Annotated in this window: 796 protein-coding genes, 12 tRNA genes, 2 other RNA genes, 8 pseudogenes, 1 riboswitch and 1 other annotated feature (1 of these 820 running past the window's edge); of the genes and pseudogenes, 340 read left to right on the forward strand and 478 right to left on the reverse strand. The window is 63.2% G+C overall.

The features are described from left to right. The 4 genes from AC2YJX_RS00740 to fur form a co-directional block, all read left to right on the forward strand. A protein-coding gene (locus AC2YJX_RS00740; protein WP_487254956.1) for a hypothetical protein crosses the window boundary here: on the forward strand, positions 1-213 show its 3' end. It extends 261 nt beyond the left edge of the window; the window shows 213 of its 474 coding nt (coding positions 262-474); its start codon lies off the left edge, out of view; the stop codon is at positions 211-213. Next, entirely contained in the window at positions 210-779 is a 570-nt protein-coding gene (locus tag AC2YJX_RS00745) for a DUF3592 domain-containing protein (protein ID WP_431152984.1), read from the forward strand. Before AC2YJX_RS00740 ends, AC2YJX_RS00745 begins: the two co-directional genes overlap by 4 nt. Positions 780-964: 185 nt before the next feature. Further along, on the forward strand, positions 965-2,191 hold the full coding sequence (zigA, locus tag AC2YJX_RS00750) for a zinc metallochaperone GTPase ZigA (protein ID WP_487254957.1): 1,227 nt from the start codon (positions 965-967) through the stop codon (positions 2,189-2,191). Between the two features lie 20 nt (positions 2,192-2,211). Beyond that, positions 2,212-2,688, forward strand: coding sequence for a ferric iron uptake transcriptional regulator (gene fur, locus AC2YJX_RS00755; protein ID WP_487254958.1), 477 nt, complete (start codon positions 2,212-2,214; stop codon positions 2,686-2,688). Between the two features lie 78 nt (positions 2,689-2,766). On the opposite strand, the gene AC2YJX_RS00760 is transcribed toward fur, so the two are convergent. The 7 genes from AC2YJX_RS00760 to AC2YJX_RS00790 all read right to left on the reverse strand — a co-directional run bounded on the left by AC2YJX_RS00760 (position 2,767) and on the right by AC2YJX_RS00790 (position 10,541). Further along, positions 2,767-5,592: a DEAD/DEAH box helicase gene (locus tag AC2YJX_RS00760; protein WP_487254959.1), complete on the reverse strand. Its 2,826-nt coding sequence runs from the start codon at positions 5,590-5,592 to the stop codon at positions 2,767-2,769. Between the two features lie 42 nt (positions 5,593-5,634). Beyond that, entirely contained in the window at positions 5,635-6,357 is a 723-nt protein-coding gene (locus AC2YJX_RS00765; RefSeq protein WP_487254960.1) for a hypothetical protein, read from the reverse strand. 55 nt (positions 6,358-6,412) lie between these two features. Further along, complete coding sequence (locus AC2YJX_RS00770; protein WP_487254961.1) at positions 6,413-7,741, reverse strand: sensor histidine kinase; 1,329 nt, start codon at positions 7,739-7,741, stop codon at positions 6,413-6,415. A gap of 4 nt (positions 7,742-7,745) precedes the next feature. Further along, on the reverse strand, positions 7,746-8,435 hold the full coding sequence (locus AC2YJX_RS00775) for a response regulator (protein ID WP_487254962.1): 690 nt from the start codon (positions 8,433-8,435) through the stop codon (positions 7,746-7,748). 14 nt (positions 8,436-8,449) lie between these two features. Beyond that, positions 8,450-8,995 (reverse strand): cytochrome b/b6 domain-containing protein, encoded by a 546-nt coding sequence (locus tag AC2YJX_RS00780; RefSeq protein ID WP_121420134.1) that lies wholly within the window; start codon positions 8,993-8,995, stop codon positions 8,450-8,452. Positions 8,996-9,045: 50 nt separating this feature from the next. Beyond that, a complete protein-coding gene (locus AC2YJX_RS00785; protein WP_055395919.1) occupies positions 9,046-9,303 on the reverse strand; it encodes a PepSY domain-containing protein in 258 nt (85 codons plus the stop codon). A 344-nt stretch (positions 9,304-9,647) separates the two neighbouring features. Next, positions 9,648-10,541, reverse strand: a complete 894-nt coding sequence (locus tag AC2YJX_RS00790) for a helix-turn-helix transcriptional regulator (RefSeq protein ID WP_199731209.1) — start codon at positions 10,539-10,541, stop codon at positions 9,648-9,650. Positions 10,542-10,747: 206 nt separating this feature from the next. Here AC2YJX_RS00790 and AC2YJX_RS00795 point away from each other — a divergent pair, with 206 nt between their 5' ends. Further along, a complete protein-coding gene (locus AC2YJX_RS00795; RefSeq protein WP_121420135.1) occupies positions 10,748-11,224 on the forward strand; it encodes a DUF3237 domain-containing protein in 477 nt (158 codons plus the stop codon). A gap of 81 nt (positions 11,225-11,305) precedes the next feature. Beyond that, positions 11,306-12,346 carry a Bug family tripartite tricarboxylate transporter substrate binding protein gene (locus AC2YJX_RS00800; protein WP_487254963.1) on the forward strand — a complete coding sequence of 347 codons (1,041 nt, stop codon included), beginning with the start codon at positions 11,306-11,308 and terminating at the stop codon, positions 12,344-12,346. Between the two features lie 60 nt (positions 12,347-12,406). Here AC2YJX_RS00800 and AC2YJX_RS00805 read toward each other — a convergent pair whose 3' ends face one another. Next, on the reverse strand, positions 12,407-12,910 hold the full coding sequence (locus tag AC2YJX_RS00805; protein ID WP_055395927.1) for a hypothetical protein: 504 nt from the start codon (positions 12,908-12,910) through the stop codon (positions 12,407-12,409). A 75-nt stretch (positions 12,911-12,985) separates the two neighbouring features. After that, positions 12,986-13,237, reverse strand: a complete 252-nt coding sequence (locus tag AC2YJX_RS00810) for a GlsB/YeaQ/YmgE family stress response membrane protein (RefSeq protein ID WP_055395928.1) — start codon at positions 13,235-13,237, stop codon at positions 12,986-12,988. Between the two features lie 280 nt (positions 13,238-13,517). On the opposite strand from AC2YJX_RS00810, the gene AC2YJX_RS00815 reads away from it, so the two are divergent. Next, complete coding sequence (locus AC2YJX_RS00815; protein ID WP_055395930.1) at positions 13,518-13,904, forward strand: hypothetical protein; 387 nt, start codon at positions 13,518-13,520, stop codon at positions 13,902-13,904. Between the two features lie 20 nt (positions 13,905-13,924). On the opposite strand, the gene AC2YJX_RS00820 is transcribed toward AC2YJX_RS00815, so the two are convergent. After that, the gene (locus tag AC2YJX_RS00820; RefSeq protein WP_487254964.1) at positions 13,925-14,500 is read right to left on the reverse strand and encodes a C40 family peptidase; all 576 of its coding nucleotides are present in this window, start codon (positions 14,498-14,500) and stop codon (positions 13,925-13,927) included. Between the two features lie 220 nt (positions 14,501-14,720). Between AC2YJX_RS00820 and AC2YJX_RS00825 the strand changes: the two genes are divergently transcribed. From AC2YJX_RS00825 to AC2YJX_RS00850, 6 genes are all read left to right on the forward strand, one after another. Continuing rightward, on the forward strand, positions 14,721-15,857 hold the full coding sequence (locus tag AC2YJX_RS00825; RefSeq protein ID WP_487255404.1) for a PQQ-dependent sugar dehydrogenase: 1,137 nt from the start codon (positions 14,721-14,723) through the stop codon (positions 15,855-15,857). 145 nt (positions 15,858-16,002) lie between these two features. Next, on the forward strand, positions 16,003-17,619 hold the full coding sequence (locus AC2YJX_RS00830; protein WP_487254965.1) for a thymidine phosphorylase family protein: 1,617 nt from the start codon (positions 16,003-16,005) through the stop codon (positions 17,617-17,619). A 2-nt stretch (positions 17,620-17,621) separates the two neighbouring features. Next, positions 17,622-18,536, forward strand: a complete 915-nt coding sequence (locus AC2YJX_RS00835) for a ribose-phosphate diphosphokinase (RefSeq protein ID WP_487254966.1) — start codon at positions 17,622-17,624, stop codon at positions 18,534-18,536. 87 nt (positions 18,537-18,623) lie between these two features. Then, positions 18,624-19,229, forward strand: coding sequence for an isochorismatase family protein (locus tag AC2YJX_RS00840; protein ID WP_055396123.1), 606 nt, complete (start codon positions 18,624-18,626; stop codon positions 19,227-19,229). Between the two features lie 112 nt (positions 19,230-19,341). Then, positions 19,342-20,529 carry a hypothetical protein gene (locus AC2YJX_RS00845; RefSeq protein ID WP_487254967.1) on the forward strand — a complete coding sequence of 396 codons (1,188 nt, stop codon included), beginning with the start codon at positions 19,342-19,344 and terminating at the stop codon, positions 20,527-20,529. A 196-nt stretch (positions 20,530-20,725) separates the two neighbouring features. Continuing rightward, positions 20,726-21,355, forward strand: coding sequence for a hypothetical protein (locus tag AC2YJX_RS00850; RefSeq protein WP_487254968.1), 630 nt, complete (start codon positions 20,726-20,728; stop codon positions 21,353-21,355). A 201-nt stretch (positions 21,356-21,556) separates the two neighbouring features. On the opposite strand, the gene AC2YJX_RS00855 is transcribed toward AC2YJX_RS00850, so the two are convergent. Genes AC2YJX_RS00855 through AC2YJX_RS00865 form a run of 3 tightly spaced genes read right to left on the reverse strand, consistent with a single transcriptional unit; the run spans position 21,557 to position 24,837 of the window. Then, the gene (locus AC2YJX_RS00855) at positions 21,557-22,483 is read right to left on the reverse strand and encodes a Fe-Mn family superoxide dismutase (protein ID WP_487254969.1); all 927 of its coding nucleotides are present in this window, start codon (positions 22,481-22,483) and stop codon (positions 21,557-21,559) included. A gap of 33 nt (positions 22,484-22,516) precedes the next feature. Further along, on the reverse strand, positions 22,517-23,890 hold the full coding sequence (chrA, locus tag AC2YJX_RS00860; RefSeq protein ID WP_487254970.1) for a chromate efflux transporter: 1,374 nt from the start codon (positions 23,888-23,890) through the stop codon (positions 22,517-22,519). Next, positions 23,887-24,837 carry a chromate resistance protein ChrB domain-containing protein gene (locus tag AC2YJX_RS00865; RefSeq protein ID WP_487254971.1) on the reverse strand — a complete coding sequence of 317 codons (951 nt, stop codon included), beginning with the start codon at positions 24,835-24,837 and terminating at the stop codon, positions 23,887-23,889. Before AC2YJX_RS00865 ends, chrA begins: the two co-directional genes overlap by 4 nt. A 292-nt stretch (positions 24,838-25,129) precedes the next feature. On the opposite strand from AC2YJX_RS00865, the gene AC2YJX_RS00870 reads away from it, so the two are divergent. Beyond that, positions 25,130-27,064 (forward strand): propionate--CoA ligase, encoded by a 1,935-nt coding sequence (locus tag AC2YJX_RS00870; RefSeq protein ID WP_487255405.1) that lies wholly within the window; start codon positions 25,130-25,132, stop codon positions 27,062-27,064. Positions 27,065-27,139: 75 nt separating this feature from the next. Here AC2YJX_RS00870 and AC2YJX_RS00875 read toward each other — a convergent pair whose 3' ends face one another. The 5 genes from AC2YJX_RS00875 to AC2YJX_RS00895 form a co-directional block, all read right to left on the reverse strand. Next, a complete protein-coding gene (locus tag AC2YJX_RS00875; protein WP_055401930.1) occupies positions 27,140-27,688 on the reverse strand; it encodes a hypothetical protein in 549 nt (182 codons plus the stop codon). A gap of 136 nt (positions 27,689-27,824) precedes the next feature. Then, positions 27,825-31,643 (reverse strand): sensor domain-containing protein, encoded by a 3,819-nt coding sequence (locus AC2YJX_RS00880; protein WP_228895315.1) that lies wholly within the window; start codon positions 31,641-31,643, stop codon positions 27,825-27,827. 154 nt (positions 31,644-31,797) lie between these two features. Beyond that, positions 31,798-32,724 carry a DMT family transporter gene (locus tag AC2YJX_RS00885; protein ID WP_487254972.1) on the reverse strand — a complete coding sequence of 309 codons (927 nt, stop codon included), beginning with the start codon at positions 32,722-32,724 and terminating at the stop codon, positions 31,798-31,800. Then, the gene (locus tag AC2YJX_RS00890; RefSeq protein WP_487254973.1) at positions 32,721-33,269 is read right to left on the reverse strand and encodes a methylated-DNA--[protein]-cysteine S-methyltransferase; all 549 of its coding nucleotides are present in this window, start codon (positions 33,267-33,269) and stop codon (positions 32,721-32,723) included. The genes AC2YJX_RS00885 and AC2YJX_RS00890 overlap by 4 nt, the downstream gene beginning before the upstream one ends. Positions 33,270-33,334: 65 nt before the next feature. Further along, a complete protein-coding gene (locus AC2YJX_RS00895) occupies positions 33,335-34,930 on the reverse strand; it encodes a DNA-3-methyladenine glycosylase 2 family protein (protein ID WP_487254974.1) in 1,596 nt (531 codons plus the stop codon). Between the two features lie 145 nt (positions 34,931-35,075). On the opposite strand from AC2YJX_RS00895, the gene AC2YJX_RS00900 reads away from it, so the two are divergent. From AC2YJX_RS00900 to AC2YJX_RS00910, 3 genes are all read left to right on the forward strand, one after another. Beyond that, positions 35,076-36,464 carry a phosphomannomutase/phosphoglucomutase gene (locus AC2YJX_RS00900; protein ID WP_487254975.1) on the forward strand — a complete coding sequence of 463 codons (1,389 nt, stop codon included), beginning with the start codon at positions 35,076-35,078 and terminating at the stop codon, positions 36,462-36,464. Between the two features lie 73 nt (positions 36,465-36,537). Continuing rightward, positions 36,538-37,314 (forward strand): carbon-nitrogen hydrolase family protein, encoded by a 777-nt coding sequence (locus tag AC2YJX_RS00905; RefSeq protein ID WP_218301075.1) that lies wholly within the window; start codon positions 36,538-36,540, stop codon positions 37,312-37,314. A 20-nt stretch (positions 37,315-37,334) separates the two neighbouring features. After that, the gene (locus tag AC2YJX_RS00910; RefSeq protein ID WP_487254976.1) at positions 37,335-38,675 is read left to right on the forward strand and encodes a 3-deoxy-D-manno-octulosonic acid transferase; all 1,341 of its coding nucleotides are present in this window, start codon (positions 37,335-37,337) and stop codon (positions 38,673-38,675) included. Between the two features lie 27 nt (positions 38,676-38,702). Here AC2YJX_RS00910 and AC2YJX_RS00915 read toward each other — a convergent pair whose 3' ends face one another. The 6 genes from AC2YJX_RS00915 to AC2YJX_RS00940 are packed head-to-tail and all read right to left on the reverse strand — an operon-like array spanning position 38,703 to position 46,345. Continuing rightward, positions 38,703-40,040: a TolC family outer membrane protein gene (locus tag AC2YJX_RS00915; protein WP_487254977.1), complete on the reverse strand. Its 1,338-nt coding sequence runs from the start codon at positions 40,038-40,040 to the stop codon at positions 38,703-38,705. Positions 40,041-40,097: 57 nt separating this feature from the next. After that, positions 40,098-40,439 carry a rhodanese-like domain-containing protein gene (locus tag AC2YJX_RS00920; protein ID WP_121420154.1) on the reverse strand — a complete coding sequence of 114 codons (342 nt, stop codon included), beginning with the start codon at positions 40,437-40,439 and terminating at the stop codon, positions 40,098-40,100. A 31-nt stretch (positions 40,440-40,470) separates the two neighbouring features. Beyond that, positions 40,471-41,184 carry a protein-L-isoaspartate O-methyltransferase family protein gene (locus AC2YJX_RS00925; RefSeq protein ID WP_487254978.1) on the reverse strand — a complete coding sequence of 238 codons (714 nt, stop codon included), beginning with the start codon at positions 41,182-41,184 and terminating at the stop codon, positions 40,471-40,473. A gap of 41 nt (positions 41,185-41,225) precedes the next feature. Then, positions 41,226-44,408 (reverse strand): efflux RND transporter permease subunit, encoded by a 3,183-nt coding sequence (locus AC2YJX_RS00930; protein ID WP_487254979.1) that lies wholly within the window; start codon positions 44,406-44,408, stop codon positions 41,226-41,228. 24 nt (positions 44,409-44,432) lie between these two features. After that, positions 44,433-45,620, reverse strand: a complete 1,188-nt coding sequence (locus tag AC2YJX_RS00935) for an efflux RND transporter periplasmic adaptor subunit (protein ID WP_487254980.1) — start codon at positions 45,618-45,620, stop codon at positions 44,433-44,435. Positions 45,621-45,622: 2 nt separating this feature from the next. After that, on the reverse strand, positions 45,623-46,345 hold the full coding sequence (locus AC2YJX_RS00940) for a TetR/AcrR family transcriptional regulator (protein WP_487254981.1): 723 nt from the start codon (positions 46,343-46,345) through the stop codon (positions 45,623-45,625). A 95-nt stretch (positions 46,346-46,440) separates the two neighbouring features. Here AC2YJX_RS00940 and msrA point away from each other — a divergent pair, with 95 nt between their 5' ends. Continuing rightward, positions 46,441-46,977, forward strand: a complete 537-nt coding sequence (gene msrA, locus AC2YJX_RS00945) for a peptide-methionine (S)-S-oxide reductase MsrA (RefSeq protein ID WP_487254982.1) — start codon at positions 46,441-46,443, stop codon at positions 46,975-46,977. 73 nt (positions 46,978-47,050) lie between these two features. Here the strand turns inward: msrA and AC2YJX_RS00950 are convergent, their stop codons facing one another. Next, positions 47,051-47,497 carry a hypothetical protein gene (locus AC2YJX_RS00950; RefSeq protein ID WP_487254983.1) on the reverse strand — a complete coding sequence of 149 codons (447 nt, stop codon included), beginning with the start codon at positions 47,495-47,497 and terminating at the stop codon, positions 47,051-47,053. 384 nt (positions 47,498-47,881) lie between these two features. On the opposite strand from AC2YJX_RS00950, the gene AC2YJX_RS00955 reads away from it, so the two are divergent. The 8 genes from AC2YJX_RS00955 (at position 47,882) to AC2YJX_RS00990 (ending at position 56,166) form a co-directional block, all read left to right on the forward strand. Next, positions 47,882-48,307, forward strand: coding sequence for a Fur family transcriptional regulator (locus AC2YJX_RS00955; RefSeq protein ID WP_487255406.1), 426 nt, complete (start codon positions 47,882-47,884; stop codon positions 48,305-48,307). Further along, on the forward strand, positions 48,304-48,987 hold the full coding sequence (locus tag AC2YJX_RS00960) for an ABC transporter ATP-binding protein (protein ID WP_487254984.1): 684 nt from the start codon (positions 48,304-48,306) through the stop codon (positions 48,985-48,987). Before AC2YJX_RS00955 ends, AC2YJX_RS00960 begins: the two co-directional genes overlap by 4 nt. Further along, the gene (locus AC2YJX_RS00965) at positions 48,984-50,222 is read left to right on the forward strand and encodes an FtsX-like permease family protein (RefSeq protein WP_487254985.1); all 1,239 of its coding nucleotides are present in this window, start codon (positions 48,984-48,986) and stop codon (positions 50,220-50,222) included. The genes AC2YJX_RS00960 and AC2YJX_RS00965 overlap by 4 nt, the downstream gene beginning before the upstream one ends. Before the next feature lie 58 nt (positions 50,223-50,280). Then, a complete protein-coding gene (locus AC2YJX_RS00970; protein WP_121506414.1) occupies positions 50,281-50,532 on the forward strand; it encodes a hypothetical protein in 252 nt (83 codons plus the stop codon). 60 nt (positions 50,533-50,592) lie between these two features. After that, a complete protein-coding gene (locus AC2YJX_RS00975) occupies positions 50,593-51,285 on the forward strand; it encodes a DUF3299 domain-containing protein (protein WP_370108430.1) in 693 nt (230 codons plus the stop codon). A gap of 45 nt (positions 51,286-51,330) precedes the next feature. Further along, positions 51,331-51,813, forward strand: coding sequence for a hypothetical protein (locus AC2YJX_RS00980; protein ID WP_487254986.1), 483 nt, complete (start codon positions 51,331-51,333; stop codon positions 51,811-51,813). Positions 51,814-52,095: 282 nt separating this feature from the next. Beyond that, entirely contained in the window at positions 52,096-54,234 is a 2,139-nt protein-coding gene (locus AC2YJX_RS00985; RefSeq protein ID WP_487254987.1) for a TonB-dependent receptor domain-containing protein, read from the forward strand. A 309-nt stretch (positions 54,235-54,543) separates the two neighbouring features. Then, positions 54,544-56,166, forward strand: coding sequence for a PAS domain-containing protein (locus tag AC2YJX_RS00990; RefSeq protein WP_487254988.1), 1,623 nt, complete (start codon positions 54,544-54,546; stop codon positions 56,164-56,166). A 105-nt stretch (positions 56,167-56,271) separates the two neighbouring features. Here AC2YJX_RS00990 and rbp read toward each other — a convergent pair whose 3' ends face one another. Both rbp and AC2YJX_RS01000 read right to left on the reverse strand, forming a co-directional pair. Beyond that, positions 56,272-56,622 (reverse strand): RNA-binding regulator, encoded by a 351-nt coding sequence (rbp, locus tag AC2YJX_RS00995; RefSeq protein ID WP_055401895.1) that lies wholly within the window; start codon positions 56,620-56,622, stop codon positions 56,272-56,274. A 123-nt stretch (positions 56,623-56,745) separates the two neighbouring features. Beyond that, positions 56,746-56,955 carry a hypothetical protein gene (locus AC2YJX_RS01000; RefSeq protein ID WP_055401919.1) on the reverse strand — a complete coding sequence of 70 codons (210 nt, stop codon included), beginning with the start codon at positions 56,953-56,955 and terminating at the stop codon, positions 56,746-56,748. 597 nt (positions 56,956-57,552) lie between these two features. On the opposite strand from AC2YJX_RS01000, the gene AC2YJX_RS01005 reads away from it, so the two are divergent. The 3 genes from AC2YJX_RS01005 to AC2YJX_RS01015 are packed head-to-tail and all read left to right on the forward strand — an operon-like array spanning position 57,553 to position 62,761. Then, positions 57,553-61,164, forward strand: coding sequence for a hypothetical protein (locus AC2YJX_RS01005; protein ID WP_487254989.1), 3,612 nt, complete (start codon positions 57,553-57,555; stop codon positions 61,162-61,164). Next, the gene (locus AC2YJX_RS01010) at positions 61,161-62,075 is read left to right on the forward strand and encodes a UbiA family prenyltransferase (RefSeq protein ID WP_218301090.1); all 915 of its coding nucleotides are present in this window, start codon (positions 61,161-61,163) and stop codon (positions 62,073-62,075) included. Before AC2YJX_RS01005 ends, AC2YJX_RS01010 begins: the two co-directional genes overlap by 4 nt. After that, positions 62,072-62,761 carry a glycosyltransferase family 2 protein gene (locus AC2YJX_RS01015; RefSeq protein ID WP_487254990.1) on the forward strand — a complete coding sequence of 230 codons (690 nt, stop codon included), beginning with the start codon at positions 62,072-62,074 and terminating at the stop codon, positions 62,759-62,761. Before AC2YJX_RS01010 ends, AC2YJX_RS01015 begins: the two co-directional genes overlap by 4 nt. 191 nt (positions 62,762-62,952) lie before the next feature. Here AC2YJX_RS01015 and AC2YJX_RS01020 read toward each other — a convergent pair whose 3' ends face one another. Continuing rightward, on the reverse strand, positions 62,953-63,528 hold the full coding sequence (locus AC2YJX_RS01020) for a Crp/Fnr family transcriptional regulator (protein WP_487254991.1): 576 nt from the start codon (positions 63,526-63,528) through the stop codon (positions 62,953-62,955). A 191-nt stretch (positions 63,529-63,719) separates the two neighbouring features. On the opposite strand from AC2YJX_RS01020, the gene AC2YJX_RS01025 reads away from it, so the two are divergent. The 5 genes from AC2YJX_RS01025 to AC2YJX_RS01045 all read left to right on the forward strand — a co-directional run bounded on the left by AC2YJX_RS01025 (position 63,720) and on the right by AC2YJX_RS01045 (position 68,956). Continuing rightward, on the forward strand, positions 63,720-64,280 hold the full coding sequence (locus AC2YJX_RS01025; RefSeq protein ID WP_228895346.1) for a hypothetical protein: 561 nt from the start codon (positions 63,720-63,722) through the stop codon (positions 64,278-64,280). Between the two features lie 305 nt (positions 64,281-64,585). Continuing rightward, positions 64,586-65,311 carry a response regulator transcription factor gene (locus AC2YJX_RS01030; RefSeq protein WP_055401899.1) on the forward strand — a complete coding sequence of 242 codons (726 nt, stop codon included), beginning with the start codon at positions 64,586-64,588 and terminating at the stop codon, positions 65,309-65,311. Next, positions 65,308-66,699 (forward strand): sensor histidine kinase, encoded by a 1,392-nt coding sequence (locus tag AC2YJX_RS01035; RefSeq protein WP_487254992.1) that lies wholly within the window; start codon positions 65,308-65,310, stop codon positions 66,697-66,699. The genes AC2YJX_RS01030 and AC2YJX_RS01035 overlap by 4 nt, the downstream gene beginning before the upstream one ends. Position 66,700: 1 nt before the next feature. Next, entirely contained in the window at positions 66,701-67,801 is a 1,101-nt protein-coding gene (locus AC2YJX_RS01040) for an ABC transporter ATP-binding protein (protein WP_487254993.1), read from the forward strand. A 198-nt stretch (positions 67,802-67,999) separates the two neighbouring features. Further along, positions 68,000-68,956: an AEC family transporter gene (locus tag AC2YJX_RS01045; RefSeq protein ID WP_218301095.1), complete on the forward strand. Its 957-nt coding sequence runs from the start codon at positions 68,000-68,002 to the stop codon at positions 68,954-68,956. Positions 68,957-69,006: 50 nt separating this feature from the next. Here AC2YJX_RS01045 and AC2YJX_RS01050 read toward each other — a convergent pair whose 3' ends face one another. The 3 genes and pseudogenes from AC2YJX_RS01050 to AC2YJX_RS01060 form a co-directional block, all read right to left on the reverse strand. Beyond that, positions 69,007-69,978, reverse strand: a complete 972-nt coding sequence (locus AC2YJX_RS01050) for an alpha/beta fold hydrolase (protein WP_487254994.1) — start codon at positions 69,976-69,978, stop codon at positions 69,007-69,009. Positions 69,979-70,027: 49 nt separating this feature from the next. Then, positions 70,028-70,681: pseudogene (locus tag AC2YJX_RS01055) on the reverse strand (SDR family oxidoreductase); the annotation flags it as partial. Between the two features lie 94 nt (positions 70,682-70,775). After that, entirely contained in the window at positions 70,776-71,228 is a 453-nt protein-coding gene (locus tag AC2YJX_RS01060) for an HAD domain-containing protein (RefSeq protein ID WP_487254995.1), read from the reverse strand. 114 nt (positions 71,229-71,342) lie between these two features. On the opposite strand from AC2YJX_RS01060, the gene AC2YJX_RS01065 reads away from it, so the two are divergent. Beyond that, complete coding sequence (locus AC2YJX_RS01065; protein WP_487254996.1) at positions 71,343-71,645, forward strand: helix-turn-helix domain-containing protein; 303 nt, start codon at positions 71,343-71,345, stop codon at positions 71,643-71,645. On the opposite strand, the gene AC2YJX_RS01070 is transcribed toward AC2YJX_RS01065, so the two are convergent. Next, positions 71,642-71,827, reverse strand: a complete 186-nt coding sequence (locus AC2YJX_RS01070; protein ID WP_487254997.1) for a hypothetical protein — start codon at positions 71,825-71,827, stop codon at positions 71,642-71,644. The genes AC2YJX_RS01065 and AC2YJX_RS01070 overlap by 4 nt on opposite strands. 461 nt (positions 71,828-72,288) lie before the next feature. Here AC2YJX_RS01070 and AC2YJX_RS01075 point away from each other — a divergent pair, with 461 nt between their 5' ends. After that, the gene (locus AC2YJX_RS01075) at positions 72,289-72,699 is read left to right on the forward strand and encodes a helix-turn-helix domain-containing protein (protein WP_487254998.1); all 411 of its coding nucleotides are present in this window, start codon (positions 72,289-72,291) and stop codon (positions 72,697-72,699) included. A 622-nt stretch (positions 72,700-73,321) separates the two neighbouring features. Then, positions 73,322-74,206, forward strand: a complete 885-nt coding sequence (locus AC2YJX_RS01080; protein WP_487254999.1) for a hypothetical protein — start codon at positions 73,322-73,324, stop codon at positions 74,204-74,206. Between the two features lie 10 nt (positions 74,207-74,216). On the opposite strand, the gene AC2YJX_RS01085 is transcribed toward AC2YJX_RS01080, so the two are convergent. Continuing rightward, the gene (locus tag AC2YJX_RS01085) at positions 74,217-75,968 is read right to left on the reverse strand and encodes a GGDEF domain-containing protein (RefSeq protein ID WP_487255000.1); all 1,752 of its coding nucleotides are present in this window, start codon (positions 75,966-75,968) and stop codon (positions 74,217-74,219) included. 613 nt (positions 75,969-76,581) lie between these two features. Here AC2YJX_RS01085 and AC2YJX_RS01090 point away from each other — a divergent pair. Both AC2YJX_RS01090 and AC2YJX_RS01095 read left to right on the forward strand, forming a co-directional pair. Then, a complete protein-coding gene (locus tag AC2YJX_RS01090; protein WP_487255001.1) occupies positions 76,582-79,785 on the forward strand; it encodes a sensor domain-containing protein in 3,204 nt (1,067 codons plus the stop codon). A gap of 678 nt (positions 79,786-80,463) precedes the next feature. After that, positions 80,464-80,862 (forward strand): YkvA family protein, encoded by a 399-nt coding sequence (locus AC2YJX_RS01095; protein WP_487255002.1) that lies wholly within the window; start codon positions 80,464-80,466, stop codon positions 80,860-80,862. 16 nt (positions 80,863-80,878) lie between these two features. On the opposite strand, the pseudogene AC2YJX_RS01100 reads toward AC2YJX_RS01095, so the two are convergent. The 4 genes and pseudogenes from AC2YJX_RS01100 to AC2YJX_RS01115 form a co-directional block, all read right to left on the reverse strand. After that, a pseudogene (locus AC2YJX_RS01100) lies at positions 80,879-81,133 on the reverse strand (transposase domain-containing protein); the annotation flags it as partial. 345 nt (positions 81,134-81,478) lie between these two features. Then, on the reverse strand, positions 81,479-82,408 hold the full coding sequence (locus AC2YJX_RS01105) for a sensor domain-containing diguanylate cyclase (RefSeq protein WP_487255003.1): 930 nt from the start codon (positions 82,406-82,408) through the stop codon (positions 81,479-81,481). A gap of 21 nt (positions 82,409-82,429) precedes the next feature. Further along, on the reverse strand, positions 82,430-83,242 hold the full coding sequence (locus AC2YJX_RS01110; RefSeq protein WP_487255004.1) for an alpha/beta fold hydrolase: 813 nt from the start codon (positions 83,240-83,242) through the stop codon (positions 82,430-82,432). Then, the gene (locus AC2YJX_RS01115) at positions 83,209-83,700 is read right to left on the reverse strand and encodes a hypothetical protein (protein WP_487255005.1); all 492 of its coding nucleotides are present in this window, start codon (positions 83,698-83,700) and stop codon (positions 83,209-83,211) included. The genes AC2YJX_RS01110 and AC2YJX_RS01115 overlap by 34 nt, the downstream gene beginning before the upstream one ends. 574 nt (positions 83,701-84,274) lie before the next feature. On the opposite strand from AC2YJX_RS01115, the gene AC2YJX_RS01120 reads away from it, so the two are divergent. Further along, positions 84,275-85,509 (forward strand): IS3 family transposase gene (locus AC2YJX_RS01120; protein ID WP_487255006.1). Its coding sequence is split into 2 segments (ribosomal slippage): positions 84,275-84,563 and positions 84,563-85,509, totalling 1,236 coding nucleotides; the frame shifts between segments, so codons are not numbered across the junction. Then, positions 84,553-84,669: a sequence feature (AL1L pseudoknot), on the forward strand. It overlaps the preceding gene by 117 nt. A gap of 37 nt (positions 85,510-85,546) precedes the next feature. Here the strand turns inward: AC2YJX_RS01120 and AC2YJX_RS01125 are convergent. Next, a complete protein-coding gene (locus tag AC2YJX_RS01125) occupies positions 85,547-87,109 on the reverse strand; it encodes an integrase (protein WP_487255007.1) in 1,563 nt (520 codons plus the stop codon). Between the two features lie 243 nt (positions 87,110-87,352). Beyond that, complete coding sequence (locus AC2YJX_RS01130) at positions 87,353-88,552, reverse strand: tyrosine-type recombinase/integrase (protein ID WP_487255008.1); 1,200 nt, start codon at positions 88,550-88,552, stop codon at positions 87,353-87,355. A 90-nt stretch (positions 88,553-88,642) separates the two neighbouring features. Here AC2YJX_RS01130 and AC2YJX_RS01135 point away from each other — a divergent pair, with 90 nt between their 5' ends. Continuing rightward, entirely contained in the window at positions 88,643-89,650 is a 1,008-nt protein-coding gene (locus AC2YJX_RS01135; protein ID WP_487255009.1) for a DNA-binding protein, read from the forward strand. A 95-nt stretch (positions 89,651-89,745) separates the two neighbouring features. Here the strand turns inward: AC2YJX_RS01135 and AC2YJX_RS01140 are convergent, their stop codons facing one another. The 5 genes from AC2YJX_RS01140 to AC2YJX_RS01160 all read right to left on the reverse strand — a co-directional run bounded on the left by AC2YJX_RS01140 (position 89,746) and on the right by AC2YJX_RS01160 (position 95,532). Further along, a complete protein-coding gene (locus AC2YJX_RS01140) occupies positions 89,746-90,657 on the reverse strand; it encodes a TIR domain-containing protein (RefSeq protein ID WP_487255010.1) in 912 nt (303 codons plus the stop codon). A 132-nt stretch (positions 90,658-90,789) separates the two neighbouring features. Then, on the reverse strand, positions 90,790-92,583 hold the full coding sequence (locus AC2YJX_RS01145) for an alkaline phosphatase D family protein (RefSeq protein ID WP_487255011.1): 1,794 nt from the start codon (positions 92,581-92,583) through the stop codon (positions 90,790-90,792). Positions 92,584-92,711: 128 nt separating this feature from the next. Continuing rightward, positions 92,712-93,203, reverse strand: coding sequence for a Pycsar system effector family protein (locus AC2YJX_RS01150; protein WP_487255012.1), 492 nt, complete (start codon positions 93,201-93,203; stop codon positions 92,712-92,714). A 26-nt stretch (positions 93,204-93,229) separates the two neighbouring features. Continuing rightward, the gene (locus AC2YJX_RS01155; protein ID WP_487255013.1) at positions 93,230-93,994 is read right to left on the reverse strand and encodes an E2 domain-associated cysteine-rich protein; all 765 of its coding nucleotides are present in this window, start codon (positions 93,992-93,994) and stop codon (positions 93,230-93,232) included. After that, a complete protein-coding gene (locus AC2YJX_RS01160; RefSeq protein WP_487255014.1) occupies positions 93,994-95,532 on the reverse strand; it encodes a transcriptional regulator in 1,539 nt (512 codons plus the stop codon). The genes AC2YJX_RS01155 and AC2YJX_RS01160 overlap by 1 nt, the downstream gene beginning before the upstream one ends. Before the next feature lie 97 nt (positions 95,533-95,629). Here AC2YJX_RS01160 and AC2YJX_RS01165 point away from each other — a divergent pair, with 97 nt between their 5' ends. From AC2YJX_RS01165 to AC2YJX_RS01175, 3 genes are all read left to right on the forward strand, one after another. After that, a complete protein-coding gene (locus AC2YJX_RS01165) occupies positions 95,630-96,502 on the forward strand; it encodes a helix-turn-helix transcriptional regulator (RefSeq protein ID WP_487255015.1) in 873 nt (290 codons plus the stop codon). Between the two features lie 243 nt (positions 96,503-96,745). Next, entirely contained in the window at positions 96,746-98,293 is a 1,548-nt protein-coding gene (locus AC2YJX_RS01170) for a hypothetical protein (protein ID WP_487255016.1), read from the forward strand. Positions 98,294-98,514: 221 nt separating this feature from the next. Beyond that, positions 98,515-99,528, forward strand: coding sequence for a sensor domain-containing diguanylate cyclase (locus AC2YJX_RS01175; RefSeq protein WP_487255407.1), 1,014 nt, complete (start codon positions 98,515-98,517; stop codon positions 99,526-99,528). Between the two features lie 302 nt (positions 99,529-99,830). Here AC2YJX_RS01175 and AC2YJX_RS01180 read toward each other — a convergent pair whose 3' ends face one another. The 6 genes from AC2YJX_RS01180 to pdxH form a co-directional block, all read right to left on the reverse strand. After that, entirely contained in the window at positions 99,831-102,788 is a 2,958-nt protein-coding gene (locus tag AC2YJX_RS01180) for a Tn3 family transposase (protein WP_487255017.1), read from the reverse strand. Positions 102,789-103,105: 317 nt separating this feature from the next. Beyond that, complete coding sequence (locus tag AC2YJX_RS01185; protein ID WP_487255018.1) at positions 103,106-104,107, reverse strand: NADP-dependent oxidoreductase; 1,002 nt, start codon at positions 104,105-104,107, stop codon at positions 103,106-103,108. A gap of 121 nt (positions 104,108-104,228) precedes the next feature. Further along, positions 104,229-104,522, reverse strand: a complete 294-nt coding sequence (locus tag AC2YJX_RS01190) for a hypothetical protein (RefSeq protein WP_487255019.1) — start codon at positions 104,520-104,522, stop codon at positions 104,229-104,231. A gap of 296 nt (positions 104,523-104,818) precedes the next feature. Further along, entirely contained in the window at positions 104,819-105,412 is a 594-nt protein-coding gene (locus AC2YJX_RS01195; RefSeq protein ID WP_487255020.1) for a TetR/AcrR family transcriptional regulator, read from the reverse strand. Between the two features lie 140 nt (positions 105,413-105,552). Then, on the reverse strand, positions 105,553-105,948 hold the full coding sequence (locus tag AC2YJX_RS01200; protein ID WP_121420178.1) for a VOC family protein: 396 nt from the start codon (positions 105,946-105,948) through the stop codon (positions 105,553-105,555). Between the two features lie 45 nt (positions 105,949-105,993). Continuing rightward, entirely contained in the window at positions 105,994-106,647 is a 654-nt protein-coding gene (pdxH, locus tag AC2YJX_RS01205; protein ID WP_487255021.1) for a pyridoxamine 5'-phosphate oxidase, read from the reverse strand. A 133-nt stretch (positions 106,648-106,780) separates the two neighbouring features. Here pdxH and AC2YJX_RS01210 point away from each other — a divergent pair, with 133 nt between their 5' ends. From AC2YJX_RS01210 to AC2YJX_RS01220, 3 genes are all read left to right on the forward strand, one after another. Continuing rightward, a complete protein-coding gene (locus AC2YJX_RS01210; protein ID WP_487255022.1) occupies positions 106,781-107,353 on the forward strand; it encodes a TetR/AcrR family transcriptional regulator in 573 nt (190 codons plus the stop codon). 181 nt (positions 107,354-107,534) lie between these two features. Then, complete coding sequence (locus tag AC2YJX_RS01215) at positions 107,535-107,996, forward strand: (2Fe-2S)-binding protein (protein WP_487255023.1); 462 nt, start codon at positions 107,535-107,537, stop codon at positions 107,994-107,996. 22 nt (positions 107,997-108,018) lie between these two features. Continuing rightward, positions 108,019-110,289: a xanthine dehydrogenase family protein molybdopterin-binding subunit gene (locus tag AC2YJX_RS01220; protein ID WP_487255024.1), complete on the forward strand. Its 2,271-nt coding sequence runs from the start codon at positions 108,019-108,021 to the stop codon at positions 110,287-110,289. Positions 110,290-110,318: 29 nt separating this feature from the next. Here the strand turns inward: AC2YJX_RS01220 and AC2YJX_RS01225 are convergent, their stop codons facing one another. Further along, positions 110,319-111,227, reverse strand: a complete 909-nt coding sequence (locus tag AC2YJX_RS01225; RefSeq protein WP_487255025.1) for a LysR family transcriptional regulator — start codon at positions 111,225-111,227, stop codon at positions 110,319-110,321. A 100-nt stretch (positions 111,228-111,327) separates the two neighbouring features. Between AC2YJX_RS01225 and AC2YJX_RS01230 the strand changes: the two genes are divergently transcribed. After that, positions 111,328-112,095 carry an SDR family NAD(P)-dependent oxidoreductase gene (locus tag AC2YJX_RS01230; RefSeq protein WP_228895372.1) on the forward strand — a complete coding sequence of 256 codons (768 nt, stop codon included), beginning with the start codon at positions 111,328-111,330 and terminating at the stop codon, positions 112,093-112,095. Between the two features lie 83 nt (positions 112,096-112,178). Then, positions 112,179-112,742 (forward strand): nucleotidyltransferase family protein, encoded by a 564-nt coding sequence (locus tag AC2YJX_RS01235; RefSeq protein ID WP_436129283.1) that lies wholly within the window; start codon positions 112,179-112,181, stop codon positions 112,740-112,742. A gap of 92 nt (positions 112,743-112,834) precedes the next feature. Here AC2YJX_RS01235 and AC2YJX_RS01240 read toward each other — a convergent pair whose 3' ends face one another. After that, complete coding sequence (locus AC2YJX_RS01240) at positions 112,835-113,362, reverse strand: superoxide dismutase family protein (RefSeq protein ID WP_487255026.1); 528 nt, start codon at positions 113,360-113,362, stop codon at positions 112,835-112,837. Between the two features lie 99 nt (positions 113,363-113,461). Then, the gene (locus AC2YJX_RS01245; RefSeq protein WP_218301106.1) at positions 113,462-114,055 is read right to left on the reverse strand and encodes a gamma-glutamylcyclotransferase; all 594 of its coding nucleotides are present in this window, start codon (positions 114,053-114,055) and stop codon (positions 113,462-113,464) included. A 112-nt stretch (positions 114,056-114,167) separates the two neighbouring features. Here AC2YJX_RS01245 and AC2YJX_RS01250 point away from each other — a divergent pair, with 112 nt between their 5' ends. Next, positions 114,168-114,692, forward strand: a complete 525-nt coding sequence (locus tag AC2YJX_RS01250) for an OmpA family protein (RefSeq protein WP_487255027.1) — start codon at positions 114,168-114,170, stop codon at positions 114,690-114,692. Between the two features lie 128 nt (positions 114,693-114,820). Here the strand turns inward: AC2YJX_RS01250 and gloA are convergent, their stop codons facing one another. Together gloA and AC2YJX_RS01260 are read right to left on the reverse strand one after the other, a co-directional pair. Continuing rightward, on the reverse strand, positions 114,821-115,234 hold the full coding sequence (gene gloA / locus AC2YJX_RS01255) for a lactoylglutathione lyase (protein ID WP_121420190.1): 414 nt from the start codon (positions 115,232-115,234) through the stop codon (positions 114,821-114,823). After that, complete coding sequence (locus tag AC2YJX_RS01260; RefSeq protein WP_121508683.1) at positions 115,231-115,782, reverse strand: PaaI family thioesterase; 552 nt, start codon at positions 115,780-115,782, stop codon at positions 115,231-115,233. The genes gloA and AC2YJX_RS01260 overlap by 4 nt, the downstream gene beginning before the upstream one ends. Before the next feature lie 74 nt (positions 115,783-115,856). Between AC2YJX_RS01260 and AC2YJX_RS01265 the strand changes: the two genes are divergently transcribed. From AC2YJX_RS01265 to AC2YJX_RS01280, 4 genes are read left to right on the forward strand one after another with little or no spacing between them, the layout of a single operon-like run. Beyond that, positions 115,857-116,336 (forward strand): MarR family winged helix-turn-helix transcriptional regulator, encoded by a 480-nt coding sequence (locus AC2YJX_RS01265; protein WP_121420191.1) that lies wholly within the window; start codon positions 115,857-115,859, stop codon positions 116,334-116,336. Continuing rightward, on the forward strand, positions 116,326-117,585 hold the full coding sequence (locus AC2YJX_RS01270) for an MFS transporter (protein ID WP_487255028.1): 1,260 nt from the start codon (positions 116,326-116,328) through the stop codon (positions 117,583-117,585). The genes AC2YJX_RS01265 and AC2YJX_RS01270 overlap by 11 nt, the downstream gene beginning before the upstream one ends. A 40-nt stretch (positions 117,586-117,625) precedes the next feature. Beyond that, positions 117,626-118,129 (forward strand): MaoC family dehydratase, encoded by a 504-nt coding sequence (locus AC2YJX_RS01275; RefSeq protein ID WP_487255029.1) that lies wholly within the window; start codon positions 117,626-117,628, stop codon positions 118,127-118,129. Beyond that, positions 118,113-119,537: an MATE family efflux transporter gene (locus tag AC2YJX_RS01280; RefSeq protein WP_487255030.1), complete on the forward strand. Its 1,425-nt coding sequence runs from the start codon at positions 118,113-118,115 to the stop codon at positions 119,535-119,537. The genes AC2YJX_RS01275 and AC2YJX_RS01280 overlap by 17 nt, the downstream gene beginning before the upstream one ends. 75 nt (positions 119,538-119,612) lie before the next feature. Here the strand turns inward: AC2YJX_RS01280 and AC2YJX_RS01285 are convergent, their stop codons facing one another. The 7 genes from AC2YJX_RS01285 to AC2YJX_RS01315 all read right to left on the reverse strand — a co-directional run bounded on the left by AC2YJX_RS01285 (position 119,613) and on the right by AC2YJX_RS01315 (position 129,660). Beyond that, positions 119,613-120,413: an SDR family NAD(P)-dependent oxidoreductase gene (locus AC2YJX_RS01285; RefSeq protein ID WP_487255031.1), complete on the reverse strand. Its 801-nt coding sequence runs from the start codon at positions 120,411-120,413 to the stop codon at positions 119,613-119,615. Positions 120,414-120,555: 142 nt separating this feature from the next. Further along, complete coding sequence (locus AC2YJX_RS01290; RefSeq protein WP_487255032.1) at positions 120,556-122,940, reverse strand: EAL domain-containing protein; 2,385 nt, start codon at positions 122,938-122,940, stop codon at positions 120,556-120,558. A 310-nt stretch (positions 122,941-123,250) separates the two neighbouring features. Next, positions 123,251-124,498 carry a hypothetical protein gene (locus AC2YJX_RS01295; RefSeq protein WP_487255033.1) on the reverse strand — a complete coding sequence of 416 codons (1,248 nt, stop codon included), beginning with the start codon at positions 124,496-124,498 and terminating at the stop codon, positions 123,251-123,253. Then, entirely contained in the window at positions 124,488-124,991 is a 504-nt protein-coding gene (locus tag AC2YJX_RS01300) for a hypothetical protein (protein WP_487255034.1), read from the reverse strand. The genes AC2YJX_RS01295 and AC2YJX_RS01300 overlap by 11 nt, the downstream gene beginning before the upstream one ends. A gap of 908 nt (positions 124,992-125,899) precedes the next feature. Continuing rightward, a complete protein-coding gene (locus AC2YJX_RS01305) occupies positions 125,900-126,916 on the reverse strand; it encodes a hypothetical protein (RefSeq protein WP_487255035.1) in 1,017 nt (338 codons plus the stop codon). A gap of 45 nt (positions 126,917-126,961) precedes the next feature. Continuing rightward, positions 126,962-128,917: a hypothetical protein gene (locus tag AC2YJX_RS01310; protein ID WP_487255036.1), complete on the reverse strand. Its 1,956-nt coding sequence runs from the start codon at positions 128,915-128,917 to the stop codon at positions 126,962-126,964. Next, positions 128,914-129,660, reverse strand: coding sequence for a hypothetical protein (locus AC2YJX_RS01315; protein ID WP_487255037.1), 747 nt, complete (start codon positions 129,658-129,660; stop codon positions 128,914-128,916). The genes AC2YJX_RS01310 and AC2YJX_RS01315 overlap by 4 nt, the downstream gene beginning before the upstream one ends. 510 nt (positions 129,661-130,170) lie before the next feature. Here AC2YJX_RS01315 and AC2YJX_RS01320 point away from each other — a divergent pair. Beyond that, complete coding sequence (locus tag AC2YJX_RS01320; protein WP_487255038.1) at positions 130,171-130,635, forward strand: MerR family transcriptional regulator; 465 nt, start codon at positions 130,171-130,173, stop codon at positions 130,633-130,635. A gap of 39 nt (positions 130,636-130,674) precedes the next feature. Here the strand turns inward: AC2YJX_RS01320 and AC2YJX_RS01325 are convergent, their stop codons facing one another. Further along, the gene (locus AC2YJX_RS01325) at positions 130,675-131,685 is read right to left on the reverse strand and encodes a DNA-binding protein (protein WP_487255039.1); all 1,011 of its coding nucleotides are present in this window, start codon (positions 131,683-131,685) and stop codon (positions 130,675-130,677) included. Between the two features lie 130 nt (positions 131,686-131,815). On the opposite strand from AC2YJX_RS01325, the gene AC2YJX_RS01330 reads away from it, so the two are divergent. Then, the gene (locus tag AC2YJX_RS01330) at positions 131,816-132,868 is read left to right on the forward strand and encodes a site-specific integrase (RefSeq protein WP_487255040.1); all 1,053 of its coding nucleotides are present in this window, start codon (positions 131,816-131,818) and stop codon (positions 132,866-132,868) included. Between the two features lie 341 nt (positions 132,869-133,209). Then, the gene (locus tag AC2YJX_RS01335) at positions 133,210-133,773 is read left to right on the forward strand and encodes an ORF6N domain-containing protein (RefSeq protein ID WP_487255408.1); all 564 of its coding nucleotides are present in this window, start codon (positions 133,210-133,212) and stop codon (positions 133,771-133,773) included. 97 nt (positions 133,774-133,870) lie between these two features. Here the strand turns inward: AC2YJX_RS01335 and AC2YJX_RS01340 are convergent, their stop codons facing one another. From AC2YJX_RS01340 to AC2YJX_RS01360, 5 genes and pseudogenes are all read right to left on the reverse strand, one after another. Then, positions 133,871-134,320 carry a DUF4279 domain-containing protein gene (locus tag AC2YJX_RS01340; RefSeq protein WP_487255041.1) on the reverse strand — a complete coding sequence of 150 codons (450 nt, stop codon included), beginning with the start codon at positions 134,318-134,320 and terminating at the stop codon, positions 133,871-133,873. Then, complete coding sequence (locus AC2YJX_RS01345) at positions 134,317-134,709, reverse strand: hypothetical protein (RefSeq protein WP_487255042.1); 393 nt, start codon at positions 134,707-134,709, stop codon at positions 134,317-134,319. The genes AC2YJX_RS01340 and AC2YJX_RS01345 overlap by 4 nt, the downstream gene beginning before the upstream one ends. Positions 134,710-134,810: 101 nt before the next feature. Next, entirely contained in the window at positions 134,811-135,230 is a 420-nt protein-coding gene (locus AC2YJX_RS01350) for a hypothetical protein (protein ID WP_487255043.1), read from the reverse strand. Between the two features lie 5 nt (positions 135,231-135,235). Then, entirely contained in the window at positions 135,236-138,376 is a 3,141-nt protein-coding gene (locus AC2YJX_RS01355; protein ID WP_487255409.1) for an RHS repeat-associated core domain-containing protein, read from the reverse strand. A 741-nt stretch (positions 138,377-139,117) separates the two neighbouring features. Beyond that, positions 139,118-139,786, reverse strand: a pseudogene (locus AC2YJX_RS01360) (DUF6531 domain-containing protein); the annotation flags it as partial. Positions 139,787-140,705: 919 nt separating this feature from the next. Here AC2YJX_RS01360 and AC2YJX_RS01365 point away from each other — a divergent pair. Next, positions 140,706-141,058 (forward strand): annotated as a pseudogene (locus AC2YJX_RS01365) (SDR family oxidoreductase); the annotation flags it as partial. A 697-nt stretch (positions 141,059-141,755) separates the two neighbouring features. Here the strand turns inward: AC2YJX_RS01365 and AC2YJX_RS01370 are convergent. The 6 genes and pseudogenes from AC2YJX_RS01370 to AC2YJX_RS01395 all read right to left on the reverse strand — a co-directional run. Continuing rightward, positions 141,756-142,145, reverse strand: a pseudogene (locus AC2YJX_RS01370) (transposase); the annotation flags it as partial. 298 nt (positions 142,146-142,443) lie between these two features. Further along, positions 142,444-142,938 (reverse strand): Pycsar system effector family protein, encoded by a 495-nt coding sequence (locus tag AC2YJX_RS01375; RefSeq protein ID WP_487255044.1) that lies wholly within the window; start codon positions 142,936-142,938, stop codon positions 142,444-142,446. Further along, positions 142,935-143,522 (reverse strand): Mov34/MPN/PAD-1 family protein, encoded by a 588-nt coding sequence (locus tag AC2YJX_RS01380; protein WP_487255045.1) that lies wholly within the window; start codon positions 143,520-143,522, stop codon positions 142,935-142,937. Before AC2YJX_RS01380 ends, AC2YJX_RS01375 begins: the two co-directional genes overlap by 4 nt. Further along, entirely contained in the window at positions 143,519-145,222 is a 1,704-nt protein-coding gene (locus AC2YJX_RS01385) for a ThiF family adenylyltransferase (RefSeq protein ID WP_487255046.1), read from the reverse strand. The genes AC2YJX_RS01380 and AC2YJX_RS01385 overlap by 4 nt, the downstream gene beginning before the upstream one ends. Next, the gene (locus AC2YJX_RS01390) at positions 145,219-146,772 is read right to left on the reverse strand and encodes an adenylate/guanylate cyclase domain-containing protein (RefSeq protein WP_487255047.1); all 1,554 of its coding nucleotides are present in this window, start codon (positions 146,770-146,772) and stop codon (positions 145,219-145,221) included. Before AC2YJX_RS01390 ends, AC2YJX_RS01385 begins: the two co-directional genes overlap by 4 nt. Before the next feature lie 458 nt (positions 146,773-147,230). Further along, the gene (locus AC2YJX_RS01395; protein ID WP_487255048.1) at positions 147,231-147,695 is read right to left on the reverse strand and encodes a GFA family protein; all 465 of its coding nucleotides are present in this window, start codon (positions 147,693-147,695) and stop codon (positions 147,231-147,233) included. Positions 147,696-148,021: 326 nt separating this feature from the next. Between AC2YJX_RS01395 and AC2YJX_RS01400 the strand changes: the two genes are divergently transcribed. From AC2YJX_RS01400 to AC2YJX_RS01410, 3 genes are all read left to right on the forward strand, one after another. After that, positions 148,022-148,837 carry a DUF4365 domain-containing protein gene (locus AC2YJX_RS01400; RefSeq protein WP_487255049.1) on the forward strand — a complete coding sequence of 272 codons (816 nt, stop codon included), beginning with the start codon at positions 148,022-148,024 and terminating at the stop codon, positions 148,835-148,837. Between the two features lie 203 nt (positions 148,838-149,040). Next, complete coding sequence (locus AC2YJX_RS01405; RefSeq protein WP_487255050.1) at positions 149,041-149,538, forward strand: hypothetical protein; 498 nt, start codon at positions 149,041-149,043, stop codon at positions 149,536-149,538. A 143-nt stretch (positions 149,539-149,681) separates the two neighbouring features. Further along, on the forward strand, positions 149,682-150,266 hold the full coding sequence (locus AC2YJX_RS01410) for a hypothetical protein (protein WP_487255051.1): 585 nt from the start codon (positions 149,682-149,684) through the stop codon (positions 150,264-150,266). Here the strand turns inward: AC2YJX_RS01410 and AC2YJX_RS01415 are convergent. The 5 genes from AC2YJX_RS01415 to AC2YJX_RS01435 all read right to left on the reverse strand — a co-directional run bounded on the left by AC2YJX_RS01415 (position 150,247) and on the right by AC2YJX_RS01435 (position 152,659). Then, positions 150,247-150,423: a hypothetical protein gene (locus tag AC2YJX_RS01415; RefSeq protein ID WP_487255052.1), complete on the reverse strand. Its 177-nt coding sequence runs from the start codon at positions 150,421-150,423 to the stop codon at positions 150,247-150,249. The genes AC2YJX_RS01410 and AC2YJX_RS01415 overlap by 20 nt on opposite strands. Positions 150,424-150,426: 3 nt before the next feature. After that, entirely contained in the window at positions 150,427-150,705 is a 279-nt protein-coding gene (locus tag AC2YJX_RS01420; RefSeq protein ID WP_218299348.1) for a hypothetical protein, read from the reverse strand. Positions 150,706-150,776: 71 nt separating this feature from the next. Next, positions 150,777-151,172 carry a hypothetical protein gene (locus tag AC2YJX_RS01425; RefSeq protein WP_487255053.1) on the reverse strand — a complete coding sequence of 132 codons (396 nt, stop codon included), beginning with the start codon at positions 151,170-151,172 and terminating at the stop codon, positions 150,777-150,779. Between the two features lie 55 nt (positions 151,173-151,227). Next, on the reverse strand, positions 151,228-151,467 hold the full coding sequence (locus tag AC2YJX_RS01430; RefSeq protein WP_487255054.1) for a hypothetical protein: 240 nt from the start codon (positions 151,465-151,467) through the stop codon (positions 151,228-151,230). Positions 151,468-151,654: 187 nt separating this feature from the next. After that, positions 151,655-152,659: a DnaJ C-terminal domain-containing protein gene (locus tag AC2YJX_RS01435; RefSeq protein WP_487255055.1), complete on the reverse strand. Its 1,005-nt coding sequence runs from the start codon at positions 152,657-152,659 to the stop codon at positions 151,655-151,657. A 416-nt stretch (positions 152,660-153,075) separates the two neighbouring features. On the opposite strand from AC2YJX_RS01435, the gene AC2YJX_RS01440 reads away from it, so the two are divergent. Then, positions 153,076-153,666, forward strand: a complete 591-nt coding sequence (locus AC2YJX_RS01440; protein WP_487255056.1) for a hypothetical protein — start codon at positions 153,076-153,078, stop codon at positions 153,664-153,666. Positions 153,667-153,948: 282 nt separating this feature from the next. Here the strand turns inward: AC2YJX_RS01440 and AC2YJX_RS01445 are convergent, their stop codons facing one another. From AC2YJX_RS01445 to AC2YJX_RS01495, 11 genes are all read right to left on the reverse strand, one after another. Continuing rightward, entirely contained in the window at positions 153,949-156,093 is a 2,145-nt protein-coding gene (locus AC2YJX_RS01445; RefSeq protein WP_487255410.1) for a putative bifunctional diguanylate cyclase/phosphodiesterase, read from the reverse strand. Between the two features lie 94 nt (positions 156,094-156,187). Continuing rightward, on the reverse strand, positions 156,188-156,949 hold the full coding sequence (locus AC2YJX_RS01450; protein WP_487255057.1) for a GGDEF domain-containing protein: 762 nt from the start codon (positions 156,947-156,949) through the stop codon (positions 156,188-156,190). Next, entirely contained in the window at positions 156,950-157,339 is a 390-nt protein-coding gene (locus AC2YJX_RS01455; RefSeq protein WP_487255058.1) for a DUF1987 domain-containing protein, read from the reverse strand. 30 nt (positions 157,340-157,369) lie between these two features. Continuing rightward, positions 157,370-157,942: a SiaB family protein kinase gene (locus AC2YJX_RS01460; RefSeq protein ID WP_487255059.1), complete on the reverse strand. Its 573-nt coding sequence runs from the start codon at positions 157,940-157,942 to the stop codon at positions 157,370-157,372. A 6-nt stretch (positions 157,943-157,948) separates the two neighbouring features. Beyond that, entirely contained in the window at positions 157,949-159,181 is a 1,233-nt protein-coding gene (locus AC2YJX_RS01465) for a SpoIIE family protein phosphatase (RefSeq protein WP_487255060.1), read from the reverse strand. Positions 159,182-159,693: 512 nt separating this feature from the next. Then, complete coding sequence (gene trhA / locus AC2YJX_RS01470) at positions 159,694-160,605, reverse strand: PAQR family membrane homeostasis protein TrhA (RefSeq protein WP_487255061.1); 912 nt, start codon at positions 160,603-160,605, stop codon at positions 159,694-159,696. Positions 160,606-160,731: 126 nt separating this feature from the next. Then, positions 160,732-161,349 carry a hypothetical protein gene (locus tag AC2YJX_RS01475; RefSeq protein WP_487255062.1) on the reverse strand — a complete coding sequence of 206 codons (618 nt, stop codon included), beginning with the start codon at positions 161,347-161,349 and terminating at the stop codon, positions 160,732-160,734. Then, on the reverse strand, positions 161,321-161,731 hold the full coding sequence (locus AC2YJX_RS01480) for a hypothetical protein (protein ID WP_487255063.1): 411 nt from the start codon (positions 161,729-161,731) through the stop codon (positions 161,321-161,323). Before AC2YJX_RS01480 ends, AC2YJX_RS01475 begins: the two co-directional genes overlap by 29 nt. Before the next feature lie 882 nt (positions 161,732-162,613). Further along, entirely contained in the window at positions 162,614-164,728 is a 2,115-nt protein-coding gene (locus AC2YJX_RS01485) for a hypothetical protein (RefSeq protein WP_487255064.1), read from the reverse strand. A 96-nt stretch (positions 164,729-164,824) separates the two neighbouring features. Next, positions 164,825-165,529, reverse strand: coding sequence for a hypothetical protein (locus AC2YJX_RS01490; RefSeq protein ID WP_487255065.1), 705 nt, complete (start codon positions 165,527-165,529; stop codon positions 164,825-164,827). A 645-nt stretch (positions 165,530-166,174) separates the two neighbouring features. After that, positions 166,175-167,302: an SH3 domain-containing protein gene (locus AC2YJX_RS01495; protein ID WP_487255066.1), complete on the reverse strand. Its 1,128-nt coding sequence runs from the start codon at positions 167,300-167,302 to the stop codon at positions 166,175-166,177. Between the two features lie 202 nt (positions 167,303-167,504). Between AC2YJX_RS01495 and AC2YJX_RS01500 the strand changes: the two genes are divergently transcribed. Both AC2YJX_RS01500 and AC2YJX_RS01505 read left to right on the forward strand, forming a co-directional pair. Then, positions 167,505-169,331, forward strand: coding sequence for an ATP-binding protein (locus AC2YJX_RS01500; RefSeq protein WP_487255067.1), 1,827 nt, complete (start codon positions 167,505-167,507; stop codon positions 169,329-169,331). Positions 169,332-169,964: 633 nt separating this feature from the next. Further along, positions 169,965-170,954 (forward strand): annotated as a pseudogene (locus AC2YJX_RS01505) (IS5 family transposase). Positions 170,955-171,198: 244 nt separating this feature from the next. Here AC2YJX_RS01505 and AC2YJX_RS01510 read toward each other — a convergent pair. Together AC2YJX_RS01510 and AC2YJX_RS01515 are read right to left on the reverse strand one after the other, a co-directional pair. After that, positions 171,199-171,978 carry a hypothetical protein gene (locus tag AC2YJX_RS01510; protein ID WP_487255068.1) on the reverse strand — a complete coding sequence of 260 codons (780 nt, stop codon included), beginning with the start codon at positions 171,976-171,978 and terminating at the stop codon, positions 171,199-171,201. After that, positions 171,962-172,417 (reverse strand): hypothetical protein, encoded by a 456-nt coding sequence (locus tag AC2YJX_RS01515; RefSeq protein WP_487255069.1) that lies wholly within the window; start codon positions 172,415-172,417, stop codon positions 171,962-171,964. The genes AC2YJX_RS01510 and AC2YJX_RS01515 overlap by 17 nt, the downstream gene beginning before the upstream one ends. 559 nt (positions 172,418-172,976) lie before the next feature. On the opposite strand from AC2YJX_RS01515, the gene AC2YJX_RS01520 reads away from it, so the two are divergent. Next, on the forward strand, positions 172,977-175,373 hold the full coding sequence (locus AC2YJX_RS01520; RefSeq protein ID WP_487255070.1) for a DNA polymerase II: 2,397 nt from the start codon (positions 172,977-172,979) through the stop codon (positions 175,371-175,373). A 246-nt stretch (positions 175,374-175,619) separates the two neighbouring features. On the opposite strand, the gene AC2YJX_RS01525 is transcribed toward AC2YJX_RS01520, so the two are convergent. Together AC2YJX_RS01525 and AC2YJX_RS01530 are read right to left on the reverse strand one after the other, a co-directional pair. Further along, on the reverse strand, positions 175,620-175,985 hold the full coding sequence (locus AC2YJX_RS01525) for an HNH endonuclease (protein ID WP_487255071.1): 366 nt from the start codon (positions 175,983-175,985) through the stop codon (positions 175,620-175,622). Between the two features lie 189 nt (positions 175,986-176,174). After that, positions 176,175-176,873 carry an SOS response-associated peptidase gene (locus AC2YJX_RS01530; protein ID WP_487255072.1) on the reverse strand — a complete coding sequence of 233 codons (699 nt, stop codon included), beginning with the start codon at positions 176,871-176,873 and terminating at the stop codon, positions 176,175-176,177. A 36-nt stretch (positions 176,874-176,909) separates the two neighbouring features. Between AC2YJX_RS01530 and AC2YJX_RS01535 the strand changes: the two genes are divergently transcribed. The 4 genes from AC2YJX_RS01535 (at position 176,910) to AC2YJX_RS01550 (ending at position 181,201) form a co-directional block, all read left to right on the forward strand. Then, positions 176,910-177,356 (forward strand): LexA family protein, encoded by a 447-nt coding sequence (locus tag AC2YJX_RS01535; protein ID WP_010465837.1) that lies wholly within the window; start codon positions 176,910-176,912, stop codon positions 177,354-177,356. Positions 177,357-177,376: 20 nt separating this feature from the next. Beyond that, the gene (locus AC2YJX_RS01540) at positions 177,377-178,675 is read left to right on the forward strand and encodes a Y-family DNA polymerase (protein ID WP_487255073.1); all 1,299 of its coding nucleotides are present in this window, start codon (positions 177,377-177,379) and stop codon (positions 178,673-178,675) included. 41 nt (positions 178,676-178,716) lie between these two features. Further along, positions 178,717-180,024 carry a KAP family P-loop NTPase fold protein gene (locus AC2YJX_RS01545; protein ID WP_487255074.1) on the forward strand — a complete coding sequence of 436 codons (1,308 nt, stop codon included), beginning with the start codon at positions 178,717-178,719 and terminating at the stop codon, positions 180,022-180,024. A 439-nt stretch (positions 180,025-180,463) separates the two neighbouring features. Continuing rightward, positions 180,464-181,201: a hypothetical protein gene (locus tag AC2YJX_RS01550; protein ID WP_487255075.1), complete on the forward strand. Its 738-nt coding sequence runs from the start codon at positions 180,464-180,466 to the stop codon at positions 181,199-181,201. A 186-nt stretch (positions 181,202-181,387) separates the two neighbouring features. On the opposite strand, the pseudogene AC2YJX_RS01555 reads toward AC2YJX_RS01550, so the two are convergent. Further along, positions 181,388-181,770 (reverse strand): annotated as a pseudogene (locus AC2YJX_RS01555) (IS3 family transposase); the annotation flags it as partial. Positions 181,771-181,799: 29 nt separating this feature from the next. On the opposite strand from AC2YJX_RS01555, the pseudogene AC2YJX_RS01560 reads away from it, so the two are divergent. Then, positions 181,800-181,996 (forward strand): annotated as a pseudogene (locus tag AC2YJX_RS01560) (IS3 family transposase); the annotation flags it as partial. Positions 181,997-182,046: 50 nt separating this feature from the next. Here AC2YJX_RS01560 and AC2YJX_RS01565 read toward each other — a convergent pair. The 9 genes from AC2YJX_RS01565 to AC2YJX_RS01605 form a co-directional block, all read right to left on the reverse strand. Further along, positions 182,047-182,430 (reverse strand): hypothetical protein, encoded by a 384-nt coding sequence (locus tag AC2YJX_RS01565; protein WP_487255076.1) that lies wholly within the window; start codon positions 182,428-182,430, stop codon positions 182,047-182,049. A 12-nt stretch (positions 182,431-182,442) separates the two neighbouring features. Beyond that, positions 182,443-182,739, reverse strand: a complete 297-nt coding sequence (locus tag AC2YJX_RS01570; RefSeq protein ID WP_487255077.1) for a hypothetical protein — start codon at positions 182,737-182,739, stop codon at positions 182,443-182,445. Positions 182,740-182,858: 119 nt separating this feature from the next. After that, complete coding sequence (locus tag AC2YJX_RS01575; RefSeq protein ID WP_487255078.1) at positions 182,859-183,284, reverse strand: hypothetical protein; 426 nt, start codon at positions 183,282-183,284, stop codon at positions 182,859-182,861. 48 nt (positions 183,285-183,332) lie between these two features. Beyond that, on the reverse strand, positions 183,333-184,286 hold the full coding sequence (locus tag AC2YJX_RS01580; protein WP_487255079.1) for a hypothetical protein: 954 nt from the start codon (positions 184,284-184,286) through the stop codon (positions 183,333-183,335). Positions 184,287-184,781: 495 nt separating this feature from the next. Continuing rightward, positions 184,782-185,015, reverse strand: a complete 234-nt coding sequence (locus AC2YJX_RS01585; protein ID WP_487255080.1) for a hypothetical protein — start codon at positions 185,013-185,015, stop codon at positions 184,782-184,784. Between the two features lie 17 nt (positions 185,016-185,032). Next, a complete protein-coding gene (locus tag AC2YJX_RS01590) occupies positions 185,033-185,236 on the reverse strand; it encodes a hypothetical protein (RefSeq protein WP_487255081.1) in 204 nt (67 codons plus the stop codon). A gap of 96 nt (positions 185,237-185,332) precedes the next feature. Further along, positions 185,333-185,725, reverse strand: a complete 393-nt coding sequence (locus AC2YJX_RS01595) for a hypothetical protein (RefSeq protein WP_487255082.1) — start codon at positions 185,723-185,725, stop codon at positions 185,333-185,335. Positions 185,726-185,748: 23 nt separating this feature from the next. Beyond that, a complete protein-coding gene (locus AC2YJX_RS01600) occupies positions 185,749-186,117 on the reverse strand; it encodes a type II toxin-antitoxin system PemK/MazF family toxin (protein WP_487255083.1) in 369 nt (122 codons plus the stop codon). Then, complete coding sequence (locus AC2YJX_RS01605; protein WP_487255084.1) at positions 186,117-186,383, reverse strand: AbrB/MazE/SpoVT family DNA-binding domain-containing protein; 267 nt, start codon at positions 186,381-186,383, stop codon at positions 186,117-186,119. The genes AC2YJX_RS01600 and AC2YJX_RS01605 overlap by 1 nt, the downstream gene beginning before the upstream one ends. Before the next feature lie 482 nt (positions 186,384-186,865). Between AC2YJX_RS01605 and AC2YJX_RS01610 the strand changes: the two genes are divergently transcribed. The 5 genes from AC2YJX_RS01610 (at position 186,866) to AC2YJX_RS01630 (ending at position 193,446) form a co-directional block, all read left to right on the forward strand. After that, positions 186,866-188,245, forward strand: coding sequence for an alpha/beta hydrolase family protein (locus AC2YJX_RS01610; RefSeq protein ID WP_487255085.1), 1,380 nt, complete (start codon positions 186,866-186,868; stop codon positions 188,243-188,245). A gap of 16 nt (positions 188,246-188,261) precedes the next feature. Beyond that, positions 188,262-189,683 (forward strand): hypothetical protein, encoded by a 1,422-nt coding sequence (locus AC2YJX_RS01615; RefSeq protein WP_487255086.1) that lies wholly within the window; start codon positions 188,262-188,264, stop codon positions 189,681-189,683. Further along, the gene (locus AC2YJX_RS01620; RefSeq protein WP_487255087.1) at positions 189,683-191,059 is read left to right on the forward strand and encodes a CHAT domain-containing protein; all 1,377 of its coding nucleotides are present in this window, start codon (positions 189,683-189,685) and stop codon (positions 191,057-191,059) included. Before AC2YJX_RS01615 ends, AC2YJX_RS01620 begins: the two co-directional genes overlap by 1 nt. 15 nt (positions 191,060-191,074) lie before the next feature. Further along, entirely contained in the window at positions 191,075-192,514 is a 1,440-nt protein-coding gene (locus AC2YJX_RS01625; protein ID WP_487255088.1) for a hypothetical protein, read from the forward strand. A 128-nt stretch (positions 192,515-192,642) separates the two neighbouring features. Continuing rightward, positions 192,643-193,446 (forward strand): DNA/RNA non-specific endonuclease, encoded by an 804-nt coding sequence (locus AC2YJX_RS01630; RefSeq protein WP_487255089.1) that lies wholly within the window; start codon positions 192,643-192,645, stop codon positions 193,444-193,446. Positions 193,447-193,566: 120 nt separating this feature from the next. Here the strand turns inward: AC2YJX_RS01630 and AC2YJX_RS01635 are convergent, their stop codons facing one another. Then, a complete protein-coding gene (locus AC2YJX_RS01635; protein ID WP_487255090.1) occupies positions 193,567-193,944 on the reverse strand; it encodes an H-NS histone family protein in 378 nt (125 codons plus the stop codon). Between the two features lie 354 nt (positions 193,945-194,298). On the opposite strand from AC2YJX_RS01635, the gene AC2YJX_RS01640 reads away from it, so the two are divergent. Together AC2YJX_RS01640 and AC2YJX_RS01645 are read left to right on the forward strand one after the other, a co-directional pair. Then, a complete protein-coding gene (locus tag AC2YJX_RS01640; RefSeq protein ID WP_487255091.1) occupies positions 194,299-195,132 on the forward strand; it encodes a Hachiman antiphage defense system protein HamA in 834 nt (277 codons plus the stop codon). Between the two features lie 15 nt (positions 195,133-195,147). Further along, the gene (locus AC2YJX_RS01645; RefSeq protein ID WP_487255092.1) at positions 195,148-198,126 is read left to right on the forward strand and encodes a DEAD/DEAH box helicase; all 2,979 of its coding nucleotides are present in this window, start codon (positions 195,148-195,150) and stop codon (positions 198,124-198,126) included. A 284-nt stretch (positions 198,127-198,410) separates the two neighbouring features. Here the strand turns inward: AC2YJX_RS01645 and AC2YJX_RS01650 are convergent, their stop codons facing one another. Beyond that, on the reverse strand, positions 198,411-199,328 hold the full coding sequence (locus AC2YJX_RS01650; RefSeq protein ID WP_487255093.1) for a hypothetical protein: 918 nt from the start codon (positions 199,326-199,328) through the stop codon (positions 198,411-198,413). 828 nt (positions 199,329-200,156) lie between these two features. Between AC2YJX_RS01650 and AC2YJX_RS01655 the strand changes: the two genes are divergently transcribed. The 3 genes from AC2YJX_RS01655 (at position 200,157) to AC2YJX_RS01665 (ending at position 201,831) form a co-directional block, all read left to right on the forward strand. Continuing rightward, positions 200,157-200,423 carry a PaaI family thioesterase gene (locus AC2YJX_RS01655; protein ID WP_487255411.1) on the forward strand — a complete coding sequence of 89 codons (267 nt, stop codon included), beginning with the start codon at positions 200,157-200,159 and terminating at the stop codon, positions 200,421-200,423. A 63-nt stretch (positions 200,424-200,486) separates the two neighbouring features. Continuing rightward, on the forward strand, positions 200,487-201,434 hold the full coding sequence (locus tag AC2YJX_RS01660) for an IclR family transcriptional regulator (RefSeq protein ID WP_487255094.1): 948 nt from the start codon (positions 200,487-200,489) through the stop codon (positions 201,432-201,434). Positions 201,435-201,438: 4 nt separating this feature from the next. Next, a complete protein-coding gene (locus tag AC2YJX_RS01665) occupies positions 201,439-201,831 on the forward strand; it encodes a hotdog family protein (protein WP_487255095.1) in 393 nt (130 codons plus the stop codon). A gap of 310 nt (positions 201,832-202,141) precedes the next feature. Here the strand turns inward: AC2YJX_RS01665 and AC2YJX_RS01670 are convergent, their stop codons facing one another. The 8 genes from AC2YJX_RS01670 to AC2YJX_RS01705 form a co-directional block, all read right to left on the reverse strand. After that, positions 202,142-203,125: a Bug family tripartite tricarboxylate transporter substrate binding protein gene (locus AC2YJX_RS01670; protein WP_487255096.1), complete on the reverse strand. Its 984-nt coding sequence runs from the start codon at positions 203,123-203,125 to the stop codon at positions 202,142-202,144. A gap of 30 nt (positions 203,126-203,155) precedes the next feature. After that, positions 203,156-204,364, reverse strand: coding sequence for a CaiB/BaiF CoA transferase family protein (locus AC2YJX_RS01675; RefSeq protein ID WP_487255097.1), 1,209 nt, complete (start codon positions 204,362-204,364; stop codon positions 203,156-203,158). Positions 204,365-204,369: 5 nt separating this feature from the next. Next, entirely contained in the window at positions 204,370-205,509 is a 1,140-nt protein-coding gene (locus AC2YJX_RS01680) for an FAS1-like dehydratase domain-containing protein (RefSeq protein WP_487255098.1), read from the reverse strand. A gap of 72 nt (positions 205,510-205,581) precedes the next feature. After that, positions 205,582-207,144 carry an acetate--CoA ligase gene (locus AC2YJX_RS01685; RefSeq protein ID WP_487255099.1) on the reverse strand — a complete coding sequence of 521 codons (1,563 nt, stop codon included), beginning with the start codon at positions 207,142-207,144 and terminating at the stop codon, positions 205,582-205,584. Positions 207,145-208,300: 1,156 nt separating this feature from the next. Then, positions 208,301-208,948 (reverse strand): HAD domain-containing protein, encoded by a 648-nt coding sequence (locus AC2YJX_RS01690; protein WP_487255100.1) that lies wholly within the window; start codon positions 208,946-208,948, stop codon positions 208,301-208,303. 79 nt (positions 208,949-209,027) lie between these two features. Continuing rightward, positions 209,028-209,255, reverse strand: coding sequence for an antitoxin Xre/MbcA/ParS toxin-binding domain-containing protein (locus tag AC2YJX_RS01695; protein WP_487255101.1), 228 nt, complete (start codon positions 209,253-209,255; stop codon positions 209,028-209,030). Positions 209,256-209,366: 111 nt separating this feature from the next. Beyond that, the gene (locus AC2YJX_RS01700) at positions 209,367-210,041 is read right to left on the reverse strand and encodes a helix-turn-helix transcriptional regulator (RefSeq protein WP_487255102.1); all 675 of its coding nucleotides are present in this window, start codon (positions 210,039-210,041) and stop codon (positions 209,367-209,369) included. Positions 210,042-210,365: 324 nt separating this feature from the next. Then, entirely contained in the window at positions 210,366-210,818 is a 453-nt protein-coding gene (locus AC2YJX_RS01705; protein ID WP_487255103.1) for a helix-turn-helix domain-containing protein, read from the reverse strand. 166 nt (positions 210,819-210,984) lie between these two features. On the opposite strand from AC2YJX_RS01705, the gene AC2YJX_RS01710 reads away from it, so the two are divergent. Further along, entirely contained in the window at positions 210,985-211,422 is a 438-nt protein-coding gene (locus AC2YJX_RS01710; protein WP_487255104.1) for a hypothetical protein, read from the forward strand. Here AC2YJX_RS01710 and AC2YJX_RS01715 read toward each other — a convergent pair. Further along, on the reverse strand, positions 211,419-211,721 hold the full coding sequence (locus AC2YJX_RS01715) for a helix-turn-helix domain-containing protein (protein ID WP_487255105.1): 303 nt from the start codon (positions 211,719-211,721) through the stop codon (positions 211,419-211,421). The two genes, AC2YJX_RS01710 and AC2YJX_RS01715, sit on opposite strands and share 4 nt — an antisense overlap. A gap of 114 nt (positions 211,722-211,835) precedes the next feature. On the opposite strand from AC2YJX_RS01715, the gene AC2YJX_RS01720 reads away from it, so the two are divergent. Next, complete coding sequence (locus AC2YJX_RS01720) at positions 211,836-212,288, forward strand: HAD domain-containing protein (protein WP_487255106.1); 453 nt, start codon at positions 211,836-211,838, stop codon at positions 212,286-212,288. A 194-nt stretch (positions 212,289-212,482) separates the two neighbouring features. Here the strand turns inward: AC2YJX_RS01720 and AC2YJX_RS01725 are convergent, their stop codons facing one another. The 10 genes from AC2YJX_RS01725 to AC2YJX_RS01770 form a co-directional block, all read right to left on the reverse strand. Beyond that, positions 212,483-213,289 (reverse strand): DUF7281 domain-containing protein, encoded by an 807-nt coding sequence (locus AC2YJX_RS01725; protein ID WP_487255107.1) that lies wholly within the window; start codon positions 213,287-213,289, stop codon positions 212,483-212,485. Next, entirely contained in the window at positions 213,286-214,518 is a 1,233-nt protein-coding gene (locus AC2YJX_RS01730; RefSeq protein ID WP_487255108.1) for a hypothetical protein, read from the reverse strand. The genes AC2YJX_RS01725 and AC2YJX_RS01730 overlap by 4 nt, the downstream gene beginning before the upstream one ends. After that, positions 214,515-215,186, reverse strand: coding sequence for a hypothetical protein (locus AC2YJX_RS01735; protein ID WP_487255109.1), 672 nt, complete (start codon positions 215,184-215,186; stop codon positions 214,515-214,517). Before AC2YJX_RS01735 ends, AC2YJX_RS01730 begins: the two co-directional genes overlap by 4 nt. Then, on the reverse strand, positions 215,173-218,877 hold the full coding sequence (locus AC2YJX_RS01740) for an ATP-binding protein (protein WP_487255110.1): 3,705 nt from the start codon (positions 218,875-218,877) through the stop codon (positions 215,173-215,175). The genes AC2YJX_RS01735 and AC2YJX_RS01740 overlap by 14 nt, the downstream gene beginning before the upstream one ends. A 331-nt stretch (positions 218,878-219,208) precedes the next feature. Continuing rightward, a complete protein-coding gene (locus tag AC2YJX_RS01745) occupies positions 219,209-219,742 on the reverse strand; it encodes a response regulator (RefSeq protein WP_487255111.1) in 534 nt (177 codons plus the stop codon). A 17-nt stretch (positions 219,743-219,759) separates the two neighbouring features. Further along, positions 219,760-221,103: a response regulator c-di-GMP phosphodiesterase, NosR family gene (nosR, locus tag AC2YJX_RS01750; RefSeq protein WP_436129274.1), complete on the reverse strand. Its 1,344-nt coding sequence runs from the start codon at positions 221,101-221,103 to the stop codon at positions 219,760-219,762. A 3-nt stretch (positions 221,104-221,106) separates the two neighbouring features. Continuing rightward, complete coding sequence (locus AC2YJX_RS01755; RefSeq protein WP_121506330.1) at positions 221,107-222,060, reverse strand: ATP-binding protein; 954 nt, start codon at positions 222,058-222,060, stop codon at positions 221,107-221,109. 12 nt (positions 222,061-222,072) lie between these two features. Continuing rightward, positions 222,073-222,915 carry an HDOD domain-containing protein gene (locus tag AC2YJX_RS01760; protein ID WP_487255112.1) on the reverse strand — a complete coding sequence of 281 codons (843 nt, stop codon included), beginning with the start codon at positions 222,913-222,915 and terminating at the stop codon, positions 222,073-222,075. Further along, a complete protein-coding gene (locus tag AC2YJX_RS01765) occupies positions 222,912-223,241 on the reverse strand; it encodes a hypothetical protein (protein ID WP_055397891.1) in 330 nt (109 codons plus the stop codon). The genes AC2YJX_RS01760 and AC2YJX_RS01765 overlap by 4 nt, the downstream gene beginning before the upstream one ends. A 15-nt stretch (positions 223,242-223,256) precedes the next feature. Continuing rightward, positions 223,257-226,187, reverse strand: coding sequence for an EAL domain-containing protein (locus tag AC2YJX_RS01770; protein WP_487255113.1), 2,931 nt, complete (start codon positions 226,185-226,187; stop codon positions 223,257-223,259). A 505-nt stretch (positions 226,188-226,692) separates the two neighbouring features. Here AC2YJX_RS01770 and AC2YJX_RS01775 point away from each other — a divergent pair. The 3 genes from AC2YJX_RS01775 to AC2YJX_RS01785 are packed head-to-tail and all read left to right on the forward strand — an operon-like array spanning position 226,693 to position 231,412. Next, on the forward strand, positions 226,693-227,127 hold the full coding sequence (locus AC2YJX_RS01775; protein ID WP_233573424.1) for a putative pterin-binding protein: 435 nt from the start codon (positions 226,693-226,695) through the stop codon (positions 227,125-227,127). 36 nt (positions 227,128-227,163) lie between these two features. Continuing rightward, positions 227,164-230,223, forward strand: coding sequence for a hybrid sensor histidine kinase/response regulator (locus AC2YJX_RS01780; RefSeq protein ID WP_487255114.1), 3,060 nt, complete (start codon positions 227,164-227,166; stop codon positions 230,221-230,223). Beyond that, positions 230,216-231,412, forward strand: coding sequence for a response regulator (locus AC2YJX_RS01785; protein ID WP_121506326.1), 1,197 nt, complete (start codon positions 230,216-230,218; stop codon positions 231,410-231,412). The genes AC2YJX_RS01780 and AC2YJX_RS01785 overlap by 8 nt, the downstream gene beginning before the upstream one ends. A gap of 11 nt (positions 231,413-231,423) precedes the next feature. Here AC2YJX_RS01785 and bioB read toward each other — a convergent pair whose 3' ends face one another. From bioB to scpA, 8 genes are all read right to left on the reverse strand, one after another. Next, positions 231,424-232,524: a biotin synthase BioB gene (gene bioB / locus AC2YJX_RS01790; protein WP_121420202.1), complete on the reverse strand. Its 1,101-nt coding sequence runs from the start codon at positions 232,522-232,524 to the stop codon at positions 231,424-231,426. A 394-nt stretch (positions 232,525-232,918) separates the two neighbouring features. Beyond that, the gene (locus AC2YJX_RS01795; protein WP_487255115.1) at positions 232,919-233,395 is read right to left on the reverse strand and encodes a VOC family protein; all 477 of its coding nucleotides are present in this window, start codon (positions 233,393-233,395) and stop codon (positions 232,919-232,921) included. A gap of 85 nt (positions 233,396-233,480) precedes the next feature. Continuing rightward, positions 233,481-234,266 (reverse strand): YdcF family protein, encoded by a 786-nt coding sequence (locus AC2YJX_RS01800; protein WP_487255116.1) that lies wholly within the window; start codon positions 234,264-234,266, stop codon positions 233,481-233,483. A gap of 37 nt (positions 234,267-234,303) precedes the next feature. Beyond that, positions 234,304-236,352 (reverse strand): acetyl-CoA carboxylase biotin carboxylase subunit, encoded by a 2,049-nt coding sequence (locus AC2YJX_RS01805; protein WP_487255117.1) that lies wholly within the window; start codon positions 236,350-236,352, stop codon positions 234,304-234,306. A 23-nt stretch (positions 236,353-236,375) separates the two neighbouring features. Then, complete coding sequence (locus AC2YJX_RS01810; RefSeq protein ID WP_487255118.1) at positions 236,376-236,831, reverse strand: PH domain-containing protein; 456 nt, start codon at positions 236,829-236,831, stop codon at positions 236,376-236,378. A 21-nt stretch (positions 236,832-236,852) separates the two neighbouring features. Further along, positions 236,853-238,385, reverse strand: a complete 1,533-nt coding sequence (locus tag AC2YJX_RS01815; RefSeq protein WP_487255119.1) for an acyl-CoA carboxylase subunit beta — start codon at positions 238,383-238,385, stop codon at positions 236,853-236,855. A 35-nt stretch (positions 238,386-238,420) separates the two neighbouring features. Continuing rightward, positions 238,421-239,449, reverse strand: coding sequence for a methylmalonyl Co-A mutase-associated GTPase MeaB (gene meaB / locus AC2YJX_RS01820; RefSeq protein ID WP_487255120.1), 1,029 nt, complete (start codon positions 239,447-239,449; stop codon positions 238,421-238,423). Beyond that, positions 239,446-241,614, reverse strand: a complete 2,169-nt coding sequence (gene scpA / locus AC2YJX_RS01825) for a methylmalonyl-CoA mutase (protein ID WP_431149294.1) — start codon at positions 241,612-241,614, stop codon at positions 239,446-239,448. Before scpA ends, meaB begins: the two co-directional genes overlap by 4 nt. Positions 241,615-241,757: 143 nt before the next feature. Between scpA and AC2YJX_RS01830 the strand changes: the two genes are divergently transcribed. Together AC2YJX_RS01830 and AC2YJX_RS01835 are read left to right on the forward strand one after the other, a co-directional pair. After that, positions 241,758-242,393, forward strand: a complete 636-nt coding sequence (locus AC2YJX_RS01830; protein ID WP_487255121.1) for a GntR family transcriptional regulator — start codon at positions 241,758-241,760, stop codon at positions 242,391-242,393. Positions 242,394-242,640: 247 nt separating this feature from the next. Continuing rightward, entirely contained in the window at positions 242,641-244,497 is a 1,857-nt protein-coding gene (locus AC2YJX_RS01835; protein ID WP_487255122.1) for an AMP-dependent synthetase/ligase, read from the forward strand. Between the two features lie 12 nt (positions 244,498-244,509). On the opposite strand, the gene AC2YJX_RS01840 is transcribed toward AC2YJX_RS01835, so the two are convergent. After that, positions 244,510-245,640 (reverse strand): saccharopine dehydrogenase family protein, encoded by a 1,131-nt coding sequence (locus AC2YJX_RS01840; protein ID WP_487255123.1) that lies wholly within the window; start codon positions 245,638-245,640, stop codon positions 244,510-244,512. 170 nt (positions 245,641-245,810) lie between these two features. Here AC2YJX_RS01840 and AC2YJX_RS01845 point away from each other — a divergent pair, with 170 nt between their 5' ends. Next, positions 245,811-246,263, forward strand: coding sequence for an Lrp/AsnC family transcriptional regulator (locus AC2YJX_RS01845; protein WP_228895429.1), 453 nt, complete (start codon positions 245,811-245,813; stop codon positions 246,261-246,263). A gap of 97 nt (positions 246,264-246,360) precedes the next feature. Here the strand turns inward: AC2YJX_RS01845 and AC2YJX_RS01850 are convergent, their stop codons facing one another. Continuing rightward, complete coding sequence (locus AC2YJX_RS01850) at positions 246,361-246,948, reverse strand: lysophospholipid acyltransferase family protein (RefSeq protein ID WP_121420213.1); 588 nt, start codon at positions 246,946-246,948, stop codon at positions 246,361-246,363. Positions 246,949-247,209: 261 nt separating this feature from the next. Here AC2YJX_RS01850 and AC2YJX_RS01855 point away from each other — a divergent pair, with 261 nt between their 5' ends. The 3 genes from AC2YJX_RS01855 (at position 247,210) to AC2YJX_RS01865 (ending at position 250,250) form a co-directional block, all read left to right on the forward strand. After that, positions 247,210-248,391 carry an alkane 1-monooxygenase gene (locus AC2YJX_RS01855; protein WP_228895431.1) on the forward strand — a complete coding sequence of 394 codons (1,182 nt, stop codon included), beginning with the start codon at positions 247,210-247,212 and terminating at the stop codon, positions 248,389-248,391. A gap of 283 nt (positions 248,392-248,674) precedes the next feature. Beyond that, positions 248,675-249,667: a tRNA dihydrouridine(20/20a) synthase DusA gene (dusA, locus tag AC2YJX_RS01860; RefSeq protein WP_487255412.1), complete on the forward strand. Its 993-nt coding sequence runs from the start codon at positions 248,675-248,677 to the stop codon at positions 249,665-249,667. Positions 249,668-249,716: 49 nt separating this feature from the next. Next, the gene (locus AC2YJX_RS01865; RefSeq protein WP_233573427.1) at positions 249,717-250,250 is read left to right on the forward strand and encodes a GNAT family N-acetyltransferase; all 534 of its coding nucleotides are present in this window, start codon (positions 249,717-249,719) and stop codon (positions 250,248-250,250) included. 55 nt (positions 250,251-250,305) lie between these two features. Here AC2YJX_RS01865 and AC2YJX_RS01870 read toward each other — a convergent pair whose 3' ends face one another. Continuing rightward, positions 250,306-253,110, reverse strand: a complete 2,805-nt coding sequence (locus AC2YJX_RS01870) for a bifunctional diguanylate cyclase/phosphodiesterase (RefSeq protein WP_487255124.1) — start codon at positions 253,108-253,110, stop codon at positions 250,306-250,308. Between the two features lie 230 nt (positions 253,111-253,340). On the opposite strand from AC2YJX_RS01870, the gene AC2YJX_RS01875 reads away from it, so the two are divergent. From AC2YJX_RS01875 to AC2YJX_RS01915, 9 genes are all read left to right on the forward strand, one after another. After that, positions 253,341-254,432 carry a GTP pyrophosphokinase gene (locus AC2YJX_RS01875; protein WP_431149306.1) on the forward strand — a complete coding sequence of 364 codons (1,092 nt, stop codon included), beginning with the start codon at positions 253,341-253,343 and terminating at the stop codon, positions 254,430-254,432. Positions 254,433-254,639: 207 nt separating this feature from the next. Beyond that, entirely contained in the window at positions 254,640-256,268 is a 1,629-nt protein-coding gene (locus AC2YJX_RS01880; protein WP_487255125.1) for a polyhydroxyalkanoate depolymerase, read from the forward strand. Between the two features lie 68 nt (positions 256,269-256,336). Then, the gene (locus AC2YJX_RS01885; protein WP_487255126.1) at positions 256,337-256,963 is read left to right on the forward strand and encodes an RnfABCDGE type electron transport complex subunit B; all 627 of its coding nucleotides are present in this window, start codon (positions 256,337-256,339) and stop codon (positions 256,961-256,963) included. A 322-nt stretch (positions 256,964-257,285) separates the two neighbouring features. Then, positions 257,286-258,083, forward strand: coding sequence for an ABC transporter permease (locus tag AC2YJX_RS01890; protein WP_487255127.1), 798 nt, complete (start codon positions 257,286-257,288; stop codon positions 258,081-258,083). A gap of 3 nt (positions 258,084-258,086) precedes the next feature. Continuing rightward, complete coding sequence (locus tag AC2YJX_RS01895) at positions 258,087-259,388, forward strand: ABC transporter ATP-binding protein (protein ID WP_487255128.1); 1,302 nt, start codon at positions 258,087-258,089, stop codon at positions 259,386-259,388. 60 nt (positions 259,389-259,448) lie between these two features. After that, entirely contained in the window at positions 259,449-260,501 is a 1,053-nt protein-coding gene (locus AC2YJX_RS01900; protein WP_487255129.1) for a glycosyltransferase family 2 protein, read from the forward strand. A 169-nt stretch (positions 260,502-260,670) separates the two neighbouring features. Continuing rightward, on the forward strand, positions 260,671-261,666 hold the full coding sequence (gene fcl / locus AC2YJX_RS01905; protein WP_121506308.1) for a GDP-L-fucose synthase: 996 nt from the start codon (positions 260,671-260,673) through the stop codon (positions 261,664-261,666). Beyond that, complete coding sequence (locus tag AC2YJX_RS01910; RefSeq protein WP_233559247.1) at positions 261,659-262,417, forward strand: glycosyltransferase family 2 protein; 759 nt, start codon at positions 261,659-261,661, stop codon at positions 262,415-262,417. The genes fcl and AC2YJX_RS01910 overlap by 8 nt, the downstream gene beginning before the upstream one ends. A gap of 26 nt (positions 262,418-262,443) precedes the next feature. Continuing rightward, the gene (locus tag AC2YJX_RS01915; protein ID WP_487255130.1) at positions 262,444-265,005 is read left to right on the forward strand and encodes a phytanoyl-CoA dioxygenase family protein; all 2,562 of its coding nucleotides are present in this window, start codon (positions 262,444-262,446) and stop codon (positions 265,003-265,005) included. A 27-nt stretch (positions 265,006-265,032) separates the two neighbouring features. Here AC2YJX_RS01915 and AC2YJX_RS01920 read toward each other — a convergent pair whose 3' ends face one another. Beyond that, positions 265,033-266,523: a methyl-accepting chemotaxis protein gene (locus AC2YJX_RS01920; protein WP_487255131.1), complete on the reverse strand. Its 1,491-nt coding sequence runs from the start codon at positions 266,521-266,523 to the stop codon at positions 265,033-265,035. Between the two features lie 174 nt (positions 266,524-266,697). Here AC2YJX_RS01920 and dapC point away from each other — a divergent pair, with 174 nt between their 5' ends. The 6 genes from dapC (at position 266,698) to AC2YJX_RS01950 (ending at position 274,452) form a co-directional block, all read left to right on the forward strand. After that, positions 266,698-267,903 (forward strand): succinyldiaminopimelate transaminase, encoded by a 1,206-nt coding sequence (dapC, locus tag AC2YJX_RS01925; protein ID WP_487255132.1) that lies wholly within the window; start codon positions 266,698-266,700, stop codon positions 267,901-267,903. 37 nt (positions 267,904-267,940) lie between these two features. Beyond that, positions 267,941-268,774, forward strand: coding sequence for a 2,3,4,5-tetrahydropyridine-2,6-dicarboxylate N-succinyltransferase (gene dapD, locus AC2YJX_RS01930; RefSeq protein ID WP_462386891.1), 834 nt, complete (start codon positions 267,941-267,943; stop codon positions 268,772-268,774). Between the two features lie 70 nt (positions 268,775-268,844). Continuing rightward, the gene (locus tag AC2YJX_RS01935) at positions 268,845-270,008 is read left to right on the forward strand and encodes a PilT/PilU family type 4a pilus ATPase (RefSeq protein WP_055397852.1); all 1,164 of its coding nucleotides are present in this window, start codon (positions 268,845-268,847) and stop codon (positions 270,006-270,008) included. 163 nt (positions 270,009-270,171) lie between these two features. Next, positions 270,172-271,365: a succinyl-diaminopimelate desuccinylase gene (dapE, locus tag AC2YJX_RS01940; protein ID WP_487255133.1), complete on the forward strand. Its 1,194-nt coding sequence runs from the start codon at positions 270,172-270,174 to the stop codon at positions 271,363-271,365. Beyond that, complete coding sequence (gene prmB, locus AC2YJX_RS01945) at positions 271,362-272,297, forward strand: 50S ribosomal protein L3 N(5)-glutamine methyltransferase (protein ID WP_487255134.1); 936 nt, start codon at positions 271,362-271,364, stop codon at positions 272,295-272,297. Before dapE ends, prmB begins: the two co-directional genes overlap by 4 nt. A 112-nt stretch (positions 272,298-272,409) precedes the next feature. Further along, positions 272,410-274,452, forward strand: a complete 2,043-nt coding sequence (locus tag AC2YJX_RS01950; RefSeq protein ID WP_487255135.1) for an ABC-F family ATP-binding cassette domain-containing protein — start codon at positions 272,410-272,412, stop codon at positions 274,450-274,452. A 484-nt stretch (positions 274,453-274,936) separates the two neighbouring features. On the opposite strand, the gene phbB is transcribed toward AC2YJX_RS01950, so the two are convergent. From phbB to AC2YJX_RS01965, 3 genes are all read right to left on the reverse strand, one after another. Continuing rightward, a complete protein-coding gene (phbB, locus tag AC2YJX_RS01955) occupies positions 274,937-275,674 on the reverse strand; it encodes an acetoacetyl-CoA reductase (RefSeq protein WP_121420225.1) in 738 nt (245 codons plus the stop codon). A 349-nt stretch (positions 275,675-276,023) separates the two neighbouring features. Further along, a complete protein-coding gene (locus tag AC2YJX_RS01960) occupies positions 276,024-277,202 on the reverse strand; it encodes an acetyl-CoA C-acetyltransferase (protein ID WP_121420226.1) in 1,179 nt (392 codons plus the stop codon). Positions 277,203-277,276: 74 nt separating this feature from the next. Beyond that, entirely contained in the window at positions 277,277-278,977 is a 1,701-nt protein-coding gene (locus tag AC2YJX_RS01965) for a PHA/PHB synthase family protein (protein ID WP_487255136.1), read from the reverse strand. A 124-nt stretch (positions 278,978-279,101) separates the two neighbouring features. Between AC2YJX_RS01965 and AC2YJX_RS01970 the strand changes: the two genes are divergently transcribed. Continuing rightward, a complete protein-coding gene (locus AC2YJX_RS01970; RefSeq protein WP_436129239.1) occupies positions 279,102-279,422 on the forward strand; it encodes a hypothetical protein in 321 nt (106 codons plus the stop codon). Here the strand turns inward: AC2YJX_RS01970 and AC2YJX_RS01975 are convergent. The 3 genes from AC2YJX_RS01975 to AC2YJX_RS01985 all read right to left on the reverse strand — a co-directional run bounded on the left by AC2YJX_RS01975 (position 279,342) and on the right by AC2YJX_RS01985 (position 281,439). Beyond that, positions 279,342-280,217 carry a purine nucleoside phosphorylase YfiH/LACC1 family protein gene (locus AC2YJX_RS01975; RefSeq protein ID WP_436129238.1) on the reverse strand — a complete coding sequence of 292 codons (876 nt, stop codon included), beginning with the start codon at positions 280,215-280,217 and terminating at the stop codon, positions 279,342-279,344. The genes AC2YJX_RS01970 and AC2YJX_RS01975 overlap by 81 nt on opposite strands. After that, complete coding sequence (gene maiA / locus AC2YJX_RS01980; protein WP_436129237.1) at positions 280,214-280,882, reverse strand: maleylacetoacetate isomerase; 669 nt, start codon at positions 280,880-280,882, stop codon at positions 280,214-280,216. The genes AC2YJX_RS01975 and maiA overlap by 4 nt, the downstream gene beginning before the upstream one ends. 101 nt (positions 280,883-280,983) lie before the next feature. After that, positions 280,984-281,439 carry a MarR family winged helix-turn-helix transcriptional regulator gene (locus AC2YJX_RS01985; protein WP_055397946.1) on the reverse strand — a complete coding sequence of 152 codons (456 nt, stop codon included), beginning with the start codon at positions 281,437-281,439 and terminating at the stop codon, positions 280,984-280,986. Between the two features lie 169 nt (positions 281,440-281,608). Here AC2YJX_RS01985 and AC2YJX_RS01990 point away from each other — a divergent pair, with 169 nt between their 5' ends. From AC2YJX_RS01990 to AC2YJX_RS02000, 3 genes are all read left to right on the forward strand, one after another. After that, positions 281,609-282,304, forward strand: a complete 696-nt coding sequence (locus AC2YJX_RS01990) for a fumarylacetoacetate hydrolase family protein (protein WP_487255137.1) — start codon at positions 281,609-281,611, stop codon at positions 282,302-282,304. Between the two features lie 122 nt (positions 282,305-282,426). Next, positions 282,427-282,978, forward strand: coding sequence for an NUDIX hydrolase (locus tag AC2YJX_RS01995; RefSeq protein WP_055397838.1), 552 nt, complete (start codon positions 282,427-282,429; stop codon positions 282,976-282,978). 8 nt (positions 282,979-282,986) lie between these two features. Next, positions 282,987-283,211 carry a DUF1737 domain-containing protein gene (locus AC2YJX_RS02000; protein ID WP_487255138.1) on the forward strand — a complete coding sequence of 75 codons (225 nt, stop codon included), beginning with the start codon at positions 282,987-282,989 and terminating at the stop codon, positions 283,209-283,211. A gap of 57 nt (positions 283,212-283,268) precedes the next feature. Here the strand turns inward: AC2YJX_RS02000 and AC2YJX_RS02005 are convergent, their stop codons facing one another. From AC2YJX_RS02005 to AC2YJX_RS02040, 8 genes are all read right to left on the reverse strand, one after another. Beyond that, entirely contained in the window at positions 283,269-283,667 is a 399-nt protein-coding gene (locus AC2YJX_RS02005; protein WP_055397836.1) for a collagen-like domain-containing protein, read from the reverse strand. A 213-nt stretch (positions 283,668-283,880) separates the two neighbouring features. Continuing rightward, on the reverse strand, positions 283,881-286,214 hold the full coding sequence (locus AC2YJX_RS02010) for a penicillin-binding protein 1A (protein WP_487255139.1): 2,334 nt from the start codon (positions 286,212-286,214) through the stop codon (positions 283,881-283,883). Between the two features lie 28 nt (positions 286,215-286,242). Continuing rightward, complete coding sequence (gene ligA / locus AC2YJX_RS02015; RefSeq protein WP_487255140.1) at positions 286,243-288,396, reverse strand: NAD-dependent DNA ligase LigA; 2,154 nt, start codon at positions 288,394-288,396, stop codon at positions 286,243-286,245. Continuing rightward, positions 288,389-288,856, reverse strand: coding sequence for a GNAT family N-acetyltransferase (locus AC2YJX_RS02020; RefSeq protein WP_121420235.1), 468 nt, complete (start codon positions 288,854-288,856; stop codon positions 288,389-288,391). Before AC2YJX_RS02020 ends, ligA begins: the two co-directional genes overlap by 8 nt. 8 nt (positions 288,857-288,864) lie before the next feature. Next, positions 288,865-289,983 carry a cell division protein FtsZ gene (locus AC2YJX_RS02025; protein ID WP_121420236.1) on the reverse strand — a complete coding sequence of 373 codons (1,119 nt, stop codon included), beginning with the start codon at positions 289,981-289,983 and terminating at the stop codon, positions 288,865-288,867. 16 nt (positions 289,984-289,999) lie between these two features. Next, on the reverse strand, positions 290,000-293,524 hold the full coding sequence (gene smc, locus AC2YJX_RS02030) for a chromosome segregation protein SMC (protein WP_487255141.1): 3,525 nt from the start codon (positions 293,522-293,524) through the stop codon (positions 290,000-290,002). A gap of 289 nt (positions 293,525-293,813) precedes the next feature. After that, positions 293,814-297,032, reverse strand: a complete 3,219-nt coding sequence (locus tag AC2YJX_RS02035) for a bifunctional diguanylate cyclase/phosphodiesterase (RefSeq protein ID WP_487255142.1) — start codon at positions 297,030-297,032, stop codon at positions 293,814-293,816. 255 nt (positions 297,033-297,287) lie between these two features. Then, entirely contained in the window at positions 297,288-298,745 is a 1,458-nt protein-coding gene (locus AC2YJX_RS02040; protein ID WP_487255143.1) for a short-chain fatty acyl-CoA regulator family protein, read from the reverse strand. 134 nt (positions 298,746-298,879) lie between these two features. Here AC2YJX_RS02040 and AC2YJX_RS02045 point away from each other — a divergent pair, with 134 nt between their 5' ends. From AC2YJX_RS02045 to AC2YJX_RS02100, 12 genes are all read left to right on the forward strand, one after another. Continuing rightward, positions 298,880-299,275, forward strand: a complete 396-nt coding sequence (locus tag AC2YJX_RS02045; RefSeq protein WP_487255144.1) for an acyl-CoA thioesterase — start codon at positions 298,880-298,882, stop codon at positions 299,273-299,275. Then, positions 299,272-300,429 (forward strand): bifunctional 2-methylcitrate synthase/citrate synthase, encoded by a 1,158-nt coding sequence (prpC, locus tag AC2YJX_RS02050; protein ID WP_487255145.1) that lies wholly within the window; start codon positions 299,272-299,274, stop codon positions 300,427-300,429. The genes AC2YJX_RS02045 and prpC overlap by 4 nt, the downstream gene beginning before the upstream one ends. 33 nt (positions 300,430-300,462) lie before the next feature. After that, entirely contained in the window at positions 300,463-303,129 is a 2,667-nt protein-coding gene (gene acnD / locus AC2YJX_RS02055; RefSeq protein ID WP_487255146.1) for a Fe/S-dependent 2-methylisocitrate dehydratase AcnD, read from the forward strand. A gap of 70 nt (positions 303,130-303,199) precedes the next feature. Beyond that, positions 303,200-303,583, forward strand: a complete 384-nt coding sequence (locus AC2YJX_RS02060; RefSeq protein ID WP_218301153.1) for an endonuclease domain-containing protein — start codon at positions 303,200-303,202, stop codon at positions 303,581-303,583. After that, positions 303,580-304,770 (forward strand): 2-methylaconitate cis-trans isomerase PrpF, encoded by a 1,191-nt coding sequence (prpF, locus tag AC2YJX_RS02065; RefSeq protein ID WP_487255147.1) that lies wholly within the window; start codon positions 303,580-303,582, stop codon positions 304,768-304,770. Before AC2YJX_RS02060 ends, prpF begins: the two co-directional genes overlap by 4 nt. Positions 304,771-304,847: 77 nt before the next feature. Further along, positions 304,848-305,708: an isocitrate lyase/PEP mutase family protein gene (locus tag AC2YJX_RS02070; RefSeq protein WP_487255148.1), complete on the forward strand. Its 861-nt coding sequence runs from the start codon at positions 304,848-304,850 to the stop codon at positions 305,706-305,708. Between the two features lie 166 nt (positions 305,709-305,874). Then, the gene (locus tag AC2YJX_RS02075) at positions 305,875-307,257 is read left to right on the forward strand and encodes a sensor domain-containing protein (protein WP_436129225.1); all 1,383 of its coding nucleotides are present in this window, start codon (positions 305,875-305,877) and stop codon (positions 307,255-307,257) included. A gap of 94 nt (positions 307,258-307,351) precedes the next feature. Next, complete coding sequence (locus AC2YJX_RS02080) at positions 307,352-307,819, forward strand: CopD family protein (RefSeq protein ID WP_055397820.1); 468 nt, start codon at positions 307,352-307,354, stop codon at positions 307,817-307,819. Positions 307,820-307,877: 58 nt separating this feature from the next. Continuing rightward, the gene (locus AC2YJX_RS02085) at positions 307,878-308,555 is read left to right on the forward strand and encodes a hypothetical protein (protein ID WP_436129224.1); all 678 of its coding nucleotides are present in this window, start codon (positions 307,878-307,880) and stop codon (positions 308,553-308,555) included. 122 nt (positions 308,556-308,677) lie between these two features. Beyond that, positions 308,678-310,522 (forward strand): ABC transporter ATP-binding protein, encoded by a 1,845-nt coding sequence (locus AC2YJX_RS02090; RefSeq protein ID WP_218301157.1) that lies wholly within the window; start codon positions 308,678-308,680, stop codon positions 310,520-310,522. 114 nt (positions 310,523-310,636) lie between these two features. After that, complete coding sequence (locus AC2YJX_RS02095; protein WP_431149343.1) at positions 310,637-310,969, forward strand: EthD family reductase; 333 nt, start codon at positions 310,637-310,639, stop codon at positions 310,967-310,969. Between the two features lie 131 nt (positions 310,970-311,100). Beyond that, positions 311,101-311,442, forward strand: a complete 342-nt coding sequence (locus AC2YJX_RS02100) for a helix-turn-helix domain-containing protein (protein ID WP_487255149.1) — start codon at positions 311,101-311,103, stop codon at positions 311,440-311,442. Between the two features lie 153 nt (positions 311,443-311,595). Here AC2YJX_RS02100 and AC2YJX_RS02105 read toward each other — a convergent pair whose 3' ends face one another. Together AC2YJX_RS02105 and AC2YJX_RS02110 are read right to left on the reverse strand one after the other, a co-directional pair. Then, complete coding sequence (locus AC2YJX_RS02105) at positions 311,596-312,594, reverse strand: Bug family tripartite tricarboxylate transporter substrate binding protein (RefSeq protein ID WP_487255150.1); 999 nt, start codon at positions 312,592-312,594, stop codon at positions 311,596-311,598. A 102-nt stretch (positions 312,595-312,696) separates the two neighbouring features. Next, on the reverse strand, positions 312,697-313,794 hold the full coding sequence (locus AC2YJX_RS02110; protein ID WP_487255151.1) for a lactonase family protein: 1,098 nt from the start codon (positions 313,792-313,794) through the stop codon (positions 312,697-312,699). 378 nt (positions 313,795-314,172) lie between these two features. Between AC2YJX_RS02110 and AC2YJX_RS02115 the strand changes: the two genes are divergently transcribed. From AC2YJX_RS02115 to AC2YJX_RS02130, 4 genes are all read left to right on the forward strand, one after another. Continuing rightward, positions 314,173-315,144 (forward strand): Bug family tripartite tricarboxylate transporter substrate binding protein, encoded by a 972-nt coding sequence (locus AC2YJX_RS02115; RefSeq protein ID WP_121506279.1) that lies wholly within the window; start codon positions 314,173-314,175, stop codon positions 315,142-315,144. A 199-nt stretch (positions 315,145-315,343) separates the two neighbouring features. Then, positions 315,344-316,255 carry a 5-dehydro-4-deoxyglucarate dehydratase gene (gene kdgD / locus AC2YJX_RS02120; protein ID WP_121506278.1) on the forward strand — a complete coding sequence of 304 codons (912 nt, stop codon included), beginning with the start codon at positions 315,344-315,346 and terminating at the stop codon, positions 316,253-316,255. A gap of 142 nt (positions 316,256-316,397) precedes the next feature. After that, a complete protein-coding gene (locus AC2YJX_RS02125) occupies positions 316,398-316,871 on the forward strand; it encodes a nuclear transport factor 2 family protein (RefSeq protein ID WP_487255152.1) in 474 nt (157 codons plus the stop codon). 72 nt (positions 316,872-316,943) lie between these two features. Further along, on the forward strand, positions 316,944-317,912 hold the full coding sequence (locus AC2YJX_RS02130) for a 2-hydroxyacid dehydrogenase (protein ID WP_487255153.1): 969 nt from the start codon (positions 316,944-316,946) through the stop codon (positions 317,910-317,912). Positions 317,913-318,013: 101 nt separating this feature from the next. Here AC2YJX_RS02130 and AC2YJX_RS02135 read toward each other — a convergent pair whose 3' ends face one another. Next, positions 318,014-318,880, reverse strand: a complete 867-nt coding sequence (locus AC2YJX_RS02135; protein WP_487255154.1) for a LysR family transcriptional regulator — start codon at positions 318,878-318,880, stop codon at positions 318,014-318,016. A gap of 93 nt (positions 318,881-318,973) precedes the next feature. On the opposite strand from AC2YJX_RS02135, the gene AC2YJX_RS02140 reads away from it, so the two are divergent. After that, positions 318,974-319,402: a nuclear transport factor 2 family protein gene (locus AC2YJX_RS02140; protein ID WP_487255155.1), complete on the forward strand. Its 429-nt coding sequence runs from the start codon at positions 318,974-318,976 to the stop codon at positions 319,400-319,402. Here AC2YJX_RS02140 and AC2YJX_RS02145 read toward each other — a convergent pair. Beyond that, positions 319,380-320,318 carry a LysR family transcriptional regulator gene (locus AC2YJX_RS02145; RefSeq protein ID WP_487255156.1) on the reverse strand — a complete coding sequence of 313 codons (939 nt, stop codon included), beginning with the start codon at positions 320,316-320,318 and terminating at the stop codon, positions 319,380-319,382. The two genes, AC2YJX_RS02140 and AC2YJX_RS02145, sit on opposite strands and share 23 nt — an antisense overlap. A gap of 108 nt (positions 320,319-320,426) precedes the next feature. On the opposite strand from AC2YJX_RS02145, the gene metE reads away from it, so the two are divergent. Then, positions 320,427-322,808, forward strand: coding sequence for a 5-methyltetrahydropteroyltriglutamate--homocysteine S-methyltransferase (metE, locus tag AC2YJX_RS02150; RefSeq protein WP_487255157.1), 2,382 nt, complete (start codon positions 320,427-320,429; stop codon positions 322,806-322,808). Between the two features lie 12 nt (positions 322,809-322,820). On the opposite strand, the gene AC2YJX_RS02155 is transcribed toward metE, so the two are convergent. After that, the gene (locus tag AC2YJX_RS02155) at positions 322,821-323,774 is read right to left on the reverse strand and encodes a ketopantoate reductase family protein (protein WP_487255158.1); all 954 of its coding nucleotides are present in this window, start codon (positions 323,772-323,774) and stop codon (positions 322,821-322,823) included. 149 nt (positions 323,775-323,923) lie between these two features. On the opposite strand from AC2YJX_RS02155, the gene AC2YJX_RS02160 reads away from it, so the two are divergent. The 7 genes from AC2YJX_RS02160 to AC2YJX_RS02190 all read left to right on the forward strand — a co-directional run bounded on the left by AC2YJX_RS02160 (position 323,924) and on the right by AC2YJX_RS02190 (position 330,685). Beyond that, positions 323,924-324,265, forward strand: coding sequence for a ParD-like family protein (locus AC2YJX_RS02160; RefSeq protein WP_252661391.1), 342 nt, complete (start codon positions 323,924-323,926; stop codon positions 324,263-324,265). 6 nt (positions 324,266-324,271) lie between these two features. Beyond that, positions 324,272-324,913, forward strand: coding sequence for an ATPase (locus tag AC2YJX_RS02165; protein ID WP_487255159.1), 642 nt, complete (start codon positions 324,272-324,274; stop codon positions 324,911-324,913). Between the two features lie 215 nt (positions 324,914-325,128). Beyond that, positions 325,129-325,641 carry a MarR family winged helix-turn-helix transcriptional regulator gene (locus AC2YJX_RS02170; protein ID WP_487255160.1) on the forward strand — a complete coding sequence of 171 codons (513 nt, stop codon included), beginning with the start codon at positions 325,129-325,131 and terminating at the stop codon, positions 325,639-325,641. Between the two features lie 63 nt (positions 325,642-325,704). Further along, complete coding sequence (locus AC2YJX_RS02175) at positions 325,705-327,159, forward strand: efflux transporter outer membrane subunit (RefSeq protein ID WP_487255161.1); 1,455 nt, start codon at positions 325,705-325,707, stop codon at positions 327,157-327,159. 184 nt (positions 327,160-327,343) lie between these two features. Further along, positions 327,344-328,669 carry an EmrA/EmrK family multidrug efflux transporter periplasmic adaptor subunit gene (locus AC2YJX_RS02180; RefSeq protein ID WP_487255162.1) on the forward strand — a complete coding sequence of 442 codons (1,326 nt, stop codon included), beginning with the start codon at positions 327,344-327,346 and terminating at the stop codon, positions 328,667-328,669. 16 nt (positions 328,670-328,685) lie between these two features. Then, positions 328,686-330,314 (forward strand): DHA2 family efflux MFS transporter permease subunit, encoded by a 1,629-nt coding sequence (locus AC2YJX_RS02185; protein WP_228895520.1) that lies wholly within the window; start codon positions 328,686-328,688, stop codon positions 330,312-330,314. Between the two features lie 212 nt (positions 330,315-330,526). Continuing rightward, positions 330,527-330,685, forward strand: coding sequence for a DUF3309 family protein (locus tag AC2YJX_RS02190; RefSeq protein WP_007856361.1), 159 nt, complete (start codon positions 330,527-330,529; stop codon positions 330,683-330,685). 139 nt (positions 330,686-330,824) lie between these two features. On the opposite strand, the gene AC2YJX_RS02195 is transcribed toward AC2YJX_RS02190, so the two are convergent. The 7 genes from AC2YJX_RS02195 to AC2YJX_RS02225 all read right to left on the reverse strand — a co-directional run bounded on the left by AC2YJX_RS02195 (position 330,825) and on the right by AC2YJX_RS02225 (position 335,605). Next, entirely contained in the window at positions 330,825-331,403 is a 579-nt protein-coding gene (locus AC2YJX_RS02195) for an EF-hand domain-containing protein (protein WP_218301172.1), read from the reverse strand. Between the two features lie 129 nt (positions 331,404-331,532). Next, the gene (locus AC2YJX_RS02200; RefSeq protein ID WP_487255163.1) at positions 331,533-331,910 is read right to left on the reverse strand and encodes a PH domain-containing protein; all 378 of its coding nucleotides are present in this window, start codon (positions 331,908-331,910) and stop codon (positions 331,533-331,535) included. A 48-nt stretch (positions 331,911-331,958) separates the two neighbouring features. Further along, the gene (locus AC2YJX_RS02205; protein WP_055397783.1) at positions 331,959-332,411 is read right to left on the reverse strand and encodes a YiiD C-terminal domain-containing protein; all 453 of its coding nucleotides are present in this window, start codon (positions 332,409-332,411) and stop codon (positions 331,959-331,961) included. A 60-nt stretch (positions 332,412-332,471) separates the two neighbouring features. Beyond that, on the reverse strand, positions 332,472-333,263 hold the full coding sequence (locus tag AC2YJX_RS02210; RefSeq protein WP_487255164.1) for an expansin EXLX1 family cellulose-binding protein: 792 nt from the start codon (positions 333,261-333,263) through the stop codon (positions 332,472-332,474). 5 nt (positions 333,264-333,268) lie between these two features. Continuing rightward, positions 333,269-333,838, reverse strand: a complete 570-nt coding sequence (locus tag AC2YJX_RS02215; RefSeq protein ID WP_487255165.1) for an NUDIX hydrolase — start codon at positions 333,836-333,838, stop codon at positions 333,269-333,271. 125 nt (positions 333,839-333,963) lie between these two features. Further along, the gene (locus AC2YJX_RS02220) at positions 333,964-334,740 is read right to left on the reverse strand and encodes a sensor histidine kinase (protein WP_487255166.1); all 777 of its coding nucleotides are present in this window, start codon (positions 334,738-334,740) and stop codon (positions 333,964-333,966) included. Positions 334,741-334,861: 121 nt separating this feature from the next. After that, entirely contained in the window at positions 334,862-335,605 is a 744-nt protein-coding gene (locus AC2YJX_RS02225; protein ID WP_487255413.1) for a LuxR C-terminal-related transcriptional regulator, read from the reverse strand. A gap of 568 nt (positions 335,606-336,173) precedes the next feature. On the opposite strand from AC2YJX_RS02225, the gene AC2YJX_RS02230 reads away from it, so the two are divergent. The 4 genes from AC2YJX_RS02230 to AC2YJX_RS02245 all read left to right on the forward strand — a co-directional run bounded on the left by AC2YJX_RS02230 (position 336,174) and on the right by AC2YJX_RS02245 (position 340,270). Beyond that, on the forward strand, positions 336,174-336,647 hold the full coding sequence (locus AC2YJX_RS02230) for a hypothetical protein (RefSeq protein WP_431149364.1): 474 nt from the start codon (positions 336,174-336,176) through the stop codon (positions 336,645-336,647). Between the two features lie 147 nt (positions 336,648-336,794). Next, positions 336,795-337,229 (forward strand): hypothetical protein, encoded by a 435-nt coding sequence (locus tag AC2YJX_RS02235; protein ID WP_487255167.1) that lies wholly within the window; start codon positions 336,795-336,797, stop codon positions 337,227-337,229. A 40-nt stretch (positions 337,230-337,269) separates the two neighbouring features. Further along, positions 337,270-339,024: a DUF4384 domain-containing protein gene (locus AC2YJX_RS02240; RefSeq protein WP_487255168.1), complete on the forward strand. Its 1,755-nt coding sequence runs from the start codon at positions 337,270-337,272 to the stop codon at positions 339,022-339,024. Between the two features lie 46 nt (positions 339,025-339,070). Next, positions 339,071-340,270, forward strand: a complete 1,200-nt coding sequence (locus AC2YJX_RS02245) for an SEL1-like repeat protein (protein ID WP_487255169.1) — start codon at positions 339,071-339,073, stop codon at positions 340,268-340,270. Between the two features lie 111 nt (positions 340,271-340,381). Here AC2YJX_RS02245 and AC2YJX_RS02250 read toward each other — a convergent pair whose 3' ends face one another. Next, positions 340,382-341,278, reverse strand: coding sequence for a LysR family transcriptional regulator (locus tag AC2YJX_RS02250; RefSeq protein WP_431149368.1), 897 nt, complete (start codon positions 341,276-341,278; stop codon positions 340,382-340,384). 484 nt (positions 341,279-341,762) lie between these two features. Between AC2YJX_RS02250 and AC2YJX_RS02255 the strand changes: the two genes are divergently transcribed. The 11 genes from AC2YJX_RS02255 (at position 341,763) to mmsB (ending at position 352,014) form a co-directional block, all read left to right on the forward strand. Then, the gene (locus tag AC2YJX_RS02255; RefSeq protein ID WP_487255170.1) at positions 341,763-342,605 is read left to right on the forward strand and encodes a hypothetical protein; all 843 of its coding nucleotides are present in this window, start codon (positions 341,763-341,765) and stop codon (positions 342,603-342,605) included. Then, on the forward strand, positions 342,602-343,453 hold the full coding sequence (locus tag AC2YJX_RS02260; RefSeq protein ID WP_218301181.1) for an aspartyl/asparaginyl beta-hydroxylase domain-containing protein: 852 nt from the start codon (positions 342,602-342,604) through the stop codon (positions 343,451-343,453). Before AC2YJX_RS02255 ends, AC2YJX_RS02260 begins: the two co-directional genes overlap by 4 nt. Further along, on the forward strand, positions 343,441-344,466 hold the full coding sequence (locus AC2YJX_RS02265) for a sulfotransferase family protein (protein ID WP_487255171.1): 1,026 nt from the start codon (positions 343,441-343,443) through the stop codon (positions 344,464-344,466). The genes AC2YJX_RS02260 and AC2YJX_RS02265 overlap by 13 nt, the downstream gene beginning before the upstream one ends. After that, entirely contained in the window at positions 344,463-345,653 is a 1,191-nt protein-coding gene (locus tag AC2YJX_RS02270; RefSeq protein WP_487255172.1) for an ABC transporter substrate-binding protein, read from the forward strand. Before AC2YJX_RS02265 ends, AC2YJX_RS02270 begins: the two co-directional genes overlap by 4 nt. 11 nt (positions 345,654-345,664) lie before the next feature. Next, positions 345,665-346,210, forward strand: coding sequence for a phage tail protein (locus AC2YJX_RS02275; protein ID WP_487255173.1), 546 nt, complete (start codon positions 345,665-345,667; stop codon positions 346,208-346,210). Between the two features lie 305 nt (positions 346,211-346,515). Next, positions 346,516-348,039 (forward strand): CoA-acylating methylmalonate-semialdehyde dehydrogenase, encoded by a 1,524-nt coding sequence (locus AC2YJX_RS02280; RefSeq protein WP_055396084.1) that lies wholly within the window; start codon positions 346,516-346,518, stop codon positions 348,037-348,039. 163 nt (positions 348,040-348,202) lie between these two features. Then, positions 348,203-348,625 carry a lysozyme inhibitor LprI family protein gene (locus AC2YJX_RS02285; protein WP_487255174.1) on the forward strand — a complete coding sequence of 141 codons (423 nt, stop codon included), beginning with the start codon at positions 348,203-348,205 and terminating at the stop codon, positions 348,623-348,625. A 42-nt stretch (positions 348,626-348,667) separates the two neighbouring features. Next, the gene (locus tag AC2YJX_RS02290) at positions 348,668-349,834 is read left to right on the forward strand and encodes an acyl-CoA dehydrogenase family protein (RefSeq protein WP_121420269.1); all 1,167 of its coding nucleotides are present in this window, start codon (positions 348,668-348,670) and stop codon (positions 349,832-349,834) included. A gap of 280 nt (positions 349,835-350,114) precedes the next feature. Further along, positions 350,115-350,579, forward strand: coding sequence for a TfoX/Sxy family protein (locus tag AC2YJX_RS02295; RefSeq protein ID WP_487255175.1), 465 nt, complete (start codon positions 350,115-350,117; stop codon positions 350,577-350,579). A 30-nt stretch (positions 350,580-350,609) separates the two neighbouring features. Continuing rightward, a complete protein-coding gene (locus AC2YJX_RS02300; RefSeq protein ID WP_487255176.1) occupies positions 350,610-351,011 on the forward strand; it encodes a DUF488 domain-containing protein in 402 nt (133 codons plus the stop codon). After that, positions 350,989-352,014, forward strand: coding sequence for a 3-hydroxyisobutyrate dehydrogenase (gene mmsB / locus AC2YJX_RS02305; RefSeq protein WP_487255177.1), 1,026 nt, complete (start codon positions 350,989-350,991; stop codon positions 352,012-352,014). Before AC2YJX_RS02300 ends, mmsB begins: the two co-directional genes overlap by 23 nt. Before the next feature lie 201 nt (positions 352,015-352,215). On the opposite strand, the gene AC2YJX_RS02310 is transcribed toward mmsB, so the two are convergent. Both AC2YJX_RS02310 and AC2YJX_RS02315 read right to left on the reverse strand, forming a co-directional pair. Further along, complete coding sequence (locus AC2YJX_RS02310) at positions 352,216-352,776, reverse strand: NYN domain-containing protein (protein WP_159103178.1); 561 nt, start codon at positions 352,774-352,776, stop codon at positions 352,216-352,218. A gap of 28 nt (positions 352,777-352,804) precedes the next feature. Next, on the reverse strand, positions 352,805-353,236 hold the full coding sequence (locus tag AC2YJX_RS02315) for a hypothetical protein (protein WP_139019162.1): 432 nt from the start codon (positions 353,234-353,236) through the stop codon (positions 352,805-352,807). A 264-nt stretch (positions 353,237-353,500) separates the two neighbouring features. Between AC2YJX_RS02315 and AC2YJX_RS02320 the strand changes: the two genes are divergently transcribed. The 7 genes from AC2YJX_RS02320 (at position 353,501) to AC2YJX_RS02350 (ending at position 362,081) form a co-directional block, all read left to right on the forward strand. After that, a complete protein-coding gene (locus AC2YJX_RS02320) occupies positions 353,501-353,893 on the forward strand; it encodes a DUF2946 family protein (protein WP_487255178.1) in 393 nt (130 codons plus the stop codon). 237 nt (positions 353,894-354,130) lie between these two features. Beyond that, a complete protein-coding gene (locus tag AC2YJX_RS02325) occupies positions 354,131-356,242 on the forward strand; it encodes a TonB-dependent siderophore receptor (RefSeq protein WP_487255414.1) in 2,112 nt (703 codons plus the stop codon). A 233-nt stretch (positions 356,243-356,475) separates the two neighbouring features. Next, positions 356,476-358,089, forward strand: coding sequence for an ABC transporter substrate-binding protein (locus AC2YJX_RS02330; protein ID WP_487255179.1), 1,614 nt, complete (start codon positions 356,476-356,478; stop codon positions 358,087-358,089). After that, positions 358,086-359,054, forward strand: a complete 969-nt coding sequence (locus AC2YJX_RS02335; RefSeq protein WP_487255180.1) for an ABC transporter permease — start codon at positions 358,086-358,088, stop codon at positions 359,052-359,054. Before AC2YJX_RS02330 ends, AC2YJX_RS02335 begins: the two co-directional genes overlap by 4 nt. Next, entirely contained in the window at positions 359,051-359,893 is an 843-nt protein-coding gene (locus tag AC2YJX_RS02340) for an ABC transporter permease (RefSeq protein ID WP_487255181.1), read from the forward strand. The genes AC2YJX_RS02335 and AC2YJX_RS02340 overlap by 4 nt, the downstream gene beginning before the upstream one ends. Further along, positions 359,890-361,335: an ABC transporter ATP-binding protein gene (locus AC2YJX_RS02345; protein WP_487255182.1), complete on the forward strand. Its 1,446-nt coding sequence runs from the start codon at positions 359,890-359,892 to the stop codon at positions 361,333-361,335. Before AC2YJX_RS02340 ends, AC2YJX_RS02345 begins: the two co-directional genes overlap by 4 nt. Continuing rightward, a complete protein-coding gene (locus AC2YJX_RS02350; protein WP_487255183.1) occupies positions 361,332-362,081 on the forward strand; it encodes a glutamine amidotransferase in 750 nt (249 codons plus the stop codon). Before AC2YJX_RS02345 ends, AC2YJX_RS02350 begins: the two co-directional genes overlap by 4 nt. A gap of 155 nt (positions 362,082-362,236) precedes the next feature. On the opposite strand, the gene AC2YJX_RS02355 is transcribed toward AC2YJX_RS02350, so the two are convergent. From AC2YJX_RS02355 to icd, 4 genes are all read right to left on the reverse strand, one after another. Then, positions 362,237-365,854 (reverse strand): EAL domain-containing protein, encoded by a 3,618-nt coding sequence (locus AC2YJX_RS02355; protein WP_487255184.1) that lies wholly within the window; start codon positions 365,852-365,854, stop codon positions 362,237-362,239. An 18-nt stretch (positions 365,855-365,872) separates the two neighbouring features. Further along, the gene (locus AC2YJX_RS02360; protein ID WP_055396057.1) at positions 365,873-366,268 is read right to left on the reverse strand and encodes a response regulator; all 396 of its coding nucleotides are present in this window, start codon (positions 366,266-366,268) and stop codon (positions 365,873-365,875) included. Next, positions 366,265-368,118: a PAS domain S-box protein gene (locus AC2YJX_RS02365; RefSeq protein ID WP_487255185.1), complete on the reverse strand. Its 1,854-nt coding sequence runs from the start codon at positions 368,116-368,118 to the stop codon at positions 366,265-366,267. The genes AC2YJX_RS02360 and AC2YJX_RS02365 overlap by 4 nt, the downstream gene beginning before the upstream one ends. Positions 368,119-368,400: 282 nt before the next feature. Next, positions 368,401-369,660, reverse strand: coding sequence for an NADP-dependent isocitrate dehydrogenase (icd, locus tag AC2YJX_RS02370; protein ID WP_055396054.1), 1,260 nt, complete (start codon positions 369,658-369,660; stop codon positions 368,401-368,403). A 199-nt stretch (positions 369,661-369,859) separates the two neighbouring features. Here icd and AC2YJX_RS02375 point away from each other — a divergent pair, with 199 nt between their 5' ends. Next, the gene (locus AC2YJX_RS02375) at positions 369,860-370,105 is read left to right on the forward strand and encodes a hypothetical protein (protein ID WP_055396052.1); all 246 of its coding nucleotides are present in this window, start codon (positions 369,860-369,862) and stop codon (positions 370,103-370,105) included. Positions 370,106-370,261: 156 nt separating this feature from the next. After that, on the forward strand, positions 370,262-370,759 hold the full coding sequence (locus AC2YJX_RS02380; protein ID WP_055396050.1) for a DUF192 domain-containing protein: 498 nt from the start codon (positions 370,262-370,264) through the stop codon (positions 370,757-370,759). A 283-nt stretch (positions 370,760-371,042) separates the two neighbouring features. Here the strand turns inward: AC2YJX_RS02380 and AC2YJX_RS02385 are convergent, their stop codons facing one another. Both AC2YJX_RS02385 and xseA read right to left on the reverse strand, forming a co-directional pair. Further along, a complete protein-coding gene (locus AC2YJX_RS02385) occupies positions 371,043-371,624 on the reverse strand; it encodes a superoxide dismutase (protein ID WP_121506237.1) in 582 nt (193 codons plus the stop codon). A 210-nt stretch (positions 371,625-371,834) separates the two neighbouring features. After that, on the reverse strand, positions 371,835-373,160 hold the full coding sequence (gene xseA / locus AC2YJX_RS02390; protein ID WP_487255186.1) for an exodeoxyribonuclease VII large subunit: 1,326 nt from the start codon (positions 373,158-373,160) through the stop codon (positions 371,835-371,837). 352 nt (positions 373,161-373,512) lie between these two features. On the opposite strand from xseA, the gene AC2YJX_RS02395 reads away from it, so the two are divergent. The 6 genes from AC2YJX_RS02395 to adk all read left to right on the forward strand — a co-directional run bounded on the left by AC2YJX_RS02395 (position 373,513) and on the right by adk (position 377,633). Beyond that, on the forward strand, positions 373,513-374,157 hold the full coding sequence (locus tag AC2YJX_RS02395) for a MotA/TolQ/ExbB proton channel family protein (RefSeq protein ID WP_055396044.1): 645 nt from the start codon (positions 373,513-373,515) through the stop codon (positions 374,155-374,157). Position 374,158: 1 nt separating this feature from the next. Beyond that, on the forward strand, positions 374,159-374,593 hold the full coding sequence (locus AC2YJX_RS02400) for an ExbD/TolR family protein (protein ID WP_121420285.1): 435 nt from the start codon (positions 374,159-374,161) through the stop codon (positions 374,591-374,593). Positions 374,594-374,598: 5 nt separating this feature from the next. Further along, entirely contained in the window at positions 374,599-375,663 is a 1,065-nt protein-coding gene (lpxK, locus tag AC2YJX_RS02405) for a tetraacyldisaccharide 4'-kinase (RefSeq protein ID WP_487255187.1), read from the forward strand. Between the two features lie 70 nt (positions 375,664-375,733). Beyond that, positions 375,734-375,916: a Trm112 family protein gene (locus AC2YJX_RS02410; RefSeq protein ID WP_010458810.1), complete on the forward strand. Its 183-nt coding sequence runs from the start codon at positions 375,734-375,736 to the stop codon at positions 375,914-375,916. Continuing rightward, entirely contained in the window at positions 375,913-376,749 is an 837-nt protein-coding gene (gene kdsB / locus AC2YJX_RS02415) for a 3-deoxy-manno-octulosonate cytidylyltransferase (RefSeq protein WP_487255188.1), read from the forward strand. Before AC2YJX_RS02410 ends, kdsB begins: the two co-directional genes overlap by 4 nt. A gap of 227 nt (positions 376,750-376,976) precedes the next feature. Continuing rightward, a complete protein-coding gene (adk, locus tag AC2YJX_RS02420) occupies positions 376,977-377,633 on the forward strand; it encodes an adenylate kinase (protein ID WP_487255189.1) in 657 nt (218 codons plus the stop codon). 122 nt (positions 377,634-377,755) lie between these two features. On the opposite strand, the gene AC2YJX_RS02425 is transcribed toward adk, so the two are convergent. Genes AC2YJX_RS02425 through AC2YJX_RS02435 form a run of 3 tightly spaced genes read right to left on the reverse strand, consistent with a single transcriptional unit; the run spans position 377,756 to position 379,641 of the window. Continuing rightward, positions 377,756-378,226, reverse strand: coding sequence for a DUF6152 family protein (locus AC2YJX_RS02425; RefSeq protein WP_121506231.1), 471 nt, complete (start codon positions 378,224-378,226; stop codon positions 377,756-377,758). A gap of 24 nt (positions 378,227-378,250) precedes the next feature. Then, entirely contained in the window at positions 378,251-378,673 is a 423-nt protein-coding gene (locus tag AC2YJX_RS02430; RefSeq protein WP_055396033.1) for a hypothetical protein, read from the reverse strand. Positions 378,674-378,690: 17 nt separating this feature from the next. Next, entirely contained in the window at positions 378,691-379,641 is a 951-nt protein-coding gene (locus AC2YJX_RS02435) for an asparaginase (RefSeq protein WP_487255190.1), read from the reverse strand. A gap of 89 nt (positions 379,642-379,730) precedes the next feature. Between AC2YJX_RS02435 and lexA the strand changes: the two genes are divergently transcribed. The 3 genes from lexA to AC2YJX_RS02450 all read left to right on the forward strand — a co-directional run bounded on the left by lexA (position 379,731) and on the right by AC2YJX_RS02450 (position 382,256). Further along, entirely contained in the window at positions 379,731-380,405 is a 675-nt protein-coding gene (gene lexA, locus AC2YJX_RS02440; protein WP_121506230.1) for a transcriptional repressor LexA, read from the forward strand. A gap of 173 nt (positions 380,406-380,578) precedes the next feature. Beyond that, positions 380,579-381,067 (forward strand): hypothetical protein, encoded by a 489-nt coding sequence (locus AC2YJX_RS02445; protein WP_218300400.1) that lies wholly within the window; start codon positions 380,579-380,581, stop codon positions 381,065-381,067. A 181-nt stretch (positions 381,068-381,248) separates the two neighbouring features. After that, positions 381,249-382,256 carry a D-2-hydroxyacid dehydrogenase family protein gene (locus AC2YJX_RS02450; protein ID WP_055396027.1) on the forward strand — a complete coding sequence of 336 codons (1,008 nt, stop codon included), beginning with the start codon at positions 381,249-381,251 and terminating at the stop codon, positions 382,254-382,256. A gap of 287 nt (positions 382,257-382,543) precedes the next feature. Here AC2YJX_RS02450 and AC2YJX_RS02455 read toward each other — a convergent pair whose 3' ends face one another. From AC2YJX_RS02455 to AC2YJX_RS02470, 4 genes are all read right to left on the reverse strand, one after another. Next, positions 382,544-383,671 carry a branched-chain amino acid ABC transporter substrate-binding protein gene (locus AC2YJX_RS02455; protein ID WP_121420293.1) on the reverse strand — a complete coding sequence of 376 codons (1,128 nt, stop codon included), beginning with the start codon at positions 383,669-383,671 and terminating at the stop codon, positions 382,544-382,546. 131 nt (positions 383,672-383,802) lie between these two features. Further along, positions 383,803-384,003: a hypothetical protein gene (locus tag AC2YJX_RS02460; RefSeq protein ID WP_055396105.1), complete on the reverse strand. Its 201-nt coding sequence runs from the start codon at positions 384,001-384,003 to the stop codon at positions 383,803-383,805. Positions 384,004-384,419: 416 nt separating this feature from the next. Next, on the reverse strand, positions 384,420-384,854 hold the full coding sequence (locus AC2YJX_RS02465) for a DNA polymerase III subunit chi (protein ID WP_487255191.1): 435 nt from the start codon (positions 384,852-384,854) through the stop codon (positions 384,420-384,422). Positions 384,855-384,861: 7 nt separating this feature from the next. Further along, positions 384,862-386,358: a leucyl aminopeptidase gene (locus tag AC2YJX_RS02470; protein WP_436129179.1), complete on the reverse strand. Its 1,497-nt coding sequence runs from the start codon at positions 386,356-386,358 to the stop codon at positions 384,862-384,864. A gap of 73 nt (positions 386,359-386,431) precedes the next feature. Here AC2YJX_RS02470 and lptF point away from each other — a divergent pair, with 73 nt between their 5' ends. The 5 genes from lptF (at position 386,432) to AC2YJX_RS02495 (ending at position 391,286) form a co-directional block, all read left to right on the forward strand. Then, a complete protein-coding gene (lptF, locus tag AC2YJX_RS02475; RefSeq protein WP_176886103.1) occupies positions 386,432-387,535 on the forward strand; it encodes an LPS export ABC transporter permease LptF in 1,104 nt (367 codons plus the stop codon). Then, positions 387,532-388,638 carry an LPS export ABC transporter permease LptG gene (gene lptG / locus AC2YJX_RS02480; protein ID WP_487255192.1) on the forward strand — a complete coding sequence of 369 codons (1,107 nt, stop codon included), beginning with the start codon at positions 387,532-387,534 and terminating at the stop codon, positions 388,636-388,638. The genes lptF and lptG overlap by 4 nt, the downstream gene beginning before the upstream one ends. A gap of 33 nt (positions 388,639-388,671) precedes the next feature. Further along, entirely contained in the window at positions 388,672-389,052 is a 381-nt protein-coding gene (locus AC2YJX_RS02485) for a sirohydrochlorin chelatase (protein WP_055396016.1), read from the forward strand. Between the two features lie 64 nt (positions 389,053-389,116). Continuing rightward, complete coding sequence (locus AC2YJX_RS02490) at positions 389,117-390,058, forward strand: CysB family HTH-type transcriptional regulator (RefSeq protein ID WP_010458783.1); 942 nt, start codon at positions 389,117-389,119, stop codon at positions 390,056-390,058. Between the two features lie 55 nt (positions 390,059-390,113). After that, on the forward strand, positions 390,114-391,286 hold the full coding sequence (locus tag AC2YJX_RS02495; protein WP_431149404.1) for a pyridoxal phosphate-dependent aminotransferase: 1,173 nt from the start codon (positions 390,114-390,116) through the stop codon (positions 391,284-391,286). 21 nt (positions 391,287-391,307) lie between these two features. Here the strand turns inward: AC2YJX_RS02495 and AC2YJX_RS02500 are convergent, their stop codons facing one another. The 12 genes from AC2YJX_RS02500 to AC2YJX_RS02555 all read right to left on the reverse strand — a co-directional run bounded on the left by AC2YJX_RS02500 (position 391,308) and on the right by AC2YJX_RS02555 (position 405,393). Then, positions 391,308-392,210, reverse strand: coding sequence for a DMT family transporter (locus AC2YJX_RS02500; RefSeq protein ID WP_487255193.1), 903 nt, complete (start codon positions 392,208-392,210; stop codon positions 391,308-391,310). A gap of 483 nt (positions 392,211-392,693) precedes the next feature. Further along, positions 392,694-394,229, reverse strand: coding sequence for a RimK family ATP-grasp domain-containing protein (locus tag AC2YJX_RS02505; protein ID WP_487255194.1), 1,536 nt, complete (start codon positions 394,227-394,229; stop codon positions 392,694-392,696). Position 394,230: 1 nt separating this feature from the next. Continuing rightward, the gene (locus tag AC2YJX_RS02510; protein ID WP_487255195.1) at positions 394,231-395,349 is read right to left on the reverse strand and encodes a peptidase C39 family protein; all 1,119 of its coding nucleotides are present in this window, start codon (positions 395,347-395,349) and stop codon (positions 394,231-394,233) included. Next, positions 395,346-395,468 carry a hypothetical protein gene (locus tag AC2YJX_RS02515; protein WP_487255196.1) on the reverse strand — a complete coding sequence of 41 codons (123 nt, stop codon included), beginning with the start codon at positions 395,466-395,468 and terminating at the stop codon, positions 395,346-395,348. Before AC2YJX_RS02515 ends, AC2YJX_RS02510 begins: the two co-directional genes overlap by 4 nt. Positions 395,469-395,555: 87 nt before the next feature. Further along, complete coding sequence (locus AC2YJX_RS02520; RefSeq protein WP_487255197.1) at positions 395,556-395,870, reverse strand: hypothetical protein; 315 nt, start codon at positions 395,868-395,870, stop codon at positions 395,556-395,558. A gap of 200 nt (positions 395,871-396,070) precedes the next feature. Then, positions 396,071-396,775, reverse strand: coding sequence for a two-component system response regulator KdpE (kdpE, locus tag AC2YJX_RS02525; RefSeq protein ID WP_462387013.1), 705 nt, complete (start codon positions 396,773-396,775; stop codon positions 396,071-396,073). Between the two features lie 8 nt (positions 396,776-396,783). Next, positions 396,784-399,555, reverse strand: a complete 2,772-nt coding sequence (locus AC2YJX_RS02530; RefSeq protein WP_487255198.1) for a DUF4118 domain-containing protein — start codon at positions 399,553-399,555, stop codon at positions 396,784-396,786. Positions 399,556-399,591: 36 nt separating this feature from the next. Continuing rightward, complete coding sequence (kdpC, locus tag AC2YJX_RS02535; RefSeq protein ID WP_487255199.1) at positions 399,592-400,164, reverse strand: potassium-transporting ATPase subunit KdpC; 573 nt, start codon at positions 400,162-400,164, stop codon at positions 399,592-399,594. 10 nt (positions 400,165-400,174) lie between these two features. Continuing rightward, positions 400,175-402,274, reverse strand: coding sequence for a potassium-transporting ATPase subunit KdpB (kdpB, locus tag AC2YJX_RS02540; RefSeq protein ID WP_487255200.1), 2,100 nt, complete (start codon positions 402,272-402,274; stop codon positions 400,175-400,177). A 9-nt stretch (positions 402,275-402,283) separates the two neighbouring features. Further along, entirely contained in the window at positions 402,284-404,089 is a 1,806-nt protein-coding gene (gene kdpA, locus AC2YJX_RS02545; RefSeq protein ID WP_487255201.1) for a potassium-transporting ATPase subunit KdpA, read from the reverse strand. A gap of 1 nt (position 404,090) precedes the next feature. After that, positions 404,091-404,189, reverse strand: a complete 99-nt coding sequence (locus tag AC2YJX_RS02550; RefSeq protein ID WP_056414695.1) for a potassium-transporting ATPase subunit F — start codon at positions 404,187-404,189, stop codon at positions 404,091-404,093. Positions 404,190-404,418: 229 nt separating this feature from the next. Next, positions 404,419-405,393: a magnesium and cobalt transport protein CorA gene (locus AC2YJX_RS02555; protein WP_487255202.1), complete on the reverse strand. Its 975-nt coding sequence runs from the start codon at positions 405,391-405,393 to the stop codon at positions 404,419-404,421. Positions 405,394-405,564: 171 nt separating this feature from the next. Here AC2YJX_RS02555 and AC2YJX_RS02560 point away from each other — a divergent pair, with 171 nt between their 5' ends. Continuing rightward, positions 405,565-406,296 carry a TorF family putative porin gene (locus AC2YJX_RS02560; RefSeq protein ID WP_487255203.1) on the forward strand — a complete coding sequence of 244 codons (732 nt, stop codon included), beginning with the start codon at positions 405,565-405,567 and terminating at the stop codon, positions 406,294-406,296. Positions 406,297-406,326: 30 nt separating this feature from the next. On the opposite strand, the gene AC2YJX_RS02565 is transcribed toward AC2YJX_RS02560, so the two are convergent. Then, on the reverse strand, positions 406,327-407,280 hold the full coding sequence (locus tag AC2YJX_RS02565) for a helix-turn-helix transcriptional regulator (RefSeq protein ID WP_487255204.1): 954 nt from the start codon (positions 407,278-407,280) through the stop codon (positions 406,327-406,329). Positions 407,281-407,375: 95 nt separating this feature from the next. Between AC2YJX_RS02565 and AC2YJX_RS02570 the strand changes: the two genes are divergently transcribed. Beyond that, on the forward strand, positions 407,376-407,984 hold the full coding sequence (locus tag AC2YJX_RS02570) for a glutathione S-transferase family protein (protein WP_121420307.1): 609 nt from the start codon (positions 407,376-407,378) through the stop codon (positions 407,982-407,984). Between the two features lie 24 nt (positions 407,985-408,008). On the opposite strand, the gene rng is transcribed toward AC2YJX_RS02570, so the two are convergent. The 7 genes from rng to AC2YJX_RS02605 all read right to left on the reverse strand — a co-directional run bounded on the left by rng (position 408,009) and on the right by AC2YJX_RS02605 (position 415,024). Next, on the reverse strand, positions 408,009-409,496 hold the full coding sequence (gene rng / locus AC2YJX_RS02575; RefSeq protein ID WP_121420308.1) for a ribonuclease G: 1,488 nt from the start codon (positions 409,494-409,496) through the stop codon (positions 408,009-408,011). 30 nt (positions 409,497-409,526) lie between these two features. After that, positions 409,527-410,141 (reverse strand): Maf family protein, encoded by a 615-nt coding sequence (locus AC2YJX_RS02580; protein WP_487255205.1) that lies wholly within the window; start codon positions 410,139-410,141, stop codon positions 409,527-409,529. Positions 410,142-410,234: 93 nt separating this feature from the next. Beyond that, positions 410,235-410,702 carry a 23S rRNA (pseudouridine(1915)-N(3))-methyltransferase RlmH gene (rlmH, locus tag AC2YJX_RS02585; protein ID WP_010458753.1) on the reverse strand — a complete coding sequence of 156 codons (468 nt, stop codon included), beginning with the start codon at positions 410,700-410,702 and terminating at the stop codon, positions 410,235-410,237. Between the two features lie 56 nt (positions 410,703-410,758). Then, entirely contained in the window at positions 410,759-411,628 is an 870-nt protein-coding gene (rsfS, locus tag AC2YJX_RS02590; protein ID WP_487255206.1) for a ribosome silencing factor, read from the reverse strand. Positions 411,629-411,822: 194 nt separating this feature from the next. Further along, on the reverse strand, positions 411,823-412,794 hold the full coding sequence (gene hemF / locus AC2YJX_RS02595) for an oxygen-dependent coproporphyrinogen oxidase (protein ID WP_487255207.1): 972 nt from the start codon (positions 412,792-412,794) through the stop codon (positions 411,823-411,825). Next, positions 412,794-414,074, reverse strand: coding sequence for a phosphoribosylamine--glycine ligase (gene purD, locus AC2YJX_RS02600; RefSeq protein WP_218299826.1), 1,281 nt, complete (start codon positions 414,072-414,074; stop codon positions 412,794-412,796). Before purD ends, hemF begins: the two co-directional genes overlap by 1 nt. 230 nt (positions 414,075-414,304) lie before the next feature. After that, positions 414,305-415,024 carry a YebC/PmpR family DNA-binding transcriptional regulator gene (locus AC2YJX_RS02605; RefSeq protein ID WP_010458745.1) on the reverse strand — a complete coding sequence of 240 codons (720 nt, stop codon included), beginning with the start codon at positions 415,022-415,024 and terminating at the stop codon, positions 414,305-414,307. 79 nt (positions 415,025-415,103) lie between these two features. On the opposite strand from AC2YJX_RS02605, the gene AC2YJX_RS02610 reads away from it, so the two are divergent. The 5 genes from AC2YJX_RS02610 (at position 415,104) to upp (ending at position 420,595) form a co-directional block, all read left to right on the forward strand. Continuing rightward, positions 415,104-416,624 carry a helicase HerA-like C-terminal domain-containing protein gene (locus tag AC2YJX_RS02610; protein WP_228895723.1) on the forward strand — a complete coding sequence of 507 codons (1,521 nt, stop codon included), beginning with the start codon at positions 415,104-415,106 and terminating at the stop codon, positions 416,622-416,624. A 188-nt stretch (positions 416,625-416,812) separates the two neighbouring features. Next, positions 416,813-417,619, forward strand: coding sequence for a glycine-rich domain-containing protein (locus AC2YJX_RS02615; protein WP_487255208.1), 807 nt, complete (start codon positions 416,813-416,815; stop codon positions 417,617-417,619). 166 nt (positions 417,620-417,785) lie between these two features. Beyond that, positions 417,786-418,628, forward strand: coding sequence for an enoyl-CoA hydratase-related protein (locus tag AC2YJX_RS02620; protein WP_487255209.1), 843 nt, complete (start codon positions 417,786-417,788; stop codon positions 418,626-418,628). A 144-nt stretch (positions 418,629-418,772) separates the two neighbouring features. Next, entirely contained in the window at positions 418,773-419,765 is a 993-nt protein-coding gene (locus AC2YJX_RS02625; RefSeq protein WP_436129159.1) for a threo-3-hydroxy-L-aspartate ammonia-lyase, read from the forward strand. A gap of 182 nt (positions 419,766-419,947) precedes the next feature. Beyond that, positions 419,948-420,595: a uracil phosphoribosyltransferase gene (gene upp, locus AC2YJX_RS02630; protein ID WP_121420316.1), complete on the forward strand. Its 648-nt coding sequence runs from the start codon at positions 419,948-419,950 to the stop codon at positions 420,593-420,595. Positions 420,596-420,657: 62 nt separating this feature from the next. Here upp and AC2YJX_RS02635 read toward each other — a convergent pair whose 3' ends face one another. Then, positions 420,658-421,197: a hypothetical protein gene (locus tag AC2YJX_RS02635; protein ID WP_436129158.1), complete on the reverse strand. Its 540-nt coding sequence runs from the start codon at positions 421,195-421,197 to the stop codon at positions 420,658-420,660. 366 nt (positions 421,198-421,563) lie between these two features. On the opposite strand from AC2YJX_RS02635, the gene AC2YJX_RS02640 reads away from it, so the two are divergent. The 7 genes from AC2YJX_RS02640 (at position 421,564) to AC2YJX_RS02670 (ending at position 428,716) form a co-directional block, all read left to right on the forward strand. Beyond that, complete coding sequence (locus AC2YJX_RS02640; RefSeq protein WP_121420318.1) at positions 421,564-422,574, forward strand: BMP family protein; 1,011 nt, start codon at positions 421,564-421,566, stop codon at positions 422,572-422,574. Positions 422,575-422,713: 139 nt separating this feature from the next. Further along, positions 422,714-423,679, forward strand: coding sequence for a 5'-methylthioadenosine/S-adenosylhomocysteine nucleosidase (locus AC2YJX_RS02645; RefSeq protein WP_436129157.1), 966 nt, complete (start codon positions 422,714-422,716; stop codon positions 423,677-423,679). Further along, positions 423,680-425,236, forward strand: a complete 1,557-nt coding sequence (locus AC2YJX_RS02650) for an ABC transporter ATP-binding protein (protein ID WP_487255210.1) — start codon at positions 423,680-423,682, stop codon at positions 425,234-425,236. Positions 425,237-425,255: 19 nt separating this feature from the next. Next, entirely contained in the window at positions 425,256-426,314 is a 1,059-nt protein-coding gene (locus AC2YJX_RS02655) for an ABC transporter permease (protein WP_487255211.1), read from the forward strand. Positions 426,315-426,573: 259 nt separating this feature from the next. After that, entirely contained in the window at positions 426,574-427,497 is a 924-nt protein-coding gene (locus AC2YJX_RS02660; RefSeq protein WP_487255212.1) for an ABC transporter permease, read from the forward strand. Further along, the gene (locus AC2YJX_RS02665; protein ID WP_487255213.1) at positions 427,494-427,967 is read left to right on the forward strand and encodes a hypothetical protein; all 474 of its coding nucleotides are present in this window, start codon (positions 427,494-427,496) and stop codon (positions 427,965-427,967) included. Before AC2YJX_RS02660 ends, AC2YJX_RS02665 begins: the two co-directional genes overlap by 4 nt. A gap of 11 nt (positions 427,968-427,978) precedes the next feature. Then, positions 427,979-428,716 (forward strand): helix-turn-helix domain-containing protein, encoded by a 738-nt coding sequence (locus AC2YJX_RS02670; protein ID WP_121506203.1) that lies wholly within the window; start codon positions 427,979-427,981, stop codon positions 428,714-428,716. A gap of 64 nt (positions 428,717-428,780) precedes the next feature. On the opposite strand, the gene AC2YJX_RS02675 is transcribed toward AC2YJX_RS02670, so the two are convergent. After that, a complete protein-coding gene (locus AC2YJX_RS02675; RefSeq protein WP_121506202.1) occupies positions 428,781-429,173 on the reverse strand; it encodes a VOC family protein in 393 nt (130 codons plus the stop codon). Between the two features lie 125 nt (positions 429,174-429,298). On the opposite strand from AC2YJX_RS02675, the gene AC2YJX_RS02680 reads away from it, so the two are divergent. Continuing rightward, positions 429,299-430,573: an amidohydrolase family protein gene (locus AC2YJX_RS02680; protein WP_487255214.1), complete on the forward strand. Its 1,275-nt coding sequence runs from the start codon at positions 429,299-429,301 to the stop codon at positions 430,571-430,573. Between the two features lie 58 nt (positions 430,574-430,631). Here the strand turns inward: AC2YJX_RS02680 and AC2YJX_RS02685 are convergent, their stop codons facing one another. The 3 genes from AC2YJX_RS02685 to AC2YJX_RS02695 are packed head-to-tail and all read right to left on the reverse strand — an operon-like array spanning position 430,632 to position 435,602. Then, positions 430,632-431,765 (reverse strand): ABC transporter permease, encoded by a 1,134-nt coding sequence (locus tag AC2YJX_RS02685; protein WP_121420325.1) that lies wholly within the window; start codon positions 431,763-431,765, stop codon positions 430,632-430,634. Between the two features lies 1 nt (position 431,766). Next, positions 431,767-434,538: a ribosome-associated ATPase/putative transporter RbbA gene (rbbA, locus tag AC2YJX_RS02690; RefSeq protein ID WP_487255215.1), complete on the reverse strand. Its 2,772-nt coding sequence runs from the start codon at positions 434,536-434,538 to the stop codon at positions 431,767-431,769. Then, complete coding sequence (locus tag AC2YJX_RS02695) at positions 434,535-435,602, reverse strand: HlyD family secretion protein (protein ID WP_487255216.1); 1,068 nt, start codon at positions 435,600-435,602, stop codon at positions 434,535-434,537. Before AC2YJX_RS02695 ends, rbbA begins: the two co-directional genes overlap by 4 nt. A 154-nt stretch (positions 435,603-435,756) precedes the next feature. Here AC2YJX_RS02695 and AC2YJX_RS02700 point away from each other — a divergent pair, with 154 nt between their 5' ends. Further along, complete coding sequence (locus tag AC2YJX_RS02700; protein WP_121420328.1) at positions 435,757-436,413, forward strand: hypothetical protein; 657 nt, start codon at positions 435,757-435,759, stop codon at positions 436,411-436,413. A 140-nt stretch (positions 436,414-436,553) separates the two neighbouring features. On the opposite strand, the gene AC2YJX_RS02705 is transcribed toward AC2YJX_RS02700, so the two are convergent. The 7 genes from AC2YJX_RS02705 to AC2YJX_RS02735 all read right to left on the reverse strand — a co-directional run bounded on the left by AC2YJX_RS02705 (position 436,554) and on the right by AC2YJX_RS02735 (position 442,683). Beyond that, positions 436,554-437,183, reverse strand: coding sequence for a DUF1569 domain-containing protein (locus tag AC2YJX_RS02705; protein ID WP_121420329.1), 630 nt, complete (start codon positions 437,181-437,183; stop codon positions 436,554-436,556). A gap of 115 nt (positions 437,184-437,298) precedes the next feature. Beyond that, entirely contained in the window at positions 437,299-438,498 is a 1,200-nt protein-coding gene (locus tag AC2YJX_RS02710; RefSeq protein WP_055396758.1) for a GGDEF domain-containing protein, read from the reverse strand. A gap of 324 nt (positions 438,499-438,822) precedes the next feature. Further along, entirely contained in the window at positions 438,823-440,106 is a 1,284-nt protein-coding gene (locus AC2YJX_RS02715) for a hypothetical protein (RefSeq protein ID WP_487255217.1), read from the reverse strand. Positions 440,107-440,263: 157 nt separating this feature from the next. Then, a complete protein-coding gene (locus tag AC2YJX_RS02720; protein WP_121420331.1) occupies positions 440,264-441,028 on the reverse strand; it encodes a hypothetical protein in 765 nt (254 codons plus the stop codon). 5 nt (positions 441,029-441,033) lie between these two features. After that, entirely contained in the window at positions 441,034-441,612 is a 579-nt protein-coding gene (locus tag AC2YJX_RS02725; RefSeq protein WP_121420332.1) for a hypothetical protein, read from the reverse strand. Beyond that, positions 441,609-441,902, reverse strand: coding sequence for a J domain-containing protein (locus AC2YJX_RS02730; RefSeq protein ID WP_487255218.1), 294 nt, complete (start codon positions 441,900-441,902; stop codon positions 441,609-441,611). The genes AC2YJX_RS02725 and AC2YJX_RS02730 overlap by 4 nt, the downstream gene beginning before the upstream one ends. 67 nt (positions 441,903-441,969) lie before the next feature. Beyond that, on the reverse strand, positions 441,970-442,683 hold the full coding sequence (locus AC2YJX_RS02735) for a YebC/PmpR family DNA-binding transcriptional regulator (RefSeq protein WP_055396756.1): 714 nt from the start codon (positions 442,681-442,683) through the stop codon (positions 441,970-441,972). Between the two features lie 232 nt (positions 442,684-442,915). On the opposite strand from AC2YJX_RS02735, the gene AC2YJX_RS02740 reads away from it, so the two are divergent. Together AC2YJX_RS02740 and AC2YJX_RS02745 are read left to right on the forward strand one after the other, a co-directional pair. After that, entirely contained in the window at positions 442,916-444,145 is a 1,230-nt protein-coding gene (locus tag AC2YJX_RS02740) for a nucleoside recognition domain-containing protein (RefSeq protein ID WP_487255219.1), read from the forward strand. 325 nt (positions 444,146-444,470) lie between these two features. Then, a complete protein-coding gene (locus AC2YJX_RS02745; RefSeq protein WP_487255220.1) occupies positions 444,471-446,750 on the forward strand; it encodes an EAL domain-containing protein in 2,280 nt (759 codons plus the stop codon). A 42-nt stretch (positions 446,751-446,792) separates the two neighbouring features. Here the strand turns inward: AC2YJX_RS02745 and AC2YJX_RS02750 are convergent, their stop codons facing one another. From AC2YJX_RS02750 to sbcB, 3 genes are all read right to left on the reverse strand, one after another. After that, the gene (locus AC2YJX_RS02750; protein ID WP_121420335.1) at positions 446,793-448,148 is read right to left on the reverse strand and encodes a protein kinase domain-containing protein; all 1,356 of its coding nucleotides are present in this window, start codon (positions 448,146-448,148) and stop codon (positions 446,793-446,795) included. Between the two features lie 29 nt (positions 448,149-448,177). Further along, positions 448,178-449,425, reverse strand: a complete 1,248-nt coding sequence (locus AC2YJX_RS02755) for a cystathionine gamma-synthase family protein (RefSeq protein ID WP_487255221.1) — start codon at positions 449,423-449,425, stop codon at positions 448,178-448,180. A 153-nt stretch (positions 449,426-449,578) separates the two neighbouring features. Continuing rightward, entirely contained in the window at positions 449,579-451,027 is a 1,449-nt protein-coding gene (sbcB, locus tag AC2YJX_RS02760) for an exodeoxyribonuclease I (RefSeq protein WP_487255222.1), read from the reverse strand. Between the two features lie 212 nt (positions 451,028-451,239). On the opposite strand from sbcB, the gene AC2YJX_RS02765 reads away from it, so the two are divergent. Next, positions 451,240-452,613 (forward strand): lytic murein transglycosylase, encoded by a 1,374-nt coding sequence (locus AC2YJX_RS02765; RefSeq protein ID WP_487255223.1) that lies wholly within the window; start codon positions 451,240-451,242, stop codon positions 452,611-452,613. 46 nt (positions 452,614-452,659) lie between these two features. On the opposite strand, the gene AC2YJX_RS02770 is transcribed toward AC2YJX_RS02765, so the two are convergent. From AC2YJX_RS02770 to dnaE, 4 genes are all read right to left on the reverse strand, one after another. Beyond that, complete coding sequence (locus AC2YJX_RS02770) at positions 452,660-453,799, reverse strand: hypothetical protein (RefSeq protein WP_487255224.1); 1,140 nt, start codon at positions 453,797-453,799, stop codon at positions 452,660-452,662. Positions 453,800-454,103: 304 nt separating this feature from the next. Continuing rightward, the gene (clpA, locus tag AC2YJX_RS02775; RefSeq protein ID WP_487255225.1) at positions 454,104-456,452 is read right to left on the reverse strand and encodes an ATP-dependent Clp protease ATP-binding subunit ClpA; all 2,349 of its coding nucleotides are present in this window, start codon (positions 456,450-456,452) and stop codon (positions 454,104-454,106) included. A gap of 57 nt (positions 456,453-456,509) precedes the next feature. Then, positions 456,510-456,878 (reverse strand): ATP-dependent Clp protease adapter ClpS, encoded by a 369-nt coding sequence (clpS, locus tag AC2YJX_RS02780; protein WP_055396693.1) that lies wholly within the window; start codon positions 456,876-456,878, stop codon positions 456,510-456,512. A 107-nt stretch (positions 456,879-456,985) separates the two neighbouring features. Then, positions 456,986-460,519, reverse strand: a complete 3,534-nt coding sequence (gene dnaE / locus AC2YJX_RS02785; RefSeq protein WP_487255226.1) for a DNA polymerase III subunit alpha — start codon at positions 460,517-460,519, stop codon at positions 456,986-456,988. Between the two features lie 182 nt (positions 460,520-460,701). Here dnaE and AC2YJX_RS02790 point away from each other — a divergent pair, with 182 nt between their 5' ends. Beyond that, entirely contained in the window at positions 460,702-461,499 is a 798-nt protein-coding gene (locus tag AC2YJX_RS02790; protein WP_055396690.1) for an outer membrane protein assembly factor BamD, read from the forward strand. Here the strand turns inward: AC2YJX_RS02790 and yoaA are convergent. Next, a complete protein-coding gene (yoaA, locus tag AC2YJX_RS02795) occupies positions 461,462-463,510 on the reverse strand; it encodes a DNA repair helicase YoaA (RefSeq protein ID WP_487255227.1) in 2,049 nt (682 codons plus the stop codon). The genes AC2YJX_RS02790 and yoaA overlap by 38 nt on opposite strands. Further along, on the reverse strand, positions 463,510-463,713 hold the full coding sequence (locus AC2YJX_RS02800) for a YdcH family protein (protein WP_055396751.1): 204 nt from the start codon (positions 463,711-463,713) through the stop codon (positions 463,510-463,512). The genes yoaA and AC2YJX_RS02800 overlap by 1 nt, the downstream gene beginning before the upstream one ends. Before the next feature lie 106 nt (positions 463,714-463,819). Between AC2YJX_RS02800 and AC2YJX_RS02805 the strand changes: the two genes are divergently transcribed. After that, the gene (locus tag AC2YJX_RS02805; RefSeq protein ID WP_055396686.1) at positions 463,820-464,626 is read left to right on the forward strand and encodes a PP2C family protein-serine/threonine phosphatase; all 807 of its coding nucleotides are present in this window, start codon (positions 463,820-463,822) and stop codon (positions 464,624-464,626) included. Between the two features lie 180 nt (positions 464,627-464,806). Here the strand turns inward: AC2YJX_RS02805 and AC2YJX_RS02810 are convergent, their stop codons facing one another. From AC2YJX_RS02810 to AC2YJX_RS02830, 5 genes are all read right to left on the reverse strand, one after another. Beyond that, positions 464,807-465,505, reverse strand: a complete 699-nt coding sequence (locus AC2YJX_RS02810; protein ID WP_487255228.1) for a hypothetical protein — start codon at positions 465,503-465,505, stop codon at positions 464,807-464,809. After that, positions 465,502-466,599 carry a cell division protein ZapE gene (zapE, locus tag AC2YJX_RS02815; protein WP_487255229.1) on the reverse strand — a complete coding sequence of 366 codons (1,098 nt, stop codon included), beginning with the start codon at positions 466,597-466,599 and terminating at the stop codon, positions 465,502-465,504. Before zapE ends, AC2YJX_RS02810 begins: the two co-directional genes overlap by 4 nt. Before the next feature lie 81 nt (positions 466,600-466,680). After that, a complete protein-coding gene (gene lpdA / locus AC2YJX_RS02820; RefSeq protein ID WP_121506185.1) occupies positions 466,681-468,108 on the reverse strand; it encodes a dihydrolipoyl dehydrogenase in 1,428 nt (475 codons plus the stop codon). Positions 468,109-468,197: 89 nt separating this feature from the next. After that, entirely contained in the window at positions 468,198-469,472 is a 1,275-nt protein-coding gene (gene odhB, locus AC2YJX_RS02825) for a 2-oxoglutarate dehydrogenase complex dihydrolipoyllysine-residue succinyltransferase (RefSeq protein ID WP_121420343.1), read from the reverse strand. 51 nt (positions 469,473-469,523) lie between these two features. Beyond that, positions 469,524-472,403: a 2-oxoglutarate dehydrogenase E1 component gene (locus AC2YJX_RS02830; protein WP_055396677.1), complete on the reverse strand. Its 2,880-nt coding sequence runs from the start codon at positions 472,401-472,403 to the stop codon at positions 469,524-469,526. A gap of 243 nt (positions 472,404-472,646) precedes the next feature. On the opposite strand from AC2YJX_RS02830, the gene AC2YJX_RS02835 reads away from it, so the two are divergent. Then, positions 472,647-473,705, forward strand: coding sequence for an AI-2E family transporter (locus tag AC2YJX_RS02835; RefSeq protein ID WP_055396675.1), 1,059 nt, complete (start codon positions 472,647-472,649; stop codon positions 473,703-473,705). Between the two features lie 130 nt (positions 473,706-473,835). On the opposite strand, the gene AC2YJX_RS02840 is transcribed toward AC2YJX_RS02835, so the two are convergent. The 5 genes from AC2YJX_RS02840 to tolB all read right to left on the reverse strand — a co-directional run bounded on the left by AC2YJX_RS02840 (position 473,836) and on the right by tolB (position 477,471). Continuing rightward, positions 473,836-473,911 (reverse strand) — tRNA-Lys (locus AC2YJX_RS02840). A gap of 44 nt (positions 473,912-473,955) precedes the next feature. Beyond that, complete coding sequence (locus tag AC2YJX_RS02845) at positions 473,956-474,777, reverse strand: tRNA threonylcarbamoyladenosine dehydratase (RefSeq protein WP_487255230.1); 822 nt, start codon at positions 474,775-474,777, stop codon at positions 473,956-473,958. Next, positions 474,777-475,568 (reverse strand): tol-pal system protein YbgF, encoded by a 792-nt coding sequence (gene ybgF, locus AC2YJX_RS02850; RefSeq protein WP_121506181.1) that lies wholly within the window; start codon positions 475,566-475,568, stop codon positions 474,777-474,779. Before ybgF ends, AC2YJX_RS02845 begins: the two co-directional genes overlap by 1 nt. Continuing rightward, on the reverse strand, positions 475,568-476,107 hold the full coding sequence (pal, locus tag AC2YJX_RS02855) for a peptidoglycan-associated lipoprotein Pal (RefSeq protein ID WP_055393955.1): 540 nt from the start codon (positions 476,105-476,107) through the stop codon (positions 475,568-475,570). Before pal ends, ybgF begins: the two co-directional genes overlap by 1 nt. 44 nt (positions 476,108-476,151) lie before the next feature. Beyond that, positions 476,152-477,471: a Tol-Pal system beta propeller repeat protein TolB gene (gene tolB / locus AC2YJX_RS02860; RefSeq protein WP_121506180.1), complete on the reverse strand. Its 1,320-nt coding sequence runs from the start codon at positions 477,469-477,471 to the stop codon at positions 476,152-476,154. Positions 477,472-477,658: 187 nt separating this feature from the next. Between tolB and msbA the strand changes: the two genes are divergently transcribed. Then, positions 477,659-479,464 (forward strand): lipid A export permease/ATP-binding protein MsbA, encoded by a 1,806-nt coding sequence (gene msbA / locus AC2YJX_RS02865; protein WP_218299859.1) that lies wholly within the window; start codon positions 477,659-477,661, stop codon positions 479,462-479,464. 104 nt (positions 479,465-479,568) lie between these two features. Here msbA and AC2YJX_RS02870 read toward each other — a convergent pair whose 3' ends face one another. From AC2YJX_RS02870 to mltG, 6 genes are all read right to left on the reverse strand, one after another. Next, a complete protein-coding gene (locus AC2YJX_RS02870) occupies positions 479,569-480,243 on the reverse strand; it encodes an ankyrin repeat domain-containing protein (RefSeq protein WP_055393961.1) in 675 nt (224 codons plus the stop codon). Further along, positions 480,240-481,046: a TatD family hydrolase gene (locus AC2YJX_RS02875; protein ID WP_487255231.1), complete on the reverse strand. Its 807-nt coding sequence runs from the start codon at positions 481,044-481,046 to the stop codon at positions 480,240-480,242. The genes AC2YJX_RS02870 and AC2YJX_RS02875 overlap by 4 nt, the downstream gene beginning before the upstream one ends. Before the next feature lie 154 nt (positions 481,047-481,200). Then, positions 481,201-481,560, reverse strand: a complete 360-nt coding sequence (locus AC2YJX_RS02880; protein ID WP_010465538.1) for a PilZ domain-containing protein — start codon at positions 481,558-481,560, stop codon at positions 481,201-481,203. A 17-nt stretch (positions 481,561-481,577) separates the two neighbouring features. Next, the gene (locus AC2YJX_RS02885; protein WP_487255232.1) at positions 481,578-482,588 is read right to left on the reverse strand and encodes a DNA polymerase III subunit delta'; all 1,011 of its coding nucleotides are present in this window, start codon (positions 482,586-482,588) and stop codon (positions 481,578-481,580) included. Beyond that, on the reverse strand, positions 482,585-483,262 hold the full coding sequence (gene tmk, locus AC2YJX_RS02890; RefSeq protein WP_288850506.1) for a dTMP kinase: 678 nt from the start codon (positions 483,260-483,262) through the stop codon (positions 482,585-482,587). Before tmk ends, AC2YJX_RS02885 begins: the two co-directional genes overlap by 4 nt. A gap of 20 nt (positions 483,263-483,282) precedes the next feature. After that, a complete protein-coding gene (gene mltG, locus AC2YJX_RS02895; protein WP_370108275.1) occupies positions 483,283-484,269 on the reverse strand; it encodes an endolytic transglycosylase MltG in 987 nt (328 codons plus the stop codon). A 45-nt stretch (positions 484,270-484,314) separates the two neighbouring features. Here mltG and ygfZ point away from each other — a divergent pair, with 45 nt between their 5' ends. Then, positions 484,315-485,223 (forward strand): CAF17-like 4Fe-4S cluster assembly/insertion protein YgfZ, encoded by a 909-nt coding sequence (gene ygfZ, locus AC2YJX_RS02900; RefSeq protein ID WP_487255233.1) that lies wholly within the window; start codon positions 484,315-484,317, stop codon positions 485,221-485,223. A 65-nt stretch (positions 485,224-485,288) separates the two neighbouring features. Here the strand turns inward: ygfZ and AC2YJX_RS02905 are convergent, their stop codons facing one another. The 3 genes from AC2YJX_RS02905 to AC2YJX_RS02915 form a co-directional block, all read right to left on the reverse strand. Next, positions 485,289-486,146: a YbgC/FadM family acyl-CoA thioesterase gene (locus AC2YJX_RS02905; protein WP_228898397.1), complete on the reverse strand. Its 858-nt coding sequence runs from the start codon at positions 486,144-486,146 to the stop codon at positions 485,289-485,291. A 7-nt stretch (positions 486,147-486,153) separates the two neighbouring features. Then, a complete protein-coding gene (locus AC2YJX_RS02910) occupies positions 486,154-487,116 on the reverse strand; it encodes an alpha/beta hydrolase (RefSeq protein ID WP_487255234.1) in 963 nt (320 codons plus the stop codon). Between the two features lie 62 nt (positions 487,117-487,178). Next, on the reverse strand, positions 487,179-488,048 hold the full coding sequence (locus tag AC2YJX_RS02915; protein ID WP_436129125.1) for a 2-keto-4-pentenoate hydratase: 870 nt from the start codon (positions 488,046-488,048) through the stop codon (positions 487,179-487,181). A gap of 97 nt (positions 488,049-488,145) precedes the next feature. On the opposite strand from AC2YJX_RS02915, the gene AC2YJX_RS02920 reads away from it, so the two are divergent. Both AC2YJX_RS02920 and AC2YJX_RS02925 read left to right on the forward strand, forming a co-directional pair. Beyond that, positions 488,146-489,282: an iron-containing alcohol dehydrogenase gene (locus tag AC2YJX_RS02920; RefSeq protein ID WP_228898388.1), complete on the forward strand. Its 1,137-nt coding sequence runs from the start codon at positions 488,146-488,148 to the stop codon at positions 489,280-489,282. A 270-nt stretch (positions 489,283-489,552) separates the two neighbouring features. Continuing rightward, a complete protein-coding gene (locus tag AC2YJX_RS02925; protein WP_487255415.1) occupies positions 489,553-492,387 on the forward strand; it encodes a bifunctional diguanylate cyclase/phosphodiesterase in 2,835 nt (944 codons plus the stop codon). 3 nt (positions 492,388-492,390) lie between these two features. Here AC2YJX_RS02925 and AC2YJX_RS02930 read toward each other — a convergent pair whose 3' ends face one another. The 3 genes from AC2YJX_RS02930 to AC2YJX_RS02940 all read right to left on the reverse strand — a co-directional run bounded on the left by AC2YJX_RS02930 (position 492,391) and on the right by AC2YJX_RS02940 (position 496,919). Then, positions 492,391-493,596, reverse strand: a complete 1,206-nt coding sequence (locus AC2YJX_RS02930) for a patatin-like phospholipase domain-containing protein (RefSeq protein ID WP_228898384.1) — start codon at positions 493,594-493,596, stop codon at positions 492,391-492,393. Between the two features lie 44 nt (positions 493,597-493,640). Further along, positions 493,641-494,468, reverse strand: coding sequence for an HDOD domain-containing protein (locus tag AC2YJX_RS02935; RefSeq protein ID WP_055393979.1), 828 nt, complete (start codon positions 494,466-494,468; stop codon positions 493,641-493,643). Positions 494,469-494,549: 81 nt separating this feature from the next. Further along, a complete protein-coding gene (locus AC2YJX_RS02940; RefSeq protein ID WP_228898382.1) occupies positions 494,550-496,919 on the reverse strand; it encodes a Tex family protein in 2,370 nt (789 codons plus the stop codon). A gap of 163 nt (positions 496,920-497,082) precedes the next feature. On the opposite strand from AC2YJX_RS02940, the gene AC2YJX_RS02945 reads away from it, so the two are divergent. Continuing rightward, entirely contained in the window at positions 497,083-497,493 is a 411-nt protein-coding gene (locus AC2YJX_RS02945; RefSeq protein ID WP_121420358.1) for a hypothetical protein, read from the forward strand. A gap of 42 nt (positions 497,494-497,535) precedes the next feature. Beyond that, the gene (locus AC2YJX_RS02950; protein ID WP_228898380.1) at positions 497,536-498,642 is read left to right on the forward strand and encodes a DUF72 domain-containing protein; all 1,107 of its coding nucleotides are present in this window, start codon (positions 497,536-497,538) and stop codon (positions 498,640-498,642) included. A gap of 173 nt (positions 498,643-498,815) precedes the next feature. On the opposite strand, the gene AC2YJX_RS02955 is transcribed toward AC2YJX_RS02950, so the two are convergent. From AC2YJX_RS02955 to AC2YJX_RS02965, 3 genes are all read right to left on the reverse strand, one after another. Beyond that, the gene (locus AC2YJX_RS02955) at positions 498,816-500,018 is read right to left on the reverse strand and encodes a multidrug effflux MFS transporter (RefSeq protein WP_228898373.1); all 1,203 of its coding nucleotides are present in this window, start codon (positions 500,016-500,018) and stop codon (positions 498,816-498,818) included. A gap of 98 nt (positions 500,019-500,116) precedes the next feature. Continuing rightward, complete coding sequence (locus tag AC2YJX_RS02960) at positions 500,117-501,139, reverse strand: GGDEF domain-containing protein (RefSeq protein WP_487255235.1); 1,023 nt, start codon at positions 501,137-501,139, stop codon at positions 500,117-500,119. A gap of 398 nt (positions 501,140-501,537) precedes the next feature. Further along, the gene (locus AC2YJX_RS02965) at positions 501,538-502,041 is read right to left on the reverse strand and encodes a hypothetical protein (RefSeq protein ID WP_487255426.1); all 504 of its coding nucleotides are present in this window, start codon (positions 502,039-502,041) and stop codon (positions 501,538-501,540) included. On the opposite strand from AC2YJX_RS02965, the gene AC2YJX_RS02970 reads away from it, so the two are divergent. From AC2YJX_RS02970 to AC2YJX_RS02980, 3 genes are all read left to right on the forward strand, one after another. After that, a complete protein-coding gene (locus tag AC2YJX_RS02970; RefSeq protein WP_487255416.1) occupies positions 501,931-502,224 on the forward strand; it encodes a GGDEF domain-containing protein in 294 nt (97 codons plus the stop codon). The two genes, AC2YJX_RS02965 and AC2YJX_RS02970, sit on opposite strands and share 111 nt — an antisense overlap. Next, a complete protein-coding gene (locus AC2YJX_RS02975) occupies positions 502,158-502,385 on the forward strand; it encodes a diguanylate cyclase domain-containing protein (protein ID WP_487255236.1) in 228 nt (75 codons plus the stop codon). Before AC2YJX_RS02970 ends, AC2YJX_RS02975 begins: the two co-directional genes overlap by 67 nt. Before the next feature lie 132 nt (positions 502,386-502,517). After that, positions 502,518-503,135: a BON domain-containing protein gene (locus tag AC2YJX_RS02980; protein ID WP_233559240.1), complete on the forward strand. Its 618-nt coding sequence runs from the start codon at positions 502,518-502,520 to the stop codon at positions 503,133-503,135. A 77-nt stretch (positions 503,136-503,212) separates the two neighbouring features. Here the strand turns inward: AC2YJX_RS02980 and AC2YJX_RS02985 are convergent, their stop codons facing one another. The 23 genes from AC2YJX_RS02985 to AC2YJX_RS03095 all read right to left on the reverse strand — a co-directional run bounded on the left by AC2YJX_RS02985 (position 503,213) and on the right by AC2YJX_RS03095 (position 535,423). Next, positions 503,213-503,914 carry a Crp/Fnr family transcriptional regulator gene (locus AC2YJX_RS02985; RefSeq protein WP_487255237.1) on the reverse strand — a complete coding sequence of 234 codons (702 nt, stop codon included), beginning with the start codon at positions 503,912-503,914 and terminating at the stop codon, positions 503,213-503,215. 175 nt (positions 503,915-504,089) lie between these two features. Next, positions 504,090-504,764, reverse strand: coding sequence for a Crp/Fnr family transcriptional regulator (locus tag AC2YJX_RS02990; protein WP_487255417.1), 675 nt, complete (start codon positions 504,762-504,764; stop codon positions 504,090-504,092). 192 nt (positions 504,765-504,956) lie between these two features. Then, entirely contained in the window at positions 504,957-513,602 is an 8,646-nt protein-coding gene (locus tag AC2YJX_RS02995; RefSeq protein WP_487255238.1) for a glycoside hydrolase family 94 protein, read from the reverse strand. 59 nt (positions 513,603-513,661) lie between these two features. Then, positions 513,662-513,904, reverse strand: a complete 243-nt coding sequence (locus tag AC2YJX_RS03000; protein WP_436129114.1) for a hypothetical protein — start codon at positions 513,902-513,904, stop codon at positions 513,662-513,664. A 162-nt stretch (positions 513,905-514,066) separates the two neighbouring features. After that, complete coding sequence (locus AC2YJX_RS03005; RefSeq protein ID WP_121506158.1) at positions 514,067-514,627, reverse strand: methylated-DNA--[protein]-cysteine S-methyltransferase; 561 nt, start codon at positions 514,625-514,627, stop codon at positions 514,067-514,069. 124 nt (positions 514,628-514,751) lie between these two features. Continuing rightward, positions 514,752-515,657, reverse strand: coding sequence for an SDR family oxidoreductase (locus AC2YJX_RS03010; RefSeq protein WP_431149488.1), 906 nt, complete (start codon positions 515,655-515,657; stop codon positions 514,752-514,754). Between the two features lie 152 nt (positions 515,658-515,809). Beyond that, on the reverse strand, positions 515,810-516,742 hold the full coding sequence (locus AC2YJX_RS03015; RefSeq protein ID WP_431149489.1) for a glutathione S-transferase family protein: 933 nt from the start codon (positions 516,740-516,742) through the stop codon (positions 515,810-515,812). 30 nt (positions 516,743-516,772) lie between these two features. Continuing rightward, positions 516,773-518,443, reverse strand: coding sequence for an isovaleryl-CoA dehydrogenase (locus tag AC2YJX_RS03020; RefSeq protein ID WP_487255239.1), 1,671 nt, complete (start codon positions 518,441-518,443; stop codon positions 516,773-516,775). A 9-nt stretch (positions 518,444-518,452) separates the two neighbouring features. After that, on the reverse strand, positions 518,453-518,911 hold the full coding sequence (locus AC2YJX_RS03025) for a GNAT family N-acetyltransferase (RefSeq protein ID WP_218299891.1): 459 nt from the start codon (positions 518,909-518,911) through the stop codon (positions 518,453-518,455). 268 nt (positions 518,912-519,179) lie between these two features. Further along, complete coding sequence (locus AC2YJX_RS03030; RefSeq protein ID WP_487255240.1) at positions 519,180-520,196, reverse strand: NADP-dependent oxidoreductase; 1,017 nt, start codon at positions 520,194-520,196, stop codon at positions 519,180-519,182. Between the two features lie 95 nt (positions 520,197-520,291). Next, positions 520,292-520,723 carry a PaaI family thioesterase gene (locus AC2YJX_RS03035; protein ID WP_121420368.1) on the reverse strand — a complete coding sequence of 144 codons (432 nt, stop codon included), beginning with the start codon at positions 520,721-520,723 and terminating at the stop codon, positions 520,292-520,294. Between the two features lie 146 nt (positions 520,724-520,869). Next, the gene (locus AC2YJX_RS03040) at positions 520,870-521,661 is read right to left on the reverse strand and encodes an SDR family oxidoreductase (protein ID WP_055394014.1); all 792 of its coding nucleotides are present in this window, start codon (positions 521,659-521,661) and stop codon (positions 520,870-520,872) included. Positions 521,662-522,048: 387 nt separating this feature from the next. Beyond that, complete coding sequence (locus tag AC2YJX_RS03045) at positions 522,049-522,258, reverse strand: hypothetical protein (protein ID WP_121420369.1); 210 nt, start codon at positions 522,256-522,258, stop codon at positions 522,049-522,051. After that, the gene (locus tag AC2YJX_RS03050; protein ID WP_487255241.1) at positions 522,258-524,111 is read right to left on the reverse strand and encodes an acyl-CoA dehydrogenase; all 1,854 of its coding nucleotides are present in this window, start codon (positions 524,109-524,111) and stop codon (positions 522,258-522,260) included. Before AC2YJX_RS03050 ends, AC2YJX_RS03045 begins: the two co-directional genes overlap by 1 nt. 55 nt (positions 524,112-524,166) lie before the next feature. After that, on the reverse strand, positions 524,167-524,649 hold the full coding sequence (locus tag AC2YJX_RS03055; RefSeq protein ID WP_487255242.1) for a hypothetical protein: 483 nt from the start codon (positions 524,647-524,649) through the stop codon (positions 524,167-524,169). A 355-nt stretch (positions 524,650-525,004) separates the two neighbouring features. Next, positions 525,005-526,180, reverse strand: coding sequence for an acetyl-CoA C-acyltransferase (locus tag AC2YJX_RS03060; protein WP_055394022.1), 1,176 nt, complete (start codon positions 526,178-526,180; stop codon positions 525,005-525,007). 40 nt (positions 526,181-526,220) lie between these two features. Beyond that, complete coding sequence (locus AC2YJX_RS03065) at positions 526,221-528,320, reverse strand: 3-hydroxyacyl-CoA dehydrogenase NAD-binding domain-containing protein (protein WP_487255243.1); 2,100 nt, start codon at positions 528,318-528,320, stop codon at positions 526,221-526,223. A gap of 190 nt (positions 528,321-528,510) precedes the next feature. Continuing rightward, complete coding sequence (locus AC2YJX_RS03070; protein ID WP_121420373.1) at positions 528,511-529,206, reverse strand: ABC transporter ATP-binding protein; 696 nt, start codon at positions 529,204-529,206, stop codon at positions 528,511-528,513. A gap of 1 nt (position 529,207) precedes the next feature. Continuing rightward, complete coding sequence (locus AC2YJX_RS03075) at positions 529,208-530,002, reverse strand: ABC transporter ATP-binding protein (protein ID WP_055394028.1); 795 nt, start codon at positions 530,000-530,002, stop codon at positions 529,208-529,210. A 2-nt stretch (positions 530,003-530,004) separates the two neighbouring features. Beyond that, positions 530,005-531,333, reverse strand: a complete 1,329-nt coding sequence (locus AC2YJX_RS03080) for a branched-chain amino acid ABC transporter permease (RefSeq protein ID WP_487255244.1) — start codon at positions 531,331-531,333, stop codon at positions 530,005-530,007. 4 nt (positions 531,334-531,337) lie between these two features. After that, positions 531,338-532,291, reverse strand: coding sequence for a branched-chain amino acid ABC transporter permease (locus tag AC2YJX_RS03085; RefSeq protein ID WP_055394032.1), 954 nt, complete (start codon positions 532,289-532,291; stop codon positions 531,338-531,340). Positions 532,292-532,359: 68 nt separating this feature from the next. Then, the gene (locus AC2YJX_RS03090) at positions 532,360-533,592 is read right to left on the reverse strand and encodes a branched-chain amino acid ABC transporter substrate-binding protein (RefSeq protein ID WP_055394034.1); all 1,233 of its coding nucleotides are present in this window, start codon (positions 533,590-533,592) and stop codon (positions 532,360-532,362) included. Positions 533,593-533,779: 187 nt separating this feature from the next. Then, a complete protein-coding gene (locus tag AC2YJX_RS03095) occupies positions 533,780-535,423 on the reverse strand; it encodes a 3-(methylthio)propionyl-CoA ligase (RefSeq protein WP_121420375.1) in 1,644 nt (547 codons plus the stop codon). Between the two features lie 216 nt (positions 535,424-535,639). On the opposite strand from AC2YJX_RS03095, the gene AC2YJX_RS03100 reads away from it, so the two are divergent. Further along, complete coding sequence (locus AC2YJX_RS03100) at positions 535,640-536,326, forward strand: Crp/Fnr family transcriptional regulator (RefSeq protein WP_487255245.1); 687 nt, start codon at positions 535,640-535,642, stop codon at positions 536,324-536,326. A 40-nt stretch (positions 536,327-536,366) separates the two neighbouring features. On the opposite strand, the gene AC2YJX_RS03105 is transcribed toward AC2YJX_RS03100, so the two are convergent. After that, positions 536,367-538,073: a carboxylesterase/lipase family protein gene (locus AC2YJX_RS03105; protein ID WP_487255246.1), complete on the reverse strand. Its 1,707-nt coding sequence runs from the start codon at positions 538,071-538,073 to the stop codon at positions 536,367-536,369. 194 nt (positions 538,074-538,267) lie between these two features. Between AC2YJX_RS03105 and AC2YJX_RS03110 the strand changes: the two genes are divergently transcribed. The 6 genes from AC2YJX_RS03110 (at position 538,268) to AC2YJX_RS03135 (ending at position 542,975) form a co-directional block, all read left to right on the forward strand. Further along, entirely contained in the window at positions 538,268-539,317 is a 1,050-nt protein-coding gene (locus tag AC2YJX_RS03110) for an AraC family transcriptional regulator (RefSeq protein WP_487255247.1), read from the forward strand. A 62-nt stretch (positions 539,318-539,379) separates the two neighbouring features. Further along, on the forward strand, positions 539,380-540,864 hold the full coding sequence (locus AC2YJX_RS03115) for a protein adenylyltransferase SelO (RefSeq protein WP_487255248.1): 1,485 nt from the start codon (positions 539,380-539,382) through the stop codon (positions 540,862-540,864). Continuing rightward, complete coding sequence (gene msrB, locus AC2YJX_RS03120; protein WP_055394045.1) at positions 540,861-541,274, forward strand: peptide-methionine (R)-S-oxide reductase MsrB; 414 nt, start codon at positions 540,861-540,863, stop codon at positions 541,272-541,274. The genes AC2YJX_RS03115 and msrB overlap by 4 nt, the downstream gene beginning before the upstream one ends. A 25-nt stretch (positions 541,275-541,299) precedes the next feature. After that, positions 541,300-541,848, forward strand: a complete 549-nt coding sequence (locus tag AC2YJX_RS03125; RefSeq protein WP_306555014.1) for a septation protein A — start codon at positions 541,300-541,302, stop codon at positions 541,846-541,848. A 13-nt stretch (positions 541,849-541,861) separates the two neighbouring features. Then, entirely contained in the window at positions 541,862-542,122 is a 261-nt protein-coding gene (locus AC2YJX_RS03130) for a BolA family protein (protein WP_055394049.1), read from the forward strand. 67 nt (positions 542,123-542,189) lie between these two features. Continuing rightward, a complete protein-coding gene (locus AC2YJX_RS03135) occupies positions 542,190-542,975 on the forward strand; it encodes a peptidylprolyl isomerase (protein ID WP_055394051.1) in 786 nt (261 codons plus the stop codon). Between the two features lie 151 nt (positions 542,976-543,126). Here the strand turns inward: AC2YJX_RS03135 and AC2YJX_RS03140 are convergent, their stop codons facing one another. The 4 genes from AC2YJX_RS03140 to AC2YJX_RS03155 all read right to left on the reverse strand — a co-directional run bounded on the left by AC2YJX_RS03140 (position 543,127) and on the right by AC2YJX_RS03155 (position 546,086). Further along, on the reverse strand, positions 543,127-543,921 hold the full coding sequence (locus tag AC2YJX_RS03140) for an acetyltransferase domain-containing protein (RefSeq protein WP_487255249.1): 795 nt from the start codon (positions 543,919-543,921) through the stop codon (positions 543,127-543,129). Between the two features lie 171 nt (positions 543,922-544,092). Then, positions 544,093-544,169, reverse strand: a tRNA-Pro gene (locus tag AC2YJX_RS03145). A gap of 206 nt (positions 544,170-544,375) precedes the next feature. Next, the gene (gene infA / locus AC2YJX_RS03150; protein WP_010465645.1) at positions 544,376-544,627 is read right to left on the reverse strand and encodes a translation initiation factor IF-1; all 252 of its coding nucleotides are present in this window, start codon (positions 544,625-544,627) and stop codon (positions 544,376-544,378) included. A gap of 226 nt (positions 544,628-544,853) precedes the next feature. Then, positions 544,854-546,086: an HPP family protein gene (locus AC2YJX_RS03155; protein ID WP_487255250.1), complete on the reverse strand. Its 1,233-nt coding sequence runs from the start codon at positions 546,084-546,086 to the stop codon at positions 544,854-544,856. A 482-nt stretch (positions 546,087-546,568) separates the two neighbouring features. Here AC2YJX_RS03155 and AC2YJX_RS03160 point away from each other — a divergent pair, with 482 nt between their 5' ends. The 7 genes from AC2YJX_RS03160 to asd all read left to right on the forward strand — a co-directional run bounded on the left by AC2YJX_RS03160 (position 546,569) and on the right by asd (position 552,905). Further along, entirely contained in the window at positions 546,569-547,756 is a 1,188-nt protein-coding gene (locus tag AC2YJX_RS03160) for an ABC transporter substrate-binding protein (RefSeq protein ID WP_055394056.1), read from the forward strand. A gap of 155 nt (positions 547,757-547,911) precedes the next feature. Further along, complete coding sequence (locus AC2YJX_RS03165; RefSeq protein WP_055394059.1) at positions 547,912-548,553, forward strand: LysE family translocator; 642 nt, start codon at positions 547,912-547,914, stop codon at positions 548,551-548,553. Between the two features lie 21 nt (positions 548,554-548,574). Further along, positions 548,575-549,438 carry a branched-chain amino acid ABC transporter permease gene (locus AC2YJX_RS03170; RefSeq protein WP_055394231.1) on the forward strand — a complete coding sequence of 288 codons (864 nt, stop codon included), beginning with the start codon at positions 548,575-548,577 and terminating at the stop codon, positions 549,436-549,438. Positions 549,439-549,511: 73 nt separating this feature from the next. After that, positions 549,512-550,510 carry a branched-chain amino acid ABC transporter permease gene (locus tag AC2YJX_RS03175; protein ID WP_055394060.1) on the forward strand — a complete coding sequence of 333 codons (999 nt, stop codon included), beginning with the start codon at positions 549,512-549,514 and terminating at the stop codon, positions 550,508-550,510. Then, entirely contained in the window at positions 550,503-551,276 is a 774-nt protein-coding gene (locus tag AC2YJX_RS03180; protein WP_055394062.1) for an ABC transporter ATP-binding protein, read from the forward strand. Before AC2YJX_RS03175 ends, AC2YJX_RS03180 begins: the two co-directional genes overlap by 8 nt. Position 551,277: 1 nt before the next feature. Next, positions 551,278-551,991, forward strand: coding sequence for an ABC transporter ATP-binding protein (locus tag AC2YJX_RS03185; RefSeq protein WP_055394064.1), 714 nt, complete (start codon positions 551,278-551,280; stop codon positions 551,989-551,991). 62 nt (positions 551,992-552,053) lie between these two features. Next, a complete protein-coding gene (gene asd, locus AC2YJX_RS03190; protein WP_487255251.1) occupies positions 552,054-552,905 on the forward strand; it encodes an archaetidylserine decarboxylase in 852 nt (283 codons plus the stop codon). A gap of 60 nt (positions 552,906-552,965) precedes the next feature. Here asd and AC2YJX_RS03195 read toward each other — a convergent pair whose 3' ends face one another. From AC2YJX_RS03195 to ompA, 29 genes are all read right to left on the reverse strand, one after another. Further along, the gene (locus tag AC2YJX_RS03195; protein ID WP_055394068.1) at positions 552,966-553,175 is read right to left on the reverse strand and encodes a hypothetical protein; all 210 of its coding nucleotides are present in this window, start codon (positions 553,173-553,175) and stop codon (positions 552,966-552,968) included. Positions 553,176-553,305: 130 nt separating this feature from the next. Continuing rightward, positions 553,306-554,124: an N-formylglutamate deformylase gene (hutG, locus tag AC2YJX_RS03200; RefSeq protein ID WP_431149508.1), complete on the reverse strand. Its 819-nt coding sequence runs from the start codon at positions 554,122-554,124 to the stop codon at positions 553,306-553,308. A 21-nt stretch (positions 554,125-554,145) separates the two neighbouring features. Continuing rightward, the gene (locus AC2YJX_RS03205) at positions 554,146-555,528 is read right to left on the reverse strand and encodes a formimidoylglutamate deiminase (protein ID WP_431149509.1); all 1,383 of its coding nucleotides are present in this window, start codon (positions 555,526-555,528) and stop codon (positions 554,146-554,148) included. A 3-nt stretch (positions 555,529-555,531) separates the two neighbouring features. After that, positions 555,532-556,371: an alpha/beta fold hydrolase gene (locus AC2YJX_RS03210; RefSeq protein WP_431149511.1), complete on the reverse strand. Its 840-nt coding sequence runs from the start codon at positions 556,369-556,371 to the stop codon at positions 555,532-555,534. Further along, a complete protein-coding gene (gene hutI, locus AC2YJX_RS03215) occupies positions 556,368-557,651 on the reverse strand; it encodes an imidazolonepropionase (RefSeq protein ID WP_487255252.1) in 1,284 nt (427 codons plus the stop codon). The genes AC2YJX_RS03210 and hutI overlap by 4 nt, the downstream gene beginning before the upstream one ends. An 89-nt stretch (positions 557,652-557,740) precedes the next feature. Further along, entirely contained in the window at positions 557,741-558,355 is a 615-nt protein-coding gene (locus tag AC2YJX_RS03220) for a HutD/Ves family protein (protein ID WP_487255253.1), read from the reverse strand. Positions 558,356-558,391: 36 nt separating this feature from the next. Continuing rightward, complete coding sequence (locus AC2YJX_RS03225) at positions 558,392-559,282, reverse strand: phytanoyl-CoA dioxygenase family protein (RefSeq protein ID WP_487255254.1); 891 nt, start codon at positions 559,280-559,282, stop codon at positions 558,392-558,394. Between the two features lie 61 nt (positions 559,283-559,343). Next, positions 559,344-560,138 carry an amino acid ABC transporter ATP-binding protein gene (locus AC2YJX_RS03230; protein WP_487255255.1) on the reverse strand — a complete coding sequence of 265 codons (795 nt, stop codon included), beginning with the start codon at positions 560,136-560,138 and terminating at the stop codon, positions 559,344-559,346. Continuing rightward, positions 560,135-560,803, reverse strand: coding sequence for an amino acid ABC transporter permease (locus tag AC2YJX_RS03235; RefSeq protein ID WP_010465675.1), 669 nt, complete (start codon positions 560,801-560,803; stop codon positions 560,135-560,137). The genes AC2YJX_RS03230 and AC2YJX_RS03235 overlap by 4 nt, the downstream gene beginning before the upstream one ends. A 29-nt stretch (positions 560,804-560,832) precedes the next feature. Beyond that, complete coding sequence (locus AC2YJX_RS03240) at positions 560,833-561,582, reverse strand: glutamine ABC transporter substrate-binding protein (RefSeq protein WP_487255256.1); 750 nt, start codon at positions 561,580-561,582, stop codon at positions 560,833-560,835. 31 nt (positions 561,583-561,613) lie between these two features. Further along, a complete protein-coding gene (locus AC2YJX_RS03245; protein WP_487255257.1) occupies positions 561,614-562,360 on the reverse strand; it encodes an IclR family transcriptional regulator in 747 nt (248 codons plus the stop codon). Between the two features lie 105 nt (positions 562,361-562,465). Beyond that, a complete protein-coding gene (hutU, locus tag AC2YJX_RS03250) occupies positions 562,466-564,190 on the reverse strand; it encodes a urocanate hydratase (RefSeq protein WP_487255258.1) in 1,725 nt (574 codons plus the stop codon). Positions 564,191-564,228: 38 nt separating this feature from the next. Next, the gene (gene hutH, locus AC2YJX_RS03255) at positions 564,229-565,770 is read right to left on the reverse strand and encodes a histidine ammonia-lyase (protein ID WP_487255259.1); all 1,542 of its coding nucleotides are present in this window, start codon (positions 565,768-565,770) and stop codon (positions 564,229-564,231) included. A 65-nt stretch (positions 565,771-565,835) separates the two neighbouring features. Continuing rightward, positions 565,836-566,648 carry a histidine utilization transcriptional repressor HutC gene (hutC, locus tag AC2YJX_RS03260; protein WP_487255260.1) on the reverse strand — a complete coding sequence of 271 codons (813 nt, stop codon included), beginning with the start codon at positions 566,646-566,648 and terminating at the stop codon, positions 565,836-565,838. Positions 566,649-566,666: 18 nt separating this feature from the next. Beyond that, entirely contained in the window at positions 566,667-567,446 is a 780-nt protein-coding gene (locus tag AC2YJX_RS03265) for an ABC transporter ATP-binding protein (protein WP_228898274.1), read from the reverse strand. Further along, the gene (locus tag AC2YJX_RS03270; protein ID WP_487255261.1) at positions 567,443-568,279 is read right to left on the reverse strand and encodes an ABC transporter permease; all 837 of its coding nucleotides are present in this window, start codon (positions 568,277-568,279) and stop codon (positions 567,443-567,445) included. The genes AC2YJX_RS03265 and AC2YJX_RS03270 overlap by 4 nt, the downstream gene beginning before the upstream one ends. A gap of 22 nt (positions 568,280-568,301) precedes the next feature. Continuing rightward, on the reverse strand, positions 568,302-569,267 hold the full coding sequence (locus AC2YJX_RS03275) for an ABC transporter substrate-binding protein (protein ID WP_121422772.1): 966 nt from the start codon (positions 569,265-569,267) through the stop codon (positions 568,302-568,304). A gap of 403 nt (positions 569,268-569,670) precedes the next feature. Continuing rightward, entirely contained in the window at positions 569,671-571,083 is a 1,413-nt protein-coding gene (locus AC2YJX_RS03280; protein ID WP_487255262.1) for a HAMP domain-containing sensor histidine kinase, read from the reverse strand. After that, a complete protein-coding gene (locus tag AC2YJX_RS03285) occupies positions 571,080-571,808 on the reverse strand; it encodes a response regulator transcription factor (protein ID WP_487255263.1) in 729 nt (242 codons plus the stop codon). The genes AC2YJX_RS03280 and AC2YJX_RS03285 overlap by 4 nt, the downstream gene beginning before the upstream one ends. 17 nt (positions 571,809-571,825) lie before the next feature. Continuing rightward, positions 571,826-572,152 (reverse strand): hypothetical protein, encoded by a 327-nt coding sequence (locus AC2YJX_RS03290; protein WP_055394234.1) that lies wholly within the window; start codon positions 572,150-572,152, stop codon positions 571,826-571,828. Between the two features lie 17 nt (positions 572,153-572,169). Further along, positions 572,170-572,637, reverse strand: coding sequence for a Spy/CpxP family protein refolding chaperone (locus tag AC2YJX_RS03295; RefSeq protein ID WP_055394104.1), 468 nt, complete (start codon positions 572,635-572,637; stop codon positions 572,170-572,172). Positions 572,638-572,796: 159 nt separating this feature from the next. Further along, complete coding sequence (locus AC2YJX_RS03300) at positions 572,797-573,072, reverse strand: hypothetical protein (protein ID WP_055394106.1); 276 nt, start codon at positions 573,070-573,072, stop codon at positions 572,797-572,799. A gap of 40 nt (positions 573,073-573,112) precedes the next feature. Beyond that, a complete protein-coding gene (locus tag AC2YJX_RS03305; protein ID WP_218299918.1) occupies positions 573,113-573,313 on the reverse strand; it encodes a hypothetical protein in 201 nt (66 codons plus the stop codon). Positions 573,314-573,481: 168 nt separating this feature from the next. After that, on the reverse strand, positions 573,482-573,793 hold the full coding sequence (locus AC2YJX_RS03310) for a hypothetical protein (protein WP_487255264.1): 312 nt from the start codon (positions 573,791-573,793) through the stop codon (positions 573,482-573,484). Positions 573,794-573,942: 149 nt separating this feature from the next. Beyond that, positions 573,943-574,203 (reverse strand): hypothetical protein, encoded by a 261-nt coding sequence (locus AC2YJX_RS03315; RefSeq protein ID WP_121420406.1) that lies wholly within the window; start codon positions 574,201-574,203, stop codon positions 573,943-573,945. Between the two features lie 868 nt (positions 574,204-575,071). Then, positions 575,072-575,458, reverse strand: a transfer-messenger RNA (tmRNA) gene (ssrA, locus tag AC2YJX_RS03320). 12 nt (positions 575,459-575,470) lie between these two features. Further along, positions 575,471-576,136 carry an HAD-IA family hydrolase gene (locus AC2YJX_RS03325; protein ID WP_487255265.1) on the reverse strand — a complete coding sequence of 222 codons (666 nt, stop codon included), beginning with the start codon at positions 576,134-576,136 and terminating at the stop codon, positions 575,471-575,473. Between the two features lie 10 nt (positions 576,137-576,146). Next, positions 576,147-576,857 (reverse strand): bifunctional 2-polyprenyl-6-hydroxyphenol methylase/3-demethylubiquinol 3-O-methyltransferase UbiG, encoded by a 711-nt coding sequence (gene ubiG / locus AC2YJX_RS03330; RefSeq protein WP_487255418.1) that lies wholly within the window; start codon positions 576,855-576,857, stop codon positions 576,147-576,149. 93 nt (positions 576,858-576,950) lie between these two features. Next, positions 576,951-577,589 carry an outer membrane protein OmpA gene (gene ompA, locus AC2YJX_RS03335; RefSeq protein WP_487255266.1) on the reverse strand — a complete coding sequence of 213 codons (639 nt, stop codon included), beginning with the start codon at positions 577,587-577,589 and terminating at the stop codon, positions 576,951-576,953. A 224-nt stretch (positions 577,590-577,813) separates the two neighbouring features. Here ompA and gyrA point away from each other — a divergent pair, with 224 nt between their 5' ends. From gyrA to mnhG, 16 genes are all read left to right on the forward strand, one after another. Continuing rightward, positions 577,814-580,480, forward strand: a complete 2,667-nt coding sequence (gene gyrA, locus AC2YJX_RS03340; RefSeq protein ID WP_228898030.1) for a DNA gyrase subunit A — start codon at positions 577,814-577,816, stop codon at positions 580,478-580,480. Positions 580,481-580,587: 107 nt separating this feature from the next. After that, the gene (gene serC / locus AC2YJX_RS03345; protein ID WP_487255267.1) at positions 580,588-581,697 is read left to right on the forward strand and encodes a 3-phosphoserine/phosphohydroxythreonine transaminase; all 1,110 of its coding nucleotides are present in this window, start codon (positions 580,588-580,590) and stop codon (positions 581,695-581,697) included. A 54-nt stretch (positions 581,698-581,751) separates the two neighbouring features. After that, entirely contained in the window at positions 581,752-582,849 is a 1,098-nt protein-coding gene (gene pheA / locus AC2YJX_RS03350) for a prephenate dehydratase (protein WP_218300002.1), read from the forward strand. Positions 582,850-582,861: 12 nt separating this feature from the next. Then, positions 582,862-583,734 (forward strand): prephenate dehydrogenase, encoded by an 873-nt coding sequence (locus AC2YJX_RS03355; protein ID WP_055402512.1) that lies wholly within the window; start codon positions 582,862-582,864, stop codon positions 583,732-583,734. 135 nt (positions 583,735-583,869) lie between these two features. Next, on the forward strand, positions 583,870-585,912 hold the full coding sequence (locus tag AC2YJX_RS03360; protein ID WP_487255268.1) for a bifunctional 3-phosphoshikimate 1-carboxyvinyltransferase/cytidylate kinase: 2,043 nt from the start codon (positions 583,870-583,872) through the stop codon (positions 585,910-585,912). Between the two features lie 191 nt (positions 585,913-586,103). Further along, on the forward strand, positions 586,104-587,804 hold the full coding sequence (rpsA, locus tag AC2YJX_RS03365) for a 30S ribosomal protein S1 (protein ID WP_304439398.1): 1,701 nt from the start codon (positions 586,104-586,106) through the stop codon (positions 587,802-587,804). 137 nt (positions 587,805-587,941) lie between these two features. Next, on the forward strand, positions 587,942-588,277 hold the full coding sequence (locus AC2YJX_RS03370; RefSeq protein WP_487255269.1) for an integration host factor subunit beta: 336 nt from the start codon (positions 587,942-587,944) through the stop codon (positions 588,275-588,277). 121 nt (positions 588,278-588,398) lie between these two features. Further along, the gene (locus AC2YJX_RS03375) at positions 588,399-588,728 is read left to right on the forward strand and encodes a LapA family protein (RefSeq protein ID WP_487255270.1); all 330 of its coding nucleotides are present in this window, start codon (positions 588,399-588,401) and stop codon (positions 588,726-588,728) included. Then, a complete protein-coding gene (lapB, locus tag AC2YJX_RS03380; protein ID WP_487255271.1) occupies positions 588,718-589,875 on the forward strand; it encodes a lipopolysaccharide assembly protein LapB in 1,158 nt (385 codons plus the stop codon). The genes AC2YJX_RS03375 and lapB overlap by 11 nt, the downstream gene beginning before the upstream one ends. Positions 589,876-589,915: 40 nt before the next feature. Beyond that, the gene (locus AC2YJX_RS03385; protein ID WP_487255272.1) at positions 589,916-590,380 is read left to right on the forward strand and encodes a ComEA family DNA-binding protein; all 465 of its coding nucleotides are present in this window, start codon (positions 589,916-589,918) and stop codon (positions 590,378-590,380) included. 115 nt (positions 590,381-590,495) lie between these two features. Continuing rightward, entirely contained in the window at positions 590,496-593,462 is a 2,967-nt protein-coding gene (locus tag AC2YJX_RS03390) for a monovalent cation/H+ antiporter subunit A (RefSeq protein WP_487255273.1), read from the forward strand. Continuing rightward, positions 593,453-593,818 (forward strand): Na+/H+ antiporter subunit C, encoded by a 366-nt coding sequence (locus tag AC2YJX_RS03395; protein WP_015014440.1) that lies wholly within the window; start codon positions 593,453-593,455, stop codon positions 593,816-593,818. The genes AC2YJX_RS03390 and AC2YJX_RS03395 overlap by 10 nt, the downstream gene beginning before the upstream one ends. Beyond that, positions 593,815-595,542 carry a monovalent cation/H+ antiporter subunit D gene (locus AC2YJX_RS03400; RefSeq protein ID WP_487255274.1) on the forward strand — a complete coding sequence of 576 codons (1,728 nt, stop codon included), beginning with the start codon at positions 593,815-593,817 and terminating at the stop codon, positions 595,540-595,542. Before AC2YJX_RS03395 ends, AC2YJX_RS03400 begins: the two co-directional genes overlap by 4 nt. Then, positions 595,539-596,069, forward strand: coding sequence for a Na+/H+ antiporter subunit E (locus AC2YJX_RS03405; RefSeq protein WP_487255275.1), 531 nt, complete (start codon positions 595,539-595,541; stop codon positions 596,067-596,069). Before AC2YJX_RS03400 ends, AC2YJX_RS03405 begins: the two co-directional genes overlap by 4 nt. After that, the gene (locus AC2YJX_RS03410; protein WP_487255276.1) at positions 596,066-596,344 is read left to right on the forward strand and encodes a K+/H+ antiporter subunit F; all 279 of its coding nucleotides are present in this window, start codon (positions 596,066-596,068) and stop codon (positions 596,342-596,344) included. The genes AC2YJX_RS03405 and AC2YJX_RS03410 overlap by 4 nt, the downstream gene beginning before the upstream one ends. Further along, positions 596,341-596,733: a monovalent cation/H(+) antiporter subunit G gene (mnhG, locus tag AC2YJX_RS03415; protein WP_487255277.1), complete on the forward strand. Its 393-nt coding sequence runs from the start codon at positions 596,341-596,343 to the stop codon at positions 596,731-596,733. Before AC2YJX_RS03410 ends, mnhG begins: the two co-directional genes overlap by 4 nt. A 51-nt stretch (positions 596,734-596,784) precedes the next feature. Here mnhG and AC2YJX_RS03420 read toward each other — a convergent pair whose 3' ends face one another. Next, a complete protein-coding gene (locus tag AC2YJX_RS03420; RefSeq protein WP_487255278.1) occupies positions 596,785-600,435 on the reverse strand; it encodes a hydantoinase B/oxoprolinase family protein in 3,651 nt (1,216 codons plus the stop codon). Between the two features lie 79 nt (positions 600,436-600,514). Continuing rightward, on the reverse strand, positions 600,515-601,051 hold the full coding sequence (locus AC2YJX_RS03425; protein WP_055402539.1) for a winged helix DNA-binding protein: 537 nt from the start codon (positions 601,049-601,051) through the stop codon (positions 600,515-600,517). Between the two features lie 173 nt (positions 601,052-601,224). Here AC2YJX_RS03425 and AC2YJX_RS03430 point away from each other — a divergent pair, with 173 nt between their 5' ends. From AC2YJX_RS03430 to AC2YJX_RS03450, 5 genes are all read left to right on the forward strand, one after another. Then, positions 601,225-602,208 carry a TRAP transporter substrate-binding protein gene (locus AC2YJX_RS03430; RefSeq protein ID WP_055402541.1) on the forward strand — a complete coding sequence of 328 codons (984 nt, stop codon included), beginning with the start codon at positions 601,225-601,227 and terminating at the stop codon, positions 602,206-602,208. A gap of 18 nt (positions 602,209-602,226) precedes the next feature. Further along, on the forward strand, positions 602,227-602,736 hold the full coding sequence (locus AC2YJX_RS03435) for a TRAP transporter small permease (protein ID WP_121420420.1): 510 nt from the start codon (positions 602,227-602,229) through the stop codon (positions 602,734-602,736). Between the two features lie 20 nt (positions 602,737-602,756). Beyond that, positions 602,757-604,061: a TRAP transporter large permease gene (locus AC2YJX_RS03440; protein ID WP_121420421.1), complete on the forward strand. Its 1,305-nt coding sequence runs from the start codon at positions 602,757-602,759 to the stop codon at positions 604,059-604,061. A gap of 112 nt (positions 604,062-604,173) precedes the next feature. After that, positions 604,174-604,560, forward strand: coding sequence for a fluoride efflux transporter CrcB (gene crcB, locus AC2YJX_RS03445; protein ID WP_431149532.1), 387 nt, complete (start codon positions 604,174-604,176; stop codon positions 604,558-604,560). 121 nt (positions 604,561-604,681) lie between these two features. Further along, positions 604,682-605,545: an LOG family protein gene (locus tag AC2YJX_RS03450; RefSeq protein WP_431149533.1), complete on the forward strand. Its 864-nt coding sequence runs from the start codon at positions 604,682-604,684 to the stop codon at positions 605,543-605,545. A 39-nt stretch (positions 605,546-605,584) separates the two neighbouring features. On the opposite strand, the gene AC2YJX_RS03455 is transcribed toward AC2YJX_RS03450, so the two are convergent. From AC2YJX_RS03455 to AC2YJX_RS03485, 7 genes are all read right to left on the reverse strand, one after another. Beyond that, positions 605,585-606,781, reverse strand: a complete 1,197-nt coding sequence (locus AC2YJX_RS03455) for an MFS transporter (protein WP_431149534.1) — start codon at positions 606,779-606,781, stop codon at positions 605,585-605,587. After that, positions 606,778-608,304: a DNA recombination protein RmuC gene (locus AC2YJX_RS03460; RefSeq protein WP_487255279.1), complete on the reverse strand. Its 1,527-nt coding sequence runs from the start codon at positions 608,302-608,304 to the stop codon at positions 606,778-606,780. Before AC2YJX_RS03460 ends, AC2YJX_RS03455 begins: the two co-directional genes overlap by 4 nt. 81 nt (positions 608,305-608,385) lie before the next feature. Next, complete coding sequence (locus AC2YJX_RS03465; protein WP_487255280.1) at positions 608,386-609,378, reverse strand: 2-hydroxyacid dehydrogenase; 993 nt, start codon at positions 609,376-609,378, stop codon at positions 608,386-608,388. Between the two features lie 169 nt (positions 609,379-609,547). Beyond that, positions 609,548-610,960, reverse strand: coding sequence for a sodium:proton antiporter (locus AC2YJX_RS03470; protein WP_487255281.1), 1,413 nt, complete (start codon positions 610,958-610,960; stop codon positions 609,548-609,550). Positions 610,961-611,075: 115 nt separating this feature from the next. Then, positions 611,076-612,296, reverse strand: coding sequence for a nicotinate phosphoribosyltransferase (gene pncB, locus AC2YJX_RS03475; RefSeq protein ID WP_176886269.1), 1,221 nt, complete (start codon positions 612,294-612,296; stop codon positions 611,076-611,078). 230 nt (positions 612,297-612,526) lie between these two features. After that, a complete protein-coding gene (locus AC2YJX_RS03480) occupies positions 612,527-613,012 on the reverse strand; it encodes an acyl-CoA thioesterase (RefSeq protein ID WP_121506093.1) in 486 nt (161 codons plus the stop codon). Next, the gene (locus AC2YJX_RS03485) at positions 613,009-613,950 is read right to left on the reverse strand and encodes a histone deacetylase family protein (RefSeq protein WP_487255282.1); all 942 of its coding nucleotides are present in this window, start codon (positions 613,948-613,950) and stop codon (positions 613,009-613,011) included. Before AC2YJX_RS03485 ends, AC2YJX_RS03480 begins: the two co-directional genes overlap by 4 nt. 199 nt (positions 613,951-614,149) lie before the next feature. Between AC2YJX_RS03485 and AC2YJX_RS03490 the strand changes: the two genes are divergently transcribed. From AC2YJX_RS03490 to AC2YJX_RS03500, 3 genes are all read left to right on the forward strand, one after another. After that, the gene (locus AC2YJX_RS03490) at positions 614,150-614,698 is read left to right on the forward strand and encodes a phasin family protein (RefSeq protein ID WP_055402564.1); all 549 of its coding nucleotides are present in this window, start codon (positions 614,150-614,152) and stop codon (positions 614,696-614,698) included. A 421-nt stretch (positions 614,699-615,119) separates the two neighbouring features. Then, complete coding sequence (locus AC2YJX_RS03495; protein WP_487255283.1) at positions 615,120-616,172, forward strand: extracellular solute-binding protein; 1,053 nt, start codon at positions 615,120-615,122, stop codon at positions 616,170-616,172. A 115-nt stretch (positions 616,173-616,287) separates the two neighbouring features. Continuing rightward, the gene (locus tag AC2YJX_RS03500; RefSeq protein ID WP_055402569.1) at positions 616,288-617,046 is read left to right on the forward strand and encodes a 3-hydroxyacyl-CoA dehydrogenase; all 759 of its coding nucleotides are present in this window, start codon (positions 616,288-616,290) and stop codon (positions 617,044-617,046) included. A 204-nt stretch (positions 617,047-617,250) separates the two neighbouring features. Here the strand turns inward: AC2YJX_RS03500 and AC2YJX_RS03505 are convergent, their stop codons facing one another. The 12 genes from AC2YJX_RS03505 to folC form a co-directional block, all read right to left on the reverse strand. Continuing rightward, positions 617,251-620,133, reverse strand: coding sequence for a bifunctional diguanylate cyclase/phosphodiesterase (locus AC2YJX_RS03505; RefSeq protein ID WP_487255284.1), 2,883 nt, complete (start codon positions 620,131-620,133; stop codon positions 617,251-617,253). A gap of 142 nt (positions 620,134-620,275) precedes the next feature. Then, positions 620,276-620,352, reverse strand: a tRNA-Asp gene (locus AC2YJX_RS03510). A 52-nt stretch (positions 620,353-620,404) separates the two neighbouring features. Beyond that, positions 620,405-620,480: transfer RNA gene (locus AC2YJX_RS03515), tRNA-Glu, on the reverse strand. 30 nt (positions 620,481-620,510) lie between these two features. Beyond that, a tRNA-Ala gene (locus tag AC2YJX_RS03520) sits at positions 620,511-620,586 on the reverse strand. A 64-nt stretch (positions 620,587-620,650) separates the two neighbouring features. After that, positions 620,651-620,727 (reverse strand) — tRNA-Asp (locus AC2YJX_RS03525). A 52-nt stretch (positions 620,728-620,779) separates the two neighbouring features. Next, positions 620,780-620,855 (reverse strand) — tRNA-Glu (locus AC2YJX_RS03530). Positions 620,856-620,885: 30 nt separating this feature from the next. Further along, a tRNA-Ala gene (locus tag AC2YJX_RS03535) sits at positions 620,886-620,961 on the reverse strand. Positions 620,962-621,026: 65 nt separating this feature from the next. Next, the gene (gene gltX / locus AC2YJX_RS03540; protein ID WP_487255285.1) at positions 621,027-622,448 is read right to left on the reverse strand and encodes a glutamate--tRNA ligase; all 1,422 of its coding nucleotides are present in this window, start codon (positions 622,446-622,448) and stop codon (positions 621,027-621,029) included. Between the two features lie 118 nt (positions 622,449-622,566). Beyond that, the gene (purF, locus tag AC2YJX_RS03545; protein ID WP_055402574.1) at positions 622,567-624,072 is read right to left on the reverse strand and encodes an amidophosphoribosyltransferase; all 1,506 of its coding nucleotides are present in this window, start codon (positions 624,070-624,072) and stop codon (positions 622,567-622,569) included. A gap of 78 nt (positions 624,073-624,150) precedes the next feature. Continuing rightward, positions 624,151-624,639 carry a CvpA family protein gene (locus AC2YJX_RS03550; RefSeq protein ID WP_055402576.1) on the reverse strand — a complete coding sequence of 163 codons (489 nt, stop codon included), beginning with the start codon at positions 624,637-624,639 and terminating at the stop codon, positions 624,151-624,153. A 26-nt stretch (positions 624,640-624,665) separates the two neighbouring features. Further along, positions 624,666-625,499 (reverse strand): SPOR domain-containing protein, encoded by an 834-nt coding sequence (locus tag AC2YJX_RS03555; protein ID WP_218300020.1) that lies wholly within the window; start codon positions 625,497-625,499, stop codon positions 624,666-624,668. Between the two features lie 33 nt (positions 625,500-625,532). Further along, entirely contained in the window at positions 625,533-626,858 is a 1,326-nt protein-coding gene (folC, locus tag AC2YJX_RS03560; protein ID WP_055402580.1) for a bifunctional tetrahydrofolate synthase/dihydrofolate synthase, read from the reverse strand. Between the two features lie 48 nt (positions 626,859-626,906). Between folC and AC2YJX_RS03565 the strand changes: the two genes are divergently transcribed. The 4 genes from AC2YJX_RS03565 to argG all read left to right on the forward strand — a co-directional run bounded on the left by AC2YJX_RS03565 (position 626,907) and on the right by argG (position 629,997). Then, positions 626,907-627,293: an ArsC family reductase gene (locus tag AC2YJX_RS03565; protein WP_487255286.1), complete on the forward strand. Its 387-nt coding sequence runs from the start codon at positions 626,907-626,909 to the stop codon at positions 627,291-627,293. A 146-nt stretch (positions 627,294-627,439) separates the two neighbouring features. After that, positions 627,440-628,096, forward strand: a complete 657-nt coding sequence (locus tag AC2YJX_RS03570) for a glycine zipper 2TM domain-containing protein (RefSeq protein WP_121420433.1) — start codon at positions 627,440-627,442, stop codon at positions 628,094-628,096. A 150-nt stretch (positions 628,097-628,246) separates the two neighbouring features. Next, a complete protein-coding gene (gene ppnP, locus AC2YJX_RS03575; RefSeq protein WP_121506085.1) occupies positions 628,247-628,564 on the forward strand; it encodes a pyrimidine/purine nucleoside phosphorylase in 318 nt (105 codons plus the stop codon). 95 nt (positions 628,565-628,659) lie between these two features. After that, positions 628,660-629,997, forward strand: coding sequence for an argininosuccinate synthase (gene argG, locus AC2YJX_RS03580; RefSeq protein WP_055402586.1), 1,338 nt, complete (start codon positions 628,660-628,662; stop codon positions 629,995-629,997). A 130-nt stretch (positions 629,998-630,127) separates the two neighbouring features. On the opposite strand, the gene murB is transcribed toward argG, so the two are convergent. After that, positions 630,128-631,201 carry a UDP-N-acetylmuramate dehydrogenase gene (gene murB, locus AC2YJX_RS03585; protein ID WP_055402588.1) on the reverse strand — a complete coding sequence of 358 codons (1,074 nt, stop codon included), beginning with the start codon at positions 631,199-631,201 and terminating at the stop codon, positions 630,128-630,130. Between the two features lie 74 nt (positions 631,202-631,275). On the opposite strand from murB, the gene AC2YJX_RS03590 reads away from it, so the two are divergent. The 3 genes from AC2YJX_RS03590 to AC2YJX_RS03600 all read left to right on the forward strand — a co-directional run bounded on the left by AC2YJX_RS03590 (position 631,276) and on the right by AC2YJX_RS03600 (position 633,597). Further along, the gene (locus tag AC2YJX_RS03590; RefSeq protein ID WP_055402590.1) at positions 631,276-631,761 is read left to right on the forward strand and encodes a YajQ family cyclic di-GMP-binding protein; all 486 of its coding nucleotides are present in this window, start codon (positions 631,276-631,278) and stop codon (positions 631,759-631,761) included. 142 nt (positions 631,762-631,903) lie between these two features. Further along, a complete protein-coding gene (locus AC2YJX_RS03595) occupies positions 631,904-632,551 on the forward strand; it encodes a retropepsin-like aspartic protease family protein (RefSeq protein WP_121420436.1) in 648 nt (215 codons plus the stop codon). A gap of 23 nt (positions 632,552-632,574) precedes the next feature. Continuing rightward, positions 632,575-633,597, forward strand: coding sequence for an HD-GYP domain-containing protein (locus AC2YJX_RS03600; protein WP_055402593.1), 1,023 nt, complete (start codon positions 632,575-632,577; stop codon positions 633,595-633,597). A gap of 72 nt (positions 633,598-633,669) precedes the next feature. Here the strand turns inward: AC2YJX_RS03600 and plsY are convergent, their stop codons facing one another. The 3 genes from plsY to AC2YJX_RS03615 all read right to left on the reverse strand — a co-directional run bounded on the left by plsY (position 633,670) and on the right by AC2YJX_RS03615 (position 635,905). Beyond that, positions 633,670-634,335: a glycerol-3-phosphate 1-O-acyltransferase PlsY gene (gene plsY / locus AC2YJX_RS03605; RefSeq protein ID WP_121420437.1), complete on the reverse strand. Its 666-nt coding sequence runs from the start codon at positions 634,333-634,335 to the stop codon at positions 633,670-633,672. Positions 634,336-634,383: 48 nt separating this feature from the next. Then, positions 634,384-634,875, reverse strand: a complete 492-nt coding sequence (locus AC2YJX_RS03610; protein ID WP_055402597.1) for an aminoacyl-tRNA deacylase — start codon at positions 634,873-634,875, stop codon at positions 634,384-634,386. 70 nt (positions 634,876-634,945) lie between these two features. Further along, positions 634,946-635,905: a LysR family transcriptional regulator gene (locus tag AC2YJX_RS03615; protein WP_121506081.1), complete on the reverse strand. Its 960-nt coding sequence runs from the start codon at positions 635,903-635,905 to the stop codon at positions 634,946-634,948. A gap of 178 nt (positions 635,906-636,083) precedes the next feature. Between AC2YJX_RS03615 and AC2YJX_RS03620 the strand changes: the two genes are divergently transcribed. Next, positions 636,084-637,082, forward strand: a complete 999-nt coding sequence (locus AC2YJX_RS03620; protein WP_487255287.1) for a Bug family tripartite tricarboxylate transporter substrate binding protein — start codon at positions 636,084-636,086, stop codon at positions 637,080-637,082. Between the two features lie 19 nt (positions 637,083-637,101). Further along, positions 637,102-638,517, forward strand: a complete 1,416-nt coding sequence (locus tag AC2YJX_RS03625) for a M20 family metallopeptidase (RefSeq protein WP_487255288.1) — start codon at positions 637,102-637,104, stop codon at positions 638,515-638,517. 69 nt (positions 638,518-638,586) lie between these two features. Here AC2YJX_RS03625 and AC2YJX_RS03630 read toward each other — a convergent pair whose 3' ends face one another. The 4 genes from AC2YJX_RS03630 to AC2YJX_RS03645 all read right to left on the reverse strand — a co-directional run bounded on the left by AC2YJX_RS03630 (position 638,587) and on the right by AC2YJX_RS03645 (position 643,392). After that, positions 638,587-639,648, reverse strand: coding sequence for an aldo/keto reductase (locus AC2YJX_RS03630; RefSeq protein WP_487255289.1), 1,062 nt, complete (start codon positions 639,646-639,648; stop codon positions 638,587-638,589). A 122-nt stretch (positions 639,649-639,770) separates the two neighbouring features. Next, positions 639,771-640,991, reverse strand: a complete 1,221-nt coding sequence (locus tag AC2YJX_RS03635) for a dienelactone hydrolase family protein (RefSeq protein ID WP_218300031.1) — start codon at positions 640,989-640,991, stop codon at positions 639,771-639,773. 42 nt (positions 640,992-641,033) lie between these two features. Then, positions 641,034-642,581: a flavin-containing monooxygenase gene (locus AC2YJX_RS03640; protein ID WP_487255290.1), complete on the reverse strand. Its 1,548-nt coding sequence runs from the start codon at positions 642,579-642,581 to the stop codon at positions 641,034-641,036. Positions 642,582-642,591: 10 nt separating this feature from the next. Next, positions 642,592-643,392, reverse strand: coding sequence for an SDR family oxidoreductase (locus AC2YJX_RS03645; RefSeq protein WP_487255291.1), 801 nt, complete (start codon positions 643,390-643,392; stop codon positions 642,592-642,594). Positions 643,393-643,637: 245 nt separating this feature from the next. Between AC2YJX_RS03645 and AC2YJX_RS03650 the strand changes: the two genes are divergently transcribed. Beyond that, positions 643,638-644,678: an AraC family transcriptional regulator gene (locus AC2YJX_RS03650; RefSeq protein ID WP_487255292.1), complete on the forward strand. Its 1,041-nt coding sequence runs from the start codon at positions 643,638-643,640 to the stop codon at positions 644,676-644,678. Positions 644,679-644,685: 7 nt separating this feature from the next. Here the strand turns inward: AC2YJX_RS03650 and AC2YJX_RS03655 are convergent, their stop codons facing one another. The 10 genes from AC2YJX_RS03655 to AC2YJX_RS03700 all read right to left on the reverse strand — a co-directional run bounded on the left by AC2YJX_RS03655 (position 644,686) and on the right by AC2YJX_RS03700 (position 653,979). Continuing rightward, positions 644,686-645,783 (reverse strand): CDP-6-deoxy-delta-3,4-glucoseen reductase, encoded by a 1,098-nt coding sequence (locus tag AC2YJX_RS03655; protein WP_487255293.1) that lies wholly within the window; start codon positions 645,781-645,783, stop codon positions 644,686-644,688. 17 nt (positions 645,784-645,800) lie between these two features. Further along, entirely contained in the window at positions 645,801-646,520 is a 720-nt protein-coding gene (locus AC2YJX_RS03660) for an ABC transporter ATP-binding protein (RefSeq protein ID WP_487255294.1), read from the reverse strand. Further along, positions 646,517-647,275: an ABC transporter ATP-binding protein gene (locus tag AC2YJX_RS03665; RefSeq protein ID WP_487255295.1), complete on the reverse strand. Its 759-nt coding sequence runs from the start codon at positions 647,273-647,275 to the stop codon at positions 646,517-646,519. Before AC2YJX_RS03665 ends, AC2YJX_RS03660 begins: the two co-directional genes overlap by 4 nt. After that, positions 647,272-648,267: a branched-chain amino acid ABC transporter permease gene (locus AC2YJX_RS03670; RefSeq protein WP_487255296.1), complete on the reverse strand. Its 996-nt coding sequence runs from the start codon at positions 648,265-648,267 to the stop codon at positions 647,272-647,274. Before AC2YJX_RS03670 ends, AC2YJX_RS03665 begins: the two co-directional genes overlap by 4 nt. A 170-nt stretch (positions 648,268-648,437) precedes the next feature. Continuing rightward, complete coding sequence (locus tag AC2YJX_RS03675; protein ID WP_487255297.1) at positions 648,438-649,358, reverse strand: branched-chain amino acid ABC transporter permease; 921 nt, start codon at positions 649,356-649,358, stop codon at positions 648,438-648,440. A 36-nt stretch (positions 649,359-649,394) separates the two neighbouring features. Continuing rightward, entirely contained in the window at positions 649,395-650,606 is a 1,212-nt protein-coding gene (locus AC2YJX_RS03680; protein ID WP_487255298.1) for an ABC transporter substrate-binding protein, read from the reverse strand. Between the two features lie 44 nt (positions 650,607-650,650). Beyond that, positions 650,651-650,998: an anthranilate 1,2-dioxygenase ferredoxin subunit AndAb gene (andAb, locus tag AC2YJX_RS03685; protein ID WP_487255299.1), complete on the reverse strand. Its 348-nt coding sequence runs from the start codon at positions 650,996-650,998 to the stop codon at positions 650,651-650,653. Positions 650,999-651,006: 8 nt separating this feature from the next. Beyond that, positions 651,007-651,492, reverse strand: a complete 486-nt coding sequence (gene andAd / locus AC2YJX_RS03690) for an anthranilate 1,2-dioxygenase small subunit AndAd (RefSeq protein ID WP_055402627.1) — start codon at positions 651,490-651,492, stop codon at positions 651,007-651,009. Positions 651,493-651,504: 12 nt separating this feature from the next. Next, positions 651,505-652,785: an anthranilate 1,2-dioxygenase large subunit AndAc gene (gene andAc, locus AC2YJX_RS03695; RefSeq protein WP_487255300.1), complete on the reverse strand. Its 1,281-nt coding sequence runs from the start codon at positions 652,783-652,785 to the stop codon at positions 651,505-651,507. A 189-nt stretch (positions 652,786-652,974) separates the two neighbouring features. Further along, positions 652,975-653,979, reverse strand: coding sequence for an AraC family transcriptional regulator (locus tag AC2YJX_RS03700; protein ID WP_487255301.1), 1,005 nt, complete (start codon positions 653,977-653,979; stop codon positions 652,975-652,977). Between the two features lie 319 nt (positions 653,980-654,298). Here AC2YJX_RS03700 and AC2YJX_RS03705 point away from each other — a divergent pair, with 319 nt between their 5' ends. The 6 genes from AC2YJX_RS03705 to AC2YJX_RS03730 all read left to right on the forward strand — a co-directional run bounded on the left by AC2YJX_RS03705 (position 654,299) and on the right by AC2YJX_RS03730 (position 661,055). Next, entirely contained in the window at positions 654,299-655,207 is a 909-nt protein-coding gene (locus tag AC2YJX_RS03705; RefSeq protein WP_487255302.1) for an alpha/beta fold hydrolase, read from the forward strand. Between the two features lie 201 nt (positions 655,208-655,408). After that, positions 655,409-656,513, forward strand: a protein-coding gene (prfB, locus tag AC2YJX_RS03710) for a peptide chain release factor 2 (protein WP_121420455.1) whose coding sequence is annotated in 2 segments (ribosomal slippage) — positions 655,409-655,489 and positions 655,491-656,513 — 1,104 coding nt in all. Because the reading frame shifts where the segments join, the coding sequence is not laid out codon by codon here. A 9-nt stretch (positions 656,514-656,522) separates the two neighbouring features. Continuing rightward, entirely contained in the window at positions 656,523-657,197 is a 675-nt protein-coding gene (locus AC2YJX_RS03715; RefSeq protein ID WP_487255419.1) for an HAD family hydrolase, read from the forward strand. After that, the gene (pepN, locus tag AC2YJX_RS03720; RefSeq protein WP_487255303.1) at positions 657,181-659,937 is read left to right on the forward strand and encodes an aminopeptidase N; all 2,757 of its coding nucleotides are present in this window, start codon (positions 657,181-657,183) and stop codon (positions 659,935-659,937) included. Before AC2YJX_RS03715 ends, pepN begins: the two co-directional genes overlap by 17 nt. A 23-nt stretch (positions 659,938-659,960) precedes the next feature. After that, positions 659,961-660,968 (forward strand): class 1 fructose-bisphosphatase, encoded by a 1,008-nt coding sequence (locus AC2YJX_RS03725; RefSeq protein ID WP_055402642.1) that lies wholly within the window; start codon positions 659,961-659,963, stop codon positions 660,966-660,968. A gap of 11 nt (positions 660,969-660,979) precedes the next feature. Beyond that, positions 660,980-661,055, forward strand: a tRNA-Thr gene (locus AC2YJX_RS03730). A gap of 159 nt (positions 661,056-661,214) precedes the next feature. Here the strand turns inward: AC2YJX_RS03730 and AC2YJX_RS03735 are convergent. Genes AC2YJX_RS03735 through nirB form a run of 3 tightly spaced genes read right to left on the reverse strand, consistent with a single transcriptional unit; the run spans position 661,215 to position 665,503 of the window. Continuing rightward, positions 661,215-662,522, reverse strand: a complete 1,308-nt coding sequence (locus AC2YJX_RS03735; RefSeq protein ID WP_487255304.1) for a nitrate- and nitrite sensing domain-containing protein — start codon at positions 662,520-662,522, stop codon at positions 661,215-661,217. Between the two features lie 59 nt (positions 662,523-662,581). Continuing rightward, positions 662,582-662,947, reverse strand: a complete 366-nt coding sequence (gene nirD / locus AC2YJX_RS03740; RefSeq protein ID WP_228897937.1) for a nitrite reductase small subunit NirD — start codon at positions 662,945-662,947, stop codon at positions 662,582-662,584. 12 nt (positions 662,948-662,959) lie between these two features. Further along, complete coding sequence (gene nirB / locus AC2YJX_RS03745; protein ID WP_487255305.1) at positions 662,960-665,503, reverse strand: nitrite reductase large subunit NirB; 2,544 nt, start codon at positions 665,501-665,503, stop codon at positions 662,960-662,962. A gap of 644 nt (positions 665,504-666,147) precedes the next feature. Between nirB and AC2YJX_RS03750 the strand changes: the two genes are divergently transcribed. Continuing rightward, positions 666,148-666,351, forward strand: coding sequence for a hypothetical protein (locus AC2YJX_RS03750; protein ID WP_082437674.1), 204 nt, complete (start codon positions 666,148-666,150; stop codon positions 666,349-666,351). A gap of 98 nt (positions 666,352-666,449) precedes the next feature. Here AC2YJX_RS03750 and AC2YJX_RS03755 read toward each other — a convergent pair whose 3' ends face one another. The 10 genes from AC2YJX_RS03755 to thrS all read right to left on the reverse strand — a co-directional run bounded on the left by AC2YJX_RS03755 (position 666,450) and on the right by thrS (position 675,056). Continuing rightward, positions 666,450-666,749, reverse strand: coding sequence for a single-stranded DNA-binding protein (locus tag AC2YJX_RS03755; RefSeq protein ID WP_055402674.1), 300 nt, complete (start codon positions 666,747-666,749; stop codon positions 666,450-666,452). 194 nt (positions 666,750-666,943) lie between these two features. Beyond that, positions 666,944-667,020 (reverse strand) — tRNA-Pro (locus AC2YJX_RS03760). Positions 667,021-667,050: 30 nt separating this feature from the next. Beyond that, positions 667,051-667,491 carry a MerR family transcriptional regulator gene (locus tag AC2YJX_RS03765; protein WP_055402676.1) on the reverse strand — a complete coding sequence of 147 codons (441 nt, stop codon included), beginning with the start codon at positions 667,489-667,491 and terminating at the stop codon, positions 667,051-667,053. 97 nt (positions 667,492-667,588) lie between these two features. Beyond that, on the reverse strand, positions 667,589-667,915 hold the full coding sequence (locus AC2YJX_RS03770; protein WP_035198379.1) for an integration host factor subunit alpha: 327 nt from the start codon (positions 667,913-667,915) through the stop codon (positions 667,589-667,591). Positions 667,916-667,940: 25 nt separating this feature from the next. Next, positions 667,941-670,388 (reverse strand): phenylalanine--tRNA ligase subunit beta, encoded by a 2,448-nt coding sequence (gene pheT / locus AC2YJX_RS03775; RefSeq protein WP_121506059.1) that lies wholly within the window; start codon positions 670,386-670,388, stop codon positions 667,941-667,943. A gap of 125 nt (positions 670,389-670,513) precedes the next feature. Next, a complete protein-coding gene (pheS, locus tag AC2YJX_RS03780; RefSeq protein ID WP_228897934.1) occupies positions 670,514-671,566 on the reverse strand; it encodes a phenylalanine--tRNA ligase subunit alpha in 1,053 nt (350 codons plus the stop codon). Between the two features lie 111 nt (positions 671,567-671,677). Further along, the gene (gene rplT, locus AC2YJX_RS03785; protein ID WP_121420463.1) at positions 671,678-672,037 is read right to left on the reverse strand and encodes a 50S ribosomal protein L20; all 360 of its coding nucleotides are present in this window, start codon (positions 672,035-672,037) and stop codon (positions 671,678-671,680) included. A 24-nt stretch (positions 672,038-672,061) separates the two neighbouring features. Next, positions 672,062-672,265 (reverse strand): 50S ribosomal protein L35, encoded by a 204-nt coding sequence (gene rpmI, locus AC2YJX_RS03790; RefSeq protein ID WP_055402683.1) that lies wholly within the window; start codon positions 672,263-672,265, stop codon positions 672,062-672,064. A 182-nt stretch (positions 672,266-672,447) separates the two neighbouring features. Beyond that, the gene (gene infC / locus AC2YJX_RS03795; RefSeq protein WP_082437675.1) at positions 672,448-673,056 is read right to left on the reverse strand and encodes a translation initiation factor IF-3; all 609 of its coding nucleotides are present in this window, start codon (positions 673,054-673,056) and stop codon (positions 672,448-672,450) included. An 80-nt stretch (positions 673,057-673,136) separates the two neighbouring features. After that, a complete protein-coding gene (gene thrS / locus AC2YJX_RS03800; protein ID WP_487255306.1) occupies positions 673,137-675,056 on the reverse strand; it encodes a threonine--tRNA ligase in 1,920 nt (639 codons plus the stop codon). A gap of 565 nt (positions 675,057-675,621) precedes the next feature. Between thrS and AC2YJX_RS03805 the strand changes: the two genes are divergently transcribed. The 3 genes from AC2YJX_RS03805 to AC2YJX_RS03815 all read left to right on the forward strand — a co-directional run bounded on the left by AC2YJX_RS03805 (position 675,622) and on the right by AC2YJX_RS03815 (position 679,072). Continuing rightward, positions 675,622-676,575 carry a glycosyltransferase family 2 protein gene (locus tag AC2YJX_RS03805; protein ID WP_228897930.1) on the forward strand — a complete coding sequence of 318 codons (954 nt, stop codon included), beginning with the start codon at positions 675,622-675,624 and terminating at the stop codon, positions 676,573-676,575. A gap of 106 nt (positions 676,576-676,681) precedes the next feature. Further along, complete coding sequence (locus tag AC2YJX_RS03810; RefSeq protein ID WP_055402691.1) at positions 676,682-677,077, forward strand: GtrA family protein; 396 nt, start codon at positions 676,682-676,684, stop codon at positions 677,075-677,077. Between the two features lie 111 nt (positions 677,078-677,188). Beyond that, positions 677,189-679,072 carry a hypothetical protein gene (locus AC2YJX_RS03815; RefSeq protein WP_487255307.1) on the forward strand — a complete coding sequence of 628 codons (1,884 nt, stop codon included), beginning with the start codon at positions 677,189-677,191 and terminating at the stop codon, positions 679,070-679,072. A gap of 161 nt (positions 679,073-679,233) precedes the next feature. Here AC2YJX_RS03815 and aceA read toward each other — a convergent pair whose 3' ends face one another. Beyond that, the gene (gene aceA, locus AC2YJX_RS03820) at positions 679,234-680,565 is read right to left on the reverse strand and encodes an isocitrate lyase (RefSeq protein ID WP_055402695.1); all 1,332 of its coding nucleotides are present in this window, start codon (positions 680,563-680,565) and stop codon (positions 679,234-679,236) included. 264 nt (positions 680,566-680,829) lie between these two features. Further along, positions 680,830-681,252, reverse strand: a complete 423-nt coding sequence (locus tag AC2YJX_RS03825) for a gamma-glutamylcyclotransferase family protein (RefSeq protein WP_055402715.1) — start codon at positions 681,250-681,252, stop codon at positions 680,830-680,832. Between the two features lie 38 nt (positions 681,253-681,290). On the opposite strand from AC2YJX_RS03825, the gene AC2YJX_RS03830 reads away from it, so the two are divergent. Then, positions 681,291-682,253 (forward strand): DMT family transporter, encoded by a 963-nt coding sequence (locus tag AC2YJX_RS03830; RefSeq protein WP_487255308.1) that lies wholly within the window; start codon positions 681,291-681,293, stop codon positions 682,251-682,253. A 20-nt stretch (positions 682,254-682,273) separates the two neighbouring features. On the opposite strand, the gene rraA is transcribed toward AC2YJX_RS03830, so the two are convergent. Further along, positions 682,274-682,789, reverse strand: a complete 516-nt coding sequence (gene rraA, locus AC2YJX_RS03835; RefSeq protein WP_218300103.1) for a ribonuclease E activity regulator RraA — start codon at positions 682,787-682,789, stop codon at positions 682,274-682,276. Between the two features lie 473 nt (positions 682,790-683,262). On the opposite strand from rraA, the gene AC2YJX_RS03840 reads away from it, so the two are divergent. From AC2YJX_RS03840 to hemP, 9 genes are all read left to right on the forward strand, one after another. Further along, the gene (locus AC2YJX_RS03840) at positions 683,263-683,583 is read left to right on the forward strand and encodes an SWIB/MDM2 domain-containing protein (protein ID WP_055402700.1); all 321 of its coding nucleotides are present in this window, start codon (positions 683,263-683,265) and stop codon (positions 683,581-683,583) included. A 348-nt stretch (positions 683,584-683,931) separates the two neighbouring features. After that, on the forward strand, positions 683,932-686,103 hold the full coding sequence (locus AC2YJX_RS03845; RefSeq protein WP_487255420.1) for a TonB-dependent receptor: 2,172 nt from the start codon (positions 683,932-683,934) through the stop codon (positions 686,101-686,103). 161 nt (positions 686,104-686,264) lie between these two features. Then, positions 686,265-686,948: a Fe2+-dependent dioxygenase gene (locus AC2YJX_RS03850; RefSeq protein ID WP_426304430.1), complete on the forward strand. Its 684-nt coding sequence runs from the start codon at positions 686,265-686,267 to the stop codon at positions 686,946-686,948. Next, positions 686,945-688,078, forward strand: coding sequence for an alpha-hydroxy acid oxidase (locus AC2YJX_RS03855; RefSeq protein ID WP_487255309.1), 1,134 nt, complete (start codon positions 686,945-686,947; stop codon positions 688,076-688,078). Before AC2YJX_RS03850 ends, AC2YJX_RS03855 begins: the two co-directional genes overlap by 4 nt. Before the next feature lie 116 nt (positions 688,079-688,194). Continuing rightward, positions 688,195-688,467 (forward strand): (2Fe-2S)-binding protein, encoded by a 273-nt coding sequence (locus AC2YJX_RS03860; protein ID WP_487255310.1) that lies wholly within the window; start codon positions 688,195-688,197, stop codon positions 688,465-688,467. 98 nt (positions 688,468-688,565) lie between these two features. Then, positions 688,566-689,255, forward strand: coding sequence for an energy transducer TonB (locus tag AC2YJX_RS03865; protein WP_121420470.1), 690 nt, complete (start codon positions 688,566-688,568; stop codon positions 689,253-689,255). 39 nt (positions 689,256-689,294) lie between these two features. Beyond that, positions 689,295-690,014 carry a MotA/TolQ/ExbB proton channel family protein gene (locus AC2YJX_RS03870; RefSeq protein ID WP_055398135.1) on the forward strand — a complete coding sequence of 240 codons (720 nt, stop codon included), beginning with the start codon at positions 689,295-689,297 and terminating at the stop codon, positions 690,012-690,014. Positions 690,015-690,017: 3 nt separating this feature from the next. Next, positions 690,018-690,428: an ExbD/TolR family protein gene (locus tag AC2YJX_RS03875; RefSeq protein ID WP_055398136.1), complete on the forward strand. Its 411-nt coding sequence runs from the start codon at positions 690,018-690,020 to the stop codon at positions 690,426-690,428. Positions 690,429-690,696: 268 nt separating this feature from the next. Next, positions 690,697-690,918: a hemin uptake protein HemP gene (gene hemP, locus AC2YJX_RS03880; protein ID WP_431149572.1), complete on the forward strand. Its 222-nt coding sequence runs from the start codon at positions 690,697-690,699 to the stop codon at positions 690,916-690,918. A 290-nt stretch (positions 690,919-691,208) separates the two neighbouring features. Here the strand turns inward: hemP and AC2YJX_RS03885 are convergent, their stop codons facing one another. Beyond that, positions 691,209-691,616, reverse strand: a complete 408-nt coding sequence (locus tag AC2YJX_RS03885; RefSeq protein ID WP_121420472.1) for a GlcG/HbpS family heme-binding protein — start codon at positions 691,614-691,616, stop codon at positions 691,209-691,211. Positions 691,617-691,866: 250 nt separating this feature from the next. On the opposite strand from AC2YJX_RS03885, the gene AC2YJX_RS03890 reads away from it, so the two are divergent. Beyond that, entirely contained in the window at positions 691,867-692,562 is a 696-nt protein-coding gene (locus AC2YJX_RS03890; protein ID WP_055398139.1) for a Bax inhibitor-1/YccA family protein, read from the forward strand. 117 nt (positions 692,563-692,679) lie between these two features. Then, positions 692,680-693,054 carry a hypothetical protein gene (locus AC2YJX_RS03895; protein ID WP_055398140.1) on the forward strand — a complete coding sequence of 125 codons (375 nt, stop codon included), beginning with the start codon at positions 692,680-692,682 and terminating at the stop codon, positions 693,052-693,054. Positions 693,055-693,116: 62 nt separating this feature from the next. Here the strand turns inward: AC2YJX_RS03895 and rlmD are convergent, their stop codons facing one another. From rlmD to AC2YJX_RS03910, 3 genes are all read right to left on the reverse strand, one after another. Then, entirely contained in the window at positions 693,117-694,580 is a 1,464-nt protein-coding gene (rlmD, locus tag AC2YJX_RS03900; RefSeq protein ID WP_487255311.1) for a 23S rRNA (uracil(1939)-C(5))-methyltransferase RlmD, read from the reverse strand. A 55-nt stretch (positions 694,581-694,635) separates the two neighbouring features. Then, the gene (locus AC2YJX_RS03905) at positions 694,636-694,947 is read right to left on the reverse strand and encodes a hypothetical protein (protein WP_228897911.1); all 312 of its coding nucleotides are present in this window, start codon (positions 694,945-694,947) and stop codon (positions 694,636-694,638) included. A 109-nt stretch (positions 694,948-695,056) separates the two neighbouring features. Continuing rightward, positions 695,057-695,530: an Lrp/AsnC ligand binding domain-containing protein gene (locus tag AC2YJX_RS03910; RefSeq protein ID WP_228897906.1), complete on the reverse strand. Its 474-nt coding sequence runs from the start codon at positions 695,528-695,530 to the stop codon at positions 695,057-695,059. 139 nt (positions 695,531-695,669) lie between these two features. On the opposite strand from AC2YJX_RS03910, the gene putA reads away from it, so the two are divergent. Beyond that, positions 695,670-699,416 (forward strand): trifunctional transcriptional regulator/proline dehydrogenase/L-glutamate gamma-semialdehyde dehydrogenase, encoded by a 3,747-nt coding sequence (gene putA / locus AC2YJX_RS03915; protein WP_487255312.1) that lies wholly within the window; start codon positions 695,670-695,672, stop codon positions 699,414-699,416. 100 nt (positions 699,417-699,516) lie between these two features. On the opposite strand, the gene AC2YJX_RS03920 is transcribed toward putA, so the two are convergent. Further along, on the reverse strand, positions 699,517-700,587 hold the full coding sequence (locus AC2YJX_RS03920) for a DUF6352 family protein (protein ID WP_487255313.1): 1,071 nt from the start codon (positions 700,585-700,587) through the stop codon (positions 699,517-699,519). 401 nt (positions 700,588-700,988) lie between these two features. On the opposite strand from AC2YJX_RS03920, the gene AC2YJX_RS03925 reads away from it, so the two are divergent. Then, on the forward strand, positions 700,989-701,891 hold the full coding sequence (locus AC2YJX_RS03925; RefSeq protein WP_487255314.1) for a hypothetical protein: 903 nt from the start codon (positions 700,989-700,991) through the stop codon (positions 701,889-701,891). A 65-nt stretch (positions 701,892-701,956) separates the two neighbouring features. Here AC2YJX_RS03925 and AC2YJX_RS03930 read toward each other — a convergent pair whose 3' ends face one another. From AC2YJX_RS03930 to guaB, 5 genes are all read right to left on the reverse strand, one after another. Continuing rightward, positions 701,957-702,958, reverse strand: a complete 1,002-nt coding sequence (locus AC2YJX_RS03930) for an acyltransferase (protein ID WP_487255315.1) — start codon at positions 702,956-702,958, stop codon at positions 701,957-701,959. Between the two features lie 32 nt (positions 702,959-702,990). Further along, on the reverse strand, positions 702,991-704,610 hold the full coding sequence (gene guaA, locus AC2YJX_RS03935; protein WP_055398148.1) for a glutamine-hydrolyzing GMP synthase: 1,620 nt from the start codon (positions 704,608-704,610) through the stop codon (positions 702,991-702,993). A 12-nt stretch (positions 704,611-704,622) separates the two neighbouring features. Beyond that, positions 704,623-705,057: a type II toxin-antitoxin system VapC family toxin gene (locus AC2YJX_RS03940; protein WP_176886335.1), complete on the reverse strand. Its 435-nt coding sequence runs from the start codon at positions 705,055-705,057 to the stop codon at positions 704,623-704,625. Beyond that, entirely contained in the window at positions 705,054-705,311 is a 258-nt protein-coding gene (locus AC2YJX_RS03945) for a type II toxin-antitoxin system Phd/YefM family antitoxin (RefSeq protein WP_228897900.1), read from the reverse strand. Before AC2YJX_RS03945 ends, AC2YJX_RS03940 begins: the two co-directional genes overlap by 4 nt. Positions 705,312-705,557: 246 nt before the next feature. Next, the gene (gene guaB, locus AC2YJX_RS03950) at positions 705,558-707,033 is read right to left on the reverse strand and encodes an IMP dehydrogenase (RefSeq protein ID WP_055398151.1); all 1,476 of its coding nucleotides are present in this window, start codon (positions 707,031-707,033) and stop codon (positions 705,558-705,560) included. 108 nt (positions 707,034-707,141) lie between these two features. Here guaB and AC2YJX_RS03955 point away from each other — a divergent pair, with 108 nt between their 5' ends. Then, entirely contained in the window at positions 707,142-707,681 is a 540-nt protein-coding gene (locus AC2YJX_RS03955; protein WP_487255316.1) for a DUF4124 domain-containing protein, read from the forward strand. A 21-nt stretch (positions 707,682-707,702) separates the two neighbouring features. Here the strand turns inward: AC2YJX_RS03955 and AC2YJX_RS03960 are convergent, their stop codons facing one another. Both AC2YJX_RS03960 and AC2YJX_RS03965 read right to left on the reverse strand, forming a co-directional pair. After that, entirely contained in the window at positions 707,703-708,062 is a 360-nt protein-coding gene (locus AC2YJX_RS03960; RefSeq protein ID WP_487255317.1) for an RnfH family protein, read from the reverse strand. Continuing rightward, positions 708,055-708,495: a type II toxin-antitoxin system RatA family toxin gene (locus AC2YJX_RS03965; RefSeq protein WP_121420481.1), complete on the reverse strand. Its 441-nt coding sequence runs from the start codon at positions 708,493-708,495 to the stop codon at positions 708,055-708,057. The genes AC2YJX_RS03960 and AC2YJX_RS03965 overlap by 8 nt, the downstream gene beginning before the upstream one ends. A 118-nt stretch (positions 708,496-708,613) precedes the next feature. Between AC2YJX_RS03965 and smpB the strand changes: the two genes are divergently transcribed. From smpB to AC2YJX_RS03985, 4 genes are all read left to right on the forward strand, one after another. Then, entirely contained in the window at positions 708,614-709,087 is a 474-nt protein-coding gene (smpB, locus tag AC2YJX_RS03970) for an SsrA-binding protein SmpB (RefSeq protein ID WP_055398252.1), read from the forward strand. Positions 709,088-709,232: 145 nt separating this feature from the next. Then, complete coding sequence (locus tag AC2YJX_RS03975) at positions 709,233-709,604, forward strand: COG4315 family predicted lipoprotein (protein WP_487255318.1); 372 nt, start codon at positions 709,233-709,235, stop codon at positions 709,602-709,604. A gap of 33 nt (positions 709,605-709,637) precedes the next feature. After that, complete coding sequence (locus tag AC2YJX_RS03980) at positions 709,638-710,183, forward strand: RNA polymerase sigma factor (protein WP_055398154.1); 546 nt, start codon at positions 709,638-709,640, stop codon at positions 710,181-710,183. Between the two features lie 9 nt (positions 710,184-710,192). Continuing rightward, positions 710,193-711,110, forward strand: a complete 918-nt coding sequence (locus AC2YJX_RS03985) for an anti-sigma factor family protein (protein WP_487255319.1) — start codon at positions 710,193-710,195, stop codon at positions 711,108-711,110. Between the two features lie 51 nt (positions 711,111-711,161). Here AC2YJX_RS03985 and AC2YJX_RS03990 read toward each other — a convergent pair whose 3' ends face one another. The 12 genes from AC2YJX_RS03990 to AC2YJX_RS04045 all read right to left on the reverse strand — a co-directional run bounded on the left by AC2YJX_RS03990 (position 711,162) and on the right by AC2YJX_RS04045 (position 727,863). After that, entirely contained in the window at positions 711,162-712,256 is a 1,095-nt protein-coding gene (locus tag AC2YJX_RS03990; protein ID WP_431149582.1) for an enoyl-CoA hydratase/isomerase family protein, read from the reverse strand. Next, positions 712,253-713,128 (reverse strand): DMT family transporter, encoded by an 876-nt coding sequence (locus tag AC2YJX_RS03995; protein WP_121506028.1) that lies wholly within the window; start codon positions 713,126-713,128, stop codon positions 712,253-712,255. The genes AC2YJX_RS03990 and AC2YJX_RS03995 overlap by 4 nt, the downstream gene beginning before the upstream one ends. A gap of 91 nt (positions 713,129-713,219) precedes the next feature. Continuing rightward, positions 713,220-715,046 carry a translational GTPase TypA gene (gene typA, locus AC2YJX_RS04000; RefSeq protein WP_055398157.1) on the reverse strand — a complete coding sequence of 609 codons (1,827 nt, stop codon included), beginning with the start codon at positions 715,044-715,046 and terminating at the stop codon, positions 713,220-713,222. After that, complete coding sequence (truB, locus tag AC2YJX_RS04005) at positions 715,043-716,035, reverse strand: tRNA pseudouridine(55) synthase TruB (protein ID WP_218300145.1); 993 nt, start codon at positions 716,033-716,035, stop codon at positions 715,043-715,045. The genes typA and truB overlap by 4 nt, the downstream gene beginning before the upstream one ends. Positions 716,036-716,038: 3 nt before the next feature. Continuing rightward, on the reverse strand, positions 716,039-716,410 hold the full coding sequence (rbfA, locus tag AC2YJX_RS04010) for a 30S ribosome-binding factor RbfA (protein WP_010458038.1): 372 nt from the start codon (positions 716,408-716,410) through the stop codon (positions 716,039-716,041). A gap of 18 nt (positions 716,411-716,428) precedes the next feature. Then, a complete protein-coding gene (gene infB, locus AC2YJX_RS04015) occupies positions 716,429-719,302 on the reverse strand; it encodes a translation initiation factor IF-2 (protein WP_121506026.1) in 2,874 nt (957 codons plus the stop codon). 24 nt (positions 719,303-719,326) lie between these two features. Further along, positions 719,327-720,811: a transcription termination factor NusA gene (nusA, locus tag AC2YJX_RS04020; protein WP_121420486.1), complete on the reverse strand. Its 1,485-nt coding sequence runs from the start codon at positions 720,809-720,811 to the stop codon at positions 719,327-719,329. 79 nt (positions 720,812-720,890) lie between these two features. Beyond that, on the reverse strand, positions 720,891-721,487 hold the full coding sequence (rimP, locus tag AC2YJX_RS04025; RefSeq protein ID WP_176886345.1) for a ribosome maturation factor RimP: 597 nt from the start codon (positions 721,485-721,487) through the stop codon (positions 720,891-720,893). Positions 721,488-721,763: 276 nt separating this feature from the next. Then, positions 721,764-725,138 carry a DEAD/DEAH box helicase gene (locus AC2YJX_RS04030; protein WP_487255320.1) on the reverse strand — a complete coding sequence of 1,125 codons (3,375 nt, stop codon included), beginning with the start codon at positions 725,136-725,138 and terminating at the stop codon, positions 721,764-721,766. 170 nt (positions 725,139-725,308) lie between these two features. Then, positions 725,309-725,707 (reverse strand): thioredoxin family protein, encoded by a 399-nt coding sequence (locus tag AC2YJX_RS04035; protein WP_436131811.1) that lies wholly within the window; start codon positions 725,705-725,707, stop codon positions 725,309-725,311. 57 nt (positions 725,708-725,764) lie between these two features. Further along, positions 725,765-727,045 (reverse strand): c-type cytochrome, encoded by a 1,281-nt coding sequence (locus AC2YJX_RS04040; RefSeq protein WP_487255321.1) that lies wholly within the window; start codon positions 727,043-727,045, stop codon positions 725,765-725,767. A gap of 14 nt (positions 727,046-727,059) precedes the next feature. Then, complete coding sequence (locus AC2YJX_RS04045) at positions 727,060-727,863, reverse strand: c-type cytochrome (protein ID WP_487255322.1); 804 nt, start codon at positions 727,861-727,863, stop codon at positions 727,060-727,062. Between the two features lie 166 nt (positions 727,864-728,029). Between AC2YJX_RS04045 and AC2YJX_RS04050 the strand changes: the two genes are divergently transcribed. Beyond that, on the forward strand, positions 728,030-729,514 hold the full coding sequence (locus tag AC2YJX_RS04050; protein WP_487255323.1) for an aminotransferase-like domain-containing protein: 1,485 nt from the start codon (positions 728,030-728,032) through the stop codon (positions 729,512-729,514). A 188-nt stretch (positions 729,515-729,702) separates the two neighbouring features. Here the strand turns inward: AC2YJX_RS04050 and AC2YJX_RS04055 are convergent, their stop codons facing one another. Then, complete coding sequence (locus AC2YJX_RS04055; RefSeq protein WP_487255324.1) at positions 729,703-731,508, reverse strand: methyl-accepting chemotaxis protein; 1,806 nt, start codon at positions 731,506-731,508, stop codon at positions 729,703-729,705. Between the two features lie 334 nt (positions 731,509-731,842). Here AC2YJX_RS04055 and AC2YJX_RS04060 point away from each other — a divergent pair, with 334 nt between their 5' ends. Beyond that, positions 731,843-732,649, forward strand: coding sequence for an esterase/lipase family protein (locus AC2YJX_RS04060; RefSeq protein ID WP_055398168.1), 807 nt, complete (start codon positions 731,843-731,845; stop codon positions 732,647-732,649). Between the two features lie 186 nt (positions 732,650-732,835). Here the strand turns inward: AC2YJX_RS04060 and AC2YJX_RS04065 are convergent, their stop codons facing one another. Together AC2YJX_RS04065 and ppa are read right to left on the reverse strand one after the other, a co-directional pair. Then, positions 732,836-734,665 (reverse strand): methyl-accepting chemotaxis protein, encoded by a 1,830-nt coding sequence (locus AC2YJX_RS04065; RefSeq protein WP_487255325.1) that lies wholly within the window; start codon positions 734,663-734,665, stop codon positions 732,836-732,838. Between the two features lie 274 nt (positions 734,666-734,939). Beyond that, positions 734,940-735,476: an inorganic diphosphatase gene (gene ppa / locus AC2YJX_RS04070; RefSeq protein WP_055398170.1), complete on the reverse strand. Its 537-nt coding sequence runs from the start codon at positions 735,474-735,476 to the stop codon at positions 734,940-734,942. Positions 735,477-735,734: 258 nt separating this feature from the next. Between ppa and AC2YJX_RS04075 the strand changes: the two genes are divergently transcribed. Beyond that, positions 735,735-737,816, forward strand: coding sequence for a sodium-translocating pyrophosphatase (locus AC2YJX_RS04075; protein WP_121420493.1), 2,082 nt, complete (start codon positions 735,735-735,737; stop codon positions 737,814-737,816). A 105-nt stretch (positions 737,817-737,921) separates the two neighbouring features. Next, the gene (locus AC2YJX_RS04080) at positions 737,922-740,303 is read left to right on the forward strand and encodes a DUF1631 family protein (protein WP_487255326.1); all 2,382 of its coding nucleotides are present in this window, start codon (positions 737,922-737,924) and stop codon (positions 740,301-740,303) included. Positions 740,304-740,552: 249 nt separating this feature from the next. Here the strand turns inward: AC2YJX_RS04080 and AC2YJX_RS04085 are convergent, their stop codons facing one another. The 3 genes from AC2YJX_RS04085 to AC2YJX_RS04095 all read right to left on the reverse strand — a co-directional run bounded on the left by AC2YJX_RS04085 (position 740,553) and on the right by AC2YJX_RS04095 (position 743,154). Then, entirely contained in the window at positions 740,553-741,980 is a 1,428-nt protein-coding gene (locus AC2YJX_RS04085; protein WP_487255327.1) for a sensor histidine kinase, read from the reverse strand. Beyond that, complete coding sequence (locus AC2YJX_RS04090; RefSeq protein ID WP_121506015.1) at positions 741,977-742,651, reverse strand: response regulator transcription factor; 675 nt, start codon at positions 742,649-742,651, stop codon at positions 741,977-741,979. Before AC2YJX_RS04090 ends, AC2YJX_RS04085 begins: the two co-directional genes overlap by 4 nt. A gap of 125 nt (positions 742,652-742,776) precedes the next feature. Next, a complete protein-coding gene (locus tag AC2YJX_RS04095; RefSeq protein ID WP_255484946.1) occupies positions 742,777-743,154 on the reverse strand; it encodes a PepSY domain-containing protein in 378 nt (125 codons plus the stop codon). A gap of 117 nt (positions 743,155-743,271) precedes the next feature. Between AC2YJX_RS04095 and AC2YJX_RS04100 the strand changes: the two genes are divergently transcribed. The 6 genes from AC2YJX_RS04100 to AC2YJX_RS04125 all read left to right on the forward strand — a co-directional run bounded on the left by AC2YJX_RS04100 (position 743,272) and on the right by AC2YJX_RS04125 (position 748,233). After that, positions 743,272-743,676: a DUF1924 domain-containing protein gene (locus tag AC2YJX_RS04100; protein ID WP_487255328.1), complete on the forward strand. Its 405-nt coding sequence runs from the start codon at positions 743,272-743,274 to the stop codon at positions 743,674-743,676. Positions 743,677-743,686: 10 nt separating this feature from the next. Next, complete coding sequence (locus tag AC2YJX_RS04105; protein ID WP_487255329.1) at positions 743,687-744,211, forward strand: diheme cytochrome c; 525 nt, start codon at positions 743,687-743,689, stop codon at positions 744,209-744,211. A gap of 16 nt (positions 744,212-744,227) precedes the next feature. Continuing rightward, positions 744,228-744,992, forward strand: coding sequence for a cytochrome b/b6 domain-containing protein (locus AC2YJX_RS04110; protein ID WP_487255330.1), 765 nt, complete (start codon positions 744,228-744,230; stop codon positions 744,990-744,992). Between the two features lie 31 nt (positions 744,993-745,023). Then, the gene (locus AC2YJX_RS04115) at positions 745,024-745,188 is read left to right on the forward strand and encodes a rubredoxin (protein WP_487255331.1); all 165 of its coding nucleotides are present in this window, start codon (positions 745,024-745,026) and stop codon (positions 745,186-745,188) included. A gap of 100 nt (positions 745,189-745,288) precedes the next feature. After that, the gene (locus AC2YJX_RS04120) at positions 745,289-747,829 is read left to right on the forward strand and encodes a cation-translocating P-type ATPase (RefSeq protein ID WP_487255332.1); all 2,541 of its coding nucleotides are present in this window, start codon (positions 745,289-745,291) and stop codon (positions 747,827-747,829) included. 17 nt (positions 747,830-747,846) lie between these two features. Then, on the forward strand, positions 747,847-748,233 hold the full coding sequence (locus AC2YJX_RS04125) for a VOC family protein (protein ID WP_121420501.1): 387 nt from the start codon (positions 747,847-747,849) through the stop codon (positions 748,231-748,233). Positions 748,234-748,237: 4 nt separating this feature from the next. Here AC2YJX_RS04125 and AC2YJX_RS04130 read toward each other — a convergent pair whose 3' ends face one another. Continuing rightward, entirely contained in the window at positions 748,238-748,855 is a 618-nt protein-coding gene (locus AC2YJX_RS04130) for a TetR/AcrR family transcriptional regulator (protein WP_487255333.1), read from the reverse strand. Positions 748,856-748,991: 136 nt separating this feature from the next. Here AC2YJX_RS04130 and AC2YJX_RS04135 point away from each other — a divergent pair, with 136 nt between their 5' ends. Continuing rightward, positions 748,992-749,813 carry a metal-dependent hydrolase gene (locus AC2YJX_RS04135; protein ID WP_487255334.1) on the forward strand — a complete coding sequence of 274 codons (822 nt, stop codon included), beginning with the start codon at positions 748,992-748,994 and terminating at the stop codon, positions 749,811-749,813. Between the two features lie 22 nt (positions 749,814-749,835). Here the strand turns inward: AC2YJX_RS04135 and AC2YJX_RS04140 are convergent, their stop codons facing one another. Further along, entirely contained in the window at positions 749,836-750,717 is an 882-nt protein-coding gene (locus tag AC2YJX_RS04140; protein WP_121506008.1) for a bile acid:sodium symporter family protein, read from the reverse strand. Positions 750,718-750,733: 16 nt separating this feature from the next. Further along, on the reverse strand, positions 750,734-751,258 hold the full coding sequence (locus tag AC2YJX_RS04145) for an Mpo1 family 2-hydroxy fatty acid dioxygenase (RefSeq protein ID WP_121420505.1): 525 nt from the start codon (positions 751,256-751,258) through the stop codon (positions 750,734-750,736). 133 nt (positions 751,259-751,391) lie between these two features. Here AC2YJX_RS04145 and AC2YJX_RS04150 point away from each other — a divergent pair, with 133 nt between their 5' ends. From AC2YJX_RS04150 to AC2YJX_RS04175, 6 genes are all read left to right on the forward strand, one after another. Further along, the gene (locus tag AC2YJX_RS04150) at positions 751,392-752,096 is read left to right on the forward strand and encodes a Crp/Fnr family transcriptional regulator (protein ID WP_055398183.1); all 705 of its coding nucleotides are present in this window, start codon (positions 751,392-751,394) and stop codon (positions 752,094-752,096) included. Positions 752,097-752,200: 104 nt separating this feature from the next. Beyond that, complete coding sequence (locus AC2YJX_RS04155) at positions 752,201-753,634, forward strand: aldehyde dehydrogenase family protein (protein WP_487255335.1); 1,434 nt, start codon at positions 752,201-752,203, stop codon at positions 753,632-753,634. Positions 753,635-753,765: 131 nt separating this feature from the next. Continuing rightward, positions 753,766-754,389: a DUF2889 domain-containing protein gene (locus AC2YJX_RS04160; protein WP_487255336.1), complete on the forward strand. Its 624-nt coding sequence runs from the start codon at positions 753,766-753,768 to the stop codon at positions 754,387-754,389. Between the two features lie 50 nt (positions 754,390-754,439). Next, positions 754,440-755,201 (forward strand): SDR family oxidoreductase, encoded by a 762-nt coding sequence (locus tag AC2YJX_RS04165; protein ID WP_487255337.1) that lies wholly within the window; start codon positions 754,440-754,442, stop codon positions 755,199-755,201. Positions 755,202-755,580: 379 nt separating this feature from the next. Continuing rightward, complete coding sequence (locus AC2YJX_RS04170; RefSeq protein WP_487255338.1) at positions 755,581-756,555, forward strand: bactofilin family protein; 975 nt, start codon at positions 755,581-755,583, stop codon at positions 756,553-756,555. Next, complete coding sequence (locus tag AC2YJX_RS04175) at positions 756,552-757,232, forward strand: hypothetical protein (RefSeq protein ID WP_487255339.1); 681 nt, start codon at positions 756,552-756,554, stop codon at positions 757,230-757,232. Before AC2YJX_RS04170 ends, AC2YJX_RS04175 begins: the two co-directional genes overlap by 4 nt. 28 nt (positions 757,233-757,260) lie before the next feature. Here the strand turns inward: AC2YJX_RS04175 and AC2YJX_RS04180 are convergent, their stop codons facing one another. Beyond that, positions 757,261-758,112 carry a type IV pili methyl-accepting chemotaxis transducer N-terminal domain-containing protein gene (locus AC2YJX_RS04180; RefSeq protein ID WP_487255340.1) on the reverse strand — a complete coding sequence of 284 codons (852 nt, stop codon included), beginning with the start codon at positions 758,110-758,112 and terminating at the stop codon, positions 757,261-757,263. Positions 758,113-758,281: 169 nt separating this feature from the next. Here AC2YJX_RS04180 and moaA point away from each other — a divergent pair, with 169 nt between their 5' ends. The 6 genes from moaA (at position 758,282) to AC2YJX_RS04210 (ending at position 762,977) form a co-directional block, all read left to right on the forward strand. After that, on the forward strand, positions 758,282-759,418 hold the full coding sequence (moaA, locus tag AC2YJX_RS04185) for a GTP 3',8-cyclase MoaA (RefSeq protein WP_487255341.1): 1,137 nt from the start codon (positions 758,282-758,284) through the stop codon (positions 759,416-759,418). A gap of 66 nt (positions 759,419-759,484) precedes the next feature. Continuing rightward, a complete protein-coding gene (locus AC2YJX_RS04190; protein WP_121506000.1) occupies positions 759,485-759,868 on the forward strand; it encodes a DUF6713 family protein in 384 nt (127 codons plus the stop codon). Positions 759,869-759,898: 30 nt separating this feature from the next. Beyond that, positions 759,899-760,543, forward strand: a complete 645-nt coding sequence (gene mobA / locus AC2YJX_RS04195; RefSeq protein WP_121505999.1) for a molybdenum cofactor guanylyltransferase MobA — start codon at positions 759,899-759,901, stop codon at positions 760,541-760,543. A gap of 15 nt (positions 760,544-760,558) precedes the next feature. After that, on the forward strand, positions 760,559-761,104 hold the full coding sequence (locus tag AC2YJX_RS04200; RefSeq protein WP_487255342.1) for an N-acetyltransferase family protein: 546 nt from the start codon (positions 760,559-760,561) through the stop codon (positions 761,102-761,104). Between the two features lie 19 nt (positions 761,105-761,123). Then, entirely contained in the window at positions 761,124-762,482 is a 1,359-nt protein-coding gene (gene moeA, locus AC2YJX_RS04205) for a molybdopterin molybdotransferase MoeA (RefSeq protein ID WP_487255343.1), read from the forward strand. Positions 762,483-762,644: 162 nt separating this feature from the next. Beyond that, positions 762,645-762,977 carry a thioredoxin family protein gene (locus AC2YJX_RS04210; protein WP_487255344.1) on the forward strand — a complete coding sequence of 111 codons (333 nt, stop codon included), beginning with the start codon at positions 762,645-762,647 and terminating at the stop codon, positions 762,975-762,977. Between the two features lie 85 nt (positions 762,978-763,062). Here the strand turns inward: AC2YJX_RS04210 and AC2YJX_RS04215 are convergent, their stop codons facing one another. The 4 genes from AC2YJX_RS04215 to AC2YJX_RS04230 form a co-directional block, all read right to left on the reverse strand. Next, entirely contained in the window at positions 763,063-766,221 is a 3,159-nt protein-coding gene (locus AC2YJX_RS04215) for an efflux RND transporter permease subunit (RefSeq protein ID WP_121505995.1), read from the reverse strand. Positions 766,222-766,243: 22 nt separating this feature from the next. Then, positions 766,244-767,710, reverse strand: a complete 1,467-nt coding sequence (locus tag AC2YJX_RS04220) for an efflux RND transporter periplasmic adaptor subunit (RefSeq protein WP_487255345.1) — start codon at positions 767,708-767,710, stop codon at positions 766,244-766,246. Positions 767,711-767,913: 203 nt separating this feature from the next. Beyond that, entirely contained in the window at positions 767,914-768,363 is a 450-nt protein-coding gene (gene rnhA, locus AC2YJX_RS04225) for a ribonuclease HI (protein ID WP_055398194.1), read from the reverse strand. Then, positions 768,360-769,229, reverse strand: a complete 870-nt coding sequence (locus tag AC2YJX_RS04230; protein WP_487255346.1) for a class I SAM-dependent methyltransferase — start codon at positions 769,227-769,229, stop codon at positions 768,360-768,362. The genes rnhA and AC2YJX_RS04230 overlap by 4 nt, the downstream gene beginning before the upstream one ends. On the opposite strand from AC2YJX_RS04230, the gene gloB reads away from it, so the two are divergent. Together gloB and AC2YJX_RS04240 are read left to right on the forward strand one after the other, a co-directional pair. After that, a complete protein-coding gene (gene gloB / locus AC2YJX_RS04235; protein ID WP_487255347.1) occupies positions 769,228-770,004 on the forward strand; it encodes a hydroxyacylglutathione hydrolase in 777 nt (258 codons plus the stop codon). The genes AC2YJX_RS04230 and gloB overlap by 2 nt on opposite strands. Beyond that, positions 770,001-771,521, forward strand: coding sequence for a transglycosylase SLT domain-containing protein (locus AC2YJX_RS04240; RefSeq protein ID WP_431149618.1), 1,521 nt, complete (start codon positions 770,001-770,003; stop codon positions 771,519-771,521). Before gloB ends, AC2YJX_RS04240 begins: the two co-directional genes overlap by 4 nt. 51 nt (positions 771,522-771,572) lie before the next feature. Here AC2YJX_RS04240 and AC2YJX_RS04245 read toward each other — a convergent pair whose 3' ends face one another. The 6 genes from AC2YJX_RS04245 to dnaX all read right to left on the reverse strand — a co-directional run bounded on the left by AC2YJX_RS04245 (position 771,573) and on the right by dnaX (position 777,105). Then, positions 771,573-771,725: a DUF3096 domain-containing protein gene (locus AC2YJX_RS04245; RefSeq protein WP_082437438.1), complete on the reverse strand. Its 153-nt coding sequence runs from the start codon at positions 771,723-771,725 to the stop codon at positions 771,573-771,575. Positions 771,726-771,926: 201 nt separating this feature from the next. Further along, complete coding sequence (locus tag AC2YJX_RS04250) at positions 771,927-772,982, reverse strand: ABC transporter substrate-binding protein (RefSeq protein ID WP_487255348.1); 1,056 nt, start codon at positions 772,980-772,982, stop codon at positions 771,927-771,929. Between the two features lie 188 nt (positions 772,983-773,170). Continuing rightward, positions 773,171-773,596 (reverse strand): MAPEG family protein, encoded by a 426-nt coding sequence (locus AC2YJX_RS04255; RefSeq protein ID WP_121420522.1) that lies wholly within the window; start codon positions 773,594-773,596, stop codon positions 773,171-773,173. 102 nt (positions 773,597-773,698) lie between these two features. After that, positions 773,699-774,289: a recombination mediator RecR gene (gene recR, locus AC2YJX_RS04260; protein WP_487255349.1), complete on the reverse strand. Its 591-nt coding sequence runs from the start codon at positions 774,287-774,289 to the stop codon at positions 773,699-773,701. Between the two features lie 249 nt (positions 774,290-774,538). Then, entirely contained in the window at positions 774,539-774,871 is a 333-nt protein-coding gene (locus AC2YJX_RS04265; protein ID WP_055398201.1) for a YbaB/EbfC family nucleoid-associated protein, read from the reverse strand. 230 nt (positions 774,872-775,101) lie between these two features. After that, complete coding sequence (gene dnaX, locus AC2YJX_RS04270) at positions 775,102-777,105, reverse strand: DNA polymerase III subunit gamma/tau (protein ID WP_487255350.1); 2,004 nt, start codon at positions 777,103-777,105, stop codon at positions 775,102-775,104. 98 nt (positions 777,106-777,203) lie between these two features. Here dnaX and ffs point away from each other — a divergent pair. Beyond that, positions 777,204-777,300, forward strand: an RNA gene (ffs, locus tag AC2YJX_RS04275) — signal recognition particle sRNA small type. Positions 777,301-777,418: 118 nt separating this feature from the next. Here the strand turns inward: ffs and AC2YJX_RS04280 are convergent. The 3 genes from AC2YJX_RS04280 to AC2YJX_RS04290 all read right to left on the reverse strand — a co-directional run bounded on the left by AC2YJX_RS04280 (position 777,419) and on the right by AC2YJX_RS04290 (position 784,934). After that, complete coding sequence (locus AC2YJX_RS04280) at positions 777,419-778,750, reverse strand: TIGR03862 family flavoprotein (RefSeq protein WP_487255421.1); 1,332 nt, start codon at positions 778,748-778,750, stop codon at positions 777,419-777,421. A gap of 101 nt (positions 778,751-778,851) precedes the next feature. Further along, positions 778,852-782,331, reverse strand: a complete 3,480-nt coding sequence (locus tag AC2YJX_RS04285) for a UvrD-helicase domain-containing protein (RefSeq protein WP_487255351.1) — start codon at positions 782,329-782,331, stop codon at positions 778,852-778,854. Then, on the reverse strand, positions 782,328-784,934 hold the full coding sequence (locus tag AC2YJX_RS04290) for a PD-(D/E)XK nuclease family protein (RefSeq protein ID WP_487255352.1): 2,607 nt from the start codon (positions 784,932-784,934) through the stop codon (positions 782,328-782,330). The genes AC2YJX_RS04285 and AC2YJX_RS04290 overlap by 4 nt, the downstream gene beginning before the upstream one ends. 109 nt (positions 784,935-785,043) lie before the next feature. Here AC2YJX_RS04290 and trxA point away from each other — a divergent pair, with 109 nt between their 5' ends. From trxA to AC2YJX_RS04315, 5 genes are all read left to right on the forward strand, one after another. Beyond that, positions 785,044-785,376, forward strand: a complete 333-nt coding sequence (gene trxA, locus AC2YJX_RS04295) for a thioredoxin TrxA (protein ID WP_008906761.1) — start codon at positions 785,044-785,046, stop codon at positions 785,374-785,376. A gap of 259 nt (positions 785,377-785,635) precedes the next feature. Beyond that, positions 785,636-786,898 carry a transcription termination factor Rho gene (gene rho / locus AC2YJX_RS04300; protein ID WP_055398205.1) on the forward strand — a complete coding sequence of 421 codons (1,263 nt, stop codon included), beginning with the start codon at positions 785,636-785,638 and terminating at the stop codon, positions 786,896-786,898. Positions 786,899-787,170: 272 nt separating this feature from the next. Next, entirely contained in the window at positions 787,171-787,425 is a 255-nt protein-coding gene (locus AC2YJX_RS04305; protein ID WP_008906759.1) for a type B 50S ribosomal protein L31, read from the forward strand. 106 nt (positions 787,426-787,531) lie between these two features. Then, entirely contained in the window at positions 787,532-789,232 is a 1,701-nt protein-coding gene (locus AC2YJX_RS04310) for a hypothetical protein (protein WP_487255353.1), read from the forward strand. 21 nt (positions 789,233-789,253) lie between these two features. After that, complete coding sequence (locus AC2YJX_RS04315) at positions 789,254-790,621, forward strand: MATE family efflux transporter (protein WP_487255354.1); 1,368 nt, start codon at positions 789,254-789,256, stop codon at positions 790,619-790,621. Here the strand turns inward: AC2YJX_RS04315 and phoR are convergent. From phoR to pstS, 7 genes are all read right to left on the reverse strand, one after another. Then, positions 790,575-791,918 carry a phosphate regulon sensor histidine kinase PhoR gene (gene phoR / locus AC2YJX_RS04320; protein WP_055398208.1) on the reverse strand — a complete coding sequence of 448 codons (1,344 nt, stop codon included), beginning with the start codon at positions 791,916-791,918 and terminating at the stop codon, positions 790,575-790,577. The genes AC2YJX_RS04315 and phoR overlap by 47 nt on opposite strands. A 117-nt stretch (positions 791,919-792,035) precedes the next feature. Continuing rightward, positions 792,036-792,743 carry a phosphate regulon transcriptional regulator PhoB gene (gene phoB / locus AC2YJX_RS04325; RefSeq protein ID WP_029412769.1) on the reverse strand — a complete coding sequence of 236 codons (708 nt, stop codon included), beginning with the start codon at positions 792,741-792,743 and terminating at the stop codon, positions 792,036-792,038. 21 nt (positions 792,744-792,764) lie between these two features. Next, entirely contained in the window at positions 792,765-793,466 is a 702-nt protein-coding gene (gene phoU, locus AC2YJX_RS04330; RefSeq protein ID WP_055398209.1) for a phosphate signaling complex protein PhoU, read from the reverse strand. Between the two features lie 11 nt (positions 793,467-793,477). Then, positions 793,478-794,260: a phosphate ABC transporter ATP-binding protein PstB gene (gene pstB / locus AC2YJX_RS04335; protein ID WP_055398210.1), complete on the reverse strand. Its 783-nt coding sequence runs from the start codon at positions 794,258-794,260 to the stop codon at positions 793,478-793,480. Positions 794,261-794,317: 57 nt separating this feature from the next. Next, positions 794,318-795,172, reverse strand: coding sequence for a phosphate ABC transporter permease PstA (pstA, locus tag AC2YJX_RS04340; RefSeq protein WP_055398211.1), 855 nt, complete (start codon positions 795,170-795,172; stop codon positions 794,318-794,320). A gap of 42 nt (positions 795,173-795,214) precedes the next feature. After that, a complete protein-coding gene (pstC, locus tag AC2YJX_RS04345) occupies positions 795,215-796,204 on the reverse strand; it encodes a phosphate ABC transporter permease subunit PstC (RefSeq protein WP_228897760.1) in 990 nt (329 codons plus the stop codon). Positions 796,205-796,315: 111 nt separating this feature from the next. Further along, positions 796,316-797,338 (reverse strand): phosphate ABC transporter substrate-binding protein PstS, encoded by a 1,023-nt coding sequence (gene pstS / locus AC2YJX_RS04350; RefSeq protein WP_121420530.1) that lies wholly within the window; start codon positions 797,336-797,338, stop codon positions 796,316-796,318. 285 nt (positions 797,339-797,623) lie between these two features. Between pstS and AC2YJX_RS04355 the strand changes: the two genes are divergently transcribed. Next, a complete protein-coding gene (locus AC2YJX_RS04355) occupies positions 797,624-799,102 on the forward strand; it encodes a Ppx/GppA phosphatase family protein (RefSeq protein ID WP_436131231.1) in 1,479 nt (492 codons plus the stop codon). Positions 799,103-799,160: 58 nt separating this feature from the next. After that, on the forward strand, positions 799,161-799,694 hold the full coding sequence (locus tag AC2YJX_RS04360; protein WP_487255355.1) for a hypothetical protein: 534 nt from the start codon (positions 799,161-799,163) through the stop codon (positions 799,692-799,694). A 39-nt stretch (positions 799,695-799,733) separates the two neighbouring features. Here AC2YJX_RS04360 and AC2YJX_RS04365 read toward each other — a convergent pair whose 3' ends face one another. Genes AC2YJX_RS04365 through AC2YJX_RS04385 form a run of 5 tightly spaced genes read right to left on the reverse strand, consistent with a single transcriptional unit; the run spans position 799,734 to position 805,193 of the window. Further along, on the reverse strand, positions 799,734-800,198 hold the full coding sequence (locus AC2YJX_RS04365; RefSeq protein WP_487255356.1) for a SixA phosphatase family protein: 465 nt from the start codon (positions 800,196-800,198) through the stop codon (positions 799,734-799,736). Beyond that, a complete protein-coding gene (gene ppk1 / locus AC2YJX_RS04370) occupies positions 800,195-802,363 on the reverse strand; it encodes a polyphosphate kinase 1 (protein ID WP_487255357.1) in 2,169 nt (722 codons plus the stop codon). The genes AC2YJX_RS04365 and ppk1 overlap by 4 nt, the downstream gene beginning before the upstream one ends. 39 nt (positions 802,364-802,402) lie before the next feature. Continuing rightward, a complete protein-coding gene (locus AC2YJX_RS04375) occupies positions 802,403-803,491 on the reverse strand; it encodes a glycosyltransferase family 4 protein (RefSeq protein WP_487255422.1) in 1,089 nt (362 codons plus the stop codon). Beyond that, a complete protein-coding gene (locus AC2YJX_RS04380) occupies positions 803,488-804,357 on the reverse strand; it encodes a UDP-2,3-diacylglucosamine diphosphatase (RefSeq protein ID WP_487255358.1) in 870 nt (289 codons plus the stop codon). The genes AC2YJX_RS04375 and AC2YJX_RS04380 overlap by 4 nt, the downstream gene beginning before the upstream one ends. Next, positions 804,357-805,193 (reverse strand): GNAT family N-acetyltransferase, encoded by an 837-nt coding sequence (locus tag AC2YJX_RS04385; protein WP_487255359.1) that lies wholly within the window; start codon positions 805,191-805,193, stop codon positions 804,357-804,359. The genes AC2YJX_RS04380 and AC2YJX_RS04385 overlap by 1 nt, the downstream gene beginning before the upstream one ends. Before the next feature lie 289 nt (positions 805,194-805,482). On the opposite strand from AC2YJX_RS04385, the gene AC2YJX_RS04390 reads away from it, so the two are divergent. Together AC2YJX_RS04390 and AC2YJX_RS04395 are read left to right on the forward strand one after the other, a co-directional pair. Further along, on the forward strand, positions 805,483-808,365 hold the full coding sequence (locus AC2YJX_RS04390; RefSeq protein ID WP_487255423.1) for a bifunctional diguanylate cyclase/phosphodiesterase: 2,883 nt from the start codon (positions 805,483-805,485) through the stop codon (positions 808,363-808,365). A 135-nt stretch (positions 808,366-808,500) separates the two neighbouring features. Further along, positions 808,501-810,726, forward strand: a complete 2,226-nt coding sequence (locus AC2YJX_RS04395) for a putative bifunctional diguanylate cyclase/phosphodiesterase (protein ID WP_487255360.1) — start codon at positions 808,501-808,503, stop codon at positions 810,724-810,726. Between the two features lie 256 nt (positions 810,727-810,982). Here the strand turns inward: AC2YJX_RS04395 and AC2YJX_RS04400 are convergent, their stop codons facing one another. The 6 genes from AC2YJX_RS04400 to AC2YJX_RS04425 form a co-directional block, all read right to left on the reverse strand. Then, positions 810,983-812,020, reverse strand: coding sequence for an amino acid ABC transporter substrate-binding protein (locus AC2YJX_RS04400; RefSeq protein WP_487255361.1), 1,038 nt, complete (start codon positions 812,018-812,020; stop codon positions 810,983-810,985). A 25-nt stretch (positions 812,021-812,045) separates the two neighbouring features. Beyond that, a complete protein-coding gene (locus AC2YJX_RS04405) occupies positions 812,046-812,606 on the reverse strand; it encodes a GNAT family N-acetyltransferase (RefSeq protein WP_121505978.1) in 561 nt (186 codons plus the stop codon). An 89-nt stretch (positions 812,607-812,695) separates the two neighbouring features. Beyond that, a complete protein-coding gene (gene glmM / locus AC2YJX_RS04410; protein ID WP_055398223.1) occupies positions 812,696-814,030 on the reverse strand; it encodes a phosphoglucosamine mutase in 1,335 nt (444 codons plus the stop codon). 101 nt (positions 814,031-814,131) lie between these two features. Then, positions 814,132-814,959, reverse strand: coding sequence for a dihydropteroate synthase (gene folP, locus AC2YJX_RS04415; RefSeq protein ID WP_487255362.1), 828 nt, complete (start codon positions 814,957-814,959; stop codon positions 814,132-814,134). A 117-nt stretch (positions 814,960-815,076) separates the two neighbouring features. Then, a complete protein-coding gene (gene ftsH, locus AC2YJX_RS04420) occupies positions 815,077-816,996 on the reverse strand; it encodes an ATP-dependent zinc metalloprotease FtsH (RefSeq protein ID WP_487255363.1) in 1,920 nt (639 codons plus the stop codon). A gap of 175 nt (positions 816,997-817,171) precedes the next feature. Then, positions 817,172-817,834 carry an RlmE family RNA methyltransferase gene (locus tag AC2YJX_RS04425; RefSeq protein WP_055398226.1) on the reverse strand — a complete coding sequence of 221 codons (663 nt, stop codon included), beginning with the start codon at positions 817,832-817,834 and terminating at the stop codon, positions 817,172-817,174. 47 nt (positions 817,835-817,881) lie between these two features. Here AC2YJX_RS04425 and AC2YJX_RS04430 point away from each other — a divergent pair, with 47 nt between their 5' ends. After that, positions 817,882-818,355 (forward strand): YhbY family RNA-binding protein, encoded by a 474-nt coding sequence (locus AC2YJX_RS04430; protein ID WP_055398227.1) that lies wholly within the window; start codon positions 817,882-817,884, stop codon positions 818,353-818,355. Next, positions 818,355-819,140, forward strand: a complete 786-nt coding sequence (locus tag AC2YJX_RS04435) for a hypothetical protein (RefSeq protein ID WP_055398228.1) — start codon at positions 818,355-818,357, stop codon at positions 819,138-819,140. The genes AC2YJX_RS04430 and AC2YJX_RS04435 overlap by 1 nt, the downstream gene beginning before the upstream one ends. Positions 819,141-819,179: 39 nt before the next feature. Here the strand turns inward: AC2YJX_RS04435 and AC2YJX_RS04440 are convergent, their stop codons facing one another. The 5 genes from AC2YJX_RS04440 to carA all read right to left on the reverse strand — a co-directional run bounded on the left by AC2YJX_RS04440 (position 819,180) and on the right by carA (position 825,202). After that, entirely contained in the window at positions 819,180-819,638 is a 459-nt protein-coding gene (locus AC2YJX_RS04440) for a DUF4149 domain-containing protein (protein WP_487255364.1), read from the reverse strand. Between the two features lie 11 nt (positions 819,639-819,649). Next, on the reverse strand, positions 819,650-820,126 hold the full coding sequence (greA, locus tag AC2YJX_RS04445; RefSeq protein WP_055398230.1) for a transcription elongation factor GreA: 477 nt from the start codon (positions 820,124-820,126) through the stop codon (positions 819,650-819,652). Positions 820,127-820,306: 180 nt separating this feature from the next. Beyond that, positions 820,307-823,573 (reverse strand): carbamoyl-phosphate synthase large subunit, encoded by a 3,267-nt coding sequence (gene carB, locus AC2YJX_RS04450; RefSeq protein ID WP_487255365.1) that lies wholly within the window; start codon positions 823,571-823,573, stop codon positions 820,307-820,309. Positions 823,574-823,583: 10 nt separating this feature from the next. Continuing rightward, positions 823,584-824,009, reverse strand: coding sequence for a hypothetical protein (locus AC2YJX_RS04455; protein WP_055398232.1), 426 nt, complete (start codon positions 824,007-824,009; stop codon positions 823,584-823,586). A 20-nt stretch (positions 824,010-824,029) separates the two neighbouring features. After that, positions 824,030-825,202: a glutamine-hydrolyzing carbamoyl-phosphate synthase small subunit gene (carA, locus tag AC2YJX_RS04460; RefSeq protein ID WP_487255366.1), complete on the reverse strand. Its 1,173-nt coding sequence runs from the start codon at positions 825,200-825,202 to the stop codon at positions 824,030-824,032. Between the two features lie 288 nt (positions 825,203-825,490). Between carA and AC2YJX_RS04465 the strand changes: the two genes are divergently transcribed. Continuing rightward, the gene (locus AC2YJX_RS04465) at positions 825,491-826,306 is read left to right on the forward strand and encodes a hypothetical protein (protein WP_487255367.1); all 816 of its coding nucleotides are present in this window, start codon (positions 825,491-825,493) and stop codon (positions 826,304-826,306) included. 58 nt (positions 826,307-826,364) lie between these two features. On the opposite strand, the gene AC2YJX_RS04470 is transcribed toward AC2YJX_RS04465, so the two are convergent. From AC2YJX_RS04470 to rpsB, 16 genes are all read right to left on the reverse strand, one after another. Then, positions 826,365-827,138, reverse strand: a complete 774-nt coding sequence (locus tag AC2YJX_RS04470) for a TrmH family RNA methyltransferase (RefSeq protein WP_487255368.1) — start codon at positions 827,136-827,138, stop codon at positions 826,365-826,367. Between the two features lie 12 nt (positions 827,139-827,150). Continuing rightward, the gene (gene rnhB / locus AC2YJX_RS04475) at positions 827,151-827,777 is read right to left on the reverse strand and encodes a ribonuclease HII (protein ID WP_055398236.1); all 627 of its coding nucleotides are present in this window, start codon (positions 827,775-827,777) and stop codon (positions 827,151-827,153) included. Continuing rightward, entirely contained in the window at positions 827,743-828,906 is a 1,164-nt protein-coding gene (gene lpxB, locus AC2YJX_RS04480; RefSeq protein ID WP_487255369.1) for a lipid-A-disaccharide synthase, read from the reverse strand. Before lpxB ends, rnhB begins: the two co-directional genes overlap by 35 nt. Positions 828,907-828,916: 10 nt before the next feature. Then, on the reverse strand, positions 828,917-829,705 hold the full coding sequence (gene lpxA, locus AC2YJX_RS04485) for an acyl-ACP--UDP-N-acetylglucosamine O-acyltransferase (protein WP_055398238.1): 789 nt from the start codon (positions 829,703-829,705) through the stop codon (positions 828,917-828,919). Between the two features lie 21 nt (positions 829,706-829,726). Then, positions 829,727-830,167, reverse strand: a complete 441-nt coding sequence (fabZ, locus tag AC2YJX_RS04490) for a 3-hydroxyacyl-ACP dehydratase FabZ (RefSeq protein ID WP_010457855.1) — start codon at positions 830,165-830,167, stop codon at positions 829,727-829,729. 16 nt (positions 830,168-830,183) lie between these two features. After that, a complete protein-coding gene (gene lpxD, locus AC2YJX_RS04495; protein ID WP_431149649.1) occupies positions 830,184-831,167 on the reverse strand; it encodes a UDP-3-O-(3-hydroxymyristoyl)glucosamine N-acyltransferase in 984 nt (327 codons plus the stop codon). A 24-nt stretch (positions 831,168-831,191) separates the two neighbouring features. Continuing rightward, on the reverse strand, positions 831,192-831,713 hold the full coding sequence (locus tag AC2YJX_RS04500) for an OmpH/Skp family outer membrane protein (protein WP_055398240.1): 522 nt from the start codon (positions 831,711-831,713) through the stop codon (positions 831,192-831,194). Then, positions 831,713-834,010 carry an outer membrane protein assembly factor BamA gene (bamA, locus tag AC2YJX_RS04505; protein ID WP_121420548.1) on the reverse strand — a complete coding sequence of 766 codons (2,298 nt, stop codon included), beginning with the start codon at positions 834,008-834,010 and terminating at the stop codon, positions 831,713-831,715. The genes AC2YJX_RS04500 and bamA overlap by 1 nt, the downstream gene beginning before the upstream one ends. Before the next feature lie 45 nt (positions 834,011-834,055). Continuing rightward, positions 834,056-835,420 carry an RIP metalloprotease RseP gene (gene rseP, locus AC2YJX_RS04510; protein ID WP_487255370.1) on the reverse strand — a complete coding sequence of 455 codons (1,365 nt, stop codon included), beginning with the start codon at positions 835,418-835,420 and terminating at the stop codon, positions 834,056-834,058. 26 nt (positions 835,421-835,446) lie between these two features. Then, positions 835,447-836,628, reverse strand: a complete 1,182-nt coding sequence (ispC, locus tag AC2YJX_RS04515) for a 1-deoxy-D-xylulose-5-phosphate reductoisomerase (protein WP_487255371.1) — start codon at positions 836,626-836,628, stop codon at positions 835,447-835,449. Further along, positions 836,625-837,479: a phosphatidate cytidylyltransferase gene (locus AC2YJX_RS04520; RefSeq protein WP_426304526.1), complete on the reverse strand. Its 855-nt coding sequence runs from the start codon at positions 837,477-837,479 to the stop codon at positions 836,625-836,627. Before AC2YJX_RS04520 ends, ispC begins: the two co-directional genes overlap by 4 nt. A 27-nt stretch (positions 837,480-837,506) precedes the next feature. Then, on the reverse strand, positions 837,507-838,238 hold the full coding sequence (gene uppS, locus AC2YJX_RS04525; RefSeq protein WP_121420552.1) for a polyprenyl diphosphate synthase: 732 nt from the start codon (positions 838,236-838,238) through the stop codon (positions 837,507-837,509). Between the two features lie 289 nt (positions 838,239-838,527). After that, positions 838,528-839,088 carry a ribosome recycling factor gene (gene frr / locus AC2YJX_RS04530; protein ID WP_055398246.1) on the reverse strand — a complete coding sequence of 187 codons (561 nt, stop codon included), beginning with the start codon at positions 839,086-839,088 and terminating at the stop codon, positions 838,528-838,530. A 51-nt stretch (positions 839,089-839,139) separates the two neighbouring features. Next, on the reverse strand, positions 839,140-839,862 hold the full coding sequence (gene pyrH, locus AC2YJX_RS04535; RefSeq protein WP_010457839.1) for a UMP kinase: 723 nt from the start codon (positions 839,860-839,862) through the stop codon (positions 839,140-839,142). Between the two features lie 56 nt (positions 839,863-839,918). After that, the gene (gene tsf / locus AC2YJX_RS04540; protein WP_121505962.1) at positions 839,919-840,845 is read right to left on the reverse strand and encodes a translation elongation factor Ts; all 927 of its coding nucleotides are present in this window, start codon (positions 840,843-840,845) and stop codon (positions 839,919-839,921) included. A gap of 106 nt (positions 840,846-840,951) precedes the next feature. Further along, positions 840,952-841,704, reverse strand: coding sequence for a 30S ribosomal protein S2 (gene rpsB, locus AC2YJX_RS04545; RefSeq protein ID WP_055398248.1), 753 nt, complete (start codon positions 841,702-841,704; stop codon positions 840,952-840,954). Positions 841,705-841,891: 187 nt separating this feature from the next. Here rpsB and AC2YJX_RS04550 point away from each other — a divergent pair, with 187 nt between their 5' ends. The 3 genes from AC2YJX_RS04550 to AC2YJX_RS04560 all read left to right on the forward strand — a co-directional run bounded on the left by AC2YJX_RS04550 (position 841,892) and on the right by AC2YJX_RS04560 (position 846,160). Beyond that, positions 841,892-843,247 (forward strand): amidase, encoded by a 1,356-nt coding sequence (locus AC2YJX_RS04550; RefSeq protein ID WP_487255372.1) that lies wholly within the window; start codon positions 841,892-841,894, stop codon positions 843,245-843,247. Between the two features lie 52 nt (positions 843,248-843,299). Next, entirely contained in the window at positions 843,300-844,532 is a 1,233-nt protein-coding gene (locus AC2YJX_RS04555) for an FAD-dependent oxidoreductase (RefSeq protein WP_487255373.1), read from the forward strand. A gap of 86 nt (positions 844,533-844,618) precedes the next feature. Beyond that, complete coding sequence (locus tag AC2YJX_RS04560; RefSeq protein WP_487255374.1) at positions 844,619-846,160, forward strand: NAD(P)H-hydrate dehydratase; 1,542 nt, start codon at positions 844,619-844,621, stop codon at positions 846,158-846,160. A gap of 3 nt (positions 846,161-846,163) precedes the next feature. Here AC2YJX_RS04560 and AC2YJX_RS04565 read toward each other — a convergent pair whose 3' ends face one another. After that, on the reverse strand, positions 846,164-846,904 hold the full coding sequence (locus tag AC2YJX_RS04565; RefSeq protein WP_436131251.1) for a helix-turn-helix transcriptional regulator: 741 nt from the start codon (positions 846,902-846,904) through the stop codon (positions 846,164-846,166). A 130-nt stretch (positions 846,905-847,034) separates the two neighbouring features. Here AC2YJX_RS04565 and AC2YJX_RS04570 point away from each other — a divergent pair, with 130 nt between their 5' ends. After that, a complete protein-coding gene (locus AC2YJX_RS04570; RefSeq protein ID WP_487255375.1) occupies positions 847,035-848,027 on the forward strand; it encodes an alpha/beta fold hydrolase in 993 nt (330 codons plus the stop codon). Between the two features lie 93 nt (positions 848,028-848,120). On the opposite strand, the gene rnr is transcribed toward AC2YJX_RS04570, so the two are convergent. Beyond that, positions 848,121-850,448 carry a ribonuclease R gene (gene rnr, locus AC2YJX_RS04575; protein ID WP_055394778.1) on the reverse strand — a complete coding sequence of 776 codons (2,328 nt, stop codon included), beginning with the start codon at positions 850,446-850,448 and terminating at the stop codon, positions 848,121-848,123. Between the two features lie 19 nt (positions 850,449-850,467). On the opposite strand from rnr, the gene AC2YJX_RS04580 reads away from it, so the two are divergent. Together AC2YJX_RS04580 and AC2YJX_RS04585 are read left to right on the forward strand one after the other, a co-directional pair. Continuing rightward, positions 850,468-850,552: transfer RNA gene (locus AC2YJX_RS04580), tRNA-Leu, on the forward strand. 186 nt (positions 850,553-850,738) lie between these two features. After that, positions 850,739-850,823, forward strand: a tRNA-Leu gene (locus AC2YJX_RS04585). Positions 850,824-850,974: 151 nt separating this feature from the next. On the opposite strand, the gene AC2YJX_RS04590 is transcribed toward AC2YJX_RS04585, so the two are convergent. Next, complete coding sequence (locus AC2YJX_RS04590) at positions 850,975-853,731, reverse strand: DUF349 domain-containing protein (RefSeq protein WP_218300327.1); 2,757 nt, start codon at positions 853,729-853,731, stop codon at positions 850,975-850,977. 922 nt (positions 853,732-854,653) lie between these two features. Here AC2YJX_RS04590 and AC2YJX_RS04595 point away from each other — a divergent pair. From AC2YJX_RS04595 to AC2YJX_RS04610, 4 genes are all read left to right on the forward strand, one after another. Then, entirely contained in the window at positions 854,654-855,493 is an 840-nt protein-coding gene (locus AC2YJX_RS04595; RefSeq protein ID WP_055394774.1) for a lytic transglycosylase domain-containing protein, read from the forward strand. A 93-nt stretch (positions 855,494-855,586) separates the two neighbouring features. Beyond that, positions 855,587-855,741: riboswitch (ZMP/ZTP riboswitch) on the forward strand. A gap of 35 nt (positions 855,742-855,776) precedes the next feature. Then, positions 855,777-857,021 carry a serine hydroxymethyltransferase gene (gene glyA / locus AC2YJX_RS04600; RefSeq protein WP_487255376.1) on the forward strand — a complete coding sequence of 415 codons (1,245 nt, stop codon included), beginning with the start codon at positions 855,777-855,779 and terminating at the stop codon, positions 857,019-857,021. A 17-nt stretch (positions 857,022-857,038) separates the two neighbouring features. Beyond that, positions 857,039-857,488, forward strand: coding sequence for a transcriptional regulator NrdR (gene nrdR, locus AC2YJX_RS04605; protein ID WP_055394770.1), 450 nt, complete (start codon positions 857,039-857,041; stop codon positions 857,486-857,488). A 289-nt stretch (positions 857,489-857,777) separates the two neighbouring features. Then, positions 857,778-858,680: a DMT family transporter gene (locus AC2YJX_RS04610; protein WP_487255377.1), complete on the forward strand. Its 903-nt coding sequence runs from the start codon at positions 857,778-857,780 to the stop codon at positions 858,678-858,680. A gap of 15 nt (positions 858,681-858,695) precedes the next feature. Here the strand turns inward: AC2YJX_RS04610 and AC2YJX_RS04615 are convergent, their stop codons facing one another. Together AC2YJX_RS04615 and aroC are read right to left on the reverse strand one after the other, a co-directional pair. Continuing rightward, positions 858,696-860,486 carry a bifunctional metallophosphatase/5'-nucleotidase gene (locus AC2YJX_RS04615; RefSeq protein WP_487255424.1) on the reverse strand — a complete coding sequence of 597 codons (1,791 nt, stop codon included), beginning with the start codon at positions 860,484-860,486 and terminating at the stop codon, positions 858,696-858,698. A 130-nt stretch (positions 860,487-860,616) separates the two neighbouring features. Then, the gene (gene aroC, locus AC2YJX_RS04620) at positions 860,617-861,714 is read right to left on the reverse strand and encodes a chorismate synthase (protein ID WP_218300329.1); all 1,098 of its coding nucleotides are present in this window, start codon (positions 861,712-861,714) and stop codon (positions 860,617-860,619) included. A gap of 173 nt (positions 861,715-861,887) precedes the next feature. Here aroC and AC2YJX_RS04625 point away from each other — a divergent pair, with 173 nt between their 5' ends. Beyond that, positions 861,888-864,122, forward strand: a complete 2,235-nt coding sequence (locus tag AC2YJX_RS04625; protein WP_487255378.1) for a sensor domain-containing protein — start codon at positions 861,888-861,890, stop codon at positions 864,120-864,122. Between the two features lie 33 nt (positions 864,123-864,155). Here the strand turns inward: AC2YJX_RS04625 and AC2YJX_RS04630 are convergent, their stop codons facing one another. Further along, positions 864,156-864,608, reverse strand: coding sequence for a CBS domain-containing protein (locus AC2YJX_RS04630; RefSeq protein WP_487255379.1), 453 nt, complete (start codon positions 864,606-864,608; stop codon positions 864,156-864,158). Positions 864,609-864,755: 147 nt separating this feature from the next. Here AC2YJX_RS04630 and AC2YJX_RS04635 point away from each other — a divergent pair, with 147 nt between their 5' ends. Then, on the forward strand, positions 864,756-866,066 hold the full coding sequence (locus AC2YJX_RS04635) for an O-acetylhomoserine aminocarboxypropyltransferase (RefSeq protein ID WP_121420562.1): 1,311 nt from the start codon (positions 864,756-864,758) through the stop codon (positions 866,064-866,066). A gap of 2 nt (positions 866,067-866,068) precedes the next feature. Then, a complete protein-coding gene (locus AC2YJX_RS04640; protein WP_055394759.1) occupies positions 866,069-866,887 on the forward strand; it encodes an alpha/beta fold hydrolase in 819 nt (272 codons plus the stop codon). A gap of 30 nt (positions 866,888-866,917) precedes the next feature. On the opposite strand, the gene AC2YJX_RS04645 is transcribed toward AC2YJX_RS04640, so the two are convergent. Continuing rightward, a complete protein-coding gene (locus AC2YJX_RS04645; protein ID WP_487255380.1) occupies positions 866,918-868,156 on the reverse strand; it encodes a DUF418 domain-containing protein in 1,239 nt (412 codons plus the stop codon). A 131-nt stretch (positions 868,157-868,287) separates the two neighbouring features. Between AC2YJX_RS04645 and AC2YJX_RS04650 the strand changes: the two genes are divergently transcribed. After that, complete coding sequence (locus AC2YJX_RS04650; RefSeq protein ID WP_055394757.1) at positions 868,288-868,626, forward strand: Mpo1-like protein; 339 nt, start codon at positions 868,288-868,290, stop codon at positions 868,624-868,626. 95 nt (positions 868,627-868,721) lie between these two features. On the opposite strand, the gene AC2YJX_RS04655 is transcribed toward AC2YJX_RS04650, so the two are convergent. Then, positions 868,722-870,017 carry a YihY family inner membrane protein gene (locus tag AC2YJX_RS04655; protein WP_487255381.1) on the reverse strand — a complete coding sequence of 432 codons (1,296 nt, stop codon included), beginning with the start codon at positions 870,015-870,017 and terminating at the stop codon, positions 868,722-868,724. A gap of 21 nt (positions 870,018-870,038) precedes the next feature. Here AC2YJX_RS04655 and AC2YJX_RS04660 point away from each other — a divergent pair, with 21 nt between their 5' ends. Together AC2YJX_RS04660 and AC2YJX_RS04665 are read left to right on the forward strand one after the other, a co-directional pair. Beyond that, positions 870,039-870,461, forward strand: coding sequence for a DUF2069 domain-containing protein (locus AC2YJX_RS04660; RefSeq protein WP_121505946.1), 423 nt, complete (start codon positions 870,039-870,041; stop codon positions 870,459-870,461). A 46-nt stretch (positions 870,462-870,507) separates the two neighbouring features. Further along, positions 870,508-871,926, forward strand: coding sequence for an FAD-binding oxidoreductase (locus AC2YJX_RS04665; RefSeq protein WP_487255382.1), 1,419 nt, complete (start codon positions 870,508-870,510; stop codon positions 871,924-871,926). A 27-nt stretch (positions 871,927-871,953) separates the two neighbouring features. Here the strand turns inward: AC2YJX_RS04665 and AC2YJX_RS04670 are convergent, their stop codons facing one another. Continuing rightward, positions 871,954-873,045: a hypothetical protein gene (locus AC2YJX_RS04670; RefSeq protein WP_487255383.1), complete on the reverse strand. Its 1,092-nt coding sequence runs from the start codon at positions 873,043-873,045 to the stop codon at positions 871,954-871,956. Between the two features lie 227 nt (positions 873,046-873,272). On the opposite strand from AC2YJX_RS04670, the gene AC2YJX_RS04675 reads away from it, so the two are divergent. Further along, positions 873,273-873,740 carry a GNAT family N-acetyltransferase gene (locus AC2YJX_RS04675; RefSeq protein WP_228897727.1) on the forward strand — a complete coding sequence of 156 codons (468 nt, stop codon included), beginning with the start codon at positions 873,273-873,275 and terminating at the stop codon, positions 873,738-873,740. 185 nt (positions 873,741-873,925) lie between these two features. On the opposite strand, the gene AC2YJX_RS04680 is transcribed toward AC2YJX_RS04675, so the two are convergent. The 15 genes from AC2YJX_RS04680 to AC2YJX_RS04750 form a co-directional block, all read right to left on the reverse strand. Further along, a complete protein-coding gene (locus AC2YJX_RS04680; protein ID WP_487255384.1) occupies positions 873,926-874,369 on the reverse strand; it encodes a GNAT family N-acetyltransferase in 444 nt (147 codons plus the stop codon). 89 nt (positions 874,370-874,458) lie between these two features. Next, a complete protein-coding gene (locus tag AC2YJX_RS04685; RefSeq protein WP_487255385.1) occupies positions 874,459-875,463 on the reverse strand; it encodes a GTP pyrophosphokinase in 1,005 nt (334 codons plus the stop codon). A 162-nt stretch (positions 875,464-875,625) separates the two neighbouring features. Next, entirely contained in the window at positions 875,626-876,666 is a 1,041-nt protein-coding gene (locus AC2YJX_RS04690) for a PfkB family carbohydrate kinase (RefSeq protein ID WP_487255386.1), read from the reverse strand. A 28-nt stretch (positions 876,667-876,694) separates the two neighbouring features. Next, positions 876,695-878,179 carry a xylulokinase gene (gene xylB / locus AC2YJX_RS04695; RefSeq protein ID WP_487255387.1) on the reverse strand — a complete coding sequence of 495 codons (1,485 nt, stop codon included), beginning with the start codon at positions 878,177-878,179 and terminating at the stop codon, positions 876,695-876,697. Positions 878,180-878,303: 124 nt separating this feature from the next. Further along, positions 878,304-879,239, reverse strand: coding sequence for an AraC family transcriptional regulator (locus tag AC2YJX_RS04700; RefSeq protein WP_487255388.1), 936 nt, complete (start codon positions 879,237-879,239; stop codon positions 878,304-878,306). 29 nt (positions 879,240-879,268) lie between these two features. Beyond that, the gene (dalD, locus tag AC2YJX_RS04705) at positions 879,269-880,672 is read right to left on the reverse strand and encodes a D-arabinitol 4-dehydrogenase (protein WP_487255389.1); all 1,404 of its coding nucleotides are present in this window, start codon (positions 880,670-880,672) and stop codon (positions 879,269-879,271) included. 19 nt (positions 880,673-880,691) lie between these two features. Further along, positions 880,692-881,435: an SDR family oxidoreductase gene (locus AC2YJX_RS04710; RefSeq protein WP_487255390.1), complete on the reverse strand. Its 744-nt coding sequence runs from the start codon at positions 881,433-881,435 to the stop codon at positions 880,692-880,694. Then, a complete protein-coding gene (locus AC2YJX_RS04715) occupies positions 881,432-882,475 on the reverse strand; it encodes an ABC transporter ATP-binding protein (RefSeq protein WP_487255391.1) in 1,044 nt (347 codons plus the stop codon). Before AC2YJX_RS04715 ends, AC2YJX_RS04710 begins: the two co-directional genes overlap by 4 nt. Before the next feature lie 46 nt (positions 882,476-882,521). Beyond that, positions 882,522-883,367, reverse strand: a complete 846-nt coding sequence (locus AC2YJX_RS04720) for a carbohydrate ABC transporter permease (protein WP_487255392.1) — start codon at positions 883,365-883,367, stop codon at positions 882,522-882,524. 15 nt (positions 883,368-883,382) lie between these two features. Beyond that, positions 883,383-884,246: a carbohydrate ABC transporter permease gene (locus tag AC2YJX_RS04725; protein WP_069105336.1), complete on the reverse strand. Its 864-nt coding sequence runs from the start codon at positions 884,244-884,246 to the stop codon at positions 883,383-883,385. Between the two features lie 146 nt (positions 884,247-884,392). Continuing rightward, complete coding sequence (locus AC2YJX_RS04730; RefSeq protein ID WP_121420577.1) at positions 884,393-885,724, reverse strand: ABC transporter substrate-binding protein; 1,332 nt, start codon at positions 885,722-885,724, stop codon at positions 884,393-884,395. A 389-nt stretch (positions 885,725-886,113) separates the two neighbouring features. Then, on the reverse strand, positions 886,114-888,597 hold the full coding sequence (locus AC2YJX_RS04735) for a TonB-dependent siderophore receptor (protein WP_487255393.1): 2,484 nt from the start codon (positions 888,595-888,597) through the stop codon (positions 886,114-886,116). A 306-nt stretch (positions 888,598-888,903) separates the two neighbouring features. Continuing rightward, a complete protein-coding gene (locus AC2YJX_RS04740) occupies positions 888,904-889,968 on the reverse strand; it encodes a FecR domain-containing protein (RefSeq protein WP_487255394.1) in 1,065 nt (354 codons plus the stop codon). A gap of 17 nt (positions 889,969-889,985) precedes the next feature. Continuing rightward, positions 889,986-890,498 (reverse strand): sigma-70 family RNA polymerase sigma factor, encoded by a 513-nt coding sequence (locus AC2YJX_RS04745; protein ID WP_487255395.1) that lies wholly within the window; start codon positions 890,496-890,498, stop codon positions 889,986-889,988. 96 nt (positions 890,499-890,594) lie between these two features. Further along, a complete protein-coding gene (locus AC2YJX_RS04750) occupies positions 890,595-891,116 on the reverse strand; it encodes an Ivy family c-type lysozyme inhibitor (protein WP_176886432.1) in 522 nt (173 codons plus the stop codon). Between the two features lie 111 nt (positions 891,117-891,227). On the opposite strand from AC2YJX_RS04750, the gene AC2YJX_RS04755 reads away from it, so the two are divergent. The 4 genes from AC2YJX_RS04755 (at position 891,228) to xth (ending at position 894,124) form a co-directional block, all read left to right on the forward strand. Beyond that, the gene (locus AC2YJX_RS04755; RefSeq protein WP_055400413.1) at positions 891,228-892,067 is read left to right on the forward strand and encodes a thymidylate synthase; all 840 of its coding nucleotides are present in this window, start codon (positions 891,228-891,230) and stop codon (positions 892,065-892,067) included. A 100-nt stretch (positions 892,068-892,167) separates the two neighbouring features. Then, a complete protein-coding gene (locus tag AC2YJX_RS04760; protein ID WP_218300360.1) occupies positions 892,168-892,767 on the forward strand; it encodes a DUF4337 domain-containing protein in 600 nt (199 codons plus the stop codon). 17 nt (positions 892,768-892,784) lie between these two features. After that, positions 892,785-893,273 (forward strand): dihydrofolate reductase, encoded by a 489-nt coding sequence (locus tag AC2YJX_RS04765; protein ID WP_487255396.1) that lies wholly within the window; start codon positions 892,785-892,787, stop codon positions 893,271-893,273. Positions 893,274-893,347: 74 nt separating this feature from the next. After that, positions 893,348-894,124 carry an exodeoxyribonuclease III gene (gene xth, locus AC2YJX_RS04770; RefSeq protein WP_487255397.1) on the forward strand — a complete coding sequence of 259 codons (777 nt, stop codon included), beginning with the start codon at positions 893,348-893,350 and terminating at the stop codon, positions 894,122-894,124. A 204-nt stretch (positions 894,125-894,328) separates the two neighbouring features. Here the strand turns inward: xth and AC2YJX_RS04775 are convergent, their stop codons facing one another. The 11 genes from AC2YJX_RS04775 to AC2YJX_RS04825 all read right to left on the reverse strand — a co-directional run bounded on the left by AC2YJX_RS04775 (position 894,329) and on the right by AC2YJX_RS04825 (position 906,348). After that, entirely contained in the window at positions 894,329-895,267 is a 939-nt protein-coding gene (locus AC2YJX_RS04775; RefSeq protein ID WP_487255398.1) for a ferritin-like domain-containing protein, read from the reverse strand. 193 nt (positions 895,268-895,460) lie between these two features. Next, a complete protein-coding gene (gene ntrC / locus AC2YJX_RS04780) occupies positions 895,461-897,131 on the reverse strand; it encodes a nitrogen regulation protein NR(I) (protein WP_487255399.1) in 1,671 nt (556 codons plus the stop codon). Positions 897,132-897,184: 53 nt separating this feature from the next. Beyond that, on the reverse strand, positions 897,185-898,207 hold the full coding sequence (glnL, locus tag AC2YJX_RS04785) for a nitrogen regulation protein NR(II) (protein WP_121508642.1): 1,023 nt from the start codon (positions 898,205-898,207) through the stop codon (positions 897,185-897,187). A 92-nt stretch (positions 898,208-898,299) separates the two neighbouring features. Continuing rightward, the gene (locus AC2YJX_RS04790) at positions 898,300-898,818 is read right to left on the reverse strand and encodes a hypothetical protein (RefSeq protein WP_055397181.1); all 519 of its coding nucleotides are present in this window, start codon (positions 898,816-898,818) and stop codon (positions 898,300-898,302) included. 212 nt (positions 898,819-899,030) lie between these two features. Then, positions 899,031-900,446 carry a type I glutamate--ammonia ligase gene (glnA, locus tag AC2YJX_RS04795; RefSeq protein WP_121420585.1) on the reverse strand — a complete coding sequence of 472 codons (1,416 nt, stop codon included), beginning with the start codon at positions 900,444-900,446 and terminating at the stop codon, positions 899,031-899,033. A gap of 174 nt (positions 900,447-900,620) precedes the next feature. Further along, positions 900,621-901,442: a competence/damage-inducible protein A gene (locus AC2YJX_RS04800; protein ID WP_436131273.1), complete on the reverse strand. Its 822-nt coding sequence runs from the start codon at positions 901,440-901,442 to the stop codon at positions 900,621-900,623. Continuing rightward, on the reverse strand, positions 901,439-902,377 hold the full coding sequence (locus AC2YJX_RS04805; protein WP_228897709.1) for an EI24 domain-containing protein: 939 nt from the start codon (positions 902,375-902,377) through the stop codon (positions 901,439-901,441). Before AC2YJX_RS04805 ends, AC2YJX_RS04800 begins: the two co-directional genes overlap by 4 nt. 38 nt (positions 902,378-902,415) lie before the next feature. Then, positions 902,416-903,426, reverse strand: coding sequence for a sterol desaturase family protein (locus tag AC2YJX_RS04810; protein ID WP_487255400.1), 1,011 nt, complete (start codon positions 903,424-903,426; stop codon positions 902,416-902,418). 83 nt (positions 903,427-903,509) lie between these two features. Then, entirely contained in the window at positions 903,510-904,301 is a 792-nt protein-coding gene (locus tag AC2YJX_RS04815; RefSeq protein WP_487255401.1) for a polysaccharide deacetylase family protein, read from the reverse strand. A gap of 38 nt (positions 904,302-904,339) precedes the next feature. Further along, positions 904,340-905,323 (reverse strand): YncE family protein, encoded by a 984-nt coding sequence (locus tag AC2YJX_RS04820; RefSeq protein ID WP_121420589.1) that lies wholly within the window; start codon positions 905,321-905,323, stop codon positions 904,340-904,342. A gap of 272 nt (positions 905,324-905,595) precedes the next feature. Further along, positions 905,596-906,348 carry a 16S rRNA pseudouridine(516) synthase gene (locus AC2YJX_RS04825; RefSeq protein ID WP_487255425.1) on the reverse strand — a complete coding sequence of 251 codons (753 nt, stop codon included), beginning with the start codon at positions 906,346-906,348 and terminating at the stop codon, positions 905,596-905,598. Positions 906,349-906,423 lie beyond the last annotated feature (75 nt).

Below are 906,423 nucleotides of genomic sequence, written 5' to 3' on the forward strand. Positions count from 1 at the left end.
GAGGGCGCCGTGCAGAAAGCCCTGCGCGACGCTCTGATGCGCGGCACCTGGCGTGCCGACAAGGCGCGGCTGTATGTGTCGAACAGCCCGCGCCGCGACACCGGCAGCGCCTACGCCGTCACGCAACAAGGCAAGTTGCTGAGCTTGGACCCGGACCCGTATTTCTCGAATGCGGACGTACCCTCCAAAGCTACCTACGAGCGCTTGCCGTGACGTCCCCCGCGTCCCCACGCCGCGCGGCGCAGCGGCGTGAAAAGCTGCCGGGAGGCATTTGGGTTCTGGCCTTGTTTGCTGTGCCCTTTGCCGCAGCGGGCATCGGAATCTTCTGGTTCATGGTGGCTTCGCCCTTGGTGGACTGGGCGCGCATGCAAACCTGGAACCAGGTGCCTGCGGTGGTCGAATCTGCCACGCTGCAAAGCCATCATCCCAGCAAGGGTGGCACCACGCACAGCGTGTCGGTGCGCTACCGGTATGTGGTGGAGGGCGTGACCTACACCGGGCAGCGCGCCGCCATTCACGAGCGGGCCGACAACATTGGCAGCTTTCAAGAAGAACTGGGCCGCCGTCTGCAGGGCTTGCAGCGCACTGGCAAAGCCGTGCCGGTGTGGGTCAATCCCCGCAACCCTGCCGAGTCGATTGTGGATCGCCGCCTGCGGCCGGGCCTCATCACCCTGGCACTGGTGTTGTCCTCGGTGTCGGCATGGTTTGGGCTGGCGGTGCTGGCAAAGATAGCCCGCGCCGTCTGGAACGGTGGCACGCCTGTCTTGCCGGGCTCTTAGCCTCCGTCCCGAGAGGTAGGCGCGCCACAGGCGCCAAGGTACGCGCCAAGGCCTGCATTACCGCAGGTTTCTGAAAATGCAATTAAGTTGCGTTATGCTCCATTAACGCAAGGTGGTTGCATTTGTTCGTGCTGGGCCAGACGGCGACCGGAGCAAGCTGCAACACAACACGCACGCCAACCCCCATGACCTCTGTCACCACCCATCGCACTCCACGCCGCCCGCATACCCGCCTTCCCGTCACCGTGCTCTCGGGCTTTCTGGGTGCAGGCAAGACGACGCTGCTCAACCACATCCTGAACAACCGCGAGGGCCGCCGCGTGGCGGTCATCGTGAATGACATGTCCGAGGTCAACATCGATGCGGCCCTGGTGCGCCAGGGCGGCGCTGAGTTGTCGCGCACCGATGAGAAGCTGGTGGAGATGAGCAACGGGTGCATCTGCTGCACGCTGCGCGAAGACCTGCTGCTGGAGGTGGAACGCCTGGCCAAGGAGGGCAGGTTCGACCAGCTGGTGATCGAATCCACCGGCATCTCCGAGCCCTTGCCCGTGGCCGAAACCTTCACTTTCACGGGGGAAGACGGCAAAAGCTTGTCGAGCATCGCGCGGCTGGACACCATGGTCACAGTGGTGGATGCGTTCAACTTCCTCAAGGACTACAGCTCGCGCGACAGCCTGCAGGCCCGTGGCGAATCGCTGGGCGAGGAGGACCAGCGCACGGTGGTGGACTTGCTGATCGATCAGATCGAGTTCTGCGACGTGATCGTGCTCAACAAGGTGGATTTGATCGACGCAGCGCAGCGCGAGCAGCTCATAGCGATCTTGCGCAGCCTGAACCCGCGTGCACGCATTGAGGTGTCGCAGTTCGGCAAGGTGGCGCTGGCCTCGGTGCTGGACACCAAGCTGTTCGACTTTGACGAGGTGTCCAAGGCACCCGGCTGGCTGGCCGAGTTGCGTGGCGAACACACGCCCGAGACCGAGGCCTACGGCATCAGCAGCTTTGTCTACCGCGCCCGCGTGCCGTTCCATCCACGCCGCTTTTTTGATTGGGTAGAAAGCGAGTGGCCCGGCGTGGTGCGGTCCAAAGGCTTCTTCTGGCTGGCCAGCCGCCCGGCGTATGCGGGGTCGTGGTCGCAGGCCGGCGCCGTGGCGCGCCATAGCGCAGCAGGCTTCTGGTGGGGCGCAGTGCCCCGCGATCGCTGGCCGCGCGACGCTGAATCCTTGGCGGCCATCCAGAAAAACTGGGCCGATGGCGTGGGCGACGCCCGGCAGGAGCTGGTGCTGATCGGTATCGGCATGGACGAATCCAAACTGCGCCAGCGCCTGGACGCCTGCCTGCTGACCGATGCGGAGATGGCCCAAGGCCCGCATGCGTGGACGCGGTATGACGACCCGTTTCCCGCCTGGTCGTGAGAACTGTTGTAAGCACGTTCATGAGCTTGCACCCGAACCCCGGCGTCCGCGCGGACCCGCTCAAGCAGGCAGGGCTCAAGGCCACACTGCCGCGCATGAGGATCCTGGAGATCTTTCTGGCCGCGCAGGCGGCGCCCGATGGGTTGCGCCACTTCACGGCCGAAGACGTGTACCGGCGCATGCTGCATGACCGTACGGATGTGGGCCAGGCCACGGTGTACCGCGTGCTGGCCCAACTGGAGCAGGCGGGCCTTTTGCGGCGCAGCAGCTTTCAAGCGGACCGCGCGGTGTATGAGCTGGACGACGGTTTGCACCACGACCACCTGGTGTGCCTGGACTGCGGCAAGGTCGAGGAATTCCACGACGCATCCATCGAATCCCGCCAGGCCGAGATTGCACACGCCAAGGGCTTTCGGCTGCAGGAGCATGCGTTGTCGCTCTACGGCACCTGCACGCGTACCGACTGCCCTTCGCGCCCGCAGCGTGCAAAGGTGTGAACTGCGCGAATTGCCTGCATTGCTATATTAGTAATAGCTGCTAGCGCTTGTTGGACAAGCGCTAGAGGCCAAAAACGCTCAAACTTCTGGTGGCTGCAACGGCCGGGGCCGCCGTTTGCCCGTGCCGCCCCAGCGCAGCGCGTCTTCTCCCGGAATGCCCAGCGGGTTGTTGACTGGCTCGCTCAAAGGCGCCAGCAGTGCGCGCAGGTCGGCCTCGCTGAACTTGACCGCGCCTTCAGCATCGTGGCCCAACACGCCCTGGGCCAGCGCGGCCTTGCGGGCCTGCAGCTCCAGCATGCGTTCTTCGATGCTGCCTTCCACCACCAGCTTGTAGACGAATACGGGCTGGTCCTGCCCGATGCGGTGGGCGCGCGCGGTGGCCTGCTCTTCGACGGCGGGGTTCCACCAGGGGTCGAGGTGGATCACGGTGTCGGCGGCGGTGAGGTTCAGGCCCAGACCACCGGCCTTGAGGCTGACGAGCAGGATGGGGGCGCTGGTCCCGTCCTGCGCCTGGAACTGCCGCACCACCGCGCCACGCTGGCGGGGTGGCGTCTGGCCGGTGAGGGTGAGGTAGGGCCGGGCCAGGGTGTCGAGCAGCTCGGCCGCCAAGCCTAGCATCTCGGTGAACTGCGAGAACACCAGCACGCGGCGGCCTTCATCGACCAGGGCGGGCAGCATGTCGGCCAGTAGTTCTAGCTTGGCGCGCTCCATGGTGTGGGCCGTTTTCGCGGTTCCTTTGACAAGGCGCGGGTCGCAGCAGACCTGGCGCAGCTTGAGTAGCGCATCGAGGATGGTGATCTGCGCGCCGTCAAAGCTCTGGCGCTCCAGCGCACGGCGCACCTGTTTGTCGGCCGTGGTACGCACCGCCTCGTACAGCTCGCGCTGTTTGCCTTGTAGCTGCACGCGCTGGATGACTTCGGTGCGTGGCGGTAGTTCGGTGGCCACGTCCTGCTTGCGGCGCCGCAGGATGAAGGGGCGCACGCGCTGGGCCAGCAGCTGCGCGCGCAGGGTTTCGCCGTTCTCCTCGATGGGCTTGCGCCAACGGGCGTTGAAGCTGCGCACATCGCCCAGAAAGCCCGGCATCAGGAAGTCAAACTGTGCCCACAGCTCGCCCAGATGGTTCTCCAGCGGCGTGCCCGTCAGGCACAGCAGGTGCGGGGCCTGCAGCTTGCGCAGGGCGCGGGCGCTGCGGCTGCCGGCGTTCTTCACCATCTGCGCTTCGTCCAGGATCAGCAGGTGGAATAGCTGTGCGGCCAGCGCGTCCACGTCGCGCCAGAGCAGTGGGTAGGTGGTCAGCACCAGGTCGTGGTCGGCCATCTGCAGGTAGCGCTGGCCACGGCTCGCGCCGTGCAGCGCCAGCACGCGGAGGTTGGGGGCCATGCGGGCGGCCTCGGCTTGCCAGTTGAAGAGCAGTGAGGTGGGCAGCACCACCAGGGCAGGGCGGGTCAGGCGCCCAGCCTCCTTTTCGGCCAGCACATGGGCCAGCGCCTGCGCGGTTTTGCCCAGGCCCATGTCGTCGGCCAATATGCCGCCCAGGCCCTGCGCGCGCAGGTACTGCAGCCAGGCCAGGCCCTCCAGTTGATAGGGGCGCAGCTGCACCTGAAGTCCCTGCGGCGCGGCCATCGGCTGCGGGGTGCCGATGGTGCGCAGGCGCTTGGCGAGCTGGGCCAAGCCCACGTCGCCCTGCAGCTGCCAGTCGTTGTTCCAGCCATTGACCGTACCCACGCGGTGAGCCAGCACCAGCCCGGCGCGCAGGGCTTCGATGCGGCGGGCCTCCCACGCGCCCAGGTGCAGCGGATCGCCATCCTTGCGCTGGTTACGGGTCGGGTCGGTCAGCAGATCGACCATGGCGCCCACGATGGCCTTGAGCGGCCCGGCGGGCGCGTCGATGCGTTTGCCGCCGGGTGCGCGCAGCGAAATGATGGCGATGTCGTCGATGGCGGCCATCTGCTGCGCGTTGAGCCAACGGGCGTCGCGGCGCAACAGGTCGGCCAGCATGGGCGCCAGGTCCAGCGTTTCGCCGTCGATCTCGATACCGAGGCTGAGCAGCCAGGCGCCTTCGCGCTCGGGCAGTTGCAGCTTTTGCACGGGGCGTTCGCGTGCGGCCAGCGGGCCGTCCACTTCCTTGCCTAGCAGTTCGCCCGTGTCGGGGGCGATCAGCAGCTTCCAGCGCAACACGGGCACGCTTTCGTGCGCAAAGCCGGGCTGCACCACCACGCTCCAGCCCTCGGCGCGCAGTTGGGGGATCTGTTCGGCCCAGAAGTCGCCAAAGTGGGCCTCCTGCGCCAGCGTCCACACGGGGCCCAGCGTGGCGGCTGCGGCGCGGTGGCGCCATTGCAGCTTGTTCGCATCGACGGGGATCAGGCCCAGATCCCACACGCGGTCCATGGCGTCGGCCTCGGCGCCCAGGTTGCGCTGCATGCGCACCACCGGGCCGCCGGTGTCGAACAGGTCTTGCACGGGGCCCGGGCGCGCGTTGAGGATGGAGGTGGGGGCAGGCGTCTGCCAGTGGGCGCCATCGTCAGTGCGGTAGGTCCAGTCAATCTGCACCAGCGTCACGCTGTCGCCGCGCGGGCCGAGCTTGGCCTGGGGCGCCATGCCCAGCAGGCCGTCGCCCCGGCCCAGGGTCATGAGGGTGATGCGCGGGCGGAAGTGGCCGCTGGTTATGCCAGGGTTGTGGGCGCTTTCGGAGGCAGGGCGGCCGGGTCGAACAGACGTGGGGGGCGCGTCGTTGCGCAGCAGAGCCATTACGCGTGCGGCTTCCGCATCACTCAGGGGCGCTAGCGCCTGCAGCTGGGCTGGCCCGGCCTGGGTGCGTAGGGCCTGCACCCAGGCCTGTACCAACGCCGCCCGGTCAGAGCGGGGCGGGATGGGTTCTGTGGGGCGGGCACCGGATGCAGGCATAGGCCGCCGATTGTGCCGTGGCGGCGGCGTCCCGGACTGCGCCTAGAACTCCCAGGCCATGCCCACTTGGCTGAACGTGCGGCCGTTGCCACGGCCCACGGCGGCGGATGCTTTGAGCCCGTCGGTGATGGCGTAGCGCAGACCCACTGCCTTGTCAGGGCGTGACCTGTGTTCGCCATACACCTCAGACGTGAGCTGTAGTTGTTCAGTGAGCGGAATCTCATAGCCCACGGCCCAGGTGGCCGCACGGTGGCGGGCGCCTTGTGCCCTGACGGTTTTGTGGCCGGCATTGAGGTGCAGCACCTGCGCATTGGCCAACCGGTAGCTGGCCAGCGCTGTGAGGGCGGTTTCGCGCGCGGTGAAGCGCTGCGGGGTGGCGTGGTCGCGAACGCGGGTGTGGCCCATGTCGAACCGCGCACCTACCGACCAGCCCGTTTCGTTCTGGATGGGCACCCACTTCACACCCCAGCCATGCCCATGGAAGCTGGTGGATGCGCCCATGGCCGTGTCTTTGGCGCGTGCCAGCGAGACCTCCATTTCCAGCTGTGGCGCGACGCCAGCGCCAAAAAGCAGCTCGGCACCTCGGGTCTTGTCATCGCGGCCGAAGACACCTTCGAGCTTCATGGCGCCTTGGGTCAGCGTGCCCGCATCGTCGGCGTGCATGGGCGCTTCGGCGTGGGCGTGCAAGGCGCTTGCCAGGCTGGACAGTGCGATGCAAAGGGGCGCGATTTGCGAGGGTTTTGTGGCTTTGGGGGGGCGTCTCATGGGGTCTCTCTTTGTAGTGGGATTCGAATTATTGCGGGGCGGGTCAGGCGCATCGTCAGTCCGTAGAACGGGGCAGGGCGGCAGGCCATCGCAGCTCAATGCCAAAGCCCGGAGCACAGTCTGGCAGCACCGTGTGGCCCCCGTGCGCGCGCGCCACCAGGTCGGCCAGCACCAGCCCCAGGCCGCGCATGGCGCTGCCTTCGCCATAGGCCTGCTGCTGCAGCGATTGCTGTAAACGGACTTTGGTGTGGGGCTGGCAGCCATCGCCATCGTCCTGCACGCGCAACACGGTGTCGGCGCCCTCCTGCAGCGCCGTGATGGTGACCTGGTGGGCGTTGAAACGGTGCGAGTTGTCCAGCAGGTTCAGCAGGGCGGCGGCCAGCAGATCGGGGTCGGCGTCCACTGGGGTGGTTTGTTGGATGGAGATGGCCATGTCGTGAAACGCCAGCGCATCGATGAGCTGGCGCAGGTCAACGTTTTGGCGCTGTGGCTCCATGCCGCTGCGAAACATCATCAGCAGCGCCTGCATGACCCGACCGAGCCTGCCCGCAGCGTCTCGCGCGCGCACCAGGCGCGGCCTTATCGATTCGGGCGCCTCTTTGATCGCCAGGGCCAGTTGCACGTCGATACCCGCCACCGGCGTGCGCAGGGCATGGGCCGCGTGCGAGGTGAACGCGCGTTCGCTGATGATCCGCTGTGCCAGCCTGTGCCCCAGGTCGCCAATGGCCTGCTCGATGGGATGCAGCTCCTGCCTCGGTGCGGCCTTGGGCGCGGTGTCGGGCCGAAGGGGGTCATAGTGCTGAACGCTTTGGCCCAGGGCGCCCAGCGGGCGAAGCTCCTGGCGGATGCGCCAGTTCATCAGCAGGGCCGACAGCAGGCCCATCGACAGCGCCGCCATCAGCGTGTACCAGACCACTTCTCCGTGCACCTCGTCGCGCTCCGTGCGGCTTTGCGCCACCACCAGGAATTGCCCGGGGCGCTGGCTGAATACCGACGTGAAGGCGCGCCATTGCCCGTCTTGCGTCCAGGCGATCGCCTCGGTGGGGGCGGTTTGCAAGGCCAGCTCGGGGGCCTTGTGCGAGCGGCTTTTCACGCGGCCCGACGGAGCGTCCACCACCTGCCAGACCAAGTGTTCCTCATACGAAAAGTGTTTGGTGGCGCCTTGGCCGCTGGTGGCCAGATCGGGCTGGATGGCCATGACGCTGTGAAAAATCTCAGCAGCCTCTCGCAGTTCCTGGTCCATGAGTTCGCCCATTTCGTGGGCGATCACGTACCAGACGACCACGGAGGTCAACAGGCCGAACGCGATGGAGATCCACAGCAGCGATTGGACGAGCCGCCCCCGGATGGACGGCGGTTTTGTCTCGCCCGTGCGCATACCCATGTCGTTAGCCCGTAGAGGCCGTTAGGGCCGTCGGCGGGGAAACGGGTGCAGGAATGCGGTAGCCCATGCCCCGCACCGTCTGGATCACGTCCTTGCCCAATTTGCTGCGCAGATTGAAAACGTGCACCTGCAGCGCGTTGCTGGCCAGGTCGCTGTCCAGCCCCAGCACCAGTGCCTCCAGATCCGACGCGGAAACCGTGCGCCCCGCGCGCAACACCAGCGCCTCCAGCACCGCCCATTCACGGGCGGTCAACTCCACCCGCTGGCCGTGCAGCCGCACTTCCTTGTCGGCCAGCAGCACCTCCACCGCGCCAAATGCCTTGCTGGGAGTGCCGCCGGTCATCCGTCGGGACAGTGCACGCAGCCGGGCACACAACTCCTCGGGGGCAAAGGGCTTGACGAGAAAATCGTCAGCACCGCTGTCCAGCCCATGGATGCGATCACTGAGCATGTCACGCGCGGTGAGCACCAGGGCCGGTGTCTTAGCCCCTTTGGCGCGCAGGCTGCGCAGCCAGTCGAGGGCGGAGCCATCGGGCAGGTTCCAGTCCAGCAGCCAGGCGTCGTAGGGCTCTATGATCAAACCCCGGGCTTGCGCCAGGGTGGTGCACCAGTCCACCAGATAGCCGTCGTGCTGCAGAAAATCCCGCAAGCCTTCGCCCAGAGTGTGATCGTCTTCCAGCAGCAACAGTCGCATGCGAACCTGGTCCGTCAAAAGTGCTGCTTGGTGCCGGTGACCATGGCCCGCACGAGGCGCACCCGCTCCAGCCGCCCCATCACGATGGCCGCCGCAGCGTGCAACCCTGCCGCCAGCAGCAGTCCGTTGGCCAGCACCTCGTGCAACTCCATCAGCCATTCTTCGCCGAAGAATGTGTCGGTGGTTTGCATCCACCCCGTCACGCCCAGGGCCAGAACGATGGCCATCAAGACCAGCATCATCAGCGCCCCGAGGGGGTTGTGGCCCACGTAGACCGGATGCTCGCCATTGCGAAGTGCGCCCAGGTGCTTTGCCAGCCTGCGCGGGGTGGGGAAAAAGTCGCTGAACCGCGCGTGCCGGCTGCCCACGAAGCCCCAGACCAGTCGCGCCAGCACCAGGGCGCTGGCGGTGTAGCCCACCCACTCGTGTGCTGTTTTTCCGGGCTCCAGAACCAACTGGTTCAGGACCACGCAGCTCACCAGGCTCCAGTGAAAAATGCGGACAAACGGGTCCCACACCTTGGTGGCGGCAGGGGGGTGGTGGAGAGGGACGGGCTTCATGGGCGACTCGGGGTGCAGGCGAGGGGCAGGACGGGACGCTTCGCTGAGGCTTACTTACGCTCGATTTCAGCGCCAGTGGCGGGGTCGAAATAGATCTCCACCTTCTTGCCCGCCTTGTCCAGACCGTAGATTTCGTAGCACTTGCCTTTGCTGACCTTGAAGGTCCGGATCTGGTAGCCCTGCTTTTCGAGCCCGGCCTTGAAGTCGGCTTCTTTCATCCATTTTTCTTCTGGAACATTGCAGGTGGGGCCCGCAAATACAGCGGTAGAACCAAGGGCGAGAACAAGGGCGGTGATGTGCAGTTTCATGGTGAATGTTGGTGTCAGTGGGTTTGAACATGTGGACTGACTGCCCACAAACTGCATTGGACGCGGCCAAGATTAAGTGGGGATGAAGCCGCACTGCGGCGCGCCGGACACAGGCCACAGATGCGCTGCACCTCCAGGAAAACTTTTGTTAACAAGGGGGATGGTGGAAGGTGCTGCGGTGAGTGGGGCCGCCGCAGACAACGCAAGGACAGCCTTCGGCAGCCAATTGGCTTGGGGGACGGCTCTGCGCCTGCATACACCGCTGGCTGTAGCGCAACCGAGCTGTTCCGTTCGCGAAGGACTTGTCCCCAGCGTCGCCCCTTACCTGGGCAGTGGCCTTCGTGCTAACCGCTCAGCACCCGCGCAAACAGCTCGTTGCGAAAGTGGATGCCCAGGCGCGCAAAGGCGCGGTTGCGGTAGGTTTTGACGGTGGGCACGCCCAGCCCCAGGTCGCTGGCGATGCCCTCGTGTGTCATGCCCTGCAGCAGGCGGGCACACACGTCCAGCTCGCGGTCCGTGAAGTCGGCGTGCACACGCAGCAGGCGCTCACGCAGCGCGGGCAAGCTGGCGGGCAGGGGGCCGTGCCGGGCAGGGTGTTCGGCCTGCGGCAATGCCAAGCCGGCGCTTCCAGACCGTGGCCAGGCGGCGGGTGCCAGGGTGTCGCTGTGCGACAGTGCAATGTGTTTGCGTGCCAGCGCCAGCAGCACGGGCGCCACCGCCTCGAAGCCGCCGATGTGGGCATCGCGGAAGGGTTTTTGGTGCTGGTGGCGGTAGAAGTTGACGGCAAATACCGATCCATCGCTTTCGTATTCGACTACCGACACGCGCTCGGCCACGCCATGGGCCTCGTACACCCGGGCGCGGTGCTCTCCATCGACCTCCCGGGCCGTCAGGTGGCACAGGCGGGTAGGGGATTCTGCGGGCGCCGCTTCGTCAAAGGAGCGGCCCCAGGTGCGGTCATGGCGGTAGGGGCCTGAGAGGTAGGCCCACCAGCAGTCCTGCGTGGTGTCTGGCACGCCCAGGCTGGCCGACATGAACAGCGTGGGCTTGCAGCGATGCCCTGTGCGGTACACCGACCACGAGGCAGCCGGCAGCACGGGGGCCAGGTCCTGCAGCAAGCCCGACGCAAAACCGGGTTCGCCCAGCCGGTGCACCATGCCCGCCAGCGCATGGCCCGCCGGGCCCGTGGTGGCCTGCCTGCCGGTGGCAGACGGTGGGGAAGGGGTCCATTGCCTCATGGCGGGCAGGGGTGGGGGTTACGCCGTGTCATTGCGTTGTCATCCTCTGGGATGACAGGGGGTTTGCGCCACGGGATTTACGCTAGGTTCATAACCAATAGGGTTTACGCAAACCGGGATGCAGCGGCCGCCTCGCTCTGGGGTGAACCGCTTGCCTGAACCCTGTTTGCGTAAGTCATGACTCATTCTGCAGCCCAAGCCCTCTTATGCCTGACCTACCGACCCTGGCCGAACCTCGGCTGAAGTTCTTTGCCGATCTGCGTGTGGAAGTGGGGGCACCCCAGCAGGTGGGGCAGACCGTGCATGGCCTGCGCCGCCTGATTCCCATCACCGGCGGTACCGCCACGGGCGATGGCTGGAGCGCCCGGGTGCTGCCAGGCGGTGCGGATTTTCAGCTCATCGTGAATGACCGGCTGTCAGAGCTGGATGCGCGCTACGTGCTGGAGACCGACGCAGGCGACTTCATCTATGTACAGAACCGGGCCGTGCGCTCCGGGCCGCCGGAGCTGATTGCCCGCCTGGTGCGCGGCGAGCCGGTGGACCCGGAGCAAATCTACTTCCGCTGCAGCCCGAGCTTCGAGACCGCTGCCCCCGCGCTCTCCTGGATGGGCGAGCGCATGTTTGTGGGCACGGGTGCCCGCTATCCCGACGCTGTGGTCATGCGTTTTTTCGAGCTGCTTTAGGAGCCCGGTTCCTCCTTCTGACCACCCAGCGCTGCATTCTTTTTTCCCTTGACCACACTGACAGAACTCCTGGAGACAACCATGACGCCTTCTTTCCATTCCGCCCCCGCCGCCGATGCACGAAAAAGCGGCACACGCCGCACACTGCTTGCCACAGCGGTCACTCTGGCCGCCAGCCTGCTGCCCTGGTCGGGCGCGCAGGCGCAAGCCAGTGGCGGCGCGTATCCGAACAAGCCGGTGCGCATCATCGTGGGCTTTCCGGCGGGCACGGGGCCCGATATCGTGGCGCGCCTGCTGGCGCAAAAGTTGTCGGAAGGCTGGGGCAACCTGGGCGTGATCGTGGACAACAAACCCGGCGCTGGTGGCCTCATTGCAGCGGGCGAAGCAGCCCGCGCCGCGCCGGACGGCTACACGATCATGCTGGGCGAGACGGGCCAGCTCAGCATCGCCCCGAGCAGCTACAACAAGCTGCCCTACGACCCGGCCAAGGACTTCGCCGCTGTGAGCCAGGTGGTCACGTCCGACTTTGTGCTGCTGGTCAACCCCCAAAAGGTGCCGGCACGCAACGTGAAGGAGTTTGTGGACTGGACCAAGCAGCAGAAGGGCCTGTTCCTGGCCACCTTCGGCGCGGGCACTCCGGGGCATTTTGGCGCCTTCATGTTTGGGGACGCGGTCAAGCTCAAGCCAGAGCCCGTGCACTACAAGAACACGTCGGATGCGCTGGGCGGCCTGTTCAGTGGCGACGTGCAGGGCGTGTTTGCCAGCGTGGGGCTGGCCGCGCCCAACGTGAAGGCTGGAAAGCTCGCCGCGCTGGGCACCACCGGGGCCACGCGCACGCCCACGCTGCCCGATGTGCCCACCATCAAGGAGCAGGGCTACGCCAATCTAGAGTTCTCATCGTGGTTTGGCATCGTTGCACCCGCCAAGACCCCCCCCGAGATCATTGCCAAGCTCAATGCAGACATTGTGCGGGCCGTGCAGTCGCCTGAAGGCAAGGCGAAGATGGAAGAGGCCGGTTTCCGCGTGACGGGCACCAGCCAGCAGGACTTTGCCCGCACCATTGCCGCCGACACGGTGACCTGGGGCAAAGCGGTGGCCGCCACGGGTTTCAAGGCCGATTGACGTGCCCAGACGCTAGGGCCACGCCATCTGCGGCGTAGCCCTCGCAGGTTCTCAGCAGGATTACCGAGATGCCTTGGGTGCGGGCAGCTGCAGCTGTGCCTCCTGCACAACGCGAACGCAGTCCTTCAAGTGCTGCTCGCCCAGGTAGCGCAGCGTGGCATAGCCAATGGTGGCAGCCACAGCCTGGCCCGCGAGAGGAACATATTTGGCGGCCTGTTTGGTGGTCAGGCGAAGACCCACGGTCTGCGTGGCGCGGATGACCAGCTCGCGCGTGATCAGCTTGCCGATCAGCACCGACCCCACAAGGCTCACCGCTTTTTGCACCTGCTCGCGCTTGTTCGGGTCGAGTTGGTCAATCTGCGCCGCCGACAGGCCGAACTCGGCATTGATCTGCGGTAGCAGGCGTGAGAGCAGTGCGGCATCCACCGCCCAATCGAGCCCGGGCACGGGCACGGCACTGGCGGCGGCAGCCACCAGGGCACGCCGATGGAGCAATTTGCGGCTGCGTTGCACGGCGGCAGCCAAGGCGGGATTGCCAGCTGCCATCTGCAGGGAAGTGGGCATGGTTGGGTGGTATTGAATGAAATGTCGGTAAAAGAAGGAGCGGCTGCCAACAGTAGCAGTGAATCCATCATTTCATCAGTTTTTGCCCTTCACAAGGCTGTATACCGCCAGCAGCAGCATAGCGCCCACCACCGAAGCGATCCAGCCAGCGGCCTCGCCCTGCTGGTACCAGCCCATGGCCAGGCCCAGGTAGCTGGCCAGAAATGAACCCGCCACCCCGAGCAGTGCGGTCATGATCCACCCCAGCTTGTCATCCCCCGGCTTGAAGGCCCGGGCCAGAAGACCCACCACCAGACCGACCACCAGCGTTCCGATCAATGACACCATATTTGTTTCCCCTTGTGTTGTTACGACGGCGATGCGCTGACTCTAAAGAAGGCGGGAAAGTGGAGGTGTCGGACAACGCGCCCTGTGGGCGTCCCGTCTGGTGGCGCGCCGTCGCCTGTTCTCGCCGTGCATTCGCTCCGCGTGTCGGTGCCGTTGGATGACGCTGCAAGCGGTCGGTAGCGGGTTGTGGGTGCTGTCTGACATCCTGGTGCGGCGGGTGCTTGCCAAGCCAGCGTGCGCTGGGCCCTACATTCAAACGTCTGCACTTTAAGGAAGACTGATGACCCAAATCCCCAAAACCCGTTCTTTCTCCCTGGTGTTGATGGCCGCGCTGGCCCTGGGTGGCGCCGTGGCGCTGCCCACCACTGCGGCCGCACAAAATGGCGATGAGGCTTCGCTGGCGCGCGGTGCGGTCCCGGACACGACCCCTCAGCAACGCTACCAGACCGCCATCCGCGAGGCAGGCGGTGGCCTCAAGGTCAGCCTGGAGGAATGCCGCACCATGGCTGCGGCGGAGCGCAGAAGCTGTGAGTCCCAGGCCCGGGCACGCTATCAGGCCGACATGGCCACTGCCAAAGCCATGCTGCGCGACCCTTCGCTGGGCCCGGTGAATGTGGTGGGAGGCCCGATCCGCAGCACCGAAACGGTGTACGAAATCAAAAAGTAACCGGTGCCGCAGGTAGGCGGTTACTTGGCTTGCCCGGTGTCGCCGTCGGCAGTGCCCGCCACGCGGCGCGCACCATTGAAGCGGCGGGCCCAGTAGGCCACGCCCATGTCTTCCACACGGATCTGGGCGCCGCTGCGGGGAGCATGGATGAACTTGTTATCCCCCACGTAGATGCCCACGTGGCTGAAATTGCGGCGCATGGTGTTGAAGAACACCAGATCACCCGGCTGGAGCTCTTTTTTGTCGATGACCTGGGTGGCGGCAGCTTGCTGATCTGCACGACGGGGCAGCAAAAGGCCCACGGTCTGTTCGTACATGGCACGCACGAAGCCGCTGCAGTCAAAGCCTGTTTCGGCACTGCTGCCACCACGCTTATAGGGCACGCCCAGAAACCCCATGGCGTTGACCACCAGGGAAGATGCCTGGTCGGCCACGGTGTGGGCCCGGTCCGCCACCTTGTGGCTCACGTCTTCCAGCCGCGTCAGCAGGCCTTTGTCCGTGATGAAACGGTCCATATCGTCAGGGTTTGCCGCTTGCGGCGCAGCCTGGGCGGTGGTGGCGCAGGCCAGGAGAAGTATGCAAAGCCATCGGGACATGGGGGCGAAGGGTAACACGCAACGCTTGCTTATCGAAAATAATCACCTTTGCAAGCCGTTGATTTCGTTGAAGTAAATCAAAACCCCGGGTTTCCCCAGGGATCACAAGGCCCTGGAAGCCCCTGCAGGCACACTCCGACGATGCACCTCGGGCGTCGCCCGGGGACGGGGGGGTTCCACCGCTTTTCAGGAGCGCAGCCTTATGAAATTCAAGTCAAAAATGCCTTCAGCGCTTGCTGTAAAAGCGCAAGCAGCTATCTTTTTGGTAGTGGCAGGGGTTTCAGTCAGTGCTGACGCCCAGAACACCACACCGGCGGTGGCGCTCGTGCCCGTGGCCCAGGGCCTGGATCACCCTTGGGCGGTGGCCTTTTTGCCGCAGGGGCAGTTTCTGATCACTGAGCGGCCGGGGCGCATGCGGGTTGTCAGTGCCAGCGGGCAGGTCAGCCCCCCACTGGCCGGGGTGCCTGCTGTGGCAGCAGGCGGGCAGGGCGGCCTGCTGGATGTGGTGACGGACACTGCCTTTGCCCGCAACCGCCGCATCTTCTTTTGTTTTTCCGAGCCCGCAGCGGCGGGCGCGCGCGGCAACAGCACGGCGCTGGCCCGGGCCACGCTGTCCGAGGATGCTCGCAGCCTGCAGGACGTCAAGGTGATCTTCAGCCAGCGGCCCAAGGTCGACAGCAGCCTGCATTTTGGATGCCGCATCGTGCAGGCGGCGGACGGCAACCTGTTCCTGACCCTGGGTGACCGCTACCATCGCAAGGACGATGCCCAAAAGCTCGACAACCACCACGGCAAGATCATCCGCATCACCCCCGAAGGCGCCGTGCCGCCCGACAACCCGTTCGTCAAACAATCTGGCGCCCTGCCCGAGATCTGGAGCTACGGCCACCGCAACCCCCAGGGCGCAACGCTGGGGCCTGACGGCAAGCTGTGGATGCACGAGCACGGCCCGCAGGGTGGCGACGAAATCAACCAACCTCAGCCGGGCCGCAACTACGGTTGGCCGGTGATTACCTATGGCGAAAACTACGGCGGCGGCAAACTGGGCGAAGGCACAGCCAAGGCGGGCATGGAGCAGCCGCTGCACTACTGGGTGCCGTCGATTGCGCCGTCGGGCATGGCTTTTCTGACCAGCGCGCGCTATGGCGCAGCGTGGCAGGGGAGCCTGTTCATCGGTTCGCTCAAATTTGGCACCCTGCACCGCCTGGAGGTGGCGGGCGGCAAGGTACAGCGTGAGGAAAAACTGCTGCAAGGCAATGGCGAACGTATCCGTGATGTCCGCCAGGGGCCGGATGGCTTGCTCTATATGGTGACTGACAGCCCACAAGGGCGGTTGCTGCGGCTGCAGCCGAACTGACAAGCGTGAGAACGGGTGTGAAACCGCCGCAGGAGGCATGGCAGTCTTGACCTAGGTCATGGCGGCTGAAAGATCTACGCTCCAGACGCCGTCGCGCGGGGTGTTCCCAGGGTCTTGGTGGTCACTTTGGAGTTAGGCTGACGCGATGCATTCCGAGCCGTCCTCTTCTTCCTCTCCTGCCTCTGATCCCGCAGAGCCATCCGCTTCGGCCGACGCGCCACTCCGGTCTCAGCTGGCCCTGCGCCGCGTGGCCATCGACACCTGGCGCGAAAACGTCGCCTACCTGCACCGCGACTGCGCCGTGTATCGGGCCGAGGGCTTCCAGGCCCTGTCCAAGATCGAGGTGCGCGCCAATGGCCGCCGTATCCTGGCCACGGTCAACGTGGTGGACGACCCTGCCATCGTGGGTTGCAACGAGCTGGGCCTGTCGGAAGACGCGTTTGCCCAGCTGGGCGTGGACAACGGCCACACCGTGTCGGTCGCCCAGGCCGAGCCTCCCGAATCGATGGGCGCGCTGTTCCGCAAGATCGCCAGCGAGCGCCTCACCCGCGAGGACTTTGGCGCCATCGTGCGCGACATCGCCGACCACCGGTATTCCAAGATCGAACTCACCGCCTTTGTAGTGGCCTGCCACCGCAGCGAGCTGGACCGGGAGGAGGTGTTCTTCCTCACCGATGCCATGGTGGCCAGCGGCCGGCGCCTGGACTGGCACGAACCGCTGGTGGTGGACAAGCACTGCATAGGCGGGATACCGGGCAACCGCACCACCATGCTGGTTGTGCCCATCGTGGCGGCGCACGGCATGTTGTGCCCCAAGACGTCTTCGCGTGCCATCACCTCGCCTGCCGGTACGGCCGACACCATGGAGGTGCTGGCCAAGGTCGAGCTGCCGCTGGAGCAGCTGGCCGACATCGTGCGCGACTACCGGGGCTGCCTTGCCTGGGGCGGCACGGCCAACCTGTCGCCCGCTGACGATGTGCTGATCTCGGTGGAGCGGCCGCTGTCCATCGACTCGGCCGGGCAGATGGTGGCGTCCATCCTGTCCAAAAAGGTGGCGGCCGGTGCCACGCACCTCGTGCTCGACATTCCCATCGGCCCCACGGCCAAGGTGCGCTCCATGCCCGACGCACAGCGTCTGCGCCGCCTGTTTGAATATGTGGCGCGGCGCATGGGCCTGTCGCTCGACGTGGTCATCACCGATGGCCGCCAGCCCGTGGGCAACGGCGTGGGCCCGGTGCTGGAGGCGCGCGACGTGATGCGCGTGCTGCAAAACGACCCGCGCGCGCCCGACGACCTGCGGCAAAAGTCGCTGCGCCTGGCCGGGCGCCTGATTGAATGCGACCCCGACGTGCGCGGCGGTGACGGCTATGCGATTGCGCGCGACATCCTCGACTCTGGCCGGGCGCTGGCGCGCATGAACGCGATCATCGCCGCCCAGGGCAGCACGGGGTTTGACCACAACCACCCGGCGCTGGGCGCACTCACGCTCGACGTGGTGGCGCCCTCCAGCGGCGTGGTCGCTGGCATCGACAACTACCAGATCGCCCGCGTGGCCCGGCTGGCGGGCGCGCCCAAGGTGCCGGGCGCGGGGGTGGACCTGATGCACAAGCTGGGCGACACAGTGGCCGCCGGGGACATGTTGTACCGCGTGCACGCCAGCTACCCGGCCGACCTGGAGTTTGCGCGCCATGCGTGCGAGCGGGACAGCGGCTACCGCCTGGGCACAGCCGACGAAGTGCCGCGTGTGTTCGTGGAGTTTTGACAGTGACTGTTGCCCCCCATCAAGCGTGCCTGCTGTACTTCGCCGACGAAGACGCCTCTGCGCTGCGCCTGGCGCAGGCAGCGGGCATGACTGCCCAGGCCATCGAGCGCCACCGCTTCCCCGATGGTGAACTCAAGCTGCGTTTGCCCGTCAACGCGGCGGGCCGCCTGCCCCGGCGGGTGGTGCTGCTGCGCAGCCTGCACCAGCCCAATGAAAAGCTGGTGGAGCTGCTGCTGACGGCCCGCACCGCGCGCCAGCTTGGCGTGCAGCACCTCACGCTGGTGGCGCCGTATCTCGCCTATATGCGTCAGGACATCGCCTTTCACCCCGGCGAGGCCGTGAGTCAGCAGGTGGTCGGCGGGTTCCTGGCAGGGTTGTTCGATGCCGTGATCACGGTGGACCCGCACCTGCACCGCATCGAGCGGCTGGAGCAGGCCATCCCCGTGCCGCAGGCCGTGGTGCTCAGCGGCGCCGAACCGCTGGCCGACCTGATCGCTGATCGGCGTCCCAATGCACTCCTGGTGGGCCCGGACAGCGAATCCGCCCAGTGGATCGCCCAGGCCGCCGCCCGCCACGGCTTTGACCATGCCGTCTGCACCAAGGTCCGCCATGGCGACCGCGATGTCGCCATCGAACTGCCCCCACTCAACGCACAGGGCCGGGCCGTGGTGCTGCTGGACGACATGGCCAGCACCGGCCGCACGCTGGCGCTGGCCGCGCGGTTGCTGCTGCAGGCGGGTGCCGCCTCGGTGGATGTGGCGGTGACGCACGCACTGTTTGCGGGCGATGCGCTGCAGGTGCTGCATGAAGCCGGGGTGGGGGAGGTGTGGAGCACGGACTGCATCCCGCACCCGAGCAACGCCGTGCCCATGGCCGGGCCGCTGGCCACCGCGCTGCAGTCCGTCCTTCGCACCTGAAAACCCCGGCTCGGGCTGCGACAATGCGCCATTGCCTCCGACGCTGCGCCCGCACAGCGATTCAACGAATACAGAAACGGTCCCACCATGCTGCTTGACGCCACCGAATCCCAACTCGTCCTGGTCGATTACCAGGAGCGCCTGATGCCCGCCATCTTTGAAGGCCCCGCCGTGCTGGCCAACGCACGCCGCCTGGCCGAAATCGCCCGCATGCTCGACGTACCCGTGTGGGGCACCGAGCAAAACCCCTCGCGACTGGGTGCCAACGACCCCGCGCTGCGCGCCTTGTGCCAGAAAACCCTGGCCAAGATGCACTTCAGCGCCGCCGAAGAAGGCCTGGGCGAATGGCTGCGCCCCCCGGCCAAGCCGCAGCAGGGCGGCAACGCGCGCAGCCTGCCCAAGCACCTTCAAAAACCCGCTCAACAGGAGCCCGAGCGCGGCACCATCGTCATTGCCGGGTGCGAAGCCCATGTCTGCCTGCTGCAGACCGCGCTTGATTTGCTGGAGGACGAGTTTGAGGTGTGGGTGGTGACCGACGCTTGCGGCTCGCGCACCGAACGCAACCGCGACGCCGCCTTCGACCGCCTGGCCGGCGCGGGCGCCGAGCTGGTGACCACCGAGATGGTGGCGTTTGAATGGCTGGGCACCTGCGAGCACCCGGCGTTCAAGGATGTGCTGGGCTTGATCAAGTAGCCAGTTTTTGAGTCTTTTTGCCATCTAGCGCTTATCTATCAAGCGCTAGCAGCTATCAAAATAGTAGTATTCGTTAGGCACCGCCGAGGGCGCTGATCGCTCCCATTCGCCCATGTCCCCTGTCTTGATTGGTCTCGTTCTGCTCGTGGTGTTGCTGGTCCTGAATGTCCAGGCCACCCGCCAGATTGTGCGCACCGGTCTGCAAGGTTTTCGCAAAACGATGCTGACGGGCGGTGTGTGGGTGCTGCCGTTCCTGGGCGCCTGGCTGGTGAAGATCCACCTGCAGTCCGCCGCAGTGCCGGCGCCCGGTGAATCTGGTGCAGGGGAGGCCGAGCCAGCCCCTGAGCACCTTGAGGCGCCAGGCGTTGCGAGTTTTGACGTACGGGGGCATCTGCAAAACACACAGAATCTGCCGCAGCTGGATTGGCCCGCGCTGGACGCCTGGGCCCACGGCGCGGGCGATCGTGCACCGGCGGCCGTGGCCGACGCGCTGAACCAGGGCCGACGCGCCTGGCTGCTGCACCTGCGCGATGCGCTGGGCACGCACATGCGTCTGCACGAAGGGGCGGATTGCTTCATCCTGTCGCCGCTGGAACCGTCAGTGGCGCGCGCCACCGCGCGCTATGTGACCACCACACGTCAGCGCATCGACCGGCTGCTGGCGGGCATGGCGCATTTCCCCGTGGCCGAAAAAAGCATCTTGCTCGTGCTGGATGACGAGGACACCTACTACCACTACGTCGCGCAGTTCTACGGATCGGACGGCGAGTTTGCGCGCAGCGGCGGCATGTTCATCCACTTCGGCTGCCCGCATTTTGTGGTCGTGGCAGCCGACCTTGCAGCCATCGAGCCGGTGATTGCCCACGAGATGACGCACAGCGCGCTGGCCCACCTGCACCTGCCCACCTGGCTGGACGAGGGCCTGGCTGTCAACACCGAGCGCCGCCTCAAGGGCGCGCCACCAGCACAGCACACCCCCGCGCAACTGCACCATCTGCACCAACGCTTCTGGACGCCCGAGCGCATGCAGGAGTTCTGGGCGGGCACGTCGTTTCAGCGCACCGACGACGGCAACCTGCTGTCCTATGAGCTGGCGCGCATTCTGGTGGACCACATGGCGCGCGACTGGGCCGCGTTTACCGCTTTTGTGACCACAGCGCAGCGCCGCGATGCCGGGGCACAAGCGGCGGTCGAGGTGTTGTCCGTGGACCTGGGGAGCAGTGTGGGCGCCTTGCTGGACATTGTCGATAACGACGGCTGGGCGCCAGACCCTGCGCGTTGGGGTGGGGCAGCGGCGTGAGGTAGCACTGGTCAGCGGCGGTCATCTAATTGAAGACACCCGAGCGCCCAAAGCCTATGCTTGGGCAGCCCAACAAGGTGGTTTTTTCATGTACCGACGTTTTTATTCTTCGTCTTCCCCTGTTTTTTGGGTCAACTTGCGCCGCGCGGCGCTTGAAGGGGCGAGGCGGTCGTTCTTTACGTCGTGTGCATGGCTATTGGCGACGTTCACGACGTTGGCGGCGCTCAGTGGCTGCAGTGCAGTCCCACAGGCCGCGGATCCCAACTCCGACGCCCCCGAGGCGGCGTTTGCCCCGCGTGGCCCATTCATCGACGCGCCGACATACGACGAAGCGCTGCAGCGCTGGCAGAGCCCAGAAGACATCAACGCCTGGATTGGCGCGCGGTTCCGGTACGACACAGACCGCGCGATGCAGCTGTCTGAAACTCAGCGCCAGGCCAGCGGGCGCATGCCCATCCTGGCGCCTGACGCCTTCTTTGCAGCCCCAAGCGGCGTGTGTGTGGACGTGGCCCGTTTTGCGCTGGAGACACTGCGAACCCTGCAACCCGGCGTGCAGCCGCGCTACCTGATGATCGAGTTCGACCCCGTCTCTGTGCGAGGCAACACGCTGCGCCGACACTGGCTGGTGTCGTTCGAACGGGGCGGGCAGCATTATTTTTTTGCCGATTCCAAACGCCCCGGCCACATCGCCGGGCCGTACGCAAGCGTGCAGGCCTTTGTGGACGAATACGCGCACTACCGCGGGCGGCGCATTGTGGCTTTCAGCGAGCGGGAGTCCTATGAGCGCAGGCTGCGCACCCGGGCGGTTGCTGGACCGGCATCGTGAGATGGGTAGAGGTTTGGGCCGCCTCTGAGTGAGCCAAGGTATGACGCATGGAATGGGCCCAAACCCCGATCATTGCGACACACGGGGCTGTGATTAGAAATAGGAGTCATTTTTGCCTCTAGCGCATATCCACCAGGCGCTGATAGCTATCATTTTTAGAGATACAACGAAGCTGTGGACGGGTGTCCAGTCAGTCCCGGCTCAACCCGTGGGCAATGTGAAGGCTTTGGCCTGCACCGGTTGGCCCGCCGCGATCCAGCCGTCGATGCCACCTTGCAGAAAACGCGCCTTGATGCCTGCGGCACGCAGGCGCAACGCGGTGGAACGGCTGACCTCGTGGCCATAGACGCAGTACACCACCACCTCTTCGTCGGTCGGCAGCTCACCGGCCCAGGCGTCGATGGCCACCGGGTCGCGCCAGGGGGCATCGGGCAGGATGGTGGTGGCGGCGTTGTAAACACCAGCGCGGCGCACATCGATGCGATGGCGTGCCTGCTGCGCGTCTTGTACCGATGCCTCCAAGCCCTCGCTGGCGGCGTGGACCGCGCGCTGGTAGCGCTCGTACACGGCAGCCCAGTCGATATTGGCCATGAAGGCATCGACATACGCGCCCGCTGCAGCGCCGTGGTCGAGGTGGTAGGCATGTTCATACATGTCCAACGCGAGGATGGGCACCCCACCGGCAGCAGCCTGGGTGTGGTCGCTGGCCCACTGGTTGACGAGCGTGCCATCGCGCGGCTGGAACACCAGCAGCACCCATCCCGAGCCGCCGCCCAGTGCCTTGCCCATGGCGACAAACTCTTCACGCCAGCGCTCCGCGCTGCCAAAGCTGGCCGCCAGGGCCAGCAACATGCCGGGGGCAGGGGCGGCGCCACCGCCGCCCAGGCTGCCAAAGTACAGTTCGTGCAGCAGCATCGAATTGCTGGCGATCAGCTCCTCGCGCTTGAGTCCGTTGACGACAAAGCCGGGCGTGGAGGCAAAGTCCAGCCCCGAGAGCTGCGCCCGGATGGCGTTGAGCCGCGCCACCGCACCGCCATAGTTGTTCTGGTGGTGGCTGCGCAGCAGCCTTTCGGACAGGCCGGGCAGCGTGGCCGGGTCAAGGGGAAGGGCTTGGGGGCGTGCTTGCATGGGGATACTCCCGGGAAGTGGATGACAACTGGTTCAGGCCAGCCAGGGTTTGGGGAAGGTCACTGCCAACCCCACGGCCGCGCACAGCCCCAGCAGCGGCATCACCCCCAACTTGAAGCGGAACAGCGCCAGCAGTGCGCCCACGGCGATCACCGCCGACACGGCATCGAACGCCCCGCCAAAACCCTTGGGCCATAGCAGGTGGTAGGCAAAAAACAGCGCCAAGTTCAGGATCACACCCACCACTGCGGCGGTGATGGCCGACAGCGGGGCGGTGAAACCGAGCTTGCCGTGGGTGGCCTCTACCGCCGGGCCGCCCGCGAGGATGAAGATGAACGAGGGCAGAAAGGTCACAAACGTCACCACCGTGGCGGCGGCAGCAGCGCCTGCAAACAGCGCTTCCGGGCCCCACACCTGCTGCAGCCAGCCGCCCACGAAGCCGACGAAGGCCACCACCATGATCAGCGGGCCGGGCGTGGTCTCGCCCAGCGCCAGGCCGTCGATCATCTGCGGGCCGCTGAGCCACTGGTATTGCTCCACCGCGCCCTGGTAGACGTACGGCAGCACGGCATAAGCGCCGCCAAAGGTGACCAGCGCGGCCTTGGTAAAGAACCAGCCCATCTGCGTGAGCGTGCCTTGTACCCCCTGGGTGACGACCAGCGTTGCCATGGCCGCCAGCCACAGCGCCAGCCCGGCCGCCAGCACCTTGGCCAGATGGCTGCGTGAGAAGCGGGCGTGGGGGGGCGTGGGGGTGTCGTCGTCGATCAGTGCTGGGCCGTAGCCCTTGTGGCCGTCGGCATGGCCGCCTCCGAGGGCAAACACGCCAGGCCAGCGTTGTGCGCCAAAGTAGCCTATCAGCCCGGCCGTCAGGACGATGGCAGGGAAGGGCGTATCGAACGCAAAGATGGCTACAAACGATGCGGCAGCGATGCCCCACATCCAGCGGTTCTTGAGAGCCCGCGTGCCAATGCGGTGCGCTGCGTGCAGCACCAGTGCGGTCACGGCGGGTTTGATGCCATAGAAGATGCCCGCCACCACTGGCACATCGCCAAACCGCAGGTACACCCACGACAGCGCGATCAGGATGAACAGCGAAGGCAACACAAACAGCGCCCCGGCCACGATGCCGCCCCAGGTGCGGTGCATGAGCCAGCCGATATAGGTGGCCAGCTGCTGCGCCTCGGGGCCGGGCAGCAGCATGCAGTAGTTGAGGGCGTGCAGAAATCGCTTTTCGCTGATCCAGCGGCGGCGCTCCACCAGCTCGGCATGCATGATCGCAATCTGGCCCGCAGGCCCGCCAAAGCTGATGAAACCGAGCTTGAGCCAGAACAGGAAGGCCTCACCAAAGCTTACGGGGGTGGGGCGGTCCAGGGCGGAGGGGGTGGGCGCAGGGGTAAGGGTGGTCATGGTGCGGCACTGGTCAGCGGAGCCTGGGAGGATGGAAGGGTGGGCGGCACGGCATACAGGGCGTCGAACACCTGCGCGGCGGCTTGGGCGAGGGCATCGTCATCGGCATGCACTTCGCGCAGGCCGGCCAGCACGGCCTCCAGCCCGGCGGCTTCGGGCACGGGCATGCCGCCGGTGTCCAGATAGTGCACGGCGCGGGCCAGGCGCTGCAGGCGGGGGTCGGCTTCGAGTCCGAAGCTGGCAATGAGCACCTCGAAGGTCACCAGGGTACCCACATGGGTGAACCGGGCGCCATCAAAGTCAAAGCCCAGGACATCAGCAGGCGGCGATGCCGGATCGGCCAGCCACACAAAACGCGCACCCGGGTCAACGAATCGGCGGATCAGCCAGGCGCAGGCCAGTCGGTCCACCCAGGGCCGCGCCCGCGTCGCCCAGCGCTGGTTCTGGAACTGGGCGGTGTCAAGGCGCTTGATGCCATGGGCGGGCAGGGCGGCAGGCTCTCCCCGCGAGAAGCAGGCGTCCAGCGCCTGACGCAGGCTGGCCATGTCGGAATCGGCCTGCGCGGCTGCGGCGCCAGGGTAGTAGTCGATGCGGTGCAAGGCCTGCAGGGCGTCGGCAATGCCACGCAGGCGGCGGCGGGCCTCGGTTTCGGTGAGCTGTGCCAGCTCCGCCTGCAAGGCAGTCGCCGTATCGCGCCACAGCATGAAGACCTCCGTGCGGTCGAACAGCGCTTCGATCTCCTGGCGCTGTGCTCTGTCCGGCGCAGTGAGGGTCAGCAGCATGGCCGTGCCGCCGTGTTCTCGCACCTCGGTGGCAATAGGGGCGAGCAGGCCCGCGTGTTCTTCCGGCAGCAGGTAGGCGCCGTCGCGCAGGGCGGCGCAACCCAGTGCCTTGAGATTGCGCCAGATGCGCAGCCGCACGGCGTTGGGCTGCGTCGGCAGCGTCATGATGAGGGTGGACCACACAGCATTGAAGTATATGCATTAAGTAGTGAAATAGTTATTTCCACTTCAAAAATCGTGATCCCCAAAGATTCCTTGCATGCCGGGTGCTTCTGGTCATACAAGGGAGCGGTGCAGACGAAAAGGCATCCGGCACACAGGAACAGCGCCCAATGCAGGGCGGCAGTCGCTTTTGTCCATGAAGATGTGGCGCCGTGTAAGTGGATTCAGGGCCGATGCCAAGCCCTGCGTCAGTTTGCCGCAAGCCCGTTATGAATAATTATGAATTCAAAACCTGCTGTCTTGGCAGGCCGAGAGAGATGCCGAGGAGACCCCCACAATGACCGCTTACGCTGATTTCTACCGCCAGTCCATCGACCACCGCGACGCCTTCTGGAGCGAACAGGCGCAGCTGATCGACTGGAAGACGCAGCCCCTGCAGGTGTGCGACTACAGCAACCCGCCCTTCGCCAAATGGTTTGTGGGCGGCACCACCAACCTGTGCCACAACGCCGTAGACCGGCACCTGGCCACGCGCGCCAGCCAGGCGGCGCTGGTGGCCATTTCGACCGAAACCGACACCGAGCGCAGCTACAGCTTTGCCGAGCTGCATGCCGAGGTGCAGCGCATGGCAGCCGTGCTGCAGAACCTGGGGGTGAAGAAGGGCGACCGCGTGCTCATCTACATGCCCATGATTGCCGAAGCCGCCTTTGCCATGCTGGCCTGCGTGCGCATTGGTGCGCTGCATTCCGTGGTGTTTGGCGGCTTTGCGTCGGGCTCACTGGCTTCGCGCATCGAAGACGCCGAACCCGTGGCTGTGGTCAGCGCCGATGCCGGGTCGCGCGGTGGCAAGGTGGTGCCTTACAAGCCATTGCTGGACGAGGCCATTGCGCTCTCCAAACACAAGCCCGCCGCTGTACTCATGGTCAACCGCGGCTTGGCCCCCATGCACCTGCAGCCGGGCCGCGACCATGAATGGGCGCCGCTGCGCGAGCAGCACCTGAACACCGTGGTGCCGTGCGAATGGGTGGAGTCCACCCACCCCAGCTACACGCTGTACACCAGCGGCACCACGGGCAAACCCAAGGGCGTGCAGCGCGACACCGGTGGCTACACCGTGGCGCTGGCCGCCAGCATGAAGCACATCTTTGATGCCAAAGCGGGTGACACCTACTTTGCGACCAGCGACATCGGCTGGGTGGTGGGTCACAGCTACATCGTCTACGGCCCGCTGATCGCGGGAATGACGACCATCATGTACGAAGGCTTGCCCACGCGACCCGATGCCGGTGTGTGGTGGAGCATTGTCGAAAAGTACCAGGTCACCCACATGTTCTCGGCACCCACGGCGGTGCGGGTGCTCAAGAAGCAGGACGCCAGCTGGCTCAGGAAGTACAACGTCTCCACCCTCAAGGCCCTGTGGCTGGCGGGCGAGCCGCTGGACGAGCCCACGGCCCAGTGGATCAGCGACGCGCTGCAGGTGCCCATCATCGATAACTACTGGCAGACCGAAACAGGCTGGCCCATCCTGACGCTGGCCAATGGCGTGGAGCAGCAGACCACGCGCTTTGGCAGCCCCGGCAAGGCCATGTATGGCTACCACGTCAAGCTGATCGACGAGAGCAACGGCGAAGAGCTGACCGCCCCCAACCAGAAAGGCGTGGTCGCCATCGAGGGCCCGCTGCCCCCTGGCTGCATGCAGACCGTGTGGCGCGACGATGCACGTTTTGTGAACACCTATTGGAAGAGCATTCCCGGTCGGCTGATCTACAGCACCTTCGACTGGGGCATCCGCGACGCCGACGGCTACCACTTCATTCTGGGCCGCACGGACGACGTGATCAACGTGGCAGGCCACCGCCTGGGCACGCGCGAGATCGAGGAGAGCATTGCCTCCCACCCCAACATCGCCGAAGTGGCCGTGGTGGGCGTCGCCGACAGCCTGAAGGGCCAGGTCGCCATGGCATTTGCCGTAGCACGCGATGCGTCGGGCCTCACGGACGATGCCGCGCGCCTCAAGCTCGAAGGCGAGGTGATGAAGCAGGTGGACCACCAGCTCGGCGCGGTGGCCCGGCCGTCGCGTGTGTACTTCGTGACCGTGCTGCCCAAGACCCGCAGCGGCAAACTGCTGCGCCGCGCGCTCCAGGCCGTCGCCGAGCGGCGCGACCCGGGTGACTTGACGACGATGGAAGACCCGGCGGCGCTGCAACAGGTGAAGGACCTGGTGGGGTGACGAGCCTTTTCGACCCGCAGTGGGCTCCGTGCAAAGGCCGCCGTGCTGTTCGCGTGGGGCTTGGCACGCCAGGGCTCAGGAGATCACCAGGGTGAAGTAGCCAAACTCCATGTCGGTCGCTTCGGACACTGCTGTGACGGTGGCGTTGGGATTGGATGTGGTCACGCTGTCAGTCGTGATGCCATTGATGACGGCGTAGACGGAGTAGACATCGCTGATTTCCACCGTGACCTGCACGAATGAGTCAGGCACTACGACGTCTTGCACTGGCACACCTTGGTGCGTGATCTGGAAGGTCACCGGGCCAAGGCTGGTTTTTTCGAATTGCATCTGGTTGGCAACGCTACTGGGTGTTGTCACCACTTCGAATTCGTAGGTTTGCTGGGCGCGCTGCTGCTTCACCTGCGCCAGAAAACGGGTCGCACCACTGACTGCTATCGGTGCGGAGGTATAGGTGTTGCCTTCCAGTATGGTGCTGGCCGTGATCTCGAAAGTTTCGGCCTCCGGGACGGATAGCGTCGCGCCGGGGGCGAGGCCCGGCAGGCGGGCGAGGGCCAGCCCACCCCGGTGAATCACGTACTGGGCGATGTACGAGGTGCTGTTGGTCAAAGTCAAAGCGCTCATGGGACCCCTCCGATAGTAAGAAAAGAACGGAGATTCATTTTTACCGCCTTGGCGGTCGCAACGCCCGGATTTTTTGCCATCGGCGCAGTGCGCTGGCACCGGGCCAGAGCGGGGCGAGACTCCGGCCGGAGCGCAATCACGCAGGCCGGTTTTTCTGCCACCCCACCGGCGGTTGCCACCCTGGCGTCCAGCCGATGAAATCCTGCAGCGGCATGGGCCGGGCGATACAGTAGCCCTGGGCCTGCATGCAGCCCAGCTGCAGCAGCATCTGGCCTTGTTCGATGGTTTCCACGCCTTCGGCAATCACGCGGTAGCCGAAGGAGCGGGCCAGGCCGATGACCCCCTGCACGATGGCCAGGTCGCCGGGGTCGCCCATCATGCCGTGCACAAAACTCTGGTCGATCTTGAGCGTGTCCATGGGCAGGCGGCGCAGGTAGGTCAGCGACGAGTAGCCGGTGCCAAAGTCGTCCAGCGACACCGCCACCCCCAGCGCACGCAGCGCCGTCAGGGTTTGCGCCACGGCGGTCAGGTCGTAGAGGGCGGCGCTTTCGGTGATTTCGATTTCCACCAGGTGGCCGGGTACGCCTGGGTGGCGGGCGATGCACCGGGCCATCCAGTCGGCAAAGTCTGGGTTTTGCAGGTGCTGGGCGGCGATGTTGATGCTCAGCGGCAGGTGCAGTCCGTGTGCCTGCAGTTGCGCCAGCACGGTGAGTGCGGCTTCGACCACCCATTCTCCAAAGTCGATTTCCAGCTCGGTGCCCTCCAGCAGGGGCAAGAACTCGCCCGGCGGCACCAGGCCGCGTTCGGGGTGCTGCCAGCGCGCCAGCGCTTCGGCACCCACCACGGCCCCACTCCTCATGTCCACCTTGGGCTGCAGGTACAGCGTGAACTGCGCGGCGGCCAGGGCCTCGCGCAAGTGGCGGCCCTGTTCGCGCTGCAGTTGCAGGGCGCGTTCCTGCGCAGCGTCGAACTGGTGGAACCGGTTGCGCCCGGCCTGCTTGGCGGCGTACATGGCCTGGTCGGCGTGGCGCAGCAGGGCGTCGGCGTCGGCGTCATCCTGCGGGAACACGGTGTAGCCGATGCTGGCAGTGACCACCACACGCTCGGTGTCGAGTGTGTAGGGCGCTGAGATGTTGTCCATCACCCGGTGCAGCATGCGCTCGCAGTCGCCCACGGATTCAAGGTCGGGCATGAGGATCACGAACTCGTCGCCGCCCAGGCGCGCCACCGTGTCCAACGGGCGCAGCGCGCGTGTAAGGCGGCCACCCACCACCACCAGCAGGCGGTCGCCCGCGCCGTGGCCCAGGCGGTCGTTGACGGGCTTGAAGCCGTCCAGGTCCAGGTAGGCCACACCCAGTTGCCGACCGTTCTGGCGCGCCTGGTCCATGCACTCCTGCAGCTTGCGGGCCAGCAGCACGCGGTTGGGAAGGCCCGTGAGGGCGTCAAACAGGGCCAGCCGCTGCAGCAGAACCTCTTGCTCGCGCTGGGGCGTGACGTCAATGGCCACGCCCAGCATGCGTGCGGGGCGGCCCGCTGCATCGAAGCCCACGATCTTGCCCAGGTTGCGCAGCCAGCGGGCGGGGTCGCCCTGCTGGTTCACACGCCAGGTGGCGTCGAACGGGGTGCCGGGGTGGGTGGTGTGGCGGGCCAGTTCGCTGGTGATGCGGTCGATGTCGTCGGGGGCAATGCCGGCGGTCCACTGCGTGGAGGCCAGTGGGGTGTGGGGCGTGTCCAGGCCTCGCATGGCGTGCCAGCGGCTGTCGCCGGTGACGGTGCCTGTGTGCAAATTCCAGTCCCACAGGCCCAACGATGCCGCCGAGATGGTGAGCGAGAGCAGTTCCTCGCGTTCCCGCACCTGCTCTTCGTTGCGTTTGCGGTCGGTGATGTCGTGCACCGAGAACAGCCAGCACGGCTCGCCATCGAATTCGGTGGCGCGCATGGACTGCAGCACGGTGCGGGGTGGGCCGCCACGCACATTCAGGTTGACCTCGTAGCTGCTCAGGTGGCCCGAGCGCTCCACCTCCGCAATCAGCTTTTCGCGGTCGTGCGCGGTGAAGATGCCCAGCTCGACCGCAGTACGGCCGATGGCCTCCTCGCGCGGGATGCCCAGCATGTCCACCCAGGCGGGGTTGATGTCCACATAGCGTCCGTCGCGGCGGTGCGACAGGCCCATGGGGTAGGGCATGAGCTGAAAGATGCGCGAGAAACGCTCTTCGGACTGGCGCAGGCGCTGCTCGGCGCGCTTGGCCTCGTCGATGTCCTGCATCACGCCGCGTACGCGGGTCACGCGCCCGTTTTCGATCACCGGCTCGCCCATGGCGCGCACCCACACCAGCCGACCGTCGGTGTGCAGCACCTCGATCTCCATACTCCACTCGCGGCGCTCCAGAATGCTCAAGCGGAAGTTGGCGCGCAGCGTTTCGCGGTAGGCGGGCGCCACATGGCGGTCGATGTAGTCGTGGGGCAGCGGCGAACCGGGGGGCAGGCCGTGGATGTCAAAACACACGTCTGACCAGTAGACCAGGCCCTTGCCGCGCTCGTCCTCCCAGGCACCCAGCCGGGCCAGGCGGCCGGCCTGCTGCAGCAGGCCGTTGAGGGCCCGCAGCTCGTCACTGGCGCGGTGGGCTTCGGTCATGTCATGGAAAACGAACACAAAACAGTTTTCGCCATCCACAAGCACGGAGCGTGCCGACATCAGTCCCGGGATGCGTCCGCCCTCGCGCTGCGCAACCAGCGGCAGGCGGTCCACCTTGCCGTCGCGGCGGAAGGTCTCCACCAGCCGCTTGCGTTCCTGTTCAGAGGCCCAGATGTTCAGCTCGGTCGATGTGCGGCCGATCACCTCCTCGCGCGGGCGCCCCAGCACCTCGCAGAATGCGGGGTTCACGTCGATGTAGCGGCCGTCCGAGATGCGCGAGATGCCTGCGGGGTCGGGCAGCGTCTGGTAGAAGGTCGTGTACTTGGCCTCGGACGAGCGCAGCGCATCTTCGGCCGCGCGGTGGGCGGTGATGTCCACGTCCATGCCGATGAGGCTGGTCGGCCGGTTCTGGGCGTCGCGCGTGGCCACCGTGCCGCGCGACATGAGCCAGTGCCAGCGGCCCTCGGTGTCCATCACCCTGAATTCGGCTTCGTAGCTGTCTTCCAGCCCGTCCATGGCCCGCGCCAGCCTGGCCGCATTGCGCTCGGCATCCTGCGGGTGGCGCCGGGCATACCAGCGCTGCCACAGGTCTGGCGCCTCCAGATCGGCGGCGGTGATGCCGAAGGTGTCGTAGAAGCTGCCGTGGCAGCGGAACTGGCGCTGCACCACATCCCACTCCCAGTGCCCGCCACCCATGGAGTCGAGCACCAGGCGCAGCCTGCGCTCTTGTTGTGCAAGGGCTTGCTGGATGTCGCTGCGTGAAAGCTCGGAGCGTGCTCCGTTGGCCAGCAGCAACCGGCCCACGCCCAGCATCAGCACCCCGGCGCCGTGGTGCCATGGCAGGCTTCGCGCCATGTCGGATGCGCCGTCGGTGGCCCACAGGCTGCCAGACACGGCCAGGGGCAGGGTCAGCGTCAGGCCGATCAGTGCAGCCCATTTGGGCACCTGCAGGCGTGCCCCCACATGGCGCCACAACAACCCCGTGGCCACCGACACGCCCAGCACGGCAACGGCTGGCACCGCATCGGACACATCAGTACCCACCGCCGCCACCAGGGCCATGAGCGCCGCAATGATGGCCGCCGGAAACCTGAAAAAGAGCGCCAGAAACGCCGCCACCGTGGGGTAGGCCACCACCCGCAGCTCAGGGGCGTTCCAGCGCAGCGCCTCAAAAGAAATCCAGGAAACGAGGCCGCCTGCCAACCCCAGCAGCAGCAAGGTGCGGCGCGACGGGTGCAAGGACTCGCGCGGCGGCAGCCAGGCAAGCACCAGCAGCAGCGACATCAGCGCTGTGGCGGCCAAAAGGGTGTTGTTACCCATGGAAAACCCCTGGGCAAGCCAATTGCGGCGGGGTAGCCGCAGGCCAGGAGTTGCAGGGGGAGCGGCCGGGGATGTGTGTGGCAGTACAGCGCCCGGTGCCGTTGACGGACTTGGTCAGATGGCAAAAGCCCGAAGAAAACCCCATGGGCCAAGTTTAGGGCCGTTCTGAGGCGGGCAGGGCGGGCCTGAGTGTCCTGATAAGTCCGGTTGACAACAATGTGCCGCACACGATGACCACGGCGCAGCCCACCATCCAGGGCGTGATGCGTTCGCCCAGGAAGACCGTGCCGTACAAAACCGCAAACACGGGGGTTATGAAGGTCACGGCCAGCGCCCGGCTGGGGCCGGCACTGGCGATCAGGCGAAAGTACAGGATGTAGGCAATGCCCGTGCACAGCACCGCAATGGCAATGATGGCGCCCCAGGCGCGCAGGCCTGGCATCTGCGCAGGCCAGAACCACAGCGTGGGCAGGGCCAGTCCCAGCGCCGCGCCCAGCTGGCTGCCGGTAGCGGTGGCCAGCGGTGGAATGCCCGTGAGGTAGCGCCGTGCAAAGCTGGCCGACAGCCCGTAGAAGCTCGAAGCCAACAGGCAGGCGGCAATGGCCCATTCGGCGCTGTCACTCTTGAACCCGGTGCCCGCTGGCGCACGCCAGGCCAGCAGCGCCACGCCCACAAAACCGAGCGCCAGGCCCGCCCAGCGCAGGCGGTTGATGCGGTCACCCAGCCACATCCAGGCCACCAGCGCGCCAAACAGCGGCACGGTGGCGTTGAGGATGGAGGTCAGGCCCGTGGCAATGTGCAGCACAGCCCAGGAAAACAGCGCAAATGGAATGGCCGAATTGATGACCCCCGCAAACAGGATGGGCCGCCAGTGCTGGCGCAGCGCAGGCCAGTGGCCCTGGCGCATCATGATGGGCCACAGGAACATCGTGGCCAGCGCCACGCGCAGCCCGGCCGTGGGCAGAGGGCCGAAGTCGGACGCACCCAGCCGCATGAACAGAAAGGACGCGCCCCACAGCGCCGCCAGCAAGATGAATTCGCCGATCCAGGTGGAAACGGGCTGGTTGCCGGGGCTGTTCATGCATGTCCTTTGCGGAAAGCGTTGGGGGAGGTGGAGGGCAGCGCATTTTCCAGCGTCAGCAAGACCGCTTTGCGATCAAGGCCACCGGCATAGCCCGTCAGGCTGCCGTCCGATCCCACCACGCGGTGGCAGGGCACCACCACGCTGATCGGGTTGCGCCCCACGGCGGCGCCCACTGCGCGCACGGCCAGGGGGCGGCCCAGCTGACGGCTCAAGGCGCCGTAGCTGGTGGTGGCACCCCGGCCGATGGCCAGCAAGGCACGCCACACAGCCTGCTGAAACGGCGTGCCACCCGAAAGGTCCAGCGGCAGGTCAAACCCCGCACGTTGCCCGGCGAGGTACTGCTGGAGCTGGTGGGCGGCTTCCTCCAGCACGGGGTGGCTTGCCGTGTCAGCCCAGGCCGTGGGGCCATGAAGACGCTGGCTGGGCTCGTGGCGCTGGCCTTCAAACCAGACACCGACCAAGCCGGCGGGCGACGCCGCCAGGCGCACGGGCCCCAGCGCGGTGGAGGTGCGCATTTGCACGGTGTGGGGGTGAAACTGCATGACTGAATGAACGATTTTTAGATAAAATTGGCCTCCAGCGCTTGATGGATAAGCGCTAGCAGCTCCTACTTTGATAGTGACGGAACTGGTGGCACGGCACCCGCCGGGGTGCCCGCTGCCCAGGCGCGCAGCACCGCGTAACTGCGCCAGGGCCGCCAGGCCTGCGAGGCCTCGCCTGCGGCGCGGGCCGGGTTCTTGTGCCCCTGCACGCCCAGGGCCTTGTGCAGCGCCACATCCCCGGCCGGAAACGCATCGGGCCAGCGCAACACGCGCATGGCGATGTACTGGGCCGTCCAGTCGCCAATACCGGGCAGGGCGCACAGCGCGGCCGTGGTGCTGGCCACGTCGGCGCCCGCGTGCAAGGCCAGCGTGCCGCCATCCACGGCGCGGGCCAGCGCCACGATGGCAGCCTGGCGCTGGCGCACGATGCCCAGCTGGCCCAGGGTGTCGCCGTCGGCCGCTGCCAGCGTGGCAGCGGTGGGGAACAGGCGGTTCAGCCCGGGCCAGGGCGTTTCGATGGGCTCACCCAGCCGCTCCACCAGCCGCTGGCCCAGGGTGCGCGCAGCGGCCACGGTGATCTGCTGGCCCAGCACGGCGCGCACGGCCAGCTCAAAGCCATCGAACGCACCGGGCACCCGCAGGCCGTCGCCCTGGGGGAAGTGCTGGTGCAGCACGGCGTTGATGGCTGCGGGGTCGGCATCCAGGTCGAGCATGGCGCGCACGCGGCGGATCACGAGCGGCAACACGGGGTACAGGCTGTCGCTGGTCTGCAGCAGCACCTGGTGCCGGGCCCCGTCAAAGCGTGCGCTGAACCATCCCGTGGTTTCGCCGGGCAGGCCGGTGCAGGAGGCGGGCAGACGCACCGTGCGCCGCAGCGTGGTCTCCTCCGGCAGCACCCATTCCACGCCTTGGAACTGCCGCCGTTCAAAAAAGGCCAGCAGCGCAGGCACATCAAACGGCGGGCGCCAGGCCAGGCGCAAGGTGCTGGTGGGTTGCGCCCCTGCGGTGGTGCCGCTGCGCCGCAGCTGTGTGGGGTTCAGGCCGTAGTGCCCCGAAAACGCCGCATTGAAGCGCCGCACGCTCGCAAAGCCGCTGGCCAGCGCCACCTGGGTAACGGGCATGGGGGTGTCGGTGAGCAGTTGTTTGGCGGTCAGCAGCCGGCGCGTCTGCAGGTACTGCAGCGGCGATACGCCCAGGGCCGCCTCAAAAATGCGGCGCAGGTGCCGGTCGCTCACGCCCAGGCGCTCGGCCAGCCGGGCCACGGTGGCGCTGCCTTCGCCGGGCGCGGACGGGGCGGGCCACAGGTCGGGCGCATCCAGCAGGCGCACGGCCTGCTGGACCAGGATGCCACTGGCGTCCTGCACCGACCACACCAGCGCCTGCGGCGCCAGCTCGGGCCGGCAGCGCAGGCAGGGGCGAAAGCCCGCGTTCTCGGCCTGTGCGGCCAGCACAAAAAAGCGGCAGTTCTCGCGCCGGGGCGTGCGCACGGCGCACACGGGGCGGCAATAGATGCCGGTGGAGGTCACCGCCGTGAAAAAATGCCCGTCAAACCGTGCATCCCGCGCCAGCACCGCCAGGTAGCGGCCTTCGTCCAAGGCGGTGTCAGGGGCCTGGGCAACGGATGGGGTGGGGGGGGAGGGCCGATTCATGGGCTGGATCATAGGAGCCGGGGGTGTTTTCACTGGCCGTTTTCGGACATGTGCCTCAGCCCAACGCGAGGGTTTGCCCCCAGTACCCCCGGAGGGCGCGCCTACAATGCAGCGGACTTCCAAAAACAGCCCAACTCCCTACGCGAAAGGCCCCTGCGTGCAGCCCACACCCGCCATTTTCAAAGCCTACGATATCCGCGGCATTGTGCCGTCCACGCTCAACGAAGAAGTTGCGCTCGGCCTGGGCCGGGCCTTTGGCACGGCAGCCCGCGCCGAGGGGCAGACCACCGTGGCGGTGGGGCGCGACGGGCGCCTGTCGGGCCCGGCCATCTCGGGTGCGCTGATCCAGGGGCTGGTGGAGGCGGGCATTGAGGTGATCGATGTGGGCCTGGTGACCACGCCGCTGCTGTACTTTGCAGCCAGCACGCTGTGTGCCAGCGGCATCCAGGTCACCGGAAGCCACAACCCCAGGGACTACAACGGCTTCAAGATGGTGCTGAACGGCCGCGCCATCTATGGCGAAGAAATCCAGCAGCTTCGCCGCACCATGGAGCAGGAAACCTGGCAGCTGCTGCCCGGCGGCTCGGTGCGCCATGTGGACGTGCTGCCCGCGTACCGCGAACGCATCGTGGGCGATGTGAAACTGGCCCGCCCGATCAAGATCGTGGTGGACTGCGGCAACGGCATCGCGGGCGCCTCGGCGCCGGACATCTTCCGCGCCCTGGGCTGCGAAGTGATCGAGCTGTTCTCCGAGGTGGATGGCAACTTCCCCAACCACCACCCCGACCCGAGCAAGCCCGAGAACCTGCGTGATTTGATCGAGGCCCTGAAGGCCAGCGACGCCGAGCTGGGCCTGGCGTTTGACGGCGACGGCGACCGCTTAGGGATCGTGACCAAGGACGGCACCAACATCTTCCCCGACCGCCAGATGATGCTGTTTGCGCAAGACGTGCTCTCGCGCGTGCCCGGCGGCGAGATCATCTTCGACGTGAAGTGCACCCAGCGCCTGGCGCCTGCCATTGCGGCCGCTGGCGGCGTGCCGATCATGTTCAAGACCGGCCACTCGCTCATCAAGGCCCGCATGAAGGAGACCCACTCCCCGCTGGGCGGCGAGATGAGCGGCCACATCTTCTTCAAGGAGCGCTGGTATGGTTTTGACGACGGCACCTACGCGGGCTGCCGCCTGCTGGAAATCCTGAGCAAGTCCACCGACCCGAGCGCCGTGCTCAACGCGCTGCCCACCAGTTTCTCCACCCCCGAGCTGAACGTGGCCTGCGCCGAGGGCGAACCCCACCGCCTCACGGCCGAGCTGCAGGCCCTGGCTGCAGAGACCTTTGCCGCGCCCTCTCAGATCAGCACCATCGATGGCCTGCGCGTGGACTGGCCCGACGGTTTTGGCCTGATCCGCGCCAGCAACACCACGCCGGTGCTGGTGCTGCGCTTTGAGGGCCACACCACCGAGGCCCTGGCCCGCATCGAAGCGGCCATGCTGGCCCTGCTGCACCGGGTCAAGCCCGATGCGCACGTCGGCGCCGCCAGCCACTGACGCCGTATCGTCGAACCCGCCGCGCCCCTCTTTCTGTGCCCCTCTTTCTGTATTTGTTGTTGAACCGCCCCGCATGAAACCGTCACTGTCCACCCCCTTGCGTGTTGCCGCTGCCCAGTCGCCCTCGGCGCCGGGTGATGTGGCGCGCAACGTGCAAACGCACCTGGCCTTCGTGCGGGCGGCGGTGCACGAACGTGTGCTGGTGCTGGTGTTTCCCGAGCTGTCGCTCACGGGGTATGAACCGAACCTGCTGGCGGCCAACGTGCTGTCGGCCGACCATCCCGCGCTGGCTCCCTTGCGGCAGTCTGCTCAGCAACATGGCATCACCCTGGTGGTGGGCGCCCCGGCTGCGCCGGTGGTGGCGGGCGCCTTGCCCGCCATTGGCGCCTGGGTGCTCGGGGCCGACGGCAGTGTGGCGCTGTACCGCAAGCGCCACCTGCACCCGAGCGAGGAGCGGTTCGCCAGTGCTGGCACCGACGACGCCCAGGTGCTGTTGCTGGCCGGTGAACCCACGGCGCTGGCCGTGTGTGCCGACATCACCCATCCCGAACACGCAATGGCCGCCAGCAATGCGGGAGCCGCGCTCTACGCGGCGGGCGTGCTGATTTCCGAGAAGGCCTATGGGGCCGAATCGGCTCTGCTGCAAGGCTATGCCCGTGACCACGACATGGCAGTGCTGGTGGCCAACTACAGCGGGCCCTCTGGCGGCTACGTGAGCGCGGGTCGCAGCGCCTTCTGGGCACCCGGTGGCCACTGCGTGGCAGCCGCGCCCGATGACAGCCCCAGCCTGGTGTGGGCGGCACGGGGCGACAGCGGCTGGACGGGCGGGGTTGTGGAGCTGGTCGGCTGATCCGCTGATCGATCCCCCGCATGAACGCTGCCCGCGCCCTGTATTCGCTGGTGACCTGGTGCGCGCAGCCCCTGCTGCGCCGCAAGCTGCGCCGCCGCGCCGTGGCCGAACCCGGCTATGCCCATGCGGTGGGCGAGCGTTTTGGTCGCTATCCGGTGCCCATGGACAGCATGGTGTCGCACCACAGCGTCGATCCGATAGGCCAGTTTGTCTGGGTCCACGCCGTATCGCTGGGCGAAACCCGCGCCGCCGCCATCTTGCTGGCCCAGCTGCGCGAGCAGCTTCCGGGCATGCGTCTGCTGCTCACCCACGGCACGGCCACCGGGCGGGCCGAGGGCGAAAAGCTTCTGCTGCCCGGCGACGTGCAAGTGTGGCAGCCCTGGGATACACCGGGCGCCGTGGCGCGCTTTCTGCGCACCTTTCGCCCGGCCATCGGCATCCTCATGGAAACCGAGGTCTGGCCCAACTTGGTGGCGGGCTGCCACCAGCGTGGCGTGCCGCTGGTGCTGGCCAATGCGCGTTTTAACGCCAAGTCGCTGCACAAGGCCCAGCGCCTGGCAGCGCTGGCCCGGCCCGCCTATGGGGGGTTAACCGCTGCCTGGGCCCAGACCGAAGACGACGCCACCCGCCTGCGGGCCATCGGCGCCCCGGTGCGCGGCGTGTTTGGCAATCTCAAGTTTGACGTGGTGCCCGACGCCCGCCAGATCGCCCAAGGTCGGGCCTGGCACACCCACACCGGGCGCCCCGTGGTGCTGCTGGCCAGCAGCCGGGAGGGCGAGGAGGCAATGTGGCTCGAAAACTTCAAGCCAAAACAGGCCGCAGCGCATGATGGACAAGCGCAAGCAGCTATTAATAATATAGCAAATGGCGTGCAATGGCTCATCGTGCCGCGCCACCCTCAGCGGTTTGACGAGGTGCAACAGCTGCTCCTGCGCGCTGGGCTCACCGTATCGCGCCGCAGCCACTGGGCGGCAGAACCCGAGGCGGCCGACGTGTGGCTGGGGGATTCACTGGGCGAAATGGCGCTGTACTACGGCCTGACCGATGTGGCCTTGCTGGGTGGCAGTTTTGCCCCCCTGGGCGGCCAGAACCTGATCGAGGCCGCCGCCTGCGGCTGCCCCGTGGTGCTGGGGCCGCATACCTTCAACTTTGCCGAGGCGGCCGAGCTGGCCTGCGCGGCAGGTGCCGCGCAGCGCGTGCCCGACCTGGCCGCAGGCATGGCGCTCGCGGCCCATTTGGCGACGGATGCCCCGGAGCAGGCCGCGGCCAGCGAACGTGCCAGCCGTTTTGCCACGGCGCACCGGGGAGCGGCCCGGGCTACGGCGCAGGCGGTGCAGGCCGTGCTGCAAGCCGCCGGGTAGCTCCGCGCGGCCCGTCCGCCAACCCCGTCAGGGCTTGATGAGCAAGGCGTTGATCGCCTCAATGTCCTGCTGCGTCAGCGTGCCCGCCGCCTGGCGCAATTTCAGCGTGCCGAGCAGCACGTTGTAGCGGGCCTGGGCCAGGTCGCGCTTGGTCTGGAAGAGCTGGCTTTGGGCATTGAGCACGTCGATGTTGATGCGCACGCCCACCTGGTAACCGAGCTTGTTGGCATCGAGCGCACTCTGGCTGGAGGCTTCGGCAGCCTCCAGGGCCTGCACCTGGCCCTGGCCCGACTGCACGCCAAAGAAGGCGGCGCGCGTGGCCTGGGCCACGTTGCGGCGCGTGGTCTCCAGGTCGGCGCTGGCCTTTTCTTCCAGCGCCAGGGTTTCCTTCACGCGGTTTTGCACCGCAAATCCGGCAAACAGCGGCAGATTGAAGGCCACGCCCACGCTGGCGCTGTTGGTGCGGTTGTTCACGCCGGGCGCCGTGATGGTGCCGTTCGGGTTGCGCGTGACGTTGTAGCCCACCTGCAGGTCCAGGGTGGGCAGGTGGCCGGTTTCGGCCTTCTTGGTTTCAAGGCGGGCAATGTCCAGCGCGATGGCGGCCTGGCGCACGCCGGGCTGCTGGTCGCGTGCAGTGTCCACCCAGGTGGTCACGTTGTCGGGCTGCACCGTGGGCAGTTGCACGGGCAGCGCCAGCGGCTGGGGCTTGGTGCCGGTGATGCCCACCAGCTGGTCCAGTGCCAGGCGTTTCACGCGCAGGTCGTTTTCGGCCGCGATTTCCTGGGCCACCACGAGGTCGTAGCGGGCCTGGGCCTCGCGCGAATCGGTGACGGTGGTGGTGCCCACCTCGAAGTTGCGCTTGGCGGAGGCCAGTTGTTCTGACACGGCCGCTTTTTGCGCCTGCACGAAGGTCAGGGTGTCCTGCGCGGCCAGCACGTCAAAGTAGGCCTGGCTCACGCGCACCAGCAGGTCTTGCGTGGCGGCGTCCAGCTGCGCCTGGGCCACGTCAATGCCGCGCTGGCCTTGCTCCAGCGTGATGCGGTTGGCGGGGCGGTACAGCGGTTGCGAGGCCTGCACGCCCACCGTCTGTGTGGTGCCGGTGTTCTCCACGGGCGGGCGGCTCAGTTCCACATTGGCGCGGCTGAGCCCGGCCGTGAGCGCGGCGCTGGGCAGCAGGCCGGCGCGGGCCTGGTCGGCGCGGCGGGATGCTGCGTCGAGCTGGGCTCGGGCCGACTGCCAGGTCGTGTCATAGGTGCGTGCCGATTCCACCAGCTCCAGCAGGCTCTGGGCGTGCGCCGGGGCGCTCAGCGCCGCGCCGAGCGCCAGGGACAGAAGTGACAGGGAGAGGGGCCGGTGCGGAGTCATGGGGGTCCTTCGGAAGAGTCTGCGGTTCGATGGGAGAGCGGGGTGCCAGGGGCGTGATCAATAGCGGGGCACGGTGGGGTCGTTTTCGTGCGACCAGGCATCAATGCCACCGGTGATATTGGCCAACTGTTCAAACCCGTTGTGTTGCAGGAACGATGCCACCCGCAGGCTGCGTGCGCCGTGGTGGCACAGGCACGCAATGGGGCGGGCGGGGTCCAGCTCGGCCAGTCGCCCGGGCAATTCGCCCATGGGGATGGCCACCAGTTCAAACCCGTCGGCGCGCACGCTGGCGGTCTGCAGCTCCCAGGGTTCGCGCACGTCCAGCACCAGGGGCTGGCTGCCTTCGGGTGCGGCGGCAAACCAGGCAGACAGCTGGGCGGGGCGGACGTGATCGATCATGCAGAACTCCGAAGAAAGCCGAACAACAGGGTCAGAACGTAAAGCCGGAAGGTTCCGGGAAGTTCACCAGGCGCGGGGCGATGGTGTCCCAAGGCGATGTGGTTTCGAAACGGTCGCCGGTGCGGCGGGTCAGGGTGAAACGCATCACGGGCTCGCCCCCCACGATGGCGCCCAGGCGGCCGCCGTCACGCAGCAGCCCAAGCAGGGAGGTGGGCACTTCGGCCACCGAGCCGCTGAGTACGATCACGTCGAACGGGCCGTCGGGAATGGCGTCGCGGGCGCCGTCGCCCAGGCGCACATCGGCGTTTTGAACACCCGCGTCGCGCAGGTTCTCACGGGCCATTTCGGCGAGTTCGGGGTTGATTTCGAGCGACACCACACGTTCGGCGCGGGCGGCCAGCAGGGCGGCCATGTAGCCCGAACCTGCACCGATTTCGAGCACGCGGTCGGTCGGCAAAATGCGCAGGTCTTGCAGGATGCGTGCCTCGACGCGCGGCTGCAGCATGCTGTGGCCCAGGCGCACGGCCTCTTCGGCGTCGTTGCCCAGCAGGGGCACTTCGATGTCCATGAAGGCCAGGCTGCGGTAGGCCGGGGGAACAAAGTCTTCACGGCGGACCACCGCCAGCAGGTCGAGTACGTCAGCGTCGAGCACATTCCAGGGGCGGATCTGCTGCTCGATCATGTTGTAGCGGGCCTGGGCAATAGGGTCGCTGATGTTGGCGGACGTGTTCAGGGGCAGGTTCATGGGATTTCTCCGTGGGGCAGATGCAAGGCCGATCGGGACGATCAGGACAAACCTTCGATTTTAGGCGCTGCCGGGGCGCGCCCCATCTTGCGAAGGGCCCACTGGGCCAAGTCGTCCATGTAGCAATACACCACCGGCACCACCACCAGGGTCAAGAGGGAAGAGGTAATGACCCCGCCGATCACAGCCTGGCCCATGGGCGCGCGCTGCTCCGAGCCTTCGGACAACGCGAACGCCAGTGGCACCATGCCGAAGATCATGGCCAGCGTGGTCATCAGGATGGGGCGCAGCCGCACCCGGGCGGCCAGCAGCAAGGCGTCGGCACGGGGCAGGCCGGGCACGGTCTGGCCCTGGTCGTTCACGTGCTCCTCGCGGGCACGGATGGCAAAGTCCACCAGCAAGATGGCGTTCTTGGTGACCAGCCCCATCAGCATCACCACGCCAATGATGGAGAACATCGACAGCGTGGAGCGAAACATCAACAGCGCCAGCACCACGCCAATCAGCGTGAGCGGCAGCGAGGTCATGAGCGCCAGCGGCTGCAAGAAGCTCTTGAACTGGCTCGCCAGGATCATGTAGATGAAGATGATGGCCATGGCCAGGGCCGAGATGGCGTAGCCAAAGGATTCGGCCATGTTCTTGGTGGAGCCGCTGAACTGGTAGCGGTAGCCGGGCGGGAAGCTCACTTCCTCCAGCGCCTTCTTGATGTCGTTCGATACCTCACCGGCCGACCGCTTTGCCACGTTGGCGTTCACGGCCACCTCGCGGGTCAGGTCGCGGCGGTTGATCTGGTTGGCGCCGGTGGATTCGGTCACACTCGCTACCTGGTTCAGGCGCACGATGCGCGTAGTGCCGTCGGCCGCCGCCAGGGCAAAGGGCAGGCGCTCCAGGTCGGCGGGCTGGGTGCGGGCTTCGGGGGCCAGGCGCACGTTCACGTCGTAGGTCTGGTCATCCGGGGCGCGCCAGTTGCCCACGGTGGTGCCCGCCACCAGGGTGCGCAGCGATGCTGCCATGGGCGCCACCGACAGGCCCAGGTCCGACGCCACGTCGCGCTTGACCTCCAGGGCGATCACCGGCTTGTTGGGCTTGGCGCTGGTGTCCAGGTCCACCAGCCCGGGAATATCGCGGATTTTTTCGGTGACCACCTTGGTCAGGCGCTCCAGCTCCTGCAGGTCGGGGCCTTGCAGCGAGAACTCCACCTGCTTGTTGCCGCCCACGGCGTCCAGCAGGCCCACGTGGGTGATGGTGATGCCGGGCACGGTCTTGAGGCGTTCCCGCAGCACGTCGGACATCTGGTCCACGCTGCGGCTGCGGTCCTTGCGGTCCACCAGCCGCACATAGATATTGGCGTAGATCTTGCCCTGGGCGCTGCCGGTGTTGATGGTGGCCAGTGTGTAGCGCACCTCCGGCATCTCGCGCAGGATGCCCTCCACCTGTTGTGCCTTGGCCTCGGTGGCCTCCAGCGACGAACCCACGGGGGTGTAGAAATTGAGCGAGGTTTCGGAGAAGTCGGCCTTGGGCACGAACTCGGTGCCCAGCAGCGGCACCATGAAGATGCTCAGCACAAAGATGGCCAGCGCAATGGCCATGGTGGTCAGCTTGTGCACCAGCGACCACCGCAGAATGCGCTGGTAGCCCTCGGCCAATGCATCGGTGGCACGGTCGAACCAGCCTGTGACGCGGCCAATGGTCTTGTCGTAGAAGGTGACGGGCTCGATCTTCTGGCCGTGGGCATGGATGCTCGGGTCGTGCCAGATGCTCGACAGCATGGGGTCAAGCGTGAAGCTCACAAACATCGAGATCATCACCGCCGCCACGATGGTGATGCCGAACTCGTGGAAAAACTTGCCGATGATGCCGCCCATGAAGCCAATGGGCATGAACACCGCCACGATGGACAGCGTGGTGGCCAGCACCGCCAGGCCAATCTCCTGCGTGCCATCCATGGCGGCTGCGTAGGCGCCTTTGCCCATCTGCACGTGGCGCACGATGTTCTCGCGCACCACGATGGCATCGTCGATCAACAGGCCCACGCACAGGCTTAGCGCCATCAGCGTGATCATGTTGATGGTGAAGCCAAACATGTTCATGAACAGGAACGTGCCGATCAGCGCAATCGGCAGCGTCAGCCCGGTGATCACGGTGGAGCGCCAGGAGTTCAGGAACAGGAACACGATGAGCACCGTGAGGATGGCGCCCTCGATCAGCGTCTGGCGCACGTTGTTCACCGCCACACGGATCGGGCGGGCGCTGTCGCCAATGGTCTCCAGCCGCACGCCGGGAGGCAGCTGGTTCTTCAGCTCCACCACAGCGGCGTTCAGGCCGTCCACCACCTCGATGGTGTTTTCGCCCTGCGACTTCTGCACCGACAGCAGCAACGTGCGCTGGCCGTTGTACAGGGCCAGGCTTTCCACCTCCTGCGCGCCGTCGTTGACGCGGGCCACCTGGTCAAGCCGGACCGGCGCTCCGTTCTTGCGGGCGACGATGATCTTGCCGAAGTCTTCGGGGCGTTCCATGCGAGCGTCGATCTGCACCACGCGCTCCTGCGCGAGGGACCGGATGGAGCCCACGGGCAGGTCCTGGTTCTCGTTGCGCACGGCCTGCGCCACCTGGTCGGGGGTCACGCCAAACGCTTCGAGCGCCTGCGGGTTCAGGTAGATATTGATTTCGCGCTTGGTGGCACCCACCAGGTTCACCGCGCCCACGCCGCGCACGTTCTCCAGGCGCTTTTTCAGCACCTGTTCAGACCAGGTGGTCAGCTCGACAGCACTGCGGCCGGATTTTTCATCGGGCAACACGGCCAGCGACCACACGGCGCGGCTGGCGGGGTCAAAGCGCAGCACACGCGGTTCCTTGACCTCGGTGCGCAGGTTGGGGCGCACGGTGGCCACCTTCTCGCGCACATCCTCGGCGGCCTTGCGGCCATCGATGTGGAGCTGGAACTCGATGATGACAACGGCCGTGCCCTCATAGCTGCGCGAGGTCAGGGCGTTGATGCCTGCAATCGAGTTCACGCCTTCCTCGATCTTCTTGGTGACTTCGCTCTCGACGATTTCAGGCGACGCACCGGGGTAGTCCACGGTGACCACCACCACCGGAAAGTCGATGTTGGGGAACTGATCAACCTTCAGGCGCTGGTAGGAGAACAGGCCCAGCACGACGATGGCAAGCATCACCATCGTGGCGAACACGGGGTTTTTAAGGCTGACTTTGGTGAACCACATGGCGGGTCGGGGTAGTCAGGGTGATCAGGGAGCAGCGCGGGATGCCGCTGCCAATGCAGGTGCAGCAGCGACTGTCGCAGCTGATGCAGCCACCGCCACGGCCGTGCCCTCGCGCAGCAGGCCGATCCGGCCCGCAATCACCACCGTGCCTTCGGGCACACCTTCGACCGCCACCAGGGTCTGGCCGGCCACCACCGCGCGGGTGCCGGTCTTGACGGGTGCATAGACCACGCGGCCGTCTTTCAAGGTTTGGAGGTAGGGGGCGGGCTTGTCGGTGCGCACGGCGTCCAGCGGCACGGCCAGCACGTCGGCCCGCCCGGTATCGAGCGTGCCCTGCACAAACAGGCCTTGCCGCAGCGGCGTGGCGCCGGGGGCTTGCTCTACCCGCAGGTAGACGGGCACCGTGCGGCTGCCTGCCTGGGCGCTGGGGTTGATGCGCACCACGGTGGCAGGCACCGGGGCGGGCATGCCCTCAATGGTGAGCTGCGCCTTCTGGCCCACCTGCACCGCCACGGAATCCGCCGGGTTGAGCAGCGCTTCCAGCTCGAGCCGCGACAGGTCCACCACCTCGATGATGCGGGCGTCCACCGCCACGCGCTCGCCCGGCTGGGCCAGGCGCTGCGCCACCAGCCCGCTGATGGGGCTCTTGAGCACGGTGTCTTCCAGCGCCTTGCGGGCCACGTCGGCAGCGGCCATTGCGGCCTGGTGGTTGGACTGCGCAGATTCGAGGCTGGCTTGCGAGGTGACCAGTGCCGTGGCCGAGATGAATCCCTGATCCACCAGTGCCCGGTTGTTGGTGTACTGGCGCTGGTTGATGTCCACCTGCGATTTGGCCGCATCGGCCTGCTGCTGAGCTTGGCGCAGCCGGGCGCGGGCTTCGGTGGGATCGATGCGGGCCACTTCCTGCCCGGCCTTCACGCTGTCGCCTTCGCGCACCGTCAGCCCCTGCAACTCACCGCCCACGCGCGCCTTGACCATGGCCGAGTCCACCGCCCGCAAGGCGCCTGACACGGGCACGCCAAGCGCCAGGTTCTGCCGTCGCACCGGCAACACCTCTTGGGCTGCCAGTTGCAGCGGCGCCTGGGCGCGCTGGGCCGTGGTTTCGGCCAATGCCTTTTGCTGCGCCTGCCGCGCCGCCATAGCCCGCCACACGCCGCCGCCGAGCAAGACAACAACGACGGCTGCCACCATCCAGGGAATCCAACGTTTCATGGTCAGGAGCCGCGTGAGGGCGGCGCAAAAGAAGTGGGAGAGGGGGAAGGCACGGGAGAAGAAGGATCGGGCCGCACCAGCAGCCCGTTCAGCACATTGTCGATCTGGGCATCGATATACAACTCAGGCCGCAGGCCCAGCGAGTCTGGAATGCAGGCCCCCACCGAGTGCTTCCACATCATGAGGAAGATCATGGGCGCCAGAACCACATGCACGATGTAGTCCAGTGGCACGGGGCGGAACTCGCCGCGCTCGATGCCGCGTTCGACGATGCGGCGGATCAACGCCTGCCCCGGCAGAATCACCTCCTGCTGGTAGAACTCGGTGATCTCCGGGAAATTCTGGGCCTCGCTGAACATCAGCTTGGTAATACCCGAGGCTTTGGTGGCGCCGATGCGCTCCCACCACACCTGGTAGCAGTACCGCAGCAGATCGCTGGTGGTGCCCACAAAGGAATCCAGCTCATCCCGCCACTCTTCAAAACGGCCCGCGATGTTCTGGCGCACCACCGCCTTGAAAAGCTCTTCCTTGCTGGGGAAATACAAAAACAGCGTGCCCTTGGAGACGCCTGCACGGGCCGCCACTTCATCCACCCGTGTCGCGGCAAACCCTTTTTCGACAAACAGATCCAACGCGGCCTCCAGCAGCTCACCCGGGCGGGCTTCCTTGCGGCGCTCGCGTTTGGTGCCGACGGAGGCGGTGGGGGGAAGGGAGGTGGAAGGCAAGGAAGGGCTTCGTTAATGACTGACCGGTTAGTAATGTAGCAAGCACGGGATAGGGCGTCAATTCATAATGGTCAAGTTTGAACCCAAGGACGACCATGACTTTGCAAACCATCACCCTGGGCGGCGGCTGCTTCTGGTGCACCGAAGCCGTGTTCGACCGCGTGCGCGGCGTCACCGACGTGGAAAGCGGCTACACCAACGGCCACACGCTGAACCCCAGCTACGAACAAATCTGCCGGGGCGACACCGGCCACGCCGAGGTGGTGCGCCTGACGTTTGACGCTGACGAGATCAGCCTGGAGGAGATCCTGGAAATCTTCTTCCATACCCACGACCCGACCACCCTCAACCGCCAGGGCAACGACGTGGGCACCCAGTACCGCAGCGGCATCTATTACGAAGACCCTGCGCACGGTGACATTGCCAACGACATGATTCGCCAGATGTCGCAAGACAAGCTGTTTGGTGCACCGATCACCACCGAGGTGAAGCCGCTGGACAACTACAGCACGGCCGAGGCGTATCACCAGGACTACTTTGCGAACAATCCGAACGCGGGGTATTGCGCGTTTGTGGTGGGGCCGAAGGTGGAGAAGTTTCGCAAGACGTTTGCGCGGTATTTGAAGGGTTGAGAGACCGCCGTGCGGTCTTCTCGGCAGCAAAGCCAACACGGGTCCAAGCCAATTTTGGGATTAACTAGTCAATCTATCCATTGGCAGTCGGGTGGAGCAAATAAAGCCCCAGCCCCAGCGCGAATATTATTCCCGCCAAGACGATGGCTCCCATTTTGTGTTGCAGATGATCTACGGCGTCAAACGCTTGCCAATGACCTTGCACGGCCAGTCGATGGCGCTTGAAGACCAGATATACGCAATAGGTATTGGTGGCAATGGCTATCAAGGCAAAACCAAGCTTGGCGTAGAGGATCGGGTTTTTTGTGGCGGTAGCCAGCAGCATTGCACCTGTAGCCAGAACCATGGTGAAGGCGGGTATTTCAATGAAAATATCCACGCGCTTGTGAAGTGTCGAAAGAATGAGTTCCTTGTCACGACCTTGACCCAACAACGCGCGTTCAAAAAGGGCTTCGGTAAGAACACAACCGAGCCAAAGGCCGACAAACGTGAGATGAAGTGGTAATAGCAGTGCTTGCATTTTGCTTCGACCTTATACCGACGGTATTCAACACAATATGTCGGATGAAGTGAAAGATTTGGGAAATTAGGAATTATGGTCAGGGCTTGAGCCTGAAAATTGATATGCATCACGGGCATGCCATGAAGGCACACCGGAAAGACTCAGCCAAAAGGCCCATCCAACCTGAGGCGCTTCTCTGTGTTGAACGGCTCCATCGCCAACCATGTCGCTGCAGCCGTCAGTCCTCTGCCATTTCATTCAGGGGTTTCAGTTGGGGGAGGGCCAACACGAAGGCATAATGCAAACCGATTGCGTTACAGACATCACCTGCCGCCGCATCTCGCCATGCCCTCCACCCCATCTTCTTCATCCCCACACCGCCTTTGGTCGCTCCCCCCGGGCATGCGCGCCACCCGCGCCACACGGGCGCTGGCGGTGCTGTACGAGGCCCGGCCTGACGCGGCGCTCTCCGAACCCGAAGTAGAAGCCGCCCTCGCCACCGCTGGCGCTCCCGTCAACAAAGTCACCGTTTACCGCATGCTCGACCGCTTTGCCGCTGCTGGCCTGCTGCACAAGCAGGTGGACGCTGCCCGCGTGACCCGGTATGCACTGGCACCCCAAGGCGAAGAGGGCGCAGCCCCCAGATTCGAATGCGACGATTGCCACCGCCAGTTCCGCCTCTCGCAGGGATCGGCCAAGGTGCAGACCGCCCTCAAGCAGGTGCTGCAGGCGCTGGCCACGGCCGGGCATGAGAGCCTGGCGGTGGACATCGCGGTCCACGGGCGCTGTGCAGACTGCGCCCACCCGGCCGAGGGCGCTACCGCATGATCCGCACACGAGGCCTTTCCTACACCTATGCCACGGGCGGCGCCGCGCCGCTGCGCTTCCCCGATGTGGACCTGCGCCAGGGCGGAACCTTGTTGCTGCGCGGGTGCTCGGGCTCGGGCAAGTCCACCTGGCTGGCGCTGATGGCCGGGCTGCGCGGAGCCAGCGGGGGCGACCTGTTTGTGGCAGGCACGCAGCTGGGCACGCAGCGCGGGGCCGAGATTGATGCCTGGCGCGCGCGCAGCATTGGCTTTTTGCCGCAAAAGCTCTACCTCAGCAGCGCGCTCACGGTGGCCGACAACCTGGCGCTGGTCTACTTTGCGGCCGGGCTGCCACGCGACGATGCCGCCATCACGCGTGCGCTGGCGCAGGTGGGGGTGGCCGAGCTGGCCGACCGCAAGCCGCACCAGCTTTCGGGCGGGCAGGCGCAGCGCGTGGCGCTGGCGCGGGCCGTGCTGCTGGCGCCGCAGGTGCTGCTGGCCGACGAGCCCACGGCCAGCCTGGACGACGAGGCCGCCGCAGACGCGCTGGCGCTGCTGCAGCACAGCGCCGCCGCCTGCGATGCCAGCCTGGTGGTTGCCACGCACGACCAGCGTGTGGTCCAAGCCCTGGCCGGTGTGCAAACGCTGGATTTGAATGAAATCGGCGCCCAGCGCTTGATGGATAAGCGCGAGCAGCTATGAATTCAGGAGTCTTCAAACTGGCGCGCCTGTCATGGCGCTACCTGTGGTCCCGGCCTTTGGCGGCTGTGCTGAACCTGCTGGTGCTGACGCTCGGCCTGGCCGCCATCACGCTGGTGCTGCTGGTGGCCACGCAGCTCGACAAGGCGTTTGAGCGTGATCTGAGCGGCATCGACCTGGTAGTGGGCGCCAAGGGCAGCCCGCTGCAGCTCATCCTGGCAGGCGTTTTCCATATTGATGTACCCACGGGCAACATCCCGCTGCAAGAGGTGCAGACACTGCAGAAGAACCCGCTGGTGGCGCAGGTCATCCCGCTGAGCCTGGGCGACAGCTACCAGGGCTACCGCATCGTGGGCACCACGCCCGACTACGTGGCGCACTACGAGGCAACGTTGGCTGAGGGCGCACTGTGGCAGCAACCCATGGACGCGGTGCTGGGCGCCAGCGTGGCGCGTGGCATTGTCAAAAGCAGCCATGCGGGCGCACCGCTGGTGGGCGCCACCTTCATCGGCAGCCACGGGCTGGGCGGAGGAGGGCATGCGCATGGCAACCACCCCTACCGTGTGAGCGGCGTGCTGGCGCCCTGCGGCTGCGTGCTGGACCGGCTGATCCTGACCAGTACCGAATCCGTCTGGATGGTGCACGAGACCGCTACGGCCACCGATGCCGAAGACCTGGAAATCTTGAAAGAAGAGCGCGAAGTGACCGTGGCCCTGGTGCGCTACCGCACGCCCATGGCCGCCATCACGCTGCCGCGCCAGATCAACAGCGACACCGCCATGCAGGCAGCGGCGCCCGCCATCGAGGTCACCCGCCTGATGCGCCTGCTGGGCGTAGGGGCCGACGTGCTGCGCGCCTTTGGCGGCGTGCTGCTGGCGGTGGCCGCACTGAGCGTGTTCATCGCGCTGTGGAACGCCGTGCGCGAGCGCCGTGCCGATCTGGCCATGCTGCGCATGCTGGGCGCACCGCCAGGCCGCGTGGCGGGGCTGGTGCTGTGGGAGGCCCTGTGGCTGGCCGCGATGGCGTCTGTTCTGGGCCTGCTGCTGGGCCACGGCCTGGCCCATGGCCTGGGCTGGGTGCTACAGGCGCAGGGGCTGCTGCCTGTCACCGGCCTCATCTGGCTGCCCGCCGAAGCGGGTGTGCCGCTGATGGCCGCCGGTGTGGCGGCGCTGGCGGCGCTGCTGCCCGCCATGCAGGCGTACCGGACGGACGTGGCCGACCTGTTAAGCCAGCCCTGATGCAGCCATCGAGTTCTGTCCTCTAAAACCGTCCACCAACCAATCTGAAAGGCCTTCCATGAAAAAGCTCCTCACCGCACTCGCCCTGGCCCCCATGCTGCTCGTCGGCGCCCTGGCGCACGCCCAGGCCCACAACGACAAAGAGACCAAAGAAGACATCGCCCGCCACCGCGCCATGGCCGCCGCCCACGAGGCCGCCGCCAAGTGCCTCGAATCCGGCAAGGGCGAGGACGTCTGCCAGAAGGAACTCCAGACTGCCTGCAAGGGTCTGGCTATTGGCAAATACTGCGGCATGAAGCACGCGCACTGAGGCGATGGGCCTCCAGGCCCGCTACCATTTCTGAAAACGCTACAGATCAGGTTTCCCGCCATGGCAATCCATCCCGCTCACCGTCATCCCGCAGCACAACCCGATGCCCGAGCCAGCCGCACCCGCACTGCCCGGCACGCCTGTGCGTGGTTGGCGCTGGCCTGGGCGGGGGCCGTACTCGCACAGTCGCCGACCGCTGCGCCCACGGGCAAACCAGCGCCGGGGGAGTTTGAACGCGCGACCGGAAAAACGCCCGGTGCCGCGCCCACCACCGCACCCGCGCTCTCGTCCCCTTTGCCCGCGGGCGCGGGCACCGCCATGCCATCGGGCGTTGCGTCGGGCAGCGGGGCGGGCTACCACAGCCCCAACAGCCCCATTGCGCCGCTGCCCCAGCGCAATGACGTGGTGCCGTGGTCCGTGCTGACCGACCTGACCAAAAAGACCACCAAGGACGGCATCCTGCCCGTGTTCAACGACGCGCAAAAGGGCATGGACAAGACCACGCAGCGCATCCAGGGCTTCATGGTGCCGCTGGATGCCAAGCCCACGCAGACCCACTTTCTACTTACCTCCGTGCCAATGACCTGCTCGTTCTGCACGCCGGGCGGGCCAGAGAGCATGGTCGAGGTCAAGGCCAAGACCCCCGTGCGCTACTCGCTGGAACCGGTGGTGGTGGAGGGCAAGTTCACCGTGCTCCCCAACGACCAATATGGCCTGTACTACCGCGTGGTGGACGCGGTGCCCGTGAAGTAATTCTGCCGCCTTTTCCCCGATCCCGCTGCCTTCCTTGTTCCTCTTGTGACCCCGTTGTTTCCAACCCCACTGGTCGCGCTGTGGCGCCGCCTGCGCCAGCAGTTGCCCGCGCAGGCCGCCCTGGCGTGGCTGCTGCTGGCCCTGGTGGTGGTGCCCACGCTGGGGCGCCTGCACCAGGTGGAGCATGGAGAGGCGCTGGCGCAGATGCACGCGGGCCACGCGGTGCAAGCTGCGCAACAAGCCGACGCACACCACAGGCTCGCAGCCGCTTCGCTGGCAGCGGATGAGGACGCGGCCCCGTCCACCGAGGCAGACCACACCCACGGGCTGCTATCACTGCTCCTGGTCCCCCACGCGGCCGTGGACTGCCTTTTGCTCGACCAGCTTGCGTTGGGCGATGCACTGCACAGCGCCCCCTCGGCGCTGCCCACCCTGGTGCCCGCGCAGGCATCGCCGGTACAACATGCCGGGCGCTCTACGGCCCCGCACGTTGCGCTGTTCCAGGCGCGTGGCCCGCCCACGGCCTGACCGCAGCAAATCGCATACGCGCCCACCGCATCGCGGGCCGGGCCGCCAACACCTTGCCCGGCCTTGCAGGGCTGCGCTATCGCGCTTTGCCCATTTACTCCTGATTCCATAGCAGCTAGCGCTTGATAGACAGGCGCTGGCGGCCATTTTTAGTCAAATTTTCATGCCCAGGGCGAGGAAGCCATGTGTCTGCGTGCCGGCCCCGCCAGCACCGGTCCATGCACCACGCCCCCTGCGCATGCGTACCCGCAAACGCTCAAGCACCCGTTGCCACACCGCACCATGACCCACACCACATCCCAACCTCGCCGCCCCGTTGTTATTCTTCGCGCCCGTCCCACCCTCCATCCCGTGGCCCTGGCCGCCATGCTGGCGCTGACGGGCACCGGCGTGGCGCACGCGCAAGCCGCGCCGGTGGCAGCGCCTGCCGATAACAGCGCTGCGGCCCCCGCCAGCCTGCCCGCCGTCACCGTCTCGGCCAGCGGCCTGCAACTGGGCGCCAATGAGATGACCACGCCCGTTACCGTGCTGGAAGGCGACGAACTCGTGCGCCGCCGTGAGGCCACGCTGGGCGAAACGCTGAACAGCGAGCCCGGCATCACCAGCAGCCACTTCGGCGCCGGTGCCAGCCGCCCCATCATCCGGGGCATGGACGGCCCGCGCGTCAAGGTGCTGAGCGACGGCGCCGAGCTGCACGACGCCTCCGCCATCAGCCCCGACCACGCCGTGGTGTCCGAGCCGCTGCTGGCCACGCAGATCGAAGTGCTGCGCGGCCCCTCGGCCCTGGTCTACGGCAACGGCGCCGTGGGCGGCGTGGTCAATGTGCTCGACGGCAAGATCCCCACCGCCATCCCGCAAAAGGGCTACGAGGGCAGCGCCGAGCTGCGCGCCAACTCCGGCGCGGGTGAAAAAGCAGGTGCCTTCTCGCTGACCGGCGGCACCGGCAACCTGGCCGTGCATGTGGAAGGCGTGGCGCGCGATGCGGGCGACTACCGCGTCGGCAAGGGCTGGGCGCCCGAGGGCGAACCCACCCGCAAGGTGCTGGGCAGCTTCAACCGCACCGACACCGGCAGCGTGGGCCTGTCGTGGGTGGGCGAGCGCGGCTACCTGGGCGCCGCCTACACCCGCCAGACCGCCAAATACGGCCTGCCGGGCCACAACCACAGCTTTGAAGGCTGCCACACGCACGGCGACCACCTGCACTGCGGCGCCCACGAAGAGGAGGAAGACGGCCACGACCACGGCGCCGAAGAACATGGCGACGTGCCTGTGGTGGACCTGCGCAGCGAACGCTTCGACATCCGCGGCGAGCTGCGCAACCCTTTCGCCGGCTTCTCGGCCTTGCGCCTGCGCGCCGGCGTCACCGACTACGTGCACGACGAAGTCGAAGACGGAGCCATCAGCACCACCTTCAAGAACAAGGCCTACGACACCCGCATCGAGCTGCAGCACGAGCCCATTTCAGGCTTCAAGGGCCTGATCGGCCTGCAGACCTCGCAGCGCAAGTTCAGCGCCGACGGCGAAGAGGCCTACGTGGAGCCCACCATCACCCGCAAGCTGGGCTTCTTCGCGCTGGAGGAATACCGCCTGGGCGACTGGCGCTTCGAAGCCGCCCTGCGCCACGACCGCCAGACGGCCGAAGCGCAAACCAGCGGCATCGAACGCAGCCACAACGGCACCTCGGCATCGCTGGGCGCGGTGTGGAAGTTCACGCCCGGCTACCAGGTCGGCACCTCGTTCACCCGCGCCAGCCGCGCCCCTTCGGCCGAAGAGCTGTATGCCAAGGGCCTGCACATGGCCACCAGCACGTATGAGCGCGGCAACGCCGACCTGAAGTCCGAGATCTCGCAGAACATCGACGTGAGCCTGAAGAAGACCAGCGGCGACACCACCTTTGGCGTCAGCATCTTCCGCAACCGCATCAACAACTACATCTACGGCCGCACGCTCGATGAAGTCGATGGCCTGCAACTGCTGCAATACAGCCAGGCCGACGCCACCTTCACCGGCATCGAAGGCCAGGTGCGCCAGCGCCTGAACCGCAACCTGGGCATCACGCTGTTCGGCGACACCGTGCGCGCCACGCTCGACGCAGGCGGCGGCCGACTTCCCCGCATCCCCGCCACCCGCGCGGGCATCCGCCTGGACGCCAACTGGCAAGCTTGGCAAGGCCAGGTCGAATGGGTCCAGGTGGCCCGCCAGAACCGCGTGGCCGAGTTTGAAACCGCCACCCCTGGTTACGGCATGCTGAACCTGGGCGTGAGCTACAACGGCCAGTTCAGCAGCGGAACGCCGTGGCAGGTGTACCTGAAGGCCAACAACCTGACGGACCGCCTGGCGTATGCGCACACCTCGTTCATCAAGAATGCCGCGCCGTTGATGGGCCGCAATCTGACGGTGGGGGTGAAGGTGGCGTTCTGACGGGTGAAGCCGTCGTGATGTGAGCGAGCCAGCGGCAGAGGACGGCGTTGCTGGCTCGCACATCTGGCGGCCCCAAACCACCCAAACCACCGAGTCCAAAGGTGACTTGGATGCATGCCATACTCGCTTTGACGTGGTTGATTTTTCGATCCGTCAAGGCGACGCTGCCTCTGTCCCGGTGATGGCGCGCACCCGATTCGGAAATGGGATTGGCTCCGCAGCAGGCCGCCCAACGCAGGGTTGCGCGACGCGCGAAGGACTTGTTCGGCGCGGCCGTGCATGAATCTGACCCATTTGCAATAGCCCTGCATGCCCACCACTCCCACGCCGTCCGCAAACCTGTTGCAACTGCTTCCTGAGGCGGTGGTGCAAACCGATGCGCTGTGGGAGATCATCTATCTGAACCCGGCGTGGCACAAGCTCACCGGCCATTCGGTGGCGGCGGCGCTTGGCAGGTCTTTGCTGGAGTTCGTGCATCCCGACGACATCGGCACCATGCGCTCGGGCATGCCGGTGTTCCGCTTGCGCTTTGCCGACGCGGACTATCGCTGGGTGCGTCTGCAGCTCCACCCGGAGACGGATGCGGCGGACCGGGTGATCAGCCGCCAGGGTGTCCTGATCGAGATCACCGAGGTCACCGAGCAGGTGCTGGTGGAAGTTCGCCAGCGCTTTCTGCGCTTGCTGGAAACCATTGACGGCGTGGTGTGGGAGGCTGAAATCGGCGTGGGCAATACCTTCCTGAGCCCGCAGGTCGAACGCTTGTTCGGCTACTCCGTCGAGGAATGGCGGGCTGACCCGGGCTTCTGGCGGGCGCATGTACACCCCGACGATCTGGAGGAGGCCCTGCGCATCGACGATGCCGCTTACAACGCCACGCACAGCCATGCCTACGAGATGAGCTATCGGCTGATTGCCAAGTCCGGCAAGGTCGTGTGGGTGCGCGATCTGTGCCGCGCGGTGGTCGAGCCGGGGCGGCCGAACCGCATGATCGGCCTGATGATCGACGTGACCCAACAGAAGAACACCGAACTCGAGTTGTTGCGCTCCGAAAACCGCTATTCGCTGGCGACGCGCGGATCCAATGACGGTATCTGGTACTGGGACTTGCGAACGGACGCGCTGCATGTGTCCGGGCGGTTTCTCCAGATCGTCGGACTGGGTAGCGCCGATCTTGTGCATGACGGAGGCTGGCGCTTTTTGGAGCAGCTCATCGATACCGAGGATCGCGAGCGCGTGCAGGAGGCCTACCGCAGGCACCTGTCGGGAAACAGCCCGAACTTTTCGGTGGACTTCCGCGCGTTCCACGGAGCAGGGCGGCTGGTGTGGGTCAATTGGCGCGGGCTCGCCGAGTTCGAAGAGGGTGTTCCCGTGCGCATGGCGGGATCGTTGAGCGATCTGGCTGAGCGTGGCAGTTCCTACGATGCGCTGACCAACTTGCCCGGCCGGCCGTTGTTCCGCGATCGCCTCGCGCAACTCATCGCGCTGCACCAGAACGAGGTGGTGAACGGAGGTGGCGTTCCGATACGCGATGGAGCCACGATGTTCGCCGTGCTGCTGCTGGATCTCAATGGGTTCAAGGCCGTCAATGACAGCTACGGGCACCATGTGGGCGACCAGCTCTTGCAACAGGTGGCGCGGCGGCTCGAATCCTGCGTGCGGGCGGTCGATCTGGTCGCCCGCATGGGTGGCGACGAGTTCAATGTGCTGTTGGAGTCCATCGATCCCGCTGAAGCCCGCCAACGCGCGGAGCAGATTGCCGCCGCCCTGGAGTTACCTTACGTCATTGGCAGGCACACCGTGATCACTGGTGCGAGCATCGGATTGGCCAGCAGCGCATCCAGGCTGGCGACGGTCGACGACTACCTGCGCGCTGCAGACACCGCCATGTACCGGGCCAAAAGTCAGTCATTGGGCGTGTGCGTTTTTCAGTAAGGCGTGCCAGGGGCAATTGCCTGCGCCGCCGATTCAGTGGACTAGGGGTGCGTGGCAAAAAAAACCGGCTCCTCAGAGCCGGTTTTTCACAGGGTGTTGCCTGGATCAGTAACGACCGCCGCCGAAGCCACCCGTGCCGTAGCCAACGTCCGAGCGTGTGCTCGCGCTGTAGCCGCCGGCCTTGTAGCCACCGGCGCCGCCACCCTCTTCACGGGGGCGGGCCAGGTTCACGACGATCGAGCGGCCGTCAACGGACATGCCATGCAGGGCGCTGATGGCGGCCTGGGCGACTTCGGCGGAGGCCATTTCCACAAAGCCGAAGCCCTTGGAGCGGCCGGTTTCGCGGTCCATCATGACCTTGGCGGAAGAGACCCGGCCGAATTCGGAAAAGTTGCTTTCCAGGGTGGAATCGGTCACGGAGTAGGGCAGGTTGCCCACGTAGATTTTGCTGCTCATGGTTGAGCCTTTCTGAAATGTGGTGCGCAACGAAGGGCGTACCGTTGGGATGCAGCTGTGCGGATCGAGTGTCCGCAGCAACTGGGATGGGTGGATGGGATCTGCAGGTCGCAGATCAGGTCATCAGCACGTTGGGGGGTGCGGCATGCACGTTTGCAGCCAGCCCTGGGTGACTGCAAAGAGCCGGGCGGCTTCGCGCGAGGCAAAGGCTTTGTCAAAACGGAACACGCGGCAATAGCTGCCGTTGCCCTGAGAACGATGGACCGAGAAGGAGGCGCGGAAGCGGCCGCAGTCGGTCGGGTGTGTCGTGGGCGAAACGACGTACTTGCCCATGGAAATGGCGGTCTGTGAAATCTGGATCAATCAGGATCGCAGGCGTGGAAATCGACCTGCGTGAGCATCAAGGGACGCAGTGGGCTGCAGCTCTACAGACCCAATGGGCAACCACAAAGGTTGCAAAAGGCGGCTTGCCTGGGGCGGATTGCCACCCTGAGCAGGCGTTGCGGTGACTGCACGCGTCAAGAGCCGTGACTGCAACGACACGGAGTATACAGCAATTTGCATGTATCTACAGTTTAATATTATTTTTGGTTTTAAAAGGCGCTCTTGCTGGATTGCGTCGGCGCCCCACACGGCCCCATCCCTTCGGTTGCTCGGCCCTCGATCAGGCCCCAGCAAGGGCCGCAACTCTGCTCATGCTGCAGGATCAGGCCTAGCAAGGGGGTGACTTTTGCCTGCCGCGTACAGGCTTGTTTCGCCAGGACCGCTTGGCTTTTAGAGTACGCGTGCCGAGCGTTTCACCCCCAGAAAATGGCTTCTAGTGAGCTGCATGGTATATTTGCAGAAGTAACAATTTGTGATAGAAAATCAACAAAATTAATTGATGTTTGTGTTGCCAATGTGAATTGATGTGAATATTTTATAAAATCAATGATTTTCTCCGTTTCCTTGTTGTTGATCGTCTGGTCCTCACAGCGATGGGCTTCACGCTTTGCCAATTCTTCTGCCGATAGTTTCTGGATTTTCATCGCCAGCACAATGCTGCAGGTGGGTGCAATTGCAAGCCTGACTTCGTTGGTTCAAGCATTGAATCCGGCTGCGTGGATGCTGGTCCAGCTGCTTTTTTGCATTGCCACTTTGCGGTTGACACGCGAAATGGGTTGGCCCACGCTTCGGGGCTTTCTGGGGATATGGAGTGCGCAGCGCACAAGGCTTGCAGCGTTCGCGCGGGGATTATCGCAGTGGGGAATGATAACGCTGATGGCGATTTGCGGAGTCCTCTGGATGTCGTTGGTAGGGCAGGCCGTAGCGCCTCTCCAGAACTTTGATGACAGGATGTACCACGCCTCGCGGGTTATCTACTGGATTCAAAATCAATCGGTATTCCCGTTTGACACGCACAATATCCGACAGACGATGATTCCGTTCGGGAGCGAGTTATTCTTCCTGTGGCCGGTGCTGTTCACCAAAACTGAAGCTATGGGCCGCATTGTGTTTTGGCTGGCGTTTCCATTGGCAGCCATCGGTCAATATTATTTATTGCGGGCACTCAAATTGAGCCAGACAGTGGCTCTGGTGGGCGTGTTGATTCTGGTCTCTACGCCTCTTGTTGCATCCAGTGCAGTGGGGCTCAAGCCTGAAATCTGGTCCATCGTCACCCTGCTGGGTATTGCCTATTGGGTGGTTTCCATTTGCACGCAGCCTGATGCATCGAAGGCCCAATATTTCTTCCTGGGGACATTCACGGTACTGAGCATCAATGTCCGGTCGTTTCCAGTGTCGATGATTCCCAGCTTGCTGCTGATCGTGTGGTGGGCGCCGAGTCCGTTTTCATGCATTGCGCGGTTCAAGGCACTGGCTGCAGGATGGGTGTGTGCGGGTGTTTTGAGCTCGCTGCTTGTTCCCCTGGCATTCAACACGGCGCTCTACCACCACCCCTTGGGGCCACAGGAGGTGCGGCGCGTGGTGCAGGCCGACATCACTCCGCAAGTGATCTATACCCACGCGGTGCGTTTTGTATTTTTGCTCCTGGAACTGCCGGACGTTCCGGTTTCGAGTGAAACGCGGTCCCGTTTCAGCAGTGCCGCCAACCAATTCATTTATTCCGTGGGCGCTGGCGCACCCTTGGCGGGCGAAAACAAGGGCGCGTGGCCGGGGAGTTTCGTGTACTCGCTGCCTGAGCACTCCACACGGTTTTCGTTGTGGGGGTTGCTGTGGATTCCCATGTTGCTGATCGCTGTGTACCTTCTGGTTCGCAACCTGGTCGCGACCTGGCCGCACGTGAGGCTGACGGCGGTGTCGGCACAAACGCTGTTGGCAATTCCATTGCTGTGCGCAATCCTGTTTGGCGCGCGGTGGATGGCCCAGTCCGACGTTCCTGCGCGATTTCTCATTGGCCCGTATGCATTGCTGCTGCCCGTTGGCATTGCGCTGGTTGCGCCGTACCTCTCCAGAAAGAAATTTGCCCAGGCGCTCATTGCGATGGTGGTCACGTATGCCGCATACCAGCCGATGAGGGCTCTGGCTTACGACGCTGTACAGGCCATCGCAGCTCCCGCCTCGGAAAAGCTGATCAATGAGCCATTTGAAGAAATTGTCGGATCCATGCTGCCGGCTGGTTCCCGCGTGCTTTTTGTGGGGCACCAGGACGCCCGCGACTATTCGCTCTTCTCGCCGGAAACCCGTTATTCCAACGCAGTGATTCCCTGGGGCACGGGGCCTTTTGACCCAGAAAGAATGGGCCGGATGATCGCATCCGAAAAAGCCACCCACGTCTTGATCCAGGACGACAAGCAGGTGTTCTTCGAGTGGTTTCCAACCGTCGATACCCGCGAAATGGTGAAGTGGCTCAGCGCCCAGGCCGGACTGAAGTCCACCCCCCTCAACACACCCCATATGCGTCTGTTCGAAGTGAGCGGCACCACACTGGCCAACGAAAGGCCATTCCAGACGACGGCCGTCCCGCCGGGTTCACCCTTGATCAGGGTCACCGACAGTCTCAAAACCAAGGTGGGTATCGATCCCGCCTTGCTGGAGACGCCATGGCCTGTTGAAAACCTGGGTGGCAGAGAGGGCGGTTTCCTGTGGATGGGGCAGGGGCATGCCGAGGGCATCGAGTTCGCACTCTGGTCGCGCGAGGACAACGACGTGGACCTCCGGTTCGAGGTATCCCCGGGGCACGGCCTGACTGCGCCCGACCGGAGGGTCATGGTGCTGCAGGACGGCGTCCCTGCGGCGGAAGGCGAGTACACCTTCCGCGGGAGGGCTTCGGTGGTGGCGCGCACCCGCCTCCATGTGGGGCGGAACGTCATCAGCTTCTTCGCGGTGGATACCGCCACCATCAAGCCACTGCCCAATGGCGATACCCGCAATCTGGTCATGGGCCTGCACGAGATACGCATCGAACCAGGGCCGGTTGCCGCACCTGCAGCCACCGCAGGCGTGATGCGGCCAGCTTTGCCCGACAAAGCGGACCCAGCCCCCAACGCCACCCGCCATGGCGAGCTTGCGCACAGCGCCCGCAAGGCTGTGGGTTTGATCAGCCGCCGGCAACAGGTCGATGGCTACTGGCTCACTGCGTACACCAGCGAAGAGCGTTTTGAGAAGCCGAAGCTGGAAATGAATACCTACGTCACTTCGATGATGGTGGACGTTCTCGGTTCAAGACCAGGCACCGTGGGGCTGGGGGGAAGCCTGGACCGGGCCCGGACCCATCTGCGCAGCCAGATCGAGGCCAGTGGGCTCGTGCGCTACCACGGCCGGCCGGATGGCGCCGCCATGACCACGCATGGGCTGTGCCCCATCACACCCGATGCCGACGACACCGCCCTGGTGTGGAGACTGGCCCCCGGTGCAGATGCACTGCGGCCAGCGGCCCTGACGGCGCTGATGCAGTACCGTACCGCCGAAGGCCTTTACAACACCTGGCTGGGCCAGCGCAATGAGTACCGGTGCATCGACCCAGGCTCCGATCCGAACCCCACCGACGTGGCGATCCAGATGCATGTGCTGATGTGGCTGGCGCAGGCCGACCCACCAGCGGCCCAGATGTTGTGCGGCGCGCTTCGCCAAGCCGTCGACCAGGACCGCGTGTGGGTTTACTACCGCAGGGCACCGCTGGTACCCGTCTTGCGCCAGGCCGACATGAAAGCGGTGGGCTGCGATGTGCAGTTGCCGCCCTCGCGTTCGCAAACAGCCCTGCAAGGGCAGGAAATCTGGCTGAGCGCCAGCGACATGTTGCAGCGGCTCCAGGGCGGCAAGGGCAGGGTGCCCGAGCCGACCCAGATCATCCATCTGCTTCAAGAGCTGTCAAAAAATGACTTCTTCGCCGTGAAGTTGAACCCGCCCTTGCTGTACCACAACGATCTCACCGCCTCGGTGCGCAGGTTCTACTGGTCGGAAGATGTGGGCTATGCGCTCTGGCTGCGGCTGTACCTGGAAAGCGCGCGACTGGGCCTTCTGGCCGACAACGGCAACGGCCTTGACAACAACACCGGCAGCTCTGCAGCCGATGGCAGGCGGACTGCCCCGAAAACACCATGATGGATCGTCCCCAGGGAGCCCGGCGGGTTCTGCGCCTGTTGTCGTGCATTCGATTCGACGAGGTTCTGGTGCTTCAGGGCGCGCCTTTGCTGGGCGCCGTCTTTGCCATGGGCCACTTCACATATCAGAGCGCGGCGATGCTGTTGCTGTTGATGGCAGGAAACGCCTTTTTGGTGGCCCACATTTTCATGCTCAACGATTGGTCCGGAGTGCACCAGGACCTTCGGGACCCAACCAGGGCCGCAGGGGTTTTTATCAATCGCGGCATTCGGCGCAATGAGATCGGGGCCTTGTTGCTGATTCTGCTGGCGCTGAGCCTCATGACCCTCAGCCAGCTGAACGCGGCAACGCTGGCTATTGCGCTGTCGATCGCAGTGGCTGGAGCGCTCTACTCCATCCCGCATGTTTACCTGAAGGGCATACCGCTTGCGAACACACTGCTCCATGTTGCCAGCGGGTTGCTGCATTTTTTGCTGGGCTATTCAGTGTTCAGAAGCCCCGACATGAATGGCCTGCAGATCGGATTGTTCTTTGCCACTATTTTCAGCGCGGGCCACCTGACGCAGGAGGTTCGCGATTGCGAGGCCGACCTAAGCAACGGGATTCAAACCAATGCAGTGAAGTTCGGCAAAAAGCGGAGCTTCATCGCTAGTTTTGTGCTTTTCACGCTGGCCGACGCCCTGTTGGTCCTGCTGGCGCTGAGAGGAACGGTGCCGCAAGTGCTGGCCATGTTTGTCGCGTTGATCTATCCGCTGCATTTTTACTGGATGCTCCAGGCGATGCGGGAAGGACTGACGTTTGAGAGTGTACGCAGCCTGCAGGCGCGCTATCGTGCGCTTTATGCGGGCTTGGGCGTTGTCATGATTGTTTCCGTACTATTGGCGCAAAAATGGATATACCTTCTTCCATGAAGCTGACGATTGTCATTCCTTGCTTCAATGAAAAGCAAACCATCCGGTCTATTGTGGATGCAGTGCGTTCAGCGCCTTATCCGCAGAAAGAAATTATTGTTGTCGATGATTTTTCAACAGATGGAACCAGAGAGATACTTGCGAATGAGTTGGCTGGCAAGATTGAGAGGCTGGTATTTCATGAAACCAATCAGGGCAAGGGGGCGGCACTCAGATCTGGCATCCAACATGCCACCGGGGATATCGTCATCATTCAGGATGCCGATCTTGAATACAACCCCGATGAATATCCCATTTTAATAGAACCTATTTTATCCAACAGGGCCGATGTAGTGTTCAGTTCGCGTTTCATTGGTGGCAATTGCCACCGCGTCTTGTACTTCTGGCATCGCGTGGGCAATGGGTTCTTGACGTTGGCATCCAATGTATTCACCAATTTAAATCTGACGGACATGGAGTCCTGCTACAAGGCATTCCGGCGAGAAATAATTCAATCCATTCGCATTGAAGAAAATCGTTTTGGATTTGAGCCGGAGATTGTAGCCAAGGTTTCAAAGTTGAATTGCCGCATCTATGAGGTGGGCATTTCCTATTTTGGAAGAACTTACGAAGACGGCAAGAAAATCGGCTGGAAAGACGGGGTCAGAGCCCTCTACTGCATAATAAAATATAATATTTTTCGATAATTTTATTTGCCAATATGGACATCAGCGCTTCGCACCCGACAGGATGAGCCTACTTTCCATAAACCCTTGTTGTCTCGCGGCAATACGTGTCCTCATCAGCAAGCACCTGCCGAAAAGGGTGTTGATGCTCCCCGTCAGTGGCACGTGCTGCAGACCGAGGTGGACGATGGAGGAGGGCGGGTGGTGGGCTCCTAGCCCAAGGCCCGAAGCAAGTTGCCGTTTATGTGGATAAGCCCTTCGTCCTGCATTCGCCGCAGGGTTCGGTAAAGGGCCTCATGCGTGAGGCCGAGTTCGGCGGCCCAGGCCTTTCGAGGCTGCTGCAGGGTTAGGCAGCCATCAACCCCTTCAGCGTGGATGTAGTGAGCAATGCGGTCCGCAGCCCTGTGCAGGCTCAGCCGCTCACACTGCGCACGAAGCTTGCGCAGTTCTTGCGACAGCTGCAACAGCCAAGCTGCGCGAAAGTCTGACGAATCGTGCAACGCAGTGCGAAACGCATCCGCTGGAAACTCCAGCAGATCGCTGGGCTCGGAGGCTACGGCGGTGCAGTGGTAAAGCTGGCTGTCCAGGCTGGCTTCTGCCACAAAGCCCTGCCGTGATCGCTGAAGGATGACTTCGCCGCCGTTGCGGCTGAACCGAACGAGGCGCACTTCACCCGTGGTCACCAGGTAAATGCTGCACACAGGATTGCCAGTTTGAAAGACGGCGTGGTGTGCTGCGAATTGCCGCGCCTTTGCCAGTTCGCGCAGGCTTGGGGGCATCAGCCGCATCCATGGAAAATCGGCTCCCGAGCCGGACACACCCACACCTATCGCTTTTTTCATATGACCAAAATCATATCGTTCAGGGCGACCTTCTTCGTAGCATGCCCACGGTAATCACAACAACGTGGGCCATGACCATGACAGCAAGAGTTCAGCTACGCAATACAGGCGCCCGGTCACCACAGGGTAGGGGCCACATGCCCGCACTGATCAAGACGGCGGGGTACATTGCACTGGCATTGGCTGCCCATCTCGCCACCGCCGAGCCTGCGCCCTATGCCGGCCAGCAAAAACGCGCCATCAAATCGTTGTCTGACCAGGACGTGACAGATCTGTTGCAGGGGCAGGGCATGGGTTTGGCGAAGGCGGCCGAGCTGAACGGCTACCCCGGACCAGCCCACGTTCTGGAGCACGCAGACGCGCTGGCGTTGACCGACCAGCAGAGAACGGCCACAACCGCCTTGCTGCACGCGCACAAGGAGGCCGCGCGAAAGCTCGGAGCGGCCCTGATCGCCTCGGAAGAGGCACTGGATGAGGCGTTCAAAACGGGCACGATCCACCCCGCGAGGCTATCCGCACTGACCGGCGAAATCGGACAACGCCAGGCGCGCTTGCGCGAAGAGCATTTGCGCACGCACCTTGCGCAAACCGCGCTGCTCCACAGTGACCAGATCCAGCGGTATTCCGCCCTGCGCGGCTACGCTGCGGGCTCAGAGCCTTCGCCTGCAACACGCCCGGCGCACAAAGGGCACCATTGAGTTCTTACAACCCGTTCACCGCTGGTTGGAGCGAGGCACCCAAGTGTCCTGAGTTGGAAATTCACTTCATAAAGACGCCCAGAATCGCCGCCATACTGCGTTGCAAATCCTCGCGATAGCTAAGGCTACCGCTGTGGCTTGCGCCTTGCCTGGCGACGATTTCGACATCTTTATTTCATCAACGAACCTCCAACTCAGGACACGAGCTTTCATTCGCGTCGTCCTCTCACGCTTTCGCCTTCCTTTCACGCCCCCTCCGTACAACCACAGTGGCCGGAGCCCAGCGCAGGCGGCATGATCGGGGCATGAAACTGCTGTTGGTCGAGGACGATTTTGATCTGGCCGGTGCCCTGAGCCGCAGCCTCGTGGCGCGCGGTTTTGAGGTGCTGTGCTGCGCCGACGGCAAGGAGGCCCTGGCGGCGGCGCGGCGCACGGCCTTTGATGTGATCACGCTGGACCTGTCTTTGCCGGGTCTGGACGGGCTGGAGGTGCTGCGGCGCCTGCGCGATGGCGGCAGCACCACGCCCGTGCTGGCGCTCACGGCCCGTGCGGCCGTCACCGACCGCGTGGCAGGGCTGGAGGCGGGGGCGGACGACTACTTGGCCAAGCCGTTTGACCTGGACGAGCTGGTGGCGCGCCTGCGGGCCCTGACACGCCGGGTGGGGCGCGACGGGCAGTTGCGCTGTGGTGCGCTCCACCGCGACCCGGCCAGCGGCGCGTTCTACAACGAGGCACTGCCGCTGGAGCTGTCGCAGCGTGAGGCGGAGCTGCTGCGCCTCTTGATGTCGCGCATCGACCGCGTGGTGAGCAAGGAAGAGCTGCGCACCCAGGTGTTTGCCAACACCGATGAGCAGGTGCAGGCCGATGCGGTGGAGGTGGTGGTGCACCGCCTGCGCAAGAAGCTGGTGGGGACCAATGCCGAGATCGTGACCCTGCGCGGCGTGGGCTACCTGCTGTGCGATGCCGACAGCATGGCCGCCCAAAAAGGCGACAAGGTCGACAAGGCCGAGAAGGGCGGGGCGCTCCGGTGAACACGCCTTGGTGGCAGCGCTGGCCCTGGCGCCCGCGCGGAGGATCGCTACAGCGGCTGCTTCTGGTGGGCCTGCTCGTGCCCCTGTGGGCGCTGGTGGCCCTGGTTGCCACGGTGCAGGTGGTGCAGCAGGTACGGCACAACGCTGCCGCGCAGGATGCCGTGCTGCACAGGGCGCTGACAACCTGGCCGAACGTGTTGCAGCCGCAGGCCGGTGCATCCGCCATGGAGCAAGCCCCTGCGGTCTGGTTCCGCGAAAGCAGCCTGGACGGCGAGCGCCTGGCGGGCAGCGCCGACCTGCCGCGTGTACCACCCTCTGAGCCCGTGCAAGGGCAGGTCAGCGTGCACTTTTACCTGGCGCAGGTGGGCGACCAACTGGTGCGCGTTGCCGCCACGCTGCACCAGCCGGCGGTGGCTGGGGGCGGGCAGGGCGCCGCCCCGCCGGTGGTGCGCCAGGTGGCGCGGCCGTTCAGCGAACGCCTGCCTAGCGTTGCCCGCCTGATGGATGAGGGCGCGGGTTTGCGCCCAGTGGTTCTGCTGGCCCTGGCCATGACGGCGGTGGCGATGGTGCTGGCGCGCGTCGCGTCGGGCTGGCTGCTGCACGCGGATGTGTCGCTCACTCCGCCAACCCAGCCGGGTGCAGGCGGCACCGGCCAGGGCTACGAAGGCCCGTCAGAGCTGGCGCCTGCCGTGCAGCATTTTGGTGAGCTGCAGCAAAGCCAGAGCCGATGGATCGAGGAGCAGCGGCGTTTTCTGGCCGACGCTACGCACCAGCTGCGCACCCCCATGGCGGTGCTGCGCACGCAGCTGCAGTCGGCCATTGCGGGCGATGTGCTGGTGGCCGATGCGCTGCAGCAGATGCTGCACACGGTAGACCGCGCCTCGGGCCTGGCCAACCAGCTGCTGAGCCTGAGCAAGGTGGAGCAGCTTCAGCGCATGGGCGAGCTGCCCAGCGTGGATTTGAACGCCATGGCCCGCGAGGCCGTGATGGAGCTGGCGCCACTGATCGCCGCCAAGCGGCTGGACTTTGCGCTGGAAGGCCCCGATACGCTGTGGGCCCCCGGCGACGCGGCGCTGCTGGGCGAGCTCATGCGCAACCTGCTGGCCAACGCCATCCACCACACGCCCGTGCATGGGCGGCTGGGGGTGCTGCTGCGCAACAGCACCGGGCGGCGCGAACTGCTGGTGTGGGACGAAGGCCCTGGCATTGACGACGCCGTGCGACAACGGTTGTTCCAGCCGTTTTCGGCAGGGCAGGGCGGGGTGGGGCTGGGGTTGTCGATCTGCCGGCAGATTGCCGAGGCGATGGGCGCCCAGGTCATGCTGTTCAACCGCATGGACGCAGGGCAGGTCATCGGTGTCGATGCCGTTGTTGCCTGGGAAGGTTGAGATGTCCGTGAAGCAGTCATCTGCCGCGCATGGCATCGAGTTCCGGGATGTCAGCAAGCGGTACGGACCATTGCCCAGCGCGCCGATGGTGGTGGACCACATCAGCTTTGTGGTGCCCCGTGGCACGCTCACCACCATCCTGGGGCCATCGGGCTGCGGCAAGACGACCACGCTACGGATGATTGCCGGGCTCGAGTCACCCACGGCGGGTCGCATCTTCATCGACGGGCAGGACGTGACAACCCTTGGCCCGGCGCAGCGCAATGTGAGCCTGGTGTTCCAGAGCTACGCGCTGTTCCCGCACCTGAACGTGATCGACAACGTGTGCTACGGCCTGCACGGGCTGCCCCTGCGCCCGCCGCAGGTGCGCGACAAGGCCCGCGCCATGCTCGACACCGTGGGCCTGCAGGGCCTGGACCTGCGCAGGCCCCATGAACTTTCGGGGGGGCAGCAACAGCGCGTGGCCCTGGCCCGGGCGCTGGCGCTGGAGCCCGCCGTGCTGCTGTTTGACGAGCCGCTGTCCAACCTGGACGCCCGCTTGCGGCGCGCCATGCGCGAAGAGATCCGCGCCCTGCAGCAACGCCTGCGCTTGACGGTGGTCTATGTGACCCACGACCAGAGCGAAGCCTTGGCGGTCAGCGACCAGATTGTGGTGATGGACAAAGGCACCATCGCCCAGTGCGGAGCGCCCAGCACGCTGTATGAGCAGCCCGCGTCCGAGTTTGTGGCGGGCTTCATGGGGGAGGCAATGCTGTTCGAGGGGCACATCCATGCGCTCAATCCGGCGGATGGGGAAAGCCCGGCGGCTGGCAGCCATGCCCGGCTCGGCCCCTTGCGCGTGCCATCGCCAGCATCTCTCGCCCCCGGCCCGGTCAAGATCGCCGTGCGGCCCGAAGCCTGGGTCATAGGCCCCGCAACCTCCAGCGGGCTGGCCGCCCGGCTGACCAAACGCACCTACCTGGGCAGCGTCATGGAATACACCTTTGCGAGCGCGCTGGGCGAGATCTTTGTGGTTTCGCCCCAGGTGGAGCTGCCGCTGGATGTGGGCGCACCGGTGAGCCTGACGCTGGCAGACCACGGGGTGTCGGTGGTGGCGGGGTGAGATACCCTATGGCACGGACAATCCACCACGCACCGGCACACCGACTGCCGGGCATGAAATATTCAAGCAAAAATGGGCCCTGGCGCTTGATGGATAAGCGCAAGCAGCTACAAAAACAATAGTGACCAGCGGATGCCAGCGTGGTGACCCGGGCCACAATACGGGCCTCCACCACCGCACGGCCACCGGTTTTTCACCTTGAACTCTCCCGTTTTCACCTCGCTGATCCCCGTCATCCTGTTCATCGCCATCGGCTTTTACGTGGGGCGGCGCGGCTGGATTCGGGCCGCAGCCGTGAAGGACCTGGCCAACCTCGTGTTCATGGTGCTCACGCCCGCGCTGCTGTTTCGCACCATGAGCACGGTGCACATCGAAGACCTCAACTTCGGCCCCGTGGGTATCTACTTTGTGGCGTTTGGCGTGGTGTACACGGCCACGCTGGCGGTGCTGGGCTTTACCAGCCTGGGCGCGGCGCGGGCGCTGGCCAACACCTTCAGCAACACGCTGATGATCGGCGTGCCGCTGGTGGGCCTGGTGTTTGGCGATGCGGGGCTGGTTACGCTGTTCACGCTGATCTCGGTGCACTCGCTCATCCTGCTGACCGCCGCCACCGTGGTGTTTGAACTGGCCGCCGCGCGCGAGCATGCAGGCCGGGAGGGCTCCGCGCAGCAGCCCATGTGGCGCACCGTGCTGCAGGCCGTGCGCAACGGCATCGTGCACCCGGTGCCGCTGCCCATCATTGCGGGCCTGCTGTTTGCGCAGACCGGGCTGGTGGTGCCGCAGGTGGTTGACAAACCCCTGCTGCTGCTGGGCCAGGCGCTGGGGCCGATTGCGCTGCTGCTGGTGGGGGTGACGCTGGCGTTTACCAAGGTCGGCCACCACTTCAAGGCCGCCCTGCGCATTGCGCTGGTCAAGTGTGTGGTGCACCCCATCGTGCTGGCCACTCTGGGCTGGGCACTGGGCCTGTCGGGCATGCCGCTGGCGGTGATGATCGTGGCAGCATCGCTGCCGGTGGGGGCCAATGTGTTCCTGTTTGCGCAACGCTATGCGGTGGCCGAGGACGAGGTGACGGCGAGTGTGGCGGTGTCTACGGCACTGGCGTTGGTCACGATGCCGGTGGTGATTTTGGCGGTGACGCGATGGGTGGTGGGCTGAATTTGATGGGCTGATGATCTGCTCGGCGGTTTTCTGCTGCCGCTTGTCGGTCAGGGTACGGCGAGAAATCCGAGCGCCTTCATGACGAATTCGGCGTGGAACTGGAAAATTCCTCCATGACCCGCGTCGGGATAGATGATCAGTTGGCTGTTGGGTAGCCGCCGTGCCAGGTCGTGCGTGTTGATCGTCGGGACCATCCGGTCGTTGTCACCGTTGACAACGAGCACCGGCCGCCTGATTTGGGAAAGATCGGCGGGCGCCTTCTTGCCCCAGGCGCTCAGGGCCTGCAACTGGGCCACGTAGGCGCTCACGGTGATGTCCTTGTCACGGTTGTCTGTGCGCTCCGAGAGCCGTTTCAGGAAAGCCTTGCCGGCTTCGATGCCGCCGGGCGTGCGGGTGAAGAACAGGAACTGCTTGGGGTCCTGGCCCGTGAAAAGGCCTCGCAAAAGGTCCAGATTGGCCACCCCTGCAACGGAACTGATGCCCTCGCCCCCAGCTGGGCCGGTGCCAGCGAGAATCATTTTGCGAACCAGATCGGGCTCCTTCAAGGCGATCTCTTGGGCAATCATTCCGCCCATCGAGAAGCCGAACAGATCCACCTGCTGGTAGCCCTTGGCCTTGATGAAAGTGATCGCGTCATCGGCCATCTGCTCCATGGAGTTGGATGGCGAGCCGCTGGATGCACCCACGCCTCGGTTGTCGAACGCGATCACGTGGCGCTGGGCGGCAAGCCCGTCCACCACGCGGGGGTCCCAGTTGTCCAGCACCGCCGCCAGATGGACCAGCAAAATCAGCGGCGTCCCGCCGTGGTGCTTGCCCAGTTCACGGTAGGCAAAGGCCACCCCGCCCGCAGAGATGGACTGGGTGGGCGCAGTGGCCCAGGTTGGCCGCTCTGGGCTGGCTACTGGCGCGGCGCGCATGGTGCCCCCAGGCACGGCCTGTTGGGCATGTGATGGAGTGGATGCAAACGGGGCAGCCAGCGCAAACAGCGCCGCTGCCGTTTTCTTCAGGATGGGGTTCATGGCGGGCTTTCGGTAGGCCAAAGACACGGGGGCGGGTATCTGGGCTTACTCAGCCCATGGGGTGCAGGTAGGTCGGCGTGGGCGCGGTCATGCCGTTTTTGACCAGCATGGTGAGTTCGTCCGCCAGGACTTCATCCAGACCCGCTTCAAGGCCGTCCAGCGCACGCTGGACGATTTTTTCAGGGCTCGACTTGGGTACATCGAATCCCCGGGTGAGATCGGTGTCCACGTACGCCATGTGCAGGCCGAGCACCTGGGTTTTCTGGGTCAGCAACTCGTTGCGCAGCGCGTTGGTGAGCGACCAAGCGGCAGACTTGCTGGCGGAGTAGGCGGCCAGCTCTCCGCCGTTCACCCAGGAGGCGACCGACAGCACATTCAGCAGGGCACCGCCCCCGTTGTCCTTCAGGATGGGCGCAAACGCCTTGCTCATGCGCAGCACGGAGAAGAAGTTGGTCTCGAAGATGCGGCGTGCGACTTCTTCGCTGTCGTCAGCGAGAAATCCCCCTGGCTGGGCGATGCCCGCGTTGTTGATGAGCAAGGTCACATCCCCGGCCTGGGCGACGGCATTGGCGACTTCGTCGGGCTTCGTCACATCAAGCTTCAGCGCCTGCACACCGGGCAGGGTGACGGAGGCCGGGTCTCGGGCGGCGGCATAGACTTTGCGCGCACCCCGGTTCAAGAGTTCACGTGCAAAGGGGTGACCTCACTTTCGGGGCAGATTACCCGGTTAGGATGATCGGGTTAACCCTAGATCTATGTTTTCTGAGGCTATGTGGTCTGCCCTCCTGGCAGTCTTTTCAAAGTGTGGTTTGAAGACGAGCTGTCAGTTGTGAACCGGTGGTCTGCGTGAGTCCCGTTCGCCCATCGACCAAAAACAACGACTTGCAGAACGGTCGATAGAGCCACGATCGATCATCCACCGCCACCCATCTGCGATGTGGCACATCGTTGGCCCAAAGCCAGGCATGGCACTCGGCCTCCCGCTCGTACCCCACCAGCGTATTCGGGACGTTCGTTAGATCGCAATATCTGGGGGTAACGCCTTCGATCATGGCGGCAATGTCCGGAGAGAACCTTTCCAATAGATCCTCATAGGCCTGTGCTAGGCGCCAGGTGCTGGTGATCACGATCTGGCACTCGGGCACCTGTCGTAACGCATCTTCCAAGATAGATAGGCAACTGAAGTGCTTCGACTCATGGCAATGCTCTGGGTGCAGGACCCCATCAAAATCCAAAAAAAGTATGGGCACAGTGCAATTTCAGAAACAGATTTCCAACAGGGATGAAACTTCTATCGAACTCATTGAGCCAATGAGACTAGTTGGTCGTGGTCTTTTTAGTCTCATTGGACGGAAATCGGGTGGATGTCTTCCCGAAAGCGTGTCCCACCCCAAGCCGACTTTGGTCGGGCGCTGCAGCAATTGCGCGCAGCTCGCGGCTTGGTGCAGGAAGACATGCTGTTGGCCACCAGTCGCCGACACATCAGTCGTATCGAGCAAGGGCACCAAGTTCCCAGTGTCCGCACCATCGAGGTATTGGCCGAGCAGATGCAGATCCACCCTTTGACGCTCGTTGCCGCCGCTTACTGCCCGGAGTTGGACGCGACCTCAGTCAGTGAACTCCTCAAGGTCGTCAAAGCCGACTTCAAGAGCATCGTCTCAGATTAGGCGTGGCATTCCGAGTCAGCCTGTTCCTGGGCATGCTCAACCAGCATTTGAAGTCCTTGTATCAGTCCGGTACCAATCGGTGTGGCATCTTTGCGTTGCAGCATCCGATTGACAATCTCCCGATCAACGGCGGTGCTGAGCAAGCACAGTGCTTCCTGCAGAGTTTCGAGACCGATCTCCAAGCTATCGCCTGAACGTTTGGCTCCCGCCCTAGAGAGAAGTAACAGGGTGATCGGTAAGGCTGCACGTGCAGGGTCGTGGTCCCCATTGCAGCCAACGCCAGACAGAAGGTCTCGAAACTGGTCTGACACCAACAAAAGGTGGTTGTCATTCAGCGCATCCGGCAAGATGGATTCCCATCCTCAAGATGTGATCAGACTCATCATGTCCTGTGCACCAAATTTTCCGAGAGTCGCTTTTTCCAAACGCAGCATCATTCGCCATTCAAGTTAATATGAGACCAATTGGTCCTGTTCGAGACCGTGGCGTGCGAAGATAGCTCAGCGGGACTGCCATTTTTGTGTCACAAGTGCGCCAGTCTCTCAATGGAAATAAACCGGTTGCCCGAATGTGTTTGGAGAGGCAACCAGCCTGTTGCCCAATCCTTTTTGCCCTCTTGAAAAACCGTCTGGATCTCACCCGTTTGACCGAACTTGACCGGCAGTTTTGCGACTACGCGAAGCTGCAGCGCAATGCCACGCCCAGATGCGGGTGGACGAAGACGATTCGGCTGGCTCTGGGAATGAGTTCCAAAGCGCTGGGAGAACGCTTGGACATGACCGCCCAGGGCGCCCGTAAGCTGGAACAAGCCGAGGCGAACGGGACTATCACGCTGAACACTCTTGCGCGCCTGGCGCACGGCCTGGATTGCGAAGTGCACTACGTGTTTGTTCCACGAACCAGTTTGGTGGAACAGGTGCTCAGGCGAACCCATGAAGTCGCGGGATTTCCGATGCCGTTAGCGCTCGCTGCGACCGATGTCCTGACGGAGGCTCAGAGGCTGACAGCCTTGTCCACCGTGCTTGCCCAAGTGAACAAGCGAGGTCTTTGGTGAGCCAGACGTACCTCGACGGGCGAGTGTCAAACTAATACGCGCATGTTATTGATCATGCGCGTGGTACGTTTTTTTCACCAATGGGCCTCGTACCAGACGCTGAATGCATTGCTTTTATATCTGGAAGCCCCACGAAGCTTGGAAACAACTGAATTTCGCATGGAGCTGCTGGGCCACTGCGATTGACGGCTGAAGCCAAACTGCTCAATGAAGAGCCGATATCCACCGGTGTCGGCCTTTTCTGCTGAAAAGAGGGTCATGTTGCTAATGTACTTTTCCAGCGCCGAGACGGCCCTCACAACTGATTGACCCAGAAGCTAGTATTGAAAAACCACTATGCGCTGCCCAAGCTTCGCTCATCCGACTGCTATTCACCGCTCCATGACAACTGACGATTGGGATCGCCTATGGCGCCAGGTTGTTTGCATGGATGTCGCGTTTAGCGTGCAAACTGGGGAGGCAACTCGCCGACTGCACTAACACTTCGACGTCTTTTTCAATGAATACTAGCATCTCGACACCGTCCGCAGCCATTACGACTGATAAGTCCTGTAGCACTGTCAATATCGACATTGGCAACAAGGAGTTCCGGAGATACCAAGTAATCAGGCTATTAGCTCGAATGGCAGCAATCCTGCCTTTCTGGATCGAAAGATCTGAATTCGCTAAAATTTCAATAAACATTGAGCGCATCTGCTGGCCTGAATTGGGATATTCAGCCAGCCCAAATTTTGAATGGATGGATTCCAAATCCACTGCTAGAGCTGGGCGAAGCCCCTTGAATCCAATGATATTGGCTTCTAAGCTCTCTTCTATCGATGCTCCACCCACTCATGCCCCGTCAAGCATTTCGACGAATCTGAAAAAAATTTCGCAACTGTTGCATCTCGCTCCATTTGAGCAGGAATGGCTTTTGTGGTCATACTGCTATAGCTGGTTTCCAATGCCTAGTATTACATTGAATTCCGAGGAGCATGGATTAGCCCTGCTTGCTGCACTTCTAGGCGCTCCAATCAAACAAGCTTTATTAAACACCTCTCCTAACCGATTGAGGATGATGCAGTTCTTAGAGGCACCCAGATATATGACAGATAACCGTCCAGAGTCGCTGGGCGACTGGATGAGGTGCTCCACAAGGCTTCATAATCTACTGGAGAATTCGTACCCCAGCGACTCGTCCTTGGTAGAGGCCATACGGGCGCCAGACGAAGATTGGATTTCTAGTGAAGATCACTCCAAATCTAACTTGGCAGTTAGAGCCTTATTACCACCTTTGGTAAGTGATTGCTACCTGCGTAACCAGTTGGAGCAACCTTTGACTGGAGAGCATGTGGCTTCACTGATTAACTGGACGTGCGGATGGAGTTTATCAGCTGATCAATTCGCAACACCTATAAAGACGACTGCCGTGGGGACGATACGTGAAAATATCAAACAAAAGGCAATCGAATGTGGCCTGAAAGAACGTCAATTTACATTTGAAGAATTGCGAATGGCTATTTATTGATTTCCAATACTCATTGATGAGTATGCGTTTCATTGCTTATAACGCAATTGCGTCCGGCTTGTTTCGCCCTGTAAAGCGCCTCGTCTGCCAAGGCCACTAAATCCACGGGATTACGCAGATCGCTTGGAATTATAGTCGCAACTCCAATGCTAATGCTAACCATTCCCGCCCGCCTCGGCTCGAATGGTAGAATCATACCTTCAACATCGCGGCGGATAATTTCTGCCAATGCAATACCTTCTTTTGAATTTGCGCTTGTGATTACCGCAAATTCTTCGCCACCAAATCGAGCTGCGGTGTCACTGCCCCGCAAGGTGCGACTCTTTAGGATTTGAGCGATCTGCCGAAGACATTCATCTCCTGCCAAATGGCCGTGCGTGTCGTTGAAGCGCTTAAAATGATCAACATCAAGCATCAAAAGCGTAAGTGGTTGATTGTTACGCCTCGCACGAAGCCATTCCTTACTGAGAATCTTGTCAAAATGCCGCCGATTCGTCAACGTTGTGAGGCCATCGGTTGCAGAAAGCTCTTCCAACTGCCGATTTGCTCGGGTCAGAGCTTCCGTGCGCTCTTCTACACGACGATCCAGATCGGTTGTCAGCTCTCGTGCAGTCCTCAAAGCTGCAGCCAATTGACCAGCCAATATGGTGCCCATTACTACAACCACACTCGGAATCACGTAGGTCACCAAATACAGCCCCTCAAATGAGGCGTTTCCTGTCAACCGAAACCAATCAAAAATACTGGAGGCAACAACAGTTGCAAATGACGCTGCCATGAGAAAATCAACTATTCGCTTGGACTTCCACGACCAGAAAAGAGATATTCCAGCAAGGAAGGGAGCGAAACACATTAATGGCAAGTAAATTATGGCAACGACGTCCCGGTTGTTTCCGCTAATCCAGATGGCGAGGGGGCTGGCGAAAAGGAAGAAGATAAAAAATCGCCTAGCCCAAGGCCATTCTCTCTCAAAAAATGAGATTATTGTCAACATAAGCAGTGGAGCTGTTACTTGCTTGATGCTAAAAATGAACCAATTGAATATCTCAGGCTGAGTCGGAATAACCGCGATCGTATGGTTCAGATTGCCTAAAGCGATTGCAAAGGCAGTTACTCCAAACCATGAGTACAAACGATTGCCCCCGAGTGCTACAGAGACGCATAACACTACAAGTCCCAGGCTGAGGGCAACCCAAGCCAATCCATTCACGACACTCACTTGGAGTGCGCGCCGCAGTAAGTAATCCTTGTTAAGTTCTTGTGCGGGTCCAATTACGATGCGGGATAGCCCATTCATTTGTCTATTCGTTGCATATATGTCGAACTCAAGTACGTTATTTTTGCTTCGCCAGTGACTTGCTGGAGGTACAAACAAATAAGGGCGGTGTAGGCACCGGAGGGCTTCCACCGGCCCCAGTTCACAGTCTGCGATGCGTTCTCCGTTCAGATGTACCCGACCAGCCAAGCTCAACTTCGGCACATAGATGCCATAGGGGGACTCGCTATTTGAATCAGTGGGTAGATCGAATTGCATTCGATATCGAACAATGGAACCCCCTGTCGCGTAATCGGTGGGCGCAAGGAGATGAGGCAGTTCGACACTTCGCTCACCCAGCAAGGACGTAAGCGTGGCGTTGCGCAATGTAGTTCGGTCTGACGTTTGCGCTGCAGCCGCAGCGGCTGCAGTCAATGCAAGCGATAACAGGAGCATCCAAACGAGCGCTATGAAACGTACGGGGGGCTTAAAAATACCGATGAACATTTCGCCTTTTCATGGCTGCAACATGTGGCGTGCGTGCTGCAGCCATTCAATGAATCATTATTCCACGGGACAACGTCCTGTCTTCGTCCATACCTTGCCCGGACTTGGAGACCCGATCGCCACAGCCGTGACCACAACAACTTTCACGCAGCCGTAGTGCGAGCCTAAGACTAGGTCTCAACGCTGACCACCCGGCGTGGGATCGGGCGCAATAGAAGCATCCCCGTCATGGCGACCTGCAAGACCATAGGGGTCGCCTCAGCGCTTACTTCGCCAGTACCGATGTTGAGTTTGCTTGGAGAAATCACTGACTGTCTCAGATCTGTTGGTTGTTGCCACGTGACATTGACCTGCGTCAATAGTCATGGTGCGGTTTGGCTCCCCAACGCGCTGGTCTCTAGGTAGGTCCCATAGGCAGCGGCGACATCTTGCGTTAGGCTGACATATTGAAACAAGTACGCTAAGTCGTGGTTCAGAGCGCGAACGATGATCAGCGTGTTGAGGGGCCCCACATCAACTTCTCTCCACAAAGTTGGGAGGAAAGAATGTCTTTCGGAACGCAGTGAAAGTTGGTTCGTCAATGAAATCGAGTACCACACGCATAGTTCAAATGATGGCGCTGCTCATCATTGCGGCTGGCGTTGCTGCGTTCATTCAAGGGGCATTTCGGACGAGTTGGTTAGAAAAAGCGGTGCCCTGGTCGCCGGAGAGTGGTATCAACGGCCCACTACTGCTAGTCATCTCGGGCATTTGTTGCCTCCTCCTCGCAAGCAAGCATAGTCATCTAAGCACCGTTCAGCATGCAGTGAAACTCGGCGCAACCATGCTGGTGGTGTTCTCGTCTTTGGTGCTTACACAGCATGTGTTTGGTCTAGACCCATGGTTGGACTTCGTCAGGCCTGACGTCGAACCGAGCATCCTTAACCCTTATCCAGGACGGATGGCTCCAAACACTTGTGTCGCCTTCATGGCCACAGGGTTCGCTCTTGGGCTCCTGTGCCGACGAGATCGAGCTTTCTCGACCTGGCCTCTGACGACCAGTATCTGGATCGTCACGCTCATCAGCTTTGCCGCGATTGCCGGCTATTTGCTTCGGTTGGAAAGCCTGTACCGGGTCGCGGATCTGAACAAGATGCTCCCTGCGACTGCCGTCTCCCTTGGCGCACTGAGTGTTGTGCTTTGGATCCTTCGGGATGCTAGGGTGGTCTTAAACCAGCAATCTTTTGACCGACACGAAATCTTGATTGCTCGTCGATCAATCGCCGTGCTGACTCTGGTGGCCATCAGCGCCGGTATCGCCGGTTTCGCGGTCTTGCGCGAAATGTTGGACAAATCGATGGCAGAAAGCATCTCTTTGACGGCATCTACAAATGCAACGTCACTGACGAACAGTCTAGAGATTGGCCTTTGGTTCCCTAGAACCATTGCCACGCGTCCATCAGTTCAAGAAACACTTTTCAAACTAAATACAAATCCGCAAGATCAACAGACACGTGATTTCCTTTCCAAAGTTGGCGAGAGTTTTCTGACAGCAGGTATTAGCGGTGTTGAGTTTTTTAATGCTCATAAGCAGTTGCTTGAAACAGTTGGCGCCCCTGTGGCAGAAAAAGTCGTCTCTAAACACCAAATGACTGTAGTCGGCCAGAAGGCGAATCTTCTATGGCTCGATGGATTCATCCTTGCCACGGAGAATGAGGTGTACTTTAGAGGTAATGTCGTGGGTTATGTTCGAACTGAGCAGCGATTGCTCGTTGCGGACCGGTTACTTGCCGCGATTCGCCAAAGCAACGAATCCTCTGATGCCCTTATATGTAGCCGAGATGGAGATGACGCTCTCTGTGCACCCTCCAGATTTTATTCGGCTCCTTCTCGTATCCCTATGTACAAAGCACCTGGGTTTTTGAACTTGCCAGCGAATTTCGCAATTGCGGGCGAATCAGGTGTGTCCATGGTCAAGGACTTACGTGGGGTAGAGGTTGTCGCTGCGTATCTACCTTTGTCTCCCTATGGGCTAGGGTTTGTTGTCAAATCCGATGTCAGCACCTTATTTGCCCCGCTCAAGGAACGCCTAAAACTACTACTCCTCTTGCTTGTAGGTCTTGTAGGCGCAGGCACTGTCGCACTGCTCATGCGCGTACGCCCACTGCTTAGTCAAATAGTTCATGAGCAGCGCCGTATGCGTGTTATTTTGGATAACTCTAATGACGCATTTATCGCAATAGATTCAGCTGGAAAAGTAACCGATTGGAATGCCGCTGCGGAAAAAACTTTTGGTTGGCCTGCTCAGTCCGCTGTTGGTCAGCAACTTTCACAGCTAATTATCCCGCCAAGCCAACGAAAAGCTCACCAAGATGGTTTTGAGACATTTCTCAAGACGGGAGACGGTGCAGTAATAAATCGCCGAATTGAGGTTAGGGCTCTCCACGAAAATGGCCATGAGGTTTCTATAGAACTTGCTGTTGCCGCACTTCACGATGGCGTTGGCTACATAGCACACGCATTCGCACGTGACATCTCGGAGCGCCAGGCTGCTGAACAAAAACTGGCTCAAAGTGAGTTACGCTTACGGAAAATAACGGAAAACGTACCAGCGCTTATTTCGCAATTTGATAGAGATGGTCGTTTGATTTTTGCCAATCAGCACTGCGCGAAAGTTTATGGTATAGAACAAGACGCTTTGATCGGAAAAACAGTGGCCGAAGTAAGGGGTGAAGATGGGCAACGCCAACTTGAACCATTTATTCGTCGTGCGCTTGGTGGCGAGCACGTTGCATTTGAAAGCACTGCCAGATTGGGAGGAGAATTACACTGCTTTCAACAAAGCTATGTTCCAGACTTTACTTCCGATGGCAAATGCAATGGATTTTACTCCGTATCTTTCGATGTCACGGAGCGTAAAAAATCAGAGCAGCGTGTCCGAGACAGTGAAAGACGATTTCGGGATATAACGGATAATTTGCCTGTGCTTATCTCCTATATCGACTCAGAAAGCAAATTGACATTCGTAAATGCCACTTTTCAGGACTGGATGGGGATTGATCCATCTAATGTTATCGGGAAGCAAGTCGTTGAAGCTATTGGCGCTTCCCTTTTTGAAGAACGCCGTGCCTACATGGAAAGAGCTTTGACCGGAGAGCGCGTAAGTTTCGAAGTGGAGTCGGAAGCTCTAGGAATTCGAAGAAGTCTGCAAAATGAATATATACCTGACATCAATCAGGAAGGCCAAGTAATTGGTTTGTATGCACTGAGCACGGATGTCACAAAACTCAAAGCCATCGAGAAGCAGCTCAATGCACTTGCAAGGAATGACTTCCTCACTGGGCTTGCGAATCGCTATGAGTTCAATCAGCGACTTCCCGACGCTCTTGCTAGAGCCGAACGAAGTGGCCATTCAGTTGCACTTCTATTCCTGGATGTTGATCACTTCAAGGCAATCAATGATGAGCTAGGTCATGCGACTGGCGATGAGGTTTTGAAGGAGTTCGGTGCACGACTTTTGCGATGCGTACGTGGTACAGATACTGTCGCACGTTTGGCTGGGGACGAGTTTGTTATTGTTTTGGAGGATCTTCATTCAGAGGCTGAGGCGCGCTTGGTAGCGCAGAAAATAGTTGCAAAAATAAACTTGCCATTTATGGTGGCCGACGTTCCTCTCAGAGTAACGACTAGCATTGGTATCGCGTTTCATATTCGTGGACCAGTCACGCCAGCGGATCTTCTGGCTTGCGCAGACAAAGCTCTGTATGAAGCAAAATTTGCCGGAAGAAACCAATACCGCATAGCCCAAACCGAAATTTCTACTGGCAAGGTCGATTGAAAACGTCGTTGCTTTTTTGCAGAAAAAATTCTGTAGCAATCATTTGCTACAGCTAAGGCCTCTCTGGAAGCGTCTATCCATTCCCTCTTGATTGCGCCGAATCGATTTCGACGCTAGCGTGTGGTGGTTCGGCGACTCGCGGCATGTCGATTTCGGGAGGAATCGATGCAATCCAAGGAACATTAGGAACAGGTCTATACGAAAAAATCCGAGAACGATGTCAGTTGGTTCCAGGAGCATGCACGTCAATCAGGTGATCTCATTGCGCACACAGGTGTGTCCAAGGGTGCGAGCATCATCGACGTTGGCGGTGGCGCCTCGACGTTGGTTGACGATCTGCTCGCCAACGGTTACCAGCAAGTCTCCGTCCTGGGCCTGTCGGAGGCTACTTTGGCGGCATCGTAGGCTCGACTCGGCGATCAAGCATCTGGCGTATCTTGGCTCGCTGGTGACATCACGAAGGTCGAGCTTGCATGTCATGTCTACGATGTCTGGCACGACCGCGCCGTCTTTCACTTCCTCACGACTCGCGAGGGTATGCGTCTGGTGAACGCATGTTGACCAATGGCAATAGCCGTGGTTGCCTAGGCGTTCGCCGACGGCATCGTGAACGCTCCACGTAGCATGGGTCTACTCATACAGCAGTGGTGGAAATGCGGACGTGGCATGCTACGGTCTATGAGTATCAGCAGTAGCTTGAGGGTTTGGGCCAAACGAGTCAAACGTGATGGGGTCACGCTTTGGTTTGCAGGCAAGAATCCGCGTACCCCTTGGTATGCCAAGGCTCTTGGAGTGTTCGTGGTGGCTTACGCACTCAGCCCAATAGACCTCATTCCGGATTTCATTCCGGTGCTGGGCTATGTCGATGATGCGTTGCTCCTGCCGGGCTTGATTTGGTTGACCATCAGGCTACTGCCTGCAGACGTTCTCGCTGAATGCCGTGGTCAAGCTGATGAATGGATGACCGCCAAAGGGGCCAAACCCTCCAGCAAGGTTGGCGCCGCCCTCGTCGTGTTGCTTTGGCTGTTGGCGTGCTGGGCCGCTTGGTACGGGTGGACGACCTGGCGCAGCGGCTGACAGGTGGCGCGCTACCCTAACGCAGCGGCAGCAGCTCCTCGATCTGACTGGCCTTGTGCGTGGGCAGTCGCGTGAGGACATCCCTCAGGTCGGCGTACGGATCATGCCCGTTCACGCGCGCTGACTGGATCAGGCGCATGACGGCTGCCGCCCGCTGACCAGCGCGCAGGCTACCAGCAAACAGCCCGTTCGATCCTCCTAGAGCGATGGGCAGGATCTGGTTCTCGATCCAGCTGCTGTCAATCGGCAGCTACCCGTCATCGACGAACCGGGTAATCACCACCCGGCGGCGCATGCTGTTGCCCAGGCCTTGGCAGTCGCCGCCCCCCCGGGGAACCTCCTTGTTGCCGCTGCAGCATACACTCATGCTGGGTCAGTAGCCCTGTGCCGGGGATGCCTTTGTCGATGACGTGAGCGGCCTTCGGTGCCTGGACGATGGTTTCGCATTGGCCGCAAGTCCGTTCTCCACGTGCATGGCGCTCCACGCTGAGCACCCCGGGTACATAGTCCAGCTTCCCGGCCACGTCATCTCCAGTGCAAGTAGCCCTCGCCAACGTTCTGTGGGCGGAAGCTTTTAGCATTCCAAATGCTGGTGCACCGCGCGAGGCTTGACGACTCAGTCACGAACCACTGTGCAGTTGCGCCCGAGCGCCTTTGCACTGTAAACAGCTTCATCAGAGCGCTTTAACAGTCGGGCAAGGAAGTCCGCTCCGGTTTCGTGTACAGCACATGCCAGCCCAACACTGACCGTTACTGGCCCCGCCGCTGAGCGCACCCGTCTGGCGCATTTGTGTACCCGCTCGGCGACGCGGGCTGCTGCTTCCACCTCCGCATCGGGCAACCATACAACGAACTCTTCCCCGCCGTATCGCGCCACCAAGTCCGAACCTCGGGCGCCTGCCTGTAACTGGCGCGCTAAATTGACCAGCACCCGGTCGCCCTCGGGATGGCCATGTGCGTCGTTGATACGTTTGAAGTAATCCACATCAACCATCAACAACGACGCCGAGCTGTTTGGAGAGGCAGACCGCTGCCAATCTTGCACGGTCAACTCCAGCGCACGGCGGTTTTTGAGACCTGTGAGTGGATCAGAAAGACTCAGTTCCGAAAGCTGGCGATTCTGCAGTTCAACCTGTTCATTGCTGGCCGCCAAGCGCTGGGCTAGGGCCTGTGCCTCTGCACGCGCCTTGATCAACTCGCCTTCGAAACGGCTGCGTTCGCGGGCCACAAAGAAAGCCCATACGATGTTGTCACCCATCTCCAGTCGCTTGTTTACTGCATTGATCATGACAGGAACAGTTTCGCCATCGAAACCGCGAAGGTGGAGGAAAACCTCGCGCGCACTCTTTGCGTGATGCAGCGTGGGGAACAGATGAGTCTGGCTGAAAATTCGCGAAGCTGGTGTCAACAGTTCGTCCATCGAGTGGCCGAGCCAAAAAGCCTCTGTGCCCCCGATCAGTACAAGGAACTCCCTGTTTATCCGCACGATGTGCCCCTCGGGGTCCGTAATCATCATCGCGCAAGGGATGTCATCAACCGCCAGCATATCCAGCCCTCTCGGTCTCGCTCAGGTGAGTGAGAGATATCGTTGAATTGCGGCCGTCACCAGATCCGGGTGACTCATGTGACCGCAGTGTCCGGTCACGTCCAGCACTTCCAACGTGCTGCCCCTGAGCTTCTTGTGCATGTACTCCCCGACAGAAAGGGGCGCCAACGCATCTTTGCCATGCTGCAGGATCAGACTTGGCCGGGTCACGCGCGGTAGATCCTCTCTGCTATCTGCGAAGAAGGTTGCCTGCGCAAAGATGCGAGCCATCGTAGGATCGGTTGAGCAGAAGCTCTCGGACAACTCCCCGCCCAGACTGTCTGCCTGCGGCGCTCCTGCCACAATGGGTGCGAGATAGCTGGACCAGCCCATGAAGTTCTGGTCCATGAGGTCCAATAGGCCATCCAAATCCTTGCGCTCGAATCCTCCAAAATAATCCGGTGCGTGATTGAGGTAGCAAGGCGACGGGCCAACCAGAATCAGGCGGTCAAAAAGCGTAGGTCGCTCGATGGAGGCCAGCAGGCCGACGCTGGCACTGACCGAATGTCCAACAAAATTTACTCCGCGCTCAATGCCCAACGTGTCGCACACATCCAGCACATCTTGCACGTAGCCTTTCAGGCTTGCGTATTTCACGGGGTCGAAGGCGGTCAAGTCTGATTGGCCACAGCCAACGTAGTCGAACAAGACCTGGTGGCACTTCCCTTCAAAGGCCGGAGTGATGTGTCGCCACATCTGCTGGCTACACCCGAAGCCGTGCGCATAGACGAGCACAGGAGCGTCGGGGCGAATTGCATTGATCACATGCACGTTGTTGCGCTTACGAATTTCCACTTTTGTTCTTTCTGGGCGGTCTGCCCGCAGATTTTGCACGCCTGACGCTTGCACCGCGCGTGAAATGCATGCAGGCGTGCGCGATTGCGAGCGCGAAGTAACTGGTTTATTGGGAGCACTTGATTGCGCGACGCCAGCAGGCCTCGAAGCTGAGATCTGGCACCCGCGCTGCGCAAGTCCATTTTCAGTTCGTCCAGCATCTGCGGCCCGGCACACAGCAGGAAATGGCTCAGCTCCAGGGGACCAGCTCTTCCTGCGGCAAAGTGACGCTGAGCCATGTGGCCGTGCCGTCCTCGGCACGCGATGCGAGCAGCGGAACCCGGGCCCGCCACCTTGCCGGCGTGGTCACGCAGGGTGCTTTGGTAGATCCAGTCATCGGCCAGGCGACATTGCCAGTACATGTGCAGCTCTTGCCCGTCTGGCATTGATGGGCGCTGGGCCACCCACTGGTCCAGCATGACTGCCTCTCAAGGCTGCAGTGCACTTCGTGGATAAAACTCCGACCGTGCGCTCTACCACTCTTGAAAGCTGATCAACTGATGTCCCCCTTCCCCCAGCGGATCTCCTGTCAGTGCGCCGATGGCTTGTTGGATGTGATGTCATAGTCCAGCTAGGTTGGTACCTTCGCGCCATCGACTTCGATGCGTGGACCTGTACCCAAGATCGTTGGACCTGGCAGGCTGGCGTCATCACTTTGTGTGCTCACTTGCTCGTTTGGCGGCTTCGTCGGAGGGGCCCCGCCGCTTGATTTCTCCTTTCTCTACCATTCGATCAAAGATCTGCTTTCTCAACTTGCTGTGCTCAGCAATTTCCTCTTTGCAAGCACCCTCCATTGCTTTGAACCCCGTGTCTATGGTGGATTCAGGATGTCGAATGAGGCGAACCGTATGCGAGAGCGACGCGCTGACTCTGCTTGTCTGCTGAAACCCATGGACGCCCCGTATCGGCTCAGTGCAACAACTTTTGGTGAGTAGGAACGCCTTGAACCGCCCCGGGATTTGAGGAGGCTCCAACTCTTGAGAAGATGGAGCCATGAACAAGTCACCGAAGTTCTCCCCAGAAGTCCGCGAGCGCGCCGTGCGCATGGTGCAGGAGCACCGAGCCGACTACCCGTCGCTGTGGGCAGCCATTGAATCGATTGCGCCCAAGATTGGCTGCGTGCCTCAGACCTTGAACGACTGGGTCAAGAAGGCAGAGGTTGATAGCGGCCAGCGCCCCGGCACCACCACGTCAGAAGCCCAGCGCATCAAGGAGCTGGAGCGTGAGGTCAAAGAGCTGCGCCGGGCCAATGACATCCTCAAGACGGCCAGCGCGTTTTTCGCGCAGGCGGAGCTCGACCGCCGATTGAAGTCTTGAAGAACTACATCGACCGCCACCGTCACGACTACGGGGTCGAGCCCATCTGCCGGGTGTTGCAGATGGCCCCGTCGTGTTACTGGCGCCATGCCGCTCGCCAGCGCAATCCACAGTTGCGCAGTACACGCGCCCAGCGTGACGAGGGTTTGAAGTCCGACATCCAGCGCGTGTGGCATGCCAACTGGCAGGTCTACGGAGCCGACAAGGTCTGGCTGCAGATGAACCGCGAGGGCATCCGGGTGGCGCGCTGCACGGTCGAGCGGTTGATGCGTGCCATGGGCTTGCAAGGAGCACGCCGTGGCAAGACGGTGCGCACCACCACGCCAGACACCTCGGCGCCGTGTCCGCTGGACCATGTCAACCGACACTTCAAGGCCAGCCGTCCCAACGAGCTGTGGGTGTCGGACTTCACCTACGTCTCCACCTGGCAAGGCTGGCTGTACGTGGCCTTCGTGGTGGACGTATACGCCCGGCGCATCGTGGGCTGGCGGGTCAGTCGAAGCATGCAAACGGACTTCGTGCTGGATGCGCTGGAACAAGCCCTGTTCGAACGTCAGCCTGCGGCCAATGCCCTGACGCACCATTCCGATAGGGGCAGTCAATACGTTTCCATTCGCTACACCGAACGCCTGGACCAGGCGGGCATTCAGCCATCAGTGGGCAGCAGGGGCGACAGCTATGACAACGCACTGGCCGAGACCATCAACGGGCTGTACAAGGTCGAATTGATTCACCGCAGGGGACCCTGGAAGAACAGGGAATCCGTGGAACTGGCCACCCTGCAATGGGTGCACTGGTTCAACCACATCCGACTGCTCACGCCGATTGGGGGCATCCCTCCGGCAGAAGCTGAGGCAAACTACTGGAGGCAACTCGCCAACAGCAACACCTCTGCAGAGGTGTCAACTTAAACCAATCGGCCTCCTTGAAACCCGGGGCGGTTCACCTCTACTCAAGAAGATCCACGCAATCCAGTGCACGCTCCTTGCTGATGAGCGCAATAGAAAGGTTGGCTCGGGCAACTAACTCCAGCGGACGCACAGATTGCACGTAGTGGCCATGCGTGATCCGGTCCATTCCAGCCCCTGCCAGCTTAGAAACAGTTCTCAGACTGGCCTTCAAAGTAACGCTGTCCAATCGCCCGCCGTGCAAAACCAGATTTCTTTGTCGATAAAGACGGTGGAACGCCTCGGCAATGGTGTCCCTTACTGTTTTCAGCTCGGTGGAGGGCTCAGCAAGCATCTTGCGTACTCGCTGCACAGCTGCTCGATCGGCCATGGCCTTGAGGTCTGGCAGGCTTCCCTCATTGATTAGCTCAGCCAGCTTCTCGGATCGTTTCCTGTTGGTTTCAAGGCCGCTCAGCATGGCTGCAATATGGGGATGCTCCTTCTGAGCCCTGTAAGAAAGCGATGTCAGTTCCTGGCGCGGAAACGAGCAAGCGACTAGCGACGCAAGATTGTCAGCGGCTGTCGCTCTATCTCCTGGGTCTGCCAACAGACCTTCAATTGCCCCCCAGCCGCCAGCAATAGCGGCGGGTGGTGAGCTTTCATCAAGGTGGGCAAGCAATTCCAGGGCTGCTTCGACGCTGTCGTCAGATCTCTGCGTTGTGAAGACGCGACCCTCCCGGTCCAGCTCCTTGACTCGCACACCTCGTGACTCCCCGAGCAACGAGGTCGGCGCGGATTCTCCCGCAACCCATAGGTCTGGGTACAGGTCCAACGGCTTGCCTGTCGCGATTCGTGCCCGCGCAGCAAACCTATCGGACATCTCACGGGCAACCTGTGCTGCAGCGCCGCTGTCACGGGCGTTGACCGACAAGACAATTGCAGCTGGGGCGCGAACATTTGCTGTGTCGAAGCGGTGCGCCACAAGCCATTGGGTCACTTCCTCCGCTTCCAGCCAGTTGGTGGGAAGACCATGGGTGAGTTTGGGAGGGCGATGGAACGCCAGCAGGACCTCGAAAGGTCGGATGGGGTTGCTCGTTTGCATCCCATGCAACTCTTCACAGATCTCAGCAAGCGTAATTGGATCGGGACCTGAAGCTTTGGCTTTCAAGAGCTGGCGGACATGCTGGGCAGAAAATCCTGCATCAAGAACGTGAGACGCCACGCTTCTTGCAAACATCTCGACGGTGTGCTCCCCTTTACCCGCGATCCCCGCCCAGCGGCGAAGGTAGTCCGTGTTGAGGGCGTTAGCCATTTGAGCAACAGTGTGATGAGCAGGGCCGCCAACCTTGGGGGGGTGGCCTATCTGTTGTCGCAGGTGGAGCTTTTCTGCGGCAGACAGGGCTGGGTCTTTTCCCATCTTGAGCTGCAGTGATGAGCAGATCCTTTTCACAGACGCTTCGCTCAGGGTCCCCGTCTGAAGCATGATGGACGCCTCGCAGAGTTCTTGCATACCCAGTACCAAGCCGATGCTCCAGAGGGAGCGGTTCCAGGGCGGGTCCGGAGAGAGAAACTCCATCAAACGCCCGAAAGCCACTGCATCGATTGGATTGACGGGTGTAAGCATGTGGAGTATTATTAACGCTTAGGTACCAGATTACCTCCCCGCTAAGGGACCCTGACCCAAACGCCCGATCGTGCTAGCACGACAGCAACTGGCTCAACGTCCCTCCCTACAAAGCCCTGCAATGCAGGGCTTTTTTTTGCTTGATTGGCGGGTGTTTTTGCTGCTGACCCGCAGAGAACGTGCTTTGATTCGCTGGGCAAATCAGTCGGTCTCTTGATCGCTTGCAAAAGCAGACGCGTTTTGTCATGGCGCCGACCATCCCAACCTATGAGCCCCAGAGGTCTGGTCATGGCGCGCATCATCTTCCGTATGCACATAGATGCTGGTGGTGGAAATATTTGCGTGTCCAAGGTTGTCGCGTACGGCCTTGAGATCCATGTTGTCGCTCTGGTGCGTGCCCGCCGTATGTCTCATCCAGTGGGCGGAGGCCTTCTCCACATGCGATGCGGCGGCTTCATGGTCAGTACCCAGGGCGCGCAGGCGGGCTGCGGTTTCGCGGAAGATTGTCTTGACCAACTCGTGCACCGCGCTGCGTCCCATAGGTTTGGCCCCACCAATCAACGGCAGGAGCAGTGGGGCGGAATCGCCCTCACGAGGTAGAGGCCCCAGGTCATTCGACTTTCGGTAGCGCATCAGCTCTGAAACCAATTCGTCCGTAGCTGGGATCACTCTGGTTTTTTCTCCCTTGCCCCGAATCTCCAGCCACCAGCGCTCCCGGCCATCGGCTCCCCGTCGCCAGTAAAAGTCGCCCATGGAGTTGTTGCAGACCTCCGAAATCCGCAGGCCCCCGATGTAGAGAAGTGAAAAGAGCCATCGGTATCGGGCCGCTTGGGCGGCAAGGCGAGGTGTGCCGGTTGGCAGCGACTCGATGGTTGCTCGCACTTGAGCCCAGTGCTCATGCGGCAAGAACCTGCTGGTATTGGCGGGGCGAGCCACTGATTTGCGGCGGCGCAGAGCCAAGGGATTGCCTGCCAGATACCCGGCTTGAACTAGCCAGTTGAAGAGGCTGTTGAGGATGGAAAGTGCCTGGCGCTGGCTCTGCCGGTCCAGCGGCTTGGCGAAAGGACGCCAGTGGGGCGAGGACCTCGGCGCCTTCTGAGCGACCTGCATGACCCATCGATGTGTCGGTTGGGGATCTTGTAGAAAGGACTCGTAGGCCAGGAAATCCTCATGGGTCAGATCGGACAGCGCCTTTCCGTGCTGATGCACGCACCAAAGCAGCAGCCTTTCCGCCTCCTTGCGATAGCTGGACAACGTGGTTGGTGAATCCTTATAGCGCGCCAGCCAAGCCAAAACCGCAGAGCGGTCGTCATTGGCCGCAACCTGGGGTAGGCCCTGGGCCCGATTGCGTCCCCGCTCGCCTGAGAGGTGGAGGGGTAGCACCAAGCCCTCCAAAGGCTCAAGATGTGCCCAAACGGCTGGTGCGACGATCAAACTGCTCATGAGCCAAATTCTATGGACATTAGAGTAATTATGTCCAGAGATTTGAAAATAAATCAATGATTCATACGTTATACGTTGTATTATTTTAAAATGAGCGAAGAATCCGAAATCCAAGCCGAAGTTGAAGCCCTGCGGGAGCGTTTCAGCGATACCAAAGCGTTGTACCGCGAGGTGTGCGCGTTGCTGTTTTTCCGGTACGGCATCACGCCCACCGCGAGCAAGCTGTATCAGCACGTGCGAAAAGGCTCCATGAGCGCCCCAGCCGAAGCGCTGGCCAAGTTCTGGGAGGATCTGCGCGGCAAGGCCCGGGTAGAGATCGATCACCCCGATCTACCGGAGGCGCTTAAAGAGGCCGCAGGCCAGGCGGTCAGCGTGCTGTGGACCCAGGCGACAGGGTTGGCGCGCGAGGAACTGGCGGTGCTGCGCGTAGAAGCCCGTACGGAAGCCCAAAGCGCCCAGACAGAGCTGCAGGAGGCTCAGCAGCGAAGCACTGCCCTGGAGGCCCAAATACAGACCGCACAGAGCAAAGCTGCTGAACTGGAGATCCGAGTTCAGGGCCTTGCTGCGGAGTTGGAGCAAGAGCGGCGTGCACATGCTGCGAGCACTGCACGAGGCGAGGCACTCTCCAGGCAGGTGGATGAACTGAAGCTGGAGCAATCAAAAAACAGGCAGCATTTCAGCGCTGAACTTGACAAGGGGCGTGCGGCCATCGATGAGGCGGCCTCGCGTGCGGCCGAGGCCGAGCGCCGCGCGCTTCGTGAAATTGATCGGGAGCGCACTGCTCGAACGCAGGTAGACAAGCAACTGGAGCAACTGCGGGGCAAGCTCGCAGAAGTGGAGCGTGATCACCATGCCAAGGTCCTGGAGGCCAACGCAGCTCAGACGCGACTGGCCGCAGCCCTGGAGAGCGCACGGGCTTCGCTAGCCGAGAGCGCCCGCGTGAACCAGCTGCAAGGTGTTGAGTTACAGCAGGCACTGCAGGCGGTGGCACAACACAAGGCGGAGGCTGACATTTTGCGAACCTTGGTTGCTCAGTTTCAACCATCGTCAACCGCTGGGCGTAAAAAGCGATTGGTAGACAGCTCAGGCGGCAGGTGAGTGATGGGGTGGCGCAGCCTTGAATATCTATGGGCGTGATGTCTCCGCGTACTTGTGGAGCATCCCTTGGTCGCTGTCTATCGGCCTTCAAAATCTCAGAGGTTCAGCCCGAGACGCAGAATATGATCTCGTAGCTGGTTACATGCCGGCCCCATCAATGCTGCGGCATCACAGCCAGGCTCATACCTATAGGGGATAGTCGTGATACCGGTCATGTCACTTGGCAACTTTACCCCGTGCTCGCGTGACTCCATCAATATCGCCCGGTCCTTACCAAGGTGTCCCATGGCCATACCAAGTTCGAAGATCACGTTGTCGCGCGGTGTAGGCCAACTCTGACCACGGACCGTTGTAGTGTCGTCGGCATGAGCAATCGCAACGGCGAAATCTGCGTCGTATACCGCGTCGAAAAGGCTCTGAAGCGGGTAGTTTGCTACGCGGAATACATCGTCAGTCCAGGGTTTCACGACAAAGTTGTCGTATGAAAGTGCATTCTGTACAACGCGCGCAACAGCGAGGGACTCCCTTGAGGAGATGACGAACACCTTGATGCGGTCGCGAGCCGCGCCAACATGTGCGTTGCGCTGGTGGAGCCGTCGCGACAGTTCGCGAGCTACTGCTAGATACACCTCTGGGTACTTGCTGCCAATGGCCGAGAACTGCGCTTCCGAGATCTGGGCCACAACGCTAAGCTCCGTGGCTACTAAAGAAGCCGCACGCTTTTGCGTCATCTCCACGGCAGCCATCTCGCCAATGTGGTCGTTGGGGAAGCGGCGCGCCACGATATGCCCGTTGACCAACACGGTGAACGCGCCGGTCACAACAAAAAACACATCGTTGTCGGCCGCATCCTGCTGGATCAGCACGTGACCATTTGTCACCTCGAAGAACTTTGCATTGTCAGCCAAGTACTCAGCTAGTTCTCGATTGCCCATGACCATCTTCTGAGACAGCATAGCTTGCACCCGCAGGCGACGGCCCTCTTCGCCTTGTAGTCGTTGAAGCATGTCTTCCTTTTTATCTGTAGTACTTGGCGTGTATGCGCCAGTAATGCGGTTGAAGTTGTACGAATGGGTTTCTGTTTACGTCCACGTGGCCTCCTGAATCGATCGGCGGCATCGCTGCAACGGCAGCATGGACTACGAATGGAGCAATGCCACCTCTGGCACAGCCGTTGGCTCCACAGCCATCAGGTGATTCGAGACCCCATCTTTCGTTTCGCATCGCCAAGTGGCCCAGAGCTTGGAGCCCGCGACATTGCCCGCCCCAATGTCTAGCTCGATCGCGAGCCAGTTCCGAGCAGCCATGACCCGCCGGTTCGACTGCGGAAAGATCAGCATCTCCGCACTGGTGTTTACGTCCAAGTTCTGCGTGATCCTGCCCACGCTATCCAGGACGTGAAAAAACAATCGCTCAGGAACAGATACCAGCGATGGGTGGACCACAGCGGTCGATGTCAATTGCTGGATCTGTGCCCAGTTGTCTTGTGGACCCACATTTTTACGGTAGGCAACCCCATGTGCCGCCACATGCACATCCCCCGAGACGATGGCGACCCTGAGTTGCTTGGCCTTTGCGGTTGCGAACAGGGTTTCGAGTAGACGCAGCCTCTCGCCTTCATGGTCATCATGGGTCCAGTGATCTTTCAGATCATCTGCACTGCTATCGAGCACGTTGTCGGAGCCGAAATTGTCCAGGAACGCCTCAGCCAGTGAAAGCTTTGGGTGCACGACCGGGACGGATGACATGAACAGCAGGTGCTGACATCCTTCCCCCGGATGTTTGCGCCCGTTCTCTGGAATTTGCTTGAGCCAAGCCTTCAGTGCGGTCCATGTGTCGGGGCCCAGTACTTGTTCGTGAGAGCGTTCGGTTCGCAGGTCCGCAACCAGCAGCTGCACGGGGCCGATAGCGTGCGCGAAACTGAAACCGGGTTGTAGATCCAGTAGAGGCAACGCGAGGGCATCGCCTTTGAGTGCTTCCGTCCACTCAATTTTCTTGAAGAGCGGGTCATTCGCCCTGACTTGCACGTCGTCTCTCGGCACCAACTCAGGAAGCCGCTCTGCCGCATGCTGCATCTGGAACACCCAGAATGCTCGTCGTGCATGATGGAAGAGTCTTTGAAACAGTGGACTGTGCTGCATCTCGCAGCTGTAGGAACCCCAGCCATCGAAGATGTCGTGGTCATCCCACATCATCACTGTGGGAGTCCGCGCCATGGCCTGCGCCGCATCAAGCGGCTTTGTATTGGCATCCCAAGCGCCTCGCACTTTGGGTAGCCATCTGTCCGCATACAGCCTGAGGTAGTAGTCCTCAATCCTCGCCTCCAGCTCGGGGCCAACGGGGAACACCAATTGCTCATCCCTGGACAGCCCTATCCACCCCTTCAGTTCTTTGACGTCTTCCCAGATTGAGTCAAAGTAGATTTGATCTCCCCCCATCAGCAGCAAGTGGAAACGCTGTAGATCCTTGTCATGGGTCCTTGACTCATGCCAAAGCTGCTCCTTGTCGAGCATGTATCCCGCAGGGCGCACTTGCTTGTCGTGGTTGCATAGCAGATCCGCCCAGACGGCGTTCTCGCCCTTGATCAACTTGCGAATGCTGCTGGGGTCCGAAAAGCCATTGCATGACACGTAGGCCATGCGAGGTGCATAGTCCCTTCCTGGCATCGTGAAATGCCATATCTCGTCAACACCTTCGATGGTGTACTCAACCTTGCGCTCCTGATTGCCTTGCTTCGTTGTCAGGTCGTAGCGCAGATACTGGCGTCCGCCATGCTTGAGTAGCACCAAGCTGTTTGATGCCGCTTTCCCATCAACCACAAGTTTTGGTGCTTTATCAAGTTCACCAATGCCGATGAGCGCGCTGACCTTCCATTGACCTTTTGAGGATCCCCGAAATGAGAGTACGGGTCCAAGCAGAATTTTTGTGACCATTAATTTGGTTCCTCTGGATTTTATTTGTATTTCTTTCAATTCGCTTGATGCAGCGCCTTGGCGGTCGCTGTAGCAATCTCTCTACTCCAGTTACGCGGAGGTAATTCAGGGCCGTTGTGGTATATCGATCAGTACTTGACGAGAAGACCCACCGTCGAGATCCATGGAATCACAGAAAACAACGACCAGAGTAGACATTTTTTGACGTAATCATGTTTTTTCTGCGCAATTTCGGAATTTCGATGAATCTGAGCCGCAACGTCTTTGAGGATGTCCTGCTCGCTAACTGTCTTTAATTTCTTGACGTAGTCTGTGCGTGGTATCGATGCAATTGCGCCGAAAAATATTAGCGATTCTTTGGGCCCATCTTTTAGGCGAGGGGAGAGCACCATTGCTGTACAGAACAATGCAATGAATAGCCCACCTGCGGCACTCGCACCGAAGAAAATTGCCCAGGGATTTTTTGATGGCTCTGCGCTAAAGAACGCACCCAAAGCCGTGAGCATTGCCAAATCGATGGCGGTAATTGCACCGACCTTGATTTCAGCTGAGGCAATCCAGCCAAGCGTTCGCTCAAAAATCCATTGGGCGCTGGACAGTTTGTCTTGACTTGTACTCATTTTGAAATTGAGCAGGTTTTAGGTGATCAGCGCTGCAGCGGGCAGTCGTCACAAGTCCCACAGCATTGCCTGTCTCGAAAGGAGTGCCAAAATGCTTTTTCTTCGATTTCCCACAAAAGGAGAGCTACAGCCAGTTGGGATGCGTCTGAAGCATGTGAGCCACACCTACGAAGTCTTTTGCGACCCTTTTTCCCAGTCGAACCGCATATGCAACGCTGCTTAAGGTTCACAACCTTCTTGGAGTCGAGCCAAACGCTGTATAGATGTTTCTTGTCTTTAAAGAGCTGCAAGACGCGCTTCTTCTCTACGACTGAAAGCCGTCTTTCTTTCAGCGCGATCTCATACTCGCCTCCGAGCTCATGCGCTGCTAGCTCTGCTTTATGCTGGTGGACAGCTGCTGCACCGTGGGCCCACTCATTCTCGTTTGGCCAACGCCGAGCTCTTTTTACCCGGGCCTGGAGCGTCAGGAACTTCCACAGGGTTCCCCACCATGCGTGCGCCGTCTGCTCATCCGAAATGTCTAAGTTGGACACTTCCCACCAATAAAGACAGAAGGAGCCGTCAGAATTGATATGGCGCTGGGGGCAGAACTCGGGCAAATTGATCGGTTGGCACTCCTTTGCGATCGCCTTCCTGTCCCCGACCTGTTTGGCTTCGATTTCGTAAGGGACAGCCCGACCATCACTGAGAGCAAGATTGAATCGGAGAATGACGCTCACGGCCGATACATGCTCAGCGGCTGCGTTGTACGCGGGCGCGACAGCCGCGATGAATTCGACTGCAGTCGGCATTACGCCCCCTTTACCCGACAGTAAGGCCGGACCACCTGCTCTTGGGCTTTAGCAATAGCAGGCGTGCCGGCGACCGTGCCAGCCGAGCGGGCGCTGTTGGCGGCTTTGTCGCCGTTATCAGCGAGTGCTTCTGTGGCCTCAAAGTAGTCGAGGTTTGCGACTATGCGCTTGTTGCCGAACACCTTCTTTACCGCGTCAGAAGCCTCGTCATAGGCGCTCTGGCCGATGGCCGTTTCTGTTCCTTTGCAGCGGACCTGTTCGTCCTCCGAGGAAAGCACTCCACGACTCACCGAACAGCGAACACGACTCCCCTTCAGGCCGAGACGGGTTACTGTCATTGGGCCGTAATCGAAGCCGATAGCAAGACCCATCTTTCCCGAAAAATACTTCTTCTTTTCAAGCTTCTCTATAGAAAGATCGAAGCTGCTGCGGAATGCTCCAGCCAGACGTGTGGCCTCGGAAATCGTATCCTGCACTTCCGTAGTTGCTGCAGTACCCTCACAAATCAGGCCATGGATGCAGTCCCCAATAAAGCGGATTCGACGTCCCTTGAATTCTGTGGTGAGCACGCGTTCGAGTTCGGCACGCAACACGTGAAGCACACGGACTACGTTCTCAGCGTTGTTCTCAATGTTGTCTGCGACATAAGCCGTAAAGCCGTCGATGTCTGCGTAGATGCTCACCGCCTCCTGGCGGCGCGAGTTGCCGGGCGTCAGTGCAGGAATGTCCATAGTCGAAAACGGAGGCGTATGCCGAGTGAAAACAAAGCCCCCCAAAGGATTGTTTTTCTGGTCTTCCCGCCACTCTTTGACGATGGTTGCGGCTGTGACATCGAGGTCTGCGGCGTCTTGGCATTCTTTAATTTCGTCCTTGGTCAAAGCCGTCTTTGCGGGCGCATCGACTTCCTTGAGGCCAATCGCCAATCTTGCAGCATTCGTAAGGTAGATACCCTTCGTGGACAGGTTGCTGGCCAATTTCGCAGCATGATTCGCGGCATCTCCCAGGAACAATGGTTCGCGATTCCCGCTGCGTCCGTTATTAACAGCCAGAGTCTCCCCTGTGTCGATGCCAACGCGCAAGACTGCTGCGGGTATCTTTGCATCGTCATCTTTGGTCTCATTCAAGACGTCAATCATGAGCTGTGCTGTTGCGACTGCACGTTGCACGCGTTTCTTCTCAGCTCCAGTCTCGGAGTTGTATGGTTTGGTGAAAAGAGAATGGAGCCGCTGGTTGTGAAAGTCCACCCGGCGAGCGTCAACACGCCTGAGGATGCGATTGACAGCGCGATAGTGTTGGTCGAGAAATCGCAGCGTGCGCTTGTGACAATCCGGGCCTTCCACGTCAGTCACATTCAACATTTCACGCAGATTTTGGATGTCTGCGTACATGTGAACGCCATCGACGCGGTACGCTGCATTGGTCGCAATGGACTCAAGCGACATGTCGCGCCCATACTGCTTGACGATGACGATCTCCACATCCTCCATCTTCTTGTCGATGTGGGTACTGGCGCGTTCGTGGTTCCAAGTGTGGCTCACAGCTATCTCCCAATGTAACCCGCGTGGACAAGGATCAGTCCTTTGCGTATAGTTTCATTATGGGTATTGCTTTTTTACCTGTCAAGTAACTATACGCATGAAGACTACGGCTGACAAAATTCGCTGGGGCACCGAACGACGCCTCGAATTCATTGAGTTCCGTCTCTACTGGGAAGGCGGCGTCCGGCGCGGAGATATCACTGAAAAATTTGGAGTCTCCACCCCTCAGGCATCTGCAGACCTTGGCTTGTACCAACAGCTTGCTCCTCGCAACCTGGTGTACGACTCCAGTGAGAAGCGGTACGTCAGCACGGAACACTTTCAGCCACTCTTTCTAGACCTCAGAGCAGATGTCTATCTGGCTCATCTGCACGATGCGTCTGGGGATCGCATTCGTCTGCTGGACTCTTGGATGGGGGATGTACCGAGTGCTGCACTTATGCCCGTTCCTTCCAGGCGGGTGAAGTCGGATGTGCTTCGGGCGATGACAAAGGCGATACGAGAAAAGCGGGCGATTGAGGTTTCGTATCAATCGATGAACAACGCCAATCTGGACAAAGCATGGAGGTGGCTTTCCCCCCACTCGCTTGTGAACGATGGTGCGCGATGGCACGTCCGCGCCTTCTGTCACAACAGGCACGCTTTCCGCGATTTCCTTCTATCTCGCTGTGATGCCACCAGAGAATATGGCAAAGCTGAAGGCGCCATCGCCAACGACACCGCTTGGAATGAACTGTTTGAAGTTCGGCTTTATCCTAACCCGAAGCTTAATGAGGTTCAGAAACGAGGAGTCATGGAAGACTATGAAATGGTGGATGGGGAGCTTTCCATCTCTATTAGAAAAGCACTTCTCTTTTACTTTGAAAAAAATCTTCGACTTGACGTACCTGATGTTGAAGGAAATCCGGCAGCTACGCCTTTGAAAATTTTTAACTACGAGGATTTCAAGGTGGCGATGTCGCAAGGCTAGGCGGTTGCCGAATAGTGCCTCAGACTCTGAGAATTGTTATATTCAGAATTAACTATTGAGGTGTAACAGATTCTGCAGGCGGACATTGAAACACAGCGAACCTTGGTCGCGCTGTTTCAAGCGTCGCCCAAGTCTGACCGCAAGAAGAATTTGACGGAAGCCCACTTCTTGCCTGCACGTTTGTTGCCAGTCAATGAGAAATACTCACACAGTCTCTGCATTAAAAGTCAATGACGATCATTCATGGCACGCGACGACTTCACTAAACCGACCAAGATCCAGGCATATCAGCGAGTAGCAGGCCGTTGTTCAAATCCCGACTGCCGTGCACCCACATTCGGTCCTGCAGGCGAAAAAAACATTTCCAATGTGGGGGTCGGCGCGCATATTCACGCGGCAGCCCCCGGGGGGCCTCGCTATCTTCCAACGATGACGGTTGAGGACAGGCGCGGCTTCGGCAACATCATCTGGCTGTGCCAAACCTGCTCGACCATCATCGACCGAGACCCCAAGTCGTACTCTGCAGAAACGCTTCAGAAATGGAAAGCATCGGCTGAAGCAAGGGCTCTCATGGAGCAAGGTAAACGGCTACCCGATGAACGGGACATTTATCGTATGGCGGCCATGGCCATGGGCAACAAATCGCCCGGTTTTTATCCTGAAGCCATAGGCAACGTTCACAAAGCGCTGGCCAATCAACTTGAGTCTGTTGATCCTAGGTTCACTATCTCAACGACGTACTCAGGCGGTAAAACAACGATTACTTTAGGCGTAAAAGAGCCTGTGTCCTTCTCCATCAAGGTTGGCCCGGAGTCAGCCGAAGTTTGGCGCAGAGGCCTTCGCGCTGCTCTCGACGACGGTTACGAAGCGACACTGCCACTCAATGGTGTAGCGTTTGAAGGTTCAGACCTCTTCGACGTGTTGCAAAACGATGCTGACATGGCATCCATAACAATCATTCCGGGCATGCGTCAAGCAGTATTAAAGGTACTGGCACCGCAGAGTGCGTGTCCGATTTTTGAATACATTACTGGACAAATATCAGCTGGACGAAAACAGATCAGATTTTTTGGAAAATTATTTGATGGCCTTCTCGATGTGGAAATAATTTTCACACCTGTCGATGGGGATGGTGTTCACTCGGTTTCAATTCTGACTACCAACGTCAAAGCGTGGCATGGAAAGGATGCCGCCAACCCTCCTTATTTAGACGCATTCATAAATTTACTCGAAACGGTTCTTGACTCCACGGCCTCCCTCTCATTCGCCTTGGAAATCGATGGAAACCAGGTTGCGGACGGGAAGTTCCATACCCCCAAACTTATGGAAGAAATGAGGGAAATACTCTCATTTGCCTACTACGTAAAGCGAGCGAGAAGCGTACTCCGATATCTTCGAAAAAGCGTGCAGATCGACACGTTCACAAGCATTTCCACCGAGGACCATCGAGAATTGGCTAGGGTGAGCGATATCGTTGAAGGCAAACTTTCCTATGAGAGATCACAAATTGTCAATTCTCCGGAGATGAAAATCGCCTGTACGGACGGGGGTAAAGCCCTGATGGAGATCGTAAGCAAAGGGGAGTTTTCCGTCCTAGAGCACAAAGAACCGGCATCCACGGTCACCATTTACGGGATGCCATATGAAGTCCCGCCAACAAGAAGCTTTTACTCACCAGTAAGGCTGCACATCCTGAGCAGAAAAAAGAGAAAAGATATCGTTGACTTCCGCATCCGAATCGAAATGGCGGATAACTTTACGAGCCAAACATTGTTCGATGTTCAGGAATGAGGCCAATCAGAGGCTGCCGAAGCGATGCAACGGAGACTCCTGGAAACTAACTGGGAATGCACCACTATATTCAGGCCAAAAAAATGCGAGCCGAGCGAGCGGAGACTTGGCCTCTTTCTTGAGTGCTATGGAACAACAAAACTGGCGTACAGTGCCAAGAGGGACGGTATCTGCAGATGGACCGACTTGTGCCAGCCGTTCAAAAAATTGACTTTGCAGCTATGGATCCGCTTCTCTCCCGACTATCCGATTCCGTCGTTAGAGCCAAAACCCTTGAGGACTTGGCCCGTCCCTTGCTGGACATGCTTGAGAAGGTCACTCGGTTGGAGTCAACCTACCTCACGACAATCAACTTCGAGCAGGCCTTGCAACATGTGCTCTACGCTCGAAACACTCGCACTATGGTGATACCCGAGGGCCTGACCGTGCCCTGGGGGGACACTCTTTGCTATCGCGCGCTCAAGGAGGGACGCATGTTCACGGCCGATGTGCGGAGTTGTTGGGGCGATTCGGAAGCTGCAGCTGCCTTGGGTATACAGACCTACGTGAGCATGCCGGTCAGACTTTCCGATGGCGCAGTGTATGGCACTCTCTGCGCAGCTAGCGCCGAACGCGCTGAGCTTCCGCCCGAGACCGAAAAAATGCTGCAGTTGTTTGCCAGTCTGATTGCCCAGCAGATCGAGCGCGAGCGACTTCTGGAGGAGCTTCAGCGCAAAAACCAGCAGCTCACGGCCATGGCCCTGCTAGATCCTCTTACGGGCGCACCGAACCGCCGAGCGTTGTTCGAAGAACTTGAGCGATTGCAGGCGCGCGCACGTCGCTCAGACAGTATGGTCATGGTCGCGTTTCTCGATCTGGACGGCTTCAAGCGAGTCAACGATACCTACGGCCACGAAGCGGGCGACGCGCTGTTGTGCGCTGTTGCAAACCAATTGCGTGCCGTCATGCGCGAAAGTGACTTCTTGAGCCGTTTTGGGGGAGACGAGTTTGTATTCGTTGGCCCAGGCCCCGAACGGGGACAAGGCGCGGCCGAGGCTATTCGAAGCCTGCAGTTGCGCCTTCAGGAAGCGACAGTGTGCAGCGTCCCATTGGCGGGGCAACGAACGCTAGAGTACTCGGGGGCAAGTGTCGGTGTGATTTGTGCTGACCCCTGCGAAGGCACTTGTGACGCGGCCATTCGCCTCGCCGATGAGGCTATGTACCAAGCAAAGTATTCGCGACGTGGCTTGGTTTAGCACTGAGCAATCGCCGTGCTGAGCGAAAAGTCCCCGTTACCGAGCGGAACTGCTAACCCGGTAAATCGCACGGAAAAAGAGTTGCCTATTTTTTAAGCAAAACTCTAAGTTGTTGATTTCATTGATGTTTGCAAACTGCTAACCCGGTAAATCGCACGCAAAAAGAGCTGACATTTGAAAACTTGCGCACGTCCAGGAGTGCGTCTTGGAGCACGAGCGAGGGCTCACGGTGGGTGAGCGCAAGGACTTCGACACGGGTTTTGACTCCGGCTGGTTTGCTCGGTAGAGGCTCAAAGTACGATTCACTGCAAACGTGCCACACGCTGCTTGGCTGGGCGCTCAACAAGCGCATCGATGTAAGGATCCATGTCGAACGCAATCGTCCCCCGAAAATTCACGTGCTCGAAATGCACTGGTCCGATGCGGCGCAGCCAGCTTTCATCTATTGGGTGCTTGGCCACCTTCCAGCGATCCACAACATCTTGCATCTTCATGGTGTTCCAGCTGATCACGACATTGGTCAGCAGGGTGTGCGCTGTTGAGATGGCTCGCAACTCATCAGCCCTGCGCCCGCGTGAGACCCCGACGCGTCCGTGGTACACGGCGCGCTGCAGCTGGTGTACAGATTCGCCCCGGTTGAGCAAGGCATGCATCTCGCGGCGAAACTCGGGAATGGTGAAGTAGTCGCACAAAAAGATCGTACGCAGCAACTTGCCCAACTCGTCTGCGGCAGCGTGTACGGGATCGCCTCGTGCCGCGCTGCCAAGGCGGGCGATAGCTTCTCCAGCTGTCAAGCGCCCTTGCCGGATAGAGGCAACCAGGTGCAGCAGGTCCATCCATCCGGCTCGGATCTTCCCAAGCGAGACCTTCCCAACGGTTAGGCGCTCCAAAGCTTCCGGCACAGTGTCCCCCCTGGCCAAGAACATCTTGCGTTCCGACAATTGGCGCAAACGGACGCACAGATCGAAGCCCAGCAACTTGGCGATGGCCATCGCTGCGTTGGTGTAGCCATGGGTGTCCACAGCGAGCAGGGATAGTCGGATCTGGTCCTCGCGCCGGGAACAGTTGTGCGCTTCGACACCATCCACCGCTGGTGCTGCCTGCCGGTCATTGATCACGATGGGCTGGTCGTGGAACAGTGCCCAGGTATCAAGCATGTGCACATAGATGCCAACACCATGCTGCTTGCGGCGGTACTCCACACGCGCTGAGTGCAGGTACCGTGACGTGTCGAGCGTCATCGAATCAGAGGATGCTTTGTCGCCCTGGCCCCAGAGTTTGGCAATAGGCATGCTTTGCTGGAACTCAATGACCCGTGAGTTGGCTTCCCGCAAACGGCCACTGGCCTCCGTTGCACGCATGGCCATAGTGACCTGAGACACCTGCAGGCCTGGGATCATCGCGCATACACCTTTGGCAGTGTTCTCTGTTCCGTGTGTGTATAGGGCGCCGTAGACGGCCTTCAGTTCAGCCATGTCTTTGGCCCTGCGGCCTAGCAGAGCCTGGCTAAAGCCGCTTTTTGCGTCGATCTCGACCAGCATGTTGCCAAACTGGGCATCGCCGATCATGTTGAACATGCTCTCGCGTGTCTTGGTGACCTGAGGTTCGACTTCAAGCGCCTGAATCGGTGCAATGTGAATATGCCCCTGGCCGTCTATAGTCAAAGCCCCGTCTTCGACGGCCTGCGCCAGTTGACCGATGCCGGCTTTGACCCGTCCCAGCACGCGCTCTAGGAACTTGTCGGGATTGTCCGTCAGGCTCAGAGCACGGATCAGCGACTTGTGTTTCTCGGCCCACTGCGTTTCGGGTATCAGCTGATCGGCACGGTTGCGATGGCGGCTACTGTGTTCCAGCCATAGCTTTCCGCCCTTGATCGCTTTCTTCAAGGAAGTCGCTGCGCTTGCTTTGAGAGCTGCAAGAGCAACCTTGCGATCAGGGCCTTCCAGTAGCGAGTGCCAGCCTGGGTCTGCAACCGACACATCAAACCCCTCGGGCAGGCTGCTGATGCCGCGTTTGGACAAATCGCGCAGCGTCTTGAGCTGCTTGAGCGCCTTGTCTGTTTCCTCACCTTTGATCTCCAGGACTCCGAGGGCGTTCAGCAGGGCCGACATACGCGGCGCTTGTTCTTTCACCAGTGTTTCGCGGACGAATTGAGCCCGCGTGCCGGCAAAGTTTTCTCCATTCTTGGGCACCAAGTCGCGCATCGCCGCGACAATCTGAGCATCGGTCAACTGCGCGTCGTAGAGAATGTCCTTCAGCTTGACACGCTCAGCACGCAGGTCCACAGCACTTTCGGCCTGCTTCTTGAGTACCTTGCCAGAGGCCTTGCGATAGAGATCCGTGAGACACCGGGCACCGATGTCTGCGGCGAGATCAGTCTGATCCAAGAGGGTGACATGCAGGAAAGAGACGATGCGTAGATCGCGCTGATCTTCCGAAAGAAACTTCGTCGCGGAGGGCGGACGATTGATCACCTCCTGGCTGTACGCCCTGAGACGATTCAATGGAATCGCCGACAGCTTCCACTTGTGAACTTGCAGTGACTTGAGGCACTCGATTTTCTTGGTGACCTCGCTCAGCGTGAGCTGTCCATGCTTTCCCGGGGGCGTGCGCAGCCACTCCAGCACGGTGTGACCGCCGGGTCCTGATCGCTTTGAGAACGCATGTGAGAGCGCCGCCTGAATCTGCTTGCGTGGCGCACAGGCGTGGATCGATGCGATTGCGGCATTCTCCTGTTCAGCAAAGGCCATGCGTGCCATGTCACGCAGTGTCCGGTCACCAGGCAGGACGAGCCGACGATCAAAAAGCCAGTGTTCTGACTGTTGGATCAGGTCATCGACCGATACCGCTGAGGCGGAAAGCTCCGCCAGGGCATCTGCCAGGAGCGGTTTTGTGGTGTCGTCGTCTACTACCGCGAAGCCGACACGTTCCCGAGCCCAGAGCTGGTGCTCGTATCGCGTGTCCTTGTCCTTGTACAGCGAGGTCACCGAAGCGATGTCCGTCGCATGCATACCAAGCGCTGAGGTCAGGTACCGCAGCAAAACGGAGGGGAGGCCTGAAAAGGCATCGGGGTGCCGCCCGGTGGCGCGCAGCATGACCAGTTGGACTGCAGCGCCAAGGCGTGCAGTCCCTCTGAACCGGGGCGGGCGCAGCTCCTGGATGTCTTCAATGCTCAGCCCAAAGCACTCTTCGACTTCCCGCCTAGATAGCGATTTGGGCAGGGTATCGGCGCCAACGAAGCGTAGGTAGTAGCTAGACAAGCTGGTCCTCCCGTGGCTGGCGCGGTCGCAAGCCTGCTGCAGTCTACGTATTCGCTACTGATAATTCCAGACAATAAAAAAGTGCGGGTTAACCCGTAGCTCTTAACCGGGTTTTCTGCACGGAAAGTGAGATCACCCCGCAAAGGCCAGCCCAATGCCACGGTTGGCGCCCGTCACGAGGGCTACAGCGTTTTCGATCTTCATAAAAAACTCCAGTTCAAAAATCAAGATTTCGTTGCGCAGGGCAAAGCCAAGCCAGGCGGGCCATGTCTGCCTTGGGCCCTGCTTGGCTTTGCTCTGATTGGCTTTTTGGGTGACTACCGGACCTTGATCACGACCTTGCCTTTGGCGCGGCCGGATTCGACATAGGCCAGTGCGTCGTTGGTGGACTCAAACGAGAAGACCCGGTCCACCACAGGCCGTATCACCCCGGCCTCCACCAGGCGCGTGATCTCGCGCAGCTGGCTCCCAGTGGCCCTCATGAAGAGGAACGAATAGCCGACCCGGCGCGCCAACGCCCTGCGCCTGACGCCCGCACTCAGCAGCCGCACGATCAGCTTCAAGAACCAGGGCGCCTTGATCGCGTTTGCGAAATCCGGATCTGGCGGACCGGAAATGGAAATGAGCTTTCCACCGCCCTTGAGCACACGCAGGGATTTTTCGAGGGTCTTGCCGTCCTGGCTGTTCAGTACGACGTCGTAGTCGCGCAATACGTCCTCAAAATCCTGCGTCTTGTAGTCCACCGCGACGTCGGCTCCCAGGGCCTTCACCAGTGCGGCATTGGCCGTGCTGGTGGTCGTGGCCACCGTGGCACCAAGATGCTTGGCCAGCTGGATGGCAAAGGTCCCCACGCCGCCAGAGCCCGCCTGGATAAAGACCTTCTGGCCCTTTTTGATTTGGGCCTTCTCGACCAGCGCCTGCCAGGCCGTCAGCGCCACCAAGGGAAGGGACGCAGCTTCTTCCATGGTGATGTTCTTCGGCTTGAGCGCCAGCGAGGCCTCTTTCACCGGCACAAATTCAGCAAACGTACCGATGCGAAAGTCGTCCGGCCGTGCGTAGACCTCATCACCCACTTTGAACTGCCGCACGCGGGGGCCCACCTGGGTGACAACACCAGCCACGTCGTGGCCCAAGACGAGGGGCAGTTTGTAAGGCAGGATGAGCTTGAACTCTCCACTGCGTATCTTCGAGTCCAGAAGATTCACACCCGCAGCGTGGACCTGGACCAGGACTTCGTCGTCGCGCAGCTCCGGGGTTGGCAGCTCGGCCAATCGAAGATCCCCTCTTTTGCTGTAGCGATCAATGACAAATGCTTTCATGGTTTTCCTTACTCCTGGCGTATCCAGATTGGTGAACGGCCCACTGGCGACGGTCAAATTGTGTTTATATGATTTTCGTCATATTTCAGATCGAGACAAGGACCGCATCACCTTCGTCAAGTTAGCGCGCGCCAGTCTCGCCAGAGGAGATCTGGCCAGTACGGACTGCATCTGCCGCCTGTGCCCGAATGGCTGCGCGGTCAGCCACAGACTTGTAAGACTCGGCTTTGGAGCCCGAAGGGATCTGGCTTCGGGTCATGGGTACTTGTGCAGCTTCTGCGGCGACCTCAGCCCGCGTGCGGTTGCCCTCAAACTGGGTGGCAAATTGCGCCGGGTCCAACTCAGCAGCCTGTGCGCCGACTGAGGTGAGCGTTGCGACTACTGCAACGGAGAGAAAGCGAGAGAAGGTGTTCATGGTAGGTATCTCCTAGGAAATGAGGCTCAGGCGCCTCGGAAAAATGCTGAATGCCAGGCTTTTCGGCGAGTCACTCAGCGTGGTTTGCGGTGGAAGGGTTGGTGGTCAAGGCAATCAATGGGGCCTTTCAAGGTTCGACTGCGGATAGAATGCATGATAATCATCATATTTTTGTACAAACAAGAACACCGAAACTAGTTGGAGATCAAGCTCTCGATAGGCTGATTTGAGAATTTTCCACTTCATTCCAGTTTTAATATGATGACAATCATAATTTAAGCCCAAAAAAATGGAAGCTATTTTTTCGACTCTTCGCCACTGGAGCGGGCGTACTTGAAAGCAGCTTTGCTGAGCCTTCCAGCCAGCGAAGGATCGTCTACGGCGCGCGCCAGGGAAACGGCTCCCACCATGGTGGCAACCAGAAAAAGTGCTCGCTCGTGGGCTTCTGGTGTTCCCCAGGTGGGCAACTGTCGTGCGATCACATCCACCATTTCTTTCATTCGCCGGGTGGCTGCACGCCGCACCTCGGGGGCTTGGCGGGCCAGCTCCGAACTGAGGGCTGCCATAGGGCAACCAACATCCGGATTGTTGATATGCTGTTCCGACAAATAGGCCCCCAGCATAGCCTCCAGCGCTTGATCGGCTGGAACCGACGCAGCTGCAGACTCGGCGAGCCCAACGGTTTCTGCGCCCGCTCTGTCTGTGGCTTCCGCAAGCATCGCCTCCCGAGAAGGGAAGTGGGAATAGAAGCCACCATGCGTGAGGCCTGCGTCCTTCATGATGTCCGCAACGCCCGCTCCGCTGAATCCATTGCGCCTGATGGCACGCGCCGCCGCCGCCACGATGCGCTCATGGCTTAGCTCTTTGCGTGATGGGGCTGCGTTCTTCATGCCCTCACTGTATCACGAATTATGATGACCATCATAATTTCTATCTGCCAAAGGCTTTTCCAAGTCGCAGGCTCTTGAGGACAAGAGATGCTCATGGGGCGCCGCGACGTGAAGAAAAGATACGACGAAGTGCCTTGGGCTCAGGCGTCTTGGGGGTCGTGGCACGCCACGCAGAGCTTGTTCCCATCCGGATCTCGGAAATACGCGCCGTAGTAGTTGGCGTGGTACTGCGGCCTCAGGCCAGGTGGCCCTTCGCAATGCCCGCCGTTTGCCAGGGCCGCAGCGTGCACTGCATCCACCTGCGCGCGGGTGCTGGCAGCAAAGGCGGTCATCTGGCCGTTGCCCGGTGCGTGTTCGCCTTCAAAAGGACGACCGATGAGAAAAAGGGGGCGCGGGTTGGGGTGGCTTTGCCATCCGGCCCAAGGGTGGGCGGTATCCACAAAACGCGGCGCGATGCCCAGCGCTGCCATCACGGGCTGGTAGAACGCCAGCGCGCGGTCGAAGTCGGTGACGCCGATGAAGATGTGCGAAAACATCGTTGGCCTCTTGCAGGTCTGTTGTTGTCCCTGGGTGGGCCCCAGTCAGGGCGCCAGCCGCTCCCGTACCCACTCCCCCCCATCCATCCGATACCGCAACCGGTCATGCAACCGGCTTTTGCGCCCCTGCCAGAACTCCCACTGATCAGGCTTGAGGCGATACCCGCCCCAGTGGGGCGGGCGGGTTGGTTTCAGCATGAACTGCGCGCCGTATTTGGCGGCGTTGGCCACCAGCACGCCCCGGCCAGAAATGACCTGGCTTTGCGGGCTGGCCCAGGCGCCGATGCGCGAATCCAGCGGGCGGCTGGCAAAGTATTCGTCGCTTTCTTCGTCACTGACCTTTTCCACCACGCCCTCGATGCGCACCACACGTTCCAGCTCTACCCAGTGGAACTGCAGGGCTGCGTAGGGGTTACCAGCAATCTGGCGGCCCTTGCGGCTGTCGTAGTTGGTAAACCAGACGATGCCGCGCTCGTCATAGCCCTTGATCAGCACGATGCGGGTGCTGGGGCGCAGGTCGCTGCCCACGGTGGCCAGGGTCATGGCGTTGGGCTCGGGCACTTCGGCACTGATGGCTTCTTTGAGCCACTGGTCAAACTGCTGCAGGGGGGCGGCGTGCGAGGCGTCTTCGTTGAGTTCGGCGCGCTCGTAGCTCTTGCGAAGGTCGGCGATGGAGGTGGTCATGGGCCAATTGTGCATGCGAGGGCAGGACGGTTGCCAGCCACGGCGGGCACGCTCTAAAGAGGGCGACGGCCGGGCGGGATCTAGGTAACGTGGGGTCTTCGGTGGCCCCGGTTGTCGTCGAATAACTATTCGCTTATATTGCCCCCCGATGAAGCCCAAAGACGACGAAAAGCAGCGCGCCATTGCCCAGGCCACCTTCGAGCTGGTGGCCCAGACGGGCCTGAGCGGCCTGACCCTGGCCGATATCGCCCGCGCGGCGGGCATTGCCACCAGTACGCTGTATGTGTACTACCCGTCCAAGGATGAACTCATCAGCCAGCTTTACCAGGATGCCAAGACGGTCACGGCCGCGCGCATCATGGAGGGCGTCGTGCCCGGCATGCCCTACCGCGCCCGCGTGCGGCGCGCCTGGGGCAACCTGCTGCGCCACCGGCTGGACCAGTATGCCGAGGTGGTGTTCCAGGAGCAGTACTACAACTCGCCCTGGTTCACCGAGGGCAACCGCGAGTTCTCGACCCGTTTGATGGCCGGTTTTTTTGCGTTGATGGAAGAAGGCCAGCTGCAAGAGATCCTGAAGGCCGTGCCCATCCCGCTGCTCACGGCCAGCCTGGTGGGGTCGGTGCGCGAGACGGGCAACCTGATCCGCACCAAGGTGCTGCCCGATGAGGAGGCCGTGCACCAGATGGCTTTTGGGCTGTGCTGGGACGCCCTGAAGGCCTGAGCAGGAGATTGCGATGAATTTGTCTACCTGAGGTTGATCTTTTAATCGAATTTGTATTCTCTTAAAAATGCCACTCACCACGCTCCAACCGTTTCATGGCCGATGGCGTCGCTGACACCATCCCGCTCTGTTCAACCGCCTCCCACCAAACAACAACACCTTCCCCACGGAGAACCCCACGATGCCCACCCTCAACATCAATGGCAAAGACACGGCTGTGGATGCCGATGAATCCACCCCCATCCTCTGGGCCCTGCGCGACACGCTGGGCATGACCGGCACCAAGTTTGGCTGCGGCCAGGCTTTGTGCGGGGCCTGCACGGTGCATCTGAACGGTGCGCCCATTCGTTCGTGCATCACGCCCATTTCGGCGGCGGTAGGCCAGAAGATCACCACCATCGAGGCGGTGACCACCAATGACAAGGTGGGCAAGGCCGTGCACGCCGCCTGGGTCAAGCACGACGTGGCCCAGTGTGGCTACTGCCAAAGCGGCCAGATCATGAGCGCCACCGCACTGCTACAGGGCAAGAAAAAACCCACCGACGCCGACATTGACGCTGCCATGGCGGGCAATGTGTGCCGCTGCGGCACCTACGTGCGCATCCGCGCGGCCATCCATGACGCTGCCAAGACTCTGGCCTAAGAACACCGAGCAGGAGAACACTATGCATTTCGACGCTCAAACCGCCCGCGCCCACATGCCAAAAGGCCTGGTAGCGCTTATGAATCAGGCGCAAGGCGCTACCAACACAGAATCGGACGCCGCCTCCCACGAAGGCGTAGCACGCCGCACGTTCCTCAAGGTGTCTGCGGCATCCGGTTTTGCGCTGGGTGCGTTTCCGCTGGTGGCCAGCGCGCAGGGCGCCGGGGCAGCGGCCGCAGGCCTCAAGCCGTTCGAGCAGCCTTCAGCCTTTGTCCGCATCGACGCCGATGGCACGGTCACCGTCACCATCAACCGCCTGGACTTTGGCCAGGGCGTGCAGACCGGCCTGCCCATGATCCTGGCCGAAGAGCTGGATGCCGACTGGAGCAAGGTGCGCAGCGTGCATGGCGACGCCAACCAAGCCTACGCCGACCCGATGATGGGCATGCACCTTACGGGCGGCTCCAACTCCATCAAAAACTCCTACACCCAGTACCGCGAACTGGGCGCTCGCACCCGGGCCATGCTGGTCTCGGCCGCTGCGGCACAGTGGGGCGTGGATGCCTCGGCACTGCGCACCAGCAACGGCTTCGTCGTCGGCCCCGGGGGCAAGAAGCTGGGCTACGGCGCGCTGGCCGAAGCGGCCATGAAGCAGCCCGTGCCCGAAAAGGTCACCTTGAAGGACCCCAAGCAGTTCCGCCTCATCGGCAAGCCCACGGGCCGGCTCGACGCCAAGGCCAAGTCGAGCGGCCAGCAGGACTACGGCATTGACGTGCGCCTGCCCGGCATGCTGACGGCCGTGGTGGCGCGCCCACCCGTGTTCGGCGCCAAGCTGAAGTCGCTGGACGACAGTGCCGCCAAGGCCATCAAGGGCGTGAAGGCCGTGCTGCGCGTGCCCACTGACCGGGGCGGCGAGGGCGTGGCCATCGTGGCCGATGGTTACTGGCCCGCCAAGCAGGGCCGCGATGCGCTGAAGGTGGAATGGGACACCAGCGCGGTGGGCAAGCCCGACACCACGGCACTGCTGGCCCAGTACCGCGAGCTGGCCACCAAGCCTGGCAACGTGGCCATGCAGGCCGACATGGCGCCGCTGGCAAGCGCTGCGCACAAGATCAGCGCCGAGTTCGTCTTCCCCTACCTGGCGCACGCACCCATGGAGCCGCTCAACTGCACGGTGAAGCTGGATGGTGACAAGGCCGAGCTCTGGATGGGCACCCAGATGCCCGGCCTGGACGCGATGGCCGCCGCCAAGACGCTGGGCCTGCAGCCGCAGAACATCAAGGTGAACACCCAGATGGCCGGTGGCGGCTTTGGCCGCCGCGCCATTCCCACCAGCGACTACGTGGTGGAGGCCTGCGGCGTGGCCAAGGCGGCGCGCACAGCGGGCATCACCGCCCCGGTGCGCACGCTGTGGAGCCGCGAGGACGACATCAAGGGCGGCTACTACCGCCCCATGCACGTGCACCGCGCCGAGATCGGGTTCGACGCCCAGGGCAAGATCCTGGCGTGGGACCACACCATCGTCGGCCAATCCATCACCAAGGGATCGCCGTTCGAGGCCTTCATGGTCAAAAACGGTATCGATGCCACGGCTGTGGAGGGCATGAAGGAGCCGTACAACGTGCCCATGAAACTGTCGGTGCACCACCCGGATGTGAATGTGCCGGTGTTGTGGTGGCGCAGTGTGGGCTCCACCCACACGGCCTACGCCATGGAAACCCTCATCGACGAAGTCGCACGCACCACCAAACAAGACCCCGTGGCCTACCGCATGGCCCTGATGGGCGACAAACACCCGCGTCACAAGGCCGCGCTGCAACTGGCCGTGGCCCAGTCGGGCTATGGCAAGAAGAAGCTGGCCCCCGGCCGCGCCTGGGGCGTAGCCGTGCATGAGTCATTTGAATCGGTGGTGGCCTATGTGGTCGAGGCGTCCGTCAAGGACGGCACACCCAAGCTGCACAGCATCACGGCCGGCGTGCATTGCAATCTGGTGGTCAACCCCAAAAGCGTGGAAGCCCAGGTGCAGGGCGCGGCTCTGATGGGCCTGTCGATGTGCCTGCCCGGCGGCGCCATCACGCTGAAGGATGGCGTGGTGGAGCAGAGCAATTTTGGCGACTTTGCCGTGCCGCGCATCACCGACATGCCCCAGGTGACGGTGCACATTGTGCCGAGCGCTGATCCACCGAAGGGCATGGGCGAGCCTGGGTTGCCGCCGCTGGCACCTGCGTTTGCGAATGCCATTGCCCAACTAACGGGCAAAACGCCGCGCGAGCTGCCGTTCAAGCTGGCTTGAGTGCAGCGTGCATCCGGGGGGCGGGTGCCTCACCCCCCGGGTGCTTCTGATGCAGCGGCCATCTTGACCAGCTCCAGAAACGCCCGCAGGGTGGCCGTGGGCTGCCTGCGGCTGGGGTAGTACAGGTAGAAGCCCGGGATGGGTGGGCACCAGTCGTCCAGCACGCTCACCAGCGCGCCGCTGGCCAGGGCCTCGCGGGCGTAGGGTTCGTACAGGTACGCAAACCCCACGCCCGCCAAGGCCGCCTGCAGGATGAGCGGCATGTCGCCCACGGTCAGGCGGCCTTGCACATCCACCGCGATCTTTTCGCCGGCCTTTTCAAACTCCCACGCATAGCGCGCTCCGCTCGGAAAGCGGATGCGCACGCAGGGCATCTGCATCAGATCGCGCGGATTGCGCGGCGCACCCACCCCCGCGATCAGGGCAGGGGACGCCACCACCATCAGCTGCTGCTGCGGCCCCAATGGCAGGGCCACCATGTCCTGCTGCAGGCGTTCTCCGTAGCGTACGCCTGCGTCAAAGCCACCTTCGACGATGTCGACCAACCCGTCGTCCAGCACCAACTCGACCTCAGCCTGCGGGTGCTGCGCCAGAAACTGTGCAATCAGCGGCCCCAGCACCAAATCGCCCGCCGAGCGCGGTGCATTGATGCGCAGCAGGCCCTGCGGGGTGTCGCGAAACACGTTGATGTCGTCGATGGCCGCAGCAATGTCCTGCAAGGCGGGCCCTACACGATCGAGCAACTGGCGCCCGGCTGGCGTCAGCGCCACGCTGCGCGTGGTGCGGCTGAACATGCGCACGCCCAGCCGCTCCTCCAGCGAACGCACGGCATGGCTGATGGCCGAGGCTGAAAGGCCCAGCTCTTGCGCGGCGGCCCGAAAGTTCAGGTGGCGGGCGATGGTGCTCAGGAGTTTGAGATCTGCGAGGTCCAGGCTCATTGTTGAAATTAGTTCATTGATGTGTGCATTTTCAGGCCATTTATATATTCCATTTTCAACAATAAGCTTCCCGCTGATTTGCAACACCACAGGAGAAAACATGCAAAACAGCGAGTGGAATCTGGCCGGAAAAACTTATCTGGTGAGCGGAGCGTCTTCGGGCATTGGCGCCGAAACCGCCGTGGCGCTTGGGCGCCACAAAGCCAATGTGGTGCTGGCCGCGCGCCGCACGGCCGAATGCGAAGCGGTGGCCGAGCGGGTACGTGCCGCCGGTGGACAGGCCTGGGTGATGGCCCTGGACGTGACCGATGAGGCCAGCGTCCAGCGCAGTGTCGAGGCCACAGTGCAGCACTTTGGCCGCCTGGACGGCGCCTTCAACAACGCAGGCGCCCTGGGGGTCGCAGGCCCTTTGCACACCCTGAATGCAGCGGACGTGCAGGCGGTGCTGCAGGCCAACACGTTGGGCATCTTCTACGCAATGAAGCACCAGATTGCCGCAATGCTGAAGACGGGTGGCGGGGCCATCGTGAACAACCTGTCCATCTCGTCCCAGGTGGGGTTCAACGGCATCAGCGCCTATACCGCCAGCAAACACGCGGCCCTGGGCCTCACGCGCAATGCGGCGATGGAGTATTTTCAGCAAGGCATCCGCGTGAACGCCGTGAGCCCGGGACCCACGGTCACGCCGATGGCGCTGGCCGCCTTTGGCAACGAGGATGCGATGCGCAACACACTGCAAGCCTCGGTGTCGGGCCGCCCTGCAGCCCCGGCCGAGATGGCGGGGCCGGTGCTGTTTTTGCTGTCGGATGCAGCCAGCTTTGTGAGCGGGCACAACCTGGTGGTGGATGGCGGGTATACGCTGGCTTGAGTCCCGTCGCAGTGCGGCGGACGGCCTAGAATCTCGCCCGCTGTGCGCCGCACGGTTCATTGTCCAACGCAGGTCCTATCTCCATGTCTCTCGATCCCTCGTCTCCCGTGGTCCTGGTGCTGGCCTCCGGCCGGGGCGATCGGTTTGTGGCATCGGGCGGGCAGGTGCACAAGCTGCGCGCATTGCTGGCGGGGGTACCGGTGCTGGAGCACACGCTGGCCGCCGTGCGCGCCAGCGGGCTGGCATGGCACCTGGAGGATGTGGGCCATCCGGGCATGGGCGATTCGATTGCGGCGGCGGTGCGGGCCACGTTCCATGCGGCAGGCTGGCTGGTGTTGCCGGGAGATCTGCCTCTGGTGCGGCCTGACACCCTGCAAATGCTGGCCCAGGCCGTGGCGAAGAGGGCGGTGACGGTGCCGTTCTTTCACGGCGAGCGCGGCCACCCCGTGGGATTTGCTGCGCAGTGCTTGCCGGATCTGCTGGCCCTGTCGGGCGAGCAAGGTGCCGCCCGCGTGGTGCGCAAGTTTGCTGAGCAAGGGCAGGTGCAAAACCTGGCGGTGGAGGACGAGGGCACGGTGACGGACATTGACACCGTGCAGGATCTGGCGCGCGCCGAACGCCTCCTTGCGAGCCGTCCACCGGCCTGATCTGCCAAAAACCAAACCCGCCCGCCATCTCTGGCGGGCGGGTTGCGGGGGAGGGGCGGTTCAGGCCCAGGAGCCCGTAGCAGCCTCTTTGTTTATGACTTGGCGGCAATGACCGCACAGGCCAGACGGGGACCGGCGTTGCCAGTGGGCTGGGTCTTGTAGTCGTCCGGGTCGCGGTGCACGATCAGGCCCTTGCCGACGATGTCATTGGCCGTGCTGCCGACGCGGATCGTGCGCGACTCAAAGCTGAAACTGGCCACACCATTGGCATCGGCCTTGAGGCTGGGCAGGTCGCCCGTGTGGTGATCACCCATGCCGTGGTGGCCGTGGGATTTGCCGCCTGGGTTGAAGTGGCCGCCGGTGCTCATGCCGTCGCCGCTGCTGCAGTCGCCTTTTTCATGCACATGAAAGCCATGCTCGGCATTGGGCTTGAGGCCGGTGATGGAGCCAGACACTTTCACCACGTCGCCCGACTGCACGAACGTGACCGTGCCAGCGGTGGTGTTGCCGCGCGTGGGTTCGAGTTTGGCGGTGGCGCTGGGCCCTGAGGTATAGGCTGCACAGCCCGCCAAGGCCAGCGCCGTAACGGATGACAGGACAAAAGCGAAACGGATCTTCATGACTCAAACTCCTTAGAACAATGAAACCACCCGGTATTTAACCTGGCACCGAGGCGCAGTCTCCCCGTCGGGCCCATGCGCGTCCAGCAAAGATGTGCACTATGCCTCTTTTTGGGCCAGCGCAATCAAACGGGCCAGGGCCCGGTCATGGATGCCGTGCCTGCGCAGCTCGTCATACGTGGCCTGGGCGTAGTCCCGCGTGGTGCCATAGCGCCCACAGGCCTGCTCAAAAATACGGCAGTACTCGTGGTCGGGCAGCTCGCCCGTGTGGTTGGGGCTTTTGCGCGACAGGGTGAAGGCCAGCGCGCGCACCGGGCCGTGCGGGGTGTGGCAGGTGAGCCAGCGCGGGTCGTACACGGCGGTGATCATCTCTCGCTGCCACAGGTTGATCATGACCTGCCGCGCATGCGCCTTGTCCACACGGAACACCATGCCCCGGCAACTGCCGCCCGACAACATGCCGAACACCAGGCCCGGGCATTCGGGCGTGCCCCGGTTGATGCGGCTCCACATCTTGAGCGCCCGGTGCCAGCCATGCACCTTGGCCGGGCGGCGCTCGGCATAGTCGAAGTCCGGGCGCCAGATGAGCGAGCCGTAGCCAAAGATCCACAGGTCTTCGTGACCACCCCATTCGTTCAGGGCGCGCTCCAGCATGGGGGCCGGATCTCGCAGCGGGGCGGGCAGGTTCGTCATGGGTTCACTCTACAATCGAAAGCTTTGCTTTAACGCTCTGGGGACTTGTGTTTACGGGTTTCGCTACGGCCCCAGCATCCATTCTTTTTCTTAATCACTGCAGGAATCTCCAATGTCTAGTTCTGACGACGATAGCCAACAACGTTTTGCCCTGGGTTTCCTGTTCGCACTCATTGCGCTGGTGATCTCGGTGGTGGTCGGCACCGTGGTGGTCAAGCGCGTGGGCGCTTCGGGTGCCGCCAAGCCTGCTGCAACGGCCGTTGCAAGCAGCGCGCCAGCTGCAACAGCGGCCGCAGTCGCTGACGACGCCGCCAGCGTGCGCGTCGAAAACGGCGTGGTGAAGTTCTACTTTGCCACTGCCAAGGCCGAGCTGGCGGCTGGCGCCAACGAAGCCCTGGCCGACGTGGTCAAGGGTGTGGCCGAGGGCAAGAAGGCTGTGATCTCCGGCTTCCACGACGCCACGGGTGACGCAACCCTGAACGCCGAGTTGGCCAAGCAACGTGCCTTTGCAGTGCGCGATGCGCTCAAGGCCCTGGGCGTGGCGGAAGACAAGATCGAGCTGAAGAAGCCTGAGGAAACCACCGCCACCGGCAGCAATGCCGAAGCGCGCCGCGTGGAAGTGGCACTGGGCGCTTGATGCCTGCGTAGTGACCTGCAGCAGGTCGCTCCATAAAAAACCCGGCAGTGCCGGGTTTTTTATTGAGTCAAATTTGCCTCTAGCGCTTATCTATCATGCGCTAGTAGCTATCTATTTAATAGTGACGGTTAACGCAAGCCTGCGCCACCAGCCCCCTCGGTGCGCTGGATCAATTCAATCTTGTAGCCATCCGGGTCGGTCACAAACGCGATCACCGTCGTGCCGCCTTTGACCGGGCCCGCTTCGCGCGTCACGTTGCCGCCCGAGGCCTTGATCTTCTCGCACGCCGCGTAAGCATCCGGAACACCCAGGGCGATGTGGCCATAGGCAGTGCCCATCTCGTAGCTTTCCACGCCCCAGTTGTAGGTCAGCTCGATCTCGGCCTGGCCGGGGTTGCCGCCTTCGAAACCGAGGAAGGCCAGCGAGTATTTGTACTCGGGGTTCTCGGACTGGCGCAGCAGCTGCATGCCCAGGACGTTGGTGTAGAAATCAATCGAGCGTTGAAGGTTGCCAACGCGCAGCATCGTGTGGAGGAATTTCATCCCTTCGATTGTGCAGGCATGTCAAAAACCAGGCAGGTGGTGGTGGCGTGGGCATACAGCGTGCCGTCCGGCCCCACGAGGCGCGCTTCGGCCGTGGCCAACTGGCGCCCGCTGTGGATCACCCGGCCTTCGGCGCGCACACGCTGCACCTTGGGCGTGATGGCCTTGACCAGGTTGATGCCCAGCTCGGCCGTGGTGTAGCCGCGCCCGGGTTCCATGCGCGTATGGATGGAGCAGCCCAGGGCCGAGTCGAGCAGGGTGGCAAACCAGCCGCCGTGCACGGTGCCCATGGGGTTGAGGTGCTCAGCGCGGGGTGTGCCCTGGAAGATGGCTGTGCCTTCGCCCACTTCCACGATCAAAAAGTCCAGCGTCTTGGCGATGGCGGCGTAGGGCAGTTCGCCGCGCAGCATGGCCTGCATCTGCTGCAGGCCGTTCAGATGGGCGATCTGCTCGCGCCGGGCCACGCCAGGGCCGGGGCCTGCGTCCAGGGTGGCGAGGATGTCGCGCTCTTGTGCAAGCCAATGTTCCAGTTGGTTGTGCTGTGTCATGGGGGTGTCCGGGTTGTTGGCGGGGTTTACATGCATGAGTTGCATATGCAATTATTGCAGATACAATTAAATCCATGCAAGCCGAACCAACCACCCTGGCCCCCGTACTACCACGGGGCTGCACCAACTTCAAGCTGCGCCAGCTGATGCGCCGCATAGCCGCGCACTACGACGCCGAAATGGCGAAGTGCGGGCTCAAGACCACGCAGTATTCGCTGCTGTCGCATGTGCTCACGCTGGGGCCTATCCGCCCGGGCGACCTGGCGGTGGCCATGAAGATGGATGCGTCCACGCTGACGCGTAACCTGCGCCCTCTGGTGGATGCAGGATGGGTCACGTTGGAGGCGGGCGCCGATGCTCGCAGCCGCCTGGCCCACATCACCGACGCAGGTCGCGAAAAACGTGCCGAGGCGCAGCGCCACTGGAAGGCTGCGCAACTCGCGCTGAATGAAACGCTGGGCGTGGAGCGCGTGATGGCCCTGCATGCGCTGGTGGACGACTCGCTCGATTTGCTGGCAGCACTGCCAGTGCAGGAGGCTGGGCATGACGAATAACGACACCCCTCCGGTCGCAGCCAAGTCCGCCGCGCCACTGGCACTGTGGCTCGTGCTGCTGGCCGCCGCTGGCGCCTTTGCACTCACCATGGGCACGCGTCAGACCATGGGCCTGTTCCTGTCGGCGCTCAACACCTCCACGGCATTGGGCATTGGCAGCATCAGCCTGGCCTTTGCGTTTGGCCAGCTGTGGTGGGGGCTGACGCAGCCGTTTGCAGGGGCTGTGGCCGACCGCATTGGGACGGGCCGTGTGATCCTGCTGGGCGTGGCGCTGGTGGCGCTGGGCACTTTCATCACGCCGTACATGACGACCACGGCAGGGCTGATTTTTGCGATTGGCGTGCTGGCCGCAGGCGGCGCGGGCATGGCCGGGCCGTCGGTGCTGATGGCGGCCACGGCGCGGCTGGTGCCCGCCAGCAAGCGCGGGCTGGCCAGTGGCATCGTGAACGCGGGGGGATCGTTCGGGCAGTTTGTGATGGCGCCCATTGCCATCAGCCTGACCGCTGCCGTGGGCTGGGCCAGTGCCATGCAGTGGCTGGGCGTGCTGGTGCTGCTGGCGCTGCCTGCGGTGTGGGTGCTCAAGGGCAATTCCAACGCGCTGGCGGCGCAGGCTGCGGCTGCGTCCGGCCAAAAGGCGTTGACCGCGCTCGAGGCCATTGCCCAGGCGCTGGCAACGCCCAGCTATCGGTACCTTGCGGTGGGCTTTTTGGTGTGCGGGTTTCACGTTGCCTTCCTGGCCACGCACCTGCCAGGGGTGATTGCGGCCTGTGGATTGGCGCCCGAGGTGGGCGGCTGGGCGCTGGCGGTCATCGGGCTGTTCAACATTGTCGGCAGTCTGGCCATGGGCTGGGCAGTAGGGCGCTGGCGCATGAAGTCATTGCTGTCGCTGCTCTACGCCACGCGGGGCCTGGCGGTGCTGGTCTTCTTGTTCGCGCCCAAGACACCCATGGTGGTGCTGATCTTCGCCGCCGTGATGGGTGTGACGTTCCTCTCCACCGTGCCGCCCACCGCTGGGCTGGTGGCCAAGATGTTCGGCACGGCCAACATGGCCATGCTGTTCGGTATCGTGATGCTGTCGCACCAGGTTGGCGGCTTTTTTGGCGCCTACCTGGGCGGCAGCGTATTCCAGGCCACGGGCAGCTACGACTGGGTCTGGTACATCGACATCGTGCTGGCCGTGGGCGCGGCACTGATCAATCTGCCCATCCGCGAGGCGCGATTGGCGCGCCGGGCCGCCTCCGCCGCCTGAGCCGACAAGGCATCCATCCTCTTGAATGAAAGCCAATGACATGACGGACACCCACGCCCGCAGCGCCTCCATGGCAGGAAAATCTCCGATCTATCTGGACGACCTGGCCGTGGGCGACCAGTTCAAAAGTGGCGAACACGCCATGGATGAAGCGCAGATCACCAGCTTTGCCGCCCAGTTCGACCCGCAGCCGTTTCATCTGGATGACGCAGCCGCGCGTGACACGCTGTTTGGCGGCTTGGCCGCCAGCGGCTGGCACACGGCGGCCGTGACCATGCGCCTGCAGGTGACCAGCGGACTGCCCATTGCGGGCGGCATCATCGGGGCGGGGGGCGAGCTGAGCTGGCCCCGGCCCACGCGCGCCACCGATGTGCTGCATGTGGTGAGCGAGGTGCTGGCGATACAGCCCTCCAAGTCCAAGCCCGATCGCGGCATGGTCACGGTGCGCAGTGAGACCCGCAACCAGCATGGCGATGTGCTGCAGCTGTCTACCGTGCGCATCGTGGTGCCGCGCAAGCCTGCGGTCGATGGGGCAGGGGCTTGATGTGACCGATGCACTGAACCCCCGCACCCGCATGCTGCTGGAGGCGCCCATCGCCCCCACGCTGCTGCGCCTGGCCGCACCCAATGTGCTGGTGATGCTGGCGCAAGCGGGCGTCGGGCTCATCGAGACCTACTTTGTCGGCAAGCTGGGCACCGATGCGTTGGCCGGCATGGCGCTGGTATTCCCGGTCGTCATGCTGATGCAGATGACTTCCGCCGGTGCCATGGGCGGCGGCATTGCGTCGGCCATTGCGCGTGCCTTGGGCGCTCGGCGACGGGACGATGCCGACGCCTTGGTGCTGCACTCCTTGGTCATCGCGGCGGTGTTCTCGCTGATCTTTACAGTCGGCGTGGTGGGAGGAGGGCGCTGGCTCTACACCCGCATGGGCGGCACCGGCGGCGCGCTGGCTGCGGCGCTGGTCTATTCCAACTGGGTGTTTGCGGGCGCGTTTCTGGTGTGGCTGTTCAACACGCTTTCGGCCGTCATTCGGGGCACGGGCAACATGGCCGTGCCAGCCTATGTCACGGTGCTGGGCGCCTTCGTGCTGGTGCCGCTGTCACCGTTGTTGATCTTTGGCTGGGGCCCCGTGCCCGGCCTGGGCATTGCCGGCGGGGCCATTGCGCTGATGGCGTACTACCTGATCGGCAGCGTGGTGCTGGCCGCCTATCTGTGGTCGCCGCGCAGCCTGCTGCGGCCATCGCTGGCGCACATCCGGTTTCGCTGGGTGCTGTTCAAGGACATCCTGCGGGTCGGGTTGGTGGGCACCGTGTCGACCGTGGCCACCAATGTGGCGATTGGAGTGACCACGGCGCTGGTCGGCGGTTTTGGCACGGCGGCCATTGCCGGGTATGGAACCGCATCGCGGCTTGAGTACCTGCTGGTGCCCCTGGTATTTGGCCTGGGTGCGCCGTTGGTGGCCATGGTCGGCACCTGCATCGGCGCGGGCCAGCGTGAGCGCGCCCTGCGCGCCACCTGGATCGGCGCGGCCATGGCGTTTGTAATGGCCGAGGCGATTGGTCTGTGGGCGGCGGCCTTTCCCCATGCGTGGCTGTCGCTTTTCAACAGCGACCCCGCCATGCTGGAGGCGGGCGCGCTGTATCTGCGTACCGTCGGGCCGGTGTATGGCTTTTTCGGCCTGGGCCTGGTGCTGTACTTTGCCTCGCAAGGGGCAGGGCGCCTGCTGTGGCCCGTCATCGGCAACATCACGCGCCTGGCGGTGGCCGTGACTGGCGGCTGGCTGGCGCTGCGCTGGGGTGGTGGTTTGGCGGCGGTGTTTGCCGCACAAGCCGTGGCGCTGGTGCTGTACGGCGTGGTCAACGCCTGGGCGATTGCAGGTGGCGCCTGGTTCGGTCCGGTCGGTTGGCCACGCAGCATGGCGGGCCTGCTGCGGCGCATGCCACAGGCGTAGAAATATAGCCAGAATTGCTGCTAGCGCTTACCCATCAATCGCTAGCAGCTATCAATTTGCTAGTATTTCGTTGAATCAGACCGGAACGGTGTAGTTCAGCGTCATGCGGCCACCATCTACGGTCACGATCTCGCCGGTCACATAGCTGGCGGCGTCGCTGGCCAGCCAGGCCACCACATCGGCAATCTCGGACGGCTCGCCCAGCCGCTTCATGGGTGTGCGGCTCATGATTTTGTTCTTGGCCTCATCGCTGGTCAGCACGGCCTTGGCGGCCAACTCGGTAGCGATGGTGCCGGGCGCCACGGCGTTCACGCGGATGTTCCTGTCGGCCAGCGCCAGCGCCATCACGCGTGTGAGCTGGTTCACGCCGCCTTTGCTCACGTTGTAGCTCGCGATATTGGGAATGGTCAGCACACCGTTGACCGAGCTCATGTTGACAATGGAGCCGCCACCCGATGCGACCATGGCCCGGGCCACGGCCTGGCCGACGAGGAACGAGCCCTTGAGGTTGACCCGCAGCACGGCATCAAAGTCGGCTTCGGTCACCTCCAGAAAATCCGCAGCACGGAAGATGCCCGCGTTGTTCACCAGCACGTCGATGCGCCCGTGGGCGGCCAGCACCTGGGCGACCAGCGCATCCACCTGCGCCTTGTCGCCTACGTCGCAGCGCACATACAGCGCGCCCAGTTCCGCAGCCAGGGCCTGGCCGCGTGCATCGTCCACATCCACGATCACCGGTTTGGCGCCTTCAACCGCAAAGCGGCGGACGCAGGCTTCACCAATGCCTTGCGCGCCACCGGTAACGATGCAGACGCGACCTGTGTGGCCAAAGTGAATGGAAGACCGGAGGAATGGGGCGGGGCTTGTAGGATTCATGGGCGTGGATGGTAGCGGGTGGGGGAGGAGGGTGGAGCCGGAAACCTGCATTAGCTTCGAGTTACCGCCAGTGCGCGGGCCCAAGGGCGATCAATGCCTGTTCTCGCTTTCTGCGGGGTTTGGACGGAAGCCCCGCAGACCGTCAGCGCACCGGCTGCCGGGCTCTTACCCACTCCGGCGGCGGCTGCCACGCCCGGATCCAGCGGATCAGATCCGGCAGCGGCATCGGCCTGGCAATGCCATAGCCCTGCAGGCCATCGCACCCCAGATCGCGCAGTGCCCCGGCATGGGCCGTGGTCTCCACACCTTCCGCCACCACGGTGCGGTTGAACGCATGGGCCAGGCTCACGATGCCGCGCACCAGGGCACGATCGCGCTCGTTGTCGAGCATCTCGCGCACGAAGGACTGGTCGATCTTCACGATCTGTGCGGGCAGGCGTTGCAGATAGGTGAGCGATGAGTAGCCCGTGCCGAAGTCGTCGATGGAGCATTGCACACCCAGCTCGTCCAGCCCCTGGATGACATAGGCCACGGCCGAGAGGTCGTTGAAGGTTTCGGTTTCCAGCAACTCGACCTCCAGAAAGGGCTGGGGCAAGGATGGGTGCCGCTTGAGCAGTCGCGCGACTTCCTGCTGAAACCGGCTGTCGATCAGTGTGGGCACTGCGATGTTGATGCTCAAGGGCAGGGGGCAGCCCTGGGTGACGAGCGTGTGCCCGGCTTTGAATGCAGCGTCCAGCACCCAATAGTCCAGTTTGCCGGAAGCAGGGGTGCCCACAATGTCGTCCATAAACGCACCCGGCGCCAGCAGCCCTCGCTCGGGATGGTGCCACCGGATCAAGGATTCGGCACCAATCACCTGCCCATCCGAGATTCTGACCTTGGGCTGAAAAAACAGCTCCATCTCGCCTTGCAGCAGGGCGTCCTCGACCAGCTTGGCCGTGTGCCTGCGCGCTTGCAGCCGCTGGCCCTGCTGGACGTCGAACACCGCGATCCGGTCCTTGCCTTGTTCCTTGGCCGCATACAGCGCCAGGTCTGCATGGCGCAGCAGGCCGTCAGCGTCCCCCAGATCATCGGGATAGAACGTGACCCCGGCACTGCAGGTCAGGCGCAGTTGCACATTGTCCAGAACGGCCGTCCGCGCGAGCGACTGGCGCAGGCCCTCGAGCCGCTGCAGGGCGGCCTCGGTGTGCGCGCAGTCTTTCAGTGCCACGGCGAATTCATCGCCGCCAATGCGGCCAATGAGGTTGTCTGGTCCCGCCTCGGCCCGCAGGCGCTGCGCAAATACCCGAAGGAACTGGTCCGCCAGGGGCTGCCCCCATTGCTCGTTGAGGTCCTTGAACTGGTCGATGTCCAGCAAACACAGGGCCAGGATGCCATTGGTTTCGATGCGTTTCTGGAGGGTCGCATTCAGCTCCTTGGCAAAAAGGCGGCGGCTGGACAGGCCGGTGAGGGCGTCGTAGTTGCCAAACTGCTGCAGGGCCTGCTCCAGGCGGCGCTGCTCGGTCACATCCTTACCCACAGAGACCCATTTGCGCACGACGCCGTCCGGGTCCTTGATGCCTTCGATGGTGACCTCCGAGACAAAGGCTTCGCCATTTTTGCGGCGCCTGACCAGTTCGCCATGCCATCGGCCGTCTCGCTCGATGGCCTGTGCGACGCGGCGCAGGAATGTGGATTCGCCTCCTTCATCAAGGCGCAGGACGGCAGATGACTTGCCAATCAGCTCCTCGCGCGAGTAGCCCAGCACGTTGCTGTAGGTCGGGTTGACATCCAGCACGGTGCCGTCCGGTTGCACTATGGCAATCGTGTCCTTGCTGTTGACGAAAACGCTGGCGGCCTGCCGCGCTTCGGCCAGCATGGTCTTCAAGGTCTCGGCTGTCTGCTCCAGGGTCTCTTCGCGCTGGTTGAGTTTTTGCGTGTTGTCCAGTAGGAACCCCAGCAGCACCGTGCCGATGGGGTAGATCACCACCACAGCCATCCAGGAGCGCGTCGTGACTGCTCGCGCAATCTCTGGCGGCAAGGTCTGTATCGCCAGCATGCCGCCGGCCGCCAGGCTCAAGCCGAGTCCGATTAGCCAGACCCCATCGGAAAAGGCTCCAAAACGCTGCGGAGAAAAGTAAGGCCTGTGGCGCTGCCAGAGCCACCCGATGCCCGTGGTCAAAACAATACCGACCATGGCCGGGCCGCTGCCGATGCCGCCCAGGCTGAGCCGGTAGGCGCCGAGCACCACAGCGCACAGCACAGCACCCAGCGGCGACAGATAGGCGCCGGCCAGGCCCGCCATCACCAACCTGGCGTCAACGATCACGCCTTCGGCCAGCCGCAAAGGCACGAGCATGGTCAGGATGCCGATGACTCCGAACATGAGCCCTGTGATCCAGGGCAACCATCGTTGCCGCGCCTTCCTGATGCCCAGGTCGGGATGGCGCAGGCCACTCAGGACAATGCTGTACAACGCGGCCAGAAAACACAGCAGGCCCGCGTTCATTCCCATGTCCCGAATCAAAGACGTGGTGTCGATGTTCATGGCGCCTTCTCGTGCGATTGGTGGGCCATCACAAGGAATGGCACGATCCGATGTGACGCTATCTTTAAAATAGATACGATGTATATTATGTTAAATAACAAATATTCTATCTACGGTCCTTCGGCAGGCTTCCCGGAGCTGTCCGACAAGAAACACCCCTTTCAAAGGGCCGTTCCGCGACAAGATCAACCTAGCAATGAATGATTCTGTTCCGCTAGGGATTTGATGACGTGCGGTTTTGCGTCAACATCAACCTAGCGGATATGAGTGGTGATGTTCGCCGCAAGATTGGTGTTCATAGCATCCCCGACTATTCGCGCTTGAGCGTGCGAGATAAGCTGGCTGGCCCTGCCTTCGCAGCCTCCAAAGAAAGTCGCTCGCTGTAGGGCCTCCAATGCTCAGCGAGGCGCATCCAGCCAGCATTCGTTGCCTCGTTGTCCAAGACCGTACGTCGAAGGTATTGGGCCGCGATGCTGCGGCAGCCTCGGGCGTTTGCGACGAATCCCAGAACAAACGCGCTATCTCCACCTGAATGGCTCTCAAGGGCTCCCCGGAAGTACATCAAGGTTGCATCGCGCAGTTCTTTAGCGCTTTGATTGTCACCATCTGCCGCAGCCAAGTCCGCAGATCGTTTCAATATGCGCGTGACGGTTGGACGCATCCACTGGCCGCTGTCGAACAGTAACTCTGACTTTTGTCGATTTTCAAATGCCAGCAACGATGTACTTGCCGACATTGATTGCATCTCGAAGAGCTGAGACAGGGAATCACCGAGTGGTGGCAGTGCATAGACGCATCGCAAACAATTGGTCATCGAATCGACCTGCACTCGCCAGGCCACGCAATCGCACGACGGCGCGACGCAATCAGCCAGCCGTAGTCTTCGAATCTCCTCCAATTTGAGATTCGCGAAATACAGCAGCTCAATGGTAAGACGAGTACGAAAATCGACACCACCTATCAGCACTTCTTTGATCCAAGCCCACGCCTCACGACTGAAAGTTCGCGATATACCAGCGGCCGAGATGTTCAAAGCGAGTCCGTGGTCGGCAGAACCATCGCGAACACATCTTTTCCCTGAAATGGAAGGCATCGAGGCATAACCAACGACACTCAGCCAACGGAAAAGCGACGACATGGCGGAGATCACCATTCGAACTGACGCCTGGGATAACGGGCCTGCAAAGGGGCGCCAATCTAGAGACTCGCGCGCGCGGGTCCTGCTGATCCAATCTAAAGGTGGATATGGCGCGGCGAGAAACTCCACGAACGCCTCTAAATCAGCAACATTCAAGGAAGAAAGCGGTTTTCCACGAGCGAAGCAAGACCAGTTCAAAAGCTTCTCGGCCGCTGTACGATAGCTGCTTACAGTGACATCCGATACGTCGTTCAAGCTCGATATCCATGCCCTAACTGCTTCGACGTCGGTGTCCGCATCGATAGACTTGCGCTCAGGCGCCAGGCGATTCACCCCGTCACTTCCGTCAAGCCCCGGCGGCGAGACGAAACGCTCTAACGTGGTGATCGATGGAGTATGGAGTTGATGTTCAGCATTCATCGCTAGTTCCCAGGCTCAATGTGGCCGAAGGGGCCGTGATGATGCAGATGTCGCCAGGCTCGCCCACTGCAGCGGGCAAGCGCAGGGTGCTTAGGCTATCCGGCCATGGACGTGTCTGTGAGCCAAACCGGTGGTACCACAGACCAACGACCTCTAGCCAAGCTGCAAAGTCGCTTGGTCGGTTGTAGTCAAGACCCTTTAGTGATTTGTTCAATTCGCGAGCCGTCTTGATATCCAGCAGGAGACATCGATAAACAAAGTGCCCCCACGCAATGTCGGAAGCCGACCAGTCAACAGGCCAGAACAGCAGCACCGAGAAGAGGCTTAGGCCACGGGCTCGCCCCTCTTCACCCACGTTGCTTTCGAATCTAAGCCGCCATGCGAGGAACCCATGAGCAACTGGATTGACATGCTCGTTGCAGGGCATCACCATTCCCTCGTTGATCTCGATCAAGCGCTCTCTATCGCCTTTGATGTGCGATTGGACCTTCATGCCAATCCGTGTCGCGTTATGTCGGCGGATCGATTTGTAGATAGCGACTCGCGCTCGCGTTATCTCATCTCGAGCTGCTCCGCTGCGTGCGTGCGTCTGCGGGGCACCCGAACTCAACGGCCAACGTCCAACCCAAACCTCGGAACGACGAAGGGCCGCCGGCTCCGACCAAGTCACTATGCTAGTAAGGGTGCCCAGCATCTGAATTCGCTTGTTTGCCTTTGCCGCTTGAGCTGGGGCGCGCGGATCAGCCAACCAGGCGACGCGATCTGGCCACTGAATGTTCAGAGTCTCGACTCGCCCGAACCATTCACCGAGACGACAGTAGGCGCTCTCATCATCTACCTGTTTTTGAAACATGTCTCCGCGGGCAGATGCCCAAATTGACGCGTACGCGTTACCACAATGGATGCAGACTAGCGGTTCATCGAAGGCCTCTGCCGTTACCGCATAAGGCGGTGTGGGTGCATTGCATTTTTTGCAATGATCGAGCAGTAAGTCGTTGTGCTGTGGGCACCGAACTAGCCCTTCGATCTGGCACAAAGACGATTGGTAGCCCATGGACAAACAGGTTGGGCAATACCGTAGTGCCCTATCGCTGGCGACCGCCTGACCCCAGCGCTGAGATTGGCTCAGCAGGCTTCGACTCCATAGCTTCGCAGCTAGCAGTGGCGCTGATCGGCTGCGAGCGAGCCATTCGAGATGGAGCAAGCTACGACCGTGCGGACTCGCATCTCGCGTCGGAGTAGACCTTACGCCAAAGACTCGGCAGATCCGATTGGCGTTTAGTACGTTGGCAATGGCCAATTTGGCCAAAACCGTGAATGGCCCCTCCCCCGGCGCAAACCAACTGTCGCAGCAGACGAGGCCATCTGTCAGATGAAGAGCGCCTAGGCTCTTGTAAGACATCATTGCAAGCTGGCTTGGTAAGTACTTGCGCCGATTGCTTCGATCCACGAGTCTTGCGGGGACGTGAAGTCGGCACTGTCGTGATTCGCAACGATGAACAACCAGGCGCGTATGGATGACATCACCCACTGCATACCAATGTCTTTAGCGATTCGACCTTGACGGGCAGCTACTTGGTGAAAGGCATCCCACAGGAGTGGAGCCTCTGAGGCCAAACGCCAACCCGCGCAATAAGCCGCGGGCAGAAAGAACTCCGACATGCAGATCCCACTTCCACAGGGATGCTCGTGCTTCGATGGATCGTCAAGGCACTGCATCATGCTCTGCAACTCGTTTCCATTGCGCAGGCCACGGAAGACATACGGCGTGTGGAAGAACCTCCCTATTAGGTCTGTACGCCGGGTGCTTATCAACATGTCGCGCAAAACGTAGAGTTCTTCGTGCGCAAAAACGATTGTTGTGGTTCTAATGCCGCGCTTTTTCAGATCGTTTGTAAGGTCGCGCATCCAGACCCACTCCGACAAAGTCCAGCACTGGCCTTCGTCGACAAAGAAGACATACTGGTCTCCATTCACTGACCAGACTGCGGAAACGATCATAGTCATGAAACGTCGGCGCCGTTCTGCCGCTGATCCGTACAACGATGCACCATGCTCATAGTCGTCAAGCGCGTCTCCCCAGAAAGCTTTCTCCGTAGGTTTGTCGTGCTTTTTTGCAATGAGCGTTCCAATTGCCAGCTTCGGAAAGATCTGCCTCAACTCGTCGCAGAGGATGTGGATGGTCTGCGTCTTGCCCATCCGGAAGGCACCAATAAATAGCGACCCAGGGAATCGGTGAATGATCAAATGCTGGACGATTTCAAATACCTCTTTAACAGGCTCGGTAGCCAAATACAGGGAGTCGGTGACAACGGGATGAGAAAGATAGTGCGCCTGCCTCATTTCCGAGTCGCACAACGCCTGCTTGCGAAGGTCTAGTCGGTTGGCGTCGTCAATAGTGCTCGTGGTCGAGTTCACGTTGCAGCTCCCATCCGAGTTCGCCAAATCACCGATCAGCATTCGTCAACCCCATGAGGGCTTAGGCAGGTTCAGCAAGATGGGAACCGGCCGAATAGGCATCACATTGGTACTATCCGGTTTGGGCATGCCCAGGCGGGGCACGGTCGCGCCCGTCGTGCGAATTGCCTCAGCGAGCCGGGTCGCGTCCTCTGAGACTCGTTCTGGCCGATCCCTAGCAGAGGCCAACGCGGTACTAGCCAGGTGCTCGAGGAAGCACTCAACATAGTCGCCACCCCGGATGTCTGAGAGTTCGCGATCGTCACGCATGCGGTTGATTTGCTTGCGTTGATCCCTTGAGTGCTTCGTGCGGCGCCAACCTCTCTCTCGAACGGTGAGTAGCCCGAGCCATGTACCGTCTTCAAGGTAGGCTTCAACCGTCCGCATGTCTTCTTCATGCACATGGAGAACAATTGGTCTGCCGATCAAAGCAAACTGCGATGCCAGCTCTGGGCTGGTGTAGGTTGCCTTATCGACTTGCACATAAGGCCTCTTCAGCTTCCCTGCCGCGCAGGACCCGCGTACAGTGTGCGTTTCGATTTCAACTCCTAGCCGAGGCGTCAACAACGTTGGAGGAATTCGTGGACGCGGTACGAACCGCTGACGGTGTCGGTCAAAGCAATCTCGCAGCACTTCAAGTGGTGAGCGGTACCCTAGTCCTGGTTGGGCTTTTGCGTTGTACTCGGCAATTGCAACGTCTAAGAGATCTAGAAGCTGTTGCCACGTTACTTTGAGCTTTACGGCTGCGGAGGCACCATCAGTCCTCCTAGGATCAGCTGGACCAGAGCCCACTGACGTGGGCAACCGATGCAAACCGAAACGTTCCAACAAACCAAAAAAGCGTTCAACTACGTCGTTGTGGTACCAAGCCCCAACCGCACTCCAGCTCACTGCGCAACCAAACCGACGTCGCACCCTGTGTACTATTCGATTCGCGAAGCTCTGCGCGGCGCTGTCCATTCGCAAAGCTGCTGGTGCAAACACGAATCCATCGACGCAGCCCATCGGGAAGCCGGCACCTTCCTTGTAGCGCACGGTACCCATGTTCAGTGTTCGGGGCTGCCAGGGCTTGGTTGCCATGTCCAAGGCCAATTCAATTTGTGACGCGGTGGGCTCCGTCCGAAATGAAGCTGCGTATCCACAAACTGCACGAGATTCGAAGTCAACGACGACGTAGATCCACAGGCGGCTGATTGGGACCAACTGTGGGCCGGCAGGCCCTTCAATCTCGATCGTTCCAAAACAGTCGACGTGATGCGCATCTGCTCCCACTAGATCTAATGGTGCGCTGATCAGATCGAAGGAGTGCAGACCATTGCCCACCTGACCAGATGTTTTTGCCACCTTCCCCACTGCCAATGATCGAGCCTTAGCGTCATTGGCGATCATGTTTGTGACGTAGCGCTCTACCGACCGTCGGGCCAAGCTTGTCTGGTTGCGAGGGTACTGGTCAGGTGGGATGCAACTCTCTACCAAATCGACAAACTTCCCCCAAATCGCCTTATGTAGCGTAAAAGCTGCCCGCGCTTTTCCTTGGCCGATGCCTTTCCGAATGGCCTCATCCAGAGCTTTTTTTATAGATAGGTTTTCGTCTAGGAATCGTTGGAAGGCTCCGCTCGCCCCGAGGCGACTGGCGTTGGGCCCTTGGGGGAGCGGACTAGTGCGTGCGTAGCCGGAGAGTCTCAGTCGATGTATTAGCCCAGCCCACCCGACGATGCCACCATCAGAGTGAGGCATGAGGCATCGGTTCACTTGATCTAACAGCGCATCCTCCGACATCTGGGCTGTCTTCGCAGCCTCCCTGAGCTTGCCATTTCGCAGGTAGCTTTCGACAGCAGGCATAAGGCGCTCAAAACGCGCTAGGTCGTCAAAGGCCATACCACTTACATCCACTTCCGGCCACTTCGATGTGTCACGCAGCTCTGGCGAGATAGTCTTGAAAGTGAGGCGCTTGCGGTTCATACGGAACCTGATTTTTCGGAGAAAAATGTGCGCATTGAGAAGGGCGCATCGAAAAGGTTGCTGCTATATGCGCCAGCCTGCATGGAACGGAATATCGCAACTCCGTAGAGATCGTCTTGATCCGTACCTTTACCGAGCCCAAGCACTTCTTGGAATTCCACCCGTTTCTTAGAACGGATCAAAGCAGCCACTTCCAATTGCTCCTCGGTCAAGGCCCAATCACGACCTGCTGCAAGCCAGGCAGCTACAGAGTGCCAATTCCGAATCCGCTGTGGCGCGGCAAGCATTTCCTCATGGGTAAGGATTTCCACACGCGGGTATGGCACACCATCTGGCATGTCGCAGTTCTGAAGGAGGATTTGCAATTGGCTTTGTCTGGAGCGTGCACTTTCCGTTTTATTGGCTGCGCACACATGGCGCCATACCACATCATTATTTGCCATTAGGATCTCAGCATTAACGTATTCTACGAAACTTCTTCCAACGGCTCGCTGCACCTTTAATTCTGGCGTGTAATCAACCTGAATAACGTCAAACGATGATTCGACGTAGAGAAAGTGCAGGTAATCAATTTCTGACGCAAATGCAATATCGCGACGAGCCTTGGCACTGTATTGATGCCAGATTTTTCCGGTTGAATGTCCTCGTGCTTTGTAGGCGTCCGCGAGCTGGCTTCTCATTCGAACACCTAGTCTTGTGCTGGTACTTGCCTTAGAAGAAAACTCGTCAGTACGGTACTTCATCGCGCCTCCTGCAAAATTCATTTCGTAGCGCAAAGGGTGATAATTTTCACAGCATCACGGTAGTGTGATTTCTGCACGCAACACGCTGAAGCGCGCATGTATTTCCTATCTCGGCTGGATATCCTTCAGCATATCCAAGTAGAGATGAGCTGTACACAACAAAGGCATCCATATCAGCCTCGGCGTATTCTTAGTTCCATTGACCCGTGCCTTCCGCAAACGCGCCCGGTTCTCAAATTAAGGGTTAACCCTCAAGTAAACACATATTTGCAAAGTGACTGAGTGCAAATATGCTATGTGCGGCTAGAAATTAATTGCATATATGCACTTTTTTGTTTCTTTATGCTAATTTCGCCACCGCATGTAATCGTTTGAATTAAGCAACAATATCGCGATTCGTGAACATATTCCTGGATCGAACGTGTCAATAGTGTGGTAGAAGCAACTGGACCTACATCCTCTCGAACGCTATCTGACCCGCCGCACTGCCCCAACAGCTCGCAAGAACATATGAATAAGGTTGCCACCCTCGTACCTATTAACAATTTTCAATATGCTGCGACTATTTCGTCGGATCCCTACACGTCAGCCGCCGAGTCGGCCGCGTTTCTAAGTGCTGGTGACAAGTTCCGCCGAGATCGAATGGAAGCCGCCGACATGATCTGTACTGACGAAGCAGCTAGCCTGCTTGGCGTTAGCCGGGTGAGGGTCAACGCCTGGGTCAAGTCGCAGCGCTGCATAGGAATTTCGATTCCAGACGGCGGGTATAGACTGCCGCGTTGGCAGTTTGAACACCAAATGTGGCCTATGCTGCAGCTTGTGGCTTCGGCGCTTGGAGCCGCAGATGGCTGGCAGGTGCTCGCCTTTCTAGAGGCGCCAGCGCGGGGTTTGGGCGGCCATACCCCACGTTCTGCAATTGAACAAGGCGTACCTGTGCAACGCATCCTGGCAATCGCGGCAGCCGAATCTCACTGATTGAGTTCGCTCCATGTACCCCACAACTATCGTTCATCATTAAGCTGAGTGGTTGCTAGTTCTAGTTCGCGTTTTGCGGGTTTTGCCGGTGGGCTGCACCGGTTCGTTGCTCGGGATCGTTGGCAATCGATCGCGCAGTTCGCTGAGGACGGCGAACATCTCCGTGCTGCGCTGCTCAAGCTTTGCTCGCAGGTCATTCGTCTCTTCTCTGAAGGCCTGCAGGTCTTTGACAAGACCTGCTTTCTCCGCCTGAAGTGTCCCAACGAGGGCCTCTAGCTCCCGCGCTTTCTCCAGCGAAGCCGACAAGGACTTGGCAGATTCCCGGGCGTCGCCCTCCAATTTGAGCGCCAGCCGCTTTGATTCTTGGCGCGCGCGATCCACCTCTGCATTAAGTCTGCGTTCCTGAGCCTGAGCACGTTCTTCCAGGCGCGTACGTTCGTCCAGGTGATCAACCTCCCTTGCCTCCTGGCGGCGACGCTCTGCATCCGCTGCCAAGCGAAGTTGTATGCTCTCTGAGCGTGACGCGGCCAGCATTTCCTGGCTTGCCGCAAGTTGCTGCTGTAGCTCCTGAACCAGACGGCCCATTTCTGCGATCTGCGCATCTCTGGCCTGCATAGCCAGCTCATAAGCTCCGCTGCGGTCGGCCAGCCGCTGTGTTTCCAGTGCCAGGACGTCCTGCGCCTGGCGTAGCGCCTCAGCTTGCACGCTCAGCTCCTTGCGAGCTTCGGCGAATTGAGTCGTCGCACGCTCATCAGCATGCTGTAGGGCCCTGCCCCACATGGCTTTTGCGGCCCTGACCACTGGAGCGGGCAAGGGGACTTCGACGCCATCGTCTTGCTCAATTGCATCCACCGGCGACTGCAGCCGCTTGGCCAGTGACCCATACCAACCATCAAGCATCGGCCCCACAGTATTTGGGGAGCCACGGCCGAGTTGTTGTCGCACGCGCTCAATCGTCGGCCGCTCGCCCAGGCCGAGGACGGTGTCGGCGGCAGCCCAAACCTCTTCCATTTGCACACCGCGCGGACCTCGAACAATTTTTGACTGCATCGCCCTACTCCATTCAATTTTTACCAACGATAATCGATGCTTATCGTGATCTATTGACTATATTTGTCAAAAACAATACATCATATGTAGCGTTTGTGAAAGTTTTGCTTTTTCGACCTCGGTTTCAACCATGCGCCTGCCGTCTCTGAGAAATATCCCCTCGCTGGAGCCGTCTTCCCTGTCGCAAGTGACTGCGCAGGCCGTTGAAGAGTTGATGCGCGAGGGCGAGTCCGCGAACACGCTAGCAAGCTATCGCTCCGCGCTGCGCTACTGGGCCGCTTGGTTTGGCGTTCGGTACGGGCAAGGGATCACGCTGCCACTGCCGGCGAACGCCATCCTGCAGTTCATCGTTGATCACGCGCAGCGGACGACCGCCGATGGCTTGGTTCACGAGCTACCGCCAGCAATTGACCGAGCGCTGGTGGATGCGGGATTCAAAGGCAAGCCAGGCCCGATGGCGCTCAACACATTGATCCACCGGATTGCTGTGCTGTCCAAGGCCCACCAGCTCCGAGAGCTGAAAAATCCTTGCCAAGACCCCAAAGTCCGTGAGCTGTTGGCCAAGACACGCCGGGCCTACGGCAAACGTGGCGCGCTTCCTCAGAAGAAGGATGCACTGACCAAGGACCCATTGGTGGCCATCCTGGACACCTGTGATGAATCACTCAAGGGCATCCGTGACCGCGCCCTCCTCCTCTTTGCCTGGGCATCGGGCGGGCGCCGACGGTCAGAAGTGACGGGGGCGACGATGAAGAATCTTTACCGAGTGGGGCCGAGCCGCTTCACCTATACCCTCGCCTATTCCAAGAGCAACCAGACTGCGGCGGATCGTCCGGAGAACGTGAAGCCGCTGGAGGGCATTGCAGGTGAAGCTCTGCAGGCTTGGTTGACGGCTTCGGGCATCGTGGACGGTGCGATATTCAGACAGGTCAGGAAAGGCGGCCACCTTGGTGAACCCCTCTCCCCTGCCGCCGTGCGAGATATTGTTCGAGAGCGCGCAAAACTCGCCGGGCTGCCGGAGGTGTTTTCTGCGCACTCGCTGAGGTCTGGATTTGTGACTGAGGCGGCTGTCCAGAAAGTGCCTTTGGCAGACACGATGGCGATGACGGGGCACAGGAGCGTTGCCAGCGTTGTGGGCTACTACCGCCCTTCTAATGACAACCCAGCTGCGAAGCTGCTTTGACGAATGGTATCGGCGGCTGCTTCGCAGCGGTTGCGGTCGATTAACGCCAGCTTACCTACTACCGCTCTCTGCCAGTAAGCAGCATTCTGGATTCCGTATGCGCAGCCCAAGACGGCTGCCAGAAGCGCTCTGGCCAAACGCGGGCCCACCCCGAAGTGGCAGCAGCAGATGGAGCTGGTCGCCACGCTGCCGCGTGCCAAGCAGCAGGTGGTCATGCAGATGCTTGATGGCCTGCTGGCCGGGAGTGCTGCAGCATTAGTGGCAAACCTTCTGCCTCACCTGCCGCAACCACAACCAACGTCCCCGCCCTGCAACTCCACATTGCCCGCCATATCCTGTCGCTGCGCGATCAGCGGGTGATGCTGGACGCCGATCTGGCCGCGCTGTACGGGGTGGAGACCAAGGTGCTGGTGCAGGCCATCAAGCGCAATAGCGAGCGGTTTCCGGGGGATTTCATGTTCCAGCTGGATGCCCAGGAGTGGGCTTCTTTGAGGTCACAGTTTGTGACCTCAAACACCGGCCGGGGTGGCCGCCGCTATGCGCCCTATGCGTTCACCGAGCAGGGCGTGGCAATGCTGTCTTCGGTCTTGAACAGCCCGCGCGCTATCGCCATCAATATCGAGATCATGCGGGCCTTTGTGCAGGTGCGTTCCATGGCGGCGACGCATCAGGACCTGGCCCGGCAGCTCTCCGAGTTGCAGGACAAGACTGAATCGCTGGCGATGCAGCATGACACCTTTAGCCGCAATACCCGCGCTCAACTCAAGCAGGTGTTTGATGCGCTGCGCGAGTTGATGACGCCTCCTGAGCCTTCCAGGCGGCCTATCGGGTTCATCGCGCCTGAGGTCAAGAAGGACACGCCCAAGGGCAGTGCCAAGGCAAAGACGACGGGCAAGAAGGCATAGCGCCCAAATACCACCGCCCAGCGGCTAAAAGAAGAAGCCACCTGAATCCCGCAGCTTTATCGCTGGCGGGAGGCAGGTGGCTTTTTTGTTTTAAGAATTAAGTGGTGCTCGGCCCGTCCTCACCATCATTCGAGAAGTAGTTATCGATGCTGAGAGGGATTTCATAACTGCCTATTTCAGTAAGCAGCCTGGGGGATAGCCTAGGTCCTTCATCGAAGCTGGCTTGGAAATGACCACACCACCAAAGCCCATCAAACTGACGAGCAAGGGCAATGATCTCCGCTTTTCTGGAACTTAGGATTTTGAGAAGAAATTCCAAGCCATCTTCCAGACTTTCCCACTCATCCTGGAACCCAACCTCCCCTTGTCCGTTGTATCCCCAAAATTGACGTCGCTTTCTTGTAATTGATTGGTTCTGCGATTGGCTAGACGCATGGCTTGGCTGCAAATTCAATCGAGCAGAAATATCAGATGGCTCCAACTGGTCGCCATAGAACCTCAACCCTACGGTGTAGACATGCGCTGGTGCTTTTTCTTTCTGATTCATGGCAACACCACATTGGCAGGGATAGTTGGCCAAAGCGGCGGCAGCAAAGACGGCAACATCCGCAAACACCGATAAACCACATAAGCAGTACTCCCGACGACAACGACACTTGCCGTCTTCTGGCACGTATCACCACAAGTCTCTGTAGGCACAGGTGGGGGTGGCGGTCCGCCACATCCATTCTTTCCATCGCGCTTTCCGTACTTCAACCACTCTGCGTACGCATCAGCCAATTCCGGTCTACTGGCGTCTGGATCGCCGTCTTGCTTTATGCATAGATGAAACCAACGCTGGAAATTTCTATCCGTGTATTCCCACCATTGACCAGTTTTCCCGTCTTGACTAGCAAGTCCCAAGGGGTCAATGAAGCTCAACGGATTGCCATCCACATAGCTAAACCTAGTTTCCAGGGCTCAATTGACGGCGGATGGGAGCCTGCCAGGCGAGCGTCGAAAGGACGAAGGCCCTGGCATCACAGCCAAGGCCTTTTTTAAGAAATCCAATATGGCGCATCTGGCATAACAGCAGCTGGCGCTATTTCAAGCGCAAGCCCTAGATTTGAGAGCGCATTTAAAGTTTTCAAACCAAGAAAACAGGAAAAAACCTCCTCATCCGTTTGATCAACAGGGGTAATGGTAAGCATTGCATATGCTATGCTTTTATTATCTAATGTCGCCAATGCAGGGCCGAGCGAAGAATGCGCTGTTAAATAATTCAACAATTCTTCATCCAATAAGTCAGATCGAAAACTGAACCAGTGCGATCCATAAACCCATAAATCGTGCAGGATATTAGGACGGGCAGCACCCACTTTTTGAATTGAGCTATCTGGAATCGGGTTTGAGAGCTCTAGCTGTTTTAGAGCTTCCAACGATCCAAATATAGAAATTCTCCCTATGATGCGCAACATATTCACTAATAGAAAAAATCACTAGTTTTACCACACTGATTAACAGCGGCAATGCGAATTGAGCCGTCCTTGCATTTGCAAATATCGTATTTGCTCCACGGCACCGCACCATTCTCTGTTTTGAAGGCGTGTGGATCAAGAATGCCTGCCTGCAGTAAATCCCATTTCGATGCTTTACGGCAGTCCGGCTTGTCGTCATTATCATCAGGGCAAAGTGCCTGACCCGCAGCATTGCCAGCTGCAGCGCCGCCGGCAGCACCCGCCGCACCTCCAGCTTGGCTGCCCGCCGCAGCGCCAGCCGCTGCACCTCCCCCAGTTCCAACGGGTCCGACAAGACTTCCTCCTGCGCCCCCAATTACTCCCCCCACCACCCCCCCGACTATTTCTCCTACGACCCCACCCACGACCGCTCCGCCGGCAGTGCATGCGGCAACACACATCTGATTGGGAGCAAGTCCAAACGGATCAGTAAAGCTGAGCGGATCCCCGCCCACATACCCAAACCGATTCCATCCCCCATCCAACCCAATCGGATCCCCCTGCGTATACCGCCCCGTACCCGGCGCATACGTGCGGAAGTAGTTGTAGTGCAGCTTCGTCTCCTTGTCGAAGTACTGCCCCGGATACCGCAGGTTGAACGTGACTTCCGGGATGCTGGTGGCGCCCGTGGTCGGTGTGGTGCTCTCGCTGGTGAACCGCTGGGCCCCAATCGTCGGCTGTTCGTCTCCGAACGCACTGTACGCCCATTGCCAGGCCACCTGGCCGTCGGGCTGGGTGAGTTTTCTTGGCGTGTTCAGGTGGTCGCTGTGGACGGCATAGGTTTGGCCTTTGATCACTGCCGCTATCGGCATGGGGCCGCTGGCGGTGGGTAAATAGATGTATTGCGCGGTGCCGGTGCTGTTGCTGCCGCCCGAGCCGTATTCGCCCAGCAGGCTGCCGTCTTCTGCGTAGATGTAGCTGTAGCCCAGCTTTTCTGCGTCGCTGGTGCTGGGGCTCCAGAGTTTGCTGAAGAAGCTGAGGATTTGCTGGATGAGGCCGGGTGGTTCTGCCTGCGGTTCGTCGTCGTCGGCGAGCAGGTTGTTGAGGTTTTTGTTGCTGCTGCCGCTGGCCGGGGTACTGCTGTACAGCGGCTCGGTCTTGAACACGCGCTGGCCCAGGCCGTTGTGGGCGTATTTGGTGGTGGGGGCGTCTTCGCCCTGGCCGGTGCTGGCGCTTTCCATGCGCCCTTCGCTGTCGTAGCGGTAGGTGATCAGGCCGTCGCCCAGCAGGTCGCCTGCGGGGTTGTATTGGTAGGTGACGCTGGTGGTGGCACTGTTGCCGTCCGTACTGGCGGTGGTTTGCTCAAAGCCGAGCAGGCGGTTGTGGCTGGCGTCGCCGCCGTAGGTGCGGCTGGTGGTAGTGCCTGCCAGGTCGCGGGTGCTGGCGGTGCGGTTGCCGTTGGCGTCGTACGAGAAGGTGGCGGTGTCCACAGGGGCGTTGGCCGCCGTGGTTTTGGTAAAGCCGGTGATGCGGCCTGCGGGGCTGTATTGCACCGTCCAGGTGCTGGTGGCCTGGCTGATGGTGGTGGCCTGAGGGTTGGTGCTGGCCGGGCGCCAGAGTTTTTGCGTGAGGGTCTGGATGCGCCCTGCCGCGTCGTACTGGTAGCTGCTGAAGTCCGTGGCGGTGACCTGGCCTGCGGTGTTGTAGCTGCGGGTGGCCGGGATGGGGGCCGCGCCACCGGGCAGGCTCCAGCTCCAGCCGGTGGGCAGGCCCAGGGGGTTCCAGGTGATGCCGCTCACCAGCAGTTGGCCGGCCCAGGTCAGGCCGGTGATCTGGCCGGTGGTGTCGTAGACGTTCTGCAGCACTTGCCCGCCGGGGTAGGTGGTGCTGGCCAGCAGGCCCTGGGCGTTGTAGGCGTAGCTGACGCTGCGCGTGTCGCCGTTGATCAGGCGCTGGGTTTTGGTGGTGACGCGGCCGTGGGCGTCGCGCTCGTAGGTGGTGGTGCCGCTGGGGTCGAGGATTTCGCCAAGATAGCCTTTGCTGGCGGCCGTGAGGTCGTAGCGCAGGGTGGTGGTGCGCCCGTCGGCATGGGTGATGAGCGTGGGGCGGCCCAGCAGGTCGCGTTCGATGGTGGTGGCCTGGCCCAGGGCGTCGGTGATGGTGCTGGGCAGGCCCAGGGCGTCGTACTGGGCGGCTTTGGTGCCGGTGTCGGGGCTGGTTTCTGTGGTGGCGTTGCCTAAAGCGTCGCGGGTGTAGGTGGTGGCCACGCCTTTGAAGTCGCCGGCCTGGGTGACGCCATCGAGGGCGTTATAGCTCAGGGATGCGGTGGCGTTTTCTGCGTTGGTGATGGCCTTGGTGCGGCGCAGGGCGTCCAGGCCTTGGCTGGTGCCCTGGCCCAGGCCGTTGGTGGTGGCCACCCAGTCGCCGTTGCTGTCGTAGCCATAGGTGGTGGTCTGGCTGCCCAGGGTGACGGTTTCCACGCGGTTAAGGCTGTTGATCGTGCGCGCCAAGCGCCAAACAAGCTGGCCCTGGGCGTTGCGCAGGTCTTCGCGGGTGCGGTTGCCCATGGCGTCCAGGGTGTAGGCGCCAGAGTTGCCCCGGTTGTCGCTCCAGCCTGTGAGGCGCTGGGCAGTGTCGTAGGTGTAGGTGACCACATGGCCGTGCGGCAGGCTGGCGGTGGCGACCTGGCCGCTGGGGCGGTAGGTGAGCGTGGTGAGCTGCCCACCCCGGTTGGCGGTGAGCATGCGGCCACGGGCGTCGTAGGTATAGGTGCTGACCAGCCCCGTGGGTGCGGTGTGGTTGAGCACGCGGCCTGCGCCGTCGTGCGTGTAGCTTTCTACATGGCCGAGGGCGTTGGTGGCGCGGGTGAGGTTGCCTGCGCTGTCGTACTGGTAGCTGGTGGTGGCGCCGTTGGGGGCGGTTTCGGTGGCAATCAGGCCGCTGGCGTGGTAGGTCCAGCTGGTGGTGCGGGTGGTGCCTGAACTGCCGGAGCCACCGCCGGTGTCGGTGATGGTCTGTGTCAGGGGGTTGCCCAGGCTGTCGTAGGCGTAGGTGGTGGTTCGGCCGGGTTCGGTGATGCTCAACGGCAGTCGCCACTGGGGATGCCAGGTTGTTTGGGTGGTGCGGGATTCGGGGGTACCCACGGCCTCGGTGGTTGCAACCCTCACTCGGCGACTGGTGTCCCACTGGTAAGTAGTGGAGGTATTCCGAAAATCGGTTACTGACTCGATCAAACCGAGAGGTGACTGGGTACGGGAGGCTGCATCTAACGCGCCTCCCCCATCGGGCAAGCTGGAACTGGCAACGGCTACTTTTCCTAAATTGACGCTGTAGGTGTAGCGCCGCTGCGTGCCCAGTGGGTCGGTAACAGTGGTATTACCGTAATACCGAGATGCATAGCTGACCTGATAACGACCAACACCACCTGCACGAACTGTTTGTATGGGTTGGCCTTGATCGTTGTAGCTGTATGTGGCCAAACGAATGCCATTTTCATCAATAATACCTGTCAGTGCTTGGGGAAAGGCCGCTTTTTCATAGACATAGGATTTTGAGGTATTGCCTGCGTACAGAACGTGCGTCAGTCGTTTTGCTCCGTCATATTCATATGTGGCTTGAGTCTGCCCGCCCACACTAAAACCTGAAATTTGTCCTAGCCCGTTGTACGCCAATTGCAAGCTGCGGCCGAAATGATTTTTTACCTCTGTCAGATGCCCTTGCGCATCATATGTAAGCTTGTAGGACCATCCATTGCGTTGGGCATGAGCCAATAGCTTCCCGCTCGCATCAAATTGCCGGGTGCTATTGTCCGTGCCGGATGTGTAAATCCAGCCTTGGCTATTTTTCACAAGTGAGTCTACGCTGTCATTGGGCTGCCAAATTCCATTAATTTGACTAAAAACTGTTCTGCTCCCATCACTGGTAGTGACGATCGCGAGTGGTTCATCGGTGTTGGTTGCCGTCCGAAGGCTCAGCGCATCAGAAAAACTCCAAGTCCAGCCACCACCCATATTGCCGGTGCCTGAGGCACGTTTGCTCAAATAAATTCGACTAAAGGTCAACGGGTGAGGAAGGTGGTCAACGTAGTCAAGCTCTTTTTCATACTTTTGAGCTGCGGCTAACAGAATGGGATTTGGAGTGGTTTCACCCCCCTGATAGGCGGACGCCGGGCATGACGCTGGGGGCGGTGGCAGGGGTTCGCATGTATTACCAACTTCTGAAAATCCATGGTCGCATTCGCATTCTCCGGAAACTCCTCCTGGATAGCTATTCGGAGGGCAAGAAGCCTGCCGGACATAAAACATCCCGGCTTGACTACCCCAATTTTCACCATTGCGCATGCGGGTGATTCCACAGCTTCCAGCAGATGCGCCGGGTTGGAGTTGAACAAACGGATTATCTTTAACAATTTGCCAAGTCGGCTCTGGCCAGTCTGTGCGACGACGAAGAAATACCAGATCACACGCCTCTTCTGCAGACCATACCCATGGAATATCCGAATACGTTTCGGGATAGGGTGTGGGGCCATACTGTTTTTTAACTAAAACCTTCGCATTCGCCACCATTGAAAGCAGCATAAAACAAACACACAAAGACAATGAAAAAATCAGCCGGATTTTATCGGTTCTTACATTCCAATGACTAGGCAAGATGCAACTCCCTCATGTGATATTGAGCGACGGTTGGCTGGTTGGTTTTTAATATTGGAAACCCATTTTATTAATTTCAGCCGTTACCCGACGCTTGATGTCTGAACTTTACTGGACGCCAGTTGCCTCCCCAGTGGCAACACGTTGGGCTTTGTGTAAACAAATGTTCCTGCCGTGCGGTCTGATCATGGTGGCGCATCCCGGAGGATCTGCCTCACCCAACGGCAACGGCGGTTGAGTGCATCCGGTTTGTCTGTGTTCAGCCTATTGGCAGGGTTGAAGAAAAATGAGCTCATCCTGCCATCCCATATGCGAGTGAATTGAACACTTGTCAGTGGTTGTTGGGAGGACTGTCTCAGCAGTTGACGAGCATGGCAGCGGAAAAATCCCCTTCACCCGCTCACCATCCGCCCACTATGTTGCCACGAAGCCCTTGAAGCAAGTCCGTAGCGTACGCACTCGCAGTGGCTTGGACTCGCAGATTGGCACGGCCTACTGGCGACTCTAAGTCATTGATTTGACGGGTTGGGGAAGTAACTTTTTGGCATTGTGATGAGCCTGACTGCCTCTGGGAGTGCGAAGTCTGGCTCGCGTCACCCCAGGGCAACATCGCTGTCCACTGTCGCCTCAATTGTGCTGGCATAGCACCCACCCCAATGAGTGCGCAGCATGCGTTTTCAACTTGTATTTTTTAATGGCAGCGTGTTCATGTACGCGCCGTGGATGCTTCAGTAATCTTCAGTTGTCATCACAACACGGAGAGATTTCGACATGAACACAGCACAACAATTTCGCCAGATCTGGCGTATTTCGGATGTGTGCAAGGCCACCGATTTGTCCAGAACAGCCGTCTACGGAGTCGACCACCGCCTACGCGGCCATTAAAGGCGCCCTCTCGACCTACAGCAAGCCCTTGTCCAAGGAGGTCACGCCAAAAGGAGTGCGCGTTCTGCGCGTCTCGCCCGGCTGGATTGAAACCGAGGCTTCAGTGGCATTCGCCGAGCGACTGGGCGCTGAAGCAGGCACGGACTATGAAGACGGGAAGAAGATGGTCATGGTTGGCTCGGCGGAATTCCGATTGAACGGCCCGCCACGCCAAAGGAAGTGGCTGATCTGATCACCTTCCTGGTGTCACCGCGCGCAGCTTCAATGTCGGGCTCAGAGCAAGTGATCGATGGAGGGACGGTTCCTACCGTGTAGAACCCTGGTAAGGCGCAACAGTTAGGCCCACTGGTTTCGAGACTGGGGCGCTGCGGACGTCTACCGTTGATGGGGTCGACCCGGTGCTTTCAAGCTCCAGTGGGTATGCGTTTCACTGACGAGTTTCCGCCTCTGGCGGACTCCATCTTCTGCCTACGCGCTGCAGAAGACAGGAGGCCCCGCACATCTAATCGCATGTCACCGGACAGTGACCGAAACCCAGGCAACCAACTTGTTGAGGTTTCCCGATGCAACGGTGGTGAGCAACCCCTTTGGCATCTATGTGGTTTAGGAGATTCAGAAAATGCAGTTCGTCTTCCTGGCGAAGTGCCGGGATCCAAGTCAGACGCGCCACGCTGTTCAGCGATTTCTGGATTGGCTGGAACAATCGTTCGGTCGCTTCGGCTTCCTTGAGGCCATCAACGTAAACGCTCTGACGAAGTAACGGGCAACAAGGCGCCAGCCGCTGGGGAATGTCCGGTGATGACATATGCAGTCGGTACGGCTTGCCACCGCGAATGACTCACATCAGCCTGAAGCCGCCACGCCGAGGTCGGTTCTGCAGCGGTTGCCGTCGATCGCGGACGAGGCTCCGACGGCAGCTATTGGGCCGGAAGCGGCCGCGCGGGGCCTGTCCGAGTTTCCGTGTGTGAGGCTCACTGAGCCTTCACCGATTTGGCGAAGGTGAATGAATATCTTACGTGCTCGATTTCGTGAACCGGTCCTCGTAGAGGATCGCAAATTGGTTCATTGCTGACTTCCAGTTGTTGGCAGCCCGCCCCCAGTCTTCGGTGATGTTGCGCAGTGCCAGCCAGATCAGCTTGGTGGCTGCATCGTCACTGGGAAAGTGCCCTCGGGTTTTGATGATCTTGCGCAGCCTCGCATTCACGCTCTCAATCGAGTTGGTCGTGTAGATCACGCGGCGCACCTCGGGCGGGAAGGCAAAGAACGGTATGACCTTGTCCCAGACCCTGCGCCAGGCGCCCACGACAGTGGGGAACTTCTGGCCCCAGGGCCCGGCTTCAAACGCAGTCAACTCGGCCTCAGCGGCCTCGGCGCTCACCGCCGTGTAGATCGGATTGAACGCGGGCAAGTCCCTGCGCTCTGCTCAGGGCTTCCCAGTCAGTTCTTCCAACTGTTGAGGTATCCCTGCGAAGCCCTGGGCAATGGTGAGGGCTTCGCTCATCATCGCCGATTTCTGCTGGGGGGCCCTTCGCTTTGGCCGGGCCATATAGATGCGATTGGGCTGGGAGCGCCATGCAACGCCAGTAATCCTGTGGCCCAGCGCCTGATCGCCGCTGCTTCCCTCCTGAACGTTCCAAGCCGGGCCTGCGGGGCCCATCATTGCAACACCCTCTGTGGCCCCATGCGGCCCTGAGCACCGGTTACTTATGAACCAATGTGATGATGGCCGCGAACCACGGCAGAATGGCCAGAAACGACCACAGCATCCCGCGTCGAACCCAGCGAAATTTGTCACAGGCAATCTGGGCGTTGCGGTGAATTTGGGCCGTCCAATCCGTGAGCAATGCGTTCACAGAAGCACGTTTGAAGCTGTTGGTGTAGTCGACTTCCTCGCTGTTTGCTATGCGTCCAAAGAAAAGCAAGGAAGATGAAGGTCCCGTGACGCGAGGCAGCACCGCCATCGATGCGCAGGCCAGGCCGATACCCAGGAAAATCGACGCTGCAAGGGTGAACAAAACCACCCAATGCGTGCGCATTGCCACCTCCGCCGTGCTGAAAGCTGCACCTAGTCCGCCCAGCATAGCCGTGTCTATAGCGACGATAACACCAACCTTCACTTCTGCTGCTGCAATCCAACCAAGATTGCGCTCCAACACCCACTGCGCCGTTTGCAGACGCTCATTTTCTGTACTCACATTAATCTCCTCAAAATCCTTTGCGAAAGCGTTTTGGCCGACGTGACAGCACCTTGATCATGCTGCAAGGATCGCCATAGCCCCGTTGCTCTGAAGCCCTCCTCCTCTTGAACAGAAACGCCGTCCGATGCACTCAGTCTGACGCGAATCGGTGCCTGTGCTCTGCGGAAGGCATGGGTGGAACCCACCAGCCTGCCGCTCCTGCCAAGCTTGAGTATCAGCAACACTAGAAATGACGAAGCCTGCTCTGGATCATGCATTTCCTCCTGCATGTTCCATACGTCAGGCGGACTCGGTAGTGCCAAAAAGCTGGGATGGGAGTGCCACTCACCGAGGTAGTTGAATCGCTCGTGATTGTTCCCGGTGAGCATGCGGAACCGCCGCATGAACTTGCGATGCTGCAACGGATCGCGCACAAACGAAGTTGGGGTTCCATTGCGCTGCACCGAAAGGTCTCTGACAACAAACTGGCCGTCGGCAATCTGCTCAGCAGCCATCACGCCACCAATCTCGTTTTGCCCTGCATTTTTGAGCTCCCTTTTGAGTTTGCGCACACACCTGGCGCTAAGAATGACGTCGATCATCCCGCAGTCGCAGGTTGCGCAAGACCTGGCAAGTCGGAGACGGCCGTCGAATGGCAAGCGCCACCCGCTTCCTTGGCCGGCGGCGCCTTGAGCAAAATTGGAAATGTCTGAAATGGCCCAGTGAAGATCCACTCTGCACGCAGCCCGATGACATAAGCCGAAAACGGGTAGTCCGACTCTTCGGCTGCAAGCAGCGCATCAAGGGCCAAACGCGCCAAATGCGCGGCAACGACCGACACATCCGCATCATCAGCAATCATGCTCGGCTGGTCGTCGGGCTCGACTCCATAGTCAATGTCACTGTCCTTGGGCGGTTTCGGAAATTCCGGATTAGTCATCCAGGTGTAGATCTCATGCCTCACATCAAGCGCATCTGCTTCAAGGCCTGGCCGACTGCGTGCAACATAGCCGCCGTATCCTCCGCCGAATACGCGCCCCCACACCATTGGGATGCAATCCATAGTCGCAACCTGGGCGGCCATGCCGAAGCCTTGGCCGCTGGCTGTGGTCTCGACGATCAGATCGCACTGAGCCAACTTGCTCAAGCATGTGATTAGGTCCGCCGTGGAAAACTGGCCACCAAGGTGGCCTATCCAGCCATCAACCTCGATGCCCGGGTTAATTGCCTGCAGTCTCTCGGTCACACCGTCCACCTTGTGCGCGCCTACTGCTGTCCAGTCGAGATCGTTGCGCACTATGTTGGCAATCTTCATCACATCGCCATCGACGAGGTAGAAGTCCTGGACGCCAGCGCGAGCAAGACTAGCTGCGACCTTGCTTCCCATTGAACCGCAGCCTACGATAGCCACGCGTTTTCCGGCTATCGTGCTGTTGCGACCCGGAGCTCGTTGTTGATTGTCCATAGGAACCCTGGCTACATCGTAGGCTTTCTCATCGCCAAGCCATTTGGCGACCACTTGGCCATCCAGGAGACCAACGACGATGCCGTACCCGGAGTACGCAATTGGAGAAAACTGCGCCCAAACTTCAGCAGGAGAGAGTTTCTTGTCAAGCAACGCGAGATGGCGTGTATCGCTCTTTTGAAGCACAGCAATTCGCGCTAGCAAATTCGCTTTGGCTCGCAAACGGGAAGGAATTCCCACATCCATCCAACCGTCGTGTTCAACCGAACCTACCAGACCAACTGCGAAATACACGACACAACCATCATGGCTAATGGCCGCCAGGTCCATTCCATGAACTCCATCTCCCCGCCGGATTACTTCCGCAATCATTGCGTCGCTGATAACGAGACGCAAAGCTCTGAAATTCAGCAACTGCGCCGGTGTGAAATGATGAGTTGTTGGCACCCGCATTGCATTGCCGGCATCATCGACTTGGGCTTCGGTACCCAGCAGCTTGCGTGCGCTGAGTAGCATGTCAGCCCCATTGAAGCCCGTGTGCCAGTTGTCCGCACGCATCTCCAAACACAGCTCGCCGCTTGGCCACTGGTGGTTCGACCAACGCTCCCCCTCCGCCCGGGGTAACACTTGCATTGGGCAGAAGGGATACACAAACGGATAGACGAGCCTGACCTCTCGCAGCTTGCCGCCCGCTTCAAAATCAACCTCGGCCGATACCGTTCCTGCCGACTCATCGACGGCCCAAACTACTTGCTTCACCCATCCTTGGGAGAGCAGGCTCCCAACAGCTTCTTTTTCTTGCTCAAGACGGTCAGGAAACCGCTGGAACCAGTTCAAGCAAAGCCTCGCTGGCTATTGGAGGGCTGTGCTGCGACCTTGCCAAAAGCGAAGCCAGCCGCTGCTGCCGTGCCCGTGGCGGGCTGCAGAAGCCCACCGCTGAGTGTGGAAGCCTTCCTCGCTTCGGCTTTGGGGTTGAGCGCCTCTTCGGCCGCCACATAGTCGAAGTCTGCGCGACGCCGGTCGGCACCGAAAAGTGTCTGAAACTGCTCAGGAGCATGTTTGTAGAGCTCTGGACCCATGGCGGTCTGGCGGCCATTGCAACGCTTCTGCTCACGCTCGGAGGCAAGCACAGAGCGGCTAATACAGCATCGAGTACGCTCGCCTTTGATGCCAAGCCGGGTGACCGAAATCACGCCATGCTCTACGCCGACCGCCAAGCCGAGATCTCCAGCGTCGACCTCGGCCGACTTCAGTTCGCTCATCGCAAGGTTGAAGCTGCTACGCATTGCCGCAGCACACAGCAGCGCGTTCTTGGCTGTCTCGGCGTCGTCGGTGGTTTGGGCAGTGCCCTCAACCAGGATGCCGTGAATGCAGTCACCGATGAAGCGGATCTTGCGGCCCGAGAAATCGTCATAGAGTACCGAGTCAAGTTCGCCTCGCAGCACGTGGAGGGTCTTGACCACACTTGCTGCACCTTCATCGTCCTCGATTCGGTCCGTGATGTAGCGCGTGAAGTTGTCGATGTCGGCATAGACGGACGTACATTCCTGGCGACGTGAATTGCCAGGTGTCAGCTTTTCCAAGTCGATATCCTTGAACGGCGGAGTATGGCGAGAGAAGTCAAACGACCCGATAGGATTGTTGGCCAGATCGGCTTCCCAGCTCTTGACCACACCGCCGACAGTCACCGGCAGGTCTGCTGCCTTCTGAGCTTCTTCGACCTGGGCTTGGGTCACTGCCGTCGCGTTCATATCGATGACTGCGTCCCACCCGATTACCGCACGTGCGGTGTTGGTCATGTAGATGCCCTCAACGTCGCCCCCTGCACGCTTGGCAGCCTGATTGGCGGGATCACCAAGAAACAGCGGCTCGCGGCTTGACCGCCGGCCGTTGTTAACAGCAAGGGCCTTGCCAGAGTCGATGCCGACACGCGTTTTAGCTGCAGGCAATGGGTCTTCACCACCTTCGCCTGTCTCGGCAAGAACATCACGGATCAATTGGGCCGTGGCCACCGCCTTTAGGATGCGCGCTTTCTCATCCCCATAGGGCTTGGCGAACACCGCGTGCAACCGCTGGTTGTGGAAATCGATTTCGATGGCGTCCACATCCGCCAGGATGTCTCGCACCGCGCGGTAGTGCAAGTTCAGGAATCTGAGCGTGCGGCGATGGCTTGTTGGGCCCTCGTAGTCAGTGACATTGAGCATGTCACCGATGTTCAGGATGTCGATGTACAAGTGGACGCCATCCACCCTATAGGCAACACCATTTGCGATCCCCTGCAGGTCCGTGGTTCGCACATACTCCTTGATGGTAACCGTGCTCACTTCGGCCAATCGCGCTGCGATGCGCTTTTTTGCCACAGCTTCGTTCCAACTCCGTTTCGCCATACTCGCTCCAACTGGTTGAATTTCACCCGAGGCACTTGGCGCCGGGCAGTTCTCCTCAAGAGGCAAATCAGGGCCGAGTTTGCTTCTTCAAGCCACCTGCGCAAATTAAGTGCGGGGAGGCGGCGTTGGTCATGATGCGAGCTCTCGTGGCGCGAGGTGCTCGCCCTGACCATCGCCCGACTTTTGGCTATGAGAGCTCGGAATCTTGTGTGCCCTTCGTCGCGCAAGTCCAATTGGATCAAATTACCGATTGAGGAGCTAAGGGGTAACTGCACTACCTATAGTGTTCTTTATATGCAAGAGCGATGCACCGTTGAGACTCTGATGTTGCGCGATGCGCTCCTCAAGAAATGACGGGGCAAGCAAACGTTCCAACGTCGAGCTGTCCAAAATGCCTCCTAGTGACATCTCAATGCCTGATATCAGCAGAATTCGGCCCGGACCGGACGCCGAACTTGCTACACAGAGGCTCTCTCGCTGGATTCGGGGTTGGCTTCGTATCTAAGCCATCCTGCAATCGCCGAGCCTCCTCCAATTCGGTCTTTCGGATGTGTTCTGCCTTCATTGACTGGCACTTCTGCGAAGTCAAAAGGACTCATCCCTTCGATGCACGCCACATTGCCTCCGTATTGGTCTGGCGCTGAGCGACGCTGGTGGAAGGTGTAAATACCGCACTTTGAGCAGAAATAGTGCTTGGCCTCTCCCGTATTGAACGTATACAGGGTGAGTGCTTCACTACCATGCGTGACCTGAATATCGTCTAGGTTGGCTGATACCGCTACTGCCCCTCGCATCCGACAATAGGAGCAGTTGCATCTACGGGCTGTTTTCAAGCCATCTCTTAAACGTAATGAAAAACGCACAGTACCGCAATGACATGCGGCTTCATACAAGGGCCGTTCTGGGAGATTGCTATCGGTCATTCCTCATTCTCACCTACAAAGTGCGCGTATCGAACTGACTGCAATCGGCCCTGAGCCGCCGTTGCGAAGCGCTACCAGGAGCTGCCTTTGACTCGCTGCACACTTCTGTTGAGAACCCCGGTCTCTGTCTACCGGCAAGCTATAGTTTGTCGAGCTGACACGCGCCGGGTTTCGCGGAATTTTTATACTTGGAGGGTTAAACAGTGCATGCCTTGCAAACCTATGCTACAAGCCACCTCCAGGAAAAATCAGTGTCCAGAATATCCCGCACGGTACAGCTTATCCTGCAGGTTTTGCGGTCTAAATTGTGTTAGGCCTACCACAGCATGAATCTACCGAAAAGAAGTTCTCAGCACAAAGTCGAGACGGAAAGCGTTGCCCTTTTACGCACTCAACTCGGATCAGACTGGGTTTTCCGAGATCACCAGGATCGCGATTATGGGGTGGATGTGCACCTCGAGCTTTTCGATGGTGAGGTCCCTACAGGGCTTGTTCTATATGGACAAGTCAAGGGCACACTCGATCCCTTCGGGCAAGAAGTGACGCTAAGTGGATTCCCAACAAAAACTGCCAACTATGCAAATTTATTTGGCATTCCATTTTTTGTCTTTTTCACATCCACAGCAAGCAAAGAAACAAAATTTGTTTGGCTCCAAGAATATTTGCTCTTTAATATTAAATCAAGCCAACTTTCAGAGCAAGAATCAATATCAATAAAATTCCCAACCGAGAACACCCTAACCAAGGGCGGAAATAGAAAAATCAAAGCAATATTGGAAAGGCACAAACTCAATGCCGCAGCATTGAAGTTCATTACGCACTACGAGAGACTGATTAATCAAATTGAATTAATGCGCTCTGGGAATGATAAGGCAATCCAATCTTGCATAACACAAATACGGGAGATGAAAAATCTTTCGCTTGTCCTCCAAAGGACTGACGAGCGAGACCTCTTTGCATGCGATTTTAATGAGGCCATTGGCTTGCTAAAATTTATCAAACACGAAAAATCAACCACAAAAACGCACATAATCAAGCTAGAGAATCTAATTCTGCCTCTTAAAATGAAAAAAATGGACCTGTTGAATTTGGATACCCAAGACGCTATTGCAAATTGGCTCACAGGTCAAAAACACTATTAAAAATCAACCCAACGGGAGAGGGGTAGGTCTACTATGCATACTCACCAAAGCCTAACTGGGCGGTCAAGCGGACGCCAACACAGGCCATGCCTTCGGCGTTCTGATGGCCTGCGTTGGTGCCCTCCTCACCTACGGTGCTACGGCGCCGCTTACCTTGGGCGTTAGGCATCACAATGGCAGCCACAAAACCGGGATTCGCGAACATGGGCGTTGTCCTCAATGCTCCTTACCTTGGCGCGTGGCCGACGAAGATCGGTAGCTTCATCCTGAACTTTGGCGGCATTGAACTGATCACCTACCAGCAGCTCATGCTTCTTGAGTCCTCGAGAGAAGACTTCGTGAAGAACGTAGATCGCCTCTTCGGGAAGCGCATCGACCGTCTCGTGGAACTGCTGGCCGCTGCCCCGAAGCTCCAAGAGACAGAGCGAACAGCTGCAATCGAACAATGGGAAAGAGCCCGTGAGCTTGCCGTCTGGAGGAATCGCATTGCACACAATCCAGCCCTTCCAACATGGAAACCCGGTAGCAACGCGGATGTAGACCCGCCGGATGTACTTGGAGTGCCTGACTTCAAGCAGTTCAAGGATGGGACAACCAGCGATTCGATTCCGATTGAGCTCATGAACATGCTTATCGATGAGTCTGCTGCAATAGCTCAGAAGCTCCATGAAGTGTCAGTCAGGTTGCAGGGTGATGCCTAGCTCTGCGCTCAACCGGAGCGCCAACGGCTGGCCGCCTTGCCCGCGTGGCTCAGCCTACATATCCTCCGCCACGCGAGCAAGACGTCCACCGTTGTGGCCAGGTTAACTCTGCGTTAGGCGGCAAGAAGAGAAAGGGAGGCGGTATGAGTCAGATCACCTCGGCATACTCGATTGCGCACCCGCACTACCTTATGTATAAGGCTGCAGAGCTCGCGCTTGCAAGGGCGGATGCGGACGAAAAACTGCGGTCGCTTCACGTGGCAACAGTCTATGCAATGAGCGCCTTCGCTCTAGAAGCATATGTCAATGATGTTTGCGCGGTCTCCATCCCCGAGGCGGTTTGGGGGCTGGTTGAAAGGAGATTGAACACGGCGGAGAAGATAAAGTTGCTTGAGGCATACATCCCCTTCTCCACTGACCCGGCGAGGGAACCGTTTCAACTGCTTAAACCCCTTTTTCGGATCCGTGATGAACTTGCGCATTGCAAGCGTCAAGTAGTGGAGGTGGAATCTCAGGCTCTCAATGAACAGCCGTTGGTCCTGCCGCGAGCTAGATTTGAGAGGCATCTGGACGACGTTTCGCTTGCGAAGAAGCTGCACAAGGGCGTCTTCGATATGGTTACGATTCTCCATAACGCGCGGGTCGAGAAGGACCAGGAGAGGCATCCATTTGAGAGTACCGCAGCGAGTCACTTCGTTACAATTAAACTCACAAAGGTCGAGGATTGAGGAACGAGGACTTGCCTAACAACTCGGTGTAGCCGACAGGCCCGAAGCGGGTCAGGCGGTTGAACTCAGGCGTTAAACGTCCGCTTTCAACTGCCGCGATCGACTGCTTCTGGCCGAATTGAGCCGATGCACGGCATGCCGAAAATGCCTGCAGCATGCATTATTGACCTGCGATGTCGTAGACACCCTCAGAGTCAAATCGACAGCACCACTTGACGTGAGACCAGGTGCCCGTTGAGTTGATTTCGACGACTCCGCGAGCAAACAGCACTTCGTGCGTGCCGTCGTCATAGAAACTTTCTTGTTGGACCTCAATGGGTAGACCATCAACAAGCAGCACGAGCGAGCCATCTATCTCCTTCCGGAGGTCAGTCTGGGACAGCATGACGAGATCGCTCTCAAGGAGTTCGTTGAAATCCACAGAGAAACGAGGGGTCATATTGAATGTCCGGTTCTGGCCGAATTCTGCCCCACGGCGAGAGACGCTAGCCGGCCCGAAGCCTACATCGCTCAGGCAGCGGCATTGGCATCTACTCGGGCGACGAACTCGGCGAGGAGTTCGGGCGAGCATGCGAAAGGACAAAGGATATCTCGCGCTCTGCTGCATTTCTCATGAGAGGTCATTGTTGCCCAACTTGCAATCTTTGTCGCTCGATGCAAGGCGGCATGCCATTCATCGCGCGACGCATCGATGGCGAGCCACGTAGCCCACCGTTCCCGAGCAGCGTCACCGTCTTCTTGGACGCTCTGCTCAACGATAACGTCCATCACTCGCAGGAACATCGCATTTACAAGAGGGCTGTCCGCAATCTCGTCGTCGTGAGGCTCTATAGAGAACTTAGCTTCCCGGAAGACCCTGTGTAAGGCGTAGATTTCAGGTGTGCTTTCGACTTTGAAATATGCCATGTACCCGTCCGTGAAAAGTCAGCTCCTGGCCGAAAGCCGCAAAGTAGCCACGCAACTAGTCTAAAAAGTCCTGTGGAATTTCCTTCTTGAAGGTGGCAATTGCCTCCTCAAGAAGTTCCAGTGAGACCTCTTGTTTGTGCAGGGTTACCTCACGGGTCATCTTTGTATCGTCGCGGAAAATCTCTAAAACTAGAGTTTCATCGACATAAAGTTCGATGCCAATTCCATCTCGATTTCGAACATCGCTGGCGACAACCCATTTTTTGTTTGCTATGTCAGCAACTGGTCGATTCATATTTTGTACAGACAGGGTGTGAATGTCCGCAGTTCGCCGATAGTACTCATTCGTTTGCAGTCAGCGTATGACTGCAACCAGCCTGAACAAGTCGGACATAACTTGGCGGCCAACAACAGCTCAGTACCGATGATCTTGGTCAAAGCGAGTCGCCATCAGTCCACCATGCAGATGGTCATCGAGGATCTCACCTGCGCCGATCCTGCCAGTTGTTCACCAACCGGCTCCATGCTGCCATGCGATCACCTGCCGGCGTTCCGGCCGTCCCGGAGTTGCTGACCACCAGCCGATCGATCACGGCCTCCTGCTCCTGGCTAAACTCCTGTGGAAACATCGGTACGACGGTGACAATGCAGTCCCCTGCCTCTGCCTCGTTCGTCCACGGCAGGCCCGCGTTTTTGATGCGGTAGTTCAGATGGCCCCGCCGCAGCTTCATCTGTTGCAGCCCGCGGGGGGTTGGAACCTCAATCCAGCGATTGGCCATCCATGCAAACCCATCGACGGGCAGCTCGCACTTCAAGGTCCCATCGGCTTCAGCCGTGAAGAATTCGTGCGGCTGCAGATCCACGCGCACGCGCAGCGCTAGCTTGTGCTGGCGTCGATTGCCTTTCACTCGGGCGGAGACATGGAGCAGGTCGCCAGCGCGCGCGCCTGGCGCGACCGGCACCCGGCAGCGGTACTTGCTCGGCGGTGCCTTACCGCTAGCCGCGCAGGCAGCGCAGCTGTGGCGCGTCTTCCCCTGTCCCTGGCAGGCTGCGCATTTGACCGTGGACAAGATCCAGGCGAACCAGAGATGCTGCCGGATGTGGCCGGCGCCACCGCATTCACTGCACTCGGTAGCCTGCAGTTGCAGGCCACTGCCGGTGCACTCGGCGCAGTCTTCGATCACCTCGCCTCGAACTTCCCTGACACAACCGCTCACCACCTCCTCGAGCGTGAGGTTGATGGTGTGCTCGACGGTGGATTGTTCCGCACCGGGGGTGGGATCTTCGGTATCAGCCTCCGGTTCGGACCGGGCGTTGCGGATCATTTCCAGCGCCCGATTGATACGCTGAATCTTTCGCAGGGCATGCGGGCTGTTGTTGCGATCTGGGTGCCAGCGTGCGGACAGGCGGCGCCACGCAACCTTCACCTCGGCATCGCTGGAGCCTGGTGCCAAGCCGAGTTCGTGGTAGGGGTCGTCGAGGTCCATGATCTCATTGGCGCAAACAATGTTGCAGTGCAACATAGTAGCAGGCGCAGCGGGCAGGCAGGATCCTCGGGCTGGTCTGGCGTCCTCTGTGCACGGCCGACCTTTCCCGATCTCAGGGATATCTGCTTTCGGGTCTATTCTGTTGAAGAATTCGGAAGCTCCCGAAATGCCCAACGCAGGCAGAGAAATCGACTCGTCCTAGATTAGTCCTCTGAACCAAAGCTGGGCGGGATGCGAGCCATTGCGCCGATGCAAAAACAGGTCGAATGCGATTTCAGGCAATGCGATCAGAGGCTAAAAAAACGCCAACAGGCGACCAGCCGGCGCCGGGCATACTCGTCCGCCCCGGTCAGGCTAGCCGCCTTGCGGCCACCGCTTCAGGAAGAGCGCGTCTTGCCGATAACCAGAAGGTTACGATGAAAAGCCTCCTCGCTCTGCTGCTGGCCAGCGCCTGCTTCCAAGCGCAGTCCGCCAACCTGCCTCCCTGCGACAAGGCGGTGCGTTTCACTGCGGCTTGGTTCGCCGACCCGGAAGTGGACAACGCCAAACCGGCCGCCGAACTGACGAAGATCGGCGCGGGCGCCGGCCGCAGCGGTACGCAACTCGGCCACGTCGTTGTCGAGACCAAGCTGGCGGTGATGCCGCAGACCAGTTGCCAGGGCGTCTTCGTGCGGTTGGATTACATCAAACCGGTGCTGCGCGTAGCCAGCGAGATCCCGCCGGGCAGCTGTGCCTATGCGCACGTGATGAAACACGAGCAGACGCATGTGCGCATTCACCGCGACATCGCGCGCCAGTTCCGCGAGCTGGACTATCCCTGGGCTTCGGGCAGCAGCAGCGCGGGCATCCTGCTCTACGCAAAACAGGAACTCGACCGCCTGATGCAAGCCCAGGTGATGTTCGACAACCCCGAGGAATACGCCCGCAACTTCAGCGCGTGCGGTGGTGAGATCGCGCGGCTGGTGAAGCCCGCGGCGTCTACCAAGTCTGGGCAGACACCGCGTTGAGGCAACCGCCTTCCGCGAGGGCTGATTGGTCGCGCCTTGGACTGGACCAGAATGATGCCGACGGTCAGGCTTGCTGCCGCCGAGACCGGAGTGAGCCACCGCGCCGACCTTCGACTGCGCCACTTGTTCCGCCCCCGAACCCAACAGGCGTGTGGGGATAGAGCCACTCGCGTGGATCGCGGGGTCGTCGGCAAATGAGTCAAAAGTGGCTTACTTCTACATCGGCGCCAACTGCTCAGATACCGTAGTTGCACGGCCAAAAGGGATTCGTGCAGAGATTCTTTAGCAGCTTTTTGGGACTAAGGCCCTTCGCTCCATATGACGCTGCACCCAGGCAACCAGCGCATGCGCTTCCATAGGCATTGCGATGTGGTATCCCTGGCCTTCCTGGCAGTCCATTCCGACGAGTGCATTCCAGACAGTCGCATCCTCAATTCCTTCAGCCAATACGCTGAGCCCCAGCTTTCGCCCCAATTGAGCCACCATCTCGGCGATTCGGGCGCTGCGAGGCTCACTCAACTGACGAACAAAGGAACGATCAATCTTGATGCGATCCAGAGGCAGCCGCTCAAGATAGCTCAGCGACGAGTATCCGGTCCCGAAGTCATCGATTGCAATGGATATGCCCTGCGCGCGTAGGGCTGAGAGGGTTTGCTCCAAGAATTGAGTCGGAAGCGCAGCGACTGACTCAGTGATCTCCAGCTCCAGGTGTAGGCCCTGCAACCCGTTGGTCGCCAGCGCTGCGCAGACAAGGTCAAAGAATCCAGGGTCCTGCAACTGCACCGTGGAAACATTCACGGCCATTCTCTGTGGGGCGGTACCTGCGTTCAGAAGCTCGCGCATCGTTGAACAGGCTGTGTTGAGAACCCACTCGCCCAATCCCACGATGAGGCCAGAATGTTCGGCAACGGGGATGAACTGATCTGGAGGGACAAAACTCCCGTCGCCCTTTCGCCATCGCAGCAGAGCCTCGAGCCCGACCAGAGTATGGCTACAGAGGTTCAGTTGGGGCTGATAGACAAGGAACAGCTGCTTGTTCTCAATGGCTTCTCTCAGTTCAGATCGCAGCAATGCTCGAGCTCGTGCTTCCGTGCCCATCAGATCTGCGTACTGGAGTTCTTGACCTCGGTAGTCTCGCTTGGCACGTTTGAGGGCAATGGTGGCATCCTTGACCAAGTCAGCTCCTGCTCGTGGCTCCTCTGGCAAAAGCACATACCCACAGGTGAGCGAGACCTTGTGCGGCACGCCATCAATGTTCAGTGGGTGCCTGATGCACTCCAGCAACTGTCTAGGCTGTACGTGTCGTACAGATCCGAGGACGCCGAAGGTATCCGCCCCGAGACGGGCCAGCAGCACACTAGGAGGCAAAGACGCTTCGAGGCAGCGGGCGACCTTTTCCAGAAGCCGGTCACCGAACCGGTGACCCATCACGTCGTTCGTAGCGCTGAAGTCGTCGATGTCGACCAATGCCAGAATGTGGCCGTTCGTTCCATGCCGTGAGCACTCGTTGACCTCGTGGACAAAGTGCGCGCGATTGGGAAGGTTGACCAATGGGTCATGGTATGCACTCTCATGCAAACGACTAAGGAGACCTCGGTTGTGCAGGAGGGTTCCGAAATTGGCGCGCAGCACGTCCAGTACCTGCCGGTCAAGTCCGTGGTGGTCCCTGGGCACGTGGATGAACACGACGAGGTCTTGTTCATCCTTGTGCCCGATGTGCAGCGCCAGCCCCCCGTCCTTGCCGTAGATGTTGCTTTTGCTTTCCGCCGACTTGAGAAGCAGGTCCAGTTCCGGTCCTGGCGTCACCAGATCGAGCGGGAGATCCACAAACTCGGAAAATTTCCCGGATGCCGCCATCACGTAGTAGTCACGCTGGCTTTCCCCACGCTGCGCGCAGACCATGCCTTCTCGTTTTACTTTCAGCAGCGCGGAGATTTGGGTCAGCACAGCCGAAGCGAACTCGTAATCGCCCTTTGTTTCGAGAAGAGATGCGCTTGATCGCACGATAAGTTCGAGGCTTGATCGGCTGGCATCTACAGCGCAGAGCTGTTTGTAAGACCGAATTGCTGTCACGACCATGGCCAGAAGCCGATCTCTAGTGAGTTCCGCCTTGGTCCGGTAGTCGTTGATGTCGTACCTGAGCAGTGTTTCCAAATCAGGGACCTGCCCCGGTTGACCCGTTCGAAGGACGATGCGGGTGTTTCTCAGGCCCGCGGAATGGCGGATGAAGTCGACCAGGTCGAGTTCCGAGCTGGCCTGCTCCGCCCCCACGTCGAGTATGACCATGGCGAGGTCATGTGCACGCAGCAGCAGCAACCGTGCTTCGTCGTCCGAGAACGCATGCGTGAATGCCAAGGGTCGTCCAAACAGCGTTTGGCCCTCAAGCGCACTCAGAGTTGCAGTGTGAACGTCGGGATCACCGTCCACGACGAGTATTCGCCAACTTGTTCTGCTGTTGCGCTCGTCTTGTCGTGCTGCTTCATGAGTGGTCAACCCTCCATCGGTCCAGCGCCCCTCAGTCTCAGACAACATGCTCGGCAGACGGCAAGGCGTTGGTCGCGAGGCGGACCTGGTTTCGGCCCCCTCGCTTGGCGACGTAGAGCGCTTCATCGGCAAGGCCGTACGCGCTGTCGAAGTCACTGCCGGCGGGCCCCCAGCACACCCCAAAGCTGGCAGTGACGCTACTCCCGTCAGGCAGATCGAATGCGTAGGCTTCGATAGCGTGGCGCAAATCTTGCGCTACGCGCTCGGATGCCGCTCCACCATGATGCGGAAGCACGACAGTGAACTCTTCGCCCCCAACACGCCCGATGTGAGCGGTCGTAGGAACGACAGCCTGAAGGCAAGCCACTACCCCCTGGATGACCCGGTCACCCACCGGATGCCCGAAGCTGTCGTTGATTCGCTTGAAATGATCGATGTCTAGAACGATCAACGCGAGATCTTCCCGGCCGAAGTGTCGATTGACCAAATCAATGACAGCCGCCCGGTTGAGGACGCCGGTGAGCGGGTCGTGATTGGCGCGGTGTTCCAGCTCGGCGGCCAGGTCCTGAAGTCGCGTGTTCATCTGGTTCATTTCCAGCTCGGCCCGGTCGCTGCGACGCACGAGCCTACGCGTTTCCCGAAGAAGTCGCTCGTAGGCAAGGATCAAGTCGCCAAGCGCTTGCCCACATGCTTCTTGCGCGGAGCTTGGGCAGGCCGCGTGTGCAGCCCTGGCCGCCAGTAGCGTTTGATTCTCTGCGTCAAAAATGTCGGGGGCGTGCCTCGCGGGAGCGCCTAGCATTCAAGCGGCTCCGACCGAATGGTTGACGAACTCGATGGCCGGGAAATCTTCACTCAGTTCCTGGCCGAACTCGAGAATGGTGTCATCTTCTTCGTCGTGATACCAATTGAGCACGACGCGGTTTCCTGCCGCGGCGGCGTTGTCTAGCGCTTCAATGAGGTTGAACAGCATTTTCGTGCTGGAGCTATTGAAGTAAGCCAATGCGATGTTCACTTCCAACGTGATTTCGCTTTGTGTAGCCAGAAACTCTCTTAGCTTCGCGACGATGTCCCCATAGAAGGCTGCTGCGTTTTCGGGATATGACTCGCCCCGCAGGCTGAGATTGCGCGTGTCAAACTTGAAGTCCACCTCGGGCGAACTTGGCGTCGGTGGGATATAGAGGTTGTCCATCAGTAGTCTCGATTCGTCGGCTCTCAGTGCTTAGATTGCCGCCTTCAGATAAAAGACGGGGGAATCGCCAGACTCATTGGTGGCGTCGAAATCAAACTCAAGAGGCTCTCGAGCGTCCCGCGCGACGGTCAGGAACCCCAATCCCGCACCCTTGCTCCCATCCGGCGTGTCCTCACGCAGCGTCTGGCGGTAGGCCAGCTTGATCTCTTCGAGCGTCATGCTGCGCAGCGCAGTCAGCTTCACGCGAAGCTCCTCGGCCATCAGAGGTTCAATGGGATTCGCACAGAGCAGGGAAAAGCTACCGTCGAGTTCGCGGCGAATGCAAACCGAGCCATGGCGCAGTTCGCCATCGTTTAGACTGGCGGGGGTAAGCGAGTCCGCTGAGTAATGAATGATGTTCTGCGCCATCTCGACAAACGACGAGAAAAGCTTACGTCGGGTTGGTGCGGCGACCCCGGCGACTTCCAGTTGGAGCTTCACCGCATCGGCCATCGCGGCCACGATGTGCTGTGAGAAGTACCCTACGTAATAGAAGATAACCTGGTGCTCGCGCGCCAGGCTGAAGAACGAGCCGTACTTGTCGGCAATTTTGTGGGACGTCATATCTGTCTATGTGCGGAAGCAGAAGAAGGTGAGGTCATCGCGCCGGTGGTGCTCGCCCTGCCAAATGCGGAGCGATTCCAGCAATGCCGCGTTGAGCTCTGTAGGTGTCTTTTCTTTGTGCTCGAGCAATAGCTCCCGAACGCGCCGCTTGCCGAAAGCAATGCCGCGAGGCCCGCCGATCTGGTCAACCAGCCCATCGGTACTGACGAAGACCACACTCCCCGGGGGAAGAATTGCTTCCTGGTTCTGCCATGCGTAGTCGAAGTCGCTGTCCACATAGCCCACTCCCCTGCGTTGTGCATCGAGCATCTCCACGGCATCGGCTTCAGGGCGGAGTACGAACATTGAAAGTCGTGCCCCTGCAAAGATCAGCCGGCCGTTGGCAGGCTCAAACCAGAAGCAGGCAGCGTCCATGCCGTCATCAGAACCGGGCGTCCCATCCTGGCCGTTCATCTGGCCCAGCATCTGCTTGATGCTTCGATTGACATGGCCCAGCAATCTCGCGGGGTCCCGAGGACCGTTTTGCTCAATAGCCTGGTTCAGGCTGGTGGACGCAATCAAAGTCATGAATGCGCCAGGAACCCCATGCCCTGTGCAATCGGCCACCGTGGCGAACCAACCGTCTGAATCTGTGCTGAACTGGTAGAAGTCGCCTCCGACGATGTCCCGCGGCTGCCAAACCAGGTTGGCATCTGGACAGGCCCGTGCCAAGGCATCCAGGGAGCTGCGCAGAGTGGACTGCTGAATCACACTCGCATACTCAATGCTGTGCATGATCTGGCGGTTTCGAGAGGCCTGCATATCTGCCACGACCCGCATAAGCTGCAAACCGTTGCCGATGCCCGCGAAAGCGCCGTCGCGCGTGATGATGAAGCCGTCGGACAGGGCTTTCTCTCCGTACTCCACCGTTTTGAACGTCAGCGCATCGATGTCCAGGGCCTCGTCGACGATCAACGGCTCCTTGTCCATGAACGCGATACAGCTCTTTCTACCGTACAGTTCTTGCCGGAACTGCTTGCTCATCTGTGACAAGAAGATACTGCGATTGATGAGGCCGATCGGCTGATTGCCTTCCACGACGGGGAGGCTCACGAGGTCGCGGTGGCGGTTGAATACCTCCATCACTTTGTCGTTTGTCTGATCAGTGGTCATGCACGGCACTTCGATGCACAGATCGGCCGCGCTGGGCTGGCGGAATCGGGGCCGGAAATCGCGCAGGTATTCGGTGGTTTCGGGCATGAGGCGTGGCAAGAGCCGAAGGGCGTTGTGTCTAAATGTTACGACTGCCATATTGCGGTTTCGTGACGCAGTCGTTGTTTAGCGAGCTTTCTAAATAAATTGCACCGGAATGGTCTCAGGCTAAGCATCGGAGTGCGCCCTGGAGTGATCTGCGCGACCTTGCGCACATGTGAATACGTTGGTGCCCGGTCCGCAGTGGCTTGGACGGTTTACCGAATGATCCGATGACCTAGGCTGCCGAGTGACTTGGGCGCTTCACACTTTCGGAATGTCTGCAGCGCGGACTCGGGCGCCGAAACGAAGTACCGTCAATTGCTGTGCCGCGAGATGGCAGACAAGGATTCCAAGGCTTGGCCCAGCGTGGGCTGGTTGGCGGCGAGGCGAGAGGCATCCGTCAAGGCTACAAAGAAGGCGCGGGCCAAGATGCTGCTTGATCACACGTTGCGCTCGACTGCTCACGGACACCTCGGTTCGAGCTCAGTTGTGCTGTTGCTGAACTTCAACCTCCAAGCTCACATAACGACTCTGACAACCGCTGCATAGTGGCTCGCCGTTCCACCCAGTACAAACAAGTGCCAAACTCCATGCGCATGGCGATATCCAGCGCGATTGACGTAGAAGACCGTTCCAGCTGTGTAGAGGGCTGCCCCGATGAGCAACCACTGTAGCCCTCTCGCGTCGATCTGGGCAAGCAGCGGTACGGCAGCAACCACCATGACCCACCCCATTCCAATGTAGAGTGCCAGGGGCGGTTTTGGGGAGTCGACACCAAGTTCGCGCGCTATTCCCAGCAGGGCAATGCTCCACACTGCCACCAGGCGGGCCCAGTCCCAGGCACCCTGCACCGCAACCAATACAAAGGGCGTATAGCTGCCAGCAATGAGCAAGTAGATTGCACAGTGGTCAGCACGTTGCCACCACAACTTCGCTTGCCCATGCGAGCCATGGAAGAAGGTGGATGCGGCATACAGTGCAACGCAGGACAGCGCAAAAACCAGCCCCCCAACGATCTTTCCCACGTTGCCAGTGGGCAGGCTGGCCGTGAGCATGAGTGGAACGCCTAAAACAGCCAATGCAAACCCAAACAAGTGGGTGCAGGTGTTGAAGCGTTCGCCTGGGCGCATTCGGATGAAGTGCTTGATTGGCTCCAGTGAATCAGTTGGGCGTGACGTGGGTATGAAGAAAAGGGGAAGCTCTTTATCTTGTCCAACTGGTAGCGGCGATGCTTCTCCATATCGGGTATCGGCATCCAGCACTTCTTCGCTACAGCTCAGCCCGGTCAGTTGCTCGATCTCCTCGACGGTCGAGAGAAACTCGGACAGCGGTTGGCCTTGGCCGGCAGAGCAGTCCACTAGGCTGCGGAGGATTGCAGTGGGAGGCGGGCTGGGAGATACCCTGACGAGTAGCCGCTGGGAAGCGTTCATAAATCCAGCTTGAATACAGCCACAGACTCCATCAATGCCTGGGCCTAGTGGCTCAAACTGCTGGCAGCGGCAGCCATCTCCTCGACCAGCGCTGCGGCTGGGTGGCCGCATGCGGTTGCTGCGGCGTCAGCACATCACGATGTTTTCGAGGTGGAATGCGAAAGGCGTCGCATTGGCGCCAGGGCCGCCGCCAGTCATGACGATGTCGGCGCTGGCAATACCCTGCAGGGACAGCTCGGTGTTGATGTTGGAGATGATCGCCGAGTCCATGACCTGGCCCTGCACGATCTGCGAGGCCGCGCCGATCCAGATGGTGGGCTTGAACTCAAACACCGCCTTTTGCTGCGGTGCGATCGAGGTCTTGATGGCCAGGAGCTTGCCATCCTTGTAGCAGCTGGCGTTGATAGCACCCTTGGGCAGCGCATTGAGCACCTGCACCTCCTTGGAGCTGGCGCAGGCATCAGCGGGCACAAGGCGGTATCCCGAGGTCGTCGGTTCCGTCTGAAACAGCTGACCATGCTCCCCGTCCAGCTGTGGGGTGTAGTTGCCATAGCTGTCACTGGCCCCGACCTGCATGCTCATGGGAAAGGTGAACGGATGGTTGTCGCCTGGAGCGCAGTACTTGATGACCTGCCAGGCCACCGCGAGCTCGTCAAAGTTGGTCGCGACGTTCTTTTGGAATATCACGACCTCCGAGTTGTTCGTGTCGTTGGATTTATTGATGAAATTGAGTTGAATGCCCATGGGTTTCTCCTGTTGGTGAAAGTGGTGACAACACGCTGCGTATTGCCTGTTTGTCATCTTTGCCCTCCAGCCCCGACGGCGAACCCAGCGTGTCCAGCCCTGGCGGTTGCCTTCTGAATCGGACGATGTTTTCAAGATTGACTTCGCAGGTGATTGAGCCTTCGCCGGGGCCGCCTTCGCTCATGACGATGTCGGCACTCGCGATGCCGATCGGTGAGAGCGCGGTGTTGATTTCCGTCATCACGGCCGAGTGAATGGGTCGCCCCAGCACAACCTGGGAGTACGAGCCTTCCCGTAGCGCGGGCTGGCACTGGAACAGCGCCGTTTCCCCAGGTGCCATCGAGGTACCCGCTGCACATTCATTGCCTTCAACTTTGGTCAAGTTTCCCTCCCGGTTTCCAGAGTATTGGCGGTTGTCAATCTCGGGTGTGCGCACATGGATGCGCTGCTTGCCTGGAGTCTGGCGTCTGCGCTCCTGGCACTTGCTATTCGGTACGCGATTGTTAGGGGTATGGCGCAATGTGGCTATGTTTTTTTTGCACAACTCGCCCACACGTATGGCGCAGATGTCGTGGTAGGTCGTCTCGCGTGAAACGCAGTGCCCGGCTCGCAGCGAACCGCGCGATCGAGCGGTAGATTTCGAGAGCGAGGCGACCGTTCCAGGTCGGTGACGTGAAACGATGGATGTTTGCGGCTGCTGCCGCTCATGCACTGGACCGCGGATGACTCAGATCAGCCTGGTCCCGCCGTAGCCGTTTCAATCGACTGGTCCGCAGCGGTTACTGCTGTTAGCCGTTCGCATGCCGGAGACCGGTGCGGGTCAACATGCAGACACTCACCGCGCTGGAAAAGAACCTCGCTCAAGGACTACGCCATGCTCGTTTCCCTGTAGCGAGCAGTATTACTTTGCGTTCTGCGCGATGCTACTCGGGTGACCCAGGGTCTCTGCCCGCTTGCGCGCTCTGCGTGCGCGTTGTCGCCCGACCGAATTGTTCAAGCACAGCATGTCATGAGTGATTTCCGCTAAGGAAATCAGTACGCGGCGCGATTCCTCATGCCATCGAAGCGCCTACTACGGCGGCGGGCGCGGCCGCCTTAGCACGCCGACAGGCTGTGCCAAATGACCGATGCTGAAAGCAGCGGTCGTTGTGGCTGCAAATTGCGAATGTCTCGGTTCAGCATAACCAGCCAGCTGGCTCCTGATGCAACAGACGCCCCTGGCCGATAAGGGCAAGGCTGCTGACGGGTCAACGCGTACCGCCGCCTACCCCTTCAGTTGCTTCATGTGCGCATGTTCGAAATAGAAATCCAGCGTACCCAGCGAAGCGTGCCGGGTGTTCCACAGGGCGGCCCTCAAGGCTGCGGGTGAATCTACTCCGTCCAGAAGCACCAAGAACTGCGGAATGCTCAGGAACCAACAGTTGAAAAATCGCGCGGCCTCTCCCTTCTGTCCCATTAATGGCTGCAGCTGGTTGACCTGGGTTCGAAGCTCCTCCAGCTGTGCATTGATCTTGTCGAATTTCGCTTGGAGTGCGGGATCGACGTGGACGTACCCCGTCGCAAGCTGCACCTGAAGAAACTGCTGGAGCAGTATCCGATCCTGGAAGCCGCCGTAGTCAAACAGGGTAACGGCAATGCGCTCAATCGCCCTTCCGTTGAGCTCAACGCGACGGCGCTGGCCATCCTTCTCGAGGAGCAGGAACCCATCACGGCGAATCCTGATCTCATGCCACCCCGCCTGCAGTTGGGCGAGCAACAAGCTTGCCGCCATGTCCATGAGCAACGCGGTGTCGGAGCCTGCCTGAGCCTTTCGCGTGAGCGGTTGTTTCTTCATCTCGATGAAGATCACCGTTTCTGGACATTCGATGACGATGTCGCATTCCCCGTGCGATCCGAGCGAATCGTCGTAGTCGCCCTGTAGGGCCACGATCCCATGGGCGCCCAACTCCTGCCGGAGAAAGCGCTCCATCTCCTCGCCCACAATGGATTCGAAATTCTTCAATTTCGTCGACCGAAGGACTGTGAACACAGCCTCAATAATGGCTGGGGCAACCAGCGCTTTCTCGAACAGCATGAAGCCGCCATCGCGGGTGGCCAACAGCGGGCGTTCGAAGAAATCGTGCCCGGCGCGCTTCTCGCGAGGCAGTGCATCCTCCGGCGCGTCGGTTGGCTTGTTGAAACGCTGGTTGGCACCCGGATATGCATGGCTGAAGACTTCGTCCAACGCGAATTTCACGATTCGAGCATCAACGCCCGAACAGCGCGCGGCGATTGACGCGTGGCTGACGAAAGACGAGCCACGCGCTCCACCGCTTGCGAGGATCGCATCACCCACCGCGAACAGGTCGTTGAGCGTCCAGCCGCTGCCCCTCTTTTGGTCCGGATCGAGCGAACCGAGCAGACCGCGTAGCAGTTTCATGACGTCCGACGGTCGAGTCTGCGTGATCGCGAACAGCGAGTCATACAACGCCAGCTCCTGCAGAAACGGGACGAGCGTCTTCGTATCTTTAAACAGCAGTCCGAAAGTGCTGTACGGCTGCACGTCGAACAGCGCGGCGTAATCCGTGCTTAGTGCGATGAGCTCGCGCCACGAACTCTCGTCGCCGCGATACGGCTTTTTTCCAGAAGCATGTTTCGCGCACAGCTGCAGCAGGAAATTGATCGGAATCTGCGGGCTGCCTTCTCCGATCTGGGAAGGGCGTCTTCCGTAGTGGTATCTCTCTTGTCCGCTGTCGTATACAGCGGACAGAAGCGAGAACAACTTCTGGGACACCCGGAAACCGGGGAAACATGCCACGATCCGCTGGAGCCTGTCGACGAGCCGATCCTCGTCTGCGGGCTCGATAAAGATCTTTCCCGGCTCGCGACGCAGCATATAGCCTTTGTCCCTGAGTCTGAGGGCGGCCCGCGCGACTTCGAGGTCCCGTCGAAATTGAATCTGTATATGTGACGTCTGCGTCGAGTAGTCATTGGCGCGCAGGGTTTCGTATTCGACGGCCCGCTGCACCGCCAGCCTCCAGTCGCCACGGGGCGTGACGTCTGACGTCCCTTGGCGCGACCGAAGAGCATCGACCACAATGCAAACCACAGCGAAGTCCGCGCCGAGCGGAGTCCTATCCAGTACATGCGTATACAGAATTTCCCTGCGCAAGGATCTGAACTGCTGCAGTGCACGGCGATGTCCGGAGTGGAACGACGCGGCAATACCCTCGCGCAGACATTCCTCGACATCACTGCGTTTGAAGCTTCCCGTATCGCTTGGCAGTCCGACATACCGATGCAGCGCCACAAGATCGTCGTGAATCGACTTGACGCCGTTAGGGCACATCGCCACTTCCCGCAGGAAGGAGGCCAGGTCCGGCAGTTCATCCTCTTGCATGAATCACATCCCTACTTTCGTGATCGAAATGCATAGAAATTTCGGAGCGCCGGCAAAGGGGTGCCTGTCGATGACGCATTTTGCTAGACGCCGGTGTCAAGGCCGGTCAGGCCATAACTTGGCGCTGAAGTTGTTGAGCCCACGGGTGTAGGGATCGGGCTTCACCTGGAAGGTCTTCGGGACTTCCGTACCCTTGCCTCCGCCCCTGAAATAGTCCCTGACGGAAAAAAGCGCTTGGTCCTTGAGGTGCTCCCACTCGTGGTGTAGGGCCTCCTGGCGCTCCTGCGTCTGCCTAGCGGCGCTCGGCTTGCGAGCTGGCAGCAGCGGGGTGTAGTCGGGCCGCAAGTCGACGTCGTAGAGGAAGGTGATGTCGCTGTGTACCCATGGCTCCGCTGGCGAAAGGCGCCATCGATAGCTCACGCGTACAAACAACTGTGTGCTGAAAGCATGGTGCGGCCTGATCAGGGCGTCGATGTAGAAGCGCTCTCCTTCCTCCGCTTCAATCTCCATGCGGTACTGCATCTGCTGTACCGCGTTCAGCAGGGCGTTACCTGCGCTGAGCGCTTCGCGCAGAGTCTCCGCACGTTTCTTGTCGGCTTTCGCTCTCCCGTACGCGTCGAGCGCCCGCTCGAAGGCGTGCCGTTTCGTCGAGACGAAAATCCCGCAGCCGTCCAGTCGGAGCTGTCGCAGCGCGGACAGTCGCTCGTCCCGCAGGCACTGTTCGATGAGCACGCGAAGCACTTCGCTGTCGATATTCCCCAGCGCGTCCTGCTCGCTGCGGGGGATATTGATGTCACCCATGTCGTTCTCCCTCTCTGTGTCGTCAGATCACGTGAGCCTGCTCCCGCCATTCCAACCCACGGGCTGCTGTTGACCGTAGCGCGTAGCGCTTCGTGAAGCAGTTTAGGGCGGTCTTATACCCATACGACCACCTGCAAAACTAAGTGGAGGAGACGGCATTGTCCTCGCACTCCAGCCCTATAGGGGCGACCCACTGGGGATCTCGTATCCCAGGGGAGCAATGCGCCACAAGGAAGGCAAGCAATCTCAGCAATCGATTTCGACTACCAAGCTACCAACATCAGGTTGGATGGCCTCACTGCAGCACCAAACCTGCAGAGCCTACTCATCGAGACACCTCGAAAAGATCCCCACTGCCTGGGGTCACATCCTCAGGAGAGGCGTCATGCGAGTACTGAGACAGTTCGTTATTGGCGTCGGCGTGTACTGAACATGGGTGGGAGCACGGGAGCTTCGCAGCGGTTGCCGTCTGTCGCCTGCGGCGCACGAACTTCCGGTAAGCGCCATTAAGCGTGACGCACGCCCAGGAGGCCGGCAGCGCCTCAGGTGTCAACTGTTCGACGTACAGCAGCGCAGCTCGCCCGAGTCTTGCTCACCTCAGACAGACGGACCAACGCGGACGCGCACGACCCTCGCTCGGGACGTTCAGTTGAACTTGCCAAGATGGCGGGAGAACACCCAGCCTTGAATCTCGGCACCGCTCTCCTTGTCGGTCCGTAGGACCAAAGCGAAGTCTTTCTCCTTCTTCAGCAGTTTCACCGCCTTGCCGAAAGACAGGCGCCCGACCTCCGGCGAGCGGGCTCTAGGGTTCTGCCGAACAATGAGCACCTTGGCCGAGACGTAGCGGTACTCCACCAGCAGTTGCGGTGACCCCACTACCGTGCGCGCGTTCTCCTGCACCGCCTTCTTGGCTGCCTGCGGGCTCTCGCCCAGCACCGCCGGCGCGTAGTGCCCCATGGCCGCCCCTATGGCGCCGGCAATCAACCAGTCCATTACCGTGCGGAAAAACAGCCACAGCATCAGCTGCACTGTGGGCTTCTGCTGCGCCTGGATGGCGAGGACGATGCTCTCGACCGCCTCCTGGAACGACTCCTGCTCAGCGGCCACCTGAGTTATGGACTCCGCGGCCTGCTTGGTCTCCTGTTCGTCTATCTCACTAGCCTCGAACTGGCTGAAGTCAATCTCGCGCAACGTCGGCCAAAAGTGGTCCAACGACTTCTTGGCCTCCTCCATTGCCCGTATCGCGGGGTTTGCCTCCTCCAGTTGGCGCGCAAAGTCGACAGCCGAGAGTCCGCCAAAGGCTTGGCGCCGAAGCTTCTCCAGCATCTCTTGATGCACAGAGATCGGCTTCAGGTTCCGCGCATAGTGCTTGGCGATATCGTTGATTGAGTCGAGGCCTGCCGCCCTTCGCATGGCCTCGTTCTTGATAGTCAGGCCAGCCGCTCGCCGAATGGTGTCGTTGTACATACCGAGGCTGGCGAACGTGTCTTTTGGGAAGTACTGTTCCATCATGCGCTTCGCCTGCGCAGCGATGGACGACCCATCGATGATTTCTTGGACATGCTTGGGGACCACCGAGCGCTCCAGCATTTCCTGAATCTGGCGGTGCGGCTCGAACTGTCGCGTCAACCCCTCCAGCTGGTAACGCTTCACGAGGTCCGGCATCTCTTGGATTTGGCGCAGCGGGCGCATCTGACGCTCGAACTGCTCCTGAATCTGCTGGAGCGCGGTCTTCTTGGGCCTGCCTGGCGGTTCGTCATGCGTGATGTTCATCCTAGCATTTTGACCGCGAGTCGGCTCGTGAAATCCAAGTCGCCGAGGCGAAGGTCTTGCCCGGGCGCAAACATTGACAACGGTTTTCTCATGCACAGGGCCCCACAAGACAGCGACCTCTTCCATTCGTGTAGTTGGCTGTCCTATCATCCGGCCACCTACAAAAAATGGCGGACTCACCGCCGCTTCAGGGAGATTGTGCGTGCGACTAGAAAGCGTTTCGATTGCGAACTTTAGGTGCTACCAACAGGAAGTCACCGTCTGGTTCAATGACCTGACAACCTTTATCGGCAAGAACGACATTGGCAAGTCGTCTGTTCTTGAAGCGCTGGAAATATTCTTCAACAACGAGACCGTCAAGATCGAGTCGGGCGACGCAAACGTTTACAGCGGTGATACGAAGGTATCTATCACCTGCGAGTTTTCCGAATTGCCGCCCAGCTTGACCCTCGACGCGGGTGCAGCAACGACGCTAGCTGCTGAGTACCTGCTGACGGCCGCCGGCACCCTCAAGATCCGCAAGGTATTCGACTGCAAGACCGCAAAGCCGACAGAGGAGGTCAGCCTGCTGGCTCACCACCCCACAGCGCCTGGGGTTGAAAACTTACTCGACCTCAAAGAGAAGGATCTCCAGGCCCTCGTCAAGAAGAAGGAGCTAGAAGTTGCACTGAAGGGCAACCCCGGCATGCGGCAAGCTCTTTGGCTCAGCGAACCCGATCTGCAGCTTGCTGAGGTAGCAATCCCCCTGAGCAAGGGTAAGGAGGACGGCAAGAAGATCTGGGATCAGTTGCAAGCGCACCTGCCGTTGTTTGCGCTGTTCCAGAGCGACCGCAACAGCAAGGACTCTGACGGCGAAGTTCAGGCGCCAATGATGGCCGCCGTCACCCAGGCGCTGGCTGAACTACAAGCGGAGATAAACGCTATCCAGGCCAAGGTTCGGCAGAAGACCGAGGAGATCGCCAGCCTGACGCACGACGCATTGAAGACCATCGATCCGAACTTGGCCAAGGAACTGACTCCTCAGTTCACCCCACCCACGCAGGCAAAGTGGAAGGGCCTCTTCTCGGTCAACATGGAAACCGACGACGGCATCCCGCTGAACAAACGCGGCAGCGGCATCCGCCGGCTGATCCTCGTCAGTTTCTTCAAAGCTGCGGCCGAACGGCGCCTCGCCAGCGGCGATAAAGCACGCAGCATCATCTACGCGATCGAAGAACCCGAGACCGCCCAGCACCCCAACAACCAAAAGATCCTGATCGAATCCTTCAAGGCGCTGGCGGGGGATGATGGTTGCCAAGTCATCCTGACCACGCACAGCCCAGGCTTCGCGGCCGAACTGCCTACAGACAGCATTCGTTACGTCACGCGCGACTTGGCGACGAAGCCTTGCGTTGAGTCAGGCGTCGATGTTTTCGAGAGCGTTGCTGCGGCACTCGGCATTGTGGCGGACAGCCGAGTGAAAGTCCTCATATGCGTTGAAGGACCGACGGACATCGATGCGCTGAAATGCCTGAGCCGTGCGCTGCATATCGCGGATCCAAAACTGCCAGATCTTTCGAGTGACCGTCGTTTCGCATTCGTACCCTCCGGCGGGTCAACTCTGCAGCATTGGGTTGCCGGGCGTTACCTGGCAGATCTCGGCCGCAAGGAGATGCACATCTACGATAGCGACGTTCCAGACTATGGCGCCGCGGTTGCCGCTGTTAACGCCCGCCAGGACGGTTCGTGGGCTACCCAAACGTTGAAGCACGAAATCGAAAGCTACCTCCACCCTGACGCCATCAAAGACGCACTCGGGGTTGTCGTTGACGTAGCCGATCACCTGAACGCCGACGGGCATGCTGTGCCGAAGGCTGTCGCTTTGGGAATGCACGCGGCGAACCCGGTTGGCGCCCCAATGAAGGACAGCACGGTCAAGAAGCTACTGGCGAGCAAGGCATTTCCTCGCATGACCGCCGACAGACTCGCCGAGCGAGATCCGAATGGCGAGGTCAGAGACTGGATGATGCGCCTGTTGGCCATGCTCTAGCCTCGTTGCTGACGCGCGCCCTCACGACTGCTACCAGGGGGCAGTCGGTTGCCTTTAGTGCATGCCTAACTCGTAGAGGATTGGCCTCTGCGACCGGCTGAACTCAAGCATTGAACTACTGCGTGCCAGTGCTGGATTCGACGCTGGCAATGCCCGAGGCATGTCGGCAGTTCCAGTTCGCGATTTTCAGATGCGGACATTGGGAACCGCAACGCATAGGGATTTGATCACCATCAGTCAATGTCATGTTTCATGAGTGGACCTGACTTTTGCCAGTGGAACACATCAATGTCACCTTTAGGTGGGCGCCGACGTTCGGTGTCAATTTTCATGCGACCGCAACCAGTGTGGATCTGCCACGCCTGCGGTCGGTTCTGCAGCGTCAAGAGCCGGTCGGTGTCGGCAAGCCGGCTCACGGTAGACACCGGCAAGTCGATATGCAGTTCGACCGGCTGCGTCGGCTTGACCGGCCGCTATGCGCGGCATAGCCGACTGAGTGCTGCGATTGGGCGGTGCGCGGCTTGAACGACTGCTCACCCCCCGCACGAGCTCACCGTTCCTACCCTTAGGGATTCTCTGCACGAATACCGCTGCGATGTGATTGAGCAAGCTTGAAGCCCAGACAATAGTCGCATGAAGCAAAGCAGCCTGGGCCTGAGCAACACAGTCAAGCGCACCCGCAAGCGCGAGTTCCTGGACGCCATGGAACTGGTGGTGCCCTGGGACTGAACTGGTCTCGCTCATAGAACCGTACGCGCCCGAAGCCGGGCGCCGGGGTCAGCAGCCCTTTGCAGTGCAGACCCTGCTGCGCATCCACTTCATGCAGCAGTGTTTCAAGCTCAGCGATCCCGCCATGGAAGAAGCGCTGCACGACATGCCAGCCTTTCGGGACTTTGCAGGCCTGTCCCACTGGGACGAGCACATCCCCAGTGAATCGAGCATCCTGCGCTTTAGGCACCTTCTAGAACGCCACAAGCTGGCCGATCAGATCCTGGCCACCGTCAATGCATTCCTGCAAGCTAAAGGGTTGCAGCTCAAAGCGGGCACTGTGGTGGATGCCACGCTGATTGCTGCGCCCACTTCCACCAAGAACCAAAGCGGCGAGCGCGACCCCGAGATGCACCAAAGCAAGAAGGGCAACCAGTGGTACTTCGGTATGAAAGCCCACATTGGCGTGGATGCGGACTCGGGCCTGGTGCACACGGTGCGAGGCACTAGCGGCAACGTGGGTGACGTGATCGAAGCCAACAGCCTATTGCACGGGCAGGAAACAGACGCATTTGGAGATGCGGGCTACCAAGGCGTGCAAAAACGGCCTGATGCCAAGCCAACCGTGCGCTGGCACGTAGCCATGCGTCCAGGATTGCGCCGGGAGTTAGACAAGGACAAGCCTCTTGAGGCGCTGATCGATCAACTGGAGCGCACCAAGGCCAGCGCATCCGGGCCAAGGTGGAGCACCCGTTCCGCGTGCTCAAGCAGCAGTTTGGGTACGTGAAGGTGCGATACCGGGGGCTTAAGAAGAACACGGCGCAGCTCGTCACTCTATTTGCGCTCTCAAACCTGTGGATGGCAAGGCACAAGTTGATGGCTTGTATGGGACAGGCGTGTCTGCAAGGGGCGTAATGCCCCCGCGAAGCCGGGCAATTGCCCTCGCGCAGTGCCTGCTGGGCGTGCCCAATCGCCCAAAGCGGGTGCCGTTTTAGTTCGGGCGTCGCTACGGCACAGCCAGAACTGATTCGTGAAGAGCTTCCTTAGCGGCAGTTTTCAAAGTGACTTAACGATTGCTTCGCAGCGCTCCCGACCGAAGGTTAAGCAACGAATTCGTCGGGAGAGCAGGAAAACGAGGGTGCTTTAACTCCCTAAGCTTCTACCACTTGAACTTAATAATGCTGATCGGCATGCCGCTGGTTGATGTGGCAATCTGGGGTGGTCGGTAAACCATCTTTGCATCGAGAAGTGCTTGCTGAAGCCCAAGCTTTTCTGCCACGGTGCCCAAGGTCGGGGGCGCATGGCCAGGGAAGAGATTCAGAAAGACAGGCTGTGAGCGAAGCTCAAAGTAGAAACCTCCAATATTCCCGTTCTTGATCAACGGGATCATGACGATTGCACTTGGGCTGTGCGAGGTCGCTTTGTCAGGTAATAGGAAGTGGGCCCCCATCAGGTGGTTGAAGGGTAGCTTACCCAAGGCCACGTCTATGAGGTAAGGCGATGGCAGAGCCGGCACGAAACCATTCATGGCGACGCCAATGTGCAGGTTGCTACCGTAGGAGAGGTTGATGGCTGTCTTGAGCAGCCAGCGTTCAAATTTGTGGCCGTCGATCCTGTTGTCGTCCAGAGCTCCCTTCTGGGCGGGCGTCGTGGATTGCTGGAAGAGGCCCACGGCTTTCTTCGCTTCTGAATCTGCATCGGAGAGAGCCGAGTTATGAGTCTTGCAGAGGATTTGCCGTTCAAGGCCATTGATCCCTATAGATTTTGTTTCCCCCTTGCACCAATCAAAGCCAGACACACACACGGCGCCTTCAGGGAAGAGGCACTTCGACACAAGGTGTTCGGCTGACGGCCCTTCGCCACAACCACCACAGGCAGCAGCCCAACACTTGAACTTTCGGCTCTGAGTATTGCCCATGGTGTCAGCGGCGTTTGCCATGTCCATAGCTCCCGGGCAGCATGAGGCGAGAGTCCAAAAGGTCGTGGCTCACTTTCGGCTTAATAGTCTTTTTGGCAGGCTTCGCAGGCGAAGCCTTGACGGTAATAGATTTGGAGAGAGCCTGCTCTGCAGCCTTGGCAACTAGTTCGGGCGTGGTCTTCTTGAATTTGCGCGGCTTCGTCGCGGTCAGCACGAAGTTAAGCTTGGGACGAAGCGTGGATATGAGGTCATTGGCATGTGCGGTGCCTTCCAGTAGCACCAGCAGGTTGTTGAGGTAACTGAAGTCTCCATGCTTGGCTGCATGCTCCGTGGCCATCTGCACTGCGAGGTTGTAGATGCCTGACTGGCAGAGCTTTTTGAGATCAATGAAGGCGCTGATCTTTGGATCGGTCACGGTGCCGACGAACTTGCGAAGCTCGTTAATCCTTTTTTCATCCATTTCCTCCTCCCCCTGAAGCAGCGATTCAAATTATTTCAAAATGAGGTTGTAGCACTCAAAGATAGTTATGCCCCCACTGTGGGCGTGAGATAGGTCGGATTCTTAGACGCATGCTTGATGAGGCCGGGAACGGACACCGCAGAAAAGCCAATTTTGTAGAGATTCTCAGTTCCAGATATCCTATGAGACTTGAGGTCGTCGCGGCAAAGCGAATGGCTGTTCCCGGCCATTAGTACTCCTTCGCAGGCGGGCACCGTATGTCTGCAACGAGCCTCAAGCGGTTAGCACAGACAGTGCGCACCGCGACTTCCCGTAGGTAGGCATCGCCCAGTGGCTCCACAGTGTCAGCTCAACGCCATGCCCAAATGCGGCGCAGCAAAACAGGAGCCGGTCGGGCTGGACGGAATACATAACGGGATGGTTTGTGCATGACTTTCTCGGTGTCGGCTTTTGCAATACTGTACAAAACATCAGTACTATGCGCAAGAGTGCTTCGTAGCTCTCAACCTGTTCTCCCGAGGCATCAGAATTAGCGTGCCACCGTCTTCCGCTCCACCTGATGTCCTCAGCCCTCCCACCCACCGAACTCCGGGGCTTCCTCCTCACACGCCACTGGCGCGACCTTCCAGACGGCACCGAGCTTGAATACTGGCTGTCCACCGACGAGGGGCCCAAGAAGGTGCTTCTGACCCAGCAGACGTCGGTCGCCTTCCTGCCGGTTCGACACCGGGTTGCGGTGCAGGCCCAACTGGCGAACCTGCAGGGCCTGGAAGTGAAAGAGCTAGGGTTGAAGACGTTCGAGCAGGAGCCTGTCCTCGGTGTCTATGCCCGCAGGTTCCGCGATCTGGGCAAGCTCACGCGCGAACTCCAGCCTCTGGGAATCCCGCTGTACGAAGCGGATATCCGCCCGCACGACCGCTACCTGATGGAGCGGTTCATCACAGCCGGTGTCCTGGTTGAGGGAGGCCAGCGCGAAGGCTCGACCATCCTCGACGGCCGCTTGAAGCCCGCGTCTGGTTGGCGCCCGGTGTTGAAGGTGGTGTCGCTGGACATCGAGACGAGCGCAACGGAGGATCTGTACTCCATCGCACTGGATGGTGCGGGTGACCGGGTGGTGTTCATGCTGGGGGAAGCACCAGAGTCTGTGTCGGCGCCAGCTGTGTCGCCGATGGACTTCAGGCTTGTGTACTGCTCAACTCGCCGAGAGATGATCGAGCAACTCAATGCCTGGTTTACGAATCATGACCCGGATGTCATCGTCGGCTGGAGCGTGATCCAGTTCGACCTGCGGGTGCTGCAAAAGACCGCCGATGCGAACTCCGTGCAACTACTGCTCGGACGTGAGCGCCGACCCATCGCGTGGCGGACGCACCCGGGCCGACAGGGCTACCTGTTCGCGCCCATGCCCGGACGGGTCGTCGTCGATGGGATTGAAGCGCTCAGGGCGGGCATGTGGAGCTTCCCGTCGTTCAGCCTTGAAGCGGTCTCACAGAAACTGCTCGGTGAGGGCAAGGAGATCGGCGATGCCTACGACAAGATGGCCGAGATCGAGCGGCGCTACCAGGAAGACAAACCGGCCCTTGCCAGCTACAACATCCGCGACTGCGCGCTTGTCCTGCGCATCTTCGACAAACTGGAGCTGCTGCCGTTCGTGCTGGAGCGAGCCCAGACCACAGGCTTGCAAATAGATCACTTTGGTGGGTCCATCGCCGCGTTCAGCCACCACTACCTGCCGCGCATGCACCGCCTGGGCTACGTGGCACCCAACGTGGGCGACATCGCGGCCAAGGCCTTCCCCGGCGGCTATGTGATGGACTCCACGCCGGGCTTCTACGACACCGTCGTGGTCCTGGACTACAAAAGCTTGTACCCCTCCATCATCCGGACCTTTCTGGTGGACCCGGTAGGCTTGGCAGAGGGAGAGAGCGCCGACGCACAGACCGGGTTGGTGCAAGGGCCGCAAGGCACGCTGTTCTCGCGCGAGAAGCACTGCCTGCCTGACATCGTGACCACCCTATCGACTGCCCGGGACGAGGCCAAGCGGGCGCGCAACCAGCCGCTATCACAGGCCCTGAAGCTGCTCATGAACTCCTTTGCCGGCGTTCTGGGTGCATCCGAATGTCGCTTCTTCAATCCGAAGCTGGTGTCCGCCGTGACCCTGCGCGGCCACGAGGTGATGAAGCTCACCCGCACATTTGTGGAGCAGCGTGGATACCAGGTCATCTACGGAGACACCGACTCCATCTTCATCTGGCTCAAACGCACCTATCCCAATGCGGAGGCGCACGCCATTGCGGCCGGCCTGGTGCAGGAGATCAATGCCTGGTGGACCCGCAGACTGCGAGAAGAGCAGCAGCTGGAGAACTTTCTCGAAATCGAGTTCGACACCCACTACGCCAAATTCTTCATGCCCACCATCCGAGGGTCAGACATCGGCAGCAAGAAGCGCTACGCCGGCCTGAGCATCGATGAAGAGGGGCGGGAGGAGATGGTCTATCGCGGGCTGGAGATGGCCCGCAGCGACTGGACCCCGTTGGCACGCCAGTTCCAGGAGGGCTTGCTGTCACGCATCTTCCATGGGGAGCCCTACCGGAAGTTCGTGACCGACTATGCGCGGTCGATGCTGGATGGCCAGATGGATGCGCTGCTCGTGTACCGCAAGCGTCTGCGTCACAGGCTCGATGCCTACGAGGTCAATGTGCCGCCCCAGGTGCGCGCGGCGCGCATTGCTGACGCGCACAACGCGAAGCTGAACCGTCCGCAGCAGTACCAGCGTGGCGGCTGGATCGAGTACGTGATGACGCAGAGCGGCCCCGAGCCTCTGGAGACCCGGCATTCGCGCATTGACTATGAGCACTACCTCGCCAAGCAACTGCAGCCTATTGCCGATGCGATTCTTCAGCCGTTGGGGGATAGCTTTGTGGCATTGACGAGTGCGCAGAAGGTGTTGTTCTAGGGGGGCGGGGACGACCTGGGGCGATACCCAACGACGAAGCTGGTTGACCGGGTAGAGGGTGAGATGTCCGTTTGACTAAGCAATTGCGCTTTGCTAGCACGGTCTACTCGCTCATGTTGATTGTGTTTCGACCATCAAACCTGAGGCTGGCGTTTGACCGCATTGCGCGATTTTTGCCATTCACGCTGAGCGGTCCAGTGGCACAGGCCAGTGTCAGCTGACTAAACCAACCTGAGCCAAGCGTCGCTAGGTGCCGTTGGCTCGGAAAGCGACAGCTATCGCGCCAACTGGGTGCCAGCGGCCCCTTTTCATCAAGCTTTGCACGCGTTGCCGATATTTCTGAGGATTTGGCGCATTCTCCGCACGCCCTTTGTGTCGCCGAGTGTTGCACCACCAACAGGCGGCAACGATGTTTTGTGGAATATCGCGCCCCTGATCCTGGCGAGCAGTTAGATGCTCAGCCGTGCAACGAAGGTACTTTTGCCACTTAGGCTTAAGTTCTGTGGGCGTGAATTCAGGCAATGCAGGTTCAATCATTGCCAAGCCGCAATAAAAACAGCGGCACTGTTGGGTGATTGCGGACTGGATACGGAGTTTGGCTATCTTGTTCATTTGGCAGCAGGGGTAGTGTTGAAGCTACTCCCGTTGCCGATAGCCGGACAGGTCGGGCGCCGGGGCATTGCACCACACGGCTATGCGCCAGGTAACCCGAACGCGGCCGGGGTCGCATCAGCCCCGGACAAGCAATAATTTATATCGCCGAGTTCAGTCAGCGCAAGCACCGACTGTTGCATGCATGCGTCATGCAGACCCGACAGGTAGTTCCACCTGCTGCGCCGGATCCTTCGCTCGGTGCACAAACAGCTCCAGCGTCGGCACCCTGATCAGCGCCTCGGCCTGCTCAATGGTGCCGTGCAACCAGGTGTCCCAATCGCCCTTTTCCACCGGCACCACAGTGCGTTTGTCCTGCATGTCGGGCGCGCGCTTGGGGTCGGGCCTGTGCATCAGGTTGAGCACCGGCACGTCGTCACAGTTCTGCGTGATCATCGTGTAGCTGGGCAGCACCTCGCCCGTGGCCGGGTCTGTCCACTCGCTCCACAGGCCCGCAAGGCCCCAGGGCTCGCCATCGGCGCGCTCGAAATGCCAGGGGATGTGCTTCTTGGTCCCCCAGTAGGGCTCAACGTAAAGCTGTGCCGGGATGATGCAGCGCTGCCCCTTGCGCCAGGGGCCACCATAGGTCCACGCCTTTGCCATGCCTTCCCGCCGGGCGTTGAAGGTGCTCAGGCGCTTACCGTCCTTGCCTGTGGGGATGTGTGTTTTGGAGTTCGGCGGGATCATGCCCCACTGCCCCACCACCACCTCGCGCCCTGCCCCACCCTTGGCCCGCAGGAACGGCCCACGGTACAGCGGGCTCATTTTGTCGCGCCATTCCGCCTCGGGCACGTCACCGAAGTGCAGCACCAGCTGCTCGCGGCCCGGGACCTCGTAGTAGGTACACATGGCAACATTCTGGCAGCAGATGGATATACTGTGAATATGTACAGCTTTTTGGATTCCCCCCTGCCCGTGCCATATGACGCGGCCGTGCAGGTGCTCGCTCTGCCGGTGTGCGGCGTGAGTGTGCGCGCGGGGTTTCCATCGCCTGCCGATGACTTCGTCGTGGAGCGGCTGGACATCATGCAGTTGCTGGTGAAGCACCCCCAGGCCACCTACTTCTGGCGGGTGCGGGGCGACTCGATGCGCGACGCGGGCATTGATGACGGCTGCATCATTGCCGTGGACCGGGCGATCAAGCCCAAGCACAACAACATCGTCGTGGCCATTGTGGACGGCGAATGCACGGTGAAGTTTTTGCACCAGCGCGCCGGCCGCATCAAGCTGCGCGCGGCCAACCCCACCTATCCCGACATCATTCCCCGCGACAGCCAGACCATTGAGGTGTGGGGTGTGGTGAGTGGCTGCGTGAAGCTGTTTCCCACCTGATCTGATGGATGGAGGCCAGCATGTACGCGCTGGTGGACGGGAACAATTTTTACGTGAGCTGCGAGCGGGTGTTCCGTCCGAGTCTGAACGGCCGCCCGGTGGTGGTGCTGAGCAATAACGACGGCTGCGCCATTGCCCGCAGCAATGAGGCCAAGGCCCTGGGCATCAAGATGGGCGCGCCGTGGTTCCAGATTCGGCACATGGAGGAAACCCACGGCCTGGTGGCGCTGAGTGCGAATTTCACGCTGTACGGCGACATGAGCGACCGCATGATGAGCCTGGCGGCGGGCCTGGGACCCACGCAGGAGATTTACAGCATCGACGAGTCATTCATCGGCCTGCAAGGAGTGCGGGGCGATCTGACCAAACGCAGCCAGGCCATCCGCGACCGCATCAATCAGTGGGTGGGCATCCCCTGCGGGGTGGGCATCGGCCAGACCAAGACGCTGGCGAAGCTGGCCAACTACATCGCCAAGACGGCCGAGCGTAAACCGGGCAGCTACCCGGCCGAGCTGGCCCAGGTGTGCAACCTGACCGCCCTGCCCGCCCAGGACCTGGACGACGTGCTGGCCGCCACGATGGTGGAAGAAGTCTGGGGCGTTGGCCGCAAGATCGCAGCGCAACTGCATGAGGGTGGCGTACATACCGTGCTGGACCTGGCCCGGTTAGACCCCGCCACCGTGCGCAGGCGTTGGAGCGTGGTGCTGGAACGCACCGTGCGCGAGCTGCAGGGCATGCAGTGCATTGACGTGGACGACGCACCCGCACCCAAAAAGGAAATCGCCTGCACCCGGTCATTCGCCCAGTCAGTGACCGAGCTGCCCCCGCTGGTGGAAGCCGTGAGCGAGTTCGCCAGCCGCGCGGCCGAGAAGTTGCGCAAGCAAGGCAGCCTGGCCAGCCAGCTGCTGGTGTTCTGCCACACCTCCCCTTTCCGACCCGGCCCCAGGTTCAACCGCAGCATCGTGGTGCCGCTGCGCCGACCCACGGCCGACACCGGCAAGCTGGTGTGGGCTGCTGCTGCAGGCATGCGGCGTATCTATGAGCCTGATTACAAGATGGCCAAGGCCGGGGTGATGCTGCTGGACCTGGTGCCGGACAGCGTGCTGCAGGGTGAGTTGAATCTGGAGGATGAAGACCATCGAGACCGCACCAAGCTGATGGTGGCGCTGGACACACTCAATCAGCGCTTTGGCAAGGGCACCGTTCATTCAGGCGCCACGGGCGGCACCAACAGAGACAAGGATTGGGGGATGAAGCAGCAGCGGCGCACTCCGCAGTACACGACGCGGTGGGAGGATGTGCCGATTGCGAGGGCCTGATGCTCGTCCACAATGGACGAATCCAATAAGGAGAAACGTCTATGCCCGCACTCTACCTGCCGCCCCAACATCCAGACCCGGCGCACCCTTTTGAAGGGGACCGACTAGAAAGAAAAGCTTTAGCCGGTCGCCTTACTAAGATGATTGATCGGTTACCAGCCGGCGCGGTGCTTGCTCTGGACGCTGCTTGGGGCGACGGTAAATCCTGGTTCGGCAGAAACTGGCACGCTGACCTGCTAAGCAAGGATTACAAGTCAGCCTACGTCGACACTTTTGCGGCGGACTATATGGAAGACCCCTTTTTCCTTCTTGCAGGAGAGATATCGATTGCCTTAAATCAAGGAAAGGTCAGCGACCTAAAGAAAAGGGGAGCAGAGGTTGCAAAAGCTTTGGCACCAATTACGACAAAGGTACTGCTAAATGCAGTCGGAAAATTACTCGGCACCAACGACATCACGGGGAAATACGCAGAGGCCGTCTCTGGGGCGGCTGAAGCTGCTGCAGAAACCGTAGAGAACATGATCACTGAAAAAATAACTGACTATGAACGCGAAAAAAGTAGTGTAACGGCATTTAAAAAACAACTAGCAATTCTGGCCGAAGAAAATTTCAAAAAAACAGCAAAGCCAATAATAATTTTTGTCGATGAGCTAGATCGCTGTAAACCAGATTTTGCGGTAAAGACCATTGAACGTATTAAACACTTTTTTGAAGTCAAACACGTTGTATTTATCCTATTGCTCAACAAAGGGCAGATACACGAATCAATTCGAGGGGTCTACGGTGCAAACATCGATGCCGAAAGGTATCTGGGCAAATTTATTCAATTCTCCCTAACCTTCCCCAAAAGAGCCATTCCAGACGAAAATCCACCATACAAGACTTTTGCACGCCAAAAGCTTCACGACTATGGTTTTGAAGGTGCAGATGACATTGATATGCAGGCAGCAGCCCTCGCCACATGTGCAGAAGCATATTCATTGACGCTTCGGGACATAGAGAGATGCATCATACTAATATCACTAAACCCACAGTACTTTCAGAGATACCACCCTCTTCTAATTGCCTTTGGTCCTGCCATTAAAATAGGATACCCAAAAGCGTTTGATCAAATAACCAACCCATACAACACAGAAAACAATGAAATCAACTCAGCAGTATCACGCATCTTTGCGGGAAATGAAGAATTCTGCATGACTCTGAATAAGCTTCATAGCATGATAATAACAAAATCCGGCGCCGATGATGAAATTCTAGTAACTGCGCAGAATAATATAGGATTTCGATCAAGAGCCCCAGAAAAAGAATTACTCAAATTCTATGAAGCATTGAGTTTGAAAATAGAATAAAGCCCTTACGCACAAATACCTCATAACCCGGCAATCTCGCCCCACACGCCTGCAGCTCCGTCTTTCTCTGGCTACTGAAGCTGGTCCCCAGCCAGTACGCACCAATCAGGGCAATCACCCCCGGCAGCTCCGTCACAAACTGCACCCGTAGCTCACTGCTGGAGTTGTCCGGGTGCACAAACAGCACATCCGCGATCAGGCCATACAGGGGCAACAGCAGCAGAAGCGAGATCCAGAATGCCGGGTTGTGCCAAAACCCCTGCGTGCCTGGCTGCAGGTACGCCGCATTGGCGAGGGGAATTGAAATGAAGGGAGAGTGAGAAGTGCGACAAATCGGGATTTTGCGGGTCGAACCGTGACAACGCGGGCTACACCGTTGAAAACAATTTGCTCATGGCAAAAGCTCTGGTTGTATTCTGCGCCGTGAGGAGCGAATGCCATGAGCGAAGATGATTGGGAGCCTGAGGACGAAATCAATGACGACAGAGTGACAGTGTTTGCTGGTGCTCTGGCCCAACCCATTGCAGATTTGATTGAATCACTGTCACTGCGACAAATCAAAAGTGCTCAGGATGTCGTTGGCGAGCACGAGAACGGCTACTGCATCTCAATCTTGGTGCTGTCTGTTTTGGCCTTTGAATCTCTCGCAGGTCGCGTTTCTCACCTTCGACGTAGGGATGTTGGCTTAGAGCGCCAAGAGTCCAGCACTCTCAAGTTCTTACGGAAGGTAGATCCCGCCTTTCCTCTGAAGTTGATGGAGGATTTGGTAGATGTGTATCTGTTGCGCGATGCCCTAGCCCACGGACATATATGGACGGTTAAGTACACCATGGGTCGGGGGGGGGCGACAGTCACCTCGCGGGAGAGACACCCCGGTTATGGAGATCCAAAGCACGTGGATCGAGTCGATGGAAACAAGGGCGTCACCAAAAATTTGGGCCTCAACGTCCTGCCTAGCGAAATCGGGCTGCGCGAAGCATCGGTCGCTATGAGAACACTCGCTGCCACCATCCAGCGGCTGGTAGACATAGGCGCCGTCGAACTTCCTGCAGTGGTACGGCGAGTCAAGTATCAGGGAAAGTACATCGGGTTCTGGTCGCTTGCCGACGAACTGGACCGATTGAGGGAACTAAAGCCGAAGCGATTGCTGCAGGTACCTAAGCCCTCCAAAGGGTAAGACCTACACAAGGTCAACGATGTTGGCCTTGTCTTCTTCGGACGCGCCAAGGAACGGACGCGCGGGAATGTCGCCCCAAAGCAGCGGAAAACCGCGCTCTCGGGTTGAATCACCCCGGATTCCGCAGAGGCTGTTTGGTTTAAGTCAGAGCACCACCTCGGTGCTCTGACTGGCAAGTTGCCGGGATTAGTTTGCCTCTGCCTCGGCTGGCGGTGTGTAGCCGAACGGTTCGAGCAGGCGGTGATGGTTAAACCACGATACCCATTCGAGCGTTGCGAACTCAACTACTTCCTCGGTTTTCCATGGAGCCCGGCGATGAATCAATTCGGCCTTGTACAGGCCATTGATGGTCTCGGCCAGGGGGTAGTCGTAACTGTCGCCCTTGCTGCCCACCGAAGGCTCGATGCCCGCATCGGCCAGCCGCTCGGTGTACCTGATGCTGACGTACTGCGAGCCTCTAACGGAGTGACAGTCCAAGCTGCCGTAGCGTCGCGTTCTGGCTGACGGGCATATAGGGCTTGTTCCAAGGCATCGAGCACGAAGTCTGTGTGCGTCGAACTGCTCACACGCTACCGCTCACTCAATGTCCCGTTAGGCCTGCTCTCCTGACAACGCTGCCTGTGAAGGCTTCTTCGGCCACTTCAAGAACGAGCTGTTCTATTCTCGGGACTGGAAGGGCAGTTCATTGAGGTGTCGACGATTACATACCTTGGTACAACGTGGAGCGGATCAAGATCTCCCTTGGCTCCCTCAGCCCTACTTGAATACCGGGTGAGCTTTGGACTTACGGCATAAAGCCAGTCCCAGTTTTTATCCTCCCTCCGCAGTCGAGAGCTTGGTACGCTCTAATTGAACAGCTTGGGGTTCAATCGGCGCATCCGATCCTCCTGTTGATTGCACAAATCCATCACGGTTGTTTGTGCATTTACGGAAAAGTCGCGATTGAACTCGCCGTTGGGGCGCAGCAGATCAGTTGCGATGTAGCCAGCTGGAAATGAACCCTCGCACACAATAGATATGTCTTGGTTGGCTTTCGGCTTGAGCTTGGATTTCACGTCTACAGCCCTCCAGTTCGCTGCCGGAACAGACTTCACAGGATTACGCACGGCCTTAGGGTCGTTGATCTCAACAAGCGCTTGCTTCGTGCTGTAACCTTGCGCTGCATGTGCGGAGCCAATGGTCAATACGGCCAGGGCGATAGTCACGTTAACGTTCAACTCGTATTTCATTGTTATCCGCGATTAATCGTGATCGTTGAGATGGTCAATCGCTGCGACGATATCGGCGCTCATGCCACTTGGAACAAAGCGAGCGTGTATCCGACGCACGAATTCCTCCTCCGCTTTTTTGGATATGATCACCAATTTCAACTCCAAGCCAAGAGCAGAGACGATCAGCTTTCCATTCGTTGCGCGCTCTGCTTCAAAGCCAGAAAACTCGCATTCGCTTTCAACTGCTTCAATAAGCGCAGCGACATTTGGCGCGTCGCGGGGATCAGCCGCGTCCAACCACTCATCGAAATCAAACGTTGTGCCCACACTTTCCTCCTTGTAATGCCTACCGGCACCTCGGTGTGCCGTGCCCGCATTGCGAAAACCGGCTCGCCAGGCTTCGCGGTTCAGTCGCCTTCCTGTATTCCGTCAAAATTTCCTTCAAGTCACAACTTTAGACACGCTTTGCAATACGGTGCCGTCTTGCGTGAGCAAGTGGACTTCACTCCCGTGCAGCCATCCTTCGGAATACCTAGTTTAAGTGTATGAGTTAGCTGGATATGTAAAAAATCAGACTCCGTGCTTGCAGGAATCACGGGATTCATCGGTGACGTCGTTTTTTTCGTCATGATTTCCTCTAAATTGGAGAGAATTTTGAACTCAAACCCATCAAGAGCCATGTCAAAACCAACGAACACATCGAAGTCGCAGTAAGACAACTCTATAGCGAACGACGGCACGAAAAGGTTCAAGTGCGTTGCCAGCTTCCGATCCAGGGCTTTTTCAGCATCAAAAGTTCGGAACAAGTCGGGCGAGACGATCAAGACTTGTAGCTTATTTTTCGCAGCACGAACCCCGCTCTTAATTTTCAATTGTCATTTGCTGTCCGCTCATTAGTAGTTTTTAACAATCTATATTTTTTAGTCTGGTACGTGTTTCGCCACAACTATTCTCGAAACGCTCGTGGCAGCTTTAGTGAAAGCCTCGCTATCAGCCGCAGCCGCAGAGTACCCCTTGCGAACTGGACCTGTGATCACCCAAATGTCACCCGCCAGATTCAGGGGCCTTACTTCTATCCCTAGCTCAACCGATTTTGACTTAATTTCCTTCAATTGCTTCTTGGAGTTAACTGTTATTAAAACTTTCCAAGATGAGTCATTGTCTATGACCCTTCGGGGAAACCCGATGGGTTCTAAGCCATGAAGCTCTCTTGAGTCATCATACATCTCCACCATTTTTGCAAAATTTGATTTTTCCAACTCTGATACGGAGATATCTTTTTGCCCCTTACCGCTAAACCTAATTACAGCAGTCTTAGCACCAGCAATTTTATCAAATGCCTTCATATCATCCTCGCTCATGAGCAGGTCAACCACTTCGAGAACTTTGGACGATACGACCTTGCGCGCAGGCTCTTCCTCTCTAGCAAGTTTTCTATCAATTACTTTTACATCGTCTGCAAGAATTTCTATTCTGTCAAAAAATATCCATTCTTCGCCGATATATGCATAAACAATTCTAAATATTAAGTCTGGGTCTGCTTGAGTTTCGGTGACATAAAAGTACGACGCAGATCGACCCTCAATCGGGGGCCTAGAGGTCCAGAAAGTGACGCCCTTAAATTTGTCGATTTCTACAGTGTTGCTTCGGTCGGTAATAGGACGGATGATGGCTCTTTTTTCATCAATCGTTAGCGTTCGTTTGGCGGGTGCGACTATCGTACTTGCCTCAGATGCTGAATAAGATTCAGATTTTTGACAGCCCCCCAGTGTTAATAGAGCAGCTATGAATAGTAAATGCCTCATTTTCCCTCGGTCTATTTTTGTAAAAATATCTTCCGCAAATACACTGCGTTTAAGTGTTTTTCTATGCAAATGCGGGTCATGGTCAGCATGTAGAGCTTTCTGGCTGGCCCCTGAGTGCTCTATTGATTTTTTTCCTTTGGCTTATCAGTCAATAGTCGTCAGCTAGCTGCTCAGGGCTGTGCGGGGCAAGTGCCCCACTTGGTCACCATGCGCCAGCCTTCAAAGTGCGCTCCCTGACTACCTGACTCTTTTTGCTTACAACCGAAGACCTTCCCATTAGCAAGTGATCCAGACACTTCAGTTGGAGTGTCGTTTATCGATTTTAGTTTGTGGCCAGAGTTCTTTTAATTGCGGATAAGCACGCTTGCAGTGACCCAATTTTTCACTCATAACTTAATCAGTTCTCCCTCAACCCGAGGTGAGTGTGGAACCAAAAACGATGCCAAGACATGTGAGAAAGCGGTTCATAGTTAATCAAAAATTCGGTGCAAACGCACTGCAAAGCCGAGGTAGGCTTTGCGCTGTGACCTTTTGGGCCGCGCGAAAAGAGCGCAGATTTCAGATCTACTTGATCGCAGCCAGCACACCAAGCTCGGTGACCAAGATTTCACCAACGGGCCTGTGTCCAATGAGCGCGCGCAAATTCTCTTCATTCGCGCTTCGAGCCCAAGTCTCGGAGATGTGAAGCACCGTAGTCGGGGTTCCATCGATTAGGAATGACCAGTACTCGGTTCCTGATGACACCTGATTGGGTGCGTACACATCCGTGAGTACGTTGCTCACAGCAACTTTATCCATGTGCTTCTCCTTTCCGATCAGTTGGCGGGTACGCCGTTGGGGTGCCGTTCACGCGCGCTTGCGGCCCAGAATTGGATGGCTTCATTGATATCGGCAACAGGACCGGGAAGTGTCATCAGGAGCTGATCCTTCAACGCCTTGGCACTCTGGCTCTGGAATTGCTGCGCTGCATTGACGGCTGCTCGCAGCATCTGGAAACTCCCTTCAGTCAAGGCGCTCATTGCTTCTTTCAGATCAAGTCCGCACAGTAGATGCGGAAATCCTCGGTGAGACGGGAGAACACGGTGAAGTTCATAGCCTTCACTTCGGTATGCGGATCAATTGAGGTGTTCGGCCCATTCCAGTAGGCGTTTGTGCGCGCTCCATCCGACTAGGGCAGCAATCTTTTCGTCGAGAGCATCGATTTCGGGTGACAGCGGAGAAACCTCACCGGTCGTCTTGCGCGTGCGTTGGAGTTCTCGAAGGAGCTTAGTTCGCTGAATTGCAAGCTCTTGGCTTTGCGTGTTGTCCATGGATCTGGTCTGTGCACGGACCTTCTTGGTGCACTCATCGCACGCCACGACGATAGGTTCAGTGGTCACATCATCGGGCAGCGGCTGTACCACCCTTACGCCAATGGTGCCACCGTCAATGTCGCCATTCAGATCATGGGTAACGTGCACGTCGTGCCCATTCGCGCATTGGCCAATCAAGATACTGGGTTTTGGCATGATGATCCTGTTTACTTTGTTGCTCAAACGCAGATGGAAATGATCCCGTTCAACTCTTCACATGCAGACTCGAAAACTACTGGTGGCACCTGTTTCCAAGGATGCGGGCGAGCGCCACGGTCGCGCCAAGCAAATGACTTCGGTTGATGCGCCAAAACATAACAGACCTTGCCCTTGGATGAGGTGAACTTCACCGCAAAGGGATTTGTTTCGTTGCTGGGCGCGTGCGTCATCGGCAAGCCAATAACAAGGTTTGTACGTTGGTTGAAGGCCTTGGTAGACACGACCAGCATGAGGTGCTCATCCTTCATCTCCGCACCAACTTGCGGATTGAAATCAATCCAGATTATGTCGCGACGGTCAGGCACCCACTGCTTGCTCGTGGCCACCATCAGAAAACTTCCGCTCCGGCACGGCCAGTGGCCATGACTTCGCCGCCGTGAATGGCCGGATCAAACGCTTTGAGCTTTTGGGCCAACGTCAACTTGGGCTTGCCAACAGTACGCAGAAAAACGCCGCCATCGACCACTTCAACCTTGATGAGTACGCCGCGCGTGAGCCTAGCCGCCTTGGCCACGGGGGCGGTGATACGCACCGCGAGGCCGTTACCCCACTCCTGTACCGTCTGGTCAACAGAAACAGTAACTGTCAATTGCATCACCTCTTTGCAATGTTTCAACCAGTTTATATCCACACAACTCTGGTTTCAACACGTATCAACAGCGATCAAACCTCATCGGTAAACATAACCTGCAGGGTGTCCTGATCGGCATCCACGTAGCGATATGAGCAATCGATGCTGGAGTGCCTCAGAAGCTGAGTCCACAGTCTCCATGTCGCTCGTGGTGGCCAGCACCTTGCTGGCGAATGTGTGGCGACCTGAGAGGCTTGAGCCGCCCTCAATGCCCGCACGCTGGTAGAGCTTGGTGACATGGGCCTGCAGAGAGTCGCATGCTCGGTAGGCTCTCCCATCGCCAGTATCCAGCACTCGACGCTTTGTGTTCTGCGACATGCCGTCACCCCGGCTGCTGTAAATCATTGGCTGATGGGGCGGCTGCAGTCTCGGACATATAGCCGTAGACGAACGGAAGCCTAACTAGTAAAGTAATTTCCTGTCGTGGTAAGTGTGGAGGTGAAATCATGCCAGCAACAATCGGCCCGTTTCGGCTCGATGGCGTGCAAATGCCAACTTGGCTGCTGCGCTTTGACAAGCATGGCGCGTGCACATCTCCGGCCACCTGCAAACTGTTGCTCGATCAAGTACGCGATGGGGCGTACAGCGACGTCATTGTTTTCTCGCACGGCTGGAATAATGACTTTGATGACGCAGCCGCCAGGTACACGCGTTTTTTGAATGAGTTCGAAACGCTGACGGCGGCACACCCCCTGCCACGTCCCGAAAAAGGCTATGCACCCATCTTCGTCGGTGTGGTGTGGCCGAGTATCTGGCTTTCGTTCGACAGCGGCCCGCAGATTGCAGCCGCTCCAGATGGCGCGAGGGAAGCCGTGACCGAAAGCCCCGTTGCACAGGCGCTGGCCGAAGGTGTTGCAGCTAGAGGCGGGGCGCAGGCTGCCGAGCGCTTGTACGCCTTGTTGGCCTTGCCACATCTCAACGACGAGCAAGCAAGCGAATTGGCGAAACTGGCCGCTCCGGCCTTCGGCACGCTCGCTGACGATGAAACAGGGGCTACGCGAGATACCAGCCCCGCCGATTTGCTCGCTATGTTGCGTGCGATGCAGCAAGCTGCGGCCAGTGCCGCAATCACGGGACGTGCGCCGCTCGACCAATGGGCTGATGATCCCCCTGCCGCAGTCGAGGGTGCAAATGAGCCGCAGCCAGCAGGTCTGCTCAATTCTCTCGACCCGCGAAATGCCTTGCGACTGTTCTCTGTCTACCAAATGAAGGACCGAGCTGGAGTCGTTGGTGCCCACGGCGTCGCTGCCTTGCTGCACGACCTGCTCGACGCTGCAGGTCCGGCGCGTGTGCATGCAGTAGGACACAGCTACGGCTGCAAGGTTATGCTGTCGGCTGTCTGTGCGCCACCTGCACCTGTGCGCTCTCTAGATTCACTGTTGCTGCTGCAACCGGCCATCTCGCACCTATGCTTTGCAGATGTCATCCCTCGCAACGGCAAGCCGGGGGGCTATCGAGTGGCACTCCAGCGTGTGAGGACTCCAATACTTTGCACCTACAGCAACAAGGATTTCGCGCTGCACCAGACCTTTCACCTTGCCTTGCGCCGCGACAGCGATTTGGGCGATCAAGACATTGGTATCGCCGCCGACACCAACACAACGGCAGGCAAGCCACCGAGCAACTTTGCAGCGCTCGGTGGCTATGGCCCGCGCCGCGCCAACCAAGAGCTGATTGACCCAATGCCAGGCGCTGGCGCCCAATATCCGGCCTTCAACGGCACCGCGGTGATCGGACTCGACGCCTCCAATGGCGTGATCGGCTCCCATGGTGACATTACGACCCCCGCCACCGCCTGGGCGCTCCACCGCCTTATGGCTCGCTGAAGCAGGTCGAGGAGGCATGGCCGAACAGATCGCCACTGAAAACGGCTTGTTGACATTGCGCGTGCGTGTTCAACCACGCGGTCGTGAAATTGCGGCACAGCTCCAGCTCGTCAGCTACATCGGTGGCAGCGCACACGAGCTTGAGGAGTGGTGGCTGGACAGCGCCACGCTTGACCTGCCCGCCCGGCTAGACGCCCAATGGACACCAGCTCGCACACTCCCGTTCGAGGTGAGCGGTGGACTGCGCGACGCCATTTGGCGACTTGGTCTGGCGTCTCACCTTCCCCTATGGCTGCACCTGGTTAAGCCCTACGGATTCCTGGGTGCATTCGACTGGGAAGCTGCGCTCGTGCCCGAACTTGGTCGTTCAATGTTACGCCTGCCAGATTTCCTTGAACGCCCTAGGGAAAGCCCCGACACTTTGAATGTCGCTCTGGTATGCAGCGCTCCCGTTTCGGAGTCGCCGCTCTATCCACCAATAGTGCTGCGAAACGTGGCCGCAGCCATATTCGCCGGCTCTCGCCGTCCGCGCACGACGATCCATGTCTTCGCCGATGACGAATACTACGAAAAACTGTGCAGCATTTTTGCCGACGAGCCACGCGTGGACGTGCACGATCCTCAGGAAGCTCAACGACATGGCGTGTCCCGCAGCACCAGCGGCGTCCTCGGCCTCGACGCAGCCGAAGTCCGCAGCCCATGGCTCAAGTGGCTGCGCGATTCGATGAAAGGCCGGAGTCTAGATGCGGTGCACTTTGTTTGCCACGGCTATGTCTCCAACCAACAGCCAGCGCTCGCGCTGGCGGAATCGCCCTTGTCCAACCGGGATCGCTTCGATGCTCGCTACGTCGGCGTCGGCGAGCTGGCGGCATTCCTGACGCAGGTAGGAGCATGGAGTGCCGTCTTCAGCAGCCCGCCAGACAATTATTCGGAGGCGGGCCTACGATTCCTGGCCGACTCTGTGGCCCAGGCGCGTCCGGGACCCGTGCTGCATCACATGCTCCGCCCGTCAGGGCTCGCCATCGAACTGCTAGAAATGTACGGCTTCCTCTATTCACCTGCGCCCTCCCAAGTTCCGACGCACGGCGATTGGTTCGCTTACTGCCAACCGTCACTGGTTGCCGACTTGGCTATGGTCAACTACGTGCGCACAAGGCGCCACGAGCTGGGGGTAAAAATCAATGCCAAACTGATTGAGAGCCTGCCGCAAGTTCCGATGAAGCGCATCAGACAACCTGCAGAGGAGGCAGAGCCCATGCACGCTGATGCGCCGAACTGGGTATCTGCAGCACAACGCTATGTCGAGCAGCAAACCCTGCAATTGCAGCGCGGAGTGCGTGAAAACAGCGAGAGTGATGGGCGTGTCGCCGAAGAAGTGGAGCGCACCCTGGATAAATTACAGGAGATAGTCGGTAACTTGGATCAAGGTGCGCTCTGATGATGCGCTCAGTACTGGTGATTGGGGAGCGCGATGGTCAGCTCGCAGCCAGCGTAGAGAATGCAGATCCTCCACTGCCGGAGAACTACGACGAGCGCATTGCATTCGGCTATACCAGTGGGGACTTGCCCTCTCCCGATGACGTTTCGCAGTATGGCGCAACCCTGCTGCAGGGCTTGCGACAGCACCCAGCCGTGGCGGCAGTTCTTGAGCGTGCGTTCGCTAGCGCCAGCGCAACGCCTCACGCACTGGCGCTCATTTTGCGCGCGGAGGATGGCCGACGGGTGCGCTGGGAAGCGCTGAGTGACGCTCACGGAAAATTCGTCGCGCTCGATGGTCGCTGCCCCATCAGCCGCGTTACAAGGCGACTGAGCAGCACGCCCCACGCGGCCCAGGCATTCGAGCCCCCGTTGCGTGTCCTGGCCTATGTATCCGGCGTCGGGCTGGACATGCGGGCCGAATGGGATGCGCTCGTGAGCGCGCTTGATCAAGCTCACAAGGACGGCCTTGCAATTAAGGCCACCATCCACATAGGACTGCCCTCTTTGCGCGATGAAGCCATCGCCGAATGCGCCGCCGGCATGCACCCTGCTATCGATATAGCTGCGATGCCACAGGCAGCATTCGAACTTGAGCAGCAGATCCAACGTGCAAGACCTCACGTGCTGCATTTCTTCTGTCATGGACGCGGTGGTATGGGCGCCTCCTTCTTGGAACTCGCTACGGCGAAGGAGCATCAGCTAGGCCTGCCAGGCAGCGTAGTGCTTTCCACCGAAACGCTAGCCGGCCTGGAAGCACTTCGCGAAACTTGGCTCGTGGTGCTTAATTGCTGCGAGGGCGCGCAAGGGGACGTTGAGGTCGAGTCGATGGCCGAAGAGCTAGTGCGTCAGTCTGGCACCCGGGCCATCGGTATGCTCGAACAGGTGACTTCCGGCGAAGCCAGCCGCTTCAGTGCCGCCCTGTACCCGGAACTTTTTGCGTTGTTCGGAAAGGTGCTGAGCATGAAGCCCGGCGACCATCCTTTGTATGTGGATCTGGCGCCCGTATTGACCGTACCGCGGCGTGCCCTGAGCGACGTTGCCCCTCCTGCCCTCCGTCCACGTTGGACACTTCCAGTCCTGTACCAAGATCTTCAACTGCTGGAGGTGGTTCGAGCTGCTACCAATACGGACGGAAATGGAGCCGCAGTGATAACCGCCGAAGACTGGCGTCTCCTGCGTGCTAAGACCGAGACTGTTGCCGGGCTGCTTGCCGCGCTGCCGCCTGACACGCCCGAGGCGGCCCGCATCCAGATACTGGCCTTGCTCGAGCATCCGCCGGTGGTGCCTGCAGCGTTGCGGCCCGACCGCTGGGGCCGCTTCGGCCAGGGCCTCTGAAAAGAGGGGGGCTCAATGGCAACAGCTACAGAAACCCCGTTCAGTATTGGTTCCAAACTGCAGCTGAACGCATGGACCGGCCAAACTAGCCCGACCGCCACGATTGCATCGGGGAATATCGCCGCATGGTCATTGCAGCGCCAGAGTGGAGGCGGCGGGCTGGACATGAGGACCGCCGCCCCCGAAGAGGTCAAACCGTGGAGTTGGCGGCATCCGCAGGTCGGCTGGGGTCTAGTGCTGGCCGATGAACCAAAAGTACCACCCACCGAGCGAGGCAAAGCAGTGGATGCACCAGCGGCTATCCAACGGCTTTTGCAGTCGCGCCCTGGCTCACCTGTGTTGCGCTGGAGTGCCACCGATGGGAATGAGGTATTGCTGCGCTACGACGACGACGGTCGCGTCAGGAAGTGTTCACTCGCCAGCGCCTACGGTATCGGCCGAGACCAAATTCCGCGCTTCCTGCTCATCGCCGCCTCACCCGAGAAAGTTCCATGGGCGTTCCAGTACGCAGCCAACATGGGTCACTACGTCGGTCGCTTGCACGGCTCCGAAGTCGGTCTTGACCGCTATGTGAACGCGCTTCTGGCCGATTGGGCGGACAGCGCACGCGATATACGGGCGCCCCTTGTATGGAGCGTTGATTCAGGTGACGATATCACATGGTTAATGGACCAAGCAATCTCACGTCAGCTGTTCGAAGCGTATACCAATGATGGCGAATTTACGCGCCGCTTCGGGCTGTTCGGCGCCGAAGCGACAGCATCTCGGCTTGTGACTGAGCTGTCGCAGAGGAAGCCCGCTGTCGTCGTTACAACAAGCCACGGCATGACCGGGCCACTCCACGACAAGACGAAGACACTCGCGCAACTCGGCGTGCCTGTGGACCAGGCGCATAAGCTGATCGATCTGGACGCGCTTGAAGCAGCGTGGGAGCCTGACGGCGCAGTCTGGTACTCACACGCCTGCTGCGCGGCCGGCAGCGACACCCAGTCCCAATATGCAGGACTATTCGACCCGACCGGCGATGTCATGCGTACTCTCGACGGTGTGGCTGCTACTTGCGGCACATGCATTGCCCCGCTTCCGCAGCGCCTGCTCAGTCATGCGAAGCCGCTCGCTGCCTTCATCGGCCACGTTGAACCGACTTTCAACTGGACGCTGCGCGATCCCCGCACCGGCCAACCGCTAGCGCATTCAATCCCGCACGCCTTGTACTACGGCCTCTTCGTCGGAGGCGGCGGTCGGCCCGTGGGCTGGGCGCTCTCGCACATATTCAATGAGGCGGGCACATTTCTCGCTCTATGGGGGCAGGCCGTACGCAATTTCAACAAGGGATTGCCTGGTGCGATAGAGTCAGCGCTTATCAACCAGTTGATCGCGCTCGATCGGCAACACACGGTCTTGCTGGGCTGCCCTACTGTAGCGCTTCCGCAATTGGCGCCCTCGAATCTTTAAATTTCCAAGCATATCGTAACCTCTAACCAACAAGGTAAATCCTGCGGGATTCGAGTATTCGGGCAGAGACTCAAAGGAAAACGGTGCTCCAATCGGAGCCCCTCTATGTTCCATCGATCGTCCTTTCTGTGAATCGTTTGTTCTCATGGCCTGGCCGTGTGCGCCTGGCAGCAGTGCTGGCCCTGTCGCTTGCTGGTGTTGCACTCCCCGATCTTTCCGGGGCTCGCTCTCCGCATTTCTACAGAGCGACCCAACTCACACCCGAGCCCACGTCCTTTGCACAGTGCCCACAGTTTTTCGCAAACAGCACACCACCAGCAATCAAACCCCAACCGCAGTTGCGCGAGCTTTGTTATGAAGCCTTTGCCGTACTTCACTCAGGCACCACCAAAACGCCGGTGTTTGTGGCTCAGCGGTTGAACCGAAAGCTCATAGAGGATGCCGATGAGAAGCGGGCCAAGCGGTTTTTTGCGGATGCGCGCTTGCCAAGCAATGAGCGGGCGGAACTGGAGGATTACAAGAACTCAGGATACAGCCGTGGGCATATGGCCCCGGCAGGAGATATGCCGACGCCTACGGCGATGGCGCAAAGTTTCAGTCTAGCCAATATGGTTCCGCAGAACATCCAGCACAACGGTGAGGCATGGAACAAGATAGAGCAGGACACCCGGCGCTATGTGCTACGGGCTAAGGGGGATGTATTTGTGATCACCGGGCCCGTGTTTACGGACGGTGGTCCGCGCATAGGCACCAATGGGGTCAAGGTACCCGCCTATTTGTACAAGCTGGTCTATGACGCCACGGACAAACGGGCTTGGGCGCACTGGCAGGAGAACCGTGATGGGGAGACGGTGAGTCGGCCGATCAGCTATCAGGAACTGGTGAAGAGAACGGGGGTGGAGTTTTTGCCGAAAAGTGCACCGCCGCCTTGAAGCCTGCACACGCCAGGATCCCATTGCACTCGCAACCAGGGTACATCAGTTTACTGCTCCAACATGATGTCGGAGCCTTGCAGTCTGGACTCCTTGAGCGGGATGGCTTCGCTCTGCGCCTCAGGTGCGCTGCTTTGAAGATGCGGCGGCGGCCATTTCCGCCAGAAAAGGGCCCTCGTGAGAAGTCCGACTATCTATCAGGAAGTCCTCACGGTTCTTTCCTGCGATCCAGACAGGAGGCTTTCCTCGACCTGTCCAAGTCGCACCACTTTTTTCGTCGCGGTACTTCGGAATGACTTTTTTGACAGCAGGCCTCCAGGGAAAGACTTGCTGCGCAGTGAAGCCAAACTCTGCCACAAGCTCGTGCACTTTCTTCAACGCTTCTTTTGACTCCTCTTTTCTGGCCTGTGCAATCGCAGCATCCAGCTGCATACGTTGCGCTAAAAGAGCATTGAGTGTTTTTGTCATTGCAATAGGGTCTACACGGAACAGCCGCATTTGACGAGATTATCCGGGCGAGTTTCATGCCGGCAAGGGAACTGCGAAACAGGCAGGCTGAGGATCGAGGCCTGCTACTGACCAGACTTCGAATCGGAGGTCGGAGAGAGGCTGTGAGCAGTCGGTCGCGCCTCCGATACTGAGCGACCGCTGCACGGAAGATCGGACAGCCGAGGTCTGCCGCAGCCGACCTCAGAACTCAAGATCTGACACAACCAGCGTGGTCACTTGATGTCACACACAGGAACCGGTCAACTGCCTCCCCAATCAGCCATCAGGCAAACTCGCTCCTTATGCACTTAACTGGCTTCGAGCAGGCAATGAGCGCCCCATCAAATAACGGAGACCTGAAGAATGAGTGATGACCTTGGGCTTTCCTTTCAGGCCACAGCAGGCTGGTTTTCTGCTGAGCAGAAGGCCTCGTACCGTTTCATCAGCGTGACGCCTGCGCAGGCCACCGCGCTCCCCACTGCCCTTGGGATGGCCATTCGAAGGTGCTACATCTCAGACGAGAAGGTCAGCACTCAGGCGATCAAATATCCCCCGGCGACGAAGGTCATAGCAGCCGCTCTGCCAGACCCTGGGTCCGTGATGTCGGGCGAGTTCGGAGAAATCTTGACATACTTCTATCAAGGGTCAACGGCCCTGCCCACGGCTGCCGTGGGACTTAGAAGGTGGCATCTCAAGCAGGACCGCAACAAGGCTGCACCATACTCCGACGTCGTTCACTTGGTGCTGCCACATTGGCCAAACCCGTCTGCACACGACGCGGTGCTCTGCTCAGAGGTGAAGGCAAAGTCGACCAAGGGTAAGTTCGAGCCTATCAAGAAAGCCATTGAAGGATGCGACACCGATCGGATAAGTCGGCTTGCAGGAACTCTCTCTTGGCTTCGCGAGCGCGCGATAACCGGCGCGACGGAGGGCGCCTCTGTTGAGCAACTGACTCGGTTCATCGAGCCAGCCGGGCTCCCAACGGTGATCAAGAAATTTCAAGCTGTCGCCGTCGTATGTGACTCCCTGGTGACCGAAGAGATCGCAAAGGCCCCTGCTACGTCCTCACCAGACTATGAGGTGGTGGTCATTTCAGTCCCGAAGCTGAAAAACACGTACGAGGCAGCGTACTCAACCGCAATGAATGCAGTACCACTGGCTCCGGTCGCAGCCGCTCCTGCAAAGACTGCCAAGTAGCCTGGAATCTTCGATATGAACCAACACCTCCTCCGATGGATTGGTGATGCGGACGCAGTTAGGCACATCGAACGCTTCAAGGTGGACCAAAACACCGTCAGGCAAGCCGAAGTCCGGGCACGAACTGATGACTACTACATCGCACTTGTGGGCGAGTTGTTCACCAGAATGCGCACCAGATCAGAAGACGCTGACGGCTGGTCGAGGCTGGGTAACGCGCTTGCATTGATCGCAGCACCTGGGCAAGAGCAAGAGCTCAAGCGCATCGGCATCTCGCAGCCGGAAGCGACTCTGTTTGCAGCAACGGCGTTTTACTGCGGTGGGTTCCCAGCCTCAGCAAACATAACCATAAAAAGCCGTCGTGGCGGTTCCGCCGAGTCAGAAAGCTACCTAGCCTGCACAGACCTACTCGAGCGACCCACTGCTATGAGGTCGCAGTTAGGCCGATACCTGCTTGATGCTCTGGAAAGAGGGGCGCTCCAGCAGATCGAGGACATCCGCTTGGACACGGAGCGGGATGCGGCGAGGAAGTTGGACGTAAGCGCGACCGAATGGATCCCGGCAAGGCTGCTGGAGAACCTGGTGAGGCGCTTCGCAAGTACGAATGTCCGAGCCGTGTTGCCCTACGGGGACAATCCATTCTGGACTCCTTTCGTTCAATCGCTAGTGCGGCGACGCGCACCAATATGGGACTTCTTCCCTTCGCAAATCGAGGCGATCAAGCGCGGCCTGATTGAGTCCGACCAGCCTTTCTCGCTTCAGATGCCAACCAGCGCTGGGAAGACCGCGCTGATGGAGACGCTTCTCTACTGGCACGCTGGAAAGACACAAACGGATATCGCAATCCTGCTGGTGCCGTATCGGTCGTTGGCTTCAGAGTTGAAAGGCAGTCTGGTCCGGCATCTCAACGACCTCAGAATCCCGGCGAAATGTATCTACGGTGGCACCGTTCCGACGGGCGATGAGGTTCACGACCTTGCTGCGACACGGGTGATCATCGCTACCCCGGAGGCACTGTCTGGCCTTCTGAATGCTGGCGAGCTCGTTCCGAGAATTTCCCTCGTCATCTGCGACGAGGGACACCTCCTCGACGGCGAGGGACGTGGCGTTGGTCTGGAGATGCTGCTCGCCCGACTGAAAGCGAGGCTGAGCGGCCCTCCCCGTTTCGTCTTCATTTCCGCCATTGTGCCCAACATTGAGGAGATCAATTCCTGGCTAGGGGGAGACGACAGTGGCGTTGTTAGGAGTTCATACCGTCCAGCAATTGCCGAGTACTCCGTTCTCCGCCCTCGGGGCGACGGAGTGAAACGGCAGATTGATTTGGAGATGCACCCTCAGCTAGCGGATGACGCCAGCTATCGTATGGCGAATTTTCTCGGCAGATCCGTGTTCCAGTACAAGAACGAAGACACGGGAAGGTTGAAGACATATAGCTTTGGGTCCAACAAGGTCCTGGCAGTCGCAGCAGCGCGGAAGGCGCTGGAAATCGGGGCGGTGGCTCTCTTTGCGGGAAACAAGCGGGGGGACCGCGGCGCAATCGGCATGGCTGAAGAACTGAGCAAACAGCTTGCTCTGCCGCTTGATCTACCGTCTCCTCAAACCTTTGCTGACCAGGCGGCCTTGGCACCAGTCGTCGAGTATCTAGCGGCAGAGTACGGGCGCGATTGGGTGGGCACGAAAGCCGCTTCGTCGGGAGCCGTTTTGCACCACGGCGACATACCTCAGGAAACCCGGGAAGTTCTCGAAAACCTGTTACGCCAAGAGGTGGTGAGGTTTGTGATATGTACGAGCACCCTAGCCGAGGGTGTAAACCTTCCGATACGTACCTTGGTTCTGTACTCCGTCCAGCGCAACGAAGGTCAGACGCTGGTAAGCCTGAAAGCGCGCGACATCAAGAACCTTGTGGGGCGGGCGGGCCGTGCGGGTGCAACGACAAAGGGTTTGGTGATTTGTGTGGATGAAAACCAGTGGCATCTTGTAGAGCGGGTAGCTCTTGAGACTGCTAGCGAACCCGTTCACGGAGCATTACTGAAGCTCGTCACAGAGCTTGGAAACAGGCTGGCTCTAGAAGGAAGGACGCTAACGAACGACGCCCTTGAGAAAACACCGGACCTGTTCGAGTTGATTGACGGCATAGACTCGACCCTTATCGACCTGGCCGCTGTGGAGATTGGCGAAACAGCGCTGATTGATGCGGCACTTCTTGTCGTGGATCAGACGTTAGCAGCGCAGCGTGCAGACGCATCCACGAAGATGTTGTTGCGCAGCGTTTTCGAGCTGCGCGCTCGCCGCATCGCAGGCTTTAGGAATGCTGGCCGCCTGGAATGGATACGTTCCTCAGGAGCACGCCCTCGCCTTATCGACACAGTGGAGTCCAACCTACTTACCGCCAGCGTGAGCTGGGCGACGATTACGGACCCCGTTGATCTAAACGTCGTCGCTGCGCTCTTCAATTGGGCTTGGAGCCAGCCAGAGTTTCAGGCGGATGTTCGTAGTGCATTCAGGCTCGATCCGGGTGTCGATGCTTTGCCGTCCGGACGACAGCTCTATGCAGTTGTCCAGGCGTGGCTCCAAGGCAAGCGCTTTGTCGAGGTAGCGGCGTCCATGGCCATTGAAATCAACGAGCTGCTGGGTATCTACACCGCTGCAATTGCCTATTCGCTGCAGACCCTTGTTGAGCAGGGCGTAGCGCTTCTAGAGAAGTTGCTTGAGTCGAGAGGGGTCGAACTGTCTCCAGCGGTTCTTGCCTTACCTGAGCATCTTCGCTACGGAGTGCCGACTGCTGCTGCCAGGACCCTGAGTGCAAGCGGGGTGCGCCACAGATGGGCTGCCGTTTCCCTGGGACAGGTGGCAACCGTCAATCAAGTGGATGGGGGCGATCGTTCGGCCGTACTGAATTTTGCACGAGCGTCGTTGCGCGAGCACTCAGACTCTTGGCGTACTCAATTGGGTAACCTGATCTTCGACAACACAGTAATCGATCTTGGCGCGTGAGCTTCCTGTCAAGCAGACAACTGATTTGCAAAGTCTGCGGCGGTGGTGGGAATCAAGCGCGGCATGAATTCATAGAGCCAACTTTCGTGGGTCACGCGCTTGCAAGATCCACCGACTGCTTCACTGCGCTCCGCGTGAGTTCCGATTGCTGCGGCGACCGGCGGCAATCGCCGCAGAAGCGACTTCCGGGATAGCCGTTAAAGGCTGGCAGTGGTCATTTCGGCTGATGGTCCCAGAGACTGCTGTACTGTCGACCTGACGTTCACCGAGCTCGCGGCAAAGTGCTAGCTGAGCTCTCTGAAAATTTCCATCCGATCAACTTGGCCTGCCTGGTAGTTACCAGCGAACTTGTCAAAAGCGGCGAGCCTGACCGCGACGTTCCCAACACCCTTCATCTGTTCGTCAGTAGCAGCGACCCAAGTGCGGTTCAGTCGTTGAAGCAACGATAAGGAGATCAACGCCGAATTCAGTGTGTACTGAGTCATCTGCTGGATGGTGTCCTCATACTCCGACGCTATCTCAGCGATGAGTTCCCGGTCGCGATTTGCACTGAAAACGAGCGATCCACGCTCCTCATCAAGGAAGCAAAGAACCGATGGTGCTGCTGGATGAACTAGCTCACACAGCGTTCCGTAGAGTTCGTGCACACGCGGGACGCCGAACTTCGTGAGTTGCTCGTTGTAGGTCCCGCTACTCTTTTTCTTGTGTTCCGGAGGATCATTCAGAGCTGTTTTACCTCGGGCGTATGCGTAGTGAATCAACGCATCTTCAAGTGGACCGAAGTTTACAAAGTCTGGCCCCAGGTCGGCGGGATGCTCAAGAGCCAAGAAGGCATATCGCATCGACTTGGTGAGCGTATTCGGAAGGTACTGTAAGACGTCGAATGCGTCCGCCGCCGATTCGAGGTGACCTCGCAGGCCGCTTGCAAACCCGAGCAAGCTATCTTCGCGCATGGCGATGGAGGCTGCAGTCAGCCATTGCGATGCTCTGGCAAGATATGTCATGCAAGTCAGATGGCTTCTCTCGAGAATCCCCCACAAATACACTGATCGCACGTCATAGAGACACTCGATATGTGTATTAGTGCCAAAGCCCGCAACATTCGGCTTAAGGAATAGGGCCTGATAGGTCGTACCGTTGGCTGCGGCAATTAGAGGATTAACTAACGGCAGGTAGACATTTGTAAGCTCGTCGATTTTCATACACCGCCAATTTGAGTTCTCGCTGCAGTTTCCCAGTTTTCGAACTACGCGTCATCCCCGATTCGACCATAAGCCCGCCGCCAAGCATAAATGCCCGGACAGTCACGGAAAGCGGATGTAGCCAGAGCGGAGACAGTCGGCAGCAATCGCTGCAGTTCAGCCGCTTCGGCGTGGCGGCTTCAGGCTGGTTGCGGTCGTTTGCCATTGGCGCTAGAAGTGACCGCATTTGCCGATACCAGCCAGTGACCGAGTCTGCAAATGTGCATTTCACGCACGGCACCGCAGATGGAGCTCAAGCTGATAGGTTTCCTGGAGAAATCGGCCCGCTACCGAGAGGAGCGCCAGGCGGCTACGGCTAACCCTGGCCCTTGAAGCATCGGGCTGCACCGCAAATACAGAGAGTCGTAGCTCGCAACGCTGGCTTAGATCGCGAAGCGGGATGAGTCACATGTCATTTTCGACCTCTAATCGCCAGTACGCGCTGCGTGCACATACTGGTCGTTGCGCCTTAAGAAATGGCTTAAGGCAACGCTGAACGGTTTTCCACACATGTATGCGGTGGATCGACAAACGGACTATCCCCTGATCCTTCTGAGCAGTGACTTTGCTGATTGTCTAAGTACAATTTTAGACTCCAAAGTACAATGAAAACTCAGCGTCGATTCACGGCGCAGGAGCTAGTCATTGGAGAATGAGGCATACGCTGAATGGCAGGTGCGTTCCACCCAAGGGTTCATAGCGCACGCTGGCCCCCTTTGGGCACGGCGCGAAGGAGATGGCTGGGCGTATGGATTTGCGATCAGCACACAGCACCTGAACCCCGCCGGCGTGGTGCATGGCGGCGCCCTACTCACACTCGTTGATCACGCGATGAGCACGGTGGCTTGGGAGGCCACTGGCAGGTTGCCTTGCGTGACATTGCAATTGGATTCGCACTTCGCCGCACCGGTGCTGGCGGGCCAATTTGTTGAAGCGCGGGCCCAAGTCGCCCGGCGCACTGGATCCCTGGTTTTCATGCGTGGCGAGCTTCGAGTGGGCGATAACTTGGTGCTGGGTGCCCAAGCGTTGATGAAGCCGCTGAAAGGGAATCCCTAATCCCCGGTGGGGAATCGCCATGCTGCCCGTCCGCCCTGCGAAGCTTATGAACGAGGAAACGCCATGGAAAGAAGCATTCCCGCACAGCACAGCCTGATGGCCCTATATGGCATGGCGACGGGCGGAGCATCGCCTGAAGCAGATGCAAATAGGGTTAATCTAGCCGGGTTGCAGCTCCAGAAGAAGCACTCCCGCATGGCATCCCGATCCACCTCAGCCGCCGCGCCATCACCCACCAAAACTGGTCGGACCGTGCGCGTGCGCCCCGTCCCGGCAGTGACACGCTCGATCGCTATCCTGCGGCTATTGGGCGAACAGAAGCAACCTCTCACGTTAAAAAGCGTGGCACAGGCCCTTGACCTCGTGCCGAGTACTTGCTTGCACATTCTGAGAGTGCTGGTCTCAGAAGACTTGGTCACATTGGATCCTGACACTAAACGCTACGCTCTGGGCACGGGCATGATCAGTCTCGCTCGCAGCGTACTTGAGGGCGGCGGGTTCAAGCAACTGGTACAGCCGGTGCTGGACCGCATGGCAGCGAAGTTCGGTGTGACCGCTATGGGCGTGGAGATTTCCGCCCGACAGACAGTGATGGTGCTGGCAATTTCGCAATCCAACCAGCCTTTTCGTGTGCACACCGATGTGGGTAGCCAATTCGATACCTTGGTCAGCGCCACCGGACGATTGATTGCAGCCCATAGCGGGGAGGCATGGCCAGCGCTTAAAGAGAAGTTTGCCCAGGTTTCCTGGGACAAGGCGCCAAGCTACACAGCATGGAAGAAAGAAGTCGAGCTGACCCGCCTGCGCGGATGGGCTTTGGACCGAGACAACTTCATGGCCGGCATCACCGTAGTAGCGGTACCGGTCCTCTCATCTAGTGGGCGATTGGTCTACACACTTGTAGCTGTGGGACTTACGAGCCAGCTGGGTGCGCCAAGAGTTGAAAAAATGGCTCAGGCAATGCAGCGCGAAGCGGCTGAACTCGCAGCGTTGCTGGACTTGGGGGCATAGTGATATGTCTACCAAAATCGAGACACCGAACTGGCATACGGCCTTAAAGACGATCACCATGCCTGCAGACATCGATGCCAGTGGCCATGTCCCCACAGGGTGGTTGCTGGCAAAGATGGATCTGGCTGGCGCCGTTCTGCCAGGTCAACATTTTGGCGGCCCAGTTCAATTGGTTGGTCTGTCGGGCATCTCTGTTAGCGGGCGACCGCGCTTGGGACAGTGCATTACCTTTCGCTGTCATTGGATCTCGGGAGATATGGCCCACGCATTGCTTGACATCGAAGCTTTCAGTGAGGACAGAGGACAGGCTGGGGAGGAAAAAATGCTAAGCGCGCAATTGCGCTATGTTCCCGCTGTCGTGGAAGTGCCAGAGAACATCTTTCCAGGAAGCTTCTGAGCCGCTACTGTGCTCTTGGGGGCAGGTGCCAGATGTTCACTTCTACGCCCGTGCCATAGACGCGCGGCGCATCTCGACGCAGCATTCTTAGTGGCGTTCCTAGCTTCCTAGATGCGTCGCTTTTATACCTGGCCCGCTTGACAAGCTTTGAGCTCGATCCATAGATCCAACTGCTCAACTGGGTTGAATATGGGAACTCTCAAAGGCCGCAGATCGTACGATTCAACTACTATCCTCGTAGCAATGGGGCCTAAGATGGGCGGAACGGCCTAAGCGCAAAGCGGGCGACACTTGCCGCCCGCCGTCGATCTTACTGATCAGCCCGGATGCCGGCAGCCTTGATGATGGGTGCCCAGCGTTCTCGTTCCTTTCTGGAAAAGACACCAAGATAGCCAGAGCTCCCGCCCGCGGGTTCGAATCCCAGATCTAGCAGGCGTTGGCGTACATCGGGTTTTGCCAACACTTTGTTGACGGCTGTGTTGAGCGTTCGGGTGATTTCTGCTGACGTTCCCTTCGGGGCGTAGAGCGCATTCCATGCCACGAATTCAAAGCCAGGATGGCCTTGTTCTGCAACTGGCTTGACTCCAGGTACAAGACTGCTCGCAGTGCCAGATGTGACCCCCAAGGCTCGTAGCTTGCCAGATGCCAGATGGGGGCGGAGTGCGAGTGGGGTGTCAATCGTTACGGAAAGCTGTCCACCGAGTACATCTGTCATCGCACTTCCAGAGCCCTTGTAAGGGATGCCGAATAGCGGAGCTCCTGAGCGCTCCTTCAGGAACTCCAGAACCAGACGCGCCGATGTGCTTGGCATGGCGATATCTGCCGAGCCTGGGGTGCGCTTGACCGCCTCCAGCACGTCGCTTACGGTGCGATAGGGAGTGTTTGCGCCAGCGGCAAGCACCATGGGAAAAGTCCCGACCATTGCGACGGGCTCGAAATCCTTGGCTGGATCGAAAGGCATTTTCGGATATAGGAACTGGTTGAGCACATGGGTGGCATTCGTGCCCATGGTCAGTGTGTAACCGTCACCAGCAGCCTGGGCCGCCATCTCGGTCCCCAAAATTCCTCCAGCGCCTGCTTTGTTTTCCACAACGATAGGCTGCCCCAATTCCTTTGAAAGCTGCTCGCCCAGCAGCCGGGTGGCCACGTCGGTGCCCTGGCCGGCAGCGTAGGCAACGATGATGCGGATAGGCTTATTGGGATAGGTGGGTGACTGCGCCTGGGCTACCTGTACGTTGAAAAGCAGCAGACTGGCGGCAGTCGTGGTGATCATTCTGGCAGCGATGTTTCGCATGCTTGTCTCCTTGTATTTGTATTCTGAAGGTCAAAGAGGGGAGTGAGCGCGGGCGATGCCTCTGTCGTAGAAATCTCTCCTCTGGGTCTCGTTGAATCCGAGATCGGACAGCACCTCTTCCGCGTGCTGACTGAAACCCGGTGGCGGGTCGCCCGGCGATGCCGGGGTCCCGTAGAGGCGCATCGGTCCCCTGAGCGCAGTGAACGCACCTCGCTGAATGATCATTTGGCGATGTGCGCAGTGCTCTTGCGCTAGCGCCTGAGGCACGTCGTTGACTACACCTGCAGGCACCCCCACGCGCATCAGTTCCCTACACAGGGTCTCGGCATCGTCTTTGGCAATCGCGGCTTCGATCAGAGTTTTGAGCTGCTGCCTGTGCGCCAGGCGCTCGGCATTCGTTCGAAAGCGCGGATCGTCAGGCAGTTCGCTACATCCGATGTGGCGGCTGAACCGGCGGAACTGGCCGTCGTTGAGAATGCCGATGAACACGTGAGCATCGCGCGCTCTGAACTTGTCGTAAGGCGCGATGTTCGGATGCGCGCTGCCGAGCAGGCCCGGCGTCTGGTTAGATGCAAACCAGTTCGACGCATGCGGAAGTAGCAGGCTGAGCGCTGTGTCGTACAAGGTTGCCTCCACCCGCTGGCCCTTACCACTGACTTGCCTGCTACACAGCGCCATGAGGATGCCGGTGAGCGCGACGTAGCCGGTCAGATGGTCCACGATGGGGATGCCCATGCGTGTAGCCCCGCTGGAGGACTCGCCGTTGATGCTCATCAGACCGCATTGCGCCTGCAGCACCGCGTCGTACCCGGGAAGGCCGCCGAGCGGGCCGTCGCGGCCGAAGCCGGAGATGGCGCAATAGATAAGCCGTGGGTAGCGCGTAGCCAGTACGTCCTCGTAGCCCAAGCCCCATTTCTCCATGGTGCCTGGCAGGAAGTTTTCCACAAGGACGTCAGCACCATCGAGCAGGCGGTGCAGTACCTCTTGCGCCTCGGGCTGGGAGAGGTCCAGACTCAGCGCTTTCTTGCCACGGTTGAGCGCCGCAAAGTAAGCAGAGTTCCCCATTGCGTCATACGGCGGGCCAAGGTGACGAGTCTCGTCACCTCCTGGAGGCTCTATCTTGACGATGTCGGCACCGTTGTCGGAGAGCATCTGGGTGCAAAGGGGGCCTGCGAGTACCCGGGTCAGATCTACGACCCGCAGGCCCCCCAGCGCAGTGAATGCGCTGGTGGTCGCCATAGTGCTCACCCGCGGCTGGGCAGAACGACCACGCCACCGCCTACTGCGGACTGTTCGCCGTCCTGGTTTTGCGCTTCCTGCTCAATCTCCACCATGTGCTTGCCGTTCTCCAGGAACTTGCGAGTCACCTTGCCTTTGATGAACACCATGTCTCCCTCCGGATTGTGGCGACGGACCTTGCAACTGGCCTTGTGCAGGAAGCCTGTGTCGCCCATCCAATTCGTCAGGTGGTGCGTCATCCACGAGGTACGCTCCGGGCCATAGTCGTATGCGCCGGGTGCCCCTACTTCCAAAGCAAAGTCTTCTTCCCAGTGCACTCGCTCTGGTACGTCCGGGATGCCAAAGCGGTTTTTGATGCCGACACCAGGATGCGCGTCGATCAGCTTCCAGGCCAGCTTGTTGGCACGGATGTAGAGGCCGCCCCAGCCTTGTGCGTAGGCGACGAAGCCAGTCACCGTCATCGGGCCCTTGAACATGGTCGGCAACCCGTCACCTACGTTGACGTCTTCCCAATAACGGGGCACAGCGCCGCGCACCTCTTCATCGCGGTACAACTTGTAGGCCTCGCCCAGTTCCTCGTCGGTGTAGCGACGCACGCCACGCTCACGCACTTCGCGGTACTTGGTGCCGTTTTCACGAGCATGGTCGCGTTCCGTACGGAAGCACCAGCTATCGGCCTCGGCCACCTTGTCGCCGCTCTGGTTGAAAAAGTCCACGTGATAGATCTGCTGGATGGCGCGACCGGCAAAGCGGGTTTGATGCTCGACCAAATCCTTGAGGTATGACTCGGTGGAGATCACGTCGTTGCGTCGCACTTCCTTATGCCAGGTCCAGTCGGCGCCAGACCACATGGCGTGCACGCCAGGCAATCCGCCCACATAACCGGACACGATGCGGCTGGTCGAGAACAGAAAGCTGGGCAGCGCCACAATACCCCCGTAGTGACTCTTGGCCGCGTAATCGGGGTCGCACCACAACGGGTTGTCGTCGCCTATTCCGTGAGCGTAGTGGCGAATGTTGTCGCGCGTGGCCTCATAGCACCACGGTTCGGCGGTCTGTCCAATCTTCACGCCGATGCGCTGGCGAAGTTCGTCAAGGCCGCTATCGGTGATCTTAGGAAAGGTGCGTTGCGTTTCGGTTGACATGTGTGTCTCCTTTTTTGCGGTTGGTTGGAACGGGAAATGAGTCTGCGAAAGGGGTGTGGCAGGAATGCCGGCTCACACAGGGGAAGCAGTCAGAGCAGCGGCCTCGCGCTCGCGCAGGACTTTGCGGTGCACCTTGCCAGCGGGGGTCTTTGGCAACTCCGCCACGAAGGCGATGTGGCGCGGGTATTCGTGCTGGCTGAGCTTGGTCTTGACAAGGCTCTGCACCTCGTCGACAAAGGCATCGCTGCATGCTCGGTCTGAGACCACGAATGCCTTGACGACCTGACCACGGATTGCGTCCGGAACGCCGATAACGGCGGCTTCGAGGACGTCCTCATGCATCAGGATCACGTTCTCTATCTCCACCGCGCTCATGGTCCAGCCGGCAGAGATGATCACGTCGTCTGCTCGGCCACCGTGGTAGAAATAGCCGTCCTCGTCGGTACGACCCAAGTCCTTAGTAGGTACCCACTGGCCACGACGCAGCACCATCAGCTGGCCCGTAGTGCCAGGAGGGCAGACTTTGCCCTCGGCGTCGTGGACTTCGACCACCGTGCCCGGCACGACTTTGCCCAGCGAACCTCGCTTGACGGGAAAGTCTTCTGCTCCAGGGTAGCTCGCCAGCACCACTCCGATCTCAGTGGTGCCGTACATGCTGCACACAGGCAGACCAAAACACTCTTGTGCGAAGTCAGCCGTGTCGTCGTCGATGGGCTCGCCGGTGAAGGACAGCTTCTTGAAGTGGTAGTCGTAGTCACCTGCCTTGCCACAGTTCTTCATCATGCGGTAGTGGGTAGCGGCCGCCGACATATTGGTGAAGCGATGTGACGATAGAGCCTGCAACAACCGTTCAGGGTTGAATCGGCCGCTGTAACTTCCCACCGTGAGGCCTAGGGCCAGCGGCGCGAGCGTCCCATGCCACAGACCGTGGCCCCAGGCGGGGGAAGATGGGCACATGAAGCGGTCTCCTGGGCGCAGCCCCGTTCCATAGAGCGCAGCCACCATCAGGGTGACCAGGGCCTTGTGTGTGTGCTTCACGGCCTCGGGCAGTTCGCGCGTGGTACCTGAGGTGTACTGGAACACTGCCAGCTCGTCGGGGGACGACTGGATTTCATACATTGATGGCAGGACGCCAAGCTCTTGCCAGAGGGCGGAATTGAAAATTTCGTAGGGTGTAGTGCCTAGGCCGGCCGCCACTTCCCGCTTGTCCTCGTTGGTTACAAGGAGGGCTGGCTTGCAATCGCCAACGCGCAGACGCACGCCATCGGGTCCAAACAGAGTGAAGAGCGGGACTGCAATGGCGCCGCGCTTGATCACGCCGAACATGGCGGTATAGAACTCACGCGATGGCTCCAGCATGATCGCAACGCGATCACCTTTTTGCACACCCTTGCGCTCCAGGTAGTGCGCAAACTGCGACGAGTCGCGCGACAAATCGTCGAAGCTGATCTTCTCGTCCGTGCCATCCGCGCGGCAGACGATGACCGCTTCGCGACCTCGGCCCGCATGGCGGTCTACGCATTCGTGGGCGATGTTGAAGACGCTGCGGTCGCCATCGAAAAGCTCCCACAACCTCTCAGTAGCGAAGTGGCTCTGGGCATCGGCATAGCTCGTGTAGTCGGTAAGGCGTTTCATGTCTGCATGGCTTCCTTGTGTTGGTGCATGCAGTCTCGATTTCTAGGTTCAAATTGTCAAATACAACAATTGTTTGTATATAGACAATCATTTCAAAGGTTGATTAGCAACTCTGTCGCCGCTATTCGGGGGTGCGGATGCGCGTGCGGGAGTGAAGGGACCGGGTGCACCGGCATCGTGCGGTGACCCAAGTGCTGCATGAATTTGGTGAGCGCGTTGTAACCTTGGATCGACTCGTTCTGCTAAGACAACTTGGTGCGCCAATCAGAATTACGTTGCGCACAGGGGCTGCTACGCTCTTTACGTCGACCAAGGTGCAGAATTCGATCTAATTGTCTATATGCAATCGAATTGCGTACTTTGACATTTGGATGCCGGGCTCGTGACAATGGGAGTGTTCTTGCTCATACACCCACAACGCCCCGAGGTCAGGATGCGCCAACTCAAGACTTTCGCTCAACTCCGCACACTGATGGTCCATGAAGCGCAGCAGCACAATCACCTGAGCGACCTGCAGCCGTTGTTGGTCGCCTTGCCGGAGCGCGACGTTAGCGGATGCAATTGGGCAGTGGAAAAGTGGGCGACGTCTCAGGGAGAGGAGCGGACTCCGTGCACGCAGTTGCAGGCGTTAGTGAAGGCTTGCCAGTTGCAGTTCAATGCTGTCGGCAGGTCCCCTGGCAATGCCACTGCAGTTCTATTACCCCTGAACGCTAGAGCAACCGAAGTGCCTATTCACATAGCGCGCAAATCGCGCCCGCTGCGCTGAGCCATGAATAGCTCCCAGTGGAGCATCCAGTCCTCCAATTTTCTGAGACCCTAATGGCACTCAGCATCGGTTGGTGACGCTGACGCAGCCATTTGTTCGGCTGATCGACTGATCGCGTAGTCGTCGACAGCTATGGATCTCACGGCGGCGTGACATTGTCCTCAGGCGAAAGGCCATAAAGACCTACCTCTCTCCGATGTTTCGGACCGGTGAGGATCTCTTCCCACGAAGAGTTGGGTTCGCCGAGCGATTAGGAACTACTTTACTTTGTTAGCGAGCGTCAGATATCTGCCCACTATCTGGCGCTCACCAGTCGAAACTGAAAGACTGCAATCGCTGCAAAACTGCCTTTTCCTGAAATGAAGCGATGCACTGCAGAATATCGACTTATCACCCACTGTCGCGGGGCATTCCCCCTCCGCCTGCTTCTCGCTCCGGAGGATTAGCGGGTCTGGAGCACAACGCCGGATGACATCTGTGCAGCTTCTCCGCTAGTTCGCGTTGGACTCGAGGATTGGACAAGCCCGTAGTTCCTTCACATGCAACCAAGTTTTGCCAACAGGAGTCAGGCCAACCATCCAAATCGTCATCGAGAGCTATCCAATGCCGGGGCTTTCGGCGCCGAGCGTCTTCTTGAACTTGCACACCCCGGGGTGTAGTGCGAAACATGGACAGGTTCCAGGGATCCACGCCATGGACACGCTTGTGGTAAGTCCCACCAATGAACCGGGCACGCAGAGAGGCTGGAAGCCGTTTGAGGGTTGCGCTGTATCCGGGGCGTATGCACCAGGTGCTACTCAGTACCAGGGCAACTGCCGGGTAGGGGTCAACCAACGACTCCAAGATAGGCACCCATTCGAAAAGAGAATGTCCCTCAGCCTCATACGGACTCATGTAGATACCCTTGCGTGGATGCCAGAGTACTTTTTCATGGTGGACAACACCATCGAGGTCTAGGTACAGAACGACGTCCGCGCTGCGGGGAGAAGACGCAGGGAGATACGGGGAGTTCTGGCTAGAGGGCATATCTGTAGGCATTCTGCATGGTGTCAATTGGTCAGCGAGGAAAGCGACAGGTCCAGACCTGATTCACGACCAGCCCACTCCCTGCCGATGCTTACGAGTACGCACCAGATTGGGCTCGCAAGAGCAAGCTCTTCACGACGTGCAGGCCGTCCGGCTCATTGAGCACATCGATAGGTCTTCGACTTCCCAAGGCTGGGACCACGCTAGTAAGCCAATGGTCTAGCCACACCCTTGCATCAAAACCGGTTTGGTCTCCTGAGTCAGCAAGCATGCCCTGTACGAGCACGGTGAGAGTGGCGATGTCGTCTTCAAGGGCCATGGCTTGTTCCGTGGAAATGGCTGGAGTTCAGTGCGCACCAGCGATGGTGCAATCCTGGGGATTGAGCGTCAAATTCCGGCCGTCGCCAGTGGCTAGTCCGAACGGCGAATGTCATTGACGAGCCATACCAGCGATTTCAAGAACGACGCCTTCCTTCAGGCCACGGACTTCTTGGAGGATGCGTTTTCGTACCTCAGGTGGCAGAACAGTCGCCAGCGGAGATGCCTGCCTCAGTTCCTGCGCTCGCTGGGTTCTACCCAGTGCCTTGCGCCACTTGCGATGCCCCAGGATTTCTTTCCACTCAACCCACAGGGTCGCTGATCGTTGGTCCCCAGCGTTCAGCCACGTTTGAAGAACTGCCTGGGCCTGGTGGAGCAATGCAGGATCAGCACGAACGCGTCGTACCGCTTCTTCATGGAGCGCGAGACTTTGTAGATCCTGGATCCGGTGGCGAGAGGTATCTGCGGAAACGACAATTCGAGCCAACGGCGTATCACAGCTTGCCCCAGCCGCTGCAGTGTTTGACGTGACCGGTCGCATGCCGCCAGCCGCCAACAACGCAAAGTCGCCAACGATGCCCAAAGCGGATATGACTTTCAAGTAGGTGCCCATGGACGGCGTGGGATCCCCGTCTTCGACTGCTCGCAGTGTTGCGCGCGAGATTCCCGCGCGACTCGCCATCTCCATCGTGCTGAGGCCACGGGATTTTCTGAGACGTCTAAGTCTGTCGCCCAACTGGAGGAGCAATTGGAGCAGCAGAACCGAGGAATCGCTGGAGGCATTCATTTATTCGGCATTCTGGAAAAATGAATGGATGTTGGTCAATGAGTTGAGCACTCCGTGTGCGTCCACGATGCCCGATGGTGAAGTCTATTTGGGCGTGCATCTTTTTTCGCACCGGTGGAAGCCGGCCGATCCCGCCCGTAACTTGCAACCCCAGGTCATCAAGTTCTGTTAGGCGCTTCTCGCGAAAGTCGAAAAGTGACTTCGAACGTTGCCCCCGGGAGCATGCTTTCGCAGAGGTCGCACCGGGAGCTTGCTTTGAGCCGACGATAGCAGTGGTGTTCAAACTCATGGCTGGTTTGTATCGAGTAGAGAACCAGCGCTGACTCACCACAAGCCCCGCTTGCTCACTTTTGCCAGTGCGCTGGTAAAGGCCATCAGCGTTTCCGCATCTTTCTGTGCCTCTACCCCCTTCAACGTGGACGGAATAGGAATTCCAGCAATCTCTTGAGTACGGCGGAGTACCTGTTCTACCAAGCTGGTTCGCGGAACAAACATGTAGTGCACTTCACAATCCAAGCCATGCGCCAAACGTGCAAGGGTGTTCAGCGTAATGGTACCGTTGGCCTCTGCTTGCTCTAGTTTGCGGGCACCCTGCGCCGTCACACCCAAACGCTCTCCTAGCGCGCTGGAACTCATACCCAATGCCAATCGAAGCGTCTTGGTCCAGCCACACCTGGGCGTGGCATTCCGCTGCAGTTGTGCGAAATCGCAAAACTGCCGGTCAAGTTCGGCCAAGCGGGTGAGATCCAAGCGGTTTTTCAAGGGAAGCAAACGCATAAGGCAACCGGCTGGTTGCCTCTTCAAGCACATTTGGGCAACCGGTTTATTTCCATTGGAGACGAGCGCACTTGGAACGATAAAACGTAATGCCTGTTCGGCTATCTTCGCACGCCACGGTCTCGAAAGGGACCAATTGGTCTCATATTAACTTGAATGGCGAATGATGCTGCGTTTGGAAAAAGCGACTCTCGGAAAATTTGGAGCACAGGACATGATGGGCCTGATCACGTCACGGGGATGGGAAGCCATCCTGCCGGATGCGCTGGATGACAACCACCTGTTGCTGGTGTCAGACCAGTTCAGAGACCTTCTTTCGGGCGTTGGCTGGAATGGGGACCATGACCCCGCACGTGCTGCCTTGCCGCTCACCCTGTTGCTGCTTTCGAAGGCGGGAGCCAAACGTTCAGGAGACAGCCTGGAGGTCGGCCTGGAAACTCTGCAAGAAGCACTGTGCCTGCTCAGCACTGCTGTTGATCGGGAGATCGTCAATCGGATGCTTCAGCGCCAAGATGCCGCTCCCATTGGCACTGGACTGATTCAAGGTCTCCAAATGCTGGTTCAACACGCCAACGAGCAAACTGACTCCGAATGCCACGCCTAATCGGAAATGATGCCCTTGAAGTCAGCTTTGACCGTCTTGAGGAGTTCATTGACCAAGGTCGTTTCCAGATCAGGGCAGTATGCAGCAGCAATCAGCGTTAAAGGGTGGATCTGCATCTGTTCGGCCAACATCTCAATGGTGCGGATACTGGGAACTTGATGACCCTGCTCGATACGGCTGATGTGTCGGCGGCTCGTCGCCAGCAGCATGTCCTCCTGAACCAAGCCTTGTGCGGTGCGCAATTGCCGCAGCGCCCGACCAAAGTCGGCTTGGGGTTGAACACTCTTTCGGGAGGACATCCTCCCGATTTCCGTTCAATGAGACTAAAAAGACCACGACCAACTAGTCTCATTGACGTGGTAACTCAGTAGAAGATTCACTTCCTGTTGGAAATCTGTTTCTGAAGTAGCGCGGTGCCAATACTCTTTCTTGATTTTGACGGGGTCTTGCACCCAGAGCATTGCCATGAGTCCAAGCATTTTTGCTGCCTATCGAGCCTGGAAGATGCGCTTCGGCATGTGCCGGAGTGCCGGGTTGTGATCACCAGCACCTGGCGCCTGGAGAAATCCTACGAGGCGCTAGTGCAAAAGTTCTCTCCGGACGTTGCTGATGTTATTGAAGGCGTCACCCCCAGATACCGCGATATAACTCGGGTCCCGAATACGCTCGTGGGATACGAGCGAGAGGCGGAGTGCCATGCCTGGCTTTGGGCCAACAACCTTCCACATTGCAACTGGGTGGCCGTCGATGACCGATCTTGGCTCTATCGGCCGTTCTGCAAGTCGTTGTTTTTGGTCGATGGCCGAACGGGGCTAACGCAGGCCAGCGGTTTTCAACTTGCATCTCGCCTTCAAAGCCTTCTTTGAATAGACAGCCGGGAGGGTCGAGGACATGACCTTAGATGGCACAGGCTTGGGGTTTACTCGAAGCTCCTGACCTAGTGTTCTGCGCCGAAAGGGAGACTTCCCTTCAGAATCGCTTGTGACTCTGTCAATCATGATGGCTCAGGTGATAAACGCGGACTTTGGTAATACCTTCTGCGAAAGCTGCTCCAGAAGGATCAGCAGGCCCTCGGAAAATGCTCCTGATCAAGCCCCATCTCCACCCTCTTCATGAGCCCCCAAGCGAGCCCAACATCGCCACCTGCAGGCTGGACTTCCAGATGAGGCCGTGACACCTCCACGGACCCCAGATACAGAGTCTTCCTCCGCTGCGCCCTGACAGCCGCCTCCAGACTGTCCAGCGGCGGCAAACACAAGGCCTCGCGCCGTGGCATTGAAGCGGCCATGGACAGCCCCTTGGGATCAAAATCAAAGAACGCCAGCACAGGACGGCGGTCACGCACCAGCAGCTCGTTCGCCACGTCCGTGCGGAAGTACCCCGGCGCTCCCCGGAACAGCGCCAGCGCGGGTCGTCCCTTGAGGAATCCCGCCAGCCACTGGTATTCGTGCAGCCGCAGCATGGGCTCCAGGTTCTCACAGAACACCAGGACCTCGTAAGGCAAGGCCAGCGCTTGGCGCACATCCATGCACAGCATGCTGCCCGTGGGGATCTGAACCTCCGGCAGGCCCAACGGCACCACCGCCACCAGGCCCTCAGAGACGCGCAGGGCGCCCCATTTCTCGGATTCACCAGGTTGCACCTGACTGCGCGGTACCGGCTCCACCTGGCGCGACGGCTCAAAGCCCCGCGCTTTGAGCAGATTGCGCGCCACCTCAAAGTCTCTCTGGGTATAGACCACCCTCCTCCCCTGCACTTTCCCGATGAACTCGACGTTGAGGAAGTATTCAGCGGTCGCGCTGTAGGGCCGGAAAGGCGGCTCTGTCTCGATCAGCCGCCTCAGGAACGTCAACTGCTGCTGGTTCATACCTTCGCGGCCCCCGCAACCAAGGCCGGGTGGACCATCGCATCGTGGAACCGGTGCCGGAACCGCTCACCGGGGCGCGCAGGGCTCGATACCACCTCCACCCGGTATTTCTGCTCCCGCAGTGCCAGGACGGCAAAGCCCAGCCAGATATGGGGCTGCAGGGTCTTGGCAAGGTCGTCGGTCTCGCGCCATTCAGCCAGCGAGAACTTGTCGGTCCCGCGCTTGGCGGCACCGGCCAGTCTGTCCAACGCAATCGCGGCGTCGGACTTCTTTTTCACGGGCCGCTCATCCACCACCCGCTTGAAGCGCTTGATCTCCTTGGGTTGGGGCTCTACAGGCTGTGGAGGGAGCGCCGCAACCTCCTTGACCATGGCCTCCACGAACTGGTGGTCGGTGTCCTGGGGCTCGATCTGAGGCGCGAAATCCGGCAGGCGCGCGGCCAGCAGGAATGCCGGAATCTCCACCGAAGGGTCCAGCTCGAACCCCGGCCATGAGGGCTGCTGGCGCATGAGCAGATCCAGGCGCGCGAGATGCTTGTGGCTGTCCTCCACCTCCCTGATGCGGAAGATCTCCCGCGACAACTGCGCCTGCATCTCGGCCATGGCATGCTGCCAGGTCTGCAGGTGGGCCTGCAGGTTCATGCGGACGAACTTGGCCAGCTCAGGCATCCCGCGAGCGGTTGCCTCGCTCTCTATCCTGTCAAAGACGCCAGCCATGCGTGACATGTCTTGGGCGAGGATGTTGGCTTCGCGCTGGTAGAAGCGGTTCTGCGACTTCTTGGCCTCAAGCGTGCGCACGTTGCCGTAGCGAGTGGACAGGAGCGTGTGCAGGTACAGCAGGTTGCGCTCCACGCTGTCCCCGATATCGAAGACCGTGGATTCGATGGTCTCCACGATGTTCTCCACGGCGCTGTAGTCCTTGGCGCGGTACAGATCGTCCACATCGTTCCAGAGCTGATGCGCCTGGCTGATGCGCGAGCCGATTTCGGCCAGAGTCTGGTAGGCCGGGAAGAGCTGCAGGTGGTCGTTCAGGAAGTCGCGCAGTTTGGGGTGCAGCCGATACCCATCCTCCCCCGCAGGGCGCAGGGCGTTGGCCTGCCGCAGAGCCCCCACGGACGCCTGCGGGGCGTCTTGCGCCGGCACGATGATGCCGTCGCGCCGGGTTTGCTCCACCACCTCGGCATGCTGATGGAGCGTCTTCAGTACGTCCTTGGTCGGTGAGGAGGTCATGCAGCCCCCGCCTCGGGAGCCTCAGCCTCTTCCAGCCGCGCCTGGGGGTCGATCTGGTCCACCACCTGGTCATCGGAGATGTGGGGGGTGTTTTCGTTGATGAAGGCAATGAGCTGCAGCAGGTAGTCCACCTTGCCGGTGAAGGTGTAGCCCTTGCTCACCTCGTTGGTCTGCTGCAGGTAGCCCGCTTCCTCCAGGATCTTGAACATCTTCTGGACACGAAAGACCGTTGCACCGCTGTCCGTCACACGGTTATCGGCGAGTTCTCGCATGTCGGCCAGGCGCCGCTCCAGCGCGGAGGAGTTGCGCACCGCCTCGCTGATCTCGGTCAACCACACCACGTCGCCCGCGTGGAGCTGGGGATCGCTCCCCTGCGCCTCGCGCAGCAGGTTGAAGAAGCCCACATAGGGCACAAGCCGGTGGCGCACCGTTTTGAGCTCCTCCCGGATGCGAGCACGGGTGTCGGTGGTGGGCGATTCGTCGTAGGCCATGAAGAACGCCCCCTCGTCGTGAAGACGCGCCAGCCGATATCCCACGGCCGACAGCCACTCTTGGGCCTGCCGCTGGCCTTCCTGCGTCGCCAGTGCCTCGTACTCACTCTCAAACCGGACGTGGCAGACAAACTCACCCTTAGCGAGCAGCTTGAGCGCGGATTTAAGCGAGTTCATGCTCGGCCTCCAGTTCGTGGGTCTCGTTGGTGAAGATCGCCCCGGTGTTCTCGAACAGGCTCAGGCGCGGGAAGTGGCGCGCGAGCGCCGGATCGACACTGGGGCTGGCGCTGATCACGTCGATGTTGTTCAGGGCCAGGGTCTTGAGGAAAGCGCCGACATTCTTGGCGTCGAAGCGGCCAAGCTCATCGGTCACCCACACCAACCGCACCGGTGAGGAGCCCCGGATCATCTGCACGAAGCCCATGAGGAACATGGCAGTGATGAGGGCGGAATTGCCGTTGGACGACACCGCGCGGAACTCCTCCTCATTGCTGATGACGGAGCGCTTGCCGTTCTCGTAGAGGCTGAATTCGAGGCGCACCTGCTCATTCAGGTCCACCTGCACCCCACCATCGGAGCGCAGGATCTCCTTGTACTCGCGTACCAGGGCGACATCCTCATCCGAGGGCAGCTCCATGCCGACACGGGAGTACGCGCGCCCTGTGAGCGCAATCGTGGGGCTCTTGTCCCGCATCTTGCGCAGTACCGACAGAAAGGCCTGCTGGCCCACGCTCGACGTGACGCGCACGCTCAGGTTCTTGAAGCGCTCGAAGTGCTCAGTTGTGGCCAGCGCCCTGCTCAGCTCGGTGTTGAAAGTCGCCACCAGGCGGTCGAAGGTGTCCAGACGACTCACGAACACGCTGGCGTTTTCGAAGAAGCCGTTCATCTGGTGGGTGAGCTGCTCGATGAAACTCCCGCTTTCAGTGCGCTCGAACCAGTCGCACAGCTGCTCCGCTTCGAGCCACAGGTACTCGTGCTCCAGACGGGTCTGACGGTCAGGTAGCTCCTTGCGCTTGAGTTTGAGCCAGTCATTGGGCCCGCCCTCCTTTTTCTCAAACTCATTGCTTAGGGACAGGACCTCGCCACGCAGTGCCGCAGCCTCATCCACCAGGGTGTGGAGTTTGCGCGTCACCTCCTGGTCGAGTTCCAGCATGGAGCGCCCGGTGTAGGCGCTGTTGGGCACAAAGTCGAGGAAGTCTTTGAGTTTCTGGTCGCGCAGTTCCTCCAAGCGCTGTGCGTCATTGGCGGCGGCTGAAATCTGCCCATCGAGGGCATCAAGCACCTCCTTGGCCTGCTTGGTCAGATCATTTAGGCTGGTTTCCAGATTCCCAAGGCGCTCAGACGCCTTCAGAAAAGCGGTGTGCAGATCTCCCACCCTGCGCCGGGTGGTTTCAAAGTGCGGTAGCTCCACCGTGCAGAATTTTTTCCACGCAGCCACCTCATGCCGGTTGTTGGCAATCGCTTCAAGCTGGGCCCGCAACTCTTGCAGCTCTCCCTCCACGGCATTGATCCGCACGGTATCGAGCCCCATGCCAGCCAGCTTGCGCTCGTAGTCCTGTCGAGCGTTGTTCAGATCGGTCTTGAGGGTCGCTTCAACTCCCTGCGCCTCGGCATCCAGCTTGTTGATCGCACTCGTCATCTCGGCTTCCAGGGTCTCGGCCTTGAGCTTGAATTCCTCATGGATTGCCTGGCGATTTTTTTTGACGCCTTCGCGGATGCCGTGTTCCTCCCTGCCAAGGGCTGTGAGAACCGCCTGCAAATCAACAAGGTCCTTCCGAGCCTGTGTCTCTGCAGCGCCGCGCTCGGTCTTCACAAGGCTGTCGAGGCGTCCTTTGTCTTTGAACGCAGCATCAAAGGCCGACTTCGCCAAACCAAGGTTCGCTGCCGCACTGCCATGGTCGGTACCAGCCTGTTTCAGCTTCAGTCGGGCTTTTTCCGCGTGGTCTGCCGCTTTGTCCACCGACTCGTTGATGTTTGCCAGTTGGCCTTTTGCCGCTCCAAGCTGCAGGTGCACCGTATCCATCGAGAACCACTCAGGCAGGGGTAGCTCCTGAGTGCTCACCGTGGCATTGCCGACCACCACGGCCCCCTCCTCGCCTCTCTGTGCGGCTGGGATGTCCAGCATCGCAGGGGAGAGGTCGGTGCGGTGGATCACTGCCTCAGCGATCAGCTTGCTGGCATGGGGCCATACCGGGTCGTTGCTTTCACGGATGAAGGCGAGCAAGGAACCGGGTTCCGGGGTGACCTGGGCGGTCAGGGCCTCAATGTGGGCCAGCAGCGCTTTCTGACTGGTCTCAAGACCCTCCACGGCCCTGATAGCCGCTTCAAGCTCACCGCGAGCCTGACCCTCATCTTTTTCGCGTGCCAAGGCGGTTTCCCTGGCTGTATCGTGATCTTGGCGGCGCTGTTCGAGAATGGCCCCTGCATCCTCTTGTGCAGCAAGGCTCTCCTCCGTGGCAGCGGGATTTTTGATCTTTTGGGTGATCTCACCTTCGCGTGTGGCCAGGCGGTTGCGCTCCTCGGCGATCTCGGCAAGTCTGGGGGGCTCCTCCAACGCCTGCAGGGCAGCATCTTTGTCATTCCCAAGGGCCAAACGCTTATCGACCCACGCGCGTTGTGCTGTGGCTTTGCGCTCAGCGATCTCATTTTGCTGACGCTGCGAGGATTGTTCGATTTCGAGACAGCGCCTTTCGTGCTCGGTCTGGAGAGAACCCGATTCAGAGGTAAGGCGCTGATGCTCTTTCTCTTTGTCACGCGCCTGCTGCTGCAGTGCGGCTTCCCTGGATTCATTGTCCGCAAGGGTCTTCGCATCGATCAGGTCGAAGTGATTCTGGCGACTGATCACGGCCTGAAACGCTGCATTGAGGCGCTGCCACTCGTCATGGGCTTCGGTCTTTTTCCCACCGGCCTCCCTGATGTCGTCATTCAGAACCCCAAGCGCCTGCTCGAAGGCCTCTGCCTGGGCCCTGCGATCAATGGTCAACCGCTCTTGGTCCGTCGCTGCCTGGGCGAGTGCTGCCTTGACGGCCACATGCAGCGAGCACAGCTCCATGTGAACCCCTTTGATGCGGCCGATGCGTTCCTTCATCCGGTCAGCGTCGGGTTTGCGCTTCGAGATATCAGCCATGTGGGTGCGGCTGTCCAACCAGGTGGTCACATCCTCCCTGCGCTGCTTGAGTTCGCGCACGTTCTGGCGCTTCGATTCCGTGGCCTGGTCCTCGGCCACGCGCTCCAGCACGATGTTCTGCAGGTCCCGAAAACTGATCTTCTCGTTGGCCATGGCGGCTGCAATCTGGTTGAGATTGCGCAGGGGGCGTGGCCCCAGTGAATGATCGCGGGCCAGCAAAGCCATCTGCTTGGCGTTCTTGCTGCTCATGCGCTCATTCAGGATGACGCTGCGGTACTCGTTGAGCTGCAGGACGGGCGAGACATTGATGTTGCGCGCGTGGAGCCGTGGGGCGAACTCCGTGCGTGTCACAAACGTGTTGTTCTCGTCGTAGAAGAAGGTTTCATCGAACCCGGCAGAGACGATCCGAAAGTCTGGGATGTCCTCGCCATCCTTGGCGTACATCACCACCGTGCGCAGATGGGCGTCACTCTCACGCTCGTACTCATAGGCCACAGCGCTGCTGGGGTCGGGAAGCGTGTGCCGGATCATGGACGCCTTCCCGGAACCCTTGAGGACCTGGGAGGGAGTCGCGCCGTAGAAGAGTGGGATCAGGCGCAGAAAGGTCGTCTTGCCCACCCCGTTGTCGCCCACCGCCAAAACTCCGCCGCGTGGGTCCAGCTCCGAGATCCGCCCCGAAGGGTTGCTGTCGCTGGGGTTCCTGATGTTGATGGCGATGATGCGGCGAAGCTGATGGGGCATGTGGGTTGATCCCTCAAATTAGGTTTTCTTTGTGAATTCATTGTGCCTTCACTCAAAAACCGCATCGGGAACCCGATGCACCGCAACATGTGGGAGCTGCCTACAGATGGGAAAAGAGTCGGATCCGCAAGGACAATCGTGACGCGTGTCATTCCGATAGGACTCTTATGTCGCTGATCGCGACAGAATTCACCCTCTTCCGTCAGTAACGGCCGCAGCTAAGTGATTGTTTTTATTAGTTGCTCCTTTGTGGATGGACAGGGAAACTCATGTCGGACAGCTCCCGGTTCTGCAATCCAGCGTCCTGGCACCACGACCAAAAGGCATAACGCTAGTTCTCGGGGCCCAAAACCTCTCCATTGGGCCCCCAGGCCACCTGCGTCAATCCGGGTTCCATGGCTTCCAATCGACGGCGCTCCAACTCCGTTGCACTGAGCTGCCCCAATTCATGCCGCCCCACGTCGGCAAGTTCACTTTCATGGCGCAGTTGATCCGCTCTCTCCAGGGCTGAGCGGACGTGGCCAAGCAGGTCTTTTTCATCCCAGGGCTTCAACAGATAACGAAAGACTTCTGCGTCATTGACGGCTCGCATCAGGTTCTCCGAATCGGACGACGCGCTTAAAACCATCCGGACTGCCTTGGGCTGAATGGTTCGCACCAGACCCAGAAACTCCACGCCAGTCATGAGCGGCATCCTAAAGTCCGAGATCACCACGTCAAAGGCGGTCTCTCTCAGTCTGGCCAAGGCAACTTCCGGATCCACGGTCTCTTCAATGCGGAGCTCAGAACCGAGTCCCGCCCGCAGACTGCGCTTGATTGCAGCCAAGACGTGGTGTTCATCATCGAGCAAGAGAATTCTCTGCATGGCTGGCTCCCTCTCCGTTACGGTTTTATGGGCAAGATCATTTCCACATCGTCCCGCCCTTCGCGCAATCGCAGCCTCTTGATCAATTCGGCGGTGAGCACGTGATCGGCGGCAAGCAACACGGCGCCTTCGCTGGACAAAAGATCGCGCGCCAGAATCATGCCGGGTCGAAGTTGTGCCGTTCGCAGCATGCGCGGCGGAGCGTCTGCAACGGGCGCAGCCTTCAGGAGCATCTGCAGGAACACATCCACCACTTCTGGATGAAACTGGGTTCCCCTGCCCCTGGCAATCATTGATCGTGCGTCTGCAGCACTCAGGGGGGTGGAGCTGAGATGGCCGATCTGCAGATCATCGTAGGTATCTGCCACAGCGAGGATGCAGGCCCCCATTGGAATCATCTCCCCGACCAGGCCATCTGGATATCCGAGCCCATCGTGCCGCTCGTGGTGGCTGCGGATGATGTTGGACACCGTCTGCATGTCATCCAGCGCCATCAGTGCCTGCTCTCCCAGAACGGCATGCCGTCGGTATTGCGCAGTTTCTTCATCGGAAAGCTTGGGAACGGGTTTGGCCAGCAAGGTGTCAGGCAAGGCAATCTGCCCAATGTCATGCATGAGCCCTGCGATGAACGCGTCCTGTTGATCCGCTTCCGCCATGTTCATGGCCCGTGCGGTGCGACGGGCCAGATCCGCCACACGGCGCGAGTGGCCGGAGAGTTGCCCACCTCGCCACTCCATGAGGTTGGAAAACACCTTGATGGAGGTAAGGTAGTTTTTCTTGATCTTTTGACTGAGCTGGAGCAACTCGCTGGTGCGCGCCGCGACCTTTTCCTCCAGGGTTTCATTCAATTCCATCAAGGCCTGGTTTTTGGCCCTGAGCAGTTCTTCCAACCGGGTTTTTTCGTCTTCCAGGGCATGCCGCTCAAAAATCTGGTGAGCCGTGGCAAGCACCTCACCGTCATCCCACGGCTTGGTGATGTACCGATAGACTTCCCCGCTGTTGATGGCCGCGATGGTTGACCCAATGTCAGCGTAGCCTGTGAGCAGTACGCGTGTCGTTTTGGGCCACCGCACCCGTATCTGCTCCAGTAACTGGGCCCCGCTCATTCCGGGCATTCTCATGTCGGAGAAGACCAGATCCACAGGCTCTTGCTCCAGGTGCGCAATGGCTTGTGCACCACTCGTGGCCGTTGTCACCTGGTATCCGCTGCCACGAAACAGCCGCCTGAGCGAGGCCACAATGTTGGGCTCGTCGTCCACGCACAGAATGCGCCAGACGCGCTGACCACCGCCCTGCAGACTGGCGCCCTCCTCTTGCAAAGCCGCCCCTGACAAGGCGGTGACGTCGATAGGGGAATTCACACCTCAAGCCTCCTGCGGGTGCTGAATCGGCAGCGTGACACGAAAACGAGTCCCAACCCCCTGCTCGCTGAACACGTCAATGCTGCCAAAGTGCTTTTTGACGATGCCATAGGAAAGAGACAGTCCAAGCCCGGTCCCTTTGCCCACCGCTTTGGTGGTAAAGAACGGGTCGAAGATTCTTCCCAGATTCTCTTTGGCAATGCCTTCTCCGGTATCCTGTATTTCCACCCATACCCGGCTGTCGTCAGCGCCGGTGCTGATGGTGATGACGCCCCTGTCTGCCTGGATGGCGTGCGCAGCGTTGACCAGGAGGTTCATGAAAACCTGATTGAGTTCAGAGGGAAGGCACTCGATATCCGGGAGTTCACCGTACGCCTTGACGACCTCCGCCTTGTATTTGATTTCGTTGTTGACGATGTTCAGTGTGGAATCAATGCCATGGTGCAAATCGGCCAGGACCCACTTCTGCGAGGTGTCCACCCGGGAGAAATCCTTCAGGTTCTGGACAATATTGCGCACCCGCGTGATGCCGTCTTTCGACTCTGCCATCAACGAGGGGATGTCCTCCTTCAGAAAGTCCAGTTCTATCTTTTCGCGCAGAGCCCTCAGACGGGCTGCTGCCGGAGTGCCTGCCAATGCGGACTCGGCCTCTTCATAGGCAGCGAGCATCTGAAAAAGATCACCCAGATAGCGTTCGAGAGTCCCGAAATTAGAGAATATGAATCCAATCGGATTGTTGATTTCGTGGGCCACCCCGGCAGCCAGTTGCCCGATGGAGGCCATTTTTTCCGACTGCATGAGCTTGTCTTGTGCATCCGAAAGTTTGGCATTCAGTTGCATCAGCTCCTCATTGGAGCGCAGCAGTTCCTTGACCCGGTCTGCAGTGACATCGGCGACAGAGAGCGGCGAGGATGTCGTGATTGCGGACTCAGCCAATAGCGGATCGTGAGAACTCATGTCAACCCTCCTTCAGGCCAGCAACGCGTGACAGACGACGTCGTGTTGTTCAGCAACGGTGTCAAAAACTTCCCTGTAGTCCTTCTCACCCAGCGCGAGCCTGCCCCAGGCATCCAGTGACAGCAGCGGCACCATGTCATCTTCCTGGTGCGAAAGATCGAGGCCATGGGCAATGTTGTCAGCAACATGGACGAGATCCATGAGCCCTTTGCCAGCATGGGACCGAGGCCGGTGATGGCATGCGATGGCTGCGACGATCTCTGGGGCAAAGTGCCAATGCTCAGCGATGAGGCCGCCGACCTCTGCGTGGTCAACACCAAATTGATGCTGTTCTGCAACGTGCATGAAACAGTCATGTTCTGTCCGATATGCAATGGCCTGGGCATATTCCTCCTCATAGGAGCTGAGCAGAACCAAGCGCCCAATGTCATGCAACAGCCCCAACGTAAACGCGGCGTCTTCGTCCAATCGGGTGCGCTGCGCCAGGGCCCGGCAGGTAAGCGCCGTACCGATGGAATGGCACCAGAACGCATCGAAGTCGAAGCCTTGGCAGCGCGACTTGGCAAACCCGCTGACAAGGCCTGCGGCCGTTGCCACGCCGCGCAATGTGCGCAGCCCCAGGATTGCCGTAGCCTCAGTGATCGAAGTGACCTGACGCGGCAACCCGTAGAAGGAAGAATTCGCAAGTCGAAGGGTTTTCGCGGCAATGGCCTGGTCGTGCGATATCTTTATGGCCAGTTGCTCCGCCGAAACATCGCTGTCGCCAAAGGACTGGATCAACTCCAGCACGACTGCTGGCAAGGCAGGCAATCCGTGCACGCTGTGCAAGATTGCATCCGCAGTGAGTTGCTTCATGGCCTCTCCTCAAGCCGGTGCCTCAAAATCATGTGCAGCAATGGGTTGAGCTGCCCTGCCCGCAGGGCAGGCCTGAACAAGTGCAACAAACGCTGTTCCGTCAGTACCCGCTGCTCAACCGGATCCACTTTTCCATTGCGCTGTGCTAGCTCCTCGGGGGCATTCACAAAAATCGTGTCGATACCTCGATGCTGCAAGTTGTTGAGAATTTCGCGCGTGACAGGCGTCCCCTCTGGCAACAGAAGTTGCGCATGGGCATCCAGTACGGGCTGCGCTAAAAGTAGTCCCTCCGGAACCCGTTCAGTGGTGGTAGCAAGAGCTTGCATGGGCGCGCATAGAGTTCAAGCCGCACTGCCTGGCACCAAGACCAGCAATCGACCTCGTGAATGATTTTCTCCTCCGATGGAGCGGCATACAACGCGAAACGTCTCTCCCGCGAGTTGCACATCGTGGTAGCTCTGATCGGCGGCTCGCCATACATGGCGCAGATCTGCCGGTAGCACGTCGTCCGCATCCTGTCCCAACAACGCGGTGGTCCTTCCAAACAGTGCTTCTGCATCTGCATTCACAAATGCCACCATGCCCTCCAGGTCCACCCCGATGACCGCCGCAGGAATATGATCCAAGACCTCCCGTGCGACGCTCAGGCTACTCTCTTCGCGGTGGATCTGCTCACGTTGATTCGTTAGCAACTGTTGCAAACGGTCATTCACGGCAGTGAGTTCATCGTTGGCTCGCAGAACTGCACTCGCCAGCCGCCGATTCTCATCGGCCATTCCCTTTTGGGAGAACGCTTCCGCCACATGCCCGCGAAGCCGCTCGTCATCCCATGGTTTTGTGAGGAACTTGTAGATAGCCCCTTCATTGATCGCATCGGTGATGGACTGAAGCTCCGTGTAGCCAGACAGCACCATTCGTACAGTGTCTGGATACAGCTCCTTGGCCCGGCGCAGGAACTCCACCCCCGTCATACCGGGCATCCGCTGGTCCGAGACAATCACATCCACCGAGTTTTCGGCCAACCTTTGCAAACCTTGCGCCCCGCTGTTGGCCGTCACGATGTGATAGCCATCCCGACGCAGTAATCTGCGCAACGCAGAAACAATGCTGTCCTCGTCATCAACGAGCAACAAGGTACGTTGTTGGGCGCGGCGCAATAACAAGTGCTCAGGCAAGGCCTTGCTTTCACGCAACAGGGAACCCATGGCGTCGGCCGTTAGCAGCCCGCTGAAATAGTGCCCTTGCATCTGGTCACAGCCGTTGGCGATGAGCAACGCCAGTTGCCCCTCGGTCTCAACACCTTCTGCCAACACTCTCATCTGCAGGCTGTGCGCCATGTTGATGATCGCGCGCGTGATGGACACATCTTGAGAAGCTGCCGTGACGTCGTGGACAAACGAGCGGTCTACCTTCACCACGTCAATGGGCAGTGTGCGCAGGTAGCTCAGGCTGGAATAGCCGGTGCCAAAATCATCCAGCGAAATCTCGATGCCCAGGGTCTTGAGGTCGCCCAGAATCCGCGCGATGCGAGTGCTTTCCCCCATGAGCGCACCCTCGGTGATCTCCAGCCCCAGCAGCCTTGGATCAAGGCCGGTTTCGATGAGGATCTTTTCTATCTTCTGAGCCAGATCGGGTTGTTGAAGCTGGCGAGCCGACAGGTTGACGGCAACCCGGCACATGGAATGACCAGCGCGCTGCCATTCCAGCGCCTGGAGGCAGGCGGTGCGCAGAACCCATTCACCGATCGGCACGATCAGGCCGGTTTCTTCAGCGGCCCGGATATAGCTGGACCGGGAAATTAATGCGCCATCGGGGGATTTCCATTCAAGGAATGCCTCGGCACCAATGATGGACCCGCTGACCAATTCGAGTTTGGGCTGAAAATGCAGTTCAAACTCGTTGCGTTCCAAAGCTCGACGCAATCCCGACTCCATGACAAGCCTGGAGATCGCCTTGGAATGCATGCCCGAACTGAAAACGCAGATTTGGTTCTTGCCCAGCTCATGGGCGCGATACATCGCCGCTTGCGCTTGCTGGAGCAGTTTTTCAGGATCATCCCCGTGCACGGGGTAGAGGGATATTCCGATATCGCAGGTCACCTTGATCTCGTTGTCGCCAATGGCAACCGGAAGGGACAGCGCATCTACCAATGAGGCGGCGGTGCCCCGTGCCATGGCTTCATCCACAGACTCTTCCCGTGCCAGCACCAAGGAAAACTCGCCGCTTCCAAAGTGCGCCAGCAGATCGTCCTGGGAAACCTGGGGCTGGAGCCGTCTGCCGACCTCCATGAGCAACTGGTCCCCAGCTGCGTGGCCCAGTGATTCACTGACAAGCTTGAGTCTGTCAATCTCAACGCTCAGGACCGCAATGTGCCGCCCTCCCCGCGCGGCCTCGCGCATTTTGGTATCAAGGTATTCCGTCAGCGCGTTGCGGTTCGGCAGCCCGGTGATTTCGTCGGTATTCGCGAGCTTGTCCAGTTTCTGTTCAGCCGCCCGCTGCAGGGTGATGTCCTGCAGGAGTGTGACCGTCCTGATCACCTTTCCGCCTTCATCGGCCTCGGCAAGGACCCGGTGCAGCACCGTGCGCAAGCTGCCGTCGGTGTGAACAATACGGTGCTGAAACTCGCAGACGTCGTCGGGGGAAACGCCCTCGCTGATGGCCTGAACATAGGGGCGCTCTACCGGAGGTACGCGCGCCAGCAGCCAGTCTGTACCGGGGGGCGTCTCGGTGAGCGGGATTCCCAAGATGGCATGCATGCCCGACGACAGGGTGACCGTCCCGGACACCAAGTCCACCTCCGCAGAACCAATGCGCGCAAGCTCTTCAGCATTGCGAAACAGCTGAACACGCTGCTGCGCGTACCGCGTGGCCGCCTGGATTGCACTGACGTCATGCAACGTGACCAGGTCCGCTGCTTGCGCCGACAGAAAAATGCGCACGCCCCAGACCTGGGCGCTGAACCGCTCGCCGTTCTTGCGCAGGCATTCGACCTCATAGGCTTTGCCTGGGACCCCCGCTACCCGGGCGTTCGTCTGCTCCCGCACCATGTCCCGGTGCTCGGGCACGCACAGCAGCATGGGATCCATGCCTCTGAGCATCTCTTCCCTGGAGTATCCGAAAAGCTCCAGGAGCTTGGGATTCACAAAAAGGAACCGCCCCTTCTGAATCACAAAGACGGCCGCCTGCACCTGATCTACCAACAGCCGGTAGTCGGGTTCAGAAAGTGCCATTTCCTGTTCAAACGGCCGGTCTTCAGTATCGAAACTACCCATGGTGAGATGCCTTGCCAACACGGAAATGATGCGACCACGTTATGCGATGCAGGGCTGTGCGGCTCATTGAGGACCTCTGTGGCCTCACTACCGACGGCGCTGCATTGCGCAGATAGGGGGCCAACGCTTGCAGAGCTTTCGTGAGCCCATGCACCTCCCTCCCGAATGATGGGCGCAGGCGACAAACCTGCTTTGGAATATCGGACCTGCTACCCACTGTACTTATCCCCTTTGAGCTTGTCACGGCCTTGCAGCGAGTGCACAGGCAGGGTATGTCCTGCTATGCCGTGTGAGCGCAGCCCTGGTAGGTGTACCCATCTGCGTCGCTGGAGCATCACAAGACCCATGCTGCTAGAAAACGATTTACATTTTGGGCAACTGTCTGCAAGACTGTTGCAAAAGGGGGAGCGTTATGCATACGAGTCTTTCAGGGGCACGCGTTGCCTTGTGGCTGGGAATCGCAGTTATCGCGGTCGCTGCGGCGACGCTGCCCCAGGCCCGCGCTTTGGACAAACCCACCGGCACGGTCGTTCTGACCATCGACGGCGCGATCAGCCAGACCAACAACGGCTCGCAAGCCCAGTTCGACATGGCCATGCTGGAGAAGCTGCCCCAGCACAGCTTCTCCACCCAGACCCCCTGGTACCCCAGCGCCGTCACTTTCACTGGCCCCCTGCTGCGCGATGTGCTGGCGGCCGTGGGCGCCAAGGGCAAAAACATCACGGCGGTGGCGCTCAACGACTACAAGACGGAAATCCCCATCGACGATGCCACGCGCCACGACGTGATCGTTGCCCGGCTCATGAACAACCGCCCCATGCGTGTGCGCGAAAAGGGGCCGCTTTTCATTGTCTATCCGTTTGACACCAAGGCAGAGCTGCGCAGCGAGCTGTACTACAACCGCGCCGCCTGGCAGCTCCATATCCTGCGAATTCGCTAGTCCACCCCCTCCTCCCAACTTCCCAGGAACCACACCATGATCCGGGGCAAGCACTTTCTGCGGCTGATCATCGCGGGCCTGGTGGTGGCGTATGTGGCCATTGCCGGGGTGCAGTACCACCAGTACCGCAGCGTCGAGGCGGTCATGCGCCGGGGCGACGTCAATGCCCTGTGGTCATTCCTGCAGCTCAATGTGGAGTACGAAAAACTCGACCACGCCCTGCACCAGTTCGAGCTGGACCCGCCCAGCCTGCCCATGGACCGGCTGGAGCTGCGCTATGACCTGTTCCTGAGCCGCTTCAGCGCGCTGGAGAGCGGCACCGCCCGCACGCTGATGCAGGAGGAACCGATCTACGCCACAGCCCTGGAAGCACTGCAGAAGTTTGTCGCCGCAGGGGACAACCATTTCGGGCAGAGTGTGGACGCGGCATCGAGCCAGACAAATATGCGTCTGTTGCGGGCCGAGCTGAACAAGCTGCGCGACATCGTTCAAGAGCTGTCGCTGCAGGCATCGCGCATCTCCGCCTTGCTGGGCGACCGGCGCAACGAAGAGGTCAAGCACCAGACCCTGCTGACCACCGGGCTGACCGCGTTCCAGGCCATCCTGACCTTTTTGCTGGCCATTGCCATGGCGCGCCAATTCCTCCAGCGTGAAAAGGCCACCTCCCAGGCCCTGGAGGCCCAGGCCGAACTGGTGGAAGCCCTCAAGCGCAACGAGGAAGCCCTGGAGGCCCGGGTAGCCCAGCGCACCACGGAGCTGCAGCGAGCCAACGCCGCGCTGCAGGAACATGAGGATGAACTGGAGGTGGCCCGCGCCAAGGCAGAGGACGCATCGCGCATGAAATCGGACTTTCTGGCCAACATGAGCCACGAGATCCGCACGCCCATGAACGCCGTGATTGGCATGAGCCACTTGGCGCTGGCCACCGAGCTGACCGCGCGCCAGCGCGACTACGTCGAAAAGATCCAGCGGTCGGGACAGCACCTGCTGGGCCTGATCAATGACATCCTAGATTTCAGCAAGATCGAGGCGGGCAAGCTCGAAGTCGAGGTGGTGGATTTCGACCTTCATGCCGTGCTCGACAACGTGGCCAACCTGCTGGGCGAGAAATGCGCCAGCAAAGGCCTGGAGCTGATGTTCGACGTGGACTCCCACCTGCCCGCCGACTTGCGTGGAGACCCCCTGCGGCTGGGGCAGATCCTGGTGAACTACGCCAACAATGCCGTCAAGTTCACGGACGAGGGCGAGATCATCGTGCGGGTACGCGAAGCAGCGCGGGATATCCAGGGCGTGCTGCTGCGCTTTGAAGTGCAGGACACGGGCATCGGCCTGACCGAAGAACAGCAGGCGCGCCTGTTTCGCTCGTTCGAGCAGGCCGACACCTCCACCACGCGCAAGTACGGAGGCACCGGCCTGGGCCTGGCGATTTCCAAGAAACTGGCCAGCCTGATGGGCGGCGAGGTGGGCGTGCACAGCGCGCCGGGCAAGGGCAGCACCTTCTGGTTCACGGCGCGACTGGGTTTGGGCGCGGCCGTGCAGCGGCCACTGCTGCCGGAACCCGACCTGCGTGGCCGCCGCGTGCTGGTGGTGGACGACAGCGAACAGGCCCGGCAGATCCTGGCCGAGCTGCTGTCCAGCATGAGTTTTTCGGTCACGCTGGCCAGTTCGGGGGCGCAGGCCGTGGACTTGGCACGCGCCGCGGACCTGGCAGGCAGGCCCTGCGAAATCGCCTTTCTGGACTGGAAGATGCCTGGTATGGACGGTTTTGAAACCGCCCGCCAGCTGGCCCAACTGCCCCACCCTCCGCGCCCGGTCATCGTCACCGCGCACGGGCGTGACGACGTTCTAGCCGAACTCACACGCACCGGCATCGGGCTGATGCTGACCAAGCCCGTCAACCCATCTCAGCTTTTTGATGCCGCCATGCGAGCATTGGGAGGCGCGCAGCGGGTGGACGACGGGCGGCGCCTGCCAGCCTCAGCGGTGCGAGGCGCCAACCTGGCATCGATCCAGGGGGCGCGTGTGCTGCTGGTGGACGACAACGACCTGAACCAGCAGGTGGGCAGCGAACTGCTGGCCAGCGCCGGGCTGGTGGTGGATGTGGCCGACAACGGCCAGGCCGCACTCGACATGTTGGCCCGAGGCACCTATGACATCGTGCTCATGGACATGCAGATGCCGGTGATGGACGGCCTCACCGCCACGCGCCAATTGCGCCAGAACCCCGCCTGGGCGCGCCTGCCGGTGCTGGCGATGACCGCGAACGCGATGAGCGGCGACCGCGAGCAGTGCCTGGAAGCGGGCATGAACGGCCACATAGCCAAGCCCATTGACCCCGACGCGCTGTTCGCCGCCCTGCTGCAATGGATTGCACTGCCGCACACTGGGGGCGCCAGCGGTAAGACTGTTGCCCTGCAACCTGCGGTGCCTGGCGCTCCTTCCTTGGCGCTGGCGGACACCCCCGACCCGCTGACACACATCGAAGGCCTGGACACCGCCACCGGGCTGCGGCGTGTACTCGGCAAACGTACGGCCTATGAGAGCCTGCTGCGCAAATTCGTGGCCGGACAAGGCAGCGCAGTGAAAGAAGCGCGCGCGCACCTCGCGGCCGCCCAGCCAGAGGCGGCGCAGCGCGCCATGCACACGCTCAAAGGTACCGCTGCCACCATAGGCGCGGTGGGTCTGGCCGAACTGGCAGGCGCGGCGGAGCAAGCCATTGCACACAACGCGACCGCCGACGTCCTCGAAGCCCTGCTCCCGCCCGTAGACACCGCCTGCCAGACCCTGGTGGCTGCGCTGCAGAGCGCCCTGCCCCCTGAGGCAGACACGCCCGGCACGGGGAGTGATGCCAGAACCCCGTTGGATGGCGCGCAGGCCCGCGCATTGGTGGAACGCCTTGGCGCCCTGCTGGAAGACAGTGATTCCGACGCCATCGAGTTGTTCAAGGACTCCGGCCCCAGTCTTCAGGCCCTGCTGGGCCCCGCCTACGCCGACATGAAGCGGCTGCTCGACAACTACCTCTTTGCCGATGCGCTCGACGTGCTGCGCAAGGCGGGGAACGATATACAACACAAGGAGGACCCAGTTCATGAATAGCCCATTGGAATTGAGCGGCAAATGCACGGTGCTGGTGGTGGATGACACCCCGGGCAATCTGTCGCTGATGAGCGACCTCCTGCGCCCCGACTACAAGGTCAAGCTGGCACCCACCGGCGAGCGCGCGCTGCAGATCGTGGCGGCCGAAAAGCCCGACCTGATCCTGCTCGACATCATGATGCCGGACATGGATGGCTACGAGGTGCTGCGGCGCCTGCAATTCAACCCCGAGACCGAAGACATTCCGGTGATTTTCCTCACCGCCATGAGCGCCACCGACGACGAAACGGTGGGGCTGGAGCTGGGCGCAGTGGACTACATCACCAAGCCCGTCAACCCCGCCATCACCATGGCGCGCGTGCGCAACCACCTGCAGCTCAAGCGAGCGCGGGATTTGCTCGCCCACCACAACCACTTTCTGGAGCAGGAGGTGGCCAACCGCACGCGCGCCCTGGCGGAGCTACAGGACGCCACCATCCGCGCCATGGCATCGCTGGCCGAAACGCGGGACAACGAGACCGGCAACCACATCCGCCGCACGCAGCACTATGTGGAAGCGCTGGCCCGCAAGCTGCAGGACCATCCGCGCTTTCGCGACGAACTCACGGAAGACGCCATCCAGGTGATCTTCAAGTCCGCCCCGCTGCACGACATTGGCAAGGTGGGCATCCCCGACCGCATCCTGCTCAAGCCGGGCAAGCTGACGCCTGAAGAGTTCGAGATCATGAAGACCCACACCACACTGGGCCGGGACGCCATCGTGGCGGCAGAAACCGAAACCACGCAAAACAACCCGTTTTTTCGCTACGCCAAGGAAATCGCCTACAGCCACCAGGAAAAGTGGGACGGCTCAGGCTACCCCGAAGGGCTGGTGGGCAACACCATCCCCCTGTCGGCACGGCTCATGGCGGTGGCCGATGTGTATGACGCGCTGATCTCCGAGCGCGTGTACAAGGCCGCCTTCTCCCACGAGACGGCGGTAGAAATCATCCGCGACGGCCGAGGTAGCCACTTCGACCCCGACATGGTGGACGCCTTCCTCTCGCTCTCCGAAGAGTTCCGGCGCATTGCGCAGCAGTTTGCCGACAGCGAACATGCGCTGCAGGCGCAGCGCGACCGCATTGCCCAGGACCTCTCTACCGAGGGTGTGGTCATCGGCGAAGGCAGCGTCAGCAGCAGCGGCGGCTAACCGCCACGCTCTCAGCAGCAGGCGCCTGCGGCGCTTTCCTCTGCCCCACTTTCGGAGGAAGTGGTGGTGCGGTGTCCGTTGAGGCCCAGCTTGGCCAGCAGTTGCACGTCAGCCTCGACATCGGGGTTGCCGGTCACCAGCAGCTTGTCGCCATAAAAGATGGAGTTGGCGCCCGCCATGAAACACAGCGCCTGCACGGCTTCGCCCATCTGCTGGCGCCCTGCGGACAGGCGCACCCGGGCCTTGGGCATGGTGATGCGGGCCACGGCGATCATGCGCACAAAATCGAACGGGTCGATGGGCTCGCTGTCAGCCAGGGGCGTGCCGGGCACGCGCACCAGGCTGTTGATGGGCACCGACTCGGGGTACGGCTGCAGGTTGGCCAGCTGGGCGATCAGGCCAGCGCGGTGCACGGGCGCCTCGCCCATGCCCACAATCCCACCGCAGCACACGCTGATGCCCGCGCTGCGCACATGCGCCAGTGTGTCCAGCCGGTCCTGGTAGGCGCGGGTGCTCACCACATCGGTGTAGTACTCAGGGGCGGTGTCCAGGTTGTGGTTGTAGTAGTCCAGCCCCGCATCCTTGAGGGCCTGCGCCTGGTGCGATTCGAGCATGCCCAGGGTGGCGCAGGTCTGCAGGCCCAGGCCCTTCACGGCACCGATCAGGGCGCTGACTTTTTCGATGTCGCGGTCCTTGGGCGCGCGCCAGGCGGCGCCCATGCAAAAGCGCGTGGCCCCCGCATCCTTGGCAGCCTGGGCAGCGCGCACCACTTCGTCCACCTCCATCAGCTTGTCGGCTTTCACGCCCGTATCGAACTCGGCCGCCTGCGGGCAGTAGCCACAGTTTTCGGGGCAGCCGCCGGTTTTGACGGACAGCAGCGTGGCCAGCTCGATGTCGCCCGCAGGCCAGTGCTGGCGGTGCACGGTCTGCGCTTCAAACAGCAGGTCCATCAAGGGCTTGTCGAGCAACGCCTGGATGGCTTCCACGCTCCACGGGCCTTGTGAGGTGGCAGTGGCTGGGCGCCGATGCACCTGGACGTTTTGTACGGTGGGTGCTGGCGGCACAGGCTGGGCGGCGGGCATGGCAAGGGTCGTGGAGGACATGGCGATCAATTCCCTTCAAGGCATTCGCCCCACCGTGGCACGGAGCCACCCGAGGCTTAAGAAGTTGTTTAGCGACACCGCGCGCACGGCACACCACGGATGATTTGGCATGGCGCGCTGCGAGGTGGGCGGATTCTGGACGAGAAAACGGCACAAAAGCACGCCACAGGGTCACAAAAGATGCCAAGAAAAACGAGGCATCAACAACCGTCAAGTTCTGAACTTTTTAGAAGCAGAAGGCTGCACGTTGATTGAACTTGCCGGGCCTTTGGGGCAGTCAGTTTCTTGGCGCCTTCAACAGCCCCGTTGTGGTGGTTATCTGCTCCCATCTGGCACTCTGTGCAGCCGAGCAGCGCCGGGAGATGGCCGACGTTGGTGCGCTTTGGAGAACGATTTTTCGCAACTATGAACCCAGTGCAGCAATCACGTCGGCCGGGGCCTGCACCAGTTCGATCAAGACGCCCTCGCCCGCAATCGGAAACTCATCGTTGCTCTTGGGGTGTAAAAACGTGATGTCGTACCCTGCCGCACCCTTGCGGATACCGCCGGGCGCAAAACGCACGCCCTGGGCCGTGAGCCATTCCACGGCCTTGGGCAAATCGTCGATCCATAGCCCAATGTGGTTGAGCGGCGTGGTGTGCACGGCGGGTTTTTTGTCGATGTCCAGCGGCTGCATGATGTCCACCTCGACCTTGTAGGCGCCCTGCCCCATGGCCAGGATGTCTTCGTCCACGTTTTCGCGCTCGCTCTGGAAGGTGCCGGTTTGGGTGAGGCCCAGCATGTCCACCCACAGGGTTTTCATGCGCTGCTTGTCGGTGCCGCCAATGGCGACCTGCTGAATGCCCAGGACTTTGAACGGGCGACGAAGGGATGTGGTCATTGTGCTTGCTCCTTGATTGATAGCTGCTTGCGCTTATGGATAAAGCGCTAGAGGCCAATTTGACCTAAAAATACCTTGCTCCCGGCTACCCTTCGTTCAACACCCAGCTGCTGAGCGTGGCGAAGTACTCGCGCAGCCAGGCGTTGTAGCGCGTGGCCAGGGGCGTGGGTGCCGCTACCGGCACCATGTGGGTAAAGCCATGGCGCTGGGCAATGCGCAGAGCACGAGGCAGGTGGAAGTCGCTGGTCACCAGCGCGAGCGGGACCGTGGCGGCAACACCGCGCGCCTCCAGCAAGGGGCGACTTAACGCCAGATTCAGCTCGGTGCTGGTGCTGTCCTTCTCCAGCACCAGGCGTTCCGGCGCGATACCGTGGCGTTCTTGCAGATAGCGCGCCATCACCTCCGCCTCGGTATCTGTGGTGCCCCAAACTTGCCCACCACACACAGCGATCAGCGCCTCAGGCTGCAAGCGGGCCAGCGCGGCCGCTGTGTCCAGCCGCGCCGCCAGTGCCGGGCGGGGCTGTCCGTTCTGGATACCCGCTCCCAGCACCACGATGGCCTGCACAGGCGGTGCCTCTGGCGGAGAAACGCCAGCACCCCGCAAGAAGAAAACCCAGAAAACCACCACGCTGAGCATCCACGCCGCCAGACCCCACCAGCCCACGCGCCACCACTGCTGGCGCTGCCGGTCATGGTGCAGCCAGCGCGTGAGGGGTGCCCACCACACCGCGATGGTCAGAAACAACGCTCCCAGCGCAACCGGCAACATGGTGCCCAGGTTGAAGTGCCCCAGAACCATCAGCACCGCGCCGTCCAGAAACAGCACCCCGCCGACCAGCGCCAGCAGCGTGCGCACAGCCACCGCCGTCATCGCAGGCTGCAGGATGGAGCGCGAGGCGAAGGCGCCATCAGACGAATTCCAGAATGATCTGGTCCACCGCCAGCGATTCGCCCTTGCCCGCCGTGATCTTGCCGACCACGCCATCCTGCGCTGCAAAGAGGATGTTCTCCATCTTCATGGCCTCGATCACCGCCAGCTTTTCACCGGCCTGCACCTTCTGGCCGGGCTGCACCGCCACATCGACCAGCAGACCGGGCATGGGCGAGAGCAGGAACTTGGACAGGTCTGGCGGCGCCTTGAACGGCATCAGCTTGTGCAGCTTCGCGCCCAGTGGCGACAGGACCAGTGCGTCGATCTGCGTGCCGTTGTGCGCAATGCGCAGCGCCAGCGGGTTCTTGCCCACGCCGCGCTCCACCTGGGCCGTAAAGCCCTGGCCGTTGCAGGCGCCCTGCACGCGAATCTGGCCCAGCGTGGCATTGCTACTGATCTGATAGCTGATACCACCCACCAGTACAGCGCTAGAGCCAGATTTGTCTTCAAAGTCGGACACCGTCACCTCATGGTGCTGGTTCTGCCCTTCGGCGCCCAGCGTGACCACCACAAACTCCTCGCCCACCTTCACCTCGTGCCCGGCCAGCTGGCCACTGATGCCCGAGGCGCGGGCGCGGTAGCGGCGGTGCATGAACGCGGCCAGTGCCACCAGGAACAGCGGGTCAGCGTGCGGCACGTCTTCAGCGTGAAAGCCCTTGCCGTAGTTCTCGGCGATGAAGCCGGTGTTGAAGTCGCCCGTCACGAATTTGGGGTGCGCCAGCAGCGCGGCCTGGAACGGGATGTTGCTGCTGATGCCGCGAATCACAAAGCCGTTCAGCGCCGCGCGCATCTTGGCAATCGCATCGTTACGGTCCGTGCCGTGCACGATGAGCTTGGCAATCATCGAGTCGTAGTACATGGGGATCTCGCCGCCCTCATACACGCCCGTGTCCACCCGCACGCCCAATTTTTTGGTCGGATCGGACTGGAACATCGACTCCTCCGGCGGCTGAAAGCGCACCAGGCGGCCGGTGGAAGGCAGGAAGTTGCGGAACGGGTCTTCGGCGTTGATGCGGCACTCAATGGCCCAGCCGTCGCGCTTCACGTCGGCTTGCGTCAACGGCAGCGTCTCGCCCGCCGCCACGCGGATCATCAGCTCCACCAGGTCCAGGCCGGTGATGCATTCCGTCACCGGGTGCTCCACCTGCAGGCGGGTGTTCATCTCCAGGAAGTAGAAGTCCTGGTCCTTGCCGACCACGAACTCCACCGTGCCCGCGCTCTGGTACTTGACGGCCTTGGCCAGTTGCACCGCCTGCTCGCCCATGGCCTTGCGGGTGGCGTCGCTGATGAAGGGCGATGGCGCCTCTTCAATCACCTTCTGGTGGCGGCGCTGGATGGAGCACTCGCGCTCGTTCAGGTAGATCACGTTGCCGTGGCTGTCGCCCAGCACCTGGATCTCGATGTGGCGCGGCTCCTGCACAAACTTTTCGATGAAGATGCGGTCATCGCCAAAGCTGTTGCGGGCTTCGTTCTGGCAGCTGGCAAAGCCTTCAAACGCTTCCTTGTCGTTGAACGCCACGCGCAGGCCCTTGCCGCCGCCACCGGCCGAGGCCTTGATCATCACGGGGTAGCCAATGCCCTTGGCAATCTCCACCGCTTGCTCGGGGCCCGCGATGGCATCGTTGTAGCCAGGAATCGTGTTGACCTTGGCCTCGTTGGCCAGCTTCTTGGACGCGATCTTGTCTCCCATGGCCGCAATCGAATGCGCCTTGGGGCCGATGAAGGCAATGCCCTCGTCTTCGCAGCGCTTGGCAAAGGCCTCGTTTTCGGAGAGGAAGCCATAGCCCGGGTGCACGGCCTGCGCGCCAGTCTGCTTGCAGGCGGCAATGATCTTGTCGGCCAGCAGGTACGACTCGCGCGAGGGCGCGGCGCCAATGTGCACGGCCTCGTCGGCCAGCTTGACGTGCCGGGCTTCCTTGTCGGCGTCGGAATAGACGGCGACGGTGGCGATGCCCATTTTCTTGGCCGTTGCAATCACTCGGCAGGCGATTTCGCCACGGTTGGCGATCAGGATTTTGGTGAACATAACAAGTTCCTCAAAAGGAAATTTCAAAAACCAGTAACTAAGACGGAAGGACAGCGCTGGCGCAAAGCGTCAATGAAGCGCTGCTTCTCACGCGGCGACACCAAAATGCTTCGGTCTGCCCCATAGCGAATGCTCAAGCGGTCGAGCGACAGCGCAGGCGACGAAATCCAACTGTGCGATGGCGAGACCTCGCGTACATCGCCCAGCACAATGCGCCAGCGAAACGGACCACTGCGAATCAGCAGATCGTCCGCCGTGAGTGTGTAGTTGGTGTCCAGTACCAACCACAGCGGCAGCAGCAGCGTAAGGGCCACGATGACCGCCAACAGCGCAAGCATCGGTGGCGTGCCACCAGAGTTCAGCACGAACGGCCCCGCAAGCCCTGCTACTGCGGTTGCTGCCGTCAATGCCGCGAGCGGGCCGATGGCAACAAGCCATGAGTCCACTCTGGATGGGAAGAACGCGCGGATCTGTGCCATTGCCTGCTACCAATGCCCTGCTTACAGCGGAATGTTCCCATGCTTGCGCCAGGGGTTTTCCAGCTTCTTATCGCGCAACATCACCAGCGACCGGCAGATCCGCTTGCGCGTCTCATGCGGCAGGATCACGTCGTCGATAAAGCCACGCGCACCGGCCACAAACGGGTTGGCAAAACGCTGCTTGTATTCGGCCTCACGCGCGGCCAGCTTCACGGGGTCGTTCTTGTCTTCGCGGAAGATGATCTCCACCGCGCCCTTGGCACCCATCACCGCGATTTCGGCGTTGGGCCAGGCAAGATTGACGTCGCCGCGCAAGTGTTTGCTGCTCATCACGTCGTACGCACCGCCGTAGGCCTTGCGGGTAATGACGGTGATCTTGGGCACGGTGCATTCGGCGTAGGCGTACAGCAGCTTGGCGCCGTGCTTGATGATGCCGCCGTACTCCTGGCTGGTGCCGGGCATGAAGCCGGGCACGTCGACAAACGTGACCACGGGGATGTTGAAAGCATCGCAAAAGCGCACGAAGCGCGCGGCCTTGATGGAACTCTTGATGTCCAGGCAACCCGCCAGCACCAGCGGCTGGTTGGCCACGATGCCCACGGTCTGGCCTTCCATGCGGGCAAAGCCGATCAGGATGTTCTTAGCGTATTCGGGCTGCAGTTCGAAGAAGTCGCCGTCGTCCACCGTCTTGACGATCAGCTCCTTCATGTCGTACGGCTTGTTCGGGTTGTCCGGCACCAGGGTGTCCAGGCTCAAGTCCATGCGGTCGGCCGGGTCGTTGCTCTTGCGAACGGGGGCCTTTTCGCGGTTGTTCAGCGGCAGGTAGTTGTACAGGCGGCGCAGCATCATCAGCGCCTCCACGTCGTTCTCAAACGCCATGTCGGCCACGCCGCTCTTGGTGGTGTGGGTGATGGCGCCGCCCAGTTCTTCGGCGGTGACTTCTTCGTGCGTCACGGTCTTCACCACTTCGGGGCCTGTTACGAACATGTAGCTCGAATCCTTGACCATGAAGATGAAGTCCGTCATGGCGGGCGAGTACACGGCGCCACCGGCGCTGGGGCCCATGATCATGCTGATCTGCGGGATCACGCCGCTGGCCAGCACGTTCTTCTGAAACACGTCGGCATAGCCGCCGAGGGACGCGACACCTTCCTGGATGCGGGCGCCGCCCGAGTCGTTCAGGCCGATGACCGGAGCGCCGACCTTCATGGCCTGGTCCATCACCTTGCAGATCTTTTCGGCGTGGGTTTCGCTGAGCGCACCGCCAAACACCGTGAAGTCTTGGCTGAACACGAACACCAGGCGGCCATTGATCATGCCGTAGCCTGTCACCACACCGTCGCCGGGGATCTTGTTGTCCTCCATGCCAAAGTCGGTGCAGCGGTGTTCGACGAACATGTCCCATTCTTCGAACGTGCCGTCGTCCAGCAGCAGCTCAATGCGCTCGCGCGCCGTGAGCTTGCCCTTGGCGTGCTGCGCATCAATGCGCTTTTGCCCGCCGCCCAGGCGTGCCAGGGCACGCTTTTTCTCCAGTTGCTCCAGGATGTCTTGCATGGTCGTCCTTTGGTGAATGGGTTGGTGTCTACTATTTATTTGATAGCTGCCAGCGCATGATTGGATTGCGCTAGCAGCAGATTTCGTGCTGCAGTCGATGCCGCAATGCGTCCTGCGGCCACATCGGCCTGCATCTGGGGCAGTAGCTCACGCACCTGCGGGTGCTGGCGAAACGCGAGCTTGAGGCCTGCGTCGATGCGCTCCCACATCCAGGACAGCGCCTGCTTCTCGCGCCGCGTGGCCAGGCGGCCGTTGGCGGATTGCAGCAGGCGGAATTGCGTGACAGCGGCCCAGAAGCTGTCTACGCCCTGCCCCAGCAGCGCGCTGATTTGCACTACCTTCGGGTGCCACAGCGTTTCGTCGTGGTGCGCGTTCTCGGGGTTGCCGTGTTGGCTGAGCAGACGCAGGCTGGAGGTGATCTGCGCCTCGGCGCGCGTGGCAGCGTTCTTGTCGATGTCGGCCTTGTTGATGACCACCAGGTCGGCAATCTCCATCACGCCCTTCTTGATGGCCTGCAGGTCGTCGCCTGCGTTGGGCAGCTGCATCAGCACGAACATGTCCGTCATGCCCGCCACCGCAATCTCGCTCTGGCCCACGCCCACGGTCTCGACGATGACCACGTCGTAGCCTGCGGCCTCGCAGACCAGCATGGCTTCGCGGGTCTTCTCGGCCACGCCGCCCAGTGTGCCGCTGGAGGGGCTGGGGCGGATGTAGGCCTTTTCGTGCACCGACAGGTGTTCCATGCGCGTCTTGTCGCCCAGGATGGAGCCGCCCGAGACGGTGCTGGAGGGGTCGATGGTGAGCACGGCCACGCGGTGGCCCTGGGCGATCAGGTACAGGCCCAAGGCTTCGATGAAGGTGGATTTGCCTACGCCGGGCACGCCGCTGATGCCGAGGCGGAAGGCCTTGCCGGTGTGCGGGAGCAGCTGGGTCAGCAGCTCGTCGGCCTGGGCGCGATGGTCCACCCGCGTTGATTCGAGCAGCGTGATGGCTTTGGACATGGCGCGGCGTTGCACCGCCGCCGTGCCCTGCACCACCCCGTCAAGAAGCGCCGCAGGTGTCACGCCACCGCCTTGCGAATCTGCTCCAGCACATCCTTGGCGCTGGCGGGAATGGGTGTGCCGGGGCCGTACACGCCCTTGACGCCCGACTCGTACAAGAAGTCGTAGTCCTGCGCCGGGATCACACCACCCACAAACACGATGATGTCGTCCGCACCCTGGTCCTTGAGCGACTGAATGATGGCGGGCACCAGCGTCTTGTGGCCCGCAGCCAGCGTGCTCACGCCCACGGCGTGCACGTCGTTTTCAATCGCCTGGCGGGCGCATTCCTCGGGGGTCTGGAACAGCGGGCCCATGTCCACGTCAAAGCCCAGGTCGGCAAAGGCGGTGGCCACCACCTTGGCGCCCCGGTCATGGCCGTCCTGGCCCAGCTTGGCGATCATCACGCGCGGGCGGCGGCCCTGTTCTTCGGCAAAGGCGTTGATTTCGGTCTTGAGTTTGTCCCAGCCTTCGGCCGAGTCATAGGCAGCTGCGTACACACCGGTCACCTTTTGCGTATCGGCGCGGTGGCGCCCAAAAACCTTCTCCAGCGCATCGCTGATCTCGCCCACTGTGGCACGCAGACGCACAGCCTGGATGGACAAATCGAGCAGGTTGCCCTCGCCACTCTCTGCGGCGGCGGTCAACGCATCCAGCGCTGCCTGCACCTTGGCGGCATCGCGCGTTGCACGGATCTTTTGCAGGCGAGCGATCTGGCCGTCACGCACCTTCATGTTGTCGATCTGCAGGATGTCGACCGGGTCTTCCTTCGCCAGCTTGTATTTGTTGACGCCCACGATCACGTCCTTGCCGCTGTCGATGCGCGCCTGCTTCTCGGCGGCAGCAGCTTCGATCTTGAGCTTCGCCCAGCCGCTGTCCACGGCCTGGGTCATGCCACCCATGGCCTCGACCTCTTCGATGATCTTCCAGGCCGCATCGGCCATGTCCTGGGTCAGCTTCTCCATCATGTAGCTGCCGGCCCAGGGGTCGATCACGTTGGTGATGTGGGTCTCTTCCTGGATGATGAGCTGCGTGTTGCGCGCAATGCGGGCGCTGAACTCGGTGGGCAGCGCAATGGCTTCGTCAAAGCTGTTGGTGTGCAGACTCTGCGTGCCGCCAAACACGGCCGCCATGGCCTCGATGGTGGTGCGCACCACGTTGTTGTAGGGATCCTGCTCGGTGAGGCTCCAGCCCGAGGTCTGGCAGTGCGTGCGCAACATGAGGCTCTTGGGGTTCTTGGCCCCCGTGGCCTTCATGATGCGGCACCACAGCAGGCGCGCGGCGCGCATCTTGGCGACTTCGAGATAGAAGTTCATGCCAATCGCCCAGAAGAACGACAGGCGCCCGGCGAACTCGTCCACGTCCATGCCCTTGGCGATGGCAGTCTTCACATACTCCTTGCCATCGGCCAGTGTGAAGGCCAGTTCCAGCGCCTGGTTGGCCCCGGCTTCCTGCATGTGGTAGCCGCTGATCGAGATCGAGTTGAACTTCGGCATGTTCTTGGCCGTGTACTCGATGATGTCGCCAATGATCTTCATCGACGGCTTGGGCGGGTAGATGTAGGTGTTGCGCACCATGAACTCTTTCAGAATGTCGTTCTGAATGGTTCCGGAGAGCTTGTCTTGCGAGACGCCCTGCTCTTCTGCCGCCACCACATAGCCCGCCAGCACGGGCAACACCGCGCCGTTCATGGTCATCGACACGGACACCTTGTCGAGCGGGATCTGGTCGAACAGGATCTTCATGTCTTCGACCGAGTCGATTGCCACCCCGGCCTTGCCCACATCGCCCGTCACGCGGGGGTGGTCGCTGTCGTAACCCCGGTGGGTTGCCAGGTCAAACGCCACACTCACGCCCTGCCCGCCTGCGGCCAGCGCCTTGCGGTAGAAGGCGTTGGATTCTTCAGCAGTGGAAAAGCCCGCGTACTGGCGGATCGTCCAGGGCCGCACGGCATACATGGTGGCCTGGGGGCCGCGCAGATAGGGCTCAAAACCGGGCAGCGTGTTGGCGTACGGCAGACCGGCCGTGTCTTCGGCGGTGTACAGCGGCTTGACGGTGATGCCATCGGGCGTGACCCAGTTGAGGGCGCTGACATCGCCCCCCGGCGCCGACTTGGCTGCGGCCTTGGCCCAGGCTTCCAGCGAAGACGCGGAGAACTCTGGGGCGTTGTTGGTGGGGTTGTCACTCATGGCAAAAGCTACTCCGAAGATGGCGTTGGGGCGTCCAACACAGCGCACAGGCGGTGACCGCACAGGTGCAGTGGTGTGGCGGCGAGTTTACATCATTCATAATTATTGATTCAAAATATTCCACCCAGCTTACAATCTGCCCCATGTCTGCCCTCACCCTCACTCCCCGCGCGCTCTACGAAGAAGTGGCCGAGCATTTGCGCCAGCGCATCTTCCGTCGCGATCTGGAGCCGGGCAGCTGGATTGACGAACTCAAGATTGCCGAGGAATTCGGCATCAGCCGCACGCCCCTGCGCGAGGCGCTCAAGGTACTGGCCGCTGAAGGTCTGGTCACGATGAAGGTGCGCCGTGGCGCCTATGTGACGGAGATGAGCGAAAAAGACCTGCGCGACGTGTACCACCTGCTCAGCCTGCTGGAGAGCGATGCCGCAGGCGTGGTGGCCACCACCGCCACACCGGCTCAGCTGCAAACATTGCAGGATTTGCATGCCGAGCTGGAGGCCGCCGCCAATGAGCGTGAGCGCTTCTTTGCAGTCAACGAGCGCTTTCACATGCTGCTGCTGGAGCTGGCCGACAACCGATGGCGCAGCCAGATGGTGGCCGACCTGCGCAAGGTGATGAAGCTCAACCGCCACAACTCGCTGCTCAAGCAGGGGCGGATTGAGGATTCACTGAAAGAGCACCGCGCCATCCTCGGCGCGATGATGGCGCGCGATGCCAAGGCGACGGTGAAGGCGATGCAGGCGCATTTTGCGCAGGGGCTGGAAGCGGCGACCTGAGAGACGACCTGAGAGACGACCTGCGGCAATACGGCCTGCGAGCGATTCACCAGCGAGTGCATCTGGTCTGTTCGGGCTTTCGCCGCGCTATTGCAGCGCATCATCATTTCGTAAATCGGAATGCACCATTTGCAACACAACAGCGTGTTGCAGCGCCAGATCCCGCTGGTTCGCTCGCTATCATTCCCCGGGTTTACACCAAGGCCACGGCGCATCCCGCGCCTGACGACTTCCCCGCAGAGCCTGCATGACCCCCTCCCCCGCCGATATCGCCAGCGTCTGCACGCTGCCCCAGCTTCTCGCCTACCGCGCTGCGCGCACCCCCAACTCCGAGGCGTACCGAGCCTTCGACACCACCTCCCAAGCCTGGACGAGCTTGACCTGGGCTGAGACAGCCCAACGCGTGGGCACATGGGCCCAGGCCCTGGCGGCCATGCAACTGCCCGCAGCGGCGCGCATCGCCATCCTGCTGCCCAACGGCCTGAACGCGATGTGCGCGGACCAGGCAACCTTGGCCACCGGCTGCGTTCCCGTGCCGCTGCATGCCATCGACAACGCCGGCAGCATTGCCTACATCCTGGCCGACTGCGAGGCGTCGATGCTCTTTGTGAGCCACGTGGAGCAGTGGGAAAAAATTCAGGCCGTCGGCACGCCATTTCCGGCCCTGCGTGCAGTGGTCATCACAGATGGCGGCGCCTCGCTCACCGCAATACCAGCGTCTGGGGACGGCCCTGCGGTCGGTTCGCTGGTGCAATGGCTGGCCGGTGCGGCACATGCGGGCAGCGCAACCGTTCCCAAAGCCCCGGAGGCAGACGACCTGGCGGCCATCGTCTACACCTCTGGCACCACGGGCAAGCCTAAGGGCGTGATGCTGACGCACCACAACGTGGTCAGCGACGTGAAGGCGGTGCTGGAGCGCATTGCCCCCACGGTGGAGGACGTGTTCCTGTCGTTCCTGCCGCTGTCGCACACGTTTGAACGCACGGGCGGGTACTACCTGCCGATTGCGGCGGGCAGTTGTGTGGCCTATGCGCGCTCGGTGCCTCAACTGGCCGAAGACCTGAAAACGGTACGCCCCACGGTGCTGGTGTCGGTGCCGCGCATTTACGAACGCATCCACGCCAAGCTTCTCGAAAAGTTGTCACCCACGCCCTGGAAGATGCAGCTGTATGAAGCCGCGCAGAACAAGGGCTGGGCGCGGTTTTGCGCCGCCCAAGGCTTGCCCGCGCCGACTCCCGACGCCAGCAGCCAGGCCGCAGGCTGGATGGCTGCCCTGCCCTGGTCGGTGCTGCAGGCCCTGGTGGCAAAGCCGCTACTGGCCCAATTTGGCGGCCGTGTGCGCGTGGCGGTAAGTGGCGGGGCACCGCTGTCGCCCACCATTGCGAAGTGTTTTCTGGGCCTGGGGCTGCCGCTGATCCAGGGCTACGGAATGACCGAGACTGCACCGGTGGTGTCGGTCAACGCACTAGACGACAACGACCCCGCCTGCGTAGGCAAGGCATTACCCGGTGTGGAAGTGCGCATTGGCGACAACCGCGAACTGCAGGTGCGCGGCCCCATCGTGATGAAGGGCTACTGGAAGCGTCCGGAAGACACGGCCAAGATCCTGGGCGCAGACGGCTGGCTGGGCACGGGCGACCAGGCCGAGATCGTGAACGGCCGCATTTACATCAAGGGCCGCATCAAGGAAATCATCGTCACCTCCACCGGCGAAAAGATCCCACCGGGCGACCTGGAGCTGGCCTTGCTGGCCGACCCTTTGTTGGAGCAGGCCTTTGTAGTGGGCGAAAACCGCCCCTTCATCGCCTGCGTGGCCGTGCTCAAGCGTGATGAATGGCAGCGGCTGGCGGGCGATCTGGGTCTTTCGGCCCAAGACGCCGACAGCCTGAACCACCCCAGCGTGCACCGCGCCGTGCTGGCCCGCATCGAAAAGAACACCGCCAGCTTTGCCCGATACGCCGTGCCGCGTGCGGTGCACCTGACGCTGGAGCCGTGGACCATTGAAAACACCTTCATGACGCCCACGCTCAAGCTCAAGCGCAGCAACCTGATGGCGCACTTTGCCGAGGCGATTGAGGGTATGTATCAGAAGCCGGGGCGCTAAGCCCAGGCTTTCTCAAAGCACCAACTCGCCCTCCCCTGCGTAAGCCACCCCAAACCGGTTCGCCAGAAAATCCGCCAGCAACACGGATTCCTGGCCCACGAAGCCGCGCTGCGGCAAGCGTCCCTGAGCCACCAGATCCAGCGCCGTGCAGATGCCCGCCGCCGTGGTGAGCTGAATGGCGCTCAGCGTGTGCCCCGCCACCTGGGTGCCGATGATGCGGGCGGAGTACGAGTCCTGCACCAGCCGGCCGCCCTTCAGGCCGGATGCGGTGGCAAACACCACGATCACATCCTGATCGGTGGTCGGAATGGCCGTCTCCAGAATGTCCTTGAGCAGATCGCGCCGGTCACGCAGGCGCAGGTCGTTGAGCAGCAGCTTCAGGATGGCGTTGTGGCCGGGGTAGCGGATGGACTGGTAGTCCACCTGGCGCGCCTTGCCTGCCAGCGTCTCGGTCAATGTGCCCAGCCCACCCGAGGTGTTGAACGCCTCGTATTCCACACCGTCGAGCGCGAAGGTTTCCAGCCCTTCCAGCGCGGGCACTGTGGTGCGCACTCCGTCCACAATGGCCTCGCAGGGGTTGCAGTATTCGTTGATGAGCCCTTCGGTGCTCCAGGTCAGGTTGTAACGCAGGGCGCCCTGGGGGTAGCGCGGAAGCGCGCCCACGCGCATGCGCAGCGTGTGCAGGGCGTCAAAACGGCGCGCCAAATCGTTGCCCACGATGCCGATGAAACCCGGGGCCAGACCACATTGGGGCATGAGCACGCTGCGGGCGTTGGCCGCCAGTGCCCGGATGGCCTGGGTGCTTGCCACGTCTTCGGTCAGGTCAAAGTAGTGCACTCCCGCTCCGGCACAAAGCGTCGCAACCGGCACGGCGCGGTGAAACGGCAGCGCGTTCAGCACGGCAAAACGGCCATCGATGGCGGTCTGCAGGCTTGCGTCGTCTGTCGCCAACTGGGTAGAGACGCCTAGCGCAGCCACCTCGGCCAGGCGCGCCGGGTCGCGGTCCACCACCAGGATGTCGTAGTCGCCGGCCTGCTGCAGCAGCAGCGCCATGGCAAAGCCGATGTGGCCCGCGCCCAGGATGGTGATGGCGCGATGGGTGGCGGCGTGGGAGGCGGTGGAGGTGTTGGAAAGGGTGGTCATAGCGGCACTCCCGGTGGTGGTCACTGCGTGAAGCAGTGAGCGGTGTTGAAGATGCCTTGATGCTAGGCAAGGGTGCTGTCAATGTGTAGCGCTAATAACGTCGAAAAACGCTCCTTGTTCTGCCATAACGGCGAATATGATGGACGTTATGACTTTTTGAGTAGGACCCCATGACACAACCCCTGGACGACACCGACCGCCAGCTGCTGAGCCTCCTGCAGGCCAATGCCCGCGAGGGCACGGCCACGCTGGCACGCAAGCTGGGGCTGGCCCGCACCACCGTGGTGGCGCGCATCGCGCGGCTGGAGCGCTCGGGGGTGGTCGCGGGTTACGGGGTGCGGCTGGGCACCCGGCTCGATGCCACCACCGTGCGGGCCTGGTGCAGCATCAGCGTGCTGCCCAAAACCGCGCCCACCGTGCTGCGCGCGCTGGAGGCCATGGCCGAGGTCGAAGAGGTATCCGCCGTGAGCGGGCCGTTTGACTATCTGGTGTTCTTGCGCTGCACCAGCCATGAGCAGCTCGACGCCCTGCTCGACAAGGTGGGCCAACTGGACGGCGTGCACCAGACGCAGACCAGCATCGTGCTCAGCCGCAAGATTGATCGCCGCAGTGTGGGGGCGTGAGCACCATTAACGCCCGCATTCACTTCATTTTTGATAGCTGCTTGCGCTTTATAGATAAGCGACAGAGCCAAATTTCACCAAAATTCAATGACCTGCATCAGGTCTCGAATTGCTTCGGGTTCTTCCCCTGGATCGGCGCATAAAACGCCTTGATACGCGCCATGTCGCTGTCGAGGTCACCCGTGGGCTCGAACACCGGGCCCAGGCCGCCTACCTTGCGACCATAGTCCACAAACGCAAGCACGATGGGCACACCCGCCTGCTGGGCGATGAAGTAAAAGCCTGTCTTCCAATGCCGCGTTTTGCCGCGTGTGCCCTCGGGCGGCACGATGAGTTGCATGGGGCCATCGGCCTCCCGCATCGCCTGGGCCGACGTGGCGACCAGGTTGCCGGACTGCTCCCGGTTCACCGGAATGCCGCCCAGCCAGCGCATCACGCCACCGAACGGCGCCTTGAACAGGCTGTGTTTGCCCATCCAGTACACCCGCAGGCGGAGCGAGAACGCCAGCATCAGCGTGTAAGGCAAGTCCCAGTTGCTGGTGTGGGGCGCGGCAATCAGCACACTTTTGGCGGCGTGGGTGGGCAAAGCGCCTTCAATCTTCCAGCCGGTAATGCGCAGCGTAAAGCGGGAAAAGGCGCGCAGGAGCGTGTTGACAACCGGAGTGTCAAAAATGGTGTGGTGCATGAGGGGGAGGCAGAAAACAGGCAGCGGCGGTCGTGCCACCGTCAATCGCAAGCGCCGGGAGTATCGCCGATAGCCCCTATGCCCAGTTTTGAGGCAGGGCAACCTGCCCGCGGAGAATCTCGTTGGCGGCATTGTCAACAATCTTCTCCCGGCCTCACTTTGGTCAAAAAGATCTGGCATTTCGAAGGCGCTTGACCAGAATGACTGGCATGGCTCTCCTTCCCCGGAGCCGACCCACCACGCCACGCTACGCCCTGGACCATGCTGCAAGCCGCCCGCAACGACGACGCCACCTACCGCGACCGCAAGCGGTATGCGTGGCTGTTGTCGCTGGTGGTTCCCTGCACCGTGGCCGTGGGCCCAGCGCTCATGCTCTGGACTGGCGAGGCGCTGACGCTGTGGACGCCGGTGGCGTTTTTCTACCTGGCGGCGCCGTTGCTGGACTGGCTGCTGGGCGTGGACCAGAGCAACCCACCCGAATCCGCCGTGCCGGCGCTGGAGCGAGACCGCTACTACCGCCGCATCACCTACCTGCTGGTGCCGGTGCTGTGGGCGGCTTTTATCTTCAGCACCTGGTTTGTGGCCACGCAGACGTTGCCCTGGCATGGTGTTCTGGCCATGGTGTTGACCACGGGCACGGTGGGCGGCTTCTGCATCAACCTGGGGCATGAGCTGGGCCATAAAAACTCCAAGCTCGAACGCTGGCTGGCCAAGTTGGTACTGGCACCCACGGCCTACGGGCACTTCTTCATCGAACACAACCGGGGCCACCACCGCGACGTGGCGACCCCGGCCGACCCGGCGTCGTCGCGCATGGGCGAGTCGATCTACCGCTTCGCGCTGCGCGAAATGCCCGGAGCCCTGCGCCGGGCCTGGGCGCTGGAGAAAGACCGGCTGGCGCGCCAGCAACAACCGCAGTTTTCCTGGCACAACGAAATCCTGCAGCCCGCGCTGATTACCCTGCTGCTATGGACCGCCCTGGCCCTGTGGCTGGGCCTTTTCGTGCTGCCGTTTCTGGTAGTGGCCTCGTTCTGGGCCAACTTTCAGCTCACCTCGGCCAACTACGTAGAGCACTACGGCCTGCTGCGCACGCAAGACGCCAGCGGCCGCTACGAGCCCTGCCAGCCACACCACTCGTGGAACAGCAACCACCTGTTCTCCAACTGGGCGCTGTTTCACCTGCAACGGCATTCCGACCACCACGCGCATCCGCTGCGGCGCTACCAGTCGCTGCGGCATTTCGACCATGTGCCGCAGCTACCGATTGGCTACTTCGGCATGTTCACCCTGGCCTACGTGCCGCCCCTGTGGCGCCGCGTGATGGACCCACGCCTGCTGGCCATGGCGGGGCGCGATGCAACCCACATCAACATCGACCCGCGCCAACGCGCCCAGGTGGTGCGCCGCTATGGGCTGCGCGAAGGGGCGCAGCCGGCGGGCTAGCACGCCCAAGGGCGCAACCGCACAGCGTTTTGTTGCAAGCCATTCGAAAGCTCTGTTTTTGATAGCAATTAGCGCTTGCTAGATAAGCGCTAGCACCCATTTCTATTCAAAACCACACGCTGGTGCTGGCCGCGAGGTCGGTGGGATAATCGCGGCTTTCCAGTTGCAGCCCTGCGGGCGCCTTCGTCCCCACAGGCGCACCCCACGCAACCCCCACCCTCCCCGCTTTTCTAGTTTGCCCGTGGAAACCACCCTGAGCCCCTGGCGCATGTCCGTCGCCCCGATGATGGACTGGACCGACCGCCACTGCCGTTACTTTCACCGGCTGCTGACCCGCCAGACCCTGCTGTACACCGAGATGGTGAACGCGGGCGCCATCATCCATGGCGGCACCGAGCGGCACCTGCGCTTCAACGCCGAAGAGCACCCTGTGGCCCTGCAATTGGGCGGCAACGAGCCCGACAAGCTGGCCGAGGCTGCGCGCCTGGGCGCGCAATGGGGCTACGGCGAAATCAATCTCAACTGCGGCTGCCCCAGCGACCGGGTGCAGCGCGGCGCGTTTGGCGCCAGTCTGATGAAATCGCCTCAGCTGGTGGCCGACTGCGTGAAGGCCATGAAGGACGTGGTCAGCGTGCCCGTCACCGTCAAGCACCGCATCGGCATCGACAAGGTGGAGGACTACGGTTTTGTGCGCGACTTCATCGGCACCGTGGCCGACGCCGGGTGTACCGTGTTCATCGTGCATGCGCGCAACGCCTGGCTGCAAGGCCTCTCCCCCAAGGAAAACCGCTATGTCCCGCCCCTGCGCTACGAGGTGGTGCACCGGCTCAAGGCAGAGTTTCCGCAGTTCACCATCGCCATCAACGGCGGCATCACCACCGATGCGGTGGTGCAAGAGCAGCTCACGCACCTGGACGGCGTGATGATCGGTCGCGAGGCCTACCACAACCCCTGGTGGCTGGCCCGCTGGGACCAGCTCTACTACGGCGAACAAGGTGGTATGCCCTGCCCCCTGACGCGCGAAGAGGTCGAAATCAAGATGGTCGAGTACATGGAGCGCGAGGCTGCCCAGTACGGCACCCCCTGGCCCCACATCGCCCGCCACATGCTGGGCCTGCGCCACAGCCTGCCCGGTGCCCGCATCTGGCGCCAGGTGTGGAGCAACCATCTGCTCAAGGACCGCCCTGCGCGCGAGGTGCATGCGCTGGCGATGCAGGCGTATGCCAACGCGCCTGAATCTTCTGCAGACCCAGCAGCCCAGGCCCTGGCTGCCTGACGCCGCGCAGCGGGGTGATGGCTTGCGGGCAGAACCAAAGCGTGTGCAAGTGCGCGTAAAAACCCAAGCCACCGCGCCCGTCGCCTTGCGCGCACCCGTGGCAGCGGATGCAGAGCGCTTTGTCACTTTGGCCGAGCGCAGCCAGGCCCTGCATACACCCTGGACCTCGGCGCCATCGACCCCCGAGTCGTTTGCAGCCTATCTGGCGCAGCTGGACACGCCTGCGAACCAGGGTTTTCTGGTGTGCCGGCCGCCCAAAGCGGGCGAAGGCGAACAGATCGCGGGCGTCTTCAATCTCTCACAGATCGTGATGGGCAACTTTCGCAGCGCTTACCTGGGCTACTACGTCTTCGCCGGTTACGAGCGCCAGGGCCTGATGCGTGCGGGCATGCAACAGCTGCTGCGCCACGCCTTTGGGCCACTGAAGCTGCACCGGCTGGAGGCGAACATCCAGCCCGGCAACGCAGCGTCCATTGCGCTGGTGCGGGCCTGTGGCTTCCGGCAAGAAGGCTTTTCGCCCCGCTACCTCAAGATCAATGGCCGCTGGCGGGACCATGAACGCTGGGCGTTCGTGGCCCATTGAGCCACCTTCGGCTCCTGGTTAGGCGGTGCAGCACTTTCACCAAGCGCGCAGCGCATCATTGCGGTGAAGTCAGCCTACCCAGCCACGCCGCCAGCGGCTCCGGCCGACCGAACAGGTAGCCCTGCAGGCAGTCACACTGGCTCGCCACCAGAAAATCTGCTTGTGCACGGGTTTCCACACCCTCGGCCACCACGCGCAGGTTCAGGTGGCTGGCGACCGAGATGATGGACTGCACGATGGCAGTGTCGCTCGGGTCGTCAGGGGTGTCGTCCACAAAACTTTTGTCGATCTTGAGCTCATACAGCGGCAGCCGCTTGAGGTAGGCCAGGCTCGAATAACCAGTGCCGAAGTCGTCGATGGAAAAGCGCACGCCCAGGCCCACGATTTCGGTCATGCGGGCGATGGTGTCGTCCAGGTCTTCGATGAGCAGGCTCTCTGTCACTTCGAGGATCAGGTTGGCTGGATGGGCGCCGGTGTGGGCCAGCATGTGGCGCACACGCTCGACAAAGTCGTCCTGGCGGAACTGCCGCTCGCTCACGTTGACCGACAGCGACAGCTCGCGCCCCGCAGTCTGCAGGCGCGCCAGGGTTTCGCAGGCCTGCTGGATCATCCAGTCGCCCATGCGCAGGATGAGGCCCGAGGCTTCGGCGATGGGGATGAAGCGGCCGGGCGGCACATTGCCGCGCGTGGGGTGGTCCCAGCGCATCAGCAGCTCGCCGCCCACCACGGTGCCGGATGCGTCCACCTGGCTCTGCACGAATGCAGCCAACTGGCCCAGAGCGTGGGCTTTCTTCAGGTCCTGCTCCAGCGCCAGACGTTCCTGCACATCGGCCTGCATGGCCGCCTCATAAAAGCGGATGCGGTTGCGGCCCAGGTCCTTGGCGCGGTACATGGCGGTGTCGGCCTCGCGCAGCAGATCTTCGACGCCTTCGCCGCGCTTGGGGAACAGCGTAATGCCGATGCTGCCCGTGGTGCTGTAGAGGTGCGTGTCGATGGTGTATGGCGCTTCCAGCGCAGTGCGGATTTCTTCGGCCACCAGCAGGGCCTGGCGCCCGGCGGCCTCCATATCGGTCGCCACGTTGTGCGCCAGCACCACAAACTCGTCCCCGCCCAGGCGGGCCACGGTGTCGCCGGGGCGCAGCTGCTGCGTGAGGCGCTGCGCTACCTGCATGAGCAGCGTGTCGCCCAGCGTGTGCCCCCGCGCGTCGTTGATCTGCTTGAAGTTGTCGAGGTCGATGTACAGCACGGCGCCCACCTGCGCCGTTTGCTGGGCGCTGCGCAAGGCGTGCTCCATGCGGTCCAGGAGCATGCGCCGGTTGGGCAGGCCGGTGAGCGCGTCGAAATAGGCCAGCTGGTGCGTGCGCGCCTCGGCCTGCTTGCGCTCGGTGATGTCGCGCGAGAGCGCGATGAATCGGGGTTCATCGCCCGGCGCAGCGCTTTCCTTGCGGGCGATGGACAGCTCAAACCAGTGCGTAGCACCCTGGAGTTCCAGGCGGTACTGGTGGCCCGCCGAATAGCCAGTGCGGTCCGCGGCCTCCAGCGCTGCATGGCAGCCTGCGGCGGCCTCGGGCGGGACCACGTCGCGCAGCAAGCGACCCAGAAACATCTCGGGCGGCACGGCCAGTGCTTCGGACCTCGCCGACCGGTAGTGGTAGATGCAGCCATCCAGCCCCACCTCGAACAACAGGTCGGGGATGGCGTTGAGCGTGCTCTCCAGGTCATCGCGCGTGGCGCGCAGCTCCGCCGTCATGTCGCGTGCCAGTGCCACGGCCCGCTCGCGCCCCGTGGCCAAGAGCCAGGTGAACCAGGCGAGCAACAGGCTCAGCACCGTGCCCATCAGGGCCACAGGGTGGTGCCCCTCATCCTGAAAACGCGCTGCAAACGCAGGCAGGGGCGACATCTGCAACACCCAGCGGCGGCCACCCAGTTCCAGCACACGCCGTGCCTGCAGACCCGAGGGGGCATCCCCCTGCACAGCGGCCTGGTGCACAACGTTGCTAAATAGCAGGGTTTGAGCACCTGCGCTGGTGTCGTCGGTGATCCGAAAGCCGATGTCGGCGTCAAACTCGCGCGACATGCCGTGGATCACGTCTTCCAGGAGGAACGGCGCAGACACCCAGCCGGCAAGGCCTGCACGCCGACCATGCACCGCGCGTGTATCGACGCCCGCGCCATACAGCGGCATGTACATGACCAGCCCCGGGCTGCTGTTTTGCAGCAGCGTCAACTGGCCGGACAAGGCGAGCTCTCCGGTGTCACGGGCCCGGTCCAGTGCTTCCTTTGCTGGGGGAAGTGTCAGCACATCGAATCCCAGCGCCTTGAGGTTGTTGCCCTCCAAGGGCTCGATGTGGGTGATGGGCGCCAGCACCTCGCGCGCACCTTCGGGGCGCACGGTGTATTGGGCAAAACCGCGCTGGCGCATGTCATCCAGGTGTGCCGCCAGCGCCGAAGCGGGTAGCTGCATGACGAGCGAAACCCCCTGCAGGCCGGGGCGCGTTTCACCCAGCTGGAGCGCGCCCACATAGGCCTGAAACTCGGCCCGGTCGATGCGCTCGGACCCTTCAAAATACCCCTTGACTCCGCGAAGCACCACCTCGTAGGTGGCCATCCGGTCCTTGAGGTTGTAGGCGATCTGGTCGGCCGCGACCTGAAAGTTCTGCTCCTGCTTGGCGCGGGCACCGCTCTCGGCGCTCTGCCAGTACAAGAACGTCAGCCCCAGGGTCAGCAGCCCCACCAGAGGTGGCAGCACGACGGGAACCCACCGGTGGCTGGTGGTCCCCTTCCCTCCTCCAGAGGAAGGCGCCAAGGGTGTGGACCCAGCGGCTGCATCGACGATCCCTGCCGGAGAATGTTGGGTCATGGCGTTCTGGGTGATATACCCGCCACGGTCGGCAAAAGCCACCGCCGTGGCGATCTGCACCATTATGGGCATCTGTCCGGCACAAGAAAGCAGTATTTGCGCACACACTTTGCACACAGGGCAACGCTGGGCGGGCATTGTTGGATATGCTCCCTGCGCACCATCCTCAACACCGCACCAGGGGCCTGAGCACGCCCCCACCCACCACCCTCGCACACCAAAGAACCAGCATGCCATCGCTTGATTTCGACCTGGAGGAATCCCATTTCCGCGCGTTCTACGCAGAGCAATCCGCTGCGCTGGAAACCGCCTGCGCCGCCTTCACCGCCATGGTGGCCGCTGTGGTCACGCAGTCGGGTGGGGTCGAGATCGCCAAGGTGGAGGGCCGCGTCAAGGATGTGGATGAATGCATCCGCAAGTTCGTGCGCAAATACCGCCCGGCGCTGGAGGAAAACAACACGCCCTATGAGATCCAGCACTACATCACCGACCTGGTCGGCGTGCGTGTGGTGTGCCTGTACGAGGACGAGCTGGAGAAAATTGCGGCCATCGTGCGCGGGCACTTTGCCGTGATCGATGTCACCGACAAGGTGACGGCGGTGGAAAGCACCGAGGCCTCATTTGGCTACAAAGGCCTGCATCTGGACCTTAAGCTCAGCCATGCCGAACGCACGCAGCCTGAGCATGCAGCCTATGCCCACCTGCCGTTCGAGCTGCAGGTGCGCACCATCATCCAGGACTCCTGGAGCGTGCTGGACCACCGGATCAAGTACAAGAAATCGATCCCGGGCGAACTCAAGCGTCGCATCAATGTGCTGTCAGCCCTGTTCGAGCTGGCCGACCGCGAGTTCCGCCAGATCCGCGACGCCACGGCCGCTGAACTGCTGCAAGCTCCCGACGAAACCGCCGAGCCGCTGCCCGACCCTGCCACCGCCGACAACCCGCAGGCCCCCAGCAAGGCCCAAGCTCCCAGCAGCGAGCTCAATGCGTTCACCTTCCTCAAGATTGCAACGCACTTCTTCAAGGACTTCGAGTTCGAGCCTTCCAAGGTAGACGGTTTTGTGGACGACATTCAGGCGTGGTCCCGGGGCATGACGCGGGCCCGCTTCAATGCGCTGATGCGCGAGACCGTGGGCGTGGTCAAGCGCTACAAGCAGCACTTCGAAGAACAAAACCCTCAGGCCAGCTTCAATCCGTATACCGTGATCCGGCATTGCCTGTACCTGAGTAACAAGACCGCGTTCCGCCCCGCCCTGCGCAACTCGGCCCGGGAGTCGTTCGAGGCGTGGCTGCAGGAGCAGGCTGAGCCAAAGCCGCAATAATTTGAGAGAAATTGGGCCCTGCCGCTCGTCCATATTAAACTTACAGCTATCTATTCAATAGCAATTTGACTGGCAGTGGCTCATTGGACAAGCTCCAAGTGAGACGCCTTAATCTGTCGCATAGGTGACTTGGCATTGGTGGTTTTCCTCCATGCGCTTGTTACGAAGTGCTGTTATATTGCACTGCAACATAACGGAGTTTCGCCCATGCTGTATCACATCTACGAAACCCAGCGCTCCCTGATGGAGCCCTTTACCGATTTCGCGCAGGCTGCTGCCAAGCTGTTCAGCAACCCCATGTCCCCCTTCAGCGAAAGCCCGCTGGCGCAGCGCATGTCTGCGGGCTACGAACTGCTGTATCGCCTGGGCAAGGACTATGAAAAGCCCGCTTTCGAGATCCATTCGGTGGATGTGGACGGCGTCGGTGTGGCGGTGCACGAACGCATCGAGATGGACAAGCCGTTCTGCGAACTGCGCCGCTTCAAGCGTTTCTCGGACGACACCGCCACCTTGACCAAGCTCAAGGCCCAACCTGTGGTGCTGATCGTGGCGCCCTTGTCGGGGCACTACGCCACTTTGCTGCGCGACACCGTGCGCACCATGCTCAAGGACCACAAGGTCTACATCACCGACTGGAAGAATGCCCGGCTGGTCCCCCTGGCCGATGGTGAGTTCCACCTCGACGACTACGTGAATTACGTGCAGGAGTTCATCCGCCACCTGCAGGGCATCTACGGCAACTGCCATGTGATCAGCGTGTGCCAGCCCACCGTGCCCGTGCTGGCAGCCGTGTCCCTGATGGCCAGCCGTGGCGAAACCACGCCGCTGACGATGACCATGATGGGTGGCCCCATCGACGCCCGCAAATCCCCGACTTCGGTGAACAACCTTGCGACAAACCGTAGCTTTGAGTGGTTCGAGAACAACGTGATCTACCGCGTGCCCGAGAACTTCCCCGGCGCAGGGCGGCGCGTGTACCCAGGTTTTCTGCAGTACACCGGCTTTGTGGCCATGAACCCGGACCGCCACGCCAGCAGCCACTATGACTACTTCAAGGACCTGATCAAGGGCGACGACGCCAGCGCCGAGGCCCACCGCAAGTTCTACGACGAGTACAACGCCGTGCTCGACATGGACGCCGACTACTACCTGGAAACCATCCAGACCGTTTTCCAGGACTACAAACTGGTGCACGGCACCTGGGATGTGCGCTCCCCCGACGGCAAGATCGAGCGCGTGCGCCCGCAGGACATCACCACGACCGCCCTGTTCACGGTGGAAGGCGAGCTTGACGACATCTCCGGCTCGGGCCAGACCGAAGCCGCGCACGATCTGTGCAGCGGCATCGTGCGCAAGGAACAGCGCCATCTGGAGGCCAAGGGCGCGGGCCACTATGGCATCTTCAGCGGCCGGCGCTGGCGCGAAGTGGTCTACCCCCAGGTACGCGCTTTCATCCTGGAACACGAAAAGCCTCAGGCGAAAATCGCAGCCCCCGTCACGGAAACGCCGGACGACAACCCCCCCCACCGCGCAGCAGCAACAACAAAAGCCGCAGCGCCCGCCGCCAAGGCAGCCGCCAAGCCACTCGTCAAACCCGCCGCCACAGCGGCTGTAAAAACGCCTGTCAAAGCAGCCGCCAAAACGCCGACCAAGCCCACGGCCAAGGCGCCTGCGGCGGTGGCCACCCGCTGGGTGGCACCTGCACCCGCAGCCACCACTAGCAAGCCCACCGGCGCTGCCGCACCCGCTGATGTGGGCGTTGCCACGCCAGCGAAGACTACGGTGACCGCCGCGGCATCTGCCCGCACCCGCCGCAATTCGGCGCGCAAGGCTTGAGCCCCCCCCGGCCAGCTTCTGCATCAACTGCCGCCGTCCTCACGCTTGCGGCGCGGATCGACGCGGCCTTGCCCCAGACACAGTGCACACGCTGCGGCTACCCCGACTGCGCCACATACGCCCGGGCCATTGCCGAAGAGGGCGTGCCCATCAACCAGTGCCCCCCTGGGGGCGCTGAGGGCATCGCCCGCCTCGCAGCCATCACGGGGCAAGCACCGCTGCCGCTGAGTGCGGAGCATGGTGTGGAAGCCCCACGCACCGTGGCGTACATCGACGAAGCCTGGTGTATCGGCTGCACGCTGTGCATCAAGGCCTGCCCCACCGATGCCATCGTGGGCTCCCACAAGAAAATGCACACCGTTGTCGAGCCCTATTGCACCGGGTGCGAGCTGTGCATTCCGGTGTGCCCTGTGGATTGCATCCAGCTCGAAAACGCCAGCGGGAATGCCACCGGCTGGGCCGCATGGTCGGGTCCTTTGGCGCAACAGGCGCGCCTGCGCTACCAGGCACACCGTGAACGCCTGCCCTTGGAAGCACTACCGGACGCGGATGATGAAACCCCTCCGTCCTCCGTTGACAACGGCCCTGTCCCTGCCTCCGTCGCAGATACCGCCACGGCGCAGGTTGCCCGCCAGGTCACCATTGCAGCAGCCCTGGAGCGAGCCCGCCAGCGGCGGTCACAAGCTCCGCGCTAGGTTGGGGGCTCTGAGCAAGAGCTCTCTTCATCCGCCCAGGTCGACAAGGACCGGGAAATCTTCAGGCCCAGCCCTCCCTGGCACTTTGAGGGAAGACAAACCCCGCAAAATCGAGCACATTGGAGCAAATTTCACGTTCAGACGGCGCATCGAACAGCCCCCCCCCGCTGCAGGGCAACCTTCAATGATTCAATAAGAGCGTCCCCACCCGCCCGCCTAGCACAGATCTTCTCGACAATGCACATCGCGCAATATTAGCTGGGATTAATGACTATACCAATCAAATCAATACAGCCGCGATTTCAAATGGAATGTGCAATCCATGCAATCTAGCCTTCCCACCACATTGTGGCGGCACCGCAGTTTGGTCCTTGAACTCATCAAGCGCGAATTTTCCAGCCAATATCGCGGCTCCTTTGGCGGAATATTTTGGTCGCTGGTGCAACCCCTCTTTTTACTGACCATCTACATCATCGCATTTGGAGTAATTCTCAAATCTCGCTGGAACAATGCAGGCAGCGCAGCTGACTATGCATTCATGTTATTCGCCGGGTTGATTATTTTCAATGCATTCTCAGAAGTCCTTAATAAATCACCTCTTCTGATAGCCAGGAACCCAAACTTCGTGAAGAAGGTGGTTTTCCCACTAGAGCTATTGCCCGTTGTTACAGTAGGAGTAGCCTACCTACAGGCATTACTGGGTACAGCGATTTTACTGGCGGGATATATAGTTTTCATGGGGAAGCCTTCACCCACGGTGCTTCTTTTTCCCTTTATCCTGCTGTGCTTTTCACCCATGCTGCTGGGGTTGGCATGGCTTCTCTCCGCTGTGGGCGTTGCGGTGAAGGACATCGGCCAGCTGACAGGCATGCTCAGCCACTGCCTTCTCTTCCTAACCCCGATTTTCTACAGCATGGATTCCGCCCCTGAGTTGTTGAAGAATTTGCTGATGCTCAATCCTCTGACCTTTATTGTCGAGCAGTTTCGCCTCGTGCTTCTGACGGGGGGACTGCCCTCCTTCTTGGGGCTTGCGGTCTATACTGGCCTTGCCAGTGCTTTTTCGTGGGCCTCGTTGATACTGTTCAGACGGCTGCGCACAACGTTTGCGGACATGGTTTGAGCGATGTCGGACATTGTCATTTCCGTACAGGATGTCAGCAAGTGCTATCGTGTATTCGACAATCAGCGCTCACGCCTCCTGCATGCATTGTCTCCTAGGCACACAGAAGGAATGCAGGAAATATGGGCACTGAAAGACATCAACCTCGAGGTCAGGCGCGGTGAATCGCTGGGGGTCATCGGCCGCAACGGCAGTGGCAAAAGTACCTTGCTGGAAATAGTGACCCAGACCCTGACTCCAACGACCGGCAAGGTACAGGTGAATGGGCGAGTTGCCGCATTGCTGGAATTGGGCAGCGGGTTCAACCCGGAATACACAGGCCGGGAAAACGTCCTGCTGAATGGCTTGTTGATGGGATTGACGCGATCAGATGTAGAGCGCCAATTCGACGACATCGCCGCATTTGCTGATATTGGCGATGTGCTGGACCGGCAGGTCAAAACCTATTCGAGCGGCATGCTTGTTCGCCTGGCTTTTGCCGTACAGGTAGCATTGACACCAGATATATTGATTGTTGATGAAGCACTGAGCGTAGGGGATTATTTTTTCCAGCAGAAATGTTTTGGACGCCTTCGAAAAATGCGGGAAGACGGTTTGACCCTGCTTTTCGTCTCACACGACATGGGGACGGTACGTGATCTTTGCAAAACAGCCCTCTATTTGCGCCATGGCATGGCTCAATTCATGGGCGACAGTGGATCCGCGATACGGCACTATTTCAATGAGGATGCGCCGATACTGCCTGCACACACCACGAAAACACCCACCTCACACCTTGTTGCAGATACTGCGGATGCTCAAAATCCCATGATTTTCAACAATGCGTTCTGGACCAAACCTCAAAACCTTCGCAACAGGTTGATTGCAGTTAGCATCCAGGATCACAATGAGAACGAAATCGGGCATGCCCGGATGGGTTCTGATGTATATATAAAGGTACATTACCAAAGCCATCTGGATGATGTTGGCACGACAGTCGCATTGGCAATAAAAAACCGCTTTGACCAGGTTATTTTTGTCACCAATGCCCGGCGCTTGGGCGTGGAAGACTGCGAAACAGAAAAAGGGAGCAGTGCAGTTTTTGTGTTCAAGGTGACGCTAGCCATGGAAGCGGGACTTTATTCCTTGAAAATTGGTATTCACCAACCAACCGGCATCAACAAGGGCAGAGAAATCGATAGTACTGGCTGGTTTGGGCCATTCAGGGTTGACTGGGACTATGAGACAGAATCAGCACCATTTCTTGGGATGTTCGGACTCCCGGCAAGTGGAGAATTTATGGCAATAATCTCTGTGCAAAATTAACACTCAAAAATTTCCCACTAATGTACAAATTTTGCCATAGCGTTTCGCCGTGCAGCTTCAATGGAGATTGAATTGCAGGAATATAAAAAAATTCCAAAAAAATGGCTTGCAAAGTTCTTTGCGATCATCAATAAACCGTACCAACTACTTGGTACTTTTAGAATAATTTTGCATATCGCTTTTTCAGCATTTCGCCCATTGCGTCCTATTTTCCGACATGTTGCAGCCCCCTTCAAGCCGCGGCTAGGCAATCTCAATCAGTATGCACCAAGGCCCATGGCGCCGCCTAGAGTGATACCAAAGACGCAATCATCTACAATTTTCCCCAAAATTTCACTGATCACACCTTCATTTAAGCAGGGTAATTTCATTGAAAATACAATAACAAGTGTTCTGGACCAAGAATATCCCAATCTGGAATATTTCATTCAGGATGGAGACTCCCAGGACGAAACTATCTCCGTTCTGAAAAAATTCGAAGCAAAACTAACCGGATGGGTATCCGAAAAGGATACGGGGCAATCGCAAGCGATCAACCGGGGTTTCGCACGAACGACGGGTGAAATCATGGCGTGGCTCAATTCAGACGACCTGCTCTTGCCGGGCGCCTTGAGCACCGTCGCAGACTACTTTGCCCGCCATCCCGATGTTGACGTGGTCTATGGAGACCGCTTGCTCATCGATCGAAATGGAATGGAGATTGGTCGCTGGATCATGCCAGGGCATGACAACACCGTATTGTCTTGGGCAGACTATATTCCGCAGGAAACACTCTTCTGGCGGCGGCGCATCTGGGACAAGACCGGTGCCCAAGTCGACGAATCATTCAGGTTTGCCATGGACTGGGATTTGCTGATCCGTTTCCGGGACGCCGGTGCAAATTTTTCCCACATCCCCCGCTTCCTGGGTGCATTCCGGGTTCATGAACACCAAAAGACTTCTGCCAATATCAATGACATTGGCCAGCAGGAAATGAGCCGGATACGCGAGAAAATCCTCGGCAGAGTCCCTGACTATAAAGAGATACGGAATGCCGTGCTTCCCTATCTCTCAAGGCACATGCTTCGCGATTTGGCATTCCGGATGCGGCAACCACTCAAGCGTGCACATTGAGCTGGGTGGAGCGTGCTCTTCAAGCTGGCTGCAGCCACTACATCGACCAATACGGCGCCAAAAGCAAACTGGCTGGATTCGAGACAAAGGAATTGGAAATGAGAAGAGCAGAAAATGGGAAGGCCGCCCGGTGGTACTGCCTTGGCGACGAGGTGTGGGGGCCGCGCCCATGACCGCGACCAATAACGGCTCAGCAGTCCGGGCACCGAGGGTTTATGTGGCCGGCCACAGCGGCATGGTTGGTTCGGCCATCGTGCGTGTGCTTGAGCAACAAGGTGGTGTCCAGATCATTGCACGCACCCACGCCGAACTCGATCTGACCTGCCAGGCGGATGTGCGTTCGTTTTTCAAGGATGAAGCTCCAACCCACGTCTACCTAGCCGCAGCCATGGTGGGGGGTATACACGCCAACAATACGTATCCCGCAGAGTTCATTTACCAAAACCTGATGATCGAGGCGAATGTCGTGCATGAAGCCTGGCGAGCCGGTGTTCAGCGCCTGATGTTCCTGGGTTCCAGCTGCATCTACCCCAGACTCGCGCCACAGCCCATGGGTGAAGACGCACTGCTGACCGGCACCTTGGAGCCCACCAACGAGCCCTACGCCGTTGCCAAAATTGCGGGCATCAAGCTGTGCGAGTCTTACAACCGGCAATATGGCACCGACTATCGCAGCGTGATGCCCACCAACCTGTATGGCCCGGGCGACAACTATCACCCAGAAAACAGCCATGTCATTCCGGCACTGATACGGCGTTTCCACGAGGCAAAGCTCGCCCATGCGCCCAATGTCGTCATCTGGGGAACCGGTGCACCGCGCCGCGAATTTCTATATGTCGATGACATGGCGGCAGCCTGCGTCCATGTCATGGATCTCGAAAAATCAGTCTACAACGCCTGCACGCAGCCTCGGTTATCACATATCAATCTGGGGACTGGCGAAGACCTGTCCATTCGGGAGCTTGCACACTTGATCAGCGACGTGGTGGGATATCCCGGCCATATCGAGTTTGACGCCTCCAAGCCGGATGGTCCTCCCCGAAAACTCCTGAATGTGAGTCGCCTGGAGGGACTGGGCTGGCGCGCCCAGACTGAACTCAGGCAGGGGTTGGCCATGGTCTACGGGAATTACATGTCAACACTGCAGCAGCGTGCCAATGGATGATCCGCTGGACATGCCGTTGGTGACAGTGGCAGTGCCTTCCTATAACCAGGGGCGCTATCTGAATGCTGCACTCGAGTCCATATTTGCTCAGGACATCTCCGTCGAAGTCTATGTCGCGGACGGTGGTTCCACCGACGGCACGATAGAGGTCATACGCCGCTGGGAAGAACGGCTTGCAGGCTGGCGCAGTTCCAAAGACATGGGCCAATCGTCGGCCATCAACGAGGCGATAGCAAATGGACGTGCGCCTTTTGTCTGCTGGCTCAATAGCGACGATTGGTTGTTGCCAGGTGCGTTGAAAAGCCTGGTGGCAGCACTGCAGCACAATCCAGCAGCCCCCATGGCCTACGGACGGGTATGGAACTATGTGGAAAGCACAAAAAGAACCAATCCCGTCTTTGTCCGCCCTTTCAGCGAGTGGTGGATGGCGCAACTCTGCATCGTTTCTCAGCCCGGAACGCTGATTCGCCGCACTGCCTGGGAAGCCGTTGGAGGCGTGGACGAAACATTGCACATGACCATGGACTACGATCTTTGGTGGCGCCTTTACAAGGCTCTGGGACCTCTGGAATTTGTGGATACCTTTCTGGCAACCAACCGGGAGCACCCCGAAACGAAGACGAGCACCCGGCGCAAAGCGCATTATCAGGAGGCGATAGATGTGGTTCGCCGGCATTATGGCCGGGTGCCATTAAAGTGGTGGCTCGCCCAACCATACTCGGTTTGGTATCGTTCCATGATGAGGCATTGACCACCTATTACTTCTGACATCCACAAATGGCACCGCACCGAATTCTGGTCGATTCAGGAAACTATTTCTCCAACAACGACAATCTGGGAGACAGGGCGATTTACCAGGTCATTTTTCGCCGGTTACGGCACCTCTGGCCTGATTGTCAAATACATTGGATAACCCGCAATGCAGCCCTGCTCAGAAAGGATTGCCCCGAAGTCATTGCGCTTGAGCTCACCGAAGAACGCCTCCCCCTGCCGCTGATCGCCCTTGGTGCTGATACCCGGAACCTGATAACCCAAGCATCAGCAGACTGTGCGCGCATCGTGTCGGCGCTGATGGATTGCGATATGGTGATGGCGACCGGCGGCGGATATTTCAGCGACGATTTCACTGGTCAATCGGAAGTCATCTTGCAGACGCTGGAAGCGGGTATCAGGCTCGGCAAGCCGGCAATCATTCTGAGCTGTGGATTTGAACCTGTCAGCGTTCGCAGCCTTTCGCAGAAGATGCTGGGGGTATTTCCTCTTTTGAGCCTGGTGGTCTGCAGAGAATCGCAGCAAAGCCCGATGGTGGCGAGATCCTTTGGGGTGCCAGAACAACGCCTGGTCGTAGCAGCAGACGAGGCGATTGAACTGGCGTTTGACTTGCGCCCCACAGTTCTGGGCGAAAGCCTGGGCATCAACGTCCGCCAAGCGGACTACGCCGGCGTAGATGCCAACACCCTGTCGCGCCTGCGGGAAGGGTTGGGAAGTGCCATTTCACGGCTGGGTGCACCTCTTGTTGCCGGTGTGCCCATTTCGCTTGCCGGTCCTTCCGATCCGGACGCCATTGCCTCACTGCTCCACGGCATCCCGGGCATCAGCGACACCTCCTACCCGGTTGCAACGCCACAGGACGTCGTGCAGCAGATCGGTGCATGCCGTGTGGTCATCACCGGCAGCTACCACGCGGCAGTGTTCGCACTGTCGCAAGGGGTGTCGGTGATCGCCTTGGTGGCATCGCCCCACTACCGGTCGAAAATTCAAGGGCTTCAAGCCCAGTTTGGGCCCGCCTGCCACATCGTGTTTCTGGACCGTGAGGAAACGGCCGCGCACTTGGCGACCGCCATACAGGATGCGTGGCAAGCAGCAGGGACTGAACGGCAGCGGTTGCTGCAAGTGGCACGACAGCAGGTCAGCGTGGGCCGGGCTGCCTACGAGCGCCTGGCCGCGCTAGTGGAGGACGTTCCAGCCAACCCGCGTGACAGCGCAACCTCAGAATTGACAGGTATTTCTACGCAGGGACCCATGAACAAAGACACCTCCGAACTCCCCGTCTGTTTGTCTCCAGAGGAAATTGAGCAATTTCGGACACAGGGCTACGCAGGGCCATTCACGGCATTCTCGCCCCATGAAATGGAAAAATTCCGCACAACGGTATGTGAGCGGGTGCTGCCCACGCCTACGCCTTATTGCCCATTCGGCCTGCGCGTGCGGCACCTGGACAGCCAAGCGGTCCATGCGATGTGCTCGGCCCCGGCCATCGTGGAACGCATGGCTTCTCTCTATGGGCCGGATCTCGTTCTGTGGAACTCCAATCTTTTCAACAAACCGCCTGCCCGGCCTGAACAGCAAGAGGAATACCCCTGGCACCAAGATCATTACAACTGGAACATGGAACCCATCCTGAACATTTCAGCTTGGCTGGCGATTACGCCGGCAACGCTGGAAAATGGATGCGTGGAAATCATTCCAGGCTCGCACCGGCAAATCATCCCTCCGGCCATCGATACCGATCCAGCCAAGAGCCTTCGGTTCGGGGGCATCGCTTCAGACCCCGCCTACGTGGATGAAACCCGCAAGGTATCCATGGTGCTGGAGCCCGGCCAGTTCTTTCTCTTCAATGAACGGCTGCTGCATCACTCCAACCCCAACCGCACCACGGAGCACAGGCTGGGACTGGCCGTCCGAGTGACAGTCCCCATCGCAAAGGTTAGCGAACCTTTCCCCTGCGTCATGTTGCGGGGTGAAGACCGCATGGGCTTCAACCGGTACATTGAAGCGCCCTTGGACGAGCCCGATTCGCACTGGCTCGCCTCCCTGCCGCCTGGACACGACTACCTCTTTGACCGCCCCATCCCGGGACGGGGCTGGCATGTCCGGGAGACCGAAGGTCCACATCACTTTGCATGGACAGGCCTGGAGCCTGAGACATGGATCGACTTCCGCCCGGTAGGCGTTGGCGATCACCTGCTGCGGATGGAAGTCGTCCATCTGTTGACGATGGCAGCTGTCAGCGAGCTTCAAATGCAGGTGAATGGGCAAGCGATTGCGCTGCACCAGGAACAAGTGGGCGACACGCTCGTCCTGGACGCCCGTGTTCCCGACGCGGTCTTGCGAAGCCGTGCGGACCGGGTCAGAGTGGTGCTCAAGGGCTCCCCCCTCGTTCGGCCCTGCGATCTGAATCCGGAGAGCACGGACAAGCGCTCTCTGGGGTTGGGTATTCGCCGGATTGCGCTCTTGCCCATGGATGCATCCGGAACTAAGGTCGAAGCTGAGGCGGCCAACGCAAAAGCACCTGCACCACAACCACCCACTGCCTGGTACCGCCGGCTGCTGGGGTGAGCCCGCCGCTGGCCGAGGGCCGACAACTCAGCGGGCAGCGAGTGCCTTGTAAACCCCACACCCCACATACAGATCGCCCGCGCGGCTGACGTAAGACATTTTCGTCTGCACCGCACCCGTGGCAGGGTTGGTGATGTCGTACTCCACCCAGCCCGGCTCACGGTCCGCCTGGGAAACGATGTCGTTCACCAGCCGGTCGCCCGCAATGCCAGGAATGTCCTGCACCCGCGTGCCCACCTTGGCGGTGTTGCCTCCGAAGGCCAGGTAGGTGCCTGCGGAGTCGAGGACAAACACATACATGTCGCGGTCGTGGTAGGGCTGATTCTTGTCAGTGATGCTGCGCAGGAACTGGTCGCGCGAGGTACTCTTGTGCAGCGCCATGGCCTTGCCCACCAGCGCCACAGCCTCCTCGGCCGTGCCCTGCTGCAGGCGGAATGCAGAGACCGCACGCGACAGGGTGGATGCGCGGCTTTCCAGGGCCTCTGCCTGTTGCACGGCATGGCCCACCATCTGGGCGTTGTGCTGGGTGATCTGGTCCAGTTGTTGCACGGCGGCGCTCACCTCGCGCAGGCCGGTGCTTTGCTCGGCGCTCGATCCGGAGATTTCGCTCATGCTGGCTGCCACGCTGCGAATGCCCCCCGCCATGTCCGAGATCCCCTCCCCGGCCGACCGAATCAGGCCCGCACTGGTTTCGACCTGACTGACCGAGGCACCGATCAGTTCACGAATTTCGTGCGCGGCATCGCTGGACCGCTTGGCCAGCGTGCGCACCTCTGCTGCCACCACGGCAAACCCACGGCCCTGCTCTCCGGCGCGAGCAGCCTCAACGGCTGCGTTCAGGGCAAGGATATTGGTCTGAAATGCAATGCTGTCGATCACACCGATGATTTCGGTCATGCGCCGCGCACCTTGCTGGATGGCCTCGACCGACTGCACGGCACGTGCCATGGCCTGGGCGCCCACATCGGCTGCGTCACGCACCTGCGCCGCCCGGGTATCGGCACTGTGCGCGGTATGAGCGTTGTTCTGCACCGCTGAAGACAGTTGCTCCACACTGGCGGCCGTCTGCTCCAGGTTGGCGGCCTGCTGCTCGGTGCGGTCGGCCAGCGAGCGATTGCCCTCGGCCAGGCTCTGCCCAGCATGGGCGACCAGCGCCGCATTGCTACGGATGTCAGCCACCATGGAGGAGAGCGTGATCACCATGCGGTCGAGCGACTGCGCCATCTCGGCCACTTCGTCTTGTCCGTAGTCGCGACGGGGCTGGGCCCGGAGATCCCCGGCCTGGGTCAGCTCTATGGTTTGCGCCAGACCCGCAAGGTCGGTGGCCAGACTGAGGTAAAGCACGAGCAGAGCGTACAACACCACCACTGCGGCCAAGGCAAGCGCCCACCAAGGCGCCCCAAACGCAGCAATGGCAAGTGCCGCCCCCACCAGAAGACTCAGCGAGAGCAGCTTGCCAGGCAAATGCCACCTGCGCATCCACCAGAGCCCCGGACGCAGCGGTAGGAATCCTGACATCGTGTCTCCTCTATTGTTCTGATCAAACAGCCTGAATACTAGGTACACGCACTTACGGCGGATTGACAGACCACGGGCCCATCGACGCATTGAGGTCAGCTCCGGTCACGATCCGCTAACGCATGGCCGATCCAGCGCCGACTGATCTGAGGTGATCGCCCATAATGGCGCCCCATGAATCCCCTGCTTTCCCATCTCCAGCCCTACCCCTTCGAGCGGCTGCGGCAGCTCTTTGCGGGGGTGGTGCCCCCGGCAGCCTACAGCCCCATCAGCCTGGGCATGGGTGAGCCACGCCATCCTACACCGCAGTTCATCAAAGATGCACTCAGTAACAACCTCAGTGGCCTGGCGAGTTACCCCGCCACCGCTGGCGAGTTGGGCTTGCGCGAGGCCTTCACCCGCTGGCTGAATTTGCGCTATGCAATCACGCTGGATCCGGCCACCCAGGTCCTTCCCGTGAATGGTTCTCGGGAAGCACTTTTTTCGTTTGCCCAAACCATCATCGATCCTTCACAGGGCCAGCCGCTGGTAGTCTGCCCCAATCCGTTCTACCAGATCTATGAAGGTGCAGCCCTGCTGGCGGGCGCGGCCCCTTACTACGCGGCCAGCGACCCGACACGCAATTTCGCCGTGAATTGGGACGCGGTGCCGGACTCCGTGTGGCAGCGGACGCAGTTGCTTTTTGTTTGCTCCCCTGGCAACCCCACCGGCGCCGTCATGCCACTGACGGAGTGGAAGAAGTTGTTTGAACTGAGCGACCGGTATGGTTTTGTGATTGCCTCGGACGAGTGCTACAGCGAAATCTACTTCCGCGACGAGCCGCCGTTGGGCGGCCTGCAGGCTGCCGACAAGCTCGGCCGCAGCGACTACAAGAACCTGATCTCCTTCACCAGTCTCTCCAAGCGCAGCAACGTGCCTGGCATGCGCAGCGGTTTTGTGGCGGGAGATGCGGCCCTGATCAAGGCCTTCCTGCTGTACCGCACGTACCACGGCAGCGCCATGAGCCCCATCGTGCAGGCCGCCAGCATTGCGGCCTGGGGTGACGAGCAGCATGTGGTGGAAAACCGCACGCGCTACCGCAAGAAGTTCGCCCAGGTCACGCCGCTGCTGGCGGGTGTCATGGAAGTAGCCCTTCCCGATGCAGGTTTCTACCTCTGGGCCAAAGTCCCCGAGCAGCTTGCCATGGACGACGCCGAGTTCGCGCGGGCCCTGCTGGCTCAATACAATGTCACGGTGCTCCCCGGCAGCTACCTGGCCCGTGAGGCCCAGGGCAGCAACCCCGGCGCCCAGCGCGTGCGCATGGCCCTGGTGGCCGAAACCGAAGAGTGCGTGGAGGCCGCGCTGCGCATCGTGCAGTTCATCCAGTCCCGCACTGCCTGATTTCTGAATCCTGATCCACAGACTGACTGACAACAACATGACCCAACAACTGCAAACCATCATCGACAACGCCTGGGACAACCGCGCCAGCCTCTCGCCCGCCGCCGCCCCCAAGGAAATCCAGGACGCTGTCGAGCACGTGATCGCCGAGCTGAACAACGGCACCCTGCGCGTGGCCACCCGCGAAGGCGTGGGCCAGTGGACCGTGCACCAGTGGATCAAGAAGGCCGTGCTGCTGTCCTTCCGCCTGAAGGACAACGAAGTCGTGAAGGCTGGTGACCTGGGCTTTTACGACAAGGTGCAGACCAAGTTTGCCCACCTGACGGAAGAAGAAATGAAAGCCACCGGCGTGCGCGTGGTGCCACCCGCCGTGGCCCGCCGTGGCAGCTTCATCGCCAAGGGCGCGATCCTGATGCCGTCGTACGTGAACATCGGCGCCTATGTAGGCGAAGGCACCATGGTCGATACCTGGGCCACCGTGGGCTCGTGCGCACAGATCGGCGCCAACGTGCACCTGTCGGGTGGCGTGGGCATCGGCGGCGTGCTGGAGCCACTGCAGGCCGGCCCCACCATCATTGAAGACAACTGCTTCATCGGTGCCCGCTCCGAGGTGGTTGAAGGCGTGGTGGTCGAAGAAAACTCCGTGCTGGGCATGGGCGTGTACCTGGGCCAGAGCACCCCCATCTTCAACCGCGCCACCGGCGAGATCAGCTATGGCCGCGTGCCCTCGGGCTCGGTGGTGGTGAGCGGCAACCTGCCCAAGACGGCCGCCAACGGCACGCCCTACAGCATGTACGCCGCCATCATCGTCAAGCAGGTTGATGCGCAAACACGCTCCAAGACCAGCATCAACGACCTGCTGCGCGACTGATCGCATTCAAGGCCGGGGCAGGCCATCCCGCCTGCCCGCCGACAGACACCGACAACAAGAGGGAAACACCATGAGCACGATGGAGCGGATTCTTCGCCTGATGAGCGAAAAGAAGGCATCAGACGTCTACCTGTCGGCCAATGCCCCGGCGCTGATCAAGATCAACGGCGAATGCATCCCGATCAACAACCAGATCCTGCCGCCCGATGCGCCGCGCAACCTGCTCTCCGAAGTGGTTCCTCCAGATCGCATCGAAGAACTGGAGGAAACCGGCGAGCTGAACATGGGCGTGCCGCTCAGCGGTGTGGGCCGCTTCCGTATCAGTGCCATGCGCCAGCGCGGCAGCTACGCGGTGGTGATCCGTTTCATCTCGCAGCAGATTCCCGAATTCGACTCGCTGGGCCTTCCACCCGTGATGCGCGAACTCATCATGGAAAAGCGGGGTCTGATCCTGATGGTCGGCGCCACGGGCTCGGGCAAGAGCACATCCCTGGCGTCGATGATCGACACCCGCAACGAAGCACTCACCGGCCACATCCTCACCATCGAAGACCCGGTCGAGTACCAGTTCAAGAACAAGAAATCCATCGTCAATCAGCGCGAGATCGGCAGTGATACCCAATCGCTGCAGACCGCCCTCAAGAACGCGCTGCGCCAGGCGCCGGATGTGATCCTGATCGGCGAAATCCGCGACCGCGAAACCATGTCGGCCGCAATTGCCTACGCCCAGTCCGGCCACTTGTGTCTGGCCACGCTGCACGGCAACAACAGCTACCACGCGCTCAATCGCATCTTGTCGTTCTATCCCGTCGAAGTGCGTCCCACCATGCTGGGCGACCTGGCATCCGCCCTGAAGGCCATCATCTCCCAACGCCTGGTGCGCACCATCGACGGCAGCCGTGCTCCGGCGGTGGAAGTCATGCTCAACACCAAGCTGGTGTCCGACCTGATCGAAAAAGGCGATTTCTCAGGCGTCAAAGAAGCGATGGAGAAGTCCATGGCCGAAGGTTCGCTGACCTTTGAGGAAGCCCTCGCCCGGTTGATCATGGACTCCAAGATCGACCGCAAGGAAGGCATGGCCTACGCTGACTCGCCTACCAACCTCATGTGGCGCTTGCAAAACGATTTCTCCCTGGCCGCCAATGCCGCCAAGGCGCAAAAGGAAGCGCGGGATGCACCCGACGACGCGCCTTCCTTCACCGAGATCGTGCTGGACGTCAAACCAGCGGCATGAAATGTCTCCGCCCTGAGTCGCCTGCGGCGCCTTCCCCCTGGGGGACGACGCCCTCGCTGCGGGGCGGCCCTTGGCTTGCCGTCTCTCGCCTAGGCCGCGCTGATGCTTACGCTTCGCTCTCTAACTACAGCTGACTGCACGGCCCCATCCCACCGAATCCCCAATGTCCCGTACCCTGCACCTCGCCGAACAGCTCATTTCCCTGCCCTCCTTCACCCCCGAGGATGCGGGCTGCCTGGACCTGCTGGCCGCGCGGCTGGCTCCGCTCGGGTTTGTGTGTGAGCGCCTGGACAGCGGCCCGGCGGACTTTCGTGTCAGCAACTTGTGGGCGAAAAGGCCTGTAGCGCTTGATGGAAAGGCGCAAGCAGCTATTAAAACCATAGTGTTTGCTGGCCACACCGATGTCGTACCCACCGGCCCGCTGGCACAGTGGAGCAGCGACCCGTTTGTGCCTACCCACAAGGACGGCAAGCTCTATGGCCGTGGTGCCAGCGACATGAAAACCTCCATCGCCGCCTTTGTCGTGGCGGTGGAAGAGTTCCTGGCCGCCACGCCCGATCCGCAGATTGCTCTGGCTTTTCTTCTGACCAGCGACGAGGAAGGCCCCTCGGTGGATGGCACCAAGGTCGTGGTCGAGAAACTCAAGGCACGTGGTGAAAAGCTCGATTACTGCATCGTGGGAGAACCCACATCCGTCGAAAAAACGGGTGACATGATCAAGAACGGGCGGCGCGGCACGCTCAGTGGCAAGCTCTCTGTGCGCGGTATTCAGGGGCACATTGCCTACCCGCAACTGGCCCGCAACCCCATTCACCAGGCCCTGCCCGCACTCACGGAGCTGGCGGCCACGGTGTGGGACGAGGGCAACGCGTTTTTCCCGCCCACCAGCTGGCAGATCAGCAACATGCACGGCGGCACGGGTGCCTCCAATGTGATTCCGGGAGAGGTCGTGATCGACTTCAACTTCCGCTTCTCGACTGAATCCACTGCCGAAGGCCTGCAGCAGCGTGTGCACGCCGTGCTGGACCGCCAGGGCCTGGAATACGACCTGCGCTGGACGCTGGGCGGCCAGCCGTTTTTGACAACCCCCGGTGAACTGGTGGGCGCCGTGCAGCAGGCCATCACTGCAGAGACCGGGCTGACCACCGAACTCTCCACCACGGGCGGAACCAGCGACGGCCGTTTCATTGCCCAGGTGTGCCCCCAGGTGATTGAACTCGGCCCTCCCAACGCCAGCATCCACAAGATCGACGAGCACATCGTCGTGGCCGACATTGACCCCCTCAAGAACATCTACCGCCGCACGCTGGAAAACCTGCATGCGCAGGCCCTGGCCGCCGATGGAGTGCCAGCATGAACACACCACAACAGTACCCCACCGTCGCGGGCGATACCGTGGGTGCCCTGGTCGAATCGGGTGCGCAGTGCCTTGCCGCAGCAGGCGTCTCCTTTGGCCACGGCACCACCAATGCCCACGACGAAGCCGCTTGGCTGGTGCTCTGGCGTCTAGGGCTGCCGCTGGACAGTGATCTGTCGGAAGCCCCCGATTCCATGAAGAATCAGCCCGTAGCACCCGCCGATCAAGCGCTGGTAGCTACTCTTTTTGAAGAGCGCATCCGCACCCGCAGGCCCGCCGCCTATCTCACACAAGAGGGCTGGCTGCAGGGTGTACCGTTCTACGTGGACGAACGCGCCATCGTGCCGCGCAGCTTCATTGCCGAACTGCTGGTCGATGGGGGGGCTGACGAGTACCTGAGCGACCACACCCGCCAGGTGCTGGACCTGTGCACGGGTAACGGCAGCCTGGCCGTGCTGGCGGCCATGGCCTGGCCCGAGGTGCAAGTGACGGGCGCCGACATATCGCCCGACGCGCTGGCGGTAGCCCGCATCAACGTGGACAAACACGGCCTGCAAGACCGCATCCAGCTGCAGCCGTCCGATGGCCTGGCTGCCCTGCCCGGCCCCTGGGACCTGATCCTGTGCAATCCGCCCTACGTGAATGCGGCCAGCATGGCCGCCTTGCCCGCCGAATACCGTGCCGAGCCCGAGCTGGCCCTGGCCGGAGGCAACGATGGCATGGACTTTGTGCGCCAGCTGTTTGCCGCTGCTCCCGCCTGCATGAGTGAGGATGCAGTGATCATTCTGGAGATTGGCAACGAACGCGCTTACTTCGAGGCCGCTTTCCCCCAACTGCCTGTTTTCTGGCTCGATACCAGTGCAGGTGAAGACCAGGTTTTGCTGGTGACTCGGCAGGCCTTGGCCGCCCAAAGCCGGCTCACGGCACAATAGAGGGTTGCGCGCCACCGGCTTGTTGCATCCCTTGGATGGTTTGCAACAGCCTTGGCCCCCTGCTTTTTCACGCCACCCGCCCAGTGCGGGTGCGCTTTTTTCTGAGTTCCGGATGATCACCCTCAAGAACGTTACCCTGCGACGCGGCGCCAAAGTCGTGCTCGACAGCGTTTCCGCCACCATCAACCCCGGCGAAAGCGTAGGCCTTGTGGGCCGCAATGGCGCGGGCAAGTCGAGCCTGTTTGCCTTGCTCAGCGGCAAACTGCACGAAGACGGGGGAGATTTCTACATCCCCACCAGCTGGCGCATGGCGGAGGTCGCGCAGAACATGCCCGAAACCGACCAGTCGGCCACTGACTTTGTGTTGGAGGGTGACACGCGTCTGGCCGAGGTCCAGCAACAGTTGCTCGACGCAGAGGCCAGCGACGACGGCATGGCCATCGCGCATGCCTATTCCGACTTGCACGACGCGGGAGCCCACGATGCCGTGGCACGTGCACAGGCACTGATTCTGGGCCTGGGCTTTCGCGTCAGCGAACTGGACCAACCCGTCAACAGCTTCTCGGGTGGCTGGCGCATGCGCCTGCAACTGGCCCGCGCACTGATGTGCCCCAGCGATTTGCTGCTGCTGGACGAGCCCACCAACCACTTGGACTTGGACGCCCTGGTCTGGCTCGAAGCCTGGCTCAAGCGCTACGCGGGCACCATGATCGTGATCAGCCATGACCGCGAGTTTCTGGACGCTATCACCAACGTCACCCTGCAAATCCAGCAAGGCGAGTTGAACCGTTACGGTGGCAACTACAGCAAGTTCGAAGAGCTGCGCGCCCAGCAGCTTGAACTGCAACAGGCCAGCTTCTCCAAACAGCAGGAGAAGATGGCCCACCTGCAGAAGTTCATCGACCGCTTCAAGGCCAAGGCCAGCAAGGCCAAGCAGGCGCAAAGCCGCGTCAAGCAGCTCGAACGCATGGAAAAGATTGGCCCCGTGCTGGCCGAGGCGGACTTCACCTTCGAGTTCAAGGAACCTGCCAATCTGCCAAACCCGATGCTGGCTATCAGCGATGCATCATTTGGCTATGTGGACGACGAGGGCACGCCCACCACCATCCTCACCGGCGTCAACCGCTCGGTGCTGGCGGGCCAGCGCATCGGCATCCTGGGTGCCAACGGCCAGGGCAAGTCCACGCTGGTCAAAACCATTGCCCGCACCATGAAGCCCCTGGGCGGCAGCGTGACCGAAGGCAAGGGCCTGAACATCGGCTACTTTGCCCAGCAGGAATTGGACGTGTTGCGCCCCAACGAGAACCCGCTGGAGCACATGATCCGCCTGGCCAAGGAACTGGGCCCCGACATCAAGCAACCCAGCCGCGAGCAAGACCTGCGCAGCTATCTGGGCACGTTCAACTTCACGGGCGACATGGTCAAGCAGGCCGTGGGCACCATGAGCGGTGGCGAAAAAGCCCGCCTCGTGCTGGCCATGATCGTCTGGCAGCGTCCCAACCTGCTGCTGCTCGACGAACCTACCAACCACCTCGACTTGGCGACCCGCGAGGCCCTGGCCATGGCGCTCAACGACTTCGACGGCACCGTCATGCTGGTCAGCCACGACCGTTCGCTGCTGCGCTCGGTCTGCGAGGACTTCTGGATGGTAGGCCGGGGCGTTGTGGGGCCCTTCGATGGCGATCTGGACGACTACCAGCGCTACCTGCTCGAAGAGTCCAAACGCCTTCGCGAAGAGGCACGCCTGGCCGAGCAGGCACAGGTCTCGGTGGCAAGCTCCACGGCCCCCAAGGCCAACGCACCTTCAGCGGCAGCAAATCCCGCTCCTGTCGCCGCCCTGGTGCCCACACCGGCCTCCGCTACAACACCTTCAAGGGACGGGCGAGAACAACGCAAGCTGGATGCCCAGGCGCGCCAGCAACAAGCCGAAAAAACCCGGCCGCTCAAAAAAGAGCTGGAGCAGATCGACAAGCGCCTGGCGACGCTGGCTGGCGAACGGGCTGCGCTCGAGCACAAGCTCACCCAGGCCCTACCCCCGGCCGAGATCGCCGAGTGTGGCCGCGCCCTGAAGGCAGGCAATGATGAGACGGCCCAACTGGAAGAACGCTGGCTGGAAATTTCTTCGGAACTGGAAGAAATCTCGGCAGCGGCATAGGCCAAAAATGTAAATTCATGTAATCACAAAGTGATCTTTTTCGACCCTTGCGCTTATCCAGCAATGATTTTTAGCTATTATTTTTGATAGCGGTGTAGAGATAAATCTGCGGGCACTTACGGTTGCATTTTTTGCGAGACGCTGTCAACGGACAGTAGATGGGCCGCGTTGTTGGTACATCACAGGAGTTTTCCAGCATGAATACCACCGCAATCTTGTCCGCTTGGCCCGAAGACGAACGCGATCGCAAGCGCGCTCCCGCCCGCTTCTGAAGGAGTGACAGCCAGCTTCCCGCTTCAAGCGCCCATCCAATGCCAGCCGCAAAATCAAAGCACAAAGCGTACCAAGGTACCCGTTGTGTTTCCGCCAAACGGCCCATTTCATAGGCTCCTCGAAGCAAGATAACCGGCAACCCCTTCCCTCTTGCTCCTCCAACAAAAAACCCCGCATTGCGGGGTTTTTTGTTTTTCCAAGCCTTCGGGCATCAACCCATGTGCAGGCCACCGTTGACCGAAAAATCGGCACCGGTCGCGTAGCCACCTTCATCCGAAGCAAGCCACGCAATGATGGAAGCGATTTCGCTGGGTTCACCGAGGCGCTTGACGGGAACCGTGGCAACGATCTTTTCAAGCACATCGGGGCGGATCGCCTTGACCATGTCGGTGCCGATGTAGCCGGGGCTCACCGTATTGACCGTCACGCCCTTGGTCGCCAGCTCCTGCGCCAGGGCCATCGAAAAGCCATGCATGCCCGCCTTGGCCGCCGAGTAGTTGGTCTGGCCCGCCTGGCCCTTTTCACCGTTCACCGAGCTGATGTTGATGATACGGCCCCAGCCCTTTTCCACCATGTCGGCCACCACCTGCTTGGTGACGTTGAACATGCTGTTGAGGTTGGTTTCAATCACCGCGTCCCAGTCTTCGCGCGACATCTTGAGGAACATGCGGTCGCGGGTGATGCCAGCGTTGTTCACCAGCACGTCGATGGTGCCGTGCTCGGCCTTGGTCTTGCCAAAGGCTTCTACCGTGGAATCCCAGTCGCCCACATTGCCCACCGACGCATAGAAGGTGTAGCCCAGGGCTTTCTGCTCGGCCAGCCACTTGGCATGGTCACGGGTAGGGCCACAACCTGCGATGACCTTGAAGCCCTCCTTGTGCAGGCGCTGGCAAATGGCAGTCCCGATGCCGCCCATGCCGCCGGTGACGTATGCAACTTTCTGGCTCATGTGATTTCTCCTTGTTAGTGATTTGCTCAACAGCCACTCTACCGAAGAAATCTACCGCCGCCGTGAAGGAAAACACTGAAGCCCTTTTCTTTTTGGCATATCGGCATGCGTCACACGCCTTACGCGCTATGTGTCTCGGCAGAGTCACAGTTTTGGTGCAAGCCAGAGCCTTCCAACGATCCCATAGAAACATCTTGCAACCACCTGCGCACGCCGAAGTGGGGCCACGGCGGCCATACGTTCACCCTGAAGCCAGACATAAAAAAGCCGCGTCGTAACGCGGCTTCGATTTTTGGCCTTGCACCTGAGAAACGGCTGAACCGCAGGTGCAAACAGGCGCAGGGGCTTGTTAGCGCTCCAAGGCCAGGGACACGCCCATGCCGCCACCAATACACAGCGCCGCCAAGCCCTTCTTGGCATCGCGGCGCTGCATTTCGTGCAGCAGCGTTACTAGGATGCGACAGCCGGAAGCGCCGATGGGGTGGCCGATGGCGATGGCACCGCCGTTCACGTTCACCTTGGCAGGGTCAATCCCCAATTCCTTGTTCACCGCGCAGGCTTGTGCGGCAAAGGCTTCGTTCAGCTCGAACAGATCCACATCGGCAGCGTTCCAGCCTGCGCGCTGCAGGGCCTTGCGTGACGCTGGCACCGGGCCCATGCCCATGGTGGCGGGATCGAGTCCGCTGGTGCCGAATGCAGCGATGCGTGCCAGGGGCTTGAGGCCCAGGGCTGCAGCTTTCTTAGCGGTCATCACCACCACAGCGGCTGCGCCGTCGTTCAGGCCCGATGCGTTGCCCGCCGTCACGCTGCCGGCCTTGTCGAATGCGGGGCGCAGGCCTGCCAGCGCTTCGGCGTTGGTCTTGCGGTTGAGGTATTCGTCGGCGTTGAACAGGATGGGGTCGCCCTTCTTCTGCGCCAGGCTCACACCCACGATTTCGTCCACAAACTTGCCTGCGTCTTGTGCAGCTGCTGCCTTTTGCTGACTGCCCAATGCCAGGGCATCCTGCATATCGCGCGTGATGCCATAGGCCTTGGCCACGTTTTCAGCGGTGATACCCATGTGGTACTGGTTGTACACGTCCCACAAGCCGTCCACGATCATGGTGTCGATCAGCTTCCAGTCACCCATGCGCTGGCCATCGCGCGAGCCGGGCAGTACATGGGGCGCCATGCTCATGCTCTCTTGGCCGCCAGCCACGACAATCTCGCTGTCTCCCCAGGCCACAGCCTGCGCAGCCAGCATCACGGCCTTCAAGCCTGAGCCGCACACCGCGTTGATCGTGAGCGCAGGAGTTTCCTTGGCCACACCAGCCTTCATGGAAGCCTGCCGGGCGGGGTTCTGGCCCACGCCAGCGGCCAGCACCTGGCCCATGATGACTTCACCAATCTGGTCGGACGAGAGGCCCGCGCGCGCGATGGCTTCGCGGATCACGATGGCGCCCAGTTCGGTCGCAGGCGTCTTGGCCAGCGCACCACCAAACTTGCCCACAGCAGTGCGGGCGGCCGAAACGATGACGATGTCTTCCATGGAATGTCCTTGTGGTTGGAGGTTGTTGGTTGCTTGGTAATTCTCGCAGTGCTGAAAGTCAGGACTTTTGCGTATCAGGCTTTCTGCTTCACGTAGCTGCCAGGTGCGGGCTCGATGGCCTTGAACTTGGTGCCCTTGCCATAGCTCTTGGGCGCTGCAATCTGCTTGCCTGCATGGCCTTTGAGCCAGCCGGCCCAGTCGGTCCACCAGCTGCCGGGGTGCTCGGTAGCGCCGTCCAGCCATTGGTCGAGCGTGGCGGGCAGCTTGCCGTCGGCGCGGATCCAGTGGCTGCGCTTGCCTTTGGCGGGCGGGTTGATGACGCCCGCAATGTGGCCCGAGGCACCCATCACAAAGCGCTTCTTGCCGGGTAGCACCTGGGTGGACGCATAGGCGGCGTTGATGGGCACGATGTGGTCTTCGCGCGAGCCGTAGATGTACACGGGCAGGTCGAGGTTGCCCAAATCCATCTTCTCTCCACACACGGTGAGCTTGCCCGGTTGGACGAGGTTGTTTTCAAGGTAGAAATTGCGCAGGTACCAAGCGTAAAACGGGCCTGGCAGGTTGGTGCTGTCGCTGTTCCAGTACAGCAGGTCGAACGGGGGCGGCGTTTCGCCCTTGAGGTAGTTGCCCACCACGTAGTTCCACACGAGGTCATTGGGGCGCAGAAAACTGAAGGTCGAGGCCAGGTCCTGCCCCTTCATGAGGCCCCCCTTGCCCATCTGCATCTCGCGGAACTTCACGAAAGCCTCGTCGATGAACACATCGAGGATGCCGGTGTCGGTGAAGTCGATCAGCGTGGTGAGGAAAGTGGCGCTGGCCACGGGCTCATCGCCGCGTGCTGCCAGCACGGCCAGCGCATTGCTCAGGATGGTGCCGCCCACGCAAAAACCCAGCGCGTTGATCTGGTCGGCGCCAGTGATGTTTTGTACCACGTCGATGGCGGCCATGGCGCCGTCTTCCACGTAATCGTCCCAGGTCTTGTGGGCGAGGCTGTCGTCAGGGTTGCGCCAGCTGACCACAAAGGTCCGGTGGCCTTGCTCAACGGCGTAGCGGATCAGCGAGTTCTCGGGCTGCAGGTCGAGGATGTAGAACTTGTTGATGCACGGCGGCACGAGCAGGAAGGGCCGCTCGTACACCTTGGCGGTCAGCGGCTTGTATTCGAGCAACTGGAACAACTCGTTCTCAAACACCACCGCGCCTTCGGTAGTGGCCACGTTGCGCCCCACCTCGAACAGGCTTTCGTCGGTCATCGACACATGGCCCTGTGTGATGTCGTGCAGCAGGTTCTGCATGCCTTTGGCAATGCTCTCGCCCTTGGTCTCGATGGCTTTTTTCTGTGCTTCGGCGTTGAAGGCCAGGAAGTTGCTGGGTGCCATGGCAGCCATCCACTGCTCCACGCCAAAGCGGATGCGTGCCTTGGTCTTTTCGTCGGCCTCCACCGCGTCGGCCAGCCCCATGAGGGTGCGGGCATTGAGCAGGTAGGCTGCGGCTGAGAACGCAGCAACGGGGTTGCTCGCCCAGCCCTCGCCGGAGAAGCGGCGGTCCTTGACTTCGGGGGTTCCCTGCAGGCCCTGGGCCCAGAGTTCCTGCGCGTCTTTCAGGTACTGCTGCTGCAGGGACTGCAGTTTGGTGGGCGAAAATTTCAGGGGTGGTGCTGCAGGAACCTGGGTGCCCATGTCCAGCTTCTGGAACGACTGCAGCGCCTGCGACCAGCTTTGCCCGAAAATCTTCTGGAACTGCTCGGCGCTCTCGGCCCAGGGTGATTCAGAATTCATGCTCTTTCCTCAGTGATTGGTCGCTCGCAGCGGCAAAGCTTCTGGTTTTTTATCTCTCGGGTTCATTGTTGCCGAGCCCTTTGCACATGGCAACGGATTCAACGCTTGCACTGAACACAAACCAATGTACCTCATCGTCATCGCCTGGACCTACGTCACCCTCATGATGGCGGTGGCCGAAGCCACCAGCCCCAACGGCACCGTGCTCGGCGCCGTGATCACCTTTGCGCTGTATGGCATGCTGCCCATGGGCATTCTGGTGTACATCCTTGGCACTCCTTCGCGCAAGCGGGCAATCAAGGCACGCGAGGCCGCAGAGCAGGCGGCCTACGATGCGGAGCAAGCCGCAGCCACTGCCACGGGCTCAGCTGCGCCAGATGCAGGCGGCGAAGCGCCCGCTAGCGCCGAGGGCCCCACTGTCGCGGCGGTGCGAAAAGAACCGTGAAGCGTTGGTTACGGTGCACCAAGGCGATGTGCCATCGTTGCCGTGGATGTGGGTGATCCCCAGCGCCTGCAGCCGCAGTCGAGCCAGTCCAGCCAGGTCGCACAGGTATTTGCCTTTGGCTCTGCCGCTGGGCACAAAACACGCCTCTGAAGCCGGGTTCGCCTCGCAAAATGCCGCGCGCACCTCGGCCCCCACTTCAAAGGCCTGCGGGCCAATACAGGGACCCAGCCAGACCAGGGTGTCCTGGGCGAACGTTTGGGCAGGATCGTTTGCTTCTATTTTGATAGCATTTAGCGCTTTTCCATCCAGCGCCAGGGCCTCAAAACGCTTGAAAACCGATTCCAGTACTCCCTGCCCGCCCACTCCGGCCAGCCCGCGCCAGCCTGCATGCGCCGCCGCCACCACACGGCCTGAACGGTGTGCGAGCAGCACCGGCAGGCAGTCCGCCACCATGATGGTGCAGGCCACACCGGGCGCGGTGGCCACGCAGGCATCGGCGTCGATGCCATCGGGTGTGCTGCTGTCCAGGTGCACCACGCCATCGCCGTGTACTTGGTTCAGAAACACCGCCCGTGTGCCATTCACCACCGCACCGACCGTGGATTGCAGCCGCATGCGGTTGGTGTGCACAGCGGCCAGGTCATCGCCCACGTGGGTCCCCAGATTCAGGCTGTCATAGGGTGGCAGGCTCACGCCCCCCGTGCGTGTGGTGCACAGTGCAAACACACCCCCGGGCGCGGGCCAGTCGGGCACCAGACAGTCGGCCGCCGCCAGAGGGCCTTCGTGCGGGGTCAAGCTTCGTGGTCCGGGCAGGCGGAAGGCTGGGCCTTCTGGAAGGCGGGCAACGCCATGCAGGCGTCGAATGCCCCCATCGTGAGTGGCAGGCCACCGAGGTCCACGTTGAAACGCTGGCCGTTGAAGATTTGCGGCACCAGGCAGCAGTCGGCCAGCGTGGGGGTGTCGCCCCAGCACAGCACGGAGGGAGGCAGGCCCTGGGTTTCGCGCTCTTGCGCCAACAGTGCCAGCTGGCGCTCAAAGGCCTCCAGCCCGCTGCGCACCCAGTGGTGGTACCACGCGTTCTTGGCCCCCTCGTCCACCTTCAGCTCGCGCACCAGGTACTTGAGAACGCGCAGGTTGTTGATGGGATGGATTTCGCACGCCACCATCTGCGCCAGCGCACGCACGTGCGCCCGCGCCAGGGGCGTGGCAGGCAGCAGCGCGGGCGTAGGGTGGGTTTCCTCCAGGTATTCGATGATGGCCATCGACTGGGACAGCGCCGCTCCGTCATCGGTCACGAGCGTGGGTACCAGCGCATCGCCGATGCGGCTGGCGTACGCCGGGGCCTGGTGCTCACCCTTGACGAGGTGCACGGGGATGTAGTCGTAAGGCAAGCCCTTGATCTGCAGCACGATGCGCACACGGAACGAGGCGGAGGAACGGAAGTAGTTGTAGAGCTGCATGCAGAAAATACGTTGTGAAAGGGGACGTTTCAAAGCGTGACAGTGGGGCCCCACACTACCGCGGGCGCTGAATGGGCAAGCCTCGGGGCCGCCCGGGTCCGTCAGGCGCCCGAGGCCCCTGCCGGGTCCTGATGGTTGTAGACAACCTTGGACAGGATGGCCATCAGATCGACGCGCTCCTGCGCGTTGAGTGGCGCCATCAGCCGCTCCTGCACACGCTGGGCGGCATCACGCATCTGCAGCGCGGCCACCTCGCCCTCGGGGGTGATCCACAGCAGTTTGCGGCGGCGGTCGCGGGTGTCGGGCTCGCGGCGGATCCAGCCGCGTTTTTCGAGCCGCCCAATTACCGAGCCCGATGTGGCAGCGTCGAACGCCACGCGGGACGCCAGCGTGACCTGGTCTTCACCGGGCCGCGCCAGCAGCTCGTGCAGGATGGCGAACTGCACCGGCGTCACGTCAAACCCCGCAGTCTCTTCCATGAAAAGCGCCACGGTTCGCTGGTGGGCACGGCGCACCAGGTGGCCTGGCGTGTTGTGGAAATCGAAGCTCTTTGCCATGGGCGCGAGTGTAGCGCCCCCCAGCAGGCGGCCCGCGCCCATGGCACACTGCCACACCGAGGGCGCGCAGGGTCCACCCCGGGGTTTTTGCGACACAGTCCTTGCCCTGGCATCCGCGCCGTCCGGCAACCATTCATTTCCATTGAACCCAGAAATTCGAGAGGCTGACATGAGCTACGTGTTTTCTCCCGCCACCGTGGCCAGCGTGCCCGTGGTGGGCAGCGGCGACCGCTTTCCCGTACACCGCATTTATTGCGTGGGCCGCAACTATGAAGAGCATGCCAAGGAAATGGGCTTCACCGGCCGCGAGCCACCCTTCTTCTTCATGAAGCCCGCCGATGCCATCGTGGTGGTCAACGCGGGCGAAACGGGCCAGCTGCCCTACCCCAGCCTCACCGCCAACCTGCACCACGAGATCGAACTGGTCGTGGCCATCGGCAAGGGTGGCAAAAACATCAAGGCCGCCGACGCATTGGCACACATCTATGGCTATGCCGTGGGCCTGGACATGACACGCCGCGACCTGCAGAACGACATGAAAAAACAGGGCCGCCCCTGGTGCATCGGCAAGGGCTTTGATGCCAGCGCGCCCATTGGCCCCATCACCCCGGCTGCCCAGGCTGGCGACGTGGCCAACGCGCCCATCTGGCTGCAGGTCAACGGCGCCGACCGCCAGCGCAGCACCGTCACCCAGCTGATCTGGAACATTGCCGAAACCATCGAACACCTATCGGCCGCGTGGGAGCTGCAGCCCGGCGACCTAATCTACACCGGTACCCCCGAAGGCGTGGGCGCCGTGGAGCGCGGCGATGTGCTGGAGGGTGGTGTCGTAGGCCTGGGCACGCTGCGCTTGAGCGTGGTGTAACGCCCTGGCCGGGGCGCCGCGGGGCCCCAGTCTGGACGCACAGCCCCTGCACTATGCTTTTCATAGCTGCTTGCGCTTATAGAACAAGCGCTGGCAGCCGATTTGATTCGAAAAATCCTCCGATGACCTTCCGCAGCCCCATCAAACACTGCCGCGCCTGTGGCACCGCCGTGGTCTACCGCCTGCCGGACGACGGCGACACCAAACAGCGCGCGGTGTGCCCCGTCTGCAACACGGTGCACTACGAGAACCCGCTCAACGTGGTGGGCACGGTGCCCGCACTGCCCGATGGCCGCATCCTGCTGTGCAAGCGCAATATCGAACCCCGCTGGGGCAAGTGGACCCTGCCCGCAGGCTTCATGGAGCTGGACGAAACCACGGCCCAGGGCGCCGCGCGAGAAACAGACGAAGAGGCTGGCGCCCAGATTGAAATGGGCCCACTGTTCAGCCTGCTGAATGTGCGCCGTGTGGGCCAGGTACACCTGTTTTATCGCGCCACGCTGCTGAGCGACCAGTTCAACCCCGGCTACGAGACCATCGAGGCGCGTCTGTTTGCCGAAGACGAGGTGCCCTGGGACGAGCTGGCCTTCCGCACCGTGAAGGAAACCCTGGAATGCTACTTTGCCGACCGCAAGGCGGGCGCCATGGGTATGCACTTCATTGACATCGAATAGGCCGTGGGATGACTGCCACTACCACCTCCACGTCCCCTGCCCCGGCCAGCACACCTCCCGATGGCCTGACAGCCTACCGCTTGCTCACAGGCCCTGATGACGCCAGCTTTTGCCGCCGTGTCAGCGACGCGCTGGCACTGGGCTACCGGTTGTACGGATCCCCCGCCGCCACGTTCAACGGCCAGAACGTGATCGTGGCGCAGGCCATTGTGTGGCCTGGCACAGTGGTCTGACCTCCGCCCGTCCGACGCATCGCCGGTCGCGGGCCGTCAGCCGCCGAGCGCGCCGTGTCACGGCTTGGCGGGTATGACGATGACGGTACTGCCGTCGCCCGAGGTTCCGGTATTACCGGTGTTGCCCTTGCTACCAGTGTTGCCGGTGTTGCCCTTGGCACCCGTGGCACCTGTATCCCCCTGGTAGCCCGTGGCGCCTTGCATGCCGGTAGCACCCGTGCTGCCCTGGCCGCCTGTGGCCCCGGTGGACCCCATGCTGCCCGTAGCCCCTGTGTAACCCGTGTTTCCCTGGTTGCCCGTGGCTCCGGTGGCTCCGGTATAGCCGGTGTCACCGGTCTTGCCGGTATATCCCGTATTGCCGGTATTGCCCTGCGCTCCCGGGGGGCCCATGGGGCCGGTGCAGGCGCCGAGGGTGAGGGTGGCCAGCACAAGCAAGGTGGTGGTAATCGTTTTCATGGTGAGTCCTTTGGCGTTGCATGCAGTCCAACAACGACTGCATGGGCCAATGTGCGGGCCCCACCATGAAAGGTCTGTTCGTTTACGCGCATAAGCCAGGCGCCAGCCGCACCATGGAGTGACTGGCGACGCCGTCCTACAACGTCAAAGTTGGCAGCGTTGTGCAACGCTTCGGTGGCTTGGGGTGCGCAGGCCCACCCCGCCGCTTCGCACCTACCCGCCCACCCGCTCCTCGGCTGGCACAGGCGGCCGGGACGAACCAGCAGGGTCCGTGGTGACCGGTGGCAGCCCATCACCGCTGGGCCGTGGCGGAGTGCCGGGCCAGGGGGCCGGTGCAGAGGGGGATTGCGCATCCCCTCCGAACAGGCCCCGGATCCATTCCCGCATCGCGCCCAGTGATCCATCCGCCGGTGGCGGGGGGGTATCCACAAACTCGTCTACAAAGCGGTCATTCCCGTTGATCGCCCTGGTGCGAATGGCCTGCTGCATGAACTCGCCCACCATGGGCAACGCGCTGCGCGCCCCTTGCCCCCAAGCATCGCTGCGCAGCGTGATGCGGCCGTCGTTGAAACCCGCCCAGGCACCCGCCACAACGCGCGCGTGCATGAGGATGAACCAGCCGTCGGTGTTGTCCTGCGTGGTGCCGGTCTTGCCCGCCACATCGGCCTGGATGCCATAGCGGGTGCGGATTGCGGTGGCCGTGCCCCGGTCGATGGCGCCGCGCATGGTATTGCGCAAGGTCTGCGCGGCGCGTGGCTCGAAAACCGTTTCAGGGGCAGACGGCGCAAAAGTCTCCAGCACCTTGCCGTGGCGGTCCTCGATGCGGGTAATCAGCACGGGCTCCACATAGCGGCCCAGATTGGCGATGGAGCTGTAGGCCGTCACCATTTCCTTCAGGGTGACCGGGCTGGTGCCGAGCGCCAGAGATGGCACCTCTTCCAGCGGCGACTGGCGCACCCCCAGGGCCCGGGCCACCTCGGCCACGCGGGCCGGGCCCACCTGCTGCATGACCTGTGCGGTGATGGTGTTCTTGGAAAACGCCAGACCATCGGCCAGCGTCATGGGCTGGTCGCTGGGCGGGCCGCCATCGGTGGGGCGCCAGACGCGGCCTCCGCCCAGGGGGATTTCTACGGGCCCGTCCATCAGCGTGTCGCTGGGCGACGCGCCACTGGCAAACGCCGCGCCATACACAAAGGGCTTGAACGTGGAGCCGGGCTGGCGCCGCGCCGCCTGCACATGGTCGAACGGGTCTTGCGCAAAGTCGCGGCTGCCCACCCACGCCAGCACATGGCCGGTGACCGGGTCCTGCGCCAGAAAACCGGCCTGCACGCGCGTCTTCTCGGCGCGCAGTTTCTGCAGGAAGGCGGTGTCATCCAGCAGCGCCTGCAAGGCCTCTTCCGGGGTCTGGCCCTTGTCCACGGCGTTGCGGTATTCGGGGCTTTCGCGCACCAGCGTCTGCACCAGCTCGCTCTTCGGGCCCCAGCCATTGCGCTGGGACCAGGCGGTGTCGGCCACGCCCTGCAGCTGGCGCCCCTGGCGCGCCACGGCCTGGTTGGCAATGGCCTGCAGGCGCGAGTCGATGGTGGTGCGGATCACCAGGCCATCGGCATACAGGTTGTAGCCATGGCTGTCGGCCCACTCGATGAGCTGCTTGCGCAACTGCATCGCAAAGTGGGGCGCGGGGCCCATGACCTCGGTCTGACGCTCGAAATTGACGCGCAGCGGGCGTTTTTGCAGGGCCTCCAGCTGCTTTTCTTCGAGCTTGCCGCGCTTGACCATTTGCGACAGCACGGTGTTGCGCCGTGCCTGGGCACGCTCGGGGTTGAGCACGGGGTTGTAGTAGGCCGTGCCCTTGAGCATGCCGATCAGCGTTGCGCTTTCCAGCACGTTGAGCTTGTCGGCCGACTTGTCGAAATACGTGCGCGCGGCCATCTCGATACCGTAAGCGTTGTAGAGGAACGGCACGGTGTTGAGGTAAGTCTCCAGGATCTCGTCCTTGGTGTACGACGCCTCGATCTTGAGCGCGGTGATCGCCTCCTTGAGCTTGCGCGTGAGGGCCTGTGGGAACACGCGCGAGCGCCCGATCTCCTCCGGAAACAGGTTGCGTGCCAGCTGCTGCGTGATGGTGGAGCCACCCTGAGGGTCCCCGCGCAGCGTGTGCACCACCGACGATGCCGTGCGCCGCCAGTCCAGACCAAAGTGGTCGTAAAAACGGTGGTCTTCGGTGGCGATGAGGGCGTTCACCACGTTGGGCGATATCTGGCTCAACTCCACCCATTCGCGGTTGGCCCAGCGGTATTCGGCCAGCAGCTTGCCGTCCACCGACATGAGCTGCGCGGGCAGCTCGCTTTTGGCCTTGCGGATGTCACTGATGGAGGGGGTGAACGGGATCAGCACCAGCGTGTAGACCAGCACGGCGGCAGGCACCGCCAGGGCTCCCCACATCAGCGCGCGGCGCAGCGGGCGAGGCATCCAGGCGAACAGGCCGGCCAGCCAGCGGAACAGGGCCGCCGCGCGGGCCTGAAAGGAAAGCAGCAATGTGCGCATCAAAAACTCAGAGAAAGGGGAGATTGCCTCAGGCGCCTGTGCCCGACAGCAGGGCCAGCATGCCGGCTTCGTCCAGCACGGGCACGCCAAGCTCTTCGGCCTTGGCCAATTTGCTGCCGGCCTCGGCGCCCGCTACCACGTAGCTGGTCTTCTTGCTGACCGAACCGGCCACCTTGGCGCCAGCGGCTTCCAGCATGTCCTTGGCCGCGTCGCGGCTCAGGGTGGGCAAGGTGCCGGTCAGCACCACGGTTTTACCCGCCAGGATCTGCGGGGCACGCTCGGCCACCGGGCCTTCGGGCCAGGTCACGCCGCAGGCGCGCAGTTGCTCGACCACCTCACGGTTGTGCGGCTGCTGGAAGAAGGTGTGCAGGCTCTGTGCCACCACGGGGCCCACATCGTTCACCTCCAGCAACTGCTCCACGCTCGCATCCATGATGGCGTCCAGCGTGCCAAAGTGCCGAGCGAGGTCCTTGGCCGTGGCCTCGCCCACATGGCGCAGCCCCAGACCGAACAGGAAGCGCGGCAAGGTGGTCTGCTTGGATTTTTCGAGCGCAGCCAGCACGTTCTGGGCCGACTTCTCGGCCATGCGCTCCAGCGCGATGAGCGACGTGAGGCCCAGCCGGTACAGGTCGGGCAGCGTACGGATCACGTTGGCGTCCACCAGCTGGTCCACCAGCTTGTCGCCCAGGCCCTCGATGTCCATGGCGCGGCGCGCGGCAAAGTGCAGTATGGCCTCCTTGCGCTGCGCGGCGCAGAACAGGCCACCCGTGCAGCGGTGGTTGGCTTCACCCTTTTCGCGGACCACATCGCTACCGCACACGGGGCAGACCTTGGGCATGCGAAAGTTGGGGACGTATACCTCGCGAGGAGGATTTCCGTGACGTTGCTTGATAGGGACACCATCAACAGAAATGACTTCCGTTGCATCGGTGAGTGGGGGCATGACTCCCACGACTTCGGGAATCACATCACCGGCTCGGCGCACGATCACCTGATCGCCCACCCGCACGCCTTTTTTGCGAATCTCGAACAGGTTGTGCAGCGTGGCATTGGTGACGGTAACCCCACCGACAAACACAGGAGTAAGACGCGCTACCGGCGTGATCTTGCCCGTACGCCCCACCTGCACGTCGATGCCCTCGACCTTGGTGGCCATCTCCTGCGCCGGGTACTTGTGCGCCACGGCCCAGCGCGGCTCGCGGGTCTTGAATCCCAGGTCGCGCTGCAGCTGCAGTGAATTGACCTTGTAGACCACACCGTCGATGTCGTAAGGCAGCGCATCACGGCTGGCTCCCACCTGCTGGTGAAATGCTACCAATTCAGTAGCGCCTACCGCAATCTGCACCTGCGCTGCAACTGGAAAACCCCAGGACTTCAGCGTCTGCAGCATCTCGTAGTGCGTGCGGAACACCGGCCCGCCATCGCCGGGCGGCGTGATGGCGCCCAGGCCATAGGCAAAAAAGCTCAAGGGGCGCTGGGCGGTGATGCCGGAGTCGAGCTGGCGTACCGCACCCGCTGCGGCGTTGCGTGGGTTCACAAAGGTCTTACCGCCCTGCTCACGCTGGCGCTCGTTGAGAGCATCAAAGTCTGCACGGCGCATGTAGACCTCGCCACGTACTTCGAGCAGCGGCGGTACACCGCCAGGCAGCGTGAGGGGTATCTGCCGGATCGTGCGGATGTTGTGCGTCACGTCCTCGCCCACCTCGCCATCACCGCGCGTAGCGGCCTGCACCAGGCGGCCGTTTTCATAGCGCAGGCTCATGGCCAGGCCGTCAAACTTGGGCTCGGCCACGTATTCGATGGCAGGGTCCGATTCCGACAGGCCCAGCTCGCGCCGCACGCGGGCATCAAACGCCTGCGCGCCGGTGGCCTCGGTGTCGGTTTCGGTGTGGATGCTGAGCATGGGCACCGCGTGGCGCACCGATGCCAAGCCCTCCATCACCGCACCAATCACGCGCTGCGTGGGCGAATCGGGGGTGACGAGGTCGGGGTGCGCGGCCTCCAGCGCCTGCAACTCGCGGAACACACGGTCGTATTCGGCATCGGGCACCGTGGGTTCGTCCAGCACGTAGTACTGGTGCGCCCAGTGGTTGAGCTGGTCACGCAGTGCTTTGATTTTGATAGCTGGTTGCGCTTGATCTGCGGGCGCTGGAGCCGAAAAAAGATCAGATTGCTCAGTCATGGCGGACCGCCCTGGGGTTCTTCTGGACGAAGCCCAATTCCTGGTTGCCAACAAAGCCGGCAGATTCATAGAGTCGGTGCGCTTGCTCGCGCTGAGCACCCGAGAGAAGAAATACCTTGCAGCAATTCATTGTCCAAGCCGCATCCAGAGCGAACTCCAGAGCAGCAAGTGCCAGCCCCCGGCGACGAAAGCGCTCGCCCGTAATCACGTGCTCAATGACACCGATGGGCATTCCTGCACTCGCGAAATTGGGGATCGAAGCCAGCATGCAGGTGGCACCGACTTCGCCTTCGCAAAGCGCAACGACGAGGCGCGCCTGCGGAGACTGCAACACGACACGAAAATGCGCCAAGGACGCATCACTGTCCACCTCGGGGTCCTGAGGCCGCAGTTCTCTGTACAGAGCTTTGACGGCGCCGTGGTCAGCTTCGGTTGCCAGACGGACCTGCATTGCACTCATGCGCTGCACTAGCTGAACAGTCGTCGCGCCAGCACCGACCCGGCCGACAGATCCCGTCCATCGAGCTGGTCGTACAGCAGCTCCAGGTCCGCAGCAATCGGGTCCATGGCCATCGCGGGCAGCGGCTGGCCGTTCTGGTCGCAGAGCACCCCATCCATCGCGTCGCACAGCGCGGCCCCTACGTCGCGCAGGCGTGCAAAGGGTTGTTCGGTACGGTGGACTTGCGCCACGTCCAGGCTCAGAGTGATGTCACGGATGGCGGACTGGTCGGGGTCTTCGGCCAGCGCAGCCTGGGTGTCGTAGCCCAGCGTGAGCAGGGGCGGCAAGCCCTGTGCGCTGGCAGGCAGCACCAGGCGGCCGGGCATGGCACCGGGCACAAAGCCCAGGCGGGCGGCGTTCTGCTGCACGTAGCCGGGGCTCCAGGCGGCCTGGCGGGCGCGCAGCATGAACATGAGCTGGGCGTCGTGGTCGCTGGCGAACTGGTCCAGCTCACGCGCGCGGGCCACTTCCTGCAGCATGTCGGGGAAGTCGGGGGCGGCATTGATCGCGTCGGCAAACGCCTGGGCCTTGACGACGAACTCGGAAAACTCGATCTCGTTGAGCGCGCCCATGCGGTTGGCCAGCTGCACGCCGGCCTGGAAGCTCTGGTAGCGCTGGCCCGGTGCAGGGGTTTCCCACTGCTGGTTCGCTTCGTTGAGGCCTTCGATGGCGAACGGCTTGCTGCCTGCGCGGCGGGTCGGCGGCAGCGCGGCCAGAGCAGCATCGCCCGACACCACATGCTCGGGCTGCAGCGATGCAATGACATCGATGAGCGGATCGAGCCCGGGGCGGCGCTCCAGCGAAAACGGTGGCACGGGCAGCTGCAGGGCCTCATCAGCATCCACCGCGTGCTCCGAGGGATCGGGGCCCCGGTCGAGGCCGTGAAACTCACCCGGCGGTACGGCCACGGCAGCCCCCGCATCGAAGCCGGGCTCCTGGCGCTGGGTCGGCTCGCCCGCGGGATCCACCGGCTCTTGCGGCAGCGCGCGCTTGGGCGCATTGCGGCGCGAGGTCCAGGTGTTGTAGGCCACGATGAGGGCCAGCACCAGACCGCCGATGATGGCCAGACTCAGTTGCAATGTGCTCATGGTTGGATGGGTTGTTTCAAGCGTCTGCCATGGAGAGGGCCGACTCCATATCGACGGCCACGATGCGCGACACGCCCTGCTCCTGCATGGTCACGCCGATCAGTTGCTCGGCCATTTCCATCGCGATCTTGTTGTGGCTGATGAATAAAAACTGCGTGCCCTTGCTCATGCTGGACACGAGCTTGGCATAACGCTCGGTGTTGGCGTCGTCCAGCGGCGCGTCCACCTCGTCCAGCAGGCAGAACGGTGCGGGGTTGAGCTGGAAGATGGCAAACACCAGCGCAATGGCCGTGAGGGCCTTTTCGCCACCCGACAGCAGGTGAATGGTCTGGTTCTTCTTGCCGGGGGGCTGGGCCATCACCTGCACGCCGGAATCGAGGATTTCGTCGCCCGTGATGATGAGCTTGGCCTGGCCGCCGCCAAACAGCTCGGGGAACATGCGCCCGAAGTGGCCGTTGACCGTATCGAAAGTGCCTGAGAGCAGCTGGCGTGTTTCGCCATCGATCTTGCGGATCGCGTCTTCCAGCGTGTTCATGGCCTCGGTCAGGTCGGCGGTTTGCGCATCGAGGAAGATCTTGCGTTCGCTGGCCAGCTTCAGTTCGTCCAGCGCTGCCAGGTTCACGGCGCCCAGGGCGGCAATCTCGCGGTGCAGGCGGTCGATTTCGCTTTGCAGGCCACCCACGCGCACATTGCCTTCGGTGATCGACTGGGCCACGGCTTCGAGGTCGGCCTGGGCGTCGGTCAGCAAGGTGGTGTACTGCTCCAAGCCCAGGCGCGCGGCCTGCTCCTTGAGCTGGAATTCGGTGATGCGCGCACGCAGCGGGTCGAGCGCACGTTCGAGCTGCATGCGGCGTTCATCGCTGGCGCGCAGCTTGGTCGTCAGATCGTCGTATTCGCTGCGCTGGGCGGCGAGCGCCTTTTCGCGCTCCATCTTCACTTCCAGCGCGGCCTGCAGGCCGCCTTGCGCAGCCGCATCCGACAGGCGGGCAAGCTCATCGCGCGCGCGCTGCTCTTCGTCGGCCAAGGCCTTGGCCTGCTGGGTGGCGGTTTCGATGGAGCGGTTGAGTTCGCCCCGGCGCGCCTCCAGGCTGCGTTGCGAGAAGGTGGCCTCCTGCGCCTGGCGCTCCAGCGTGCGCTGCTGCTCGCGGCAAGCGGTGAGCTTGCGCTCGGCTTCGATTACCTTGTCCCCCAATTGGGCCTCTCGCTCCTGGCTGTCGGCCAGCTGCATGTCCAGTTCTTCAAAGCGTGCCTCGGCGGCCACGCGGCGCTCCTGCAGGTCGGCCAGCTGGGCTTCCACCTCGGCCAGATCGCCGTCGATTTGCTGGCTGCGTGCGCGGGTCTGCTCGGCCAGCTGGGTCAGGCGCAGGGTTTCGACTTGCAGCTCGTGGGCACGACTTTGTGTTTCGGTGGCTTCGCGGCGTGCGGCCACGAGGCGCTGGGAAGCATCGGCATACGCAGCCTCTGCGCGGACCAGGGCCGTGCGCGATTCTTCCGCGATCAGGGCCTGCGCGCGCAGCTCTTTTTCGAGGTGCTCTATTTCCTGCGCGCGAGCCAGCATGCCGGACTGCTCGGAGTCCTGCGCATAGAAGCTCACGCTGTGCGCGCTGACAGCATGGCCGGTAGGAACAAACACTACCTCCCCGGGCTGCAGCGTGCTGCGGCGGGCCAAAGCGTCGTCCAGCGTGGGAGCGGTGTAGCACCCCTGCAGCCAGTCCACCAACACCGCACGCAGGCCCGCATCGTTCAGGCGCAGCAGGTCCGACAGGCGGGCGTGGGGGGACGATGTTTCGGGGTGGCCCGCAGCGGGGGCGCTGTAGAAAGCCAGGCGTGCGGGCGGAGCATCGTTACCGCCGGAGCCCAGGAAGCCGCGCACCATGTCCAGGCGCCCTACTTCCAGGGCAGCCAGGCGTTCGCGCAATGCAGCTTCCAGCGCGTTTTCCCAGCCGGGCTCGATGTGGATGCGGCTCCACAGGCCTTGCAGGCCGTCGAGCCCATGTTTGGCAAGCCAGGGACGCAGCTTGCCGTCGGTCTTGACCTTTTCCTGCAGCGCCTTAAGGGCCTCCATGCGGGCTGACAGGTCGGCCTGGCGAGCGCTTTCGGTGTTGACGGCCTGCTGGCGCGCGCGGCGGTCGTCGTCGAGCTGGGGTACGGACTCCTGCAGCTCGTGCAGGCGGGCTTCGGTCGTTTCTGCGATCTCTTGCGCTTCTTCGAGCTGCTCGCGCAGGTTGGTCAGGCGGGCTTCGTCGGGCGCGGCCAGCGCGTTGCGGTCGGTGCGCAGGCGCTCAAAGCGGGCGTCGAGCTGGCGGCTTTGTTCGTCAAAGCTGCGCTGCTCGGCAGCGAGCACGCCAATCTGCTGTTGGACCTGCACCACGGCAGTCCGTTGCTCGGCCGTGCGGCTTTGCGCCTGGCGCAGGGCCTCTTCCAGGTCGGGCAGCTGCATGGCCTGCTCTTCCACCTGGGCGGCCAGCATCTCGGCGCGTTCTTCGGCGTCCACACCGGCACCGGCCAGGTTTTCGAGCTCAATATCGGCCTCTTCCTTGCGGGCCTGCCACTGGGCGATCTGCTCGGCCAGCGTGACCAGGCGCTGCTCCACGCGCTGGCGGCCTTCTATCACGTAGCGGATCTCGGCTTCGAGCTTGCCGACCTCGGCCGTGGCTTCATAAAGCTTGCCCTGGGCCTGGTTCACCTGGTCGCCAGCGGCGTAGTGGGCCTGGCGGATGGTTTCGAGATCCGACTCCACCGCGCGCAGATCGGCCATGCGCGATTCCAGGTCGTTCACGGCCTGCAGGCCATCGAGGCGCACCTTGTTCTGCTGCTCCTCGGCCTCGGCCCGCTTCAAAAACCACAGCTGGTGCTGCTTGAGCGTGGCGTCGGCCTGCAGGGTGTTGTACTTGGCGGCCACCTCGGCCTGCTTTTCGAGCTTTTCGAGGTTGGCGTTCAGCTCGCGCAGGATGTCTTCAACCCGCGTGAGGTTCTCGCGCGTGTCCGACAGGCGGTTTTCGGTCTCGCGGCGACGCTCCTTGTATTTGGAGACGCCCGCAGCCTCTTCGAGGAACAGGCGCAGTTCCTCAGGGCGGCTTTCGATGATGCGGCTGATGGTGCCCTGGCCGATGATGGCGTAGGCACGGGGCCCCAGGCCCGTACCCAGGAACACGTCCTGCACGTCGCGGCGGCGCACGGGCTGGTTGTTGAGGTAGTAGCTGCTGGTGCCGTCGCGCGTGAGCACGCGGCGCACGGCCACCTCGCCGTACTGGCCCCACTGCCCGCCCGCACGGTGGTCGGAGTTGTCGAAGACCAGCTCCACACTGGCGCGGCTGGCCTGCTTGCGGGTGGTGGTGCCGCTGAAGATCACGTCCTGCATGGACTCGCCACGCAGCTCGCTGGCCTTGCTCTCGCCCAGCACCCAGCGCACCGCATCCATGATGTTGGACTTGCCGCAGCCGTTCGGGCCCACCACGCCGACCAGTTGCCCGGGCAGCATGAAGTTGGTGGGTTCAGCGAACGACTTGAAACCGGAAAGCTTGATCGAGGTGAGACGCACGGGTCAGGGGGCGGGCAAAAAGAGGAAGAAGGCTGGGGTGCAAAAAGTGGCGCCAGACGGACGTTCCGGGCCGGAACACGCAGGCCGCAGCAAGGGCGGAATGATACCGCGCCGCCCGATGACCACGGGCCCTTGGCAGCATGCCCAGACGCCAGAGCGAGGGTGCGACAGAAAAATTTGGAAAAAACAGGCCCTAACGCTTATCCAGCAAAGATTTCACGCTATGAATATTGATATTCTGCAGCAGTGCCAGCAAGGCCCGGGGCCGGATGGGGGCAGCGTTCCTGGTTTACGCGCCGTGTGCGTCGTGTGCGTCGTGTGCGTCGTGTGTGTCCTGCGGGTCCTGCGGGTCCTGCGGGTCCTGCGGGTCCACCCCATTGGTTTTGCGCACCAGTGCCTCAAACTCGGCCACGGGCACGGGCGGGCTGAAGAGGTAGCCCTGCCAGGCGTGGCAGTTGTGGCGCTCCAGAAACTCGCGCTGGGCCTCGGTTTCCACGCCTTCGGCAATCACCCGCAGGCCCAGGCTGGTGCCCAGGGCTACCACGGTGCGTGCGATAGCGGCGTCGTTGGGGTCGGTGAGCACGTCGCGCACAAAACTTTGGTCGATCTTGAGCTGGTCCAGCGGCAGGCGCTTGAGGTAGGCCAGCGACGAGTACCCGGTACCAAAGTCGTCCAGCGAGAAGCCCACACCATAGCCCTTGAGCTGGCCCATCTTCTCGATCGTGTCTTCCACGTCCTGCAGCAGCAGGCCTTCGGTCAGTTCCAGCTTGAGCTGCGGCCCCTGCGCGCCTGAGCTGGCCAGTGCTGCCAGCACCTGGGCCACAAAACCGGCCTGGTGGAACTGGCGCGGGCTCACGTTCACGGCCAGCCCCAAACCCGCCAGGTCGGCGTGCCGCGCCCAGCGGGCCAGTTGCGCGCAGGCCGCCTGGAGCACCCATTCACCCAGCGGAAGGATGAGGCCGGTCTCTTCCGCCAGCGGAATGAAATGCGCAGGCGAGACAAAGCCGTCGCGGGGATGGCGCCAGCGCAGCAGCGCCTCGGCCCCCGTGATGCGGCCCCGGTCGATCTGCGGCTGGTAGTACAGCTCGAACTGGCCCTGCGCCAGGCCGATGCGCATGTCCAGCTCCAGCGCGGCGCGCGCGCTGACAGCAGCCTGCATCTGGGGGTCGTAGAAGCGCAGGGTGTCGCGGCCCGCATTTTTGGCCTGGTAGAGCGCCAGGTCGGCCCGTTTGAGCAGCTCGTCCACCGTCTCGCGCATGCCGCTGAAAATGGTGACCCCCATGCTCAGCGAGCTGTGGTGCGCCGCGCCGTTGAGCACGTAGGGCTCGCGCAGGGCGGTCAGGATGCGCTGACCCACCTCTTCGCTGCGGGCCGCAGCCTCCTCAGGGTTGTCGCCCAGGTCTTCCAGCACCACCACAAACTCGTCGCCCCCCTGGCGGGCCACGGTGTCGTCCTCGTGCACGCAATTGCGCAGCCGGTGGGCCACCTGCAGCAGCAGGTTGTCGCCGCTGTCGTGGCCCCGGGTTTCGTTCAGTGTCTTGAAATTGTCCAGATCCAGCAGCAGCAAGGCGCCGCTGCGCTGGTGGCGGGCACTGGTGGCCAACGCCTGCTGCAACCGGTCCATGAGCAGGCGGCGGTTGGGCAAGCGGGTGAGCGGGTCGTAGTAGGCCAGGTTGTTGATCTCTTCCTCGGCCGCCTTGCGCTGACTCAGGTCCTGCATGGTGACAAGGTGCCCGCCCTCCACCACCACCCCCGACACCTCGACGGGCCGCCGTGTGCCATCGGCACAGCGAATGGTGTACTCGCGGGCGGGTATCACCCCGTCGCCCGCCACGGCCTGCTTTGCGGCCTGGCGCCAGGCATCGTGGACAGCGGTGCGTTCAGATTCGTCGGGGTAAGCGCGCTGCCACCAGGTTTCCACGTCCGGTACGTCTTGCGCCGTGTAGCCACAGATCTGCACGTAGCGGTCGTTGCGAAAACTGATGCGGCCGTCGGTCTGGACCAGGCACAGGCCCATGGGCAGGCGTTCCAGGATGCCGCGCAGCCGGTGCTCGTTGCTGCGCAGGGTGTCTTCCATGCGCTTGCGTGCCGTGATGTCCTGCACCACCGCGATGTGGTGGTCAGGCCGGGCCCCGGGCACCCACATGGGCGACACCGTGAGGTCCACCCACACGATGTGCCCGCTCTTGTGGAGGTAGCGCTTTTCGAGCCGGTACTCGGGCACTTCGCCTTTCTTGAGGCGTTCCAGGTGCTGCGTGTCGGCCTCCAGGTCGTCAGGATGGATGAGGGCCTGGACATGGAGCGCAGCCATCTCGTCAGGGCTGTAGCCCACGATGTCGCAATAGCGCTGGTTGGCGCGCAGAAATCGGCCGGTGGTGGTGTCCAGCAGCGCCACGCCCACGCTGGCCTGGTTGAACAGGGCATGAAACCGCTCTTCGCTTTCGCGCCGGGCATCTTCAGACACCTGGGCCCGTGCGAGGGCCAGCGTGCGCTGGCGCACCAGCAGGCCCACGGTAGACGCCAGCAGCAAGGAGACCAGCGCACCGCCCAGCCCCACCAGCACAGGCAGCCGCGCCTCGGAGGGCGACAGGAACGAGCGCGCCGGGTAGAAGGTCAGTCGCCAGCGCCGGTCATGCACCTGCAGGTCGCGCACAAACGGCTGCGCGCCCGGCAATGCCGCCGATGACTGTGCCAGCAAGGGCCGCACCGTGGAGTCGGCAGAGCCTGCCCGCACCGAACCATGGTCGGCCATGGACACGACGATCCCGTTGAGCAGGCCCTGGCTGCCCAGCGCCTGCACCAGGTCATACACCCGGATGGTGGACGCCACGGCCCCCAGAAAACGAGGCTCCGGCGTGCCCGCCGTGTAGTCGAAAACCGGCACGCGGATCACGAATCCTTGGCGGTGTGTTTCTTCCTGCAGCAAATCAAACGGGGCAGAGACCACGGTGTGGCCGCTGTCCCGGCTGTACTGCATGGCGGCCAGGTTGGTGGGCTGGCTGCTAATGTCAAAGCCCAGCACACCTTCGTTGCCTGCCATGGGCCACAGGTATTCGGCCACAAAGTATTCCGCCCGTTCGCCCGGCGGCCGGATGGTGAAGTTGGGGTAGCCCTGGGAGGTCAGCGAAGTGTCGGCACGCACGCGGGCTTCGTAGGCGGCCCGCTCGGCGCCAGGCACCCAGCGGGTGAACGACAGGTTGCGCACACCGGGGTAGCGCTGGCCCACCTCCAGGTCGCTGGCCGCGCGCTCAAACTCCAGGCGCGTGAGGTGGGGATTCGCCGTGAACAGGCCGCGCAGGCCGTTGACGACTTCGGTATGCCCTTCGATGCGCTGGCTCAGCGCATCGGCAAACCCGCGCGCCTCCTGCATGAATCGCGCGCGCCCGACCTGGGCCACAGAGTCGGCCTGCTGCCAGGCCAGCCAAAGGCTTACCGTCACGCCGAGCACAGCCACGCCCAACCCGGCCATCCAGTGCCGGTATCGACCGTTTTGCGTCAGTGGGGCCATGGCGTGGGGCGGGTGGTCGTTGGCATTCGGTATCAGAGCAGAGCCTGGACAAAGGTACCTGCGTTATGGGCATGTGCCATGGCAGCCGCACCAAGGATTCGGGCAAAGCGCAGGATAGCGGCAATCTGCCATCCGTTGGAGCAAGCGGTGGCACAACAACTGGTTACCAATCAGTTATTTGGTAGAAAGTGCCGTCAGCGCAACACCCTCATGCGTCGACAGCTATGAATTGATGAGCGGTTTTCATAACCCAGGTCAAGAGAGTGTCTGCCCCGGGCGGCCCGCCACCGGGTAAGGCGCAAAGCGGCTTCGATTCTCGTTCACATCCAGCGCGCGCCCTATGGGGGGAAACGCCCGCTGCGGGCAGGCGTCGCGCTCACACACCTTGCAGCCCATGCCGATGGGCACGGCGGCCTCGGGGTTGGCGAGGTCCAGCCCACGGGAATACACCAGTTGCGGCGCATGGCGGATGTCACAACCCAGGGCTACGGAGAACTCCTTGCCGGGCACACCCCAGCCGCCGCCGCTGCGCGACACCACGCGCGCCACCCACAGGTAGGCGCGACCATCGGGCATGCGTGCCACCTGCGGCACGATGCGGCCCGGCTGTGCGAAGGCCTCGTACACATTCCACAGCGGGCAGGTGCCGCCGATCTTGCTGAAGTGAAAGTGTGTGGCCGACTGCCGCTTGCTGATGTTGCCCGCGCGGTCCACGCGGATGAAGAAGAACGGCACACCGCGCGCACTGGGCCGCTGCAGCGTGGACAGGCGATGGCACACGGTCTCGAAGCCCACACCAAACTGCTGGCCCAGTCGGTCGATGTCGTAGTGCGCCGCCTCGGCCGCCTGCAAAAAGGCCGTGTAGGGCAACACCAGCGCCCCCGCAAAGTAGTTGGCCAGGCCAATGCGTGCCAGCGCCCGGGCCTGGTCGCTCGACAATCCGGCACCGTCGGCAATGCGCTGCAGCTCCGCGCCCTGCTCCAGAAACGCCAGCTGCGTCGCCATCTGAAACGCGCGCTGCCCGCGCTCCAACCCCGCCGCCAGCTGCAGCAGCCCGGCCTCGGCCTGGAACACGCGCTGCGCCTGGCCAGGCAGGTCGGCCACATCCACCACGCGCACCCCGTGGGCCACGAGCAGGCGTTGGGCCAGCGCCTCATCGGCCCGGCCGGGCAGCAGGCCCCAGTCGGCGGCACATCGCTCGGCCGCGTCGTCCAGCTCGGCAATGTGGTTCTGGCGCGCAAAGAAGAAGTCGCGTACTTCTTCATAGGCCATGGGTGGGTGCGGGGCCAACACGCCCTCGCCGCTGCGGTCGTTGCCCAGGGCCGCCAGCCGCTCCAGGGCCTGCCGGTGCCGCTGGTGCAACGCAAGCAGCGTGCGGGCCACCGCGGGCATGCCGGCGGCCAGCTCGCGGATCTCGGCCAGAGACACGGCGTCGCCAGCGCCGTCTCCGGCCAGGCCCGCAGGCAGGTCCGCCAGCACCTCGCGCAGGCCGGTGATCAGGCGCGCCTCGTCGTCGTCCGAAAAGCGCTGCACATCCACACCGAACACGGCGTTGATCTTGAGCAAAACAGGCACCGTGAGCGGGCGCTGGTTCTGCTCGAGCTGGTTCAGGTAACTGGCCGACAGGTCCAGCGCCCGCGCCAGCGCAATCTGGGTCATGCCGCGCTCTTCGCGCAGGCGGCGCAAGCGCACACCCATGAAGGTTTTTTTCATTCCATCTTTCTCAGCGGCGCCTGGTAGCACCTTCACCATCATTCGCAATATTTGCAAATTGACGGTTTTTTATTCGCAATCATTCGCCAATTCAGGACTTACAGAGGGATGTCATTGTGCGTAAATTGCGAAGCATGACAACCCCCACTGGCACCGTCGAGCTGACGGAAATCGTGTTCCCCGCCGAAGCCAACCACTACGGCACGCTGTTTTGCGGCAACGCCCTGCAGCTCATGGCCAAGGCGGCGTTTCTGGCAGCGCGCGGCGCCGCACAGCGCGATGTGGTGATGGCGGGCGTGACCGACGTGCGTTTTCTGGCCCCCGTGCCCGTGGGCCATGTGCTCACGCTGCGCGCCTGGGTCAGCCGCATCGGGCGCAGCTCGCTCACCGTGTGCGTGACCGGTCTGGCCGCCACGCTGGGCTCGCCCCAGGACGAAGTGCTGAAGGGGATTTTTGAAATGGTGGCGGTGGATGGCAAAGGCCGCCCCGCTGCCATCACCAACACATATGTAAACCAGGAGACCGCATGACTACCACCGTTGAAACCCCGGGCTTCAAGCCCAAGAAGTCCGTCGCGCTCTCAGGCGTGACGGCGGGCAACACCGCCCTGTGCACCGTAGGCCGCACGGGCAACGACCTGCACTACCGGGGCTACGACATCCTCGACATTGCCGAGGTCTGCGAATTCGAAGAAATCGCCCACCTGCTGGTCCACGGCAAGCTGCCCACACGCGCCGAAATGCGTGCCTACAAGTCCAAGCTCAAGGCCCTGCGCGGCCTGCCGCTGTCGGTCAGGCAGGCGCTGGAGCAACTGCCCGCCGCCAGCCACCCCATGGATGTGATGCGCACGGGCGTCTCGGCCCTGGGCTGTGCGCTGCCTGAAAAGGACGACCACAACCTGCCGGGCGCGCGCGACATTGCCGACCGGCTCATGGCATCTCTCGGTTCGATGCTGCTCTACTGGTACCACTGGGCCAGCTCGGGCCGCCGCATCGAGGTGGAGACCGATGACGATTCCATAGGTGCGCACTTCTTGCACCTGCTGCATGGCACCCCACCCAGCGCAGCGTGGGAGCGTGCCATGCACACCTCGCTCAACCTGTACGCCGAGCACGAGTTCAACGCCAGCACCTTCACCGCCCGCGTGGTGGCGGGCACGGGCAGCGACATGTATTCGGCCATCACCGGCGCCATCGGCGCGCTGCGGGGCCCCAAGCATGGTGGTGCCAACGAGGTGGCTTTCGAGATCCAGAAACGCTACGACAGCCCGAACGAAGCCGAGGCCGACATCCGCCGCCGCGTGGAGGCCAAGGAGGTGGTCATTGGCTTCGGCCACCCGGTCTACACCGTGAGCGACCCACGCAATGTCGTCATCAAGGGCGTGGCGCACAACTTGTCGCAAGAGGCTGGCAGCACCAAGATGTATGACATTGCCGAGCGGCTGGAGACCGTGATGTGGGAGATGAAAAAGATGTTTCCCAACCTCGACTGGTTCAGCGCCGTGAGCTACCACATGATGGGTGTGCCTACCGCCATGTTCACTCCGCTGTTCGTCATCGCACGCACCAGCGGCTGGGCGGCGCACATCATCGAGCAGCGGCAGGACAACAAAATCATCCGGCCGAGTGCGAACTACACCGGGCCCGAAGACCTGGCGTTCGTACCAATCCAGGACCGCAAGTAAAACCAAACGGCCGAAGCCCCCTGCCCCACGCTCATGAACACTCTGTATCGCAAGAAGCTGCCCGGCACGCAGCTTGACTACTTTGATGCCCGAGAGGCCGTCGAAGCCCTGCAACCGGGCGCCTGGGCCACCCTGCCCTACACCGCCCGGGTCCACGCCGAAAACATCGTGCGCCGCGCCGATCCGGCCACCATCAACAACTGCCTGCGCCAGCTCGTCGAGCGGCGCAGCGACCGCGACTTCCCCTGGTACCCGGCGCGCGTGGTGTGCCACGACATCCTGGGCCAAACGGCGCTGGTGGATCTGGCGGGCCTGCGCGATGCGATTGCCAAGGAGGGCGGCGACCCGGCCCAGGTGAACCCCGTCGTGCCAGTGCAGCTGATCGTGGACCATTCCCTGGCCGTGGAATGTGGCGGGTTCGACCCCGATGCGTTTGCCAAGAACCGCGCCATCGAAGACCGCCGCAACGAGGACCGCTTTCACTTCATCGAGTGGACCAAAAAAGCCTTTGCCAACGTGGATGTGATCCCGGCGGGGAACGGGATCATGCACCAGATCAATCTGGAAAAAATGTCGCCCGTGGTCCATGCCGACCATGGCGTGGCCTACCCCGACACCTGCGTGGGCACCGACAGCCACACCCCCCATGTGGATGCGCTGGGCGTGATCGCCATCGGCGTGGGCGGCCTGGAGGCCGAGAACGTGATGTTGGGGCGTGCATCGATGATGCGGCTGCCCGAAATCGTGGGCGTGCAACTGACCGGCCAGCGCCAGGACGGCATCACCGCCACCGATGTGGTGCTGGCGCTCACCGAGTTTTTGCGCAAGGCCAAGGTGGTGGGCGCCTACCTGGAGTTCTTTGGCGAAGGCGCAGCCAAGCTCACGATTGGCGACCGCGCCACCATCTCGAACATGGCGCCCGAATACGGCGCCACGGCGGCCCTGTTCAGCATCGACGAACAGACGCTGGAGTATCTGACGCTGACGGGCCGCGAGGCGGAACAAGTGAAGCTGGTCGAGACCTATGCCAAGGCCGCAGGATTGTGGTCTGACACCCTCAAAGATGCGGTGTACTCGCGCAACCTGGTGTTCGATCTGTCGAGCGTGGTGCGCAACCTGGCCGGCCCCTCCAACCCCCACGCGCGTGTTGCCACGTCCGACCTGGCCGCCCAAGGCATTGCGGGCCCCTGGGCCATGCCCGCACCACAGGACGGCACGATGCCCGATGGCGCCGTGGTCATCGCCGCCATCACCAGCTGCACCAACACCTCCAACCCGCGCAACGTGATCGCCGCAGCGCTGCTGGCGCGCAACGCCAACCGGCTGGGCCTCACGCGCAAGCCCTGGGTCAAGACCTCGCTGGCGCCCGGCTCCAAGGCGGTGGAGCTGTATTTGAAGGAAGCGGGCTTGCTGGCCGATCTGGAAAAGCTCGGCTTTGGCATCGTGGCCTTTGCCTGCACCACGTGCAACGGGATGAGTGGCGCGCTGGACCCTGCCATTCAGCAGGAGATCATCGACCGCGACCTCTACGCCACCGCCGTGCTCTCTGGCAACCGCAATTTCGACGGGCGCATCCACCCCTATGCCAAGCAGGCCTTCCTGGCCTCGCCCCCGCTGGTCGTGGCCTATGCGATTGCGGGCACGGTGCGTTTTGACATTGAAAAAGACGTGCTGGCGGTGGTGGATGGCAGTCCGATCCGCCTCAAGGACCTGTGGCCCAGCGATGAAGAAATCGACGCGGTGGTGAAGGCAGCCGTCAAACCCGCACAGTACCGCGCGGTGTACGAACCCATGTTCGCCATCCGACACGACGATGGCCAGCGCGTGTCGCCGCAGTACGAGTGGCGCCCGCAGTCCACCTACATCCGCCGCCCGCCCTACTGGGACACCGAGGGCATCGGCGCGCTGGCCGCCCACCCGCGCACCCTGCAGGGCATGCGCCCGCTGGCCATCCTGCCCGACAACATCACCACCGACCACCTGTCGCCATCCAACGCCATCATGCCGGACAGCGCAGCGGGCGAATACCTGGCGCGCATGGGCGTGCCCGAGGAGGACTTCAACTCCTACGCCACGCACCGGGGCGACCACCTCACGGCCATGCGCGCCACGTTTGCCAACCCGCAACTGCTCAACGAGATGGCCGTGGTCGATGGCAAAGTGAAAAAGGGATCGCTCGCTCGCGTGGAGCCCGAAGGCCAAGTCATGCGCATGTGGGAGGCCATCGAAACCTACCTGCACCGCCGCCAGCCGCTCATCATCATTGCCGGTGCCGACTACGGCCAGGGGTCCAGCCGCGACTGGGCCGCCAAGGGCGTCCGGCTGGCGGGTGTGGAGGTGGTGGTGGCCGAGGGCTTCGAGCGCATCCACCGCACCAACCTGATTGGCATGGGGGTGTTGCCGCTGGAGTTTGAGGTGAGGGTCAATCGCATCACGCTGGGGCTGGATGGGACGGAGGTGTATGACGTGGAGGGTGATCTGATGCCCGGTGCGACGGTGATGCTTGTTGTTCAACACAAGCTGGGTGAGGTGGTGAAAGTGCCCATGCGCTGTCGGCTAGACACTGCAGAGGAGGTTTCGGTGTACGCGGCGGGTGGTGTGCTGCAGCGTTTTACGCAGGATTTTTTGGCGGCGCGGGCTGGGGTCGCCCCCTCTCCCCAACCCCTCTCCCGCGAAGGGAGAGGGGCTCGCGCACGATGACAATCGCTGCTATTTATCTTGCTCCCCTCGCCCCTTGTGGGAGAGGGGCCGGGGGAGAGGGGGCCTACCCATGGACCAACGCCAATTCACCAAAACCCTGCGCCAGAACATGACCGACGCCGAACAGCTGCTCTGGAGGCACCTGCGTGCCCACCGCATGGACGGCCAGAAGTTCCGCCGCCAACAACCCATCGGCCCCTATATCGTGGACTTTGTGCATTTCGGTCTGCGGCTGATCGTGGAAGCCGATGGCGGGCAGCATGTGGATTCGGAGCACGACGCTGCCCGCGACGCCTGGCTGCACAGCCAGGGCTTCACCCTGCTGCGGTTTTGGAACAACGACATCCTGCACAACACGGATGCGGTGCTGGAAAGCATCTGGAATGCTGTGCGTGCGGGCACCCCCTCTCCCCCGGCCCCTCTCCCACAAGGGGCGAGGGGAGGAACACCATGAACAACCATCCTTCTCAAATCAAAATCCCTGCCACTTACATGCGTGGCGGCACTAGCAAAGGTGTCTTCTTCAAGTTAGAAGACCTGCCCGCCCCCGCCCAACAACCCGGCCCCGCCCGCGACGCCCTACTGCTGCGCGTGCTGGGCAGCCCTGATCCGTACGGCAAGCAGATCGACGGCATGGGCAATGCGTCATCGAGCACCAGCAAGGCGGTGATTCTGTCGCGCAGTACGCGGCCAGGGCACGATGTGGACTACCTGTTTGGCCAGGTATCCATCGACCAGCCCTTCGTGGACTGGAGCGGCAACTGCGGCAACCTCTCGGCCGCGGTGGGGCCTTGCGCCATCCACATGGGGCTGATCGATGCGGCGCGGATTCCGCAGGACGGCACCATCCCCATCCGCATCTGGCAGGCCAACATCGGCAAGACCATCGTGGCGCATGTGCCCATTGCCCATAGGCAGGTGCAGGAGACGGGCGACTTTGAGCTGGATGGCGTGACCTTTGCGGCGGCCGAGGTGGCGCTGGAGTTCATGGACCCGGCGGACGACGGCGACGCAGGGGGAGCCATGTTCCCGACGGGCAACGTGGTGGACACCTTGGAGGTGTCCGGGGTCGGCAGCTTCGCCGCCACGCTGATCAACGCGGGCATCCCCACCATCTTTCTCAATGCACAAGAGCTGGGCTACGCCGGCACCGAGCTACAAGGTGCCATCAATGGCGATGCGGCGGCGCTGGCACGCTTCGAGGCCATCCGCGCCCACGGCGCCTTGCGCATGGGGCTGATCCGTGACCTGGGCGAGGCCACCATGCGCCAGCACACCCCCAAGATCGCCTTCGTCGCGCCGCCTGCCAGCTACACGGCCTCCAGCGGAAAAGCCATTGACGCCAAGGACATCGACCTGCTGGTGCGCGCGCTCTCCATGGGCCAGCTGCACCACGCCATGATGGGCACGGCGGCCGTGGCCATTGGCACGGCCGCAGCCATCCCCGGCACGCTGGTCAACCTGGCAGCGGGCGGGGGCGTGCGCAGCAGCGTGCGGTTTGGCCACCCCTCGGGCACCCTGCGTGTGGGGGCCGAAGCAGCGCAGGTCAACGGCCAGTGGAAGGTGACCAAGGCCCTGATGAGCCGCAGCGCCCGCATCCTGATGGAAGGCTGGGTGCGTGTGCCTGGCGGTATTTTTTGAGTTTTTTAGCCTCTTCCGCCCATCCGTCAAGCCTTTGTAGCTACAAAAATAATAGCAAATCAAATCCCTTGCAATTCATGAACACCAAACAACAACTCAAGGCCCTGGCCCACGCCCGCCGTGGCGTCATCGTGCCTGGCGCCTTCAACGCCCTCTCCGCCCGCGTGGTGGCCGACCTGGGGTTTGAAGCCATTTACATCACCGGCGCAGGCGTCACCAACATGTGGTTCGGCCTTCCGGATCAGGCCTTCATGGGGCTGACCGACATTGCCGACCACACGGCCCGCATACGCGACGCGGTGGAGCTGCCGCTCATCGTGGATGCCGACACGGGCTTTGGCAACGCACTCAACACCTACCACGCGGTGCGAACGCTGGAGCGCGCAGGTGCCGACTGCATCCAGCTCGAAGACCAGGTCAGCCCCAAGCGCTGCGGGCACTTCAGCGGCAAGGAGGTGATCAGCACCGACGAGATGCTGGGCAAGATCAAGGCCGCCGTAGACGCTCGCCGCGACCCCAACACCCTCATCCTGGCACGCACGGATGCCTGCGCCACCCAGGGCTTTGAAGCGGCAGTGGAGCGCGCCCAGCGTTTTCAGGAGGCGGGTGCCGACATCCTGTTTGTGGAGGCCGTCACCACGCTGGACGAGATCCGCGCCCTGCCCCAGCGGCTGGCCGCGCCCCAACTGATGAACATGGTGATCGGCGGCAAGACGCCCATCACCTGCGCTGAAGAACTGGCCGCCCTGGGCTACGGCCTGGTGCTGTACGCCAACGCCGCGCTGCAGGGCGCGGTGGCGGGCATGCAGAAGGCGCTGACCGTGCTGCGCGACACCCAACGCATTGATGAAGACCCCGCCCTGGTGGCGCCGTTTGCCGAGCGCCAGCGGCTGGTCCAAAAAATGGCCTGGGATGCGCGGGAAGAGAAATACACCTAAAAAATGCCTACAGCGCTTTAACTACAAGCGCCAAAAGCTATTAATTTGATAGCAATCGGCACTCGCTTAATGGATATCCCTTGGGTTGCGGGCTGCATCCATGCCGCACAACAAGGGGGCGCACGGCACAATGGGTCTTCTTGGCACCTTGTGCGCGCTACCCTTCATGCAAAGCATCCCTTCTGAAAACGTGGTGGACCTGCTGCTCGACGCGGTCTGCGTCGTCCATGTGGACAGCACCATTGAGTTTGTAAGCCCGGCGTTCGAGCGCATCTTTGGCTACGCCCCCGAGGAAGTCATTGGCAAACGCATGTTCGACCTGGTGCACCCTGAAGACCTGGCCGTCACCCAAAGCCAGGCGCAGCGTGTGATGGATGGCCATCTGCAGTTGCAGTTTGAAAACCGCTATGTGCGCAAGGATGGCTCCATCGCGCACGTCCGCTGGACTGCGCGCTGGTTGCCTGACAAGCAGCGGCGGCTGGCGGTGGCGCACGACATCACCGAGCGCAAGTTCACCGAGTCCATGCAGGCGGTGATCTATGCCATCTCCGAAGCCGCTCACACCACACACAACCTGCAGGCGCTGTTCCAGCACATCCACCAGATCATCGGGCGCCTGCTGCCTGCCACCAACTTCGCGGTCGCGCTCTACGACGCCTGCAGTGATTCGTTGAGTTTTCCGTACCACGTCAATGAACCGGGCGCCGCCCCCACGCCCCCGGCGCCAGTGCAGGATGCGCTGTGTGCCGAGGTGATCCACAGCGGCAGCACCCTTCTGTTGACGCCCGATACCCCCAACAACGCCGACCCCCGCGCCGCGCAACTGCGCCGGCAGCTACCCCAGGAACACGCACCGCTCTACTGGCTGGGCGTGCCGCTGCAAACCCAGAAAGGCGCCATTGGTGCGCTGGTGCTGCAAAGCTACAACGAGCAGGGCCGCTACACCGAAAAGGACAAGGAACTGCTGCAGTTTGTCTCCACCCAGGTCGCAGCCGCCATCGAGCGCAAGCAGATGCACGAGCGCCTGGAGCACATGGCGCAGTACGACCAGCTCACGCACCTGCCCAACCGCCAGCTGTTTCTGGACCGACTCAAGACCGCACTGGCCCGCGCGCGGCGCGACCAAAGCCTGCTGTCGCTGCTGTTCCTCGACCTGGACGACTTCAAGCAGGTCAACGACAGCCTGGGCCATGCCATGGGCGACCTGCTGCTGCAGCGGGTGGCCCAGCGGCTGCTGGAGTGCGTGCGCGGCTCGGACACCGTCGCGCGCCTGGGGGGCGACGAATTTGTGGTGCTGCTCGAAGGCGGCCATGCCCGCGAACACGCCGCCGCAGCGGCCGACAAGATCCTGGCAGCCTTCGGCCAGCCATTTGACCTGGAAGGTATCCGCCTGAGCATCCAGCCGAGCATCGGCGTGGCCATCTACCCCGAGCATGGGGGCGAAGAACACCGGTTGCTGGGCCATGCCGACGAGGCGATGTACCTGTCCAAGAAAAGCGGCGGCAACCAGGTGCGGGTGGCTTCACCCCGGGATGGGCTGGTGCCTTGACGCTGGTTGCCGCACCGCCAGCCTGCTAAGCAGACCCGCCGCGCCCTCTCTCTTTTACTTCCACCCAAACCCTTTATTCCAAACGTTCCACGCCATGCTCTACAACGCGCTCCAGCTCGCCCATGTCCTGTCCATCATCGTGTGGATCGGTGGCATGGTGTTTGCCCATTTCTTTTTGCGCCCCGCAGCGCAGTCGCTGGAGCCCCCGCAGCGTGTGCGGCTCATGCACGATGTGCTGCAGCGCTTTTTCGCTGCCGTGGGTGTGGCCGTGCTGGTGGTGCTGGGCAGCGGGCTGTGGATGATCGGCCGCGTGGCGAAACAAACGGTGCAGGCCGGGGGCAGCTTTGCCATGCCACTGGACTGGACCATCATGGCCACGCTGGGCCTGGCGATGATGGTCATCTTCGGGCACATCCGGTTTGCGCTGTTCCGACGCCTGCAGCGGGCGGTGGCTGCATCGGATTGGCCCGCTGGCGGCAAGGCCCTGGGCAGCATCCGCAGCTGGGTGGGCGTGAATCTGGCCTTGGGCGTGGTGATCGTGGTGGTCACGCTGCTCGTCTAACGGTGGGCGCCCACCAGCGACCTGTTGGCCACCACACGCCCTGCGCTGTACCCCATTGATGAAACGCATTGCCTGGATCTCTTGTGCGGCCCTGGCCGTGTGCCTGCTCACCGCAGGCGCGGCCAGCTGGTGGGCGCAGCACCGCGTTGACAGTGCCCTGGCACAGACGGCACAACTGCAGCGCCAAGTGACCGAACTCAACAATGCGCTGCTGGGCTATACCCGCTACACCAGCTACCTCACCGCAGGCAAACAGACGCTGGCCGAGCAGATGAAGCTGCTCGCCGCCACCGTGGTCCGCGAAGAAGGAGCCACGCAGATCATCGAAAAATCGGTGCTGGGCATCGCATCCACCGGTGTCGTAGCCATCACCTACACCGCCGAATACGCCTTCGGCTTTGACCTGCGCCCCGAAAGCTACGAGCTGCACGCCACCGACAGCGGCATCGAGGTGCACATCCACCGCCCCGCGCTGGTGGCCGCACCAGCCGTTACCAACCTGCAGCACCGCATCCTCTCGGGCGGGCTGCTGACCGACAACAAAGGCGCTGTCATCAAGCTGAGCCAGGAGGCCGCCAAACGCGCTCGCCAGCAGGGCGAGGCCATGGCGTCCGATCCGGCCGTGCTGGCGCTGTGCGAAAAAAGCCTGACCGAGTTTCTGTACGGCTTTCTGACCAAACAGCCCGGCGTGAAGCAGGTGCCGCGCATCCGCGTGGTCTACAAACCGTCGGCGTAGGGGCCTGCTCCTACCCCAATTCCCCACCCATGGGGCTGACCCTCATGGTCCTGAGTGCATTGCGGCCGGGCGCCACAGAGCGGTACCACCGCACGTACCATGGTGGACAAGGAGTTCTGACTTTGTTCCGTTTTTTCGAAAGCCGCCTTCCCCCCTATCCCCCCGCCGAACCTCACCTGCCCCCCAAGGACTTCATGGCCTTTGTGTGGGATGGCACCCGTGGCCTGCGTGGCTACGTAGCAGCCATGGCAGGCCTGTCTGCGGCCATCGCCATCTATGAAGCGCTGCTGTTTGCGGTGCTCGGCCATGTGGTGGACTGGATCTCCAGCACGGCCCCGGGTGCGCTGTGGGCCGAGCGCAAAGGAGAGTTGATGGGCATCACCGCCCTGCTCCTGGCCTCGGTGCTGCTGGTGGCCGTGCAGACCAGCATCAAGCACCAGGTGCTGGCCATCAACTTCCCACTGCGCTTGCGCTGGAACTTTCACCGCCTGATGCTGGGCCAGAGCATGGCGTTCTACGCGGACGAGTTTGCGGGCCGCATCACCACCAAGATCATGCAGACGGCCCTTGCCGTGCGCGACATGATCTTCACGACCACCGACGTGGTGATCGGCATGGGCATCTACCTTGTCACCATCCTCGTGTTGCTGGCCGGGTTCGACGCGCGGCTGCTGGCGCCTTTTGCCGCGTGGATGGTGGCCTATGGCCTGGCCTGCTGGTACTTTGTGCCGCGCCTGGGCAAGGTAGGCAAGGCGCAGGCCGATGCGCGCTCGGTAATGACCGGGCGCATTACCGACGCGTACACCAACATCGCCACCGTCAAGCTGTTCTCGCACACGCGGCGCGAGTCTGAATTTGCGCGTGCCGCCATGGACGCGTTCAAGCTCACGGGCTATGCCCAGATGCGCCTGGTGAGCCGGTTCGAGATCGTGAACCACATCCTGGTGGTGGCCATGATCCTCAGCGCCTGCGGCACCGCGCTGTGGCTGTGGTCGGCGGGCGAAGTCGGTGCCGGTGCCGTGGCCGCCGTCACCGCCATGACCCTGCGCGTGTCCGGCCACGCCCACTGGGTGATGTGGGAGATGACCACCCTGTTCGAGAGCGTGGGCACCATCCAGGATGGCATCAACACGCTGACCAAACCCCGCACCGTGGTGGACGCGCCCGACGCTAAACCACTCGTTGTGACGCAGGGCGAAGTGCATTTTGAGGACATGACCTTTGCCTACGGCAGCGGCCCCGGGGCCCGCCCGGTCATCGACCGGCTCAACCTGACCATACGCCCCGGCGAGAAAATCGGCCTGATTGGCCGCTCGGGCGCGGGCAAGTCCACGCTGGTCAACCTGCTGCTGCGCTTTCATGACGTGCAGTCGGGCCGCATCCTGATCGACGGGCAGGACATCGCCCATGTCACGCAGGACAGCCTGCGCCGCAACATCGGCATGGTCACGCAAGACACCTCGCTGCTGCACCGCTCCATGCGCGACAACATCCTGTATGGCCGCCCCGACGCCAGCGAGGCCGACCTGCACCAGGCGGCCGAGCGCGCCGAGGCGGCGGATTTCATCGCCACGCTCACCGACCTGCAGGGCCGCACCGGCTACGAGGCACATGTGGGCGAGCGCGGCGTCAAACTCTCGGGCGGCCAGCGCCAGCGCGTGGCCATTGCACGCGTGATGCTCAAGGACGCGCCCATCCTGCTGCTGGACGAAGCCACCAGCGCGCTCGACTCCGAGGTCGAAGCCGCCATCCAGCAAAGCCTGGACGGCCTGATGCAAGGCAAGACGGTGATCGCCATTGCCCACCGCCTGTCCACCATTGCCGCCATGGACCGCCTCATCGTGATGGACGCAGGCCGCATCGTCGAAGAAGGCACCCACGCGCAGCTGCTGGGCCAGGGCGGCGTGTATGCGCGGCTGTGGGGGCACCAGAGCGGCGGGTTCCTGGGCGAATCGGAAGAAGACTGAGTCGGCGAGCAAGGTTACGAGCCACATGGGCGACACGCTGTCGCGCACGCGGCTGTGCGGCGGGTGTGTTGTCCCTACGGTGGCGGGTTTCAACCACTGGATGGAATCGCACCAATGATCAAAGTCACCGCCCTGTACCGCTGGCGCGAAGGCGCCACCTTCAATCACGACTACTACCACGGTGAACACATGCGAATTGCCCGCGCGGCACTGCAGCCACTGGGCCTGCTGCGGCTGGAGAGCGACCGCGTGCTCTACCCTGGCGATCCTCGCCCGGGCCAGGCGGTGGCGCTAACCAACGCGTTCTTCAGCGACCTGAAGCAGGCGCAGACGGCTGCCAAGCAGACGGCAGCGGCGCTGATGGCCGATGTGCCCAACTACACCAACATCGAGCCCGAGTCGTACTTGGCGCAACTGAACGAACACAGCTTGACCACGGCGGAGTAGCGCCCCTCCCGCAGCGTGCTGCGGGCTGTAGAATTTCAATCAAATTGGCCTCTAGCGCTTATTCATAAAGCGCCATTAGCTATATAAATAATAGCAATCTACAAATCCGCAGCCCATCCAGCCCGTCCGCCATGATCCCCGAAACGCCTTTGCCACCCACCCCGCTGCACATGCCTGTGCCCACCGGCGATCAGCTCAAGGCCGCCCGCACTGCCGCGGGGCTGAGCCAGGCCCAGGCGGCCGAACTCATGGGCTACCCGCTGCAGACCGGCAGCCGGGGCGGCGTGCAGTCGCGCACCTGGCAAGCGCTGGAGAGCATGAGTGACGAGCGCAACATGCAGGGGCCGGTGTTTGCGATGTTCCTGCTGCTGACCGGCCAGCACCCCGATTTCCACTTGGAACGCAACAAGCGGCCAGACAGCGCGCACGGCCCAGAAGCGGCGGACGGCAAGGAAACTGCCTTCTCCAAATAGTCGCCCCGCAGCGCACCGCCCGTGGCCCGAGAGACTGGCGCGGCCCAGGCCAGTGCCCCGCGCAAGGGCCGCCCCGCCGCGCAGGGGGCGTCCCCCTCCCGCGCAGCGAGAGAGGGGGAAGGCGCGAAGCGACTCAGGGGGTGCCCCCCTTCTTCAATCTACCTTGATGTTCGCCGCCTTGATCACCTGGGCCCATTTTTCCACTTCGGCCTTTTGGAACGCAGCGATCTGCGTGGTGTTGAGGTCGGCGGGCTCCATGCCAAAGCCCTTCAGGCGGATTTGCATGTCCGGCTGGGCCAGGATTTTGCGGATCTCGTCGTGCAGGCGCGTGACCACCGGCGTGGGCGTGCCAGCCGGCACAAAGATGGCCTGCCAGGACTGCACCTGGAAGTCCTTGAGTTCTGCCACGCCGGACTCGGCTACGGTGGGCACGTCGGGCATGGAGGCCAGGCGCTGGGGTGAGGTGACGGCAATGGCGCGCAGTTTGCCGCTCTGGATGTGCGGCGCGGCCACCACCGTGGTGTCAAACATCATGTCCACCTGGCCGCTGATCACATCCTGGATGGCCGGGCCGCTGCCTTTGTAGGGGATGTGGGTGAACTTCACGCCCGACTTGTACGCCAGCAACTCCACGGCCAAATGCTGCGAGCTGCCCGTGCCGGCCGAGGCCGACGACAGGCCGCCTTGCTTGCCCTTCGCCCCCGCCAGCACGTCCTTGAGGGTTTTGTAAGGGCTGTTGGCCGCCACCACCAGCACGACCGGGTTGGTGCCGATCAGCGTGACGGGGCTGAAGGACTTGATGGGGTCGTAGCCCAGCTTGGGGTAGAGGCTCACGTTGATGGCGTGCGAGCTGACGGTGCCGCCCAGCAGGGTGTAGCCATCCGGCGCAGAGCGCGCAGCCGCTTCAGAGCCGATGCTGCCCGCCGCGCCGCCCTTGTTCTCCACCACCACCGTGGTGCCCAGGGCAGTACCCAGTTGCTGGCCAATCAGCCGCGCCAGCGTGTCGGTGGTGCCACCTGCAGCAAACGGCACCATGTAGGTGATGGGTTTGCCGGTGGGCCAGGTGCCCTGGGCTGTGGCGGGCAGGCTGACAAGGGTGCTGAAGGCTGCGGCCGCCAGGGCGGCGGTGTGGATGAGGGTTCTGCGTTGCATGGTGGTGTCTCCTGGGTGTTTTGTGGATGGTGAACGGAACGGCGATAGAAAAACGGAGCGCAAAAAAGCCGGTGCGGCTGGCGCGTGCAATGCAATGGACGCTCAGGGCAGATCGACGATCTCGACCCAATTGGGGTTCTTGCCCACCGGCACCCGCGTGGGCGTGCCGGGGATGCCGGTGGCCGGGTCGATGGGGTGTAGCGCCAGGTGGTGCGACTCCTGCCCTGCCGCGATCAGAAATCGGCCTGAAGAATCCACCGCAAAACCGCGCGGTGATTTCTCGGTGGGCACCTTGCCCAGCGGCTGCAGCTGGCCGGTGGCAGCGTCGACGCGAAAGCTGCTCAGCGTGCTGGAGGTGCGCTCGGACGCATACAGCGTGCGGCCGTCGGGCGACAGGTGAATGTCGGCGGCCCAGGGCTTGCCGTTAAAGCCTGCGGGCAGTGCCGTGGTGCGCTGCACCGGGCGCAGCGTGCCGCGCTCCTTGTCGTAGGCCATCACATGCACGGCGGCATCCAGCTCGTTCAGCACATACATGGTGCGCTGGGCGGTATCCCACACAAAGTGGCGCGGGCCGGATTTTTCGGGAGTCACCTGCGTCAGCGCGGGTTCATGGGCGGTGAGCCTGCCGCTCTCGGCATCAAAACGCCAGGCCGAAAGGTTGTCGCCGCCCAGGCTGGTGGCAAACACATGGCGGTTGGCCGCATCGGCGTGGATGGCGTGCGCGTGGGGCGCCGTGGGGATGAGTTGCTGCACCGCACCCACCGCCCCATCCTTGCCAATGCTGTTGACCGTGATCTTGTGGCCGGGGTAAGACGCCGCAAACAGCCAGCGCCCCGTGGCATCGGTGTCGATGTTGGCCATGCTGTCGGCCAGCGGGGCCTCGCCCAGCTTGCGCAGCTTGCCGCTGGTGGGGTCGATCGCCAGGCTCACCACCCTGAAAGGCTGCGAGCGCAACGCCACGTACAGCACCTTCTTGTCAGGGCTCACGGCCATCGGCATTGCGGTGCCGCCCAGCGGCACGGTGTCTACCGGCTTGAGCGTGGCAGTGTTGCGGTCCAGTTCAAACACCGAGACATCCTGGCTGTCCGCGTTGGCGACATACACCCAGGTTGCCGCCCAGGCGCCGGGGGTGGACAGCGCGGCAACGGCTGCCAGTGCCAGTTGTGCCACCCGGGTGCGTATGCGTGGAGTAGAGGTCATTGCCGTCTCCCGAAGGGGTCTGCGCGGTAGCAGGGCCTGGACCGCGGGTTGTGTGGGTGGATGGTCATCTGCCGGGCTGTGTGCTGAGGCACCCAGCTGTTGGCGGAGCGGTTGTGTTTTGTCATACGTTATATGTTGTCGTACAACAAGATCAGCATTGTCACCACAAGCCTGTCTTACACACGCAGGGATTACCCGAATTTCGACGAACAATCTGCAAGGATTCCCCACCTGCCTGGCAGAGGAGGAATGCGGTCAGGAAAGAGCTAGTGAAAACCCTCAATCCGCCCTAAGACCACCCAAAATTCTCACGGCATGTATTGCCATTTTGCAATCTTGGTTGTACGATGACTAACAACATCACTCAGGAGACATTCCATGACCCTGCGCCGTAGAGCCGCCCTTCTCGCCTGCATCGCCACCCTGGCAGCGGCCTCCGCCACCGCACAAAGCGCTGACTGGCCTGCAAAAACCCTGCGCATCGTGGTGCCCTACCCGCCCGGCGGCAGCTCGGACATCATTGCCCGTTCTATCAGCCAGGCGATGTCCGAGGCGCTCAAGCAGTCGGTCATCGTGGAGAACAAACCCGGCGCCAACGGCAACCTGGGCGCCGACTTTGTGGCCAAGGCCGAGCCCGATGGCTACACCATGCTGCTGTGTGACGTGGGCGCGCTGGCCATCAGCCCTTCGGTCTATACCAAGCTGTCGTTCGACCCCTCCAAGGACCTGCGTGGCGTGACCATGCTGGCCTACTCGCCCCACCTGCTGGTGGTGCATCCCTCGGTGCCGGTCAGCAACCTCAAGGAGCTGGTGGCGTACTCGAAGAAGAACGACCTGAACTTCGCCGTCACCGCCACCGGCAGCGCCCCCCATGTCGCTGGTGTGGCACTGGAACGCGCCGCCGGTGCGCGCTGGCAATACATCCCCTACAAGGGCGGCGTCACCGCCATCCAGGACACCGTGGCCGGGCAGACGCAGATCCTGATGAACGGCATGCTCGCCACCCTGCCCCACGTGCAAAACGGCAAGCTCAAGGTGCTGGGCGTCTCCAAGGCCACGCGCATGCCGCTGATCGGCGACGTGCCCACCATTGCAGAGCAGGGCGTGCCCGGTTTCGAATCCGGCACATGGCAAGGCATTCTGGTGCCGCGTGGCACGCCGGAAGCCGTCGTGCAGAAGCTCAACAAGGCGCTGATCACCGCCATTCGCGCGCCCGAGATCCGTTCGCGCCTGGCCGGCCAGGGCGCCGAGGTGGTCACCATGACCCCTGCCGAACAAGACCAGTTCTTCGCCAAGGAGCGCGCCCGCTGGGCCACAGTGGTGAAGGCCGCCAACATCAAGCTCGACTAAGAAGGTGTCAGCGAACCTCTCATGCCCGCTCATCCCGTCACAACACGCCCGCTCGTCGTTGCAAATGCTCGCCATAGCCCGCGCTATGGCTGCGCTTTGCGCCTAGACCGGCCGCGTTTTGGCAGTCTGCTCGGACATGCGGTATTCACTCACACCTCCTCCCTCGCCTTCCCATTTCCAACTACCGCCCCGCACTGACATGACTCCCCAAGAACTCAAAACCATCATGGGCTCCGGCCTGCTGTCGTTCCCGATCACGGACTTTGACGAGCAGGGCGAATTCCGCCCCAAGACCTATATCGAGCGCCTGGAATGGCTGGCCCCCTACGGCGCCAGCGCGCTGTTTGCCGCCGGTGGCACGGGCGAGTATTTCTCGCTCTCGGGCCCCGAGTACGGCCAGGTCATCAAGACCGCAGTGGATACCTGCCGTGGCAAGGTGCCCATCATTGCCGGTGCCGGTGGCCCCACCCGCACGGCCATTGCCCATGCGCAAGAGGCCGAGCGCCTGGGTGCGCACGGCATCCTGCTCTTGCCCCACTACCTGACCGAAGCTGGACAGGAAGGCCTGATCGCCCATGTGGAGCAGGTCTGCAAGAGCGTGAAGTTCGGCGTGATCGTCTACAACCGCGACCGCACCAAACTCACGGCCGAGTCCCTGGCCATCCTGGCCGACCGCTGCCCGAACCTGGTGGGCTTCAAGGACGGCGTGGGCAACATCGAGGTGATGTCCTCCATCTACATGAAGATGGGCGATCGCTTTTCGTACCTTGGCGGTCTGCCCACGGCCGAGGTGTATGCGGCGGCCTACAAGGCGCTGGGCACACCGGTGTATTCGTCGGCGGTGTTCAACTTCATCCCCCGCACGGCGATGGAGTTCTACAAGGCCGTGGCCAGTGACGACACGGCCACCCAGCACCGCTTGCTCAAATCCTTCTTCATGCCCTACCTGGCCATCCGCAACCGCGTGGAAGGCTATGGCGTCTCCATCATCAAGGCAGGTGCCCGCATCGTGGGCCACGACGGCGGGCCGGTGCGCGCGCCGCTGACGGACTTGAAGCCCAGCGAGATGGAAGAGCTCAAGGCGCTGATCGACAAGCTCGGCCCGCAGTAAGTGTGGCCTGACGGATGCCTCCAAGGGCCTGGTTTTCCAGGCCCTTTTTTCAGCGATTCCACACACCACGCGCCTGGCCGTGCACGGGCGTGTGGTGCCAACGCGGCACGCCAACACACAACACCATCAGGAGACAGACAACATGCTCAAGACCCTCATCCTCGCCGCAGCCAGCGCCCTGGCCCTTGTCACGCTGAGCGGCTGCGCCAGCCACGCGACCACCGCCGCGGCGACCCCTGCACCGGCCGCTTCCGAGCAGGCTGTGGCCGCCGCTGCCGAACGCCTGCGCTTGGCCATGATCGACCCCACGCCCGCTGCGCTGACTGCCCTCGTGGCCGACGACCTGAGCTATGGCCACTCGGGCGGCCGCGTGGACACCAAGGACAGCTTCATTGGCGATCTGGTGGCGGGCAAGTCGGACTTCGTAACCATCGCCATCACCGACCAGACCATCAAGGTGGTGGGCAACTCTGCCATCGTGCGCCACACCCTCACGGCCGACACCAACGACTCGGGCAAGCCCGGCAAGGTGCAGATCAAGATCCTGGGCGTGTGGCAACAGCAATGCGGCCAGTGGAAGCTGCTGGCCCGCCAGGCCGTGCGTGTAGCGGCATGATGTAGCCCGCAGGGCCGCCACGCGCGGCCCTTTGTTTTTATTCCGGCGCCCCCCGAAACCCTTCACAGCCCCATGACAGCTACCTCCCAGCCCCGCCTCCTGCAAATCGGCCGCCTGCCCTTGCCCGCCCTCGAAACCGAACTGGCCGCGCGCTACAGCGTGGCCTGCCTGGCCGACCAGGCCGACCCGCAGGGCTTTCTGGCGGCGCATGGCGCTGAGTTTTCGGGCGTGGTCACCACGGCGTCCATCGGGCTCACGGGAGAGGTGATCGCCGCCCTACCCCATCTGCAGGTCATCAGCAGCTTTGGCGTGGGCTTTGACGCGCTCGACATCGGCGCCGCCACTGCCCGCGGCGTGCAGGTGGGCTACACGCCCGGCGTGCTCAACGACTGTGTGGCCGACATGGCGTTTGCGCTGATGCTGGACGTGTCGCGCGGCATTGCCGCCAGCGACCGGTTTGTGCGCCAGGGCCAATGGCCCAAGGCACGGTTTGCGCTGGGCACGCGGGTGTCGGGCAAGCGCCTGGGCATCGTTGGCATGGGCCGCATCGGCCAGGCCGTGGCCGAGCGCGCGGCGGGCTTCCGCATGGAGGTGGGCTACCACAACCGCCGCCCGGCCGAGGGCTGCGCGCAACACTACTTCGAGTCGCTGACCACCCTCGCGCAATGGGCCGACTACCTGGTGCTGACGGTGGCGGGCGGCGCGGGCACGCGCCACCTGGTCAACCGCGATGTGCTCGATGCCTTGGGCCCGCAGGGCTACCTCATCAACGTGGCGCGTGGCAGCGTGGTGGATGAGGCGGCGCTCATCGACGCCCTGGCCGAGCGCCGCATCGCCGGTGCGGGCCTGGACGTGTTCGACAACGAACCCCATGTGCCCGCCGCCCTGATGGCGCTGGACAACGTGGTGCTCACCCCCCACACCGCCAGTGCCACGCACGAAACCCGCCGTGCGATGGCGGACCTGGTGCTGGAGAACCTGCATGCGTTCTATACCTCGGGTGCCGTGCGGGTGCCGGTGCCAGGCACGGTGGCTGGCTGACCGTTGGTTTTTCAAGCTTTTTAGACTGTTTGCGCGCGTCCATCATGCCTTTTTAGCTACCAAATAAATAGCATCAAGCTCCACCCCCGGGCGCCCCTGCCTCACACCCGCCCCGCAAACACCTCCGGCCCCAGGCGGGGCTTGCGCGCCTTGCGCTCGAACAGCCACATGCCATACAGCGGCAGTGCCTCGGCCAGTTGCAGCGGCACCACCTGCTCTGCCGCAGCCCCCAGCAGCGCGGGGTGTGGCAGCACGGCCAGCAGGTCAGAGCCCACCACCAGGTTCAGCAGGCTGGCAAAGTCCGGGCAGCGCACAGCCATGCGCGGCGCGGGCATGCGCCGCACGCGGTGCGCCTCGGTCAGCACGTCCACCGGGCCGCTCACGCTCGGGCCCACACAGCCCCAGGCGGCGCCTTGCAAATCGGCCAGTGACCGGGCCTGCGCCAGCGGGTGGCGGCGCCGTGCATAAATTTGCGGCTGCAGCTCGTACAAGCGCCACTGCAGCACATCCGGGTGGGCAAACTGGCGCGGCCGGGGCGCAATCACGGCATCGAAGCTGCCATGCAGCAGGCCCGTCAGCAGGCTCCCCTCGTCGGCGGTGGTCATCTCCAGTGAACGCTGGGGCTGCGGCAGGCACCAGGCCTCGTAAAGCAGCGGCCCACAGACCAGCGCGGCGGAGGCCGTGAGCCCCACGCGCAACCGATTGCGGTCCACAGCGGCCCGGCGGGCCTGCGGCAAGGCGTCGATGCGCTGGGCCAGCGGCGCGCCTTCGGCCACCACACGCCGGGCCAGGTCGGTGGGCACATAACGGCGCCCGTCGCGCACCAGCAGCGGCGCGTCGAACTGCGCCTGCAGCGCCTTCATGCCCTGGCTGATGGCGGGCTGCGACACCCCACAGGCCTGCGCCGCGCGCGCAAACGAGCCCTGGTCGATGACGGATTGGAGGTAATGCAGGTAGCGCAGATACATAAGCAGCTTTTATGTATGAGGCGCCATTGTCTCTTGCCGCAGCCGCCGGGCGCGGCGAAGCTCTGGGCTTCTTTCTTCACCACGCTCCTGCCCATGACCACGCCACTCGACACCGTCCGCACCTACCTCGCCCACCTGCACGCCAGCCACACCGACGGGTTGATTGCCTGTTTTGAAGACGATGGCGTGGTGCACTCGCCCTTTCTGGGCACCATGCGCGCCAGCGACTTTTTCAAGAAGCTCGCCCAGGCCTCCAGCGGCAGCGTGATCACCGTGCTGGATCTGTTCGAATCCGCCCAACCAGACAACGGCGGCGCCGTGCGGCTTGCTGCCTACTTCCGCTACGACTGGACTTTGAACGATGGGCGCGAAGTGACGTTCACCTGCGCGGATGTGTTCACGTTCGACGCTGGCAGCACCCACATCCGCGACATGAACATCGTCTACGACACCCACCCGCTGCGCGAAGAAGTGGGCGACAAGTACGCGCCCGATCCTGTCACAACAACTCCACGCCCTTGAGCGTCACAAAGCTCGTCTCCCGCGTCACCTGCACAAAGTCCTGCAGATACGGCTTGGCCGACAGGCTGGGCAGGCAGGCGGCGTGCAACTCGCCGCGCAGGCCTTTTTCGCCAGGTCCTGCCGCAATGGGCCGCGCCGTCACATACCCCCGGTCCAGATAACTCTGCACCGCCCACAGCGGCAGCGCCGCCACGCCGCGCCCGCTGGCCACCAGCTGCAGCATGGCCACCGTCAGCTCGGTGGTGCGGCGCGGGGGGCGCACGCCGGCGGGCTCCAGCACCTGGCGGATCAGGTCCAGCATTTCGTCGGGCACGGGGTAGGTGATGATGGTCTGGTCGGCAAAGTCCTGCGCCACCAGGTGCGGCTTGGCGACCAACGGGTGCGTGTTGGCCAGCAACGCGCGAATCTCAAAGGCGAACAGCGCGTGGTAGTCCACGCCCACCTCGTCGGCATCCACCTCCGACACGATGGCCACATCGGCCCGGCCCTGGTGCAGCAGGCCCACAGGGTCGGCATGAAAGCCGCTCACGATGTCCAGCTCCACCTCGGGCCAGCGGGTGCGAAACGCGTCCATGGCGGGCATCAGCCAGTCAAAGCAGGTGTGGCATTCCACCGCAATGCGCATCTGCCCACCCTGCCCCAGCACCAGGCGGGCAATGTCGCGCTCGGCCCCTTCCACCTGCGGCAGCATGGCATCGGCCAGCGCCAGCAGGCGTTCGCCCACGGCGGTGAACTGCGGTGGCACCGATTTGCGCTCAAACAGCGGCTGGCCGTAGCGGTCTTCCAGCAGCTTGATCTGGTGCGACAGCGCCGACTGCGTGAGGTTGAGCAACTGCGCGGCCCGTACCAGGCTGCCGCTGTCGCGCAGGGCCACCAGGGTGCGCAGGTGGCGCACTTCCAGAATCGACTGGTTCATTATTAATTTTCAAGTTGATCAACTAAAACTTTCGTTTGAATAATAAACGAGCCCGCGCGACCATCGGTGCTTTCATTGCATTGCTCCATTCAGAAGAAGGAAATCACCATGTCGCTCGCCGCTCCAACCACCCGCCGCCCCGTGCTCACGCACACCCTGGGCTTTCCGCGCATGGGGGCGCAGCGCGCGCTGAAATTCGCGCTCGAATCCTTCTGGCGCGGTGACAGCACCGAGGCCGAGCTGCAGGCCACCGCCGCCCAGCTGCGCCAGCAACACTGGCAAGCGCAGGCCGATGCAGGCCTGGGTAGTGTGACCGTGGGCGACTTTGCTCTGTACGACCATGTGGCCAACCACATCCAACTGCTGGGCTGCGAGCCTGCACGTTTTGGCTTTGATGCCCACACGCCCGAGCTGGCCCGCTACTTTGCAATGGCACGGGGCGTGTCGGCCCACACCACACCTGACCACGCAGGCTGCAGCGCCGGTTGCACCGCCAAGCACCACACCGCAGGCCAGCCCGCACTGGAGATGACCAAGTGGTTCGACACCAACTACCACTACCTCGTGCCCGAGTTCAGCGCCCACACCCAGTTCCACCTGGCCAGTGAGCGCCTGTTTGCCGAAGTGGCCGAGGCCCAAGCACTGGGCCACCGCGTCAAGGCCGTGCTGCTGGGGCCGCTGAGCTTCTTGTGGCTGGGCAAATCCAAAACGGCGGGCTTCGACCGATTCAGCCTGCTGGAGTCCCTGCTGCCCGTGTACGAAGCCGTGCTGGCACGCCTGAAGGCCCAGGGCGTGGAATGGGTGCAGATCGACGAACCCATCCTGGGCCTGGACCTGCCCGACGTGTGGCGCCATGCCTTCGAGCCCAGCTACTGGCAACTGGCGCGCAGCGCGCCCAAGCTGCTGCTGGCCACCTACTTCTCGCCCCTGGCCGAGAACCTGCGCCTGGCTTGCCAGTTGCCCGTGGCCGGCTTGCATGTGGACGCCGTGCGCGCCCCTGACGAACTGGTGGGCGTGGCCGACTGGTTGCCCTCGCACAAAGTGCTGTCGGTGGGCATCGTGGACGGCCGCAACATCTGGCGCACCGACCTGGATGCGGCGCTGCAAAAGCTGCAGCCCGTGGCCGACAAGCACCAGGGCGAGTTGTGGCTGGCACCGTCGTGCTCTCTGCTGCATGTGCCGTTCAGCTTAGAGGCCGAAACGCAGTTGGACGCCGAAGTGAAATCCTGGCTGGCGTTTGCGGTGGAAAAACTCGATGAGCTGCGCGTGCTTGCCACCGCCTTGTCGCAAGGCGAAGCGGCGGCAGACGACGAACTGCACGCCGCCCGCACCGCCCTGGCCGCCCGCCGCGCCAGCCCACGCGTGCACCGCGCCACCGTGGCGGCCCGCATTGCCGCGGCCGCGCCAGGGGCCGACCAGCGCGCCAGCGCCTTCCCTGCCCGGCAAAAGGCCCAGCGCGCACGGCTCAAGCTGCCGCTGTTGCCCACCACCACGATTGGCTCGTTCCCGCAGACGGCGGAGATCCGCGCCGCACGCGCCGCCTTCAAGCGCGGGGCACTGGATGCGGCCCACTACCAACAGAAGATGGAAGCTGAAATTGCCCTGGCTGTGCGCAAGCAGGAAGCCTTGGGGCTGGACGTGCTGGTACACGGCGAAGCCGAACGCAACGACATGGTCGAATACTTCGGCGAGCAGCTCGACGGCTTTGCCTTCACCGCCAACGGCTGGGTGCAGAGCTATGGCTCGCGCTGCGTGAAGCCGCCCATCATCTACGGCGACGTGGCTCGCCCTGCGCCCATGACCGTGGCGTGGACGCAGTACGCGCAGAGCCTCACCGCCAAACCCATGAAAGGCATGCTCACCGGCCCCATCACCATCCTGCAATGGAGCTTTGTGCGCGACGACCAGCCCCGCGCCACCACGGCCGACCAGATCGCCTGGGCGATCCGCGACGAGGTGTGCGACCTGGAAGCCGCCGGCATCGCCATCATCCAGATCGACGAGCCCGCCATCCGTGAAGGGCTGCCGCTGCGCCGCGCGGGGTGGAAGAGCTATCTGGAGCGCGCCACGCGCGCCTTCCGCATCAGCGCCAGCGGCGTGCGCAAAGATACGCAGATCCACACGCACATGTGCTACAGCGAGTTCAACGACATCCTGCCCGCCATCGCGGCCATGGATGCGGATGTGATCACGATTGAGACGAGCCGCTCGGACATGGAGCTGCTGCAGGGCTTTGGGGACTTCAAGTACCCCAACGAGATCGGCCCCGGCGTGTACGACATCCACTCGCCCCGTGTGCCCGGAGTGCAGGAGATGGCCGCACTGCTGGAAAAAGCCGCCGAGGTGGTGCCCGTGGAGCACCTGTGGGTAAACCCCGACTGCGGCCTCAAGACCCGGGGCTGGCCCGAGACCGAAGCCGCCCTGCGCCACATGGTGCAGGCGGCGCAGGAAGTGCGCGAGCGGCTGCTGGAAGAGGCGGCCCTGGTCTGACGGCCCCCCGGTTCAGCCAGCAGTGCGCTTGATCTCGGCCAACTTGACCAGCACCTGCAGCGCGTGGTTCAGCGGCGTTGGCACTCCCAGTGCCGCGCCACGCTTCACGACGTAGCCGTTCAGGTGGTCGATCTCGGTGGGTTTGCCCCGCGCCAGGTCCTGCGCGGTGGACGAATACTGCCCGGGCATGGTGCTGGCAATGCCGCGCACGGCCGCCTGCACATCGCCTGGAATCGTCACCCCGTCAGCCGCCGCCACCGCGAGGCATTCGGCCACGATGTCGGCAATCACCTGCGTCACGCCCGGCACCTGCACCAGCGGGCCGTAGGGCTGCTGCGACAGGGCCGAGAGCGCGTTGTAGGCACTGTTGAGCACCAGCTTGGCCCAGAGCGCACCGCGCACGTTGTCTGACACCTGGGTGGGAATACCCGCCGCTGTGAGCTGGCGGGCCACCTCGTCGCTGCGTGGCGAAGGTGCAATCACCAGCTCGCCCCGGCCATGGTGCACCACGTGCCCGGGGCCGCCCATGGCGGTGGCCACGTACACCACGGCGGCGGCCACAGGGGTGCTGGCGTCCAGCACGGCGCGCACGCGTTCGTCGTTGTCCACGCCGTTCTGCAAGGTCAGCACCAGTGCGCCAGGGGCCAGATGGGGGCGAATCTGCTGTGCAGCGTCTTCCGAATCGGACGACTTCACGCAGAACAGCACCACGTCCGCGCCGTGCACTGCGCTGGCCTCGGTGCTGGCCGCCAGGGGCACTTGCACGTCCATTTCCGCCGCCTGCAGCCGCAAGCCGTTGTCCCGTATCGCCAGCACATGGGCCGGCCGCCCGATAAGCGTGACGGCATGGCCCGCCCGGGCCAGCAAGGCGCCAAAGTAGCAGCCTACGGCGCCCGCGCCCATCACAGCAAAACGCAGCGGTGAGATGGCGGAAGGGGCGGATGCGAGCAAGGGAGATTCGGTCATAGGGCAGTCTGCAGGCTGAATCAGCGGGTGAATGAAGGTTTGAGCGCGCATGGTATCGCCCTATACCCTTACACGGAGAGAGTGAGGCCGGCAGAGCACTTTGCTTTCACACCCTGATTGGCGCAAAATGCGCCAATCAGGAGATCGCCATGTCCGCCACTGCCTTTTCTTCCGTCAAGCTCCCCGCCCACCTGGTGGAGCAGGCCCGCCAGGCCGCGCAGCCCATGCGCCGCTCGGTGGCCAGCCAGATCGAATACTGGGCCACGCTGGGCCAGATCGTGGAACACACGGGCCTGAGCGTGCAGGAAGCCCGCAGCGCCATCGAGCAGTACGAAGCTGCTGCGGCGCGCACCGCCACCCTGGCGGCCCCCACGTCGGTGGACGCCCTTACCGCCCGCCTGCTGGCAGCCCAAACGCGCGGCACGCTCGCGCAGCGGGTGCGTGAAGTGGTGCTGGAGAACCAGGCCAAGGCAGCCACCCCTATTGCCTGACCTTGCATGGTGGCCCCCGCCCGGCAGCCCTCCCCGCCGTCCCGCCACAATACGCCACCCCGCTGGTTCCACCTGCTGGCAGGCCCGAACGGGGCGGGCAAATCCACGCTGTACCGCGCCCTGGTGCGCGAAGGCATCCTTGGCCCGCCGCTGGAGTTTGTGAACGCCGACCTGTATGAACAGGCGCACCTTAAGCACATAGCCGACCCCGAAGCCCGGTCTGAATCGGCGCGCCAATGGGCCGACGGGCGCCGTGCCGCCTTGTTGCGCGAGGGCACCGATTTCGCCAGCGAAACCGTGTTTTCGCACCCTTCCAAACTGGAGCTCATCGAAGAAGCCCAGCGCTGCGGCTACACCGTGGCCCTGTACATCGTGGCGCTGGACGACCCAGCCCAGCTGCTGACCCGCGTGGCGCAGCGCGTGCGCGAAGGTGGGCACCCGGTGCCGCCCGAACGCATCCTGGCCCGCTACCCCCGCACCATGGACAACCTGGCCCAGGCCGTTCGGCAGGCCGATGTGTCCTATCTGTATGACGCTGCCGAGGCCACCGGCACCGGGCCGCAGTTGGTGGCCGTGTGCTCCCCCGCCCAGGTCACGCCCTTGGCCCAGCCGCTGCCCGCCTGGGCGCAGCGCCTGACCGGTCAATAGCCGATCCGTCCACGCGCTGCACGGGCCTGCGCGGGCGGCCCACTCTCACCTGCTGCGCCGCCGGCTCAATGCCAAATTGGGGCCCTGCGCACGTCTGTATTCATCCGTAGCTATTTCTTTGATAGCAACCATGACCCCGTAAAAACCCTGAGTACATCGCGGGTGTTATCTATTTGCCAAGACAATCATTGTCTAGTCAATTAAATTCCCCCTCCATGACTTCCAACACCTCCTCGCCGTCGCAGCCCGGCCCGGGCTTCTACAGCCCCCACCAGCTTCAGCCCGAGAACAGCGTGGGCTACCTGATGCGCAAGGTGATGACGTCCATCCGCACCCAGGCCGATGCGCAGCTGTCCGCCCACGACCTGACCTACGCCCAGTGGCTGCCGCTGTTCAAGATCTCGCGCTGCCCCACCACCACCGTGGCCAGCCTGGCGCGGGACCTGGAGACCGACCCGGCCTCCATGACCCGCGCACTGGACCGCCTGGAGGCCAAGGGCCTGGTGGCGCGCGAGCGCTCCACCACCGACCGCCGCGTGGTGCAACTGGCGCTCACCCCCGAGGGCGACAAGGTGGCTGCCCAAGTTCCGCCTGTGCTGGCCGACGTGCTCAACGGCCACCTGAGCGACTTCACCCATGACGAATGGCAACTGCTGCTGCGCCTGCTGCGCCGCATGCTGGCCAATGGCGAAGCGCTGCGCCAGCAGCGCGGCGCAGACGCCGACTGAACACACAGACAGCCCACACCGTTTTCCTCCACACAACACCCCAAAACCATTCTGGAGAACCCCGTGAACACCCTCTCCCCCCTGCCCTCCACCCGCTCGGCCCTGGCGGCCCATTTCGCGGTATCGGCCCTGGCGCTGGCCGCCGCCCTCCTGCTGGTGGGCTGCGCCAGCCCCGGCCCGGCCCACACACCGCTGGCGCAAACCACCCCTTCGGCCGCGGGCCTGAACGCCGCAGCCACCGACACCGCCGCCCCCAGCCAGTGGTGGAAAGCGCTGGGTGACGAGCAGCTCAACACCCTGATCGACCAAGCCCTGCAAGGCAACCCCAGCCTGGCCGTCAGCCGCGCGCGGCTGGAGCAAGCCGTGGCGCTGAGCCAGGTGCGCGAGGCCGCCAACGGCCCGCAAGCCACCCTGGGCGTGGACGCTACCCGCCAGCGCTACACCGCCAACGGCCTGGTGCCTGCTCCCGTTGCTGGCAACACCTACAACAGCGGCACCGTGCAGGCCACGCTGAGCTGGTCGCCCGACTTCTTTGGCCAGCACGCTGCCGAGCTGCAGGCCGCACTGGGCCAGGCCCGCGCCGCCCAGGCCGATGCAGCTGCCGCCGCCAACACCCTGGCCGCCCAGGTGGGCCGCAGCTATGTGGCGCTGGCCCGGCTGGTGGCGCAGCGCGATGTTGCAGTGCGGGCCCTGGCCCAGCGCGAGGAGCAACGCAAACTCACCCAGGAGCGCACCTCTGCAGGCCTGGACAGCCAGGTCGAGCTGACACAGGCCCAGGCCGCCGTGCCCGATGCCCGCACCCAGATCGAAGCGCTCGAAGAGCAGATCACCCTGGGCCGCCGCCAACTGGCCGTGCTGACCGGCCAGGCGCCCGACGCGCTGCCCACGGTCACGCCGCAACTCGCCGCACTGCAACCCACCGCCGTGCCCGAGGTGCTGGGCGCCGACCTGCTGGGCCGCCGCCCCGACGTGGTGGCCGCGCGCTGGCGCGTGGAGGCTGCGACGCAAGGCGTGAACAGCGCACGCAGCGAGTTCTATCCCAACATCAACATCGGCGCGTTCATTGGCCTGAACTCGCTGGGGCTGGACCGCTTGTTCAACGGCAGCTCGCGCCAGATGGGTGTGACGCCTGCGCTGCGCCTGCCGATCTTTGACGGCGGCCGCCTGCGCGCACAGCTGGGCGGCCGCGCTGCCGAGCTGGACGCGGCCATCGCGCAGTACAACGGCGCCGTGCTGGATGCAGTGAAGGAAGCCGGTGACGCGATGGCCTCCATCCAGTCGCTTACCCGCCAGCAGGCCCTGCAAGACGAAGCCGTGGCCAGTGCTGAAAAAGCCTACCGCTTTGCGCAGGAGCGCTACCGCGCGGGCCTGGGCAACTACCTGGTGGTGCTGAGCACCGAAAGCCAGGTGCTGGCCCAGCGCCGCCTGGCCGTGGACCTGCGCGCCCGCCAGCTCGACACCCGCCTGGTGCTGATGAAGGCCCTGGGCGGCGGCTGGACAGATGACACAGCGGTATGAAACACCCCCTGAGCCGCTTCGCGTCTTCCCCCTCTCTCGCTTCGCGGGAGGGGAACGCACCCAGTGGCCTGGCAAAGCCAGTTCCACGGGTGCACTGGCCTCGGCCGCGCCCGTTGCGTAAGTAGCTGGCAAGGCCCGACCCGATCAAAACCACATAACAACACATTCCTGAAAGACCACCGCCATGACCGCTAACAGCGAACCCCTCACCGCCAACGAAGCCAACACCGCCCGCCGCCGGGGCCTCACCCTCATTGCCGCCGCCGTCGCGCTGGTGGCCATCGGCTGGGGCGGCTGGCACTGGGCCAACGGTCGCCACGTGGAGACCACCGACAACGCCTACGTGGCGGGCAACGTGGTGCAGATCACGCCGCAAATTGGCGGCACCGTGGTGTCCATCGGCGCGGACGACACCGACTACGTGAAAGCCGGGCAACTGCTGGTCAAGCTGGACCCTGCCGACGCCCGCGTGGCGCTGGAGCAGGCCGAGGCCCAGCTCGCCCAGACCGTGCGCGAAGTGCGCACCCTGTACGCCAACAACGCCACGCTGAAGGCGCAGGTCAGCCTGCGCAGCGCCGACCTGGCCCGCGCCCAGGCCGATGCCGCTCGCATGCAGGACGACGTGAACCGCCGCGCACCGCTGATGGCCAGCGGTGCCGTGGGCAAGGAAGAGTTCCAGCACGCCACTGCCCAGCTGGCCGCTGCCAAGAGCACCGTGGCCGCCGCCCAATCGGCCGTGCTGGCCGCGCAAGAGCAACTGGCCGCCAGCCAGACGCAGACTGAAGGCACCTCCATCGAGCAGCACCCCAACGTTGCGCGTGCCTCGGCCCGCGTACGCGAGGCCTACCTGGCCGTGCAGCGCGCCCAGCTGGTCGCCCCGTTGGACGGCCACGTGGCCAAGCGCGGCGTGCAGGTGGGCCAGCGTGTGCAGGCAGGCGCCCCGCTGATGACGCTGGTGCCGCTGAACGACCTGTGGGTGGACGCGAACTTCAAGGAAAGCCAGCTCAAGACCCTGCGCATCGGCCAGCCGGCCGAGCTGGAAGCCGACGTGTACGGCACCAAGGTCACTTACCACGGCACGGTGACGGGCCTGGGCGCAGGCACCGGCGCCGCCTTTGCGCTGCTGCCCGCGCAGAACGCCACCGGCAACTGGATCAAGGTGGTGCAGCGCGTGCCCGTGCGCATTGCGCTCGACCCCAAGGAAGTGGCCGAGCACCCGCTGCGCGTGGGCCTGTCGATGGAAGTCAAGGTGGACACTGCCGACCAGAGCGGCAAGACGCTGGCCGACACACAGCGCACCACGCCCGTGGCCGCCACCGCTGTTTTCGACGAGCAGTTCAAGGCCGCCGACGACGAAGTGGCCCACATCATCGCCGCCAACCTGGGCCGCAGCGGCAAGGCGGCCGTAGCCGTGGCATCGCCCAAGGTGGGCAAGGCGCCAGCGCAAAGCCAGCAACAACACGCCTCGGCCCCGGTGGCCTCGGCAGTGCAGTCGCCTGTGGTGCAGTAAACGGGGTGGATAGCGCATGACCGCCGCCAACCCCACTGCAGACGCAGCCGATCAGGCGCCCGCCAAGGCCGCGCCCGCAGCAGCGCAACCACCGGCCCCCGCCGCCTACCCACCACTGCAAGGCACGGCCCTGCTGCTGGGCACGCTGTCGCTGTCGCTGGCCACGTTCATGAACGTGCTGGATTCGTCCATCGCCAACGTCTCCATCCCTGCCATTGCCGGTGACCTGGGTGTGAGCCCCGGCCAGGGCACCTGGGTCATCACCAGCTTTGGGGTGGCCAATGCCATCTCGGTGCCGCTCACCGGCTGGCTCACGCAGCGCTTTGGCGCGGTGCGCCTGTTCACCATGAGCGTAATGCTGTTTGTGCTGACCTCCTGGCTGTGCGGATTTGCCTCGTCGCTGGAAATGCTGGTGTTCTTCCGCGTGCTGCAGGGCCTGGTGGCCGGGCCGATGATCCCGCTCAGCCAGACGCTGCTGCTCGCCAGCTACCCCAAGGCCCTGGCAGGCACTGCCCTCGCACTGTGGGGCGTGACCACGCTGGTTGCACCCGTGGTCGGGCCGCTGCTGGGCGGGTGGATCACCGACAACATCTCCTGGCCGTGGATCTTCTACATCAACGTGCCCGTGGGCCTGCTGGCCGGGCTGCTGACCTGGGGCATCTACCGCCAGCGCGAGACGCCCATCCGCAAGCTGCCCATCGACACGGTGGGCCTCTCCCTGCTGGTGCTGTGGGTCGGTGCGTTGCAGCTCATGCTCGACAAGGGCAAGGAGCTCGACTGGTTCGCCTCCGGCGAGATCATCACCATGGCCGTCGTCGCGGTGGTGGCCTTTGCCGTATTCCTGGTGTGGGAGCTGACCGAAAAGCACCCGGTGGTGGACCTGAAACTCTTCAAGGGCCGCAACTTCACTTTTGGTGCGCTGGCGCTGTCGGTGGCCTATGCGCTGTTCTTTGGCAACGTGGTGCTGCTGCCGCTGTGGCTGCAGCAGTGGATGGGCTACACCGCCACTTCGGCCGGCATGGCGCTGGCGCCGGTGGGCATCTTTGCCATTTTGCTCACTCCGCTGGTCGGCAAAAAAGTGGGCCAGTGGGACCCGCGCCGCATGGCCACGGGCGCGTTCATCGTGTTCAGCACGGTGCTGTGGATGCGTTCGCAGTTCACGGTGCAGACGGACTTCATCCACATCCTGATCCCTACGCTGCTGCAGGGTGCGGCCATGGCGTTCTTCTTCATCCCGCTGACCACCCTGACCTTGGCGGGTATCGCGCCAGAGCGTATCCCGGCAGCTGCGGGCCTGTCCAACTTTGTGCGCATCACCGCCGGTGCCATGGGCACGTCGATCGCCACCACGCTGTGGGAGAGCCGCGCCGCCATGCACCATGCGCACCTGACCGAAGGGCTGGTGCAGGGCCAGGGCGTGTTTGCACAGACGCTGGACAACCTCACCGCGTCCGGCCTCACGCAGATGCAGGCGCTGGCGCAGATCAACCGGCTCATCGACCAGCAGGCGTTCACACGCGCGGCCAACGACATCTTCTTGGGCTCCGCCGGGTTGTTCCTGCTGTTGATCGGTCTGATCTGGCTGACCCGCCGCCCCGCCAGAACGGGGGGCGCAGGTGCTGCAGATGCCGCTGGAGCGCACTAATTTGATAAAAATTGGCTGCTAGCGCTTATCCATAAATCGCTAGCAGCTATATTTTCAATAGCACTGTATTGTTTCCCATCAGCACGACCTCAGCCCTCCATCCCACACGGCGTGTCGGAAAACCCTGACCACCGTGCGGGCGTGGCACCTGCGGGTAGCGCGCTGGATGCACCCAACAATGCATTCACCGCAACCCACAACAAGGAACCGCCATGTCACTCTCGCTGATTCTCCTGATCGTCCTGATCCTCATCCTGGTCGGCGCGCTGCCCACCTGGGGCCACAGCCGCTCATGGGGCTACGGACCCAGCGGCGGGATTGGCCTGGTGGTGCTGATCCTGGTGATCTTGCTGCTCATGGGTCGGATATAGGCCTCTGACCGCACTGCGCACATGCCGCCAGCCCCTGAAAAGTGGGCAGCGGCCACCGCAAAAAGCACAACGGCCCTTCTCGGGCCGTTGTGCTTTTTTGTGAACGGAATCGCGTATCGCGCCCAGATGAAGCCGCCGCTTACGCCACCCCAGCCCGCTTGGCGCCCGTCGCGGCAAACGCGGTCGAAAACGCAGCAAACTCCTTGTCCGCCACACTGCCATCGGCATTGCCACTGCGATCCATCAACTGCATCACGGCCTGCGAGAAGTCGCTGCCCGCCTGGGCGCCCTTGGTCTTGGCCAGGCCCTTCAAGAATTCATCCTGCGTGATGGAGCCGTCCTTGTTCGCATCAAAGCCCGCCGTCAGTTGCGCCTTTTGCGCATCGTCGGCGCCAAAAAGGGTTAGCAGTTCCTGAAAATCCTGAGTGGACACTGGGCGGCCCGACAATGCGGCCGACGCTGCATTGGCGGCCGACCCCGCGCTACCGCGTGCCACCGCACCGAGGGTGTTCTCCAACTTGCCCTGCGACACCAAAATGCCTTTGCCTGCAAAGCCCGCCAGAGCCTCCGCCTGCGGGCTCAGGGTGAGCACGGCAGACGGCTCGGGTTCCACATCGGCCCCGCTGCGCCGCGACGCAGACGACTTGCCAGGGCCACCGGCGGTGGCGTTGAAAATCAAGGAGGCGACCGAAGCCAGGCCAGAGATAAGGGGGGACATCGCTGTGAACTCCTGTGTGGCGAAAGCCCCGGTGCCTGTGTCAAAAGGACAGGCCACCGCTTCGCCCAGTGAGCTGAGGGTACGCGACCCCCATTGCTGCAATGCCCGGATGAAACTGGGTAAACCGCGTCACTTCAGCACGTAGCTGGCCAGCACTGACTGCACCTCATAGATGCTGAGCTTCTTGTTGAACCGCTTTTGAAACGGCGCTGCTGAGCCAGAGATCCAGATCTTGAGCTCTGCATCCAGATCGAACGTGCCACCGGTCTCGATGCTGAAGTGTGTGATGCTCTTGTACGGGAGGGAGTGGTATTCGACCTTGCTGCCCGTCATGCCCTGCTTGTCCACCAGCACCAACCGCTTGTTGGTAAACACAAAATAGTCGCGGATCAGCTGGTAGGCATGCTCCACCACCTCCCCCGAGGCCAGGATGCGGCTGAATTCCTCCTGAATCTTGGCAGCATCAATCTTGGATGCGTTACCCATCACGCCATCAAGCAATCCCATGTTTTGTGCTCCGGTGAAGTCGTTGGATCGCGTGTTGTACCTCAACGGCTATGAATAGCCCGGCCCAAAGGCCACAAACTCCCCCACCAGCTGGCCCGCAGGCTGCCCCTGGTAGTGCAGCGCGGAAGCCTGCGCGATCCGCCCTAGCCCCTTGCGCTGCAGCATGCGGGTGAACGGCTGCCAGGTCTCTGGCGCAGGAGCCTGGGCCACGGCGGTGAAGGTGCCGTCGATGGGTGCCAGATAGTCCATGGTGTTGCGCTGAATCACCAGGCGGCTGCCCAGCCCCTCGGCCGACAGCCGCAGGTGCAACATCGACCACGCAGCCAGGATGGCCACGGCCGACGCGCTACCGCCAAACACCGTCTCGCGGTGGTTGATGTTGGGAGCCAGCGGCGCGCTCAGCACCACCTGGTGCGGCGATGCCTCGACCACGGTGACTTCCATGGCCTGGGACAAGGGGATGTGCTGGTGCAGATAGGACTGAAGTTCGAGAGGGTTCACGGCTTGGCGTCAGAGGGTCAGAGGGTCAGAGGGTGACGAGATGGAGACGAAACAGGACGCTCACGGAAACTGCCCGGCCCCCGCGACCACAACTCCGTCAGAGGGCTCTGGCAGCGTGTCGATCAACGTGGCGCCGCCCAGAGCGGTGATGCGAACCTGCAGCGGGCCTGTGGCGATCGCGCTGGGGTGGACGAAGTAGTTGTAGTCGGTCCGCGCCACGGCAATCCAGTCTGCGCTGCCGCTGGGCTTGATCTCCAGCCCGGTGATGGGCAAGCGGTGGTTGCGCACCTGGATGGCCACCCACCAGCGGCTGCTGCCCTCCTTGTAGCGGTAGCTCACCGGGCCCGTGACATCACCCGGCACCACATGCCAGCGGATGGGAACACGGCCTGCGACGGGGTCGGCAATGCGGGCGAATGCGGACTCGCTCAGGTCCAGGTCGCCCGTCTTGCACTCGGGGCACTGGTCGGTGATGCGCACGGTGACGGCCCCCTTGGGCCCGGTCACCGCCACGAACTGGCCGCAGACGGCACTGCCCGCGTAGTCAGGGCCGTTCATCGCCGCCACCATGAGGTTGCTGGGGCTCGCGTCGAAAGTGCAGTTGCCCTCGCCCGTGGCGCCGTAGAACGTGCCTTCGCCGGTGTAAGTGGGCGACAGCGCACCGGGCACGGACGGTGCAGGGGATGCCCCCGGTGCGGGCGCCGGGGCCGGTGCCGGAGATGGCGCATCGGCACCTGCGGTGGGTCCGTCGGCCAAGCCGCCGCCACCACAGGCAGCCAGGGAGACCAGCAAAAGCAGTGCGGTGAGCCGGACCCAGCGGGTTGGATGGGCATGAGAATTTTGGGGAGTCATCGTCGTCATCCTGTGGTGAGGGCAGTGTGTTGATGGGCACCAGCCGTTCCATCCGTTTTTTGCGGGGGAGTATCGCGGTGCACGATGTGTAGAACGCCTGCGGGCTCCTGCTTCAAAAAGTCGCCCAGGAATGCCCGCAGGAAGGCAGGCCGAATATCCAAGCCGGCCAGCTCGGCGGCAGAAAACCAAGCAAACACCAGCCTGCGAGCTCCCTCCACGCCGTCATAGGGGCCATCAGTCTCTGCCAACGGGCTGCCGGGCAGAGGACTGGCGCGCAGATACAGCCCGATCTCGTGGTACGACACGCCCCCAAAGGCAAAAAAATTCTCAGCCACCACGGCCAGGGAGCCCACGGCGATGCACGTGCCCCTGTCCGCCCCCAGCTCTTCTTGCAGCTCGCGCGCCAGGGCATCGCACGCGCTCTCGCCAGGCTCGATCGCGCCGCCGGGCAGAGCCCAGAAGCTGTCGCCGTCCAGCTGGTGCAGCAACACCCGTCCGCCGTGGGTGACGAGGGCTGCGGCGCGGTGGCGCACACACCAGGGTGGAGTGGATGGAGGCAGGCTTGGGTCAGGCATGGGAAATCAGCGTGGGGCGAAGGACAGCAGCGAGGCCATCCTATCCACTTGCGCCCGCTGGTCCACTCCCGCCGCCGATCAGCTTGAAAGCAATCGCAACAAGGCATGCCACGGTGCGTGGCGCTTCATGTTGCGCGTGCCCAGGGCACCACCACCCGGATGCAGGTGCCGCCGTGCTCGCCCTGGAGCACCTGCAAATCTCCACCCGCCAGCGTTGCCCTGTGCGCCATCCCTGCCATTCCTTTGCCAGTGGCCACCGTGCTTTGCGGCCCCGACGGCTCCATACCCCGGCCGTTGTCGCGGATTTCCATGCACCAGGCCCCGGTGTCCGGGAGGTTCCTCGCGCGCACCTCGATCTCGGTGCCCTTCGCATGTTGCAGCGCATTGCTCAAGGCCTCCTGAACAATGGCTACGAGATGGGTCGTGCTCTCCGGGAGCGGAAAATCTGCACATGGGGGCGTTTCAACATCCCACAGCATGCGGATGCCGCGCTGCGCCAGCACAGGACAGATGCGGTATCTCAGCTGCGCCAGGCGATCCGCCAGCGGTGCGTCCGCACTGTCCATGGAATCCACGATCAACCGCAGGTCGAGCAGGCACTTTTCCAGCGCCGCATGAAGCGCGGGCTCGCGGAGCTTCGAAGATTCCAGCAAGACCAGGGCGCAGACCAGTTGGGCGCCCAGGTTGTCATGCAGATCCCTGGCGATGCGCCGCCGCTCGGCGAGGACCTCCGTACTGGGCCGCGGGCTGAGCCGGGGGCGCCACTGCAGGGCCCTGGGCAGTTGCACCAGCAGCATTGCACCAAGCCCCATGGTCGCGCCCACCACAGCCAGCTCCCACCACCGCTGCATTGACGAACTTACGGACCCGATCCAGTGAAATGCCACGGCAATCAATGCCATCTGTAGTAGCCAGATACCAACGCAAACTACGGCAAACCATGGTGGGCGGGTGCGAAACATAAGGGCATCTGCCTTTCCGGGACCTGCACATATACAGCGGCTCCCCCCCAATGAACGCTCGCTAAAACAGTCCCCGCAGCGAGGCAAAACGCACCGCTTGCGCGCGCGTGCGCACCTGCAGCTTGCGGTAAATGTTGCGCAGATGGGTGTTGACTGTCATGCCGCTAATCAGCAGGCGCGAGCCCACTTCGGCGCTGGTGTAGCCGCTGGCCACCATGCGCAGGATTTCTTTTTCGCGCTCAGACAGGCGCTCTGCCTCGTCGGGTTGTCGCCGCTTGGTCTCGGCGCCGTTGATGCGGTCAAAACGCTGCAGCAGCCTGCGGGCCAGGTTAGGCGTGATGGATGCGCCACCGTTGGCCACCTGCAGCACCGCCATCGAATAGTTGCGAAACCACGAGTTCTTGGCCACGTAGCCTGCAGCTCCCAGTTCGAATGCGCGCATGACCTGCTCGTCGTTTTCCATGACCGAAATGACCACGGCCTGCGCAGAAGGCCGCGCCGACTTGAGGAGCCCCAGCAAATCAAAGGCATCGCCATCGCCGAGATTGAGGTCCACCAGCAGCACATCAAAATCATGCTGCTTGATCGCTCTGCGCCCTTCCCTCACGCTGCCGGCCTGCGCAACGAGCAGGGTGCGGGGATCTGCCATCAACTCCTGGGCGATGACAAGGCGGATATGCGGGTCGTCATCCACCAGAAGCACCCGCACCGGGCTGGCCTTTTGCCCCGTGAGGAAGGCAGGCCACACAGAAGGCGGGCTGTCAAAAGTGTCGAATTGCCCGGATGACCACTGCGGCGCTGGCATTGCATCTGCAAAGGGTAAGCAGGCCAACGCCGGCACGGGCGGGTTCGGAGAGTTGTCAGGCTGCCAGTTGCTCATCACTAGAAACTCCTGCGGACTTGGTCCATTGCGACTCAATGACGGTTTTCGCTGCTGTATCTCTGTACGAGGCTCCAAAGCCGACGCGGCTTTCAATTCCATTTTTTCCGCGCGCCACCCCAAGGGGCTGCGGCACATCAAGATGCGGCAAAAAAAGATTGAAATCTATAACTAATTGTGAACTTCACAAACTTCACAAATGGTTACTACCTGAAATTCAGCGCTCGTTCCCAGCTTTTTCCTATTCACAGCAGTGCGCACCTTTGACCATGGCAGAGGAAGCAAAGTGAACGCAAGAAGCGGGTCGCTCCATCGATTGAGGTAGCCCGCCCAGCGTATTTGCGGCCGACACATCCAGGAACACACTGAAACCAGACAGCGCCACACGGCCATCGCCCCCTTCCGGGCACTGACCAGACAGCCTGTCCAGCCCTGCATCGCAGATTCGCTGCGGTTGCAGCACGTGTCGAAGTTCATCCTTGAAGGATCTGTCATGAAAACCCTTGCTTTCATTGCACTCAGCGCCGTTGCCTCTGCCGCCCTGGCCACCGGTCCCGTAGCTTCCAGCCCGGAAATCACCATCACCGGGAACTCCACCCAGTCTGTGTCCCTGACTTCGGTGTCGGTGAACAACAACTCGACAGGCGCAAAGAGTGAAGCGTTCCAGAACCTCGCTTCCAACACAGGCAACGTCACCATCAGCGGCAACTCGGTCCAGACCGTGACCGGTTTCGGCGGAAGTCTGACCAACACCGCCAGCGGCAGCGAAGCCTATGCCAGCCAGAACCTCTCCTCCAACGTTGGCGAGGTCACCATCGGCGGCAATTCCAACCAGTTCACCGCCATGATCAATTCGTCGGTCAATAACCTGTCCAGCGGCAGCAACAGCAAGGCCGTGCAGAACATTGCCTCGAACAATGCCTGCTTCACCTGCCAGCCCACCAAGACTGTTGGCTGGCCCCACTGAGAGCGCCGCCACTGCGGCACACAACGGCCGATGGCGGCCTGGGTCCGGGCCGCGCGCAGCTGCCCGGACGTGTTTGCCAAGGAGCGCACTGGCATGGCTGCATTGGCAGCCCGGGTGCGGTCCTTTCCCCTTTCCAGGAGGTGTTCCATGAGCACACGTTTTTTTACACGCTGGGCGACATGGGCAGCCGCCTTCGCAGCCGTGCTTTTTGCGGTCCCGGCGTGGGCCCAGGCCCCCGGCGAAGACCCGGTCGTCCTCACCAAAAAGCTCACCATCCAGATGCAGCCCACAGGGGCGGCAGCGGCATCCACAGGCCTGGACAACGCCAGCACCATGCCGTCGTGGCTGCGCGCCCGCATTGCACGCTATGAGGCCAAGGCTTTCTCCGACGACCCGGGCGGCGTTCTGACCAACAACGACGTCGTCACCACCGCCAACGCGCAAGGCATGCAAAAGACCTGCGTTCAGGAGGTGGGCAGCAACACCGTATCGGGCGCCGCAACGGGCACGGGCAAATATGGCCCAAACCAAGCCCCCCAGGTGGTGGTGCTGCGGGGCGATCTCGTCAACATCTGCAAGTAACCCGTTCTGCCCTGCAGTTCCTGCAGCGAGGAGAGACAACATGCCGCCCATCGCACTCGGCCAGGCCCGTGCCGACAAGCACACCCAAGCGGGTCCCCACCACGCAACGCTGTGGGCGGTGCTGCTGGCGCTGGTGCTTGGCGGCTGCGCCACCCCCCGGGACCCGCGCAAGGACCAGGAGTTCCAAAGCCTGGCCTCCATCACCGACCGGCCTGTGGTGCGCCCTACCCGCTCCATCTCCAGCTTTTCCGATTCGCTGATGTGCATGGACCACCTGCTGCGCGACGCACAGCTGCCGACCACGCTCATCACCAGCAAGCAGATCCCCGACTACTCCACCCGCGTGACCGTGGCCACCAAAGACATGGTGATCACCGCGCTGTCGCAGATGTCGCGCCTGAGCAATGCGTTCCGCTTCGTCGACTACGAGGTGGACATTGCGCGCCAGGACACGGTGCAGAACCTCACGACGATCCTGCTCAACAACAACCAGATGCAGTTGCAGCGGCCCGCGCTGTACCTGTCGGGATCGATCTCGTACGTGGACCAGAACGTCATCAACAACCGGTTCGATACGGGGCTTTCCGGACCGCGGATCGACCTGGGCTACAGCCAGAGCCGCAACGCCACCATCATCGGGCTGGAGATGCACCTGGGCGACTTTCGCACCCGTACGCTGATCCCCGGGCTCGACTCGGCCAACGAAGTCATCATCGGCAACGGCGGCCAAGGCGTTGATCTGGCCGGGCGCATCGGCACCTATGGAGTCCAGTTCAATGTGGGGCGCGACTACACCCAGGGATCGGGCGGCGCCGTGCGGACCCTGGTGGATCTGGCCACCATCGAGCTCGTCGGCAAATGGGCCCGCGTGCCTTACTGGCAGTGCCTGACGCTGGAGCAAAACCACCCGGATTTCCAGCGGCAGCTGCGTGACTGGTTTGACGAGGGCTCGCCTGCAGTGCGCACGCAGCTGGTGGCGCGCTCGCTCGCCAGCCAGGGGTATCTGGCGCCCAGCGCTACACCGCTGCCCGACAACAGCCCTCTATTGCGCCGGGCGCTGGCGCGCTTTCAGGCCGACAACGGCATGGTGGTGACAGGGGTGGTGGACTTCCCCACCTACGAACGCGCGCTGCGTAACTTTGTGGGACTGTCGGCCCAGGGCACGCTGGCCCGCATTGGCTGGGCCAGCACCCATGCTGAGCCCGTGGCACAGGCCGCCGAAGGGCAGGCAGGGCCAGATGCTTTGGACGATGTGGTGACAAGCACGCAAAGTGCGGTGAAGTATGGCGCCACACCGCCCGAGCGCACCATCAACCTGCAGATCGAGAATGTGCTGCTGGAGCGCACAGCCTTCGAAGTGGGCGAGCAGATCTTCCTGTCCGCCACCGTGTCACGGGCCTCCTATCTGCAGTGCTATCTGGCTGACGCTACCGGAACCGTCATACGCCTGCTGCCCAACCAGGCACACCCTACAGGATGGGTGTCTGCCAACCAGGCAATCCGCATCCCCGACTGGATGAGCCCCAACCCCGGTTTCATCATGGATGCGGCCAGCCCAGGCACCGAAGGTGTCGCCTGCTTTGCCACCGACGAAGACAGCACGCCCCGGCTGCCGGAGGCGCTGCGTGGCCCGCCGCTCAAGCCCCTCAAGAACTACCACGCACTGGAGCGGCTGAACGAAGCCTTTGCGGCGGCCTGGGGCGCTGGGGGATACACGGGCAACGCGGTGTACTGGAACGTGGTGCCCCGCAGGGTGGTACCGCCCGCCCCCGCACAACCCGCTGTGCGCAAGTAAGGACCGGCCCGCAAAGCCAGACCATCCAGCGCCGCGCAAGCCAGCCGTGATCGCCCTGCCCCTCACCCGCCGCCGCTTCAACTGCGGCCATGTGGCCCATGCACTGGCAGCGGTCGGCACAGCCTTTCTGGGCCTGGCCTTGCCGGCCCTGGGGTCCGTGCATGCACTGCCCTCACCTGCCGAAGCCCCCATCGAACGTTCCTCCCTGCATGCAGCATCGCCACGCGCACCGGGGCCTGACCATCCTGACCGGGAGAAAAAGTTGCAGACACTTCGCCGCACAGCGCAAGGCGATGGGGCGGCCATGCGCAAACAGCGCCCCTCCGCAGTCCGTGTGACCTCCGACATGCCCCCTGCCGATGCGGCCTGGTTGCTGGGCTTGCTGGCGCTGCATGGCCTGGCCATGCCCGCAGACCCGCCACAAGCCCAGCATTGGTTCGAGCGCGCGCAAATGCTGGGCCACCCACTGGCACCTGCCGGCCTGGCGTGGTGCCAGCTCAGCGGCTGTGTTGCAGCGCCCAACCCGGTCGCGGCCATGCACTGGATCGCTCTGGTGCGCCGTACAGAGCCTGGCCTGGCCAAGTACCTGCAATGGCATGCCGCCAAGGCACTGGCCCCCATGGACGAGCCCAGTGCCGCAGCACCGGCGCGGGACGCAAGCGCGTTGGCCCCGCCCCCATCGAGCCCCACCCTGCTGAAGCTGCTGACCGAGGCCAGCCGCGCGGGCAATGCGCAGGCCAGAAACGAACTCGGGTTGGAATACCTGGCGGCAGGCGACTTCGAAAAAGCGCTGGCCCAGTTCCAGTCTGCGTCCACACGGTCTGAAGCCGCGGCAGCGAACGCCAGCCTGCTGACCAGCCGCATCCAAAGCGGACCCGCCGGGGGCGCACGGTCCGCACGCTACAGCGCAGCAGACTGGTACATCGAAGCCCGGAGGTATCACCAGGGCGATGGCGTTCCCGCCAACTACACCGAAGCCGTGCGCCTGTACCAGATCGCTGCCGGCAGCGGCGATCCCCAGGCGCGCCGGATGCTGGCGCTGATCTTCTCCCGCCCCGCGCCCGACGGCACCGTGGACGTCACCTGGATGCAGCAACTGGCCGCCATCGACATGGGTCCAGGCGGCGGCCTGCCCGCAGGCACTGCCCGGGCCGTGGCTCCCCAGGGCTGGCAGCGGGACCCCAGCCCTTTGTATGAATGGGTTCCAGCAGAGTGGAGAACCTCCGCCACAGCAACCCGGCGCTGATCGGCCCCGGCGCCAGCGGGATGAACACGGCTTTGGTGGGCAAAAAATGAATAAAAACAGGCCCTGGCGCTTGTAGATAAAGCGCAAAACGCTATTATTTATATAGCAAATTCAAACAACTGGTGGCAACAAGAGCCCCTGCTGCGCTGCCACGGCTTCGCGCAAGAACGCCCACGTGGCCTGCATGCGTGCAACGTGTTTGTTCTCTGCAGGCATCGACATCCAGAACGTTCGCTGAAACCGCGCCAGCCCAGGCAGCACCGGGATCAGCGACGGGTCCTGCGCCGCTACGAACGCAGGCAGCACCGCAAGCCCAGCGCCGGCACGCGCCGCCTCGTACTGCGCCAGGATGCTGGTGCTGCGCAGCACAAAATGCGCCGGGCGGTGCAGCTCGTCCAGGATCTGCAGTTCCTTGCTGAACAGCAGGTCATCCACATAGCTGATGAAGGTGTGGCCGCGCAAATCATCGGCCGTATGGATGGGCGCATGACCCGCCAAGTAGTTGCGCGCACCGTACAGCTGCAGCACATAGTCAGTGAGCTTGACCACCAGCACCGCCCCGCGCGCCGGGCGCTCCAGCGAGATCACGATGTCCGCCTCGCGCCGCGACAGGTGCACCAGCCGGGGCAGCGCCAGCAGGTCCACCACCAGGCCCGGGTGGCCCAGCGCAAAGCGGGCCAGTTGGGGCGCCAGGATCAAATTGCCAAAACCTTCGGTGGTGCCAATGCGCACCAGGCCGTGCAGGCCCTGGCGCACACCCGGGGCCGCGCTCTCGACCGCAAGAAAGGCCGTCTCCATCGCCTCCACCTTGGGCATCAGCTGCCGCCCGGCCTCGGTCAGCCGGTGGCCGCCTGCTTCACGGGCAAACAGGGCCGAGCCGACCTGCTTTTCCAGCGCCTGCAACCGGCGCGACACGGTGGTGTGCTCCACCCCAAGGCGGCGGGCGGCGCCTGCCAGCGTGCCAGCGCGCGCCAGCTCCAGAAAATAGCGGAAATGGTCCCAATCCATGGCCCGATTGTGGCGCTCCGCGCAGAGATGGAGGAAGAACACCCGGCCCAGCGCCGCCGAAATCAGCCCGGCCGGGCCCACCAAGACCCACTGGATAGGTACGTCATGTCGCCACGTATCGTTTGATACATGTCATTTAACAATTTACACAGTATGCTTTCTATTGCACACTCCGCCCGCGCTGAAACCTGCACACAGAACAGGGCAGCGCACCGCAACCAGAGCCAAACGGGTCTACACACCCGCCATGGCGGCCAGCAACAGTTCAGCGCAAGGGAGAAAAGATGAACGCATTCGCGCAGCCTCCGGGGCTGTCTGCCGGCATGCCCATGCCGTGCAACGGGTTCCACCGGCTCCCGCGCCTGTCCAGGGCGTTCACCTTCGCGGCCACGGGCCATTTGTCACCCCTCCCATCTTTTCGCACCACGGGGCCTGTCCTGTCCTGCCCTGCTTTGCCCACCCGCATCCTTAGCCTTCAACCTCTATGAAACGCACCACTTTTCCCTATAAGTCGCTTTGGGCTGGTCCGGCCTGCCTGGCACTGGCCACTGTGTCCGTCCACGCTGCGGATATAAGTTTCACGCCCCCGGCAGGTGGTGGATTCGTGGTCAAGGGGCCGGGCAATACCGAGCGCCTGCGCGTACAAGACTCTGGCGAAGTGCGGGTTCCCAGTCTCTCGGGAACGGCCAATACCAATGCCAATGTGCTGTGTTTTGACGGCCCGACCGGGCGTCTGGGCCAATGTGCCCCCGGGGTCACCACCGGAGCGACAGGCGCCACCGGTGCAACAGGAGCAACAGGCCCGGCGGGCCTGACAGGGGCTACGGGCGCCACAGGCCCGGCGGGAGCGACAGGAGCCACGGGCAGCGCAGGTCCAACGGGTGCCACGGGCTCGGCCGGCGCTACAGGCGCTACCGGACCAGCGGGAACACCCGGCGCCCAGGGAACAGCAGGCCTTACCGGCGCCACGGGTGCCACCGGCTCGGTGGGCCCGGCAGGCGCCACAGGGGCCACCGGCCCCCAGGGTCCTGCAGGCAGCAACGCGATCACTGTCAATATTCGGCCAGCCACTGGCACAGGCACGGCAGACAGCTGCGCTGTGACCTCCTGCTGCAATGCGGGCGAGAAAGTCATCGGCGGCGGGTACGAAGGGGCCAGTGGCGCTGGGGGGATCGAAGCAGACGCTGTATATGTGGCGGCCAACCGCCCCGTCGAAGGCGGTGCTTGTGCGGCCGGGGTGCAGGGCTGGTCAGTCCGCCTGCTCAACTCCTACCGCGTTCCCGCTTTGACGACCGCCTGCAGTGCTTACGCCATCTGCACGCAATGACGTCTGCGGAATCATCGCTTGCTGAACTGCCACCACGGGGCCTGTGGGTGCAGGGCGCGCAGACAGCTCGGCTGCCCTGGCGGTTTGACACCCCCGCCGCCCTGGCAGAGGTGAATGCGCTGCCGGCCTCCCTCTGGCGCACCCATTTCAATGAAGGCCGCCATGACGGGGGATGGCAGGCGTTGGCGCTGCGTTCTGCGCCCGAGGCACCTATCGATGTAGTTCCCGTGGATGTGGCTGCCTCGCGCTATGCCGACACACCGGCCCTGGACCAATGCCCCACTCTGCGCGCCATGCTGGACACCATGGCATTGCCATGGAAGTCCGTGCGGCTGATGCAATTGCTGCCGGGCTGCGAGATCAAGGAGCACACCGACGCCGACCTGTGTGTGGGGCGCGGTGAGGCTCGCCTGCATGTGCCGCTACAAACCGGCGAACGGGTGTTCTTCCATGTGGATGGAGAGCGCATTCCGCTGCGCGCTGGCGAATGCTGGTATGTGGATGTGTCGCGCCCGCACCGGGTGCGCAACCGTGGCACCCTGAGCCGAGTCCACCTGGTAGCCGACACCTCGGTGGACATGCGCTTGGTCGATGCCCTGCGCGCGAGCGACTGCGGTGACCCCCTGCCCGACGCGGATGACCCGTGGCGCCAGTTCATCCAGTTCCGCGACCTGGTGGGGACCAACGCTGACTATGCAGAGCGACTCAGCACCATCACCAACCTGGCCGACTTCGTGCGTGAGTCAGTGCACATGGGGCAGGCCGCGGGCTTTCAATTTGACGCATCGGACGTGGAGTCGGCCATGAAGGCCGGGCGCCGCGCATGGACTGAGCAATGGGTACTGTGAACTTCAGCGGCTGGCGACCCATTCGCTTTTACATCGCACAGGGCCAGGTGATGGTGGACTGGGCTCGCCTGCTGGACGCGCCGCTGCGTGAACCGTTTTTCCAGCATGGCATCCAGAATCAGCTGAGGCACCCGTTCCACCTGGCGTTTCGGCGCCAGACGCCGCTTCACGACCTGCTGGCCTGGCATGAGCGATCCCCAGGTCTCGATCCTTCGCTCGTCATCTTCCATGTGTCGCGCTGCGGGTCCACCCTGATCACACAAACGCTGGCAGAAAGCCCCCACCACCTGCAACTGTCTGAGCCGGGCCCCGTGGACTTCCTGGTACGACAGGCGCTGGCCTCTGGCCTGATCGACGAAGCCCATGTAGTCCGTGCGTTGCGCGCGTGGACCAGCGCCTGGGCGCAACGCTGCGACAGCGCCAGCCCACCGCTGCAGACCATGAGCCTCAAGCAGGACGCCTGGAACACCGACAAGGCAGCGCTGTTTGCAAAAGCCTGGCCCGATGCGCCTTGGGTCTTCCTCACCCGCGAGCCGCTCGCGGTGCTGGTGTCCCAGATGCGCGAACGAGCGTTTTTTATGATCCCGGGCGCGCTGGGCCTGAACTTTGGTGGGGTCAACCCAGGCGAAATGCCCGCCATGTCTGCTGAGCTGCACTGCGCCCAGGTGCTTGGCAGTATCTACGCAGCCATGGCGCAGCAGTTCGACCCCACACGCGCGCTGTTGCTCGACTACGCCCAGTTGCCCGATGCCATCGAAACACAGGTGCTCCCCCACATGCGATGGCAGGTCTCGCAAGAGGATCGCGAAAGAATGCGCGAGCGCGCCACGCGGCACGGCAAGCAACCCCACGAAGTCTTTGAACCAGATACACAAACCAAACACAGCATGGCAAGCGACCTTCTCCAATCCTTGACTGCGCAGTGGATCGCACCTCACTACGAGAAGCTCCATGCGCAGCGGCGCAGCCACCCTGCGGCAGTTACCACCCAGTCTGAGGAAGCACTGCAATGATTGCGGCACTGCATCGACGCCATTTTCTGGCCACCGGCGGGGCTGCAGCGGCCACCGGCGTTCAGGCTTCCACCCCCCTCCTGAACTCCCTGGGCACAGCAAACCCACGCTGGCGCATCTTGGCCATCGCCCCCAGCTCTGAAAAGCTGCCGGAGCTGACCCGTGACTACCAGCAAGGTGTGGAGTTAGGGCTGGCCCAGGCCGGAGCCTCGTCCCAAGTCGCCCTGACCTGGCTGACTGCAGGCTTGCTGCCATCAGCGCCTGCCAAGGCAGTGGGTGCGGCGCTTCAAGCCAGGCCGTTTGACGCGGTGATGGGATGGATGCCTCCCGCGCTGGCAAACAAAGTGTCGCCCTTGACAGAGTCGGCAGGCGTGCCACTGTGGATCAGCGACACGGGCGCAGACATGGTTTCGCAGTCTGATACCCACCCGCTGACGGTTCGCCACAGCCTGGAACTGTGTGCCATGGCCACAGCCCTCGCCGACCGGGTGTACGCGCAATGCGGCCCGCGCGCCTTTCTCAGCATGGGGCGGCACGAGTCGGGCTTTGACTTCCTGCAGTCTTTTCAGCAACGCTGGCAGGCGCTGGGTGGGAAGGTGGTGGGCCGCCACATTGCCGACATGCCGAACAACGCTTCCGAATTTGGGGGCCTGAAGCAGTCCATCATTTCGCACCAGCCCGATGCGGTGATTGCACTGTATTCGGGCCCCCAGTCGCAGCGCTTTGCGCAATGGTGGCAAAAGCACTCTGCAGCGCTGCGCACCAATCTGGCGGGCTTGCCGTGGCTGTCTGAACACAACCCAGGTGTACATGCGCACACGATTGCCACCTGGCCCCAGACCGACTCGGCCGACGCTGGCTGGATGGCCCGTTTGGCCCAGGCGGGCCTCAGCTGGACGGCGGCTGCACTGCTGGGTGCCGAGGCGGGCGCCACCCTGGGAACAGCCCTGGTCACTGCCCCCCTGGGCACCCACATGCGCGACCTTTGGGCCGACCTGCACCACACCCCCCTTGTAGGCCCCCGCGGGGAGCGCCAATGGGTGAATGCAGGCACCGACAGCGCAGGCCCCCTGTGGGAAAACACCTTCCTGGGCGTCAGCGCCCGACGACAACACCATACCTCACACCCCACACCAGCAGCAGCCGTTGCACAACGCGGCTGGACCACTGGCTATCTTTTGACTTAAGGAGTACACCTATGTCCAATCCGTTTATCGGTGAAATACGAATGTTCGGAGGCACCTTTGCCCCCAACGGCTGGGCGTTTTGCCACGGCCAACTTATCTCTATTGCACAAAACACGGCATTGTTTTCCCTGCTTGGCACCACGTATGGAGGAAATGGGCAAACAACCTTTGGCTTGCCCGACCTGCGAGGCCGAGTGCCCATGGGTTTTGGCAATGGTCCGGGACTTACACCGCGCGTCCTGGGCGAGGTTGAGGGCACTGAAAATGTCACGTTGCTATCCACCAATTTGCCGGCACACACGCACGTCGTCTCTCTCTCCTCACCCGCAACCACCAGCCTTGGCACGCTCATGGAACCAGGTCCAGGTGCCATACCAGCAGCATCCAACCAGCGCAATGCGCAGTACGCGCCTAGCGCCAGTGCCAATACGCAACTGCCGGTGAGCGCCGGCAATACCGGCAGCGCAGGAAACAACTCGCCCGTTTCCGTTATGCAACCCTCTCTGGCTGTGAACTTCATCATCGCTCTGCAAGGCATTTTTCCCTCTAGAAATTGAGCACACCGTGCTGCGCCAGCGAACGCTGGCAAACACCCAAAAATGGGGCAGGCCGTACAGGGCATGCCCCATTTTTTTTGGGAGGCCCTACGGCCCATTCGGCAAAGTACGACCTCCTGAGATCTATCCCGCACCCATGAGCCCATGAACGACAGGGGCACAGTCAAGGGCAAAGGCCGGCCGTCAAGGCTGTGCGTAAAAGCACATCCAAATTGCAATTTGACGCATTGCAATTACATATTTGCACGCATACCATGCACAGGTTGGCCCCATTGCAGGCCCTTCACCACCCCGGAGACAAACCCATGAACGCACCCACCAACGTGGCCGCACTGGCCCCCACCGTCAAGCTGCTGATCGGCGGCCAGTTCGTCGAATCCAAGACCACTGAATGGCGCGACGTAGTCAACCCCGCCACGCAAGAGGTGCTGGCCCGCGTGCCGTTTGCCACCGCTGAAGAAATCGACGCCGCCGTGGCCTCAGCCAAGGAAGCGTTCAAGACCTGGAAGAAGACCCCCATCGGCACCCGCGCCCGCATCTTCCTCAAGTACCAACAGCTCATCCGCGAAAACATGGCCGAGCTGGCCGCCATCCTGACGGCAGAACAAGGCAAGACCCTGCCCGACGCCGAAGGTGATGTGTTCCGTGGCCTCGAAGTGGTCGAACACGCTGCCAGCATCGGCAACTTGCAACTGGGCGAGCTGGCCAACAACGTGGCCGGCGGCGTCGACACCTACACCCTGCTGCAGCCGCTGGGCGTGTGCGCGGGCATCACGCCCTTCAACTTCCCGGCCATGATCCCGCTGTGGATGTTCCCCATGGCGATTGCCACGGGCAACACCTTCGTGCTCAAGCCGTCTGAGCAAGACCCGATGGTGACCATGCGCCTGGTGGAGCTGGCGCTCGAAGCAGGCATTCCACCCGGCGTGCTCAACGTGATCCACGGCGGCGAAATGGCCGTGAACGCGATCTGCGACCACAAGGACATCAAGGCCGTGTCGTTCGTGGGCTCCACCAAGGTGGGCACCCATGTGTACAACCGCGCCACCCTGGCCGGCAAGCGCGCGCAATGCATGATGGGCGCCAAGAACCACGCCATCATCCTGCCCGACGCGAACAAGGAGCAAACGCTCAACGCGATTGCCGGTGCCTCGTTTGGCGCTGCGGGCCAGCGCTGCATGGCCCTGCCGGTGGTGGTGCTGGTGGGCGAGGCACAAAAGTGGATTCCCGAGCTGGTGGCCAAGGCCAAGACGCTCAAGGTCAACGGCGGCACCGAAAAGGGCACCGATGTGGGCCCGCTGGTGTCCTGCGCCGCCCTCGCCCGCGTGGAAGGCCTGATCGAGCGCGGCATTGCCGACGGCGCCACGCTGGAGCTCGATGGCCGCAAGCCCGTGGTGCCCGGCTATGAAAAGGGCAACTTTGTGGGCCCGACGATCTTCTCGAACGTGAAGCCCGGCATGGCCATCTACGACCAGGAAATCTTTGGCCCCGTGCTGGCCCTGGTGCCCGCCGCCGACATCGACGAAGCCATCGAATTCATCAACGCCAACCCCAACGGCAACGGCACCGCCATCTTCACCCAGTCGGGTGCAGCAGCGCGCAAGTTCCAGGAAGAGATCGACGTGGGCCAGGTCGGCATCAACGTGCCGATCCCTGTGCCAGTGCCGCTGTTCTCGTTCACCGGCTCGCGCGCTTCCAAGCTGGGTGACCTGGGCCCATACGGCAAACAGGTCGTGATGTTCTACACACAGACCAAGACGGTAACGGCCCGCTGGTTTGATGACAGCACGGTGAGCCAGGGCGTCAACACCACAATTAGCCTGAAATAACCCCCTGGGCGGCTGCGCCGCTTCCCCCTTTCTCTGCATCGCTGCGCGATGCGGAAGGGGGACGTCACCCGTGCCTGAACCGTGAGATGGCGGCCCTTGCACGGTGGCGCTGGCATTGGGCCGCGCCGGTTTCGACTGCATTGGTCGGTGGTAAAAGCAGGACATGCAAATTTTCAAAGTGAAGAATTGGGTGTCAACGGTGGCCGTAACTGCAACCGCCGTGGGTGCGTTGTTGCTGAGCCCGGGTGTTTACGCCCAGGCAGGCGCAGCATGCCGCGACGCCGGTAGCCTGGAAGAGACCAACGCGTGCGCAGTCAAGGCCTACCAGGCCGCGGACACGCAGATCGCCATCCTCTACGGTGATGTGATGCGCGCCCTGTCGGCCCATGAACGCCCCCAGCTGCGCCAGGAGCACACCAACTGGCAGCGCGACCGCATCACGCGCTGCAAGCAGGCCACACGCGCCAGTGAGTCAGAACCCGAGTGGCCGCGCCTGTACCACGACTGCCTCACCGCAGAGACCGAGAACCGCCGCAGAGGCCTGATGCGCTGGCTGACGCTGGACCATCCGTCTGCCAAGCCTTAAAAACTTCACCCCAGAACAACAAGAACCAACGAGACAAGCAGTATGGACTTTGAACTCACCGAAGAACAACGCGCCTTTGCCCAGACGGCCCGCGACTTTGCACAAGCTGAGTTCGCACCCCACGCCGCGCACTGGGACGAGGAAGGCATCTTCCCGAAAGAAGCCATCGCCAAGGCGGGCGAGCTGGGCTTTTGTGGCCTGTACGCGCCCGAAGCCGCCGGTGGCCTCGCCCTGCCCCGCCTGGACGCCACGCTGGTCTTTGAAGAAATGGCGGCTGTGGACCCAAGCACCACCGCCTTCATCACCATCCACAACATGGCCACCTGGATGCTGGGCACCTGGGCCACGCCCGCCGTGCGCGACCACTGGGGCCCGCTGCTCACCACAGGCGAAAAGCTCGCGTCGTACTGCCTGACCGAGCCCGGCGCAGGCTCCGACGCCGCCTCGCTCAAGACCCGCGCCGAGCTGGTGGGCAACGAGTACGTCATCAATGGCAGCAAGGCCTTCATCAGCGGTGCAGGCAGCACCGACGTGCTGGTGCTCATGGCCCGCACGGGCGATGCGCAGTCTGGCGCCAGCGGCATCAGCGCCTTTGCCGTGCCCGCCGATACGCCCGGCATCAGCTACGGCAAAAAGGAACAGAAGATGGGCTGGAACAGCCAGCCCACGCGCACCATCAGTTTTGACAACGTGCGCATCCCTGCCGACCACCTGCTGGGCCGCGAGGGCGAAGGCTTCAAGATCGCCATGAAGGGCCTGGACGGCGGCCGCATCAACATCGCGACCTGCTCCGTGGGCGCGGCGCAAGGCGCGCTCAACGCCGCCCAGCAATACATGCAAGACCGCAAGCAGTTCGGCAAACCCATCGCCAGCTTCCAGGCCCTGCAGTTCAAGCTGGCCGACATGGCGACCGAGCTGGTCGCCGCCCGCCAGATGGTGCGCCTGGCCGCCAGCAAGCTCGACGCCGGTGCGCGCGACGCATCCACCTACTGCGCCATGGCCAAGCGCTTTGCCACCGACGCAGGCTTCACCGTCATCAACGACGCCCTGCAGCTGCACGGCGGCTACGGCTACATCCGCGAATACCCGCTGGAGCGCCTGCTGCGCGACGCGCGCGTGCACCAGATCCTGGAGGGCACCAACGAAATCATGCGGGTCATCATTGCGCGGCGCATGCTGGATGGGGATGCGACGGAGGTGATTCGCTGAGCGCTTACTCCTGTTTTCATAGCTGCTAGCGCTTATCCGACGGGCGGTAACGGCCAATTTCCCTCATGAAATACATATCTCAGACAGGAACATCAGCCCACGCACCCGCAGCGGCGCTGGGGGTTACCCCCTCTCCCCTCGTGGGAGAGGGTTGGGGAGAGGGGGCCCGCACCCGCGCCGCGCCCGTTTCACCCCCTCTCCCCGGCCCTCTCCCACAAGGGGAGTGGGAGTGAGAGCCATCTGAGATAGCGACCTCATCAGCCCATGTGAATCAGAAGCCATGCCCGCCCGCCCCCTCTCCGACGAAACCCTGCACCTGATCGACGCCGTCCGCACGGCGCTCGCGCACCGCAGCGACGTGGAAGAGCGGCCGCTGTTCGGCACCTATGCCTTCTTTGTGGACGGCAAGATGTGCATCGCCGTCAAGGGCGAGGAACTGCTGGTGCGCCTGCCACCGGACCGCCACGGCGCATTGCAGGAGATGCAGAACACCCGCGAACTCTCGCCCGGCGGCGGCATGCAGGGCTACTTCTGGGTGGAACCCAACGGCTACACCACGCGCGCGCAGTGGAACTACTGGGTCGAAGAAGCCCTGGCTTACAACCCGCTGGCCAAGGCCTCGCCGCGCAAGAGGAAAACAACCAACACCCCGGCTGCAGCGAAGAAAGCACCCGCCAGCACCGGCACCAATCCGAAGACAAAAGCCGCCGCGAAGAAGCACAGCATCTTCGAAGCCGACGACTGATCTGCCCCACCCAACCCGGAGCCCACCACCATGCCCCTTCGCATCGTCCGCCTTGGCACCCCGCGCGCCGCCGGGGAAGGCACCCGCATCGGCACCGTGCGCCGCCCGCCGCGTGGCGTGCCCAAGGCCGAGTTCGCCACCCGCGACTACTACGACGTGTGGTACCCCCTGCTCTCCCCCAGTGCCGACCTCATGGCCCAGGGCCAGCAGGTGCCCACCGGCCAAGAAGGCGACAAGGCGTGGGAGGCCTTTACCAAACAGTTCCGCAAAGAACTGGCCCAGCCCGAGGCTAGCCGCACGCTCGATTTGCTGGCCGCGCTGTCGCACCACGGCGCAATGTCGCTGGGCTGCTACTGCGAGGACGAAGCCCGCTGCCACCGCTCGGTGCTGCGCGCTGAGCTGGCAAGCCGTGGGGCCGACATCAGCCCCTAGATTTCAAGCTTTTCAGGCCATTACCGCGCTATGGATATGCCTTTCTAGCTATCAAATTCATACCAAAACCGTACCCCTTCCCTTTCACCATCACAACGACATCCAGGAGCAACACAGCATGAAAATCGCATTCATCGGCCTCGGCAACATGGGCGGCCCCATGGCACACAACCTGCACAAGGCAGGCCACGAAGTACGCGCGTTCGACCTCTCCCAACCCGCCCGCGACAAGCTGGCCGCAGACGGCGTGCCCATCGCCACCGACGCCAAGGCGGCAGTCGCAGGCGCCGAAGTCGTCATCAGCATGCTGCCCGCCAGCCAGCACGTGGAAGGCTTGTTCCTCGGCGCGGGCGAGCTGCTGGCCCAGTTGCCTGCGGGCACGCTGATCATCGACTGCTCCACCATCGCAGCCGCCACCTCCCGCAAAGTGGCCGACGCCGCCAAGGCCAAGGGCATGGCCTTTATCGACGCGCCCGTCTCGGGCGGCACGGGCGGCGCCATTGCAGGCACCCTGACCTTCATGGTGGGCGGCGACGCCGCCGACCTGGAACGCGCCCGCCCCGTGCTCGAAAAAATGGGCGCCAACATCTTCCACGCAGGCAGCGTGGGCGCGGGTCAGACGGCCAAGATCTGCAACAACATGCTGCTGGGCATCCTGATGGCGGGCACCAGCGAAGCCATTGCCCTGGGCGTCGCCAACGGCCTGGACCCCAAGGTACTCAGCGAAATCATGCGCCGCAGCTCGGGCGGCAACTGGGCGCTGGAAAAGTACAACCCCTTCCCCGGCGTGATGGAAACCGCGCCCGCCAGCAAGGGCTACGCGGGCGGCTTTGGCACCGACCTGATGCTCAAGGACCTGGGCCTGGCGCAAGAGAACGCGATGGCGGTGAAGGCTGCTACGCCGCTGGGGGGCATGGCGCGCAATCTGTACGCGGCGCACAGCCTGGCGGGGCATGGGGCGCTGGATTTTTCCAGCATTATTAAGATGGTTCAAAAGGGGTAATCGCTCTTCCATCAAAGAAAAACGCCAGCGTCTGCTGGCGTTTTTTATTGGGGTTACCGGAGTTGAAAAGACTCCTCAAAACCCGGCGAGATTCACTTCCCATCGCGCTTCAGTTCCAGAGTGGAGGCGTTGCAACGTCGGAGTTGACCGGCGCGAACCGGCAGTGCGTGTCCGCGTCGAACGACATGTTAGGCAGCATCGTCACGTCGCCTCGGGCTCAAAGAACAGTTCATCGAGATCAATAAATTCATCTGCGACGTGACGCAAACGCCGGCTCAAACCGCTCGAAAACGCGGCTAGCCATACCTGCTTTCCGTTCCGTGAGACTTCTTGCGCAAGCGGGAGAAAGTCTCCATCCCCACTCAATAGAAAAATGATGTCGATCCGGGGATCTGCAGCATGACGAAGAACATCAATTGTTAGATTGATATCCACGCTCTTCGTTTTTGCAGATCGAGATTCCTTCTTGAAAATGCGTGGATACAGCGACCCCGAATAGGTAATTGAATCGTCCTGATTTTCAGGTGAATATCCGAACCGGACGCCCGTGATCCGCTCATGGATCTCTTCCAATTTGAGATCATCTCCGGAGACGGTCTGGTAATAAGAGAGTCGAACGACGTCAGAAACGAATTGTTCGGTGATTTCTTCATGCCATACCAAAACGTCTTTTTCATACTCGATACCGGCGCGCGGCGTGCGACCGGCTTTCACTATTGCTTGATAGCGCGCGACGAGGTTTTCGCCATCGGCAAATCCCATTAAGCGGTGTGTCATGTGTTACCTAACGTTAAAGCTCCGTGGGCGGCGAAGCCGTCCGCTGCAGCAAGAGGTTAGAAGGCGTGTTGGCAGAAACTGTTGGTTCTTCTTTGGTAAGGACAGACACGCACTCGTCGCGACCGACAACCAAATACTCGCGGACCCAACTTTGGCGACCAGAAAAGAACGTTGGACGGGACAGTTCCAAAGCCTTCCAACCATTGGCTGTGACTTCGAAAAACCAGCCATCACGCAGGGAGCATTGCGACCAAAACTCTGTCAGGTCCAATTCGTCCAACACGCGGAACCCGTATGTCTGTGTGAATGTGACCTTTGCACTCCACTGAGCTGACGAGACCAAAATAACTAGACCATCAGAGGAAAAGTCCACAGACAACACATCGATTGTTTCGTCTGATGTGAAGGGGGTAGCAACGGCAGTAACGTGGGGTGGATCGATCACCAAAAAAAACCTTCTAACGTGATGTATCCCGCAAACCTTGCGAAATACACTGGACCGTGCGGAATATTCTGGACATTGATTTCTCTTGGATGCGGCTCCGGGCCTATGTTTGCAGCCATAGAGCTGTTCAAAAATCCAGGTATAAAAATTCCGCCAAACCCGGCGGCTTTGGCCGGTCAGACTATAGCTCGCGAAAGTGCGGAGCCGACGCATCGGCGCTTCCTCGCGCCACCACCCGCACTTAAGTATGATTCGCATCCCCTCATGCTGCGCCGCACCATCCCCGCCCTGCCTTTCCACATCGTGCTTCTGCTGGTGGCGTTGTTCAACGCGCTGGCGGGTGCGCCCTTGCATGAAGCGCGGCACATTCAGGAGCTGGTGCGCAGCGCCACGGCCTCGGCAACCGCAGGCGATGTGGATGCCTACGCAACAACCAGCTCCACAGCCAGCGACGATCACAGCGAAGAGACACACACCACCTGCGCCTGGTGCCTGACCCACGCGCTGGAGGCGGGGCTGGCGCATGCACCGGCTCGCCCACCGCAAGTCCCCGCAGAACCCAGCGCCGTCGCGCCGCACAGCGCAGACCCCTTCACGGCCCAGCAGGTGCGCTGGCCGTTTGCAGCTCGCGATCCTCCGCCAGCCCGTCGGGCCTGACACGCGTCAGACCCCAGCCAGCCTGCGCTCCCCAGCGCATCTCCTTTTCGTTTTCGCCCTTGCGTTCCCCCCCGTGGGGTGCGTGCGGGCACGCGGCCATGTGCGCTTCCTCTCCAGGCGCACCGGGCCCCGTTTTTGCGTTCATCTGCTTTTTTGGACTGGTTTGCCATGCGCTCTTCGTCTTCTCCTGATTCTTCTTCACGCCGTGCGCCCCTGCCGCGCCCCACTTTGACGGCCATGGCGGCTACCGCCCTGCTGGCCTCCCTCCACCCCGCCTGGGCCGCAGACGGCGATGCCGTCACCGCCCCCACCCTGTCTGCCGTGGACGTGGTGGGCCGCAGTGCCTCGGGCACCTATTACGCCGACGAGGCCGAGGGCGCCAAGACCAGCCTGCCGCTGCGTGAGCTGCCGCAGTCCGTGCGCGTGATGTCGCGCCAGACGCTGGACGACCTTGGCGCCACGCGGCTGGATGATGTGCTGGACTATGTGGGTGGTGTCTCGCGCCAGAACAACTTTGGCGGGCTGTGGGACAACATCGCCATCCGGGGCCTGCCGGGCAACGAGAACACGGGCATGGCGACCTTGCTCAACGGGTTTTCGTCCAACCGGGGCTTCAATGCGCCGCGCGATCTGGCGGGGGTGGAGCGGGTGGAGTTCCTCAAGGGCCCCGCCGCTGCGCTGTATGGCAGCAGCGAGCCCGGCGGCACACTCAACATCGTGAGCAAGAAGCCGCTGTGGAAGGCCGCGCATTCGGTGGAGGCCTACGCGGGCAGCTACGGCCTGGGCCGTGCGGCGCTGGACACCACCGGCCCCATCAACGACCGGCTGGCCTACCGCCTGAATGTGGCGGTGGAAGACAAGGGCAGCTTTCGCGACCATGTGCGCGCACAGCGGCAAGTGATTGCCCCTGCGTTCACCTGGAAGCTCTCGCCCGACACGGTGCTGGAGTACACAGCTGAATTTCTGCGCCACGCCACGCCGCTGGACCGGGGCGTGGTGGCGGTCAACAACCGCCTGGGCGCGGTGCCTGCCAGCCGCTTTTTGGGCGAGCCTGCCGATGGCGATGTGACGGTGACCAACCAAACGCACCAGCTGGTGCTGTCGCACGAGTGGAACCCCGACTGGCGCAGCCGCGTGGGGCTGTCGTACCGCGAGACGGGGATGGAGGGCTTCTCGACCGAAGCCACCGCCCTGCAGGCCAATGGCAGCACGCTGACGCGCCAGCGCCGCCATCGCGACTTCCAATCGGATGACGTGGCCGTGCAGGCCGAGCTGCAGGGCAACCTGCGCACGGGCGGGCTGGAGCATGAGCTGCTGGTGGGGGTGGAGAGCTACCGGTTCAGCATGGATTCGGTGATGCTGCGCGTGAACCCCAGCGCCGCCGCGCCCTATGCCATCGACATCTTCAACCCTGTGTACGGCCAAGCGCAGCCCACGCCCGGGCGCAATACCGACACGCTGGAGAAGCAGCGCAACACCGCGCTGTATGTGCAAGACACCCTGAAGCTGGGCGAGCAGTGGCGCGTGATGGCCGGGCTGCGGGCCGACAACTACGACCAGAGCCTGCAAAACCGCATCACCAACCGCACCACGGCGCAAAGCCCCTCGGCCGTGTCGCCGCGCCTGGGCGTGAGCTGGCTGCCCACGCCGGGGTGGACGGTGTATGCCAATGCGGGCAGTTCCTTCCGCCCCAACACAGGCAGCAATGTGGCGGGCAACGGCTTTGACCCCGAAAAATCCCGAGCGATGGAGCTGGGCGCCAAGTGGGAGAGCGCCGACCAGCGCCTGGGCGCCACAGCGGCGCTGTTCGACATCACCAAGCGCAATGTGCTGACCAGCGACCCGCTGAACGCGGGCTTCTCGGTGGCGGCGGGCGAGGTGCGCAGCCGGGGGCTGGAGCTGGACCTGGCGGGCCGCCTGAGCCCCCACTGGCGCGTGAATGCGAGCCTGGTCATCAACGATGTGGAGGTGACCCGCGACAACACGCTGGAGGTGGGCGGCCGCCTGCTGAACGTGCCGCGCGTGAACGGCAGCGTGCTGGCGGTGTACGAAAACCAGCTCGCCAACGGCCAGCGCTACGGCGTAGGCGGTGGCGTGACGCACATGGGCAAACGCCTGGGCCAGGCCCGCACGCAGGCCGAGGCCAATGCGGGCACGCCTGCGTTTGAGCTGCCCAGCTACACCACGGCCAAACTGATGGCGTATTGGCGCCTGAGCCCCACGCTGAACCTGTCGCTGGACGTGGACAACGTGTTTGACAAGGTGCACTACACCAGCTCGTACAGCCGTGTGTGGGTGGCGCCGGGGGCGGCGCGCACGGTCACCGTCGGGCTGCAGGCGAAGTTTTGATGAAGCACCCCCTGAGTCGCTTCGCGCCTCCGTGCGGCCCCCAGAGGGGGCAGCCCTTCGAGGACGTCCAAGCCTGCGCAGGCAGGCTTGGAGCCGCGCCTCTCAGCCCCTCTCACGCTACGGGAGGGGGCGCCCCCAGCGCGGCGGGGCAGCCCTTGCGCGGGGGCACTGGTCTTTGGCAGCGCCAATTTCGTCGGTTGCGGCGAACGCGCAGGGCTATGGAAAACTGAAAAATGAACACTTCCTCGACTTTTCTTCGGCAGCTGACGCGGCGCCGCGCCTTGCAGGCCCCCATGGCCGCGCTGGCGGCAGGCGCCCTGCCCGCTGCCTGGGCGCAGGGCACACCACCTGCCTCCGCCCCCGCGCCGCTGCAAATCGTCGGCCCGTGGGAGATCAGCGGCCTGGCGCCCGCCAGCAGTGGTTATGTGTTCACGCGCCTGCAGGTTACCGAAACCCTGCTGGAAGCTGCAGACGACGGCCAGCCACGGCCCGCGCTGGCGCGGCTCTGGCGCCGGTCGGCGGATGGGCTGGTGTGGCAGTTTGAGCTGCGGCCCGGGGCGCGTTTTCATGATGGCACGCCCGTAACAGCCGCCGCCGTGGTGCGCAGCCTGCAGGCGGCGCAGGTGGCGCCAGCGCTGCTGAGCCAGGCGCCCATCGAGTCCATCACCGCGCCTGACGAAGGCACGGTGCTCATCCGCCTGCAACGCCCCCACACCGCCCTGCCCGCGCTGCTGGCGCATTCCAGCACCATGGTGTTGGCCCCGGCCAGCTATGGGGCCGACGGCAAGGTGCGCAGCATCATTGGCAGCGGCCCCTACCGCATTGCGGTATTGGTGCCGCCGCAGCAGGTCGAGACGGTGGTGTTTGATGCCTACGACGGCCCGCGCCCCGCGATTGCCGCCGTGCGCTACCTGGCCGCCAGCCGTGCCGAAACTCGCGCGCTGATGGCCGAGAGCGGCCAGGCCGACCTGGCCTATGGGCTGGACCCGGCCAGCCTGCGGCGGCTGCAGCGCCATGCGCAAAACCCCGCTCTGGCGCGCCGCACCGCAGTGCGGATTGCCTCGGTCACGCTGCCGCGCACCGTCATCGTCAAGCTCAATGCGGGCATGCCCGCGCTGCGCGATGTGCGCGTGCGCCAAGCGTTGAGCCTGGCCATCGACCGCGCGGGCATTGCGCTGGCGCTGATGGGAGACGAAGCGCTGGCCGCCACGCAGCTGCTGCCGCCCACGCTGGGCGCGTGGCACAACCCGCACCTGCCCCCGCTGCAGCACGACCCCAAAGCCGCCGCGCGCCTGCTGCGGGCCGCAGGCTGGCAGCGCCACAGCGACGGCCTGCGCGATGCTGAGGGCCAGCCGCTGCACCTGGTGATCCGCACCTTTGTGGACCGGCCCGAGCTGCCGCTGATCGCCACCGCCTTGCAGGAGCAGTGGCGCCTGGCGGGCATGGCGGTGAAGGTGAGCATTGGCAACTCGGGCGACGTGCCCCGGGGCCATCGCGACGGCAGCCTGCAACTGGCGCTGGCGGCACGCAACTACGCCAACGTGCCCGACCCCACAGGCACGCTGGCGGGCGACTTTGCCGCCCAGGGCGGCGACTGGGGCGCCATGGGCTGGCACAGCGACGCCGTGGTGCAGGCCCTGCAGGAGCTGACGCGCACCCAGACGCCGCCCGAGCGCACGCGCGCGCTGCGGCAAACCATCACACACACCCTGCAAACCGAGCTGCCCGTGATCCCCGTGGCGTGGTACCGCCAGCATGTGGCGGTGGCGCCCCGGCTGGCGGGCGTCACGCTGGACCCGCTGGAGCGTTCTTACCGCCTGACCGGCATGGAGTGGAGCAACCCATGAACCCCTTGATGTCACAACCCTGGGCCGCACTGCTCGGCCGCAGGCTGGTGCAGGTGCTGGCCGTGTCCCTGCTGATTGGCACGCTGTGCTTTTTGATGGTGCGTGCCCTGCCGGGCGACCTGGCCATGCGCGTGGCGGCGGGCCGCTATGGCTATGACCTGGTGAGCAACGCCGCCGCCGACGCGGTGCGCGCAGAGCTGGGGCTGGACCGCCCCGGCTGGCTGGCGCTGCTGCACTGGTGGCGCGATATGGTCACCTTCAACCTGGGGCAGTCGCTGGTGTCGCAACGCTCGGTGTGGCACGAGGTTACGCACCACCTGGGCGCCACGCTACGCCTGTCGGCCGCCGCGCTGGCCATTGCCTTTGCCGTGGGTTTGCCGCTGGGCGTGTGGGCCGGGCTGCGCCCCCAGGGCTGGGTGGACAAGGCCAGCTGGCTGATGGCCGTGGTGCTGCGCGCGCTGCCGCCGTTTTTGCTGTCGGTGCTGCTCATCCTGCTCGTGGCGGTGCAGTGGGGCGTTTTGCCTGCGGGCGGTGACGAGAGCCAGGCCAGCCTGGTGCTGCCCGCGCTCACGCTGGGGCTGGGCCTGGCCGCTGGGCTGGCGCGCGTGACCCGCGCTGCGATGCTGGAGGTGGTGGTGTCGCCCTTTTTTGAATTTGCGCGCACCAAGGGCCTGAGCGACTGGCAGGCGCTGGTGCGCCATGGCCTGCGCAATGCCGCCGTTCCGGTGACGGCCTACCTGGGCGTGCAGGCGCTGTTTCTGGTGGAGGGCGCGCTGGTGGTGGAGACGCTGTTTGCCTGGCCCGGCATCGGCCATGCGCTGGTGCACGCCGTGTTCGGGCGCGACATCCCCGTGGTGCAAGGCACGGCGTTGTGCATGGGCGTGCTGTTTGTAGTGTTCAACCTGCTGGTGGATACGACGTGTTTGGCGCTGGACCCCCGACACACACAAAAGGTGGCTGCATGAGTGCCGTGCCTTCCACCCTTTCATCGCCCACAGGCGCCGTAGTGGCCCAGCCCCGCTGGCCGCTGCGCACCACATTGGGCCTAGCCATGCTCGGCCTGCTGGCGCTGTTTGCCCTGCTCGGCCCCTGGCTGGTGGGCGCCAGCCCGGTGGTGCAAGACCTGCGCAACACCCTGGCGCCCCCCAGCGCCCAGCACTGGCTGGGCACCGATGTGCTGGGCCGATCGGCGCTAGCGCGGCTGGCGCATGCGGCGCAGCTGTCGCTGGGCATGGCGCTGCTGGCGGCCGTGAGCGCCGCCGTGCCCGGCACGCTGCTGGGCATTGCCGCCGCGTGGCGCGGCGGGCGCACCGAGCGGGCGCTGCTCATGCTGTCGGATGCGGTGCTCGCTATCCCCGGCCTGCTGCTGGTGTTGCTGATAGCGGCCCTGGCCCCCGGCGCGCTGTGGGCACTGTATGCGGGCCTGTCGGCTGCGCTGTGGGTCGAATACTTTCGCGTGAGCCGCGCGGTGGCGCGGCCGGTGCTGGCGGGCGACGCGGTGCAGGCCTCGCGCCTGCTGGGCTTTGGGCGCGGCTACGTGCTGCGCCGCCACCTGCTGCCTGCGCTCGCGCCCACGCTGGGCACGCTGCTGGCCTTCACCACGTCGCAAGCCGTGCTGGCGCTGGCCGCGCTGGGTTTTGTGGGTGTGGGCATGCAGCCGCCCACGCCCGAGCTGGGACTGATGATGACCGAGGCCATGCCCTACTACGAAGAAGCCCCGTGGCTCATTGCCGCCCCCACCGCCCTGCTGGTGTGGCTAGTGGCCGCGATGATGCTGCTCAACCCCGACCGGGAGACCGCATGACCACGCCTTTGAAATCCGACGCCCTGCTGGTCGTGGAGGGCCTGGGCATCCAGGTCGGCGGCAAGCGGCTGCTGCGCGACATCGGCTTCAGCCTGCGGCCGGGCGAGGCGCTGACCCTGGTGGGCGAAAGCGGCGCGGGCAAGTCGCTGCTGGCCCAAGCCATCATGGGCAACCTGCCGCCCGCACTGCAGGCCACGGGCCAGATCACGCTGGATGGCACCACCACCCGCGCCCAGGACGCCGCCGCGCGCCGTGCCCTGTGGGGCCGCAAGCTGGCGCTGCTGCCGCAAGAGCCCTCGCTGGCGCTCAACCCGCTGGCCCGCGTGGCACCTCAGCTGGCCGAGGTGTACCGCCTGCTGCACCAGCAGCCCCCCAGCGCCGCCAGCGCACAGGCCGAACAGGTGCTGGGCGCTGCGGGCCTGGGCGGCGCAGGCAGCCACTACCCCTGGCAACTGTCGGGCGGCATGGCCCAGCGCGCGGTGGCCGCCATCACCCTGGCCGGAGGCGCGCCGGTGCTGATGGTGGACGAGCCCACCAAGGGCCTGGACGCGCATTGGCGCGGCCGCATGGTGGAGTTGTTCCAGGGCGTGCTGAAGGCGGGCGGCTGCCTGCTCACCATCACCCACGACATGCAGGTGGCCCAGGCGCTGGGCGGCCAGGTCATCGTGCTGCGCCACGGGCAGGCGGTGGAGCAAGGCGACATCCACACCGTGGCCGCCGCGCCGCAGCACGCCTTTACCCGCCAGCTGCTGCAGGCCGACCCGGCCCACTGGCTGCCGTTTGCCGAGCCCACGCTGGGCGAGCCCGTCGTACAGGCGCGGGGTATCTCCAAAGCCTATGGCACACAAAAGCTGTTTGCGCCGCTGGACCTGACGCTGCACAGCGGCGAACGCCTGGCCGTGCAGGGCCCCAGCGGCACTGGCAAAAGCACACTGGGCAATGTGCTGCTGGGCCTGGTGGCGCCCGACACGGGCCGTGTGGAGCGCAGCGCCCGGCTGCGCCCGCATGCATTCCAAAAGCTGTACCAGGACCCGGTCAGCTCGTTCGCCCCACACATCAGCCTGGCCCAGTCGCTGCGCGATGCCGCCCGGCTACACCGCTGCGACTGGAAGGCGGTGCAGCAGCGCCTGGCCCAACTGCGCGTGCCCGAGGACCTGCTGGCGCGCAAACCCGACCAGGTGTCGGGCGGCGAGCTGCAGCGCATTGCGCTGGCGCGCGTGCTGGTGGCGCAACCAGCGCTGCTGTTTGCCGACGAGCCCACCTCGCGCCTGGACCCCATCACGCAGCAGGAGGCCATCCAGGTGCTGTTGCACGCGGTGCAGGACACCGGTGCCGCGCTGATGCTGGTGACCCACGACCCGCACCTGGCCGCCGCCGTGGGCACGCGCACGCTGGACTTTGCAAGCAGCGAGCAGCCCACCGCCGCTATGCTCGCCGCATGACAGCGACACCCTCCCGCCCCCTCTGGATCATCAAGACCGGCGACACCCTGCCAGCCCAACGGGCCCGGCATGACGACTTTGAAGACTGGATTGCGCGCGGCCTGAACCAGGCCCCCGCCAGCACGCAGCTGGCGCTGCGGACACTGGACGCCCGCACCGCCACCGCATGGCCAGAGCCCGGCCAGATAGCGGGCGTGGTGGTAACCGGCTCCCCCGCCATGGTGACCGACCGCGAACCCTGGAGCGAGCGCACCGCCGCATGGCTGGCCAGCGTGGTGGCGGCCCGGGTGCCCGTGCTGGGCATCTGCTACGGCCATCAGCTGCTGGCCCACGCGCTGGGCGGCGAGGTGGCACGCCACCCCGCCGGGCTGGAGATAGGCACCGTGGCCGTGCAGCGCCTGGCCGGTGCCGAGGGCGACGCCCTGCTGGGCCACCTGCCACCCCGCTTTGGCGCCCAGGTGGTGCACGAGCAAACGGTGCGGCGCCTGCCCCCTGGTGCCGTGGCGCTGGCCGCCAACGCCCACGAGCCGCACCACGCGTTCCGCGTCGGCCCCTGTGCCTGGGGCGTGCAGTTTCACCCCGAGTTCAGCGATTCGGTGATGCGCGACTACGTGGCGTGTTTTGCGCCTGCGCTGCAGCGTGCGGGCATGGATGTGGCAGCGCTGGAGCAAGGTGTGCAGGCCACGCCAGAATCGGCCAGCCTGCTGGCGCGTTTTGCGCAGCTGGCGGCAGCGGCCGCCGCTTGAAATTTCAATGAAAAGTGGCTCTAGCGCTTATCTGTCAAGCGCTAACAGCTATCAATACAATAGCAAATCCTCTGCTGCGATTGCTCTGCATTGGGCGTAGCGCCTCGCCAGTGCATCACCCGGCGCAGCCCCGGCGCACCGCCAATTTCTCGGACTCAGTGGACTAGGAAGCGGGCTTCAAACACCTCGGCGGCCACCGGCCTGCTGAGCAGGTAGCCCTGGATTTCGTCACAGCCCAGCAGCGCGAGCCGGCCGCATTGTTCGTCCGTTTCTACGCCTTCGGCAACCACCTTGAGCCCCAGCGAGTGCCCCATGTTGATGATGGCGGAGACCAGCGCCTGCCCTTGCGGTCCGGTGTCCATCCCCATGATGAAAGAGCGGTCGATCTTGAGGGTGTCAGCGGGCAGCGTGGCCAGGTAGCTCAGTGATGAGAACCCGGTGCCGAAGTCATCAATGGCAATCGTGATGCCCATCTCGCGCAGGGCGTGCAGGCTGCTACGGCTGTGCTCCACATCCTCCATGACCATGCTCTCGGTGATCTCCAGCTCCAGCCCGGCCCCTGCGGCCGGGTCAAACGCCAGCGCCTCGCGCACCTCGGCCACAAAGCTGCGGTGGCGCAGCTGCAGAAACGACACGTTGACCGCCACCCGCAGCGGCGCATGGCCGGCCTGCCGCCAGCGCTGGTTGTCTGCCAGTGCCTGCCCAAGCGCCCAGCGCCCCACGTCGTAGATAAGGCCGGTTTCCTCCAGGATGGGGATGAAAAGCCCCGGCGGCACCAGCCCCCGCTCAGGGTCGTTCCAGCGGATCAGGGCCTCTGCGCCTGCCAGGGCGCCACTGGACAGGCACCGCTTGGGCTGGTAGTGCAGAACAAACTGCCCGCGCTCCAGGGCATCGCGCAGGCGGCCTTCCATGCCCAGGGCCTCGGCCACGCGGGTATTCATCTCCGACATGTAGAACAGCAGGCTGTCTGCCGATGCCTTGGCCTTGTTGACGGCGGCCTCCGCATTGCGCAGCAGCGTTTCGGCATCAGCGCCATCCATGGGGTACAAGGCCACGCCAGCCTTGGCGGCCATGCGCAGCTCGGTGCCGCCCAGCGCAAAAGGTGTATCAAAACAGGCGCGCAGGAGGTAATCCACCGCCATGGCCACCGCGCCCGCATCGCGTGCGTCGGTCACGGCGATGCCGAAACTGTTGATGCCGATGCGTGCCACGTCGTACACATCGCGGCTGGCGTGCTGCAGCCGCTGCGCGACCTGCTTGAGGAGTTCGTCGCCCATCTGCCGCCCCAGCGTGTCATTGACAAAGCGAAAGCGGCTGATGTCCATCAGCGCAATACCCATCAGAGGCCGTGTGCCCTCACGCGGGCGCAGGTGCTGGCCGGTGCGCTCCAGAAAAAGGGTGCGGTTCGGCAGCCCGGTGATTTCGTCGTAATAGGCCAGGTAGCTCAGCCGGTCTTCCTTGTCGAGGTGGTCCAGGGCAAAACCGATGTCGCCGGACAACTCTGTCAGCAGCTTCATCTCGGCCTCGTCGAAGAAGCCCACCTCGTCTGCCAGCAGGGCCAGTGTGGCGGCGACCTCCTGGCCCACCAGGATGGGCAGTACCGCAATGCTGGCCACACCCCGTTGGCGCAGTTGATCGCGCAGCATCACGCGTGGGTCGCCGCTGATGTCGTCGCACAGCACGGCCTTGCGAGTGCGCACCACTGCGGCGGCAAGGCTTTCACCCGGTGTGGGAACGTCAAACAAACCCAGTCGGTCGCGGATGTTGTGCACAAAATCGGCCTCTACGCCCGACAGCCCCACCGGCACCACCTGCTGCGCCGCGCGGTCCACGCGGCCTATCCAGGCGATGCGGAAATGGCCGTGCTCCACCGCAATGCGGCAGGCCTCGCGGAACAGTTCCTCGCGGTCGCGCACCCGCACGATCAGGGTGTTGATGCCGCTGAGCATCGCGTACACGCGGTTCAGGCGCTTGATCTTGCGCTCGGCCTCACGGCGCTCGGTAATGTCTTCACCGAGCGCGGCCACGCCCGTCACCTGTCCGCCCACAGAGCGCAGCACGGTGTTGTTCCAGTGCACCAGGCGCCGCTCGCCCGAGCGGGTGAGGATCTCGTTGTCGTAGTGCCAGGCCGAAGGCCGGTCCGCCAGCACATCGGCAAACACGCTGCGCACATTGCCCATCTCAGGGGGCACAAACATGTCAAACCAGTTGCGGCCCGCGATCTCTTCACGCTCCCAGCCTGTCAGGCGCAGCAGGTAGTCGTTGCAATAGGTGATGCGCCCTTCGCAGTCGAGCATCAGCGAGATCATCTCGACCTTGTCGAGCATGTCATTGAAACGGCGGTCGCTTTCGTGCAGCTCTTCCTCGGCGCGTTTCTCCCGGGTGACATCCTGGATGGTGTTGAACCAGCGGCCCTGCTCGCCCCGGCCAGCCTCATCCTCCAAGGGCTCCATCACCTGGCGCAAATGCAGCAGTTCGCCATCTGCGCGCAACAGGCGGTAGGTGAAATCCAGGCGGGCGCCTTGCTGTGCGGCCTGCAGCGCATGCTGGCGGAACATGTCGCGGTCTTGCGGGTGCACCAGCGCCAGCCACTCGCGCGCGGACTTGGGCATGGCATCGGCCCCCAGCCCCAGCATATCGGGCAGCGTGTCGAGCCAGCTCTCGAAAGCACCATCAGCACCGCTGATCACATGGGTGATTTTTGCCAGTGCCTGCGCCCTTCGCAGGCTGGCTTTGCTGGCGCGCAGCGCGTCCATGGCCCGCTGGCGTTCGAACACTTCCACCTGCAGTTGCTCGGCATGCTTCTGGATCTCGATATAAAGGCTGCCGTTTTCGTAGATACGACCCACCTGCGCGCCCAGGACGGCCAGGACTTTTTCATCGTCGGCCGTGAACGCATCTTCCCCCTGCTTGTTGGCCAGGCAGATCCAGCCATAGGAGAACGAAAGCGAAGTGATGGGCGCAATCAAGCCAGTGTGCAGCGGCGGGTAGCCTGCAGGCAGGCCGATATCGCTCGGCGCACCGCTTTCATTGACCAGCCGCTCAGAGCGGCGCGCGGCACGCAACTGCCCCAGAAGGCCGTGCGAGACCACGGGCAGGTCCAGCAGCCCGGTCAGCGCCGGCTCGATGCCGCTGGTGCACACGATGGAGGCATCGCTTTGCTTGCGCACCACACACAGCACCGCATACTGCGCCCCCACCAGCTCGCGCGCGCCACGGCATACATTGGCCAGCAGCACCTGCGGGTCGCGCTCGGACGCCAGTTGCAGGTTCAGGTCGGTCAGGGCCGCCAGACGCCGGTTCATGGTTTCCAGCTCGGCGACGTTGCCCGTGAGCTTGTCCGTCATGAGCTGCAGGTGCCGGGTCTGAAAACTGTGCTCCATCGGGTGGAAGGGCTGCGGCGGCACCTGCGACAAGGCCTGCTCAATGGCCGAGGTGATGTCCTGTGGCTCGCAGGGCTTCACCAGCACCTGCGTCACCCCACAGGCCAGGGCCAGGTTGCGGGCCTCTTGCTCGCGGTAGTGCGCGCTGTAGAAGATCACCTGGGTTGCGGCGAGCTGGTGGTCTGTGCGCAGCTGGCGCACAAACTCGTACCCGTCCATGGTCGGCATCAGGATGTCGGAGATCACCAGATCGGGACGCTCGGCACGCACCAGGGCGAGGGCCTCGGCACCGTCGGCGGCCTCCAGGGCCTGGTGGCCACTGTGCCCGATGAGCGTGACCACCAGCGCACGGTTGGCCGGCAGGTCATCGACAACAAGGATCTTGGCCATGCTACCCGGGGTCCAACGTCAGGCTGCGCCCGGCGGCGCGTGGAATGAAGAACCCAGAAACGCCTCGACCTGGCTCACGAAGGTTTCGGGCGTGATGGGCTTGGACAGGTGCTCGTCAAAACCCACCTCAAGGGCCTTTTCGCGGTCACCCGGCATCGAAAAAGCGGTCACAGCCACCAGCGGCACCACACGCCACCCATGGTGCGAGCGCAGGCTTTGTGCCACCTCATAGCCATTCATCACCGGCATTTGCAGGTCGCACAGGATCAGGTCGGGCCCCTCGGCCAGCGCCAGCCCCAGGCCCAGGGCGCCGTTTTCGGCGGCCAGCACACGGTGGCCCGCGGCTTCCAGCAGGTAGGTGACGAGTTGCCGGCTGGCATCATCGTCTTCGATGACCAGGATGGTGGCTTTCATGGGCTGGTCTCCTGAAACTCCACAATGAACGTGCTGCCCTGCCCTTCGGCGCTCTCCAGCCCCACACTGCCCCCCAGCGCTTCGGCAAGCTTGCTGCTCAGGTGCAGGCCCAGGCCGGTGCCTTCGTGGTGACGCCGGTCGGCGCTTTCGACCCGGGAGAAGGCCTCGAAAAGCCGCGACTGCTCCTGCAGCGGAATGCCAGGCCCGGTGTCGCGCACCTGAACCTGCACAGTGCGCCCCTGGGCCGACAAGGTCTCCTCCAGCACCACATCCACACGCCCCTGCGGCGTGAACTTGATGGCATTGCCCACCAGATTGATCAGAATCTGGCTGAAGGCCCGGCGGTCGGTGTGCAACTGAACTGCCTGGGCGGGGGCATGCACATTAAACACCAGGCCCTTGCGCACGGCCTCGGGCTCCAGCGTGGCGGCGACCTCGGCAACAATGCTGCGGCAATCAAGCAGCTCCTTGTGGAGCGACACCTTGTTGGCGCTGAGCTTGGCCACATCGAGCAGGTCGTTGATGAGCGAAAGCAGATGCCGCGCCCCAGTCTGCACGATGCGCAACTGCTTGTCCTGCTCCGGGTTGAGCGGCCCCGGCAGCTGCATGAGCAAGGTGCCCGTGAAACCGATGATGGCGTTCAGCGGGGTTCGCAGTTCGTGGGACATGCTGGCCAGAAAGCGGTCTTTGACCAAGGCGGCATTTTCAAGCTCCAGGTTCTTGTCGCGCAAGGCTCGCTCGATCCGCTTGCGCTCCGTCACATCGCGGATCGCACTGGAGACAAACAGGCCTTCTTCCGTCTCCAGCGGGCTCAGGCTGATCTCGACTGGAAACTCGGAACCATCCTTGCGCAAACCATACAGATCAAGGCCAGCCCCCATGGAGCGGGAGCGTGGTTCGGCAAAAAAGCCGCGGCGGTGCTCAGGGTGCCGACCGCTGAAGCGTTCTGGCACCAGCAGCTCGATTTTCTGACCCAGAAGTTCGCTGCGGCTCCAGCCAAACAGTTTCACGGCCTGCGAGTTGACGAGCACGATGCGGCCGTCGCGGTCAACGATGACCATCGCGTCCGGCGCGGCTTCGAGCAGGTCCTTGAACTTCTGGTCGGCCCGCTTGCGGTCGGTGATGTCTCGGATCGCGCTCATCACCATCGCGCCTTCTTCGGTGTCGATCGGGCTCAGGCTGATCTCCACTGGAAACTCGCCGCCATCCTTGCGCAGGCCATGCAGCTCCAGCCCCGCCCCCATGGTGCGCGTGCGCGGCGCCCCAAAGAACCCGCTGCGGTGCCCCAGGTGCGCGCCCCGGTAGCGGTGTGGCAACAGCACCTCCACGGCCTGCCCTAGCAATTCGGTCCTTTCATAGCCAAACACGCGCTCGGCCTGGGAGTTGACCAGGACGATGCGGCCTGTCACGTTGACCATCACGATCGCGTCGGGTGTGGATTCGAGCAGGTCACGGAACCGCGCCTCCAGCAGCTTGGCCTCGCGCTGGACCTTGAGCTGGGTGACATCCTTCTTGCTCGACAGAAAGTACAGCAGTTGGCCAGCTTCGTCGCGCACGGCCTTGGTGGACACGTTGACATGCACCAGCGATCCATCCTTGCGGCGGCGCACCGACTCGTGCACGGTGCTGCTCAGGCCCCGCAGGGCCTCGGCCCGGATCTCGTCTTCTTCGTGGGCCCGGTTCTCGGGAACGATGAGATCAATGAGGCGCCTGCCCTGAGCCTCTGCCGGTGCATAGCCAAAGATCGCTTCGGCAGCCGGGTTCCAGTTGAGCACCACCCCCTCAGGCGACAGCACCAGCAGCGCATCGGGGTTTTGCTCCCAATATGCGGCAGAAAAATCAGATGCCATGCAGAACTCCCTGTGGGGACCCATCCCTCTGCATCCCGTTGTTGTGTTTGTGTGCGACTGCGGATGCAAGCCCGTGCCATCGCCCGCGCGGGCCCATGGCTGGACCCATCTTAGGCGGGAAGCCTCTCGATTGCCAACTCTGAAATGCCACAGCCAGTTCCGCGCCGCCGACCATCGGGGCAGTTTGGCCCTGGGCGGAGCCCTGCAGCCGCCAGACGACAAAAAGCCCCTGCACCAACAAGGGAACAGGGGCTTGCGAAACGGCGCAAAAGCCGCGCTGGCTTACATGTGGTCGATCATGACCTGGCCAAAACCCGAGCAGCTCACCTGGGTGGCTCCGTCCATCAGGCGGGCAAAGTCGTAAGTCACCTTCTTGGAGGCAATCGACTTCTCCAGCGAACTGATGATCAGGTTGGCAGCCTCGATCCAACCCATGTGGCGCAGCATCATCTCGGCCGACAGGATCTCGGAGCCGGGGTTCACATAGTCCTTGCCTGCATATTTGGGGGCCGTGCCGTGGGTGGCTTCAAAACAGGCCACCGAGTCGGACATGTTGGCGCCGGGCGCAATGCCGATCCCGCCCACCTGGGCTGCGAGCGCATCGGAGATGTAATCGCCATTGAGGTTGAGCGTGGCCACCACCGAATACTCGGCCGGGCGCAGCAGGATCTGCTGCAGGAAGGCATCGGCGATGCTGTCCTTGATGGTGATGTCCTTGCCCGTCTTGGGGTTCTTGAGCTTGCACCACGGGCCGCCGTCTATCAGCTCGGCACCGAACTCTTTTTGCGCCAGGGCGTACGCCCAGTCGCGGAAGCCACCTTCGGTGTACTTCATGATGTTGCCCTTGTGGACGATGGTCACGCTGGGCTTGTCGTTGTCGATGGCGTACTGGATGGCCTTGCGCACCAGGCGTTCGGTGCCCTCGATGGAGACGGGCTTGACGCCGATGCCCGAGGTGTTGGGAAAGCGGATTTTCTTCACGCCCATCTCGTCCTGCAGGAACTTGATGAGCTTCTTGGCCTTGTCCGACTCGGCTTCGAACTCGATACCGGCATAGATGTCCTCCGAGTTCTCGCGGAAGATCACCATGTTGGTCTTTTCGGGCTCTTTCAGCGGCGAAGGCACGCCCTTGAAATACTGCACGGGGCGCAGGCAGACATACAGATCCAGCTCCTGGCGCAGTGCCACGTTCAGCGAACGGATGCCGCCACCCACGGGCGTAGTCAGCGGGCCTTTGATCGACACCACGTACTCGCGCAACACCTGCAGGGTTTCTTCGGGCAGCCACACATCAGGGCCGTAGACCTTGGTGGATTTCTCGCCCGCATACACCTCCATCCAGTGGATCTTCTTCTTGCCGCCATAGGCCTTGGCCACCGCAGCGTCCACCACCTTGATCATCACCGGCGTGATGTCGAGCCCCGTGCCATCGCCTTCAATGAAGGGAATGATGGGCTGGTCCGGCACATTCAGCGACATGTCGGCATTGACCGTGATTTTCTGGCCTTCGGCAGGCACCTTGATGTGCTGGTAGCTGGTCATGGAAGGGGTGTCTCCTGTGGAAGCTGAAGCAGATTCAGCAGATGGGGCAAAGCGCTCGGTAGCCAGTCAATTCTAATGACAATTTTTTGGGCAAAGTCCCTGCCAGCCTGCGCGCCGCTGCTATCGTTGCGGGCGAAGCCGTGCAGGTTTGCGCGGCTTCAGATCCTCTCTTTCAACCCCTTCACTGGAAACGGCATATATGAAAAAACTCCTCGCTGTCCTGGTGGCTGGTCTGTTGGGTGCAAGTGCTTTTGCACAGGCGCCTGCAGCCGCTCCGGCCCCCGCCCCTGCAGCCCCAGCGCCCATGGCTGCACCCGCTGCACCTGTAGCTGCTGCCCCGGCACCCGTCGCCAAAACCAAGGCAAAGGCCAAGGCCACCAAAACGGCCAAAAAGAAAACCACCAAGAAGGTCGCCAAGAAAAAGACCACCCACAAGGCAGCCTGACGCTGGCATGCAGCACCCTTCGCGGGGTCATGCACATTGCTTCAAAATCGCCCGCTACTGCGGGCGTTTTCTTTTTCCGTTCTTTTCCCCTTCTTTTGCCCGTCGGTTCGGCGCCCCTTGTGCGGACGCTGCCCCCCTGTCCAGAAAGCCTTGCCCATGACCGCTTTTGCACTTGCCTTGCCTTTTTCCGCTGCCACACGGCGCACCGTGGCCGCCGCGCTGTTGACCGCTGCTGCGGGACTGCCGTTCACCACGGCACAGGCCCAGGACGGCCCCCAGCTGAATTTGCAGCGTGTGGAACTGACCGCAGGCATGCACCGCATTGACGCCCAGGTGGCCGCCACGCCCCAGGAGCGCCAGACCGGCCTGATGCATCGCAAGGAGATGCCCCAGCACGAGGGCATGCTGTTTGTGTTTGAACAACCCGCGCAGCAGTGCTTCTGGATGAAGAACACGCTGCTGCCGCTCACGGCAGCGTTTGTGGATGACGACGGCACCATCGTGAACCTGGCCGACATGAAGCCCCAGACGCTGGATTCGCACTGTTCGGCAAAACCGGTGCGCTACGTGCTGGAGATGAACCAGGGATGGTTTGCCAAGAAAAACATCAAGGCAGGCGCCAAGCTGGGTGGAGCGCTTTTCAGCCGCAAGTGACGCAGGACCACCCAGCGACTTGCGCAGATCGGGATGCCACAGCCCCATAGGCCTTGGCCCTGGGCCCTGCCGCTTGCCCGAGCGCTGTCTTGCCGACATCGCACTCCCAGGATCCGGGAGTGCAAATTACTATCATTTATATAGCTACCAGCGCTTATCCAGCAAGCGCCAGATGCCAAAAACGCCTCAAAGTCCCCAACAAAAAACGGCCCGAAGGCCGTTTTTTGTTGCCCGCAGACCTCAGTCCGTCAGGACAGATCACTCGCGGGGCGCGGATCGCGCATCAGGCGAAGTTGGCTTCGGCAAACTTCCAGTTCACCAGCTTGTCGAGGAAGGTCTCAACGAACTTGGGACGCATGTTGCGGTAGTCGATGTAGTACGCGTGTTCCCACACGTCCACGGTGAGCAGCGCCTTGTCGGCGGTGGTCAGCGGCGTGCCGGCGGCGCCGGTGTTGACGATGTCCACGCTGCCATCGGCCTTCTTCACCAGCCAGGTCCAGCCCGAACCGAAGTTGCCCACGGCAGACTTCACGAACGCTTCCTTGAAGGCTGCGTAGCTGCCCCACTTGGCGGTGATGGCTGCAGCCAGTGCACCAGAAGGCTCACCGCCGCCCTGGGGAGCCATGCAGTTCCAGAAGAAGGTGTGGTTCCAGATTTGCGCTGCATTGTTGTAGATGCCGCCGCTCGACTTCTTGACGATCTCTTCGAGCGTCATGGCTTCGAACTCGGTGCCCTTTTGCAGGTTGTTCAGGTTCACCACATAGGCGTTGTGGTGCTTGCCATGGTGGTACTCCAGGGTTTCCTGGCTGTAGTGCGGAGCCAGGGCATCGATGGCGTAGGGCAGCGGGGGAAGGGTATGTTCCATGGTGGTGTTTCCTTGTGGTTTGAAATTCCGGGATGCCATCTGCAACGCTTTTCTTTCCTGAGCAATGCAGTCGGACACAGCGCGAAGGGGGCATTGTAGGAACATCAGGTGACCTGTGCAGCGTGAGGCCACCCAGATCCGGTCTGTAGCACCACAAACCGCTGCTGTCCTACAGAGGCGCGCCTTCTACCGCGCCGGGACATCACCCCGTTACAGCAGTCGCGGCTGGGCCACCGTCACGTCCACCACGCCATCGGCCAGTGTGGCGCGCAGGGCATCGCCAGGCTGGGCCTGGCGCACGCTGGTCACGGCCCGGCCCTCGGTATCGGTGAGCAGCGCGTAGCCGCGCTGCAGCACCAGGCGCGGGTCGAGCAGCTCCAGCCGCAAGGCCGCGCGGTCGAGCCGCTCGGCCTGCTGCACCAGGAGCCGTTGCATTTTTTGAGGGAAATCGGCCTCCAGCGCTTTCTGGGATTGCGCAAGCCGCTGCAATTTTAATAGCACTCCATGGCGCATGCGCTGGGCCAGGCGTGCCAGTTGCATCTGCTCACGCGCCACCAGGCCCGACGGGCGGCCCAGCCGCGCCGCCGCCTGGTCCAGCCGCTGGTGCCGGGTGTCGAGCTGGCGCTGCACGCCGTCGCTGATACGCCCAGCCAGCAGCCCGAGCGCCCCCAGCCACACATCGCGCGGCTGGGCCACCAGCTCAGCGGCGGCGGTGGGCGTGGGGGCGCGCAGGTCGGCGCAAAAGTCGGCGATGGTGAAGTCGGTCTCGTGCCCCACCCCGCTGATGAGCGGCACGGGGCTTCGCACGATGGTCCGGGCCAGTTGTTCGTCGTTGAAAGCCCAGAGATCTTCGATGGAACCGCCCCCGCGCACCAGCAAGATCACGTCAATGGGGGGATTTTTGGTCAAATCAGCCCCTGGCGCTTGCCCCGCTTGCGCAAGTAGATACAGTTTTGATAGCGCCGCAACCAACGAAGCAGGTGCTGCGGCGCCCTGCACCTGCGCAGGCACCAGCACCACCGGAATGTGCGGCACGCGACGGCGCAGCGCCGTGACCACGTCGTGAAGGGCCGCAGCCCCGGTGGACGTGACAAGGCCAATGCCACGCGGCTGCAAAGGCAGCGGGCGCTTGCGGGCGTTGTCGAACAAGCCTTCTGTTTCGAGCTGCGCCTTCAGGCGCAGGAACTGCTCGAACAACGCGCCCTGCCCGGCCCGCTGCATGCTTTCCACAATGAACTGCAGATCGCCCCGCGCCTCGTACACCGAAAGGCGCCCGCGCACTTCCACCAATTCGCCATCGCGCGGCGAAAAGTCAAGCAGGCTGGCGGCGCGGCGGAACATGGCGCAGCGCAACTGGCCGTTCGCGTCTTTGACCGAGAAGTAGCAATGTCCGCTGGATGCGCGCGAGAAGCCCGTGATCTCGCCGCGCACCGCGACAGGATTGAAGCGCGCCTCCAGAGCATCAGCAATGGCGCGGCATAGCGCGCCAACTTCCCAGACGCGCGGCGCCGCTGCGGGGCTGGGGCGCTCAAACATGAGAAACGGCGGGCGTTTGCGCCGCGCGCACCGCGCAAGTACTCCACAGAATCTGGCCAGCGGCGGTTACCACAGCCACATAACTAAAAACCGCCCGCAAAACACCAGAGCACGTACAAGTTATTGATTTATATAGCTTTTTCATTGCGCAATTTTTCATCAATCTGTTGCAAGCACGGCGTGGCGCCACTTTGCGTGGCCTGGAACAGTGGTTGCCCACAAAGTTATCCACAGATTTTGTGGGTGAGCAGATGGGGCGACGGCGCGCACAGCAACGTAACGGTTTGTGACGAGGTGGGCCCTGCAAGCTGGGCCATAATCGCCGATTGCTTTCATCTGCGCGGAGAGAGATTTGCTGTCCATCATACAAGCCGCAGGCTGGCCCATCTGGCCCCTGATTGCGTGTTCCGTCCTGGGAATGGCGCTGATTTTTGAACGTTTCGTGGCCCTCAAGACGGCCCGTGTCGCCCCCCCGAAATTGCTCGATGAAGCCATTACGGTCTCGTCCAAGGCCGTGCCCACCCCCGACGTGGTGAACCAGTTGGCGCAAAACTCCGCCCTGGGCGAAGTGCTGGCCAGCGGCCTGCGCACCCTCAACAGCAACCCCCAGTGCAGCGAGACCGACCTGCGTGCCGCCATGGAAGGCGCGGGGCGCGCCGTGGCGCACCGGCTTGAAAAATACCTGTCGGCACTGGCCACCATCGCCTCGGCCGCGCCCTTGCTGGGCCTGCTGGGCACGGTAATCGGCATGATCGAGATCTTTGGCTCGCAGGCGGGCAGCGGTGGCGTGGGCCAGGCCATGGGTGGCGGCAACCCGGCCCAGCTGGCGCATGGCATCTCGATCGCGCTCTACAACACGGCTTTTGGCCTCATCGTGGCCATCCCGGCACTGATCTTCTGGCGCTACTTCCGCGCCCGGGTGGATGCCTATCTGCTCACCTTGGAGTTGGCTTCGGAACAATTTGTGCGCCACATCCTGCGTTTGCGGAAGAAGTGAAATGAACTTCCGTCCCCGCGCCAAGGAAGAGCCGGAGATCAACCTGATCCCGTTCATCGACGTGCTGCTGGTGATCCTCATCTTTCTGATGCTGACCACCACCTACAGCAAGTTCACCGAGCTGCAGCTCACGCTGCCCGTGGCCGATGCCGAGCAGCAACGCGACCACCCCAAGGAAGTCATCGTGTCCGTGGCCGCCGACGGGCGCTACGCCGTCAACAAGACGGGCGTGGACGGCAAAAGCGTGGACGCGATCGCGCAGGCCTTGCGCAGTGCCGCCACAGCGGGCACGGGCAGTGTGGTCATCATCAGTGCCGATGCGATGGCGCCGCACCAGTCCGTGGTTTCGGTGATGGAGGCCGCGCGCCGCGTGGGCCTCACGCAGATCACGTTTGCCACGCAGTCTTCGGCTGCGGCGCGCAGCCCCAGCCGCTGACACGCATGGCTGCCCCCGGGCTGCAGCCTCCCTCGCCCAGCGCCCCCGCATTGCGGGGCGCAGCCCTCCCCCCACCCGCCTCCGGGCTCCAGAAAATCTGGCGGACACGCGGCCCGCTCGCCTGGGTGCTGTGGCCGGTCTCGCAGGTGTACCGCACGCTGGTCGGTATGCGGCGCGGGCTTTACCGCATCGGCCTGCTGAAGGCGGAGCACCCTGGCCGCCCGGTCATCGTCGTGGGCAACGTGATTGCCGGAGGCGCAGGTAAAACGCCTGTGGTCATTGCCGTTGTCCAGCATCTGCAAGGTCTGGGCCTGCGCCCCGGCGTGGTCTCACGCGGCTACGGCCGCAGCACCACCGACTGCCGCGAGGTGACGCCCGACAGCCCCGCCCATGAGGTGGGCGATGAACCCGCCCTTATCGCGCGCAACTGCCGGGTGCCCGTGTTTGTGGCGCCTCGCCGCATCACCGCCGCCCGCGCCCTGCGGGCTGCTTACCCGGACACCGACGTGATCGTTTGCGACGATGGCCTGCAGCACCTGGCCCTGGCGCGCGATCTGGAGGTCTGCATCTTCAACGAACAGGGCGTGGGCAACGGTTTCCTGCTGCCAGCGGGGCCCCTGCGTGAGCCCTGGCCACGCGCGGTGGATTTTGTGCTGCATGCAGGGACTCTGCCGCCTGGAAGCGACCCCGCCCATGCCTATGGCCTGCAACGCCGACTGGCCCCCTATGCCCTGCGTGCGGACGGCACCCGGGTGCCACTGTCGGACCTGCAAGGCCAGCCGCTGCATGCCGTGGCGGCCGTGGCACGCCCCGAAGTGTTCTTTGCCATGCTGCAGGGTCAGGCGCTGCAGCTGGCACACACGGAAGCCTTACCAGATCACTATGATTTTGATAGCTGGAACCGCTCATCTGACAAGCGCCACCCGCTAATTTGCACCGAAAAAGACGCTGTCAAGCTCTGGCAACACCACCCGGACGCGTTGGCCGTGCCCCTGCAATTGCACATCGACCCGGCCTTTTTCGCAGCGCTGGATGCGCGCCTGCTGGCCTTGGGCGTCCAAAGGCATTAATGATTCACCGCCCGGGCCGCCGCTATCATCCTTGCCTGCCCGAACGAACCTCCTGGAAAGCGCTGTCACCATGGATCCCAAACTGCTTGAACTGCTGGTCTGCCCCGTCACCAAAGGCCCGCTGACCTACGACCGCGATGCCCAGGAACTGGTCTCCCGCAGCGCTCGCCTGGCCTATCCGGTGCGGGACGGCATCCCGGTGCTGCTCGAAAACGAAGCCCGCACACTCACCGACGAGGAACTGGAGCAATGAGCGCAGCAACGGATCCCGGCACGCCAGGCGTTGCGACCGCGAGCGGTCGCTTCACGGTGCTGATCCCAGCGCGCATGGCATCCAGCCGCTTGCCCGACAAACCCCTGGCCGATATCGCGGGCCTGCCCATGGTGGTACGGGTGGCCCAGCGCGCCGCCCAAAGTGCAGCAGCCCGCGTGGTGGTGGCAGCCGATGACCCTCGCATCCTGCAGGCCTGCGCCGCCCATGGCGTACAAGCGATACTGACCCGCGCCGACCACCCCAGCGGCAGCGACCGCCTGGCCGAAGCCTGTACCCAGCTGGGCCTGGACGGGGACGACGTGGTCGTCAACGTGCAAGGCGATGAACCTTTGATAGACCCCGGCCTCATCGACGCTGTGGCAGCCCTCCTGCCCACCCAGCCGGAGGCCAGCATGGGCACCGCAGCCCACGCCATTGCGTCACTGGCCGACTACACCAACCCCAACGTGGTGAAAGTGGTGCTGGACGCGCGTGGCCTGGCCCACTACTTCAGCCGCGCGCCCATCCCTTTTGCGCGGGACCATATGGGATTGGCCTGGTGGCAAGGTGCCGCCGAGGCGGCGGCACCCGGTGTAGCAGCCCTGGCGGGGTTCGCGCCACTGCGGCATGTGGGCATCTACAGCTATCGTGCGGGCTTTCTGCGCCAATTTCCTGCCCTGACACCCGCCCCCACCGAGGCGGTCGAAGCGCTGGAGCAACTGCGCGCGCTGTGGCACGGCCACCGCATTGCGGTTCACCTGGCCAAAGCGGCCCCTGGCCCAGGCGTGGATACGCCCGAAGACCTGGAACGGGTTCGCCGCCTTTTTCGATGAGGAGCGGGCCGGTGGCGCGCGCCGTGCTGGTCCGCCGAATGCCCCGGCTATCCACCCTGCGACACCCCTGCCCAACCCGGTGCAGCATGTAAGTCAGCGCAAGGGAGTCGCATGCTATCCTCGACCGCAACGAGAGCACCGCATCCCGGGCGCACAGAACGGCTTCAGGCGCCCTTCGAACGTCCCCGCCAGCGGCGCCAACCGATTTCTAACCTTCGAGGACTTCCATGAGACTGATTTTGTTGGGCGCGCCTGGCGCCGGAAAGGGCACGCAAGCCACGTTCATCTGCCAGAAGTACGGCATCCCCCAGATCTCCACCGGCGACATGCTGCGCGCAGCCGTCAAGGTCGGCACCCCTCTGGGCCTGCAGGCCAAGGCGGTGATGGATTCGGGCGCCCTGGTCAGTGACGACATCATCATCGGTCTCGTCAAGGAGCGCATCACGCAAGCAGACTGCGCCAACGGCTTCCTGTTCGACGGCTTCCCCCGCACCATTCCCCAGGCCGATGCCATGAAGGCAGCGGGCGTCAAGCTCGACTACGTGCTCGAAATCGATGTGCCTTTTGACGCCATCATCGAACGCATGAGCGGCCGCCGCTCGCACCCCGCCAGCGGCCGCACCTACCATGTCAAGTTCAACCCGCCCAAGGTGGAAGGCAAGGACGACGTGACGGGCGAAGAGCTGATCCAGCGCGAAGACGACAAGGAAGAAACCGTCAAGAAGCGCCTGCAGGTCTACAGCGACCAGACGCGCCCCCTGGTGGACTATTACAGCAATTGGGCCCAGGCCGAACCCGAGCTGGCTCCCAAGTACCGCGCCATCAGCGGCACGGGCAGCGTGGACGAGATCACGGCACGCGCACTGCAGGCACTGGCCAGTTAAGGCTCGGGGCTATCGCCCCTTGCAACCAGCGACGCCATGGCAGCAGGGCGTCGCTTTTTTTATGCGGTGCAGGGAACAGTTTCAGGTCTTTCGCATGGCTATCCCCGGGCCATACCGATGGCTCAGGCTGGGCTGGAGCGTAAGCCGTAGGCTTTGCCATCCACAAACAGGTATTCCGCCCGCAGCACCGCGTCGCCCTTCTCTTCGCGCAGGGTAAAGCCCACCACCGATACCGCAGTGCCGGGTTTGATCTCCTGCACCTGCCAGGCCTGCATGCGGGTCAGGGGCGCCAGCTCCACCTCCCAGCGGCGGTCTTTGCGGGTAGGCAAAACCGTCTTGGCCAGCAAGGCCTTGCCATCCACGGGGGACACCTGCGCAGGCACCACACGCTGGGCCAGATCCGCAGGCAGCTTCAGTTCCGCAGGTGTCTCCAGCTCCAGCTCGGCGTGTGGATTTTGCCAGCGCACTTTGCGCACGGTGCCTTCCAGGTAGATGGGACGGTCGGGGTCAAAACTGCTCCACCCATGGTGGGCACGCGCGCCCCAGGGAATGGCCGTGGCAGCCAGGAGCACGTGGCGGCGTTGCAGGCTCATCGGTTCTCTCCTTGTCATGTCCGATCAGAGGTAAGCAATCCAGCGGCCACACACCACCACAGCCAGCCAGATCACGGTGGAACCCAGCATCTGTACCCGCGCCAGAGCATCCAGGCGAGCCAGGGAACCCCGCCCATGGAACCACGCGGCGTTGCAACCTGCAAGCATTAACAGCAGCATCTTCAAGGTGAATGCGCGGCTGGCGAGCAGTTCGGCAGGCTGTGTGGCAAACATCAAGAGGCCCGACGCCGCCGCCAAGCCAAAACCACACAATGCCAGCGACAGGCTGAGCCGCGCCAAATCCTTGACGGGCAGCGCCGCCCCACGGCCAAACACCCGCAACTCCAGCAAGACCAAGTTGCCCAGCAGCAAGGCAATGCCTACGATGTGCACCACCTCCAGCGCGGGGTAGGCCCACGCATGGGACTTAAGAGCTGCAAAAAACATCGGAGCGGCCTTGTTGCTCAGTGCAGCAGTTCGAGCATCAGCGAGATCCTGGCCTTCAAGGGGGATAGCCCTTTGGAGTCCGGTAATGCGTCCCCCGGCTTGGGCAGCACCTGCCCCTCGGAGCAACGTGTGGTCCGCACCACGCGCACACCCGCCTCCTGGGCACGCAGCAATGCGGCCTCCAGAGCATGGTGGATGGTGCCATTGCCGGTGCAGGCCACCACCAGCCCCTGGACCCCATCTCGCACCAGTGCGTCCACCATGGTTCCCGATGCGCCAGCGTGGCTGATGACCACTTCCACGCGGGGCCAGGCTGCGGCATTCACTACATTTTGAATAGCATTCAATGCTGGAACACCAGGCGCCAGGGGCCAATCCTGCACAAGGCGGACAGCCCCCTCCTCCACCCAACCCAAAGGCCCGGCCTCGCCCGAGTTGAACGCATTCACCCGGTAGGGGTGCACCTTCTGAACCTGCCGTGCCCCATGAATTTCGCCAGCGGCGACCGCCAGCACACCCCGTGCGCCGGGCGTGACCGCCACAGCAACAGCATCCAGAAGATTCTGAGGCCCATCGGGCGTGAGCGCCGTGGCCGGGCGCATGGCACAGGTCAGCACCACGGGTTTCGCGCGGGTGTCCAGCACTTCATGCAGAAACCAGGCCGTCTCTTCCAGCGTGTCGGTTCCGTGGGTAATGACTACACCACGCACCTCGGGATCTTCCAGGTGGTGCGCACAGCGCAGCGCCATCGCCTGCCACACATGGCCATCCATGTCCTTGCTGTCGATCTGGGCCACCTGCTCCGCCACCAGCACGCCCCGCGCGGCCTGCTGCAATCCGGGAACAGCTGCAAGCAGCTGCCCGACCCCTACCTGCGCAGCGGTGTAGCCGATGTTGTCGCCAGCCTGCGCGGACGTGCCTGCAATGGTCCCTCCGGTACCCAAAACCACAATTTTTTGCCCACTCACTTGCGTACTCCGAAAAACTGGTGAAAAATACAGTTACTGGATTAAAAAACAGTTATCCATCACTGTAGCCGCCTCCACCGGAAACCACCATGCTCGACAACCCGAAACTCACTGCCCGCCAGCAACAGATTCTGGATCTCATCCAGACGGCCATTGCACGCACCGGGGCGCCCCCCACCCGTGCAGAGATCGCTGCCGAACTGGGGTTCAAGTCGGCCAACGCGGCAGAAGAACATCTCCAGGCGCTGGCGCGCAAAGGCGTGATCGAGCTGGTCAGTGGCACATCCCGTGGCATCCGGTTGCGCGGTGACACCGTGCGCTCCATCAATGCAGCGCGCGGCAACCAGTTCAGCCTACCGATTCCCGGACTCTCACAACTGTTGCTACCCCTGGTGGGACGTGTGGCGGCAGGGTCGCCCATTCTCGCGCAGGAACACGTTGACCAAACCTACAGTGTGGAAAACAGCCTGTTCCATCACAAGCCCGATTACCTGCTCAAAGTGCGCGGTATGTCGATGCGCGATGCCGGAATCATGGATGGCGATCTGCTGGCTGTGCAGTCCACCCGCGAAGCCCGCAACGGCCAGATCATCGTGGCCCGCCTGGGAGACGATGTGACGGTCAAGCGCCTGCGCCGTACTGCGACCGCCATCGAACTGCTGCCCGAGAACCCGGATTACCCGGTCATCGTGGTGCAGCCCGGCGAACCCTTTGAGATTGAAGGGCTCGCCGTCGGCCTCATCCGCAACACCATGCTGATGTAGCCACACCGCTCCATCGCATTCACTCATGAATTAGTTCGTTAGCTGCCGCACTGCAGGTGGCGGGCGTTTGGCGCACTGGTAAAACCGGTACGCCAGCCCTGCGGTGCCGGTTTATTTTGCAATCCTGCCTATGTCCAACCCCCGACCTTCGGAGTTTTCACATGGGAATTGCCTTGACCACCTTTTCTGCGCTCTCCGGGACTCTGCGTACCCTGACCCACTGGCTCCACACCTTCAAGGAGCCGTCTGCAGCAGACCTGCCTGCGCCCCGCCCCCATCCCGATGACACGGACCCGGGCCGCAGGAGCGGATCAGCAGGCACTGACAAGCCCCGCCGTCCATCCAACATCCCCAGCCAACGTCCACCGCGAGGCAACTGGCCCTTTACGGTCAGCCCGCAGACACCACCCACCTGTGCCACCACACGGTTTGTGGCCACCAATACCGATGCCCGGGCGTTCATACCGTCGCCAGCCGCTACCCGCGTTGCCTGTGGATCATCCAGATTGGCAGACGGCTCAGGCGGCAGGGCTGCCAAGGTCCTGCGCAGGGTCCCCACATCGGGCGGCTCAGGCCGACTGGTGATCGCTGGCCGCATGGCCGATGTGTGCGCCGAGCTAGACCGCCTGGCTGCATCCGAGGCGGCGCTGCAAGCCTGTTGAGCCCAAGGCATGCACCACCCAGCGATCCATTGACTGCTTTGCATATGGAGGGTGCTGCCTGATCGCTGTGGACTGCGCTTGTCGAGGTCGCCAACACTCCGTCACCAAAAGCCCCATCCTTTCCTGTGCCAGGGGGCGGTCCGGTATGAAACGACCGGCGTGGCCAAGGCACAATGTCGGGATGAACATTGTGATTCTCGACGACTACCAGGACGCAGTCCGCAAGCTCCACTGCGCATCCCGGCTCGACGCGTACACCGCCAAGGTCTACACCAATACCGTCAAGGGGCTGGGCCAGCTGTCCGTCCGCCTCAAAGACGCTGACATCATCGTGCTTGTGCGGGAGCGCACCCAGATCACCCGTCAACTGGTGGAGAAACTTCCCCGTCTCAAGCTCATCGCGCAAACCGGCAAGATCGGCAATCACATTGATGTAGCTGCCTGTACGGAACGTGGGATTGCAGTGGCAGAAGGCATAGGCTCACCCGTGGCCCCCGCAGAGCTGACGTGGGCACTTGTCATGGCCGCAATGCGCCGACTGCCGCAGTACATCTCCAACCTCAAGCATGGCGCCTGGCAACAATCAGGGCTGAAGACGGCGTCCATGCCTCCCAATTTTGGCCTTGGCAGCGTGCTGCGGGGCAAAACGCTGGGTATCTGGGGTTATGGCCGCATTGGCCAATTGGTGGCGGGCTACGGGCGTGCTTTTGGAATGAACGTCCGCATTTGGGGGCGTGAGGCATCACGCGCCCAGGCCTTGACGGATGGATACCAGGCTGCCACCACGCGCGAGGAGTTTTTCTCGCAATGCGATGTGATCTCGCTCCACCTTCGGCTCAACGACGAAACGCGCGGCATCGTCTCACTCGAAGATCTGTCTTGCATGAAGCCCACCTCCCTGCTGGTCAACACTTCGCGTGCCGAGCTGATTGAGACCGATGCCCTGATTGCCGCCCTGAACCGGGGCCGCCCCGGTATGGCCGCTGTCGATGTATTCGAGAGCGAACCCATCCTTCAGGGCCATGCCCTGCTGCGGCTGGAGAACTGCATTTGCACGCCCCACATTGGCTATGTAGAGCAAGACAGCTATGAGCTTTATTTTGGTGCAGCGTTCGACAATGTGGTGAATTTCATCAAAGGCACTCCCACCAACATCGTGAATCCAGGCGCACTGCAGGTGCGGCGTTAATTTGGCGCAAAAATCGGGCACATCCATCCTCGCTATTGCGGGAAGCAACAAGACTGGAAGCTCCTGACCTCAGTACGATTGCACCTTCTGCTGCGCCTAGCGCCGGTTTTGGTCATCGCCCGAGTCTTCAACAAACTCCAGCTCCTGGGCATTGAGCAGCCAAGCAGAACAACCTGCCCACCCCACCTAGCTGCATTTGAACAACAAAAAAAGGGCTTCCCAAAGGAAGCCCTTTTGTTTGGCGCTCTCCAAAGCCAAAAAGACCTTGAAGAGCCAGACCACTCCGATTACAGAGGGGTCTTCTTGCCGTCCTTGTAGACGTACAGAGTGATGGCGGGGTTCTTCATTTCGCCATTGGGTTCAAAAGCGATGGTGGAGGTCACACCCTTGAAGTTGGACTTGGCCAGTTCGTTCACATACACCTTGGGGTCCACGGAGTTGGCGCGCTTCATAGCGTCCACCAGCAGGAACGTGGCGTCGTAGGTGTAGGGGCTGTAGACTTGGAACTGGTTGGGGTACTTGGCATCGTACTTGGCCTTCCAGGCCGTGCCACCGGGCATCTTGGCCAGCGAAGAACCGCCTTCAGCACAGATCACGTTGCCCAGGGTCTTGGCACCCGCTGCGAGCTTGGCGATTTCAGACGTGCAGACGCCGTCACCACCGAAGTACTTGACGTTGCCCATGCCCAGTTGTTCCATCTGGCGCAGCATGGGGCCGGCTTGAGGGTCCATACCGCCGTAGAACACGGCATCAGGGTTCTTGGACTTGATGGCCGTCAGGATGGCCATGAAGTCGGTAGCCTTGTCGGTCGTGAACTGCTCGTCCACCACTTTCATGCCCTTGGCAGTGGCAGTCTTCTTGAACACGTCTGCCACACCTTGGCCGTAAGCGGTACGGTCGTCGATGATGGCAACGGTCTTCAGCTTGAGCGTATCCACAGCGTAGAACGCCAGGCCAGCGCCCAGGGCGTTGTCATTGGCGATGATACGGAAGGTGGTCTTGTAGCCAGGCTTGGTCAGGTTGGGGTTGGTCGCAGCGCCCGTCACCATCGGGATGCCGCAGTCGTTGTAGACCTTGGAAGCAGGAATGGTGGTACCGGAGTTGAGGTGGCCGACAACGCCTGCAACTTTGGAGTCGCACAGCTTTTGTGCAGCGGCCGTGCCCTGCTTTGGATCGGCAGCGTCATCTTCAGCTTGAAGTTCGAACTTGATCTTCTTGCCGCCGATGGTGATGCCTTGAGCGTTCAGCTCTTCAATGGCCATGCGGGCGCCATTTTCGTTGTCCTTGCCGTAGTGGGCTTGGGCGCCGGAAACCGGAGCCACATGGCCGATCTTGACCACCTGCTCTTGTGCAGAGGCCACACCAGCAACAGCCGCGATAGCAGCAACCACGGTCAGTTTCAACTTCAATTGCATATCAAATCTCCAGTAAAGATAAACGCTGAGAATCTTCTTGTGTCTCAACGCAGGCGAACATATCGCAATTTACGGGCCAGATCATTAGGGAACACGATTAAACGCGAGAGAAACCACAGGGGAATACCCTGTCATCCCTTTGGCACCGAGGCCGCGCCACTGGCCAGCTCGTCTGCCACCGCCTCGTACACGGCATGCCGGACCACGGATTCAATCTCTTCACGCAGTCGCGGCAGCACCGATCGTGTCTGCTCCTGCACCACGGTGGCGATGGCTTCGCGCAAACGTTGATCCAGCACAACGTCCACACGCTGCATGACCCTGTGCACCATGTACTCCTCCATGCCTTCCGGCAGTGGCCGGGTGAACTGCGGTCTGGGCGTCTTTGAAAACCCGAGGGTCGACGCGAGAGATGCAGGCGAAGACGAAGACGCGGGAGCCACTGCCGCCGCAACGGGAGCATGGTGAACCAACGGAGCGGGCGCACTCTGCACGGGCGCTGGTGCAGCCGGGCGTGGCGCCATCACAGCAGGCGGGCGGGCACTGGGCAGAGGGGGGCTCAGCGGTCGTGTCGCAGGCTGCGCTGCTGTCGGGCTGGGTCTTGCCGCGGGCAACGCGGACGGAGACATGACCGTGGTGCGCAATGGTGCAGAGGACGCCGGCGGCAGAGGCGCGGAGTCCGGCACCTGCACCACTTCGGTGAGGGTGGGAACAAAGCGTGGGGGCGTTTTGGGAGGAGGCAGCGCCATCAGCCAGCTTTCAGCACCAAGTCGTGGCGAGTGATGGCATAGCCGCGCGATGCATAGTGGCGCCAGCGCGCCCGGGCCTCGCCACGATCCAACTCATCCTGCGCACTCACCACTTCCACCAACCGATCAAACCGGCCAAATCCCTCCGGCACCTCCGCGTGCAGGTTCAGTAGCACTCCATGGTGCGGGGCAGACCGGGCATCGGCAGTCAGCAACACGGGAGACGCATGGACCAGGTCTTCATCAGCATCGCCAAGGCAATGGGCCACAAAGTCCTGCGGAGCAAGGGCCCAGAGCATGCGGTCCAGCGCCGCCAAGGTGTCGGGCGGCGCCGCAATCACCAAGCGGGCCCCGCTGCGCTGCACCTTGCGCGCAAAGCGGCATGCGTAGGCCAGTTTGTCCGGCGCATTGAAATGAAACGCAACCTCGGTCATGGCACGCTCAGGCCGTCTTGGTGCGCACGGAGCGTTTTGCCGCCGCAGGCTTGGAAACCGGCTTGGCACGGGCCTGGCCCATCAGATAGTGCACCAGAAGTCCCACCGGCCGCCCTGTGGCACCTTTTGCGGCGCCACCCTTCCAGGCCGTGCCAGCAATATCCAGGTGCGCCCATGGCACGTCGCCCACGTACTTTTGCAGGAACTTCGCGGCGGTGATGGAGCCCCCCGCACGGCCGGCTACATTGCCCATGTCGGCGAAATTGCTCTTGAGACCATCGGCATAGTCGTCGTCCAGCGGCATGCGCCAGCAAGGGTCCTGGGCAGACTCGCCGGCCTGCTGCAATGCGGATGCCAGGGGATCGTTGTTGGCGAACAGACCACTGCGCACACCACCGAGCGCAATCACGCAGGCGCCGGTCAGGGTGGCAATGTCCACCACGGCGGCAGGCTTGAAGCGGGCGGCGTAGGTGAGCGCATCGCACAGCACCAGACGGCCTTCGGCGTCGGTGTTCAGGATTTCGATGGTCTGACCGCTCATGCTCGTGACCACGTCACCCGGCTTGACGGCACGGCCATCGGGCATGTTCTCGCAGGCGGGTATCAGCCCCACCACATTGATCGAGGGCTGCAACTCTCCCAGAGCGCGAAAGGTGCCCAGCACGCTGGCAGCGCCGCACATGTCGAACTTCATCTCGTCCATCTCCGGGGCAGGCTTGATGGAGATGCCCCCGGTATCGAACGTAATGCCCTTGCCCACCAGCACGACGGGAGCCTGGTCCTTGGCCGCGCCGTTGTAGCGCAATTCGATGAATCTCAGGGGTTCCTCGGAACCCCTTGCCACAGCAAGGAAGGCGCCCATGCCCAACCGGGCCACTTCGGCCGGGCCGTGGACCTTGCACTGGATGCGGGGCAGCTTGCTCAGGGTCTTGGCGGCGTCGGCGAGCAGGGTGGGGGTGGCATGGTTGGCGGGGCGGTTGCCCCATTCCCGCGCAAACTCCACCCCAGCCACCAGCGCCACACCGGCGTCGAAGTCCTCGCGCACATCCGGGGCGGTGGGTACACCCACCACGCAGCGGCTCAGACTGCGCGCCTCCACCTTGGTCTTGGTGGTGGTGTAGACATAGCTCACTTCGGCCACGGCCTGCACAGCGGCGCTGACAGAAGCGGCTTGCACGGCCCCGGCAAAACACAACACCACCCGTTTGGTCTGCGGCGCCTTGACGGCACTCCCCACCGCCTGCAGCGCCTGGCGGGTGGCACGGGCAGATCCGTCACCCTGCCCCACCAACACTACGCGACGGGCGGCAACGGCAGGCACCTGGTACAGCTGCAGGTGCTTGCCCGCCTTCGTGGCCAGATCCCCGTTCTTGAGCGCCAGGGCCGCCAGGGCGGACAGCGCATCCTTGCCGGGCTTGAAGCCCTCAGGGAGCAGCACAACCAGCAGGTCGCATTTCTCTGAAGCTGCCGCAGCAAGGTCAAGGGTCTTGAGATCAAAGTTCATAATCGGTGTTTTCCTTTTGAGCGTGCTATGCACTTTGATATGCACGCAAAAGTGCATAGCGCGCTCCTAGCCAATGTTATTCGATTCATCCATCCGCAAGGAGCTGGCGCGCAGCTTTGGCGCGACGCTCGTGGTGCTGGTGACCGTGGTCATGACCATGATGCTCATCCGCACCCTGGGACAGGCATCCAAGGGCAGCGTGAGCCCTTCCGATGTGATGCTGGTCATGGGCTTCACGGTGCTGGGGCAGTTGCCCACCATCTTGAGCCTAAGCCTCTTCATCGCTGTGGTCGGCACACTTTCGCGCATGTACCGTGACAGCGAAATGGTCATCTGGTTTGCCAGTGGCCGTGGCCTCATCAGCCTGCTGCGGCCCTTGCTGCGTTTTGCGTGGCCGGTCATGGTTGTCATTGCTGTGCTGTCGCTGCTGGTGTGGCCCTGGGCCAACTCCCAGATTCAGGAACTCAAGACGCGCTACGAACAACGCAGCGACATCGACCGCATCGCGCCCGGCGAATTCCAGGAATCCTCCAACGGCAGCCGGGTGTTCTTCATCGACAAGGACAGCCCCGACACGCAGGCTGGCAACAACATCTTCATCGCCGCCACCGACGGCGCCCGCGAATCCGTGACCTCTGCGCGCAGCGCGCGGCTGGAGACACGGGGCGGCGAGCGCATGGCGGTGCTGAGCGAAGGCCAGCGCCTGGAGACCTCGCGCGACAAGCCCGGCGTCAAGATCAGCGAGTTCGCCGAATACGGCACCCGCATTGGCTCAGCACCTGCAGGCTCGGCGGAAGAACTCTCCGTCAAGACCCGCGCCACGCACGAGCTGCTGATGCAACCCTTGCCCGCTTACCGCGCCGAGCTGGGCTGGCGCCTGGGGCTGGCGCTGGCCGCCATCAACTTCGTCGTGCTGGGCCTGGCCGTGGCCAGCGTCAACCCGCGCGCTGCGCGCAGCACCAGCCTGGTGTTCGCGCTTTTTGCATTCATCGTGTACTACAACCTCATGACGCTGGGGCAAAGCTGGGTGGGTGCGGGCCGGTTGGGCCTGCTGAGCTTCATGGTGCTGCTGCATGGCGGCATGTTGACCATGTCGCTGCTGATCCTGGCTGCGCGCCACAACCACTGGACCGTGCGGCGGCTCTGGCAGCCCCGTCCGACCAGGAGCCCCGCATGAAAACCATTCGCCGCCTGATCCACCGCGAAGCCCTGTTCGCCGTGGCCTTTGTCACCGCCGGATTTCTGGCGCTGTTTTTCTTTTTTGACCTGGTGGACGAACTGCGCTGGGTGGGCCGCACCGGCGCCGAAGGCTACCAGCTCTCGCACGCATTCCTGTTCGTGGTGCTGAGCATTCCCAGCCACCTGTACGAATTGCTGCCCATTACCGTGCTCATCGGAACCATCTTCGTGATGGCGCGGCTCGCCCAAAGCTCCGAGTTCACCATCATGCGCACCAGCGGCATGGGCCCGTGGCGCGCCTTGCGCACCTTGGTGGCGCTGGGGGGCTTCTTTGTACTGTTGACCTTTGCGGTAGGCGACTACATTGCGCCGCTGACCGACCGCGCCGCCCAGCTCGTCAAGGTGCGATACCTGGGGCGCCTGACCACGGGCGCCACCGGCGCCTGGCTCAAGGAGCGCCAGGACGATCACTCCTATGCCGTGAACGTGCGCGCCCTCACGCCCAATGGCGGCATGCTGGACGTGCGCATCTTTGAATTCGATGCCAAGGGCCGGCTGGCATCGCAGACGCGCGCTGCGACAGGCCAGTTTGGGTCAGAAGGGGCATGGAACCTGGAGAATGTAAAGCGCAGCCGGTTTGAACAACGCGGCAGCGACGAGGCGCGTGTGGAGCACCTGGACGCCCCCACCCTGCAATGGCCCACCCGCATCAGCGCCGACATGGTGGCCGCCTCGCTGCTCAAACCCGACCGCATGGCCACCATCGACCTCTTCCAGTACATCCGCCACCTCGACGCCAACGGCCAGTCTGCCCAGCGGTACGAAATCGAGTTCTGGCGCAAGGTGTTCTACCCGCTCAGTTGCCTGGTGATGGTGGTGCTGGCCCTGCCTTTTGCCTACCTGCATTTCCGCTCGGGCGGCATTGCGGGCTATGTGTTTGGCGGCGTCATGGCGGGCATCAGCTTCTTCTTGCTGAACAACGTGTTCGGCTATGCAGGCAACCTGCAGAACTGGTCGCCCTGGCTCACCGCTGCCGCGCCGGGGCTCATCTATTCCGTGCTGTCGCTAGCCGCCTTCGGCTGGCTGGTGCTTCGCCGGTAAAATTTTTTTAAGCCTTTTGGGCCTCTACCGCTTATGCAGCAAGCGCAAGCCGCTATCATTTTATTCGCACACGGATCGCGGGACCCACTCTGGCGCGTGCCGCTGGAAGCCGTTGCGGCGCATATCGCCGCGCAGCAGCCTGGCAGGCCGGTCCTTTGCGCTTACCTGGAACTGTGCACACCATCGCTGCCAGATGCCGCCCAGCAACTCGCCGCGCAGGGCGCCACGCAGGTCACCGTGGTGCCCATGTTCCTGGGCACCGGCAAGCATGCGCGTGAAGACCTGCCCGTGCTGGTGCAGGACCTGCGTGCCGCCCACCCCGGCGTTCATTTCCACGTGCAGACCGCCATCGGCGAAGACCCGCGCATGACCGCATTGATGGCAGAAATCGCGTGCGAGGCGCCCCAAAGCTGAGGTTCTTCCAATATCTCTTAGATGCTTGCAGCATAATGATGCAACCCTTTAGGCGATATCAGATATGAACCTGCACCAATTCCGCTTCGTTCAAGAGGCAGCACGCCGCAACCTCAACCTGACTGAAGCCGCCAAGGCCCTGCACACCTCCCAGCCCGGCGTCTCCAAGGCCATCATCGAGCTGGAAGAAGAACTGGGCGTGGACATCTTTGCCCGCCACGGCAAACGCCTCAAGCGCATCACCGAGCCCGGCCAGCACGTGCTCAAAAGCATCGAAGTCATCATGCGCGAGGTGGGTAACTTGAAGCGCATTGGCGAGCAGTTCAGCGCACAAGACAGCGGCACCTTGAGCATCGCCACCACCCATACCCAGGCCCGCTACGTGCTGCCCGTGCCCGTGGCGCGGCTGCGTGAGGCCTACCCCAAAGTCAACATCAGCCTGCACCAGGCCACGCCGCACGAGGTGGCACGCATGGTGATCGATGAAGTGGCAGAAATCGGCATGGCCACCGAATCGCTGGCTGACTACCCTGAACTCGTGACCCTGCCCTGCTACGAATGGCAGCACGTGCTGGTGGTGCCCAACGACCACCCGCTGGCGCAGAAGGAACGCATCGGCCTCGACGACCTCGCACATGAGGCGCTGATTACCTACCACCCCTCGTTCACGGGCCGGGGCAAGATCGACCAGGCCTTTGCCGCCCGCAAGCTGCAGCCGCGCATCGTGCTCGAAGCCATCGACTCCGACGTGATCAAGACCTATGTGCGCCTGGGCCTGGGCATCGGCATCGTGGCTGAGATGGCCATGCGCGACGACCCGGTGGGCGACTTGGCCGTGCGCCCTGTGGGCCACCTTTTCGGGCAGAGCGTGGCACGCGTTGCCTTCAAGCGCAGCGCCTACCTGCGCAACTTTGTCTACAAGTTTGCCGAACTGCTGAGCGACCGCCTGAGCCGCGACCTCATCGCCCGCGCCATGACCGGGCACGTCAACGACTATGAGCTGTGACTTCGCCGTAGTTCGCCTGTCTTCAAAACACCTTTGATTTTTACGTTGTTGCGCCATGACCCAAGCTAACGCTGCCGCCCGCACCCCAGCCTTCCCCAGCAAGCTGCCCCACGTCGGCACCACCATCTTCACGGTGATGTCGGCCCTGGCCACCGAACACAAGGCCGTCAACCTGGGCCAGGGCTTTCCAGACTTTGAATGCGCCCCTGAGCTGGTGAACGCCGTCACCGCCGCCATGCAGGCCGGGCACAACCAGTACCCGCCCATGCCCGGCATCCCCGCGCTGCGCGAGGCCGTGGCCCGCAAGATCGAGGCGCTGCACGGCCGCGCCTACAACCCCAATACTGAAATCACCGTCACGGCGGGCGCCACGCAGGCCATCATCACCGCCATACTCGCCATCGTGCACCCGGGTGATGAGGTGATCGTGCTCGACCCCTGCTACGACAGCTATGTGCCCAACATCGAGCTGGCCGGTGGCAAAGCCGTGCGCGTGCCGCTCACGCCCGGCACCTTCCGCCCCGACTTCGCCAAGATCAGCGCCGCCATCACGCCGCGCACCCGCGCCATCCTCATCAATAGCCCGCACAACCCCAGCGCCACCATCTGGACGGCCGAGGAAATGCGCCAGCTCGAAGACCTGCTCGCGCCCACCGACATCCTGCTGATCAGCGACGAGGTGTACGAGCATATGGTGTTCGACGGCGCCGACCACCAGAGCGCCGCGCGCTTTGCAGGCCTGGCCGCCCGCGCCTTCATCGTGTCGAGCTTTGGCAAAACCTTCCACGTCACGGGCTGGAAGGTCGGCACCGTGGCCGCCCCCGCAGCGCTGACGGCCGAGTTCCGCAAGGTGCACCAGTTCAACGTGTTCACTGTGAACACGCCCATGCAGCATGGCCTGGCCGCGTACCTGCAGGACCCGGCTCCCTACCTGCAGCTGCCCGCGTTCTACCAGGCCAAGCGCGACCTGTTCCGCGAAGGTTTGGCGGGCTCGCGCTTCAAGCTACTGCCCAGTACCGGGAGCTACTTCCAGTGCGTGGACATCTCGGCGATCAGCGACTTGAACGAGGCCGATTTCTGCCAGTGGCTCACCCGCGAGGTGGGCGTGGCTGCGATTCCGCTGTCGGCGTTCTATGGCGACGGGTTTGACCAGCGCGTGGTGCGGTTCTGCTTTGCCAAGAAGGACGAAACGCTGCGCGCCGCGCTGGAGCGGCTTCGCAAGCTGTGATCTGCAGGGCCTATTGAGGCCCTACCTCGTCTGCCGCGCCAGCCACACCCCCGCCACTGCCAACGCCATCCCCACCAGCGCCCAGCCGCTGAGCGTCTCGCCAAACATGGCCCAGGCAATCAGCGCCGTGGTGGGCGGGGTCAGGTAGAACAGGCTGGCCACGTTCACTGCCCCGCCCCGGCGGATGAGCAGGTTCAGCAGGCTCACGGCCCCCAGCGAGAGCACCAGCACGAGCCAGCCCAGCGCAAACACAAACTCTCCGGTCCACGATATGGCCATGGATTCGGTGGCGTAGGCGACGGCGGCCATGGCCACGGCACAGGGCAGGTACTGAATCACCGAGCCCGTGCGCAAGTCGAACGAGGGGCAGAACCGCTTTTGGTACAGCGTGCCGGCCGTGATGCCCAGCAGCGCGACCACAGCGGGCAGCAGCATGCCCAACAGCGCTCCGGCAGGCACGGTGGCCACCTTGCCGGCCACCACCAGCGCCACGCCGGCAAAGCCCAGGGCCAGGCCCGCCCACTGGGGCGGCCGCACCTTCTCGCCCAGCAAAGCCCCGGCCACCAGGGCGGTCAGCAGTGGCTGCAACCCCACCACCAGCGCCGTGATGCCTGACGGCAGCCCGTGCCCGATGGCCATGAACACCCCGCCCAGGTACACGCCATGCACCAGCAGGCCCGACACCGCGATGTGCCCCCAGGCCCTGCCCGCCGGGGGCCAGGGCGCACGCACCAGCGCCACCACGGCCAGCATGAGCACGGTGACGATGGCAAAGCGCAGCCCCAGGAAGGTCAGCGGCTCGATGTACGGCAAGCCCAGCTTGGCACCGATAAAGCCCGTGCTCCAGAGCGCGACAAACAGCAAGGGGACAAGTGAACCCAGCGGATTCGAGATGGGGGACGGGTGGGGCGTTGCCTGGGTCATGGGGTGTGAAGATGAAGCGTCTGCCTGCGGCGGTCACGCCAGACTGGGGGGATGCCAAGGCAGCGGGAGTACGGCAGAGGGCCAGCCAATCATCGCACCGTCTGCCCGGCCACTGGGGCCCCACCCGCGTGCCCTGGTCGTAGACCCATTCGCCAGCCACGCACACAAAACTGCCATGGTAGCCGTGATGAGCCGGCCCGAAGCCCACGCCAGGCCAGCACCTGCACAGGCTGCACGGCAAAAAAAGTCACAGGCATGGAGCCTCTTGGGGAGCGCGGCGCAGGTACAAGCCAAAAATACAAGAAAAATGCTGCCTTCCACGCATCCACAATGCGTTATTAGCTATTTATTTGATAGCAAAATCATAAGCTTCTTTCCCACAGCAGAAAGAGCGGGTGTGAGCAGCCCCACCATCTTCCCACACCCTCCCTCTGCAAGCTTGCAACCGCCCACTGGCGGCATACACGCGGAAAGAACAAGGGCCTACACCGCAGCCACTGCCAGGCTCAAGGTAGCCTGGCGTTCCATGCGGGGGCCCGCCTTGTGGGCACTGAACCGCTGCTCTACCTGCTTGAGGAAGTGCATGAGCAGCACGCGGTACAACCCATCGCCCAGGGCTGCGTCCTCCACCCCCACATCCAGGTTCGGGTTGTCGTTGATCTCGATCACGTACACCCCGGACGCCGTGGCTTTGAGGTCCACGCCATAAAAACCATGGCCGACCAGTCGGGCAGAGCTGACTGCCGCCGCCAGCACCTGCGGGGGCACCTGGTCGAGCGGCACGGCCTGGACCCGGCCTTCGGTGTACTTGCCATTGGCGGTGTGCTGCAAGATCTGCCAGTGCCCGTCGCACATGAAGTATTTCGCCGCGAACAGGGCCTGCCCGGCCAGCACGCCAATGCGCCAGTCGAAGTCGGTGTACATGAACTCCTGCACGAGGATGATTTCCGACTCCTTGAGCATGTTTTTGGCGATGGCCTGCAGTTGCTCAAAGCTCTCTGCCTTCTTCACACTGCGGCTGAACGCTCCGTCTGGCACCTTCACCACCACGGGGTAAGTCAGCCGGTGCTGCATGTCCGCCAGCGTGCGGCGACTGACCATGTGCGTGAGCGGGGTGGCAATGGCGTGTTCACGCAGCAGCTCCGCCAGAAAGGCTTTGTTGGTGCAACGCAGGATGGACGCAGGGTCGTCGATGACCGGCATGCCTTCCGACATGGCTTTTTTCGCAAACTGGAAGGTGTGGTGCGTCACGGTCGTAGTCTCCCGGATGAACAGCGCGTCGAACTGGGTCAGGCGCGACAGGTCCCTCTTCTCGATCAGTTCCACGGCAATGCCCATCTCCTGCCCCACGTCCACCAGCTTGCGCAGAGTCTTGAGGTTGGACGGCGGCAGGCTGTCGTGGGGGTCGTGCAGCACCGCCAGATCCATGCGCGGCTGGGGCATCGCGATCAGGGGACGCCAGCTGCGCCGCGTGTACTGGCGCAGCGCCTGCACAAAGACCTCGTCGCGCGCGGCATCCACATCGCGCAGGTCCAGCGCCTGTATGCCGCCGATCTGCCAGTGGGCGGACTGCTCCTGCCGTTCCAGCGTGACCTCCATCAGCGGGCAACGGAAAAGTTCGAAGCTTTTGCGGGCCAACGCGGCGAGTGCAGGGTCGTCCATGATCCCGAAGAAGACATGCAGCGTGAGCGTGTTCACCGAGCGCGGTATTTCCTTCAGCGGGCCAATCAGCCGGTTCAGTTGCGCCAGCGCCGATGGCTCGATGCGTTTGCGCTGCAGGCTGAGGATGGTGTCCACGCTGGGCGTTACACGGTCTCCGCGCGCTTCGGCCAGCAACGAGCAGTAGTAGCCCATGCTGAGGTAGCCATAGTTCCTGCACAGGTTGGTGACCTTGCGCAGGCGTCCACGGTCGTCCGGCTGCTCCGCAACGAATTGCTCTGCCGTGATGACCTTGAGGTCCGGCTCACTCCACCGGAAGTCGGCCACCTTCTCCACCACGATGACATGTTCTGAGGACAATTTATTTCTTTCCAGAAAGGATGACCGCTGCGGTGCGCCCACGGCGCCCATACCTCGCGATCTTCTTGAATTCACCCCAACTGATGGACACACCGCCATCGGGATCACCGGAACGCGCCATGGGGTCCAGCAGGCGAAACACTGCACCATCAAAGCCTGTGATGACCACCCAGTGCGGCGTCTTCTCCCGGTGCAGGCGCCACAGACTGATGAGCACAATGGGCAAGCGCCCCGCCCGCAGTTGCTCGATCACGCTGTCGGGCGACACGGGCCGCGCGTGGATCGGCACCTGGCGCGCCTCCAGCGCTGCCCTGAAGTCGTTCTCCACCAACTGGATCACGTCCTTCTTGCGGGGATCGCGCACGCTGTCCATGAAAAGCGAGGCACCGGCAGCCGCATACACCGACACCTCAAAGCCGTGGGCCAGCGCGGCATGCGCGAGCCCGAACGGCCCGCATCCGCCGTGGCCTGCAGCCATGAACACCGTGGTGGCCTCGCGCCACAGGCGGATCTCGGCCGCCTGGTTCACCGGCATGGCCGGGTCCATGGCGGACATCGCCATCAGCAAGGCACAGGGGCCGCATGTGAAGTCCAGCGTCTGCGCATAGTGGCGCACCTGGTGCGCCGCACCCACCAGCGCCAGCGCCCCGTCAAACAGGTCCTTCTGAAAGCACAGAGCCTCTTCGCCATCTTCGTAATAGGCGGGCTTGCGCCCGGTGCGTACAAAGCCGTGGCGCTCGAACAAACGGTGCGCGGCCACGTTACCGTCCCGGCTCTCCAGCCGCAGCACCGCGCAGCCCACATCACGCGCATCGTGGATCGCCGCCTCCAGCAGCCTGGCGGCCACGCCAGCGCGCCGCTTGGACGGCACCACCGCGATGGAATAAAGACGTGCCACGGACGATCCCTCGCGGCGCAATACCACGCAGGCGCCATCCAGCGCATGGCCAGAGCGGCACACCAGAACACGGGCCGAGCGACTGAGCAGCAGACGCCCCCAGCTTCTGCGCGAGATCCTGTCGCTGGAGAACGCGGCGTTCTCCAGATGAACCAGCGCAGGCAGATCTGCCGGCCCGGCCAGCGCGACGCCCCTGGCATCCGTCGATAGTGGTCGCTTCATGGGCAGTCCCCATGGGGCCGCCGCGCCTTGCGATCAGACAGCTTCAATGCCACCCAACCCACCCCGATCGGAACCACGAGCACCAGCACGGCCAGCAGCAATGCGATCCAATCAGCCATGGCGCAGCAGCTCCAGGCCCAAGCCACGCAGGGCGCAGCGCACAGAGCCAGCCTCAATGGCCTGGCACCTTTGCGCGCTGCAATGGCTCAACGGCATGAAAGCACCCCCGCGCAAGAAACACTGGTCACACAACCGAGTTCGAGCTGGGGCAGGCCAGAGGCCAGGCAACGTTTTGCGCCTTCCAGGTCGCGCCGGTGGATGTACAAAGTGCCCTTGGCCGTATGGCGGGGCACGTCGAACGCCAGGCGGTACCCGCGCAGCTGCCGCCCCAGCACGGCCTGCAGCGTTGCACGCAGGCTTTGCCCACTGGAATACGGCGTGATGAACGGAAGCAGCACCAACGCGGTGGGATCTACATCGCCCTCGCACAGAGGCAACAGGGATACCCGGTGCAAGCCCATACTGGGGCAACTCTTCATCAGCATGTTTTCACCACGTTGAGCCCCTGGCAGGAGCGCTTGTGGCCGGTGTTGAACATGCTTTCAGTCTAGGAAATCTGGCGTAAATCGTTCGTAAAAACTGCGGGCACAAACATCAAATCGCCGTCAATACACCGGGGCTCGATACGCACCTGCGCGGGTGCGCCGGGCTGCCGCATTCCCTATGCCGCCAAGCGGTATCCCACCCCGGACTCGGTGAGCAGGTGGCGGGGCTGGGCGGGGTCGGCCTCCAGCTTCTGCCGCAGGTGCCCCATGTAGATGCGCAGGTAGTGGCTCTGGTCCGAGCGCATCGGGCCCCACACCTCGCGCAGCAGCTGCTTTTGGGTGATGACACGCCCCGCATTGGCCACCAGCACCATCAGCATGCGGTACTCGGTGGGCGTCAGGTGCACCTCCACACCGGCCTTGCGCACCAGGCGCGCGCTACGGTCCACCTCGACGTCGCCGAAATGGAACAGGGGCTCCACGGCCTCCATCGTCAGCCCGTTGCCAGTGGCGGCGCGGGGCCTGCGCAGGTTGGCCCGCACCCGCGCCAGCAGCTCGCCGGTGCCGAAGGGTTTGGTGAGGTAGTCGTCCGCCCCCGCGTCGAGTGCGGCAATCTTCTCGGCCTCATCGGTGCGCGCAGACAACACGATGATGGGCACGGCGGACCAGCCGCGCACATCGCGGATCAGCTCCACCCCGTCGCCATCGGGCAGTCCCAGGTCCAGCACCAGCAGGTCGGGCTGGCGGGTGCCCGCAGCAGACAAGCCTTCACGCAGGGTGCCAGCCTCATGCACCTGCCAGCCCTCGGCCTCCAGCGCACTGCGCACAAAGCGCCTGATTTGTGGTTCGTCCTCGACCACCAAAACGGTTCGTATCTGCATGGTTTTCTTCAGGGGGCAGAAACGCCCCGCTCCACATCATCAAAACCGGGAACCGGCGGAGGCTCGCGCCGCGCAAGGGTGACCGTGAACTCGGCGCCGCCCCCTTCCGCGCTGGTGGCAGAAATTGTGCCTCCATGCGCTTGCACGACGGCCTTGCAGATCGCCAGACCCAGGCCCACACCCGGGGTTGCGGACTCCGCCTGGCCCCGGGTGAATTTTTCAAACAGGGTGTGCTCTTTGCCACGCACCGAAGCGGGCAGGCCCGGGCCATGGTCCCGCACCTTCAGCACCAGCATGTTGTCGGTGGTGGATGCTTTCACCACCACCGGCGCCGCGCCATATTTGGCCGCATTTTCCAGAAGATTGACCAGCACGCGCTCGATGAGCACAGGGTCAAACTCCACCAGCGGCAGGTCGGCGGGCAGCTCCGTGCGTACGGGCATGTCGCCCAGCGCTGGCCTGGCGGCCCGAATGGCCGAGCCGACCACTTCTTCCACCGACTGCCAGTCCCGCCGCAGGTGAACGCTCTGCCCCGACACATCGCTCTCCAGCCGCGCCATGTCCAGCAGGTTGCTGACCAGCGCATTGAGCTGGTGCGCCTGGCGCACGATGGACTGGGCCACAGTGCCTGTCTCTTGCGGTGGCGCGCTCTGCAGCGACTCGGCCAGCGTGATCAAGGCCGTGAGGGGTGTGCGCACATCGTGCGACACCGCGCCCAGCAAGGCATTGCGCAGCCGCTCCGACTCCATGTCCACCACGGCCCGCTGTGCGATGTTCACGTAGTGCACGCGCTCCAGGGCAATGGCAATCTGCCGCGCCAGGGTGTCGAGCTGCTGCGCCTGTTCGGGGATCAGCAGCCAGCGAGGCTGGGCTGGCTCCAGCGCCAGCACGCCCCGCACACGCATGGGAGCCTTCAACGGCACGTAGCGCCAGGATTGCGCAGCCAGGGTGCTGGTCGCCAGCCCGGCGCTCTGGCCCTGGCGCAAGGTCCAGTCCGCCACGCTTTTGTCAAAGCCCGGCGGCAGGTCATCGGGGTACTGAAGGCGGTCCGACGCGTCCAGCGCCACCACCACGGCGCGCCCCCCAAAATGCCCCTGCACGGCCGCCGCGCCAATCTCGATGACCTGGCTGGTCTCCAGCGCTGCAGACAGCTCGCGGGTCAGTTCAAACAGTGACTGGGCCCGCCGCTCCCGGCTGATCGACACCCCGGCCGCAAACCGCAACCCGGCCGTGAGTTGCCCCACCAGCAGCCCCACGCCCAGCATCACGGCAAACGTGACGATGTACTGCACATCACTCACCGCAAACGACAGGCGCGGCGACACGAAGAAAAAATCGAACGCCAGCACATTCAGCAGCGCCGCCATGGCTGCGGGCACCCGGCCAAAGCGCATGGCCACCGCGACAACTCCCACCAGGTAGAGCATCACGATGTTGGTCAGCTCCAGCAAACCATGCAGCGGCGTTGCCAGCACCGTGACGGTAATGCTGGCACCCAGGGCCCACAAAAACCCTTGCCAGCGATGGCGCCCTGCGCCGAGGTCGCCCACATCCCCGTCGTCATCCAGGCCCATGTTGCGGTCCCACAGCGCCCGAGGAAGGCGCCGCGAGCTACCCGCATGCGCTGCCTCGACGATGTCGAGCGAAGGCGCCCGTTCGGCAAGGTCGCGCGCAACGCCCTTGGCTGCCAGCAGCTTGCGCCACCCAGCCCGCACGGCGGGGCGCCCCAGCACCAGCGTGGCGCAGTTCAGATGCAGCGCCTGGGCCGCCAGGGCGGGCGCCACGCGGTCGCCGGTCAGCACGGCCGTCTCGGCCCCCAGCTCCTGCGCCAGTTGCAGCACGGCCAGAATCTTGTCGCGCTGGGCGGCCTCCAGGCGCTGCAGCCGGGGTGTCTCCACATAGGCGGCATGCCACTTCACATTGAGCTGCCCCGCCAGTCGGGCAGCTGTGCGCACTGTCTGCGCTGCGTCTTCGTGGGGCCCGACACAGGCCAGGATGCTGCCCGAGGTATTCCAGGCACTGGCCACGCGGCTGCCAGAAGCACCCGACTGCTCCACCCGCCAGCCCAGCACATCGTCTTCCACGTGCTCCGCCGTGCGCCGCAGCGCAATCTCCCGCAGGGCGATCAGGTTGCCCTTGCGAAAGAAGCTCTGCGCCGCGCGCTCTGCCTGCTGGGGCACGTAGACCTTGCCAGCGCCCAGGCGGGCGATCAGCTCGTCGGGCGTGGCATCGACCAGCACCACCTCGTCGGCATCGTCCAGAACAGTGTCGGGCACCGTTTCGTGCACGCGCACACCGGTGATGGCCCCCACCGTGCCGTTCAGGCTCTCCAGATGCTGAACATTGAGTGCGGTCCACACGTCGATGCCAGCGGCCAGCAGCTCCTGCACATCCTGCCAGCGCTTGGCGTGGCGGGAGCCCTGCACGTTGGAGTGCGCGAGTTCGTCCACCAGCAAGATGGCGGGCTTGCGGGCCAGGGCCGCATCCAGATCGAACTCGGAAAGGGTCCGGCCACGGTACTCCACCTGCTTCAGGGGCAGGGATTCCAGCCCGTCCAGGAGCGCAGCGGTCTCCGCACGGCCATGGGTTTCCACCACGCCGATCAGAATATCGCGCCCCGCGCGCCGTTCGCGCTGGGCGGCACTCAGCATGGCCCAGGTCTTGCCAACCCCGGCATTGGCGCCGAAGTAGATGCGCAGCTTGCCCCGCTGGGTCTGCGCTTCCTGGGCGCGCAGTTGCGCAATCAAGGCGTCGGGGTCGGGGCGCTGGATGTCAGTCATGCATCAACGAGTATCGGTGCCAAAAGTCAGCGCACGTCAGCGCAAGCTATCGAGGGCCAGGTTCAGCGCAAGGACGTTCACCCGGGGTTCACCCAGCAGCCCCCACAAGGGTTGCTCCGCGTGCTGGCCAATCACAGCGTTCACGCTGGCCACCGGCAGGTTGCGGGCGCGCGCCACGCGCCCCGCCTGGTACTGCGCCGCAGCCAGGCTGATGTGCGGGTCCAGGCCACTCGCCGAGGCCGTGACCAGGTCCACCGGCACCGGGGCCATGTTGCCAGGGTCGGCCGCGCGCAAGGCCTCCACGCGCGCTTTCACGGCATCAGTCAGCGCCGGATTGAGCGGCCCCTGGTTGGAGCCCCCAGAGGCTGATGCGTTGTACGGCATGGGCGCCGTGGCAGATGGACGCCCCCAAAAATGCTGGGGGTCGGTAAAGCTCTGGCCGATCAGCGTCGAACCGACCACCTGGCCATTGCGCTGCACCAGGCTGCCCGCTGCCTCCTTGGGGAAAACGGCCTGGGCAGCGCCCGTCACGGCCAAGGGGTAGAGCAAGCCGGTCAACACGCTCAACAAGGCAAACAGCACCAGCGCGGGGCGAAGAATGTTTTTCATCAGAATCTCCTCAGATCAGCCCGATGGCCACAAGTATCCAGTCAATCAGCTTGATGCCCACAAACGGCACCAAGAGCCCGCCCAGCCCATAGATGGCCAGGTTCCGCCGCAGCAGCGCAGCCGCGCCCACCGGGCGGTAGCGCACGCCGCGCAAGGCCAGGGGGATCAGGAACACGATCACCAGCGCATTGAAGATCACAGCCGACAGGATGGCGGACGAAGGGCTTGCCAGTTGCATGACGTTGAGTGCGGACAGTTGCGGGTAGGTGGACACGAAGATGGCCGGCACGATGGCGAAGTATTTCGCTACATCGTTCGCGATGGAGAACGTGGTCAGCGAGCCGCGTGTCATCAAGAGCGCCTTGCCGGTCTCCACCACCTCCAGCAACTTGGTGGGGTTGGAGTCCAGGTCCACCATGTTGCCCGCCTCCTTGGCGGCCTGCGTGCCACTGCCCATGGCCACGGCCACGTCGGCTTGGGCCAGCGCGGGGGCATCGTTGGTGCCGTCACCGGTCATGGCCACCAGGCGGCCTTCGGCCTGGTACTTGCGGATCAGCTCCAGCTTGTCTTCGGGCGTGGCTTCGGCCAGGAAGTCGTCCACCCCCGCCTCGGCCGCGATGGCCGCTGCCGTGAGCTTGTTGTCGCCGGTGATCATCACGGTCTTGATGCCCATGCGGCGCAGCTCGATGAAGCGCTCCTTGATGCCCGCCTTGACGATGTCCTTGAGTTCGACAATGCCCAGCACATGGTTGCCATCGGCCACCGCCAGGGGCGTGCTGCCCCGCAGGGCCACCTGGTCGGCCGCGCTCATCACATCCTGCGGCATCTTGCCGCCCAGGGCGTCCACATGTTTGGCCAGTGCCATCACCGCCCCCTTGCGCAGCATGGTGCCCGCAGATTCTGGCTGCCCCTCGCCTGCGGGCAGGTCCACGCCGCTCATGCGGGTCTGGGCCGTGAAGGGCACCAGCTTGACGCCCTGCGGGTTCTGGCCATCCACGCCAGCGCGGCGGGCCAACTCCACAATGCTGCGGCCTTCAGGCGTTTCATCTGCCAGCGACGCCAGCAAGGCGGCGCGCGCAAGGCGCTCCTTGGACACACCCGGCGCAGGCAAAAATGCGCTGGCCTGGCGGTTGCCGTGGGTGATGGTGCCGGTCTTGTCCAGCAGCAGCACGTCCACGTCGCCTGCGGCCTCCACAGCCCGGCCCGAGGTGGCGATCACATTGGCCTGCATCATGCGGCTCATGCCAGCCACCCCCACAGCAGACAGCAGGCCGCCAATGGTGGTGGGGATCAGGCACACCAGCAGGGCCACCAGCGCGGTCAGCGAGACCACCGTGCCCGCGCCCGACGCCTGCACGCTGAAGATCGAAAACGGCAGCAGGGTCACGGTAACGACCAGGAACACGATGGTCAGCGCCACCAGCAAAATGGTCAGCGCGATCTCGTTGGGCGTTTTCTGGCGCTTGGCAGCTTCCACCATGCCAATCATCCGGTCGAGGAACGACTCGCCCGGGTTGACTGCCACGCGCACCACCAGCCAGTCGGACAACACACGGGTGCCGCCGGTCACGGCAGAAAAATCGCCACCGGATTCACGCACCACAGGGGCCGATTCGCCGGTGATGGCGCTCTCGTCCACCGAGGCCACGCCCTCAATCACCTCGCCATCCAGCGGGATCACATCACCCGCCTCCACCAGCACCACATCGCCCCGGCGCAGGTTGGTGGCCAGCTCGGGCAAGAACGCAGCACCGTGCACAGGCTCCTTGAGCTTCTTGGCCCAGGTTTCCTTGCGCAGCCCGCGCAGCGAGGCGGCTTGTGCCTTGCTGCGGCCTTCTGCCAGCGCTTCGGCAAAATTGGCAAACAGCACGGTGAACCACAGCCAGACCGTGATGGCCAGTACAAACGCTGGACGCATGCTCGCATCCTCAGGCGCATTGAGTGCATGCAGCCACAGCAGCGTGGTGAAGATGCTGCCGATGTACACGATGAACATCACCGGGTTGCGCCACTGCACAAACGGGCTCAACTTGGCCAGCGCTCCCCAGAGCGCAGTCTTGATGAGCGCTGTATCCAGCAGCGAAACGGAAGAAGTTTTTTTCTTGGTCATTGCCATACCTCACTGAACCCGGAGCATCAGGTGCTCCACCATCGGCCCCAGGGCCAGGGAGGGCACGTAGTTGAGAAGACCCACCAGAAGCACGGTGCCGATCAGCAGCGTGACAAACAAGGGACCGTGTGTGGGCATGGTGCCCGCCGTGACAGGCAAGCGCTTCTTGGCCGCCAGCGAACCCGCAATGGCCAGCACCGGCACGATCACGCCGAAACGGCCCAGCCACATCGCCAGCCCCAGCAAAAAGTTGTAGAACGGCGTGTTGGCCGACAGGCCCGCAAAGGCGCTGCCGTTGTTGTTGGCGGCAGACGTCAGCGCATACAGAATTTCCGAGAACCCGTGCGCGCCCGGGTTGGCGATGCCCGCCCTGCCCGCGTCCGTGGCCACGGCAATCGCCGTGCCCACCAGCACCAGAATGGGCGTGACCAGGATGGCCGCCGAGGTGAGCTTCATCTCACGCACCTCGATCTTCTTGCCCAGGTACTCCGGTGTGCGGCCAATCATGAGGCCCGCCATGAAGACGGCGAGGATGGCAAACACCAGCATGCCGTAGAGGCCCGTGCCAACGCCACCAAACACCACTTCGCCCAGTTGCATCAGCACCAGCGGCACCATGCCGCCCAAAGGCGTATAGGAGTCGTGCATGGAGTTCACAGCACCACAAGAGGCGGCAGTGGTCACGGCAGCGAACAGTGCCGACGCATTGATGCCGAACCGCACCTCCTTGCCTTCCATGTTGCCCCCCGCTTGCAAGGCACTGGCGGTTTGCTCCACGCCCAGGCCCACCCATTGCGGGTTGCCGACTTTCTCAGCGGAAACCACAGCGATCACGGCCACCACAAACATCACCGTCATGGCCGCCAGGATCGCAAAGCCCTGGCGTTGGTCGCCCACAACGCGGCCGAACGCAAAACACAGTGCAGCGGGAATCAGAAAAATCGCCAGCATCTGCACGAAGTTGGTCAGGGCCGTCGGGTTCTCATAGGGATGGGCGGAGTTGGCATTGAAAAAGCCGCCTCCGTTGGTGCCCAGCATCTTGATGGCTTCCTGCGATGCCACCGGGCCCATGGCCAGGGTCTGGGTGTTGCTTGTCTTGGCTTCCATCACCGGCGCGCCATCGCTGCCCACCACCGGCTGGCCCGATGGGTCGAGCTTGGGCACTTCATAGGCCGTTGTCTCCAGCGTCGCCACATCCTTGTAGGCGTCAAAGTTCTGGATCACGCCCTGCCCGACCAGCACGATGGAAATCACAAACGCGATGGGCATCAGCACCCATGCCGTGATGCGCGTGACATCGGCCCAGAAGTTGCCCACAAAGCCTTGGCCATCGGTGCTGCGCGCTGCAAAGCCGCGCGCCAGCGCAAACGCCACGGCGATGCCGGTGGCCGCCGAGAAGAAGTTCTGCACCGACAGGCCCAGCATCTGCGTGAGGTAGCTCATGGTGGACTCGCCCGCATAGCCCTGCCAGTTGGTGTTGGAGACAAAGCTGATGGCAGTGTTGAACGAAGAATCGCCCGACACTGCGGCCATGCCCTGCGGATTGAGCGGCAGCAGGTGCTGCAAACGCTGCAGGCCATACACCGCAAAAGCGCCGATGGCATTGAAAGCTAGCAGCGCCAGCGCATAGCTGCGCCAGTGCATCATCTGATCCGGCGCGACCCCAGCCAGCTTGTACAACGGTTTTTCGATGGCATGCATCCACCGTGGCAGGCGGCCTTCACACACTGCGGCCAGCCATTTGCCAAGCGGCCACGCCAGCACGCCCAGCACGATCAAAAAGAGCCCCAGCAGGCTCCAGGCAGAGGTATCCATCTCAGAACTCCTCCGCGCAGATCAGCGCAAACACCAGATAGGCCAGCAAGACCAAGGCCACGATGGCGCCAAAGCCGTAGAGCATTTCCATGCCGATCATGAACGCTCCCCCTTGGCCGGGCCGAACTTGCCCAGCAAAACCACGGCCTCAGCCATGACCACCCACAACGCCGCCAGTGCGGCAATCCATAACACGTCCATCGACAACTCCTGCATCAGAACAGGTGTTTGATTCTGAGAAGGTGGCCGTAAAAAGTGTGCACAGACTGAAGGGAGAGCCGTAAAAACGGCGTAAAAATCCAGAGCAAGACGCCGGATCGCAGAAGCGCCTACAACCAGCCCGCCCTGCGAAAACGGTAGTACAGATAACCGCAGGTGCCGGCGATGAGTGTCAGCGCCGCCGCATAGCCATAGCGCCATTTCAGCTCGGGCATGCTATCGAAGTTCATGCCCCAGATGCCCGCGAATGCCGTGCACACGGCGAACAGGCTGGCCCATGCGGCCAGGCGCTTGACGACCTCCCCATCCTCGATCGTGACCATGGACAGGTTGACGTGGATGGCCGTGCCAATGGTGTCGCGGATGGAGTCAATCGAGGTGTTGATTCGGCTCAGGTGGTCCACCACATCACGAAAATATTCCTGCGAACCCATGCAGATCTGCGGAACACGCCCTCCGTGCAACTTAGCTGCCCCCTCCAGCAGTGGAGCCACCGCATGCTTGAGCAACGTGAGGCGCTGCTTGAGTTCATACAGCCGCCGGATGCTGGCCCGCGCGGCACCTTGCGTAAATATCTGCTGCTCGATGGTTTCCAACTCGACTTCCAGCGCATCGATGACGGGGAAGTAGCGGTCCACCACTGCATCCATGAGTGCATACAGCACAAAGCCGGGCCCGTTGCGTAGCAATTCAGGCTCTTGTTCACAGCGCGTACGCACATCCACAAAGCCACGTTGGCTGCGGTTGCGCACCGAAACCACGTAGTTCTTGCCAACAAAGATATTGAGTTCACCCAGCCGTGACACCGTATCGGCAGCGCCACTGGATTCGAGCAAGTGCAACGCCACGAAGAGCGAGGATGCGTACTCCTCGACCTTGGGCCGCTGGTGACCATGCCGGGCGTCTTCCACCGCCAGCGGGTGCAGGCCGAACTCCGCTTGCAGTTCATCCAGCTCTTCAGCATTGGCATCCTGCAAGGCCACCCACACGAAACACCCGGGTAGAGAGATGTGTTCGCTGATCTCGCTGACGGGAATATCGGCCAGCTTGGTGCCGTCCTCATACACAACACAGTTGATCAACACCGCAGCACCTCTTGCAAACAGAAAGGAAGATGCAGGTGATCTTGCCATTGGTGCCCACCTCAACATCCACGGGCTTGCGCAACATTTACGGCGTGGGCTGCAATTTTTGCGAACTTTATACGCAGGCTTTCCTACGCTTGTGCTCTTGTCTTTTTCTCAAAATTTGCTGCCATGAATCCCGCTTCTTCCAAAGTACTCGCCTTCGCACTGCTGACTGCGCTTCCCATGCTGGCCAGTGCCCAGCTCACCGGCAATGTCAGCCTGACCACCAACTACAAGTTCCGTGGCCAGGACCAGGACGTTTCCAAGTCCAAAGCGGTCAAGCCTGCACTGCAAGGCGGTTTTGACTATGCCTTCGGCGACACCGGCTGGTACGTGGGCAACTGGAACTCCAGCGTGGACTGGCTGGCCAACAACTCGCTCGAATCCGACCTGTACGGCGGCTACAAGTTCAAGGCTGGCGGCGCCGACCTGGATGTGGGCGCCCTGACCTACATCTACCCCGGCAACAGCAACGGAAACACCACCGAGCTGTATGGCGCGGCCACCATGGGCCCCTTCACAACCAAGTACTCGCACACCATCTCCAAGGACTACTTCGGCTTTGCCGGCGCCAAGGCTGGCTCGGGCCTGAAGGGCCGCAACACCGGCTACCTGAACTTCGCGTTTGCGCAGGAAGTTGCCCCCAGCGTGACGGTGAAGGCCTCGGTCGGCTTCACGCGCTTTGCCAGCGACATCAAGGACCTGGGCGTGCCCAACTACATGGACTACAGCGTGGGCGGTGCCTACGACTTCGGCGGTGGCCTGTCGCTGGGCGCGGCCGTGGTCGGCGCCAACAAGAAGGCCTTCTTCGGCCATGTCAACAAGTCGCGCGTGATCGTCACGCTGACCAAAACCCTGTAACCCCGTTCGCTGCAGGCCAGCGGCACGCCTTCACATCGCGCACCGCAGCGCCCGCATCCCAGCCACCCGCAGCCGCTCTTTCAGCGCGGCGGGTGCCAGCACTTCGAACTCCACATCGAGCGCCATCAGCCAGTACACCAGCGAATCGTTGGCGCCGCATTCCAGCTGGCACCGCTGCCCCTCATCGAGCGCCGACACCACACCTGCCGACTGCGGAATGCGTCTGGCCATCTCTTGATACGGTGCATGCAACACAATGCGCGCCTGTTCGGCATGGGGCGCCACTGCAATCGAACGTGAAACGTATGCCTTCAGATCCCCGCCATCGGGCGACACCCGGGGCGCGAAATGGGCACCCACCGTGGGAGCCCCCACGATGCGGTCGATACGGAAGGTGCGCCAGTCCTCCCGCACCCGGTCCCACGCCACCAGGTACCAGCGGTGGCCGGTATGGGCCAGGCCCTGGGGCTCCACGCTGCGTTCGGCGCTGCGGCCCTTGCTGTCGCCGTAGGTGAACGCCAGGCGCAACTGGTCACGGCAGGCCGACGCCAGCGTGGCCAGCAACGAGGCATCCACCACCGGCCCGACACGGTCCATGGGCAGGATGGTGGAGCGTAGTGCATCCACCTGCTGCCGCAGGCGGGCGGGCATGGCCTGCTCCAGCTTGACCAGGGCCCGAAGTGCGGGCTCTTCAATGCCGCCGACCGCGCCGGCGGTGGCAGTGCGCAGGGCAATCGACACGGCCAGCGCTTCGTCGTCGTCCAGCAGCAAGGGCGGCAGCGCCTGACCGGCCCGGAAGGCATAGCCGCCCGCCACGCCGCTGCTGGCATGCACGGGGTAGCCCAGCTGGCGCAGGCGGTCGATGTCGCGCCGCAAGGTGCGCGGGTGCACTTCCAGGCGCTCGGCCAGTTCCGGCCCCATCCAGTGGTTGCGCGTCTGCAGCAAGGAGAGCAGACGCAGCAGGCGGGTTGATGAAGTGAGCATGGCGCGACTTTACTTTCTATTGCGGACTGAAATTGTCCGCAATGGCTTTTACAGTGGCACCACCTTTTCTTCCACAACCACCCAAGGAGCTTTCCATGTCCATCGTTCTCTATTGGCATCCCATGTCCAGCGCCACCCCCATCGCCTGCGCCCTCACCGAGCTGGCCGTGCCCCACGAACGCGTGAAGATCGACATCCGCACCGGCGAGCAGCGCCGCCCGGAGTACCTGGCCCTGAACCCCAACGGCAAGGTGCCCACCTTGACCGTGGACGGCGCCCCCATGTTCGAGGCCCTAGCCATCCACCTCTGGCTGGGCCATCGCTTTGGCATTGAGCGCGGGCTGTGGCCCGCTGCGGGCACGCCCGAGGCGCTGCAGGCCCTGTCGTGGTGCACCTGGGCGTATGTGACCTATGGTGCGCTCGTGGGACGCCTGCATGTGGCAACCCAAGGCGAAGAGGTTTGGCGCAACGCCGCCCAAGCAGAAGCCCTCCTGCGTCAACTGAGCGAGTTGCTAGCGGTGCTGGACGCGCGGCTGGCTGCGCAGACCTGGATGCTGGGTGCCGACTATTCGCTGGTGGATTTAGTAGTGGGCTCGGTGCTGGGCTACAGCCTGTACCTGGGCGCCCCCGTCAACGCGCACCCGCATGTGCAGGCCTGGCTGGCGCGGGTGCAGGCACGCCCGGCGATGCAGATCGACGCTTGAAGACGGCGCGCAGAACGATGGGCGCTACAGCAGCACGATGTCGTACTGCTCCTGCCCCATCGCGCTCTCGGATTGCAGCGAGATCGGCTTCTTGATGAAGTCCGAGAGACCAGCCAGGTGCTGGCTTTCCTCGTCCAGGAACAGCTCCACCACGCGGGGCGACGCCACCACGCGGAATTCGCGCGGGTTGAACTGGCGGGCTTCGCGCAGGATCTCGCGCAGGATGTCGTAGCACACGCTGCGCGCGGTCTTCACGCTGCCCTTGCCCTGGCAGGCCTCGCAGGGCTCGCACAGCATATGGGCGAGGGATTCGCGCGTGCGCTTGCGCGTCATCTCCACCAAACCCAGCTGCGAGAAGCCACCCGCCATGGTCTTCACGCGGTCGCGGGCGAGCTGTTTTTTGAACTCCGCCAGCACGGCCTGCTGGTGGTCGTCGCGCACCATGTCGATGAAGTCCACGATGATGATGCCGCCCAGGTTGCGCAGGCGCAGCTGGCGGGCAATGGCCTGGGCGGCCTCCAGGTTGGTCTTGAAGATGGTGTCGTCGAAGTTGCGTGCCCCCACGTAGCCACCGGTGTTCACATCGATGGTGGTGAGCGCCTCGGTCTGGTCCACGATGAGATAGCCGCCAGACTTCAAATCGACGCGGCGCCCCAGGGCTTTGGCCACCTCTTCGTCGATGGAGTACAGGTCAAAAATCGGGCGTTCACCCTTGTAGTGCTGTAGCTTGCCGGCAGCCGCTGGCATGAATTCCTGCCCAAACGCACGCAGGCGCTGGAACTGCTCCATCGAATCCAGGCGGATGGTCTGCGTGTGGTCACCCACCAGATCGCGCAGCACGCGCTGCAGCAGGTCCAAATCCTGATGGAGCAGCGACATGGCAGGCAGCTTGAGCGATGCCTCCTTGATGCGCGCCCAGGTCTTGCGCAGGTAGGCAATGTCTTCGGCCAGCTCCGCATCGGTCGAATCTTCGCCGTTAGTGCGCAGGATGAAGCCGCCGCCACCGCCCGTGGATTTATCGCCCACCAGCGCCTGCAGCCGCGCGCGCAGCGCATCGCGCTCGGCAGGCGGAATCTTCTGCGACACGCCCACATGGTCGTCCTGCGGCAGAAACACCAGCAGGCGCCCGGCCACGCTGATCTGCGTGGACAGTCGTGCGCCTTTGGTGCCAATCGGGTCCTTGATGACCTGCACCATCAGCGCCTGCCCCTCGAACACCTGCTTTTCAATCGGCACCTGCGGCTCGTTCTTGCGGGCGAATGCGGGCGGCTCGCCATCGGGCTGGCGTTGCCACACATCGGCCACATGCAAGAAGGCCGCACGCTCCAGGCCGATGTCGATGAAGGCCGACTGCATGCCCGGCAGCACACGCGAGACCTTGCCCAGATAGACATTGCCCACCAGGCCGCGCTCCAGCGTGCGCTCGATGTGCAACTCCTGCACGGCGCCGTGCTCCACCACGGCCACGCGGGTTTCCTGGGGCGACCAGTTGATCAGGATGTCTTGTTGCATGGCGTTTTTGTTGTCTGTTGTTGCTGTCGCCTAGATGGCGAAACCTGCCGCGCGCAGCAGCTGTGCCGTCTCGTACATCGGCAGCCCCATGATGCCCGAATAGCTGCCCGCCAGGTGCTCCACATACGCCGCCGCCCGGCCCTGGATGCCGTACGCCCCCGCCTTGCCCAGTGGCTCGCCAGTGGCGACGTAGGCGTCGATCTGCGCGGGCGTCATCGCGGCAAAAGTGACGCGCGACACCGACAGCGCGCTCAGGCGCTTGGGGCCCACCTGCAGCGCCACGGCGGTGAGCACGCGGTGCTCGTGGCCCGCCAGCTCGGCCAGCATGCGCGCGGCATGGGGCGCGTCGTCGGGCTTGCCGTAGATGGTGCGGCCCAGCGCCACGGTGGTGTCGGAGCAGAGGATGGGGGCGTCTGGCAAACCACGGCGGGCGCGCCGGGCCACGGCAGCGTCGAGCTTGAGGCCCGTCACGCGCTCCACATAGGCCGTAGGCGCTTCGCCGGGCAGCACCACCTCGATGGCTTCGGCGTCCTCGGACTCGTCACCCTCCACATTGGGCAGCAGCAGTTCGTGGCGTACGCCCAGTTGTTCGAGCAGCTGGCGCCGACGGGGGCTTTGGGAGGCAAGGTAGATGAAGTCAGGCATGAACAGATTTTGATTAAAAATCGGCTCTAGCGCTTACCCATCAAGCGCCAGAAACTATAAAAACAGGAGTTCCGTGCACCACCTGCCCGCACCCTACTCGCGGTGGTAAGGGTGCCCGGCGTTCACCGACCAGGCTCGGTACAGCTGCTCGATGAGCAGCACCCGCACCATGGCATGGGGCAAGGTCAGGTCCGACAGGCGAATGCGTTCATGGGCGCCCTGGCGAAAGGCCGGGTCCAGCCCATCAGGGCCGCCAATGACCAAGGCAACGTCGTCGCCGCCCAGTTGCCAGCCCTTCAGGCGCTCGGCCAGAGCCTTGGTGGTGAGATTGGTGCCGCGCTCATCCAGCGCCACCACGCGGGTACCCCGGGGGATCGCAGCTTCAATCCGCTCGCGCTCGGCGGCGTACAGCGTCTCCAGCGTCTTGGAGCCCCGTGGCTCGGTCTTGACGGCTTTGAGTTCGACCTTGAGCTCCGGCGGAAACCGCTTGGCGTAGTCGTCGTACGCCGTCTGCGCCCAGTCGGGCACGCGCTGGCCCACGGCCACGATCAGCAGCTTCATGGCAACTCAGGCGCGGTGCGCGGGTACAGGTGGTCGTCGATGGGCCGAGGCTGCAATCACTTGCGGCCCGGTGCCCTCTTGGCGGCGGGCTTGGCGGCTGCTCCGCCGCGTGCGGGTGCGGGCTTGGCGGCAGCGGTCTTGCTACGTGGGGCCGATGGCTTGACGACCACGGTCTTGATCGGTGCCTTGGTCGCTGCGGGCTTCTTGGCGGCAGTGGCTGGCTTTGCGGGCATCTTGGCCGGTGCGGCCTTGGCACTGCTGCTTTTTGCGGGGGTCTTGGCTGGGGCCTTGGAGATGGCTTTGGCAGGTGCTTTTGCGGTTGTCTTGGCGGCAGGTTTGGCAGCTGATTTAGCAGGTGCGGCAGCGGACTTGGCAGCTGTTTTGGCCACGGCCTTGACCGTAGCCTTGCCCGACCGGGCCGGCACGGCTGGTGCGGCTGCCTTTTTGGCGGTCGCCTTGCCAGCGGCCTTGGCGTCGGACTTGGCAGCCTTCTGGGCCGACTTCTTTTCGGCCAAGTCCGTGGCAGCGCTGGAAACAGGCTTGGCGGCACCCAGCTTCAGGCGCACGGGCGTATCGCCCCAAAGCTCTTCCAAGCGGTAATACTGGCGGATGGCGGGCTGCATGATGTGCGCCACGGCGGCGCCGCAGTCCACGATGATCCATTCGCCGTTGTCTTCGCCTTCGATGCGCGGCTTGGTAAAGCCCGCTTCTTTCACCGCGTCGCGTACGCTGGCGGCCAGGGCCTTGGTCTGGCGGTTGGAGGTGCCCGATGCCACGATCACCCGTTCAAACAGCGGCGAGAGATGCTCGGTGTTGAAGACCTGGATGTCTTGCGCCTTGACGTCTTCCAGTCCATCAACGATGGCGCGCTGGAGTTTGGTAACGTCTTTTTTGGCGGCGGTTTCCGATTTGGTGGAGGTGGTCATCAGGCGGTGATTAGAGAGGAAATGGAATCAATATAGCGTGCAACGCAGCGCGCAACCAGTGGGGCTGCGCCTTGGGTGTTGCGCAGCTGTTGCGCGTTGGCGCTGCGTCCGTTTGAGGTGTTTTTGGCCTCTTGCGCTGGTGTGAAAAGCGCGGGCAGCTATTGAAATTATAGCTTTTGCGCTTTTCAAGGCTTTCAAGCCGCTGCAGCAGACTCGCCACCGAGCCAGTCGCGCCGCAGCAGAAAGCGCTGTGTGAGATCAGCTTCGGCGGAATCGGCCGCATCCGAACGCTGGTACGACCACGCCACCAGCGGCGGCATGGACAGCAAAATGGACTCGGTGCGCCCACCCGACTGCAGGCCAAAATGCGTGCCCCGGTCCCAGACCAGGTTGAACTCCACATAACGGCCGCGGCGGTAGAGCTGGAAGTCCCGCTCGCGCTCGCCGTAGGGCGTGCCCTGGCGCTTTTCCACGATGGGCAGGTAGGCCTTCAAAAAGGCGTCGCCCACCGACTGCGTCATCGCCAGGCTTTGCTCAAAGCCCAGCTCGGAGAAGTCGTCATAGAACACGCCACCCACGCCTCGCTGCTCGCTACGGTGCTTGAGGTAGAAGTATTCGTCACACCACTGCTTGAAGCGCGGGTACTTGTCGTCACCAAAGGGTGCCAAGGCATCACGGCAGGTGCGGTGAAAGTGCACCGCATCTTCCTCAAAGCCGTAGTACGGCGTGAGGTCCATGCCACCGCCAAACCAGCAGGTCGGCGCTTGCCCAGGGTGACCAGCCGCGATCATGCGCACGTTCATGTGCACCGTCGGCACGTAGGGATTACGCGGGTGGAACACCAGCGACACGCCCATGGCCTCGAACGGTGCGCCCGCCAGCTCGGGCCGGTGCTGCGTGGCCGAGGGTGGCAGCTGGGGGCCGCGCACATGGCTGAAGCCGCAACCCGCGCGCTCGAACACGCGGCCGCCTTCCATGATCTTGGTGATGCCGTCGCCCTGCAACGGCTCACCGGGCGGCTTGCTCCAAGCGTCGGCCAAAAAACGTGCGCCGCCCTCGCCTTCCACGGCTTCGAGCGCGTCGGTGATGCGCGCCTGCAGACCCACCAGATAGCCGCGCACCCTCGCCACTGTGTCGGCGGGGTTCAAGTTCTGAACGTCCGCCATCAGCTCTTGAGTGCTCTGAAGCCGATATCGCGGCGGTACTGCGCACCATCGAACTGGATGCCGCGCGCCACGTCATAGGCACGCTGCTGCGCCTGCTTGACGCTGTCGGCCAGCACCGTCACGCACAACACACGGCCACCGGTCACGCTGACCACGCCATCTTTGAGCTGCGTGCCCGCATGGAACACCACGGCATCGTCCGCCTCGGCTGGCAGGCCGGTGATGGGGTCACCCTTGCGCGGGTTCTCCGGGTAGCCATGGGCGGCCATGACCACGCCCAGTGCGGTGCGGCGGTCCCATTGCAGTTCCATCTGGTCGAGCTTGCCGTCAGCGGCAGCAGCCATCACGTCGCTGAAGTCGCTTTTCAGGCGCATGAGGATGGGTTGCGTCTCGGGGTCGCCCATGCGGCAGTTGAATTCGAGCGTCTTGGGCTGGCCCTTGGCGTCGATCATCAGGCCGGCGTACAGGAAGCCGGTGTAAGGGATGCCGTCCTTTTCCATGCCACGGATCGTGGGCAGGATGATTTCGCGCATGGCGCGGGCATGTACATCGGCCGTGACCACGGGAGCGGGCGAATACGCACCCATGCCGCCGGTGTTGGGGCCTTCGTCGCCGTCTTTGAGGCGCTTGTGGTCCTGGCTGGTGGCCAGGGCCAGCACGTTCTTGCCGTCGCACAGCACGATGAAACTGGCTTCTTCGCCTTCAAGGAATTCCTCGATCACCACACGCGCGCCACCTTCGTTGTGGGTCACGCCGTATTTGTTGTCCACCAGCATGAAGTCCACAGCATCATGGGCCTCCTGCAGCGTCATGGCCACGACCACGCCCTTGCCTGCAGCCAGGCCATCGGCCTTGATGACGATGGGCGCGCCCAGCCGGTCCACAAATGCGTGGGCCGCAGCCGGGTCGGTGAAGGTATCGTAGTCGGCCGTGGGGATGCCATGGCGGCGCATGAAGGCCTTGGAAAAGGCCTTGGAGCTTTCGAGCTGGGCAGCAGCCTTGGTGGGGCCGAAGATGCGCAGGCCATTGGCACGGAACTCATCGACCACACCCGCCGCCAGTGGCGCTTCGGGGCCCACCACCGTCAGTGCGATCTTTTCGGCCTGCGCCCACACACGCAGTTCGCGCACGTCGGTGATGGCCACGTTCTCGAGCTTGGAGTTCAGCGCGGTGCCGCCATTGCCAGGCGCCACATACACCTTGGTCACCTTGGGGGACTCGCTCAGTTTCCACGCCATCGCGTGTTCACGGCCGCCGCCACCAATCACAAGTACTTTCATAGGAACCTTTGGTGAACCTCTGCTTGGCACTACGCCACAGCTCAGGGGCTCGTAAAAAAAACTCTATCGCGACTGATCGCGCTGCTCGCTACATACAAAACCGTTGAAACTGGCACGACCCAAGCCCGTGCCCCCGCGCAAGGGCCGCCCCGCCGCGCTGGGGGCGTCCCCCTCCCGCAAGCGCAGCGCAGCGAGAGAGGGGGAAGCGGCGCAGCCGCTCAGGGGGAGCTTCACAATGCAGCGTTGTGGTAGACCTCCTGGGTATCGTCCAGGTCCTCCAGCACATCCAGCAGCCGCTGCATGCGCGCCGCGTCGTCGCCCGTCAGTTCGATGGTGTTTTCAGGCCGCATGGTCACGCCCGCCACTTCGGGCGTCAGGCCTGCCGCTTCCAGGGCATTCTTCACGGCTTCAAAGTCGGCGGGGGCGGTCAGCACCTCTACTGCGCCGTCGTCGTCGGTCACCACGTCTTCGGCCCCCGCCTCCAGCGCCACTTCCATCACCTTGTCTTCGCTGGTGCCGGGGGCAAAAATCAGTTGGCCGCAGTGCTTGAACTGAAAAACCACCGAGCCCTCGGTGCCCATGTTGCCACCGTGTTTGCTGAACGCGTGTCGTACTTCGGCCACGGTGCGCACCCGGTTGTCGGTCATCGTGTCGATCATGATCGCTGCGCCACCAATGCCATAGCCCTCGTAGCGGATTTCCTCGTAGGTCAATCCCTCGGCGTTGCCCGTGGCCTTGTCGATGTTGTACTTGATGCGGTCGGCGGGCATGTTGGCCGCCTTGGCCTTGTCCACCGCCAGGCGCAGGCGGGGGTTGGCAGACAGGTCGCCGCCGCCCGAGCGGGCAGCCACAGTGATTTCACGAATGATGCGGGTCCAGATCTTGCCGCGTTTTTCATCCTGGCGCCCTTTGCGGTGCTGGATATTCGCCCATTTACTGTGTCCTGCCACGAGAAGTCCTTTTGTATTGATTTAATCTAGTCGGTGGATTTTACTTTTTGCCGAACCCGTACCCCCGAGGAAACCCGAAATGGCCGAACCCCTGCTGATTGCCAAGCACGACAAGATTGAATGCCACCTGCTTCCCGGACTGGCCAACCGCCACGGGCTCATCACCGGAGCCACCGGCACGGGCAAGACCGTCACCTTGCAGACGCTGGCGGAAAACTTCTCGCGCATTGGCGTGCCGGTGTTCATGGCCGACGTGAAGGGCGACCTGACCGGCGCCAGCCAACCCGGCAAGATTGGCGACAAGCTGGCGGCAGTGCTCAAGGAGCGGGGCCTTCCCCTGCCCGCCCCCCTGGCCTGCCCCACCACGCTGTGGGACGTATTTGGCGAACAGGGCCACCCTGTGCGCGCCACGGTGTCGGACATGGGCCCGCTGCTGCTGGGCCGCATGCTCAACCTGAATGAAACCCAGCTGGGCGTGCTCAACCTGGTGTTCAAGATCGCCGACGACAACGGCATGCTGCTGCTGGACCTCAAAGACCTGCGCGCCATGCTGCAGTACGTAGGCGACAACGCCAAAGAGTTCACCACCGAATACGGCAACGTGAGCGCCGCCAGCGTGGGCGCCATCCAGCGCGGGTTGCTGCAGATTGAGCAGCAGGGCGGCACGCAGTTCTTTGGCGAGCCCATGCTCAACATCCAGGACTTCATGCAGACCGTGGACGGCCACGGCGTGGTCAACATCCTGGCGGCCGACAAGCTCATGAACTCGCCGCGCCTGTATGCCACCTTCCTCTTGTGGATGCTGTCTGAGCTGTTCGAGCAACTGCCCGAGATCGGCGACCCCGAGCAGCCCAAACTGGTGTTCTTCTTCGACGAGGCCCACCTGCTGTTCAACGAGGCGCCGAAAGTGCTCATCGAGCGCATCGAGCTGGTGGTGCGCCTGGTGCGCTCCAAGGGCGTGGGCGTGTACTTCGTCACGCAGAACCCGCTCGACATCCCCGACAGCGTGCTGGCCCAGCTGGGCAACCGCGTGCAGCACGCGCTGCGCGCCTTCACTCCGCGTGATCAGAAGGCCGTGAAGGCCACGGCCACCACCATGCGGCAAAAGCCGGGCCTCGATATCGAGACCGCCATCACCGAACTGGCCGTGGGCGAGGCGCTGGTGAGCTTTCTGGACGCCAAGGGCCGCCCGAGCGTGACCGAGCGCGTGTTTGTGCTGCCACCCGGCAGCCAGCTCGGCCCCATCACAGCGCAGCAGCGCCAGGTGCTGGTGGCCAACTCACTGGTGGCGGGCGTGTACGAAAAGGTGGTGGACCGCGAGTCAGCCTACGAAAAACTCAAGGGCCGCGCCGCCGAAGCCAGTGCGCAGGCACCTGCCAATGGCAAAGGTGCACCCGCCAACACGGAAGACAGCGGCGGCGGCCTGATGGGCGGCCTCAACGACGTGCTGTTTGGCAGCACCGGCCCGCGCGGCGGCAAACGCGACGGCTTGGCCCAGACCATGGCCAAGTCAGCGGTGCGCACCATGGGCACCACCATTGGCAAGGAAATCCTGCGCGGGGTGCTGGGTAGCATCTTCGGCGGCAGCAAGCGCCGTTGAGCACAGGCGGGCACAGATTCCGCCCCCCCGCTCAGCGCCTCCAAGCGCGGCCCCATCACGGCAGCTTCGGCATGCGATGGTGCTGCGGGTAACCCTCCCGTGACCATCTGGCGACACCACCCAAAGTGTCATCAATCAGTCACCAAACAGCCGTGAAATCGCCACACAACAACAAAAAAGGAGGGACGATGAAGCGCATTGAAAACGTTCTGCTGTGGTGGGGAAGCAAGGTCGTGCTGCTGGCGATTGCCGTGTGGGTGGCCGCCATCGTCGGGATCTTCGCGGGCGCCTGGCGCCTGCGGTGGCCCTGGATTCTGTATTTTTTGGCCACAGTCATCATCATCGCCCTGGTGATCCAGTGGACCAACGCGGTACGCCAGCGCTATATCCGCGAGGCCCCCCTGCCCCGCTTTCTGCAGCGCAAGCTGCGCGAAACCTACCCCCACCTGAGCACCCGCGACTGCGAGCTGGTCGAACGCGGCCTGCGCCAGTTCTTCATGGCCTGCCTGCGCGGCAACAAACAGTTTGTGGCCATGCCCTCCAAGGCGGTCGACGCGCTGTGGCATGAGTTCATCCTGCACACCCAGGCCTACAAAGCCTGGTGCCACAACGCCCTGGGCTTCTTTTTGCACCACACACCCGCCGAGGCGCTGGGTAAAAAGGCGCGCCACAACGATGGCCTGCGCCGCTGTTGGTACTGGGTATGCAAGGAGGAGTCCATCGACCCCAAGGCCCCCAGCCGCCTGCCCCTGCTGTTTGCGCTGGATGCCAAGTTCGCCATTGCAGGCGGCTTCTCCTACGTGCCCGACTGCTCCGACATCGCCCGCAAGAGCGCCGCGGGTGGCAGTGGTGGAGACAGCTACTGCGGCACCAGCTTCTCGGACGGCAGCTACAGCGGCAGCTCGGGCGACTTTGGCGGCGCCGAAAGCTCGGATGGAGGTGGAAGCGACGGCGGAGGGGATGGCGGCGGCTGTGGTGGCGGGGGCGGCGATTGACAGACTGTGCCTGTAGACGTCCGCCGCCCGTTCTGCCGCACGCGCGCAAAAGCACTCATGTTTTCATAGCTGCCAGCGCTTACCAGATAAGCGCTGGCAGCCAAAATAGCTCAGAGTCACCCAGGCGACGACCCGACCTGCATTCACCGGTCTACAGTGGCACCCCATGAACACCCTCACCTGCTTTTCCCTCAGCATCACCGACCACGTGGCCCATCTGGTGCTGAACCGCCCCGAGGCCATGAACACCATGCACCCCACCTTCTGGCGTGAGCTGGACGAGGTGCTGGCCCAGCTCAACAAGGCGGGCGAAGCGCGGGCGCTGGTCATCAGCAGCACCGGCAAACATTTCAGCGCAGGCATGGCGCTCGAAACCTTTGGCGGCGCCATCACCATGGACGACCAGAGCCCCGAGGGCCGCGCCGCCATCTTTGACCTGCTGACCGACATGCAGGCCACCTTCACCCGCATCGAAAGCCTGCGCATCCCCGTCATCATGGCCGTCCACGGCGGTTGCATCGGCGGCGCGGTGGACATGGTGACGGCCGCCTGCATCCGCTACGCCACGGCAGACACGTTCTTCTGTATCCAGGAGATCAACATCGGCATGGTGGCCGACGTGGGCACGCTGCAGCGCCTGCCCAAGCTGATCCCGCTGGGTGTGGTGAAAGAGCTGGCCTACACCGGCCGCCGCCTGAGCGCAGCCAAGGCCCTGGGCTACGGACTCGTCAACGAAGTGTTCGAGACCCAAGAAGCGATGCTTGCCGCCGCGCTGCAGTGCGCGCAAGAGATCGCCAGCAAGCCGCCCGTGGCCATCTGGGGCACCAAACAGGCCGTGAACTACGCCCGCGACCATTCGGTGGAAGACAGCCTGCGCCAGATGGGCTGGCTGCAAGGCGCCATCTGGAGCAACCAGCATGTGCGCGAGTCGGTCACGGCGATGAAGCAAAAGCGCGCGGGCGACTTCCCGGCACTGACGCCGCTGCAACGGTTCAGCGAGCTGGGCTGACCCGCCATCAACCATCAAAATCTATAGCTGTTCGCGCTTGCCACACAAGCGCGTAAGGCCATTTTGGCTTGAAACCACGCGACAACCCGCTATCATCCGAGGGCTGAAGGGGCAAGCGTTTGCCCCGCCACCAGGGATGCCGCCATGACCTTGCCCAGCCTCACCCCGCCCACCTACGACGACGTGGCCGCCGCCGCGCACCGGCTCAAGGGCATGGCGCACCACACGCCGGTGCTGCGCTCCACCACCGCCGACGACCTGCTGGGTGCGCAACTGTTCTTCAAATGCGAGAACCTGCAGCGCACCGGCGCCTTCAAGTTCCGGGGCGCCTTCAACACCCTGGCCCAGTTTACCGATGAGCAGCGCGAGCGCGGCGTGCTGGCTTTTTCGGCCGGCAACCACGCGCAGGCCATCGCGCTGTCGGCCCGGATGCTGGACATGCCCGCCGTCATCGTCATGCCCGCAGACGCGCCCGCCTCCAAGATGGCGGCCACACGGGCCTACGGCGCCCAGGTCGTCACCTACGACCGCTACACCGAAGACCGCGAAGCCATCAGCCGCCACCTGGCGCTGGAGCGCGGCATGACGCTGGTCCCGCCGTTTGACCACCCGCACGTCATTGCGGGCCAGGGCACCGCCGCCAAAGAACTGTTTGAAGAAGTGCCCGACCTGGACTACCTGTTTGTCTGCGTGGGCGGTGGCGGCTTGCTGGCAGGCAGCCTGCTGGCCGCGCAGGCCCTGGCACCCCAGTGCCGCGTGGTGGGTGTCGAGCCCGAAACGGGCAACGACGCCCAGCAGTCGCTGCGCGCCGGGCACATCGTGCGCATCCCCACGCCCCACACCATCGCCGACGGCGCGCAAACCCAGGCGCTGGGCGAGCTCACCTTCCCCATCATCCGCGACCATGCCGAAGACATCATCAGCGTGAGCGACGAACAGCTCATGCAATCCCTGCGCTTCTATGCCGAGCGCATGAAGATCGTGGTGGAGCCCACCGGCGCCCTGGCCTATGCGGGTGCGCAGGCCTTCTCTGGCGCTGACAACGGAGGCAAGCTGCTGCACGGTGAGCGCGTGGGCGTTCTCATCAGCGGCGGCAACGTTGACCTGGCGCGCTATGCGCGGTTTCTGGCGGACTAGCCCGCGCCCCCCTGAGTCGCCTGCGGCGCCTTCCCCTCAAGAGGACGCCGCCAGTGGCCTGGCGAAGCCAGTTCCACGGCGTCCACTGGCCTGGGCCGCGCCAGTTTTTACGGGCGCTGGCGCAAGTACCGTCAAAATACCGCCACCCCTTTCATTTCTACCTGTAGACCATAGGCCTCGCCATGAGCACTGCCAGCACCAACAACAACGTCACCGTCATCACCCACCCCCTCGTCCAGCACAAGCTCACGCTCATGCGCCGAAAGGACGCCAGCACCAACAGCTTTCGTCGCTTGCTGGGGGAGCTAAGCACGCTGATGGCGTATGAAGTCACGCGCGACATGCCGCTGCAGGACATCGAGATTGAAACCCCGCTGGAGACCATGACCGGCAAGGTCATCGACGGCAAGAAGCTGGTGCTGGTCTCCATCCTGCGCGCGGGCAACGGGTTCCTGGATGGCATGCTCAACGTGGTGCCCGGCGCCCGCGTGGGCCACATCGGCCTGTACCGCGACCCGGCCACGCTGCAGCCCGTGGAGTACTACTTCAAGATGCCGTCCGAAATGGACGAGCGCGACATCATCGTGGTGGACCCCATGCTGGCGACCGGCAATTCGGCCTCCGCCTGCGTAGACCGCCTGAAAAAGCTCAACCCCCGCTCCATCAAGTTCGTCTGCCTGCTGGCCGCCCCCGAAGGCATCGCCACCATGCAAAAGGCACACCCCGACGTACCTATTTTCACCGCAGCGATTGACCGCGAACTGAGCGACCACGGCTACATCCTGCCGGGCCTGGGCGATGCGGGCGACCGGATTTTTGGCACCAAATAGGCCACGCACCGCAAAAAAGCCCCGCAAATGCGGGGCTTTTTTGATACTGCGGGTACCGCAGTTCAGCAGATGGCTCCAGGGAGTTGCTGCATGCACTGGTGCGAGGTTGTGTTCGAACGGCCGGGTGCGGGTGCGTTTGCCTTTGCCGTAACCGAGCCAGCCGCTAGGCCTTTCACCACGGCATCCCCGGTCTGAAGCGATCGGTCGAACACCAGCGACTCGCCAAATACCAGCTCCACCCAGGTCGGGTAGGTGTAGGCTGTACCACGGTTATGGTCCACCACTGCGCCGATGACGCCGCCAAGGACGATATTCCCCGCCATCCCGCCATTGGGGCGGGATATCAAACGTGCGTTGGCTGGCTGCTCTCCATTCTTCGTGCAGACGATCGTCATATCGCCCGCTGAACGGCGCAGTGCCTCCGTGCCACCAGACTTGAAGCTTGTCGATCCATAGTCGTTAGTTGCCACACAGTCGGCGCCAGCTACCACCGCGCCACTCTTTTGCCTTGTATCCACGCGGACGCCGTGGGTGGTGTCGTTCGTTACCGAAGCACACCCGACCAACGTCATTGCGGTTGCCACTGCCATCAATGCTTTCACAAGAATTCCTCCCAAGTCATTTTGTAGTCACACACAAGCGCTTCGGGCGAGTTCAGGGGAACCTCGCAAGGCCCCGTCTTCAGCGCCGCCCCCGGCATCCATCCAACGAATTCAAGGGACACCTGAAAACTCCCCGCGCCGTCTCGTACCAGCCAGCCGGTCCAGACGCCCTCATTCGAGCGCAGGATGGTAGTGCGAGAAATACGCTCGACAGCGATGGGCTTGCGAACTTCGGGGGCTACCGAAACACAATGTTCTAACGCTTGCATCTTGCAATCAAGATACCGCCATGCCCTTTGTGTGCATACTTATTGCTTGGACCCGAGCGCACATCCCCTTTTGTTGCATTTCACAAGGACCCCAACCATGACCACTCGCCGCATCTTCACTGGCAGCCTGCTCTGCACCTCCATGGCCCTGTCCACAGCCCTGACGCTCGCACCATCACTGGCCACAGCGCAGTCCAAGCTCAAGGTCGCGGCGATCTACACGGTGCCCTTCGAGCAGCAATGGGTCAGCCGCATCCACAAGGCCCTGAAAGCCGCCGAAGCACGTGGCGAGATCGAATACAAAGCCAGCGAGAACGTCAGCAACGCCGACTACGAGCGGGTGATGCGCGAATACGCGACCGGCGGCAACCAGCTCATCCTAGGCGAAGCCTTTGCGGTGGAAGCCGCCGCCCGCAAGGTGGCCAAGGATTTCCCCAAGACGTCCTTTCTGCTCGGTTCCTCCGGCAAGCCGCAGGCGCCCAACTTCAGCGTGTTCGACAACTACATCCAGGAACCCGCGTACCTCAGCGGCATGGTCGCGGGCGGCATGACCAAGACGAACAAGATCGGCATGGTGGGCGGCTTCCCCATCCCCGAGGTCAACCGCCTGATGCACGCCTTCATGGCGGGCGCCAAAGAGACCAATCCCAAGGTCGAGTTCACCATCACCTTCATCAACAGCTGGTTTGACCCGCCCAAGGCCAAGGAAGCCACCTTTGCAATGATCGACAAAGGCGCCGACGTGCTCTACGCCGAGCGCTTTGGCGTGAGTGACGCGGCCAAGGAGAAGGGCAAGCTCGCCATCGGCAACGTGATCGACACCCAGCCGCAGTACCCCGACACGGTGGTGGCATCGGCCATCTGGCACATGGAGCCCAGCATCGACCGTGCGCTCAAGCTGGTCAAGGAAGGCAAGTTCACCGCCGAAGACTACGGCCCGTACTCGATGATGAAGCACAAGGGCTCTGAACTCGCGCCGCTGGGCACGTTCGAGAAGAAGGTGCCCGCCGACATCGTGGCCAAGGTCAAGGCGAAAGAGGCCGACATCCTGGCGGGCAAGTTCACCGTAAAGGTAGACGATAGCCAGCCGAAATCGACGGCCAAGTAAGCACTGAATGTGGCGGGCACCCACCCTGCCCGCCCCTGTTCCAGTCTGTGCACAGGCCACCTCAGCAAAGCGGTGGCCTGTTTGTTTTTTCGCGTTGACTGCGCGCACCGCTGTTCTTCTTTGACGAGGCACCACACCCATGCAATCCCTCTCCGCCGCCAAGCCCTCCCTGATCTCCCGGTGCACACGCCTGCTGGGCGCCCTCACCCTCGCCGCCGTGGTGGCAGGCTGTGCCGCTACCGCGCCCGGCAAGACGGCGGTGCGGCTGGACGACACGCCCCGCATCGCCGTCATCTCTGCCTTCGCCCCCGAGCTGACCGTGCTGCTGCCCCAGGTGCAGCAGGCCGCCAAACACAGCATCAACGGCGTGGAGTTCACCACCGGCACGCTGGAGGGCAAGCCTGTAGTGGTATTCCTCTCCGGCATCAGCATGACCAACGCGGCCATGAACACGCAGTTGGTGCTGGACCGCTTCAACGTGAGCCATGTGGTCTTCAGCGGCATTGCGGGCGGCGTCAACCCCAGCCTGCACATTGGTGACGTCACGGTGCCCGCGCAGTGGGGGCAGTACATGGAATGGCTGATGGCGCGTGAAGACAAACCCGGCCAGTACAGCGCCCCCGCCTGGATGAAAAGCGAGCTGACGATGCCCGCCTTCGGCATGATGCACCCGCGCCCGGTCGAAGTGCGCTCGGCAGCCCAGCCCAAGCTCTCCAAAAAGTTCTGGTTTGAAGCTGACCCGAAGATGCTGGCCACCGCCCGCAGCCTGCAGAACGTGGGCCTGGAACACTGCCTGGCCGCCACCTGCCTGAAGCAGCGCCCACAACTGGTGGTGGGCGGCAACGGCGTATCGGGCCAGGCCTTTGTGGACAACAAGGCCTTCCGCGAATACGCGTTCAAGACCTTCGAGGCCAACGTGCTCGACATGGAAACCGCCGCCACCGCCATGGTGGCGCACAGCAACGGCGTGCCCTACATCGCGTTCCGCTCGCTGAGCGATCTGGCGGGCGGCGGCGAGGGCGAAAACGAAATGGGCACCTTCATGGGCCTGGCGGCGGCCAATTCTGCCAAGGTACTGCGCGCGTTTCTGGCGGCCTGGAAATAGATGGACTCCACCACAGCGCCCGTCCTGCGCCTGTCGGGCATCACCAAGCGCTTCGGCAAGCTCGTCGCCAACGATGCCATCAGCCTGACCCTCGCACGCGGCGAGGTACTGGCCCTGCTGGGCGAAAACGGCGCGGGCAAGTCCACGCTGATGTCCATTTTGTTCGGGCACTACGTGGCCGACGAAGGCAGCATCGAAGTCTTCGGCCAGCCCCTGCCGCCCGGCCAACCGCGCGCGGCGCTGGCGGCGGGCATTGGCATGGTGCACCAGCACTTCACACTGGCCGACAATCTCACCGTGCTGGACAACGTGCTGCTGGGCAGCGAGCCGCTGTGGCAGCCTTTCTCGCGCCGCAGCGAAGCGCTGGCCAAGCTGCTGGCCGTGTCGCAGCAGTTTGGCCTGCCAGTGAGCCCCGATGCGAAGGTCGGCAGCCTCTCGGTGGGCGAGCGCCAGCGAGTCGAAATTTTGAAAGCGCTCTACCGGGGCGCCCGCATCCTGATCCTGGATGAACCCACTGCCGTGCTCACCCCGCAGGAGAGCGAGGCACTGTTCGACACCCTCGCTCAGATGGTGGCGCAAGGCCTGTCCATCATCTTCATCAGCCACAAGCTGGGCGAGGTGCTGCGCGTATCGCACCGCGTGGCCGTGCTGCGCCAGGGCAAACTGATGGCCGAGGCGCCTGCACAGGGCACTACCCAGGGGCAGCTCGCGCAATGGATGGTGGGCCATGCCATCGAAGCCGCCAAGCGCCGCCCCGCAAAGAATGTGGGCGAGCCCATCTGCGTCCTGACCCACGTGAGCACAGCCCCCACCGGGCGCGACCGGTTAAACGATGTGTCCCTGGCCCTGTGCGCAGGCGAGATCGTGGCGATTGCAGGCGTGAGCGGCAATGGCCAGGTGGCGCTGGCCGATGTGTTGTGCGGCGTGCGCAACACCACATCAGGCCAAGTCATGCTGCGTAGCGCACCGCTGCCAGCCCGGCCCGCGTGGCTGGTCGGCCAAGGCGTGGCCCGCATCCCCGAAGACCGGCACGCCGTGGGCGTGGTGGGCGATTTGCCGGTGTGGGAGAACGCGGTTTCCGAACGCCTGCGCAGCCACTGGTTTGCGCACCCGTGGTTCCGCGCCTTCTGGATCAAGCGCGGCGCTGCACGACAGCATGCCGAGCGGGTGGCCAAGACTTTTGACGTACGCGGCGGCGGGCCGGATGCGCCTGCGCGGTCGCTGTCGGGCGGCAACATGCAAAAGCTCATCCTGGGCCGGGCGCTGATGCCGCCACAGAATGGCGCGGGCAACACCGCGCCCGCCCCCCAGCTCATCGTGGCCCACCAGCCCACCTGGGGGCTGGACATTGGCGCGGTGATGTTTGTGCAGCAGCAGCTCATCAACGCTCGCGACAGTGGTGCTGCGGTATTGCTGATCTCCGACGACCTAGACGAAGTGCTGGCGCTGGGTGACCGCGTGGCAGTGATGCACGACGGGCACTTGAGCGAGGCCCGGCCCGCAGAAGACTGGACGCGCGAAGCCATCGGCCTTGCCATGGCCGGTGCGACCCACTGAGCGACAACAAGAAAAATCCATGAGACTCGAAAAACGCAACCACACCTCCCCCGCCGCCTATGTGCTGGCACCGGTGGGCGCCGTGGTGTTCACATTGATCGTCAGCGCCCTGCTGGTGCTGTGGGCTGGCGCCCCCGTGGGCCAGACCTATGCGCTGCTGCTGCAAGGCGCGTTCGGCTCAGTGTTCGCACTGACCGAAACCCTCACCCGCGCCACGCCGCTGATCCTGACGGGGCTGGCGGCCGCAGTGGCCTTCCGCGCCCGGCTGTTCAACATTGGGGCTGAAGGTCAGCTCTATGCAGGCGCGCTGGCCGCCGTGGCCGTGGGCGGCATGCACGGCGGCACGGGACTGGAGTGGTCGCCCTACCTGCTCTTCCCACTCATGATGCTGGCGGCTGCGCTGGCCGGGGCCGCGCTGCTGCTGGGCCCGGCGCTGATGAAGGCGCGGCTGGGGGTGGACGAGGTCGTCACCACGCTGCTGCTCAACTTCATCATGCTGCTGCTGGTGTCGGCCCTGCTGGATGGGCCGATGAAAGACCCGCTCTCCATGGGCTGGCCGCAGAGTGTGGCGCTGCAGGGCGACCTGGAACTTTCCAAGCTGGTGCCGCAGACGCGGCTGCACACGGGGCTGCTGTGGGCCATCTCTCTGGCCGTGATGCTGTGGGCGCTGCTGGCGCGCACGGTGCCGGGGTTTGACATCCGCGCCGCCGGGGCCAATGCGCGCGCTGCAGCCTTCGCAGGCGTGCCCATCACCCGCACCGTGGTGCTGGTCGCCCTGCTCTCGGGCGGGCTGGCGGGGCTGGCGGGGGCTATCGAGGTGGCGGGCCGCACGGGGTATGTAACGCTCGACATGTCGCCCGGCTACGGCTACAGCGGCATTGTGATTGCCATGCTGGCGGGGCTGAACCCGCTGGGCGTGCTTGCGGCGGGCACCTTTGTGGCGGGCGTGCTGGTGGGTGCCGACAGCATGAGCCGTGCGGTGGGCGTGCCGACCTACATTGCGGATGTGATCGTGGCGACCTCGCTGATCGCAGTGCTGGTGGCGGGGCTGCTCACCCAATACCGCGTGAAGAAATGAGACACCCCCTGAGCCGCTTCGCGTCTTCCCCCTCTCCTTCGGGAGGGGGACGCCACCCGTGGCCTGGCAAAGCCAGTTCCACGGTGGCACTGGCTTTGGCCGCGCCAGTTGCGTCATGCAGAGGTCGAAGGAAAGCACCACTCGCAGCCAAGATGACTCTCTGCTTCGTTCAGAAATTCAAGCCAAATTGGCCTCTAGCGCTTATCTATCAAGCGCTAGCAGCTATCAAAATCAAAGTAACCAGCACCGAGGCGGGCACATGACCGAACTGCTCGACATCCTCGCCAACCCCGCGTTCTGGATCGCCACCCTGCGCGTGGCCACGCCGCTCATCCTGGGCACGCTGGGGGTGCTGCTGTGCGAACGCGCGGGTGTGCTCAATCTGGGCATTGAAGGGATCATGGTGGCTGGCGCCTTTACCGGCTGGCTGGCGGTGTACGCGGGTTATGGGCTGTGGACGGGCGTGCTGGTGGCGGCGCTGACCGGGGCGGTGTTCGGGCTGCTGCACGCGTGGCTCACGGTGGGGCTGGCGCTGTCGCAGCATGTCTCAGGCCTGGGCATCACGCTGCTGGCCACGGCGCTCAGTTACTACGGATATCGCGTGAGCTTCCCCAAAGTGAACACACCACCCACCATCGAGCCGTTTGCGCCGATGGAGTGGCTGGGCATTCCCATCCTGTCTGCGCAGACGCCGCTCACGCTGCTGGCCCTACTGCTGGTGCCGCTGCTGGCCTGGGTGCTGCTGCGCACACCGCTGGGATTGGCCGTGCGCATGGTGGGCGAGAACCCGCAGGCGGCCGAAGGCCAGGGCATCTCGGTGGCGGCCACACGCACGGGCGCCATCGTGGCGGGCTCGGCGTTGATGGGCGTGGCGGGGTCGTTCCTCACGCTGTCGGCGTTCAACGCGTTCTTCTTCAACATGATCAACGGCCGGGGCTGGATCTGCGTGGCGCTGGTGGTGTTTGCGTCGTGGCGGCCCGGCAAGGCGTTGCTGGGTGCGCTGCTGTTTGCGTTTTTTGATGCACTGCAGTTGCGGCTGCAGCAGGCGGGGGATGCATGGCTGCCGTACCAGGTCTATCTGATGCTGCCCTACCTGCTGTCGATCCTGGCGCTGGTGCTGGTGGCGCGCAAGGCGGCGTATCCGCAGGCGCTGATGAAGCCGTATCGCAAGGGAGAGCGATGAAGCTTGTTCCACATACTTTTGTCCGTTGGCTGGCCCCGGCTCTGCTGGCCTGCGCGGGCCAGGCCCACGCACTGGGGATGGAGATGCCGTATGAGTCCTTTGCCACTGCACCCGATGTGGACTGGATTAAGGTCTGTGGCCAGTGGCCCGCGCCCGAGCAGCCCGGAGAAAGCCGCGGCATGTATCGCATCGTGCACGCCACACGCTACGCGCAGTCGTTCTTGTACTTGCAGTGGATCGTGCGCGACAGCACCGATAGTGCCACCGAGGTCCACTCCGAGAGCTTTGCGCAGATCAACAACGACCACGCCTCCCTCACGCTGAGCCAAATGAACTGCCAGGCCACGCGCCGAGGCATTCGTTTTACGGCCCGGGCGGAGTCGGGCCATGGAGACCGTGCTTTCCGCATCACCATCGATGCAGGGCACAAGCCAGGCGATGTGCGTTTTCGCACTACTCAGAAGCGCTGAGCCCCTCGACCATGCCCGCCACACCGGTTCATCCCATCGCACCTGCTGCGCTGCCACCCACGGTACTGGCGCGTTGGCAGTTCGACACCACCGACGCCAACCCCACCACGGTGTTGCCCGACGGCTGCAGCGACCTCATCCTGCATACCAATGCGCGCGGCCAGTCTGCCTGGCATATCTCTGCATTGGCCGATGCTGCAATGGTCGTGCCGGGGCCTGCGGGCGAACAATGGCTGGGCTTTCGCCTTGTACCGGGCACCCGCATTGACACACCAGCCTTGTTGAGGTCTGCACAAGCTATCTGGCAGCAAGCCCAGCACCGCGCAGGGCGGCCCTCCTTCAGCTTGGCCGGTGGTGGCACAACGGCGCCGGAAGCCTTGTTGCTGGAAGCCATCGACCAGCACACCCGCGCGGACCCGCGTGCGCAAGAAGCGCTCCGCTCGCTGGCGCATTGCCGCACCGTAGGCGCGGCGGCGCACAGCCTGGGAGTCTCAGAGCGCAGCCTGGAGCGCCTGACCCAACGTACCACCGGCCAAACGCCCCGCTTCTGGCGCGCCCTGGCCCGCGTGCGCAGAGCAGCACAGGCCTTGGGCACTGTGCAACCGCTGGCCGAAATTGCGGCGGATCACGGCTTTGCCGACCAGGCGCACTTCAGCCGCGATTGCCTGCGCTGGCTAGGGCAAACACCTGCGTCATTGCGCGGCGCACCGCAACTGCTGGCCACGGTGGCACAGGCGGGCTATGCCTGATTGTTGTGTGCACTTGGCGCTGATGACAGGGCGACGCTGCCAGCGCAGAAGTGATCCCCACAGTTCAAGCGGCCGGCGGCCCCACAGGCGTGCACAGCTCCACCAGCGCCCCGTTGATATCCGCCACATAGGCCACGGTCTGGCCCCAGGGCATCTGCTCCGGCGCCTGCACCAGGCGCGCACCGGCATCCACCGCGCGCTGCACAGCGGCGGCCACGTCGGCCGTGGTGAACGCGATCTCGAAACTGGGCGCATCGGCCGACGCGCGCTGCGGGTTCTTGCCCAGCTCGGCCATCAGCCGCAGCGACGAGAAGGCCAGTGCGGTGGCGCCGGTGTCCAGCTCGCCAAAGTCGCCTGCCTCGTGCACAAAGCGGCGAGCAAAGCCGAAGGCAGCTTCGTAAAAAGCGATGGTTTTTGGAACGTCTTCGACGTAGAGAATCGTGTAGCCAAATTGCATGAGAGCTGCCTTTGTAAGAATGGATGCGCTAAAACGTTGATGCGCAAAGCGAGACCCAGAGCTTAGGCACAGAGCCCGCTCACGTCTTGAAAAAACCCGACACTACTACCTGAACCGCCCACGCCATGCTCGACCTGCTCATCACCCACGTCACCCTGCCCGATGGCCGCCAGAACATGTCCATCGCCGTGCAGGACGGCCGCATTGCCGAAGTGACCGAGGGCCTGCAAGCGCCCGCGCATGAGACGGTAGATGCCGGTGGCATGCTGGTGAGCCCGCCGTTTGTGGATGCGCATTTCCATATGGATTCGACCCTGAGCTATGGCCAGCCGCGCGTGAACGAGAGTGGCACGCTGCTCGAAGGCATTGCACTGTGGGGCGAGCTCAAGCCGACGCTGACGCACGAGGCCATCGTAGAGCGCGCCCTGCGCTATTGCGACATGGCCGTGGCGCGCGGACTGCTGGCCATTCGCAGCCACGTGGACACGAGCCACCCCAGCCTGCTGCCCGTGCAGGCCCTGCTGGATGTGAAACAGCGCGTGGCGCCCTACCTGGATTTGCAGCTCGTGGCCTTCCCGCAAGACGGCGTGCTGCGCGCGCCGGGCGGGCTCGACAACCTGAAACGGGCTCTGGATATGGGCGTGGACGTGGTGGGCGGCATTCCTCACTTCGAACGCACGATGGCCCAGGGGGCCGAGAGCGTGAAGATCCTCTGCGAGCTGGCCGCCGAACGCGGCAAGCGCGTGGACATGCACTGCGACGAATCCGACGACCCGCACTCGCGCCATGTCGAAACCCTGGCTTTTGAAACCCAGCGCCTGGGCCTGCACGGCCGGGTGACGGGCTCGCACCTCACCTCCATGCACAGCATGGACAACTACTACGTGAGCAAGCTCATCCCCCTGATGGCCGAGGCCGATCTGGGCGTGGTGGCCAACCCTCTCATCAACATCACCTTGCAGGGCCGCCACGACACCTACCCCAAGCGCCGGGGCATGACCCGCGTGCCCGAGCTGATGGCTGCGGGTCTCACCGTCGCTTTCGGCCACGACTGCGTGCTGGACCCCTGGTACAGCGGCGGCAGCGCAGACATGCTGGAGGCCGCGCACATGGGCCTGCATGTGGGCCAGATGACCAGCCAGGCCGCAATGCGGCAGTGTTTTGATGCGGTGACGGTAAACCCCGCGCGCCTGCTGGGTCTGGAGGGCTATGGCATGGCGCCCGGCTGCCATGCAGACTTCGTGCTGCTGCACGCACGCACCCCTGTCGAGGCGATTGCGTTGCGGGCCACCCGCCTGGGCGTATGGCGGCGGGGCCAGCGGCTCGCCAGCAGCCCGGTACCCGTGGCGCAACTGCACCTGCCGGGGCGGCCCTGCAGCGTGGATTTCACGTCCAATTAGCCCCTGGCGCTTATCCAACAAGCGCAACATGCTACAAATTCAATAGTATCCCAAGCATCTACGCCATGCGCGCAATCGTCTTGCGAAACCGCGCCAGCGCCAGGCTGAACAGCACCGCCCCAATGCCCAGCAGCCACACCAGCGACGGCCACACCACCGCCCAGCCCGCGCCCCGGTAGAGGATGGCCTGGGCCAGTTCGGTGAAGTGCGTGGTGGGCGCCAGCGCCATCACGTACTGCACCCACAAGGGCATGCTCTCGCGGGGCGTCATGCCGCCCGACAGCATCTCCAGCGGCATCATTACCAGCACCATCAGCAGCCCGAACTGCGGCATGCTGCGCGCCACCGTGGCCATGAAGATGCCCATGGACGTGGTGGCGAACAGATGCAACGTGGCCCCCAGCAGAAACAGCGGCACCGAGCCCTCGATGGGCACGCCAATCGCCCAGCGGATCACCGCCGTGAGCGACACCCAGGTAGCGACCAGCACCACCAGCGCCATGGCCCAGACCTTGGCCAGCATGATCTCGCCCGGGGTGACAGGCATGACCAGCAGGTGCTCCACTGTGCCATGCTCGCGTTCGCGGATCAGCGCGGCGCCGGTGAGGATGATGGAGAGCATGGTCACAATGTTGATCAACTCCATCAGCGACCCAAACCACGCAGGGTTGAGCGCCGGGTTGAAGCGCGAGCGCACCGTCAGCTCGATGGGTTGCTCGGCCACGGTGCGGTCGCGCTGCACGAACTCCGCCACCTCCAGCTGCACGATCTGCTGCACCGCCCCGTTGGCCGCAAACGCCTGCCCCATGCGCGTGGCGTCGATGTTGAGCTGCACCTGCGGCACCCGGCCCGCCAGCACGTCGCGCTGGAAATGGGCGGGAATATGCAGCACCAGCGTGAAGCGGCCAGCATCCAGCAACGGGTCTACCTCGCGCATGCTGATCATGGCGGGGCGTGTGAACTGGGGCGCATAAAACGCCGTGGCGATGCGCCGGGACAGCGCCGAGTCGTCCTCGTCCACGACGGCAATGGGCACGTGGTACAGCGTCTCAGGCTGCGCCATGCCCGCCGAGTACACCGCCAGCGTGGTGGTGTAGACGATGAGGAACAGCATGGCCGGGTCGCGCCACAGGCTCCACAGCTCCTTGATGCCTAACCGAAATATGTTCGACCACCGGCCACGCAGTGCCATGTCAGGTCTCCTGCTTTTTGAGGAGCGCAATGGCGGTGCCGATGATGATGGGCACCGCCACCAGCATGGGCCAGAACTCGGCCTGCAAATCCTGCAGGCCCAGCGCCTTGTTGAACACGCCCCGGCTGATGGTGAACATGTGGCTGGCCGGGTAGGCCTCTCCGAACCAGCGCGCAAAGCCCGTCATGGACGACACGGGGTTGATGAGCCCCGCAAACTGCACGGCCGGAATAATCGTGCCCACCATGGCAAAGAACATCGCCGCAATCTGACTGCGCGTGACGGTGGAGGCCAGGAGGCCCATGCCCGTGGAGCACAGGCTGAACACCACGGCGGCCAATGTCAACGTGGCAAAACTTCCCGTCATCGGCACGCCAAACACCGTCACCGCTGCCAGGCACATCAGGCCAAAGTTGAACAGCGCCAGCAGCACATAGGGCAGCTGCTTGCCCAGCATGAATTCGGTGCGTGTGGTCGGCGTGACATACAGGTTGATGATGGAGCCCAGCTCCTTCTCGCGCACCACGGCCAGGGCCGTGAGCATGGCGGGCAGCATGAGCAACAGCAGCGGGATCACGGCAGGCACCATGGACGGCAGGCTGCGCACGTCGGGGTTGTAGCGGTAGCGCGGCTCCACCTCCAGCAGGCCCCGGGGCACCACGCCCGTGCGGCTGCGGCTTTGCTCCACCAGCCATTGCTGGTGCAGGCCCTGGGCGTAGCCGATGACGGTTTCGGCGCGCTGCGGCATGGCGCCGTCCACCCAGGCGCCGATCTGCACCGGCTGGCCGCGTGCCACGTCGCGGGCAAAGCCGGGCGGGATCTCCAGCGCCAGCGATATCTCGGCGGAGCGCATGCGCGCATCCAGCTCGGCATAGGTGGTGATCGGCGGCTGCTCGGTGAAGTAGCGCGAGCCCGCCAGGTTCAGCGTATAGGCGCGGCTCAGCGCGGTCTGGTCGCGGTCCAGCACGGCAAAGCGCAGGTTCTCCACGTCCATGCTGATGCCGTAGCCCATCACGAACATCAGGATCAGCGAGCCGAGCAGCGCCATGGCGCCCCGCACCGGGTCGCGGCGCAGCTCCAGCGCTTCGCGCCACTGGGTGCTGTGGATGCGGGCCAGGCTCTGGCGCAGGCGGGTGGGCCAAGTGGGTGCATTGGGCGCGGACACCGGCGATAGCGCAGTGGGGCCCGAAGCCGCCACGGACACAGGAGCGTGGGCCGTGCCCGCAGCATCTTCCAGGTAGCCGATGAAGGCTTCTTCCAGCGTGGCGGCGCCGCGCTTGGCCACGATCTCCTGCGGCGCAGCGCTTTCCAGCACACGCCCTGCGTGCATCAGCGAGATGCGGTCGCAGCGCTCGGCCTCGTTCATGAAGTGGGTAGAGATGAAGATGGTGACCTTGTCGCGCCGCGCCAGCTCCACCATCAGGCGCCAGAAGTTGTCGCGCGCCATGGGGTCCACGCCCGAGGTGGGCTCGTCCAGGATCAGCAGCTCGGGCTGGTGCACCATGGCCACGGCCAGCGACAGGCGCTGGCGCATGCCCAACGGCAGCTTCATGGGCAACGAACTGCGCACGGCCTGCAGGTCAAAGCGCTCCAGCATGGCCGCCACGCACGCGGGCACCTCGACCTCGGGCACGTGGAACAGGCGGGCATGCAGCACCAGGTTCTGCTCCACCGACAGCTCGCTGTACAGCGAGAACGCCTGCGACATGTAGCCCACGCGCCGCCGCGTGGCCATGTCCTTGGGGTCCACCGGCTGGCCAAACAGCCAGGCCTGCCCGTCGCTGGCAGGCAGCAGGCCGGTAAGCATCTTCATGGTGGTGGACTTGCCGCAGCCATTGCTGCCCAGAAAGCCAAAGATCTCGCCGCGCTGGATGCGAAAGCTCACATGGTCCACCGCCACAAAGTCGCCAAACCGCATGGTGAGGTCGCGCGCCTCGATGGCGACGTTGGTGGCATCGCCAGCCTGCGACCGGTCCAGCGGCGGAATCTGCACCGCCTGGTGGCCCCGGCGCTTGGCCTCGGGCAGCAGTGCCACAAAGGCCTGCTCCAGCGCATCATGCCCGGTGCGGGCCATCAGCTCGGCAGGCGTACCCGTGGCCAGAATGTGCCCTTCGTCCATGGCCACCAGCCATTCAAAGCGCTGCGCCTCTTCCATGTAGGCCGTGGCCACGATCACGCTCATGCCCGGCCGCGCTGCGCGGATGCGGCCGATCAGATCCCAGAACTGCGCGCGCGCCAGCGGGTCCACGCCGGTGGTGGGTTCGTCCAGGATGAGCAGGTCGGGGTCGTGGATGAGTGCGCAGCACAGGGCCAGCTTTTGTTTCATGCCGCCCGAGAGCTTGCCCGCTGGCCGCGCCAGAAACGGATACAGCCCCGTGCTGCGCGTGAGTTCATCAATGCGGCGGCGCCGCTCGGCCGCGTCGTGCCCGAACAGGCGGCCAAAAAACTGCAGGTTCTCTTCCACCGACAGCGTGGGGTACAGGTTCTTGCCCAAACCCTGGGGCATGTAGGCGATGCGGGGGCACACCCGGCTGCGGTGGCGGCTGTGGGCCATGTCGCCGCCCAGCACCTCCACCGTGCCCTGCTGCACCGCGCGGGCGCCCGCCACCAGCGCCAGCAGGCTGGACTTGCCCACGCCATCCGGCCCGATCAGGCCCACCATGCGGCCCGCGGCCACTTCCAAATCGATGTCTGCGAGCGCCACCGTGCGCCCGTAGCGCTGGCCCACGCCACGCAGGCGGGCCACGGGTGCCGCGCTGCCGGGGAGGTTCACTGGCCGGCCTTGACAGCGAGATTAGCGGGCCATTCCACTGCGGGATCCACCCGCAGCCAGGCCACGCCGGGCAGGCCGGTCTTGACCTGGTCCTGGTGGCGCAGCAGCAGCGCCTTGTCGATCTGCGCACGCACGCGGAACATGAGCTTCTGGCGCTCGCTGGCGGTCTCCACCGTCTTGGGGGTGAACTGTGCGGTGCTGGCGACAAACGAGACTTCTGCAGGAATCACAAAGCCCGGTGCAGCATCGAGCACGATGCGCACCTCGCTGCCCAGCGCCACGCGGCCCGCCACGGTCTCGGGCAAGAAGAAGGTCATGTACACGTCGCTCAGGTCCACCAGCTGCAGCACCCGTGCGCCCGCGCCCACCACCTCGCCGGGCTGCACCACGCGAAACTGCACGCGGCCGTCGCGCGGGGCCTTGAGTTCACTGTCGGCCAGCTCCACATCGATCCGCGCGAGCGTGGCCTGAAGCGCGCGCACGTTGGCCTCGGCACTGGTCACCTGCGTGCGGGACGCGCCAATACCCGCCTGTGCGGCCTTGGCCTGTGCTTTGGCAGCGGTCACAGCGGCCTGCTGGCTGCGCACCTTGGCGCGGTCGTCGTCGAGCAACTGGCTGGAGAAAAAGCCTTCGCGCGCCAGCTGCTCAGAGCGCGGCAGGCGGCGGCGGGCGGTGTCGAGGTCGCTCTCGCGCTGGGCCACCACGGCCAGCGCGGCCTGGTAGTCGCTTTCGCGCTGGGCCACCTGCACCTGGGCGCTGCTGATGGCCAGCTGTGCCTGCTGCAGCCGGGCCACGGCCTCTTCGCGCTGGGCCTGCAGGCCGTCGATCTGCATGCGGGCCAGGGGCTGTCCCGCTTTCACAAAGTCGCCCTCGGCCACCAGCACCTCCGGCACCCGGCCCGCCAGCTTGGTGGCCACGGCGATCTCGGTGGCCTCAATGCGGCCGTTGCCGCTCACAAAACCGGGGCCTGGCCCCTGGGCCTGCCAGGGCGCCCAGCGCAGCAGCAGCCATCCCCCCAGCAGCACCACGGCCAGGGCCGCGGCGATCTTCCATTGCTTGCTCATGGTCCATCCTTGTGGGCACATGGGCCCATCGGGGGATGGTAGCTTTGCACTCCACGTTGCCCCAAGCTGCAGCACGCCCTCTCTTGACCTGCATCAATCGTCCCCCCAACATCCGGCTTGCACCGGCCGCGCGTGGCTCTCGCAACCGAAACCCATGACCGCCTTCACCCCCCCGCCCCTTTCCGACACCCTGGCCTGGCTGCTGGGCCGTCCTGTCAGCGCCGAAGACGGGCTGACGGAAGATGAACTGGCTGCCGCAAGCCATCGCCTGGGGTGCCAGGTGCCCCCTGCCCTGCGCGCTTACTACGCCGCCGTGGGCAGGCGTGCCGATTTGATGGCCGGTTTTCAGCGGTTTGCGCCGCTGCAGGATTTGGAGTGCCTGGGCGACAAGCTGCTGTTTCTGGAAGAAAACCAGGCCGTGTGCTGGTGGGCCACCGATGCGCAGCAGCGGGTATGGCAAACCACCGACCTGGACGCCCCCGACTGGCACGAGGAAGACCTGGGCCTGGATGCGTTTTTGCACACCATCGCCTACTACCAGATGGCCCAGGGTGGCTACCCGTTCTGCGGCATGCGCGCGTGCCATGGGTTCTCAACGCAGGGGGACCTGGCAGCGCTGCTGCACGCCATGCAGGCGCAGGCCGTGGTGGATGTAGCGGGGCTGCGCATCTTCACCGTGGGGCCGCAGGCGCTGGTGTGGTACCTGCATGCCGAGGGGGAGCTTGCAGAGCCGGGCTTGTTCCTGAGCGCCCTGGACGCCGATCGCTTTGAGGCGCTGTGCGCCCAGTGGGACTTTGACGATCTGGGCTGATCTGACAATCAGAAAATGTTAAGAAAAATGGCTCCAGCGCTTATTGAAAAAGCGCTAATAGCTATATTATTTATAGCAAACAATCTCAGTCAGGGTTGAATTCCGCGGCCCACACCGCACGCGTTGCACCAGCCCTCCACTCAGCCCCGCACATCAAAAGCCGACAGGTGATTGGCCAGGTGCATGGCGTGCGCCTGCTCGTACTGCGCGCGGCTCAACGCCCCGTAGGCAAAGTGCGGCTGCAGCGGCCCGGCATGGGCGGCAAAGTCCTGCACGGCCTTGCGCAGCCGGGCCAGGGCCGCTGACGCGTCGGGCGTGGACGCATCCAGCGCGGGCGCGCCGGGAATGGGTTCTGCCAGGTTGTGGCTCATGCGGCCGCGCAGGGCAAACACGTTGAAAGCTGCTGCACCCAGCGTGTTCTGGAACAGCGCCGAGTTGGGGGCCGGAAAACCCTGCAGCGAGAACTCGATGCTCTGCGCGCAGTGCTCCAGCGTCTGCGACCAGTTCCAGGCCGTGGCGGGTGCCAGCGGCTGGACCGCCGCGCCTGCAAGGCGTTCTACCTCTTGCATGGCGCCCGCCAGGGTGCCAAAGACGAGTTGCCGATCGTTTCCGGGCCGGTAAAGCAGATAACCAGCACCAGAGACCGCCACCACACCCAGGGTGACCAACCCCGTACCCGAACGGAGGAACGCCCTGCGCGGTGCAGCGGGTGGTGTTGGCAACACATCGAACGGGGCGCCCGGATTGCTGCCGTGGGGATTGCTTGCCATGGGATGGTGATCAGGTTGTTGTGGGCCGAAGGGTTGCCCACCATTTTGCCGCCAGCAAATGCTGCAGCGGCGCAGCGAAGGTCGGGCAGCCGACACAGGCGGTGCGTACGGCGGCTCAAGCAGCAGTCGCTGCTGGCGCCACCGGAGTGCCCAAGATTTTTTCAGACACTTCCACGCGGTTGCGTCCGCGCTCCTTGGCCAGGTACATGGCCTCGTCGGCGCGCTGCAGCGCAGCGCCCGCCGCGTCGCCGTGGGCACACAGGGTGACGCCCACACTCACGGTCAGCGGGATGGACTGCGGGCCCGTGGCCACTGGCTGGGCTTCGACCAGCGCGCGCAGGCGTTCAGCCACGGCCAGGGCACCAGCGGCGCTCGCGTTGGGCAGGAAGATGGCGAACTCTTCGCCCCCCAGGCGCCCCATCACGTCTTCCTTGCGCAGGCAACGGTGGGCCAGCATCACAAAATGGCGCAGCACATCGTCACCCGCCCGGTGACCCCAGGTGTCGTTGATGTTCTTGAAGTGATCCAGGTCCATCACCAGCACGGGCACAGCCGTCCCGGTGCGCTGGGCGGCGCTGATGGCCTTGTCCAGCAGCGTGAGAAACGCGCGGCGGTTGAACACGTTGGTCAGCGGGTCCATCTCGGCCAGGTGCCGCAGCTCGCTGGTGATGAACTCGTTGGCCAGCATCAGCGCACCAAACCCCAGCAACACCACGGCCACAATGGCCTCCAGCAGAACAAACTGCGATACCAGAGCCACCAGTCCGGCGTCTGGCAAGCCGCCGGGCGCAACGGGAGCAAGCTTGAACAGTGCCGGACGCAGCAACAAAAACAGGCCATGCAGACCCGCCACCAACGCAAACAGGTAGCGCGCGGGCACGCGGCGCACACCACCATCGGCCATCGTGCGCGCCGTGAGCAAAAAGCAGATGCCCGCACCCAGCCCCACAAAAACAAACCGCATGCCCAGATGGGGCTGCACCACGGTGAAATACACCGACGCGACCATCAGGGCCCCGATACCCACGACCGCATACCAATGAGAAAACGGGCGTCGCCCCATGTACATGCGGCTGGCCATCAGGCACAGGTAGGCTGCCAGCGACACCGAACCTTGCGAGATCACCACCGCCACCACCTCGGGAAACCAGTCCCGTACCAGCAGACTCACGCTGAACACCGACCCCAGCAGGAACGACACCATCCACAGGCGCAGGCCGGGGATGTTCCGGTTGAACGACCACACGGCATACAACACCGTGGTGACGAGCGCAGTCAGAAGCGCTGCAATGATGAGGAGTGTGGGGCTGTGCACTTTGAGGGCGGGCTGGCGGGCGGCTGGAATGTTAACCGGACCGCCGCCAGGCACCGTGTCGCGCGGCACCTTTCCTTGACCTGTGTAAAGGTGCCGCCTGGTGCAAATGGGATAAATTGGGCGGATGACGGCGCCAAGCCCGCAGCGTGCCGTTCGCGGCTAGGAGGCTGCGCGGCAGAAGGCATCGAAGCGAAACGCGCGAAAACCGAGGATCGCGTGGTGCTACCGACAAGCCCAGGGTGGGCCCCTGGGCGCAGGAGGTGGTACCGCGCGAGACCGGTTTATCGCGCATTGCAGCCGATGTTCCTTCTGCCGCGCAGCCTCCTAGCCCACCACATTGCATTCCCGGCGCAGCAGGGCCAGGGCATCGTGCATCTGGTAGTCCATATCGCTGAGCAAGGTTTTTTCTGCGTCCTGCACAAAGCTGGTCCACAGCGCGATGTAGTCCTGCTGGTGCACACCGGGCGCGTGGGTGCGGATGAACTCGGTGGCCAACGCGGGCTGCAGGCCGGATTTGCGCAGTTTGCGCACCAGGCTGGCGGCGGTCTTTTCGGTCAGCAGGGTTTTCTTGGGCACACCCGCAGCCAGGCACAGGAACAGCGTGAGCAGCGAATGCTCGTCATCGTTGCCCTGGGTGGTTTTTGTCCAGGTCTTGCTGGCGGGCAGCGGGGGTTCCTCGCCCTCCTCCAGCGCATCCAGGCTGCGGTGGAAGTTGTCCACCTCGGCCAGCGGGTCGTCCAGCAGAAAGTAGCGCGCGCGGAAAGCGCCGGTGGGGCGCAGCAGCGTACGCACCAGTGTGGCGGAATCCAGCAGCCTGGGCAGGTCGGCCAGCACACTGGCGCAGTGCGCTAACACCACCTCGCGCAGTTCAGCAGGCAAACCAGGGGGCAGGCGCAGCTGTGAAGGCGGCGCCAGCTTCTTCTTGCGCTGTGCCATCAGCATTTTTTCGAACGCGACGGTGTTCGGCCATTCGCCCAGGTCCATGGACCTGGGCGCCAGGGCCAGCATGAGCAGGCCGGTGCGGATGACGGCTTCAGCATCGGCACCCGCAGCTTCGAGCTCGTCCGGGTCCAGGTCGAACTGCTCGGCCAGCCACTGGGCGGCATGGATGGCCTGCGCAATCTGCGTGCGGCGCGCCAGCTCGGCCCGGTAGTCAGCATGGCTACGCAGTGACCACACGGCCAGTAGCGGGGTCTCGGCATCGGCATAGCCCGCCATGCCAAAGTTGCTGCTCTCGGGCATGCCAATCAGGCGCTTGAGCATGTCTGAGCCGCCCTTGGAGCGCGACAGCAACGAATGGTCGCGCAGCGAGATGGCGGCCTGGTGCAGGTCGCCCTCAGTGGTATCGAGCAGGTACAGGCTGATGAGGTTGACCATGCGGTCACGCGCCTTCTCCAGCTCGGGCCGCAAAAACTCGCTGCCAAAGTAGCGGGCAATCTGCACCATGCCCTTGGGCGCATCGGCATTGATGGCGGCCAGCTTGTCGGCACCAATCACGCCATGCTGGACGCCATAGGCCAGCGCCTTTTCAAAGAAAGGACGGGCGTCGTGGAGCTGCAGCGTGTTGGCCCCCGCAGCCTGGGTAGAGGACTGTTCGTCGATGGTCATTTAGTGGGCCATTCCCGCAGCCGTTGAAACTGGCGCTGCGAAGGCCAGCGCCCCCGCGCAAGGGCCGCCCCGCCGCGCTGGGGGCGTCCCCCTCCCGCGTTGCGCAGCAATGCGAGAGAGGGGTGAAGGCGCGAAGCGACTCAGGGGGTGCTTCATCTCAAATCGCCGATTCCTCATCCGACGTACGTGCGGCGGGCGTGGCCTTGCCGCGATCCGTCTCGCTGGTCTCGAATTTGCCGTCGTCTTCCTCGGCGGGTGATTCGTCGCCCTCTTCCAGGCCCAAGTCAAAGGCACGTGCCTTGGCGCGCAGCACCAGCAAGGTTTCGATGAACAGGTCGCGGCACTCGTAGCGCAGCAGCCAGGCCATCTGCATCCAGTCGCGGTCGGCCACCTCGTCCAGATCGATGCGCGGCTGCACGTAGCCCGAGGCGAGCAGCTCGTCGTCGGTCAGCGTGGGGCCATAGTCTTCCACCGCGTCAAACGTGCCGGTGCGGGCAAAGGCTTCGATGCGGCTCCACTTTTCGGCAAAGTAGTTGGCCAAGGCCTCGGCGCCACCGTCCAGGTCGCCAATGGCAGTAAGAAACTCCACCGGGTCGGCATCGTCGCGGAAGATGACCGCGTTGACCATGCTGCGCAGGTGCGTGTGGGTGAGGTCCTTGTACTGCTTTTCAAGCACCATGGCGCGCGCGAACTGCTCAGGCGTCACCAGCATGTTGACCACAGAGGCCTTGGACTCGTCGTACTCGCGCATCACGGCCAGAATGTCCTTGGGGGCCAGCTGGTCCAGCACCACCATCAAGGCGTTGTCGCCCTCAGCATCCGCCAGCTCCGACAAGGCCGATTCGGCGCCCACGATGTCGCCAGCCGCGATCAGGCTAGTGGTCTTGGTGATAAGGGCGAGGTGTTGGTTGTTGCTGCTCATGGTCGTCACTCCTTGCGGTCAAAACCCGCGTCGGCCAGCCAGTTGGAGCTGGCCTCTTCGCGGCTGCGGCTGTTTTGTGGGTCCGCAGCGTCATCGGCGCTCAGTGCGTTGTAGTCGTCATCATGCTCTGCGGCGTCTTCACCGTCATCGGCATCGCTGTCCCCCTCGGCCGACGAGGCCGCATGGTGCGCCAGGCGGGCGTGCTGCTGCAGGTATTCCAGCCCTGCAGCCACAGCCATGAAGCGGGCGCCCTGCGGTTCGCGCAGCACGGTTTGCGCCAGGCTGCTGGCCCAGGGCTCCAGCGCGATGGCAGGCGAGAGGCTGTGCCAGTCGGGCAGTTCGTCCACCGGCAGGCTCAGCAGGTGTTCCACCACAGCCGGCTTGGTGAAGCGAAAACCCTGGTGGAACACCACGGCCACCATTTCGGGGGCCAACTCCATCATCTGGACCAGAAAGGCAATCTCGTTGCGCTTTTCGGCCAGCCGCTTGCGCAGCACATCCTTGCCTTCGGAGTCGGAAACCAGGTCGTCCAGCTCGGCCTGGTAGGCAGAGCGCAGGTCATAAAAATAAGGGGAAAGTTTCACGGAGTGGTCGTTGTCAAAATTCGCGAGGAATAGGCTTGCCAGATCTCTTGGGCGGTGTGCAGCGGGTCGTCCAGCAGGTTGCGGCGGCGGTTGTCGTCGTAGGCCTGGCGGGCGGTGTCGTCCGACAGCACTTCATAGGCTTTATGCACAGCCTGAAAGCGCTGGGCAGCGTCGGGGGCGTCGTTGCGGTCCGGATGGTAGAAAGACGCCTTCTGGCGAAAGGCTTTCTTGATGTCGGCCAGCGATGCGTTGGCCGCAAGCCCGAGGGCAGCGTAGTGGTCTGCGGTCATGGATGATTCAATGGAGCGGGGGCGGGATGAAACTGGCACCGGCGACCAGGCCAGCGGGCCACCACCATCAGCCGCCCAGGCTCACAAACACGTTCTGCACGTCGTCGTTGGAATCGATGGCGGCCAGGAAGTTCTCCACCTCTTCGAGCTGTTCGGCGGTCAGGTTGGCGGGGTTTACCGGGTTTTTGGGCTTGTAGCCCAGCTTGACCGACAGCACATTGAAGCCGTGGGCGGGCAGCGCACGGCTCACCAGATCGAGGTCGGTAGGGTCGGTCCAGAAGGTGGTGGTGCCTTCTTCGTCGCCTGCTTCAAAATCTTGTGCACCGGCTTCGATGGCGGCCAATTCGGGGTCGGCGTCGGGGTTGGCGGGCTCGGCCTCGATCATGCCGACATGGTTGAAGTCCCAGGCCACCGAGCCCGAGGTGCCCAGCTGGCCCTTGCGGAACAGCACGCGCATTTCGGGCGCGGTGCGGTTGACGTTGTCGGTCAGGCATTCGACCATCACGGCGACTTGGTGGGGCGCAAAGCCTTCGTAAATCACGCGCTCGTAGTTCACGGCATCAGCACCGGTGCCCGAGCCCTTTTTGATGGCACGCTCCAGCGTATCTTTGGGCATCGAGGCCTTGCGGGCCTGCTCTACCACCAGGCGCAGGCGCGCATTGCTGGCCGGGTCGGCACCGCCGCGCGCGGCCACGGTGATTTCCTTGACCAGCTTGCCAAACAGCTTGCCCTTGGCGTCGGCCACCTGTGCCTTGCCTTTTGCTTTCCACTGCGCGCCCATGGTGATGTCTTTCTTGGAGTTGTGGCGCGCCAGGGCGCCTGTCGATGTGATGGAGGCCCATTCGAGCACCAAAAGCCCGAAATAAGCCCCTGTGCAGGTTGGAACCGAACCCTATAGGGTACCACCGAGCCACCCGTTGCCTTGCCGCCACGCCCAAGCCAGCGCCCAGCCTGGGGGCAGGTAACCTCACCACCATGCAGGCCCTTCGCTTCCCCGTCATTCAGGACCACTGATGCTCAACACCTTGTGGCTGGGCTTTTTTCTGACCGCTGCCGTGGCCGCACTGGCCCAGTGGCTGGTGGGCGGCAATGCCGAGATCTTTTCGTCGATGGTGCAGGCCCTGTTCCAGATGGCCAAGCTGTCGGTCGAGGTGATGGTGCTGCTGTTTGGCACGCTCACGCTGTGGCTGGGTTTCTTGCGCATTGCCGAAAAGGCGGGCATTGTGGACGCCCTGGCGCGCTGGCTGGCACCGCTGTTTGCCAAGCTCATGCCCGAGGTGCCGCGCGGCCACCCCTCGCTGGGGCTGATCACGATGAACTTTGCCGCCAACGCCCTGGGGCTGGACAACGCGGCCACCCCCATGGGCCTGAAGGCGATGAAAGCCCTGCAGGAGCTGAACCCCGAGCCCGACACCGCCACCAACGCGCAGATCCTGTTCCTGGTGCTCAATGCCTCTTCGCTCACGCTGCTGCCGGTGACGGTCTTCATGTACCGCATGCAGCAGGGGGCGCCCGACCCGACGCTGGTTTTTTTGCCCATTCTGCTGGCTACATCAGCGTCCACGCTGGTGGGCCTGCTCAGCGTGGCGGTGGTGCAGCGCCTGCCGCTGTGGAGCCCCGTGGTGCTGGCCTATCTGCTGCCCGTAGCGCTGGTTCTGAGCGGCTTCATGGCGCTGCTGACCACCTTGAGCGCCTCCGCGCTGGCTCAGTTGTCGTCCTTGCTGGGCAACCTCACGCTGTTTGCGCTGATCGTCCTGTTCGTGGGCATCGGCGCGTGGCGCAAGGTGCCCGTGTACGAAGCCTTCATCGAGGGCGCGCGCGAAGGTTTTGACGTGGCCAAGGGCCTGCTGCCCTATCTGGTGGCGATGCTGTGTGCCGTGGGGGTATTCCGTGCATCGGGGGCGCTGGGCTATGTGCTCGATGGCATCCGCTGGTGCGTGCAGGTGCTGGGTGCAGACACCCGGTTTGTGGACGCCCTGCCCACTGCGCTGGTCAAGCCGTTTTCAGGCAGTGCCGCGCGCGCCATGCTGATCGAGACCATGCAGACGCAAGGGGTGGACAGCTTTGCGGCGCTGGCTGCAGCCACCATTCAGGGCAGTACCGAGACCACCTTTTATGTACTGGCCGTGTACTTTGGGGCGGTGGGCATTCAGCGTGCGCGGCACGCGGTGGGCTGCGCGCTGTTGGCCGAACTGGCGGGGGTGGTGGCGGCCGTTGTGGTGTGCTATCGGTTTTTTGGTTAAAGATATTGAAGAAAAATGGCCCTATCGCCTATCTATCAATCGCTAGCAGCTATAAATTGAATAGCAACTTGCTCCTACCCAATTCCTTCTTACTGGGGCCATTCCGACGCTCCTACCGGGGGCTGCCCCTGAGCGCACCACGGATCCCAAAGACTTCGGGGTGGCTTGCACGGACCATCCAAAGCCAATTGGTGGTTTCCACCATGCGGGCGACTGAGGCGGTACCTATGCTCTGCCTCATGGGCGCGCAAGCGGCGCCACGGCAGCGATCGAGCACGTCGTCCCTTGCTCCAGGGCTCCCGGAAAACGCCCTTCACCACGTTCCATGACATTGCCCCCCAACCCCACAGCGCCCCACGACGCCGAAGAGCGCAGGCACTCCGAGGCCCTGCTCCAGCTGTGCAAACGCCTGGAACGCGCCTGGACCTTGTCCGACGTGCTCGATGCCGTCAAACCCATGGGAGAGAGTGTTTTTGACTACCGCCACGTCTGGCTGGCCCTGATTGACGAATCCTCGGGGATGCTGGACTTCCTCACACACACCACCAGTGGTGAGGAGGGTGCCCTGAGCCGCCAGCTGCAGACCATGAAAATCCCCGTGAAGGGGGATGCGCTGCTCGAAGAAATCATGCAGGCCACCCACGTCGTGGTGGTGGAAGATGCCCGCACCGACCCACGCACCAACAAGGCCGTGGTCGCCGTGCTGCACAACCGTACCATCGTCAATGTGCCGCTGATCATGGCGGACCAGCGCATGGGTGCACTGGGCATGGGCACTTATGGCGACGAGGAAGGTGTGCGGCCCCCCAAGCCCTGGCAGATCGCACTGATGCAGGCCACCGCTGGGCATCTGGCCGTGGCACTGGACCGGGTGCGGTTCATGACCGCGCGGCACGAGGCCGAAGAAGCGCTGCTGCAGCAAAAGGAGCGCCTGCAGGTCACCCTGCACTCGATCAGCGACGCCGTGGTCACCACCGACGCCACGGGGCTGGTGCAGTACCTGAACCCTGCAGCCCAGACGCTGACAGGCTGGTCGCTGTCCGCCGCCTGCGGACGCAGGCACCAGGACGTGCTGGGCCTGGCCGCCGAACCTGGCACCCAGGCTGCCCCCGACCTGGTGGGCCGCGCACTGGCGCAAGGCAGCACCCAGTTGCATTCCAAGCTGCGGTCCACACCACTGGCAGGAGCCCCCCTGCTGATGGACCTGTCCGCCTCACCACTGCTGCGCCCCGGCGGGGATGCTGACGGTGTGGTGCTGGTGTTTCGCGACGTGACCGAGGCCAGCCGGCTGAGTCGCGAAATGGAGTTCCAGGCCCTGCACGACACGCTCACGAGCTTGGGCAACCGCCGCGCGTTCGAGCACCTGCTGGCCCAGGCCTTTGCCGCCACGCGGGAGGCCTCCGACCGCCACTGCGTGTGCTACCTCGATCTGGACAATTTCAAGGTGATCAACGATACCTGCGGCCATGCGGCAGGGGACGAACTGCTGCGGCAGGTGGCGCGCCTGTTCCTGGCCCACCTGCAGCCTCAGGATCTGCTGTGCCGCCTGGGAGGCGACGAGTTCGGCATCCTGCTGTGGCAGCAGGACCTGCAACAGACTTTGAAGGTCGCAGAGCGCATGCAGCAGGAACTGGCCGCATTCCGTTTTGGTTGGCGCGACCATGTATTCAGTGTCAGTGTCAGCATCGGAGCCGTGGTGCTGGATGCCGCCACCGAAAGCGTGGGCGCCTTGCTGCAGGCGGCAGACAGCGCCTGCTACGTGGCCAAGGACAGGGGGCGCAATCGCATCCACGTCTATGCCGAGAACGACCCTGCCCTGGCGCAGCGCTATGGCGTCATGGAATGGGTCAGCCGCATCGAGCATGCGCTACAGCATGACCGGTTTGAGCTGTTTGGCCAGCCCATCACCCGCCTGGGCACACGGCAGGGCAGCCCGCCGCACGGCCTGCATTGCGAGATCCTGCTGCGCATGCGCACGGCCGACGGCCAACGGGTCTCGCCGGGCGAATTCATGCCCGCCGTGGAGCGCTACCACCTGGCCGCGCGGGTGGACCGCTGGGTCATCAAGAAAGCCCTGGCCTGGATGGCCGAACACCAGGAGCGTGTGGAGCTGTGCTGCATCAACCTGTCGGGCCAGTCCGTGGGCGATGCCGCTTTTTTGGGCCAGGTGCTGCAGGCCATGGACCAGACCCCGGTGCGCTGCGACCGCCTGTGTTTCGAGATCACCGAAACCGCCGCCATGGGCGACCTGGCAGCGGCCAACCGTTTCATCCACGCCCTGCGCGCGCGGGGCTGCCAGTTTGCGCTGGACGACTTTGGCAGCGGGTTATCGTCGTATGCCTACCTGCGCGAGCTGGCGGTGGACATGCTCAAGATCGACGGGCAGTTTGTGAAGAACATGGCCGACGACCCGGTGAGCTTCGCCATGGTGAAGTCCATCCACGAAATTGGCTGCCTGATGGGCAAGAAGACCGTGGCGGAGTTTGCCGAAAGCAAGGCCGTCGTGGACCTGCTGACCGGGCTGGGCGTGCACTTTGCCCAGGGATACGCCCTGGGCCGCCCTGCCCCGCTTGACGAGCTGCTACTGCAAACCGTGGTGCACTGACTCCCTGGTTGCCGAGCCAGCGGCGGACGCAACGGAAGCGCTTCAGCCGCGCGGCGCGGAAGGCGATGCCGGTGTTACCGGGGCGGGAGGGGCAGCCACCAGCTCCCACTCGGCCAGTTGCTCGTTGGTCGCAATCAACCGCCCCACCAGCAGCTTGATGAAGGCCTTGTCAAAACACGACTGCAGGTCTTCGGACGCCCCGCGCAGCGCGGGGTTGCGCACCTTGAGCACCAGCACTTCGGACTCGGCCACGGCGGTGGCGGTGCGCAGCCTGTTGTCGGGGCGCAGGTAGGTCATTTCACCCAGGGTGACGCCCGCACTCAGTGTGCTGAGATTCCAGCCCTGGCGACTCACGGCCACCTGGCCCTCGATCAGGATGCAGAACGAATCGCCGGGCGTGTTTTCGCGCATCAGCACCGTGCCCCGCTCCAGCCGCCGCCAGTTGCCCAGGCGCATCAGCTCCCACAGGGCCACGTCGTGAAAGTCGGCAAAAAACGGCAGCGCGCGCAGGCGCGCAAAACGCTCGGCCTCGGTGTCTTGGGATTTTTGGCGGGGCAGGCTCTGGTGGGCGGCCAGCAGCGCCCGTGCAAAATCGTCCCAAGTCGCAAAACGGTCGGAGGGCTGCTTGGCCAGGGCGCGCAGCAACACGTCGTCCACATGGGCTGGCAGCGACGCGCGCAGCAGGCTCGGTGGCGTGGGCGCCTCGTTGCTGATCTTGTAGAGCGTGGCGAAGTCGGTGTCGCCGTCAAACGGGCGGCGGCCCGTGAGCAGCTCGTACACAACAACAGCCAGCGAGAACATGTCGCTGTGGTGCGTGAGGTCGTGTTCACGCACCTGCTCGGGCGACATGTAGGACGGCGAGCCCACCAGGCCCGACAGTTGCGTGGCATCGCTGCGCAGTGACAGCGCCGCACCAAAATCGGTCAGCTTGATGTCGCCGTCTTTGGCCAGCATGAGGTTGGCGGGCTTGATGTCGCGGTGCACCAGGCCTTCGCGGCACGCGTACTCGAGCGCGTTGCAGCACTTGAAGGCAATGTCCAGCACCTGGGGCACGGGCAGCAGTGCATCCGGCGTGGCATAGGCTGACAGGGGCTGGCCATCCACATATTCCAGCACCAGGTAGGGGGGCAGCGCCTCCTCGTCCGCATCGAGCAGGCGCACGATGTTGGGGTGGCGCAGGCGGCCCGACAGCGCAGCCTCGTTGCGTAGCAGCTTGCGGTAGCGCTCGGCCTGCTCGGGTACTTTCAGCAGATGGGCATGCGTCTGCTTGATGGCCACCTTGCGCCCCCGAAAGCCGTCGAGCCCCAGAAACACGATGCCGCTCGCACCCCGGCCCAGTTCACGCTCGATGCGGTACTTGCCGATGCTGGCGGGGGGCGCCGAGGTTGCTGTGGCCATGAGGGACTCCTGGGCGGGTATTTGACAGGTCAGGCGCCTGCAAGGGCCTGCTCAAAGTCAGCGAGCAGGTCTTGTGGGTCTTCCAGGCCCACTGACAGGCGGATCATGCTGTCACCAATGTCCATGGCGGCACGCACGGCGGGGCCGGCCTCCCAGAAGATGGTGTGCGCTACCGGGATGATCAGCGTGCGCGTGTCGGCCAGCCCCGTGGCCTTGATGGGCAACTGCAGGCGGTTGCACACGGGCAGGCACTGGTCGGGGTTGCGCAGCTCGAACGACAGCAGCCATGAGCCCGCCTGGAGGAGCTTTTTGGCAAAGGCATGCTGGGGGTGCGAAGGCAGCATGGGGTACAGCACGCGCGAGACGGCCGGGTGCGCCTCCAGCCACTGCGCCAAGGCCAGGGCCGTGGCGCTGGTACGGTCCATGCGCAGCGACAGCGTTTCAGCGCCCAGCGCCAGCTGGTGCGCAGCATGGGACGACAGCGTGCCACCCATGTCGCGCAGGCCCTTTTTGCGCAGCTGCTGAAGGCCCCAGCCCTTGGGGTCGCCCTTGCGGTAGGGCGCAAAGATGTTGGGGTAGCCCGACCAGTCGTACAGCCCCGTGTCGGTGATAGCGCCACCCAGCGCAGCGCCCTGCCCGCCGATGCTCTTGGTGAGCGAATTGACCACCAGGCCCGCGCCCACCGTGGCAGCGCGGAACAGATAGGGCGATGCCACGGTGTTGTCCACCACGTAAAGCACGCCACGTTGCTGGCACAGCGCGCCAATGCCTTCCAGGTCGGGGATCTGCGTGCCGGGATTGGCAATGGTTTCGACAAACACCATGCGGGTGTTGGGGCGCAGGGCAGCAGCCACTTTGGCCGCGTCGGTCACATCCACCGTGGTCACTTCAATGCCCAGGTCGGCCAACGTGCCGAACACGCTGTTGGTGTTGCCAAACACGAACTGGCTGGCCACCAGATGGTCACCCGCCTTGAGCAGGGTGAGGAACACCGCGCAAATGCCCGCCATGCCGGTGGAGAAAACGATGGAGCCGTGCCCGCGCTCCATCTGCGTGATCTTGGCCTCCAGCGCCGCCGTGGTGGGCGTGCCCTGGCGCGCATAGTTGAAGCCGCCCTTGCTCGTGCCCTGGAACACGGCGATCAGCTCTTCCATCTTCTCGTACCCGTACTGAACGGACGTATGGATCGGCTTGTGGATGGCCCCATGCTCGGCGCCGCCCAGGCGGTCGGCGTGCACGATCTGGGTGGTGAAACTGTGGTTCTGCGGTGTCGTCATAAAAATCTGCGGCTGCTTTGTTTCTACTGGTCTACGTACGAGGCGGGGCGATCACTACTGGCGCGCCCTGATGCCAGTGCACCCGTGGAACTGGCTCCGCCAGGCCACCGGGTGCTTCCCCCTCGGGGGGAAGGCGCGCAGCGCCTCAGGGGGCTACCTCTCCGGCGCGATGTGCTCCGCGTAATCGTACAAGGCGCCCAGAATGTCCTGGGTCCGCTCATCGTCGGCGGTCTCCGAGAGTTCGTCGATCTCGGTGAACAGCTGCTCCACCGTACGCGCCCCGCCCTGCCCGTCGAACAGGCAGGCAGCGCGGTGAGCCTCCCAGCGTTCCTGCTCCTCGGGCGACAGCGTTTGCGGAAAGTTGCGCGCCCGGTAGCGCCACAGCAGCTCGGCCAGGCGCGGGTCATCAAAGTTCGCACGCGCCTTGGCCAGCTTGTCGCCGTTCAGGGTGCGCAGGTCGTTCAGCAGGCGCCGGTCGTTGTTGCCCACAAAACCGCCGTACAGGTCCTGGTCCACATCCTGCGCCGGGTCTTGCGGGCGGGCAAACACGGCGGGCCAGATGCCGCTCATGTCGGGCAGCGCACGCGCCACCTCGGCGTGCTGTGCGGCCTGGGCCAGGTCGATGCCCCAGCGCTGCGCCAGCGCAGGCGTGAGCGTGTTCACATTGCCCACCACCATGGGTGACTTGTTCAGGTGGATGGTCTTGATGGGCAGGCGCGTCACGCCCTCGGGCAACGCGTCGGCCTTGCTGAACATGCGCAGGCGGATGTCCTCCACATTCAGCGTGGCCAGCTCGCGTGGGTCGTGGGCCAGGTCCCAGGCGATCAGCTCGTTCTTGTTGGTGGGGTGGCTGGCCAGCGGCCACATCATGGCCAGGCAACCGCGCTCGGTGGGGAACATGCCGGACACGTGCAGAAACGGCCGCGCCGTGCTGGTGGTGGCGGGCAGGCGCAGCTCGGCGGCCACGCGGTCTTTCTTGTGCAGGCTCAGTGCAAAGTCAAACAGCTTGATGTTGTGCTGGCGGATCAGCCGCGCCAGCGCAATGGTGGCGCGCACGTCTGACAACGCATCGTGCGCCGCGTCGTGCTGCAGGCCATTGGCCTTGGAGAGGTGTTCCAGCTTGAAGCTGGGGGTCACGCCGTCTTCTTTCTTTGGCCAGGTGATGCCATCCGGCCGCAGCGCATAGGTCATGCGCACCACGTCGAGCAGGTCCCAGCGGCCGCACTGGTTCTGCCACTCGCGCGCATAGGGGTCTATGAGGTTGCGCCAGAACATGAAGCGCGTGATCTCGTCGTCAAACCGGATGGTGTTGTAGCCCACACCAATGGTGCCGGGCTGGGCAAACTCAGACTCAATGCGCGCAGCGAACGTGTGCTCGGGCACGCCCTTTTCCAGGCACAGCTGCGGCGTGATGCCGGTGATGAGGCACGACACCGGGTCGGGCAAGTAGTCGTTGGCAGGCTGGCAATAGAACATCAGCGGCTCGCCGATTTCGTTCAGCTCCGCGTCCGTGCGGATGGCCGCGAACTGCGCAGGCCGATCGCGGCGCGTGTTGGCACCAAAGGTTTCGTAGTCGTGCCAAAGGAAGGTGTGGGGGGCCATGGTCGATGGGCAAACAGGGGGCGACAGAAGAACAGGGCGAGGGATACCGTGAACTGTAACCTGATTTACAAGCTTTTTAGGCCCCTAGCGCATACTGATAAAGCGCTAGCAGCTATAAAATATATAGCAAATACAAATACCCCTCGGATGCCGCTTCACGCCGTGATACACCTGCAGCGCAGCACCTCCGCTGCAGCGCGGGACAATGGCGCATGCAAAGCACCCACCCAGCCAATCCCTCCGTTTCGCGGCTCCGCCCTTCCCTTTTGTCCTCTTGGTCCCCACGTTCCCTTGCAGCATGTTGGGCAGCCCTGGCTCTGGCGGGCTGCGCCGCAGCGCCTCCCCATCGCCCGGACGCGGTGAAAACACCGCCGCCAGCCAGCGCCCCCCCTGCCACCACCAGCACACCGGCCCAAGATGCCGCAGCATCTACCGGCAGCCCCACCGCTGGCGTGGACCATGCGGCAGGCTTTGCCGCATGGCGCGACGCGTTTTCGGCGCAGGCCTTGCAGGCGGGCATCCAGCCCCGCACGGTGCGCGAAGTGCTGGGCCAGGCGCAATGGCAGCCGCGTGTGGTGGAGCTTGACCGGGCACAGCCTGAATTCACGCGCACACCCTGGGCCTACCTTGACAGTGCGGTGTCGCCGCAGCGCATTGCCCAAGGCCAGGCCAAGCTGGCCGAACACAGCGCCACGCTGGAAGCCACTGCCGGCCGCTATGGCGTGCCTGCCACCGTGATCACCGCCATCTGGGGCATGGAGAGCAACTACGGCAGCAATTTCGGGACGTTCCGCACCGTGGACGCGCTGTCCACGCTGGCCTATGAAGGCCGCCGCCGCGCCTGGGCCCAGGCCGAGCTGCTGGCCGCGCTGCGCATCGTGGACCAGGGCGACATCGCAGCGGACCGCATGCTCGGTTCCTGGGCCGGCGCCATGGGGCACACACAGTTCCTGCCCTCAGTGTTTCTGGCCTACGCCGTGGATGCCGACGGCGACGGCCATCGCGACATCTGGGGCAGCATCCCGGACGTGACGGCATCCACCGCGCATTTCCTGGCGCGCTCAGGCTGGCAGGCGGGCGAGCCCTGGGGTGTGGAGGTGCAGTTGCCCCCGTCCTTCGACCACACCCGCGCAGACCCCTCCGTACAGCAGACCACCGCGCAGTGGGACGCGGAAGGTGTGCGCGGCATCGACGGGCAGGCGTTGCCCACCCTGGCCACCGCGTCCATCGTCGAGCCCGCAGGTGCCCGGGGCCCCGCCTTTTTGGTGGGTGCCAATTTCCGCGTCATCCTGCGCTACAACAACTCGGTCAACTACGCGCTGGGCGTGGCGCTGCTGGCGCGCCAGATTGGCGGTGGCGGGCCGGTGGTTGCCGCGTGGCCGCGCGACCTTGCCCCCCTGTCACGCCAGCAGCTACAGGAGCTGCAAGAGACGCTCAACCGCAAAGGATTTGCGGCGGGCACCCCGGACGGCGTGATGGGCCCTGCCACTCGCGCAGGGCTGCGGGGCTACCAGCGCAGCGTGGGCGTTGTGGCGGACGGCTATCCCACCGTGGAACTGCTGCAGCGGCTTACGGCGCCCCAGTAGACAGAGCCCAAGCCTGCCCAGCTGGCCGCCCCACGGAGTCATGGCGCTACGGCGTCACCAGCCCATCCATGCGCACGACCTCGAAGTCGCGGCCCAGCACCTGGCGCAGTTCGGACTTCAGGCGATCGTTGTTCCAGCGTTCGTCCGGCGCTCCGCTCAGAAACCAGTTGGAGCCGTTGTCGGCCACCATCATCCCGTGGGTCTTGAGAGCGGTGAGGATGGCGCGTGTTTCGGCGGAGAAGCCCGCCGGGATTGCATAGCCCGCCTTCAGGCGCACACGCATGCCCATGGGAGGAAGGTTAGGACTGGTATTGCTCGATGCCCAGTGGGTGGCAGGCGGCACGTAGGCGCTGCGGGTCTGGCTGACGGTGAAGCGCAGCGCGTGGCGGATGCCACCGGGGCCCAGCGATGCCTCGTCGTACCGCACCAGACCCGGGAAGATCGGCAGGCCCGCTGCGTCCGCGCTGGTCCATCGCGGCCTGGCGGTGGGGCGTACGTTGTTGCTGTCCAGGTGGAAAACGGCACCACCCGACGCACGCCAGCTGCCATCGGGCTGCGGGTAGCTGTTGCCAGTTTCATACAGGCGGTTGTTGTCGCGGTCGATCACGATGACGTGCCGGTCACCTGCGCTGGAAGGGCCGCCTTCAATGGGGGCATTGGGCGGAATCGGGTACGGGCCTGCATCACTCTCATCGCCGTAGTCAGTGAACTGCACCGCCACACGCGGCTGGGCACCCGCCACCACCACATACGGAATGCCGATGGGCGCACCTTCCCACAGGCCCGCGCCGAAGTCCGGGAACAAACCCCGGGTAAGGCCAATGCTGGCGATGAGGTTGTCGGAGTTGGGGTCGATGGGGAGCCCACTGATGTCCGTGTTCCAGTCATTGCTGGCAGGGAACGGCACCGCGCCATTGAGCGGCGCGCCCACCCCCAGGGTTGCGCCGCGCACATCGCCATAGACCTGGACCCCGGGGGGCGGAGTCGGAGTTGGGCCAGGCGCGCCTGGCGGCGGGGAGCCCGGAGGTGCCACAACCGGCGCATCTCCCCCGCCGCCTCCACCACAAGCAGCCACCACAGCACCGAAGCTGGCAATGGCGAGGCACCGGCTAATCGCGCCCAAACGCTGTCTGCGAAAGTCGGTAGCCGGAACCATCGGTACGGAGGGTGTGGGGGTCATTGTCATGGGGCGTCTCCTCAATCAGCCCGCAGTATGCCGCCCCAGGTCCCTCCAGCTTGCTGCAGAACTGTACAAAAACGTTACAAAGACCTTGGGGCGAAGCACGGCGCCCGCAGACACCTATTCGCTGACGTGGCAGATCAAAGCCCACCTGCGCAGGCCTCGAAACCACGCCGCAAATGCTGCATGGCGGACGCCATGCCTCTGCAGTGCTGCAGTACGGGCGAAAAAAAGCCAGCCATCGCGATGATGGCTGGCTTCGAAAGGGTACCGGTGTGTGCAGGCAAAAGCGCCAGTGGCGCCCATGCCATCAGTCCGCTGTAGCTTCCTCGGGCTCGGTGGGCTCGGACTTGGCCGAGCGTTCCTTCTTGGCCAGCGGCTGGATGTCCAGCAGCACCTCGGAAGTTTCCACGCCCTTGTCGTCGGTCTTCACCTCAATGTCGACGGTCAGACGCCCACCGTCCGTCAGGCGACCGAACAGCAGCTCGTCGGCCAGCGCCCGGCGGATGGTGTCCTGGATCAAACGCTGCATCGGGCGGGCGCCCATGAGCGGATCAAAGCCCTTCTTGGCCAGGTGCTTGCGCAGCGTGTCGGTGAAGGTGACTTCCACCTTCTTCTCGGCCAGTTGCGTCTCCAGCTGCAGCAGGAACTTGTCCACCACGCGCAGGATGATCTGCTCGTCGAGCGCCTTGAAGTTGACGATGGCATCCAGCCGGTTGCGGAACTCGGGCGTGAAGAGGCGCTTGATGTCGCCCATTTCGTCGCCCGCCTGGCGCGGGTTGGTGAAGCCAATCGTCGCCTTGTTCATGGTCTCGGCGCCCGCATTCGTCGTCATGATGATCAGGACGTTGCGGAAGTCGGCCTTGCGCCCGTTGTTGTCGGTCAGCGTGCCATGGTCCATCACCTGCAGCAGCACGTTGAAGATGTCCGGGTGCGCCTTCTCGATTTCGTCGAGCAGCAGCACAGCGTGCGGCTTCTTGGTGATGGCTTCGGTCAACAGGCCACCCTGGTCGAATCCGACATAGCCCGGAGGCGCACCAATCAGGCGGCTGACCGCATGGCGCTCCATGTACTCCGACATGTCGAAGCGCAAGAGCTCGATGCCCATGATGTAGGCCAGCTGCTTGGCCGCCTCGGTCTTGCCCACGCCTGTGGGGCCGCTGAACAGGAACGAGCCGATGGGCTTGTCGCCCTTGCCCAGACCGGACCGCGCCATCTTGACCGCGCTGGCCAGCACTTCCAGGGCCTTGTCCTGGCCGAACACCACACTCTTCAGGTCGCGTTCCAGCGTCTGGAGCTTGCCACGGTCGTCATTGGACACATTCGCAGGCGGAATACGCGCAATCTTGGCCACGATCTCTTCGATCTCGGCCTTGCCGATGGTCTTCTTGCGCTTGCTCGGCACCATGATGCGCTGTGCAGCACCGGCTTCGTCAATGACGTCAATCGCCTTGTCAGGCAGATGGCGGTCATTGATGTACTTGGCGCTCAGCTCGGCTGCAGCCTGCAGGGCGGCCGCCGCGTACTTCACGCTGTGGTGCTCTTCAAAGCGCGACTTCAGGCCCTTGAGGATGTCGATGGTTTCGGCCACGCTGGGCTCCACCACGTCCACCTTCTGGAAACGGCGCGACAGCGCTGCATCTTTTTCGAAGATGCCACGGTATTCCGTGAAGGTCGTTGCGCCAATGCACTTGAGCTGGCCGCTGGAAAGCGCGGGCTTGAGCAGGTTGGAGGCATCCAGCGTGCCGCCCGACGCGGCACCCGCACCGATCAGCGTATGGATCTCGTCGATGAACAAAATCGCATTGGGCTTGTCCTTCAGCGACTTGAGAACGCCCTTGAGGCGCTGCTCAAAATCACCCCGGTACTTGGTGCCTGCCAGCAATGCGCCCATGTCGAGCGAGTACACCGTGGCCTCGGCCAGGATTTCAGGCACATCGTTCTGGGTAATCCGCCAGGCCAGACCCTCGGCAATCGCCGTCTTGCCCACGCCAGCTTCACCCACCAGCAGTGGGTTGTTCTTGCGGCGGCGGCACAGGATCTGGATCGTGCGCTCCACTTCGTAGTGGCGCCCGATCAGCGGATCGATCTTGCCGTCTTTGGCGGCCTGGTTCAGGTTCTGGGTGAACTGTTCCAGCGGCGAGGCTTTCTCGTTGCGCTCAGAAGAACCACCCTCTTCGCCTTCCGCCTGGTTGTCCGGCTTGGCAGGCTCTGGGGGTTCGCCCTTCTTGATACCGTGGGCAATGAAATTGACCACGTCCAGGCGCGTCACGCCCTGCTGGTGCAGGTAGTACACGGCATGCGAATCCTTCTCGCCAAAGATGGCCACGAGCACGTTGGCACCCGTGACTTCCTTCTTGCCATTGCCCGTGGACTGCACGTGCATGATGGCGCGCTGGATCACACGCTGGAATCCCAGCGTGGGCTGCGTGTCCACCTCATCGGTGCCAGCCACCTGGGGCGTGTTGTCTTTGATGAAGTTCGCCAGCGATGAGCGCAGATCATCGATATTGGCCGAACATGCGCGCAGCACCTCCGCTGCGCTGGGGTTATCGAGCAGTGCAAGCAACAGATGCTCCACGGTGATGAACTCGTGGCGCTGCTGACGGGCCTCAACAAAGGCCATGTGCAAGCTGACTTCCAGTTCCTGGGCAATCATGTGAACTCCTTTGTGCTTGCGTGGAAGGGATAACTGTAGATCGGGATCAAAAACCTGTTATTCAACAGGTTCACTGACACATTGGAGTGGGTGGCCCGCCTTGAGGGCGGCGTCAAGCACTTGTTCCACCTTGGTGGCAGCCACATCGCGGGAATAAACACCGCAGACGCCTTTGCCATCGAGATGGATCTTCAACATGATCTGGGTGGCTTGTTCACGGTCCTTGCTGAAAAACTCCTGCAAAACCACGATGACGAACTCCATGGGGGTGTAGTCGTCATTGAGCATGACCACCTGGTACATCTGCGGCGGCTGGGTCTTCTGGGTGCGTCTTTCGAGCACGACCGAACCGCCATCATCCCGCGCGGGCCGGGTCACGGGCAGCGCGGTGGGGGGTGAAGGTGGTTTTGTTGCCATGAAAATCATTCTAGCGATCCGCGCGGCATGCTGCCGTGAGAGAAATCTGACGTTGATCCGGTTTTTTTCAAGCTGTCGCCTTCACGATATTCACCGAATGGTTTCCAACACCCGATTTACTCGTAAACCACGGTGGCCGAACCACTGCCCGCCTGGGCGGTCCAGGCGGCCAGCGCAGCATCGGTGGGATAAAAACGGGCGCTCTCCCCCAGTTGCAGCTCCGCCACAGCGGCCGCATCCTGCGCCACACAGCGCACACCCATGCGCACACGCAGGCCGTGGAGCAATTCACCCTCGGCAAGCTCCTCTCGGCGCGGCGGAAACTCCTTGACCAGGCGGTGCACATCCGGGCCCTTGTCGCCGACGGTGACATGCAGGTACTTGCCAAAACGGCAACGCGCCCCTGCCAAGTCCCACACCTGTTGCACCTTCACGCGCAGGCCACCGCTGAAATGGTCCAGTTGCAAGCGGCCCATCATCACGACGAACTCGTCTTCCTTGAGCTGATTGCGGTACGTGTTGAGCAAGGCCTCATCGGCAGACGCCTCAATGACGGCAGACTTGTCGTCCAGTTTGAACAGGCCCAATTTGCCCCGCTGTCCATTGATGACCCGGAAATCACTGATGATCCCGGCCAATACCTGGGGTTCGCGACTGTCCAGCAGCTCATCGATCTGGGTGCGCACAAAGCGGCGCACCTCCGTGGCCACTTCATCGAACAGATGGCCGGACAGATAGAAACCGACCGCCGTTTTCTCCAGGGTGAGTCGCTCCTTGATCCCCCAAGGAACAGCGTCCACCAGTTCAGGCTCCTGCGTGCTGGAACCATGGGCATCATCGCCCATCATGTCGAACAAGCCACCCTGGTTCACGTTGGCCAGCGTGGCAGCCGCAAAGTCAAAAGCCCGGTCGATCGAGGCCACCATCGATGCCCGGTTCATGTTGATGGAATCAAATGCACCCGCCTTGATCAGCGCCTCCACCGTGCGCTTGTTCATGCGCGCCTTGTCCACGCGCAGGCAGAAATCGAAAAGGCTCTTGAAAGGCCCGGTGGTGGCGCCGTGGGGCCCTTCGCCACGCCCCTCACGCGCCGCCACCATGGCCTCGATGGCCTGCTGGCCCGTGCCCTTAACGGCGCCCAGGCCGTAGCGGATGATTTTGTCGGTCACGGGCTCGAACCGGTAGAAGCCACGGTTGACGTCCGGCGGCTCGAAAGAGAGCCCCATTTTTTGCGCGTCTTCGAACAGCACCTTGAGCTTGTCGGTGTCATCCATTTCCACGGTCATGTTGGCGCAGAAGAACTCTGCGGTGAAGTGCACCTTGAGCCAACCCGTGTGGTAAGCCAACAGGGAGTAAGCAGCCGCGTGCGACTTGTTAAAGCCGTAGCCTGCAAACTTCTCCATCAAATCGAACACTTCGTCAGCCTTCTCCTGGCTGATGTTCTTTTCGGCCGCACCCTTTCGGAAGATCTCCCGGTGCTCGGCCATCTCCTCGGCCTTCTTCTTGCCCATGGCGCGGCGCAGCATGTCGGCGCCGCCCAGGCTGTAGCCCCCCAGCACCTGGGCGGTCTGCATCACCTGCTCCTGGTACACCATGATCCCGTAGGTCTCGGCCAGCACGGGCTCCACCAGCGGATGGGGATACTCCACCACTTCCTTGCCGTGTTTGCGGTTCACGAAACTCGGGATCAGATCCATGGGACCCGGACGGTACAGCGCGTTCAGTGCAATCAGGTCTTCAAGCCGACTCGGCTTCGCTTCCTTGAGCATGCCCTGCATGCCACGGCTTTCAAACTGAAACACGGCCTCGGTCTTGCCATCGGAAAACAGCCGGTAGGTGGGGCCATCGTCCAGCGGAATGTTCTCGAAGGCGAAGTTCTCCTGGCCTTTGTGGCGCTTGATAATGAACTCACGCGCGATTTCCAGAATGGTGAGAGTGGCGAGACCCAAGAAGTCGAACTTCACAAGGCCAATAGCTTCCACGTCGTCCTTGTCGTACTGGCTCACTGCCGATTCGCTGCCCGGCTGCTGGTAGAGCGGGCAGAAATCCGTGAGCTTGCCAGGCGCAATCAAAACCCCACCCGCGTGCATACCGATGTTGCGGGTCATGCCTTCGAGTTTTTGCGCCATCTCGATGATGGTCTTGACGTCTTCTTCCTTCTGCACGCGTTCGTACAGCAGCGGCTCCAGCTCCAGTGCGTAGTTGTTCTTGTCGCCTTCCTTTTTCACCTCGGGCGGATAGGCCAGCGTGTACGACATACCGGGCTTGCCCGGTACCAGCTTGGAGATGCCGTCGCAGAACATGTAGCTCATGTCCATCACCCGGCCCACGTCGCGGATGGCGGCTTTGGCAGCCATGGTCCCGAAGGTGGCAATCTGGCTCACGGCATTCTTGCCGTACTTGTCCTTCACATAGTCGATCACCCGGTCACGATTGGACTGGCAAAAGTCAATGTCGAAGTCAGGCATGGACACCCGCTCGGGATTCAGAAACCGCTCGAACAGCAGGTTGTATTGCAGCGGATCCAGGTCGGTGATCTTGAGGGCATACGCCACTAGCGAACCGGCACCCGATCCCCGTCCCGGCCCCACGGGGCACCCGTTGGCCTTGGCCCACTGAATGAAGTCCCCCACGATGAGGAAGTAGCCCGGAAAACCCATCTTGAGAATGGTTCCGATCTCGAACTCCAGGCGTTCCACATAGCGGGGACGCTGCTGATCGCGGTCGGACTCCTTGGGGAAGAGAAGCTTCAGGCGCTCCTCCAGCCCCTCGAACGAGGCAAAACGAAAGAACTCATCGATCGGCATGCCATTGGGGGTGGGAAAGTCCGGCAACTGCGGCTTGCCAAGCACCAGCGTGAGGTTGCAACGCTGGGCAATTTCCACCGTGTTCGCAATGGCCGACGGAACATCAGCGAACAAGGCCTGCATTTCTGCAGACGACTTGAAATACTGGTCGCGCGTGAACTTGCGCACGCGGCGCGGGTTGGCCAGGATCTCCCCCTCTGCAATACAGACGCGCGCCTCGTGGGCCTCATAGTCGTCTGGAGTGGCGAACTGCACAGGATGTGTGGCCACCACGGGCAAGCTCAGGCGCGCCGCCAACTGCGCAGCAGCCACCACGTGGCTTTCATCGTCGACACGGCCCGCACGCTGCAACTCGATGTAAAACCGGTGTGGAAACAGCCCTGCCAGGCGCAAGGCAATCTCAGCGGCGCCCGACTCGTCCCCCTTCAGGAGAGCCTGGCCCACGGGCCCAGCCTGTGCCCCGGCCAGAGCAATCAGCCCTTCCGACAACTCTTCCAGCCAGGCCCAGGTGCACAGCGCCAGATTCTTGACGACATTGCGCGTCCACGCACGCGCGAGCAGTTCGGACAGATTGAGGTAGCCCTGGCGGTTCTGCACCAGGACGATCAGGCGTGAGGGGGCTGCGCCCGCTTCGCCTTCCAGAAAAATCTCGGCCCCCAGGATGGGCTTGACACCCTTGCCCCGCGCCTCCTTGTAGAACTTGATCGCGCCAAAAAGGTTGTTGAGATCGGTGATGGCCAGTGCAGGCTGGCCGTCTTTGGCAGCCGCCTTGGCCGCCTCATCGATTCGATTGGTACCGTCTACGACGGAGAACTCGGTGTGCAGGCGCAAGTGAACAAACATGGGGGCCATTGTAGAAAGCCCAGCACCGCCACCGAGAGAAAGCTGGCAGCGCAACGCCTCTTGACAGGTGCCACCCCCAGTACAATGCTTCTTCGTGCCCTGGATGCCAGCGGCGCCTGGCCCTCTGGACCGGCCCAGCTATCCTGCACCCCTGTTTCTTTTTTTGCTGAAAGCTGCCTGCGATGCTGCGTGCCCCACTGCCCCTCGTTTCTGCCCTGCTGCTTGCTGGTCTGCTGGCGGGTTGCTCCAGCACAACCGAAGACAAAACGGCCAACTGGAGCCCCAATCGCATCCATTCGGAAGCGCAGGACGAAATGAACAGCGGCGCCTACGACAAGGCGGTTCCTCTGCTCGAAAAGCTGGAGGGGCGGGCGGCCGGCACCCCGCTGGCGCAGCAGGCCCAGATCGACAAGGCCTACGCGCACTACAAGGCTGGCGAAAAAGCCCAGGCCATTGCAACGCTGGACCGCTTCATGAAGCTCCATCCCGCCAGCCCTGCGCTTGACTATGCGCTGTACCTCAAGGGCTTGGTGAACTTTAACGACAACCTCGGTCTGTTCTCGTTCATCTCGCGCCAGGACCTTTCCGAGCGCGACCAGAAAGCAGCCAAGGACTCCTTTGAGGCCTTCAGTGAGCTGGCCACCCGCTTCCCGGAATCCCGCTACGCACAGGATGCACGCCAGCGCATGACGTACATTGTGAATTCGCTCGCGCAGTACGAAGTGCATGTGGCGCGCTACTACTTCCAGCGGGGCGCGTATGTGGCAGCCATCAGCCGTGCCCAGGTAGCCCTGGCGGACTATCAGGGCGTGCCCGCGCTCGAAGAAGCTCTGTACATCCTCATCCAGTCGTACGACGCACTGGGCATGACGCAGCTGCGCGACGATGCACGCCGCGTGATGGACACTTCGTACCCCCAAAGCGCCTATCTGCGCGGGGGCCTCAAGGAAAAGGCGGAGCCGTGGTGGAAGCTTTGGTAAGCGCCTGAAGAGCAGCTTCAAACTCAGGCTCTGACTCCAGGCGCCGCATCGGGGGCAAGGCCGCCAGCAGGCGCTTGCCATAGCCCATGGTGACAAGGCGGGTGTCACCCACCACCAGAATGCCCTGGTCGGACTCACGCCGGATCAACCGCCCCGCCCCCTGCTTGAGCGCAACGGCTGCCTCGGGCAGTGCGTAAGACTTGAACGCTTTCCCGCCAGATTTCTCAATACGCTGCGTACGCGCCTCCACCAAAGGGTCGCCCGGGGGAGGAAAAGGAAGCTTGTCAATCACAACAAGCTGCAAGGCATCCCCAGGCACATCAAAACCTTCCCAGAACGTCGCGGAAGCCACCAGCACACAGCCTTGCTGCCCGTGCTCGCTCCCTTCGCGAAAACGCTCCATCAGCCGCCGTTTGGGCCACTCGCCCTGCACCAGCACCTCCAGGACAGCAGAGCCCGCAAACTGCGCTTTCAACGCATCGCCAATGGTGCGCAAGGCCTTGAGCGTCGTGGTCAGCACCAGGGTGCGGCCACCCAGTTGCGCTGCAGCCTCGCCCACCCAGCGCGCAAGCGCCTTGCTGTGCGAAGGATCGGCCGGAGACGGCAGGTGGCGTGGCACATACAGTGCTGCCTGCGCCCCATAGTCAAACGGGCTCGCAACCCGCAGGATCTGCGCGTCCTGCAAACCCGCCCGCTCCGTGAACCAGCTCAGTTGCTCGTCATCGCCCAAGGTGGCCGAGGTGAAGACCCAGGCCCTGCCGGGTCCGGCAGCAGGCTCCCCGGGCCACCCATCGTCACCCACGGGTTCCGCTGGGGTGGCCAGCAGGCGTGTGCGCATGGCCTCGGCAATATCCAGGGGGGATTCCGTCAAGCGCAGCTGCGGCCCCACATCGACCCAGCGCACCGCATCCGGATTGCCGGGGCCAGAAAAATGGGCCAGGCGCGCCAGCAGTTCAGTCCCGCGCTCATACAGGCGCACAAAGTCGGGCGCTATTTCGCTGACAGTGTCGAGAGCCTCCTGCGCCTGGGCGCAGGCGAGCGCCACGCGGCGCAGGGCAGCCTGCCATTCATCCGGCCTGACGCTCTCCGGCGTTTCATCGGTCCAGCGCAGCTTTGCGCTGCCCCGCATATCTCCCGCCGCCAAGCGCAAATCCCGGGCAGACAGATCCACCTGGCTCGCAAGCACCGTCCAGTCCGCAAGGCCCCGCGCATGCTGCAGCCCTGCTGCCAGCAGGTCCCTGCCAAAATCCATTAGCTGGCCCGTGGACAGCGTAAGCCCCAGAAACTGCACGCCCGTCTCGTTGATCTGGTGCGCCTCATCAAACACCACCACACGCACAGACGGTAAGAGCTCGGCCATGCCCGACTCGCGCACAGCCACATCGGCGAAGAAAAGGTGGTGGTTGATGACCACGATGTCCGCCGCCAAGGCCTCGCGCCGCGCCAAATGCACGTGGCATTCGCGAAAGCGGGGGCACTGCGAGCCCAGGCAGTTCTCACGGGTGGAGGTGACCAGCGGTATCACGGGCGAGCGTTCGTCCAACCCCGTCAGCTCCGCCAAGTCGCCCGAGCGCGTGCCATGCGACCAACTCTCGACCTTGGCCAAAACCCGTGCCACGCCAGGCTCACGGGCAGACACGTCCTGGCGGGCCAGTTCCATGCGGTACAGGCACAGATAGCTCGCCCTGCCCTTCAGAAGCGCCATGCGCACCGGCAAGCCCAGGGTCTGCGCCAGGCGCGGAAGATCGCGCGCAAACAGCTGGTCCTGCAAGGCCTTGGTGGCGGTGGACAACAGCACCCGCTCGCCGCTCAGGAGTGCCGGGACCAGATAGGAAAAAGTCTTGCCCACCCCCGTGCCTGCCTCCACGACCAGCGCCCCGCCCGTTTCGATGGTGTGCGCCACGGCCATGGCCATTTGCGTCTGGCCCTCGCGCGGCTGGAAATGCGTGTCGGCCCGCGCCAGCACGCCGCCGGGGGCAAACACCTCCTGCACCATCTCCACCAGCGCCATCAAGCGGGCTCTTGGGGTTGAAGGTCCCGTTCCAGGCGATCCAGGGCATCACGCAGAGCGAGGCGGCGCTTTTTGAGGCGGCGCAGCGTGAATTCGTCGGCCACGCCGTCGGGGGCACACCGGTCGATCAGAGCGTCCAGATCGGCATGCTCGATGCGCAGCTCAATGAGTTGGCGTTGGGGGGAATGGAGGCTGGGGTTCAAGGCAAGGGGCCGTGGGATGGCAAAAATGCCACAGGCGGGCGGATAATACGCGCTTGCCCCCGTTTGCGCGATGGCCCTTTGCGTACGCGCCCCCACAATCACCAGCATGACCAAAGCGTTTCGCCTCATCGCGTCCACCGGCATCCACAAGGGTGACCGGGAGTACCAGCAAGACCAGGTGATCCTGATCTCCCACGAGCGGCACAATGGCTGCATACTGGGTGTCCTTGCCGATGGCATGGGCGGGCGCAGCGGCGGGCGCAAGGCGTCCGACCAGGTCATGATGACTGCGCGCCAGCTCTTCGAGCGCTATTCGCCCGACACCGACGACCCGGTAGCCATGCTCAAGAGCATGGTGGAAGAAGCGCACATCGTGATCCGGCTCACAGCCATTTCTGCCGAGCAGGAACCGCACAGCACCATTGCAGCGTTTCTCATCAACCCGCGTGGCGACTGCCACTGGGTGCATGCAGGCGATTCGCGCATCTACCACTTCCAAGGTGCGCGCATGGTGTTCCGCACCAGCGACCACTCCTATGTCCAGGCTCTCGTGGACCGGGGCGAGCTGACCGAAGCCGAGGCCAACAACCATCCGCACTCGAACATTTTGGTGGGCTGCCTCGGCACTGAAAGCGACCCGCCCATCACCACCCATGTGATCCCCCAACTGCAGCCTGGCGATGTGCTCATGGCCTGCAGTGATGGGGTGTGGCACTACTTTTCGCCCACTGAACTCGGCTCCGTGGTTGATTCCCTCTCGCCACGGGAAGCCACGGAGTTTCTGATTGAAAAAGCCCGCTCCCGTGCGCGGGGCGGTGGCGACAACCTCTCGCTGGTCATCGTGAAGATGGAGGCGCTGGTGGAAGAAAAGAAGGTCGCTCGCCTGGTACCCGCTGACGCAGGGCGGCCCTGAAGCAGCGCCCCACCCGCTGGCATTTGCCTGGGTGGGCAGCCGAAAGGGCGAATGGCTGCGCGGCACTTGAGGAAAGCGGCGCTGACGCGAACCGAGCCTCGGTATCCACCGGCCCATTGCGACTTTTGGGCGCCACGCGCACTTTCAACACCTGGAGCAGCCACCCCAAGTAAACCTGTTTCAGCGTGCTGCCGAACCCGCTGGCAACGGAGCCGCAGGGACCCGCCCCTGGGCTGCGGCCTCTGCCCGTGACTTTTCGACTCGGTCGCGGCGCTCCTGCGCAGCCTGAAGCGTTTGCGCGTGGCGTGCGCGCACCTCTGCGGCACGCTCGGCATTGCCACTGGTGCGCGCTGCCTGCTCCTGGGCCTGCTTTTGCACCTTAATACGCTGCTGCTGTGCTCTCAGCTCAGCCTCGTGGTCACGCTGCGATTTCAGGCCCTGGGGGTCTTGCGACGGCTTGCGCACCACAGCGCTTGCAGCACCGCTGCCCGCTGAGGGGCTATCCGGCACGCCGCGCTGCTTTTCTTCAATGGATTTGAGACGCTCCGCCGCTTTTTCCTTGCGCTCGGCATCATTGAGCTCGATCTCCTGTGCACGCAAACGGGCTTCCGCATCGCGCACGCCCGCCCGCACACTGCGCAGACAGTCTTCTACGGAAAATCGCTGGTAACAGGCCGATTCGTCCTGTTGTCGCCTGGCCTTGATGGCCTCGCGTTCGGAGCGGATGCGGTCGTGTTCCGCTTTACGTTCGGCCGCCTTGGCGGCTGCCTGCTGGCCGTTGGCCTCCGCACCCGCAGCTACCGGCTGCGCCATGGCCGAGGCAGACAACCCCCAGGCAAGCAAGAAAATCGCCACAGATACGAAGCGTCTGGAGATCATGTCAGCCCCGTATCGACAGTGCGGCGCTCCAGCGCCAGGAACTCCTTGGACTGCATCTCGTTGAGCCGCGAAATCGTTCGCGGAAACTCGTGCGCCAAGGGGCCTTCGGTATAAAGTTGCTCGGGGGGTACTGCTGCAGACAGGATGAGCTTGACGCGCCTGTCGTACAACACGTCCACGAGCCAGGTAAAACGCCGCGCAGGCGACGCCATGCTCACCGGCATGTAAGGCACATCGGACAGCAGCACAGTGTGGAACTGCGTCGCGATTTCCAGATAGTCGTTCTGCGACCGGGGGCCACCACACAGGGTCTTGAAGTCAAACCACACCACACCACCGGCCTTGCGGCGTGCCCGGATCTCGCGGGCCTCGATGTGCAGCACCGGGTCTTCGTCGTGCACTTCGGCCAGTTGGTCAAACGCCTGGCCCATTTCAGCATCTGCCTCGGGGCCCAGCGGCGTGTGGTACAGCTTCACGTGCTCCAGAGTGCGCCGACGGTAATCGGTACCGTTGTCCACGTTGACCACTTCAAGCTTTTCATTGAGCAGGGCAATCGCCGGGAGAATGCGGTCGCGGTGCAGGCCGTCGGGGTACAGGTCGTCGGGCTTGAAATTCGAAGTGGTCACAAAGCCCACGCCGTTATCGAACAGTGCCGCCAGCAGGCGGTGCAGGATCATGGCGTCGGTAATGTCCGCCACGTGAAACTCGTCAAAACAGATGAGCTTGTAGCGCTTGGCAATGCGCGCGCCCAGCACGTCCAGCGGGTTGACCGTGCCCTGCAGGCCCGCCAGTTCGCGGTGCACTTCGCGCATGAACTCGTGGAAGTGAAGGCGCACCTTGCGCTTCAAGGGAACGGCGTCGAAAAAGCATTCCATCAGAAAGCTCTTGCCCCGCCCCACCCCGCCATACATGTACACGCCGCGCGGCACATCAGGCCGGTTGATCAGCTTCTTGAGTGCGTTGGAACGCCGGGCCTTGTATGCAGCCCAGTCATCAGCGCACCGCTGAAGGGCATCCACTGCGCGCAATTGGGCAGGGTCACTTTGGTAGCCTTTAGCGGCCAACTCGGCCAGGTAAGCCTGTTTAACAGTCACGTGGTGGATGCTCAGAAACTATGATTTTTATAGCTACTAGCGCTTATCAGATAAGCGCTAGAGCCCGATTTGACCCAAAAATCAGAAGTTCAGAGTGCGTTTATCCACAGCCAGGGCCGCTTCCTTGGTGGCTTCGCTCAGCGAGGGGTGCGCGTGGCAAATGCGCGCGATGTCTTCGCTGCTGGCCTTGAATTCCATGGCCACAACAGCTTCGGCAATCAGCTCGCTGGCCTGCGGGCCCACGATGTGCACGCCCAGAATCTCGTCAGTCTCGGCATCGGCCAGCATCTTGACCATGCCTGTGGTGTCGCCCAGTGCGCGTGCGCGGCCGTTGGCCAGGAAGGGGAAGCTGCCCGCCTTGTACTTGACGCCGTCGGCCTTGAGCTGCTGCTCGGTGCGGCCCACCCATGCGATTTCGGGGCTGGTGTAGATCACCCAAGGAACGGTGTTGAAGTTCACGTGGCCATGCTGGCCGGCAATGCGCTCGGCCACGGCAACGCCCTCTTCCTCGGCCTTGTGCGCCAGCATCGGGCCGCGCACCACGTCACCCACCGCCCACACGCCGGGCAGGTTGGTCTTGCAGTCGGCATCGACCACGATGGCACCGCGCTCGTCGAGCTGCAGGCCCACGGCTTCGACGTTCAGGCCAATGGTGTTGGGCACGCGGCCGATGGAGACGATGAGCTTGTCCACGTCCAGCGACTGGGCTTCGCCCTTGGCGTTGGTGTAGGCAATACTCACGCCCTTCTTGCCGGTTTTGATCTCGCCGACCTTCACGCCCAGCTCGATCTTCAGACCTTGCTTGTCGAAGGCCTTCTTGGCTTCCTTGGCGATCTGCTCGTCCACCGCGCCCAGGAAGGTCGGCAGGCCTTCGAGGATGGTGACTTCAGCCCCCAGGCGGCGCCACACCGAGCCCATTTCCAGGCCGATCACGCCCGAGCCGATCAGGCCGAGCTTCTTGGGCACAGTGCCCACGCGCAGCGCGCCGTCGTTGGACAGCACCAGTTCTTCGTCGAACGGCGTGCCGGGCAGCGCACGGGCATTGGAGCCGGTGGCAATGATGATCTGCTTGCCCGTCAGCGACTCTTCGGCGGCGCCAGCCACCTTGATCTCGTAGCCGCCTTCAGCAGCCTTCACGAACGAGCCGCGGCCATGGAAGAAGCTGACCTTGTTCTTCTTGAACAGGTACAGGATGCCGTCGTTGTTCTGCTTCACGACGGTGTCCTTGCGGGCAATCATCTTGGCCACGTCCATCTTGACGCCCGTGGCGGTGATGCCGTGCTCGGCGAAGTGCTTGTTGGCGTGTTCGAAATGCTCGGACGATTGCAGCAGCGCCTTGGACGGAATGCAGCCCACGTTGGTACAGGTGCCGCCGGGTGCGGGGCCACCCTTGTCGTTTTTCCACTCGTCGATACAGGCGACGTTGAAGCCTAGCTGGGCTGCGCGGATGGCGGCAATGTAGCCACCGGGGCCACCGCCGATGACGATCACATCAAATTGTTTGCTCATGGGAAATCTCGTTCAGTCTGTTGGAGAAAGACCCACCGGCGGGCACAACCAGAGGTCGGCCACGCGGGTGGGTCCATGCGGTCAGGAGGTTAGATGTCGAACAGCAGGCGCGATGGGTCTTCCAGCGCATCCTTCATCGCCACCAGGCCCAGCACGGCTTCGCGGCCGTCAATGATGCGGTGGTCGTAGGACATGGCCAGGTAGTTCATCGGGCGCACAACGATCTGGCCGTTCTCCACCACAGCGCGGTCCTTGGTGGCGTGCACGCCCAGGATGGCCGACTGGGGCGGGTTGATGATGGGCGTGGACATCATCGAGCCGAAGGTGCCACCGTTGGAAATCGAGAACGTGCCACCGGTCATTTCTTCAATGCCCAGCTTGCCTTCAGCGGCCTTCTTGCCGAATTCGGCGATCTTCTTCTCGATGTCGGCAAAGCTCATCTGGTCGGCATTGCGCAGGATAGGCACCACCAGGCCACGGGGCGAGCCCACGGCGATACCGATGTCGAAGTAGCCGTGGTAAACGATGTCGTTGCCATCGACCGAGGCGTTCAGCACGGGGTACTTCTTCAAGGCGTGCACGGCAGCCTTCACGAAGAAGCTCATGAAGCCGATCTTCACGCCATGCTCCTTGGTGAACGTGTCCTGGAACTTCTTGCGCATGTCCATCACCGGCGCCATGTTCACTTCGTTGAACGTGGTCAGGATGGCGTTGGTCGATTGCGACTGCAGCAGGCGCTCGGCCACGCGGGCGCGCAGGCGGCTCATCGGCACGCGCTGCTCGGGGCGGTCGCCCAGGTCTTCCTTGGCGGCCGGGGCCGACACCTGGGGCAGTGCCTTGGTGGGCACGCCCGTGGGGATGGCGCTTGGGGCAGCCACCGCAGCCTTGGCGGCACCACCAGCCACAGCGCTGAGCACGTCACCCTTGGTCACGCGGCCATCCTTGCCGCTGCCGGCCACAGCCGATGCGGACAGGTTGTTCTCGGCCAGCAGCTTTGCGGCAGCGGGCATCGCCACGTCGCCCTTGGAGCCGCCAACAGCCGCTGGGGCGGGGGCGGGAGCCGATGCCGTGGCGGCAGCGGGTGCTGCAGCAGCGGCGGCAGGAGCGGCCGCGCCGGCCTTGCCTTCGGTATCGATCTTGGCAATGAGCTGCTCGGCCACCACGGTGGCGCCGTCGCCCTGGATGATTTCAGCCAGCACACCAGCCGACGGGGCCGGCACTTCAAGCACCACCTTGTCGGTTTCGATCTCGATCAGGATCTCATCCACTGCCACAGCCTCACCGGCCTTTTTCTTCCACGTCAGCATGGTGGCCTCGGCCACGGATTCGGACAGCTGGGGGACTTTGACTTCTACGATAGCCATATCAATTCTTTCGGAATGGGGTTTTGTTCTGTTATCGGGTCGCAGCTGGCCTTACTTGGTCAGGACAAAACCCTTGAGCTTGGCAAACGCGCCGTCCACCAGCGCCTTTTGTTGTTCCTGGTGCAGGTGCGAGTAGCCCACGGCAGGTGACGCGGAAGCCGCGCGGCCGGAATAGCCCAGCTTCTGGCCTTCGAGCATGTTCTCGTGGATGTAGTGCTGCACGAAGAACCAGGCGCCCTGGTTCTGCGGCTCGTCCTGGCACCACACCACGTCGGTGGCATTGGGGTAGCGCTTGATTTCAGCGGCAAATGCCTTGTGCGGGAAGGGGTAGAGCTGCTCCACGCGGATGATGGCCACATCGTCGTCTTCGCGCTCGGTGCGCTTCTTCACGAGGTCGTAGTACACCTTGCCGGAGCAGGCGATCACACGCTTGACCTTGGCTGCCTTCTTGACGATGGCTTCATCCTGCTCGGGAATCACCGTCTGGAAGCTGCCCTTGGTGAACTCGGACAGCGGCGAAGTCGCATCCTTGTTACGCAACAGCGACTTGGGCGTCATGATGATCAGCGGCTTGCGCAGATCACGCACCATCTGGCGCCGCAGCACATGGAAGATCTGGCTGGCGGTGGTGGGCTGCACCACCTGCATGTTGGCGTCGGCCGACAGCTGCATGAAGCGTTCCAGGCGGGCGGAGCTGTGCTCAGGGCCCTGGCCTTCGTAGCCGTGTGGCAGCATCAGCGTGATGCCGTTGACGCGGCCCCACTTCACTTCACCCGAAGCGATGAACTGGTCGATCACGACTTGCGCACCGTTGGCAAAGTCGCCGAATTGCGCTTCCCAGATCACCAGGGTGTTGGGGTCGTTGGAGGCGTAGCCGTATTCAAAGCCCAGCACCGCTTCTTCCGACAGGATCGAGTCGATCACAACGAACGGAGCCTGATTCTCGGCCACATTCTGCAGTGGCACATAGGTGCCGATGTCCCACTTCTCGCGCTTTTGGTCATGAATAACCGAGTGGCGGTGCGTGAACGTGCCACGGCCACAGTCTTCGCCCGACAGGCGCACGGGGTAGCCGCTGGCCACCAACGATGCAAATGCCATGTGCTCGCCCATGCCCCAGTCCACGGGGATCTCGCCACGGCCCATCGCAGCGCGGTCGTCATAGACCTTCTTGACCAACTGGTGTGGCGTCACGCTCTCAGGAATGGTCGTGATCTTCTCGGCCAGGCGCTTCCACTCAGCCAGAGGAATGGCCGTGTCGCCAGCGTCCGTCCACTTCTTGCCCAGGAACGGGCTCCAGTCCACGGCGTACTTGCTCTTGAAGTTGGTCAGGACGGGATCGACCGTGTGCTTGCCGGCATCCATGGCGGCACGATAGGCCTTGACCATATCGTCGCCCAGCGACTCACCCAGGCCCTGTGCCGCCAGCTTGTCGGCATAGAGCTTGCGCGTGCCAGGGTGCTGGCCGATCTTCTTGTACATCAGCGGCTGGGTCAGAGCCGGGGTGTCCTGCTCGTTGTGGCCCAGTTTGCGGAAGCAGATGATGTCCACCACCACGTCCTTCTTGAATTCCATGCGGAACTCCAGGGCGAGCTGGGTGGCCAGCACCACGGCTTCGGGGTCATCACCGTTCACGTGCAGCACGGGCGACTCGATCATCTTGACGATGTCGGTGCAATACAGCGTGGAGCGCGTATCACGCGGGTCGGAGGTGGTGAAACCGATCTGGTTGTTGATGATGATGTGCACCGTGCCACCCGTGTAGTAGCCACGGGTCTGGGCCAGAGCCAGGGTTTCCTGGTTCACACCCTGGCCGGCAAAGGCAGCATCACCATGCACCAGCACCGGCAGCACCTGCTTGCCGTGCGGGTCGGCGCGGCGGTCCATGCGGGCACGCACGGACCCTTCGACCACGGGGTTCACGATTTCCAGGTGGGAAGGATTAAATGCCAGCGACAGGTGGACCGGGCCGCCAGGGGTGGTCACATCCGAGCTGAAGCCCTGATGGTACTTCACGTCACCGGCTGGCAGGTCTTCGGGAGCGGTGTGGTCGAACTCGGCGAACAAGTCCTTGGGCATCTTGCCCAACGAATTGACCAGCACATTGAGACGACCCCGGTGGGCCATGCCGATCACGATTTCCTGAACGCCCTTGGCACCGGCAGACTGGATCAGCTCGTCCATGGCGGCGATGAAGCTTTCACCCCCTTCAAGAGAGAAACGCTTCTGGCCGACGTACTTGGTGTGCAGGAAACGCTCCAGGCCTTCGGCGGCCGTCAGGCGGTCCAGGATCTGCTTTTTCTTGTCCACACCAAAGCTGGGCTTGCTGCGGATCTTTTCCAGCTTTTCCTGCCACCAGCGCTTCTGGTTCTGGTCAGTGGCATACATGTACTCGGCGCCGATGGAGCCGCAGTATGTTTCGCGCAGCGCGTTGATCAACTCGCGCAGGGGCATCGACTCTTTGCCGAAGAACGTGTTGCTCGTGTTGAACACCGTTTCCTGGTCAGCGTCGCTGAAACCATAGAAAGAGGGTTCGAGTTCAGGAATGGCGGGGCGCTCGGTGCGCTTGAGGGGATCCAGATCAGCCCAGCGTTGGCCCACGTTGCGGTAGGCAGCGATCAGCTGCTGAACGGCAGTGCGCTTGCGGCCCAGCTCAGAGTCCGCACCCGTTGCCACAACAACCTTGGTGCCGCCCTGTTTGGCGCGCTCGGCAAAAGCGTTGATGACGGGGAGGTGGGGGACGTCTTTGGCATTGCTGCCATCCACCGCAGGCACATGTTGAAGTGCATCAAAGTACTCGCGCCAATTGTCTGGCACGCTACCTGGGTTGGCGAGGTAGTTCTCGTACATCTCTTCGACATAGGGCGCATTGCCGCCGAAGAGGTAAGTGTTGCCTTGGTAGGCTTGATAGACGGACGTCGTATCGCTCATATTCCGCTGACCTCCGCTTTCCTTGGGAAAGCATTAGCTGGTTGAGAAACCTTCCGCGACACGGCTGAACCGATTGGCGGATGCGACTGTGGCTGGGGAAGGGCCTTGGTACGGGCGCCATTGTGCCACCGAATGGCCGACCGCCCTACGGAAATGGTGGGGCCGGTGCTGACACGCTGGCGCAACAAGCGGCTACAAACCTGGCTCGCGTACATTCCGGGTATCTCATTGCCACCTACCCTCATGACGCCACCCACCCTCCAGAACAAAGTCTTTTTGCTGCTGCTGGCCCTTGTCACCATCGCCTTTGGAGCCATCCTTTGGCAGTTCCACGGCGCGGTCTTCTGGGGCGTCATCCTGGCCATCTTGTTTGCCCCCCTGCACCGCAAACTGTTGCGGCGCATGCCCCGGCGGCGCAATCTTGCAGCGCTGTGTACTCTGGGACTGTGCCTTATTGTGGTCATCCTTCCCATGACAGCGATCACGGTATCCCTGGCCCAGGAAGCCACGATAATCTATGAACGGATGCGGTCGGGCCAGCTAAATTTTGGACTCTACCTACAGCAGGTGATCGCCGCCCTGCCCGCCTGGGCCGCCAATTTGTTGGACCGGTTGAATCTCACGACCGTTGGCGAGCTGCAACAAAAGTTCTCTTCCGTCGCCGTCCAGGCCAGCCAGTTTGTGGCCACACAGGCACTGAGCATTGGCCAGAACACGCTGCAGTTCATCGTGAGCTTCGGCATCATGCTCTATCTGCTGTTCTTCCTGTTGCGTGACGGATCGAGCCTGGCCTTGCGTATTGGCCAGGCCACCCCCCTGGACGAAACACACAAGCGGCAACTGGTCAGCAAGTTCACCACCGTCATTCGCGCCACGGTCAAAGGCAACATTGTCGTGGCAGCCTCCCAAGGAGCGCTGGGCGGTTTGATTTTCTGGATCCTGGGCATCCAGGGCCCCGTGCTGTGGGGGGTTTCCATGGCCTTCCTGTCGCTGCTTCCCGCCGTGGGAGCGGGGCTGATCTGGGTACCGGTGGCAATCTACTTCCTGGCCACGGGTGCGGTCTGGCAAGGCGTGGTGCTGACTGCGTTTGGCGTTGGCGTTATAGGACTCGTTGACAACGTCCTTCGTCCGATTTTGGTGGGCAAGGACACCAAGATGCCAGACTACGTTGTGCTGATATCCACGCTGGGAGGCATGGCGCTCTTTGGGTTGACGGGCTTCGTGATAGGACCAGTTATTGCGGCGCTTTTCATTGCGAGCTGGGACCTGTTTTCCCCCAGCGCCAGCACTGAATCCGCGTAGCAAAATGGAGTGATACAACAATCGGGGCCATGAATAACATGGCGCTGCATTGAACGTGCGGATCACAAAAAACAAAGGCCTCCGCAAGGAGGCCTTTGTTTACGCCAAAAGACTGGCGCCTGGATTCGGGTGGTAGGACGTACAAGATTCGAACTTGTGACCAACGGATTAAAAGTCCGCTGCTCTACCAACTGAGCTAACGTCCCAACCGGTTGCAATCAATCATGACTGACTGCTGCAAAGCCTTGAATTATAGCGTCGTTTTTTCAGTGTTTTTGGAAGTTGCGGCAAGTTTGTCCAACACCCACCCTGCAGCGCACTGACCAAAGGTCGCCGTCACTGCAACGACCGAACCGTATCCATGGCAGTTCAGAGAACCGTCGCCATCCACATTGCAGGACGCATCGGGAGGCGCCACGGCTTCTCTGCTGAAGACGCAGGTCACTCCGATTTTTTTGCCATCACGGGCCGCCCGATGGTGCTTGCGCAAGCGATAGCGCAGTTGCGCCAGCAGAGGATCGTGGGTCGTCAAAGCAAGATCATCCACATCCACTTTGTGCGCATGGCGCTTACCGCCAGCCGCCCCGACCGTGATATGCAGAGCCTTCTGGGCCTGAGCCCAGGCCGCGATGGTCGTTTTGGCTTGCACCTGATCACACGCATCAATCACCGCATCAACGGACTCCGGAAGCAAACCAGGCCAATTGTCTGCATCCACGAATTCCTCCACGCAGTGGACGCTGCATTGAGGGTGTATTTGCGCAATCCGATCACGCATTGCAAGAACCTTGGCCTGGCCGACGGTATCGGTAAGTGCATGGATTTGGCGATTGATGTTCGACTCGGACACGTGGTCGAGGTCGATCAACGTGATCTGGCCCACTCCACTGCGTGCCAAGGCTTCAGCAGCCCAAGAACCCACCCCCCCGACACCCACCACCACCACATGCGCCCGGCGGATACGCCGAGCGCCTTGTACGCCGTACAGCCGTTCCAGTCCGCCAAAGCGACGCTCCAGCGATGCATCTTCAACATTCCCTGCCGGGACTTGCAAAGGCGCTTCGCCGACCATTACTTCAATCGGGAAAGGCGCTCTTTGGCCGCCACAGCCGCCTCGGACTGCGGGTAGGCGCGCACAAGGTCTTCCAGGGTCTTGCGGGCAGTTCGCGTGTCTTTGAGTTCAATCTGGCAGTTGGCAATGGACAAAGCCGCCTCTGGCGCCCGCGCATGAGCCGGGGCATCAGACAGCATCAGCTTGAAATTACCAATGGCTTCCTTGTAGTCCCGGGTAGCGTATTGGGCATTCCCAAGCCAGAAGCGCGCAGACGGTACAAAACCGCTGCGCGGATACTGCCGCACAAAGGCTGCAAATGCTGCCCCAGCTTCTGGAAACTTGCCTGAACGAAACACGGCCAGTGCGGCTTCAAAGTCCTTTTTCTCAGCAGGATCTGCCTGAAACTCCTGGCCGTCCAAGGTCACCTTCACAGGTTCAAACTGACGCAGGCGCTCGTCTACCCCCTGGGCGATGTCTTTCTGGCGCCGCTGCAGGTCGGCAGCATCGCGCAACAGCTGTTCGTTCTGGCCGCGAAGTGTGGACTGCTCCGTGCGCAGCGTGTCAATCTGACCTTGCAGATCCAGCAGACTGCGCCGCAGCTGGGCGTTCTCTTCACTGAGCCTGCGCACTTCCTCTGCGGACCGTTGCTGAGACAGTTGCATGCCATCCACGCGCTGCCGCATTTCGAGAATGGCGCGGCGGGCTTCGCCATCCTCAAAAATTGCGGCATGGCCCGTGGGCAGCAAGGCCACGGACAGCATCACTGCCGCCAGCGCCTTGAGCGGGTAGGACAAAGAAATCGTGCGCATCAACGATAGGACAGTTCAGCCCGGCGATTTTGGGCGTGCGCGTCTTCAGAATTGCCTTGGGCTGCTGGTTTTTCCTTGCCAAAGCTCACAGCTTCCATCTGGCTGTCCTGCACGCCGAGCAGAGCCAGCGAACGGCGCACTGCCTCGGCGCGCTTCTGGCCGAGCGCCAGATTGTACTCACGACCACCTCGGTCGTCCGTGTGGCCTTCAATCATCAGCTTGCGATTGGTGCCGGCCTTGATGAAACGAGAGTGCGCCTCGATCAGCGACTGAAATTCGGGCTTGATCACGTAGCTGTCGTAATCAAAATAAACGATACGGCTCACGCCCACTGGGCCTGCAGCATCGCGGCCCGACTGGCCGAGGTCCACACCAGCAACACCGCTCTGCGCGGTATTGCCAGAGTTGGCGCCAGTATTACCACCCATGGTAGACGTGGCGTTCTTGTCTTCGACCGGCACATCGTCCAGCTTCACGCCAGAGCTGCATCCGGCAACGAGGGCGACAACGGTAAGGGCAAGGGTAAAACGTTTGATCATCCAAAATTCTCCTGAAAACTTGATACTTGAAAGTGCTGATAAGTTCATTGCTTTTGAAACGGGCCCCAATCGGGCTCACGGATATCGCCCGCCTGCCCCGCGAGCCGGGCCTTGATCTTGCCGTCCAGCGTGGTGGTCATGAGCGCTTCACGCCCTTGCTGCTGGGTGGCATAAACGATAAGGCGGCTATTGGGGGCAAAGCTGGGGTTCTCATCTGCCGTTGTGTCGGTGACCGCATTCACAGTGCCCGAGGACAGGTCCATCACGTGCAGTTTGAAAGCCCCACCGACACGGGAGATGTAGGCCAGCCAGCGGCCATCGGGGCTGACGCTGGGGGAGATGTTGTAGCTGCCGGTAAACGTCACACGTTCCGCGTTGCCGCCAGATGTGGAGACCTTGTAGATCTGCGGCGCACCACCACGGTCGCTGACAAAGTAGATGCTGCGGCCGTCACCGGAGAACATGGGCTCCGTGTCGATGCCAGCGCTTTGCATGAGGCGGCGCGGCTCGCCACCGTTGGCGTCGATGGTGTAGAGCTGAGATCCCCCGTCACGGCTGAGCGTCACGGCAAGGGATCGACCATCCGGAGCCCAGGCAGGGGCACTGTTGGACCCCCGGAAATTGGCAATCAGACGCCTGCGGCCGGAGGCCACATCATGCACATAGACCACCGGCTTGCGCGATTCAAACGACACATAGGCCAGTTGCCCCCCGTTGGGCGACCATGCAGGGGAGATGATGGGCTCCGGGCTCGACAGTGCCGATTGGGCATTCTCTCCGTCAGCGTCTGCCACCCACAGGCTGTACCGGGAGCCTGTCTTGGTGACATAGGCGATACGCGTGGAGAAAATGCCGCGCTCGCCCGTCAGCTTTTCATAGATGAAATCCGCAATGCGGTGCGACACCAGGCGCAGATCGCCTTGGGTGACCACAAAGCTTTGGCCACCAAGGTCCTGCCCCTTCACCACATCCCAAAGGCGAAAGCGCACATCGAAACGCCCATCTGCCAGGCGCGTCACACTGCCAGTAGCCAGGGAGTCCGCACTCTTCTGGCGCCACAGTGCGACATCCGGGCGCGCGGTTTCGTCCAGCACCGCGCCGGAGGCGTCTACCGCGCGGAACTGTCCGCTGCGCTCCAGGTCGGCCTGGACGATGGCCGATATTTTCTGGGGAGACTGCGCCTCGCCCCGGAACGGCGCAATTGCGATGGGCAACTGGGTCAAACCAACACCCGTGACCTCAACGCGAAATTGCGCGAGGGCGGGGAGTGCGGGGGTCGAGATCAGCGCAGCCAGCATGTGGCGGCGCAAGGGATGCGGCAAGGCCGCAGGGGATGGGTGTGTTGGGATTCGATCTGTGGTCATTGGCATCCAGCGGTGGCCGAACAAATGCCGAAAGGCAAACCCGAATGTTACACACAGCGGGGAAACCCCTGTGACAAAACGTGCGACCTCCAAACCTATTCGCACCGATTTCTTGCAGTCCACAACCTGCTGCGCAGAAATATCTCACCGGCACCTTGACCGCCCACAACCGTAGAATCCGGGCCACATGCAAGCCACAGATACGGGCGCCGCGCCTCCCAACACTCCCTCCCCGCCCGCTGCAAGCCTGGCCACACGCCTGCGCCGACTGTCTGTCTACTTTGGCAACCAGCGAATGGCCTGGAGCCTTGCCGTTGTTGCCACCCTCGTCGGCGCGATCACCGAGCCGCTGATTCCCGCATTGCTGCAGCCCCTGCTGGACCGGGGCTTCACGCAAGGCACCCTCCAACTGTGGATGGTGCCACTGGCCATCCTGGGCGTGTTTTTTGTGCGGGGCGTTGCCCAGTTCGTCGGCCAGTACGCACTGGCACGCATTGCCAACGAAGGCATGCTGACGCTGCGCCAGTCGCTGTTTGACAGGGTGCTGGCTGCCGAGATGGGCCTGTTCTCGCGCCAGTCGGCCAGCACGCTGTCCAACACCGTGGTGTACGAGGTGCAAACCGGCGCAACCCTGCTCGTACAGGCACTGCTAGGGGTGTCGCGCGACGGATTCACACTGGTGGCGCTGCTGGTGTACCTGCTGTACCTCAACTGGCAGCTCACGCTGATCGTCGCCGTGGTCGTGCCGGGCGTGGCGTGGATCATGAAGACCTTGTCCCGGCGCCTTTACCACCTGACCAAAAGCAGCCAGCAGGCCACCGACGAACTCGCCTATGTGGTGGAAGAAAACGTGCTGGCCCACCGCATGGTCCGGCTGCATGGCGCGCAGCCTGGCCAGGCCGGGCGCTTCGCCGCCTTGAGCCAGAGCCTGCGACGCCTGGCGATCAAGTCCACCATCGCCTCCGCAGCCATGACGCCGCTGACGCAGCTACTCGCCGCTGCTGCGCTCTCCGTAGTGATCTGCATTGCCCTGTGGCAGAGCCGTGGCACCGTGGACGCCAAGGATGTCACCGTCGGCGGCTTTGTGTCATTCATCACGGCCATGCTGATGCTTATTGCGCCCATACGCCGCCTTGCCGATGTCGCCAGCCCGATCACGCGGGGTGTTGCCGCCCTGGAGCGGGGGCTGGCACTGCTGGGAGACACCGGAGCCGAAGCGGGCGGCCAGTTCCGCAAGGACCGCGCCCAGGGGGCGCTGGAACTCAAGCAGGTCACGGTGTCGTTTGGCCCTGACCACGCCCCTGCACTGGACCACATCAGCTTGCGCGTGGAGCCTGGCGAAATCGTCGCCCTGGTCGGCCCCTCCGGGGCCGGCAAGACTACGCTGGTCAACCTGTTGCCACGGTTTGTGACGCCCGCTTCGGGTGAAATCCTGGTCGACGGGAACCCGTTGCCAGAGTGGGACCTCGGATCGCTGCGCTCGCAATTCGCCATGGTGAGCCAGGACGTGGTGATGTTCAACGACACCATTGCGGCCAACGTGGCACTGGGGCACGCGGTGGATGAAGCACGCGTGCAGGCGTGCCTGGCGGCCGCCAACCTGGCCGAACACGTGGCAGCACTCCCCCAGGGCATGCACACGGTGGTGGGTCACAATGCCACGCAGTTGTCGGGGGGGCAGCGCCAGCGGCTGGCGATTGCGCGGGCGCTGTACAAGGACGCCCCCATCCTGATCCTGGACGAAGCCACCTCGGCGCTGGACACCGAATCCGAACGGCTGGTACAGGACGCCCTGCAGCGCCTGATGCAGGGACGTACCACCTTGGTCATTGCGCACCGCCTGTCCACCATCGAGCATGCCAACCGGGTCATCGTCATGGAGCGTGGGCGCATTGCCGAACAAGGCACACACGCTGAGCTGATGGCGATGGGCGGACTGTACGCACGCCTGCAGGCCCGGCCGGCCTCGGGCGAAACCGCCGCATTGCACTGAACACGCTATTGCGTGCTATTGCGTGCTATTGCGTGCTATTGCGTGCTATTGCGCGCTATTGCGCGCTAACCGGCGCGCGACAACGGCCGATCCCAGCGCTACGTCTACCACCGGCCCCGGTTGGGCTGGCGCTTGCGGATGGCTGCGGCGATTTTGTCGGCGGATTCGGTACGACTCACCCGCAAGGCAAAGTCGGCAGCCGTGAGCCCCAGCTGGTTCTTGAGCGTGGGGTCCGCGCCCTCATCCAGCAGCAGCTGAACGGCCTCGTTGGAACCGTATTGCGCCGCCATCATGAGGGGCGTGGTGCCGTTGGGTGATGTGGCGTCGATGTAGGCATGGTTTTCCAGCAGCAACGCGATGATGGCCACATGCTGGCGCGAACCTGCAGAGGCCGCATAGTGCAAGGGCGCCCAGCCTGTCTTGTTCACATCTGCATCGCGTGCCAGCAGCGCCTTGACGGCTTCCAGATTGCCCTTGAGGGCCGCCATCATCAAGGGACTTTCGTCCTGCGCATTGCGGGCTTCCACGTTCACCTGGCTGGATGCCAGCAAGGCTGCAAACGCTTTGGACGACCCATTCTGTAAAGCGATGGTCAGGCCCACCTGCCCTTTCGGGTCGCGCGTATTGGGATCAAAACCCCTGCGCAACAGCGCCGCAATGGCAGCATCGTCATCACGCAGGATGGCGACAAAAAAATCCTCATAGGCTCCGGCCCAGATGCCGGGGGCGGCAAGCCCCAGCGCCAGGGTGGCCAGCGCATTGCGGCGATGGCAAATCATGCGGTCACTCCCTTGAACAGAATGTCGAAGTTGCGGCTGGTGGCCTCGGCCACTTCTTCCAGCGTCAGCCCCTTGGTCCCGGCCACCTGCCGGGCCACATAGGGCACATACGAGGGATTGTTGGTTTTGCCGCGATACGGCACGGGCGCCAGATAGGGGCTGTCGGTTTCGATCAGCGTGCGGTCCAGCGGCACAAAGGCCACCACATCGCGCAGCTCCTGGGCGCTCTTGAAGGTCACGACGCCCGAGAAAGAAATGTAGTAGCCCAGATCCAGCGCCGCACGCGCCACCTGCATCGATTCGGTAAAGCAGTGAAAAACGCCGCCGGCCCGGTTACCGGGGCCATCCTCCCCTTCCTCGCGCAGGATGGCGAGGGTGTCGTCCGACGCGCTGCGCGTATGGATGACCAAGGGCTTTTCGCACACCCGGGCCGCGCGAATGTGGTTGCGAAAACGGTCGCGCTGCCACTCCAGATCGGCGATGCTGCGCCCGCCCTTGCGGTCTTCCATGCCGTAGTAGTCGAGCCCCGTTTCGCCAATGGCCACTACGCGCGGCAGGGCAGCACGGTCCAGCAGATCCTGCACCGATGGCTCGGCAATGCCTTCGTTGTCGGGGTGCACCCCCACCGTGCTCCAGAAGTTGTCGTGCGCCATGGCCAGGGCATGTACCCCGTCGAATTCTTCCAGCGTGGTGCAGATGCAAAGAGCCCGGGTGACCTGTGCCTCGGCCATGGCCTGGCGGATGGCGGGCAGCTGGCTCACCAGTTCCGGAAAATTGAGATGGCAGTGCGAATCAGTGAACATGCGGTTTCAAATTAATCGTTTCTGGGGCGCAACGCGGGCCATCAAAGGCGGCGCAGCGCTCTGGAGTAAAGATACGCCATCAGCTCCCTCGTCGTAGGCGCCCATAAAAAATGCCGACCAGCCTGCGCAGGTCGGCACGGTGGCGGCGCCAGGCTCAGATGGTCTGGGTGGGCCGGTCGGACCCCAGGGATGTGCCCAGCAGTTCCTCGATCTTGGCCTTGAGCTGGCGCGACTTTTCGTCCTTGGGAAACTGGATGCCGACGCCCTGGGTGCGGTTGCCCGCAGCCCGTGCTGGCGTGACCCATGCCACGCGCCCGGCCACCGGATAGCGCTGCGTGTCGTCCGGCAGCGTGAGCAGCACATAGACATCATCGCCCAGCTTGTAATCCCGCTGGGTGGGGACAAAAATGCCCCCTTCGGCAAAAAAGGGAATGTAGGCCGCGTACAGGGCCCCCTTTTCCTTGATGGCCAGCTGCATGACGCTGGGGCGAGGGGCGGTGGATGGACTGCTCATGGATGGATGGGTGCGGCTCAGTGCTTGGAGTGTAGGGTGTTTCGCGCCTGGGCGACAAGCGCCTCCAGCATGAGGCCAGCATTGAAAGGATGGTCCGCCGTGCGTGCAGCCTTGGCCAGTGCGCGCGACCAGCGGGTCAGAGCACCCAGCGGCGGCAGCGCCTTGGGCAGGTCTGCGGGCGCAAAGTAGCGCGGCGCGCCGCCTACGCTGGCCGCCAGCAGGTCATGGCAGAGTTTTTGCAGTGCGTCGATCACCTGCGCGGGCGACCAGTCCCCCAAGGCAGTCACATCGCCCTTGGCCACCGCCTGCGGCAAGGCCGACCAGGCTTGTGGACTGCGGCCCGAGCGCGCCAGTGCCAACGCATCGTCGGGCCGCCCGCCTGCGGCCCGCAAAAACGACACAGCGGCATCCGCAGCGATGCCCTGCCCTTGCAGCCACTGCAGCATCTGGTCCTGTGCGGGCCAGACCATGGTGTGGCCCAGGCAGCGGCTGCGAATGGTGGGCAGCAATTGGTGCGCCGCCTCGCTGGCGAGTACAAAGCGCACGTCACCCGGCGGCTCCTCCAGGGTCTTGAGCAAGGCATTGGCCGTGATGTGGTTCATCTGCTCGGCCGGGTACACCAGCACCGCCTTGCCTTTGCCGCGCGCCGAGGTGCGCTGCGAGAACTCCACCGCATCGCGCATGGCCTCCACACGGATCTCGCGGCTGGGCTTGCGTTTCTTGTCGTCAATGTCCGCCTGGGCCTTTTCCGACAGGGGCCAGCCCAGCGCCATCATCTGCACCTCGGGCATCAGCACACACAGATCGGCGTGGGTGCGCACGTCGATGGCATGGCAACTGCTGCATTGGCCGCACGCGCCCTGCTCCGTGGGCTCATCGCACAGCCAGGCCCGCACCAGCTCCATACCCAGGGCGTACTGGCCCAGGCCCGATGGCCCCTGCAACAACCACGCGTGGCCGCGCTGGGCCAGCAGGCTGGTGCGCTGCGCGGCAATCCACGGCGCCAATGCCACTGTGGCCTCGCTCATTGCGCCCCCCCCTGGGACGCCACCATGATCGCCAGCCACCCCTTGCGCACAAACACGCTGGTGAGCTGCTGCCACACGCGGTGGCGGTCTTGGGCCGCGTCCAGGCGCGCAAAGCGCTGCGGCGCTGCAGCCGCGCGGTCGGCATAGCCCTGGGCAACGCGGCGGAAGAACTCCACAGGCTGGGCCTCGAAACGGTCGGGCACGCGCGCACCGGCCAGGCGTTCTGCAGCCACTTCCGGCGCCAGGTCAAACCACACCGTCAGATCGGGTTCACGCATCAAATCTGCCTCTGGCGCAAGTCCAGTCTGCGCAAGACGCTCCAATATTGATAGCACATCAAGATCAAAGCCGCGCCCCGCGCCCTGGTAGGCAAAGGTGGCATCGGTGAAGCGGTCGCACAGCACCACGTCGCCCCGCGCCAGGGCGGGCTCGATCACATTGCGCAGGTGATCCCGGCGGGCCGCAAAGATCAGTAGGGACTCGGTGAGCGCATCCATCGGGTCGTTGAGGACCATCTCACGCAGCTTCTCGGCCAGCGGCGTGCCGCCTGGCTCGCGGCTGACGGTGACAGCACGGCCCTGTGCCCGAAAGGCAGTGGCCAGCCCCTCGATGTGCGAGGACTTACCCGCACCGTCGATGCCTTCAAAGGTGATGAACAGACCGGGTCGTGACATGAAAACCTTGGTGGAAGAATCTACTGCTGGCCGCGTTGGTAGCGGTTGACGGCACGGTTGTGCTCCTCCAGCGACGTGCTGAAGTGGCTGGCGCCATCGCCCTTGGCCACAAAGTACAGGGCGCGCGTGGCATCCGGCTGCACGGCGGCCAACAGCGACGCCTTGCCGGGCATGGCAATCGGCGTGGGCGGCAGGCCTGCGCGGGTGTAGGTGTTCCAGGGCGTGTCCGTCTGCAGGTCGCGGCGGCGCAGGTTGCCATCAAACTTCTCGCCCAGGCCGTAGATCACCGTGGGGTCGGTCTGCAGCAGCATGCCCACGCGCAGCCGGTTGGCAAACACGCCCGCAATCTGGCCCCGGTCGCTGGCCCTGCCCGTTTCCTTCTCCACGATGCTGGCCAGAATCAGGGCCTCTTCGGCGGACTTGAGGGGTGTGTCCGCCGCGCGTTGCGCCCAGGCGGCTTCGAGGCGGCGGTCCATGGCATGCATCGCCCGGCGCAACACAGCGATGTCGCTGGAGCCTTTGGCGTAGGTGTAGGTGTCCGGAAAGAAGCGCCCCTCGGGTGGGACACCGGGGCGGCCCAGCTGGGCCATCAGCGCTTCGTCGGTCAGCGTGGCAACGTCGCGCTTGAGCTGATCTTCCTTGGCCAGCGCCTGGCGCACCTGGCGCCAGTTCCAGCCCTCGACCAGGGTGATGGCGCGCAGGCTCTCTTCGCCGCGCACCAGCTTTTGCAGCAGGCTGCGGGGCGTGGTGCCAGGGGGGATTTCATAGTTGCCGGCCTTGATGGCGCGGTCCTGGCCCGAGAAGCGGAACCAGGCGTAGAGCATGCGGGCATCCACGCGCGCGCCTGCAGCCACCACATCACGTGCGACGCCCCGGGGTGTGGTGCCGGGCTCGATGGCAAGCTCCAGAGGCTCGCTGCCGGTCACCAGCGGCTGGTGCAGCCACCAAAAAGCCGCACCACCGGATGCGATCAAAACCAACGCGATCAAAGCCAGTAAACGTCGCACAACCCTGCCGTCTGTGTGTATGAAACAGGGCATCATAATTCAGCGATGACTTACCCCCTGAACGGCATTGCCCCCCTGTCCCACCTGGGCGTGATTCGCGTGGAAGGCGAAGACGCCGCCAAGTTTCTGCACGGCCAGCTCACCCAGGATTTCGCCCTGCTCGGCATGGACCAGGCCCGCCTCGCAGCCTTTTTGTCGGCCAAGGGCCGCATGCAGGCCAGCTTCATCGGCTTCAAGCGCAGCGCTACCGAGGTGCTGCTGGTGTGCAGCCGCGACCTGCTGCCCCCCACGCTCAAGCGCCTGTCGATGTTTGTATTGCGCGCCAAGGCCAAGCTGACCGACGCCACGAGCGACTTTGCCCTGTACGGTCTGGCCGGAGACACCGTGCCCGACGTCAGCCAGCCCGCCTGGACTAAGGCCGATATCGGCACCGCGTCGGTGGTCCACCTGTACCCCGCCGATGGCCAGCCCCGGGCCCTGTGGGTGGCCCCGGCCGTTGACCCAGCCCCCGCAGGCCCCGCGCTGGATGCCGCACTGTGGCTCTGGAGCGAGGTGAAGAGCGGCGTGGCAACCCTGACCACGCCCGTGGTCGAGGCCTTTGTGCCCCAGATGCTGAACTATGAATCCGTGGGTGGCGTGAACTTCAAGAAGGGCTGCTACCCCGGCCAGGAAGTGGTGGCGCGCAGCCAGTTCCGGGGCACGCTCAAGCGCCGGGCCTACATCGCCCATGCGGCAGCCGAAGTGGCAGTGGGAGCCGAAGTGTTCAACACGGCAGACCTGGAACAGCCCTGCGGCACCGTGGTGCAGGTGGCTTCTGCGCCGAACGGCGGATTCGACACCATCGTGTCGCTGCAAATCAGCGCCGCGCAGGAAGGCAGCCTGCAGGTGGGTGCCACGGACGGCGTAGCGTTGGCCCTGCTGCCGCTGCCCTACGCGCTGCTCGAAGATATTTGAATAAAAATGGGCTCCAGCGCCTATCCATCATGCGCAAGCAGCTCATTTATTAATAGCAAAATCAACTACAACCGCTGCGCCATCGCAATGTGCGCGATGCCAGCCTCTTCGTAAGGCTCACCTACCACGGAGAAACCGGCGCGGCGGTAAAACCCTTCAGCGCTGCGCTGGGCGTGCAATTGCACCTCCGTGTCGCCCCGGGCGCTGGCGGCGGCGACCAGCGCATCCAGCAACTGCCGCCCCCACTGCGCACCACGCACCGAGCGGTCCACGGCCATGCGGCCGATGCGGCCCACACCCGGTGACTGCTGCAGCAAGCGGCCTGCAGCAATGGGCATTCCCAGCCGGTTGTAGAGCACGGCATGGCGGGCCGAGATGTCGTGCACATCGGCTTCGATTTCGGCGGGAATGCCCTGCTCGTGCACAAACACCTCCGTGCGCACACGGCCTGCATCGCGGCCCAGGGTGTTCCAGTCGCCCGTGCGCACCTCGGCCATGTCGGCACCGGCCTCAAAGCCCTCGAAGATGGCACGCAGCGCGGGTGGCACCGGGCGCGAGGTCTGCGTGGCCGGGTCGGCAAACACATAGACCAGTTCGGCCGAGATCAGCAACCGGTCGCCACAGAAAATGCCCGCCGTGAACAGGCAGGATGAGTTGCCGATGCGCGTGCAGCGCAGGCCCACATCCAGCGTGTCATCGAGCCGCGCAGAGGCGTGGTATTCCACAGTGGCCTTCTTCACATACATCTCACCGCCCAGCACATGCATGCTCGCCTCGTAGGGCAGGCCCAGCGCGCGCCAGTAGTCGCTCATGGCCGTGTCGATGTACATGAGGTAGTGCGCGTTGAACACGATCTTTTGCATGTCCACCTCGGCCCAGCGCACGCGCAGGCGGTGGAAACAGCGGAATTCGTTGCGTTGCATGTTGTCTTCACTCCATTCCAAAGGCCAATCGCAGCGCACGGGCTGCGTCAGCATGGGCCTTGCGCGCCTCGGGGATGGCGCGGCCCATTTTGATGAATTCGTGGGTCACGCCCCGGTAGATGTCCAGGTCCACTTGCACGCCTGCCAGGCGCAGCTTGTCGGCGTAGGCTATGCCTTCGTCCACCAGCGGGTCACACTCGGCCAGACCGATCCAGGCGGGGGCCACACCATCGACATCCGGGGCATGCAGCGGGGCAAAGCGCCAGTCTTCGCGCTCGGCGCGGCTTTGCACGTAGTTGCCGAAGAACCAGCTGATAGCAGGCTCTTCCAGCACCAGGCCGCGCGCGAAGGTGGTGTGCGAAGGCGTGTCCTGGTGCGCTGCACAGCCGGGGTAGATCAGCAGTTGCAGCGCCAGCGGCAGGCCCGCATCCCGCGCCAGGATTGCGTTGACGGCGGCCAGCGTACCGCCTGCACTGTCGCCGCCCACGGCCAGCCGCTGGGTGTCGGCCCCCAGGCGCTCAGCGTTGGCAGCCAGCCACTGCAGCGCATCCCACGCATCGTTGCTGGCCGTGGGAAAGCGGTGCTCCGGGGCCAACCGGTAGTCCAGCGACACCACCATGCAGCGGCCCAAGCGTGCCAGTTCGCGGCACAGGATGTCGTGCGTGGCAACGCTGCCGATGGTGAAGCCCCCGCCATGCGTGTACAGCAGCATGGGCAGGCCCGCGTCGGTGCTCGGCGCATACAGCCGTGCGGGCAGCATGGCGCCGTCGCGGGCCGGGATCTGCAGGTCCTCCACCCGCGCCAGCGCGGCCTTGGGCACCTCCAGCACATCCGCGCCCCCCTGGTAAGCGATGCGTGCCTCCTGCGGCGTGCGCGTGTGCAGCGGTGGGTGCCCCGCGCGGGCCATGCGTTCGAGAACGCTGCGCATCTGGGGGGTGAGACGGGTGTGGTGGATGTGCAGGTCGGTCAACGGGTGGGGTCTCGGCAAGAAAAGAAAACGGCCCGCAAGGCGGCGGGCCGCTCATCGGTGGTTTACTTGAAGGTCACGCGCACCGGTGCGGCGCCGGGCAGGCCATCGTAGGTGGCCGTCACCGACAAACCGGCCTTGGGTGGCAGCAGGGGCGAGAACGAGCCCAGGCTGATCAGATCGCCCGGCTGCATGGCCAGGCCTTCTTGCGCCAACGCGCCCGCCAGCCACACCACGGCATTGAGCGGATGCTCCAGGATGTCGCTGCCCTTGCCACCGCCCAGGCGCGCGCCCGCACCATCGGTCAGCGACACGTTCATGTCGGCCAGCGCCTTCAGCATGGCAAAACGCTCGCCGCGATAGGCTGGCACAGCAATGGGCGTACCCGCCACGCCCAGGCGCGCGCCCACGTTGATGGCCGTCACGCCTGCGCCATTGAGCTTGGGCGGCGCCTGCACCATCAGGTCGGGCAATTCCATGAACGGGATGATCTGGTCCACGGCATCCAGCACGTCCATGGGGGTCTTGGCCTGGTTGATGGCGGCGCTTTTCACGCGCACCAGCATGTCGGCCTCGTACAGTGGGCGGGCACCGAAGGCCGCATCCACCGTGGCGCCGCTGGGCAGCACCATGCCTTCGTAGAGCTTGCCCCACACGGGTTTGTCGGTGTTGAAGCGCTTTTGCACAGCGGGGTTGGTCAGGCCCGCCTTGTAGCCAATCACCTTGCCCATGCGCTGTGCCAGCAAGGCGTTGACCTTGCCGCGTGTGCAGGCGCCGTCGGCGTCAGTGAGGTTCTCGGGGTTGGCGGCGGGGGTTTTGGCGACATAGTTGGCCACCAGGTCGGCGGCCTGCGCATCGGTCAGGCACTGGGCCTGGGCGCTTGTCACAGATGCGACGGCTACCAGGGCCGCCATCAGGGTTTGCTTCGTTTTCACGCGTGTCTCCTCCTTATAAAGTGAGCTCAGAACTCGTTTCAAGGGCTGGCGAGCTATCGTAATCGCTGGCACTCCCATTCACACATCCTGTTGCACCATGGCTTTCATCTACTACGTCACCCAGATCCAGTTTGAATTCGGCGCCGTCAAGCTGCTGAAACAAGAGTGCGAGCGTGTGGGCATTACACGTCCGCTGATCGTGACAGACCCTGGCGTGAAGGCCGCAGGCGTGCTGCAAAAGGCGCTGGACGCGCTGCCTGGCATGACCGTGGCGGTGTTTGACCAGACGCCGTCGAACCCCACCGAAGCCGCCGTGCGCGCCGCCGTGGCAATGTACAAGGCCCAGGGCTGCGATGGCCTGATCGCCGTGGGCGGTGGCTCGGCCATCGACTGCGCCAAGGGCATTGCGATTGCCGCCACGCACGAAGGTCCCCTCACCCACTACGCCACCATCGAAGGCGGCTCACCCCGCATCACCGAGCGCGCCGCACCGCTGATCGCCGTGCCCACCACCAGCGGCACGGGCAGCGAGGTGGCGCGAGGCGCCATCATCATCGTGGATGACCACCGCAAGCTGGGCTTTCACTCGTGGCACCTGGTGCCCAAGACGGCCATCTGCGACCCCGAACTCACGCTGGGCCTGCCCCCCACGCTCACGGCCGCCACGGGCATGGACGCGATTGCGCACTGCATGGAAACCTTCATGTCCGCCGCGTTCAACCCGCCCGCTGACGGCATCGCGCTGGATGGCCTCACACGCGGCTGGGCGAACATCGAACAGGCCACCAAAAACGGCAGCGACCGCGACGCGCGCCTGCACATGATGAGCGCCAGCATGCAGGGCGCCATGGCCTTCCAGAAGGGCCTGGGCGCGGTGCACTCGCTCAGCCACAGCCTGGGCGGCGTGAACCCGCGCCTGCACCACGGCACGCTCAATGCCATGTTCCTGCCCGCCGTGATCCGCTTTAACGCTACGGCCGAATCGGTGCAAAAGGAAAAGCGCCTGGAACGCATGGCACACGCCATGGGCCTGGCCAGCGCGGGCGACATCCCCGAGGCCATCCGCGACATGAACGCCCGCCTTGGCCTGCCCACGGGCTTGGCGGCCATGGGAGTGACCGAAGCCCTGTTCGACGACATCATCAAGGGCGCCATGGCCGACCACTGCCACAAGACCAACCCGCGCATTGCCACGCCCGAGGAATACCGCGACATGCTGGCGCAGTCGCTGTAAGGGCCTGCCCAAAGCGTATTGGTGATCTCCCTGCGGCGGCGCCACAGCACCTGGCGTGCCGCCGCCTCCAACGCACATAGAAGCCTTCCTGCCGTGGCCGCTCCTGCGGGATTGCGCTGTCCAAACCCATCTCACGCGATTCACTACGCGCTAGACTCCGACTCGTCAACAATTAATTAACAATTCATTACCCTGGTGGAGAGCCAGTTCAATGTCGTTCTGGCGCTGCCCGGAGACTTTGATCAGGCCCTGGGGGGAGGGCCACTGTCGATGCGCACCGGAAATCTCAGCACCTGGCTCCTGCGGGGCACCTATCCCCGGCTGTATGTGCCTATCGTGCTGATCATCGTGCTGGTCAGCACGGTGCGCTACCACTACCTGGTGGCCACAGAAACCGACGAGGTGCGCCGCCATGCCGCCACCGAACTGCGCCGTGCTGGCGATGCGCTGCTGCCGTCGCTGGCGGCCCTGCCCGCCTCGGACCGCCAGGCCCAAGCCACGCTGCTCAGCGAAGGGATTGCTAGCTTCGGGCCGGGCATCCATTCGCTGAAATGGCAGGTGGACAGCGAGCCCGCCACCGAAGCCCGCGCGCCCCGCCTGCCCGCCACCGCGCCAGACTGGTTTGCCCAATGGGTCAACATTGCACCGCCCTCGCAGCAGTTCAGCCAGGCGTTGTCCAGCGGCGGGGCCTCCGGGCGCCTGACGGTGACGCTGCAGGCGGCCCCCCTCGTCGGCCAGGTCTGGAGCACGGTGGTGGTGCAGTTGCGCATCTCGACCCTCAACATTTTCACCATCCTGCTGCTGCTCACCCTGCTGCTGCGGGCCAATGCCCGCATGCTGCGCCGCCTGGCAGAAGCCACCGATGCGTTCCGCCAGGGCCGCCTGGACACGCGCATGGAGGTGACGGGCACGCTCGAATCGCGCGCCATGGCGGCCACCTTCAATGACATGGCGGGCAAGGTCCAGTCGCTGGTGCTGTCGCTGCGCGAAACCCAGCAGCAGCAAAGCGAACAACTGCACTTCACACGCCAGCTGATCGACGCCCTGCCCCTGCCGGTGTTCGTGCGGGATGCGAAGGGTGTCACCCTCGAAGTCAACTGCGCCTGGCAGCGGCTTTTTCATGCCCCTGCCGGTGCTGGCAGCGCTCAGGCCTCGCCACCCGCGTATCCCCAGGAGCTGTCGCCCGAGCGCTCCACCCAGATCGCCCAGGCGCAGGACAACGAGATCCGCGTGCACCCGGCCAACCACCAGCCCCCAAGGGACATGGCCTACTACGAGGCCCCATTCACCACCACCCGGGGCACGCTGGCCGGCACCATTGGCACCCTGGTGGATGTGACCGAACGCAAACGCGCCCAGGAGGCCCTGCGCGCCGAGAAGGAACGCGCCGAGGTCACGCTCGCCTCCATCGGCGACGGGGTGATCACCACCGACCCCTCGGGCTGCATCGAAACCATCAACGAGGCTGCACAGCTCATGACCGGCTTCACCGCCGACCAGGCGCTGGGGCGGCAGCTGGACGACGTGTTTCGCCTGTATGAAGAGCTTGCCAGCCGCAACGCCAGTTCTGCGGCCGAGCGGGACACCGTGCCCGGCGCGCTGCAGCCGGTCACGCACGAGGTGCTGATCCACCGCTCGGGCGAACGCTACGCCATCGAGTACACCGCGTCAGCGATCCGCCAGGGCGATGGCACGGCCGCAGGCTGCGTGCTGGTGTTCCGCGACGTGACCGAGACCCGCAACCTGCGCCACCAGATTTCATGGCACGCACGGCACGATCCGCTCACCGGGTTGTACAACCGCGCCGCCCTGGCCGAGCGGCTGACCCATGCCATCTTCGTGGCGCGGCAAAAAGGGCTGCTGCTGGCGGTGTGCATGCTCGACCTGGACCATTTCCAGACCGTGAACGACGCCCACGGAAACCGCGTGGGCGACCGCCTGCTCAAGGAAACCGCGCGGCGCCTGGGCGCCTTCATCACGCCGCAGGACGCCGTGGCGCGCATGGGGGGCGATGAGTTTGTGCTGCTGCTGGGCGAACTGCCCGACATACCCGCCATCGAGGCGCGTGTGGACGTGCTCATGCAGCAGCTGGCCGCCCCCTACGCCATCGACGACCGCGTGCTGCACACCACCGTGAGTGTGGGCGTGGCCGTGTTTCCGCAAGACGACGCCAACCCCGACACCCTGCTGCGCCACGCCGACCAGGCCATGTGCCAGGCCAAGGGCTTCGGCCGCAACCAGATGCATGTGTTCGACGTGCAGCTGGACCACGCCGTGCAGACCCAGCACACCCGCCAGACCCGCGTGGCCCAGGCGCTGCACGCGGGCGAGCTGGTGCTGCACTACCAGCCCAAGGTGAACCTGCGCACCGGCGAAATCCTGGGGCTGGAGGCCCTGCTGCGCTGGCAACACCCCGAGCAAGGCCTGCTGGGCCCGCAGCATGTGCTGCCCCTGATCGAGGATGCCGAGCTGGAGGTGGAAGTGGGCGAATGGGTGCTGCGCCAGGCCCTGGCCCAGATGCGGCAGTGGACAGACGCCGGCATGCTGTGGGAGGTGAGCGTGAACATCTCCGCACCCCACTTTCATCGGGCCAATTTTGTGGAGCGGCTCAAGGACATCCTGCACACTTGCCCCGAGGTGTCGCCCACCCGCCTGGAGCTGGAAATCCTCGAATCTGCAGCCTTGCAAGACATGCAGTACATGCGCCACATGATGCAAAGCTGCCAGGCGCTGGGCGTGCGTTTTGCGCTGGACGACTTCGGCACCGGCTTCTCCTCGCTGTCTTACCTGAAGCGCCTGCCGGCTGAAACCATCAAGATCGACCAGTCGTTCGTGCGAGGCATTCTGGAAGACGGCGACGACCTCACGCTCGTGAGCGCCATCGTCGCGTTGGCCGCCGCCTTTCACCGGCATGTGGTGGCCGAGGGCGTAGAAACCGCCGAGCAATGCGCCAAGCTGCTGGAGCTAGGCTGCGAGCGCGCCCAGGGCTTTGGCATTGCTCGGCCCATGCCTGCGCACGAGGTGCTGACCTGGGCCCGGGAGCACGCTGCTCGCCATGCGGCCCGAGCGGTGCAGGAGGCGGCGCGGCGGCCTGCCTCAACCTGAGTACTACAGCGGTTGCACTGCGTTCATGTCGGGCCGCGCCAGCCACGCCTGCCACTCGTCCACCAGCTGCTGGCTGGCCCGCGTAGCCGCAAGCCAGGCCTTGGCACGCGCGGCGCTGTCGGTGCCGTAGTGGGTGAAATCGTTGCGGTCGGGCAGCTTGGCGTTGGGCAAGGAGCGCACCCAGTCGGGGCTGGGCGACAGCACCACCATGTTGTCCAGCGACGGGGTGGAACGGTGGCGCCACTTGAGCCCCTTGTCCAGCCAGCCGGGCACCACCTGGTGCTGGAAATGCGGGTACAGCACCAGGCCGGGCGAGGCAGTCGGGCCAGAATTTGAGTTTTTTTGGCCGCCAGCGCTTGTTGGATAAGCGCTACCAGCTATTAATTCAATAGCATTCTGTGATTGCTGACCGTAGGACAGGTGCAGGTGGTAGTCGGTGATGCCCCCGTCCCAATACGCTCCACGGGGCGCACCCGGAATGTTGTGCACGGCCTGCAGCACAAACGGGATCGAGCAGCTGGCTTGCAGCGCTGGCATGAAGTTGCCGCCGTGCAGCAGCACCTGGCGCGTGCGGTAGTCCGAGGTGCCAAACGGCAATGCAGCGCACGCAGCACCAACGCTCACACCAACACCATCGGCCGTGGCTGCATCGGACGAGGAAAACACCACCCGCTCCAGCCACGCCCCCATCGCCTTGCGGTGCACCGTGTTCGTCAGAAACGCGCCCAGATAGCCCAGCGGCGTGGCCACGCGGTGCTCGCGCCCCAGCAGGTGCCGCCCGCGCGAGGTGACGATGTGCAGGCGGTAGCGCGGGTGGTTCAGCACCTCGTCGATGCGCCCACCATAAAACGCCTGCAGGTTCTGCCCAAACCGCTCGCTCACATGCGCGGCCGTGGGGCGCTTCTTGCCCGCCGGCAGGTCGTAGTGCTGGTGGATGTAGTCGTGCTCCAGCCGCTCGAAAGCCGCCACCGATTGCTGCAGGCAGGCCGTGGCCATGCGCCAGGCGCCGATCGAGGCGCCCACCAGGTGCACCGGCTGGCTGGACTGGGGCAGCCACTCCCCAAAGATGAAACGGTCCAGCGGACCCAGGATCAGGCCCTTGGGGCCCCCTGCCGCCGCAGGGATCACGCCCACATCGCCGGGCTGCAGCCCGTGGTTTTGAAGGTGTTGGCGGGCACGGGGGCCGGCATGGATGCGCAGGGCTTTCATGGGCGGCATTTTCGCAAAGCCGCAAGGCGGCTCAAAACCAGCTCTCACACCACGTAGTCAGCAGCCTCAGGCTTCGCAGTCCAGTCGATAGGGTCTTGCTGCAGCACCATGTCGATGTCCAGCCCCAGGGCCAAGCCCACTTCGCCGGGGAACGACACGGCCAGTTCCTTTTCGCCCAGTTCTGCCTCACGCGCTCGGGCGCGCCAGGACGCCAGGTGGATCACGCCCGCGAGGGGCTCGTAGGCATTGTTGTCAAACGGCGCGCTCTGGTGGTGCAGGGCATCCACCACCACCTCGGGCAAACGCCAGCGGCGCGCCAGCCCGGCCGTCACATGACCATAGCAGTAGCCAAAGATGCGCTGCTCGATCTTGCCGCGCCGCAGGTCAAACGGGGCCACCAGTGTGTTGACCGACTGGGCTTTGTCCGGGTCGGCCAGGTGAATCACAAGCTCGCCCAGCGCGTGCAGCAGGCCGGTGGTGTACGCAGCAGTCTGGTTCTGGTGCACGATGCCCGCCAGCGACCGTGCCAGCTTGGCCGTGTTGAGGCTGTAGCGCCAGAACTGCTGCATGTGCACGCCGGGCACCGAGCGCGACGCGGTGCCCAGCGGTGCCGACGTGACCAGTGTGCGAACCTGGGCAATACCCAGCAGTGCCAGTGCTTCGGGGATGCCGGCAATCTGGCGCGGTACCTGGAAGGTGTGGGAATTGGCCAGCTCCAGCAGCCGCCCGGCCAGGGCCGGGTCGGTGCCAAAAAGCTGGTTCAGACGCCGCAGGCTGGGCTCTTCATGCGCCAGCTCGCTCATCAGCAATGCCACCGTGCGCGGAAGGCTGGGCAGAGCTACGGGTTGGGCCAGCAGTGCGTTCAGCTCCATGGGGTCAGGCACCAGAGTTGGGGTTGCTGGCGATTATGGCCCCCAACCTGCCGCAAACCCAGGCCATCCCGCCGCAATCCGTCAACGGCCCTTGGCCTGTTGCAACTTGGCAAATGCCGACGCCATGGCCGACTGTTGCACGGGCTCAGGCGCGCGGCGCTGGGGTTGTGCATAGCCGCGGCCAGCCCCCTCAAAGCGGTTGTCGCGGGGTGCACCCCGGTCGCCGCCCTGGCGCGGAGGCGCGTCGCCCAGCTTCATCGACAGGCCGATGCGCTTACGCTCCACATCCACTTCCATCACCTTGACCTTGACGATGTCGCCGGTCTTTACCACCTCACGGGCGTCATTCACAAACTTGTGGGCAAGCTGGCTCACGTGCACCAGGCCATCCTGGTGCACGCCCAGGTCGATGAAGGCGCCAAACTGGGCCACGTTGCTCACCGTGCCTTCCAGGATCATGCCTTCCTTCAGGTCCTTGATGTCTTCCACGCCATCGTTGAAGCGCGCCACCTTGAAGTCCGGACGCGGGTCGCGGCCGGGCTTTTCCAGCTCGGCCAGGATGTCCTTGACGGTAATGACACCGAATTTTTCGTTGGCAAACAGCTCGGGCTTCAAGGTCTTGAGCATGTCGGCGCGGCCCATGATCTCGGCCACGGGCTTGCCCGTCTTCTCCATGATCTGCTCTACCACGGGGTAGGTCTCGGGGTGCACGCCGGTCATATCGAGGGGGTTGTCGCCCCCCCGGATGCGCAAGAAGCCCGCGCTCTGCTCAAACGTCTTGGCGCCCAGGCCTGCCACGTCCATGAGCTGCTTGCGGCTCTTGAACGCGCCATTGGCCTCACGCCAGCGCACCACCGCCTTGGCCACGCTGCCCGACAGGCCCGAGACACGGCTGAGCAAGGGCACGCTGGCCGTGTTCAGGTCCACGCCCACCGAGTTCACGCAGTCTTCCACCACCGTGCCCAACGTGCGCGCCAGCTCGCTCTGGTTCACGTCGTGCTGGTACTGGCCCACGCCAATGCTCTTGGGGTCGATCTTGACCAGCTCGGCCAGCGGGTCCTGCAGGCGGCGTGCGATGGATGCCGCGCCACGCAGGCTCACGTCCACATCGGGCATCTCTTGCGAGGCGTATTCGCTGGCGCTATAGACCGAAGCACCGGCCTCGCTCACCACCACCTTTTCAATCACGCGGTCCACCTTGGCCGCCAGCTTGATCAGGTCGGCGGCCAGCTTGTCGGTCTCGCGGCTGGCCGTGCCGTTGCCAATCGCAATCAGGTTCACGCCGTGCTTCTCGGCCAGCTTGGCCAGGGTGTGCAGCGAGCCCTCCCAATCGCGGCGCGGCTCGTGCGGGTAGACAGTCGCGGTTTCCACCAGCTTGCCCGTGGCATCCACCACGGCCACCTTCACACCGGTGCGGATGCCCGGGTCCAGGCCCATCACCACACGCGGTCCAGCCGGCGCAGCCAGCAGCAGGTCGCGCAGGTTGTCGGCAAACACCTTGATGGCGACTTTTTCAGCGTCGTCGCGCAGGCGGGCGAACAGGTCGCGCTCGGTCGAGAGGCTGAGCTTCACGCGCCAGGTCCAGGCCACACACTTGCGGATCAGGTCATCGGTCTTGCGGCCCTGGTGGCTCCAGCCCAGGTGCAGGGCAATCTTGCCTTCGGCCATGCTGGGCTTGCCGGGTTCGGGCTCCACGGGCAGCACCAGCTTGGCTTCCAGAATCTCCAGGCCCCGACCCCGGAACACCGCCAGCGCGCGGTGCGAAGGCACGCGGCCGATGGGTTCGTCGTATTCAAAGTAGTCGCGGAACTTGGAGACCTCGGGGTCGTTCTCGTTCTTGGACTCGACCCTCTTGCTGCGCAGCAGCCCCTCGGCCCACAGCCATTCGCGCAGGTTTTGCACCAGTGCCGGGTCTTCGGCCCAGCGTTCGGAAAGGATGTCGCGCACGCCGTCCAGCACTGCGGGCACGGTCGAAAAGTCCGCGCCCGTCTTGCCATCGTCCAGCACCTCGGGCGGTTTCGTGAAGGCGGCAGCCTCCACGGCAGGGTCCAGCGTGGGGTCGGCAAAGAGCTTGTCAGCCAGCGGCTCGATGCCGAACTCGCGGGCCATCTGGCCCTTGGTGCGACGCTTTTGCTTGAACGGCAGGTAGATGTCTTCCAGCTCCTGCTTCGTTGGAGCTGCGGCAATGGCAGCACGCAGCGCATCGGTCAGCTTGCCCTGCTCGTCAATGCTCTTGAGCACCGCAGCGCGGCGGTCGTCCAGCTCGCGCAGGTAAGACAGGCGGGCTTCCAGCTCGCGCAGCTGGATATCGTCCAGCCCACCGGTGACTTCCTTGCGGTAGCGCGCGATAAAGGGCACCGTGGCGCCCCCGTCCAGCAGCTCCACCGCTGCGCGCACCTGTTGTTCACTAACCCTGATTTCTGCGGCCAACTGCCGGATGATCTGCTGCATGTGTGGGCAAACTCTCTGAGACTCGGTCAAACAAACGAACAAAAACGCGAAGCGCGGGAGTTTGCCACAGGCACTATTGGTAACAACCCGAGGGAACAACCGGCCTTGCCATGAGGGCGGGGTGGGCTGTCTAGAATGCTCCAGCCTCCAAGACCGCCCCTTCATGCAGCCCCTGCCCTTCCCCATCCGCACAGAATGCCCGCCGGGCGCTTGTGTCTGCGACCGGGATGCCCTGCTGCAATCCCCCGATGCCGTGCTGGAGGCACGCATCCTGCAGCTCACCCAGGCTGAAGAAAAGAAGTTGCTGCAGCGGCTGGAGAACATCACCAGCCTGAGCGACCTGCGGCGTTTGCAGGAGCGCATGGAGCAGCAGCTGGGCCTGCGCCTGACCATTGCCCCCAGCCCCAACGAAGTGCGCACCCTGCGCGGCATCACCATCCTGGTCCACGAGCAGCGCGGGCTGTGCCGCAAGACGCGCCAGGCCATCCCGGCCGCCATCAAGAAGGGCATGGACCAGCGGCCGGAGATCACGTACGAGCTGCTGAACGAAGGCGGGTTGTTCTCGGGGTTGTGACCCCGCGCATCCGTCTCTTCGCCCACCCGCCCTGCCCGCCGCATGCAAGACGACCTGTTCGGCAGCCCCGAAGCCCCAACACCTCCTGTGCCTTCGCGGCATTCCACCCGGCCGACCAAAGCCGATGCGCCCGAAGCCGCAGAACACGCCGCGCCGCCTGCCCCGCGCAAACGCTCCAGCCAGGTAGCCGCCATGGCGCGCGACGATGCGCTAACCTCCCTGGCCGCCGCCCTGCCCCGGCAGTTGCGCCTGGGCACCTCCAGCTGGACCTACCCCGGCTGGAAAGGCCTGGTGTGGGAGGGCGAACATTCCGACACGCAACTGTCCAAGCAAGGCCTGGCGGTGTATGCCCAGCACCCGCTGATGCGCACCGTGAGCATTGACCGCAGCTTTTACCGGCCGCTCACCGTGAGCCAGTACGAACGCTACGCCTCGCAGGTGCCCGACGACTTCCGGTTTGTGGTGAAGGCACCAAGTGTGGTGACCGACGCCCTGGTGCGCAGCGAAGACGGCCGGGGCCGCCAGGCCAACCCGGCATTCTTGAGCCCCGAACTGGCCCGCAGCGAGTGTGTGGAACCTGCCCTGCAAGGCCTGAGGCACAAGCTGGGCGCGCTGGTGTTCCAGCTCAGCCCGCTCCCGCTGGCGCAGCTGGACCGCATGCCCCTCCTGCTGGAGCGCCTGCGCGCCATGCTGCTCGCGCAGCCCGCACTGGCGCCACTGGCACCCGATGGCGTCATCGCCGTGGAAGTGCGCGACCCCGAATGGCTGACCCCCGACTTTGCCGCCGTGCTGCGCGAAGCCGGTGCCACCTACTGCCTGGGCCTGCACGCCAAGATGCCGCCACTGCAGCAACAGCTGCCCATGCTGCGCGCGCTGTGGCCCGGCCCCCTGGTGTGCCGCTGGAACCTGAACCCGGTGCATGGCCCCTATGGCTATGAAGAGGCGGAGCGCCTGTACGCCCCCTACGACCGCCTGCACCACCCCGACCTGCCCACCCGGGCGGAGCTGGCCAGCGTGATTGCGGGCATCACGCGCCGGGGGCAGAACGCTTTTGTGACCATCAGCAACCATGCTGAGGGCTGCGCGCCGCTGACGGTGCGCGGTGTGGCCGACGAAGTGGCTGCGGTGCTGACGGCAGCGCCACGCTGATGTGCTCGCGCACCAGCGACGTCCCTGCGGGTGAGTCTGAGCGCGGTGTGAGCCGGATGCGATGTACCGCTCTGGAAGGCGAAATACTCACATATTCATAGCTTCTAGCGCTTATCCATCAAGCGCTAGAGGCACTTTTTATTCAAATTTTCTGCAAGCGCTTGCGGCACGGACTAGGCATGCACCATCGCCCCGCGCCTGCCGCCCAGCGTGATCCACGCCAGCGCCACGCCCACCAGCGCCCCGGTGGCCATGCCGACTACCATGGGCAAGGGCTTGCCGGTGGCAAACAGGCCGACCACGCCCATGGCCAAGGCGCCCGTCAGCATCTGCAGTGTGCCCAGCAGGGCCGATGCCGTGCCGGCGATGGCGCCGTGTTTCTCCAGCGCCAGCACCGAGGTGGTGGGGATCACCAGCCCCATGAGCGCGCTGGCTACAAAGTACAAACCGATCAGCACGGCCAGGTCATCGCCGCCCAGCAGGTAGTAAAGCAGCAACGACGCCATGACCGCGCCCGAGGCCGTGGCCGCCGCCTTCACCACCCGCACCATGCCAAAGCGCTCACCCAGCGTGGCGGTGAATTGGGAGGCGCCGATGAACGCTGCCGCGTTAACCCCAAAGGCCAGGCTGTACTGCGTGGGCGTCAGCCCGTAGTGGTTGATGAGCACAAACGGCGAGCCCGCCAGGTACACAAAAAACCCGGCCATGGCACAGCCGCCAATGAACACCAGGCCCAGGTAGTGCCAGTCGCGCAGCAGCAACGCATAGGCGCGCAGGGCGCCGCCCAGGCTGCTTTCCACGCGGTCGGACGCGGGGCGCGTCTCCTGCAAGCTGCCGTACACCAGCGCCAGCCCCGCCACGGCGGCCACGGCCACCACCCAGAAGACGCCGCGCCAGCCGGTCAGGGCAATCACCCCGCTGCCCGCCAGCGGCGCCAGGATAGGCGACACGCTGAACACCAGGATCAGCAGCGACATCAGCCGCGCTGCATCGGTGCCCGTGTGCAGGTCGCGCACCACGGCACGCGGTATGGCCATGCCCGCCGCCGCGCCCAGACCCTGCAAAAAGCGCAGGGCCACCAGGGTTTCGATGTCACTGGCCAGCGCACACCCCACGCTGGCCACCGTGAACAGGCCCAGGCCAAAGTACAGCGGCGGCTTGCGCCCCACCATGTCGGAGATAGGGCCGTAGAACAGCTGGCCAGCCCCCAGCGCCAGGAAAAACGCCGTCAGGCTCCACTGCACAGCGCCCACCGACGCCCCCAGGCTGGCGCCAATGTCGGGCAGCGCGGGCAGGTACATGTCGATGGCAAAGGGGCCGATGGCCGAGAGCAGGCCCAGGATGAGGGCCATTTTGAGGAAGCGGGAAAAATGCATAGCCGCCCATTGTCACCATTTCGGTGCATGAACTCGGGTAAACCCTTAATGAATGGCCAAAAGCGCTACCCGGGCACGGCAGGTACTGCGCCCACCCTTCAGTCCGGAGCCAGTTCGATGCGGTTGCGCCCGGCCTGCTTGGCGCGGTACATGGCGCGGTCGGCGCGGCGCACCAGTTCTTCGGGGGCCTGGTCACGCTGGGGCACAAGGCTGGCCACGCCAAAACTCACGGTAACGATGCCAAAGGGTGCCCCCTCATGCGGCAAGGCCAGCGCCTGGATGGCCTGCTGGATCTGGCGGGCCACTTCCATGGCAGCCTGCGCGTCCGACGCCGGCAGCAGCACCACAAACTCCTCGCCACCAAAGCGCGCCGCCAGATCACCCTCGCGGCGCCCGCCGGTTTGCGCCAGGGTGAGGGCCAGCGCCTGCAGGCAGGCATCGCCCGCCAGGTGACCATAGTGGTCGTTGAAGTGCTTGAACACGTCCACGTCCAGCATGATCAGCGAGAGCGGCGTCTGCGCCCGCTGGGCGCGGGCCCATTCGTGCGCCAGGGTCTGGTCAAAATGGCGGCGGTTGGCAATGCCGGTGAGCCCATCGGTGTTGCTGATCAGTTGCAGCCGCTGGTTGGCCTGCGCCAGGGCCTGGGTGCGCTCTTCCACCAGCGCCTCCAACTCCAGGTTGCGCTGCTGCAGGCGGCCTACCGGGTACACCTCGCCGTCACGCGCCAGGCCGTAGGGGATGGAAATGCTGCTGTGGGCAATCTTCCAGTCGCCCTCCTCATGGCGAAACACCAGCACCAGTCGCGCGGTCTCGCGGGCAAACAGTGCGTCAGGAATGGGCAGCCGGATGTGGAAAAACGCCGTGACGGCCACCACGTCATCGCTCAGCTCCTGGGGGAAGAGGTCCAGCACGTCAATGCCGATGCGGCCGGGCACCTGGGCAAAGTCCTGCAAGGTGACGTCAACCCAATCGCTACGGCTCTTGACCAGCTGGTCGCTGCTGCCCGCAAAGCCGCTGAAGTTGTCACTAAAACGGGTGACCAGCCTTGCGTCCCGTGCGGCATACATCTCGATGTATTCGTCGAACAGCAGGCGGATCAGCCGTTGGCGTTCTGGGGACATGGGAGGGATTCCTTGCCTGAGACTTCAAAAATTCACGGACAGCCAGCGAAGCTGCCACAGCAGCCAAGAGCCCGGAGGCGATCTCCCAAGGGTCGCGCAGCAAGGGCAAAAACAGTTGCTTCAAACGGTATAACTGAATGTAACACTCGCAACACGCCACCACTGCCCCTCCTGAGACAAGCTGCAACAGGCCGCCTTCACCGGCCCGTCCTCGGCCAGATATGTGCGGTGACAGACAGTGACACCGGCAGCAACCCTGCAGACTTTGTGGCAACAGGGAGTCTGTCTGCGCTGGCAATAGCGCACGTGCGCCCTGACCACACGCCGTAAGGCAAATCAAATCTCCTTCCTTGAGGTGAAGGCACAACAGGGCTCGGCATATGGGTACCAACCAAAGATCATTTCTGTGGGGCAAAGCCCTCACCACATCCTGGCCAACCACCGTGCAACTGCGGCGCTGGAACCAGGTGTTCCGGGCGATACGTGCGCAGTGGTTCCACCGCGCAGCACCGCATGCGAAAGTCCTCCTTCCCCGCACCACCCACACCCTCTATCCCAAGCCCGGCGCCGATGTCAGCTTGCCAGAGTGCGTTGCGGCCCTTGAGGAAATGCGCCAGGCCCTCCAGCGCGAAACCGCCCAGCGGCAAGCGCTGGAACGCGCCTTCCGCGGAACCCGCAAGGCACTCATTCAGGCCGAGGCCGATCTGGCCTGCGTGCGTGGGGGTGAGCGCCACGCGCGCCACCAAGCCCTGCATGATGAGCTGACAACCCTGCCCAACCGCCGCCACCTGATGCAGCAACTGGGCCAGGCCCTTGCCCAGCGCGGGCCTGAAGACCTTGGGCCAACGGTGATCTACATTGACCTCGACCACTTCAAGACCGTGAACGACACCCATGGACACGGCGTGGGGGACGAGGTGCTGCGCATTACCGCAGCACGGCTGAGTGCAGCAGTGCGCCACGGCGACCTGGTGGTGCGCCTTGGGGGGGCGACGAATTTGTCTGCCTGCTACAAGGCGTGGCCGACGCTGCGCCGCTGCGCCAGCTGTGCGCCAAGTTGCTGGAGGCCGTGTCCCGCCCCATGAAGGTCGCCGACCTGCAACTGCTGGTGTGCCCCAGCATTGGCGTAGCCATGTGCCCCCAGCATGGCACGGCGGCCAAAGACCTGTTGGCATGCGCCGATGCGGCGATGTATGCGGCCAAGCGCGAACGGCGCGGATTCGCGTTCTACGGCGAAGCCGCGTGATCCCGCAGGTGCCTTCCTCACAAAGTAAAACATTCCCATGAGTACGGTTACGAACAGACGGCTGCAGCGTGCGATGGGACAGTGCAAACAACGGCCACCACCATGGTGACAACCTTTCCAAAGGACTTTTGCATGCGACATCCCACACCCCGTAAGCTTTCCAGTGCCCTTCTGGGGGCGTTGGCGGTGATGTCGCTGCAAGGCTGCAAGCGCATCGAGCTTGTCACCGACTGGACGCTTGCCGCACCCTCCCCCACCGCCTACCTGGAAGACAGCGTGCTGACGTCTCGCGTCCGCGCCGCACTCATCCTGTCGCCGGTGGTAAACAGCTTCAACATCGGCGTCGAATCGCACCAGGGGGTGGTGCTGCTCAGCGGCATGGCGGCAGACCCCACGCAGATCGACCTTGCTGTGTTTGTGGCGCAAACCGTGCCCGGTGTGAGTTCGGTGGACAGCTTCATGTTCTCTACAGGCGTGGCACCCAGCCCAACCCTCGGCAAGAGCTACGTTCCCGACTCAGACACGTTGCGCAACCAGCGCAGTTTGGGCAATTTCTCACACCCTGAATCCGCCGCGCAGGATGGGACGCCGCCAGCACCGTCCCCCGTTGGGATGGCATTGAGCCATCCCCTGGCTCTGGAAACCGGGCTGCCTGCCGACACTGAACGCAAGCAGAGCGGCTGGGTCCACCTGGCCCACCGCGTGCTGGGCATTCGCAGCATTCAAGAAGAACTGTTGATCAAGCAGTAGGCGCGGCCCCTTGCCCGGAACGGGGCACAACCGTGCGGGCGCTGCGCTCTCAGAGCCTCCTGAGGTCTTCTGGATGGTCAGACTTTGGCCTTCATCAATCGCTGATAGATCTGCTTGTCTGCGGCGTAGCAGCTGCAGGCCTCGGCCTCCAACGCCTTGCGGTCGAGCACCGTGAGTTCGCCCCGGTGGTAGACGATCAACCCGCTGTCCTGAAAATGGCTGGCCGCCTCGGTCACGCCCACGCGGCGCACGCCCAGCATCAGGGCCATGAATTCCTGGGTGACGTGAAAACACTCTGAATGCGAGCGGTCCTGCATCATCAGCAGCCAGCGCGCCAGGCGCGGCGCAATCTGGTGGTAGCGCTGGCATGCCGCCGCCAGCGTCTGCTGGTGCAGGCGCGTCAGCAGGCAGGCCTGGAGCAAGGCCTCCAGTTCGGGAATCGCGTCGATCTGCGCGCGCAGTTGCTGGGCGCCGATGCGCCAGCTGGACCCGGCCCCCTGCACCAGCGCCCGCCAAGGTGTGGCCGCCAGCCCCAGAATCAGCTCCGCCCCCAGCATCGCCTCTCCCCCGACCATGCCAACTTCGAGCGGGGGGTGGCTGTCCACATCGATCACCAGGGACAGGAAACCTTCAATGGGAAAGTGGGCATGCTGCAGCGGCTTGCCCCGCACGCTCAGCTCTGCGGAAAGCACCAGTTCGAACGGTTCGCAGTGGTCCAACAACTGCTGGCGCGCGGCAGGGCGCAACTTGAGAAGAAGGGCATTTTCGGGGCGGTGCATCGGGGCGTCTCACAGGTCGGTCCGCGCCGCTCAAAGAAGCGGCATCATGACAACCGCACGGGGGCTTGCCCAGCGCAGGTCTGCGGCCAGTGTGGGCGCCCCTTTGCCGCGCGACTGTCTGCCAGCGCACACAGCACGCCTGCCCCGCCCGACCAGGCACCCCTTCGAAAACGCGCTAGCTGGCAACGCCCGTGGGCAGCAACCGGTCGTACTCCTTCTTGACGACCTCGTAGCACTCGCAGGTGCGTGCTTCCAGGCCCGGGCGATCCAGCACATTGATATGCCCCCGGGCATAGCTGATCAGCCCCGACCGCTGCAGCTTGAGGGCCGCGTCGGTCACTCCTTCGCGCCGTACACCCAGCATGTTGGCGATCAGTTCCTGCGTCATCACCAGCTGGTTGCTTTGCAGGCGGTCCAGGCTCAGCAGCAGCCAGCGGCACAACTGCTGGTCCAGCGAATGGTGGCGGTTGCACACTGCGGTCTGCGCCATCTGGGTAATGAGTGCCTGCGTGTAGCGCAGCAGCAGGTGCATGACCGGCCCGGAGCGGGAAAACTCCAGCTTCATGGCGTCGGCGCGCATGCGGTAACCCGAACCCGCGCTTTGCACCACAGCACGGCTCGGGGTAGAGCCGCCGCCCATGAAGATGGAGATGCCCACCAGGCCCTCAAAGCCCACCACAGCAATCTCTGCCGAAGCTCCGTCCTCCAGCACGTACAGCAGAGACACGATGGCGTCGGTGGGGAAATACACATACGGCATGGTTGCGCCGGATTCGTACAGCACCTGCCCCAACGCCAGTTCCACCGTCTCCAGCTGCGGCAGCCAGCGCTGCAACTCCACCTCCGGCAAAGCGGCCAGCAATTGATTCTGAAGGGGAGAGTCGGATCGTTTGATGTCGGCACCTTGTGGAACGCGGGGCGCACCACCATCGCGGTTGTGCCTGCCACGCTGGGCAAGTAACCAGTTTGTGGGGCCACGCCCTTCGGGTCTGTACGGTATCGCACATACACACATTTACCAAATGACTTCTGCCCATTCGCGCTACACGGCGCCCGCAACAGTGTCTGGCTGCCCCCGGACAGGGATCACACAGCAGAGGTCTGAAGGGAGATCGACCCAGCGCAGCCGCTCTCCCACTTGGAGCCAGCGTGCGCCAGATGAGGCACTGTCCGGCAACGCGGCAGGCTCCGCCCCTGGGGCCATCCGCACCAGGAGGAACCGCAGCGTGCGCCCACCGCGCACCAGCGTCAACTCTGCGCCCGGCCAGTGCGATGGCAGGCAAGGGGTGAAGAACAGCTCCTGCGCGCCCATCTGCAACCCCACGATGGACTCCACCGCCGCCCGGTGCAGCCAGCCCGCCGCGCCGGTGTACCAGCTCCAGCCGCCGCGCCCCACATAGGGTGGCTGGCTGTAGATGTCAGCCGCCATCACATAGGGCTCCACGGCGTACACCGGCCCCCACACCGGGTGCTGGGCCCGGTGCGCCGGGCTCAGGTAGGTGAAGTAACGGTAAGGCACATCGAACGCACCGGGGTGCTCAGGCTCCTGCAGGGCCAGTTCTGCGGCGGCCATCAGCGCCCACACGCCGCCATGGGCATATTGCCCCCCGTTCTCGCGCACGCCGGGCGGGTAGGCCTGGATGTAGCCCGCGCTGGGCTCGGCATGGCGCAGCGGGGGCGCCAGCAGCTGGATCAAGCCTGCTGCGGGGTTGACCAGATGCGCCTCGACCGCGTCCATCGCATGGCGCTGCCGCGCAGGCCTTGCTGCGCCAGAGAGCACTGCCCAGGCCTGGGCGATGAGGTCAATGCGGCCCTCGTCCCGCGTGTGGCAGCCCAGTGCCGTGCCATCGTCAAAAAAGGCGCGCTGGTACCAATCACCGTCCCACGCCTGGTTTTCCAATGCGGCGCGCCAGCCGGTCAGGGCAGCGTCCCACCGCTGCACGCGATCCAGATCGCCCTGATCGCTGGCGATCGGAATCCAGTCGCTGACGATGGCGCACAGGAACCACGCCAGCCACACCGATTCGCCGCGCCCACCATCACCCACGCGGTTCATGCCGTCGTTCCAGTCGCCGCCGCCCATCAGCGGCAGGCCGTGCGTGCCGGTGCGCAGGCTGCGGTCTATGGTGCGGGCGGCATGCTCGTAAACACTGGCCGTGGTGGTGCTGGCGCTGGGCGCTTCGTAGATGTCTTCCGCCCCTTCGGGGATCGCAGAACCTTCCAGGAACGCCACCTGCTCCTCCAGCAAGCTGTGGTCTGCCGTGCGCTGCAGGTAATGCGCGCAGGCAAAGGGCAGCCACAGCAGGTCGTCCGAGAAATGCGTGCGCACCCCGGCTCCGCCCGGCGTGTGCCACCAATGCTGCACATCGCCCGCTTCAAACTGGCGCGACGCGCACAGAACAATCTGCGCGCGCAAGGTGCCCGGCTGCGCCCAGGCCAGCGCCATTGCGTCCTGCAACTGGTCGCGGTAGCCCGTGGCACCACCCGCCTGGTAAAAGCCCGCTTTGGCAAACAGGCGTGAAGACACCGTCTGGTACAGCAGCCAGCGGTTGACCAACACGTCGAACAGCGGGTCGGGCGTGGTCACCTGCGTTGCGCCCAGCAGCAGATTCCACTGGTCGACGGTCGCCTTCTCCCGCGTGCGGGCCGCGACGGCCATGGCCCCGGCGCCCAGCGAGCGTGCTGCAGCCTCGGTGGGTGCGTAGCCCATCAGGTACACGCGCTCGAAAACCGCCCCGGCCCGCAAGGTCACCAAACGCGACAGGGCTGCACAGGGGTCCAGCCCAAACCCGCTGCGCTGCCCCAGTTGCAGGGGTACCACCAGATCGCCCTGGGCATCGAAGAACTCGCGGCGGTCGCAGGTCCAGTCCAGGCTGTCGTTGGCACGGTCGTCCGTGCCCGGCCCAGCCGAGGCTTCGCAGAAAAAGGCCGTGCCCCCACCCAAGCCTGCGGCCGCCTCGGTCTGCGTGCACAGCAGGCCCAGCAAGCGGCCATCGGGCAGTGGTGCAAAACACGGGGCGGTGGCCAGCGTGGCACGGTCGCAGCGTTTTTCGCCCATCATCCACTCCACCATGCCCACCAGGCGCAAGTGCTCGCGCCGGTTGCCCAGGTTGCGCACCTGCACAAACACCTGTTTGATGGCGGTGGCGGGGTCCACGCACCAGCGCACCTCCACCTCCAGCGCGCCTCGGCGGTGGCGGATGGTGGTAGTGCCCTGGGCGTGCTCCACGCGGTACGCCACATCGGCCGCGCCCCAGGCCGAGGGCGTCAGGCCCCACACCTCACGCGTGCGGCGGTCCTGCAGCAGCAGCCATTCGGCAGGCGGGTCGGCCACCGGGTCGTTCGACCATGCGGTGAGCTGGTTCAGGCGGCTGTTGAGCGCCCAGGTGTTGCCCGCGCCAGTTTCCGAAACCATGGCCCCCAGCTGGGCATTGGCCAGCACATTGACCCAAGGTTTGGCAGGCCGCAGCGCTGCCGACACATCAAACCCAAAGGTGCCGGTCACCGGTGCAAAACCGCCCACCGGCGCGGGCACCCGCGTGCTGCCCTGGTGCGTGAGCACTTCGTCCGTGGCGCCGCCGCGCCAAGGGCCGGCCATCGACACGCCATGGGCCGCCACCCAGGCCTTTACCTGGTGCATGAGCGCATGGCCATCGGCCTGCAGGGTGATGCGGGCCAGGCTCACCAAGGTGCCCAGCTGCGCAGCCGACAGCTCATCGAGCCGTAGCACCCGCAGGCTGGTCACCGCCGGGCCGGTGTGTGTGGCCAGGTCGGCATCGTGGTGTTCGCGCAGCAGCGTCAGCTCGCGCAGCAGGGGCATGTGGTACGAGTGCGATTCGCTGCTGAGCACCATCAGGTCGCAGGCTACGCCGCCATGCGCCCATTCGCGCAGCGCCTGGGCCAGCGTGCGCAGCAAGCCCATGCCCTGGGGCGATCCGGCCATCACCAACACGATGGGCCGGTCACCCGACAGGCCCAGTTGCCACAGCGTGCGCCGGTCACACACGGGGTGGGCGGCCTGGGCCTCGGTCAGCACGCCCAGGTAGGGGGTGTGGACCTTGGGCAGCGTGAACACCAGCGCCGTGGTCAGTGCCTGCAACGCGGGCAGGTAGTCGCGGTGCGGGCGGTGCGATGCCCACTGGATACTGGCCAGAGTGGCCGACATGGCCGAAGCGCGCTCCAGATAGGTGGGCTGGCGGTACTTGTCGATGATGGCCAGCAGCGTGGCCGGGTCTTGCGATGCCGCCGTAGCGAACGTGACGCAGGCCTGCGCACCAGGCGCAATGCGCAGCATCACACCCAGAGCGGCCACGGCGTCCAGGCCCGTGTCCAGCGATGCAGGCACTTCGGGCACACGGTTGAGCAAGGCCAGCGGCTGGCTGGGCGTGTGGTTGCGCCCCAGCCAGAGCTGCCGGTCTGTCTGGCAACGCAGGCCCAGCACGTGCCCTTGAGTATCGGCAACAAAGTGCGCAGCCTGCAGGGTGGTCTCGGTCTGCAGCCGGGGCGTTCGGATGAACCGCAGCGCCTGCTGTGCGGGCAGCCAGTCGGCGGCGACGAAAAGGTTGGAGAACGCGGGGTGCGCCTCGTCGGCCGCGTGGGTGGCCAGGGTGATGTCCAGGGCCGAAATCAGCTCCAACTCGATCACCTCATCTCCCAGGTTGCTCACCACCACCTTGCGCAGTTCAATGTCGTCTTCCGGGCTCACCCACACGGTGGTGTGCACGCGCAGCCCCGGCCACAGTGCGTCAAAACACACGCGGTCGGTGTGGAAGATGCTGCCATACACGGCACGCGCATCGGGCGCGGGGTGGCTGGTGACGGACGCGGGCACGCTGGAGCCCATCTGCCGCACATACAGAAAGCTGCCATGTGCATCCCGCAGCGCATCGTCGCGCCAGCGGGTGATGCCCGTCTGGTGCCAGCGGCTCCACCCTGCCCCGTTGGCGCGCAGGGTAACGCTGTAGCGCCCGTTGCCCAGCAGGTGTGTGGGCTCCAAGACCTGGGCGCCCGGGGTGACGGGGCGCACATGGTCGGGCGTTTTTTGTTGGCGCGCATGCAGCGGCAGGCGCGGCGGTGTGGCCTGCAAGGTGGGCAGCTCGCGCGGGGCGCGCTCCTGCAGCAGCGGCAGCACGGCTTCGATGCGGGCATGCGCCGTGCCCCAGCGCTGCGCAACGCCACCGAGCAGCACGTTGGCCAGCGCCACGATGGTCATGCCCTGGTGGTGGGCCATGTAGGTGCTGACCAGCGTGAGCCGCTCGCCATGGGTCTGGCGTTCGGGCGTGAAGTCCAGCGCCTCGTAAAAACCGTAGCGCCCCCGCGCCGACAGTGCGGCCAGCGTGCGGAAGTTGGCGCAGGCTGCGCGGGCATCCACCTGGGTGGCCAGCGCCGTGGCATAGGGGGCAATCACCAGCTCGCCCACGGGCGTGCGGCGCAAGGCCAAGCGGGGCACGCCCTGCGGCGCGTACTGGTAGGCCAGCGTGTGGTCGCGCCCGGCGTAGGCGCATTCTGAAATGCCCCAGGGCATGTCTTTGCCCAAGACCTGCACCAGCGCCACATGCTCACGCAGGGCGGACCGCCCTGCCTCGCCCAGGGCGCTGTGATACGGCTCGTCCATGACCAGCGTGGGCATCAGGTACTCGAACATCGAGCCTGACCACGAGCGCAGCACCGCATGGTGGCCGCTGGCAAAGAACGGCCGCCCCAGGGCCGCCCAGTGCTTGACGGGCAAGTCGCCCTTGGCGACGGCCAGGAGGCTGGTAGTGCGCGACTCGGACGCGAGCAAGTCGTAGAACGAGGTGTCCAGCTGCTGCTCGTCCACCCGGTAGCCAATGTGCAACAGGTGCCGGCGGGGGTGGTACAGAAACCGGAAGTCGGCCTGCCAGGCCAGGGCATCCAGCGCCTCTGCCAGCCCCATGAGGCGCCGCGTGGCCTCGGGTGCGCCGCCGTTGTGTGCGGCCTGCTGGTCACGGTCCACCGACTGCAGTGTGGCCAGGTGGTCGGCCAGCAGCCACAGCAGTTCGTCCTGCGCCGTGGGCGGGCTGTGCACGATGGCCGGGTGGCGTGGCTGGGCCATGCTGCGCAGCTCGTCCTGCGCCTGCGCCAGCAGCGCGCGAAACGCCGTGGCCTCCGGCTGGTGCGCCGGGTCCGGCAGACGCATTCCCAGCAGACGGCTCAAGGCGGACGAGGGCTGCATCCCACGCAAGCCCGGGTGGTGGACGCCCAGCCGGGGCTGCAGTCGAGCCAGCGAGGTGCGGATGGCCTGCGCACCCGCCAGCGGTGACAGTGGCTGCGCCGCCAGCGCGCTGCAGGCCTGCGCCACGGCAACCAGGTGCGCGCAGAGATTGCCGCTGTCCACCGTGGACACATAACGCGGGTGCAGGGGCTGCAGGGTTTCGGTGTCGTACCAGTTCAGGAAGTGGCCCCGGTGCCGCTCCATGGCTTGCAGGGTCACGAGGGTGGCTTCGAGCCGGTCGAGCAGCTCCAGCGTGCCGATCCAGCCGAACTGGCGCGCACAGCTGGCGCTCAGCAGGTACAGCCCGATGTTGGTGGGCGAGGTACGGTGCGCCACCATTTCATACGGGGCGGTCTGGAGGTTGTCGGGCGGCAGGTGGTGGTTGGGGGCGTCTACACAGCGCTCGAACAAACGCCAAGTGTCGCGCGCCACGCCGTGCAGCAGGTCCTGGTCTTGTGCCGACAGTGTTGGGTTGCCCAGGCCAGACGGAACGCGGTTGGCCAGCCACACCAGCAGCGGCGACAGCGCCCACAGCGCCAGCAGCGGCCCCACCAAGGCCCAGGGTGCCTGGGTTCCACCGGCCCACAGCGCCACGCCACAGCCCAGCGCCAGCAAGGGTGCCGCCTTGTGTCTGCGCAGCGTGGCGCCCAGGCCTGTGATCAGGGTGTTCTGCGCAGCCTCGGCCGTGGTCCACTCCAGCAGATGCCAGCGGCTCACGGCCTGCCGGTGCACGGTGCGCACCACGGCATCGCCCAGCAGCAGCGCCTGCTGCGGCAGCAGGGCCAAGTGCCACACACCACTGGCCAGGGCCCTCAACAGGTCGCCCGATGCTTCGTGCACAAAACGCATGCCGACCAGCCCAAAACGGCTGGGCACCCAGCCCGCAAGTGCCCCCATCAAGGGCGCAGCCGCATAGGCCGCCACCACCAGCGCCAGCGTGCTGGCCAAGGGCAGGCCCAGCCCCGCCAGGGCCAGCACCACCAGCACCAGCGATGCAGGCGCCACGAGCGAGCGGCGCAGGTTGTCCAGCAGCTTCCAGCGGTTGACGGGCGAAAGGCCCCAGCGCTGGGCCTGGGCCAGAAAGGGCCACAGCTGCCAGTCGCCCCGCGTCCAGCGGTGCAGGCGGGCGGCTGCGGTGTCACTGTGTTCGGGCTCCGCCTCCACCAGCGTCACATCGCTGACCACGGCGCAGCGTGCCAGCGCACCTTCGAGCAGGTCGTGGCTCAGCACCTGGTCGGCCGGCAGGCGCCCGCCCAGCACGGCGTGCACCGTGGCCACATGCAGCAGGCCCTTGCCGGTGAAGCTGCCTTCGGCAAAAAAATCCTGGTACACGTCAGACGTCATGGCGCTATACGGGTCCAGCCCCTGCTGGCCCGCAAACAGCCATTGCCACAACGAGGTGGTGGCAGCGGTGGGCAGTGGCGCCAGCACCCGGGGCTGCAGGATGCCGTAGCCCTGTACCACGCGCTGGCCTGTGGCATCCAGCCGGGGCTGGTTCTCGGGGTGCTCGGCCACCCCCACCAGGCTGCGCAGGCGGCCCGGGGGCAGCTGCGTATCGCTGTCCAGCGTGAGCACATAGCGGGTCTGCGGTGCCAGGTGCGAGAGTTCGCCCAAGTCCAGGAAGGCGCCTTGCCCGCCAGTGGCGAGGGCCGCCACCAGCTGTTCGAGCTTGCCGCGCTTGCGCTCCCAGCCGATCCACTGCTGCTGCGTGGGGCTGTAGGTGCGGGTGCGGTGCAGCAGCAAAAACCGCGGGGCACCGCCCGTGATAGACGGGTGCTGGGCATTCAGGGCCAACATCAAGCCCTCGGCATGGGCCAGCAGCACGCCGTCTTCGGGCAGGTCTTGCACATCGGCATCCACACCGTCGGTCAGCAGCGCAAATTGCGCAAAGGGCTCGGGGTTGGCCAGGTAATGCAGGTGCAGGCGGTGCACCAGCCGGTCGATGGTGCCGGTGCTGCTGAGCAGGGCCGGGATAGCCACCAGCACACGTGCCGATACCGGAATGCCCGCTGGCAGCAGGTAGCGGGGCATGTAGGTCGGACGGACGGATTCGCCAATGAGCCGGTTGACCACGGCCACCACGATCTCGGACACCGGCAGCAGCAACAAGACGGCGAGCAGCGCCAGGCCCGCAAGATGGGCTGCGCTGGTATCGGGCCCCGCCTGCACACCCCACAGGGGCGCCATCAGCCAGGCCAGCAGACCGAGCGAGCCCAGCAGCAAGGCGCCCAGGTACAGCGGCACACGCGACAGGCCCACCGCAGACCGCCACAGGGCCACCGCGTCGGTGGCATGTCGGCGCACACCCAGGGCATGCTCCAGCTGGTTGCGCCCGGCGCCTTGCAGCCAATAGCCTGCCAAGGCCTGCGCAGCTCCCGGATGATCTGGAGGCTCGCCGTCGGCACCCGACATCAGCACCAGCAGCGCCTGCGCCACGGCGGCCTCGCCCTGCCCGCTGCGGGCCGACAGGTTTTCGATGCCATGCAAGGTGGTGTTGCGGGTGGACTCGTCTTCGGCCGCGAACACGGGCGACTGCAGCATGGCGCGCAGCACCAGGCTGGTCTGGCTGATGATGTCGGACCAGTCGGCCGCGCCCACCCGCCGCAGTGCCGTGACGGCATTGCCCATGCTCAGCTGGTCGGCGGCCTGGTTGATCTGCTGCTGGGCCTGCAACGCCACCAAGTCGGGCACAGCGGTCAGCAACCACTGCTGTACGGGCGTTGGCGTGCCTGCAGCGGCATGCCCGCCCACCACGCCGCGCCCCATCATCGACTGCGCCAGGTGGGCCAGGAACACCGGTGCCACGCCACGCTGCTCCATGGCTGCGCAGGCGGCATCCAGCGTCAACACGTTCAGGTCCTTGCTGCGGGCGGCGCACAGGCTGGCCAGCTCCTGCGCGGCCTTGTGGCTGGCCAGGCGCTCGGCCAAGCGGCGCAGGTTCTCCACCAGCACCACACGCAGCGTGGTGGGCAACGCCCACAGCTCCCCCTGGCTCAGCTCGCGGGTCTGCTGGTAGGCATTGAGATAGTGCACCAGCAGCGACTCATCAAACGCGCTGTCGGTATGGGCCACAAACGACCACGCCACACCGTACACACGCGGCAGGCCCACCAGCGGGGCGTCTTTGAGCACCGGCAGCGAGCGGTAGTAACGCGGTGGCAGCCCGGCCCGGATCTCCTTGAGCTGGCTTTCGATCAGGTGGAAGTTGTCAAACAGCCATTCAGCGGCGGGGCTGATGGCATGCTCGTCATGCGGTGCATCGAACAGGTAGCGGTATGCGGCCCGCAGCGCGCGGATGTTGCTCTGCAGGCGTGGGTAAAAGGTGGTGCGGCCAAACGGTGCCTTGCCTGCGTCGTGGGACGCGCCCAGGTGCCTGCCATGCTCTTCGAAGCGGGCCACGCCAAACACTTCGGCCCGCAAGGGGTCCAGCACCAGGCCTGCCCGGGCATCGAGCATGCGGTCCAGCGCAGAAGGAACCCAGGGCCATGGTGTGCGTAAGCCCATGCGTGCGCCCCCTATCGCACCAGCGATACGACCCCCACCAGCAACGTGATCAAGAGTGCAACGGTCACCACATGTTCGGCCACCAGGGTCTGCAGCCATGCAGCACCCGCGAGCAACTGGTCCAGCGGCCCGCGCAAGGCGCCGCAGTGCGCCAAGTGCTCACCCAGGTGGGACAGCTCCAGCAGCGATACGTCTGCCGGCTGCCCGACGCAAGACGTGTCCCACGCAGAGGCAAGGGTGGATGGATGGGACATAGGCGGCTCCTGGTACACAAGTGAATGGCGCCACCGCGTTGCGGCAGCGCTCTGATCCTCTTGTACAAGGGGCTGGGGCCGCGAGTCTGTACGCTGTCGAACAGACCACCAGAGAGGCCTTTTTCAGCCCAAAGACAATCCACCAAGAACTGAAACGATCAGTTACCAATCAAAGAGCGATGGTGTTCCACCCGGGCACGCGCCTTCAATCTGAAGCATGCGCAGCTTGGTCAGCGCGCCGCCTCCGGCCGAAAAGCCGCCCGGCCGGTCACCCGCAGCCAGCACCCGGTGGCACGGCACCACGGGCGCAAACGGGTTCAGGCCCAGCGCCTGCCCCACGGCGCGCGACAGGCCCTTGCTGCCGATCTGTTCGGCCACCTCGCCATAGGTGCGCGTGCGGCCCGGCGGGATGGCCCGGGCAATCGCATACACCTGCTGGTGAAACGGCGAAATGCCGGACATGTCGAGCGGCACCTCGCACAGGTCGCGGGGTTGCCCCGCCAGCAGCGCCTGGATGCCTTCGATGGCGCTGCGCACGGGGGCGGGGGGCTCCCCAGACTGCGCGCAGTGTGAATGGCTGCGCAGCAAACGCGCCCGGGTCGCCTCGGCATCCGCCTCGGGCAACTGCACGGCCACGATGCCGCCCGGGCCCCAGGCAATGCCGCAGGTGCCGATGGCGGTGTCGAACAGCGCATGGCCGTGGCCAGGGGTGGCATCAGGCACAGTGCGGGCCCCTCCTTGCAGGTTTGGTGTTCACTACTCTTTTTATAGCTACCAGCGCTTACTGGATAAGCGCTATAGGCTAATTTTTCTCATATTTTCGGCACCAAAGCATGCGCGTGCGCCATCAATCGGCCCGCAGCGCCGCGCGCAGTTGCGCGCCCAGCTCGGGCTTGGCGGCAAACGGGTCGGTGGGGTTGCGGCCCATCATCACGTCTTCCATGCGCGTCTGCACCGAAGCCAGGGCCTTGGGGTGGCTGTAGATGTAGAACTGGCCTTGAGCCGCTGCGTCGAACACCTTCTGCGCCACCTCGGCCGCCGTCACCTTGCCGCTGCCCACGGCCTTGTCGCTCATGGCCTGGCCGATGAGCTGGCTCTTGGTGGGCTTTTCGGCAGGCAGGTCGCCGGGGCGGTTGCGGTGGCTTTGGTTGATGCCGGTGGGCACAAAGAAGGGGCACAGCACGCTGGCGCCGATCTGGTCAGTGACCAGCGACAAATCCTGGTACAGCGTTTCCGACAGGCTGACCACTGCGTGCTTGCTCACGTTATAGATGCCCATGTTGGGCGCCGCCAGCAGGCCCGCCATGCTGGCGGTGTTGATGATGTGGCCGCGCCAGGCCGGGTCGGCCTTGGCCGCTGCCAGCATCATGGGCGTGAACAGGCGCACACCGTGCACCACGCCCCACAGGTTCACGCCCAGCACCCATTCCCAGTCCTTGACGGAGTTCTCCCACACCAGCCCGCCCGCGCCCACACCCGCGTTGTTGAACACCAGGTGCGGCGCGCCAAAGCGCTGCTGCACATCGGCGGCCAGCTGTTCCATCTGCGCGGCGTTCGATACATCCACCTTGCGGGCCAGCACCTGGCTGCCTGCGGCCTGCATCTCGGCAGCGGCGGCGTCCAGCGCGTCCTGCTGCACATCCACCAGCACCAGGTTCATGCCGAGGCGGGCACCGATGCGCGCGCATTCCAGGCCAAAGCCCGAGCCTGCGCCGGTGAGGACGGCGGTTTTGCCGGAAAAGTTGTCGATCATGGTTTTTGTCTCCTTGAGTCCGTAACAATTTAGAGCGTTGGGTTGAAACTGGCGGGGCCCACGCCGGGGACGCCGAGCAAGGGCCGCCCCGCAGCGAGGGCGTCGTCCCCCTTCCCGGCGAAGCCGAGAGAAGGGGGAAGCGGCGCAGCCGCTCAGGGGGTTGCTCTTAAAACATACCCAATGCGCGGGAAGTGCACATGCACCGTACCCGCGCGCGGGTCGGTACGCCGCAGCGTGTAGCGGGTGCGGGTGGCAGCAATCAGCTCGCCCTCGGTGGGCTCCGTGCCAAAGCTCTCGGCGGAAATCGTGACCTGGCTGCCCAGCGGGATGCCGTGTTCGTCCTGGAACACGTCGTCCATCAGGGGCAAAGGGTCCATGCCCGCAGCCACCGTGATGGCGTCCTGAGCGCTGAACTTTTCCATACGACCATGGCCCAGCGCTGCGATGCGGTCCATCCACTCCAGCACGGCGGGGGTGGCGGCAAAGATGTCGGCCATCACCGGCACACACTGGCGCGTGAACCACAGCGGGTGGTAGGCGGCAAAGTCGGCCAGGCAGGGCTCGGCACCAAACAAAAAGTCGTGCTCCTCGGCCATGTGGGCGATGCGGCGCAGGTACGAGCGGTAGGCAGCCGTCGCGTCGGCCGGTCGCAGGCGCTGCATGCCCGCGCTCATCTCGCGGCGGTCTTCGCCAAACACTTGCGCGGCGGCTGGCGGCAAGTTGGCAAACAGCACCGCAGCGCCTTTGGGCTGCAGGTTGTAGGCCATGGCGGCCCAGAACAGCGTGCTATCCGCCCACTGTGCAAACACACGCGCCACGCCCTTGAGGTGCGGCGGGTACAGCACCGGCTCGGGCTGTTCATGCTCCAGCACGTCGCAGATGAGGGCCGAATCGCAATAGATGTCGGCACCGATCTGCAAGAACGGCGTCTTGCGGTAACCCCCCGTGAGCGCCACCACATCGGGCTTGGGCATGACGCTGGGGATGATCACGGACTTCCAGGCCAGCTGCTTGAAGCCGAGCACCGCGCGGATCTTTTCGGAGAACGGCGACGAGGGGTAGTGGTGCAGGATGAGGTGGGACATGGGGTTCTCCGCAAAATTCTGTAGGGTGAATCAGGCCGGGAGCGCACGGGCCAGGATGGCGTCAAGGTTTACACCCGCGCCCAGCGTGCCAAAGCTGTAGCCCCAGTCGCCGGAGAGGCGCGAGTCGCAAAACGCGCGGAAAACGGCACCGGGCGCACTGCGCAGCAGCAGGGCCGCCTGCACGGCCAGCGCCACATCCTGCGCGAGGCGCCGGGCCTCGGCCTCGGTGGTCATGGCGTCCACGCGCAGGGGCAATGCGCCGGCCAGACGGTCCAGCGCCGGGTGGGCGCCGCGTGCGGGTGCCAGTTCGGCGTCCAGAGCGGCAGCGGTGTCGGCGCGGCGCACGGCGCGCATCAAATCCAGCGCCATAATGTTTCCCGCGCCTTCCCAGATGGAGTTAAGCGGCATCTCGCGGTAGATGCGGGCCATCACGCCTTCGCCGCCCTCTTCCACATAGCCGTTGCCGCCCAGGCATTCCATGGCCTCCTGCGCAAACACGCTGCCGCGCTTGCACACCCAGAACTTGGCCACGGGTGTGAGCAGGCGGGCCATGATGGCCTCGTGCTCGCTCTTGTCTTTGTGGTCAAAGGCGCTCGCAAGCCTTATGGAGAGAGCGGTAGCCGCTTCACTTTCCAGCGCCAGATCGGCGAGCACGTTGCGCATGAGTGGCTGGTCGATGAGCTTCTTGCCAAAGGCCGAGCGCTGGCGCGTGTGGTGCAGAGCGATGCTGAGCGCCTGGCGCATGAGGCCGCTGGTGCCTAAAGCGCAATCGAGCCGCGTCATGGTGCCCATCTCCAGGATCTGCGCCACGCCACGACCTTCCTCGCCCACGCGCCAGGCCAAGGCGTTGATAAATTCGACCTCGGAGCTGGCGTTGGCGTGGTTGCCCAGCTTGTCTTTCAGGCGCTGAATGCGGATGGCGTTCACGGTGCCTTCGCCACCATCAGGCAACACACGCGGCAAGAAGAAGCAGGTGAGCCCGCCGGGTGCCTGTGCCAGGATCAGGAAGGCGTCGCACATGGGGGCCGAGAAGAACCATTTGTGGCCGGTGATGCGGTAGCGCGCGCCCCAGGCGTCTTCACCATCGTGCACAGCCTGTGTGGTGTTGGCGCGCACGTCCGATCCGCCCTGCTTCTCGGTCATGCCCATGCCCATGGTGAGCGCGGATTTCTGCGAGAACAGCGCGAGGCGCGGGTCGTACTGCGTGCTCGCCAAACCCTTGCTCCAGTCCGCCCATACCGCTGAATTGCCTCGCAATGCCGGGGTCACGGCGTAGCTCATCGACACGGGGCACAGCACCGAGGGCTCGGCTTCTGTGAACAGCATGAAGCCTGCGGCCCGCTCCACATGCGCGTGGCCCGTGTCCTGGCGCGACCACGGCGTGGCATGCAGGCCGTGGCGCAGCGCGGCGCCGATGAGGGCGTGGTAGCTGGGGTGGAACTCCACCACATCGGTGCGATGGCCGAAGCGGTCGTGGGTGCGCAGTTGGGGTTTGTAGGTGTTGGCGAGCCGAGCATGGGTCTGCATTTCGGCCGATCCCATCTCCGCGCCCAGCGCCGCGAGGCCCGCCAGCGGCAGGCTGGGGGCATGCAGGCGCAGCGCGTCCTGCAAGGGCTGGTTGGCGGTGAAGAGGTTCACATCGGCCCAGGGCGTGCTCTGGTTGAACACCTCATGGGTGACGGCAGGGCTGGCAGCGGTCATGGCGGCTCCTCAGGCAGTGGGGCTGTCACCCCGTCTCAGCATTTCGATGTGGGGGATATCGTCTTCCAGGTACTCATCGGACACGGCCTCAAAACCCAGGCTGCCGTAGAAGCCCTGCAGATGGGCCTGCGCGCTGATGCGGATGCCCCGCCCCGGCCATGCCTGGCTGCAGCGAGCGATGCCCTCGGCCATCAGCGCCCTGCCCGTGCCGTTGCCCCGCGCTTCCTTGGCGGTGACCACGCGGCCGATGGAGGGCTCGGGGTAGTTCACGCCCGGGTCCACCACGCGCAGACAGGCCTGCGCCACCCCGGCCTCGTCGTAGCCCAGCAGGTGGTAGGACTGCTTGTCCGCCCCGTCCGGGTCCTGGTAAGGGCCCTGCTCCAGGATGAACACCTTGCAGCGCAGCGCCAGCGCATCGTGCAGGGCGTGCACGCCCAGGTCGTCGAAGCGGGCCCAGGTCCAACGCATTAGAACCTGCTCCCGGCCTTTTCATGGGGTGCGTTGCCCCACAAAGGCAGTGGATGCAAGGCGCCCACCGAAAGCCGCACTGATGTGCGGCGAGGATGGGCAACGCAGCAGACGCTGCCTTTGCGGGGCAACCCGGAGGGCATGGCAGCAAACAGCCACGCTCGTCGTTGCCCACCTTGCCCAGGCCGCCAGCATGGGCTGCGGTGGACGCCTAGATCGTGACTGTTTGCTGTCATGCGCACCCCATGAAAAGGCCGGGAGCAGGTTCTTAGATCAGCTTCACCAGCTGTTTGCCGAAGTTCTTGCCCTTGAGCAGGCCCAGGAAAGCCTCGGGCGCGGCGGCGATGCCCTGCGCAATGGTCTCGCGTGGGCGCAGCTTGCCGGTGCCGACCAGCGTGCCCAGTTCCTTGAGCGCATCAGGCCAGACTTCCATGTGCTCGCTCACAATGAAACCTTCGACCTTCATGCGGTTGATGAGCATGAGCGCGGGGTTGGCCATGGGCAGCGGTGCGCCGTCGTAGCCAGCGATCATCCCGCACAGGGCAATGCGGCTGAAGGCGTTCATGCGCAGCATCACGGCGTCCATGATCCAGCCGCCCACGTTTTCGAAGTAGCCATCGATGCCGTTGGGGCACGCTTCCTTCAGGGCTTTGGACATGGCCTTCACGTCGCTGTGTTCCTTGTAGTCGATGCAGGCGTCAAAGCCCAGTTCTTCCACAGCGTACTTGCACTTGTCGGCGCCACCGGCAATGCCCACCGCACGGCAGCCCCGGGCCTTGGCCAAAGCGGCAAAGGCGCTGCCCACGGCGCCAGTAGCGGCGCTTACCACCACGGTGTCGCCTTCCTTGGGCGCAATGATCTTGACCAGGCCGTACCAGGCGGTCACGCCAGGCATGCCCACGGCGCCCAGGTAGTGCGACAGCGGCACATGGGTCGTATCGACCTTGCGCAGCGCGCCGGGCTGATCGGCATTGACCACGCTGTATTCCTGCCAGCCGCCCATGCCCACCACCTTGTCGCCCACGGCGTACTTGGGGTGCTTGCTCTCGGCCACTTCACCCACGGTGCCACCGATCATCACTTCGCCCAGCGCCTGCGATGCGGCGTAGCTCTTGCTCTCGTTCATGCGGCCGCGCATATAGGGGTCGAGGCTCAGAAAGTGGTGGCGCACCAGCACCTCGCCTTCCTTGAGCGCGGGCGTGTCGGTGGCCACCAGCTTGAAGTTGCTGGCCACGGCTTCGCCTTGGGGGCGGTTGTCGAGAACGATTTGTTGGTTGCGTGGCATGAGAGGCTCCTTCGGAATGTCTATCACTATGAATTCAATAGCTGCTAGCGATTATGGATAAAGCGCTAGGGGCCAATTTGACTTAAAAATTTGACTCAATCGGTGGAAATGACCTTGAGGTCATTCACATTGCGCCCATCCACTGGCAGGCGCCGCACGTACTTGAACGTGCCGGTGGCATGGCAACACACCTTGCCCTGTGCGTCATACACCGTGCCCTCGGTAAAAGCCATGGTGGCCGTGCGGTGAATGAGCCGCCCCTTGGCCACCAGCGGCCCGCGTGCGGGCTGCATGAAGCTGGTCTTCATCTCAATGGTGACCACGCCCATGTCGGGCGTCTCGCTGCGCGCCGCCGTGGCCATGGTCACGTCCAGCAGCGTCATCGACGCACCGCCGTGGGTCACGGCAAACGAGTTCAAGTGCTCGGGCTGAGCTTCGTAATGCAGCTCAGACTCGCCGCCTTCCATACGCTGCAGCGTGAAGCCCAGGTGGTGGACAAAGGGAATTTCGACACCGAAACTTTTCAAGGGATTTCCTCAGAACACAAACCTCAAATACTGGCGCGGCCCAGACCAGGGCAGCCGAGCAAGGGCCGCCCCGCAGCGAGGGCTGCGTTCTCCTTCCCGGCGAAGCCGAGAGAAGGGGGAAGGAGCGCAGCGCCTCAGGGGGATGCTCACCCGCCGGTGACGATACTCACGCCCCCGTCCACCGCCAGCCATTGGCCGGTGATGTGCTTGCCCGCATCCGACGCGTACAACGCGCACAGGCCCTTCAAATCTTCATCATCGCCGAGACGGCCCAGCGGGGCGTGGGCGGCCAGCGCTTCCTCGCCCATGGCCTTGAGCGTACCCACAGTCATTTTGCTCGGGAAGAAACCCGGGCAGATGGCATTGACGCGGATGTTGTACGCGCCCCATTCAGCGGCCAGCGCCCGTGTGAAGTTGATCACCGCGCCCTTGGAGGTGTTGTAAGCAATGGTGTTCATGCCCTTGGGGTTGCCGCCCAAGCCTGCGATGGACGCTACGTTGATGATGCTGCCGCTGCGGCGCGCGATCATGCTGTGCTTGGCGATGTGCTGACTCAAGATGAAGTAACCGCGCACGTTGAGGTTCATCACCTTGTCCCACGCGTCCACGGGATGGTCTTCGGCAGGGGCCCCCCAGGCTGCGCCTGCGTTGTTGACGAGGATGTCCACATGGCCCAGGCGCTCCAGGGTCTCGTCGGCCAGGCGCCGGATGTCGTCTTCCTTGGCGCAATCAGCGGCGATCCACCGTGCGTCGATACCCGCAGCCTGCAGGTCGGCGGCAGCCTCTTCCAGGTCAGACGCCTTGCGCGAGCTGAGCATGATCTTGGCACCCGCTTCGCCCAGCGCGTGGGCCAGTTGCAGTCCCAGGCCGCGCGAGCCGCCGGTGACCAGTGCGGTCTTGCCGGTGAGGTCAAACAGTTGTTGGATGGTACGGGTCATGCTGAAAGTCTCCTTCGGTTTTGGATGGATCTGTCGTTGGGTGTTTGCCCCACGCGCCCGAGGATTGTGCGATGCAATGCGGGCGCTTTGTGTCGCGGGGGTGTCGGGTGTTCAGCTAAGAGCCTGTTCAAAATTTTTCTGGAGCCGCACAAGTGCCTTGCCGGGATGGGATGCAAGGCGCGGTGCGCCGCCGATAGCCCGTGCTATCGGCAAGCGCCGCAACGCCGTAGACCGCCCGGCAAGGCACTTGCCCGAAGGGTTGGAGTGAAATCGGGCGATTGGACGCCCCGGCTGCTTGCATGGGCATGAGCCCATGCGGCGCATCCGAAGCATCCACTCATCCCGATTGCACTCCAATGCGGTCTCCAAAAAGACTTTGAGCAGGCTCTAAGGGCCGGGGTCGGTGTGCAACCGGGCCCGCACCGGGATCAGCACCACACCCACCACGGCCAGCACCCCGCCGCCCACGATGAGGCTCCAGCCCAGAGCCTCATCGGTGCGGGCGGTGGCGATGCCCAGTATCAGCGTGAGCAACCCGCCGTAAATCAGCAGCCAGATGAGCTTGTGCAGGCGTTGCAGGGTCAGTTGCGCCGCCATCAAAACGCCTCTTCAGGGAAGGCCGCGCAGGTGGCATCGCGCGTGCTCACCACCTGCAGCCAGGCACCGATCTTGGGCAGCTCGTAGTGGAAGAAAAAGCGCATGCCGCCCATGCGTCCCACGCTCGCGGGCTGGGCCAGATCGGCATCCCGGGCCAGCGTGGCCAGGGCCACGTCCAGCCAAACCCAGGCGAGCACCGTGTGGCCAAAGGCCTGCATGTAAGGCACGGCATTGGCCAGCGCATCGGCAGGCTGGCCCGTGGCCCAGGCGGCCTTGGTGGCGGCGCCCACGTCCTGCAGCGCCTTGCCCAGCGCGTTGGCATGTGCCGCCAGCGCGGGCACCTGGATCGCGCGCTCGATGGTGGCATTGATGCGCCCGGCCAGCAGTTGCAGGCCGCGGCCGCCTTCCATCAGCACCTTGCGGCCCAGCAGGTCCATGGCCTGGATGCCGTGCGTGCCCTCGTGGATCATGTTCAGGCGGTTGTCGCGCCAGTACTGCTCCACCGGGAAATCGCGCGTATAACCGTAGCCGCCATGGATCTGGATGGCCAATGAGTTGGCCTCCAGGCAGAACTCGCTGGGCCAGCTCTTGGCAATGGGGGTGAGCACCTCCAGCAGCAGGCGGGCTTCGTCGGCCGTCGCCGCGTCGCCCGTGTGCTGCTCGTCCACCAGCTTGGCGCAAAACAGGTTGAGCGCGAGCGCCCCTTCGCCATACGACTTCTGGGCCAGCAGCATGCGCTTGACGTCGGCGTGTTCGATGATGCGCACCTGGGGCTGGGCGGCGTCCTTGACCACGGCAGCGGCGCCATCCTTGGGGCCCTGCACCGGGCGTCCTTGGGGCCGGTTCTTGGCGTAGTCCAGGCTGGCGTAATAGCCCGCCAGCCCCAGCATGGTGGCGGCCATGCCGATGCCGATGCGCGCCTCGTTCATCATGTGGAACATGCAGTGCAGGCCCTTGCCGGGCTGGCCCACCAGGTAGCCCACGGCCCCGGCCTTGCCCTCAACCGGGAACTTGCCTTCACCGAAATTAAGCAGCGTGTTGGTGGTACCGCGCCAGCCCAGCTTGTGGTTGAGGCCCGCCAGCGCCACGTCGTTGCGCACGCCGGTGAGCTTGCCTTCGGTGTCCACCAGTTTCTTGGGCACGATGAACAACGAGATGCCCTTGGTGCCCGGCACCAGCTTGCCGTCCGGCCCCGGGATCTTGGCCAGCACCAGGTGCACGATGTTTTCGGTCAGCTCATGGTCGCCCGAGCTGATCCACATCTTGTTGCCCGTGAGGCGATACCTTGCACCCAATGGGTCGGCCTCGAAGCCATCGCCATCAGGCACTGCGCGCGTGGCCACATCCGACAGCGAGGAGCCCGCCTGCGGCTCGGACAGACACATGGTGCCCGACCAACGCCCGTTGAATTCATTGAGTGCAAACACCTGCTTTTGCGCCTCGGTGCCATGCACCATGAGCAGGTTGGCGTTGCCCGAAGTCAGCAGGTTCGAGCCGATGCTGATGGATGCCACCGCAAAGAAGCTGTTGGCGGCCGCCTCGACGGCATAGGGCAGCTGCATGCCGCCGACCTCGTAGTCCTGCGCGGCCGACAACAGGCCGGATTCCGCGTAGGCCTTGCGCGCCTCGTAAGTCGCCTGGGGCAGGATGACCTTTTCACCGTCGAAGTGTGGCTCCTCGATGTCTACGGTGCGGTTGAAGGGCGCGTACTTCTCGCGTGCGATGCGCTCGCAGGTGTCGAGCACCGCATCGAAGGTTTCGCGCGAGTGGTCTGCAAAACGTGTGCGGGCCGTGAGGGACTGGGCATCGAGCCAGTCATACAGCAGAAAGTCGAGCGTGGAACGCAGGGTCATCAGAAGGTCTCCTTGTGGCTGCGTGCATGCCCGATCTCCAATAGCCTGATAGGGCTCAGCGTGCAGGCAGCACGATGTTCTTGAAACACCAGTAGTCCATGTCCGAATCGGGCTTGGGCTGGCAATTGGCTTCTCCGAGCTGCAGGCGTGTGGCACCTGCAGGCAGTGGCGGGAACGTGATCTTGACGAGCTTGTTGCGGCCGGGCTTGACCACATCCATCTTCACGTTGCAGAAAGACAGGCCTCCAATCGACAGCTGCGGCAGCACGGTGCCAGTGCCCAGGTCCTTGAGCGTGAACGCATCGGGCGAGCCGGTGGGTTGTGCACAGGCCTCGAACGATTCATCGGTGGTGTTCTTGACGACAAGCGTCACCCGCGTCTGTTTGGCGTCCACCACGATGTCCTGCAAAACCACGTCGGAGTCCGACTCCAGCGGCAGCTGGAGCTTGTAGGTCTGGCTCTGGGCATGGGCACCGCATGCAACGGCAAGGGCCGAGAGGGCGACACAGTGGCGAAAGGAAGGAAGCAGACAACGCATGAGAGGTACCGGGTTCGGGATGGAGAAAGGAGAGAGGTTCAAGGCCACAGGCAAGCCAGTGGTCGCGCGGATTCTGCCCGCGCCAACCGCGCCGAGGGGCGCATCATGCCCCGGCAAAGCAACAATTTGTAGCCAGCGCCTCTTCCCCCCCCCCCGGCCATGCTCGGCCCTGGTGTCTTCCTCTCATCCCCTTCTACCGGTAGTTCAGGCATCCATCTGAAATTTGCTGTGCGGAGAGCCAAGGCATGTGGTCCGCCCATGGGCCCCACCACCGCTGCTTGCGCCACCCACAAAGGGGCAAGCGCACAGCGAACCCGTGAACGTGTCGCCTGTTGCGCAGCCCCCAAGCCAAGTTTTACAGCACTTCGAAAATGCCGGCAGCGCCCATGCCGCCACCAATGCACATCGTCACGCACACCTTCTTCGCGCCACGGCGCTTGCCTTCGATAAGCGCGTGGCCCGTGAGGCGCTGGCCCGACACACCGTAGGGGTGGCCCACGGCAATCGCGCCGCCGTTCACGTTCAGACGGTCGGCCGGAATGCCCAGCTTGTCGCGGCAGTACAGCACCTGCACGGCAAAGGCTTCGTTCAGCTCCCACAGGTCGATGTCCTGCACCGTGAGGCCCAGCTTTTTCAGCACCTTGGGCACGGCAAACACGGGGCCGATGCCCATTTCGTCGGGCTCGCAACCTGCCACCGCAAAGCCGAGGAAGCGGCCCAGGGGCTTGAGGCCCTTCTTGCTGGCGTACTCTTCGCTGGTCACCACGCAGGCGCCAGCGCCGTCGGAGAACTGGCTGGCGTTGCCGGCAGAGATCAAACCGCCAGGCAGCGCCGAGCGCAGGCCGCTGATGGCTTCTACCGTCGTGCCTTCGCGTGTGCCTTCATCCTTGCTCACGGTGACCTGCTTGGTGATCAGGCCCAGCGTTTTGTCGGCCACACCGGCGGTCACGGTGATGGGGGCGATTTCTGCGTCGAACAAGCCAGCGGCCTGCGCTGCGCAAGCCTTCTGCTGGCTGGCGGCACCGTATTCGTCCATGGCTTCGCGGCCGATGTTGTAGCGCTTGGCCACTTGCTCGGCGGTCTGCAGCATGCTCCAGTAGATCTCGGGCTTTTGCTTGGCCAGGGCCAGGTCCTGGATCATGTGCAGGTTCATCTCCTGCTGCACGCAGGAGATGCTTTCAACACCACCGGCCACGAACACATCGGCTTCGCCAGCGATGATGCGCTGGGCGGCCATGGCAATGGTCTGCAGTCCAGAGGAGCAGAAGCGGTTGACCGTGACACCGGAAGCGGTGATGGGCAGGCCGGCCTTCAGGGCGATCTGGCGCGCGATGTTGCTGCCGGTGGCCCCTTCGGGTGTGGCGCAACCCATGATGACGTCGTCCACGTCAGCGCCGTCGATGCCGGCGCGCAACACGGCGTGCTGCACGGCATGGCCGCCCAGAGTGGCGCCATGCGTCATGTTGAAAGAACCCTTCCAGCTCTTGGCGAGCGGCGTGCGGGCGGTGGAAACAATCACTGCGGAGGTCATGTGAATTCCTTTGATTCTGTAGATGGGTGCACGCGGCTATTTACTGGAAGGCCTTGCCTTCGGCGGCCAGCTTGGCCAGCAGCGGAGCGGGCTTCCAGAACGCTGCGTCATCCAGCGGGTTCTTGGCAAAACGGTCCATGGCCTGCACCACATTGAACAGACCCACTTCGCTGGCGTAGTGCATGGGGCCGCCACGGTGGATGGGGAAGCCGTAGCCGGTCAGGTACACCATGTCGATGTCGCCGGACTTGCTGGCAATGCCGTCTTCCAGGATGTGCGCGCCTTCGTTGACCAGTGCGAACACCAGGCGCTGCACGATTTCTTCATCCGAAATCTTGCGCGGCGTGATGCCCAGTTCCTTGCGATGGTCTTCGATCATCTTGTTGACCAGGTCGCTCGGGATCGCGTCACGCTTGCCGGCCTGGTAGTCGTACCAGCCTGCGCCGGTCTTCTGGCCGAAGCGGCCCAGTTCACACAGCTTGTCGGCCGTGCGGCTGTACTTCATGTCGGCACGTTCGACGGAGCGGCGCTTGCGGATGGCCCAGCCAATGTCGTTGCCCGCCAGGTCGCCCATGCGGAACGGACCCATGGCAAAGCCAAACTTTTCGATGGCCTTGTCCACCTGCTGGGGCGTGCAGCCTTCGTCCAGCAGGAAGCCAGCCTGGCGGCTGTACTGCTCGATCATGCGGTTGCCGATGAAACCATCGCACACGCCCGAGACCACTGAAGTCTTCTTGATCTTCTTGCCGATGGCCATCACGGTCGCCAGCACGTCCTTGGCGGTCTCCTTGCCACGCACCACTTCCAGCAGCTTCATCACGTTGGCAGGGCTGAAGAAGTGCATGCCCACCACGTCCTGCGGACGCTTGGTAAACGCTGCGATCTTGTCCACGTCAAGCGTGGAGGTGTTGGAGGCCAGGATAGCGCCGGGCTTGGCCACGGCGTCGAGTTGCTTGAACACCGCTTCCTTGACGCCCATTTCTTCGAACACGGCTTCGATGATGAGGTCGCAGTCCTTGAAGTCGTCGTAGCTCAGCGTGGTGCTCAGCAGGGCCATGCGCTGCTCGTACTTGTCCTGCTTGAGCTTTCCCTTCTTGACCTGGGCTTCGTAGTTCTTCTTGATCGTGGCCACGCCACGGTCCAGGGCTTCCTGCTTCATTTCCAGGATCTTGACGGGGATGCCTGCGTTCAGGAAGTTCATGGAAATGCCGCCGCCCATGGTGCCCGCACCAATCACACCCACCAGCTTGATGTCGCGCTTGGGGGTGTCGGATGCGACATCAGGGATCTTGCTCGCCGCACGCTCGGCCATGAACAGGTGGCGCAGTGCGCGCGACTCGGGCGTCCACATCAGGTTGATGAAGATCTCGCGCTCGACCAGCATGCCTTCTGCGAACTTCTTCTTGGTGGCGGCTTCAACCGCGTCCACGCACTTGGCGGGTGCGGGGAAGTTCTTGGCCATGCCCTTGACCATGTTGCGCGCGAACTGGAAGTACGCGTCGCCTTCGGGGTGCTTGCAGGGGAAGTTGCGCACCAAGGGCAGCGGGCGGGCATCCGCCACGCTCTGGGCAAACGCCAGGGCTTCTGCGGCCAGCGATTCGGCCGACGCTGCCATCTTGTCAAACAGCTTCTGGCCGGGCACGGCACCAATCATTTCACTCTTGACGGGCTCGCCGCTCACGATGAGGTTGAGCGCGGCTTCCACACCAATCACGCGGGGCAGGCGCTGGGTACCGCCTGCGCCAGGGATCAGGCCCAGCTTGACTTCGGGCAGTGCAATCGAGCAGCCAGGCGCTGCGATGCGGTAGTGGCAACCCAGGGCCAGCTCCAGCCCGCCGCCCATGGCCACGCTGTGCATGGCGGCCACGACAGGCTTGGCCGAGTTTTCAATGGCGGCAATCACCGACAGCAGGTTGGGTTCTTGCAGCGACTTGTCGGTGCCGAACTCCTTGATGTCGGCGCCGCCAGAGAACGCACCACCGGCACCGGTGATCACGATGGACGTGACCGCTGCATCGGCATTGGCACGGCCAAGGCCTTCGACGATGCCCTGGCGGGTCGATAACCCAAGTCCGTTGACGGGAGGGTTGGCCATGGTGATCACGGCAACGGAGCCGTGGACTTTGTATTCAGCGGTCATGGTGCTGTTGTTCCTTGGAAAGTGAAAAAGAACGATCGTGCGTTTTTATTGTAGAGACTTCAAACCCATTTGGCGTGTCAATTTGTCCCGGGCGGGACAAGGGGGTTTGCAGTGCAACATTTGGTAGAGCAAAAAAAGAGGCGCCTTCAGCTATCGGGCGCCTCTTTTAGCCATGGTTCTTCAAAAATCGTCAGACTTCAAGCCATTCCTTGCGGATGTAGTTGTCGGCCCGCAGGCTGTCCGGCGTGCCCTGGAACACGATCGAGCCATGCCCCATGACCAGCGCGCGGTCCGAGATCTTCATGGCGATGGTCAGCTTCTGCTCGATCAGCAGCACCGAGATACCCCGCGCCTTGATGGTCTGCAGGTACTGCCCCACCAGCTCGACAATCTTGGGGGCCAGGCCTTCGGTGGGCTCGTCGATGATGATCAGGTCGGGGTCGCCCATCAGCGTGCGGCATAGCGTAAGCATCTGCTGCTCGCCGCCCGACATCACGCCCGCCTCGGTGTGCTGGCGCTCCTTGAGGCGCGGGAACATCTCGTACATGTCGTCAAACGACCAGCGGCTACCCTTGCCTTTGCCTTTCTGGCCCAGCAGCAAGTTCTGGTGCACGGTGAGGTTGGGGAACACATCGCGGCTTTCGGGCACGTAGCCCACCCCCAGGTGGGCGATCTCGTAAGCCTTCTTGCCGTTGAGGTCCTGCCCCTTCCAGTTCAGCGTGCCCTCCCAGTCCACCAGGCCCATGATGGCCTTGGCGGTGGTGGAACGGCCCGAGCCGTTACGCCCCAGCAGGGCCACGATTTCACCGGGTTGTACGTCGAAGGTCACGCCATGCAGCACATGGCTCTTGCCGTAATAGGCGTGGAGATTTTCGATTTTCAGCATGTCAATGTCCCGCCCCTTGCTCGTCCGCAACGACAGAGCCCAGATAGGCCTCCTGCACGCGCTGGTTGGCGCGCACCTTGTCGGGCGTGTCATAGGCAATGACCTCGCCATAGACCACCACAGCAATCTTGTCCGCCAGGCCAAAGACCACGCCCATGTCATGCTCCACCGTCAGCAGCGTGCGGCCTTCGGTCACTTCCTTGATGAGGTGGATGAAGCGCGTGGTCTCGGTCTTGCTCATGCCGGCCGTGGGCTCGTCGAGCAGGATCACGTTGGCACCACCCGCGATGGTGATGCCGATCTCCAGGGCGCGCTGCTCGGCATAGGTGAGGTTCATCGCCAGCGTGTCGCGCTTCTTGTCGAGCTTGATCATTTCCATGAGCTGCTTGGCGCGCTCATTGGCATCGTGCAGGTTCGACAGGAAACGCAGGAACGTGTACTTGTAGCCCATGCTCCAGAGCACACCGCAGCGCAGATTCTCGAACACCGAGAGCTTGGGAAAGATGTTCGTGATCTGGAAGCTGCGCGACAGCCCCTTGCGGTTGATCTCATACGGTGCCAGCCCGTTGATGCGCTGGCCATTGAGGATCACATCCCCGCTTGTGGGCGCAAAACGCCCACTGATGAGGTTGAACAGCGTGGACTTGCCCGCGCCATTGGGGCCGATGATGGCCACGCGTTCGCCCGAGGCCACGGACAGGTTCACGCCACGGATAATTTCCGTCTTGCCAAAGCTCTTGCGCAGGTCGCGCAGTTCCAGGGCATAGGTGGTGTTGGTTGGGTTGTCAGCTGCCATGTTTACAGCGCCTCCCCACGCTTGATTTCATGTTCGATCTCTTCCTGGATCGTGCTCCACTGCCGCAGGAACTGGCGGCGGCAGAGTTCAAAAAGTCCAAAGCCCGTGACCATCACGAAAATGGCGCCAAACCAGCTCGTAAAGCCTGCGGCATTGAGCGTGGCCCCCAGGAACGTCAGTTCTGGCCCCAGGGCCGCGTTGAGCTGCAGGTGGTAGGTCATCTCGATCATGCAGGCTGCGCCCATCACCCCCACCAGCGCTGTGCCGCCCAGCGCCAGGTAAGAACTCCAGAGCTGACGCAGCTTGCCGTACTTGGCCAGCCGCAGGTTCATCATGATCAGGCTGGCAATGCCTCCGGGCGCATACATCACCATGAACAGGAACACCAGGCCCAGGTACAACAACCATGCCTTGGACAGCTCGGACAGCAACACCGACGCCAGGACCAACAGCACCGCGCCGATGATGGGGCCGAAGAAGAACGTTGCCCCGCCGAGGAAGGTAAACAGCAGGTAGCCTCCGGAGCGAATCACGCTCAGGCTGTCAGCTCCCGTGATGATCTCGAAGTTGATCGTGGCCAGCCCACCTCCGATGCCAGCAAAAAAGCCCGCGATGATGAACGCGAAGTAGCGCACACGCTGCGTGTTGTAGCCGATGAACTCGACGCGCTCGGGATTGTCGCGCACAGCGTTCAGGATGCGGCCCAGCGGCGTGCCGGTGAATGCAAACATGGCGGCAGTGCAGACAAAGCAGTACGCTGCAATCAGGTAGTACACCTGAATCGCAGGCCCGAAACTGATGCCAAAGAAGGCTTTGCCATACACCCGGTCCGTGGTGATGCCGCCTTCTCCGCCGAAGAACTCGGGGAACATCAGCGCCATGGAGGCCACCAGTTCGCCAATACCCAGCGTGATCATGGCGAAGGTGGTGCCCGACTTCTTGGTAGTGACAAAACCGAGCAGGATGGCAAAAAATGCCCCTGCCAGGCCGCCCACCAGTGGGATGAGAACCAGCGGAATGTGCACAGAGCCCTTGGTGGCCATGTTCATTGCATGAATGGCGATGAACGAACCCAGGCCGGTGTAGACCGCATGGCCAAAGCTCAGCATGCCGCCCTGCCCCAGCAGGATGTTGTAGGACAGGCAGATGATGATCAGGTAGCCGATCTGCGAGAGCATGGTCAGCGCCAGGCTGCTGCGAAACAGCATGGGCGCCACGATGAGCATGACCGCGAACAACGTCCAGATGATGAGGCGCCCGACGTTCCAGGGCTTGAACCGGTAGTGGGACGTGGCGCTGGAAGCGACAGTAGTGGTTGTAGTGGAATTCATGGCATCAGTCCTCCCGCGTGCCCAGCAAGCCCTTGGGGCGGAAGATCAGGATCAGCACGAGGAACAGGTAGGGCAGGATGGGCGCGACCTGGGAAATCGTGAGCTTGAGCAGGGGGTAGCCGAAGGTTTGGTCCGTCACCGCCACGCCCACGGCCTTGAAGACATGGATCAGAGAGTAGTCCAGCGCCACGGCAAAGGTCTGCACCAGACCGATGAGCAGCGATGCCAGGAAAGCACCTGCCAGCGAGCCCATGCCACCCACCACCACCACGACAAAGATGATGGAACCCACTGAGGCCGCCATCGCGGGCTCGGTGACATAGGTGTTGCCACCGATCACCCCCGCCAGGCCGGCCAGCGCGGCACCACCGCCAAACACCAGCATGAAGACGCGCGGCACGTTGTGGCCCAACGCCTCGACCATCTCGGGGTACTTGAGGGCGGCCTGGATGACGAGACCGATGCGCGTGCGTGTGAGCAGCAGCCACACCGACACCAGCATCAGCAGGGCCACGAGCATCACAAACGAGCGCGACTTGGGAAATTGCGTGCCATAGAGCGAAAACAGCGGACCCTGCAATTGCTCGGGCAGGCCATAAGGCACGGTGGAACGGCCCCAGACCAGTTGCACCACTTCCAGAATGAGGTAGGACAGGCCGAACGTGACCAGCAGTTCAGGCACGTGGCCGAACTTGTGCACCCGGCGCAGGCAATAGCGCTCGAACGCGGCCCCCAGCGCAAACACGACGAGGGGTGCCAGCACCAGCGCTGGCCAGAAGCCCACCACCCCGGAGATGGTGAACGCGAAGTAGGCACCCAGCATGTAGAAGCTGGTGTGTGCAAAGTTGAGCACGCCCATCATGCTGAAGATCAGCGTGAGGCCGGAACTCAGCATGAACAGCAGGAGCCCGTAGCTCACGCCGTTCAGCAAAGAGATCACGAAAAACTCAGGATTCATTGGAATTTTTCACTGCAGGGGTAAAAAAAAGGCCCGAGTGGTCGGGCCTCGAAGCGATTGCGCAAGGCTTACGGGCGCTTCATCTGGCACGACGTGGGCGTGCTCGCCACATAGGGCTCGTAGTACTTCACAGGCACAAAGGTGTAACCCGTGTTTTCAGAGTCGATCGGGAACTTGCCGCCAGCCTTCTCCCACTTGGAGATGAACAGGCCCTGCTGCAGTTGGTGATCGGTCTTGCGCATCTCGACTTCGCCATTGAAGCTCTTGAACTTCATGCCCTCGAACGCAGCAGCCACCTTGACCGGATCGGTCGACTTGGCCTTGGTAAAACCTTCGGACAGCATCGTGAACGCGTGGTAAACCGCGCCCGTGTACATGTCGTCGTTGAACTTCTTCTTGTAGTCCACCACGATCTGGTTCAGCGGCCCGGGCAGGTTCATGTGGGCATAGGCCACCATGTACACGCGCCCTGCTGCGGCCGAGCCCATAGCGGTGGGGCTGCCAGTGACGGAGCCGTAGTAGGTGTAGAAGTTGACGTTGTTCAGGCCCGCGTCGTTAGCGGCTTTGATCAGCAGCGCCAGATCAGAACCCCAGTTGCCGGTGATCACGCTGTCGGCGCCCGACTGCTTGATCTTGGCAATGTAGGGAGAGAAATCACGCACCTGAGCCAGCGGGTGCAGATCGTCGCCGACGAACTGCACGTCAGGGCGCTTGCGCTGCATCATTTCCTTGGCGAACTTGGAGACCTGGTGGCCGTGCGAGTAGTTCTGGTTGATCAGGTAGACCTTCTTGACCTCGGGCATGTCCTTCATGTACGTTGTCAGGGCTTCCATCTTCATGGAGGTGTCAGCGTCCAAGCGGAAGTGCCAGTAGCTGCACTTGCTGTTGGTGAGGTCTGGGTCCACGGCAGCGTAGTTCAGGAACAGGACTTCCTTGCCAGGGTTGCGCGCGTTGTGCTTTTCCAGCGCATCCATGATCGCCAGTGCAGGGCCGGAGCCGTTGCCCTGCACCACGTAGCGCGCACCCTGGTCCATGGCCGAGCGCAGGGCGCTGGTGGTTTCCTGGGGACTGAGTTTGTTGTCGATGCCGATGATTTCGAATTTGACGCCTGCAGGGTTCTTCTTGTTGAACTCTTCAGCGATGAACTGGAAGCTCTTGAGCTGGTTCGTTCCCACTGCCGCCATCAAGCCAGACAGAGGGTCGAGCCAGGCGATTTTCACCGTCTCGCCCTTTTGAGCGAAGGCCCCGCCAGCGCTTGCCAAGATTACCGAGGCTGCTACAGCCTTAATAGCGAACTTCATGCTTTTGTCTCCTTGTAAATCGACACAACGCAGCGTACCGCGTTGCAACAAAGCGATGCTCAGGGATTGCCCCTACCAGCGTCGCACACGTGACTGGTGCAGTACTCCCCCGAGCGCGCACCAGCCTGGGGCAATGCAAAAAATGGCGTTCGCAAGCGATGCGCGCATGTGCACTGCCCCACCCTGATCACAGGCCTGGAAGCTTGTAATCCTTGAGCTGCTCACGCAGCTTGGTCTTGAGCATCTTGCCGGTGGCGCCCAATGGAATGGCATCGACGAACACCACGTCATCGGGGATCTGCCACTTGGCCGTCTTGCCTTCGTAGAAGGCCAGCAGCTCTTCGCGCGTCACCTCGGTGCCCGGCCGCTTGACCACGGCCACGATGGGGCGCTCGTCCCACTTGGGGTGCGGCATACCCACACAGGCCGCCATGGCTATTGCGGGGTGGGCCATCGCAATGTTCTCGATGTCGATGGAACTGATCCACTCGCCACCGGACTTGATCACATCCTTGCTGCGGTCGGTGATCTGCATGAAGCCGTCAGCGTCGATGGTGGCCACATCGCCCGTGGGGAACCAGCCCCGGCCCTGCGCGTCTTTGACGAGTGGATTGCCGCCCTCGCCCTTGAAATAGCTGCCGACGATCCACGGCCCCTTGACCAGCAAATCCCCGTAGGTCTTGCCATCCCAAGGCAACTCGCTGCCGTCGCCCCCCACGATCTTCATGTCCACACCGTAGATCGCGCGGCCCTGCTTTTGCAGGATCTTCATCTGGTCATCCTTGGACATGGCCAGGTGCTTGTTCTTCAAGGTGCACAGCGTGCCCAGCGGGCTCATCTCGGTCATGCCCCAGGCGTGCAGCACCTCCACGCCGTAGTCTTCCTTGAAGGCATGGATCATGGCGGGCGGGCAGGCTGAGCCACCGATGACAGTGCGGCGCAGCGTGGAGAACTTCAGACCCGCAGGCTTCATGTGGCCCAGCATCATCTGCCATACGGTGGGCACGCCAGCTGCGTAGGTGACCTTCTCGCCTTCGATCAGTTCGTAAATCGACTTGCCATCCATGGCGGGACCAGGGAACACCAGCTTGCAACCCGTGAGTGCCGCCGAGTAAGGAATGCCCCAGGCATTGACGTGGAACATGGGCACCACCGGCAGCACGGAGTCGCGTGCGGAAAGGCACATCACATCAGGCAGCGCTGCCGCATAGGCATGCAGCGTGGTCGAACGATGGCTGTACAGCGCGGCCTTGGGGTTACCTGTGGTGCCGCTCGTGTAGCACATGCTCGACGCGGAGTTCTCGTCAAACTCGGGCCAGGCGTAGTCGGGCGACTGCGCACCGATCCAGGCTTCGTAACTGGTGAGGCCAGGGATGCCTGAATCCGCAGGCAGCTTGTCGGCATCACACAGCGCCACCCACTTCTTCACCGTGGGGCACCTGGCATGCACGGCCTGCACGAGGGGCAGAAAGGTCACATCAAAACACAGCACCTGGTCTTCGGCATGGTTCATGATCCACGCAATCTGGTCGGGGTGCAGGCGCGGGTTCACGGTGTGCAGCACACGGCCCGAGCCGCTCACACCAAAGTACATCTCCATGTGGCGGTAGCCGTTCCAGGCCAGCGTGGCTACGCGGTCGCTGAACTGCAGCTTCATTTCATCCAGCGCATTGGCCAGGCGGCGTGCGCGGACAGCCAGGTCGCGGTAGGTGTAGCGATGGATGTCGCCCTCGACCCGGCGGGACACGATTTCGGCGTCGCCATGGTGGCGCTCGGCGAACTCGATCAGCGACGAAATCAGCAACGGTTGGCTCTGCATCAGGCCCAGCATGTGTGCTCCTTGGATGTTGTAGTGAAGGGAACGATCATCGTAGCGCGGGGGTTCTCATGGCGGTGTCGCCCAGGCAAGCGGCCCCGCCAGACCGGCACCCCCAACAGGGGTTCAGTGTGCGCGTGTCCAGCGTGCCTGCCAACACCTGTCGTCCCGTTGACAAAGGGCAAGGGAATACCCTGAACGTACGGCCCCCGAACAACGACAATCACGCCCATGCTCAGCTCCGCGCCGTCCGCACAGCGATTCATCGAAGCCCAGCCCTGGTTTGCAGGTGTCCCCGTGGCCCTGCAGGAGAGGCTGCGCGACGAGGTGTCCGTGCAGCACGCCGACAAGGGCACAGTCATGATGCCGGCCGGCAGCGCGGTGCAAGGCTGGCATGCAGTGTTGTCAGGCTTGGTGATGCTGCAAAGCCCCGCCAGCCAGGGCCGCGCCTCGGCGTTCATCGGAGTACCCGATGGCGAGTGGTTTGGCGAAGGCTCAGCCATGAAACCCGAGCCCCGCCGGTACCACGTGGTGGCGTTGCGGCCCACCACGCTGCTGTGCCTGCCTCTGCCACTGTTTGTCACGCTGCGCGAGGCCAGCCTGGGCTTCAACCAGTTTCTGGTGCAGCACCTGAACATGCGGCTGGGCCAGGCCATGACGATCATCGAGGCCGGGCGCACGCAATCCCCCGAACACCGCGTGGCGCTGTACCTGAGCCGCCTGTTCTGGCGCAGCACACGTCGGCTGAACCTCACGCAGGAAGAGCTCGGCCAACTGGTGGGCCTGTCACGCCAGACGGTGAACAAGGTACTGCGTGTGCTGGAAGGCCGGGGCATCGTGTCGCTGGACTTCGGCCGTGTGGCTATCGTGGACGACGAGGCGCTGAACGCGTACCTCGCCGCCACCGCGGCCCGCTGACGCATTGCAAAGTGCACAGGCACGTTCACCCTCATCCCTCTCACTGCACGCTCAGGCGCACGGCCTTCTGGTCGGCGTCGAACACGAGACGACTGGGCCACGGCGTCCAGTTTTGGTTGACCGTTGCGTTGTTCGGGTTGCCCGTGTGCACAAAGGCCCGCATGGTGTCCATCATCGCGCGCGACAGCGCCAGTCGGCCGGGCTGATTGGCCGTACTGTTGGTTGCTTTGGCAAAGACCGAAGGTCCAAAGTTGCCGAACAGGAACGGCAGGTCAAACGCATGCGCCGCGCCGTACACATCGTTCCAGGGCGCGGGCTGCTGGGCCCAGTTGAACTGGTAGCTCCATACCGTGGATTGCTGACTGCGCAGGGTATTGAGCAGGTTGTCGCGGCTCGGATCGATGAACACACTGCCCAGCAGGCGGGTGCGCGCGTTGTAGCCCGTGCCGGGCGCCGTGACCGGCAGGTAAGAGGCATCCAGGATGTCGCCAGCCGTGAGCGTGGTAGGAGCATCGGGGTTGAAGTTCTGCATCATCACAAAGCGCTCGGCGTCGGAGATCTTCATGCCCGGCTTGCCGCCCAGCAGTGCCAGGAAAGGCGCAAACAGCTTGCCCTCCTCGCCCGTGTAGCCAGACAGCACGGGCACCTTGTGATAGCGGCCAGCGCCCATTTCGGCGATCGGGTCTGCGGGCACCACCACGCCATCAGGGATGGGGCCCGAGCCCGTGAGCCCGTTCTTGAGCACCGTCTGCAGCACTGCCCGCGCGTCCTTGCCACGCAGGTAGCTGGCTACCTGCGCAGGGGTCCATCCCGCAACGAGCGCCTGTGCATCGGCAAGCGCAGGCGCCAGGCCGTCAGCCAGCGCCAGATGCGCCAGCAGCATGCCCGCCTGCGCGGTGTACCGGGAGGCCGGGTTGAGCGTGGGAATCGAACCGGGCGGCAGGTTCGTCGCCAGCGAAATTCCGCCACTGACCGGTACGAGCTTGTGGAACAACCCCGCGGCCTGGGGCGCGACCAGCAGCGCAAGCGCGTTGATGGCGCCCGCGGACTGCCCCATCAGCGTGACATTGCCAGCATTGCCGCCAAAGCTGGCAATATTGTTCTGGATGAAGCGAAGTGCCTGCACGTTGTCGAGCAGCGCGTAGTTGCCGGTGTAGGGCTGCGTGCCGGTGTGCAGTGGCGGCATCTGGAAGTAGCCCAGAACGTCGAGCCGGTAGTTGGCCGTGACCACCACGGCGTTGGCAGACCGTGCCAGCGCAGCGCCGTCGTAGACGGGATCGGCCGTGTAGCCCGAGATGGCACTCCCGCCATGCAGGAACAGCAGCACAGGCAGCTTGTCTTGCGAGGTGGCTGGGCGCCAGATATTGAGGGTCAGGCAGTCCTCGCTGCCTACCGGCGTGCCCAGGGTCTCGCCAATCGTGTTGTCAAACCGGTTGTTGGCACCGGGGCCGTAGATGCGGCCCATTTGCAGGCAGGCACTGCCAAAACGTGTGGCGTCACGCTCTCCGGACCAGGCGGCCGGGGCTGCGGGCGGTTGCCAGCGCAGCTCGCCCACGGGTGGCTTGGCAAACGGAACACCTTTCCACGCGTAGGTGCCGGTCACCGCACTGTCGTCCACACCGCGCAAGGTGCCGTAGACCGTCTCGCGCACCTCGGGCGCAGAGCCGGAACCACCGCCGCAGCCCACCATTGCTGCGGCCGAAAACACCGCTCCCAACCATTGCAAACGCCAGCGCGAATCGACCATGTCTTGTCTCCTTGGGGGTTTTCAGGAATGGGTCGGGCCTCTGTCTGCAGTCACACTACGGGCAGGGCACAACCTCGGAGGCGATTGTGGGAACCAGGTGGCGTTTGGCTACTATCGCAACCTTGCCAAAACACTGACTTCAGGCCACCACCGCGCGTAAACCCTGATCCGCCATTTCTTCCATTCGCCACCCCATGACTCCCCGCACAAGCTCTGCCGCCTGGGTGCGCGGCATCACCGACATGATGGCCGCCGAAGGCTTGCCTGCTGCCGAGTTATGCGCCGAAGCGGGCATCGATCTGGCGGCGCTGCAACTGCCACAAACCCGTGTGGACGTGGACAAGATCAGCCGCCTGTGGGAGCTGGCGGTGGCACGTTCGGGCAAGGTGGCGCTGGGGCTGTGCCCGCAGCTCACGGCGCGCTACGGCAATGTGGATGTGGTGGGCTACGCGCTGGCGTCCGGCCCCAACCTGCTGGTGGGTTTTCAGCACCTCACGCGCCATATGGCGGTGATCTCGGACTGCACCACCTTCGCGCTGGATCACGATGCACGCGGCTACTGGATCTCCATCGCGCACATCGGCGCCACCCGCCCCATTCCGCGCCAGCGTGTCGAATACGCCCTGCTCACACTGTTCACGCTGTGCTGCTGGCTCACACGCCGGGAGCTTCGCCCTCTGGCTGTGGAGCTGACCACACCACAACCCGCCGCTACCGGTGAGGCGCCCTACCATGTGGCGTTTGGCATGCTGCCCCGCTTCGGGCAGGCAGCCAACCGGTTTTTGCTGGCCGAGGCCGATCTGCGGGCCGACATCCCCACACACAACCCCAGCCTGTGGGCCCTGCACGAGCGGCTGGTAGAGACCGAACTGGACCACCTGGGCCAGTCTCTCACCAGCACACGCGTGCGCACCGAGGTAGCCCGCATCCTGCACCGGGGCGAACCCCGCCGCGAAGACGTGGCCGCGCGCCTGCACCTGACGGACCGCACGCTGCAGCGGCGCCTGCAGGCCGAATCCGTCAGTTACCAGCAGTTGCTGGACGACACCCGCTGTGAACTGGCACGCCAGTACCTCAGCGACGAGCGTCGAAGCCTGGCCGAGGTGGCCGACCTGCTGGGCTTTGCCGACCAGAGCAACCTGTTTCGGGCCTGCAAGCGCTGGTTTGGCCTCCCGCCGGGCCAGTACCGCGCGCAGGTGCTGTACCCCGAGGCCGAAGGCCAAGGCTCTACCCAGTCCGCATAGGCCGAGCCGTGGTCCAAGGCCCTGCAAGCGCCGGGGCATCCGGGGTGCGAGACAATCCACCCATGAACCTGCCCGCCGAAAGCGTGACCCCCACCGCCGATATCGGCCTGGCCTGGAAGCACGGATTTGCCGCCCTGGGACCGGACTTTTTCACCGAACTGCGCCCCACTCCGCTGCCCACCCCGCACTGGGTGGGCACCAGCACTGCCGTTGCACAGCTGATCGGCCTGGACGCTGACTGGCTGCAGCGGGACGAAGCCCTGCAAGCCTTCACCGGCAATACGCTGCTTGCAGGCTCTCGGCCCCTGGCCAGCGTCTACAGCGGCCACCAGTTCGGCGTGTGGGCCGGCCAACTGGGTGATGGCCGCGCCATCTTGCTGGGAGAAACTGCGGCGGGCCTCGAAATCCAGCTCAAGGGCGCTGGCCGCACCCCCTACTCCCGCATGGGCGACGGGCGCGCTGTGCTGCGCTCCAGCATCCGTGAATTCCTGTGCAGCGAGGCCATGCATGGCCTGGGCATTCCGACATCGCGCGCACTGTGCATCACCGGTTCGCCCGCACCCGTGCGCCGTGAAGAGGTTGAGACGGCCTCCGTAGTGACGCGGGTGGCCCCCAGCTTTGTGCGTTTTGGCCATTTCGAGCACTTTGCAGCCAACGACCTGCAAGCACAGCTCAAGACCTTGGCCGACTACGTTATCGACCGCTACTACCCCGAATCCCGGGACACCCGCGACTTCGGTGGCAACGCGTATGCCGCCCTGCTACAGGCCGTGAGCGAACGCACCGCACACCTGATGGCACGGTGGCAGGGAGTGGGCTTTTGCCATGGGGTGATGAACACCGATAACATGAGCATCCTGGGGCTGACCATTGACTACGGTCCTTTCCAGTTTCTGGACGCCTTTGTGCCCGGCCATGTGTGCAACCACAGCGACAACCAGGGCCGCTATGCCTACAACCGCCAGCCCAATGTGGCGTACTGGAACCTGTTCTGCCTGGCGCAGGCTTTGTTGCCGCTGATCGGCGACCCGGAGCTGGCAAAAGGTGCCCTGGAGTCCTACAAAACCGTCTTCCCGGAAGCGTTCATGGCCCGTATGCGCAGCAAACTGGGGCTGGCCCAGGCACGCGAGAAAGATGCAGAACTGATCGACGGCATCTTGGTGCTGCTGGCCCAGAACGCCGTGGACTACACCATCTTCTGGCGCCGCCTGTCGCACGCGGTACAGCAGAACGATTTTGGGCCAGTACGCGACCTGTTCGCCGACCGGAACGCCTTTGACGGCTGGTTGCTATCATATTCAGAGCTATTAACGCTTGAAAATAAAGCGCTGGCGGCCAATTTGATGCTAAAAACCAATCCCAAGTTCGTTTTGCGCAACCACCTGGGCGAGCAGGCCATCCGTGCCGCGAAACTTGGCGACTTCAGCGAACTCCAAACCCTGCAGCGGCTGCTGGAGCACCCCTTTGACGAGCACCCCGGGCACGACGCCTACGCAGCCTTCCCGCCCGACTGGGCCTCTTCCATCGAGATCAGCTGTTCATCATGACCTACCCCGTTCAGAAATCCGATGCCGAATGGCAAGCCATCCTCAAGGACAAGGGCGCCGAGCCCGTCGCGTTGCAGGTGACGCGCCACGCCGCCACCGAGCGGCCATTCACCGGCAAATACGAAGCCCATTGGGCCGATGGCAGCTACCACTGCATCTGCTGCGGTGCGAAACTGTTCGATTCCGTCACCAAGTTCGACGCAGGCTGCGGCTGGCCCAGCTTCTCGCAAGCCATCCCCGGCGCCATCACCGAGATCGTGGACCGCAGCCATGGCATGGTCCGCACGGAGACCGTGTGTGCACAATGCGGGGCCCACCTGGGCCATGTCTTTGAAGATGGCCCCACCCCCACCGGCCTGCGCTACTGCATGAACTCGGCCTCGCTGGATTTCGAATCCGGCAAGGACTGAGCCCCGAGACCCGCCCCCTGACCCCATGAAAATTCTGATCGACTTCTTCCCCATCCTGCTGTTCTTCGGGGCCTACAAGTTCTATGGCATCTATGTGGGCACGGCGGTGCTGATGGGTGCCACGGTCGCGCAAATGGCGCTGATCTACGCCATCGACCGGCGCCTGCAGACCATGCACAAGGTCACCCTGGTGCTGATCCTGCTGTTCGGCACGCTCACGCTGGTGCTGCAGGACGACCGCTTCATCAAGTGGAAGCCCACGGTGCTCTACGGCGCCATGTCCATCGCCCTCGCGGTGGCGGTGTGGGCCATGAAGAAGAACTTCCTCAAGATGCTGCTGGGCAGCCAGCTGACGCTGCCGGAGGGCGTGTGGCACCGGCTGAACGTCGCCTGGATCGTGTACTGCGCCTTTATGTCGGCCATCAACGCGTATGTCGTCGTCAACTTCAGCACCGAGGCCTGGGTGGATTTCAAGCTCTGGGGCTACGCCTTCCCGCTGGTCTTCCTGGTGGGCCAGGGCATCTATGTGGCGCCCCACATCAAGGGCGACGAAGGCGACGAGCCTGCTGCCTGAAGGACAACCTGCCATGACCTCCCTCGCTCAGCAAATGCACCAGACCCTGGCGGACCGTCTTACACCCACCGCCCTGGAAGTGCTTGATGAAAGTGCCGCCCATGCAGGGCACGCGGGCGCCAACGGCACCGGCTTTGGCACCCATTTTCGGGTGCGCATTTCGTCACCTTTGTTTACGGGCAAGCCCCGCGTCGCGCAGCATCGCCTTGTGTATGATGCGCTGCAAGAATTTATTGACCAAGGCGTTCACGCCCTCGCCATTGAAGTTCTCTGAACCGGCCCCCATATCCTCTGTTGCCGGAACTCAGCTGGCAAACAACCTCTCATTTTTTGGATTCCGCATGAAGAAACAGCTCCTGTCCGGCCTCGTGGCCGCTGCCGTGCTGGGCACGTTGGCCCTGCCCGTTTCCGCCCAGAATGTCGCCATCGTCAATGGCAAGGCCGTGCCAAAAGAGCGCGTTGAAGCCCTCAAGCAGCAGGTGGAACGCTCGGGCCGTCCTGTGACGCCTGACATCGAAGGCCAGATCAAGGAAGAAGTCATCACCCGCGAAATCTTCATGCAGGAAGCGCAAAAGCGCGGCCTGGAAGGCTCGGCAGACTACAAGGCACAAATGGATCTGGCCCGCCAGACCATTCTGATCCGCGAACTGTTCGCCGACTACCAGAAAAAGAACCCTGTGACCGACGCCGAGATCCAGGCTGAGTACGACAAGTTCGTGGCAGCCAACAGCGGCAAGGAATACAAGGCCAGCCACATCCTGGTGGAAAAGGAAGCGGATGCCAAGGCCATCATCGCCTCCATCAAGAAGGGCGCCAAGTTTGAAGACATCGCCAAGAAGCAGTCCAAGGACCCAGGTTCTGGCGCCAAGGGTGGCGACCTGGATTGGGCCAATCCTTCGAGCTACGTGAGCGAATTCACGGAAGCCCTGGTCAAGCTCCAAAAGGGGAAGATGACCGACGCTCCCGTGAAGAGCCAGTTCGGCTGGCACGTTATCCGCCTGGACGACGTGCGCCAAGCAGAACTGCCCAAGCTGGAAGAAGTGAAGCCCCAGGTGGCCCAGCAGCTGCAACAGCAAAAGCTGGCCAAGTTCCAGGAAGACCTGCGCGCCAAGGCCAAGGTCGAGTAACTGGCAAGGCAACTGCGCATCTGCTTTGGCAATGCACTCAAAAAACGCGGCCCAGGCCGCGTTTTTTTATGGGCGGGTGGAAAACCGCCCCACGGTGACCGGAGCGGCAGCGGGGCCTATGGGTGCAGACCCCAGAGCGGTCCCCGGCCAACTAACCCTTCGTTATCCAGGCTACCGCCATCAGCAGCCCAATCATGACCGGCTGGTGCACCATGTAATAGCTCAGGCTCCACCGCCCCAGCAGTGCCAGCGGCTGCAAGCCTTGGGGAACCCGCCACCCCAGCCAGTGGCCCCGACCCGCAGCCATGGCCCATTGGCCGGCAGCCAGCCCCCACCACAACACCCCCAACCACGGCAGCACGGGTACGTAGTCTTCGGTAAAAGGCTTGCGCGACACCAGACCCAGCCAGTTGAGCGCGCGCCCATTGAACCAGGGCGCAGCTTCAGCCCATGCACCCACCAAAAGCTGGTGCGCTACCGATGGCAACGCCACAGCCACCAACCCGGCAAACCACAGCCACCTATCCCACCCTGCGGTACACCGGGCAATGAGCAGCATCACAGCCATACCGTGCAGCACGCCAAAATGGATGAAGCTGTGGGGAAACATCACGAACGACCCCGCAGACACCAGCAGCGCGCAGCCAGCGATCTGCAACCACCGCCGACCAAACCGAGCCCACCCCTGCCCCTGGTGCAGCGCAATGGCCTGCCCCAGCCCGGCGCAGAACAGGAACAAGCTCACGATCACCGTCCGCTGCGAGGTCCAGAATGGGTCGGCGCGGAAATTCTGCGGCCAGAAGCCCAGATGGCTCAGGTCAAAGCAAAAGTGGAAGACCGTCATCCACACCATTGCCAGGCCGCGCAATGCATCTACGCTGTCATAACGTGGTGACGGCTGGAGCGAGGAGAACGGGGCAGGCGGCAAGGGAAGCGCACGGTTCATGGCAATACCAGCGGAAGGTGTCGGTGCGGACACTTGCCCGCCCTATGGGCCAGATGGTACGCAAATCCAACTCCGTCTTGCCACGCGGGTCGAACCATACATTCCAACAAGCAAAAAGAATGCGGGCAAGAAAAAAGGCCTTGCAGCATGTGCTGCAAGGCCTTCAAACATTGGTCGGAGCGGCGGGATTCGAACTCGCGACCCTCTGCTCCCAAAGCAGATGCGCTACCAGGCTGCGCTACGCTCCGACAGCTCGTATTCTAACCCGGCAATTTCCCTGTTTTTGGTTCAACGCGTGCTTTTTGTGATTTTTTTAAAAGCACGGTGCGAAGACCTGAACCGGGAAAGCACCGCCTCTGGGAGAAACAGTGCGCAGATGAAGGAACACAAGAAACCGTTTGCCCCAAGAGCCGGAACAAGCAAGCGCCAGTCCGTGTCTCCCCGGGGCCGAATATCAACGATTGCCCGAAGGGCCGGGACCGCGACCGGCCAGATGGCGGAACGTGATGCGTCCTTTGGACAAATCGTAGGGCGACATTTCCAACGACACCTTGTCACCCGCCAGAATGCGGATGTGGTGCTTGCGCATCTTGCCGCCCGTGTAGGCGATCAGTTGGTGACCGTTGTCCAGCGTCACGCGAAAGCGCGAGTCGGGAAGGACTTCCGTCACGGAGCCTTGCATTTCAATGAGTTCTTCTTTGGCCATGTTCTATCTTTTCAAAACAAATATTCTGTGATCGGCACCTGACGCTTGTGCATCCACCACGGCAGCTACGGCGTGGTCGGTGCTCGACACACGGTGCATTGCGGGCGGTGGGAGTCGCTGCACCCGGGGCGCAGATCAGGCAGAGGGCCGGGGGAGACGGCTTCAATGGACAGGCATGAGCACTGTGCAAAGCCTGTCAATTGTACCGCGATGTACCGCGTCTTGCCTATGGGGCAGCTTGCTCTTCGGTCGGCGCACGCCCGCGCACCGAGGTGGCACCCGCAGAGCCTCCCTCGTCGCGCCCTTGCACAGCTGCTGCCAACGTCCGCACAAGGTCCGTCTGTGTGATCACCCCTACCAGACGGCCCTCGCTCTCCACAATGGGAATATGGTGGTGCCCGCCCTGGGAAAACAGAGGGACGAGATCCATGGCGTGCTGCCCCACGTGGGCCACCTGGACCGGGTGCGACATGATTTCGCCCACATTCTGGGGCTGCCCCGTACGCCCCATGACCAGCATCCGTAAACGCTGCCCCAAACCTTCATGCATATCCAGGTTGGCCAGCCGCATGAAGTCCGCCACCGTCACGATACCTACCACCAGGCGTTGAGCATCCACCACGGGCAGCGCCTTGATCTGCTGGGCACGCATCAACGCCCAGGCGTCTTTAAGGGAAATCCCCGCCTCCACCGCAAACGGTGGCCTTGACATGATGTCCGAACAGCGAACCTCCCCCAGCGTCCGCTGGAAGGCTGCACGGCCCGCCAAGTGCAACAGCCCTTCCAGATCGGCACGGCTCACGTCCAGCACCTGGTTGTAGTGTGCCAACGCTGCATCCACATCCGAGGCGGTAAAAGCGCCCTGAGCAATATCGGTTCGGGCCGCCATCCGCTGAGGATGGGGGTACCGGCGCCCTGTCAGGCCGTTGTAGACCACGGCCGAGACCAAGAGAACGATCACATTGAACAGGATGGGAAATGCGGCCAGATGCCACCCGTCCCCCGCGGTCAGCACGACATACAGCGCCATTGCTCCGCCCGGTGGATGCAGGCAACGCAGGGGCACCATCAGCGCAATAGCCAACCCCACCGCAACCGCCCCTGCAAGTGCCGGGTCTGGGATGAACGCGGAGCAAACTGCGCCCACCAGCGCAGACAAAGTACTTCCTCCCAGGACCGGCCAGGGCTGGGCCAGTGGACTGGACGGCATGCCAAACACCAGGACCGCACTCGCCCCCAGCGATGCCACCATCCAGGGACCTGCGCTGCTTCCCCCTGCCCACCAGCGGCTGAGTAATCCCGTCAGCAGTACACCGATCACGGCGCCCACAATGAAGCGAAGCCTTTCGCGTCCGTCGATACCTAACGGTGCGGGCCAGAAATGGCGCAACCACCGGGCTAGACGCACCCGCATGGATTGGGAAGTGGACGATGAAGATGGGGCTGATGAAAGGGGCATGAAGCAATCGGAAACATGCGGTTTGCCCGCCTTCCGGCGAGACGGGGCGCAGCCCCTTCAAGAGCAGGCAACACCGGCCTCCAGAGTTACCCATGCCTCCATTTTGCAGGGCATTGAAGCACTCCCATCCAGAGAGCCCCCACACTCGCGGCCAAACAACCCGTCAGGGCTTTCAGAACCGTGCCTATGCTCGAAACTACTGATACCGGAGGCTCAAATAGCTGCCCACAGCAAAAATCACACGATCTATACTGCACAAAAAGCACAAAACTGCACTTTAATTCATGAACTTGGTTCTATGTCCGTCAAGCAGCCCTTGGTAAACCCATCATCGGCGAGCCTCTGCCGCCGGGCCCGGTTGCAGTCCTCGGGCACCTCGCAATGTGGGAGCCCCTTGCCCAACGGTACGGGTAACCCATAGGTATTCACCACCGAATGCTTGCAGTAAATTACTTTAAGCCTAAACAAAGGAGACAAGTCCAATGACCACCCGCCGCCTCGTCATCAGCCGTAGCGCCGCCCTCGTGGGCGCCGCATCTACAGGGCTGTTGCTGCCCTCCATCGTGCGTGCGCAAAGCGGCAAGGTGCGCGTGGGCTTCATGCTGCCCTACACCGGTACCTTTGCACAACTGGGGGTCGCCATCGAAAACGGCGTGCGCCTGGCCATAGACCAGCAGGGTGGCAAGCTCGGCGGTCGCGAGATCGAATGGTTCAAGGTGGACGACGAGTCCGAGCCCAGCAAGGGTGTCGAGAACGCGAGCAAGCTGGTGCAGCGCGACAAGGTGGATGTGCTGATTGGCACCGTGCATTCAGGTGTGCAGATGGGCATTCAGAAGGTGGCGCGCGATACGGGGGTTCTCAACCTGATTCCCAACGCCGGCGTGCATGCCGCCACGCGCGCACTGTGTGCCCCCAACGTTTTCCGTACTTCGTTCAGCAATTCCCAGCCCACGCTGGCCCTGGGCAAAGCCATGGTCGAAAAGGGCCACAAGAAGGCTGTGTGGATCACCTGGAAATACGCGGCAGGGGACGAAGCCTTCGAAGGCTTCAAGCAAAGCTACACTGCAGCCGGCGGCACCATCGTGAAGGAACTGGGTCTGCCCTTCCCCAACGTGGAATTCCAGGCGCTGCTGACCGAAATCGCCGCTCTCAAGCCCGACGCCGTGGCCTGCTTCTTCGCGGGCGGCGGTGCTGCCAAGTTCATCAAGGACTATGCGGCCGCAGGCCTCAAGGACAAGATTCCGCTGTACGGCTCGGGCTTCCTCACCGAAGGCGTGCTGGACGCTGCCGGCCCCGCTGCCGAAGGCATCATCACGACCATGCACTACAGCGACTCGCTGGACACACCGCGCAACAAGCAATTCCGCCTGGAATACGCCAAGGCCTTCCGCAGCCAGCCCGATGTGTACGCGGTACAGGGCTACGACACCGGCCTTCTGCTGGTGCAGGGCGCCAACGCCGTCAAGGGCGACCTGTCCGCCAAGGCTGCCATCATCAAGGCGATGGAAAGCGCCACCATCGACAGCCCGCGCGGCAAGTGGACGATGAGCAAGGCACACAACCCCGTGCAGGACATCTACCTGCGCCGCGTCGAGAACAAGGAAAACAAGGTGATTGGCATTGCCGCCAAGGCCCTGGCCGACAGCGGTGCCGGCTGCCGCATGGGCTGACGCGCTCACCCCACTGCCCGGGGCACGGCGCGTGCTGGACTTCGGGTCCGGTCCGCCCCGCAGCTTTGACACAATGCATTGATGGACTGCCGCCATGGCAGGCCTGTCTGCTGTGCGCCCGGACTTTGCGGCCACCTTGCCTTCCACCCAATCCTATGTCGCTCAGTACCTACCTGCTCTACCTTGCCGCAGTGGCCCTGCTGGTTCTTTCGCCCGGCCCGACGATGCTCATGTGCATGACCAATTCTCTGCAGCACGGCCCGCGCAAGGCCCTCGCCGCTGCTGCAGGCAGCGTGACGGCAGTGCTGGGCACCATGTTGCTTTCGGCCCTGGGCCTTGGCGCATTGCTGGCGGCATCGGAAACCGCCTTCTGGGTGCTCAAGGCTGCCGGCGCGGCGTATCTGATCTGGCTTGGCATCAAGACGTTTCGCAGCCAGACAACGGTGTTCGACGAGATGCCCGCAAACAGCACGCAGACCAAGGCCGTGGTGCCTGCGCGCAAGCTCTACATCCAGGGTCTGATCGTGGGCGGCAGCAACCCCAAGGCCCTGCTGTTCTTCACGGCGTTCTTCCCCCAGTTTCTGGACCCGACCGCCGCATGGGCACCGCAGTTTGCCGTGCTGGCAAGCACCTTTGTGGCTTTTGAATTCACGGTTCTCACGCTGTGTGCACTGGGTGTAGCACGGCTGGCACCCGTTTTGCGCTCTGGCGCACGCATGCGCTGGTTCAACCGCATTTCGGGCGGCCTGTTCACGTTGATGGGCACCCTTTTGCTGGCGACACGCCGCGCTACCTGATCCCCTGTCTGTTTGCCCACCATGGACTTCGCCACTTTCCTGATCCAGTTGCTCAACAGCGTGCAGTACGGGCTGCTGCTGTTCATGCTGGCCGCCGGCCTCACGCTGATTTTCGGAATCATGGGGGTGGTGAATCTGGCGCACGGCAGCTTTTACATGCTGGGGGCTTACCTGGGCTATTCGCTGTCGGGCCACTTTGGCAGCCTCACGCTGGCCATCCTGGGGGGCGCCGGGCTGGCCGTGTTGTTTGGCCTGGCGCTGGAGTGGCTGCTGTTTCGCCACTTCTACCACCGCGACCACCTGGACCAGGTGCTGCTGACCTTCGGCCTCATCTACATCTTTGAGGAACTGCGCTCCATCCTCTGGGGGGACGACGTGCACGGCGTCCCGATTCCAGCGATGCTGGACTGGTCCATTCCGCTCACCGACACCCTTTCCTACCCGGTCTACCGGCTGTTCATCTCCGGCGTCTGCATGGCGCTGGCGCTGGGCCTGTACCTGCTGATCTCCAAAACGCGGCTGGGCATGAAGATCCGCGCAGGCGCCTTCAACCGCGACATGGCCGAATCGCTGGGGGTGAACATCAAGCTGATCCACGCCATCGTCTTTGCGCTGGGCGTGGGCCTGGCGGCCGTCGCGGGCATGGTGGCCGCGCCGGTATCCAGCGTCTATCCCAACATGGGCTCGTCCGTTCTCATCATGTGTTTTGTGGTGGTGGTGATCGGCGGCATAGGTTCCGTGCGTGGCGCCCTGATCTCGGCCCTGCTTGTGGGGCTGGTGGACACCTTTGGCAAGGTGTTGCTGCCATCGATGGCCGGAATGCTGGTCTACATGCTGATGGCGGCCGTGCTGCTGTGGAAACCCGAAGGCCTGTTCAAACAATGATGACCCCGATGCTTGCCACTGTCACTTCGCGCTCTTCCCACGCCATACAAGCTTCACAGCCCGGCGCCCCCCTATGAGCACCCCCCGCGCCCATATCGAAGTGTTGCCGCGCAGCGTGCAATTCGCGCTGGCACTGGGGCTGGCTGCGCTGCTGCTGTTCCCGGTCGTCGGCAGTGATTTCTACGTGCAGATGGTCACACGCATGATGATCATGGCCATCTTCGCAATGAGCCTGGATCTGCTGCAGGGCGTGACTGGCCTGGTGTCGCTGGGCCACGCCGCCTACTTTGGGGTGGCGGGCTATGCCCTCGCCTTTCTCACACCCGCCGATACGCCGGTGAGCCTCTGGTGGTCGCTGCCCCTGGCGGTGGCGGGTGCCGGGCTGGTGGCGCTGGTCATCGGCTTCTTCGTGGTGCGCACGCACGGCATCTACTTCATCATGGTCACCATGGCGTTCGCACAGATGGTGTTCTATCTGTTCTTCGACAACAAGGTGCTGGGCGGATCGGACGGGCTGTACATCAATTTCCGGCCCGACGCCTCCATCTTTGGCTGGCTGCCGTTCGACCTTGAAGGCCGAAAGACCTTCTACTACTTCACGCTGGCGCTGGTGATCTTGGTTTACGTGCTGCTGCGCCGCCTGCTCTGGAGCCCGCTGGGCCGAGCCCTGTCGGGCATTCGCATCAACGAACATCGCATGCGCGCCATGGGTTTTGGCACGCGCGGCTACAAACTCACCGCGTTCACCGTGGCAGGTGCGCTTGCCGGGCTGGCAGGCTACCTGTGGGGCGCGCAGACAGGCTATGTGAACCCGGAGCTGATGGGCTTTCACATGAGCGCCCACGCCATCATGATGATCATCCTGGGTGGCATGGGCAATTTTGCCGGGGCCATCGTGGGCGCCTTTGCCTTTGAGTATCTCCTGCATGTGTTCAAGGACATCACCAAACACTGGCAGCTGCTGATGGGCGGTTTTATCGTGCTGGTGGTGGTGGCAGCGCCGCGTGGGCTGCTGGGCATGCTGGGGCAGCGCCGGGCCGCCAAGGCGCAGGAGGATTCTCACCATGGCTGATGCTCTGCTCTCGGCCCGCCAGCTCACCAAACGCTTCGGAGGCCTGGCCGCTGTCAACGGCGTATCGTTGGACCTGTGGCGTGGTCAGATCCATGCCGTGATCGGCCCCAACGGCGCGGGCAAGTCCACACTGACCAACCTGCTCTCGGGCGACCTTCCACCGAGCGCGGGCCAAGTGCAACTTGGCAGCACCGATGTGACCGGCTGGGCGCCCGAACGCATCTCGCGCCAGGGCCTGGGGCGCAGCTACCAAAAAACCAACATCTTTTTGCCGCTCACAGTGCATGAAAACGTGCGCCTGGCCGCGCAGTCGCGCGATGCGCAGCAGCCCTGGAACCCGCTGCGCTGGTGGCAGGACACACGTGCAAACACTATCAAAAACAGCGCTACCAACGCCCGCCTGGAAAGCGCTATTGAGCTTTCTGGCTTGAAAGACCGGCGCATGGCGATTGCCGGCGCCATGAGCCACGGCGAGCAGCGCCAGTTGGAGATCGCCATGACCTTGGCCACGGAGCCCCAGGTGCTGCTGCTCGACGAGCCCCTGGCGGGCATGGGCGTGGCCGAAGCGGAACGCATGGTCGAGCTGCTGCAGCGCCTCAAACCCGCCCACGCCATCATGCTGGTGGAGCACGATATGGATGCCGTGTTTGCGCTGGCTGACCGTCTCACGGTGATGGTCAACGGCGAGGTGATTGCGCATGGCACACCGCCCGAGGTGCGCGCCGATGCCACCGTGCAGGCGGCCTACCTCGGAGAGGACCACTGAGATGACCACTCCATGGATCGATGCCAAGGGCATCCACACCTTCTACGGCAGCAGCCACATCCTGCACGGCATTGATTTCACCGTGGGCCAGGGCGAAACCATCGGCCTCATGGGCCGCAACGGCATGGGCAAGAGCACCCTGCTCAAGTCCCTGATGGGCCTGATCAAGCCCCGCTCTGGCAGCGTGGCCGTGGCGGGCCGCGATATGACGGGCAAGCCACCCTATGAGGTGGCGCGCCTGGGCATCGCGTACGTGCCGGAAGGCCGTGGCATCTTTGGCAACCTGAGCGTGGTCGAGAACCTGCAGATGGCCGCGCGCGCCGGCACACGCGGCCAGCGCGACTGGACCTACGAGCGTGTGCTGGAGACCTTCCCGCGCCTGAAGGAGCGCCTCGGCCACGGCGGCCAGCAGCTCAGCGGGGGCGAGCAGCAGATGCTGACCATTGGCCGCGCGCTGATGACCAACCCGGATGTGCTCATCCTCGACGAGGCCACCGAAGGCCTGGCCCCGCTGATCGCCCGCGAGATCTGGCGCATCTGCAGCCTGATCAAGGACAGCGGCATCAGCAGCGTCATCGTGGACAAAAACTGGAAACACGTCACGCAGATCACCGACCGCAACATCATCCTGGTCAAGGGCCAGGTGGTGTTCGAGGGCAGCTCCGACGCATTGCACGCGCAGCCGCAACTGCTGGACCAGTACCTCGGGGTATGAGAATGCGGCCGATGGCGCCCCGCCGATAGAATCGTCCGCTTTCGTCTTCGAGGGGTTCGCCCGTGTCCGATCGCCTGGCAGTTCTGCCGCAATACCTCCTGCCCAAGCAGGCACTGACCACCCTGGCTGGCAAATTTGCGTCGGCCCAGTTGGGCGGACTGACCACCTCGGTGATCCGCCGCTTTGTGGCCCGCTACAACGTCAACATGGCCGAGGCCGCCAACCCCGACATCACCAGCTACGCATCGTTCAACGACTTCTTCACGCGTGCGTTGAAACCCGGGGCCCGCCCGCTGGCGGCGGCAGACCTGATCTGCCCCGTGGATGGCGCCATCAGCCAGTTTGGCCCCATCGCGAAGGACCAGATTTTCCAGGCCAAGGGGCACACCTATTCCACCACCGCGTTGGTGGGCGGCGATGCGGAAGCAGCAGCCCGTTTTGACAACGGCCACTTCGCCACGCTGTACCTGAGCCCGCGCGACTACCACCGGATCCACATGCCCTGCGCGGGCGAGCTGACGCGCATGGTGCATGTGCCGGGCGATCTGTTTTCGGTGAACCCGACCACGGCGCGAGGTGTGCCCGGCCTGTTCGCGCGCAATGAACGCGTGGTGTGCTTTTTTGAGTCGGCCCAGGGGCCTTTTGTGCTGGTGCTGGTAGGCGCCACCATCGTGGGCAGCATGGCCACCGTGTGGCACGGGCAGGTCAACCCGCCACGCACGGGCACGCTACGGCAGTGGGACTACGCCAAAGGTCAGGTCAGCCTGCTGCAGGGTGAAGAAATGGGCCGCTTCCTGCTCGGCTCCACGGTGGTGATGTTGTTTCCCCAGGGGCCACTGCAATTCAACCCGCAGTGGGCTCCGATGCGGGCGATTCAGCTGGGCGAGGCCATGGCACAGCGCGGGGCGGTCTGAGCGACCGCAGCCTTGCGACAGGCAAAGGGTGGTAAGCACCCTGCCCTGTGCACCAGCCCGTCAGATCCGGTCCGGGACGCGCGTCAGCTGAAAAGCGGTGGGGGCCAGTTGCAGGGTGTCAGGGTGCACGGCAGTGTCGTTGCCCACCAGATAGATCATCAGCGCATTGCGGCGGATGACCACATGGCTGACCGTTTCGCGCTGCTGCTTCCACTGGACGGAAGCGCCAGGCTTGAAATGGGGCATGTAGTAATAGGCGGTTGGATCCATGGTGTGCGGCTCCTTCCGCTTGAGTGGACCAACAGGGAGCCCCCTCAGCGGCCTGGTGCCGACCGCTGAGCCATGGTAGCACCGAACCCCCATCAACAGTGAGAGGGTTAGCTCACAAGCTTGAGCAAGCTCAAGCCTTTGATGCGGACGTGGCGAAGGCCAGCGCCGCAGTCAACATGCGCTGCAGATGGGGCTGGACAAGCGCCGCAACCTCAGGCAGATAGCCAAATGGCAAGGCCTCCTGCATGTAGCTGCACTGTGTCATTTCCAGCTGGATGGCATGCACGCCTTGCTCTGGCTGGCCGTAGTGGCGTGTGATGTGCCCGCCCTTGAAACGGCCGTTGAGTACGGCGGTGTAGCCAGTGGCTTGTTGTGCAATCGACAGCAGTTCTTGCGCCAGGGCGGGGTTGCAGCTTTCGCCATCGGCCGTGCCCAGGTTCAGGTCGGGCAGCTTGCCCTCAAAAAAGCGTGGCAGTACCGAGCGGATGGAATGCGCATCCCATAGCACCGCCACGCCATGCCGGGCCCTGATGCGGTCCAGCTCGGCACGCAGTTGTGCATGGTATGGCACCCACACCGCATCGCGCCGCGCCGCCACCTCAGCATCATCCGGCACATCCCCTTGGGCGTAGATGGGCGTGTCATCAAAGGTATCGACCGGGCACAGGCCGGTGACGCTCTGGCCGGGATACAGGCTGGTGCCGTCAGGCGGGCGGTTCAGATCGACCACATACCGCGAATGCGTGGCCACAAGAACAGAGGCACCCAAGTCTTTGGCAAAGCCATACAGCCGCTCCATATGCCAGTCGGTGTCGGGCACCTGGCGGGCCTCGTCGGTAAAGCGGGCCGCCAGCGCCGGGGGCACATAGGTGCCCGCGTGGGGCATGGACACTAGCAGTGGTGCGGTACCGGGGTAGAGAACAAAAGGTGGTGGAGAGGTATCAGTCATCACAAATCCAAAGGTATGGGTTCAATCTGGCGCGATGGTGGCGGAACGCGCGGTCACAAACGCATGGGCAGCACCATCGTGCAGTGCGTGCCGGCCAGCAGCGATGCGCCGCTGGCCCGCCACCCACACACTGTCAATGGCGGAGGTGCGGTGGCTGCCAAACACATGGGCCGACAGCATGCTGTGCGCGGGCAGATCGCGCAGCGCCACATGCTGCGCATTGAGAGCCACCAGGTCGGCCTGCTGCCCCACTGCGATGCCGCCAATGGCGCGCCCTGCGGCCTGCGACCCGCCTGCAACGGCCTGCAAGGTCATGGCCGTCGCAACCTCGGGTTGCGCTGCATTGGCAAGCACATTGCGCTGGCGCAGCGACAGGCGCTGGCCGTATTCGAGCATCAGCAGTTCCTCGGCCGCGTTCACGCAGGCATGGCTGTCAGAGCCCACGCCCCAATGGCCGCCGTGCTGCAGCCACAGCGGCATGTCGAAGATGCCGTCGCCCAGGTTGGCTTCCGTGGTGGGGCAGATGCCAGCCACAGCACCCGTGCGGGCAGCATCGGCGTATTCCTGCGGCGTCATGTGCGTGGCATGCACCAGGCACCAGCGCTCATTCACTGGCGCGTGCTCCAGCAGCCACTGCACAGGGCGCTGGCCGCTCCAGGCAATGCAGTCATCCACCTCCTGCGTCTGCTCAGCAATGTGGATGTGGATAGGGGCCTCGGGGTTGAGCGCCGTGAGGCCCTGCACCGCAGCGGCCAGGCTGTCGGGCGGCACTGCACGCAGCGAGTGCGGTGCAAGACCCAAAACAGCCCCTTGCGCCTGTGCAGCGGGCGTGAGCCGCTCCAATAATGAGAGCATGTTATCCGTGCTGCGGATGAACCGGGCCTGGTCTGCACGCGGCGGCTTGGCGCCAAACCCGCTGGTCTGGTACAGAACCGGCAGCAGCGTGATGCCCATGCCCGCGTTGCGCGCTGCGCGCAGCAATGCCTGCGACAGCGTGGCATCGTCGGCATACGGTGTGCCATCCTGGTCGTGGTGCACGTAATGGAACTCGCACACCGACGTGTAGCCTGCCTCCAGCATCTCCACATACAGCCAGGTGGCGATGGCCTCCAGAGACTCGGGCGTGATGCGTGCGGCAAAGCAGTACATCAGGTTGCGCCAGCTCCAGAAGCTGTCCTGACTTTCCCCCCTGTACTCGGTGAGGCCCGCAAACGCGCGCTGGAAGGCGTGCGAATGCAGGTTGGGCATACCAGGCAGCACAGGCCCTGGGGCCACGGGAGTGCCCTGTGGCACAACGGCATCCGGTGCGACGGTGCAAAGGCGCCCAGCCTCATCCCATTGCAGCAGTACATTGCGCGCCCAGCCGGTGGGCAGCAGGGCGTTCGGGGCAAACAGCTCATTCATTGATCACGCTCCAGAAGGGTAGGCGCTGCGCCAGAAGGCTTCCAGTGCTTCGCAAAAAGCCTGCGGCGCCTCGTCAGGCCACATATGGGTGGCCTGAGGCACCACCAGATGGCGCACCTGCGGCACGGCACGCGCCGCAGCGCTGGCGACTTCGCCAAAGACGGGGCGTGTGTCACCGCCCTGGGCAATGCACACAGGCAGCGTGATGGCCGCCAGGTCGGTGGCAGACAGCGGCAGCGGCGGCGTCTGCGACATGATGCGCGGCAGCGTGTGCGCGTTGTCCAGTTGCACGGCGCGCCGCTCTGCAGGCTGGCGGTCAAAGTACCCCGGCGACTGGCCCGAGGCATCCATGAGGATGCGGGTAGCAGCGGCCAAATCACTCCGCAACACGGCCTCGGCCAACGGGCCGTACATGAGCTGTGCATCGGCCTGAAAGCGTGCCAGCGCTTCCGGCTCCTGCAGATAGGTAGGAAAGCCTGGCTCGTACACGAACACGCTGCGCAGCCGCGTGGCGTGGTGCCGCGCCATGTACAAAGCGGCATGTGCTGAATACGACCAGGCCACCAGATGCACCGGGCCCTGGCCCCATGCGTCGATGGCCTGCACGAGGTCGTCCAGATGCGTGGCCAGCCCAAAGGGCGGGCCATCGTCGGGCCAAGCCTCCGTACCAAAGTAGCGCAGCGTGACGGCCAGTGTGTTCCAGCGCGCAGCCAGATGGATCTGGTGGGCCGACCACATCCGCGCATCGGCCAGCGCACCGTGCACCAGCAGCACGGGCGCCCCCTGCCCTTGCTGGCGCCCGTGCATGGGGCCCAAGCGCAGCTCCGATACAGCCATGCTCATGCCTCACTCCTTGCCCTTGCAATACGCCCTTGCCGCACGATGGTGCAGTCGGGCTTTTGGCCCAACCAGTAGGCCAGCTCGGCCGCCTCGCCCACAGACCACAGCACAAAATTGGCGGGCCTGCCAGAAGCGATGAGGCCGTGAGAATCTTGCAAGCCCAGCGCGCGCGCGGCATGGGTGGTGATACCAGCCAGCGCCTCGGGCACCGTCAGGCGGAACAGCGTGCAGGCCATGTTGGCCATGAGCAGCAAGCTGAGCGCTGGCGATGTGCCCGGGTTGTGGTCGGTGGACACCGCCATGGGCACGCCGGCTTCCCGCAGCTGCGCAATGGGCGGCAGGTGCGTGTCGCGCAGCGTGTAGTAGGCACCGGGCAGCAGCACGGCCACGGTCCCTGCGGCCTTCATGGCAGCGATGCCGTCGGCCGAAAGGTGCTCGATGTGGTCGCACGACAGCGCGCCGTAGCGTGCTGCCAGCGCCGAGCCGCCCATGTCCGACAGCTGCTCGGCATGCAGCTTGACGGGAATGCCCAGCTTTTGCGCAGCCTGGAAGACTTGGCTTGTCTCGGCCAGCGTGAAGGCGATGCGTTCGCAGAACACATCCACCGCATCCACCAGGCCCTCGGCGGCCAGTGCGGGCAGCATCTCCTTGCAGACCAGATCGACATAGGCCTGGCTACGGCCTGCGTACTCGGGCGGCAGCGCGTGCGCGCCCAAAAAGGTGGTGCGCACCGTCACGCCAAACGCCTCGCCCAGACGGCGGGCCACGCGCAATTGCTTGCGTTCGTTCTCCAAGGCCAGGCCGTAGCCGGACTTGATCTCGATGGCGCATACGCCTTCGGCCAGCAGGGCCTGCAGGCGCGGCGCAGCCTGGTCAAAGAGTTCGTCTTCGGTGGCAACGCGCGTGGCCTTCACCGACGACACAATGCCCCCACCCGCCTTGGCCACTTCTTCATAGGTGGCACCGGCCAGGCGCATGGCGAATTCGTTGGCACGCTGGCCACCATAGACCAGGTGCGTGTGGCAGTCCACCAGCCCGGGGGTGGCGAGCGCGCCCCGCGCATTATGGCGCGGCAATGCCTGGTAGGCGGCAGGCAACTGCGCCTCGGGCCCCACCCAGGCCATCTGGCCTTGCTGCACCACCACGCAGGCGGGCTGGCCCTCGGGCACGGGCACATCGGCCACCCACAGGCCGGGCGCGGGTTTCAGGTTCTGCCACACGCCATCGGCGTTCTGGCTGGCGGCCCATCCGTTGTGGTGACTGGGGTTGTCCTTGTTTTGCATCTGCCTGCCCACCCGTGGGCTCCGTGTTGAATGCTATATAAATAATAGCTACCAGCGCTTATCCATCAAGCGGTGGCGGCCATTTTTATTCAAATTTTGGGGGCTGCACCGCGCTGCAAGGCGATCCAGACCAGTGCGGGCGCATCGGCGTCGGCCCCCGCATGCAGCGGCTCCAGTTGGCCCGGCGTTGCACCACCCTCGCCCGCCCACCAAAAGCCCTGCCCTGCCGCCAGCCCGCGCGGCCCGGCGCCCTGCGCCACCCATTGCCAATCGCCCTGCAGCACCAGGCACAGGCCTGCGGGCGTGTCGCCGGGCGACTGCGCATCGCTTACCACCTGCAGCGGGCCCTGCCACAGGCCCCGCCGTTGCATGAGGTTGAAGTCCTTGGAAGTGCCGCCCAGCATGGCGCCATCCACCGCGTCATCGCCCGAAAAAGCAAACGGCTTCCAGCGCTGCTCCAGCCGGTGCTCCCAGCCCGGGCTGCGCAGGTGCAAGCCGTCACCGGCCAGCAGCATGATCTGGCGGTCGATGGCCGGGAAGACCGAGAACGGCCCGGGCCGGTCCACCGTCGCGAGGCTCACGCGCCACTCGAAGCTGTTCATGTCCGCGCCGGGGGGCCAGCAGGCCAGCTCCTGCGTGCTGCCACCGCCGTTTTTCCAGGGCATGCTGGGCGTGGTTGCCAGATCAAAAAATTGCATTGCCATCGGTGTCGTTGTCGTTGTTGTCGTCGTGTTCATCAATCAGGATGTTGCGGTGGTCGGCTCTGCACCCGTGACCAGCAGCGGGAACAGCGGATGGTCCATCTCCGCGCCAGCGGGCAACTCATCGGCCAGGCCCGGAAACTCGGGCGAGGTTTTCCAGGGCCGCGGCGCGTGGCGCGTGTCGTCGCCCAAAAACCTCACCGAGAACACGCGGCGCCGGTTGCTCCCTTCCACCCCACCCGCCGCATGCAGCGTGAGCATATGAAAGCACACCACATCGCCGGGCTCGATTTCCCAGCCGACGATGGGAAAAGCATCGCGGTTGGCCTCAACATTGGGCAGGTCCTGCAGGCTGCCTTCGGGGAACCACTTCGCCTGGTTGTCCATGAAGGTGCGCGGCATGAGCCATGGGCCCTTGTGTGAACCCGCCACAAATTCGAGCGTGGCCGCACGCGACACCGGGTCCACCGGTATCCACATGCTGATGTTCTGCATGCCGTCGATGTTGTAGTACGGCTGGTCCTGGTGCCACGGCGTACGCTGGCGCGTGCCAGGTTCCTTCACCAGCAGGTGATCGTGGTACAGGCGCACCGTGCGCGACTGCATCAGACGCTGCGCGGCGAGCGCCAGCGGAGTTTCGCGCACAAAGCGGCCGAACTGCGGAATGTCCTGCCAGTTGCAGAAGTCCTCGAAGAAACGGCCTGGGTCATCGGGACGACTGGCCACCTTGGCCCGAGGGCTGGGTGCGGCCAGGTTGGCATCGATGCCATCGCGCAGCAGTGCCACCTCATCGCGCGTGAGCAACTGCTTGATGCAGATGGCGCCGTCGCGGTCAAAACGCGCAATGTCGTCTGCGGTCAGGCGCTCCTGCAAGCGCTGCTGAAAGCGTGCTGGCAAGGGTGTGTCCAAAGCAGATGAAGGCTGGGGCATCGGGGTTGTCTCCTTGATTGTTATTGACCATGGTGCACCACGCCGCTCCCAGCCTCAGGCCTCAGGCGCGCGTGAGCACGGCTTGCAGGAAAGAGCGCGTGCGCTCCTGCGTCGGGTTGGTGAAGATGGTGGCAGGTTCACCGGACTCGATGATCCCGCCGCCGTCCATCACCACCACCACGTCGCCCACCTCGCGTGCAAAGTCCATTTCGTGCGTGACCACCATCATGGTCATGCCTTCGCTGGCCAGCAGCTTCATGACCTGCAGCACCTCGCCCACCAGCTCGGGGTCCAGCGCTGAGGTGGGCTCGTCGAACAGCATCACGCGCGGCTCCATGGCCAGCGCGCGGGCAATGGCCACACGCTGCTTCTGTCCGCCCGACAGGCTGGCGGGCATGGCCGTGGCTTTGTGCGCCAGGCCCACCTTGGCCAGCAGGGCCTGGGCACGCTCCTCGGCCTCCTTGCGCGACAGGCCGTGCAGCTTGCGTGGGCCCAGCGTCACGTTGTCAAGCACCGACAGATGCGGGAACAGGTTGAACGACTGGAACACCATGCCCACCTCCTCGCGCAGCGCGTTGAGGTCATGGTCGGGCAACATGCGGCCGTCTTGCACCAGTGTGCGGCCACAAATCTCGACCGTGCCGCCTTCGGGCTGCTCCAGGCCGTTGCAGCAGCGCAAAAAAGTGCTCTTGCCCGAGCCGCTGGGCCCGATGACCACCACCACCTGCGACGGCAGCACATCAAAGTCGATGCCATTCAGCACCACGTGGCTGCCAAACGACTTGCGCAGTCCGCGAATGCGCACGATGGGCTCGGCGGACGGGCTTGCTCCGGTCATCACAGAATTTTTCTTCATTGCACCATCCCCCCGGCACGCAGGCGCAGCTCCATGCGGCGCAGCACCAACGAAGTGACACCCGTGAGGATGAAATACACCACCGCAATTGCCAGGTACACCTCCAGCGAACGGTACGACACGCTGATGATCTTCTGCCCTTCGTGCATCAGGTCGTGGATGGTGAGAAGCGACACCAGCGCCGAGTTCTTGATCAGCGCGATGAACTCATTGCCCAGCGGCGGAATCATGCGCACCACGGCCTGTGGCAGCACCACGGTGCGCATGGCCAAGCCCGAAGACATGCCGATGGAACGCGCGGCCTCCATCTGCCCCTTGTCGATGGACTGGATGGCGCCGCGCACCACCTCGGACACATAGGCGCCCGAGTAGATGCCCAGGCCGATCACGCCACACACGAAGGCAGGCAGGAGGATGCCAAACTGAGGCAGGCCAAAGAACAGGATGAACAGCTGCACCAGCAGCGGCGTGCCCCGGATGGCGGCCACGTAGGCGGTGCACAGGGCGTAGACCACGCGGCGCTTGGGGTTCAGGCGGCCAATGCCCACCAGCAGGCCCATGACGCAGCCCAGCAGCAGCGAGGCGGCCGTGATTTCCACAGTGACCAGCGCACCCGCCAGCAACTGGGGCAACCCGGCCCAGACAGGAGAAAAATCGAGTTCCATGGCTCAGTTCGGCAACGTGTGGCTGCGGTTTACTTGGCAGCGCTGTTGTTGAACCACTTCTTGACGATGGCCGCATAGGTGCCGTCTGCCTTGAGCTTGGTGATGGCACCGTTGACGGCCTTCGTCAGCTCGGGCGTGTCCTTGCGCAGGGCCATGCCGTACTCTTCGGTGGTGAGCTGCTCGTCGAGCACGCGCAGGCCAGGACGGGTGCGCACATACTGGAAGGCGGCAGGCTTGCCGGTCACAGCGGCATCAGCGCGGCCGATGTCCACCAAGTTGAACATCTCCTGGTTCTTTTCGACCTCGACACGCTGCACCTTGGGGAATTTTTCGGTCAGGTACGACACCGACTTGGTACCCACCTGCACGCTGACCTTTTTGCCGTCCAGGTCGGCGAGCTTGTTGATGGCCTTGTTGTCGGCCTTCACCATCACCACCAGGCCACCGGCGTAGTAGGAGTCGGTGAAGTCAACCACCTTCTTGCGCTCGTCGGTGATGTAGATGGCCGATACCGCCATGTCAAAACGCTTGGATATCAGGCCGGGGATCAGGCCCTTGAAGTCGATGTCCACCCATTCGACCTGCTTGCCCATGGTCTTGGCAATGGCCTCCACCAGCTCGATGTCAAAGCCCGTGCGTTTGCCGTTCTCGACAAACTCCATGGGTGGGAACGTGGCATCGGTGCCCACACGCAGGACGTTGTCCTGGGCCTGTGCACCCGTGGTGCAAAAGGCGGCGGCGGCCAGGCTGGCCAAAAGAAGGTTGCGACGAAGTTTCATGGGGAAAGCTCCTGGGGAGGGGTGAGGGAAATCAGGGAGAAATGAGCTGGCGGGAGATGCGCGCCGCGGCGACGACGGCCATGCCGGTGAGTGCGGCCTCCTGCCCCTGGGCTCGCAAGATCGGGGCCATCAGGGTGATGGCCCCGGCCGCCTGCCGGGGAGAGCCGAACACCGGCACGCTGACGCCCCAGACACCGGCATCCACCTCGCCGGAGCTGACGGCATAGCCCGCCTTGGCAATGGCCTCCAGCTCGGTCAGCGCCACCTGGCGCTCAGCAGTGTCTGCGCCGTAGTGCAGGTCCAGAATGGCATTGCGCGTGGCCGGGGCCACATGGGCGAGCAGGCACTTGGCGGAGGCACCCGCGCGCAGCGGCACGCTGCGCCCTTTTTCAAACGAGCAGCGCAGGGCCTGCGTGCTGTCCACCATGTCCAGGCACACCACGCTGTCATTCACGGCCACCACCAGCCCCACGCTTTCGTGGGACTGCCGGGCCAGGGCCTGCATGTCCGGCCGCGCGTGGTGCACCAGGTGCGACGCCATGTCAAAGCCCAGGGCCAGTTGCAGGCTCAGCGGCCCGGGCGCGTAGTGCCCGCTGCTCTCCAGCACAAAGCCCCACTGCTTGAGCCGCGCCAACTGGCGGTACAGCGTGCTGCGCGCCAGGCCCGTGGCCTCCATCAACTCGGCCGCCGACATGGGCTGCCCATGTTGCGCCAGCACCGCCAGCACGTGCAGAACACGGTCGGCGGCGGCAACGGAGGTTGGTCCACGGGTGGGCATGGACTCAGTATCAAAGGATTGCAGCGGCATTCAAACCCAACATTCCCAACGACTGGGAATGCAGTTCCCTTTTTTCACATTCCTGTCATTCCCTCCCTCGCCCCTTCACTTCACCATGGGCAGCTTCAGGCCCTGCTTCTTGGCCGTCTCCACGGCCAGTTCATAGCCAGCATCGGCATGGCGCATCACGCCGCTGCCGCAGTCGTTGACCAGCACGCGCGCCAGGCGCTCGGCCGCGTCATCGGTTCCGTCGGCCACGATGACCATGCCCGAGTGCTGCGAGTAGCCCATGCCCACGCCGCCGCCGTGGTGCAGGCTGACCCAGGTGGCGCCACCCGAGGTGTTGAGCAGCGCGTTGAGCAGCGGCCAGTCGCTCACGGCGTCGGTGCCGTCCTTCATGCCTTCGGTCTCGCGGTTGGGGCTGGCCACGCTGCCGGTGTCCAGGTGGTCACGGCCGATCACGATGGGTGCCTTGAGTTCGCCGTTCTTCACCATCTCGTTGAAGGCCAGGCCCGCAATGTGGCGCTCGCCCAGGCCCAGCCAGCAGATGCGCGCGGGCAGGCCCTGGAAGGCAATGCGCTCGCCCGCCATGTCGAGCCAGCGGTGCACGTGCTTGTTCTCGGGGAACAGCTCCTTGATCTTGGCGTCGGTCTTGCGGATGTCTTCCGGGTCGCCGGAGAGCGCCACCCAACGGAACGGGCCCTTGCCTTCGCAGAACAGCGGGCGGATGTACGCGGGCACAAAGCCGGGGAAGTCGAATGCGTCCTTCACGCCTTCGTCAAACGCCACCTGGCGGATGTTGTTGCCGTAGTCCACCACCGGAATGCCCACGTGCTGGAAGTCGAGCATGGCCTGTACATGCACGGCGCAGGACTTGGCAGCGGCCTTCTTCAGCACCTCATGCTGGGTCACGTCCTGCTGCGCGGCACGCCACTGCGCCACCGTCCAGCCTGCGGGCAAGTAGCCGTTGACGAGGTCGTGGGCCGAAGTTTGATCGGTCACCAGGTCGGGCTTCAAGCCACCGGCCTTGGCGCGGCGCACCAGCTCGGGCAGAATTTCTGCGGCATTGCCCAGCAGCGCAATCGACACCGCCTCTTTGGCTGCGGTGTGCTGCTGGATCAGCTCAAACGCATGGTCGATGTCGCGCGCCTGCTTGTCCACGTAGCGCGTGCGCAAACGGAAGTCGATGCTGCTTTGCTGGCATTCAATGTTGAGCGACACCGCTCCCGCAAACGTGGCCGCGAGCGGCTGTGCACCGCCCATGCCGCCCAGGCCTGCGGTCAGGATCCACTTGCCTTCGAGTGACCCGCCATAGTGCTTGCGGCCCGCCTCGGCAAAGGTTTCGTACGTGCCCTGGACGATGCCCTGCGTGCCGATGTAGATCCAGCTGCCTGCCGTCATCTGGCCGTACATGAACAGGCCCTTCTGGTCCAGCTCGCTGAAGTGCTCCCAGTTGGCCCACTTGGGCACGAGGTTGGAGTTGGCCAGCAGCACGCGCGGTGCGTTGGCGTGGGTCTTGAACACGCCCACGGGCTTGCCGGACTGGATGAGCAGGGTCTCGTCGTCGTTCAGGTCCTTGAGCGAGGCGAGGATCTGGTCATAGCACTCCCAGTTGCGTGCAGCGCGGCCGATGCCGCCGTACACCACCAGGTCCTGCGGGCGCTCGGCCACTTCGGCGTCCAGGTTGTTCTGGATCATGCGATAGGCCGCTTCGGTGAGCCAGCTCTTGCAGGTGAGCTGGCTGCCACGCGGCGCGCGGATCACGCGGCTGGCGTCGTGGCGGGGGTCGGTGTTGGAGGCGGCGGCGATGATGGCGTCGTTGGCATTCATGGTGGGCTCCTGAGAATCAGTGGGTGTGCGTAAAAAAATCAGGCGAAGCTGGGCAGGCATTGCGTGAGCGCGGCAGGCCATGTGGACTGCTGGGCCCATGCGCGCATGGCTTCGATGTCGGTGGCAAGGTAGCGGTCTTGCTCCAGGTAGGCCACGCGCTCGCGGATGGCGGCGAACTGTGCTTCGACGAGCGGAGAGGATTTCAAGCTGCGGTCGAACTCCATGCCCTGCGCGGCCGCCATGGCCTCGATGCCCACCATCACGGCCGCGTTGCGCACCATGTCGCCCAGTCGGCGTGCGCCGTAGGTGGCCATGGAGACATGGTCCTCCTGGTTGGCCGATGTGGGCAGGCTGGTCACGCTGCTGGGGTTGGCCAGGCACTGGTTCTCGGCCGCCAGCGCGGCGGCGGTGACCTGCGCGATCATGAAGCCGGAGTTCACGCCACTGTCGCGGATCAGGAAGGCGGGCAGGCCCGAGAGACCCGGGTCCAGCAGCAGCGACAGGCGGCGCTCGGAGATGGCGCCGATCTCGGCCACGGCGAGCGCAATGATGTCGGCCACAAAGGCGACCGGCTCGGCGTGGAAGTTGCCGCCGGAGATCACGTCGCCGTTGTCGAACACCAGGGGGTTGTCCGACGCGGCGTTCGCCTCGATGGTGAGCACGCGCGCGGCGTGGTGCAGGTTGTCCAGGCACGCGCCCATCACCTGCGGCACGCAGCGAATGGAGTACGGGTCTTGCACGCGGCCGCAGTTGGGGTGCGATGGGTCGATGGCGCTGCCGTCGAGCAAGGCGCGCACAGCGGCAGCCACGGCAATCTGCCCGGCCTGGCCGCGCGCTTCGTGGATGCGCGCATCAAAGGGCTTGACCGAGCCCTTGATGGCTTCGAGTGACAGGCAGCCCGCGACCAGCGCTGCAGCGAACACGCTCTCCGCGCCGAACAGCCCGGCCAGCGCGAGTGAGGTGGACACCTGCGTGCCGTTGAGCAGCGCCAGCCCTTCCTTGGGGCCCAGCACAAACGGCTGCAGGCCGATGGAGCGCATGGCCTCGGCACCCGGCACCATCTTGCCATCCACCTTGGCCTGCCCTTCCCCGATCAGCACACAGGCCAGGTGGGCGAGCGGCGCCAGGTCACCCGATGCGCCGACGGAGCCCTTGGCCGGAATAACAGGAAGCACATTGGCGTTGGCCATGGCCAGCAGCGCATCCACGATCTCAGGCCGGATGCCCGAATGGCCACGCGCCAAGCTGATGGCCTTGGTCGCAAGGATGAGGCGCACCACATCGTCCGCAAGCGCATCGCCCGTGCCCACGCTGTGCGACAGCACCAGGTTGCGCTGCAACTCGGCCAGGCGCTCGTGCGCAATCTTGGTGCTGGCGAGCTTGCCAAAGCCGGTGTTGATGCCATAGACCACCTGGTCTTCGTCCACGATACGCTGCACCGTGGCCAGCGACGCCTGCATGAGGGCCCGCGCGGACGGGTCCAGCGACAATTGCACGGGCGCGGCATAGATGCTGCGCAGCGCGGCCAACGACACATGGCCGGGGAGCAGGGTCAGAGAGGAAGTGGTGGCTTTTGTCATGGCGTTGATCCTGTATATACAAGTAGGTACAAGCGAAAAAATCTGGGGCTTTTGACCAACAGCCATCAACCGGCAACGGGGTTGCCGTCGGCTCGGAAGCGGCTGCCCAAACGGTAGCGGGTGGCAGGGTGCAAACACCGCACCACGGTGATGGGCACCCCGCGCGACCAGGTGCGGCGGGTGAGCAGCAGGCAGGGCTCCTGCGGAGACATCTCCAGCAATGTGGCCTGCTCCGCGGTGGGCATGACGGCATCGACCACATGCTCGATCTGGTCGAAGGGCACGTTGCGCACCAGGTATTCGGAGGGCTGCAGTTGCGTGAAGTCCTGCGCGGCGAACTGAGGCACCTGGCGCGGGTTCACATGGCGGTCTTCGAGCTGCACAGGCAGGCCATCTTCGCGGTGGATGCACAGCGAGTGGAACACCGACTCGCCCGTGCGCAGGTCCAGCGCGGCGGCCACTTCGAGCGTTGCCGAGATGCGCTCTACCGCCAGCACGTCGCAGCGGTAGTCGTGCCCGCGCTGGCGGATCTCGCTCGCGAGGTTGGCGATCTGCAGCAGCGTGGACTGCGGCTTGTCTTCGGCCACAAAGCTACCCACGCCCGCCACGCGCACGATGCGGCCCTGCTCTACCAGCTCACGCAGCGCGCGGTTCACCGTCATGCGCGAGATACCGAACTGGGTGACCAACTCGTTCTCGGACGGCAGGCGGTCGCCCGCGCGCCAGATGCCTTCCTGGATCTTGCGCGAGATGTGGTCCTTGACCTGCTCGTACAGCGCCATGGCCTGCGCGGGCGCAGCCACGGCGGCCACGGCCTTGGCGGGCGTGGCCCTGCGCGGTGCAGTGGCTGCGGTGCGGCGGGATGGACGGGCGCTCATGGGGTGTGCGGGTTCAGGTCAGTGCAGGTCCGCCGCCATGGATTCGGCGCGAATCTCTTCGGTGAGGCGCGCCTTGAGGTCCATGAATTCGGGGCTGGTCTTGATCGTGTAGTGGCGTGGGTGCGGCAGGTCCACCGCCAGCTCGGTCTTGATGCGGCCGGGGCGGGCGCTGAACACGGCCACGCGGTTGGCCATGAAGATGGCTTCGTCGATGTCGTGGGTGACGAAGAGCACCGTCTTGCGCTCGGCCTCCCAGATGCCCAGCAGCAGCTCTTGCATGAGCACGCGGGTCTGGTTGTCCAGCGCGCCGAAGGGCTCGTCCATCAACAAAATCTTGGGGTCGTTGGCGAGCGCGCGCGCAATGGCGGTGCGCTGCTGCATGCCGCCCGACAGCTGCTTGGGAAAATGCTGCTCGAAGCCGCGCAGGCCGACCTTGGCTAGAAAATAGTCGGCGCGCTCTTTCTGCTGCGCCTCGGGCATGCCGCGCTCGCGCAGGCCAAAGCGGATGTTCTGCTCAATGGTGAGCCAGGGGAACAGCGTGTAGCTCTGGAAGACCATGCCGCGCTCGGCGCCGGGGCCTTCGACCGGTGCGCCATCCAGCAGCACGCGGCCGCTGGTGGCGTGGTCCAGCCCTGCCACGATGCGCAGCAGCGTGGACTTGCCGCAGCCCGAAGGGCCGAGGATGGTGACAAAGTCGTTGTCCCGCACTTCAAAGTCCACCGGTTGCAGCGCCTGCGTGCGCTGGCCCTTGGCAGTCTCGAAAACGCGCGAGACGGCTTGAATGGAAACAGAGCTCATCGCACAAAACTCCAGGCAAACAGCCGGTGGTTGAGGGCCTTGAAGGCGAAGTCGGACACCAGCCCGATAACGCCGATGACGATGATGCCGAAGATGATCTGGCCGGTGTTGAGCAGCGACTGGCTGTCGGTGATCATGTGGCCGATGCCGCTCGACGATCCGATCAACTCGGCCACGATCACATACGTCCAGGCCCAGCCCAGCACCAGGCGCAGGGTTTCCGCAATGTCGGGGGCAGCACCGGGGATGAGCACCCGCGTGACGATGCCCTTGTGGCCCGCACCCAGGGTGTAGGCAGCCTCCACCAGGTCGCGCCGCGCGCCGCCTACGGTCACGGCCACCATCAGCGTGATCTGGAAGACCGAGCCGATGAAGATGACGAGGATCTTCTGAGCCTCGCCAATGCCCGACCACAGGATCAGCAGCGGGATGAAGGCCGAGGCTGGCAGATAGCGGCAGAACGAAATGAAGGGCTCAAAGAACGCCTCGATGCCCTTGTAAGCACCCATGGCAATGCCCAGCGGCACGGCGATGACTGCGGCCAGGATGAAGCCGCCGAACACACGCCACACCGTCATGCCGATGTCCTTGTGAAAGCCGTACTCTGCAAACAGCAGCCAGCCCTCCTTGGCCATCGTGACGGGGCTGGCCAAAAACGTGGGCGACACATAGCCGCCCAGCGTGAAAAACGCCCACACCAGCACAAACAACACAAAAAAACCAAAGCCCAGCAACCAACGGGCGCGGGCACTCACAGGCTCCAGTGGAGCCAGTGAACGCCGCCGCACAGGGGCTTTTGGCGCGGTAACGGACAGGGGTTGCACGGCAGACATGGCGCGTTCTTCTTCCAGTTTCTTACTTGATGAAGCTCGCGTCGAAGGTGACCGCCAGGTCTTCATTCGCCTTGCGGATGATGCCGGCCTCCAGCAGGATGGCCGTGGCGTCCTTCATGAAAGCCTGCAGTTCGCCCGCAAAGAACTTCTGGTTGGCAGCCTTGTCCTGCCAGCGCAGGAAGGACGACGACTTGGCGAACTGCTCGCCCGTCTGCTTGACCGCAGCGCCCATGATCTCGTTGGACTTGGTCGGGTCGGCCTTGATCATGTCGAGCGCCTGGAAGTACGAGTTGGCGAGCGCCTGCGCGGCCTTGCCGTTGGCCTTGAGCCAGGTGGGGTCGCAGCCCACGGTGTCCATCACCATGGGGTAGTCGAGCGTGGTGGCCAAAATCTTGCCCGAGGCGGGGTTGTCGCGCACGGTGGACAGGTAGGGCTCATACGTCATGGCGGCGTCGTTCTGGCCCGCCACGAAGGCCTGCGCGGCCGCCTGGGGCGACAGCGTGGTGGTCTTCACGTCCTTGAGGCTCATGCCGTTCTTGCTCAGCATCCAGGCCAGGCCGAAGTAAGGCGCGGTGCCGGGCGCATCCACGCCGATGGTCTTGCCTTTGAGATCTGCAAAGCTCTTGATATCGCCACGCACCGCAATGCCGTCGGCGCCGTAGGACTTGTCCATCTGGAAGATCTGCACGATGGGCACGCCGTTGGCGTTCCAGGCCACATGCGTCTCGACCGTAGTGGCAGCGCACTGGATGGACTTGGAGGCCAGGGCCAGGTGGCGGTCCTTCTGCGGGATCATCTTGATCTCCACATCAAGGCCGTTCTTCTTGAAGATGCCGGCCTTGTCGGCGAGGGTGAGCGGCGCAAAGCCCGTCCAGCCGGACATGCCCAGCACAATCTTGGTGTCCTGCGCCTGGGCCGGTGCGGCCAGTGCCATCACGCATGCCGTTGCCGCTGCCAGCGACGTCCATTTCGCAACCGATCGAGTCATCATCTGCTCCTGTGTGAAGAAAGTTCGTTGGCCCACCCAGCCGGGACGCCTGCGTGCCGGTTGCCATGATGACAGCCGGAGCATACCTGTATATACAGGGTAAACGCTAGGCCCTCACCATGTGCGGAGGTAGTGCCAGGGTTAAGCAAGATCGGGGCCAGCTGATCTGGCTTGGCGGCTTGGCGGCTTGGGTCTCCATGGGCCGGGCAATTTCACTATTAAAATAATAGCTATTAGCGCTTACCCATAAAGCGCTAGCAGCCATTTCAGGCATTATTTTGACACCTACCGCAAAGCACAGGGCTGCCAGGGCGGGTTGGAGCAGCACCCGTTGCGCCATCTCGATGCAGGCCACAAGCGCACCAACCGTGTGCGCCAGATATCGGCGTGGACTGCGCCGCGCTCAGCCTGGCGCGCCAGCAGTTGCCTGTGCCGCACCGTCAGGACACGGCAAGCGCGCCGTGACTCTCAGGCCCGGTTCCGCATTGCGCACCAGCAGGGTGCCGCCGTGGGCCTGCGTGACCAGGCGGCACAGGTACAGCCCCAGCCCTACCCCCCCTGTGGTGCGCTGGCGCGCCGTGTCGGGGCGGTAGAACGCCTGGGCCAGATGCGGCAGATGCGCAGGCGGCACGCCGGGGCCGTGGTCCCGCACTTCGATCTCCACCACGCCTTCGTTCATTCGCAGTTCGATCTGCGGCGGCTGGGCTGCGGGGTCGTTGTGGCGCAGGCTGTTGTCCAGCAGATTGCGCATCAGCAGGCGCACACGGGACCGGTCGAGCATGCAGGTGGGCAAAGTGCCGGGCACAAGCAGCGTGATCGCTGTTGCCCCAGGGTGGCGCACTTCCAGTTCCGCCACCACCTCACGCGCCAGCTCGGCCAGGTCAGTGGGCTCGCGGTGCAGGGCCGCATGACGCCCGGCCAGGCGCTCGCTTTCGAGCAAGTCGGTAATGAGCCGTGCCATTTCACCCAAGTCGCGCATCAGGGCTGCGCGCTGGGCAAGCACCTCGGGCGATTCGGGCAACAGCTCGGTGTTCAGGCGCGCCCTCGTGAGCGGGCTGCGCAGCTCGTGGCTCATGGCCAGCAGCAGCGCCCGCTTGGCCTCCAGCATCTGGTGGATGTCTTCGCCCATGGTGTTGATGGTGCCCGCCAGCTGTCCCAGCTCATCGGGCCGGTGCGCGTGGCGCACCGGAATAGGTTCGCCAAAGTCGCCATTGCCAAAGCGCCGCGCACCATGCCGGATGTCGTCCAGGGGCCGCAACAGGTGGCGCACATACACAAATGCCAGCGCTGTGAGCAACAGCAACACCGTGAGCGTGCCCCAGGCGATGCGCGGGCGCTTGTCCCACGACAGCGCGTTCAGCCCGAATTCGATGTGGTGGCCATCTGCCGTGGTGCGCTGCAGTAGGCGGTAGCCGGTGTCATCGCGGCTCCAGTGGTCCTGGCGCTGGACCTTGTCGCTCATCCAGTCCGGGCGCGGCCGATCGGGGTGCGAATCCCAGTGGATCTGCGGCCCGTCGATGCGCAGCGTCACCGGAAGCCGGTCGGCTATGGCCTGTGCCCGCTCGATGCTGGGCGGGCTGCCAATCTCAGCAGTGAGGCGGTCCACATAGTCCATCAGCAGCGGACGTGCGGCCTCCTTCCAGCCCAGAGCAACCACCTTCTGCATGCCACCCATGAAGACCACGGCCACGGTCACGGCGAGTGCCATGAACACCAGCACCAGGCGGATGCGCAGCGAATACCCGACGGCATCGCGCGCACGTCGGTGCCATGGGCAGGCGGGATCGTGCCCGAGCTGTGAATCGGAGGGCTTCATGGCCAGGTCGATGCCGAAGAAGGGGCGCCAGGCGGAGCACTGGCCGCCCTGCGCAGTGCCAGCGAATAGCCCGCGTTGCGCAGCGTCTTGATGCAGTCCAGCGGCTCCAGCTTCTTACGAAGGCGGCTGACCACAATATCGACCGCGCGCGTGTACAGCTCGGCCTCATGCCCGCGCAGCTGGTTGAGGATGTCGTCGCGGCTGAACACCTTGCCAGGCTCCCGGGCCAACAGGTGCAGCAGGTCGAATTCGGTGCCCGTCAGCTCCAACGCCACCCCCTGGCGCAACACGCTGCGGCGGGCTGCATCAATGCTCAGGCCTTCAAACTCCAACGTGGCACCCGCCCCGTTCCCGGGCGCGCTGGCCCGGCGGCGGCGCAGCACGGTCTGCAGCCGAGCCACCAATTCACGCGGCTCAAAGGGCTTGGGCAGGTAGTCATCGGCTCCCAGCTCCAGCCCCACCACCCGGTCCATCACCTCGCCCCGGGCGGTCAGCATCACGATGGGCAGATCGCCCTGCTTGCGAATGGTGCGGCACAGCTCAAACCCGTCCATTTCGGGCAGCATGACATCCAGGATGGCGGCATCAAATCCGCCTGTCGCCAGCTGGGCGAGCCCGTCGCTCGGTTTGAGGGCATGGATCAACTCCAGCTCGAACCGTTGGAAGTAGGTGGCCAGTGGCGGGCCCAGCTGTGCGTCGTCGTCAATAAGCAGGATGCGGTGCATGCGCAATTCTCACACCGTCAGGCATCCGCTCCGTGGGCGGGCCCCCGAGCGCTGTCCACCACACGCAATGCGCGGTGTCGCACGATGAGTTTGCGCAGGCGGCCCTGGGCGCCGGAATGCAGCGTGTCAAAGTGGTCGGCGGCGGCCAGCAGCGCCGGCAGGGTCTGCGCTGCGGCTGCAGGCTGGCGAGCGACCAAGCCCAGCGCATGTTCGCGGTCAAAACGCGGCCCCCAGACCAGCGACATCAACTCGTCGTGGGGGTCGGGCATGCCCGCCAGCAGCGCAGGCCCATGTTTGCGCACGCCCTGTGCCAGGCGGTGGATGGGTTCCAGCGTAGGAGACATGTGAACGCCCCCTGCCATCAGCCGCGCGCCATCCAGCCCTTGCGCCTCTGCATCATCTCGCGCACTTTCTGCTGCTGGTCGGGGTTCAGGCTGTCGTAGAAATCGGCCAGTGCGCTGATGACTTCGGGGCTGTTGGCCTGCACCGCGCGGGTTTTCTCATCCAGCAAGGTCTGCGCCCGCGCGCGGTCAAACTTGGCGCCCGCCACAATCGCCTGCATTTCGGTGCGCGGGTCCGCAGTCTTGCCGATGAAAGCTGCGCGCTGGGCTTCCATCTTGTCGGCCAGCACATTGAGCTTGAGCTTTTGCGCCTCGTTCAGGTCCAGCTTGCTACTGACGCGCTCCACCACTTTGCCACGCACCTCGGTCATCTTCTCGGGGCTCATCGGGCCGCGGTGATGGTGGCTGCTGGAGCAGGCCGTCAAGCCGCCCACGGCAATGGAGGCGCCGAAGATGCCCATCAGGGTTTTCTTGATCCAGGGTTTCATGGTGCAGTCCTTTCATGGACGGTGTTGAACATGACCCTGATGGTGCCGACAGACCCCGCCAATGGGGTCTCGACGCAGTTTCGGTTTATTTCATTTTGTTTCACCCACCCTGCCAGTCCACCCACCAGCCTGCGGCCTGCAACATAGCTACGAGTGCACTTAACGGACCACGGCGGAAAGCACAACAAGGCGATTTGCCAACTCGGCAGCCTCAGTCTGCATCCGGTCGAGTGGTATGGTGCCGACGCTCCAGCCGCCATACCAGATATGGAAGGCAATCACCCCCGCGAAGCCTTGGCCCAAGCCATACGCCTCTATCGCCTCCTTGATGCCGGGGTGCAAGGTCGGAACACCGACCAGAATTTTTCCGTCGAACACCCTTGCCAGATACTGCTGGGCACCTTCCGGGCGGATGTGCAGTGTCAGCACCGACATCGCTTTGCTCCGCAACCACCCATTTGCAGGCGAAAAGTCATCAGCCCATCGCCTGCGGCTCTTGACAGTCCAGATCGGCAAACTGCAACTCCCGCTCCAGGCCGTGACTATCGCTGCGGCCCAGAGGCAGGTTGTCGGTTTGCTGGCGTTGCAAGAGCCTGTCTGCGGGCTGGCCCATCTGCAGAGAGGGAGCCTCTGGGCAAGCTTCCAGGTGGTGAGAAAGCGTGGGATCGTAGGACAACATTTTTACTCCTCAGGCCGCTCCGATGAAGGCCGGTAAAAAGATTGGCACATGCCCATGCACGAGCGCATGTCAGAGCCCAGAGAACACGGATGTGGGACAGCGCATACACGTCAAGTGCGTAAGACCAAGAGGCCGGCTTTGCAAGTGCCCTTGTCCGGAAGAGGACTACGCCGCCTTTTTCAGCAAAGGAGACTCCCCCATTTCGAGCGCATCGCCTTCACCGGCCAGCAGACCAATGCAGTCCAGTGCTGTCGGGGAATCACACGGCTGTGCATACACACGCAATGCGATGTCCTGCGCTGCCGGGGAAAAGTACAGCCAGAGGTTGTCGTTCGCCTTGTCGTAGCAAGAAAAAAGTGCCCTGCCAGAACCAGGAGGACACATCAAGAACTTCGACATGAACATCTGCTGGATTCGCAAGGCAGGCTCAAAGGCCTCATCGTCGTTGCCAAGCGCCAATTTGTACCAACTGCTCATATGCACCTTTCGTCTGGCCGTGCCAGCAATACAGATGCTTCATCGTATTTTTGGCCTGCGACTATGGCCCTTCTGGTGCAGCGCAACACTCTGTAGGACGATTTCTCCCGGTGCCTAGAGTTTTTCCAGGAATCCCCCCACCAGGGCCCTCAGTCGTAGGAAGACTCCAGATCGCAATGCGATTCCCGGTGGTGTATCTTGACGCGGGCTCCACAGGCTCGCAGGGTCGCACAACCGAGGCCAGTGACATACAGCACCTGGGCTTTCTGATGGGGTGAATCGACGGGCGGAAGCTGCACCTCCACCATTCCAGCCGCGCGCAGGATGCGCAGCTTGTCGATGTTGACGACATCCGATTCAATCAGGGGAAGCGCGTCGCGCTCCAGCGCTCTCAAGTACTCCATTGGCATGGTGGCCTCCGGCGTGAACGAGCGTGCATTGTGCGGCGTGAGCCCCTCAGGCTCAAGAATTGATACACGAAGCTACAACCTCGCGATCTAATCAGGCTGCGTCGCCCAGTGACAACCTGCGCCGCTTGGCGATACGGTCCGTAGACCCAAAACCCATCTTCACAACGCTGCGATTGCGATGCATGGAACAAGCGGCACTGCAGCCAAGAGCGGCGAACAACACCTAGCGCAGCGACCCGGGCTAGGCGTCCCTTCGCAGGCAGTACAAGCCGTACAACAAGACGGGCGGCCGCCAGGGGAGTTTTGTTCGTCGCGCTAAAACCTTCAAACCCTGCTGACACGTCGGAGGCCCGTGTAAACCGGACATATTTCACGATTTACTGACCCGCCCAACGCACACCAATCGGAACCGGACTTAGGATGCACCTACCGTCAAATCTGGCGGTTCGCCCCTCCCCTGTGCGAGTGATGCAATGATTTAGCCCGCCTCGTGCGGGCTATTTTTTTCGAACCTCGCGGCTCTCGCCGCAGGCAAACAGCCCCTGCCGACCAATCTATCGCACTCAATTGCCAATATTTCCCAGGGCATCGAAGGTCAGCACACCAACCCCTGGGAGGCAAACAAGGATCTTTCGGTGCAGCAGTTTCTGGAAAGAGTCTTGGAATGCATGGATGCAATAGCCCCCGAAGGAAACGCGGGAACAACTAGGCGCAGTCGGTGATTTTTCAGGTTTGTTCCCCCATCCGTTCCCCGGTTTAGCTGTGGCTACCAGCGAACTACGGCGCATGTCCATGCACCGTAAGTACCTGTTTTACCAATGAAAAAGGGCGTTCGCTGGAAATCAGCGAACGCCCTTGGACGTTATGGTGGTGGAGCTGGCGGGAATTGAACCCGCGTCCGCAAGCCTTCATCGGGCAGATCTACATGTTTAGCGATCTGATTTGAGTCTCGCCGCCTGTGTCGCGCAGTCGCACGCTACACAGGCCGCCAGCACCCTATTTTCTCGCTCCAACCCAAGGTACCCGGATCAGAGCCAGCCCATGTAATTATCCTTGCAGCCGGGAGGCACTGATTGCTCAGAACCCCCTTGCCCAGCCCATCGGCCAACTGTTGCAAGGCTCACTGGCAATTAAGCAGCGAGTGCGAAACGTTCGTCGTTTGCAGTTAGTTTTTTAAATCGAGATTTACGAGCGTGACTCAAGCTCGACATGCACCACACCGATTCCGAACCCACGTCGAAACCAGGACAGCCCCAGACCCTCTATTTTAGGTGCGTACAAGCAATTGCAAGAGCTCGACCGGAGATTTAATTGCAGCATGCGCGCCCCACTCCGCCGGATTGGTCTTGGCCCCCAGGTATCCGTAGGTTGCTGCGACAGTTCCCATGCCCGCAGCGAGGCCTGCAAGAATGTCGCGCTCATCGTCCCCCACATAGATGCACTGCCTCGGCTCCAGTTTCAAGCGCGACGCCGCCTCGAGCAAAGGGGCAGGATGGGGTTTTGCATGGGGAGTGGTATCTCCGCTGATCACCGCTCCTGCGGTCGCAAACAGCGGAATGGCGCGGGTCAGAGGGTCCGTAAAGCGGGTCGCCTTGTTGGTCACCACGCCCCATGCCAGATTACGGCGGAGGATCTGGGATACCAGCTCCGGCACCCCCTCAAAAATGCTGGTACGTTCTGTCATGCACGACTCATAGTTCACGAAGAACTCCTCGCGCATGGTCAAAAAGTCGGGATGGTCGGGCGGCATGCCAAATGCCTCGCCCAACATGCCACGGGCACCGGCACCTGCCATCGGACGATAGCGCTCCAGCGGCAGGGAGGGCAAACCACGGTCCGTGCGCATCTTGTCGGCAGCAGCGCCTAAATCAGGGGCACTGTCAATCAGTGTTCCATCCAGGTCAAACAGCACCGCGCGGATATTCTGAAACATTGGCTCGGCCTCAGGCTGCGCGCCGCGTGGCAAACAGGTAGTTCACACTGGTGTCGCTGCTCAACCAGTAACGTTGCGTAAGGGGGTTGTACTCCAGGCCTCGGGTGGTCTGCACGTCAAGGCCCGCACTGCGGCAGCTGGCGGCCAGTTCGCTGGGTCGAATCATCTTGGCGTATTCATGCGTTCCACGGGGCAGCATGTTCAATACATATTCAGCGCCCACAATGGCCAGCATGAAAGCCTTGGCACTTCGGTGTATGGTCGAAAAGAACACCCATCCGCCCGGCTTCACGAGCTTAGAGCAGGCTCGCACAACCGATGCAGGATCAGGCACATGCTCAAGCATTTCCATGCAGGTCACCACGTCAAAGCTGGCGGGTTGCTCTTTGGCGAGCGCCTCCACACTGACTTCCCGGTACTGGATATTGGTGGTCTGGGCCTCCAGCGCGTGCAACTGGGCCACTCGCAGTGCCTTGGAAGCCAGGTCAATACCCAACACGTCCGCGCCTTTGCGGGCCATGGAATCGGCCAAAATACCGCCGCCACAGCCAACATCCAGTACGCGCTTGCCTGACAGGCTGCACTGCGTGCTGATCCAGTCGAGCCGCAAAGGATTAATCTGGTGCAAGGGGCGAAATTCACTTTCGGGATCCCACCAGCGATGGGCCAATTCCGAAAACTTGGCCAGTTCGGCCGGATCTGCATTGACGATTTCACTCATGCGCTGATTCTCCACGACGAAAGGCAATGGACAAAAAACCCCAGACGCAAAAAAGCCCCGATAACGGGGCTTTTTTGGGAAGCAATCCGAGGATTACTTGGAAGCGCGGGTACCGACCACTTCGATTTCCACGCGACGGTTCTTCGCACGGCCTTCGGCAGTCTTGTTGTCAGCCACGGGTTGCTTTTCGCCCTTGCCTTCGGTGTAGACGCGGTTCTTTTCGATGCCCTTGGACACCAAGTAAGCCTTCACGGCTTCGGAACGACGCACCGACAGCTTCTGGTTGTAAGCATCGGAGCCCACGGAGTCGGTATGACCCACGGCAATGATCACTTCCAGGTTGATGCCCTTAACCTTGGAGACCAGGTCATCCAGCTTGGCCTTGCCTTCTGGCTTCAGCACCGACTTGTCGAAGTCGAAGAATGCGTCAGCAGCGTAGGTCACCTTGGTGGCCACAGCAGGAGCTGGAGCGGCAGGAGCTGGAGCAGCGGCAGCAGGAGCTGGGGAAGCAGCAGGAGCGGCAGCAGCAGGAGCAGGAGCGGCGATAGCGCCATCGCAGCCAGGAGCAGCCGTTGCAGGCGTCCAGTTGGCATTGCGCCAGCAGTATTCGTTGGTGCCGTTCTTCCAGACGATGCCAGAAGCGTTTCTCCAGTTGTCAACGGTTTGTGCGCCAGCGGCGGTTGCGAGCGCTGCAGAGGCAAACAACATCGCCACTTTGTTCAGTTTCTTCATGGTTCTCCTCTTGGGGAAAAAGCCGCAGCCGCGCTGCGAATCAGGACGCTTGGAGTGACCATCACCCAAAGCGTTCAAACGATTGTGCCATACGTAACAGGGCAAAAGCGGGGGCACCCGCCTGGGGGCCGTAGGACAAAACCGGAATTGCTTCGATATGTTGCGTGGTCGCTACACGGTCTTACCTCTAAAATGGTTCTCCTTCGCCGCCACCGCAGTCCCCAATGACCCAGTTTGCCAAAGAAACCCTGCCGATCAGCCTCGAAGAAGAGATGCGGCGCAGTTACCTTGATTACGCGATGAGCGTGATCGTGGGCCGGGCTCTGCCCGACGCGCGCGACGGCTTGAAGCCGGTGCACCGCCGCGTGCTTTTTGCGATGCACGAGCTCAACAACGATTGGAACCGGCCTTATAAAAAGTCGGCCCGTATCGTAGGCGACGTGATTGGTAAATACCACCCGCACGGTGATTCCGCTGTATATGACACCATCGTGCGGATGGCACAGGATTTTTCGCTGCGCCATATGCTGGTGGACGGCCAAGGAAATTTCGGATCGGTGGATGGCGATAACGCCGCAGCGATGCGGTATACCGAAATCCGCTTGGCCAAAATTGCGCATGAAATGCTGGGCGATATCGACAAGGAAACCGTCGATTTCGGCCCCAACTACGACGGCAGCGAAAAGGAACCGCTGGTATTGCCCAGCAAGCTCCCGAATCTGCTGGTCAACGGTTCGGCCGGTATTGCCGTGGGCATGGCCACCAATATCCCGCCCCACAACCTCAACGAAGTGGTCGATGGCTGCCTGCACATGCTGCGCAACCCCGATGCCACGGTTGATGAGCTGATGGAGATCATTCCCGCGCCCGACTTCCCCACGGCCGGCATCATCTACGGCATCAACGGCGTCAAAGACGGTTACCGCACGGGGCGCGGGCGTGTGATCATGCGCGCCAAGTGCCACTTTGAGGACATCGACCGGGGCCAGCGCCAGGCCATCATCGTCGATGAACTGCCCTACCAGGTCAACAAAAAGACACTGCAGGAGCGCATGGCCGAGCTGGTGCACGAGAAGAAGATCGAAGGCATCAGCCACATCCAGGACGAGTCTGACAAGTCGGGCATGCGCCTGGTGATCGAGCTCAAGCGCGGCGAAGTCCCCGAGGTGGTGCTCAACAACCTGTACAAGCAGACGCAGCTGCAGGACACGTTCGGCATGAACATGGTGGCGTTGATCGACGGCCAGCCCCGCCTGTGCAACCTGCGCGACCTGATCAGCGTCTTTTTGCAGCACCGCCGTGAAGTGGTCACCCGCCGCACGGTGTTTGAGCTGCGCAAGGCGCGCGACCGTGGCCACGTGCTCGAAGGCCTGGCCGTGGCGCTGGCCAACATCGACGACTTCATTGCCATCATCCGCAACGCCCCCACCCCGCCGGTGGCCAAGGCCGAGCTGATGGCCCGCCCGTGGGACAGCAAGCTGGTGCGCGAGATGCTCACCCGCACGCGTGCCGACGGTGGCGTGATCAATGCTGACGACTATCGCCCCGACGGCCTCGAAAAAGAATTCGGCATGGGACAGGACGGCCTGTACCGCCTGTCGGAAACGCAGGCCCAGGAAATCCTGCAGATGCGCCTGCAGCGCTTGACCGGCCTGGAGCAAGACAAGATCGTGGCCGAGTACAAGGAGGTCATGGCGGTCATCGAAGACCTGCTGGACATCCTGGCCAAGCCCGAGCGCGTGTCGGTCATCATCGGCGACGAACTCACCTCCATCAAGACCGAGTTTGGTCAGCACAAGCTGGGGGCTCGCCGCAGCATCGTCGAGTACAGCGCGCAGGACCTCTCCACCGAGGACCTGATCACCCCCACCGACATGGTGGTGACGCTCAGCCACACCGGCTACATCAAAAGCCAGCCACTGTCCGAGTACCGCGCCCAGAAGCGCGGCGGGCGCGGCAAGCAGGCCACAGCCACCAAGGAAGACGACTGGATCGACCAGCTCTTCATCGCCAACACGCACGACTACATCCTGTGCTTCTCCAACCGCGGCCGCCTGTACTGGCTCAAGGTCTGGGAAGTGCCCGCTGGCTCGCGCGGCTCGCGCGGCCGCCCCATCGTGAACATGTTCCCGCTGCAAGACGGCGAAAAAATCAACGTCGTGTTGCCACTGACCGGCGACATGCGCACTTTCCCGGCCGACCGCTATGTGTTCATGGGCACCAGCATGGGTACCGTGAAGAAAACGGCGCTGGATGAATTCAGCAACCCGCGCAAGGGCGGCATCATCGCCGTCAACCTGGATGACGGCGACTACCTGATCGGCGCAGCCCTCACCGATGGCAAACACGACGTGATGCTGTTCAGTGATGGCGGCAAGGCCGTGCGTTTCGACGAAAACGACGTGCGCCCACTGGGCCGTGCGGCACGTGGCGTACGCGGCATGATGCTGGAAGACGGCCAGAGCGTGATCGCCATGCTGGTCGCCGAGGACGAAACCCAGAGCGTGCTCACCGCCACCGAAAACGGCTATGGCAAGCGCACCAGCATCACCGAATACACCCGCCACGGCCGGGGCACCAAGGGCATGATCGCCATCCAGCAAAGCGAGCGCAATGGCAAGGTGGTGGCCGCCACGCTGGTGCATGCTGACGACGAGATCATGCTGATCACCGACAAGGGCGTGCTGGTGCGCACCCGCGTCTCCGAGATCCGCGAACTGGGCCGCGCCACGCAGGGTGTCACGCTGATCGCATTGGACGAAGGCTCCAAGCTCAGCGGGCTGCAACGTATTGTTGAAAACGATGCCAATGTGGCTGAGGGCGAAATCGAAGGCAACGCCAACGACGGAAACCCGCCAGCCGCCGAAACCCCGGAACCACCAGACGCCTGAGTCAGACCAGCGGGTGCTGCCCCGACGGCGCAGCACCCACTGCGCTATTAAAACTGAAGCTGCTAGCGCTTATCTGATAAGCGCTAGCAGCCATTTTGACCAAAAAAATGAAACGCCCATACAACTTCTCGGCCGGCCCGGCCGCCATACCCACCGAAGTCCTGGAGCAGGCCGCCGCCGAGATGCTGGACTGGCATGGCAGTGGCATGGGCGTGATGGAAATGAGTCATCGGGGCAAAGAGTTCCTGTCCATCTACGAACAGGCGGAAGCCGATCTGCGCGAGCTTCTGGCCGTGCCAGCCAACTTCAAGATCCTGTTCATGCAAGGCGGTGGCCTGGCCGAGAACGCGATCGTCCCGCTCAATCTCTCACGGGCCGGTGTGGTTGATTTTGTGGTGACTGGCAGCTGGAGCCAAAAGTCGCAGAAGGAAGCGCGCAAATACGCATCCGAAGTGAACATCGTGGCCTCCTCCGAAGACACCGGCTTCACCACCGTGCCCGACCCGGCCTCCTGGACGGTGAGCCGGGGTGCGAGCTATTTGCACATCTGCAGCAACGAAACCATCAATGGCACCGAGTTCCACGAGCTGCCCGACCTGAAGGCCCTGGGCAGCGATGCACCACTGATCATTGACTTCTCTTCCCATGTCGCATCGCGGCCGGTGGACTGGTCACGTGTCGGACTGGCCTTTGGCGGTGCGCAGAAGAACCTCGGGCCTGCAGGCCTCACGCTGGTGATCGTGCGCGAGGACCTGCTGGGCCACGCCCTGCCCGCCTGCCCCAGCGCGTTTGACTACCGCGTGGTGGCAGAAAACCAATCCATGTTCAACACCCCCCCCACCTGGGGCATCTACGTTGCAGGCCTGACCTTCCAGTGGCTCAAGCGCCAGACCGAAGGGGCCTTGAGCGGAGTGGCAGCCATGGAGCACCGCAACATGGCCAAGGCGGATCTTCTCTACAAAGCCATCGACAGCTCGCAGTTGTATGTAAACAAGGTGGCTGCCAACTGCCGCTCGCGCATGAACATCCCGTTCTTCCTGCGCGACGAAAGCCGCAACGAAGCCTTCCTGGTCGGCGCCAAGGAGCGCGGCCTGCTGCAGCTCAAGGGCCACAAGTCCGTGGGCGGCATGCGCGCCAGCATCTACAACGCCATGCCCCTGGCGGGCGTGCAGGCGCTGGTGGACTACATGCGAGAATTTGAACAAAAACACGCCTGAGCGGACTACGGCCCTCCCACGTTCTCGCGACAGCGCACCGAAATTTCCCCATCCATGAACACTCCGCAAGCCTCACCCGACCTCGCCAGCCTGCGCGTGCAGATCGACAGCATCGACCAGCAACTGCTCACGCTGCTGAACCAGAGGGCGCTGGTGGCCGAACAGGTGGGTGAAGTCAAGAAGCGCGAAGGCACGCCCTTTTTCCGACCCGACCGTGTAGCCCAGGTCATTGACAAGATCACCCATGCCAACCCTGGGCCTCTCAAGGGTGCGCACGTCGCTGCCATCTGGCGCGAGATCATGTCCGCCTGCCTGGCGCTTGAATCGCCCCAGCGTGTGGCCGTGCTGGGCCCCGAGGGCACGTTCTGCGAGCAGGCAGCGATCGAGTTCTTTGGCGGCGCAGCCGACCTGATGTACTGCGCCAACTTCGACGAAGTGTTCCACGCCACAGCCGCTGGCAGCGCGCAGTACGGCGTCGTGGGCGTGGAGAACTCTACCGAAGGCGTGGTCACCCGCTCGCTCGACCTCTTCCTGCACACCCCCACCCACGTGGTGGGCGAAGTCAGCCTGCTCGTGCGCCACAACCTGCTGCGCACCAGCAACTCACTGGATGGCATTGAGGTGGTGCTGGCCCATCCGCAAGCGCTTGCACAATGCCAGGCTTGGCTGTCCAAGCACCTGCCGCATGCCGAGCGCCGCCCGGTGTCCAGCAATGCCGAAGGCGCACGCCTGGCCACCACCAACCCTGCCTGGGCGGCCCTCTCCAGCGAACGTGCAGCCACTCAGTTCGGCTTGCACATCGTCTCCCACGCCATTCAGGACGACGCCTACAACCGCACCCGCTTCGCCATCATCTGCCTGCCGCACACGCTGCAGACGCCACCGCCCTCGGGCAAGGACTGCACCAGCCTTGTGGTGTCGGTACCCAACCGCCCTGGCGCCGTGCACGACCTGCTGGTGCCACTCAAGACGCACGGTGTGTCCATGACGCGCTTCGAATCGCGCCCCGCCCGCACCGGCCAGTGGGAGTATTACTTCTACATCGATCTCGACGGCCATCCTGCCCAGCCCCATGTGGCCAGGGCGCTGGAAGAACTGCGCAGCCTGTGCGCGTTCTACAAGGTCCTGGGCACCTACCCTGTCTCGTCATAAGGAGCCGTCGCCATGTTCGAACAACTGGGACTGATCGGCTGCGGGCTCATGGGAGGCTCATTCGCCCTGGCCATGAAGAAGGCCGGCCTGGTCAAACGCGTGGTGGGTTACAGCAAATCACCCTCCACCACCGACCGCGCCCGTCAGCTGGGTGTGATCGATGTCGAGGCGCCGTCCGCCTTGCTGGCCGTTGCTGGCGCTGACATTGTGCTGGTGGCCGTGCCCGTGGCCGCCACCGAAGCCACGCTCAAGGCCATCAAGCACCTGGTCACCCCCCAGATGCTGATCATGGACGTGGGCTCCACCAAGGCCGATGTGGTGCAGGCCGCACGCCGCGCCTTGCGCGACCAGGTGGGCTCGTTTGTGCCTGCACATCCCATCACCGGGCGCGAAGTGTCGGGCGTGGAACACGCCGAGGCCGATCTCTACAGCGGGCGCCAGGTGATCCTGACGCCCACCGAACGCACCTTCACCGCGCAGCTGCAAAAAGCCCAGGACATCTGGACAGCACTGGGCAGCCGTGTGACCAGCATGTCGCCCGAGTCGCACGATGCGGCGTTTGCAGCTGTCAGTCACCTGCCCCATGTGCTCGCCTTTGCGATGATGAACAGCATCACGGGCCAGGACACCGGGGACGACTTCCTGTCGCTGGCGGGCCCGGGGTTCCGGGACTTCACGCGCATCGCGGCCAGTGATCCCAAGGTGTGGCGCGACATCCTGCTGTCCAACCGCGACGAGCTGATAGCCCAGTCCAAACTGTTCCAGCAGGCACTGCACACCATCGAGCAGGCCATGCAAAAGGGCGATGCCCAGGCGCTGGAAGACATGCTGACGCTGGCCAGCGAGACCCGGGCGCATTGGCGCATGGGTGCGAAGAGAAAGTAACCCCCTGAGTCGCCTGCGGCGCCTTCCCCCGAGGGGGACGCACCCAGTGGCCTGGCAAAGCCAGTTCCACGGGTGCACTGGGATGGGCCTGCGCCAGTAATGACGGGCGCTTGGACCAATGGACGAAAGATACCGATGTACAGCACCGCATTTATTGACCTGCCCCCCCTGCAAGCCGCTGCAGGTGAAGTCCACCTGCCGGGCTCCAAGAGCATCTCCAACCGGGTGCTGCTGCTGGCGGCGCTGAGCAATGGCACCACCACCGTGCACGACCTGCTGGCGTCCGACGACACCCGCGTCATGCTCGATGGGCTGCGCCAGATTGGCTGCACCGTGGATGAGGCGGGCAGCACCGTGCACATCACGGGCCTGGGCGGCCGCGCACCTCAGTCGCCGGCCAAGCTCTTCATGGGCAATGCTGGCACTGCCATGCGCCCGCTGACGGCCGCACTGGCTTTGCTGGGCGGTGAATTCGAGCTGTCGGGCGTCCCGCGCATGCACGAGCGCCCTATTGGCGACCTGGTGGATGCGCTGCGCCAGCTGGGATGCCAGATCGACTACCTGGGGAACGACGGCTACCCGCCGCTGCGCATCGCCCACGCCAATGGCGTCCCTGCGCTGGCACTGGCAGAGCCCATCCGCGTGCGCGGCGATGTGTCCAGCCAGTTCCTGACCGCCCTGCTCATGGCATTGCCACTGGCGGCTGGCACCCAGAACATCGTGATCGATGTGGTGGGGGAATTGATCTCCAAGCCCTACATCGCCATCACCCTCCAGCTTCTGGCGCGCTTCGGCATCGTGGTCGAGCACCAGAACTGGCAGCGGTTCACGATTGCGGCGGGCAGCCGCTACCAGTCGCCCGGCACCATCCACGTCGAGGCCGACGCATCATCTGCTAGCTATTTCATAGCACTTGGCGCAATCACATCAAGCGCTAGCGGCCAAAACGGCATCAAAATTCAAGGCGTGGGCCTCGATTCGATCCAGGGCGACATCCGCTTTGTCGATGCCGCCCGCGCCATGGGTGCCGTGGTCACCGGTGGCCCCAACTGGCTGCACATCCAGCGGGGTGAACCGGGCCAGGGCTGGCCGCTCAAGGCCATTGACCTGGACTGCAACCACATCCCCGATGCCGCCATGACGCTGGCCGTGATGGCGCTGTATGCCGAGGGCACCACCACGCTGCGCAACATCGCCAGCTGGCGCGTGAAGGAAACCGACCGCATCGCCGCCATGGCCAACGAACTGCGCAAGCTCGGCGCCACGGTGGAAGAAGGGGCGGACTTCATCCGCGTCACGCCACCTGCCCAAGTCCAAGACTGGAAAGCGGCCAGCATCCACACCTACGACGACCACCGCGTGGCGATGTGCTTCTCGCTGGCGGCGTTCAACCCAGCGGGCCTGCCCGTGCGCATTGAAGACCCCAAATGCGTGGCGAAGACCTTCCCGGATTACTTTGAAGCCCTGTTCTCGGTGGCAAGCACTGCCACTGGCCACATCCCGGTGATCTGCATCGACGGCCCCACCGCCTCGGGCAAGGGCACCGTGGCGGCTGCGGTCGCGCAGCGCCTGGGCTACCGGTTCCTGGACTCTGGGGCGATGTACCGCATCACGGCCCTCGCCGCCCTGCGCGCTGGCCTGGCCATCAGCCCCGAGCACGAGGCCCGCATTGCCGCCTTGGCGCAGACGCTGCCCGTGCGTTTCGAAGGGGGCCGGGTGTGGCTGGGCAGCGACGATGTAACGGAAGCCATCCGCACCGAAGAGGCCGGCATGAACGCATCCCGCGTCTCTGCCCTGCCCGCCGTGCGGGGGGCGCTCGTGGATCTGCAACACAGCTTCCAGCGTCTGCCGGGGCTGGTGGCCGACGGCCGGGACATGGGCACGGTGATCTTCCCCGAGGCCCCTTTGAAGGTCTATTTGACGGCCAGCGCTGCCTGCCGCGCCGAGCGCCGTTATAAACAGTTGATTTCAAAGGGTTTTTCGGCTAGTATCGCAGACCTCCGCGCAGATCTGGAAGCGCGCGACGCCCGGGACAGCACCCGCAGCGTTGCACCTCTCAAGCCCGCGCAGGACGCTCTGGTCCTGGACAACTCCGATTTGACGATTGAACAAGCCGTTGAAAAGGTGCTGGCCTGGTGGCAAGAGCGTCAACCTTTCGCAGGGTCTGCGCAGGGTTGAAACGTGTGGCGCCTTTTTTAGAACGGGCTCCACAGGCAATGCTGAAAGGCCTTGCCACAGGCCCACGCAACTCCTCTCGCGCGCCAGCGCACAGGTTGTGTGGATCGATAACCTAACCCGCGGTTCTACCGCAAAAAACCACCGCAAGCAGCTATAAAAACAGTAGCAATGGTGCTACTGGAATCCTGTTTGTGGCAAGGAAACACATGTCCGAATCTTTTGCCGCCCTTTTTGAAGAATCTTTGCAGCGCACGGAAATGCGCCCAGGCGAAGTCATCACCGCTGAAGTCGTGCGCGTTGAGCACAACTTCGTGGTCGTGAACGCTGGCCTCAAGTCCGAAGCCTACGTGCCGCTGGAAGAGTTCAAGAACGACAAGGGCGAAGTCGAAGTCCAAGTGGGTGACTTCGTGTCGGTGGCCATTGGCTCCATCGAAAACGGCTACGGCGACACCATCCTGTCGCGCGACACCGCCAAACGTCTGGCTTCGTGGATGAGCCTGGAAAAGGCCCTGGAATCCGGCGAATTCGTCACTGGCACGACCAGCGGCAAGGTCAAGGGCGGTCTGACCGTTCTGGTCAACGGCATCCGCGCATTCCTGCCCGGTTCGCTGATCGATACCCGTCCGATCAAGGATCTGACGCCGTACGAAAACAAGACCATGGAATTCAAGGTCATCAAGCTGGACCGCAAGCGCAACAACGTGGTGCTGAGCCGCCGCGCTGTGGTGGAAGCCTCCATGGGCGAAGAGCGCGCCAAGCTGATGGAAACCCTGAAGGAAGGCTCCATCGTTCAAGGCGTGGTCAAGAACATCACCGAATACGGTGCGTTCGTGGACCTGGGCGGCATCGACGGCCTGCTGCACATCACCGACATGGCATGGCGCCGCGTGCGTCACCCTTCCGAAGTGGTGACAGCTGGCCAGGAAATCACGGCCAAGATCCTGAAGTTCGATACCGAAAAGAACCGCGTGTCCCTGGGTCTGAAGCAAATGGGCGACGACCCATGGATGGGCGTGAACCGCCGCTACCCCCAAGGCACCCGCCTGTTCGGCAAGATCACGAACATTGCCGACTACGGCGCGTTCGTCGAACTCGAACCCGGCATCGAAGGCCTGGTGCACGTGTCTGAAATGGACTGGACCAACAAGAACATCGCTCCCGCCAAGCTGGTTTCGCTGGGCGACGAAGTCGAAGTCATGGTCCTCGAAATCGACGAAGACAAGCGCCGTATCAGCCTGGGCATGAAGCAGTGCAAGGCCAACCCATGGCAAGAATTCGCACAGGACACGAAGCGCGGCGACCGCGTGAAGGGTCCTATCAAGTCGATCACCGACTTCGGCGTGTTCGTGGGCCTGGCTGCCGGCATCGACGGCCTGGTTCACCTGTCTGACCTGTCGTGGAATGAAGCTGGCGAAGCCGCAGTTCGTAACTACAAGAAGGGCCAGGAAGTGGAAGCCATCGTGCTGGCCGTGGACGTGGACCGCGAACGCATCTCGCTGGGCATCAAGCAGCTCGACGGCGACCCATTCACGACCTTCGTGACGGTGAACGACAAGGGCCAGACGGTGACCGGCAAGGTCAAGACCGTGGACGCCCGTGGCGCTGAAATCGACCTCGGCGAAGACATCGTGGGTTACCTGCGCGCTTCGGAAATCTCCCGCGACCGCGTGGAAGATGCCCGCAACGTGCTCAAGGAAGGCGACGAAGTCACGGCCGTGGTGGTCAATGTGGATCGCAAGACCCGCAACATCCAGCTGTCGATCAAGCAAAAGGACATGGCTGACGAACAAGGCGCCATGGCCAACCTGAGCCAACAGTCCAGCCGCGAAAGCGCCGGCACGACCAGCCTGGGCGCCCTGCTGCGCGCCAAGCTGGACAACTCGGAAAAGTAAAGCGCTGACCCGTTGAGGAGCCTCAGCGCACATTGCGCGGTAAGCTCCTTGTACGGTCAGACAGCGGGCGCCTCGGCGCCCGCTCTTTTTTCAGCAAAGACCTGCCCACCCGCAGCCTGCCCATGCCCCAAGATTCCATGACCCGCTCAGACCTCGTTGAAGAACTGGCCGCGCGCTTTGGTCAGCTCACCCATCGAGATGCCGAATACGCCGTCAAGACCATCCTGGACGCCGTGGGCGAGGCCCTGGTGCGTGGGCACCGCATCGAGATCCGGGGCTTTGGCAGCTTCTCGGTAAACCACCGCCCACCCCGCATGGGACGCAATCCGCGCAGCGGCGAGGCCGTGGCCATCCCTGAAAAACGGGTGCCCCATTTCAAGCCTGGCAAGGCCCTGCGTGAAGCCGTGGACAAGCGCACCGCCGAGATGGAAGAAAACTCGGGTGCCGCCAGCAGCACAACCGTTCAAAAATAATAGCTGCTCGCGCTTTACAGATAAGCGCTAGAGGCCTATTTGACTTGAATTCTTATCCTGCAAGGGCCATACGGCCCAGCAGGCACAAGCTCTTAGAATCGCCCCACCACTGGGGAGACCGATGAAATACCTCCTGTGGCTGCTCAAGGCAGCCATTTTTTTTACACTGTTTGCCTTCGCGCTGAACAACCAGCAAGACGCCACCGTGCACTTCTTCTTTGGCACGCAATGGCGCGCGCCGTTGGTGCTGGTGGTGTTGACCGCATTTTCAGCGGGCCTGGCCGTGGGAGTGCTGGGCATGGTGCCGCGCTGGTGGAGGCACCGCACCGCAGCGCGACGCGCCCATGCAGCGGTGGCAGCGCCAACGCCCGTGCCATCCTCCGCAGCAGCGGGCTCCATGCCCCCCGCCCCGCCACCACCGCCCGACCTGCCTTCCGCCCATGGAATTTGACCTGACCTGGATCCTGCTGGGTCTGCCCGTGGCCTTTGTGCTGGGCTGGCTGGCTTCGCGTTTTGACCTGCGCCAACTGCGTGCAGAAAACCGCCGCGCGCCCAAGGCCTATTTCAAAGGCCTGAACTTCCTGCTCAACGAGCAGCAGGACCAGGCCATCGACGCTTTCATCGAGGCCGTGCAGAACGATCCCGATACGTCAGAACTGCACTTTGCCCTCGGCAATCTGTTCCGCCGCCGGGGCGAATACGACCGCGCCGTGCGCGTGCACGAGCACCTGCTCTCGCGCGGCGACCTCTCCCGCACCGACCGCGAACGTGCCCAGCACGCGCTGGCGCTCGACTTCCTCAAGGCCGGCCTGCTTGACCGCGCGGAAGAAGCCTTGCACCGCCTGGAAGGCACCCCCTTCGAGGCCCAGGCCCGCTTGGCGCTATTGGCCATTTATGAACGCTCACGCGACTGGCCCCACGCAGCCACCATCGCCCGAAAGATGCACGACGCGGACCAGGGCGACTTCAGCACCCGCCAGGCCCACTACCTGTGCGAGCAGGCGCTGGCGCTGAGTGCCCAGGGCGACCTGCCCGGTGCCCAGGCGTTGCTGGAACAGGCCGTGGCCGCCGCCCCTGAAGCTGCACGCGCGCGCATTGAACTGGCGCGCCTGCAACGCCTGATGGGTCAGCCGGCTGCCGTGCTGTCCACGCTCAAGGCCCTGGGCGAGCGCAACCCTGCCGCACTGCCGCTGGCCGCCCCACTGATGGTCGAAGCCGCCACGGCCGCCGGGCGCACCGAAGAGGTCCACGCCCTGCTCCAGGCCCACTATGCGCAGGCCCCTTCGCTGGATGTGCTGGAGAGCATCGTGGCCATGGAAACCACCGACGAGGCCACCCGCCCCTCCGCCCGGCAGCGCTACGTGGAGCACCTGGACAAAGAGCGCTCGCTGGTCGCCGCTGCCAAGTGGCTGGCCACCGAAAAGCTGGAACACGAAGAATTTCACCCCCAGATCCAGCGCGCGCTGGACCACGCGGTCAAGCCCCTGACCCGCTACCGCTGTGCGGCCTGTGGCTTCGAGGCCCGCCAGCATTTCTGGCAATGCCCCGGCTGCCAGACCTGGGACAGCTACCCCGCACGCCGGGTCGAAGAACTCTGACCCGCCATTCCAGCCCTCCACGCCAAGGACACCCGCCACCATGCTGAAGACACTGCTGACCCTGATCGCCACTTTGCTGCTGGCCACCACCGCCGCCTTCGCCGCCGTGGACGTGAACACCGCCACCGAAGCCGAACTCGACGGCATCAAGGGCATCGGGCCCGGCCTGTCGGGCCGCATCCTGGAAGAACGCAAGAGCGCCCCCTTCAACGACTGGGCCGACTTCATTGGCCGCGTGGGTGGCGTGGGCAACAAAAGCGCCGTGAACTTCTCCAAGGAGGGCCTGACCGTCAACGGCAAGAAGTACAGCGCAGCGGCCGCCGCCAAGGCGGAAGCCAAGAGCAAACAGAAAGAGAAAGAAAAAACCGCCAGCCACCAGGGCACCGAACGCAAGGCCCGCAGCAGCGCAGACAAGACCGCCGCAGCACCAGCCACACCACCAACAGCGGCACCTGCAGCCCCCGCCCCTGCCGCTACCCCAGCAGCCAGCGCTAGCAAAAACTAAGCAGACTTCACAAGCAGCAAGCCCGCTCCAGCGGGCTTTTTTTTTGCACCCACCACAAGCTCGGCAGCAAGGGCTGGGCAGGGTTTTTAGGGGCTGCCCCTAAAATTGTTCGCGCATGCCCCTGATCACCCTCATCCTACTCCCCTTCATCGGCAGCCTGCTGGCGGCAGTGTTGCCCGCCAATGCCCGCAACACCGAGTCCACGCTCGCCGGGCTCATTGCCTTGTTCTGCACGGTGCAGGCGGCGCTCTACTTCCCACAGATTGCAGACGGCGGCGTGCTCCGGCAAGAGCTGGCTTGGCTCCCTGCCCTGGGCCTGAACCTCGTCATCCGCATGGATGGCTTTGCGTGGATGTTCTGCATGCTGGTGCTGGGCGTGGGTAGCCTGGTGGTGCTGTATGCGCGCTACTACATGTCGGCCGCCGACCCGGTGCCACGCTTCTTCTCGTTTTTTCTGGCGTTCATGGGAGCGATGGCGGGTGTGGTGCTGTCGGGCAACATCATCCAGATTGCGTTCTTCTGGGAGCTGACCAGCCTGTTTTCCTTCCTGCTGATCGGCTACTGGCACCACCGCAAGGATGCGCGGCGCGGTGCGCGCATGGCGCTCACGGTGACTGGCACAGGCGGGCTGGCCATGCTGGCGGGCATGCTGGTGCTGGGCCACATCGTGGGCAGCTACGACCTGGACCATGTGCTCGCGGCTGGGCAGCTCATCCAGAACCATCCGCTGTACCTCACGGCCCTGGTGCTGATACTGCTGGGCGCGCTCACCAAAAGCGCACAGTTCCCGTTCCACTTCTGGCTGCCCCACGCCATGGCTGCGCCCACGCCCGTGTCGGCCTACCTGCACTCGGCCACCATGGTGAAGGCCGGTGTGTTCCTGATGGCCCGGCTGTGGCCCGCACTGTCGGGCACGGAAGAGTGGTTCTGGCTGGTAGGCGGTGCGGGCCTGGCCACGCTGCTGGTGGGCGGTTACGCGGCCATGTTCCAGAACGACCTCAAGGGCCTGCTGGCCTACTCGACCATCTCGCACCTGGGCCTCATCACCCTGCTGCTGGGCCTGAACAGCCCGCTCGCTGCCGTGGCCGCCGTGTTCCACATCATGAACCACGCGACCTTCAAGGCCTCGCTGTTCATGGCTGTGGGCATCGTGGACCATGAAAGCGGCACGCGCGACATACGGCGCCTGTCGGGCCTGCGCAGGATGATGCCCATCACCGCCACCCTGGCCATGGTGGCCAGCGCGGCCATGGCGGGCGTGCCGCTGCTCAACGGCTTCCTGTCCAAGGAAATGTTTTTTGCCGAGACGGTGTACGTGAACACCACGCCGATGCTCGAATGGCTGCTGCCCGTCGCCGCCACAGTGGCCGGCATGTTCAGCGTGGCGTACTCGCTGCGCTTCACGGTGGATGTGTTCTTTGGCCCACCCGCTACCGACCTGCCGCGCCCGCCCCATGAGCCACCGCACTGGATGCGCGTTCCGGTTGAACTACTGGTGCTGGCCTGCCTCGTGGTGGGCACGTTGCCAGCATGGTCTGTGGGGGCCTACCTGGCTGCCGCCGCGCGGCCCGTGGTGGGGGGCGAGCTGCCCACGTACAGCCTGGCGGTGTGGCATGGCTTTAATACCCCGTTTGTAATGAGCCTGGTGGCATTGGGCGGTGGCATTGCGCTGTATGCGCTGCTGCGGCGCCAGCGCGCGCGCGGCATGCTGGATGCACCGCCCCTCATGCACCACCTGAGCGGCCAGCGCATGTTCGAGCACCTGCTGGCCGCCCTCACGCTGGCGGGCCGCAACGGCCGCCGCCTGCTGGGCACCAGCCGCCTGCAGTGGCAGATGCTGTGGCTGGCCGCAGCGGCCCTGGTGGCGGGTACCCTGCCCCTGTGGGTGCGGGGACTGCCAATTGGCGACCGCGTGCAGTTGCCGCTGTCGCCCACGTTTGCGCTGCTGTGGCTGCTGGGCGCCGTATGCGCCGTGGCGGCGGCCTGGCAGGCCAAGTACCACCGGCTGGCCGCACTCACACTGCTGGGCGGCTCGGGCCTGTGCGTGTGCCTGACCTTTTTGTGGTTCTCGGCGCCCGACCTTGCGCTCACACAGATCGTGGTGGAGATCGTGACCACCATCCTCATCCTGCTGGGCCTGCGATGGCTGCCCCGCCGCGACGAAAGCCTGCGCGTGCCCACCCTGGCCGAAGAGCGCCGGACCCAGCTGCGCCGCTACCGGGACCTGGCACTGGCGTTGAGCGCGGGCGCAGGCATGGCTCTGTTGTCGTTCGCGATGATGAGCCGCCCCTTCCCCGACAGCACCTCCACCTTCTTCCTGGAGCGCGCCCTTACCGACGGGGGCGGCACCAACGTGGTCAACGTCATGCTGGTGGACTTCCGGGGCTTTGACACCTTTGGCGAGATCGTGGTGCTGGGCATCGTGGCGCTCACGGTGTATGCGTTGTTGCGGCGCTTCCGCCCCGCGCGCGAGGTGATGGATCTGCCGCCCCAGCAGCGCGCCCTGCCCGCCGATGTGGACACCGACCTGACCAACCCGCGCCAGACCGCCGACACCGCCGTCGGATACCTCATGGTGCCTGCGGTGCTGGTGCGGCTGATGCTGCCCTTTGCCACGCTGGTCGCGGTCTACCTCTTCATGCGCGGGCACAACGAGCCCGGCGGCGGCTTTGTGGCGGGGCTGGTGTTCTCGGTGGCGCTGCTGCTGCAGTACATCGTTTCGGGCACCTCGTGGGTCGAGGCCCACCTGCCGCTGTACCCACGCCGCTGGATCGGCATGGGCCTGCTGACGGCACTGGCCACCGGACTGGGGGCGTTGGCCTGGGGCTACCCGTTCCTCACCAGCCACACCGCGCACTTTGCGCTGCCTGTGGTGGGCGAGATCCATGTGGCCAGCGCGCTGTTCTTCGACATTGGCGTGTTCACCCTGGTGGTGGGCTCCACCATGCTCATCCTCACCGGCATTGCCCACCAGTCGGTGCGCAGCCACCGCTACAACAATGCGCGCGCCGACGACGAGGCGGCAGAACAAGCCGCTGCTGCCACAGCGCCCACCACCCGGGGAGAAACTGCATGGAACTGATACTGGCCCTGGCCATTGGCGTGCTCACCGGCTCGGGCGTATGGCTGCTGCTACGGCCCCGCACCTTCCAGGTCATCATGGGCCTGTCGCTGCTGTCGTACGCTGTCAACCTCTTCATCTTCAGCATGGGCCGCCTGGGCCTCGCGATTGACAAGGAGCCCGTGCTGCAGCCCGGGGTGCCGCAAGACCTGGCCCACTATGCCGACCCCATGCCCCAGGCACTCACGCTCACGGCCATCGTCATCGGCTTTGCCATGACCGCCCTCTTCCTCGTGGTGTTGCTGGCATCGCGTGGCATGGCGGGTACCGACCATGTGGACGGCACCAAGGGTAAAGACGTGCAGGAAATGCCATGACGGGAGGCACCAGCATCACCGCATCGATCACCGCGTGGCTAATGCCACACCTGATCCTTGCGCCCATTGCGCTGCCCCTGCTCACGGCCGGGCTCATGCTGCTGCTGCGCGAGGAACGACAGCGCACCAAGGTCACACTCAACATCACATCGACCCTGGTCGGCCTGGTGGTGGCTGTGTTGCTGCTGGTGCAGGCCAAGGAGCCCAGCGTGCAAACCAGCCTGGGCGTGTACCTGCCGGGCAACTGGCCGGCGCCGTTCGGCATCGTGCTGGTCATCGACCGCCTGTCGGCCATGATGCTGGTGCTGACCAGCACAGTGGCGCTCGCCACGGTGCTGTTCTCGGCCGCGCGCTGGCACCGGGCGGGTGTGCACTTTCACCCGCTGTTCCAGTTCCAGCTCATGGGGCTGGCAGGCGCGTTCCTCACGGCCGACCTGTTCAACCTGTTTGTGTTCTTCGAGATCATGCTGGCGGCATCCTACGGGCTGCTGCTGCACGGCTCGGGCCGCCCGCGCGTGTCGGCGGGGCTGCACTACATCGCCATCAACCTCGCCGCATCTTCGCTGTTCCTCATCGGGGTGTCGATGCTGTACGGCATCACCGGCACGCTCAACATGGCCGACCTGGCCCGGAGCATTGCGGGTGTGGCCGTGGCAGACCGGGGGCTGCTGCATGCGGCCGCTGCGATTCTGGCGGTCGCGTTCCTCATCAAGGCCGCCGTGTGGCCGCTCAACTTCTGGCTGGTGCCTGCCTACAGCGCGGCCACTGCGCCCGTGGGTGCGCTTTTCGCGCTGATGACCAAGGTGGGCGTGTACAGCGTGCTGCGGCTGTGGACGCTGCTGTTTGGCCCCGAGGCTGGTGAATCGGCCCAGTTTGGCAGCCAGTGGCTGATTGGCGGGGGCCTGCTCACCATGGCCTATGGCGCCATCGGCATGCTGGGCTCGCAGCGCCTGGGGCACCTGGCAGGCTTCAGCGCCGTCCTGTCGTCGGGCACGCTGCTGGCTGCCGTAGGCTTCGGCCAGAACCTGCTCACAGGCGGGCTGCTGTACTACCTGCTCAGTTCCACGCTGGCGGTGAGCGCCCTCTTTCTCCTGACCGACCTGATCGACCGCTGGCGCAACGACGGCTCCAACCTCGCACCCTACGAGCAGACCGACGACGCGCCGTTCCTGTCGGCCGACCTGGTGCCCACCGAAGGCATGAACCTCGACGATAAGGAGGAGGCGCTCATCGGCGAGGTGATCCCTGCGGCCGCTGCCTTCCTGGGTCTGGCCTTCATCGCCTGCACGCTGGTCATTGCGGGCCTGCCACCGCTGCCAGGGTTTGTGGGCAAGTTCGCCATGGTGCATGCGCTGCTCAACCCGCTGGGGCTGGGCGCATCCAGCGGGTTCCAGCTGGGCGCGGCGGGCTGGACGCTGGTGGCCCTGCTGGTGGCCTCGGGCCTGCTGGCGCTGGTGGCCCTGACCCGTGCAGGCATCCGCCATTTCTGGGCCGCACATGATCGGTCGGCCCCCAAGCTGCTTGTACTGGAAGGCTTGCCGATTGCCCTGCTGCTGGGTGCCTGCGCGGCGCTGGCCTGGCAGGCCGGCGCCGTGATGCGCTACACCCAGGCAACGGCCGACGCATTGCACGCGCCCGCTGGCTACATGCGCGCGGTGATGACCGCTGAGCCCGTGCCCAACCCGCCCCAGCCCGCCACCACACCGGGGGGCAGCCTGCCATGAAGCCAGAGTCCTCCAACACCCCAGCATCGCCCCGGCCCTTCAAGCGGCTGGTGCCCGCGCCCCTGCTGTCGCTGGCGCTGCTGGGCCTGTGGCTGCTGCTCAACCGCAGCCTGAGTGCCGGGCATTTCGTGCTGGGCAGCGTGCTGGCCCTGGCGATTCCGCTGCTCACGGCCGGGCTGCGGCCGCTGCCGGTGCGCGTGCGCAAACCCGGCGCCGTGCTGCGCCTGGCCTTCACGGTGGTGGCCGACACCACCCGCTCCAACCTGGCCGTGGCGCGCCTGCTGCTGGCGCCCGGCCGCAGGCGCCACCCTGCCGGGTTTGTGCACATCCCGCTGGACGTGCGCGACCCCAACGCACTGGCCGTGCTGGCGATGATCGTCTGCATCACCCCTGGCACGGCCTGGGCCGAGCTGTCGCTGGACCGCAGCGTGCTGCTGCTGCATGTGCTGGAACTGGACGACGCGGCCACCGTGATCGCCGACGTGAAGCGGCGCTACGAGGCCCCTTTGATGGAGATTTTTGAATGACCCCGATACTGGATTGGGCCCTCCCCATCGCCCTGTTCATGCTGTCCCTGGCCATGGGCTGCGCGCTGATCCGCCTGCTCAAGGGCCCCTCCGCACAAGACCGGGTGCTGGCGCTCGATTGCATGTACCTGAGCGGCATGCTGGTGATGCTGGTGCTGGGCCTGCTGTACGGCAGCAAGAACTACTTCGAGGCCGCTCTGCTGTTGGCGCTGTTCAGTTTTGTCGGCTCGATGGCCATGGCCAAGTTTTTGCTGCGTGGCGAGGTGATCGAATGACCGAAGCCGCTACCACTGCCGCCGCCGTGCTGCCGCTCTGGCTTGAAATCATCGTGGCCTTGCTGGTGCTGGCGGGCGCCGGGCTGGCCCTGCTGGGCTCCACCGGCCTGCTGCGCCTACCCACGTTCTTCGAGCGTGTGCACGCCCCCGCCATCATCGCCACGCTGGGCTGCTGGCTGATCATGCATGGCACGGTGCTGTACTTCTCGGTGGCCGACCGCAGCCTGGCGCTGCATGCGCTGCTGATCGCCGTGTTTGTGGCGATCACGGTGCCGATCATGTCGATCTTATTGATGCGCGCGGCGCTGTTCCGCGCGCGGCAGATGGGGCTGGACGTGCCGCCCAGCCTCAGCCAGCCCAAGGCACCCGCAGAAGGCAAAGACTCCTGATTTGATAGCTGCTTGCGCTTGATGGACGCGCGCAAGCAGCCATTTTGAGCACTATTCTTGACCTGAAGACCCGAATCCGCCGCCGCCCGGCGTGTGGATTTCAAACACATCGCCCGGCAGCATTTCGGCCTGGCCGATGTGGTCCAGCAGCTCCACCCGGCCATCGCTGCGCACCACCTTGTTGATGCCCACGGCACCCGGCTGGCCGCCTGCCATGCCAAACGCGCCATGGTGGCGGCCGTTCGACAGGATGCTGGCCGTCATCGGCTCCAGGAAGCGCACACGGCGCACGCCGCCGTCGCCGCCTTTCCACCGCCCGGCGCCGCCCGAGCCCTTGCGAATCTCGTAACCCTCCAGCCGCACCGGAAAGCGGAACTCCAGCACTTCAGGGTCCGTGAGGCGCGAGTTGGTCATGTGGCATTGCACGACGCTGGTGCCTGCAAAACCGCCAGTGAGCTGCCCGTTGGAATCCCACACGCCGCCCGCGCCGCTGCCCCCCGAGATGGTCTCGTAGTACTGGTAGCGCGTGCTGCCAAAGGTGAAGTTGTTCATGGTGCACTGCCCCGCCGCCATCAGGCCCAGTGCGCCGTACAGCGCATTGGTGATACAGGTGGAGGTCTCCACATTGCCCGCCACCACCGAGGCCGGCGGATTGGGGTTGAGCATGCTGCCCGGCGGGATGATCACGTTGAGCGGCTTGAGGCACCCGGCATTCAGCGGAATGTCGTCATCCACCAGCGTGCGGAACACATACAGCACCGCCGCCATGCACACCGCCGTGGGCGCGTTGAAATTGTTCGTCTGCTGCGCGCTGGTGCCGGTGAAATCGATGGTGGCGCTGCGACTCGCTGCATCCACTTTCACCGCCACGCTGATCTGTGCGCCGTTGTCCAGCGGCAGCGTGAACGCACCGTCCTTGAGCCGTGTAATGACGCGGCGCACGGACTCTTCGGCGTTGTCCTGCACATGGCGCATGTAGGCCAACACGACATCGAGGCCAAACTCGGCCACCATGCGGCGCAACTCCTGCTGGCCCTTTTCGTTGGCCGCAATCTGCGCGCGCAAATCGGCCATGTTCTGCTGCGGGTTGCGGCTGGGGTACTCGCCGCTTTCGAGCAGCGCAATCATCTCCGCCTCGCGCAGCACGCCGCGCTCCACCAGCTTCACGTTGTTGATCTGCACGCCCTCTTCCTCGATGCGGGTCGAGAACGGTGGCATGGAGCCCGGCGTGGTGCCGCCCACATCGGCGTGGTGGCCCCGGCTGCCGACGTAGAACGTGGGCTCGGCGTTGTCCCCCAGGTAGACCGGCGTGATCACCGTGATGTCGGGCAGGTGCGTGCCGCCGTGGTACGGGTCGTTGAGCACAAACACGTCGCCCGGCTGCATGCGTCCGGCGTTGTCACGTATCACCGTCTTGATGCTCTCGCCCATGGAGCCTAGGTGCACCGGCATATGCGGCGCATTGGCAATCAGGTTGCCTGCGGTGTCGAACAGCGCACAGCTGAAGTCCAGCCGCTCCTTGATGTTCACCGAGTAGGCCGTGTTCTGCAGCTGCAGCCCCATCTGCTCGGCGATGTTCATGAACAGGTTGTTGAACACTTCGAGCAGCACCGGGTCCACCGTGGTGCCCACGGCGTGTTGCACGGCACGGGCCACGCGGCGGTTGAGCAGCAGGTGGTCCAGGTCGGTCAGCTCGGCCTCCCAGCCGGGCTCTACGATGGTGGTGGCGTTCTTCTCGGCAATGATGGCCGGGCCGGGAATCACATCGCCGGGGCGCAGATCCTCGCGCACCACCAGCGCGGCGTCGTGCCATGCCGCAACGCCATCGATGCCGCCGGTGTACATGCGCACAGTGCTGCGGCGCGGCACCTCGCGCGCAGGTTGCAGCGTGTGGCGCGGCTCCACGGGCGCATCGCCGGGCACCACGGCCTCGACGGAAACGGCCTCCACCACCAGGCCCTTGCCCTGCATGAGGAACGCAAAACGCTGGCGGTAGGCGTTCTCGAACGCGGCGGTGATTTCGGCCAGCGAGCCAAATGGCACGATGAGTGCGGAGTCGCTGCCCTCGTAGCGCACATGCACGCGGCGGTGCACCACGGCTGTGCCCGCGCCCACCTGCTGGCGCTCCAGCTCGGTGCGTGCGGTGGTGGCCAGTTGCTCCAGCGTGGCTTCGATACCCGCCAGCGCATCAGGCACCAGCTTGGTTTCCACGGCCTGTTCGCGGATCACGTTCTGGTCCGCCAGGCCCATGCCGTAAGCGCTCAGCACGCCCGCCAGCGGATGCACGAACACGCGCGTCATGCCCAGTGCATCGGCCACCAGGCACGCATGCTGGCCGCCCGCGCCGCCAAAGCACTGCAGCGTGTAGCGCGTCACGTCATAGCCGCGCGCCACGCTGATCTTCTTGATGGCGTTGGCCATCTGCTGCACGGCGATCTGGATAAAGCCGTGGGACACGTCCTCGGCGCTGCGGCCGGTTTGCGTGGCGAGGTCGCCGAACTTCTGCGCCACGGCATCGCCGTCCAGCGCCTCGTTGGCCGCGTGGCCAAACACCTTGGGAAAATGTGCAGGCTGGATCTTGCCCACCATCACGTTCGCATCCGTCACGGCCAGCGGGCCGCCACGGCGGTAACTGGCGGGACCTGGGTTGGCGCCCGCGCTTTCGGGGCCCACGCGGAAGCGCGCGCCGTCAAAGCCGAGGATGGAGCCGCCACCGGCCGCCACGGTGTGGATACTCATCATCGGGGCGCGCATGCGCACGCCCGCCACCTGGGTCTCGAATTCGCGCTCGAACTCGCCCGCGTAATGGCTCACGTCGGTGCTGGTGCCCCCCATGTCAAAGCCGATGACCTTGTCGTGGCCTGCCAAACCGGCGGTGCGGGCCATGCCGACGATGCCGCCTGCGGGGCCCGACAGGATCGCGTCCTTACCCTGGAACACCTGCGCATCCGTGAGGCCGCCCGACGACTGCATGAAGAACAGCTTCACGCCCGGCATTTCGCTCGCCACCTGGTCCACATAGCGGCGCAGGATGGGCGACAGGTACGCATCCACCACCGTGGTGTCGCCCCGGCTCACCAGCTTCATCATGGGGCTGGTGGCGTGCGATGCACTCACCTGCGTGAAGCCCACCTCCCGCGCAATCCGGGCCGCAGCCTCTTCGTGGGCGGTGTAGCGGTAGCCGTGCATGAACACGATGGCCGCGCTGCGCAGGCCTGCGTCGTAGGCGGCCCATAGGCGTTCCTTGAGGTGGGCTTCGTCCAGCGGATCGATCACCTCGCCCCGTGCACCCACACGCTCCTGCGCCTCGATCACGCGCTCATACAGCAGCTCGGGCAGCACGATGTGGCGGTCGAACAGACGCGGGCGGTTCTGGTAGGCGATGCGCAGCGCATCCTTGAAACCCTTGGTGGTGATGAGCAGCGTGGGCTCGCCCTTGCGCTCCAAGAGCGCGTTGGTGGCCACGGTGGTGCCCATCTTCACGCACTCCACCAGCTCGGGCGTCACGGGTTCGCCGGGCTTCAAACCGAGCAGGTGGCGGATGCCTGCGACAGCCGCGTCCTTGTACTGCTCGGGGTTCTCCGACAACAGCTTGTGCGTGACCAGCGTGCCGTCCGGCCGCTTGCCCACCACGTCGGTGAAGGTGCCGCCCCGGTCGATCCAGAACTGCCAGCGGGACATGGGTGAAACTTGGTGGGACATGAATAACTATCTTTTTGATAGCTACCAGCGCTTATCAGATAAGCGCTAGAGCATGGTTTTATTCAAAATTCTGCGCCGATCAAAGGGATGCCGCCGAGCGCGCCGCCTGGTCGTACATGCCTGAGAGCACACGCAGTAACCGGGCCAGCTCGCCGATGTCGCGGTTCAGCGCGTCGTCGGCTTTCAGGGCGTCGATCAGGCAACTCTCGCGGATCTCGCGGTAGCGCTGCACGTAGGCACGGCCCACATCGGTGGCGGCGTAGGTGACTTCCTTGCCGTTCTTTTGCGAGGCCACGACGCCCAGGTTCTGCAGCTTTTTCAGTGCGTAGTTCACCAGGTGCGTGTCTTCCACATTCATGATGAAGCAGATGTCGGCCAGGCGTTTGTCGCGCGCGCGGTGCGTGACATGGTGCAGCACCACCACGTCGAGCGGCGTCAGGTCCTTGAGACCCGCCGCCGCCATGCAGTGCACCACCCAGCGGTGGAACGCGTTGCCCGCCACGATGAGGCCGAACTCGAACTCGCTCATCTCTGCGCTCTGTGCCGACACCAGGTGTGCCGATGACACGATGGGGCCGGAGTCGGTTTTGGCCTTGGGCTTTGCGTCAGATTTCATGGCGGATTCGGGCCTGCGGGTTCAGTCATTGGCACGGGATATGCATGGGGCATTGTAGGCAAGTCGATGGTAATTTGTTGGCAATTTGTCAGCGTTTAGGCAAAACACCTATCGCAATCGGGTCGGCTTCCGATACAGTGATTTGTTACATCCAACCCTGCGGAGCAATATCCATGAAGCGTCGAATCTTCCCCGTGACCGCACTCGCCCTGACCCTGGCGGCGGGCCTGTCTGCAACCTCGGCATTCGCTCAGACCAAGTGGGATCTGGCGGCCGCCTACCCAGCCACCAACTTCCACACCGAGAACATGGTGCAGCTGGCCGGCGATGTAGACAAGGCCACGGGGGGCAAGCTCAAGATCACGGTGCATGCCAACGCCGCACTGTTCAAGGCCCCCGAAATCAAGCGCGCGGTGCAAGGCGGCCAGGCGCAGATGGGTGAGATCCTGCTGGCCAACTTCCAGAACGAATGGCAACTGTTTGGCGTGGACGGCCTGCCGTTCCTGGCCGATAGCTACGACGCCTCCAAGAAGCTCTACGCCGCCCAAAAGCCTTTTCTTGAAAAGAAGCTGGCCGAGCAAGGCATGGTGCTGCTGTATGCCGTGGCCTGGCCTCCGCAAGGCATCTACACCAAGAAGCCACTGGCCTCGGCCGCCGACCTCAAGGGCATCAAGTGGCGCGCCTACAGCCCCGCCACCGCCCGCATTGCCGAGCTGGTGGGTGCACAGCCGGTGACAGTGCAGGCCGCAGAGTTCTCGCAGGCCCTCGCCACGGGCGTGGTCGAATCGACGATGACCTCGGGCGCCACCGGCGTGGACAGCAAGCTATATGAGCACCTCAAGTTCTACTACGACACCCAGGCCTGGCTGCCCAAGAACGCCGTGCTGGTGAACAAGAAGGCCTTTGACGCGCTGGACAAGCCCAGCCAGGACGCCCTGCTCAAGGCCGGTGCCGACGCCGAAGCACGCGGCTGGGCTGCCAGCGCCAAGGTCAACACCGACACCATCGCCAAGCTCAAGGCCAATGGCATGGCGGTAGAAGCGCCGCCCGCCGCACTGAAGGCCGACATGGCCAAGGTCGGCGACACCATGCTCAAGGAATGGCTGGACAAGGCCGGCCCCGAAGGCAAGGCGCTGATTGACGCCTACCGCAAGTAAGCTCGGGCATCCACGCAAATGCGTCGTCTGCTGGACTTTCTGTACGACAGCGCCGCCGCCCTGGCGGCGCTTTTCATGGTCGGCCTGCTGGGCATGGTGCTGCTGTCCATCGCCAGCCGGCAGTTCCACTTCCACGTGCCGGGCACGGATGCCTACGCAGGCTATCTGATGGCGGCTGCGGGTTTTCTGGCGCTGGCCCACACCTTGAAGCGCGGCGAACACATCCGCGTCACGCTGCTGCTCAACTTTTTGAAGGGCGGCGCAAAGAAGGCCTTTGAGATCTGGGCCCTGGCCATTGCCACGCTTCTGGCCGTGCTGTTTGCGGTGTACAGCTGCAAGCTGGCCTGGCAGTCGCACGAGTTCCACGACATCTCCACAGGCAGCGATGCCACCCCCCTGTGGATTCCCCAGATCGCCATGGCCGTGGGCACGGTGATTCTGGCCATCGCCTTCATCGACGAGCTGGTGCTGGAGGTGATGAACAAACGCGCCGACGCCCATCCCGGCGAAGCCTTGCGCAATGAATAAGACAACCAGGCCCATCTACCATGAGTGATCTCGCCATTACCGGCCTGCTGGTCCTGTCGCTGTTCCTGATTCTGGGCAGCGGTGTCTGGATCGGGCTGACCCTCTCGGGCGTCGCCTGGATCGGCATGCAACTGTTCTCGTCGCGCCCAGCTGGCGATGCGATGGCGGTGACGATCTGGGGCAGCGCCTCCAGCTGGACCTTGACCGCCCTGCCCCTGTTCATCTGGATGGGGGAAATCCTGTTTCGAACGCGGCTGTCGCAAGACATGTTCAAGGGCCTCGCCCCCTGGGTACAGGCCCTGCCGGGCCGCCTGCTGCACACCAACGTGGTGGGCTGCACGATTTTTGCGGCCGTGTCGGGGTCGAGTGCCGCCACCTGCGCCACCATCGGCAAGATGACACTGCCCGAACTGACACGCCGGGGCTACCCTGAGCACATGGTGGTGGGCACCCTGGCCGGTGCCAGCACGCTGGGCCTCTTGATCCCGCCGTCGATCATCATGATCGTCTACGGCGTATCGGCCGAAGTGTCCATCTCGCAGCTGTTCATTGCGGGCGTGCTGCCGGGCATTCTGCTGGCGGCCCTGTTCTCAGGCTACATCATGGTCTGGGCGCTGCGGCACCCCGACCAGATTCCCGCCGCCGACGTGCGCCTGACCTTTGCGCAAAAGCTGGCCGAGTCGCGCAGCCTGATCCCGGTGGTGCTGCTGATTGCAGCGGTGCTGGGCAGCATCTACACCGGCTTTGCCACGGCCACCGAAGCCGCAGCCGTGGGTGTGGTGGGCTCGCTGGTGCTCTCGGCCGTGCAGGGCTCGATGAGCTGGAGCACCTTCAAGGAATCGCTGATGGGCGCCACGCGCCTGTACTGCATGATTGCGCTGATCCTGGCCGGTGCCGCGTTTCTCACGCTATCGATGGGCTATATCGGTCTGCCGCGCCACCTGGCTGAATGGATTGCGTCGCTGGGGCTGAATCAGGGGCAGCTCCTCGTCGCGTTGGCCGTGTTCTTCATCATTCTGGGCTGCTTCCTGGACGGCATCTCAATGGTGGTGCTCACCATGGGCGTGCTCATGCCCACGGTGCAGGCTGCGGGCATCGACCCCATCTGGTTCGGCATCTTCATTGTGCTGGTGGTCGAGATGGCGCAGATCACACCGCCCGTGGGCTTCAACCTGTTCGTGCTGCAAGGAATGACGGGCCGCCAGCTGCCCTGGATCGCCAAGGTGGCCCTGCCCATGTTCCTGCTGATGTGCGCGGCCGTGGCGCTGCTCTATATCTTCCCCGGCATCGTCACTTGGCTGCCGCAGCAGATGGCGGCGCGCTGAGCCGCCGGCATACGAAACGGGTGTGGTCCAGACCAGGGTCACTCCGTTTTGCTCTTTTGGGGGAAGGCGCGAAGCGACCCAGGGGGACTTCATTTGCTGTGACAATCCCCCCATGCTCAATGTTCTGGCCATCTGCATCGGCGCCTGTGTGGGCGCACTGGCGCGCTGGCGCCTGGGCCTGTGGCTCAGCCCGGGCGGCTTGATTCCCTGGGGAACCCTGGCAGCCAACCTGATGGGCGGTTATCTCATCGGCGTGTGTGTGGCTGTTTTTCACGCCCTGCCCCAGATCGATCCCGTCTGGCGGCTGGCCTTGGTCACGGGTTTTCTGGGCGCACTCACCACGTTCTCCAGCTTCTCGGCCGAGGTGGTTGAAATGTTGATGGTGCAACGCTACGCCATGGCCCTGGGCACTACAGCACTGCACCTGTTCGGGTCGCTATGCCTGACGGCGCTTGGCATACAAAGTGCTTCATATTTCATAGCAGCCCGCGCATTGTAGACTTGCCCAAGGGCCCATTTTTCTCTACACCTCATCCTCCATTGCATTACGCTGCCCAAGCCGGTGGCCGCAGCATTCGCCCCACCCCTTTTCCCCCACAGACCGACACGAAGAGTCTCTTATGGACGCCAATACCCAACTCAACGAACGCCGCCTGGCCGATGCCTGGGCGGAACTGCAGAACCACGCAGTCAACGGCAACCCCTTGCACGCAGACGCATATCGCCTCGCGTTTGCCGACCCGGAATTCCTGTTCCGCCGCGAGACACGCGGCATCCGCTTTCAGCTGGAAATGCTCAAGCCCGACCTGGGCCAGGCCGAGCAAGGCATCGAGAACACCGTGGTGGTCTACGGCAGCGCCCGGTTTGTGGCACCCGACGAGGCCTCAGCCCAGTTGGCCGAGGCCGAGGCCAGTGGCGACGAGGTGCGCCTGCAGCGTGCCCAGCAGGCCGTGCGCAACGCCCGCTACTACGACCTCGCCCGCCAGTTCGCCAAGGTGGTGGCGGAATACAGCGAGCACCAGCGCCCCGCAGACCGCATCTACATCTGCACGGGCGGCGGCCCCGGCATCATGGAGGCCGCCAACCGGGGTGCCCACGAAGCCGGTGCACTGAACGTCGGCCTGAACATCGCCCTGCCCCACGAGCAAAGCGGCAATCGCTTCATCTCGCCCTCGCTCTCCTTCAAGTTCCACTACTTCGCGCTGCGCAAGATGCACTTCATGATGCGCGCCAAGGCATTGGTGGCCTTCCCGGGGGGTTTTGGCACGCTGGACGAACTGTTCGAGGTGCTCACGCTGGTGCAGACCAAGAAAGCCAAGCCCGTGCCCATCGTGCTGTTTGGCACCGACTACTGGAGGCGGCTGATCAACTTCGAGGTGCTGGTGGAAGAAGGCACGATCTCCGCCCAAGACCTCAAGCTCTTTCACTACACCGACGACCCACAAGAAGCGTGGGAGCTGATCAAGTCGTTCTACCAGCTGTAGGCCTTTCTTTGCCTACTGGCTCCGCACGGCAAGCGGCACTCAGCGCGGCCCCTGCCCCGGCTGTTTTTTCTCGCCCCCGATGCGCCACGCCAGCCGGGCGCCGCCCAGGCCTGCGGCGCCCACCCCCCAGAACAGGCCGCTCACGCCAATCACCGCCCCGGCCGATCCGAACATCAGGGGCATCAGCACGCTGGATGCGTTGATGGCCATGAGGCGCAGACCCAGAGCTTCGCCCTGGCGATGTGAGGGCGTGATCTGGTGCAGCAGGCTCATCACCATGGGCTGCCCCGTGCCCAGCACCAGGCCTAGCAACACCGAGCACAGCCCCATGGCCCAGGCGCTTTGCAGCATGGGGTACACCGCAAACAACACGGCCGTCACCAGCATGGCGCCGGCCATTACGCCCCGCTCGCGCAAGTGCTTGGCCACAAAGGGCATAAGCACGCGGATCACAGTGGCCGCAATCGCAAACGCCCCGAAGATGGTGCCAATGACCGCCGCCGACAAGCCGCGCTCATGCCCCAGCAGCGGCACCGCAAAGGCATGCACATCCCAGCACGACGAGATGAGCCAGTTCACGATGAGCAGGCGGCGAAACGGTGGGTCGTTCAGCAGATCCCAGGCACGCTGTGGCGGGCCATCTTTGGCGGAGGCTGCAGCCGCAGCGGGCAGATCCTGCGTGCTGCGCACACACCACCAACTGACCAGGGGCAGCAACGCCAGCAACGCAAAGGCCGCGCGGTAGCCTTCCAGGCTGCCCGGGGTGGTACCCGCATGGTCGATGGCCAGCCCCGCCGCAAATGGGCCGATGAAGTTGGACACCGCCGGGCCTATCGACAGCCAGCTGAACACCTGCTTGAGTGCGGTGGCGTCATGCACGGCGCGGCCCGCGTGGCGTTGCACGGCAATGGTGGCGCCCCCTGCGCCGGCGCCAGTCATCAAGGCCGCAACGCACAAGACCGCATAGGTCGGAAACACCACCGCCAGCCCAGCGCCCATGCACGCCACAGCCACCGAATAAGCCATCGGGCGCTTGAGGCCGTGGCGGTCTGCAAACCGGCCCGCAGGAAGGGCCAGAAACACCTGGGTGAGCGCGAACAGCGCCACCAGAAACCCCACCGCTGCCACGCTGTAGCCCTCGCGCAGCGCGAGCAGGGGCGCGGCCAGCCGCATGCCAGCCATGCTGCCGTGCACACAGATCTGCGCGGCAATCAGCCGGGCCAGTGCCCAGTTCACAGCGGATCGTCCTCGGGGTCCAGCCCCGGCAACGGCACGGTGGTGGCCCCTGGCGCAGGCAGGTCCTGCACATCCCGCAGGCGCTTCTGGATGGCGCGGGTGCGCACGCCCACCTCGTCAAACTTCTTGGCGGCGGCGTCGATGGATTTTTTGGTGGCCTCCACCACATCGCCAAACTTGGCGAACTCGGTCTTGACCATGCCCAGAAGGCTCCACACTTCTGACGAGCGTTTTTCAATCGCCAGCGTCTTGAAGCCCATCTGCAGGCTGTTGAGCATGGCGGCCAGATTGGCCGGGCCTGTGATCATCACGCGGCAATCGTTCTGCACGGCCTCGACCAGGCCGGGACGGCGCATGACCTCGGCAAACAGGCCTTCGGTGGGCAGGTACAGCACGGCAAAGTCGGTGGTGTGTGGGGGCGAGACGTACTTCGCGAAGATCTTCTTGGCTTCGAGCTTGATCGAGGTCTCGAACGCATTGCCCGCAGACAAGATGGCCGCCTTGTCGGCCGCGTCCTGCGCATCCATCAGGCGCTGGTATTGCTCCACCGGGTACTTGGAGTCGATGGGCAGCCACACCGGGTGCTCGTCGCTCTTGCCCGGCAGGCGGATGGCAAATTCCACCAACTCATCGCTGCCTGGCACGGTCTTGACGTTGCGCGCGAACTGCTCGGGGGTAAGCACATTGTCGATGATGGCGCCGAGCTGCATTTCGCCCCAGGTACCGCGCGACTTCACGTTGGTCATCACACGCTTCAAGTCGCCCACGCTGCCGGCCAAGGTCTGCATCTCGCCCAGGCCCTTGTGCACTTGTTCGAGCCGGTCGCTCACCAGCTTGAAGGATTCGCCCAGGCGCTGCTCCAGCGTGGCGTGGAGCTTTTCGTCCACCGTGCGGCGCATTTCTTCGAGCTTGGTGGCGTTGTCGGCCTGGATGGCGGCCAGGCGCTCGTTGAGCGCCGTGCGCAGTTGTTCGGCATTGTGCTGGCTGCCCTGCACCAGCCCGGTGAGCTGCTGCGACACCGCGTCTTGCAGCACCGCAAACTGGTTCTTGATCTGAAAGCTGTTGGCTTCGAGCTGGTCTTTGAGCGCTTGTGACATCACCCCCAGCTGCGACTGGGTGTCGCTCTTGAGCGAATCGAGCGTGAGGCGCGTGGCTGCGTCCAGGGCCGTGAGGCGCTGCTCCAGCCGCGCCTCGAACACGCCAAAGGCGGCCAACAGCTCGGCACGGCCGTTGCGCGATTCGGCCACCGCCTGCGTCAAACGCTCATCGACCGCGTGGCGCAGCCCCTCCAGCGTGGTCTGCGTGGTTTGGGTGAAGCCGCGCAGCTGCTGGCCCATGCCATCCAGCGCGCCATCGTTCTTGGCCACGGCCAGTTGGGTGGCCTGAGCAGTGCGCTCCAGCGCCTGCAGGCGGGCCAGCCATTCGGGCGGCAAATCCACGCGGGGGCGGCGCAGCGCCAGCAGCGCGAGCGCGATGAACACCAGGGCCAGTGAGGCCAGCAGAACGAGGGTATCGGTAGTCAAGGAAGGATTACTATGGTTTCGATAGCTGCCAGCGCTTATCTATCAAGCGCTAGCGGCCAATTTCTCTTAATAAATCCGGCGTTACTGCGCCCGCAGGCCAGGCACGGGCTGGTTCACCGGAGTGAGGGGGGCACGCCCGCCCAAAAAGGCAATCAGGTTGTCCGCCGCCAGGTTGGCCATGGCGCGGCGCGTGGGCACCGTGGCGCTGGCGATGTGAGGCGTGAGCACCACGTTGGGCACGGTAAGCAGGTCGGGGTGCACGCTGGGCTCGCCTTCAAACACATCCAGACCCGCCGCGGCAATGCGGCCTTCGCGCAGCGCCACGGCCAGCGCCGCGTCGTCCACAATGCCGCCACGCGCAATGTTGATGAGGGTGGCCGTGGGCTTCATCAGCGCGAGTTCGGCCGCGCCAATGGTGTGGTGCGAGGCTGCGCTGTACGGCACCACCAGCACCACATGGTCGGCCGTGCGCAGCAAGTCTTCCTTGCCCACGTAGGTGGCCTTGCATTCGGCTTCCAGGTCAGCCGACAGGCGCGAGCGGTTGTGATAGAACACCTTCATGCCAAAGCCATGCGCGCCGCGCTTGGCAATGCCCTGCCCGATGCGACCCATGCCGATGATGCCCAGCGTGCTGCCGTGGATGTCGCTGCCCGCGAACATGTCGTAGCTCCACTTCGTCCACTTGCCAGCGCGCAGGTAATGCTCGCTCTCGGTCATGCGGCGCGCCGTGGCCATCAAGAGCGCAAAGCCGAAGTCGGCCGTAGTCTCGGTCAGCACGTCGGGGGTGTTGGTGCCCAACACGCCCGCCGCCGTCATCGCGTCCACATCAAAGTTGTTGTAGCCCACGGCCATGTTGGCGCAGATTTTGAGGCGCGGCGCCGCAGCCAGCAACGCCGCGTCGATACGCTGACTGCCGGTGGTGAGCACTCCGTCCTTGTCCGCCAGGCGCACGCCCAGCTCGGCAGGGGTCCAGATCACGTCGTCGGGGTTGGCCTCCACGTCGAAGTGCTCACGCAGGCGGTCCACGATGTCGGGGAAGATCGCTCGCGCGACCAGGATGCGGGGTTTGCTCATGAATCTTCAGTCTCCAATGTATCGATACGGCTACCCTACCTTGCAACTGGCGCGGCCCGCACCAGCGGCCACCGTGCAAGGGCAGCCCCGCCGCACTGGTGGCGTCCCCCTTCCCATCGCGCAGCGATGAGAGAAGGGGGAAGCGGCGCGCCGCTCAAGGGGATGGTCACTACCTAAACCAGATGAAAGTCATAACGACAAACAGCGGCACCAGGATGCCCCCCGACCACAGCATGTAGCCAAAGAAGCTCGGCATCTTCACGCCCCGGTCTTCGGCGATGGCCTTGACCATGAGGTTGGGTGCGTTGCCGATGTAGGTGTTGGCCCCCATGAACACGGCCCCTGCCGAGATGGCAGCCAGTGTGGGCGCCAGGGTGGTCATCAGCACCGCAGGGTCGCCGCCCGCAGTGTTGAAAAACACGAGGTAGGTGGGGGCGTTGTCCAGGAACGAGCTCAGGGCACCCGTGGCCCAGAAATACATGGCCGGGTCGGGCGAACCATCTGCGCGGGTCACGGCCGACACAACGGCGCCAAACGGACCGTTGACGCCCGCCTTGAGCATGGCGATAACCGGGATGATGGTGAGAAAGATGCCCGCAAACAGCTTGGCCACCTCTTGCATCGGCCCCCAGCCGAACTGGTTGTCTTCATGCACCTTCTTGGGCGTGAGCCACAGGGATACAAAGGTGACGATGACCAAACCGACGTCGCGCACGATGCCAGGCAGGCCAACGTCGGTGCCCGCGATGTTGAACGCCACCGACGACTTCCAGAAGCCGCTGACCAGCACCAGCGCCACCACCACGCCCAGCAGGGCAAAGTTGACCTTGCCATCAAAGCCGATGGCCCGGCTGTCGGGTGTGGGGTCGGCCGTGACCACTTCTTCGCTGCGGCGGTAGTACCAGGAATCGAGCACAAAGAAGATGACCAGCAGCGCACCCACGAGGAAAAGCGTTTCCTGGAAGATGTGGCTCACCGTCCAGAAGAAATCCACGCCCTTCAGGAAGCCCAGGAACAGCGGCGGATCGCCCAGCGGCGTGAGCGAGCCACCGGCGTTGGACACGATGAAGATGAAGAACACCACCACATGCGCCACATGCTTGCGGTTGTCGTTGGCGCGGATCAGGGGGCGGATCAGCAGCATGGACGCCCCGGTCGTGCCCATGAAGCTGGCCAGCACGGCGCCAATGGCCAGGATGGTGGTGTTGAGCCCCGGGCTGCCATGCAGGTTGCCGCGAATGAAAATCCCGCCCGCCACCGTGAACAGCGCAGTCAGCAGGATCACAAACGGGATGTACTCCGCCACCAGCGCATGCACCAGGCTTACGCCCGCCATGCCGGGGCCGAATGTGATGGCAAACGGCACCAGAAACGCCAGCCCCCAAGCTGCCGCCACCTTGCCAAAGTGGTGGTGCCAGAAGATCGGCGCCAGGAGCGGCATGAGGGCAATCGACAGCAGAATGCCCGCGAATGGAACGCCCCAGAGGACGGACAGCGTGCTGCCATCGATGTCGGCGGCCAGGGCCCAGCCGGGCAGTGCCGCCAAAAGACCGGCCACTGCCAGCCCGCGCGAGAGTTTCATGGGTTGTGTCTCCATCCAGTTATAAAAATCGGTGCGCCTCACGGCGGTTTGACGTACTTCACAGCACATCGTGGCACTTCACGGAACCTCTGGGCGCTTCCGAGCGCCAGCGCGGCTACGCTGTCGCAGGGATATCAAACACCTGCCGCAGGTAGGCGAGGTATTTCTCGTCATCACACATGCCCTTGCCCGGCGTGTCCGACAGCTTGGCCACAGGCTGGTCGTTGCAACGCGTCATCTTGATGACCACCTGCAGCGGCTCGTGCGCCGGCGGGCTGCCCAGGTCATTGGTGAGATTGGTGCCAATGCCAAACGCCAGCTGGCAGCGGCCCCGGAACTGCTGGTACAGCTCGATGGTGCGTGGCACGGTCAGCGCATCGCTGAAGATCAGCGTCTTGGTCAGCGGGTCCACGCGGTTCTTGCGGTAGTGGTCCAAAAGGCGCTCGCCCCAGGCAAACGGGTCGCCACTGTCATGCCGCGCGCCGTCAAACAGCTTGCAAAAGTAAAGGTCAAAGTCGCGCAGGAAAGCGCTCATGCCGTACACGTCCGACAGCGCAATGCCCAGGTCCCCCCGGTACTCCTTGGCCCACATCTCAAAGCCAAAGACCTGGCTGTCGCGCAGGCGCGGGCCCAGCGCCTGGCAGGCCTGCAGATATTCATGCGCCATGGTGCCCAAGGGCGTCACGCCCAGCTTCATGGCGTAAAGCACGTTGCTGGTGCCCGCAAACTGGCCGGGGCCTGCCGGTGCGCCGGGACGGCGGTCGCCCGTGCCCAGGCGGGCCACCAGCACGCGCAGCACTTCTTCGTGCCAGGCGCGGCTAAAACGCCGGCGGGTGCCGTAGTCGGCAATCTTGAGATCCGACAGGCCGTCACCCTGCAGCAGCGCAATCTTGGCATCCAGGCGCCGGCGGCCTTCCAGGAAGTCGGGCACTTTCTGCGTGTTGCGAAAGTAGACCTCATTGACGATGGCCAGTACCGGAATCTCGAACAGGATGGTGTGCAGCCACGGCCCCCGGATGGAGATTTCGATCTCGCCGTTGTGCTGGGGCGTGACGGTGATGTATTTCTCGTTGAGCTTGAACAGCCCGAGAAAATCCACGAAGTCGCTCTTGATGAAACGCAGGGACCGCAGGTAAGCCAGTTCGGCATCCTGGAACTGCAGGCAACACAGCGACCGGATCTCGTCGCGGATTTCGTTGGCAAACGGTGCCAGTTGCACGCCGGGGTTGCGGCACTTGAATTTGTATTCGACCTGCGCCCCCGGAAACTGGTGCAGCACGACCTGCATCATGGTGAACTTGTACAGGTCGGTGTCGAGCAGGCTGGTGATGATCATGGACAGGGCAAGCCTCAGAAATCGCGAACACGTTCCCAAGGCCTCAGACCGGGCAACGAAGCCACAAAGTGTAGGCCATCGGGAGCCCTGGCACCGCGCAAGGCCAGCGGCGTCAGCCAGGTTTCAGCCGCCGCACAGCGCCTGGCCTGGTTAAGTGCCCTGTGGTGCGCCAGCGCCTATCTGTGTTGCGTTACGCGCTATCAAAACCATACCAGGCAATTTGCACGCGGTCAGCCGGGCACCACCAGAGCCTGCAGCACGGTGCGCAGCGCCTCGGGCACGGGCACCGGCCGGCGGGTTTCGCGGTCCACATACACATGGATGAAATGGCCAGCGGCAGCGGTCAGCGGCTCGCCTTGGGCAAACAGGCCCACCTCATACCTGACGCTGGAGCCGCCCAGCCGTGCCACGCGGATGCCCGCCTCCACCGTTTGCGGAAACGCCAGCGGGGCAAAGTAGTTGCACTGGGTTTCGATCACCAGGCCAATGGTGCCGCCCGCATGGATATCGAGCACGCCTTGGTCGATCAGATGGGCATTGACCGCAGTGTCAAACCAGCTGTAGTACACGACGTTGTTCACATGGCCATACACGTCGTTGTCGGCCCAGCGTGTGGTGATGGAGCGAAAGGCCTGGTAGGCGCTGCGCGGCTGCGGGGACGGGCGGGCGGCCGGTGCGGACGCAGCGGCAGGGGTGGTGCTGGCGGCAAAAGTCATGGCCGCACATTCTGCCAGCGCTGGTGGTACTGCCAGGCCACGCGCCAGGTGTTGAGCTGGGCCAACACCGTGTCGTCCAGGTTGCGGCCGTAACCCCCGGCCATGGCAAAAACCAGGGGGATGCGCCGCTGCCACGCCCAGTCGAACACACGCCGGTCGCGCGCCTCCAGCCCGTCGTGCGTCACCGCCAGCCGCCCCAGGCGGTCACCTTCATGGGGGTCGGCACCTGCCAGATAGAAGATGAGCTGGGGCGCAAACCGCTGCTCCAGGGTATCGAGCGCCTGCTCCAGGGCCTGTAGATAGTCAGGGTCCGTGCAGCCATCGGGCAGCTCGACATCGAGGTCGCTGGGCTCCTTGCGGAACGGAAAGTTGCGAGCCCCGTGCAGCGACAGCGTGAACACGCTGTGGTCTCCCCGGAAGATGTGCGCCGTGCCGTTGCCCTGGTGCACATCCAGGTCAATCACCGCCACCTGAAGCGGCCGGGCGGTGCGCCCGCCGCCTCCCCGCGCCCATTCCACCTGCATCAACCGGGCGGCCACCGCCACGTCGTTGAACACACAAAACCCGCTGCCCTTGTCGGCATAGGCATGGTGCGTGCCCCCCGCAAGGTTGCCCGCCACCCCTTCGTGCAGCGCCACGCGGCTTGCAGCCACGGTAGCGCCCACAGAGCGCCGCGCGCGCTCGGCCATGGCCTCGCTCCAGGGAAACCCAATCTCGCGCTGGGCCAGGGGCGGCAGCGTGCCGTCGGCAATCGCATTGATGTAGTCGGGCGCATGGGCCAGCGCCAATTCGCGGTCGGATGCGGGCAAGGCCACCTGGAGCGACACACCCGGCAGGTGTTGGGCAATCCGGTCGCGCAGCAGTCTGTACTTGGCCATGGGAAACCGATGGCCTTCGGGCAAGGGCAGCACAAAATGGTCTGCGTAATAGGCGTGCATGACGCGATTGTGGCGAAGGGCGGATTTCTGGGTGGCCGTCCCTAATTTGCTGCACCGCAACAAAAAACCCTTGCAATCGCGAACGAAGCCCCTAAAATTCAACCCATGCTGCACTGCAACATGACTTACCGAGTCAGGGCCAGCGCAGATGTCTGTGAACCACCTGGCCTTCAAGGCCCTCATTTTTAGGAGATATGACATGACGCTGACCGCTGAACAAATCCTGGCCTCGCACAAAGCCAACATCGAAACCCTGTTTGGTCTGACCACCAAGGCCTTCGAAGGCGTGGAAAAGCTGGTTGAACTGAACGTGACCGCTTCGCGCGCCGCTCTGTCGGAAGCCGCTACCCACACCCAGGCTGTCCTGGGCGTGAAGGACGCACAAGAACTGCTGGCCCTGCAAGCCGGCCTGTTCCAGCCCCTGGCTGAAAAGACCGCCGCCTACAGCCGTCACCTGTATGACATCGCTTCGGGCACCGGCGCCGAATTCGGCAAGGCTTTTGAATCGCAAGCTGCTGATGCTCAGAAGAGCTTCACCAACTTGGTCGACAGCGCCGCCAAGAACGCACCTGCCGGCTCCGAAACCGCTGTGGCCGTGATGAAGAGCGCCGTCTCCGCTGCCAACAACGCTTTTGAATCCGTTCAAAAGGCCGTCAAGCAAGCGTCTGATGTCGCCGAAGCCAACTTCAACGCCGTGGCCAATACCGCTGCCAACGCCGCCAAGACTGCGGCTCCCCGCAAGCGCTAAGTCCAGTACCTGCGGTCTGGAGTGCAACCTCTAGGCCGCATTCAGGGAATACCCTGATAATTCAACCACGCGCTGCGGACACCCTCCACAGTGCACCAGTTGTCTCCTTGGATCCTCTCGAAACCCCCGTTTCAGGGATCCTTTTAAAGCCCGGTTCATGACCGGGCTTTTTTTTGCCTGGACCTTCGCGCAGCGCACTGGAACTGGCTCTGCGCGGCTTCAGCGGCCGGTTCGGCGGGCGACGGGCCCTCGTTGTGGCGGGCCTTGTCGGAAATTCCCGCCCCGTCCTTCCCGACGTGCAGACTCGCCTTTGCGCTGCATCAGACGCTTGCACCAAATCCCGCTCTCTCTCGAGCGTTTATTAAGAATAATTCGTGTTTGCTTTATCATTGGCGGAGTTACAACCCCGAAAGATGCATCCATGTCGAAGACTGTGAAAGCCTTGCTGAGTGCTTGTGCCCTGGCCGCCGCTGCAGGCGTTGTCCATGCCCAGGAACAAGTCGTCAACCTCTACTCGGCCCGCCACTACTCCACCGACGAAGCGCTGTACAGCGGCTTCACCAAGGCCACTGGCATCAAGATCAACCGCGTGGATGCCGATGACGCCGGCATCCTGGCGCGCCTGAAGGCCGAGGGCGCTGCCTCGCCAGCGGACGTGATCCTGCTGGTGGACGCCGCACGTCTTTACAAGGGCGAAGTGGACGGTCTCTTCCAGCCCATCCAGTCCAAGGTGCTGAACGACGCCATCCCCGCCAACCTGCGCAGCAAGCCAGTCGCTGACGGCGGCATCGCCTGGTTCGGTCTTTCCACCCGCGCCCGCGTGATCGTCTACAACAAGGTCAAGATGCAAAAGGCGGACGTCGATACGTACGAAGAGCTGGGCGACCCCAAAAACAAGGGCAAGCTGTGCATCCGCTCCGGCTCGCACCCCTACAACCTGAGCCTTTTTGGCGCTGTGACAGAGCACATGGGCGAGCAGAAGGCCGAGGCCTGGCTCAAGGGCCTAGTGGCCAACCTGGCGCGCCCTCCCAAAGGTGGGGACACGGACCAGATCAAGGCAGTGGCTGCTGGCGAATGCGATATCGCCGTGACCAACAGCTACTACCTGGCCCGCATGATGCGTTCTACCAAGCCTGAAGATGTGGCTGTGGTGAACAAGGTGGGCGTGGTGTTCCCCAACCAGGAATCCTGGGGCACCCACCTGAACATCGCGGGCGGCGCTGTGGCCAAGCACTCCAAGAACCAGGCCAACGCGGTCAAGTTTCTGGAATACCTGGCCAGCCCGGAAGCACAGAACTACTTTGCCAATGGCAACAACGAGTGGCCTGCCGCAAAGGGTGTGACCCTGGACAACCCTGCCCTCAAGGCCATGACGGGTGGACAGCCTTTCAAGAGCGAGACCATTCCTATCAGCGCAGTGGGTGCCAACACCACGAAGGTGCAGCAGATGCTGGACCGCGTCGGCTTCCAGTAAGCCCGCCCGGCTCCTGACAAGCCCGGCCTGGCCGGGCTTTTTTTCGCCTGCAGAAAGTCGGCCTCGATGCGCCATAATTGACGTTTACGTTAACGTCACTTACAGGAGACAGCACATGGACATCAAGGGCAAGGTATTCATCGTCACCGGCGGCGCATCGGGCCTGGGTGAAGGTACGGCACGCATGCTGGCGGCCCAGGGCGGCACCGTGGTCATTGCCGACATGCAGGCCGAAAAAGGCGAAGCCGTGGCCAAGGAGATCGGCGGCGCCTTTGTGAAATGTGATGTGAGCAACGAGGCCGATGGCCAGGCGGTAGTGGCCAAGGCGGTTTCGCTGGGCAAGCTCATGGGCCTGGTCAACTGCGCTGGCATTGCCCCCGCAGAAAAAACAGTGGGCAAGAACGGCGCCCATGCCCTCGCGCTGTTCAGCAAGACCATCACGGTCAATCTGATCGGCAGCTTCAATATGATCCGCCTGGCAGCTGAAGCCATGAGCAAGAACGAACCCGAATCCACCGGCGAGCGCGGTGCGCTGATCTCGACGGCCAGCGTCGCGGCCTATGACGGCCAAATTGGCCAGGCAGCCTATGCCGCATCCAAGGGCGGCGTGGTCGGCATGACACTGCCGATCGCCCGCGACTTGGCGCGCAACGGCATCCGCAATATGACAATTGCCCCCGGCATCTTCGGCACACCGATGCTGTTTGGCATGCCGCAAGAAGTGCAGGACGCGCTGGCCGCTGGTGTGCCCTTCCCCAGCCGCCTGGGCACGCCGCAGGACTATGCCAAGCTGGTGCAGCACATCTTTGAGAACGACATGCTCAATGGCGAAGTGATTCGCCTCGACGGAGCCATCCGCTTGGCACCACGCTGAAACAATGGCCTGTGGCGCCGACAGCGCCACACCTTATTTGCTATTAAATATATAGCAAACAATGCTTTCATATAAAGCGCTAGAGGCCATTTTCTTCAAACTTCTACCTTTCGCACCTCCTGAGGAGGAGGTTGTCATTGCCAGGAAGGTAGACGGCTGTCATCAGCAGCCTGTTCACGGTTTCGCACGGTCGTAAGCAGGCTCTCAAACCAGGGTGACGCGACGCTCTGTCATCCAGGCATCCAGTTGCGCCGCCGGAACCGGCCGACTGAAGTAATACCCCTGGCCGGTATTGCAACCCAAAGATAGCAAAGCTTCACACTGCGTGGCCGTCTCGACCCCTTCGGCGATGGACTCCAGGTCGAGGCTCTGCGCCAAGCCGATGATGGCGCGCACGATGTGTTGGGCGCTGCCATCCTCGCCAAGATGGCGCACGAAGGACTGGTCAATCTTGAGCTTGTGAACCCGCAGGCGCTGGATGTAGCTGAACGACGAGTAGCCTGTGCCAAAGTCGTCAATGGACAGCTGCACCCCCAGGTCGAACAGCTGCTGGACAATGGCGATCACCTTTTCGGGGGCGTCCATGGCAATGCTCTCGGTCAGCTCCAGCTCCAACATCTGAGGCGACACCCCGCTGTCAGCCAGTGCCTGCTGCACCATCTCGACCAAACCGGGATGGCGAAACTGAACCATCGACAGATTGACCGCCACCGTGAACCCGGTATGGCCCGCTTCGCACCACGCGCGTGCCTGTTCCAATGCCGTGCGCAATACCCATTCCCCAATGCCCAGAATCTGCCCACTGCTTTCCGCCACGGGGATGAACTCTGCGGGGCTGATCAAGCCGAGCTCCGGATGGGTCCAGCGCAGCAATGCCTCAACCCCGGTGAGCCTGCGGTCGCGCAAACGGATCTGGGGCTGGTAGTGCAACGCCAACTGGTTTTGCACCACCGCACTGCGCAACGCATTTTCTATCTGCAACACCCGCAATGAATGGGCTTGCATATCGGCAGAGAAAAACCGGTAGGTGTCACGCCCCGTCTCCTTGGCACGGAACATCGCCGCATCAGCACGCTGTGCCAGGGCTTCAAACTCACGGCCATCCTCTGGATACAAAGCAATGCCGATGGACGACGTCACCACCAGCTCATGGTGGCCCAACCTGCAGACCCGGCGCACCTCCGACTGCAGGCTCTCGGCCACATGGGCTGCATGCTGCGCATCCGCCAATGGCAGCACGATGATGAACTCGTCTCCCCCAGGGCGCGACACGGTATCTTCCTCGCGCAGCACCTGCTGCAGCCGGTGTGCGATCTCCACCAGCAACTCATCGCCCACCTGGTGGCCCAGGGAGTCATTGACATTCTTGAAATGGTCCAGATCCAGGTACAGCAATGCAAGATGCTGTCCGCTGCGCTGGGTCAGCGCAAGCGCCTGGCTGAACCGCGACGCAAACATCGTACGGTTGGGCAAGCCCGTCAGCGCATCAAAGTTGACCAGCTTGCGGATACGCTCTTCATCGCGCTTGCGTTCGGTCACATCTTCTTGCACGGCCAGGTAGTGCGTGATCCGCCCTTGCTCATCGTGCAGCGGCGAAATGATGGCCGACTCATAGTACTCACGACCGTCCTTGCGGCGGTTGAGAAACTCGCCGCGCCAGGCACGCCCCGATGACAGATGCGCCCAAAGGTCGGCATAAACAGACAGCGGGGTTCCCCCCGCGCTGAGCAGACGCGGGTTGCGCCCGACAACTTCGGCGAGGCTGTATCCGGTGGTGACGGAAAAAGCCGGATTCACATATTCAATGTTGCCTTCGGCTCCAGCGATGAAGATCGAATTGGGAGCCTGTTCTACGGCATGGCGCAGTTTGCGCAAAGTATCGAGCGTCTGCACCCGCTGCGTGATGTCACGGGACAACACCACAAAATGCGCCTCTGACGCCTCATACATCACTTTGCGGGCCACGGAGAGTTCGAACCAGTGCTTGCCATCTGGCAGATCGAGCGTGTACTGGAAATCACGGGCAACCCCGTGCTCGGCAGCCGCGTCAATGGCACGCTGTGCCACCGCAGCAGCCTGCGGTGGAAGAATGTCGTGAATGGTGCGCCCCAGAACCTGTTCGGCCGGCAACAGCAGCAACTCGGGCTGGCGCGTATGGATCTCGACATAACGACCACCGCGCGTCACCTCGAACATGAGATCGGGAACCGCGTCCAGCACCGCACGCAAGGCCTTGTCGGACTGCTTCAATGCGCGGTATGGCGCCTCAATAGTGCCCACAAAAATGGCCCGGTACAGATAGTAGTAACCCACCACCTTGTAGACATGGCCCAGCAGGTTGAAAGGGTCCGTGGCGGTAACGTAGAAAGTGAAAAAGAACTCGCTCAAGGCCATGACCCAGACCGCCGCGAATAGGCGAGCCACATCAAACGATGTACGCTCTCTCGCCAGACGCAGCAGGAGCACCAGCGACCCGGCATACAAGGCAATCACGCTATATTCAGCCGCAATCTTGAACGGGGTAAGGCCTGTTGATCCGTAGGTTTCGGGATACCAGTGCGGGTACCAGAAAACCAGCACGTGAACCGCTGCGACAACGCCCAGGACCAGCGCCAGCACGGCAAATCGCCCCGGCCCCGCAGATGCCGAATCCCCAGGCGCATGCCAGTGCAGCCCCAGCGCCCACAGCAGGCTTACAGCCACCAGGTAACGTGCAGGCAGCCAGAAATTGATGCCCTTGGCCACCGAATTGGCCGTGACGTAATCGGGCATGCCGGCATACGACAGCATGTGCGAAAAATCCAGCAGGGCCACACCCAAAAACCCGCAGGCGAGGATGAACACGTTCCGCTGAGGATTGATGCTGTGCGCCTTCCAGCCCACCGCAAAGATCAGTGCCGACACCACAATCGAGAGCGTTTCCAGCCCCTGGTGAAGTACCAGGAAATGCCGCACTCGTTCGGGAGTCGCCATCGAGAAATATGCCCAGGCGGCAACTGCAGCCCCGGTCAGCAGCCACAACACAGGAGCCACACTTCTGAAGCTGGCGGTATGTTGGGAATGGATCTGCCACCGAGAGGGAGTCATGGGCGCCTTGTCTCTTTGATGTGCCCCACCCTCAGTGCGGCCATGCCGTTACACATTCTTGCACACCCCGTCTTCAGCCACAAACCAGGAACGCAGGCGCAAAAAAAACCGCTGCAGCCTTGCGACTGCAGCGGTTGATGACTGGCGGAGTGGACGGGACTCGAACCCGCGACCCCCGGCGTGACAGGCCGGTATTCTAACCAACTGAACTACCACTCCTGGCAGGCAGCTTTTGCTTGCATCTTTTCAACACAAGCCAAGCGCTGCAACTTGGCGACCCTACGGGGATTCGAACCCCGGTACTCACCGTGAAAGGGTGATGTCCTAGGCCTCTAGACGATAGGGTCAAAACCTTGGAACTAACCGTTAACAAACTTTGGTGGAGGTAAACGGGATCGAACCGATGACCTCTTGCATGCCATGCAAGCGCTCTCCCAGCTGAGCTATACCCCCAAAATTTCTCTGGCTTACACCAAAGAAAAACCCTTGCATATCAAAGACCTGCAAGGGTTTTGACTGGCGGAGTGGACGGGACTCGAACCCGCGACCCCCGGCGTGACAGGCCGGTATTCTAACCAACTGAACTACCACTCCTGGCAGGCAGCTTTTGCTTGCATCTTTTCAACACAAGCCAAGCGCTACAACTTGGCGACCCTACGGGGATTCGAACCCCGGTACTCACCGTGAAAGGGTGATGTCCTAGGCCTCTAGACGATAGGGTCAAAACCTTGGAACTAACCGTTAACAAACTTTGGTGGAGGTAAACGGGATCGAACCGATGACCTCTTGCATGCCATGCAAGCGCTCTCCCAGCTGAGCTATACCCCCACTTAATGACTCGAAACACACCGTGTTTGTTGTCATCATCTGAGCCTTGAATTATAGACAGATTTTTAGCGGTTTCGCAAACGCGCTACAACTTTTTCACGACCGACCAATTCCAGCACGGCATCCACCGAGGGCGTGTGGGCCGTACCCACGGTCAGAACCCGTGCGGGCATGGCCAGCTGGGGCATCTTCAGGCCCTGGCTAGCCAGCACCTGCTTAAACGCAGCGCTGATGGAAGCCTTGTCCCATGCACAGGCCGACAGCGCATCGGCCAAAGCATCCAGCGCGGGTGCAATGGCTTCGGTAACGTGCTGGCTGCGCTCCGCATCCACGGGCGTTACTTCACCGTAGAAGACATGCGCCCAATCGGCGAGCGCCACTGTGGTGTCGCAGCGATCCTTGAACAAGGCGCAAATCCGCGCAAGCCGCCCATCTGCCAGCGCTTCGGCAGATACACCCCGCTGCTGCAGCTGAGGCGCCACCAGCGCGGCCAGTGCGTCGTCGGCCATGGCCTTGAGGTGCTGGGCGTTCACCCAACGCAGCTTGGCTTCGTCGAACTGGGCCGCACTGCGACCCAGGTGGTCGAGGTTGAACCATTGCAGGAATTGCTCGCGGCTGAAGATCTCATCGTCGCCGTGGCTCCAGCCCAAGCGCGCCAGGTAGTTCACCATGGCATCTGGCAGATAGCCCTCATCGCGGTACTGCGTGACGGGCTTGGCACCGTTGCGCTTGCTCATCTTCTCGCCTTGCTCGTTGAGCACGGTGGGCAGGTGGGCATACACCGGCGGCTCCTTGCCCAGAGCGCGGAAGATATTGATCTGACGCGGGGTGTTGTTCACGTGGTCGTCACCCCGGATCACGTGGGTGATGGCCATGTCGATATCGTCCACCACCACACAGAAGTTGTAGGTGGGTGTTCCGTCCGGGCGCGCAATCACAAGATCGTCGAGTTCGTCATTGCTGATCTCGATGCGGCCTTTGACCTTGTCGTCCCACGCCACCACACCGCTTTGCGGGTTCTTGAAACGCAGCACGGGCAATACCCCCTCGGGCACGGGCGGCAGGGTTTTTCCAGCCACGGGGCGCCAGGTGCCGTCATAGCGGGGCTTTTCCTTGGCGGCCATCTGCTTCTCTCGCAAGGCATCCAGTTCGGCCACGCTCATGTAGCAGGGATACACATGGCCTGCGGCCTGCAGCTCTGCTAACACAGTCTTGTAGCGGTCCATGCGCTGCATTTGGTAGAACGGGCCTTCGTCGTGGTCCAGCCCGAGCCATGCCATGCCTTCGATGATCACGTCTACCGCCGCCTGGCTGGAACGCTCCAGGTCCGTGTCTTCAATGCGCAGGATGAAATCGCCGCCCGTAGCACGGGCAAACGCCCAGGGGTACAGCGCAGAGCGGATGTTGCCCAGGTGGATAAATCCCGTGGGAGACGGGGCAAAACGGGTGCGCACGCGGCCCGCGCCGGAAGCAGTGGTATCAGTCATGTCAATAAGTTCTGGCCCTCGCGGGGCCAGTTTCAAGATTCAATCAATCCAGAGAGCGGGGGCAAAGCTTGCTGCCAGGTCGCCATCCAGGACAAGGCGACCTGCAACGATCCTATGCCTAAACCTCTTGGGCATTCGGCAGCGCCAGGCGGGAGGTGTCTTCCTCTCCCTCCTCCACCCCCACCCGCCCCTCGTTCAGGCTGGCGATGCCCTCGGCGGTAATGTCTCCGGTCACATAAACACCATCAAAGCAGGACGCATCAAACCCTACGATGGCGCTATTGAGGGCGCCCACCGCCTTTTTCATGCCGTCCACATCCTGATAAATCAGTGCGTCGCAGCCAATTGCTTGGCGAATCTCTTCCACCGTGCGGCCATGGGCCACCAGTTCGCTGCTGGTGGGCATGTCAATACCGTACACGTTGGGGTAACGCACCGGCGGTGCAGCGCTGGCAAGGTACACCTTGCGCGCGCCGGCATCGCGTGCCATCTGCACGATCTCGCGGCTGGTGGTGCCACGCACGATGGAATCGTCCACCAACAACACGTTGCGGCCCTTGAACTCGCTGCCGATCACATTGAGCTTCTGGCGCACCGACTTCTTGCGCACACCCTGCCCCGGCATGATGAAGGTCCGGCCCACATAGCGGTTCTTGACGAAGCCTTCGCGGTATGGGATGCCCAGCAGGTGAGCCAATTGCGTGGCACTGGGGCGGCTGGACTCGGGGATCGGGATGATCACGTCGATTTCGTTGGGTGGCACGGTAGACACCACGCGCTTGGCAAGGGCCTCGCCCAGGTTCAGACGCGCCTGGTACACCGAAATGCCGTCGAGCACCGAGTCCGGGCGCGCCAGGTACACGAATTCGAAGATGCAGGGGTTGAGCTGCGGGTTTTCGGCGCATTGGCGGGCATGCACCTGTCCGTCGAGCGTGATGAAGATCGCCTCGCCGGGGTCGATGTTGCGCTCGAACACATGCGATGTGCCCTCCAGGGCGACCGATTCGCTGCCCACCATCACAGTTCCATCCTGGCTGCGCCCCATGGCCAGCGGGCGAATGCCGTGCGGGTCGCGGAAGGCCAGCAGGCCGTGGCCTGCTATCAGCGCGATCACGGCATAAGAGCCCTTGATGCGTTTGTGTACCGCACGTACCGCAGTGAAGACGTCTTCAGGCTGCAGCGGCACACCCCGGGTGGCGCGCTCCAGCTCGTGCGCGAACACATTCAGCAGAACTTCAGAATCGCTTTCCGTGTTCGTATGGCGGTGGTCCGTCAGGAACAGCTCGGTGCGAAGTTCGCGCGCATTGGTCAGGTTGCCGTTGTGCACCAGCACGATGCCGAACGGTGCATTGACATAGAACGGCTGCGCCTCTTCTTCGCTGTAGGCGTTGCCTGCGGTGGGGTAGCGGACCTGGCCCAGACCCACATTGCCAGGCAACGCGCGCATGTTGCGCGTGCGGAACACATCGCGCACCATGCCCTTGGCTTTGTGCATGAAAAACTTGCGGCCCTGCTGGGTCACGATGCCCGCCGCGTCCTGACCACGGTGCTGCAAGAGCAGCAAGGCGTCATAGATCAGCTGATTGACGGGCGCTGGACTGACGACGCCGACGATTCCACACATAGTTGTATTCCATCCGTTTGCGGGAACAGCCCCGCGGCAACCCAGCGGCAACGGCTTCTGGCCGCAACCGCATCGCTATCAGGAAGGCAGATGCCTTCCAAATTCTTCCGGCAGCGCCGGTTTCAAGCCCCGAAGCACTTCAGCCAGCACCGGGGCGCCTTGGGACTCCTGCCACCACAAGGCTTCGTGCAGGGGCGTGAGGCCCGCCACCACGGCCACCGCCAGCAGCAAAACCACCCCGCGCAACACCCCGAAGGCCGCCCCCAAAGTACGATCTGCAGGCCGCAGGCCGATGGCATCCACCAGCTTTTTTGCCAGCCATGTCAAAAAACCGCAGGCAAACACCGACGCAACAAACACCACCACAAACCCTGCGGCATAGCGCAATGCTTCGGCCGACTCGCCCATAGGCAACAACGCCGCCATGTCCTCGGCAAACCACTGCGCCACAAAAAAAGACACCACCCAGCCCACCAGAGACAGCACCTCGAACACCAGCCCGCGCCAGGCTCCTACGAGCATCGATGCCAGCAGCACCGCCGCAAAAATCCAGTCCAGCGCAGCCATGGATACAAAAACCCCTTGGCGCTGGCCTACAGAGTCAGCACAGAGGCCGACAGATCCAGCGCCTTGATGCGCGCCGCAGCCTTGTCCGCCTCAGCCCGGTTGGTGAAAGGCCCCACACGAACCCGTGTGCGCTTGCCCTCCTTGGTGTCCACCACCTGGGTGTAGGTTTTCATGCCCGCACGCTCCACTTTGGTACGCGCTTCACGGGCTTTGTCTGCGTCTGCGAAAGCACCCACCTGCACAATGAACCGGGCTTCCTCGGCGGTGGCAGCCGCAGCCGCGGGCTCTGCCGACCGGCCTTCCAGCAGCGCACGCGCGCGGGCAGCCTCGTCCGGGCGCTGCACAGGCTTGGGCTCGCTGGGCACCGGCGGCTTGGGCTCTGGCTTCGGTTCGGGTTTTACTTCCGGTTTGGCTGGCGCTGCAGGGGCGGGTTTGGAAGCCGCGGAACGCGATCCTTGCACCAGTTCCTCGCCATCCGCGAGGCCATTGCCCACCGCACTGTTGTTGCGCTGGGGCGTGGGGCGCGGTGCGGTGGCCACGTCCTGCGAAGACGGGGTCGAAGGCTTGGCAGCCGCTGGCGCCTCAGCAACCGGAGCGGGCACCACCAAGGGCGCCACCTTGTTGCGGTCGGGGATCTCGATGGGAATATCCACCGGAATCGGCCGGGGTTGGGTGTCAAACAGCATGGGGAAACCGATCACCCCAATCAGCACCAGCACTGCGGCGCCGATCAACCGATGGCGAGCACGCCGCCGCATCACCTCGATGCTCTCGGCCTGCGGGGTGCGCGGGCGCTTGGACGGCTTTTCGGCCTGAGCTTGTTCACCCTGACCGGGCCACCGAAACTTGAAAAATGCCATGGAGTAACGACTCGTTCGGACCTCAGAACCTGTCTATTGGCCCAGATGTTTGGCGTGCAGGCGAGGTGTTCCGTTGATCAGAACACCACCCACCGTGTAAAACGAGCCAAAGACCACGATTCTATCAGCGGGGTCTGCTGCGGCGACCGCCGCCTCCAGGGCCTCCATGGGGTCTGCGTGCAGACTGGAGGTCACATCGCGGCGCCCGCCCGCCACCATCTGCACGGCGTTCCACTTCTGCTGCAGGACGGCAGCAGTCTCGGCGCGTGGGGTCGGCAGGTTGGTGAAATACCAGCGGTCCACGAGCGGGCCGACCTTGGCCAGCATGGGCCCCAGGTCCTTGTCGGCCATGGCGCCGAACACCGCATGCGTCGTGGGAAAAAACCCCATGGCATCCAGATTGGCAGTGAGTGCAGCCACTGAATGCGGGTTGTGCGCCACGTCGAGCACCAGCGTAGGCTGGCCTGGCACGATCTGGAACCGCCCCGGCAGCTCCACCAAAGCCAGGCCGTTGCGCACCGCCTGGGCCGTGACGGGAATGCGCTCGCGCAGGGCCTCCAGCGCGGCCAGCACGCCCGAGGCATTGATCAGCTGGTTGGCGCCGCGCAGCGATGGATAGGCCAGCCCCGCATAACGGCGGCCTCGCCCTGCCCAGCTCCACTGCTGCTTGTCGCCGGAGAAATTGAAATCCTTGCCGAAACGCCACAGGTCGGCACCGATTTCCAGCGCATGGTCGATGACACTCTGGGGAGCCATCGGGTCGCCCACGATCACCGGGCGGCCCGTGCGCATGATGCCGGCCTTCTCCCGACCGATGCTCTCGCGGTCTGGTCCCAGGAATTCAGTGTGGTCGATGTCGATGCTGGTGATGATGGCGCAGTCGGCATCAATGACGTTGGTGGCATCCAGGCGCCCGCCGAGCCCCACTTCGAGGATGGCCAAGTCCAGCCGCGCATGGCTCATGAGGCGCAGGATGGCCAGCGTCGTGAATTCGAAGTAGGTGAGGGAGATTTCATTGCCATTTTGGACCCTGGCGCTTTCCACAGCTTCGAAGTGCGCTATCAAATCAGAAGCATTGACAATTTCACCGTGAACGCGGCAGCGCTCCTCGAAATGCACAAGGTGGGGCGACGTGTACACGCCTGTGCGGTAGCCCGCCTGCTGCGCCACCGCCTCCAGCATGGCGCAGGTGGAGCCCTTCCCGTTGGTGCCCGCCACGGTGATCACGGGGCAGTCAAACCGCAGCACCATGCGGCGTGCCACTTCACGGACACGGTCCAGGCCCATTTCGATGTTGCGGGGATGAAGCTGCTCGCAGTGGCGGAGCCAGCCTTCCAGGGTGTGGATTTTGGTATGCATACAGGGCGGGATTGTCGCCCAGCCACAAGATCGAGGATGATGCGCGGCATGACAACCTCACTCATCACCGTTTACGGCATACCCAACTGCGACACCGTCAAGAAATCCCGCGTCTGGTTGACTGAACACGGCGTGGACTACCAGTTTCACGACTTCAAGAAACAAGGGGTGCCCGCCCACCGCCTGCCCGACTGGATGGCGGCAGCAGGCTGGCAAAAACTGGTCAATCGGCAGGGGACCACATGGCGAAAGCTGGACGCGCAAACCCAGGCAGCTGTCACCAACGACGATACCGCCAGCGCCCTGATGCAGGCCCAACCTAGCGTCATCAAACGCCCGGTGGTGGAGTGGCGGCACGGTGGCCAGGTGCACATTTCCGTGGGTTTTGCTCCCGACCAATGGCAGATGTGGTTAGGCCGGGCTGCAGGCACCTGAACCGGCACGTGAATCAATCGCCAGGACCGGAGAAATTGCACAAATCTTTACGCAGATTTACGGCGGGCAGGCCCTGAATTGACCGTGCGGGCCTAAACTTTTCTGCAGTCTGGTGCGTTATGTACCGACCCGAAAGGAGTTTCTCCATGAAAAAGATCGTCATTTTTTCCGCCATGGCAGCCATCGCCACCATGGCCAGTGCCCAGGAACAGGGCCGCGTACTCTCGGCCACCCCCATCGTCCAGCAGGTCGCGACGCCGCAGCAGGTGTGTGGCAACGAGACCGTCTATAGCGGTAACCGCACCACCGGAGCAGGCGCCGTGATGGGCGCGATTGCGGGTGGCGCAGCCGGCAACGCCATTGGCAAAGGCAGTGGCCGCGCCGCCGCCACAGCCATTGGCCTGATCGGTGGCGCCGTGATCGGCAACCAGATCGAAGGTGGCCAGCCGCAGTACCAGAACGTACAGCGCTGCACGACCGAGACGTATTACGAGAATCGCACAGTGGGCTACGACGTGGTGTATGAATATGCAGGGCGCCAGTACACCACCCGCACCCAGAACGATCCAGGCCGCTGGATCCCGCTGAGCGTGCAGCCTGCAGGCCAGACCTATTCCACCCAGCCTGATCCTTACGCCTCACAAGGTGTGTACAGCCAGCCGGGCGTGGTGACCTCGACCTACCCTGCGCAACCGGTGTACCAGCAGCAGCCCACTTATGTGACGCCGCCCGTCACGGTAATCGAGTACGGCTACGACAGCCGTCCTTATTACCCGCACCACCGCAACCCCTACTGGCGCTAAGCCTCGGCATGCCAGTATCACCAAGAGCCCTTCGGGGCTCTTTTTTTGCGCCCAACGGCTGATGGGGATTTTTCAGAGGCCTGCTGCGGCGGCGCTCCCCGCCCTCTGCCCTAAAATCCTGGGTTTCCCTCTACCTTATCCAGCGCACTCATGACCACCGAAAAAATTGACGGCGTGTCCGTCACCACCCAGGCCAATGTGTACTTTGACGGCAAGTGCGTGAGCCACGGCATCACGTTTGCCGACGGCACCAAGAAGTCGGTGGGCGTGGTACTGCCCGCAACGCTGACCTTCAACACCGGCGCGCCCGAGATCATGGAATGCGTGGCCGGATCCTGCGAATACAAGCTGGACGGCACCGACGCCTGGGTCAAGTCTTCGGCGGGCGACAAGTTCAGCGTGCCCGGCAACTCGAAGTTCGACATCCGCGTGACCGAGGCCTACCACTACATCTGCCATTTCGGCTGATCGTTCGACTGCGCATTCGGCTGGAATTTGATTGATTTTGGCCTCTAGCGCTTATCTATCAAGCGCAAGCAGCTATCATTTTTGAGAAGCATTTCATGGCAACCATCCTCCAGAACCTCCCCCTCGGCCAGAAGGTCGGCATTGCATTCTCCGGCGGCCTGGACACCAGCGCAGCCCTGCACTGGATGAAGCTCAAGGGCGCCGTACCCTACGCCTACACCGCCAACCTCGGCCAGCCCGACGAGCCCGACTACGAAGCCATTCCGCGCAAGGCCATGGAATACGGCGCAGAGAAGGCTCGCCTGGTGGACTGCCGCACCCAACTGGCGCACGAAGGCATTGCCGCCCTGCAGGCTGGCGCCTTCCATATCAGCACTGGCGGCCTCACCTACTTCAACACCACGCCCCTGGGCCGCGCTGTGACCGGCACCATGCTGGTGGCGGCGATGAAGGAAGACGACGTCAACATCTGGGGTGACGGATCGACCTTCAAGGGCAACGACATCGAGCGCTTTTACCGCTACGGCCTGCTGACCAACCCCTCGCTCAAGATCTACAAGCCCTGGCTGGACCAGCTGTTCATCGACGAACTGGGCGGCCGCGCCGAGATGTCGGCGTTCATGACACAAGCCGGCTTTGGCTACAAGATGAGCGCCGAGAAGGCCTACAGCACCGACAGCAACATGCTGGGCGCGACGCACGAGGCCAAGGACCTGGAGTTCCTGTCCAGCGGCATCCGCATCGTGAACCCCATCATGGGCGTGGCATTCTGGAAGGAAGAAGTCGCCGTCAAGGCCGAGGAAGTGTCGGTCCGCTTTGAAGAAGGCCAGCCCGTCGCCCTGAACGGCGTGGAGTTCAACGACCCGGTGGAGCTGATCCTCGAAGCCAACCGTATCGGCGGCCGCCACGGCCTGGGCATGAGCGACCAGATCGAAAACCGCATCATCGAAGCCAAGAGCCGCGGCATCTACGAAGCCCCGGGCCTGGCGCTGCTGCACATCGCCTACGAGCGCCTGGTGACGGGCATCCACAACGAAGACACCATCGAGCAGTACCGCATGAATGGCCTCAAGCTGGGCCGCCTGCTGTACCAGGGCCGCTGGTTCGACCCCCAGGCCATCATGCTGCGCGAAACCGCCCAGCGCTGGGTGGCCCGCGCCGTGACCGGCACCGTGACGCTGGAACTGCGCCGTGGCAACGACTATTCGCTGCTGAACACCGAATCGCCCAACCTGACTTACGCGCCCGAACGCCTGTCGATGGAAAAGGTGGAAGACGCGCCGTTCAGCCCGCTGGACCGCATTGGCCAGCTGACCATGCGCAACCTGGACATCTCGGACACGCGCGACAAGCTGGGTGTGTATTCGCGCGCTGGCCTGCTGTCGCTGGGTGGCAACGCGGCACTGGCGCAGCTGGAAAACGACCGCAAATAAACCTCGGGCCCAGAATATGGGTCAAAAATGGCTCTAGCGCTTACCCATCAAGCGCTAGCAGCTACATATATATGAGCAAAGCCACCGGAAACGGTGGCTTTTTTCTTTGCGGGGAAGGTTGGCTGCTGGTCTAAACCACCACCGGCTCGGGCTCCAGCCGGATGCCAAAGCGCTCGTACACGCTGGTCTGGATGGCCTTGGCCAGGGTCATCACCTCGCCGCCCGTCACGCTGTCGGCGCCGTGCCCCCGGTTGACCAGCACCAGGGCCTGCTTTTCGTACACCCCCGCCTTGCCGATGGACTTGCCCTTCCAGCCGCAGGCATCAATCAGCCAGCCCGCCGCCAGCTTGATGCTGCCGTCGGGCATGGGGTAATGCACGATCTTGGGCTCGCGCGCGATGATGTCGGCGCACTGGTCGGGCGACACCGTGGGGTTCTTGAAGAAGCTGCCTGCGTTGCCCACCACGGCAGGGTCGGGCAGCTTGGCGCGGCGAATGTCGCAGATCCAGTCAAAAATCTGCTGGGCACTGGGGTGCTCCACGCCCGCCTCGGCGCGGCGGCGCTCCAGATCGAGGTAGCCCAGCACGGGCTTCCAGGGCTTGGGCAGCCGAAACCGCACATGGGTGATGACCGCGCGCCCCGCCAGGCCCATGCCGCGCGGCATCCCGCTGCCGTCGGGTGCTTCAGACGGCGCATGCTTGAAGACGGAGTCGCGGTAGCCAAAGCCGCACTGCGCGGCATCCAGGCTGAACGACTGGCCGGTGGCCAGATCGAGGGCGTCGAGCGATTCAAACCGATCCTGCAGCTCCACGCCATAGGCACCGATGTTCTGCACGGGCGAGGCGCCCACCGTGCCCGGGATGAGCGCCAGATTTTCCAGCCCCGGGAACCCGTGCGCCAGCGTCCAGGCCACAGCATCGTGCCAGACCTCACCTGCACCCGCCTCCACGATCCAGGCCTTGGGGGTTTCCTCCACCAAGCGCAGCCCCTTGATCTCCATCTTGAGCACGATAGATTTCACATCGCCGGTCAGGATGATGTTGCTGCCCCCGCCCAGCACAAACTTGGCTGCGGGGGCCAGCTCCATATCGGCCAGAACGGCCTTCAGATCCGACACGGAGCGCACACGCACCAGGGTTTGGGCACGCGCAGCAATGCCAAAGGTGTTCCAGGGCTGCAAAGGGGCGTTTTTCTCGACTACCATTGGCCCGATTGTCGCACCCGCCCTTTCGGGCCCCTGCGATCTGTAGCTGTTTTCCCTGAGATTGAGAGCCATCCATGCCATCTTTTGACACCGTCTGTGAAGCCAACCTGGTTGAAGTGAAAAACGCCGTCGAGAACACCGCCAAGGAAATCGCCACCCGTTTCGACTTCAAGGGCACATCGGCCAGCATCGAGATCAAAGACAAGGACATCACGCTGATCGGCGACGCCGACTTTCAGCTCACCCAGATCGAGGATGTACTGCGCAACAAACTCACCAAGCGCAACGTGGACGTGCGTTTTCTGGACATGGGCGATGTGCAGAAGATAGGCGGCGACAAGGTCAAGCAGGTCATCAAGGTGCGCAACGGCATCGAGAGCGAGCTGGCCAAGAAGATCCAGAAGCTCATGAAGGAAAGCAAGCTCAAGGTGCAAGCGGCCATCCAGGAGGACAAGGTGCGCGTGACGGGTGCCAAGCGCGACGACCTGCAGGCGGCCATGGCGCTGATCCGCAAGGATGTAACGGACGTTCCCCTGTCGTTCGACAACTTCCGCGACTGAGATGGTGCACCCCCTGAGTCGCTTCGCGCCTTCCCCCTCCAGGGGGACGACGCCCTCGCTGCGGGGCGGCCCTGGCTTGGCGTCCCTCGCCTGGGCCGCGCCAGTTCCGAGGTACGGGGGAGGAGCACAACGCCATCAACGAATGACGATCCACTCCTTTGCCCTGGCCGCGCTGGTTGCTCTGTGCTTGGCTCCGTCCTGGGCTCATGCGCAGGCGGTGGCGCTGGCGGGCATGCTGGGCAGCAAGGCCTTGCTGGTGGTGGATGCCAACCCACCCAAGGCGGTGGGTGCTGGGGATGAGTACCAGGGCGTCAAGGTCATTACCGTCACCAAAGAAGAAGCCACCATCGAAGTCAATGGCACGCGACGCGTGCTGCGGCTGGGCGAGGCCCCGGTGAGCGTTGGCGCCCGTGGCGGAAGCGGCAAGCGCGTCGTATTGATGGCCGACAGCCGTGGGCATTTCATCAACAGCGGCACCATCAACGGGCGTGTGATGCAGTACATGGTGGACACCGGTGCTTCCACTGTGGCCATCGGGCGGCAGGATGCTGAGCGTATGGGGCTCAACTACCAGAACGGCCAGCCCGTGCGCATGAACACGGCCAATGGTGTGGCGCAAGGGTGGCGCATGAAGCTGGACTCAGTGCGCATCGGCGATGTCGAGGTGTTCGGGGTCGAGGCCATCATCACCCCACAGCCCATGCCCTACGTGCTGCTGGGCAACAGCTTTCTGACCGAGTTCCAGATGACACGCATCAACGACCAGATGGTGCTGGAAAAGCGCAACTGAGCCTGACCGCTGCACACACCACCATGTCTGCCCACCACTCCACCGGCACCCCACACCACGCCGAAGGCGAGTACGAGGACTTGCTGGGCCTGTGGTCAGACCTGGAATCAGCGCTGTCGGTGCTGCTGTCGCGACCTCTGCAGGTACAGGATTTTGCCGCCAAGGTGCGCCAGTTCGATAGCTGGATGCAGGACCTGGTGGCGCACGACATCGACGCAGCGCTGTACCTGATGTTCCAGCTGGCGTCCACATCCACCGTGGGCTATAGCGCCTCCCATGCGCTGGTGTGCGGCACCTTGTGCCACATCATGGCGCACGAACTGCAGCTGGCACCACGCGAGCGCGACAGCCTGGTGCGCGCGGCCCTCACCATGAACATCGGCATGACGGCCCTGCAGGATGAGCTGGCCGAACAGCGTGAACGCCCGACACCGGTCCAACAAGAGGCCATCAAGAGCCACCCGGAAGAAAGCATGATGCTGCTGGAGCGCCTGTTCATCAACGATGCGCTCTGGCTGGACGTGGTGGGACAACACCATGCCACCGTGGCCGACCGTGTGCCGCTGGCCAACCAGGACCCGGTGGACCGGCTCACACGTGTCCTGGGCACCATCGACCGCTATGCAGCCATGATCAGCCCACGCAAGTCCCGTGCAGGCCGCAGTGCCACCGACTCGGTACGCGCCATCGTCGGGCAGGAGATCGACCAACGCGATGAGGTGAGCTACACCCTGGTGCGCTCCATCGGCCTTTGCCCGCCAGGGACTTTTGTGAAGCTCGACAACGGCGAGACCGCCATCGTGCTGCGCCGCAGCGAAAAAGCCAATCATCCGCTGGTCGCCAGCCTTCTGGACCGCACCGGCACCCACCACGCGCAGCCCAGCCTGTACCAGACGGCCACCGGAAAACCCCGCATCCAGTCCGCTCTGGCCCGATCGGCCGTGAGCCTGGAGCTCAACCACCGCACCATGGTGCGCCTGGGCCTCTATGCCGCCCAGCACAGCGCCGGGCTCCGGGGGCTGATTTCAGGGCCAGGTTCGCTGTAGAACCTGTCCGTACAAGAAGCTGAGCAGACGGCACGTGCACCGCATTCAGCGCGGCGTGCCTTCCCCCTGCGTTTACTTTGGCGACTTGCCTGCACCCTCGGCGTTCGGCTTGGCCTTTTTGCTGCCCAGTCGCGACTCCTTGCCTTCGATCAGGCGCTGGATGTTCTCCTTGTGGCGCCAGGCCAGCAACATGGCCATCACGATGATGGAGCCCGCAATCGTGCCCTCGGCATACCACACCACCCCATCCACCAGCAGGTAATACACCGGCGCAAAGGCGGCAGCCACCAGCGAGGCCAGGGACGAGTAGCGGAAGAAAAACGCGATGATGAGCCAGGTCGCAGCCGTGGCCAGCCCCAGCCAGACGCTGATGCCCAACAGCACGCCCAGCGCAGTGGCAACACCCTTGCCCCCTTCAAATCGGAAGAACACAGGCCACAGGTGGCCCAGAAACGCCGCCAGCCCCACCATGGCGACCGTGCCGTCGTCCAGCCCATAGGGCTGACCAAACCACATCACCAACGCCACAGGCAGCCAGCCTTTCATGGCGTCCAACAGCAGTGTGACGATGGCTGCCGCCTTGGAGCCCGAGCGCAGCACGTTGGTGGCGCCGGGGTTCTTGCTGCCATAGGTGCGCGGGTCGCTCAGCCCCATCACACGCGTCACGATGACGGCGAACGACAGCGAGCCCAGCAAGTAGGCGGCCACAGCGGCAAGGATGGGATACACGGCGGTCAAAGTAACTCCTCAAAAATCGGGGGACGGCGGACGGTCTGCCGTGGCGGCCTATTCTGCCAGCGCGCAGTGCACCGGTTTAGCACCCAGCAACTGCACGCACACCTGCGGATCGATCTGCACCAGAAAGCCCCGGCGCCCGCCATTAATGGCAATGCGCGGCAGCGCCAGGATGGTTTCTTCGATGTACACCGGCATGGCGCGCCGCGTGCCAAAGGGCGACGTGCCACCCACCAGGTAGCCGCTGTGGCGGTTGGCGACCTCCGGCGCGCACGGCTCGACCGACTTGGCGCCGATCTGGCGCGCGAGGTTTTTGGTGGAGACCTTGCGATTGCCATGCATCAGCACCAGCAAGGGCTTGGCATCCTGGTCCTGCATGACCAGGGTCTTGACCACCGTGAAGGGGTCGAGGCCTAGCACCTCGGCGCTGTGCATGGCGCCGCCGTGCTCCAGGTATTCGTAGGGGTGCTCAGTGAATGCCACCTTGTTCGCCTTGAGCAACTGGGTGGCTTGGGTCTCGGAGACGTGTTCTTTCTTGGCCATGGTGCGATCCGGGTAGGGAACGAATGGTATCCAGTTGCGCGCCCCCACTGCGAACGGCAGGCAGCCCGAATCAAGGCACCTCGATCACCCGCGCTGCTGTCGTCTTGCGCCGCCCCACCTTGCGCTTGCCGTACTGCTCAATGGCAGCCACCAGCGCCTGCGTGAACTGCTGCACCAGCGCCGACGGTGCCCGCCCTTCCACGGCCAGCACCTGCAGACGCCGCTGCTGCAGTTGCACCTCGTCAAACGGCCGGGCCGCCAGCAGGCCCGCCTCCACCCAGCGCGCCGCCGTGAGGTAGCTGGCCAGCACCACGTCCTGCCCGCTCAGCAGCGGCAGCAGTGCCGATGAAAAATTGCTCTCCACCGCCGGCACATACCGCAGGCCCTGCACTGCACAGCTCAGGTCAAACAGCTGCCGCCCGGTCGTGTTGCCCGCACCCAGCAGCAGCGGATAGCGCACCACATCGGCCACGCTCACGCTGCGCTGGCGGGCCAGCGGGTGCTGCGCGGGCATGATGGCGTAGATCGGGGCAATGGCCGAATGCAGCACCTGCAAACCTTTCTCGGGCGCCACGCTGTACTTCAGCGCCAGATCAACGTCTCCGCGCTGCACCAGGGCCGACACTTCCTGCGGCACGTCCACCAGCAACTGCAGCTGCACCTGTGGGTGCGTCTGCCGGAACACCGACATCACCAGCGGCATGAAGCTCGCGGCAAAGCCTTCGGTGCAGGCCACCCGCACACGCAAAGCCTGCTGGGCCGACAGCCCTTGCAGTTGCTCGACCAATTCTGTGGCCTGCGCATCGTGCGCCGTGGCATGGGCCAGCAGCCGGGTGCCCGCTTCGGTCAGCGCCATGCCACGTGCCTGGCGTTCGAACAGCGTCACGCCCAGGCTGTCTTCCAGCTTGCCCAACTGGCGGCTCACCGCCGATGCTGCCACGTACAGGCGCTGCGCCGCCTGATTGACAGAGCCGGTGCGCGCCACCTCCAGAAAGTAACGCAAGGGCAGGCTGAGCAGTGAAATGGGCATCGTGTACCTACTAACCAAAAGGCAACGCTCAGTTGCCAAATCTCTATCCAGAGCAATGGTAAACCGGCTCCCATCTTGCATGGTTTAAGGCTCCAATTCACCCATGGCTGTGGGTATCAGCGCGATCGCCTTTGCGGTAGTGCTACCAACACCCCACGCATCAACCTCTGGAGCCTGCATGAAAAGCCTTGTCCGAGTCTCTTTGCTGTCCGCCGTCCTGGCCACCTTCGCCAGCGCCAGCACCCTGTCCCTTGCCCAGACGACTGCGCCCTCGGAGGCGTGGCCCCAGCGAACTGTGCGCCTGGTCGCGCCCTTCCCACCCGGGGGCGGCACCGACGCCGTAGCCCGCGCGCTGGGCCAAAAGCTGTCCACACGCCTGGGCAAGCCCGTGGTCATCGACAACAAGCCCGGCGCCTCCACCATCATTGGCACCGACAGCGTGGTCAAGGCCGAGCCCGACGGCTATACCCTGCTGGTGTCGGGCTCCACCAGCTACACCGTGAACGCTGCGCTGCGGCCCAAGCTGCCGTACGACCCGCTCAAGGATCTGGCGCCTGTGGCCATCGTTGCCCGCGCACCGCTGGTGATCGTGGTCAGCGCCAGCTCGCCCCACAAGGACTTCGCCGCCCTGCTGGCCGCCGCAAAGGCCGCGCCCAAAACTATCAACTACGCCACTTTCGGCTCCGGTTCGGCCCCCCACCTGGTCGGCGCACTGTTGGAGCAGGCCGCTGGCGTGCGCCTGCAGGACGTGCCCTACCGGGGCAGCGCACAGGCCATGATGGGGTTGATCGGCGGTGAGATCCAGATGGCCATCGACACCGTGGCCAGTGCCGCACCGCATGTGCGCTCAGGCAAGCTGCGCGCACTGGCCATTGCAGGCAACGAGCGCGCCCGCGCCCTGCCCTCGATTCCTACTGTGCGGGAACTGAAGCTGCCAGACGCAGCCTTTGACGGCTGGTACGCCGTGGCAGCCCCGGCGCGCACGCCCGCGCCCATCGTGGACAAACTGGTGAAAGAAGTCGAGGCCGCCATGCGCGACGTCCAGCTGCAGGACCAGATCCGTGCCCAGGGCATGGAGCCCGTTTTTGTGGGCCCCAAGGCCATGCACGCCGCCATGGAAGACGAGATCGGGCGCTACCGCGCGCTGGCCCACCGCGCACAGATCGTGGTGGAGTGACCCCAGCAAGGAGAAAACGATGAACCGAGAGCAACTGATCAACAACGTCCGCCACTACTTCGATGACGGCCGCTTTGCCGATGACCTGCGCCGACGCGTGGCCTGGCGCACCGAAAGCGACACCGGGCAAGTCCCCCCCACGCTGCGCACCTACCTGACCGACGAAATCGTGCCTTGGCTGGAGCCGCTGGGCTTTGACTGCCAGGTGCTCGACAACCCAGATTCCAAGGGTGGCCCGCTGTTGCTGGCCCGCCGGGTAGAAGACCCCGCCTTGCCCACCGTGATGACCTATGGCCACGGCGACGTGGTCAACGGCCAGGACAGCCAATGGCGCGAAGGTCCTTCGCCCTGGGAGCTGACCATTGAAGGTGACCGCTGGTATGGCCGTGGCACCGCCGACAACAAGGGCCAACACACCGTCAGCCTTGCCGCGCTGGCGCACACGCTGGAGGCACGCCAAGGCCGTCTGGGCTACAACGTAACGCTGCTCATGGAGATGGGCGAAGAAGCCGGTTCACCCGGCCTGGCCGCATTCTGCGAACAGCACAGGGATGCGCTGAAAGCCGACCTCTTCGTGGCCAGCGACGGCCCCCGGGTGAACGCGGCGCGCCCCACGCTCTTTCTGGGTTCGCGCGGTGCCATCAACTTTTCGCTCGCGGTGCGCAGCCGCGACAAGGCCTACCACTCGGGCAACTGGGGCGGCGTGCTGGCCAACCCGGCCACCGTGCTCACGCACGCGCTGGCCACGTTGGTGGACGCCCAGGGCCGCATTCTGGTCGACGGCTTGCTACCGCCTGCCGTGCCCGACAAGCTGCGCACCGCACTGAAAGACGTGGTGATCGGCGCAGGTGCCGATGACCCTGCGCTCACGCCCGGATGGGGCGAACCCGGCCTCACGCCCGCCGAACAACTGGTGGGCTGGAACACGCTGGAAGTGCTGGCTCTGGGTGCGGGCAACGCCCAGCGCCCGATCAATGCCATCCCTTCCCAAGCGGTGGCCCATTGCCAGCTGCGCTTTGTAGTGGGCACCGACTGGAAGAACGTGCAGGCCACGCTGCGCGAGCATTTGGACGCACACGGTTTCAGCCAGGTGGAAATCACCATGGGCATGGTGTGCGGCGCCACCCGGCTCGACCTGCACAACCCCTGGGTGGACTGGACGCTGGCGTCGCTACAAGCCAGCGCGGGGCAGCCTGCAACCTTGCTGCCCAACCTGGCGGGCTCTCTGCCCAACGATATCTTTGCGGACCAGCTGGGCCTGCCCACCCTTTGGGTGCCCCACTCGTACCCGGCGTGCGCGCAACATGCGCCCAACGAGCACCTGCTGGCACCTGTGGCCCGCGAAGGGCTGGCCGTCATGGCAGGCCTGTTTTGGGACCTGGGTGAGGCGCAGGGCACACCGTGGAAGGAAGGACGTATCACCACCGCTGCGTAGACACCAGACGTACTGACCGACGTAAAAAAAGGGGCGATTCTGCCCCTTTTTGCTATCTGTGCACAGTGATCACAATGCCGGGTCGCGCAGCTCCCAGCGGATGGCGTCGATCTCCTTCAACACCTCTGGCGACAGCGTGGTTCCCCAGGCATTCAGGTCTTCATCCAACTGCGCCACCGACGTCACGCCGATGATGGTGCTGGCCACCTGCCACTTGGTGTAGCAGAACGCCAGCGCCATTTGCGTAGGCGTCATGCCATTGGCACGAGCCAGGGCGTTGTAGCGGCGCGATGCCGTGAGCGCCTCGGGGCGGCCCCAGCGCTGCTTGCGCACGGATTCATACGTGGCAATGCGTGCGCCCTGGGGTGCCGATGGGCCGGTGATGCCGCTCTCGTCGTACTTGCCCGTCAGCAGGCCAAAACCCAGCGGTGAGTAGGCGAGCAGCGACACGTTCAGCCGGTGGCAGGTTTCGTCCAGGCCGTTTTCCCAGGTGCGGTTGATCAGGCAATACGGGTTTTGCACCGTAGCCACGCGCGGCAGGCCGTGCTGCTCGGCCAGGCGCACGAATTCGTGCACACCATAGGGCGTCTCGTTCGACAGGCCGATGTACCGCACCTTGCCCGCCTTCACCAGCCCCGACAAAGCTTCGAGCTGCTCGCGAATGGGGGTGGTGGAGGTTTCTTTGGAAGGGTCGTAGTACAGGTTGCCAAAGGCGGGCACATGGCGCTCGGGCCAGTGGATCTGGTAGAGGTCGATCACATCGGTCTGCAGGCGGCGCAGGCTGCCCTCGCACGAAGCAACGATATCGGCCGCAGCCATGCCCTTGCCCTCGCGCACCCAGGGCATGCCGCGCGAAGGGCCCGCCACCTTGGTGGCCACCACCAGTTTCTGGCGCGCACCGGGGCTCTTGGCGAACCAGTTGCCGATGATGGTTTCCGTAGCGCCAAAGGTCTCAGCCTTGGCGGGCACCGAATACATCTCGGCCGTGTCGATGAAGTTCACCCCCCTTGCCAGCGAGCGGCTGAGGATGGCGTGGGAATCAGATTCGTTGACCTGTTCACCAAAGGTCATGGTGCCCAGGCAGATGGGGGTGACGTGCAGGTCGCTCTGACCGAGTTGGATGTTGTTCATGCGGACTCCGTTGGCAAGCCGCGCAGTTTACGGGTTGCCAGCAAAGTCTGCAGGCCTGGGCTTGCACACCCGCCTCACAGGGTTTGCTGCACGCGCCATGCGGCAAACCCTGAGGAGTTTTTCTACCGTTCCATCAGCCCGTTCGACGGCAGCGTTTCATCCAGCAGTTTGCGCGCTGTCTCCACCCCTGCCACGGGCAGGCCGTTGGGATCCAGCAACCCCACCTGCACAAGCACACTGGCCTGGTCCCAGTAGATATGCTCGTGGTAGAGCTTGTCGCCGCGAAACTTGACCACCGCCAGCAGCGGTATTTCCACCCGCCGGCCTGTGGGCGCGACGCCGGGCAGCATCCAGGGGATCTCGGTGGTATGGGTGAAACAAAACAGCATTTCATCCACCACCTGCGTGGCGCCCACCGTGCGCGAGATGGGGGTCAGACTGGTATCAGGTGGGTTGCTGTTGACAAAGTGACGGGTGTAGAAGTCGTGCAGATGCCGGTAGCCCACACCGCCCGTCATGGTGGGGATGTGGTTCACATAGGGCTCCGCCACCATGGTGGACATGGTGGCGTCCACATTGCGCGTGGCGAACTCATATTCGCAGTGTTTGTCCCACAGGGCCGAGAGGTCGTAGTGTGGCCCCATTGCGCGTCGCAAGGCAGCCACGCTGCGCTGGTGTGCCATCAGGGCCGACGGCTTGTGGAAGTGGTCGCCACCCACGCGCGCAAACGCATGGTCGGTGCCGGGGTAGATGTACAGCTCCACGTTCTCGCGGCCCGAAAGGGTCTGCACGATGGCCTCGCGCGCGGGCGGCGGGCAAAAACCGTCAAGCTCAGCGATGTGCAGCACCAGGCGGCACTGGATATCAGCGGCTTCAGCCAGCGCAGCTTCTATGCCGACGCCGTAGTAGCCCACCGCCACGTCGGCATCGGTACGGCAGGCCGCCAGGTAGGCCAGCTTGCCGCCCAGGCAGAAGCCCAGCACACCCACCTTGCCGCCCTGCGTGCGGACCTCGGGGCGCGCACGCAGCGCCGAGATGGCTGTCTGCAGGTCCTGCACGCCCTTGGCTTCGTCAAAGCCCTGGTAGAGCGCAAATGCGCGCGGCATATCCTTCGCTGCATCGAGTTCCACCGCCGGCTCCTGGCGCCAGAAAAGATCGGGTACCAGCACCACATACCCTTCCTCTGCGTAGTAGTCGGCGACGTCACGCATGGTGCCGTTCACTCCAAAAATTTCCTGTGCAAGCACCAGCCCTGGTCCGCCGCCACTGGCGGGTGTGGCGAGGTAAGCGCGAAAGCTGCCGCTGCCGTCTGCGGCTTCGAGGGTGATCCATTGTCCTGGCATGTTCGGGATCCTTGTAGAGGGTATTAGTGGTTTCAGGAGGGTTCAGGAAGCCGCAGCCCCCGAGGTGGCTTGGGGCGCTGCCACAGCCACGGTGGCATTCGCATGCCGCGCCAGCAGTTGCCGGGTGACCACCGCATAGTCCGACGGATCCACTGGCCCCAGCCACTGCTTGAAGCGGGTGAGCACACCAAGCGGCAGCCCCATGTCCTGCAGCAGTTCGTCAATGTTGTGCACCGAGAACGGGATGATGTTGGTGCCTTTGGAATGCTTGCCGTCGGTGCGCTCCTCCATCCAGGCCAGGCGCCGGTCGATCTGCGCGTTCATCTGGTCCGGCCGCGGCAGCTGCAGCCCACCGCGCAGGTGGTTGGCCAGCCACAACGCACCGATCTCGCAGTTGAGCTGGCTGAAGAACGAGGAGTTGTAGCCGTTGAACGCCAGGCGCGGCATGCCCACAGGCAGGATGGACCGGTAAAGCCGGAAGTTGCCGCGTGCATCGGTCACACGCTGAAGCACACTGCTGTCGAAGAACGGCACCTGCTGGTGCCAGCCCGTGCCGCAGACCACGATGTCGGCAGGCACCGTTTCACCGTTGCTCAGCACAGCCTGCCCGGGCTTCAGGGTCTGGATACTCACGCCTTTGCGCACGCCCAATTCGCCAGCGGCCACCTTCTCGTAGAAGCCGTCGGTCACAAGGCTCACGGTGCTGCGGGCGATGGTTTCGAGCGGCGTGCCCGGGTGCAGGCCGATCTCGCGGAGCTTGAGTTGGCGCGTGACCACCGATTCCACGCTGCCCAGCATGGAGTTGCGCACCGGCAGGCCCGGGCCGTGCAGGAATTTCTCGAAACCCTTGGGCTCGATGTACTTGAACAGCGCCTCGCCCATGCGCGTGAGCAGCAGGAACTTGAAGTTCAGCACGTTCATGAACTTCTTCGGAATCTTCCAGATGAGGTGGCGCGCAAGTACCGTGGTGCTGGCACTGTCAGCCGCGATGGCATTGGCCACGTCGCACGACGACTTGCCGTAGCCCACCACCAGCACATGCTTGCCGCGCGCCTCGCCCGCATCGTTGAACTGGCTGGTATGGCACACACGCCCGCCTGCGGCCACAAAGGCATCCACCCCCGGGTACTGCGGCACTGCAGGCTCGCTGAAGATGCCGTTGCACACCACCAGGTAATCAAAGCGATACACCTCGGCCGGCAAGGCGCCGCCCTGCCCCGTCGCTGCGCGGCGCGCCTGCACGGTCCACACACCGGCCTCTTCATCGAGCACCGCGCTCTCCACCGTGGTGGACATGCGCAGGAATGGCACCAGTCCGAAGTGCTCGGCATATGACTGCAGGTAGGCCTGCACCTGCTGGCCCGAGGGCCACTCGGGGTAGCTGGCTGGCATCGGAAAGTCCGACAGCGCATAGGTGGTGCGCGGGTTCTGCGTGGTCAGGCCCGGGTAGCGGCGCGAGGCGGCCCACACGCCACCCACGTCAGGCTCCTTCTCGAACACCGTCACCTCAAAGCCAAAGGCGCGTAGCACCTTGGCGGTGGAAAGGCCGGCGAAACCGGCACCGATGATGCCTACAGATCGGATGGTCATGGCTGCTCCTTCACGACATGAGTTTGGGGATGGCCGGCTCGTACGACTCGGGCCCCATGGCCGAGTAGCCGCCGTCGCAGGCATAGTCGGCGCCGGTCACGAAGCTGGCCAGGTCCGAGCACAGGAAGAGCACCACGTTGGCCACCTCGGCCGGGTCGCCCACGCGGCGCAGCAGGTGGAAGGGCGCGGCCACGCGGTCGGTCTTGGCGCGGTCGCCCCCGGTGAGCTGGTCCATGATGGCTGACCAGGTCCAGCCGGGTGAGACGCTGTTCACGCGCACACCCTCGCCCGCCAGGTCCATGGCCATGCTGCGCGTGAGCTGCACCATGGCAGCCTTACCCACCGGGTACAGCCAGCGCCCGGTCTGCGCCACGCCCGAGGAGATGCTGGTGAAGTTGACCACCGCCCCGCCCCCAGCCTGCTGGAAATGCGGGCGCACGGCCTTGAGCACCATCACCGCGCTGACCAGGTTGACGTTGAGAGAGGCCAGCCAGTCCGCGCGCGGCGAGGCGATGCCGTCGTCCAGATAGGAACATGCCAGGTTCACCAGGTAGTTCACCCCGCTATGGCGCGCGGCGGCCAAGGCCACGCAGGCGGCCACCTGGGCGTCATCGGTGATGTCCGTGCGGCTGAACAGCACCCCATCGCCCAACTCGTCCGCCAGGGCCTGTCCGGCCTCGGCATTGATGTCGGCCACCACCACCCGCACCCCAGCCTGGTGCAGTGCACGCACCACCCCGGCACCGATGAGGGTGGCGCCCCCGGTCACGATCGCGCTCTTGCCGCGCATGCCTTCAAATCCCTGGACCATGCTGACTCCTGTGCTGACTGAAACATGTTGCGGCGCAGCAGCGGTAACACGCCGTCACATCCGCCCCCATGCACCCGGTGCTAACGCTCTTGCGCAGCACCCGGGGCATGCACAAGAATAGAAAAGCAGCCCGCACATCCACATCCCGAAAGCGCAGGGCGTATCCCACAAACGCATATTTTCGCGCCCCTGCCGTGGCGTGTTTCGTGCTTGCCCAAGAACCAACATCCCACCGGCCAAACCGCATGCACACCGCCCAGCAGAACAGCACCGCGCACCCGCTACCACTGGAGCGCTATCGCCTGTTCGACAGCCACGACCTGGACGAGGCGCGCGAATTCGTGGGCCGCGTGTTCTGCCCGCATGACCTGGCCACACTGCGCCCGGGCTCGCAGCTTGACGCCTGCCACCACAGCGTGCCCCTGAACCGCGACGCGAGCCTGAACTACGTGCAGTACGGGCCGGCGGTGCGCATTGAGCCTGGCCATTTGGGAGGCTTTTACCTGCTGCAGATTCCGCTGCGCGGTGGCGCCATGGTGCGGTGCGGCAGCCAGGCCGTGGAATCGCATGCGCTCATGGCCTCGCTGCCATCGCCCACTGAAGCGCTGTCGATGCGCTGGCATGACGACAGCCCACAATTCATCGTCAAGATAGACCGAGCGGCCATGCAATCACGCTTGTCTGCACTGCTGCAGGCGCCCTTGCACCAGCCGCTGGTGTTTGACCTGGGGGTGGACCTGACCAACCCGGCGCTCTTGGGCATGACGAGCTTCATTGCCTACCTGCGCTCTGCGGTAGAAACCAATGCCATCCTGCTGGGACACCCGGTGCTGGCCGAGCAGGCCGAGAACCACCTGCTCACCAGCCTGCTGCTCAGCACGGGACATAACTACTCAGCGGCACTGGCCTCAGGTGCATTCAGTTCTGGCGCAGTGCCCACGGTGCTGCCGCGCGTGGTCAAGCGTGCGCAGGAGTACATGCACAGCCAGTTGGAACAACCCATCACCCTGGCCGATGTGTGCGCGCATGTGGGCGTCAGCGCCCGCTCGCTGCAGCAGACCTTTGCGCAATGCACGGGTAAGAGCCCCATGGCATTCCTTCGGGATTTGCGGCTTGATGCCGCCCGCACGGCACTGCAAAGCAAGTTTGCAGAACGTGCACCGCAGGTGTCGGATATCGCCGCGCGCTATGGTTTTTTTCACCTCGGCCACTTTGCAGAAGGCTACCGCCGGCGCTTCGGCGAGACGCCCTCAGAGACACGCCAGCGCCTGGGCCCACCGCACTGATCCCCGCTCACCCCGGCTGTGCCACGAAGGCATCTGCAAAGAACAGGGTGGACTGCATACCGGCCAAGGCCATAAAGTCTCGCCGCGCGGCATTCACCATGGCGGGCGCACCGCAGGCATACACCTCATGCTGCGACAAATCTGGATGGTCCTGCAACACGGCCTGATGTACCCAACCCCTACGCCCCGTCCAACCATCGGCTTCGGAGGAGTCTGACAGCACCGGCACATAGGTCAGACGTCCTTTCAAGGCCTGTTCCCATTCCTTGCAGAGGTCATGCAGATACAGGTCCTGCCGCACGCGGCCGCCCCAGTACAGGGTGATTCGGCGTCCACTCCCCGCGGCAAGGAGCTGCTCCACCAATGCCTTGATAGGCGCAAAGCCTGTTCCGCTCGCCAGAAGAATGGCCGGGGCATCGGTGGCGGTGTGCATGCCGAAGGTACCAAACGGCCCCTCAATGCGCAGCACATCGCGCACCTTGAGTTTGCCGAACACCTGGTCCGTGAAAAGGCCGCCCGGCAGGTGGCGGATGTGCAGCTCCAGCAGGTCAACGCCCTCACGCGCCGGGGTGGCCAGCGAATAACTGCGACGCCGGTTGCCAGGCAGCAGCACATCCACATACTGGCCCGCCGCGTAGTGCAGGCGCTGGCCTGCGGGCGGTTGCAACTGCACGCGCACCACATCAGGTGCAAGACGCTCCATGGCCGCCACCCGCACCGGTAGCTTGCGCACATCGATACCCGGAATGTGGGGGATCTCGGCACACTCCAGCTGCAGGTCACCCGCTGCAGTCGAGCAGCACAAAAGGCGTTGGCCCTGGGCCAGGTCTTCAGCCGTCAGCGCGGAGGGTAAGGCCCCAGCAATATCCTGGACCGGCCCATGCAGCACCTGCGCCCTGCAGGCGCAGCAGCTGCCCGTTTTGCACTGGTGGGGCAAGCGGATGCCTGCGCGCGCTGCGGCGTCCAGCAGACTCTCGCCAAGCTGCGCCACAAACATCTTGCCGGCCGGCAGCAGCGTGACGCGGTGCTCCTGCGCACGGAGTTCAGCGTATGCCTGCGCAGATGGCGATTTCTGTAGATCCAAGTCCACATCACAATCCAGCATGGTCGGCCCTTCAACCCTTACACCGTGAGGTAACGCGCCCACAGGCTGCGGTCTGCATTGAGCGCAGCAGAGTCGCCCTGCCACACCACCCGCCCGCGCTCCAGGATCACATGGCGGTCTGCCAGGTCCACCAGGCGGTGCACGTACTTGTCGACCACCAGGATAGTCTGCCCCGCGGCCTTGAGCGTGGCCAGGCAGCGCCAGATCTCCTCGCGGATGACCGGGGCCAGGCCCTCGGTGGCCTCGTCCAGGACAAGCAGGCGCGGGTTGGTTGACAGCGCCCGGCCGATGGCCAGCATCTGCTGCTCGCCGCCCGAGAGCTGGTTGCCCAGGTGGTTCTGGCGCTCCTTGAGGCGCGGAAACATGCCGTAGATGCGGTCCATATCCCAGGCATCGCGCAGGCCGTTGCGGTGGTCGGCAAAGGCCAGCAGGTGCTCGCGCACCGTGAGGTTGGGAAACACGTGGCGCCCTTCGGGCACGATGGCCAGGCCCAGCCGGGCGATGGCGTCGCTCTTGAGGCGATCGGTGGCTTGGCCCGCGAAGCGGATGCCTCCAGCCGTGGGGCGCAGCGCGCCCACCAGGGTCTTGATGGTGGTGCTCTTGCCCATGCCGTTGCGGCCGAGCAGGGACACCACTTCACCCGCGGCGATATCGAGGTCGATGCCGAAAAGCACCTGGCTCACGCCGTAGCCGGCCTCCAGGCCCTGGCAGCTCAGCAATGGCTCGGGCGCACTCATGGGGTCGTCTCCAGGGTCTCGGTGCCCAGGTACACGGCCTGCACCTCGGCGTTGTTGCGGATTTCGTCGGGCGTTCCGGCGGTGAGCACCCGGCCATAGACCAGCACCGAGATGCGGTCGGCCAGGCGAAACACGGCCTCCATGTCGTGCTCGATCAGCAGCACCGCCATGTCCTTGCGCAGGGATTCGATGAGCTGCACCATTTGCAGCGATTCGTCCGGCCCCATGCCGGCCATGGGCTCGTCGAGCAGCAACAGCTTGGGAGCCGAGGCCAGCGCCAGCGCCACATCCAGCGTGCGCTGCGCGCCGTGCGGCAGGGCCCCCGCCACCTCGCCCATGCTGGCCTGCAGCCCCACGCGCTCGGCCAGCCGGTCGGCGGCCTCGTACAGGCCTTGCGCCTGCGAGCGCGGCTGCACAAAGCGAAAGCTCGACCCGCTGTGCGCCTGCACGGCCAGCAGCAGGTTGTCGCGCACGGTCTGCGTGGGAAAGATGCGCGTCACCTGAAAGCAGCGCGACAGCCCCTTGGCCACGCGGCGGTGCATGGGCAGCGCGGTGATGTCGGCACCATCGAGCAGCACCCGGCCCGCGTCGGGCGCCAGCAGGCCCGAGATCTGGTTGACCAGCGTGGTCTTGCCGGCGCCGTTGGGGCCGATGAGGGCATGCACCTCGCCATGCGCCACCGAGAGGTCCACATGGTCGGTGGCCAGCAGGCCGCCAAAGCGCTTGACCAGGCCCTGCACTTGAAAGAGGCTCATCGCGGGCTCCTTGCGCGCAGGTCTGCCAGCGCGGCCAGGCCCTTGGGCGCATACAGCGCGGTGGCGATCAACAACACGCCCAGCGGCATGTGCCAGTAGTCGGTGTTGAGCTTGAGCACCTCTTCGAGCGCAAGCCAGACGGCCGCGCCCACCGGCCCGCCCCAGCGCCGGCCCAGGCCGCCGATGACGACCATCACGATCAGCGTGGCCGATTGCGTCCAGTGCATCATCGAAGGGCTCACGAAGCTGTTGCCCGTGGCCAGCAGCGCGCCCGCCAGGCCGGCGACTGCACCGGCCAGCGTGAAGGCCGCCAGCTGCAGCAGGTACACAGGGTAGCCCAGGGCGCGCATGCGCGTCTCGTTGTCGCGGATGCCCGCCAGCGCCGCGCCGAAGCGCGAGGCCGTGGCCCGGTCCAGCCACCACAGCATCAGCGCCACCAGGGCCAGCACCACCCAGTACAGCGTGGGCTCGTGCATCACATCGAGGCCCAGGCCCAGCGCCGGCCGCATGGGCAGCGTATAGCCGTCGTCGCCGCCGTAGCTGCGCAGCGAGACGAACACGAAGTACAGCATCTGCGCGAAGGCCAGCGTGATCATGATGAAGTACACGCCCTTGGTGCGCAGCGAGATGGCGCCGACCAGTGCAGCCACCAGCGCGGCAACCACCATCGCAGCGCCCCAGACGACCCAGGCCGAGGTGGCGCCCGCATCGCTAAGTACCACCACCGCATAGGCGCCCACGCCCACAAAGCCCGCATGCCCCAGCGCCACCATGCCGCCAAAGCCCATGATGAAATTCAGGCTGGCGGCGGCCAGCGCCACCACCAGCACCCGGCGCACGAAGCCGATGTAGAAATCCAGGCCCAGGGCCGATGCCACCAGCGGGAACAGCGCCAGCGCCACCAGCAAGGCCAGCGGCAGCAGTGCGCCACGCCAGCGCGGCACATTCTCCTGCTGCAACGCGGAAGAAGAAAAACTCAGGGAAGAAGGCATATCAGGTTCCTTCGGTTATGTGCGCCACCCGCAGCGCATGAAACTGGCGCGGCCAAGACCAGTGCCCCCGCGCAAGGGCGGCCCCGCTGCGCTGGGGCGTCCCCCTCCCGACTCGCGCAGCGAGTCGAGAGAGGGGTGAAGGCGCGAAGCGACTCAGGGGGTGTTTCATTTCAGCCCTTGGCAGAAAACAGCCCCGCAGGGCGAAAAGACAGCACTGCGGCCATCAGCGCGTACATGGCCACTTCGGCGCACAGCGGCCCCAGGTCGGCAGCCACGGCGGGCGGCAAGGTAGCGCGCAGCAGCAGCGGTAGGAAGGCGCGGCCAATGGTGTCCACCAGGCCCACCAGCAGCGCGGCCACAAAGGCGCCCCGCACCGAGCCAATGCCGCCGATGACAATGACCACCAGCGCAGGAATCAAAATGGACTCACCCATGCCCACCTGCACGGCCATGATGGGTCCCATCAGCGCACCAGCCAGTGCGGCCAGCGCAGCACCCAGCAGAAAGATGCCACTGAACACGCGCTTGACGCGCACGCCCATCAGCTCGGCCATCCACCGGTCGGATGCCCCCGCCCGCACCAGCATGCCCACGCGGCTGTGGTTGACCAGCAGGTACAAAAGTCCTGCCACCAACACCCCTGCGCCCAGCACCACCAGGCGGTACGAGGGGTAAGGCAGCCCGGCAAACAGCTCCACCGGCCCCGCCAGGGCTGCGGGCGTGGGGGCCATGATGGGGGACGGGCCCCACACCATCTTTACGGCATCGTCGGCCACCAAAATCACACCGAACGTGGCCAGCACCTGGGCCAGGTGGTCACGCCCATACAGGCGGCGCATCAGCGTCACCTCCAGCAGCACCGCCACCAGCATCGTGGCCGCTATGGCCACCAGCACGGCGCCTGCCAGCGAGCCGCTTTGCACATGCACGGTGGCCGCCACATAGGCCCCCACCATGAACAGCGAGCCATGCGACAGGTTCATCACGTCCATGATGCCGAAGACCAGCGTGAGGCCCGCAGCGATGAGGAACAGCATGAGCCCATAGCCCGCGCCGTTGAACAACTGCTCGAAGACAAGTATCGGATTCATGGTGCGCAAGGGCCTGTTCAAGTGGGCTGCCAACGATCACTTCAACGGGCACTGGCTGGCATAGGCATCGCCGTAGTTCTCCAGCACCGTCTTGATGGTCTTGTTGGTCACACGGCCTTCAGCGTTCTTGCCGATGGTGCGCAGGTAGAAGTTCTGCACCGGGAAGTGGTTGTTGGCGTATCGGAACGTGCCACGCACCGAGGGAAACTGCGCCTTGGCAAAGGCCTTGATAAGAGCCTCCTTGTCGCTCACCTTGCCGCCCACGGCCTTCACAGCGGCGTCCATGGAGGCAATCACGTCATAAGCCTGGGCTGCGTAGATGGACGGATAGCGGCCGCCGTACTCCTTGCGGAAAGCCGACACAAATGCCTTGTTGGGCGCGTTGTCCATGTCATGCGCCCAGTGTGTGGTGTTGAACAGGCCCAACATCGGTTCGCCCACTGCACCGATGATGTCTTCGTCGGCCGAAAAACCGCTGGTGACCAGCGTGATGTCCTTGGACAGGCCTGCGCCCACAAACTGCTTGATGAAGTTGATGCCCATGGCACCGGGCAAAAAGAAATACACCGCATCAGGCTTGGCCGCGCGCAGCTGGGCAAGCTCGGTGGCGTAGTCGATCTGCCCGACCTTGGTGTAGATCTCGTCGGCCACCTGGCCCTTGTACTTGCGCTTGAAGCCGGTGATGCCGTCCTTGCCCGCCGGGTAGTTGGGCGCCATCACCACCATGCGGCCAAATTTCTGATCGGCAGCAAACTGCCCAGCTGCCTCGTGGAACTGGTCATTCTGGTAGGCCGTGCCGAAGAAATACGCGTTGCACTGGGCGCCTGCGAGCTGGCTGGGACCGGCGTTGTTCGAGAGGTAAGGCACCTTGGCCGCGAACAGCGAAGGCGCCACCGCCAGCGCCACGTTCGACGCGATGGGGCCGGTGAAAAGGTCGATCTTCTCGCGCTGCACAAAGCGGTCCACCAGCTGCTTGGCCTGGTCGGGGCTGCCGGCCATGTCGGTTTGCACAAACTCGACCGGTTGGCCGCCCAGCTTGCCCCCGAGCTGCTTGATCGCCAGGGCAAAGCCGTCACGCGCCTCGGCACCAGGGCCTGCAAATGGGCCCGAGATATCAAGCGCCATGCCGACCTTGATGGGGCCGGACTGCGCAATCGCAGATACGCAGCTGCAGGCCCCCAGGGCCACCAGAGCCGTCAGGCGTGCCACAACGTGCACGCGAGAGGATGAGCGAAATGTGAGAGCCATCTTCAGTCCTTGTCTAACAACGTTCAAAAGAAAATCGGTGTGCACTACACGCCCACCTCGACCCGCCCCGCCACCACGCGCACCGGGAACGTGCGCACCGCTTCGGTGACCGGTGCCTTGCAGGGAGCGCCCGTGCGGATGTCAAAGGTGCCCTGATGCAAGGGGCATTCCACACAGCCGTCTTCCACGTAGCCATCGGACAACTTGGCGGCACCGTGGGTGCACAGGTCGTACAGGGCATACAAGCCCTCTCCTTTGCGGAACACCGCCACGGGCAGTCCGCCCACCACCACGGGCCAGACGGCGCCGTCCGGGAAGTCATCGGGTTCGCCCACGTCGTGCCAGGCGGCGCAGGTGTGCCCGGTGGTTTCAATGTCTGTGGTTGTTTGCATGGTGGATCTCAGATGGGGGTGGCCAACAAGGTGGGTACGCGCAAGGTGTCGTACACCACCCGCTTGCTGCGGTAGCGCCACTCGCCTTCGTGTTGCACCACCTCGTCGAGGTAGGTGCCCGCCTGGTACACGGTGGAATCCCCGGCCTGGCCGGTGATCACCACGATGTAGCTCGACTGCGTGCGCACCACGTCGTCCTCCACACTGGTGATGACCAGGCCCGACGTGGCGTGGCGATAGGCATGGTCCTCAAAGATGTTGGCGTGGCGCAGGGAGAGCACACGGTCGCGCAACATGCCGGCGTTGCGGCAGTACACGATGGGCGCAGGAAAGCCCGCATCGAAGTTCTCCTTGGGGATGATTTCGTAGCGGCAGTCCTCCACAAAAAAGCCAGGCCAGTCTTCCAGCCGGTTGGTGTCCAGCGCGCTCACATAGCGGTGCTGCAGCTCCAGCAGCTCGGTCCACAGTTGCAGTCGTTGTAGTTGTGTTGTCATCTCGGTGGTTCCTCAATAGCCCATCAGCTTCTGGTAGCCCACCCAGAAGCGGCGGATCAGGTTTTCGGTGATGACGGTGTCTTGCTGGTCTGGCGCCTCGCGCGCCATGGCGATGTAGGAGTGCTTGTCGCCATCGCGCACCGTGCCCCGCTGCACCAGCTCGGTGGCCTCGGTGTCTTCCATCGAGATATAGCCCGCAGGCCCCACCAGGTTGGCCTGCAGCAGGCGCAGCTCGCGCATCTCGGGCGTGTCGTCCTCGTAGCCAAAAAAGTGAAACACCAGTTCGAAGTTGCTGGGCCCCTTGGGCAGCAACTGGCGCGCCACCAGCGTGTTGTGGATTTGCTGCACCACCAGCTGCGGAAAGATGGGCTGGATGTGGTTGGTGGTCATCTCATCGAACTCCTTGATCTGCCCCAGCAGCGTCGGGTCTTCGAGCGCAAAGCCTTCGTCCATCGAGCGGATGTTCTGCGCGCTGTAGGCCGCAGCGGTATCCGTCTCCACCTCAGGCTTGGTCACGGTGATGATGCTGTGCAGGCCGTGGTTCGCATCGGGGATGGAGCGCGCCTTCATCCCCACGCGGAAGATGTTGAAGGTGGTGTGGAACAGGTGCAGCAGGCTGGCGTGGTACGGGTCTTTGACGTTCTCGAAGTACAGCTTCCAGTTCGACTTGGAGTACTGCCGCGTGCAGCCCAGGTAGACGATGGGCTTGTGGAAAATGCGGTCGATCCATGGGCGCATCTCGGCGCCCAGGTAGTCAGGCAGTGGTGGGGTTTCGCCGCTGAAGGTTGCAAACAGCAGCCCCTTGTAGCTGTCCACGCGCAGCTTGTGCAGGTTGTGTTCTTCGGGCTTGAAGTCCTTGGGCATGCCCACCATGCCCTTTTGGCCCCGGCGAAACGGCACACCCTGCAGGTCGCCATTGGCCGCAAAGCTCCACTGGTGGTACACGCAGGTGTGGCTGGCGGCATTGCCGCGCTTTTCGCGGCACACCATGGCGCCACGGTGCGCGCAGCGGTTGACCCAGCACGAAAGGCCTTCAGGGGTGCGGGTGACCACCACGGGCGTATCGCCAATGAACGTGGATTTGAAGTCACCCACATTGGGGATCTCTGCCTCCAGGCCCAGAAAGCTCCACACGGGGCCACGGAAGATGCGCTCCTGCTCGCGGTCATAGACCTCTTGCGCGCTGAACACCCGGTACGGCACGTTGGAGCCATCAGGCTGCGGGAAAAACACCTGGCGCTGGGCCTTCAGCGAGACGGGTGGTGCGACTTCAACAACCGGGATTTCAGACATGGGCAACACCTCTTGGATGGGGATACCTCCATGCTAAAAATCGAAGCACACTCGCGCTATCCAGTATCGGCACAGTGCGCGCAACGCCTGTCCGGTTCTTGCAAATCTGATGGGAGTTGTGCAGCGCTGGAGCATGCGGCAGCCCCTGCGCCATGCAGGCGACTGCAGCAGTCGGAGTGGCCAGTGAAACTACGCGCCAGCCGTCTGGCTCGGCAGCTCGCCGAAGCGCTCGCGGTAGTAGCTCGAAAAACGGCCCAAGTGGCCAAAGCCAAATTCCAGCGCGGTATCTGTCACGCAGTGGCCCGGCTGCTCCAGCAGCCGCGCACGCACGGCGTCCAGTCGGCGGTTGCGCAACAGCGCCATGGGGGACTCGCCATGGTGGCGCTGGCACAGCATGTTCAGACCGCGCACGCTCACGCCAGCAGCACGCGCCAGGTCTTCCAGCGCCACGGGGGCGCTGAGGCGGCTTCGCATGTAGTCATCCAGCCGCTCCAGGCGGCGCAGGTCGCCTGCGGCAGCGGCACTGGAAGGCAGTTCGATCTGTGGCACCGTAGGCTGCATAAGTACCGGCATGCCCTGCGTACACGATGCAAGGAACAGCGCCACATTGCTCTCCATGTGATCCACCCAGCGCACCTGGGCGGCGCTCTCCACCGTCTGCTGGCTCACGTGCAGCAGGGACTGCATCAGAAAATGCCACTGCTGCCCCTGCACCGAGGACAGCGCAACGATGGGGTGCACAAAACGGGTGTCGTTCTGCAGAGATTCGGGTGCCCAGGCCCTCAACAACTGGCACGGCACCTTGAGGATGAGCTGGCGCGCGCCCTGCTGCCAGCGCATGTGCAGGTCGCGGCGCGGCGCGATGAGCGCAGCGGCCCCCGCAGGCAGGCGGATCGGTACCCCATCCGACACCATCTCGGCCACGCCCGACAGCGACAGATGCACAAGGACAAAATCATCGAAAGGGCGCGGGCGGATTTCCACCTCTGCACCGTATTGCAGCATGAACATCTGCAACTGGCGGATGCGCACCTTGGACAACGCAGTGTCCACCGCACCACTGCACCATTTCAGGCCGTGGTCCGAAAACTCGCGGGCCACCAGATCATGGGAATCCACCCGCGCGTCCGAGGTGAACACCCGCCGCCGCTGCAGGGCGGACAGGTCCAGAGACAAGGCAGACGGGGACGCCATCGGATAAGACCTCTTCGTGGGAATAGGCGCAGCACATTCGACGATGCGCTGCTTGATATGCGTCAAAAAAGCAATTTCCATACCCAAGGGGTCTTATCCGTCTTTTGTCCGTTGCAGGCCCTTTGCCTGGAGGGGCACATCCCATCGCGCTCCCTGGCTTTCGCTGCCTGCGCAGCCCTCACTACCTTGAGCCACCTAGGCGACAGGCCCCGCCCCACGGCTGGCTGGCACCCGACGTAACATTGCCGCCACACCGGATGCGTGCTTTGCAACCACCTGCGCAGCCCCACCCCACACTGACCGCCCTGCCCCTCTCTCCATGTACCAAGCCCTCAAGCCCTCCCGCAGCAGCACGCTGCCATTGCGCCACCTTGATTACCACGTCCGCCACTGGGGCCCTGAGCAGAGCGATCTGCCCACGCTGGTGCTGGTGCACGGCTGGATGGACGTGAGCGCCTCCTACCAGTTCACGGTGGACGCGCTGCAGCAAGAGCGGCGCATCATCGCGCCCGACTGGCGCGGCTTCGGGCTCACGTCCAGCGCGCAGGCCGACCATTACTTTTTTGCCGACTACCTGGCCGACCTGGACCTGCTGCTGGACCACTACGCGCCCGGCGAGGCCATCGACCTCGTTGGCCACAGCATGGGCGGCAACGTGGCCATGATGTACGCCGGTGTGCGGCCCGAACGCGTGCACAAGCTGGTCAACCTCGAAGGCTTCGGCTTGCCCGCCACGCGGCCCGCGCAGGCGCCCACGCGCTATGCGCAATGGATCGACGAAATCAAGCAGCTGCACCAGGGCAACAAGGACCTCAAGACCTACGACAGCGCCGATGGCGTGGCGCGCCGCCTCATGAAGACCAACCCGCGACTGTCGGAAGACAAGGCGCAATGGCTGGCCCTGCACTGGGCGCGACCCAACGCGCAGGGCCTGTGGGAGATCCTGGGCGACCCTGCGCACAAGATCACCAGCGCCCAGCTGTATCGCGTGGACGAAGCCCTGGCCATCTACGAGCGCATTACCGCTCCCGTGCTGGCCATAGAGGCCAGCGGCGACAGCCTGGGCCAGTGGTGGAACGGCCGGTACACGCTGGACGAATACCACCAGCGCCTGACCCATGTGCGCAACTGCCGCACCGCTGTCGTCGCAGACGCGGGCCACATGCTGCACCACGACCAGCCCGAGCAGGTGGCGCAGCTCATGGAGCAGTTCCTGAACGAAGCGTAGCCAGAATTTGAGCCCAATTGGCCGCTAGCGCTTATCCAACAAGCGCTAGCAGCTATCATTTTTGAAATTTTGTCCCCACAGATTCTCCGTTTGGCAAGCCCTCTGTCAGTCCAGTTGCCCAGCCAGGGGGCATTGAGGGGGCCGTGGCCCATCCCATGAGAAAATCGCGGGTTATTCCACCGAACACTCAGGACAAGAATCATGGACGCAGAACGTATCAACCTCATCGGCACCACCCTCAGCGACCTGGCTCTGCGCACGCAAGAGTTACGGAGGTATCTTTGACTTCGATGCCAAATTTGAACGCCTGCGCACGGTAAACGCATCGCTGGAAGACCCTGCGGTCTGGAACGACCCCAAGAAGGCCCAGGAGCTGGGCAAGGAACAAAAGTCTCTCTCCAGTGTGGTCGTCACGCTCGACAAGCTCACGCGCGAGCTGGCCGACAACGCCGAGCTGTATGAGATGAGCAAGGAGGAAGGCGACGAGCCGGGCCTCATGACCATCGAGGCCGAAACCGCCAAGCTGCGCCCGCTGATCGAAGAGCTGGAGTTTCGCCGCATGTTCAGCAACGAGGCCGACCCGCTCAACTGCTTTGTGGACATCCAGGCCGGCGCCGGCGGCACCGAGGCATGCGACTGGGCGAGCATGCTGCTGCGCCAGTACCTCAAGTACGCCGAACGCAAGGGCTTCAAGACCACGGTCGAGGAAGAAACCCCGGGCGACGTGGCCGGCATCAAGAGCGCCACGATCAAAGTTGAGGGCGAATACGCCTATGGCCTGCTGCGCACCGAAACCGGCGTGCACCGCCTGGTGCGCAAGAGCCCCTTCGACTCGTCGGGCGGCCGCCACACCAGCTTTGCCAGTTTGTTCGTCTACCCCGAGATTGATGACTCGATCCAGATCGACATCAACCCGGCCGATGTGCGCACTGACACCTACCGCGCATCGGGCGCGGGCGGCCAGCACATCAACAAGACCGACTCGGCCGTGCGCCTGACGCACATTCCCACGGGGATCGTGGTGCAGTGCCAGGACGGCCGCAGCCAGCACGGCAACCGCGACATCGCCTGGCAACGCCTGCGTTCGCGCCTGTACGACCACGAGATGCGCAAGCGCCAGGAAGAGCAGCAAAAGCTGGAAGACACCAAGACCGATGTGGGCTGGGGCCACCAGATCCGCTCGTACGTGCTGGACAACAGCCGCATCAAGGACCTGCGCACCAACGTCGAAATCTCGGCCACGCAGAAGGTGCTCGATGGCGACCTGGACGCCTTCATCGAAGCTTCGTTGAAGCAAGGCGTCTAAGCGATGCGGATGCGCACCGACGCCATCATCTTCGACATGGACGGCACCATGATCGACTCCATGCCCTGGCACGCCCAGGCGTGGGTCGAGTTTGCACGCCGCCGTGGCATGGACATTGACGTGCCCGATCTCATGGCACGCACCACGGGCCGCAACGGCACCGAGTGCATCGTGGAGCTGCTGGGGCGCCCCGTGTCGCAAGACGAGGCCGACGCGCTCACGCACGAAAAGGAAACCATCTACCGCGAACTGTTCGCCCCCCGCTTTTCCGAAGTGGCGGGTTTTCGCCAGTTCGCAACCCAGGTGCGCGCGAGCGGGCTCAAGGTGGCCGTGGGTACTGCGGGCGACATCGGCAATGTGGAATTCGCCCTGGGCCACCTGGGCCTGGAACCGGCCCCACAGGCCATCGTGCGCGGCGACGAGGGCCTGCCTGGCAAGCCCCAGCCCGCCATCTTTCTGGAGGCGGCACGCCGCATTGCGGCAGCCCCCGAGCACTGCATCGTTTTTGAAGACGCGCCTTTTGGCATTGAGGCCGCACGCCGCGCCGGCATGCGCGCCGTGGCCATCTGCAGCACCCACACGCCCGAACAACTGGCCGGGCCCCATGTGCTGGCTGCCGTGCGCGACTACACCGAACTCATGAACACCGACTTTCTGGAGAGCATCCATGTTGCAACTGCATAGCGCAGACGGAAGCGGAGACGGCGCAGGTCCGGCCGCCGCCATCCGCCGCGAGGACTACACGGCCCCCGCCTACTGGATCGACAGCGTCGAGCTGACCTTCGACCTGGACCCCAACAAGACCCGCGTGCTCAACCGCATGACGCTGCGCCGCAACCCCGATGTGGCTGCGCAGCCGCTCAAGCTCGATGGCGATGACCTGAACCTGGCGCGCGTGCTGGTCAACGGCCAGGGCACCTCGTTCAAGATGGAAGGCGCGCGCCTGGTGCTGGAGAACCTGCCGGAGGGCGCCGAGCCCTTTGCGCTCGAAATCTTCACCACCTGCTGCCCCGCCAAGAACACGCAGCTCATGGGCTTGTACGTGAGCCAGGGCACCTTCTTCACGCAGTGCGAGGCCGAGGGCTTTCGCCGCATTACCTACTTCCTGGACCGCCCGGACGTGATGGCCAGCTACACCGTCACGCTGCGCGCCGACAAGGCCCAGTACCCGGTGCTGCTGAGCAACGGCAACCTGGTGGACAGCGGCGACCTGGAAGACGGCCGACACTTTGCCAAGTGGGTGGACCCGCACAAGAAGCCCTGCTACCTGTTCGCCCTGGTGGCGGGCAAGCTGGTGGCGCGCGAGCAGAAGATCAAGAGCCGCTCGGGCGCCGACCACCTGCTGCAGGTCTACGTGCGCCCCGGCGATCTGGGCAAGACCGAACACGCCATGAACTCGCTGATGTACAGCGTGGCCTGGGACGAAGCCCGCTTCGGCCTGCCGCTGGACCTGGAACGCTTCATGATCGTTGCCACCAGCGACTTCAACATGGGCGCGATGGAGAACAAGGGCCTGAACATCTTCAACACGAAGTACGTTCTGGCGAGCGAATCCACGGCCACCGACACCGACTTCGCCAACATCGAAAGCGTGGTGGGCCACGAGTACTTCCACAACTGGACGGGCAACCGCGTGACCTGCCGCGACTGGTTCCAGCTGAGCCTGAAGGAAGGCCTCACGGTCTTCCGCGACCAGGAATTCAGCATGGACCTCGCGGGCAGCCCCTCGGCCCGTGCCGTCAAGCGCATCGAAGATGTGCGTGTGCTGCGCACGGCGCAGTTCCCCGAAGACGCGGGCCCCATGGCCCACCCGGTTCGTCCCGACAGCTACGTCGAGATCAACAACTTTTACACCGTCACCATCTACGAAAAGGGTGCCGAGGTGGTGCGCATGCAGCACAACCTGGTGGGCCGCGAAGGCTTTGCCAAGGGCATGAAGCTGTACTTTGAACGGCACGACGGCCAGGCCGTGACCTGCGACGATTTTGTGCAGGCAATCGCCGATGCCAACCCAGGCAGCCCGCTCACGCAGCATCTGGCCCAATTTAAGCGCTGGTACAGCCAGGCCGGCACGCCCCGCGTGCGCGCCACGGGCCGCTACGACGCGGCCACGCGCTGCTATGCGCTCACCCTGTCGCAAAGCTGTGCCCCTACGCCCGGCCAAAGCGAGAAGCAGCCTTTCGTCATCCCGGTCGAGCTGGGCCTGATCGATGCCACCACCGGTGCCGCCCTGCCCTTGCACCTCGCGGGTGACGGCGCTGCAGAAGGCGCAGCCCCCACCACCTCGCGCGTGGTGGTGCTCACCGAGGCATCGCAGACCCTTACCTTCACCAACCTGGACGCCGAGCCGGTGCCGTCGCTGCTGCGCGGTTTCAGCGCCCCGGTGGTGCTGGACATCGACTACACCGATGCGCAGTTGCTCACTCTGCTGGCGCACGACGCCGACGCCTTCAACCGCTGGGAAGCAGGGCAACGCCTTGCGCTTCGCACCGCTATCAATGCAATAGCTGATAGCGCAATGGGGACAAGCGCTAGCGGCCAATTTGACCATCAAATTCTTGCTGCGGAATTTGTGGATGCCATGCGCAGCGTGCTGCGCAACCCAGCGCTCGACGCGGCCTTCAAGGAGCTGGTGCTCACGCTGCCATCCGAAACCTACATTGCAGAGCAGCTTGCGGTGGTGGACCCACAGCGCATCCATGCCGTGCGCGAAGCCATGCGCGAGCAGTTGGCCCTGTCGCTGCAGGCCGACTGGGAAGCGGCCTGGGAGCAGAACCAGGACACCGGTGGCTACAGCCCCGATCCTGTGTCCTCGGGCCGCCGCGCACTCAGCGGGCTGGCGCTGCACATGCTGTGCATCGCCGCGCAGAAGACGGGCGACGTGGTCTGGCCCGGCAAGGCGTACCAACGCTTCAAGGTGGCCACCAACATGACGGACCGCTTCAACGCCCTGACTGCCCTGGTGGCCAGCGGCAGCGAACTGGCCACACCCGCCCTCGCCCGCTTCCATACGCTGTTCAAGGACGAGCCCCTGGTCATCGACAAGTGGTTTGCGCTGCAGGCCGGTGCGCCCGACCGTGGCGGCAACGTGCTGCCCGCAGTGCGCCAGCTCATGGCGCATCCAGACTTCAGCCTGAAGAACCCCAACCGCGCACGCAGCGTGATCTTCAGCTACTGCAGTGCGAACCCCGGCGCCTTCCACCGGTCGGATGCCGCAGGCTACGTGTTCTGGAGCGACCGTGTGATCGAGCTGGACGCCATCAACCCGCAGGTAGCGGCCCGCCTCGCGCGCGCGCTCGACCGCTGGAAGAAGCTGGCAGACCCCTGGCGCAGCGCCGCCCGCGAAGCCATTGCCCGCGTAGCCGCCAAGCCGGATCTGTCCAACGACGTGCGCGAGGTGGTGACCCGCGCACTCGCCGAATAAACCACGACCGAGAAGAGACCGACATGGCAAAAAGCATCAGCCTGACCCGCTACCTTGTTGAACAGCAACGGGTGGACGGACTCATCCCCTCGCAACTGCGCCTGCTCCTGGAAGTGGTGGCACGCGCCTGTAAGAGCATCAGCCACGCCGTGAACAAAGGCGCGCTGGGCGGCGTGCTGGGCACGGCCAGCAGCGAAAACGTGCAGGGCGAGATCCAGAAAAAGCTCGACATCATCGCCAACGAGGTGCTGATCGAAGCCAACGAATGGGGCGGCCACCTGGCGGCCATGGCGTCCGAGGAAATGGACGGCATCTACCTGGTGCCCAACCGCTACCCGCAAGGCGAATACCTGTTGCTGTTCGATCCCCTGGACGGCTCCAGCAATATCGACGTGAACGTGAGCATCGGCACCATCTTCAGCGTGCTAAAGAAACCCGATGGTGACCGTGGCGTGGAGGAAGGCGACTTCCTGCAACCCGGCACCCAGCAGGTGGCCGCGGGCTACTGCATCTACGGCCCGCAGACCACGCTGGTGCTCACCGTGGGCGACGGCGTGGCCATGTTTACGCTCGACCGCGAACAGGGCTCCTTCGTGCTGACCGAAGAAAACGTGCGCATTCCCGAGGACACCAAGGAATTCGCCATCAACATGAGCAACATGCGCCACTGGGACGAACCCGTGAAGCGCTACATCGACGAATGCCTGCAGGGCAAGGACGGCCCGCGCGGCAAGGACTTCAACATGCGCTGGATTGCCAGCATGGTGGCCGATGTGCACCGCATCCTGACCCGTGGCGGCGTCTTCATGTACCCCTGGGACAAGCGCGAGCCCAACAAGCCCGGCAAGCTGCGCCTGATGTATGAAGCCAACCCCATGGGCTGGCTCGTCGAGCAAGCTGGCGGCGCCGCTACCAATGGCAAGCAACGCATCCTCGACATCCAGCCCACCCAGCTCCATGAGCGCGTCAGCGTGATCCTCGGCTCAAAAAATGAGGTCGAGCGCGTGACCAGCTACCATTCCACGCTATAATTCGAGGCTAAGCCGGTGTAGCTCAGTCGGTAGAGCAGCTCATTCGTAATGAGAAGGTCGGGTGTTCGATTCATCTCTCCGGCACCAAATAAAAGCCCCTGATTCGCAAGAGTCAGGGGCTTTTTACATGCGATTGATGTGCAAATCCTTGTTGCACTCCATCGTGACGCAAACGTTGTGACACCGGTCAGCAACGCCACCGACAAGACCAGGCAGGGCTCGCGACCATCCTGCGCCCAGCCAAGGTCAAGGCTTGGGATCCCTCTGCCCCTGTTGCGCGAATGCGAAGTCCGGCAGCGACAACGTGGCCTCGGCTACCTCCAGCAGGCGGCGGTTCTGGTCCATCGAGGTTTTTTGCAACACTCTGAAGGCGACCTCCTCGTTCATGCCAAGTCGGGCCATCAACACTCCTTTTGCGCGCTCTATGACCTTGCGCTCGTTGAGCGTGCGGCGCGCAGCATCCAGCTCCGCTTCCATGCTGGCCATGCGGGCCGTCTGGGTCTGCAGCAGTTCCATGAGAGATGCGGGTTCCCCCGCTTGGGCGCCACCCGGAGGTGCTGGCAACACAGTGGGCGCCAGTGCCATGCCAAAAAACCGATCCACGGCATGCGTACGCTGCGGCGGGTTGTCGCGCAGTCCGCGCAGCAGGCCTTTGGAGTCCTGAAGATCTTGCTGAGCTTCGAGGATGCGCGCCTCGCAGTCCGCCCGCAAGCGTTTGACGAGATCGACCTGGAGGTGCCACAGCGCATTGATGCGCTCGGAACAAACGTCGAACCAGATGTCACTGAGATCGCCGTCCAGCGCAGCGTCTGGCCGAGCCACACACAGCGTTCGGCGCAAGCGCTCCAACTTGGCCACACCGGGAGATAGCTGTTGTTGCTCCCATCGCACGCGCAGTTCTGGCTCGGCGAACTCGGCGAAGACACGCAGGCTACGCTCCTGCGCATCGATGAGGTGAATCACACGCTGCTGGTGCGCCTCGTTGCTACGACCGGAGGCATACAGCAAGGCCCCTAAAGCCCGCTCCTGGCCCGCCTCCTCCTCCGCTTGCACGAGGTGCAGCAACGCCACCAGCAGGCGAGACACGCTGGGCAAACCCGCCGCATCGGCTACATGGAAAACCAACTCGATCAGCCCTGCAATGAGGTGGCTGTAAGCGGCGACAGAATCGTTGGCACTCATTGCCTGGCGTTCGATCTGGGTGCGCAGCGCTGGCAACGACTCCATCCCGAGCAGCGCCCATGCCATCAGCGACAGCGCCTTGGCAGTGGCGCCCTGTGCAGGCTCGATGTGCTGAGCAAACACTTCACGCAGCCGGGCCTCCAAGGGGCCCACCTCTTCGACCACCCGCAGGCGCATGTCGGCAAAACGCTTTGCCTTGGAGGCCAGGAAGGCCCCTGACGCGCCCCGCTCGCGCTGCAGGCCCTGGATCAGTTGCCCGATCACATCCACCAGTTCAGCCCGACTGGCCAGATGGCGCACAGCATCAATCTCCAGTTGCTTGGAACGCAGGACAAGGTTCGATACGGACAAGGGCGCCGCGAGGTCGGGCATGCAGGTTTCCTGGGTTGTTTAGGGCGCAGCCGGAGTGCCGCGACGTGGATGCGATTGTGTCAGGCTGCCGGCGCGCCAGCCACGCTGACACGACCACGTACGGCACGCACGCTGTAGGTGCGAACCGAATGCTCCGGCATTTCCAGGCATTCGCCGGTCTGCAGGTCAAAGTGGTTCTTGTACAGCGGTGAAGCCACCACCACGCGGCCGCTCAGGCTGCCGATCAGCCCGCGCGACAGCACACTGGCACCTGACTTGGGATCCACGTTGTCAATGGCGAAGAACTGGTCGCTGCCAGTGCGGAAAACCGCCACGTGGAGATCGGCGACCAGGGCGCAGACGCCTGTGTTGGGGAGGATGTCATCCACCGCACAGATGTCGGTCCAGTCGAGGGAATCGGTGCTGTTCATGGGGAGTGCACTCATGGTCTATTCCTTTCAGGCCGCCTGGCGGATGGGGATCACTCTGGCCGACGCGGGGCCACGCTCATCGGCGCGCGCCGGGCGGATCTGGCCGCGCTCTTCGACGAAGAGCACGTTCTCATCGGCCTGGTCGCTGTTCACAAACGAGCGGAAGCGCTTGCGCGTCTCGGGGTCGGTCACGGCCGCCTTCCACTCGCACTGGTAGGTGTTCACCACGTTTTGCATCTGCGATTCAAGCTCGGCGCACAGGCCCAGGCTGTCTTTTTGCAGCACGTCCTTGAGGTAGTCGAGGCCCCCTTCGAGGTTTTCGCGCCAGGTGCTTGTGCGCTGCAACCGGTCTGCCGTGCGCACGTAGAATATCAGCACGCGGTCGATCATGCGCACCAGTTCTTCCTTCGTCAGGTCGGAGGCAAACAGCTCGGCGTGGCGTGGCTTCATGCCACCGTTGCCGCAGATGTAGAGATTCCAGCCCTTTTCAGTGGCAATGACGCCAATGTCCTTGCCCTGCGCCTCGGCGCATTCGCGCGTGCAGCCCGACACGCCGAACTTGATCTTGTGCGGGGCACGCAGGCCCTTGTAACGGTTCTCCAGTTCCACGGCCAAGCCCACGCTGTCCTGCACTCCGTAGCGGCACCACGTGGAGCCCACACAGCTCTTCACGGTGCGCAGCGACTTGCCGTAGGCGTGGCCGGATTCAAAACCGGCGGCGATCAGTTCTTCCCAAATCAACGGCAACTGCTCCACCCGCGCACCAAACATGTCCACGCGCGCACCGCCCGTGACCTTGGTGTACAGCCCATATTTCTTGGCCACCTGGCCCACGGCGATCAGGCCGTCGGGTGTGACTTCGCCACCGGGCATGCGTGGCACCACCGAGTAGGTGCCGTCCTTCTGGATGTTGCCCAGGAAGTAGTCGTTGCTGTCCTGCAGGCCGGCCAGCTCCTTCTTGAGCACAAACTCGTTCCAGCACGAGGCGAACACACTGGCCGCCACGGGCTTGCAGATATCGCAGCCCATGCCCTTGCCATGCTTTGCCAGCAGGTCCTCGAAGCTCTTGATCTGGCCCACACGCACCAGGTGGTAGATCTCCTGGCGCGAGTAAGCGAAGTGCTCGCAGATGTGGTTGTTCACGGCCATGCCACGGCGCGCCATTTCCGCCTTCATGACCTGGGTGACAAGGGGCACGCAGCCGCCGCAGGTGGCACCAGCCTTGGTGCAGGCCTTCATCTCGGCAATGGTGCACGCCCCATTGCCCACGGCCTCGCAGATGCCACCCTTGGTGACGTTATTGCACGAGCAGATCTGTGCCGTATCAGGCAACGCCTCTACACCCAGTCCGGGCTTGGCCTTGCCGTCGCTGGACGGGAAGATCAGGAACTCGGGGTCATCAGGCAGCGTGATGCCGTTCAGCGCCATCTGCAGCAACGTGCCGTATTCGGAGGCATCGCCGATCAGCACGGCGCCCAGCAGCTGCTTGCCATCCTCGCTGATGACGATCTTTTTGTAGACCTGGCGACGCTCGTCCACGTACTGGCAGGTGCGGCTGTGCGGCGTTTTCCCATGCGCGTCGCCAATGCTGGCTACGTCCACGCCCATGAGCTTGAGCTTGGTGCTCATGTCCGCACCGACGAAAGCCGCGTCGGTCTCACCCGCGATGTGGCGGGCGGCCACACGCGCCATGTCGTAGCCGGGCGCGACCAGGCCGAAGGTCTGCTCGTTCCACGAGGCGCATTCGCCGATGGCGTAGACATCGTGGTCGCTGGTACGGCAGGCACTGTCAATGGCCACGCCGCCGCGCGGGCCAATGGCCAGCAGGCTCTGGCGCGCCAGTTCGTCTCGTGGGCGGATGCCAGCGGAGAACACGATCATGTCGGTCTCCAGCCAGGTGCCGTCGGCAAACACCATGCGGTGGCGCGCGCGGGCGCCATCGGTGATCTCCTGCGTATTGCGGCCGGTGTGCACCTGCACGCCCAGTTCTTCGATCTTGGCCCGCAGCACGCGGCCACCGCCCTCATCCACCTGAACAGCCATGAGCCTGGGAGCGAACTCGACCACATGGGTTTCGAGGCCCATGTCGCGCAGCGCCTTGGCGCATTCCAGGCCCAGCAGCCCCCCGCCCACGACCACGCCGGTCTTCGATTTGGCACCCGAGGCCTGCATGGCCTCCAGGTCCTCGATGGTGCGGTAGACAAAGCAGTGATCGCGGTCGCGTCCGGACACCTGGGGCACGAAGGGATTGGAGCCGGTGGCCAACACCAGCTTGTCGTAGGTGAGCACTTCGCCATCCGCCGTGGTCACGGTGCGGATGCGACGGTCCACCGATGCAGCGCGCGCGGCCAGGCGCAACGTGAAGCCGGTGCGCTCGAAGAAGCCGGGTTCGACCAGCGAAAGTTCATCGGCCGAGGTGCCACTGAAGAAGGCCGACAGATGCACCCGGTCGTAGGCAGGGCGCGGCTCCTCGCACAGCACGGTGACCTCGACACCAGTCATGCCGGTTTCGGCCAGACTTTCGAGGAACTTGTGGCCGACCATGCCGTGGCCAATGAGAACGATTTTCATGCTTGCTCATCCTGCAAGAACCCGGGGAACCGTTTCGAGGGGTGCAGGATGTGCCATGCCAGCGGCACAGCACACCCTCCGCGGAACCACGGGCGTGGGTTGGAACTACCAAGCGGGCGACTGCAAAAAAAGCCGCAACTCACTCGGGTGTTCCGCCATCATTAGCGGAGGGTATCGATCAGTCCGCAGGCAGCTTCACCAGCAGACACGGAAGGGGATCGCAATATTCATGCCGCACCATCCGAGGCCATGCCAAGCCCCTGTGGGCGGACCAGGTAGGGCTGACCGGATCGTTCTCTGGAGTACCGCCCGGTGGCGGAATGCATCAATGCAGTGCAGCACCTCACCAAATCAGGGCAATCACCCATACCGGTAGCGAGCTGCAAGGACTGGAGTCGCCAGGCTTTGGCAAAGGCTTGGGCGGTGGACACTTTGGAATCTTCCGATTCACCAAAGCATCTGCAGTGTCACCCTTGCAACCCACCTTGCCTTGCGGTCATCTTTTCATTTCCAAACAAAGCGAGCTCCGGCAGACTGGCACGGCAGGACGGAGGCGACTGGCAACCACCGAGCATCACGTTCATGAAGCACCGACAGCCCCAGCCCCCATCAATACCCATGACCTCACCAGCATGAGCACCAGTATGAACACCGACCGGAGAGTCAACACCGACAGACGCAACGGGCAGGACCGCCGACAAACAGAAAAAGGCCCTCCCAGCAACTACGAACGCAGGCGTGCCGTGGAGGCACGGCAACCGGAATTGACGGAGCTGCATCTGGACGAAGAAGAACTCAAAGCGCTGGGATTTATAAAAACCACATCCATGCCACAAAGCCCGACTTGATATCTGCGGTGCCCCACAAGCGCCTGAAGCCGGTTGCCCAAACCCACAGGGATACACCGTTGCCCCGCTTCAAGTCCGCCACTCAGCAGCGTCCTGTTTCAATCTCCGTGGAGCGCAAGCAGACGGTGCGCCACCATATCCAATGCAGGCCGGGTGTTGCCCTGCTTGTCCGTCCAGACTCTCGGTGTGATGCTGCCCGAAAGCGCGAGTGAATCCCCATCGCGCAGGTGATGAATGGCAGCGCAAACACCCGCCTCAAACGCAATCACATTCACAAAAAGCAACTCGCCATCCGCCGTGTTTGCACGCACCTTGGCCACAGTGAAAGGCTTTCCAGCCTTGTCGGTACGCTGCTCGGAATCACCGTAAAGCCTTCCGGCCACGAGTCCATCGATCATGAAAGTCCTCCGCCCCGGCGGGCCATCACCTGTTTTCGATCAGCACACAGCGCGCTCCCTGGCGGCAAGCCCGCGCAACAAGCCCTAAGAGTGCAGCGGTCAGGAGGCATGGTACAAATCATTCAGGGATACCTCTGAGCGCCCTCTCAAGCAAAAAAGCCCAGAACCTTTCGGTTCTGGGCTTTTGCTATCAATGGTCGGCGTGGCGGGATTCGAACTCGCGACCCCTTGCACCCCATGCAAGTGCGCTACCAGGCTGCGCTACACGCCGACAAGACTTAGATTATATGCACAAAAAACCTCAGTTCAGAGAAAGCAGCGCACGAATCTCAAATAATTCTTTGCGCACCGCATTGGAGTCCAGGGTGAACCCCATCGCCTCGATGGAAAGGTCACGCGCGCTATCCACCAGCATGCTGGGCATCTGGGAATCCAGGCCATCACCATTCAATGCAGCGTCGGTTCCGGAATCATCGCGGGCCGGATGCGCAAGCTCCTGCAGACGATTGCGTGCACCACTGATCGTGAACCCCTGGTCGTACAGCAGATCGCGGATGCGGCGGATCATCAACACCTCATGGTGCTGGTAATAGCGCCGATTGCCGCGCCGCTTCATGGGACGCAACTGCGTGAACTCCTGCTCCCAATAGCGCAAAACATGGGGCTTGACGCCACACAACTCCGCGACCTCACCAATCGTGAAGTAGCGCTTGGCAGGGATGGAAGGAAGCGGGGTGCCCATGGGTTGTGGATTCAAACCGAACAGCCGACTAGCGTACTGCAGACGCGCACAGACCGCCAGCCATCGGCAACATTCTGGTCACAAAAAGCGCACAAATTCACGAGGCAGCGGCCGTCTGGATCTGCTCCTTGAGCTTGCTGCTGGCATGAAACGTCACGACCCGGCGTGCTTTGATCGGAATGGCCTCGCCCGTGCGCGGATTACGACCAGGTCGTGGAGCCTTGGTCCGAATCTGAAAGTTGCCGAAGCCCGACAACTTGACATCCTTGCCCTCCACAAGGCTCTGGGAGATCAGGTCAAAGAACGCATCGATCATGTCCTTGGACTCGCGCTTGTTCAGGCCGATTTGGTCGAACAGCAGATCGGCCAGCTGCGCCTTGGTCAGCGCTGGGGTCTCCAGGCTTTCGACTGCGAATTCGATCATGATTTATCACTCCCTTTGGACATCGTCACATCCGCAGCCGTGCGCCCGCACGCTGCGCCAGCTGTGCGACCACGGCTTGCACCGCCGCCTCGATCTCGGCCTCTGTGAGCGTGGCCTCGTCACGCCCCAGAGTGAGACGCACAGCCAGGCTCTTCTCGCCGGGAGCCAGGCCACCTGCGGGGGTCTCTTCACCGGCACGCAGTGCCTTGGGCCGGTACACGTCAAACAGCACGGCAGACCGCAGCATGCCATCGGGAACGGCCTGCTCCACCGCACCCATGATGTCGGCGTGCGTCACGCGCTCGGCCACCACTACGGCCAGATCACGCTCAACAGCCTGATGCTTGGCCACTGGCTTGAACTGGGGCACTACGCGTTGCAGCACGGCATCGAGCTCCAGCTCGAACATCACAGGCGCCTGTGGCAAATCCCACGACTGGCGCCACTGAGGGTGCAACTCGCCCACAAAACCTATGGCACGCCCATTCACCAGCACGCGCGCACACCGGCCGGGGTGCATGGCAGGATGGGTCGCAGGTTCAAACATGGCCTCCACAGGCGCCAGGAGCGCCTCCACATCGCCCTTCACGTCAAAGAAATCGATAGCCTGCTCTTTGCGGCCCCATTGCAAGGTGTCGTTCGGGCCATACGCCAGGCCTGACACTCGCATAGGCTGATGAAAGCCCTCCACGGTGGTGTCCGTGTTGCGCACACTCGCGTCGCGCAGGAACACGCGGCCCAGTTCGAACACCCGCACACGCTGTGCTTTGCGGTCCAGGTTGAACTTCAAAACTTGTAGCAGAGAACCCAACAAGGTAGAGCGCATCACGCTCATCTGGCTTGCAATGGGGTTCAGCAGCTTGATGGGTTGTGTGTTGGCGGCCAGTTCGTGCTCCCAACGCTCTTCCACAAAACTGAAGTTGATCGTCTCCTGGTACCCCAGGCCTGCCAATGAACGGCGCACCGCAAACGGGCTGCGCGTGGCCTCGGCCGGCAACTTGGGCGTAATGGGCGCCAGCGGTGGGGTGGTGGGGAGGTTGTTGTAACCCACCATGCGCGCCACTTCTTCGATCAGGTCTTCCTCGATCGTGACGTCGAACCGGAACGACGGTGGCGTGACGGTGAGCGTACCCTCGCCCTGCACCACGGGCAGCCCCAGACGCTGCAATGCATCAGCGCATTGCGCCTGGGTGAGGGGCATACCGATGACCTTGGCCGCACGTGCGACACGCAGTGCGACCGGCCGGGGTACCGGCAGATTCACCGCCTGATCATCCATGGGGCCACATACCGTGTCAGGCGTACCGCAGATATCAATCACAAGCTGTGTGATGCGCTCGATGTGCTCCACTGTCAGGCTCGGGTCCACACCCCGCTCAAAGCGATGGCCTGCGTCGGTCGAGAAGTTGAAGCGGCGCGAGCGCCCTGCCACCGCCTTGGGCCACCAGAAGGCGGCCTCGATGTAAATGTGCTGGGTATCGTCGGACACTGCCGTGGCGTCGCCGCCCATGATGCCCGCCAGCGACTCGACTTGGCTGTCGTCGGCGATCACACCCACCTTGTCGTCCACGGTGATGGTGTTGCCGTTGAGCAGCTTGAGCTGTTCACCGGGCTTGCCCCAGCGCACATCCAGGCCGCCGTGGATCTTGTCCAGATCAAAAATGTGAGATGGGCGCCCCAGCTCAAACATCACATAGTTGGAGATATCCACCAACGGCGACACACCACGCTGGCCGCAACGGGCCAGGCGATCCAGCATCCATTGGGGCGTGGCAGCCCGCGTGTTCACGTTGCGCACGATGCGGCCGGAAAAGCGGCCGCACAGGTCAGGAGCGCTCACCTTGACCGGCAACCGGTCGGCAAGCTTGGTAGCAACGGCGGGGAACGAGGGTTGCTGCAGCGGCACCCCGGTCAGTGCGGACACTTCGCGCGCAATCCCATAGACGCTGAGGCAATGCGCCAGGTTGGGCGTGAGCTTGAGGGTGAACAGCGTGTCATCCAAGTTCAAGTGTTCACGGATGTCCTGGCCCACCGGCGCAGAAGCATCGAGTTCGAGCAAACCGCCATGGTCCTCGGACAGCTTGAGTTCGCGCGCCGAGCACAACATGCCCTGGCTTTCCACACCGCGCAGCTTGCCCACCTTGATGAGGAACGGCTTGCCGTCATCACCCGGCGGCAGTTCGGCCCCCACCAGCGCACAAGGCACCTTGATGCCCACACGGGCGTTGGGAGCACCACACACGATATTCAGCAAGGCCCCCTGCCCCACGTCCACTTGGCACACGCGCAAGCGGTCGGCGTCCGGGTGCTGAACGGCTTCCTTGATTTCGCCGACCACAATTTTCGTGAAAGGCGGCGCCACGGGCCGCAATTCTTCAACTTCCAGACCCGCCATGGTCAGCGTGTCGGCCAGTTCTTGGGTGGTCAGCGGTGGGTTGCAAAATTCGCGCAACCAGGACTCAGGGAATTGCATAGTGAAGAGATTCTTTGGCGTTTGCTCTGAAAAAAATAGCTGCTTGCGCTTGTCTGTTCTTTATTTCAATGTCAAAAGGCGATGAAACCCATTGAAATCAAGCGCTAGCAGCTCACTTTTTTGCTTTATTGGAACTGCGACAGGAAACGAATGTCGCCGTCGAAGAACAGGCGCAGGTCGTTCACGCCATAGCGCAACATGGTCAGGCGGTCCGGTCCCATGCCAAAGGCAAAGCCGATGTACTTTTCGGGGTCGAGGCCCATGTTGCGCACCACGTTGGGGTGCACCTGGCCCGAGCCAGCCACCTCCAGCCAACGGCCGGCCAATGGGCCCGTCTGGAACTGGATGTCGATCTCGGCGCTGGGCTCCGTGAAGGGGAAGAAGCTGGGACGGAAGCGCAGCACGAGGTCGTCACTCTCGAAGAACGTGCGGCAAAAATCCGTGAAGATGACCTTCAGATCCTTGAAACTCACGTTTTCGCCAACCCACAGGCCTTCGCACTGGTGGAACATGGGCGAGTGCGTGGCGTCACTGTCCACCCGGTAGGTGCGGCCCGGCGCAATGACGCGGATCTCGGGCATCGCCTGGCCGGCATCCAGCGCGGCACGGTGCTTTTTGACATGCTGCACCGCGTGGCGGATCTGCATGGGGCTGGTGTGCGTGCGCAGCAGGTTGGGGGCAGTGGCAGTGCCGCCCTCGACATAAAACGTGTCATGCATGGACCGCGCAGGGTGGTCTTCCGGCGTATTCAATGCGGTGAAGTTGAACCAGTCGGTTTCGATCTCGGGGCCTTCGGCGACGTCAAAACCCATGGAGCCAAAGATGCCCTGGATGCGTTCAAGCGTGAGGGACACCGGGTGAAGACCACCCTGCCCGCGCTGGCGGCCTGGCAGGCTCACATCCAATGCCTCGGCCTTGAGCTGAAGCTGCAATTCTGCGTCGGCCAGCGCCTGGCGCCGTGCGGTCAGTGCGGCTTCAATGGCTTGCTTGGCCACATTGATGGCTGCGCCACGGGATTTTTTTTCCTCGACGGACAGCTGCGCCATGCCCTTCATCAGCTCGGTCACGCGGCCCGACTTGCCCAGAAACTGCGCCTTGGCGTTTTCCAGATCAGCGGGGGTGGCGCTTTGGGCAAACAGTTGCGTCGCGCTCTCGACCAGGGAATCCAACTCGTTCATACGACTCTTTATCGCTCGTGAAAAATAAACAAGGGCTAGCGCCTTTTCAAGCTCTAGCCCTTGCTGTTATTGCGCAAGCAGCTATCAGAACGATAGCCGCTCATCGTGATCTCAAGCAGCCAGCTTGGCCTTGACTTGGTTCACGATGCTGCCAAAGGCAGCCTTGTCGTGCACGGCGAGGTCGGCCAGCATCTTGCGGTCGATCTCGATGGATGCCTTCTTCAGGCCGTTGGCGAACTGGCTGTAGGTCAGGCCCAGTTCACGGGCAGCGGCGTTGATACGGGCGATCCACAACTGGCGGAACACGCGCTTCTTGGTGCGGCGGTCACGGTAGGCATATTGCCCAGCCTTCATTACCGCCTGTTTGGCGATACGGTAGACATTACCGCGGCGACCACGGAAGCCCTTGGCAAGGGCGAGAACTTTCTTGTGACGGGCACGGGCCGTTACACCACGTTTGACGCGAGGCATGTATGTACTCCTTGTTCGTCGTTATTAAAGGCCAGCACTGGGCAGCATTTGTGCGATCGAGCCCATGTTGGTCTCATGCACAGCAACTGCACCACGCAGGTGGCGCTTGTTCTTGGTGGTCTTCTTGGTCAAGATGTGACGTTTGAAGGCTTGACCGCGCTTGACGGTGCCACCGGGACGAACGCGGAAACGTTTTTTCGCGCTGCTCTTGGTCTTCATTTTGGGCATGTGAATGCTCCTTTTGTTTGTGCTCGTGAGGCGTTTGCAAACCGATCTGCAAACTTGTTGGCCCCGAGCCACTTTTATCGAAGGGTTCGCACCCTTCGCTCAGCAGTGCCGAAACACTGCCTTTTTGAACCCTGCTCCGGTAAAGGAGCAGCATTCAAAATCTCATACCAACCCGCACAACTTCAGGCTGCGGTGCCCGTTGCCGGAGCAACCTCTGCTGCTGGCTTGGCGCCAGCAGGCTTTTTCTTGCCCGGGGCAATCATCATGATCATCTGGCGGCCTTCCAGCTTGGGAAACTGCTCGATGATGATGCTGTCTGCCAACTCGTCACGAATCCGGTTCAGCAAAGCCAAGCCCAGTTCCTGGTGCGTGATTTCGCGCCCCCGGAATCGCAGCGTGATCTTGCATTTGTCGCCATCCGCCAGAAAACGGCGGATGTTGCGCATCTTGATGTTGTAGTCGCCATCGTCCGTGCCCGGACGGAACTTGACTTCCTTGATCTCAATGACCGTTTGCTTGGCTTTGGCTTCCGCCGCACGCTTTTGCTCTTGGTACTTGAACTTGCCGTAGTCCATGAGGCGGCACACTGGAGGGTTCGCCGTAGCGGCGATTTCCACCAGATCCACATCCAACTCGCCCGCCATGCGCAGGGCTTCCATCAGACTGACAACCCCCAAAGGCTCGTTATCAGGACCCGAAAGACGGACCTCCGGAGCCATGATTTCACGGTTCAGGCGGTGCTTGCGCTCTTCACGGTGGCGACGATCACGAAATTCAGTAGCGATGGCTATCTTCCTTCAATCAAAATACTACAAACTTTGTAGCTACAACCGTACACATGGCAGGCGCCGAAGCATGTTTTCACTAAAAATCAGGCTTTGGTGGCAATGTCTTGGGCGATCAGCTCAGCGAACGCTTCAACAGACATCACGCCGAGGTCACGATTGCCCCGGCCGCGCACTGCGACGGCTCCTGCGGCCTTTTCCTTGTCGCCCGCGACAAGGATGTACGGCAGCTTTTGCAACGAATGCTCGCGTATTTTATACGTAATCTTTTCGTTGCGCAGATCGACCGCCACCCTAAGGTCTTGATTCGGAAGTGCTTTTTGCAGTTTTGCGGCAATTTCGCGACAGTAATCGGCCTGTGCGTCGGTGATGTTGAGTACCGCAACCTGCACCGGAGCGAGCCAGACCGGGAACGCCCCGGCATAGTGTTCGATCAGCATGCCAATGAACCGTTCCATGCTGCCCACGGTTGCACGGTGCAGCATCAGTGGGCGCTTGCGGCTGCCGTCTTCGGCCACGTATTCGGCGTCCAGACGCTCGGGAAGGTTGGGGTCGATCTGCATCGTGCCGCACTGCCATTGACGGCCCAGCGCGTCCTTGAGCGTGTACTCGATCTTCGGACCATAGAACGCACCTTCGCCTTCGGCAATCTCGAACTCGCAACCCGAATGGCGCAGGCCATCCATCAGCGCCTTCTCCGCGCGGTCCCACGACTCGTCCGTGCCAATGCGTGCCTCAGGCCGTGTGGCCACCTTGTAGATGATGTCGGTAAAGCCAAAGTCCTTGTAGACCTTCTGCACCAGCGCCGTGTAGTTGGCACACTCTTCCAGCACCTGCTCTTCCGTACAGAAAATGTGCCCGTCATCCTGCGTGAAGCCGCGCACGCGCATGATGCCGTGCAGGCCGCCCGTAGGCTCATTGCGGTGGCAGGCACCGAACTCGCCGTAGCGCAATGGCAGGTCGCGGTAGCTCTTGATTCCCTGCTTGTAGATCAGGATGTGGCCGGGGCAGTTCATCGGCTTGAGCGCGTACTCGCGCTTTTCCGACTCGGTCGTGAACATGTTGTCGCGGTACTTGTCCCAGTGGCCCGTTTTCTCCCACAGGCTCTTGTCCAGGATCTGCGGACCCTTCACCTCCTGGTAGCCGTTATTGCGATAGACGCGGCGCATATACTGCTCCACCTCTTGCCACAAAGCCCAGCCCTTGGGGTGCCAGAACACGGTGCCAGGCGAATGCTCATCCATGTGGAACAGGTCCAGTTCACGCCCCAGCTTGCGGTGGTCGCGCTTTTCGGCCTCTTCCAGCATGGTGAGGTACTGCTGCAGTTCTTCTTTGGAAGTCCAGGCCGTGCCATAAATACGCTGCAGCATCTCGTTGCGGTGGTCGCCACGCCAGTAGGCGCCCGCTACCTTCATGAGCTTGAAGAACTTCAGCTTGCCCGTGCTGGGCACATGGGGGCCACGGCATAGGTCTTCGAAATTGCCTTCACGGTACAGGCTCACGTCTTCATTGCTGGGGATGCTCGCAATGATCTCAGCCTTGTAGTGCTCGCCCAGGCCCTTGAAATAGGCCACGGCCTCGTCGCGCGGCAGAACGCGGCGTACCACGGGCTCGTCCTTGGCGGCGAGTTCGACCATGCGCTTTTCGATGGCCACCAGGTCCTCAGGCGTGAAGGGGCGCTTGTACGCAAAGTCGTAGAAGAAACCGTTCTCGATCACCGGGCCGATGGTCACCTGGGCTTCCGGGAACAGCTCCTTGACGGCGTAGGCCAGCAAGTGGGCTGTGGAGTGGCGAATGACCCCCAGGCCATCGACATCCTTGGCCGTGATGATGGACAGTGGGCTGTCGGCCGTGATCTGGTAACTGGTGTCCACCACCTTGCCGTCAATCTTGCCGGCCAGAGCCGCCTTGGCCAGACCGGTGCCGATAGAGGCCGCCACTTCGGCCACCGTGACAGGACCCGGGAATTCGCGCTGCGAGCCATCAGGAAGCGTGATGTGAATCATGGGAGTAACTCTTTCTTTTCAATCAGTGCAATGGATGCGGGCACGCGCCAGGCCCAGAAACAAAAAAGCGCGGAACGGGTCCGCGCTTTCTGGATGAGGAGTGCAATCTCGTGCAGGCGCGAACAGCCAGCCTTAACGGCCAGTCAACATCTCCGATGTAGTTCGCGGTGTCATAACCAGATTGCCTTTCTCGCTCTTGTAAGTGGAATTTTTGGCATTTTACCCCCGCCCCGGGATCGATTGCCCAGACAACGCGCTTGCGCACATCATCAAAGACATTTCGCTTACACAACTGGAGCACCCATGAACACTCCCGCCCCATGAGCAAAACTGTGCGATGATTTTTGGCGGTAGTCAATCTGGCAACCACAGTCGGTGCGTCGAAATGTGAGAAAGTCCTGCACTGGGGCGTCACCAAGCCAGGCGCCCCGGTAACACGGGCGTCAAGCAACAGCACCTCGCTAGCACCGATTGCGCAGCCACACCCCAAGGCAGCACTTCGGTACATCCCATCACACTGGCTCGTAGCTGATCTTCGGCCAGGATCGGCTTTATGAGAATGTTTATGCACCCTGAGATTTCCGTTGTCATCCCTGTCTATTGTGAAGAAGCTGGCATCCGCTTCACCTTGCGGGAGGTCGAGAAATTCCTGGCTGTGTCAGCCTCCACCTGGGAAATCGTGGTGGTGGATGATGGGTCCAAAGACAACACATGGAATGAAATTACCGCCATCTCTCAAACCATGGCCCGGTTGCGGGGTCTGCGCCTGAGTCGCAATTTTGGCAAGGAAGCGGCGGTGTCGGCGGGCCTGGAGGCGGCACGAGGCAAGGCGGTGATCATCATGGACGGCGACATGCAGCACCCTCCTTCCCTGCTCCCGACCATGATCGAAACTTGGCGCACTGGCGAGTTCGACATCGTGGAAGCGGTCAAAACCAGCCGGGGCGACGAATCCAGCCTCTCTGCTGCACGGGCAAAACTGTTTTATCTCATTTTGCGGGCGTTCTCCGGCCACGACTTGAACGGCGCGTCCGACTACAAACTGCTTGATCAACGGGTCATCGAGGCGTATCGCACGATGAAAGAACGCAACGTCTTCTTTCGCGGCATGATCAGCTGGATGGGGTTCCGGTCTACGCAGATCCCCTTCGAGGTGGAGCCCCGCATCGCTGGAGATTCGGGATGGTCTGTCTTTGGCCTGATTCGCCTTGCGGCCGTTGCCGTCACAAGTTTCAGCACTTTTCCACTGCACCTGATCACAATCTTTGGTGTGCTCTTCTTCGCATTTTCCGTCATGCTGGGGATGCACACGGTGTACATGAAGTTGTCGGGAGCGGCGATCAACGGCTTTACCACCGTCATCTTGCTGCTACTGATCATCGGCAGCTCACTGATGATTGGCCTCGGAATCATCGGGGAGTATCTCGCGCGCATCTATGACGAGGTCAAACAACGACCCCGCTACATCGTCTCCCAGAAGCTGCCTCTGAACCAACCCGACAACCCCGCCAGCCCTTGATCCGGCAACGCAGGCCGCACGCCTGAGCGCTCCATGTCGCACTGACCCTTCTTTCTCCACCACGCGGGGGTCACGGCACCGCTATTTCACATTCACCATTGCCCTCATGCCCTCCTTTTCCAAACTGCTTCGCTATGGCGTTGTGGGTGTTATCGGTGCCGTAGTGCACATGTCCACCCTGTTCCTGCTGGTGGAGCTTGGCTTAACAGGGCCGGTCGTTGCCACCACCACAGGGTTTGTATTTGCACTGCTGATCTCCTACGGAATGAACAGGATCTGGACCTTTGGATACGTTGGCAGCTACTGGGCTTCGCTGATCAGGTACTGCATCGTGTCGCTGATCGGCCTGGGGCTGAACATCCTCATCATCAAGCTGTTCACGGATTTTCTGGGCCTGTGGTACGGCTGGGGGGCGTTTGTAGCTGTGGGCGCCGTGGCACTGAACAATTTCCTTCTCAACAACGCCTGGACCTTCACGCACAAGACCTCGGACATGCCCTAAACAAGCTCTGGCAACGGCCCATCACACCCCGCGCAACAGGGGTCTTGGGCTCTCTTGCCCTTCGAGGAACAGGGCGCAGCCCCCAGCAACAAGACGATCAAAAAGGTAGACATGCAGACAGCCGCTTTGATGACCCGCCAGCGAACATCAAGCTACTGGATAGCGCTGATCTTTGTCGCCATCCTGGGGGCCATACAGGTCTACTTCTTTGACATTACATTCCACGGCCCTGACCAGATCCGTGACGTGGAAATTGCACGCAGACTGATCCATCACCAGGAATGGCCGCTCAATGGTCCTCCGCTGTTCGGGGAACGTTTCAACCTGCCGCCAGGTTTTTACTACCTGCTCGCCCTGCCCCTTCTGATCAGGGACACCGAGGCTGCGATCTTCATCACATTCGGCGCACTGTTTGCGCTGTCGGTCTGGTATCTGCTCCGCGTCATCCACGCACAGTTGGGTTCCAGATGTGCACTTGCCTATGCAGTGCTGGCATTCCCCGTCTTTGCGTCTTTCTACACCCACAGCGCCTGGAATCCTGCTCTGGTGATGACATTGAGCAATGTGGTCCTGGGGTTGTTCATCAGCCTTGCGCAACAGCACCGTCACGATGGGCTGTTGCTTCCGCTGGCGGCATTCCTGCTTGTACAAATCCACCCCTCTGCAGCGCCATTGTTGCTGGGCCTGGGAGCCTACGCACTGCTGAACTACCAGGTTCTCCTGAACCGTAGAACGCTGGCTTCCCTGCTCCTCATTGCAGGGATGGCAGCCGTGTGGGGAAGCCAATCAGGGGCCGTCTCGAAGCTGTTGTCGCCCGCGCCTGCGTCGGCCGCCACAGCCTCCGGCCATGGCTGGCTCAGCAATCTGTTGGACATGGACAAATGGCGTGACGTTTTCCTGATGCCCTACAGCGCCATTGAGAGTATCCACCCGGCCATCAGTGGACTGGGCGCACTGACGGCCTTTCACCTGACTCTGATGCTGGGAGGGGTGTTGCTGGGCATCGTCTTTGCAGCAAAAGAGCGGACCCTCCGCTGGATATTGCTCACCACGGTGCTGTGGTTCATCGTTTCCATGGCTTTTCTAAGCCAGGGCGCTTTTTGGCACCTGGACGTGGTGCACCCGTGGCTTGCAGTATTGGCGGCCCATGGTTTGGCGCGCGCCAGCGAAAAAGCGTCACTTTCGACCGGGCACTTCAATGCCCTAGCCGCAACATCCTTGGTCCTCGTTGTCGTCGCCCATCTGAACCTTTACCTTCAGTTCGAGAAAAGGGGCAAATACGATCTCCTGCTCGCATCGCTGTTTTTCCCCAAACTGGAACCCCTGGAATACAAGATTCCGGGGTACACATTCAAGTACCTGCATGCGATGCGCGACGGCCTGTCGAGCCGAGGGATTTGCCAGGACCAAGTCATCGGCCTGGACCCCATGGTGATGAGCAACGCCGTCAACCGGACGCTCGACGCGCCTTGCCCCTCTCCGGCTACGACGGGGCAGGTTTCGCAGACCCTTTATTTCATCGCCAACGATCAGGATGCACTCCGGTTCGACTTCACCAAAGGCTTGCAGGCCATGACCACAGTGGGCGCCAGCGCGATTTATGCAGTCCGCAACACTGGTGCGCTGGTCAATGGCAAGGCAGAAAACAATGTCCTGTCCAACAAAAAGATGGACTACATGACCTTCCTGCCAGCACGATTCGCAGAAGGCCTGACCCTCACCCTCCCGCCTGCGCCAGAAACCATCGTGCGTGTTGCCTTGCGGTGCGGCAGGGACTACCCCATCGAACAACAGGCCCATTGGAAGGTCCAGGGCGCCGAGTACAAAAAGCCCCTGACCACCGCGCACGCCCGGTACCTTGGTTCCAACTACTACGATCTGGAATGGACACTGACCATGCCCGCAAGCCAAGCCTACGGCGCCACCATTTCGTCGACGCTGGGCCCACTGGATTGCGACGTTTCGGCAATTACCCGTCCCATCACTGTGCACTGACGGGGCGAACTCCCCGGAAAGACCACGCAAAGCCCATGTGCGCGTACCGCCCGGCCCCGATGCGTCCAACACCAGACGAAAAAGAGAGACGGAAAAAAGCCACCCCAAGGGGTGGCTTTTTTTCTTGCTGTATCCCCATCCCCCGTACGGGGGATTTCAGATCAGTGGAACTGCTCTTCTTCGGTCGAACCCGTCAGGGCCTTCACAGAGGACGAGCCGCCCTGGATCACCGTGGTCACGTCGTCGAAGTAGCCTGCGCCCACTTCCTGCTGGTGCGACACGAAGGTGTAGCCCTTTTCGCGTGCTGCGAATTCTGGCTCTTGCACCATCTCGGTGTAGTGCTTCATGCCTTCGCCTTGAGCGTATGCATGGGCGAACTGGAACGTGTTGAACCAGTTGATATGGATACCGGCCAGCGTGATGAACTGGTACTTGTAGCCCAGGGCCGACAGGTCTTCCTGGAACGAAGCGATCTGCTTGTCGTTGAGGTTCTTCTTCCAGTTGAACGAGGGCGAGCAGTTGTACGACAGCAGCTTGCCGGGGCAGGCGGCGTGCACAGCTTGCGCAAATTCACGGGCGAAGCCGATGTCTGGCACGCCGGTTTCGCACCACACCAGATCGGCGTAGGGGGCGTAGGCCACGCCACGGCTGATGGCTTGCTCCAGGCCGTTCTTGACGCGGTAGAAGCCTTCTTGCGTGCGCTCGCCAGTCAGGAAGGGCTTGTCGTTGGCGTCGTGGTCGGACGTGATCAGGTTGGCTGCTTCAGCGTCGGTACGGGCCAGAACGATGGTGGACACGCCCATTACGTCGGCCGCGAAACGTGCGGAGATCAGCTTTTCGCAGGCTTCTTGCGTAGGCACCAGCACCTTGCCCCCCATGTGGCCGCACTTCTTCACCGCGGCCAGCTGGTCTTCAAAGTGAACACCGGCAGCGCCCGACTGGATCATGTTCTTCATCAGTTCGAACGCGTTCAGCACGCCGCCGAAACCGGCTTCAGCGTCAGCCACGATAGGCAGGAAGTAGTCGATGAATTCCTTGTCGCCGGGGTTGATGCCGCGGCCCCACTGGATTTCGTCAGCGCGCTTGAAGGTGTTGTTGATGCGGCGAACCATGGTGGGCACCGAGTCGTAGGCGTACAGCGACTGGTCGGGATACATGGTTTCGCTGGTGTTGCCATCAGCGGCCACTTGCCAGCCCGACAGGTACACGGCTTCGAGGCCTGCCTTGGCTTGCTGCATGGCCTGACCGGCGGAGATGGCGCCGAACGCGTTGACGTAGCCCTTCTTGGCGCCGCCGTTGATCTTGTCCCACAGCTTTTCAGCGCCGCGCTTGGCCAGCGTGTGCTCAATGGGCAACGAGCCGCGCAGACGCACCACGTCGGCAGCGGAGTAGCCGCGCTTCACGCCCTTCCAGCGGGGGTTGGTCGCCCAGTCTTTTTCCAGGGCGGCAATTTGCTGTTCGCGGCTCAGTTGTTCGTTGAGGGATTGGGGCATGAGATCACTCCAGAGGTTGGTTGAAAACGCCGGGCTGCTTGTGCCGCCCTTGGAGACAACTTTAAGTCTTCTATAAGACTTGTGCAAGCTCTTATGTCTTATAGAAGAGATAAATTTTCTCTTTGAAAAACAACAACTTAACCACAGCATTTCTCAATACAGAAATTGATTTCTCATATCGAGAAAAAATGCTGCAATGCAACATCTATCGTATTCCACATTGAGGAATCAAAATTCCGTATTACAAAAAACAAAGATCGTCATTCACAACACGGCCGAAGGCGGCGCTTGCAGCCAGTCCCCCCCGGCAATCCGGGGTGCAGAGACTACATACCGGGGATTGATCTCATAGACCAGGCAAGGCACGCCCTGCCCGCCCACATCAACCACGATCTCGCGCTTCACATACTCGTCACTGGGGGTCGCCCCCAGGTCCTCGATCTCGTCCAGTACAGCTTCCAGCGCTGGCTCGATGGCATACACCTCCCCGTGCACCACCCCCAGGGGCCCGCCCAACGCCATGCCGGGATAGGCCCCCAGGTGGTAGAGCACCCCAGGCACCTGGGCGGCCCCCATGAATCTTGGCGCCGGGCGAAGGCGGGTGATGTCATTGGATCCGCCGCGCCGCAAGGTGCCATAGACAAAGACGTGGCGTGCAGGGCTGGCGGGCGGGGTTTCGTCGGGCATGATGCGCACCTCCTTTTCGTTGAGCGATCACCAGTCTAGTGAACACCACTCCCAGCCGCCCCTTTGCCTACCTGTGCCTGGCCCTCAGCATGGCGCTGGTGGGCAGCTACGTGGCGCTGTCCAAACCGCTGGCCGCCGTGCTGCCGGTTTTTCTGCTCGCATGGATGCGTTTTGGCATTGGTGGCATAGCCATGCTGCATTGGCTCCGCAAACCTGTGGATGAGCCACCCCTCGCCCCACAAACCCGGCGGCTGTTGTTTCTACAGTCGTTTCTGGGCAATTTCCTGTTCACCATCTGCATGATCTATGGCGTGAGCCTCACCGATGCGGTCACGGCCGGAGTGACCCTGGCCGCGATTCCCGCCGCGGTGGCGGTGATGGGCTGGCTCTTTTTGCGCGAACGCGTGGCGCCACGCACCTGGGCCGCCGTGGTCTGTGCCGTGGCGGGTATTGCCTTGTATTCGCTATCAAAACAAGAGCATTCAGCGCATATTGGACAAGCGCCAGGCACCCAAAATACTCAAAACCTTGCATGGTTGGGGCCCTTGCTGCTGCTGGGCGCGGTGGTGTGCGAAGCTGCTTACACGGTGATCGGCAAGAAGCTCACCAGCAGTCTGGGCCCCAAGCGCATCACCTCGCTCATCAACCTGTGGGGCTTTGTGCTGTCCACTCCGTTCGGGCTGTACGCCGCCTGGCATTTTGACTTTGCCGCCGTAGGCTGGGGCACCTGGACGCTGCTGGTGTTCTACGCGCTGGCTGCCTGCGTGTGGACGGTGTGGCTCTGGATGACCGGGCTCAAGGCCGTGCCGGCTGCTCAGGGCGGCGTCTTCTCGGTCATGTTGCCAGTGAGCGCGGCCCTGGTCGGCGTGCTGGTGCTGGGCGAATCACTGACCGTCTGGCAATGGGCGGCGTTTGCCATCGCGCTGGCCAGCATGCTGCTGGCCACCCTGCCCTCACGCACAGCGCTGCGTGTCGGCCGACGCAACAATCAAGCAGGGTGACGATAGCCCGACCGCGATCGCTACGCAGCCAAGGGCTGTGTGCTGACCACGATGCCATCCGCATCGGCATACAGCCAGTCGCCCGGCCGCACCCAGACCCCCTGGATCTGCACGGCCACATCGCGCTGCCCCTCGCCACGGCGCTCGGTGGGCAATGGCATCAACCCCAGCGCACGAAGGCCGACGGCTGCGGCGTTCAGTTCGGCCACGTCACGCACGCAGCCATCCACCACCAGGCCGGCCCAGCCATTGCGCGCAGCGGCAGCCGCCAGATTGCCACCCACCAGCGCGCGGCGCAGCGATCCACCCCCATCCACCACCAGCACGCGGCCCTCACCCGGTGACTCCACAGCAGCCTTGACCTGCGTGTTGTCCTCATGGCACTTGACGGTGCTCACGGGGCCCGCAAACGCGGCCACACCGCCAAAACTCTGGAAAACGGGGGGCAAAACGCGGAAAGACCCGCTCATATCACCCTTGTGCTCGTCGCAAAAATCACAGGTGCTGAAGGGAGTGGAGGAAGGTGCAGCAGTCATGTTTCGTAAGCCTTTCAGGCGGAATGAACAACAGGGAAAGCGGCTAGGAGGCTGCGCAGCAGAAGGAACATCGGCTGCAACGTGCGATAAACCGGTCTCGCGCGGTACTACCTCCTGCGCCCAGGGGTCCCCCTGGGCTTGTCGGTAGCACCGCGCGATCCCCGGTTTTCGCGCGTTTCGCTTCGACGCATTCTGCCGCGAAGCCTCCTAGCGCCGGGCCACGCAGGTTGCCCCGCATTGTCATACAGCCCCAGGGGCAGGCCCTCAAACGCGGCCCGCGCAGGCCGCTTTGTCAAGGCAGGAGCGCAGCGTGGGCAACTTATTGGCCTGCACGCGGCACCACGGCTACAAATCGAGGCAAAAAAAGCCGTTTCTCCCTTGGAAACGCGTTTTTTTCCCAGTAGCATCAGCCTGCCAGTGGGAAAGCCTAGTTTTCGCTGGTGAAAATTTACTTCCAACAAGGAAAACCCAACATGGCAACTGCAAAAAAAGCTCCGGCAAAAACAGCCCCCGCAGCCAAGACGGCTGCTGCCCCCGCCAAGAAGCGCACCCCCAACGCTGCTTTCATGAAAGCGCTCACGCCCAGCCCCGCGCTGGCCGCCGTGGTGGGCTCGGCACCGCTGCCACGCACGGAGATCATCAGCAAGCTGTGGGTCTACATCAAGGCCAACAACCTGCAGGACGCCACCAACAAGCGCAACATCAACGCCGATGCCAAGCTCAAGGAGCTGTTCGGCAAGCCCCAGGTCTCGATGTTTGAGCTGGCTGGCCTGATTGGCAAGCACGTCAAATAATCCCCGCACCTGGTGCACCAAAGAAGCCGGCTCAGCCGGCTTTTTTTCGCCTGTACTCCGGCAGACTGTGGTGCATTAACATCAATGCAAATGAGAATGACCCGCATTTGATGTAACATAATGAAGCAAGTCGAAGCACAGCCATGTTGACCTAGCCACTGCCTCTCGCCTGCGCCTGGCGCCCCGCGCGCCATCAGCACATCCCCACCGACGGAGGCCATCTTGGCAAAACCACGCGCTCAGCGCCGCAGCTCCGTGCTGCGCCCACAACAATCTTCTCCTTCCTTCGTGTCCACCACACCGCGCGGCCTGTCGTCCGACAAGGCCCTGCTCCCGCTGGGCGCACTCATGTTGGCTGCCTCTGTGGGCGCCATGGCACAGACCACCACCCCCGAGAAAACGCTGGCCCCTGTGGTCGTCAAAGAACGTGCCGAAGCCCCCGAGGGCAAAGACAGCGTGCGCGCCACCGAGACCACCATTGGCAAGGGCAAGCAGCAGCTGCGTGACATTCCACAGTCCGTCACCGTGGTCACCGAACGCCTGATCGACGACCGCAACCTCGACACCGTCAAGGAAGCCCTGAAGAACACCGCCGGTATCACCTTCCTGGCGGCCGAAGGCGGCGAGGAAGACATCCGCCTGCGCGGCTTTGCGCTGCAAAGCACGGGCGACATGTTCATCGACGGCATGCGCGACCCCGCGTTCTACGACCGCGACACCTTCAACCTGGACCGCGTCGAACTGCTGCGCGGCTCGGCCTCGATGCTGTTCGGCCGGGGCTCCACCGGCGGCGCGGTCAACCAGGTGAGCAAGGCCCCGCGCCTTATCGATTCGCACCAGGTCGACCTGACCCTGGGCAGCCACCAATACCGCCGCATCACGGGCGACTTCAACATCCTCACCGGCGAAAACGCTGCCCTGCGCCTGAACGCGATGAGCACCACGGCCGACAACAACGGCTCGGGCAGCAGCATCGAGAAGAAGGGCATTGCCGGCACCTACGCCTTTGGCATCGGAACGCGCGACGAGTTCTCCGTGAGCCTGTACCACCTGGACAACAAGAACGGCATGAACTACGGCATGCCCTGGATCCGCCGCAGCGCAGGCTCGCCCGCCAGCGACACCACGCTGCTGCCGCTGGACCCCAAGGCCTACTACGGCGCCGCCAGCGACTACAACGCCGGCAGTGCAAGCTTTGCCACGCTGGGCCACATCCACCGCTTTGACGGCGATGCCGAGCTCAAGACGCAACTGCGCGTGGGCCGCTTCGAGCGTGACCAGCGCGCCGGCGCCATCCGCCTGGCAGCGGCCGCCCAGCAACCCGGCGGCGTGGCTGCCACGCTGGAGAACTTCGGCCCGGCCACGCGCCTGACGCGCGGCACGCACCTGAAGATCCAGGACATGGACACGGTGCACCTGCAAAGCGACTTCAGCAAGAAATTTGAAGCCCTGGGCTACAAGCACGAATTGCTGGCAGGTGCAGACTTTTCCCACGAAAAGAAGACCGTGTACGGCGCACGCACTGCAGCGCAAGGGGGCGTCAATATCACGAAACCGCCAACCACCGTGGGCACACCGAACGACGGCGTCGGCGTGGACGAGTCCCTGCGCGTGCTGCGCGACACCAGCAACTTTGAAGCCAAGGGCTTTGGCATCTATGCCCAAGACCTGATCCAGATCGCTCCGCACTGGAAGCTGCTGGCCGGCCTGCGCTACGACAACATGGACGGCCGCTACAACACGTTCGGCATTCCTGCCGATGCGCCAGGCCCCGTCACCACCACCAGCTACCGCCAGAAGATTTCCGAGTGGAGCAAGCGTGCAGGCGTGCTGTACCAGCCCAACGACCTGCAGTCGTACCACTTCTCGTACGGCACGTCGTTCAACACCTCGGGCGACACGTATTCGTACAGCGCCCAGACGGTGAACACACCGCCCGAAGCCAGCCGCAACATCGAAATCGGCGCCAAGCTGGACTCGGCCGACAAGCGCTTCACCACACGACTGGCCGTGTTCCACTCCACCAAGTACCGTGAGCGCAACACCGACCCCGACCTGAACATCGCCGTACTGTCGGGCAAGCGCCACGCCGCGGGTGCCGAGATCGACATCACCGGCCGCTTGACGTCCAAGTGGGAGATCTATGGCTCGTACATGTGGATGCCCAGCGCAAAGATCGACATCGGTGCTGAAGGCGCCGAAGGCCAGGGCACACGCCCCTCGCTCACGCCCCGCCACAGCGGCACGGTGTGGACCACCTACCAGATCACACCCGAACTGCGCGTGGGTGGCGGCCTGAACTTCCGCAGCTCGCAAACCCCCAACCGCAACCCCGGCTGGGAAGTGCCCGGCTACGTGACCGCCGACCTGATGGCCGAATACGCCATCAACGAGCGCTACACGATCAAGGCCAATCTGAGCAACGTGACGAACAAGCTCTACGCCGACTCGATCTACAGCGGCCACTACATTCCGGGCGCGGGCCGCGTCTTCCAGGTCACGGCCAGCATGAAGTTCTGACAGGGCTCGCGCAGACATAGATGGCCACCTGCAGTTCCAAGGGGCAGGCAGGTGGCGAACCTCTGTTTTGCGCGAGTTATGTCTGACCTACGTCACAACGTTTCTTCAAGGTATTTGCCGCCCCCTTACCGGGGCGGCTTTTTTGCTTTACAACCCCCGCCATGCTCCTCACGCTCCCCGATCTTCTCTCGCCGCATGACCTGCAGACCGCCCGCCAGCTGCTGCGCAACGCCCCCTGGGCCGATGGCAAGGACAGTGCGGGCACGCAGGCGCGCCAGGCCAAGAACAATGAACAGTTGCCCCGCGACTGCGAGGCTGCGCAGCGCATTTCAGCCCTGGTGATGGCGTCGCTGGACCGCAGTGCGCTGTTCCTGACTGCCACACTGCCCAAGCGCGTCTTCCCCCCGCGCATCAACCGCTACGGCGGCGGCGCCAACCACTACGGCGACCATGTGGACAGCGCCGTGCGCCAGATGGCGGACCGGCGCGAACGCCTGCGCACCGACATCTCGTGCACCGTGTTTCTGTCCGAGCCCGACGAATACGACGGCGGCGAGCTCTGCATCGACGACACCTTTGGTGAGCAACGCGTCAAGCTGCCTGCAGGCCACGCGGTGATCTACCCCGGCACCAGCGTGCACCAGGTGAGCCCCGTGACCCGGGGGCACCGTATGGCCTGTTTCTTCTGGGTTGAAAGCATGGTGCGCAGCGACGAGCAGCGGCGCCTGCTCTACAACATGGACATGGCCCTGCTGCGCCTGCGGCAGGAGCACGGCGAATCGCCAGAGACCGTGGCCCTGACGGGCACGTACCACAACCTGCTGCGTATGTGGGCGGATACGTGAGCCATCCTGCCTCCGATCCCCGCACCGTCCTGCCGCCTGGTATCGTGAACCTGGCGGACCACGAAACCCATGCCGCCACCCACCTGGAGCCTGGAGCCTGGGCCTATTTCAACGGGGCTGCGGCCGACGAGATCACGCTGGCTGCCAACCGCCATGCCTGGGACCGGATGGGTCTGCTGCCCCGCGTGCTGCGCCCGCTGGCGGGCGGGCACACGCGGGTGGAACTGCTCGGCCGCACGCTGGCCCACCCCATCCTGCTGGCCCCCGTGGCCTACCAGAGCATGGCCCACTCCGATGGCGAACTGGGCGCCGCCTATGCCGCAGCCGCCCTGGGCGCAGGCATGGTGCTGAGCACCCAGGCAAGCACCCGGCTGGAGGCCGTGGCCAATGCCATCCGGGACGACGCGGGGCGAGGGCCATTGTGGTTTCAGCTGTACCTGCAGCACGACCGAGACTTCACCCGCGAACTGGTCGAACGGGCCGAGCGCGCGGGCTACGAAGCCCTGGTACTGACGGTAGACGCCCCCTGCCATGGCGCACGCGACCGCGAGCGCCGTGCCGGGTTCCGCCTTCCGACCGGCATCACCGCCGTCAACCTGCTGGGCATGCTGCCGGCGCCGGAAGTCCCGCTCGCCCCCGGCCAAAGCGCACTGTTCGACGGCCTTCTGCACCACGCCCCCACCTGGGCCGATGTGCAGTGGCTGCAGTCCATCACCCGGCTGCCCGTGCTGCTGAAAGGCGTGCTGCACCCCGACGACGCCCGCGAGGCCACCAACCTGGGCGTGGCGGGGATCATCGTCTCCAACCATGGTGGGCGCACGCTGGACACCACGCCCGCCACCGCCACCCAGCTGCCGCACGTGGTCGAGGCAGTCCGCGCGGTGAGCCCAGCGATGCCTGTGCTGGTGGACGGAGGCATCCGGCGCGGCACCGACGTGCTCAAGGCCATGGCCTTGGGAGCCAGCGCCGTGCTGGTGGGGCGCCCCGCCGTCCACGGCCTGGCCAATGCCGGCGCGGCTGGCGTGGCCCACGTGCTGCGTCTGCTGCGCGATGAGCTGGAGATCGCCATGGCGCTCACCGGCTGTGCCACCCTGGCCGACGCGTCCCCGGCGCTGCTGGTGCCGCGTTGAGGACCTGCTCGCTCCGTGGGCCTTGTCCCCGTTGCGGGAAATGATTTATTGCAAATGCGATAGATTCGTATTTATAATCACATCACCTTCAACAGCCAGCCACACTGCCTGCCGCCATGATCGTCTGTGTTTGCCGCCGGATTTCCGACCGTGAGATTGCCCGCCACGCACGTGCAGGCATGAGCTTTGACGAAATCCAGTTCGAACTGGGCGTGGCCACCCAATGCGGGTGCTGCGAAAGCTGCGCCCGGGATGTGGTGGCGCAGTGCAGTGCATCGAGTCCGGTGGCCGCCCTGCACAATGAGGTAGCGCCGAAAACGATCCAGCTTGCCAGCTCCATCCTGGAAAGCAAGTCATGGAACTCCTCTCTACACTCGCAGGCAGCCTGATCCTCGTCGCAGGCTCGGCCTGGTGGATCTTTCGCAAATAATCGAGGTCTTTTAGGGCGCTAGCGCTTGATTTACAAGCGCTAGCTGCTATCATTTTTATGTCTCACCCAGATCGATTTGCCACCCCCGGGGGCCTCAGCCGCAATACCGTGATCGTGGGCTCCGTCGTCGCACTGCATGTTGCGGGCCTCTGGGCCCTGCAATCGGGCCTGCTGCGCAAGGCCGCCGAAGTCATCGTGCCAGCAGAACTGCTGACCGAGTTCATCGCGCCCCCCGCTCCGCCCAAGGTCACCCCCCCGCCGCCAGCGCCACCCCCACCGCCCAAGCCCGCCCCCAAGGTGGCTCCGCGCCCCGCACCCATGCCAGTGGCCATTGCCGACCCCACCCCGGCGCCCAACGCCCCCACGGGCATCACCACACCCCAGCCACCTGCGCCGCCCATTGAGGCGCCCGTCGCCCCGCCTGCGCCTGCGCCAGCCCCCCCGGCTCCGCCCGCACCGCCCAAGATCGAACTGCCGTCGAGCGACGCCGCTTACCTGAACAACCCCAAGCCCAGCTACCCCGCCATCAGCAAACGCATGGGCGAACAGGGCAAGGTGGTGCTGCGCGTACTGATCGGCATCGACGGCACCCCGCAGAAGGTGGAAATCAACAAGTCCAGCGGCTTCGACCGCCTGGACCGGCAGGCCCAGGAGGCCGTCATGCGCTGGCGCTTCGTGCCCGGCAAACGCAACGGCGTGCCCGAGACCATGTGGAACCTGGTCCCTGTCAATTTCGTTCTCGAATAACCGCATTCACCACCAATCATCGCTTTAGGGAGTTTTCACATGGAATCGCAATTCGGCATCGCCAACGTCTGGATCCAGGGTGACTTTGTCACCCGCGCCGTCGCCATCCTGCTGCTGGCCATGTCGCTGGCCTCGTGGATCGTCATCCTCATCAAGGCGCTGGACATCATCAAGTTCAAGAAACACGCCCGCGCCGCCCAGGATTTTTGGCACAGCGAAGACTTTGCCGCCGGCCTGACCAAGCTGGGCGCCGACCCCACCAACCCCTTCCGCCACCTGGCGCTGGAAGGCCGCGAAGCCACCGCCCACCACCGCAACACCAAGGCCCACTTGCACGACAGCCTGGACGTGAGCGACTGGGTCACCCGCTGCCTGCGCAACTGCATTGACGAGTTCACTGCACGTCTGCAATCCGGCCTGGCCATCCTGGCCTCGGTGGGTTCCACCGCCCCGTTCATCGGCCTGTTCGGCACCGTCTGGGGCATCTACCACGCACTGCTGGCCATTGGCACCTCGGGCCAGTCCACCATCGACAAGGTGGCCGGCCCCATCGGCGAGGCGCTGATCATGACCGCCCTGGGCCTGGCCGTGGCCATCCCTGCCGTGCTGGGCTATAACGCGCTGGTGCGTGGCAACAAGTCCATCCTGGGCGGCCTCAACAGCTTTGCGCACGACCTGCATGCCTACTTTGTGACCGGCGCCCGCGTGAATGCGCCCGGCGAGCAAGGCAAGGTCCTGCCCATGAAGAAAGGTGGCTAAGCCATGGCCTTCGGAACCCAAGACGATGCCGATGACGTGATGAACGAGATCAACATGACGCCCCTCGTGGACGTCATGCTGGTGCTGCTCATCATCTTCATCATCACCGTGCCGGTGATGAAACACTCGGTGAACGTGGACCTGCCCCGCGCCACCAACCAGCCCGAGAACATCAAGCCCGAGACCGTGCGCCTGTCGGTGTCGGCCGATGGCAAGTACTTCTGGAACGAGTTCGAGGTCACGGAGGAAGAACTCTTCCCCCGCCTGCAGACCGAGGCCGCCAAGGAACCCCAGCCCGACCTGCACATCCGGGGCGACAAGAACGTGCGCTACGAGTTCGTGGCCCAGGCCATGGCCGCAGCGCAGCGGGCCGGCGTGCGCAAGATTGGGTTCGTGACCGAGCCCCAGTCCTGAGTGGGTCGGGCTTTACAGGCGCAGTGAATCCATTTCGCCCGAATCAGCACCGCCTGCAGGTCACTTTCAAGAACGTTTTTACGCCTGTGCCCGGTGCAGCAACGCTGCCCGGGCACAGGCGTTGAAGGCCCTCAGAACCTGTTCAAAGTCTTTTCAGGGTCGCACAGGCCATAAAAAACAACAAAAAGAAACACCAAACCCGCTTGACTCGTAATTGCGAATCGTTATCATTAACAAAACGCACTGCAACGCAACAGGAATACTCTTCATGCAAGCCACACTGACCGCCGCCTCGCTCCTGCGTACTGCCCCTTCAGACCTGCCCGTGCCACACACGGATCGGGACACGCCCCACCCTGCCGACGCAGTGGCTGGCGCCGTGGACAGCAGTGCCCTGCTTCAGGGTCAGAAAGCGGTAGCGATCAGCCACAACGGCTCGGTATATCGCCTGCAGGCCACCAAGCTGGGCAAGCTCATCCTCACCAAGTAATTGCACCAGGAACCAAGTTTCATCGTGGGGCGACTCCCGGGCTTGCAACAAGCTCGAAAGGGTCGTTTTTGCCAGCCAACGGGTTCGCCCGCGTAGCCAGGCTTTTTTTCTCCCCAGCTCTCCTCGCCCCAGGATTCATCGAACCCCATAAAAAAACCGGCCAGTGGCCGGTTTTTTTATGGGAGATGCAGGTCTGCCCTGAAGGTTTAAAGCTTTTTTGGTTGCTAGCGCTTGATGGAAAAGCGCCAGCAGCTATTATTTTTATAGCAATCTCCAGCAACCCGCGGGTATCAAAGCCCCAGCGCTGCAATCCCGGCGCGGGCAATCTGCGCATCTTCCGTGGACTTCACACCGCTCACGCCCACGGCGCCCAGGCACTGGCCGTCCTTGAGGATCGGCACGCCGCCTTCGAGCAGGCCGTCGATGGTGGGGGCGCTCAGGAAGGATGTGCGGCCACCGTTGATCACGTCCTCGTACACCTTGCTCTCACGGCGCCCCAAAGCGGCCGTGCGCGCTTTGGACGGGGCGATGTGGGACGACACCGCTGCGGCGCCATCCAGGCGCTGCAGCCACAGCAGATGGCCGCCGTCATCGACGATGGCGATGGTCACTGCCCAGTTGTTCTTGAGGGCTTCGGCTTCGGCCGCTGCGGCGACGGCCTTGACGTCGGCCAGTTCGAGTTCGTGTTTGGTTTTCATGGTGCGATCCGAGAAATGGAAAAGTAGAGAAACAGAGAGATGAAATGGAGGCTGTGCGGCTGCCAACGGGCCAGCCCGGCACAAGAAGCGGCAAGCATAGCGGCATCCCAACCGCCCTTCACCCCCAACCAGGGTGAAAGAACCCTTACCAAAAGTAGGTGACCGGATGCGGGTATTGCAGGGCCAAAAACCATCACCACCTAAAATTTCTCATGTCTGCGTTGTGCAGGCCAACAAGGAGAGACACAAGATGAATGACCAAGTCACCACCCTGGGCCACTCTGCGGGCTATGGCATCTCGCAGGAAGAGCGCCACAAGGTGCTTCGCAATACTTACTGGCTGCTCGCACTGAGCATGATCCCCACGGTGCTCGGCGCTTGGGTGGGCGTTGCCACAGGCATCACCCAGTCGCTGCGCGGCGGCGTGGGCCTGATCGTGTTCCTGGGCGGCGCGTTCGCTTTCATGTTCGCGATCGAAAAGACCAAGCGCTCGGCCGCTGGCGTGCCTGTGCTGCTCGCCTTCACGTTCTTCATGGGCCTCATGCTCTCGCGCCTGATCGGCATGGTACTGGGCTTCAAGAACGGTACCGACCTCATCATGACGGCGTTTGCCGGCACCGCTGGCGTGTTCTTCGTGATGGCCAGCCTCGCCAGCGTGATCAAGCGCGATCTGTCGGGCATGGGCAAGTGGCTGATGGTGGGCGCTCTGGTGCTCATGGTCGGCGCTGTCATCAACGTGTTCGTGGGCTCCTCGGTCGGCATGATGGCGATCTCGGTGGCGGCCATCGGCATCTTCAGCGCCTACATGCTGTATGACTTGAAGCAGATCCTGGACGGCGGCGAAACCAACTACATCAGCGCTACTCTGGCGCTGTATCTGGACATCTTCAACGTGTTCCAGAGCCTGCTGGCCCTGCTGGGCATCATGGGCGGGGAGCGCGAGTAACCCGCGCACCTGCAAGCAGGTGATTTGCCTCAAAGGCTCCTTCGGGAGCCTTTTTTCTTGCGGCTTTGCACAGCCCGGGGCTCAATAGCGCGCACGGCGTGCCGATAATGCAAGTACATGTATCGCAAACCTTCCTCCACCGCACTACGGCTGCTGGCTCTTTCCAGCATCCTGCTGCTGACTGCCTGCGACAAGATTCCCGGCCTGGGCCCGGATCCGCGCGTCGCCCAGCGCGAGGAGGAAGCCAAGGCCATCGGCGGCGCCTGCCGCCACGCGCTGCGGGGCCTGGAAGACTGCTACACCTTGAACCCCAAGGCCCCCAAGGCCTCGGTGTTTGCCGGGTGGAAGGACATGGACGCCTACATGCGCGAAAACAAGATCGAAGGCGCACCGTCAGTGCTCGGCAAGGTCGAGAAACCCGAGCGCACCGAACGATCCAGCGACATCGAAACCGAGCCACGCGACCCGGCTGCCAGCCGCAATCGCAGCTAGCCCGTCCCGCATCGACACCTGAGGACGCAGGGAGCACCGTCGTCGGCCTCCCCCCCCTTCGCTCAGTCGCGCTCGAACACCGCCATGCTCTCAACGTGTGCCGTGTGCGGGAACATGTTCACCATGCCCGCTGCCGTGCACCGGTAGCCTGCCAGGTGCACCAGCAGCCCGGCGTCCCGCGCCAGTGTGGCGGGGTTGCAGCTCACGTAGACGATGCGTTTCGGCGGGGTCCAGCCCTCCGCCCCGTTTGGCAGCGGGCCCGCGCCTTCGGCGCCGATGCGCGCCTGCTCGATGTCGGCAAGGGCCTTGGCCAGGGCAAACGCCCCTTCGCGGGGTGGGTCCACCAGCCATTTGTCGGCAGATCCGTCGGCCACCAGCATTTCCGGGGTCATCGCGAACAGGTTGCGCGCTACAAAATCCGTAGCTGCTAGCGCTTTATGGTCAGGCGCCACGGCCTGATTCAATGCATAGTTTTCGCGCGAACGGGCTACCAGGGCCTCGCTACCTTCGATGCCCAGCACCTCGCGCGCCTGTGTGGCCAGTGGGAGCGTGAAATTGCCCAAACCGCAAAACCAGTCGATCACGCGTTCGTGCGGCTGCACATCCAGCAGGCGCAGCGCACGCGACACCAGCACGCGGTTGATGTGCGGGTTCACCTGGGTGAAGTCGGTGGGCTTGAACGGCATGGTGATGCCAAAGTCCGGCAGCGCATATGACAGCAGCTCGCCCCCTTCGTCCAGCAGCTTCACCGTGTCGGGCCCCTTGGGCTGCAGCCACCATTGCACGTGGTGTTCGGCCGCAAAGGCGCGCAACCGGGCGAGGTCATCCGCACTCAGCGGCTCCAGGTGCCGCAGCACCAACGCGGTTACGGTGTCGCCGCAGGCCAGTTCGATCTGGGGGCAGGTGTCGCGCGCATCCATGCCGGCAATCAGCGCGCGCAAGGGCATCAGCATGGCGTCCACATGGGGGGGCAGCACGGGGCACTGCTGCATGTCGGCCACATAGCGGCTCTTGCGCTCATGGAAACCGATCAGCACCTGGCCCTTCTTGATCACATGGCGCACCGACAAACGGGCGCGGTAGCGATAACCCCAGGACGGGCCTTCGATGGGCCGCAGCATGGTCTGGGCCTTGACCTTGCCCAGGTGCCAGAGGTTGTCTTCGAGCACGCGCTGCTTGACGGCAACCTGGGCGCCCACGTGCAGGTGCTGCATCTTGCAGCCACCGCAGGCACCGGCGTGCAGGCCAAAGTGCTGGCAGCCGGGGCGCACACGCTGCGACGATTCGCGGTGAATCGCCACCAGGCTGGCCTGCTCCCAGTTGTTCTTTTTGCGGTGGGTGTTGGCGGTGACCAGCTCGAACGGCAGGGCACCGTCGATGAAGATCACCTTGCCGTCGGGCTTGCGGGCAACGCCCTGGGCATCCAGGTCCATGGACTGCACTTGCAGCCAGCCTTCGGGCAAGTCGCTCTGGGAATCCTGCGCGGTGGGTTCAAACGAGGGGGATAGTTCTTTCGGTTCGCTCATCCCCCGATTGTCTCAGGCCCGGGACAGCCCCCGCACGGGCCGCTGAACCGGGCGCTCAGCTGCGGTCTGCACGGGCGGGACGACCGCCCATGCCCATGGAACCCGTAGCCCCTTGAGCAGACGCCAGGGGCAGCTTGTTGATGGGGAGGTCGCAGTTGTGGTTGTCAGGCGAGAACACCAGTGTGGAGCCCGGGGCAACCTGTGGCAGGGTCTGGTGGATCTGGTAGGACAGGTCCACCGGTGGCTGGGGGGCGCGGTACACGATGTCCTGGTCGGGGCCGTAAACCACGTAGCACGAGGCTGCAGCCGACTGGCTGAAAAAGGCCGCCGCCAGCAGGGCAGCAGCAGCGTATGGAAAGCGGATCATGGTTCTTCTCCTCAATCTGACAGGTCTGCCGGGCATTATGCGGGCTTTGGCAGGCAACGCCAATGTGGCCGCTGGAGGCTGCGGCGCGGCATCACGAACCCCGTGGCATTCACCGCAGATGCAGATGGTTGGTGTGCTTGACCTCTTCCATCACCGCATAGGTCCGCGTCTCGCGCACGCCGGGCAGTTGCCACAGCACGTTGCCCGCAAACAAGCGGTAGGCATTCATGTCGGCGGATCGCGTCTTGAGCAGGTAGTCGAACCCGCCCGCCACCATGTGGCATTCCATGATTTCGGGGTGCACCTGCACGGCGGCCTTGAACTGGTCGAACACATTGGGCGTGGTGCGGTCCAGCAGCACCTCCACAAACACCAGCATGCCCGCGCCCAGCTTCAGGGGGTTCAGGCGCGCCTCGTAGCCGAGGATGAAGCCATCCCGCGTGAGGCGCTGCACGCGCGCCAGCACGGCCGTGGGCGACAGAGCCACCGCCTCGGCCAGCTTGAGGTTGGCAATGCGGCCGTCTTCCTGCAGGATTGACAGGATCTTGCGGTCAATCCGGTCGAGATCGGGTTCTGCTTGCATCTTGATTAGCGATTAATTCGGTGTAGAAGCCAATTTTCGACCATTTATTCACCACCAACCCAAGGATCATCGCCAATAACGCGCCCCACCAACACTTTCCCCCGTGTTGGGCCCCGCCAAACCCCTGAAAGACTCCGTCATGACGCAGCCCTCCGCCCCGTTTGCAGACTTCGCGCCCCGCACGCCGCTCTCCAACCCGCTGCGCGCAGCCATCACCGCCGCTACCCGCCGCCCCGAGCCCGAAGCACTGGCCCCACTCCTGGCCCAGGCCCGCCTGCCTGCCGATCAAGCAGCGTCGGCCCAGCAACTGGCCCTGCGCATTGCCAAGGCACTGCGCGAACGCAAGGCCAGCGCCGGGCGCGCGGGCATCGTGCAGGGGCTGCTGCAGGAGTTTTCGCTGTCGTCGCAAGAAGGCGTGGCGCTGATGTGCCTGGCCGAGGCCCTGCTGCGCATCCCCGACAAGGCCACACGCGATGCGCTGATCCGCGACAAGATCAGCCACGGCCAGTGGGATGCCCACCTGGGCAAGAGCCCGTCGCTGTTCGTCAACGCCGCCACCTGGGGCCTGCTCATCACCGGCAAGCTGGTGGCCACGCACAGCGAAGGCAGCCTGGGCAACTCGCTCAGCCGCCTGATCGGCAAGGGCGGCGAGCCCCTGATCCGCAAGGGCGTGGACATGGCCATGCGCATGATGGGCGAGCAGTTTGTGACCGGCGAAACCATCGACGAAGCGCTGCGCAACGCCCGCACGATGGAAGCCGAGGGCTTTCGCTATTCGTACGACATGCTGGGCGAGGCTGCGCTGACCAGCGCGGACGCGCAGCGCTACTACGCCTCGTACGAGCAAGCCATCCACGCCATTGGCAAGGCCTCTGCCGGGCGCGGCATCTATGAAGGGCCGGGCATCTCCATCAAGCTCTCGGCCCTGCACCCGCGCTACAGCCGCGCACAGTTTGGCCGTGTGATGGATGAGCTGTACCCGCTGGTGTTGCGCCTGACCGCGCTGGCCAAGCAGTACGACATTGGCCTGAACATCGACGCCGAAGAAACCGACCGCCTGGAGCTGTCGCTGGACCTGCTGGAGCGCCTGTGCCACGAGCCCACGCTGGCGGGCTGGAACGGCATTGGCTTCGTCATCCAGGCCTACCAAAAGCGCTGCCCCTTCGTCATCGACTATGTGGTTCAACTCGCCCGCAGCACCCAGCGCCGGCTGATGGTGCGCCTGGTGAAGGGCGCGTACTGGGACAGCGAAATCAAGCGCGCCCAGGTTGATGGGCTGGAGGACTACCCCGTCTACACCCGCAAGGTGCACACCGACATTTCTTACATCGCCTGCGCACGCAAGCTGCTGGCCGCGCCCGAAGCCGTGTACCCCCAGTTCGCCACCCACAACGCCGAGACGGTGGCCACCATCTACCAACTGGCGGGCAGCAACTACTACGCCGGGCAGTACGAGTTCCAGTGCCTGCACGGCATGGGCGAGCCGCTGTATGAGCAGGTGGTGGGGGCCATCACCGCCGGTAAATTGGGCCGCCCGTGCCGCATCTACGCCCCAGTGGGCACGCACGAAACCCTGCTGGCCTACCTGGTTCGCCGCCTGCTGGAAAACGGCGCCAACACCTCGTTTGTGAACCGCATTGCTGACGAAACGATTGCACTGAATGAGTTGGTACGCAGCCCCGTGCAGGTCGTAGACCAGCAAGCTGCGGCAGAAGGCACTGCGGGCTTGCCCCACCCCCGCATTGCCACGCCCCAGGGCCTGTATGGCGCGCATCGCACCAACTCGCGCGGGCTGGATCTGTCGAACGAAAACACGCTGACCGAGCTGGCCACCACCCTGCAAGCCACGGCAAGCCACGCCTGGACGGCAGCGCCCCTGCTGGCTACTGACTTGCCCGCAGGCCCCACCCAGCCCGTGCGCAACCCCGCCGACCACAGCGATGTGGTGGGCCAGGTGCAAGAAGCCACAACAGCCGACGTAGACCAGGCTCTGGCCCACGCCCAGGCAGCAGCAGCCCCCTGGGCCGCCACACCACCCGCCGAGCGTGCTGCCGCGCTGCTGCGCACCGCCGACCTGCTCGAAGCCCGCATGCAGCCCCTGCTGGGCCTGCTGATGCGCGAAGCGGGCAAAAGCGCCAGCAACGCCGTGGCCGAGGTGCGCGAGGCCGTGGACTTCCTGCGCTACTACGCGGCCCAGGTGCAAAGCACCTTCGACAACACCACCCATATCCCGCTCGGCCCCGTGGCCTGCATCAGCCCCTGGAACTTCCCGCTCGCCATCTTCATGGGCCAGGTGGCGGCCGCGCTGGCCGCTGGCAACCCCGTGCTGGCCAAGCCGGCAGAGCAAACCCCGCTGATCGCCGCCGAGGCCGTGCGCCTGCTGTGGCAAGCCGGTGTGCCCCGTGCGGCGGTGCAACTGCTGCCCGGCCAGGGTGAGACCGTGGGCGCGCGCCTGATCGGTGACGCCCGCGTGATGGGCGTTATGTTCACTGGCTCCACCGAAGTGGCGCGCATACTGCAACGCACCGTGGCCGGGCGGCTGGACGCTGCAGGCCGTCCCATCCCGCTGATTGCCGAAACCGGCGGGCAGAACGCGATGATCGTGGACTCGTCCGCCTTGGTCGAGCAGGTGGTGGGCGATGCGGTGTCGTCCGCCTTTGACAGCGCAGGACAGCGCTGCTCGGCGCTGCGCGTGTTGTGCGTGCAGGAAGATGCCGCGGACCGCGTGGTGGAGATGCTGCAAGGTGCCATGGGTGAACTGCGCGTGGGCAACCCTGGCGAGCTGCGCGTGGACGTGGGCCCGGTGATCGACGCCGAAGCACAAGCGGGCATCACCCAACACATCGAGAACTTCAAGGCCCAAGGCCATCGGGTGTTCCAGCACCCGCAGCACCTTGCGACCGCGACCAGCCAAGGCACTTTTGTGCCCCCCACGCTGATCGAGCTGAACCACATCGGCGAGCTGCAACGCGAAGTCTTCGGCCCTGTGCTGCACCTGGTGCGTTACGCCCGCAACGACCTGGACCAGTTGCTCGACCAGATCAACGCCACCGGCTACGGCCTGACGCAAGGCGTGCACACCCGCATCGACGAAACCATCGCCCGCGTGGTCAACCGCGCCCATGCTGGCAACGTGTACGTCAACCGCAACATGGTGGGCGCCGTGGTGGGCGTGCAGCCCTTTGGCGGCGAGGGCCTGTCGGGCACGGGGCCCAAGGCAGGCGGGCCGCTGTACCTGCTGCGCCTGCTGTCGCAGCGCCCGGCCGATGTGCTGGCGCGCACCTTTGCCGACGCCGACCGCGCTACGCCGCCCGAAGAGGCAGTGCGCGAACGCCTGCTGGCGCCTCTGGCCACCTTGCAGCAATGGGCGCAGATCCAGGGCAATGCAGCCCTGGCCAACACCTGCCAACAGTTTGCCCAGCAAACCCAAAGCGGCACCGCCCGCACCCTGCCCGGCCCCACGGGCGAGCGCAACGTCTACACCCTGGCCCCCCGTGCCCGGGTGCTGTGCCTGGCGCGAAGTGTGGATGACCTGCTGGTACAGACTGCGGCTGTGCTCGCCACCGGTGGCACGGCCCTGTGGCCCAGCGCCCAGGCCCACCTGCGCACGCCATTGCCCACGCTGGTGCAGGCGCAGATCCAGTTGCAGGACAACACGCTGAACGACGGCACGCTGGTGCTGGATGCCGTGCTGCACCACGGCGACGCCCCCTCGCTGCGAGCCGTGTGCACCGCCCTCGCCCGCCGCTCGGGGCCTATCGTGGGCGTGACGGCACTGCAGCCCGGTGCCACGGACATCCCGCTGGAGCGCCTGCTGATCGAGCGCGCGCTGAGCGTGAACACAGCCGCAGCTGGCGGCAACGCGAGCCTGATGACCATTGGATGAGGGCCCAGCATCGGGCCATCATCCAACCTGGAGAAATTTGAATAAAATTGGCTGCTAGCGCTTATTCATCAAGCGTTAGTAGCTATTAATTTAATAGCACTCAAGATACCGATGCGAGCGGCAGATTGAGCAACAGGTTCTGCGGCTTGATGCGCACCACGCCCTCGGCGTTGGTCGCCAGCCCCAGGTACACCGGCTTGCCCGCCACATCGGCACGCATCTCGGCCGGGTTGGCAAAGGTCAGCGTGAACAGGCTCACCAGCCGCGCCATGCGCTCGCCATCCACCGGCCGATCCTGGTACAGGTCGTTGAGGATGGCGGTGGACTCCACATCCAGCCCCACATGCCAGCGCCACGCGCTGTCGGCGACCTGGTGCACAGGCTCGATCTGCACTTGCACGCCCAGCAAGTGGCCGACCCAGCGCTCCAGCACCCGCGCCAGCGCCTTCAGGCCAGAACGGGCGCGGGTCATCTTGAAGGTCAGGCCATGGCTCAGGTCCTGCGTCAGCTCATGGGTCAGGTCGAGCAGAAAGTGGTGGCGGTCGCTCTCCTGCCAATATTGCGCCGCATTGTCGGCCGACAGCACCTTGACCTGCGCCGTGGGCTGCAGTGCACCGCTTTGCAGCAGCAAGCGGCCCACCTCGCCCAGGCCCGCGGTCTCGTTGAGCATGTCGAGCGTCGCCCGGTCGCCTGCCAGCATTTGCCCGTCTTGCAAGGTGATGCGCTGCGACCGAAACAGCATTTCGGCAGCGCGTGCTTCGAAGGCGTCGTTGCAGTTGTCGAGCAGGTTGCGCAGCAGGGCCTGCACCACGGCGTCAATGAACACGGCGGGCACGTTCACCATCCCACTGCGCATGAGCTGCAAGTAGTACGCCTCCAGCGTGCCGGCGGCCAGCAGGCCATCGCGAAAACGCAGGAACACGGTGTAGTTTTCACGGGCGTCGTCGTCCTGCACCGCTGCCAGTTCGGCCGACAAAACCGCCCGTGCAGGCGATAACGCCAGAGATTCGTGCAGGGCGATCTCGGCGGCGCAGGACTCTGGCACCAGCGCCAGTTCAGGCCGGGCAAGCAGCCACTGCAGGTATTCATCGGAAGGCACCAGCCAGCCGCGCGCATCCCGGGCCAGCGCCTGAAAGCCACATCCGGGCCAGAAATCAGCAGCTGGCGTCATGCGAAGGACCTCTGCCCCAGGAAGAAGAACGTTGTGGCGGCGCGGTGGGAAGCGTCAAGGGTCGGACCATGGAAGACGGGAGGTGAATGCTGGGGTGAATGTGGGTGGGCAACAAGTGGCTTCACGGGAAGTTGCGACGCGGCGTTGACACAGTCCGTGAGTGTAGTTGTCGCACTCCTCACGCCTTACGCTGTGTGCGAACCCCTCTCGCTACCCATACCGCCCCATGTACACAAAGGGGGCCACCTCCTCTCGAAAAGCACCGTTTTTCCGCTGCTTACCCCGGGATTGGCCTGATCGAATTCAGGGACTATCAAGGCAACGTCCACAGAACCCCCATCGGCCGGGTGATCCACCCGATGCCACGCCATGGACTGCCAGACCACCCGAGGAGTCGCAACATGCTCGATATTTCACAAGCCACCAACATGCTGACGTCCCTGGGCGTCGCCAGTTCCATGGCGGCCAAGGCGGCAGAGCGCACGGCCCAGAACCACGCGGGCGCGGACCCTGTCACCTTTCTCAAAGAACTGCAGACCACGCTGGAACAACTGTCTGCCGAGGCTGCACAAGGAAAAGCGACTGGCACCGGCACCGCAGGGGGCACCACGGTGGCCGCACAAACCAAACCCTACCAATCCACCGCCGCCCTCTACAGCACCAAAGATGCGGCGGACACCGGGACCACCGAGGCCGCAGTCAAGGCGCCCTTCAGCAACCTGGAAGAATTCCGCGCCTGGGAGCGTGGTCTGGGCGATACGTTTGCCGAAGACTACGAAGTGCCGGACTATGTGCGGATGACAGCGATGTCTTTGAGCGGAGGCGACCAGGAGGTGGTTGGCCGCTACATGTTCTTCAAGAACCACCCCGAGTTTGCGGCGGACTACGAAGCCATTCGCAGCGGCAAACTGTCGCAATTCCCAACGGATGGCTCGACACTCGTCAAAAGCGACCTGACCGCAATGCCGTCGGAGACCGCCTCGTTCTACAAGAAGAACCCCGACATGCTGCTGGCGGCCGAAGGGTTCAACATGGACCCGACACTCGCCAAGATGCGCACGGACGGGACCGTCGCAACGCCCGAGGGCGTGAACCCCTCTGAATGGCTGATGAGCAATAAATGGACGGCTGATGGGGTAGTCCCCCAAGACAACCGCTTGGTTCTGGCCCAAGCGCCCTACATCGGTCTGGACGGCAAAGGTGCCGACACCTACCGGCTGACCACTTACGACTCGGCCACAAACAGCATCATCAACTTCGACGGAACCGCCTACGACCCTGTCACCGGTGAAGCCAGGGCCTGACCGCAGCCTGGCCTGGGGTTTGCCGTCTTCCCAGGGCGGGGAAGACGTGGTCCGCCATGATCTTCCTAAATGAGCCGTTTCAACCAGGGGGTACGGTGGAACACCAGCGCCACCACCAGCGCGCCACCAAACACCACAGCAGCCACAAGCGGCACCGTGAGCAGCGGCGCGTGGTCCTCAGGCTTGAAACCGTATTCCCTGAACGATTCCAGCAAAATCGGGTGCACCAGATAGACGCCCAGCGTTAACGGAGCAACCCTCTGAACGCACTGCGCCCATCCCTCCGCCAACGTGCATTGTTTGAGCATCAGCATCAAGCTGATCGACATGGGGATGACGGAAAAGCTCAGGTAGCCATAGAAATACAGTCCCCTGTCCAGCCCCTGCGCGCGGCCCAGCCAGTAGCAGCCCACTGCGGTGACCGCGACAGCCAACCCAAAGACCGCCATCAACACAGCCAGGGGGATTTTCCTGTTACTGGTCTGGATCAGGTAGCCGCAGAGGAAATACGGCAGGTACGGCAGAAACCAGTTGATGAAAAGGCCCGCCCCATCGCCAGAAAAGACGCGGGAAAACTCGTTCACGCCAGACAGCACAAACATCAAGGCCACAAGCCACCACAGATCGCGCCGGCTTGTGTTGCGCACCAGCGTCCTCAGGAAGGGAACGAACAGGTACAGGCACAGGATCATGTACAGGAACCACAGGTGGTAGTGAGGCCACCCTCTGGCAACGCTGTGCAAGACATCCATCGCGCGCAGCTCGGCCAGGGCACCCCGGTGGTTCCAAAGAATGTAGACAGCACTCCAGAAAGCAATTGGCAGCAGGACCCGTGCCGCCCGCTTTCGGTAGAACTCGGCCACGCCCTCGGTCTTGCGCGGGTCGAGCAACAACGCGCCGCTCACCATCACAAACACCGGCACACACCAGCGCACGAGGGCGTCGTACAGATTGCCGTACCACCAACCAGGGGAACCCAGCGCCGCCACGGTGACCACGCTGCCGACCACGTGCAGGACCACCACGGCCATGATCGAGACGACCCTCGCTGCATCAAGCCAGATCATTGTTTCTAGGTCTTTGGCGTGACAGTGCTTGTTTATTCCCACTCGATCGTCGCTGGCGGCTTGCTGCTCACGTCGTACGTTACGCGGTTGATGCCGCGGACTTCGTTAATGATGCGGCCTGACACCTTCTTGAGCAGCGCATAGGGCAGTTCAGCCCAGTCGGCGGTCATGAAGTCGCTGGTCTGTACGGCGCGCAGCGCCACCACGTAGTCGTACGTGCGGCCATCGCCCATCACGCCCACGCTCTTGACGGGCAGGAAGACGGTGAAGGCCTGGCTGGTGAGGTCGTACCAGGTCTTGCCACTGGCTTCGTCACGGAAGTTGCGCAGCTCTTCGATAAAGATCGCGTCGGCACGGCGCAGCAGGTCGGCGTATTCCTTCTTCACCTCGCCCAAAATGCGCACGCCCAGGCCGGGGCCAGGGAAGGGGTGGCGGTAGACCATTTCGGGCGGCAGGCCCAGGGCAACGCCGAGTTCGCGCACTTCGTCCTTGAACAAATCGCGCAGGGGCTCCAGCAGCTTGAGGCCCAGTTGCTCGGGCAGACCGCCCACGTTGTGGTGGCTCTTGATAGTGACGGCCTTCTTGCTCTTGGCCCCGCCGCTCTCGATCACGTCGGGGTAAATCGTGCCCTGCGCCAGGAAGGTGGCACCCTTGTGGCCCCCGTCGCCCGCCTTCAGTTTCGCGGCTTCCGCCTTGAACACGTCCACGAACAGGCCGCCGATGATCTTGCGCTTGGCTTCGGGGTCACTCACGCCCGCCAACTTGCCCAGGAAGAGGTCGCTCGCATCCACGCGGATCACTTTGGCGTGCAGCTTACCGACGAACATGTCCATGACCATGTCGCCTTCATTCAGGCGCAGCAGGCCGTGATCGACGAAGACGCAGGTGAGCTGGTCGCCAATCGCGCGGTGGATGAGCGCGGCGGCCACGGACGAATCCACACCGCCCGAGAGACCCAGGATCACTTCTTCATCACCCACCTGCTGGCGGATCTGCTCCACAGCTTCGGCGATGTGGTCACGCATCACCCAGTCGGGACGGGTGCCGCAAATGCCGAGCACGAAACGGTCCAGCAACGCCCTGCCCTGCACGGTGTGCGTGACTTCGGGGTGGAACTGCACGGCGTAGAAGCGACGGCTTTCGTCGGCCATGCCGGCGATGGGGCAGCTGTCGGTGCTGGCCATGAGCTTGAAGCCCGGGGGCAGCTCGGTGACCTTGTCGCCGTGGCTCATCCACACGTTGAGCATGCCGTGGCCTTCAGGCGTGGTGAAGTCGGCGATGTCCTTGAGCAGTGCGGTGTGGCCGCGCGCGCGCACGGCAGCAAAGCCGAACTCGCGCTTGTGGCCCATTTCGACCTTGCCGCCCAGCTGCTGCGCCATGGTCTGCATGCCGTAGCAGATGCCCAAGACGGGCAAACCCAGATCGAACACCGCTTGCGGCGCGCGGTCGGTGGTGTCTTCGGTCACGCTGGCGTGGCTGCCCGACAGGATGATGCCCTTGAGCGAACCGTCCTTGGCATAGTCGCGCACCCATTCGTCAGTCACATCGCAAGGGTGCACTTCGCAGTACACATTGGCCTCGCGCACGCGGCGGGCGATGAGCTGGGTGACTTGCGAGCCGAAATCGAGGATGAGGATTTTCTGGTGTTGCATGGTGGTGGTCCGTCAGAGGCGGGAGAGGTCGAGAAGTGGGACACCGCTGCGCCGTGCGGCAGCGGCCTGTTGGGGATCAAACGTGGCCAGGGGCAAGCGCAGCGAGCGGGCGAGCCACAGATAGGCTGCATCAAAGGTGGGCAGGCCGGTCTCCAGTGCCACGTCGAGCACGGCCTTGTGCTGGGCAGGGGCCAGTTCGTGCAATTCGACGCGGTGACGAATGGCTTCGAGCACGCCCCACAGGCCTTCGACGGATGTGGCGGGAATGCGCCCGCTGTTCACGCCACTGGCCAGGATGTTGTGGCACTCCCAGTGCCAGAGGTTGGGCGCCTGGGGCTCCACCTCATCGCGGCGGATCAGGGTGTACAGGCGGCGGGTGTGTTCGCTGGCCGCGTCAGGCAGCAGCCAGGCGGCGGTGACCGAGGCATCCAGCACGAAGGCGGTCATGCAGTGCTCCGCCCTGTACGGCGCAGGCTATCCACCGTCGATGAACCTGCGGGTTGAATGCTGGCATGCAGCGCATCCATCTGGCCCAGCTCGCGCGCAATCTGCTCGTCAGAAATCACTGGGCGCCGACGCACGGGAAGCATGCGCACCACCTCTTTGCCGTGGCGGGTGATGCGCACTTCCTCGCCCTGCTCGACCAGCTCGATCAAGGCAGAGAACCTGCTTTTCGCTTCGTAGATGCCAACGGACTGCATAAATAAAAAAGTCTGGCCTGAATGGTGAATTCAGACCAGACTATATCAGTCTGACCAGATTTCTTCAATCAGGCCAGACTCGGTATCTCCCAAGGTAGATCAGACCCATGCCCTGCTAACGCCCGCGATCCAGGCTAGGGCAGCCGTGCAAGGGCCGCCCCGCCGCACTGGCTGCGTCTCCCTTCCCGAATGGCGCAGCCATTCGAGAGAAGGGGGAAGGCGCGAAGCGACTCAGGGGGTTGTCCCTTAATCAGCGCGGTAGTTCGGCGCTTCCTTGGTGATCTGCACATCGTGCACATGGCTTTCGCGGATACCAGCCGTGGTGATCTCGACGAACTCGGCCTTGTTGTTCATCTCTTCGATCGTGGCGCAACCGCAGTAGCCCATGGAGGCACGCACGCCGCCAGCCATCTGGTAGACGATGCTGACCATGGAGCCCTTGTAGGGCACGCGGCCTTCGATGCCTTCAGGCACGAGCTTGTCAGCGTTGGGGTTGCCGGTGCTCGACTCCTGGAAGTAGCGGTCTGCACTGCCCTGCTGCATGGCGCCAATGGAGCCCATGCCGCGGTAGCTCTTGTAGCTGCGGCCCTGGAACAGGATGACTTCGCCAGGCGCTTCTTCTGTGCCCGCAAACATGCCGCCCATCATCACCGTGCCGGCGCCAGCGGCCAGGGCCTTGGCGATGTCGCCGCTGTAGCGGATACCGCCGTCGGCAATCAGCGGCACGCCTGTGCCCTTGAGGGCCGTGGCGACGTTGTCGATGGCCATGATCTGGGGCACGCCCACACCGGCCACGATGCGTGTGGTGCAGATGGAACCAGGGCCGATACCGACCTTGACGGCATCGGCGCCCGCCTCGACCAGCGCCAGTGCCGCCGCGCCGGTGGCGATGTTGCCGCCGATCACGTCGATCTGCGGGTAGTTCTGCTTGACCCAGCGCACGCGGTCGATAACGCCCTTGCTGTGGCCATGGGCCGTGTCCACCACGATAGCGTCCACACCGGCTTTGACCAGGGCTTCGACGCGTTCTTCGGTGCCCTCGCCCACACCCACCGCTGCACCTACGCGCAAACGGCCAGCGGCATCGCGGGCCGCATTGGGGAAGCTGGTCTGCTTGGTGATGTCCTTCACCGTGATCAGGCCCTTGAGCTCAAAGGCGTCGTTCACGACCAGGATGCGTTCGAGCTTGTGCTTGTTGAGCAGCGCCTTGGCTTCGGCCGGCGTGGTGCCCTCTTTTTCATTGACCGTGATGAGCTTCTCGCGCGGGGTCATGATCTGGTGGACCTTGACGTCGTAACGGGTCTCAAAGCGCAGGTCGCGGCCGGTGACGATACCCACCACCTTGCCGCCGTCGCACACGGGAAAGCCTGAGATGCCCAGTTGTTCGGACAGCTGGAGCACCTGCAGCACCGTATGCTCGGGCGTGATGACCACCGGATCACGCAGCACGCCGGACTCGTAGCGCTTGACCTTGGCCACATGAGCAGCCTGCTCCTGCGCCGTGAGGTTCTTGTGCACGATGCCGATGCCGCCCTCCTGGGCAATGGCAATGGCCAGACGCGCCTCGGTCACGGTGTCCATGGCGGCGGACACGAGCGGCAGGTTCAGTTGGATATTGCGGGAGAGTTTCGTCGCGAGGGACGTGTCCTTGGGCAGGACCTGGGAGTACGCTGGCACCAGCAACACATCGTCGAAGGTGAGCGCTTTTCCAAGAAGGCGCATGAGAAAGCTCCAAAAGACGGATTGTACCCGCGCCGCGTGTGGTGAAAACGCGCCCGCCCGTCTTCAACGCACTGGCGGGGGGTGAGTCACATGGATAAACTTGTCCGCATGAAAATGCACAAGCTTCTCCTGCTGGCCGTGGCCTGCACCTGGGCCATGGGCGCGGCGGCGCAATGGCAGTGGATCGACAAGGACGGCCGCAAGGTCTTCAGCGACCGCCCTCCACCCCAAGATACCCCGGAAAAGAACATCCTGAAGCAGCCCGGTGGCGGGGTTCCGCGTTCAGCACCCGCTCCAGTGGCAGCCGCGCCAGCGGAAGGAACCCCTGCGGCCACAACCACCGCTGCCGCCTCGGCCACCAAGCCTGCCGCCAGCGCGCCGGGTACCGGCAAAGACAAAGCCCTGGAAGAGAAAAAAGCCCAGGCAGAAGCGGCGGAAGCGGCCAAGAAAAAAGCAGACGAAGAAAAGCTGGCCAAGACCAAGGCAGACAACTGCACGCGCGCGCGCCAGGCCAAGGCAGCGTTTGACTCGGGCAAACCCATCACCCAGTCCAACGCCCAGGGCGAGCGCATCTTCCTCGACGAAGCTGGACGGGCGGCCGAATCCAAACGCATCGACGGCATCATTGCCGCCGACTGCAAGCGCTAACCCGAGCCACCCAAGGCGACCTCAGTAGCCCGACTTACCCCCGGGCCGCTGGCGTGCAAACAGCCCCGTGGTCCGCGCGCCCTGCCGTGCAAAACGTTCACGGCGGGCCACCTTGGGGTCCACTTTCAGTGGGCGGTAGACCTCCACACGGTCCAGATGCCTGACTGCGGCGTCAGGCAACACTGCACGCCCCCAGATGCCCAGGGTCGGCCGGTCTGCACTGCCCTGCGGCCCCAGGGCGCCATCCGCCCCACACGCCCGCAACGCATCAGCCACAGTGGCACCTTCGCGCAGCTGAAGTACCCATTCCTGCGTTTTGCGAGGAGCAATACAGACCACCACCGTGACCTGCACAGTGCTCCCCGGCACCCGCTCAGCCATACACCTGCTCCGCACGCTTCACAAAGGCATCGACCATGCTGCCAGCGATGCGGTCAAACACCGGGCCTACGAGCGCCGCGAGCGTGGCACTGTCAAAACCGTAATTCAGCAGCAACTCCACCTTGCATGCGCGCTGCGAACCGTCGCCCACCGGGTGGAAGTGCCAGTCGCCATCCAGGCGCGAGAACGGCCCTTTGATGAGATGCATCTGCACGCGCCGACCTGCCTCGTGGGTATTGCGCGTCACAAAGGTCTGGCGGATGCCGCTGAACGCAATGCCCACTTCGGCGGTCATGCCGTCCTCGGTCTGCTCAAGCACGCCCGCGTGATCGCACCATGGCAGAAACTGGGGGTAGTGTTCCACCCCGGTGACCAGGGCAAACATTTCTTCGGGGCTGTACCAAATGAGGACGGACTTATGAACGGTTTTCATGCAGACTGTGCCTGGCATCGGTGTGCGCCAAGCGGAGGAAATTAGAATCGCTGCCAGCGACACCCACACATTGTAGGGAGGCCTTTTAACTCCCGGTTTGTGCCGCATCTACCTCTTCATGGCCAAAAAACCCGATCCTACGTCCCGCATTGCCGACAACAAGAAAGCGGCTTACAACTATTTCTTCGAGGAACGCCACGAGGCGGGCATGGTGCTGCACGGCTGGGAGGTCAAGGCCCTGCGCGAGGGCAAGGTGCAGCTGACCGATGGCTACGTGCTGATCCGCGATGGCGAGCTGTATCTGCTCGGCTGCCTGATCCATGCGCTCAAGACCGCCTCCACCCACGTCAACCCCGAATCGGCGCGCACCAAGAAACTGCTGCTCAAGAAAGACGACATCAAGCGCCTGATCGGCAAGGTCGAGCAAAAGGGCTACACGCTGGTGCCGCTCAATCTGCACTGGAAAAACGGCTTTGTGAAATGCGAAATTGCCCTGGCCAAGGGCAAGGCTGAGCATGACAAGCGCGACACCATCAAGGACCGCGAAGGCAAGCGCGAGGTGGAACGCGCCATGAAAAGTCGCAGCCGCTGAGGCATGCGTGCGATGCGGTCTGCGCTCACCCAGCCCAGCCCTTGAGATTTTTTTGCGACGCCGTGGAATAAACCGCTGCGCCCATGTGTTTGTCCCGGTGCAAGGCAGCATTCGCCTCCGCCTGCACCACACCCTGGAGAAACCCATGAAAAAACTGATCTCGATGGCCGCCTTTGTCGCAGCAGCCGGACTGGCCGGCTGCGCCACCATGAACGACTCGCCCGTGAAGACCATGGACGGCGTACTGGTCGGAGCGGGCGGCATGACGCTGTACACGTTCGACCGCGACGCGGCAGGCAGTGGCAAGTCGGTGTGCAACGGCCCCTGCGCCACCAACTGGCCACCGCTCATGGCCAGCAAGGCACCCGGTGGCGACTACAGCATCATCACCCGTGACGATGGCAAGACCCAACTGGCCTACAAGGGCAAGCCGCTCTACTACTGGATCAAGGACACCAAGCCCGGCGACAAAACCGGCGACGGGGTGAACCAGGTCTGGCGCACCGCACGGCCCTGAGAACCCTTCAACGCCGCACAGGCCCCACACGGCATGAACCGCACCCAGGTCATCGAACAACTGCCCGGCCTGCGCCGGTACGCGCGGGTGCTCACAGGCGATGCCTGGGCGGCCGATGATCTGGTGCAGGACACGCTGGAACGTGCCTGCAGCAAGTGGTTGCTGTGGCGCACGGGCAGCGACCTGCGCGCGTGGTTGTTCACTCTGATGCACAACCTGTACCTCAACCAACGCCGTGCGCTGCCCGCGCTGGCGCAGGTGGACATCGACGACATTCACGACCAGTTGCCGGGTGCCCGCGCTCCCTCGGATGACGCCCTGGATCTGGAGCGCTGTCTGCAGCGCCTGCCCGCCGACCAGCGGGCCGTGCTGCTGCTGGTGGCCATGGAGGACATGAGCTACGAGGACACCGCGCGCATTCTGGGCATTCCGGCAGGCACTGTGATGTCACGCCTGTCCCGCGCCCGCACGCGCCTGCGCGCGCTGATGGACCGAGAGCCCGCGCCCAGCCCTATACCGGCTGCCCACGCAGACGCACCCGCAGCAGGCGCTGTGCCTGTGCTGCGTCGCCTCAAATAAAAAAGAGCCATGACCCGCCCCCCCACCATGGACCCGATCCACCCTGCCCCCCACCCACGCGCTGGCGAAAGCAGCACCTGGCACGCCCTCGTGGACGGCCAATTGCCGCCCGCACAGGCGCAGGCGCTGCGCGAGCAATTGCAGGATGATCAGGAAGCGCAGGCCACACTGGCGCACTGGCAGGCACAGCGAGAGCAGCTACACGCCCTGCACCAGGACCTGCTCCACGCCCCCGTGCCCGATACGTTGATGGCCGCAGCATTGCGGGCCACGGACCGCCGGGAGCAGCAGGCGCAGTGGTGGCGTTGGGGTGGCATGGCCGCCTCTGTGTTGCTGGCCTTTGTGCTGGGGTGGGCTGGACGCGGCCAGTGGCCTGCCGTGGCACCCGGCAAAACGCTGGCGATGGGCAACGGCACCACGCTGCTGGCTGCCGAACCGGCACAACGCTTCGCCCAGCAAGCCGCAGTCGCCCACGCGGTGTACCAGCCCGAAGTCCGCCACCCCGTGGAAGTCACAGCCGCCCAGCAAGACCACCTGGTGCAATGGCTGTCCAAGCGACTGGACCGCCCGCTCAAGGTCCCCGCGCTCGGCGCGCAGGGCTATGAACTGGTGGGCGGCCGCTTGTTGCCTGGCGACACCGGGGTGCGCGCGCAGTTCATGTACCAGAACAGCGCAGGCCAGCGGATCACGCTGTACCTGGGCGCCTTGGCTGCGGCATCCACCAGCCCTGGCCCTGCCAGCGACAACACGCCCCGTCCACAGCCACCGACCACCGCAAGCACGACCGCATTCCAGTTCACGCAAGATGGCCCGGTGCCAGGCTTTTACTGGACGGACGCGGGCTTTGGCTACGCCTTGAGCGGACAGCTGTCCCGCACCGAGCTGCTGAGCTTGGCGACAGCGGCGTACCAACAGCTGAACCCCTGACGCGCCGCCAGGGACTCTCCGGGTGGCCTGCCCGGATACAACCTTCGCCGATCAGGACAAATGGGCCAGCGGGTGGGCGTGTGCAGGCCAAGGACTGGTGAAGAACTGCGCCACCATATCGGGCGTCACGTCTTCGATGCGGCCCGGGTTCCATTGGGGCGCATGGTCTTTGTCCACGGCCAGGGCTCGGATGCCCTCCACCGTTTCGCTCTGGCCGGGGCGCAGGAAGAAGCAGTGGCGCACCATGTCGCGCTCCATGCGCAGGTCGTCGGCCAAGCCCATGTCCCGTGCGCGGCGGATTTGTTCCAGCACCACGTGCAGCATGAGGGGCGAGCGCTTGCGCAGCGTGGCCGCCGTGGCGCGTGCCCAGTCACTGTCGGCCGCTTCAAGCGCCGCCACGATCTCGCCCACGCTGCCCAACGAAAAATATTGGTCAATTTGGCCCCTAGCGCTTTTCTGCAAAGCGCTAGCAGCTACAAATTTAGAAGCAACATAGTCTTTGACGGCAGCACCGCTGGCAAAGCTCTGGGTGCCCAGCGCCTCCCACACTGCCGCTTGCTGGTCGGCAGGCAGACAACCGTCCGCCAACCGGTTTTCGATGGCATCACCGGCGCCAATGGTGTCGCCGGTGAGCGCCAGCCATTCGCCCACACGACCGGGACAACGGCTCAGAAAATAGCCGCCCCCCACATCCGGGAACAGGCCAATGGCCGTCTCAGGCATGGCCATCTTCGTGCGCTCGGTCACCACGCGCAGGGCTGCGCCCTGGCTGATGCCCATGCCGCCGCCCATCACGATGCCGTCCATGAAGGCGATGTAGGGCTTGGCGTAGTTGTGGATCAGGTGGTTGAGCGCGTACTCCTCGGTGAAGAAGTCCTCGATCAGCGGGTTGCCCTGGCTGCCCGCCTGGTGCAAAAAGCGGATGTCTCCACCGGCGCAGAAGGCACCAAACGGGCCTTCCTTGTTGCTGCCACGGATGGCCACGGCCAGCACCCGCGCATCGTTTTGCCATGCCAGCAAGATGCCCATGAGGTCACGCACCATGCCCAGCGAGAGGGCATTGAGCGCACGCGGGCGGTTCAACGTGATGAAGCCCACCTGGCCTCGCACTTCACTCAACACATCAGACAATACCGTCTCCGTCATTTTTGTTCCTTCCAACCCAATAGTTCATTAAAAACCAGCGCACCGATCACGAGCACGCCTCCCGTCAGCACCGCCGGAGCAGGCTTTTCGCCTGCGCCCAGCCAGGCCAGCAAAATTCCAAAGATGACTTCGAGCAAGCCGAGCAACGCCATCTCTGGCGCCTTGAGCACCCGGCCGCAGCGCACGGCCAGCACACAAGGGATGGCCAATTGCACCACGCCCAACAGCGCCAGCAGGGCCAGGTCATGCCCTGAAGCCTGAAAAGGCAGCGCCAACGGCAACGTAGCCACCACCGAGATCACCGCGCCGACCAGCACCGCAGGCACCAGGTCCACCGCATGGCCGTGGCGCTGCGAATGCTGCACCACCGTCCAGTTGATGGCGGCTGCCACCGGCACACACAGCGCCACCAGCGTACCTGCCAGGGGCAGGCCCGCCATCTGCGAACCATACATCCACCCAATGCCCAGCCCCGCCACGGCAATCGCGGCCCAGGTGCGCGGGGCGATGTGGTGGCCGATAAAAATGCGCGCGAACAACGCCGTGAGCAGCGGCCCCACGGCCATCGTGACCAGCACGTTGGCCACCGGCATGAGCACCAGCGCCACCATGAATGCCGTGAACATCACGCTCCAGCACACGCCAGAGATCCACAGCGCACGGCCGCTGTGGCGCATGGAGGCGAACACCGCCCTGCCCTGCAGCGCAGGCAGGATGACCAGCAGCGACAGCAGCGTGAAGAAGCTGCGCCAGAAGGTCACCTCAAAGCTCGCCGCATGCTCCAGGTGGCGCGTGACCACACCGGCAATGGACCACATGAGGGTCACGGCCACCATCAGCGCCACGGCACGGGAATGTGTCAATTTCAACAGAGGCTCCAGGATTCAGACGGCAAAAAGGCCACTGCGTCGCAGTGGCCCCTTTTTGAACGTGCTCTGAGCGCTTCTCTGAACGCTCCGCCGATCAGGACCGTGCAGCGCGCTTGCGCTCGTTCTCGGTCAGGTGGCGCTTGCGCAGGCGCACAGACTTGGGCGTGATCTCGACCAGTTCATCGTCCTCGATGAATTCCACGCCGTATTCCAGCGTCAGGTCGATCGGGGGCGTGATCTTGATCGCGTCTTCCTTGCCAGAGACACGGAAGTTGGTCAGCTGCTTGGTGCGCGTGGCGTTCACGATCAGGTCGTTGTCGCGGCTGTGGATGCCCACGATCATGCCTTCGTACACGGGGTCGTTCGCCTTCACGAACATGCGGCCACGGTCGTCCAGCTTGCCCAGGGCGTAGGTGAAGATTTCACCATCGTCCATGGAGATCAGCACACCGTTCTTGCGGCCACCGATGTCGCCCTTGTGCGGCTCGTAGCTGTCGAAGATGTTGGAGATCAGGCCGGAACCACGTGTCAGGTTCAGGAATTCGTTGGTGAAACCGATCAGGCCACGTGCGGGGATGCGGTATTCGAGGCGTACGCGGCCACGGCCGTCGGACTCCATGTTCACCAGCTCGCCCTTGCGCTCGCCCAGGGCCTGCATCACGCCGCCCTGGTGGCCTTCTTCGATGTCCACCGTCACCAGCTCGATAGGCTCGTGCTTCACGCCGTCAATGTCCTTGAACACCACGCGGGGCTTGGACACGGCCAGCTCGTAGCCTTCACGGCGCATGTTTTCCAAGAGGATGGTCAGGTGCAGTTCACCCCGGCCCATCACTTCGAAGATACCTTCTTCATCGGTCTCGGACACGCGCAGGGCCACGTTGTGCTGCAGCTCCTTTTGCAGACGGTCCCAGATCTGGCGGCTGGTCACGAACTTGCCTTCGCGGCCGGCCAGGGGCGAGGTGTTCACGCAGAAGTTCATGGTCAGCGTGGGCTCGTCCACCTTCAGCATGGGCAGCGGCGACGGGTTGGCGGGGTCGGTCACGGTCACGCCGATGCCGATGTCTTCGATGCCGTTGATCAGCACGATGTCGCCAGGGCCCGCCAGCGGCGTCTGCATGCGATCAAGGCCCTGGAAGGTCAGCACCTGGTTGACACGGCCCTTGACGGACTTGCCATCGGGGCCTTCCATGACGAGCACATCCTGGCCGGGCTTGATGGTGCCCTGGCTGATGCGGCCCACGCCGATGCGGCCCACAAAGGTGGAGAAGTCCAGCGCCGAAATCTGCAGTTGCAGCGGAGCGGCTGGGTCACCCGTGTTCGGTGGAACGTGCGAGAGGATCGTGTCGAACAGGGCCGACATGTCGGGACCCCACTGCTCGCCCGGCGCGCCTTCTTCCAGCGACGACCAGCCGTTGATGCCCGATGCGTACACCACGGGGAAGTCGAGCTGTTCGTCGGTGGCACCGAGCTTGTCGAACAGGTCGAAAGCGGCATTCACCACCTTGTCGGGGTTGGCACCGGGCTTGTCCACCTTGTTCACCACCAGGATGGGGCGCAGGCCCAGAGCCAGGGCCTTCTTGGTCACGAAACGCGTCTGGGGCATGGGGCCTTCTTGCGCGTCGATCAGCAGCACCACGCTGTCCACCATGGACAGCGCACGCTCCACTTCCCCGCCGAAGTCCGCGTGGCCGGGGGTGTCCACGATGTTGATGTGCGTGCCCTTCCAGCTCACGGCGCAGTTCTTGGCCAGGATGGTAATGCCACGCTCTTTTTCAATCGCGTTGTTGTCCATCACGGTGTCAACGACCTTTTCGTGGTCGGCGAAGGTGCCGGACTGGCGCAGCAGCTGGTCGACCATGGTGGTTTTGCCGTGGTCAACGTGGGCAATGATCGCGATATTGCGGATTTGTTTCGTCGTCATAGTTTTTCCAATGTGCCGCTGGCTTGAGGGTGCGGCATGCCTTCCAAAATTTGTTGAATTTCCAGCGGACTCAGGAGCCTGTCCGGCACCAGCTCCCCGCCCACGATGTGGCCCACCCCCAGCAGTGCCGGAGGATTCTCGCCGAACACCGCCACGGCACTGGCATCGGGCCAGGTGCCACGGCGACGCACGCCCGACAGGAATCGGGCTGCATTCTCGCCGTCCAGCGTGACACGCACGTGTTGTGCCAGCAGCGACTCGGGCGCCTCCAGGCTGGCCAGGCGCTCCGCCTCCGGCATGGCTTCCAGCTGGGCCAGCGTGACGCAGCGCTCCACACCGATTCCACCCGTGTCGATGCGGCGCAAGAAGGTCAGGTGCGCGCCGCAACCCAGCGCCGCCCCGATGTCTTCACCCAGCGTGCGGATGTAGGTGCCTTTGCTGCAAGTTACTATTATTTTGATAGCTACTTGCGCTTTATCTGTCTGCGTCAGGGTCAGTTTTAATGCATGAATGACGACATCGCGCGCTTCACGCTCTACCGTGACACCTGCTCGCGCGTACTCGTACAGCGCCTTGCCGTCTTTCTTGAGCGCACTGTGCATCGGCGGCACCTGGCGAATAGGGCCGGTGAACTGCTCTTGCACGGCCGCAAGACGCTCAGGGGTCAGCTGTGCCAAGTCCACATCACAGCGTTGCACCACATCGCCTTCAGCGTCGCCGGTGGTGGTGGTGGTGCCCAGCAGTGCAACGGCTTCGTAGGTCTTGGGCGCATCCAGCTGCAGCTGGCTGAACTTGGTGGCCGCGCCAAAACACAGCGGCAACACGCCGGTGGCCAATGGGTCCAGCGTGCCGGTATGGCCCGCCTTTTCGGCGCGCAAGAGCCATTTCGCCTTTTGCAAGGCGTCGTTGCTCGAAAGGCCGAGCGGTTTGTCGAGCAGCAACACCCCATGCACAGGGCGCCGCTGCACCCTGGTGCGAGGCGCGTGCATGGACTACTCCTCTTTTGCGCGGGAAGAAACTGCCTTGGCGATCAAGGCATTCATGTCGGCCGCACGCTCGGAGGTGCGGTCGAACACGAAGTGCAGCGTGGGCACCGTGTGGATGTGCAGGCGCTTGAACAAGCCGTTGCGCAGGAAACCCGCAGCCTGGTTGAGCGCCGCCTGTGTCTCCACAGGGTCGCCCGTCAACAGGCTGAAGAACACCTTGGCGTGTGCGTAGTCTGGAGTCACCTCCACACCCTGCAGCGTCACCATGCCCACACGCGGATCTTTCAACTCGCGCGCGATCAGCTCCGTCAGATCGCGCTGGATCTGATCGGCGACCTTGAAGGCGCGGTTGGGGGTGGAAGATTTCTTCGCAGCCATGTCGTCGTCACCGATGCCTTACAGCGTCCGCGCGATTTCCTTGATGTCAAAGAATTCGAGGTGATCGCCTTCCTTGATGTCGTTGTAGTTCTTGAGCTTGATACCGCACTCAAAGCCTTCCTTGACATCCTTGACATCGTCCTTGAGGCGCTTGATCGAATCGACTTCGCCGGTGTAGACCACCACGTTGTCGCGCAGCAGGCGGAAGCGTGCATTGCGATGGACCATGCCCGAGGTGATGTACGAACCGGCAATCGTGCCGATCTTGGTCGCCACGAACACCGTGCGGATCTCGGCCGTACCGATGATTTCCTCGCGCTGCTCTGGAGCCAGCATCCCGGACATCGCCACCCGCAGCTCGTCCACAGCGTCGTAAATGATGCTGTAGTAGTGCAGATCGACGCCATTGCCCTCGGCCAGCTTGCGCGCGCCGGCATCGGCCCGCACGTTGAAGCCGATCACGATGGCCTTGGAGGCGATCGCCAGGTTGATGTCCGACTCGCTGATGGCGCCCACTGCGGCGTACACCAGCTGCACCTTGACTTCGTCGGTCGACAGCTTGAGCAGCGACTGCGCCAGCGCTTCCTGCGAACCCTGCACGTCGGCCTTGACGATGATGGGCAACATCTTCACTTCGCCCGCCGTCATGTCGGCAAACATGTTTTCCAGCTTGGCGGCCTGTTGCTTGGCCAGCTTGGTGTTGCGGAACTTGCCGGCACGGTAGGTCGCGATTTCGCGGGCACGGCGTTCGTCCGTGAGCACCATGAATTCGTCGCCGGCCTGCGGCACTTCCGTCAGACCCTGGATTTCCACCGGGATCGACGGGCCTGCCGTCTTGGCGACCTTGCCGTTTTCGTCCAGCATGGCGCGCACGCGGCCATAGGTCTGGCCAGCCAGCACAATATCGCCCACCTTGAGCGTGCCGGACTGCACCAGCACCGTGGCTACAGGGCCGCGGCCCTTGTCGAGCTGGGCTTCGATCACCAGACCCTTGGCCAATGAATCGACCGGTGCCTTGAGTTCCAGCACTTCGGCCTGCAGCAGCACTTGCTCCAGCAGGGTGTCGATGCCCATGCCGGTCTTGGAAGACACCGGCACGAAAGGCGAATCGCCACCGTACTCTTCAGGCACCACCTCTTCGACCACCAGCTCCTGCTTGACGCGGTCGGGGTTGGCATCGGGCTTGTCGGCCTTGGTGATCGCCACCACGATAGGAACACCAGCCGCCTTGGCGTGCTTGATGGCTTCCTTGGTCTGGGGCATGACACCGTCGTCGGCCGCCACCACCAGGATCACGATGTCCGTGGCCTGGGCACCACGGGCACGCATGGCCGTGAAGGCCTCGTGGCCCGGGGTGTCAAGGAACGACACCATGCCGCGTGGTGTTTCCACGTGGTAGGCACCGATGTGCTGCGTGATGCCACCGGCTTCACCCGCAGCCACCTTGGCGCGGCGAATGTAATCGAGCAGCGAGGTCTTGCCATGGTCCACGTGGCCCATGACGGTCACCACAGGAGCACGTGGCAACAATTCCACGTTCTGCTGGGTCGTATCGTCGTCGGTAAAGGCTTCTGGATCGTCCAGCGCTGCCACCACCGCCTTGTGGCCCAGTTCTTCCACCACGATCATGGCGGTGTCCTGGTCCAGCGGCTGGTTGATGGTGACCATCTGTCCCATCTTCATCAGCGCCTTGATCACTTCAGACGCCTTGATCGACATCTTGTGTGCCAGCTCTGCCACCGTGATGGTTTCGGGCACATGCACTTCAATGATGCGCGCCTCGACCGGTGCGGACTGCTGGTGATCGTCGCGATGGTCGCGGCTGTCGCCACGACGGCCACGCGGGCCACCACGCCAGTTGTTGCGACCGACACCGCCGCTGCTGTCGCCACGGGTCTTGATTTCTTTCTTCTTGGCAGTGTCGTTGGCCCAGCTGGAGGACAGCTTGGCCGACTTCACTTCCTTGCCAGCGCCTGGCGCACCTGCGCCTGCCCCGGCAGTGGCGGGAGCGCCTGCGCGCGCCACACCGGTGCCAACAGCCGGCTTGTGCAGGGTGCCCTTCTTGGCATCCCCCACGGCAGCGGGCTTGGCCACTGGCTTGGGTTCTTCTGGCTTCTTGGCCACCATGACCGCCTTCTTGGGCGTGGCCATCATGGACCGGATCGCAGCAGCTTCCGCTTCGGCCTTGCGGCGACGGGCGTCCAGGTCAGCAGCGCGCGCGGTTTCCTCGTCGGCGCGTGCCTTGGATTCAGCGGCAGCCTTTTCGCGGGCTTCGGTTTGGGCTGCATTGCGTGCAGCGGCTTCGGCCGCTTGCTCGCGGGTGGCCTCCTGCTTGACAGCAGAGGCTTGTGCCTTCTTCTCGGCTTCCTGGGCGGCATAGGCGGCAGCGCGCTCTTCAGCTTCACGCTCGCGCTTCTCACGCGCTTCGCGCTCGGCACGCTTTTCGGCCAGCTCCGTCTCCTGGCGGCGGATCAGCTCGGCCTGGCGGCGCGCTTCTTCCTCGCGGCGGGACAGTTCCAGGTCTTCGCTGGAAACAGCGGCCTCTTCCGCAGCGGCGGGCGCGTGGGATTCGGCAGATGCCTCGGCACCTTCGTCGCGCTGGATGAACGTGCGCTTCTTGCGCACTTCCACCTGGATCGTGCGGGCCTTGCCCGTGGCATCCGCCTGCTTGATCTCGCTGGTGGACTTCTTCACCAGCGTGATCTTCTTGCGGTCGGCCGAAGCCGTGCCGTGGCTGGCCTGCAAATAAGCAAGCAGCTTTTGCTTGTCCGACTCGGTCAACGCGTCGGAAGGGGCGGCCTTGCCCACGCCCGCAGCTTTGAGCTGGTCGAGCAGGGTTTCAGGCGATTTTTTGAGTTCGGTTGCAAACTCGGCGACAGTATTACTGGACATATGTGGTTCGTGCCTCCCTGACCTTTACTCTTGCCCCGCGAACCAGTGTTCGCGCGCCTTCATGATCAAGGCTTTGGCATCTTCTTCAGACTGTCCGGTCAGGTCGGTCAGTTCATCAATGGCCAGATCGGCCAGGTCGTCACGTGTGTGCACACCGCCTTCAGCCAACTTGGCAATCAGCTCGGGGGTGAGGCCTTCGAGGTCGCGCAGGTCCTGGGAGACCTCTTCCACGCTTTCCTCACGGGCGATTTCCATCGTGAGCAGCGCATCCTTGGCACGGGCACGCAACTCGTTGACGGTGTCTTCGTCGAAGCTTTCGATCTCCAACATTTCCTGCAGCGGCACATAGGCCACTTCTTCGAGGCTGTTGAAGCCTTCGGAGATCAGGATGTCGGCGATTTCCTCGTCCACATCGAGCTTTTCCATGAACAGCTTGCGGGCCGTGTCGGTCTCGTTGGCCTGCTTTTGCGCGCTTTCGGCGGCGTCCATGATGTTGATCTTCCAGCCGGTCAGATCGGACGCCAGACGCACGTTCTGACCACCACGGCCAATGGCGATGGCGAGATTTTCCTCGTCCACGACCACATCCATGGCGTGTTTTTCTTCATCGACCACGATGGAGGACACGTTGGCCGGGGCCAGGGCTCCGATCACAAACTGTGCGGGGTCTTCGGACCACAGCACGATGTCCACGCGTTCGCCAGCGAGTTCGTTGGTCACCGCATTGACGCGGGTGCCACGCACACCGACGCAAGTGCCAATGGGGTCCACGCGCTTGTCATGGCTCAGCACGGCGATCTTGGCGCGCGAGCCGGGGTCACGGGCGCAGGACTTGATTTCCAGCAGGCCTTGTTCGATCTCAGGCACTTCGTTGCGGAAGAGTTCGATCATGAACTCGGGGGCCGAGCGCGACAGGATGATGGGAGCGCCGCGCAGCGTCAGGTCCACTTCCATGATCATGGCACGCACACGGTCGCCACTGCGCAGGTTTTCCTTCGGGATCATCTCGCCACGGCGCAGACGTCCTTCCACACGGCCGGATTCGACAATGATGTCGCCCTTGTCCATGCGCTTGACGGTGCCGGTAAAGATTTTCTCGCCGCGCGACATGAAGTCGTTGAGCAGCATTTCACGCTCGGCGTCGCGAATCTTCTGCAGGATGACCTGCTTGGCAGCCATGGCGCCGATGCGGCCGATCGGCACGGACTCGACACCTTCTTCGATGTACTCGCCCACCTCGATGTCCGGAATGCGGTCCTTCGCATCCATCAGCAGCTCTTCGGCTTCGGGGTTTTGCAGGCCGGCATCATCGGGCACCACCAGCCAGCGACGGAAAGTCTCATAGTTGCCGCTGTCGCGATCTACGGACACGCGAATGTCCACCTCGCCCTGGTACAGCTTCTTGGTAGCCTGGGCCAGGGCCGACTCCACGGCGCCCAAGACCACATCACGCTCCACGTTCTTTTCGCGCGAAATGGCCTCAACCAACATCAACAATTCGCGATTCATGCGACGACTCTCCTGTTTCAATCACCCGAAGGCGGAGGCTGCGCGCGGCTGCCACCCACCCCAATTTTTCAGCAGCCACTCAGGCGGGTGCCGCCCCAGCCTTGCCTGCACGCCCCTTGAAATCCACGATGGGCGCCAGGCGCACATCCCGAACCTCGTCCAAGGTAAAGCCCAGCGCCTGCAATGGGGCGGGCACACGTTTCTTGCTGACCCTTTGACCTGGCTTGACCGGCGGCTCGTCACTCCAGACAATCTGCCACCCCCCAGCCTCGGCGCGCTCCAGCGTGCCGCGAAATTTCTTGCGGGTGGCATTGACCTGCCCCGCCGCCGCCGCAACGCCGATGGGCGCCTTCAGGGTGACGTCAATGACCGAACCCTCGAAGCGAACAAAGTCTTGCTCATGGCGCAGAGGGCGATCGATGCCGGGGGACGACACTTCGAGGCGCTTGTACTCGACGCCATCGACCTCCAGCGCAAACTGCAGCTGGCGCGTGACCTTCTCGCAATCCTCGACGGTCACGAACTGATCAATCACGGGCTGGGGCGCATCAGCGGCCGGCTGCACCCAGGGCAAGTCGATGGTGACGCGCAGCAAACCGCCAGCGGAGCGTTCGATCTCCACCAGGTCATACCCCAGGCCCGTCACAATTTGTTCAACGACTTGCTGCAATGCCACGTGTTCAGTTCAATCCCGGAAAAACAAAAAACCCGATAACCCCCGGAGACTCTTCCCCGACAGCTTCGAGCTCCAAAAGCGTTCGACCAAAAAAAACGGGCGGTTGGTACCCGCCCGTTTGGTCGTGAGAGTCGTATTGTAGCGCGCAAAGTGTTGATTTGCAAAGGCGCGGACGGGCAAAACTGTTGTCAACGCGCCCAGGCCAGTGTGCATGCGGCCTGCCGGACGATGTGGTGCCAAAACGGCACCTGGCGCTTATCCAATCGGCGCGAGCAGCTATGACAGTGATAGCGGCTGCAGCAGCTCAGCCAGATCGCCCTCGGTGAACAGCGGCTCCTTGCGTGCAGCGGAGTCGCTGTACAGACTGCCCGCCAGCTGCGCCTTGCGCTCCTGCAGCGCCAAAATTCGCTCTTCAATCGTGCCCTGCGCCACCAGTTTGATCACCCATACGCTCTGTGTCTGTCCAATGCGGTGGGCGCGGTCGGTGGCCTGGTTTTCCACCGCCGGGTTCCACCAGGGGTCGTAGTGAATCACCGTGTCGGCCTGCGGCAGGTTCAGCCCCACCCCGCCCGCCTTCAGGCTGATCAAAAACAGCGGCACCTGCCCGCTGGTGAACTGTTCGATGATCGCGTCGCGCTTCTGGCTCTGCCCCGTGAGCTTGACCCAGGGCAGGTTGCGTTTTTTCAGCTCGGCCTCGATCAGCGTGAGCATGCTGGTGAACTGCGAGAACAGCAAAATGCGCCGCCCCTCGGCCAGCATCTCGGGCAGCAGCGCCATCAGCTGGTCCAGCTTGGCCGATGTCTTGACCTTTTTGGCGGCATCTAGCGGCACAAGTTGCGGGTGGCAGCACACCTGGCGCAGCTTGAGCAGCGCATCGAGGATGGTGATCTGCGACTTGGCCAGCCCCTTGGTCTGCAAGGCTTCGCGCACGGTTTTTTCCATACCCAGGCGGATGGTTTCGTACAGATCGGCCTGCGTGCCGGTCAGTTCCACGGGCATCACCGACTCGACCTTGGGCGGCAGCTCGCCCGCCACCAGGGCCTTGGTCCTGCGCAGCATAAAAGGCGTGATGCGCGAGCGCAGCTGCGCCATGCGCGCGCCGTCGCCCTGCTTTTCGATGGGCGTGCGAAACACCTCCTTGAAGCGTGTCTGACTGCCCAGAAAACCTGGCATCAAAAAGTGAAACAGGCTCCAGATCTCGCCCAGGTGGTTTTCCATGGGCGTGCCCGACAGGCACAGCCGGTGGCGCGCCTGCAGCTGGCTGACCACCTGCGCGGCATGCGTGCTGGCGTTCTTGATGTTCTGCGCTTCATCCAGCACCACCAGGTGCCACTGGTGCGCCAACCAGCGCTCGCGGTCGCGCTGCAGCAGCGAATACGGGGCAATGACCAGGTCATGCTCGGTGACTGTATCTGCCATGCCGTGTCGGCCGGCGCCATGCAGCACCAGACAACGCAGCCCAGGGCAAAAGCGGGCCGCCTCGCGCTGCCAGTTGCCCATGAGGCTCACGGGTGCAATGACCAGCGCAGGTGCGGTCAGCCGCCCCGCGTCTTTTTCGACCTGGATGTGTGCCAGGGTCTGCAGCGTCTTGCCCAGGCCCATGTCGTCGGCCAGCACCCCGGCCAGTCCGTGGGCACTCAGAAACTGCAGCCAGTTCAGCCCCTGCTGCTGGTACGGCCGCAAGGTGGCCCGCACGCTGGCGGGCAAAGGCACCTCCGGCAAGGCGCCAACGCCCTGCAACTGAGCCACCATGGCGCGCAAGGCATCGGCGCCCTGCCACACCGCGCCCTCGCCCAACGCGGCGCTGGTGCGCAGCGCGTCCATGCGCGAGAGCTTGAGGCTCTCGCCCCTGAAATCGTGCGCGCGGTCGCCCACCAGGTCCAGCAAGGCGGCCATCCAGGGGCGCAGCGCGTCGGTCGGCACCCGCACAAAACCCGATGTACCCACACCCCGCAGGTAAGCAAACGGCGGCAGCTGCGGCTGTCCAGTGACGGGGTCGGGCGGCTGCTGGGCGGCAGCGGCGATCAGCAGGGGCAGCAACGGCAGGATGTTGTGGCGCACGCCGTTGATTTCCATGCCCAGCGACAGCGCAAACCAGGGCGATGTGGCCTCATCTTCGCCACTGGGTTGCAGTGACACGTCCAGCGTGTCGGCATGGGTGATCCAGCCGTCCAGCGCCGCGTCCTGCCTAAGCACAAAACCGGCCTCGCGCAACACAGAAAACCCGTTGTCAAACCAGTGCATCCAGTCGTCCTGCGATTCCTCGCCGGGGATGCCGAACAGGCCATCGTCGGTGGCCAGCAGGCCCAGGTCCATCAGGCGTTCAATGGCATCCAGCTCGGCCGCCGCGTCGCGCTGCAGCAGCACCTGACTGCCGTCGGCGCCAGTCACCAGCACACTCAGGTCCTGCCCGGCCCACCAGCCCACATGGCCCTGGTAGTCAAAGCGCAACTGGGCGGTGATGAGGCCCAGGCCCGGCACATCGGCTTCGGGCACGGGCGCCAGGTGCAGGCGCGCCACGGGCCTGACGCCCTGCACGCGTGTGAGAGGGCTGAGCACCGGCGGCAGCGGCAGCATGCCCCCAAGGCGGCTCGCCACCTCGGCATGGTGTTTTTGCAGCGCGGCGGCGGCGAGCGGAGACGCCTGCAGCAACAGTTCCAGTTGTTCGGGGCTCAACCCCTCGGCCGACACGGGGCCGCACAGGCCCTGGGCGACATCGAGGTACAGGGGCGGGTGGTTAGCACACAGCGTGGCGCTGGGGCTGGGCAGGCGGGCCTGCAAGGTCCAGGCGTTGTCGCCACCGTCGCCACCACCGGACGCGACTTTTTCTTTCCAGGCCCAGGCAATGGGCAGCGGATCGCCCCAGCGCAGCGGCACGCCCACCGTGGAGCCGCCTGCATCCACAAACAGACGCCCCGTGGCAGCCGCCTGCTGCAGTGCCAGCAGGCCTACAGCTCCCTCCAGCACACCCGTCGGCGCGCCGCTGTAGGCCGAGTAGTAGCCCACGCTGCGCGGCATGGCACGCAGCAGTTGCAGCAGCTGGCGGTCTGCATCCGTGGCGCGGTCATACACCGCCTGGCCGGGTCCAGGTTGGGTCCGGACGGCCTTGGGCTTGGCCCAGCCGCCGGTGAGCTTGGGGTAGGACACCACGGCCTCGATCTGCAGCTGTGGCGCGCCATTGCGCAGGCGCCCGATGGTGGAGAGCAGGTAGAGGTAACACTCCGGCCGGTCTGCCCGTGCGCCAGCCAGTGGCAGCGCGGCGTTGTCTGCCGCCAGATCCCAGTCGTTCAGCCAACGCACCAGGCGGGCCTCGGCCTCTGCGCGGGCCTGGGCGGCAACGCGCTCCTGCATAGCCTGCAGCGCTTGCGCGGCCTGCGCTGTAGGGGGCGAACGGGGGGCAGGCTCTGCGCCTGGGCGCATGTCCAGTGCCTTCAGCGTCAGGGCTACGGCGTGTTTGCAGTCTTCGCCCACCGGGCAGGTGCATTCGCCCGTCCAGGAGCGGACCTGGCCGTTGGGCGCCAGCACCAGCTCTACCGACAGCGCGTACGGCTCGGGTTGGGTGCCCTGCACTTCGCCGCCGATGCGCCAGACGCCTTTGCCTTCCTCTTCAACGTCGATGCGGACGACGGCGGACTGCCGGAAAAGTCCCATACCGCGCGACCATGCGCCTTGGTCGCAGTGTGCCTGCAGCGAGCTGATGGAAAAGGACGGAGCAGCGGGGGAAGACACAAATAGAAGCGGAAAATGGCCCTAGCGCTTTACTATCAAGCGCTAGCAGCTACTAAAAAATGAGCAATGAGTGAGTATCCAGAACGCGGCGTTTACTGGCTGCGCGCGGCGCGCACACGCTCAAAAACGCCCTGGGCCTCGCTGCCCGCCCCTGCGCTGCCAGGGGCGGCCTGTAGGCTGGCCAGCAGCCGGGCCAGCACGGGCGCCTGGGGCAGCAGCGGCCCCAGGAACAGCGCGCGCTGGCCGTCGGCAATCAGCAAGGTTGGAAAGGTTTCCACGTCCAGGTCGCCAGCCAGATCGGACTCGTCTTCGATGTCCACCCATTCAAAACGCACCTCCGGATGCGCGCGGGCCAATTCGTCGAACAGGGGGCGGTAGATGCCACAGGTTCCACACCACGCAGCGCACAAGCACACGGCCCACCAGCCACCGGGCGTGGCGGCCGCAGGGCTTGGGGGGGGGGACGGGGGCAATGCGGCGGGGCTGGACATCAAACGGGCTCCTGGGGCTGGCGTGGCGGGAGCGCTGTGAAGACAGCAGGCCCCGCGCTACAAACCGCGTCGTTCGCGGGCGCGGTAAACCTCGATGGTACCCACACCCGGCGCCTGGTTGCCCCAGCTGTTGCGCACAAAGGTCGTCACCGCCGCCACGTCCTCGTCGGACAGAAACTGCTGGAACGGTGGCATGCCATGCGGGCGCGGGTTGCCCGCCGTGGCAGGCAGGTAGCCACCCTGCAGCACCACGCGCACCAGGTTGGTCGGGTCGCTCAGCGTGATGGCGCGGTTGCCCGCCAGCGCCGGGAAGGCGCCGGGTTCGCCCTGGCCTTTGTCGCCATGGCACTGGGCGCAGTGTTGTTCGTACACCTTGCTGCCGCGTGCCATGGCACTGGCTGGCGGGGCGGCTACGGTGGCAGGCACCTTGCGATCCTGCTGCGGCAGGCCCTGCAGGTACACGGCCATGGCGCGCGCATCGACGTCGCTCAGGTACTGGGTGCTGCGGAACACCACTTCGGCCATGGGGCTCAGCGCCGAGCCGTGCGGGGCCACGCCGGTTTTCAGCAAGGCCACCACGTCTTCGGTTTTCCATTCTTTGACACCCGCCTCATGCGCAGCATTGAGCGCAGGGGCATACCAGTTCTGCACCGGGATCAGCCCGCCGGTAAAGGCCTTGGCGTCGGTGGTGGCGCCCAATGCGTTGCGCGGCGTGTGGCAGGCGGTGCAATGGCCCAGGCCGTTGACCAGGTAAGCGCCCCGGTTGTATTCAGCCGACTGCGTGGGTTCGGGTTGAGGCGCCCCGGGCGTGAAGAACAGCGCCCGCCAAACACCCAGCGCCGCCTGCGTGTTGTACGGAAAACGCAGCGCGTGGTCGCGGTTGGCTTCAGCGGCGGCGGGCAGGCTGTGCAGGTAGGCAAAGATGGCGTCCGAATCCTCGCGCGTCACCTGTGTGTAGTTGGGGTACGGAAAGGCCGGATACAACAGCCGCCCGTCCTTGCTGCGGCCGTGGTGCATGGCGCGCCAGAACTCGGCCGAGGTCCAGCTGCCAATGCCATGTGCCTTGTCGGGCGTGAGGTTGGAGCTGTGCACCACACCAAACGGCGTCTCGATGCCGCGCCCGCCGGCAAACGGCGCACCGCCCTGCGTGGTGTGGCAGGCCATGCAGTTGCCCACGCGGGCCAGGTACTCGCCACGCTGAATCAATTCAGGTGTGCTCTGCAGCGTCTCGCCAGCGGGCAGAGGCTCTTCGCCGTGCAAGTTCAGGCTGATCAGCAGTGCTGCCGCAATGCCCAACGCGGCCAGAATGGAAGAGCTCGTCCAGAGGATGCGTTTCATCGGTGCATCCCTTCTCAACGTGCAGCCGCAGCGGCCACGGGCACTTCGGCCACACCACCGCAGCGCGCGGGCATCGCAGCAGGCAAGGTGCGGGCGGGCTTGCCCCCCGCCGCCACGGGCTGGGCGGCCAACCAGGCCGAGACAGCACTCACATCGTCGGGCGTGAGCTGGCGGGCAATGTCGGCCATGCAGTCGGGCAGATGCGCCCGGCGCTGGCCGGTCTTCCAGGCACCCAGCTGGCTGTTGAGGTAGTCGCGCGGCAGGCCTAGCAGGCCGGGTATGGACGGGGTCACACCCGTCATGGCTGCGCCATGGCAGGCCACGCAGGCGGGGATGTTGCGGGCCACATCGCCCCCTTGCACCAGCTTGCGGCCTTGCTCCAGCACAGCGGCGGGCGCTTGTGGTGCGGGCGGCGGCGGGTAAGGCAAGTCCAGCGCTGCAAAGTGCTCGGCCATCTCGCGCAGGTAGTCGTCGGTCAGGTGTTCAATCAGGTAAGTCATCTGCGGGTAGCTGCGTCGCCCATCCCGGAAGTTGAGAAGCTGATTGGCCAGGTAGCCCGCCGGCTTGCCCGCAATGCGTGGAAAGTACCCATCGGGCGTGGCCCGGCCCTCTTTGCCGTGGCACGCGGTGCAGGCCAGCACGCGCGAGGACATGGACGACACGGGGACCGTGGCCGCAGGGGCGGCAGGGGCGGCAGGGGGCGTGCTGGCGGGCACCGTCTGGGCCGCAACGCCAGCCGTCAACGCCAGCGCCACCAGGGCAGCCGCGCCGGGCGCGGAAAAAACAGGGCGCAGCAAGCCGCGCAGGCAATCGATCATGGGGATTTTTCCGTGGGGAAACGGTCGGCGGGCACCCACAAGCCGTGCGCTCGGGGCATGCACCAACACAAGCCGACACTCTACGCCCAGCGGCAAAAACAGTACAGATTCAGTTTCCTGTTAAAAATACAGATCAGTTTGACAAGCATCCAGCCCCACCACCCCAATGAAACGCTACGAACGCCACGCTGACACCATCGCGCAGCTCATCCACAGCGGCGCGCTGCGGCCTGGCGACCGCGTGCCTTCGGTGCGCGAGGCCAGCCGCACGCGGGGTATCAGCCCGTCCACCGTGTTCGAGGCGTACTACCTGCTGGAGGCCCAGGGACTGATCCACGCCCGGCCGCGCTCGGGCTACTACGTCAGCGCCCGGCAACCCACCGCAGGCCAGCGCCCCGCCGAGCCCCTGCCCTCGCAGCCCGCGCACACCTCCACCGGCGTGGCCATCAGCGACCTGGTGTTCGAAGTGCTGGGCCTGGCCCGCGACCGCGACCTGGTGCCGCTGGGCTCGGCCTTCCCGGGGCTGGAGCTGTTTCCGCTGGACCGGCTGGCGCGGTGCCTGGCCAGCGGCATGCGCAAGCTCGACCCCTGGAACATCGTGCAAAGCCTGCCGCCCGGGGACGAGCGCCTGCGCCAGCAGATCGCGCTGCGCTACGGCCTGCACGGCAGCGCGGTGGATGTGGAAGAAATCATCATCACCAACGGCGCGATGGAGGCGCTCAACCTCTGCCTGGAGGCCGTCACCCAGCCCGGCGATGTGGTGGTGGTCGAATCGCCCACCTTCTACGCCGCGCTGCAGGCGCTGGAGCGGCTGAACCTGCAGGCGCTGGAGATCGCCACCCACCCACGCGACGGCATCGACCTGGCCGCGCTGGCCGAGGCGCTGGAGCGCCAGCCCCCCCACCAGCCCATCAAGGCCTGCTGGCTCATGCCCAGCTTTCAAAACCCTCTGGGTAGCCTGATGCCGGAGGGAAAAAAGAGCGAACTGGTCGCCCTGCTTGCCCGCCACGGCGTGCCGCTGATCGAGGACGACGTGTATGGCGAACTGCACTACGGCCCCCAGCGCCCGCCGCCTGCCAAGGCGTTTGATGGCACGGGGCTGGTCATGCACTGCAGCTCGTTCAGCAAAAGCCTGGCGCCCGGCTACCGCGTGGGCTGGGTGGCGGCGGGCCGCTTTGCCACGGCGGTGCAACGGCTCAAGCTGATGACCACACTATCAGCCGCCACACCATCGCAGCAGGCGCTTTCCGAATACCTGGCCCAGGGCGGCTACGACCGGCACCTGCGCGCGCTGCGCCGCAGCCTGGAACAGCAGCAGGCGATTGCGCTGGCGGCGGTGGCCAAGCACTTCCCGCGGGGCACGCGCGTGTCGCGGCCCGAGGGGGGTTACTTTTTGTGGGCAGAGCTTCCGCAGCAGGTCGATGCACTGGCGCTGCATCGTCAGGCACTCGCGCAGGGCATCAGCCTGGCGCCTGGGCAGATTTTTTCGGCCGACCGGCGTTTTGCGCACTGCGTGCGCATCAACTACGGGCACCCGGCACACGACCGCCTGCAACCCGCCCTGGAATGCGTGGGCCGCCTGGCCACTGTGCTGGCTGCCGAGGGTGCGCGGACACCCCTTGGTGAGTGCACCAACAGCTCAAATTTATAGAGCGGCCACTGCAGCACAACCTGTCCGGCACAGACACGGGTCTGAGCCGGGGCGAAAACAAAAAGCACGCTAAGGATGCCCCTCAGCGTGCTTTACTTTTGATAGCTACCCGCGCTTGATGGGCAAGCGCCAGGGCCTGTTTTTATCCATATCCCTCGTCGCTATCCCTCAGGCGGGGGCATGCCCGCTCAGAAGCTCTCCCATTCGTCGTCGTTGCCGCCCTTGGCTGCGGCTGCAGGCGCTGGCGCGCTGGCAACCGGGGGCCTGGTGCTGGCGGCAGGGGCGGCTGCAGGGGTGGCTGCGCTGGCCTTGGGCGCTGCCAGGCTGGCCTGGGGTTTGGCGGGCTTTGCGCTGCCGATCTTGCTGGCGCCTTTGGTCGCGCCTGCACTGCGTTGGGCGGTGAATGCCGGGGCAGCGATGGGCGCTCGGGGTGCCGGTGCGCTGCGCATCGCGTTGGCGTCGAGCTTGAAGACCGCCACGGCGTTGACCAGTTCGCCCGCCTGGGCGTTCAGGGCGCTGGCAGCAGCCGCCATTTCTTCCACCAACGCTGCGTTTTGCTGCGTGGCCTGGTCCATCTGCGTGACCGCTTCTCCCACCTGGCCCACTCCTGCGCTTTGTTCGCTGCTGGCGGCGCTGATCTCTCCCATGATGTCCGTCACCCGGCGGATGGAGGCCACCACTTCGGTCATGGTGGCCCCTGCCTTGTCCACGAGGGCCGTGCCTTGTTCCACGCGCTCTACGCTGGCGGTGATGAGGGCTTTGATTTCCTTGGCGGCTTCTGCGCTGCGCCCTGCCAGGCTGCGCACTTCACCGGCCACCACCGCAAAGCCCCGGCCTTGTTCTCCGGCCCGGGCGGCTTCCACGGCGGCGTTCAGGGCCAGGATGTTGGTCTGGAAGGCGATGCCGTCGATCACGCTGATGATGTCGGCGATCTTTCTGCTGCTGTCGTTGATGCCTTTCATGGTCTCGACCACTTCGGCCACCACCTCGCCGCCTTGCACGGCCACGGTGCTGGCGCTCACCGCCAGCTGGTTGGCGGCCCGGGCGTTGTCGGCGTTCTGGCGCACGGTGGAACCCAGCTCTTCCATCGAGGCTGCCGTTTCTTCCAGCGCGCTGGCCTGCTGCTCCGTGCGGGCCGACAGGTCGTTGTTGCCCGAGGCAATCTGTGAGCTCGCCGAGGCAACCCCTTCCGCGTTCTGGCGCACCGAGCCCACGGTGTTCACCAGGCTTTGCTGCATGCGCTGCAAGGCGCCCAGCAGGTGGCCGGTTTCATCCTTGGAACTCACGGTGATCTGGCCACTGAGATCGCCGCTGGCCACACGGTCGGCAGCCTCCACGGCCTGCGCCAGGGGGCGGGTGATGGAGCGGATGATGGTGATGGCGAGAAAGACGGCAATCGCAATGGCGAGCACGCCAGCGATCAACACATCCCGTTGCAGCGCAGCGGCGGCAGCTTCGGCCCGCTCACCTGCTTTGACCGTGGTCTGGGCCTGAAACTCAACCTGCTCCTGAATAGCCGCCTGGTAGGCAAGCTGCGCGGGGCGATACTGCTCTTCCAGCAGCTTGGTGGCTTCGTCCTTCTGCCCTTGCTGGATCATGGTGAGGTACTGCACGCCAATCTTTGCAAAGTCTGCGCGCCGCTGTTGCATGCGCGCCAGAATTTCTTTGCCTTTTTCCGAGACGATCAGCGCGTCAAGGGTTTTGTACTGCGCGTCCACTTCCGCCCTCGACGCGGCAATCTGGTCCATGGACGACTTAGTCACGGCCTCGGTCGTGAAAATCGCCAGATTGCGCACCTGGATGGCTTGCACATTCACCCGGTCGGTCAACGTGCCCAGTGCTTTAGTGATGGGGATGCGAACGTCAATCACATCCTTCAGCTCTGCGCGCTGGCTCGCAGACTGGATCAGGCTGACCGCCCCCAGCGCGATGAGCAACAACACCATGACGGCAAACGCTACGGTAAGTCGGGTTGATATCTTCAGCTGATTCATCCTGCTTCTCCTCTGGACTGGTGGTGGTTTGAAGGTGGTTTTTTTGGCTGTCACCACCTTAGCCGTGAGCGATCTTTGTCACCAGTGCTATTTCGCCGCGGCGCAGCAACTCCGACCTGGGCGCCACAGATCACCCTGCACTCGCCCAGGCATTTATTGACAAAACGCCGCATCCGGTCGGTTCAGTGCGTTCCCCACCCCGCCGCAGCCCCGGCCTGCCCGGTTGGGATTGGAGAGCTAGCTCCAGTCCCAGCCCCGGTGCGCAGGCAAAAAAATGCTACCTTCCACAGCGGCCCTACCGCAGGTGCGCCCTCCGCTTTTGACTGACGATCCGATGCCCCTTTTCAGCAACAAAGAAACCGATCCCAACCACATCCCCGCCCCGGGCCTGCCCCTGCTGGCGCTGGAGCTGCGGGCGCCCTGGGAGTTTGGCGCGGTGCTGCCCGCCTGGCCGGTGCTGCAGCGCGCCCCGCTGGGCGACGGCCACACGGTGATCGTGTTCCCGGGCCTCACGGCAGGTGACGCCACCACCGTGCCGCTGCGCCGCTACCTGGATTCGCGCAACTACGACACCCTGGGCTGGGGCCAGGGCCTGAACCTGGGCCCCCGCGATGGCGTGCTGGAAACCGCCAAGCGCCAGCTGCAGGAGGCCGCCCAAGCCAGTGGCGGCAAGGTGAGCCTGGTGGGCTGGAGCTTGGGCGGCGTCTATGCCCGCGAACTGGCCAAGGAGATGCCCGACCTGGTGCGCTGTGTGATCACACTGGGCACGCCATTCGCAGGGCACCACACCTCGACCAATGCCTGGCGCATCTACCAGTTCGCCAGCGGCCGCAACATCGAGCGCGAAACCGAGAGCTACAACCTGCCCGAAGCGCCCCCCGTGCCCACCACCAGCATCTACTCGCGCACAGATGGCGTGGTGGCCTGGCGCGGCAGCATCCAGGCCCCGGCGGCGCACAACCCGCACACCGAAAACATCGAAGTGGTGGCCAGCCACTTTGGCATCGGCCTGAACCCCAGCGCCTGGTGGGCCGTGGCCGACCGCCTGGGGCAACCGCATGGGCCGCAAGTGGTGTGGCAGCCTTTTCAGCGCCCCCGGGTTCCGGGCTTGCACCTGGTGTATCCAGACCCCCACCGCTAAGCGACTTGCGCGGGGCTATGCAGCCAATCAGCCCACAGAAATAGAAAACATAAAACAAAAAAGCACGCTGAGGATGCCCCTCAGCGTGCTTTTCTTTTGATAGCTACCTGCGCTTTATGGGCAAGCGCCAGGTCCTGTTTTTATCCATATCCCTCGTCGCTATCCCTCAGGCGGGGGCATGCCCGCTCAGAAGCTCTCCCATTCGTCGTCGTTGCCGCCCTTGGCGGCGGCTGCAGGCGCTGGCGCGCTGGCAACCGGGGGCCTGGTGCTGGCTGCAGGGGCGGCTGCGCTAGCCTTGGGCGCTGCCAGGCTGGCCTGGGGTTTGGCGGGCTTTGCGCTGCCGATCTTGCTGGCACCTTTGGTCGCGCCTGCACCGCGTTGGGCGGTGAATGCCGGGGCAGCGATGGGCGCTCGGGGTGCCGGTGCGCTGCGCATCGCGTTGGCGTCGAGCTTGAAGACCGCCACGGCGTTGACCAGTTCGCCCGCCTGGGCGTTCAGGGCGCTGGCAGCAGCCGCCATTTCTTCCACCAACGCTGCGTTTTGCTGCGTGGCCTGGTCCATCTGCGTGACCGCTTCTCCCACCTGGCCCACTCCTGCGCTTTGTTCGCTGCTGGCGGCGCTGATCTCTCCCATGATGTCCGTCACCCGGCGGATGGAGGCCACCACTTCGGTCATGGTGGCCCCTGCCTTGTCCACGAGGGCCGTGCCTTGTTCCACGCGCTCTACGCTGGCGGTGATGAGGGCTTTGATTTCCTTGGCGGCTTCTGCGCTGCGCCCTGCCAGGCTGCGCACTTCACCGGCCACCACCGCAAAGCCCCGGCCTTGTTCTCCGGCCCGGGCGGCTTCCACGGCGGCGTTCAGGGCCAGGATGTTGGTCTGGAAGGCGATGCCGTCGATCACGCTGATGATGTCGGCGATCTTTCTGCTGCTGTCGTTGATGCCTTTCATGGTCTCGACCACTTCGGCCACCACCTCGCCGCCTTGCACGGCCACGGTGCTGGCGCTCACCGCCAGCTGGTTGGCGGCCCGGGCGTTGTCGGCGTTCTGGCGCACGGTGGAACCCAGCTCTTCCATCGAGGCTGCCGTTTCTTCCAGCGCGCTGGCCTGCTGCTCCGTGCGGGCCGACAGGTCGTTGTTGCCCGAGGCAATCTGTGAGCTCGCCGAGGCCACGCCTTCCGCGTTGCTGCGCACGCCGGACACCACGTGCGCCAGGTTGGCACGCATGTCACCGAGCGCGGTGAGCAACTGGCCCATTTCGTCCTTGCCGCCAGGCGGCACCTCGGTGGTGAGGTCGCCCTCGGCAATTGCGCGGGCCGCCCGCACAGCATGGTGGGCCGGCCGGGAGACGGTGCGCGTAATGCCCACGCCCAGCAAGGCCGCCAGCACCACACACACCGCCAGGGTGCCCAGCAGCCACAGGCGCGCCGTGGCGAATACTTCACGCCCTTCGGCACTGGCTTGCAACGCGGCCTCGGAATTGATCTTCTGCAGTTCGCCCAGCGTTTCTGCCGCGGCGACAAAAGCGGCTTCCGACTCGCCCGCATAGAGCATGCCCAGGGCGTCGCCGGTGAGTTCCAGCGTCTCGGCGTTGGTGAAGTCCACGCCCGAGGCGATCTCCAGCAATTTGGCCTGGAGCTTGATGTATTCGGCTTTGCGCTGCTTGTAGGCGGTATAGACCTCGCGCTCCTTGTCCATGTCGATGAGGGCCTCGTACGCAACCTCGACCTTGTCCAGATCCTTGTGGCGCAGGGTTACCTGCTCGGAAAACGCCTTGACTTCCGCCACGCTGCGCGAGGTGACCACCCCCGCCTCGGAGCGCCGCATGCGGTTGAGCAACACGCGCAGCTCCCCCGTTTGCGCCACGCTGGGCAGCAAGTTGGTGGCGATCTGGTCCGCCCCCTGGTGGATGCGGGACATCTGCACCAGCGCCATCACACCCAGCAAGGTGGTGAACAGCACCACCGCCAAAAATCCCGCTCCCAGCTTGACGCCGATGCGCAGATCGGAAACTCTCATGGATCACCCTTCACATTGCGTTTGCCCAAAAGGCACTTCGACGCATGCCAATCTGTATTGCTCAGCACCGCATACTTGTAACCAAATGCAGTCTAGCAGTGCCTGCCGCGCTGCAAAGTGGGCTTTCCCCTTACAGAACAACACCGCGCGGCCAAAAAAAAGCATGCGGGCTTGTGGCGCGCATGCTTTGTCGGGAACGCTGGAAGGCTATTGTATTTGTAGCTAATCCCGCTTTACCAAAAAGCCCTGGAGGCTATTTGATGCCCAATTTTCTTCAGGCGTTCGACTTCTTGAAAGCCTCGATGCCGTCCGTGATTTCCTTCTTGGCGGCGTCAATGCCTTCCCAGCCCAGCACCTTGACCCACTTGCCCTTTTCCAGGTCCTTGTAGTGCTCGAAGAAGTGGGCGATGGCGTTGCGGCGCATGGCATTCACGTCGTCGATGTTCTGCCAGTGGTCGTACATGGGCAACACTTTGGAGGTGGGCACGGCAATGACCTTGCCATCCACACCGGCCTCGTCTTCCATCATCAGGATGCCCAGCGGGCGGCACGGCACGACCACACCGGGGTGCAGCGCGTAGGGGGTGATCACCAGCACGTCCACCGGGTCGCCGTCGCCCGACAGCGTCTGCGGCACGTAGCCGTAGTTGGTGGGGTAATGCATGGCCGTGGTCATGAAACGGTCCACGAAGATCGCGCCCGATTCCTTGTCCACTTCGTACTTGATCGGGTCAGAGTTCATCGGGATCTCGATGACCACGTTGAAGGCTTCGGGGACGTTCTTACCTGGGGGGACGTTGTTGAGGGACATGTCTTTGGAGAGTGGTTTGTTGACGGTAACCCGCGAAGCGGCCGACGCTGACACAGCGCAACGAACCGTCGGGATTAACCCTGATTTTAGGCGCACGCCCCTTTCTGCCCGCTTGCAAACCAGCGTTTGCCTGTAAATTGGGCCTGTTGGCCAATCGGCTCCTGCGCGAAACGCATGGGTAGCACGAGGAAGCAACGCAGCGGGGATACCACCGATGCGTTGGTCCCCCTCCGTGCAACACAACCCTAGGAGAATTGAATGGCTGCAAGTTCAGCACTGACATCCCCTCTCATCCTCGCCCTCGTGTGCGGGCTCATCGCGGTGGCCTACGGCATCTGGGCCCGGGGCTGGATTCTTTCCAAAGACCCGGGCAACGCCCGCATGCAGGAGATCGCCGCCGCCATCCAGGCCGGCGCGGCGGCCTACCTCGCCCGCCAGTACAAGACCATCGCCATCGTGGGCGTGGTGCTGGCCATCCTGATTGGCATCTTTCTGGACATGACGACGGCCGTTGGCTTCGTGCTGGGCGCCTTTCTGTCGGGGGCCTGTGGCTTCATCGGCATGAACGTGTCGGTGCGCGCCAACGTGCGCACCGCGCAGGCGGCCACCCACGGCATTGGACCGGCACTGGACGTGGCGTTTCGCGGCGGGGCCATCACCGGCATGCTGGTGGTGGGCCTGGGGCTTTTGGGCGTCACGGGCTTTTACTGGTTCCTGGCCGGCAATGGCAACCTCACACCCACGGCCAACCTGGCCACGCTGCTCAACCCGCTAATCGGCTTTGCGTTCGGCTCGTCGCTGATTTCGATCTTTGCGCGCCTGGGCGGCGGCATCTTCACCAAGGGCGCCGACGTGGGCGCCGACCTGGTGGGCAAGGTGGAGGCCGGCATTCCTGAAGACGACCCGCGCAACCCCGCCGTGATCGCCGACAACGTGGGCGACAACGTGGGTGACTGCGCCGGCATGGCGGCCGACCTGTTCGAGACCTATGCGGTGACGCTGATCGCCACCATGGTGCTGGGCGCGCTGCTGGTGGCCACCGCGCCCGTGAACGCCGTGGTGTACCCGCTGGCGCTGGGGGCCGTGTCCATCATTGCATCCATCATTGGCTGCTTCTTCGTCAAGGCCTCGCCCGGCATGAAGAATGTGATGCCCGCGCTGTACAAGGGCCTGGCGATTGCGGGAGCGCTGTCGCTCGTCGCCTTCTACTTTGTCACCGTCTGGATCATGCCGGACAACTCCATCACCGCCACCGGCAGCCAGATGAAGCTGTTCGGTGCCTGCGCCACCGGGCTGGTGTTGACGGCTGCTCTGGTGTGGATCACCGAGTTCTACACCGGCACGCAGTATTCGCCGGTGCAGCACATCGCGCAGGCATCGACCACGGGCCATGGCACCAACATCATTGCAGGACTGGGCGTTTCCATGCGGTCCACCGCCTGGCCCGTGATCTTCGTGTGCCTGGCCATCCTGTCGGCCTACCAGCTCGCGGGCCTGTACGGCATTGCCGTGGCGGCCATGTCCATGCTGTCCATGGCGGGCATCGTGGTGGCGCTGGATGCCTATGGTCCCATCACCGACAACGCAGGCGGCATTGCCGAGATGGCCGAGCTGCCCAGCAGCGTGCGCGACATCACCGACCCGCTGGACGCCGTGGGCAACACCACCAAGGCAGTGACCAAGGGCTACGCCATCGGCTCGGCGGGCCTGGCCGCGCTGGTGCTGTTTGCCGACTACACGCACAAGCTGGAGAGCTACGGCAAGGCCATCACGTTTGACCTGTCCGACCCGTTGGTCATCATCGGCCTGTTCATCGGCGGGTTGATCCCCTACCTGTTCGGCGCCATGGCGATGGAGGCCGTGGGCCGCGCGGCCGGGGCCGTGGTGGTGGAGGTGCGCCGACAGTTCCGCGATATTCCCGGGATCATGGAGGGCACCGCCAAGCCTGAATACGGCAAGGCGGTGGACATGCTGACCACCGCCGCCATCAAGGAGATGGTGATCCCCAGCCTGCTGCCTGTGGTGGTGCCCATCGTGGTGGGCCTGCTGCTGGGGCCCAAGGCGCTGGGCGGTTTGCTCATGGGCACCATCGTCACCGGCCTCTTCGTTGCCATCAGCATGTGCACGGGCGGCGGCGCATGGGACAACGCCAAGAAGTACATCGAGGACGGCCACCATGGCGGCAAGGGCAGCGAGGCCCACAAGGCCGCAGTGACCGGGGACACCGTGGGCGACCCCTATAAGGACACGGCCGGCCCGGCCATCAACCCGCTGATCAAGATCATCAACATCGTGGCGCTGCTCATCGTGCCGCTGGTGGTCAAGTTTCACGGTGGGTGAAACCACAGCCCCGGTCTGACAAGCCGGGAATCCAGGTAAACAAGGGGCCGCGGGCCCCTTTTTGCCGCGTACCATGGCGGGCACCGGTTCCCGTCCTCCCAGAAGATGGCCTTGAAACACACCACACCGTCGGCCCCTGCCCCCTCCGCCAGCGACACCACGCCCTACCAGCACATCGTGCACGACGTGCTGGCACAGGCCCGGCCCCTGATGGAGCGCGTCGCCGAGGCCACGCGCATGTCCCTGCTCACGCGCCAGGACCAGGCCCGCACACCGGGCGAACACAACGCCATGCACGAAGCGCGGCAGCAGCTGTCCCGGCTCACGTCCGTGATGGGCGAGCGTTACCCCGACGCGCTGCGCAAGGCACTCGACCAGGAGGCGGCACAGAACGAGGAAAAGCCCACACGCTCCCTGTTCACCGTCCATTTCGACGACCTTGAACTGATGGACGAGACGCAGATCAACGACAGCGTGGAGCGCGCCCGCGCCCGGCAGGTGCTGATCTCGGCCGTGGAAGGGCCGCTGGCCGACCTCGACGCCCTGGTGTGCGCGGCCCTGGGCCTGGCCCGCGTTCAGCCGGAGCACAACCCCCTGCGCCCCGAAGTCTTTCTACAGGCGCTGCAGACCGTGGTGTCGCAGATGCAGGTCACGCCGCAGGTGCGGCACGACTGGATGGGCCCCATGGCCCAGGCGCTGGGCACGGAGCTGCGGGGGCTCTATCTGGCGCAGATTGATCGGCTCAAGCTCAGCGGCGTGCAGCCCGTGGGCTATGCGATGCGCCAGGCCGATGGCCAGGTGGTCTACGTGGCGCCCACCGAAGGCGGCGCATCCCCCGGCTTTGCAGCAGACAACGACCTGTCCACAGCGGAAGGCCACGCCGACTCCCTGCTCACACTCGACCGCCTGCGCCGCCTGCTGCTGGGCGAGTTCAGCGAGAACCCGGCCCCCACGTCGGCGCCAACACACACGCCCTCCCCCCATTCAGACGAGAGCTTCGCGGACCAATTCGCACGCGAGTTCGATAACCCCAACCAGCTGCCCCCCATCGACCCACCCGCCACGGACTTCGCAGCCACCGTGCCCGCCGCCTTCGAAGCGCTGCAGGCCATGAACCAGGTCGGCCACATGATGGAGCGACTGGGGGGCCAGCGCCCGCAGCAGGTCGGCAGCAGCACAGAGGGCAGCCCTGCAGCCCCGCCGCGCAAACATTCCGGCGGACTGGGAGAGGCCTTGAGCATGGAGGTGGTGGCGCTGATGGTGGACAACATTGCGCGCGATGGTCGGCTGCTGTGGCCAGTGCAACAGTTCATCCGCGCGCTGGAGCCGGCCTTGATACAGCTGGCCGTAGCCGACCCCCGTTTCTTCAGCCACAAGGAGCACCCCGCGCGCCGACTGCTGCAAGACATCACCGACCGTAGCCTGGCCTTCAACAGCCCCGAAGCCCCCGGCTTCCAGAGCTTCATGCGCTCGCTCATGAACATCGCGGGCCCGCTGGCCACCGCCACCATCGACGGGCCCGACGATTTCGAGCACGTGCTCCAGCAATTGCACGCCAAATGGGCAGAAAAGGACCAGCAGCGCAAACAGGAACGCCAGCGCGCCATCGAGGCCTTGCAGCACGCTGAACAGCGCCACCTGCTGGCCGCCCGGATTTCGCGCGACCTCTCGCTGCGGCCTGATTTCGGCAAGGTGCCCGACGAAATTTCCCGTTTTCTGCTCGGCCCCTGGTCCCAGGTCATGGCACAGGCGCGCCTGACCGACACCACCCGCAGCGCCGACCCAGGCCGCTACGAGGAGCTGGTGGACGCCCTGATCTGGAGCACGCAGCCCGCCTTGACCCGCGCGAACACAGGCCAGCTGGCGCGCCTGCTGCCCAAACTGCTGGCCAAGCTGCGCGAGGGCCTGGCGTCCATCGACTACCCGGCCGCCCGAACCGAGGCCGTCTTCGAACTGCTGATGGAACTGCACCAGCAGGCCTTCAAGCCCGGGCCCCGGGTGGCCACCAAGCCCGCCGCCCCGCCGCCCCAACCACCGGCTGTGGCGCAGCCCGCCCCGCTGGAGGATGACGATCCGTGGGTCGCCCCGTCCGAGGCCAAGGAATCCGGCTATGTGGACATCTCACAGTCCCCGGTATCGGAGAGCGCCGAGCTTGTGCCCGAATCCACCAGCACCACCAGCGGCCCGGCCACTTTGCCCCACCTGGCCTCAAGCGCGCCCTTGGCCCCATTGGCTGTTGGGACCTGGGTCAACCTGCAAGTGGCAGGCCAGTGGGAACGCACCCAGCTGTCCTGGATCGGCTCGCAAGGCCAGCTTTTCCTCTTCACCAGCGCATCGGGCCGGACCCAATCGATGACCCTGCGGCTGCTGGAGCGGCTCTTCCACCAGGGCGCCGTGCAGGTGTTGACCGAGCAGACCGTGGTGGACGGCGCCCTGGACGCCGTGGCACAGGCGGCCATGCGCAACAGCGTGGAGAGCAGGCTATGAATTTACTCCTAAAAAAATAGCTTATAACGCTTGATGGATAAGCGCTAGAGCCCATTTTCAATCAAAATTAATATCCCATCTCCTTGGCCATCCGGCCAAGGCCCGCCACCTTCGCGGCACACCCTGGTGTTCCCCGGGTAGTCAAACTCCAACGGGGGTGCTACGCTGGGGGCGTCCAGTCCAAGGCTTTGCGACATTCGAGAGATTGAAGGGATTTGTCAGGGCCTTAGCCCGCTTCGGCGGGCTTTTTTACGCCGTCTCCAGCGCCGCGGGTAACACAAGCACCACCCGCAGGCCGCCCAGGTCGGCAGGCTCCAGATCCAGCCGCCCGCCGTACAGGGCCGCCAGATCCTGCACGATGGCCAGGCCCAGCCCCGTGCCCGGCACCGTTTCGTCCAGCCGCACGCCACGCTCCACCGCCTGCGCACGCTGCGCCGCACCGATGCCGGGGCCGTCGTCCTCGACACTGACGACCATCTGGGACGGCTGCCCGCCAAGGACCTGCGCCTGCAAGCGTACGGTGGACTGCGCCCATTTGCAGGCGTTGTCCAGCAGGTTGCCCAGCATTTCCTGTAGGTCCTGCGCCTCGCCCGCAAAGAACAGCGGGGCATCGAGCAGCGCCACCGTGATGTCCACCCCGCGCCCGGCATGCACCTTGTTCATCACGCGCACCAGTCCGCCCACCACCGGCTCCAGCGCCGTGCGCTGGCCGGGCAGGTGTGCCGATGCAGCCACGCGGGATCGCGCCAGGTGCCAGTCGATGTGGCGCCGCGCCACCTGCACCTGCTCGCGCACCAGTGCAGCCAGCGCTGCGCCATCACTGGGTGCTGGCGCGCAGGCCGCGTTCTCCAGCACCGAAAGCGGGGTTTTCAGGGCGTGCGCCAGATTGCCTGCCTGGGTGCGCGCGCGCTCCACCACTTCTGCATTGCGTTCCAGCACGGCGTTGAAGTCATCCACCAGCGGCTGCATCTCGGCAGGGAATGCGCCGTGCAACCGTGTGATGCGTGCCTGCTGCACATCCTGCAAGCCCCGCTGCAACGCCTGCAGAGGCCGCAGGCCCACGGCCACCTGGGCCCACGCGGCCGCTGCCAGCAGCACCAGCAGGGCCGCCAGCGACAGCGCCAGCACGCGCGTGAACTGCGCGGTGGCCGCTTGGGTGGCCTGCAGATCGGCCGCCACGATCAGGCGCCAGCGTGCTGCATCCACGCCCTCGGCACGCACGGTGCGCTCCAGCACCAGCAACGGCGCGCCCTGCGGGCCTGCCACTTCGTGCATATGCACGGCACCGTCAGCCAGCGCATCCACCTGGAGCGTCAGGCTGGTGTCCCACAACGAGCGCGAACGCAGCACCCCGGCCCGGCCGCGCCCATCGGGCGCCATGGCGTCCACCTGCCAGTACAGACCCGAATAGGGTTTGAGCCAGCGCGGGTCCGACAAAGCCTGCGCGGCAATCACAGGCTGGCCCTGGGCATCAAACTCCAGCCGCGCCGTGACCTGGTCCAGCTGCTGCACAAGGGCCGCCTCGAATTGGCGCTGCACATGCTCGCGGAACAGCCCACTCAGCACCAGGCCCGCCAGCACCACCGCCACCGTCAGCCCCGCCACGGTCACGGCCAGTAGCCGAAACCGCAGGGAACGTGACCAGCGCAAACCGCCGCGGTTCGCGCCCCGTTTCATGGCGGCACCAGGCGGTAGCCCATGCCACGCACCGTCTCGATACGGGCCGCGCTGGCCGACGGCGACTGCAGTTTTTTGCGCAGGCGCCCCACAAAGACTTCGATGGTGTTGGAGTCCCGGTCAAAGTCCTGCGCGTAGATGTGTTCGGTCAGTTCTGCACGTGACACCAACACGCCAGGGCGGTGCATGAGGTAGTCGAGCACCTTGTACTCGTGCGCCGTGAGTGCCACGGGTTGGCCCGCGCAGGTGACGCGGCCACTGCGGGTGTCCAGCGACCAGTCGCCACACTGCAACACCGCAGACGCCTGCCCGCTGGCGCGGCGGATCAGCGCACGCAGGCGTGCCAGCAACTCTTCGAGGTGAAAGGGCTTGGTCAGATAGTCATCGGCACCCGCATCAATGCCCGCCACCTTCTCGTGCCAGTTGTCGCGCGCGGTGAGGATCAGCACCGGCATGTTGCGCCCCTCGGCCCGCCAGCGCTTGAGCACCGTGAGCCCATCCACCACCGGCAGGCCCAGGTCCAGCACCACGGCGTCCACGGCCTCGGTGTCGCCCAGGAACTGCGCGTCGCGCCCGTTGTCGGCCTCGTCCACGGTGTAGCCCGCGCCTTGCAGCGCGGTGCGCAACTGGGTGCGCAGCTGCGTGTCGTCTTCTACGAGGAGGATGCGCATGGGCTTTAGAACCTGTTCAGTGTCTTTTTAGGGTCGCACAAGTACCTTGCCCGAAGGGTTGGAGTGAAATCGGGCGATTGGAAGCCTCGGCTGCTTGCATGGGCATGCGCCCACGCGGGGCAGTCTTAGCGGTGTTCTCGGCCGGTACGTTGATCGTCGCGCGATTTGACGCGCAGCACCTCGGCCGTGCGTGCATCGAGCTTGACCTTGGTCAACTGCCCCGCAGGTGTGAGCAGCTTGATCTCGTAAATCCAGCGATCCCGCTCCTGCTCCAGCTCCACTTCGAGCACCTGGCCGGGCACTTCGCGCTGCAGGCGCTCCAGCACTGCAGGCAGCGGCAGCACCTGACCCGCCTGCACGGCCTGGCGGGCGCGGTCGTGGTCGTCCTTGCCGCTGGCCAAGGCGTTTGGCGCGATTACCGCTGCAGCCCACAGCAGACAAGCTGCCGCACCCCAGCGCATGGCGTGGCAGCGCTCTGAAGCACGGTGGGGGGAAAAAAGCATGGGTGCATTGTCCCGCGCAGTGTCTGAACGGCCGATGAACAGCCCTTTCACGCGCCGTTCAGGCTGGGGTTTCAACAATGGCTGCATAGGACAACCAACACCTACAAGGACACCACGATGACAACCGTTCGCACTCTGGCCCTGGCTGCACTGTGCCTCTGGGCCGCAGCCAGCCCCAGCCACGCCGCCGACACCACCGCCGCCCGGCAGCTCGCGCACTGGAGCGCGCAGGCAGGCAGCCCCGGCAATGCCGACAAGGGCAAGGTGTTCTTCACCACCCGGCACGGCGGCGAGTGGTCTTGCGCATCCTGCCACGGCACGCCACCCACCGCCCAGGGCAAACATGCCAGCACCGGCAAGTCGATAGCGCCTCTGGCCCCCGCCTTCAACCCCAAGGCATTCACCGACACCGCCAAGGTGGACAAGTGGTTTCGCCGCAACTGCAACGACGTGCTGAGCCGCGAATGCACGGCTGTGGAGAAGGCCGATGTGCTGGCGTACCTCAACGCCCTCAAGCCCTGAGACCGACACCATGAAAAAACCTGCCCCCCTACGCCCTGCGGCCCTGGCCGCCGCTGTGTGCGCACTGACCCTGCTGTCAATCTCCAGCGCCCATGCGGACAGCGGGCGCGCCATGCCCCGCTACGTGCCCAGTGCTTTCACGCAGGAATGCGCCGCCTGCCACACCGCCTACCCGCCCGGGCTGCTGCCCTCTGCGTCGTGGAACCGCGTGATGACGGGGCTCGACAAGCACTATGGCACCGACGCATCGCTGGACGCGGCCACCGTGCGCCAGCTCAACCAGTGGCTGCAGGCCCACGCCGGCACCTACAAGCGCGTGAGCGAAGAGCCTCCCGAGGACCGCATCACCCGCTCGGCCTGGTTTGAGCGCAAACACCGAAAGATCGAGCCCGCCGCCTGGAGGCTTGCCAGCGTGAAAAGCGCCGCCAACTGCGCGGCCTGCCACACGGGTGCCGACCAAGGGCAATTTGACGACCACGACCTGCGCATACCGGCGGGGCTGGATGCCCGATCACGCCGCGCCTGGAACGACTGAACCCAAGGACAACACCATGCAAACCACCCCCTCCTTCGACCCGGTCAGCGCCACAGCGCAGCCAGCGACTGCCCAAACGCCCAGCCGCCGGGTCACCGACGCGCCCACACGCATGTTCCACTGGCTGTTTGCGCTCTGCTTTGTGGGTGCCTACGCCACCGCCGATGGCGAGCACTGGCGGCTGCTGCACGTCACGCTGGGCTACACCATGGCGGGCCTGCTGGGTTTTCGCGTGCTGTACGGGATCTTCGGCCCGCGGACTTCGGGCCTGGGCCTGCTGTGGCGCAAGCTGGCCGGGGCTCCCGCATGGCTGCGCACCCTGTCCCAAGCACGCTCTGCCAGCCAGGTGAGCCAGGTGAACTGGCGCCAGGGGCAAAACATGCTGATGACACTCGCGGTGGTGCTGCTGCTGGTCCTGGTCGTTCCTATCACCTTGAGCGGCTACGCCACCTACAACGATTGGGGCGACGTGTTGGGTGGCGACTGGATCGAAGAAGTGCACGAGTTCTTCGGGGAAGCCATGCTGTTTGTCGTGCTGGCCCACCTCGCATTGATTGCCGGCCTGAGCATGCTGCGGCGCAAGAATCAGGCACTGCCCATGCTGACCGGGCGCGTGGAAGGCCCCGGGCCCAACCTGGTACAGAAAAACCGCACCTGGCTGGCGGCCGCGCTGCTGCTGGCAGTGCTGGCCTTTGGCGCATGGGAGTGGCAGCAATCGCCCAATGGTTTGATTGCCAGCGGCACGACGAGCGAGCGCAGCAGACACAACGATGACGACTGAAGCCCGTCAAAACAGCTTTCAGGATCAACCCATGAAAATCTATATGTGCGTGGTCTGCGGCTGGATCTATGACGAAGCTGCAGGCTTGCCCGATGAGGGCATTGCGCCAGGCACCCTGTGGGCCGAGGTGCCCGACGATTGGCGGTGTCCTGAGTGCAATGTGGGCAAGGCAGACTTTGTGCTGTGCGAGGTGTGAGGTGTGAGGTGTGATCTGGGAAACAGCTGCACCAGCACACTGACACTTTCACCGATCAAAGGTATAAGAAAGATCGCCTCAAGACTCCCCACGCCCCCAGATGCCCGCACAACCCCCACAGACTGGCCTTGACCCGGCCGTTGCCGCTCAGCGCCTGCGTGAAGAAGGCCCCAACGAACTGGGCATCAGCCAGCGCCGCACGCTGCGCGACATGGCCTTGGACGTGGTGCGCGAGCCCATGTTCTTGCTGCTGCTGGGCGCAGGCGGCATCTACCTGGCAATGGGCGACGCGCACGAGGCCCTGATCCTGCTGGGCTTTGTGGTGATCATCATGACCATCACGGTGCTGCAGGAGCGCCGCACCGACAACGCGCTGAACGCCCTGCGCGACCTCTCCAGCCCCCGCGCGTTGGCGCTGCGAGGCGGCACCATGGTGCGCATCGCAGGCCGCGATGTGGTGCGCGAGGACCTGCTGATGATTGCCGAGGGCGACCGCATCCCGGCTGACGGCACCCTGCTGCAGGCGCACGAACTGGCCACCAACGAATCGATGCTGACCGGTGAGTCCGAGCCCGTGGCCAAGCAGATTGCCGACAAGGTATTTGCAGGCACGCTGGTGGTCAGCGGCCAGGGCCTGCTGCGGGTGACTGGCGTGGGACGCCACACCGAACTGGGCCGCATTGGCCAGTCGCTCGACACCATTGCGCTGCAGGCCTCGCCATTGCGTGAAGAAATGGCACGGCTCACCCACAAGCTCGTGCTGATCGGCCTGTCGCTGTGCGTGCTGCTGGTGGCCCTGTTCTGGGCACTGCGCGGCGACGCATTGCAAGCAGTGCTGGCAGGCATCACCCTGGCCATGGGCATCCTGCCGCAAGAGCTTCCGGTGATCATGATCGTCTTCCTGGCCCTGGCTGCACGGCGGCTGGCGGCGCAGCAGGTATTGACGCGGCGGCTCAACGCCATCGAAACGCTGGGGCAGACCACCGTGCTGTGCGTGGACAAGACCGGCACCCTCACGCAAAACCGCATGGCCGTGGCCGCACTGTGCATTGCGGGCGAGGAGCTGGATGTGCAGAACCTGCCCGAAAAAGCAGCCGAGGCAGGTGGCACGGCGCTGCCAGAGGCCTTTCACGAACTGCTCGAATACGCCGTGCTCGCTAGCGAGATCGAACCGCACGACCCCATGGAGCAGGCCTTTCACCGCATGGCGGGGAATCATCTGGCAGGCACCGAGCACCTGCACCCCGCTTGGTCGCTGGCGCGCGAATATGAGCTCTCGCCCCAGCTGCTGGCCATGAGCCACTTGTGGCGCGACGGCACATCCGCGCACGATACCGTGGCCACCAAGGGTGCGCCTGAAGCCGTGGCCGACCTGTGCCATCTGTCTGACGCCGAGCGCGCCACCGTCAGCGCCCAGGCCGCCCGGCTGGCCGATCGGGGCCTTCGGGTGCTGGGCGTGGCCAAGGCCCAGCACCGCGTGCAAGACGACTGGCCCGGCATTCAGCACGACTTTGCCTTTGAATGGCTGGGCCTCGTGGCCCTGGCCGACCCCTTGCGACCCGAGGTGCCCCAGGCGATTGCAGAGTGTCACCAGGCGGGTATCCGCGTGGTGATGATCACAGGCGACCACCCCCGCACCGCACGCGCGATTGCAGCCCAGGCGGGCATCGCCCACGACCAGGTCGTCACCGGCGATGAAATGGCCTTGATGTCCCCCGACATGCTCACCGGCAAAGTCCGGCAGGTCAGCGTGTTTGCACGCATCAAGCCGCACCAGAAGCTGGCGCTGGTCGAAGCACTCAAGGCCCAGGGTGAGGTGGTGGCCATGACGGGCGATGGCGTGAACGACGCCCCCGCCCTCAAGGCCGCCCACATCGGCATCGCCATGGGCCAGCGCGGCACCGACGTGGCGCGCGAGGCCGCAGCGCTGGTGCTGCTGCACGACGACTTCGCAGCCATTGTTCAGGCCATCCACCGGGGGCGGCAGACCTTTGCCAACCTGCGCCAGGCCATGGTCTACACGCTCGCCGTGCATGTGCCCATCATCGGGCTGGCGCTGCTGCCGGTGCTGTTTGGGCTGCCGCTGGTGCTGGCACCGCTGCACATTGCGTTTCTGGAACTGGTCATCGACCCGGCCTGCTCCATCGTCTTTGAGGCCGAGGAAGGTGCGGCCGACCTTATGCAGCAGCCGCCGCGCCGCGCCGATGAACCCTTGCTTTCAGCCCGCCACATCCTGCTGAGCCTGGTGCAGGGCGGCGTGGTGACGGCTGCCGTAGTGGGCCTCTATGCCTGGCTGCTGGGCCAGGCCGCGCATGCCGCCACGGCCAGCACGGTCGCCTTCGTGGTGCTGGTGGCTGCCAACGCAGCGCTCATCCTGCCCAGCCGCAGCAACCAGACGAGCTGGCGCAGCCTGTGGGCGGGCCTCACGCCCGTCAGCCTGTGGGTGCTGGGCGGCACACTGGCGGCGCTGACTGCCATCACCACAGTACCTTGGCTGGCCTCAGCCTTCAAGTTTGCGCCGTTGCCGCCCCTGCATTGGCTCATGGCGATGGTGGCCGGGTTGACATTGACAGGGCTCTTTGCAGCCAACAAACGATGGCTCCGCCCCACAACGCTGGCGCACAATCATCCGACCGTCTGACCATCCCGCCACACGCCATGCCCATTGTTCTGGAATCGCTCGACCACGTTGTACTCACCGTTGCCAGCATTGAAAAAACCATCGCGTTCTATGAGCGTGTGCTTGGCATGACTGCGCGGGAGTTCAAGCCCCGGCGGTATGCGCTGCACTTCGGCGATCAAAAGATCAATCTGCACGAAGTAGGCACGGTGGTGGACCCGAACGTGCGACATGCCACCGCGGGTTCTGCCGACCTGTGTTTTCTCACGCAAACCCCGTTGGAAGAAGTGGTGACACATCTGCAAGCTGAAGGCGTCTCCATCGTGCAAGGCCCGGTGGGTGCTACGGGAGCGTGCCACAAGTTGCTGTCGGTTTACATCTATGACCCGGACGAAAACCTGATCGAGATCGCCAACGAAGTGTGAACGGTCAAAGATCCGTCGAGGTGGCCGCGCGCAGCAGCGATGCAGCGGGCGCCACCAGCTCCTGCAGCTGTCCGGCGCGCCCCTGCTCGATGGACTGGAGCACCATCTCGTTGATACCTCCCACCACCGCCATGGCCATCATGGGCTGCAGCGGGGCCTTGCGCAGGGGCGCCCCCGGGCGGTTGTTCACCACCTCCAGCATCAGGTCTACCAACTGCTGGTTGACGCGCCGCCGCGCGGCCAGGCCGGGCATGCCCAGGCCCAGGATTTCAATGAACAGAGTGCGCAGCAGAACCGGATTGCAGGCCAGCGCACCAAAGTACGCCGACATCGCCTGCTCCACCTGAGCCTGCCAATCGCTTTGGGGGTTGATGGCGCCACGCAGCACTGCCAGTGCGTTGCCGCTGGCCGATTCGTACAGCGCTGTCAGGCATTCGGCCTTGTCGGCAAAGTTCTCGTAGAAAGTACGCCGCGAGACGCCAGCCTCGCGCACGATGTCTGCAATCGTGGTGTCGGCATAGCCTTTGGTCGCCACAGCGCGGGCCATGCCCTGCAGCAGGCGATCCCGATGTTCCCTACCCTCGGTGGCGCCAGGTCGGGGTGCGGCTTGCAGTTCGGTCATGCTGGCAGATTCCCTTGGGGTTAACAGGTACTTGACAGTACCACATGCGCACTCCATGATTCCTCACCGCTGGTACTACAACGTACCAAACCACAAAGACGTTATCTTTTTACCGAGCTCCCGGAGATCCATCCCCATGACCGAACTCGTCGTGCGACGCCTGCTCATTGACCTGGAAACGCCTTTTGACCGCCACTGGTGCGGCGGCGATGCGTTTCGCACGGCGTTCTTCAATGCGCTGTCGATGAGCTTCCCGGTGGGCGAACAGTTCTTCATCGACGCTGTGAAGGGCGGGCACAAAGCCATGCCGCCCGAGCAACACGCGCAATTTGCCGACGAGGTGCGCGGCTTCATCGGACAAGAGGCCACTCACCGCCGCATCCATGCGCTGTTCAATGGGCACCTCGAAAAGCAGGGCCTGGTCAACGAATGGGCGTCCCGCGCGCAGGAGCGCATGAAGCTTTTTGCCGGAGCCGACCCACGCCACCCCCTGGCCGTAACGGCTGCCAACGAGCACTTCACCGCGCTGCTGGCCGAATGGCTGCTGGCCCACCCCGAAACGCTGGCGGGCGCCGAACCCCGCCTGGCCACGATGTGGCAATGGCACTGCGCCGAAGAGGCCGAGCACAAGAACACGGCGTTCGACATCTACCAGGCGCTGGGCGGCAACCACGAGTGGCGCATCACGTGGTTCCGCCGCATCACCCTCGTCTTCTTGGGCGACGCCCTGCGCCAGACGGCGCTGAACCTGCGCCGCGACGGGACGCTGTGGAAATGGACCACCTGGGCCAGCGCAGCGCGCACGCTGTTTGGCAAGGGCGGCCTGGTGCGCGAAACCTGGCGCCCATGGCGCGAATACCTGCGCCGCGACTTTCACCCCAGCCAGCACGGCACCGACCTGTCACAGCAATGGCTGACCCAGCACAGCGACGCCTACGTGCCCGTGGGCGCACGCTGAGCCACAACGCCAGAATGCGGTTTCAGGCGCTGACGGCGGCCGCTGGCTGGGCACCACGCCGCAGCACCAGACCACCAAACAGCGTCGCCAGTATGTACATGCTGACCGAGTAGATGGCCGCAGGCAGTGCCAGCTGAAAGTTGCCCAGCACCGACAGCGCGATGAAGATGGCGAGCGTGGAGTTGTGGATGCCGATCTCGAAACTGATGGCCGTGGCCATGGACTTGTCGAGCCCCGCCGCCCGCGACAGGTAGTACCCCGACGCAAGACTGATCGCATTGAACAACAACACGGCCGGACCGATGCCCGCGAAGGACTCGACCAGCGCCGTCCACTCCTTGGCAATCGCAATCAGCGCAAAAGCGGCCAGCACCACGGCGCTGAAAATCTTCATGGGCTTTTCCATGCGGGCGCTGAAGGCCGGCGCGCGCCGGTGCACCGCCATGCCCAGCACCACCGGCACGAGCACGATGATGATCACCTCGACCACCTTGCCAAACTGCAGCGGCACCACCTGGCCCGTGTGCGCAAAGGTGTTGATCGCCCAGTTGGTGATGAGCGGCAGGCTCACGATGGACAACACGGTGTTGATGGCGGTGAGCGAGATGTTCATCGCCACATTGCCACCAAAAAGGTGGCTGAACAGGTTGGCCGACACCCCACCCGGTGAAGCCGCCAGCAGCATCAGCCCCACCGCGTAGAGCGGCGCCACGCCCAGCAGCACGATGAGGGCGTAACAGGCCGATGGCAGCACCAGCACCTGCAGCACCAGGGCCAGCACCACGGCACGCGGATGCTGCAGCAGGCGCTTGAAGTCGCCCACCGTGAGCGAAAGGCCCAGGCCGAACATGACCAGCCCCAGGGCGATGAACAACAAGGTGGGAAGTATGGAAACAAAGCTCATGGGTCACGCGCGGGGCTTATGCAGGTGCCTGGCCGGTGCGCAGTCGCACCGGGCCGCTGCGCTGCTCGATCGCCGCCTGCACTTCCTTGCGCAAACCCAGCGCAAAGGCCCACTCGGCCACCACAAACAGCGGGCCGACGATCAGGCCCACCAAGTCGTCCACAAACGCGGGCTTGCGACCTTCGTAGTAGTGGCCCACGAACTGAATCACCCAGCCGACGGCAAACAGGCCGATGCCCGTGGCCAGCCACACCGCCATGCTCTGCAAAGCTACCCACTGCCCCCCCACCAGCATGGCCGCCAGCAGGGTCGCCATGGCCAGGCCAAAACGCATATCCAGCCGGAAGTAGAAGACGCTGGCCGCCAGCGCAGCGAACAGCGCAGGGCTCAGCGGCAACGCGCCCGCCATCCAGGTCGGGCGCGACAGCAGGATGACCACCGCAAACATGATCATCGGGACGCCCACAAAATGAGTGTGGATGTTGCGCGGGTCGCGGTGGTAGTCGGCGTACTGCGCAAGGTGGTCGATCAGGGTTTTCATGGGTGTCTCCGGCTGTTGTTTTGAGCAGCATCAATACTCGCCCCGGGGCATTGCCAGCGTCTGTCGTGCAGACGACAAAAAGGCACACTCCCACGGCACCGCCCCACCCTGCCTCGCGCCCAATCTGCACTGCATGACCGACCCCGCCACCTATCTGCCCGTCCTCCAGTCCGGCCGCTGGTTTGCCCACCTGCCGCCCGACTTTGCCCAGCCGCTGCTGGCCATGGCACAGGTGCGCCATTTGCAGACGGGCGAAGTGCTGTTTCTGCGTGGCGATGCGCCCTGCGGGCTGTATGCGGTGGTGCGCGGCGCGGTCAGCATCTCGGGCACGGGCGGCCGGGCCGACGAGGCGCGGGCCGCGCTGCTGATCCGCCTGGAGCCGCCGCACTGGTTTGGCGAAATCTCGGTGTTCGACAACTCCGCACGCACGCACGACGCGCAGGCCACCGAGCCCACCACGCTGCTGCACATTCCGCACGAGCGGCTGCAGGCGTGGCTGCAGGCCCACCCTCAGCACTGGCATGCGCTCGCGCTGCTGCTCACCGACAAGCTGCGCTCGGCCTTTGTGGCCATGGAAGAGCTGGCCCTGTTGCCTGCGCCACAACGCCTGGCGCGCCGCCTGGTGATGATGGCCGAGGGCTACGGCCAGTGGACGGCCGAGGGGCGGTCGCGCCGCGTGCTGTCCATATCCCAAGAGCAGTTGTCGCTGATGCTGGCCATCTCGCGCCAGACCACGAACCAGATCCTCAAGGACCTGGAATCGCGCCACCTGGTGCGCGTGCAACGCGGCGAGCTGGAGATTCTGGACCTGGCGGCGCTGCGCGCCACCTGCTATTGAATTGCTATTAAATATATAGCTACCAGCACTTTACCAACAAGCGCCAGAAGCATTTTTTACTTAAATAATAAGCACACATTTCATTTCCGGGCAAAATGACGGCCATGCAACTGAACTACATCGCCAACGCCTCGGTGCCGTCCGCCTCGGGCCGCACGATTGCCATGATCGACCCGTCCGACGGCCAGCCCTTCGACGAGATCCAGCGCAGCAACGCCGACGACATCGACGCGGCGGTGCATGCGGCCCGCCAGTGCTACAACGCGGTGTGGCAGAAGTTGGCCCCGGTGGAGCGCGGCCGACTGCTGCAAAAGCTCTCGGCCAAGATCCTGGAGCATGCGGACGAGCTGACGGCGCTGGAGCAGCGCGACTGCGGCAAGCCCACCAAGCAGGCACGCGCCGACGCGATTGCGCTGGCGCGCTACTTCGAGTTCTACGCTGGGGCGTGCGACAAGTTCCATGGCGAGACCATCCCCTACCCCGACGGCTACAGCGTGCTGACCTGGCGCGAGCCCCACGGCGTCACGGGCCATGTGATCCCCTGGAACTACCCCATGCAGATCTTCGGCCGCAGCGTGGGCGGCGCGCTGGCGGCGGGCAATGTGTGCGTGGTCAAGCCTGCTGAGGACGCCTGCCTGTCGCTGATCCGCGTGGCGCAGCTCGCGGCCGAGGTGGGCTTTCCCTCCGGCGCGCTCAACATCGTCACCGGCTACGGCCATGAGGTGGGCGACGCATTGGCGCGCCACCCCGGCATCGACCACATCAGCTTCACCGGCAGCCCCAAGATCGGCACGCTGATCCAGCAGGTGGCCGCCGAGCGCCACTGCCCCGTGACGCTAGAGCTGGGCGGAAAAAGCCCGCAGATCATCTTTGCGGATGCGGAACTCGATGCCGCCATCCCCGTGGTCATCAACGCCATCGTGCAGAACGCCGGGCAGACCTGCTCGGCCGGCTCGCGCGTGCTGATCGACTCGCTGATTTATGAACCCCTGCTGGAGCGCCTGGGCAAGGCGTTTGAAAAGTTGCGCGTCGGCCCCGCCGCCATGGACCTGGACGTGGGCCCGCTGATCCGCCAGACGCAGCAGCAGCGCGTGTGGGACTTTCTGTCGGACGCGCAAGTGGCCGGCATCCCCATGGTGGCCCAGGGCGTGGTGGTGGACGAAGCGCCCGAGACCGGCTACTACCAGGCCCCGACCCTGCTGCGCGATGTGCCCGTGGGCCACCGCCTGGCACAGGAAGAAGTCTTCGGCCCCGTGCTGTCGGCGATGGCCTTTCAGGACGAAGACCATGCGGTGGAGCTGGCCAACGCCACGCAATTCGGCCTGGTGGCCGGCATCTGGACGCGTGACGGCGCGCGCCAGTTCCGCATGGCCAAGCGTGTGCACAGCGGCCAGGTGTTCATCAACAACTACGGCGCGGCCGGCGGTGTGGAGTTGCCGTTTGGCGGCGTCAAATCCAGCGGCTATGGACGCGAAAAGGGCTTTGAGGCGCTGTACGGCTTCACCACCTTGAAGACCGTTGCCATCAAATATGGATAACCCCCTGTGTCGCTGCGCGCCTTCCCCCTTGGGGGGACGCCGCCAGCGCGGCGGGGCGGCCCTTGCGCGGCGGCCCTGGCGTAGGCCGCGCCAGTTCCAGTCTCTCGCTACCTAGTCACCATAAAAAACGCATGCCCCTGAGCCCCCCCGCCCCCCGCACCCTGAAACATGTCCGCCGGGTGAACTACCAGGGCTTTGAACGCGACGATGGACTGTGGGACATTGAAGGCGAGCTGCACGACAGCAAGGCCTACGACGCCACCTCTTTTCGCGACCCCACCAAACAGCGCCTCGCGGGCGAGGCCATCCACCACATGTGGCTGCGCGTGACCGTGAACCGCCAGCTGGTGGTGCAGGCGATCGATGTGGCGATGGATTCGCACCCGCTCCAGGGCTGCACCGAGGCCCAAACTGCACTGCAGCACATGGTGGGCTGCAGCATGGCGCGCGGCTGGCGCCAGTCCATCCAGAAGCACCTGGGCTGCGTGGCGAGCTGTACCCACCTGCGCGAGCTGTTGTTCAACCTGGCCACCGCGGCGTTCCAGTCGGTGCCCGCCGTGTTTTCGTCCAGCCACCCCGACGAGCCACCGCGCCACCTGGGCCAGTGCACGGGGTGGGACTTCAACGGCCAGGGCGTGAAAGAGTTTTTCCCCCAGTTCTACGGCCGTGCGCCGCAGGCCCCCAAGCTGGCGGAGCAAGCCACAACCACAGATTTCACTGCAGAAATTTCAGCCAAACAAGCCCCTAGCGCTTGAAACTAAAGCGTCAGTAGCTATCAATTTTGAATAATTCAAGGAGCCATTCCATGCGCGTTTCGAACAAATCCATCATCGTCACCGGCGCTGGCAACGGCATTGGCGAAGGCATCGCCAAACGCCTGGCCGCAGAGGGCGGCAAGGTCATCGTCAACGACATCAATGAAGCCGGTGGCCAGCGCGTGGTGGCTGAGATCACGGCCGCCGGCGGCACCGCCGCGTTCTTCAAGGCCGACGTGACGAAGTCCGCCGAAGTGAAGGCGATGGTCGACGAAGCCGTGCGCCTGTACGGCCGCCTGGACGTGGTGGTGAACAACGCAGGCTGGACGCACCGCAACCGCCCCATGCTCGAAGTGAGCGAAGACGAGTTCGACAAGGTCTACGCCATCAACATGAAGAGCATCTACCTGAGCGCCATCCACGCCGTGCCCGCACTGCGCCAGGCGGGTGGCGGCAGCATCATCAACATCGCCTCCACCGCCGGGCTGCGCCCCCGCCCAGGCCTGACCTGGTACAACGGCTCCAAGGGCGCCGTCATCATCACGAGCAAGTCCATGGCCGCTGAGCTGGGCCCCGACAACATCCGCGTGAACTGCATCAACCCCGTGTTCAACCCCGACACCGGCCTGGCCGCCGAGTTTGCGGGCGGCCCGGTGGACGATGCGCGCCGCGCCAAGTTCCTGGCCACCATTCCGCTGGGCCGCTTCTCCACCGCGCTGGACGTGGCCAACGCCGCGCTGTACCTGGCGAGCGAAGAGGCGTCGTTCATCAGCGGCGTGTGCATTGAGGTGGATGGCGGGCGCTGCGTGTAAGTCAGCAAGCAAACAAACAGGCGTCGCGGCATGCTCTCTGAAGCAGCCACCACGCCCCTTTTTGAGCGGCCCAATCCGCACTAGGGCAGTGCGGATTGATTTGACGGTGCAGGCCCTGCTGCCTATAGTGCCGCCGATGTTTGCGAGCCACTCTCCCGCCACAGCCGCCAGCGCGACCGCGCCGCTGCGCCGTGCCGCGCGCTCGCAGGCCACGCTCCAGGCCGGTGACCGCGCTCTCTGCACCCTCGCTGCAGATTCCTGAGCCCGGCGACACCCCCTCCCCTTCGCATTCTTTTCGCGCACCTCTTGTCGCCGGGCCCCACGCCCAGCGCCAGCTTGCGCCTTGGCCACTGCCGGGGCGCGGACGTCAGGAGTGTCCATGCCCCCGTTCCCTTCGGGCGAGATTTCGCTCGCCCCATGCGCCCTTGCGCACAGCCTGCCCGCCGATGAGGCCATCGCCAACACGTCTGCCACCACCGACATCACCCGCCACTTCATCCGCGCCAAGCGGCCTTGTGCCGACGGTTACCGCTGGTACCTGCGCCGCCAGGAGGGCGCCAGCAACTACCAGGCGCTGCTGGACGACCTGGTGCGTGAAGGCCGCGTGGAAGACGCGTGCTGGATGCTGGACCAGTTCGGCCCCACCAACGATGTGCTGGAGGTGGACCACCTGGAGGCAGACGCGCTGGTGTTTGCGGGCAGTGTGCGCTGCCGGGGCCATGCCGACGTGGAGGGTGTGCTGCGCACGGGCCGCAGCCTGAGCGTGCTGGGCGGCCTGCGGGTGGGCGGCGCGCTGCGCGTGGGCGAAGACCTGCGCGTGGCGGGCGCAGTGCGCTGCGAGGGCAGCGCGCGGCTGCACGGCGATGCGCGCGTGGGCTGGTCGCTGACAGTGGCGCAGCGACTGCAGTGCACAGGCAGCCTGCGTGTGGGCGGCGAGCTGGACTGCGGGGCTGCCGCCCACGTCGGTGGCCACTGCCGGGTGACCCAGGATCTGCGGGTGGTAGGCGACCTGGGTTGCGACGGCGGCATCAAGGTGGGTGGCCACTTGCAAACCGATGCTGCCGTGCAGGCTGCCCGGGGCGTGTGGGTAACGGGCGACGTGGACTGCAAGGGCCACCTGCAGGTGGGCTGGGGTGTGCGGGCCGGTGGGCACATTCACGCCGGAGGGGCCATCCGTGCGGGCGAGAGCCTGTGGGCGGGCGAAACCATCGCGGCGGGTGAGGCCTACGGCGTATACGCAGGCCTGGTGGTGCCGCTGCCCGACTGGCCCCACAGCGCCCAGGTGTGCGCCCGCGAACAGCCTGCACGCCTGCTGAGCGGCTGCTGGACCGATGGCCAGGGGAACACGCCATGATGGCCATCGCCTGCAGCCTGTGCGACCCACGCGACGCCACCGTCATCGCCAACACGTGGCCCGGCCAGGGCTTGCTGGGCGTGTGGGCCCAGCGGCTGACCGAACTGCGCATCGACGTGGATCTGTCGGGCCGCGACATCCAGCGCGAGTTCGAGGCGCTGTACGACCGCATCCGCACCAACCACCGCACGCGCGATGCGATGCAGCCGTTGCCCTTGCATCTGCATGGGCTGGTGTTTCGCCTGCGCGAGGCCGACGGCGAATACTTTGTGTATGCCATCGACCCGCAGCGCAACCGCATCGTGGCCTACACCGTGTTCAACCGGCTGGTCGAGGTGGACCGCCGCACCGACCGCCACCTGCGTGCGCCCCACACCAAGGTGGTGGACTGCTACCGACGCATGGGCATTGCATCCGCCATCTACCGATGGTGGCTGGACTCAGGGAGGAGCCTGATAACAGGCGCACGCCAGTCGGCCGGCGCCCATGGCCTGTGGATGGCCCTGGCACGCGACTACGAACTGGCAGCGGCGCGCATCGACACCCACAAACGCGTCCAGCAGCTGCCGCTTCCACCTCCCCCAGGGTTTTTCAACGCGCTGGACACCCGGCTGGTGCTGGTGGGGCGCGATTGCCGCCTGGCGGACTTCATGCAGCATGCGGGCTGGGGCGGCTGATCGGGTGACCCCGGCCGCTCCCTGCCTCTCAGCCCAGCACCTCGCGCAGGGCAGCGTCGTACAGGCCGGTGAGCTTGTCCATCACCCCCAGCAGGCGTTCGCTGGTGGTGGCCACGGCGTTCAGCCCCGCGTCATCGGCCGGGCGGCGCAGCGCGGATTCAAAAAACAGCCACTGTGAGTCGGCCAACTCCAGCTCGTTGCGGATGGACGATGTGGACACGGGCGCCGCCTTCAATGTCTGCAAGGCCTGGCGAAAGTCCGCCGCATCGGACGCCAGCTGCGCCTGCACCACCTTGGAATCCACCTTGGCAGCACTCAAAAAGTAGTTCTTGGCCAGGCGCTGCGACAGCATGCGCTGGCGGCCCGCCAGGTTCACCAGGCGGGCACTGGGGGCCTGTGCCAATTTTTCGATGGCCTCGGTCACGGCCTGCGCAATGAGCAGCGTTCGATCGGCCTGTTCCGATGCCGCCGCTACCAGGGCCGTGGTGGTGGCGGGCGCCGAAGTCATCTGGTTGAGCAGGGCAAACTGCTTTTGCACTTCTGCCAGCTGCCGCCCGACTTCTGCAGGCCACTGGCCCGACTGCATGCCTCGGGCCAGTTCGCCGCTGCCCGTCTGCACCATCTTTCGCGCCAGCCCCATCACATCCACCGCCGCAGCAGGCAGCACCTGCAGGTACTGCTGGCAATAGGCCTTGGCCATGCGCTGCGACAGTGCGCGAAACCAGCCCGCATAGTTGATGGCCCCCGACAACCCCATCTGCGCCTGGGCTCCAGTCGCCCAAGTTGCCCAGGTGGGCAGCAGAACACCCGCCGCAACCCGCTGAAGGGCCACACGGCGCTGGCATGGCGTGGCATCGGCAGAAAATTCGCGCGTCAACATGGGAATCCCCTTGAAATCGAATAGGCAGATTGTTGCAACGCAGCAACCAGAACGCCCTGCGCCATGTCAAAGGCGGGCCATACCAGCGCCTGGGCAAAACTTGACCGCGATCAACTCCGCGCGCAGGGGCTTGCCCCCTCTGTAGGCCCCCTTGCGGCAAAATCACGCCATGGCCGAACGTGTGATTCCTCTGGTGGACCAACGCATCGCCGCTCTGGCGGCGCGGGTGCCCACACACCCCGTGGCCCCCACCGGCCTGCTCACTGACACCCGGGGCCGCCCGCTGCGTGACCTGCGCATCAGCGTGACGGACCGCTGCAACTTCCGCTGCAACTACTGCATGCCCAAGGAAGTGTTCGACAAGGACTACCCCTACCTGCCCCATGGCGCGCTGCTGAGCTTTGAAGAGATCACGCGGCTGGCAAAGCTCTTCCTGGCGCATGGCGTGCGCAAGATCCGCCTGACCGGTGGCGAGCCCCTGCTGCGCAAGAACCTGGAAGCGCTGGTGGCGCAGCTGGCCCAGCTGCGCACGGTGGACGGGCTGGCGCCCGACCTCACGCTGACCACCAACGGATCGCTGCTGGCGCGCAAGGCCAAAGCGCTGAAAGACGCGGGCTTGAACCGCGTGACCGTGAGCCTCGACGGCCTGGACGACGCCGTGTTTCGCCGCATGAACGACGTGGACTTTCCGGTGGCCGACGTGCTGGCAGGCATCGAAGCGGCGCACGCCGCCGGGCTGTCGCACATCAAGGTCAACATGGTGGTCAAGCGCGGCACCAACGACCACGAAATTTTGCCCATGGCCCGCCACTTCAGGGGCACGGGCACCACGCTGCGTTTCATCGAATACATGGACGTGGGCGCCACCAACGGCTGGCGCATGGACGAAGTGCTGCCCTCGGCCGAGCTGATCGAGCGCCTGCGCGCCGAGCTGCCGCTGGTCCAGCTCGACCCGAGCAGCCCCGGCGAAACCGCCGAGCGCTGGGGCTATGCCAATGCCGCAGGCCAATATGACCCCGCCCTGGGCGAGGTGGGCGTGATCAGCAGCGTGACCCAGGCGTTTTGCCACGACTGCAACCGCGCGCGCCTGTCCACCGAAGGCAAGCTCTACCTGTGCCTGTTTGCCTCCGAGGGCTACGACCTGCGAACCCTGCTGCGCGGCGGCGCCAGCGACGAGGCGATTGCCTCGGCCATCGCGCCCATCTGGCAGCAGCGCACGGATCGTTATTCGGAGCTGCGCAGCAGCCTGCCGGCAGACAACACGCCAGGGGTGCGGCGTGTGGAAATGAGCTACATCGGCGGGTAAGCAAAGTGCCGACTTTTTAGGGCACCATCGGTGGCTTCGGTCCTCGCGTTGTCCTTACAGCCACCCATGTCCCTTCAACCCAAACACCGCGCACTGTTTCTGGCCAACGCCGCCGTCTTGGTCACCCACCAGATCGACGCCGCGTACTGGCACGAGTGGGAGCTGTTTCACATCCCCGGCGGCAACCAGGTCAACTTGCTGCTGAACCTGCCCATCATTGCGCTGGTGCTGTACGCGCAGTCGCAAGTGGCCCGTGGCGAGGGTTCAGCGGCCCTGATGTTCTACAAACTCATGCCTTGCCTCGGTGCCTTGACCGTGGTGATCCACGGGCTGTTTTTTGCCCTGGGACACGAGGCCTTTGTACAACCTGTGTCCCTGGGCCTGCTGGTCGGCACGGCTGTCCTTTCCTGCCTGCAGTTGACCGCGCTGCGCACCCGGCCGCTGCGGTAGCCCTCTATTTCACGCTCCATCGCGCGCACCATGACCAAGATTGACACCCAAGACATTACCGGCATCGTCCTTGCCGGCGGCCGCGGCTCCCGCATGGGCGGGGTCGACAAAGGCCTGCAAAACTTTCGGGGCCTGCCCCTGGCCCTGCACACCCTGATGCGACTGCAGATGCAGACCGGCGCCACCATGGTCAACGCCAATCGCAATCTGGCCGCCTACGAAGCCTTCGGCGCACCGGTGTGGCCCGACGTGCTGAGCGACTATGCCGGGCCGCTAGCGGGTTTTTTGACAGGACTGGAGCGTTGCGAAACGCCCTGGCTGCTGACAGTGCCCTGCGACACCCCGCTGTTCCCCCTGGACCTGGCCCAGCGCCTGGCGGCGGCGGCTGACGCCCAGGACGCCGACATCGCCATGGCCGCAGCGCCCGAGGACGATGGCACGGGCCGCACCACCGTGCGCACCCAGCCGGTGTTCTGCCTGCTGCGCGTGGACCTGCTCGAAAGCCTGGTCGCTTTCACCCAGGCCGGTGGCCGCAAGATTGACGCATGGACGGCACAGCACCGCTGCGCCATCGTGCCGTTTGACCAGCCCGGCGACGACCCCAAGGCCTTTTTCAACGCCAACACCCTAGCTGAGCTGCACGCGCTGGAAAGCGCGAGCGCACCGCAGGCCTGATCACGCACCGCTGCGATGAACGCGCACACGCCTGCGGCCGCCCGTGCAGTGTTGATCCGCCCGTTGGTCGCATCGGACGCTGTGGCCTACAAAGCCCTTCGCGACGAGGCTTTGCGCACCGCGCCGGATGCGTTCACGTCCGACTACGAATCCTCGGTGGGCCGCGATGCCAGCGAGTACGTGGCGCGTTTTGGCGCGCCGGAGTCGGGTCAGTTCTTCCTCGGTGCCTTCGATGCCGCAGGCCAGCTGGTCGGCTGCCTGGGCTGTGAGCGCGAGCAGCGCACCAAGCAGCGGCACCTCGCCACGCTGGTAGGCATGATGGTTGCGCCACAAGCCCAGCGCCAAGGCATCGGCCAGCAGCTGGTAGCCGCCTGTGTAGAGGCCGCCAGCCGCGTGCCCGGGCTGACCCAGCTGGTGCTGACGGTCACGGCCTCCAACACGCATGTCGTGCGCCTGTACGAGCAGGCCGGGTTCCGCGCCTGGGGCCTGCTGCCCCACGCCATCGTGGTGGACGGCGTGGGCTTTGACAAGCTGCACATGGTGCGCGTGCTGCACGACTGATTGAAAGTTACTGAGACCCATGAAAACCATTGCCCAGATTGCCGCCGAACTGCAAGGCTACGACCCGCAGGCCTTAAGCGCCGCCGATGTGAACACGTTTCTGGAACGGCTGGTCGAGCCTGTGAGCGCCACCGAAGACTTGCCCCTCTTCAGCGCCCTGGGCCGTGTGCTGGCGCAGGACGTGGTCTCGCCCATCAGCGTGCCACCACACGACAACTCGGCCATGGACGGCTATGCGTTTGCGGGCGACCAACTGGTCGCAGGCCAGCCTCTCACGCTGCGCGTGGTGGGCACGGCGCTGGCGGGCAAGGCCTGGGTGGGCACCGTGGCGGCGGGCGAGTGCGTCAAGATCATGACCGGCGCCATCATGCCCACGGGCCTCGATACCGTGGTGCCGCAGGAGTTCACCACAGCCGCCGCAGCTGACGGCCACATCACCATCGCGGCCGATGTGCTCAAGACCGGCGACAACCGCCGCTTCAAGGGCGAAGACCTGATGGAGGGTAGCGTGGCGCTGGCCAAGGGCACGCTGCTGGCGCCTGCTGCGCTGGGCCTGGTCGCCAGCCTGGGCCTGCCCACCGTCACGGTGTACCGCCGCCTGCGCGTGGCGTATTTCTCGACCGGCGACGAGATCCTGAGCCTCGGCGAGCCACCCCGCGAAGGCGCCGTGTACGACAGCAACCGCTACACCGTGTTCGGCCTGCTCACGCGGCTGGGCGTAGAGGTGATCGACCTGGGCGTGGTCCGCGACGAGCCGGAACTGTTGGAGGCCGCATTTCGCAACGCGGCGCAGCGCGCGGACGCCATCATCACCAGCGGCGGCGTGAGCGTGGGCGAGGCCGACCACACACGCACCATGATGAAGAAGCTGGGCGACGTGGCCTTCTGGCGCATTGCCATGCGGCCGGGCCGCCCTATGGCGGTGGGGCGCATTGCCACCACAAATAATCAAGCCAAATTGGCCTCCAGCGCTTACCCATCAAGCGCTAACAGCTATCAAAATGATACCAATCAACCCCACAGCGGTGCGGTGTTGTTCGGCTTGCCGGGCAACCCCGTGGCCGTGATGGTGACGTTTCTGGCCTTTGTGCGCCCCGCCCTGCTGCGCATGATGGGCAGCAACCACAGCACCCCACCGCTGCTGCGCGCCACCAGCACCGAAGCCATGCGCAAGAAGCCTGGCCGCACCGAGTACCAGCGCGGCACCATCACCACCGCCGCCGACGGCACCCTGCAGGTGCGCACCACGGGCAACCAGGGCTCGGGTGTGCTCAGCTCGATGGTGCAGGCCAACGGACTCATCGTGCTGCACCACGGCCAGGGCAACGTGGCCGTGGGCGACACGGTGGATGTGATGGTGTTTGACGGCGTTATTTGACCCCCTGAGTCGCTTTTCACCTTCCCCCCAGGGGGACGGCCTTCACTGCGGGGCGGCCCTTGCTAAGCATCTCTTACAGGAGCCGCGCCCGTGGCACCCCGCGCGGGCGAAGCACAGCACAATGGCTTTTTTCATTTGCACCCGTTTGGAAATCTTGCGCCTATGCCCTACACCGCCCAGCACCTTGCGCAACCCCCATCCCGTGACGAGGTGGACCGCCTGACAGGCGCCGCCGTTGTGGAATTTGGCACCCCCTGGTGCGGCCACTGCCAGCGCGCGCAGCCACTGATCGAACAAGCGCTGAAGGACCGGGCAGATGTAGCGCACATCAAGGTGGAAGATGGCCCCGGCCAGCGCCTGGGTCGCACGTTCGGCGTCAAGCTGTGGCCCACGATGGTGTTCTTGAAGGACGGCAAGGAGGTCGCTCGCCTGGTGCGGCCGCAGGGGCAGCAAGACGTTCTGGACGCCGTAAACACCGTCTCGGCACCTGCATGAGGCACGCGTTCGACTCCGAATAGAAAGAAGCCCCATCGGGGCTTCTTATTGGGTAGCAACGCTCCGCCGTTGGGGCTCCGCATGGCTACTTGGCCACGTAATCGTGCGGCGGGTGCAGCGGATGCTCAGGCTCCTCGGCAGCCACGGCCGTGTTCGCACCCGGCACTGCCTTGCGCGCAAACAGGGTGTACATGGTGGGCACCACAAAGATCGTGAGCAGCGTGCCCAGCGACATGCCTCCCACAATCACCCAGCCGATCTGCGTGCGCGTCTCGGCGCCCGCGCCTGAAGCCAGCGCGAGCGGGATGGCTCCAAGCACCATGGCGCCGGTGGTCATCAGGATGGGGCGCAGGCGCTGGGCCGAGGCCTTGACGAGCGCATCCACCATCTCCATGCCCTGCTCACGCAGCTGGTTGGTGAACTCCACGATCAAGATGCCGTGTTTGGTGATGAGCCCCACCAGCGTGATCAGCCCGATCTGCGAATACACGTTGAGCGAGCCGCCGCTCCACTTGAGCGCCAGCAGCGCACCAATCATCGACAGCGGCACCGAGACCATGATGACCAGCGGGTCGATGAAACTCTCGAACTGCGCGGCCAGCACCAGGAAGATAAAGACCAAAGCCAGTACGAAGACGATGCCCAGCGCCCCCTGCGAGCTCTTGAACTCGCGCGAGGTGCCATTGAGTTCGGTGGTGTAGCCGGGCTTGAGCACTTTCGCCGCCGTGGCGTCCATGAAGCTCAGCGCCTCGCCCAGCGAGTAGTCAGGCGACAGGTTGGCCGTGATGGTGGCCGAGCGGCGCTGACCAAAGTGGTTCAGCTCGCGCGGGCTCACGCTTTCGCGCACGTTGACCAGGCTGGACAGCGGGATCATGGCTTCGTTGCGGCCGCGCACGTAGATGGTGTCGATGTTCTCGGGCGTGGTGCGGCCCCTGGCCTCGGTCTGCACGATCACGTCGTATTGCTCCGCATCGCGCTTGTAGCGCGTCACTGTGCGCCCTCCCAGCATGGTTTCGATGGCCTTGGCCACCACGTCCACGCTCACGCCCAGGTCGGCGGCGCGTTCGCGGTTGACTTCGATGCGCAGCTCGGGCTTGTTCAGCCGCAGGTCCACGTCGGGGCCGACGATGCCGGGGTTCTGCGCGATCTCGGCCATGAAGGCGTTGGTGACGGCGTTGAGGTTTTCGTAGCTGTCCGAGGTCTGGATCACGTAGGTGAGCGGACGCGAGCGAAAGCCCTGACCCAGCGACGGCGGCGTGATGAGAAAGGCGTTGACGCCAGGCAAGCCCGACACCTTAGGCTGCAGTTCGCGCGCCAGCTCCAGCGTGGTGCGGTCACGCTTCTCCCAATCCACAGTGCGGTAGATCACGCTGCCCTGGGCCACGGTGGGGTTGCCGATGTTGGCGAAGATGCGGTCGAACTCGGGGTAGTCCTGGCCGATCTTTTCCAGCTCCAGTGCGTAGCGGTTGGTGTAGTCCAGCGTGGCGCCATCGGGGGCGGTGACGCTGGCCAGGATGGTGCCGCGGTCTTCCAGCGGCGACAGCTCTTGCCGCATGCTGGGGTACACCACCACCAGCGCCGCACCACTCACCGCCATCACCGCCAGCACGATCCAGCGGGCCTGGAAGATGGCGCCGCGCACGCCCCCGCGCTCGCTGCCCTTGGCCGACCAGCGGGCCGTCACCAGCCATCGCAAAAGGCGGCCATAAGCGTCTGACAGAGACGTGAGCCAGCGCTCCATCGAGCGGTCGAACCAGTTGGGCTTCGGGTTGTGCTTGAGCAGCAGCGAACACATCATGGGTGACAGCGTCAGCGCCACGAAGCCGGACACCACCACCGCGCCCGCCAAGGCCAATGCGAACTCCACAAACAACCGGCCCGTGCGGCCCGGGGTAAAGGCCAGCGGGGCATACACCGCCACCAGCGTCAGCGTCATGGCCACGATGGCAAAGCCGATTTCGCGCGCGCCCTTGATGGCGGCTGAGAACGGGTCCAGCCCTTCCTCGATGTGACGGTAGATGTTCTCCAGCATCACGATGGCATCGTCCACCACCAGGCCGATGGCCAGCACCAGCGCCAGCAGCGTGAGGGTGTTGATCGAAAAACCCGCCAGCGACATCAGCGCAAAACTGCCCACGAGGCTCACCGGGATGGTGATGATGGGAATGATGGACGCGCGGAAGGTGCGCAGAAACACGAAAATCACCAGGGCCACCAGCACCACGGCCTCGGCAATGGTGGTGTAGACGCTTTTGATGGACCGGTCGATGAACAGCGAGTTGTCGTTGGCAATGTCGATGCCGATGTCCGGTGGCAGGTCGGCCTTGAGCGTGGGCAGCATGGCGCGCACGCCCTGCGACAGCTCCAGCGGGTTCGCGGTGGCCTGGCGGATCACGCCCACGGAAATGGCTTCGCGCCCGTTCAGGCGCACGCGGCTGCGGTCGCTGGCGGCGCCCTCTTCCACCCGCGCGACGTCGCGGATACGGACCGGGAAGCCGTTCACGGTGCGGATCACCACCTCGGAAAACTGCGACGGCGTGGCCAGGTCGGTCTGCGAGGTGACGCTGAACTCGCGCTGCTGCGACTCGATGCGGCCTGCGGGCAGCTCCAGGTTGTTGCGGCGGATGGCGTCTTCCACGTCCTGCGTGGTCAGGCGGTAGCCCGCCAAACGCTCGGGGTCCAGCCACACGCGCATGGCGTATTTCCGCTCGCCGTAGATGGGCACATCGGCCACACCGGTCACCGTCTGCAGCCGCGGCTTGACGATGCGGTTGATAAGGTCGTTGATCTCCAGCGGCGTGCGTGTCTCGCTGCTGAAAGCCAGCCACATCACGGGCGAGGCATCGGCCTCCACCTTGGCGATCACGGGCTCATCCACAGCATCGGGCAGGCGGTTGCGCACCCGCGCGGTGCGGTCGCGCACCTCGGCGGCGGCGTTGTCGGCGTCTTTCTCCAACCGAAAGCGCACGCTGATCTGGCTTTGCTCGGCCCGGCTGATGGAGGTGATCACGTCCACCGCGTCAATGCCCGCAATGGAGTCTTCGAGCGGCTTGGTGACCTGGGATTCGATCACCTCGGCCGACGCGCCCGCATAACGCACGCTGACGGTGACCACGGGTTCGTCGATCTTGGGGTATTCGCGCACCGACAGGCGGGTGAAGCTCACGGCGCCGATCAGCAGCACCAGCAGCGAGAGCACGGTCGCAAAGACCGGTCGGCGTATCGATATTTCAGCGAGTTGCATGGCAGTCCTGGAACTTCATCGATCACGCAGGATGGCGTGGGCTGCCTTGTGGTGCGCGGCCGGGCGTGCCCGCAAGCTGGCAAGGATTAGGGCCGGGCAACGGCGCCACTACGGCATTGGCCGATGCTGCAGTGGCAGTGGCAGTGGCAGTGGCAGCGGTAGCAGCATTGGCAACGGGTGCGGCTGCCATCGGCTGCGCCGCTGCGCGGGGGCTGCTGGCGCTGCCAGCCCCAGTGGGCGCTGGTGCATCGGTCGGTGCCACGGCACCTGCAGCACGGTCTGCACCTGCCGCCCCGGCCGAGGCGGCTGCGCGCGCTGGTGATGGCGCGCCGCCATTGCTCTGCTTGCCTGGCTTGCCCAGTTCCACCACACGCACTGGGGTGCCATCCTTTTGGATGCGCTGCTGGCCTGCGGTCACCACCACATCTCCCATGGCCAGACCATCCACCACTTCCACAAACCCGGGGGTGCGCGCACCCAGCTTGACGGGTGTGCGCCGCGCCACGCGGCTGCCAGGCTCCTTGCCATCCACAATCTTGAACACATACGGGCTGCTGCCGTCGGGCACGATGGCTTCCTCGGGGATCACCCGGGCATCGCTGCGCTCTGAAAACACGGCCGTCACGCGCGCAAACATGCCGGGGCGCAGTTGCAAGCGCCGGTTGTCAATGCAGCCGCGCACCACCACCGAGCGGCCATCGGCGTCAATCTGGGGGTTGATGGCCTGCACCACGGCGCTGTAGCGCACGCCGGGCAAGGCGTCGAACGCCACCTGGGCGGTCTGGCCCGTGCGGACCTTGCTCTGCAAACGCTCGGGCAGGCGGAAGTCCACATACACCACATCCAGGTCTTCGACATTGACGATGTCGGCACCGTCCTTGAGGTAGTCGCCCACGTTCACCCCGCGAATACCAGCGATGCCGTCAAACGGCGCCACGATCTTCAGGCGCGAGGCCGTGGCCTGCGCCAAGGACAATTTGGCCCGCGCCACTTCGAGGTTGGCGGCACTTTCATCGACCGAACGCTGGCTGATGAAGCCCTGGGCTACCAGTTCCTGATTGCGCTTGTGGTTGGCCTGGGCGATGGAGAGCTCGGCCTGGCTCTGCTGCACCTGGGCGCGGGGCAACTGGTCGTCAAACTGCACCAACACCTGCCCGCGCCGCACGCGCTCGCCGTCGCGAAAGTTGAGCGCCGTGATGCGACCGCTCACCTCGGGGCGCAGCACCACGCTCTGGCGCGACCGCAGACTGCCCACGGCCTCGGCATCGTCGCGAAGGGCCATCTGCCGCACGGCCACGGCCTCTACCGCCACGGGGCGGCCTGTGCCCCCACCCTTGGCCGCCGCACCAGCCGGCGCGGCGCTACCCCTGCCGTCGGCAGGCGCCTCGCTGCGCACGGACTGGGCCGGTTTCTGAAGCCACCAGGCTGTGCCCGACGCGGCAGCGATGCCGATGACAGCGAAAACGATGTATTTGTTCTTGGACGCCATGGATCAATGAAGCGGGTGATGTGGGGAAGGCAGCCAAACAATGTATCAGTGCGTGTCTTGCGCTGCAGCAAACCTTGGCATACCCACAAGGGCAATTGCGGCAGATTTACGCAGGCTTTACATGCTGCAGAGACAAAAAAAGCCCCGGAGGGGGCTTCTGATGCCGTGGTGCACAGACGCTGCGCACCGATAGACGCCCACCGTCACCCACGCCCCAGGGCTTTTTCGACACCCCGGTTGGCCAGTGCATCGGCCCGCTCGTTGCCTGGATCGCCCGAATGCCCTTTCACCCAGCGCCATTCGATACGGTGGCCAGCCGTGCTCACCAGCGCGTCCAGCCGCTGCCACAGCTCCACGTTCTTGACCGGCTGCTTGGAGGCCGTGCGCCATCCCTTGGCCTTCCAGCCGTGAATCCACTCGGTGATGCCCTTGCGTACATATTCGCTGTCGAGGTACAGCGTCACGGCGCAGGGGCGCTTCAAGGCCGACAGCGCCTCGATCACGGCCATCAGCTCCATGCGGTTGTTGGTGGTGCCCAGCTCACCCCCAAAAAGCTCTTTTTCTGTCGATCCCGAACGCAACCATGCACCCCATCCCCCAGGGCCGGGGTTGCCCTTGCAGGCGCCATCTGTGTATATCTCTACCTGGTTCAAACTGTGTTCCTGTCTCTGTCGTCGCTGTCTGTGAATATGCGCGAGGTGCTGCCCGTTGCACCCGCCGGGCCTGCCCGGTTGGCAATGGGCACTGTGGAGGCGGCACGCTGTCGGCTGGACCGCCAGGCGGGCTCCAGCAAACGCATGCCGTGAACCCGCTTGACCGCCACTAGAAAATAGGCCGCGCCAAAAATAGGCCACCACCGCTCGCCCAACGGGTCCATGAAGCCAAAACGCTCCAGCCACTGGGTGCTGCGCACCGCCGGACGATAACAGCCAAACTGGGCCGACTCGACCTCAAAACTCAAAAGCCTGAGCCAGTCGCGCAAGCGCCGGTAGCCAATGAACTCGCCCACATCCGGCAGGTATAGAGTGCCCCCGCCCAGACGCTGGATCATGCGGGCACGCCACTGGCGCAGCCCCCACAGGCTGGTCGGGTTCAGCCCGCTGATGACCACCCGGCCCTCGGGCACGAGCACGCGCTCCACTTCACGCAGGGCGGCGTGGGGGTCAATGCTCAACTCCAGGGTATGGGGCAGCACCAGCAGATCCAGGCTCGCTGCCGCAAACGGCAAGGCCACGGGCTCTGTCAGCAGATCCACCGCGCGGCGCTGCAGGGGGGCATCGCCATTACCGGTCTCTAGAAAGGCGATGGAACCCCGCACCGCCTCCTGCCCCAGCGCCAGCCATTGGTGCGGCATGCGGTTGGTGCGAAGGCCATCCAGCAAGGGCATTCCAAGCTGCAGGCTGTGGTAGCCAAAGATATCGGCCACCGCGTCATCGAAGCGCGCCTGCTCCCACGCCAGCAGGTACCGGCCCGGCGGGGAATCGAACCAGTGGTGCAAACCTATAATTTGATCGCTCATGAACTTGCTGCCGCTGCCCGCCTTTACCGACAACTACATCTGGATGCTGCACGACGGCCGCCAGGCGATCGTTGTGGACCCGGGAGATTCCGCGCCTGTGCTGCAGGCCCTGCAGCACCTTGGCGTGCAGTTGAAGGCCATTCTAGTCACGCACCACCATGCCGATCATGTCGGCGGTGTGGATGCCGTGCGCAGCGCCACCGGCGCCGTGGTCTACGGCCCCGCACGCGAGAAAATCCCCGAGCCGCTGCACCGTCTGGCGCACGGTGATGCCGTGGAAACCATGGGACTTCGGTTCGAAGTCATTGATGTGCCCGGCCATACCGCTGGCCACATTGCCTACTACTGCCCCGACATCGACGGGGAGCCCCTGCTGTTCTGCGGCGACACGCTTTTTTCGGGCGGCTGCGGCCGGCTGTTTGAAGGCACGCCCGCCCAAATGCTGAACTCCCTGGACCAGCTGGCGGCGTTGCCCGGCAACACCCGCGTATGCTGCACCCACGAGTACACCCTCTCCAACCTGAAATTTGCGCGGGCCGTGGAACCCGGCAATGCGGCATTGCTCCACTACAGCAGCCAATGTGAAGCACTGCGGGCCCGCCACAAGCCCACACTGCCATCGCGCATGGCCCTGGAGCAAGACATCAACCCCTTCCTGCGCGTGCGACAGCCTGCAGTGGCCCAGGCGGCCCATGCCTACGACGCAAAGGTGAATCAAGACGATGCCGTGGCGGTACTGGCCGCACTGCGTCAATGGAAAAACGAGTTTCGATGAAAATTTTGCACATCGCCTGCCTGGCGTGCGCGCTCTGGCTCACGGGCTGCGCCACCACCGGGCCTTCGCAGGACAGCGCGGCTGACAGCGCACCCTCCACACCCACCGGTGCACCACCCCGGACCGCACACACCCCCGTCATCCCCAACGGCCCGCTCAGGCCCATCACCGCCGCGCAGGCCTCCAGCGGCGAGGTCGCATCGCTCTCGGCCCCCGCCGACCTGTGGGACCGCATCCGCCGAGGCTTTGCCATGCCAGACCTGCAGCACGAACTGGTGCAGGACCGCGAGCAGTGGTACGCCACGCGACCCGACTACATGCAGCGCATGACCGAGCGCTCCAGCAAGTACCTTTTCCATATCGTTGAAGAGCTGGAGCGACGCGGCATGCCCACCGAGCTGGCGCTGCTGCCCTACATCGAAAGCGCGTTCAACCCGCAGGCTGTGTCCAGCGCCAAGGCGGCCGGCATGTGGCAGTTCATGCCCGCCACCGGCAACTATTTCGACCTCAAGCAGAATGCCTTCCGCGACGACCGCCGCGATGTGCTCGCATCCACGCGCGCTGCACTCGACTACCTGCAAAAGCTCTACGGCATGTTTGGCGATTGGCACTTGGCCCTGGCCGCCTACAACTGGGGCGAAGGCAGCGTAGGCCGGGCCATTGCCCGCAACCAGAAGCAGGGACTGGGCACCAGCTACACCGACCTGAACATGCCGGCCGAAACCCGCATGTATGTGCCCAAGCTGCAGGCCGTGAAGAACATCGTAGCCAACCCCGAGGCCTTCCGCACCGAGCTGCCCCTCATCGAAAACCACCCCTATTTCCAGACGGTGGACATCACCCATGACATCGACGTTGCGCTGGTGGCCACGCTGGCAGGCATTCGCGAGGAAGATTTCCGCGCGCTGAACCCGTCGTTCAACAAGCCTGTCATTCTGGCTGCCGGTACGCCACAAATCCTGCTGCCCTGGGACAACGCCAAGGTGTTCCAGCGCAACCTTGAAGCGCGCCGCGAGGGCCAGTATGCAAGCTGGACCGTGTGGTCCGTGCCCTCCACCATGACGGTCTCCGAAGCCGCCCAGCGGGCAGGCATGAGCGAGAACGACCTGCGCAGCATCAACAACATTCCTCCCCGCATGCTGATCAAGGCAGGCTCGGCGTTGATGGTCCCGCGTTCATCCGCCATCCGGCAGGACGTCTCTTCGCACCTGGCAGACAACGGCCAGGTCGCTTTCTCGCCAGAGATCGTGACCCGCCGCACAACGGTGCGAGCCCGCAAGGGTGAAACCGTGGCCAGCATTGCCCGGCGCTACAAGCTCAGCGCTGCCAGCGTGGCCGACTGGAACGACGTGCGTGCCAGTGCGGCCTTCAAGCTGGGCGAGCAGGTGGTCGTGTACCTGCCCGTGCGACAGGCCACGCAGGCGCGTGGCACGGTGGCCCGCTCCGGATCTGATAAGCGCTCGGCTGCTGCGCCTGTACGCCGAGGGGGAACCCCCTCCAAGGTCAAGCGCCGCTAAAACGCCGTTGAAACGCCGCGGGCAACGCGCAAGAAGGCGTCACCACGCGCCTCAGAACTTCAGCGAATGCATGCCCAGCAGCCCCAGAATGCCCATGATGATGAGGTACAGCGCCACGATGGTGCTGAGCAGACGGGGCATGACGAGGATGAGAATGCCCGCGATCAAAGAGACAAGCGGGCCGATGCTGAGGGTAAAAGACATGGAGCAATCCTGGTGAGGTAGATGACTGGTAGGCCGAGGCTACGGCAAACCGAACGCCGACGAATGTAAGCCATCTTCCCGACCCGGATGCCGACGCATTGCGACAATGCGCGGCATCCACTGATCAATCTGGGTCCTGCACTGCCACCGCTCTCGCGCGGTTACCCCCAAAGTGGCCCAGCGGGTATCCGGTGCGCAATCTCAGACGTTGAATTTCTGCCGCGCCTTGCGCACGAAATCGTTGGTGTAGGTGCGTGCCTGCTCCACCTTGAAATCCGCCAACTCGGGGTGCACGCGCGAGAGCACGCGCAAGGCCGTGGCTGCGCCATCGTCGGGCATCATCCCGTGGGTCGAATAGGTCTCGCGCACCCGGCTGAAGGCCGCCAGGTACAGCCCCCGGTCTCCCATCAGGTAGCCCGGAGGCACCGCCTTGACAAGGTCTGCCGGGGCAGCGGTCTGCAGCCATTTGAGGGCATGCACGATGCCGTTGGCCAGTGCCTGGGCCTGGGCGGCATGTTTTTGCAGGAAGGGCTGCGGCGCATAAAGACAGCTGGCTGGCAGGGCGCCGCCAAACATCTCCTGCGCGGCCTTGAGTGAGCGCATGTCGCCGGCAATGCGTGTGTCTGCCTTTTGCTCCAGCAGCGTCATGATCGGGTCGGCATGGCACAGCGCATGCACCTGTCCGGAACGCAGCGCATTCATCGCGGCCATGCCAGATCCCACGCCCACAAACGCCACGTCACGCGGCCCCATGCCCGCTCGGGCCAGCACCACGCTGGCCGCCAGGTGCGTGGACGACCCCACCGATGACACGCCAATGCGCCGTCCCTGCAGATCCGCCAGATCCTTGTACGCAGGCAGCGAGCGTTGCGAAACCCCCAGCGCCAGTTGAGGCGCACGCCCCATCACTACCAGCGAGCGGTAGGACTGGCCACGCACCTGCTGCCGGATGGTGTGCTCGAAGGCTCCGGCACAGACATCGGCCCCACCCTCCTGCACCGCCTGCAGGGCCAGGGCGCCGGCCGAAAAATCGCGCACCGTCACGTCCAGACCTTCCGCCTTGAAGTAGCCCAGTTGGTCGGCCAGCGCCAGCGGCAGGTGGTAGAGCACGCCCTGTCCGCCCACGGCAATGGTGACGTTGCCCAACGCTGCTGCCCCCTCTGCCTGCGCCCGCACAATGGCAGGCGCAAACACCCCGGCCGCCGACAGGGCGGAGACGGCGCCAAAGGCGCGGCGGGTGAGCAAGGGGCGGGTCATGAAAATCCGTGAGAATCAGTGGAAGCAGCAATGCTGCATTGCAACAATCGTGCCCCAGAGCCCACAAACCCGCATCAGGGGGAATCCCTGCGGGTTTCTACGTACCAGGGTTGATAGAAACTGGAGCCCGACCGGCAGCCCCCGAAAGAGTGACGCCAGCCCTTCTTCAAAGGCCGGGCTGGCAAAGATCAGCGGTAGCCGACGAACAGGATGCCGATATTGACCAAAAACGCTGCGGCCCAGACCACACTGCGCACGGTGGGCATGTCGGACACGTACATCATGATGTAGAAGATGCGTAGCATGACGTACAGCAGCGCCAACATGTCCAGCAACGTCTGCCCCGCCCCGAGCAGGTGCGCGATGATCACGGCACCGATGAAGAACGGCAAGCCTTCGAAACTGTTGGCCTGCGCCGCATTGGCGCGGGCCCGCCAGTCGGTCTGCCGAGCCATCCAGGCGCGGGGGTCACGGTTGTCAAAGCCACCGTCCTTGCGCGACTTGCCGAAGCTGCCACTCTTGGCCAGCCAGGCGCAGCCCATGGGAAGCAGGGCTGCGATCAGCACGCACCAGTAGGCCACTGTGAACCGTGCGACATGCATGGTGGTATTCATTTTTAAGCCTTTTTTGGCTCTAGCGCTTGATACACAAGCGCTAGCAGCTATTAAATTGTGAGTATTCTAGCCGCCGCAGGCACAAGTTTCGCGAACAAACACCTAGCGACGATCCACCAGCGCATGCGCAATCGTGCCCAGGTCCACGTACTCCAGCTCGCTGCCCACGGGCACGCCGCGCGCCAGCCGCGTCACGTGCAGCCCCCGGCTCCTGAGCGCCTCGGTGATCACATGGGCCGTGGCCTCGCCTTCGGCATTGAAGTTGGTCGCCAAAATGACCTCTTGCACCGTGCCATCGGTGGCCCGGTCCATGAGCTTTTGCAGGCCTATTTCCTTGGGGCCAATGCCATCGAGGGGGCTCAGCCGTCCCATCAGCACAAAGTAAAGCCCCTTGAACGCCCCCGTGCGCTCCAGCGCCGACTGATCGGCCGGTGTCTCAACCACGCACAGCCGCGTCGCATCGCGCTCAGGGTCCAGACAGGTGCTGCAGACCTCCGCCTCGGTGAACGTGTGGCAGCGCGCGCAATGCTGCACGGTGCCCACCGCGTCGCCGAGCGCCCGCGACAAGGCCAGCGCCCCCTCCCGATCATGCTGCAGCAAATGAAACGCCATGCGCTGCGCAGACTTCACCCCCACCCCCGGCAAGCGGCGCAGCGCCTGGATCAGAACGTCGAGGGAGTTGGTGGTGGACATGGACAGACTAGAGGCGATGCGCGTGACGTTGTAGGGAGCGGCGGAGCCAGGCTTCGATAAGCTCAGCCCAAACGGATGTAGGGAAGAACAACAGGTGCTCGCCCTCTGCCTTCACACCCCACCCTCAAGGGCGTAGCGAGCGGGATGAGCTGCTAGGCGGACGGAGCACAGGAACCGGAACGTACTTCCTGTACGTGAGGATTCCGAGCACCGCCCAACGACGCAGATCGCCCGCTCGGTAGCCACCCCTCAGAAAGGGAATTTCATGCCGCCGGGGAGGCCTGGCATGCCTTGGGTGAGCTTGCCCATCTTCTCCGAAGAAGTCTCTTCCGCCTTGCGCACCGCAGCATTGAACGCCGCCGCCACCAGGTCTTCCAGCATGTCCTTGTCTTCGGCCAGCAGGCTCGGGTCGATGGTGATGCGCTTGACGTCGTGCTTGCACGTCATCACCACTTTCACCAGGCCCGCGCCCGATTCACCCTCCACCTCGATGAAGGCCAGCTCGTCCTGCGCCTTCTTGAGGTTGTCCTGCATCGCCTGGGCTTGCTTCATGAGGCCTGCAAGTTGTCCTTTGTTGAACATGGTGTGATTTCCTTTGCTTTCTTTCTGGTTGATCGATTCCCACGAAGGGACAGAGATTCGGTATCCGAGATGCACGGTATTGTGCTGTGCAATGTCAGCGGCCGTCGAAACTGGCACACGCCAATCCAGTGCACTCGTGGAGCTGGCTTTGCCAGGCCACCGAGTGCGTCCCCCTCCCGCGAAGCGAGAGAGGGGGAAGGCGCCGCAGGCGACTCAGGGGGCGCTTCATCTCACGCAGGCTTGATGCTGCCCGGCACGATTCTCGCGCCATAGTCGCGCACCAGCGACTGCACATAGGGGTCGTTGTTCACAATCTCCTCAGCACGGCGCTGGCGCTCGGCAGCGGCAGCGGCATTGCGGCGGGCGGGGCTGTCGATGACGTGGCCCACCTCCACACTGATCTGGGTGGCGTGGCCCGCAGCCTCCAGCGCGGCGCGCAGGCGCTCGCGTGCAGTAGGCTGGTTCAGCGACTCACGCTCCACACGCAGCAACCAGTGCCCCCCATCGCGCGCCACCAGTTGCGACTGCAGGGCCAGTTCGCGCACCAGGGCGGTAATCGATTCTGCCGCCACCATCTGCTGCACAGTGGCATGCCAGACATCGCCCTCCTCGGTGGGCGTGTAGCGCGCCGAGACAGGCGTGGGCGCAGAAAGCGGCAACGGTTGCAGACGCTCCCCTGGTTCGGGCGATTCACGCACCGGGATTGCTACATATTCAGGAGCGCCTTGCGCTTGCTGAGGTTGCGCTGGACGCTGATTTTTTCCAAATCTCTCGGGCGTACGCACCGGCAGTGCCGTGGCGGCGGAGTTTGCAGGTGATGCAGCACCCGGCTCTTCCGAGCCTGGCCAGGGTGGTGGCTCCGCAGAGTCCACGGATTCGCCGGGTTCTGCAGAAATCTCCGGGGGCAATGCTGGCGAAGCACCTGCTGCAGGCGCTGCGGGAGGCACCGCTGGTGGCACCTGAGGAGCAGGCGCGGGCGTCGGCGCCGTTCGCGCCACGGGGGCTGGCACCACCACGGCTGCCGCTGCGGGAGCGGCAGAAACCGCAGCTGGTGGGCTGGAAGACGCCGCTTCAGCCCGCGTCAGAGTTTTTTTTTCAGCCGATTCGCCAACGCCGCCAACACCGCTTACAGGCTTGAACGCCAGCAAGCGCAGGAGCACCATGGTCAGTGCCGCGTACTCATCGGGCGCCAGACCCAGTTCACCGCGCCCGTGCAGGCACAGGCTGTAGAGCAGCTGGGTTTCGTCAGCAGGCATCAGCGCGGCAAGACGGGCCGTTTCTGCGGCCTCGGGGTCGTCGGCATCCACGGCGCCTGCCATCTGGGGCACGGCCTGGAACACCGCCATGCGCTGCAGCACGGCGCTCATTTCTTCGAGCGTAGAGGCGGCCGACAGGCCATTGAGACGCAGCGTGTCCGAGGTTTCCACCACGGTCTTGCCGTCGCCCTCGGCCAACGCGCCGATGAGGCGGAACACGTAGGAGCGGTCCACCGCGCCCAGCATCTGGCGCACGGCGGCTTCCTGCAACTGGCCGCTGCCAAAAGCGATGGCCTGGTCGGTGAGCGACAGTGCATCGCGCATGGAGCCCCGCGCGGCGCGCGACAGCAGCCGCAGGGCCTGGGGCTCGGACGATACGTTTTCCGACGCCAGCACCTGCGTGAGGTGGCTCAGGACCGTCTCGGGCGCCATGGGCCGCAGGTTGAACTGCAGACAGCGGCTCAGCACCGTCACCGGCACCTTCTGCGGGTCGGTCGTGGCCAGCACGAACTTGAGGTATTCAGGAGGCTCTTCAAGCGTCTTGAGCATGGCGTTGAACGCCGTGTTCGTGAGCATGTGCACTTCGTCGATCATGAAGACCTTGAAGCGGCCCTGCACTGGCTTGTAGACCGCCTGCTCCAGCAGGCTCTGCACCTCATCCACACCCCGGTTCGATGCAGCATCCAACTCGGTGTAATCCGGGAAGCGACCACTGTCGATATCCGTACAGGCCGAGCACACGCCGCAGGGTGTGGCGGTGATGCCGCCCTGACCGTCGGGCCCCTGGCAGTTGAGCGATTTAGCCAGAATGCGCGACACCGTCGTCTTCCCCACACCCCGCGTGCCTGTGAACAGGTAGGCATGGTGCAGGCGCTGTGTGTTGAGCGCATTGGTGAGGGCCTGCACCACATGCTCCTGCCCCACCATTTCGGTGAAATTGCGGGGGCGGTACTTGCGGGCGAGCACGAGGTAGGACATTCGGCAGATTCTACGGGCTGTGCCGAGTGTCCTTCCAGCGCCCACGGCAGCGGGGCTGTTCAGAAAAGTGCATCCGCATCCGTCGTACAATCGACGGTGACGGGCCTCCTCGCATGGTGAAGCGGCCAACCGGGTCAGGTGGGGAACCAAGCAGCCCTAACTGTGGAGTCAGTGCCGGGGGTAAGGCTCGTCAACTTCTTTTTTTGCGCTGTCGCGCAGCCCCCTCTCAGCGGCGACATCCTTTGCGATGTGCTCTTGGCTGGCGAGGCCGGGCCCTTCGCCTCAGGCGCAACCCCCCTTTCGTTCAGCGTTCTCAAGCTCCGGCAGCTTGGCGCAGCCAGTGCAGCGCGCCCAACCCCGCCACGCGGCCACTGGCCAAGCTGGCCGTGAGCAGATAGCCCCCGGTGGGCGCCTCCCAATCGAGCATTTCGCCCGCGCAGAACACGCCCGGTAAGGCATGGGCCATGAGGTGCGTGTCCAGCGCCTCAAAAGCCACACCACCGGCGGTGCTGATGGCTTCGTCGATGGGCCGTGTGGCCACGACCGTGATGGGCAGTGCCTTGATGGCGTGTGCCAGAGCCACCGGGTCGTTCATGCCGTCCTTGCCCAGGTGTTCATACAGGATGCCCGCCTTGATGCCATCGAGCCCCAGACGGCTCTTGAGGTGGCTGGACAATGAACGTGATCCGCGTGGATGGCGCACTTCCACCAGCACGCGTTCCGGCGTGTGGTCGGGCAGCAAATCCAGATGAAAAGTGGCATGGCCGTGGGCCTCGATCTCATCGCGCAGCAGGTGCGACGCGGCGTAGACCAGGCTGCCCTCGACGCCTGTCGCTGTGGCCACGAATTCACCCCTGCGGCTGAACGTGCGGCCCTGGCTGTCGGTGAAAGCCAGCGCCACCGTCTTGAAGGGCTGGCCTGCAAAACGCTCGACAAAATGGGGCGTCCAGCCCACAGCGGGAACGGGGGTGCGGCCGATCAGCTCCTGCAAGAACGCGCGGCGCGTCTCACCCGCCGGCGCATCGGCGCGAAGCACGTCAAAACCACAGTTGGAGGGCCGCAGCGGCGCCACGGCCACACCGCGCTGCGCCAGCAGCGGCACCCAGGCACCATCCGACCCCAGGCGTGCCCAGCTGCCGCCGCCCAGCGCCAACACCACCGACTTGGCGGCCACTGGCACCTCGCCCGCAGGGGCTGCAAAACGCAGGGCACCGTCGTCCGACCAGCCCAGCCAGCGGTGTCGCATGTGGAACACCACGCCCTGCCCGCGCAGGCGCTGCAACCAGGCGCGCAGCAAGGGCGCGGCCTTCATGTCGGCGGGGAACACGCGGCCGGAGGTGCCCACGAAGGTCTCTACACCCAGGCCTTGCGCCCAGGCCCGGACCTCGGGCCCGCCAAATTCCTGCAGCAAAGGTTCGAGCTGAGGCTGGCGCTCTGCATAGCGGCTGACAAACGGAGCATGGGGCTCGGAATGTGTGAGGTTGAGCCCGCCCTTGCCCGCCAGCAGAAATTTGCGCCCCACCGAAGGCATGGCGTCAAACAGATGAACGACCACCCCAGCCTGGGCCAGCACCTCGGCCGCCATCAGGCCCGCCGGGCCACCGCCGATGATGGCCACATCGCACGGCAAACTCCCCTCAGGCAGGGCAGGTGCGACGGGTGAATCGGAAGGAGAAAGGGTGTGAGACACGGGAGAACCTTGCTAAAAGTGGGGGCGTTGCGCGGGTTGGAAGCCCTGGGTGCGGGTCAAAACAAAGAGCCTTGCGCAGAATCTGCAGGCCCCGGCGCGGGGCGTGGACGCTCGGGCTTTGCCGGAGCATCCGGCGCAGCGGGGGCGAGAGTATGCCCGACGGCGGCAGGGGTAGGCCCGCCCCCTGCCCGCACCAAACGCCCATCGCCTGTGAGGAAGGCCGCGTGCACGGCCTCGCCCGGCATCAGGGCCTGCACGGCTTCTTGGTAGCGCTGCAGTTGCGTCACCAGCGCTTGCTGGCGCTGAGGCTGGGCGGCGCTTTTGTAGTCGAGCACCCACCAGCCTGCCACGGCATCATCTGCAGACAGGGCACGGCGCAGCACCAGCCGATCGATGCGCAGGCTTTGGCCCTGGTAGTGCAGCGGGGCCTCGTTGATGGCGGTCTGCACCTGCTCCGGGTCCCACGCCCAGGCGCCCTCGCCCGCCAGAATGCCCTGTGCCATGCGGGCTGCCAACTCAGCCGCTGCAGGGGCAATGTCGTGGTCGCTGGCCAGCCTTGCAATTCGCGCAGCAGGCCAGCCTTGGGTGCGCAGGTCGGCCAGCGGGGCACCGGCCACACCGGCCTGCTCCAGCAGCTGGTGCATGGCGTCGCCCTGACGTGACAGGGGGGTGGACTCGGCGTCGCCAGGCATGGCCACGGGCGTAGCACTGGTGGGATCGGCGGCTGCAGCACCCGGTTTGGTGCGGGCGCTTTGCAGGGCTGCGGGCAGGGGGGGCAGCGCGGCGATGGTGAAGGTGTCGGGGGTCGCCCCGGCTCCACCGGAAGGCGCCGGGGCCGTGCCCGCGTCCACCTCGATCACCAGTGGTGCCAGCCGGTTCCACCAGCTGCCCGGCGCCGAATTGCCGGGTTGCACGGAGGATAGCGCCAGGCAGTGTTTGGCGCGCGTCATCGCCACGTAGAGCATGTTCAACTCCTCGCGGCTGCGGGCCTGCTGCTCGGCGGCTAGCGCGGCTTGTGCGCTGGGCGGCGGGTTCGATTCGCTGGCCAGAAAAACGAAAGCCGAGGGCACGGCCTGCTCGCCAGGCCAGTCCACCAGCACGCCCATGGTCTCGGCCTTTTGCGGGCGGGTGTCGGTGTCGAGCAGCAGCACGCAGTCGGCCTCCAGCCCCTTGGCGCCGTGCACCGTCAGCAGGCGAACGGCCTGCGCATCGGCCCGGCCGGGGGCGCGCACGCCGCCCTTCTTCATGGCCCGCACAAACGCATAGGGCGTGAGGTAGCGGCCGCCGTCGTGCTGCAGCGATGCCGCCAGCAGCGCGCGCAGGTTGGCCTGCACTGCCTGGCGCTGGGTGACCGGGGCAGCAGCGGCGAAGCGGGCCAGCACGTCGCCGTGCTCGTAGATGGCATGCAGCGCATCGTGCGGAGGCAGGCCACTCACCCAGTCTTGGTATTGAATCAAAACAGGCCCCAGCGCTTTCAAATCAAGCGCAAGAAGCTCACTTTTTAATAGCAAATCAAACCAACTGCAACCCGCATGTTCCGGCTGGCGGCGCAGCACGGCCAAGGCCACCAGGGCGTCGTCGCCCAGGCTGAAAAGGGGCGACTTGAGCGCGCGGGCCAGCGACAGGTCGTGGGTGGGCGAGACCAGTACATCCAGCAGCGCCACCATGTCCTGCACCTCGGGTGCGTCGAACAGGTCGGCCTTTTCGGGCTGCACGCAGGGCAGGTGCAAGGCGCGCAGAGCGTCTTGCATGCTGGCGAGGCGGTCGCGCTTGCGGGCCAGCACCAGCACCTCTTTGGGCGGGGTACCGCAGGCAATCTGCGCAGCCACCCAGGCGGCGGCCTGGGTGCATTCGCGCATGCGCTGGGTTTCTTCGGCCTCGTGGCGGGGTTCGGTCAGGCTGTCGCGCCAGGCCAGGGGGTCGCGGCCTGCGCCTTGGCTGTCGTCGTCCGCGTCGGTGATGGCGGGCAGGCGCAGCAACTGGCCGGGGTGCTTGGATTCGGTGGTGTGATCGCGGAAACCGCTGGTCTCTTGCTGCGCCTGGGCCTGGCCCATGACGGCGTTGACCGCGGCAATCACGCCCTGTGCGTTGCGGCGCGTGTGATCGCAGCTGAGCAGGTCGCCGCGCAGCCCATCGCGCACAAACGCCTGCGCAGCGATGAACACCTGTGGTTCGGCGCGGCGAAAGCGGTAGATGCTCTGCTTGGGGTCGCCCACGATGAACACGCTGGGCGCGGCCGAACCACCGCCCGAGCCCGCATAGCCGGACAGCCACGCGTGCAGCGCCTGCCACTGCAGCGGGTTGGTGTCCTGGAACTCATCGACCAGCAAGTGGCGGATGCGCGCGTCCAGCCGCTCCTGCACCCAGCCACTGAGCACCGGGTCGGCCAGCATGACCAGGGCCGTGCGCTCCACATCGTTCATGTCCACCCAGCCGTGCTGCTGCTTGACGGCCACAAACTGCGCAATCAGGCAACGCGCCAGCCGGGCCATGCGCTGCTGGTGCTGCCAGGCGTCGTGCTGGCGGCGGGCGGTGAGCAGGCGCTGCAACTCGGGCTCGGCCTCCTGCGCGGCGGGGAACTTCTCCAGGTTCTTGGAGAGGCGGTCTTCCTTGGCCACAAACATCGCTTTGCGCAGCATGTCCAGGCGCTGGTTCAGGTCGGTGCAGGCCAGCGCCTCGATGATGGCGTCCGCCGCCTTCTGCGGGGTCTTGTTGGCCTCTGCGCCCAGGGCGCTGGCGCGGCTGCGCCAGCGTTGCAACGCGGCTTCGGTCTGCAGGGCCTCGGCGGGCTCGGCCAAGGCGGCCAGATCGGGGTACGCGAGCTGGAAGGGTGGCACCGACGCATCCACCACGCCTGCCTCGTCGGCCAGATCAAACTCCACCCGCTTGGCCAGCGCTGCCGCTAGGGCCTTGTGGGTTTGCGAGCGGCCGTGGCGGGCCACCACGGCTTCATAGTCGGCACGCAGGCTGGCGCTTTCGGCCACGGTCTGCAAGAACGGGGGCCAGACCTCGCGCACGGCCTCGGCATCGTCTTCGAGCAGCTCAAAGTGCGCGGGCAGGCCCTGTTGCTGCAGCAGCGCCAGCGGGGCTGTGCCCAGCAGCGCGGCAAACCAGCTGTGGAAAGTGCGGATTTGCACCGGGCGGCCCGCTTCGAGCAGCTGGCGGTATAGATTTTGTAGCGCCTCGCGCTTGTCCAGTGCGCCTTGGGGGCTGATTCCGCGTGCAATCAGCTCGGCCGTAAGCTCTTCCAGCGGCTTGTGGCTGAACTGCTCCAACCATTCTTGCAGGCGCTGGCGCATTTCGCCCGCCGCCTTTTTGGTGAAGGTGATGGCCAGGATCTCGTGCGGCGCGCAGCCGTCGAGCAGCGCTCGCAGCATGCGCGAGACCAGCATCCAGGTCTTGCCCGCCCCCGCGCAGGCCTCCACCGCCACGCTGCGTGCGGGGTCGCAGGCAATGGCATAGAAGGCCTCGCGCGAGACGGGGCGGCCGTTGTGTTCGTAGGCGGCCTGGGTGGGTTGTGGAATGCTGACGGTCATGGCGTCTCTTGCGCGGGCAACGCCTGTTCAGCGTCCGCCCAGTAGTCTTTCCGGCACAGGCCGCGCACGGCGCAGAACTCGCACACCGAGCCCTCGCCCAGCGCGGGCAGCGGCGCACCGGCGGCGATGCGGACCATGTCGTGCTGAATGCCTTCGATCAGCACATCGCGCAGGTGCACCACTTCGTCCTGTTCGTGCATTTGCGTCTCGCCGCGCTCGCCCACGTTGACGTAGGCAGCGCGCAGGGTGTCGTGGCTCAGCAGGGCGGCGTAGAAGGCCAGTTGCGTGTCCTCCGCTCCGCTCTTGATGCGCTGGCGGGTCACGCTGTCGCTTTCGGTTTTGTAGTCAATCACCAGCACCGTGGGCTCGCCGGTAGACGAGACACCATCGATGCGGTCGAGGGTGCCGACCAGCTCCAGATCGCCCAGCGGCTGGCGCGCCTTGACCTCGGCCTGGCGGAAGGTGGCGCCCTGCTGCTCGTGCCCTGCCAGCCATTGCAGGTAGCCGTCGCGCAGTTGCGCCCAGCCTGCGGCAAAGGGTAGAAAGTCTCCGTCTTGCAACCGCTGTTCGCGGGTGACAGCCTCGGCGGCGGCGTCCATGCGGGTGCGGCGCTCGGCCGGGTGGTCGGTGGGCTCAGCCAGCAACGCCTCGTGAAAGTGTTGCAGCACGGCGTGCAGCCAGTTGCCAAAGTCGCGCTTGTCCACTTCGGCATCCAGTTCCTCGGCCTCGCGCAGACCCAGCTCGCGCTGTGCAAAGAAGCGGTACGGACAATGGCGCAGGTCGGAATACGCGGTGGACGACAGGTGCGCCACCGGCAACGCCTGGCCCACGGGCTGGGGACGCAGTGTGGGGGTGGCGGCCACTGCACGGGCCGCACGGTCGTCCGTGCCGGGTGTAGCGGCGCCATCCAGTTGCAGGGCCAGCACCAGGGCGCTGGCCAGCAGGGGCTCGCCGCCCTCATCGCCGGTGCGCCACAGCACGTCCACCACGGGTATGCGCAGGGCGTGGGCCCAGGCGGCCCGCTGGGCGGCCTCCAGCGACTGGCGTGTGGGCAGGCCCCAGGCCTCGCGCTGGGCCTGCGACCAGTCGCCCGCAGGCTCCGGTGCGGCTTGCAGACGCTTTTCATCGCAGCCCGGCAGCACCGCGGCGGCAAAGGGACGGGCCAGCAGTTGCGGCAGGGGCACCACCACCACGGGCGCATCGGCGGCCTGCGCGGCCACGTAGCGCCCGGCTTCGAGCACGTCCTTGGCCCATCGGGTGAATTCGGCCAGCGTCATGCGCCGGCCCGCGCTGTCACCCCAGGCGTCCGGCTCGGCCTGCTGGCCGTCTTGCAGGCGAAGGGCAACCAGCACACGCATGCCGGCCGGGTCGGCCGAGAGTCCTTGCCACTGGCCCGCCTGCTCCAGCACGGCGCGCAGGGCGGGCAGCCACTGCGCCAGCGGGCGAGCGGTGCGCAGGGTGTCGCGCCAGACCTCCACGGTGGCCACGGTGCGGGCCAGGTGGGGCTGCGCACTCAGATCCCGCGCGGTGGCGGCGCTCCAGTGCTGCACCACGCCCTTGCGCAGCCATTGCTCCAGCCGATTCACCTCGCCCGGCATCAGCGCAGGGGTGTGCTTGATCCAGTCCAGCACCTCGTTGGATGATGCGTTCCACGCCGCAGCCTTCAGCGTGGCCATGACCCGCGAAGCGGCGCGTGTGGTCGAGAGAATCCAGCCACTTTCATCGCGCACCAGCACGCCGCTGCTGTCCAGGTGAGCGAGCACGCGGCGGATCAGTGCGCGGTCGGTGGCGGCCAGCGCGACGGGCACCCGGCCATCTCGCACATGGGCCAGCACGCAGGCTGCGGCGCGGTGGGCTTCGTCTTCGGCATCGGTGGCGGCATGCAGAGAGCGTTTTGGCGGCGCGGGAGCTTCATCGACCAATGCTGGCAGCGCAACACAAGCCCCCTGCTCGCCCCAATGGGCCAGCAGGGCCTGGGGGAGCGCGTCGGACTGAAAGCCTTCGAGCACCACCAGCGCATCCACCGCCGCACGCACACCGGGCTCAAACAGTACATCGGTGGCGTGGCGTGAGGCCAGCACCCATTCCAGCGCCAGGCGCGCCACCAGGGCCTCGTAATGCAGGCTGCTGCCTTCATCGGCGGTGGCCAGCAGTTTGCGGGCCTCGTCGCCCCAGGCGGCGCGCTGCGCGGGGGGCACAGCGGCCACGGCGGGTGCCAGTTGTGCGGCGGCTTCTTGCAGGGGCGTGGCCAGCATCTCGCGCTGGGCGCCCTGCCCCACACGGTCGAGCAAGGCGCGGGCCGTGAGGGTGTCACGCGCCACGTCGCCCGCAAAGTCGTCAGCCGAAGGCTCAAACACCTGCAACTGGCGGGCCCAGTTGCGGGTGGTTTCAAAGCGCGGCGCAAAGCCTTGCGGAAACTGCAGCGCCCAATGGCGCTGGGCCCAGGGCATGAGCTGGGCGTAAGGCACCAGCACCACGGTGCGCGCCAAATGGGCGCCATGGGCCTGGGCATGTGCGGCCACCTGGGCCAGAGCACGTTGCCACAAGGCGGTGCTGGCGACAGCAAACCCACTGGTTTGATCGCTTTTCGCTATGACTGTCATAGCGTCGCAAGGCCCGGCCACACCGGTGAACGTGGGATTGGTTTCTGTCACAATGCCCAGACTTTAAACGTACACCGGTCACAACCCGCTCAAAATCAAGGAATCCGCCATGGCCAGCGAACTCATCAAACATGTCTCTGACGCCAGCTTTGAAGCCGACGTGCTGCAACCCGGCTCCGCCGTGCTGGTGGACTACTGGGCCGAATGGTGCGGCCCCTGCAAAATGATTGCCCCGATCCTGGACGAAGTTGCAGGCACCTACCAGGGCAAGCTGCAGATCGCCAAGATGAATGTGGACGAAAACCGCGAGATCCCCGCCAAGTTCGGCATTCGCGGCATTCCCACACTGATGCTGTTCAAGGACGGCCAGCTGGCCGCCACCAAGGTCGGCGCCATGAGCAAGGCGCAACTGACCGCCTTCATCGACCAGCAACTGGCCTGATCCGCCCCCAACCCCGCGCCTGCCCATGCACGCGGGGTTGTTTGTTTTCACGACACCACTTGCAGCGCCAGACACAGACCGAATTCGGATCCCGTGAATCTCCCGCTTTTTTTCCTGTCATAATTCCTTCAGATCACCGGCCTGCACGCATTGGCAGCCGGACCGAGATCCCCGGCGAGCCAGACCTGCAAACAGCAGCCCATCTGGCACCAGCCCTCCTCCCCCAAGATTCATACCAGCTCCGCCAAGGAGTCATTCCATGCACTTAAACGAACTCAAGGCACTGCACGTGTCTGAAGTCCTGAAGCAAGCCGAAGAACTCGAAATCGAAAATACCGGCCGCATGCGCAAGCAGGAGCTGATGTTTGCGATCATCAAGAAGCGGGCCAAGACCGGGGAACAAATCATTGCCGATGGCGTGCTGGAAATTTTGCCCGACGGTTTCGGCTTCCTGCGCAGCCCCGACACGAGCTTCACGGCCAGCACGGACGACATCTACATCAGCCCGAGCCAGGTGCGCCGTTTCAATCTGCACACCGGCGACATGATCGAAGGTGAAGTCCGCACACCCAAAGACGGTGAGCGCTACTTCGCCCTGAACAAGCTCGACTCCGTCAACGGCGGCCCGCCGGAGCAGAACAAGCACAAGGTGATGTTCGAGAACCTGACGCCCCTGTTCCCCAAGGAACAGATGAAGCTGGAGCGCGACTTCAAGGGCGAAGAAAACATCACAGGCCGCATCATCGACATCATTGCGCCCATCGGCCGTGGCCAGCGCGCGCTGATCGTCGCCCCGCCCAAGAGCGGCAAGACGGTGATGATGCAGCACATCGCCCACGCCATCACGGCCAACAACCCCGACGTGCACCTGATGGTGCTGCTGGTGGACGAGCGCCCTGAAGAAGTGACCGAAATGCAGCGCACGGTGAAGGGCGAGATCATCGCCTCCACCTTCGACGAGCCCGCCGCCCGCCACGTGCACGTGGCCGAGATGGTGATCGAGCGCGCCAAGCGCCTGGTCGAGCTGAAGAAGGACGTGGTCATCCTGCTGGACTCCATCACCCGCCTGGCGCGCGCCTACAACAACGTCGTGCCCTCCAGCGGCAAGGTGCTTTCGGGCGGTGTGGACGCCGCCGCACTGCAGCGCCCCAAGCGCTTCTTCGGCGCCGCGCGCAAGGTCGAAGAAGGTGGCTCGCTCACCATCATCGCCACCGCGTTGGTCGACACCGGCAGCCGCATGGACGAAGTGATCTTTGAAGAGTTCAAGGGCACGGGCAACTGCGAAATCCACCTGAACCGCCGCCTGTACGAAAAGCGCGTGTTCCCCGCCATCGAGCTCAACAAGAGCGGCACGCGCCGCGAAGAGCTGCTGCTGGCGCCCGAGATCCTTCAAAAGACCCGCATCCTGCGCCAGTTCATGTACAACATGGACGAGATCGAGTCGATGGAGCTGATGATCAAGAACATGAAGGCCACCAAGACCAATGTGGACTTCTTTGACATGATGCGAAGAGGAGGGTGACAACCCTCTGAGGCGCTTTCGCGCCTTCCCCCTTCTCTCGAATTGCTGCGCAATTCAGGAAGGGAGACACCGCCAGCGCGGCGGGGCGGCCCTTGCGCGGCGGTTCTGGCCAAGGCCTTGCCAGTTTCAGCCGTTACGGGCCGTCGCGAAAATGCCATCAAACCGCCTGTGCAATAATAGAGGGCTTTTTCTGCGGAAAGTACGTTGGATGTTCCACGGCGCAAAGGTTGCTCCGGGTTCAGCGCGGCTCCCGCACTTGACAAGGATTGATCATGAAAGAAGGCATTCACCCCAACTACCGCGAAGTCCTGTTCTCGGACCTGTCCAACGGCTTCAAGTTCGTGACCCGTTCGTGCGTGAACACGAAGGAAATGGAAACGTTCGAAGGCAAGGAATACCCGCTGTTCAAGCTGGATACGTCCTCTGAATCGCACCCCTTCTACACCGGTACGCAAAAGTCGGTGGACAACATGGGTGGCCGCGTGGAGCGCTTCCGCAACCGTTTCGGCAAGACCGCAGCGAAGTAATTCGCGCTTGCGTTCCCGCCAAAAAGGCAGCCCGGGCAACCGGGCTGCCTTTTTCCGTTGGTTTTGCCCTTATTCTCGGTGGCTTCGCTTTGCCGCCCTCTGACGCGTGAATCCACCGACCCCCGCCATCGTTACCCAGAACGCTGTCAGCCCCCTGCCACGCTGGGCACTGGTACTGCTGTGTATTGCCTATGTCGTGCCCGGCTTCGTCGGGCGCGACCCGTGGAAAAGTGCGGATGTCACGGCGTTTGGCTACATGCTGGAGCTGGCCCACGGGCACACGCCCTGGCTGAGCCCCCTGCTGGGCGGCATGCCCCCGGAAACCGAAGGACTGCTGCCGTACTGGCTGGGCGCTTGGGCAATTCAGCTAGCGCCCCAGTGGGTTTCTGCCGAGATGGCGGTGCGCCTACCCTTCGCACTCCTGCTGGTCATCACCCTCATTGCCACGTGGTACGCCGTCTACTACCTCGCCCGCAGCCCCGGCGCCCAGCCTGTGGCCTTTGCCTTTGGGGGCGAAGCCAATCCACCCGACTACGCCCGCGCCATTGCCGATGGCGGGTTGCTGGCCCTGATTGCCTGCCTGGGCCTCGCGCAGCTCTCGCATGAGGTCACCAGCTATCTGGTGCAGCTCAGTTGCACGGCGCTGATCTTTTTTGCGGTTGCAGCCATGCCCCACCGCACCGTAGCCCCTGCCGTGGCGCTGGCCACAGGCATGGTGGGGCTCACGCTGGCAGGCGCGCCGGCGCTTGCAGCATTGCTGGGACTGGGCAGCATGGTGGTGGTGGTGTATGCGCCAGGCAGCCAGACAGACCATCGCCTGCGCTGGGCCCTGGCCCTCGGGGCAATCACGTTGGCAGCGGCGCTGATCGCCTGGGGGCTCGATCTCTGGCGCTGGCGAATTGTGGATTCCGGCTCAGGCGGCAAAGAGTGGCAGAGCCTGGCGCGGCTGCTGCTGTGGTTTGGATGGCCCGCCTGGCCCCTGGCCCTGTGGACGCTATGGCGCTGGCGCAAGCAGATCATCAGCCGCCAGGGGCACAGGCACCTGCTGCTCCCGCTGTGGTTCTCGGCAGTCTCCATTGCCGCCACCATCACCACCCAACCTGCAGACAGGGCCCTCCTGCTCGGTCTGCCGGCCCTGGCGGCACTGGCAGCGTTTGCACTGCCCACGCTGCGGCGCAGTGTGGGGGCGCTGATCGACTGGTTCACGCTGCTGTTCTTCACCGTTTCAGCGCTGGCGATCTGGGTGATCTGGATTGCCATGCAAACGGGCGTTCCCGCCAAGCCTGCAGCCAATGTGGCCAAGCTGGCCCCTGGTTTTGTGCCGCAGTTTTCCGCACTGGCGCTTGTCGTGGCCCTGGCTGCCACCGTGGGCTGGTGCAGCCTGGTGTGGTGGCGCGCCGCGCGCAACCGGGCGCCCATCTGGAAGAGCCTGGTGCTGCCAGCCAGCGGCGCTGCGCTGGGCTGGCTGCTGCTGATGACTTTGTGGTTGCCGCTACTGGACTACGCCCGCAGCTATCGCCCCCAGGTTCGCAGTGTGATGGCCGCACTGGGCCCATCCCCGGGCTGTGTGCAGACGGTAGGGTTGAACCGTGCCCAGGTGACGGCTCTGCAGTACCACGGTGGCCTATCGCTGCAGAGGGCGGGCCTGCAGGACGAGTGCGACTGGCTGGTGGCTGACATCGCCTCCTGGCCTCCGTCCGAGCGCATGGTGAATGTGGCGCGCTGGGAAGCCCGGGCCACCATTCCACGCCCCACTGACAAGAACGATCACCTCCTGGTGTTTCACCGTGCGGGGCCTGCACGCTGATGCCCGAATGATGCCGGAGTAATGTCGGAGCTTTCGACCATCTCGCGCCACGCCATCACGGTGCTGGCCGGGCAACTGGCGGTGATGGCGTTTGGCGTGACAGACACCATCGTCGCCGGGCGCCATGGAGAAGCCTCGCTGGCGGCACTCTCGGTGGGCAGCGCCATCTTCATCAGCGTGTATGTGGCGCTGATTGGCGTGCTGCAGGCGCTGCTTCCGGTGTGGGCCGAGTTGCGCGGCGCCCGGCAGACCGACGGCCTGGGCCGGTCTCTGCGGCAGTCGCTGTACCTGTGCGGCGCGGCCTCACTGGTGGGCATGGCCATCCTGCTGTCCCCCGCCCCCCTGCTGCGCTGGACCGAGGTGCCGCCAGCCCTGCGCACCGAGGTGGAGAGTTACCTGGCCGTGCTGGCCCTGGCACTGCCGCCTGCCCTGCTTTTTCGCATCTACAGCACCTTGAACCAGGCCCTGGGCCGCCCCAAGCTGGTGACCTGGCTGCAGGTGGGCTCGCTGTTCATCAAGCTGCCACTGTCGATCTGGTTCACCTTTGGCGGCGCAGGGCTGCCTGCGCAAGGCGTGGTGGGATGCGCGTGGGCCACCCTGGTGGTCAACGGCAGCATGCTTGCGCTGGCCATCTGGCTGCTGCGCACGCAGGACATCTATGAACCCCTGCGCATCTGGCGCCGTATGGAGCCCCCGCACTGGCCCACCATTGCGGGCTTTGCCCGCCTGGGCATCCCGGCCGGGCTGGCTGTGATGGTGGAGGTGACGTCGTTCACGCTGATGGCGTTGTTCATTGCACGCCAGGGCACCACCGCATCGGCGGCGCACCAGATCGCGGCCAATGTGGCGGCTGTGCTCTACATGGTGCCGCTGTCGCTGGCCATCGCCACCAGCGCCCGCCTCAGCTACTGGCTGGGCACTGGCGATCCAGCACGCGCGCGCAAGGTGGTTTTTATAGGTTTTAGGCTTTCAGCGCTTATTGGTATTGCGCTAGCAGCTATATTATTAATAGCAAAAAATCAGATTGGCGGTTTGTATTCCACCAACACCGGCGTGGTGGCCCTGACGGGCGGGGTCATCGTGTGGGTGGCTGCGTACCACGCAGCCGATGCACTGCAGACGCTGTGCGTGTTTGTCTTGCGCTGCTACCGCATCACCGTGGCGCCGCTGGTGGTGTATTGCGTGTTGCTGTGGGGTGCGGGTTTGGGGGGCGGCTACCTGCTGGCCTACCGGGGCCTGGGGCCTTGGGCAGCGGAGCCATCGCCCACACCTTTCTGGGCCGCAAGCGCTGCGGCGCTGTGGTTCACTGCCGCGCTGTTCCTGGCCATGCTGTGGCGTGCGGTCAGACCGGCAGCGAAAACCCACGCAACCGGTTCGCGGGGAAGGTGACCGAGAACACCGAGCCCTTGCCCAGCGTGCTGGCAATGTCCAGCGTGGCCCCGTGCCGCTGCAGCACATGCTTGACGATGGCTAGCCCCAGGCCGGTGCCACCGGTCTCGCGGGAGCGGCTGCGGTCCACGCGGTAAAAACGCTCTGTCAAACGCGGAATGTGTTCGGGTGCGATTCCCGGGCCTGTGTCCTGCACCGAGAAAACTGCGCAGCCATCTTCCATGCGGTGCCACGCCACCGTGATCACCCCACCCGCAGGCGTGTAGCGCACAGCATTGCTGATGAGGTTCGACAATGCGCTTTGCAACTCGGTGGGCACGCCTGCAATGTCGCCCTCGGCATGCAACGCGTCCTTCGACGGAAACACCATGACATGCTGGCGCGGCTGGTTTTGCGAGAGCACGGCCGACAGCGCACGCCCCTCCTCCTCGCACCGCTGCATGAGCGCCTGCACGGGCGTCCACTCCGCCATGCCCGGTGGCGGACTGCCCTCCAGGCGCGACAGGGTCAAAAGGTCTTGCACCACACTTTGCATGCGCAGCGCCTGCTGGGCCATCATGCCCAGGTAGCGCGAGCGCTCGTCGGCACTCAGGGGCAAGGTCTGCAGCGTTTCGACAAAACCGGTCAGCACCGTCAGGGGCGTGCGGATCTCATGGGACACGTTCGCCACGAAGTCGCGCCGCATGGCCTCGGCCTGCTCCAGCGCCGTGACATCGCGCGACAGCAGCAGGGTGCGCCCGTCGCCATAGGGGTGCAGATGCACCGAGATGCGCACCGGCCGCGATGGCGTGCTGAAGCGCCCCTCCAGTACCACATCGTGGCTGAAATCCTGGGCGGCATAGTAGGCCGTGAACTCGGGATCGCGCACCAGGTTGCCGATCGACTGCATCACATCGCGCTGGGCGTCAAAGCCGAACTGGCTGGCGGCCATCTGGTTGCACCACTCGATGCGGCCTTGCGCATCCAGCAGCACCACCCCATTGGGCGTGGCCTGCAGCGCGGCCAGGATCTCCTGCAGCCGGTCCTGGCTGTCGCGGATCTGGGTCTCCTGTCTGCGCAAAAGGCGCCGCGCACGGTCTGCCGCCTCACCCCAGATGCCGCGCATGGCCGGGACTTCGGACAGGTCACCCGTGCGCAGCCAGCGCAGCACACGCGCGCCACGCAGCAGATCCCAGACAAACCAGGCCCACGCCGCCAGGGCGGCGCCCAGAGCTGCGCCCCAGGGACCACCCTGCCACCATCCCAGCCCGCCACCCGCTATCTGCCAGAGCAGGAAATACGAAATACGCCACAGCATGCGGTCAGCAACGCCTTCTCAGAAAAACAGGGGCGCATCCTGTGCGCCCCATCGACAACATCAGGCCCGCGCCCTCAGCACCTGTTCACTCTATCGCTGAAGATCATCACCAGGCTCTCAGGCCTGCAACTGCACCTGGGGCTGGGCGGTGAGCCGGTAGCCCGCGCCACGCACGGTTTCCACCATCACGGAGGCGGCGCCCAGGGCTTCGCGCAGCCGCTTGACGTGCACATCCACTGTGCGCTCCTCGATGAAAACATGGTCACCCCACACCTTGTCGAGCAATTGCGAGCGGCTGTGTACACGTTCGGCGTGTTTCATGAGAAAGTGCAGCAGCTTGAACTCGGTGGGGCCCACCTTGAGCGGCTGCCCCTGGAAGGTCACGCGGTAGGTCCCGGCGTCGAGCACCAGCTCGCCAATGGTCACGCTGTCGCTGACCTGCTCGGGAGCACGACGGCGCAGCACGGCACGGATCCGCGCCAGCAGCTCCTGCGTGGAGAACGGCTTGGTGATGTAGTCGTCGGCACCCGCATCGAGCCCAGCGATCTTGTCAGGTTCATCGCCCCGGGCCGTCAACATCAGGATCGGGATCGGCTTGGTGCGGCTGTCCGCACGCCACTTGCGTGCCAGCGACAAGCCGCTTTGCCCCGGCAGCATCCAGTCGAGCAGGATGACATCCGGCAGCACGGCATCCAGCTCGCGCTGGGCCGAGTCACCGTCTTCCGCCCAAAAGGGCTGGAATCCGTTGTGGCGTAGATTGACTGCAATCAACTCGGCAATCGCAGGTTCGTCCTCAACGATGAGGACGCGTGGGAGCTTTCTCATAGTTTTGCCAAAGCTCTTTTTTTACAGAACGGCTGACTCGATCTCATCGAGGGCAGTGTGGCGCACATCCTTGCCCTTGACCAGATAGATGATCAACTCAGCCACGTTCTTGGAATGGTCGCCGATGCGCTCAATCGCCTTGGCCAGGAACAGCAGGTCCAGGCTGGGGGAGATGGTGCGCGGGTCTTCCATCATGTAGGTGATGAGCTTGCGCACGAATCCATCGAATTCCTTATCGATCAGGTCGTCTTCCTTGAGGATGGCCACCGCCGCCTTGACGTCCAGGCGCGCAAAAGCATCCAGCGTCTTGCGCAGCAGGCCCGACGCCAGCTCGGCTGCCGTGCGCAGGTCGCTCGACGGCAGCGAGCGAGGTGCACCACTCTCGATGATGGAGCGCACCATACGGGCCATCTTGTTGGCCTCATCACCCATGCGTTCGAGGTTGGCTGTGGCCTTGGAGAAGGCCAGCAGCAGGCGCAGGTCGCGCGCCGTCGGCTGACGGCGGGCGATGATGGACGACAGCTCCTGGTCGATCTCGACTTCCATCGCATTGATACGGGTTTCCATCGAGGCCACGGTCTCCACGGCCTCCAGGCTGAACTGCGACAGGGCGTATACCGCCTGGCGAATCTGCGATTCCACCAGGCCACCCATCTCCATCACACGGGCGGAGACGCTGTTGAGTTCGCTGTCGAACTGGGACGAAAGGTGTTTATCGGGCATCTGCTGTCTCCTTAGCCGAAACGGCCGGTGATGTAGTCTTCGGTTTCCTTGCGCTCGGGCTTGAAGAAGATCTGCTCGGTGGCACCGAACTCGATCATTTCGCCCAGGTACATGTAGGCCGTGTAGTCGCTGCAGCGGGCAGCCTGCTGCATGTTGTGCGTCACGATGGCAATCGTATAGTCGTGCTTGAGTTCGTCGATCAGCTCTTCGATCTTGGCAGTGGACAGCGGGTCCAGCGCCGAGGTGGGTTCGTCAAGCAGCAGCACAGAAGGCTTGACCGCCACGCTGCGTGCAATGCACAGGCGCTGCTGCTGTCCGCCGGAGAGCGACAAACCGCTTTGGTGCAGCTTGTCCTTCACCTCGGTCCACAAGGCGGCCTTGGAGAGCGCCCATTCCACGCGGTCGTCCATCTCGCTTTTGCTCAGGCTTTCGTAGAGCTTCACACCGAAGGCGATGTTGTCGTAGATGGACATGGGAAACGGCGTGGGTTTCTGGAACACCATGCCGATGCGGGCGCGCAGCAGGTTGATGTCCTGCTTGGGGTCCAGGATGTCCTGACCGTAGAAGTTGATGGTGCCTTCGGCACGCTGGCCCGGGTACAGGCTGTACATGCGATTCAAAGTCCGCAGCAGGGTGGACTTGCCACAGCCCGAGGGGCCAATGAAAGCAGTCACCTTGTGCTCGGCAATGTTGAGGCTGACGTTGCGCAGCCCCTGAAACTTGCCATAGAAGAAGCTGAGGTTGCGAAGTTCCAGCGCATTCTTGCTGGGGGTGACGGTAGCGGTGGCGTTCATTGTCAAATCCTGAAAATGGAGGCTGTCTGGGTGGTGTCTGCGTAATGGGCCGACAGGTCAGGCACGGCTCTTCTCGCGCAGGAAAACCCGCGCCACGATGTTGAGGATCAACACCGACAACGTGATGAGCAACGCCCCACCCCAGGCCAGGCGCACCCAGTTTTCGTAAGGGCTCAGGGCAAACTGGAAGATCACCACCGGCAGGTTGGCCATGGGGGCATTCATGTTGGTGCTGAAGAACTGGTTGTTGAGCGCCGTGAACAACAGCGGCGCAGTCTCGCCACTGATGCGGGCCACAGCCAGCAGCAAGCCCGTCATCACCCCACTGCGCGCAGCACGCAGGGTGACCATGGTGGACACTTTCCAGCGTGGTGCACCCAGTGCAAAAGCAGCCTCGCGCAGACTGCCGGGCACCAGGCGCAGCATGTTCTCGGTGGTACGGACCACCACCGGCACGGCGATCAGCGACAAGGCCAGGCTACCGGCCCAACCAGAGAAGTTGCCTACCGTCGCCACGGCAATGGCATAGACGAACAGGCCCAGAACGATGGAGGGCGCGGACAACATGATGTCGGTCACAAAGCGGGTGAGTTCGGCCGTCTTGCTCTGGTCGCCGTATTCCGCCAGGTAGACGCCAGCCAGTACACCAATCGGTGTGGATACCAGCACGGTAAAACCCACCATCATGAGGCTACCGACGATGGCATTGGCCAGCCCACCGCCTTCCGATCCGGGTGCCGGCGTGGACTGGGTGAACATGTTCCAGTCCAGCGCAGCAAAGCCGTTGGACAGCAGAACGCTCAGGATCCAGAGCAGCACGAACAGACCCAGCACCATCGCCCCCAGGGAAAGGGTTAGCCCGATGGCGTTGGAGCGCTGGCGCTTTTTGTAGAGTTGTTGGTTGAATTCCATGGAGCTTGTCTCAAAAGAGGTTCATGGTCAGGGCATGAGGACTCAAAGGCCCTTGGCCTTTTCAGCACGCAGCATCAGGATCTTGGCGGCCGAAAGCACCACGAAGGTGATCACGAACAGCAGGAAACCCAGCGCGAACAACGTGGAAAGATGGAAGTCAGCCGCCTCGCCGAACTCGTTGGCCAGCGTAGAGGCAATCGAGGTTCCCGGCGAAAAGAGGGATGTCGGCATGCGGTTGGCGTTGCCGATCACAAAGGTCACAGCCATGGTCTCCCCCAGAGCGCGACCCAGGCCCAGCATGATTCCGCCTATAACGCCCTTCTGGGTGTAAGGCAGCACCACGCGGCGCACCACTTCCCAGGTCGTGCAGCCCAGGCCATAGGCAGACTCGCGCAGGATGGGCGGAACAATCTCGAACACGTCGCGCATCACTGCCGCCACAAACGGCAGCACCATGAACGCGAGCACGATACCGGCCGCCAGGATGCCAAAGCCGTTGGTGCTGCCGCCAAACAGAAAGCCCACCAGCGGCATGGAGCCCAGCAGCTTTTGTACCGGCATCTGGAAGTAATCGGCAAACAGCGGGGCAAATACGAACAGACCGAACATGCCGTAGATGATCGAGGGGACGGCCGCCAACAGCTCCACTGCGGTGCCCAGGGGGCGCCGCAGCCAGACCGGGCAGGTTTCCGTCAGAAAAAGGGCAATGCCAAAAGCCAGAGGCACCGCAATCAGCAGCGCAATGCCAGCACTGGCCAGGGTGCCGACGATGGCAATCGCAGCACCGAATTCTTCATTGATGATGTCCCATTCCACGCGCCAGATGAACTGGACACCGAACTTATGGAACGTCGGCCAAGCGTAGATAAACAGAGAGACGATGATCCCCAGCAGCGCCGCCAGCACCAGCAGCGAAAGACTTTGGGTCAACCGATGAAAAAAGATGTCCTGAAGACGCTGCCGCCTGGCAATCGATACCATCGACTCCGTAGGGGCGTCCGTCTTTTTGGCGGACCCGGGTTGCGAACTCATGGTGGTTCCCACGCTCATGTTGACTCCCATCTGGCTTCTGGAGATCCCCACAAACCAGCACCCATCGGCCAGCCAAGGCGGCCGATGGGGGGTATTCTGGGGCAGACTGACTTACTTCTTGATCTGCGACCAGACTTTGGAACGGATCTCGGCGGTCAGGCTGTCAGGCAGCGGCACATAGTCCAGCTCCGTGGCCATGCCTTTGCCATTCTTGAACGCCCAATCAAAGAACTTCAGAACTTCAGCCGACTGCGCCTTGTCCGCAGGGTCCTTGTACATCAGGATGAACGAGGCTGTGCTGACAGGCCAGCTTTCTGCACCCTTGGCATTGACCATCGAGATGCCCATGCCAGGAACGCTGAACCAATCAGCGCTGGCTGCGGCTGCGGCAAAGGTCTTGTCATCAGGGCTCACGTACTTGCCGTCAGCGTTTTGCAGCTGAAGGAAGTTCATGTTGTTCTTCTTGACGTAGGCGTATTCCACATAACCTACAGCACCCTTCACGCGGGTCACGTTGGCGGCCACGCCTTCATTGCCCTTGCCACCCACCGACGACGCAGCAGGCCACTTCACGGCAGCGCCCTTGCCCACGGAGTCTGCCCATTCCTTGCTGACAGCAGACAGGTAGTCGGTCCAGTTGAACGTGGTGCCCGAACCATCAGCGCGGTGAACCACGGTGATGTTTTGGTCCGGCAAGGTCTTGCCCGGGTTCAGTGCGGCCAGCTTGGCGTCATTCCACTTGGCGATCTTGCCCAAGAAGATTTCTGCCAGCACAGGGCCGGTCACGCGCAGCTCGCCCGGCTTGAAGCCCTCGAGGTTCACCACCGGCACCGTGCCACCAATGATTGCAGGGAACTGCACCATGCCGTCCTTCTCGAGATCAGCGCCGGATACTGGAGCATCGGATGCACCAAAGGCCACGGTCTTGGCGCGAATCTGGCGGATGCCGCCGGAAGAGCCGATGGACTGATAGTTCAGCCCCGTGCCCGTTTCCTTTTTGTAGGCTTCAGCCCACTTGGCGTACATGGGGAACGGGAAGGTTGCGCCAGCGCCGGTGATGTCCGCCGCAAAAGCACTGCCTACAGCCATGGAGGCCAGTGCTACAGCGACGGTTTTGAGAAATGTGCGTTTCATTATTCAGTACCTTTTGGCTAGGGTTGACAGGAACAGGCTGAACTCTAGGGCCCACAGATGACAATTCAGTGACACAAACCGTCCTCATCCCAGCAACTGCCACATATACATCCCGTCCCATCCAGCACCAGCAACGCCGTCATTGATTTGTCATACAAGCCGCAGACACTGGCGAAGATCACATTCTTACGATCAGCCCACCCGCCATCCCGGTGGCAATGCGCGTTGCGCGGGTGCTCCAGACGCTCGCGGTACCATGCCGAACGAAGCTCCAATCAGAAAAACATGCAGAACGGCACACGCCTCGCCGCAGTCGACCTCGGCTCCAACAGTTTTCGCCTTGAAATCGGGCGTTATGAGTTCGGTCATATCCAGAGGGTGGAATACCTCAAGGAGACCGTGCGCCAGGGCAATGGCCTGGACGAAGACCGCAATCTGACCCGAGACGCCATGGAGCGCGGCTGGGCCTGCCTGGCGCGATTTGGAGAGCGCTTGGCTGGATTTCCGCGCTCGCAGGTTCGCGCCGTGGCCACCCAGACCCTGCGCGAAGCACGCAACCGGGAAGAGTTTCTGTCACGCGGGAGCGAAGTGCTTGGCTATCCCATCGACGTCGTCTCCGGCCCCGAAGAAGCGAGGCTGATCTACCAGGGCGTCGCCCGCCTGCTCCCGCAGTCCGACGAGCGCCGCCTGGTGGTGGACATCGGGGGGCGCTCCACCGAACTCATTTTGGGCCAGCAATTCACGCCCCACGCCGTGGCCTCGTACCGCGTGGGCAGCGTAGCGTGGTCGCAGCGCTACTTTGCCAATGGCGAGTTCACCACGCAGGCGTTCCTGGCTGCCGAAATTGCAGCCAAGGCCGTGCTGGACGAAGCGCTGGAAACCTTCCAGCCAGATGCCTGGGAGGTGGCCTACGGATCATCCGGCACAGCCGGCGCCGTTGGCGACGTGCTTGCAGCTGCGGGAGGCCCCCAAGGCGTCATCACCCGCGAAGGCCTCGACTGGCTGCACGAACGCCTGCTGCGCGCCCAGTCTGCGGATCGCATCCGCCTGGAAGGCCTCAAGGAAGAGCGGCGCGCCGTCATTGGCGGAGGGATCAGCGTACTGCGCGCCGTGTTTGATCTGCTGGACATCGAGCAGATGCAGGTGGCCCAGGGCGCCTTGCGCCAAGGCGCACTCTACGATCTACTGGACCGCGAACAACCCGGAACCGACCTGCGCACCGCCACCGTGAACGGCCTGATGCAGCGGTTTGGCGTGGACATGGAGCACGCGGAACGGGTTGCGCGCACGGCCTGTACGCTGTTTGACCAGGCTACGCCTTTTGGAAGTGAGCGAGCATCGCGCAAGCTCGACTGGGCGGCCCGGCTTCACGAAATTGGTTGCCTGATATCCCATAGCGATTCCCACCGCCATGGCGCCTACATCCTCGACAACACCGACGCAGCCGGATTTGCAGTCCCTGAACTGCACCGCTTGGGCATCTTGGTTCAAGGCCAGCGCGGCAAGGTCCGCAAGCTGGAAGCGGACCTGCAAGACCCCGTCTTCGTGCTTCAACTGCTGAGCATGCGGCTGGCTGTGGCACTGTGCCACGCCCGCCGCGACCCCGACACCCAGGGCTTGTCACTGCAGACTCAAGGCCACCGTTTCATTCTGAAAGCCCGCGCTGGCTGGGCTACGGCGTTTCCACAATCTGCACACCTGCTGCGCGAAGAAATCCAGGCATGGCAGAAGACCCCTTGGGAACTGGTGGTTGACCTTCCCTGAGCATTGGCAATAAACTATATAAACTGTTTATACCGTTTATTGAAAGCGTTTGTTTGCCATGACCACTTCAAGCCCCGCCCTGCCCGCTGCCCCCTCGCCCAGCCCCGCTCCCACCACTGCGGCAAAGTCGGCCAAGCTGGCTGCGACGGCCACTAAGGCTCCCGCCAAAACGGCTGCGGTCGCCAAGCAGCCCCAAAAAGCAGCCACAAAGCCTGCCTCGGCTTCCAAGAAAAAGGCGACCACCGCCACGCAAGTGACACCGAAATTGGCCAAGGCCCCCGCCGCGCCAACCGCCGCCCGGGATACCAAGGCCAAGAAGCCCAAGCTGGTGCGCGACAGTTTCACTATTCCCAAAGATGAATACGCGGTCATAGAAACCCTGAAGCAGCGCTCGGCTGCTCTCGCCCAGCCCGTGAAGAAAAGCGAGCTGTTGCGCGCGGGCTTGAAGGTCCTGGCCGCCATGTCTGACGCTGCCCTGCGCAGCGCGGTACAGGCAGTACCTTCCATCAAGACAGGTCGCCCCAAGGCGGAAGCCGCGCCTGCGGTTCCGGCGCCCGCCACCAAAACGTCGACCAAAGCCTCGCGCAAGTAGCCCCAGCTGTACCGAGGCATCCCCTCGGCACAACAGGTCTCATAGAAACTCGGGGGACTGGACGGTGATCAACAAGGTCTGGCTCTGGTCCAGCCGCTGCCGCTGCCTCAACCACCAGACAGCTCCCTTGCGCACAGCGCATTCCGAAGCCTGCAGCCCCATCAGCTGCGCAATGGTCTGGCCCAGCATGGGTTGATGGCCCACAACCAGCACCGTCCCCTTGGCGCGCGGCCACTGCGCAAGGTCCAGCAGATCTTGCGGCGTTCCACCAGGCAACAGCTCGGCGCGCATCTTGAACTTGCGCCCCAGGGCGTTGGCCGTTTGCTCGGTGCGCCGGGCCGGACTGGCAAGCACGCGCAAGCCCTCGGGCAATTGCCGGTCCAGCCAGGCCGCCATGCGCGCTGCCTGCTTTTCCCCGCGCGACGTCAAGGCCCTCGCCAGATCATCGCCCGCCTCTGCGAGCTCCTCTGCCTCCGCATGGCGCCACAGGATGAGGTCCATCATGCCGCCCCCTGGTCCATGCGCGTCCCCGACGGGGCTGGACCGTAGCGAACCATTAAAGCGTTCTGGGCGCCCAACCCATCCTGCGGACGGGGGGCTCGGCTGTAGGAGCCGTCAGCGTTCAGCGTCCATGCATCCCGGTCGTCATGCAAATAGGCGACCAGGCACTCGTCCACAATCTGCTGCCGCAGGCGCGGGTCTGTCACAGGCCAGGCCAACTCCACACGCCGCATCATGTTGCGGTTCATCCAGTCGGCGCTGGAAAGGTACAGATCTTCCTCCCCCCCGCTGCGGAAGTAGAAGACACGTGTGTGCTCCAGGAAGCGGCCGATCACCGACCGTACACGGATGTTGTCGGTCACCCCGGGCACCTGGGCTGCCAGCATGCAAGCTCCCCGCACGATGAGATCAATGCGCGCACCGCGCTGGCCTGCCACGATCAGAGCACGCATCAGGGCCTCGTCGGTCAGGGCATTCATCTTGGCCACGATCCGCGCATCCTCTCCCCGGCTGGCCGCCAGACCCACTTGTTCGATTTTCTCCAGCATTCGCCGGTGCAGATGGAACGGCGCCAGCATCAGCTTGCGCAGCTTGGGCGGGCGGTTCTGGCTCGCAAGGTGATTGAACACCCCGTCCATGTCGGCCGTGGTTTCTTCATCGGCCGTAAGGTAGCTCAGATCGGTATACAGCCGTGCAGTACGTACGTTGTAGTTGCCCGTCGATAGGTGCCCGTAGCGCCGCAGTTTTCGCCCTTCCCTGCGCGTAACCAGCAGCATCTTCGCGTGCGTCTTGAGACCCACTACGCCATAGACCACCTGGGCGCCAATCGACTCCAGGGCCTCGGCCCAGTTGATATTGGCCTCTTCATCAAAGCGCGCCTTGAGTTCCACAACCGCCATGACCTCTTTGCCGCGGCGTACAGCTTCGGTGAGCAGGTCCATGAGTTCGGAGTCCGCGCCGGTGCGGTAGATCGTCTGTTTGATGACAAGCACATCAGGGTCATTGACGGCTTCACGCAAAAAGGCAAGGAGCCCGTCAAAACTCTCGAACGGCTGGTGGATCAGCACATCGTGCTTGCGCAGTTGTTCCAGGATGGACACGCCGGATTGCAGCTGCCGGGGCCACGCGGAATTCCAGGGTGGAAAGAGCAGTTCCGGCGCATCCATCAGATCCACCAGTTGCGTCAAACGCACCAGGTTCACCGGGCCATGCACCCGGTACAAGGCAGCGGCCGGCAAAGCAAACTGCGCCAACAGAAAATCCGACAAAAACTGCGAACACCCGGAGGACACCTCCAGCCGTACCGCCTGCCCATAGTGCCGGTGTTGCAAGCCCTGGCGAAGGGCAGTCCGCAGATTGCGCACATCCTCTTCGTCCAGTGCCAAATCGGAATGGCGTGTCACGCGGAACTGCGAGAATTCCGTGACCTCCCGCCCCGGGAAAAGATCCTCCAGATGCGCGCGAACAATGCTGGAGAGGCTCACGAAAAGAGCCTCCCCAGGCGCCACGCGGGCAGGCATGCGGATCAGCCTTGGCAGCGCACGCGGCACCTTGACGATGGCAATCTCGTTCTCCCTGCCGAAAGCGTCGTGGCCCTTCAGGCGAACAATGAAGTTCAGCGATTTGTTGGCCACCTGTGGAAACGGATGGGCCGGATCCAGCCCCACTGGAATCAGCAGTGGCCGGACCTCGTTCACAAAATAGTCGTGGACCCAGCGCTTTTGGGCGGGTGATCGCTCGCCATACCCCACGATGCGAATCCCGTGCGCGGCAAAAGCAGGCACCAGGGACTCGTTGTACAGCGCGTATTGCCGCTCCACCAGGCTGTGTATTTTGGCGGCCATGGCTTCGAACGATGCCGTCGAATAGAGCCCTTTGGTCTCACCTTTTTGCGCAGCGGTAATGTGCGGCGCAGCACGGACCTCAAAAAATTCGTCGAGATTGGACGACACGATGCACAGATATCGCAATCGTTCCAGTAGCGGCACATCCGGCCTCACAGCCCAGTCGAAAACACGCTCGTTGAAAGCCAGGATGCTGTGGTCCCTGTCCAGAAACATGTGAGGGGGCGCGCTGGCGGACTGTGAGGATCCTCCGCTCGTGCCACTGTCCGGCGACAGGGAGGCGTTGGCATGCACGAGAGCATCATCGGAAGGCAAAGGCAACATGGGTACGCAAACGCGGCTAGTGCAGGATGGCAGCAGTATTTAACGCCCAGATGACAAAGATGTGACAGATTTTGTGACAGTCACACGAGGCGAGCCCTGCGCTTGGGCGGGAACCAGATACTGCTCGAACAGCCGGGCGGCATGCGCCCAGGTGAAATCGAGTGCCCGTGCGCGCGCTTCGGACCGGGGTATCGCCAGTGCCTGCTGGCTTGCCACGAACAAATCGTTGTGCAGCACGCCCCCTCTGGGCGGCTGACCTGAATGCGCCCCCAGCACCTCCATCGGGCCGTCCTCAGGGTAGGCGGCCACCGGCGTCCCGCAGGCCATTGCCTCCAGCATGACCAAGCCGAAGGTTTCTGACCGGCTGGGAAACACAAACACATCCGCAGCCGCATATACCTGCGCCAGCGCGGCACGGTCCAGGATGCCCAGCCAACGGACCTGCGGATACTTGGCCTTGAGGCGAGCTTCCAGTGGACCGACCCCGCACACCACCTTGGAGCCTGGTATGTCCAGCTGGAGGAAAGCTTCGATGTTTTTCTCGTACGAAATCCGCCCGACATACAAGGAGACGGGGTGCGCCAAAGCACCCGTGAGCGGGCTCTGGATGGTTGCACCGTGGAACGGAAAAGCCCGTGTGTCCACCCCATGGGTCCATGGGCGCAGATTGCGAAAGCCCCGTCGCTCCAGCATCTGCAAAACGCCTTGCGTAGGCACCATCACCCCCGAAGATGGCCGGTGAAAGTGCCTGAACAGCGCATACCCCCATCGCAGTGGCACGCGCAGCGCTGCATGCAGTATTTCCGGAAATCGCGTGTGGAAAGCGGTAGTGAATGCCAACCCCTTGCGCAGGCAATAGCGGCGCCCTGCCCAGCCCAACGGCCCTTCCGTGGCAAGGTGAATGGCATCGGGTTTCATCGCGTCCAGCATCGTCGTCACCCGCTTCGCCGGGCGCACTGCCAAGTCGATGCCAGGATAGCCGGGGCACGGACGGGTTGCGAACTGGCCGGGGTGCAGCACCTGCACCTCGTGCCCGGCCGCTTCAAGCTCCTGCACCAGTTCCAGCAAGGTGGTAACCACCCCATTGACCTGGGGCAGCCAGGCGTCTGTCAACAAGGCAATTTTCATACAACGGCAGCCGACTCGGCCCGGGAAATATTGGCGACAGGAGAAGCCGGCCACTGCAACAGTTCCAGCCTGCCGTCCATGTGCTCGACCAAGGCGGTGTGGCTTTCCACCCAGTCGCCGTCATTGCAGTAAAGCGTCCCACCGATCTCGCGCATCTCGGCACGGTGGATATGGCCGCACACGACGCCGTCATGCCCCCTGCGGCGTGCTTCAGCCGCAACAGCCACTTCAAAGTCGGTGACGTAGTTCAGGGCCTTTTTGACCTTGCCTTTCAGGTAAGCCGACAAAGACCAGTAGGGCAGGCCCATGCGGGCGCGCAATGTGTTGAGGTACCGGTTGAGCTTGAGCGTGAATTCATAAAGGTTGTCGCCCAAATACGCCAGCCACTTGGCGCACTGGATGACTCCATCAAAATGGTCGCCGTGCGTGACCCAGAGGCTGCGGCCATCCGCCGTGGTGTGCACCGCATCGGCCCGCACCTCGATGCCTCCAAACGAGTGGCCTACGAACGCGCGGGCAAATTCGTCATGGTTGCCCGGCACAAACACCACCCGGCACCCCTTGCGCGCACGGCGCAGCAGCTTTTGCACCACATCGTTGTGGGCCTGTGGCCAGAACCACTTGCGGCGCAGTTGCCAGCCATCGACGATGTCGCCCACAAGGTAGAGTTGATCGCTGGGGTGGTGCTTGAGAAAGTCCAGCAACGCAACCGCCTGGCAACCCGGCGTGCCCAGATGCAGATCAGAAATAAAGACCGCACGGTACCGACGATGACCAGCAGCGCAGGCATGTGCGTCTTCGGCCGCGTCCTCGTGGCCCATGGATGGCTCCATCCAGGGTCCCAGGGCATCGAATGCGGCGCGCATCAGGCCCCCAGAAAATGCTTGCGATAGCGAGGATGCAGGTCCGCCAGGCGCATCAGCATTGGCAGGTCAGCCGTGTTGAAGTCTGGATCCCAAGCCGGCGCGCCCAGCACGCGGGCCCCGAGCCGCAGGTAGCCTTTGATCAGCGCCGGTGGCTCCACCGTGATGGATCCGTCGAGTTGCTCCACGGGCAAGGGCAAACGGGGAAGCACGTGGTATTCGATGGGGGCAAGGTGTGTCTTTCGCACCTGCTGCCAGATGCTGGCGGCCGCATCGCCGCTGACAACACCGTTGTGAAGCATGGGGATGCTTGCGCAACCGATCATCGTGTCCAACTGGTTGCGCACCATAAAGTCCGCCAGCGCGCCCCACAAAGCCATGATCACACCGCCGTGGCGGTGGTCGGGGTGCACACAGCTGCGCCCCAATTCCACCATGCGGGGGCGCAGCGAGCGCAGCCGCGTCAGGTCAAACTCGGTATCGCTGTAAGTACCGCCGACGCGCCGGGCCTGGGCCGGAGTGAGCACCCTGTAAGTCCCAATGACTTGCTGGCTCTGGACATCGCGCACCAACAAGTGCTCGCAGTAATCGTCAAAAAGGTCCACGTCATGGCCCGCAATGGGGGTCGTCAATCGAGCGCCCATTTCCGCCGCAAACACGTCGAACCGCAGCCGCTGCGCCTGGCGCACTTCATCTTCATGGCGCGCCCAGGCCACCTGAATAGCGCCGCGTTCCGGGATCGGATGCGCAGCACCCGTCAAAGCGCCCACTCCTTGAAGCACTCTCGGGGAAGCAACTTCGGCAGACAGCGGTGGTGTCAAGGTGGACAGTTCGTTCATGGTGCAACATCTCCTTGCATGAGGATGGGTTGGGCTGAAGGCACCAACCATGGCCGGGAATCTTTTTTCCCTGCGGATAAGTGTGGAATTGGGACGTGACGTCGCCATGTCGGAGGCGTGTCAATGCCGTGACAGCCGTTCACGCAGAAGCACCAACGCTCGCCATCGTGCGGACTGCATAATTGATTCAGGAACCCGCACCGTGCATGCCCCCTCCCCCGCTCGCCCCCGGAGCCCTGTTACGGGCCCACTGGTCGTGTTTGTTCTGGCGGCGCTGTGTGCAGGGGTGATGGTGTGGGCGCTGGAGCGCCAGGAGCATGCACAACAGCGCACCCAGGTGGCGGACATGGCTGGCGACCATGTGCAGGCCCTGCAACGCGCCATCGAGCTGGCCCTATCGGCCAACAACGCCCTGGTGGCCCTCGTGCGCCAGGGAAAAGGCCAGGTAACGCAGTTTGAAGAGATCGGCACCCAGATGCTGCCGTTCTATCCGGGCATCGCCGCCATGGGGCTGTCACCCAACGGGGTGGTCAGGCACGTAGTTCCGCGCCAAGGCAACGAAAACTCCATCGGCTTCGATCAGCTCAACGACCCACGCCAAGGCCCCGAATCCGCCAGGGCACGGGAATCAGGCCGACTGACCCTGGCCGGCCCCATGGAACTGGTGCAAGGTGGCTTGGGAGTGGTGGGGCGCCAGCCTGTTTATTTGGAAGACACACAGGGCCACCGTGCCTTTTGGGGCTTTACCTACGTCACCATCCGATTGCCCGAGGTGCTGGCAGCCGCCCGACTGCCGCAATTGACCCAGCGGGGATACCACTACAGGTTGTGGCGCATCCGGCCCGACACGGGGGAAGAACAGACGATCGCAGCCTCGACCCCACCCGCTGGCCCCGACGCCGTGGGCCGTTCCTTGACGCTGCCCAACGGACAATGGACGTTGAGCCTGGTCCCCATCAAAGGCTGGGGAGACCCGGGCGTGCTGGCCATGCGATGCGCGGTGGCCTTGCTGTTTGCGCTGCTGATGACCTACCTGGCCCGGCTGCTTTTCGAGCTGAAGGCGCATGAGCGCGGTCTGGCCTACCAGGTGGCGCAGCGCACCTCCGAGATCCAGGCCACCCAGCAGCAGTTGCGCGCCACCATCGATGCCATCCCGGACCCGCTTTTCGAGCTTGACCTGGACGGCCTGTACTGCAGCGTGCACAGCCAGCGCGCTGAGTTGCTCATGGCACCCGCAGACATGCTGGTCGGGCACAACGTGACCGAGGTACTGCCTGCGGTGGCCGCACTGTCGGTGATGGACGTGCTGAACGAAGCCCACGCCCAGGGCTGGTCCACCGGACGGCAGATCGTGCTTGATCTGCCCAGTCTGGGCGCCACCTGGTTTGAGTTGTCTGCGGCGCGCAAGGCCACCTCCCCCAGCGCAAAGCCCAGGTTCATTGTGCTGTCGCGCGACATCACCGAACGCAAGCGGTCCCAGGAGCAGTTACAGCTCACCGCCCAGGTGTTTGACCAGAGCAGTGAAGCCATCGTGATTGCAGACGCGGCGCATACCATCGTGCGCATCAACCGGGCATTCACACGGATCACCGGGTACACGGAAGCCGAAGCGGTAGGACGGTCCGTGCGTCTGCTCACGGTCGCCGGAGCCGACGATCACTTCCACGCCGATACCGTTTACGCACAGTTGCCGCAGGGCGGAAGCTGGGAGGGCGAGGCCTGGGGGCGCCGCAAGGATGCATCCACCTACCCGCAGTGGCTGTCGGTGAGCAGCGTGCGAGACGGCAATGGCGTTGTCACGCATTCCATCACGCTGTTCCGCGACGTCACCCAGCAGCGAGAGGCCCAGGACCGCATTCAACGGCTGGCCCACTTCGACCCGCTCACCAACCTTCCCAACCGCGCGCTCCTGGCGGAACGCGCCCACCGCCACATTGCCGACGAGCAGGCGCGCGGCGGTACGCTGGCCATGCTGTTTCTGGACCTGGACCACTTCAAGAACGTCAATGATTCGCTGGGCCACAGAATCGGCGACATCCTGCTCGTGGCTGTCGCACAAAGGCTTCAGTCTCTCCTGAGGCCCCAGGACACGGTTTCGCGCCTGGGTGGGGACGAATTCCTGCTGCTGCTCCCCGCCACTTCCGCCGCTGCCGCCGCCGACATGGCCACGCAGCTGCTGGCCGCCGTGGCCCAGCCCTTCCAGATTGACCCCTACGAACTCACCACCACCTTGTCGGTCGGCATTGCGATGTACCCGGCCGACGGGGAATCGTTCGACACGCTGTACCAGCGGGCAGACGCCGCCATGTACCGTGCCAAGCAGAACGGACGCAACCGGTACGGATTCTTCACCGCCGATCTTGAAGCCCGCACCGCCCGTGCCCTCCAGATCGAAAATGCGCTGCGCCGTGCGCTGGAGCGCAACCAGTTTGAGCTGCACTACCAGCCGCAGGTCTCGCTCACCACGCGCCAGGTGGTGGGTGCCGAAGCCCTGCTGCGCTGGCGCCATCCCGAACTGGGCCTGGTGTCGCCAGCCGAGTTCATCCCCGTGGCCGAGAGCAGCGGCATGATCGTGGCAATTGGCGAATGGGTCATCCACACAGCGGTGAGGGACACCAAACGCTGGCTGGATCTGCACCTGCCCCTGCGGGCCGTTTCCGTGAACGTTTCCGCCGTGCAATTCAGGCACCCCCAGTTGCCCGAGATGGTGACCCGCTGCCTGGAACAGGCTGGCCTGCCAGCCCGCAGGCTGGAGCTGGAGCTGACGGAGGGTGCCGCCGTGGACGATCCCGCCGCCGCACTGGCGATGATGGACCAGCTGCACGACCGGGGCGTGCGCCTGTCGATGGATGACTTTGGCACCGGGTACTCATCGCTGAGCTACCTCAAGCGTTTTCAGATCTACAAACTCAAGATCGACCAATCGTTTGTACGCGACCTCGAAGAGGATGCCAACGACCGCGCCATCGTGAGCGCCATCATCCGCATGGCGCAGGCGCTGGGTATGCAAACCACGGCCGAGGGGGTGGAGACCGACGGGCAGCTTGAATTTCTGCGTGCGCAGGGCTGCGACGAAGCGCAGGGCTTTTACTTCAGTCGCCCCCTGCCCGCGGATGCCTTCGAGGCCTACTTGCGCCAGCAGCAGGAGCAGCAGTCGTCGTCGTCAGGCTAGGCACTTGCACGCCGTTGGTTGCGGGCGGCATTGGGGCGGTTACCGAAGGTGCCCCCATGGGCTTGTAAGGGAGCGCTGCTACACTTTGGTACAAATTACCCAGGCCGCCAGGCCCTACAGCCCGTACCGGTCTCCATGTTTGCGCCGTACAGCACTCCAGAATCGCAGCGTCCTGGAATTGCCACCGACACTCCCTTGCAACGCGCGCTGCGCGAACAGCAAACCCTGCTCGACAGTGCGGGCGTAGGCATTGTGTTCCTGCGCCAGCGCAGTGTGGTGCGCTGCAACCAGCGGTATGCCGAAATTTTTGGCCATGCCAGCCCCGAGAGCCTGGTCGGGCTGAACACCGAAACCTTCTACCCTTCGCGCGAGGCGTTTCGCGATCTGGGCCGCACCGCCTACCCAGTCCTAGCCCAGGGCCAGGCGTTCCGCGTCGAGCGCCAGCTGCGCCGGCGCGACGGCAGCCTGTTCTGGGGCAGCCTGACCGGGCGGCTCATCAACCCGCACGACACAGCCGAAGGTTCCATCTGGATTCTGGACGACATCGACGAGCAAAAGCGTGCGCAGGCTGCACTGGGCGCAGCGGTGCGTGAAAAGCAGCTGCTCTTTGACAGCGCGATGGTGGGGATCGTGTTCCTGCGCGACCGGCGCCTGACCCGCTGCAACCACCACTTCGAACAGATGCTGGGCTACGAGCCCGGTGAACTGGTGGGCAGCCCCTCGCGCCGGTGGTACGCCAGCGACGCTGCGTGGGAAGAGGTCGGCCGCCGATGCTATCCGCAGCTGGCCGCGGGCCACTCCTACGAGGGCGAGCTGGAGCTGTGCCGCAAGGATGGGACCCCCGTGATCTGCGAGGTGCGCAGCAAGTCCATCGACCCAGCCGATCCATCGCAGGGCTCCATCTGGATCACGATGGACATCACGGAGCGCAAGCAGGCGCAGGCCGTGCTTGCCAGTGCCCACGAAGACCTCGAAAGGCAGGTGCAGGACCGCACCCGCGAACTGCGCGAGACCGTGGACAACCTGCACCGTGAGATCAACGACCGCAAGGCCGATCAGGAACGCATCTACTGGCTGGCCCACTACGACGCCCTGACAGGCCTGCCCAACCGCACGCTGCTGGCAGAACGGGCGCAGGAGGCCATCCGCGTCGCCCAGGAGGGCAACACGCCGCTGGCCCTGATCTTCCTGGACCTGGACCACTTCAAGCATGTGAACGACTCGCTGGGCCACCGCGTGGGCGATACCCTGCTCGTGGAGATCGCCAAGCGGCTGCGGGCCGTGGTGCGCGACAAGGACACCGTGTCGCGCCTGGGCGGCGACGAGTTCATTTTGCTGCTGCCGGGCGCCAATGCCCATGGCGCCGCCCGCGTGGCCGGCAAGCTGCAGGAGGCATCGCGCCAGCACTACCAGATTGACCACCACGAGCTGACCATGGCGCCGTCCATGGGCATCGCGCTGTTCCCGCAGGATGGCACGGACTTCGACACGCTGACACAGTCGGCCGATGTGGCCATGTACCGCGCCAAGCTCGACGGGCGCAACACCTTCAAGTTCTTTACCCCCGAGATGCAGGCGCAGTCGGTGCGCGCCTTGCAGCTTGAAAACGCCCTGCGGCGTGCGCTGGAGCGCAACCAGTTCCACCTGCACTACCAGCCGCAGATGAGCCTGACCAACGGCTCCGTGCGCAGCGTGGAGGCACTGCTGCGCTGGCAACACCCGCAGTTGGGCGCAGTATCGCCGGCAGAGTTCATTCCCATTGCCGAAGACAGCGGGCAGATCCTGCAGATTGGGGAATGGGTGCTGCGCACGGCGCTGTCACAGCTCAAAACCTGGCGCACGAACGGATTCCCCCACCTGACGATGGCCGTAAACCTGTCAGCCATCCAGTTTCGCCAGCCGCAACTGCCGGAGCTCGTAAGCCGCATGCTGGCCGAGTTCGGTCTGCCGCCCGACTCCCTGGAGCTGGAGCTGACCGAGGGCGTGGCCGTGGACGACCCCCATGCTGCCGTGGCCACCATGGACCAGTTGCACGCACGCGGCGTGCGCATGTCGATGGACGACTTTGGCACCGGCTACTCATCGCTGAGCCAGCTCAAGCGCTTTCAGATCTTCAAGCTCAAGATCGACCAGTCGTTCGTGCGCGACCTGGGTGATGACGGCAACGACCGCGCCATCGTCAGCGCCATCATCCGCATGGCCCAGGCGCTGGGCATGCGCACCACGGCAGAAGGCGTGGAGACCGAAGGTCAACTGGCCTACCTGCGCGAACAAGGGTGCGACGAGGCGCAGGGCTACCACTTCAGCATGCCGCTGTCCGCGCCCGAGCTGGAAGCCTTCATGCGGCGGCAGTTGCATTGACCGACACTGCCCCATGCTGGCCGAAGGGCTCATGCGGCGGCCAAGGAATGCACCGGTGGACGCAGCAGGGACAGCAGCCCATCGGCTCGAAAATAACATGAATACCGGGCCTAACGCTTGATGGTAAAGCGTAAGCAGCTATAATTTCAGTAGCAAATACACCCAGTCTGCAGGACCGAGGCTCTTGGTGCTGTGCGGGCTTTCAGCAACCAGCACCCAATGCATCGTCGCCCAGGTCAGTCCCTGCAAGCGCAGTTCAGCGGATCGGAAACGCGTACATCAGGCCCTGCTTGCTCCACAGGTTGTTGAGGCCGCGCGGCAGCCCCAGCGCCGACTTCTGGCCGACGTTGCGCTCGAAAATCTCGCCGTAGTTCCCGGTGGTCTTGAGGGCGCGCAGCAACCAGTCCCGGTCCAGCCCCAGGAGCTTTCCAGTGTCTTCCGCAGTGCCCACCATACGCTGCACCACCGGGTGGGCGCTGCTGGCTTTCAGCGAGTCCGCATTGGCTTGCGTCACACCATACTCTTCGGCTTCGATCAGGCCGTAGATCACCCACTTGACCACGGCAAACCACTCGTCGTCGCCCCGCCGCACCAAGGGCCCCAGGGGTTCCTTGGAGATGAGTTCCGGCAAGATGGTGTGCATTGCCGCACCTTGCGAAACACCGCTGCGCAAGGCTGCCAGGCCCGATGCATCGGTGGTGAATGCGGTGCACCGGCCCGCCAGATAGGCGGCCGTTGCAGCATCTACCTTCTCAAACATCACGGGTTTGATGTCGAGGCCGTTGGCACGGGAATAGTCGGCCAGGTTTTTTTCGGTGGTGGTGCCCGACTGCACACATACGGTCTGTCCCTTGAGCTGGCGGATGCTCCTGATCTTGCTCTTGGCGGGCACCATGAAACCCTGGCCGTCGTAGTAGGTAACGACCGTCTGGTGCAGACCCATCGATGCATCGCGCGCCAGCGAAAAGGTGGTGTTGCGCGAAAGCACGTCCACCTCGCCGGATTGCAAGGCCGTGAAACGCTGCGGCACGTCCAACGGCACGTACCTGACTTTCTTGCCGTCGCCCAGCACGGCGGCTGCAAGCGCCCTGCAGACATCCACGTCAAGTCCGGACCACTTGCCGCTGGAGTCTGCCATCGCAAACCCGGCCAGCCCGGTATTGACACCACACACCACCTGCCCGCGCGCCCTGATACCGTCGAGAGTCTTGCCCGCATGGGCCACGGGAGCGGCCAGCAACGCGGCCACAACGATGGCGCCCATTGGGGCGATCTGGCCAAACACTGTCTTCATGCGGTCAGGTCTCCGGAAGGGTGATTCACGGTGCCGCCAATGGCGCAGGCCCTGCCCCATCCAGCATCTTCTGCAGAAATTGCGCCTGCCCCATGCTGGGGTCCAGGGTGTAGGCAGCAAAGCCTTCCCGTTCGTACGCGCGCATTGCACTGTGGTTGCCCGAAAGCACTTCGAGCGTGAGCTTGCAGGCACCGCGCTCGCGGGCCAGCGCTTCCACCCGGTGCAGCATGCGCTGGGCGATGCGGTGGCCGCGCCAGCCGGGTGCCACCACCACGTCATGCACGTTGACCAGAGGCCGGCAGGCAAAGGTCGAAAAGCCCTCCAGGCAATTGATCAGCCCCACGGGCACCTCGCCGTGTGGCGCCGAAGCGTCCGCCGCCCAGGCCATCACGCTGAAAGCCTGCGGCCGCTGGCGCAGCGCCTCGGGCAAGCCCCGCTGGACCTCGGCGCTCAGTGGAACGCCACCACCCGCCACGTCCCTTGCATAGCCGTCGAGCAGTTCGACCAACGCCCGCGCTTCGCGGGCATTGCCGTAGTCCACGGAACGGACGGTGATGGTGGAAGGTATGTCAGTGTTTGAAGGCATCTATGGGGTTCCTGGTCGGCGGCAAAGGCCGCAGCGTAGCGGATCGTGCGGCGCGCCAACGGTGGAAGGAGCTCTCGGCGGGATCACCATCAGCCAGCACGGGCCGCGTCGGCCAACCTTTGCGCGCAGGAACTGGCCATTTGCGCATCACGGGCCTCCACCATCACCCGCAGCAGCGGCTCGGTACCACTCGCGCGGATCAGCACGCGGCCTGACGCGCCCAGTTCCTGCTCGACGGCCTGGGTCGTGTCAGCCAGCAAGCGGTTGGCCTTCCAGTCCTGGCCAGGGGCCAGCCGCACATTCAGCAGCACCTGCGGATAGAGCGTGATGTCGGCCAACAGTTGCGCCAGGGTACGGCCACTGCGCACACAGGCCTGCAGCACCTGCAATGCACTCACCAAGCCGTCGCCGGTGGTATGGCGGTCCAGCGCCAGCAGATGGCCCGAGCCCTCGCCGCCCAGCACCCACTGGTGCCGCGCCAGCTCTTCAAGCACATAGCGGTCGCCCACCTTGGCCCGCACAAACTTCACGCCCTTTGCCTTCAGCGCCACCTCCACTGCCATGTTGGTCATCAGGGTGCCCACGACACCCGGCACATGCTCATCGCGGCCCATGCGGTCCGAAGCCATCAGGTACAAAAGCTCGTCGCCGTTGTACAGGCGCCCCGTGGCATCGACGATCTGCAGGCGGTCCGCGTCGCCATCGAGCGCAATGCCATAGTCGGCGTGGTTGGCGCGCACGGCCCGCACGAGCGCATCGGGATGGGTGGCTCCCACCTCGTGGTTGATGTTGAGGCCGTCGGGCGAGCAGCCAATCGACAGCACTTCGGCACCCAGCTCATGGAAGACCTTGGGTGCCACCTGGTAGGCCGCGCCATGCGCGGCATCGACGACGATCTTGAGGCCCTTGAGGGTCAGGTCCTGCGGAAACGTGCTCTTGCAGAACTCAATGTAGCGGCCCGCCGCATCATCGAGCCGCCGCGCCTTGCCCAGGCTGGCCGAATCGGCCCACACCGGGGGTTCGCCCAGGGCCGCTTCCACGGCCTGCTCCCACGTGTCGGGCAACTTGGTGCCCTGTGCACTGAAAAACTTGATGCCGTTGTCGGGATAGGCGTTGTGGCTGGCGCTGATGACCACCCCCAGGCTGGCGCGTTGTGCGCGGGTCAGGTAGGCCACGCCCGGGGTGGGCAAAGGACCCAGCAGCACCACATCCACGCCCGCGGAGTTGAAGCCTGACTCCAGCGCGCTTTCCAGCATGTAGCCTGAAATGCGGGTGTCCTTGCCGATCAGCACCGTGGGGCGCTCCTCGGTCCTGCGCAACACTCGCCCGACGGCATGGGCCAGGCGCAGAACAAAATCCGGGGTGATGGGTGGCTGCCCGACGGTGCCACGAATGCCATCGGTTCCAAAGTATTGGCGCGTCATGTTCTAGCGTCTCCTCGTGTGAATCTCATTGTTTGTTATCCATCGCCAAAGGGTCTGGCATGCGCCCATCCATACAACGCCCCAGCCTCCGGAAGACCCCGTCAGACCGCTTGCATTGCACGCCACACCGCGAGCGCCGCCACGGTTTCGCGGACATCGTGCACGCGCACCACAGAAGCTCCACGCTCCACGGCCAACACCGCCGCCGCCACGCTGGGCACCATGCGCTGCTCTACCGCCAGGCCCGTCACCGCGCCCAGCGAGGACTTGCGGGACCAGCCTGCCAGAAGAGGATAGCCTGCAGCCCGCAGCACCGACTGGTGCGCCAGCAGCGCAAAATTCTGTTCCACCGTTTTGCCAAAACCAATACCCGGGTCCAGCACAATCCGGTTCTTTTCGACCCCTAGCGCTTGCAGGTCAAGCGCAGAGCGCTGCAAAAAGTATAGTACCTGCTGTACCACATCGCCCTCCATCGGGGCCACCTGCATGGTTTGGGGGTCGCGGTGCATGTGCATCAGGCACACCCCACATTGCGGGTGCGATGCCACCACCTCTGCGGCACCCGGCTGGCGCAATGCCCAGATGTCATTGATGATGTCCGCGCCCAGGTCCAGCACCGCGCGCATGACCTCGGGCTTGTAGGTATCGATGGAGATAGGCACCCCCAGGGACACCGCGCCCTGCACCAGAGGCACCACACGCGCCAGCTCTTCGTCCAGCGGCACCGCCGGACTGCCGGGGCGCGTGGACTCCCCGCCAATGTCCAGAATGTGTGCCCCGTCGCGCAGCAACTGCTCGCAATGCCGCAGGGCCGCAGCGGTGGAGCCATGCCGCCCGCCGTCGGAGAACGAGTCCGGCGTGGCATTGACGATGCCCATCACGCGGGGCTCGGCCAGGTCAACAGAGAAACGGGAGGTCTGCCAGATCATGGGGGGATCGAGAAAAGGTCACAGGCGCCTTCCTGGTCGAGGTCGGGAGGCAGCACAACACCAGCCATGAAAAACGGGGCACAAGGCCCCGTGAGAACGGATGGACCGGCCAGCCAATCAGGCGGCCGATGGTGCGGTGTCCGTCGTCACCGCAGGCGTGCCGCCGCTGGAGTTGTCGCCGCCCGAGGGAGGAGTACGGGGCGTCCAGTCCTTGGGAGGACGGGGCTCCTTGCCAGCCATGATGTCGTCCAACTGCTCGGTGTCGATGGTCTCCCATTCGAGCAGGGCCTTCGCCATGGCGTGCATCTTGTCGCTGTTCTCTTCGATCAGGCGGCGGGCCAGGTTGTACTGCTCATCGATGATGCGGCGCACTTCCATGTCCACCTTTTCCATGGTCTGCTCGCTCATGGTCGTGGTCTTGGTCACCGAACGGCCCAGGAACACTTCGCCTTCGTTCTCGGCGTAAACCATGGGCCCCAGGGCATCGGTCATGCCGTAGCGGGTGACCATGTCACGGGCAATGTGCGTAGCACGCTCGAAGTCATTGCTGGCCCCAGTGGTCATCTGGTTCATGAACACTTCTTCAGCGATGCGGCCACCAAACAGCATGCTGATCTGGTTGAGCATGTATTCGCGATCGTAGCTGTAGCGGTCCTGGGCAGGCAGGCTCATCGTCACGCCCAGAGCACGGCCGCGAGGAATGATGGTGACCTTGTGCACGGGGTCGCACTTGGGCAGCAGCTTGCCAATGAGTGCGTGGCCAGACTCGTGGTAGGCCGTGTTGCGGCGCTCTTCCTCGGGCATGACCATGCTCTTGCGCTCGGGGCCCATGAGGATCTTGTCCTTGGCCTTCTCGAAGTCCTGCATCTCGACGGTACGGGCATTGCGGCGCGCAGCCATCAGGGCAGCTTCATTGCACAGGTTGGCCAGATCGGCACCGCTCATGCCAGGGGTGCCACGGGCAATGATGCCAGGGGCCACGTCCTGACCAATCGGGATCTTGCGCATGTGCACGTTCAGGATCTGCTCGCGGCCACGGATATCGGGCAGCGTCACATAGACCTGACGGTCGAAACGGCCAGGGCGCAGCAGGGCGGCGTCCAGGATGTCGGGGCGGTTGGTGGCAGCCACCACGATCACGCCCAGGTTGGTTTCGAAGCCGTCCATCTCAACCAGCATCTGGTTGAGGGTCTGTTCGCGCTCGTCGTTACCGCCGCCCAGGCCAGCACCACGCTGGCGGCCCACCGCGTCGATTTCATCGATGAAGATGATGCACGGAGCGTTCTTCTTGGCGTTGTCGAACATGTCGCGCACACGGGCCGCACCCACGCCGACAAACATTTCCACAAAGTCGGAGCCAGAGATGCTGAAGAACGGCACCTTGGCTTCGCCTGCGATGGACTTGGCCAGCAGGGTCTTGCCGGTACCGGGAGGGCCAACCAGCAGCAGGCCGCGCGGAATACGCCCGCCGAGCTTCTGGAATTTCTGCGGGTCTTTCAGGAAGTCCACGACTTCCTTGACTTCTTCCTTGGCCTCGTCGCAACCCGCCACGTCCGCGAACGTGACCTGGTTGTTGTTTTCGTCGAGCATGCGCGCCTTGCTCTTGCCGAAGCTGAAGGCGCCGCCCTTGCCGCCGCCCTGCATCTGACGCATGAAGTACACCCACACGCCGATCAGCAGCAGCATGGGGCCCCAGCTGACCAGGAGGGTCATGAGCAGGGAGCCTTCTTCACGGGGCTTGACGTCGAACTTGACGTTGTTGTTGATGAGATCGCCCACAAGGCCACGGTCCAGATAGGTGGCCGTCGTGCGGATCTTGCGGTCGTCATTGGTGACGGCCACGATCTCGGTGCCGCCCTGGCCTTCCTGGATGGTCGCGCTCTTGATGCGGTTGCTGCGGACTTCCTCCAGGAATTCCGAGTAGCCGACGTGGCCTGCGCTGGCGCCAGAACGGGTGTCAAACTGTTTGAACACCGTGAACAGCACCATGGCAATAACCAGCCACACGGCAATTTTTGAAAACCACTGATTGTTCAAGCGGGGCTCCAGTTGCGGAAAACAGAAAACGGACACACTGCCCTCATGGCACGCATGTGCGGCCCATTTTAGGTGTTTCAAGCCATCCGGCCATCCCTATTCCCCCTAGCGGCCATGGAAACAGCACGGGCTTTAGGGTCGAAATTCACGGATTCTTGACCTGAGGCAAGCCCGTTCAGGCGGTCTTCTTGAGGCCCATGCCCACCAGAAAGGTCTCGGACGATTTGTCGCGGGAGGCCTTGGGCTTCAACGGCTTGACCACTTTGAAGGTCTGTTTGAACAGCGTGACCAGATCGCTGTAGCCGCTGCCATGGAACAGCTTGACCACCAGGGCCCCATCCGGTTTCAAATGGTTGCAAGCAAACTCCACAGCCAGTTCGACCAGATGGGCAATGCGCGCAGCGTCGGCCGATTCGATACCGGACAGATTGGGAGCCATGTCCGAAACGACAACATCCACCACCCGACCATCCAGGGCCTGCTCCAGGCGCTCCAGCACCTCCGCCTCACGAAAATCACCGTTGATATAGGTAACGCCCTCGATGGGCTCCATGGGCAGAAGGTCTAGCGCAATGATGGTGCCGTTGAGTTGGCCCGCTGCAGCCCCCCCGGGCGACATGCGCCTGCGCAGGTACTGGCTCCAGGCGCCCGGCGTGGAACCCAGATCCACCACGGTGTAACCGGGTTTGATGAGACCCAGCTGTTCGTCGATTTCCTTGAGCTTATAGGCGGCGCGTGCCCGGTATCCCTCTTTCTGGGCCAATTTGACATAGGTGTCGTTGACATGGTCGTTCAACCACGCCTTGTTGACCTTCTTGCTTTGGGTTTTGACTTTCATACCGCTCCATTGTCTCTCGACAATCAGCACCGCCGATAATACGGCCCATGCCCCAAATTCAACTGACTCCCGCCGAGCGCCGGGAACAACGCGCCAATGCCCACCACCTGGACCCCGTCGTCCTGGTCGGCGGCGATGGACTCACCCCTGCGGTCAAGAAGGAAATCGACGCCGCCCTGAACGCCCATGGCCTGATCAAGGTGCGCGTTTTCAACGATGACCGCGTGGCGCGCGAGCTGATGTACCAGGAGCTGACCGCCGAACTCAACGCAGCCCCCATCCAGCACATCGGCAAGCTGCTGGTACTGTGGCGCCCCCAGCCCGTCAAGGAACGTACGGTCGATGAGGACCGCATGCCCGGCCCACGCGACGTCAAGGTGCTCAAATACAGCAAGCGCGGCGGCCAGCGCCCCGAGATCAAGCAACTGCGCGTGCTGGGCAACCAGCGCCTCACTTCGGGCGGCCAGATCAAACGCGCCAAGCCCAAGCAAAAATCAATCAAGAAGCGCCAGGCAGACTGATGAGCCACGATGCAGGTTCGGCAGTACCTGCAAACTTTGCAGCACCTGCCGGCATGGCGCCCGTCCGCCACATCCTCTGCATGAAGTGGGGCACGAAATACGGCCCCGAATACGTCAACCGGCTGTATGCCATGGTGCGCAGGCACCTGAGCGGGGATTTTCGCTTTGTCTGCCTGACCGATGACAGCACGGGCATCCGCAGCGAAGTGCAGTGCCTGCCCATCCCCGCACTCGATCTGCCACCCGGCATCCCCGAGCGGGGCTGGACCAAGCTGGTCACTTTCAGCAAGGACCTGCACGGACTTCGAGGCACGGCCTTGTTCCTGGATGTGGACGTGGTCATCACCGGCAGCCTGGACGATTTTTTCACCCAGCCGGGTGAATTCCTGATCATCCACGACTACAAGCGCCCCTGGCGCATCACGGGCAACTCCTCGGTCTATCGCTTTGAGCTGGGAGCTCACCCCGACGTGCTGGAGCACTTTCGCGCGCATTTCTCAGAAATTCGTGAGCAGTTTCGCAACGAGCAGGCCTACTTGTCGGACTTCCTGCACCGGCAGGGCAAGTTGCAATACTGGCCTGCGGCGTGGTGCCCGAGTTTCAAATACCACGGGATACCGCCCTGGCCGACCAACTACTGGCGGCCGCCGTTTGTGCCAGCGGGCGCACGCATCGTGATCTTTCATGGGGAATGCAATCCCCCCGATGCTTTGGCCGGGCGGCGCAACCGGCGGTTTCGCTTCATTCGTCCGGCCACCTGGGTGGCGGAGCACTGGCGCGAATAGGCGGTTTGGAGGCAGCGCTGGTTGCGACCAGCGCTCGCTTCAGTCGTCTGCAGTGCCGTCAGGCCCGACCGGCAACAACGGCGGCTTCTGAACCTGGCGCAGTGTTTGCCACAACACGGCCAGTGCGCAGCACCACTGCAGCACATACATCACCGTCCCCACGCTGTGCCACAGGCGCAAATCCTGCCGCGCCACGATACGCGGCGCCACGCCAAACTGCGTGAGCAACGCCAGCAGCATGCCACCGAGTATAAAAACCATAGCAGCTTGCGCCCATGGATACTGCGCTATCGCCTGTTTTGGCCTTGAAATCAGCAGCAGAACCAGACAGCAGGCGACCGCCACCCAGGTCTGCGCCGCAAACAGCTTGGCCGCCATGTTGCCCGCCACCATGGGCGACGGAAGGTGGGCAAACAGCATGGGAACGACCAGAAACCCGATGGTAGTCAGGCTGCCCCACCAGAGCGCAGCGATCAGGGCAGGAAGGCGGTGGAACATGCCGTTCCCGCTCACTGGTAGCTGACCGCCACCACTTCGTAGCGGCGAATCCCGCCGGGAGCCTGCACTTCGGCGGTATCGCCCTCTTCCTTGCCGATCAAGGCGCGGGCGATAGGGCTCGAGATATTGATGAGCCCTTGCTTCAGATCCGCCTCGTCCTCGCCCACGATCTGGTATTTCACGAGGTCGCCAGACTCTTCGTCTTCCAGTTCGACCGTGGCGCCAAAGACGACCTTGCCGCCGCCATCCACGGCGCTGGGGTCGATCACCTGCGCCACCGACAGCTTGCCCTCGATCTCCTGGATGCGGCCTTCGATGAAGCCCTGGCGGTCCTTGGCGGCGTCATAGTCAGCGTTTTCGCTGAGGTCGCCCTGCGCGCGCGCTTCGGCAATTGCCGTGATCACAGCGGGGCGCTCTACGGTCTTGAGGCGGTGCAGTTCTTCCTTGAGCTTTTCAGCACCGCGCTTGGTAATCGGAATGGTGGCCATCGTGTTGCGTCTCCATAAATCAAAACGGTGAAAGCGCCAGAAGCACTTCCACCGGTCAATCGCCAGGCATGCCCGCGCTGCGCTGGGCGATGCGAATGGCAAGTCTACAAAAGGAAACCGCCGCACGTTGCCGCGCGGCGGTGTCTGTTCAGGCGGCAATTATGCCGCTTTTGCCCATGCTCAGGCAGCCAGTTGGGCGTGCAGCTCCTGCACCGAGTACACGTCGAGCTTGTCCAGGTACTTCATGCCCTCCACCGCCGCCTCGGCGCCAAAGATGGTCGTGAACGTGGTCACGCGGGCCAGCAGCGACGAGGTGCGGATCGCACGCGAATCGGCAATCGCATTGCGACGCTCTTCCACGGTGTTGATGACCATGACGATCTCGTTGTTCTTGATCATGTCCACGATGTGCGGGCGGCCTTCGGTCACCTTGTTGACCACGCCCACAGGCACGCCAGCTTCGGCAATCGCAGCTGCAGTGCCCTTGGTCGCCACCAGCTCAAAGCCCAGCGCCACCAGTTGGCGCGCGATGTCCACGGCACGCGGCTTGTCGGCATTCTTCACGGTGAGGAACACCTTGCCCGATGTGGGCAGCTTGGTGCCCGCGCCGAGCTGGCTCTTCACGAAGGCTTCGCCGAAGGTCTTGCCCACGCCCATGACTTCGCCGGTGGACTTCATCTCGGGGCCGAGGATGGTGTCCACGCCCGGGAACTTCACGAAGGGGAACACGGCCTCCTTCACGCTGAAGTACGGCGGCGTCACTTCCTTGGTGATGCCCTGCGAGGCCAGCGTCTGGCCGGCCATGCAGCGCGCGGCCACCTTGGCCAGCTGGATGCCCGTGGCCTTGCTCACGAAGGGCACCGTGCGCGAGGCGCGCGGGTTCACTTCCAGCACGTAGATCACGTCCTTGCCATCGACTTCCTGGATGGCGAACTGCACGTTCATCAGGCCCACCACGTTCAGGCCTTCGGCCATGGCGGCGGTCTGGCGCTTGATCTCGTCGATGGTGGGCTGCGACAGGTAGTACGGGGGCAGCGAGCAGGCGGAGTCGCCGCTGTGCACGCCGGCCTGCTCGATGTGCTCCATCACGCCGCCGATGAAGGTGACGCCCGCGGAATCACGCACGCAGTCCACGTCGCACTCGATGGCATTGCTCAGGAAGCGGTCGAGCAGCACCGGCGAGTCGTTGCTCACCTTCACGGCCTCGCGCATGTAGCGCTCCAGGTCGCGCTGCTCGTGCACGATTTCCATCGCGCGGCCGCCCAGCACGTAGCTGGGGCGCACCACCAGGGGGTAACCCAGGGCGGCGGCCTTTTCCAGGGCTTCGGGCTCGGTGCGCGCCGTGGCGTTGGGCGGCTGGCGCAGGCCGAGCTCACCGAGCAGCTTCTGGAAGCGCTCGCGGTCTTCGGCGGCATCGATCATGTCGGGGCTGGTGCCGATGATCGGCACGCCTTCGGCTTCCAGGCCCAGGGCCAGCTTCAGGGGCGTCTGGCCGCCGTACTGCACGATCACGCCGACCGGCTTTTCCTTGTCCACGATCTCCAGCACGTCTTCCAGCGTCACGGGCTCGAAGTACAGGCGGTCGGAGGTGTCGTAGTCGGTGGAGACGGTCTCGGGGTTGCAGTTGACCATGATGGTCTCGTAGCCGTCCTCGCGCATCGCCAGCGCCGCGTGCACGCAGCAGTAGTCGAACTCGATGCCCTGGCCGATGCGGTTGGGGCCGCCGCCCAGCACCATGATCTTCTTGTTGTTCGTAGGCTCCGACTCGCATTCGGCGACACCACCGTGGGTGGCGACTTCGTAAGTGGAGTACAGGTACGCGGTGTTGGTAGCGAACTCAGCCGCACAGGTGTCCACACGCTTGTACACGGGGCGCACTTTGAGCGCACGGCGTGCGTCGCGCACCGCCTTCTCGGTGGTCTTGAGCAGCTTGGCCAAGCGGCGGTCGGAGAAGCCTTTTTGCTTGAGCGTGAGCAGCGTGCCGGCATCCAGCGCCGCCAGGGCACCGTCACCCTTTTCGGCCACCAGCTTGTCGATGTCCAGCTCGATCTTCACGATCTGCTCAATCTGCACCAGGAACCATTTGTCGATCTTGGTCAGCTCGAACACTTCGTCGACCGAAAGACCCATGGCAAACGCATCGCCCACGTACCAGATGCGCTCAGGGCCGGGCTCGCCCAGTTCTTTTTCGAGCGTCTCGCGGTCCTGGGTTTTCTCGTTCATGCCGTCCACGCCGACTTCCAGGCCGCGCAGGGCTTTCTGGAAGGACTCCTGGAAGGTGCGGCCCATGGCCATGACCTCGCCGACCGACTTCATCTGCGTGGTCAGGCGGCTGTCGGCCGTGGGGAATTTTTCGAACGCAAAACGTGGGATCTTGGTGACCACGTAGTCGATCGAAGGCTCGAACGATGCGGGCGTGGCGCCGCCCGTGATTTCGTTCTTGAGCTCATCCAGCGTGTAGCCCACGGCCAGCTTGGCGGCAACCTTGGCGATGGGGAAACCCGTGGCCTTGGACGCCAGCGCCGACGAACGCGACACGCGCGGGTTCATCTCGATGACGATCATGCGGCCGTCCTTCGGGTTGACCGAGAACTGCACATTGGAGCCACCCGTGTCCACACCAATTTCACGCAGCACTGCCAGCGAGGCGTTGCGCATGATCTGGTATTCCTTGTCGGTCAGCGTCTGCGCGGGGGCCACGGTGATCGAGTCGCCCGTGTGCACACCCATCGGGTCCAGGTTTTCGATGGAGCAGATGATGATGCAGTTGTCCGCCTTGTCACGGACCACTTCCATCTCGTACTCCTTCCAGCCGAGCAGCGACTCTTCAATCAGCAGCTCGTTGGTGGGCGACGCTTCGAGGCCGCGCTTGCAGATGGTCTCGAACTCTTCAGGGTTGTAGGCAATGCCGCCGCCGGTACCGCCCAGCGTGAAACTGGGGCGGATCACGGTGGGGAAACCCACGGTCTTTTGCACGGCCCAGGCTTCGTCCATGCTGTGGGCGATGCCGGAGCGCGCCGAGCCCAGACCGATCTTGGTCATGGCGTCCTTGAACTTCAAGCGGTCTTCGGCCTTGTCGATGGCTTCGGGGGTGGCACCGATCAACTCGACCTTGTACTTGTCGAGCACGCCGTTGTGCCACAGGTCCAGCGCGCAGTTGAGCGCTGTCTGGCCACCCATGGTGGGCAGGATCGCGTCGGGACGCTCCTTGGCGATGATCTTCTCGACCGTCTGCCAAGTGATGGGCTCGATGTAGGTGACGTCGGCCGTGGCCGGGTCGGTCATGATCGTCGCAGGGTTGCTGTTGATCAGGATGACCTTGTAGCCCTCTTCGCGCAGGGCCTTGCAGGCCTGTACGCCGGAGTAGTCGAACTCGCAGGCCTGGCCGATGATGATGGGGCCAGCGCCGATGATGAGGATGCTTTTGATGTCTGTGCGTTTTGGCATGGTGCGTCGATCAGTCGATCGTGGGTTCGGCTGCCTGGGGGCTGGGGGTTGGGGCAGAGGCTGCTGTTGCATCTGCGGGCAAACGCCGCTGGGTCAACTTGGCAAGCAGCGCCTCGGCGCGTGCGGGAGGAAGGTTCTTCTGCATCAGCTGCAGCAGGCCGTCGCCCTGGATCAGTGGGCGCAAGACTTCTTCTTCCGCGTCATAAAACGTCACTTCCCACTCCTGCAGCAGCTCTGCAAAGGCAGCATCGTCCAGCGTCTTGCCCTTGGCCACGAGCGTGACGAGCGGCATGGCCTTGTTCTCGACGAACGCTTTCTTGTAGGGCTTTTGCGCCCAACGTTCCGTGAACCACTCACGGTGGGGCGAAGGCAGGGTCAGGACACGCTTGTGGATCGCCTTTTCCAGCGATGCAAGGGGGAAGCTGAACAGTTTCATGGTGCTGTTTCCTTCCGCGCTTAACCGGCTTTTGCCGCGCGCATGGCGTCGGTGAAGCGGTCAAAGAGGTATGCGATGTCGTGCGGACCGGGGGATGCCTCAGGATGCCCCTGGAAACAGAAAGCGGGCTTGTCCTTGTGGACCAGCCCTTGCAGCGTGCCGTCAAACAGGCTGACGTGCGTGGCGCGCAGATGGGCGGGCAGCGATTCCATGTCCACCGCAAAACCGTGGTTCTGGCTCGTGATGCTCACGCGGCCCGTATCCAGGTCCTTCACCGGGTGGTTGGCACCATGGTGGCTGTGGGTCATCTTGAAGGTCTTGGCACCAGCAGCCAGGGCCATGATCTGGTGCCCCAGGCAGATGCCGAACGTGGGCATGCCACTGTCCACAATGGTGCGGGTCGCGGCGATGGCGTAGTCGCAAGGCTCGGGGTCGCCAGGGCCGTTGGACAGGAAAACACCATCGGGTTTGAGAGCCAGCACATCAGCGGCCGGCGTCTTTGCTGGCACCACGGTGACCTTGCAGCCACGTTCCGCCAGCATGCGCAGGATGTTCTTCTTGACGCCGAAGTCGTACGCCACTACGTGAAACTGTGGGGCCGACAGTTCGCCGTAGCCAGTACCCAGTTTCCACTCTGTCTGCGTCCACTCATAACGCGCTGCCGTGGTCACCACCTGGGCCAGGTCCAGCCCGGCCATGTTGGGGGCCGCCTTGGCCTTGGCGATGGCTTCGTCGATGAGCGCCTGCGTGATAGCCTGCCCTGCGGCAAGGCCGATGATGGTGCCGTTTTGCGCACCCTTGCTGCGCAGCAGGCGCGTGAGCTTTCGGGTGTCGATGTTGGCGATGGCAACGGTCTTCTCACGCACGAGGTACTGCGAGAGCGTTTCCGTGGAGCGGAAGTTGCTTGCCAGCAGCGGCAGGTCTTTGATGATCAGGCCTGCGGCGTGGACCTTTTCGGCTTCGATGTCCTCCACATTGACGCCGTAGTTGCCGATGTGCGGATACGTGAGGGTCACGATCTGCTGGCAGTAGCTCGGGTCGGTGAGGATTTCCTGGTAGCCGGTGATGGCGGTGTTGAACACCACTTCGCCGACGGTGGTGCCGGTGGCACCAATCGAATTGCCGATAAAGACCGTGCCGTCTGCGAGCGCCAGGATGGCGGGCGGGAAGTTTCCCTGTAGAGACAAAAGCACTGGGTTCTCCGGATGGTTACGGTCGCCCGGCGCCTGCAGTCCACTCGTGCACGCAAAGGTACGCAAGTGCTGGTGGCTGCTCTCAGATGGGTTGTTGCTTTGGGTGCGGTCGGGCGACGCTGTTGCGAGAAAAGCTCCCGATTATATCCTTCATGGCGCGCTCACCAACAAATGCGCGTCTTGCATAACCTTGTTACGTAAGCAAGTGTTCCAGGCATTTCAGAGGACAACAGGCGCCCTAGACTTCGCCCCGTTTCCCCACCGCCTCCACTCCAAAGGCTGATCCCGATGCGCATTTTTTTCCGACCCCTTGCCCTTTCCCTGGCGGGCCTGTGTGCCGCCATGGCCGCTCAGGCCCTGGAGCTGGCGAAATACCCCCAGGTCTTCGTGGCGCCCCAGGGCGTTGAAGTCGTGCTGGCTCCCACCGCAGACGGCAAGCAGGCCCTCGTGCGAGTGAGTGGCATCAACGACCCCATCGATCAGGTCGTCTTCCTGAGCCAGTTGGAGCAACGGGGCTCGGCGCGCGAGGTATACGCCACCACGCTCGATGGCCGCAGCTACGGTCTGCTGCAAAAGCAGAACCAGGCCTATCGCAATGGCGACCACTATGTGGTGTACCTGCCAGGCAAGCGCGATGGCGTGCCACTGGCCTTCAGTGAAGAAAAGAGCAAGGCCTTCAAGCTGGCAGACCTGCTGGCCAGCTACAAAGGCCAACAAAAGCAGGGCCTGCAGGACAAACTGGCCCGCTTTGACCGCAACAAGCGCCTGGCCAGCGTGCAGGCCGAACTGGGCAAGGCCGACCAGGACGCCACCGCTGCATGCGGTACGCCAGTGAAGACCAACGTTGACTGGGCCACCATTGACGACGAGAAACTCCAGTCGCTAAGCATCGGCAGCTTCTGCGGCGTGGTGGCATCAGAGCTGGAGTCCATGTGCCGCAACACCCCCGCCTTCAAAAGCACGGCACCCGGCCTGGGCTTGGTGCAATGCAAATTCGCGCCGCAGCTGAAAATCCGGGTGGAGAACCAGCAGGTGCTGTTCAGCACGGAGAAGGACGCCCCCAACCAGGAAGAATTCGTGCGCCAGTTCCTGCGCAATCTCTAAAGAAAGTGAGGCGCTCCGCCCCCTGAGATCTGCTGGAAACGATCAAGAAGCGGTGGCTTCAGCGCCCGGCGCCGCTCGCATGCAGGCAGATCGCTGCAGCGGCCGCCACATTGAGCGACTCTTCGCCGCCCGGTTGTGCAATGCGGATGCGCAGAGCGGCACGCTCTTCCAGTGCAGGGGAAACGCCCTGCCCTTCGTGGCCCAACACCCATGCACACGGCCAGGGCAAGGCGGCACGGTGCAACCAGTCTCCGGCGTGCGAGCTGGTCACAAGCATGGGCACCTGCAGCGATTGAAGCTCGCCGTGCTCCACGCCCTCGATCAGGTCCAGCGCGAAATGCGCACCCATGCCCGCCCGCAGCACCTTGGGGGACCACAATGCGGCGCTGCCCTTGATGGCAACCACCTGCCGGAACCCGAACGCGGACGCACTGCGCAGGATGGAGCCCACATTCCCAGCGTCCTGCACACGGTCCAGCACCACGGTCGCCGCACCCGGATGCACCGCAGCGGGCGCGGGCAAATCCATGATGAAACCCATCCGAGCGGGCGACTCCAGCCCACTGATGTCGGCAAACAGTGCGTCAGCAATTACTATGAATTTCATAGCATTTTGCGCCCACTCTACCTGCGCCAGCGGCCAAAAAGACTCTGAAAACACCGCAATGGATGCGCGCTGGCCACGCTCCAGGGCCGCGCGGCAGAGGTGATCGCCCTCCAGCCAAACCCGGCCTTGCTTGCGGTAGGCCGTGGTGTCCTGCGCAAGACGGCGCAGGTCTTTCACGAACGTGTTGTCCCGCGAATGGATGGTGGTGATCGAGGAGGATGTCATGGTTGGGCAGGTTCAGCCGCGCAGATTCTGCGCCACGGGCGCAAAGGAACGCCGGTGGTGGACGCACGCGCCGTGCTCGCGCAGGGCCGCCATGTGCACCGCCGTGCCATAGCCTTTGTGGCCCGCAAATCCGTACTGGGGAAATTCTTCATGCACCTGCACACACCAGCGGTCACGGTGCACCTTGGCCAGGATGGACGCGGCCGAGATGGCCGGCACCAGCGCATCGCCCTTGACGATGGCCTCAGCCTGGATGTCGAGCGTGGGCAGCCGATTGCCATCGACGAGGACCATAACGGGCTTCAGGCGCAGCCCCATCACGGCCCGCCGCATGGCCAGCATCGTGGCCTGCAGGATGTTGAGCTGATCGATCTCTTCCACGCTGGCCTCGGCAATGCTGCAGCACAGCGCCTTGGCGCGGATTTCGTCGTACAGCTTTTCGCGCCGGGCGGGCGTGAGCTTCTTGGAGTCAGCCAAGCCTGCGATGGGATGCAGATCGTCCAGGATGACTGCAGCAGCCACCACAGGTCCCGCCAGCGGGCCACGGCCCGCTTCATCCACGCCGGCCACAAGGCCGGGTGGGTGCCAGGGCAGGCAGGCCTGTTCAGGCAGCGGGATGGAGGATTTTCTGGATCGCATCGGCAGCCAGTTGGGGAGTGTTGCGGCGCAGGCTCTCGTGCAGCGCCGTAAAGCGCTGCTCCAGGGCCGTGATTTTTTCGGGATGGTGCTGGCGGGCATCCAGCCATTGGAGTGTTGCCGCACAAAGCGCCTGGGGTGTCGCGGCATCCTGGATCAGCTCGGGCACGACGAAGTCGCCACACAGGATGTTGGGCAACCCCACCCAGGGCTGCAACTGCTTGCGGCGCATAAGCCACCAGCTCAATGGGTGCATGTGGTAGCCAATGACCATGGGGCGCTTGAACAGGGCCGCCTCCAGCGTGGCGGTGCCACTGGCGATCAGCGTGGTGTCGCAGGCTGCGAGCACGGCGTGGGATTGCCCGGAAACGATTTGCACCACACCGCCCAGCCCAGCGGCCTGCGCTGCCTGCACGATGCGTTCGCGCAGCGCTGGCACGGCAGGCACTATCAATTTAATAGCTGGTCGCGCTTTTCTGACAAGCGCTGCAGCCTCAAAGAAGGGTTGAGTGATGTAGGCGATCTCCGAAGAACGGCTGCCCGGCAGAATGGCCAGCACCTCGTCCGTATCCTGCAGCCCGAGCTGCGCACGGGCCGCAGCGCGGTCCGGCACCATGGGAATCACACCTGCCAGCGGGTGCCCCACGTAGGTGGCGGCGATGCCATGCCGCGCGAGCAGTTCAGGCTCGAACGGAAAGATACACAACACATGATCAGCGCTGCGGCGAATCTTCTCGACGCGTTCCGCGCGCCAGGCCCAGATGGAGGGGCACACGAAATGCACCGTCTTGATGCCCGCAGCGCGCAAGTCAGCTTCCAGCCCCAGGTTGAAATCAGGGGCATCCACACCGATGAAGACATCCGGGCGGTCCTTGAGCAACCGCTCACGCAGTTGCTTGCGGATGCCCAGCAACTCGCGCAGGCGGCGCAGCACTTCCATGCTGTAGCCATGCACGGCCAGCTTCTCGCTGGGCCACCAGGCATCAAAACCCCGGCGTTGCATTTGCGGGCCACCAATGCCGCAGGTCTGCAGGTCTGGCCAATGGGCCTGCATGCCGTCGATCAACAGACCGGCCAGCAGGTCGCCCGATGTCTCGCCCGCCACCATGGCGACGCGGGGGGAAGCAGCCATCACCCAGCCCTCAGCGCGCTATGCCGCGCGTGGCGTCGGCCAGGAACCGCTCCATCATCGCGGCATCCTCGCTGGCCTGCGGTGCGGACTGCACCAGCTCAGCAATGGCGGCACGTGCAGCCTCCAGCGTGAGGCCCTGGCGGTAGATCAGCTTGTGCATCTGCTTGACCGCAGCAATGCGCTCGGGCGAGAAGCCGCGGCGGCGCAGCCCCACCACGTTATAGCCCCGCACGGCCAGCGGGTTGCCATCCACCAGCATGAAGGGGGGCACGTCCTGCGACACTGCGCTGGCAAAGCCCACCATGGCATGCGCCCCGACCTTGACGAACTGGTGGATGCCGGTAAGCCCGCCCACCGTCACCCAATCGCCCAGGTGGACATGGCCTGCCAGGGTGGTGTTGTTGGCCAGCGTGGTGTGGTTGCCCACATGGCAATCATGGGCGATGTGGGTGTACGCCATGATCCAGTTGTCGTCCCCCACCGTGGTGATGCCACCGGCCTGGGGCACACCGAGGTTCAGGGTGCAGAACTCGCGGATGGTGTTGCGGTCGCCGATGACCAGTTCGGTAGGCTCGCCCGCATATTTCTTGTCCTGCGGGATGGCGCCGATGGAGTTGAACTGAAAGATGCGGTTGTCGGCGCCAATCGTCGTGCGCCCGTCAATGACGCAATGTGCGCCGACCGCCGTGCCCGCACCGATCGACACATGCTCACCAATAACCGCATACGGTCCCACCGTGACCGAAGGGTCCAGGCGTGCGCCGTCCGCAACAATGGCAGTGGGATGAATATTGCTCACGATCCAACAGGCCCGGGTCGGTCAACCCACGCTGCGCATGGTGCACATGAGTTCGGCCTCGCAGGCCACCTCTTCGCCCACGCTGGCCACGCCCTTGAACTTCCAGATGCCGCCACGAACGCGATCGATGGTGATGCTCAGGATCAACTGGTCGCCGGGCTCCACCGGGCGCTTGAAACGCGCGCCATCAATGCCCACAAAGTAGTAGATATTGTTCTCATCGGGCACCTTGCCCATGGCATCAAACGCCAGCAAGCCCGCAGCCTGGGCCAGCGCCTCCAGGATCAACACACCCGGCATCACGGGACGTCCGGGGAAATGCCCCATGAAGTAGGGCTCATTGAACGTTACGTTCTTGATGGCCTTGATGCGGGTGTTGCTCTCAAGCTCGATCACTTTGTCCACCAGCAGGAACGGGTAGCGGTGGGGCAGTTGCTTGAGAATTGCGTGAATATCCATCATCGAGTTGTTCTTCCGTTCATGCTGCCTTGAGAGCCTGCTCAAGCGCCTTGATGCGCTCCCGCAAGCTGTGCAGTTGTTTGAGTGTTGCAGCGTTTTTTTCCCAGCGCGCATTGTCGTCGATGGGAAACATGCCCGTGTATTGCCCAGGCCGCGTGAGCGAGCGTGTGACCACCGTAGCTGCCGAGATATGCACGTTGTCGGCCAGCTCCAGATGGCCCAGCACAATCGCCCCGCCGCCCACAGTGCAGTGCGCGCCAATGGTCGCGCTGCCAGCCACCCCCACACACCCCGCCATGGCCGAGTGCTTGCCGATGCGCACGTTGTGGCCGATCTGGATCAGGTTGTCGAGCTTGACGCCATCTTCGATGACGGTGTCCTGAAGCGCGCCCCGGTCGATGCAGGTGTTGGCACCAATCTCGACATCGTCTCCGATGCGCACGGCACCGAGCTGTTCGATCTTGACCCACTGCCCCTGTTCAGGCGCAAAGCCAAAACCATCCGCGCCAATCACCACACCGGCGTGCACGATGCAACGCGCGCCGATGGTGCAGCCTTCGCCCACGGTTACACGCGACTTGAGGATGGTCCCCGCGCCCACCTGCGCTCCACGCTCCACCACACACAGCGGCCCAATGGTCGCAGTGGGGTGCACTTGTGCCGTGGGATCCACCACGGCACTGGCGTGTACCCCCGCGCACTGCGCTGGCGCATTGCGTTGCCGCCACAACTGGGTGGCACGCGCGAAATACACGTAGGGGTTGTCCGCCACGATGCAGGCACCACGTGCCAGAGCGGCATCGCGCATGGCAGGTGCCACAATGACACAGGCCGCCCGGGAGGCGGCCAGTTGCTGTTGGTAGCGGGGGTTGCTCAGGAAACTGAGATCTCCCGGCCCGGCAACCTCCAGGGGCGCGATGCGGGAGATGACGACATCCCGTGTCGCACCTCCTTCCAGCGAGCCACCGAGCGCATCAACTATGTGCCCAAGAAGCAAGCTCACGCGCCACCTGTCCAGGGCTGTGGCTTACTTGCCAGCAGAGGCATTCAGCGCCTTGATCACCTTGTCGGTGATGTCATGCTTGGGGTTGATGTAGACGGCCTCCTGGAGGATCACGTCGTACTTCTCAGCTTCAGCCACTTGCTTGACGACCTTGTTCGCACGTTCGAGCACCTGGGACAGTTCCTCGTTCTTGCGGGCGCTCAGGTCTTCCTGGAACTCGCGGCGCTTGCGCTGGAATTCACGGTCCTGGTCCACCAGCTGGCGCTGGCGGGTCGTGCGCTGGCTTTCAGCCATCGTAGGGGCTTCGCGTTCGAATTTCTCTGTGGCGGTCTTCAGGGTACTGCCCATGTCCACCAGTTCTTTCTCGCGACGGGAGAACTCCTGCTCCAGCTTGGCCTGTGCAGCCTTGGCAGTGCTGGCCTCACGGAAGATGCGGTCTGTATTGACAAAACCGGCTTTGAACGACTCTTGAGCTTGCGCAGGGGCAGCCACGGCCATGGAGCCAAGCAGCAGAGCCAAAGAGATATGGCGAGAAATGGATTTCATTAGAAAGACGTTCCAATCTGGAATTGCAGTTTCTGGATTCTATCGCCGGCGAACTTGCGCACCGGTTGCGCAAAAGCCAGACGCAAAGGACCGAGCGGGGAAATCCAGCTCAAGCCCAGGCCCACGGAAGAACGCATGTCACTGAAGGTAACTTTTTCGTTTTCTCCGTACACATTACCCACGTCAAAGAAGGTAAATACACGCAGCGTCCGGTCGTTCCCTGCACCCGGGAACGGCGCGATCAGCTCCGCGTTCAGCGTCACCTTCTTTGGCCCCCCCAAAGAGGCCCCCGTCACGTCGCGCGGACCCAGGGTACCCTGGTCAAAGCCACGCACCGAGCCCAACCCGCCCGAATAGAAATTCTTGAACACCGGGAACGGCCGGCCATTCATGCCCTTGCCGATACCCACCTCGCCATTGAAGGCGATGGTGAAACGTTTGTTCAGCGGTACGTACTGCTGGTACTGGTAGTTGGCCCGCACATAGCGAGCATCCCCAGCCACCGACCATTCTGAATTGAGGCGCTGATAGCGGCCGGAATTCGGTGCCAGAGCGCTGTCGCGGTCGTCCCGCGACCAACCGATCGTCAGAGGAATGGAGGTGCTGCTGTAGCCAAACTGGTCGGCATAAGCCAGGTAGGTGGCGGGAATGTTCGTCCCCGCCTTGATCTTGGTCTGCTCCAGCCCACCGCCAAAGAACACGGTATCGGTTTCACTGAACGGAACACCGAATCGCACCGACGTGCCGGTGGTCACCAACTCGTAGTTACCGCCCTGGTCTTCGTAAGGCTTGTCCGTGCGGTAGTACACGTCCAGCGTGCGAGAAATACCGTCGGGAGTGAAGTACGGATTGGTGGTGCTGAACACGAGCGTGCGGCGGTACTTGCTGGTGTTGACATCAATGCCCAGGTAGTTGCCAGAGCCAAAAATGTTCTCTTGCTTGATACCAAACGACAGCGACACCTTTTCGGCGCTGGAAAAACCCACCCCCATCTGCAGCGACCCGGTGGGTTTTTCTGCCACGTTGATCACCAGGTCCACCTGGTCTGGAGAGCCCGGGACCTCCTGGGTCTCCACATTGACCTCGGTGAAGAAGCCCAGGCGGTCCACGCGATCACGCGACAGGCGGATTTTTTCACCGTCGTACCAGGAGGCTTCGTACTGGCGGAACTCGCGGCGGATCACTTCGTCGCGTGTGCGGTTGTTGCCGCTCACATTGATGCGGCGCACATAGGCACGGCGCGAGGGCTCCGCCTGCAGAACAAAAGCAACGCGGTTGTTTTCGCGGTCAATCTCTGGCACGGCTTCTACCCGCGCGAACGCAAAGCCAAACCGGGAGAAATACTCGGAAAACGCCTTGGTCGTTTCAGTGACCTGGTCCGCGTTGTAGGGTTCGCCAGGGCGAATGGTGACCAGGGACTTGAACTCATCTTCCCGGTCCAGGTAGTTGCCTTCCAGCTTCACGCCAGACACCACATAGCGCTCACCTTCGGTCACATTGACAGTGATGGAAATGTCCTGCTTGTCGGGCGAAATAGCGACCTGGGTGGAATCGACACGGAATTCGAGATAGCCGCGCTGCAGGTAGTAGGAGCGCAGGGTTTCCAGATCCGCATTGAGCTTGGCACGTGAATAGCGGTCCGACTTGGTGTACCAGCTGAGCCAGCCACCGGTGTCCTGATCAAACAGGCCTTTGAGCGTGGATTCGCTGAAGGCCTTGTTGCCAACAATGCGTACTTCCTTGATGCGGGCGGGATCGCCTTCGACCACGGTGAAAGTCAGGTTGACACGATTGCGCTCGATCGGGGTCACGGTCGTGACGACCTCGGCGCCATAGAGGCTCTTGTTGATGTACTGGCGCTTGAGCTCCTGCTCGGCACGGTCGGTCAGCGCCTTGTCATAGGGACGACCCTCGGTCAGACCGACATCGCGCATGGCCTTTTTCAGCGCGTCCTTGTCAAACTCGCGGGTACCGGCGAAATCCACGTCGGCCACAGTGGGGCGCTCCTCCACCACAACCACCAGCACATTGCCAGTCGCCTCCAGGCGCACGTCCTTGAACAGGCCCAGACCAAAAAGTGCGCGAATGGCAGCTGCGCCCTTCTCGTCGTTGTAGTCGTCACCAACCCGCAGTGGCATGGAGGCAAACACGGTGCCGGGCTCGACGCGCTGCAGCCCCTCGACGCGGATGTCCTGCACCTTGAAAGGCTCCAGAGCCCATGCCGCATTGGCGGCAAAAATCATGGCTGCAACGGCCGATGCGGTACGCACGCCCAGGCGATTGATGTGTTTTTTCATGAATGAAGCTGGCGCCGCAGTTGCAGGGCAAGCGCGGCAAAAGTGTTAGCCAAAGAGCCGAGTGATATCGTTGAACAGGGCAATGGACATCATGAGAAGCAAGACCGCAACGCCTCCACGCTGCAGGCGCTCCATCCACGCGTCTGACACCCCCCTGCCCGTGACACCCTCCCAAAGATAATACATCAGGTGCCCTCCGTCCAAGACGGGCAGCGGCAGGAGGTTGAGCACGCCCAGGCTCACGCTGATCAGGGCGAGGAAAACGAGGTACTGCGTTAGGCCCAGGCTGGCAGAACGCCCGGCATAGTCGGCGATGGTCAAGGGCCCGCTGATGTTCTTGAGAGATGCCTCACCAATCACCATGCGGCCCATCATGCGCAGCGTCAATACCGACACATCCCAGGTCTTGACCACACCGGCCCAAGCGCCTTCCAACACGCCATATTCAACGGTCACGAAATCAGGTGGAGCGCCAACGTAGGCCCCAATGCGGCCTATGGTCGCGCCCAGTTCCGGCTTGGCCTCCGGCAAAACATCCAAGGTCAGCACCTGCCCCGCGCGATCCACGCGCCAAGGCTGGGCCAGTGGCTCGCTGCCACGCACGGACTGCCGGATCAACTCGCGCAGCTGCTGGCCATCCACCACATCGATGGCACCAATCTTGAGCACTACATCCCCTTGGCGCAATCCGGCGTGCGCAGCGGCTCCGTCAGGCATGACCTCGCCCAGCACCGGACGTGTCCATGGCCCCAGAATGCCTATTTTGCGAAACAGCTGGGCGTCTGCTTCGCGGCTGTCGATCTTCGACATGTCCAGCAAAATTTCCCGGTGTGCAGCCCCCGACTGTGGCTGCACATCCAGTCGCACGTTCACCCCCTCCAGGGCACCGCGAGTAAGCAGCCAGCGCAAATCTTCAAACGACCGCACGGGTTCCAGGTCGTCAGAACCCAATGCTGCCTGCGCGACCAGTTCACCGCCACGCAGGCCCGCGCTCTGCGCCACGGAACCAGCCACCGGGCTGGCCAGGACCGCCTTGGGCTCCTCCACCCCGTTCCAGTTGACGATGGAATACAGCAGCACGGCCAGCAGCAGATTCGCAACAGGGCCTGCGGCCACGATGGCAGCGCGAGACCGCAGAGGTTGGGTGTTGAAGGCCAGATGCCGCTCTTCGGGGGGCACAGGCGCTTCCCGCTCGTCCAGCATGCGCACGTATCCACCCAGCGGAAACGCCCCCAGGACAAACTCCGTGGGCGAGCCCTTGGGTTGCCAGCGCAGCAGCGGGTTGCCAAAGCCCACCGAGAAGCGCAGCACCTTCACTCCGCACGCCACGGCCACCCGGTAGTGGCCGTATTCGTGTACGGCAATCAGAAGGCCGAGGGCCACGATGAAGGCAACGATGGTGAGGAGCATGTGCGGGTCCGTGTTGCGGTGGAAACTCAGGCCGCCAGGCGGTCTGCAGCTTGCTCAGCGGCATTGCGTGCTTGGCTATCCAGGTCCAGCAACGCTTCGAGCGAATTGGGCTTGGAGGGGGAAACCGCCTCCAAAGTTGCAAGATTCACGGCATGAATATGGTCAAAACGAAGCCGCCCCGACAAGAACGCTCCCACAGCCACCTCATTGGCAGCATTCAATACGGCCGTCGTCCCCTCGGCGGCTTTCAGCGCTTGCCAGGACAGGTGCAAACCCGGGAAGCGGTGGGCATCAGCATCTTCAAACGCCAGCGCGGACAGGGTCGAAAAGTCCAGTTTGCTCGCACCACTCGCAATGCGCTCCGGCCAGGCCAGGCCGCAGGCAATGGGCACGCGCATGTCGGGCGTTCCCAATTGAGCCAGGATCGATGCATCCTTGAACTGAACCATGGAATGGATGATCTGCTGCGGATGGATCACCACCTTGATCTGGTCCGGGTGCAGATCGAACAGCCAGCGGGCCTCGATCACTTCGAGCGCCTTGTTCATCATCGTGGCCGAATCCACCGAAATCTTGCGCCCCATCGAGAAATTGGGATGCGCGCAGGCCTGGGCAGGTGTGATCTCAGCCAGCGTGGACGGGTCTCGTTGCCGAAACGGCCCCCCGGAAGCCGTGAGCAAAATGCTGTCCACCCGTTGCGCCCAAGTGGCAGGATCTTCTGGCAGGCACTGAAAGATGGCGGAGTGTTCGCTATCGATGGGCAACAGCGTCGCCCGCCCCTCGCGCACCGTCTGCATGAACAAACCGCCGCCAACCACCAGCGCTTCCTTGTTGGCCAGCAGCAACCTCTTACCCGCGCGCGCAGCCGCCAGACACGGTGCGAGACCCGCAGCGCCCACAATGGCCGCCATCACCGCATCTACTTCATCGTGTGATGCTATCAATTCAAGAGCATCTTGCGCTTGAAGGACCTGCGTTGGAAGGCTATTGGCCACTAATTTTTCAGCCAGAAGCGCCGCATGGGGCGCGCTCGCCATCACCGCGAAGCGAGGACGGAACTGTGCACACTGCGCCAGCATGAGATCCACCTGGGTGGCAGCGCTGAGCGCAAACACCTCGAAGCGATCGGGATGGCGGGCCACCACATCCAGCGTGCTGGTGCCAATGGAGCCGGTGGAACCGAGGACGGTGATTTGTTGTTTCTTCATGGAGTCGTCAGGCTCGTGAGCATCATGGCCAGGGGGAGCGTGGGCAGCAGAGCATCCACGCGGTCGAGCACACCACCGTGTCCTGGCAACAGGCCACTGCTGTCCTTGACACCGGCGCTGCGCTTGATGAGGGACTCCACGAGATCTCCCGACACACTCATGGCCACCATGAACAGCGCGGCAAGCACCAGCATCCACCAGCCTTGTAGCGCCATTCGGCTGTAAAAACTGGGCACAGCCGCCTGCCAGTGCGCATCGGCCACGACCCAGACGAAGGCCATGACCATCACGCCCGCCAAACCGCCCCACACGCCCTCCCAACTTTTGCCAGGACTGATCGAAGGGGCCAGCTTGCCTTTTGTGAAGCGCAGGCCAAAAGCACGGCCGGCGAAATAAGCAAAGATGTCTGCGACCCACACCAGGAGCAGCACCGACAACAGGAAATTGATACCCACATTGCGCGCCTGCACAACGGCGAGCCAAGCGAGCCACAGCGCCAATACCCCTGCCACCAGGCGCACTCCACCCGGAATGCGGGGCCAACCAGGCACCCCTGCCTTGAGCAGCCAGGCAGCCGCCAAGACCCACAGCCCCCCGCCCACCACCCACAGGGCGGTCAACGAACGATCGACCCAGCCCAGGGCCCACGAACCCGCACACAGTGCGACACATGCAGCGCCCACGGTCAGAGAGCCGGCCTGGCCAAAACCGCTCAGACGCCCCCACTCCCAGGCACCCGCCGCCATGAGCACCAACACGACCACGGTGAAGGGCACCGTAGATGGGTAAAAAAGCGCCGGCAGCAAAATGGCCAGCAGGACAATGGCTGTGATAACGCGCTGCTTGAGCATGGGGCCTTTCAGAACCTGTTCAGGTTCTTAGCCCGGCATCGGCTGGGGATGCGCGGACAGGATTTGTTCGGAGGTTTTGCCAAAACGGCGCTCGCGGCCACCGAAGGCAGCAATCGCCTCGTCCAGCGCCGACTCATCGAAATCCGGCCACAACCGGTCGCTGAAGAAAAACTCGGAGTATGCGGCCTGCCACAGCAAAAAGTTGCTGATCCGCATTTCCCCGCCGGTGCGAATCACTAGGTCCGGATCGGGCACATGGGCCATGCCCATCGCACCCTGCAGGCTGGCCTCGGTGATAGGCTCACCGCGTGCCGCCAGCGACGCTGCGGCCTGGGCAATGTCCCAGCGGCCACCGTAGTTGAAACACACGTTGAGCACCAGGCGGGTATTTTCAGCCGTAGCGGCTTCTGCCTGCGCCAGGCCATCGCGGACCTTCTGCGAAAGACCCGCACGCTCACCCACGAAATACAGGCGCACGCCATCCTTCTTGAGTTGCGGCACTTCGCGCGCCAGCGCCATCGCCAACAGTTCCATGAGGCCAGAGACCTCGTCGGCGGGGCGGTTCCAGTTTTCGGAGGAGAACGCAAACACCGTGAGTACAGCCACACCGCGCTGCACGCAGGCGCGTGCACAGCGGCGCAGTGAATCCACGCCTTGCTTGTGGCCCGCCAGGCGCGGCAAAAAACGGCGCGTGGCCCAGCGGCCGTTGCCATCCATGACGATGGCAATGTGGTGTGGCACCAACGAAGAGTCAGCCATGTGAATGTTCAAGCCCTGGGGCCTAGAGCGTGTGATGCACTTTTAAGTGCCCGCGAAAGTCGGGGAAAGGCCCGGCAACTAGGCGCAGGACGCGCCGCGGTATGAATACCGCAAGCGGCTTGCAACGACGTAGCCGGGCCTTTCCCCGACTTTCCCAAAGGGTTGGCCCCACACGCAGGCACTCGCGGTGCTGCAGCGCTTGCCAAGGCCGGGGCCTTACCTGCGCACTGCGCCTTGCGATCACCTGCGTGTGGGGCCAACGCGGGTACGTAAAAGCGCATAACACGCTCTAGACCGCCATGATTTCCTGCTCTTTGGCGGCCACCAGCGCATCGATCTCGGCGATATGCTTATCGGTGAACTTCTGCACGTCGGTTTCGGCGCGCTTCTGGTCGTCCTCGGAGGCCAGCTTGTCCTTGACGAGCTTCTTGACGGACTCGTTTGCATCGCGGCGCAGGTTGCGCACGGCAATCTTGGCGCTCTCGCCCTCGTTGCGGGCGAGCTTGGTCATTTCCTTGCGGCGCTCTTCGCTCATGGGGGGCATGGGCACGCGGATCAGGTCGCCCATGGAGGCAGGGTTCAGGCCCAGGTCGCTTTCGCGGATGGCCTTCTCGATCTTGGCGCCCATGCCCTTTTCCCAGGGCTGCACGCTGATGGTGCGCGAATCGATCAGCGCCACGTTGGCCACCTGGCTCAGGGGCACCAAGGAGCCGTAATACTCGACCTGAACGGTATCGAGCAACGCCGGGTTGGCACGGCCGGTGCGGATCTTCTGCAGGTTGTTCTTGAAAGCCGAGATGGACTGGTCCATCTTGGTTTCTGCATTTTTCTTGATGTCGGCAATCGTCATGTTTTCTCCTGGGCGCCCGCCTGCATCGTGGGCAGGCCTCGGCCATTGTCGTCAAGCGTAAACCAGCGTACCTTCGTCTTCACCCATCACCACACGCTTCAGGGCGCCGTGCTTGATGATGGAGAACACCCGCACGGGCAGCTTCTGGTCGCGGCACAAGGCAAACGCGGTCGCATCCATGATGCCCAGATTGCGGGACATGGCCTCGTCAAAGCTGAGCTTCGTATAACGCGTGGCCGTGGGGTCCTTCTGAGGGTCGGCAGTATAAACGCCGTCCACCTTGGTGGCCTTGAGCACCAGTTCAGCACCGATTTCGGCACCGCGCAACGCTGCGGCGGTGTCGGTGGTGAAGAAAGGATTGCCCGTGCCGGCCGCAAACACGACGACCTTGCCCTCTTCAAGATACTGCAGCGCTTTGGGGCGCACATAGGGCTCAACCACCTGCTCGATGGCAATGGCGGACATCACGCGGGCCACCAGGCCCTGCTTGTCCATGGCATCGGCCAGGGCCAGCGCATTCATCACGGTGGCCAGCATGCCCATGTAGTCAGCGGTGGCGCGGTCCATACCGACCGAACCGCCCGCGACGCCACGGAAAATATTGCCCCCACCGATCACCACCGCCACCTGCACACCCAGGCGGGTCACTTCGGCGATCTCCTCGACCATGCGCACGATGGTGGCGCGGTTGATACCGAAGGCGTCATCCCCCATCAGCGCCTCACCAGACAGCTTGAGCAAAATGCGCTTGTGGGCTGGTGCAGCGTTGGACATGGGAAATTTCTCCGGTAAGTGGTACGAGGCTTTGGTGGGGTGGTTACAGGGAACGATCAGGCAGCAGCCTTGGCAGCAGCCACCTGGGCAGCCACTTCGGCTGCAAAGTCGTCCACCTTCTTCTCAATGCCTTCGCCCACCACGTACAGCGTGAAGCCCTTCACGTTGGTGTTGGCAGCCTTGAGCATCTGGGCCACGGTTTGCTTGCCGTCGGCAGCCTTCACGAAGACCTGGTCGGCCAGCGAGACTTCCTTGAGGTACTTCTGCACCGCGCCGTCGATGCGCTTGGCCGTGATTTCAGCGCTTTGTGCAGGCTTGCCAGCAGCCACGAGTTCCTTGTTGGCTTCGTCGGCCTTGCCTTCGGCGACCGAGCGCTCCTTGGCGATCAGATCTGCAGGCACGTCGGCGCTGGTCAGGGCCACGGGCTTCATGGCGGCCACGTGCATGGCAACGTCCTTGGCTGCTGCAGCGTCGCCTTCGAACTCCACCACCACGCCGATGCGCGAACCGTGCAGGTAGGCTGCCAGGTTGGAGCCGCTGAAGCGCTTGAAGCGGCGGAAGGACATGTTCTCGCCGATCTTGCCGATCAGGCCCTTGCGCACGTCTTCCAGCGTGGGGCCGAAGCTGTCTTGGCTATAGGGCAGCGCGCCCAAGGCTTCGACGGTGGCGGGGTTGTGTTCAGCCACCAGTTTGGCAGCAGCGTTGGCCATGGCGATGAAGCTGTCGTTCTTGGAGACGAAGTCGGTTTCGCTGTTGACTTCCACCAAGGCACCGGTGGTGCCGTCGATGTAGCTGGCGACCACGCCTTCAGCCGTGATACGCGATGCAGCCTTGCCAGCCTTGGTGCCCAGCTTGACGCGCAGCAGCTCTTCCGCCTTGGCCATGTCGCCGTCGGCTTCCGTCAGCGCCTTCTTGCATTCCATCATCGGAGCGTCGGTCTTGCCACGCAGTTCAGCAACCATGCTTGCGGTAATTGCAGCCATCTTTGTTCCTTCAGTGTTCAGTTCAGTCAGTTCAGATTCGGGCTAAAAAAAAGGGGGCTCACCAGGGGCCCCGCTTTTGTTCGCGACGGATCGCGCAGCCGGGCTATCAGGCAGCGGCTTCTTGCACTTCCACGAATTCGTCGGTGCTCTCTGCAGTAGCAGCCTTCACGACTTCATTCACGGCGTTGGCACGGCCTTCGATGATCGCGTCAGCGATGCCACGGGCGTACAGCGTCACAGCCTTGGCCGAGTCGTCGTTGCCAGGGATCACGTAGTCGATGCCTTCAGGCGAGTGGTTGGTATCGACCACACCGATCAGCGGGATGCCCAGCTTCTTGGCTTCGGCCACGGCGATCTTGTGGAAGCCCACGTCGATGATGAAGATGGCATCGGGCAGAGCAGCCATGTCCTGAATGCCGCCGATATCCTTTTCGAGCTTCTCGATTTCGCGGGAGAACGTCAGTTGCTCCTTCTTGCTCAGGCTGTCGAGGCCAGCTTCTTGCTGGGCCTTCATGTCCTTGAGGCGCTTGATCGAGGTCTTCACGGTCTTGAAGTTCGTCAGCATGCCGCCCAGCCAGCGCTGATCCACGAAAGGCACGCCAGCGCGTTGCGCTTCGGTGGCCAGGATTTCACGGGCTTGGCGCTTCGTGCCGACCATCAGGATCGTGCCGCGGTTGGCAGCCAGTTGCTTGGCGAACTTTTGGGCTTCCTGGAACAGTGGCAGCGACTTTTCCAGGTTGATGATGTGAATCTTGTTGCGATGGCCGAAGATGTAGGGGGCCATCTTGGGGTTCCAGAAGCGGGTTTGGTGACCGAAGTGGACACCGGCTTCCAGCATTTCGCGCATGGTAACGGACATAAAAATACTCCAAAGGTTAGGTCTAAAATCAGCCCCAATATTTGCAGTGCCGTGATCGTCACGAACACCGCAACACCTTGACAGGGCTGCTTTGCGATTGGTCTTGCCGCAGCGGCCACGCTGGTTGTGCAAACCTTGCACCACTGCGCTACTGCTCCCAGCAAAACCCAAAGATTCTAGCACACCCATGCTCCCTGACCTGATCGCCACCCGTGAGCAACTGCGGGACGGCGCCACTTCCGCGCCCGCCGAGCTGGAACGCTGCATCGACGCTGCCCAGGCCACCTCCAACGCCCACAGCTTTGTGCGAACCCTGTTCGACGAGGCTCGCACCACAGCGGTGCAGCCGGGCGTGGCCCAGTTGCCTCTGGCCGGGCTGTCGGTGTCGGTGAAGGACCTGTTTGACGTGGCCGGCCAACCCACCCCGGCAGGCTCCACCGCGCTGGCGGGGGCTCCCGCAGCAGCTCAAGACTGCCCGGCCGTGGCCCGGCTGCGCGCAGCGGGTGCCAGCCTGATTGGCCGCACCAACATGGTGGAGTTCGCTTTCTCGGGCGTGGGCGTCAACCCCCACTACGGCACGCCTGCTGCCTGGGACGCCCGTTTTGGCGCCGTGCCCGGCGCACCCCGGGTGCCCGGCGGGTCTTCGTCCGGCGCCGGGGTGTCGGTCGCCACTGGCGCCGCGTTCATTGGACTGGGATCGGACACCGGCGGCTCCATCCGCATTCCTGCGGCGCTCAACGGCATCGTGGGCTTCAAGAACACCGCCCGGCTGGTGCCTACCGCTGGCGCCGTGCCGCTGTCCACCACCCTGGACACTGCCTGCGCCATGACGCGCACAGTGCGCGACGCCATCGTGGCGCACGAGGTGCTGGCCGCCCGGCGCGTGACGCGCAGCCTGGCGCCGCTGTCGCAGTACCGGCTGGCGGTGCCGTCCACCCTCTTCCTCGACGGGCTGGATGCCACCGTGGCGCGCGCCTTTGAGCGCAGCGTGGAAGCCTTGCGCCAGGCCGGCGCCCAGATCGACACCGTCGACCTGCCCGCCGTGCTGGAGCAGCCCGCCTATGGTTTTGCCGCCCCCGAAGCCTACGCCTGGCACCGCGAGCTGCTGCAGCGCGCAGGCGACGGCTACGACCCCCGGGTGCGCATGCGCATTGAAAAAGGCGCCACGCTGATGGCCTGGGAATACATCGACCTGGTGCAGGCGCGCCAGCAATGGATTGCACGCATGCTCGCCGATATGGAGCCCTACGACGCCCTGCTGTCGCCCACCGTGCCCATCGTGGCACCGCTGGTGGCCGATGTCGCCCCCGCCAATGGCGTGGACAAAGCCCAGGACGCAGCCCGCGACGCCGAGTTCTTCCGCGTCAACAACTTGCTGCTGCGCAACACCAGCGTGGTCAATCTGCTGGATGGCTGTGCGCTGTCGCTGCCTTGCCATGTGCCAGGGGAACTCCCGGTCGGGCTGATGGTCTGGCACGGAGCGCTCAGGGACGACACGGTGCTCAACGTGAGCCTGCAGATCGAACAAATACTACAAAAATAATAGCTGCTCGCGCTTTACCAACAAGCGCCAGAAGCCAAAAACACCCATATTCATGAAGATTGCTATCGTGGGCGCCGGCATCATCGGCGTCACCACCGCATACGAGCTGGCCAGCGACGGCCACGAAGTCACGGTGTTCGAACAACGCAGCGCAGCCGCCGAGGAAGCCAGCTTTGCCACTGCAGGACTGCTCGCCCCCTACCTGCTGAGCCCCTGGGCAGTGCCGGGCTTTGGCCAGCCGCTGCGACTGATGGGGGCACAGGCCACCCTGCGGATGGCAGGCGGCCTGACCCTCGCCAACTGGGCCTGGTTGCGCCGCTGGCGCAGCATGGCCCGCAGCCACAGCGCCCCGGCTACAGCCGTCGAGCGCTTGGCGCAGTACAGCCAGACGCGCCTGCAATCCATCGCCAGCCAGCACGAGCTGGATTTCGAAGCCAGCGATGGCCGCCTGGTGCTGCTGCGCACTGAGGAAGACCGCACGCGCCTGCAGCCCGCACTGCAGGTGCTGCGCGACAGCGACGTGACCTTGCGCGAGATCGACGCCGATGTGGCGCGCCAGATCGAGCCCGGCCTGTCGCCCGAGGCGCCGCTGGCAGGCGCCATCCACTTGCCCGACGCGCGCGCGGGCAACTGCCGCCTGTTTGCCCAGCTGCTGCGCCAGGGTATTCAGGGCGGTGGCGTGCAGTTTGTGTTCAACACCCGCGTGGACCGACTGGGCAGCAGCCCCACCGGCGTGGTGCTGCAAGGCGAAGCGGACCTGCGTCGATTTGATGCCGTGGTGCTGTGCGCGGGCATGGCATCAGCCACGCTGCTGCCCGCGCTGGGCCTGGGCCTGCCCATGGCGGCCGTGTATGGCTACTCCGTCAGTGCCCCGCTGCGCGAATCCACCCACGCCCCGCGCGCCAGCGTGGTGGATGCGGGTCAGCAGATATCCATCACCCGCCTGGGCCAGCGTGTGCGCATTGCCGGTGGCGCTGAACTGGCCGGGGCCGATGCCGAGCACCACACCCCCACACTGCAGCGCCTGTACCGCACGTTGAACGACTGGTTCCCCGGTGGCGTGCAGCTGTCATCCAACCTGCAGATCTGGCGCGGCGCCCGCACCATGCTGCCCGACGGAGCACCGGTGGTGGGCGCCAGCGGCGTGCCGGGCTTGTGGATCAACACCGGCCACGGCGCAAGTGGCTGGGCTCTGGCCTGCGGCAGCGCCCGGGCGCTGGCCGACTTGATCGCGCAGCGCGAGCCCGAGGTGTCGCTGGACGGGCTGGGCATGCGTCGATTCTGAACCTTCCTGCGCTTTGCCCCCACGGGGTGTCGGCGCACAATGGCAGGCGCGCTGCCACTGGCAGCAGCCCTTGCCCCCTGCAGCCCATGCACCGCATCACCGCCCACCAGCCTTATCCCCTGTTCAACACAGCCGCCACCCGCCGCCTGGAAAAAGCGGCGGCGGTCGCCCTGCCCCCGCACACCCTCATGCAACGCGCCGGCCTCGCCGTGGCGCAATTGGCCCAGGCGCTGGCCCCCCACGCACGCACCGTGTGGATTGCCTGCGGGCCCGGGAACAACGGGGGTGACGGGTTGGAGGCTGCCATGCACCTGCAGCGCTGTGGCCGCAGAGTGATCGTGACCTGGCTGGGCCAGCCCGATACGGCCCCGGCCGATGCCAGGGCCTCGTGGCAGCGGGCGCTGGATGCGGGCGTGGTCTGGGCAGACACCGCACCCGGCGATCTGGGGGCCAACGACCTGTGCGTTGATGCGCTGCTGGGCATTGGCGTCTCTTCTTCACCCCACAGCCCCGCACGCCCGCCCGACACAAGGCTCCAGGCCTGTCTGCAAGCCCTGCACCGCAGCCCGGCCCCCGTGCTGGCCGTGGACCTGCCCAGCGGGCTGGACGCAGACACCGGCCAGTTTGCTGCAGGCCTTGCGCCCGACACCCCAACCCACCAGCACTACCACCTGCACCAGCAAGCGCCCCCGCCACGCCACACACTGAGTCTGCTCACTCTCAAGCCCGGCCTGTTCACCGCCGCCGGGCGGGACGCAGCAGGCCAGGTCTGGCTGGATGATCTGGGCGTAGAACCCGGGCACGAGCCGCCCAACGCCTGGCTTTCCGGCCCCGCCCTGCCCGCCCCCCGCGCCCATGCCAGCCACAAGGGCAGCTATGGCGACGTGGCCGTGTTGGGCGGCGAAGGACTGGCAGCGCGGGGCATGGGCATGGCGGGCGCCGCACTGCTGGCCGCTTCGGCCGCTCTGCACAGCGGCGCGGGCCGGGTGCTGGTGGCCCTGCTAGACAACGGCCAGCAGCAACTCGACCCACAGCAGCCCGAGTTGATGTTCCGCCGCTTTGACGCACTGGCACTGGAACAGCTCACCGTGGTCTGCGGCTGTGGCGGCGGGCAGGCCATCGCACGCGTTCTGCCCGAGGTCATCACCCGCGCAGCCCGGCTGGTTCTGGACGCCGATGCGCTCAACACCATCGCCACCCAGGCCGCTTTGCACGCGCTGGTGGTGGCGCGCGGCCAGCACGGGCAACCCACGGTGCTCACGCCGCACCCGCTGGAGGCTGCGCGCCTGCTGGGCCTGACCACCGCCGAAGTCCAAGCCAACCGGCTTGGGGCCGCGCAGCAGCTGGCAGACCAGTTCAACTGCGTGGCGGTGCTCAAGGGCTCGGGCACCGTGGTTGCCGCACCCGACCGCGTCCCGGCCATCAACCCCACGGGCAATGCGCGCCTGGCCACGGCGGGTACGGGCGATGTGCTGGCAGGCATGGTGGGCGCTCACCTGGCCGCTGGCGCGAGCGCCTTGCGCGCTGCGAGTGAAGCGGTGTACCAGCATGGCCAGGCGGCTGATGATTGGCCAGCGCGCCAGGCGCTGACGGCCAGTGTGCTGGCGCGGCGCGTGGGCGGAAGCTGAGCCTCAAGCCAGCAAGGTCACCGTCTTGAGCGGCTTGAGCACGCTCGACGGTGTCATGCCAAAGGTCTGCCGGAACATGCGGCTGAAGTGGGCCGAATCAGAAAACTCGCCATGTAGCGCCGCGTCGGTCAGGCGCGGGCTGAGCGCCAGCCCCGCCATCGCCAGCCGCACCTGGGACCAGACGCGGTAGCTGCGCAAGCTCACGCCCATCTCGGCGCGAAACAGGTGGTTGAAACGCGATGCCGAAAGCTGGACGCCCGAGGCCAGGTCACCCCGTGCCACCCGCCCCGCCTGCGGATGGCGCAGCACATGCAGGCTGCGCGCCACGCGTGGGTCCAGCGGCGCCACCTCGTTATCGAGCGGGCAACGCAGCAAGGCGGGCAGGTCGAAGTGATTTAGATAGCCCTCCATGGCACTGCGCGCCCCCACGGAAACTGCGACATCCAGCACCACACCACCCTCTTGCTGGAACAGACCGCGCAACCCCCGTGCTTCGCGCGAATCGGGCTCCAGGTACACCAGGGCAACCGTCTCGCCGCAAGGGTCGAACAGGTGCTCCACGCCTGCGTCCACCAGCGCGCTGTGGCAGGTCTCCACACGCCCTGCCCCCCAGTGCACCGCGAACCGACCCGAGAGCCCCATCAGAAGCACCGGCGACGCATGGCAGTGCCAGCCCGTGGCCGGGATCTCTCCGACGTAGAGCGCCCGGTCAGTGCCCAGGGTCAGTGTGTTGCGTGCTGGCATAGCCCAAACCTACAAGTTTTTTTACCGCGTTCTCCGTAGCCTTGCCTCTCCCGCCAGGGGCCGAGCGTGTGTTGACGCTTGAAGCAGCAGCTCCAGGCATGCACGCAGCCATATCCTTGGAGAACGCTTCTTGAAACGCATCGTTATTTCTGTCGCAACGGCTCTGGTACTGGGCACGGTCGGCCTCTACTACGGGGCACCTTCGCTGTTCAAAGAGCCTCTGCTCAGCGCCAATCGCCATCTGTCCGGCCTGGAAGAAAAAACCGCCGATGCGGCCATGCACACCATCCACTACCTGGACAACGGCACGCCCCCAAACCCCGCGCCGGGCCACGGCAGTGGCACGCCCATCGTTCTGCTGCACGGCATTTTTGCGGAGAAAGACCATTGGGTGGATTTTGCGCGACCGCTCACCGGCCAGTACCGGGTGATTGCCCCAGATATCCCGGGTTTTGGCGAGAGCACACGGCGGGCAGACCAGCCCTACGACTACGCCGCCCACGTCACGCGGCTGGCCGCGTTTCTGGACGCGCTCGGCCTTGCGAAAGTGCATCTGGCGGGCAACTCAATGGGCGGCACCATCGCCGCGCTCTTTGCTTTGCAGCATCCCGAGCGCGTGGCCAGCGTGGCGTTCATCGGCGCACCCCACGGCATTCGCTCGCCCCAGCCCAGCACCATGGACCGCCTCATCGACACCGGACAACGCCCGCTGGTAGCCCACGATGCCGCAGCCTTCGGCGCCATGATGGATCTGGTGTTTGAAAAGCGCCCCTTTTTGCCCTACCCCATCCTGCATGCGTCTGAACAAGAAGCGCTGCGCAACGCCACCTCCAACACGCGCCTGTGGGACGCGCAGCTCAAAGACCGCTACCTGCTGGAGCAACGACTGAGCACGTTGCAGCAACACCCCATCCTCGCCCTGTGGGGCGAGAGCGACCGCGTGTTCGACCACTCTGGACTGCAGACTTTGCAGAAGCTGTTGCCCTACGCCCATGCCGAAGCACTGCCCGGCATTGGCCACCTGCCCATGATGGAGGCGCCCAAAGAGACGGCGCAGCGGTACGCCCGCTTCTTGGGCGTTGTGGCCACGACCCCGCGCGAGACCACACCGAAAATCCAATAAAAATAGCTGCTAGCGCTTATCTATAAAGCGCTAGCAGCTATCAATTAGTGAGCAATAGCTTGAGCGTGATTTTGTACGCCGTCCCCGCTTGTGTCAGCCCCGACGGGGCTTGCGCGCCTTGCTCTTGCTGGATTTTCCCGCAACCGCCTTCTTGACAGATGCTTTCAGAGACTGGATCGGTGAACGCGCGGCCCGCTCACGCGAAAGGCCCGCTTGCTCCGTGGCAGATGGGGTTGGCCCCTTGTCGGACTTGCGTCCACCGGACCGGCCACCCGCCTTGCGGGCGCCACCAGCGCCTTCTGTGCCCAGGCCCTTGTCTTTCAACGCGCGGCCCAGCAACTCTTCGCCCTCGCGCACCAGGCGGAAGTCGATCTTGCGTCCGTCCAAGTCCACACGGCTGACCTGCACCCGGACCCGCGCGCCGATGGCGTAGCGGATGCCTGTGCGCTCACCACGCAGCTCCTGGCGCGCCTCGTCGAACTTGAAGTACTCGCCGCCCAGTTCGGTGATGTGTACCAGGCCTTCGACATACATCGCGTCCAGCGTGACGAAGATGCCGAAGCTCGTTGCTGCGCTGACCACGCCGCTGTATTCCTCGCCCAGGTGTTCGCGCATGTACTTGCACTTGAGCCAGGCTTCCACATCGCGGCTGGCCTCGTCGGCACGGCGTTCGTTGGCACTGCAGTGCAGGCCTGCGGCCTCCCAGGCCTGGGTGTCGCGGCTTGGCGGTGCTACATCCTTGCGGGGCTTGGTGCCGGGCGCCGCCACGCGGGCCGCCAACCGCTTGGCCAGCTTGGCATGGGCTTCGCCGGGTGTGGGCAAGGACGGCAGCGCGTACTTCGTCTTGCTCAGAATGGCCTTGATGACCCGGTGCACCAGCAGGTCGGGGTAGCGCCGGATCGGGCTGGTGAAATGCGTGTAGGCATCGAACGCCAGGCCAAAGTGCCCACTGTTGACGGGCGTGTAGATGGCCTGCTGCATGGAGCGCAGCAGCATGGTGTGGATCTGCTGTGCGTCGGGCCGGTCCTTGGTTGCCGTGGCGATGGCCTGGAAGTCACCGGGTTTCGGGTCGTCGCCGATCGTCATGCCCACAGCCATGGCCTTGAGGTAGTTGCGCAGGATCTCCTGCTTCTCGGGCGTGGGGCCTTCGTGCACCCGGAACAGGCCGGGCTGTCCGCCCTGGGCGATAAAGTCAGCGCTGCACACGTTGGCGGCCAGCATGGCCTCCTCGATGAGCTTGTGCGCATCGTTACGGGTGCGCGGCACGATCTTCTCGATGCGGCCGTTTTCGTCGCAGACGATCTGTGTTTCGGTGGTCTCGAAGTCCACCGCGCCGCGCGCCTGGCGCGCGATGAGCAGCGCGCGGTACACGTCATGCAGGTTGAGCAAGTCCTTCACGCGGTCCTTGCGCTTGCTGGCCTCGGGGCCGCGCGTGTTGGCCAGGATGGCCGCCACTTCGGTGTACGTGAAGCGCGCATGGCTGAACATCACGGCCGGGTAGAACTGGTAGGCATGCACCTCGCCCTTGGCGGTGACCAGCATGTCGCAGACCATGCACAGGCGCTCTACCTCGGGGTTCAGAGAGCAGAGCCCATTGCTGAGCTTCTCGGGCAGCATGGGGATCACGCGGCGCGGGAAGTACACGCTGGTGGCGCGGTCGTAGGCATCGATGTCGATGGCGCTGCCCGTTTCTACATAGTGGCTCACGTCGGCAATCGCCACCAGCAGACGCCAGCCCTTGCTGCGGCCAACCTTGGCGGGCTCGCAGTACACGGCATCGTCGAAGTCGCGCGCATCTTCGCCGTCGATGGTGACCAGGGGCACGTCGGTCAGGTCCACGCGACGCTTCTTGTCCTGCGCGCGCACCTTGTCGGGGAGCTCTTTGGCCTGTGCGAGGCACTCGGCAGAGAACTCGTGTGGCACACCGTACTTGCGCACGGCGATTTCGATCTCCATGCCGGGGTCATCGACCTCGCCAAGCACTTCGGTGATGCGTCCCACAGGCTGGCCGAACAGGGCTGGAGGTTCTGTCAGCTCAACCACCACGACCTGCCCGGGCTTCGCGGCACCGGTGGCGCCCTTGGGGATCAGTACATCCTGACCGTAGCGTTTGTCTTCGGGGGCCACCAGCCACACGCCGCTTTCCTGCAGCAGTCGGCCAATGATGGGCTGGGGCGGACGCTCAATGATTTCAACGACGCGCCCTTCGGGGCGGCCACGGCGGTCCTGGCGGACGATGCGCACGCGCACACGGTCCTTGTGCAAGACTGCGCGCATTTCGTTCGGGGGGATATAGATGTCGCCTTCGCCATCGTCACGGATGACAAAACCGTGTCCATCACGGTGCCCTTGCACGCTGCCTTCAATCTCGTCCGACAAATGCGTGGACTGCGTGCCGGGGGTGGTTTTTTTGATATACAATCTTAGACTTTCCTGAAATGCCCAGGTGGCGGAATTGGTAGACGCACTAGTTTCAGGTACTAGCGAGTAACATCGTGGAGGTTCGAGTCCTCTCCTGGGCACCAAGTTTAACGAGAACCAGCGATGGTTTTCAAAATATCGAAGCCGCTGTACACACAGCGGCTTTTTTATTTGCCGATACGTTTTGCACCTTCTGTTGCGGCCAAAGAATTTTGAACCGACGGTACATTTTTTTGAAAACTCTCCAGAAGCCTGAGTTTCTTGTCCTATAATTCGAGGCTGATCTGAAAGCCCAGGTGGCGGAATTGGTAGACGCACTAGTTTCAGGTACTAGCGAGTAACATCGTGGAGGTTCGAGTCCTCTCCTGGGCACCAAACACATTAAAAGCCGTTGCAGTTGCAACGGCTTTTTTGTTTTCTGGCCGCCAAAGAAAAACGAGACCACCAGCGATCTCGTCTTGCGTGTTGCGGTAAGCGCTGTGGGCACACACACACCGCAGTGCACATGCCCACCCGTCACATCACGTCACTTGCGCAGCAGTGTTTTCAGCACGTTCTGCAAACGGCGTGCGCTGCCTGCATCGCTGGAGCTGGCCAGCACGCGCGCCACATCCTGCCCCCAGGTCTGTGCAGGCGCAGGATCATTGCGGCGCGTCAGCAGCTGCAACTGCAGCATGCGACGGGCAGCGATGTGCTCCGCCGGAGTGGGTGCCTCAGCCGCCATCTCCAGGCGCAGCAGCGCTTCTGCCGCATCACCCTTGGGGGCAGCCGTCAGCGCTTGCGTCCATGCGCTGCGCACCGATGCCGTCACACCCGAACCCAGATCTTGCGTGCCGGGCACCAGCGCTGCATCGCGCTTCTCCCAGGCCGTCAACAACTGGGTCAGCGCCTCGCCGTGGGCCTGAGCCGCCAGCTTCTTCAAGGCCAGCTGGGCATGCTCCATGGCTTCGCGCTGGGCGCGGAACGCGGTGTCACCCAGGCGGGGGCCGCGGTCCTCGAACGCAGGGCGCTCGCCAAAACGGCCGCCACGGTCAGCACGGTCGCCCATGCGGCCATCGCCACGCGGGCCACGGGCGCCATCGCGATCACCCGGACGACCATCGCGGCGGTCGCCTGGACGCGCACCACGGCCAGGGGCCGCAGGCGCATCCTTCTTCATGCCTGGGCGGTCGTCACCGCGCACTGCCACCACAGGCCGGGCAGCAGGCTTAGATGCTGCGGGCGCTGGAGTGGCAACCTCGGCAACTTCACCACCATCGGGGGTTTCGGCAGATTCACCGGCGCCACCCTCGGTAGCAACCGGGAGAGCGCCTGCCTGCGCCTCTGAATGCGCCTGAGCATCCTTTTGCGCCGTGGCCACAGCTTCTGCCGCCTGGGCCTGACCGCGCAGTGCAGCTTCCAGCGCCTGCATGGCCGCGCGAATCTGCTGCGCATCACCGCTGGCATTGGCAGCCTCCAGGGCCTTGGAAGCCTCCAGCACCACGCGATCGCGTGCGCTCAATTCGGTCACCGCGCGCTCGCGGTCTGCCGACTTGCGGTTGAAGGCTTCATCGATGGGTTTGCGAAACGCATCCCACAGCTTCTGCTCGTGCTTGCGGTCCAAGGGCACGGTTTGCGCCTCAGCCTGCCAGCGCTGCTGCAGCGCCTTGACAGCATCGATGCGCAAAGTGGGCGCCGCACCAAGGGCCATGGCCTCATCAATCATTGCATGGCGGCGGGCCAGGCTTTCCTTCTGTGCAGCTTCCAGAGGAGCAGCTGCCATGGAAATCGCCTGCTTCCAAAGGGGTTGCAGTTCCGCAAACAGCTTCTCGCCCACATGGCCGCCTTCGCGCCAGCGATCACCAAACTGGTGGAGGGCACGGTTGATGGCTTTCCAGTCGCCAGAGTTGGCATGTTCCTGCGCCCACGCCTTGACCTCTTCGATCAGCGCCAGGCGCTGGGCCTTGTGCTCAGCGGCTTCGGTGCGGATCTTGTCAAGCCACGCCTCCACCACCTTGTGCGCAGCGTTGCAGGCTTCGTCGAATTTCTTCCACAGGCTGTGGTTGGGAGCCCCGCCCTGGTCTGCCTGTTTCCACTGCTCGCGCAGGTTGCGCAGGGTTTCCTGCATCTTGCGGCCGCCCAGGGCCTGGCCCTCAGGGCGGTTGAGCAAGGCCTCAGCCTTGGCCACCAGGTCTTCGCGCACCTGGTCTGCGCTCCAGCGTTGCCAGCCTTCCAGCTCACCAGCCGCCACCAGAGCCGTATGCACCTGCTGCTCCAGGGCGCTATCGATGTGTTTGCCATGCACCTTGAGCACGGCGCGCAGCGCGGCTGCAGCCCCGGCACTGGCCTTCCCATGACCCTCGGCAGTTTCCTTTTCGAGGACCGCCAAGGCCTCCCGCACACTATGCGCAGCCTTTTCAATCACTTCCGGCGCGACTTTGGGCTTGGCAACACGCGCAGGCTTGGCGGCCGCAGCGGCAGCAGCAGCCTCCGTGGGCAGGCCGCGCGCGGTACGCAGCTCATCCGCCCAGACGGGCACTGGCGGCAGCGGTGCATTGACATCTTCGGCGGCCGCCACAGCCTGGGCCAAAGCGGGCTGGAATGCCTCCCACACCACCAGCAGCTGGGTGCGCGACGCATCGAGCAAGGGGGGGAAACGTGCCTCCACACTGGCCCAGCTGGCATCGCCAGTCAATTCCTGCGCCTGTTCTTGCCAGCGGGCCACATCGGCACGCAACAGCTCCAGCGCCGCCTGAGCGTCACGCCAGGACTTGGTGGAAAGCACTTCGATGCGCTGGGCCAGCAGCACAGCCGCCTCACGCTGCACCTGAACGCGGTGCTGCAGATCCTCGATCACCTTCACGCGATCCGCGACCTGTACCTTGAGCACAGACAAGGGCTCGCGGGACAGCGGTGCGCCCGCCTTGGCGGCATCACGCTGCCATGCCAGGGCATCGGCAATGTTGAGCTTAGGGGCTGCAAGCAGCACCTGCGCTTTTTCAGCCCACTCGGCGGCAATGACCTCCTGGCCCTTGGCGCGGCGGATTTCATCGAGGCGCTCACGCACCGCGCGCGCGGCGCCCTTGTCACGCCCGCTCAACTCTTTGAAAACCTCCTGCAACTGCTCGTGGTCTGGCTGGGTAGCCAGCCAGTCACGAATGCGGGAGGCGCGCTCGCCTGAGGTAGCGGCAGAAAAAGCGCCACCGGTCAGCGCATCAAGCGGATGCGGCTCATGGGTTTTGGCCGGGGCCGGATTCACTTCAGGTGCGTCGGACATTTTGCTGCGGGAAAAAAATGGAAACATGGATCCAATGGATAACAAAGGCGGCCCCGGGCGCACTGCCTGAAGGCCTGCCCCGGCAACTGCGCTGCACGCGCGCCAGGGCAACAAAGCGGCTATTTTCACCGGGTTTGGCAAACAGGCCGCAGCATGGCGGTGTGCCAAGCCCTGAGGGGTGATCTGGCACAAGGCTTTGCCAGACGGGCTGACATGCTGCGGCCCTGCAAGGGTGCCGCCGCTCTAGGGAACAGCCCCCATTATCTATATATAAGGGCCAAGAGCCCAAAAGCACGCCACGCCACAAACAAGAAAGCCCGGCAGACAGGGCCTCAAGGCCTGCCTGCCGGGCTTGACGGCTGACACAACGGTCTTTGCCATCGGTCGCGATGCGGAGATGAAGGTCCACATGGCGAGGAGGCAAGGTATTGCCTCCAGGGGTTTGCCGTAGAAGCCGCATCTGCTGCACCAGGACACTGAATGCCCTCGGAGGGAGACTTGGCTTCGTCTGGCGATGCCTGAAATCTACAGGCAACGCAACCTTACCAAAGGCGCCGCCGCAACTCAAACTGGATTCTCAATGGCGAAAAGACCGGCGATTGAATTTGACATACGCACGTAACAACAGCTCGCAAAGTCCCGAGCGCCAGGTCGGCGCACACCCCCTAAAACCTGTGATTTTTTACATACTTTTCATAACTTAATGATCTTAAAAATCAAAATGTTAGTATTGACTAAGCATTTAGTGAACTTCTAGAATCCGCCAGCCCCAAAACGGGCTAGTAAAAACCCCAACCTCGCTGCCGAACCCGGCTAAGTCAAAGCAGGCCCCAAGCACACCAAAGACGTGCGGCCTCACTTGATGGCGTACCAATCCAGGCGATCCGCCGAGACGAGACAGTCCCCGACGACTGCCCGGCTCACTGTGGCGCCTCAGAAAGGAAGAGCTATGACAGCGTCAGGAAAAATAGTCTCCGGCGTGCGGACCTTCGTGGCCGACGTGACCGAAGGTTTTCTTGAAATCACCCACAACAGCTTTGCCCTCATCGGTCTGGCTGTCGCCTTCGTCGTGATCACCCTCACGGCCCGCCCGGACTTGCGCCAGGCTGGTGAAGCACAGTTGATGAACTGGCTGCAGGCCCGCCAAGTGGAAGTGCTTGGCATGCCCATCGAGCCAGAAGCCAGTGAGCGCGCCACGGCGGGCAACCCCAAGGACCTGCCCAAAGAGCAGGCTGCCGTCGCCTTCTGGCTCAGCAAGAAGTACCGTGTCGCCCCTGAGCCGCTGAGCGTGCTGGTGGCCGAGGCCTATGAAATTGGCGCAAAGTCCAAGATCGACCCGACGCTGATCCTTGCCATCATGGCCATCGAGTCGAGCTTCAACCCATTTGCACAAAGCGCCGTTGGCGCCCAGGGGCTGATGCAGGTGATGACCAATGTGCACACCGACAAGTACCAGAACTTTGGCGGGCACTTTGCTGCCTTTGACCCCGTGAGCAATCTGCGTGTGGGCGTGAAGGTTCTGCAGGAGTGCATTGCGCGCGCCGGTTCGGTGGAGGGCGGGCTGCGCTTTTATGTCGGCGCAGGCAATCTTGCCGACGATGGCGGCTATGCGGCCAAGGTGATGGCCGAGCATTTCCGGCTGCGCCAGGTCGCCGGTGGCCGGGCCATGCCCACCACGCCACCACCCAACCTCTCTACCCAGGCTCCCGCACAGGTCATCCCGGTGGCCGCACCGCCCGCAACGCCTGCCGCCAGCGGTGACAAAGTGGCCCTGCTCTCCGGGCTCTGACAAGGTTCGCGAGCCCCTGGGGGTAGAAACATCCCTCGGACACACCGCCTCCCATTTCCCTGGCACCTTTGCGCGCGTCACGTCAGCTACACTAGCGAGGTACGCGACTGGCGATAGGCGCGGCATCCCACACAGGGTGCTGCCGCTGACGTGGAAACCGACAAGGGCCTGCCTCTTGTGAACCACTGGGAAGCGTGCCGCACGGGGTTTATCCCCTCTGCGTTCAGCCGTTCGCCTGGGCAGCCCTTGTTTCAAGGGACACAAGTTCATAGGACTGCCAATCATGTACGACCGCAATATTCTTGTCGAACAAACCGACCCCGAACTGTTTGCCGCCATCCAGGCTGAAAACGCCCGGCAAGAGCACCACATCGAGCTGATCGCCAGCGAGAACTATGCCTCCCCCGCCGTGATGTGGGCGCAGGGCACGCAGCTGACCAACAAATACGCCGAAGGCTACCCCGGCAAGCGCTACTACGGTGGCTGCGAGCATGTGGACGTGGCCGAGCAACTGGCCATCGACCGCGTCAAGCAGATCTTCGGCGCAGAAGCCGCCAACGTGCAGCCCCACTGCGGCGCCTCTGCCAACGAGGCCGTGTTCCTGGCCTTCCTCAAGCCCGGCGACACCATCATGGGCATGAGCCTGGCCGAAGGCGGCCACCTGACACATGGCATGCCGCTGAACATGTCGGGCAAGTGGTTCAACGTGGTCTCCTACGGCCTGGACGCCAACGAAGCCATCGACTATGAAGCGATGGAAAAGAAGGCCCACGAGACCAAGCCCAAGCTGATCATCGCCGGTGCATCGGCCTACAGCCTGCACATCGACTTTGCGCGCTTTGCCAAGGTGGCCAAGGACGTGGGTGCGATCTTCATGGTGGACATGGCCCACTACGCTGGCTTGATCGCAGCTGGTGTGTACCCCAACCCCGTGCCCCACGCCGACGTGGTCACCTCCACCACGCACAAGAGCCTGCGCGGCCCCCGTGGCGGCATCATCCTGATGAAGGCCCAGCACGAAAAGGCTATCAACAGCGCCATCTTCCCCGGCCTGCAAGGCGGCCCGCTGATGCACGTGATCGCCGCCAAGGCCGTGGCCTTCAAGGAAGCTCTGCAACCCGAGTTCAAGGCCTACCAGGAGCAAGTAGCGAAGAACGCCAAGGTGGTGGCAGAGACGCTGACCGCACGCGGCCTGCGCATCGTGAGCGGCGGCACGCAAAGCCACGTGATGCTGGTGGACCTGCGCGCCAAGGGCATCACCGGCAAGGAAGCCGAGGCCGTGCTGGGCGCCGCCCACATGACCATCAACAAGAACGCGATCCCCAACGACCCTGAAAAGCCGATGGTGACCAGCGGCGTGCGCATTGGCACCCCTGCCATGACCACGCGCGGCTTCAAGGAAGAAGAGGCCCGCATCACGGCCAATCTGATCGCCGACGTGCTGGACAACCCGCACGACGAAGCCAACATCGCTGCGGTGCGCGCCAAGGTCAATGCCCTGACCGCCCGCTTCCCCGTCTACGGCTAAATCCACAGCCGAAAACCATGAAGTGCCCCTTCTGCAGCCACCTCGAGACGCAAGTCGTTGAAACGCGGGTGTCTGAGGATGGGGTCTTCATCCGCCGCCGCCGCCAGTGCGGCGCGTGCGACAAGCGCTTTACCACCTACGAGCGGCCGGAAGTAAACTTCCCGGCCATCGTCAAGAAGGACGGGCGCCGCATTGAATACGACCGGGGCAAGCTGCTCGCCTCGTTCAACCTGGCTTTGCGCAAGCGCCCCGTGAGCACCGACCAGATCGACAGCGCCATCGAGCGCATCGAGGAAAAGCTGCTCAACCTGGGCCAGCGCGAGGTGATCTCCAGCCGCATTGGTGAGCTGGTGATGCGCGAGCTCAAGAAGCTCGACAAGGTGGCATACATCCGCTTTGCCAGCGTGTACCGCAGCTTTGAAGACATCGACGACTTCCGCGCCATGGTCGACGAAGTGCGCAAGTAAAAGCCTTCGTATTGCTGTCTGCACCGGTGCCGGCTACAGGGCCGGACGATCTCAGGCGATTTTGGCCTCCAGCGGTTATCACACAAGCGCTAACAGCTATAAATAGAGTAGCACCCACATCCACGGGCGACGCATGTGGACCTGTGCGGGCGGGCGCTGTCGCGCGTGCTACACCGCAAAATGCTCCAAAATTAATAGCTGCCCGCGCTTTCTGGACAAACGCTAGGTGCCAATTTGGCTTGAAAATTGGCTTGGTGCGAGCCAGCGCGCGACTCGCCTGTACTCCACAATGCGCCCGGTGAAAACCCGCCACTTCCTGCAGCTGGTGCTGCTGTCCGCCCTGTGGGGCGCCTCCTTTCTTTTCATCCGCATTGCCAGCCCCGTGCTCGGGCCCAACGTGATGGCCGCGCTGCGCATTGGGCTGGCCACGCTGACGCTGATGGGCATCATGCGGGTCGCCAACGAACCCTGGCCGTGGCGCCATCGGCGCGAGCTGTTCGGGCTGGGCACGCTCACCGTCGCACTGCCTTTTCTGCTGTATGCCTGGGCGGCCTTGCACCTGCCCGCCGGCTACAGCTCACTGCTCAACACCATGGCCGTGCCCTTTGGTGTGATTGCCGCCGCGTGGATGAAGGAGGACACACTGTGCACGCGCAAGTGGCTGGGTTGCGTCTGCGGCTTTGCGGGGGTGGCGCTGATCGTGCAGCTGGGGCCCGTGGAGCCCACGCCTGCCTTGCTGATGGCCGCCGCGGCCTGCGTTGCAGCGTCTGCCTGCTATGGCATCTCTACGACGTGGATGAAGCGCGCCACGACGCGAATGTCCCCGCTGTCGATCGCCGCAGGCATCCACGCCGCCGCACTGGTGTTGCTGCTGCCGGGCGCTGCGTGGAGCTTGCCCGAGGCCCGTTTCACACCGGGGGCACTGGCTGCGGTGGCCGTGATGGGCATCGTGACCTCGGGCCTGGCCTACTGGCTCAACCTGCGGGTGCTCAAACATGTCTCGCCCGTGGCAGCGATGAGTTCGGCCTTCATGATCCCGCTGTTCGGTGTGGCCTGGGGCCATGTCTTTCTGGGCGAGGCCTTGGGCCCCGGGATGGTGTGGGGCGGAGCGTTGGTGCTGGTGGCCACCGGGCTGGTGACAGGATTCAACCCGCTGCGCTGGCTGGCGGCAATGCGCCCGGGGCGCAGCTAAGAACCAGCAAGCGCCTCAGCGGGCCCCGCGCGTGATGCGGTCAGTGGCGGGCACCGGCACCGGGCTGTGGGCGCGGAAGTAAGCCTCCAGCGCATCCAGGTCCAGCCCGCCCACCAGGCGGTCGCGGCCTTCGGCCAGCACGGTGAAGTTGTCCCCGCCGCTGTCCAGGTAGCTGCTCATCACCACGCGCACCTGCGCATCGTCGCGCAGCGGGGTACCGTTCAGCACCATGTGGCTAATACGCGCACCCACTGGCTGGGTGAGGTCATAGCGGTACGAAAACCCTGCTGACACCAATAGCACCCGGGGCCGCTGCATGGTGTTGCTGCCGCTGGCGAACTGCTGCTCCAGCGCCGCCTTGATCTGCGCGCCCGTGAAGGTCTTGACGACCAACTGGTTGCCGAAGGGCTGCACCGCGTAGAGCTGGCCATAGCGCACCAGCCCTTGTTCATCGGGCACCAGATCAGCGCGCAGGCCACCCGGGTTCATGAACGACAGCTGCGCCCCACCCTGCTCCGGAGCACGCGTGGCGTGGAGCTGGGCATCGGCCACCAGATTGCCCAGCGCGCTTTCGAGCGACGGGGCCGGTGTGCGCCGCAGGGCGCCAGCGGCCTGCCCCACGGGGCGCTGGGCCAGCGGCACGGCAGCGGCACGGTAAGTGTCGATGACCTTCTGCACCTGCGGATCCGCCGCAAAGGACGGCACGGCCGAGGTCAGGGGCACGTGCCCCTGGCTGCCCGTGAACGCCTCGCCCTGCACGATGACATTGCGCGCGGCTTTGTGCACCACGCGGCGGGTGCGCGTGTCCACCCGCAACTGGATGTCCGTGAGCAGCGTGCCGTACTGGCCCGCGCTGGTCAGCAGAAAGGGCTTGGCCGGGTTCACGCGGCCGTAGTCGCAAACATAGGCCTGGTGCGTGTGGCCCGAGACCACCACATCCACGGCCGGGTCCAGCCGCTCCAGGATGGGCACGATGTCGCCCGAAAGGCCCGCGCAGCTGGTCTCCTGCACGCCGGCCGTGGTGCCGCCGCCCTCGTGGATGACCACAGCGATCACATCGGCGCCCTGGGCCCGCAGCAGCGGAATCAGCGCGTTGGCCGTGGCCGCTTCGTCCTCAAAGCGCAGGCCCGCCACACCCGAAGGGCTGACCATGGTGGGCGTGGCCTGCAGCGTGAGGCCGATCACGCCCAGGGTGACGGTAACCCCACCCTCGGTAAATCGCTTGATGCCGGTGGCAGGCAGCAGCGTGCGCCCATCCTCGGTGCGCACGGTGTTGGCGGCCAAGAAGCCGAACCGCGCCCCGGCAAACGGCTGGCTGATCTGGCAGGGCTGGCGCGCGGTGAACTTCTCGCAGCCGCCGTGCTGCAGGCGCAGCAGTTCGCGCCAGCCCCGGTCGAACTCATGGTTGCCCACGGCATTGAAGTCGATCTGCATGGCGTTGACCGCCTCGATGGTGGGCTCATCCAGGAACAGTGACGACAGCAGGGGCGATGCACCCACCATGTCCCCCGCCGAAACCACGGCGTGGTGCGGCCCCCGGGCCTTGAGCGCCGCCATGGCGCTGGCAAAATAAGCCATGCCCCCGGCAGGCACCGAGACCGGCCCCGCCGCAGTCTGGACGGTATGCGCCATGCGCGGCGGCTCCAGGTTGCCGTGCAGGTCGTTGAAGCCAATGAGCGTGATGTCGATGTGCTGAGGTGTTCGCCCATCGCCAGTTGGCAAAGCCGTGCCGCAGCCCGCCAGCAGCGCCCCCAGTGTGGCCACCATCGCGCGTGCGACCTTGCGGCGACCTCGCTGCGATCCCATGAAACCCTGTGCCAACAAGCTGCGCATGGACTACCTCATTCAATCCAAGAAAAAAGGGCGCGCATCGCTGCACGCCCTCTGCGTCACCAGCACCGAAAGCCCGTGCTCCACCCGCAGCGCAGCGCGCCCGTTACAGGAACGATGCCTGGATGGGCGGCACCGGGGGCACCACGTCGCCACACTGCGCGCGATGGCGCAGGGCGTGGTCCATGACGACCAGTGCCAGCAGTGCCTCGGCAATCGGTGCGGCGCGGATGCCCACGCAGGGGTCATGACGGCCCTTGGTGATGACCTCGGTGCTGTTGCCATGCACATCGATCGATTCACGCGGGCTGATGATGGAACTGGTGGGTTTGATCGCAATGCTCACCTCCAGGTCCTGCCCGGTGCTGATGCCGCCCAGCACACCACCGGCGTTGTTGGTGCGAAAGCCCTGGGGCGTCATCGAATCACCGTGCATGGTGCCCCGATGGGCCACGCTGGCAAACCCAGCGCCGATTTCCACGCCCTTGACAGCATTGAGGCCCATCATGGCGTGGGCAATGTCGGCATCAAGCTTGTCGTACAGCGGCTCACCCAGGCCCACCGGCACGCCGGTGGCCTGCACGCGGATGCGGGCACCGCACGAATCACCGGCCTTGCGCAGGGCATCCATGTAGTCCTCGTACTGCTGCACGTCGGCCACGGGGGCGAAGAAGGGGTTGCTGCGCACATGCTCCCAGCTCTCGAACGGGATGACCAGCTCGCCCAGCTGCGTCATGCAGGCGCGAAACTGCGCACCGTACTGCTGGGCCAGCCACTTCTTGGCCACCGCGCCCGCAGCCACCGTGGGGGCCGTCAGCCGGGCCGATGACCTGCCACCGCCACGCGGGTCGCGGATGCCGTACTTGTGCCAGTAGGTGTAGTCGGCATGGCCGGGGCGAAAGCTCTCGGCGATGTTGCTGTAATCCTTGCTGCGCTGGTCGGTGTTGCGGATCAGCAGGGCGATGGGCGTGCCTGTGGTCTTGCCCTCGTACACGCCGGAGAGGATTTCCACCGCATCGGGCTCGTTGCGCTGCGTGACGTGGCGGCTGGTGCCAGGGCGGCGCCGGTCCAGGTCGGCCTGGATGTCGGCCTCGGACAGCGGCATGCCGGGCGGACAACCGTCGATCACGCAGCCAATGGCCGGGCCGTGGGATTCACCAAAATTGGTGACTGCGAATAGGGTTCCGAAGGTGTTGCCGCTCATGGGGCGGGATTATCCCAGAGCGGCGTGCGCCGCCGTCGCTGGGCCCCACCACAGAGCACGCCCCACCCAAGAATGACAGGCACAACATGGGGTTCAGATGAATACTTGCCACAAACGCGCTTGGCAGTGTGGCGCGCACTTGCTAGCATCCATGGACGATCTTTGGGACATCCATGCCCGTTTCAGCCCCGCACACTTCCGGCACTCCTCCCCACCACGGCATCCTGCCGCCAGCCCCTTTGGCCGATGCCCCGTTGCGCAGGGCACTGGATGCCAGCGACAACGCCATCGTGATGAGCAACAGCACCCGGCACGTGGTGTATGTGAATGAAGGATTCACCCGCCTGTTTGGGTTCAGCCCTGCGGAGGTGCTGGGCAAATACCTCAGCGACGTGCTGCTGGGCCCACACTCCGACCCCGGGCTGCTGAGTGAAATCCGTGATGGCATCGACCAGCAAGGGGGCTTTCATATAGAGACGCTGCTGTACAGCAAGGCTGGCCAGCCACGCTGGGTGTCGATGATGATCAATGCCTCGAACGAGGCCTCCGGCGGACCGGGGGGCAGCATCACGGTGCTGACCGACATCACACTCACCAAGATGCACGAGGTGCTGCAAAAGCGCGTGCTGGAGGGCATGGTCAACGAATTGCCGCTCGCCGACCTGATGGCTCTGGTGTGCCGCGAAGTCGAACGCATCGCCCCCGAAGTCACGGCCTCCATCCTTGCCGTGGACGAGCTAGGCCTGCTGCACCCGCTGTCAGCGCCCGGGCTGCCCCCCGCCATCTGCCAGGCGCTGGACGGGGTTCCCATCGGCCCTTGTGTCGGTTCGTGTGGCACTGCGGCCTTCCGGCGGGCGCCTGTTGTGGTCACCGACATCACCACCGACCCCTTGTGGGCCGACTACCACACCCTGTTTGAGCCCAGCGGCATGCGAGCCTGCTGGTCCAGCCCGATCTGTGACCACGCAGGCAAGGTGATTGGCACCTTTGCCTTTTATTTTCGGGAGCCGCGCGCGCCCGACGCGCTGCACCATCGGCTGGTGGAAGTGTGCCTGCACTTGTGTGCGCTGGCCATTGAACGCAACGCCACACGCCAGCGCATTCACCAGCTCGCCTTTTTTGATGAACTCACGGGCCTACCCAACCGCGCCATGTTCCGCAGCAGTGCGGAGCGTGCGCTGGCCAGCCTGCGGCAGGAAGAACACCCTGGTGCGGTGCTTTTCATCGACCTGGACCGCTTCAAGCAGGTCAACGACACCCTGGGCCATGCCGCAGGCGACGCGCTGTTGTGCGAAGTGGCCAAGCGACTCACGCAGTGCCTGCGCGCGCGCGATCTGATCGGCCGGCTGGCGGGTGATGAATTCGTGCTGCTGTTGTCCGAGTGCAGCACTGGGCAAGTCGTGCAGATGGCCCAGAGCATCCTGCAAGAGATGGCCCGCCCCATGGACCTCCACGGGCAAGCCCATGTCTGCCACGCCAGCATTGGCATTGCGATGTTTCCGGACGATGGCGATGCGATCGACACGCTGCTGCGCCACGCTGACCAAGCCATGGTCCAGGCCAAAAGCGACCACAGGCACAGCCTGCAATTGTTCAGCGCCGAAATGAACCGGCGCGCACAGGAGCGTGCCGCCCTGGAACGCGCCTTGCGCCAGGCGCTGGCCGACCGCAGCCTGAGCCTGCACTACCAACCCCAGGTGCTCAGCAGTGCGCCTGGCACCCTGCACGGTGTGGAAGCCCTGGCGCGCTGGCAACATCCCGAATGGGGCATGGTGCCCCCCAGCCGGTTCATCCCAGTGGCCGAAGAGGCCGGCCTCATTCACGAACTGACCTTGTGGCTGCTGGACGAAGCCTGTGCGCAGCTGTCGGCCTGGCGTGCAGCTGGCCACAGCGTGCCCTGCGTGGCCGTGAACCTGTCAGGACGCAGTTTTCACCAGGCAGAGTTTGCGCAGCAGGTCTGCGACGCGCTGGAGCGCCACGGCCTGCGCACCAACGATGTGCTGCTGGAGATCACCGAAAGCGTGATGATGGATGCACGGCCGGTAACGCTGGCCAACATCGAGGCGCTGCACCACAAGGGCTTTAAGCTGTCGCTCGATGACTTTGGCACTGGCTACTCCAGCCTGAGCTACCTGCACCGCCTGCCCATCAGCGAACTCAAGCTGGACATGGCGTTTGTGCAAGACCTCACCACCAGCCCCACCGCACGCGCGCTCACGGTATCGGTGCTCAGCATTGCCCACAGCCTGGGCATGGTGGTGGTGGCCGAAGGGGTGGAAACTACCGGCCAGCAGCAATGGCTACAGGCCCACGGTTGCCCTGTGATGCAGGGCTATCTGTTCGGCAGGCCCATGCCACCAGATGAACTGGAAGCCTGGCTTTGCGCGCCTGCGCGGGGCCTGAGCTGAGAACAGCGCTCGGTGTCGCAGACGTCGCAGCGTTCAGCCGCTGCGGGACTCGTCTTCCGGCCAGTCGCGGATGTAGGCCTTGAGCATCTTGTTCTCGAAGTTCTGGCTGTCCACGACGGCCTTGGCCACGTCGTAAAAGCTGATCACGCCCATCAGCATGCGGCGGTCCATCACGGGCATGTAGCGCGCATGGCGGTCCAGCATCATGCGGCGCACTTCGTCCATGTCGGTTTCGAGCGTGCAGGTCAGGGGCGCGTCGTCCATGGCCGAGCGCACCAGCATCGTGCCCACGCTGCCCCCGTTTTTGACCAAGGCCTGGATCACCTCGCGAAAGGTAAGCATGCCCACCAGGTCGCCATGCTCCATCACCACGAGCGAGCCAATGTCGCGCTCGGCCATCAGGCTCACGGCACTCGCCAGCGGCTCGTCCGGCGATGCGGTGTAGAGGGTGTTGCCTTTGACGCGAAGGATGTCGCTGACTTTCATGGTGCAGAGTCTCCGGGGGATCGGGAAGAGTATGTGTGGACCCACAGGCACCAGCACATCCGCTGGGGTTGCCCAGGTGCTGCAGGCCGTTTGTCGGCAAATATAGCCCACAATGCCCGCCTGCATTGACAACATGGGAGACACAAGATGCCCGGTTACTCCGACCCCGGCTTTGACACGCTGGCGCTGCACGCAGGCGCGAGCCCCGACCCCGCCACTGGCGCGCGCGCCACGCCCATCCACCTGACCACGTCGTTCGTCTTCGAGTCGAGCGACCACGCGGCTTCGCTGTTCAACCTGGAGCGCGGCGGCCATGTGTACAGCCGCATCAGCAACCCCACCAACGCGGTGCTGGAACAGCGCGTGGCAGCACTGGAAGGCGGCGTCGGCGCGATTGCCACCGCCAGCGGCCAGGCCGCGCTGCACCTGGCGATTGCCACACTCATGGGCGCGGGCAGCCACATCGTGGCCAGCACGGCGCTGTATGGCGGCTCGCAGAACCTGCTGCACTACACGCTCTCGCGCTTTGGCATTGAGACCACCTTCGTCAAACCCGGCGACATTGACGGCTGGCGCGCCGCTGTGCGCCCCACCACCAAGCTGTTCTTTGGCGAAACCGTGGGCAACCCAGGCCTGGATGTGCTGGACATCCCCACCGTATCCTCCATCGCGCACGAGGCCGGCGTGCCGCTGCTGGTGGACTCCACGCTCACCTCGCCCTGGCTCATCAAGCCCTTCGAGCATGGCGCCGACCTGGTCTACCACTCGGCCACCAAGTTCCTCTCAGGCCATGGCACCGTGGTGGGTGGCATCGTGGTCGACGGCGGCAGCTTCGACTGGGACGGCCCAAAATCCGCCGGCAAGTTTGCCGAGCTGACCCAGCCCTACGACGGCTTTCACAACATGGTGTTCACCGAGGAGAGCACCGTGGGCGCCTTTCTGCTGCGCGCGCGCCGCGAGGGCTTGCGCGACTTTGGCGCCTGCATGAGCCCGCACACGGCCTGGCTCATCCTGCAAGGCATTGAAACCCTGCCGCTGCGCATGGCGCAGCACATGCGCAACACCGAGAAGGTGGTCGAATTTCTGGCCACACAGCCCTTTGTGTCGCGCGTGGGCCACCCCATGCTGGAGTCGCACGGGAGCCACGCCCTCGCGCAAAAGCTGCTGCCGCGTGGCGCGGGCTCGGTGTTCAGCTTTGACCTCAAGGGCAACCGCGAGCAGGGCAAGAAGTTCATCGAAACCCTCAAGGTCTTCAGCCACCTGGCCAATGTGGGCGACTGCCGCAGCTTGGTGATCCACCCGGCCAGCACCACGCATTTCCGCATGAGCGACGAAGCGCTGGCGGGCGCAGGCATCAGCCAGGGCACGATCCGCCTGTCCATCGGCCTCGAAGATGCCGACGACCTCATTGACGACCTGAAACGCGCGCTCAAAGCCGCAGAAAAGGCGGGGGCCTGACCATGCACATCCAAGTCAACGGCGCCGCCATCTACTGCTACACCGGCGGCAAGGCATTTGATGCCGCCAAACCGACCGTGGTGTTCATCCATGGAGTGCTCAACGACCACAGCGTGTGGGCCCTGCAAAGCCGCTACATGGCCAACCACGGCTGGAACGTGCTGGCCATCGACCTGCCCGGCCACTGCCGCAGCAGTGGCGAGGCGCCCGCCACGGTGGAGCAAGGCGCGGACTTCATCGGTGCGCTGCTCGATGCCGCCGGTGTGCAGCGCGCAGCGCTGGTGGGCCACAGCTGGGGTTCACTCATTGCCATGGAGGCGGCCGCGCGCCTGAAGGACCGCATCAGCCACCTGGTGCTGGTGGGCACGGCCTTCCCGATGAAGGTCTCGCCCGCGCTCATCGAAGCGTCACAGACCGACCCCGAGAAGGCGATGCGCATGGTCAATGTGTTCTCACGCAGCACCTTGTCTGCGCCCCCGTCGGCCCTGGGCCCTGGCACCTGGGTGTTTGGCGCAGGCATGGCGCTGGGGCGCAAGGTGCTGCGCAGCAATACGGCGGTCAACGTGTTCCACCGGGGGTTTGTGGCCTGCGATAGCTACACCGGCGGCGAAGCCGCCATGGCGCAGCTGACATGCCCGGTGCTGTTTGCGCTAGGCAGCCAGGACCAGATGACACCGCCCAGAGCCGCGCAGGGCCTGGTGAATGCGGCACGCGCAGCAGGCAAATCCGTGTCGATGGCCAACCTGCCGGTGGGCCACAACCAGATGACCGAGGCGCCGGAAGAAACGCTGTTCGCGCTGCGCGACTTTCTGGCCCGCTGAGCAGCGCTCCACACGCGTCCCGGCCTGCAGTCAGGCCGGGACGCGCCGCCATGCGGGCCACTGCCACTGCGTGAAAGCACGCAGCAGCCATTCCACCGGACCATAGGCATGCGTGGCCATCCAGCGGTGGCTCCACGCCAGCTGGGTGGCGTACAGCACCAGCACGCCCAGCACCACCCACCCCGGCGACACCTGGCCCACCAGCGCCAGGCCGTAGGCCGTAAAGACCAGCGCCCCCACCAGCGACTGCAGCAGGTAGTTCGTCAGTGCCATGCGCCCCGCTGGTTGCAGCGCAGCGCCCAGCCGGCGGCCGGCTGGGCCGCGCTGCAGCAACCACAGCAGCAGCGCGACATAGCCGAAAGTGAGAAACGGCGCGGTGGCCAAATCCACTGCCAGTGCAGCCAGACCCACATGTTCGGGCGAGTGAACACTGCCGCCTCCCTGCGTAGAGGCATAGAACAACGCGCCCGCCACACCGACCGGCAGGCAGCAAACCATCCAGCGGCGCAGTCGCGCGGGGTGCTGCGCCACAGTGGCCAGATAGCCGGTGCGGTGCGCCGCCAGCCCCAACAGGAACATGGCCAGCGCACACGGGCCCTGCACGAACACCAGCACAAACCATACGCCCTCGGCCATGTCCCGCCCGCGCTGCGCAATGGCCTCCAGGGCACTGGCGCGATACGCTTGCGCGGCTTGCTGCGCCTTGGCGTGCAGCTCTGCCAGGGGCAAGTCCATCGGCGGCACCTGCGCCATCAGCCAAGCCAACAGGCCCCAGCCAGCGGCGGTGGCCCCCAGCAGCACCAGTGCCAGCACCACTGCCGTGCCCGGACGCACGTCCCGCCATGCGAGCAGCAGCACACCCAGCAGCGCATAGGTAACCAGGATGTCACCCGCAAACAGCAGCCACGCATGCGCCACCCCCAGCAATGCGAGCCCCAGCAAGCGCCGCAGAAAACGCGGAACAAAAGCGCTGCCGGTGCGCCGGGCGGCATCCATCTGCAGTGCAAAACTGTAGCCAAACAGCATCGAGAACAGCAGATAGAACTTGGTCTCGAAGAAGAAGCTCACCAGCCAGCGCACGGCGTGGTCCACCGGCCGCGAGAAGGCTGGGTCAGACACTCCCACGCCAAAGTAGGTGGAGGCAAAGCTGCCCGCATTGACCATGAGGATGCCCAGCAGCGCAAAGCCGCGCAGCGCGTCGATGGCGTGTTCGCGCCCCCCGGCGGGGGCAGCGACAGACGGGGTGGTTGAGGATTCCGTGGAAGTCATCCTGGCGATGGTGACAGAACCTGTTCAACGACAGCCCATGGCATCTCATGTCCACAGCGGCACTGCATTTTTAAGGGCTTGGGCGTATAAAGCGTTTGGCATCAGGTAGCCCCACCCCCAAGGAGACAACGATGGACATCAGTGCCCCCCACACCACGACCACCGACCCGCGCACCTTCAAGCGTTTCGCCGACTTCTACCCCTTTTACCTCGGCGAACACAGCAACCGCACTTGCCGCCGCCTGCATTTTGTGGGCTCCACGCTCACCCTGGTCTGCCTGGCCATGCTGGTGGTCACGGGCAAACCGCAGTACCTGCTGTATGGCCTGCTGTGCGGCTACGGCTTTGCCTGGGTGGGTCACTTCGGCTTTGAGAAGAACAAACCCGCCAGCTTCAAGCGGCCGCTCTACAGCTTCATGGGCGACTGGGTGATGTACAAGGACATCTGGACGGGGAAGGTGCCGTTCTGAAGCGGTGATTCGCGACAGCTGTCACGGCGATAAATCAAGTAAAAACAGGCCCTAGCGCTTATCCAGCAAGCGCAAGCAGCTATATTTTCGATAGCTTACATGGGCACGGCCCGCTGCGCGCCCAGGCCGGAGTCAGCGCCTGCGCCCACCTGCAGCACATCCTCCAGCAGCAACCCGTCCAGCCGGGCCTGTGACCACAGCGGCTGCAGGCTCTCGGCGCGCTCCAGCAGCAGGCGCTGCACCAGCGGCGCCAGGGGTGTCGCGCCCGGGTTGGCCAGCAGCACATAGCGCGGCTCGGGCACGTCCGCAGCGTCCACCGCCGCATCGTTGACCTGGCCCACCCAGTCCAGCGCGGTCAGCGCCTCCAGCACCGGGGCCAGCTGCAGCACGTCCACCCGCAGCAACTGGGCGAGCTGGCCGGGGCGCAGGCCTTTGAGGGGCTGGTGGCGCACGCGGTGCAGTTGCTGCAGCACCTCCACTGCCAGTTGAAACGTCCAGCCCGCCACGGTGCCGCGCCGCGCCACACCTGCCAGCAAGCTGGGCAGGTAGGCCGTAACCACCGCGCCCAGCAGCACGATGACCCAGGCCACATAGATCCACACCAGCAAAATGGGCAGCGTGGCGAATGCACCGTACACCACCGAATACGTTGGCACCTTGCCGAGGTACAGCGCCAGCACCTTCTTGGCCAGCTCGATGCACACGGCCACGAACAGCCCTCCCGTCCAGGCGTGCCGCCACTTCACCGGCGTGTTGGGTACATAGTGGTACAACGACGCCATGCCGCCCGCCAGCACCACAAACTGGATCGAATCGAACAGCAGCTGCACACCATCGGGCAGGCGCTTGACCAGCCCGCCCGAGGCCGACATCACGTACGACGTGAGCGCCAGGCTCGCCCCCATGAGCAGCGGGCCGAGTGTGATGGCGGCCCAGTAGATCAGCACCCGCTGGCCCAGCGGCCGCAGCCGCTGCACGCGCCAGATGTCGTTAAGGGTGCGGTCGATGGTGAGGATCAGCGCCAGCGCCGTGGCCAACAAAATGCTGAAACCTGCCACCCCCAGGCTGCTGGCCTTGGCCGCAAACTGCGTGAGGTAGCCCAGCACCTGGCGCGAGATGCTGTCGGGCACCAGGCTGTTCACCAGCCAGCCCTGCAGCGCATCCTGCAGCTTGCCGAAGATGGGGAAGGCCGTGAACACTGCCAGTGCCACGGTGAAGAAGGGCACCAGCGCCAGGATGGTGGTGAAGGTCAGGCTGCTGGCCGTGAGCCCCAGATGGTCCTCACGAAATCGCTCACGCAGCGTCTGGGCCGTGGTTTTCCAGGGGAAGTGCGACAGCTCGGTCACCAGCGCCTCCGCGCGCTGGGCCACTGCCTGTAAGGACAAGGACATGGCCGATATGATGCCACCCCAATGACCGCATCACCTTCCGCCCCGCCCGCCCTCCCCGTTCCCGCAGACAGCGCTGTGGAATCCACGCGCTGGCTGGCCACTTGCAGCCTGCTGGCGCTGATTGTTCTGTGCCTGGCCTGGGAGCTGGTGCTGGCCCCGTTGCGCCCTGGTGGCTCATGGCTCGCACTCAAGGCGCTTCCGCTGTGCATCCCGCTGGCGGGCATTCTCAAGAACCGCATGTACACCTACCGCTGGGTCAGCCTGGTGATCTGGCTGTATTTCACCGAAGGCGTGGTGCGCGGCTGGAGCGACAAGCCCCCGTCGCAGTGGCTGGCCTGGGCCGAGGTGGCCCTGTGCCTCGTGTTGTTCACCGCCTGCACGCTGCATGTGCGGCTGCGCCAGCGCAATGCCAAGGCGGCTGCAGCCGCCTCTGCTGCATCCTGATGCCAACCTCCTCTTTTCATCGCCTTGAAGAAGAAACTCCTTGACCATGACCACTCTGCTTGACACCCTGCGCGCCATCGTCGGCCCCGCCTATGTGATCACCGAAGGCGACCTCTCTGCCTGGGAGCAGGACTGGCGCCGTCGCGTGCGCGGCAAGGCCCTGGCCGTGGTGCGTCCCGCCAGCACGCAGGAAGTGGCGGCCGTGGTCAAGGCCTGCGCAGCAGCAGGCACCGCCATCGTGCCCCAGGGCGGCAACACTGGCCTGGCCGTGGGCTCCACGCCCGATGACTCGGGCACGCAGATCGTGCTGAGCCTCACCCGCATGAACGCGGTGCGCAGCGTGGACACCGACAACCTCACCATGACGGTGGAAGCTGGCTGCATCCTGCAGAACCTGCAGGATGTGGCGCAGAACGCGGGCGTGCTGTTCCCCCTGAGCCTCGCGGCCGAGGGCAGCTGCACCATTGGCGGCAATCTGGGCACCAACGCAGGCGGCACACAGGTGGTGCGCTACGGCAACGCGCGCGACCTGTGCCTGGGGCTTGAGGTGGTCACCGCCCAGGGAGAGGTGTGGGACGGCCTCAAGGGCCTGCGCAAGGACAACACGGGCTACGACCTGCGCGACCTGTTCATCGGCAGCGAAGGCACGCTGGGCATCATCACCGCTGCGACGTTGAAGCTCTATCCCCAGCCCGCCGCCAACCTCACGGCCTGGGCCGCCGTGCCGTCGATGGAACACGCCGTGGCCTTGCTGGGCCTGGCGCACAAGCAGCTGGGGGCGGGCCTTACGGGCTTTGAGGTGATGGGCCAGTTTGCGCTGAGCCTGGTGGGCAAGCACATGCCGCAGCTGCGCGTGCCCTTTCTGGGCGACGACAACGCGCCCTGGTGCGTGCTGCTCGAAAACTCCGACAGCGAATCCGAAGAACACGCGCGTGCACGGTTTGAGTCGCTGCTGGAGACCGCGTTTGAAATGGGCTGCGTGACCGACGCCGTGGTGGCAGAGAACCTCACGCAGGCCCACCAGCTCTGGCACATCCGCGAGAGCATTCCGCTCGCGCAGGCCGAGGAAGGCCTGAACATCAAGCACGACATCTCGGTGCAGATCTCGCGCATCCCCGCCTTTGTGGCCCACACCGACGCGGTGCTGCAGCGCGAGATCCCCGGCGTGCGCCTGGTCAACTTCGGCCACCTGGGCGACGGCAACCTGCACTACAACGTGCAGGCGCCCGCCGAGGGCGACCCCAAGGCCTTTCTGCGCGAGCACGAAGCCCATGTGAACCACCTCGTCTATGAGGCCGTGGCCGAGTTCGGCGGCTCATTCTCGGCCGAGCACGGCATTGGCGAACTCAAGGCCGACAAGTTGGAGAAGTACCAGTCGCCTGTGGCCATGGGCATGATGCGCGCCATCAAGCAGGCGCTGGACCCGCAGGGAATCATGAACCCGGGGCGGGTACTGAAGGTCTAACGCCGCACGGTCTGCGCAAACATAGGATCAGCGCGAGACGTGCAAGCCGCACACGGCCAGCAGCTCGTGCATCTGGGGCAGCAGCCCCCTGCCAAATGCGTCGGCCTCGTACGTTGCATAGCGCTCCAGGGCGCGTTGCTCAAAGTCAGGGGCGTTGACTGCAGCCGCCACCAGCAGATCGGGGTGGTAGTTCAGCAAGCGGTAGTCGCTGCGTTGGCGCAGGCCCACGAAGGGGCATTCCTCATCCGGCACGCGGTTGGCCCATCTGTCCAGATCCTCCAGGCTGTGCAACTGGTCCAGCCAGTCCAGCACGGCCCTGTCGTACAGCGCCGCCAGCTCATCCCGGCGCGTGGCAGCACTGTCAGCGGTGCCCATGGGCAACTCGTAGATCACCCCTCCCGCCTGTTTTTGGAACAGTGCCGGTGGCTCCAGATAAGTAAAGGGCAGCCTGTGCATCTGCGCGAAGTGCTGCAAGGACACCTTGAAGGCCGGCCCGCCATCGCTGTTAAGAGCGGGCTGCAGGTGGGAGGGCAATGCAAGGCGTATCCACACGCCGTGGTGCAAGGTGTCCCGCACCATGTCCGAGTACACCAGCGCCTCGCCCACAGGCAGCTTTTTCTTGAACCAGAATTCGCCCCGCAGCTTGCGCCAGCCCCGTTGGGTGAACAGGGGCTCCAGCGATTGCAGCACCCAGCGGCCGCGCGCCGAAGGCGAAGTATTCAGCTCAGGGAGCACAGGCACATCCGCCACGGCTGCAACAGATCCCATGGGGCACATCACCTGCCCCGAAGGGGTGTGCACCTCGCCGCTCTGCGGATCAAAAATCACCCACCCCAGCTGGCGGGCCACGCGCTCGATCACCGGCAGCACCACCTCCAGTTCGGCCACGGCGGGACTCAGGCTTTGCACCAGCGCAAACGGGTCCGGCTCCGGGGGTTCAGTCCAATAGTCCTCGGGCTCGCCATCCTGCGGCAGCCCGGCTGCGATGGCCTCCAGCAACTGTCCCGCCGCAGCATCGGGGCTGAAGCTCAGTTGCTGGCGCAGGTCGTGCAGCGTGGCTCGCGCATCCTCGCTGGAAACAGGGACCGGATGGCGCCAAAGGTGTAGGACATAGCTCATGGGCGGGCAGTGGAAGGTTGGAGACGGGATGCCAACGAGCGCACATCGTAGCCACGCCCACGGCACCGCAGCCCAGGCCGTCGCGAGAACCCCACAGGGCCTTGCGTTCGCTGCTGTTGGGTGCCCGTCACGACCCCGGAGCCGTGCCTTGCGGTGCGCTGGCACTGACACCCATCCTTTTCCACCACCTGCACAATCACGGCTCCAGCAACACCGCCAGGCCGACCATGAGTTCCACTTTGACCGTGCGCCCCGTCCAGCCCGAAGACTATGCCGCATGGCGCCCGCTCTGGGACGGCTACAACGCGTTCTACGGCCGCTTTGGCGCCACAGCGCTGCCCGAACACATCAACGCAACCACCTGGCAGCGCTTGCTGGACCCGGCAGAGCCCGTCTTCTGCCTCGTGGCGCACGACGCTGCTGGCGGCAAGATCCTCGGGCTTGCGCACTACCTTTTTCACCGCAGCACAACACGCATCGATCCCATCTGCTACCTGAGCGACCTGTACACCAACGAAGCCGCGCGGGGCCGGGGAGTGGGACGTGCGCTCATCGACGCCGTGTACAGCGCAGCGCGGGCAGCCAAGGCATCGCGCGTGTATTGGCAAACCTACGAAACCAATACCACCGCGCGACTGCTGTACGACAAGATGGCCAAGCACCATGGGTCCATCGTCTACTCGCAGGAACTCTGATCAACGCCTGCCGGCCACGCCGAGATTTACTATGAAAACAATAGCTGATTGCGCTTACACATCAAGCGCCAGGGCCATTTTTTATTAACATTCTCGCTTCCAACAACTGCCACAACCCTGATGGACAGGGCACTCGGCGAGGTCGTGGCTCTGGACATCGCGTTCCACGCGGCCCAGAGCCCCCTTCAGAACATCTTGCGCATCGGCTGTGCCTGCAGCCCTGCCCAAGACTGCACTGCACCTGCGGGTTCATATCCATTGCGGCGGTAAAAAGCCTCCGCCGTTCGCGTGCTCTCCAGCCCCAGTGCCGCCAGCCCCGACTGCCGTGCGTGGGCCTCGGCCTCCCGCAGCAGGGCGTGGCCTACCCCCTGGTGCAAGGCCTCTGGCACCACATAGCAAAGCGCCAGCGTGGCCCGCGTCAAAAGGGCGAAACCCACCATCGCCTCTTCCCGATAAGCGGCCCATGCCATCGCACCGGGTGCAGTGATCCACGCGGCCAGGTTCTCTGGGGTCTTGTTGACCAGCCATGCGTTGAGGATGGTGGTGTCGTGGTGGTGGTCCAGGGCGCAGCAGTGAATGATGGATTGGCGGATGACGGTGCAGGCTTGGACTGCTGAACCCGCCTGCACAGAACGGATTGTGTTGGAGCGATATGTGGAGTGGGGTGACAAATGGTCAGACCTCTTGCTGTTGCGCGGGTTTTCATACACCTTGACAGTTAGGCATCGTCGTCGCTGCCGCTGTTATTTAACAACCAGCCTCTCACAGCGTCGCCTCCGAACCTCATGCAAAGAGCTTCGCGAGTAAGTCCCACGTGAGTAAAGAAGACGCCAGCAGCCAGCCTCTCGGGAGACGTCCCTTCCTCATCGTAATTGGCTACAGCGATATTGAAGTGTTCTTCTTCGGACTCCAATACCGCTGTCATCTGTGTACTCAAAAGTTCGCGCAATTGAGCAACTGATTGAATTTCGAAATGCGTTAGATCGCGCAAAAGCTCCGCATATTTTTCGGCACCCGGCTTCTTGTTCCTGGCCGGGAGCATCTCATCAAGTACCGCCTGCGTCAGATCAACGTTCAAGAGCGAGTTCGGGGCACTTTCTGCTAACCCTTGATGCACGTAGCTGAATCGATCAGAAAGCAAGCGCTCGAATTCCAGATCAACCGTTTCGAGTAGAGCAGATACGCGATTGATAGATCGCCGGAGCGGAACTGGAACAGTAGCCTCGTGCTTGTACTGTAGCTTGTGAGATGCAACTGCCCAAATGTGCTGCGCTAGTGTCCTCACTTGGACTTCGGCGCGGAGGTGTTCTAGTCCACCGAATATTGGCACCTGAGACCAAGAGCTCGGTAACCTTAGTACATAGTGGTGCGATTGATAGCCGAACTGGTTCTCAGCCAACCTTGACGACGTATCCTCAGACGTCACCACGTCAAAGGTCTTGGCGAGCAGGTCAGCCACTCTCGACAGATCTGTTCTAAATAGAAGAATGAGTCGGATTCCAACGAGATCATCAATATCCTCAATACGATTTAGCTGAAGAGCCTTACGCTCAATTTTTTCTCCTATCGAGTTCCACGTCTTTACTCGACTCTCCAAAGGGACTCCGAGAGTTACGTCTGACTCTGACAACAACCGTTCGAATTGCTGCACCAGAACATGCCGGAATCGCTCTGCGTTCCCAGCCACAGAATTGAACTGCGCATAGAGAGTCTCTGTGGCCATTGGAATGCCTGAGTTGAAATAGACGACGCGATCTTACTAATCACAATGACTTTTTGCCGCATTCCCATGACGCATCAGTCATCTCAAGTCCTCCCGATTCGGAAAAAATGGGCGTCTTGTAGTGCTCGCAAGTAGCCAGCTCATTGCCAATGAACCCTGCCCTCAGGCGGGGTGACGATGACAAGCCGAGAGAGAGATAGTTGACCAAGCGACTACATCAGCCCACCCCGGCGGCACACAACCCTGCTCCATCACACACAAACTCGCGCTGGCCAGCGCATGGCGTAGTGCCTGCTGGCAAGCCCGGATGGATAGCGTTTCTACGAACTGCACAAAACTCGCCACGCCTTCTGTTTGCGCCTGCCGCAGCAAATGCGCCAGCAGCCCTGCCAGAAAGCTGTCGCCCGCGCCCACGGTGTCCACCACTGGCAGCGACTGGGCCTCTTTGGCGAAACACTGGGCGCCGTTGCGGTGCAGCAGCCAGGCGCCTTCCGCGCCGAGCGTGAGCGCCAGCAGATGGGCCTGCGGGTTGGCGGCCAGCAGGTGCTGTGCGCGGGCCAGGGCATCCACGCCGGGCACGGCCAGATGCTCCAGGTCTTCGTCGCTGGCCTTGATGATGTGGGCGTGGGCCAGCGCGGCGTGCACCGTGGCGCGGTAGCCCGCGAGGTCGGGCATGACGGAGGGGCGCAGGTTGGCATCGACCACCACACAGCGGCCTGCGGCGCGCTGGGCGGCCAGCCACGGCAGGTAGATGGCAGTGTCACGCGCGTCGAGCGCCAGCGCGCCGGTGCACACCAACTGCAGCGCGGGCAAGGCGGCGCAGCTATCGCCCAGACCTGCGGCGGACACGGCGCGGTCGGCCACGCCTTCGCGGTAGAAGGCGTAGTCGGGGTGGCCATGTGCGTCGAGGTTAACCACTGCCAATGACGTGACTTGCTGTACGGGCTCGGGCTGGGCCAGCACCACGCCGTCGGCCACCAGTTGCGCCGCCAGCTCGCGGCCAAAACGGTCGCGCGACAGGGGGTTGAGGTACTGGGTGCCCACGCCCTGTCGCGCCAGCGCGCGGCACAGGTTGTAGAGCGCGCCGCCCAGGCACGACAAGTAGCTGCCATCGGGGCGGCGGATCAGGTCGATGAGGGCCTCGCCGGCAATGGCGGCTTGGATGGGCGCTGTGGCGTTGGAAATCGTGGATGCGGAAGTCATGGATGTTTGGGAGGAAGCAGACAGTGCGTCAGAACTGCGATTGCAGCGCGGGGTACAGCACGACAAAGCGGGCATAGCGTTCGGCCAGCTGGGCTTGTTGTGCGGGCTGTGGCATGAAGGTGGCGTCAGCGGGCAGGGGCTGGCACCAGTGGGCTTCGTCACCACCGCAGGCCATGGCCGCCAGGCGCGCAGCCCCCAGGGCGGCTGCGGCGTGTGCGCCCTGCGGGCGCTGCAGCGGGGTGCCCAACGCGCTGGCCAAGAGCTGCGCCCAGGGGTTGCTGCGGGCACCGCCACCGACCAAGGCCAGGGCTTCATCATCCCGGCGGGCAGCACCGCCCTGCCCGGCCCCGGCGGCACGCATGGCATTGAGGCCATCAAGCAGGCCAAAGCCCACGCCTTCCATCACGGCATAGGCCAGGTCCGCCGCTTCGTGCTCGGCCCGCAGGCCCATGAACACGCCGGTGGCAGCCGCGTTGTTGTGCGGTGTGCGCTCGCCACTCAGGTAAGGCAAAAACAGTGGCACCTGCGCCTGGCGGCTGGCGCTGAGGGCTCCCACGGCGTCAGACAGTTGCGCCTCGTCGCCACGCCCCGTCAGCCGCGTGATCCAGCCAAACGCACTCGCTGCGCTGAGCATGACCGACATGTGGTGCCAGCGCTGCGGCAGCGCATGCGCGAAGGCATGCACGGCACGCTCGGTGGCGGGCGCAAAGGCATCCGTCACGCGAAAGACCACGCCCGAGGTGCCCAGCGACACAAAGCCCTGTCCCGCAGTGCGGGCGCCCACGCCCACGGCACTGGCGGCGTTGTCGCCCGCGCCAGCGGCCACGACGATACTGTCCCCGAGCCCCCAGCGGCGCGCCACATCGCTGCGCAGTGTGCCTGTGGGCGCACTGCCCTCGGCCAGCGCAGGCATGTGCGAAACATCGAGCCCACAGGCTTGCAACATGGCCGGGCTCCAGGCGCGGGCCTGCACGTCCAGCCACAGCGTGCCCGATGCGTCGGACATGTCGCTCACTGCATCGCCGGTGAGCTGCAGGCGCAGCCAGTCCTTGGGCAGCAGCACGGTGCGGATCTGGTCGAACACAGCGGGCTCGTGCATGCGCAGCCACAGCAGCTTGGGCGCGGTGAAGCCCGGCATGGCGAGATTGCCGGTGATCTGGCGCGAGGTGGGCACAGCCGATTCCAGCTGCGCACATTCGGCGCTGGCTCGGCCATCGTTCCAAAGGATGGCGGGGCGCAGCACCTGGCCTTGTGCGCCCAGCACCACCGCGCCATGCATGTGGCCCGAGAGGCCGATGCCCCGCACCTGCGCCCACGCTACGGGAGCCTGCGCGCGCAACTGCGCCACGGCAGTCTCCACGGCGGCCCACCAGTCGGCGGGGTGCTGCTCGCTCCAGGTGGGCTGGGGGCGCAGCTGGGGCACGGCGGCATCTGCCGTAGCGACCACAGTGTGCGCATCGTCCAGCAGCAGGAGCTTGACACCCGAGGTGCCTAAATCGATTCCGAGGTACATGGGTGATGGACAGATGTCAGTGATTCACAGTGAAAGCCATGGCCCGGCCTTTGCCTTTGGCGGGCTGCGTGAAGGGGTCACGCAACAAGGGCCTCCCCTCTCAGGGTGCAGATCCGGCCAGGGATCAGGAAGTCTTTCCAAACCTTCCCGCGCCCTGCTTGCGGTACTCGCTGGGCGTCATGCCCTTGATATCCAGAAAGCGGCGGTTGAAGTTGGCCATGTTGTTGAAGCCCACGTCATACGCAATGTGGGTGATGTAGCGCTCGGTCTCCATCAGCAGCTGGCACGCGCGGTTCACGCGCACCAGATTCACAAAGTCGGTGAAGGTATTGCCCGTGGCGCGGCGGAAGAAGCGCGAAAAGCGGCTCTCCGTCATGCCCAGCTCCTGCGCCAGGTCGGCCGCCGACAGCGGGTCGGCCAGATGGTCGGTGATGCGGCTCACGATGACGTTGATCTGGTCGAGCTGGGTGTCGTTGTCCTCGCTTTGCAGCTGCGTGCTCGACAGCAGGCGAAAGTCGGTGCAGCGCGCCAGGTCGCTCATGAACTCACAGAAAGCGCCGAACCGGGCGAGCCCCTGGCGCGCCTTGATGCGGTGCCAATGCTCTTGCGCCTGCGCTTCCATGCCAAAGAACTCCACACCGTGGCGCGCGCGCTCCAGCAGAGGCAGTACCTCGCGCAGCTCGGGGATGGTCTCGCTGCTGGCCAGCAGCGGCGCGTGCGAGAACTGGATCACCAGGTCGCGCAGCGGCACGCCGCCCTCCGGCAGGTCCATGCTGATCCAGTTGTGCGGCAGGCGCGGCCCGGTCAGCACCAGGTGGCCGGGCTGGAACTGACCGATCCAGTCCCCCACAAAGACCTTGCCCGAGGTCGCGGTGATCAGGTGCAGCTCGTACTCGTCGTGGTAATGCCAGCGCGCCAGCGGCGTGGGAAACCCGTGCGACAAGCAACGGATGAAGCCCGCCGTCTCGGGCGACTCGTAGCCCAGAGCGGGCGAGCGCACATAGTCGTGCTCCAGCTCGGGCTTGGTCTGGCGCGGGGCGATGGGCGTCTTCACGGTCATGGCGATAGTGGACTCAAATTACACCAGCATCAGGCGCCTGTCCGCTCCGCCACAAAAGCCAACACGCGGGCATAGGCTTTGCGCAGCGCGTCCAACAATTGGGGGTGGCTGGCCATCTCGCCCCACAGGGTCGTGTCGGCCGCAAAGGCCGCCACGGGGTCAGCGGCATCGCAGATGGCATGGGCCACGGCGGGATCCATGGCCTGATCTTGGTAGCTGTAGGGGATCTGCCCCGCGTGCCAGCGCTGCAGGTAGGCCAGGAACAGCGCGGGCAGCATGGCCACGCTGTCGAACGACGCGTTGCGCGCGAGCTTGTCGCGGATAGTGGGCGCAATCATGCCGGGGATCTTGGAGAACGCATCCATGGCCACGCGCTGGTTAGTGTCGGCAATGGCGGGGTTGCCGAAGCGGTCCAGCACCACGTCGCGGTACTGCTCCAGGTTGATGGGGCATGGTTGCTCGGGCGTGTGGAGCACAGGGATCGCGTCGTCGGTGACGTAGTCGTAGGCCGTCTGGCGAATGGCCGCGTCGTGTGTGCCTTCGTGGATGTACTGGTAGCCCGCCAGCGTGCCCGCCCAGGCAATGCAGCTGTGGGTTGCGTTGAGCAGGCGGATCTTGGCCTCTTCATGGGCCTGCACCGACTGCACCATCTCGACACCGACCGTTTCCCACGCGGGGCGGCCTGCAATGAAGTCGTCTTCAATGACCCACTGGATAAAGCTTTCACCCATGAGTGCTGCCTTGTCGTCCCAGCCGGTGGCAGCCTTCACGCGCTCGGCCACATCGGGCGTGGGGCGCGGCGTGATGCGGTCCACCATGGCGTTGGGACTCGTGGTGTTCTGCTCTACCCACTCTTTGAGTGGCGCATCGCCCAGCGCCTCGATGAACTGCAGCAGCCCGTCGCGCGAGCGGTCGCCGTTGTGGCGCAGGTTGTCGCAGTTCATCAGCGTCACGGCGCCCGCACCGGCTGCCCTGCGCGCGCGCAGGATGCTGACCAGGCCGCCGTAGATGGTGTGGCCTGCCTGGCCCGCCTTCACGGCCGCCAGGTCGGCGCGCAGGTCGGCAAACGTGGGCCAGTCGAGCTGGTTCTGGGCATCCAGGTAGTAGCCCGCTTCGGTCACCGTGAAGCTGATGATGCGCGTGGCAGGGTCGGCACCCATGGCAATCAGCGGGGCCAGGTCATCCTGGTAGGGGATCACCCGCTGGATCGACTCGATGACGGTGTAGTTGCGCTCGCCTTGGGGGGTGACGGTTTCGAGCGTGTAGCGCCCATCCTGCGCTTGCAGCGCTGCGATGGTGTCGGCCATGTCCGGGCGGAGGTTGCCGCCTGCGATGGCCCAGCCCGTGTCGCCCTGCTGGCGCAATGCGTGAACGTAAACGGCCTGGTGGGCGCGGTGGAACGAGCCCAGGCCCAGGTGCAGGATGAAATTCATGGTGCGTGACTGCGGGTTTCTAGAGATCAAAGTTCGTGGGCATCATCACGACGTCGCGGATGGTCATGCCGCGCGGGCGGGTGAGCATGAAGAGCACCACGTCGGCCACTTCGGAGGCCTCGATGAGGCTGCCGCTGGCCTTGGCTTCGGCGAGCTTCTCCGCGGGCCAGTCGGCCAGCAGCGAGGTGATGACGGGCCCGGGCGAGATGGAGCCCACGCGGATGCCGTGCTTGAAGACCTGGCGGCGCACGGTCTGCACGAAGCAGTTGACGGCCCACTTGGACGATGCGTAGACGGGCTCCCACGGCGTGGGGAAATGCGCGGCCAGCGAGCTGGTGACGATGATGTCGCCCGTGCCGCGCTCAATCATGTGGGGCAGCACGTTGTGCACGTTCTTCATCACCACGTTGACGTTCAGGTTGAGCATGCGGTCGATGGCGTCGGGGTCGGCATCCACCAGGTCGCCGCCCACATACAACCCAGCATTGGCGTGAAAGATGTCGAGTTGTCCCGCAATGGCCAGCGTGCGCGCAAGCAGGCTCGCACACTGCTTTGTGTCCAGCAAATCCAGCACCAGCGGCGACGCTTGGGCACCGATGGCAGCGCAAGCCTTGTCCAGCGCTTTTTCATCTCGGTCGATAAGTACCACGTGCGCTCCAGCGTCGGCCATGGCCTTTGCACTGGCAAACCCGATGCCCGATGCAGCGCCGGTGGCGGCGGCCACCTTGCCGTGCAATTCCCGGCCTGCGGTCACGGCGGTCATGCAGCTGCACCCGCGACAACACGGCCCGCAGGGTCGAACCAATGGGCGTGCGACGCGTCGATGTCCAGGCTCACCGCATCGCCGGCGCGCAGGCCTGTGCGGTCGTTCTGGCGCGCCACAAACTGCGCTCCGCTGGGCGTGCTCACGTAGATCAGCGTCTCTGCGCCCAATGCTTCCACCAGGTCCACCTGGCCCGGCACCGGCGTCGCGCCGGTGTCGCGTACTGTGATGTTCTCGGGGCGCAGGCCGATGGCGCCGCCCTCCGCCCCGACGGGTGCCTGCTGCTGCACGGGCGATGGCAGCTGCGGCAAGGGCACCACGTTCATCTGCGGCGTGCCGATGAACTGGGCCACGAACTGGTTGGCGGGCCGGTCGTACAGCTCCAGGGGCGTGCCCACCTGCTCGATGACGCCGTCGCGCAGCACCACCACGCGGTCGGCCAGCGTCATGGCCTCGACCTGGTCGTGCGTGACGTAGATGGTGGTGGCCCCAAGGTCGCGGTGCAGCTTGGCGATCTCCACACGGGTCTGGCCGCGCAGCGCCGCGTCGAGGTTGGACAGTGGCTCGTCAAACAGGAACACCTTGGGCGCGCGCACGATGGCGCGGCCGATGGCCACGCGCTGGCGCTGCCCGCCCGACAGTTCCTTGGGCGTGCGCTGCAGGTACTGCGTGAGGTTGAGGATGCGCGCGGCGTTCTGCACCTTCTCGTCGATCACCTGCTTGTCCACCTTGGCGAGCTTTAGCGCAAAGCTCATGTTCTCGTACACGCTCATGTGCGGGTACAGCGCATAGCTCTGGAACACCATCGCCAAATCGCGCTTGCTCGAGGGCTGGTCGGTGATGTCGCGGCCGTCCAGCATCAGGGTGCCGCCGTCGATATTTTCGAGCCCCGCAATCAGCCGCAGCAGCGTGGACTTGCCGCAGCCCGAGGGGCCGACGAAGACGATGAACTCGCCTTGCTGGATGGTGAGGTCGATGCCCTTGATGGCGCGATGCTCACCAAAGAATTTCTCGATGCCGCGCAGTTGAAGGTAGGCCATGGAATCGGGTTCCTGAAATCTTGAAAACTGAGAGGAAAACTGCGGCTTACTTGACCGCACCAAACGTCAGGCCCTGCACCAGCTGCTTCTGGCTGAACCAGCCAAAGACCACGATGGGTGCAATGGCCATCAGCGAGGCGGCGGACAACTTGGCCCAGAACAGGCCCTCGGGGCTGGAGTACGACGCGATCAGCGTAGCCAGCGTGCCGGCCTTGGCGGCGCTGAGGTTTAGGCTCCAGAAGGCCTCGTTCCATGACAGCACCAGGCACAAGAGGCCGGTGGACGCGAGGCCGCCCATGCCCAGCGGCAGCAGCACCAGCCGCACCTCCTGCCACGGCGTGGCACCGTCCATGCGCGCGGCTTCCAGAATCTCGCGCGGGATGTCCTTGAAGTGCGAATACAGCATCCAGACCATGATGGGCAGGTTGGACAGCGCGAACACGATGATGAGCGCAAGCTGCGTATCGAGCAGGTGGCTCTTTTGCGCCAGCACGTAGATGGGTACCAGCGCGCCCACGGCGGGCATCATCTTGGTCGAGAGCATCCACATGAGGATGTCCTTGGTGTACTTGCCCTTGAAGAAGGCCATGGCGTAGGCCGCAGGCGCGGCCAGCATCAGGCCCACCAGGGTAGAGACCACGCTGGTGATGACCGAATTCTTGGCGTACAGCAGGTAGTCGCTGCGCTCCTGCACCTCGTGAAAGTTCTCGAGCGTGGGGATGAAGAACAGCTGCGGAGGCACGGCGATGGCCTGCAACTCGGTCTTGAACGCCGTGAGGAACAGCCAACCCAGCGGAAAGAACAGCAGCAGGGCCACGCCCCAGGCAGCGGCGGTGCGCAGGGCCAGCAGGCCCAGCGGGAAGTTGGAGCGGCGTCGTTTTGTCGTTGTCATGAGCGTTGCCCCGTCTTACTTGTCAAGGTTCTTGCCGACCATGCGGATCAGAAACACCGCCGCGATATTGGCCAGCAGCACTGCGAACAGCGCCCCGGCCGAGGCCACACCCGCGTCGAAGTTGAGCAGTGCCTGCTTGAAGATCAGGAAGGTGACGTTGGTGCTCGCATCGCCCGGCCCGCCACCCGTGGTGGTGTAGATCTCGGCAAAGATGCTGAGCAAAAAGATGAGTTCGATCATCACCACCACGGCCACCGAGCGCGCCAGGTGTGGCACATACAGGTAGCGCAGCTGCTGCAGGTAGTTGGCGCCGTCCATGCGCGATGCTTCGAGCTGCTCGTGGTTCATGCTCTGCAATGCGGTCATGAAGATCAGCGTGGCAAACGGCAGCCACTGCCATGACACCATGACGATCACCGAGAACAGCGGGTGGTCGGTAAGCCAGTCCACCGGCTGTGCGCCAAAGAACATCCACACCTGGGCGAGCACGCCGTAGATGGGGTTCATCATCATGTTCTTCCACATCAGCGCGTTCACCGTGGGCATGACGAAGAACGGCGAAATCAGCAGCACCCGCACGATGCCACGGCCCGCAAACGGCTCGTTGATGAGCAGCGCAATCGCAATGCCGAACACCACCGTGATGAGAATCACACTACCCAGCAGCAAGATGGTGTTGACCACCGCCGTGCCGAACGAGGGGTCGGTGACGAAATACTCAAAGTTCTCCAGCCCGGCAAAGCCGGTCTGGTCCGGCTGCATGAGGTTGTAGCGGATGAGCGAGAAGTAGATCGTCATCACCAGCGGCACGATCATCCACAGGAAGAGCGTGGCCATGGCAGGCGTGAGCAGCAGGCGAGGGAGCAGGCGGCGGTTCATGGAAGCCTCAGAAAATAGTCCAGCAAAAATAGGCGTTCAGTCGGCGACGCGAGTGGGCCGAGTCGGGGTTGCTGTACCGGGGCCGCACGTTTGTACGGCGAGGAATACAGGCCCCGGATCGGCCCGTGCAGTAGCCGAATGAATGCCTATTTGTAGTAGCCGGCCTTTTTCATTTCGCGGTCTGCCGACACCTGGCTGGCCTTGAGCGCGGCGTCCACCGTCGTCTTGCCCGCCAGTGCTGCGCTCATCTGCTGACCCACCGCGATGCCGATGGCCTGGAACTCAGGAATGGCCGCAAACTGCACACCCACGTACGGGCTCTTCGGCAGGGTCGAATCCGTCGGGTTGGCCGAGTCGATGGCAGTCTTCTCTGCGGCCGCAAAGCGCGCTGCCTTCTGGAACTCCGGCGCCGCATACGTGCTCTTGCGCGTGCCGGTGGGCACGTTGGCCCATCCGTTGGTCTTGGCCACCAGCTGGATGTAGTCCTTGCTGGTGGACCAGGTGATGAACTTCTGCGCGGCGTCGACCTTTTTGGAACCGGCCGGGATGGCCAGATTCCACGACCACAGCCAGTTGGCGCCCTTGGGCGTGTTCATGGTGGGCGCCTGGGCAAAGGCCATCTGGTCGGCCACCTTGGACTGCTTGGGGTCCGCCACGAACGATGCCGCGATGGTGGCATCCACCCACATGCCGCACTTGCCCGAGTTGGTCAGCGCCAGGATCTCGTTGAAGCTGTTGGCGGCAGAGCCGGGCGGGCCGTAGTTCTTGAGCAGGTCCACGTAGAAGTTGATCGCATCTTTCCAGGGCTTGGACTCGAGCTGCGGCTTCCACTGCATGTCGAACCACTGGCCGCCGAAGGTGTTGACCAGCGTGGTCAGGAACGCCATGTTGTCGCCCCAGCCCGGCTTGCCGCGCAGGCAGATGCCGTACACCCCGTTCTTGGGGTCGTGCATCTTGGCGGCCAGGTCCTTGATCTGCGGCCAGGTGGGACGCTCGGGAACCTGCACGCCCGCCTTGTCGGCCAGGTCCTTGCGGTACATGAGCATCGAGCTTTCGCCGTAGAACGGCGCAGCGAACAGCTTGCCGTCGATGGACAGGCCGTTGCGCACGGCGGGCAGCAGGTCGTCCACGTCGTACGCAGCGTCGGTTTTCAGCTCCTGCAACCAGCCCTTCTTGCCCCAGATGGGCGCCTCGTACATGCCGATGGTCATCACGTCGAACTGGCCGCCCTTGGTGGCGATGTCGGTGGTCACGCGCTGGCGCAGCACGCCTTCTTCCAGCGTGACCCACTTGAGCTTGATGTCGGGGTTGGCCTGCTCGAAGTTTTTGCTGAGCTTTTGCATCTCGATCATGTGGCCGTTGTTCACGGTGGCAATGACCAGCTCGGTCTGCGCGCTGGCGGCGCCGCACAGCGACAGGGCCAGTGCAGCGGCCAGGGCGAGGCGCTGAGGAGCAAAAACACGGGGGGAATGTGGCATCGGAATGTCTCCTTCGTAATTGGTATGGGATCGACCGTTCAACGCCAGTGCAGGCATACGGCATTGACGAACTGAACGATACCGATGCTGCAATGCTCGATTGGTACTCCAGATGCCTCCACAAATACTAATTTGCACCAGATACTCAGGATTTATACCTAGAGGTGTCAACAGGGTATCTAACCGACCAGGAAGAGAGGGGCCGGACCCCCAGCACGGTTAGTCGCGGATGCCCCAAATCACTATCAAATCAATAGCTTTTGGCGCTTATCTATCAAGCGGTAGAGGCCAATTTAATCCATATTTCGTGCACCAAGGCCCACCGGGGAAGACACCACTACCCCCTCCTCCATCCATTTGTCCGTCCGCCCACGGCAGCACTGCTCCCGTCAGAAATCCACCGTGGCAGAGAGAGTCACCGTGCGAGGACTTCCCACATACAGCCAGTTGCCGGAGCCGCTGGACCAGTAGTTGCGGTTGAACAGGTTGTCCACGCCCGCGCGCAGCACCAGCGGCCGGCTCCACGCCTGGGTCTTGTAGCGGGCACCGATGTCCCAGCGCGTCCAGCCCGGAATGCGCCGCAGGTTGGCGGCGTCCACATGCTGCGCGCTGCTAGCGATCATGCGGGCCGACAGCGTCAGTCCTGGAACGGCAGCCACGTCGTGGTCGCTGCCCAGGTTGAGCTGCCAGCGCGACACATTGGGTGCGGCGTTGCCGTTGTAGGTGCCGCCTTCGGTTTTGGTCAGCCGGGCATCGTTGAAGGTCACGCCGCCCAAAAGGCGCGTGCCCCGGGCCACCTCGCCAAAGACATTGAGCTCGACCCCGCGGTTGCGCTGCTCTGCACCGACCTGGTAGGTGAACGTGCCATCGCCGTTGGACGCCACCAGCCCGCTCGGCTTCTGGATGTGGAACAGACTCGCCGTGGTGCTGAAGCGGCCCCAATCGGCCTTCACGCCCACCTCCCGCTGCTTCGTCCGGACCGGCGGAAACACCTGTCCGGCATTGGTGGTGCCCAGTGGCGCTGAATCGCCCTGGACCAGCCCTTCGATGTAATTGCCGTAGAGCGATACGTGCGGCTGCAGCTTGAACACCGCCGCCAGCGCCGGCGTCACCGCGTGCTCGTCGTACGCGGTGCTGCCGGCCCCGGTGGTGGTGTCGTACTTGACGACCTTCACGCGCTGGTAGCGGGCACCCAGGGTGACGGCCAGGCGGTCTTGCCACAGCGAGACGGTGTCTGACAGCGCCACAGACGGCAACTGCAAGGAATCGGTCTGTGGCGGCCGCGATGAGAAACCGTCGATGGACGGACGCGCGGTAGCCGCGGGCGCATACATGTTCGTGGCGAAGCTGTCGAAGCCGTAGTACTGCGCCGTGAAGCCGCTGTCCTTCTTCAGGTACGACGCATGCAGGTGGATGCGGTGCGTGAGCTCGCCGGCGCGCACCGTGCCTTGCAGGCCGCCTTGCACGGTGCGGTAGTTCGTCCAGTTGGGCCAGAAGTACGTGGTGGCCTGCGCATCGCCCTGCACGCTGGTCACGAACACGTCGGTGGCGAGGTAGCGGGACCGCGTGTGGCTGCCACCCGCGACTGCAGAGAGCGTCCAGTCCGGGGTGAGGTCGTACTCGGCTTTGGCCAACAGGTAGTTGCTCTGCGACCTGGCGAACTCCCAGTCCTGCGCGATGCGTTGGCTGGCCCGGGGCGGCCTGGGGATGTCAATGGCGTCGTCGATACCGAAGCCAGCGGCGCCTTGCGGCGCTTCGTTGTTCATCGTCTGGTGGCCAGCATCTACCGAGGCCCGCAGCTGGCTGCCCCGGTAGTCCACGGCCAGCGCCGCAGCGCCCAGCTCGACGGACTGGCCCTGGGTGGCGGTCTTCCCGTCACGGTAGACGCCGTTGAAGCGCACACCCCACTGGTGGTCGTCGCCGAACCGGCGGCCCACGTCCAGGTGGCCGCCCAGGTTGCCTTTGGATAGGTAAGTGGTGGTCAGGCGGGTCAGCGGCACATCGCCCGCCCGCTTGGGCACCAGGTTGATGGCGCCGCCCACCGCGCCGCCCGCCCCAGGCGCCATGCCGTTGAGCAGCGCGTTGGGGCCCTTGAGCACCTCGACGCGCTCGGCCGCTTCGACCGCCACGGCACGGTTGGTGGCGATGCCGCCGATCCCGTCGAACAGCACCGAGTCCTGCACCGAGAAGCCGCGGATCAGAAAGATGTCGCCCCCCGCGGCAGCGTTCGTCAGGCTGTAGGACACCGTGCGCACGGACGGGTCGTTGGCCAGCACATCGGCCACGGTGATCGCCTGCTGGTCCTGCATGAGTTCGGCCGTGTAGCTGGTGATGTGAAACGGCGTGTCCATCAGGCTCTGCTGACCCAGCAGGCCGACCCGGCTGCCCGTGGCGACCTGGCCGCCGGCATAGGCGGGCAGCAAATCGCCGGGCGCTGACTCGGCGCTGGCCGTCACGGTGACGGCGCCCAGGGTGGCCGCATCGCTGAGCCGGGGTGCCTGCGCCGCAGGGCGCGATGCCTCACGCAACGTGAAGACGCCGCCCGTGGCCTGCCGCAGCTCCAGCCCCGAACCCGCCAGCGCGCGGCGCAGTGCCTCGGGTGCATCGAAGCGGCCCCGCACGGGCGCCGCGTTGCGGCCTTCCACCAACTGCGCATCGGCGGTGAGGGCCAGGCCTGCGTCGCGCGCGATGCGGTTGAGGGCTGCTCCCAGCGGCCCGGCGGACAGGTCGTAGTCGCGCACGGCCGCAGCGCTGGCCGTGGCCACAGGGGCCTCTGCCGCGGCTGGCTGTTCAGCCACAGCAGAGGCCGCCAGCGCCATTAGCAGCGCCGCAGCGCAGGGGTTCAGCGGGAAGGAGAGAACAGCAGAGGGCATGGGTCAGGCTCCGAAACGGTCACGTCAGAAAAGAGGGGCAACCGCGCCGATGCACGGTCTCTGTCTGATTGCCGAACGGGTGCCGAAAAGTGAGAGGGGGCCGGGGTAATTTCTTTTTCGGGCCGGCATCGTTGGTGGATGGGGTGCCAGCTAGCAGCGGCGATCTGGGTTGATCTGCTTCGGCGGGTTGATCTGGGTTGAACTGAATGGAACCGTCGATCAGCCGCACCAAATCACTCATCTTTTTATAGCTTCCAGCGCTTACCCATCAAGCGGTAGCGGCCGATTTTCTTAGTATTTTCATCCTCAGGGCGCAGCACGCGGCTTGAGCATGACCCACCAGCGCGTGGTCCAGACCACCTCCACCGGCACGGCCGCGGTCAGCGCCAACAGGGCCTGGTCGGTGTCCGCCAGGGGCAGCGTGCCCGTCACACGCAACCCGGCCACACGGGGGTCGACACCCAGGTGGCCGACCCGGTGCCGCGCCAGCATGGCCACCACCTCGCCCAAGGGTTGGTTGTCCACGACCAGCATGCCGTCGTTCCAGGCATCGGCATCGGGTGGGGCCACCCACGGGTCCACCCGCCCGCCCTCCAGCCGCGCGCCCTGCCCGGCCGACACGATGCGCTCGGCAGCGCACGGCTCGGACGCGGCTGCCGCGCAGGTCGCCGGGCGGGCCGCGACGGCCGACTGGGTGACGGCGACCTCAGTGGCGGGCGCGCCACGGCCCTGCGCCCCATCGCTGCCAGCGGTGTGCGCCTGTGGCCAGCGGCGCACGGTGAAGCGGGTGCCCAGAGCGCGCAGGCTGCCGTCCTCGGTCAGCACGACGAACGGGCGCCGTTCGGCCGGGTCGGCATGGCTGGTTTCCACGGCCACCTCGCCCGCGCGCAGGTGGATGGCGCGCTGGTCTTGGCTGAACACGACATCCACGGCACTGCGGGTGTTCAGGTGCAGCACGGTCTGGTCGGGCAGCACGATGGTGCGGCGCTCGCCGGTCGCAGTGCGGTGGTCGGCCAGCAGTTGGCCCGCGGGCTGGTAGCGGTCCAGCACCAGCACGCCGCAGGCCACCGCCAATGCCAGGCCCAGCACGGCGCCCGCCACACGGGCAGGACGGCGCCGGCGCGGTGGCAGCAGCAACGCTGCGCGTGCTCCGGGACCTGCGGCGGCACGGGCCAAGTGCTGGTCGATGTCGCCCAGCTGGCGCCAGGCGCGGGCATGGTCGGGGTGTGCGGCAAGCCAGTCGGCCAGGGCTTGGGCGTCCGCCGGCGAGTTATCACCCTCGCCCTGGCGCAGTTGCCAGCCGATGGCGGCCTCCAGCACGGCAGGCGGCACGGGATGGTCGTCGCCTGTACCACCAGGTGGGCCGCCCATTGTCCAGCCCGCACTGCTCACGCCGCGCCGCCAAAACGCAGGTGGTAGGCGTGGCGCATGGCGTTGGCCAGGTACTGGCGCACGCGGGGCACCGACACCTGCAGCTGCTCGGCAATCTCTGCATGCGTGAGGCCATCGAGCCGGTTCATGAGCCACGCTGCGCGCGTCTTGGGCGTCAGGCCCTGCAGCAATGCATCGACCGCGTGGAGCATCTGCACGGCGGCCAGGCGCTCTTCGGGGGATGGCTGCAGCACCTCGGGCTGCAGGGCCAGGTCTGCCAGGTAGGCGCGCTCCAGTTCACCCCGGCGCCAGAAGTCCACCAGCAGCCCGCGTGCCACCGTGGTCAGGTAGGCGCGCGGCTCGCGCATCGCGTCGGGGGCGATGGCGGTCGGCCGTGCGAGCAGGCGCACGAAAGTGTCCTGCGCCAGGTCGGCCGCATCGTCGGCACAACCGAGCCGCCGGCGCAGCCAGGACTGCAGCCATCCGTGGTGGCGGCTGTAGAGCGCGTGCAGGGGATGAGCGGCAGACATGGCGTGACGGCCTTTTTGAGAATGATTCTCGATTATAGAAACACATTCCCGCCCAGATCCTGGGCACGCCACCACGCGGACAGGTCGGCTGCGCGCTCAGCGCCGCGCGTTTTCCATCATCGTGGCAACGTGGGCCGGCAGGGTCTTCGGGGTCCCCAGGTCCTGCACGTCCCATTCCTCCCCGCCGGTCAGCAGCCATACGCGTACCGTGTCGGTGGCGGCGTGGATCACGATGGCGGCGGCCGCCGTGTCGCCTGCGTCCGGCCGGTTGCCGGTGATGTAGAGCATGGAGCCGTCTTGCCGCAGCGGCCCACTCACCTGCAGGTTGTCCAGCAGCACGTTGTAGTTGGCGAGACCGAGCAGCCCACGCAGCCGCTCGGCCAGCGGGCCGGCACGCAGGAAGTCTGAGCCCCCGACCGGATAGTTGCCTACCTGGGTTTGCAGGTTCCCCCAGGGATTGGCGGGCGCGGCAGGTACGTCGTTGGGCACAGGACGCGCGACCTTGCGCGGCGCAGTGGGCGCGGTGGGTACCGTACCCACGCAACCCGGCAGCAGCACCGCCAACGCAAGAGCGGCCAGCACGGCGCGTGACAAAGGGGCTGGAGAGACAGGGCGCATGATCGGGGGCTTCTTTCTAGAAAGGGCAGCTGGGCGAAAAGGTCTGCGAGCTTAGCCGGTTCCTGCCGGCAGCCGCGCCCCTAAAATCGCGTCTTTCGCCTTCCAACCGCCATGACAGAACACGCCCGCCCCGTCCGCTCACAATACGAAGACTTCATGCGCCACGTGTTCACCCATGGCGTGGACAAGTCGGACCGCACGGGCACCGGCACCAAGAGCGTGTTCGGCCACCAGATGCGGTTTGATTTGAAAGAAGGCTTCCCGCTGGTCACCACGAAGAAGGTGCACCTCAAATCCATCATCCAGGAGTTGCTGTGGTTCCTCACGGGGTCGAGCAACAACAACTGGCTCAAGGAGCGCGGCGTGACCATCTGGGACGAATGGGCGCGCGAGGACGGCGACCTGGGCCCGGTGTACGGCGTGCAATGGCGCAGCTGGCCCACGCCGGACGGCGGCCACATCGACCAGATCAGCGATGTGATCAATACGCTCAAAACGAATCCCGACTCGCGCCGCATCATCGTGAGCGCCTGGAACGTGGCCGAGCTGCACAAGATGGCGCTCATGCCCTGCCACGCGTTCTTCCAGTTCTACGTGGCCCCGGCGCAAGAACCCGGCGGGCGCGGCACGCTGAGCTGCCAGCTGTACCAGCGCAGCGCAGACATCTTCCTCGGAGTGCCCTTCAACATCGCCAGCTATGCACTGCTGACCCACATGGTGGCCCAGCAGTGCGACCTGGACGTGGGCGACTTCATCTGGACCGGCGGCGACTGCCACATCTACAGCAACCACCACGAGCAGGTGCAGACCCAGCTGGCGCGCACGCCCTACCCCTACCCGGTCTTGAACATCAAACGCAAGCCCGACAGCATCTTTGACTACGAGTACGAAGACTTTGAAGTGCTGGACTACCAGTGCCACCCCGCCATCAAGGCTCCTGTGGCCGTTTGATCAGCCGACACCCCTCTTTGGTACCCCATACCTCTTGAGTCCCAAGGGCAGAGTCAACAGCGCCTTGCCCGCTTCCACCCAACACCACGAGCTTTTATCCATGTCTTCCGGCGGATTTCACGTACACGGCCCCCACGACCACGCGGTGGAGCATGCCACCCACGGCGACCACGCTGCAACGCATGGCACCGACAGCAACTCGTCGATGAACAAGATCGCCATGTTCACCGCCATCGTGGCCACGGTGGGTGCTATCTTTGCCTACATGGGCGGCGCCACGCAAGCCAATGCCGGCCTGCTCAAGAACGACGCAGCCATCAAGAAGACCGAAGCATCCAACCAGTGGAATTACTTCCAGTCCAAGAGCACCAAGCAATCCCTGGCCGAGCTGGCCCGCGACCTGGCGCCCGATGACCGCAAGGCGGGCTACCAGACCAAGGTGGAGCGCTACGAGGCCGAGAAAAACGAGATCAAGGTGGTGGCCGAAAAACTCGAAGCCGACGCCCATGAGTTCGACCGCAAGAGCGAGGCCCAGATGCACCAGCACCACCGCTGGGCACAGGCCACCACGGCGCTGCAGGTGGCGATCGCCCTGGCCGCCATTGCGTTGCTGACCAAGAAAAAATGGCTGGAGTACGGCATGTACGGCGTGGCTGCCGTGGGCCTGGGCGTGGGCGCCCTCGCCGCCTTGCATATCTGAAACAAGGAGGCCCCACCATGCCCCTGCACCTCATCTACGCCCGCGCCGCCAACGGCGTCATCGGCAAGGACAACCGCCTGCCCTGGCACATCCCCGAAGACATGGCGCACTTCAAGCAGCTGACCCAGGGCTGCGCCGTCATCATGGGCCGCAAGACCTGGGACTCATTGCCCCCGCGTTTTCGCCCCCTGCCCGGCCGCACCAACATCGTGGTCACGCGCCAGGGCGACTGGCAGGCCGAGGGCGCCGTGCGCGCCACCAGCCTGCAGGATGCGCTGCAGAAGGCACCTGCCGATCAGACGGTGTGGGTGATCGGCGGCGCGCAGATCTACGCCGAGGCCCTGCCCCTGGCCGACCGCCTGGAAGTGACCGAGATCGACCAGGATTTCGACGGGGATGCCTACGCGCCCACGCTGGGTGCGCCGTGGACAGAATCCGCACGCAGCCGCCACGTCAGCACCAAGGGGCTGCCCTTCAGCTTTGTGACCTACGTGCGCGCAGGTTGACACGGCGCCGGAACGCAAAGCTCTTCAATTGATAGCACTTAGCGCTTACCCATCAAGCGCTGGAGGCCAAAAACATGCAAATCGCCACCTGGAATGTCAACTCCCTCACCGTCCGCCTGCCCCAGGTGCTGGCCTGGCTCGCGGCCAACCCGGTCGATGCGCTGTGCCTGCAAGAGCTCAAGCTCACTGACGACAAGTTTCCGCACGACGCGTTCAAGGAGGCGGGCTATGAGGCCGTGACCTTTGGCCAGAAGACCTACAACGGCGTCGCTATCCTGAGCCGCCACGCCATGCGCGACGTGGTGCGCAACATCCCCGGGCACACGGACGAGCAGGCCCGCGTCATTGCCGCCACGCTGGACACGCCCGACGGGGAACTGCGCCTGGTGAACTGCTACTTCGTGAACGGCCAAGCCCCGGGATCGGAGAAGTTTGCCTACAAGATGCTGTGGCTTGCGGCGCTGCACCGCTGGCTGCGTGAAGAGCTGCTGGCCCACCCGCGCCTGGCGCTGCTGGGTGACTTCAACGTAGCGCCCGAAGACCGCGATTCGTTCGACCCGGTGGGACTCAAAGACACCATCCACCACACGGTGGAAGAGCGTCAGCATTTTCAGGACCTGATTACCCTGGGCCTGACAGACACCTTCCGCATGTTCGAGCAGCCCGAGAAAAGCTACTCGTGGTGGGACTACCGCATGCTTGGGTTTCAGAAGAACCGGGGGCTGCGCATTGACCACATTCTGGTGAGCGATGCGCTGCGCGGCAGCGTGACCGCCTGCACGGTAGACCGCGCCCCCCGCAAGAACCCACAACCCAGCGACCACGCGCCCGTGGTGCTTACCATGGCATAACAACCCTTGACGACGCAGGCCGTGCGACAACAAGCTGGAAGCCCGGCATACACAAAAGGCTGCAAGGAAAATCCATGCAGCCTTTGTTTTTGGGGAATCAGCGCGTAAGAAGCCTGCGCCCAGAGATCCCTATGGCCTATGGCCTACGACTTGCGACGCACCAGGAGCCCCTGAACGAAACCCCAGCGCGCAAGCTGTGCCCTATCAGCTGTTGGCGAACGTGTCGCGCAGGCCACGTACTTCATCGTGGTTGCGCTGCGCGCCCTGGGACTGGCGTTCTACAAGGGCCCGCACATCCAGCGGCAGGGTGGCCTTCAGGGCCTTGCGGTAACGGGCCACGGCAGCGTCCTCACCGCGTTCGCATTCCTGCAGCACGGCCTTGTCGTCGTGCACAGACAGAGCGGATTTCACCGACACCCAGCCACGGTGCAGCGCGCCAGCCACGGTGCCGCCTGAAGCAGGCTCGCCCCCCAGGCGACGCACCTCGTGCTCCAATTCGACAGCTGCGGCCGCACATTCGCGCGCGTGGCGCTGGAACACGCTCTTGAGCTGGGCAGAGTCGGCATGCTCGGCGCAGGCGGTGAAGCCGTATTCGCCATCGCGGGACGACTCCAGCAGGTCGTTGAGCACATCCACCACGTCTTCGTTGTCCACGACATCCATGGGGCGGTCGTCGTTCAGGCTGGAGCGCGTTACCCGTTCCCAGGCGGCGCGGGCGGCGGGGCGGGCATCCGTCCAGGCCAGGCCGTCCGAATGGCGCGCCCGCCAGTCATCGGCCAGGCGGGGTTCCACCGCCTCAAAATCGCCTTCATAGCGGCCCACCGACGACCAGCCCAGTTCGTAGGCAGGGCGGTATTGTTCGTAGGTGCGACCACCCACGTAATACGGCTCGCGGTGGAAGCTTTCGCGCCAGTAGGCATCTTCCTCGGTGGGGTTGACCGCCTCGGCGGCAGCCTTGCCCGCCAGGCCGCCAGCTACCGCACCGGCCACGCCGCCAATGGCTGCGCCGACCGGGCCGCCAAAGGCGCCTGCTGCGGCACCCGCAGCGGCGCCGCCCAGGGCAGCACCGACCCCGGTTCCGACGGGATGGGAACCCGGTTCATTGGTCAAAGGGTCACGGTTGGCATCGTTGAAATCCGACATAGGAGCTCTCCGGTTGGTTGACAGTGCCTTCATTGTTGAAGTCACTCCCGGAGGGCTGGGTCGGCCCAAGGAGGGCCTGCTTGTAGGACATTGGGAGGTGTGTCTGCCCCGGCATCCGCCAAGACAGACCCACCTCAAGCACTACAAAATTTATAGCCCTTAACGCTTTACCATCAAGCGCTAGAGGCTATTTTTATGCCTCATCGGGCGCATCCAGGCCCAGCTCCTGGATCTTGCGCGTGATGGTGTTGCGGCCAATGCCCAGGCGCTGCGCGGCTTCCATGCGGCGCCCATGGGTGGCCGTGAGCGCGGTGCGGATCAGGCGCGATTCAAACCGCCGCGTAAGGGCGTCCCACACTTCGGGCTGGCCGCCCGCAAGCAGCTTCTGCGCCTCGGTCTCCAGCGCCTGCTCCCAGGTCGCCGCAGGGCCAACGGTGGCAGCTATCCCGCCCGAACCCGTCGCCATCTGCGCCTCGGCGGGCCAGTGGGGCGTAGCGCCCAGCGCCGGGGTGGCTGAGGCCGCAATACCGCCCACCAGGGGCTGCGTGGCGACAGTGGCAGGTTGTGGCAGCCCTCCCACCAGTTCCACCGCCGGCGCAGGGGTTGGCATTGGGGCCGCAACGGCGTGCACGGCAGCTACCGCCGCAGACGGATCACTGCCGGGTCGGGGAGCGGGTTGGTAAAGGGGCGCTTCCAGCACTTCGGGCGGCAGATCCTGCAGCGAGATGACCTGGGCGGGCGCCATCACCGTGAGCCAGTGGCAGATGTTCTCCAGCTGGCGCACATTGCCCGGAAAGGCGAACTGCTCCAGCCGTGCGATGGCCGAGTCGGCAATGCGCTTGGGCTCCACGCCCAGTTGCCGCGCGCTTTGCTGCAGAAAATGGCGGGTGAGCACGGGCACGTCCTCGTGCCGCTCGCGCAGCGCGGGCAGGCGCAGGCGGATGACGTTGAGACGGTGGAACAAGTCTTCGCGAAAGCCCCCCTCCTTCACGCGCCGCTCCAGATCCTGGTGGGTGGCAGCGATCACGCGCACATGGGCCTTCACGGCCGCATGGCCGCCCACACGGTAGAACTGGCCGTCCGACAGCACACGCAGCAGGCGCGTCTGCAGGTCGAACGGCATGTCGCCGATTTCATCGAGGAACAGCGTGCCGCCCTCGGCCTGCTCGAAGCGGCCGCGCCGCTGCGTCTGTGCGCCGGTGAAGGCGCCGCGCTCGTGGCCGAAGAGTTCAGATTCGAGCAGGTCCTTGGGGATGGCCGCCGTGTTGATGGCGACAAAGGGTCCGTCTGCGACCGGCGAGTGCTTGTGCAGCGCGCGCGCCACGAGCTCCTTGCCCGAGCCCGATTCGCCGGTGATCAGCACCGTGACCTGGCTTTGGCTCAAGCGGCCGATGGCGCGGAACACGTCCTGCATGGCGGGCGCCTGGCCGAGCATCTCCGGGGCTTCGGCCTGGCGCTCTTCGGTCACTTCCTCGCGCTGGCTTTCTTCGACCGCGCGGCGGATCAGCTCGACCGCCTTGGGCAGGTCAAACGGCTTGGGCAGATACTCGAACGCGCCGCGCTGGAAGGCCGAAACGGCACTGTCCAGGTCGGAGTACGCCGTCATGATGATGACGGGCAGGCCTGGCTGCAGTTCGCGCACTTTTTCCAGCAGTTGCAGGCCGGAGCCGCCAGGCATGCGAATGTCGCTTACCAGGACCTGGGGGCCTTGCCGCGCCGGGTCTCCGGGGGTGATATCGGCCAGCGCGTCCAGCACTTCGCGGGGGTGCGTGAAGCTGCGCGTAGGCAGGTTCTCGCGGGCCAGCGCCTTTTCGAGGACGAAGCGGATCGAGGGGTCGTCATCTACTATCCAGATCGGCTTCATATGTTTTTCTTACCTTCCCTGTAGTTGCGTGTCAGGGACCGTCATGCGTTTTTTTAAGGCAAGGGAATCAGGATGCGGAAGTCGGTGCGACCCGGCGCGCTGTCGCATTCGATCAACCCGTGGTGGCGTTGCACGAAGGTTTGCGCCAACGTGAGCCCCAGCCCTGACCCGCCATCCCGACCCGATACCAGAGGGTAAAAAATCCGCTCCTTGATCGCATCAGGCACGCCCGGTCCGTTGTCGATGACATGCAATTCCAGTGCCAGCCGATAGCGTTGGCGACCAAACGTTACTTGTCTCGCAACGCGGGTGCGCAGTGTGATCGTCGCCTCACCCTCTGCGATGCGCTCGGTCAGCGCCTGGGCTGCGTTCTGCACGATGTTCAGCAGTGCCTGGATGAGCTGGGCGCGGTCGCCCCGGAACTCAGGGATCGAGGTGTCGTAGTCGCGCAGCACCTTGAGGCCCTGGGGGTACTCCACCAGCACCAGAGACCGCACGCGCTCGCACACCTCATGAATATTGACGTCACCCACCAGGTGGGGATGGCGATGGGGTGCCAGCAGCCGATCTACCAGGCTTTGCAAGCGGTCGGCCTCGTGGATGATGACCTGGGTGTACTCGGTCAGCTCGCGGCTTTCAAGCTCCATCTCCAGCAGTTGCGCAGCGCCGCGAATCCCGCCCAGCGGGTTCTTGATCTCGTGGGCCAGGTTGCGGATCAACTCCTTGTTGGCCTGGGCCTGGTCCAGCAGGCGCTCCTCGCGGTCTTGGCGGGCCTGCTGCTCCAGCGGCCACAGCTCCACCAGGATTTCGCCGACCTGCTCGGCATCGGCCACGCTCACATGCACGGGCACCGGGTCCTGGTGCTGGCGCTTGAGGCTGGCTTCATACCGCAGGGCCGCGAAGTCCTTGCCCCGCGCGCCCGCCAATGCGGTCTGTAGCAAGGCGGGGTCGGTGAAGAAGGTGGAGAAGTCCACCCCCTCCAGGGTGCGGCGCGAGAGGCCGAGCGCGTTCTCCAGCGCTGCATTGGCGAATTGCACGGCACCATCGGCGCGCAGCACCGCCACTAGGGTGGACATCAGGTCCAGCGAATGAAAGCGCCCCGTGTCGGAGGCTGGGGCTTCTGTGAAGGGTGAGGAACTCACACGCGTGCCAAACGAGGGAAAGAGATTCAGTTGGCCGGAAGACGGGCGATTTCGCGCTTGATGCCTGCGATATCGCTTTCGCTGCGGGCGACGCTGGCCTTGAGTTCTGCCGTGCGCTCCATGTAGCGCTGCGGGTTGCGCAGGTCGAGCGCGTTGCGCTCCGGCGCGCCACCGTTGTATTCCTTCACCAGCTCGGCATGGCGCGCCTCGGCCTTGCGCAACTCGGATTCGAGGATGGCACGGGCATCGGCATCGCGGGCCTTCTGGTCGTTGGTGGCGACACGGGGTGCAGACGGGGGAGATGCGGCGGGAGCTGTGCCCGCCCCAGCCCCGGTTCCCGCCGCTGGCGCTGCCGTTGCTGCGCCTGCAGGTCGGGTGCCCTGGACCACGGTGACGTTACCTCCCTCAACCAGCTTGCAGCCGCGCTCCTTGGCCTGCTGGGCGTTGTTGGTGTATTCGTTGCCGCAACGGTAGATGCGGTCTTGCGCCCATGCGGCGGGAGCCGTCGCGGCGATCAGTAACAGGGTGATGAGCGTTTTCTTCATTCGGTTTCCTCGCACTGCCATGCAGGGGTTCGGGGAGTATCCCCCAATCGCCACACATCGCCAATCCAACACCAGCAGCCCCGCACAGGGCTTTGTACAAGGATGCAACGGCCCAGCCAGTGGTTCCGTTTCAGCGAAACCCGATCCTTGAGCGCAATAAAAAAAGGCGGCCGGGGCCGCCTTTTTGGGGGTAATGGCCTGCAGGCAGGCGATTACAGGGAGTAGTACATGTCGTACTCGACAGGGTGAGGTGCCATGCGGAAACGCGTGACTTCGCCCATCTTGAGTTCGATGTAGGCATCCAGCATGGAGTCGGTAAAGACGCCACCCTTGGTAAGGAAACCACGGTCCTTGTCCAGATATTCGAGCGCTTGGTCCAGGCTGTGGCACACGGTGGGCACCAGCTTGTCTTCCTCGGGTGGCAGGTGGTACAGATCCTTCGTGGCGGCTTCGCCGGGATGGATCTTGTTTTCCACACCGTCCAGGCCCGCCATCATCAGTGCCGAGAAGCACAGGTATGGGTTGGCCGATGGATCGGGGAAACGCGCTTCGATGCGGCGGCCCTTGGGGTTAGCCACGTAAGGAATACGGATCGAGGCCGAGCGGTTGCGGGCCGAGTAGGCCAGCTTCACAGGGGCTTCAAAGCCAGGAACCAGGCGCTTGTACGAATTGGTGCCGGGGTTGGTGATGGCGTTCAGGGCACGTGCGTGCTTGATGATGCCGCCGATGTAGTACAGCGCAAAGTCGCTCAGGCCGGCATAGCCGTCGCCAGCGAACAGGTTCTTGCCGTCCTTCCAGATGGACTGGTGCACGTGCATGCCCGAGCCGTTGTCGCCAGCATAGGGCTTGGGCATGAAGGTGGCGGTCTTGCCGTAGGCGTTGGCCACGTTCCAGACCACGTACTTCAGGACCTGCGTCCAGTCGGCGCGCTCGACCAGCGTGCTGAAACGCGTACCGATTTCGTTCTGGCCAGCGCCCGCCACTTCGTGGTGGAACACTTCGACCGGGATGCCCAGGGATTCGAGGATCAGGGACATCTCAGCGCGCATGTCTTGCGTGCTGTCGACGGGAGGCACTGGGAAGTAGCCGCCCTTGACGGTGGGACGGTGACCACGGTTGCCACCTTCGAGCTTGGCGCCCGAGTTCCAGGGGGCTTCGTACTCTTCGATCTCGAACATGACCTTGCCGGGTTCGTTGGACCAACGCACGCCGTCGAAGATGAAGAATTCTGGCTCTGGGCCGAAGAACGCCGTGTCGCCCAGGCCGGAAGCCTTGAGGTAGGCTTCAGCGCGCTTGGCGATGGAGCGTGGATCGCGGTCGTAGGCCTTGCCGTCACCGGGTTCGATCACATCGCACTGCAGGAACAGTGTGGTTTCTTCAAAGAAGGGGTCGATGTTGGCGGTGCTGGGGTCGGGCATGAGTTGCATGTCCGAGGCTTCAATGCCCTTCCAGCCGGCTACCGAGGAGCCATCAAATGCATGGCCGGACGTGAACTTGTCTTCGTCGAAGTGGGACACAGGCACTGTCACGTGCTGTTCCTTGCCACGGGTATCGGTGAAACGGAAGTCAACGAACTTGACTTCGTTCTCCTTCACCATCTTCATCACGTCTGCAACGGTCTTGGCCATCAGGTTCTCCTGGATAAAGCGCTTGTTGAAAAAAGGAATTTACCGAAATAAAAGCAGTTTGCGTGCCAGCTGGGTGCAGCCGCCGCACTATGAAGGAGCACTAAGGACTGCAGGCCGAGGGAGCACCCGCCGAACCGCACCAATTTAGTGCAAACCTGCTATCAACACAGGGCATCACAAGCTGCGCACCAATTCAGGGCCACAATTTGCACCAAACTCGTGCAACCCCCGTTTCAGGTCCTGCCATGCAGCGGGAACGAGGGGAGCAGGACCTTTGACACCCAGTTCAATATGCCGCCCGTATTGTGGATGATCCACGCTGGGCAAACTGAACACCCGAACGTTCGGGTGCGTTTTTTCGATGCGCTCCATGAGGGGCGTCAAAGCCGCTTCCATGGCCCCATAGACCACCACCGACTGCTCGGTCTGTGGCGTGCGGTTGAACAACGCTGCGTAGTGCTGGTCCAGCACCCACTCGATCATCGGCCAGGCCATGACAGGGAATCCAGGAACAAAATGCACGGCCCCTCCACGACCGCCCTCGCAGCTGAACCCGGGGATCTTGTTGTAAGGGTTGGGAATGATGTGGGCACCTGCCGGAAACACCCCCATGTTGAGCCGGTGCACGTTGTCGGGACGGTCCGGCTCATACGTCACACCCTGCTCCTGGGCCACGTCCTGCATGCGCTCGCGGATCAGAGCCTCAGCGTCGGGGTGTAGTACCAGGTCCCGGCCCAGGGCACGCGCGGCGCATTGGCGGGTGTGGTCGTCTGGCGTTGCGCCAATGCCACCGCAGGAAAACACCACGTCACCTGACGCAAAAGCGCGCTGCAGCGTGGCCGTGATGCGGTCCGGGTTGTCGCCCACGTAGTCGGCGTAGGTCAGCGAAAGCCCTCGCGCTGACAGCAGTTCAATGACCTTGGGCATGTGCTTGTCGGCACGCTTGCCAGACAGGATTTCATCACCCACGATGATCAGACCGAAAGATGGGATCATGGTGCAGGGCTTCCGTTGGCAGGAGATGGGGGGGCAGAAAGAACAGCAGTGGGCGACGCCGCAGGCGGCAGCGCGGAATGCGCGGGCTCCCCCGCGTCTGCAGCCTTCGGTGTAGACACTTCAACGGGTGTTACCCCTGTGCCCTCTGCGCGCAAGCGCTCCAGGGCTGCCAGGCAATAGTGGGTGAACCAGAGGGAAGAGAACGCAAAAACCAGGGTGTAGATCCAGATCGCAAGCGGCACCAGAATGAAAAAAGCCGCAGCAAAGACCACGCCTGAGGCCCACACGATGCTTGGCGCCGCCCCGAGGTAGCCGGTGAGAATGCCAATACCCAGCAGGCTGCTGCGGTGGCGGCGGAAAATCTCTTGCCGCTCTTCCTTGCTGGCATGGTCAGCCAGCGCATCAAACACCATCACGCGGTAGGTCAGCCACCCCCAGATCAAGGGGGGCAGGATGAGCACCAGGGGTGGCACCAGCCACAGGGGCACCGACACCACCAAGGCGATCAATGCCAGCACGGTGGAGCTGACCGACCAGGCCACGCTGGCGATGAAGGAGCCACCCTTCTTGCGCTCCAGCACAGGGAAACGCCGATCCGCCACCAACGCCACCAATGCGGGGGTCATGAGGACCGCGACCACCAGCAGCGAGACCACCACCAAAGCCGGAGCCACCGCCAAAACCACCATGAGGGGCGCCACGACGGAGGTGACATCACCCAACCCCCACCCTTGCAGCCAATTCCAGAAGCTGGCCAGAAGCGGAGAGGCATCCAGCAGCGCGCGCATGCCCTGCACGGCTCCGTCCCAATAAAAATAGCCCAGCCCCAACGCCAGCCCCACCATCAGCAGCAACGGCAAAACGGACAGGGCCATGACGCGGGGCCGCAGGCAATAGGCCGCAGCACGCCAGAAAGAATCAAGCAAAAGTCCCATGCCGACAAGCATACCTTCTTGACCGCGTGGAGGGTCTTTCAGGCCTTGCCCAGCAGCCTAAGAACACCCCGCCATTGCTGCGACCAAAAGCCCTTGCCATAGTCGCGCAAGCGCCCGTCTGGCCCCGGCTCCACCTGATCGCGCACGCCCGTGGGATCAAAACGCAATTCAAAGTTGGCCGTGCGCATCAGCATGTCCCACCAGGGCAGCAATACGCCGAAGTTGTGCCCGCCCAGCACCACGCGGTATCTGGCGCCCTGCGCAGCAGCCTCCCCTGACAATGGCTTGACGGTCTCATGGCCAATTCCGATGCTGTGGTGCAGCCGGTGAAACCGCGGACTGATCCACAGCCGCTCGCCCCAGCGCCCAAACCACAGGCGCACATTGGCGTGCTGAAAGCTCTCGCTGAGCTGCGTGATGGCCACGATAGCGATGAACTGTCCAGGTGCCACACCGATGAGCTGCGCCACCACCACCAAGATGGTGTCGCGCAGCACGTCGTCCAGCAGATGGTTGCGGTTGTCGCTCCACATGGTCATCTGGCGCTGCGCGTGGTGCAAGGAATGCAGGCGCCACCACCATTCAAAGTGGTGCTGCCCCCGGTGAATCCAGTAGTCCACGAAGTCGAACACCACCAGGTACAGCAGCAGGCTGACCCAGGGTACGTCGGTGAACCCAGGCCAGAGGCCATCAAGCTGGAAGGTGCTGATGCCAGCCACTCGCAATGCCCCAAAGATGGAATCCATCAACGGATCCACCGCGAGGAAGAGACCCAGGCGAAACAGCCCCAGCCGGTGAATCAGCGTGTAGAGAATGTCGGTGCGGATCGTCGCGCGGTCGGTCACAGCCTCTACCGGCCGCCAATGCTGCAATGGGCCAATCACTGCCGCGATCACCACCAGCTGCAGCAGCCCCACCAGAAGCCATCCAGAGGCCTCATAGCCACTTTCGAGCTGGTTGCCCAAACCGATAGCAAACATCACTGGCTGCAACAGGCTCTCGAAAAGCCATTGCTGAGCCGCATCAAAGCCATTGCCTAGCCAACCCATTGCGTCATGCTCCGTCTATCTCTCACCACACACGCCCTTGCTCCGAACGGCCTCCACGATCTGCCTCGCCTCCTCCACCGCATTCAGCGCCTCACCAACGGCGCGTAGTCAGGGTGTTCTCGCAGCGTGCGAAAGCAGAATCCGCGCTCCTTCAGCCCGACGATCAGCGGCTCCAGCACGGCAGGCGCCCAGGGATCCTTGCGTGACCAGATCCCCAGGTGCGCAAGCAGAATGTCGCCACTGCGCACATCCCGCAAAGCCTTGTTCAGCAACGTGGTGTTGCTGGCCTTTTCACTGGGCAACTCATCGCCCAGGAATCCCGCCGGTGACCACCCCACATGCGTGTACCCACATGCGCGGGCACTGGCAAGCAACTGCGGCGAAGTCTTTCCACCTGGGGCGCGAAACAAGGGCAAGGGTGTTTTGCCGGTCACGTGCTTCAACCGATCTGCGGCCCGAGCGATCTCCTCACAGTAACCGGCTGCCGTCAGCACAAAATCCTGCCCAGCGCGCGGCCCGGCCGATGGTCGAACACGGAACGAAGGGGCCTGCGCCGATCCCAGATCCGCGCGCCAATAGGTGTGGTCCCAGGTGTGGGATGCAAATTCGTGTCCCTCTGCGGCCCGTGCGTGCCACCAGGAAGCCCAGTGGTCGCCCAGGCTGCCATCCCCTTCCTGGGTGCGTTCGTTGGCGGCGAAAAACGTCACGCGTACCTGCTGGCGTGCGAGAACGTCGGCGACCAAAGGCGCCACGGCCATATGGCCAGTATCAAAGGTCAGATAGAGAGGCTTTTTACAGTCTTTTTGGGCACTAGCGCTGGATACAAAAACGCTAGAAGCTACAAAATATATAGCAAAACAAACTCGCAGAGACACTCCCCTGCGAGGCGCCGACGCTCGCACACCATCGCCAATCAGCGGGGCGCGTGTTGCAACGTCCATACGCCATGGGGCGACTTGCCCACAGTGACCTGCCGCACGACCTTCTTGGCCTCGGTATCCACCACAGAGAGCTTGCGAGCCCAGCGGGAACTCACATAGATGAAGCGGCCATCGGCCGACACTTCCATACAGTCCGGCCCACCGGGTACCGGATAGGATTCGACCACCTGCTGGGTGGTCATGTCGATCTTGCTGATGGAATTGGCCACCCGGTTGCTGACATACAGGTGGCGCCCGTCGCCGGCTGCGCGAAAGGCGTGGGCACCGTTGCCCGTTTTGATCTTCTTGATGCTCACGGGCTCGCGTCCCGAGACGTCAAATACCTCCACGCTGTCGCTACCGGTCAGGCCCACAAAAAGGCGCTTGTCGTCTGGGCTGCCATATACGTCCGCCGGCATAGCACCCGTCTTGGTGCGCCACTTGATCGTCTGCGTTGCGATATCGATGGCCACCAGCTCATCGCTATCCTGCATGGTGGAATACACCGTGGTGCTGCGACTGTCGATCCACAAATGGCTGGGAGTCCGGGAGGTGGCCACCCGCTGGACGAGGGTCAACTCCTTCCCGTCCCAACGGTAAAAATCCACATGGTTCAAACGATTGGCAGCGGTGATAAACCACTTCATGTCGGGTGTGAACCGCAGGTGGTAGGGGTCCACAATGCCCCGCACCGTGCGTTGAATCTGCGCAGTGCGCGGATCCAGGAACGTCAGCGTATCCCCCAACGCATTGGCCACAATGATCGACTTCTCATCCGGCGTGAGATACAGATGGTGCGGCTCCTTGCCCGTCGGAATGCGGGCCGTCTCGGTCCAGGTCACCGGGTCAATAACACTGACATTGGCTTCGAGGGAGTTCAGCACAAACAGTGGAGGCGCGGCAGCCAGTGCCCCCCCTATTGAGATCCACAGCCCACCCAAGACAGCGCACGCGCGTGCAATCGAGAAAATCTTCACAGAACCACTTTCAACACAGCCAAGAAGTGTAGCTGTGCACTTACCAATACCTTGGGGGAGAACACGTAACATTCTTGATGTGGAACGAATTCCGACGAGTAAAAAGGCACTTCACTCGACTGGCGACCACTGAGGCTCATCAGGGATTCGTCAAGTCAGCGCACTCGCCGCCACGCTCTCGTCATCATCGAATCCTTCCAGAGATGTAGCGGTCGCTTCGCTTAGTCAGATCGCACACCAAGTAGCGCTTCACCATCTGTGGTCCAAGCCCCTCAGGACGACTGAGCCAGCAAGGACAGATCCTCCTGACTGAGCCATTTCCATGCCCCAGGAGGCAGGTCAGCGGGCAACACCAGAGCACCGATCTGCGACCGATGCAATCCCTCTACACGATTACCGACGGCAGCAAGCATGCGCTTGACCTGATGGTACTTGCCTTCGGTCAGGGTGAGGTACAGCCGATGGCTCGCAGTCTGCTCACAAGCCGCCGCTTTTACAGGCTTGGGGTCATCGTCCAGAACCACCCCCGCCAACAAGCTCGATATCTGTTTTTCATCGACTGGATGTTTGGTAGTGACCTGATAAACCTTGGGCACATGTTTCTTGGGCGAACTCATGCGGTGAATGAATTGCCCGTCATCGCTCAACAACAGCAACCCGGTGGTGTCTTGGTCCAGTCGTCCTACGGCCTGCACCCCTTGCACCGCGCTTTTTGTTGGCCGCTGCCGCAAAGGGGCTGGCAACAAGGTATAGATGCTGGGATAGGTTGAGGGTTTTTGAGAGCACTCTGTCCCCGCCGGCTTGTGCAGCAGCACATAGGCTTTAGCGTGGTAGGGCCAATTGATGCCTTGGACCTGCAACTGCAGGCCTTCTGGGTCCAGCTCAGCAGTCGCATCGACGCACGGCTCGTAATCCTGAGCATCAGATGATGACCCGCGTATAGAAACCCAGCCCTGCTGAACCAGCCCCGCACAGACACGGCGGGTGCCAAAACCTTGGGAATACAAAATATCCTGGAGCTGCATAGAAAGGGGCAGGAAAAAGAATTCTTGAGTCACAAAGCAAAACGCCCCTCTACTCGATTGAGCAGAAGGGCGATT

It is taken from the genome of Acidovorax sp. SRI_002, assembly GCF_057586455.1.

Bases quoted from the DNA above. Each gene is read 5' to 3' on its own strand.
- zigA (WP_487254957.1), top strand. From the start codon at position 965: ATGACCTCTGTCACCACCCATCGCACTCCACGCCGCCCGCATACCCGC.
- fur (WP_487254958.1), top strand. From the start codon at position 2,212: ATGAGCTTGCACCCGAACCCCGGCGTCCGCGCGGACCCGCTCAAGCAG.
- AC2YJX_RS00760 (WP_487254959.1), bottom strand. From the start codon at position 5,592: ATGCCTGCATCCGGTGCCCGCCCCACAGAACCCATCCCGCCCCGCTCT.
- AC2YJX_RS00765 (WP_487254960.1), bottom strand. From the start codon at position 6,357: ATGAGACGCCCCCCCAAAGCCACAAAACCCTCGCAAATCGCGCCCCTT.
- AC2YJX_RS00770 (WP_487254961.1), bottom strand. From the start codon at position 7,741: ATGGGTATGCGCACGGGCGAGACAAAACCGCCGTCCATCCGGGGGCGG.
- AC2YJX_RS00775 (WP_487254962.1), bottom strand. From the start codon at position 8,435: ATGCGACTGTTGCTGCTGGAAGACGATCACACTCTGGGCGAAGGCTTG.
- AC2YJX_RS00780 (WP_121420134.1), bottom strand. From the start codon at position 8,995: ATGAAGCCCGTCCCTCTCCACCACCCCCCTGCCGCCACCAAGGTGTGG.
- AC2YJX_RS00785 (WP_055395919.1), bottom strand. From the start codon at position 9,303: ATGAAACTGCACATCACCGCCCTTGTTCTCGCCCTTGGTTCTACCGCT.
- AC2YJX_RS00790 (WP_199731209.1), bottom strand. From the start codon at position 10,541: ATGAGGCAATGGACCCCTTCCCCACCGTCTGCCACCGGCAGGCAGGCC.
- AC2YJX_RS00795 (WP_121420135.1), top strand. From the start codon at position 10,748: ATGCCTGACCTACCGACCCTGGCCGAACCTCGGCTGAAGTTCTTTGCC.
- AC2YJX_RS00800 (WP_487254963.1), top strand. From the start codon at position 11,306: ATGACGCCTTCTTTCCATTCCGCCCCCGCCGCCGATGCACGAAAAAGC.
- AC2YJX_RS00805 (WP_055395927.1), bottom strand. From the start codon at position 12,910: ATGCCCACTTCCCTGCAGATGGCAGCTGGCAATCCCGCCTTGGCTGCC.
- AC2YJX_RS00810 (WP_055395928.1), bottom strand. From the start codon at position 13,237: ATGGTGTCATTGATCGGAACGCTGGTGGTCGGTCTGGTGGTGGGTCTT.
- AC2YJX_RS00815 (WP_055395930.1), top strand. From the start codon at position 13,518: ATGACCCAAATCCCCAAAACCCGTTCTTTCTCCCTGGTGTTGATGGCC.
- AC2YJX_RS00820 (WP_487254964.1), bottom strand. From the start codon at position 14,500: ATGTCCCGATGGCTTTGCATACTTCTCCTGGCCTGCGCCACCACCGCC.
- AC2YJX_RS00825 (WP_487255404.1), top strand. From the start codon at position 14,721: ATGCCTTCAGCGCTTGCTGTAAAAGCGCAAGCAGCTATCTTTTTGGTA.
- AC2YJX_RS00830 (WP_487254965.1), top strand. From the start codon at position 16,003: ATGCATTCCGAGCCGTCCTCTTCTTCCTCTCCTGCCTCTGATCCCGCA.
- AC2YJX_RS00840 (WP_055396123.1), top strand. From the start codon at position 18,624: ATGCTGCTTGACGCCACCGAATCCCAACTCGTCCTGGTCGATTACCAG.
- AC2YJX_RS00845 (WP_487254967.1), top strand. From the start codon at position 19,342: ATGTCCCCTGTCTTGATTGGTCTCGTTCTGCTCGTGGTGTTGCTGGTC.
- AC2YJX_RS00855 (WP_487254969.1), bottom strand. From the start codon at position 22,483: ATGCAAGCACGCCCCCAAGCCCTTCCCCTTGACCCGGCCACGCTGCCC.
- chrA (WP_487254970.1), bottom strand. From the start codon at position 23,890: ATGACCACCCTTACCCCTGCGCCCACCCCCTCCGCCCTGGACCGCCCC.
- AC2YJX_RS00865 (WP_487254971.1), bottom strand. From the start codon at position 24,837: ATGACGCTGCCGACGCAGCCCAACGCCGTGCGGCTGCGCATCTGGCGC.
- AC2YJX_RS00875 (WP_055401930.1), bottom strand. From the start codon at position 27,688: ATGAGCGCTTTGACTTTGACCAACAGCACCTCGTACATCGCCCAGTAC.
- AC2YJX_RS00880 (WP_228895315.1), bottom strand. From the start codon at position 31,643: ATGGGTAACAACACCCTTTTGGCCGCCACAGCGCTGATGTCGCTGCTG.
- AC2YJX_RS00885 (WP_487254972.1), bottom strand. From the start codon at position 32,724: ATGAACAGCCCCGGCAACCAGCCCGTTTCCACCTGGATCGGCGAATTC.
- AC2YJX_RS00890 (WP_487254973.1), bottom strand. From the start codon at position 33,269: ATGCAGTTTCACCCCCACACCGTGCAAATGCGCACCTCCACCGCGCTG.
- AC2YJX_RS00895 (WP_487254974.1), bottom strand. From the start codon at position 34,930: ATGATCCAGCCCATGAATCGGCCCTCCCCCCCCACCCCATCCGTTGCC.
- AC2YJX_RS00905 (WP_218301075.1), top strand. From the start codon at position 36,538: ATGAAACCGTCACTGTCCACCCCCTTGCGTGTTGCCGCTGCCCAGTCG.
- AC2YJX_RS00910 (WP_487254976.1), top strand. From the start codon at position 37,335: ATGAACGCTGCCCGCGCCCTGTATTCGCTGGTGACCTGGTGCGCGCAG.
- AC2YJX_RS00915 (WP_487254977.1), bottom strand. From the start codon at position 40,040: ATGACTCCGCACCGGCCCCTCTCCCTGTCACTTCTGTCCCTGGCGCTC.
- AC2YJX_RS00920 (WP_121420154.1), bottom strand. From the start codon at position 40,439: ATGATCGATCACGTCCGCCCCGCCCAGCTGTCTGCCTGGTTTGCCGCC.
- AC2YJX_RS00925 (WP_487254978.1), bottom strand. From the start codon at position 41,184: ATGAACCTGCCCCTGAACACGTCCGCCAACATCAGCGACCCTATTGCC.
- AC2YJX_RS00930 (WP_487254979.1), bottom strand. From the start codon at position 44,408: ATGTGGTTCACCAAAGTCAGCCTTAAAAACCCCGTGTTCGCCACGATG.
- AC2YJX_RS00935 (WP_487254980.1), bottom strand. From the start codon at position 45,620: ATGAAACGTTGGATTCCCTGGATGGTGGCAGCCGTCGTTGTTGTCTTG.
- msrA (WP_487254982.1), top strand. From the start codon at position 46,441: ATGACTTTGCAAACCATCACCCTGGGCGGCGGCTGCTTCTGGTGCACC.
- AC2YJX_RS00950 (WP_487254983.1), bottom strand. From the start codon at position 47,497: ATGCAAGCACTGCTATTACCACTTCATCTCACGTTTGTCGGCCTTTGG.
- AC2YJX_RS00955 (WP_487255406.1), top strand. From the start codon at position 47,882: ATGCGCGCCACCCGCGCCACACGGGCGCTGGCGGTGCTGTACGAGGCC.
- AC2YJX_RS00960 (WP_487254984.1), top strand. From the start codon at position 48,304: ATGATCCGCACACGAGGCCTTTCCTACACCTATGCCACGGGCGGCGCC.
- AC2YJX_RS00965 (WP_487254985.1), top strand. From the start codon at position 48,984: ATGAATTCAGGAGTCTTCAAACTGGCGCGCCTGTCATGGCGCTACCTG.
- AC2YJX_RS00970 (WP_121506414.1), top strand. From the start codon at position 50,281: ATGAAAAAGCTCCTCACCGCACTCGCCCTGGCCCCCATGCTGCTCGTC.
- AC2YJX_RS00975 (WP_370108430.1), top strand. From the start codon at position 50,593: ATGGCAATCCATCCCGCTCACCGTCATCCCGCAGCACAACCCGATGCC.
- AC2YJX_RS00985 (WP_487254987.1), top strand. From the start codon at position 52,096: ATGACCCACACCACATCCCAACCTCGCCGCCCCGTTGTTATTCTTCGC.
- AC2YJX_RS00990 (WP_487254988.1), top strand. From the start codon at position 54,544: ATGCCCACCACTCCCACGCCGTCCGCAAACCTGTTGCAACTGCTTCCT.
- rbp (WP_055401895.1), bottom strand. From the start codon at position 56,622: ATGAGCAGCAAAATCTACGTGGGCAACCTGCCCTACTCCGTGACCGAT.
- AC2YJX_RS01000 (WP_055401919.1), bottom strand. From the start codon at position 56,955: ATGGGCAAGTACGTCGTTTCGCCCACGACACACCCGACCGACTGCGGC.
- AC2YJX_RS01005 (WP_487254989.1), top strand. From the start codon at position 57,553: ATGATTTTCTCCGTTTCCTTGTTGTTGATCGTCTGGTCCTCACAGCGA.
- AC2YJX_RS01010 (WP_218301090.1), top strand. From the start codon at position 61,161: ATGATGGATCGTCCCCAGGGAGCCCGGCGGGTTCTGCGCCTGTTGTCG.
- AC2YJX_RS01015 (WP_487254990.1), top strand. From the start codon at position 62,072: ATGAAGCTGACGATTGTCATTCCTTGCTTCAATGAAAAGCAAACCATC.
- AC2YJX_RS01020 (WP_487254991.1), bottom strand. From the start codon at position 63,528: ATGCGGCTGATGCCCCCAAGCCTGCGCGAACTGGCAAAGGCGCGGCAA.
- AC2YJX_RS01025 (WP_228895346.1), top strand. From the start codon at position 63,720: ATGCCCGCACTGATCAAGACGGCGGGGTACATTGCACTGGCATTGGCT.
- AC2YJX_RS01030 (WP_055401899.1), top strand. From the start codon at position 64,586: ATGAAACTGCTGTTGGTCGAGGACGATTTTGATCTGGCCGGTGCCCTG.
- AC2YJX_RS01040 (WP_487254993.1), top strand. From the start codon at position 66,701: ATGTCCGTGAAGCAGTCATCTGCCGCGCATGGCATCGAGTTCCGGGAT.
- AC2YJX_RS01050 (WP_487254994.1), bottom strand. From the start codon at position 69,978: ATGAACCCCATCCTGAAGAAAACGGCAGCGGCGCTGTTTGCGCTGGCT.
- AC2YJX_RS01065 (WP_487254996.1), top strand. From the start codon at position 71,343: ATGTCTTCCCGAAAGCGTGTCCCACCCCAAGCCGACTTTGGTCGGGCG.
- AC2YJX_RS01080 (WP_487254999.1), top strand. From the start codon at position 73,322: ATGGCAGCAATCCTGCCTTTCTGGATCGAAAGATCTGAATTCGCTAAA.
- AC2YJX_RS01085 (WP_487255000.1), bottom strand. From the start codon at position 75,968: ATGTTCATCGGTATTTTTAAGCCCCCCGTACGTTTCATAGCGCTCGTT.
- AC2YJX_RS01090 (WP_487255001.1), top strand. From the start codon at position 76,582: ATGGCGCTGCTCATCATTGCGGCTGGCGTTGCTGCGTTCATTCAAGGG.
- AC2YJX_RS01095 (WP_487255002.1), top strand. From the start codon at position 80,464: ATGAGTATCAGCAGTAGCTTGAGGGTTTGGGCCAAACGAGTCAAACGT.
- AC2YJX_RS01105 (WP_487255003.1), bottom strand. From the start codon at position 82,408: ATGCTGGCGGTTGATGACATCCCTTGCGCGATGATGATTACGGACCCC.
- AC2YJX_RS01115 (WP_487255005.1), bottom strand. From the start codon at position 83,700: ATGCTGGACCAGTGGGTGGCCCAGCGCCCATCAATGCCAGACGGGCAA.
- AC2YJX_RS01125 (WP_487255007.1), bottom strand. From the start codon at position 87,109: ATGCTTACACCCGTCAATCCAATCGATGCAGTGGCTTTCGGGCGTTTG.
- AC2YJX_RS01130 (WP_487255008.1), bottom strand. From the start codon at position 88,552: ATGAGCAGTTTGATCGTCGCACCAGCCGTTTGGGCACATCTTGAGCCT.
- AC2YJX_RS01135 (WP_487255009.1), top strand. From the start codon at position 88,643: ATGAGCGAAGAATCCGAAATCCAAGCCGAAGTTGAAGCCCTGCGGGAG.
- AC2YJX_RS01140 (WP_487255010.1), bottom strand. From the start codon at position 90,657: ATGCTTCAACGACTACAAGGCGAAGAGGGCCGTCGCCTGCGGGTGCAA.
- AC2YJX_RS01145 (WP_487255011.1), bottom strand. From the start codon at position 92,583: ATGGTCACAAAAATTCTGCTTGGACCCGTACTCTCATTTCGGGGATCC.
- AC2YJX_RS01150 (WP_487255012.1), bottom strand. From the start codon at position 93,203: ATGAGTACAAGTCAAGACAAACTGTCCAGCGCCCAATGGATTTTTGAG.
- AC2YJX_RS01155 (WP_487255013.1), bottom strand. From the start codon at position 93,994: ATGCCGACTGCAGTCGAATTCATCGCGGCTGTCGCGCCCGCGTACAAC.
- AC2YJX_RS01165 (WP_487255015.1), top strand. From the start codon at position 95,630: ATGAAGACTACGGCTGACAAAATTCGCTGGGGCACCGAACGACGCCTC.
- AC2YJX_RS01170 (WP_487255016.1), top strand. From the start codon at position 96,746: ATGGCACGCGACGACTTCACTAAACCGACCAAGATCCAGGCATATCAG.
- AC2YJX_RS01175 (WP_487255407.1), top strand. From the start codon at position 98,515: ATGGATCCGCTTCTCTCCCGACTATCCGATTCCGTCGTTAGAGCCAAA.
- AC2YJX_RS01185 (WP_487255018.1), bottom strand. From the start codon at position 104,107: ATGAAAGCATTTGTCATTGATCGCTACAGCAAAAGAGGGGATCTTCGA.
- AC2YJX_RS01190 (WP_487255019.1), bottom strand. From the start codon at position 104,522: ATGAACACCTTCTCTCGCTTTCTCTCCGTTGCAGTAGTCGCAACGCTC.
- AC2YJX_RS01195 (WP_487255020.1), bottom strand. From the start codon at position 105,412: ATGAAGAACGCAGCCCCATCACGCAAAGAGCTAAGCCATGAGCGCATC.
- AC2YJX_RS01200 (WP_121420178.1), bottom strand. From the start codon at position 105,948: ATGTTTTCGCACATCTTCATCGGCGTCACCGACTTCGACCGCGCGCTG.
- pdxH (WP_487255021.1), bottom strand. From the start codon at position 106,647: ATGCACAATTGGCCCATGACCACCTCCATCGCCGACCTTCGCAAGAGC.
- AC2YJX_RS01210 (WP_487255022.1), top strand. From the start codon at position 106,781: ATGAAGCCCAAAGACGACGAAAAGCAGCGCGCCATTGCCCAGGCCACC.
- AC2YJX_RS01215 (WP_487255023.1), top strand. From the start codon at position 107,535: ATGCCCACCCTCAACATCAATGGCAAAGACACGGCTGTGGATGCCGAT.
- AC2YJX_RS01220 (WP_487255024.1), top strand. From the start codon at position 108,019: ATGCATTTCGACGCTCAAACCGCCCGCGCCCACATGCCAAAAGGCCTG.
- AC2YJX_RS01225 (WP_487255025.1), bottom strand. From the start codon at position 111,227: ATGAGCCTGGACCTCGCAGATCTCAAACTCCTGAGCACCATCGCCCGC.
- AC2YJX_RS01230 (WP_228895372.1), top strand. From the start codon at position 111,328: ATGCAAAACAGCGAGTGGAATCTGGCCGGAAAAACTTATCTGGTGAGC.
- AC2YJX_RS01235 (WP_436129283.1), top strand. From the start codon at position 112,179: ATGTCTCTCGATCCCTCGTCTCCCGTGGTCCTGGTGCTGGCCTCCGGC.
- AC2YJX_RS01240 (WP_487255026.1), bottom strand. From the start codon at position 113,362: ATGAAGATCCGTTTCGCTTTTGTCCTGTCATCCGTTACGGCGCTGGCC.
- AC2YJX_RS01245 (WP_218301106.1), bottom strand. From the start codon at position 114,055: ATGACGAACCTGCCCGCCCCGCTGCGAGATCCGGCCCCCATGCTGGAG.
- AC2YJX_RS01250 (WP_487255027.1), top strand. From the start codon at position 114,168: ATGTCTAGTTCTGACGACGATAGCCAACAACGTTTTGCCCTGGGTTTC.
- gloA (WP_121420190.1), bottom strand. From the start codon at position 115,234: ATGAAATTCCTCCACACGATGCTGCGCGTTGGCAACCTTCAACGCTCG.
- AC2YJX_RS01260 (WP_121508683.1), bottom strand. From the start codon at position 115,782: ATGACACAGCACAACCAACTGGAACATTGGCTTGCACAAGAGCGCGAC.
- AC2YJX_RS01265 (WP_121420191.1), top strand. From the start codon at position 115,857: ATGCAAGCCGAACCAACCACCCTGGCCCCCGTACTACCACGGGGCTGC.
- AC2YJX_RS01270 (WP_487255028.1), top strand. From the start codon at position 116,326: ATGACGAATAACGACACCCCTCCGGTCGCAGCCAAGTCCGCCGCGCCA.
- AC2YJX_RS01275 (WP_487255029.1), top strand. From the start codon at position 117,626: ATGACGGACACCCACGCCCGCAGCGCCTCCATGGCAGGAAAATCTCCG.
- AC2YJX_RS01280 (WP_487255030.1), top strand. From the start codon at position 118,113: ATGGGGCAGGGGCTTGATGTGACCGATGCACTGAACCCCCGCACCCGC.
- AC2YJX_RS01285 (WP_487255031.1), bottom strand. From the start codon at position 120,413: ATGAATCCTACAAGCCCCGCCCCATTCCTCCGGTCTTCCATTCACTTT.
- AC2YJX_RS01290 (WP_487255032.1), bottom strand. From the start codon at position 122,940: ATGAACATCGACACCACGTCTTTGATTCGGGACATGGGAATGAACGCG.
- AC2YJX_RS01295 (WP_487255033.1), bottom strand. From the start codon at position 124,498: ATGAATGCTGAACATCAACTCCATACTCCATCGATCACCACGTTAGAG.
- AC2YJX_RS01300 (WP_487255034.1), bottom strand. From the start codon at position 124,991: ATGAAGGTCCAATCGCACATCAAAGGCGATAGAGAGCGCTTGATCGAG.
- AC2YJX_RS01310 (WP_487255036.1), bottom strand. From the start codon at position 128,917: ATGAACCGCAAGCGCCTCACTTTCAAGACTATCTCGCCAGAGCTGCGT.
- AC2YJX_RS01315 (WP_487255037.1), bottom strand. From the start codon at position 129,660: ATGAAGTACCGTACTGACGAGTTTTCTTCTAAGGCAAGTACCAGCACA.
- AC2YJX_RS01320 (WP_487255038.1), top strand. From the start codon at position 130,171: ATGAATAAGGTTGCCACCCTCGTACCTATTAACAATTTTCAATATGCT.
- AC2YJX_RS01325 (WP_487255039.1), bottom strand. From the start codon at position 131,685: ATGCAGTCAAAAATTGTTCGAGGTCCGCGCGGTGTGCAAATGGAAGAG.
- AC2YJX_RS01330 (WP_487255040.1), top strand. From the start codon at position 131,816: ATGCGCCTGCCGTCTCTGAGAAATATCCCCTCGCTGGAGCCGTCTTCC.
- AC2YJX_RS01340 (WP_487255041.1), bottom strand. From the start codon at position 134,320: ATGAATCAGAAAGAAAAAGCACCAGCGCATGTCTACACCGTAGGGTTG.
- AC2YJX_RS01350 (WP_487255043.1), bottom strand. From the start codon at position 135,230: ATGTTGCGCATCATAGGGAGAATTTCTATATTTGGATCGTTGGAAGCT.
- AC2YJX_RS01380 (WP_487255045.1), bottom strand. From the start codon at position 143,522: ATGATCGACGTCATTCTTAGCGCCAGGTGTGTGCGCAAACTCAAAAGG.
- AC2YJX_RS01390 (WP_487255047.1), bottom strand. From the start codon at position 146,772: ATGGCGAAACGGAGTTGGAACGAAGCTGTGGCAAAAAAGCGCATCGCA.
- AC2YJX_RS01395 (WP_487255048.1), bottom strand. From the start codon at position 147,695: ATGACCGATAGCAATCTCCCAGAACGGCCCTTGTATGAAGCCGCATGT.
- AC2YJX_RS01400 (WP_487255049.1), top strand. From the start codon at position 148,022: ATGAATCTACCGAAAAGAAGTTCTCAGCACAAAGTCGAGACGGAAAGC.
- AC2YJX_RS01405 (WP_487255050.1), top strand. From the start codon at position 149,041: ATGGGCGTTGTCCTCAATGCTCCTTACCTTGGCGCGTGGCCGACGAAG.
- AC2YJX_RS01410 (WP_487255051.1), top strand. From the start codon at position 149,682: ATGAGTCAGATCACCTCGGCATACTCGATTGCGCACCCGCACTACCTT.
- AC2YJX_RS01415 (WP_487255052.1), bottom strand. From the start codon at position 150,423: ATGCTGCAGGCATTTTCGGCATGCCGTGCATCGGCTCAATTCGGCCAG.
- AC2YJX_RS01420 (WP_218299348.1), bottom strand. From the start codon at position 150,705: ATGACCCCTCGTTTCTCTGTGGATTTCAACGAACTCCTTGAGAGCGAT.
- AC2YJX_RS01425 (WP_487255053.1), bottom strand. From the start codon at position 151,172: ATGGCATATTTCAAAGTCGAAAGCACACCTGAAATCTACGCCTTACAC.
- AC2YJX_RS01430 (WP_487255054.1), bottom strand. From the start codon at position 151,467: ATGAATCGACCAGTTGCTGACATAGCAAACAAAAAATGGGTTGTCGCC.
- AC2YJX_RS01435 (WP_487255055.1), bottom strand. From the start codon at position 152,659: ATGGACCTCGACGACCCCTACCACGAACTCGGCTTGGCACCAGGCTCC.
- AC2YJX_RS01440 (WP_487255056.1), top strand. From the start codon at position 153,076: ATGAAAAGCCTCCTCGCTCTGCTGCTGGCCAGCGCCTGCTTCCAAGCG.
- AC2YJX_RS01450 (WP_487255057.1), bottom strand. From the start codon at position 156,949: ATGCTAGGCGCTCCCGCGAGGCACGCCCCCGACATTTTTGACGCAGAG.
- AC2YJX_RS01455 (WP_487255058.1), bottom strand. From the start codon at position 157,339: ATGGACAACCTCTATATCCCACCGACGCCAAGTTCGCCCGAGGTGGAC.
- AC2YJX_RS01460 (WP_487255059.1), bottom strand. From the start codon at position 157,942: ATGACGTCCCACAAAATTGCCGACAAGTACGGCTCGTTCTTCAGCCTG.
- AC2YJX_RS01465 (WP_487255060.1), bottom strand. From the start codon at position 159,181: ATGCCCGAAACCACCGAATACCTGCGCGATTTCCGGCCCCGATTCCGC.
- trhA (WP_487255061.1), bottom strand. From the start codon at position 160,605: ATGAACGCTTCCCAGCGGCTACTCGTCAGGGTATCTCCCAGCCCGCCT.
- AC2YJX_RS01475 (WP_487255062.1), bottom strand. From the start codon at position 161,349: ATGGGCATTCAACTCAATTTCATCAATAAATCCAACGACACGAACAAC.
- AC2YJX_RS01485 (WP_487255064.1), bottom strand. From the start codon at position 164,728: ATGCAAGAGGATGAACTGCCGGACCTGGCCTCCTTCCTGCGGGAAGTG.
- AC2YJX_RS01490 (WP_487255065.1), bottom strand. From the start codon at position 165,529: ATGGGTGACATCAATATCCCCCGCAGCGAGCAGGACGCGCTGGGGAAT.
- AC2YJX_RS01495 (WP_487255066.1), bottom strand. From the start codon at position 167,302: ATGAACATCACGCATGACGAACCGCCAGGCAGGCCCAAGAAGACCGCG.
- AC2YJX_RS01510 (WP_487255068.1), bottom strand. From the start codon at position 171,978: ATGGCAAACGCCGCTGACACCATGGGCAATACTCAGAGCCGAAAGTTC.
- AC2YJX_RS01515 (WP_487255069.1), bottom strand. From the start codon at position 172,417: ATGGATGAAAAAAGGATTAACGAGCTTCGCAAGTTCGTCGGCACCGTG.
- AC2YJX_RS01520 (WP_487255070.1), top strand. From the start codon at position 172,977: ATGTCCTCAGCCCTCCCACCCACCGAACTCCGGGGCTTCCTCCTCACA.
- AC2YJX_RS01525 (WP_487255071.1), bottom strand. From the start codon at position 175,985: ATGAACAAGATAGCCAAACTCCGTATCCAGTCCGCAATCACCCAACAG.
- AC2YJX_RS01530 (WP_487255072.1), bottom strand. From the start codon at position 176,873: ATGTGTACCTACTACGAGGTCCCGGGCCGCGAGCAGCTGGTGCTGCAC.
- AC2YJX_RS01535 (WP_010465837.1), top strand. From the start codon at position 176,910: ATGTACAGCTTTTTGGATTCCCCCCTGCCCGTGCCATATGACGCGGCC.
- AC2YJX_RS01540 (WP_487255073.1), top strand. From the start codon at position 177,377: ATGTACGCGCTGGTGGACGGGAACAATTTTTACGTGAGCTGCGAGCGG.
- AC2YJX_RS01545 (WP_487255074.1), top strand. From the start codon at position 178,717: ATGCCCGCACTCTACCTGCCGCCCCAACATCCAGACCCGGCGCACCCT.
- AC2YJX_RS01550 (WP_487255075.1), top strand. From the start codon at position 180,464: ATGAGCGAAGATGATTGGGAGCCTGAGGACGAAATCAATGACGACAGA.
- AC2YJX_RS01565 (WP_487255076.1), bottom strand. From the start codon at position 182,430: ATGAAATACGAGTTGAACGTTAACGTGACTATCGCCCTGGCCGTATTG.
- AC2YJX_RS01585 (WP_487255080.1), bottom strand. From the start codon at position 185,015: ATGGATAAAGTTGCTGTGAGCAACGTACTCACGGATGTGTACGCACCC.
- AC2YJX_RS01590 (WP_487255081.1), bottom strand. From the start codon at position 185,236: ATGAGCGCCTTGACTGAAGGGAGTTTCCAGATGCTGCGAGCAGCCGTC.
- AC2YJX_RS01595 (WP_487255082.1), bottom strand. From the start codon at position 185,725: ATGCCAAAACCCAGTATCTTGATTGGCCAATGCGCGAATGGGCACGAC.
- AC2YJX_RS01600 (WP_487255083.1), bottom strand. From the start codon at position 186,117: ATGGTGGCCACGAGCAAGCAGTGGGTGCCTGACCGTCGCGACATAATC.
- AC2YJX_RS01605 (WP_487255084.1), bottom strand. From the start codon at position 186,383: ATGCAATTGACAGTTACTGTTTCTGTTGACCAGACGGTACAGGAGTGG.
- AC2YJX_RS01610 (WP_487255085.1), top strand. From the start codon at position 186,866: ATGCCAGCAACAATCGGCCCGTTTCGGCTCGATGGCGTGCAAATGCCA.
- AC2YJX_RS01615 (WP_487255086.1), top strand. From the start codon at position 188,262: ATGGCCGAACAGATCGCCACTGAAAACGGCTTGTTGACATTGCGCGTG.
- AC2YJX_RS01620 (WP_487255087.1), top strand. From the start codon at position 189,683: ATGATGCGCTCAGTACTGGTGATTGGGGAGCGCGATGGTCAGCTCGCA.
- AC2YJX_RS01625 (WP_487255088.1), top strand. From the start codon at position 191,075: ATGGCAACAGCTACAGAAACCCCGTTCAGTATTGGTTCCAAACTGCAG.
- AC2YJX_RS01635 (WP_487255090.1), bottom strand. From the start codon at position 193,944: ATGCGGCTGTTCCGTGTAGACCCTATTGCAATGACAAAAACACTCAAT.
- AC2YJX_RS01640 (WP_487255091.1), top strand. From the start codon at position 194,299: ATGAGTGATGACCTTGGGCTTTCCTTTCAGGCCACAGCAGGCTGGTTT.
- AC2YJX_RS01645 (WP_487255092.1), top strand. From the start codon at position 195,148: ATGAACCAACACCTCCTCCGATGGATTGGTGATGCGGACGCAGTTAGG.
- AC2YJX_RS01650 (WP_487255093.1), bottom strand. From the start codon at position 199,328: ATGAAAATCGACGAGCTTACAAATGTCTACCTGCCGTTAGTTAATCCT.
- AC2YJX_RS01660 (WP_487255094.1), top strand. From the start codon at position 200,487: ATGGAAAGAAGCATTCCCGCACAGCACAGCCTGATGGCCCTATATGGC.
- AC2YJX_RS01665 (WP_487255095.1), top strand. From the start codon at position 201,439: ATGTCTACCAAAATCGAGACACCGAACTGGCATACGGCCTTAAAGACG.
- AC2YJX_RS01670 (WP_487255096.1), bottom strand. From the start codon at position 203,125: ATGCGAAACATCGCTGCCAGAATGATCACCACGACTGCCGCCAGTCTG.
- AC2YJX_RS01675 (WP_487255097.1), bottom strand. From the start codon at position 204,364: ATGGCGACCACCAGCGCATTCACTGCGCTGGGGGGCCTGCGGGTCGTA.
- AC2YJX_RS01680 (WP_487255098.1), bottom strand. From the start codon at position 205,509: ATGTCAACCGAAACGCAACGCACCTTTCCTAAGATCACCGATAGCGGC.
- AC2YJX_RS01685 (WP_487255099.1), bottom strand. From the start codon at position 207,144: ATGAAACGCCTTACCGACTACACGAGCTATGCCGATGCCCAGAGCCAC.
- AC2YJX_RS01690 (WP_487255100.1), bottom strand. From the start codon at position 208,948: ATGCCTACAGATATGCCCTCTAGCCAGAACTCCCCGTATCTCCCTGCG.
- AC2YJX_RS01695 (WP_487255101.1), bottom strand. From the start codon at position 209,255: ATGGCCCTTGAAGACGACATCGCCACTCTCACCGTGCTCGTACAGGGC.
- AC2YJX_RS01700 (WP_487255102.1), bottom strand. From the start codon at position 210,041: ATGAATGCCTCCAGCGATTCCTCGGTTCTGCTGCTCCAATTGCTCCTC.
- AC2YJX_RS01705 (WP_487255103.1), bottom strand. From the start codon at position 210,818: ATGCGTTTGCTTCCCTTGAAAAACCGCTTGGATCTCACCCGCTTGGCC.
- AC2YJX_RS01710 (WP_487255104.1), top strand. From the start codon at position 210,985: ATGCTGCGTTTGGAAAAAGCGACTCTCGGAAAATTTGGAGCACAGGAC.
- AC2YJX_RS01715 (WP_487255105.1), bottom strand. From the start codon at position 211,721: ATGTCCTCCCGAAAGAGTGTTCAACCCCAAGCCGACTTTGGTCGGGCG.
- AC2YJX_RS01725 (WP_487255107.1), bottom strand. From the start codon at position 213,289: ATGAACCAGCAGCAGTTGACGTTCCTGAGGCGGCTGATCGAGACAGAG.
- AC2YJX_RS01730 (WP_487255108.1), bottom strand. From the start codon at position 214,518: ATGACCTCCTCACCGACCAAGGACGTACTGAAGACGCTCCATCAGCAT.
- AC2YJX_RS01735 (WP_487255109.1), bottom strand. From the start codon at position 215,186: ATGAACTCGCTTAAATCCGCGCTCAAGCTGCTCGCTAAGGGTGAGTTT.
- AC2YJX_RS01740 (WP_487255110.1), bottom strand. From the start codon at position 218,877: ATGCCCCATCAGCTTCGCCGCATCATCGCCATCAACATCAGGAACCCC.
- AC2YJX_RS01745 (WP_487255111.1), bottom strand. From the start codon at position 219,742: ATGCAGAGAATTCTCTTGCTCGATGATGAACACCACGTCTTGGCTGCA.
- AC2YJX_RS01755 (WP_121506330.1), bottom strand. From the start codon at position 222,060: ATGAGTTCTCACGATCCGCTATTGGCTGAGTCCGCAATCACGACATCC.
- AC2YJX_RS01760 (WP_487255112.1), bottom strand. From the start codon at position 222,915: ATGAAGCAACTCACTGCGGATGCAATCTTGCACAGCGTGCACGGATTG.
- AC2YJX_RS01765 (WP_055397891.1), bottom strand. From the start codon at position 223,241: ATGCAAGCTCTTGCTACCACCACTGAACGGGTTCCGGAGGGACTACTT.
- AC2YJX_RS01770 (WP_487255113.1), bottom strand. From the start codon at position 226,187: ATGGGTAGTTTCGATACTGAAGACCGGCCGTTTGAACAGGAAATGGCA.
- AC2YJX_RS01780 (WP_487255114.1), top strand. From the start codon at position 227,164: ATGATCCGGGGCAAGCACTTTCTGCGGCTGATCATCGCGGGCCTGGTG.
- AC2YJX_RS01785 (WP_121506326.1), top strand. From the start codon at position 230,216: ATGAATAGCCCATTGGAATTGAGCGGCAAATGCACGGTGCTGGTGGTG.
- AC2YJX_RS01795 (WP_487255115.1), bottom strand. From the start codon at position 233,395: ATGACCACATCCCTTCGTCGCCCGTTCAAAGTCCTGGGCATTCAGCAG.
- AC2YJX_RS01800 (WP_487255116.1), bottom strand. From the start codon at position 234,266: ATGACGGCGGTGGCTGTGCGCACGCTGCTGGCGCTGGTCGGCGGGGTG.
- AC2YJX_RS01805 (WP_487255117.1), bottom strand. From the start codon at position 236,352: ATGTTCACCAAAATCCTGATCGCCAACCGTGGCGAAATCGCCTGCCGA.
- AC2YJX_RS01810 (WP_487255118.1), bottom strand. From the start codon at position 236,831: ATGGCACAGATCCGCGCGTTCTTCCCATCCAGAGTGGACTCATGGCTT.
- AC2YJX_RS01815 (WP_487255119.1), bottom strand. From the start codon at position 238,385: ATGCAAGACATCCTGGAGCAACTGGAGAAAAAGCGTGCCCTGGCACGC.
- scpA (WP_431149294.1), bottom strand. From the start codon at position 241,614: ATGAGTGACAACCCCACCAACAACGCCCCAGAGTTCTCCGCGTCTTCG.
- AC2YJX_RS01830 (WP_487255121.1), top strand. From the start codon at position 241,758: ATGTCTGCCCTCACCCTCACTCCCCGCGCGCTCTACGAAGAAGTGGCC.
- AC2YJX_RS01835 (WP_487255122.1), top strand. From the start codon at position 242,641: ATGACCCCCTCCCCCGCCGATATCGCCAGCGTCTGCACGCTGCCCCAG.
- AC2YJX_RS01840 (WP_487255123.1), bottom strand. From the start codon at position 245,640: ATGACCACCCTTTCCAACACCTCCACCGCCTCCCACGCCGCCACCCAT.
- AC2YJX_RS01845 (WP_228895429.1), top strand. From the start codon at position 245,811: ATGACACAACCCCTGGACGACACCGACCGCCAGCTGCTGAGCCTCCTG.
- AC2YJX_RS01850 (WP_121420213.1), bottom strand. From the start codon at position 246,948: ATGCACCACACCATTTTTGACACTCCGGTTGTCAACACGCTCCTGCGC.
- AC2YJX_RS01855 (WP_228895431.1), top strand. From the start codon at position 247,210: ATGCTGCAAGCCGCCCGCAACGACGACGCCACCTACCGCGACCGCAAG.
- dusA (WP_487255412.1), top strand. From the start codon at position 248,675: ATGATGGACTGGACCGACCGCCACTGCCGTTACTTTCACCGGCTGCTG.
- AC2YJX_RS01870 (WP_487255124.1), bottom strand. From the start codon at position 253,110: ATGACCCAACATTCTCCGGCAGGGATCGTCGATGCAGCCGCTGGGTCC.
- AC2YJX_RS01875 (WP_431149306.1), top strand. From the start codon at position 253,341: ATGCCATCGCTTGATTTCGACCTGGAGGAATCCCATTTCCGCGCGTTC.
- AC2YJX_RS01880 (WP_487255125.1), top strand. From the start codon at position 254,640: ATGCTGTATCACATCTACGAAACCCAGCGCTCCCTGATGGAGCCCTTT.
- AC2YJX_RS01890 (WP_487255127.1), top strand. From the start codon at position 257,286: ATGCAATCTAGCCTTCCCACCACATTGTGGCGGCACCGCAGTTTGGTC.
- AC2YJX_RS01895 (WP_487255128.1), top strand. From the start codon at position 258,087: ATGTCGGACATTGTCATTTCCGTACAGGATGTCAGCAAGTGCTATCGT.
- AC2YJX_RS01900 (WP_487255129.1), top strand. From the start codon at position 259,449: ATGGAGATTGAATTGCAGGAATATAAAAAAATTCCAAAAAAATGGCTT.
- fcl (WP_121506308.1), top strand. From the start codon at position 260,671: ATGACCGCGACCAATAACGGCTCAGCAGTCCGGGCACCGAGGGTTTAT.
- AC2YJX_RS01910 (WP_233559247.1), top strand. From the start codon at position 261,659: ATGGATGATCCGCTGGACATGCCGTTGGTGACAGTGGCAGTGCCTTCC.
- AC2YJX_RS01915 (WP_487255130.1), top strand. From the start codon at position 262,444: ATGGCACCGCACCGAATTCTGGTCGATTCAGGAAACTATTTCTCCAAC.
- AC2YJX_RS01920 (WP_487255131.1), bottom strand. From the start codon at position 266,523: ATGTCAGGATTCCTACCGCTGCGTCCGGGGCTCTGGTGGATGCGCAGG.
- dapC (WP_487255132.1), top strand. From the start codon at position 266,698: ATGAATCCCCTGCTTTCCCATCTCCAGCCCTACCCCTTCGAGCGGCTG.
- dapD (WP_462386891.1), top strand. From the start codon at position 267,941: ATGACCCAACAACTGCAAACCATCATCGACAACGCCTGGGACAACCGC.
- AC2YJX_RS01935 (WP_055397852.1), top strand. From the start codon at position 268,845: ATGAGCACGATGGAGCGGATTCTTCGCCTGATGAGCGAAAAGAAGGCA.
- dapE (WP_487255133.1), top strand. From the start codon at position 270,172: ATGTCCCGTACCCTGCACCTCGCCGAACAGCTCATTTCCCTGCCCTCC.
- prmB (WP_487255134.1), top strand. From the start codon at position 271,362: ATGAACACACCACAACAGTACCCCACCGTCGCGGGCGATACCGTGGGT.
- AC2YJX_RS01950 (WP_487255135.1), top strand. From the start codon at position 272,410: ATGATCACCCTCAAGAACGTTACCCTGCGACGCGGCGCCAAAGTCGTG.
- phbB (WP_121420225.1), bottom strand. From the start codon at position 275,674: ATGAGCCAGAAAGTTGCATACGTCACCGGCGGCATGGGCGGCATCGGG.
- AC2YJX_RS01960 (WP_121420226.1), bottom strand. From the start codon at position 277,202: ATGGAAGACATCGTCATCGTTTCGGCCGCCCGCACTGCTGTGGGCAAG.
- AC2YJX_RS01965 (WP_487255136.1), bottom strand. From the start codon at position 278,977: ATGAATTCTGAATCACCCTGGGCCGAGAGCGCCGAGCAGTTCCAGAAG.
- AC2YJX_RS01970 (WP_436129239.1), top strand. From the start codon at position 279,102: ATGTACCTCATCGTCATCGCCTGGACCTACGTCACCCTCATGATGGCG.
- maiA (WP_436129237.1), bottom strand. From the start codon at position 280,882: ATGCAGCTCTACAACTACTTCCGTTCCTCCGCCTCGTTCCGTGTGCGC.
- AC2YJX_RS01985 (WP_055397946.1), bottom strand. From the start codon at position 281,439: ATGGCAAAGAGCTTCGATTTCCACAACACGCCAGGCCACCTGGTGCGC.
- AC2YJX_RS01990 (WP_487255137.1), top strand. From the start codon at position 281,609: ATGAGCTACGTGTTTTCTCCCGCCACCGTGGCCAGCGTGCCCGTGGTG.
- AC2YJX_RS01995 (WP_055397838.1), top strand. From the start codon at position 282,427: ATGACCTTCCGCAGCCCCATCAAACACTGCCGCGCCTGTGGCACCGCC.
- AC2YJX_RS02000 (WP_487255138.1), top strand. From the start codon at position 282,987: ATGACTGCCACTACCACCTCCACGTCCCCTGCCCCGGCCAGCACACCT.
- AC2YJX_RS02005 (WP_055397836.1), bottom strand. From the start codon at position 283,667: ATGAAAACGATTACCACCACCTTGCTTGTGCTGGCCACCCTCACCCTC.
- AC2YJX_RS02010 (WP_487255139.1), bottom strand. From the start codon at position 286,214: ATGCGCACATTGCTGCTTTCCTTTCAGGCCCGCGCGGCGGCCCTGTTC.
- ligA (WP_487255140.1), bottom strand. From the start codon at position 288,396: ATGACTGAGCAATCTGATCTTTTTTCGGCTCCAGCGCCCGCAGATCAA.
- AC2YJX_RS02020 (WP_121420235.1), bottom strand. From the start codon at position 288,856: ATGAGTGCAATGCAGGTCCGTCTGGCAACCGAAGCTGACCACGGCGCC.
- AC2YJX_RS02025 (WP_121420236.1), bottom strand. From the start codon at position 289,983: ATGAGCACATTGCAACTGAGTCTGGCCATCATCGGCGGTCTGGTGCTG.
- AC2YJX_RS02035 (WP_487255142.1), bottom strand. From the start codon at position 297,032: ATGGCCCCACTGACGCAAAACGGTCGATACCGGCACTGGATGGCCGGG.
- AC2YJX_RS02040 (WP_487255143.1), bottom strand. From the start codon at position 298,745: ATGAAAAAAACCTTCATGGGTGTGCGCTTGCGCCGCCTGCGCGAAGAG.
- AC2YJX_RS02045 (WP_487255144.1), top strand. From the start codon at position 298,880: ATGACAACCCCCACTGGCACCGTCGAGCTGACGGAAATCGTGTTCCCC.
- prpC (WP_487255145.1), top strand. From the start codon at position 299,272: ATGACTACCACCGTTGAAACCCCGGGCTTCAAGCCCAAGAAGTCCGTC.
- acnD (WP_487255146.1), top strand. From the start codon at position 300,463: ATGAACACTCTGTATCGCAAGAAGCTGCCCGGCACGCAGCTTGACTAC.
- AC2YJX_RS02060 (WP_218301153.1), top strand. From the start codon at position 303,200: ATGGACCAACGCCAATTCACCAAAACCCTGCGCCAGAACATGACCGAC.
- prpF (WP_487255147.1), top strand. From the start codon at position 303,580: ATGAACAACCATCCTTCTCAAATCAAAATCCCTGCCACTTACATGCGT.
- AC2YJX_RS02070 (WP_487255148.1), top strand. From the start codon at position 304,848: ATGAACACCAAACAACAACTCAAGGCCCTGGCCCACGCCCGCCGTGGC.
- AC2YJX_RS02075 (WP_436129225.1), top strand. From the start codon at position 305,875: ATGCAAAGCATCCCTTCTGAAAACGTGGTGGACCTGCTGCTCGACGCG.
- AC2YJX_RS02080 (WP_055397820.1), top strand. From the start codon at position 307,352: ATGCTCTACAACGCGCTCCAGCTCGCCCATGTCCTGTCCATCATCGTG.
- AC2YJX_RS02085 (WP_436129224.1), top strand. From the start codon at position 307,878: ATGAAACGCATTGCCTGGATCTCTTGTGCGGCCCTGGCCGTGTGCCTG.
- AC2YJX_RS02095 (WP_431149343.1), top strand. From the start codon at position 310,637: ATGATCAAAGTCACCGCCCTGTACCGCTGGCGCGAAGGCGCCACCTTC.
- AC2YJX_RS02100 (WP_487255149.1), top strand. From the start codon at position 311,101: ATGATCCCCGAAACGCCTTTGCCACCCACCCCGCTGCACATGCCTGTG.
- AC2YJX_RS02105 (WP_487255150.1), bottom strand. From the start codon at position 312,594: ATGCAACGCAGAACCCTCATCCACACCGCCGCCCTGGCGGCCGCAGCC.
- AC2YJX_RS02110 (WP_487255151.1), bottom strand. From the start codon at position 313,794: ATGACCTCTACTCCACGCATACGCACCCGGGTGGCACAACTGGCACTG.
- AC2YJX_RS02115 (WP_121506279.1), top strand. From the start codon at position 314,173: ATGACCCTGCGCCGTAGAGCCGCCCTTCTCGCCTGCATCGCCACCCTG.
- kdgD (WP_121506278.1), top strand. From the start codon at position 315,344: ATGACTCCCCAAGAACTCAAAACCATCATGGGCTCCGGCCTGCTGTCG.
- AC2YJX_RS02125 (WP_487255152.1), top strand. From the start codon at position 316,398: ATGCTCAAGACCCTCATCCTCGCCGCAGCCAGCGCCCTGGCCCTTGTC.
- AC2YJX_RS02130 (WP_487255153.1), top strand. From the start codon at position 316,944: ATGACAGCTACCTCCCAGCCCCGCCTCCTGCAAATCGGCCGCCTGCCC.
- AC2YJX_RS02135 (WP_487255154.1), bottom strand. From the start codon at position 318,880: ATGTATCTGCGCTACCTGCATTACCTCCAATCCGTCATCGACCAGGGC.
- AC2YJX_RS02140 (WP_487255155.1), top strand. From the start codon at position 318,974: ATGACCACGCCACTCGACACCGTCCGCACCTACCTCGCCCACCTGCAC.
- AC2YJX_RS02145 (WP_487255156.1), bottom strand. From the start codon at position 320,318: ATGAACCAGTCGATTCTGGAAGTGCGCCACCTGCGCACCCTGGTGGCC.
- metE (WP_487255157.1), top strand. From the start codon at position 320,427: ATGTCGCTCGCCGCTCCAACCACCCGCCGCCCCGTGCTCACGCACACC.
- AC2YJX_RS02155 (WP_487255158.1), bottom strand. From the start codon at position 323,774: ATGACCGAATCTCCCTTGCTCGCATCCGCCCCTTCCGCCATCTCACCG.
- AC2YJX_RS02160 (WP_252661391.1), top strand. From the start codon at position 323,924: ATGTCCGCCACTGCCTTTTCTTCCGTCAAGCTCCCCGCCCACCTGGTG.
- AC2YJX_RS02165 (WP_487255159.1), top strand. From the start codon at position 324,272: ATGGTGGCCCCCGCCCGGCAGCCCTCCCCGCCGTCCCGCCACAATACG.
- AC2YJX_RS02170 (WP_487255160.1), top strand. From the start codon at position 325,129: ATGACTTCCAACACCTCCTCGCCGTCGCAGCCCGGCCCGGGCTTCTAC.
- AC2YJX_RS02180 (WP_487255162.1), top strand. From the start codon at position 327,344: ATGACCGCTAACAGCGAACCCCTCACCGCCAACGAAGCCAACACCGCC.
- AC2YJX_RS02185 (WP_228895520.1), top strand. From the start codon at position 328,686: ATGACCGCCGCCAACCCCACTGCAGACGCAGCCGATCAGGCGCCCGCC.
- AC2YJX_RS02190 (WP_007856361.1), top strand. From the start codon at position 330,527: ATGTCACTCTCGCTGATTCTCCTGATCGTCCTGATCCTCATCCTGGTC.
- AC2YJX_RS02195 (WP_218301172.1), bottom strand. From the start codon at position 331,403: ATGTCCCCCCTTATCTCTGGCCTGGCTTCGGTCGCCTCCTTGATTTTC.
- AC2YJX_RS02200 (WP_487255163.1), bottom strand. From the start codon at position 331,910: ATGGGATTGCTTGATGGCGTGATGGGTAACGCATCCAAGATTGATGCT.
- AC2YJX_RS02210 (WP_487255164.1), bottom strand. From the start codon at position 333,263: ATGACTCCCCAAAATTCTCATGCCCATCCAACCCGCTGGGTCCGGCTC.
- AC2YJX_RS02215 (WP_487255165.1), bottom strand. From the start codon at position 333,838: ATGCCTGACCCAAGCCTGCCTCCATCCACTCCACCCTGGTGTGTGCGC.
- AC2YJX_RS02220 (WP_487255166.1), bottom strand. From the start codon at position 334,740: ATGGCATTGATTGCCGTGGCATTTCACTGGATCGGGTCCGTAAGTTCG.
- AC2YJX_RS02225 (WP_487255413.1), bottom strand. From the start codon at position 335,605: ATGCCAGCGCCGCAGTGGTCATCCGGGCAATTCGACACTTTTGACAGC.
- AC2YJX_RS02230 (WP_431149364.1), top strand. From the start codon at position 336,174: ATGAAAACCCTTGCTTTCATTGCACTCAGCGCCGTTGCCTCTGCCGCC.
- AC2YJX_RS02235 (WP_487255167.1), top strand. From the start codon at position 336,795: ATGAGCACACGTTTTTTTACACGCTGGGCGACATGGGCAGCCGCCTTC.
- AC2YJX_RS02240 (WP_487255168.1), top strand. From the start codon at position 337,270: ATGCCGCCCATCGCACTCGGCCAGGCCCGTGCCGACAAGCACACCCAA.
- AC2YJX_RS02250 (WP_431149368.1), bottom strand. From the start codon at position 341,278: ATGGATTGGGACCATTTCCGCTATTTTCTGGAGCTGGCGCGCGCTGGC.
- AC2YJX_RS02255 (WP_487255170.1), top strand. From the start codon at position 341,763: ATGAAACGCACCACTTTTCCCTATAAGTCGCTTTGGGCTGGTCCGGCC.
- AC2YJX_RS02260 (WP_218301181.1), top strand. From the start codon at position 342,602: ATGACGTCTGCGGAATCATCGCTTGCTGAACTGCCACCACGGGGCCTG.
- AC2YJX_RS02265 (WP_487255171.1), top strand. From the start codon at position 343,441: ATGGGTACTGTGAACTTCAGCGGCTGGCGACCCATTCGCTTTTACATC.
- AC2YJX_RS02270 (WP_487255172.1), top strand. From the start codon at position 344,463: ATGATTGCGGCACTGCATCGACGCCATTTTCTGGCCACCGGCGGGGCT.
- AC2YJX_RS02275 (WP_487255173.1), top strand. From the start codon at position 345,665: ATGTCCAATCCGTTTATCGGTGAAATACGAATGTTCGGAGGCACCTTT.
- AC2YJX_RS02280 (WP_055396084.1), top strand. From the start codon at position 346,516: ATGAACGCACCCACCAACGTGGCCGCACTGGCCCCCACCGTCAAGCTG.
- AC2YJX_RS02285 (WP_487255174.1), top strand. From the start codon at position 348,203: ATGCAAATTTTCAAAGTGAAGAATTGGGTGTCAACGGTGGCCGTAACT.
- AC2YJX_RS02290 (WP_121420269.1), top strand. From the start codon at position 348,668: ATGGACTTTGAACTCACCGAAGAACAACGCGCCTTTGCCCAGACGGCC.
- AC2YJX_RS02295 (WP_487255175.1), top strand. From the start codon at position 350,115: ATGCCCGCCCGCCCCCTCTCCGACGAAACCCTGCACCTGATCGACGCC.
- AC2YJX_RS02300 (WP_487255176.1), top strand. From the start codon at position 350,610: ATGCCCCTTCGCATCGTCCGCCTTGGCACCCCGCGCGCCGCCGGGGAA.
- AC2YJX_RS02310 (WP_159103178.1), bottom strand. From the start codon at position 352,776: ATGGGATTTGCCGATGGCGAAAACCTCGTCGCGCGCTATCAAGCAATA.
- AC2YJX_RS02320 (WP_487255178.1), top strand. From the start codon at position 353,501: ATGCTGCGCCGCACCATCCCCGCCCTGCCTTTCCACATCGTGCTTCTG.
- AC2YJX_RS02325 (WP_487255414.1), top strand. From the start codon at position 354,131: ATGGCGGCTACCGCCCTGCTGGCCTCCCTCCACCCCGCCTGGGCCGCA.
- AC2YJX_RS02330 (WP_487255179.1), top strand. From the start codon at position 356,476: ATGAACACTTCCTCGACTTTTCTTCGGCAGCTGACGCGGCGCCGCGCC.
- AC2YJX_RS02335 (WP_487255180.1), top strand. From the start codon at position 358,086: ATGAACCCCTTGATGTCACAACCCTGGGCCGCACTGCTCGGCCGCAGG.
- AC2YJX_RS02340 (WP_487255181.1), top strand. From the start codon at position 359,051: ATGAGTGCCGTGCCTTCCACCCTTTCATCGCCCACAGGCGCCGTAGTG.
- AC2YJX_RS02345 (WP_487255182.1), top strand. From the start codon at position 359,890: ATGACCACGCCTTTGAAATCCGACGCCCTGCTGGTCGTGGAGGGCCTG.
- AC2YJX_RS02350 (WP_487255183.1), top strand. From the start codon at position 361,332: ATGACAGCGACACCCTCCCGCCCCCTCTGGATCATCAAGACCGGCGAC.
- AC2YJX_RS02355 (WP_487255184.1), bottom strand. From the start codon at position 365,854: ATGGCCAAGATCCTTGTTGTCGATGACCTGCCGGCCAACCGTGCGCTG.
- AC2YJX_RS02360 (WP_055396057.1), bottom strand. From the start codon at position 366,268: ATGAAAGCCACCATCCTGGTCATCGAAGACGATGATGCCAGCCGGCAA.
- AC2YJX_RS02365 (WP_487255185.1), bottom strand. From the start codon at position 368,118: ATGGCATCTGATTTTTCTGCCGCATATTGGGAGCAAAACCCCGATGCG.
- icd (WP_055396054.1), bottom strand. From the start codon at position 369,660: ATGACCAGCTACCAGCACATCAAGGTGCCTGCCGAAGGCCAGAAAATC.
- AC2YJX_RS02375 (WP_055396052.1), top strand. From the start codon at position 369,860: ATGAAAAAACTCCTCGCTGTCCTGGTGGCTGGTCTGTTGGGTGCAAGT.
- AC2YJX_RS02380 (WP_055396050.1), top strand. From the start codon at position 370,262: ATGACCGCTTTTGCACTTGCCTTGCCTTTTTCCGCTGCCACACGGCGC.
- AC2YJX_RS02385 (WP_121506237.1), bottom strand. From the start codon at position 371,624: ATGGAACATACCCTTCCCCCGCTGCCCTACGCCATCGATGCCCTGGCT.
- xseA (WP_487255186.1), bottom strand. From the start codon at position 373,160: ATGTTTGAGCGCCCCAGCCCCGCAGCGGCGCCGCGCGTCTGGGAAGTT.
- AC2YJX_RS02400 (WP_121420285.1), top strand. From the start codon at position 374,159: ATGAACTTCCGTCCCCGCGCCAAGGAAGAGCCGGAGATCAACCTGATC.
- lpxK (WP_487255187.1), top strand. From the start codon at position 374,599: ATGGCTGCCCCCGGGCTGCAGCCTCCCTCGCCCAGCGCCCCCGCATTG.
- AC2YJX_RS02410 (WP_010458810.1), top strand. From the start codon at position 375,734: ATGGATCCCAAACTGCTTGAACTGCTGGTCTGCCCCGTCACCAAAGGC.
- kdsB (WP_487255188.1), top strand. From the start codon at position 375,913: ATGAGCGCAGCAACGGATCCCGGCACGCCAGGCGTTGCGACCGCGAGC.
- adk (WP_487255189.1), top strand. From the start codon at position 376,977: ATGAGACTGATTTTGTTGGGCGCGCCTGGCGCCGGAAAGGGCACGCAA.
- AC2YJX_RS02425 (WP_121506231.1), bottom strand. From the start codon at position 378,226: ATGAGCCTGCAACGCCGCCACGTGCTCCTGGCTGCCACGGCCATTCCC.
- AC2YJX_RS02430 (WP_055396033.1), bottom strand. From the start codon at position 378,673: ATGTTTTTTGCAGCTCTTAAGTCCCATGCGTGGGCCTACCCCGCGCTG.
- lexA (WP_121506230.1), top strand. From the start codon at position 379,731: ATGCTCGACAACCCGAAACTCACTGCCCGCCAGCAACAGATTCTGGAT.
- AC2YJX_RS02450 (WP_055396027.1), top strand. From the start codon at position 381,249: ATGAACATTGTGATTCTCGACGACTACCAGGACGCAGTCCGCAAGCTC.
- AC2YJX_RS02455 (WP_121420293.1), bottom strand. From the start codon at position 383,671: ATGCAATTGAAGTTGAAACTGACCGTGGTTGCTGCTATCGCGGCTGTT.
- AC2YJX_RS02460 (WP_055396105.1), bottom strand. From the start codon at position 384,003: ATGGTGCACAGGGTCATGCAGCGTGTGGACGTTGTGCTGGATCAACGT.
- AC2YJX_RS02465 (WP_487255191.1), bottom strand. From the start codon at position 384,854: ATGACCGAGGTTGCGTTTCATTTCAATGCGCCGGACAAACTGGCCTAC.
- AC2YJX_RS02470 (WP_436129179.1), bottom strand. From the start codon at position 386,358: ATGAACTTTGATCTCAAGACCCTTGACCTTGCTGCGGCAGCTTCAGAG.
- lptF (WP_176886103.1), top strand. From the start codon at position 386,432: ATGTTATTCGATTCATCCATCCGCAAGGAGCTGGCGCGCAGCTTTGGC.
- lptG (WP_487255192.1), top strand. From the start codon at position 387,532: ATGAAAACCATTCGCCGCCTGATCCACCGCGAAGCCCTGTTCGCCGTG.
- AC2YJX_RS02485 (WP_055396016.1), top strand. From the start codon at position 388,672: ATGCAGCAAGCGCAAGCCGCTATCATTTTATTCGCACACGGATCGCGG.
- AC2YJX_RS02490 (WP_010458783.1), top strand. From the start codon at position 389,117: ATGAACCTGCACCAATTCCGCTTCGTTCAAGAGGCAGCACGCCGCAAC.
- AC2YJX_RS02495 (WP_431149404.1), top strand. From the start codon at position 390,114: ATGACCCAAGCTAACGCTGCCGCCCGCACCCCAGCCTTCCCCAGCAAG.
- AC2YJX_RS02500 (WP_487255193.1), bottom strand. From the start codon at position 392,210: ATGACCCAGGCAACGCCCCACCCGTCCCCCATCTCGAATCCGCTGGGT.
- AC2YJX_RS02510 (WP_487255195.1), bottom strand. From the start codon at position 395,349: ATGAAGCGACCACTATCGACGGATGCCAGGGGCGTCGCGCTGGCCGGG.
- AC2YJX_RS02515 (WP_487255196.1), bottom strand. From the start codon at position 395,468: ATGGCTGATTGGATCGCATTGCTGCTGGCCGTGCTGGTGCTCGTGGTT.
- AC2YJX_RS02520 (WP_487255197.1), bottom strand. From the start codon at position 395,870: ATGGGCTTGCACCGGGTATCCCTGTTGCCTCTGTGCGAGGGCGATGTA.
- kdpE (WP_462387013.1), bottom strand. From the start codon at position 396,775: ATGCAGATACGAACCGTTTTGGTGGTCGAGGACGAACCACAAATCAGG.
- AC2YJX_RS02530 (WP_487255198.1), bottom strand. From the start codon at position 399,555: ATGACTGACATCCAGCGCCCCGACCCCGACGCCTTGATTGCGCAACTG.
- kdpC (WP_487255199.1), bottom strand. From the start codon at position 400,164: ATGAAAAACATTCTTCGCCCCGCGCTGGTGCTGTTTGCCTTGTTGAGC.
- kdpB (WP_487255200.1), bottom strand. From the start codon at position 402,274: ATGACCAAGAAAAAAACTTCTTCCGTTTCGCTGCTGGATACAGCGCTC.
- kdpA (WP_487255201.1), bottom strand. From the start codon at position 404,089: ATGGATACCTCTGCCTGGAGCCTGCTGGGGCTCTTTTTGATCGTGCTG.
- AC2YJX_RS02550 (WP_056414695.1), bottom strand. From the start codon at position 404,189: ATGATCGGCATGGAAATGCTCTACGGCTTTGGCGCCATCGTGGCCTTG.
- AC2YJX_RS02560 (WP_487255203.1), top strand. From the start codon at position 405,565: ATGAATCCCGCTTCTTCCAAAGTACTCGCCTTCGCACTGCTGACTGCG.
- AC2YJX_RS02565 (WP_487255204.1), bottom strand. From the start codon at position 407,280: ATGCTCACTTCATCAACCCGCCTGCTGCGTCTGCTCTCCTTGCTGCAG.
- AC2YJX_RS02570 (WP_121420307.1), top strand. From the start codon at position 407,376: ATGTCCATCGTTCTCTATTGGCATCCCATGTCCAGCGCCACCCCCATC.
- rng (WP_121420308.1), bottom strand. From the start codon at position 409,496: ATGCAACAAGACATCCTGATCAACTGGTCGCCCCAGGAAACCCGCGTG.
- AC2YJX_RS02580 (WP_487255205.1), bottom strand. From the start codon at position 410,141: ATGCCTGACTTCATCTACCTTGCCTCCCAAAGCCCCCGTCGGCGCCAG.
- rlmH (WP_010458753.1), bottom strand. From the start codon at position 410,702: ATGAAGCTGCTGATCGTGGCCGTGGGCCAGCGCGTGCCCGACTGGGCG.
- rsfS (WP_487255206.1), bottom strand. From the start codon at position 411,628: ATGACCACCTCCACCAAATCGGAAACCGCCGCCAAAAAAGACGTTACC.
- hemF (WP_487255207.1), bottom strand. From the start codon at position 412,794: ATGGCGGACGTTCAGAACTTGAACCCCGCCGACACAGTGGCGAGGGTG.
- purD (WP_218299826.1), bottom strand. From the start codon at position 414,074: ATGAAAGTACTTGTGATTGGTGGCGGCGGCCGTGAACACGCGATGGCG.
- AC2YJX_RS02610 (WP_228895723.1), top strand. From the start codon at position 415,104: ATGGCCGAACCCCTGCTGATTGCCAAGCACGACAAGATTGAATGCCAC.
- AC2YJX_RS02615 (WP_487255208.1), top strand. From the start codon at position 416,813: ATGAAGCGCATTGAAAACGTTCTGCTGTGGTGGGGAAGCAAGGTCGTG.
- AC2YJX_RS02620 (WP_487255209.1), top strand. From the start codon at position 417,786: ATGAACACCCTCACCTGCTTTTCCCTCAGCATCACCGACCACGTGGCC.
- AC2YJX_RS02625 (WP_436129159.1), top strand. From the start codon at position 418,773: ATGACCTTGCCCAGCCTCACCCCGCCCACCTACGACGACGTGGCCGCC.
- upp (WP_121420316.1), top strand. From the start codon at position 419,948: ATGAGCACTGCCAGCACCAACAACAACGTCACCGTCATCACCCACCCC.
- AC2YJX_RS02640 (WP_121420318.1), top strand. From the start codon at position 421,564: ATGACCACTCGCCGCATCTTCACTGGCAGCCTGCTCTGCACCTCCATG.
- AC2YJX_RS02645 (WP_436129157.1), top strand. From the start codon at position 422,714: ATGCAATCCCTCTCCGCCGCCAAGCCCTCCCTGATCTCCCGGTGCACA.
- AC2YJX_RS02650 (WP_487255210.1), top strand. From the start codon at position 423,680: ATGGACTCCACCACAGCGCCCGTCCTGCGCCTGTCGGGCATCACCAAG.
- AC2YJX_RS02655 (WP_487255211.1), top strand. From the start codon at position 425,256: ATGAGACTCGAAAAACGCAACCACACCTCCCCCGCCGCCTATGTGCTG.
- AC2YJX_RS02660 (WP_487255212.1), top strand. From the start codon at position 426,574: ATGACCGAACTGCTCGACATCCTCGCCAACCCCGCGTTCTGGATCGCC.
- AC2YJX_RS02665 (WP_487255213.1), top strand. From the start codon at position 427,494: ATGAAGCTTGTTCCACATACTTTTGTCCGTTGGCTGGCCCCGGCTCTG.
- AC2YJX_RS02670 (WP_121506203.1), top strand. From the start codon at position 427,979: ATGCCCGCCACACCGGTTCATCCCATCGCACCTGCTGCGCTGCCACCC.
- AC2YJX_RS02675 (WP_121506202.1), bottom strand. From the start codon at position 429,173: ATGCAATTTGGCTACACGATTCTCTACGTCGAAGACGTTCCAAAAACC.
- AC2YJX_RS02680 (WP_487255214.1), top strand. From the start codon at position 429,299: ATGCTCGACCTGCTCATCACCCACGTCACCCTGCCCGATGGCCGCCAG.
- AC2YJX_RS02685 (WP_121420325.1), bottom strand. From the start codon at position 431,765: ATGGCACTGCGTGGCCGGTGGTCGAACATATTTCGGTTAGGCATCAAG.
- AC2YJX_RS02695 (WP_487255216.1), bottom strand. From the start codon at position 435,602: ATGAGCAAGCAATGGAAGATCGCCGCGGCCCTGGCCGTGGTGCTGCTG.
- AC2YJX_RS02700 (WP_121420328.1), top strand. From the start codon at position 435,757: ATGACCGCCTTCACCCCCCCGCCCCTTTCCGACACCCTGGCCTGGCTG.
- AC2YJX_RS02705 (WP_121420329.1), bottom strand. From the start codon at position 437,183: ATGGCAAGCAATCCCCACGGCAGCAATCCGGGCGCCCCGTTCGATGTG.
- AC2YJX_RS02715 (WP_487255217.1), bottom strand. From the start codon at position 440,106: ATGACCATCGACGAACAGTCCTCTACCCAGGCTGCGGGGGCCAACACG.
- AC2YJX_RS02720 (WP_121420331.1), bottom strand. From the start codon at position 441,028: ATGAGCAGCAACAACCAACACCTCGCCCTTATCACCAAGACCACTAGC.
- AC2YJX_RS02730 (WP_487255218.1), bottom strand. From the start codon at position 441,902: ATGACCGCAGACCACTACGCTGCCCTCGGGCTTGCGGCCAACGCATCG.
- AC2YJX_RS02735 (WP_055396756.1), bottom strand. From the start codon at position 442,683: ATGGGCGCGCAGTGGAAAGCAAAAGGCAAGGCACAGGTGGCCGACGCC.
- AC2YJX_RS02740 (WP_487255219.1), top strand. From the start codon at position 442,916: ATGCTCAACACCTTGTGGCTGGGCTTTTTTCTGACCGCTGCCGTGGCC.
- AC2YJX_RS02745 (WP_487255220.1), top strand. From the start codon at position 444,471: ATGACATTGCCCCCCAACCCCACAGCGCCCCACGACGCCGAAGAGCGC.
- AC2YJX_RS02750 (WP_121420335.1), bottom strand. From the start codon at position 448,148: ATGGCCACAGCAACCTCGGCGCCCCCCGCCAGCATCGGCAAGTACCGC.
- AC2YJX_RS02755 (WP_487255221.1), bottom strand. From the start codon at position 449,425: ATGACGACACCGCAGAACCACAGTTTCACCACCCAGATCGTGCACGCC.
- sbcB (WP_487255222.1), bottom strand. From the start codon at position 451,027: ATGGCCCCCCACACCTTCCTTTGGCACGACTACGAAACCTTTGGTGCC.
- AC2YJX_RS02765 (WP_487255223.1), top strand. From the start codon at position 451,240: ATGCAAAGCACCCACCCAGCCAATCCCTCCGTTTCGCGGCTCCGCCCT.
- AC2YJX_RS02770 (WP_487255224.1), bottom strand. From the start codon at position 453,799: ATGACAATGACCCCCACACCCTCCGTACCGATGGTTCCGGCTACCGAC.
- clpA (WP_487255225.1), bottom strand. From the start codon at position 456,452: ATGATTGCCCAGGAACTGGAAGTCAGCTTGCACATGGCCTTTGTTGAG.
- clpS (WP_055396693.1), bottom strand. From the start codon at position 456,878: ATGATTTTCATGGCAACAAAACCACCTTCACCCCCCACCGCGCTGCCC.
- dnaE (WP_487255226.1), bottom strand. From the start codon at position 460,519: ATGTTTGTTCACTTGCGCCTGCACACCGAGTTCTCCGTCGTAGACGGT.
- AC2YJX_RS02790 (WP_055396690.1), top strand. From the start codon at position 460,702: ATGCTGCGTGCCCCACTGCCCCTCGTTTCTGCCCTGCTGCTTGCTGGT.
- yoaA (WP_487255227.1), bottom strand. From the start codon at position 463,510: ATGGCGCTGGTGGAGATGGTGCAGGAGGTGTTTGCCCCCGGCGGCGTG.
- AC2YJX_RS02805 (WP_055396686.1), top strand. From the start codon at position 463,820: ATGACCAAAGCGTTTCGCCTCATCGCGTCCACCGGCATCCACAAGGGT.
- AC2YJX_RS02810 (WP_487255228.1), bottom strand. From the start codon at position 465,505: ATGATCTCCAGACGCTTCGTATCTGTGGCGATTTTCTTGCTTGCCTGG.
- lpdA (WP_121506185.1), bottom strand. From the start codon at position 468,108: ATGAGCAAACAATTTGATGTGATCGTCATCGGCGGTGGCCCCGGTGGC.
- odhB (WP_121420343.1), bottom strand. From the start codon at position 469,472: ATGGCTATCGTAGAAGTCAAAGTCCCCCAGCTGTCCGAATCCGTGGCC.
- AC2YJX_RS02830 (WP_055396677.1), bottom strand. From the start codon at position 472,403: ATGAGCGATACGACGTCCGTCTATCAAGCCTACCAAGGCAACACTTAC.
- AC2YJX_RS02835 (WP_055396675.1), top strand. From the start codon at position 472,647: ATGACGCCACCCACCCTCCAGAACAAAGTCTTTTTGCTGCTGCTGGCC.
- AC2YJX_RS02845 (WP_487255230.1), bottom strand. From the start codon at position 474,777: ATGGTCGGCGAAGCGCCTTTGCAAGTCCCGGCAGGGAATGTTGAAGAT.
- ybgF (WP_121506181.1), bottom strand. From the start codon at position 475,568: ATGCGCACGATTTCTTTGTCCTACCCGCTCAAGGCGCTGGCGGCAGTG.
- pal (WP_055393955.1), bottom strand. From the start codon at position 476,107: ATGATCAAACGTTTTACCCTTGCCCTTACCGTTGTCGCCCTCGTTGCC.
- tolB (WP_121506180.1), bottom strand. From the start codon at position 477,471: ATGACCACAGATCGAATCCCAACACACCCATCCCCTGCGGCCTTGCCG.
- msbA (WP_218299859.1), top strand. From the start codon at position 477,659: ATGCAAGCCACAGATACGGGCGCCGCGCCTCCCAACACTCCCTCCCCG.
- AC2YJX_RS02870 (WP_055393961.1), bottom strand. From the start codon at position 480,243: ATGATTTGCCATCGCCGCAATGCGCTGGCCACCCTGGCGCTGGGGCTT.
- AC2YJX_RS02875 (WP_487255231.1), bottom strand. From the start codon at position 481,046: ATGTTCACTGATTCGCACTGCCATCTCAATTTTCCGGAACTGGTGAGC.
- AC2YJX_RS02880 (WP_010465538.1), bottom strand. From the start codon at position 481,560: ATGAGCAGTCCATCCACCGCCCCTCGCCCCAGCGTCATGCAGCTGGCC.
- AC2YJX_RS02885 (WP_487255232.1), bottom strand. From the start codon at position 482,588: ATGAGCGAGGCCACAGTGGCATTGGCGCCGTGGATTGCCGCGCAGCGC.
- tmk (WP_288850506.1), bottom strand. From the start codon at position 483,262: ATGTCACGACCCGGTCTGTTCATCACCTTTGAAGGCATCGACGGTGCG.
- ygfZ (WP_487255233.1), top strand. From the start codon at position 484,315: ATGACTTACCCCCTGAACGGCATTGCCCCCCTGTCCCACCTGGGCGTG.
- AC2YJX_RS02905 (WP_228898397.1), bottom strand. From the start codon at position 486,146: ATGCAACGCAACGAATTCCGCTGTTTCCACCGCCTGCGCGTGCGCTGG.
- AC2YJX_RS02920 (WP_228898388.1), top strand. From the start codon at position 488,146: ATGGCTTTCATCTACTACGTCACCCAGATCCAGTTTGAATTCGGCGCC.
- AC2YJX_RS02925 (WP_487255415.1), top strand. From the start codon at position 489,553: ATGCGCACCGGAAATCTCAGCACCTGGCTCCTGCGGGGCACCTATCCC.
- AC2YJX_RS02930 (WP_228898384.1), bottom strand. From the start codon at position 493,596: ATGAAAGCCCTGCGCATCCATGCCGGCCCCCGTGCCCGCCAACACCTT.
- AC2YJX_RS02935 (WP_055393979.1), bottom strand. From the start codon at position 494,468: ATGGAGCTGAACGCACTGCTGGCCCAACCCGTAGCTCTGCCCAGCCTT.
- AC2YJX_RS02940 (WP_228898382.1), bottom strand. From the start codon at position 496,919: ATGCAGCAGATCATCCGGCAGTTGGCCGCAGAAATCAGGGTTAGTGAA.
- AC2YJX_RS02945 (WP_121420358.1), top strand. From the start codon at position 497,083: ATGCAGCCCCTGCCCTTCCCCATCCGCACAGAATGCCCGCCGGGCGCT.
- AC2YJX_RS02950 (WP_228898380.1), top strand. From the start codon at position 497,536: ATGCAAGACGACCTGTTCGGCAGCCCCGAAGCCCCAACACCTCCTGTG.
- AC2YJX_RS02955 (WP_228898373.1), bottom strand. From the start codon at position 500,018: ATGCATTTTTCCCGCTTCCTCAAAATGGCCCTCATCCTGGGCCTGCTC.
- AC2YJX_RS02960 (WP_487255235.1), bottom strand. From the start codon at position 501,139: ATGTCCCCAGAACGCCAACGGCTGATCCGCCTGCTGTTCGACGAATAC.
- AC2YJX_RS02970 (WP_487255416.1), top strand. From the start codon at position 501,931: ATGCAGCAACTGGGCCAGGCCCTTGCCCAGCGCGGGCCTGAAGACCTT.
- AC2YJX_RS02980 (WP_233559240.1), top strand. From the start codon at position 502,518: ATGCGACATCCCACACCCCGTAAGCTTTCCAGTGCCCTTCTGGGGGCG.
- AC2YJX_RS02985 (WP_487255237.1), bottom strand. From the start codon at position 503,914: ATGCACCGCCCCGAAAATGCCCTTCTTCTCAAGTTGCGCCCTGCCGCG.
- AC2YJX_RS02995 (WP_487255238.1), bottom strand. From the start codon at position 513,602: ATGCTCGATGCCCGGGCAGGCCTGGTGCTGGACCCCTTGCGGGCCGAA.
- AC2YJX_RS03000 (WP_436129114.1), bottom strand. From the start codon at position 513,904: ATGTCCCATCCATCCACCCTTGCCTCTGCGTGGGACACGTCTTGCGTC.
- AC2YJX_RS03010 (WP_431149488.1), bottom strand. From the start codon at position 515,657: ATGATCGACAACTTTTCCGGCAAAACCGCCGTCCTCACCGGCGCAGGC.
- AC2YJX_RS03015 (WP_431149489.1), bottom strand. From the start codon at position 516,742: ATGTCCCACCTCATCCTGCACCACTACCCCTCGTCGCCGTTCTCCGAA.
- AC2YJX_RS03020 (WP_487255239.1), bottom strand. From the start codon at position 518,443: ATGACCGCTGCCAGCCCTGCCGTCACCCATGAGGTGTTCAACCAGAGC.
- AC2YJX_RS03025 (WP_218299891.1), bottom strand. From the start codon at position 518,911: ATGCGTTGGACCTGGGCCCGCTTCGACGACCTGGGCGTGCACGCCCTG.
- AC2YJX_RS03030 (WP_487255240.1), bottom strand. From the start codon at position 520,196: ATGCCACGCAACCAACAAATCGTTCTCGACAACCGCCCCCAAGGCGAA.
- AC2YJX_RS03040 (WP_055394014.1), bottom strand. From the start codon at position 521,661: ATGACCCGTACCATCCAACAACTGTTTGACCTCACCGGCAAGACCGCA.
- AC2YJX_RS03045 (WP_121420369.1), bottom strand. From the start codon at position 522,258: ATGGCGGCGCAACTGACCCTGCAACGCCTGCACAAGCTCATCTGGCTG.
- AC2YJX_RS03050 (WP_487255241.1), bottom strand. From the start codon at position 524,111: ATGACCCTGCGTTCCACGCTCGACTTTCTGCTGTATGACTGGCTCGAT.
- AC2YJX_RS03055 (WP_487255242.1), bottom strand. From the start codon at position 524,649: ATGCGTTGTCTGCTTCCTTCCTTTCGCCACTGTGTCGCCCTCTCGGCC.
- AC2YJX_RS03060 (WP_055394022.1), bottom strand. From the start codon at position 526,180: ATGACCTCCGCAGTGATTGTTTCCACCGCCCGCACGCCGCTCGCCAAG.
- AC2YJX_RS03065 (WP_487255243.1), bottom strand. From the start codon at position 528,320: ATGACCGCTGAATACAAAGTCCACGGCTCCGTTGCCGTGATCACCATG.
- AC2YJX_RS03070 (WP_121420373.1), bottom strand. From the start codon at position 529,206: ATGCTGAAAATCGAAAATCTCCACGCCTATTACGGCAAGAGCCATGTG.
- AC2YJX_RS03075 (WP_055394028.1), bottom strand. From the start codon at position 530,002: ATGGCAGCTGACAACCCAACCAACACCACCTATGCCCTGGAACTGCGC.
- AC2YJX_RS03080 (WP_487255244.1), bottom strand. From the start codon at position 531,333: ATGAATTCCACTACAACCACTACTGTCGCTTCCAGCGCCACGTCCCAC.
- AC2YJX_RS03085 (WP_055394032.1), bottom strand. From the start codon at position 532,291: ATGAATCCTGAGTTTTTCGTGATCTCTTTGCTGAACGGCGTGAGCTAC.
- AC2YJX_RS03090 (WP_055394034.1), bottom strand. From the start codon at position 533,592: ATGAAGTTCGCTATTAAGGCTGTAGCAGCCTCGGTAATCTTGGCAAGC.
- AC2YJX_RS03095 (WP_121420375.1), bottom strand. From the start codon at position 535,423: ATGCTGGGCCTGATGCAGAGCCAACCGTTGCTGATTTCGTCGCTGATC.
- AC2YJX_RS03100 (WP_487255245.1), top strand. From the start codon at position 535,640: ATGCTCAGCTCCGCGCCGTCCGCACAGCGATTCATCGAAGCCCAGCCC.
- AC2YJX_RS03105 (WP_487255246.1), bottom strand. From the start codon at position 538,073: ATGGTCGATTCGCGCTGGCGTTTGCAATGGTTGGGAGCGGTGTTTTCG.
- AC2YJX_RS03110 (WP_487255247.1), top strand. From the start codon at position 538,268: ATGACTCCCCGCACAAGCTCTGCCGCCTGGGTGCGCGGCATCACCGAC.
- AC2YJX_RS03115 (WP_487255248.1), top strand. From the start codon at position 539,380: ATGAACCTGCCCGCCGAAAGCGTGACCCCCACCGCCGATATCGGCCTG.
- msrB (WP_055394045.1), top strand. From the start codon at position 540,861: ATGACCTACCCCGTTCAGAAATCCGATGCCGAATGGCAAGCCATCCTC.
- AC2YJX_RS03125 (WP_306555014.1), top strand. From the start codon at position 541,300: ATGAAAATTCTGATCGACTTCTTCCCCATCCTGCTGTTCTTCGGGGCC.
- AC2YJX_RS03130 (WP_055394049.1), top strand. From the start codon at position 541,862: ATGACCTCCCTCGCTCAGCAAATGCACCAGACCCTGGCGGACCGTCTT.
- AC2YJX_RS03135 (WP_055394051.1), top strand. From the start codon at position 542,190: ATGAAGAAACAGCTCCTGTCCGGCCTCGTGGCCGCTGCCGTGCTGGGC.
- AC2YJX_RS03140 (WP_487255249.1), bottom strand. From the start codon at position 543,921: ATGAACCGTGCGCTTCCCTTGCCGCCTGCCCCGTTCTCCTCGCTCCAG.
- infA (WP_010465645.1), bottom strand. From the start codon at position 544,627: ATGGCCAAAGAAGAACTCATTGAAATGCAAGGCTCCGTGACGGAAGTC.
- AC2YJX_RS03155 (WP_487255250.1), bottom strand. From the start codon at position 546,086: ATGCCCCTTTCATCAGCCCCATCTTCATCGTCCACTTCCCAATCCATG.
- AC2YJX_RS03160 (WP_055394056.1), top strand. From the start codon at position 546,569: ATGACCACCCGCCGCCTCGTCATCAGCCGTAGCGCCGCCCTCGTGGGC.
- AC2YJX_RS03165 (WP_055394059.1), top strand. From the start codon at position 547,912: ATGTCGCTCAGTACCTACCTGCTCTACCTTGCCGCAGTGGCCCTGCTG.
- AC2YJX_RS03170 (WP_055394231.1), top strand. From the start codon at position 548,575: ATGGACTTCGCCACTTTCCTGATCCAGTTGCTCAACAGCGTGCAGTAC.
- AC2YJX_RS03175 (WP_055394060.1), top strand. From the start codon at position 549,512: ATGAGCACCCCCCGCGCCCATATCGAAGTGTTGCCGCGCAGCGTGCAA.
- AC2YJX_RS03180 (WP_055394062.1), top strand. From the start codon at position 550,503: ATGGCTGATGCTCTGCTCTCGGCCCGCCAGCTCACCAAACGCTTCGGA.
- AC2YJX_RS03185 (WP_055394064.1), top strand. From the start codon at position 551,278: ATGACCACTCCATGGATCGATGCCAAGGGCATCCACACCTTCTACGGC.
- AC2YJX_RS03195 (WP_055394068.1), bottom strand. From the start codon at position 553,175: ATGGATCCAACCGCCTATTACTACATGCCCCATTTCAAGCCTGGCGCT.
- hutG (WP_431149508.1), bottom strand. From the start codon at position 554,124: ATGACTGATACCTCTCCACCACCTTTTGTTCTCTACCCCGGTACCGCA.
- AC2YJX_RS03205 (WP_431149509.1), bottom strand. From the start codon at position 555,528: ATGAATGAGCTGTTTGCCCCGAACGCCCTGCTGCCCACCGGCTGGGCG.
- AC2YJX_RS03210 (WP_431149511.1), bottom strand. From the start codon at position 556,371: ATGAGCATGGCTGTATCGGAGCTGCGCTTGGGCCCCATGCACGGGCGC.
- hutI (WP_487255252.1), bottom strand. From the start codon at position 557,651: ATGCAAAACAAGGACAACCCCAGTCACCACAACGGATGGGCCGCCAGC.
- AC2YJX_RS03220 (WP_487255253.1), bottom strand. From the start codon at position 558,355: ATGGCAATGCAATTTTTTGATCTGGCAACCACGCCCAGCATGCCCTGG.
- AC2YJX_RS03225 (WP_487255254.1), bottom strand. From the start codon at position 559,282: ATGCCCCAGCCTTCATCTGCTTTGGACACACCCTTGCCAGCACGCTTT.
- AC2YJX_RS03230 (WP_487255255.1), bottom strand. From the start codon at position 560,138: ATGAAGAAAAATTCTGTGATGACCGGAGCAAGCCCGTCCGCCGAGCCC.
- AC2YJX_RS03235 (WP_010465675.1), bottom strand. From the start codon at position 560,803: ATGGAACTCGATTTTTCTCCTGTCTGGGCCGGGTTGCCCCAGTTGCTG.
- AC2YJX_RS03240 (WP_487255256.1), bottom strand. From the start codon at position 561,582: ATGAAACTTCGTCGCAACCTTCTTTTGGCCAGCCTGGCCGCCGCCGCC.
- AC2YJX_RS03245 (WP_487255257.1), bottom strand. From the start codon at position 562,360: ATGCCCACCCGTGGACCAACCTCCGTTGCCGCCGCCGACCGTGTTCTG.
- hutU (WP_487255258.1), bottom strand. From the start codon at position 564,190: ATGAATGCCAACGACGCCATCATCGCCGCCGCCTCCAACACCGACCCC.
- hutH (WP_487255259.1), bottom strand. From the start codon at position 565,770: ATGACAAAAGCCACCACTTCCTCTCTGACCCTGCTCCCCGGCCATGTG.
- hutC (WP_487255260.1), bottom strand. From the start codon at position 566,648: ATGAGCGCCCGTCCATCCCGCCGCACCGCAGCCACTGCACCGCGCAGG.
- AC2YJX_RS03265 (WP_228898274.1), bottom strand. From the start codon at position 567,446: ATGAGCTCTGTTTCCATTCAAGCCGTCTCGCGCGTTTTCGAGACTGCC.
- AC2YJX_RS03270 (WP_487255261.1), bottom strand. From the start codon at position 568,279: ATGTCTGCCGTGCAACCCCTGTCCGTTACCGCGCCAAAAGCCCCTGTG.
- AC2YJX_RS03275 (WP_121422772.1), bottom strand. From the start codon at position 569,267: ATGACTCGATCGGTTGCGAAATGGACGTCGCTGGCAGCGGCAACGGCA.
- AC2YJX_RS03280 (WP_487255262.1), bottom strand. From the start codon at position 571,083: ATGAAGCCCTCCGATTCACAGCTCGGGCACGATCCCGCCTGCCCATGG.
- AC2YJX_RS03285 (WP_487255263.1), bottom strand. From the start codon at position 571,808: ATGCACCGCATCCTGCTTATTGACGACGACGCACAGCTGGGCCCGCCA.
- AC2YJX_RS03290 (WP_055394234.1), bottom strand. From the start codon at position 572,152: ATGTCTCCTACGCTGGAACCCATCCACCGCCTGGCACAGGGCGTGCGC.
- AC2YJX_RS03295 (WP_055394104.1), bottom strand. From the start codon at position 572,637: ATGAAACCCTGGATCAAGAAAACCCTGATGGGCATCTTCGGCGCCTCC.
- AC2YJX_RS03300 (WP_055394106.1), bottom strand. From the start codon at position 573,072: ATGTCGGTGCTGACACTGCACATCCGCCCGGAAGGTGCCCAGCAGTAT.
- AC2YJX_RS03310 (WP_487255264.1), bottom strand. From the start codon at position 573,793: ATGAGCAGTTGGTACAAATTGGCGCTTGGCAACGACGATGAGGCCTTT.
- AC2YJX_RS03315 (WP_121420406.1), bottom strand. From the start codon at position 574,203: ATGCCAATGGAGTACTTGAGAGCGCTGGAGCGCGACGCGCTTCCCCTG.
- AC2YJX_RS03325 (WP_487255265.1), bottom strand. From the start codon at position 576,136: ATGTTTCAGAATATCCGCGCGGTGCTGTTTGACCTGGATGGAACACTG.
- ubiG (WP_487255418.1), bottom strand. From the start codon at position 576,857: ATGAGTGAAATCGTCAATGCAGATCCGGCCGAACTGGCCAAGTTTTCG.
- ompA (WP_487255266.1), bottom strand. From the start codon at position 577,589: ATGAAGAAACTGAACAAAGTGGCGATGTTGTTTGCCTCTGCAGCGCTC.
- gyrA (WP_228898030.1), top strand. From the start codon at position 577,814: ATGACCCAGTTTGCCAAAGAAACCCTGCCGATCAGCCTCGAAGAAGAG.
- serC (WP_487255267.1), top strand. From the start codon at position 580,588: ATGAAACGCCCATACAACTTCTCGGCCGGCCCGGCCGCCATACCCACC.
- pheA (WP_218300002.1), top strand. From the start codon at position 581,752: ATGAACACTCCGCAAGCCTCACCCGACCTCGCCAGCCTGCGCGTGCAG.
- AC2YJX_RS03355 (WP_055402512.1), top strand. From the start codon at position 582,862: ATGTTCGAACAACTGGGACTGATCGGCTGCGGGCTCATGGGAGGCTCA.
- AC2YJX_RS03360 (WP_487255268.1), top strand. From the start codon at position 583,870: ATGTACAGCACCGCATTTATTGACCTGCCCCCCCTGCAAGCCGCTGCA.
- AC2YJX_RS03370 (WP_487255269.1), top strand. From the start codon at position 587,942: ATGACCCGCTCAGACCTCGTTGAAGAACTGGCCGCGCGCTTTGGTCAG.
- AC2YJX_RS03375 (WP_487255270.1), top strand. From the start codon at position 588,399: ATGAAATACCTCCTGTGGCTGCTCAAGGCAGCCATTTTTTTTACACTG.
- lapB (WP_487255271.1), top strand. From the start codon at position 588,718: ATGGAATTTGACCTGACCTGGATCCTGCTGGGTCTGCCCGTGGCCTTT.
- AC2YJX_RS03385 (WP_487255272.1), top strand. From the start codon at position 589,916: ATGCTGAAGACACTGCTGACCCTGATCGCCACTTTGCTGCTGGCCACC.
- AC2YJX_RS03390 (WP_487255273.1), top strand. From the start codon at position 590,496: ATGCCCCTGATCACCCTCATCCTACTCCCCTTCATCGGCAGCCTGCTG.
- AC2YJX_RS03395 (WP_015014440.1), top strand. From the start codon at position 593,453: ATGGAACTGATACTGGCCCTGGCCATTGGCGTGCTCACCGGCTCGGGC.
- AC2YJX_RS03400 (WP_487255274.1), top strand. From the start codon at position 593,815: ATGACGGGAGGCACCAGCATCACCGCATCGATCACCGCGTGGCTAATG.
- AC2YJX_RS03405 (WP_487255275.1), top strand. From the start codon at position 595,539: ATGAAGCCAGAGTCCTCCAACACCCCAGCATCGCCCCGGCCCTTCAAG.
- AC2YJX_RS03410 (WP_487255276.1), top strand. From the start codon at position 596,066: ATGACCCCGATACTGGATTGGGCCCTCCCCATCGCCCTGTTCATGCTG.
- mnhG (WP_487255277.1), top strand. From the start codon at position 596,341: ATGACCGAAGCCGCTACCACTGCCGCCGCCGTGCTGCCGCTCTGGCTT.
- AC2YJX_RS03420 (WP_487255278.1), bottom strand. From the start codon at position 600,435: ATGTCCCACCAAGTTTCACCCATGTCCCGCTGGCAGTTCTGGATCGAC.
- AC2YJX_RS03425 (WP_055402539.1), bottom strand. From the start codon at position 601,051: ATGAAATCTGACGCAAAGCCCAAGGCCAAAACCGACTCCGGCCCCATC.
- AC2YJX_RS03430 (WP_055402541.1), top strand. From the start codon at position 601,225: ATGAAGCGTCGAATCTTCCCCGTGACCGCACTCGCCCTGACCCTGGCG.
- AC2YJX_RS03435 (WP_121420420.1), top strand. From the start codon at position 602,227: ATGCGTCGTCTGCTGGACTTTCTGTACGACAGCGCCGCCGCCCTGGCG.
- AC2YJX_RS03440 (WP_121420421.1), top strand. From the start codon at position 602,757: ATGAGTGATCTCGCCATTACCGGCCTGCTGGTCCTGTCGCTGTTCCTG.
- crcB (WP_431149532.1), top strand. From the start codon at position 604,174: ATGCTCAATGTTCTGGCCATCTGCATCGGCGCCTGTGTGGGCGCACTG.
- AC2YJX_RS03450 (WP_431149533.1), top strand. From the start codon at position 604,682: ATGGACGCCAATACCCAACTCAACGAACGCCGCCTGGCCGATGCCTGG.
- AC2YJX_RS03465 (WP_487255280.1), bottom strand. From the start codon at position 609,378: ATGAGCAAACCCCGCATCCTGGTCGCGCGAGCGATCTTCCCCGACATC.
- AC2YJX_RS03470 (WP_487255281.1), bottom strand. From the start codon at position 610,960: ATGAAACTCTCGCGCGGGCTGGCAGTGGCCGGTCTTTTGGCGGCACTG.
- pncB (WP_176886269.1), bottom strand. From the start codon at position 612,296: ATGATCATCACCAGCCTGCTCGACACCGACCTGTACAAGTTCACCATG.
- AC2YJX_RS03480 (WP_121506093.1), bottom strand. From the start codon at position 613,012: ATGACTTTTGCCGCCAGCACCACCCCTGCCGCTGCGTCCGCACCGGCC.
- AC2YJX_RS03485 (WP_487255282.1), bottom strand. From the start codon at position 613,950: ATGCACGCCTATTACGCAGACCATTTTGTGCTGCCCTTGCCCGAAGGC.
- AC2YJX_RS03490 (WP_055402564.1), top strand. From the start codon at position 614,150: ATGACGCTGACCGCTGAACAAATCCTGGCCTCGCACAAAGCCAACATC.
- AC2YJX_RS03495 (WP_487255283.1), top strand. From the start codon at position 615,120: ATGTCGAAGACTGTGAAAGCCTTGCTGAGTGCTTGTGCCCTGGCCGCC.
- AC2YJX_RS03500 (WP_055402569.1), top strand. From the start codon at position 616,288: ATGGACATCAAGGGCAAGGTATTCATCGTCACCGGCGGCGCATCGGGC.
- AC2YJX_RS03505 (WP_487255284.1), bottom strand. From the start codon at position 620,133: ATGACTCCCTCTCGGTGGCAGATCCATTCCCAACATACCGCCAGCTTC.
- gltX (WP_487255285.1), bottom strand. From the start codon at position 622,448: ATGACTGATACCACTGCTTCCGGCGCGGGCCGCGTGCGCACCCGTTTT.
- purF (WP_055402574.1), bottom strand. From the start codon at position 624,072: ATGTGTGGAATCGTCGGCGTCGTCAGTCCAGCGCCCGTCAATCAGCTG.
- AC2YJX_RS03550 (WP_055402576.1), bottom strand. From the start codon at position 624,639: ATGGCTGCGCTGGACTGGATTTTTGCGGCGGTGCTGCTGGCATCGATG.
- AC2YJX_RS03555 (WP_218300020.1), bottom strand. From the start codon at position 625,499: ATGGCATTTTTCAAGTTTCGGTGGCCCGGTCAGGGTGAACAAGCTCAG.
- folC (WP_055402580.1), bottom strand. From the start codon at position 626,858: ATGCATACCAAAATCCACACCCTGGAAGGCTGGCTCCGCCACTGCGAG.
- AC2YJX_RS03565 (WP_487255286.1), top strand. From the start codon at position 626,907: ATGACAACCTCACTCATCACCGTTTACGGCATACCCAACTGCGACACC.
- AC2YJX_RS03570 (WP_121420433.1), top strand. From the start codon at position 627,440: ATGAAAAAGATCGTCATTTTTTCCGCCATGGCAGCCATCGCCACCATG.
- ppnP (WP_121506085.1), top strand. From the start codon at position 628,247: ATGACCACCGAAAAAATTGACGGCGTGTCCGTCACCACCCAGGCCAAT.
- argG (WP_055402586.1), top strand. From the start codon at position 628,660: ATGGCAACCATCCTCCAGAACCTCCCCCTCGGCCAGAAGGTCGGCATT.
- murB (WP_055402588.1), bottom strand. From the start codon at position 631,201: ATGGTAGTCGAGAAAAACGCCCCTTTGCAGCCCTGGAACACCTTTGGC.
- AC2YJX_RS03590 (WP_055402590.1), top strand. From the start codon at position 631,276: ATGCCATCTTTTGACACCGTCTGTGAAGCCAACCTGGTTGAAGTGAAA.
- AC2YJX_RS03595 (WP_121420436.1), top strand. From the start codon at position 631,904: ATGACGATCCACTCCTTTGCCCTGGCCGCGCTGGTTGCTCTGTGCTTG.
- AC2YJX_RS03600 (WP_055402593.1), top strand. From the start codon at position 632,575: ATGTCTGCCCACCACTCCACCGGCACCCCACACCACGCCGAAGGCGAG.
- AC2YJX_RS03610 (WP_055402597.1), bottom strand. From the start codon at position 634,875: ATGGCCAAGAAAGAACACGTCTCCGAGACCCAAGCCACCCAGTTGCTC.
- AC2YJX_RS03615 (WP_121506081.1), bottom strand. From the start codon at position 635,905: ATGCCCATTTCACTGCTCAGCCTGCCCTTGCGTTACTTTCTGGAGGTG.
- AC2YJX_RS03620 (WP_487255287.1), top strand. From the start codon at position 636,084: ATGAAAAGCCTTGTCCGAGTCTCTTTGCTGTCCGCCGTCCTGGCCACC.
- AC2YJX_RS03625 (WP_487255288.1), top strand. From the start codon at position 637,102: ATGAACCGAGAGCAACTGATCAACAACGTCCGCCACTACTTCGATGAC.
- AC2YJX_RS03630 (WP_487255289.1), bottom strand. From the start codon at position 639,648: ATGAACAACATCCAACTCGGTCAGAGCGACCTGCACGTCACCCCCATC.
- AC2YJX_RS03635 (WP_218300031.1), bottom strand. From the start codon at position 640,991: ATGCCAGGACAATGGATCACCCTCGAAGCCGCAGACGGCAGCGGCAGC.
- AC2YJX_RS03640 (WP_487255290.1), bottom strand. From the start codon at position 642,581: ATGACCATCCGATCTGTAGGCATCATCGGTGCCGGTTTCGCCGGCCTT.
- AC2YJX_RS03645 (WP_487255291.1), bottom strand. From the start codon at position 643,392: ATGGTCCAGGGATTTGAAGGCATGCGCGGCAAGAGCGCGATCGTGACC.
- AC2YJX_RS03650 (WP_487255292.1), top strand. From the start codon at position 643,638: ATGCACACCGCCCAGCAGAACAGCACCGCGCACCCGCTACCACTGGAG.
- AC2YJX_RS03655 (WP_487255293.1), bottom strand. From the start codon at position 645,783: ATGCTGGATTGTGATGTGGACTTGGATCTACAGAAATCGCCATCTGCG.
- AC2YJX_RS03660 (WP_487255294.1), bottom strand. From the start codon at position 646,520: ATGAGTGCGCCCGAGCCATTGCTGAGCTGCCAGGGCCTGGAGGCCGGC.
- AC2YJX_RS03665 (WP_487255295.1), bottom strand. From the start codon at position 647,275: ATGAGCCTCTTTCAAGTGCAGGGCCTGGTCAAGCGCTTTGGCGGCCTG.
- AC2YJX_RS03670 (WP_487255296.1), bottom strand. From the start codon at position 648,267: ATGCCTTCTTCCCTGAGTTTTTCTTCTTCCGCGTTGCAGCAGGAGAAT.
- AC2YJX_RS03675 (WP_487255297.1), bottom strand. From the start codon at position 649,358: ATGAATCCGATACTTGTCTTCGAGCAGTTGTTCAACGGCGCGGGCTAT.
- AC2YJX_RS03680 (WP_487255298.1), bottom strand. From the start codon at position 650,606: ATGGCTCTCACATTTCGCTCATCCTCTCGCGTGCACGTTGTGGCACGC.
- andAb (WP_487255299.1), bottom strand. From the start codon at position 650,998: ATGCAAACAACCACAGACATTGAAACCACCGGGCACACCTGCGCCGCC.
- andAd (WP_055402627.1), bottom strand. From the start codon at position 651,492: ATGACAACACAACTACAACGACTGCAACTGTGGACCGAGCTGCTGGAG.
- andAc (WP_487255300.1), bottom strand. From the start codon at position 652,785: ATGTCTGAAATCCCGGTTGTTGAAGTCGCACCACCCGTCTCGCTGAAG.
- AC2YJX_RS03700 (WP_487255301.1), bottom strand. From the start codon at position 653,979: ATGGCGTCCCCGTCTGCCTTGTCTCTGGACCTGTCCGCCCTGCAGCGG.
- AC2YJX_RS03705 (WP_487255302.1), top strand. From the start codon at position 654,299: ATGTACCAAGCCCTCAAGCCCTCCCGCAGCAGCACGCTGCCATTGCGC.
- AC2YJX_RS03715 (WP_487255419.1), top strand. From the start codon at position 656,523: ATGCGCACCGACGCCATCATCTTCGACATGGACGGCACCATGATCGAC.
- pepN (WP_487255303.1), top strand. From the start codon at position 657,181: ATGTTGCAACTGCATAGCGCAGACGGAAGCGGAGACGGCGCAGGTCCG.
- AC2YJX_RS03725 (WP_055402642.1), top strand. From the start codon at position 659,961: ATGGCAAAAAGCATCAGCCTGACCCGCTACCTTGTTGAACAGCAACGG.
- AC2YJX_RS03735 (WP_487255304.1), bottom strand. From the start codon at position 662,522: ATGCCCGACCTCGCGGCGCCCTTGTCCGTATCGAACCTTGTCCTGCGT.
- nirD (WP_228897937.1), bottom strand. From the start codon at position 662,947: ATGAGTGCACTCCCCATGAACAGCACCGATTCCCTCGACTGGACCGAC.
- nirB (WP_487255305.1), bottom strand. From the start codon at position 665,503: ATGAAAATCGTTCTCATTGGCCACGGCATGGTCGGCCACAAGTTCCTC.
- AC2YJX_RS03750 (WP_082437674.1), top strand. From the start codon at position 666,148: ATGAACACCGACCGGAGAGTCAACACCGACAGACGCAACGGGCAGGAC.
- AC2YJX_RS03755 (WP_055402674.1), bottom strand. From the start codon at position 666,749: ATGATCGATGGACTCGTGGCCGGAAGGCTTTACGGTGATTCCGAGCAG.
- AC2YJX_RS03765 (WP_055402676.1), bottom strand. From the start codon at position 667,491: ATGGGCACCCCGCTTCCTTCCATCCCTGCCAAGCGCTACTTCACGATT.
- AC2YJX_RS03770 (WP_035198379.1), bottom strand. From the start codon at position 667,915: ATGATCGAATTCGCAGTCGAAAGCCTGGAGACCCCAGCGCTGACCAAG.
- pheT (WP_121506059.1), bottom strand. From the start codon at position 670,388: ATGCAATTCCCTGAGTCCTGGTTGCGCGAATTTTGCAACCCACCGCTG.
- pheS (WP_228897934.1), bottom strand. From the start codon at position 671,566: ATGAACGAGTTGGATTCCCTGGTCGAGAGCGCGACGCAACTGTTTGCC.
- rplT (WP_121420463.1), bottom strand. From the start codon at position 672,037: ATGCCTCGCGTCAAACGTGGTGTAACGGCCCGTGCCCGTCACAAGAAA.
- rpmI (WP_055402683.1), bottom strand. From the start codon at position 672,265: ATGCCCAAAATGAAGACCAAGAGCAGCGCGAAAAAACGTTTCCGCGTT.
- thrS (WP_487255306.1), bottom strand. From the start codon at position 675,056: ATGATTCACATCACGCTTCCTGATGGCTCGCAGCGCGAATTCCCGGGT.
- AC2YJX_RS03805 (WP_228897930.1), top strand. From the start codon at position 675,622: ATGCACCCTGAGATTTCCGTTGTCATCCCTGTCTATTGTGAAGAAGCT.
- AC2YJX_RS03810 (WP_055402691.1), top strand. From the start codon at position 676,682: ATGCCCTCCTTTTCCAAACTGCTTCGCTATGGCGTTGTGGGTGTTATC.
- AC2YJX_RS03815 (WP_487255307.1), top strand. From the start codon at position 677,189: ATGCAGACAGCCGCTTTGATGACCCGCCAGCGAACATCAAGCTACTGG.
- aceA (WP_055402695.1), bottom strand. From the start codon at position 680,565: ATGCCCCAATCCCTCAACGAACAACTGAGCCGCGAACAGCAAATTGCC.
- AC2YJX_RS03825 (WP_055402715.1), bottom strand. From the start codon at position 681,252: ATGCCCGACGAAACCCCGCCCGCCAGCCCTGCACGCCACGTCTTTGTC.
- rraA (WP_218300103.1), bottom strand. From the start codon at position 682,789: ATGACTGCTGCACCTTCCTCCACTCCCTTCAGCACCTGTGATTTTTGC.
- AC2YJX_RS03840 (WP_055402700.1), top strand. From the start codon at position 683,263: ATGGCAACTGCAAAAAAAGCTCCGGCAAAAACAGCCCCCGCAGCCAAG.
- AC2YJX_RS03845 (WP_487255420.1), top strand. From the start codon at position 683,932: ATGTTGGCTGCCTCTGTGGGCGCCATGGCACAGACCACCACCCCCGAG.
- AC2YJX_RS03850 (WP_426304430.1), top strand. From the start codon at position 686,265: ATGCTCCTCACGCTCCCCGATCTTCTCTCGCCGCATGACCTGCAGACC.
- AC2YJX_RS03860 (WP_487255310.1), top strand. From the start codon at position 688,195: ATGATCGTCTGTGTTTGCCGCCGGATTTCCGACCGTGAGATTGCCCGC.
- AC2YJX_RS03865 (WP_121420470.1), top strand. From the start codon at position 688,566: ATGTCTCACCCAGATCGATTTGCCACCCCCGGGGGCCTCAGCCGCAAT.
- AC2YJX_RS03870 (WP_055398135.1), top strand. From the start codon at position 689,295: ATGGAATCGCAATTCGGCATCGCCAACGTCTGGATCCAGGGTGACTTT.
- AC2YJX_RS03875 (WP_055398136.1), top strand. From the start codon at position 690,018: ATGGCCTTCGGAACCCAAGACGATGCCGATGACGTGATGAACGAGATC.
- hemP (WP_431149572.1), top strand. From the start codon at position 690,697: ATGCAAGCCACACTGACCGCCGCCTCGCTCCTGCGTACTGCCCCTTCA.
- AC2YJX_RS03885 (WP_121420472.1), bottom strand. From the start codon at position 691,616: ATGAAAACCAAACACGAACTCGAACTGGCCGACGTCAAGGCCGTCGCC.
- AC2YJX_RS03890 (WP_055398139.1), top strand. From the start codon at position 691,867: ATGAATGACCAAGTCACCACCCTGGGCCACTCTGCGGGCTATGGCATC.
- AC2YJX_RS03895 (WP_055398140.1), top strand. From the start codon at position 692,680: ATGTATCGCAAACCTTCCTCCACCGCACTACGGCTGCTGGCTCTTTCC.
- rlmD (WP_487255311.1), bottom strand. From the start codon at position 694,580: ATGAGCGAACCGAAAGAACTATCCCCCTCGTTTGAACCCACCGCGCAG.
- AC2YJX_RS03905 (WP_228897911.1), bottom strand. From the start codon at position 694,947: ATGATCCGCTTTCCATACGCTGCTGCTGCCCTGCTGGCGGCGGCCTTT.
- AC2YJX_RS03910 (WP_228897906.1), bottom strand. From the start codon at position 695,530: ATGCAAGCAGAACCCGATCTCGACCGGATTGACCGCAAGATCCTGTCA.
- putA (WP_487255312.1), top strand. From the start codon at position 695,670: ATGACGCAGCCCTCCGCCCCGTTTGCAGACTTCGCGCCCCGCACGCCG.
- AC2YJX_RS03920 (WP_487255313.1), bottom strand. From the start codon at position 700,587: ATGACGCCAGCTGCTGATTTCTGGCCCGGATGTGGCTTTCAGGCGCTG.
- AC2YJX_RS03925 (WP_487255314.1), top strand. From the start codon at position 700,989: ATGCTCGATATTTCACAAGCCACCAACATGCTGACGTCCCTGGGCGTC.
- AC2YJX_RS03930 (WP_487255315.1), bottom strand. From the start codon at position 702,958: ATGATCTGGCTTGATGCAGCGAGGGTCGTCTCGATCATGGCCGTGGTG.
- guaA (WP_055398148.1), bottom strand. From the start codon at position 704,610: ATGCAACACCAGAAAATCCTCATCCTCGATTTCGGCTCGCAAGTCACC.
- AC2YJX_RS03940 (WP_176886335.1), bottom strand. From the start codon at position 705,057: ATGACCGCCTTCGTGCTGGATGCCTCGGTCACCGCCGCCTGGCTGCTG.
- AC2YJX_RS03945 (WP_228897900.1), bottom strand. From the start codon at position 705,311: ATGCAGTCCGTTGGCATCTACGAAGCGAAAAGCAGGTTCTCTGCCTTG.
- guaB (WP_055398151.1), bottom strand. From the start codon at position 707,033: ATGCGCCTTCTTGGAAAAGCGCTCACCTTCGACGATGTGTTGCTGGTG.
- AC2YJX_RS03955 (WP_487255316.1), top strand. From the start codon at position 707,142: ATGAAAATGCACAAGCTTCTCCTGCTGGCCGTGGCCTGCACCTGGGCC.
- AC2YJX_RS03960 (WP_487255317.1), bottom strand. From the start codon at position 708,062: ATGGCTGAGCGGGTGCCGGGGAGCACTGTGCAGGTCACGGTGGTGGTC.
- AC2YJX_RS03965 (WP_121420481.1), bottom strand. From the start codon at position 708,495: ATGAAAACCGTTCATAAGTCCGTCCTCATTTGGTACAGCCCCGAAGAA.
- smpB (WP_055398252.1), top strand. From the start codon at position 708,614: ATGGCCAAAAAACCCGATCCTACGTCCCGCATTGCCGACAACAAGAAA.
- AC2YJX_RS03975 (WP_487255318.1), top strand. From the start codon at position 709,233: ATGAAAAAACTGATCTCGATGGCCGCCTTTGTCGCAGCAGCCGGACTG.
- AC2YJX_RS03980 (WP_055398154.1), top strand. From the start codon at position 709,638: ATGAACCGCACCCAGGTCATCGAACAACTGCCCGGCCTGCGCCGGTAC.
- AC2YJX_RS03985 (WP_487255319.1), top strand. From the start codon at position 710,193: ATGACCCGCCCCCCCACCATGGACCCGATCCACCCTGCCCCCCACCCA.
- AC2YJX_RS03990 (WP_431149582.1), bottom strand. From the start codon at position 712,256: ATGACGGAGACGGTATTGTCTGATGTGTTGAGTGAAGTGCGAGGCCAG.
- typA (WP_055398157.1), bottom strand. From the start codon at position 715,046: ATGACGACGAAACAAATCCGCAATATCGCGATCATTGCCCACGTTGAC.
- truB (WP_218300145.1), bottom strand. From the start codon at position 716,035: ATGCACGCGCCTCGCACCAGGGTGCAGCGGCGCCCTGTGCATGGGGTG.
- rbfA (WP_010458038.1), bottom strand. From the start codon at position 716,410: ATGGCTGCGAAGAAATCTTCCACCCCCAACCGCGCCTTCAAGGTCGCC.
- infB (WP_121506026.1), bottom strand. From the start codon at position 719,302: ATGTCCAGTAATACTGTCGCCGAGTTTGCAACCGAACTCAAAAAATCG.
- nusA (WP_121420486.1), bottom strand. From the start codon at position 720,811: ATGAATCGCGAATTGTTGATGTTGGTTGAGGCCATTTCGCGCGAAAAG.
- AC2YJX_RS04030 (WP_487255320.1), bottom strand. From the start codon at position 725,138: ATGGGACTTTTCCGGCAGTCCGCCGTCGTCCGCATCGACGTTGAAGAG.
- AC2YJX_RS04035 (WP_436131811.1), bottom strand. From the start codon at position 725,707: ATGTCCAGCCCCGCCGCATTGCCCCCGTCCCCCCCCCCAAGCCCTGCG.
- AC2YJX_RS04040 (WP_487255321.1), bottom strand. From the start codon at position 727,045: ATGAAACGCATCCTCTGGACGAGCTCTTCCATTCTGGCCGCGTTGGGC.
- AC2YJX_RS04045 (WP_487255322.1), bottom strand. From the start codon at position 727,863: ATGATCGATTGCCTGCGCGGCTTGCTGCGCCCTGTTTTTTCCGCGCCC.
- AC2YJX_RS04050 (WP_487255323.1), top strand. From the start codon at position 728,030: ATGAAACGCTACGAACGCCACGCTGACACCATCGCGCAGCTCATCCAC.
- AC2YJX_RS04055 (WP_487255324.1), bottom strand. From the start codon at position 731,508: ATGAATCAGCTGAAGATATCAACCCGACTTACCGTAGCGTTTGCCGTC.
- AC2YJX_RS04060 (WP_055398168.1), top strand. From the start codon at position 731,843: ATGCCCCTTTTCAGCAACAAAGAAACCGATCCCAACCACATCCCCGCC.
- AC2YJX_RS04065 (WP_487255325.1), bottom strand. From the start codon at position 734,665: ATGAGAGTTTCCGATCTGCGCATCGGCGTCAAGCTGGGAGCGGGATTT.
- ppa (WP_055398170.1), bottom strand. From the start codon at position 735,476: ATGTCCCTCAACAACGTCCCCCCAGGTAAGAACGTCCCCGAAGCCTTC.
- AC2YJX_RS04075 (WP_121420493.1), top strand. From the start codon at position 735,735: ATGGCTGCAAGTTCAGCACTGACATCCCCTCTCATCCTCGCCCTCGTG.
- AC2YJX_RS04080 (WP_487255326.1), top strand. From the start codon at position 737,922: ATGGCCTTGAAACACACCACACCGTCGGCCCCTGCCCCCTCCGCCAGC.
- AC2YJX_RS04085 (WP_487255327.1), bottom strand. From the start codon at position 741,980: ATGAAACGGGGCGCGAACCGCGGCGGTTTGCGCTGGTCACGTTCCCTG.
- AC2YJX_RS04090 (WP_121506015.1), bottom strand. From the start codon at position 742,651: ATGCGCATCCTCCTCGTAGAAGACGACACGCAGCTGCGCACCCAGTTG.
- AC2YJX_RS04095 (WP_255484946.1), bottom strand. From the start codon at position 743,154: ATGCTTTTTTCCCCCCACCGTGCTTCAGAGCGCTGCCACGCCATGCGC.
- AC2YJX_RS04100 (WP_487255328.1), top strand. From the start codon at position 743,272: ATGACAACCGTTCGCACTCTGGCCCTGGCTGCACTGTGCCTCTGGGCC.
- AC2YJX_RS04105 (WP_487255329.1), top strand. From the start codon at position 743,687: ATGAAAAAACCTGCCCCCCTACGCCCTGCGGCCCTGGCCGCCGCTGTG.
- AC2YJX_RS04110 (WP_487255330.1), top strand. From the start codon at position 744,228: ATGCAAACCACCCCCTCCTTCGACCCGGTCAGCGCCACAGCGCAGCCA.
- AC2YJX_RS04115 (WP_487255331.1), top strand. From the start codon at position 745,024: ATGAAAATCTATATGTGCGTGGTCTGCGGCTGGATCTATGACGAAGCT.
- AC2YJX_RS04120 (WP_487255332.1), top strand. From the start codon at position 745,289: ATGCCCGCACAACCCCCACAGACTGGCCTTGACCCGGCCGTTGCCGCT.
- AC2YJX_RS04125 (WP_121420501.1), top strand. From the start codon at position 747,847: ATGCCCATTGTTCTGGAATCGCTCGACCACGTTGTACTCACCGTTGCC.
- AC2YJX_RS04130 (WP_487255333.1), bottom strand. From the start codon at position 748,855: ATGACCGAACTGCAAGCCGCACCCCGACCTGGCGCCACCGAGGGTAGG.
- AC2YJX_RS04135 (WP_487255334.1), top strand. From the start codon at position 748,992: ATGACCGAACTCGTCGTGCGACGCCTGCTCATTGACCTGGAAACGCCT.
- AC2YJX_RS04140 (WP_121506008.1), bottom strand. From the start codon at position 750,717: ATGAGCTTTGTTTCCATACTTCCCACCTTGTTGTTCATCGCCCTGGGG.
- AC2YJX_RS04145 (WP_121420505.1), bottom strand. From the start codon at position 751,258: ATGAAAACCCTGATCGACCACCTTGCGCAGTACGCCGACTACCACCGC.
- AC2YJX_RS04150 (WP_055398183.1), top strand. From the start codon at position 751,392: ATGACCGACCCCGCCACCTATCTGCCCGTCCTCCAGTCCGGCCGCTGG.
- AC2YJX_RS04155 (WP_487255335.1), top strand. From the start codon at position 752,201: ATGCAACTGAACTACATCGCCAACGCCTCGGTGCCGTCCGCCTCGGGC.
- AC2YJX_RS04160 (WP_487255336.1), top strand. From the start codon at position 753,766: ATGCCCCTGAGCCCCCCCGCCCCCCGCACCCTGAAACATGTCCGCCGG.
- AC2YJX_RS04165 (WP_487255337.1), top strand. From the start codon at position 754,440: ATGCGCGTTTCGAACAAATCCATCATCGTCACCGGCGCTGGCAACGGC.
- AC2YJX_RS04170 (WP_487255338.1), top strand. From the start codon at position 755,581: ATGCCCCCGTTCCCTTCGGGCGAGATTTCGCTCGCCCCATGCGCCCTT.
- AC2YJX_RS04175 (WP_487255339.1), top strand. From the start codon at position 756,552: ATGATGGCCATCGCCTGCAGCCTGTGCGACCCACGCGACGCCACCGTC.
- AC2YJX_RS04180 (WP_487255340.1), bottom strand. From the start codon at position 758,112: ATGTTGACGCGCGAATTTTCTGCCGATGCCACGCCATGCCAGCGCCGT.
- moaA (WP_487255341.1), top strand. From the start codon at position 758,282: ATGGCCGAACGTGTGATTCCTCTGGTGGACCAACGCATCGCCGCTCTG.
- AC2YJX_RS04190 (WP_121506000.1), top strand. From the start codon at position 759,485: ATGTCCCTTCAACCCAAACACCGCGCACTGTTTCTGGCCAACGCCGCC.
- mobA (WP_121505999.1), top strand. From the start codon at position 759,899: ATGACCAAGATTGACACCCAAGACATTACCGGCATCGTCCTTGCCGGC.
- AC2YJX_RS04200 (WP_487255342.1), top strand. From the start codon at position 760,559: ATGAACGCGCACACGCCTGCGGCCGCCCGTGCAGTGTTGATCCGCCCG.
- moeA (WP_487255343.1), top strand. From the start codon at position 761,124: ATGAAAACCATTGCCCAGATTGCCGCCGAACTGCAAGGCTACGACCCG.
- AC2YJX_RS04210 (WP_487255344.1), top strand. From the start codon at position 762,645: ATGCCCTACACCGCCCAGCACCTTGCGCAACCCCCATCCCGTGACGAG.
- AC2YJX_RS04215 (WP_121505995.1), bottom strand. From the start codon at position 766,221: ATGCAACTCGCTGAAATATCGATACGCCGACCGGTCTTTGCGACCGTG.
- AC2YJX_RS04220 (WP_487255345.1), bottom strand. From the start codon at position 767,710: ATGGCGTCCAAGAACAAATACATCGTTTTCGCTGTCATCGGCATCGCT.
- gloB (WP_487255347.1), top strand. From the start codon at position 769,228: ATGAACTTGCTGCCGCTGCCCGCCTTTACCGACAACTACATCTGGATG.
- AC2YJX_RS04230 (WP_487255346.1), bottom strand. From the start codon at position 769,229: ATGAGCGATCAAATTATAGGTTTGCACCACTGGTTCGATTCCCCGCCG.
- AC2YJX_RS04240 (WP_431149618.1), top strand. From the start codon at position 770,001: ATGAAAATTTTGCACATCGCCTGCCTGGCGTGCGCGCTCTGGCTCACG.
- AC2YJX_RS04245 (WP_082437438.1), bottom strand. From the start codon at position 771,725: ATGTCTTTTACCCTCAGCATCGGCCCGCTTGTCTCTTTGATCGCGGGC.
- AC2YJX_RS04250 (WP_487255348.1), bottom strand. From the start codon at position 772,982: ATGACCCGCCCCTTGCTCACCCGCCGCGCCTTTGGCGCCGTCTCCGCC.
- AC2YJX_RS04255 (WP_121420522.1), bottom strand. From the start codon at position 773,596: ATGAATACCACCATGCATGTCGCACGGTTCACAGTGGCCTACTGGTGC.
- recR (WP_487255349.1), bottom strand. From the start codon at position 774,289: ATGTCCACCACCAACTCCCTCGACGTTCTGATCCAGGCGCTGCGCCGC.
- AC2YJX_RS04265 (WP_055398201.1), bottom strand. From the start codon at position 774,871: ATGTTCAACAAAGGACAACTTGCAGGCCTCATGAAGCAAGCCCAGGCG.
- dnaX (WP_487255350.1), bottom strand. From the start codon at position 777,105: ATGTCCTACCTCGTGCTCGCCCGCAAGTACCGCCCCCGCAATTTCACC.
- AC2YJX_RS04285 (WP_487255351.1), bottom strand. From the start codon at position 782,331: ATGACCGTCAGCATTCCACAACCCACCCAGGCCGCCTACGAACACAAC.
- AC2YJX_RS04290 (WP_487255352.1), bottom strand. From the start codon at position 784,934: ATGACAGTCATAGCGAAAAGCGATCAAACCAGTGGGTTTGCTGTCGCC.
- trxA (WP_008906761.1), top strand. From the start codon at position 785,044: ATGGCCAGCGAACTCATCAAACATGTCTCTGACGCCAGCTTTGAAGCC.
- rho (WP_055398205.1), top strand. From the start codon at position 785,636: ATGCACTTAAACGAACTCAAGGCACTGCACGTGTCTGAAGTCCTGAAG.
- AC2YJX_RS04305 (WP_008906759.1), top strand. From the start codon at position 787,171: ATGAAAGAAGGCATTCACCCCAACTACCGCGAAGTCCTGTTCTCGGAC.
- AC2YJX_RS04315 (WP_487255354.1), top strand. From the start codon at position 789,254: ATGTCGGAGCTTTCGACCATCTCGCGCCACGCCATCACGGTGCTGGCC.
- phoR (WP_055398208.1), bottom strand. From the start codon at position 791,918: ATGCTGTGGCGTATTTCGTATTTCCTGCTCTGGCAGATAGCGGGTGGC.
- phoB (WP_029412769.1), bottom strand. From the start codon at position 792,743: ATGAGAAAGCTCCCACGCGTCCTCATCGTTGAGGACGAACCTGCGATT.
- phoU (WP_055398209.1), bottom strand. From the start codon at position 793,466: ATGCCCGATAAACACCTTTCGTCCCAGTTCGACAGCGAACTCAACAGC.
- pstB (WP_055398210.1), bottom strand. From the start codon at position 794,260: ATGAACGCCACCGCTACCGTCACCCCCAGCAAGAATGCGCTGGAACTT.
- pstA (WP_055398211.1), bottom strand. From the start codon at position 795,172: ATGGAATTCAACCAACAACTCTACAAAAAGCGCCAGCGCTCCAACGCC.
- pstC (WP_228897760.1), bottom strand. From the start codon at position 796,204: ATGAGTTCGCAACCCGGGTCCGCCAAAAAGACGGACGCCCCTACGGAG.
- pstS (WP_121420530.1), bottom strand. From the start codon at position 797,338: ATGAAACGCACATTTCTCAAAACCGTCGCTGTAGCACTGGCCTCCATG.
- AC2YJX_RS04355 (WP_436131231.1), top strand. From the start codon at position 797,624: ATGCAGAACGGCACACGCCTCGCCGCAGTCGACCTCGGCTCCAACAGT.
- AC2YJX_RS04360 (WP_487255355.1), top strand. From the start codon at position 799,161: ATGACCACTTCAAGCCCCGCCCTGCCCGCTGCCCCCTCGCCCAGCCCC.
- AC2YJX_RS04365 (WP_487255356.1), bottom strand. From the start codon at position 800,198: ATGATGGACCTCATCCTGTGGCGCCATGCGGAGGCAGAGGAGCTCGCA.
- ppk1 (WP_487255357.1), bottom strand. From the start codon at position 802,363: ATGTTGCCTTTGCCTTCCGATGATGCTCTCGTGCATGCCAACGCCTCC.
- AC2YJX_RS04375 (WP_487255422.1), bottom strand. From the start codon at position 803,491: ATGAAAATTGCCTTGTTGACAGACGCCTGGCTGCCCCAGGTCAATGGG.
- AC2YJX_RS04380 (WP_487255358.1), bottom strand. From the start codon at position 804,357: ATGCGCGCCGCATTCGATGCCCTGGGACCCTGGATGGAGCCATCCATG.
- AC2YJX_RS04385 (WP_487255359.1), bottom strand. From the start codon at position 805,193: ATGAACGAACTGTCCACCTTGACACCACCGCTGTCTGCCGAAGTTGCT.
- AC2YJX_RS04390 (WP_487255423.1), top strand. From the start codon at position 805,483: ATGGTGTGGGCGCTGGAGCGCCAGGAGCATGCACAACAGCGCACCCAG.
- AC2YJX_RS04395 (WP_487255360.1), top strand. From the start codon at position 808,501: ATGTTTGCGCCGTACAGCACTCCAGAATCGCAGCGTCCTGGAATTGCC.
- AC2YJX_RS04400 (WP_487255361.1), bottom strand. From the start codon at position 812,020: ATGAAGACAGTGTTTGGCCAGATCGCCCCAATGGGCGCCATCGTTGTG.
- AC2YJX_RS04405 (WP_121505978.1), bottom strand. From the start codon at position 812,606: ATGCCTTCAAACACTGACATACCTTCCACCATCACCGTCCGTTCCGTG.
- glmM (WP_055398223.1), bottom strand. From the start codon at position 814,030: ATGACGCGCCAATACTTTGGAACCGATGGCATTCGTGGCACCGTCGGG.
- folP (WP_487255362.1), bottom strand. From the start codon at position 814,959: ATGATCTGGCAGACCTCCCGTTTCTCTGTTGACCTGGCCGAGCCCCGC.
- AC2YJX_RS04425 (WP_055398226.1), bottom strand. From the start codon at position 817,834: ATGAAAGTCAAAACCCAAAGCAAGAAGGTCAACAAGGCGTGGTTGAAC.
- AC2YJX_RS04430 (WP_055398227.1), top strand. From the start codon at position 817,882: ATGCCCCAAATTCAACTGACTCCCGCCGAGCGCCGGGAACAACGCGCC.
- AC2YJX_RS04435 (WP_055398228.1), top strand. From the start codon at position 818,355: ATGAGCCACGATGCAGGTTCGGCAGTACCTGCAAACTTTGCAGCACCT.
- AC2YJX_RS04440 (WP_487255364.1), bottom strand. From the start codon at position 819,638: ATGTTCCACCGCCTTCCTGCCCTGATCGCTGCGCTCTGGTGGGGCAGC.
- greA (WP_055398230.1), bottom strand. From the start codon at position 820,126: ATGGCCACCATTCCGATTACCAAGCGCGGTGCTGAAAAGCTCAAGGAA.
- carB (WP_487255365.1), bottom strand. From the start codon at position 823,573: ATGCCAAAACGCACAGACATCAAAAGCATCCTCATCATCGGCGCTGGC.
- AC2YJX_RS04455 (WP_055398232.1), bottom strand. From the start codon at position 824,009: ATGAAACTGTTCAGCTTCCCCCTTGCATCGCTGGAAAAGGCGATCCAC.
- AC2YJX_RS04465 (WP_487255367.1), top strand. From the start codon at position 825,491: ATGCGCATTTTTTTCCGACCCCTTGCCCTTTCCCTGGCGGGCCTGTGT.
- AC2YJX_RS04470 (WP_487255368.1), bottom strand. From the start codon at position 827,138: ATGACATCCTCCTCGATCACCACCATCCATTCGCGGGACAACACGTTC.
- rnhB (WP_055398236.1), bottom strand. From the start codon at position 827,777: ATGCGATCCAGAAAATCCTCCATCCCGCTGCCTGAACAGGCCTGCCTG.
- lpxB (WP_487255369.1), bottom strand. From the start codon at position 828,906: ATGGCTGCTTCCCCCCGCGTCGCCATGGTGGCGGGCGAGACATCGGGC.
- fabZ (WP_010457855.1), bottom strand. From the start codon at position 830,167: ATGATGGATATTCACGCAATTCTCAAGCAACTGCCCCACCGCTACCCG.
- AC2YJX_RS04500 (WP_055398240.1), bottom strand. From the start codon at position 831,713: ATGAAATCCATTTCTCGCCATATCTCTTTGGCTCTGCTGCTTGGCTCC.
- bamA (WP_121420548.1), bottom strand. From the start codon at position 834,010: ATGAAAAAACACATCAATCGCCTGGGCGTGCGTACCGCATCGGCCGTT.
- rseP (WP_487255370.1), bottom strand. From the start codon at position 835,420: ATGCTCCTCACCATCGTTGCCTTCATCGTGGCCCTCGGCCTTCTGATT.
- ispC (WP_487255371.1), bottom strand. From the start codon at position 836,628: ATGAAGAAACAACAAATCACCGTCCTCGGTTCCACCGGCTCCATTGGC.
- AC2YJX_RS04520 (WP_426304526.1), bottom strand. From the start codon at position 837,479: ATGCTCAAGCAGCGCGTTATCACAGCCATTGTCCTGCTGGCCATTTTG.
- uppS (WP_121420552.1), bottom strand. From the start codon at position 838,238: ATGGCTGACTCTTCGTTGGTGCCACACCACATTGCCATCGTCATGGAT.
- frr (WP_055398246.1), bottom strand. From the start codon at position 839,088: ATGACGATTGCCGACATCAAGAAAAATGCAGAAACCAAGATGGACCAG.
- pyrH (WP_010457839.1), bottom strand. From the start codon at position 839,862: ATGTCCAACGCTGCACCAGCCCACAAGCGCATTTTGCTCAAGCTGTCT.
- tsf (WP_121505962.1), bottom strand. From the start codon at position 840,845: ATGGCTGCAATTACCGCAAGCATGGTTGCTGAACTGCGTGGCAAGACC.
- rpsB (WP_055398248.1), bottom strand. From the start codon at position 841,704: ATGTCCGTTACCATGCGCGAAATGCTGGAAGCCGGTGTCCACTTCGGT.
- AC2YJX_RS04550 (WP_487255372.1), top strand. From the start codon at position 841,892: ATGCTCCCTGACCTGATCGCCACCCGTGAGCAACTGCGGGACGGCGCC.
- AC2YJX_RS04555 (WP_487255373.1), top strand. From the start codon at position 843,300: ATGAAGATTGCTATCGTGGGCGCCGGCATCATCGGCGTCACCACCGCA.
- AC2YJX_RS04560 (WP_487255374.1), top strand. From the start codon at position 844,619: ATGCACCGCATCACCGCCCACCAGCCTTATCCCCTGTTCAACACAGCC.
- AC2YJX_RS04565 (WP_436131251.1), bottom strand. From the start codon at position 846,904: ATGCCAGCACGCAACACACTGACCCTGGGCACTGACCGGGCGCTCTAC.
- AC2YJX_RS04590 (WP_218300327.1), bottom strand. From the start codon at position 853,731: ATGTTTCCATTTTTTTCCCGCAGCAAAATGTCCGACGCACCTGAAGTG.
- AC2YJX_RS04595 (WP_055394774.1), top strand. From the start codon at position 854,654: ATGACAGCGTCAGGAAAAATAGTCTCCGGCGTGCGGACCTTCGTGGCC.
- glyA (WP_487255376.1), top strand. From the start codon at position 855,777: ATGTACGACCGCAATATTCTTGTCGAACAAACCGACCCCGAACTGTTT.
- nrdR (WP_055394770.1), top strand. From the start codon at position 857,039: ATGAAGTGCCCCTTCTGCAGCCACCTCGAGACGCAAGTCGTTGAAACG.
- AC2YJX_RS04610 (WP_487255377.1), top strand. From the start codon at position 857,778: ATGCGCCCGGTGAAAACCCGCCACTTCCTGCAGCTGGTGCTGCTGTCC.
- AC2YJX_RS04615 (WP_487255424.1), bottom strand. From the start codon at position 860,486: ATGGGATCGCAGCGAGGTCGCCGCAAGGTCGCACGCGCGATGGTGGCC.
- aroC (WP_218300329.1), bottom strand. From the start codon at position 861,714: ATGAGCGGCAACACCTTCGGAACCCTATTCGCAGTCACCAATTTTGGT.
- AC2YJX_RS04625 (WP_487255378.1), top strand. From the start codon at position 861,888: ATGCCCGTTTCAGCCCCGCACACTTCCGGCACTCCTCCCCACCACGGC.
- AC2YJX_RS04630 (WP_487255379.1), bottom strand. From the start codon at position 864,608: ATGAAAGTCAGCGACATCCTTCGCGTCAAAGGCAACACCCTCTACACC.
- AC2YJX_RS04635 (WP_121420562.1), top strand. From the start codon at position 864,756: ATGCCCGGTTACTCCGACCCCGGCTTTGACACGCTGGCGCTGCACGCA.
- AC2YJX_RS04640 (WP_055394759.1), top strand. From the start codon at position 866,069: ATGCACATCCAAGTCAACGGCGCCGCCATCTACTGCTACACCGGCGGC.
- AC2YJX_RS04645 (WP_487255380.1), bottom strand. From the start codon at position 868,156: ATGACTTCCACGGAATCCTCAACCACCCCGTCTGTCGCTGCCCCCGCC.
- AC2YJX_RS04650 (WP_055394757.1), top strand. From the start codon at position 868,288: ATGGACATCAGTGCCCCCCACACCACGACCACCGACCCGCGCACCTTC.
- AC2YJX_RS04655 (WP_487255381.1), bottom strand. From the start codon at position 870,017: ATGTCCTTGTCCTTACAGGCAGTGGCCCAGCGCGCGGAGGCGCTGGTG.
- AC2YJX_RS04660 (WP_121505946.1), top strand. From the start codon at position 870,039: ATGACCGCATCACCTTCCGCCCCGCCCGCCCTCCCCGTTCCCGCAGAC.
- AC2YJX_RS04665 (WP_487255382.1), top strand. From the start codon at position 870,508: ATGACCACTCTGCTTGACACCCTGCGCGCCATCGTCGGCCCCGCCTAT.
- AC2YJX_RS04670 (WP_487255383.1), bottom strand. From the start codon at position 873,045: ATGAGCTATGTCCTACACCTTTGGCGCCATCCGGTCCCTGTTTCCAGC.
- AC2YJX_RS04675 (WP_228897727.1), top strand. From the start codon at position 873,273: ATGAGTTCCACTTTGACCGTGCGCCCCGTCCAGCCCGAAGACTATGCC.
- AC2YJX_RS04685 (WP_487255385.1), bottom strand. From the start codon at position 875,463: ATGGCCACAGAGACTCTCTATGCGCAGTTCAATTCTGTGGCTGGGAAC.
- AC2YJX_RS04690 (WP_487255386.1), bottom strand. From the start codon at position 876,666: ATGACTTCCGCATCCACGATTTCCAACGCCACAGCGCCCATCCAAGCC.
- xylB (WP_487255387.1), bottom strand. From the start codon at position 878,179: ATGTACCTCGGAATCGATTTAGGCACCTCGGGTGTCAAGCTCCTGCTG.
- AC2YJX_RS04700 (WP_487255388.1), bottom strand. From the start codon at position 879,239: ATGACCGTGAAGACGCCCATCGCCCCGCGCCAGACCAAGCCCGAGCTG.
- dalD (WP_487255389.1), bottom strand. From the start codon at position 880,672: ATGAATTTCATCCTGCACCTGGGCCTGGGCTCGTTCCACCGCGCCCAC.
- AC2YJX_RS04710 (WP_487255390.1), bottom strand. From the start codon at position 881,435: ATGACCGCCGTGACCGCAGGCCGGGAATTGCACGGCAAGGTGGCCGCC.
- AC2YJX_RS04715 (WP_487255391.1), bottom strand. From the start codon at position 882,475: ATGGCCTACCTTCAACTGCGCGGCATCGAGAAATTCTTTGGTGAGCAT.
- AC2YJX_RS04720 (WP_487255392.1), bottom strand. From the start codon at position 883,367: ATGACAACGACAAAACGACGCCGCTCCAACTTCCCGCTGGGCCTGCTG.
- AC2YJX_RS04725 (WP_069105336.1), bottom strand. From the start codon at position 884,246: ATGAACCGCCGCCTGCTCCCTCGCCTGCTGCTCACGCCTGCCATGGCC.
- AC2YJX_RS04730 (WP_121420577.1), bottom strand. From the start codon at position 885,724: ATGCCACATTCCCCCCGTGTTTTTGCTCCTCAGCGCCTCGCCCTGGCC.
- AC2YJX_RS04735 (WP_487255393.1), bottom strand. From the start codon at position 888,597: ATGCCCTCTGCTGTTCTCTCCTTCCCGCTGAACCCCTGCGCTGCGGCG.
- AC2YJX_RS04740 (WP_487255394.1), bottom strand. From the start codon at position 889,968: ATGGGCGGCCCACCTGGTGGTACAGGCGACGACCATCCCGTGCCGCCT.
- AC2YJX_RS04745 (WP_487255395.1), bottom strand. From the start codon at position 890,498: ATGTCTGCCGCTCATCCCCTGCACGCGCTCTACAGCCGCCACCACGGA.
- AC2YJX_RS04750 (WP_176886432.1), bottom strand. From the start codon at position 891,116: ATGCGCCCTGTCTCTCCAGCCCCTTTGTCACGCGCCGTGCTGGCCGCT.
- AC2YJX_RS04755 (WP_055400413.1), top strand. From the start codon at position 891,228: ATGACAGAACACGCCCGCCCCGTCCGCTCACAATACGAAGACTTCATG.
- AC2YJX_RS04760 (WP_218300360.1), top strand. From the start codon at position 892,168: ATGTCTTCCGGCGGATTTCACGTACACGGCCCCCACGACCACGCGGTG.
- AC2YJX_RS04765 (WP_487255396.1), top strand. From the start codon at position 892,785: ATGCCCCTGCACCTCATCTACGCCCGCGCCGCCAACGGCGTCATCGGC.
- xth (WP_487255397.1), top strand. From the start codon at position 893,348: ATGCAAATCGCCACCTGGAATGTCAACTCCCTCACCGTCCGCCTGCCC.
- AC2YJX_RS04775 (WP_487255398.1), bottom strand. From the start codon at position 895,267: ATGTCGGATTTCAACGATGCCAACCGTGACCCTTTGACCAATGAACCG.
- ntrC (WP_487255399.1), bottom strand. From the start codon at position 897,131: ATGAAGCCGATCTGGATAGTAGATGACGACCCCTCGATCCGCTTCGTC.
- glnL (WP_121508642.1), bottom strand. From the start codon at position 898,207: ATGTCCACCCTAGTGGCGGTGCTGCGCGCCGATGGTGCCGTGCAATTC.
- AC2YJX_RS04790 (WP_055397181.1), bottom strand. From the start codon at position 898,818: ATGAAGAAAACGCTCATCACCCTGTTACTGATCGCCGCGACGGCTCCC.
- glnA (WP_121420585.1), bottom strand. From the start codon at position 900,446: ATGGCCAAGACCGTTGCAGACGTGATGAAGATGGTGAAGGAGAACGAA.
- AC2YJX_RS04800 (WP_436131273.1), bottom strand. From the start codon at position 901,442: ATGATCCCATCTTTCGGTCTGATCATCGTGGGTGATGAAATCCTGTCT.
- AC2YJX_RS04805 (WP_228897709.1), bottom strand. From the start codon at position 902,377: ATGGGACTTTTGCTTGATTCTTTCTGGCGTGCTGCGGCCTATTGCCTG.
- AC2YJX_RS04810 (WP_487255400.1), bottom strand. From the start codon at position 903,426: ATGGGTTGGCTAGGCAATGGCTTTGATGCGGCTCAGCAATGGCTTTTC.
- AC2YJX_RS04825 (WP_487255425.1), bottom strand. From the start codon at position 906,348: ATGCAGCTCCAGGATATTTTGTATTCCCAAGGTTTTGGCACCCGCCGT.